Source organism: Lawsonibacter sp. OA9 (assembly GCF_022440585.1).
Window position 1 is genome coordinate 399,200 of the sequence record NZ_JAKNTI010000022.1, and the last position, 912,247, is coordinate 1,311,446.

General features: G+C 56.7%; 893 protein-coding genes, 20 tRNA genes, 2 other RNA genes, 10 pseudogenes, 6 riboswitches and 2 other annotated features (2 of these 933 cut by a window edge). Of the genes and pseudogenes, 621 read left to right on the forward strand and 304 right to left on the reverse strand.

From position 1 onward, the window contains the following. The 3 genes from MCG44_RS02895 to MCG44_RS02905 form a co-directional block, all read right to left on the reverse strand. Positions 1 to 318 carry the beginning of a TRAP transporter large permease gene (locus tag MCG44_RS02895; RefSeq protein WP_240286707.1) on the reverse strand. 969 nt of this gene lie to the left of the window's left edge, so only the first 318 of its 1,287 coding nucleotides appear in the window; it begins with the start codon at positions 316 to 318; its stop codon lies off the left edge, out of view. After that, complete coding sequence (locus MCG44_RS02900) at positions 318 to 827, reverse strand: TRAP transporter small permease (RefSeq protein ID WP_240286709.1); 510 nt, start codon at positions 825 to 827, stop codon at positions 318 to 320. Before MCG44_RS02900 ends, MCG44_RS02895 begins: the two co-directional genes overlap by 1 nt. Positions 828 to 968: 141 nt before the next feature. Continuing rightward, complete coding sequence (locus MCG44_RS02905; RefSeq protein ID WP_240286711.1) at positions 969 to 2,024, reverse strand: TRAP transporter substrate-binding protein; 1,056 nt, start codon at positions 2,022 to 2,024, stop codon at positions 969 to 971. Positions 2,025 to 2,658: 634 nt separating this feature from the next. On the opposite strand from MCG44_RS02905, the gene MCG44_RS02910 reads away from it, so the two are divergent. The 7 genes from MCG44_RS02910 to MCG44_RS02940 all read left to right on the forward strand — a co-directional run bounded on the left by MCG44_RS02910 (position 2,659) and on the right by MCG44_RS02940 (position 8,991). Continuing rightward, positions 2,659 to 4,314: a M20/M25/M40 family metallo-hydrolase gene (locus MCG44_RS02910; RefSeq protein WP_240286713.1), complete on the forward strand. Its 1,656-nt coding sequence runs from the start codon at positions 2,659 to 2,661 to the stop codon at positions 4,312 to 4,314. Between the two features lie 37 nt (positions 4,315 to 4,351). Further along, positions 4,352 to 5,332 (forward strand): lactate/malate family dehydrogenase, encoded by a 981-nt coding sequence (locus tag MCG44_RS02915; RefSeq protein WP_240286715.1) that lies wholly within the window; start codon positions 4,352 to 4,354, stop codon positions 5,330 to 5,332. A gap of 22 nt (positions 5,333 to 5,354) precedes the next feature. Beyond that, positions 5,355 to 5,729, forward strand: a complete 375-nt coding sequence (locus MCG44_RS02920; RefSeq protein WP_240286717.1) for a cupin domain-containing protein — start codon at positions 5,355 to 5,357, stop codon at positions 5,727 to 5,729. An 18-nt stretch (positions 5,730 to 5,747) separates the two neighbouring features. After that, positions 5,748 to 6,134 carry a cupin domain-containing protein gene (locus MCG44_RS02925; protein ID WP_240286719.1) on the forward strand — a complete coding sequence of 129 codons (387 nt, stop codon included), beginning with the start codon at positions 5,748 to 5,750 and terminating at the stop codon, positions 6,132 to 6,134. A 71-nt stretch (positions 6,135 to 6,205) separates the two neighbouring features. Continuing rightward, entirely contained in the window at positions 6,206 to 6,982 is a 777-nt protein-coding gene (locus tag MCG44_RS02930) for a fumarylacetoacetate hydrolase family protein (RefSeq protein WP_240286721.1), read from the forward strand. Positions 6,983 to 7,087: 105 nt separating this feature from the next. Then, positions 7,088 to 8,473: an acetamidase/formamidase family protein gene (locus MCG44_RS02935; protein ID WP_240286723.1), complete on the forward strand. Its 1,386-nt coding sequence runs from the start codon at positions 7,088 to 7,090 to the stop codon at positions 8,471 to 8,473. 374 nt (positions 8,474 to 8,847) lie between these two features. Beyond that, positions 8,848 to 8,991: a hypothetical protein gene (locus MCG44_RS02940; RefSeq protein ID WP_240286725.1), complete on the forward strand. Its 144-nt coding sequence runs from the start codon at positions 8,848 to 8,850 to the stop codon at positions 8,989 to 8,991. A 1,396-nt stretch (positions 8,992 to 10,387) separates the two neighbouring features. Here MCG44_RS02940 and MCG44_RS02945 read toward each other — a convergent pair. Then, the gene (locus MCG44_RS02945) at positions 10,388 to 11,842 is read right to left on the reverse strand and encodes a sigma-54 interaction domain-containing protein (RefSeq protein ID WP_240286727.1); all 1,455 of its coding nucleotides are present in this window, start codon (positions 11,840 to 11,842) and stop codon (positions 10,388 to 10,390) included. A gap of 260 nt (positions 11,843 to 12,102) precedes the next feature. Between MCG44_RS02945 and MCG44_RS02950 the strand changes: the two genes are divergently transcribed. From MCG44_RS02950 to MCG44_RS02965, 4 genes and pseudogenes are all read left to right on the forward strand, one after another. Continuing rightward, positions 12,103 to 12,315, forward strand: a complete 213-nt coding sequence (locus MCG44_RS02950; protein ID WP_240286729.1) for a helix-turn-helix domain-containing protein — start codon at positions 12,103 to 12,105, stop codon at positions 12,313 to 12,315. A 208-nt stretch (positions 12,316 to 12,523) separates the two neighbouring features. Beyond that, positions 12,524 to 12,886: an NAD/NADP octopine/nopaline dehydrogenase family protein gene (locus MCG44_RS02955; RefSeq protein WP_240286731.1), complete on the forward strand. Its 363-nt coding sequence runs from the start codon at positions 12,524 to 12,526 to the stop codon at positions 12,884 to 12,886. Positions 12,887 to 13,258: 372 nt separating this feature from the next. Beyond that, positions 13,259 to 14,620 carry an RNA polymerase factor sigma-54 gene (rpoN, locus tag MCG44_RS02960; protein WP_240286733.1) on the forward strand — a complete coding sequence of 454 codons (1,362 nt, stop codon included), beginning with the start codon at positions 13,259 to 13,261 and terminating at the stop codon, positions 14,618 to 14,620. Between the two features lie 254 nt (positions 14,621 to 14,874). Further along, positions 14,875 to 15,377 (forward strand): annotated as a pseudogene (locus tag MCG44_RS02965) (tyrosine-type recombinase/integrase); the annotation flags it as partial. Between the two features lie 319 nt (positions 15,378 to 15,696). On the opposite strand, the gene MCG44_RS02970 reads toward MCG44_RS02965, so the two are convergent. Beyond that, positions 15,697 to 16,191: a putative ABC transporter permease gene (locus MCG44_RS02970; RefSeq protein WP_240286735.1), complete on the reverse strand. Its 495-nt coding sequence runs from the start codon at positions 16,189 to 16,191 to the stop codon at positions 15,697 to 15,699. Positions 16,192 to 16,393: 202 nt separating this feature from the next. On the opposite strand from MCG44_RS02970, the gene pyrB reads away from it, so the two are divergent. The 7 genes from pyrB to MCG44_RS03005 all read left to right on the forward strand — a co-directional run bounded on the left by pyrB (position 16,394) and on the right by MCG44_RS03005 (position 19,880). Then, the gene (gene pyrB, locus MCG44_RS02975; protein WP_186852253.1) at positions 16,394 to 17,455 is read left to right on the forward strand and encodes an aspartate carbamoyltransferase; all 1,062 of its coding nucleotides are present in this window, start codon (positions 16,394 to 16,396) and stop codon (positions 17,453 to 17,455) included. A 282-nt stretch (positions 17,456 to 17,737) separates the two neighbouring features. Then, on the forward strand, positions 17,738 to 19,051 hold the full coding sequence (locus MCG44_RS02980) for a hemolysin family protein (protein WP_240288872.1): 1,314 nt from the start codon (positions 17,738 to 17,740) through the stop codon (positions 19,049 to 19,051). 168 nt (positions 19,052 to 19,219) lie between these two features. Beyond that, positions 19,220 to 19,293: transfer RNA gene (locus tag MCG44_RS02985), tRNA-Gly, on the forward strand. Positions 19,294 to 19,296: 3 nt separating this feature from the next. Beyond that, positions 19,297 to 19,373, forward strand: a tRNA-Arg gene (locus MCG44_RS02990). 135 nt (positions 19,374 to 19,508) lie between these two features. Beyond that, positions 19,509 to 19,585 (forward strand) — tRNA-His (locus tag MCG44_RS02995). Between the two features lie 65 nt (positions 19,586 to 19,650). After that, a tRNA-Gln gene (locus MCG44_RS03000) sits at positions 19,651 to 19,725 on the forward strand. Between the two features lie 79 nt (positions 19,726 to 19,804). Beyond that, positions 19,805 to 19,880 (forward strand) — tRNA-Lys (locus MCG44_RS03005). 294 nt (positions 19,881 to 20,174) lie between these two features. On the opposite strand, the gene MCG44_RS03010 is transcribed toward MCG44_RS03005, so the two are convergent. Both MCG44_RS03010 and MCG44_RS03015 read right to left on the reverse strand, forming a co-directional pair. Further along, on the reverse strand, positions 20,175 to 20,624 hold the full coding sequence (locus MCG44_RS03010; RefSeq protein WP_240286737.1) for a hypothetical protein: 450 nt from the start codon (positions 20,622 to 20,624) through the stop codon (positions 20,175 to 20,177). Positions 20,625 to 20,642: 18 nt separating this feature from the next. After that, the gene (locus MCG44_RS03015) at positions 20,643 to 21,080 is read right to left on the reverse strand and encodes a LytTR family DNA-binding domain-containing protein (RefSeq protein ID WP_240286739.1); all 438 of its coding nucleotides are present in this window, start codon (positions 21,078 to 21,080) and stop codon (positions 20,643 to 20,645) included. A gap of 218 nt (positions 21,081 to 21,298) precedes the next feature. Here MCG44_RS03015 and MCG44_RS03020 point away from each other — a divergent pair, with 218 nt between their 5' ends. From MCG44_RS03020 to MCG44_RS03040, 5 genes are all read left to right on the forward strand, one after another. Then, positions 21,299 to 22,090: a TatD family hydrolase gene (locus MCG44_RS03020; protein WP_240286741.1), complete on the forward strand. Its 792-nt coding sequence runs from the start codon at positions 21,299 to 21,301 to the stop codon at positions 22,088 to 22,090. Then, positions 22,077 to 22,757 carry a hypothetical protein gene (locus MCG44_RS03025; RefSeq protein WP_240286743.1) on the forward strand — a complete coding sequence of 227 codons (681 nt, stop codon included), beginning with the start codon at positions 22,077 to 22,079 and terminating at the stop codon, positions 22,755 to 22,757. Before MCG44_RS03020 ends, MCG44_RS03025 begins: the two co-directional genes overlap by 14 nt. After that, entirely contained in the window at positions 22,754 to 23,374 is a 621-nt protein-coding gene (locus MCG44_RS03030) for a TatD family nuclease-associated radical SAM protein (protein WP_186852252.1), read from the forward strand. The genes MCG44_RS03025 and MCG44_RS03030 overlap by 4 nt, the downstream gene beginning before the upstream one ends. A gap of 284 nt (positions 23,375 to 23,658) precedes the next feature. After that, on the forward strand, positions 23,659 to 24,234 hold the full coding sequence (locus tag MCG44_RS03035) for a hypothetical protein (RefSeq protein WP_147571073.1): 576 nt from the start codon (positions 23,659 to 23,661) through the stop codon (positions 24,232 to 24,234). Positions 24,235 to 24,236: 2 nt separating this feature from the next. Next, on the forward strand, positions 24,237 to 24,398 hold the full coding sequence (locus MCG44_RS03040; protein ID WP_186852250.1) for a hypothetical protein: 162 nt from the start codon (positions 24,237 to 24,239) through the stop codon (positions 24,396 to 24,398). 49 nt (positions 24,399 to 24,447) lie between these two features. On the opposite strand, the gene MCG44_RS03045 is transcribed toward MCG44_RS03040, so the two are convergent. From MCG44_RS03045 to MCG44_RS03055, 3 genes are all read right to left on the reverse strand, one after another. After that, positions 24,448 to 25,788, reverse strand: coding sequence for a butyryl-CoA:acetate CoA-transferase (locus MCG44_RS03045; RefSeq protein ID WP_147571072.1), 1,341 nt, complete (start codon positions 25,786 to 25,788; stop codon positions 24,448 to 24,450). A 105-nt stretch (positions 25,789 to 25,893) separates the two neighbouring features. Continuing rightward, entirely contained in the window at positions 25,894 to 27,774 is a 1,881-nt protein-coding gene (locus MCG44_RS03050; protein ID WP_240286745.1) for a DEAD/DEAH box helicase, read from the reverse strand. Next, the gene (locus MCG44_RS03055; RefSeq protein WP_147571070.1) at positions 27,761 to 28,357 is read right to left on the reverse strand and encodes a shikimate kinase; all 597 of its coding nucleotides are present in this window, start codon (positions 28,355 to 28,357) and stop codon (positions 27,761 to 27,763) included. Before MCG44_RS03055 ends, MCG44_RS03050 begins: the two co-directional genes overlap by 14 nt. Positions 28,358 to 28,553: 196 nt before the next feature. Here MCG44_RS03055 and MCG44_RS14875 point away from each other — a divergent pair, with 196 nt between their 5' ends. The 14 genes from MCG44_RS14875 to rplL all read left to right on the forward strand — a co-directional run bounded on the left by MCG44_RS14875 (position 28,554) and on the right by rplL (position 40,182). Then, positions 28,554 to 28,688, forward strand: coding sequence for a hypothetical protein (locus MCG44_RS14875; RefSeq protein WP_263858374.1), 135 nt, complete (start codon positions 28,554 to 28,556; stop codon positions 28,686 to 28,688). Positions 28,689 to 28,747: 59 nt separating this feature from the next. After that, positions 28,748 to 30,079: a Na+/H+ antiporter NhaC family protein gene (locus tag MCG44_RS03060; protein ID WP_240286747.1), complete on the forward strand. Its 1,332-nt coding sequence runs from the start codon at positions 28,748 to 28,750 to the stop codon at positions 30,077 to 30,079. Beyond that, complete coding sequence (locus MCG44_RS03065) at positions 30,076 to 31,005, forward strand: carbohydrate kinase family protein (protein ID WP_240286749.1); 930 nt, start codon at positions 30,076 to 30,078, stop codon at positions 31,003 to 31,005. Before MCG44_RS03060 ends, MCG44_RS03065 begins: the two co-directional genes overlap by 4 nt. Before the next feature lie 29 nt (positions 31,006 to 31,034). Beyond that, positions 31,035 to 31,292: an HPr family phosphocarrier protein gene (locus MCG44_RS03070; RefSeq protein ID WP_147571067.1), complete on the forward strand. Its 258-nt coding sequence runs from the start codon at positions 31,035 to 31,037 to the stop codon at positions 31,290 to 31,292. A 14-nt stretch (positions 31,293 to 31,306) separates the two neighbouring features. Beyond that, positions 31,307 to 32,932 (forward strand): phosphoenolpyruvate--protein phosphotransferase, encoded by a 1,626-nt coding sequence (gene ptsP / locus MCG44_RS03075; RefSeq protein WP_240286751.1) that lies wholly within the window; start codon positions 31,307 to 31,309, stop codon positions 32,930 to 32,932. Positions 32,933 to 33,340: 408 nt separating this feature from the next. Next, positions 33,341 to 35,905 carry a heavy metal translocating P-type ATPase gene (locus tag MCG44_RS03080; RefSeq protein ID WP_240286753.1) on the forward strand — a complete coding sequence of 855 codons (2,565 nt, stop codon included), beginning with the start codon at positions 33,341 to 33,343 and terminating at the stop codon, positions 35,903 to 35,905. Beyond that, on the forward strand, positions 35,902 to 36,165 hold the full coding sequence (locus MCG44_RS03085) for a metal-sensing transcriptional repressor (RefSeq protein WP_186852243.1): 264 nt from the start codon (positions 35,902 to 35,904) through the stop codon (positions 36,163 to 36,165). Before MCG44_RS03080 ends, MCG44_RS03085 begins: the two co-directional genes overlap by 4 nt. A gap of 390 nt (positions 36,166 to 36,555) precedes the next feature. Further along, complete coding sequence (rpmG, locus tag MCG44_RS03090) at positions 36,556 to 36,723, forward strand: 50S ribosomal protein L33 (protein WP_008980220.1); 168 nt, start codon at positions 36,556 to 36,558, stop codon at positions 36,721 to 36,723. A gap of 39 nt (positions 36,724 to 36,762) precedes the next feature. Beyond that, the gene (gene secE / locus MCG44_RS03095) at positions 36,763 to 37,059 is read left to right on the forward strand and encodes a preprotein translocase subunit SecE (RefSeq protein ID WP_147571063.1); all 297 of its coding nucleotides are present in this window, start codon (positions 36,763 to 36,765) and stop codon (positions 37,057 to 37,059) included. A gap of 11 nt (positions 37,060 to 37,070) precedes the next feature. Continuing rightward, a complete protein-coding gene (gene nusG / locus MCG44_RS03100; protein WP_147571062.1) occupies positions 37,071 to 37,595 on the forward strand; it encodes a transcription termination/antitermination protein NusG in 525 nt (174 codons plus the stop codon). A 171-nt stretch (positions 37,596 to 37,766) separates the two neighbouring features. Continuing rightward, positions 37,767 to 38,192, forward strand: coding sequence for a 50S ribosomal protein L11 (rplK, locus tag MCG44_RS03105; protein ID WP_147571061.1), 426 nt, complete (start codon positions 37,767 to 37,769; stop codon positions 38,190 to 38,192). A gap of 12 nt (positions 38,193 to 38,204) precedes the next feature. Beyond that, positions 38,205 to 38,897, forward strand: coding sequence for a 50S ribosomal protein L1 (gene rplA, locus MCG44_RS03110; RefSeq protein ID WP_147571060.1), 693 nt, complete (start codon positions 38,205 to 38,207; stop codon positions 38,895 to 38,897). 272 nt (positions 38,898 to 39,169) lie between these two features. Next, on the forward strand, positions 39,170 to 39,727 hold the full coding sequence (gene rplJ / locus MCG44_RS03115) for a 50S ribosomal protein L10 (RefSeq protein ID WP_240286755.1): 558 nt from the start codon (positions 39,170 to 39,172) through the stop codon (positions 39,725 to 39,727). 77 nt (positions 39,728 to 39,804) lie between these two features. Further along, a complete protein-coding gene (gene rplL / locus MCG44_RS03120; RefSeq protein WP_147571058.1) occupies positions 39,805 to 40,182 on the forward strand; it encodes a 50S ribosomal protein L7/L12 in 378 nt (125 codons plus the stop codon). 55 nt (positions 40,183 to 40,237) lie between these two features. Here the strand turns inward: rplL and MCG44_RS03125 are convergent, their stop codons facing one another. From MCG44_RS03125 to asnA, 4 genes are all read right to left on the reverse strand, one after another. Further along, entirely contained in the window at positions 40,238 to 41,773 is a 1,536-nt protein-coding gene (locus MCG44_RS03125) for an oligosaccharide flippase family protein (RefSeq protein ID WP_240286757.1), read from the reverse strand. A gap of 126 nt (positions 41,774 to 41,899) precedes the next feature. Beyond that, entirely contained in the window at positions 41,900 to 42,307 is a 408-nt protein-coding gene (locus MCG44_RS03130; RefSeq protein ID WP_147571057.1) for a CD1247 N-terminal domain-containing protein, read from the reverse strand. A gap of 77 nt (positions 42,308 to 42,384) precedes the next feature. Then, positions 42,385 to 42,948, reverse strand: a complete 564-nt coding sequence (gene efp / locus MCG44_RS03135; RefSeq protein ID WP_240288873.1) for an elongation factor P — start codon at positions 42,946 to 42,948, stop codon at positions 42,385 to 42,387. A gap of 118 nt (positions 42,949 to 43,066) precedes the next feature. Next, the gene (asnA, locus tag MCG44_RS03140) at positions 43,067 to 44,080 is read right to left on the reverse strand and encodes an aspartate--ammonia ligase (RefSeq protein ID WP_240286759.1); all 1,014 of its coding nucleotides are present in this window, start codon (positions 44,078 to 44,080) and stop codon (positions 43,067 to 43,069) included. Positions 44,081 to 44,379: 299 nt separating this feature from the next. Here asnA and MCG44_RS03145 point away from each other — a divergent pair, with 299 nt between their 5' ends. The 8 genes from MCG44_RS03145 (at position 44,380) to MCG44_RS03180 (ending at position 49,615) form a co-directional block, all read left to right on the forward strand. Further along, complete coding sequence (locus tag MCG44_RS03145; RefSeq protein ID WP_186852241.1) at positions 44,380 to 44,805, forward strand: RNHCP domain-containing protein; 426 nt, start codon at positions 44,380 to 44,382, stop codon at positions 44,803 to 44,805. 110 nt (positions 44,806 to 44,915) lie between these two features. After that, the gene (locus MCG44_RS03150; protein WP_186852240.1) at positions 44,916 to 45,368 is read left to right on the forward strand and encodes a DIP1984 family protein; all 453 of its coding nucleotides are present in this window, start codon (positions 44,916 to 44,918) and stop codon (positions 45,366 to 45,368) included. 220 nt (positions 45,369 to 45,588) lie between these two features. After that, entirely contained in the window at positions 45,589 to 46,347 is a 759-nt protein-coding gene (locus MCG44_RS03155; RefSeq protein ID WP_186852239.1) for an exodeoxyribonuclease III, read from the forward strand. Positions 46,348 to 46,371: 24 nt separating this feature from the next. Beyond that, on the forward strand, positions 46,372 to 46,893 hold the full coding sequence (locus MCG44_RS03160; protein WP_186852238.1) for an NAD(+) diphosphatase: 522 nt from the start codon (positions 46,372 to 46,374) through the stop codon (positions 46,891 to 46,893). A gap of 30 nt (positions 46,894 to 46,923) precedes the next feature. After that, positions 46,924 to 47,790 carry a methylenetetrahydrofolate reductase [NAD(P)H] gene (gene metF, locus MCG44_RS03165; protein WP_147571052.1) on the forward strand — a complete coding sequence of 289 codons (867 nt, stop codon included), beginning with the start codon at positions 46,924 to 46,926 and terminating at the stop codon, positions 47,788 to 47,790. Between the two features lie 86 nt (positions 47,791 to 47,876). Then, positions 47,877 to 48,560: a TVP38/TMEM64 family protein gene (locus tag MCG44_RS03170; protein ID WP_147571051.1), complete on the forward strand. Its 684-nt coding sequence runs from the start codon at positions 47,877 to 47,879 to the stop codon at positions 48,558 to 48,560. Positions 48,561 to 48,656: 96 nt separating this feature from the next. Continuing rightward, positions 48,657 to 49,076: a Fur family transcriptional regulator gene (locus tag MCG44_RS03175; protein WP_147571050.1), complete on the forward strand. Its 420-nt coding sequence runs from the start codon at positions 48,657 to 48,659 to the stop codon at positions 49,074 to 49,076. Beyond that, a complete protein-coding gene (locus tag MCG44_RS03180; protein WP_240286761.1) occupies positions 49,073 to 49,615 on the forward strand; it encodes an NADH peroxidase in 543 nt (180 codons plus the stop codon). The genes MCG44_RS03175 and MCG44_RS03180 overlap by 4 nt, the downstream gene beginning before the upstream one ends. A gap of 48 nt (positions 49,616 to 49,663) precedes the next feature. Here MCG44_RS03180 and MCG44_RS03185 read toward each other — a convergent pair whose 3' ends face one another. From MCG44_RS03185 to MCG44_RS03245, 13 genes are all read right to left on the reverse strand, one after another. Continuing rightward, a complete protein-coding gene (locus MCG44_RS03185; RefSeq protein WP_240286763.1) occupies positions 49,664 to 50,125 on the reverse strand; it encodes a low molecular weight protein-tyrosine-phosphatase in 462 nt (153 codons plus the stop codon). 160 nt (positions 50,126 to 50,285) lie between these two features. Further along, positions 50,286 to 51,485, reverse strand: a complete 1,200-nt coding sequence (locus MCG44_RS03190) for a site-specific integrase (RefSeq protein WP_240286765.1) — start codon at positions 51,483 to 51,485, stop codon at positions 50,286 to 50,288. Positions 51,486 to 51,573: 88 nt separating this feature from the next. Then, the gene (locus MCG44_RS03195; protein WP_240286767.1) at positions 51,574 to 51,774 is read right to left on the reverse strand and encodes an excisionase; all 201 of its coding nucleotides are present in this window, start codon (positions 51,772 to 51,774) and stop codon (positions 51,574 to 51,576) included. Between the two features lie 17 nt (positions 51,775 to 51,791). Then, positions 51,792 to 53,102: an FtsK/SpoIIIE domain-containing protein gene (locus MCG44_RS03200; protein WP_240286769.1), complete on the reverse strand. Its 1,311-nt coding sequence runs from the start codon at positions 53,100 to 53,102 to the stop codon at positions 51,792 to 51,794. Next, positions 53,102 to 54,019, reverse strand: a complete 918-nt coding sequence (locus tag MCG44_RS03205) for a viral replication protein (RefSeq protein WP_240286771.1) — start codon at positions 54,017 to 54,019, stop codon at positions 53,102 to 53,104. The genes MCG44_RS03200 and MCG44_RS03205 overlap by 1 nt, the downstream gene beginning before the upstream one ends. A 203-nt stretch (positions 54,020 to 54,222) precedes the next feature. Continuing rightward, on the reverse strand, positions 54,223 to 54,552 hold the full coding sequence (locus MCG44_RS03210) for a hypothetical protein (protein ID WP_240286773.1): 330 nt from the start codon (positions 54,550 to 54,552) through the stop codon (positions 54,223 to 54,225). Between the two features lie 17 nt (positions 54,553 to 54,569). Beyond that, on the reverse strand, positions 54,570 to 54,785 hold the full coding sequence (locus tag MCG44_RS03215; protein ID WP_240286775.1) for a hypothetical protein: 216 nt from the start codon (positions 54,783 to 54,785) through the stop codon (positions 54,570 to 54,572). A 4-nt stretch (positions 54,786 to 54,789) separates the two neighbouring features. Next, positions 54,790 to 55,209, reverse strand: a complete 420-nt coding sequence (locus MCG44_RS03220) for a hypothetical protein (RefSeq protein WP_240286777.1) — start codon at positions 55,207 to 55,209, stop codon at positions 54,790 to 54,792. 848 nt (positions 55,210 to 56,057) lie between these two features. Further along, entirely contained in the window at positions 56,058 to 56,294 is a 237-nt protein-coding gene (locus tag MCG44_RS03225; RefSeq protein ID WP_240286778.1) for a hypothetical protein, read from the reverse strand. Between the two features lie 406 nt (positions 56,295 to 56,700). After that, the gene (locus tag MCG44_RS03230; protein WP_240286781.1) at positions 56,701 to 58,482 is read right to left on the reverse strand and encodes a DUF2357 domain-containing protein; all 1,782 of its coding nucleotides are present in this window, start codon (positions 58,480 to 58,482) and stop codon (positions 56,701 to 56,703) included. After that, positions 58,466 to 60,514: an McrB family protein gene (locus MCG44_RS03235; RefSeq protein WP_240286783.1), complete on the reverse strand. Its 2,049-nt coding sequence runs from the start codon at positions 60,512 to 60,514 to the stop codon at positions 58,466 to 58,468. Before MCG44_RS03235 ends, MCG44_RS03230 begins: the two co-directional genes overlap by 17 nt. A 5-nt stretch (positions 60,515 to 60,519) precedes the next feature. Next, a complete protein-coding gene (locus MCG44_RS03240) occupies positions 60,520 to 61,404 on the reverse strand; it encodes a coiled-coil domain-containing protein (protein ID WP_240286785.1) in 885 nt (294 codons plus the stop codon). A gap of 13 nt (positions 61,405 to 61,417) precedes the next feature. Next, positions 61,418 to 61,915 (reverse strand): helix-turn-helix domain-containing protein, encoded by a 498-nt coding sequence (locus MCG44_RS03245; protein ID WP_240286787.1) that lies wholly within the window; start codon positions 61,913 to 61,915, stop codon positions 61,418 to 61,420. 142 nt (positions 61,916 to 62,057) lie between these two features. On the opposite strand from MCG44_RS03245, the gene MCG44_RS03250 reads away from it, so the two are divergent. Beyond that, a tRNA-Ser gene (locus tag MCG44_RS03250) sits at positions 62,058 to 62,146 on the forward strand. 540 nt (positions 62,147 to 62,686) lie between these two features. After that, positions 62,687 to 63,139 carry a helix-turn-helix domain-containing protein gene (locus MCG44_RS03255; protein ID WP_147571047.1) on the forward strand — a complete coding sequence of 151 codons (453 nt, stop codon included), beginning with the start codon at positions 62,687 to 62,689 and terminating at the stop codon, positions 63,137 to 63,139. A gap of 80 nt (positions 63,140 to 63,219) precedes the next feature. On the opposite strand, the gene MCG44_RS03260 is transcribed toward MCG44_RS03255, so the two are convergent. The 6 genes from MCG44_RS03260 to MCG44_RS03285 form a co-directional block, all read right to left on the reverse strand. Next, entirely contained in the window at positions 63,220 to 63,852 is a 633-nt protein-coding gene (locus tag MCG44_RS03260) for a hypothetical protein (protein WP_240286789.1), read from the reverse strand. A gap of 44 nt (positions 63,853 to 63,896) precedes the next feature. Then, entirely contained in the window at positions 63,897 to 64,673 is a 777-nt protein-coding gene (locus MCG44_RS03265) for a hypothetical protein (RefSeq protein ID WP_240286791.1), read from the reverse strand. A 47-nt stretch (positions 64,674 to 64,720) separates the two neighbouring features. After that, complete coding sequence (locus MCG44_RS03270; protein WP_240286793.1) at positions 64,721 to 65,443, reverse strand: hypothetical protein; 723 nt, start codon at positions 65,441 to 65,443, stop codon at positions 64,721 to 64,723. A gap of 79 nt (positions 65,444 to 65,522) precedes the next feature. Beyond that, a complete protein-coding gene (locus tag MCG44_RS03275) occupies positions 65,523 to 65,765 on the reverse strand; it encodes a hypothetical protein (protein ID WP_147571043.1) in 243 nt (80 codons plus the stop codon). Between the two features lie 169 nt (positions 65,766 to 65,934). Beyond that, entirely contained in the window at positions 65,935 to 66,786 is an 852-nt protein-coding gene (locus tag MCG44_RS03280) for a C39 family peptidase (protein WP_240286795.1), read from the reverse strand. Between the two features lie 183 nt (positions 66,787 to 66,969). Further along, positions 66,970 to 68,853, reverse strand: coding sequence for a TM1812 family CRISPR-associated protein (locus MCG44_RS03285; RefSeq protein WP_240286797.1), 1,884 nt, complete (start codon positions 68,851 to 68,853; stop codon positions 66,970 to 66,972). A gap of 236 nt (positions 68,854 to 69,089) precedes the next feature. On the opposite strand from MCG44_RS03285, the gene MCG44_RS03290 reads away from it, so the two are divergent. From MCG44_RS03290 to MCG44_RS03350, 13 genes are all read left to right on the forward strand, one after another. Next, positions 69,090 to 69,710, forward strand: coding sequence for a TM1812 family CRISPR-associated protein (locus MCG44_RS03290; RefSeq protein ID WP_240286799.1), 621 nt, complete (start codon positions 69,090 to 69,092; stop codon positions 69,708 to 69,710). A 15-nt stretch (positions 69,711 to 69,725) separates the two neighbouring features. After that, on the forward strand, positions 69,726 to 70,775 hold the full coding sequence (locus tag MCG44_RS03295) for a hypothetical protein (RefSeq protein WP_240286801.1): 1,050 nt from the start codon (positions 69,726 to 69,728) through the stop codon (positions 70,773 to 70,775). Between the two features lie 28 nt (positions 70,776 to 70,803). Then, positions 70,804 to 72,003 (forward strand): Cas10/Cmr2 second palm domain-containing protein, encoded by a 1,200-nt coding sequence (locus tag MCG44_RS03300; RefSeq protein ID WP_240286803.1) that lies wholly within the window; start codon positions 70,804 to 70,806, stop codon positions 72,001 to 72,003. Then, positions 71,996 to 72,763 carry a hypothetical protein gene (locus MCG44_RS03305; protein ID WP_240286805.1) on the forward strand — a complete coding sequence of 256 codons (768 nt, stop codon included), beginning with the start codon at positions 71,996 to 71,998 and terminating at the stop codon, positions 72,761 to 72,763. Before MCG44_RS03300 ends, MCG44_RS03305 begins: the two co-directional genes overlap by 8 nt. A 102-nt stretch (positions 72,764 to 72,865) precedes the next feature. Continuing rightward, a complete protein-coding gene (locus MCG44_RS03310) occupies positions 72,866 to 76,228 on the forward strand; it encodes an AAA domain-containing protein (RefSeq protein ID WP_240286807.1) in 3,363 nt (1,120 codons plus the stop codon). Next, the gene (locus MCG44_RS03315) at positions 76,212 to 77,486 is read left to right on the forward strand and encodes a hypothetical protein (RefSeq protein WP_240286809.1); all 1,275 of its coding nucleotides are present in this window, start codon (positions 76,212 to 76,214) and stop codon (positions 77,484 to 77,486) included. The genes MCG44_RS03310 and MCG44_RS03315 overlap by 17 nt, the downstream gene beginning before the upstream one ends. A 3-nt stretch (positions 77,487 to 77,489) precedes the next feature. Then, positions 77,490 to 78,182 carry an anaerobic ribonucleoside-triphosphate reductase activating protein gene (locus tag MCG44_RS03320; protein ID WP_240286810.1) on the forward strand — a complete coding sequence of 231 codons (693 nt, stop codon included), beginning with the start codon at positions 77,490 to 77,492 and terminating at the stop codon, positions 78,180 to 78,182. Positions 78,183 to 78,369: 187 nt separating this feature from the next. Beyond that, positions 78,370 to 80,757: a ribonucleoside triphosphate reductase gene (locus MCG44_RS03325; protein ID WP_186852206.1), complete on the forward strand. Its 2,388-nt coding sequence runs from the start codon at positions 78,370 to 78,372 to the stop codon at positions 80,755 to 80,757. A 97-nt stretch (positions 80,758 to 80,854) separates the two neighbouring features. Further along, positions 80,855 to 81,772, forward strand: a complete 918-nt coding sequence (locus tag MCG44_RS03330; protein WP_240286812.1) for an NAD(P)/FAD-dependent oxidoreductase — start codon at positions 80,855 to 80,857, stop codon at positions 81,770 to 81,772. Positions 81,773 to 81,879: 107 nt separating this feature from the next. Next, complete coding sequence (locus MCG44_RS03335; RefSeq protein WP_147571032.1) at positions 81,880 to 82,791, forward strand: hypothetical protein; 912 nt, start codon at positions 81,880 to 81,882, stop codon at positions 82,789 to 82,791. Between the two features lie 139 nt (positions 82,792 to 82,930). Beyond that, on the forward strand, positions 82,931 to 83,872 hold the full coding sequence (locus MCG44_RS03340; RefSeq protein WP_240286814.1) for a metal ABC transporter substrate-binding protein: 942 nt from the start codon (positions 82,931 to 82,933) through the stop codon (positions 83,870 to 83,872). Next, on the forward strand, positions 83,869 to 84,672 hold the full coding sequence (locus MCG44_RS03345) for a metal ABC transporter ATP-binding protein (RefSeq protein WP_186852202.1): 804 nt from the start codon (positions 83,869 to 83,871) through the stop codon (positions 84,670 to 84,672). The genes MCG44_RS03340 and MCG44_RS03345 overlap by 4 nt, the downstream gene beginning before the upstream one ends. Then, the gene (locus MCG44_RS03350) at positions 84,669 to 85,517 is read left to right on the forward strand and encodes a metal ABC transporter permease (protein ID WP_240288874.1); all 849 of its coding nucleotides are present in this window, start codon (positions 84,669 to 84,671) and stop codon (positions 85,515 to 85,517) included. Before MCG44_RS03345 ends, MCG44_RS03350 begins: the two co-directional genes overlap by 4 nt. Before the next feature lie 135 nt (positions 85,518 to 85,652). Here MCG44_RS03350 and MCG44_RS03355 read toward each other — a convergent pair whose 3' ends face one another. Continuing rightward, positions 85,653 to 86,066, reverse strand: coding sequence for a hypothetical protein (locus MCG44_RS03355; protein ID WP_147571029.1), 414 nt, complete (start codon positions 86,064 to 86,066; stop codon positions 85,653 to 85,655). Between the two features lie 256 nt (positions 86,067 to 86,322). On the opposite strand from MCG44_RS03355, the gene MCG44_RS03360 reads away from it, so the two are divergent. The 4 genes from MCG44_RS03360 to MCG44_RS03375 all read left to right on the forward strand — a co-directional run bounded on the left by MCG44_RS03360 (position 86,323) and on the right by MCG44_RS03375 (position 89,593). Beyond that, positions 86,323 to 86,769 carry a DUF1934 domain-containing protein gene (locus tag MCG44_RS03360; protein WP_147571028.1) on the forward strand — a complete coding sequence of 149 codons (447 nt, stop codon included), beginning with the start codon at positions 86,323 to 86,325 and terminating at the stop codon, positions 86,767 to 86,769. Positions 86,770 to 86,836: 67 nt separating this feature from the next. After that, positions 86,837 to 88,585 carry an arginine--tRNA ligase gene (gene argS, locus MCG44_RS03365; protein WP_147571027.1) on the forward strand — a complete coding sequence of 583 codons (1,749 nt, stop codon included), beginning with the start codon at positions 86,837 to 86,839 and terminating at the stop codon, positions 88,583 to 88,585. Between the two features lie 53 nt (positions 88,586 to 88,638). Continuing rightward, complete coding sequence (locus MCG44_RS03370) at positions 88,639 to 88,959, forward strand: hypothetical protein (RefSeq protein WP_147571026.1); 321 nt, start codon at positions 88,639 to 88,641, stop codon at positions 88,957 to 88,959. 7 nt (positions 88,960 to 88,966) lie between these two features. Then, a complete protein-coding gene (locus MCG44_RS03375; RefSeq protein WP_240286816.1) occupies positions 88,967 to 89,593 on the forward strand; it encodes an NUDIX hydrolase in 627 nt (208 codons plus the stop codon). Between the two features lie 47 nt (positions 89,594 to 89,640). Here MCG44_RS03375 and MCG44_RS03380 read toward each other — a convergent pair whose 3' ends face one another. Continuing rightward, positions 89,641 to 90,000 carry a hypothetical protein gene (locus MCG44_RS03380; RefSeq protein WP_147571024.1) on the reverse strand — a complete coding sequence of 120 codons (360 nt, stop codon included), beginning with the start codon at positions 89,998 to 90,000 and terminating at the stop codon, positions 89,641 to 89,643. Between the two features lie 324 nt (positions 90,001 to 90,324). Here MCG44_RS03380 and rplU point away from each other — a divergent pair, with 324 nt between their 5' ends. The 16 genes from rplU to MCG44_RS03460 all read left to right on the forward strand — a co-directional run bounded on the left by rplU (position 90,325) and on the right by MCG44_RS03460 (position 106,049). Beyond that, positions 90,325 to 90,636, forward strand: a complete 312-nt coding sequence (rplU, locus tag MCG44_RS03385; protein WP_147571023.1) for a 50S ribosomal protein L21 — start codon at positions 90,325 to 90,327, stop codon at positions 90,634 to 90,636. Beyond that, positions 90,636 to 90,965, forward strand: a complete 330-nt coding sequence (locus MCG44_RS03390; RefSeq protein ID WP_147571022.1) for a ribosomal-processing cysteine protease Prp — start codon at positions 90,636 to 90,638, stop codon at positions 90,963 to 90,965. The genes rplU and MCG44_RS03390 overlap by 1 nt, the downstream gene beginning before the upstream one ends. Positions 90,966 to 90,968: 3 nt before the next feature. After that, on the forward strand, positions 90,969 to 91,253 hold the full coding sequence (gene rpmA, locus MCG44_RS03395; protein WP_147571021.1) for a 50S ribosomal protein L27: 285 nt from the start codon (positions 90,969 to 90,971) through the stop codon (positions 91,251 to 91,253). 129 nt (positions 91,254 to 91,382) lie between these two features. After that, on the forward strand, positions 91,383 to 91,805 hold the full coding sequence (locus MCG44_RS03400) for a PPC domain-containing DNA-binding protein (RefSeq protein ID WP_147571020.1): 423 nt from the start codon (positions 91,383 to 91,385) through the stop codon (positions 91,803 to 91,805). Between the two features lie 24 nt (positions 91,806 to 91,829). Then, a complete protein-coding gene (gene obgE / locus MCG44_RS03405) occupies positions 91,830 to 93,110 on the forward strand; it encodes a GTPase ObgE (protein ID WP_240286818.1) in 1,281 nt (426 codons plus the stop codon). 1,231 nt (positions 93,111 to 94,341) lie between these two features. Continuing rightward, positions 94,342 to 95,613, forward strand: a complete 1,272-nt coding sequence (locus tag MCG44_RS03410; protein ID WP_240286820.1) for a four-carbon acid sugar kinase family protein — start codon at positions 94,342 to 94,344, stop codon at positions 95,611 to 95,613. Then, on the forward strand, positions 95,607 to 96,767 hold the full coding sequence (locus tag MCG44_RS03415) for an iron-containing alcohol dehydrogenase (protein ID WP_240286822.1): 1,161 nt from the start codon (positions 95,607 to 95,609) through the stop codon (positions 96,765 to 96,767). Before MCG44_RS03410 ends, MCG44_RS03415 begins: the two co-directional genes overlap by 7 nt. Before the next feature lie 23 nt (positions 96,768 to 96,790). After that, complete coding sequence (gene dapA / locus MCG44_RS03420) at positions 96,791 to 97,699, forward strand: 4-hydroxy-tetrahydrodipicolinate synthase (RefSeq protein WP_240286824.1); 909 nt, start codon at positions 96,791 to 96,793, stop codon at positions 97,697 to 97,699. Between the two features lie 11 nt (positions 97,700 to 97,710). After that, positions 97,711 to 98,793 carry a PdxA family protein gene (locus tag MCG44_RS03425; RefSeq protein WP_186852196.1) on the forward strand — a complete coding sequence of 361 codons (1,083 nt, stop codon included), beginning with the start codon at positions 97,711 to 97,713 and terminating at the stop codon, positions 98,791 to 98,793. A 12-nt stretch (positions 98,794 to 98,805) separates the two neighbouring features. Beyond that, complete coding sequence (locus MCG44_RS03430; RefSeq protein ID WP_240286826.1) at positions 98,806 to 99,795, forward strand: hydroxyacid dehydrogenase; 990 nt, start codon at positions 98,806 to 98,808, stop codon at positions 99,793 to 99,795. 26 nt (positions 99,796 to 99,821) lie between these two features. Further along, a complete protein-coding gene (locus MCG44_RS03435; protein ID WP_240286828.1) occupies positions 99,822 to 100,541 on the forward strand; it encodes a hypothetical protein in 720 nt (239 codons plus the stop codon). A 90-nt stretch (positions 100,542 to 100,631) separates the two neighbouring features. Then, complete coding sequence (locus tag MCG44_RS03440; protein WP_240286831.1) at positions 100,632 to 101,858, forward strand: lactate racemase domain-containing protein; 1,227 nt, start codon at positions 100,632 to 100,634, stop codon at positions 101,856 to 101,858. A gap of 38 nt (positions 101,859 to 101,896) precedes the next feature. Beyond that, positions 101,897 to 102,421 carry a tripartite tricarboxylate transporter TctB family protein gene (locus MCG44_RS03445; protein WP_186852192.1) on the forward strand — a complete coding sequence of 175 codons (525 nt, stop codon included), beginning with the start codon at positions 101,897 to 101,899 and terminating at the stop codon, positions 102,419 to 102,421. Positions 102,422 to 102,436: 15 nt separating this feature from the next. Then, a complete protein-coding gene (locus MCG44_RS03450; protein WP_186852191.1) occupies positions 102,437 to 103,957 on the forward strand; it encodes a tripartite tricarboxylate transporter permease in 1,521 nt (506 codons plus the stop codon). Between the two features lie 29 nt (positions 103,958 to 103,986). Then, positions 103,987 to 105,018 carry a Bug family tripartite tricarboxylate transporter substrate binding protein gene (locus MCG44_RS03455; protein WP_207721900.1) on the forward strand — a complete coding sequence of 344 codons (1,032 nt, stop codon included), beginning with the start codon at positions 103,987 to 103,989 and terminating at the stop codon, positions 105,016 to 105,018. Between the two features lie 236 nt (positions 105,019 to 105,254). After that, on the forward strand, positions 105,255 to 106,049 hold the full coding sequence (locus MCG44_RS03460) for an HpcH/HpaI aldolase family protein (RefSeq protein WP_186852430.1): 795 nt from the start codon (positions 105,255 to 105,257) through the stop codon (positions 106,047 to 106,049). A gap of 71 nt (positions 106,050 to 106,120) precedes the next feature. On the opposite strand, the gene MCG44_RS03465 is transcribed toward MCG44_RS03460, so the two are convergent. Both MCG44_RS03465 and MCG44_RS03470 read right to left on the reverse strand, forming a co-directional pair. Then, entirely contained in the window at positions 106,121 to 107,647 is a 1,527-nt protein-coding gene (locus MCG44_RS03465; protein WP_186852190.1) for a UxaA family hydrolase, read from the reverse strand. Positions 107,648 to 107,664: 17 nt separating this feature from the next. Then, the gene (locus tag MCG44_RS03470) at positions 107,665 to 108,564 is read right to left on the reverse strand and encodes a dihydrodipicolinate synthase family protein (protein WP_240286833.1); all 900 of its coding nucleotides are present in this window, start codon (positions 108,562 to 108,564) and stop codon (positions 107,665 to 107,667) included. Positions 108,565 to 108,831: 267 nt separating this feature from the next. Between MCG44_RS03470 and MCG44_RS03475 the strand changes: the two genes are divergently transcribed. The 6 genes from MCG44_RS03475 to MCG44_RS03495 all read left to right on the forward strand — a co-directional run bounded on the left by MCG44_RS03475 (position 108,832) and on the right by MCG44_RS03495 (position 113,710). Continuing rightward, positions 108,832 to 109,221 carry a hypothetical protein gene (locus MCG44_RS03475; RefSeq protein ID WP_240286836.1) on the forward strand — a complete coding sequence of 130 codons (390 nt, stop codon included), beginning with the start codon at positions 108,832 to 108,834 and terminating at the stop codon, positions 109,219 to 109,221. A 128-nt stretch (positions 109,222 to 109,349) separates the two neighbouring features. After that, positions 109,350 to 110,258 (forward strand): helix-turn-helix domain-containing protein, encoded by a 909-nt coding sequence (locus tag MCG44_RS03480; protein WP_240286840.1) that lies wholly within the window; start codon positions 109,350 to 109,352, stop codon positions 110,256 to 110,258. After that, positions 110,242 to 112,026, forward strand: coding sequence for a sigma-54-dependent transcriptional regulator (locus MCG44_RS03485; RefSeq protein WP_186852186.1), 1,785 nt, complete (start codon positions 110,242 to 110,244; stop codon positions 112,024 to 112,026). The genes MCG44_RS03480 and MCG44_RS03485 overlap by 17 nt, the downstream gene beginning before the upstream one ends. A 408-nt stretch (positions 112,027 to 112,434) precedes the next feature. Further along, positions 112,435 to 112,614, forward strand: a complete 180-nt coding sequence (locus MCG44_RS03490) for a hypothetical protein (RefSeq protein ID WP_147571018.1) — start codon at positions 112,435 to 112,437, stop codon at positions 112,612 to 112,614. A gap of 202 nt (positions 112,615 to 112,816) precedes the next feature. Next, positions 112,817 to 112,993, forward strand: coding sequence for a ribbon-helix-helix domain-containing protein (locus MCG44_RS15085; RefSeq protein ID WP_147571017.1), 177 nt, complete (start codon positions 112,817 to 112,819; stop codon positions 112,991 to 112,993). A gap of 477 nt (positions 112,994 to 113,470) precedes the next feature. Further along, positions 113,471 to 113,710 carry a hypothetical protein gene (locus MCG44_RS03495; protein ID WP_147571016.1) on the forward strand — a complete coding sequence of 80 codons (240 nt, stop codon included), beginning with the start codon at positions 113,471 to 113,473 and terminating at the stop codon, positions 113,708 to 113,710. Between the two features lie 68 nt (positions 113,711 to 113,778). Here MCG44_RS03495 and MCG44_RS03500 read toward each other — a convergent pair whose 3' ends face one another. Next, a complete protein-coding gene (locus MCG44_RS03500; protein WP_240286842.1) occupies positions 113,779 to 115,110 on the reverse strand; it encodes an MATE family efflux transporter in 1,332 nt (443 codons plus the stop codon). A 397-nt stretch (positions 115,111 to 115,507) separates the two neighbouring features. Here MCG44_RS03500 and MCG44_RS03505 point away from each other — a divergent pair, with 397 nt between their 5' ends. After that, positions 115,508 to 117,520, forward strand: coding sequence for a YgiQ family radical SAM protein (locus MCG44_RS03505; RefSeq protein ID WP_240286844.1), 2,013 nt, complete (start codon positions 115,508 to 115,510; stop codon positions 117,518 to 117,520). A 94-nt stretch (positions 117,521 to 117,614) separates the two neighbouring features. Here the strand turns inward: MCG44_RS03505 and MCG44_RS03510 are convergent, their stop codons facing one another. After that, positions 117,615 to 118,031 carry a hypothetical protein gene (locus MCG44_RS03510; protein ID WP_147571013.1) on the reverse strand — a complete coding sequence of 139 codons (417 nt, stop codon included), beginning with the start codon at positions 118,029 to 118,031 and terminating at the stop codon, positions 117,615 to 117,617. Positions 118,032 to 118,335: 304 nt separating this feature from the next. Here MCG44_RS03510 and rimP point away from each other — a divergent pair, with 304 nt between their 5' ends. From rimP to infB, 5 genes are all read left to right on the forward strand, one after another. Then, complete coding sequence (rimP, locus tag MCG44_RS03515; protein ID WP_240286845.1) at positions 118,336 to 118,791, forward strand: ribosome maturation factor RimP; 456 nt, start codon at positions 118,336 to 118,338, stop codon at positions 118,789 to 118,791. An 86-nt stretch (positions 118,792 to 118,877) separates the two neighbouring features. Next, on the forward strand, positions 118,878 to 120,056 hold the full coding sequence (gene nusA / locus MCG44_RS03520; protein ID WP_147571011.1) for a transcription termination factor NusA: 1,179 nt from the start codon (positions 118,878 to 118,880) through the stop codon (positions 120,054 to 120,056). Between the two features lie 79 nt (positions 120,057 to 120,135). Then, on the forward strand, positions 120,136 to 120,411 hold the full coding sequence (gene rnpM / locus MCG44_RS03525) for an RNase P modulator RnpM (RefSeq protein ID WP_186852429.1): 276 nt from the start codon (positions 120,136 to 120,138) through the stop codon (positions 120,409 to 120,411). After that, complete coding sequence (locus tag MCG44_RS03530) at positions 120,404 to 121,018, forward strand: ribosomal L7Ae/L30e/S12e/Gadd45 family protein (RefSeq protein WP_240286847.1); 615 nt, start codon at positions 120,404 to 120,406, stop codon at positions 121,016 to 121,018. The genes rnpM and MCG44_RS03530 overlap by 8 nt, the downstream gene beginning before the upstream one ends. Before the next feature lie 21 nt (positions 121,019 to 121,039). After that, positions 121,040 to 123,430, forward strand: coding sequence for a translation initiation factor IF-2 (infB, locus tag MCG44_RS03535; protein WP_240286849.1), 2,391 nt, complete (start codon positions 121,040 to 121,042; stop codon positions 123,428 to 123,430). A gap of 346 nt (positions 123,431 to 123,776) precedes the next feature. Here infB and MCG44_RS03540 read toward each other — a convergent pair whose 3' ends face one another. After that, on the reverse strand, positions 123,777 to 123,959 hold the full coding sequence (locus MCG44_RS03540) for a hypothetical protein (RefSeq protein ID WP_240286851.1): 183 nt from the start codon (positions 123,957 to 123,959) through the stop codon (positions 123,777 to 123,779). 89 nt (positions 123,960 to 124,048) lie between these two features. Between MCG44_RS03540 and MCG44_RS03545 the strand changes: the two genes are divergently transcribed. From MCG44_RS03545 to MCG44_RS03570, 6 genes are all read left to right on the forward strand, one after another. After that, complete coding sequence (locus tag MCG44_RS03545; RefSeq protein ID WP_186852180.1) at positions 124,049 to 124,270, forward strand: helix-turn-helix domain-containing protein; 222 nt, start codon at positions 124,049 to 124,051, stop codon at positions 124,268 to 124,270. Positions 124,271 to 124,309: 39 nt separating this feature from the next. After that, positions 124,310 to 124,696, forward strand: a complete 387-nt coding sequence (gene rbfA / locus MCG44_RS03550) for a 30S ribosome-binding factor RbfA (RefSeq protein ID WP_240286853.1) — start codon at positions 124,310 to 124,312, stop codon at positions 124,694 to 124,696. Beyond that, positions 124,693 to 125,640, forward strand: a complete 948-nt coding sequence (locus MCG44_RS03555; RefSeq protein ID WP_240286855.1) for a DHH family phosphoesterase — start codon at positions 124,693 to 124,695, stop codon at positions 125,638 to 125,640. Before rbfA ends, MCG44_RS03555 begins: the two co-directional genes overlap by 4 nt. After that, positions 125,633 to 126,502, forward strand: coding sequence for a tRNA pseudouridine(55) synthase TruB (truB, locus tag MCG44_RS03560; protein WP_240286856.1), 870 nt, complete (start codon positions 125,633 to 125,635; stop codon positions 126,500 to 126,502). The genes MCG44_RS03555 and truB overlap by 8 nt, the downstream gene beginning before the upstream one ends. A gap of 62 nt (positions 126,503 to 126,564) precedes the next feature. Further along, complete coding sequence (gene ribF / locus MCG44_RS03565) at positions 126,565 to 127,473, forward strand: riboflavin biosynthesis protein RibF (protein WP_240286858.1); 909 nt, start codon at positions 126,565 to 126,567, stop codon at positions 127,471 to 127,473. Positions 127,474 to 127,504: 31 nt separating this feature from the next. After that, complete coding sequence (locus MCG44_RS03570; protein ID WP_240286860.1) at positions 127,505 to 128,854, forward strand: DUF1576 domain-containing protein; 1,350 nt, start codon at positions 127,505 to 127,507, stop codon at positions 128,852 to 128,854. A gap of 38 nt (positions 128,855 to 128,892) precedes the next feature. Here MCG44_RS03570 and MCG44_RS03575 read toward each other — a convergent pair whose 3' ends face one another. Together MCG44_RS03575 and MCG44_RS03580 are read right to left on the reverse strand one after the other, a co-directional pair. After that, positions 128,893 to 129,417, reverse strand: coding sequence for a spore maturation protein (locus MCG44_RS03575; protein ID WP_240286862.1), 525 nt, complete (start codon positions 129,415 to 129,417; stop codon positions 128,893 to 128,895). An 82-nt stretch (positions 129,418 to 129,499) separates the two neighbouring features. After that, positions 129,500 to 130,078 (reverse strand): nucleoside recognition domain-containing protein, encoded by a 579-nt coding sequence (locus MCG44_RS03580; protein WP_147571002.1) that lies wholly within the window; start codon positions 130,076 to 130,078, stop codon positions 129,500 to 129,502. Positions 130,079 to 130,315: 237 nt separating this feature from the next. Here MCG44_RS03580 and MCG44_RS03585 point away from each other — a divergent pair, with 237 nt between their 5' ends. Continuing rightward, on the forward strand, positions 130,316 to 130,576 hold the full coding sequence (locus tag MCG44_RS03585; RefSeq protein WP_186852175.1) for an AbrB/MazE/SpoVT family DNA-binding domain-containing protein: 261 nt from the start codon (positions 130,316 to 130,318) through the stop codon (positions 130,574 to 130,576). Between the two features lie 47 nt (positions 130,577 to 130,623). On the opposite strand, the gene rsmI is transcribed toward MCG44_RS03585, so the two are convergent. After that, positions 130,624 to 131,454, reverse strand: coding sequence for a 16S rRNA (cytidine(1402)-2'-O)-methyltransferase (gene rsmI, locus MCG44_RS03590; protein ID WP_147570953.1), 831 nt, complete (start codon positions 131,452 to 131,454; stop codon positions 130,624 to 130,626). 110 nt (positions 131,455 to 131,564) lie between these two features. On the opposite strand from rsmI, the gene MCG44_RS03595 reads away from it, so the two are divergent. Next, positions 131,565 to 132,182 (forward strand): tRNA1(Val) (adenine(37)-N6)-methyltransferase, encoded by a 618-nt coding sequence (locus MCG44_RS03595; RefSeq protein WP_240286864.1) that lies wholly within the window; start codon positions 131,565 to 131,567, stop codon positions 132,180 to 132,182. A 60-nt stretch (positions 132,183 to 132,242) separates the two neighbouring features. Here the strand turns inward: MCG44_RS03595 and MCG44_RS03600 are convergent, their stop codons facing one another. Next, a complete protein-coding gene (locus MCG44_RS03600) occupies positions 132,243 to 132,458 on the reverse strand; it encodes a helix-turn-helix domain-containing protein (RefSeq protein WP_147570951.1) in 216 nt (71 codons plus the stop codon). A 93-nt stretch (positions 132,459 to 132,551) separates the two neighbouring features. Between MCG44_RS03600 and MCG44_RS03605 the strand changes: the two genes are divergently transcribed. After that, positions 132,552 to 132,815 carry a hypothetical protein gene (locus MCG44_RS03605; RefSeq protein ID WP_147570950.1) on the forward strand — a complete coding sequence of 88 codons (264 nt, stop codon included), beginning with the start codon at positions 132,552 to 132,554 and terminating at the stop codon, positions 132,813 to 132,815. An 8-nt stretch (positions 132,816 to 132,823) separates the two neighbouring features. On the opposite strand, the gene MCG44_RS03610 is transcribed toward MCG44_RS03605, so the two are convergent. The 7 genes from MCG44_RS03610 to MCG44_RS03640 all read right to left on the reverse strand — a co-directional run bounded on the left by MCG44_RS03610 (position 132,824) and on the right by MCG44_RS03640 (position 138,988). Next, a complete protein-coding gene (locus MCG44_RS03610) occupies positions 132,824 to 133,978 on the reverse strand; it encodes a bifunctional histidine phosphatase family protein/GNAT family N-acetyltransferase (RefSeq protein ID WP_147570949.1) in 1,155 nt (384 codons plus the stop codon). Positions 133,979 to 134,014: 36 nt separating this feature from the next. Next, positions 134,015 to 134,332, reverse strand: coding sequence for a DUF1622 domain-containing protein (locus MCG44_RS03615; protein ID WP_147570948.1), 318 nt, complete (start codon positions 134,330 to 134,332; stop codon positions 134,015 to 134,017). A gap of 70 nt (positions 134,333 to 134,402) precedes the next feature. Beyond that, positions 134,403 to 135,323 (reverse strand): dihydroorotate dehydrogenase, encoded by a 921-nt coding sequence (locus tag MCG44_RS03620; protein WP_240286866.1) that lies wholly within the window; start codon positions 135,321 to 135,323, stop codon positions 134,403 to 134,405. Then, complete coding sequence (locus MCG44_RS03625) at positions 135,316 to 136,092, reverse strand: dihydroorotate dehydrogenase electron transfer subunit (protein WP_147570946.1); 777 nt, start codon at positions 136,090 to 136,092, stop codon at positions 135,316 to 135,318. The genes MCG44_RS03620 and MCG44_RS03625 overlap by 8 nt, the downstream gene beginning before the upstream one ends. A 46-nt stretch (positions 136,093 to 136,138) precedes the next feature. Further along, entirely contained in the window at positions 136,139 to 136,705 is a 567-nt protein-coding gene (locus MCG44_RS03630; RefSeq protein WP_147570945.1) for a hypothetical protein, read from the reverse strand. Positions 136,706 to 136,755: 50 nt separating this feature from the next. Next, positions 136,756 to 137,679 carry an orotidine-5'-phosphate decarboxylase gene (gene pyrF, locus MCG44_RS03635; protein WP_186852169.1) on the reverse strand — a complete coding sequence of 308 codons (924 nt, stop codon included), beginning with the start codon at positions 137,677 to 137,679 and terminating at the stop codon, positions 136,756 to 136,758. Between the two features lie 31 nt (positions 137,680 to 137,710). After that, a complete protein-coding gene (locus MCG44_RS03640) occupies positions 137,711 to 138,988 on the reverse strand; it encodes a dihydroorotase (protein ID WP_147570943.1) in 1,278 nt (425 codons plus the stop codon). 334 nt (positions 138,989 to 139,322) lie between these two features. Here MCG44_RS03640 and MCG44_RS03645 point away from each other — a divergent pair, with 334 nt between their 5' ends. The 3 genes from MCG44_RS03645 to MCG44_RS03655 all read left to right on the forward strand — a co-directional run bounded on the left by MCG44_RS03645 (position 139,323) and on the right by MCG44_RS03655 (position 143,906). Further along, on the forward strand, positions 139,323 to 140,168 hold the full coding sequence (locus MCG44_RS03645) for a tyrosine-type recombinase/integrase (RefSeq protein ID WP_186852168.1): 846 nt from the start codon (positions 139,323 to 139,325) through the stop codon (positions 140,166 to 140,168). Positions 140,169 to 140,511: 343 nt separating this feature from the next. Continuing rightward, positions 140,512 to 143,439, forward strand: a complete 2,928-nt coding sequence (locus tag MCG44_RS03650; RefSeq protein WP_240286868.1) for an S-layer homology domain-containing protein — start codon at positions 140,512 to 140,514, stop codon at positions 143,437 to 143,439. A 281-nt stretch (positions 143,440 to 143,720) separates the two neighbouring features. Continuing rightward, complete coding sequence (locus MCG44_RS03655; RefSeq protein WP_147570941.1) at positions 143,721 to 143,906, forward strand: hypothetical protein; 186 nt, start codon at positions 143,721 to 143,723, stop codon at positions 143,904 to 143,906. A 74-nt stretch (positions 143,907 to 143,980) separates the two neighbouring features. On the opposite strand, the gene MCG44_RS03660 is transcribed toward MCG44_RS03655, so the two are convergent. The 8 genes from MCG44_RS03660 to thiW all read right to left on the reverse strand — a co-directional run bounded on the left by MCG44_RS03660 (position 143,981) and on the right by thiW (position 149,074). Beyond that, positions 143,981 to 144,661, reverse strand: coding sequence for a TenA family protein (locus MCG44_RS03660; RefSeq protein WP_147570940.1), 681 nt, complete (start codon positions 144,659 to 144,661; stop codon positions 143,981 to 143,983). Beyond that, positions 144,658 to 145,269 carry an energy-coupled thiamine transporter ThiT gene (locus MCG44_RS03665; protein ID WP_147570939.1) on the reverse strand — a complete coding sequence of 204 codons (612 nt, stop codon included), beginning with the start codon at positions 145,267 to 145,269 and terminating at the stop codon, positions 144,658 to 144,660. The genes MCG44_RS03660 and MCG44_RS03665 overlap by 4 nt, the downstream gene beginning before the upstream one ends. Next, positions 145,266 to 146,063 carry a bifunctional hydroxymethylpyrimidine kinase/phosphomethylpyrimidine kinase gene (thiD, locus tag MCG44_RS03670; protein WP_186853286.1) on the reverse strand — a complete coding sequence of 266 codons (798 nt, stop codon included), beginning with the start codon at positions 146,061 to 146,063 and terminating at the stop codon, positions 145,266 to 145,268. Before thiD ends, MCG44_RS03665 begins: the two co-directional genes overlap by 4 nt. Before the next feature lie 79 nt (positions 146,064 to 146,142). Next, positions 146,143 to 146,445 (reverse strand): MTH1187 family thiamine-binding protein, encoded by a 303-nt coding sequence (locus MCG44_RS03675; protein ID WP_240286870.1) that lies wholly within the window; start codon positions 146,443 to 146,445, stop codon positions 146,143 to 146,145. Position 146,446: 1 nt separating this feature from the next. Continuing rightward, positions 146,447 to 147,082, reverse strand: coding sequence for an HAD family hydrolase (locus MCG44_RS03680; RefSeq protein WP_186853287.1), 636 nt, complete (start codon positions 147,080 to 147,082; stop codon positions 146,447 to 146,449). Then, positions 147,075 to 147,737: a thiamine phosphate synthase gene (gene thiE, locus MCG44_RS03685; RefSeq protein ID WP_240286872.1), complete on the reverse strand. Its 663-nt coding sequence runs from the start codon at positions 147,735 to 147,737 to the stop codon at positions 147,075 to 147,077. The genes MCG44_RS03680 and thiE overlap by 8 nt, the downstream gene beginning before the upstream one ends. Further along, on the reverse strand, positions 147,724 to 148,548 hold the full coding sequence (gene thiM, locus MCG44_RS03690) for a hydroxyethylthiazole kinase (RefSeq protein WP_240286874.1): 825 nt from the start codon (positions 148,546 to 148,548) through the stop codon (positions 147,724 to 147,726). The genes thiE and thiM overlap by 14 nt, the downstream gene beginning before the upstream one ends. Further along, the gene (gene thiW, locus MCG44_RS03695) at positions 148,541 to 149,074 is read right to left on the reverse strand and encodes an energy coupling factor transporter S component ThiW (protein WP_147570933.1); all 534 of its coding nucleotides are present in this window, start codon (positions 149,072 to 149,074) and stop codon (positions 148,541 to 148,543) included. The genes thiM and thiW overlap by 8 nt, the downstream gene beginning before the upstream one ends. A 72-nt stretch (positions 149,075 to 149,146) precedes the next feature. Next, a riboswitch (TPP riboswitch) is annotated at positions 149,147 to 149,251 on the reverse strand. A gap of 106 nt (positions 149,252 to 149,357) precedes the next feature. Here thiW and MCG44_RS03700 point away from each other — a divergent pair. The 19 genes from MCG44_RS03700 to argF all read left to right on the forward strand — a co-directional run bounded on the left by MCG44_RS03700 (position 149,358) and on the right by argF (position 167,106). Next, positions 149,358 to 149,975, forward strand: coding sequence for a pentapeptide repeat-containing protein (locus MCG44_RS03700; RefSeq protein WP_240286876.1), 618 nt, complete (start codon positions 149,358 to 149,360; stop codon positions 149,973 to 149,975). A gap of 12 nt (positions 149,976 to 149,987) precedes the next feature. Then, positions 149,988 to 150,383, forward strand: a complete 396-nt coding sequence (cdd, locus tag MCG44_RS03705; protein WP_186853291.1) for a cytidine deaminase — start codon at positions 149,988 to 149,990, stop codon at positions 150,381 to 150,383. An 89-nt stretch (positions 150,384 to 150,472) separates the two neighbouring features. Continuing rightward, the gene (locus tag MCG44_RS03710; protein WP_147570930.1) at positions 150,473 to 150,685 is read left to right on the forward strand and encodes a DUF378 domain-containing protein; all 213 of its coding nucleotides are present in this window, start codon (positions 150,473 to 150,475) and stop codon (positions 150,683 to 150,685) included. A gap of 238 nt (positions 150,686 to 150,923) precedes the next feature. Further along, the gene (locus MCG44_RS03715; RefSeq protein ID WP_240286878.1) at positions 150,924 to 151,826 is read left to right on the forward strand and encodes a phosphate ABC transporter substrate-binding protein; all 903 of its coding nucleotides are present in this window, start codon (positions 150,924 to 150,926) and stop codon (positions 151,824 to 151,826) included. Between the two features lie 164 nt (positions 151,827 to 151,990). Next, positions 151,991 to 152,842 (forward strand): phosphate ABC transporter permease subunit PstC, encoded by an 852-nt coding sequence (gene pstC, locus MCG44_RS03720; RefSeq protein WP_186853344.1) that lies wholly within the window; start codon positions 151,991 to 151,993, stop codon positions 152,840 to 152,842. A 4-nt stretch (positions 152,843 to 152,846) separates the two neighbouring features. Beyond that, a complete protein-coding gene (pstA, locus tag MCG44_RS03725) occupies positions 152,847 to 153,692 on the forward strand; it encodes a phosphate ABC transporter permease PstA (RefSeq protein WP_147570928.1) in 846 nt (281 codons plus the stop codon). A gap of 14 nt (positions 153,693 to 153,706) precedes the next feature. Continuing rightward, a complete protein-coding gene (gene pstB / locus MCG44_RS03730; protein WP_147570927.1) occupies positions 153,707 to 154,465 on the forward strand; it encodes a phosphate ABC transporter ATP-binding protein PstB in 759 nt (252 codons plus the stop codon). A 1-nt stretch (position 154,466) separates the two neighbouring features. Further along, positions 154,467 to 155,108 (forward strand): phosphate signaling complex protein PhoU, encoded by a 642-nt coding sequence (gene phoU / locus MCG44_RS03735; RefSeq protein ID WP_147570926.1) that lies wholly within the window; start codon positions 154,467 to 154,469, stop codon positions 155,106 to 155,108. Positions 155,109 to 155,194: 86 nt separating this feature from the next. After that, positions 155,195 to 155,866 carry a response regulator transcription factor gene (locus tag MCG44_RS03740; RefSeq protein ID WP_147570925.1) on the forward strand — a complete coding sequence of 224 codons (672 nt, stop codon included), beginning with the start codon at positions 155,195 to 155,197 and terminating at the stop codon, positions 155,864 to 155,866. Positions 155,867 to 155,899: 33 nt separating this feature from the next. Further along, positions 155,900 to 157,552, forward strand: a complete 1,653-nt coding sequence (locus tag MCG44_RS03745; RefSeq protein ID WP_240286880.1) for an ATP-binding protein — start codon at positions 155,900 to 155,902, stop codon at positions 157,550 to 157,552. A 165-nt stretch (positions 157,553 to 157,717) separates the two neighbouring features. Then, a complete protein-coding gene (locus MCG44_RS03750) occupies positions 157,718 to 158,236 on the forward strand; it encodes a DUF4358 domain-containing protein (protein WP_147570923.1) in 519 nt (172 codons plus the stop codon). A 263-nt stretch (positions 158,237 to 158,499) separates the two neighbouring features. Further along, positions 158,500 to 159,714, forward strand: a complete 1,215-nt coding sequence (locus MCG44_RS03755; protein ID WP_186853295.1) for an argininosuccinate synthase — start codon at positions 158,500 to 158,502, stop codon at positions 159,712 to 159,714. 78 nt (positions 159,715 to 159,792) lie between these two features. Next, positions 159,793 to 161,172: an argininosuccinate lyase gene (gene argH / locus MCG44_RS03760; protein WP_240286882.1), complete on the forward strand. Its 1,380-nt coding sequence runs from the start codon at positions 159,793 to 159,795 to the stop codon at positions 161,170 to 161,172. 68 nt (positions 161,173 to 161,240) lie between these two features. Continuing rightward, positions 161,241 to 162,182, forward strand: a complete 942-nt coding sequence (gene argC / locus MCG44_RS03765; protein ID WP_240286885.1) for an N-acetyl-gamma-glutamyl-phosphate reductase — start codon at positions 161,241 to 161,243, stop codon at positions 162,180 to 162,182. 63 nt (positions 162,183 to 162,245) lie between these two features. After that, on the forward strand, positions 162,246 to 163,469 hold the full coding sequence (gene argJ / locus MCG44_RS03770) for a bifunctional glutamate N-acetyltransferase/amino-acid acetyltransferase ArgJ (RefSeq protein WP_240286887.1): 1,224 nt from the start codon (positions 162,246 to 162,248) through the stop codon (positions 163,467 to 163,469). A gap of 29 nt (positions 163,470 to 163,498) precedes the next feature. Continuing rightward, positions 163,499 to 163,840 (forward strand): hypothetical protein, encoded by a 342-nt coding sequence (locus tag MCG44_RS03775; RefSeq protein ID WP_186853296.1) that lies wholly within the window; start codon positions 163,499 to 163,501, stop codon positions 163,838 to 163,840. A 15-nt stretch (positions 163,841 to 163,855) separates the two neighbouring features. Then, positions 163,856 to 164,713, forward strand: coding sequence for an acetylglutamate kinase (gene argB / locus MCG44_RS03780; protein ID WP_147570918.1), 858 nt, complete (start codon positions 163,856 to 163,858; stop codon positions 164,711 to 164,713). A gap of 217 nt (positions 164,714 to 164,930) precedes the next feature. Continuing rightward, positions 164,931 to 166,109, forward strand: coding sequence for an aspartate aminotransferase family protein (locus MCG44_RS03785; RefSeq protein ID WP_240286889.1), 1,179 nt, complete (start codon positions 164,931 to 164,933; stop codon positions 166,107 to 166,109). Between the two features lie 79 nt (positions 166,110 to 166,188). Next, positions 166,189 to 167,106, forward strand: coding sequence for an ornithine carbamoyltransferase (gene argF, locus MCG44_RS03790; RefSeq protein ID WP_147570916.1), 918 nt, complete (start codon positions 166,189 to 166,191; stop codon positions 167,104 to 167,106). A 55-nt stretch (positions 167,107 to 167,161) separates the two neighbouring features. Here argF and MCG44_RS03795 read toward each other — a convergent pair whose 3' ends face one another. The 6 genes from MCG44_RS03795 to MCG44_RS03820 all read right to left on the reverse strand — a co-directional run bounded on the left by MCG44_RS03795 (position 167,162) and on the right by MCG44_RS03820 (position 174,592). Then, the gene (locus tag MCG44_RS03795) at positions 167,162 to 167,860 is read right to left on the reverse strand and encodes a zf-HC2 domain-containing protein (RefSeq protein ID WP_240286891.1); all 699 of its coding nucleotides are present in this window, start codon (positions 167,858 to 167,860) and stop codon (positions 167,162 to 167,164) included. Further along, positions 167,857 to 168,333: an RNA polymerase sigma factor gene (locus tag MCG44_RS03800; RefSeq protein ID WP_240286893.1), complete on the reverse strand. Its 477-nt coding sequence runs from the start codon at positions 168,331 to 168,333 to the stop codon at positions 167,857 to 167,859. Before MCG44_RS03800 ends, MCG44_RS03795 begins: the two co-directional genes overlap by 4 nt. A gap of 88 nt (positions 168,334 to 168,421) precedes the next feature. Then, positions 168,422 to 169,450, reverse strand: coding sequence for a threonine aldolase family protein (locus tag MCG44_RS03805; protein WP_186853299.1), 1,029 nt, complete (start codon positions 169,448 to 169,450; stop codon positions 168,422 to 168,424). 96 nt (positions 169,451 to 169,546) lie between these two features. After that, complete coding sequence (pheT, locus tag MCG44_RS03810) at positions 169,547 to 172,363, reverse strand: phenylalanine--tRNA ligase subunit beta (protein WP_240286895.1); 2,817 nt, start codon at positions 172,361 to 172,363, stop codon at positions 169,547 to 169,549. 156 nt (positions 172,364 to 172,519) lie between these two features. Beyond that, positions 172,520 to 173,545: a phenylalanine--tRNA ligase subunit alpha gene (gene pheS / locus MCG44_RS03815; protein ID WP_186853301.1), complete on the reverse strand. Its 1,026-nt coding sequence runs from the start codon at positions 173,543 to 173,545 to the stop codon at positions 172,520 to 172,522. A gap of 27 nt (positions 173,546 to 173,572) precedes the next feature. Then, positions 173,573 to 174,592, reverse strand: a complete 1,020-nt coding sequence (locus tag MCG44_RS03820) for a polysaccharide deacetylase family protein (RefSeq protein WP_240286897.1) — start codon at positions 174,590 to 174,592, stop codon at positions 173,573 to 173,575. A 798-nt stretch (positions 174,593 to 175,390) separates the two neighbouring features. On the opposite strand from MCG44_RS03820, the gene MCG44_RS03825 reads away from it, so the two are divergent. The 8 genes from MCG44_RS03825 (at position 175,391) to MCG44_RS03860 (ending at position 182,414) form a co-directional block, all read left to right on the forward strand. Then, on the forward strand, positions 175,391 to 176,119 hold the full coding sequence (locus MCG44_RS03825) for an ABC transporter ATP-binding protein (protein ID WP_147570908.1): 729 nt from the start codon (positions 175,391 to 175,393) through the stop codon (positions 176,117 to 176,119). 13 nt (positions 176,120 to 176,132) lie between these two features. After that, positions 176,133 to 177,050 (forward strand): SufB/SufD family protein, encoded by a 918-nt coding sequence (locus MCG44_RS03830; RefSeq protein WP_147570907.1) that lies wholly within the window; start codon positions 176,133 to 176,135, stop codon positions 177,048 to 177,050. A 96-nt stretch (positions 177,051 to 177,146) separates the two neighbouring features. Then, positions 177,147 to 177,653, forward strand: coding sequence for a hypothetical protein (locus tag MCG44_RS03835; RefSeq protein WP_240286899.1), 507 nt, complete (start codon positions 177,147 to 177,149; stop codon positions 177,651 to 177,653). After that, positions 177,650 to 179,341, forward strand: a complete 1,692-nt coding sequence (locus MCG44_RS03840) for an NAD(P)H-hydrate dehydratase (RefSeq protein WP_240286901.1) — start codon at positions 177,650 to 177,652, stop codon at positions 179,339 to 179,341. The genes MCG44_RS03835 and MCG44_RS03840 overlap by 4 nt, the downstream gene beginning before the upstream one ends. A gap of 32 nt (positions 179,342 to 179,373) precedes the next feature. Then, positions 179,374 to 179,958, forward strand: a complete 585-nt coding sequence (locus MCG44_RS03845; protein ID WP_240286903.1) for a hypothetical protein — start codon at positions 179,374 to 179,376, stop codon at positions 179,956 to 179,958. Between the two features lie 69 nt (positions 179,959 to 180,027). Further along, complete coding sequence (gene alr, locus MCG44_RS03850) at positions 180,028 to 181,167, forward strand: alanine racemase (protein ID WP_240286905.1); 1,140 nt, start codon at positions 180,028 to 180,030, stop codon at positions 181,165 to 181,167. A 276-nt stretch (positions 181,168 to 181,443) separates the two neighbouring features. Continuing rightward, positions 181,444 to 181,809 (forward strand): type II toxin-antitoxin system PemK/MazF family toxin, encoded by a 366-nt coding sequence (locus MCG44_RS03855; protein WP_317246521.1) that lies wholly within the window; start codon positions 181,444 to 181,446, stop codon positions 181,807 to 181,809. Positions 181,810 to 181,874: 65 nt separating this feature from the next. Beyond that, positions 181,875 to 182,414 (forward strand): hypothetical protein, encoded by a 540-nt coding sequence (locus MCG44_RS03860; protein WP_147570901.1) that lies wholly within the window; start codon positions 181,875 to 181,877, stop codon positions 182,412 to 182,414. Between the two features lie 51 nt (positions 182,415 to 182,465). Here MCG44_RS03860 and MCG44_RS03865 read toward each other — a convergent pair whose 3' ends face one another. Further along, positions 182,466 to 183,827, reverse strand: a complete 1,362-nt coding sequence (locus MCG44_RS03865) for an MATE family efflux transporter (protein ID WP_240286907.1) — start codon at positions 183,825 to 183,827, stop codon at positions 182,466 to 182,468. A 236-nt stretch (positions 183,828 to 184,063) separates the two neighbouring features. Here MCG44_RS03865 and MCG44_RS03870 point away from each other — a divergent pair, with 236 nt between their 5' ends. From MCG44_RS03870 to MCG44_RS03880, 3 genes are read left to right on the forward strand one after another with little or no spacing between them, the layout of a single operon-like run. After that, entirely contained in the window at positions 184,064 to 184,369 is a 306-nt protein-coding gene (locus tag MCG44_RS03870; RefSeq protein WP_147570899.1) for an STAS domain-containing protein, read from the forward strand. 40 nt (positions 184,370 to 184,409) lie between these two features. Further along, a complete protein-coding gene (spoIIAB, locus tag MCG44_RS03875; RefSeq protein WP_147570898.1) occupies positions 184,410 to 184,847 on the forward strand; it encodes an anti-sigma F factor in 438 nt (145 codons plus the stop codon). Further along, positions 184,844 to 185,560: a sigma-70 family RNA polymerase sigma factor gene (locus MCG44_RS03880; protein ID WP_147570897.1), complete on the forward strand. Its 717-nt coding sequence runs from the start codon at positions 184,844 to 184,846 to the stop codon at positions 185,558 to 185,560. Before spoIIAB ends, MCG44_RS03880 begins: the two co-directional genes overlap by 4 nt. A gap of 187 nt (positions 185,561 to 185,747) precedes the next feature. Here MCG44_RS03880 and MCG44_RS03885 read toward each other — a convergent pair whose 3' ends face one another. The 3 genes from MCG44_RS03885 to MCG44_RS03895 form a co-directional block, all read right to left on the reverse strand. Continuing rightward, positions 185,748 to 186,305 carry a hypothetical protein gene (locus tag MCG44_RS03885; RefSeq protein ID WP_147570896.1) on the reverse strand — a complete coding sequence of 186 codons (558 nt, stop codon included), beginning with the start codon at positions 186,303 to 186,305 and terminating at the stop codon, positions 185,748 to 185,750. A gap of 501 nt (positions 186,306 to 186,806) precedes the next feature. Further along, positions 186,807 to 187,514 carry a response regulator transcription factor gene (locus MCG44_RS03890; protein ID WP_147570895.1) on the reverse strand — a complete coding sequence of 236 codons (708 nt, stop codon included), beginning with the start codon at positions 187,512 to 187,514 and terminating at the stop codon, positions 186,807 to 186,809. Beyond that, positions 187,507 to 188,694 carry a DUF4118 domain-containing protein gene (locus MCG44_RS03895; protein ID WP_240286909.1) on the reverse strand — a complete coding sequence of 396 codons (1,188 nt, stop codon included), beginning with the start codon at positions 188,692 to 188,694 and terminating at the stop codon, positions 187,507 to 187,509. Before MCG44_RS03895 ends, MCG44_RS03890 begins: the two co-directional genes overlap by 8 nt. Before the next feature lie 228 nt (positions 188,695 to 188,922). On the opposite strand from MCG44_RS03895, the gene pyrE reads away from it, so the two are divergent. The 11 genes from pyrE to uvrA all read left to right on the forward strand — a co-directional run bounded on the left by pyrE (position 188,923) and on the right by uvrA (position 198,867). After that, positions 188,923 to 189,597, forward strand: a complete 675-nt coding sequence (gene pyrE, locus MCG44_RS03900; RefSeq protein ID WP_147570893.1) for an orotate phosphoribosyltransferase — start codon at positions 188,923 to 188,925, stop codon at positions 189,595 to 189,597. 186 nt (positions 189,598 to 189,783) lie between these two features. Beyond that, on the forward strand, positions 189,784 to 190,059 hold the full coding sequence (locus MCG44_RS03905; protein ID WP_186853310.1) for a PF20097 family protein: 276 nt from the start codon (positions 189,784 to 189,786) through the stop codon (positions 190,057 to 190,059). 5 nt (positions 190,060 to 190,064) lie between these two features. Beyond that, the gene (locus tag MCG44_RS03910; RefSeq protein WP_147570891.1) at positions 190,065 to 190,778 is read left to right on the forward strand and encodes a JAB domain-containing protein; all 714 of its coding nucleotides are present in this window, start codon (positions 190,065 to 190,067) and stop codon (positions 190,776 to 190,778) included. 115 nt (positions 190,779 to 190,893) lie between these two features. After that, positions 190,894 to 192,861 carry an excinuclease ABC subunit UvrB gene (gene uvrB / locus MCG44_RS03915; RefSeq protein WP_240286911.1) on the forward strand — a complete coding sequence of 656 codons (1,968 nt, stop codon included), beginning with the start codon at positions 190,894 to 190,896 and terminating at the stop codon, positions 192,859 to 192,861. A 20-nt stretch (positions 192,862 to 192,881) separates the two neighbouring features. Then, on the forward strand, positions 192,882 to 193,292 hold the full coding sequence (locus MCG44_RS03920) for a hypothetical protein (protein WP_186853312.1): 411 nt from the start codon (positions 192,882 to 192,884) through the stop codon (positions 193,290 to 193,292). A gap of 134 nt (positions 193,293 to 193,426) precedes the next feature. Then, a complete protein-coding gene (locus MCG44_RS03925; RefSeq protein ID WP_240286912.1) occupies positions 193,427 to 193,633 on the forward strand; it encodes a hypothetical protein in 207 nt (68 codons plus the stop codon). Then, positions 193,602 to 194,345: a TraX family protein gene (locus MCG44_RS03930; protein ID WP_240286914.1), complete on the forward strand. Its 744-nt coding sequence runs from the start codon at positions 193,602 to 193,604 to the stop codon at positions 194,343 to 194,345. The genes MCG44_RS03925 and MCG44_RS03930 overlap by 32 nt, the downstream gene beginning before the upstream one ends. An 18-nt stretch (positions 194,346 to 194,363) precedes the next feature. Then, the gene (ybaK, locus tag MCG44_RS03935; RefSeq protein ID WP_240286917.1) at positions 194,364 to 194,852 is read left to right on the forward strand and encodes a Cys-tRNA(Pro) deacylase; all 489 of its coding nucleotides are present in this window, start codon (positions 194,364 to 194,366) and stop codon (positions 194,850 to 194,852) included. 13 nt (positions 194,853 to 194,865) lie between these two features. After that, on the forward strand, positions 194,866 to 195,186 hold the full coding sequence (locus tag MCG44_RS03940) for a TfoX/Sxy family protein (RefSeq protein ID WP_186853314.1): 321 nt from the start codon (positions 194,866 to 194,868) through the stop codon (positions 195,184 to 195,186). Beyond that, entirely contained in the window at positions 195,183 to 196,028 is an 846-nt protein-coding gene (locus MCG44_RS03945) for a DUF3788 family protein (protein WP_240286919.1), read from the forward strand. The genes MCG44_RS03940 and MCG44_RS03945 overlap by 4 nt, the downstream gene beginning before the upstream one ends. A gap of 13 nt (positions 196,029 to 196,041) precedes the next feature. Further along, the gene (gene uvrA / locus MCG44_RS03950) at positions 196,042 to 198,867 is read left to right on the forward strand and encodes an excinuclease ABC subunit UvrA (RefSeq protein WP_186853315.1); all 2,826 of its coding nucleotides are present in this window, start codon (positions 196,042 to 196,044) and stop codon (positions 198,865 to 198,867) included. Between the two features lie 177 nt (positions 198,868 to 199,044). Here uvrA and MCG44_RS03955 read toward each other — a convergent pair whose 3' ends face one another. Next, on the reverse strand, positions 199,045 to 199,293 hold the full coding sequence (locus MCG44_RS03955; protein WP_147570885.1) for a hypothetical protein: 249 nt from the start codon (positions 199,291 to 199,293) through the stop codon (positions 199,045 to 199,047). Positions 199,294 to 199,372: 79 nt separating this feature from the next. Between MCG44_RS03955 and MCG44_RS03960 the strand changes: the two genes are divergently transcribed. The 6 genes from MCG44_RS03960 (at position 199,373) to MCG44_RS03985 (ending at position 204,083) form a co-directional block, all read left to right on the forward strand. Continuing rightward, the gene (locus tag MCG44_RS03960; protein WP_147570884.1) at positions 199,373 to 199,597 is read left to right on the forward strand and encodes a helix-turn-helix domain-containing protein; all 225 of its coding nucleotides are present in this window, start codon (positions 199,373 to 199,375) and stop codon (positions 199,595 to 199,597) included. Positions 199,598 to 199,602: 5 nt separating this feature from the next. Further along, positions 199,603 to 200,142, forward strand: coding sequence for a GNAT family N-acetyltransferase (locus MCG44_RS03965; protein WP_147570883.1), 540 nt, complete (start codon positions 199,603 to 199,605; stop codon positions 200,140 to 200,142). Positions 200,143 to 200,150: 8 nt separating this feature from the next. Beyond that, positions 200,151 to 200,648, forward strand: coding sequence for a COG2426 family protein (locus MCG44_RS03970; protein ID WP_147570882.1), 498 nt, complete (start codon positions 200,151 to 200,153; stop codon positions 200,646 to 200,648). 75 nt (positions 200,649 to 200,723) lie between these two features. Then, positions 200,724 to 201,056: a hypothetical protein gene (locus tag MCG44_RS03975; protein ID WP_147570881.1), complete on the forward strand. Its 333-nt coding sequence runs from the start codon at positions 200,724 to 200,726 to the stop codon at positions 201,054 to 201,056. A gap of 65 nt (positions 201,057 to 201,121) precedes the next feature. Then, positions 201,122 to 203,341, forward strand: coding sequence for an ATP-dependent RecD-like DNA helicase (locus MCG44_RS03980; protein ID WP_240286921.1), 2,220 nt, complete (start codon positions 201,122 to 201,124; stop codon positions 203,339 to 203,341). Then, the gene (locus MCG44_RS03985) at positions 203,334 to 204,083 is read left to right on the forward strand and encodes a GNAT family N-acetyltransferase (RefSeq protein ID WP_186853319.1); all 750 of its coding nucleotides are present in this window, start codon (positions 203,334 to 203,336) and stop codon (positions 204,081 to 204,083) included. The genes MCG44_RS03980 and MCG44_RS03985 overlap by 8 nt, the downstream gene beginning before the upstream one ends. Positions 204,084 to 204,114: 31 nt before the next feature. Here the strand turns inward: MCG44_RS03985 and MCG44_RS03990 are convergent, their stop codons facing one another. Beyond that, positions 204,115 to 204,675, reverse strand: a complete 561-nt coding sequence (locus MCG44_RS03990; protein WP_147570878.1) for a manganese efflux pump MntP family protein — start codon at positions 204,673 to 204,675, stop codon at positions 204,115 to 204,117. A 319-nt stretch (positions 204,676 to 204,994) separates the two neighbouring features. Here MCG44_RS03990 and MCG44_RS03995 point away from each other — a divergent pair. Both MCG44_RS03995 and MCG44_RS04000 read left to right on the forward strand, forming a co-directional pair. Continuing rightward, a tRNA-Leu gene (locus MCG44_RS03995) sits at positions 204,995 to 205,081 on the forward strand. 383 nt (positions 205,082 to 205,464) lie between these two features. Continuing rightward, on the forward strand, positions 205,465 to 206,847 hold the full coding sequence (locus tag MCG44_RS04000) for a vWA domain-containing protein (protein ID WP_147570877.1): 1,383 nt from the start codon (positions 205,465 to 205,467) through the stop codon (positions 206,845 to 206,847). A 192-nt stretch (positions 206,848 to 207,039) separates the two neighbouring features. Here MCG44_RS04000 and MCG44_RS04005 read toward each other — a convergent pair whose 3' ends face one another. The 4 genes from MCG44_RS04005 to MCG44_RS04020 all read right to left on the reverse strand — a co-directional run bounded on the left by MCG44_RS04005 (position 207,040) and on the right by MCG44_RS04020 (position 210,251). Beyond that, complete coding sequence (locus tag MCG44_RS04005) at positions 207,040 to 207,921, reverse strand: DNA/RNA non-specific endonuclease (protein ID WP_240286923.1); 882 nt, start codon at positions 207,919 to 207,921, stop codon at positions 207,040 to 207,042. Between the two features lie 76 nt (positions 207,922 to 207,997). Continuing rightward, positions 207,998 to 209,518 (reverse strand): peptidylprolyl isomerase, encoded by a 1,521-nt coding sequence (locus MCG44_RS04010; RefSeq protein ID WP_240286925.1) that lies wholly within the window; start codon positions 209,516 to 209,518, stop codon positions 207,998 to 208,000. 215 nt (positions 209,519 to 209,733) lie between these two features. Beyond that, positions 209,734 to 209,932: non-coding RNA, 6S RNA (gene ssrS / locus MCG44_RS04015), on the reverse strand. A 4-nt stretch (positions 209,933 to 209,936) separates the two neighbouring features. After that, positions 209,937 to 210,251, reverse strand: a complete 315-nt coding sequence (locus MCG44_RS04020) for a DUF1292 domain-containing protein (protein ID WP_240286927.1) — start codon at positions 210,249 to 210,251, stop codon at positions 209,937 to 209,939. Positions 210,252 to 210,563: 312 nt separating this feature from the next. Between MCG44_RS04020 and MCG44_RS04025 the strand changes: the two genes are divergently transcribed. The 5 genes from MCG44_RS04025 to MCG44_RS04045 all read left to right on the forward strand — a co-directional run bounded on the left by MCG44_RS04025 (position 210,564) and on the right by MCG44_RS04045 (position 217,437). Beyond that, the gene (locus MCG44_RS04025; RefSeq protein WP_147570873.1) at positions 210,564 to 213,224 is read left to right on the forward strand and encodes a transglycosylase domain-containing protein; all 2,661 of its coding nucleotides are present in this window, start codon (positions 210,564 to 210,566) and stop codon (positions 213,222 to 213,224) included. 210 nt (positions 213,225 to 213,434) lie between these two features. Then, on the forward strand, positions 213,435 to 213,875 hold the full coding sequence (locus MCG44_RS04030; protein WP_147570872.1) for an ACT domain-containing protein: 441 nt from the start codon (positions 213,435 to 213,437) through the stop codon (positions 213,873 to 213,875). A 34-nt stretch (positions 213,876 to 213,909) separates the two neighbouring features. Beyond that, a complete protein-coding gene (locus MCG44_RS04035) occupies positions 213,910 to 215,121 on the forward strand; it encodes a homoserine dehydrogenase (protein ID WP_147570871.1) in 1,212 nt (403 codons plus the stop codon). A gap of 123 nt (positions 215,122 to 215,244) precedes the next feature. Further along, positions 215,245 to 216,471, forward strand: a complete 1,227-nt coding sequence (locus MCG44_RS04040) for an aspartate kinase (protein ID WP_240286929.1) — start codon at positions 215,245 to 215,247, stop codon at positions 216,469 to 216,471. A 195-nt stretch (positions 216,472 to 216,666) separates the two neighbouring features. After that, positions 216,667 to 217,437: a hypothetical protein gene (locus MCG44_RS04045; protein ID WP_147570869.1), complete on the forward strand. Its 771-nt coding sequence runs from the start codon at positions 216,667 to 216,669 to the stop codon at positions 217,435 to 217,437. A gap of 473 nt (positions 217,438 to 217,910) precedes the next feature. Here MCG44_RS04045 and MCG44_RS04050 read toward each other — a convergent pair whose 3' ends face one another. The 12 genes from MCG44_RS04050 to MCG44_RS04100 all read right to left on the reverse strand — a co-directional run bounded on the left by MCG44_RS04050 (position 217,911) and on the right by MCG44_RS04100 (position 232,148). Then, on the reverse strand, positions 217,911 to 218,612 hold the full coding sequence (locus tag MCG44_RS04050; protein WP_147570868.1) for a response regulator: 702 nt from the start codon (positions 218,610 to 218,612) through the stop codon (positions 217,911 to 217,913). Then, positions 218,605 to 221,250, reverse strand: coding sequence for a sensor histidine kinase (locus tag MCG44_RS04055; protein WP_240286931.1), 2,646 nt, complete (start codon positions 221,248 to 221,250; stop codon positions 218,605 to 218,607). Before MCG44_RS04055 ends, MCG44_RS04050 begins: the two co-directional genes overlap by 8 nt. A gap of 34 nt (positions 221,251 to 221,284) precedes the next feature. Then, positions 221,285 to 221,770: a LysR substrate-binding domain-containing protein gene (locus MCG44_RS04060; RefSeq protein WP_147570866.1), complete on the reverse strand. Its 486-nt coding sequence runs from the start codon at positions 221,768 to 221,770 to the stop codon at positions 221,285 to 221,287. A gap of 33 nt (positions 221,771 to 221,803) precedes the next feature. Next, entirely contained in the window at positions 221,804 to 222,454 is a 651-nt protein-coding gene (locus MCG44_RS04065; RefSeq protein ID WP_147570865.1) for a potassium channel family protein, read from the reverse strand. 26 nt (positions 222,455 to 222,480) lie between these two features. After that, positions 222,481 to 223,815 (reverse strand): TrkH family potassium uptake protein, encoded by a 1,335-nt coding sequence (locus tag MCG44_RS04070; RefSeq protein ID WP_240286933.1) that lies wholly within the window; start codon positions 223,813 to 223,815, stop codon positions 222,481 to 222,483. A 123-nt stretch (positions 223,816 to 223,938) separates the two neighbouring features. Next, positions 223,939 to 224,136, reverse strand: coding sequence for a hypothetical protein (locus MCG44_RS04075; protein ID WP_240286936.1), 198 nt, complete (start codon positions 224,134 to 224,136; stop codon positions 223,939 to 223,941). Positions 224,137 to 224,293: 157 nt separating this feature from the next. Next, a complete protein-coding gene (locus tag MCG44_RS04080) occupies positions 224,294 to 225,154 on the reverse strand; it encodes a hypothetical protein (RefSeq protein ID WP_147570863.1) in 861 nt (286 codons plus the stop codon). 50 nt (positions 225,155 to 225,204) lie between these two features. Continuing rightward, complete coding sequence (gene kdpC / locus MCG44_RS04085; RefSeq protein ID WP_147570862.1) at positions 225,205 to 225,888, reverse strand: K(+)-transporting ATPase subunit C; 684 nt, start codon at positions 225,886 to 225,888, stop codon at positions 225,205 to 225,207. 15 nt (positions 225,889 to 225,903) lie between these two features. Then, positions 225,904 to 227,964, reverse strand: a complete 2,061-nt coding sequence (gene kdpB / locus MCG44_RS04090) for a potassium-transporting ATPase subunit KdpB (RefSeq protein WP_147570861.1) — start codon at positions 227,962 to 227,964, stop codon at positions 225,904 to 225,906. A 15-nt stretch (positions 227,965 to 227,979) separates the two neighbouring features. Continuing rightward, complete coding sequence (locus tag MCG44_RS04095) at positions 227,980 to 229,803, reverse strand: potassium-transporting ATPase subunit KdpA (RefSeq protein WP_186852817.1); 1,824 nt, start codon at positions 229,801 to 229,803, stop codon at positions 227,980 to 227,982. Between the two features lie 36 nt (positions 229,804 to 229,839). After that, positions 229,840 to 229,917, reverse strand: coding sequence for a K(+)-transporting ATPase subunit F (gene kdpF, locus MCG44_RS15090; protein WP_081692053.1), 78 nt, complete (start codon positions 229,915 to 229,917; stop codon positions 229,840 to 229,842). A 281-nt stretch (positions 229,918 to 230,198) separates the two neighbouring features. Continuing rightward, complete coding sequence (locus MCG44_RS04100) at positions 230,199 to 232,148, reverse strand: DUF4118 domain-containing protein (protein ID WP_240286938.1); 1,950 nt, start codon at positions 232,146 to 232,148, stop codon at positions 230,199 to 230,201. A gap of 495 nt (positions 232,149 to 232,643) precedes the next feature. Here MCG44_RS04100 and MCG44_RS04105 point away from each other — a divergent pair, with 495 nt between their 5' ends. From MCG44_RS04105 to MCG44_RS04120, 4 genes are all read left to right on the forward strand, one after another. Beyond that, complete coding sequence (locus tag MCG44_RS04105) at positions 232,644 to 232,844, forward strand: alpha/beta-type small acid-soluble spore protein (protein ID WP_147570859.1); 201 nt, start codon at positions 232,644 to 232,646, stop codon at positions 232,842 to 232,844. 340 nt (positions 232,845 to 233,184) lie between these two features. After that, positions 233,185 to 234,087: a transporter substrate-binding domain-containing protein gene (locus MCG44_RS04110; RefSeq protein WP_240286940.1), complete on the forward strand. Its 903-nt coding sequence runs from the start codon at positions 233,185 to 233,187 to the stop codon at positions 234,085 to 234,087. Between the two features lie 93 nt (positions 234,088 to 234,180). Further along, a complete protein-coding gene (locus MCG44_RS04115) occupies positions 234,181 to 234,822 on the forward strand; it encodes an amino acid ABC transporter permease (RefSeq protein ID WP_147570857.1) in 642 nt (213 codons plus the stop codon). A 12-nt stretch (positions 234,823 to 234,834) separates the two neighbouring features. Continuing rightward, the gene (locus MCG44_RS04120; RefSeq protein ID WP_186852815.1) at positions 234,835 to 235,620 is read left to right on the forward strand and encodes an amino acid ABC transporter ATP-binding protein; all 786 of its coding nucleotides are present in this window, start codon (positions 234,835 to 234,837) and stop codon (positions 235,618 to 235,620) included. Positions 235,621 to 235,750: 130 nt separating this feature from the next. Here MCG44_RS04120 and clpB read toward each other — a convergent pair whose 3' ends face one another. Next, positions 235,751 to 238,345: an ATP-dependent chaperone ClpB gene (gene clpB, locus MCG44_RS04125; RefSeq protein WP_240286942.1), complete on the reverse strand. Its 2,595-nt coding sequence runs from the start codon at positions 238,343 to 238,345 to the stop codon at positions 235,751 to 235,753. A gap of 186 nt (positions 238,346 to 238,531) precedes the next feature. Beyond that, positions 238,532 to 238,960 (reverse strand): Hsp20/alpha crystallin family protein, encoded by a 429-nt coding sequence (locus MCG44_RS04130; protein ID WP_186852842.1) that lies wholly within the window; start codon positions 238,958 to 238,960, stop codon positions 238,532 to 238,534. Between the two features lie 246 nt (positions 238,961 to 239,206). Between MCG44_RS04130 and MCG44_RS04135 the strand changes: the two genes are divergently transcribed. Further along, positions 239,207 to 240,196, forward strand: coding sequence for a 2-hydroxyacid dehydrogenase (locus MCG44_RS04135; protein WP_240286943.1), 990 nt, complete (start codon positions 239,207 to 239,209; stop codon positions 240,194 to 240,196). A gap of 63 nt (positions 240,197 to 240,259) precedes the next feature. Here MCG44_RS04135 and MCG44_RS04140 read toward each other — a convergent pair whose 3' ends face one another. The 5 genes from MCG44_RS04140 to MCG44_RS04160 all read right to left on the reverse strand — a co-directional run bounded on the left by MCG44_RS04140 (position 240,260) and on the right by MCG44_RS04160 (position 249,617). Further along, entirely contained in the window at positions 240,260 to 241,591 is a 1,332-nt protein-coding gene (locus MCG44_RS04140) for a 2-hydroxyacyl-CoA dehydratase (protein WP_147570854.1), read from the reverse strand. A gap of 121 nt (positions 241,592 to 241,712) precedes the next feature. Next, positions 241,713 to 244,646, reverse strand: a complete 2,934-nt coding sequence (locus MCG44_RS04145; protein WP_240286945.1) for an acyl-CoA dehydratase activase-related protein — start codon at positions 244,644 to 244,646, stop codon at positions 241,713 to 241,715. 253 nt (positions 244,647 to 244,899) lie between these two features. Further along, complete coding sequence (locus MCG44_RS04150; RefSeq protein WP_240286947.1) at positions 244,900 to 248,475, reverse strand: M56 family metallopeptidase; 3,576 nt, start codon at positions 248,473 to 248,475, stop codon at positions 244,900 to 244,902. After that, on the reverse strand, positions 248,472 to 248,852 hold the full coding sequence (locus MCG44_RS04155) for a BlaI/MecI/CopY family transcriptional regulator (protein ID WP_147570851.1): 381 nt from the start codon (positions 248,850 to 248,852) through the stop codon (positions 248,472 to 248,474). The genes MCG44_RS04150 and MCG44_RS04155 overlap by 4 nt, the downstream gene beginning before the upstream one ends. 105 nt (positions 248,853 to 248,957) lie before the next feature. Then, on the reverse strand, positions 248,958 to 249,617 hold the full coding sequence (locus MCG44_RS04160) for a Crp/Fnr family transcriptional regulator (RefSeq protein WP_240286949.1): 660 nt from the start codon (positions 249,615 to 249,617) through the stop codon (positions 248,958 to 248,960). A 93-nt stretch (positions 249,618 to 249,710) separates the two neighbouring features. Between MCG44_RS04160 and MCG44_RS04165 the strand changes: the two genes are divergently transcribed. The 3 genes from MCG44_RS04165 (at position 249,711) to MCG44_RS04175 (ending at position 251,708) form a co-directional block, all read left to right on the forward strand. Next, a complete protein-coding gene (locus MCG44_RS04165; RefSeq protein ID WP_240286951.1) occupies positions 249,711 to 250,394 on the forward strand; it encodes an ATP-binding protein in 684 nt (227 codons plus the stop codon). Between the two features lie 236 nt (positions 250,395 to 250,630). Next, on the forward strand, positions 250,631 to 251,131 hold the full coding sequence (locus tag MCG44_RS04170; protein WP_147570848.1) for an SLOG family protein: 501 nt from the start codon (positions 250,631 to 250,633) through the stop codon (positions 251,129 to 251,131). Between the two features lie 10 nt (positions 251,132 to 251,141). Next, on the forward strand, positions 251,142 to 251,708 hold the full coding sequence (locus MCG44_RS04175) for an epoxyqueuosine reductase QueH (RefSeq protein WP_240286953.1): 567 nt from the start codon (positions 251,142 to 251,144) through the stop codon (positions 251,706 to 251,708). 92 nt (positions 251,709 to 251,800) lie between these two features. Here MCG44_RS04175 and gltS read toward each other — a convergent pair whose 3' ends face one another. The 13 genes from gltS to MCG44_RS04240 all read right to left on the reverse strand — a co-directional run bounded on the left by gltS (position 251,801) and on the right by MCG44_RS04240 (position 266,340). Beyond that, a complete protein-coding gene (gene gltS / locus MCG44_RS04180; RefSeq protein WP_147570847.1) occupies positions 251,801 to 253,045 on the reverse strand; it encodes a sodium/glutamate symporter in 1,245 nt (414 codons plus the stop codon). A gap of 124 nt (positions 253,046 to 253,169) precedes the next feature. Continuing rightward, positions 253,170 to 253,526 (reverse strand): 50S ribosomal protein L20, encoded by a 357-nt coding sequence (gene rplT, locus MCG44_RS04185; RefSeq protein ID WP_147561805.1) that lies wholly within the window; start codon positions 253,524 to 253,526, stop codon positions 253,170 to 253,172. A gap of 21 nt (positions 253,527 to 253,547) precedes the next feature. Continuing rightward, positions 253,548 to 253,757: a 50S ribosomal protein L35 gene (rpmI, locus tag MCG44_RS04190; RefSeq protein ID WP_050625289.1), complete on the reverse strand. Its 210-nt coding sequence runs from the start codon at positions 253,755 to 253,757 to the stop codon at positions 253,548 to 253,550. Between the two features lie 18 nt (positions 253,758 to 253,775). Continuing rightward, positions 253,776 to 254,363, reverse strand: coding sequence for a translation initiation factor IF-3 (infC, locus tag MCG44_RS04195; protein WP_262669332.1), 588 nt, complete (start codon positions 254,361 to 254,363; stop codon positions 253,776 to 253,778). A 455-nt stretch (positions 254,364 to 254,818) separates the two neighbouring features. After that, positions 254,819 to 255,829, reverse strand: coding sequence for a tRNA (adenosine(37)-N6)-threonylcarbamoyltransferase complex transferase subunit TsaD (gene tsaD, locus MCG44_RS04200; protein WP_186852807.1), 1,011 nt, complete (start codon positions 255,827 to 255,829; stop codon positions 254,819 to 254,821). A gap of 131 nt (positions 255,830 to 255,960) precedes the next feature. Continuing rightward, on the reverse strand, positions 255,961 to 256,569 hold the full coding sequence (locus MCG44_RS04205; RefSeq protein WP_240286955.1) for a GNAT family N-acetyltransferase: 609 nt from the start codon (positions 256,567 to 256,569) through the stop codon (positions 255,961 to 255,963). Then, entirely contained in the window at positions 256,556 to 257,011 is a 456-nt protein-coding gene (gene rimI, locus MCG44_RS04210; protein WP_147570844.1) for a ribosomal protein S18-alanine N-acetyltransferase, read from the reverse strand. The genes MCG44_RS04205 and rimI overlap by 14 nt, the downstream gene beginning before the upstream one ends. 44 nt (positions 257,012 to 257,055) lie before the next feature. After that, on the reverse strand, positions 257,056 to 257,517 hold the full coding sequence (locus MCG44_RS04215) for a hypothetical protein (RefSeq protein WP_147570843.1): 462 nt from the start codon (positions 257,515 to 257,517) through the stop codon (positions 257,056 to 257,058). A gap of 130 nt (positions 257,518 to 257,647) precedes the next feature. Continuing rightward, on the reverse strand, positions 257,648 to 258,331 hold the full coding sequence (locus MCG44_RS04220; protein WP_240286957.1) for a CPBP family intramembrane glutamic endopeptidase: 684 nt from the start codon (positions 258,329 to 258,331) through the stop codon (positions 257,648 to 257,650). A 265-nt stretch (positions 258,332 to 258,596) separates the two neighbouring features. Then, positions 258,597 to 261,287: a DNA polymerase I gene (polA, locus tag MCG44_RS04225; protein WP_240286959.1), complete on the reverse strand. Its 2,691-nt coding sequence runs from the start codon at positions 261,285 to 261,287 to the stop codon at positions 258,597 to 258,599. Positions 261,288 to 261,439: 152 nt separating this feature from the next. Continuing rightward, complete coding sequence (locus MCG44_RS04230) at positions 261,440 to 264,550, reverse strand: S-layer homology domain-containing protein (protein WP_240286960.1); 3,111 nt, start codon at positions 264,548 to 264,550, stop codon at positions 261,440 to 261,442. Between the two features lie 189 nt (positions 264,551 to 264,739). Then, complete coding sequence (locus tag MCG44_RS04235) at positions 264,740 to 265,354, reverse strand: NAD(P)H-dependent oxidoreductase (RefSeq protein WP_240286962.1); 615 nt, start codon at positions 265,352 to 265,354, stop codon at positions 264,740 to 264,742. A gap of 2 nt (positions 265,355 to 265,356) precedes the next feature. After that, positions 265,357 to 266,340: a pyruvate kinase gene (locus tag MCG44_RS04240; RefSeq protein ID WP_147570838.1), complete on the reverse strand. Its 984-nt coding sequence runs from the start codon at positions 266,338 to 266,340 to the stop codon at positions 265,357 to 265,359. Positions 266,341 to 266,552: 212 nt separating this feature from the next. On the opposite strand from MCG44_RS04240, the gene MCG44_RS04245 reads away from it, so the two are divergent. The 4 genes from MCG44_RS04245 to MCG44_RS04260 are packed head-to-tail and all read left to right on the forward strand — an operon-like array spanning position 266,553 to position 269,103. Continuing rightward, a complete protein-coding gene (locus MCG44_RS04245; RefSeq protein WP_318653891.1) occupies positions 266,553 to 267,293 on the forward strand; it encodes a WecB/TagA/CpsF family glycosyltransferase in 741 nt (246 codons plus the stop codon). Continuing rightward, on the forward strand, positions 267,290 to 267,958 hold the full coding sequence (locus tag MCG44_RS04250; protein ID WP_240286964.1) for a dTMP kinase: 669 nt from the start codon (positions 267,290 to 267,292) through the stop codon (positions 267,956 to 267,958). Before MCG44_RS04245 ends, MCG44_RS04250 begins: the two co-directional genes overlap by 4 nt. Before the next feature lie 16 nt (positions 267,959 to 267,974). Continuing rightward, the gene (locus tag MCG44_RS04255; RefSeq protein ID WP_240286966.1) at positions 267,975 to 268,523 is read left to right on the forward strand and encodes a DJ-1 family glyoxalase III; all 549 of its coding nucleotides are present in this window, start codon (positions 267,975 to 267,977) and stop codon (positions 268,521 to 268,523) included. Then, positions 268,504 to 269,103, forward strand: coding sequence for a 5-formyltetrahydrofolate cyclo-ligase (locus MCG44_RS04260; RefSeq protein WP_147570834.1), 600 nt, complete (start codon positions 268,504 to 268,506; stop codon positions 269,101 to 269,103). Before MCG44_RS04255 ends, MCG44_RS04260 begins: the two co-directional genes overlap by 20 nt. Before the next feature lie 24 nt (positions 269,104 to 269,127). On the opposite strand, the gene MCG44_RS04265 is transcribed toward MCG44_RS04260, so the two are convergent. Then, entirely contained in the window at positions 269,128 to 269,298 is a 171-nt protein-coding gene (locus MCG44_RS04265) for a hypothetical protein (RefSeq protein ID WP_186852796.1), read from the reverse strand. 124 nt (positions 269,299 to 269,422) lie between these two features. Here MCG44_RS04265 and mltG point away from each other — a divergent pair, with 124 nt between their 5' ends. From mltG to gluQRS, 5 genes are read left to right on the forward strand one after another with little or no spacing between them, the layout of a single operon-like run. Then, positions 269,423 to 270,538: an endolytic transglycosylase MltG gene (gene mltG, locus MCG44_RS04270; protein WP_240286968.1), complete on the forward strand. Its 1,116-nt coding sequence runs from the start codon at positions 269,423 to 269,425 to the stop codon at positions 270,536 to 270,538. Between the two features lie 56 nt (positions 270,539 to 270,594). Further along, positions 270,595 to 271,815, forward strand: coding sequence for a peptidase U32 family protein (locus tag MCG44_RS04275; RefSeq protein WP_147570832.1), 1,221 nt, complete (start codon positions 270,595 to 270,597; stop codon positions 271,813 to 271,815). A gap of 13 nt (positions 271,816 to 271,828) precedes the next feature. Next, the gene (locus tag MCG44_RS04280) at positions 271,829 to 272,212 is read left to right on the forward strand and encodes a metallopeptidase family protein (RefSeq protein WP_240286971.1); all 384 of its coding nucleotides are present in this window, start codon (positions 271,829 to 271,831) and stop codon (positions 272,210 to 272,212) included. 26 nt (positions 272,213 to 272,238) lie between these two features. Next, a complete protein-coding gene (locus MCG44_RS04285) occupies positions 272,239 to 272,427 on the forward strand; it encodes a PF20097 family protein (RefSeq protein ID WP_240286973.1) in 189 nt (62 codons plus the stop codon). A gap of 1 nt (position 272,428) precedes the next feature. Then, positions 272,429 to 273,343: a tRNA glutamyl-Q(34) synthetase GluQRS gene (gene gluQRS, locus MCG44_RS04290; protein ID WP_240286974.1), complete on the forward strand. Its 915-nt coding sequence runs from the start codon at positions 272,429 to 272,431 to the stop codon at positions 273,341 to 273,343. Positions 273,344 to 273,381: 38 nt separating this feature from the next. On the opposite strand, the gene MCG44_RS04295 is transcribed toward gluQRS, so the two are convergent. From MCG44_RS04295 to ffs, 5 genes are all read right to left on the reverse strand, one after another. Beyond that, a complete protein-coding gene (locus tag MCG44_RS04295; protein ID WP_240286976.1) occupies positions 273,382 to 274,848 on the reverse strand; it encodes an MATE family efflux transporter in 1,467 nt (488 codons plus the stop codon). A 70-nt stretch (positions 274,849 to 274,918) separates the two neighbouring features. Next, complete coding sequence (locus MCG44_RS04300) at positions 274,919 to 275,149, reverse strand: hypothetical protein (protein ID WP_147570828.1); 231 nt, start codon at positions 275,147 to 275,149, stop codon at positions 274,919 to 274,921. Between the two features lie 302 nt (positions 275,150 to 275,451). Further along, entirely contained in the window at positions 275,452 to 275,799 is a 348-nt protein-coding gene (locus MCG44_RS04305) for a YbaB/EbfC family nucleoid-associated protein (RefSeq protein WP_147570827.1), read from the reverse strand. A gap of 27 nt (positions 275,800 to 275,826) precedes the next feature. Continuing rightward, positions 275,827 to 277,551 carry a DNA polymerase III subunit gamma/tau gene (gene dnaX / locus MCG44_RS04310; protein WP_240286978.1) on the reverse strand — a complete coding sequence of 575 codons (1,725 nt, stop codon included), beginning with the start codon at positions 277,549 to 277,551 and terminating at the stop codon, positions 275,827 to 275,829. Between the two features lie 262 nt (positions 277,552 to 277,813). Then, an RNA gene (gene ffs / locus MCG44_RS04315) (signal recognition particle sRNA large type) lies at positions 277,814 to 278,078 on the reverse strand. Between the two features lie 331 nt (positions 278,079 to 278,409). Then, positions 278,410 to 278,507: riboswitch (glycine riboswitch) on the forward strand. Positions 278,508 to 278,623: 116 nt separating this feature from the next. Between ffs and MCG44_RS04320 the strand changes: the two genes are divergently transcribed. The 4 genes from MCG44_RS04320 to MCG44_RS04335 all read left to right on the forward strand — a co-directional run bounded on the left by MCG44_RS04320 (position 278,624) and on the right by MCG44_RS04335 (position 284,502). Continuing rightward, positions 278,624 to 280,039: an alanine/glycine:cation symporter family protein gene (locus tag MCG44_RS04320; protein WP_186852790.1), complete on the forward strand. Its 1,416-nt coding sequence runs from the start codon at positions 278,624 to 278,626 to the stop codon at positions 280,037 to 280,039. 116 nt (positions 280,040 to 280,155) lie between these two features. Then, positions 280,156 to 281,523, forward strand: a complete 1,368-nt coding sequence (gene rlmD, locus MCG44_RS04325; protein ID WP_240286981.1) for a 23S rRNA (uracil(1939)-C(5))-methyltransferase RlmD — start codon at positions 280,156 to 280,158, stop codon at positions 281,521 to 281,523. Between the two features lie 170 nt (positions 281,524 to 281,693). Continuing rightward, complete coding sequence (locus tag MCG44_RS04330; protein WP_147570823.1) at positions 281,694 to 283,028, forward strand: sodium-dependent transporter; 1,335 nt, start codon at positions 281,694 to 281,696, stop codon at positions 283,026 to 283,028. 34 nt (positions 283,029 to 283,062) lie between these two features. Further along, the gene (locus MCG44_RS04335) at positions 283,063 to 284,502 is read left to right on the forward strand and encodes an MATE family efflux transporter (RefSeq protein WP_412531132.1); all 1,440 of its coding nucleotides are present in this window, start codon (positions 283,063 to 283,065) and stop codon (positions 284,500 to 284,502) included. 60 nt (positions 284,503 to 284,562) lie between these two features. Here the strand turns inward: MCG44_RS04335 and MCG44_RS04340 are convergent, their stop codons facing one another. The 3 genes from MCG44_RS04340 to MCG44_RS04350 all read right to left on the reverse strand — a co-directional run bounded on the left by MCG44_RS04340 (position 284,563) and on the right by MCG44_RS04350 (position 286,350). Continuing rightward, positions 284,563 to 285,456 (reverse strand): SH3 domain-containing C40 family peptidase, encoded by an 894-nt coding sequence (locus MCG44_RS04340; protein ID WP_240286983.1) that lies wholly within the window; start codon positions 285,454 to 285,456, stop codon positions 284,563 to 284,565. A 52-nt stretch (positions 285,457 to 285,508) separates the two neighbouring features. Beyond that, entirely contained in the window at positions 285,509 to 285,799 is a 291-nt protein-coding gene (locus tag MCG44_RS04345) for a hypothetical protein (RefSeq protein WP_147570821.1), read from the reverse strand. A gap of 179 nt (positions 285,800 to 285,978) precedes the next feature. Further along, positions 285,979 to 286,350: a metal-dependent transcriptional regulator gene (locus MCG44_RS04350; RefSeq protein WP_147570820.1), complete on the reverse strand. Its 372-nt coding sequence runs from the start codon at positions 286,348 to 286,350 to the stop codon at positions 285,979 to 285,981. Between the two features lie 196 nt (positions 286,351 to 286,546). On the opposite strand from MCG44_RS04350, the gene MCG44_RS04355 reads away from it, so the two are divergent. The 8 genes from MCG44_RS04355 (at position 286,547) to MCG44_RS04390 (ending at position 299,736) form a co-directional block, all read left to right on the forward strand. After that, the gene (locus tag MCG44_RS04355) at positions 286,547 to 286,759 is read left to right on the forward strand and encodes a FeoA family protein (RefSeq protein ID WP_147570819.1); all 213 of its coding nucleotides are present in this window, start codon (positions 286,547 to 286,549) and stop codon (positions 286,757 to 286,759) included. A gap of 12 nt (positions 286,760 to 286,771) precedes the next feature. Next, positions 286,772 to 286,993 carry a FeoA family protein gene (locus MCG44_RS04360; RefSeq protein ID WP_186852787.1) on the forward strand — a complete coding sequence of 74 codons (222 nt, stop codon included), beginning with the start codon at positions 286,772 to 286,774 and terminating at the stop codon, positions 286,991 to 286,993. A 101-nt stretch (positions 286,994 to 287,094) separates the two neighbouring features. After that, positions 287,095 to 289,329, forward strand: a complete 2,235-nt coding sequence (gene feoB, locus MCG44_RS04365) for a ferrous iron transport protein B (protein WP_240286985.1) — start codon at positions 287,095 to 287,097, stop codon at positions 289,327 to 289,329. A gap of 47 nt (positions 289,330 to 289,376) precedes the next feature. Beyond that, entirely contained in the window at positions 289,377 to 289,526 is a 150-nt protein-coding gene (locus MCG44_RS04370) for a FeoB-associated Cys-rich membrane protein (RefSeq protein WP_240286987.1), read from the forward strand. A gap of 440 nt (positions 289,527 to 289,966) precedes the next feature. Next, on the forward strand, positions 289,967 to 293,827 hold the full coding sequence (gene rpoB / locus MCG44_RS04375; protein ID WP_240286989.1) for a DNA-directed RNA polymerase subunit beta: 3,861 nt from the start codon (positions 289,967 to 289,969) through the stop codon (positions 293,825 to 293,827). Between the two features lie 21 nt (positions 293,828 to 293,848). Next, entirely contained in the window at positions 293,849 to 297,526 is a 3,678-nt protein-coding gene (gene rpoC, locus MCG44_RS04380) for a DNA-directed RNA polymerase subunit beta' (RefSeq protein ID WP_147570815.1), read from the forward strand. Positions 297,527 to 297,769: 243 nt separating this feature from the next. Beyond that, the gene (locus tag MCG44_RS04385) at positions 297,770 to 299,149 is read left to right on the forward strand and encodes an alanine/glycine:cation symporter family protein (protein WP_240286991.1); all 1,380 of its coding nucleotides are present in this window, start codon (positions 297,770 to 297,772) and stop codon (positions 299,147 to 299,149) included. Between the two features lie 269 nt (positions 299,150 to 299,418). Beyond that, entirely contained in the window at positions 299,419 to 299,736 is a 318-nt protein-coding gene (locus MCG44_RS04390) for a hypothetical protein (protein WP_186852782.1), read from the forward strand. A 241-nt stretch (positions 299,737 to 299,977) separates the two neighbouring features. Here MCG44_RS04390 and MCG44_RS04395 read toward each other — a convergent pair whose 3' ends face one another. The 4 genes from MCG44_RS04395 to MCG44_RS04410 all read right to left on the reverse strand — a co-directional run bounded on the left by MCG44_RS04395 (position 299,978) and on the right by MCG44_RS04410 (position 305,039). After that, a complete protein-coding gene (locus MCG44_RS04395) occupies positions 299,978 to 301,306 on the reverse strand; it encodes a CCA tRNA nucleotidyltransferase (protein WP_240286993.1) in 1,329 nt (442 codons plus the stop codon). A gap of 84 nt (positions 301,307 to 301,390) precedes the next feature. Further along, complete coding sequence (locus MCG44_RS04400; protein WP_240286995.1) at positions 301,391 to 302,545, reverse strand: DHHW family protein; 1,155 nt, start codon at positions 302,543 to 302,545, stop codon at positions 301,391 to 301,393. Between the two features lie 13 nt (positions 302,546 to 302,558). Next, on the reverse strand, positions 302,559 to 303,962 hold the full coding sequence (locus MCG44_RS04405; protein WP_240286997.1) for an MBOAT family O-acyltransferase: 1,404 nt from the start codon (positions 303,960 to 303,962) through the stop codon (positions 302,559 to 302,561). 93 nt (positions 303,963 to 304,055) lie between these two features. Beyond that, the gene (locus MCG44_RS04410; RefSeq protein ID WP_240286999.1) at positions 304,056 to 305,039 is read right to left on the reverse strand and encodes an Ig-like domain-containing protein; all 984 of its coding nucleotides are present in this window, start codon (positions 305,037 to 305,039) and stop codon (positions 304,056 to 304,058) included. Positions 305,040 to 305,305: 266 nt separating this feature from the next. Between MCG44_RS04410 and MCG44_RS04415 the strand changes: the two genes are divergently transcribed. From MCG44_RS04415 to MCG44_RS04425, 3 genes are read left to right on the forward strand one after another with little or no spacing between them, the layout of a single operon-like run. Further along, on the forward strand, positions 305,306 to 305,665 hold the full coding sequence (locus MCG44_RS04415; protein ID WP_186852778.1) for an ArsR/SmtB family transcription factor: 360 nt from the start codon (positions 305,306 to 305,308) through the stop codon (positions 305,663 to 305,665). 44 nt (positions 305,666 to 305,709) lie between these two features. Beyond that, a complete protein-coding gene (locus tag MCG44_RS04420) occupies positions 305,710 to 305,931 on the forward strand; it encodes a cation transporter (protein ID WP_147570808.1) in 222 nt (73 codons plus the stop codon). Positions 305,932 to 305,987: 56 nt separating this feature from the next. Beyond that, the gene (locus MCG44_RS04425; RefSeq protein ID WP_147570807.1) at positions 305,988 to 307,901 is read left to right on the forward strand and encodes a heavy metal translocating P-type ATPase; all 1,914 of its coding nucleotides are present in this window, start codon (positions 305,988 to 305,990) and stop codon (positions 307,899 to 307,901) included. Between the two features lie 57 nt (positions 307,902 to 307,958). On the opposite strand, the gene MCG44_RS04430 is transcribed toward MCG44_RS04425, so the two are convergent. Beyond that, positions 307,959 to 308,279 carry a hypothetical protein gene (locus MCG44_RS04430; RefSeq protein ID WP_147570806.1) on the reverse strand — a complete coding sequence of 107 codons (321 nt, stop codon included), beginning with the start codon at positions 308,277 to 308,279 and terminating at the stop codon, positions 307,959 to 307,961. Beyond that, positions 308,276 to 309,433, reverse strand: a complete 1,158-nt coding sequence (locus MCG44_RS04435) for a hypothetical protein (protein ID WP_240287001.1) — start codon at positions 309,431 to 309,433, stop codon at positions 308,276 to 308,278. The genes MCG44_RS04430 and MCG44_RS04435 overlap by 4 nt, the downstream gene beginning before the upstream one ends. 186 nt (positions 309,434 to 309,619) lie before the next feature. Here MCG44_RS04435 and MCG44_RS04440 point away from each other — a divergent pair, with 186 nt between their 5' ends. The 4 genes from MCG44_RS04440 to MCG44_RS04455 all read left to right on the forward strand — a co-directional run bounded on the left by MCG44_RS04440 (position 309,620) and on the right by MCG44_RS04455 (position 313,087). Continuing rightward, positions 309,620 to 310,264, forward strand: a complete 645-nt coding sequence (locus MCG44_RS04440; protein ID WP_147570804.1) for a ubiquitin — start codon at positions 309,620 to 309,622, stop codon at positions 310,262 to 310,264. A 20-nt stretch (positions 310,265 to 310,284) separates the two neighbouring features. After that, positions 310,285 to 310,959, forward strand: coding sequence for a response regulator transcription factor (locus MCG44_RS04445; protein ID WP_147570803.1), 675 nt, complete (start codon positions 310,285 to 310,287; stop codon positions 310,957 to 310,959). A 45-nt stretch (positions 310,960 to 311,004) separates the two neighbouring features. After that, positions 311,005 to 311,508: a hypothetical protein gene (locus tag MCG44_RS04450; protein WP_240287003.1), complete on the forward strand. Its 504-nt coding sequence runs from the start codon at positions 311,005 to 311,007 to the stop codon at positions 311,506 to 311,508. A 106-nt stretch (positions 311,509 to 311,614) separates the two neighbouring features. Next, positions 311,615 to 313,087, forward strand: coding sequence for a sensor histidine kinase (locus MCG44_RS04455; RefSeq protein ID WP_240287005.1), 1,473 nt, complete (start codon positions 311,615 to 311,617; stop codon positions 313,085 to 313,087). 168 nt (positions 313,088 to 313,255) lie between these two features. Here MCG44_RS04455 and dpaL read toward each other — a convergent pair whose 3' ends face one another. Both dpaL and MCG44_RS04465 read right to left on the reverse strand, forming a co-directional pair. Beyond that, positions 313,256 to 314,467 carry a diaminopropionate ammonia-lyase gene (gene dpaL, locus MCG44_RS04460; RefSeq protein ID WP_240287007.1) on the reverse strand — a complete coding sequence of 404 codons (1,212 nt, stop codon included), beginning with the start codon at positions 314,465 to 314,467 and terminating at the stop codon, positions 313,256 to 313,258. Between the two features lie 78 nt (positions 314,468 to 314,545). Then, the gene (locus MCG44_RS04465) at positions 314,546 to 315,457 is read right to left on the reverse strand and encodes a hemolysin family protein (RefSeq protein ID WP_240287009.1); all 912 of its coding nucleotides are present in this window, start codon (positions 315,455 to 315,457) and stop codon (positions 314,546 to 314,548) included. 201 nt (positions 315,458 to 315,658) lie between these two features. Here MCG44_RS04465 and MCG44_RS04470 point away from each other — a divergent pair, with 201 nt between their 5' ends. The 6 genes from MCG44_RS04470 (at position 315,659) to MCG44_RS04495 (ending at position 319,797) form a co-directional block, all read left to right on the forward strand. Next, positions 315,659 to 316,009 carry a hypothetical protein gene (locus tag MCG44_RS04470; RefSeq protein WP_186852773.1) on the forward strand — a complete coding sequence of 117 codons (351 nt, stop codon included), beginning with the start codon at positions 315,659 to 315,661 and terminating at the stop codon, positions 316,007 to 316,009. Between the two features lie 176 nt (positions 316,010 to 316,185). Beyond that, positions 316,186 to 317,502 (forward strand): chloride channel protein, encoded by a 1,317-nt coding sequence (locus MCG44_RS04475; protein ID WP_263858375.1) that lies wholly within the window; start codon positions 316,186 to 316,188, stop codon positions 317,500 to 317,502. Between the two features lie 41 nt (positions 317,503 to 317,543). Further along, positions 317,544 to 317,915 (forward strand): VOC family protein, encoded by a 372-nt coding sequence (locus tag MCG44_RS04480; RefSeq protein WP_147570798.1) that lies wholly within the window; start codon positions 317,544 to 317,546, stop codon positions 317,913 to 317,915. Then, positions 317,915 to 318,961, forward strand: coding sequence for an acyltransferase (locus tag MCG44_RS04485; protein WP_240287011.1), 1,047 nt, complete (start codon positions 317,915 to 317,917; stop codon positions 318,959 to 318,961). The genes MCG44_RS04480 and MCG44_RS04485 overlap by 1 nt, the downstream gene beginning before the upstream one ends. A 234-nt stretch (positions 318,962 to 319,195) precedes the next feature. Then, positions 319,196 to 319,468 (forward strand): helix-turn-helix domain-containing protein, encoded by a 273-nt coding sequence (locus tag MCG44_RS04490; protein ID WP_240287013.1) that lies wholly within the window; start codon positions 319,196 to 319,198, stop codon positions 319,466 to 319,468. Next, entirely contained in the window at positions 319,456 to 319,797 is a 342-nt protein-coding gene (locus tag MCG44_RS04495; protein ID WP_240287015.1) for a hypothetical protein, read from the forward strand. The genes MCG44_RS04490 and MCG44_RS04495 overlap by 13 nt, the downstream gene beginning before the upstream one ends. A 113-nt stretch (positions 319,798 to 319,910) precedes the next feature. Here MCG44_RS04495 and secA read toward each other — a convergent pair whose 3' ends face one another. After that, on the reverse strand, positions 319,911 to 322,658 hold the full coding sequence (gene secA / locus MCG44_RS04500; protein ID WP_240287017.1) for a preprotein translocase subunit SecA: 2,748 nt from the start codon (positions 322,656 to 322,658) through the stop codon (positions 319,911 to 319,913). Between the two features lie 341 nt (positions 322,659 to 322,999). On the opposite strand from secA, the gene MCG44_RS04505 reads away from it, so the two are divergent. Further along, a tRNA-Ala gene (locus MCG44_RS04505) sits at positions 323,000 to 323,075 on the forward strand. Between the two features lie 13 nt (positions 323,076 to 323,088). On the opposite strand, the gene MCG44_RS04510 is transcribed toward MCG44_RS04505, so the two are convergent. After that, positions 323,089 to 323,295, reverse strand: coding sequence for a hypothetical protein (locus MCG44_RS04510; RefSeq protein WP_240287019.1), 207 nt, complete (start codon positions 323,293 to 323,295; stop codon positions 323,089 to 323,091). A 94-nt stretch (positions 323,296 to 323,389) separates the two neighbouring features. On the opposite strand from MCG44_RS04510, the gene MCG44_RS04515 reads away from it, so the two are divergent. Further along, complete coding sequence (locus MCG44_RS04515; RefSeq protein ID WP_240287021.1) at positions 323,390 to 323,656, forward strand: hypothetical protein; 267 nt, start codon at positions 323,390 to 323,392, stop codon at positions 323,654 to 323,656. Continuing rightward, positions 323,643 to 323,882: pseudogene (locus tag MCG44_RS15095) on the forward strand (sporulation initiation factor Spo0A C-terminal domain-containing protein); the annotation flags it as partial. The gene MCG44_RS04515 and the pseudogene MCG44_RS15095, both read left to right, overlap by 14 nt. Before the next feature lie 69 nt (positions 323,883 to 323,951). On the opposite strand, the gene MCG44_RS15100 reads toward MCG44_RS15095, so the two are convergent. After that, complete coding sequence (locus MCG44_RS15100) at positions 323,952 to 324,098, reverse strand: ATP-binding protein (protein ID WP_412531150.1); 147 nt, start codon at positions 324,096 to 324,098, stop codon at positions 323,952 to 323,954. 262 nt (positions 324,099 to 324,360) lie between these two features. On the opposite strand from MCG44_RS15100, the gene MCG44_RS04525 reads away from it, so the two are divergent. Next, positions 324,361 to 324,537: a hypothetical protein gene (locus MCG44_RS04525; RefSeq protein WP_240287025.1), complete on the forward strand. Its 177-nt coding sequence runs from the start codon at positions 324,361 to 324,363 to the stop codon at positions 324,535 to 324,537. A gap of 284 nt (positions 324,538 to 324,821) precedes the next feature. Here the strand turns inward: MCG44_RS04525 and MCG44_RS04530 are convergent, their stop codons facing one another. Continuing rightward, the gene (locus MCG44_RS04530) at positions 324,822 to 325,268 is read right to left on the reverse strand and encodes an Hsp20/alpha crystallin family protein (protein ID WP_147570761.1); all 447 of its coding nucleotides are present in this window, start codon (positions 325,266 to 325,268) and stop codon (positions 324,822 to 324,824) included. A gap of 897 nt (positions 325,269 to 326,165) precedes the next feature. Here MCG44_RS04530 and MCG44_RS04535 point away from each other — a divergent pair. Continuing rightward, a complete protein-coding gene (locus tag MCG44_RS04535) occupies positions 326,166 to 326,597 on the forward strand; it encodes a flavodoxin (RefSeq protein ID WP_240287027.1) in 432 nt (143 codons plus the stop codon). Between the two features lie 125 nt (positions 326,598 to 326,722). Further along, the gene (locus MCG44_RS04540) at positions 326,723 to 327,289 is read left to right on the forward strand and encodes a DUF3793 family protein (RefSeq protein ID WP_240287029.1); all 567 of its coding nucleotides are present in this window, start codon (positions 326,723 to 326,725) and stop codon (positions 327,287 to 327,289) included. A 44-nt stretch (positions 327,290 to 327,333) separates the two neighbouring features. Here the strand turns inward: MCG44_RS04540 and MCG44_RS04545 are convergent, their stop codons facing one another. From MCG44_RS04545 to MCG44_RS04575, 7 genes are all read right to left on the reverse strand, one after another. Then, a complete protein-coding gene (locus MCG44_RS04545; RefSeq protein WP_186852766.1) occupies positions 327,334 to 328,335 on the reverse strand; it encodes a linear amide C-N hydrolase in 1,002 nt (333 codons plus the stop codon). A gap of 111 nt (positions 328,336 to 328,446) precedes the next feature. Then, on the reverse strand, positions 328,447 to 329,274 hold the full coding sequence (locus MCG44_RS04550) for a hypothetical protein (protein WP_240287031.1): 828 nt from the start codon (positions 329,272 to 329,274) through the stop codon (positions 328,447 to 328,449). A gap of 252 nt (positions 329,275 to 329,526) precedes the next feature. Continuing rightward, positions 329,527 to 332,679: a UvrD-helicase domain-containing protein gene (locus MCG44_RS04555; protein WP_240287033.1), complete on the reverse strand. Its 3,153-nt coding sequence runs from the start codon at positions 332,677 to 332,679 to the stop codon at positions 329,527 to 329,529. Positions 332,680 to 332,960: 281 nt separating this feature from the next. Beyond that, positions 332,961 to 333,272, reverse strand: coding sequence for a thioredoxin (trxA, locus tag MCG44_RS04560; protein WP_240287035.1), 312 nt, complete (start codon positions 333,270 to 333,272; stop codon positions 332,961 to 332,963). A 74-nt stretch (positions 333,273 to 333,346) separates the two neighbouring features. Then, complete coding sequence (locus MCG44_RS04565) at positions 333,347 to 334,195, reverse strand: NAD(P)/FAD-dependent oxidoreductase (protein WP_147570755.1); 849 nt, start codon at positions 334,193 to 334,195, stop codon at positions 333,347 to 333,349. Positions 334,196 to 334,257: 62 nt separating this feature from the next. Further along, a complete protein-coding gene (locus MCG44_RS04570) occupies positions 334,258 to 334,839 on the reverse strand; it encodes a 4Fe-4S binding protein (protein WP_240287037.1) in 582 nt (193 codons plus the stop codon). Continuing rightward, positions 334,836 to 335,036 carry a 4Fe-4S dicluster domain-containing protein gene (locus MCG44_RS04575; RefSeq protein ID WP_147570753.1) on the reverse strand — a complete coding sequence of 67 codons (201 nt, stop codon included), beginning with the start codon at positions 335,034 to 335,036 and terminating at the stop codon, positions 334,836 to 334,838. The genes MCG44_RS04570 and MCG44_RS04575 overlap by 4 nt, the downstream gene beginning before the upstream one ends. Positions 335,037 to 335,265: 229 nt before the next feature. Here MCG44_RS04575 and MCG44_RS04580 point away from each other — a divergent pair, with 229 nt between their 5' ends. The 3 genes from MCG44_RS04580 (at position 335,266) to MCG44_RS04590 (ending at position 339,360) form a co-directional block, all read left to right on the forward strand. Then, entirely contained in the window at positions 335,266 to 336,981 is a 1,716-nt protein-coding gene (locus tag MCG44_RS04580; RefSeq protein WP_186852762.1) for a glutamine--tRNA ligase/YqeY domain fusion protein, read from the forward strand. 120 nt (positions 336,982 to 337,101) lie between these two features. After that, positions 337,102 to 338,067 carry a threonine/serine dehydratase gene (locus MCG44_RS04585; protein WP_186852761.1) on the forward strand — a complete coding sequence of 322 codons (966 nt, stop codon included), beginning with the start codon at positions 337,102 to 337,104 and terminating at the stop codon, positions 338,065 to 338,067. Between the two features lie 72 nt (positions 338,068 to 338,139). After that, the gene (locus tag MCG44_RS04590; RefSeq protein ID WP_186852760.1) at positions 338,140 to 339,360 is read left to right on the forward strand and encodes a dicarboxylate/amino acid:cation symporter; all 1,221 of its coding nucleotides are present in this window, start codon (positions 338,140 to 338,142) and stop codon (positions 339,358 to 339,360) included. A gap of 56 nt (positions 339,361 to 339,416) precedes the next feature. On the opposite strand, the gene MCG44_RS04595 is transcribed toward MCG44_RS04590, so the two are convergent. Beyond that, complete coding sequence (locus tag MCG44_RS04595) at positions 339,417 to 340,844, reverse strand: FAD-dependent oxidoreductase (protein WP_240287039.1); 1,428 nt, start codon at positions 340,842 to 340,844, stop codon at positions 339,417 to 339,419. Positions 340,845 to 341,060: 216 nt separating this feature from the next. Here MCG44_RS04595 and MCG44_RS04600 point away from each other — a divergent pair, with 216 nt between their 5' ends. From MCG44_RS04600 to MCG44_RS04660, 13 genes are all read left to right on the forward strand, one after another. Beyond that, positions 341,061 to 341,291, forward strand: coding sequence for an acyl carrier protein (locus MCG44_RS04600; protein WP_147570749.1), 231 nt, complete (start codon positions 341,061 to 341,063; stop codon positions 341,289 to 341,291). Positions 341,292 to 341,354: 63 nt separating this feature from the next. Beyond that, positions 341,355 to 341,786 carry an acetyl-CoA carboxylase biotin carboxyl carrier protein gene (locus MCG44_RS04605; protein ID WP_147570748.1) on the forward strand — a complete coding sequence of 144 codons (432 nt, stop codon included), beginning with the start codon at positions 341,355 to 341,357 and terminating at the stop codon, positions 341,784 to 341,786. Then, positions 341,780 to 343,171, forward strand: a complete 1,392-nt coding sequence (gene accC / locus MCG44_RS04610) for an acetyl-CoA carboxylase biotin carboxylase subunit (protein ID WP_240287041.1) — start codon at positions 341,780 to 341,782, stop codon at positions 343,169 to 343,171. The genes MCG44_RS04605 and accC overlap by 7 nt, the downstream gene beginning before the upstream one ends. Next, positions 343,168 to 344,022, forward strand: coding sequence for an acetyl-CoA carboxylase, carboxyltransferase subunit beta (accD, locus tag MCG44_RS04615; protein WP_240287043.1), 855 nt, complete (start codon positions 343,168 to 343,170; stop codon positions 344,020 to 344,022). Before accC ends, accD begins: the two co-directional genes overlap by 4 nt. Continuing rightward, positions 344,019 to 344,840 carry an acetyl-CoA carboxylase carboxyltransferase subunit alpha gene (locus MCG44_RS04620; protein WP_240287045.1) on the forward strand — a complete coding sequence of 274 codons (822 nt, stop codon included), beginning with the start codon at positions 344,019 to 344,021 and terminating at the stop codon, positions 344,838 to 344,840. Before accD ends, MCG44_RS04620 begins: the two co-directional genes overlap by 4 nt. Beyond that, positions 344,837 to 345,784, forward strand: coding sequence for a beta-ketoacyl-ACP synthase III (locus tag MCG44_RS04625; protein WP_240287047.1), 948 nt, complete (start codon positions 344,837 to 344,839; stop codon positions 345,782 to 345,784). Before MCG44_RS04620 ends, MCG44_RS04625 begins: the two co-directional genes overlap by 4 nt. Positions 345,785 to 345,795: 11 nt before the next feature. Continuing rightward, the gene (locus MCG44_RS04630) at positions 345,796 to 346,737 is read left to right on the forward strand and encodes a nitronate monooxygenase (RefSeq protein WP_240287049.1); all 942 of its coding nucleotides are present in this window, start codon (positions 345,796 to 345,798) and stop codon (positions 346,735 to 346,737) included. After that, positions 346,728 to 347,816 (forward strand): NAD(P)H-dependent flavin oxidoreductase, encoded by a 1,089-nt coding sequence (locus MCG44_RS04635; RefSeq protein WP_147570742.1) that lies wholly within the window; start codon positions 346,728 to 346,730, stop codon positions 347,814 to 347,816. The genes MCG44_RS04630 and MCG44_RS04635 overlap by 10 nt, the downstream gene beginning before the upstream one ends. After that, positions 347,813 to 348,763: an ACP S-malonyltransferase gene (fabD, locus tag MCG44_RS04640; protein WP_240287050.1), complete on the forward strand. Its 951-nt coding sequence runs from the start codon at positions 347,813 to 347,815 to the stop codon at positions 348,761 to 348,763. The genes MCG44_RS04635 and fabD overlap by 4 nt, the downstream gene beginning before the upstream one ends. Further along, positions 348,760 to 349,503 (forward strand): 3-oxoacyl-[acyl-carrier-protein] reductase, encoded by a 744-nt coding sequence (gene fabG, locus MCG44_RS04645; protein ID WP_240287052.1) that lies wholly within the window; start codon positions 348,760 to 348,762, stop codon positions 349,501 to 349,503. Before fabD ends, fabG begins: the two co-directional genes overlap by 4 nt. A 14-nt stretch (positions 349,504 to 349,517) precedes the next feature. Further along, a complete protein-coding gene (fabF, locus tag MCG44_RS04650) occupies positions 349,518 to 350,759 on the forward strand; it encodes a beta-ketoacyl-ACP synthase II (protein ID WP_147570739.1) in 1,242 nt (413 codons plus the stop codon). A gap of 3 nt (positions 350,760 to 350,762) precedes the next feature. Then, positions 350,763 to 351,200, forward strand: coding sequence for a 3-hydroxyacyl-ACP dehydratase FabZ (gene fabZ / locus MCG44_RS04655; protein WP_147570738.1), 438 nt, complete (start codon positions 350,763 to 350,765; stop codon positions 351,198 to 351,200). A 104-nt stretch (positions 351,201 to 351,304) separates the two neighbouring features. Beyond that, on the forward strand, positions 351,305 to 351,763 hold the full coding sequence (locus MCG44_RS04660) for a MarR family transcriptional regulator (protein WP_186852752.1): 459 nt from the start codon (positions 351,305 to 351,307) through the stop codon (positions 351,761 to 351,763). A 76-nt stretch (positions 351,764 to 351,839) separates the two neighbouring features. Here the strand turns inward: MCG44_RS04660 and MCG44_RS04665 are convergent, their stop codons facing one another. The 5 genes from MCG44_RS04665 to MCG44_RS04685 form a co-directional block, all read right to left on the reverse strand. Continuing rightward, complete coding sequence (locus MCG44_RS04665; protein WP_186852751.1) at positions 351,840 to 352,184, reverse strand: GIY-YIG nuclease family protein; 345 nt, start codon at positions 352,182 to 352,184, stop codon at positions 351,840 to 351,842. Between the two features lie 46 nt (positions 352,185 to 352,230). Then, the gene (locus MCG44_RS04670; RefSeq protein ID WP_240287054.1) at positions 352,231 to 353,085 is read right to left on the reverse strand and encodes a radical SAM/SPASM domain-containing protein; all 855 of its coding nucleotides are present in this window, start codon (positions 353,083 to 353,085) and stop codon (positions 352,231 to 352,233) included. Between the two features lie 221 nt (positions 353,086 to 353,306). Then, positions 353,307 to 353,816, reverse strand: coding sequence for a helix-turn-helix domain-containing protein (locus MCG44_RS04675; protein ID WP_240287056.1), 510 nt, complete (start codon positions 353,814 to 353,816; stop codon positions 353,307 to 353,309). Positions 353,817 to 354,292: 476 nt separating this feature from the next. Then, positions 354,293 to 355,663, reverse strand: a complete 1,371-nt coding sequence (gene murC / locus MCG44_RS04680) for a UDP-N-acetylmuramate--L-alanine ligase (protein WP_240287058.1) — start codon at positions 355,661 to 355,663, stop codon at positions 354,293 to 354,295. Positions 355,664 to 355,835: 172 nt separating this feature from the next. Beyond that, positions 355,836 to 356,468, reverse strand: a complete 633-nt coding sequence (locus MCG44_RS04685; RefSeq protein WP_147570734.1) for a hypothetical protein — start codon at positions 356,466 to 356,468, stop codon at positions 355,836 to 355,838. Between the two features lie 370 nt (positions 356,469 to 356,838). Between MCG44_RS04685 and MCG44_RS04690 the strand changes: the two genes are divergently transcribed. From MCG44_RS04690 to MCG44_RS04710, 5 genes are all read left to right on the forward strand, one after another. Continuing rightward, a complete protein-coding gene (locus MCG44_RS04690; RefSeq protein ID WP_240288878.1) occupies positions 356,839 to 359,412 on the forward strand; it encodes an ATP-dependent helicase in 2,574 nt (857 codons plus the stop codon). 300 nt (positions 359,413 to 359,712) lie between these two features. Beyond that, on the forward strand, positions 359,713 to 361,413 hold the full coding sequence (locus MCG44_RS04695; protein WP_240287060.1) for an HlyD family efflux transporter periplasmic adaptor subunit: 1,701 nt from the start codon (positions 359,713 to 359,715) through the stop codon (positions 361,411 to 361,413). A gap of 13 nt (positions 361,414 to 361,426) precedes the next feature. Further along, positions 361,427 to 362,122, forward strand: coding sequence for an ABC transporter ATP-binding protein (locus tag MCG44_RS04700; RefSeq protein WP_186852834.1), 696 nt, complete (start codon positions 361,427 to 361,429; stop codon positions 362,120 to 362,122). Further along, positions 362,119 to 363,378, forward strand: coding sequence for an ABC transporter permease (locus MCG44_RS04705; RefSeq protein ID WP_240287064.1), 1,260 nt, complete (start codon positions 362,119 to 362,121; stop codon positions 363,376 to 363,378). The genes MCG44_RS04700 and MCG44_RS04705 overlap by 4 nt, the downstream gene beginning before the upstream one ends. Before the next feature lie 132 nt (positions 363,379 to 363,510). Beyond that, a complete protein-coding gene (locus MCG44_RS04710; RefSeq protein ID WP_240287066.1) occupies positions 363,511 to 365,850 on the forward strand; it encodes an S-layer homology domain-containing protein in 2,340 nt (779 codons plus the stop codon). A gap of 58 nt (positions 365,851 to 365,908) precedes the next feature. Here MCG44_RS04710 and MCG44_RS04715 read toward each other — a convergent pair whose 3' ends face one another. Continuing rightward, entirely contained in the window at positions 365,909 to 366,556 is a 648-nt protein-coding gene (locus tag MCG44_RS04715) for an HAD family hydrolase (RefSeq protein WP_186852745.1), read from the reverse strand. 199 nt (positions 366,557 to 366,755) lie between these two features. Here MCG44_RS04715 and MCG44_RS04720 point away from each other — a divergent pair, with 199 nt between their 5' ends. The 5 genes from MCG44_RS04720 to MCG44_RS04740 all read left to right on the forward strand — a co-directional run bounded on the left by MCG44_RS04720 (position 366,756) and on the right by MCG44_RS04740 (position 370,579). After that, positions 366,756 to 367,652: a DMT family transporter gene (locus MCG44_RS04720; protein WP_240287068.1), complete on the forward strand. Its 897-nt coding sequence runs from the start codon at positions 366,756 to 366,758 to the stop codon at positions 367,650 to 367,652. Between the two features lie 139 nt (positions 367,653 to 367,791). After that, positions 367,792 to 368,097 carry a DUF2089 family protein gene (locus tag MCG44_RS04725; protein WP_147570728.1) on the forward strand — a complete coding sequence of 102 codons (306 nt, stop codon included), beginning with the start codon at positions 367,792 to 367,794 and terminating at the stop codon, positions 368,095 to 368,097. A gap of 26 nt (positions 368,098 to 368,123) precedes the next feature. After that, a complete protein-coding gene (locus MCG44_RS04730; RefSeq protein WP_240287070.1) occupies positions 368,124 to 368,648 on the forward strand; it encodes a hypothetical protein in 525 nt (174 codons plus the stop codon). A 100-nt stretch (positions 368,649 to 368,748) separates the two neighbouring features. Next, a complete protein-coding gene (locus MCG44_RS04735; protein ID WP_240287072.1) occupies positions 368,749 to 369,234 on the forward strand; it encodes an RNA polymerase sigma factor in 486 nt (161 codons plus the stop codon). Continuing rightward, a complete protein-coding gene (locus MCG44_RS04740) occupies positions 369,227 to 370,579 on the forward strand; it encodes a DUF4179 domain-containing protein (protein WP_240287073.1) in 1,353 nt (450 codons plus the stop codon). The genes MCG44_RS04735 and MCG44_RS04740 overlap by 8 nt, the downstream gene beginning before the upstream one ends. Before the next feature lie 57 nt (positions 370,580 to 370,636). On the opposite strand, the gene MCG44_RS04745 is transcribed toward MCG44_RS04740, so the two are convergent. Beyond that, positions 370,637 to 371,170, reverse strand: a complete 534-nt coding sequence (locus MCG44_RS04745) for a hypothetical protein (RefSeq protein WP_147570724.1) — start codon at positions 371,168 to 371,170, stop codon at positions 370,637 to 370,639. A 254-nt stretch (positions 371,171 to 371,424) separates the two neighbouring features. Here MCG44_RS04745 and smc point away from each other — a divergent pair, with 254 nt between their 5' ends. From smc to MCG44_RS04785, 8 genes are all read left to right on the forward strand, one after another. Further along, positions 371,425 to 375,006 (forward strand): chromosome segregation protein SMC, encoded by a 3,582-nt coding sequence (smc, locus tag MCG44_RS04750; protein ID WP_240287075.1) that lies wholly within the window; start codon positions 371,425 to 371,427, stop codon positions 375,004 to 375,006. A gap of 121 nt (positions 375,007 to 375,127) precedes the next feature. Further along, a complete protein-coding gene (locus MCG44_RS04755; protein ID WP_240287077.1) occupies positions 375,128 to 375,406 on the forward strand; it encodes a hypothetical protein in 279 nt (92 codons plus the stop codon). Between the two features lies 1 nt (position 375,407). After that, complete coding sequence (locus MCG44_RS04760; protein ID WP_147570721.1) at positions 375,408 to 375,716, forward strand: hypothetical protein; 309 nt, start codon at positions 375,408 to 375,410, stop codon at positions 375,714 to 375,716. Positions 375,717 to 375,734: 18 nt separating this feature from the next. Further along, positions 375,735 to 376,604, forward strand: coding sequence for a signal recognition particle-docking protein FtsY (gene ftsY, locus MCG44_RS04765; RefSeq protein ID WP_240287079.1), 870 nt, complete (start codon positions 375,735 to 375,737; stop codon positions 376,602 to 376,604). A gap of 30 nt (positions 376,605 to 376,634) precedes the next feature. Next, on the forward strand, positions 376,635 to 376,835 hold the full coding sequence (locus MCG44_RS04770; protein WP_240287081.1) for a hypothetical protein: 201 nt from the start codon (positions 376,635 to 376,637) through the stop codon (positions 376,833 to 376,835). A 92-nt stretch (positions 376,836 to 376,927) separates the two neighbouring features. Next, positions 376,928 to 377,644: a ribonuclease PH gene (rph, locus tag MCG44_RS04775; protein WP_240287083.1), complete on the forward strand. Its 717-nt coding sequence runs from the start codon at positions 376,928 to 376,930 to the stop codon at positions 377,642 to 377,644. An 18-nt stretch (positions 377,645 to 377,662) separates the two neighbouring features. Continuing rightward, entirely contained in the window at positions 377,663 to 378,253 is a 591-nt protein-coding gene (locus MCG44_RS04780) for an XTP/dITP diphosphatase (RefSeq protein WP_147570717.1), read from the forward strand. Positions 378,254 to 378,286: 33 nt separating this feature from the next. Next, complete coding sequence (locus tag MCG44_RS04785) at positions 378,287 to 378,610, forward strand: YhbY family RNA-binding protein (protein ID WP_186852739.1); 324 nt, start codon at positions 378,287 to 378,289, stop codon at positions 378,608 to 378,610. Between the two features lie 6 nt (positions 378,611 to 378,616). Here MCG44_RS04785 and MCG44_RS04790 read toward each other — a convergent pair whose 3' ends face one another. Next, on the reverse strand, positions 378,617 to 378,769 hold the full coding sequence (locus MCG44_RS04790; RefSeq protein ID WP_240287085.1) for a hypothetical protein: 153 nt from the start codon (positions 378,767 to 378,769) through the stop codon (positions 378,617 to 378,619). Here MCG44_RS04790 and nadD point away from each other — a divergent pair. The 4 genes from nadD to MCG44_RS04810 all read left to right on the forward strand — a co-directional run bounded on the left by nadD (position 378,768) and on the right by MCG44_RS04810 (position 383,003). Continuing rightward, positions 378,768 to 379,985 (forward strand): nicotinate (nicotinamide) nucleotide adenylyltransferase, encoded by a 1,218-nt coding sequence (gene nadD / locus MCG44_RS04795; RefSeq protein ID WP_147570715.1) that lies wholly within the window; start codon positions 378,768 to 378,770, stop codon positions 379,983 to 379,985. The genes MCG44_RS04790 and nadD overlap by 2 nt on opposite strands. Beyond that, positions 379,982 to 381,532: an LCP family protein gene (locus MCG44_RS04800; RefSeq protein WP_240287087.1), complete on the forward strand. Its 1,551-nt coding sequence runs from the start codon at positions 379,982 to 379,984 to the stop codon at positions 381,530 to 381,532. The genes nadD and MCG44_RS04800 overlap by 4 nt, the downstream gene beginning before the upstream one ends. Before the next feature lie 54 nt (positions 381,533 to 381,586). Then, positions 381,587 to 381,946, forward strand: a complete 360-nt coding sequence (rsfS, locus tag MCG44_RS04805; protein ID WP_147570713.1) for a ribosome silencing factor — start codon at positions 381,587 to 381,589, stop codon at positions 381,944 to 381,946. Between the two features lie 124 nt (positions 381,947 to 382,070). Further along, the gene (locus tag MCG44_RS04810; RefSeq protein ID WP_186852735.1) at positions 382,071 to 383,003 is read left to right on the forward strand and encodes an AEC family transporter; all 933 of its coding nucleotides are present in this window, start codon (positions 382,071 to 382,073) and stop codon (positions 383,001 to 383,003) included. Between the two features lie 35 nt (positions 383,004 to 383,038). Here the strand turns inward: MCG44_RS04810 and MCG44_RS04815 are convergent, their stop codons facing one another. Further along, positions 383,039 to 383,929 carry a diacylglycerol/lipid kinase family protein gene (locus MCG44_RS04815; protein WP_240287089.1) on the reverse strand — a complete coding sequence of 297 codons (891 nt, stop codon included), beginning with the start codon at positions 383,927 to 383,929 and terminating at the stop codon, positions 383,039 to 383,041. 249 nt (positions 383,930 to 384,178) lie between these two features. Here MCG44_RS04815 and MCG44_RS04820 point away from each other — a divergent pair, with 249 nt between their 5' ends. The 15 genes from MCG44_RS04820 (at position 384,179) to MCG44_RS04890 (ending at position 397,930) form a co-directional block, all read left to right on the forward strand. Further along, complete coding sequence (locus MCG44_RS04820) at positions 384,179 to 384,904, forward strand: AzlC family ABC transporter permease (protein ID WP_240287091.1); 726 nt, start codon at positions 384,179 to 384,181, stop codon at positions 384,902 to 384,904. Beyond that, on the forward strand, positions 384,901 to 385,239 hold the full coding sequence (locus MCG44_RS04825) for a branched-chain amino acid transporter permease (protein WP_240287093.1): 339 nt from the start codon (positions 384,901 to 384,903) through the stop codon (positions 385,237 to 385,239). Before MCG44_RS04820 ends, MCG44_RS04825 begins: the two co-directional genes overlap by 4 nt. Before the next feature lie 32 nt (positions 385,240 to 385,271). Continuing rightward, a complete protein-coding gene (locus MCG44_RS04830) occupies positions 385,272 to 386,249 on the forward strand; it encodes a prephenate dehydratase (protein WP_240287095.1) in 978 nt (325 codons plus the stop codon). A 19-nt stretch (positions 386,250 to 386,268) separates the two neighbouring features. After that, positions 386,269 to 387,006: an elongation factor P 5-aminopentanone reductase gene (gene ymfI, locus MCG44_RS04835; RefSeq protein ID WP_240287098.1), complete on the forward strand. Its 738-nt coding sequence runs from the start codon at positions 386,269 to 386,271 to the stop codon at positions 387,004 to 387,006. A gap of 211 nt (positions 387,007 to 387,217) precedes the next feature. Further along, positions 387,218 to 388,279 (forward strand): putative glycoside hydrolase, encoded by a 1,062-nt coding sequence (locus MCG44_RS04840; RefSeq protein WP_240287100.1) that lies wholly within the window; start codon positions 387,218 to 387,220, stop codon positions 388,277 to 388,279. Between the two features lie 290 nt (positions 388,280 to 388,569). Then, positions 388,570 to 388,884, forward strand: a complete 315-nt coding sequence (locus MCG44_RS04845) for a hypothetical protein (RefSeq protein ID WP_186852731.1) — start codon at positions 388,570 to 388,572, stop codon at positions 388,882 to 388,884. After that, a complete protein-coding gene (locus MCG44_RS04850) occupies positions 388,884 to 390,857 on the forward strand; it encodes a V-type ATP synthase subunit I (RefSeq protein WP_240287102.1) in 1,974 nt (657 codons plus the stop codon). Before MCG44_RS04845 ends, MCG44_RS04850 begins: the two co-directional genes overlap by 1 nt. Before the next feature lie 19 nt (positions 390,858 to 390,876). Continuing rightward, complete coding sequence (locus MCG44_RS04855) at positions 390,877 to 391,380, forward strand: V-type ATP synthase subunit K (protein ID WP_147570704.1); 504 nt, start codon at positions 390,877 to 390,879, stop codon at positions 391,378 to 391,380. A 24-nt stretch (positions 391,381 to 391,404) separates the two neighbouring features. Next, positions 391,405 to 392,091 (forward strand): V-type ATP synthase subunit E, encoded by a 687-nt coding sequence (locus tag MCG44_RS04860; protein ID WP_240287103.1) that lies wholly within the window; start codon positions 391,405 to 391,407, stop codon positions 392,089 to 392,091. A gap of 110 nt (positions 392,092 to 392,201) precedes the next feature. Then, positions 392,202 to 393,194: a V-type ATPase subunit gene (locus MCG44_RS04865; RefSeq protein ID WP_240287104.1), complete on the forward strand. Its 993-nt coding sequence runs from the start codon at positions 392,202 to 392,204 to the stop codon at positions 393,192 to 393,194. 15 nt (positions 393,195 to 393,209) lie between these two features. Further along, on the forward strand, positions 393,210 to 393,518 hold the full coding sequence (locus tag MCG44_RS04870; RefSeq protein WP_186852727.1) for a V-type ATP synthase subunit F: 309 nt from the start codon (positions 393,210 to 393,212) through the stop codon (positions 393,516 to 393,518). Continuing rightward, positions 393,515 to 394,015 (forward strand): GNAT family N-acetyltransferase, encoded by a 501-nt coding sequence (locus MCG44_RS04875; RefSeq protein WP_186852726.1) that lies wholly within the window; start codon positions 393,515 to 393,517, stop codon positions 394,013 to 394,015. Before MCG44_RS04870 ends, MCG44_RS04875 begins: the two co-directional genes overlap by 4 nt. A 40-nt stretch (positions 394,016 to 394,055) precedes the next feature. Then, positions 394,056 to 395,831, forward strand: a complete 1,776-nt coding sequence (locus tag MCG44_RS04880; RefSeq protein ID WP_186852725.1) for a V-type ATP synthase subunit A — start codon at positions 394,056 to 394,058, stop codon at positions 395,829 to 395,831. Then, positions 395,828 to 397,204 carry a V-type ATP synthase subunit B gene (locus MCG44_RS04885; protein ID WP_147570698.1) on the forward strand — a complete coding sequence of 459 codons (1,377 nt, stop codon included), beginning with the start codon at positions 395,828 to 395,830 and terminating at the stop codon, positions 397,202 to 397,204. The genes MCG44_RS04880 and MCG44_RS04885 overlap by 4 nt, the downstream gene beginning before the upstream one ends. A 12-nt stretch (positions 397,205 to 397,216) precedes the next feature. Next, positions 397,217 to 397,930, forward strand: coding sequence for a V-type ATP synthase subunit D (locus tag MCG44_RS04890; protein WP_147570697.1), 714 nt, complete (start codon positions 397,217 to 397,219; stop codon positions 397,928 to 397,930). Positions 397,931 to 398,060: 130 nt separating this feature from the next. Here the strand turns inward: MCG44_RS04890 and sstT are convergent, their stop codons facing one another. Together sstT and MCG44_RS04900 are read right to left on the reverse strand one after the other, a co-directional pair. Next, a complete protein-coding gene (gene sstT, locus MCG44_RS04895; RefSeq protein WP_147570696.1) occupies positions 398,061 to 399,278 on the reverse strand; it encodes a serine/threonine transporter SstT in 1,218 nt (405 codons plus the stop codon). 149 nt (positions 399,279 to 399,427) lie between these two features. Further along, positions 399,428 to 399,503: transfer RNA gene (locus MCG44_RS04900), tRNA-Gly, on the reverse strand. Between the two features lie 57 nt (positions 399,504 to 399,560). Between MCG44_RS04900 and MCG44_RS04905 the strand changes: the two genes are divergently transcribed. The 7 genes from MCG44_RS04905 to MCG44_RS04935 all read left to right on the forward strand — a co-directional run bounded on the left by MCG44_RS04905 (position 399,561) and on the right by MCG44_RS04935 (position 405,323). Further along, positions 399,561 to 399,806 (forward strand): hypothetical protein, encoded by a 246-nt coding sequence (locus MCG44_RS04905; protein WP_240287105.1) that lies wholly within the window; start codon positions 399,561 to 399,563, stop codon positions 399,804 to 399,806. A gap of 107 nt (positions 399,807 to 399,913) precedes the next feature. Further along, positions 399,914 to 400,648, forward strand: coding sequence for a GntR family transcriptional regulator (locus MCG44_RS04910; protein ID WP_186852723.1), 735 nt, complete (start codon positions 399,914 to 399,916; stop codon positions 400,646 to 400,648). A gap of 208 nt (positions 400,649 to 400,856) precedes the next feature. Continuing rightward, entirely contained in the window at positions 400,857 to 401,876 is a 1,020-nt protein-coding gene (locus MCG44_RS04915; protein ID WP_240287106.1) for a TRAP transporter substrate-binding protein, read from the forward strand. A gap of 64 nt (positions 401,877 to 401,940) precedes the next feature. Then, positions 401,941 to 402,426 carry a TRAP transporter small permease gene (locus tag MCG44_RS04920; protein ID WP_186852721.1) on the forward strand — a complete coding sequence of 162 codons (486 nt, stop codon included), beginning with the start codon at positions 401,941 to 401,943 and terminating at the stop codon, positions 402,424 to 402,426. Between the two features lie 2 nt (positions 402,427 to 402,428). After that, positions 402,429 to 403,721, forward strand: a complete 1,293-nt coding sequence (locus MCG44_RS04925) for a TRAP transporter large permease (RefSeq protein ID WP_207721954.1) — start codon at positions 402,429 to 402,431, stop codon at positions 403,719 to 403,721. Positions 403,722 to 403,802: 81 nt separating this feature from the next. Then, on the forward strand, positions 403,803 to 404,468 hold the full coding sequence (locus MCG44_RS04930) for an RraA family protein (RefSeq protein ID WP_186852719.1): 666 nt from the start codon (positions 403,803 to 403,805) through the stop codon (positions 404,466 to 404,468). Between the two features lie 36 nt (positions 404,469 to 404,504). Further along, a complete protein-coding gene (locus MCG44_RS04935) occupies positions 404,505 to 405,323 on the forward strand; it encodes a carbon-nitrogen hydrolase family protein (protein ID WP_240287107.1) in 819 nt (272 codons plus the stop codon). Between the two features lie 1,099 nt (positions 405,324 to 406,422). On the opposite strand, the gene MCG44_RS04940 is transcribed toward MCG44_RS04935, so the two are convergent. The 8 genes from MCG44_RS04940 to MCG44_RS04975 all read right to left on the reverse strand — a co-directional run bounded on the left by MCG44_RS04940 (position 406,423) and on the right by MCG44_RS04975 (position 415,577). Beyond that, positions 406,423 to 407,502, reverse strand: a complete 1,080-nt coding sequence (locus tag MCG44_RS04940; protein ID WP_186852717.1) for a hypothetical protein — start codon at positions 407,500 to 407,502, stop codon at positions 406,423 to 406,425. Between the two features lie 30 nt (positions 407,503 to 407,532). Further along, positions 407,533 to 408,123, reverse strand: coding sequence for a lactate utilization protein (locus MCG44_RS04945; protein ID WP_147570694.1), 591 nt, complete (start codon positions 408,121 to 408,123; stop codon positions 407,533 to 407,535). Positions 408,124 to 408,143: 20 nt separating this feature from the next. Beyond that, the gene (locus MCG44_RS04950; protein WP_186852716.1) at positions 408,144 to 409,016 is read right to left on the reverse strand and encodes a YitT family protein; all 873 of its coding nucleotides are present in this window, start codon (positions 409,014 to 409,016) and stop codon (positions 408,144 to 408,146) included. 33 nt (positions 409,017 to 409,049) lie between these two features. Beyond that, on the reverse strand, positions 409,050 to 411,293 hold the full coding sequence (locus MCG44_RS04955) for a DNA gyrase subunit A (RefSeq protein WP_147570692.1): 2,244 nt from the start codon (positions 411,291 to 411,293) through the stop codon (positions 409,050 to 409,052). A gap of 11 nt (positions 411,294 to 411,304) precedes the next feature. Continuing rightward, complete coding sequence (locus tag MCG44_RS04960) at positions 411,305 to 411,733, reverse strand: hypothetical protein (RefSeq protein ID WP_240287108.1); 429 nt, start codon at positions 411,731 to 411,733, stop codon at positions 411,305 to 411,307. Next, positions 411,730 to 412,605 carry an L-serine ammonia-lyase, iron-sulfur-dependent, subunit alpha gene (gene sdaAA / locus MCG44_RS04965; protein WP_412531151.1) on the reverse strand — a complete coding sequence of 292 codons (876 nt, stop codon included), beginning with the start codon at positions 412,603 to 412,605 and terminating at the stop codon, positions 411,730 to 411,732. Before sdaAA ends, MCG44_RS04960 begins: the two co-directional genes overlap by 4 nt. Next, positions 412,605 to 413,279 (reverse strand): L-serine ammonia-lyase, iron-sulfur-dependent subunit beta, encoded by a 675-nt coding sequence (sdaAB, locus tag MCG44_RS04970; RefSeq protein WP_147570690.1) that lies wholly within the window; start codon positions 413,277 to 413,279, stop codon positions 412,605 to 412,607. The genes sdaAA and sdaAB overlap by 1 nt, the downstream gene beginning before the upstream one ends. A 312-nt stretch (positions 413,280 to 413,591) precedes the next feature. After that, positions 413,592 to 415,577: a DNA gyrase/topoisomerase IV subunit B gene (locus MCG44_RS04975; RefSeq protein ID WP_147570689.1), complete on the reverse strand. Its 1,986-nt coding sequence runs from the start codon at positions 415,575 to 415,577 to the stop codon at positions 413,592 to 413,594. 202 nt (positions 415,578 to 415,779) lie between these two features. Between MCG44_RS04975 and MCG44_RS04980 the strand changes: the two genes are divergently transcribed. Together MCG44_RS04980 and MCG44_RS04985 are read left to right on the forward strand one after the other, a co-directional pair. Continuing rightward, complete coding sequence (locus MCG44_RS04980) at positions 415,780 to 416,259, forward strand: hypothetical protein (RefSeq protein WP_240287110.1); 480 nt, start codon at positions 415,780 to 415,782, stop codon at positions 416,257 to 416,259. A gap of 112 nt (positions 416,260 to 416,371) precedes the next feature. Continuing rightward, a complete protein-coding gene (locus tag MCG44_RS04985; RefSeq protein ID WP_186852711.1) occupies positions 416,372 to 416,914 on the forward strand; it encodes a stage V sporulation T C-terminal domain-containing protein in 543 nt (180 codons plus the stop codon). A gap of 59 nt (positions 416,915 to 416,973) precedes the next feature. On the opposite strand, the gene MCG44_RS04990 is transcribed toward MCG44_RS04985, so the two are convergent. Genes MCG44_RS04990 through MCG44_RS05005 form a run of 4 tightly spaced genes read right to left on the reverse strand, consistent with a single transcriptional unit; the run spans position 416,974 to position 420,790 of the window. Then, positions 416,974 to 417,918 (reverse strand): dipeptidase, encoded by a 945-nt coding sequence (locus MCG44_RS04990; RefSeq protein ID WP_240287111.1) that lies wholly within the window; start codon positions 417,916 to 417,918, stop codon positions 416,974 to 416,976. Between the two features lie 27 nt (positions 417,919 to 417,945). After that, entirely contained in the window at positions 417,946 to 418,260 is a 315-nt protein-coding gene (locus tag MCG44_RS04995; RefSeq protein WP_147570671.1) for a DUF4491 family protein, read from the reverse strand. Between the two features lie 10 nt (positions 418,261 to 418,270). Further along, a complete protein-coding gene (locus MCG44_RS05000; RefSeq protein ID WP_240287112.1) occupies positions 418,271 to 420,421 on the reverse strand; it encodes a Tex family protein in 2,151 nt (716 codons plus the stop codon). A gap of 39 nt (positions 420,422 to 420,460) precedes the next feature. Then, entirely contained in the window at positions 420,461 to 420,790 is a 330-nt protein-coding gene (locus MCG44_RS05005) for a winged helix-turn-helix transcriptional regulator (protein WP_240287113.1), read from the reverse strand. A gap of 144 nt (positions 420,791 to 420,934) precedes the next feature. Between MCG44_RS05005 and MCG44_RS05010 the strand changes: the two genes are divergently transcribed. The 4 genes from MCG44_RS05010 (at position 420,935) to MCG44_RS05025 (ending at position 423,304) form a co-directional block, all read left to right on the forward strand. Continuing rightward, the gene (locus MCG44_RS05010; RefSeq protein WP_240287115.1) at positions 420,935 to 421,288 is read left to right on the forward strand and encodes a cupin domain-containing protein; all 354 of its coding nucleotides are present in this window, start codon (positions 420,935 to 420,937) and stop codon (positions 421,286 to 421,288) included. Between the two features lie 138 nt (positions 421,289 to 421,426). Further along, a riboswitch (cobalamin riboswitch) is annotated at positions 421,427 to 421,606 on the forward strand. Positions 421,607 to 421,642: 36 nt separating this feature from the next. Further along, positions 421,643 to 422,032, forward strand: coding sequence for a DUF4430 domain-containing protein (locus tag MCG44_RS05015; RefSeq protein ID WP_186852707.1), 390 nt, complete (start codon positions 421,643 to 421,645; stop codon positions 422,030 to 422,032). A 2-nt stretch (positions 422,033 to 422,034) separates the two neighbouring features. Then, the gene (locus tag MCG44_RS05020; RefSeq protein WP_186852706.1) at positions 422,035 to 422,550 is read left to right on the forward strand and encodes a hypothetical protein; all 516 of its coding nucleotides are present in this window, start codon (positions 422,035 to 422,037) and stop codon (positions 422,548 to 422,550) included. 25 nt (positions 422,551 to 422,575) lie between these two features. Beyond that, entirely contained in the window at positions 422,576 to 423,304 is a 729-nt protein-coding gene (locus tag MCG44_RS05025; protein ID WP_240287117.1) for an NAD-dependent protein deacylase, read from the forward strand. 40 nt (positions 423,305 to 423,344) lie between these two features. Here MCG44_RS05025 and MCG44_RS05030 read toward each other — a convergent pair whose 3' ends face one another. Beyond that, positions 423,345 to 423,530, reverse strand: coding sequence for a ferredoxin (locus MCG44_RS05030; protein ID WP_147570664.1), 186 nt, complete (start codon positions 423,528 to 423,530; stop codon positions 423,345 to 423,347). Positions 423,531 to 423,889: 359 nt separating this feature from the next. On the opposite strand from MCG44_RS05030, the gene MCG44_RS05035 reads away from it, so the two are divergent. The 12 genes from MCG44_RS05035 (at position 423,890) to MCG44_RS05090 (ending at position 434,651) form a co-directional block, all read left to right on the forward strand. After that, positions 423,890 to 424,129, forward strand: a complete 240-nt coding sequence (locus tag MCG44_RS05035) for a L7Ae/L30e/S12e/Gadd45 family ribosomal protein (RefSeq protein WP_147570663.1) — start codon at positions 423,890 to 423,892, stop codon at positions 424,127 to 424,129. Positions 424,130 to 424,215: 86 nt separating this feature from the next. After that, a complete protein-coding gene (gene rpsL / locus MCG44_RS05040; RefSeq protein ID WP_147570662.1) occupies positions 424,216 to 424,638 on the forward strand; it encodes a 30S ribosomal protein S12 in 423 nt (140 codons plus the stop codon). 171 nt (positions 424,639 to 424,809) lie between these two features. Continuing rightward, the gene (gene rpsG / locus MCG44_RS05045) at positions 424,810 to 425,280 is read left to right on the forward strand and encodes a 30S ribosomal protein S7 (RefSeq protein WP_147570661.1); all 471 of its coding nucleotides are present in this window, start codon (positions 424,810 to 424,812) and stop codon (positions 425,278 to 425,280) included. An 18-nt stretch (positions 425,281 to 425,298) separates the two neighbouring features. Beyond that, on the forward strand, positions 425,299 to 427,407 hold the full coding sequence (gene fusA / locus MCG44_RS05050) for an elongation factor G (RefSeq protein WP_147570660.1): 2,109 nt from the start codon (positions 425,299 to 425,301) through the stop codon (positions 427,405 to 427,407). Between the two features lie 117 nt (positions 427,408 to 427,524). Continuing rightward, a complete protein-coding gene (gene tuf, locus MCG44_RS05055) occupies positions 427,525 to 428,727 on the forward strand; it encodes an elongation factor Tu (RefSeq protein WP_147570659.1) in 1,203 nt (400 codons plus the stop codon). Positions 428,728 to 428,798: 71 nt separating this feature from the next. Beyond that, entirely contained in the window at positions 428,799 to 429,398 is a 600-nt protein-coding gene (locus MCG44_RS05060; RefSeq protein WP_240287119.1) for a hypothetical protein, read from the forward strand. A gap of 511 nt (positions 429,399 to 429,909) precedes the next feature. Beyond that, on the forward strand, positions 429,910 to 431,019 hold the full coding sequence (locus tag MCG44_RS05065; RefSeq protein WP_147570657.1) for an ABC transporter substrate-binding protein: 1,110 nt from the start codon (positions 429,910 to 429,912) through the stop codon (positions 431,017 to 431,019). A 76-nt stretch (positions 431,020 to 431,095) separates the two neighbouring features. Then, positions 431,096 to 432,037 (forward strand): ABC transporter permease, encoded by a 942-nt coding sequence (locus tag MCG44_RS05070; RefSeq protein ID WP_240287121.1) that lies wholly within the window; start codon positions 431,096 to 431,098, stop codon positions 432,035 to 432,037. Beyond that, entirely contained in the window at positions 432,031 to 432,816 is a 786-nt protein-coding gene (locus MCG44_RS05075) for an ABC transporter ATP-binding protein (RefSeq protein ID WP_147570655.1), read from the forward strand. Before MCG44_RS05070 ends, MCG44_RS05075 begins: the two co-directional genes overlap by 7 nt. A 107-nt stretch (positions 432,817 to 432,923) precedes the next feature. Next, positions 432,924 to 433,340, forward strand: a complete 417-nt coding sequence (locus tag MCG44_RS05080; RefSeq protein WP_240287123.1) for a CBS domain-containing protein — start codon at positions 432,924 to 432,926, stop codon at positions 433,338 to 433,340. A 146-nt stretch (positions 433,341 to 433,486) separates the two neighbouring features. Then, complete coding sequence (locus MCG44_RS05085) at positions 433,487 to 434,002, forward strand: RNA polymerase sigma factor (RefSeq protein ID WP_186852701.1); 516 nt, start codon at positions 433,487 to 433,489, stop codon at positions 434,000 to 434,002. Further along, positions 433,977 to 434,651 (forward strand): hypothetical protein, encoded by a 675-nt coding sequence (locus MCG44_RS05090; RefSeq protein ID WP_240287124.1) that lies wholly within the window; start codon positions 433,977 to 433,979, stop codon positions 434,649 to 434,651. The genes MCG44_RS05085 and MCG44_RS05090 overlap by 26 nt, the downstream gene beginning before the upstream one ends. 324 nt (positions 434,652 to 434,975) lie before the next feature. On the opposite strand, the gene MCG44_RS05095 is transcribed toward MCG44_RS05090, so the two are convergent. From MCG44_RS05095 to MCG44_RS05120, 6 genes are all read right to left on the reverse strand, one after another. Next, a complete protein-coding gene (locus MCG44_RS05095) occupies positions 434,976 to 436,223 on the reverse strand; it encodes an Nramp family divalent metal transporter (RefSeq protein ID WP_186852699.1) in 1,248 nt (415 codons plus the stop codon). A gap of 47 nt (positions 436,224 to 436,270) precedes the next feature. Next, positions 436,271 to 437,053 (reverse strand): putative hydro-lyase, encoded by a 783-nt coding sequence (locus MCG44_RS05100; protein WP_186852698.1) that lies wholly within the window; start codon positions 437,051 to 437,053, stop codon positions 436,271 to 436,273. Positions 437,054 to 437,092: 39 nt separating this feature from the next. Continuing rightward, entirely contained in the window at positions 437,093 to 437,854 is a 762-nt protein-coding gene (locus tag MCG44_RS05105; RefSeq protein ID WP_186852697.1) for a LamB/YcsF family protein, read from the reverse strand. A gap of 250 nt (positions 437,855 to 438,104) precedes the next feature. Then, positions 438,105 to 439,118: a biotin-dependent carboxyltransferase family protein gene (locus MCG44_RS05110; protein ID WP_186852696.1), complete on the reverse strand. Its 1,014-nt coding sequence runs from the start codon at positions 439,116 to 439,118 to the stop codon at positions 438,105 to 438,107. Position 439,119: 1 nt separating this feature from the next. After that, positions 439,120 to 439,905, reverse strand: coding sequence for a 5-oxoprolinase subunit B family protein (locus MCG44_RS05115; RefSeq protein WP_240287126.1), 786 nt, complete (start codon positions 439,903 to 439,905; stop codon positions 439,120 to 439,122). A 1,351-nt stretch (positions 439,906 to 441,256) separates the two neighbouring features. Next, the gene (locus MCG44_RS05120; RefSeq protein ID WP_147570652.1) at positions 441,257 to 442,270 is read right to left on the reverse strand and encodes an aldo/keto reductase; all 1,014 of its coding nucleotides are present in this window, start codon (positions 442,268 to 442,270) and stop codon (positions 441,257 to 441,259) included. Positions 442,271 to 442,440: 170 nt separating this feature from the next. Here MCG44_RS05120 and MCG44_RS05125 point away from each other — a divergent pair, with 170 nt between their 5' ends. Then, positions 442,441 to 442,752 (forward strand): MGMT family protein, encoded by a 312-nt coding sequence (locus MCG44_RS05125; RefSeq protein ID WP_240287128.1) that lies wholly within the window; start codon positions 442,441 to 442,443, stop codon positions 442,750 to 442,752. Between the two features lie 441 nt (positions 442,753 to 443,193). On the opposite strand, the gene MCG44_RS05130 is transcribed toward MCG44_RS05125, so the two are convergent. The 7 genes from MCG44_RS05130 to MCG44_RS05160 all read right to left on the reverse strand — a co-directional run bounded on the left by MCG44_RS05130 (position 443,194) and on the right by MCG44_RS05160 (position 448,793). Further along, positions 443,194 to 443,940, reverse strand: a complete 747-nt coding sequence (locus tag MCG44_RS05130) for a sulfite exporter TauE/SafE family protein (protein ID WP_186852692.1) — start codon at positions 443,938 to 443,940, stop codon at positions 443,194 to 443,196. A 122-nt stretch (positions 443,941 to 444,062) separates the two neighbouring features. Beyond that, positions 444,063 to 445,745 (reverse strand): recombinase family protein, encoded by a 1,683-nt coding sequence (locus MCG44_RS05135; protein WP_199720393.1) that lies wholly within the window; start codon positions 445,743 to 445,745, stop codon positions 444,063 to 444,065. Between the two features lie 91 nt (positions 445,746 to 445,836). Next, positions 445,837 to 446,037 carry a transposon-encoded TnpW family protein gene (locus MCG44_RS05140; protein WP_240287130.1) on the reverse strand — a complete coding sequence of 67 codons (201 nt, stop codon included), beginning with the start codon at positions 446,035 to 446,037 and terminating at the stop codon, positions 445,837 to 445,839. Positions 446,038 to 446,471: 434 nt separating this feature from the next. Then, positions 446,472 to 446,714, reverse strand: a complete 243-nt coding sequence (locus tag MCG44_RS05145) for a helix-turn-helix domain-containing protein (protein WP_002604473.1) — start codon at positions 446,712 to 446,714, stop codon at positions 446,472 to 446,474. After that, positions 446,698 to 447,135 (reverse strand): sigma-70 family RNA polymerase sigma factor, encoded by a 438-nt coding sequence (locus MCG44_RS05150; protein ID WP_003502131.1) that lies wholly within the window; start codon positions 447,133 to 447,135, stop codon positions 446,698 to 446,700. Before MCG44_RS05150 ends, MCG44_RS05145 begins: the two co-directional genes overlap by 17 nt. A gap of 472 nt (positions 447,136 to 447,607) precedes the next feature. Further along, positions 447,608 to 448,591 (reverse strand): 23S rRNA (adenine(2503)-C(2))-methyltransferase RlmN, encoded by a 984-nt coding sequence (rlmN, locus tag MCG44_RS05155; RefSeq protein ID WP_002584956.1) that lies wholly within the window; start codon positions 448,589 to 448,591, stop codon positions 447,608 to 447,610. A 16-nt stretch (positions 448,592 to 448,607) separates the two neighbouring features. Then, on the reverse strand, positions 448,608 to 448,793 hold the full coding sequence (locus tag MCG44_RS05160; protein ID WP_003431289.1) for a cysteine-rich KTR domain-containing protein: 186 nt from the start codon (positions 448,791 to 448,793) through the stop codon (positions 448,608 to 448,610). A gap of 398 nt (positions 448,794 to 449,191) precedes the next feature. On the opposite strand from MCG44_RS05160, the gene MCG44_RS05165 reads away from it, so the two are divergent. The 4 genes from MCG44_RS05165 to MCG44_RS05180 all read left to right on the forward strand — a co-directional run bounded on the left by MCG44_RS05165 (position 449,192) and on the right by MCG44_RS05180 (position 451,874). Then, complete coding sequence (locus tag MCG44_RS05165) at positions 449,192 to 449,548, forward strand: helix-turn-helix transcriptional regulator (protein WP_002584957.1); 357 nt, start codon at positions 449,192 to 449,194, stop codon at positions 449,546 to 449,548. A 240-nt stretch (positions 449,549 to 449,788) separates the two neighbouring features. Beyond that, positions 449,789 to 450,118, forward strand: a complete 330-nt coding sequence (locus MCG44_RS05170) for a plasmid mobilization protein (RefSeq protein ID WP_117515670.1) — start codon at positions 449,789 to 449,791, stop codon at positions 450,116 to 450,118. Further along, positions 450,079 to 451,428, forward strand: a complete 1,350-nt coding sequence (locus MCG44_RS05175) for a relaxase/mobilization nuclease domain-containing protein (RefSeq protein WP_240287132.1) — start codon at positions 450,079 to 450,081, stop codon at positions 451,426 to 451,428. Before MCG44_RS05170 ends, MCG44_RS05175 begins: the two co-directional genes overlap by 40 nt. 92 nt (positions 451,429 to 451,520) lie before the next feature. After that, positions 451,521 to 451,874 carry a DUF6050 family protein gene (locus tag MCG44_RS05180; protein WP_117515666.1) on the forward strand — a complete coding sequence of 118 codons (354 nt, stop codon included), beginning with the start codon at positions 451,521 to 451,523 and terminating at the stop codon, positions 451,872 to 451,874. A gap of 196 nt (positions 451,875 to 452,070) precedes the next feature. On the opposite strand, the gene MCG44_RS05185 is transcribed toward MCG44_RS05180, so the two are convergent. Continuing rightward, entirely contained in the window at positions 452,071 to 452,556 is a 486-nt protein-coding gene (locus MCG44_RS05185) for a hypothetical protein (protein WP_166462244.1), read from the reverse strand. 157 nt (positions 452,557 to 452,713) lie between these two features. Here MCG44_RS05185 and MCG44_RS05190 point away from each other — a divergent pair, with 157 nt between their 5' ends. Continuing rightward, a complete protein-coding gene (locus MCG44_RS05190) occupies positions 452,714 to 452,944 on the forward strand; it encodes a helix-turn-helix domain-containing protein (RefSeq protein ID WP_059004488.1) in 231 nt (76 codons plus the stop codon). Positions 452,945 to 453,151: 207 nt separating this feature from the next. Here MCG44_RS05190 and MCG44_RS05195 read toward each other — a convergent pair whose 3' ends face one another. The 27 genes and pseudogenes from MCG44_RS05195 to MCG44_RS05325 all read right to left on the reverse strand — a co-directional run bounded on the left by MCG44_RS05195 (position 453,152) and on the right by MCG44_RS05325 (position 481,339). Further along, positions 453,152 to 453,328: a hypothetical protein gene (locus MCG44_RS05195; RefSeq protein ID WP_166462245.1), complete on the reverse strand. Its 177-nt coding sequence runs from the start codon at positions 453,326 to 453,328 to the stop codon at positions 453,152 to 453,154. Further along, entirely contained in the window at positions 453,325 to 455,184 is a 1,860-nt protein-coding gene (locus tag MCG44_RS05200; protein ID WP_117515664.1) for an antirestriction protein ArdA, read from the reverse strand. The genes MCG44_RS05195 and MCG44_RS05200 overlap by 4 nt, the downstream gene beginning before the upstream one ends. 12 nt (positions 455,185 to 455,196) lie before the next feature. Then, positions 455,197 to 455,733 carry a hypothetical protein gene (locus MCG44_RS05205; protein WP_117515662.1) on the reverse strand — a complete coding sequence of 179 codons (537 nt, stop codon included), beginning with the start codon at positions 455,731 to 455,733 and terminating at the stop codon, positions 455,197 to 455,199. Beyond that, the gene (locus MCG44_RS05210; RefSeq protein WP_173878854.1) at positions 455,720 to 457,822 is read right to left on the reverse strand and encodes a DNA topoisomerase 3; all 2,103 of its coding nucleotides are present in this window, start codon (positions 457,820 to 457,822) and stop codon (positions 455,720 to 455,722) included. The genes MCG44_RS05205 and MCG44_RS05210 overlap by 14 nt, the downstream gene beginning before the upstream one ends. Continuing rightward, positions 457,819 to 458,550: a DUF4366 domain-containing protein gene (locus tag MCG44_RS05215; protein ID WP_117515660.1), complete on the reverse strand. Its 732-nt coding sequence runs from the start codon at positions 458,548 to 458,550 to the stop codon at positions 457,819 to 457,821. Before MCG44_RS05215 ends, MCG44_RS05210 begins: the two co-directional genes overlap by 4 nt. After that, on the reverse strand, positions 458,540 to 458,830 hold the full coding sequence (locus MCG44_RS05220; RefSeq protein ID WP_117515658.1) for a DUF4315 family protein: 291 nt from the start codon (positions 458,828 to 458,830) through the stop codon (positions 458,540 to 458,542). Before MCG44_RS05220 ends, MCG44_RS05215 begins: the two co-directional genes overlap by 11 nt. Then, complete coding sequence (locus tag MCG44_RS05225; protein WP_118359288.1) at positions 458,817 to 459,557, reverse strand: phosphoadenosine phosphosulfate reductase family protein; 741 nt, start codon at positions 459,555 to 459,557, stop codon at positions 458,817 to 458,819. The genes MCG44_RS05220 and MCG44_RS05225 overlap by 14 nt, the downstream gene beginning before the upstream one ends. A 15-nt stretch (positions 459,558 to 459,572) precedes the next feature. After that, positions 459,573 to 461,462 (reverse strand): C40 family peptidase, encoded by a 1,890-nt coding sequence (locus MCG44_RS05230; protein ID WP_226973347.1) that lies wholly within the window; start codon positions 461,460 to 461,462, stop codon positions 459,573 to 459,575. Next, positions 461,459 to 462,481 carry a DNA cytosine methyltransferase gene (locus tag MCG44_RS05235; protein WP_117515657.1) on the reverse strand — a complete coding sequence of 341 codons (1,023 nt, stop codon included), beginning with the start codon at positions 462,479 to 462,481 and terminating at the stop codon, positions 461,459 to 461,461. Before MCG44_RS05235 ends, MCG44_RS05230 begins: the two co-directional genes overlap by 4 nt. Continuing rightward, positions 462,474 to 463,094 (reverse strand): hypothetical protein, encoded by a 621-nt coding sequence (locus MCG44_RS05240; protein WP_059004496.1) that lies wholly within the window; start codon positions 463,092 to 463,094, stop codon positions 462,474 to 462,476. Before MCG44_RS05240 ends, MCG44_RS05235 begins: the two co-directional genes overlap by 8 nt. Before the next feature lie 4 nt (positions 463,095 to 463,098). After that, positions 463,099 to 463,860, reverse strand: coding sequence for a BRO family protein (locus MCG44_RS05245; protein ID WP_117515655.1), 762 nt, complete (start codon positions 463,858 to 463,860; stop codon positions 463,099 to 463,101). Continuing rightward, complete coding sequence (locus MCG44_RS05250; protein WP_173878849.1) at positions 463,853 to 466,276, reverse strand: VirB4-like conjugal transfer ATPase, CD1110 family; 2,424 nt, start codon at positions 466,274 to 466,276, stop codon at positions 463,853 to 463,855. Before MCG44_RS05250 ends, MCG44_RS05245 begins: the two co-directional genes overlap by 8 nt. Beyond that, positions 466,242 to 466,628 (reverse strand): PrgI family protein, encoded by a 387-nt coding sequence (locus MCG44_RS05255; protein ID WP_059004499.1) that lies wholly within the window; start codon positions 466,626 to 466,628, stop codon positions 466,242 to 466,244. The genes MCG44_RS05250 and MCG44_RS05255 overlap by 35 nt, the downstream gene beginning before the upstream one ends. A gap of 4 nt (positions 466,629 to 466,632) precedes the next feature. Beyond that, a pseudogene (locus MCG44_RS05260) lies at positions 466,633 to 467,528 on the reverse strand (radical SAM protein). A 13-nt stretch (positions 467,529 to 467,541) separates the two neighbouring features. Beyond that, positions 467,542 to 468,396, reverse strand: coding sequence for a VirB6/TrbL-like conjugal transfer protein, CD1112 family (locus tag MCG44_RS05265; RefSeq protein WP_118235807.1), 855 nt, complete (start codon positions 468,394 to 468,396; stop codon positions 467,542 to 467,544). Between the two features lie 79 nt (positions 468,397 to 468,475). Continuing rightward, entirely contained in the window at positions 468,476 to 468,697 is a 222-nt protein-coding gene (locus MCG44_RS05270; RefSeq protein ID WP_087374121.1) for a Maff2 family mobile element protein, read from the reverse strand. Between the two features lie 2 nt (positions 468,698 to 468,699). Further along, positions 468,700 to 470,562, reverse strand: coding sequence for a VirD4-like conjugal transfer protein, CD1115 family (locus MCG44_RS05275; RefSeq protein WP_118235786.1), 1,863 nt, complete (start codon positions 470,560 to 470,562; stop codon positions 468,700 to 468,702). Then, positions 470,559 to 471,047, reverse strand: a complete 489-nt coding sequence (locus MCG44_RS05280; protein WP_117515955.1) for a PcfB family protein — start codon at positions 471,045 to 471,047, stop codon at positions 470,559 to 470,561. The genes MCG44_RS05275 and MCG44_RS05280 overlap by 4 nt, the downstream gene beginning before the upstream one ends. Before the next feature lie 6 nt (positions 471,048 to 471,053). Further along, positions 471,054 to 471,953, reverse strand: a complete 900-nt coding sequence (locus tag MCG44_RS05285; protein ID WP_117515954.1) for a DUF6017 domain-containing protein — start codon at positions 471,951 to 471,953, stop codon at positions 471,054 to 471,056. 374 nt (positions 471,954 to 472,327) lie between these two features. Further along, positions 472,328 to 473,074, reverse strand: coding sequence for an ABC transporter ATP-binding protein (locus tag MCG44_RS05290; protein ID WP_147570649.1), 747 nt, complete (start codon positions 473,072 to 473,074; stop codon positions 472,328 to 472,330). A 15-nt stretch (positions 473,075 to 473,089) separates the two neighbouring features. Next, positions 473,090 to 473,857 (reverse strand): ABC transporter ATP-binding protein, encoded by a 768-nt coding sequence (locus tag MCG44_RS05295; protein WP_147570648.1) that lies wholly within the window; start codon positions 473,855 to 473,857, stop codon positions 473,090 to 473,092. After that, positions 473,836 to 474,648 carry an ABC transporter permease gene (locus MCG44_RS05300; RefSeq protein WP_240287134.1) on the reverse strand — a complete coding sequence of 271 codons (813 nt, stop codon included), beginning with the start codon at positions 474,646 to 474,648 and terminating at the stop codon, positions 473,836 to 473,838. Before MCG44_RS05300 ends, MCG44_RS05295 begins: the two co-directional genes overlap by 22 nt. A gap of 1 nt (position 474,649) precedes the next feature. Continuing rightward, positions 474,650 to 475,486: an ABC transporter permease gene (locus tag MCG44_RS05305; protein WP_240287136.1), complete on the reverse strand. Its 837-nt coding sequence runs from the start codon at positions 475,484 to 475,486 to the stop codon at positions 474,650 to 474,652. Between the two features lie 175 nt (positions 475,487 to 475,661). After that, positions 475,662 to 476,870, reverse strand: a complete 1,209-nt coding sequence (locus MCG44_RS05310; protein ID WP_186852691.1) for an ABC transporter substrate-binding protein — start codon at positions 476,868 to 476,870, stop codon at positions 475,662 to 475,664. Between the two features lie 97 nt (positions 476,871 to 476,967). Continuing rightward, positions 476,968 to 478,449, reverse strand: coding sequence for a lactate racemase domain-containing protein (locus tag MCG44_RS05315; RefSeq protein ID WP_147570645.1), 1,482 nt, complete (start codon positions 478,447 to 478,449; stop codon positions 476,968 to 476,970). Positions 478,450 to 478,494: 45 nt separating this feature from the next. Continuing rightward, complete coding sequence (locus MCG44_RS05320; protein ID WP_240287138.1) at positions 478,495 to 479,409, reverse strand: NAD(P)-dependent oxidoreductase; 915 nt, start codon at positions 479,407 to 479,409, stop codon at positions 478,495 to 478,497. Further along, on the reverse strand, positions 479,384 to 481,339 hold the full coding sequence (locus MCG44_RS05325) for an alkaline phosphatase family protein (RefSeq protein WP_240287140.1): 1,956 nt from the start codon (positions 481,337 to 481,339) through the stop codon (positions 479,384 to 479,386). Before MCG44_RS05325 ends, MCG44_RS05320 begins: the two co-directional genes overlap by 26 nt. Positions 481,340 to 481,694: 355 nt before the next feature. On the opposite strand from MCG44_RS05325, the gene MCG44_RS05330 reads away from it, so the two are divergent. Beyond that, positions 481,695 to 482,717 carry a LacI family DNA-binding transcriptional regulator gene (locus MCG44_RS05330; protein ID WP_147570642.1) on the forward strand — a complete coding sequence of 341 codons (1,023 nt, stop codon included), beginning with the start codon at positions 481,695 to 481,697 and terminating at the stop codon, positions 482,715 to 482,717. Positions 482,718 to 483,343: 626 nt separating this feature from the next. On the opposite strand, the gene coaBC is transcribed toward MCG44_RS05330, so the two are convergent. Continuing rightward, positions 483,344 to 484,543 (reverse strand): bifunctional phosphopantothenoylcysteine decarboxylase/phosphopantothenate--cysteine ligase CoaBC, encoded by a 1,200-nt coding sequence (coaBC, locus tag MCG44_RS05335; protein ID WP_240287142.1) that lies wholly within the window; start codon positions 484,541 to 484,543, stop codon positions 483,344 to 483,346. A gap of 429 nt (positions 484,544 to 484,972) precedes the next feature. Between coaBC and MCG44_RS05340 the strand changes: the two genes are divergently transcribed. The 3 genes from MCG44_RS05340 (at position 484,973) to MCG44_RS05350 (ending at position 487,006) form a co-directional block, all read left to right on the forward strand. Continuing rightward, positions 484,973 to 485,149: an Arc family DNA-binding protein gene (locus MCG44_RS05340; protein ID WP_186852689.1), complete on the forward strand. Its 177-nt coding sequence runs from the start codon at positions 484,973 to 484,975 to the stop codon at positions 485,147 to 485,149. Next, positions 485,146 to 485,835: a ComF family protein gene (locus tag MCG44_RS05345; RefSeq protein ID WP_147570639.1), complete on the forward strand. Its 690-nt coding sequence runs from the start codon at positions 485,146 to 485,148 to the stop codon at positions 485,833 to 485,835. The genes MCG44_RS05340 and MCG44_RS05345 overlap by 4 nt, the downstream gene beginning before the upstream one ends. 112 nt (positions 485,836 to 485,947) lie before the next feature. Next, positions 485,948 to 487,006 (forward strand): rod shape-determining protein, encoded by a 1,059-nt coding sequence (locus MCG44_RS05350; protein WP_374740038.1) that lies wholly within the window; start codon positions 485,948 to 485,950, stop codon positions 487,004 to 487,006. Positions 487,007 to 487,050: 44 nt separating this feature from the next. Here MCG44_RS05350 and MCG44_RS05355 read toward each other — a convergent pair whose 3' ends face one another. Next, positions 487,051 to 488,358 (reverse strand): MATE family efflux transporter, encoded by a 1,308-nt coding sequence (locus tag MCG44_RS05355; protein ID WP_240287144.1) that lies wholly within the window; start codon positions 488,356 to 488,358, stop codon positions 487,051 to 487,053. A 283-nt stretch (positions 488,359 to 488,641) separates the two neighbouring features. On the opposite strand from MCG44_RS05355, the gene MCG44_RS05360 reads away from it, so the two are divergent. After that, positions 488,642 to 489,466, forward strand: coding sequence for a mechanosensitive ion channel family protein (locus MCG44_RS05360; RefSeq protein ID WP_147570637.1), 825 nt, complete (start codon positions 488,642 to 488,644; stop codon positions 489,464 to 489,466). Between the two features lie 40 nt (positions 489,467 to 489,506). Here the strand turns inward: MCG44_RS05360 and MCG44_RS05365 are convergent, their stop codons facing one another. Beyond that, positions 489,507 to 489,983 carry a DUF4830 domain-containing protein gene (locus MCG44_RS05365; RefSeq protein ID WP_240287146.1) on the reverse strand — a complete coding sequence of 159 codons (477 nt, stop codon included), beginning with the start codon at positions 489,981 to 489,983 and terminating at the stop codon, positions 489,507 to 489,509. Positions 489,984 to 490,168: 185 nt separating this feature from the next. Between MCG44_RS05365 and MCG44_RS05370 the strand changes: the two genes are divergently transcribed. The 7 genes from MCG44_RS05370 (at position 490,169) to MCG44_RS05400 (ending at position 496,353) form a co-directional block, all read left to right on the forward strand. Beyond that, positions 490,169 to 490,894: a pseudouridine synthase gene (locus MCG44_RS05370; protein ID WP_186852687.1), complete on the forward strand. Its 726-nt coding sequence runs from the start codon at positions 490,169 to 490,171 to the stop codon at positions 490,892 to 490,894. A gap of 107 nt (positions 490,895 to 491,001) precedes the next feature. Further along, positions 491,002 to 492,093, forward strand: coding sequence for a PucR family transcriptional regulator (locus tag MCG44_RS05375; protein ID WP_147570636.1), 1,092 nt, complete (start codon positions 491,002 to 491,004; stop codon positions 492,091 to 492,093). 356 nt (positions 492,094 to 492,449) lie between these two features. Continuing rightward, positions 492,450 to 493,139 (forward strand): cell division ATP-binding protein FtsE, encoded by a 690-nt coding sequence (gene ftsE / locus MCG44_RS05380; protein WP_147570635.1) that lies wholly within the window; start codon positions 492,450 to 492,452, stop codon positions 493,137 to 493,139. Next, positions 493,123 to 494,013 (forward strand): permease-like cell division protein FtsX, encoded by an 891-nt coding sequence (gene ftsX, locus MCG44_RS05385; RefSeq protein WP_240287148.1) that lies wholly within the window; start codon positions 493,123 to 493,125, stop codon positions 494,011 to 494,013. Before ftsE ends, ftsX begins: the two co-directional genes overlap by 17 nt. Before the next feature lie 16 nt (positions 494,014 to 494,029). Continuing rightward, positions 494,030 to 494,131 carry a hypothetical protein gene (locus MCG44_RS05390; protein ID WP_240287150.1) on the forward strand — a complete coding sequence of 34 codons (102 nt, stop codon included), beginning with the start codon at positions 494,030 to 494,032 and terminating at the stop codon, positions 494,129 to 494,131. A gap of 25 nt (positions 494,132 to 494,156) precedes the next feature. Next, entirely contained in the window at positions 494,157 to 495,389 is a 1,233-nt protein-coding gene (locus MCG44_RS05395) for a murein hydrolase activator EnvC family protein (protein WP_240287152.1), read from the forward strand. A 175-nt stretch (positions 495,390 to 495,564) separates the two neighbouring features. After that, positions 495,565 to 496,353, forward strand: a complete 789-nt coding sequence (locus tag MCG44_RS05400) for a type III pantothenate kinase (RefSeq protein WP_147570632.1) — start codon at positions 495,565 to 495,567, stop codon at positions 496,351 to 496,353. A 196-nt stretch (positions 496,354 to 496,549) separates the two neighbouring features. Here the strand turns inward: MCG44_RS05400 and MCG44_RS05405 are convergent, their stop codons facing one another. Further along, positions 496,550 to 497,002, reverse strand: coding sequence for a GyrI-like domain-containing protein (locus MCG44_RS05405; protein WP_412531134.1), 453 nt, complete (start codon positions 497,000 to 497,002; stop codon positions 496,550 to 496,552). 373 nt (positions 497,003 to 497,375) lie between these two features. Next, positions 497,376 to 497,581 (forward strand) — a binding site (T-box leader). A gap of 48 nt (positions 497,582 to 497,629) precedes the next feature. Here MCG44_RS05405 and MCG44_RS05410 point away from each other — a divergent pair. The 8 genes from MCG44_RS05410 (at position 497,630) to MCG44_RS05445 (ending at position 506,700) form a co-directional block, all read left to right on the forward strand. Beyond that, the gene (locus MCG44_RS05410; protein WP_240287154.1) at positions 497,630 to 498,139 is read left to right on the forward strand and encodes a YcxB family protein; all 510 of its coding nucleotides are present in this window, start codon (positions 497,630 to 497,632) and stop codon (positions 498,137 to 498,139) included. 23 nt (positions 498,140 to 498,162) lie between these two features. Next, complete coding sequence (locus tag MCG44_RS05415) at positions 498,163 to 500,805, forward strand: valine--tRNA ligase (RefSeq protein WP_240287156.1); 2,643 nt, start codon at positions 498,163 to 498,165, stop codon at positions 500,803 to 500,805. A gap of 183 nt (positions 500,806 to 500,988) precedes the next feature. Then, positions 500,989 to 501,669, forward strand: coding sequence for a hypothetical protein (locus MCG44_RS05420; RefSeq protein WP_147570628.1), 681 nt, complete (start codon positions 500,989 to 500,991; stop codon positions 501,667 to 501,669). A gap of 118 nt (positions 501,670 to 501,787) precedes the next feature. Next, the gene (gene greA, locus MCG44_RS05425) at positions 501,788 to 502,261 is read left to right on the forward strand and encodes a transcription elongation factor GreA (RefSeq protein WP_147570627.1); all 474 of its coding nucleotides are present in this window, start codon (positions 501,788 to 501,790) and stop codon (positions 502,259 to 502,261) included. 34 nt (positions 502,262 to 502,295) lie between these two features. Next, positions 502,296 to 503,807 (forward strand): lysine--tRNA ligase, encoded by a 1,512-nt coding sequence (gene lysS, locus MCG44_RS05430; RefSeq protein ID WP_186852683.1) that lies wholly within the window; start codon positions 502,296 to 502,298, stop codon positions 503,805 to 503,807. Positions 503,808 to 503,921: 114 nt separating this feature from the next. Further along, positions 503,922 to 505,274: a TrkH family potassium uptake protein gene (locus MCG44_RS05435; RefSeq protein ID WP_147570625.1), complete on the forward strand. Its 1,353-nt coding sequence runs from the start codon at positions 503,922 to 503,924 to the stop codon at positions 505,272 to 505,274. Between the two features lie 17 nt (positions 505,275 to 505,291). Beyond that, positions 505,292 to 505,942: a potassium channel family protein gene (locus tag MCG44_RS05440; protein ID WP_147570624.1), complete on the forward strand. Its 651-nt coding sequence runs from the start codon at positions 505,292 to 505,294 to the stop codon at positions 505,940 to 505,942. Further along, positions 505,942 to 506,700 (forward strand): TrmH family RNA methyltransferase, encoded by a 759-nt coding sequence (locus tag MCG44_RS05445; RefSeq protein ID WP_186852831.1) that lies wholly within the window; start codon positions 505,942 to 505,944, stop codon positions 506,698 to 506,700. Before MCG44_RS05440 ends, MCG44_RS05445 begins: the two co-directional genes overlap by 1 nt. Before the next feature lie 5 nt (positions 506,701 to 506,705). Here the strand turns inward: MCG44_RS05445 and MCG44_RS05450 are convergent, their stop codons facing one another. Next, complete coding sequence (locus MCG44_RS05450; protein ID WP_186852682.1) at positions 506,706 to 507,932, reverse strand: MFS transporter; 1,227 nt, start codon at positions 507,930 to 507,932, stop codon at positions 506,706 to 506,708. A gap of 84 nt (positions 507,933 to 508,016) precedes the next feature. Here MCG44_RS05450 and dprA point away from each other — a divergent pair, with 84 nt between their 5' ends. The 3 genes from dprA (at position 508,017) to trmFO (ending at position 513,038) form a co-directional block, all read left to right on the forward strand. Next, a complete protein-coding gene (gene dprA, locus MCG44_RS05455; protein WP_240287157.1) occupies positions 508,017 to 509,234 on the forward strand; it encodes a DNA-processing protein DprA in 1,218 nt (405 codons plus the stop codon). A gap of 82 nt (positions 509,235 to 509,316) precedes the next feature. Continuing rightward, complete coding sequence (topA, locus tag MCG44_RS05460) at positions 509,317 to 511,638, forward strand: type I DNA topoisomerase (RefSeq protein ID WP_240287159.1); 2,322 nt, start codon at positions 509,317 to 509,319, stop codon at positions 511,636 to 511,638. A 92-nt stretch (positions 511,639 to 511,730) separates the two neighbouring features. Continuing rightward, positions 511,731 to 513,038, forward strand: a complete 1,308-nt coding sequence (gene trmFO / locus MCG44_RS05465) for a methylenetetrahydrofolate--tRNA-(uracil(54)-C(5))-methyltransferase (FADH(2)-oxidizing) TrmFO (RefSeq protein ID WP_240287161.1) — start codon at positions 511,731 to 511,733, stop codon at positions 513,036 to 513,038. Here trmFO and MCG44_RS05470 read toward each other — a convergent pair. Further along, the gene (locus MCG44_RS05470; RefSeq protein WP_240287163.1) at positions 513,027 to 513,230 is read right to left on the reverse strand and encodes a hypothetical protein; all 204 of its coding nucleotides are present in this window, start codon (positions 513,228 to 513,230) and stop codon (positions 513,027 to 513,029) included. The genes trmFO and MCG44_RS05470 overlap by 12 nt on opposite strands. Positions 513,231 to 513,333: 103 nt before the next feature. Here MCG44_RS05470 and MCG44_RS05475 point away from each other — a divergent pair, with 103 nt between their 5' ends. From MCG44_RS05475 to rnc, 4 genes are all read left to right on the forward strand, one after another. Further along, complete coding sequence (locus tag MCG44_RS05475) at positions 513,334 to 513,558, forward strand: helix-turn-helix domain-containing protein (RefSeq protein ID WP_240287165.1); 225 nt, start codon at positions 513,334 to 513,336, stop codon at positions 513,556 to 513,558. Then, positions 513,555 to 514,595, forward strand: a complete 1,041-nt coding sequence (gene plsX, locus MCG44_RS05480) for a phosphate acyltransferase PlsX (RefSeq protein WP_240287167.1) — start codon at positions 513,555 to 513,557, stop codon at positions 514,593 to 514,595. The genes MCG44_RS05475 and plsX overlap by 4 nt, the downstream gene beginning before the upstream one ends. Positions 514,596 to 514,706: 111 nt before the next feature. Next, positions 514,707 to 514,940: an acyl carrier protein gene (gene acpP / locus MCG44_RS05485; RefSeq protein WP_147570615.1), complete on the forward strand. Its 234-nt coding sequence runs from the start codon at positions 514,707 to 514,709 to the stop codon at positions 514,938 to 514,940. 82 nt (positions 514,941 to 515,022) lie between these two features. Further along, positions 515,023 to 515,697: a ribonuclease III gene (gene rnc, locus MCG44_RS05490; protein ID WP_147570614.1), complete on the forward strand. Its 675-nt coding sequence runs from the start codon at positions 515,023 to 515,025 to the stop codon at positions 515,695 to 515,697. Between the two features lie 65 nt (positions 515,698 to 515,762). Here rnc and MCG44_RS05495 read toward each other — a convergent pair whose 3' ends face one another. From MCG44_RS05495 to MCG44_RS05520, 6 genes are all read right to left on the reverse strand, one after another. Beyond that, a complete protein-coding gene (locus MCG44_RS05495) occupies positions 515,763 to 518,840 on the reverse strand; it encodes a tetratricopeptide repeat protein (RefSeq protein WP_240287169.1) in 3,078 nt (1,025 codons plus the stop codon). Positions 518,841 to 519,180: 340 nt separating this feature from the next. Further along, positions 519,181 to 519,468 (reverse strand): hypothetical protein, encoded by a 288-nt coding sequence (locus MCG44_RS05500; RefSeq protein WP_240287171.1) that lies wholly within the window; start codon positions 519,466 to 519,468, stop codon positions 519,181 to 519,183. A 182-nt stretch (positions 519,469 to 519,650) separates the two neighbouring features. Beyond that, on the reverse strand, positions 519,651 to 520,862 hold the full coding sequence (rpoD, locus tag MCG44_RS05505) for an RNA polymerase sigma factor RpoD (RefSeq protein WP_240288879.1): 1,212 nt from the start codon (positions 520,860 to 520,862) through the stop codon (positions 519,651 to 519,653). 110 nt (positions 520,863 to 520,972) lie between these two features. Next, positions 520,973 to 522,733, reverse strand: coding sequence for a DNA primase (dnaG, locus tag MCG44_RS05510; RefSeq protein ID WP_240287173.1), 1,761 nt, complete (start codon positions 522,731 to 522,733; stop codon positions 520,973 to 520,975). A 96-nt stretch (positions 522,734 to 522,829) separates the two neighbouring features. Further along, the gene (locus MCG44_RS05515; RefSeq protein WP_240287175.1) at positions 522,830 to 523,834 is read right to left on the reverse strand and encodes a deoxyguanosinetriphosphate triphosphohydrolase; all 1,005 of its coding nucleotides are present in this window, start codon (positions 523,832 to 523,834) and stop codon (positions 522,830 to 522,832) included. A gap of 209 nt (positions 523,835 to 524,043) precedes the next feature. Further along, entirely contained in the window at positions 524,044 to 525,387 is a 1,344-nt protein-coding gene (locus MCG44_RS05520) for a Na+/H+ antiporter NhaC family protein (protein ID WP_240287178.1), read from the reverse strand. A 146-nt stretch (positions 525,388 to 525,533) separates the two neighbouring features. Between MCG44_RS05520 and MCG44_RS05525 the strand changes: the two genes are divergently transcribed. Both MCG44_RS05525 and MCG44_RS14985 read left to right on the forward strand, forming a co-directional pair. Then, positions 525,534 to 526,367 carry an N-acetylmuramoyl-L-alanine amidase family protein gene (locus tag MCG44_RS05525; RefSeq protein ID WP_147570609.1) on the forward strand — a complete coding sequence of 278 codons (834 nt, stop codon included), beginning with the start codon at positions 525,534 to 525,536 and terminating at the stop codon, positions 526,365 to 526,367. Positions 526,368 to 526,608: 241 nt separating this feature from the next. Next, a complete protein-coding gene (locus MCG44_RS14985) occupies positions 526,609 to 530,610 on the forward strand; it encodes an S-layer homology domain-containing protein (protein ID WP_240287180.1) in 4,002 nt (1,333 codons plus the stop codon). A gap of 130 nt (positions 530,611 to 530,740) precedes the next feature. Here MCG44_RS14985 and MCG44_RS05535 read toward each other — a convergent pair whose 3' ends face one another. Then, entirely contained in the window at positions 530,741 to 531,115 is a 375-nt protein-coding gene (locus tag MCG44_RS05535; RefSeq protein ID WP_366461182.1) for a desulfoferrodoxin family protein, read from the reverse strand. A gap of 181 nt (positions 531,116 to 531,296) precedes the next feature. Here MCG44_RS05535 and MCG44_RS05540 point away from each other — a divergent pair. From MCG44_RS05540 to MCG44_RS05550, 3 genes are all read left to right on the forward strand, one after another. After that, positions 531,297 to 531,370: transfer RNA gene (locus MCG44_RS05540), tRNA-Gly, on the forward strand. A gap of 971 nt (positions 531,371 to 532,341) precedes the next feature. Continuing rightward, entirely contained in the window at positions 532,342 to 532,533 is a 192-nt protein-coding gene (locus tag MCG44_RS05545; protein WP_240287182.1) for a hypothetical protein, read from the forward strand. A gap of 294 nt (positions 532,534 to 532,827) precedes the next feature. Continuing rightward, a complete protein-coding gene (locus MCG44_RS05550) occupies positions 532,828 to 532,986 on the forward strand; it encodes a hypothetical protein (protein ID WP_240287184.1) in 159 nt (52 codons plus the stop codon). 624 nt (positions 532,987 to 533,610) lie between these two features. On the opposite strand, the gene MCG44_RS05555 is transcribed toward MCG44_RS05550, so the two are convergent. Both MCG44_RS05555 and MCG44_RS05560 read right to left on the reverse strand, forming a co-directional pair. Beyond that, a complete protein-coding gene (locus MCG44_RS05555) occupies positions 533,611 to 534,333 on the reverse strand; it encodes a LytR/AlgR family response regulator transcription factor (RefSeq protein ID WP_186852119.1) in 723 nt (240 codons plus the stop codon). Continuing rightward, positions 534,318 to 536,042 (reverse strand): LytS/YhcK type 5TM receptor domain-containing protein, encoded by a 1,725-nt coding sequence (locus tag MCG44_RS05560; RefSeq protein WP_186852120.1) that lies wholly within the window; start codon positions 536,040 to 536,042, stop codon positions 534,318 to 534,320. The genes MCG44_RS05555 and MCG44_RS05560 overlap by 16 nt, the downstream gene beginning before the upstream one ends. 332 nt (positions 536,043 to 536,374) lie before the next feature. Between MCG44_RS05560 and MCG44_RS05565 the strand changes: the two genes are divergently transcribed. The 3 genes from MCG44_RS05565 to MCG44_RS05575 all read left to right on the forward strand — a co-directional run bounded on the left by MCG44_RS05565 (position 536,375) and on the right by MCG44_RS05575 (position 539,987). Next, positions 536,375 to 537,433 carry a TAXI family TRAP transporter solute-binding subunit gene (locus tag MCG44_RS05565; protein ID WP_186852121.1) on the forward strand — a complete coding sequence of 353 codons (1,059 nt, stop codon included), beginning with the start codon at positions 536,375 to 536,377 and terminating at the stop codon, positions 537,431 to 537,433. Between the two features lie 75 nt (positions 537,434 to 537,508). Beyond that, the gene (locus MCG44_RS05570) at positions 537,509 to 538,009 is read left to right on the forward strand and encodes a DUF1850 domain-containing protein (RefSeq protein WP_240287186.1); all 501 of its coding nucleotides are present in this window, start codon (positions 537,509 to 537,511) and stop codon (positions 538,007 to 538,009) included. A gap of 1 nt (position 538,010) precedes the next feature. Further along, positions 538,011 to 539,987: a TRAP transporter permease gene (locus MCG44_RS05575; RefSeq protein ID WP_240288880.1), complete on the forward strand. Its 1,977-nt coding sequence runs from the start codon at positions 538,011 to 538,013 to the stop codon at positions 539,985 to 539,987. 397 nt (positions 539,988 to 540,384) lie between these two features. Here the strand turns inward: MCG44_RS05575 and MCG44_RS05580 are convergent, their stop codons facing one another. From MCG44_RS05580 to MCG44_RS05610, 7 genes are all read right to left on the reverse strand, one after another. Then, the gene (locus MCG44_RS05580; protein ID WP_186852018.1) at positions 540,385 to 540,801 is read right to left on the reverse strand and encodes a sporulation initiation factor Spo0A C-terminal domain-containing protein; all 417 of its coding nucleotides are present in this window, start codon (positions 540,799 to 540,801) and stop codon (positions 540,385 to 540,387) included. Positions 540,802 to 540,946: 145 nt separating this feature from the next. Then, the gene (locus MCG44_RS05585; RefSeq protein WP_240287188.1) at positions 540,947 to 541,375 is read right to left on the reverse strand and encodes a hypothetical protein; all 429 of its coding nucleotides are present in this window, start codon (positions 541,373 to 541,375) and stop codon (positions 540,947 to 540,949) included. 14 nt (positions 541,376 to 541,389) lie between these two features. Then, the gene (locus MCG44_RS05590) at positions 541,390 to 542,247 is read right to left on the reverse strand and encodes a DUF4367 domain-containing protein (protein WP_240287190.1); all 858 of its coding nucleotides are present in this window, start codon (positions 542,245 to 542,247) and stop codon (positions 541,390 to 541,392) included. Between the two features lie 79 nt (positions 542,248 to 542,326). Further along, complete coding sequence (locus tag MCG44_RS05595) at positions 542,327 to 542,863, reverse strand: RNA polymerase sigma factor (RefSeq protein WP_240287192.1); 537 nt, start codon at positions 542,861 to 542,863, stop codon at positions 542,327 to 542,329. Between the two features lie 22 nt (positions 542,864 to 542,885). Continuing rightward, positions 542,886 to 543,224, reverse strand: a complete 339-nt coding sequence (locus tag MCG44_RS05600) for a helix-turn-helix domain-containing protein (RefSeq protein ID WP_240287195.1) — start codon at positions 543,222 to 543,224, stop codon at positions 542,886 to 542,888. Between the two features lie 415 nt (positions 543,225 to 543,639). Further along, on the reverse strand, positions 543,640 to 544,755 hold the full coding sequence (locus MCG44_RS05605; RefSeq protein ID WP_147572048.1) for a M20/M25/M40 family metallo-hydrolase: 1,116 nt from the start codon (positions 544,753 to 544,755) through the stop codon (positions 543,640 to 543,642). A gap of 71 nt (positions 544,756 to 544,826) precedes the next feature. Continuing rightward, the gene (locus tag MCG44_RS05610; protein WP_240287196.1) at positions 544,827 to 545,702 is read right to left on the reverse strand and encodes a DUF4397 domain-containing protein; all 876 of its coding nucleotides are present in this window, start codon (positions 545,700 to 545,702) and stop codon (positions 544,827 to 544,829) included. Between the two features lie 467 nt (positions 545,703 to 546,169). On the opposite strand from MCG44_RS05610, the gene MCG44_RS05615 reads away from it, so the two are divergent. The 13 genes from MCG44_RS05615 to MCG44_RS05675 all read left to right on the forward strand — a co-directional run bounded on the left by MCG44_RS05615 (position 546,170) and on the right by MCG44_RS05675 (position 559,072). Then, complete coding sequence (locus MCG44_RS05615; RefSeq protein WP_240287198.1) at positions 546,170 to 546,955, forward strand: PhzF family phenazine biosynthesis protein; 786 nt, start codon at positions 546,170 to 546,172, stop codon at positions 546,953 to 546,955. Further along, complete coding sequence (locus MCG44_RS05620) at positions 546,955 to 547,386, forward strand: DUF3887 domain-containing protein (protein WP_147572051.1); 432 nt, start codon at positions 546,955 to 546,957, stop codon at positions 547,384 to 547,386. Before MCG44_RS05615 ends, MCG44_RS05620 begins: the two co-directional genes overlap by 1 nt. 23 nt (positions 547,387 to 547,409) lie before the next feature. Next, the gene (gene alaS / locus MCG44_RS05625) at positions 547,410 to 550,094 is read left to right on the forward strand and encodes an alanine--tRNA ligase (RefSeq protein WP_147572052.1); all 2,685 of its coding nucleotides are present in this window, start codon (positions 547,410 to 547,412) and stop codon (positions 550,092 to 550,094) included. A 3-nt stretch (positions 550,095 to 550,097) separates the two neighbouring features. Further along, on the forward strand, positions 550,098 to 550,640 hold the full coding sequence (locus MCG44_RS05630; RefSeq protein WP_240287200.1) for a hypothetical protein: 543 nt from the start codon (positions 550,098 to 550,100) through the stop codon (positions 550,638 to 550,640). A 359-nt stretch (positions 550,641 to 550,999) separates the two neighbouring features. Next, positions 551,000 to 552,142, forward strand: coding sequence for a DGQHR domain-containing protein (locus MCG44_RS05635; protein ID WP_240287202.1), 1,143 nt, complete (start codon positions 551,000 to 551,002; stop codon positions 552,140 to 552,142). 16 nt (positions 552,143 to 552,158) lie between these two features. Further along, positions 552,159 to 552,776, forward strand: coding sequence for a toll/interleukin-1 receptor domain-containing protein (locus MCG44_RS05640; RefSeq protein WP_240287204.1), 618 nt, complete (start codon positions 552,159 to 552,161; stop codon positions 552,774 to 552,776). Between the two features lie 209 nt (positions 552,777 to 552,985). Then, positions 552,986 to 553,489, forward strand: coding sequence for an RNA polymerase sigma factor (locus MCG44_RS05645; protein ID WP_240287206.1), 504 nt, complete (start codon positions 552,986 to 552,988; stop codon positions 553,487 to 553,489). Then, positions 553,476 to 554,516 (forward strand): cyclase family protein, encoded by a 1,041-nt coding sequence (locus MCG44_RS05650; protein WP_240287208.1) that lies wholly within the window; start codon positions 553,476 to 553,478, stop codon positions 554,514 to 554,516. The genes MCG44_RS05645 and MCG44_RS05650 overlap by 14 nt, the downstream gene beginning before the upstream one ends. A 65-nt stretch (positions 554,517 to 554,581) precedes the next feature. Next, complete coding sequence (locus MCG44_RS05655) at positions 554,582 to 554,920, forward strand: histidine triad nucleotide-binding protein (protein WP_186852027.1); 339 nt, start codon at positions 554,582 to 554,584, stop codon at positions 554,918 to 554,920. Between the two features lie 11 nt (positions 554,921 to 554,931). Next, on the forward strand, positions 554,932 to 555,105 hold the full coding sequence (locus MCG44_RS05660) for a DUF4250 domain-containing protein (protein WP_186852028.1): 174 nt from the start codon (positions 554,932 to 554,934) through the stop codon (positions 555,103 to 555,105). A 301-nt stretch (positions 555,106 to 555,406) separates the two neighbouring features. Next, positions 555,407 to 556,342, forward strand: a complete 936-nt coding sequence (locus tag MCG44_RS05665; RefSeq protein ID WP_147572059.1) for a LysR family transcriptional regulator — start codon at positions 555,407 to 555,409, stop codon at positions 556,340 to 556,342. A gap of 89 nt (positions 556,343 to 556,431) precedes the next feature. Then, positions 556,432 to 556,523: riboswitch (ZMP/ZTP riboswitch) on the forward strand. 53 nt (positions 556,524 to 556,576) lie between these two features. Beyond that, on the forward strand, positions 556,577 to 558,241 hold the full coding sequence (locus MCG44_RS05670) for a formate--tetrahydrofolate ligase (RefSeq protein ID WP_240287210.1): 1,665 nt from the start codon (positions 556,577 to 556,579) through the stop codon (positions 558,239 to 558,241). Positions 558,242 to 558,250: 9 nt separating this feature from the next. Further along, positions 558,251 to 559,072: a formate/nitrite transporter family protein gene (locus MCG44_RS05675; protein ID WP_240287212.1), complete on the forward strand. Its 822-nt coding sequence runs from the start codon at positions 558,251 to 558,253 to the stop codon at positions 559,070 to 559,072. Positions 559,073 to 559,208: 136 nt separating this feature from the next. On the opposite strand, the gene MCG44_RS05680 is transcribed toward MCG44_RS05675, so the two are convergent. Next, entirely contained in the window at positions 559,209 to 559,571 is a 363-nt protein-coding gene (locus MCG44_RS05680) for a hypothetical protein (RefSeq protein ID WP_240287214.1), read from the reverse strand. Between the two features lie 2 nt (positions 559,572 to 559,573). Beyond that, positions 559,574 to 560,320 carry a helix-turn-helix domain-containing protein gene (locus tag MCG44_RS05685; RefSeq protein ID WP_240287216.1) on the reverse strand — a complete coding sequence of 249 codons (747 nt, stop codon included), beginning with the start codon at positions 560,318 to 560,320 and terminating at the stop codon, positions 559,574 to 559,576. Between the two features lie 456 nt (positions 560,321 to 560,776). Between MCG44_RS05685 and epsC the strand changes: the two genes are divergently transcribed. The 3 genes from epsC to rbr all read left to right on the forward strand — a co-directional run bounded on the left by epsC (position 560,777) and on the right by rbr (position 563,721). Beyond that, on the forward strand, positions 560,777 to 561,451 hold the full coding sequence (gene epsC / locus MCG44_RS05690) for a serine O-acetyltransferase EpsC (protein ID WP_147572071.1): 675 nt from the start codon (positions 560,777 to 560,779) through the stop codon (positions 561,449 to 561,451). A gap of 57 nt (positions 561,452 to 561,508) precedes the next feature. Then, entirely contained in the window at positions 561,509 to 562,954 is a 1,446-nt protein-coding gene (cysS, locus tag MCG44_RS05695) for a cysteine--tRNA ligase (RefSeq protein WP_240287218.1), read from the forward strand. Positions 562,955 to 563,184: 230 nt separating this feature from the next. Continuing rightward, a complete protein-coding gene (rbr, locus tag MCG44_RS05700) occupies positions 563,185 to 563,721 on the forward strand; it encodes a rubrerythrin (protein WP_240287220.1) in 537 nt (178 codons plus the stop codon). Between the two features lie 48 nt (positions 563,722 to 563,769). On the opposite strand, the gene MCG44_RS05705 is transcribed toward rbr, so the two are convergent. Next, on the reverse strand, positions 563,770 to 564,483 hold the full coding sequence (locus tag MCG44_RS05705) for a hypothetical protein (RefSeq protein WP_186852032.1): 714 nt from the start codon (positions 564,481 to 564,483) through the stop codon (positions 563,770 to 563,772). Positions 564,484 to 564,734: 251 nt separating this feature from the next. Here MCG44_RS05705 and MCG44_RS05710 point away from each other — a divergent pair, with 251 nt between their 5' ends. The 4 genes from MCG44_RS05710 (at position 564,735) to MCG44_RS05725 (ending at position 568,410) form a co-directional block, all read left to right on the forward strand. After that, positions 564,735 to 565,604 carry a class I SAM-dependent methyltransferase gene (locus tag MCG44_RS05710; RefSeq protein ID WP_240287223.1) on the forward strand — a complete coding sequence of 290 codons (870 nt, stop codon included), beginning with the start codon at positions 564,735 to 564,737 and terminating at the stop codon, positions 565,602 to 565,604. 147 nt (positions 565,605 to 565,751) lie between these two features. Further along, entirely contained in the window at positions 565,752 to 566,597 is an 846-nt protein-coding gene (locus tag MCG44_RS05715) for an energy-coupling factor transporter ATPase (protein WP_147572076.1), read from the forward strand. Positions 566,598 to 566,727: 130 nt separating this feature from the next. Then, positions 566,728 to 567,600 (forward strand): energy-coupling factor transporter ATPase, encoded by an 873-nt coding sequence (locus MCG44_RS05720; RefSeq protein ID WP_147572077.1) that lies wholly within the window; start codon positions 566,728 to 566,730, stop codon positions 567,598 to 567,600. Next, positions 567,601 to 568,410 carry an energy-coupling factor transporter transmembrane component T family protein gene (locus tag MCG44_RS05725; RefSeq protein ID WP_240287225.1) on the forward strand — a complete coding sequence of 270 codons (810 nt, stop codon included), beginning with the start codon at positions 567,601 to 567,603 and terminating at the stop codon, positions 568,408 to 568,410. Here MCG44_RS05725 and MCG44_RS05730 read toward each other — a convergent pair. Then, entirely contained in the window at positions 568,341 to 568,676 is a 336-nt protein-coding gene (locus MCG44_RS05730) for a hypothetical protein (RefSeq protein WP_240287227.1), read from the reverse strand. The two genes, MCG44_RS05725 and MCG44_RS05730, sit on opposite strands and share 70 nt — an antisense overlap. Before the next feature lie 89 nt (positions 568,677 to 568,765). Here MCG44_RS05730 and MCG44_RS05735 point away from each other — a divergent pair, with 89 nt between their 5' ends. The 5 genes from MCG44_RS05735 to MCG44_RS05755 all read left to right on the forward strand — a co-directional run bounded on the left by MCG44_RS05735 (position 568,766) and on the right by MCG44_RS05755 (position 574,168). Beyond that, positions 568,766 to 568,987 (forward strand): helix-turn-helix domain-containing protein, encoded by a 222-nt coding sequence (locus MCG44_RS05735; RefSeq protein ID WP_240287229.1) that lies wholly within the window; start codon positions 568,766 to 568,768, stop codon positions 568,985 to 568,987. A 41-nt stretch (positions 568,988 to 569,028) separates the two neighbouring features. After that, positions 569,029 to 569,781 carry a tRNA pseudouridine(38-40) synthase TruA gene (gene truA, locus MCG44_RS05740; protein WP_147572081.1) on the forward strand — a complete coding sequence of 251 codons (753 nt, stop codon included), beginning with the start codon at positions 569,029 to 569,031 and terminating at the stop codon, positions 569,779 to 569,781. A gap of 42 nt (positions 569,782 to 569,823) precedes the next feature. Next, positions 569,824 to 570,993 (forward strand): DUF5711 family protein, encoded by a 1,170-nt coding sequence (locus MCG44_RS05745; RefSeq protein ID WP_240287231.1) that lies wholly within the window; start codon positions 569,824 to 569,826, stop codon positions 570,991 to 570,993. Positions 570,994 to 571,022: 29 nt separating this feature from the next. After that, positions 571,023 to 571,718 (forward strand): CvpA family protein, encoded by a 696-nt coding sequence (locus MCG44_RS05750; RefSeq protein WP_240287233.1) that lies wholly within the window; start codon positions 571,023 to 571,025, stop codon positions 571,716 to 571,718. A 137-nt stretch (positions 571,719 to 571,855) separates the two neighbouring features. Then, positions 571,856 to 574,168, forward strand: coding sequence for an ATP-dependent Clp protease ATP-binding subunit (locus MCG44_RS05755; RefSeq protein WP_147572084.1), 2,313 nt, complete (start codon positions 571,856 to 571,858; stop codon positions 574,166 to 574,168). Positions 574,169 to 574,242: 74 nt separating this feature from the next. Here MCG44_RS05755 and MCG44_RS05760 read toward each other — a convergent pair whose 3' ends face one another. Then, complete coding sequence (locus tag MCG44_RS05760; RefSeq protein ID WP_240287234.1) at positions 574,243 to 575,784, reverse strand: copper amine oxidase N-terminal domain-containing protein; 1,542 nt, start codon at positions 575,782 to 575,784, stop codon at positions 574,243 to 574,245. Positions 575,785 to 576,022: 238 nt separating this feature from the next. Between MCG44_RS05760 and leuS the strand changes: the two genes are divergently transcribed. The 6 genes from leuS to MCG44_RS05790 all read left to right on the forward strand — a co-directional run bounded on the left by leuS (position 576,023) and on the right by MCG44_RS05790 (position 581,395). After that, entirely contained in the window at positions 576,023 to 578,446 is a 2,424-nt protein-coding gene (gene leuS / locus MCG44_RS05765; RefSeq protein ID WP_186852040.1) for a leucine--tRNA ligase, read from the forward strand. A gap of 152 nt (positions 578,447 to 578,598) precedes the next feature. After that, on the forward strand, positions 578,599 to 578,781 hold the full coding sequence (gene rpsU, locus MCG44_RS05770) for a 30S ribosomal protein S21 (protein ID WP_023348912.1): 183 nt from the start codon (positions 578,599 to 578,601) through the stop codon (positions 578,779 to 578,781). Between the two features lie 265 nt (positions 578,782 to 579,046). Further along, a tRNA-Ala gene (locus tag MCG44_RS05775) sits at positions 579,047 to 579,122 on the forward strand. A 42-nt stretch (positions 579,123 to 579,164) separates the two neighbouring features. Next, positions 579,165 to 579,240 (forward strand) — tRNA-Ala (locus tag MCG44_RS05780). A gap of 430 nt (positions 579,241 to 579,670) precedes the next feature. Continuing rightward, entirely contained in the window at positions 579,671 to 580,597 is a 927-nt protein-coding gene (locus tag MCG44_RS05785) for a nucleotidyltransferase family protein (protein WP_240287236.1), read from the forward strand. A 39-nt stretch (positions 580,598 to 580,636) separates the two neighbouring features. After that, positions 580,637 to 581,395: a creatininase family protein gene (locus tag MCG44_RS05790; protein WP_186852042.1), complete on the forward strand. Its 759-nt coding sequence runs from the start codon at positions 580,637 to 580,639 to the stop codon at positions 581,393 to 581,395. Between the two features lie 114 nt (positions 581,396 to 581,509). On the opposite strand, the gene MCG44_RS05795 is transcribed toward MCG44_RS05790, so the two are convergent. Then, entirely contained in the window at positions 581,510 to 582,559 is a 1,050-nt protein-coding gene (locus MCG44_RS05795; RefSeq protein ID WP_147572093.1) for an aldose epimerase family protein, read from the reverse strand. A 157-nt stretch (positions 582,560 to 582,716) separates the two neighbouring features. Here MCG44_RS05795 and MCG44_RS05800 point away from each other — a divergent pair, with 157 nt between their 5' ends. The 13 genes and pseudogenes from MCG44_RS05800 (at position 582,717) to MCG44_RS05855 (ending at position 597,020) form a co-directional block, all read left to right on the forward strand. Beyond that, positions 582,717 to 583,751: a LacI family DNA-binding transcriptional regulator gene (locus MCG44_RS05800; RefSeq protein ID WP_240287238.1), complete on the forward strand. Its 1,035-nt coding sequence runs from the start codon at positions 582,717 to 582,719 to the stop codon at positions 583,749 to 583,751. Positions 583,752 to 583,882: 131 nt separating this feature from the next. Further along, positions 583,883 to 585,184 carry a galactokinase gene (locus MCG44_RS05805; protein ID WP_240287240.1) on the forward strand — a complete coding sequence of 434 codons (1,302 nt, stop codon included), beginning with the start codon at positions 583,883 to 583,885 and terminating at the stop codon, positions 585,182 to 585,184. 26 nt (positions 585,185 to 585,210) lie between these two features. Beyond that, entirely contained in the window at positions 585,211 to 586,200 is a 990-nt protein-coding gene (galE, locus tag MCG44_RS05810) for a UDP-glucose 4-epimerase GalE (protein ID WP_186852046.1), read from the forward strand. A gap of 36 nt (positions 586,201 to 586,236) precedes the next feature. Continuing rightward, entirely contained in the window at positions 586,237 to 587,727 is a 1,491-nt protein-coding gene (galT, locus tag MCG44_RS05815) for a UDP-glucose--hexose-1-phosphate uridylyltransferase (RefSeq protein WP_240287242.1), read from the forward strand. Between the two features lie 272 nt (positions 587,728 to 587,999). Beyond that, positions 588,000 to 589,538, forward strand: a complete 1,539-nt coding sequence (locus MCG44_RS05820; RefSeq protein ID WP_147572098.1) for an amidohydrolase family protein — start codon at positions 588,000 to 588,002, stop codon at positions 589,536 to 589,538. Positions 589,539 to 589,845: 307 nt separating this feature from the next. Further along, the gene (locus tag MCG44_RS05825; RefSeq protein WP_240287244.1) at positions 589,846 to 590,493 is read left to right on the forward strand and encodes an aspartate/glutamate racemase family protein; all 648 of its coding nucleotides are present in this window, start codon (positions 589,846 to 589,848) and stop codon (positions 590,491 to 590,493) included. A 261-nt stretch (positions 590,494 to 590,754) separates the two neighbouring features. Continuing rightward, positions 590,755 to 592,194 carry a sodium:solute symporter family protein gene (locus tag MCG44_RS05830; protein ID WP_147572100.1) on the forward strand — a complete coding sequence of 480 codons (1,440 nt, stop codon included), beginning with the start codon at positions 590,755 to 590,757 and terminating at the stop codon, positions 592,192 to 592,194. A 114-nt stretch (positions 592,195 to 592,308) separates the two neighbouring features. Continuing rightward, the gene (locus MCG44_RS05835) at positions 592,309 to 593,502 is read left to right on the forward strand and encodes a Zn-dependent hydrolase (protein ID WP_186852049.1); all 1,194 of its coding nucleotides are present in this window, start codon (positions 592,309 to 592,311) and stop codon (positions 593,500 to 593,502) included. 23 nt (positions 593,503 to 593,525) lie between these two features. Beyond that, entirely contained in the window at positions 593,526 to 594,908 is a 1,383-nt protein-coding gene (allB, locus tag MCG44_RS05840; RefSeq protein WP_207721878.1) for an allantoinase AllB, read from the forward strand. 156 nt (positions 594,909 to 595,064) lie between these two features. Then, positions 595,065 to 595,835 carry an IclR family transcriptional regulator gene (locus MCG44_RS05845; protein ID WP_147572102.1) on the forward strand — a complete coding sequence of 257 codons (771 nt, stop codon included), beginning with the start codon at positions 595,065 to 595,067 and terminating at the stop codon, positions 595,833 to 595,835. A gap of 83 nt (positions 595,836 to 595,918) precedes the next feature. Beyond that, entirely contained in the window at positions 595,919 to 596,167 is a 249-nt protein-coding gene (locus MCG44_RS05850; protein ID WP_147572103.1) for a TIGR04076 family protein, read from the forward strand. 91 nt (positions 596,168 to 596,258) lie between these two features. Next, positions 596,259 to 596,378 (forward strand): annotated as a pseudogene (locus MCG44_RS15105) (4Fe-4S binding protein); the annotation flags it as partial. 3 nt (positions 596,379 to 596,381) lie between these two features. Further along, positions 596,382 to 597,020: a nitroreductase family protein gene (locus MCG44_RS05855; protein WP_240287246.1), complete on the forward strand. Its 639-nt coding sequence runs from the start codon at positions 596,382 to 596,384 to the stop codon at positions 597,018 to 597,020. A 260-nt stretch (positions 597,021 to 597,280) separates the two neighbouring features. Here the strand turns inward: MCG44_RS05855 and MCG44_RS05860 are convergent, their stop codons facing one another. The 6 genes from MCG44_RS05860 to MCG44_RS05880 form a co-directional block, all read right to left on the reverse strand. Next, positions 597,281 to 598,834, reverse strand: coding sequence for a tripartite tricarboxylate transporter permease (locus tag MCG44_RS05860; protein WP_240287247.1), 1,554 nt, complete (start codon positions 598,832 to 598,834; stop codon positions 597,281 to 597,283). Positions 598,835 to 598,846: 12 nt separating this feature from the next. Next, positions 598,847 to 599,212, reverse strand: coding sequence for a tripartite tricarboxylate transporter TctB family protein (locus MCG44_RS15110; protein ID WP_412531152.1), 366 nt, complete (start codon positions 599,210 to 599,212; stop codon positions 598,847 to 598,849). Further along, positions 599,139 to 599,315: a hypothetical protein gene (locus MCG44_RS05865; RefSeq protein ID WP_240287249.1), complete on the reverse strand. Its 177-nt coding sequence runs from the start codon at positions 599,313 to 599,315 to the stop codon at positions 599,139 to 599,141. Before MCG44_RS05865 ends, MCG44_RS15110 begins: the two co-directional genes overlap by 74 nt. 82 nt (positions 599,316 to 599,397) lie before the next feature. Continuing rightward, positions 599,398 to 600,438 carry a tripartite tricarboxylate transporter substrate binding protein gene (locus MCG44_RS05870; RefSeq protein ID WP_240287250.1) on the reverse strand — a complete coding sequence of 347 codons (1,041 nt, stop codon included), beginning with the start codon at positions 600,436 to 600,438 and terminating at the stop codon, positions 599,398 to 599,400. Positions 600,439 to 600,857: 419 nt separating this feature from the next. After that, entirely contained in the window at positions 600,858 to 601,532 is a 675-nt protein-coding gene (locus MCG44_RS05875) for an RraA family protein (RefSeq protein WP_186852053.1), read from the reverse strand. 46 nt (positions 601,533 to 601,578) lie between these two features. After that, complete coding sequence (locus tag MCG44_RS05880) at positions 601,579 to 602,598, reverse strand: C-terminal binding protein (RefSeq protein WP_186852054.1); 1,020 nt, start codon at positions 602,596 to 602,598, stop codon at positions 601,579 to 601,581. Positions 602,599 to 602,777: 179 nt separating this feature from the next. Between MCG44_RS05880 and MCG44_RS05885 the strand changes: the two genes are divergently transcribed. From MCG44_RS05885 to MCG44_RS05895, 3 genes are all read left to right on the forward strand, one after another. Next, positions 602,778 to 603,707, forward strand: a complete 930-nt coding sequence (locus MCG44_RS05885) for a LysR family transcriptional regulator (RefSeq protein ID WP_240287252.1) — start codon at positions 602,778 to 602,780, stop codon at positions 603,705 to 603,707. A gap of 314 nt (positions 603,708 to 604,021) precedes the next feature. Then, the gene (locus MCG44_RS14990; RefSeq protein WP_186852056.1) at positions 604,022 to 604,879 is read left to right on the forward strand and encodes a MurR/RpiR family transcriptional regulator; all 858 of its coding nucleotides are present in this window, start codon (positions 604,022 to 604,024) and stop codon (positions 604,877 to 604,879) included. A gap of 226 nt (positions 604,880 to 605,105) precedes the next feature. Next, the gene (locus MCG44_RS05895; RefSeq protein ID WP_186852057.1) at positions 605,106 to 606,053 is read left to right on the forward strand and encodes a hydroxyacid dehydrogenase; all 948 of its coding nucleotides are present in this window, start codon (positions 605,106 to 605,108) and stop codon (positions 606,051 to 606,053) included. Positions 606,054 to 607,011: 958 nt separating this feature from the next. Here MCG44_RS05895 and MCG44_RS05900 read toward each other — a convergent pair. From MCG44_RS05900 to MCG44_RS05910, 3 genes are all read right to left on the reverse strand, one after another. Then, positions 607,012 to 608,205, reverse strand: a complete 1,194-nt coding sequence (locus MCG44_RS05900) for a M20 metallopeptidase family protein (protein ID WP_240287254.1) — start codon at positions 608,203 to 608,205, stop codon at positions 607,012 to 607,014. A 98-nt stretch (positions 608,206 to 608,303) separates the two neighbouring features. Next, complete coding sequence (locus tag MCG44_RS05905; RefSeq protein WP_147572106.1) at positions 608,304 to 608,696, reverse strand: tautomerase family protein; 393 nt, start codon at positions 608,694 to 608,696, stop codon at positions 608,304 to 608,306. A gap of 147 nt (positions 608,697 to 608,843) precedes the next feature. Continuing rightward, positions 608,844 to 609,758, reverse strand: coding sequence for a LysR substrate-binding domain-containing protein (locus tag MCG44_RS05910; RefSeq protein WP_186852059.1), 915 nt, complete (start codon positions 609,756 to 609,758; stop codon positions 608,844 to 608,846). A gap of 278 nt (positions 609,759 to 610,036) precedes the next feature. Here MCG44_RS05910 and MCG44_RS05915 point away from each other — a divergent pair, with 278 nt between their 5' ends. The 6 genes from MCG44_RS05915 (at position 610,037) to MCG44_RS05940 (ending at position 616,775) form a co-directional block, all read left to right on the forward strand. Next, complete coding sequence (locus tag MCG44_RS05915) at positions 610,037 to 611,215, forward strand: M20 metallopeptidase family protein (protein ID WP_186852060.1); 1,179 nt, start codon at positions 610,037 to 610,039, stop codon at positions 611,213 to 611,215. A 52-nt stretch (positions 611,216 to 611,267) separates the two neighbouring features. Beyond that, complete coding sequence (locus MCG44_RS05920) at positions 611,268 to 612,815, forward strand: ABC transporter substrate-binding protein (RefSeq protein ID WP_240287256.1); 1,548 nt, start codon at positions 611,268 to 611,270, stop codon at positions 612,813 to 612,815. Positions 612,816 to 612,954: 139 nt separating this feature from the next. After that, positions 612,955 to 613,932, forward strand: coding sequence for an ABC transporter permease (locus MCG44_RS05925; RefSeq protein ID WP_147572110.1), 978 nt, complete (start codon positions 612,955 to 612,957; stop codon positions 613,930 to 613,932). Further along, positions 613,929 to 614,822, forward strand: coding sequence for an ABC transporter permease (locus MCG44_RS05930; RefSeq protein WP_147572111.1), 894 nt, complete (start codon positions 613,929 to 613,931; stop codon positions 614,820 to 614,822). Before MCG44_RS05925 ends, MCG44_RS05930 begins: the two co-directional genes overlap by 4 nt. 10 nt (positions 614,823 to 614,832) lie before the next feature. Next, on the forward strand, positions 614,833 to 615,816 hold the full coding sequence (locus MCG44_RS05935) for an ABC transporter ATP-binding protein (protein WP_240287258.1): 984 nt from the start codon (positions 614,833 to 614,835) through the stop codon (positions 615,814 to 615,816). Beyond that, a complete protein-coding gene (locus tag MCG44_RS05940; protein ID WP_147572113.1) occupies positions 615,813 to 616,775 on the forward strand; it encodes an ABC transporter ATP-binding protein in 963 nt (320 codons plus the stop codon). The genes MCG44_RS05935 and MCG44_RS05940 overlap by 4 nt, the downstream gene beginning before the upstream one ends. Before the next feature lie 231 nt (positions 616,776 to 617,006). Here MCG44_RS05940 and MCG44_RS05945 read toward each other — a convergent pair whose 3' ends face one another. From MCG44_RS05945 to yaaA, 5 genes are all read right to left on the reverse strand, one after another. Further along, complete coding sequence (locus MCG44_RS05945) at positions 617,007 to 619,670, reverse strand: ABC transporter permease (protein WP_240287260.1); 2,664 nt, start codon at positions 619,668 to 619,670, stop codon at positions 617,007 to 617,009. 13 nt (positions 619,671 to 619,683) lie between these two features. Beyond that, complete coding sequence (locus tag MCG44_RS05950; RefSeq protein ID WP_147572115.1) at positions 619,684 to 620,352, reverse strand: ABC transporter ATP-binding protein; 669 nt, start codon at positions 620,350 to 620,352, stop codon at positions 619,684 to 619,686. A gap of 113 nt (positions 620,353 to 620,465) precedes the next feature. Beyond that, a complete protein-coding gene (locus tag MCG44_RS05955; RefSeq protein ID WP_240287262.1) occupies positions 620,466 to 621,368 on the reverse strand; it encodes a sensor histidine kinase in 903 nt (300 codons plus the stop codon). Then, positions 621,368 to 622,027, reverse strand: coding sequence for a response regulator transcription factor (locus tag MCG44_RS05960; protein ID WP_147572116.1), 660 nt, complete (start codon positions 622,025 to 622,027; stop codon positions 621,368 to 621,370). Before MCG44_RS05960 ends, MCG44_RS05955 begins: the two co-directional genes overlap by 1 nt. Positions 622,028 to 622,050: 23 nt before the next feature. Next, the gene (gene yaaA / locus MCG44_RS05965) at positions 622,051 to 622,812 is read right to left on the reverse strand and encodes a peroxide stress protein YaaA (RefSeq protein ID WP_240287264.1); all 762 of its coding nucleotides are present in this window, start codon (positions 622,810 to 622,812) and stop codon (positions 622,051 to 622,053) included. 117 nt (positions 622,813 to 622,929) lie between these two features. On the opposite strand from yaaA, the gene MCG44_RS05970 reads away from it, so the two are divergent. Continuing rightward, complete coding sequence (locus MCG44_RS05970; RefSeq protein ID WP_240287266.1) at positions 622,930 to 623,370, forward strand: HAD family hydrolase; 441 nt, start codon at positions 622,930 to 622,932, stop codon at positions 623,368 to 623,370. Between the two features lie 98 nt (positions 623,371 to 623,468). Here the strand turns inward: MCG44_RS05970 and MCG44_RS05975 are convergent, their stop codons facing one another. The 4 genes from MCG44_RS05975 to glpK are packed head-to-tail and all read right to left on the reverse strand — an operon-like array spanning position 623,469 to position 627,084. Then, complete coding sequence (locus MCG44_RS05975; RefSeq protein ID WP_240287268.1) at positions 623,469 to 624,659, reverse strand: iron-containing alcohol dehydrogenase; 1,191 nt, start codon at positions 624,657 to 624,659, stop codon at positions 623,469 to 623,471. An 11-nt stretch (positions 624,660 to 624,670) separates the two neighbouring features. Next, on the reverse strand, positions 624,671 to 624,961 hold the full coding sequence (locus MCG44_RS05980) for a hypothetical protein (protein WP_186852068.1): 291 nt from the start codon (positions 624,959 to 624,961) through the stop codon (positions 624,671 to 624,673). Positions 624,962 to 624,995: 34 nt separating this feature from the next. Continuing rightward, a complete protein-coding gene (locus tag MCG44_RS05985) occupies positions 624,996 to 625,589 on the reverse strand; it encodes a GNAT family N-acetyltransferase (protein ID WP_240287269.1) in 594 nt (197 codons plus the stop codon). 1 nt (position 625,590) lies between these two features. Beyond that, positions 625,591 to 627,084 carry a glycerol kinase GlpK gene (gene glpK, locus MCG44_RS05990; RefSeq protein ID WP_147572122.1) on the reverse strand — a complete coding sequence of 498 codons (1,494 nt, stop codon included), beginning with the start codon at positions 627,082 to 627,084 and terminating at the stop codon, positions 625,591 to 625,593. 176 nt (positions 627,085 to 627,260) lie between these two features. Here glpK and MCG44_RS05995 point away from each other — a divergent pair, with 176 nt between their 5' ends. From MCG44_RS05995 to MCG44_RS06080, 18 genes and pseudogenes are all read left to right on the forward strand, one after another. Then, complete coding sequence (locus tag MCG44_RS05995) at positions 627,261 to 628,265, forward strand: carbohydrate-binding protein (protein WP_240287271.1); 1,005 nt, start codon at positions 627,261 to 627,263, stop codon at positions 628,263 to 628,265. Continuing rightward, positions 628,266 to 629,648 (forward strand): ParB/RepB/Spo0J family partition protein, encoded by a 1,383-nt coding sequence (locus MCG44_RS06000; protein ID WP_240287273.1) that lies wholly within the window; start codon positions 628,266 to 628,268, stop codon positions 629,646 to 629,648. It abuts the gene before it with no gap. Between the two features lie 335 nt (positions 629,649 to 629,983). Next, on the forward strand, positions 629,984 to 630,331 hold the full coding sequence (locus tag MCG44_RS06005) for a hypothetical protein (protein WP_240287275.1): 348 nt from the start codon (positions 629,984 to 629,986) through the stop codon (positions 630,329 to 630,331). Then, the gene (locus MCG44_RS06010) at positions 630,325 to 631,404 is read left to right on the forward strand and encodes a DNA cytosine methyltransferase (RefSeq protein ID WP_240287277.1); all 1,080 of its coding nucleotides are present in this window, start codon (positions 630,325 to 630,327) and stop codon (positions 631,402 to 631,404) included. The genes MCG44_RS06005 and MCG44_RS06010 overlap by 7 nt, the downstream gene beginning before the upstream one ends. A gap of 7 nt (positions 631,405 to 631,411) precedes the next feature. Continuing rightward, positions 631,412 to 632,101 (forward strand): antirestriction protein ArdA, encoded by a 690-nt coding sequence (locus MCG44_RS06015; RefSeq protein ID WP_240287279.1) that lies wholly within the window; start codon positions 631,412 to 631,414, stop codon positions 632,099 to 632,101. Between the two features lie 45 nt (positions 632,102 to 632,146). Beyond that, entirely contained in the window at positions 632,147 to 632,626 is a 480-nt protein-coding gene (locus MCG44_RS06020; protein WP_412531135.1) for a PcfB family protein, read from the forward strand. A gap of 40 nt (positions 632,627 to 632,666) precedes the next feature. Further along, positions 632,667 to 634,451 (forward strand): VirD4-like conjugal transfer protein, CD1115 family, encoded by a 1,785-nt coding sequence (locus MCG44_RS06025; protein WP_263858447.1) that lies wholly within the window; start codon positions 632,667 to 632,669, stop codon positions 634,449 to 634,451. A 94-nt stretch (positions 634,452 to 634,545) separates the two neighbouring features. Then, positions 634,546 to 634,674 (forward strand): annotated as a pseudogene (locus MCG44_RS06030) (Maff2 family mobile element protein); the annotation flags it as partial. Between the two features lie 652 nt (positions 634,675 to 635,326). Beyond that, positions 635,327 to 637,246, forward strand: coding sequence for a tetracycline resistance ribosomal protection protein Tet(W) (tet(W), locus tag MCG44_RS06035; RefSeq protein ID WP_002586627.1), 1,920 nt, complete (start codon positions 635,327 to 635,329; stop codon positions 637,244 to 637,246). A 50-nt stretch (positions 637,247 to 637,296) separates the two neighbouring features. Next, positions 637,297 to 638,064 (forward strand): class I SAM-dependent methyltransferase, encoded by a 768-nt coding sequence (locus MCG44_RS06040; RefSeq protein ID WP_002586626.1) that lies wholly within the window; start codon positions 637,297 to 637,299, stop codon positions 638,062 to 638,064. 171 nt (positions 638,065 to 638,235) lie between these two features. Continuing rightward, entirely contained in the window at positions 638,236 to 638,658 is a 423-nt protein-coding gene (locus tag MCG44_RS06045) for a sigma-70 family RNA polymerase sigma factor (protein WP_002586616.1), read from the forward strand. Further along, positions 638,651 to 638,863 carry a helix-turn-helix domain-containing protein gene (locus MCG44_RS06050; protein ID WP_002586615.1) on the forward strand — a complete coding sequence of 71 codons (213 nt, stop codon included), beginning with the start codon at positions 638,651 to 638,653 and terminating at the stop codon, positions 638,861 to 638,863. The genes MCG44_RS06045 and MCG44_RS06050 overlap by 8 nt, the downstream gene beginning before the upstream one ends. A gap of 497 nt (positions 638,864 to 639,360) precedes the next feature. Continuing rightward, positions 639,361 to 639,759 carry a plasmid mobilization protein gene (locus tag MCG44_RS06055; RefSeq protein WP_002596229.1) on the forward strand — a complete coding sequence of 133 codons (399 nt, stop codon included), beginning with the start codon at positions 639,361 to 639,363 and terminating at the stop codon, positions 639,757 to 639,759. Beyond that, the gene (locus tag MCG44_RS06060) at positions 639,731 to 641,356 is read left to right on the forward strand and encodes a relaxase/mobilization nuclease domain-containing protein (protein ID WP_002596230.1); all 1,626 of its coding nucleotides are present in this window, start codon (positions 639,731 to 639,733) and stop codon (positions 641,354 to 641,356) included. The genes MCG44_RS06055 and MCG44_RS06060 overlap by 29 nt, the downstream gene beginning before the upstream one ends. Continuing rightward, positions 641,346 to 641,732: a cysteine-rich VLP domain-containing protein gene (locus MCG44_RS06065; protein ID WP_002596231.1), complete on the forward strand. Its 387-nt coding sequence runs from the start codon at positions 641,346 to 641,348 to the stop codon at positions 641,730 to 641,732. The genes MCG44_RS06060 and MCG44_RS06065 overlap by 11 nt, the downstream gene beginning before the upstream one ends. A gap of 72 nt (positions 641,733 to 641,804) precedes the next feature. Then, a complete protein-coding gene (locus MCG44_RS06070) occupies positions 641,805 to 642,599 on the forward strand; it encodes a replication initiator protein A (protein WP_006356266.1) in 795 nt (264 codons plus the stop codon). Next, positions 642,596 to 643,438 carry an ATP-binding protein gene (locus MCG44_RS06075; protein ID WP_002596233.1) on the forward strand — a complete coding sequence of 281 codons (843 nt, stop codon included), beginning with the start codon at positions 642,596 to 642,598 and terminating at the stop codon, positions 643,436 to 643,438. Before MCG44_RS06070 ends, MCG44_RS06075 begins: the two co-directional genes overlap by 4 nt. 14 nt (positions 643,439 to 643,452) lie before the next feature. Then, positions 643,453 to 643,647, forward strand: coding sequence for a transposon-encoded TnpW family protein (locus MCG44_RS06080; RefSeq protein ID WP_002596234.1), 195 nt, complete (start codon positions 643,453 to 643,455; stop codon positions 643,645 to 643,647). A 64-nt stretch (positions 643,648 to 643,711) separates the two neighbouring features. Here MCG44_RS06080 and MCG44_RS06085 read toward each other — a convergent pair whose 3' ends face one another. After that, positions 643,712 to 643,912 (reverse strand): hypothetical protein, encoded by a 201-nt coding sequence (locus tag MCG44_RS06085; protein WP_002596235.1) that lies wholly within the window; start codon positions 643,910 to 643,912, stop codon positions 643,712 to 643,714. A 225-nt stretch (positions 643,913 to 644,137) separates the two neighbouring features. On the opposite strand from MCG44_RS06085, the gene MCG44_RS06090 reads away from it, so the two are divergent. The 12 genes and pseudogenes from MCG44_RS06090 (at position 644,138) to MCG44_RS06145 (ending at position 656,150) form a co-directional block, all read left to right on the forward strand. Beyond that, positions 644,138 to 645,754, forward strand: a complete 1,617-nt coding sequence (locus MCG44_RS06090) for a recombinase family protein (RefSeq protein WP_002596236.1) — start codon at positions 644,138 to 644,140, stop codon at positions 645,752 to 645,754. An 87-nt stretch (positions 645,755 to 645,841) separates the two neighbouring features. Then, positions 645,842 to 645,937 (forward strand): annotated as a pseudogene (locus tag MCG44_RS06095) (Maff2 family mobile element protein); the annotation flags it as partial. Positions 645,938 to 645,952: 15 nt separating this feature from the next. Next, a complete protein-coding gene (locus MCG44_RS06100; RefSeq protein WP_240287285.1) occupies positions 645,953 to 646,819 on the forward strand; it encodes a VirB6/TrbL-like conjugal transfer protein, CD1112 family in 867 nt (288 codons plus the stop codon). A gap of 53 nt (positions 646,820 to 646,872) precedes the next feature. Next, the gene (locus tag MCG44_RS06105) at positions 646,873 to 647,616 is read left to right on the forward strand and encodes a hypothetical protein (protein ID WP_240287287.1); all 744 of its coding nucleotides are present in this window, start codon (positions 646,873 to 646,875) and stop codon (positions 647,614 to 647,616) included. A gap of 113 nt (positions 647,617 to 647,729) precedes the next feature. Then, on the forward strand, positions 647,730 to 648,110 hold the full coding sequence (locus MCG44_RS06110; RefSeq protein ID WP_240288882.1) for a PrgI family protein: 381 nt from the start codon (positions 647,730 to 647,732) through the stop codon (positions 648,108 to 648,110). Continuing rightward, positions 648,034 to 650,424, forward strand: a complete 2,391-nt coding sequence (locus MCG44_RS06115; protein ID WP_368044968.1) for a VirB4-like conjugal transfer ATPase, CD1110 family — start codon at positions 648,034 to 648,036, stop codon at positions 650,422 to 650,424. Before MCG44_RS06110 ends, MCG44_RS06115 begins: the two co-directional genes overlap by 77 nt. After that, complete coding sequence (locus MCG44_RS06120; RefSeq protein ID WP_240287289.1) at positions 650,411 to 652,111, forward strand: C40 family peptidase; 1,701 nt, start codon at positions 650,411 to 650,413, stop codon at positions 652,109 to 652,111. The genes MCG44_RS06115 and MCG44_RS06120 overlap by 14 nt, the downstream gene beginning before the upstream one ends. A gap of 591 nt (positions 652,112 to 652,702) precedes the next feature. After that, positions 652,703 to 654,493, forward strand: coding sequence for a reverse transcriptase domain-containing protein (locus MCG44_RS06125; protein ID WP_240287291.1), 1,791 nt, complete (start codon positions 652,703 to 652,705; stop codon positions 654,491 to 654,493). Positions 654,494 to 654,705: 212 nt separating this feature from the next. Next, positions 654,706 to 654,954: a DUF4315 family protein gene (locus tag MCG44_RS06130; protein ID WP_240287293.1), complete on the forward strand. Its 249-nt coding sequence runs from the start codon at positions 654,706 to 654,708 to the stop codon at positions 654,952 to 654,954. Continuing rightward, entirely contained in the window at positions 654,954 to 655,610 is a 657-nt protein-coding gene (locus MCG44_RS06135; RefSeq protein ID WP_240287295.1) for a CD1107 family mobile element protein, read from the forward strand. The genes MCG44_RS06130 and MCG44_RS06135 overlap by 1 nt, the downstream gene beginning before the upstream one ends. Next, the gene (locus MCG44_RS06140; protein ID WP_240287297.1) at positions 655,607 to 655,792 is read left to right on the forward strand and encodes a hypothetical protein; all 186 of its coding nucleotides are present in this window, start codon (positions 655,607 to 655,609) and stop codon (positions 655,790 to 655,792) included. Before MCG44_RS06135 ends, MCG44_RS06140 begins: the two co-directional genes overlap by 4 nt. A 4-nt stretch (positions 655,793 to 655,796) precedes the next feature. Next, positions 655,797 to 656,150, forward strand: a complete 354-nt coding sequence (locus tag MCG44_RS06145) for a cysteine-rich VLP protein (RefSeq protein WP_240287299.1) — start codon at positions 655,797 to 655,799, stop codon at positions 656,148 to 656,150. 122 nt (positions 656,151 to 656,272) lie between these two features. Here MCG44_RS06145 and MCG44_RS06150 read toward each other — a convergent pair whose 3' ends face one another. Next, on the reverse strand, positions 656,273 to 656,698 hold the full coding sequence (locus MCG44_RS06150; RefSeq protein ID WP_240287301.1) for a single-stranded DNA-binding protein: 426 nt from the start codon (positions 656,696 to 656,698) through the stop codon (positions 656,273 to 656,275). Positions 656,699 to 656,798: 100 nt separating this feature from the next. Between MCG44_RS06150 and MCG44_RS06155 the strand changes: the two genes are divergently transcribed. Next, on the forward strand, positions 656,799 to 657,152 hold the full coding sequence (locus MCG44_RS06155; protein ID WP_240287304.1) for a plasmid mobilization protein: 354 nt from the start codon (positions 656,799 to 656,801) through the stop codon (positions 657,150 to 657,152). Between the two features lie 102 nt (positions 657,153 to 657,254). Here the strand turns inward: MCG44_RS06155 and MCG44_RS06160 are convergent, their stop codons facing one another. Continuing rightward, the gene (locus tag MCG44_RS06160; protein ID WP_240287306.1) at positions 657,255 to 658,418 is read right to left on the reverse strand and encodes a helix-turn-helix domain-containing protein; all 1,164 of its coding nucleotides are present in this window, start codon (positions 658,416 to 658,418) and stop codon (positions 657,255 to 657,257) included. Positions 658,419 to 658,577: 159 nt separating this feature from the next. Here MCG44_RS06160 and MCG44_RS06165 point away from each other — a divergent pair, with 159 nt between their 5' ends. The 12 genes from MCG44_RS06165 (at position 658,578) to MCG44_RS06220 (ending at position 669,175) form a co-directional block, all read left to right on the forward strand. Further along, positions 658,578 to 659,948, forward strand: a complete 1,371-nt coding sequence (locus MCG44_RS06165) for a relaxase/mobilization nuclease domain-containing protein (RefSeq protein ID WP_240288884.1) — start codon at positions 658,578 to 658,580, stop codon at positions 659,946 to 659,948. A gap of 276 nt (positions 659,949 to 660,224) precedes the next feature. Continuing rightward, a complete protein-coding gene (locus MCG44_RS06170) occupies positions 660,225 to 660,758 on the forward strand; it encodes an RNA polymerase sigma factor (protein WP_240287308.1) in 534 nt (177 codons plus the stop codon). Then, positions 660,755 to 661,450, forward strand: coding sequence for a hypothetical protein (locus MCG44_RS06175; RefSeq protein ID WP_240287311.1), 696 nt, complete (start codon positions 660,755 to 660,757; stop codon positions 661,448 to 661,450). Before MCG44_RS06170 ends, MCG44_RS06175 begins: the two co-directional genes overlap by 4 nt. Continuing rightward, positions 661,431 to 662,240, forward strand: coding sequence for a hypothetical protein (locus tag MCG44_RS06180; RefSeq protein ID WP_240287313.1), 810 nt, complete (start codon positions 661,431 to 661,433; stop codon positions 662,238 to 662,240). The genes MCG44_RS06175 and MCG44_RS06180 overlap by 20 nt, the downstream gene beginning before the upstream one ends. Before the next feature lie 77 nt (positions 662,241 to 662,317). Further along, on the forward strand, positions 662,318 to 662,956 hold the full coding sequence (locus MCG44_RS06185) for a hypothetical protein (protein WP_240287315.1): 639 nt from the start codon (positions 662,318 to 662,320) through the stop codon (positions 662,954 to 662,956). Then, positions 662,953 to 663,813 (forward strand): ABC transporter ATP-binding protein, encoded by an 861-nt coding sequence (locus MCG44_RS06190; RefSeq protein ID WP_240287317.1) that lies wholly within the window; start codon positions 662,953 to 662,955, stop codon positions 663,811 to 663,813. The genes MCG44_RS06185 and MCG44_RS06190 overlap by 4 nt, the downstream gene beginning before the upstream one ends. 423 nt (positions 663,814 to 664,236) lie before the next feature. Further along, positions 664,237 to 664,656, forward strand: coding sequence for an RNA polymerase sigma factor (locus tag MCG44_RS06195; RefSeq protein ID WP_240287319.1), 420 nt, complete (start codon positions 664,237 to 664,239; stop codon positions 664,654 to 664,656). Between the two features lie 379 nt (positions 664,657 to 665,035). Continuing rightward, complete coding sequence (locus tag MCG44_RS06200) at positions 665,036 to 665,401, forward strand: hypothetical protein (RefSeq protein WP_240287321.1); 366 nt, start codon at positions 665,036 to 665,038, stop codon at positions 665,399 to 665,401. After that, on the forward strand, positions 665,376 to 665,642 hold the full coding sequence (locus tag MCG44_RS06205; protein WP_338078621.1) for a DUF6870 family protein: 267 nt from the start codon (positions 665,376 to 665,378) through the stop codon (positions 665,640 to 665,642). The genes MCG44_RS06200 and MCG44_RS06205 overlap by 26 nt, the downstream gene beginning before the upstream one ends. Before the next feature lie 107 nt (positions 665,643 to 665,749). Then, entirely contained in the window at positions 665,750 to 667,432 is a 1,683-nt protein-coding gene (locus MCG44_RS06210) for a recombinase family protein (RefSeq protein ID WP_240287323.1), read from the forward strand. Next, positions 667,429 to 667,998 (forward strand): BclA C-terminal domain-containing protein, encoded by a 570-nt coding sequence (locus MCG44_RS06215; RefSeq protein ID WP_240287325.1) that lies wholly within the window; start codon positions 667,429 to 667,431, stop codon positions 667,996 to 667,998. The genes MCG44_RS06210 and MCG44_RS06215 overlap by 4 nt, the downstream gene beginning before the upstream one ends. Before the next feature lie 88 nt (positions 667,999 to 668,086). Then, a complete protein-coding gene (locus tag MCG44_RS06220; protein WP_240287327.1) occupies positions 668,087 to 669,175 on the forward strand; it encodes a glycosyl transferase family 2 in 1,089 nt (362 codons plus the stop codon). A 44-nt stretch (positions 669,176 to 669,219) separates the two neighbouring features. Here MCG44_RS06220 and spoVAE read toward each other — a convergent pair whose 3' ends face one another. Both spoVAE and spoVAD read right to left on the reverse strand, forming a co-directional pair. After that, a complete protein-coding gene (gene spoVAE, locus MCG44_RS06225; protein ID WP_186852073.1) occupies positions 669,220 to 669,576 on the reverse strand; it encodes a stage V sporulation protein AE in 357 nt (118 codons plus the stop codon). Between the two features lie 67 nt (positions 669,577 to 669,643). Beyond that, the gene (spoVAD, locus tag MCG44_RS06230) at positions 669,644 to 670,669 is read right to left on the reverse strand and encodes a stage V sporulation protein AD (protein WP_147572123.1); all 1,026 of its coding nucleotides are present in this window, start codon (positions 670,667 to 670,669) and stop codon (positions 669,644 to 669,646) included. A gap of 174 nt (positions 670,670 to 670,843) precedes the next feature. On the opposite strand from spoVAD, the gene MCG44_RS06235 reads away from it, so the two are divergent. Continuing rightward, on the forward strand, positions 670,844 to 672,472 hold the full coding sequence (locus tag MCG44_RS06235) for a gamma-glutamyltransferase family protein (RefSeq protein ID WP_240287329.1): 1,629 nt from the start codon (positions 670,844 to 670,846) through the stop codon (positions 672,470 to 672,472). A 17-nt stretch (positions 672,473 to 672,489) separates the two neighbouring features. After that, positions 672,490 to 672,996 (forward strand): rRNA maturation RNase YbeY, encoded by a 507-nt coding sequence (ybeY, locus tag MCG44_RS06240; protein ID WP_186852075.1) that lies wholly within the window; start codon positions 672,490 to 672,492, stop codon positions 672,994 to 672,996. 39 nt (positions 672,997 to 673,035) lie between these two features. On the opposite strand, the gene MCG44_RS06245 is transcribed toward ybeY, so the two are convergent. Beyond that, positions 673,036 to 673,908, reverse strand: coding sequence for a LysR family transcriptional regulator (locus MCG44_RS06245; RefSeq protein ID WP_240287331.1), 873 nt, complete (start codon positions 673,906 to 673,908; stop codon positions 673,036 to 673,038). A 117-nt stretch (positions 673,909 to 674,025) separates the two neighbouring features. Here MCG44_RS06245 and MCG44_RS06250 point away from each other — a divergent pair, with 117 nt between their 5' ends. From MCG44_RS06250 to recO, 4 genes are all read left to right on the forward strand, one after another. Next, positions 674,026 to 675,048 carry a YeiH family protein gene (locus MCG44_RS06250; RefSeq protein WP_186852077.1) on the forward strand — a complete coding sequence of 341 codons (1,023 nt, stop codon included), beginning with the start codon at positions 674,026 to 674,028 and terminating at the stop codon, positions 675,046 to 675,048. A gap of 172 nt (positions 675,049 to 675,220) precedes the next feature. After that, positions 675,221 to 676,120, forward strand: a complete 900-nt coding sequence (era, locus tag MCG44_RS06255; protein ID WP_240287333.1) for a GTPase Era — start codon at positions 675,221 to 675,223, stop codon at positions 676,118 to 676,120. A 97-nt stretch (positions 676,121 to 676,217) separates the two neighbouring features. Continuing rightward, positions 676,218 to 676,364 (forward strand): hypothetical protein, encoded by a 147-nt coding sequence (locus MCG44_RS06260; protein ID WP_186852079.1) that lies wholly within the window; start codon positions 676,218 to 676,220, stop codon positions 676,362 to 676,364. 35 nt (positions 676,365 to 676,399) lie between these two features. Further along, positions 676,400 to 677,161, forward strand: a complete 762-nt coding sequence (gene recO, locus MCG44_RS06265) for a DNA repair protein RecO (RefSeq protein WP_240287335.1) — start codon at positions 676,400 to 676,402, stop codon at positions 677,159 to 677,161. 53 nt (positions 677,162 to 677,214) lie between these two features. Here the strand turns inward: recO and rpmF are convergent, their stop codons facing one another. Both rpmF and MCG44_RS06275 read right to left on the reverse strand, forming a co-directional pair. Next, a complete protein-coding gene (gene rpmF / locus MCG44_RS06270; RefSeq protein ID WP_147572136.1) occupies positions 677,215 to 677,403 on the reverse strand; it encodes a 50S ribosomal protein L32 in 189 nt (62 codons plus the stop codon). A 46-nt stretch (positions 677,404 to 677,449) separates the two neighbouring features. Further along, on the reverse strand, positions 677,450 to 677,953 hold the full coding sequence (locus tag MCG44_RS06275; protein WP_147572137.1) for a YceD family protein: 504 nt from the start codon (positions 677,951 to 677,953) through the stop codon (positions 677,450 to 677,452). 168 nt (positions 677,954 to 678,121) lie between these two features. Here MCG44_RS06275 and MCG44_RS06280 point away from each other — a divergent pair, with 168 nt between their 5' ends. The 13 genes and pseudogenes from MCG44_RS06280 to MCG44_RS06340 all read left to right on the forward strand — a co-directional run bounded on the left by MCG44_RS06280 (position 678,122) and on the right by MCG44_RS06340 (position 691,499). Beyond that, entirely contained in the window at positions 678,122 to 679,114 is a 993-nt protein-coding gene (locus tag MCG44_RS06280; protein ID WP_147572138.1) for an RluA family pseudouridine synthase, read from the forward strand. Between the two features lie 127 nt (positions 679,115 to 679,241). Beyond that, positions 679,242 to 680,180, forward strand: a complete 939-nt coding sequence (locus MCG44_RS06285; protein WP_240287337.1) for a hypothetical protein — start codon at positions 679,242 to 679,244, stop codon at positions 680,178 to 680,180. Positions 680,181 to 680,189: 9 nt separating this feature from the next. Then, on the forward strand, positions 680,190 to 680,426 hold the full coding sequence (locus MCG44_RS06290) for a helix-turn-helix domain-containing protein (protein ID WP_147572140.1): 237 nt from the start codon (positions 680,190 to 680,192) through the stop codon (positions 680,424 to 680,426). Next, positions 680,407 to 681,366, forward strand: coding sequence for a hypothetical protein (locus tag MCG44_RS06295; protein WP_240287339.1), 960 nt, complete (start codon positions 680,407 to 680,409; stop codon positions 681,364 to 681,366). Before MCG44_RS06290 ends, MCG44_RS06295 begins: the two co-directional genes overlap by 20 nt. 264 nt (positions 681,367 to 681,630) lie before the next feature. After that, positions 681,631 to 682,809 carry an ABC transporter ATP-binding protein gene (locus MCG44_RS06300; RefSeq protein ID WP_147572142.1) on the forward strand — a complete coding sequence of 393 codons (1,179 nt, stop codon included), beginning with the start codon at positions 681,631 to 681,633 and terminating at the stop codon, positions 682,807 to 682,809. Beyond that, positions 682,796 to 683,803: an ABC transporter permease gene (locus MCG44_RS06305; RefSeq protein WP_240287341.1), complete on the forward strand. Its 1,008-nt coding sequence runs from the start codon at positions 682,796 to 682,798 to the stop codon at positions 683,801 to 683,803. Before MCG44_RS06300 ends, MCG44_RS06305 begins: the two co-directional genes overlap by 14 nt. Further along, entirely contained in the window at positions 683,800 to 684,654 is an 855-nt protein-coding gene (locus MCG44_RS06310) for an ABC transporter permease (RefSeq protein ID WP_147572143.1), read from the forward strand. The genes MCG44_RS06305 and MCG44_RS06310 overlap by 4 nt, the downstream gene beginning before the upstream one ends. Positions 684,655 to 684,725: 71 nt before the next feature. Continuing rightward, a complete protein-coding gene (locus tag MCG44_RS06315) occupies positions 684,726 to 685,877 on the forward strand; it encodes an ABC transporter substrate-binding protein (RefSeq protein ID WP_240287343.1) in 1,152 nt (383 codons plus the stop codon). Positions 685,878 to 686,196: 319 nt separating this feature from the next. Beyond that, a pseudogene (locus tag MCG44_RS06320) lies at positions 686,197 to 686,313 on the forward strand (helix-turn-helix transcriptional regulator); the annotation flags it as partial. Between the two features lie 217 nt (positions 686,314 to 686,530). Further along, positions 686,531 to 687,223, forward strand: a complete 693-nt coding sequence (locus MCG44_RS06325; protein ID WP_025490271.1) for a response regulator transcription factor — start codon at positions 686,531 to 686,533, stop codon at positions 687,221 to 687,223. After that, on the forward strand, positions 687,220 to 688,251 hold the full coding sequence (locus tag MCG44_RS06330) for a sensor histidine kinase (protein ID WP_158369529.1): 1,032 nt from the start codon (positions 687,220 to 687,222) through the stop codon (positions 688,249 to 688,251). The genes MCG44_RS06325 and MCG44_RS06330 overlap by 4 nt, the downstream gene beginning before the upstream one ends. A gap of 177 nt (positions 688,252 to 688,428) precedes the next feature. After that, positions 688,429 to 689,094, forward strand: a complete 666-nt coding sequence (locus MCG44_RS06335) for an ABC transporter ATP-binding protein (RefSeq protein WP_002586598.1) — start codon at positions 688,429 to 688,431, stop codon at positions 689,092 to 689,094. A gap of 14 nt (positions 689,095 to 689,108) precedes the next feature. Next, a complete protein-coding gene (locus MCG44_RS06340) occupies positions 689,109 to 691,499 on the forward strand; it encodes an ABC transporter permease (RefSeq protein WP_240287345.1) in 2,391 nt (796 codons plus the stop codon). Positions 691,500 to 691,723: 224 nt separating this feature from the next. Here the strand turns inward: MCG44_RS06340 and MCG44_RS06345 are convergent, their stop codons facing one another. Beyond that, complete coding sequence (locus tag MCG44_RS06345; RefSeq protein WP_187031125.1) at positions 691,724 to 692,764, reverse strand: DUF6076 domain-containing protein; 1,041 nt, start codon at positions 692,762 to 692,764, stop codon at positions 691,724 to 691,726. A 302-nt stretch (positions 692,765 to 693,066) separates the two neighbouring features. Here MCG44_RS06345 and MCG44_RS06350 point away from each other — a divergent pair, with 302 nt between their 5' ends. From MCG44_RS06350 to MCG44_RS06390, 9 genes and pseudogenes are all read left to right on the forward strand, one after another. Further along, positions 693,067 to 693,297: a helix-turn-helix domain-containing protein gene (locus MCG44_RS06350; RefSeq protein ID WP_004614947.1), complete on the forward strand. Its 231-nt coding sequence runs from the start codon at positions 693,067 to 693,069 to the stop codon at positions 693,295 to 693,297. A 139-nt stretch (positions 693,298 to 693,436) separates the two neighbouring features. Further along, on the forward strand, positions 693,437 to 693,640 hold the full coding sequence (locus MCG44_RS06355) for a hypothetical protein (protein ID WP_118141915.1): 204 nt from the start codon (positions 693,437 to 693,439) through the stop codon (positions 693,638 to 693,640). 284 nt (positions 693,641 to 693,924) lie between these two features. Further along, on the forward strand, positions 693,925 to 694,242 hold the full coding sequence (locus tag MCG44_RS06360) for a DUF3847 domain-containing protein (RefSeq protein ID WP_240287347.1): 318 nt from the start codon (positions 693,925 to 693,927) through the stop codon (positions 694,240 to 694,242). A 2-nt stretch (positions 694,243 to 694,244) separates the two neighbouring features. After that, entirely contained in the window at positions 694,245 to 695,717 is a 1,473-nt protein-coding gene (mobQ, locus tag MCG44_RS06365) for a MobQ family relaxase (protein WP_240288886.1), read from the forward strand. Positions 695,718 to 695,764: 47 nt separating this feature from the next. Next, complete coding sequence (locus MCG44_RS06370) at positions 695,765 to 696,505, forward strand: CHC2 zinc finger domain-containing protein (RefSeq protein WP_144124320.1); 741 nt, start codon at positions 695,765 to 695,767, stop codon at positions 696,503 to 696,505. Next, positions 696,390 to 697,796, forward strand: a pseudogene (locus MCG44_RS06375) (VapE domain-containing protein). The gene MCG44_RS06370 and the pseudogene MCG44_RS06375 overlap by 116 nt, the downstream one beginning before the upstream one ends. A gap of 270 nt (positions 697,797 to 698,066) precedes the next feature. Continuing rightward, positions 698,067 to 698,252: a hypothetical protein gene (locus tag MCG44_RS06380; protein ID WP_004849804.1), complete on the forward strand. Its 186-nt coding sequence runs from the start codon at positions 698,067 to 698,069 to the stop codon at positions 698,250 to 698,252. A gap of 110 nt (positions 698,253 to 698,362) precedes the next feature. Next, the gene (locus MCG44_RS06385; RefSeq protein ID WP_240287348.1) at positions 698,363 to 699,985 is read left to right on the forward strand and encodes a recombinase family protein; all 1,623 of its coding nucleotides are present in this window, start codon (positions 698,363 to 698,365) and stop codon (positions 699,983 to 699,985) included. A gap of 78 nt (positions 699,986 to 700,063) precedes the next feature. Next, complete coding sequence (locus MCG44_RS06390; RefSeq protein WP_240287350.1) at positions 700,064 to 700,378, forward strand: hypothetical protein; 315 nt, start codon at positions 700,064 to 700,066, stop codon at positions 700,376 to 700,378. A 282-nt stretch (positions 700,379 to 700,660) separates the two neighbouring features. Here MCG44_RS06390 and MCG44_RS06395 read toward each other — a convergent pair whose 3' ends face one another. Further along, positions 700,661 to 701,296, reverse strand: a complete 636-nt coding sequence (locus MCG44_RS06395) for a GyrI-like domain-containing protein (protein WP_147572145.1) — start codon at positions 701,294 to 701,296, stop codon at positions 700,661 to 700,663. A gap of 485 nt (positions 701,297 to 701,781) precedes the next feature. After that, on the reverse strand, positions 701,782 to 703,818 hold the full coding sequence (locus MCG44_RS06400; RefSeq protein ID WP_240287352.1) for an LTA synthase family protein: 2,037 nt from the start codon (positions 703,816 to 703,818) through the stop codon (positions 701,782 to 701,784). A gap of 379 nt (positions 703,819 to 704,197) precedes the next feature. Between MCG44_RS06400 and MCG44_RS06405 the strand changes: the two genes are divergently transcribed. The 3 genes from MCG44_RS06405 (at position 704,198) to MCG44_RS06415 (ending at position 707,601) form a co-directional block, all read left to right on the forward strand. After that, complete coding sequence (locus tag MCG44_RS06405) at positions 704,198 to 704,731, forward strand: hypothetical protein (protein ID WP_186852085.1); 534 nt, start codon at positions 704,198 to 704,200, stop codon at positions 704,729 to 704,731. Beyond that, positions 704,728 to 706,488, forward strand: coding sequence for a carbon starvation protein A (locus tag MCG44_RS06410; RefSeq protein WP_147572148.1), 1,761 nt, complete (start codon positions 704,728 to 704,730; stop codon positions 706,486 to 706,488). The genes MCG44_RS06405 and MCG44_RS06410 overlap by 4 nt, the downstream gene beginning before the upstream one ends. A gap of 393 nt (positions 706,489 to 706,881) precedes the next feature. Continuing rightward, positions 706,882 to 707,601 (forward strand): TIGR01906 family membrane protein, encoded by a 720-nt coding sequence (locus MCG44_RS06415; RefSeq protein ID WP_186852086.1) that lies wholly within the window; start codon positions 706,882 to 706,884, stop codon positions 707,599 to 707,601. A gap of 76 nt (positions 707,602 to 707,677) precedes the next feature. Here the strand turns inward: MCG44_RS06415 and MCG44_RS06420 are convergent, their stop codons facing one another. From MCG44_RS06420 to MCG44_RS06445, 6 genes are all read right to left on the reverse strand, one after another. Continuing rightward, complete coding sequence (locus MCG44_RS06420) at positions 707,678 to 708,118, reverse strand: GtrA family protein (RefSeq protein ID WP_147572150.1); 441 nt, start codon at positions 708,116 to 708,118, stop codon at positions 707,678 to 707,680. Next, complete coding sequence (locus MCG44_RS06425; RefSeq protein ID WP_147572151.1) at positions 708,090 to 709,061, reverse strand: glycosyltransferase family 2 protein; 972 nt, start codon at positions 709,059 to 709,061, stop codon at positions 708,090 to 708,092. Before MCG44_RS06425 ends, MCG44_RS06420 begins: the two co-directional genes overlap by 29 nt. A gap of 4 nt (positions 709,062 to 709,065) precedes the next feature. After that, entirely contained in the window at positions 709,066 to 710,670 is a 1,605-nt protein-coding gene (locus tag MCG44_RS06430) for a glucosyltransferase domain-containing protein (protein WP_240287354.1), read from the reverse strand. A gap of 234 nt (positions 710,671 to 710,904) precedes the next feature. Further along, positions 710,905 to 712,200: an MFS transporter gene (locus MCG44_RS06435; RefSeq protein WP_240287355.1), complete on the reverse strand. Its 1,296-nt coding sequence runs from the start codon at positions 712,198 to 712,200 to the stop codon at positions 710,905 to 710,907. A 293-nt stretch (positions 712,201 to 712,493) separates the two neighbouring features. Next, the gene (locus MCG44_RS06440; RefSeq protein ID WP_240287357.1) at positions 712,494 to 713,273 is read right to left on the reverse strand and encodes a TIGR03915 family putative DNA repair protein; all 780 of its coding nucleotides are present in this window, start codon (positions 713,271 to 713,273) and stop codon (positions 712,494 to 712,496) included. Positions 713,274 to 713,308: 35 nt separating this feature from the next. Then, positions 713,309 to 714,574: a putative DNA modification/repair radical SAM protein gene (locus MCG44_RS06445; protein WP_240287359.1), complete on the reverse strand. Its 1,266-nt coding sequence runs from the start codon at positions 714,572 to 714,574 to the stop codon at positions 713,309 to 713,311. Between the two features lie 247 nt (positions 714,575 to 714,821). Between MCG44_RS06445 and glsA the strand changes: the two genes are divergently transcribed. Further along, positions 714,822 to 715,739 carry a glutaminase A gene (gene glsA / locus MCG44_RS06450; protein ID WP_240287361.1) on the forward strand — a complete coding sequence of 306 codons (918 nt, stop codon included), beginning with the start codon at positions 714,822 to 714,824 and terminating at the stop codon, positions 715,737 to 715,739. A gap of 93 nt (positions 715,740 to 715,832) precedes the next feature. Here the strand turns inward: glsA and MCG44_RS06455 are convergent, their stop codons facing one another. The 5 genes from MCG44_RS06455 to MCG44_RS06475 form a co-directional block, all read right to left on the reverse strand. Further along, on the reverse strand, positions 715,833 to 716,780 hold the full coding sequence (locus MCG44_RS06455) for a GTP-binding protein (RefSeq protein WP_186852092.1): 948 nt from the start codon (positions 716,778 to 716,780) through the stop codon (positions 715,833 to 715,835). Between the two features lie 57 nt (positions 716,781 to 716,837). Continuing rightward, entirely contained in the window at positions 716,838 to 717,953 is a 1,116-nt protein-coding gene (locus tag MCG44_RS06460; RefSeq protein ID WP_240287363.1) for a CobW family GTP-binding protein, read from the reverse strand. 86 nt (positions 717,954 to 718,039) lie between these two features. Then, the gene (locus MCG44_RS06465) at positions 718,040 to 719,914 is read right to left on the reverse strand and encodes a S41 family peptidase (RefSeq protein ID WP_240287365.1); all 1,875 of its coding nucleotides are present in this window, start codon (positions 719,912 to 719,914) and stop codon (positions 718,040 to 718,042) included. Between the two features lie 190 nt (positions 719,915 to 720,104). Continuing rightward, positions 720,105 to 720,704 carry a TlpA family protein disulfide reductase gene (locus MCG44_RS06470; protein WP_240287367.1) on the reverse strand — a complete coding sequence of 200 codons (600 nt, stop codon included), beginning with the start codon at positions 720,702 to 720,704 and terminating at the stop codon, positions 720,105 to 720,107. 12 nt (positions 720,705 to 720,716) lie between these two features. Next, the gene (locus tag MCG44_RS06475) at positions 720,717 to 721,382 is read right to left on the reverse strand and encodes a cytochrome c biogenesis CcdA family protein (protein ID WP_186852095.1); all 666 of its coding nucleotides are present in this window, start codon (positions 721,380 to 721,382) and stop codon (positions 720,717 to 720,719) included. Between the two features lie 199 nt (positions 721,383 to 721,581). Between MCG44_RS06475 and MCG44_RS06480 the strand changes: the two genes are divergently transcribed. Further along, positions 721,582 to 722,241, forward strand: a complete 660-nt coding sequence (locus MCG44_RS06480; protein ID WP_240287369.1) for a Crp/Fnr family transcriptional regulator — start codon at positions 721,582 to 721,584, stop codon at positions 722,239 to 722,241. Between the two features lie 219 nt (positions 722,242 to 722,460). On the opposite strand, the gene MCG44_RS06485 is transcribed toward MCG44_RS06480, so the two are convergent. The 5 genes from MCG44_RS06485 to MCG44_RS06505 form a co-directional block, all read right to left on the reverse strand. Beyond that, positions 722,461 to 722,535 (reverse strand) — tRNA-Cys (locus MCG44_RS06485). A gap of 41 nt (positions 722,536 to 722,576) precedes the next feature. Next, a tRNA-Gly gene (locus MCG44_RS06490) sits at positions 722,577 to 722,652 on the reverse strand. 36 nt (positions 722,653 to 722,688) lie between these two features. Next, a tRNA-Phe gene (locus MCG44_RS06495) sits at positions 722,689 to 722,764 on the reverse strand. A gap of 3 nt (positions 722,765 to 722,767) precedes the next feature. Next, positions 722,768 to 722,844 (reverse strand) — tRNA-Asp (locus MCG44_RS06500). A gap of 34 nt (positions 722,845 to 722,878) precedes the next feature. Further along, positions 722,879 to 722,954: transfer RNA gene (locus MCG44_RS06505), tRNA-Val, on the reverse strand. Between the two features lie 253 nt (positions 722,955 to 723,207). Here MCG44_RS06505 and pfkA point away from each other — a divergent pair. The 3 genes from pfkA (at position 723,208) to MCG44_RS06520 (ending at position 725,879) form a co-directional block, all read left to right on the forward strand. Beyond that, positions 723,208 to 724,209 (forward strand): 6-phosphofructokinase, encoded by a 1,002-nt coding sequence (gene pfkA, locus MCG44_RS06510; protein ID WP_147572163.1) that lies wholly within the window; start codon positions 723,208 to 723,210, stop codon positions 724,207 to 724,209. A 128-nt stretch (positions 724,210 to 724,337) separates the two neighbouring features. Next, positions 724,338 to 724,748 (forward strand): DUF3842 family protein, encoded by a 411-nt coding sequence (locus tag MCG44_RS06515; protein ID WP_240287370.1) that lies wholly within the window; start codon positions 724,338 to 724,340, stop codon positions 724,746 to 724,748. Positions 724,749 to 724,751: 3 nt separating this feature from the next. Further along, a complete protein-coding gene (locus MCG44_RS06520; protein ID WP_147572165.1) occupies positions 724,752 to 725,879 on the forward strand; it encodes an aldo/keto reductase in 1,128 nt (375 codons plus the stop codon). Between the two features lie 40 nt (positions 725,880 to 725,919). Here the strand turns inward: MCG44_RS06520 and MCG44_RS06525 are convergent, their stop codons facing one another. The 4 genes from MCG44_RS06525 to leuA form a co-directional block, all read right to left on the reverse strand. Beyond that, the gene (locus tag MCG44_RS06525; protein WP_240287372.1) at positions 725,920 to 726,963 is read right to left on the reverse strand and encodes a uridine kinase; all 1,044 of its coding nucleotides are present in this window, start codon (positions 726,961 to 726,963) and stop codon (positions 725,920 to 725,922) included. 3 nt (positions 726,964 to 726,966) lie between these two features. Then, positions 726,967 to 727,515 (reverse strand): ECF transporter S component, encoded by a 549-nt coding sequence (locus tag MCG44_RS06530; RefSeq protein ID WP_186852097.1) that lies wholly within the window; start codon positions 727,513 to 727,515, stop codon positions 726,967 to 726,969. 187 nt (positions 727,516 to 727,702) lie between these two features. Then, the gene (locus MCG44_RS06535) at positions 727,703 to 730,087 is read right to left on the reverse strand and encodes a phosphoketolase (protein ID WP_240288887.1); all 2,385 of its coding nucleotides are present in this window, start codon (positions 730,085 to 730,087) and stop codon (positions 727,703 to 727,705) included. A gap of 270 nt (positions 730,088 to 730,357) precedes the next feature. After that, entirely contained in the window at positions 730,358 to 732,043 is a 1,686-nt protein-coding gene (leuA, locus tag MCG44_RS06540; protein ID WP_147572168.1) for a 2-isopropylmalate synthase, read from the reverse strand. Positions 732,044 to 732,129: 86 nt separating this feature from the next. Beyond that, positions 732,130 to 732,370: a binding site (T-box leader), on the reverse strand. A gap of 164 nt (positions 732,371 to 732,534) precedes the next feature. On the opposite strand from leuA, the gene rpmE reads away from it, so the two are divergent. The 8 genes from rpmE (at position 732,535) to MCG44_RS06580 (ending at position 737,795) form a co-directional block, all read left to right on the forward strand. Further along, complete coding sequence (gene rpmE, locus MCG44_RS06545) at positions 732,535 to 732,738, forward strand: 50S ribosomal protein L31 (protein ID WP_147572169.1); 204 nt, start codon at positions 732,535 to 732,537, stop codon at positions 732,736 to 732,738. Between the two features lie 127 nt (positions 732,739 to 732,865). Then, entirely contained in the window at positions 732,866 to 733,366 is a 501-nt protein-coding gene (locus MCG44_RS06550) for a flavin reductase family protein (RefSeq protein WP_147572170.1), read from the forward strand. Between the two features lie 36 nt (positions 733,367 to 733,402). After that, positions 733,403 to 734,692 (forward strand): GTPase HflX, encoded by a 1,290-nt coding sequence (gene hflX, locus MCG44_RS06555; RefSeq protein ID WP_240287374.1) that lies wholly within the window; start codon positions 733,403 to 733,405, stop codon positions 734,690 to 734,692. Positions 734,693 to 734,694: 2 nt separating this feature from the next. Beyond that, complete coding sequence (locus MCG44_RS06560; RefSeq protein WP_147572172.1) at positions 734,695 to 735,198, forward strand: GNAT family N-acetyltransferase; 504 nt, start codon at positions 734,695 to 734,697, stop codon at positions 735,196 to 735,198. 256 nt (positions 735,199 to 735,454) lie between these two features. After that, positions 735,455 to 735,649 (forward strand): helix-turn-helix domain-containing protein, encoded by a 195-nt coding sequence (locus MCG44_RS06565; protein WP_147572299.1) that lies wholly within the window; start codon positions 735,455 to 735,457, stop codon positions 735,647 to 735,649. Between the two features lie 55 nt (positions 735,650 to 735,704). Next, on the forward strand, positions 735,705 to 736,355 hold the full coding sequence (locus MCG44_RS06570; protein ID WP_147572173.1) for an IMPACT family protein: 651 nt from the start codon (positions 735,705 to 735,707) through the stop codon (positions 736,353 to 736,355). 208 nt (positions 736,356 to 736,563) lie between these two features. Beyond that, positions 736,564 to 737,037, forward strand: a complete 474-nt coding sequence (locus MCG44_RS06575; RefSeq protein WP_186852102.1) for an RNA polymerase sigma factor — start codon at positions 736,564 to 736,566, stop codon at positions 737,035 to 737,037. Next, the gene (locus tag MCG44_RS06580) at positions 737,034 to 737,795 is read left to right on the forward strand and encodes a zf-HC2 domain-containing protein (RefSeq protein WP_240287378.1); all 762 of its coding nucleotides are present in this window, start codon (positions 737,034 to 737,036) and stop codon (positions 737,793 to 737,795) included. Before MCG44_RS06575 ends, MCG44_RS06580 begins: the two co-directional genes overlap by 4 nt. A 58-nt stretch (positions 737,796 to 737,853) precedes the next feature. On the opposite strand, the gene rpmB is transcribed toward MCG44_RS06580, so the two are convergent. Then, positions 737,854 to 738,042, reverse strand: a complete 189-nt coding sequence (gene rpmB / locus MCG44_RS06585; protein WP_087288054.1) for a 50S ribosomal protein L28 — start codon at positions 738,040 to 738,042, stop codon at positions 737,854 to 737,856. 227 nt (positions 738,043 to 738,269) lie between these two features. Here rpmB and hprK point away from each other — a divergent pair, with 227 nt between their 5' ends. From hprK to mgtE, 10 genes are all read left to right on the forward strand, one after another. Next, a complete protein-coding gene (hprK, locus tag MCG44_RS06590; RefSeq protein ID WP_147572176.1) occupies positions 738,270 to 739,223 on the forward strand; it encodes an HPr(Ser) kinase/phosphatase in 954 nt (317 codons plus the stop codon). Positions 739,224 to 739,225: 2 nt separating this feature from the next. Further along, positions 739,226 to 740,176 carry an ROK family protein gene (locus MCG44_RS06595; protein ID WP_240288888.1) on the forward strand — a complete coding sequence of 317 codons (951 nt, stop codon included), beginning with the start codon at positions 739,226 to 739,228 and terminating at the stop codon, positions 740,174 to 740,176. A 131-nt stretch (positions 740,177 to 740,307) separates the two neighbouring features. After that, on the forward strand, positions 740,308 to 741,252 hold the full coding sequence (locus tag MCG44_RS06600; protein WP_240287380.1) for a DUF4349 domain-containing protein: 945 nt from the start codon (positions 740,308 to 740,310) through the stop codon (positions 741,250 to 741,252). A 195-nt stretch (positions 741,253 to 741,447) separates the two neighbouring features. After that, positions 741,448 to 742,359 (forward strand): UDP-N-acetylmuramate dehydrogenase, encoded by a 912-nt coding sequence (gene murB / locus MCG44_RS06605; protein ID WP_147572178.1) that lies wholly within the window; start codon positions 741,448 to 741,450, stop codon positions 742,357 to 742,359. Positions 742,360 to 742,536: 177 nt separating this feature from the next. Next, positions 742,537 to 743,400, forward strand: coding sequence for an RNase adapter RapZ (rapZ, locus tag MCG44_RS06610; RefSeq protein ID WP_147572179.1), 864 nt, complete (start codon positions 742,537 to 742,539; stop codon positions 743,398 to 743,400). A 66-nt stretch (positions 743,401 to 743,466) separates the two neighbouring features. Beyond that, positions 743,467 to 744,507, forward strand: a complete 1,041-nt coding sequence (locus MCG44_RS06615; protein WP_186852104.1) for a gluconeogenesis factor YvcK family protein — start codon at positions 743,467 to 743,469, stop codon at positions 744,505 to 744,507. A 2-nt stretch (positions 744,508 to 744,509) separates the two neighbouring features. After that, positions 744,510 to 745,403, forward strand: a complete 894-nt coding sequence (gene whiA / locus MCG44_RS06620) for a DNA-binding protein WhiA (protein WP_240287382.1) — start codon at positions 744,510 to 744,512, stop codon at positions 745,401 to 745,403. Positions 745,404 to 745,637: 234 nt separating this feature from the next. Continuing rightward, positions 745,638 to 746,117, forward strand: a complete 480-nt coding sequence (locus MCG44_RS06625) for a GNAT family N-acetyltransferase (protein WP_186852106.1) — start codon at positions 745,638 to 745,640, stop codon at positions 746,115 to 746,117. Positions 746,118 to 746,196: 79 nt separating this feature from the next. Beyond that, positions 746,197 to 749,670, forward strand: a complete 3,474-nt coding sequence (locus tag MCG44_RS06630; protein WP_240287384.1) for a DNA polymerase III subunit alpha — start codon at positions 746,197 to 746,199, stop codon at positions 749,668 to 749,670. A 55-nt stretch (positions 749,671 to 749,725) separates the two neighbouring features. Further along, a riboswitch (M-box (ykoK) riboswitch) is annotated at positions 749,726 to 749,887 on the forward strand. Positions 749,888 to 750,123: 236 nt separating this feature from the next. Next, positions 750,124 to 751,119 carry a magnesium transporter gene (gene mgtE, locus MCG44_RS06635; protein WP_147572184.1) on the forward strand — a complete coding sequence of 332 codons (996 nt, stop codon included), beginning with the start codon at positions 750,124 to 750,126 and terminating at the stop codon, positions 751,117 to 751,119. Between the two features lie 108 nt (positions 751,120 to 751,227). Here the strand turns inward: mgtE and MCG44_RS06640 are convergent, their stop codons facing one another. After that, positions 751,228 to 751,752, reverse strand: coding sequence for an ECF transporter S component (locus MCG44_RS06640; protein ID WP_147572185.1), 525 nt, complete (start codon positions 751,750 to 751,752; stop codon positions 751,228 to 751,230). A 133-nt stretch (positions 751,753 to 751,885) separates the two neighbouring features. On the opposite strand from MCG44_RS06640, the gene MCG44_RS06645 reads away from it, so the two are divergent. Beyond that, positions 751,886 to 753,274 (forward strand): PLP-dependent aminotransferase family protein, encoded by a 1,389-nt coding sequence (locus MCG44_RS06645; RefSeq protein WP_147572186.1) that lies wholly within the window; start codon positions 751,886 to 751,888, stop codon positions 753,272 to 753,274. A gap of 160 nt (positions 753,275 to 753,434) precedes the next feature. Further along, complete coding sequence (locus MCG44_RS06650; RefSeq protein ID WP_240287386.1) at positions 753,435 to 753,839, forward strand: YjdF family protein; 405 nt, start codon at positions 753,435 to 753,437, stop codon at positions 753,837 to 753,839. 88 nt (positions 753,840 to 753,927) lie between these two features. Here the strand turns inward: MCG44_RS06650 and MCG44_RS06655 are convergent, their stop codons facing one another. Both MCG44_RS06655 and glyA read right to left on the reverse strand, forming a co-directional pair. Continuing rightward, positions 753,928 to 754,521: an ECF transporter S component gene (locus MCG44_RS06655; RefSeq protein WP_147572188.1), complete on the reverse strand. Its 594-nt coding sequence runs from the start codon at positions 754,519 to 754,521 to the stop codon at positions 753,928 to 753,930. A gap of 115 nt (positions 754,522 to 754,636) precedes the next feature. After that, a riboswitch (FMN riboswitch) is annotated at positions 754,637 to 754,763 on the reverse strand. A gap of 110 nt (positions 754,764 to 754,873) precedes the next feature. Next, the gene (glyA, locus tag MCG44_RS06660; protein WP_279287530.1) at positions 754,874 to 756,124 is read right to left on the reverse strand and encodes a serine hydroxymethyltransferase; all 1,251 of its coding nucleotides are present in this window, start codon (positions 756,122 to 756,124) and stop codon (positions 754,874 to 754,876) included. Between the two features lie 205 nt (positions 756,125 to 756,329). On the opposite strand from glyA, the gene nth reads away from it, so the two are divergent. The 4 genes from nth to MCG44_RS06680 all read left to right on the forward strand — a co-directional run bounded on the left by nth (position 756,330) and on the right by MCG44_RS06680 (position 760,077). Then, on the forward strand, positions 756,330 to 756,986 hold the full coding sequence (gene nth / locus MCG44_RS06665; RefSeq protein WP_240287388.1) for an endonuclease III: 657 nt from the start codon (positions 756,330 to 756,332) through the stop codon (positions 756,984 to 756,986). Between the two features lie 77 nt (positions 756,987 to 757,063). Then, a complete protein-coding gene (locus tag MCG44_RS06670) occupies positions 757,064 to 757,975 on the forward strand; it encodes a PhzF family isomerase (protein ID WP_240287390.1) in 912 nt (303 codons plus the stop codon). A gap of 29 nt (positions 757,976 to 758,004) precedes the next feature. Then, positions 758,005 to 759,276 carry a replication-associated recombination protein A gene (locus MCG44_RS06675; RefSeq protein ID WP_147572192.1) on the forward strand — a complete coding sequence of 424 codons (1,272 nt, stop codon included), beginning with the start codon at positions 758,005 to 758,007 and terminating at the stop codon, positions 759,274 to 759,276. A gap of 27 nt (positions 759,277 to 759,303) precedes the next feature. Further along, entirely contained in the window at positions 759,304 to 760,077 is a 774-nt protein-coding gene (locus MCG44_RS06680) for a TSUP family transporter (RefSeq protein WP_240287392.1), read from the forward strand. A 49-nt stretch (positions 760,078 to 760,126) separates the two neighbouring features. On the opposite strand, the gene MCG44_RS06685 is transcribed toward MCG44_RS06680, so the two are convergent. Continuing rightward, complete coding sequence (locus tag MCG44_RS06685; protein WP_240287393.1) at positions 760,127 to 761,221, reverse strand: DUF3810 domain-containing protein; 1,095 nt, start codon at positions 761,219 to 761,221, stop codon at positions 760,127 to 760,129. Between the two features lie 31 nt (positions 761,222 to 761,252). Then, positions 761,253 to 762,467: a nucleotidyltransferase family protein gene (locus MCG44_RS06690; protein ID WP_240287395.1), complete on the reverse strand. Its 1,215-nt coding sequence runs from the start codon at positions 762,465 to 762,467 to the stop codon at positions 761,253 to 761,255. Between the two features lie 173 nt (positions 762,468 to 762,640). Here MCG44_RS06690 and MCG44_RS06695 point away from each other — a divergent pair, with 173 nt between their 5' ends. From MCG44_RS06695 to MCG44_RS06770, 16 genes are all read left to right on the forward strand, one after another. After that, on the forward strand, positions 762,641 to 763,834 hold the full coding sequence (locus tag MCG44_RS06695; RefSeq protein ID WP_186852114.1) for an acetate/propionate family kinase: 1,194 nt from the start codon (positions 762,641 to 762,643) through the stop codon (positions 763,832 to 763,834). A 139-nt stretch (positions 763,835 to 763,973) separates the two neighbouring features. Beyond that, positions 763,974 to 764,171, forward strand: a complete 198-nt coding sequence (locus tag MCG44_RS06700; protein WP_147572196.1) for a DUF951 domain-containing protein — start codon at positions 763,974 to 763,976, stop codon at positions 764,169 to 764,171. Positions 764,172 to 764,213: 42 nt separating this feature from the next. Next, on the forward strand, positions 764,214 to 765,278 hold the full coding sequence (gene hisC / locus MCG44_RS06705) for a histidinol-phosphate transaminase (protein WP_240287397.1): 1,065 nt from the start codon (positions 764,214 to 764,216) through the stop codon (positions 765,276 to 765,278). Between the two features lie 6 nt (positions 765,279 to 765,284). Next, positions 765,285 to 766,172, forward strand: coding sequence for a B12-binding domain-containing radical SAM protein (locus MCG44_RS06710; protein WP_186852116.1), 888 nt, complete (start codon positions 765,285 to 765,287; stop codon positions 766,170 to 766,172). Positions 766,173 to 766,301: 129 nt separating this feature from the next. Further along, a tRNA-Ser gene (locus MCG44_RS06715) sits at positions 766,302 to 766,388 on the forward strand. 49 nt (positions 766,389 to 766,437) lie between these two features. After that, positions 766,438 to 766,529: transfer RNA gene (locus tag MCG44_RS06720), tRNA-Ser, on the forward strand. Positions 766,530 to 766,803: 274 nt separating this feature from the next. Further along, on the forward strand, positions 766,804 to 767,628 hold the full coding sequence (locus MCG44_RS06725) for an aldo/keto reductase (RefSeq protein WP_240287399.1): 825 nt from the start codon (positions 766,804 to 766,806) through the stop codon (positions 767,626 to 767,628). Positions 767,629 to 767,678: 50 nt separating this feature from the next. After that, a complete protein-coding gene (locus MCG44_RS06730) occupies positions 767,679 to 768,605 on the forward strand; it encodes a fumarylacetoacetate hydrolase family protein (protein ID WP_240286590.1) in 927 nt (308 codons plus the stop codon). Between the two features lie 44 nt (positions 768,606 to 768,649). Further along, the gene (locus tag MCG44_RS06735; protein ID WP_147571170.1) at positions 768,650 to 769,510 is read left to right on the forward strand and encodes a hypothetical protein; all 861 of its coding nucleotides are present in this window, start codon (positions 768,650 to 768,652) and stop codon (positions 769,508 to 769,510) included. 94 nt (positions 769,511 to 769,604) lie between these two features. After that, positions 769,605 to 770,393, forward strand: a complete 789-nt coding sequence (locus MCG44_RS06740; RefSeq protein WP_240287401.1) for an SDR family oxidoreductase — start codon at positions 769,605 to 769,607, stop codon at positions 770,391 to 770,393. 1,024 nt (positions 770,394 to 771,417) lie between these two features. Further along, positions 771,418 to 772,446: a TRAP transporter substrate-binding protein gene (locus tag MCG44_RS06745; RefSeq protein ID WP_186853517.1), complete on the forward strand. Its 1,029-nt coding sequence runs from the start codon at positions 771,418 to 771,420 to the stop codon at positions 772,444 to 772,446. A gap of 97 nt (positions 772,447 to 772,543) precedes the next feature. Continuing rightward, a complete protein-coding gene (locus MCG44_RS06750) occupies positions 772,544 to 773,074 on the forward strand; it encodes a TRAP transporter small permease (protein WP_240287402.1) in 531 nt (176 codons plus the stop codon). Positions 773,075 to 773,089: 15 nt separating this feature from the next. Next, positions 773,090 to 774,379: a TRAP transporter large permease gene (locus tag MCG44_RS06755; protein ID WP_374740895.1), complete on the forward strand. Its 1,290-nt coding sequence runs from the start codon at positions 773,090 to 773,092 to the stop codon at positions 774,377 to 774,379. A gap of 49 nt (positions 774,380 to 774,428) precedes the next feature. Then, positions 774,429 to 775,715: an aminotransferase class III-fold pyridoxal phosphate-dependent enzyme gene (locus MCG44_RS06760; protein WP_240286626.1), complete on the forward strand. Its 1,287-nt coding sequence runs from the start codon at positions 774,429 to 774,431 to the stop codon at positions 775,713 to 775,715. Between the two features lie 37 nt (positions 775,716 to 775,752). Further along, positions 775,753 to 777,123 carry an aldehyde dehydrogenase family protein gene (locus MCG44_RS06765; RefSeq protein ID WP_240287404.1) on the forward strand — a complete coding sequence of 457 codons (1,371 nt, stop codon included), beginning with the start codon at positions 775,753 to 775,755 and terminating at the stop codon, positions 777,121 to 777,123. A 334-nt stretch (positions 777,124 to 777,457) separates the two neighbouring features. Then, positions 777,458 to 778,762 carry an acetyl-CoA hydrolase/transferase family protein gene (locus MCG44_RS06770; RefSeq protein WP_412531136.1) on the forward strand — a complete coding sequence of 435 codons (1,305 nt, stop codon included), beginning with the start codon at positions 777,458 to 777,460 and terminating at the stop codon, positions 778,760 to 778,762. A gap of 359 nt (positions 778,763 to 779,121) precedes the next feature. Here the strand turns inward: MCG44_RS06770 and MCG44_RS14995 are convergent, their stop codons facing one another. Both MCG44_RS14995 and MCG44_RS15000 read right to left on the reverse strand, forming a co-directional pair. Further along, positions 779,122 to 779,673, reverse strand: coding sequence for an aldo/keto reductase (locus MCG44_RS14995; RefSeq protein ID WP_318653895.1), 552 nt, complete (start codon positions 779,671 to 779,673; stop codon positions 779,122 to 779,124). Positions 779,674 to 779,684: 11 nt separating this feature from the next. Then, positions 779,685 to 779,975 (reverse strand): aldo/keto reductase, encoded by a 291-nt coding sequence (locus MCG44_RS15000; protein WP_318653896.1) that lies wholly within the window; start codon positions 779,973 to 779,975, stop codon positions 779,685 to 779,687. Positions 779,976 to 780,102: 127 nt separating this feature from the next. On the opposite strand from MCG44_RS15000, the gene MCG44_RS06780 reads away from it, so the two are divergent. The 11 genes from MCG44_RS06780 to MCG44_RS06830 all read left to right on the forward strand — a co-directional run bounded on the left by MCG44_RS06780 (position 780,103) and on the right by MCG44_RS06830 (position 789,900). Then, positions 780,103 to 780,504 (forward strand): MerR family transcriptional regulator, encoded by a 402-nt coding sequence (locus tag MCG44_RS06780; RefSeq protein ID WP_240288890.1) that lies wholly within the window; start codon positions 780,103 to 780,105, stop codon positions 780,502 to 780,504. 134 nt (positions 780,505 to 780,638) lie between these two features. Then, a complete protein-coding gene (locus MCG44_RS06785; RefSeq protein WP_147572009.1) occupies positions 780,639 to 782,018 on the forward strand; it encodes an MATE family efflux transporter in 1,380 nt (459 codons plus the stop codon). Between the two features lie 381 nt (positions 782,019 to 782,399). Further along, complete coding sequence (locus tag MCG44_RS06790) at positions 782,400 to 784,766, forward strand: endonuclease MutS2 (protein ID WP_240287408.1); 2,367 nt, start codon at positions 782,400 to 782,402, stop codon at positions 784,764 to 784,766. Positions 784,767 to 785,042: 276 nt separating this feature from the next. After that, positions 785,043 to 785,306 carry an HPr family phosphocarrier protein gene (locus MCG44_RS06795; protein ID WP_023347782.1) on the forward strand — a complete coding sequence of 88 codons (264 nt, stop codon included), beginning with the start codon at positions 785,043 to 785,045 and terminating at the stop codon, positions 785,304 to 785,306. A gap of 71 nt (positions 785,307 to 785,377) precedes the next feature. Continuing rightward, on the forward strand, positions 785,378 to 787,222 hold the full coding sequence (uvrC, locus tag MCG44_RS06800; RefSeq protein WP_240287411.1) for an excinuclease ABC subunit UvrC: 1,845 nt from the start codon (positions 785,378 to 785,380) through the stop codon (positions 787,220 to 787,222). After that, a complete protein-coding gene (locus MCG44_RS06805; RefSeq protein WP_186853233.1) occupies positions 787,203 to 787,652 on the forward strand; it encodes a GNAT family N-acetyltransferase in 450 nt (149 codons plus the stop codon). The genes uvrC and MCG44_RS06805 overlap by 20 nt, the downstream gene beginning before the upstream one ends. Positions 787,653 to 787,670: 18 nt before the next feature. Continuing rightward, the gene (locus MCG44_RS06810; RefSeq protein WP_240287413.1) at positions 787,671 to 788,288 is read left to right on the forward strand and encodes an NUDIX hydrolase; all 618 of its coding nucleotides are present in this window, start codon (positions 787,671 to 787,673) and stop codon (positions 788,286 to 788,288) included. A 138-nt stretch (positions 788,289 to 788,426) separates the two neighbouring features. Then, positions 788,427 to 788,513: transfer RNA gene (locus MCG44_RS06815), tRNA-Leu, on the forward strand. Between the two features lie 203 nt (positions 788,514 to 788,716). Then, complete coding sequence (locus tag MCG44_RS06820; protein ID WP_240287415.1) at positions 788,717 to 789,118, forward strand: hypothetical protein; 402 nt, start codon at positions 788,717 to 788,719, stop codon at positions 789,116 to 789,118. 82 nt (positions 789,119 to 789,200) lie between these two features. Continuing rightward, positions 789,201 to 789,530 (forward strand): helix-turn-helix domain-containing protein, encoded by a 330-nt coding sequence (locus tag MCG44_RS06825; protein ID WP_147572003.1) that lies wholly within the window; start codon positions 789,201 to 789,203, stop codon positions 789,528 to 789,530. 1 nt (position 789,531) lies between these two features. Then, positions 789,532 to 789,900 carry a sporulation initiation factor Spo0A C-terminal domain-containing protein gene (locus MCG44_RS06830; protein WP_240287417.1) on the forward strand — a complete coding sequence of 123 codons (369 nt, stop codon included), beginning with the start codon at positions 789,532 to 789,534 and terminating at the stop codon, positions 789,898 to 789,900. 118 nt (positions 789,901 to 790,018) lie between these two features. Here MCG44_RS06830 and MCG44_RS06835 read toward each other — a convergent pair whose 3' ends face one another. Further along, a complete protein-coding gene (locus MCG44_RS06835) occupies positions 790,019 to 790,186 on the reverse strand; it encodes a hypothetical protein (RefSeq protein ID WP_186853235.1) in 168 nt (55 codons plus the stop codon). A gap of 177 nt (positions 790,187 to 790,363) precedes the next feature. Beyond that, the gene (locus MCG44_RS06840; protein WP_240287419.1) at positions 790,364 to 790,528 is read right to left on the reverse strand and encodes a hypothetical protein; all 165 of its coding nucleotides are present in this window, start codon (positions 790,526 to 790,528) and stop codon (positions 790,364 to 790,366) included. Between the two features lie 273 nt (positions 790,529 to 790,801). Between MCG44_RS06840 and MCG44_RS06845 the strand changes: the two genes are divergently transcribed. The 44 genes and pseudogenes from MCG44_RS06845 (at position 790,802) to MCG44_RS07065 (ending at position 841,833) form a co-directional block, all read left to right on the forward strand. Next, the gene (locus tag MCG44_RS06845; RefSeq protein ID WP_240287421.1) at positions 790,802 to 791,716 is read left to right on the forward strand and encodes a ParB/RepB/Spo0J family partition protein; all 915 of its coding nucleotides are present in this window, start codon (positions 790,802 to 790,804) and stop codon (positions 791,714 to 791,716) included. A gap of 51 nt (positions 791,717 to 791,767) precedes the next feature. Next, positions 791,768 to 792,382: a hypothetical protein gene (locus tag MCG44_RS06850; RefSeq protein WP_116705169.1), complete on the forward strand. Its 615-nt coding sequence runs from the start codon at positions 791,768 to 791,770 to the stop codon at positions 792,380 to 792,382. Then, positions 792,372 to 792,635: a DUF5720 family protein gene (locus MCG44_RS06855; RefSeq protein WP_021633188.1), complete on the forward strand. Its 264-nt coding sequence runs from the start codon at positions 792,372 to 792,374 to the stop codon at positions 792,633 to 792,635. Before MCG44_RS06850 ends, MCG44_RS06855 begins: the two co-directional genes overlap by 11 nt. Positions 792,636 to 792,654: 19 nt before the next feature. After that, entirely contained in the window at positions 792,655 to 793,158 is a 504-nt protein-coding gene (locus MCG44_RS06860; protein ID WP_007883215.1) for a hypothetical protein, read from the forward strand. Positions 793,159 to 793,192: 34 nt separating this feature from the next. Further along, positions 793,193 to 793,975, forward strand: a complete 783-nt coding sequence (locus tag MCG44_RS06865) for a phosphoadenosine phosphosulfate reductase family protein (RefSeq protein WP_240287423.1) — start codon at positions 793,193 to 793,195, stop codon at positions 793,973 to 793,975. Positions 793,976 to 794,002: 27 nt separating this feature from the next. Beyond that, the gene (locus tag MCG44_RS06870) at positions 794,003 to 794,839 is read left to right on the forward strand and encodes a DUF6017 domain-containing protein (protein ID WP_055270785.1); all 837 of its coding nucleotides are present in this window, start codon (positions 794,003 to 794,005) and stop codon (positions 794,837 to 794,839) included. A gap of 48 nt (positions 794,840 to 794,887) precedes the next feature. Continuing rightward, the gene (locus MCG44_RS06875) at positions 794,888 to 795,235 is read left to right on the forward strand and encodes a hypothetical protein (protein ID WP_240288891.1); all 348 of its coding nucleotides are present in this window, start codon (positions 794,888 to 794,890) and stop codon (positions 795,233 to 795,235) included. 82 nt (positions 795,236 to 795,317) lie between these two features. Beyond that, positions 795,318 to 795,794: a PcfB family protein gene (locus MCG44_RS06880; RefSeq protein ID WP_240287425.1), complete on the forward strand. Its 477-nt coding sequence runs from the start codon at positions 795,318 to 795,320 to the stop codon at positions 795,792 to 795,794. Continuing rightward, on the forward strand, positions 795,791 to 797,578 hold the full coding sequence (locus MCG44_RS06885; RefSeq protein WP_185916420.1) for a VirD4-like conjugal transfer protein, CD1115 family: 1,788 nt from the start codon (positions 795,791 to 795,793) through the stop codon (positions 797,576 to 797,578). Before MCG44_RS06880 ends, MCG44_RS06885 begins: the two co-directional genes overlap by 4 nt. A gap of 94 nt (positions 797,579 to 797,672) precedes the next feature. Continuing rightward, positions 797,673 to 797,801: pseudogene (locus tag MCG44_RS06890) on the forward strand (Maff2 family mobile element protein); the annotation flags it as partial. A 784-nt stretch (positions 797,802 to 798,585) separates the two neighbouring features. After that, positions 798,586 to 798,684: pseudogene (locus MCG44_RS06895) on the forward strand (Maff2 family mobile element protein); the annotation flags it as partial. A gap of 80 nt (positions 798,685 to 798,764) precedes the next feature. Then, complete coding sequence (locus MCG44_RS06900) at positions 798,765 to 799,634, forward strand: VirB6/TrbL-like conjugal transfer protein, CD1112 family (protein WP_021633196.1); 870 nt, start codon at positions 798,765 to 798,767, stop codon at positions 799,632 to 799,634. A 21-nt stretch (positions 799,635 to 799,655) separates the two neighbouring features. After that, complete coding sequence (locus MCG44_RS06905) at positions 799,656 to 800,087, forward strand: PrgI family protein (protein WP_240287427.1); 432 nt, start codon at positions 799,656 to 799,658, stop codon at positions 800,085 to 800,087. Next, complete coding sequence (locus MCG44_RS06910) at positions 800,008 to 802,413, forward strand: VirB4-like conjugal transfer ATPase, CD1110 family (protein WP_240287428.1); 2,406 nt, start codon at positions 800,008 to 800,010, stop codon at positions 802,411 to 802,413. The genes MCG44_RS06905 and MCG44_RS06910 overlap by 80 nt, the downstream gene beginning before the upstream one ends. After that, positions 802,410 to 804,119 carry a C40 family peptidase gene (locus MCG44_RS06915; protein ID WP_240287429.1) on the forward strand — a complete coding sequence of 570 codons (1,710 nt, stop codon included), beginning with the start codon at positions 802,410 to 802,412 and terminating at the stop codon, positions 804,117 to 804,119. Before MCG44_RS06910 ends, MCG44_RS06915 begins: the two co-directional genes overlap by 4 nt. Positions 804,120 to 804,134: 15 nt before the next feature. Further along, the gene (locus tag MCG44_RS06920; RefSeq protein ID WP_007883194.1) at positions 804,135 to 804,374 is read left to right on the forward strand and encodes a DUF4315 family protein; all 240 of its coding nucleotides are present in this window, start codon (positions 804,135 to 804,137) and stop codon (positions 804,372 to 804,374) included. Further along, a complete protein-coding gene (locus MCG44_RS06925; RefSeq protein ID WP_240287430.1) occupies positions 804,367 to 805,401 on the forward strand; it encodes a CD1107 family mobile element protein in 1,035 nt (344 codons plus the stop codon). Before MCG44_RS06920 ends, MCG44_RS06925 begins: the two co-directional genes overlap by 8 nt. Beyond that, positions 805,398 to 805,586 (forward strand): hypothetical protein, encoded by a 189-nt coding sequence (locus MCG44_RS06930; RefSeq protein WP_240287431.1) that lies wholly within the window; start codon positions 805,398 to 805,400, stop codon positions 805,584 to 805,586. The genes MCG44_RS06925 and MCG44_RS06930 overlap by 4 nt, the downstream gene beginning before the upstream one ends. Further along, entirely contained in the window at positions 805,574 to 807,616 is a 2,043-nt protein-coding gene (locus MCG44_RS06935; RefSeq protein WP_240287433.1) for a type IA DNA topoisomerase, read from the forward strand. Before MCG44_RS06930 ends, MCG44_RS06935 begins: the two co-directional genes overlap by 13 nt. Beyond that, positions 807,609 to 807,974: a cysteine-rich VLP domain-containing protein gene (locus MCG44_RS06940; RefSeq protein ID WP_240287435.1), complete on the forward strand. Its 366-nt coding sequence runs from the start codon at positions 807,609 to 807,611 to the stop codon at positions 807,972 to 807,974. The genes MCG44_RS06935 and MCG44_RS06940 overlap by 8 nt, the downstream gene beginning before the upstream one ends. Positions 807,975 to 808,140: 166 nt before the next feature. Further along, entirely contained in the window at positions 808,141 to 810,321 is a 2,181-nt protein-coding gene (locus MCG44_RS06945; protein ID WP_240287437.1) for a YodL domain-containing protein, read from the forward strand. Position 810,322: 1 nt separating this feature from the next. Then, complete coding sequence (locus MCG44_RS06950; protein ID WP_240287439.1) at positions 810,323 to 810,553, forward strand: transposon-transfer assisting family protein; 231 nt, start codon at positions 810,323 to 810,325, stop codon at positions 810,551 to 810,553. Positions 810,554 to 811,317: 764 nt separating this feature from the next. Continuing rightward, positions 811,318 to 811,671, forward strand: a complete 354-nt coding sequence (locus MCG44_RS06955; protein ID WP_240287441.1) for a TnpV protein — start codon at positions 811,318 to 811,320, stop codon at positions 811,669 to 811,671. Positions 811,672 to 812,741: 1,070 nt separating this feature from the next. Further along, positions 812,742 to 820,235 carry an SNF2-related protein gene (locus MCG44_RS15115; protein ID WP_412531153.1) on the forward strand — a complete coding sequence of 2,498 codons (7,494 nt, stop codon included), beginning with the start codon at positions 812,742 to 812,744 and terminating at the stop codon, positions 820,233 to 820,235. Then, positions 820,235 to 820,732 carry a DUF3849 domain-containing protein gene (locus tag MCG44_RS06970; RefSeq protein ID WP_240287443.1) on the forward strand — a complete coding sequence of 166 codons (498 nt, stop codon included), beginning with the start codon at positions 820,235 to 820,237 and terminating at the stop codon, positions 820,730 to 820,732. Before MCG44_RS15115 ends, MCG44_RS06970 begins: the two co-directional genes overlap by 1 nt. Positions 820,733 to 820,735: 3 nt before the next feature. Beyond that, positions 820,736 to 821,074: a plasmid mobilization protein gene (locus tag MCG44_RS06975; protein WP_240287445.1), complete on the forward strand. Its 339-nt coding sequence runs from the start codon at positions 820,736 to 820,738 to the stop codon at positions 821,072 to 821,074. A gap of 126 nt (positions 821,075 to 821,200) precedes the next feature. Then, positions 821,201 to 821,488 carry a CD1845 family protein gene (locus MCG44_RS06980; RefSeq protein WP_101069706.1) on the forward strand — a complete coding sequence of 96 codons (288 nt, stop codon included), beginning with the start codon at positions 821,201 to 821,203 and terminating at the stop codon, positions 821,486 to 821,488. 126 nt (positions 821,489 to 821,614) lie between these two features. Beyond that, complete coding sequence (locus MCG44_RS06985; protein WP_240287447.1) at positions 821,615 to 822,376, forward strand: type IV toxin-antitoxin system AbiEi family antitoxin domain-containing protein; 762 nt, start codon at positions 821,615 to 821,617, stop codon at positions 822,374 to 822,376. Then, a complete protein-coding gene (locus tag MCG44_RS06990) occupies positions 822,363 to 823,337 on the forward strand; it encodes a nucleotidyl transferase AbiEii/AbiGii toxin family protein (RefSeq protein WP_240287449.1) in 975 nt (324 codons plus the stop codon). Before MCG44_RS06985 ends, MCG44_RS06990 begins: the two co-directional genes overlap by 14 nt. A gap of 7 nt (positions 823,338 to 823,344) precedes the next feature. Then, a complete protein-coding gene (locus tag MCG44_RS06995; RefSeq protein ID WP_240287451.1) occupies positions 823,345 to 823,659 on the forward strand; it encodes a hypothetical protein in 315 nt (104 codons plus the stop codon). A gap of 53 nt (positions 823,660 to 823,712) precedes the next feature. Next, complete coding sequence (locus MCG44_RS07000; RefSeq protein WP_240287453.1) at positions 823,713 to 825,137, forward strand: relaxase/mobilization nuclease domain-containing protein; 1,425 nt, start codon at positions 823,713 to 823,715, stop codon at positions 825,135 to 825,137. 391 nt (positions 825,138 to 825,528) lie between these two features. Further along, positions 825,529 to 825,738, forward strand: coding sequence for a helix-turn-helix domain-containing protein (locus MCG44_RS07005; RefSeq protein ID WP_181446422.1), 210 nt, complete (start codon positions 825,529 to 825,531; stop codon positions 825,736 to 825,738). A 53-nt stretch (positions 825,739 to 825,791) separates the two neighbouring features. After that, positions 825,792 to 826,340, forward strand: coding sequence for an RNA polymerase sigma factor (locus MCG44_RS07010; protein ID WP_240287455.1), 549 nt, complete (start codon positions 825,792 to 825,794; stop codon positions 826,338 to 826,340). Then, positions 826,327 to 826,689, forward strand: coding sequence for a DUF4179 domain-containing protein (locus MCG44_RS07015; protein WP_240287457.1), 363 nt, complete (start codon positions 826,327 to 826,329; stop codon positions 826,687 to 826,689). Before MCG44_RS07010 ends, MCG44_RS07015 begins: the two co-directional genes overlap by 14 nt. Continuing rightward, positions 826,676 to 827,302 (forward strand): histidine kinase, encoded by a 627-nt coding sequence (locus MCG44_RS07020; RefSeq protein ID WP_240287459.1) that lies wholly within the window; start codon positions 826,676 to 826,678, stop codon positions 827,300 to 827,302. Before MCG44_RS07015 ends, MCG44_RS07020 begins: the two co-directional genes overlap by 14 nt. Continuing rightward, entirely contained in the window at positions 827,299 to 827,928 is a 630-nt protein-coding gene (locus MCG44_RS07025; protein WP_240287461.1) for a PrsW family glutamic-type intramembrane protease, read from the forward strand. Before MCG44_RS07020 ends, MCG44_RS07025 begins: the two co-directional genes overlap by 4 nt. A 159-nt stretch (positions 827,929 to 828,087) precedes the next feature. Then, positions 828,088 to 828,441, forward strand: a complete 354-nt coding sequence (locus MCG44_RS07030) for a glycosyltransferase (RefSeq protein ID WP_240287463.1) — start codon at positions 828,088 to 828,090, stop codon at positions 828,439 to 828,441. Continuing rightward, the gene (locus MCG44_RS07035; protein ID WP_240287465.1) at positions 828,438 to 834,188 is read left to right on the forward strand and encodes an InlB B-repeat-containing protein; all 5,751 of its coding nucleotides are present in this window, start codon (positions 828,438 to 828,440) and stop codon (positions 834,186 to 834,188) included. The genes MCG44_RS07030 and MCG44_RS07035 overlap by 4 nt, the downstream gene beginning before the upstream one ends. 177 nt (positions 834,189 to 834,365) lie before the next feature. After that, complete coding sequence (locus tag MCG44_RS07040; RefSeq protein WP_240287467.1) at positions 834,366 to 835,205, forward strand: class B sortase; 840 nt, start codon at positions 834,366 to 834,368, stop codon at positions 835,203 to 835,205. A gap of 420 nt (positions 835,206 to 835,625) precedes the next feature. Continuing rightward, the gene (locus MCG44_RS07045) at positions 835,626 to 836,108 is read left to right on the forward strand and encodes a sigma-70 family RNA polymerase sigma factor (RefSeq protein ID WP_136890913.1); all 483 of its coding nucleotides are present in this window, start codon (positions 835,626 to 835,628) and stop codon (positions 836,106 to 836,108) included. A gap of 574 nt (positions 836,109 to 836,682) precedes the next feature. Beyond that, positions 836,683 to 836,904: a DUF6870 family protein gene (locus MCG44_RS07050; protein ID WP_118625776.1), complete on the forward strand. Its 222-nt coding sequence runs from the start codon at positions 836,683 to 836,685 to the stop codon at positions 836,902 to 836,904. Positions 836,905 to 837,026: 122 nt separating this feature from the next. Next, on the forward strand, positions 837,027 to 838,661 hold the full coding sequence (locus tag MCG44_RS07055; RefSeq protein ID WP_240287469.1) for a recombinase family protein: 1,635 nt from the start codon (positions 837,027 to 837,029) through the stop codon (positions 838,659 to 838,661). A gap of 2 nt (positions 838,662 to 838,663) precedes the next feature. Further along, positions 838,664 to 840,322, forward strand: a complete 1,659-nt coding sequence (locus MCG44_RS07060; protein WP_240287470.1) for a recombinase family protein — start codon at positions 838,664 to 838,666, stop codon at positions 840,320 to 840,322. After that, positions 840,307 to 841,833, forward strand: a complete 1,527-nt coding sequence (locus MCG44_RS07065) for a recombinase family protein (RefSeq protein ID WP_136890910.1) — start codon at positions 840,307 to 840,309, stop codon at positions 841,831 to 841,833. Before MCG44_RS07060 ends, MCG44_RS07065 begins: the two co-directional genes overlap by 16 nt. Positions 841,834 to 841,841: 8 nt before the next feature. Here MCG44_RS07065 and MCG44_RS07070 read toward each other — a convergent pair whose 3' ends face one another. Then, a complete protein-coding gene (locus tag MCG44_RS07070; RefSeq protein WP_240287472.1) occupies positions 841,842 to 843,002 on the reverse strand; it encodes a tyrosine-type recombinase/integrase in 1,161 nt (386 codons plus the stop codon). A gap of 215 nt (positions 843,003 to 843,217) precedes the next feature. Further along, positions 843,218 to 843,763, reverse strand: a complete 546-nt coding sequence (locus tag MCG44_RS07075) for a helix-turn-helix domain-containing protein (RefSeq protein WP_240288893.1) — start codon at positions 843,761 to 843,763, stop codon at positions 843,218 to 843,220. A 150-nt stretch (positions 843,764 to 843,913) separates the two neighbouring features. On the opposite strand from MCG44_RS07075, the gene MCG44_RS07080 reads away from it, so the two are divergent. The 15 genes from MCG44_RS07080 (at position 843,914) to MCG44_RS07150 (ending at position 850,614) form a co-directional block, all read left to right on the forward strand. Beyond that, positions 843,914 to 844,117 carry a helix-turn-helix domain-containing protein gene (locus tag MCG44_RS07080; RefSeq protein WP_240287474.1) on the forward strand — a complete coding sequence of 68 codons (204 nt, stop codon included), beginning with the start codon at positions 843,914 to 843,916 and terminating at the stop codon, positions 844,115 to 844,117. Then, positions 844,114 to 844,377 (forward strand): hypothetical protein, encoded by a 264-nt coding sequence (locus MCG44_RS07085; RefSeq protein WP_240287476.1) that lies wholly within the window; start codon positions 844,114 to 844,116, stop codon positions 844,375 to 844,377. Before MCG44_RS07080 ends, MCG44_RS07085 begins: the two co-directional genes overlap by 4 nt. Continuing rightward, entirely contained in the window at positions 844,374 to 844,577 is a 204-nt protein-coding gene (locus MCG44_RS07090) for an excisionase family DNA-binding protein (protein WP_240287478.1), read from the forward strand. Before MCG44_RS07085 ends, MCG44_RS07090 begins: the two co-directional genes overlap by 4 nt. Further along, positions 844,574 to 844,843 carry a hypothetical protein gene (locus MCG44_RS07095; RefSeq protein WP_147570790.1) on the forward strand — a complete coding sequence of 90 codons (270 nt, stop codon included), beginning with the start codon at positions 844,574 to 844,576 and terminating at the stop codon, positions 844,841 to 844,843. Before MCG44_RS07090 ends, MCG44_RS07095 begins: the two co-directional genes overlap by 4 nt. 32 nt (positions 844,844 to 844,875) lie before the next feature. Next, positions 844,876 to 846,258 (forward strand): virulence-associated E family protein, encoded by a 1,383-nt coding sequence (locus MCG44_RS07100; protein WP_240287480.1) that lies wholly within the window; start codon positions 844,876 to 844,878, stop codon positions 846,256 to 846,258. A 200-nt stretch (positions 846,259 to 846,458) separates the two neighbouring features. Then, positions 846,459 to 846,641, forward strand: a complete 183-nt coding sequence (locus tag MCG44_RS07105; protein WP_240287482.1) for a hypothetical protein — start codon at positions 846,459 to 846,461, stop codon at positions 846,639 to 846,641. Positions 846,642 to 846,655: 14 nt separating this feature from the next. Beyond that, positions 846,656 to 846,835 carry a hypothetical protein gene (locus tag MCG44_RS07110; RefSeq protein WP_240287484.1) on the forward strand — a complete coding sequence of 60 codons (180 nt, stop codon included), beginning with the start codon at positions 846,656 to 846,658 and terminating at the stop codon, positions 846,833 to 846,835. Next, positions 846,832 to 847,122, forward strand: a complete 291-nt coding sequence (locus MCG44_RS07115) for a hypothetical protein (protein WP_147570786.1) — start codon at positions 846,832 to 846,834, stop codon at positions 847,120 to 847,122. Before MCG44_RS07110 ends, MCG44_RS07115 begins: the two co-directional genes overlap by 4 nt. Next, on the forward strand, positions 847,119 to 847,292 hold the full coding sequence (locus MCG44_RS07120; RefSeq protein ID WP_240287486.1) for a hypothetical protein: 174 nt from the start codon (positions 847,119 to 847,121) through the stop codon (positions 847,290 to 847,292). Before MCG44_RS07115 ends, MCG44_RS07120 begins: the two co-directional genes overlap by 4 nt. Before the next feature lie 166 nt (positions 847,293 to 847,458). Further along, a complete protein-coding gene (locus MCG44_RS07125) occupies positions 847,459 to 847,917 on the forward strand; it encodes a hypothetical protein (RefSeq protein WP_147570785.1) in 459 nt (152 codons plus the stop codon). A gap of 17 nt (positions 847,918 to 847,934) precedes the next feature. Further along, positions 847,935 to 848,792, forward strand: a complete 858-nt coding sequence (locus tag MCG44_RS07130) for a hypothetical protein (RefSeq protein ID WP_240287488.1) — start codon at positions 847,935 to 847,937, stop codon at positions 848,790 to 848,792. Between the two features lie 82 nt (positions 848,793 to 848,874). Beyond that, on the forward strand, positions 848,875 to 849,078 hold the full coding sequence (locus MCG44_RS07135) for a hypothetical protein (RefSeq protein WP_240287490.1): 204 nt from the start codon (positions 848,875 to 848,877) through the stop codon (positions 849,076 to 849,078). Further along, positions 849,068 to 849,358, forward strand: coding sequence for a hypothetical protein (locus MCG44_RS07140; RefSeq protein ID WP_240287491.1), 291 nt, complete (start codon positions 849,068 to 849,070; stop codon positions 849,356 to 849,358). The genes MCG44_RS07135 and MCG44_RS07140 overlap by 11 nt, the downstream gene beginning before the upstream one ends. Before the next feature lie 2 nt (positions 849,359 to 849,360). Next, positions 849,361 to 849,567, forward strand: a complete 207-nt coding sequence (locus MCG44_RS07145; RefSeq protein ID WP_240287493.1) for a hypothetical protein — start codon at positions 849,361 to 849,363, stop codon at positions 849,565 to 849,567. A 273-nt stretch (positions 849,568 to 849,840) separates the two neighbouring features. Beyond that, complete coding sequence (locus tag MCG44_RS07150) at positions 849,841 to 850,614, forward strand: helix-turn-helix domain-containing protein (protein ID WP_147572002.1); 774 nt, start codon at positions 849,841 to 849,843, stop codon at positions 850,612 to 850,614. A gap of 39 nt (positions 850,615 to 850,653) precedes the next feature. Here MCG44_RS07150 and MCG44_RS07155 read toward each other — a convergent pair whose 3' ends face one another. The 6 genes from MCG44_RS07155 to ylxM form a co-directional block, all read right to left on the reverse strand. Continuing rightward, positions 850,654 to 851,802 (reverse strand): AI-2E family transporter, encoded by a 1,149-nt coding sequence (locus tag MCG44_RS07155; RefSeq protein WP_186853236.1) that lies wholly within the window; start codon positions 851,800 to 851,802, stop codon positions 850,654 to 850,656. After that, positions 851,802 to 852,299 carry a ribosome maturation factor RimM gene (gene rimM / locus MCG44_RS07160; RefSeq protein ID WP_147572000.1) on the reverse strand — a complete coding sequence of 166 codons (498 nt, stop codon included), beginning with the start codon at positions 852,297 to 852,299 and terminating at the stop codon, positions 851,802 to 851,804. The genes MCG44_RS07155 and rimM overlap by 1 nt, the downstream gene beginning before the upstream one ends. A 101-nt stretch (positions 852,300 to 852,400) precedes the next feature. Next, positions 852,401 to 852,631: a KH domain-containing protein gene (locus tag MCG44_RS07165; protein WP_186853238.1), complete on the reverse strand. Its 231-nt coding sequence runs from the start codon at positions 852,629 to 852,631 to the stop codon at positions 852,401 to 852,403. A gap of 20 nt (positions 852,632 to 852,651) precedes the next feature. Continuing rightward, positions 852,652 to 852,891: a 30S ribosomal protein S16 gene (gene rpsP, locus MCG44_RS07170; protein WP_147571998.1), complete on the reverse strand. Its 240-nt coding sequence runs from the start codon at positions 852,889 to 852,891 to the stop codon at positions 852,652 to 852,654. 147 nt (positions 852,892 to 853,038) lie between these two features. Continuing rightward, positions 853,039 to 854,412, reverse strand: coding sequence for a signal recognition particle protein (gene ffh / locus MCG44_RS07175; protein WP_240287495.1), 1,374 nt, complete (start codon positions 854,410 to 854,412; stop codon positions 853,039 to 853,041). 3 nt (positions 854,413 to 854,415) lie between these two features. Then, on the reverse strand, positions 854,416 to 854,781 hold the full coding sequence (gene ylxM / locus MCG44_RS07180) for a YlxM family DNA-binding protein (RefSeq protein WP_147571996.1): 366 nt from the start codon (positions 854,779 to 854,781) through the stop codon (positions 854,416 to 854,418). A 225-nt stretch (positions 854,782 to 855,006) separates the two neighbouring features. On the opposite strand from ylxM, the gene MCG44_RS07185 reads away from it, so the two are divergent. The 7 genes from MCG44_RS07185 to MCG44_RS07215 all read left to right on the forward strand — a co-directional run bounded on the left by MCG44_RS07185 (position 855,007) and on the right by MCG44_RS07215 (position 869,109). Then, positions 855,007 to 862,179 (forward strand): GH36-type glycosyl hydrolase domain-containing protein, encoded by a 7,173-nt coding sequence (locus MCG44_RS07185; protein WP_240287497.1) that lies wholly within the window; start codon positions 855,007 to 855,009, stop codon positions 862,177 to 862,179. A gap of 190 nt (positions 862,180 to 862,369) precedes the next feature. Next, a complete protein-coding gene (yfmF, locus tag MCG44_RS07190) occupies positions 862,370 to 863,653 on the forward strand; it encodes an EF-P 5-aminopentanol modification-associated protein YfmF (protein ID WP_240287499.1) in 1,284 nt (427 codons plus the stop codon). Between the two features lie 3 nt (positions 863,654 to 863,656). Further along, positions 863,657 to 864,940, forward strand: a complete 1,284-nt coding sequence (gene yfmH / locus MCG44_RS07195; RefSeq protein WP_186853242.1) for an EF-P 5-aminopentanol modification-associated protein YfmH — start codon at positions 863,657 to 863,659, stop codon at positions 864,938 to 864,940. After that, positions 864,937 to 865,974 (forward strand): prolipoprotein diacylglyceryl transferase, encoded by a 1,038-nt coding sequence (gene lgt / locus MCG44_RS07200; RefSeq protein WP_186853243.1) that lies wholly within the window; start codon positions 864,937 to 864,939, stop codon positions 865,972 to 865,974. The genes yfmH and lgt overlap by 4 nt, the downstream gene beginning before the upstream one ends. A 3-nt stretch (positions 865,975 to 865,977) precedes the next feature. Next, on the forward strand, positions 865,978 to 866,820 hold the full coding sequence (folD, locus tag MCG44_RS07205) for a bifunctional methylenetetrahydrofolate dehydrogenase/methenyltetrahydrofolate cyclohydrolase FolD (RefSeq protein WP_240287501.1): 843 nt from the start codon (positions 865,978 to 865,980) through the stop codon (positions 866,818 to 866,820). Between the two features lie 500 nt (positions 866,821 to 867,320). Continuing rightward, the gene (locus MCG44_RS07210; RefSeq protein ID WP_147571990.1) at positions 867,321 to 868,166 is read left to right on the forward strand and encodes a transketolase; all 846 of its coding nucleotides are present in this window, start codon (positions 867,321 to 867,323) and stop codon (positions 868,164 to 868,166) included. A 1-nt stretch (position 868,167) separates the two neighbouring features. Continuing rightward, complete coding sequence (locus tag MCG44_RS07215; RefSeq protein WP_147571989.1) at positions 868,168 to 869,109, forward strand: transketolase family protein; 942 nt, start codon at positions 868,168 to 868,170, stop codon at positions 869,107 to 869,109. Positions 869,110 to 869,326: 217 nt separating this feature from the next. Here MCG44_RS07215 and MCG44_RS07220 read toward each other — a convergent pair whose 3' ends face one another. Next, the gene (locus MCG44_RS07220) at positions 869,327 to 869,539 is read right to left on the reverse strand and encodes a helix-turn-helix transcriptional regulator (protein WP_147571988.1); all 213 of its coding nucleotides are present in this window, start codon (positions 869,537 to 869,539) and stop codon (positions 869,327 to 869,329) included. Beyond that, complete coding sequence (locus MCG44_RS07225; protein ID WP_147571987.1) at positions 869,536 to 869,889, reverse strand: DUF3796 domain-containing protein; 354 nt, start codon at positions 869,887 to 869,889, stop codon at positions 869,536 to 869,538. The genes MCG44_RS07220 and MCG44_RS07225 overlap by 4 nt, the downstream gene beginning before the upstream one ends. 223 nt (positions 869,890 to 870,112) lie before the next feature. Between MCG44_RS07225 and MCG44_RS07230 the strand changes: the two genes are divergently transcribed. The 9 genes from MCG44_RS07230 (at position 870,113) to MCG44_RS07270 (ending at position 875,335) form a co-directional block, all read left to right on the forward strand. Continuing rightward, complete coding sequence (locus MCG44_RS07230; protein ID WP_240287503.1) at positions 870,113 to 871,015, forward strand: stage III sporulation protein AB; 903 nt, start codon at positions 870,113 to 870,115, stop codon at positions 871,013 to 871,015. Beyond that, positions 871,016 to 871,525 (forward strand): stage III sporulation protein AB, encoded by a 510-nt coding sequence (locus MCG44_RS07235; protein WP_240287505.1) that lies wholly within the window; start codon positions 871,016 to 871,018, stop codon positions 871,523 to 871,525. A gap of 25 nt (positions 871,526 to 871,550) precedes the next feature. Continuing rightward, complete coding sequence (spoIIIAC, locus tag MCG44_RS07240; protein WP_147571984.1) at positions 871,551 to 871,745, forward strand: stage III sporulation protein AC; 195 nt, start codon at positions 871,551 to 871,553, stop codon at positions 871,743 to 871,745. Between the two features lies 1 nt (position 871,746). Further along, entirely contained in the window at positions 871,747 to 872,136 is a 390-nt protein-coding gene (locus MCG44_RS07245; protein WP_147571983.1) for a SpoIIIAC/SpoIIIAD family protein, read from the forward strand. Continuing rightward, positions 872,133 to 873,194, forward strand: coding sequence for a stage III sporulation protein AE (locus MCG44_RS07250; RefSeq protein ID WP_240287507.1), 1,062 nt, complete (start codon positions 872,133 to 872,135; stop codon positions 873,192 to 873,194). Before MCG44_RS07245 ends, MCG44_RS07250 begins: the two co-directional genes overlap by 4 nt. Beyond that, positions 873,191 to 873,688 carry a stage III sporulation protein AF gene (locus MCG44_RS07255; protein ID WP_147571981.1) on the forward strand — a complete coding sequence of 166 codons (498 nt, stop codon included), beginning with the start codon at positions 873,191 to 873,193 and terminating at the stop codon, positions 873,686 to 873,688. The genes MCG44_RS07250 and MCG44_RS07255 overlap by 4 nt, the downstream gene beginning before the upstream one ends. Further along, positions 873,685 to 874,197, forward strand: a complete 513-nt coding sequence (locus MCG44_RS07260) for a stage III sporulation protein AG (protein WP_240287509.1) — start codon at positions 873,685 to 873,687, stop codon at positions 874,195 to 874,197. Before MCG44_RS07255 ends, MCG44_RS07260 begins: the two co-directional genes overlap by 4 nt. A 22-nt stretch (positions 874,198 to 874,219) precedes the next feature. Beyond that, positions 874,220 to 874,825, forward strand: coding sequence for a SpoIIIAH-like family protein (locus MCG44_RS07265; RefSeq protein ID WP_147571979.1), 606 nt, complete (start codon positions 874,220 to 874,222; stop codon positions 874,823 to 874,825). A 135-nt stretch (positions 874,826 to 874,960) separates the two neighbouring features. Continuing rightward, positions 874,961 to 875,335: an Asp23/Gls24 family envelope stress response protein gene (locus tag MCG44_RS07270; RefSeq protein ID WP_147571978.1), complete on the forward strand. Its 375-nt coding sequence runs from the start codon at positions 874,961 to 874,963 to the stop codon at positions 875,333 to 875,335. A gap of 118 nt (positions 875,336 to 875,453) precedes the next feature. On the opposite strand, the gene tsf is transcribed toward MCG44_RS07270, so the two are convergent. The 4 genes from tsf to MCG44_RS07290 form a co-directional block, all read right to left on the reverse strand. Further along, complete coding sequence (tsf, locus tag MCG44_RS07275) at positions 875,454 to 876,374, reverse strand: translation elongation factor Ts (RefSeq protein ID WP_147571977.1); 921 nt, start codon at positions 876,372 to 876,374, stop codon at positions 875,454 to 875,456. Between the two features lie 117 nt (positions 876,375 to 876,491). Further along, the gene (rpsB, locus tag MCG44_RS07280; RefSeq protein WP_147571976.1) at positions 876,492 to 877,220 is read right to left on the reverse strand and encodes a 30S ribosomal protein S2; all 729 of its coding nucleotides are present in this window, start codon (positions 877,218 to 877,220) and stop codon (positions 876,492 to 876,494) included. Positions 877,221 to 877,398: 178 nt separating this feature from the next. After that, positions 877,399 to 879,105, reverse strand: coding sequence for an FAD-dependent oxidoreductase (locus tag MCG44_RS07285; protein ID WP_240287511.1), 1,707 nt, complete (start codon positions 879,103 to 879,105; stop codon positions 877,399 to 877,401). 15 nt (positions 879,106 to 879,120) lie between these two features. Next, on the reverse strand, positions 879,121 to 879,429 hold the full coding sequence (locus MCG44_RS07290; RefSeq protein WP_240287513.1) for a rhodanese-like domain-containing protein: 309 nt from the start codon (positions 879,427 to 879,429) through the stop codon (positions 879,121 to 879,123). A 158-nt stretch (positions 879,430 to 879,587) separates the two neighbouring features. Here MCG44_RS07290 and MCG44_RS07295 point away from each other — a divergent pair, with 158 nt between their 5' ends. The 11 genes from MCG44_RS07295 to gltA all read left to right on the forward strand — a co-directional run bounded on the left by MCG44_RS07295 (position 879,588) and on the right by gltA (position 890,831). After that, the gene (locus tag MCG44_RS07295) at positions 879,588 to 880,127 is read left to right on the forward strand and encodes a hypothetical protein (RefSeq protein ID WP_147571973.1); all 540 of its coding nucleotides are present in this window, start codon (positions 879,588 to 879,590) and stop codon (positions 880,125 to 880,127) included. 56 nt (positions 880,128 to 880,183) lie between these two features. Continuing rightward, positions 880,184 to 880,369 carry a spore coat protein gene (locus tag MCG44_RS07300; protein WP_147571972.1) on the forward strand — a complete coding sequence of 62 codons (186 nt, stop codon included), beginning with the start codon at positions 880,184 to 880,186 and terminating at the stop codon, positions 880,367 to 880,369. A 13-nt stretch (positions 880,370 to 880,382) separates the two neighbouring features. Beyond that, positions 880,383 to 880,640: a spore coat protein gene (locus MCG44_RS07305; RefSeq protein ID WP_147571971.1), complete on the forward strand. Its 258-nt coding sequence runs from the start codon at positions 880,383 to 880,385 to the stop codon at positions 880,638 to 880,640. 506 nt (positions 880,641 to 881,146) lie between these two features. Continuing rightward, positions 881,147 to 881,278 (forward strand): hypothetical protein, encoded by a 132-nt coding sequence (locus tag MCG44_RS14895; RefSeq protein ID WP_262670409.1) that lies wholly within the window; start codon positions 881,147 to 881,149, stop codon positions 881,276 to 881,278. Between the two features lie 310 nt (positions 881,279 to 881,588). Next, on the forward strand, positions 881,589 to 883,550 hold the full coding sequence (locus MCG44_RS07310; protein ID WP_240287515.1) for a pyruvate carboxylase subunit B: 1,962 nt from the start codon (positions 881,589 to 881,591) through the stop codon (positions 883,548 to 883,550). Between the two features lie 163 nt (positions 883,551 to 883,713). Then, complete coding sequence (rfbA, locus tag MCG44_RS07315) at positions 883,714 to 884,571, forward strand: glucose-1-phosphate thymidylyltransferase RfbA (protein ID WP_147571969.1); 858 nt, start codon at positions 883,714 to 883,716, stop codon at positions 884,569 to 884,571. A gap of 39 nt (positions 884,572 to 884,610) precedes the next feature. Beyond that, positions 884,611 to 885,363, forward strand: coding sequence for a 4Fe-4S binding protein (locus MCG44_RS07320; RefSeq protein WP_240287517.1), 753 nt, complete (start codon positions 884,611 to 884,613; stop codon positions 885,361 to 885,363). Between the two features lie 6 nt (positions 885,364 to 885,369). After that, complete coding sequence (locus MCG44_RS07325; protein ID WP_240287519.1) at positions 885,370 to 886,371, forward strand: asparaginase; 1,002 nt, start codon at positions 885,370 to 885,372, stop codon at positions 886,369 to 886,371. 87 nt (positions 886,372 to 886,458) lie between these two features. Beyond that, on the forward strand, positions 886,459 to 888,522 hold the full coding sequence (locus MCG44_RS07330; protein ID WP_240287521.1) for a bifunctional metallophosphatase/5'-nucleotidase: 2,064 nt from the start codon (positions 886,459 to 886,461) through the stop codon (positions 888,520 to 888,522). A gap of 82 nt (positions 888,523 to 888,604) precedes the next feature. Then, on the forward strand, positions 888,605 to 889,453 hold the full coding sequence (locus MCG44_RS07335; RefSeq protein ID WP_147571965.1) for a sulfide/dihydroorotate dehydrogenase-like FAD/NAD-binding protein: 849 nt from the start codon (positions 888,605 to 888,607) through the stop codon (positions 889,451 to 889,453). Beyond that, positions 889,446 to 890,831, forward strand: coding sequence for an NADPH-dependent glutamate synthase (gene gltA, locus MCG44_RS07340; RefSeq protein WP_186853255.1), 1,386 nt, complete (start codon positions 889,446 to 889,448; stop codon positions 890,829 to 890,831). The genes MCG44_RS07335 and gltA overlap by 8 nt, the downstream gene beginning before the upstream one ends. Before the next feature lie 93 nt (positions 890,832 to 890,924). Here the strand turns inward: gltA and MCG44_RS07345 are convergent, their stop codons facing one another. Then, positions 890,925 to 891,137 carry a hypothetical protein gene (locus MCG44_RS07345; RefSeq protein ID WP_147571964.1) on the reverse strand — a complete coding sequence of 71 codons (213 nt, stop codon included), beginning with the start codon at positions 891,135 to 891,137 and terminating at the stop codon, positions 890,925 to 890,927. Positions 891,138 to 891,169: 32 nt separating this feature from the next. Then, positions 891,170 to 892,360: a nucleoside recognition domain-containing protein gene (locus MCG44_RS07350; protein ID WP_240287523.1), complete on the reverse strand. Its 1,191-nt coding sequence runs from the start codon at positions 892,358 to 892,360 to the stop codon at positions 891,170 to 891,172. 106 nt (positions 892,361 to 892,466) lie between these two features. Here MCG44_RS07350 and MCG44_RS07355 point away from each other — a divergent pair, with 106 nt between their 5' ends. From MCG44_RS07355 to addA, 26 genes are all read left to right on the forward strand, one after another. After that, on the forward strand, positions 892,467 to 893,054 hold the full coding sequence (locus tag MCG44_RS07355; RefSeq protein ID WP_147571962.1) for an RNA polymerase sigma factor: 588 nt from the start codon (positions 892,467 to 892,469) through the stop codon (positions 893,052 to 893,054). After that, on the forward strand, positions 893,035 to 893,637 hold the full coding sequence (locus tag MCG44_RS07360; protein WP_186853257.1) for a hypothetical protein: 603 nt from the start codon (positions 893,035 to 893,037) through the stop codon (positions 893,635 to 893,637). Before MCG44_RS07355 ends, MCG44_RS07360 begins: the two co-directional genes overlap by 20 nt. Before the next feature lie 139 nt (positions 893,638 to 893,776). Beyond that, entirely contained in the window at positions 893,777 to 894,349 is a 573-nt protein-coding gene (locus MCG44_RS07365) for a M48 family metallopeptidase (protein ID WP_240287524.1), read from the forward strand. Positions 894,350 to 894,468: 119 nt separating this feature from the next. Then, the gene (locus MCG44_RS07370; protein ID WP_147571959.1) at positions 894,469 to 895,059 is read left to right on the forward strand and encodes a DUF2975 domain-containing protein; all 591 of its coding nucleotides are present in this window, start codon (positions 894,469 to 894,471) and stop codon (positions 895,057 to 895,059) included. 12 nt (positions 895,060 to 895,071) lie between these two features. Then, a complete protein-coding gene (locus tag MCG44_RS07375; RefSeq protein ID WP_186853259.1) occupies positions 895,072 to 895,293 on the forward strand; it encodes a helix-turn-helix domain-containing protein in 222 nt (73 codons plus the stop codon). Beyond that, positions 895,290 to 895,445: a hypothetical protein gene (locus tag MCG44_RS07380; protein WP_240287526.1), complete on the forward strand. Its 156-nt coding sequence runs from the start codon at positions 895,290 to 895,292 to the stop codon at positions 895,443 to 895,445. The genes MCG44_RS07375 and MCG44_RS07380 overlap by 4 nt, the downstream gene beginning before the upstream one ends. Before the next feature lie 37 nt (positions 895,446 to 895,482). Next, the gene (locus MCG44_RS07385; protein WP_240287528.1) at positions 895,483 to 895,662 is read left to right on the forward strand and encodes a hypothetical protein; all 180 of its coding nucleotides are present in this window, start codon (positions 895,483 to 895,485) and stop codon (positions 895,660 to 895,662) included. A 76-nt stretch (positions 895,663 to 895,738) separates the two neighbouring features. Next, positions 895,739 to 896,227: a hypothetical protein gene (locus MCG44_RS07390; protein ID WP_240287530.1), complete on the forward strand. Its 489-nt coding sequence runs from the start codon at positions 895,739 to 895,741 to the stop codon at positions 896,225 to 896,227. Positions 896,228 to 896,246: 19 nt separating this feature from the next. Further along, positions 896,247 to 897,080 carry a metallophosphoesterase gene (locus MCG44_RS07395; protein WP_240287532.1) on the forward strand — a complete coding sequence of 278 codons (834 nt, stop codon included), beginning with the start codon at positions 896,247 to 896,249 and terminating at the stop codon, positions 897,078 to 897,080. A 16-nt stretch (positions 897,081 to 897,096) separates the two neighbouring features. Then, entirely contained in the window at positions 897,097 to 897,489 is a 393-nt protein-coding gene (locus tag MCG44_RS07400; protein WP_147571955.1) for a hypothetical protein, read from the forward strand. A gap of 158 nt (positions 897,490 to 897,647) precedes the next feature. Then, positions 897,648 to 898,190, forward strand: a complete 543-nt coding sequence (locus MCG44_RS07405) for a hypothetical protein (RefSeq protein WP_240287534.1) — start codon at positions 897,648 to 897,650, stop codon at positions 898,188 to 898,190. Between the two features lie 15 nt (positions 898,191 to 898,205). Beyond that, the gene (locus MCG44_RS07410; protein WP_186853264.1) at positions 898,206 to 898,625 is read left to right on the forward strand and encodes a hypothetical protein; all 420 of its coding nucleotides are present in this window, start codon (positions 898,206 to 898,208) and stop codon (positions 898,623 to 898,625) included. A gap of 63 nt (positions 898,626 to 898,688) precedes the next feature. Then, complete coding sequence (locus MCG44_RS07415; RefSeq protein WP_147571952.1) at positions 898,689 to 898,970, forward strand: YabP/YqfC family sporulation protein; 282 nt, start codon at positions 898,689 to 898,691, stop codon at positions 898,968 to 898,970. Positions 898,971 to 898,982: 12 nt separating this feature from the next. Then, positions 898,983 to 900,227, forward strand: coding sequence for a sporulation protein YqfD (locus MCG44_RS07420; RefSeq protein WP_186853265.1), 1,245 nt, complete (start codon positions 898,983 to 898,985; stop codon positions 900,225 to 900,227). A gap of 17 nt (positions 900,228 to 900,244) precedes the next feature. Continuing rightward, positions 900,245 to 901,228, forward strand: coding sequence for a PhoH family protein (locus MCG44_RS07425; RefSeq protein ID WP_147571950.1), 984 nt, complete (start codon positions 900,245 to 900,247; stop codon positions 901,226 to 901,228). Further along, positions 901,225 to 901,698, forward strand: a complete 474-nt coding sequence (locus MCG44_RS07430; protein WP_186853266.1) for a hypothetical protein — start codon at positions 901,225 to 901,227, stop codon at positions 901,696 to 901,698. The genes MCG44_RS07425 and MCG44_RS07430 overlap by 4 nt, the downstream gene beginning before the upstream one ends. A 51-nt stretch (positions 901,699 to 901,749) precedes the next feature. Continuing rightward, positions 901,750 to 902,304, forward strand: coding sequence for a hypothetical protein (locus tag MCG44_RS07435; RefSeq protein WP_240287536.1), 555 nt, complete (start codon positions 901,750 to 901,752; stop codon positions 902,302 to 902,304). A gap of 8 nt (positions 902,305 to 902,312) precedes the next feature. Continuing rightward, the gene (locus tag MCG44_RS07440) at positions 902,313 to 902,927 is read left to right on the forward strand and encodes a hypothetical protein (RefSeq protein WP_147571947.1); all 615 of its coding nucleotides are present in this window, start codon (positions 902,313 to 902,315) and stop codon (positions 902,925 to 902,927) included. Further along, positions 902,924 to 903,667: an acyl-[acyl-carrier-protein] thioesterase gene (locus tag MCG44_RS07445; protein ID WP_147571946.1), complete on the forward strand. Its 744-nt coding sequence runs from the start codon at positions 902,924 to 902,926 to the stop codon at positions 903,665 to 903,667. Before MCG44_RS07440 ends, MCG44_RS07445 begins: the two co-directional genes overlap by 4 nt. A gap of 98 nt (positions 903,668 to 903,765) precedes the next feature. Beyond that, the gene (gene guaB / locus MCG44_RS07450) at positions 903,766 to 905,241 is read left to right on the forward strand and encodes an IMP dehydrogenase (protein ID WP_186853267.1); all 1,476 of its coding nucleotides are present in this window, start codon (positions 903,766 to 903,768) and stop codon (positions 905,239 to 905,241) included. 59 nt (positions 905,242 to 905,300) lie between these two features. Then, on the forward strand, positions 905,301 to 905,555 hold the full coding sequence (locus tag MCG44_RS07455) for a hypothetical protein (protein ID WP_147571944.1): 255 nt from the start codon (positions 905,301 to 905,303) through the stop codon (positions 905,553 to 905,555). 147 nt (positions 905,556 to 905,702) lie between these two features. Continuing rightward, a complete protein-coding gene (locus MCG44_RS07460; RefSeq protein WP_240287540.1) occupies positions 905,703 to 909,059 on the forward strand; it encodes a PD-(D/E)XK nuclease family protein in 3,357 nt (1,118 codons plus the stop codon). A gap of 1 nt (position 909,060) precedes the next feature. Then, positions 909,061 to 909,747, forward strand: coding sequence for an alpha/beta fold hydrolase (locus tag MCG44_RS07465; protein ID WP_240287542.1), 687 nt, complete (start codon positions 909,061 to 909,063; stop codon positions 909,745 to 909,747). Between the two features lie 23 nt (positions 909,748 to 909,770). Next, on the forward strand, positions 909,771 to 910,604 hold the full coding sequence (locus tag MCG44_RS07470) for a pyridoxamine kinase (protein ID WP_186853270.1): 834 nt from the start codon (positions 909,771 to 909,773) through the stop codon (positions 910,602 to 910,604). 29 nt (positions 910,605 to 910,633) lie between these two features. Then, entirely contained in the window at positions 910,634 to 911,047 is a 414-nt protein-coding gene (locus MCG44_RS07475) for an EamA family transporter (RefSeq protein WP_240287544.1), read from the forward strand. A gap of 73 nt (positions 911,048 to 911,120) precedes the next feature. Further along, positions 911,121 to 912,247, forward strand: partial view of a helicase-exonuclease AddAB subunit AddA gene (addA, locus tag MCG44_RS07480; protein WP_240287546.1) — the 5' portion only. The gene runs 2,497 nt beyond the window's last position; 1,127 of the gene's 3,624 nt are visible here — the first part of the coding sequence; its start codon is at positions 911,121 to 911,123; its stop codon lies beyond the right edge, outside the window.

Here is a 912,247-nt window from a genome sequence, read left to right on the forward strand (position 1 = left end):
GGCGAAGAACATACATGCGGCGATGGTGGCCATGCCCAGACCTCCGGTGACCTTACCTACCAACAGGTCGGCCACATGCACGATGCGGCGGGCAATACCGCCGGTAGTCATCAGGTTGCCGGCGAGCATGAAGAAAGGAACAGCCATCAGGGGAAAGGAGTCAAGACCTGAGAATGCCTTCTGAGCCACTAGGATCGTGGGGGTGGTGGCAGCGGTGGCCATAGCTACCGCGGTGCCCAGGCCCAGAGACACACCAATGGGGAGACTGAGCATTAAACAGACAAATACGATAACAACACAGATCAAAACGGATTCCATTATGCTTCGGCCTCCTTATCTGCGGGAACCGCCTTGCGGCAGGTCATGGGAGATATGTAGTCGTGGTACAGATTCTCAATGAGGCGCAGACACATCAGACTGGCGCCAACAGGTACGCCGGCGTAAGCATACTGCATGGGTAGCTTCAGGGCGGCGGAAACCTGCTTAAACTGTAGGATAGATTGCACCATCTGAATGCCTTTATATACAACCCAAATGCCAAAGGCGAGCCACACCAGGGTAACGATCAGCTCCAGGGCGGCGCCGACCTTGGTGGGCAGCTTATCTCGAATCATAGTGACCCTCAGGTGAGTGCGGTTGCGGGCAGCATAGCTTACGCCCAGCCACATCAGCCAGACGAACAGATAGCGGGCCAATTCTTCCGACCAGGAAAGAGAGTAGCTGAATCCGTAACGCAGGACAACCTGGACAAAGATCAGGCCAAGCTGAAAAACTAGAATGGGGAGAAGAATGAACTCCTCCAAGTGGTACCATATTTTTTTCAACATATTGAAACCCCTCTTGTCTCCTCTGAAATAGGAGCGATGGAAATGGGGCTGCCATTCAGCGTGGAGTAATCTGCCAATTGGCAGCCCCCTGTTATTAGATGCACTTATGTGCTAATCAAATATTAGTTTCTGAAGGAAAAATCAGCGGGCATACAAAGTCTCGGCCATTTCAATAGCCTTCTCGTCCTGCACCAGTTCATCGATGCGATCCCACACGGTGGAAGTGGCTTCCTTAAAGGCGGCCTTCTGCTCATCAGTCAGATAGGTAATCTCCATACCGGCCTCCTCCATAATAGGGGTAAACTCGGCCTCCTGCTGCACCACAATCTCGCGGCCCTTCTCCATAGCGTAGTCGGCACCGTCCTGTACGACCTGCTTCAGGTCATCGGGCAGGCTCTGCCAGAAAATCTCGGACACGATAAATCCATTGGCCAGGAAATACTGCTCAGAAACAGTATAGTACTTCTGGACCTCATGGAACTTCATACTGTAGGTCATGACCAGCCCGTTGTCCTGGCCGTCAACAGTACCCTGCTGTAAGCCGGTGTACAGTTCATTGAAAGCCATGGGGGTGGGGGAACCACCAAGAGCCTCTATGATGGCCATGTCGATGGCAGCCTCCATGACGCGGAATTTCTGGCCCTTACAGTCGGCGGGAGTCAGGATGGGGCGCACGTTAGAGGAAAGGCAGCGAATGGCACTCTCGCCCCAGCGCAGAGAGCGGATGCCTACAGTCTCAGGCAAACCCTCGGCCATGTAAGCGCCAAACTCGCCGTCTAGTTGTTCATAGGCGTCCTCACGGCTCTGGAACAGGTAGGGCATGGAGATTGCGTTTAGCTTGGGCATATTGAAGTTGGCGATAACGTTCACGGGGGAAACGGCGGCCTGGATGGTGTTCATCTGCATGCCTTCCACCAGTTCACGGTCGCTGCCCAGCACAGAGTTGGTGTAAATCTCGACGGAGATACGGCCGTTGGAGTGCTCATCGACGTAGGGTTTGAAGTATTCGTGAAGATAAATACCCATGAAGGACTCGTCATTAAAGGTACCGGCGACCTTCATAATGATGGGATCTCCGGTGGAGGCGCTGGAAGAAGCGTTGTTGCCGGTGGTGCTGGAAGGGGCGTCTTCACCGCAGGCCACCAAGGGCAGAGACATGGCAAGGGCGAGGGTCAGGGCTAAGAGTTTCTTTTTCATACAATATACCTCCTATTTTGTAATGTGGATGCGTCTGTGGCGGCTATACGAACACACAGGCAAAAATGTGTGCGCTATATTTTTAATGAAGCAAATATCATGCCAAAAGAATAAAAATGGAAATATAAAAAGGAGATTAAGATTCAAAAACTAGAAAAAGCATGAAAATTGATTTAATTAAGCGGGTCAGCACAACCGCGGACCGGCAATTTTGACATAAAACAAAATATTTTTGCTTTAAAATTCTGTGATTTGCTGGGTTGGGAGTGATGGAAACGACAAAAGTGTCGATTTTTAGAGACAGAAAAAAATGAAGGCTTGGAAATCTGTTATTTAACTGCTGATTTTGGTGTCTCAAAATATAGACATGTCTTGAAATGGAGGCGATTGGATGTGCTGAACAAAAAATCAACACATGGAGAGGCTATTTTTAGAATAATATGTATGATTTTAAATAGTGTCAGAAGAAGATACCTTTGCGGAGAGGGGTAAAGAGTGCGGCCATACCGAAAAATAGTTGGCATGAAATTTGCTCGTATTTACATGTATAGAATGCAGTCACATATTACAGAATTTTATTTTCGAATGAGAGGAGGCTGACGCGGCCTAAACAAAGTCTGCGTCATAGAAATGAATGCTGGAAAAAAATTATTTTTATGAGGAATCTCTGGAACTTACCAAAAAGCTGGTGAAGATTCCCAGCCTGAACGGTACAGAAGGCGAGCGTCACTTAGCCGAATATGTACGGGACTGGCTGGCTGAACTGCCCTATTTCCAGGAGTTCCCAGAGCAACTGGTGGTACAGGAAGTGAAAAACGACCCTATTCACCGTATCAATATCCTAGCGCTGGTAAAAGGAACTCGCAGCGACTGCAAGGACACCCTGATTCTTCAGGGGCACTGCGACACCGTGGACATTGACGGTTATGGCTCTTTGAAAGAGTATGCCTTTGACTATGACGCTCTGCCCGAGAAGATCAAAGCCCTGACCGACGACCCCGAGGTGTTGGAGGACATTGACTCCGGCGACTGGATGTTTGGACGAGGCGCTTGTGATATGAAGTGCGGTGACGCCATCCTCATGTGCATCACCAAGTACTTCACCGAGCATCTAGACCGGTTTGACGGCAATATCGTCTACATGCTCAACCCCGTGGAGGAGAACCAGCACTACGGTATCATGGACTCCTTGGATGTGTTGCTGGACTGGAGGAAGAACGAGCAGCTCAACTACCTTCTATCCATCAATACCGACTTTTTTTCACCGGCCTATCCCGGCGACAATCACAAGTATTTTCACGCCGGTGCGGTGGGCAAGATCCTGCCCTGCTTCTACATTCACGGTCTACCTACACATGTGGGACACGCCTATGAGGGATTCAGCGTCACGCTGGCCGCCTCTGAGATTATGCGCCAGATGGAGTTGAGGGCCGATTTTGCTGACGAATACAATGGCGAGTTGCCCGGCCCTCCGCTGTCCCTGCGCAGCCGGGACTTGAAACCTTCTTACAACGTCACCTCTCCTGAGGCCTGTTTTATGTACTTCAACTATTTTATCCACAACGAGTCCATGACGGCCATCATGGACCGGCTGCGCAGTGTAGCCCAGCAGGCCATGGACTTTGTCAATGAGCACACGGACACTCAGTTCAGGCGTTACTGCGAGCGCAGCGGCGACACCTATCATTCCATCAAATATCCCACCCAGGTGCTGGAGTACAGCGAGCTGTATTCCATGGCGGAAAAGGAGTGCCCCAACGTGGCCGACGAGGTAAAGCAGATTACTGACCGGGAGTTGGCCAAGGACACCGACCGCCGGGAGATGTCCCTGATGATTGTGGAGCGCCTGTTTGAACTGTGCCACATCACTGTTCCCACCACTGTGATATTCTTGGCCCCACCCTACTGCCCTCGGAACACCATGAAACAGAGCGTACCCGAGGAGAAAATTTTGGTGGATGATGTGCGGGCTATGCTGGATGAGATGGGTGAGGTCATGGGGGAGAATGTGAAGCTGATGCAGTTCTTTCCTGTGTTGTCTGACAGCAGCTATCTGAAGATTGACGACGACGACACCTCCATTGAGAAGTTGATTGGTAATTTCCCCGGCTATGGCACCGTTTACAATGTCCCCTTTGACAAAATCAAAGCTATGAATGTACCAGCATTCTCCTTCGGTTGCTACGGAAAGGACGGCCACAAGTGGACTGAGCGAGTAAACCTGCCGTATACCTTCGGTAAGCTCCCCAGCATTATTTTTGCCGCATTGGAGCGATATCTGATCAAGTAAGGCCCCCAAAATTATATAAAAGAAAGAGGTATCTGTTATGGGTAATCAGGCAAGAAAAGTCGGTATTGTGGGTGTCAGCCATGTTGGTTCTCATTGTGCGTACAACATCGCCATACAAGGGATTGCGGACGAGCTGATTCTGTGCGACACCAACCAAGAGCTGGCAGAGGCTCAGGCTAAGGACCTAACCGACTCTGCGGTATATTTCCCCCACCGGATCGACATCTCCACCGGGGGCATTGAGGATCTGGCCGTTTGTGATATCGTTATCATCGCCCTGGCCCGTGAGATTCCCAAGGTCGCCCTACGCGACGCCGAATTGGTTAACAGCATCAAGGAAGTAAAAAATGCCATTCCTCGCTTGATGAAGGCTGGCTTTAATGGCATTATTATCAACATTACCAACCCCTGCGACGCAGTGACCCAGGTCATCTGGCGCGAATCCGGCCTGGACAGTTGCCGTGTGATTGGCACCGGCACCAGTCTGGACTCTGCCCGCTTCCGCTCCATTTTGGCTCGCGAGGTTGGCCTGAATTCCACCGCCATCAACGGCTTTGTGCTGGGTGAACATGGAAACGCTCAGTTCCCGTGCTGGTCTCATACCACAGTCGGGCTGAAGCCCCTGGTTGAGCTAGAGAAGAGCAGTCCCCGCTTTAAGAACCTGGACAAAACCAAGATTGAGGAGGAGGTCCGCGCCTCCGGCTACAAGGTGTGGTTCGTCAAGCATGGTATCGACTTCTCTGTTACCGCCGCCGCCGCCGACCTTGTGCGCAACATTTTTAACGACGCCAAGGTACCCATGCCCATCTCTGTCATGCTGGACGGCCAGTACGGTGAATCCGGCGTCTATGTCAGCACCCCCGCAATCGTGTGCCGCGAGGGTGTGGAGGAGATTCTGGAGCTGAACCTGCCAAAGGACGAACTGGACCACTTCCATGCGTCCTGTGAGAGCGTGCGCAACAACGTGCGCAAGGCCGCAGACATCGAGGCCGCATGTGTTGATCCTGAAAACCACTAAACATATAAGGAGGAAAGCTGCAATGAGCAAAGGAAGAGTGTTTGACATCGAAGAGGCACAATGGACACAGGAGAGCAAAGGAGTCCGCTACTGTGTATTCCAGGCATCTGAAAAGGCTACCGTTCAGTACTACGAGATCAACCGGGGCCAGACCACCGCTGAGGTGTGTGCTCCCTCCGAAATCTTGGTGCTGTGTGAGCACGGCATCTGCGACTACATCATTGATGGAAAGATATACACCGTCAACGACGGCGTGTGGTGCTGGATTCCCGCTAACACACCCTATTCGGTAAAAAACCACAACGGCACCACCGCAGTGAACGTGCGCTATTACCTGCCTGCGTGGGATGCCCTGCCTGAGAGCCCCAAAATTGCTGACCGCGGACACAACTGGTAAAAGAGAGGAGCTATGAACATGAATGAGAAAAAACCGCTGTTTTTTGACATCGAAGAGCAGGAGTGGGTCGACGCCCCCAATGGAGCCCGCTCTGTGATTTTCCAGGCCACCCCGCTGGCAACTATGCAGAACTGGGAGATGCCCCCTGAGATTGGACGAGGCGACCACACCCACGCCGCCGAGCAGTTGTGCTATGTGCGCCGGGGGAAGGCCCGCGTCATCATTGAGGGAAAGGAGCACATCCTGAATGAGGGCTGCTTTGGCATCGTATACGGGGATGTAGTCCACGGTGCCTTCACAAGCGGGAACGCTACTGCCAGTGTGGTGGATATGTTTCTCCCCTATGAGGATTACCGCATCGCCAGCAAGAAGGTCCGGGATCTAGGACACAACTGGGGCGACTGATTGAACATTGTTTTGACATCCGGAGGGGAGCGTCCTTCGGAGGCTTCGTGAAAGAAAGGAAGGATTATATTATGAAATGGGTTCGTTTTCAGGCTCCTGGAGTGGAAGCCGCCTATGGAATTTTGGAAGGAGAAATTATCCACCAGATTGAGGGTTCTATGATGGGCGAGTACAAGAAAAACGGCGAAACCTTTGCCCGAAAGGATGTAAAACTGCTTGTTCCCTGTGAACCCACCAAGATTTTCTGCATCGGTGCCAACTATGTGGCCCATATCAAGGAGCTGGGGATGGAGATTCCTGACCGCCCCTCCACCTTTATGAAGCCCATTACCTGTGCCATTGCCAATGGGGAGAACGTAGTGATTCCCGAGGAAGCCACCCGGGTGGATTACGAGGGCGAGTTGGGCATTGTCATTAAGAATGTGGTAAAGAGAGCCACCCCTGAGGAGGCGAAGAACAGCATCTTGGGTGTGACGGCGTGCAATGATGTAACTGAACGCGATTTGATGAAGTGGCCCTTCCAGCTGACTTACGGTAAATCCTTTGACACCTTTGCCCCTATTGGCCCATTCATCGACACTGAGATTGATCCGGACGACACTATCGTTCGTACTTACCTCAACGGCGAAAAGATGCAGGAGGACTATACCTCCAAGACAGTGTTCAAACCCAGCGTTCTGCTGTCCTATCTGTCCCAGGTGATCACCTTCTACCCCGGCGATATCATTATGACCGGCACCCCCTACAACGTCCAGCCTATGAAGGACGGCGACGTGGTGGAAATTGAAATTGAGGGGATGGGGGAACGGCTGGTCAACACAGTATACGATCCTAAGGTCCACACGTAATAGGCAGTCTAGGCGGGACTGATTTTTGTGTCCATTTCCATTCTTGATTGCCCGGTGCGTATTTTCATTTGAATTTTCAAAAGAAATAATTAGGAGGGAAGACTTTTGAAGAAAACATTTTCCGTGCTTTTGTGCGCGGCTATAGTCATAACCATGACTGTCTCCACCTTCGCCGGCTACGACGCCAACTATGAAGTCCGGGTCAACGGCAAAACCGTCGCCTTCGAAAAGGCCGAGCCTCAGCTCCTCGGCGATCAAGCCTTCCTCCCCCTTGTTACAGTGTTCAAGCAGCTAGGTCTTGACAACATCAGCTGGAACGGCACCGCCAGAACAGTGACCGCCCAAGGTGGCGGTGTCAAGGTGGTCCTGACCATCGGTGACAAGGCTGTCTCTATCACCAAGGACGGTACCACTAAAACCGTCATTGCCGACGAGGCCCCTTACATTGACAATGGCAGTACCTATATCTCTGCAGACCTGATCGCTGACGCACTGGACTATATCGTGGAGTGGGACGTGAACGGCCTCAACGTACTCAAGATCAACACCGCCCCCGACTACTTTGTCTCCAAGGAGGGCGGCATGTCCTACCTGTCCTACGACATGGATCCCGTTCTGACCGTCCCCAGCGGCTCTGTCGTCCGGTTCGAGACCGATGATGCTTGGCGCGGCCTGCTGACCGGACGCGAGACCCCCTATGCCGCAGTCAAAGATCAGTACCCCCACACCACTGCCGACTACAACCCCGTTTCCGGCCCTGTGTACATTGAGGAGGCCAAGGCTGGTGACATCATCCGCATCGAGATCCAGAAGATTGAACTGGCCGATGAGGGTCATATGTATCAGGGCGCTGATTTCCTGAAGCTGTATCACTTGGCTCCGGAGGATATCTGCCAGTCCTTCTACATAAAGGATGGAAAAGCCTATATGGACGACACTGGCTTGGTTCTCGAATTGGCCCCCATGGTGGGCTGCATTTCTGTGGCCCCTACTGTTGAGCGCAGCCCCGCTTACTCACTAGACCCCGACACCTTCGGCGGCAACATGGATTGCACCCGGATAAAGGAAGGCACTGTTTTGTACCTGAAGGCCAACGTGGACGGTGCATTGATCAATACCGGCGACCTGCATGCCTGCATGGGAGATGGTGAGGCATCCGGTATGGGCATCGAGATCCCTGGTTTTGTGACACTGAAGCTGGATGTCATCAAGGGCGTTGAGTTGCCCATCCAGTACCCTATGGCCGTTGAAGGCGGCGAACTGATCATCATGGGCCATGCCCCCACCATGGACGAGGCCATCATGAACGCCATCAATGATACCCATGCCTTTCTGACCCAGGTGGCCGGCTTCTCCAAGAACGATGCCGCCAACCTGATCTCCATCGCCAGTAACGTGCGCGTCAACCAGATCGTTGACACCCTGATGGGCGCCCGCGTGGAGTTTTCCCTGGAGCTGCTGGAACAGAACGGCTACAAGTTCGACTTGTGATCGCAGGCTAGTGCTGATCTGGCTTAGAAAAATTTGTTTTAAAGGAGAAAGACTGAATCAAGAAATTTCCTTCCACACTTCTGCGTACGGCGCTTCTCGTGTCCATGACATTCTTTACTTTCGCTGACAGCAGAAAGGGAGACTTCAATATGAAGGTCAACGGGAATGAAGTCGCTTTTACCGATGTGGGGCCGAAGATCCACAATGCCCCTCCTTCCTGTTCTTCATGGCAGTTGGGTTTTGCGACATGACTTGGTACGGTGCCACCAAGACTGTGACCGCTAAAAATGGCAGCGTCAAGTCCACTCTAACCATGGGCGGAGAAGAAAAGCCATATTATCAAAGATGGCAGCACTTAGATTCTGCGCATAGGCGTGGCTTCCTATATCGACGGTGGCTACATCTACACTGCCTTCGGCCTAGTGGCTACCGCTCTGATCTATGATGTAAGGTGGATTCGGGAGGCCAGCACCTTAGTATCTGTAAGTCAAACCCTGTGGACTTTACCGGTGATGTAGGCCCTATATAACTCCTAAAGCGAGAGTACCTGATGGAGAAGAAGATCAGCTTCTGCAGCATAGAGTCCCTGTCTCCCGATACTAGCAAGCCTGTTGCTCACCGCATGTTTGAGTTGGATAATATCACCGTCCACAAGTGCGTCTGCAACGGTGATCTGAGCACTTTTGAACGTATGTACACCTTTCGCATAAGGATACCACTGGTACTTGAATCTGCCTGTTTGCCCTGCTTTAATTGAGTTGCGCATAGAGCGGAGGTGGGCGCTACTCCTGCAATAGATAAAAATCGAAATCGGTGAATAGAATTTACATTTGGCAATTCAATTGAGCAAAGTCTCCTTCTGGCGCTGAACAGGTCCGTTAAAAACGGACAATAGAGAAAATCCCCCTGATGTAGGAAAATAAATACATCAGGGGGATTTTCTATAAAAAACAAAGATATATAGAACTCAAGCATTGTTGCCGGATATGGAAGTAAAGCTGACGGAAGAAAAAAGTTCTCAAAAGATAGAAAAAAGTTGGATTTAGCAGGAGGGCGACCGACACATAATCTTCTCAAGGGAGAATGGAAAAAGGCGGTTCAAAGAATACAAAAGGGTCAAAGCAGGAGACCAGCAAAAATATTAGCTGGGTACAAGTACCGAAAAGATGTGAGTCTACCGGTAAAGTATCGTAATTTATTGCCATTGTTAGGGGCATCCCATATCTGTTATTTGTCACTTCTTTGGCGTATTGAGAAACGGTTACTATGATTATGTTCATAGATTGCGTAAGACGGACACGAGCCCTGGCTTGATTCATCACAACGCAGCCATAGTGCATATGGATATCAAAGAATATACTAGGCATTGGCATCCAAAGGAATCTACCATAATCCCAAAACTGTATTGCCAATCATGAAAAAATATGATTTACTGACCGAAATTCGTCATAGCAGAAGATGGACCAATATGGGAGAATAGTTACATCGTTATAGTGTTTTCTCTGAAAAACACCCGGACCAGGTGCTGGTAGACCATCTTACATAGTATCCAGAATGCCGTACTGTGTAGGTCCAACTGATAATGGTTTATGCCGCTTTACCTCTGGATGAAGAAACTCACGATCACTCACGGTTTTACCCCAAATGTGATGGACTGGGTCCGGGAGGCGACTGGAAAGGAAAAGGCGGTCCCTAGCAGTCTCAGTGGTGGTATGTCCGTACGTGCGGCCCTTGTACTAGGATAGCCATTCCTAAAGATGGTGTCTATTGATAGTATTTGTTATAGAATAAATCAGGAGAATAATATACTCCCTTTGGAGTAGTGGCGGGACCCATAGAGATCCCAGCGCTGTGGCCAAAAGAGCATCTCCCGTATTAAGATTTTGCACAGGGAAAGAGAAAAGACAAAGCAAGTTACAGGTCGGAGGCCAAGCGTGAGATTCCGTGGTGGTCCATCTTTTTGTACAGCGTTGATCGGTGAATCCCAAGAAAATCGGCAGTGCGTTTGCAGTTGTATTGGTTGGCCTCCAGCGCAGTTAAGAGGATCGAACGTTCCACATGATCCATCTGCTCATTTAGTGTCCCTTTGCTGAAATGGCGGTTGTGGGTGCCATGCTGCAGGAGAAAAGGTACATGGATGGTCTCGATGATTCCAGCTTCGGCATAGGCATACATACGCTCAACAACGTTGATCAGCTCCCGAACATTGCCGGGCCAGCCATAGTCTTCCAGCAGATCTAGAACCATATTGCCGAATCGGGTGTTTGTCTGATACTGGGTGTTTAGGCGGTTCAGAAAGTACTCAGCCAGCAGGGGGATGTCACCCTTGCGCTCTCTCAGGGCGGGAACGTGGATACATATGACATTCAGACGGAAGTACAGATCACTGCGGAAGGTCTTGTTCTTGATGCAGGTTTGGAGGTCCTTATTGGTTGCGGAGATAATGCGTACATCAATAGGTTTGGGCTTGGAACCTCCAACCACATCCACCTCCCGCTCCTGCAGCACGCGCAGCAGTTTGGCTTGCATGGACATGGGCATATCGCCGATCTCGTCCAGAAAGATGGTGCCGCCGTTCGCCTGTTCAAGCTTGCCTTTTTTCCCTTTTTTTAATGCGCCTGTGAAGGCACCGGCTTCATAGCCGAACAGTTCGCTCTCAAAGAGTTCTGCGGGAATCGCCGAGCAGTTGAGCTTGATAAAAGGACCGTTTTTCCGGCTGCTGGCATTGTGGATGGCGGCCGCCACCAGCTCCTTACCCGTCCCCGTCTCGCCCAGGACCAGGACGCTGAAGTCCATGGAAGCCACCTTTACGATCTCTCCCTTGGTCAACGTAATGGCATCGCTAGTGCCTACAATGGAGGTCAAGCTGTCATTGGGGGTTTTTTGACTACTTTTGGAGACATGGATTAGCTCATTTTTATAGTAGTCCAGTTCCTGCTTGACCTGCTTTAGCTGGTTGTTCAGGCGGATCACCTGGTCATAGAACTTTACCTGGGCTACAGCTCCCAGCACACCCCGCTTAGGAGAATAAATAGTGGCACGGGTTGATATCAGATACTGCTCTTTAGTATTATTTAGAAACTTATCCGCAATTTTCTGCTGGACGTCCACGTCATGAATGGGTTTATTCACGTGGATAAAATCTGGAAGCAGGGAGGTGGGGATATAGTCCAAAACGTTCATCCCAATGATATCCTCCCGCTTCAAACCATTGGTACCCTCCAGTTTCAGAACATAGGTCTGGTTGATGTCAATAATTTTCCCGTTTTCGTCTATTACCAAAAAGCCGTCCCCTGACCAGTCCATGATGGCTTTATAGATATGGGAGATCATTTCCTGGTCTGGACCAAGTGGCCTATTTTCGTCCATGGCAATTCCTCCGCGAAATAATAGAAAAGAATGGGAACATGATATCAACAACTGCATTAATTTAGTTACAAGTATTTCACATAACGCCATTAACTTAAAGTTATAAAATAGATGAATTTCAAAAAACAGCAAAGATCAATATATCTACTCCACATTCAGCTGAACTTTCACTGATAGTGTCATTGTACGAACACTGTTATTTTTTTTATTTTATCGCTATCATAAGGAAAAAGCAAGTATTTGTTGCATTTGGAGTAGCAATGATCAGATATGATAGACTGTGGCAAACGATGAAGAAAAAAGGTATTACCCAATATACTTTATATACAACCTATAATATTAATCGTTCGCAACTTAATCGTTTGCGGCATAATGAAAATGTGCAGGTAAATACAATTGATAAATTATGTAATATCTTACATTGTCGTGTTGAAGATATAATGGAACATTTTGATGACAATAATACATTTTGATAGACAACCAGATATGGTTGTCTATTTATCTTATTAAAATATGATGCAGAAAACCAGGAAAGTTGTATTTTTATGGGTATTGATTTTTATGATATGGGTCTTCGGCTATAAGCATGGTTTAGGCGTTGCCTGTTTCACCGGCTAAGGTAGTGAGCCAGCTTTTCAGCGGTTGCAAAACCTGTACCCCTATATCACACCGTACGATAATGTGATCGAACCCGGTCTCTCCAATATCAACACAACGCTGCACACATCTTTGCTACTGCTCAATGTCGCCTGTATCGGTAACAAAGAAAGTCGGTACTTCTACTGGGAGTGCATCACTGATCTTTCTCTAGATAATCTGATGGATGCTCTGAATAAAGAACGGAAGTCGCTCAATGAGATCGAAGGGATGAAGGTACTTTCCCTCGCTCAAATCATCCAAAGTCGGTATAGGTACCAGGGGACAAAGAGAGATACTGCTTCAGAGCTGCAGCAATGTCTGCCAGATTTTGTATCCAGTAGAATGCCTCCGACGATGGACTACCACCGCTACGTAACGGAAGACTTACTCTATGGCCTGATCTGATTTCCACTGCTGCCTTCTTGTAGCAGCAGCGCTTCCGCAACGGGTCCTAGCCAACATACTCCTTGCAGTGTGCAGAAGAAACGTTTATCAGGATGCATACACCATGAGGGAGCTTGGCATCGCCGGAATAATGTACAGGGTACCAGTCAAGTGTTACTGAAAAACCAGTGCCCGTGATTGGATAAAGCACAACTAAATACGGATTTCATGCCCTCTGATGCAGTTTTGTCCTGTCGGAGGGCATAATCCTACTTTCTGTCCTGACCGGCTGCTCGATAGATATAGCCCTGGCCCACCAGTCACCCCTGTTGCCCTCTATTGTAGAAAAAAGTCGAATCTGCTATAATAACAATAGAGAAGGAGGTGGCAGGGATGGAACTGATCCAAAAGCAGGTCCAAGCCCTGAATCAGCAGTTGCTGCAGAGCCTGGAATTGCTCCAGATGAGCACGATGGAACTGGAGGAATACCTGCGAGATCTGGCCCAGGAGAATCCTATGGTAGAGCTCAACGAGGACTTTTCCGAAATGGAACAAAGCCGGGATAACCGGCTGCTCGACCGTCTGAACTGGCTGGAAGATAATGATCAACAAAACTATTACTATCAACGTGTGGAGGAGGAAGAATTTGATCCTTTAGCCCGGGTAGGACACGAGGGTGGTCTGGAGGAAACTCTGTTCCGATTTATTTCACGGCAACTCTATCCCTTGAAACTGGATGAAGATACTGCTCAACGGGTCCGCTACTTGGCCGCCTGTTTAGATCAGGATGGGTATCTGCGCATCCCCTTATGTGAACTGGCGGACAACCTGTCGATCTCTGTGAAGGAATTGGAACCCTGTCTTGAACTTCTGCGCTCGCTGGAGCCGGCGGGGATCGGAGCCGTTGATCTTTCTCAATGTCTGGAACTTCAACTGCAGAGAATTCATGAAAGAGGACCCGCCCTTGAGATTGTAAGAGGCCATCTGGAGGCACTGGCAAAACGGCATTATCGCTCCATTGCTACTAAGCTTTCCATCTCTGTGAAACAGGTACAGCAGGCAGAACGAGTGATCCATGAGTTAGAGCCCCGTCCGGGAGCCCCTTTTGAGCGCCCTTCACAGGTGCCATACATTCTACCAGATCTGTTCGTGGAGGAAATGGATGGGCACCTGGTCGTCCGCTTAAGGAACGAGAACCATTCTATGTTTCATATCAACCGGAACTACCAGGCTCTGATAAGGCAGTCGGAGGATCCGGAAGTAAAGGGATATCTAATAGAGAAACTCCACCAGGCCGAAGGTGTCCTCCGATCCTTAGAGCAGCGGAAGAGCACTCTTCTCCGCTGTGCACAGGCAATCGTAGACGGGCAGCTTGCATTCTTTTGCTCGGGTCCACAGGCTCTAAGGCCCATGAAGATGGCCGAGGTGGCACAAAAGCTGGATCTTCATGAATCCACAATCAGCCGCGCCGTACGAGACAAATACCTCCAATGCAGCCGCGGTGTTTTCCCCATGCGTTACTTCTTTTCCCGCAATGCTACTATCCATGACACAACCCAAAAAGAGGTGGGTGTCGCTGCGGCCTATGCGCTTCTTCGCAGACTGGTGGACCAGGAGGACAAGGCCCACCCTATGTCTGATCAGAGTCTGTGCGAGGCAATGGCAGCACTGGACTGCCCTATTTCCCGGCGTACAGTCTCCAAATATCGGAAAGAGCTAAATATCCCGAACACTTCTGGCCGAAGGCTGCTTTGATTCTTTTGTCATTAGAGACATTAACTTGATAAAATAGGTCCAGCTCCAACATATAGGAAAGCCCTCTTTTTTATATGTTGACCAGAGTCTGTGAGCCAGATGCTCTGAGTGTGCCTTCTGACATTCCGGTGCCTCGACAGAGGCAAAGAATTGTACCGAGACAGCCCCGCCGCTGCAAACTAAGGTGCGTGTCAAAAGAGAAACAGATGAGCGGCGGATTTCTCGTCTGTTTCTCTTTTGACGTTTACTTTTGTAAAGCGGGCCAAAGGGACTTTCCTTTGCCTGAACGGTTGGCAGAGTGCCTTAGAGAAACTAAAGCAGTTTGTAACATCTGACTATGTGATTGCAAATCAGGATGGCGGTCCATTGTCCTATACGCAGTTCAAACGAGTCTGGCAGTATATTGTAACTCGCCCTACCCAGGAGAGAACATATGTCAGATACATTAATGGACAGAAAATCACGAAAACTGTAGCGCCAGTCTTGGGTGAGAAAGCTGGTCACAATGGTAGGGTAGTGTATATAGCCTTAATTTTCAGATAACACCACACCAATTGCGTCACACATATATTACCAATCTCATTTACGCTTTGTTAGCCCTAAGACAGTACAACGTCTGGTAGGTCCTGAAAACAGCAAAATAACAATGAACATTTACGCCAAGGTGAAGTGCAATAAACCACATCAGATACTTCCTGTTGTGAAGGGGGCGTTTAGACAAAACAAGGGAAACACCCCATCATTAATAGAAGATTAATGTACGGGCTAAACCGGTGCGTGGATTTGAAAAAACCTGAAATATCAAGGCTTTCCAGTGTTTAGAGAAGACGCAGTACGACCTCGAAGCCGCCCGTCGCGTGCCTCACTTCAGAAAACGTTAACCCTTATCAAAAGTGTTCAGCAGACCCGGAAAACACAGTTTTCCGGGTCTGCTTTTTTGTTACAGTTATTAGAGACTGATTCCTTGGGGACAGGCAAAACCATAAGTGGGTTACAGCCTCGTTACGTGACTGTGGAGGAACGCGGCGGAGAAAACGATCATCTGCTCTAATGGTAGAACGGCGCTTTCCCCGGTATCAGGATCGGCGCCACTCCAGACAGGATCGGTCATGGGTTTGAGCCAACAGTGCCAGAGAAATCAAGGAGTCCGCCCCCACCGCTGTCACGGCGGACAGGCTGACCGGCCCTGGGATGGCCTGAACCAATGGTGCTAGAGCCGGATGAACCCAGTAGATCAGAGGCAGAGCTAGAACACCCCAAGCCAGAGAAAAGGGCATACATATCCTGCCGTGGATGCTGCCTGGCAATCCTCGGTAGTCCCAGAAGGAAACCTTAAGGGCTTTTTCATAAAAGAGACTGACCCCATATTCTACCGCTGTGGCCGCTAGTCCGCCCAACAGAAAGACGGCCGGAGGAAAGCCTTTGACTGGAGCCAATAGCAAAATGGCGCAGGCACCCAACCCATAGACGGGGCATAGAGGCAGCACCAACAGACATTTGCGTTCCGGATATCCCCCGGTGATCCGGGCATAGGACACCTCTAACAAAAAGCCAAAAAAGCTGTATATCAAAAAATACCAAAACCAGACCAAATGAGACCCTCCATTCACATTTGTTAGGGTGTGGAAATGGATGATTTTCATGCGGGGAAATTTTTGTGATTTATTGGTGTGCTCCTGAGTTAAAAAATAGGAAAAGTTGTTCTGCCACCTTGCGGAGCGGGGTGGTTTGTGGTAGGATAGCTGGAAGAAAAAAGATGAGGAGTGAGGGACGATGCGGCACCTGATCGATTTTGGCGACCTGTCCCGCCAGGAGTGGGATCAGCTATATGCCAGGGCCAGTCAGATCATAGACGCCCCGGAGAAGTTCATTGATGTATGTCGGGGCAAGGTGGCGGCCAATTTGTTTTACGAACCCTCTACCCGAACTAACTTTTCCTTCCAGACCGCCATGCTTCGGCTGGGTGGGACGGTATTTGGGTTCGCGGACCCCAATTCCTCCTCTGTGGCCAAGGGAGAGACGCTAAAGGATACCATTAAAATGGTGTCCAGCTACGCCGACGTTATTGTCATGCGTACACCTTGGGAGGGGGCGGCCAAGGCGGCCTCCCTCTACTCCCATGTTCCGGTGGTCAACGCCGGGGACGGCGGCCATATGCATCCCACTCAGACCATGGCTGACCTGACGACCATGACCAAGCTGCTGGGCGGCGTGGATGGACTGGCTATCGGACTGTGCGGCGACTTGAAGAATGGGCGCACGGTCCACTCCCTCATCAAGGCCATGGCCAAATTTGAACATATCCGCTTTTTCCTGATCTCGCCCCGCGAGCTGGCCGTCCCCGACTATGTGCGGGCTTTCATGCTGGAAAATGAGATGAAATTTACGGAAGTCACGGGGCTGGAGGCGGTCATTCCACAACTGGATGTGCTGTATATGACCCGGATCCAGCGTGAGCGGTTTGTAGATCCCCTGGAATATGAGCGGAACAAAGGGATCTATATTCTCACGCGGCGGAAGCTGGACCGGGCCAAGGAGAAGATGCTGGTCATGCACCCCCTGCCCAGGGTGGATGAGATCACTGTGGATGTGGATGACGATTCCAGGGCGGCCTATTTTCAGCAGGCTCGGTACGGGATGTTTGCACGGATGGCCCTGCTGTCCGACCTGGCGAACCAGCCCCGGCTGGAACGGACGGAGGCGGTGGAGATCGGGACCAAGCCGGTGTGCTCCAACCCCAGGTGCATCACCCAGACACAACCGTATCTGCCGCCTCTGGTGAAAAAGAACGGTGGGGTGGATTGCTGCGCCTTCTGTGACACGGCTCTGCGCTGAACGAACGGAGCGCCTGTCAATAAAGCGTTAAGGTTGCGGGGAATGCCTTGACGTGAGAGCCGCCTTTGGATATGATAATGTTGGCCGGTGCCACAGCGGCGCCGGAAGCCTGTGTAAAAAGGAGCCCCTCGATTCTTATGGATCCTGACCGAGACGGTCCCTGTCACTTACAAATCGATAACAGATGAAAAAAGGCATAGCCTGTTTCGCTTTGCGCGGAGCGGGCCATGCCTTTTGCATATGTCAGCACAGGCGGAAGAAATCAAAGGAGGAACTGATTTGATGACCATAGCGCTCCAACTGCTGCTCCAGGTGGTACTGATCGTGATAAATGCCTTTTTTGCGGCGACAGAGATTGCCGTGATCTCTCTAAACGCCAATAAGCTGCGCAAGTTGGAGGAGGAGGGGGACAAGCTGGCCCCCAGGCTGCTAAAGATGGTGGAGGAGCCAGCCGGATTTTTGTCCACCATCCAAATCGGGATCACATTGGCTGGCTTTCTGGCCTCGGCTTTTGCCGCCGACAGCTTCTCGGAGTACTTGGTGCGTTGGTTCTGCGAGGATCTGGGTATCACGATGTTGCCCATATCGGTGGTGGATACCCTGTCTGTGATTTTCATTACCTTGATCCTATCCTACTTTACACTGGTATTCGGAGAGCTGGTACCTAAGCGGATCGCCATGCAGAAGCCTATGGAGATGGCTCGCTTTTCCTGCCGAGTGGTATCCGCCATAGCAGTGCTGGCCCGGCCTGTGATCTTTCTGCTCTCCTGTTCCACCAATGGGGTGCTGCGGCTGATTGGGGTGCCCGTGGAGGTGGAGGAGGAGCAGGTCACCGAGGATGAGATCCGCATGATGATCGACCTGGGGAATGAAAATGGCGCTATTGACGCGGAGGAAAAGGAACTGCTACATAATGTATTTGACTTTTCTGAGCAGGCTGTGGGCGATGTGATGACCCGGGCAGCAGATGTAATTACCCTGTGGGAAGACGCGGATCGGGAGGAGGTGCTGGATGTAATTCAAAGCAGTGGGCTGTCCCGCTTTCCTGTATGTGGAGAGGACGACGACGATGTGGTGGGTGTGCTCTATGCCCGGGACTTCCTGCTGGACTGGACCGGCCGGGGCGGCCATACGGTGCGGGAGCTGATGCGCCCGGCCTACCTGGTACCAGACAGCCTGTCCGCCGGCGACCTGCTGCGGGATATGCAGCGGAAGAAGATACATCTGGCTGTGGTGATGGATGAATATGGAAGTTTGGCAGGTGTTATCACGGTGGAAGACCTGCTGGAGGAGATCGTGGGCAATATTTATGATGAGTACGACCCCGCCGAGCCGCCGGAACTGGAACAGATAGGCGAAGGCCTGTGGAGAGCCAGCGGCGCGTTGAGCGTGGGGGAACTGGCCGAAACTCTGGGGATCGAGTTGTCCGAGGACCTGGATTATGATACGGTGGGTGGAATGGTACTCAGCTGCCTGCGTACCATTCCAGAGGACGGCAGCCGGCCGGCGGTTCAGGTCAACGGACTGGATATCCAGGTGGAAAAAGTGGAGGACCATCGGATCCAATCGGCTCTGGTCCGGAAAGCGGCTACATAAGGAACACGCGGGGGAGGGGCAGCCCCCCCTCCCCGCGGTTTTGACCGGAATCCCTGCCGGAGAGAGAAATATTTTATGAATTGCTGTAAACAGAAGAAAAGGGATTGACAAACCGGGTCTTGGTGTGCTACAATTTCAAGGCTGACGTGGAAGGACCGCGCCTTCTATGCGGGTGTAGTTCAATGGTAGAATCCCAGCCTTCCAAGCTGGTCGCGTGGGTTCGATTCCCATCACCCGCTCCATACGCGCCTGTAGCTCAGGTGGATAGAGCAACTGCCTTCTAAGCAGTGGGTCAGGGGTTCGAGTCCCTTCAGGCGTGCCAGTCGGAGCAGTTTTGTTCTGGACATTGTGGCGTAGTCCGCCCCTGTATTCCCCTTATCCTCTCAAGTTGGATGGTCCTCTGACAGGGCGAAGGCCCCCGGTTTTGGGAGCCAATCTGTGAACAGTCAGCGATATGGTGGGTGTAGCTCAGTTGGTTAGAGCACCGGATTGTGGTTCCGGGTGTCGAGGGTTCGAGTCCCTTTACCCACCCCAGACCAATAAGGCGTAAGGGCCGGGAGCTTCGGCTCCGGCCCTTGCCTTTTCTTCGCGGCAGATACAGGGGTGTAGCCAAGTGGTAAGGCAAGGGACTTTGACTCCCTCATTCGCTGGTTCGAGTCCAGCCATCCCTGCCAAAATCTGATGGAAACATCAGCCTCTGGCGACTCCTTATGGACTTGTGCCGGAGCCAATATTTCAAAAAAGAATATATATGACCCAGTAGCTCAGTCGGTAGAGCAACTGCCTTTTAAGCCGTGGGTCCGGGGTTCGAGTCCCCGCTGGGTCACCACGTCGGAGCAAAGTTTCTCTTTGCTCCGACACTTTTTTATGCGTGTGCAAATAGCGTTATCCCCCCGCCCACTTGCTCATCCTCTCCAAATCGCAACCGCTTGCTCCGACTTTTTTATAATTGGAACTCACCGGCTGGACCGGTGGTGATGATTCAAAAGGTAAAATACATATGTATTGCTGCACTGGGCTGCAATTTGATTTGGAATCAAAATGGGCTTTGCTGCGTATGGCTCGGAAATGTCCGACAAAACGGCAGGACATCCCGTCAGATGTCCTGCCGTAGTTTTGCCGTCTATTCATTCTGATACTGGCGCAGCCTCTCATTGAGCCGTTCGGTATCCCGCCGGAGAGCAACATGGTCAGCGAACCACATGGAAGCCAGACCGAACTCCAGAAAAAGAGCCAACAGCGCGGCACCCCACAGGGGAACGCCATCAAACCAGCCGCATAGGGCTGCCCCTCCTACGAATCCCAGATTGGATACCAGTGCCCACAGGGCGGTGCGGCGTATCAGGGCCTCGCCCTCCCATACCTCTCTCCGGGGAAAGATCCAGGACTCAAGGACAGCCACCCCCATAGATACCAGCAGCATCTCCCCCAGAACCAGGATGGGGATGGATTGCCGCCCCATAAGCCATTGGGCAATACAGTCAGTGAAAACAAGGGCCGCGGTATAGACGCCCATGTGGTACTTCATGGTGACGCCCCAGCTGTAATAGTGGATAAATTCTTCTCTGAACATAGATAACACTCCTTTCTCTCACAGTCCCAGCCGCTCCCGCAGCAGGGGCGCATAGTGGCGGGAGACCACCAGCCTCTCCTCTGTTTCCAAAGTGACCTCGATCCTCCCGCCAGGCTGACTTTTCAGGGCGCGGACACGGTGAAGATTGACGATGGACGACTTGCCTGCGCGAAAAAGGCCAAGGCTTCCATACCGCCCCTCTAGCTCCGCCAAGCTAAGAGCAGTCTGATAGACTGCCGCGGAGGTATAGAGGAAGGTGTGGTCATCCACACTCTCACAGTACACCACCTCACTGGGAGAGAGGAGGGTGACCTCGCGTCGCTCATCCCACGCACACAATTTTTGCAGGCCGGAGCGGAGAATGGACAGCACCCAGAGCATCTCCTGGTCCAAGTTGGAACAGCGCAGGATGACCTCGTTTTCCTCTAAAGGGGCGTGTTCTACTGAGATCTTCAAAAGGGACCCCTCCTTTCAACGACAGCATATCAGGCTTTGCGCCAAAGGGCAAGGGGAATACCGCTGACCTGCCTTTTTTGGGGGGCAGGAGGAAGAAGGGAGGAGTCCCCCCCATACCGACGTGAATGAAGGAGAGACAGGGGGGCCATCCACTTGCATTTTTAAGGGGATGGGAGTATGATAAAAGACACGCTTGATGAAGAAGAGAGGGGTAGCCTATGGCGGTATTCGACACCCACGCCCACTATGACTCCGGGGCCTTCAACGCCGACCGGCTGGAGGTGCTGGCCTCCATGCCGGGATGCGGGGTGGAGCTGATTTTAAATCCCGGCTGTGATTTGGAGAGCTCAAAGACGGCCCTGGAGCTGGCAGACCGCTTTCCCTATGTCTACGCGGCAGTAGGGGTCCACCCCTCCGACTGTGGAGACTGGGAAGACGGGGCTCTACTGGAGCTGCGGGCGTTGGCCGCCCACCCGAAGGTCCGGGCCATTGGAGAGATCGGACTGGACTACTACTGGAAGGATAACCCGCCTCGGGCCTTACAGCAGAATGTCTTTCGCCGCCAGCTGGAGCTGGCCCAGTCCCTCCATCTGCCCGTTATCGTCCATGACCGGGAAGCCCATCAGGACTGCCTGACCATTGTCCGGGAGTATCCCCAGGTTACCGGGGTGTACCACTGTTATTCCGGCAGTTTGGAGGACGCCAAGGTGCTGGTCAAGCTGGGATGGATGCTGTCCTTCACCGGCGTCATTACCTACAAAAACGCCAGGAAGGCCCTGGAGGTCATCGACTGGCTGCCCATGGACCGGATTATGATTGAGACTGACTCCCCCTACCTGACGCCGGAACCCTTCCGGGGCAAGCGGAACGACTCCAGCCATGTTCATCTGGTGGCGGAAGCCATCGCCCGGGCGAAGGGGCTGACTCCGGGTGAGGTGGCCCGTATCACCCTGGAGAACGGGAAACGGTTTTTTGGCATCAAAGGGGGAGAGCCTAATGAGGCGCCGTAGTATCTGGTACTGGCGCTGGGACTTACTGCTGACTGTGCTGCTGTCGGCTGGGATCGCCTTTGGAGCGCAATACCTGTACGAACAGACACTGGAGGAGGGGTACCAGGCGTATTTGGAGAAGAACGCCGCGGAAGAAGGCTCAGTCGGTGCGGTGGCCAGTGAAGATATCCCTCTGGCTGAGACCTTGGCTGATATGGAGAACAACGAGTATTTTACGATGGAGATGGACTCCATTACTCTGAATAGCAACAGCCCCGGCGGCTATATCGACGGACTATTCTGGCATATTTTCCAGTTGGAAGACGGCACACGGATCGCCGCCAAAGTCAACTCGGACAGCGTGGTATACCGGGAGGAGGGGGAGGCCCCTATGACAGCCAGCTATGCCCGCCTGCCCATCGGCACTCTGGCGCGGGAGTCCCTGACGGACGACCAGCTGGAGGAGCTGAACAAGTACCATGGAGTTACCGTGGATACCTGCTATATTGACATGGAGGGGGGCCACGCCACGGCTAGCCAGGAGGATTATGTGGAATACCACGGCCTGTTGGCCTGGGCCGCGGCCTTCGCGGCTGCCTGGATCATCATTCGGTTTGTGGGGGTGCGCACAGGTGTCTTTCCACCTATGCTGCCCAAGAAGAAAAAGGAGAGGACGGATCTACCATGACCATTACCTATGAATATGAGGACGCGCTGTATGTGAACCTGACCAACAAATGCAACTGCAACTGCGAATTCTGCCTGCGCCACGGCAGGGCGCAGGGGTCCATCTATACCGAGGACTCCCTGTGGCTGGAGCGGGAGCCTACCCGCCAGGAGGCTCTGGACAGCTTTTTGAGCCGGGATGTGTGCTCCTACCGGGAGATCGTATTCTGTGGCTATGGCGAGCCCACCTACCGCCTGGATGATATCTTGTGGCTGGTGGACGAGCTGAAGGGGCGTTTCGGGGATAAGCTGCCCCCAGTGCGTATCAACACCAATGGACACGCCAATCTGATTCTGGGCCGGGATGTGTGCCCAGAGCTAAAGGGACGCATCGATACCCTGTCTATTTCTCTCAACTCGGACAATGCGGCGGACTACACCGCCCTGTGCCACCCCGTTCAGGGGGAGGCGGCCTATCAGGCCATGCTGGATTTTGCCGGAGAGGCCAAGCACTATGTGCCCCATGTAGTGCTGACTATCGTGGACAAGGACAAGACGCAAGAGGAGATCCAGAACTGCCGGGACATCGCTGACCGGTTGGGAGTGAAGCTGCGTATCCGCAGCTTTATCGACTCCTGAACGGAGAACACCGGCGCAGCCAATAAGAAAAGGGGGCGCCCCTGTAGCGCACCCCCAAGTTGAATTTACGCGGTGAGAGCCAGCTCCTCTCTGGCCTCCCGCTCGTTATCGGCAGAGAAGCAGAACCGCCCTGCCCAGTCGTAGACCTCCACATGTCCCCGTACCCAAACGATGCTGTAATCCATAATGTTCTGCTCCTTTCTTGTCTGATCGACAACCTAAGTATAGGAAAAGAGCAGTCCCATAAAACGGACTTTTTACAGGGCGTTGAGGAGTGAGTAGACATGATCATCATAAGCGCTCTTTATTTAGTCAGCCTCTATGGGACCCAGGCCGTTTTACTGGGACCCATTCTGCTGTCGGACGGGAGTGGAGACCTGGATATCCCATGGGGACTGCTGCCGCCGGCGGTGATCGCCAACCTGATTCTTGCCGTGGTAGCCATCATCTTTCTGATCAAGCGGGTGAGGCGAGTCCAGGCAGACCTTTCCGCCCGGAGAAGGCTGAATCACTTGGCCTTGGCCATGAAGCTGCTGACCATCCCCTTTTTTATCACGCACCTGCAGATCTGGTCAATGATGTTAGCCGCCTTTCTCGTGATTCCAGGTCTGCAGATCTTGCTGCCCTTCGGATTTCTTGGCGTAGCCTTTGCCTATTCCGTGGTGCTGGCCACCTCGGCCTACTCCATCAGCGGGCTGTATGTGCAGTACCGGCTGGGCAACCTGACGGGGAAAAAGTTTGCCCGAAATGTGATTTTTCAACTGATCTTTGTGCTGGATGTAATCAGTTATCTCGTATTTTATTTCCAGATCCGCCGGTCCTGTAAGGAGCAGACGGGATGTGAGAAAGGAGAGAGCTGAAATTGGACCCGATTTTTTACACAGTTCAGAGAGTCAATGGAGATTACGCCGACCTGCTGTCTGATGGGGGGCGGGAGCACTCTATTACCATGTTCCTGCTGCCGGAGGGGACCACGGTGGGCAGCCGGTTGAAGTGGGAGGACTTTCAGTGGGAGCTGATTTGAAAAATCCCTGTGCCTTTTGGACACAGGGATTTTTTTATTAGCAAGCTTTTTACTTGTTGCTGCGCCGCCAGATGCCCATTTTCTCCGCGTCCTTGATGAGCTGTTCACGGAAATCAGGGTGGGCGATGGAGATGGCTGCCTCAGCGCGCTGCCAAGTGGACAGGCCCTTCATACATACCATTCCGTACTCAGTCACGATGTAGTGGGTGCAGGACCGGGGATCGGTGCAGATGGAGCCGGGAGTCAGAGTGGGGACGATGCGGCTCTTGACCGTGCCATCCTTGCCGGTGACGGTGGAGGACATACAGATGAAGCTCTTGCCCCCCTTGGACAGGTAAGCGCCCATGGCGAAGTCCAACTGTCCGCCAGTGCCGGAGATGTGCTTGATGCCGGCAGACTCGGCGTTGACCTGGCCGAACAGGTCCATGTCAATGGCGTTGTTGATGGAGATGAAATTGTCGATTTGGGCCATGACATGGACGTCGTTGGTATAGTCCACAGGGGCAGCCATCACGTCGGGATTGCGGTCCACGTAGTCATACAGCTTCTGGGTGCCGGCCGCAAAGGCAAAGACCTGGCGGCCTTTATCCAGCGCCTTGTGCCGTCCGGTGATCTTGCCGGCGGCGGCCATGTCCACGAAGGCGTCCACATACATCTCGGTATGGACAGACAGATCCTTTAGATCGGACTGAGCGATCATGGCGCCGATAGCGTTGGGCATACCACCGATGCCAAGCTGCAGGCAGGCACCGTTGGGAATCTGGGGCACCACCAGGTTGGCCACCGCTTTGTCCACCTCAGTAGCAGGGCCGCCGGCGCCAAGCTGGGCGATGGGGGGATTATCTCCTTCCACCACATATGTCACGTCCTGAATGTTGATTTCTGTACCAGTCAGGCCATAGACCCAGGGAAGATTTTGATTGACCTCTACGATGACGCACTTCGCCCGGGCCAGCATATCCGCCAGGTGGGAGCAGGCCAGACCAAAATTAAAGTTGCCATGCTTATCCATGGGGGTGACCTGGAGCATTACCACATCTACGGGATCCAGGTGTTCCCGGTAGAACCGGGGCAACTCGGAGTAGCGCATGGGGCTGAAATAACCCATTCCCTTGGCGATAATCTTCCGGTCGATTCCGCTGCAGTGCCAGGAGTGCCAGGCGAAGTGCTCCCCGGCGTCCTCGGCCTTGGCGATCTCGGGCATCCACATGGTGACGCCGCCCCGGACCTTGACATCGGTTAGCTCATTCTGCCGGGCGGCCAGGGCCTTGTCCAAGGCAATGGGGTGGTTGGTACACCAGGTGTAATCTACCCAGTCACCGGACTTGACCACCTTGACCGCCTCGTCGGCGGTGGTCAGCTTCTGCTGATAGAGGGCCTGATAATCCATACTGTTTTCCTCCATATTCTGTATATTAAATAGTATTTTGTAAGACAAATTGACTGGGAGCGGACATGGAAGCGGGAGAGAGCCCCTCTGCTCCGTCCACCGGGATCATCTGCCAATATCCAAGTAATAGGGCTTCATCAGGCTATGCTGCTCGGTGGAGTCCTTAGGCTGACCATTCCGGCGGGGTTCCAGTGGCTGGGAATGGCGCCTGTCGGGGCGGGAGGTCCGCTTCTTGCCGCCGGACTTCTTTTCCAGCGGGCCTTTGGGCGCAGCCCCCTTGGACTCGGACTGCTGCCCGGCGCGGGACTTGGCCTTCTGCCGGTGCTCCTGACCGGGCTGGGGGGCCGGCTGGCCCTCTCTGCTGCCATGTCCCTTGCCGGCACGGCTCTCCTTTCGGTCACTCCCGCCGCGAGACGGAACCAGGGGGGAGCGCCGGGGCGCCAGAAGCCGGGCGGTGGCGTCCATGATGACATCGCTGTCCAGAGGGTTGGGCCGGTGGAAATCGGTGCGTGGCATGGCGTCGCCGGTGTCCATCAGCGTGCCGGGACGTACTCCTCGCTTGGGTGGTTCGGAGCGGCGGATGGGACTTTCGTAATCCTGGAGGGCGGCAGGTGCGGTGCCGGGGGGCACCCCTTCAGACTGACCGGCCTTTTTCTTCCGGCGGCGGGAGCGGGAACGCTTTTCCTCCTGCTCTCCTGCCTCCTGGCCCTTCTGCTGGGCCTGGGCCGCCTTGCGCTGGAGGGTCTCCTTCTGGCTCTGGTCCCGCATCCGGCGCAGCTCTTTGGCAGCGGCCCGGGCCTCGGCGTCCTCAGCGTTGATGGGCTTGCCGTTTTTGTCCCGCTTGGGGGCCTCAAAGACCTTCATAGGCCAGGGGTGGTCCTCCACCACAGGGACCTTTCGTCCCATAAGCTTCTCAATATCCTTCAACAGGGGTTTTTCCGAGAAATCGCACAGGGCCACGGCCATGCCCTCCCGGCCCGCTCGGCCGGTGCGGCCGATGCGGTGGACATAGGTTTCCGGGACTTCGGGCAGATTGTAGTTAAAGACGTGGGACAACTCCTCGATGTCCAGCCCACGGGCGGCGATATCAGTGGCCACCAGGCATTGGATCCGGCCAGCCTTAAAGTCAGACAGAGCCTGCTGCCGGGCGGTCTGGCTCTTATTGCCGTGGATGGCGGCGGCGGGGATCCCCGCTTTGACCAAGTCCCGGGCCACCTTGTTGGCCCCATGCTTGGTCCGGGTAAAGACCAGCGCGTTCTTCACCTTCAACTGTTCCACCAGAAGCGCCAGAAGCTGGGTCTTATTGCCCCGGTCTACGAAGTATACGGTCTGGTGGATGGCATCCACCGGGGAGGATACCGGATCTACCGCGACCTTGACCGGATCCTTCAGCAGAGAGTTTACCAGCTCGGTAATCTCCGGGGGCATGGTAGCAGAGAAAAAGAGCGTCTGCTTCTTTTGGGGCAGCCACTTGAGTATTTTTTTCACGTCGTGGATAAAGCCCATATCCAGCATCCGGTCGGCTTCGTCCAGGACAAAAATTTCCAGATGATTGGCGGAGATCAGCCCCTGGTCGTGGAGATCAATGAGCCGGCCCGGAGTGGCTACCAGGATATCCACCCCCCGCTTCAGCGCCTCGGCCTGGGGGGCTTGACCCACGCCGCCGAAAATGACGGTGTGGCGCAGCTTCAGATACTTGCCGTAGGCCGCAAAGCTCTCTCCGATCTGGATGGCCAGCTCGCGGGTAGGGGTGAGGATCAGGGCACGGATCGGACGGCCGGCGGCGGGAGAGGCGGCCAGCCGCTGGAGAATGGGGGCGGCAAAGGCGCAGGTTTTGCCCGTGCCAGTCTGGGCACAGCCCAGTACGTCCCGGCCCTTCAAGGCAGGGGGAATGGCCTTCTCCTGGATGGGAGAGGGCTTGGCATAGCCCTGCTCCTCCAGGGCACGCAGGATGGGGGCGTTGAGCCCCAAATCACGAAATGTCATTGGATCCTTCCTTTTCTGATTCAGAACGGAGCCGGATCGCTGCCGTCTGGCCCACATTGACCCCGTGGGCTGGGGCAGAGAGGTCCTGGGACAGACAGTCCAGAACCGCACCCGTAGTCTGGGCAAGAGTCTGACCAGGCAGGCAATCGACGATGAGATCGGCATATTTTTCATAAAGGGGGCCTCGATAGGCCATTAAATCCGCCAGGCCCTGTCCCGGAGCCATGGCAATGCCCCGGGTGGCCAGATCCTGGATGCGGCGGTCCAGCTCCTCCAGAGGGACGCGGAGATAGATGACCCGTCCCAGTTCCTTCAAATACAGCGCGCCTTTTTCCCGGCATACCGCGCTTCCCCCTGGGGCAATGACCGCGTTCTGACACTGGAGGGAGAGAACAGCTTCCTCCTCCGCGTCCAGAAAAGCCTCGGCCCCCTGAGTATCCAGGATTTCTTGAAGAAGGGCGCCCTCCCGCCGCTGGATGACCAGATCTACATCGACAAAGCTCAACCCCAGGGCCTTGGCCAGCAGAACCCCCACAGTGCTTTTGCCAGAACCAGGCATACCGATGAGTACGAGGTTGTCCAAAAAGATTCCGCCTTTCCCTATTATAATATGCTCCAGTATGCCAAGGGCATAGGAACGATTCCAGGGAGAGGGAGGCGCACAACAAAATGGTCGGACAGCGGCCCGGCCCCGAAAAATAGTATTGTCCCATATGCTCTGAGAATTTATTATACCATACCTTTTTTGGAAAAGAAAGGGGGGACAGGACGAAAAGGAAATGGTGGGCCATGCTGAAAAACCGGATGACACTGGAGCGAAAAAATGCTATAATGGCGGCAAACAGGCGGGACACAACGGGACTGACAGCCCTGAGGAGGGGACCGAGCGGACCGACGGCATGGCACGATTGTAGTATTGCGGGATGAAAAAGTGTCCCATCTCGGGCGGAGAGGGATAAAAGGGGAGAAAAAAGTGGATCTTTTTGCGGCGTTTGGGGTGTTCCTGGCTTGTGTGGCCTGCTGTATGGTCATGGGGCTGCCCCAGTTTTTGGCCCTGCTGGTGGGGCTGGTGTGCTTTTTCCTGGTCGGGCTGCACCGGGGACACCGGGCGGCTGACCTGGTCCAAATGACCCTGACTGGAATGAAGACCTCAGTAAAGGTGCTGCGTATCCTGGTCCTGATCGGGCTGCTCACCGCCCTGTGGCGGGCGGGGGGGACGGTGGCCTTCTTCGTCTGGGGAGGCGCACAACTCATCACACCCAGGACCTTCATCTTGGTGGCCTTTTTGCTGCCAGCCCTGTTCAGCTTGGCCTTTGGCAGTTCCTTCGGTGTAGTGGGCACCGCGGGAGTGATCCTGATGGCCATCGCCCGCAGCGGCGGGGCCGATCTAACCGTCACCGCCGGGGCTATCATATCCGGGATCTATGTGGGAGAGCGGCTGTCCCCCGCTTCCTCCTCCGCGGCGCTGACAGCGGCGGTGTCAGGGGCGGAGCAGAGGGCCTTTCAGCACGAGATGTGGCGCGCTACCCCTCTGCCCATGGCTTTGTCGCTGGCTGTCTACGGTGTCCTATCCATCCTGTGTCCCATCCGGCAGGTAGACAGCCGCATCATCGAGGCTTTAGAGAGCGGCTTTCAGTTGAGCTGGGTGACACTTCTTCCAGCCGCCGCCGTGCTCCTTCTGCCCTGGCTCAAAATAAGCGCGTTCCTGTCCATCGCTGTCAGCTGTGTCCTGGCCGCCATCTGCGCCCTGTTCGTCCAAGGGATGGATTTGGGTGAACTGCTGCTGGCCTGTCTGGCGGGCTACCAGACAGCTCAACCGGGTCTGGCGGACATTATGGCCGGCGGAGGCCTGAGTTCCATGATCAACGTCGTGCTGACTGTGGTCCTGTCCTGCGCCTATTCTGGTATCTTCAACGGGACCGGGCTGCTGGATCCGGTGACTGACCGGGTGGGGCATCTGGTAGACCGGGTAGGTCTGTTCCCCGTCCACATCCTGCTGTCCTTTGGCTGCTGCGGCCTGTTCTGTAACCAGGCTGTGGGCATTGTGATGGGGGCCCAACTGATGGAGGGGGAGTACCGCCGGCGGGGCCTGGATTCCATGGAACTGGCGGTCAATCTCGGAAATTCTGTGCTTAATCTAGCCGGTCTGGTGCCCTGGGCCATCTCCGCCAGCGTCCCGCTGACCACCCTTGGGGTGGGAGCGTCAGCGCTGCCCCTGGCGGTCTACCTCTATCTGGTGTCCCTGTGCTGGTGGGCTTGCCTGGTCTGGAAGGAAAAGAAGAGAAAGAAGGCGGCGGCATTATGAGAGATATCATAAGCGTTGGAGAGGTCCTCATCGACCTGACCCAGACGGGAACAACAGATCAGGGAATCCCAGCCTTTTCCGCCAATCCAGGAGGAGCCCCCGCCAATGTGGCGGTAGCGGCGGCGCGGCTGGGGGCGGAGACCGCCTTTTTTGGAAAAGTGGGCCGGGACAGCTTTGGCGCCTACCTGCGCCGGGTGCTGGAGGAAAATGGCGTGGACTGCTCCGGCCTGCGGACGGGCAGCCAGCCCACCACCCTGGCTGTGGTGTCGGTAGACTCGCGGGGAGAGCGGGACTTTCAGTTCATCCGGGGGGCCGACTGCACTTTAAGCCCGGAGGAGGTGGATGAGGAGGCTCTGGGCCGCACCAAATTTCTCCATTTTGGCTCGGTGAGCCTGACGGCGGGACTGGAGCGAAACGCTACCATTTTCGCTGCCCGCCACGCCCACCGAGCGGGCGTCCTGGTCAGCTATGACCCCAACTATCGGGCGCCCCTGTGGAAGAATCCAGAGGAGGCCGCCCAGTGGATGGCCATACCTCTGCCCCTGGTGGATGTGATCAAGCTGTCAGAGGAGGAGCTCCCCCTCCTCACCGGCACGCGGGACCCAGAGGAGGGCAGCCGCCTGTTGGAAGAGCGGGGCATTTCCCTGATCTTGGTCACGCTGGGGGAGCGGGGGGCCTTCTGCCGCTGGCGGGGAGAGAGCTTTTCTGTCCCCGGTGCCTCGGTCCAGGTCGCTGACACCAACGGAGCCGGAGATACCTTCCTGGGGGCTGTGCTGGCCCGGCTGTGCAGCCGGGGAAGGGAGCCGATGGCGGGGCTGACGGCAGAGGAGCTGCGGGACATTCTGACCTATGCCAACCGAGCGGCTGCCATCACCTGCTCCAGAAGCGGAGCGATCCCGGCTATGCCCAGGGCGGAGGAACTGTGAGTCTTGAGGGAAAAGGAGAGAGTGACCAGGTGAAGCAGTTTCCGTACACGGTAAAGGACCCGCTGGGCCTCCATGCCCGGCCTGCTGGCCTATTGGTCCAGACAGCCAGAGGCCTGGACAGCACGGTTGCCATAATCAAAGGAGGGACAGCGGTGGAGGCTACCCGGATCATCGCCTTGATGACATTGGGCGTGCGCCAGGGGGATCAGATCACCGTGACCGTCCAAGGGGGAGATGAGGAGAGGTCCATAGCGGTCCTGGAGCGTTTTTTCCGGGAGAACCTGTAAAGGAGGCTGGTTTCATGGAGGCGATCAGGGGGACATGGAGCATCGGCGGAATTGCCTTAGGTCCCATCCGCATCTGTCCCCGAATGGGCCGAACTGATACAGCCGGGCCGACATTGTCCCCGGAGGAGGAGCTGAACCGCTTTGAGGCCGCCCGGCGCGGCGCCATAGACCAGCTGGAGGACCTCTATGGACGGGCCTTGGACCAGACGGGGATGGAGGCGGCTGCCATTTTCCGCATCCACCAGATGCTGCTGGAGGACCCGGATTACCAGGAGGCGGTGCACACCTCCATTCGCCGGGGAGAGGGAGCTTGCCGAGCGGTTCAGAGGGCGGGAGCGCGGTTCACCGCCCTCTTTTCCGCTATGGAGGACGAGTATATGCAGGCCAGGGCCGACGACATGAGGGACATTACGCACCGGGTGGCGGACCTGCTTACCGGAGTCCGGGAGGAGGACTTGCTGGGCGGGGAGCCGTCCATTCTGGCGGCAGAGGAATTGTCCCCCAGCCAGTTGATCGGACTGGACCGGGACAAGCTGTTGGGGCTGGTTACCCGAGATGTGGGGGCCAGCAGCCATACCGCGATCCTGGCCCGGGCCATGGGCGTCCCGGCTGTGATGGGGGTAGAAATCCAGGAGGACTGGCAGGGAAGAACAGCCATGCTGGATGGAGACCGGGGCTGGCTGTACCTTGACCCCACAGAGCAGATAGTGGAGGAGGGGGAGCAGATGGCCCGTAAGGGCAGGGAGGAGCGGCTGCGGTTAAACCAGTGGAGAGACCGGGATACAGTTACTTTGGATGGCCGGGAGATGCCGCTGCTGGCCAATATTGGCAGCGGCGCTGAGGGGGAGCTGGCCCGGCAGAAGGGCGCCCAGGGCGTGGGGCTGTTCCGAAGTGAGTTCCTCTTCCTGGACCGGGATACCTGTCCGGATGAGGAGGAACAGTTTGCCGCCTATTCCCAGGTGGTGCGGGCGATGGCTGGCCGGCCGGTGGTCATCCGGACCTTGGATGTGGGGGGAGACAAACAGGCCCCCTGTCTGGGGCTTGAGGGGGACAGCTCCCCCTTGGGATGCCGGGGTATCCGGCTGTCCCTAGCCCGTCCCGACCTGTTTCGCCCACAGCTCCGGGCTATTCTCCGGTCTGGTGCTCTGGGACCAGTTTCCCTGATGCTGCCCATGGTGACAGCCCCGTGGGAGGTCCGGAGGGCAAGGGAGATCCTGGAGGAGTGCCGAAGTGAGTTGCAGAGCCAGGGCTGGGAGCCGGGAGAAGTGAGAGTGGGGATCATGGTGGAAACGCCTGCCGCCGTTGTGCTGGCGGATGAGCTGGCCTTAGAGGCGGACTTTTTTTCCCTGGGGACCAACGATTTGACCCAGTATACTCTGGCGGCAGATCGATGCCGCACCGGCGGCGCTTACGATCCCCGGCACCCAGCCGTTTTGCGGATGATCCGCCACACCGTGGAGGCGGGACACCGGCACGGGCTCCGGGTGTCGATCTGTGGAGATCTGGGGGCAGATCCTGATTTGACGGAGACCTTCCTCCGGATGGGGGTGGACAGCTTGTCCATATCCCCAGAGTTCATTCTGCCCTTAAGAGAATTGATTAGCGGTCTGGATTTATCCGAAGACCGTCCAGCGGAGTAACAGACTAAGGAGCCGCGCGGTGTACAGCCGTGCGGCTCTTTTGATAAGATCCGGAAAAACGCCCATACTATCCTCTTGACAAAGCTGAGATGTCAGGGTATGATATATACACCCCACCCAGGGGGGGTATAAATAAGCCGGCGATACCTTGGAAAGCGATATCTTTGAGCGGCAAAGCTGGAGGATATGGTGGAGCGAGGACAGGAAGCAGGAATTCAATCAAACAGGCAGCGCCTGCTCCGTTTCCCATTCAGACCGTTCTATTTGAATGGTGGCACGCGCACTGTAATCTCTAAGGCAGCAGAGCCGCCCCCGAAAATCCTCCGCTCCGAATTTGTGCCGCCTCCGCAGTGTGGAGCGCGGCGCACCCCATATGGGCGGAGGGGGACAGCGCAACGAGGTGATACGATGAAGCAAAAATTCAATATCACAGGCATGACCTGTTCCGCCTGCTCCGCCCATGTGGAGAAGGCGGTCAGCAAGATGGAGGGCGTCAGAAGTGCCGCGGTCAGTCTGATGACCAACTCCATGGTAGCGGAGTACGACGAAGGTGTCGTCACGGCACAGGATATCATTCAGGCGGTCACCGCCTCTGGCTATGGCGCCTCCCTGCCCCAGGAAAAAGGAAAGGCGGCTGCCCCGCAAAAAGACGACACCATGGAACGGGAGCTGGCCTCTATGAAGCACCGGCTGATCTGGTCCTTCGTCTTTCTCATTCCCCTATTCTATATCTCAATGGGCCACATGATGGGCGCTCCCCTGCCTGCCTTCCTGCTGGGACATGAGAACGCCGTAGCCTTCGGGCTGACCCAGCTGCTCCTTACTCTGCCTATCATGTATCTCAACGATAAGTATTACAAGGTGGGCTTTAAAACGCTCTGGCATCGGGCGCCCAACATGGACTCCCTGATCGCCGTGGGCTCCATCGCCGCGGTTATCTATGGCGTGTTCGCCATTTACCAGATGGGCTATGGACTGGGCCACGGGGATATGGAGCGGGTGGCCCGCTACCACATGGACCTGTATTTCGAGTCTGCTGGAATGATCCTGACCCTGATTACCCTGGGGAAATTTTTGGAGACCCGCTCTAAGGGCAAGACCAGCCAGGCTATCACCCGCCTGATGGACCTGGCGCCCAAGACGGCCTCTGTCCTTCGGGGCGGGGTGGAGGTGGAGATTCCCGTGGAAGAGGTCCAGGTGGGGGACCGAGTGGTGGTCCGGCCGGGCCAGTCCATCCCAGTGGACGGCGTGATTGTAGAGGGCCAATCCGCTGTGGATGAGTCTGCCCTCACCGGGGAGTCTCTCCCTGTGGACAAATCTGTGGGGGATAAGGTGGCCGCCGCTTCCATCAACAAATCCGGTTTCTTTACCTTTGAGGCCAGCCGGGTGGGGGAGGATACCACTCTGGCTCAGATGATCCGACTGGTGGAGGAGGCTTCTGCCTCCAAGGCTCCCATCGCCAAGCTGGCGGATAAGGTAGCCGGTGTCTTTGTCCCGGTGGTAATGCTGATCGCCGCGGTCACCGCCGTCGTTTGGCTGGTTGTCACCGGCGGGGACGTGACAAAAGCTCTCACTGCCGGCGTGGCGGTGCTGGTCATTTCCTGCCCCTGTGCCTTGGGGCTGGCCACCCCCGTGGCCATTATGGTGGGGACCGGAAAGGGAGCGGAAAACGGCATCCTCATCAAATCCGCTGAGGCGCTGGAGACCCTCCACACCATTGATACGGTGGTACTGGACAAGACCGGCACCCTGACCCAGGGAAAGCCGGTGGTGACCGATATCCTGCCGGCGGCTGATCTGGAGGAGGACGGCCTGCTGACCTTGGCAGCCTGTTTGGAGGGGCCGTCGGAACATCCTCTGGCTGCCGCCATCGTAGAGGAGAGCAGGAGCAGGAAATTGCCCATCACTTCGGTGGGCAACTTTGAGGCCGTCCATGGCCGAGGGGTGCGGGCAACCATCAGAGACCGATACTTCCTGGGGGGAAACCGGGCGATGATGGAGGAGGCTGGAGTGGACCTGGCCGAATTTGGGGTCCAGGCGGACACTCTGGCCGCCCAGGGAAAGACGCCTCTGTACTTTGCGGACGGGGAGCGGGTGCTGGGCCTTATCGCGGTAGCGGACACCCCCAAACCCTCCAGCGCGGCCGCCGTGGCAGCTTTCCGGACGCTGGGGCTGGACGTGGTTATGCTCACCGGCGACAACCGGCGCACTGCCGACGCCATTGGCAAAGAGCTGGGGGTGACCCAGGTGATGGCCGAGGTTCTGCCCCAGGACAAGGAGCGGAAGGTAAAGGAGCTCCAGGATCAGGGCAGGAAAGTGGCCATGGTGGGCGACGGCATCAACGACGCCCCCGCCCTGGCCAGGGCGGATGTGGGACTGGCCATCGGAGCCGGGACTGACGTGGCCATCGAAAGCGCGGACATCGTGCTGATGAAGTCTGACCTGCTGGACGCGGCCTCCGCAGTGGAGCTGTCCCGGGCCACCATCCGAAACATCAAAGAAAACCTGTTCTGGGCATTTTTCTATAACTCGCTGGGTATTCCTCTGGCTGCCGGTGTATTTTACACCACCCTCCATTGGCAGCTCAATCCCATGTTTGCCGCTGCCGCCATGAGCCTAAGCTCGGTCTGCGTAGTGACAAATGCCCTGCGCCTGCGCTTTTTCAAAAGCAAATTCAAATCCCCGCCCACAGAGGAGCGGAGCGCCCGGGAGGGAGCCTGCCCCCTGGAGATAAAGGAAACAGAGCAAGGAGGAACAGAAACGATGAACAAGACCATGATAATCGAGGGCATGATGTGCGGCCACTGCACCGGACGGGTGGAGAAGGCCCTGTCCGCCATTGACGGAGTGGACAAGGTAGAGATGAGTCTGGAGGATAAGTCCGCCGTTTTGTCCCTATCTAAGGAAGTGGATGACAAGGTGCTTACCGACGCCGTCACCGAGGCAGGCTATGAGGTGGTGTCTGTCAAGTGAAGGCAGACCACGCCCAGGTGAACCGGCTGCTAAAGACCGCCCGCGGGCAGATCGACGGCATTTTGAAGATGGTGGAGGAGGACCGCTACTGCCTGGATGTATCCAGCCAGATCATGGCCGCCCAGTCCATCCTGAAAAAGGCCAACCGGATGGTGCTCAGGGCCCATATGGACTGCTGCGTCCGGGAGGCGGCCGCCTCCGGCGACCCGGACGCCAAGCTGGAAGAGCTGGCTGCCCTGCTGGATAAGCTGGCGGACTGAAGCGAATATTTGAGTAGACTGCGGCGGCGGGTCCTACAAATAGGGGCCCGCCGCCCATCCCGTTTCTTACCTTAACTTATAAAAAATAAAAAATAGCTTGACGAATAGCGGGAAAGATGATATAGTATCCCATACCTGTGAAAAGGGGCTTTTTTGTCGTGCGCATTTTTACGGTGTTTGACGTCCGACCCCCTTGGCCATACTTGGAACACAGGGAGGCAACAGAGCCGGATCCCACCGTAGACCATGGCGTATTGCGCCCTTGTGTCGCTGGATCTGGCAATATGGCCGGGTCCGGCGTTTTCTGTTTTAGGAACGCTTTTTCTCCCGTCCGACTCAACGCGGGCCGCTGCGGCGGTCCCTGTAAATTCAAAAGGAGGTGCCGAACAAATGGCAAGCAAAGCCGGCGCGCGCATTAAGATCACCCTGCGGTGCTCTGAGTGCAAGCAGAGAAACTACAACACCATGAAGAACAAGAAGAATACCCCTGACCGCCTGGAGCTGAACAAATACTGCCCCTTCTGCAGAAAGCACACCGTCCACAATGAGACCAAGTAATTGGAGCCTCACAGGCTGAAAGGAAAGAAGGGTAGCAACATGGCTGAGAACGAGAAGCTGGAGCAGACTGCCCAGACTGCTTCTGACAAGGCCGACAAGGCCAAGAAGGACAAGAAGTCCGAGAAAAAGTCCAAGCCCGGCGTCTTTGCCCGCATTGGCAAGTGGCTCAAGGATATGAAGAGCGAGCTGAAGAAAGTCCAGTGGCCCACCCGCAAGCAGACGGTCAACAACACCCTGATCGTCATCGCCTGTGTGGTCGTGGTTGGCATCTTTATCTGGCTGTTTGACCTGGTGGCCAACAAGGGGATCGGCCTGATCCTTTCCCTGCTGGGCTGAGGGCGCGGACTATGGCTGACAACGCGAACTGGTATGTGGTACACACCTATTCCGGGTATGAGAATACGGTGAAGGCCACCATCGAGAAGTATGTGGAGAACCGCAACATGAGAGATCTGATCCACGAGATCAGCATCCCCATGGAAACGGTTACCGAGATTACCGACAACGGTCCCAAGGACGTGGAGCGGAAGGTCTTTCCCGGCTATGTCCTGGTCAAGATGGTGATGAACGACGAGACCTGGCACGTGGTGCGCAATATCCGCGGCGTCACCGGATTTTTGGGCGAGGGCAATAAGGCCATCCCCCTGTCTGAAGACGACGTGGCTGCCCTTGGGGTGGAGAAGCGCGAGATCGTAGTCAGCTATCAGCTGGGCGACACGGTCAAGATCACCGAGGGCGCCCTGGAGTCCTTCCTGGGCACCGTGGAAGAAATTGACCTGGAGCGCGGCAAGGTTAGGGTGGTAGTGTCCATGTTTGGACGCGAGACCCCCGTGGAGCTGGAGCTGGACCAGGTGGAGCCCGCAAATTCCTGACAATGACCGACTGGACGCAGGATGCGGCGGCTATGGCGCGCCGCATGCTTCAGGTTGGGTCATAAATGGCGCACCAGGGTCGCCGCGCCCTACAAAAGCGGCCCGCACAAGTGGGAGGAGCGATTACCGCTCCGCCAAACGACCACATTTTTCAAATGGAGGTGCTCTTTCGTGGCACAGAAAGTAACTGGATATGTAAAACTTCAGATCCCCGCCGGCAAGGCGACTCCCGCCCCCCCTGTTGGCCCCGCTCTGGGCCAGCACGGCGTGAATATCGCCGCCTTTACCAAGGAGTTCAACGAGCGCACCAAGAACGACGTGGGTATGATCATCCCCGTTATCATCACCGTATACGCCGATCGCTCCTTTACCTTTATCACCAAGACTCCTCCCGCCCCCGTGCTGATCAAGAAGGCCTGTAATCTGGAGAAGGCCTCCGGCGTGCCCAATAAGAACAAAGTGGCCACCATCAGCAAGGAAGACGTCCGCAAGATCGCCGAGATCAAGATGCCCGACCTGAACGCCGCCTCCATCGAGGCCGCTATGAGCATGATCGCCGGCACCGCCCGTTCCATGGGCATCCTGGTGGGCGAGTAAGGAGGGTTAGAGATGTTTAGAGGTAAGAAATATCAGGAGAGCGCCAAGAAGATCGACCGCAACGCTCTGTACGATACCGCCGACGCCATGAAGCTGGTCGTCGATACCGCCACCGCTAAGTTCGATGAGACCGTGGAGCTCCACGTGAAACTGGGTGTCGACTCCCGCCACGCTGACCAGCAGGTCCGCGGCGCCATCGTTCTGCCCCACGGCACCGGCAAGACCCAGCGCGTGCTGGTCTTTGCCAAGGCCGCCAAGGCGGACGAGGCCAAGGCTGCTGGCGCTGACTACGTAGGTGAGATGGACCTGGTGGAGAAGATCCAGAAGGAAAACTGGTTCGACTTCGACGTGGTAGTGGCTACCCCCGACATGATGGGCGTGGTAGGCCGTCTGGGTAAGGTGCTGGGCCCCAAGGGCCTGATGCCCTCTCCCAAGGCCGGCACCGTCACCATGGACGTGACCAAGGCCGTCAACGAGATCAAGGCCGGTAAGGTGGAGTACCGTCTGGACAAGACCAATATCATCCACTGCCCCATCGGCAAGGTTTCCTTTGGCCCTGAGAAGCTGGCTGAGAACTTCAACGCCATCATGGGCGCCATTGTTAAGGCCAAGCCCGCCGCCGCCAAGGGCCAGTATATCAAGAGCTGCACCGTGGTATCCACCATGGGCCCCGGTGTGAAAGTCAACGGCGCCAAGCTGATGTAAGACGCGCGCGTACCGCTGGGAGGACCTGGTCCTCGATCTGGCGGCTGCGCTGTGCCCCAATTTTGTTTGTCATGCCCGGACAGGTTTTGCTTGACAAGGCCTGTCCGGGATGATAAAATATCATTCGCGTTCAAAGACAGCAGGTTCCGGCCCGCCGGAGTAAGTCCTGCCGAGAGTGCTTTCAAAAGAATACCTTTTGATGGTGCTGTCCTCCTGTCTTTTGACCGGAGGTTTTTTGTTGCGCGGAAACAATTTCTGGAGGTGAATCCAAAATGCCTAACGCAAAGGTCCTTTCTGAGAAGCAGGCTGTTGTGGCCGCTCTGACGGAGCAGCTGAAGGGCGCCGCCAGCGGCGTGCTGGTGGATTACAAGGGTATCACCGTTGCCGAGGACACCGCTCTGCGCGTCGAGCTGCGCCAGAACGAGGTGCAGTATGGCGTGGTGAAGAATACTCTGGCCCGGTTCGCCCTGAACAATGTGGGCCTGGAAAGCCTGGATGAGGTGCTCAACGGCACCACTTCCCTGGCGACCAGCGCCGGCGACCCAATCGCTCCCATGCGTGTGGTCAACAAGTACGCCAAGCAGCTGGGCGATCGCTTCAACATCAAGGGCGGCTTCATGGATGGCAAGGTGCTGTCCCTGGAGGAGATCCTGGCTCTGGCCGAATTGCCCGCTAAGGATGTTCTGCAGGCTCAGGCTCTGGGCATGATGCTGGCTCCCATCACCAGTCTGGCTATCGTGCTGAAGGCCATCGCCGAGAAGGGCGGCGAAGCCGTCCCTGCTGCCGAGGAGGCCGCTGCCCCCGCTGAGGAAGCCCCTGCCGCCGAGTAAGTCGGCGTACCTTTCCCCGCTCCCCGGTGGGGAGAAAAAATTTAGATTTTGATTACACAATTAGGAGGTAAATTATCATGGCAAGTGAGAAGATTACTGCTCTGATCGAGGAAGTCAAGGCTCTGACCGTGCTGGAGCTGTCCGAGCTGGTCAAGGCTCTGGAGGAGGAGTTCGGCGTGTCCGCCGCCGCTATGGCCGCTCCCGCTGCTGGCGGCGCTGCTGCTCCCGCCGCTGAGGAGAAGACTGAGTTTGACGTGGTTCTGGCCAGCTTTGACGCTGCTGCCAAGATCAAGGTCATCAAGGCCGTCCGCGAGATCACCGGCCAGGGTCTGGCCGAGGCTAAGGCTACCGTCGAGGGCGCTCCCAAGGCTCTGAAGGAGGGCGTGTCCAAGGACGAGGCCGAGGAGCTGAAGAAGAAGCTGGAAGAGGCCGGTGCCAAGGTCGAGCTGAAGTAAGCTGTCCCCATGCATTTAAAAGGACTGCCGCTTTTTGCGGCAGTCCTTTTTTCGTTTACCACTTGACCCGCAGTGTATCCCGCAGGCTGACTCCCTGGGCATGAAGAGCGGACAGGTAGAGGACCAGAGCGAAGGCTAGACTGCCCAGCCCAGCCCAAAGGGGAGGAAGCCCGCTGGCCTTTAGATACCGGAGCAGAAGATTGGTGTTCAATGCGGCCAGGAGAGAGGCCAGCCCAGGGGCAGTCATCCAGCGGAAGAGCTGGGGCCGCAGACCTGTGTGCCGTAGAACAAGAGACAGGCACAGGACAAGCTCCAGCGCGGTGGATACCAGAGCTCCGGCCACATAGCCTTTCATTCCAAGGCCAGGCAGGGGGATCAGAACCAGAGTGCAGGCCAGCTGCACCCCGCCGCCTAGCAGGGAAACAGCGGCCACCTCCTTCTGGCGGCCAACCCCGTTGAGGACGGCGGCCAATACGGAGCAGTAGCAGCTCATGGCGGTGGTAACAGCCAGAGGGATCAGGTGCTCTCCTACGCCATCCTGCTTGAACATGAGCCGGCCCAGGTCAGGGCCCAGCACCACCATCAGAGCCATGGCAGGCAGAGTGAGGACAGAGACGGCAGCCATGGCTCGGGAGGACAGCCGCCGCACCTCACCCGGCCAGTTTAAGGCGCAGGCCCGAGCCAGACGGGGGACCAGGACCAGATTGAGGGCGCCCAGAAAGACAATGGGAAGGGAGAGCATGGGCATGGTCATGCCACAGACCACACCGAATTCGGAGATGGCCGCCGACCGCTCCATCCCTCCCTCTACCAGCTTCTGGGGAATTAAAGTGGCGTTGGCCGCTCCCATCAGGTTGCCCAGCAGGGCGTTGACCCCTACAGGCAGGGCAATGGAGAGCACTCGCTTCCGGCGGATTCGGGCGGTTTCCCCTGGACCGTTCAGCCCTAAGCGGCCTAACCGGCGGCGATACAGGATGGACAGGGTGCAGGCGGAGAATACCTCGCAGATCACCATCCCTAGGACGATAAGCCCGACCACCCGCTCCGGATACTGAGGCAGAAAGAAGAACAGCAGTCCAAGCACCGCTGCCGTCCGGATGAACTGCTCCACCAGTTCGACGATGGCCGGCGGCCGAACCAGCCCCGCCCCATAAAAGAAGTGCTTGTGTAGATTTTCCACACCGGTAAGGGCAACACAGGGGACCAGCAGAATAAGACCTAGCTGGGTCCTGGCGTCCCCCAACAGCTCCACAGAGATGGGGTCGGACAGCCAGATGACCAGCGCGCCTAGAGGGAGCAGAAGGAGAAAAAAGGCCCGCAGGCAGGTGCCCATTGTCTGGGACAGCCCCCTACGGTTGCCCAGGGCCAGATACTGGGAGGTAAGGTTAGACATGGCGGAGGTCAGGCCAATGGCGGTCAGAGAGAGAAGGACCGAATACACTGGCATGATAAGCTGGTATAGCCCCATGACTTCCGCCCCTACGGCCCGAGACAGGGCCACACGGTAGCCGAAGCCCAGTATCTGGGATACTGCGCCTACAGCGGTGAGGAAGAGCGCCCCCTTGCCCGCCGACAACATTTTTTCGCCCAACGATGATCACCCCTCCCTGTCACTCTATTCGCGGGGAGGGCGCTTCATGACCACAGGAAAAAAAGGAGGCGCGCCGTCTGGCGCGCCTCCTCGGTCACTTTTTGAACGGGAGAGAGGGGAAGGGGGTTACTCCTCCTCGTCAGCCTCCACCACATCGTCGCTCAGGTCCAAAGAGAACTTGGACTGACAGTTGGGGCACTGGATAAAGCCCTCCGCCAGAGCCTCGTCGTCGATGATGAGAGGCTCCTCACAGGTGGGGCACTCCACCTCAAACCAGTCGTCGTCGTAGTCCTCCTCGTCGTTCTCATCCTCGTCAAAGACCACGGACTCCACATCGGCCAGGTCATCGGACAGCACATCGATCTCCTCTCCCAGAGCCAGAGCGTTCTCCTCCAGGTCCTCGATGGACAGGCCGACCTCCTCCAGAATGCCGATCATCACAGAGATGAGCTTTCCCTCCTTGGACTTCTCGGTATCCAAATTCAGGCCCTCGGCCAAACCTTTGAGATAGGCGACTTTTTCGGAAATAGTCATAATCGTTCTCCTTTTCAGGCGGCGGGGACAAACCCCGACCTACGGTTGTTAGGTGGGACTCACGACGGCTGGGACACTTAACCCTTGCAACGCTCCAGATACTCGCCGGTGCGGGTGTCAATCTTGATTTTGTCGCCAGGATTGATGAACAAGGGGACCTTGATCTCGGCGCCGGTCTCCAGAGTAGCGGGCTTGGTCACATTGGTAGCGGTGTCACCCTTGAAGCCGGGATCGGTTTCGGTGACCACCAGCTCAACAAAGTTGGGGGGTTCCACGCCAAAGACGTTGCCCTTATAGGACATGACCTTGCAGGGGGTATTCTCCATAACAAACCGGAAGGAGTCGCCCAGCAGATCCTTGCTGATGGGCAGCATATCAAAGGTCTCCATGTCCATGAAATAGTACAGGTCGCCGTCGTTGTAGCTATACTCCATGTCCTTGCGCTCCACGAAGGCCTGCTCAAATTTAGCGGTGGGATTGAAAGAAGTTTCGGTGACACCGCCGGTGATGATATTCTTCATCTTGGTGCGGACGAAGGCGGCGCCTTTGCCGGGCTTCACGTGTTGAAACTCGACTACCTGCATGACCTTTCCGTCCATTTCAAAAGTCACGCCATTGCGGAAGTCGCTGGCAGAAATCATTGCCATAGGAATCATCCTCCATTATCGTTGAAATAAGCTGATTTATTTTACCCTATTTTCCCTGCTTTGACAAGGGGTTTCCTGGGATTTGATGAAGCGGGCCGGTAAATTTCTCCCATTACAGCAGGATGACGCCGGCCTCCTCGGCGGCCTTGAGGTTGGGCTCATCCCAGAGAGAGCTCTGGACCTCTCCGATATGGGCCTTGCCTAACAGGGCCATAGACACCCGGGACTGCCCGATGCCGCCGCCCATAGTCAGAGGCAGCTCGCCGTTCAGCAGCATTTTGTGGAAGGGCAGGCCGCGCCGGTCGTCACAGCCGGCCAGAGCGAGCTGCCGGTCCAGCGCCTCAGGGTCTACCCGGATGCCCATGGAGGACAGCTCCAGAGACTGACCGTTGACGCTGTCCCACACCAGCAGGTCGCCGTTAAGGGACCAGTCGTCATAGTCGGGCGCCCGACCGTCGTGAGGCTGGCCGGAGCGGAGCTTGCCCCCGATGCCAATGAGAAAGGTGACGGGATGCTCCTGGGTGAAGGCGTGCTCCCTCTCCTTGGGGGTCAACTGGGGGTACAGGTCCTCCAGCTCCTGGGAGGTGATAAAGGTCACTTCACGGGTCAGCTTGGGCAGGACGGACAGCTGGGGAAACACGGTGTGGAGGAAGGACTGGGTCTCGGCCAGGGCGCCCACGATGGAGCGGACGGTCTGCTTCAAGAAATCCAGGTTCCGGTCCTCTCTGGAGATGATTTTCTCCCAGTCCCACTGGTCTACATAGGCGGAGTGGAGGGAGTCCAGTTCCTCGTCTCGACGAATGGCGTTCATGTCGGTGTACAGCCCCTCACCCACCTGGAATTGGTAGCGTTTCAGGGCCAGGCGCTTCCACTTGGCCAGGGAGTGGACCACCACCGCGGTTTCCTGACAGCCATTGATGTCAAAGGACACGGGCCGCTCTACGCCATTCAGGTCGTCATTCAGCCCGGAGGTGGAGGAGACGAACAGGGGGGCGGACACCCGGTGGAGGCGGAGAGCACCGGACAGCTTATCCTCAAAGAGCCGGTTGAGTAGACCGATGGCCTTCTGTGTTTCATAGATGGACAGCAGGGAAGTATAACCCTGGGGGATGTGAATCTGAGGCATGGTGGCAGGGTCCTCCTTTTTCAATCGAATCTCCCTTATTATAACGAATTATTTGCGGGAGCGCAACGGCGTTTTTTACAGTTTTATTACGATTTTGTTTCTGAACTTGCCTTTTCCACTCACTTTACAGTATAATGGCGGTGTTGCGGCCGCGGCGACGACAAAAATAGAAAATGAGGAAACCAAGATGAATTATCATTATGATTCGGAGCTTGTGGGTTAAACCGGGAGGTTTGCGCCCAAACGCTTCGCGCGCCTCCCAAAAGAACACATGATATCTTTTAGGAGGAAATATCCCCATGAATCGGGAAAATAAACGGAAAATATTTGAAAAAGGCTACTATAAGACACATCCCTGCCGAGATAGCTTTACCTGTAAGGTGTGCGGCTGGCTGGTGACGCCGGAGGCGGCGGGCAGCGATTACCGCAACCACTGCCCCAACTGTCTGTCCAGCCTGCATATGGATGAGGAGCCTGGGGACCGGGCCGCCGAGTGTGGTGGCGTGATGGACCCCATCGGGGTCTGGGTCCGGAAAAACGGAGAGTGGGCGGTCATCCACCGGTGCCGCCGGTGCGGTAAGCTAAGTTCCAACCGGTCAGCAGCGGACGACAACCCTGTGAAGCTTATGTCCATCGCGCTGAAGCCCCTTGCTATGCCTCCGTTCCCACTGGAGCGTATAGAAGCGATTACCACCCTCATGGGCGGAGAGGGCAGGCTTTTGTAACGGCCCATTTCAGAGCGTCCGCTTCGGCGGGCGCTTTATTTCATCTCTTGCCAAACCAGACCGCCATGGCTATAATGATAACCATAAAAAATGACAAGGAGGATCCCGCCATGAAACTGGCAGAGGCCCTGCAGGAACGGGCGGACCTGAACCGTCGCATCGAGCAGCTCCGAAATCGGCTGGAGAACAGCGCCCTCGTCCAGGAAGGAGAGCGCCCTGCGGAAGCTCCCGAGGTGCTTCTGGAGGAACTGGAGCACTGCGCCGCTAGGCTGGAGGAACTGATGGTCCGCATCAATCTTACCAATAGCAGAACGATGGTGGATGGTCTCACCCTTACGGAACTGATTGCGAAAAAGGACTGCCTGTCCCTGAAAATCAGCGTGTACCGGGATCTTCTTCAGCAGGCGGGGCAGACCACCCGCCGGGCAACCCGCTCTGAGATTAAGATTCTCAGCACAGTAGACGTGGCCCAGTTGCAAAAGGACACTGATCGGATGGCCCAGCGGCTGCGCCTTTTGGATAACAAGCTGCAGCAGACCAACTGGTCCACAGAACTGTCATAAGCTGACAAAGGATAGTTTCCGGAGCGAGTGCGATCTCTTTGGCTGAGAATGAGCCAACCATTGGTATGCGTCCTTGGGCGGACGCGGGGGTTCGATTCCCCGGCTTATCGTAATGCCCCGACCATGCATGACCGCATTGTGATCTGGCATCACGCACAACCCAGCACTGACCGGAGACGAGGGTGGGTACGGGGATTTTTGAACAACAGAGGAGCAAACAATGAAATTTATATCCTGGAATGTGAACGGGCTGCGGGCCTGTATGAAAAAAGGCTTTTTGGACTTTTATCAGGAGCGGCGGCCGGATTTTCTATGTCTGCAGGAGACCAAGATGGAACAGGGACAGGCGGATGTCCCCCTTGGGGAGGGTCTCCTGGAATACTGGAACTCCGCGGAGAAGAAAGGGTATTCCGGAACCGCCGTGTTTACCCCCCATACCCCCATCTCTGTGGCCTACGGTATGGACAAGGACCTCCACGACCACGAGGGGCGGCTCATTACACTAGAGTATGAGGGGTTCTATCTGGTGTGCTGCTACACCCCAAACTCCCAGGATGGCCTGAAGCGGCTAGACTACCGGATGGAGTGGGAGGACGACCTGCGGGATTACCTTAGCTCTTTGGACAGGCAAAAGCCGGTCATCTACTGCGGGGACTTGAACGTGGCCCACCAGGAGATCGACCTGAAAAATCCAAAGACCAACCGGATGAACGCGGGGTTCTCCGACCAGGAGCGGGAGAAGATGACGATTCTGCTCTCCTCCGGCTTTACTGACACGTTCCGATTCCTCTATCCCGACGCCACCGGGGCCTACTCCTGGTGGTCCTATCGGTTCAATGCCCGGAAGAACAACGCAGGATGGCGTATCGACTACTTTATCGTATCCGACCGCCTGCGGGATAAGATCCGCCGGGCGGAGATTCTCGCTGACGTAGAAGGCAGCGACCACTGTCCGGTGCTGCTGGAGCTGGACGTATGATATTAAGACGGAGAGGGAAACGCCATGCGATTTGAATACTGCCCACACTGTGGGACGAGAGCCGTCCAAAAGGAGATCGGGGACGAGGGGCTGATGCCATGGTGCGACCGCTGTAAGCGGCCTCTATTTGACATATTCTCCACCTGTATCATCGCTCTGGCGGTGGACGAAGAGGGGAATGTGGCCCTTCTGCGCCAGGGGTATATCTCCACCCGGCACTATGTGCTGGTGTCCGGATATATAAAGCCGGGAGAGAGCGCCGAGGAGTGCGCGGCCCGGGAGATTGGGGAAGAACTGGGCCTTGCGGTCCGGGGGCTCCACTTCACCGGGACCTACTGGCTGGGAAAAAAGGATATGCTGATGATCGGCTTTGTGGCCAACGTCCACCGGGAGGAGTTCCACCTCTCCCAGGAGGTGGACCAGGCGGTCTGGGTCACTCCAGAGGAGGCCCTGACTATGGTAAACGCCCATCCGGCCATTTCCCACCAGGTGGTGGAATATTACGTGGACCATCGGGAGAGCCTGACGCCCTCTGTTTTGGCCTAGTGCACATCAACAGAAAGGAAGAGAATTTCCATGAAGTTAGCAGAATTATTTGGGAAGGGGCGCACGGTTTTCTCCTGTGAGGTGTTTCCCCCTAAAAAGACTAGCCCAGTAGACAGCATCTACAAGACGTTGGACGGCCTGCGGGACATCCACCCAGACTTTATTAGCGTCACCTTCGGGGCGGGAGGGTCTCAGGTGAACCAGTCTACACGGGAGATCGCCGGACTGATCCAAAACCAGTACCACATCCCGGCCATGGCCCACTTGACTTGTGTGGCGGCCGGCAGGGAGGACGTGGACCGGCTGCTGGAGGAGCTGAAGGCCGAAGGGGTGGAGAACATCCTGGCGCTCCGGGGGGACGTGAATCCAGATATCCCGCCCAAGACAGACTTTGCCCACGCCAGCGATCTGGTGTCCTATATCCGCGCCCACAGCGACTTCGGAGTGTCTGCCGCCTGCTACCCCGAGGGACACCTGGAGAGCCCTGACCTGGTCAGCGATATTCGCCACCTGAAGGAAAAGGTGGATGCCGGGGCCCAGCATCTGGTCAGCCAGCTGTTCTTTGACAATGAGGATTTCTTTCGTTTCCTGGAGCGGGCCAGGATTGCCGGCATTGATGTGCCTATTGAGGCCGGCATCATGCCCGTGCTGTCCAGGTCCTCCATCCAGCGGATGGTGTCCATGTGCGGCGCCAGCCTGCCCAGCAAGCTGACCCGTATCCTAGCCCGGTATGGCGACCATCCGGCTGCCCTGCGGGAGGCTGGCATCGCCTATGCCATTGATCAGATCTCCGATCTCATTGCTGGAGGAGTGGAGGGTATCCACCTGTATACCATGAATGACCCCGCAGTAGCCCAGCAAATTGCCGGCAGCCTGACCTCCATCCGGTCGGTGTAGGATTTTAACAATTTTTAAGGAAAACTACCAGATATCCTAATTTTCCTGTGGTAGGATGAGGAAAACCACAGGAGAAGGCGGTCGTCATGAAGAAGAAAAAGCAGAGTTTGATCCTGGTCCTCGCCCTGCTGCTCCTTTTGGGAGGAGGGCTGTTCCTGTACCGAAGCGGCTTTTTCCAGGCAGCAACCTCAGCAGAAGGGCTGCAGGAGTATATCCGCCGGTTCGCTCCTTATTCACACCTGATTTTTTTCCTGCTCCAGTTCCTGTCAGTGGTACTGGCTCCGATTCCCAGCAATATCAGCGCCGCGGCCGGGGGTGTGCTCTTTGGTACCTGGCCTTCCTTCTGGCTCACTTTTGGGGCAGTGATGGCCGGCTCCCTCCTGGTCTTTTGGCTGGCCCGAGTGCTGGGCAGAGATTTTGCTGACCGGCTGGTCAGCCGAAGGCTGTCAGACCGCTACCAGGACGTGATTCGAGCGAAAACGGATATCTTTCTGCTGCTGGCTTTCCTGTTTCCCTTCTTTCCGGACGATGTGCTGTGCATCCTGGCAGGCCTGACAGAGATCCCGTTTCGCAGGTTCGCGCTCATTGCGCTGTGCGCCCGCCCTTGGGGCCTGCTGTTCGCCAGCGCATTAGGTGGCGCCTCCCTCCGGCTGCCGCTGTGGGCTATGGCCCCTATCGGACTGGGCGGCCTGGCTCTCTTTCTGCTGGGGATGAAGTACGGGGACCGGGTGGAAGCAGAGATTTTGCGCCGGCTAAAGCGGGGAGGATAAGAGATAAAAAATTTTTGGGACTGGGTCTTTACAAACTCAGTCCCATATGTTATGATTAAATAGCAAACGATAATTACTATTGTTAGGGGGGCGGATATGGAACGGTCCATTCGATACAGTAAAAAGAGAGAGGCCATCCTGGCCGCCATTCAGGGCACCAGCTGCCATCCCTCCGCCGAGTGGATCTACCAGCAGTTGAAACCCAGCCATCCCGACCTGAGCCTGGGCACCGTGTACCGCAATCTCATCTTCTTTCAGGAGAGAGGCGATATTCGGAGCGTAGGAGTCATTCAGGGACAGGAGCGTTTTGACGCCGTTGTCACCCCCCATAGCCACTTTGTTTGCGAATACTGCGGCGCGGTCATCGATTTGCCCCATCTTACTTTGGACAGTGAGATGGACCATGCCGTCAGTCAGCAATATGGGCTGATGGTCTACCGCCATGAGCTCACCCTGCATGGACTTTGTCCCGACTGTATAAAACAGAAAAAAAGTAAGGAGGAAACACGATCATGAAAAAGTTTGTTTGTACCATTTGCGGTTATGTCCACGAGGGCGACGCTGCCCCTGAATTCTGCCCCATCTGTAAGGCTCCTGCCGAGAAGTTCAAGGAGCAGGCTGGTGAGAAGACTTGGGCCGCCGAGCACGTTGTGGGCGTGGCCCAGGGCGTGGACGAGGAGATTATCAAGGGCCTGCGTATGAATTTTGAGGGCGAGTGCTCTGAGGTCGGTATGTATCTGGCCATGGCCCGTGTGGCTCATCGGGAGGGGTATCCTGAAATCGGCCTGTACTGGGAGAAGGCCGCCTATGAGGAGGCTGAACACGCCGCCAAGTTTGCCGAGCTGCTGGGCGAGGTGCTGACCGACTCCACCAAGAAGAACCTGGAGATGCGTGTGGACGCTGAGAACGGCGCCACCGCCGGCAAGTTCGAGCTGGCCAAGAAGGCCAAGGAGCTGGGGCTGGACGCCATCCACGACACCGTGCATGAGATGGCCCGCGACGAGGCTCGCCATGGCAAGGCTTTCGAGGGCCTGCTGAAGCGCTACTTCGGCTAATTAAGAAAAGAGTGACAGAGGGTGGAGTGTTGTGCTCCACTCTCTGTTTTATTTCGTACCGGTAAAGTGAGCTAATAACCCCTTACAGCCAGCTAAAACGTCCCGGAAGGTGCTCTCAAAGTCGCCTGTATACCAGGGGTCCGCGATGCCCTCTCCAGAACGACCCGCAAACTCCAGCAGCAGGTGGAGTTTTTCCTCTGGGTCGCCGCCTAAGATATAGGACATATTGCGGAGATTGGTGCGGTCCATGCCAATGAGAAGATCATATTGGCTATAATCTTCCTGTGTCAGCTGCCGGGCCGTCTTGCCGGCACAGCTGATGCCATGTTCCGCCAGCTTGCGCCGGGCAGGAGGATAGACTGGATTTCCCAGCTCTTCCCTGCTGGTGGCGGCAGAGGCAATATGAAACTTCCCACCAAGACCAGCATGTGTGACCAGATCCCTCATAATAAATTCCGCCATGGGGCTGCGGCAGATGTTGCCGTGGCACACGAACAGTATTTTAATCACTTGTCAAAACTCCTTGAAAGTGTTGATATTCCTTGCAGTTCCTAAGTTTTTGTTTTTGTTTCCCAGCTTACTTCCTGGCATATCCCGGCATAGTTTTGCGCTTTTTCTCCCGCAAAAGTAGTAAATTGAGTAGTAAAAAGAGGGCCATTTTTCGATTTTACTACTCAGCATTTGCCACCCGTTTTAACGCCTCTTTGGCGTCATCAAAGCCAATGTGTGTATAGGTGTTCAGCGTCACGCCAATATCAGAATGACCCATCAAATATTGCAGGATCTTGGGGTTCATGCCGCTTTTCGCCATGTTGGAACAATAGGTGTGTCGGCACACGTGGGGTGTCACCTTGGGCATCTGCACCTTGTAAATGCCGTTGTACTTCTGGCAGATATGTTGGAAATAATGTTCCCAATGCAGGGCCACCATCGGCATACCGTTCTTATCCAAGTACAGAAAGCCCCACTTGCTGCCAATGATCGGTTCCACTTTAGGCGTCTGCCGGTTAGCAATAATCCCCTCAAAGCAGGCATATACATCGTCTGTCATGGGCAATACCCTTGTCCCGCTGGTGGTCTTGGTGGCCTCAATAACATACTCCATTTTGCTTGTGCGCTGTAACTGGTGGTCAATATTGATTGTCCTGTTTTTCATGTCTAGGTCGGCCAGTGTCAATCCCACAAATTCAGAAATACGAAGGCCCGTCTTGAACAGAATATAAATGCCTTCATAATAGCGTTTGAAGTGCTTGTCGTTTTTGACGAACTCCAAAAACGCCCGCTCCTGCTTTCTGGTGATGGCCTCCCGTGTCACACTGTCATTGACAATAACGGTTGCAAGCTGGAACTCAAACGGATTTTTGCGTATCAAATCATCATCCACCGCCATTTGAAAAGCGGGCCTCACAACGCCACGGATTGAGTGAATACTGCTGTAACTCCGTCCGTTCTGCTGTAACTGTATCAGCCAGCATTTAGCGTCTGAAATCTTCACACGGTCAATCCTCATGCCGCCAAACTTCTCTTTTTTCAAAATGTTGACAACCGTTTGATAACCGGACTCTGTATTCGGGCGGACACCAGTTTTTTGCAGGATATACTTTTGCACCAGCTCCAGAACGGTCATCTCCCCGCCACGGGGGACAATCTGGTCGTTCATATCGCGCATAATCTGCTTTTCTTTTTCCCGGAGGGAAAGGCTATCCCGTTTCCCCCCGGGGAGCTTGTCCGTCTTTTCCAGTTTCCAGCTATAAACAAATTGCATCCGGCCCATGGCATCGGTGTACTTGAACGCATATCGTCCGTCCTTGCGTTGGCTCTCTCCGTTGCGAAGAATACGATTTTTATTATCTCGTCTTTTCTCGCTCATGTTACGCTCCTTTCCATAGAAAAGAGCCTCGGCACGACACAAATGTATTATACCATGCTTTCGGCTCTGTTTCTATATTATTCCGATATTAAATTGCCGATGTTTCATCCAAAAAGGCTTCAAAGCGTTTCCGTTTAATCAAATATTTCACGCCATTTTGAATGACAAAATCCGAGCTCAGGTTTTCCACGACGATTTTCCGAAGCTTCTTTTCGCCAATATTGAAATAATCGGCGGCCTCCTCAATCGTCAGGCAAAACTTGTCTTTGATGGGGACTTGTGCTGTCATGGGAAACACCGCCAGTCTTAAAGCCGCCCCTCGTCAAACAGGTAGGCTTGAAACACAGTCCCGTCCCCAGTGATGAAACGGCCCCTTGCGTCCTTGGGTATCTGTTCGTCGGCGTCGCCGTTGCCTAAAATGATACCGGAGAGAATACTGTCCGCCCTGCCGCATACCCGGAAATCCATGTTGCTCCTGATCTGGCCGGGTATCACATTTGCGTCTGGGCGCTGGGTGGCGAGAATCAGGTGAATACCAAAGGCACGCCCCAGACGGGCCAGCGTCGCAAGCCTGTTCTCAATCTGGCTTAACAGCTTCTTCCGCTCACCGTCCGCCCCCGTCCTGTCCAGCATCTCCGCCACCTCGTCACAGGCGAACACGATCCGTGGAAGTTTGTTCTCCATGGCCTCGTTGTATGCGTCCAGGTCTTTGCATCCGGTTTCCTCCAACTGCTCCTTGCGGCATTCCAGCACCGCCACAAGCTGCCCCAGGACATAAAGCAAGGTATCTTCCCGGAAACACATGTGGCAATTTTGCCGCCAGATCTTGGGGAAGTCCACGCCGCCCTTGAAATCGGCTATGTAGACCTCGGCCCTCTTTTTGTATGCCTGCATGAGCAGGAGTTTCAGCAGCACGCTCTTGCCGCTCCCCGTGGAGCCTCCCAGCAGGATATGGGGGATATTCGTGAGATTGACTGTCACAGGCTCAGTGAGGCTTTCCCCCAGGACCAGCACAAAGTTGTCCGGGGACAGGTATTCGTCTTTCCATGGGAGCAGGGCCGGGAAATCGCTCTCGGCGGGGACGGCGTGGACACGGACGATTTTGCGTCCCTCCGCCCAGGTCATTTTTGCTATGGTGATGTTCAGGGCGGTTTCAATCTTGGCCTGCTTGTCCTCCCACTCTCCTAGGGGGATGCCGCAGGGGTCAAACTCCCATACCATCAGCCGGTGGTTATCCGTGTCCTGCCGTTTGGCTATGAGGACGGGGGCCTCTCCCGCATGGTTGACAAGGCCCACCTTCTGCAAGCCCTCTCTCGCCGCTTTGCCGCCCCAGGGCGTCCCCAACAGCACCAGAATGGCTAGGAGGCCGGCCACGGCATACAGGGGCACCAGCAGATCAATGAGTGCCAGCAGGACGGGGGAGAACATACCATAGGTGTCCAGAATGAACAGGTGTCCCCGGAACAGCCACACCAGCACAGCGCCCACCAGATAGGCCGCCAGCAGTGCACCCTTGTAGGGGGTGTCCCTGACCGCCGCAAGCCCCGCTTTCATCCGCCGGAGCAGGTGGCAGTTTTCTGTTCGTCTGGTAATGGTGTCTTTATCATTTCTTGTCATTAGGGAGATCCCCCTTTCTTGTGAGTGACCTTGGAGCTGTCCGGGAGGTACTCGATCACGGTATGAATACGGCGGAGGAAGGCCCGCCAGGTTTCCAGCTTGTACCTCTGAATATCCGGGTACTGCTCTTCCAGAGAAATGTTTGAAGTGATGTAGACCGTGGTGTAACAGGCCGTCTTGTCACTGTACCGTGCCGGGAGTGTCAGCGGGTAAATGTCCAGATAGTTCAGCATACTTTCAATCGGGATTTGGGAGTGAAATTCCTCGAACACTAAAACCGTCTGCCTGTGGTATGCGTCAAAGCGGACTCCGTTCTTTCCGCCGTAATCGGTAATGCGGCATATATCCTCGGCGGGGTGTTTCTGGTATATGCCTCTTGTTTTTCCTACGCCAGAAGCGCCGTAGAGATAATAGACCGTTAAATCCCGGTTTTGACTGCGGTATTTTGACGCCATGATCGTTTCGCGCAGCGTGTCAATATCCCTGATTTTGAACGCAAAGCCCGGTGTTTCCTCAATGATGTCCATGGTGGAGCATCCGTCCTTGATATTTTGAAGTAGCTTCGTTATGGCCGGGGAGCGTTCTTCCTGCTCGGTGGGGACTGTCCCCCACTCGTAGAAGCTGCCCTCCACCCGTGTCTCAGCTTTTTGGGTATCGGCCCATTTTCCGGCCTTTGCGAGATAATCCCGGTTCTGCTGCACCGTTCCCAGCGCCCTTTCGATGTGGGCGGTAGGGAGGCGGTTGTGGATGGTTGAGAACCGCAGATTGGAGTGCGCGTACAAAAACACATGGGTATGGGGTGTGCCGGTCGTTGCGATCTCGTCGCACAGCGCGAAATAGTCCAGAGAAAACCGGCTTAAAATATCCAGCAATCTGTCACGGTCAAGGCCGCAGTCTTGGGGATTGTTGATGGTCAACTGCCATTTCTTGGATTGGGGTCAAATGCCGCCATCTTTGTTCCTCCATGTTCTGCGTTGATTTTGCGATTGCGATTTGCGATGGAAAAGGCTGGGCAATGCTTACCCAGCCTTTTCCCCGGCGGCGCTCCGCTTGCCGGAGGGGGATGCTTTCCTTGGGGGAAATCATCTTGTCCCCTCCAGCAGCGTTGCGCCGCCGCTGTTTAGCAGGGCTTCTTACCCGTGTTCACCAGCGACACGCCAGCGGCTTTCGCCGTGATCTGGGTGTGCCCCTGGCTTTCATAGGCACTCACTTCCAGGCCGTCAAACTCCACTTCCGCGAAGCCGTCGGGCTTGTCCATGAGCTGCTTGCCGTCAATCTTGACGCCCAGCTTCTCCAGCCGCAGATCGGGCAGGGCGACGATATAGAGATACGCCACAACCGCATCCGTCCGCTTGTTGTCCTTGTACTCGTACACGGGTACAATGTCCACAAGCAGCTTCTTCTGCCCCAGGCAGACGGGGTCAATCCGCAGGTCTCTGATGTTTAACATAGCTGTGATACCTCATTTCATAAATTCGGAGCAGCCTGTTCCGGCTGCTCGGTTAATAGGAACAACACTCGGCCTCGTGTTGTCCCTATAATACCCCGGATATGAGATGATGTCTTGTCTTGCCAAGTCAGAGGGATTTTTTTAGCAATTTCAATGGATTGCCGGAAAGCCGCCTGCTCCAGCCGCCGATTTTCCCGGCTTTTTCCGGCTTGGTAAGTCAGAGAAATTTTCAAAATTTTATTTCCGCGGTCGGGAACCCAGCAGCTCACCTTTCTTGCAATAGTCAAAGTCCTGCAAAAACTTGTTGCACTCATTGATGTCTAAGTCCGCGCTATTCTCGATGAAGTAGGCATAGAGCAGGTGGAGGCGGTTTCCCGGGAGCAGGGCATACCCGGCCAGCGCGATCAGGTGATAGGCGGTCAGGGTGTCCAGAGAAAGCCCTACACACAGGGAAATGACCGTGGCCAGTTTGGGCTGTTCATCCTTGCTTTTGAGCCGGTAATACATCGTTTCATCCAATTCTGTGTACCCGCCAAATGTCCTCGAGTTGACATGTCTTTTCTCAAACAATCGGTTGATCTCGTCTTTCCATGTTCCGTGAGGTCGGCTGGCCAGAGCGAAACGGCGTTCAAAGCCGTCCGCGCTGATTTTGCCCATGCTGCCTCGTGGTGGGAAACATCAGAGGGTCCCGCCGCCGGAGGTGATGGCGCTGGGGAAAGGGTGTATGCCGAGTTTGCCGGGGACAGGGGGAAAATGGGAACCGGGCATACAGGTCACCTCCTTTCGCGGAAGTCGTGTCGGTGGGTAGGGACTGCCCCCGGCGGCGGACCTCTGGAATAACAATCTTCTAAATTAAGCATAAAAAGAGTACGGCTTTTCAAAAGCTGTACTCTTTCACACCTATGGCGCAAGCGCCCGTTCTCTTCAATTTTACCGGGAAAAGGGCGCAACATCCCCTTTCCCCATTCCTTACACATGACGACTGTATTGCCGTGACCTCGCGGGCAGCGCCCGCACCGGCAACAGGGGACTTGTTTCTTCTCACTCCGCGGATCACACGGAAACGCTGACGCCGCCCATCGTCCGCCAAGACAAGCGTTTCACATTCGACAACTAGTTGCCGTTCAACGGCTCAACTTGGGCATATTTATCACATTTGGAGTTGTCCCGCTGGCACATAGGCAGGGGAGGCGTCCCCGCGCGCCTGCGGCTCCACTTCCACGGCAAAGCAGTTTTTCGCCGTGGAGAAACTGACCTCACGCACAGCCCATACACAATTCCCGGTTGCACTTATGCGCCCACATCCATAACGCCGGGGGCCGGACTGCCGTATGAAAGACTGTTCCCGCTTTCAGCCGATCCCGACCGTGATCCTTGGGTGGGGGATGTCCGCGCAGCCTTTCACACTGCCAGTATAGACCTTTCTGGCCGGGCCGTCAAGGGCCGAAAAATGCCCCCTCCGCGTCAGCAAGAGGGGGGCGGGCTATTGGTTCATTCTCTTGTGCTTACTGCTCCCACTCGCCCTTGTGGGCCTCCCACCACGCCGGGAACGCCGGGTCTTTCGGGGAGAGGGTGGGCTTTAATGTACTAATATCAGTAACGAGCGTTTTTCCATCTTCCTGCAATAAGAATAGTGTCAAGTTGATGTTTACCATGCCTAATTCATATGGCTTTAGGAGAATGCCCATATTAAGCGTCCAATCTATTCCTGTGTAAGCCATGATACCGTATTCCAACAACATAAGTTCCTCATTCTGATGGACACCTTTCAACTGTCCTAACAGATAGGAAACGTTTTTGGAATTGGATCTAATCCGTTCTTTGCTAAACCGTACCAAATCCGACTGCTTTCCGGCAAAGGCGGGTTGCAGGACTTGGGCATAAGTAATGTTTCCCTCGCCCTCTTTCGCCGAGCACCAATTGAAGATAGCCTAAGCTTCACCCTCATTCAAATCCAACACACAGGAGGGATACTTCTTAGGCATATAAATATTGTATCCAACTTTGCCTTATCGTCAAAAATGCCCACAACACCCCCTGTCGCACCAAAACAGCGCCGAAATTTAGACAAGCTATTACACCTACTGCCGTCCTGAAGGGCAAAGGCAGCGAAAGAACTTTCTCACCTTTCCGCGTGTCCGTCTACAATTAAGGGTTCGGATTAATTTTAATGTAAAATTGATCTGCAAGTTTAACTGCATTACTTACTTCATCGATCAATCTTTCACATACTTTCTCAACTATATCTCTATCTCTCGTCGGCCTAAATGTCAAGAGGGTTACCTGATCATCAGAATATTCTCTTTCATCAAAAATATCAGGCGTAAAAGTAAAGACATGAAGTACTGGCCGACTTGAGGTAAATAGATCCAAAAATCCATTAAAAAACAGCGGGGATTTAGAATCATTATGATATGCTTTTATTTGTTCACGGCTTGACCATGTATTGCCATACCAAAATGCCTTCAAACTTCGATATTTGCATTCTATTATAAACGATCCAACATACCATCCCGACTTCTTAGAATACATATTAATACATATATCAGGACGAGTATGCTTTCCTGTAATATATAAAGGATGTCCATAAAGCTTCACTTGCTCGGATTTTTTTGGTAGGACAGAATCATATATAATTTCAACAGCACTATCTTTGTTCTCCAGCAATATCTTTGTTCCTGATTTTAAAAACGGGAACAAATGATCTTTCATAAAAATGTCTTGAACCCTCAACCCCACTTCTGTGTATTGCTGCAAAAAGGATCTGCATATACAAATATAGCACCACATTTCATAAAGCGAACTGCTCTTCTTCCACGAATAAGAATATTGAGGATCTAGTTGTACAGAAAAATTGCGCTTGTTCATCTCTAAGTACATTCTATATAGGCTGCCATATCTAGAATCCACAGCAAAAGAATGTGGTATAAACATATCTTCTGGATTTTTCACCGTTTGGAACCACTCTGCGCTTTTAATAATATTAGTTATTTTCTTTAATTTCTCGGCGGTTGCCAAATAAGATTCAAGTCCTTGGATATATTTTTCATCATATAAACTATGTTTAGGGTACCTTGTAAGCCTCTGTTTGCGATAATTTAAAGTAGAGTATATTACATCAATAAAGTGAGCGAGTTTTTCATCGTACGCCTTTACGATTTTTTTTAGTAGCCTGTTCTCTTGAATATCATACACAATATCACGCCGTGGAACCAATAGTGTATGGTTTAATGCTCCTCTCTGCAAATATTTCTTTACTGTTTCGGTATCAATTTCTCTGTTTTTGGATTCGTCTACTTCTTCATATCTTTTTTTTAGTTTGTATTTCGGCTTATCTTTTATATCTAGCAAGGCACTCATAATTGCATGAGCATTTTTGTTAATGATTAGAAATGCATACAAGTCATCTGGTGGAAGTAGACCTTTAACTTCATCTCCTAATCCAATGTTTCTTCTAACAATATCTTGTGCTAATCCTTGAATTTCTGTTTCAAGATCATCACGCATAATTTTCCACTCTTCAAGTGATAATTGCTTTGGTGCAATTTTCAGAAATGAAAAGTAGGAATTTAAGCCGCACATTACAGATATTTGAAGCACATCAACCCGAAGCGCATCATAACTAGAGTCACTTCTATAAAGCTTGATAACCTCTTCTCCAGGCGTGCAGTAAACGAATCCCTCATCATCAACCATTATCCTATTCGATGAGGGACAGCACTCTAGTGCATCTAGATACAGGCGAGCCTCTTTATCTGTGCTATTAAAGTACAGATCCATTTCATCATTTTCTTTAATTGTAGCACAATCTTCCTCAGGTTCATGGGATAATTGTATGTCACCCCATGGACCAAAATCAATTTTTTGGGCGCTTGTATTAGGATTTACAATAAGATATGCCTGAAATGGCAGATTATAAGCAGTATCCATATACCTTCAACTCTTTTTCTTTCTGAGTAATTGCTTGCCTACAACGTTCAAACTTTGAAATATCATCAAACTTATCAAGAAGCGTAATTAATGCATTCTTTTGCTTCTGCGTTTGAAACAATTCTTTGAGTTGTTCTTCAGGCCCTCTGATCTTCGTTAAGATTCTCTGCGCAACTTGGTAGTCCAGCCCTTCAGCTTCAGAAAGTACATACTCTGTATCGCCTTCAGGTAAATTTCTCAAATACATCTCAATGTTTTTGACAATACGTGGTCCTACACCTAAATTTGCATTGGTTCCATGCAAAAGCGTATGCATTTCCCATAAAAACTCGCGGATTCTAGTCTGATTTTGGAGCTGAGCATCATCTTTCTTAATAAGCTTTCCAAAGTCCTCATTTGACCACTCTGGGGTATTGGCTGCACGATATTTATCTTCTTTCCAATTATTAGGTTGAGAGTAATCTAATACCTCCAATGAAATGACATTTGCGCGGTCTAATACCTTATCTGAAAAATGATATGTAGATTCATCAATATTTACGGTTCCAACAAATTTTACATTATCACCTATTGAAACCTGCTGCGGGTACTTTGAAGAGTTATAAAGTTGGTTTGCATATTGTTCATCATAAAGTACAAGTTCTCTCGCGCCAACAGGTCTCTCAAGAATTGATAAGAACTGGCTAAAGTAGTGCTCTACTCGCGCGAGATTCATTTCATCCAAGCAAATAAGGTATAGTTTATCTTTATTTTCAGGCCTTGATGCTTCAACAATTTTATTAATAAACCCTGTGTCACTAGGTCTATACACCATATGAACTAAGTCAACATACCCCAGCAGATCGGAATCATCATTCCAAGAAGGACGAACTGGGATCATTAACACATTGCTTTTACCAATACCTAACGCTTTGGCATAGGTATCTACAAGCGCAGATTTTCCTGTTCCACTCATGCCAGAAAGTATAACTAAATTTCCCGTCTTAATTGCTGTGTGAAAATTAACTATATCCTTTGGGGAATAGAACAACTTATTCTTTTGGCTATGATAGCGGAAAAATTTAAAGATTGCAGTCTCAGACTTTTCAGTAGGCAGCTCGCGAAGATCGTCACTCGGTGGTTCTTGCACAACAGGTGCACCTTGAGAAACTTTATTTTGTTGATCGCTATCGCTTTCTTCCTGCTTAGGTAAATTTGCAGTTAAAGCTTCTTGCGCTACATGGGCAGCATTATTTTCTTCTACTTTTTGAGCTATTCTATTAATAATATCAATATATTTTTTCTCAGCAATGTGAATAACAGATGGGTTACTTGGACTTTGAACGATATATTCAAGTATGTCATCATCTTCATCATCCAAATTAATCTCGCAGTAATTCTCAATGTTAATTTGAATCATTAAACTGTCCATAGCAGTGCGAGATGCTGACTTTATAGGACCAATTGCACACATCTTTCGGCTGTCGCTCCACACAATAAATTCAGGGAAGCTGGTAGCATCATTAATCTGGAAATTATAGATGCGTCCAACTGTTTTGTTCTCTACTAAACGCTGAAAGAACTCCCCAAAGTTATCATATTCTCTAAATAAGGGCCAGCTACCATTTGCATCGATTTTATCACACTGCGTTTTCCCAGAAAAACAAGGAATTGCAACAAATTTCGTATTTTCATCAATCACCAATGGCCGAGTAAGTACATCTGCAACATCTACCTTTACATTCCCCATCGAATCAATCTTATGAGAGAATACAAATAAGGATTTTGAATAGAAATCAGAAAAAGCCTTTACACGATCTTCCGGCGCACTATACTGATCATCGACGAATTCTAAATTACGAATCGAACTAATATATCCTGTGAACTGCTCCTCAGCTACATCGTTTTTAGTTGAAAGAGATTTTATCTTATATTGAATATCGCCAGGCTTGTTAATAAAAACTGCTGTTCTTCCATAGTCCTCAAATCCTTTAATTTCTTCATCTTTGGCCAAACGACCAACCATTTCTATATGTTTAAATTCAATAGGCATAATCGTTACCTCCCATTTTCCAGATAATCTATTAGTTCTGCATGAGTACAGAATACGTGAAGTTTTTCTTGAATATAGTCTAACTTTTGAATATATCTTCTACTTGTAAATGGCATATCATTTGGTACATATAAAATTTCAGAATAATCACCGACCATGTGATTCAATTCCGTGATCTGGTCATATGGCAATACCATAACCCCTGCAAAGGACTGTTGGAGCGAATTAGAAATGACTAAAATTTTTCTGCTTTGCATATAGGTTATACGGCTCAGTCTGTTACATTCTGTTTCTAACTTATCTATTTTTTCCTGCATAGAAGATACTATTTCTTTGTGCTCTTTATCGCTACGTTCCACATCTTTTTCTAGTAAAGTTACCTTCTGCTTTTGTGATTCTAATTCTATACGTAGGCTTTGATTTTCTTCGTTTAAATCTCTTAGTTGCTCTTTTGCCTGTTCCAATTCTTTATACGCTGTAAGGTATTTTTTTCGGAATTCATCAGATTTCTTTTTACTTTTCCCATCAGCTATAACTATATTTTTTGTCGGTATTTCAATTTGATTGCTTTCCATTAATGACATCAATTTAGTTTCATCTGCTTTGTTTACTTGGATTAAATATGCAAAGCAGGTAACCGCTGAATCCGGCGAAAAATTATTAATTGCATCTTCTTCATCAACGTATGTTGTAGAATAACATTCCTTTAATATGTCAAAAAGTACTTTCTCATTTTTGGAAAAATGTAACGCAAGCAACCTAGAAGGAACATCTTTTAAAGTACGAAAACCATCAATTCTGATCTTATGTTTTTGAATATGTCCAAGTAAGACGGACTTTTCTTTTGGACTTAGATACTCCAAAAAGTTACAGTAAAAGTTTTGTGTCATATACTTTTAAGCCTCACTCTGTTTCCGCAATAATATCGCGGTTTTCTTTCTCAGCATCAGATGGTACAAAATCAATGATGTCTCCAAAGTTTACATGGAGCATGGCACAAATACGGCAAAGAATACTTAGTTTCACTTCTTCATCTCTTCGTAATTTGGTCATAGTATTTGGCGCAAGACCTGCCGCTTTTCGTAAGTCTGCTTTACTCATTTTCTTATCAATTAACATTTTCCAAAGTTTACTATATGAAACACTCACAATCTTCACCTCCGCATAGATTTTATTAATATTATTATACCATATTTCGGCATCTATCTCAATAAAGCTCGGCTTAATCATAAGATATAGACGAAAGGAGATGGCACCGCTTGGCAGTGTCCTCTCCTTTCGTCTATTATGGACTTGCTGGCTGTATCGTGCCGAAGCTCCACTATTTTGAGTGGCAGTAGTAAATTGGTAGTAAAAGCAGTCTGTAATTTTGAAAAAATTGAGGAATATCAAGCATTCCACGGTTTTCGGTCAAATCCTGCCGTGGCATACGAACAGGATACGATACATCGTTTGTCCTTTCCTGGAGAGAGAACAAGAAAGTGCTTGATTTCTCCCCAATAGTTTGATATCCTATCACATAGACTTAAATGTGAATCCAAATGGAGACGTATCGAAGTGGTCATAACGGGGCTGACTCGAAATCAGTTTGCGGGCAACCGCACGTGGGTTCGAATCCCACCGTCTCCGCCAGCTCGTCGCAAGCGTCATATCGCTTGCGATGAGCTTTTTCCTTCCAGGACAAAGCTCATCGCGCGCTCATTCTGCTGCTTCTCGCTTCCAAAGCGCAACCGCTTGCGCTGGGTTGCGCTTTGGGGCTGCCGCACGGCAGTTTTGTTTTATCAGGGAAAAAATATCGATTTTAACCGCCCTTTCCAAGTCGGAGCAAACGTTATATCGTTTGCTCCGACGTCTTTTTATGCCTGTGGCAAAAGAGACGTCATTTGTCCGCTCTCCTATGCCAACGGTTTCAAAAGTCAGGGGGGCTCATAGTTCACCTTACCACCCAGCTATTATTCTGGCGGGAAATACCGTTTGACACTGGTATGAGCAGTTCCTATTTTACCAGGAAGGACTATGGTGTCAATAGGAACAGAAGATAGGGGCAGCGACGACAACAAGAGAGGGCCGTCCACATGAGTACGTGGACGGCCTTCGCATACCTCTTTCCAATGAGGAAAAAAGGAGGTATAATAGGCTCTGGAAGACAACAAAACCAGGAGGGAAATGACCATGATCACATTGGCACAGCGAATCGAGGAGTTGAGGACCCAGCGGGGAATGAGCCGGCCTGGCCTTTCCGCAGCTCTGGGCCTTCCTAAGAACGCCATTGAGAAGTTTGAAACGGGCCGCCAAACACCCAACCAGGAGCAGCAGGAGAAGCTGGCCGCCTACTTTGGCGTGTCCATATTTTACCTCCGGGGAGAGAGCGACGACCGTACCCGTCAAGAAAGCTGGCTAGAAGGCGCGTACCAGGAGGACCCGGTCCAATCTCCCCCTCCCAGGCGGGAGCCTCGGAGTTCCGCCCAGTCTGTGGGAGGAGAGGGAACTGTGTTCGATTCCTTCCTGCGAAGTGCTCCCTTTCAGGAGCTGGTGCGGACGATGGTACTAGAAGTGCTCCGCTCTCCCGAAGGGCAGGAGCTCTTGTCTCGGACTGTCCGTCGGGAGCTGGACAGACAGAACTGAAGGCGCTCTGATTTCGGCGGAGCAAGGGCGTTTCCTCCTGATACTGGAGGAAACGCCCTTTTCTCTTCCTCCGGCGAAGCTCACGCTGCCCCTCCCTTCTGCGCCCGCTGGAGGGACTGGAGCAGTTGGCTATCGTCTGGGGCAGACAGAAGCTCCACTGCCAGGGCTAGGTCCTGCTCCGCTTGAGCGGACTCCAGCAGGGTGTTTTGGAGCTGCTGGTAGAACTGGGTAAGCGCCTGCCCCGTCAGCTGGTTCGCTGCTGCCTGTTGGAGCAGAGAATCCTTCCGACCACGGAGCTGGTCCCGGCGTGCCTCCAGCTGCCCCTTTTGCTGGGTCAAAAAGGCGCGTAGGGAGGAGGCCAGCCGCCCCAGTGCGGGGGAAAGGGGGGCGGCGGAACGGGACGGAAGTTCAGAGGGAGAGGGGGCTCCATCCGAGGGCGGAGCAGGAACAGGAGCTGGGGCGGAGCCCGCCTGTACCTCTGGCCTGGGTGTGGGGAAACAGTCAAAGGGCCGCAGAGGGGCGGGGGTGGACTTGGTCCTGGCGGCGGGTTCCATCTGCCAGCAGCTGCCGGCCATGGCAGGGCACTTCATTACTTCCCTGACTTTATCCAGAGTGAGCGTGTCGGCCCGGTCTGGGCAGTCGGTCCGGCCGCCAGGGACCTGGGCCGCATAGTAGCGCTGATTCCGGTCCTTCAGCGTGTAAAGTGTATCCATCTAAAAAACCTCCATTCAAATCAAATCATCACCGGGTGTGGGATTCAGGCTACGGGGCACAGGGGTCTGCCCCAGGCCTTAAGATTGGCCTGATCCCGGGATACACCGCTGATCTGGAATAGGATCTGGTCACCCGCTGCCGCCTGCCAGCCATCCGGGCGGGGGGAGATGGCATTGAAGCCGGGAAAGATCTGGAAGAAAATAGAGGCGTTCCGAGTGCCCACGACACGTGCCGGGAAGATCAGGCCGGGCTCCAGCTCCTCCAGGAAGGGATAGTTGAGGTAGTTCTCATCCTGGGGGGAGCGGAACCAGAGCCGCTGATGGGGAGAGGAGTTGGCGAAACAGACAGGGAGCAGGTCGCCCACGGAGACCTCCTGCCCCTCTGTGGGGCGGTAAAACTCCCGGAGGAGGATGGCGGGCTGATCCTCCACCATCAGAAAGAAGCACTGCGGGGAGATGCCCATTACCCGGCCCTGGTAGACTTGGCGGCGGTCGGGATGAAGGAAGAGGCGGTCATAGATCAGCTCCTGGGCCCGCCGGCGGGAGGCCGTCAGGCTGCCGTCTTCCTCAAGCCCGCGGAGGACCACCCGGAAGCCCGGCTGCAGGTCCCGGATGGACACGGGCTTATTCAACCGGTCCACCTGATTGGCGGGGACGGAGCACATCAGGGGCTCCGAAAAGCCGGGCACATCCACCAGGGCCAACAGAGAAGGGAGATGCTCCTCGGAGCGTAGGTACTTGAACAGCTTGGCGGGCAGCATTGCCTCCTGACTGATCAGAGTTTGGAGCTGGAGCTTCTGCTCCTGGGTGTAGTTTCTCATCATAAAACTCCTTTCTGTATACAAAAAATGAGGATAGAGGGATAGAATCAAGCGGTGTGGAGCTGTTCAGGGACCAACTGAGGTAAAAGCTCATACTCCACAGAGCAGGAGAGGAGTGTCTGCCAGCGATGGAAGCCGTCCTGGGGGGAGAAATCGGAGCGGAGGAGGGGGGTGTCCCCAAGCAGCAGCTTCAGCTGGGACAGCATCTGAGGGGGCAGAACAGCCCCCACAAGGTCGGCCATAGGCAGCAGAGGGAGCAGGTCAGCTACATCCCGGATGGGGAGGGGGTACTGGAGGACCGTCACTGGCCCGCAGTCGGCCTGGAGAGCGTCCAGGGCCGGCTGGGAGAGCTGGTGGCGGGACAGCCAGAGAAAGACACGGCCAGACGCGGGGGGAAGGGAGAGCTGGGCGGCGGGAAGCTCCTCCACGTCGCAGCGGAGCAGCCTGCGCCAGCCCACAAACCGCTTTTCGTACTCGTCTTCCGGCAGCCCGCTGCAGTAGCTGGGGACCTTGCGCCCGGTGGCGATTCTCTGGGAGGCCCGGAACAGGACCGGAAAGCGGCCGGCGGCGGTGCGGAAAACCTGGGCGGCCTTGGGCAGAGGCAGATTGACTACCAGAGATTCCACCCGGCTGCCCCGCAGATGGAGCTGCTCCTCCAGCGATTCCGGCTCCATAGGCCGGATGAGAAGAGGCGCTCCGGACCGCTGGCAGAGGTCCTGGTACTCCTCCTGGTGGATGGGAGAATGAGAGATCCAAAAAATTTCTTTCATATCTATAACCTCCTTAATGTATCATATTGGGACGGAATGGGGGAAGTCAGGCGGCGGCTCCTCCAGAGGCCGGCATTGACTAGGGGAGGGGGTCCAGAAAGGAGAGGGAAAGAACGTCCCACTGGGCCAGGTCCATAGCCTGGAGGGCGGTCCGCAGGCAGCGGTAAAAGCCCTCCGTCAGCCTGGGGTCCAGGTCGTGGGTCTGGTTATAGTCCAGTAACTGCTGGAGCTGCTCCTGCCGGCGGTCCAGCTCCCGATGGGCCTGAACACTCTCGCGCCGAACCATGGCGGCGATGGAATGGGACAGAGGAGAATGGTCCATAGCGACCTCCTTTCTTTCAACGGATGCCGGGCCGCTGTGACTTACAAGGTACTGTCCGGCTCCGGGAGCGGGAGAGAAGGGAAACAGAAAAATTATTTTTCCCACCGCTTCCGGTGCCCAGGGTACTGTCCGGACGGAAATGAGGGAGAGAAGCGAGCTGGGAAAAAAGTTACCGCACTACCACGGCGTGCTGCCGGACCAGGTACAGAGGCTCCAGCACAGAGGCGTCCTGCCAGTAAAAGTAGTCCTGCCCCTGACACTTCACGTTATAGGGGTCGGCTACATTGTACTGGTCGGTCTGGCTGTCATAGCCGCACAGAAGGACTGCGTGGTTGTTTCGCAGCAAGGTCTCCTCATGGTCCCCCATGCGGTAAGTGCGGTAGTATGGCTCCGCCCACCAGAGAGTGACATAAACCACGACCGGGTTGCCTGACAGCAGCTCTCTCTGGAGCTCCTCCACAGACCGTCCAGAGAAATCCGCCACGTCTCCGTACTTGCGCCCGTACTCCGCCAGCTTGGCGGGGTAGATGGTGGTGCGTTTGCTCTGGTCGGGCTGATAAGGGGAGCCGGCAAAGCCCTGGGCGGGGTCGTACTCATGCTTGGGCATGGCGTCCAGGAAGGAGCGCAGGTCTACCTCCTGGGCATAGCCCTTGGCCTTTAGCCCCATGAGCAGGGAGGTGGGCTCGCAGCCTACCGGGGCGTACACCGGGGTCACCTGGCTGATGTAAGGGGTGTCGATCACCCGACGGTTGGGCAGGGCGGGGGCCGCGGGTTCCACCGGCTGGGCTTCCTCCGACTCGGAGGGCTGCTGCATCAGGGCCAGCAGAGGGTTGGGCCCCAAAAGGGTGCCCAGCAGGTAGAGAAAGGAGGACGCGCCGTCCACCCCCGCATGGGAGAGGAGTGGGACGACCGAAGAAGCGGTACTCTGGCCCGCCGCCTCACCGGCGGCGAAGGCGGCGGGGAGTGAGGTCGTGATCAGACTGATGGCCAGGAGGAGGGCCGGGAAACGGGAGTTTTTCATCGTGGATCCTTCCTTTCTAACAGCGGCCTGGGGCCGCTGGGGATATCCGGCAGGCGCTGGACCGTACAGTTACCCTATCCGGAGAAGGATCAGTCAGAGAAGTGAAGCAGGAAACTTTTTTTCATAGAGAAATGCCCCGGCTGTTCAAAAAGAACAGCCGGGGCATTTTCCTTTGAAATAAGTTCAGAGCATCCTAGCATTGGTCTTTTTCTGGAGCTGGCGCAGGAGGTCCTCTGTGACCTGAGGGGATGGGGACTCCGGCGGCTGGGGGAGTGGAGCGCCGCTGGCGGCCTTGACCTCGCGGCCCAAGTGCTCCAGCCGGCCCACAGACTCCAGGAAGAAGGAGGACAGCTCCTGGGTGGTGAGACGGCCCAGGTTGGCATGGTAACCCAACCGGTTCAGGGCATGCATCTTGCCCCGGTTACTGGAGTCGCCCAAGGCGTGGTTGATCTGGTTGCGCATCAGGTTGACATACTGGTTGTCCAGGGCCAGGCGGACAAAGACCGCCACCGACGCACCGGGACGAAGCCGGAGCTTCCGGCGGTCCAGCAGGTCCAACACCACCTGGCGGTAAGGGGCGGCGGACAGCGGGGTGAGGAGAATCCGGCGCAGACGGTCGCCATTGTGTCCGGGATCGGCCAGCCGCTCCAGTACATCGGCCATCTGGCTATCCTTTTTCCAGTCCTTTTGAAGCACTGGCAGAGCCAGATCCAACTGGTCCTGCTGGGCCAGATAAGACAAGCTGCCCTCTCGGGTCCGCCGCTGTCCAGGGGACTGGAACAGGGCCCGGAGAAGGTGGACCAAAGCCTGACTATCCGCGGGCAGGCAGGGCAGGGCGGGGGGAACGGCCTGTCCCTCCACCGGGTCGGCGGCCGCCTCTACCATCAGGGCCACCCGCGTCTCCGGCTGGGACAGGGCCCGCTGGAGGGCCTGCCGTCGCTCTGCTCCGGCGAGCTTGGGGAAGGGGGCGTTTCCGTTGGAAAGGGCCCAGCGCTCCAGCTCGCCCACCAGATGGTAGGAGAAGCTCTGGAAGCAGTCGGAGTCGGTGATCTCTCTCTGGGACCTGGCGTAGAAGGGCTCACGGGACAGCAGCTCCCTGGCCTCGGGGGATACCAGAAGATAGGGGGTCTCCCCCTGAGTCATGGCGTGGGCCAGATGCTCATTATAGATGGTCATGGCCTGCTGGATCATCCGGTTTTGGGCGCACCAGCGGACCAGACCGGTTATGGTAAGCTTCCGGTCGCCAAAGCCCAGTTCCTGCCGAAAGACAGGGAGGAGAGCGGATAACAGGGGGTGGCTGTCCTGGAGTGCTCCACACCGGTCCAGGTCGCGGTTCAGGTTGGCAAGCATCTGCTCCAGAAGGTCCAGGTCCGCCCGACACAGTCGGATGGCCTCGGTGAAGGCCTGGAGGTCACGGATCAGGTCCTGTACCTGAGGTGCGGGGTCCTGGGCCAGCACCCGTACCAGAGTGTCGGCGCTGCCAAAGGAGGTGAACTCATGGAGACCGTTGATGATGTCAAAGAGCTGGGGCACATTGGCCAGCTCCACCACCGCGTTCTGGCCGTTGACGATGCTGCTGTATACCACCTGCTCCACCGAGCAGTTTTTATAGGACAGAGCACGGGTGAGGAGCAGCATAAGAAAGCTGACGTTCCGGGGGCCGCCTGTCACATCCAAATAAATTCGGTCCCTGGGCTGGATGTCGGTCAGCAGGGCCCGGAGGGCCTGCTCCATGTTCGGATTGGCCGGGTCGTAGTCTCGGGGCGTCATCTGGGGCTGGGGCAGCTCCCGGTCTTGGCAGAAGCGGGCCACCCGCTTCTGGAGGTACTCCTCAGCAGTGAGAGATCCCTCGCGGCCGCAGTCCACCTGGTCCTCCCTTACTTGGCGGGTGCGCAGGTACAGGATCTCATCCACCGGGGCAAAGGTGGTCAGCAAATAGTAGAGCGGAGCCTCGTTCGTGTGAGCTCCAGACAGGGGCGGCCGGCCCTGCTGGCCGGGATAGCGGTATAAACGTTCGGTCAGGCCAGGGCGCAGATCGCTGAAAAAGCTGATGATCCGTGTGGACATGGGGACACTCCCTTTTAGCTTCCGCCGGAAAATAATCATAATTATTATAGCATCCCAACATCTTTGGAACAAGGGAATCCCGCTTCTCTGGTAAAAAAATGTCCGGATAGGGGAGAAGAAGGGCCGGATAGGTCTGTCAAACGGAGAGGATGTGTGCTACAATATGTAAAAATGGCCCGTTATGGCTCCGTAATTGGAGCCAGGAGGAAAGATCAAACAGAAAGGACCGCGTTCCCATGAAGAAGTTTATTTGTGTCATCCCCAGGCAGAAGGCCGGGGACCTGAGCAACGTACGCTACCAGGCCCAGGGGAATCGGGCGCTGGACTACCCTGGGACCACCCGGTTCCCGGTGATCCCGCTGATCTGGGGCTATGGCCAGGAGGGAGAGGAGATCCGTGTTATTGCCCTGTCGGCCGACTATGACAACTGCCGCGGTAATCTGGAGCTGCTTGAAGAGGAGCTGGAGGCCCTCCGCAAAGACAGGGGACTCTCCTGTCCCAAGGGGGTGGAGGTGGTGGAGGTCCCCTTTGACGAGAGCCTGGACAGCCATATCGCCACCTTTCAAAAGCTGATCGACCGGACGGAGGACGGGGACGATCTATATGCCTGTCTTACCTTCGGAAGCAAGCCCACCCCGCTGGTGGAGGTGATGGCCATGCAGTATGCCTACCGGATCCACAGGGATGTGACCATCACCTGCGCGGTGTACGGCCAGATGGACCACAGCGTCCAGCCCCCGGCGGCAAAGCTCTATGACATCACCGCCCTTATCACGCTGGACGACATCGTGCGCCGCCTGGCGGAGCAGCGGGTATCCGACCCCAAGGCGGTACTGGACCGCATCCTGAACCTGTGAGGGGAGGGAAGCGGGATGGAAGAGAGGACAACAGGACCGGCGTTCACCCGACAGGAGCAGCGGGTCAACCAGCTGGCCGCCCAGTATGTAGAGCTGGTGAACAGAGGCCAGGACCGGAACAGCGAGCGGCTGACCGCTCTGTCCACCCAGATCTGGCTGGGCACGGTGGAGGCTATGGAACGGACCTTGGGGGGCCGAGCTCTGGACCAGGAGCGCCGAATTGCCAACAGCGGGCGGGATTATGAGGAACAGGACCTAAAGATGGAGCTGCTCACCGAGCTGATCATGAACGGCCTGTCCGGTCGGCCAGGCCAGGAGGGGGAAGGGGTTCCTCGTTTTGATCCGGAGCGGGCCCCCTGGCTGGTATATATCGCCAAGGGAATGAAATGGAAGCAGTCTGACTTCATCCGCAGGGAGCGGGACGGTGTGCCTGAATTGACCCATGGGGAGCGCCAACGCATCCGGGAGGCGGACCCGGACCGCAGGGACGAGGTGCGCCGGGCGGTCTACCGCGGCATCAGCGCCCTCTCGCTGGATGTACCGATGGGGGAGGAGGAGGCCACGCTGGGCGACATGGTCCAGGACCCGGAAGGGCTGAAGACCCTGGAGCGGGTGGAGGAGGACAGTGTGTTCGCCTCCATGGCCTGTGAGCTGGCGGCCAAGGTGTTCCTGCTCCAGCAGGAGCGGGGCCGGTCGGTCAGGAAAGACGTGGTCATTGCCTATTACCAGCTGTTTTTTACCGATAATGTGACCCAGATGGCCAGAGAGGGCTGGCTCCGCCAGGTGCGCCACCCCAGGGAGCTGTTTCGCAGTATGGACTTGGATTTTCTGGACCACTGCATGACTTGTGTGTGCCGCACACTGACGGAGCTGGGCCGGACGGCCCTGAAGGCATACCGGCTTCTGGTCCCAAAGCGGGACAGCGGAGCGGAGCCCCCTCTGCCCCTGCCCACAGACGTATATCAGGCATATGTGGCTCTGGCCTGGGGGAAGGAGGTCACCACCCGCAGCATCGACCTCCACCGGCAGAATTACAGGAAAACAATGGCTATGGCCATCCGATAAAAGGCTTCTAGCGGAGAGGAGGTCACCCATGGGGGAGCGGTACGGCTTGTTTTTTGAGGAATTTCCGGCAGATTACCCGGAAAAAAGCCGGGCGCTGCTTACCGGGTTTGCCCTGTCCGGCATCCAGGGCTATCTTTTTGGCAGGATAAACGGGGAGTGGACCCCGGCCAGGGTGCGGCGGGCCTCCCGCTATGTGTCCCTGGCGACGAAGGCGGTGGGGGACTATCTGGTCCGGGCCATGGGGGGCTACCGCCCCCATCCATTGATGATGAGCAGCGGAAAGGGTTGGCTCCTCACGGCGCCTGGGACGCCCCTGGAAAAGCTGGAGAGGGAGCTGGTCCGGCTGAAGCGGGGGCTGTTTCTGGCCTCCGGCGGCCGGCTGGAGCTGGAGGCGGGCACGGTCCCTGTTGTACTGGTCCGGCCTGGGGGCAGACGCCTGATGGGCGGGCCCTGGCCGGACGGGATGGCCCAGGTCCACCGGGCCATGGAGCGGGATAAGTTCCAGAGCCGGGCCCTGTTCGGGCTGGATCGGGCGAGGGACCGGATGCCCTGGCTGGAGCCTGCCGCCCTGCTAAAAGGGGAAGGAGAGCTCCTACCGCCTCCCTGGGCACGGCCTGGCCTGCTGAAGCTGGACTTGGACAACCTGGGCCTGTTCTTCTCCGCCTTCGGCACCGTGGACCAGAGGGAGGCGGCGGGACAGGCTCTGGACCGGGCCATCCTGGGGGCTGTCACCCACCTGGAGGAGCTATATCCCCTCTTTGCCGGAGGGGATGATCTGCTGCTTCTGTGCCCACCGGAGCGGGCGCTGTCCGTGGCCGCCGCCCTGCGGCGGGAGCTGGAGCGGCAGATCGAGGGGGAGGCGGCGCTGGAGGCCTACCGCCCTCGCTTCGGCCTGTCCTGCGGCTGTCTGCCCTCCTTCGACCCCAGGCTGCCCGCCCTGTACTATTTGGATCGGGCGGAGGGACAACTGGAGCTGGCCAAGGCCCAGGGAAAAGACCGGCTGGCGATGGGGGGCAGGACCTTGAGCTGGGTACAGGCGGAGGAGCTGGGCCGGCTGCTGGAGGAGAATGAATACCTGTTCCGGCAGCTTGGCCGGAGCGCCCATCACTATGGAGTTCCCCAACTGCTCCTCCAGGATATTTTGGACCACAGCGGCCGGGACAGCGACCGGGCACAGGCCCGTGAGCTGTTGGCTCTGTTTGGCAGAGAGGAGATCCCATATGGCTGACAAGGCGCTCCGCCTGAAGATGGAGCGGGGTCAGTGCATGGATCTGTTTCCGGTACCGGCCTCCGCCGTGGCCCAAGCTCTGGCCCCCTTTGGGCTGGAGGAGAGAGACGCCCTCAGCGATCTGCTGCCTGAAGGGACATTTTATAGTCCTCTGGGGCTATCCGGTGTCCAGAGCGGGGATCAGGGGGATGCTGCTAGCTATACGCTGGGTAAGAAGCTGAAGAAAAGCCAGTATGTAGCCCGGGCTCCGGGCCTGCTTCGGATGCTGTTTCAACCCTGGTTCTCTCAGGAGGCATTGGACCGGCTGGCCGCTGGCCGCTGGCGCTGTGAGAACGGGATATTGGCTCCGGCGGAGCTGGGGGAGGTGCGTCTTCCCCTCCCACGGCCTCAGGCCCGACTGGACCGGGGCGGGCTGGTCCACCGGATGGTGTGGGAGGCGGACCAGGATCTGACGCTGGAGGTGTTCCTGCCCCGGGAGCTGGCGCTGGCGCCGGGGCGTGAGCTGGAGATGGCCGGCGCTGTGCTGACTGTGGAGGGGCAGATGGATGTCCCCCCGGCGGCCGGGGAACGCTGGCTGCTGCTGTCCGCCGGTATACCCGCCAGACCGGAGGAACTGCCCTCAGAGGATGGGGCTGGCAGCTGGCGGCTCTGTCTGGCGGAGGGGGGCCCCGCCTTAAAGCCAGGGAGCTGGCTGCGGTGGCCGGGCGTGCTGCCCACAGACTTTTGGGTGGGGCGGCCGCCCTACCTGTTCCGACTTTAGCCAGAGGAGAGGTGAACGGGGTTGATCCATAAAAAGAAAAACGGACAATACAGATACCGGGATGGAAGCCGATACGGAGATTGGATCTCGGCAGGCGGCGGTATGGTTTCTTTGATATGGGTCTTTCTTGCCATTGGGATATGGTTGTTTTTGTGTGATGTTCTTTACGACATCATAATAGAAGAGTCAGGGCCGATTGGGACCGGACTGCTTTTTCTGGCCGCGGAGAGAGTCAGTGCCTGTATCAGCAGCCGGAGCCTGGTGTTTCTCCAGGAACACAGGCAGGGAATATTGCTGCGGACGATGACTGTCCGGCTGCTGCTGTGTCTGACGGCAGGCTTCCTGCTGTGGAGGCTGGTCGAGTATGTAAAATTCTTTCTGCCTCTGATCCCTGCTGGACTATGGATCTTTCGGGAAAAGATAGGGGCCTTGCTCCGCTGGGCCGATGGAGGCGCTGCCTGGCTGGAGGAGAGGGGCAGAGCCTCTGTGGGGACCGGAAAGGCGGCCAATGGAATCCGGATTGGCGGAGAAGCTACGGAAAGGACCGTACAGGCCGAACGTGATCTGGGATACCCTCTGGGCAATCCTCCGGCCCGCCAGACGGGGGTGCAGGTGGCTGGCTGTCCAACTGGGCTGACACCTCCTGTGGACGGGCGGCAGGCGGCCACCCTACGGGCGGAGCTGGCCGAGGGCCTGGACCTGACCGGCCCCACTCCGCTGTTCTTTCCGTCGGAGCAGATGGAGCGGAGGACCATCCCCAACGGGGAGCTGGAGCGGCTGGTCAAAGAGGAGCTGGCTCTGAACGACTACTTGTGGATTCAGCCAGGAAAGATTACGGAGCAATATGCCCAATACCTCCTCTATTCCGCTAACTGTGTCTTTGAGCTGCAGTGGAAAAAATTTGTTTCCAGCGGCAACTACTACGCTACCATCCATTTCCGGCACAGAAAGACCACCCTGGATACGGTGAATATGTTAGGGCGGACTGCCCGCTTCCGGCACAATAAAAAAATATCTCTGGCCAGGAAGGGGCAGTCCGGCGTGGAGCTGGCCTATGTGGAGCAGTTCATTAGCCGGGTGGACAGCTACTTCTGCCTGTTGGGCCAGGTGGAGTTGGAACGGGAGGAGGAACAGCGGCCCGAAGAGGAGCAGCAGAAACGGGTGGATTACTGTACCCTTCACTGTGACCTGATCGACGCCGAGGCGGCTTTGGAGCAGGAGAAGGCCATCCGGCTGTCCTACCGGGGTATCGAGAGCACGGACCAGTTCAACGCCGAGGGCGGCACCTACTGTTTCCTGCTGGCCGAGCCTTCTTCCCAGAGCGGTCAGGAGCTGGAGGGACAGGGCGTGGTGCTGTGCGGCCTGGGTGAGGAGCCGGGAGAGAACAGCCGGCGCACTGGGACCATCGTCCGGTATGAAAGCCAGCGCCCAGCGGTATGGGTCAAGCTGCCCCAGCGGCGGGAGTGTACCCTGGACGCCCTGCCGAAGGAGGGCACTTTGTTCAGCCGGCCCAATATCGGCTACGCGATCCAGAAGAGCGCCTTCCAGACTCTGGCGGAGGACAAGGCGGTGAACCGCTCTATTCTGGACATCCTGCTGGAAGGGCGGTATGCCCCCATGGGGCCGGTGGAGCAAGTGGCCAGAAAAGGAAACCCCGCCCAAAAACGGGCGGTAGACCTGGCAGTGGCCACTAAGGATTTCCTGCTGGTCCAGGGACCGCCCGGCACAGGAAAGACCACCATTATTATCGAGATGGTCCGCCTGTTTGTAGACCGGGGGATGCGGGTGCTGATCAGTTCCAAGAACAATCTAGCGGTGGACAATGTGTTGGAAAAGCTGGTGGAGAAGCAGGTGGACTGCGTCCGCCTGACCACTGACGAGGAGAAAATCCAGGTCCCCGTAGTCCGGGAGGTATGGACCAACCGGAAGCTGCTGACCATGCAGCGAAACGTGCTCCGAAACAGCGGTCGCCAGCGGGCCAGGCTGGAGGAGGAGCTGACAGAGCTTGCCCCCCAGATCTCCGCCCTCCAGGACTGTGCCCAGAGCGCCGGACGCTATCAGGAGCTGCTGGAGGAGCGCCGAAGGCTGATGGGACAGCGCCTGTGGATGAAGCTGCTGGCCCTGTTCCGCTCCAAACGGACGAAGGAGTGGGAGCAGGAACTGGAGCATACCGAGGAGCGGCTGGCCTTTGCCCGAGAGCTGCTGGCCCGGTACTGTGTGGAGCACGGCATGGGGAGCCGGGATGTGGATGTGGGCCAGTTGGCGACCGATATCCTCCGGGAGTTGGCTGATCTCCAGGCCAAGGAGCGGACCTGGAGAGCCCGTCTCCAACTGTTGAGCCAGTGGGAGCGGGAGCTGCAAAACCGCTGCGAGGAACTGGAGGACGCCCTGTTTGCCCAGGTGAAGGTCATCGGGGCCACCTGTATTTCCAGCGAAACGGACCGGAACTTTAAAAAGCTGGAGTACGACGTTGCCATCGTGGATGAGTCGGGCCAGATTACCCTCCACGACGTAATCGTCCCCATGGCCAAGGCCAGGAAGGTCATCCTCATCGGAGACCACCTTCAGTTGCCCCCTGTGTCAGACAGCGACCTGATTCGGCGCATGGAGGAGGACGAACGCTTCCAGCAGGAGGAGGGCCTGGACCGATACTATTCCGTCAGCCTCTTTGAAGAACTGTTCGAGCGGGCGCCGGAGGCAAATAAAGTCATGCTGGATACCCAGTTCCGGATGCACAGCTCCATCGCGCGGTACATCTCGGACCAGTTCTATCACGGGACCTACCAAACCGGGTGCCTGGATGAATACCGTGTCCTGCCCCTTCGGGGGGGCGAAGCCCCCATCCGCTTTCTGGATACCATCGGCCTGCCCGACAAGGAGGAGACCATGGCGGAGGGAGGCGAGGGAGTATATAACGACTGTGAAGCTAGGATCCTGGTGGATGAAACCGTCAAGATACTCAAACAGCTGCCCTATGTGGTCAAGGATTTTGACGGCAGCCGGGAGTTTGACGTGGAGCTGAACTACCGCTCGGTGGGTATCATCACCCCCTATAAGAAGCAGATTGGCCGCATCCGCAAATTCTTACTCCCTGCCCTCGCCCGGGAGCTGTGCGAAGGTGACAAGCTCCACGCCCAGGAGATCCTGGACCGGATCGACATAGCCACGGTGGACTCCTTTCAGGGGAGAGACAAGGAGATCATCTTCTACTGCTTTGTCCGCTCCTCTCCCCAGCACGGCATTGGCTTTGAGAGCGAGGTCCGCCGCTTGAACGTGACCATGACCCGTGCCAAGCGGCTGTTGGTCATGGTGGGGGACAGCGAGACCCTGACCCAGACCCGGGCCAAAAAGCCCCCCTTCCAGGGGAGCCGCTACCCCCGGGAGTATTTCTCCGCTCTGCTGGACTACTGCCGGCAGAACGGCGTCTATCAGCGGCTGGAGGTGTCCCATGGCAAGGAAGAATAACCGGCCCCGCCGGGTCAATGAGATATTGAGCGGCTTGGCCGCCGTACGGCCGGTGGCCTGCTTCGCCAAGGTGTACCACCCGGTCTATGGACTGCCTTTGGAGCTGGTAGAGGAGTTGGAGAGCGATTGGTCTGTGCTGGAGGAATTTATGGACCGGGCGGTGATGGAGTGCGCCCCCAGCCAGCGGTTGAAGGACCGGGACGATTTGCTCCGCCTGCTTGGGCTGGAGGGAGTGGAGATGGCCAAGAGTTTCTACTCCGCGCTGATAACCCAGGGGCACATCGTGGAAGGACCCCAGGGGTTGGAATACACCCAGCTGTGTGCCAAGTCCATCCAAAGAGGTAGGAAGATATACCCGGCCCGGTCGCTGCGGCGGCTCTATGTGGACGCCCTGGGGCTGATTCCCCTGACGCGGGAGTATCAGCCCGGTACCCGGCTGATCCCCTATAACAGCCAGGACCTCTACATTTCTCTCCACCAGGAGGAGGGAGCCAAGGTACCCTTCCGGGACGGACTGCCACTGGACATGTTCGACGAGCGGGTGGTATTGGAGGAGGAGGCTCTGAAGCGGCGCATCCTGGACCCCTGGTCCGGCCAGGAGCGGATCGAGCGCAATCTGCCCCAGCGGGTGAGCCGGGTGGTCCTCAATAGCGGAGAGCCTTTGGAGCAGTATTTTACTCCCTACTACTTCGTATGCTGGCAGGGGGGCGAGACGGAGGCGCTGGACTACTACACCGGGGAGCCCTCTGAGATTTTTTCTCCCCTGCTCCACCGGAGACCTGACCTGCGCAAACAGATCCTTGGCCTGCTGGAGAACAGCCGGGATTGGACGGCACAGCAGCTGGCGGAGGGCAGGGGAGACCGGCTCTATATCCCACTGAGAGGTTTTCCCCGCTCTCTGGGCCAATGTGCCCAAACCGGCTATCTGGACGACCAGGGCAATCTCCATTTCCGGGTGACCGACCAGGATATAGAGGTCCTGCTGGCCCAGGCCGGCGAGGGCCGGGGAATAGACGCCCTCCATGAGCTGTACCGCAACCCCTGGCTGGCCAACACACAGCCGCAGACTATGGGGAGCGTCTGCCACCCCGTGTTGGACGAAGGGCAGCTGGACCGGCTCCAGCAGACACTTTTAGAACACCGTCCCGGACCGGAGGGGGAGGAAGAGGACCAGCGGTACCTGGATAGGCTGACGGTCCGCCGTCGGCCCGCCGACAGCCCCCAGGAGCTGGCCCGTACGGAGAGAGAGGAGGTATAAGCCATGGAGATACACGGACTGCAAAAAATGACGCTGCTGGACTATCCCGGCAAAGTGGCCTGCACCGTCTTTTTGAGCGGCTGCGATTTCCGCTGCCCCTTCTGTCATAACGGCGAGCTGGTTACCGGCACCTGTCCCCCAGAAGCAGACGACCAGGGGCTTCTGGCCTTCCTGAACAGACGAAAGGGCCTGTTGGACGGGGTGTGCGTCACAGGGGGGGAGCCCTTGCTGCGCCCCGACCTGCCCCTACTGCTGGGCGAGATCAAGGAGCTGGGCTTTCAGGTCAAGGTGGATACCAACGGCACCCATCCGGACCGGCTGCGCCGGCTGGTGGAGGAGGGGCTGGTGGACTATGTGGCCATGGACGTGAAGAACAGCCCGGAGCGGTACGGGGAAACAGCGGGGGTGTACGGCCTGGAGCTGGCGTCTGTCCGGGACAGCGTGTCCTATCTGCTGTCTGGGGCGGTGGACTATGAATTTCGGACCACCGTGGTACGGGAGTTTCACAACCGGGACTCCTTCCGGGCCATCGGCCCCTGGCTGTCCGGCGCCAGGAGGTACTTCCTCCAGTCCTTCGCGGACCGGGACACCGTACTCCAGCCGGGCCTCCACCCCTGCTCCCGAGAGGAGCTGGAGGGCTTCGCCGCCCTGGTTCGCCCTTATGTGGACGAGGTGAGCCTGCGGGGGCTGGAGTGAGAGGGCTTTGGCGAGGGTGACCAAAAGTTGCCCTCGCCTTTTTGTATATAGCAACAAGATATTGTGTTTGTTGAAAATATTTGAAACTATATATTGACGGCCGCTCCAGCCGGTGGTATAGTAAAAAGGCGCTGAAACGCCGGGAGAGGCCGGCTTTGTCATAGAAAGAAATGTGGAGGGACTTCTGATGTACCAGGTGACAAAACGGGACGGCACCGCCGCCAGCTTTGAGCTCAACAAGATATCCGCCGCCATTACCAAAGCCTTTGAGGCCATGGAGAAGCAGTATCACCCCAGTGTGATCGATATGCTGGCCCTGCGGGTCACCGCCGATTTTGAGCCCAAGATCAAGGACGGCCGGATCGCCGTAGAGGATATCCAGGACAGTGTGGAGCGGGTGCTGTCTGAGGCGGGCTACGCCGATGTGGCCAAGGCCTATATTCTGTACCGCAAGCAGCGGGAGAAGGTGCGCAATGTCAACTCCGCCCTGCTGAACTACAAGGACCTGGTGGACGACTATCTGCAGATCAACGACTGGCGGGTGAAGGAGAATTCCACCGTCACCTACTCCGTGGGCGGTCTGATTCTGTCCAACTCCGGGGCTATTACGGCAAACTACTGGCTCAGTGAGATCTATGACCAGGAGATCGCTGACGCCCACCGGAACGCCGAGATCCACATCCACGACCTGTCCATGCTCACCGGCTACTGCGCCGGTTGGTCTCTGAAGCAGCTCATCCAGGAGGGGCTGGGCGGTATTCCGGGTAAGATCACCTCCTCCCCCGCTAGCCACCTGTCTACCCTGTGCAACCAGATGGTCAACTTCCTGGGCATCATGCAGAATGAGTGGGCTGGGGCCCAGGCATTTTCCTCCTTCGACACCTATCTGGCCCCCTTTGTCAAGGTGGACAACCTGACCCAGAAGGAGGTCAAGCAGTGCATCCAGTCCTTTGTCTACGGCGTGAACACCCCCTCCCGCTGGGGGACTCAGGCCCCCTTCTCCAACATCACCCTGGACTGGACGGTGCCCAAGGACCTGGAGAACCTGCCCGCCATCGTGGGTGGGAAGGAGATGGACTTTACTTACGGCGACTGTAAAAAAGAGATGAATATGGTCAACAAGGCCTTCATCGAGATTATGATCGAAGGGGACGCCAACGGCCGGGGCTTCCAGTATCCCATCCCCACCTACTCCATCACCCGTGACTTTGACTGGAGCGAAACGGAGAACAACAAGCTTCTCTTTGAGATGACCGCCAAGTACGGCACCCCCTATTTCTCCAATTACATCAACTCCGATATGGAGCCCTCCGACGTGCGCTCCATGTGCTGCCGCCTGCGGCTGGACCTGCGGGAGCTGCGGAAAAAGTCCGGCGGCTTCTTCGGCTCCGGCGAGTCCACCGGCTCTGTGGGCGTGGTCACCATCAATCTGCCCCGCATCGCCTATCTGGCGGAGAGTGAAGAGGATTTCTACAAGCGACTGGACCACCTGATGGACGTGGCGGCCAGATCGCTGAAGACCAAGCGCACCGTTATCACTAAGCTGCTGGATGCGGGGCTGTATCCCTATACAAAGCGTTATCTTGGGAGCTTTGATAACCATTTCTCCACCATTGGCCTGATTGGCATGAACGAGGTGGGGCTCAACGCCAAGTGGCTCCAGGCTGACCTGACCCACCAGGAGACCCAGGCCTTTGCCAAGGACGTGCTCAACCATATGAGGGAGCGTTTAAGCGACTATCAGGAGAAGTACGGCGACCTCTATAACCTGGAGGCCACCCCCGCCGAGTCCACCACCTACCGCTTCGCCAAGCACGACAAGGCCCAGTTCCCCGACATCATCACCGCCAATGAGAACGGGACCCCCTACTACACCAACTCCTCCCATCTGCCCGTGGGCTACACCGAGGATATCTTCTCCGCCCTGGATGTCCAGGACGAGCTCCAGACCCTCTATACCTCAGGTACTGTGTTCCACGCCTTCCTGGGGGAGAAGCTGCCCGACTGGAAGGCGGCTGCCGCCCTGGTGCGGAAAATTGCGGAGAATTATAAGCTGCCCTATTACACCATGTCCCCCACCTACTCGGTCTGCGCCGACCACGGCTATCTGGCAGGGGAGCAGCACGTCTGTCCCCACTGTGGCAAGGAAGCCGAGGTGTACAGCCGTATTACTGGCTACTACCGCCCGGTGAAGAACTGGAACGACGGCAAGAGTCAGGAGTTCAAGGACCGAAAGGTGTACGACATTAGCCGCTCCTCTCTGCGTCGGGCGGGCATCGCCGGCAGCCAAGTGACGGTGGAGGACCATGCGGCCCGGCCTGTTCCCGCGGAGGAACTGATGCTCTTCGCCACACGGACCTGCCCCAACTGCCGTCAGGCGGAGGAACAGTTACAGAAGGCGGGCATCCCCTACCGGAAGGTGCTGGCAGAGGAAAATCCCGACCTGACCACTCGATACAGCGTCCGGCAGGCCCCAACCTTAGTCTTTGAGGGACAGGGCGGCCCGGCCAAGGTGGTTGGCCTAGGGCCCATCCGCCAGTTTATCCAGGAGAATCGGCCTGCCAGTGTAGGATGACCCTTGCGCTGGAGGACAAACTCGTGTATCATAAAAACAGCCCCGGATTCCGGGGCTGTTTTTCCTTCCACGACCTGACAGGAAGAGGTGCTTTGATATGTATGATATTATCGTTGTGGGCGGCGGGCCCGCCGGTCTGACTGCCGCCCTGTATGCTGCCCGGGCGGGCAAGTCGGTCCTGGTCCTGGAGCAGGAGACTTTGGGCGGTCAGATCGCCTATGCCCCCCTGGTGGAGAACTATCCGGGGCTGCCCGGCATGAGGGGCGGCGACTTTGCCGACCAATTGGCCCGGCAGGTCCGGGAGCAGGGGGCGCAGCTGCGGATGGAGGGCGTGTCCGCCATGCGCACCAGAGGAGAGGTTATTGAGCTGACAACGGACGGAGGAACGGAGGAGTGTCTGGCCCTGGTGCTGGCCACTGGGGTGAGCCACCGGAAGCTGGGACTGGCCGGGGAGGCCGACCTGGTGGGAGCTGGCCTGTCTTACTGCGCGGTGTGTGACGGGGCCTTTTACCAGGGGCGTCCGGTGGCGGTGGTGGGCGGCGGTGACGCGGCCCTCCAGGAGGCCCTCTTTCTGTCCCAGCGGTGCGCCCAAGTGACGGTCATCCACCGAAGGGACCTGTTCCGGGGGGAACAGCGGCTGGTGGACCAGCTCCGCGGCCGTGACAATGTGGACTTCCGCCTGTCCAGCCAGGTGACCGGCCTGTTACAAGCCAACGGGGAGCTGACCGGCCTGCGGCTGGCTGACCGGAAGAGGGGGACAGAGGAGGAGCTGAAGGTTGACGGCCTTTTTGTGGCCGTGGGTCAGGAGCCCCGGAACGAGATATTTGCCAACCTGGTCATGACGGACGACAGAGGCTATTTTGTGGTCCATGAGGACTGCGCCACAAGCCTGCCTGGGGTTTTCGCCGCCGGTGACTGTCGGGCGAAGGAGGTCCGCCAGCTGACTACTGCCGTGGGCGACGGGGCTGTGGCTGGTCTGGCTGCCTGCCGCTATGTGGACCAGCGCAAGAATTAAATGAGGATGGCCCCGGACCTGTCATGAGAAGCGTGTTTTTCCGTCTATACCAGTAGAAATGTACCGCCGGGAGTGGCGGGGACATGGATGATTGGGAGGGAAATGACATGAGAAAAAAGACGCTGATCAGATTGGCCTGCCTGCTTCTGATGTTGTCCGCCATGGCTCTGCCCGTCTACGGGGACACGGGGCCCAAGCCGTCGGTGAATGTAACGATCGAGGGACTGGAGGGGCGGGCTTGTTGGGCCACCCTGCTGTCTGCCCGTTCCTCCACCGGCCCACACAGCTCTCTGTGGCGGGAAAGTGAGAGGGGGCAGTGGGTAAAAAACCAGCATATCGTGCCACGGTATACCCAGCTTGATCCGGAGTATCCCGCATGGGCTGCCTTCGCCGAGTATGAGGAGGAGAGGAGGGACTGGTTTTTCCTTCAGGAGGTGTGGGACGCCTCCGATGGAGCGTTTGCCTGGACCTACTACCCGCCGGACCAGTTCCAGATAGCGCTGTGGTTTCCGGGGGAGAATGCCGTCGTTCTTAGCCAGACCTGCGAGCAGTACGCCTTTGACAGCTACTACCATCTGGATCTGTCCGGGGCGGAGTTGGAGCCTGGCGGGGCGGTCCGGCTCCCAACGGCGGCTCGGAGCTATGACTACACCAAGGAGCTGGTTTCCTTGGCCGTCCGGGTGGTGCTGACGGTTGGGGCGGAGTTGGGGGTGGCCTGGCTGTTCCATCTGCGGAGCAGGGGGCAGATGGCGCTGATTCTGGTTGTCAACCTGCTTACCCAGGGCGCGCTGAACCTGGGACTAAACTGGTACGCCTATAAGAATGGCACCATGTTCCTGTTCTTGCCCTATCTGTTGATGGAGCTGGGGGTGGTGCTGGCAGAAGGAGGGGCCTATCTCGGCCTCATGCCCGGTGGGAAGGGGCGGGGGAAACAACTCGCCGCCTATGCGCTGGCTGCCAACGGCCTGTCGCTGGCCTTGGGTTGGGTGCTGGCCCTGTTCGTCCCCGGAATATTTTAATGAAAAGGAAGGCTGTCCGCTTACTGGCGGACAGCCTTCCTTTACAAACAGAGGAAACTGCGATATACTAAATCAGTTCCGGATACCCTATGCGCCGCAGGCGCGGCTTGGGGATTCAATTTTTTCAAAAGAGGTTTCCATGAAAAAGATTATTTTAGCTTTCCTGCTGCTGGCCTTGCTCCTGCCCGCAGTTGGATGTGCGGCCCAGGAAGAAAAGGAAAGAGTGACTGTGGTGGCCACCACATATCCCATCTATCTGTTTGCGCGGGCGGTGACCGATGGGACGGAGGGGGTAGTGGTAGAGCGGCTGGACACAGGAAGCGCCAGCTGCCTCCACGATTACACCCTGTCCATGGCGGACATGAAAAAGCTGGAGAGAGCCGACCTGATTGCCCTGAACGGGGCGGGGCTGGAGGACTTTTTGTCCGATGCCCTAGCCACCTCGGACGCGGAGGTGGTGGACTGCTCCGCTGGAGCAGAGCTGCTGGAAAATCTCTCCCACGACCACAAGGAGGGGGACGAGGACCATGATCACGGCCATTATGACCCCCACTACTGGATGGACCCTGCCAGCGTGCCCACAATGTTGGACAATCTAGTGGAGGGACTTGTTCAAATTATGCCGGAGTGGGAGCCTCTGCTCCGGACCAATACTGGGCTGGCCGCTGACTTGGTGGAGAGAGAGCTGCTGGATACATACCAGGGGAGGGACGGTGGTGGGTTGACCCACCGGGAACTGATTACCTTCCACGACGGGTTCCAATATTTTGCCAGGGCCTTTGACCTGGAGCTGCTGGCTGCCATCGAGGAGGAGGCGGGCAGCGAGGCCTCCGCCAAGGAGATTGTGGAGATCTCCCAGTTGGTGCGGGAGCGTGATATTCCGGCAATCTTTACCGAGGTCAACGGCTCTGACGCCACCGCTAACGCTATCGGACGGGAGACGGGCTGTCAGGTCTGGATGCTGGATATGCTGATGAGCGGTGACGACGTGCCCCAGGACTGGGGACTGGAGAAGATCATGGAGCAATACATCTCCCGGATGAAGGGAGATCTAGAGACGGTGAGGGAGGCTCTGGGATGAGAAAGTTCAAGCATGGAAAATTATCCGGTGGCTGCGCCGACTCCTGCTGCCTGAAACTGGAGGGCCTGTCCGTCAGCATGGAGGGGGACCAGATCCTGGAGGATGTGTCCTTCCACCTCCACTGTGGGGAGATCGTGGCTTTGATCGGACCAAATGGCGCTGGCAAATCCACCCTTTTTCGAAGCATTTTAGGGCAGACCCCCTATAAAGGGAGTATTACCTTCTCCCCGGCGGGCGGCCCCGCCATCCGGCTGGCCGACGGAGCGGCGGCTGGGGGCACCCGGCCACTGGTGGGCTATGTGCCCCAGTCTCCCAGCTTTGACCGGGGGGACCCGGTGTCAGTTTTAGACTTCTTTACCGCCGCAACCTCTAAGTGGCCGGTTTTTCTCCCTATCCCGCGGGAATACCGGGACCGGGCGGCGGCCATCTTGGCCCGTGTCCATGGGGAGGACTTACTGGACCGGCCCATGGGGGCCCTGTCCGGCGGCCAGCTCCAGCGGGTGCTGCTGGCCCTGGCCCTGGAGCCAGTGCCTCACATTCTGATTCTGGACGAGCCCCTGTCCGGCGTGGATATTGAGGGGGAGCACCAATTGCTGGAGATGCTGGATGAGCTAAGAACCCAATATGATCTGTCCATCTTCCTGTCCACCCATGACTTCGCCACCCTGGGCCAGTTCGCGGACAAGGTCATTTTGCTGAATAAGAGAATGCTGCGGGCGGGTCCGCCGGACGAGGTGCTGTCCTCTCCGGAATTCTATGACACCTTCCATCTGCGGATGGGGAGAGGGGGAGAGCGCTGATGGAGCTTTGGTATTCTCTCCTGTCGGTCCTGCCCTTTGACTGGGCCCAGCCTGGGCAGATGTACTTTATGAAGCACGCCCTGCTGGCCGTGCTGGTCATCACGCCCCTGTTCGGTATCCTGTCCACTATGGTGGTCCACAGCCGGATGTCCTTTTTCTCCGACGCCCTGGGCCATTCCGCCTTCACCGGCATGGCCATCGGAGCGATTTGTGGCTTCGACCGCCCCACGCTGGCGGCGGTGATCTTTGCGGTGGTTTTCGCCCTGCTGTTCAACCTGGTCCGCCGCCGGTCCGCTCTGGCCAGCGATACGGTCATCGGGGTGTTCTCTTCCACCGCCGTGGCGCTGGGTATCTTCCTGTCCACAATGAACGGCCGGTCCTTCACCAAGTTCAACAGCCTGCTTATCGGCGACATCCTGTCGGTGGAGCCGGCCATGATCGGGGTTCTGGCGGGTATTCTGCTGCTGGTGCTGGCCCTGTGGCTGCTGTCCTTCAACAAGCTGATGCTGTCCGCTGTTCACCCGGCCCTGGCAGACAGCCGGGGGATTCAGGTGTTCTGGCAGGAGACGGTGTTTTCCGTAGCCATCGCCGTGGTGGTCACCCTGTCCATGACCTGGGTGGGCCTGCTGGTCATCAATTCTCTGCTGGTGCTGCCCGCGGCGGCGGCCCGGAACCTGGCCCGGAACATGAGGCAGTACCATCTGTTTTCTCTGCTGGGAGCGGTGCTGGCCGGCGTGGCCGGCCTGATGACTTCCTATCATCTGGGTCCCTCCGCTGGAGCGTCTATCACTCTCTATCTGGCGGTGTGGTTTGCGCTGTCGTTTTTGCTCCGGAAAAAGGGATAAAATAGGCGCGCCCCCAGCAGATAACTGGGGGCGCGCCTGCTTTTCTTGAAAAAAGGAAATACTTCTCAGGTGAAATGGCCGTTGATTTGGCCAGTATATCCATACCTTACGGTCTAGTTGAATCAAAAGGGCGGATCAGCTATCAATATCCACTAAAATGTTGTCTGTGCCGTGTTCCTCAAATTCAGCGATATAGGCGTCGATGCGGCTGGTCAGTTCGGCGTAGTTGCTCTCATCGATGGGGGCGTCATCCATGTCCCGGCGGGCCAGGTCCTCGGCCAGAATATCAAAAAAGACGTTGTTTTCATATTCAATGATGGCCTCGTGGATGCCTCCCTCCACAAAGGCCCTGGAGGGAACAACCTCCCCCTGGTACAGCTCGGCCAGATCAGGCATCCCCTCTAAAGCGGCCCGGCCGAACAGCAGGCTCTCCACCTGGTCATAGTCGGCGAAACGCTGGTCTCCACGGGTGGAGTTCAGGATCCAGTTGCCGATGTATACCAGGTCCAGCAGACGGCGAAATTGCTTCTTACTCAATTCCAAGTTCATCGTCAGGACCTCCTTCCTTGGAATGGGTATCTATATTATAATCAAGTCTGAGGGATTGTCAAATAGGGGAACGGAGAAAAAACGGGTATTTTCCATGGAAATTTCCCCTTGTCTTTCCAGAGAAGATAACATAAAATAAAAAATACCTAGCTTCGCCCCCTCTGCCCTTTACAACCAGGGCGGGGAAGGGTATAATACCCCCTGCCCGGTGGCGGTCCGCCTCCGCGGCGCGAGAATGAATACCCTGGAGGGACTCATGGAAAAGGATGTCATCATCTCCATCAAAGGGACGCAGAAATACGACGGAGGGGAGCCCGGCGCTGTCGAGTTGGTCACCGCCGGGCGGCTGGCCCAGGACGAGGCTGGCTACACCCTCTCCTATCAGGAGAGTGAGCTCACCGGCCTGGAGGGGACGATGACCACCATCCAGGTGGAGGGGGAGCAGGTCACCCTGATGCGGGTGGGCGAGTTCAATACCCAGATGGTGTTCCGGGAGGGGCGGCGCCACCTCTCCATGTACAATACACCTTATGGCGCAATGGCCATCGGGGTGAATACCCGGCACCTGCTGGCCGAGCTGGACGACCACGGCGGGAACATCGAGATCGACTACTGTATCGAGGTGGACCACGCGGTAGCCAGCAGGAATATTTTTTGTATCCAATTTAAGGAGGCGGAGGGTTCCGGGAGCCTGAAGCAGTAGAGAAATATACAGACGCGGGACGGGCGATGGAGAGAAAGTCCGCGTGAGAAATGAGGATGTGATCGCTATGACAAATATGATCCAAGGCGCCAAGGCACAGGTGGCCAAACTGACCCAGGCGGCCTATGAGAAGGCCGCCGCCGAGGGCTTACTCCCCGCTGGAGCCGAGGTGAGGGCCACAGTGGAGATCCCCAAGGACACCTCCCATGGGGACTACGCCTCCTCCTTCGCTATGGCCGGTGCCAAGGCCCTCCATATGGCCCCCCGGCAGATCGCCCAGATTATCGTGGACCACCTGGAACTGGAGGGGAGCTACTTCCAGAAGGTGGAGATCGCCGGCCCCGGCTTTTTGAACTTCACTCTGGGCCCCAAGTGGTACGGCGAGGTGCTGTCCGCCGTGGAGACTGAGGGGGACCGCTACGGCTCCGGCGAGGAGGGCCGGGGCAAGCGGGTCATGGTGGAGTTCGTCTCCGCCAACCCCACTGGCCCCATGCACATGGGCAACGCCCGGGGGGGCGTGCTGGGGGACACCCTGGCCAATGTGCTGGCCCGGGACGGCTGGGACACCTGGAAGGAGTTCTACGTCAACGACGCCGGCAACCAGATCCACAAGTTCGCCGTGTCCATCAACGCCCGGTATATGCAGCTCCTTCTGGGGGAGGACAATTTCCCCTTCCCCGAGGAGGGATACCATGGGGATGACATCCGGGAGCTGGCCAAGGCCATCTATGAGGCCCACGGGGAAAGCTGGGGGAACCTGCCCGAGGAGGAGCGGCTGGACAAGCTGGCCGAATACGGCTTGTCGGTCAACATCCCCAAGATGCGGGAGGACCTGAAGAAATACGGCATCGTCTATGACCAGTGGTTTTTCGAGTCTGAGCTGCACAACAGCGGCTATGTGGAAAAAACGGTACAGATGCTCACCGAAAAGGGCTGGACCTATGAGAAGGACGGGGCCCTATGGCTGAACACCACTCAGTTGCTCAAGGAGAAATTCATGCGGGAGGGCAAGAGCCAGGAGCAGGTGGACAAGCTGGATCTGAAGGATGATGTGCTCCGCCGGGCCAACGGCTTCTACACCTACTTTGCCGCTGACATCGCTTACCACCGGAACAAGCTGGAGGTGCGAGGCTTTGATTTGGCCATCAACATCTGGGGCGCCGACCACCACGGCCATGTGGCCCGACTCCAGGCTGCCCTGGACGCGCTGGGGCTGGACGGCTCCCACCGGCTGGTCATTGTGCTGATGCAGCTGGTCAACCTGATGCAGGACGGCAAGCCTGTCCGAATGTCCAAGCGGTCGGGCAAGGCCATCGCCCTCCACGACCTGCTGGACGAGGTAAGCGTGGACGCTGCCCGGTACTTTTTCAATTCCCGGACGGCCACCAGCCCGGTGGACTTTGACCTGGACCTGGCGGTTCGCCAGGACAGCGACAACCCTGTGTACTATGTCCAGTACGCCCACGCCCGCATCTGCTCCCTGGTGAGCCGCCTGGCGGAGGAGGGAGCCAAGGTGCCCGCCGCCGCGGAGGTGGACGCCAGCCTGATGGCGGCGGCAGAGGAGTTGGCCCTGGTAAAGTCCTTGGCCCAATACCCCGAGGAGCTCCATCTGGCGGCTCGTGATTATGACCCCAGCCGCATCAACCGGTATCTGTCCGCCCTGGCTGGGGACTTCCATCGGTTCTATAATGCCTGCCGCATCAAGGGAGAGGAGTCCGCTGTGCTGTCCGCTCGGCTGAAGCTGGCGGACACAGTGCGTGCCGTTCTGGCTAACGGCCTGAAGCTGCTGGGCGTGTCCGCCCCGGAAAAGATGTAAAGAACGGGAAAACACGCCCCGACGGGGCGTGTTTTTCCAAAGGAGGATGAGCCATGGCAAAGCGTGAATGGTTCCCACGCCAGAGGGATGCCCTTCAGCGCCACCGCAATCTGATCACTTACCTGCTGGTGGTGCTGGGCCTGCTGGGCGCTCTAGTGGGCTGGGGGCTGCTGCCTGATATGGTGACCATCAGGCCCCCAACGGCGGCGAACCACCACTATGTCCCCAAGGGGCAGGGCTTGCTGCTCAATCTGGCAATGACGGAGATCTTTGCCGCCCTGTTTTGGCGCTGGCCAAGAGAGTGGGTCTATCTGGCTGGCTCCCTCATTGGGCTGCTGTTCACCTTTGCCCTGCTGTACAACAACCTGGTGTGAGGTGGCTATGGAACTGGATGCGCTGACTCGCCTGCTGGCCCGCCGCCAGCCCGGCTTGATGGACGCCACGGGGAGATATGCGGTACTGGTCCCCATGGTGGAGGGAGAGGAGGGCCTGTCCCTGCTGTACGAGGTCCGGGCCCATACACTCCGCCGCCAGCCGGGGGAGGTGTGCTTTCCCGGCGGCCGGATTGAGGGGGTAGAGTCCCCGGAGGAATGTGCCCTGCGAGAAACGGAGGAGGAATTGTCCATCCCCCGGTCTGCCGTCCGGGTGCTGGGACGGCTGGACTTTATCGCCCACCGGGCCAACTTCATCATGTACCCTGTCCTGGCCCTGGTGGACAGGAGGGCGGTAGAGAAAATGTGCCCAAACTCGGCGGAGGTGGAGGAGACCTTCCTGGTGCCCCTCCGCCACCTGCTGGCCACCCAGCCCCTGGAGTATGACTATCAGCTGATTCCCCAGACGGGGGAGAACTTCCCCTATGAGCTGGTAGGCATCCCGCGGGACTACCGCTGGCAGCCGGGAGGAGAGAACGTCCCCATCTACCCCTGGAAGGGGCGGGCCATCTGGGGACTCACCGCCCGGATCACCCGCCATCTGGTGGCGCTGGTCCGCTCCCTGGAGAGGAACTGAAAACGGCCTGGCCGCATAGGCGGCCGGGCCGTTTTGCCTATGTCTGGTCAGGGGTGGTAGCCGATCTCAATGGCGGGATTGGCGGCAGCGAGGAGGGCCAGGGCCTCCTTCCCCTTCTCCTTGGACAGCACCTGCCCTCGGCGCAGCTGGCCGTCGGTCCCACGGACCATGAGGAAAAACTGGTCAAAATTGGCCCGGCCACAGCACAAATTGGCGTTGACCTCCTCCTGACGTAGATAGGCGTTCACGATCTGGCTGTATGGGAGATAGGTAGTGCCGGAAAATTTGGGAAAGAACAGACAGCTTTCCCCCAGACGCACCCGCCCCGCCTCCCAAGCGGCGGAAAATTCCCGGTCCAGAAGCTGCCGCTCCAGGACGGCGGTGGACAATTCGGGCTTGAATTTCATGGGGAACGCCTCCTCTCAATGGTATTGGATGAGAAGAATATAGCACAGAACAAATATTAACGCAAGTGATTCTTATTAATTGGATGGTATATTCCACCTTTGGAGGAAAGAGGCTAAAAAAGGTGGAAACAGGAGAAAAAATCTCCGTTTTCTATTGACAACCTTCTGCTCTGCTGATAAACTATCATAGCCGCATTGAACAGGAAAAGCACCAGATTTCCGGTCAGGGGAGTGAACGACCCGGCCGCAAGGGGACCCAGGTGTGACAAGCGGGGAACGGCCCCCTCCTGCGAGAGCGAGCCCGTAATGAAGGAGTTGAAACAAATGCAGGCAATCATCGTGACCGGCGGCAAGCAGTACAAAGTGAACGAAGGGGACACCCTGTTTATCGAGAAGCTGGAGGCCGAGGCCGGACAGACCATCACCTTTGACCAGGTGCTGGCCATCCTGGATGGGGACAAGGCTACCTTCGGCGCTCCCGTGGTGGAGGGTGCCTCTGTGGCTGCCACTGTCGTGAAGAACGGCAAGGGCAAGAAGGTCCGTATCTTCAAGTACACCCCCAAGAAGGGTTATCGGAAGCGTCAGGGCCACCGCCAGCCCTATACCAAGGTGCAGATCGGCGCCATTAAGGCCTGATGACCACCGTAACCTTTCAGACTGAGGGCAGCCGGATCGTGGGCTTCGAGGTGAAGGGCCACAGCGGTTATGCCCCGGAGGGAGAGGACATCGTCTGCGCCGCCATCACCAGCGCCGTGCGCCTGACCGAGTGCGCCGTCAACGACGTACTGGGGCTGGAGGCCGCTGTAAAGGTGAAGCAAAAGGACGCATCCATCTCCCTCAAGCTCCCCAGCGCTCTGGGCCAGACCAACGAGAGCACCTGCCAGACCCTTCTGGCGGCGCTGATGGTCCACTGTGTCCAGTTGGCGGAGGAGTACCCAGAAAATATTTCCGTCATGGAGGTGTAAGTTATGCTGAATATCGGTTTGCAGTTTTTCGCCCACAAAAAGGGCGTTGGTTCCACCCGGAACGGCCGTGACTCCGAGGCCAAGCGCCTGGGCGTCAAGCGGGGCGACGGACAGTTTGTGCTGGCCGGCAATATCCTGGTCCGTCAGCGCGGCACCCACATCCATCCCGGCGTCAATGTGGGTAAGGGCAGCGACGACACCCTGTTTGCTCTGAAGGACGGCAGGGTCAAGTTTGAGCGCCTGGGCAAGGATCGCAAGCAGGTTTCCATTGTGGAGATCGCCCAGTAATTTCGTTGCTTAACAGAAGGCCGCAAACGGACTCCGTTTGCGGCCTTTTTCCAGTCCCGGAATGTGACGCCCCGCCTTGGACAAGGATATGGGACAGAAAACGGGGAATATTGTGAAGGAGGATAAAATATGGACTACCGCAAATTTGAACAGGGCTATGTGCTTCGCCTGGACCCCGGCGAGGAGATCGTGGGCAGCCTGACCCGGCTGGTGGAGCAGGAGAGTATCCAACTGGCCAGCGTATCCGCTCTTGGGGCGGCCAACGACGTGACCATTGGTATTTTCAACACAGTGGAGAAGAAATACTACTCCCAGCGATACCAGGGGGACTATGAAATTTCCGCTCTGGTGGGGAATGTCACCCGTAAGGAGGGCGAGCCCTATCTCCACCTCCACATTACCATCGGCAATCCGGTCACCGGCCAGGTCCATGCCGGCCACCTGTCCTCCGCCACCATCAGCGCCACGCTGGAGCTGTTCCTCCAGGTGTGGGACGGCCAGGTGGGGCGGAAGTTCAGCGATACAGTGGGGCTGAACCTGCTGGAATTTTGATTTGAGAGTGAGGAGGTGCCCCAGATGGCAGCGCCTTTTGTAGATACCGCAAAGATCACCGTCCGCTCTGGCAACGGGGGAAACGGTGTGGTCTCCTTCCACCGGGAGAAATATGTGGCGGCCGGCGGCCCCGACGGGGGCGACGGCGGCCGGGGCGGAAATATTGTGGTAGAGGTCAACGACCATATGTCCACCCTGATGGATTTCCGCTATAAGAGGAAGTATGTGGCGGGAAATGGGGGCGACGGCAGCGGCAAGCGATGTACCGGCAGGGACGGGGAGGACCTGGTCCTCAAGGTCCCCAGGGGCACTATCATCCGGGACGCCGAGACCAGGGAGATCATCAGGGACATGTCCGACGACAGGCCCTTCATCCTGTGTAAAGGGGGGCGGGGCGGCTGGGGCAACAAGCACTTTGCCACCCCAACCCGGCAGGTGCCCCGGTTCGCAAAGGCGGGCCTGCCCGGAGAGAGCCGGGATGTGGTGCTGGAGCTGAAGCTGCTGGCCGACGTGGGGCTGGTGGGTTTCCCCAACGTGGGCAAGTCCACCCTGCTGTCGGTGGTCAGCCGGGCCCAGCCCAAAATCGCAAACTACCATTTTACCACCCTGTTTCCCAACCTGGGGGTGGTCTATGTGGAGGATGGGGTGTCCTTCGTCATGGCTGACATCCCCGGCATCATCGAAGGGGCGGCGGAGGGCGCCGGCCTGGGCCACGATTTCCTGCGGCATATCGACCGCTGCCGGCTGCTGGTCCATGTGGTGGACGTGTCGGGCAGCGAGGGCCGGGACCCAGTGGCCGACTTTGAGGCCATCAATGAGGAGCTGGCCCAATACTCCCCCGAACTGGCTGGGAGGAAGATGCTGGTGGTGGCCAACAAGGTGGATATCATGGAGGACCCCGCCCTGCTGGACAAGCTGCGGGCCCATGTGGAGGGAAAGGGACTGGAGCTCTTTGAGATGTCCGCCGCCGCCCACCAGGGCACCCAGGAGCTGATAAAGCGATGCGCCCAGGAGCTGGCCCAGCTGCCTCCCGTGGTGGTGTACGAGCCCACCTATGTGGAGCGGCCCCCGGAGGTGGATACCGAGGGAGAGGTCAATATCCAGGAGTTTGACGGCACCTGGGTGGTGGACGCCCCCTGGCTCCAGCGGCTTATCGCCAACGTCAATTTCTCCGACTATGAGAGCCGCAACTGGTTCGACCAGAAGCTGCGCCAGTCCGGTCTGTTCGACAAGCTGGAGGAGATGGGCATCAAGGACGGGGATATCGTGTCCATGTACGACCTGGAGTTCGAATACCAAAGGTGATTTTATCTATAAAAACACCGTTCCATAATTTCGGAACGGTGTTTTTCGTATATGGAGGAAATTTTTTCGTACTGTATTTACATAAAGCTTTTGATTTTAGAATCTTATATAAAATTTTGTTGCCCGTTACTATATTTCCTAAAAAATAGTAGAAGATCCGTTATTCCTGAAATTCCGACTAGTTGTTTTTTGAAGGGCTTTTGGTATATTACGGTATAACTTTATGCACACAGTAAAGTAGTGTAAACCAAGACGTAGTAAGTCTATTGGTAAAATCCAGCTTTGCCGTCAACTAACAGAATAAAAAAATATACAGGCAACAATATAGACGATTACGAGGCCGCCAGCAAGAAAACCGATATTTGTATTCGTACGGTTAAGCAAATGTTTAGCAATACATTCAGAAGTTATAAAAGTGATCCCAGTAAGACAAAAAGGGAAGACGTTATCAGCGGTAAAGCGGTTTTTCGTAATAAACACCATTGGCTACCCAAAGAGGGCAAAAATAGAGTGAACAGTCCATATAGGAATAGTTGGGTAATGAATTTAGGAGGGCTATCAAAAGACTAGGACGGACCTGCATCTATCTCTATAAGTTTGTTGATAGAGGAAGTATCTGTACTTAAAAATGGGGGGTAGGTCTATTTATATAAGACATACACTATTTTACTGCTATTACTGCCGAATATGTGTCAGAAGGAAATTTGGTCCCTTGCGTATGTTAGATATGGTATGAAACGATTTATATTGCTGTCTTCCCATTATCCAAAGGTCATGACAAAGTTACGCGCCTTCTTTCTTCTACCTTTTTCCTTCTGCCTTACATCCAGGAATAAAAACGGCTACACCATAGGAGAGGGAACAGTGAAATGGTAAAATGTATACCAGTGAAGCCGAGTTAGCGTAGATTGACAACAGAAAATGCCCCCAAGATCCCTCCACGGTATCCGCGGGGGGATTTTTATGCCCATAAGCAATTAGATATGGTCATACTGCCCAATGATGATAGAGGGCTTTCCTATATGAGAGGGCGGCGAGATATATTTTTGCATAAAACGCTAGAGAAATCGTTTCAAATATAAACAATTTTTACAAGTCAAATGGATTGATATGAAAAGAAACAAAAGTTAGGATTTGATTAAGTAAATGATATATAGGGATGTCTTTTCTCAAACTCATTTTCAAAGATTAAGGATGTTCCAAAATAAAGCAGTTTGAATGAGGGAATGTCATGATTAAGCTACTGGTTATTGCAGATGATTTTACTGGGGCTTTGGACACAGGAATACAATTTAAGGCTAAAGGGACCTTGGTTCGAGTATATACCCCCCAAAACCAGAATATTTTTGCTGGGCTGGAACAGGGAGTCCAAGTGCTTATTATTGTTGCTGAGACTCGGCATATGCCTCCAGCAGAGGCTGGAGAGATCGTGGCAAAGATCGTGAGTCAGGCCCAGCAGGCCTCTGTCTCCTGTATCTATAAAAAGATAGATTCCGCATTGAGGGGCAATATAGGCAGTGAACTCTCTGCTATGCGGGCTGCGGCCCATGGTAAACAGCTCCATTTTATTCCGGCCTTTCCTAAAATGAATCGAGTAACAGTAAATGGCATCCACTATATTGGGCAGGTCCCAGTGGCAGACAGCGTGTTCGGTTCTGACCCTTTTGAGCCAGTCAGGCACTCAAATATCCAGAACATAATTGGGGAGCAAAGTAATATACCAACATATTTAGTCGCTGCGGGAGAAGACATACCCGATAAAGAAGGTATTTTGATTTATGATGCAGTCACCGACGAGGACCTTCTTCAAATCGCTCAAAGATTGAATGACTGCCATCAGCTGAAACTGCTGGCGGGTTGTGCCGGATTAGCCGCGGTATTGCCAAAATTGCTAAATCTGACACAGTATGACTGTAGAAGACCCGCTATGAATCCACGCCTCATCACCGTGTGTGGTAGCATCAATCCCATCACTATAGAGCAGTTGGACACTGCGGAAAAGAATGGCATGCATCGTATCCGATTGACACCACAACAGAAATTGGATCCCACCTGGTTGGAGAGTGAGGATGGAGAGTGTGTTCTTGCTCAATGGCTGAACAAGCTCCAACATAGTACAGCCGCTATAATCGATTGTGGAGGACCGGAGGAAGCTGAGGAGACCCGCAGCTATGCGCTGACTAGGGATATGAATATAGAAGCGACAAGAAGCGCTATTGCCCAGTCTATGGGAAGACTATTAGAGCGGATGCTCGAAGGCGGTTTGGAAGCGACACTGATGCTGACTGGTGGTGACACACTGTTGGCATTTATGAGGGAAATTAATCAAGACAGTTTGATTCCAGTGTGTGAACTGGTGCCTGGGGTGGTGCTTTCCCGAACAGAGTACAATGGGAAACGAATCGATCTAATTTCAAAATCCGGAGGATTTGGTTCAGCGGAATTGCTGACTGATCTAGCCCAAATAATTGCCCACAGTGGCGAGGAGGAATTAGTATGCTGAAAGAATACAATTTGAAAATGCCCCACGCAGTATATGGTGGGGAGAATGCCATCGGGAACATCACTGCTATTATTCAAAACTGTAGAGCAAAACGGGTAGCTATGTTTACAGATAAAGGCATCGAAGGTTGCGGCTTGTTCGCCTTACCTGAGGAAGCTGTGAAGGCATCTGGTGCCGACTACTATGTGCTGGATGATCTTCCCGCAGAACCTTCCTATAAAGCAGTTCAAAAGTTAGTTGACCAGTTCAAGGCATCCGGTGCAGACCTAATTGTCGCTTGCGGTGGCGGATCGGTAATGGACGCAGCAAAACTCGCTAGCGTACTAGTAACAGACCAGTATGGTGTAAAGGAGCTGCTGGACAAGCCTGGTCAGGCACAGAAGTGTGTCCCTATCATTCTTATCCCTACGACTGCTGGAACGGGGGCGGAGGTTACCCCAAATGCTATCGTGGCCGTACCAGAAAAGAACTTGAAGGTGGGCATAGTTAACGAAAATATGATTGCGGACTATGTGATCTTGGATGCCAGAATGATCAAAAATTTGCCCAGGAAAATTGCGGCGGCTACTGGGGTAGATGCCTTAGCCCATTGTATCGAGTGCTTTACTAGCAACAAAGCGAACCCTTTCAGTGATTTGTATGCCCTAGAAGGTCTGGATCTAATCTTGAATAATATCATGGATGCTTGTAACGATCCGGAGGCCATGGTGGCCAAAAACCGGATGCAGATCGCCGCTTATTATGGGGGATTAGCCATCACGGCCTCTGGTACTACAGCGGTTCATGCACTGAGCTATCCATTGGGCGGCAAGTACCATATTGCCCATGGCGTTTCTAACGCAATCCTGCTGGCCCCTGTCATGCGATTCAATGAGCCTGAGTGCCGAGAAAGATTTGCTGTCGCTTATGACCGCTGTGTCCATGGAGAGAAGACCTGTGTGACTGTGGAAGAAAAGAGCGCGTACATGCTGGCCTGGATGGAGAAGATCGTCAAGGATTTGGACATTCCAACCAGTCTAAAAGAGTTTGGCGTTCCGGCGGAAGACCTAGACGGCTTAGTAGAGGCTGGGATGCAGGTCCAGAGACTACTGGTCAACAATATGCGACAGGTTACTCCTGAGGATGCCAGGGCATTGTATCTTGAAATACTTTAATTTAGAGGAAGAAGGAAGCAAAAATGATGCAGATTGAGTTAAAAGGCATTATCCCGCCAATCCTCACTCCTATGAATTCGGATGAGTCCGTTAACTTGGATGTGCTGCGGGAGCAAATTGAACGAATGATTGAGGGCGGCGTTCACGGCCTGTTTCCCTTTGGAACAAATGGTGAGGGCTATATACTAAGTGAAAAGGAAAAGATTGAGGTGCTGGAGGTTACTATTGACCAAGTAAATGGCAGGGTACCCGTCTATGCCGGCACAGGCTGTATTTCCACTGCTGACACGATTCGAATGAGCAAAAAGGCTCAGGAATTGGGCGCGGATGTTCTGTCCATTATTACCCCGAGCTTTGCCCTGGCCTCTCAGAAGGAGTTGTATAACCACTATGCTGAGGTGGCCAAGCATGTGGATATTCCCATCGTTCTGTACAATATCCCGGCACGTACTGGCAACAAGTTGCTGCCGGAAACCGTTGCCAAGCTGGCGAAGGATGTGGATGTGATTATGGGGGCCAAGGATTCCAGCGGCGACTGGGACAACTTGCAGGCATATATCAACCTGACCAGGGATTTGGACAAGGGCTTTAAAGTCCTGTCTGGAAACGACTCTTTAATCCTTCCTTGCTTGAAAGCGGGAGGGGCCGGTGGTATTGCGGGCTGTGCTAATGTGTATCCCCATGTATTGGCCTCCATTTATGATTTGTTTAAAGCCGGTAAACTGGAGGAAGCTGAAGTGGCCCAGGAATCCATCGCTTCATTCCGGGCGATATTTAAATATGGAAATCCCAACACCGTAGTCAAAAAGGCTGTTTCCATGCTGGGCTATCCGGTGGGCGACTGTCGACGCCCCTTCAACTACCTATGTGACGAGGGGGTAGAGGAGTTGAGAAAGGTGCTGAAAGAAAACGCGGATAAGGGCATGTGCTGAGGAGGAAGAAAATGGACAGACCGATTTTGGGTATTTCAATGGGGGATCCCTTCGGCAATGGCCCGGAGATTACGGTCCGGGCCTTGGCGAACAAGGGCATTTATGACCGTTGCAGGCCCCTGGTTGTAGGGGATATGAGCAGCATGGACTATGCCCTTCGGGTGGCCAAGAAAGTAAGAGGCGCCACGCTGACCCTTAACCCAGTCAAGTGTGTGGAAGAAGCCAAGTTTACATATGGAACTATCGACGTGCTAGACCTGGGATTAGTAGCTGTAGATCAAATTCCAGATACTGCTGACCAGGATGTGCCGCAACCTTTCGGCATAGGCGCTTGCCGGTTAGGTGGTGAGGCATCCTTTCGGTATGTGGAGAAAGTGATTCAAATGGCCATGGCGGGCGAGATAGATGCTACTGTTACTAATGCTTTAGCCAAAGAAGCGATCAATATGGCCGGTCATCACTACTCCGGTCATACTGAGATTTATGCTGACTATACCAAAACTGACAAGTATACTATGATGCTGGCCCATAACGACCTGCGGGTGGTTCATGTATCGACCCATGTTTCCCTGAGAGAGGCCTGCGATCTTGTGAAAAAGGAGCGGGTACTGGAATGTATCCGCATTGCTAATGAGGGATGTAAAGCTTTAGGAATTGAGAAGCCTAAGATCGGCGTGGCAGGCTTAAATCCTCACTGCGGGGAGAACGGGATGTTCGGTCGAGAAGAGATTGAGGAGATACAGCCCGCTGTTGACGCGGCCATGGCTGAAGGAATCTGGATTCCTGAGAAAAAACCTACACCGCCTGATACCGTGTTTTCGAAGGCGCTGGGCGGCTGGTATGACATTGTTGTAGTCATGTATCATGACCAAGGCCATATCCCCCTGAAAGTGAAGGGATTTGTCTATAACAAAGCTGAGAGGCACTGGGATGCTGTAGCGGGAATCAATGTTACTCTGGGACTTCCTATTATCCGGGCCAGTGTGGACCATGGTACTGGCTTTGGCCATGCAGGTAACGGACACGCAAATGAGTTGAGCTTGGTCAACGCCATGGATTATGCAATCACTCTGGCGAACCATAAGAAAAGGTAAGGAGGGGACCCTATGAAATTCGTTATGACCCAGGCTGTTTGTCCAGAGGGGATGGAGCTGCTGAAGGATACAGCTGACATCTATGTGGCAGATGACCAGGACCCTAATAACTATTTGGACCAAATGTGGGATGCGGATGCACTTATTGTCAGAATCGCCAAATGTGATGGACATGCTATTGAGCATAGCCCCAACCTGAAGGTTATCGGCAGGACCGGAGTGGGCTATGACACAGTAGATATAGCAGCTGCGACCGCAAAGGGCATCCCGGTTGTAATTACTCCGGGGGCAAACAACCGAAGTGTAGCCGAACATACTGTAGCCATGATATTTGCCCTGTCTAAAAATTTAATAGAGGGGCAAAACGAAATGTGCACGGGTAACTGGGAGATTCGTGGGGCCAAGAAGGCTTTTGAGTTGGAAGGAAAAACAGTTGGCGTAATTGGGTTAGGCGCCATTGGCCGGGAAACTGCCAAGATATGCCGGGGCTGCGGCATGAAACTGGCCGGTTATGACCCCTTCCTGGAACAAGAAAAGATTGAGGCTTTGGGAGCTGACTACTATGAAAATTACGAAGATTTGCTGAAAATCAGCGACGTAGTTACTATCCATGTCCCTCTTACAGAGGAGACCCGAGGCATGATTTCTAAGAGACAACTGTCTATGATGAAGCCGACAGCTCTACTTATTAATTGTAGCCGGGGAGGGATCGTCAATGAGTCTGATTTAGTGGAAGCTTTAAAAGAAGGTGTTATCGCTGGGGCAGGTACCGATGTGTTCTGTAGTGAACCACCCAGGGCAGATGATCCACTGCTTACCTGTCCAAACTTGGTCCTCAGCCCCCACTCAGCCGCCCAGACCCGGGAGGCAGTCATTAAGATGGCGCAGATGTGCGTTAAGGGGTGTCTGGCAGTATGCCGAGGGGAGAAATGGCCGTATGTAGCAGACAAAGCAGCATATGACCATCCCAGATGGGCAGGCAAAGATTGGGCCCAGGTATGAGTCCCATAGAAACAGCTATAAAGAATTTGAGCCGAAAACGGCTGATCATGATGGCGGCAAATCTGCTGTACTTTCTGGCTCTTCTCATTGCGGGAGTTGCGCTTTTCTTGGTAGGGATCGGGCCGATGGGCTATATGGTGGCAGGTATTCTGCTGGCTGTCTACCTGCTGCTGGTCAGGCCGCTGAACCGCCGATATATTGGGTGTGTCCGTGGGGCCATCTTGACCTATGCTGTCTGCGCCTGCTTGGACCAATTTGAGTACAGCCCTAAAGACGGCGTGGACCAGGCCGCGGTTCTGTCGGGCGGTTTGGGCTGCTCTGGTAGCGGACGAGCTTTTTTGAGCCGAGAGCTAGTCCGGGGCCAAATGGGAGACATCCAGGTGGAGTTGGCAGATGTGACGTTTCCTGTTGTGGAAAATGGCTTGAACGCTATGCTCAGTGGGTGCTATATCAGGATAACCTATCCGGGGATTCAATTTGTCCCCCTTTGGATAGAGGGAGAGGAAATGCCGGAACTGCCCAAACAGGAAAAGAAGCTGATTAAACAGATTGGATCTATGGCGGCCAATGGCCTATTTCTTTGCATAAAAGGGGACAGACTGGAACTGATTCTGCGGGGGCGATTCCTCGGATATCGGATCAATCCTTTGATGCCTATCACGGAGCGCAGCATAACGTATAACCCTCTTCCAGAGCTGGGGTGGGCGCTTCAGTTGGTTCGCTTGCACAAGAGGGAAGAGATGTGACTTGCCGTTGGAAAGGAAAATACGATGGAAATTAAAGAACAATCTGGTCTTCGTGCGGTGCTAGCAGATGTAGAATTGCCGCGAATGGCCATGATTAGACAAAAATTCCCCAGAGATGGAATAGAGGATGTTGCTGCCTATCTGATGGAAAAGCTGGATCGAGAGGACTTGCGGTCCCGTATTAAGCCTGGAATGCGGGTGGTTCTCACCGGCAGCAGTAGAAAGATTGCCAATATGCCGCTGATCCTGAGGGAATTGGCTGACTATGTGAGGGCGCAAGGCGCTCATCCCTATATCATACCAGCGATGGGTAGTCACGGAGGTGCTACGGCGGAAGGACAACGGGAGATTCTAGAGAGTTATGGAATTACAGAGGAGGCCTGTCGATGCCCCATCTTCTCCAGTATGGAAACTGTGCAGGTGGGTTCTCTCTCCAACGGCGATGAAGTGCGAGTGGATCGCTTTGCGTATGAGGCGGACGCAGTCATCGTTGTGGGGCGGATCAAAGCCCATACAGCATTCCGGGGAGCTTATGAGTCAGGCCTGGTCAAGATGATGGCCATTGGTATGGGAAAACGTGAGGGAGCAGACTCCCTGCACCGGGCGGGATTTCAATGGATGGGGGAACGGCTTCCACAATATGCCAAGGTGATTTTTGATCACACCAATATAATTTTTGGCGTAGGTACTATCGAAAATGAATTTGATCAGACCTGCCGGATCGAGGTCCTTCCCGCGGAGGAAATCTTTGACAAAGAGCCCGAACTGCTGCTTTTTGCTAAAAGCCGCCTTCCCCGGCTTCTAATGCCGGAAACGGACGTGCTGCTGGTGAGAGAGATTGGGAAAAATTTTTCAGGCAGCGGCATGGATCCTAATGTGACAGGGACTTTTGGGACGCCTTATGCTACTGGCGGTATTAAAAAAGAGAGGGTAGTAGTATTGGACATCTCCCCCGAAAGTCACGGCAGCTATATTGGACTTGGAAATGCGGACACGACGACAAAGCGCGTGTTTGAAAAGCTAGATACCAATGCCACCTATTTCAACATGATCACCTCGACTGTGCTGGGTGTGGGAAAGATTCCGATGGTGTTGGAGGACGACAAAATGGCACTTCAAGTCGCGGTACGTACGCTGACAAAAGCGGACAAGAATCATGTTCGGATGGTTTATATCAAAAACACGCTGTCCCTGGAAACGATCATGATTTCTGAAACGCTTCTGGAGCAGATGAGAGGCAGAGAAGATATTGAGATATTAGAAGAAGCGAGACCCCTGCGTTTTGACCAGAAGGGCAACTTGCTGGATTTGATATAAACAGGATAGATTGATCAGAAAGGAAGAGAAAAGGGTATATGAAAAACAGCAAGTATAGGCTGGATATTATCCCCGGTACGGTAATTTTTATTTTCTCGATATGGTATTTGCTCAATATCCCTGGGATCCCCACTTTCACCGGCCTGGGAGCCACTCCCTTGACTAACCACTTTGTGCCTTATCTATGGGGTGGGGCCATGCTGGTGTTGAGTCTGTGGCTGATTGTAAGAGGGATGAAGAAGCGCAAAGCCTATAAGGCCGAAGGCGGTGTGACGCAAAAAAATTCTATGATAGCAGCATTGGTCGAGAAGCGAGAGGTTGTGGTCAGTTTCGTGGCTCTGGGCCTGTATGTGGGATTAATGGGGCCCATTGGGTTTGTACCTACTACAATCCTGTATGTATTTGTACAGATCCTGGTGCTTACTCCGGGCGAACATCGGAAAAAGAATGTGCTGCCCGCAGCGATTACAGCTATTATTACAGGCTGTCTCCTGTTCTATATCTTCAGATACATGCTGAATGTCCTACTTCCCATTGGACTCCTGAGTATATTCGGACTGTAAAGGAGGGCTAAAAGAATGATTGTTCAAGGCTTAATGGAAGTCCTTCAGCCCATGACTATTGCTCTAATAGCCATAGGTACAGTGGTGGGTATCATCTTTGGTTCCATCCCAGGCTTGACCGCCACCATGGCTATTGTTATGTTCCTGCCGGTCACTTACTCAATGACAGCCTCGGAAGGTATTTCGATGCTGATGGCACTTTACATTGGCGGTATTTCCGGCGGCTTGATTTCCGCTATTCTGTTGAATATTCCCGGTACACCTTCCTCTGTAGCCACCTGTTTTGATGGAAAACCAATGGCAGACAAGGGCGAGGCAGGCAAAGCGCTAGGCACCGGTGTGGTGTTCTCATTTATTGGAACCGTCATTGGCATTGGCCTGCTTGTGGTACTGGCTCCTGTGCTGTGTGACTTTGCGCTTAAGTTCCAGGCATATGAGTATTGTGCCCTGGCTGTTTTCTCCCTGTCCATGGTTGTCGCCCTTACAGGACATGATATGCCGAAGGGCCTGATTTCCGCTGTGCTGGGGGCTTTGCTGGCTACAGTTGGCCTTTCGCCCATTGACTCCAAGCCTAGGTTTACCTTCGGTATGTATCAGTTGAACAACGGTTTTGCCCTTGTAGTTCTGTTAATCGGTCTGTTTGCCATTTCCGAGGTCATGGCCTATGCCGAAACAGTGCGCCAAAAACAGGATTACACCATTCGACAGGACGTAAAAATCAGGGGCGTTGGCTTCTCTATGAAGGAGTTTGTGAGTAATATTCCAAACGCCATTGTATCCGCGCTGATTGGTGTCGGCATTGGAATTCTGCCAGGCATCGGTGGCGGTGTGTCTTGTATGATCTCCTATACTGTATCCAAGAACACCTCCAAACGCCGCGAACTGTACGGGACAGGTATCATGGATGGCGTGGTAGCCTCTGAGACCGCCAATAATGGAACGATAGGCGGCGCTATGATCCCTCTCCTTTCCCTGGGTATTCCCGGCGATGCTGTTACCGCAATGTTACTAGGTGGACTCCAGGTGCATAATGTGGCGCCAGGGCCCCTGATCTATGAGAAGAACGGCGTGGTGGTCTATGCGATCTTCTTTGCTATGGTATTAGCCGCGATTTTTATGCTGGTGTTCATGATGCTGGGTATGCGATTTTTCATATCTGTATTAAAAGTACCCAAGAATTATTTGCTTCCGGTGGTTGTAGTGCTATGCGCCATTGGCGCTATCGGAAACGCCAATATGCTCTTTGATACCTATGCCATGGTTTTATTTGGCCTGATGTCCTATTTGCTCGTAAAGGCCAAGATCCCAACGGTCCCTATGATCCTTGGATTTATTTTAGGCCCGACCTTTGAGCAGAACCTGCGCCGCGTATCTCAGCTGGCCTCTAGCGATCCCTTCTGGAATCATCCGATTTTCTGTGTATTGATCATTGCGACGGTCTTGGTGGTCATCTTCTCTGCCCGTGCGAACCTGAAAGACGCGAAACGTGCAGAAGAAGCTGAGGCTATCAAGATGGCTGCCAGCGGTGATGAATAAATAAAAGCCAAAAAGAAAGGAAGAACAAGATGAAAAGAATGATCTCTCTGATGCTGAGTGCAGCTATGGTGCTGGTTATGGCTACCGGCTGCGCCAATCCTGGAACACCCTCTTCGGGGGATGACAAGAGCACTACCAGCGCCTCTACTTCAAATGCTCCCAGCGATCCCAATGCTGCGGAGGGTTGGCCCGACAAGACGATCAACATCTATATGACCCACGGAGCCGGTGGTGATACTGACTATATGGGGCGTCAGTTGGCCACTGCGCTGGAAAGTGAGTTGGGCGTGTCTGTGGTCGTCACCAACGTGACCGGCGCCAACGGCGCTACCTGTATGCAGCAATATAAGGATGGAGAGACCGACGGTTACACCTTTATTGCCACTAATACTGCGGCGCTAAACGGCAACGAAGCGACCGGCATGGTGGACTTCGGCTATGATGCTTTTGAGCCAGTAGCGGTGTATGGAATGCAGTCCGGTGAGAATATCGTTGTTCCCGCGGATTCCCCCTATAATACCTTGGAGGAACTGATCGAAGCCACCAAGGCCAATCCTGGTCAGATCAAGTTGGGCATCTCTACCGGCGGTGGCGTATACATTCTGTCCTGTGTTCTGGCCAACCTGGGTGGCGCTCAATTCAATATTATTGACGCAGGCGATGGCGCCACTCGTCTGACTGCTCTGTTGGGCGGCGAGATCGACGCTACCTCCCTGCCCTATTCCACTGCGGCTGACTATATTGAGAACGGTCAGCTGAAGAGCCTATGCACCGTACTTTCCAAGGCCCCTGACCTGATCCCAGATCAGCCTGCGGCCAGCGAGTTGATCCCTGAGCTGAAGCTAGATACGGAGTATGTTCTTCTGGCGCCTAAGGGGACTCCTGCTGAAATTGTTGAGGCTATGAATGCCGCCATCCTAGACGTTACCGCTACGGACGATTGGAAACAAATGGTGAATGATTACTGCTTCCAGAATCCCTTTGTACTTAACGTGGAGGAAACCCTTGCGAATTTGAAGGAGCAGCGTGACCTGTTCCAAAGCTTTGTGCCCTTCCTGTGATTCGAGGCCGTCGAATAAACAACAGGGGCCCCCGCCAAAGCGGGGGCCCCTCCTGTATAAAAGTGATTGAACACCTGGTCGGTTAGATATCATCCCAGTGCTGTCAGCTATGGTAAAAATGCCATTGGGGATATGAATGAGCGAGACACAGCTGCATGGTTTTACCGCTGGCAGGCCCGCTGTAATAGTAGTATGCTTACATGTCTTGCGTTCTATGGGAAAGAGGAAAAGAAATGATGAGAGAAAACAAACTGCGCAGGATCTTACAGGAAGGAAAGACATCGGTGAGTACTCGTATGTGGTCCACTTGGCCGATCTTCACCGAAACTTTAGGTGCCTGCGGAAACTTTGACTACATGGAATTTGTAGCGGAATACGCTCCATTCACACAGATGGATCTGGAGAACATGGCCCGGGCAGCTGAACTGTATGAAATGGGCACTATGATAAAGGTGGATTTTCAAAATCGATTTTATGTGTCACAAAAGGCGGTAGCCTCTGGATTCCAAGGGGTCAATTTTGCTGATTGCCGGACTCCGGAGGATGTGTATGCTTCTGTCAGAGCCATCCGTCCGTTGGTAGAAGGCACAGATGGCGTATATGGATGTCCAAACCGGCGATTCATCAGCAGCCCGAATGGAGTATCCCAGTTGGAGCATATTCAACGGCTTAACGATATTGTACTATGCTTCATGATCGAAAAGCGGGAGTCTGTGGAACGGATTGAGGAGATCTGCGATATCCCAGGCGTAGATATGGTGCAATTTGGCCCGGCGGACTACTGCATGAGCCGTGGCTGGAATCGAGCGGATCATACACAGGAGTTTAAGCAGGCTGAACGACAGGTCATCTCAGCGGCCTTGCGGCATGGTGTTCAGCCGAGATGTGAGATCAATTCGCCCGCAGAGGCCCAGTATTACATCGACTTGGGCGTCCGGCATTTCAGCCTTGGAGATCAGATGGCAAAGCTGCGGGAGTTCTGGAATGGCCAGGGGAAAGAGATGAGGGACATTTCCAGAAGTCTGGATTGATAAAATGGGGGAAACCGGCTTGGCCGATTTCCCCTTCCAGCAGGTTTGGCATTCTATATGCTGGGACTGAGTTAAGCGGTGATGCCAAGCCACCAAACGATAAACTCATCGCCACCCATTCCGAACAGCTCGCTTTTAGTTCGCCTCCCAGAGGCCACTTCGATGAGAGCATCGAAAATTTCCTGCCCCATCTGCTCCAAAGTTTTTTCCCCATCGATAACAGCGCCGGCATTGAGGTCAATATCATCCTTTTGGCGGAGATAGAGGGGGGTATTGGAAGAAATCTTTAGAGTGGGGAAGTGCTGGCTGCCATAGCAGGAGCCCCGGCCAGTGGTAAAAGCGCAAAGATTGCAGCCGCCGGAAAACATGGCTGCAGCGGATACCGGATCATAAGAAGGAGAGTTCATGATGTTAAGGCCGGGAGTGGTAACAGGTTCCGCATAGCCAACTACATCGTTGAGTGGGGTGCTCCCGCCTTTTTTTGCGCTTCCAAGAGCTTTTTCCAGGACATTGGTGATGCCGCCAGCATTATTGCCGGGGGTAACTTTGCCATAGATTTGAGAGTCCTTTCCACGGCAGTAGTCCAGCCACCACCGCATGATGTCGATGAGCTTTTGCGCTACCTGGGGAGATCTGGCGCGTCGGACCAGTGCTCCTTCCACACCGAGTAGCTCGGTGGGTTCTGTGAGGACTGCGGTACCGCCGTTCTGGATCAGAAGATCGATTGCCTTGCCCAGCGCTGGATTGGCTGAGGAACCAGAGAAAGAGTCGGAGCCGCCACATTCCAGTCCGACCTTCAGATGAGAAACAGGTACCTCCTGGCGAACAGAATGATTGGCGAGGGAAAGCATGGCCTCTACCATAGAGATGCCCTTTTCCACTGATTTTCGGGAGCCGCCCTCCTCTTGGATTACCAAGCGACCCAGTGTGGGACTGGGGACTAGACCTGCTTCCTGAAAAAAGTTGTCGATATTGTTAGACTCACAGCCCAGGGCACATACAAGGGCGCCTGCTATATTGGGATTCTTGATAAGGCCGCCCAGTACCCGGCGCAAATAGATCATGGGGTCACCGGACTTCTCCAGACCGCAACCGGAAGATGTGATGAGGGGAACCACGGCGTCTACATTGGGATAAGCGGACAATATCTCTGGGGTAAAGTGGTTGGCAATTTTTCTGGCCACGGTTGCGGCACAATTGCTACATACGGTGACAGCAATACAGTTCCGTGTGCCGACTAGCCCGTTAGGCCGCACATAGCCCAGAAAAGTACGCTGTTCCTGGGCCGGTAGAATGGGGACTGGGGTGTAATCAGCACAGTAATGGTAGACTTCTTTGATGGTATCAAAACGGATGTTGTGGTTATGGACATGATCTCCAGGAGAGATATTCTGGGAAGCATAGCCGATGACTGTATTGTATTTTAAGATTGGCTCACCTTGGGCGATGGGGCGTATGGCCACCTTATGCCCGATAGGGATGTCCTGCCGGATGGTCAGACCATCTGGGGTAAGTACAGTGCCAGCCTCCGCTGCGGCACGGAGCACTGCTATATTGTCGGCTGGATCCAGATGAATCAGGATGAAGTTGTCGGCCATGTCACTCACCCCCGTTTCTACATATATTGCCTCAGCGTGGCAATGTGGGCATCGATGCGCTTTCGCTCCTCAACAGTGATAGGTTCAGTGGGGCGGCATACCCGTTCGCTGGCAAAGCCGAGGGTGCTGATGGCGTACTTGGTGGAAGCGGTCTGACTCTTCGCCATAGGGTAAAGCTTACAGATCTCATCTACAATGGCGCCCCATTTCATGGCTTCCGAAATATTACCGGTCTTTCCATATTCATACAGTTTGATGTGAGCCTTTGGAAACAGGGGGGCCAGAGAAGGGATATACCCGTCGGCTCCCATAAGCATACTGGGGACTGCCAGATTTGTAGAGCCCTGGTGTACTAGAAAATCTGTACCTTTAAAGTGATTAAGCAGCCTGATAAAAAGAGGATAATTACCAGATGTGTCTTTTACACCGATGACCTTGTCTATTTTAGATAACTGGATGATGGTATCTGCTGTAAGCAACTGACCGGTAAAAGGCGGGATGTTGTATATCATCAGATTTGCGCTGGTGTTGCGGCTGATTTGCTCAAAATGCTGGACGGTTTCATCTTGTGTTGCGTGACGGGCATAGAACACAGGAGTAATCACAGCAGTCTGGCCACCCATATCTTCAAAACGCTTTACATTTTCTATGGCGCGCTGGGTACTGGAGTCCATACAACCGGCAATAACAGGTACTCGGCCAGCACAATGGTCCAAGGTGATTTGAATGGCTCGATCCCGCTGTTCCTGTGTCAAAGCCATACATTCGCCGTTTGATCCACATACAAAAATACCATGGATACCGTTGTTGATACAGTGGTCAATTAGGGCCCGCAGAGCCTTTTCATCTACCTTTTCCTGATCGTCAATAGGAGTAATGATCGGCGGAATGACGCCGATAATCTCTTTCTTGCTCATAAGGAATACCTCCTGATATTTGATGTATCCAGTATAAGGATAGACAAGAGAAAAGTATTGATATAAAGCACTCTTTCATTTATACTTTTCGCTCTATCTATTATCAGAACGGTAGGATTAGTACCAGTGAAAATGGAAAAGTTGAAAAGGATACGGGTACAGGCGAAAAAGATAAATACAATAAAAGCGTGCATTGACTATAATGATTTCCTGTAATGTCACCGCCACAAGAAAAAAGCCTATGAAAAAGATCAGGAGGTAATACAGATGGATTTTAAGCATAGAGATGAGATTTTCAGAACTAGTCTGCCAGGACGGGTAGTACAAAATGCCGTAGGCAAAGACAGCGCCATAGCCAGCGCGAAAATGACTGTAAGTTACTGCCGTTACTGCGCAGACAGCGGCCCTATGGCCCCTCATAACCACGCGGAGGAGTCTGTAGTAGTGCTGGACTGCGCGAGGGCATATGTGAAATGGGGGAGTGGGCCAGACAGCTTAGAACATCAACAGTGGCTCTGCCCGGGAGATATAATGCATTTTCCAGATCTGGAGTGGCATGTGTTTGGATATGATGAAGGAGGATTCCTGGATGCTCTGTGTATCTATGGCCAGGTAACCAATATCCGGCCTGAGGAGATTTCTGGGATCCAAGAGTGAATAAGAAGAAATATTACAGCGGTCAGGAATGGCTTGAATATTTCTGTTGCAGACTTGCGGATCCTTGGGGAGACAAGCAAATGTTTTAAGAGTGTATGATCAGTAGAAAGACCTATGGGAGTAATTTTATGCGCAACGATGTGTCAGTTCACCGAGTAGTAAAAAACAAAAAGATGGCAGGGCAGTATATCGAGCCCCATAGGCACAACTTTTTTCATTATATATATTGTCTGAGCGGACACACTTGTGTGCGGGTTGGGCAGGAACGATTTGAAACCGGACCACGAAGCCTGGTTCTGGTTCCACCAGAGATATGCCACTCTATCACGAGCCTGGACACTTCCTGCTGCCTGGATTTGAAATTTACCTGCTCTAGGGAGTTGGAAGAGCGGGTGAAAAAGTTACCACTATTCTTCGCGTCCACAGTGGAGCCTGTAGGGAGCATGGTGCGAGATATTTTTGAGGAAGCGATCAACCAGAATCAGGATTATGACGAAGTAATTAGTCTGCGCTTGTATGAACTGCTTATTTCCTTGATGAGATGGGAACACAAGGAGATGGAGAACTGGCAGCTGTATGATCTAGCTGCCCAGCGAGAAGATCCGGAAATGCGGAAGATCCTCCAGATGATTGAAGAGAATATTGACAGTCCGCTATGGGTGAAGGATTTGGCAGCCAGATGTGGATATAGTGCAAACTATTTCCGGCTAATTTTCCGGGAACGAGTGGGAGTGCCGCCAAACCGATATATCAACCACCGGAAGATCGAGAGGGCCAAGGAACTGATGCTTTACTCAGAATTAAATGTGAGCCAGATCGCTGAAAAACTGAGTTATCAGAGTATCCATTATTTTAGTCGCCTGTTTAAACAAATGACTGGGATTCCTCCTTCGGAGTATATTGATCGGGTGAAGTCGGACCGCCCTGTAAATGTGATCTATAACCAAAATACGCCGGAGGGAGAATTTGAGATCCCCTTACGTAATGGTATTGGATCGGAACCATCAGAAAGGATCGTCGATGGAACAGAAAATTAGACTGCTGGGCATAGCCCCTTATTCGGAGATGCGCCCCTTAATGTTGGAGGTTTCCAAGGAGTATCAGGACATCGACTTGACAGTTTATGTAGGAGATCTGCAGAAGGGGGTAGAGATGGCCCGCCGGAATTTCTATAACGATTATGATGTCATTATCTCCCGGGGCGGGACCGCTACCATGCTTCGAGAACGGCTGGACCTTCCGGTTATTGAGATTCCGATTCTGCCCTTCGACCTGCTCCGGGCAATGCAGTTGGCGGAGCAGGTATCAGACCACTATGCGATTGTAGGTTTTCCCAATGTGACCACAAGCGCAAGGCTGCTGTGTGAGGTGATGCAATACCAAATCGACATCTATACTATTCGCAACGCTGCGGAGGTTGAGCCTGTCTTACAGTCTATCCGAGAAAAGGGGACCCAGGCCATCCTATGTGATATGGTAGCGCACACCACGGCAATGCAGCTGGGACTGGATGTAGTGCTTATCACCTCTGGAGCAGAGGGAGTGCGTATGGCGTTTACCCAGACGATTCAACTGTACGGGAATTACCGAAATCTCAGGGCAGAGAACCGTTTTTTGCGGAGCTTGATTTGGAATCAGATCAATCAAACCGTAGTGTTTAATGACCAGGGGGAACTGTTTTTCTCCACCATCGAGGACAGCGGCACTGCTATTATAGACTACCTGCGTCAAGAAAGCCTTCGAGGCGAAACAAACAGTCAGAAGCACATCCTGAAGCAGATAGACAATATTCAATATTCTATCCGCTCACACCGAGAAACTGTGGGCAATGAGCATTATACCGCCTACTATTTCTCCGAAAGTCAGGTGCCGCTGTCGGATATCCGCCGTGGCATCCGCTATTCGGGCCAATCTGAGGTGGAAGAGCAGTATTCGGGCAGCCTGTACTCAGTGGTAGGACTGCTGAGAGATCTGTATCATACGATCCAAAACATCAACCGTACCAGCCAGCCTGTTATGGTATTTGGCGAGGAGGGGACATGCAAAGAGCAGGCCGTCAATTATCTGTACCTGCAGAGCGACTGGTGGGATTCGCCGCTGGTGGTGGTAGACTGCTTCCTGCTAAATACAAAGGGGTGGAGCTATTTGATGAACCACCATAATTCGCCATTGACCAGGAGCGAATGTACCATTTTTATCAAAAATATAGACGTGCTCACCTCGGACCAGCGGGGGCAGCTATTGGCTAACATTATTGCCATGAACGTGCATAAGATGAACCGGCTCATATTCTCCTGTGTGTGCAAAAAGGACGAGGCAATGCCTGACGCCGGGGTAGAGTTTGTTGAGGTGCTGAGTTGTCTTACCCTCTATCTGCCCCCACTGCGTCAGCGAGTCGAGAAGTTTCCGGCCATTGTCAATATGTATCTCAGCCATCTGAATACCACTATGACCAAGCAGGTATCGGGTATAGAGGCAGAGGCGATGCGAAAGCTGCAAAAATTCGACTGGCCGCGAAATTATTCTCAGTTCCAGCGTATTGTAAAAGAACTGGCCATGATGACTGAACAGCCTTATATCACCGCCGAAGCTGTTGAGGAGGTGCTGAAACGGGAAGGCTCTGTAGTGCCGGTAGGGGACAGGGGGGAGGATACTGAGGCGCCCTTGGATTTAAACCGGACATTGCAGGAGATCAATCGGGACATTGTGTTGCGGACTTTAGAGCGGGAGAACGGAAACCAGAGCCGAACAGCGGAAAGGCTGGGAATCAGCCGAACCACGCTGTGGAGAATGCTTAAGAACTAAGGAGAACTGGTGATCAAGCTGTTAGGGATATCGTGTCCATGTACGACCTGGAGTTTGAATACAAAAGGTAATTTTATCTATAAAAGCACCGTTCCGTAATTGCGGAACGGTGCTTTTTGTGTGGGAAAGGGAAAACGGATCAAAACGGCCTCATGATGATAAGCTCCTTTTAGGGGAAATGTCACGATTTGCGGGTAGAGCGCGGCGACCTCGGCGCGCCGCTCTCTCTGGACTGTGCTTTGGGCGTGCCCGGTGGTCATGCCCTACCTGCCGTGGGCCTTCTGCTGACAGCACCTATTATGAAAAGGGGCAAAAAGAAGATAGAAGAAAAGATCACAGCATAGAAAACTCTTGATAAGTAGCTAACTACAAGTATATAATGTAGTTAGCTACAAAGGAGGTGAATATGTGGCTGATAAAAGCAGGGCAGAGTACTTCAGAGAGCGGCGGAAGAACATGAAGCAGCTTGTATTCATGGTCGACCGGGAAAAGGCGGAACAGCTGGACCAGAAGCTGGCAAAAAAGGGGATCGGAAGAACAGAATGGTTCCGTGAAAAGCTGGATGAGGAACTTTACCAAGAAAAATAGAAACAGCCCGCCACCCTCAAAAAGTCACGGACTGTTCCTAAAACACCATTCCCGAAGGTCTGGTAAATCTATGATACCACACCTCCAGGGAAAATACAAGGAGGACACGATGGCAGGCAGATAGGAGAACAAAAAAATAATACTTGACTTTCTGCTCATACAATAATATAATTATTGCAGGAGCAAAAAGTGAGGTGAGAAGATGTCTCCACGGACTGGCCGTCCGCCCAAAGAGATTACCAAAAGTGTGAACCTCGGTGTGAGATTGACGCCGGAAACCGCTGATAAATTGAAAATGTGTGCGGAAAAGCTTCAAATATCTCGGACCGAGGTCATCGAAAAGGGAATTGATTTGGTGGAAAAGAGCCTTAAAAAATGAGAGTAGCCGCTCACCCGACAAGTGTCAACGACTACTCCCTCACCATCCCCGAAGGTCTGATAAATCTATGATATCATACCTCCAGGGAAAATACAAGGAGGACACGATGGCAGGCAGATAGGAGAACAGAAAAATAATACTTGACTTTTGTGTCACCATATATTAAAATTATTTTGGTGATACAAAAAGGAGGCGAAAAATTTGTCACCAAGGGGAAGGCCGACATCGGAGCCAAAGAATCACGAAACAAGAATCCGCATGTCAGACGAGGATATCCGGTTGCTGGAGATCTGTTGCCAGAAAACCGGCATGACAAAGGCGGATGTGATTCGTCAAGGGATTCGTGAGGTCTATGAGAAAATAAAATAGGGTGTTGGCCCACCTGACAAGCACACCAACACCCCACAAACACCATCCCCGAAGGTCTGGCAAATCTATGATACCACACCTCCGGGGGAAACACAAGGAGGTTTTCAGATGGAACTGCATAAGGTCCTCTTTGAGATGGAGGACCCGATGAACCGCCTGCGGGACGGCATTTGCGCCCTCTGGGTCATGTCGTTGGCGGTGGACCGGGAGGACAGCGATCTGTCCAGCGGATTTCATGCCCTCTGGGACTACCTGGACCAGATGTACGACAGGCTCCACACCCAATTTTATGCCTGCATAGAGCTGTGTCAGGCGGAGCACAAGGGGAGCGCCCCCGCCCAGGACTAAGGGGAACGGGCAAAGGGCATCAGGCGGCTGTCCATCGGGCGGCCGCCTCCCTTGTGCCGGGGAGAGGGTCAGCCCACCTCCGCCCTCCCCAGGCCGCCGGTGTACCGGCGGATCAGAAGGACGACCGCCAGGGCCACTACCCCCTCGGTCACCGGCATAGCCAGCCATACCGCCTCCGGCCCCAGAAGGGCGGGGAGGGCGAGGATCAGCCCGCCGCTGATGACCAGCCCCCGGGCCACCGACACAAAGAAGGCGGCGGCGGGGCGCAGGAGGGACTGGAAGTAGTAGGTGGAAAAGATGTTCAGCGGGAGGAGCAGGAAGGACAGGCCGTAGGTCCGGAGGATGGCCGGGGCAATGGCGTAGATATCCGGCCCGGCGTCCATGAAGATACGGACAAACCCATTGGGGGCCGCCCAGATCAGGGCGGTCCAGGCCAGACTGAAAAAGGCGGCGGCCCACAGGGCATATCGGAGCGTCTGGCGGAGGCGGTCCCATTGGTGGGCGCCGAAGTTGATGGACAGAATCGGCTGGGCGGACTGGCCCACGCTGTAAGCGCAGCACTGAACAATGGTGCTTACGTTGACGATGATGCCGTATACCGCCAGGGCGTCTGTCCCCAGGCAGGACATGATTTGCCGGTTGAACAGGGTGGTGAGGATGCCCATAGCGATGTCGATGAAAAAGGTGGAGAAGCCGGTGACCAGGATGGCGCGGAGCTTTTGGGGCAGGCGGCTGGGCCACAGGAAGCGCAGCGTGTTTTTGGGGGACAGGAAGTGGGTCAGGGCCACCAAAAGGGAGATCACCGAGCCGATAGCGGTGGCCAGCCCGGCCCCAAAGATACCCATATCCAGCGCAAAAACAAAAAAGTAGTCCCCAAAGATGTTGAAGATACCCCCGGACAGGACGGCCGCCGCCGCCCGGCCGGGGTCTCCGTCATTGCGGAGAAAGGCGGCCAGCATCTGGTTAAACAGAAAGACCGGCACGACCCACTTGACCGGAAGGAGATAGGCCTGGGCCAGGGGGAGCAGCGTCTGGTCCGCACCGAACAGGGTGAGGAGGGGGGCGTCCAGCAGGAAGATGACCAGCCAGCTTATAATAGCCAGCCCGGACACGCCCAGCAGGGCGGCGGAAAAATATTCCCGCTCCCGCCGGCTCTGGCCCTGGCCGCGGGCTGTGCTGAACAGCACGGAGCCGCCGATGCCAGCCAGCAGGCCCAGGCTGTATATGATATTCCACACCGGGGCCACCACCGCCATTGCCGCCGCCCCCTGAGGGCCGTGGTACTGGCCTACCATGGCGGTGTCCACCAGCCCATAGATGGAGGAGATGATGGCGCTGCCAAAGGCGGCGCCCAGATACCGGAAATAGAGCTTTTTTACATTTCCTGTCAGCAGGTCCACAGAAGATCACTCCCAGTTGTGAGATCGGTCCGAAGGACAACAAAAAAGCCGGATAAGCCAACGGGCATTTCAGCCCGTCACCTTATCCAGCGTACCATTTCTTCTGTCGAATGGCGTACCCTCCGAGTGACCGAAAGGATTATACCGAGAGAAAAGCGGTTTGTCAAGGGGGGGTTCAAGGGGCCAGTCTGGACGGGAGAAAACAGTGGTAATTCCGCCCCTGGTGTGATATGCTCTTTCTTGAGAGAGTGATCTCTATGCTGTTGGCCCGCCGGCTGAAGATCATGATGGGGCCGGGAGCTCGATCCTGCTGCCTCCCCATGGGCGGTGGCGGAGGGCCTGGGGCGAGGACTGCGCGCTGTTTTACCCTGATTTTCATGAAATCGAGGAAATGACCATGAGTTTTGACCGAGAGCGGTTCCTGCCGGTGAGCATCCAGGATATGGAGCGCCGGGGCTGGGACTTTTATGACTTTCTGCTGATTACCGGGGACGCCTATGTGGACCACCCCTCCTTCGGTCCGGCTATCATCGGCCGGGTGCTGGAGGCCGAGGGCTATCGGGTGGCCATGCTGGCCCAGCCCGACTGGAGGGACCCGGAAGCCTTTGCCGCCCTGGGGCGGCCCCGGCTGGGGGTGCTCCTCTCCGCGGGCAATATCGACTCCATGGTGGCCCACTACACTGCCGCCAAAAAGCGCCGCCATGACGACGCCTACTCCCCCGGACGGCGGGCGGGCCTGCGCCCCGACCACGCCACCATTGTCTACTCCAACCGGGTGCGGGAGGTCTTTGGGGACATCCCCCTGGTCATCGGCGGACTGGAGGCCAGCCTGCGCCGCTTCGCCCACTACGACTACTGGGAGGACAAGGTCCGCCGCTCCATTCTCTTCGACGCCCAAGCGGACCTGCTGACCTACGGCATGGGGGAGAGGGCCACCATCGAGATCGCCGCCCGGCTGGCCAGCGGCACTCCGGTGGGGGAGATCACCGATGTGCGGGGTACCTGTGCGGCGGTGAAGTACCCGGATGTGTGCACATACCCCAGGGTGGAGGTGCCCTCCTTCGAGGAGGTGTCCGCCTCTAAGGAGGCCTACGCCCGGGCCAATATGGTGGAGTATCAGGAGCATGACGCTGTGGTGGGCAGGGCCATCCTGCAAAAACACGGCCGACAGTTCCTGCTGGTCAATCCTCCGGCCTTCCCCCTGACCACAGAGGAAATGGACCGGGTGGCCGAGCTGCCCTATGTCCGGGAGCCCCACCCCATGTACGACGAGATGGGAGGCGTGCCCGCCATCGAGGAGGTGCGCTTCTCCGTCACCCACAACCGGGGATGCTTTGGGGCGTGCAACTTCTGCTCCCTGGCCTTTCACCAGGGACGGACCATCTCCTGCCGAAGCCACCAGTCGGTCATCCGTGAGGTGAAGGCCCTGACGGAGCACCCCGGCTTCAAGGGCTATATCCACGACGTGGGCGGCCCCTCGGCCACCTTCCGCCGGCCCTCCTGCCAGAAGCAGCTCAAGCACGGGATGTGCAAAAACCGGGCCTGCCTGGCCCCGGAGCCCTGTCCTAACCTGGATGCGGACCACACCGACTATATGCTGCTGCTGCGCAAGCTGCGGGAGATCCCCAAGGTGAAAAAGGTGTTCATCCGATCCGGCATCCGGTTTGACTATCTGATGAAGGACCCCAGCGGGGAGTTTTTTACCGACCTGGTCCAGCACCACATCTCTGGCCAGCTCAAGGTGGCGCCGGAGCACTGTGTGGCCCATACTCTGGACTACATGGGAAAGCCCCACATTGAGGTATATGAAAAATTCCGAGAAAAGTATTTTAAGCTCAACCGGCGGTATGGCAAGGACCAGTATCTGGTGCCCTACCTCATCTCCTCCCATCCGGGCTGCACTCTGGAGGACGCGGTAAAGCTGGCCGAGTGGCTGAACAGGCAGGGCCATTTGCCTGAACAGGTGCAGGACTTCTATCCCACACCGGGCACCCTGGCCACCTGCATGTGGTACACCGGACTGGACCCCCGGACTATGGAGCCGGTGTTCGTCCCCAAGACGCCCCACGACAAGGCCCTCCAGCGGGCGCTGATGCAGTGGCGCAAGCCCCAAAACCGTAAGCTGGTGCTGGAGGCCCTCCACCGGACGGGCCGGGAGGACCTGATCGGCTACGGCAAGCACTGTCTGGTCCGGCCGGACAGAGGAGCGCGGTCCTCGGACGGACCGGGGGAGCGGGCTCCGGCCGCCAAGGGAAAGGGCGGCGGCCAATCAGCCGGCAAGAAAGGCGTCGGCCCCACCCGGCGGGAGAGCGTGCACAGCCGGCAGAGGGTGGAGAAGAAGGAGGCCCGTCCGGCCCGCAAGGCGGGCTGGGCAAAGGCCAAGCCCAAAAAGGGAGGCCGCAAGAAATGAGACCCTGCACCGGGCTGAAAAAAGGCGTGAATAGAATGAGAAGGGGTCCGGCAAACTGGTTTTGCCGGACCCCTTTTTGGAGATTGCCTATTTTTTAATAATTCATCGTGCTCCGGTTACCGGGATTAGGCTCCCAGCTGGGGGTGCCGGCGGTCCCGCCGGTGATGTCTCGGGCGGCATCGCCGATGCCCCGGCCCACGTCGCCGATGGCGTCACCGGCTCCGCGGATCAGGTCCCGTGCTCCCTGGGTCAGGTCTCGGCCCATGTTGTCGTTCCGGCTGCCGTATACTCGCCCATTGGCGTCAGCAGAATAGCGGCCGTCCTCCAGATAGTCATAGGCGTTGCTGCGGTCATAGGTGGTACGCCGGTTTCTGGTCTGGGCGGAACCGGACACAGAGCCGTTGGCAGGGCCATTGGTACCGCTGTTGGTATTCCCGTCCGTGTTGCCGCAGGAGGCCAGGGTGGCCACCATGGTCACAGCCAGGCCAAGAGCCATTAGATATCGTTTCATTCTCAACTTCCTCCCGTCCTGTTTGTCCAACGGAAGTTCCATCCGGGTGGTAGTATGTGTCTTTTGTCTGCCGAAAAATCCGGTAATGACTGTTCTCATTGACAATTTTTTCTATGTTTTGCGCTGGAAAAAGCCCTTGATCTGGAAAAAACTTTTCTCCAGCTCTTGCAATCCGCCTTGGTTTGTGGTATAGTCATGATGTTATTAAGGTAGTATTGGTGAGAGTGGGGTCAAGGCTCCGCTCTTTTTGATTGACCAAATGGGCCGAACCTCCGGGAGTGAGGGGCAAAATAGGAGGAACTTTATGGCAAAAGTTACCGATACCGTGGCCGCGTTGGCCCTCCCCGTGGTGGAGGGGGCTGGATGCACCCTCTGGGATGTGGAATATGTGAAGGAGGCGGGGGAGTGGTTCCTCCGCGTCTACATCGATAAGGAGGGCGGCGTGTCCATCGATGACTGCGAGGCGGTTTCCCGGCCCCTGTCCGACCTGCTGGACGAGGCCGATCCCATTGAGGGCAGCTACACTTTTGAGGTGTCCTCTGCCGGGGCGGACCGAGTGTTGAAAAAGCCGGATCATTTCGCCCAATTCTTGGGGGCCGAGGTGGAGGTAAAGCTCTACCGCCCCAGAGATGGCCGCAAAGACCATGTGGGTCTGCTCCGTGCCTTTGAGGACGGAAATGTGACCCTGGAGGTGGGCGGCAGCCCGGTGGACTTTGAAAAGAAGGAGATCGCCCTGGTCCGGCTGTATCCCCGGTTTTGACGGACACGACCGCCATTGGGGCGGCCCGCTGCGCAAAAGCTATACAATGAACGGCGGCGCTTCCGCTGTTTTAGGAGGAAACTATCGTGGCTAAGAGAGCAACCAAAAAAGTCAACAGCAATGAGCTGGACGGCAAGGAGTTCTTTGCCGCCATCGCCCAGATCGAGCAGGAGAAGGGCATCAAGCCCGGCTATATGATGGAGAAGATTACCCAGGCCCTTCTGTCCGCCTATAAGAAGGACCACGAGGGGATGGGGGAAAATCTGGTCATCGAGGCCAATGAGGAGACCGCCACTGTCCGCCTGTTTTTGAAGAAGGAAGTGGTGGAGGTGGTGGACGACCCCGCCACGGAGATCAGCCTGGACGAGGCACGAAACGCCCTGCCCCAGGCCCAACTGGGCGATGTGGTCCGCATGGAGATCAAGCCCCGGAACTTCGGCCGGGTAGCCGCGCAGACCGCCCGCCAAGTCATTATCCAGGGCATCCGTGAGGCGGAGCAGGGGATGATCTATGACGAGTTCTGCTCCAAGGAGCAGGAGCTGGTTACCGGTGTGGTTACCCGTATCGATCCCCGGAACGGTGCCGTGTCCCTGCGCATCCACTCCGGCTCTGAGTTCACCGACGCCTATCTGGGCGCCAATGAGCAGGTGAAGGGCGAGCGGTATGTGGAGGGCCAGCGGCTGAAGGTCTATGTCGTGGAGGTCCGTCCCAACAGCAAGGGTCCCCAGGTCCTCATCTCACGGACCCACCCTGGACTGGTCAAGCGGCTGTTCGAGCTGGAGGTGCCTGAGATCTATGACGGCACCGTGGAGGTCAAGTCTGTGGCACGGGAGGCCGGCTCCCGCACCAAGCTGGCCGTCTGGTCTGCCGACCCCAACGTGGACCCCATCGGCGCCTGCGTCGGCCCCCGGGGCCAGCGGGTCAACACCATTGTGGATGAGCTGAAGGGTGAGAAGATGGACATTATCAAGTGGTCTGAGGACCCGGCGGAGTATATCGCCGCCGCCCTGTCCCCCGCCGACGTTCTCTCGGTGGAGGAGCTGCCCGACGGCAAGAGCTGCCGGGTGGTGGTGCCCGACGACCAGCTCTCCCTGGCCATCGGCAAGGAGGGGCAGAACGCCCGCCTGGCCGCCAAGCTGACTGGATATAAGATCGACATCAAGCCCGCCTCCGCCCCTCTGGAGCCCATTGAGGCTCTTGAGGAGGACCTGCCTGCGGGGGAGATCACTGAGAACGATAACGCTGAGGCTCCGGAAGAAGCCTGATTTGAATCGAGTGGAGAGTGAAGATATCTCCTATCTTAGCTCGCTGCTCTCAACTCTGACCAAAAGGGTGGTGCGGACCGTGCCCAAGAAGATTCCCATGCGCCAATGTCTTGGCTGCCGGGAAATGAAACCAAAAATGGAGCTGATCCGGGTGGTCCGTTCCCCTGAGGGAAAGGTGTCCCTGGACTTTAAGGGCAAGCTGCCCGGTAGGGGAGCCTATCTGTGCCCCAATCCAGACTGTCTGAAAAAGGCCAGAAAGGCCAGAGCACTGGAGCGGGCTTTCTCCGCCCAGATGCCCGATGAGGTCTGGTCTGGGCTGGAGGAGCAGATGAAGGAGGTGCCGGCGGATGGCTAATGATCCCATCCTCCACCTGCTGGGCTTGGCCAAAAAGGCCGGCAGGCTGGAGGTCGGTGAGGAGCCGGTGGGGGCCCTGTGCCGGGCCCGGCAGGCCAAGCTGGTGCTGCTGGCCGCTGACGCCGCCCCTAACACCTGCCGAAGGGCCGCCCATTTCGGCCAGGCGGGCAACGTGCTCTGGCTGGCCCTCCCCTTTTCCAAAGCGGAACTGGGGCTGGCGCTGGGCCGCTCGTCCTGTGCCATGGTCGCCCTGGCAGATTCGGGCTTTGCCGCCTCCATCCTGGAGAAGCTGGCCGCCCGCGATCCGGAAAAATACGGCCCCGCCGCCCAGCAGATCCGGGAGAAGGCCGACCGGGCCCTCCAGCGTCAGCGGGAAAAGCGGCAGCACGAGAAAAACCTGCGGGAGGGCAAACGAAAGCCCTGGGCCCCGCCTCCCAAGAGGGAGGAGGCCCCCCCTGCCCCCGCCAGGAAAAAAGCTGGACCCGAGGCTCCCCAAGAGGGGAGCGGGCCCCGTTTGGCCAAGACCGGCGGCCGCCGGACTGACCGTACCCGCAAGACAGGCCCCGGCGGCCGGCGCCTGTCTGGTAAGCTCCGGCATGATAGCTAAGAAACGAGGTGGCTTCTATCTATGATGATAAAATATCCGCTCCATAAAGTAGCAAAGGATTTTAAAAAGGGAGGCAAGGACCTGCCCTCCAAGGCGGTCATGGACATCTTGACCCAGTATGGACACCCGCCTAAGAACCATATGCAGCCCTTGACCGACGAGGAGCTGTCCATCGTCTTTGAGTATCTGACTCAAAATAACCAGATTGACTCCATTGAATCGGTCTATGCTGATATCTACCATGACCCCGATGCCAAAAAGCCCGCTCCCTCCGCCCCTAAGGCAGAGGTCAGGGAGCAGCCCAAAGCCGAGCAGAAGGGCCAGCAGGCCGCCCAGCCTCAGCAGGGCCGTCAGCCCCAGCCCCAGTCCCAGACTCAGCAGCATCAGGCCAAGCAGCAGCAGTCGGCGCCCCGCCCCACCACCAGGGAGAAGAAGGTGGTGGATACCAGGGGCAGTGGCGCCGTCAACCTGGATAAGTACGACGAGCGCCTGGAGTCCTTTACGGATCAGAAGCAGCAGGACCGGGGTGGAAAGCAGAAGTTCCAGGGCCGCAACGCCCAGCGCCAGCGGGGCGGTAAGCAGGCGGGCTCCTTCGGCAACAAGCGCAAGCAGGAGGAGCAGGACCGGATGCGCCGCCTCCAGCTTGAGATCGCCAAGAAGGCTCCGGTCAAGGTCCTGATCCCCGACGAGATCGCCGTGGGCGAGCTGGCTTCCCGGATGAAGAAAACGGGCGCCGAGGTGGTCAAGTGCCTGATGAAAAACGGTGTGATGGCCTCTCTCAGCGAGATCATCGACTTCGACACCGCCGCCATCATCGCCGAGGAGATGGGCTGCAAGGTGGAGAAGGAGGTCATCGTCACCATCGAGGAGAAGCTCATCGACACCGCCGAGGACAAGGCCGAGGATCTGGAGCCCCGTGCCCCCGTGGTGGTGGTCATGGGCCACGTGGACCACGGCAAGACCTCCCTGCTGGACTACATCCGCAACGCCAACGTGGTGTCCGGCGAGGCGGGCGGCATCACCCAGCACATCGGCGCCTACCAGGTGGAGGTAAAGGGCAGCCCGGTCACCTTCCTGGATACCCCCGGCCACGAGGCATTTACGGCCATGCGGGCCCGTGGCGCCATGATTACTGACGTGGCCATCCTGGTGGTAGCCGCTGATGACGGCATTATGCCCCAGACCGTGGAGTCCATCAACCACGCCAAGGCCGCCGAGATCCCTATTATTGTGGCCATTAACAAGATGGATAAGCCAACCGCCAACCCCGACCGCATCATGCAGCAGCTCACCGAGTATGAGTTGGTGCCCGAAGAGTGGGGCGGCGAAACGATTGTCTGTCCTATCTCCGCCAAGACAGGCATGGGCATTGACAACCTGCTGGACATGGTGGTCCTCACCGCCGAGATGCGGGAGCTGAAGGCCAACCCCAACCGTTCCGCTCATGGCGCGGTCATTGAGGCCCGGCTGGACAAGGGCCGCGGCCCCATCGCCACCCTGCTAGTCCAGAACGGGACCCTGAAGCAGGGCGACGTGATCATCGCCGGAACCGCCGTAGGCCGTGTCCGCGCCATGACTGACGCCAAGGGCCGCAAGCTGACCGAGGCCGGTCCCTCCGTCCCTGTGGAGATCATCGGCATGGGCGAGGTGCCCGGCGCTGGCGACGACTTCCACGCCGTGGCCGACGAGCGCATGGCCCGTGAACTGGTGGAGCAGCGCAAGCACGAACAGAAGAACGCGGCCTCCGCCCCTGTAGGCAAGGTATCTCTGGAGGATCTGTTCAGCCAGATCCAGGCCGGGGAGATGAAGAATCTAAACGTCATTGTCAAGGCCGACGTCCAGGGCTCTGCCGAGGCGGTGAAGGCCAGCTTGGAGAAGCTGTCCAACGAGGAGGTCCGGGTCCGGGTCATCCACTGCGCCGTAGGCGCTATCAGCGAGAGCGACGTGATGCTGGCCACCACCTCCGGGGCCATCATCGTAGGCTTTAATGTCCGTCCGGACGCCAACGCCAAGGAGAACGCCGCCCGCAACCATGTGGATATGCGGATGTACCGGGTCATCTACGACGCCATCAACGAGATCGAGGCGGCCATGAAGGGGATGCTGGCGCCCAAGTTCAAGGAAGTGGAGCTGGGCCGGGCCGAAGTCCGCAACGTGTTCCGTATCACCGGCGTGGGCATGGTGGCCGGCTGCTATGTGTTGGACGGAAAGATGCAGCGCAACGCTCAGATGCGCCTGCTCCGGGACAACATCGTGATCTACGATGGCGCTATTGCCTCCCTCCAGCGATTCAAGGACAGCGTCAAGGAGGTGGCCGCCGGCTACGAATGCGGCATCACCTTTGAGAAGTTCCAGGACATCAAGGAAGGCGACGTCATTGAGGCCTTCCTGATGGAGGAAGTGGAGCGCTGATGGCGCATGAGTACCCCGCGTAGCGGGGCGCGCCCTTTGGCGCGTAAAATCGAAGCCAAAGGCTGAGATTTGCGGAGGGCGGATTTATTCCGCCCGAGCATTTCAAATCAAAGGGGTCCCCGCGGGATGGGACATCCCGTGGGGAAATGCGGCATTACCTTCGAGAAGTTCCAGGATATCAAAGAGGGCGACATTATCGAGGCCTTCGTTATGGAACAGATCGAGGTTTAAGGGAAAAGGCCGCCGAAGGCGGCCCCGGCCTGAAAATTTCCCTTTTAATCTTCCGAAAATCATTGTATAATACAATATGGCACAGGGCGGGCACAAAGTGCCCGCCCTGTGCCGCTTATTCCAGCGTCTGCATATGCGGATCTTGAAGGGAGAGGCAGGTCAGCTGGGCCCCCAGCTTAAAGCCCTCCTCAAAGGCGTACTGCCCATAGGCGTGGACCGGATCTTTGCGTAGGTATTCCGGGAAACGCTCCGGGTCGTACGGGACACACCAGTAATGGTACAAGAGTTCAAAGAGCATAGTCATCCTATTCACCTCACGTAAATTTAGCTATAAGCTTAATCGCCTTTAGTATATCAGCTTTTAGCTAAAAGTCAAGGGGGAATTTTGTGTTCAATAAAAATCAATTCGGGGAACGTCTGCGGATACTTCGAAAGCGGGCCAATGAAAACCAAGGAGATTTGGCTGCTATATTAGATGTGACTATTACACAGATTAGTGATATGGAAACCGGGAAGAGAAGTACGACCCTTGAAAAATTTGCTCTGATCTGCGAGCACTACCAGGTGTCCGCCGACTATCTGCTGGGCTTTCAGGACGAGGAGCGGTGAACCTCTGCCCGAAGACATCCCCAAAAGGAGGAAACATTTATGGCAAGCAATCGAATCGGCCGGATCAATGAGGAGATCCAGCGGGAGCTGGCTTCTCTGATCCCCAATGTAAAAGATCCACGGGTTACCGGCATGATCTCAGTAACGGCGGTGGAGACCACACCGGATCTGCGGTACGCCAAGGTCTATATCTCCGTACTGGACAAGGGGGACTGTGCCCAGGTGCTCAAGGGGCTGAGGTCCGCCTCCGGCTATCTGCGCCGGGAGCTGGGCCGGGCGCTCCAGCTGCGCTACACCCCAGAGCTGTCCTTTGTCCAGGACGACTCCATTGTCAAGGGAGCCCACATTCTGGAGTTGCTCCGGGACCCTGAGGTGGTCAAGCCGGTCAACCCGGACAATCCCTATCAGGAGGACAAGGGCATATGACAGCCAAACAGGCGGCCGAATTTTTAATGGCCCGCGATAACTTTTTGATCCTGACCCACCTGCGTCCCGACGGGGATACCATCGGCTGTGCCGCCGGCCTGTGCCGGGCTCTGCGCCGGGTTGGGAAGGAGGCCTATGTGCTGGAAAATCAAGAGGCTACCTCCCTTTTTACCCCCTATCTGGAGGGACTGCTGGCCCGGTCGGGCTATGAGCCCAAAACGGTGATTTCGGTGGATATCGCCGCCCGCTCCCTGTTTCCAGACAATGCTGTGAAATATGTAGACCGGGTGGACTTGGCCATCGACCACCACCCGTCCCAAGAGTTTTTCGCCCATGAGACCTGTCTGGATGAAAAAAAAGCCGCCTGCGGCGAGTTGATGTATGAGATCGTACAACATTTCTGCCAGATTTCTCCAGAGATAGGGGAGGCCCTATATGTGGCCGTTTCCACAGACTGCGGCTGCTTTGTTTACAGCAATACCACCGCCGCCACCCACCGTGTCGCCGCCGCCCTGATGGACAGCGGCTTTGACCCCTATCCTGTCAATCGGCGGCATTTCCGGACAAAGTCCTTCAAGCGGCTGAAACTGGAGGGACTGCTGGCCGCCGGGATGGAACTGCGGGATAGAGGAGAAACGGCGCTGGTCTTTCTGACTCTGGATATGCTCTCCCAGGTAGGGGCCCAGGAGCGGGATATCGAAGATATCTCCGCCTTTGTGGGCCAAGTGGAGGGCGTCAAGACCGGGGTGACCCTGCGGGAGCTGGAGCCGGGGGTATGCAAGCTGTCTCTTCGTACCGACCCAGGTGACCTGAACGCCAGCGCCGTCTGCGCCCGGATGGGCGGCGGCGGCCACGCCGCCGCCGCCGGAGCCACCATTCAGGGTACTATGGCCCAGGCCCGTCAGGCAGTCATCGACGCGATTGAGCAGGTGCGGAATGGCTAATGGGATCATTATCATCGATAAGTCACAGGGCTGGACGAGTATGGACGTGTGTGCCAAGCTCCGAGGTATCCTTCATGAGAAGCGGGTGGGCCATGCCGGCACACTGGACCCCATGGCGACCGGAGTGCTCCCGGTGTTCGTCGGCCGGGCCACACGGGCGGTGGAGTTTGCTGATAAGTCCGATAAGGAATATATTGCTGGGTTAAAACTTGGAGTTATCACCAATACCCAGGATACCAGCGGCCAGGTGGAGGAGCGGCACCCGGTTTCCGTTACGCCGGACCGGCTGGAGGAGGTGCTGGGGCAGTTTCGGGGAGATATCCTCCAGGTGCCTCCCATGTATTCCGCCATTAAGATTAATGGAAAAAAGCTCTACGAGTTGGCCCGGAAAGGGAGGGAAGTAGAGCGGCCGCCCCGGCCGGTGACCATCCGCTCCCTTATGGTGGAAGGGCAGAGCGCCCCCGACGAGTTTACCATCCGGGTGCGGTGCTCCAAGGGCACCTATGTCCGGACCCTGTGCCACGATATCGGGATGGCCCTGGGCTGCGGCGGATGTATGTCCTCCCTGCGGCGGACAATGGCTGCCGGCTTCGGCCTGGAGGATGCCCTGACCTTAGACCAGGCAGGGGAGGCGGCCGACCCAGCGGCCCTGCTGCGCCCTGTGGACGCCTTTTTTGCTGACCGGGAGAAGCTGGTCCTAGACCCAGCGGCAGAGCGGAAAGTCCGCAACGGCATGACAGTGGTTATGCCCAGGTTAGCGACCGGAGAATATCGGGTGTATGGCCAGAATGGTGAATTTCTGGCCCTGTGTCGGGCTGGGAGCGGCAAGCTGACGACAATCAAAAGTTTTTTCCAGGTTTGACTGGCCCCCTATGGAAACAGCGCCCGGACGCACGCCGTCGGGCGGCAGAGGAGAAAAGAGATATGGCAGATAAACCAAAACGTGTGATTGCCCTGGGTTTTTTCGACGGGGTTCATCTGGGCCACGGAGAGCTGCTCCGGGCGGTGAGGACTGCCGCCGACAAGCTGGAGGCCGCTCCCTGCGCATTTACGTTCGACCGAAGCCCTACCGCCGTCATCACTGGACAGATGGTCCCGCTGTTGAGCAGTGTGGAAGATCGGATCTGGCTCATGCGCCGGTACTACGGCATCCAGGAGGTGATAGTGGCCTCCTTTGACGCCATGCAGCGGATGGACTGGCAGGATTTTATCACCGACTATCTGGTCCGGGAGCTGAATGTGGTCCATGTGGTGGCTGGGCATGACTTCCACTTCGGCTATATGGGGAAAGGAAATCCCCAGCGGCTGCGGGAGAAATGCGCCCAGCTCGGTCTGGGATGTGACATCATCGGCAAGGTGGAGCAGGACGGCATCACCATCTCCTCCACCTATATCCGTACCCTGGTGGCCCAGGGGGAGATGGAGCGGGCTGGAGAGTTTCTGGGCCACCCCCATACGCTCACCGACCGGGTGGCCCATGGGAAGAAGATCGGCGGCTCCGCCCTGGGGTTTCCCACGGTCAATCTGCGGGTGCCGGCAGGGGTTATCGTCCCGGCCTTTGGGGTGTACGCCACTCGCGTCTGGTTCGACGGCCAGTGCCGGAACGGCGTGACAAATGTAGGCGTCCGGCCCACGGTAGAGGACAACGACGGCCGAGTGACGGTGGAGAGCTATATCCTGGACTTTGATGGGGACCTGTACGGCCATGAGATCCGGGTGGAGTTCTTCAAGCGCCTGCGGGGAGAGCGCCGGTTTCCCTCCCTGGAGGCCCTGGCGGACGAGATTGGACGCAACGCCGATCAGACCCGAGCCTATTTCCGCTCCCTGAACTGACCCGCCCCCGGAAAGAAAGGAGGCTTGTCCATTGGAACATCACCACTGGCGCTATGAAAAGATGTACCCCTGCCTATGGATCTACACCGCTATCCTGTTTTTTACTGGTCTGGTGTGGGCCGGTCCCAGGGATGTGCTGTCCGGCCTGGCCCGTATCGTCCTCACGGAGGACGCCCTGATCACCGACTATATCCTAGTGTCCGGGCCGGGGCCGGCTCTGGTCAACTCCGCCTTGGTGACCGCCATTTCCATTCTCGTCCTCCGGGCCTCACGGGAGCCCCTGAACGGAATGAGCCTGGTGGTCATCGGCCTGATGTCCGGCTTTTCCTTGTTCGGCAAAAACCCGGTGAACATCTGGCCCATACTGCTGGGCAGCTGGCTGTATGCCAAGAGCCGGAAGGAGCCCTTCGGCAAATACGCCGCCACTGGCCTGATGGCTACCGCCCTAGCCCCAGTGGTCAGCTACATCGCCCTGGACAACGGCTGGGGGACCCCCGCCTCCGGGGTGCTGGTAGGAGTGCTCATTGGCTTCATTATGCCGCCGCTTTCGGCCTATACCTACAAGGTGCAAAATGGTATGAACCTGTACAACATCGGCTTTGCCTGTGGGCTGGTGGCCTTTATCCTGGTTCCCCTCATGAGCTCCATGGGGGCCGATCCCACCACCTACTATCGGTGGGCGACTGGCTATGACCATATTTTCGCCCCCATGCTGGCCGCCCTGTGCCTGCTGCTGATTCTGGCCGGGCTGTTTTTCTGCAAAAGGCCGGTGTGGGCGGCGTGGGCGGGATACCGTCGTCTGCTCCAGACCAGCGGCCGTGCCCCCAGCGATTATCTTCGTATGTTCGGCGCCGCCCCGGTGCTTATCAACACGGGAGTCAACGGCCTGATTGGGATGACCTTTATTCTGGCCGGAGGGGGCGAACTCAACGGTCCGACCATCGGCGGCATCCTGACCATCATGGGTTTCTCCGCCTTTGGTAAACATGCCTTCAATATCATCCCAGTGATGGGAGGCGTCTTTTTGGGCAGCCTTGTGATGCACTGGTCTCTCAATGACCCGGCAGTCCAACTGGCCTGCCTGTTCTGCACCACCTTGGCCCCGGTGTCTGGGTACTTCGGCTGGCCCTATGGGGTGCTGGCCGGCTTTATCCACTCCTCGGTGGTGCTGTATACCGGCTCCCCAGTGGCGGGGATGAACTTGTACAACAACGGCTTCTCCGGCGGATTGGTGGCCATTGTGCTCTATGCCACTATCGTCGCCATCGCCCGGCACCGCAAGCCTGTCATCCAGGATCAGGATTACTTTGATCCCCTGGAGCACGATGAGCCCCTGGTGCCTCCGGACCCACAGCAGCTGACCGAAGAGGACGATACATAGCAAAAAGAGGATGCGGGACGGTTCCCGCATCCTCTTTCTTATCCTCCAAACAGCAGGCCCACAGCCCAAGAGGCGGCCAGAAAGCCGGTGAGATCGGCGCAAAGGGCCGCCGGGACAGCGTACCGGGTACGGGTGATGCCAACGGCCCCGAAATAGACGGCGATGGTGTAGAAGGTGGTTTCTGTAGAGCCCAGCATTACCGCCGCCGTCCGGCCCAGCTGGGAGTCGGGACCGTAGGTGGAAATGAGCTCCGCGCCTACACCCAGGGCGGCGGAGCCGCTGATGGGCCGGACCAGCATCAGGGGCAGCAGCTCCGGGTCCAGTCCCACCCGCTCCAGCAGAGGGGCCAGAGCCAGGACGGCCAGCTCCAGGGCACCGGAGGCTCGGAGCATATAGACCGCCGTCATCAGCCCCACCAGAGAGGGGACGATGCGGACCAGAGTAGACAGGCCCTCCCCCGCCCCCTGGACCAGGGAGGAGTACACATCCACCCGATGAAAGGCCCCATAGAGGGCCACCCCACAGATGGTAAAGGGGACGATCATGTTGAAAAAGAGCTGCACAGTCCGGAAGACCTCCCTGACGGAAACAGATTTGAATAGAGTTCAAGGGGAAAAAACAGGCGGCGGCCAGAATAAGCCAAACTCACTCTGGCCAGAGCTTTGCCAAGATTTTGCACATCAGAATCCCCACACTCACAGACAGGGCGGAAGCCAGCCACACCGCTGGAAGAATGTCAAAGGGAGAGGCGCACCCCTCCGCCGCCCGCACGGTGGCCACTGTGGTGGGGATGAGCTGGATGGAGGCGGTATTGCACACCACCAGCATACACAAACTGTCCGAGGCCACGCCGGGGCTCTTTTTGGCCATGCCCCGTGCGGCCTCCAGTCCCAGGGGAGTGGCGGCATTTCCCAGTCCCAGAAGGTTGGCCGAAACATTGGCGGAGATGCTGTCCATCACCGCCCGATCCCGGGCCATCTGGGGAAAGAGCCGTCGGAGCACCGGACCCAGCAGGCGGGACAGCCGATCGGCCAGACCGGACCGGCGCATGACCTCCATCACTCCGGTCCACAGGCACATCATCCCGGCGATGGAGAGGCACAGCTCCACCGCTGCCGAGGTGCCCTCCACCGCGGCGGCGGCCACCTCCGGCCCTCGGCCGGTGGCCAGACCGCACAGCACAGAGATGACCACCATCCCTGTCCAGATTACCGTCATCGTCATACTGCCCACCCCCTCTTGTCCCCATTTATACGGGCGGGCCCCGGCCGGTATGCCTGCCTTTTGAGAATTGGATAAATATGGGACAAAAATTAGGAAAATATCAGGTAAATTTTTCCTTTTCGCCCTTTTTCGACAGGAAAACATTGACAAAGTAAACTTTAACCAATACAATGATTTCAAACAATCCGCCGGCCCCCTCCCCGTGGGCCGGAGAAATATATAGAAAGGAAGAGAGCGATGAAATCCACCGGTATCGTGAGGAAAGTGGACGAACTGGGCCGGGTCGTACTGCCCATCGAGCTGCGCCGTACTTTGGGGATCGAGGAGAAAGATCCGCTGGAGATCTATATGGACGGGCCCAGCATCGTTTTGAGAAAGTATCAGGTTTCCTGCGTCTTTTGTGATAGTGAGAAGGACATTTTTTCGTTCCGGGGGAAAAATGTCTGCCGCAAATGTGCCGCGGGCCTTCAGCTGTTGAGCCAGTCCGACCTGGAGTGAAGACAAAAACAGGCAGTCATCCAAACGGATGACTGCCTGTTTGTTTTTCATCGGTCCACGGCCCGGTCATAGAGCTGCTTCCGGGGCAGGCCCAGCTCTTTGGCCGCCTGGCGGACAGCGTCCCGGAGGGATAGTCCCTCTCCCCGCAGGCGGTCCACCAGCAGCAGCCCGTCCTCCAGGGTGACCTCGCCCTCCTCCGTCGGCTCTGAGCCCCGGACCACCAGCACGAACTCCCCCTTGGGGGTGTTGTCCCGATAGTAATCGGCCGCTTCCCCCAGGGTGGCGCGGCGGATCTCCTCATGGAGCTTGGTGAGCTCCCGGCATAGGGAGATGGGGCGGTCCGCTCCAAAGGTGTCCGCCAGGTCCCGGAGGGTGGCAGCCAGCTTGTGGGGGGCCTCATAGAACACCATGGTCCGTTCCTCCCCCCGAAGGGAGTCCAGGTGGGAGCGGCGGTTTTTCTTGTTCATGGGCAAAAAGCCCTCAAAGGTGAAGCGGCCTGTGGGCTGGCCGGAGGCCGCCAGAGCGGCTACCAGGGCACAGGGACCAGGGATGGGACACACCGGGATCCCCAGGGCGGCGCACTGGGCCACCAGCTCCTCGCCGGGGTCGGAGATGGCGGGCATCCCTGCGTCGGTCACCAGGGCGCAATTCTCTCCAGACAGCAGCCGGTCCAGCACCGCCCGGCCGCCGCTGTCGGTATTGTGGCGGTGATAGGACACCATGGGCTTTTTCAGCCCCAGGTGATTGAGCAGTTTGATGGATACCCGTGTGTCTTCGGCGGCGATGAAGTCCGCTTGAGCCAGGGTGTCCGCCATCCGCTGGGAGATATCCCCTAGATTGCCAATGGGGGTGGGGACCAGATATAAGGTTCCGGCCATATGCCCTTCGCCTCCTCTGTCAGCGTCAAAAGATTCCTCCGTATTATACCATAGTTCTCTCTTTTGTGGTATTCTTTTCTTATCTGTTTGAGAGAGGCGGGAGAAAGCTCATGAAGACGGAACAGCTTGGCCCTTACACCCTTTCCTGGCCGGAAGGGGTATTTCCACTGGGGGGCGACGCCCTTGCCCTGGGGGAGTTCGCTACTGTGCGGCCCCGGTGGCGGGTGTGTGACCTGGGAACGGGGAGCGGCGTCCTGCTTTTGCTGCTGGCCCGGAGGGCGGAGGGCCTGTCCCTTACCGGGGTGGAGCTGGACCCCCTGTCCGCCCGAACTGCCCGGAGCAATCTGGAGCGCAACGGTCTGGCGGGGAAGATCCTGACCTCTGACCTGCGGTCCGTCCCTCTGCCTGCCGGGGCCTTTGACCTGGTGGTGTCCAACCCACCCTATTTTTCCCTGGGCAGTGGAGGGAGCGGCGGTCCCGCTCGGAGCGAGGAACACTGTGCCCTGGAGGAGCTGTGCGCCGCCGCCGCCCGACTGGTGCGGAATGGGGGGCGGTTTGCCCTGTGCCACCGGCCTGAACGGCTGACGGATGTGGTGTGCGCCCTCCGGGCCAGCGGGCTGGAGCCTAAGCGGCTCAAGCTGGTGTCCCACGGGCCGGGCCATCCGCCCGCCCTCCTGCTGGTGGAGGGGGTGCGGCAGGGGAGGCCGGGGCTGACCATCGAAGAATAAAACAGCGCCGGGACCATCCACAGACGGTCCCGGCGTTATTTTATGGTGCGGGGGAGGGGGTCACCGGCGCTCCCGGACATCCGAGCGGCCCACCAGATAGTCCAGACTGACATCGAAGAAGTCAGCGATGGCGATCAGGCCGTGGAAGTCAGGAAAGCGCTGATTCAGTTCATAGCATTGATAGGCCCGATACCCAATATGCAGAGCAGCGGCCACCTCTTTCTGGGTCATTTTCTTTTCTTTTCTGAGCAGTCGGATTCGTTCAAAAAATTCCATAACTGTTCTCTAATCCTCTTGATATACGCTTATTGCGCATATATAATGAATATGCGCTGAAAGCGAATATATTATATGTGGGGTGAATTAGAAATGCAACAACTTTTAGCCCAGCTCTTTTGGCTCAACGGGGAAGTGCCCGAGGCGGTGGAGCGCTTTCTGGACACGGTGCCCTCCTATCAGGCCGCCAAACGGGAGTATGAGCAGGCGGCCCGGCAGATCGAGGCGGCGGTGGGGCTCCCGGCGTACGAGGACTATTTCGCCAAGCTGGCCGACTTTGGCAGCTACCTCCAGGGGGGCTACTACGCCTTCGGGCTGGGCCTCCGGCAGGAGCTGATCCGCCAGATGCTGGGGTGAGGGGGGCCCTACCGCTGGTAGCCGATGTACTTCTCCATGATGTCCAGGGGGACCCGGCTCCCCGTTTCCTCCCCAATCTTGACAAAGCCGTGCTTGCGGTAAAAATGTTGAGCCCGGTCGTTGTAGGGGGCGCACCGAAGCCGGAGCCTGTCCCGTCCCAGGGGGCGGAAGTAGGAAACGGCCTGCCCCACCAACTGGACGCCTAAGTTTTGCTCCCTCCGCTGAGGGTTCATGTAGCAGAAGGGGATGTACCCGGCGTTGTCGGTACTGTACCGCTCCTGGTCCAACTGGAGCAGGCCGACCGGCTCCTCCCCGGCCATGGCCACCGTCACCCCCCAGGGGGACTGGTCCAGGTGCTTTTGGGCGTCCCGGAGGAAGCCCGCGCCATCAAAGGGGATCTCCAGACCGTGGGTGGACTCCCAGGCATCCCGCCGAGCGCCCAGATACAGCTCCCGCTCGGTATCCCACCGGATAGGGCGGAACCACAGGTTCACGTCCTCCGCCTTCTGCTTGTCCTTCCGCCACCAGGCTTGCTTACCCAGGGTGGCCAGCTCCGGCGGCAGATGGGAGGCGTCGCTGTCAAAGACTACCTGGAACCGCTCTCCGTCAAAGGTAAGGCAGTTGACGGCGGTGTTCTCGCTGTGGCTGAGGGTGTGCCAGTCCTCTGGGGAGATGCCTTTCACATTGGCGAGAAATTGGCGGATAGCCGTGCCATGGCTGAATACGGCGACGGTCTGGCCGGGGTGCTGCCGTGCCAGGGAGGTCAAGGCCCGCTCCAGCCGATCCCCCGCCTCGGCCAGACTCTCGCCGCCAGGGGCCCGCCAGGCAGGGTCGCTACGGTTGAAGGCCGCCATCCCCGCCGGATCAAAGTGCCGCACCTGCCCCCAAGTCTGGTCCTCCCAGTCCCCCAGATTGATTTCCCGGAGCTGGGGGTCAGTGTGGAGGGGCAGACCCTTGGGCACATAGATGGCCCGGGCGGTGGTACATGTGCGGTACAGGTCGCTGGACCAGACCGCGTCGATGTGGATATCCCGAAAGCGATCCTCCAGAGCCTTGATCTGGGCAAAGCCATTTTCTGTAATCAAGGCGTCATACCAGCCGTGGATGCGCCGGTGGAGGTTGCCCTCGGCCTCGGCGTGGCGGATGAGATAGATGGTGGTCATAGGCTACATTCCTTTATGTACGGCGGGGGGGTGCATTCACCCCCCGCCTCTCATTTCAAAATGGATGAGCAGGGACAGCAGGGCCCGGAGCAGGATGACCGCCCCCAGCACCAGAAGCTCGTTCAGGTCCCGGACCAGCACGGTTTTGAGGATCTCGGCGGCCATCTTGAACTCCAAGCTGGTAGCCAACCCATTGGCCAGGTCGGCCTTGATGTTGACCGCCCGGTGGGTGATCAGTCCCCGGCAGTACCGGAAAAAGCCCCCCAGGGCGGACACGGCCACCACGAAAATGCCCATCAACTCACACAGGGAGATGACTGTGGGCAGGGTGCGCTCAATGACCAGATGGAGCACAGGCTCATCCTCCCATCTTCACAGAGATGGGATAGTATATGCAGGTTTCCAGGAGATCAACCCGACCGACTTACCAGGGGAGGACCTTTCCCGTCAGCTCCCGGACCGCCGCAAGGCCCTGCCCGGCGGCGAGGACGGCCAGCCCGTCCCGGACCTTTAAGGGGGTATAGGGATCGGCAAACAGGGCGGTGCCCACCGCCACAGCACTGGCCCCCGCCAGCATCAGCTGGGCCGCGTCCTCCCCCTTGGACACGCCGCCCATGCCCAGGATGGGCACCTTGACAGCCTGGGCCACCTCCCACACCATCCGCACCGCCACGGGCAGCACAGCGGGGCCGGACAGGCCGCCGGTATTCATCTTTAAAATGGGGCGGCGGGTGTTCACGTCGATCCGCATCCCCCGGATGGTGTTGATGAGGGAAATGGCGTCCGCCCCGGCGCCCTCCACTGCCCTGGCGATCTCGGTGATGTCAGTGACATTGGGGGACAGCTTGACCATCACAGGGACCTGCCCCGCGTGGGCCTTGGCCACATGGGTGACCTCAGCGGCCAGCTCCGGCCGGGTGCCGTAGGCCAGCCCTCCAGCCTTCACGTTGGGGCAGGAGATGTTCACCTCTATCATGTCCACTCCGGCCCCAGCCAGCTTTTCGCACATAATGCCGTATTCCTCCGGGGTGTTGCCCGAGATGTTGGCGATCACCTTTGTGTCGTACTGCCGCAGGAAGGGCAGCTCCTCAGTGATAAAGGCGTCAACGCCGGGATTTTGCAGGCCCACGGAGTTGAGGATACCCATAGGGGTTTCCGCGATGCGAGGAGCGGGATTGCCCTCCCGTGGGAGCAGAGTCAGGCCCTTGGCACAGATGCCTCCCAGCTCCGACAGGTCAAAAAACTGGCTGTACTCCCGGCCGAATCCAAAGGTACCAGAGGCCACCACCACCGGATTTTTCATGGTCATCCCCGCCAGCGTGACGGACAAATTCACATCAGGCATCCCAGTCTACCTCCCTGGAATCAAATACCGGGCCGTCCTTGCATACATGCTTCCGGCTGCCGTCGGCCATGTCGCAGGCGCACACCAGACAGGCCCCCACGCCGCAGCCCATCCGCTCCTCCATAGACACCTGGCAGGGGATGCCAAACTCCTCCGCTACCTTCGCCACGTTCCGCAGCATGGGCTTGGGGCCGCAGGCCAGCACTCCGTCATAGCCCCTGTCCTCAGACAGCTCCCGGCGGACCAGGGCGTCCACAAAGCCGTGATGTCCCAGAGAGCCGTCATCAGTGGCGCACAGAACCTTGGCGCAGTCCTCCCGGAAGAAATCCTCTAAAATAATCTTGTCCCGGGAGCGGCCTCCCAGGATGGCGGTGGCCCTTCCCCCGGTGTACTGGGCGCAGCCCAGCATAGGCGGGATGCCGATGCCGCCACCCACCAGGAGGTAGCGGCCCTCCGGCTTCAGATCAAAGCCGTTGCCCGCCAGACCCAGCACATCCAGACTGTCCCCCAGCTCCCGGCCGGCCAGCCACCGGGTCCCCTCTCCCCGGACCTCAAAGACGATGGACAACAGGTCGTCGGGCTCGTCCTCCATACAGGAGCACACCGAGATGGGCCGCCGCAGCAGCAGCCCCTCCCCACACCGGATATGGACGAACTGACCGGGGGCCCGGAAGGAGGCGCGGATCATGTCTCCCACCTCCAGTGTCATATAGACGGCATCACCCACCTGCTCCTTGGACACAATCTTACATTCTCGTTCTACTTTCATAGACATCTCTGCTTTCTATACTGTGTTGAACCGGGAAAAGGGATAGTCACTTCTCCCAGGGGACCTTTTTGGACCTCTTGCTGGTAGACTGCTTCTCCTCCTGGGGGAAAGTCCGGCCCAATCCAGCCTGACGCACAGCGCAGCTGGGACAGCCGATCAGGGGGCTGTGGCGGGTCCCGCAGTCGGGACAGGTGACCTGCTCCGCTTCCGGCTGGTCGGTCAGCGCGGCCCAGGCGCCAGGGGCGGCGGTGTACAGCTCCACCTTGCCGCACTGGGGGCAGGCGTACAGGTCCACCTCATAGCTGGGCAGACCCAAAGAGGAGAGCCCGCCGTACCCGTCGGAGCCGATGGAGAAATTCCGCAGTTTCCGGTGGAGGATGGCGCCGCAGGCAGGGCAGGGCTTGCCAGTGTTGATGTCGGCGCGGATGTCCTCCCCGTTTTCCAAATAGGGGGAATCCAAAATTTGGCGGAACAGCTCCGCCCGGTCCGGCCCCACGGTATTGTCCAGCCGATTGGCACAGTCCGAGCACACAGACTGCTTGGTGTTATGAAAGTCTATCTTTACCTTGTCGAACATACCCAGCTTCTGGCCGCATAGGACACAATTTGCCATGATACCGCCTCCTTGTTCCCGCACCGGGGCGGGGTCCTCCGTCTCTCCCGTTAAACGATGGTCACAAACTGCTTGATATCATCCCGCATGGCGATGGCGGCGTTTCTGGCGGCCTCCTGGAAATCATGGCCGTCCCCACCAGTCTTTTGCCAGGCACACATAATGCCACGGGAGGAGTTGACAATGGCCCCGTGGCCATATTTGTCAAAGGCGTACCGCACGTCGTCAGCGGTGCCCCCTTGAGCGCCGTAACCGGGGACCAGGAAGAAGGTATGCTCCAGCCGCTTCCGCAGGGCCCGGATGTCAGAGGGGTAGGTGGCTCCGGTGACGGCCCCAGCCATCGTATAGCCGTATTTGCCCTCGGTGCCGGCGGCGATGCGCTCGTTGAGGTCGCCCATTACCTGGTAGACCAGCCGGTCCCCGGCCACGATGTCCTGAAGCTCGCCGGAGCCGGGGTTGGAGGTCTTGACCAGGACAAAAACACACTTGTCCTCCTCCTTGGCGGCCTTCAGGAAGGGATTGATGGAGTCAGAGCCCATATATCCGTTCAGGGTGACGCAGTCGGCGTCAAAGGACTTGAACTGCTGGCCCTCGATGCTGGCCCCGGACAGCCAGCCCTCGGCGTAGGCGGCGGCGGTGGAGCCGATGTCCCCCCGCTTGATGTCAGCGATGACGAACAGTCCCTTGCTCTTGGCGTAGCGGATGGTCCGCTCCAGCATCTCCATGCCCTGCCAGCCCAGATTCTCGTAGTAGGCAGACTGGGGCTTCACCGCCGGAACGACGTCGCACAGGGCATCAATCAGGCCCGCGTTGAACTGGTAGATGGCCTCGGCGGCCCCCTTCAGCCCCACGCCGTGCTCCTCAAAAGCGGCCCGGCGGATGTGTTCGGGAACATACTCAATCCGGGCGTCCAGCCCGGCTACGGTGGGGTTTTTCATGGCGCGTATCTTATCCTGTAATACGTCAAAAGACATAGCGTCCTTCCTCCTCTGTTTATGTGATGTCTCAGGCCTGGCGGTAGATGACCCGGCCCTTGACAATGGTATATTTCACCCGGCCCTTGACCTTCCAGCCGCCGAAGGGGGTATTCCGGGCCTTGGAAGCGAACCGCTCCGGATCAACGGTCCACTCCTCGTTGGGGTCGAAGATGGTTAGGTCCCCGTCCACCCCAAGGGACATCCGACCTTTTGGCAGGTGGAGGATGTCAGAGGGGTTGGTACTCATGCGGCGGATGATCTCAGGCAGCTCCATTTTGCCCGTGTGGTACAACTGGGTCAGCGTGATGGCCAGACTGGTCTCCAGCCCGATCATGCCGCTGGGCGCCCGGACAAGGGGGCGGGCCTTCTCCTCGGCGGAGTGGGGGGCGTGGTCAGTGGCGATGGCGTCTATGGTGCCATCCTTCAGGCCGGCGATGATGCCCTTGACATCCTGGGCGGTGCGCAGGGGCGGGTTGACCCGTGCCAGGGAACCCTGGACCAGCACCTCGTCCTCGGTGAGGGTGAAGTATTGGGGGCAGGTCTCACAGGTGATGTGGATGCCCTTCTTTTTCATCTTTCGGATGATCTCCACGCTGCGGGCGGTGGACACATGGCAGATATGGACGTGGGCCCCGGTCTCCTCGGCCAGCATGGCGTCCCGCATGACCACCAGTTCCTCGGCGATGGCGGGCCGTCCCTCCAGCCAAAGCTGTCGGGATACGCTGCCCTCATTCACCGCCCGCCCCTCCACCATGGAGGTGTCCTCGCAGTGGCACAGGACCGGAATGTCCAACTGACCGGCTTGGATCAATACATCCCGCATGAGATTTGCGTTGTCCACATTGTTCCCGTCATCCGACAGAGCTATGGCTCCCGCCTTTTTCAGCGCGTCGGCATCGGTGGGCTCCTCCCCGCGGAGCCCTTTGGACAGGGCGGCGATGGGGAAGATCTGGACCCCGGAGCCCTGGTTGGCCCGGTCCAGCACATACTGGACCTGCTCGGGGCAGTCCACTGTGGGGCTGGTGTTGGCCATGCAGGCCATGGCGGTGATGCCGCCACGGGCGGCCGCGTTGGAGCCGGTGATGATATCCTCCTTATAGGTGAGGCCGGGGTCCCGGAGGTGGACATGCATATCCACCAGGCCAGGGGAGACGGCCAGACCGGAGGCGTCGATGACCTGGTCAGCCTCTGCCTCCAGGCCGCGCTCAATCAGGACGATCTTTCCGTCCTCAATCAGGATATCCTGAAGTATGACGGCGGAGGTCACAGGGTGGACCACCCGCCCGTTTTTGATTAAAAGTTTCATGAGGTCCCTCCGGAAATGAAAAGCTATTTTTCAGCCGTGTTGTTTCGGCGCGCCGAAACGCATATCTATCTAACTGTAAATTATAGCGGAAGGCGCAAAATTTCGCAACGGATTTTACAATTAAATTTGGAGCGGGGAGGTCGTCAGGCACGCAGAGCTTTGTAGAAGCGCCCCGCCTTGGCAAAAAGCCAAGGCGGGGCGTTTTTGAGAGCGGGCAAGGGCCGGCAGCCTGCTGTCTGATCACTTTTTAGCCTTCACAAAAGGGAACATAAGAGCGTATAACAGCGCCTCATCAAGTTAAAATAGGAATATTACTTTGATGGGAGGGCTTAGTATGAATGCTCACACAATCACAGCCGAACAGATTGCCAGGTATGGCGAGCATCTGAGGGAGGAGGAGCGCGCCCCCGGTACCGTCGAAAACTATCTGCGAAATGTAGACCGCTTTGTATTCTGGCTGGCCGGACGTGCCGTGACCAGAGAGAAGGCAGTCGAATGGAAGGAGCATCTGGTGTCCTGCCGCTACGCTCCGGCCACTATAAATGGAATGTTGTCCGCGCTCAACAGCTTCTTTTCCTACTTTGGTTGGCAGGAGTGCCGGGTGAAGGCGCTGCGTGTCCAGCGGCGGGCATTCCGTGACCCTTCCCGGGAGCTGACGCGGGAGGAGTATGAACACCTGATCGAAACGGCCCGCCTGCTGGGACGGGAGCGCCTTGCCCTGGTACTGGAAACCATAGGGGCCACCGGGGTCCGGGTGTCTGAGGTCCGCTATCTCACCGTGGAGGCCGCCCGGAGTGGCCGGGCCGAGATATCCCTAAAGGGGAAGATCCGCACCATTCTGCTTCCGGGCAAGCTGTGCCGCAAGCTTCTAAAATATGCCCGAAAAGAAAAAATCGCCTCCGGCGAGGTGTTTCGCACCGGCGGCGGCAAAAGCCTGTCCAGAAAACAGATATGGTCAGAGATGAAGAACCTGTGCCATCATGCCGGGGTGGAGCCGTCCAAGGTCTTTCCCCACAACCTGCGGCACCTATTTGCCACCGTCTTTTACCGGGCCTGTGGGGATATCGTCAAGCTGGCTGATGTGCTGGGCCACTCCAGCATCGAAACGACGCGCATCTATCTGCTGACCTCCGGGGCGGAACACATCCGAACCCTGGACCGGCTCCGTCTGGTCTGCTAGACAAAATGATTATTTTGTCAATAGGAAAGCCGCCGGAAAGCGATTTAGGTCAGACATTTTTCTCCCGTACTTAAAGAGGAAAAGGAAAATCAAGGAAAAAATTGGAAAAATGTGTATGAAAGTTAAGCCGTCGGAGAAAAAATTCTCATACGGTCCGGTTTTTATACTGTTAAACTTGCATTCTCTTTTGGAGTGCGCTACAATAATGCCATGGATGGTCGGCTCTGTTAGCGGATGTGTGACCAAATAATCATTTTGTTACACAATAGGCATATGTCAACAGCAAGAGTCACCGCAAAATAATCATTTAGTCCAATTTGGACAGAAGAGGAGGAGAAAAAACATGAAGAAAAAGCTGTTGTCCACATTGATGGCGATGATTATGGTGCTGTCAATGTTCCCAGCGGCGGCACTGGAGGAAAGCGTTGACCTGCAGTCCAGCGGGACCACGGCCACAGAGGCGTCCGGCCAGGAGCCGGACACCACGGAAGATGGATGGACTGAGGTCAGCGGCGCGGAGGCACTGGGCGCCGCTCTGACCAGCGGCGGCAATATCAAACTGACCGAAAGCATTGAAGTGAGTGAGAAACAGAGCTGGACTGTCGCCAGCGGTACGACCGTCGTGCTGGACCTGAACGGCTATAGTATCACCAACACCTATAATGCCTCTAATTATTTCCTTATCACGGTCAATGGCGGATCTCTGACGCTGGAAGATAGCTCTGAGGCTGGCACCGGCAAAATTGAGATCAAGGACGCTTCCAGCAGCTACCCCCTACAGCTGAAGGGGAATGGAAGCAGCTTTACCATGAATGGCGGTACGATCACTGCGATAGAGGATGCTCTGGACATTTATACTTCTGCCCAAAATACGACTGTTACCATCAACGGCGGTACGATGAAAAGTCAGAGCTATTCAACCCTTGCCATCCGCGGCAAGGGTACCGTAGTCAATATCACCGGAGGTCTAATCGAAAACGATGGTTCTAATACTGCCTTTGTTAGCAGCGGTAGCGGCTCCACTGACCCGGAGAGCATCGTGTTTAATATGACCGGCGGCAAAATGACCTCGACTGGGACTGGTATCCTCACCGACTATGCGCTGACTGTGAACATTGGCGGCGAGGCCGAGATCGAGACCAAAGGCACTGGTATCGCTGTAAAAGGTACCACCATACTGAATGTGGAAGGAGGCAGCATCAAATCTGGAGCCTATGGCATAAGCGCCGACTATAATAATACTGTCAACATCACTGGCGGCACCATCGAAACTACCAGCTATAGTTCGGCGGCTGTTAAGGTGGGAGCACAGAGTCAAGCTGCTATTTCCGGTGGTACCATCGTAGGTAAGAAGAACCTGGACGGCTCCGCAGACAATATTACCGTCACCGGCGGCACTTTCCAGAATGCCGACGGCGGTATGGTAGATGTGAGCGGCTATCTTCCTGAGGGCACCACTCAGGACGAAAGCGGCAAGGTCATTGTTGATGAGGAAAAAGCCGTAGCTTCCATCGGCAACGTAGGTTACACCACTTTAGCGGCCGCCGTGGAGGCCGCCAAGGACGGTGATACGATTATGATACTCCAGGATGTCACTGTCACATCCGCCATTTCTCCTAAAAAGACTTTGACGTTCCGTGGAGCGGTAAAGGGAGACGACACGAAGGTCAAAGTCAGCGGTTCAAGTGGCCTGTTTAGCCAGAGCGGGGCTGGAGTTTTTACATTGGAAAATCTGAATCTGGAAGCCACAGGCGAAACATGGTATATTTACCACAGTGCGGGGCCTCTGCATATAAATAACTGTGATTTCACAATGGCTGCAGGAGTAACAAAAACGGGCAACCTCATTATGGGAGAAGGAAAACCGGCAACGGACGAAACCTATTCCCTTACTTTTACCAACAATACCGTGAATGCAAACTCCAGAGCGGCCATCGTTGGTATCGGAAACAACAGCGTCATCACCCACAATACCTTTGACCTGATTAGTGAGCGCCATGGTGACACTGACAGCAGAACCAGTATTCTGTCCCTATGTGCTGCCGCTGGAAAAGGCGCAGTTGAGATTACGCATAACACTTTTAAGAATGCGAACAGAGCCCTGGCCGTGGACAACTCTACATTGGAGGCCGAGAGTCTGACCTTCAATCAGAATAGATTTATTGATGTGCGGTTTGCCTTTGAGCTGAATCCTGATGGAAATAAGGATTGCGGAATCTATGACATCAACAAAAACTATTACAACTTCAACGGTACTGTATCCGAGCCTAAGGTACAGGACGCCTCCAGCGACGGGGACAAATTCAGCTTTGGAGAAGGAACTGCTGAATATAGGCCTGCGGCGGGCAGTGAAAGTCAAGTCAGCAACAATGAGTATTATCTGCGACCTGAAATGGAGCCTGATGATCTAAATACTTATATACCTCCTTCTAGCGGCGGCGGAGGCGGCTCCAGCAGCTACTCCATCAGCGTGGACAAGAACATTGACAACGGCAGTGTGACCGTGTCCCCCAGGAGCGCCTCCAGCGGCCGGACGGTGACCATCACCGTCAAGGCCGACGAGGGCTATGAGCTGGACGAGCTGACCGTCACCGACAAGAACGGGGACGAGATCAAGCTGACCGACAAGGGCGACGGCAAGTATACCTTCAAGATGCCCCGGTCCAAGGTGACCATTGAGGCCTCCTTCGTGGAGATCGACCACCAGGATACCTGCCCCGCCGCCGGCTTCCGGGATGTGGATGAGGACGCCTGGTACCATGAGGCGGTGGACTACGCCCTGGATAACGGCCTAATGTCCGGTGTGTCCGACCGGGAGTTCGCCCCCGGCAGCACCCTGACCCGTGCTATGGTGGCCCAGATGCTGTACAGCCTGGAGGGCAAGCCCGCGGCCGGCAGTGCTGACTTCGCTGACGTGGCGGAGGACGCCTGGTACGCCGACGCCATTTCCTGGGCGGCCAGCGAGGGCATCGTGTCCGGCTACGGGGACACCTTCGGCCCCAACGACGCCATCACCCGGGAGCAGCTGGCGGCCATCCTGTACCGCTACGCCCAGAACGAGGGGTACAAGACCAGCCAGAGCGGCAAGGGGACAGAGGGCTATCTGGACGCCTCCTCCATCTCCAGCTATGCCGTGAAGGCCATGGACTGGGCGGTGAACGCCGGTCTGCTGTCCGGCAAGGGGAACAACACCCTGGCGCCTACCGCCGGGGCCACCCGTGCCGAGGTAGCGCAGATCTTCATGAACTTCTGTGAGGATATCGCAAAGTAAGGCCGATTTTATTCCAATCGTGTACTGGCAAAGGGGCCGCTCCATCATGGAGCGGCCCCTTCTTTTGCTTGGCAACCATAAATGATATGACGACCGTGCGGATTTGTGGAGATGTGGCAAAAAGAGAAATTTTTGTTTTGCCGCAAGTTTTACCAGAACACGGGGTGTAGCGGGAAGCTGCTAAAAATTTGACAACAGATTTTTTGAAATTTTGGGAAAGAATAATGGTGCGTGGAACAAAGCGTTCCACGCCTTTTGAAAACAGGGAAGGAGCGAGGAGAATGAACAACAGCGGTTGTGGAGGATGCGGAAAATTTGTTCTGGGCGTGGCCACTGGAATGGCGGCGGGCGCGGCCCTGGGCATGACTATGGCGCCATCCCACCGACAGATCAAGCGGGCCGCCCATATGGCCGCCAAGCGGGTCAATGAGGCGGTGGAAAACCTGGCCGAGGCCATGGACCTGTAAAGGCAAAACAGAGCCGGACAGTCCTGGACTGCCCGGCTCTGTTTTTGCAGGTTCCCGATTTCTGAATCCAGTCTTCAGGGGGATGTAGGGAGGTCCTCCCTGGGGTGAGCGCTCATCTCCCAGAAATGTAGCTCATGGAGGGAGCAGGCGCGGAAAATCTCCCTGCACTTTTTTGCCCGCTCCGGTGCCAGATCTTGGCAGGCCTGGTCGGTAAACTCGGACCAGGCCCGGCAGATGGCGTCGTAGCGGTTGCCGGCGTAGTCCCGGACAAAGGGCCAGTAGGGAGTATTTTCCACTCCGGGGGAGCGGCGGATCAGCTCGCCAAAGATCCAGCCATAGCTCAACATACAGGGCAGACAGGCCATCATGCACTCGGCGGCCCCCTCCCCGTCCCGGGCGGCGGCCAGCATACTGTCCACATAGGCCCGATTCTCCGGCCGGAGGGGGAGGGGCTGGATCTCCTCGTCCGTGATGCCGTAGCGTTTCAGGTAGTAACGTCGGGTGGCATCCTCGCTCTCATTGACAAAGGAGAGCAGGGAGTAATAGTTACGGATCTCCGCCATGTCCCGGGAGTGGATCATCCCCCAGGCAAATACCTTGGAATACTCCCGCAGGTACAGACTGTCGTCCACGATGTAGCCCTTGAAGCACTCCTCGGGGAGAGAGCCATCGGCCACACCCTTCAAAAATTTTGTATTCAGGCAGGACTCCCAGATGGGCAGGCTGTCCTGGATGCACTCCTCTAAAAAGTTCATGACTGTTTCCCTCCTATGGCGTTTTGGATGGTCTTCAGCGGCAGGGCGAGCATAATCAGCGTGGTAGCGGTGCCCTCGGGGATCTTGCAGGACAGGTGGTAGGTGATGCTGTACCCCCAGGCCCCCCAGCCGTCCCAGGCGTTTTGAGAGAAAAAGACTACGCCGGAGAGCATCTGGCCAATGAACCGCAGCAGGATGGCCAGCAGTACCCCGCACAGCACCTTCCATTTCTTGCCGCTGCCGAAGATCCCGGCATAGCCCAGGGCGGAGAAGGCAACCAGGTGCTCCACGAAAATCTGGGCCCAGTGGACGGGGGCCCAGGCGGGGATGAGGAAGATGGCCAGAATACCAGTGACCCAGCCGGTGACGCAGGCCAGCCGCCAGTCATAGGTGAGGGCCAGCAGCATCAGGGGAATCCAGGAGCCCGGACTGATGGCCGCCCCGGTGGGAAGGTAGAGCAGAAAGGAGCCCAAAACCAGGGTGGCGGCACACGTCAATCCGCCGTAGCACACAGACCTGGTGTTTAGGCGCAGTCCCCGGCACAGCCAGGCGGTGACGGCCAGATAGGCGACGGTAAAGACAGCGGTGATCATGGTGGAGGGGGTCATTTAACAAACTCCCCCTCTAGGTTAAAGAGATGATCCAGCGGCCCTTTTCCCTGCCCCAGGTCTAGCATGGAGGCCAGGGCGCCGGAGAGATAGGTCTTGGCCCTCTCCACGGAGGTGTCTAGGTCGTAGCCCTTGGCCAGGTTGGAGGCGATGGCGGAGGACAGGGTGCAGCCGGTACCGTGGGTATTGGGATTGTCGATTCGGCGGCCATAAAACCACTTGGCCTCGCCGGAGCGCCACAGCAGGTCATTGGCGTCGTTCAGGTCGTGGCCTCCCTTGCACAGCACGGCGCAGCCGTACCGCTCACTGATGGAGCGGGCGGCCCGCTCCATGTCCTCGGGACCATGGATGGTCATGCCGGAGAGGACCTCCGCCTCCGGGATGTTGGGGGTGAGAACGGTGGCCAGGGGGAGCAGTTCCGCCTTCAGGGCATCCACCGCCTCCTCGGAGATGAGACGGTCGCCGGAGGTGGCCACCATCACTGGGTCTACCACCAGCTTCTCCACTCGGTATTCCTTCAGCTTCCGGGCGATGACCTGGATCAGAGGCACGCTGGATACCATTCCGGTCTTTACCGCGTCCGGCATGATGTCCGTAAAGACGCAGTCCAGCTGTTCCGCCAGAAATTCAGGCGTGACCTCCATGATGCTCTTGACGCCGGTCGTATTCTGGGCCACCAGGGCTGTGACCGCGCTCATGGCGTATACGCCATTGGCGGTCATGGTCTTGATATCGGCCTGGATACCGGCGCCTCCGCTGGGGTCGGTCCCAGCGATCGTCAATGCTGTTTTCATTGTGAAAACTCCTTTCTTTTTTTGCATTGAAGTTTTATTACGCGACAGCAGGTGGTGCCCCCAAGCTGCCGCGGAAAAATCAGCTCCGCTGATATTTCCCAATTTTCTGGTCGATGGTCAAAATCTCGCCGTCGGGGCGATAGACCACCTTCACATAGGCCGAGACCTTGGGCGCTCCTGCCCGAACGGCCACATGCTGGCATTCCTTCACAATATCCATCAGTTGGTCGTAGCTCTCCCCTTCGATGGTGGTTTCAAAAGGGCCCACCTGATAGTTCAGTCCGGTGCTTTTGATATAGTCGATGACCCGGTCCACAATCCGGCACACCTCGGCATCGTTGTCCACTTGGGGCAGTACCTGAATGGCGATGCTTGCGCTCATATTAAATTTCCTCCTTCCAGTTGTCGATGGCTTCATCCGCCAGCTTCTTCAATTCCTCCCAGGGCTGGGTACCGCCGTCGTAGACGGCTACCACATAGTACCCCGCCATTTTGGCGGTTTTTGCAGCGCCTAGGGCGTCCTCGTAAACGGCAATCTCTCCGGGGGAGGCCCCCAGCCGCCGGGCGGCTTCGTGGTACACGTCGGGCCGGTCCTTGCCCCAGCCCACCTCCTCACAGGAGAGAAGAAAGTCAAAATAGTCCAGCACCCCCAGCCGATCCAGACAGGCTTTCATCAGCGGGAGGGCGGTGGCTGAGGCCACGCACATCCGCACCCCATCCCGGCGAAGCCGGTCTAGGTAGAGGGCAACCCCCTCTTTCAAGGGGATGTCTCCCCGGTAGTGCGCCTCAATCATGGCGTTCATCTCCCCAGCGAGAGTTTGGGGAGTGCCGGACAGTCCAAAGGTGCGGATGAACAGCTCCGCCGACTGGGTCATGGTCATAGGCTTGATCCGCTCCAGCAGCTCGGGGGAGGGGGCAAGTCCCTGCCGGGCCAGATACTCCCGGGCCAGACCACGCCAGTAGTCCATGGAGTCCACCAGGGTCCCGTCCATGTCGAAAATGGCAAAGGCTTTATCCATGGGCGGCCACCATGTCCTTTGCCAGCGCCAGCAATTGGGACGTGGCCGCGCCTGGGTCCTCCGCGCCGAAAATAGCGGAGATGACAGCCACACCGTCCACATTGCTGCCCTTCAGCTGGGCGATATTGCCTGCGTTGATACCGCCGATGGCCACCACAGGGATGGACACGGCCCGGACGATGTCCCGCAGGGCCTCCACCGTCAGGTTCCGGGCGTCCTTCTTGGTGCTGGTGCCGAATACAGCGCCTACGCCGATGTAGTCAGCCCCGGCTTCCTGAGCGGCCTTAGCTTCGGCCACTGTGCCGGCGGAGATGCCTAAAATGCGGTCCGCCCCGATGAGGGCGCGGATGTCCCTCCCCCTGAGGTCGGACTGTCCCACATGGACGCCGTCGGCGCCGCAGGACAGGGCAATCTCCACGCTGTCGTTGACCACAAAGGGGACGTTCCGCCGCTGGCAAAGCTGGCGCAGTTCCTCCGCCTCCTGGGCAAAGCGGCCGGGCTCCAGGTCCTTCTCCCGAATCTGGAGGAAGGTGGCCCCGCTGTCCAGCACACGGCGGCAGACATCGGCCAGGCTCTCCCCCTCCTTCAGCCATGTGCGGTCACTGATGGCATAGAGCAGCATGGACCGGCGGATTTCATCCCTAGTAAATTTCATATCTTACACCCTCTGTCAGTTGTTTTTCAGTCAGGTTGAACACCGCGTCGATGAGATCAGTGCGGAAGGTGGCGTTTCCCGTGCCGTTTTTCAGCCGGCGGGCCTCGGCCGCCTCACCGCACACGCCCATGGCGGCCATGGCGGTACAGACAGCGGCAAAGGGGTCCGACGGCATGGCGCCGCAGAAGGCGCCGATCAGGGAGGTGAGCATACAACCGCTGCCGGTGATGCGGGCCATGGTGGGGCAGCCATTTCGGAGGACCATAGTCTGTTCCCCGTCAGAGATGACATCCAGAGGACCGGACAGGGCGATGATGCCGCCAATGCGCCGGGCCAGCCCCGCAACCGTCTGGACAGCGGCAGGTAGGCTGTCCTGAGACACGGTGTCGGCCGCCGCCGCATCCACCCCGCTGCCGGACGCCTCCTGGCCGGCCAGACTGCGGATCTCCGAGGCGTTGCCCCGGATGGCGGTAAACCGTACCTTCTCCAAAAGCCGCCTGGCGGATTCCCGCCGAAGGCGGGTGCCACCGGCGGCCACTGGATCTAGTACCACCGGCGTTCCAAGCTGGTTAGCACGTTTCCCGGCCAGCACCATGGCGTCTATGTCCTCGATGGCCCCCATGTTGCACACTAAGGCCCGCACCCAAGACACGGCGTCCTCCACCTCTCGGATGTCATGAGCCATAGAGGGGGAGCCGCCGGCGGCTAGGATAATGTTGGCGCAGTCGTTTACTGTGACGAAATTGGTGATGCACTGGACCAGGGGAGCCCGCTCACGGACCAGATGCAGGGCGTTGGAAAAATCAACCATGAGGCGCCTCCCGGCCCAGCTCGGCCAGCATCCGGTTCAGCAGGCCGGACCGCTTGAAGATGAGCAGAGCGGCCACCCCCATGCCGCCTCCCACCAGGGCGGCGGGGGTATAGAGGGGGATGTAGTACAGAGGGGACTGGGCGTCCAGGCCGTAAAACAGCTTCATCAGCGGATAGGCGGTCATGGCCCCCAGCAGGCCGGTGCCAGCTACCTCACCCACCAGGACCAGCCAGATGTTATGGGTCTTTTGATAGATGAGTCCGCCCAGGATGGGTCCAAAAACGGCGCCGACCACTGCCTGAATGGTCCGGCCGGACATCATCCGCATGATCCCGCATAGAAAGGCGGCGGCGCAGGCGTACCACGGCCCCAGCAGGACGGCGGCGATCACATCCACGAAGTGCTGGAAGGGCGCCATGGATGGAAAGTAGACATAGGTGTTCAATACGAAGGCCAGGCAGGCCAGCATGGCGGTAAGCACCATCTTCTTGGTTCGGAGCTGGGTTTTTGCTTGGATCTGCTGCATCGATATTTCCTCCTAAAACGTAAAATGCCGTGGGCCTGTCTTTTACCTCTTAGAAAGACGTTCCCACGGCATCAGCCGAAAAAACTATCTCCCTACGTTGGCATTACCCAAATCAGGTCACAGGTCGAAGCGCACAGCTTCCTCTCAGCCCGTTTGCGAGCTCCCTTGTTGTTTGGCCCCATCCCACGGCTGGAGCCGGCCCTCATTATAATACTTTCAAAATGGGATTGCAAGTTTTTTTGTCCTGGAGTATCCTAAAAATAAAAAGGGTGGAAAGGCGAGCGTGGAAGAAATAGGATTTTTAGACGCTCTGGCCCAGGCCAGGGAGGAGGACGACCAGATATGTCGTCTGACTCAGCTCCGCCAGGAGCTGAAGGGACTGGACCTGTCGGAGCTGGAGCTGCGGGACTGCCATTTCCATGGCTGCCGCTTTACAGACTGCGATTTTTCCGGCGCTGTCCTTGAGCGATGCCTGTTCCATAGCTGCCAGTTGGTTCAGTGCCGCTTTGGAAACAGCTGCTGGCGGGATACCGCCCTCCTAGAATGTAAGGCCGAGGGCAGCGACTTCCGCGGGGCCAGGATAAGGGAGTGCGGTTGGAAGGATACGCTGCTCCGTTACTCCAACTTCAATGAGAGCCAGTGGAGGAGCGCAAAGCTGGAGTGCTGTGACCTGCGGGAGACCACCCTGTCCAGCGCTGTGGTGAAGGAGCTGACGCTGGAAAAGGTGGACCTGACGGGAGCGGAGCTGTTCAGAACCTCACTGAAGGGAACCGACTTGTCCCGGTGCACCATAGACAGCATCTCCCTGTCGGCCAGCTGCGCCGAGCTGAAGGGAGCCAGGATTGCTCCCCATCAGGCGGCGGTGGTGGCCCGCATCTTGGGGATAGATGTGGCGGAATAGGAGGAAAATAGAATGACAGATCAAGAACTGGTGGACAAGGCCTTTGAGATGCACCAATATTCCTATGTGCCGTATTCCCATTTTCCGGTGGGAGCCGCTCTGCTGTGCGGGGATGGCAGGGTGTTTACCGGCTGCAATGTGGAAAACGCCGCCTTCGGCTCCACCATCTGCGCCGAGCGCACCGCTCTGCTAAAAGCGGTCAGTGAGGGGTGCCGGGAGGACTTCCTCGCCATCGCCATCGCCGGCAGGGGGGAGGACTACTGTTGGCCTTGCGGCTCCTGCCGGCAGATGCTCTACGAGTTTGCCCCGGATCTGCGTGTGTTGTGTGCCCGTGGGGACGGCGCCTTCGTTGAGACCAAACTGTCCCAACTGCTGCCCCACGGCTTTGGACCCAAGTCCTTGAAGTAGACTGTTGATTGGAAATATTTTCCGTGTGCATAGACTGCCCTTATCTGGTCAAACTACCTGTGGAACTTGATCCGAGGAGGTGACCTGATATGGTCATGGATAAGATCGCCCTGACCCTGCTGATCATTGGCGGGCTGAACTGGGGCAGCGTGGGACTGTTCCAGTTCGACCTGGTGGCCTTCGCCTGCGGCGGGGCCGGCAGCTTGGTCAGCCGGGTAGTATATGCCCTAGTGGGCCTGTCCGCTGTATGGTGTGTTTCCCTGCTGTTCCGGGATCGAGACCCCGTCGAGGAGCGGAGCTGACCCCTGCGCAGTCAGAGATAACCGATAAAGCCGGCCCGGACCGCACTGCGGTCCGGGCCGGCTTTTCTGAGGACTTTGGCGCGTTTTACGCGCTAGAGCCCTCTTTTTTTACATTGAGACGGGATTTTACAAAGACTTAACAGAGGTGGTGTTTCGCATTTTACATTCCTTTTTTATACTGGGCACCGTAGCACAGATCAAAAGAACCAAGACAGAATAAAAAGGAGTAATCACGAAGATGAAAAAACTGACTTGCCTGGGTCTGGCGCTGGTCATGGCCCTGTCCCTGACCGCCTGCGGCGGCAACAATAACTCCAGCTCCAATTCAAACGGCACCGGCAACTCCAACACCGGCTCCGCCGCCGGGGCGCAGAGCACAGACAACAATACACAGACTGACCTGAGCGGCTCCGTTACCACCAACGGCTCCACCTCGATGGAAAAGGTGGTCCTGACGCTGAATGAGCAGTTTATGATCGACCACCCCGATGTAAAGGCGTCCTACGACCCCACCGGCTCCAGCACTGGCATCGAGGCCGCCAAGAACGGCTCTGCCGACATCGGCCTGGCCTCCCGCGCCCTGAAGGACGAGGAGGTGGCCGACGGTCTGAAGAGCACCACCCTGGCCCTGGACGGCATCGCCATCATCGTCAACGCCGACTCCGCCATCTCTGACCTGACCGTGGAGCAGATTGCCCAGATTTTCAAGGGCGAGGTCACCAACTGGTCGGAAATGGGCGGCGCGGACGGCGCCATCGCCTGCATCGGCCGGGAGGGCGGCTCCGGCACACGGGACGGCTTTGAGTCTATCACCGGGACGGAGGGCCTCTGTGTGCTCTCCCAGGAGCTGACCTCAACCGGCGCTGTCATCGAGGCAGTGAAGAATAACCCCCAGGCCATTGGCTACGCCTCCCTCTCCGCTGTGGAGGGCCAGGAGGGCATCAAGGCCATCACCGTCAACGGTGTCGCCTGCTCGGAGGAGACCGTGCTGGACGGCAGCTACGAGATCCAGCGCCCCTTCATCCTGGTGACCAAGGAGGGCGAGACCTTGAGTGAGGCCGCCCAAGCCTGGTTTGACTGGGCTACCTCCGCCGCCGCTTCCGACTTGATCCGTGCCGCCGGCGCGGTGCCCATGGTCTGATTCTGAGAGATCCTTCCGCGACAGCCTCCGCTCTGCTGATAGAGTGGGGGCTGTTGGGCTGAACGAAAGGAGTTTTGGCATTGGAAAGCGAGAAGGTCATGGACTGGGCCGCCTCTAGGGCGGAACACAAGCCGGCCTCCGGTCTCCACCGGGGCCGGGACACTATGGAATTCATCGTCAAGATGGTATTCCTATTGTGCGGCTTTGTAGCGGTGGGCTGTGTGCTTTTTATCTGTATTTATCTAATTATTGCCGGGCTGCCCGCCATTTTGGAGATTGGCGTCACCGACTTCCTGTTCGGAACGGAGTGGGCGGGCAAACAGGAGAAGTTCGGGATCCTGCCCTTCATCCTCACCTCAGTGGCCGGCACGGCCGGCGCCGTCCTGGTGGGGGTGCCCATTGGGCTGATGACCGCCATGTTTCTGGCCAAGGTAGCGCCGCCCAAGGCGGCTAAAGTCATCCGTACCGCCGTGGAGCTGCTGGCGGGCATTCCCTCCATTGTCTACGGACTGGTGGGTATGATCGTCCTGGTCCCCGCCATCCAGCGAACCTTCGAGCTGGCCTCCGGCGCCAGCCTGCTGGCCGCTATTGTGGTGCTGGCCATCATGATTCTGCCTTCCATTGTCAACGTGGCGGAGACCTCCCTCCGGGCGGTGCCCAAGGAGTATGAGGAGGCCAGTCTGGCCCTGGGGGCCACCCACATTGAGACCATCTTCCGGGTGACTCTGCCCGCCGCCCGGTCCGGCGTGGCAACCGCTGTGGTGCTGGGGGTGGGGCGGGCCATCGGTGAGGCCATGGCCATCATCATGGTGTCCGGCAATGTACCCAATATGCCGGACAGCCTGTTTACCCCCGTGCGGTTCCTGACCACAGCTATCGCCTCTGAAATGTCCTATGCCGGAGTGGGTACCCTGTGGCGGCAGGCCCTGTACTCCGTGGGTCTGGTGCTGTTCCTCTTTATTATGCTCATCAACGTGATCCTTAACCTGTTCATCAAGAACAAAAAGGAGGGCTGAAGCCATGGAAAAGCTGTCTAAGAGGCGCTGGCTCTACGACCGGGGGCTTCGTGCCCTGCTCTACCTGTGTGGCCTGCTGGTGTGCGCCCTGCTGGTCTTTCTCATCGGCTATATCTTCGTCCGGGGACTTCCCTTAGTCACCTGGGAGCTGCTGTCCACCCAGACCAGTATGCTCAAGGGAACCACCGGCATCCTGCCCCACATCGCCAGCACCATCTACATCATTGTGCTGTCCATGGCTATCGTCCTGCCACTGGGGGTGGGCGCTGCCATCTATCTGACGGAGTATGCCTCCAACCGGCGTTTGGCCGCTATCATCGAATTTGCCGCCGAAACCCTCACCGGGATCCCTTCCATCATCTTCGGCCTGGTGGGCATGATGGTTTTTATCCAGCTTATGGGACTGAAGGCGGGCATCCTGGCCGGCGGCCTGACGCTGGTGGTCATGATTTTGCCCACCATCATCCGCACCACCCAGGAGAGCCTGAAGACTGTTCCCCAGAGCTACCGGGAGGGGGCCCTGGGCCTGGGGGCCGGCAAGTGGCATATGATTCGCACCGTCGTGCTGCCCAACGCTGTGGACGGGATCGTCACCGGCTGTATCCTGGCTGTGGGCCGTATCGTGGGCGAGTCGGCCGCCCTGCTGTTCACCGCTGGCTTCGGCACAGTGCTGTACAGCTTTGGCGAGGCGCTGAATAACTCCTCCGCCACCCTTACCGTGGCCCTATACCTTTACGCCAACGAGCGGGGCCGGACGGATATCGCCTTTGCCATCGCGGCCATCCTGATGATTCTCACCCTGGTTATCAACCTGTCCGCCAGCCTGGTTGGGAAGAAGCTAAAGAAGTAAAGGAGCACAGAGCCATGGACCATACTATCCTGTCCGCCCGGGACCTAAATCTGTATTATGGCGAGAACCATGCCTTGAAAAATATTATGATCGACCTGCCGGAGCGGCAGATCACCGCCCTGATCGGCCCCTCCGGCTGCGGAAAGTCCACCTTTCTGCGGACCATTAACCGGATGAACGACCTGATTCCGGGGGTGAAAATCACTGGATCCCTGACCTATCGGGGGGAGGAGGTATACGCCCCAGGCAGGGATGTAACCGATCTGCGCCGCCGCATCGGCATGGTGTTCCAGAAAGCCAACCCCTTCCCCATGTCTATCTATGACAACGTGGCCTATGGCCCCCGGACCCATGGGATCCGCAACCGTGTGAAGCTGGACGAGATCGTGGAGCAGTCCCTTCGGGGGGCCGCCATCTGGGAAGAGGTGAAGGACCGGCTGAAGAAGTCCGCCCTGGGCCTGTCCGGCGGCCAGCAGCAGCGGCTGTGCATTGCCAGAGCCCTGGCCGTCAAGCCGGACGTACTGCTGATGGACGAGGCCACTTCCGCCCTGGACCCCATCTCTACCTCCAAGATAGAGGACCTTGCCTCAGAGCTGAAAAAAGACTATACTATCATTATGGTGACCCACAACATGCAGCAGGCCGCCCGTATTTCAGATAATACCGCCTTTTTCCTCATGGGGGAGCTGGTGGAATTTGGAGAGACGGAGCAAATATTCTCCATGCCCCAGGACAAGAGAACCGAGGACTACATCACCGGGAGGTTTGGCTGATATGAGGAACCGTTTTAATGAACAGCTGGAGCAGCTGAATGTAGAACTGATTAAAATGGGAGCCCTGTGCGAGGAGGCCATCTCCGCCGCCACCAAGGCGTATGTGGAGGGAGACCGAGAGCTGGGAGAGCGGGCCAGGAGCCTGGAGCAGGACATCGACCACAAGGAGCGGGATATCGAGAGCCAGTGTATGAAGCTCCTCCTGCGTCAGCAGCCGGTGGCCAAGGACCTGCGGGCCGTATCCGCCGCCCTGCGGATGATTTCCGATATGGAGCGCATCGGGGATCAGGCCGCCGATATTGCTGAGATCGCCCGGTATATGGAGAAAAGCTCCATTCTGCGGCAGGTGCCCATGGAGGAGATGGCCCTGGCTGCCATTAAAATGGTGACGGACAGTGTGGACTCCTTTGTCCGGGGTGATCTGGCCCTGGCCCACTCAGTCATCGCCCAGGACGACCAGGTGGACAGCCTGTTCCTGTCCGTCCGGGAAAAGCTGACCGCGCTGATCGCCGGAGGGGAGAATGGCGGCCTCTGCCTGGACCTGCTGATGATCGCCAAGTATTTCGAGCGCATCGGCGACCACGCCTGCAATATCGCCCAGTGGGTGGAGTACGCCATCACCGGGGACTATGAGGATGACTGAAAGAGAAGATTGCCGGACGGCGGCATGGGGAAGAAGGCACAGTCCCTCTCCCGCCGGGGAAACAAGACTGGAATGAGGTGGACCCCTTGATCTATATTCTGGAGGACGATGCCAGTATCCGCAAGCTGGTGGTATACACCCTGAACAGCCAGGGGATGGAGGCGGAGGGCTTTGAACGCCCCTCCAGCTTTTGGCGCGCTCTGGAGGAGCGGCAGCCCGACTTGGTGCTGCTGGATATCATGCTGCCGGAGGAGGACGGGCTGCAGGTGCTGAAGCGCCTGCGGGCCGATTCCAACACCAGAAGGCTGCCGGTCCTGATGCTGACGGCCAAGAGCACCGAGTATGACAAGGTGCTGGGGCTGGACCAGGGGGCGGACGACTACATTGCCAAGCCCTTCGGCATGATGGAGCTGATGGCCCGCATCCGTACGGCCCTGCGCCACTCCGGGCAGGGGGAGAACGGAGGCAGGACCTATCAAGTGGGCGCTCTCTATGTGGACCCAGGCCGCCATGTGGTCCGGGATGGGGAGCGGGATGTAACCCTGACCCTAAAGGAGTTTCAGCTGCTCTGCCTGCTGCTGGAGCGGCGAGGCACCGTATTCACCCGGGACCAGTTGCTTAATACCATCTGGGGATATGAATTTGACGGGGCCAGCCGCACGGTGGATGTCCATATCCGCACCCTGCGGCAAAAGCTGGGAGAGGCGGGCGCCTGCATCGAAACAGTCCGGGGTATCGGCTACAAGGTATCGGAATAGGACAAGGCCGTCAGAATTGAGAGGTGTAGCGGTTTGACATCAAAGATCTTTCGCAATTCCATGGCGGTAGGGCTGTCCGTATTTCTGCTGTCAGTGGCCCTGTTCATGGGAGTGCTGTACCAATACTTCGGCGACCAAATCACCGGTGAGCTGGAGAACGAGGCGTGGCTGGTGGCCCGGGGTGTGGAGTCCATGGGAATGGACTATTTTGACGGCCTCCAGTCCTCCAGCCGCATCACCTGGGTAGGGGAGGATGGAACGGTCCTCTATGACAGTGTGGCGGACGCCTCCACCATGGAGAATCACGCCGACCGGGAGGAGATCCGTGAGGCGATGAATGGTTCCCGGGGGACGGCCCAGCGCCAGTCGGCCACCCTGTCGGAAAAGACATTTTATGTAGCCCGGCGGCTGGAGGACGGCTCCGTCATCCGTCTGGCCAGCGCCCAGTATACAGTGGTGGTCCTGCTGGTATCCATGGTCCAGCCCCTGCTGATCATCCTGGTCCTGTCCCTGATCCTGGCCGCGGTGCTGGCCAACCGGCTGTCCAAGGGGATCATCCGGCCTATTTTGGACTTGGATCTGGAGCACCCGGAGGAGTGCGATACCTATGACGAGCTCTCCCCGCTGTTGACAAGGATCCGGCGGCAGAATGACACCATCCGGGGCCAGATGGACCAGCTCCGCCAGCGTCAACAGGAATTTTCCGCCCTCACCGAGAACATGACCGAGGGCTTTGTGCTGTTGGATCAAAAGGGCCGCGTTCTCTCCTATAACTCCGGCGCCCTGCGGCTTTTGGGCGCCATCCCGCCGGGGGGCGAGGCCAATGTCCTGACGCTGGACCGGACGGATGCCTTCCGCAGAGTGGTGGAGCAGGTGCTGGACGGGGTGCGCGGACAGACCCGCCTGGACCGCCAGGGCCGGTGTGTCCATCTCCTGGCTGACCCGGTGTTCCGGGAGGGAGCTGTGAGCGGAGCGGTCCTGGTACTGCTGGACGTAACAGAGCGGGAGCAGGGGGAGCGGATGCGCCGAGAGTTCACCGCAAACGTGTCCCATGAGCTGAAGACTCCCCTGACAGCCATCTCCGGCATGGCCGAGATCATCAAGGATGGTCTGGTGGACCCGAAGGATGTGGCGGGTTTCGCCGGCGATATCTATAAGGAGAGCCAGCGACTCATTAGCCTGGTGGAGGACATCATCCACCTGTCCCGCCTGGATGAGGGAGGCGTGGGGCTGGAGACGGCGCCAGTGGACCTGCTGGAGCTGTGCCGCCGGGTCATGGAGCGGCTGGAGCCCGCTGCCAAGCGGGCTGGCGTGAGCGTCAGCGTAGAGGGGATGCCAGCTACGATCCACGGGATCCCGGCAGTGCTGGAGGAGATGGTGTATAACCTGTGCGACAACGCGATCAAATACAACCGTCCGGGAGGGAGCGTGGCACTGAACCTCTCCCTAGGGGAGAAAGAGATAGAGCTGTCCGTGGCCGACACTGGCATCGGTATCCCGGCCGAGGACCAGGAGCGGGTCTTTGAGCGATTCTACCGGGTGGACAAGAGCCATTCCAAGGAGATCGGAGGGACCGGTCTGGGCCTGTCCATCGTCAAGCATGGCGCCGCCCTGCACAACGCCGCAATCAGGCTGGAGAGCGCCCCTGGGCATGGAACCACTGTGCGCCTAATCTTTCCCATCTGATTTTTTCATCCCGCGGGAGGCCGCCGGTTTCTGCCGGCGGCCTCCCGGCCTGTTATCCGCACATGATAAAAAACGGAAAAGGAGGGAACTTTTTGGGATAGGGGCCGTCTAATAGAGGGAAAGCTAAATAGGCTGAAACTTTACGACAAAACGGAGGATTATGTTATGAAGAAGATTTTAACGCTTGCCCTTGTCCTGGCCCTGGCTGTCACCGGGCTGTCTGGCTGCTCCGGAAACGGCGGGACCACGTCTGACAAGAGCCCGGAGGAACTGGCCCAGCTCTACCATACTGCCATCACAGACAACGGCGGCGAGATGGTGGAGTATAACCCTGTGATCACAGAGAAAAAAGAGGACGACGGCTCCGCTATGCTCCTTGAGATGCTGGGGCTGGATACTGGCGATATGACCGCTTTTGGGATCAGTGCCTCCATGATGAATGTCAAGGCTTACGCCATCGCCGCCGTCATGCCCGCCGAGGGGAAGGCCGACGCTGTGAAAGAGGGGCTGCAGGGCTACATCGACCAACAGAAGAGCAGCTTTGAGATGTATCTGGCTGACCAGTACGAGGTAGCTAAGAACGCCAGACTGGAAACTCTGGAGGACGGCACCATCCTGATGGTTATGTGTGAGGACCAGGATACGGTCTTTGACGCCATCTCCGCCGCCATCCAGGCCGGCTAAAGCCCACAAAACATCCCCGGTCCCCGGACCGGGGATGTTTTTTTGCATTAAATTGAATAAATAAACGGAATATTCAAATATATATTCATTTTTGGTGAATATATATGGAAAATAATTGTTAGCATATGCATATTAATGCAAATAACCTCTTGCAATTACATTAGGGGAGTGGTAGACTGTTGCCATGGAAAGCAGAGCGGACGGCGCAGAGCACCAGACAGAGGAAAAAGCGCGCCCCGCACTGAGATTTGGAGGGAAAAATCATGGCTCAAGTAAAAAAAGTAGTGCTGGCTTACTCCGGCGGTCTGGATACATCCATCATCATCCCCTGGTTGAAGGAGAACTATAATGACCCTGAGATCATCGCTGTTTCCGGCGATGTGGGGCAGGGCACTGAACTGGACGGGCTGGAGGAGAAGGCTATCAAGACTGGCGCCTCTAAGCTGTATATCGAGGACCTGACCGACGAGATGGTTGACGACGTTATCATTCCGTCCATGATGATGGGGGCCAAGTACGAGGATTATCTGTTGGGCACCGCCTTTGCCCGGCCCATCATTGCCAAGCGGCTGGTGGAGATCGCCAAGAAGGAAGGCGCCGACGCCATCTGCCACGGCTGCACCGGCAAGGGCAACGACCAGGTCCGGTTCGAGCTGGCTATCAAGAGATTTGCCCCTGAGATGAAGATTATCGCCCCCTGGCGGGAGTGGGACATCAAGGGCCGGGACGAGGAGATCGACTACGCCGAAGCCCACAACGTCCCCCTGAAGATCAGCCGGGAGACCAACTATTCCAAGGACAAAAACCTGTGGCACTTGTCCCACGAAGGGCTGGACCTGGAGGACCCCGCTAACGAGCCCCTGTATGACAAGCCCGGCTTCCTGGAGATGGGCGTGTCCCCCGCCATGGCACCAGATGCCCCCACCTATGTCACCTTGGACTTTGAGAAGGGATGGCCTGTGGCCATTGACGGGGAGAAGATGAAGGCGTCCGACATCATCCGCAAGCTCAACGAGCTGGGCGGGGCCAACGGCATCGGCCTGCTGGACATCGTGGAGAACCGGCTGGTGGGCATGAAGGACCGGGGCGTGTACGAAACTCCCGGCGGCACCATCCTCTACCGGGCCCACGAGGTGCTGGAGCAGATCACCATCGACAAGGATACCAAGCACATGAAGCAGAAGCTGGCGGTGGACTTTGCCGATCTGGTGTACAATGGCAAGTGGTTTACCCCCCTGCGGGAGGCCCTGACCGCCTTCGCCGTGGATACCCAGAAGTACGTCACCGGCACTGTGAAGCTGAAGCTCTACAAGGGCAATATCATCACCTCTTCCATCACCTCGCCCTGCACCCTGTACTCAGAGAATCTGGTGACCTTTGAGGAGAGCGACTATGACCAGAAGGACTCCCAGGGCTTTATCAACCTGTGGGGCCTTCCCGACAAGGTACAGGCGCTAAGAGAGCAGGGCAAGCTGTAATATTTAAGAGTGGAGAGTGGAGATAAGCCCAATATCTTCGCTCTCCATTCTATTCTTAATATTTGTGAGGTAACTGACATGAAGTTATGGGCAGGAAGATTTCAAAAGGAAACTGACACACTGGTGAACGATTTTAACTCCTCTATCGGTTTTGACGCCCGGCTGTATCGGCAGGATATCCAGGGCTCCATCGCCCACGCCCAGATGCTGGGCAGGCAGGGGATCATCGAGGCGCATGAGGCGGAAAAGATCGTAGAGGGCCTGAAGGCTATCCTGGCTGACATTGAGGACGACAAGGTGGAGTTCTCCCTGGACAACGAGGACATCCACATGAACATCGAGGCCATGCTGACCCAGCGCATCGGCGACGCGGGCAAGCGCCTCCACACCGGCCGTTCCCGGAACGACCAGGTGGCGGTGGACACCCGGCTGTATGTCAAGGAGGAAATCCCTGTTATCATTGGCCAGGTGTTGGCGCTGGAGGAGGTCCTGGTCAAAAAGGCCGAGGCCAACCTAGACACCGTCATGCCGGGTTATACCCACCTTCAGCGGGCCCAGCCCACCACCTTTGCTCACTACATGATGGCCTACGCTAACATGTTCAAGCGGGACGTCACCCGGCTGGAGGACTGCCTGGAGCGGCTGGACGAGTGCCCCCTGGGGGCGGGCGCCCTGGCCACTTCTACCTATCCGGTGGACCGCTTCGCCACTGCCCAGGCTCTGGGCTTTAAAAAACCAACCGACAATTCCATGGACTCAGTGTCCGACCGGGACTACGCCATCGAGCTGCTGTCCACCCTGTCCATCCTGATGATGCACCTGTCTCGGTTCTCTGAGGAGATCGTGCTGTGGTGCTCCTGGGAGTTCAAGTTCGCGGACCTGGACGACGCCTACTCCACTGGTTCCTCCATCATGCCTCAGAAGAAGAACCCAGACGTGGCCGAGCTGGTGCGGGGCAAGACTGGGCGGGTGTACGGTGCCCTGGTCACGTTGCTTACTGTGATGAAGTCCCTTCCCCTGGCCTACAACAAGGATATGCAGGAGGACAAGGAGGCCGTCTTTGACGCCATTGACACGGTGGAGCTGTGCCTGCCCGTGTTTGCCGCCATGGTGGATACCCTGACCGTGCGGCCTAAGAATATGGCCAAGGCAGCGGCCGGCGGCTTCATCAACGCCACCGACTGTGCCGACTACCTGACGAAAAAGGGGCTGCCCTTCCGGGAGGCCTATATGATCGTGGGCCGGCTGGTCAACCTGTGCATCAAGACGGGGGACACCCTGGATACGCTGACCTTAAAGGACTTCCGGGCCATCTCCTCCCTGTTTGATGAGGACGTGTACCAGGCCCTGGCCCTCAAGACCTGTGTGAATGAAAGAAAGGTCTATGGCGGCCCGGCGAAGGAGAGCGTGGAGAAGCAGATCGCCCTGATTGAAGAATTTGTGGCAGAGCGCAAATAAGCCATTGCAAAAATTCCCAGGTTAGACCATAATAGAACTATCATTTCAAAGAAATCCAGGTGGTCCATATGAGTAAGCCAAAGGTATATATCGACGGTAAGGAGGGCACCACCGGCCTGCAGATCTATGAGCGGCTGGGCGGCCGGGAGGACATCGAGCTGCTCCTTATCGACGAGGATAAGCGAAAGGACACAGAGGAGAGAAAGAAATTCCTCAACGCCGCCGACCTGGTGTTCCTGTGTCTGCCTGACGCCGCCGCTGTGGAGGCGGTGTCCCTCATAGAAAACCCTAAGACCCGAATTATTGACGCTTCCACCGCCCACCGGACGGCGGAGGGCTGGGTATATGGCTTTGCCGAACTGCTGCCCGGCCAGCGCCAGCGCATCAAGTTCTCCTCCCGAGTGGCCAACCCAGGGTGTCACGCCACTGGCTTTTTGTCCACGGTGGCCCCCCTGATAGAGCTGGGGGTGCTGCCCAGGGACTACCCCTTATCCTGTTACTCCCTCACCGGCTACTCTGGCGGAGGAAAGAAGATGATTGCTGAGTATGAGGCACCGGACCGGGACCCTCTGCTGGACTCTCCGGCTCCTTACGCCATTGGCCTGTGTCACAAGCACCTGCCTGAGATGCGTCAGGTGGCGGGCCTGGACTTTCCACCCAATTTTCTGCCGGTGCTGGGGGATATCTACAAGGGGATGGCGACCACTGTTATGCTCCAGAACCATCTGCTGAAGGGTACGCCCAATGCCCAGGACGTCCACGATCTGCTGGCCGGCTACTACCAGGACCAGAAGCTGGTCCAGGTCACCCCCTTCGGAGGGACCGGTCCCCGGCTGTATACCAGCCAGCTTGCGGGAAAGGACAGCCTGGAGATCACGGTTTCCGGAACGCAGGAGCAGACGCTGCTTACTGCCCAGTTTGATAATCTGGGAAAAGGAGCGTCGGGGGCCGCGGTCCAGAATATGAACATTATGATGGGGTTTGAAGAAACTGCCGGACTTAGCCTGTAATAGCGTGTCCTGCGGTGGGGCGCGCACTGTGCGCCCCGATGAAATAAAAGGAGGGTATCCCTCATGTTGAATGAAATTTCCGGCGGCGTGTGTGCCGCCCGGGGCTTCCAGGCCGCCGGTGTCCACTGTGGCGTCAAGGCCAGCAGCAGCCCGGATAAGAACGACCTGGCCCTGATCCTGTCGGAGCGGGAGTGCGCTGCCGCCGCCGTCTATACCCTGAACCGGGTGAAATCCGCCCCGGTGTATGTCACCATGGACCACCTGGAGGACGGAACCGCCTGGGGTGTGGTGGCCAACAGCGGCAACGCCAATGCCTGCTGCCCTTTGAGCCACGAGAACGCCCAGGCCATGTGCGCTACCGCCGCCCAGGCCACCGGCCGCCAGCCAGAGGACTTTGTGGTGGCCTCCACCGGAGTCATCGGAAAAACGATCAACATCGGTGTGATTCAGGCAGGTATGCCAAAGGCAGCCGCCGCTTTGGGTAGGGACGGCTCCGACAGCGCGGCCAATGCCATTATGACGACGGATACAGCGAAAAAAGAGATTGCGATTTCTTTTGAGCTGGGCGGGAAAGAGGTGCGGATGGGGGCTATCGCCAAGGGCTCCGGCATGATTCATCCGAACATGGGCACCATGCTGGCCTTTATCACCACTGACTGCGCCATTACCCACGAACTTCTATCCGATGCTTTGCACCAGGTGGCAGCGAGAACCTTTAACCGGGTGACCGTGGACGGGGATACCTCCACCAACGACACCTGTGCGGTGCTGGCCAACGGTCTGGCGGGCAACACCCTTATCGAGTGGAAGGACGGAGACTACGAGATCTTTGTGGCTGCCCTGGACCATGTGTGCCGCTATCTGGCCCGGTCTATCGCGGCCGACGGCGAGGGGTGCACCAAGCTGATCACCTGCCTCATGTCCGGCGCCCGCAGCGAGGAGAGCGCCGAGCGTCTGGCCAAGTCGGTGGTGGGCTCCTCCTTGGTGAAGGCGGCCATGTTTGGCGCCGACGCCAACTGGGGCCGGGTGCTGTGCGCCATGGGGTACTCTAAAGCCCCCTTCCGCCCGGAGCATGTGGACGTGACGTTCCGCTCTGCCGCAGGGGAACTCCTGGTCTGTAAACAGGGTGAGGCCGTAGATTTTGACGAGGCCAAGGCCAAGGAGGTCCTGTCTCAGAAGGAGGTCATCATTGCCGTGGACCTCCACGAGGGGGAGGACAGCGCGGAGTGCTGGGGCTGCGACCTGACGTATGACTATGTGAAAATTAACGGCGACTACCGCACCTGATCCTGGAAAATGGGAGGCGCTGCGCTGAGATGGCTGCATTGGTGAAGGACTTGGGGGCGGAGCTGCTCCTGAAGCTTCCCATCTATCTTCTTCCGGCAGTAGTCCTAGGGGTGCTGTCACGCCGGGGAATAAAAAGCCGGGTGGGGAGATGGTGCGCTGGCCTTCTCGTTCTGGGGTTGAGCGCCGGGCTGCTGTACGGCGTGCTCCGCGCCTTGGGGGTGATCCTGTACCCCAACGACAAAGTGGGAATGTCCTACTACTGGTACGGCTCCAGCTTCCGGGACGAGGGGATCAGAACGGCCGCTTTCTGCGGGCTGTTGCTTTTGGCGGCGGCCATCCCTCGGATGGGGAAGCTGCTTGATAAAAAATGAGGAGGGATCTGTCCCATGTCCTTTAATGAGATCGACCGGGCCCAGGTGCTGGCTGAGGCCCTGCCTTATATTCAAAAATTCACTGGTAAGACCATCGTGGTGAAATACGGCGGCAACGCCATGGTTTCTGATGAGCTGCGCCACGCCGTCATCTCCGACATCATTCTGCTGTCCCTGGTGGGGATCCGGGTAGTGGTGGTTCACGGCGGCGGCCCGGAGATCAGCGAGATGCTGAAAAAGCTGGGCAAGGAGTCAAAATTCGTGGACGGACTGCGCTATACAGACGAGGAGACGATGGATATTGTCCAGCAGGTCCTGTGCGGCCGGGTGAATAAGGACCTGGTAGCCACTCTGAACCGCTTGGGAGGCCGGGCTTTGGGGCTGTGCGGCCTGGACGGTGCCCTTCTCCAAGCGAAAAAGCTGGATGACAAATACGGCCAGGTGGGGGATATCACCAAGGTGGACGCCGCCCCGGTCATTGACGCCCTGAATGACGGCTATATCCCTGTGGTAGCCACAGTGGCCCAGGGGGTAGATGCGGAGGTGTCCTACAATATTAACGCCGACACTGCCGCCGCCAAGCTGGCTGTGGCCCTTGAGGCGGAGAAGCTGATCCTGCTTACCGATGTGCGCGGCCTGCTCCGGGATCCCAAGAATGAGGCCACCCTGATCCCCGAGCTGCAACTCTCCTCTGTCCCTGCCCTGGTGCGGGAGGGAGTCATTTCTGGAGGGATGATCCCCAAGGTGGAATGCTGCGTGGAGTCTGTCCGTTCCGGCGTCAAGTCGGCGGTTATTTTGGATGGCCGGGTGGCCCACTCCCTGCTGATGGAGCTGCTCACCGACGCGGGCATCGGCACCATGCTGACCAACTAAAGGCGCCCCTAAATGGCGTCGGCATCTGGCGGAGAGGGATCGCATGAATTTACCCTCGATTTCTTTCGAGACCGTCGGGAGGAATTTCGTGGGAGATGTCACATTTCCGGTGCCATCCTGGAGGATAACGAGAGAAAATTATGATTCCGCGCCGATGAGTGTCGGAATTCCTTGCGGAAAAGATGTTTCGCGGGGATATGATTGAAGGGGGAACACCATGACCTTTGAAGAGATCAAGGCTCTGGACGAGCAGTATGTGATGCACTCCTATGGCCGCTTCCAGGTGGCCATTGACCACGGAAAAGGGGCTACTGTCTGGGCTGTGGACGGAAAGGAGTATATTGACTTTTCCGCCGGCATCGGTGTGTGCTCGCTGGGATACGGCGATCCGGGCTGGGTGGAGGCCGTTTCCACCCAGGCGGCCAAGCTGGGACATATCTCCAACCTGTTTTACACCGAGCCTTATGCCAAGGTGGCCCACAAGCTGTGTGTCCGCACCGGAATGTCCAATGTGATGTTTGGCAACTCCGGGGCGGAAGCCAACGAGGCCATGATCAAGCTGGCCCGGAAATACTCCTTTGATCGGTATGGCAAGGGCCGCGGAACGGTCATTACCCTCCGTAACTCCTTCCACGGACGCACGATCACGACTCTGGCGGCCACGGGGCAGGATAAGTTCCACAACTACTTTTTCCCCTTCACCGAGGGGTTCCGCTATGCCGATGCCAACGACCTGGATAGCGTGGAAGCGGTGGCCGGCCATGACGTGTGCGCCGTCATGATGGAACTGGTCCAAGGAGAGGGAGGGGTACTGCCCCTGGACCTGGAGTTCGTCCAAAAAGTGGCGGAGCTGTGCGCCAAGCGGGATTGGCTGCTCCTTGTCGATGAGGTTCAGAGCGGCATGGGCCGTACCGGCTCCCTGTTTGCCTTCCAGCAGTATCACATCCAGCCTGATGTGGTGTCCTTCGCCAAGGGCATCGCTGGCGGACTGCCCTTCGGCGGCATCATGGCCAATGAGAAGTGCAGAGAGGTGTTCTCTCCCGGCACTCACGGCACCACCTTCGGGGGCAACCCTGTGGCCGCCGCCGCCGCCTGCCATGTACTGGACCGGATGGACGACGCCTTTTTGGCCCAAGTGAAGGAGAAAGGGGCGTATCTCCGCCAGGCCATCAAAGCCATGGAGCTGCCCTGCCTGGGCAAGACTCGGGGGCTGGGGATGATGATCGGCATCGATGTGGTGGGGGAGCAAACCAACAGCCAGCTGGCCGCCAAGCTTATCGAGAGCGGCCTGCTCATTCTCACTGCGGGACCCGGCTTGAGGCTGCTGCCCCCCCTGACCATCACCCAGGAGGAGATGGACAAGGGGCTGTCCATTATGAAAGCGGCGCTGTTATGATAGAGTGGAGAGAGAAAAGTGAGGGGTGGAGAGATACTCCATCTTCACGCCTCCCTCCTGCAAAGATTGGTGATTTGATATGAAAAAAGATTTGTTAAAGCTGCTGGATTTGTCCCAGGAAGACATCACCCTGATCCTGAATACGGCGGACCAGTTGAAGTACGAGCAGAAGCACAACATCCACAGGGATTATCTCAAGGGCAAGACCTTGGCCATGATCTTTGAGAAAAACTCCACCCGCACGCGGGTGTCCTTTGAAACAGGGATGTTCCAACTGGGCGGCCACGCCCTGTTCCTGTCTGGCAAGGAGAGTCAGATCGGCCGAGGGGAGCCTATTGAGGATACGGCCAGAGTGCTGGACCGCTACTGTGACGGAATTATGATCCGCACCTTTGGCCAGGACGAGGTGGAGGAGCTGGCCCGGAACACCAAGATCCCGGTCATCAATGGCCTGACCGACTTCTGCCATCCCTGCCAGGTGCTGGCCGACCTGCTGACTATTCGAGAGCATAAGGCGGTGCTGGAAGGACTGAAGCTGTGCTACATTGGGGACGGCAACAATATGGCCAACTCCCTGATCGTAGGCGGGCTGAAGACGGGGATGGAGGTGTCAATCGCCTGCCCCGAGGGCTACGATCCCGATTCCCAGGTGCTGGACTTTGCCAGGAGCGACCCCGGTTTCCACTTCTCTCTGTTCCGCACCCCCCAGGAGGCGGCGGCAGGGGCCGATGTGTTGATCACCGACGTGTGGGCCTCCATGGGCCAGGAGGGGGAGAAGACCGTTCGGGAAAAGGCATTTGCGGGCTATCAAATCAACGACGGGCTGATGGCGCTGGCCAACCCCGGCTGCATGGTGCAGCACTGTCTGCCCGCCCACCGGGGAGAGGAGATCACAGCCGAGGTCTTTGAGGCCCACGCAAACGAGATATTCGACGAGGCAGAGAACCGCCTCCACGCCCAGAAGGCAGTTATGTACCTGTTGATGAAGGACCAGTAACAGTAGAGAAGGCCGGCGCACAGACTGTGCGCCGGCCTTTGCTGTCGCCTGGAGCTTAACTCCGCTGCCAGAGGAGGACCGCTCCATCGGTGGCAGCGGAAAATTCCGCCTCGCCCATATCCTCTAAAGCGGCATAGTCTCCCGCCAGATAATACACCTCCTGAATTTGATCCTGGGAGGGAATCTGGACAGCGGCCCCCTTTACGGTGTCCAGCAGCAGCCCATTCCCAATGGACAAGTGGCCGGAGGATTCAGGCCTGCCTGCGTGGCTGAACAGGGGAGTAAGGTTGGATTTGATATTTTTGGTATAGCACAGATAGACCGCCGTCCGTCCATCGATCTCCCGGTCCAGTACCCGGAACGAGGCGTAATTTCCCCCATAGTAGTAGATGTCGATGACGCCGTCTGAAGCCAGGGAGACGTCCACCATGCCCTCCTGGTACGGCACGGGCCGCTCTACATCGGCGGCGGCGGTGAACACCAGGAACATGGCCAGCATGGCAGCCGCTGTGGCCAGCACAGACAGGCGTTTCCGGCGGGAGAAGCGGCGTTTGACGCCCGCTATGACTTGGGCCTTTTCCCGGTCCACATCCGCTGTCTCCCTGTCCAGATTTTCCTCCCTTCCCATCTCGCGTAGGACCTCGGCACAGTGGGGACAACTTTGAATATGCTCGTCTACCGCCTGGCGGCTCTCCTGGCTGCATACCTCATCACGGTACAGGGGCAGCAGATCCTGAATGATTTTGCAGTTCATTGATCTTCCTCCTTTAATTTTGATCTGGCCCGGTGATATGTTACTCGGGCCCAGCTCTCTGTCCTGGAAAAGAGTTGAGCGATCTCTCCAAAGGACAGCTCTCCAAATACCCGGAGAGAAAAGACCTCCCGATAGGGCTCGGGCAGGGCATGGAGCCGGCGGTGAAGTTCCATGGCGGATTCCCGGTCCAGCAGCCGTTCCTCCAACTGGTCGGGGCTGGGCTGGCGCTCCAGATTGGGCATCTCCCCGCTCCGCTTCTGCCGCCGCAATCCGGCTAGATATTTCCGTTTGCCGATTTGACACAGCCAGACATAGAGCTTGCAATCTCCCCGGAAGCTGTCGATGTGCTGGATGGCCTGAAAAAAAGTCTCCTGGGTCAACTCCTCTGCCAGATCCCGGTCGCCGCACAGGACCAACAGATACCGGTACACCTGTGGGAACAGCTCCTCGTAGACCGCTTCAAAAGATTCCATCTTCTCCCTCCTTTCTGCTTATAGGATGCAGATTGGGGCAAATTGTTACAAAAGAGCCATGGAAAAATTTTTCCATGGCTCTTTCTGCCTATAAGGCGCGGATCGTGGAGAGAAGGGCGTCGATATCCTCGTCCCGGGTGGACCAGGAGACGCAAAACCGGACAGCGGTATGGGTCGGGTCCGGCTTGGACTGTAAACTAAAGGAGTATCGCTGGGACAGGGCCGCTGCGGCGTGGTCGGGGAGGACAGGAAACTGCAGATTGGTGGGAGAGTTCGCCAGCAGGGGCCAGCCCTTGTCCAAAAAGCCTTGGCGCAGCCGCATGGCTTGGACCACCGCCCTTCTGCCGATATCCAGGTAAAGTCCGTCCTCCAGCAGCGCCTCGAACTGGACGCCCAGCAGCCTGCCTTTGGCCAGCAGCCCGCCGTGCCGCTTGATGAGGTAGCGGAAGTCCTGTTTCAGGGAATCCTGGGTGATGACCACCGCCTCACCAAAGAGCGTGCCCGCCTTAGTGCCCCCCAGATAGAATACGTCACACAGCCGGGCCAGATCGGGCAGGGTTACATCGGAAGCGGCCAAGCCATAGACCAGCCTGGCCCCGTCCACAAACAGGGTCAGGTGGTACTGGTCAGCCACCCTGCGGATGTCCTCCAGTTCAGCAACAGAATAGACGGTACCCAGCTCGGTGGGGTGGGACAGATAGATGAGGCCCGGCTGGACCGTGTGTTCGGCGGTGGGGTCGTCATAGTGGCCCTGACAGAACTGGGCGATCTGGTGGGCGGTCAGCTTGCCGTCCTGGCTGGGGATAGTGAGCACCTTGTGACCTGTGGCCTCTACCGCTCCGGACTCATGGACGTTGATGTGGCCAGTCTGGGCACAGATGACGCCCTGATGGGGCCGAAGGGCGGCAGAGATCACGGTGGTATTGGCCTGAGTACCCCCCACCAGGAAGTGGATATGGGCATCGGGAGCCTGGCACAGGTCCCGGAGCAGGGCCCGGGCGCGGTCGCAGTGGGGGTCCGTGCCATAGCCGGGATGCTCCTCCAGATTGGTGTCCACCAAGGCCTGGAGCACCTTGGGGTGAGCCCCGGCGGCGTAGTCACATTCAAAGCGTACCATGGGATTACCTCCTAAAAAGGGGAGGCGGGATGATAGTCCCGCCAGAATATAAGCTCCCCCGCGGAAACCCCGCGGGGGAGCGGCAGATGGAAAACTTCAGCGCAGGACGGCGCCGCAGTCCCGCTCCAGCGTCTCCAGAATCGCCTTCACATCCTCGTCGGCCTCCTCGCTGGTGAGAGAGCGGTCATCCGCCCGGAGGACCAGATTGAAGGCCACAGACTTCTTGCCCTCGGCCACGCCCTTCCCACGGTAGATATCAAAGAGGGAGACCTCCTTCAGCAGACCCTTGGCTCCTCTCCTGATTGCCTGCTCCAGGGCCCCTACGGTAACGGCCTCATCACAGACGACGGCGATATCGCGGGTGACGGCGGGGAACTTGGGCAGAGGGACATACTCCGGATCGGGGCCCTTGGCCAGCATCAGCTCGTCGAAGGACAGTTCCGCACAGTAGAGCTCGGCATCCACCCCGTAATTCTGGGCCACCAGAGGGTGAATCTGACCGAAGATACCGATACAGTCACTGCCGGACCACACGGTGGCCACCCGGCCGGGGTGCCAGGAGGCGTCGGAGGGAGCGCCGGTGGGCCCCTCGAAGTGGATGTCTACTGCCCGGATCTCCTTCAGAATAGCCTCGACGGCCCCCTTCAGGGTGAAGAAATCCATATCCTCGCCATAGGCGCCCATGGAGAGCACCTTGGCCTCGTTGGCCAGGCCGTCGTCCTGATTCATCTGATTCATCGCGCCGGTAAGGGCTTCCGCAAGCCCGTTTGGCCCCATGTTCTCCCGCTTCTCCCTGGAAGCGGCAAGAGCGGGATCGTCAGGAGAAACAGGGGCGGAGCCAGATTTGGGCAGATAGATCCGGCCCACTTCATACAGCTTGGCAGACTTGTTGCGGAAATTGTAGTTCCGGGTCAGGATCTCCAGCATAGAGGGCAGGGTAGTGGTACGCATAATGGAGGTGTCCTCTCCCAGGGGGTTGAGGATCTTGAAGCTCTTGCGGGCGTGATAGTCGGCGGGCCAGAGTATCTTGTCATAGTAGGTGGGGGAGATAAAGGAGTAAGTGATGATCTCGTCATACCCACAGGCCCGGCATACGGAGCCCAGGGTCTGCTCCAGCTTTTGCTCCGGCGAGTAGCCGCCCCGGGTGGTCTCCCCCCGAACAAGGGTGGAGGGGATCTTGTTGTAGCCGTGGAAGCGGGCTACCTCCTCGGCCAGGTCGGCCATACCCACCACGTCGCCGCGCCAGGACGGGACCGTAACCTGGTCCCCCTCCACCTGGAAGTCCAGCTTTTTCAGGATGGCGGTCATCTCGGCGGCACTGATTTCGGTACCCAGCAGGGCGTTGATCTTGTCCGGCTCCAACGTCAGGATCCGGGGCTGGGGCACGAAGTTGAGGATGTCGATGACGCCGTCCACCACCTCGCCGGCGCCCAGCAGTTCCACCAGCTCACAGGCCCGGTTTACGGCGGGGAGGGTGTTCAGGGGGTCCAGTCCCTTTTCAAACTTGGCGCTGGCCTCGGTGCGCATCCCTAGAGCCAGGGCCCCCTTACGGATGCAGGTGCCGTCAAAGTTGGCCGACTCGAAGACCACGTCCACCGTGTCAGCCACGATCTCGGAGTTCTCACCGCCCATGATGCCCGCCAGGCCAACTGCCCGATGCTCATCGGCGATGACCAGATGGTTTGCGGTCAGCTTGCGTACATTGCCGTCCAGGGTGGTCAGCTCCTCGCCCTCCTCCGCCCGGCGAACAATGATCTTGCCCCCCTTTACGTAGCGGTAGTCGAAGGCGTGCATAGGCTGGCCGTACTCCAGCATGACATAGTTGGTGATATCCACGATGTTGTTGATGGGACGCACACCCATAGCCCGCAGCCGCTCCCGCATCCACTTGGGGGAGGGGGCGATCTTTACGTTTCGCACCATCCGGGCGGTGTACCGAGGGCACAGGTCGGCCGCCGGAGTTTCCACGTCCAGAAGCTCCACCAGGGAACCCTCGGCCCCGCCCTTGACCAAGGGCTGATGGAGGCGCAGGGGCTGGTCAAAGGTGGCGGACACTTCTCTCGCCAAGCCGATGACCGACAGGCAGTCGGGGCGGTTGGGGGTGATCTCAAACTCCACCACATGGTCATCCAGGCCAACGACCGGCTTCAGGTCATCTCCGGGCTTGCAGTCCTCGCGGAGGATAAAGATACCGTCTGGGATGCAGTGGGGGAACTCTGCCTGCTGGGCGTGGAGGTCGGCCAGAGTGCAGATGGAGTCCATCTTAGTGTTATAGGCCACTAAATCTCCTTCATGGAGGTTGGCGCATGCTGTGTCGGGGCAGGCGGTGGAGCCTCCCAGGTCCAGACAGGTGTGGAAGGAGCCGTTGGGCTGGGCGGAGGCCTCCAACACCTTAGCGCACACCACGGGGCCGAATACCTTGTCCCCGGCCTTGATATCGGCGGGGATGGAGGGCTTGTCCTTATCCAGAGGGTGGTAGTCGTTTAGGAGAGCGGCGGCGGTTATGACAGCGTAGGGGAAGTCCCGCTCGTCCAGTCCCAGCTCAGACAGACCGCACATCATGCCGTTGGACACCACGCCGCGCAGCTTGCCCTTCTCGATCTTCTTGCCGCCGGGCAGAGTGGACTTGTGCAGGGCCACAGGGACCAGGTCGCCGGGATGGATGTTCCAGGCGCCGGTGACGATCTGGACGGGCTCGGCCTGCCCCACATCGATCTGGCATACCCACATATGGTCGGAATCGGGGTGGCGCTCCATGGACCGGATTTGGCCCACCACCACGTTGGAAATTTCAGAGCCCAGGTCGTGGGTCAGCTCCACCTTGGAGCCAGACAAGGTCATGGCCTCGGCAAAGTCTTTGTCATTGGCCTCAACGGTGACGAACTCGCTGAGCCATTTGCGAGATAGATTCATATTATAAAACTCCCTTTGTTTGAATTAGGAATGAGGAGTTAGGAATTAGGAATTTTGGGGTCCGGCTGCCGCCGGATGGCTGGGAATCAGGCCGCCGAAAGGGACGCCCCAATTCCTGACTCCTAATTTCTAATTCCTAATTGATTCTTGGAACAGTTAAAATTGCTCTAAGAATCTCACGTCGTTCTCGAAGATGAGCCGAAGGTCGGCGATCTTGAAGCGGCGCATGGCGGTGCGCTCCAGACCCATGCCGAAGGCCCAGCCTGAATACACATTGGGGTCAATGCCCGCCATCTCCAGCACTCGGGGGTGGACCATGCCGGCGCCCAGCAGCTCGATCCAGCCTTCTCCCTTGCAGGTGGGACAGCCTACGCCGCCACACTTGTGGCACTGCACGTCCATTTCACAGGAGGGCTCGGTAAAGGGGAAGTGGTGAGGGCGGAAGCGGGTCTTGGTGCCCTTGCCGTACAGCTGCTCCACCACCGTATTTAGGGTGCCCTTTAGGTCGGCCATGGTGACGCCCTTGTCGATGACCATGCCCTCTACCTGGTGAAACATGGGGGAGTGGGTGGCGTCCACCTCATCTTTACGGTACACACGACCGGGGGCGATGATGCGGATAGGAAGGGGCATGGTGTCCATAGCCCGTACCTGCATGGGACTGGTCTGACTGCGGAGCATCACCCGGCTGTCCTCGTCAAAGTAGAAGGTATCCGACCAGTCCCGGCTGGGATGGCCCTCGTCGGCGTTCAGGCGGTCAAAGTTGTATTCGGCCAGCTCCACCTCCGGCCCATCCAGCACGGTAAAGCCCATGCCCACAAAGATGTCCTTGATCTCGTCCAGGGCGATATACATGGGATGCTTGTGGCCCAGCTTGACCGCCTTGCCGGGGATAGTCACATCAAGCGCCTCGTCCCGGAGCTTCTGCTCCAGGGCCTGCTTTTCCAGCTTCCTGGCGGCTGCCTCAATGGCCCCTTCCAGAGCGGCCCGGACCTCGTTGGCCAGCTGGCCCATGGCGGGTCTCTCCTCGGCGGAGAGGGAGCCCATACTCTTCAGCACATTGGTGAGCTCTCCCTTCTTGCCCAGGTACTGAACCCGGAGGGCATCCAGGGCGGCGGGATCGGCGGCCCCCTCGATGGCCGCAAGGGCCTGGGACCGGATGTTCGCTAACTGTTCTTTCATGGATAAAACTCCTTTGTTCGGGGACGATCAGGGAAGATATTGGCTGACCGGAGCCCGCATGGTGATATTATGCCGGGGCATCTGGTACAGCCCCTTACGGATATCGGCAGCACCGTGCCGGGTGGTGACGGATACGGAGAAATGTTCGGTGAGATAGGCGTCGGACCAGGAATCGGTCTGCCCGTGGGGATAGGCGAAGTAGTCTACCTCTATGCCTACGTTCTCCTCAATGAGGTCGATGCTGGCCTGCAGATCCGGGAAAATGCGCTGGGCGTATTCCTCTGGTGTTTCCTCCTTGATATGCAGGATGCCCCGGGGATCTGCCTCCTTGTGGGAGTCGTAGGTGTGGGAGCCGAACTCCACCAGCCCGGACTGGGCCATCTCTCGGCACATCTCCCAGGTGAGAAAGTCGGGCTTGGCGTCCACGGTCCGGCGGACGATCATAGCGATGGCGGCCTTGGCCTGAAATTCTTGAAGCAGGGGATAGGCAATTTGGTAGTTGCTGGCATAACCATCGTCAAAGGTGAGCATGACCGCCTTCTCCGGCAGGGGCTCTCCCGCTGCCAGCTCCCGGGGCAGGACCGTGGTATAGCCGTTGTCCGCCAGCCACTGCAGGTCCTCCCGAAAGCGGCTCTCCGTAAGCGTCCAGTCGTTAAGCTCCTCGTCGGTATCAGGCACAAAGTGGTGATACATCAGGATATACAGAGTGTGGTTATCCACGGGCGGCGCCGGCTCCTCCACCACAGGCGGCGGCGTTTCAGCGGGTTCCTCTTGAACAGGAGGTTCGTCTGGCATCGAAGGCTCCACAGGGACAGCAGGGCCTTCAGGCTCATCGGGAGAGGAACTGGGGAACTGATTGACGGAAAGGTCCGGCAGAGTATCGCCGGTGTCGGAGGGCGTGGACTGGTCAGTATCCTCCGTCTCTGGAATAGGGACAGAGGAACTGACATCAGAACCGGGCAGGGGACTGGGGCCAGCCTTTTGGCAGCCGGCTAGCAGAAGCACACAGGTCAAAGCAGCCAGGATTGGGATAAATCGACGCTTCATGGCACATCACCTCATGTTTCAAAAAACAAAAAGACCTTCCATCCCCAAAATTCAGGGACGAAAGGCCAGCCTTCCGCGGTACCACCCGCATTCGTACACACTTGTACGCGCTCAAAGCCCCGATAACGGTGGGCAGACCGTCCCCCTCTCAGGGGCCGCTCCCAGGCGAACCAAGGGGCCGTTTCCAGGCAGGCTCTCAGCCGGTGACCTACCCTCTCTGACGAACACAGTTCCCCTATTTTCCTGTTCTCCGCAATTTACACTAAAGGTACTTATATCACAAAAGCGCCGGGAATGCAAGTCATCCCGACGAAAAATATGAAAAAGCTGACCCGCAGAGAAAGAGGAGGCCTGAAAAGGGCAGGATGCAGGGCCCCTCGGGAGAACCAAAGAGGAGGGCCAGGCGGGGCGGGCCGCAAGGAGGAGCGGGACAAGATTGAGCCCAATCAAGCAGAGTATAAGCCCCTTCCAGTCCAGGCGCTCCGCGCCGTAGCGACACAGGAGGAGGGAGAGCGGTATCTCTCATGGCGGGACCTCCTTTTTAAAAGAGGTGTCATTCTGTATATACTTCCCTGTAAAGAGGGGGCTGATCCCTTGAGGGCCAGGATAATAAAGCATAAAATCTGAAAAATAAAATTCCTATTAAAAAAGTAGGAAATTAAGGATAGACAAATTCTCCCTCCCGTGATAGAATAAAGACGCCTCAAAGGACAGGCCCTGTTTGGCGGCCCAGTCCAGGGGGCATGATACTGTTTAGACAGACCGGCTCCAGAGCCGGAAACCATAGGAGGGGTTCCCATGCTGGAATTACAGCATATCAGCTATGACGTGGAACAGGACGGCGACAACAAGGGCATCCTGCGCGATATCGATTTGACCATCAGCGAGCGGTTCGTGGCCATCACCGGACCCAACGGAGGGGGGAAATCCACTCTGGCCAAGGTCATCGCCGGCATCCTGACGCCCACCCAGGGGCGCATCCTGCTGGACGGAGAGGATATCACCGGCCTGTCCATCACCGAGCGGGCCCGGAAGGGCATCAGCTTTGCCTTCCAGCAGCCGGTTCGCTTCAAGGGGCTGACGGTCAAGGATCTGATCACCCTGGCCAGCGGAAAGAGCATCGGCGTGCCGGAGGCCTGCAACTATCTTTCAGAGGTGGGCCTGTGCGCCAAGGACTATATCGACCGGGAAGTGGACGCCTCCCTGTCCGGTGGAGAGCTGAAGCGCATTGAGATCGCCATGATTATGGCCCGTTCCACCAAGCTGTCTGTCTTTGACGAGCCGGAGGCGGGCATTGACCTGTGGTCCTTCAGCAACCTCATCCAGGTGTTTGAGCACCTGCATGAGAAGATCAACGGTTCCATCCTCATCATCTCCCATCAGGAGAGGATTTTGAACATCGCTGACCGCATTATCGTCCTGGCGGACGGCCAGGTCCAGCGGGACGGGCCCAGGAAGGATATCCTGCCCTCGCTGCTGGGAGCGGCGCCTGAGGTTTGCAGCGCCCTGACGGACAAGGTGCGGTAAAGGAGGGATTTTTATGGACGCAATCCAAAAGAACCTGCTGGAGCAGGTAGCGGAGCTCCACGGCGTGCCTGAGGGGGCCTATAACATTCGGGCCAACGGGAAGGCGGCTGCCCGGAATACCACTGCCAGCATCGATATTGTTTCCAAGACGGACAAGGACGGCATCGACATCATTATCAAGCCCGGTACCAAAAACCAGTCGGTCCACATCCCGGTGGTCCTCAGTGAGAGCGGCCTGACCGAAACGGTGTATAACGACTTCTTCATCGGGGACGACTGCGACGTGACCATCGTGGCCGGCTGCGGCATCCACAACTGCGGGGTGCAGAACTCGGAGCACTCTGGTATTCATGCCTTCTATGTGGGGAAAAACGCCCGGGTGCGTTATGTGGAGCGCCACTACGGCGAGGGGGACGGACTGGGAGAGAATATCATGAATCCCACCACCATCGTGGAGATGCGGGAGGGCAGCTACATGGAGATGGAAACCACCCAGATCAAGGGAGTGGACTCCACCATCCGCACGACTAAGGCCAAGCTGGGGCCCAATTCCACCCTTATTATCAAGGAGAAGGTGATGACCCACGGCCGCCAACTGGCCAAGTCCGATTTCACAGTGGATCTGGACGGGGAGGGCTGCCACACCAATGTCATCTCCCGGTCTGTGGCCCGGGGCGAGTCCAAGCAGGTGTTCCTGGCCCGCATCAACGGGAACGCCGCCTGCTACGGCCACTCTGAGTGCGATGCCATTATCATGGATCAGGGCGTGGTGTCCGCCATCCCGGAGGTCACCGCCAACTGTCTGGACGCCCAGCTCATCCACGAGGCGGCTATCGGCAAGATCGCCGGAGAGCAGCTCACAAAGCTCATGACCCTTGGCCTGACGGAGAAAGAGGCCGAGGAACAGATCGTCAACGGATTTTTGAAATAAAGATTGAATTCGGGGAGGGCCGGAGGCCCTCCCCCTCTTTTTTTGTCCGGGGAAGTGTGGTAGAATGGGAAAAAATCTGTGACAGGGGAGAGAACTGTGAGGACCATCTACTTTGACATGGGGGAGCTGAATCGATTTGGCGCGCTGGGGCTCTTAAGCAGCGAGGCGAAGGTCCTTCCCGCCGGGACTGTGATCCACACCGAGCAGGCCAAGGTCCGGAAGGAGCTGCCTCAGTATCAGGAGATGGCGGAGCGGGCCGGGGTGTTCTTTTTCTTTGAGGACGAGGACATTCCCAACGCCCCGTTTTTTACAGTGCCCTATATGGAACTTGTCGCCCGGGACCGGGATGGCGGCTGGTATGGCCGGGCGGAATCCATCGGAGACGGGGTTTACTGCGTCACCCCGGACGGGGCGGTGTTCCTGGTGTCGGAAGGTATGGAGCGATTTTCCGGACGGCTGCTGGCGGGGGAGGAGGTCCGGGAGCTGTGGGAGCCGGCCCTGGAGCTGACGGTATACCCATCGAAGACGGCGGCGGCCCAGGTGGTGGAATTAGTCCCAGTGGAGGAGCTGCTGCCAAAGGGATGGAAGGAGCGGGAAAAATGAGTATGCTTGCCACCACAGAGCAGATGAGGGAATTGGACCGGAGGACCATTGAGGAGCGGGGGATCCCCTCTCTGGAGCTGATGGAGAACGCCGCCCGGGAGGCGGCCCAGGCGGTGGTCGATCTGGTGGGGCCTGTGAAGGGGCCAAGACGGCCGGATGGCGTGATTGGGTCGGCTGTTTCGGTAGCATTTGTTATGATGGAGGACAGCCGGGAGCCCACGCCGGAGGAGCAGCGGGAGATGGAGGCTGTCCGGGCCATCGTGGAGAGCAAAAATACCGACCCCACCCAGAGGATCGCTGTTTTCTGCGGTCCTGGCAACAACGGTGGGGACGGCATCGCCGCCGCCCGCATCCTGCTGGAGGAGGGCTATCGTGTCCGCGCCTTTTTGGTGGGCGGCCGGGAGAAGATGACGCCGGACGCAAAGGCGATGGAGGCCCGTCTGGTTGAGGCCGGCGGCGTGTTGGAGCCTCTGGACCTGGAGGACAGGAGGCTGGCGGCCTGGCTGGGGACCTGCGACTGCTATGTGGACGCCCTGTTCGGGGTGGGGCTGAAGCGGCCGCTGGAGGGGGATTTTTTGGCGGCGGTCCAGTGGATGAACGGCCGGCGGGCTCCCGTAGTGTCATGCGATCTGCCCTCCGGGGTGGATGGGGACACTGGGGAGATACTGGGCCAGGCTGTCCAGGCCGAAACCACAGTTACCTTCACCTGCGCCAAGCCGGGGCTCTATTTGGGCGCTGGTGCGGGCTGTGCCGGAGAGGTGCGGGTGGCCCATATCGGCATCCCCCAGGATCTGGTTCACCAGATGATATGGCGGGGCCCGGAGCCAATAGAGCTCCATCCGGACTATATGCACTGGAATCTCCCCCGCCGGCCGGCAGACGGCCACAAGGGGGACTTTGGAAAGGTGTTTATTTTGGGGGGCAGCGAGGGCTATACCGGAGCTCCTGTGCTGGCCGCCTGTGGGGCGCTGCGCACCGGAGCCGGACTGGTCTATGTGGGAGTGCCCCGAGAGATCTATCCCATTGTGGCTGTCAAGTGCCAGGAGGCCATGGCCTTTCCTCTGCCGGAGGAGTATGATAAACTATTGGAGAAGGCCCGGTCCTGTGATGTGGCTGTGATCGGTCCTGGCCTGGGCCGGCATCCGCAGATGGAGCGGCTGGTGCGCTCCCTGCTATGTGACCTGGAGATACCAGTGGTGCTGGACGCCGATGGCATAAATGCCCTGTCCGGGCATATAGATAGTTTGGACAGACGGCGGGCGGCCACGGTCCTGACCCCTCACGCCGGGGAATTTGCCCGGTTGACGGGGTGTGCCCTCCCCATCCAGGACAGGGTGGCGGCAGCCCGGACCTTTGCCAAGGACCACCGCTGCACGTTGGTCCTCAAGGGGCGGGGCACTGTCACTGCCGCTCCAGACGGCCGCACCTGGCTCAACGGCACCGGGAATCCCGGCATGGCAAAGGGAGGCTCCGGCGATGTGCTGGCCGGGATGATCGCCGCCCTGCTGGGACAAAAGCACCTTCAGGGACCCCATGCCACGGTGTCGGAAACAACTGCTCTGGCTGTGTGGCTTCATGGGAAGGCCGGGGACAAGTGTGCTCAACGGTTTGGGGAGTACGCTATGCTGCCCTCTGACCTGATCGGGATGCTCCCCGAGGTGCTGAAGGAGAATGAGGAGCGAAAATAAAAGCCTATTCATGACGCTTTGGAGGGAAAACTGTGCGCAAACTTCTGTTTTGCGTACCAATGATGATCCTGCTGCTATCCGCCTGTACCGGCGGAGCGGAAGGGAACGAGGCGGAGGAGCTGGCCTTACAGATCCGGGGGGAGTATCTGGCCATGAGCTCCTGCGCGGGGCAGGCGGCCATTACCGCCGACTACGGGCAGCGGGTGTACCAGTATGAGCTGGCGGTGGCGGTGGACGGCGAGGAGACCACTCTGACCCTGTCCGCTCCGGACACGGTGGCCGGCATCACGGCCCGCGTTACAGGGCAGGATGGACAGCTGGAATATGACGGTCTTTCAGTGGAAACGGGCCCGCTGGACCCGGAGGGGTTGAGTCCTGTGTCCGCCGTCCCCGCCCTGCTGGAAGGGGCCCGGTCAGGCTACATCGTGTCCTGCGCGCTGGAGGAGGACGGCGCCCTGCTCCGTATGGACTGTGGGGACCCGGAGGGAACTCCGGGCACCGGAAGCGAGGTATCCCTGTGGTTCGACACCTCTACCCATGCCCTGTCCAGAGGCGAGATATCGGTGGACGGATTCCGGGCCATTTTATGTGAGTTTACAGATTTTGCTATGTCCTAGGGGAACAGGCCCTTGGGAGAGGAAAATGGGGCGGCAGGCCCTATTTGGATACAAAAGAAGGTATGACCGATGACAGACAGACGGAAGGCCCGCACCTGGGCGGAGATAGATTTGGGGGCCATGGCACACAATTACCGGGCCCTAAAGGCCTTGACCCCGGCGGGCTGCGGATTTTTGGGGCTGGTCAAGGCGGACGCCTATGGCCATGGGGCGGTTCCAGTGGCCAAAAAGCTCCAGGAGCTGGGAGCGGATATGCTGGCGGTGGCCTGTGCAGCCGAGGGGGAGGAGCTGCGGCGGGGCGGTATTGTCCTGCCCATCCTCTGCCTGGGCCAGACGGACCCGGCGCTGGCCCAGGACCTGCTGGACTGGAACATCACCCAGACTGTGGAGGATCTGGAGTCCGCCCAGGCCCTGTCCCGAGTGGCGCTGGCCGCCGGAAAGAGGCTGCGCGTCCACCTGAAGGTGGACACTGGTATGGGACGGCTGGGGTTTCTCTGGGGGGATGGAGAGAACGGTTCCGCCCTGGAGAAGATGACCGCCCTGTGCGCCCTGCCTGGGCTGGAGGTGGAGGGGATGTTCACCCACTTCGCCGCTGCGGATGAGGACGAGACCTACACCGCAGCCCAACTCAGGCGGTTTCTGGAGGCGAAGAAGGCTCTGGAGGACCGGGGGCTTCATTTCGCAATTTACCATTGCGGCGCCAGCGCCGCTGTGTTACACTATGGGCAGAGCCACATGGATATGATCCGTCCCGGCATCGCCCTATACGGCTTCCCGCCTGCGCCGGGGATAGAGGCCCCCGGCCTGATCCCGGTCATGACTCTGAAAAGCCGGGTGGCCGCCGTCCGGCCAATGCCTGCCGGAAGCCCCATCAGCTATGGCTGTACCGCCGTGCTGGAGCGGGATTCCAGGGTAGCTGTCCTGCCGGTCGGTTATGGGGACGGCCTGCCAAGATCCCTGTCCAACAAGCTGCAGGTCCAGATCGGGGACAGGCTGTGCCCCGTCCTTGGACGCATCTGTATGGATATGTGCATGGTGGACGTGACGGACCTGCCCGACGTGGCGCCGGGGGATGTGGCCCGGATCTATGGCCCTGGGCTGACCCAGCGCGCTGCGGATCAGGCTGAGACCATTGTCTATGAATTATTGTGCCAGCTCTCCCGGCGGGTCCCCCGTATCTATTTGGATGGTGGAAGGGAGATCCGTTGAGTTTGGCCCCCAAAATCCACCGGACAGGCTGGCCCGCTGCCTGTCCGGCCCCGTGACCGCCCGGCTCAGACCCACATAGGATGAGTTGGAGCGGCGGAGAGGGGAGGACCTCTCCAGGGTACAAAGGCGCGGCGGGCTTGGTCAAAGCAAAAAATGCTATTTTTTGGCGGAGAGTATAAACCCCGCCGCTCCGTGGGAGAATCATAGTACAGCGTTACATAGGACCCGGTGGGCGCCTGTAACGCGTACTATCTTTCCAGCGGAGTGTGAATGTACGTGGATAACAGCGTGAAGCGAGGCGACATCTTTTACGCCGATCTCAGCCCGGTGGTGGGCAGTGAGCAGGGGGGCGTGCGGCCTGTTCTGATCGTCCAAAACGATACGGGCAACCGTCATAGCCCGACTGTCATCGCCGCGGCCATCACCTCCCAGACAGGGAAGGCCAGACTGCCCACCCATATCTCGGTGGCACCTCTGAGCTGCGGGCTGCCCAAGGAGTCGGTTATCCTTCTGGAGCAGGTGCGGACCCTGGATAAGCGTCGCCTGCGGGAAAAGATGGGCCGACTGGACGAGGGAGTCATGAAGCAGGTGGATACCGCTATCGCGGTCAGCTTCGGGCTGCACCCAGAGACCATGGTGTAAAAGTAAGCGGCTCCGCCTATGGGCGGAGCCTACATAAGACAGCGACAGAGATAGGAGTACTTATCATGAAAAAAAGCAGGAGATGGACCCTGGCGGCGGGAACCGCCATCTTGGCCGCCCTCTGCCTGGGGGCTGGAGTGGTGCTGGCCGCCAACGGGGACCAAAATGACCCTCTGGTTACCATGAGCTATCTGGATGAAACGGTTATTCCTGAGGTGGTGGCCAAGGTGGAGGAGAACACTAAGGTCCGGCAGCAGGAGCTATCCACCCAGCTGGCTGCCCAGATAGCCAAATATCAGCAGGAGATAGAGGCGGCAGGCGGTTCTGCCGGTTCTGGCAGCGCCTCCTATACCCTGGTCACGATGACCAGTGGTCAGACCATGGCTCTGGAGGTAGGCTGCGAGGTCCTTCTCCGGGTGGGATCGGCCACGGTCCAGTCCAATACCAGCCCCGCCCTCATTGATATCTCCACCGGCGGGACCGTGAACAGCGGCGCCTCCCTCACGAAAAACCACCTCTATATGTCCACCATCCCAGACCGTACCCTGAAGGCAGCTGCCAGTGATGTGAAGCTGTTGGTCCGAGGCGGCTGGTCCGTTTCCTGAAATTGTTGAATAAGTGAGAAAGCCGCGGCCCACGGGCCACGGCTTTCTCACTTATTGAGGTGACTGAGACTTTTTGGGCCAGATGCCCTTGACTGCCAGGACAAAGACAGAGGCGTGGAAGATGTTGATTGCGACCCATCCCACTCCGGTGGCCAGAGCCACCGCATCCAGCCCCATGGCCCCTACCAGCAGATAGGTTCCGGCTACCCGCATGGCGATCTGAATGGTGGTGCCCCAGAAGGTAATGTTCATCCGTCCAACGCCCCGGTACCAGCCGACCCAGGCGTGACCGGTGAAGGACAGGAAATAGAACCAGCTGATGTACTTCAAATAAGAAATACATAGCTCCATCCCTTCCGCCTTGCCGCCCAGGAATAGGGCAGACAGGGGATAGGCGCCCAGATTTATTGTCAGGGAGAAGAAAAGACCCATGGTCAAAAGGGTAAAAATCCCCCATCTAAATCCCTGATAGGTGCGGCGTTCCTGGCAGGCACCCCGGTTCTGGGCCACAAAGATTGCGATGGACTCACATCCACTTATGCCGAAGGCCTGAATGAAGTTCTCCACACGGGTGGCGGCGGTGAAGGCGGAGATGGGAGCGGTACTTACCAGGCTGATGCCGTTGACTGCGCTCTGGATGATGAGCTTGCCCAGGTAGAGACTGGACTGTTGGAGGGCCGCCACAGCGGCATAGCTGCTGGTCAGCCGGACCAACTGGCGGTCCATTCTCATATCTTCCCGATGAATCGTAAGAAAGGCACGCCGTTTGCGAATGTAGAGGAAGCATAGCAGGGTGGACAGTAGCTGGGCGGAAGCGGTGGCCAGAGCGGTCCCCTGAATGCCCATGTCAAGCACCGCCACCAGCAGCCAGGCGCAGACTAGGTTGTATCCAAGGGAGGCGAGAAGAAAGTACAGGGCGGCCTGGGTGTCTCCCACAGCCCGGAGGGTGGCGGCCAGATAGTTATAGGTGAAGGTGAATACCATGCCAATTAGAATAATGCGCAGATAGGAGGACACATCTCCCATCAGCTCCGCTGGAGTCTGGATGACGCCCAGTAACTGGGGCAGGAAAATCTGGCCCAGCAGGACGGCGCCCAGGGTACATCCGCCGATGAGGACGGCGGACACATAGAGCTGCTGCCGCAGACGGGGGAAGTTTTCCTCGCCGTAAAACTGAGCGATTAGGACGGAAGCGCCCATACAGGCCCCAGTGATGACGTAGATAAACAGGTTCATTACGCTCTCGGCTACCCCTAGGGCGGCAAAGGCACTGTCCCCGATGTAGTAGGTCACCACCAGAGAATTGATGATGTTGTACAGCTGCTGGAGCACGTTGGCGGCCAATAGAGGCAGACAGAGCCGGACCAGCTGGGGCATAATAGGGCCAGAGGTAAGATGTATTTCTCGTGACACCCGAAAGCGCCTCCTGTTGTCAATCGTTCTTCGCATACTACTATACGGCAAAATACAAAATTTGTAAAATAAAAAATTTTACCCCAAAAGATAGGGAAGGAATGACAACGGAAAAGGAGGGAAATACTGTCAACAGACAGAAAGAGGCAGGATATGACAGAGGGCCTGTCCTATAATCAAACCATCTGGGACATAGGGGCGGCCGTCTGCCTTCCCCTGGAAAGGAGCCACAAGAAATGCCTGTGAACTGCACTGAAGAGGAGCGCCGGCTGACCGCGGCGGTGACGGGAGAGCTGGATCACCATGGGGCCAAAGCGGTGATGGAGGAGCTGGACCGGAGGATCGACGCCGCACTGCCCAGGGAACTGACTCTGGACCTGGGAGGGTTGACCTTTACCGACAGCTCCGGCATCGCCGTGCTGCTGCGGGCACACCGCCGGATGGGCCAGGTGAGAGGAGCCATGCGGGTGATCAACACGCCGGGGCAGGCGGAAAAGGTGTTCCGGGCCGCCGGCCTCCAGCGTATCATCCGATTTGAATAGAGGGGGCGGCCCGCCCTGCACGAAGGAGGACCTACATAATATGAAAATTGAAAATCATGTGAATCTGGAATTTCCCAGCCGCTCCGCCAACGAGGGCTTCGCGCGGGCGGCGGCGGCCTGCTTCGCCGCCCAGCTTGACCCCACGCTGGAGGAGGTCAACGACGTGAAGACCGCGGTCAGCGAGGCGGTGACCAACGCCATCGTCCACGCCTATCCAGACACCATTGGCAAAATCGCCATGAAGCTGCGTCTGCGGGAGGATCACAGCTTGGAAATCGTCATCCGGGACTGGGGAGTGGGGATCGCTGATGTGGACCAGGCCAGGACACCACTGTTTACCACAGGGAACGAGGAGCGGTCCGGAATGGGCTTCACCATTATGGAGAGCTTTATGGACACGCTGAAGGTCCGCTCTGCCCCCGGTAAGGGGACCACTGTGACCATGCGGCGGAAGATCGCCCGCCGGGCTGGGCGGTGAGCGGCACTCTCTCCGACCTGGATCTGCTGGAAGCGGCCCGAAATGGGGACAGCCGGGCCTGTGAACAGGTGCTGGAGGAGAACAACGGTCTGATCTGGAGCGTAGTTCGGCGGTATTACGGCCGAGGTGTGGAGCCGGACGACCTGTATCAGTTGGGGTGCCTGGGCTTTCTGAAGGCGGTCCGCGGCTTTGACCAGTCCTATGGCACTCAGTTTTCTACCTACGCGGTCCCCAAGATTGCCGGAGAGATCCGGAGATTCCTCCGGGATGACGGGCCGGTGAAGGTGAGTCGGGGGCTGAAGGAGCGGGGGATGTCAGTCCGGAATGCCAGGAGTAAGCTTTCCACCCAACTGGGCCGGGAGCCAACCCTGTCTGAATTGGCCCAGGACACCGGGTTGTCTCCGGAGGAGATTGCCTCGGCGGAGACCGCGGCGGAACCTGTTATCTCCCTTCAGGCGGAAACCGGAGATGGGGGATTGACCCTGGAGGGCCTGCTTACTGCCGGAGGCGAAGAGGAAGGGCTGGTGGAGCGGCTCACACTCCGCACCGCCCTTTCCACCCTGCCGGAGCGGGAACAGCAGGTGCTGCTGCTGCGGTACTACCGAGGAATGACCCAGGTTCAGACGGCGCGGGTGTTGGGCGTGTCTCAGGTCCAGGTATCCCGGTTGGAGCGTCGGGCGCTGGACCGCCTACGTCAGGAATTGGTCCCATAAAAAGGAAAAATGACCCAGGCCCAAAGGCCTGGGTCATTTTTTGAAAAAGAGAGGACAGTCCCAGGGAGAGGAGGGACTGTCCAAAAGGGTTTGGCCGGATAGGGGATGAAAAGGAGAGAAGAAGATCATCCCAAGGCCAAATAAGGGAAGAATTGTCCGGCAAAGTGGGAGAGGGGAGCGCCGGACATCAAGCTAGATAACGAAGCAGCTGGCCGGGCTGATCGATGTGATAGAACATCAGACCGGCCATATCTTCTCTGCTGTCCACATTTCGCATGCCAATCACGGCGTGGTCACGGCTTTTCTTGGCGGGCTTGCCGACCAGCTCACCGAAGCGAAGGCTGCCGAAGCCATCTTCGTGGGATTGAACGGCGGTCTTGATCCCTTTGACCAGGGGGAGGTACATCACCTCACCCTTGACCAAGGCGATGATGCGGAAATTGGTGATGGCATAGAGCGTGTTCTTTTCCAGGCACTTTTTATCCATGAAGGGCCGAGCGGAGAGGGCCACAGGTAGAAACAGGGCTACGATGGCCATAATAAGGACATCGGTGAAGGAGCGGGTGCCAGTAATAGAGCTGAAGACCATCAGGACAATGACTGCTGCCAGAACCAGGGCGGAAACGATCCAGGTGAGCAGAATCGAATTTTTGCTGTCGTGATCGAACAGGGAGAAGGGCTTGGGGCGGCCAGACCAGCGGACTTCTTCTCCTTCCCAGAGGATGTTTTTCAAACGGGTGTCCATGATGTACATTGCCTCCTTGTGTTGTTTGTATCCTGATTATAGCAGAGAAGAAATTAAATGGGTGTTAACGAAAAGGAGGTCCAGATTAAAAAGTTGACAAGGAGGCATTTACGCCTCTCCGGCAATAAAAAAACCCCGGTCCCATACTGTGAAACCGGGGGCCCAATGTTAGGTGGACAGCCGGCTTTGGCGGAAGCGGCTGTCCGTGTGTGCTGGCTGACAGACCGCTTTCGGGAGAGAGAAAGGGGCGTCAGCCGGAGAGAGAAAGGGTCCGGGAAAAGTGAGGAAACCCGGATGATGCGGGCAGAGAAGTATTCACTGTCTGCCTTCGCGTGGGAATAGCTCCTACCTGTATTATAGCATCGGGGGAGTGAAATGGGTGTAAATGAAAGAAAGGAAGATGTAAAGAAACCGTTAATCACCGTCGGGGGACAAAAACAGCTCCGGAGGGAGAGACCCGCTCCGGGGCTGCTCTAAGGTCTGCCTGCTCTGCTGGTGGGGTCAATCCTCCAGCATACGGTAGCCAATGCCAAGCTCGGTGTGGATATATTTGGGCTTGGAGGGATCCTCCTTTAGCTTTCGGCGGATATTGGCCATGTTGACCCGCAGAATCTGATTGTTATTGTTGCCGCCGTAGGGCCCCCAGACGTGCTCCAAAATAAAATCGTAGGTGAGCACCTTCCCGGCGTGGATGCACAGCAGCTCCAAAATCTTGAATTCATTTTGGGTGAAGTGGATCTGCTCTCCTGCTAACAGCACCTGGTGCTTCGTGATATCCACCACAAGGTCCTGGACCTGATACACGTCCCTCTGGGCGCCCTGGGACATCTTCAAACGATCCGCCCGGCGGAGCGTGGTGCGGATACGGGCCAGCAGCTCGGACACGCCGAAGGGCTTTACCACATAATCATCCGCCCCCATGTCCAGAGCGCGAACCTTCTCCGACTCGCGGTCACGGGCGGAGATGATGATGACAGGGACCTCTCGGGGCAGGTCGCTGAGCTGTTCCAGCACCTCCAGCCCGTCCATATCGGGCAGTCCCAGGTCCAGCAGGACCAGGTCGGGGCTGTGGGAGAAGAACAGGGAAAGCCCCTCCTTGCCGCTGGAGGCGGGGATGGCCTTATAGTCATTGGCGGCCAGCGCGCGGCAGATAAAGTTGCTGATGGCGTGCTCGTCCTCGATGACCAGGATCAGTCGTTTTTCATTCATGGTCAGACTCCTTCATGGGGAGGCCGAAGCGGATCACCGCTCCGCCCTCCGGGGCGTTGCCCGCGGCAAAAAAGCCGTTGTGGGCCTTGATGATGCTTTGACAGACAGACAGACCAATGCCCATCCCGCGGGTGGAATCCCCGTTCAGATCTCGGGACAGAGGCCGGCCAGACTGGACGGCCTGACACACCTCCGGGGGCAGTCCTTTGCCGTGGTCCCGGACCTCCACCACTGCCCACTCGTCCTGACGGAACAGATTGAGCAGGATACCGGACTGGCTGCCGGAGTGGCGGACCGCGTTCTCCAGCAGGTTGACCATCACCTGCTTGATGAGCATGGGCTCCATAGGTAGGTATAAGATATCCTCGGACAGCTCCAGATCCACATGACAGTTGGGGAACCGGCGCCGGGTGGTCAGAATGGCGTCCCCCGCCACCTCCTCCAACATCTCCTCCCGCTTTTTCAGGGGTATGGTGCCGTCTTGAATTCGGGTGACGGACAGCAGATTTTCCACCATGACGATCAGAGCATCAGCGTCTGCCTTGATATCGTTGGCAAGGGAGGCGTTTTTTTCTGACCGGAGGATGTCCTCGCTGGACAGAAGGACAGAGGCGGCGCCGGAGATGGCGGTCAGAGGGGTGCGCAGATCATGGGACACGGCGCGTAGGATGTTGCCCCGTATTGTTTCCCTGGCGGACTGTAACTGGATGGCCGCTTTTTCCGCGTTGAGCTTTTCATTCATCTCATAGAGGGTCTTGGTGTTCTTTTCCCGGCGGACAGCCTCAATGGCCTGCTGCTTGACCCGGGAAGTAAGGGCGCACACGATACAGGAGATAGCCACCATGGACAGCATAGCCACCGGGTAACCCGTATGACTCAAGGAAAAGGCGGAATAGGGGACCATAAAAAAGTAGTTGATGCAGAAGGTCCCTACGATGGAGGCGGTGATCCCATAGGCATAGCCGGAGGTAAAAAAGGAGATGCACACCACTGCCAGCACGAATACCAGGGCGGAATTGTTCTCTCCACCAGTGTGGGAGATCAGAATGCCGCTGATCCAGTAGGCGGCGTACAGCAGAAGAGCAGTGGTTAGGATATCCCGGGGGACCGAAGGTATTCGGTGGACCAACTGGTCCATATAGCCAAAGAGGGCTTTGCATCGCTGCGTCAGGGCGGACATATCTATTCTCTCTCCTTCCGGGACCCTGCCGCCACAGAGGAGCGGAGGCATTGGGCAAAAATATTATATCAAACCTGGCCCGAACCGTAAAGTACAGACACTGTAAAAAAGCCGAAGAAAAATCCGGATGAAAAAAGACGGCGATTTCTTGTATCTGGGGAGGAAAAATGATATAATAATACGATTTCCGGCCTGTGCCGGGCAAACTGGAGAAAAGAGGTCGAAACGATGACATACAAAGAGGAATTTATCACATTTATGGTGCGCTCCGGCGTGCTTACCTTTGGGGATTTTACCACGAAGTCCGGACGGAAGACCCCTTATTTCGTCAACACCGGGAACTACAAGACCGGGGCCCAGGCGGCCAAGCTGGGAGACTACTACGCCGCCTGCATTCAGGAGCATATGCCGGAGGGAATCACCTGCCTGTTCGGCCCCGCCTACAAGGGGATCCCTCTGGCGGTGTCCGCCGCGGCCTCTCTGTACCGGAACTATGACCGGGACCTGCCTTACTGCTTCAACCGCAAGGAGGCCAAGGACCACGGCGAGGGTGGTTCCATGGTGGGCTACAAGCCACAGGACGGAGATGATGTGGCCATTATTGAGGACGTGGTCACCGCTGGCACCGCCGTCCGGGAGTCTATCGAGCTGTTTAAGCATGTGGCCAAGGTCAACATGAAGGCCCTGTTCGTGTCGGTGGACCGGATGGAGCGGGGCACCCGGGACTGCTCCACCCTGGATGAGCTGCGCCAGGACTATGGTATCCAGGTTTACCCCATCGTTACCGTCCGGGAGGTCATCGCCTTCCTCCATAATAACCCTGTGGATGGCAAAGTCTATATTGACGACGAGATGAAGGCTAAAATGGAAGCCTACTTGGCGGAGTACGGGGCCAAAGCATAAACCTATAACCCCCCGTCCCCTTGGAGAGCATGGGGGGCATCAGGGGGTAACTGGTCCCCCCTGAAAATGCGGTGTGCGAAGCGCATATGTTTTTCCCGCAGGAGAAAAACCCGCATTTTGAATGGAGGCGTACCTGGCAGAGTACGGAGCCAAGGGCTGAGAGAGCCTTTGATTGGAGGTGCTGGAATGAACTGTCCATACTGTGGCGGATCAATGCTGGAAGGGACGTTCCACGACCGGGGAGACAGCTATATTCTACCGGCCGGGGAGGTGCCTCCCAAGCTCTGGACCAAGGCTGTCCTGAAGAAAAAGCACGCCATTTTGCTGCCTCCGGAGTCCTTTGGCGCTGTGTGGGCACAGCGGCCAAGTGCGTTCTGGTGCGGGATATGTAAAAAAATGCTGGTAGACTATGGGGAGCTGATGTCCCAGGTTGAGGGGCAAGGTACTGAGGGAAAGGAATAGGTCCCATGGCAGAACAAGGAAAGCACCGCCATGCCGGCCACCGGCAGCGGATGAAAACAGAATTTCTGACCCGTGGGTTGGAGGGCTGGCCGGACCACAGGGTGCTGGAGCTGCTGTTGTTTTACGCCATTCCCCAGGGGGATGTGAACGCCATCGCCCACGACCTGATCGACCGCTTTGGCTCTCTGGCCGGGGTGTTGGACGCCTCGGTGGACGAGCTGACAAAGGTGCTGGGGGTGGGGGAGCACACCGCGCTTCTGCTGCGGCTTATCCCCGCTCTGGGCAGGCGCTACCAGATGGACAGGAGCGACCTGGGAAAGATTATCAACAGCATCCACCAGGCTGAGGAGCTCCTGGGTCCCTATTTTTTTGGGGCGAGAAACGAGATGGTCTATGGCCTCTTCCTGGACAGCAAGCGAAAGGCCCTGGGTGTCCGACTGGTGTCAGAGGGCAGCATCTCTGCCTGTGACATCAATATCCGGCGTATTTTGGAGGAGGCGGTGGGTCTGCGTGCCTCCAGGCTGTATCTGGCCCATAACCACATCAGCAATCTGGCCCTTCCCTCCGACGCCGACTGGCAGGCCACTGATGTCATCCGCAGCGCCCTGCTGCCCGCTGGGGTGACGCTGGAGGACCATCTGATCTTCGTGGACGGGGACGTGGTGTCCCTGATGGAGACAGAGCGCCGGCAGGGCCGTCCCATGTATCAGCTGTTATAAGTACCCGCTCCTCCCCCTGCAAAAACGGTGGGAGGAGCGAAAAACTCTTGTGTTGGAACAAATGTTCTGATATAATGAGGAGTAATCTGTATAGACTACTGGCGAGGTGAAGGGAATGCCCAAATTTGAAGTGGTTTCAGAATATACCCCCAGCGGCGACCAGCCGGAGGCCATTCAGGCTCTGGCCCAGGGGATCGAGATGGGGCTGGACGAGCAGACCCTGCTGGGAGTGACCGGCTCGGGCAAGACCTTCACCATGGCCAAGATCATCGAGAAGGTCCAGCGTCCCACCTTGGTACTGGCCCATAACAAGACTCTGGCCGCCCAACTGTGCGCCGAGTTCCGGGAGTTTTTTCCCAACAACGCGGTGGAATACTTCGTATCCTACTACGACTACTACCAGCCGGAGGCCTATATCCCCCATACGGATACGTTTATTGAAAAGGACTCCGCCATCAATGAGGAAATCGACCGTCTCCGCCTGTCCGCCACCGCCTCCCTGCTGGAGCGGCGGGACGTGATCGTGGTATCCTCGGTGTCCTGCATCTACGGCCTGGGCGAGCCGGAGGATTTTGAGAAGATGATGGTTTCCCTCCGGGTGGGTGCCCAGATGGAGCGGGACGAGATGCTGAAAAAGCTGGTGGCCATCCGCTACGAGCGCAACGACATCGCCTTTGAACGCAATATGTTCCGTGTCCGGGGGGACACGGTGGAGATCTGGCCAGCCTACTGGAAGGACACGGCCATCCGGGTGGAGTTTTTCGGGGACGAGATCGACCGCATCAGCGAGATCAATGTGGTCACCGGCACCTCCATCCGTCGGCTGACCAATATCCCTATCTGGCCTGCCACCCACTATGTCACTCCCAAGGAGAAGATGGACGCCGCTATCCAGGAGATCTACAAGGAGTTGGAGGAGCGGGTGGCTTTCTTCGAATCGGAGAACAAGCTCATTGAGGCCCAGCGCGTCAAGCAGCGCACCATGTACGACGTGGAGATGATGCAGGAGCTGGGCTACTGCTCAGGCATTGAGAATTACTCACGGGTGATTGAAGGCCGCCCCGTCGGCTCGCCTCCCCATACCCTGCTGGACTATTTCCCAAAAGACTTCGTTCTGTTTATCGACGAGAGCCATGTCACCCTGCCCCAGGTGCGGGCCATGTACAATGGGGACCGGGCCCGCAAGACCACCCTGGTGGACTACGGCTTCCGCCTGCCCTGCGCCTTTGACAACCGGCCGCTGAAATTTCCGGAGTTTGAGCAGCGGGTCAACCAGGTGGTCTATGTGTCCGCTACCCCTGGGGAGTACGAGCGCACCCGCTCCGGACAGATTGTGGAGCAGGTCATCCGGCCCACCGGTCTGCTGGATCCCCGCATTGAGGTCCGTCCCGTAGAGGGGCAGATCGACGACTTGATCGGCGAGATAAACCAGCGTACCGCCAGGAACGAGCGGGTGCTGGTCACCACCCTGACCAAAAGGATGGCAGAGGATCTGACCGCCTATCTCCAGGGGGCGGGGATCAAGGTGCGCTATATGCACCACGACATCGATGCCATGGAGCGCATGGAAATTATCCGGGATCTGCGCCTGGGTGCCTTCCATGTGCTGGTGGGGATCAACCTGCTGCGGGAGGGGCTGGATCTGCCTGAGGTGTCCTTAGTGGCCATTCTGGACGCGGACAAGGAGGGATTTCTCCGAAGCGAGACTTCCCTCATCCAGACCATCGGCCGGGCGGCCCGAAACGCCGAGGGCATGGTCATCATGTACGCCGACACCATCACACCCTCCATGCGCCGGGCCATGGACGAGACGGAGCGGAGGCGGGAGAAGCAGGACGCCTTCAACAAGGCCCACGGCATCGTACCCAAGACAGTCATCAAATCGGTGCGGGCTCTGCTGGATATCTCTGCCGAAGGGGAGGATACCCCGGAGAAGAAGGGCGAGGTCCAGGGCCTCACTAAACAGCAGAAGGCAGAGCGGATCGCCCGTCTGGAAAAAGAGATGCGCGAGGCTGCCAAGATGCTGGAGTTCGAGCTGGCGGCCGCCCTGCGGGACCAGATCATTGAACTGCGGGGGAAATAACTGTGAGCGCAAAATTTTCTATGGGTAGAAACTGTGTGGAGATATTCGATTTTTGGTGTAATGACCGGGAAAGTAACGATCCCTACGGCACCGAGTTCAAGGTTCGTGTGTGCTCCAATGGCGAGGACAATTACGGAGAGAGCGAGGAAGAATATGTCGGCACCGGCTCTTGGATGTGCGGGATCGAAGAGGTCAGGAACTTTGTGGGTCAACTGGATGAGATGAATCATCTCCAGGGGAAACACGCTGAGATCAAAGATGTTTCCTACGGAGGCAGGCTGTGCTTCGATCTGGACCGCATGGGCCATGTTCAGGTCAGCGGTACGCTGTTTGGTGTGTATGGGATCCAAAGCCTCAAATTTGAATTCACAGGGGATCAGACCGCCCTGGGACCCTTTTTGGACGGCCTGCGTGAATGTTTGAGGGGATGAGCCAATGGTCATGCCCAGGCGCAAACAAAACCGCCTGACCGATTGCGACTATGGCCGACCGGGGTATTATTTCATCACGATTTGCACCTGCGGAAAGAGGCATACACTTGGGACTGCCGTAGGGGCCGATGCTGGTGCGTTATTTAAAACGCTCTGTCACCGTAGCGTGGGATGAACCAGTGTGGCAGGATGATTATTACGACCACATCATCCGCAACGACCGGGACTATCGACGCATCTGGCAATACATCGACACCAATCCCGCCAAATGGCGGGAGGACCGCTACTACTGTGATATGGAGAGAGAAAATGACCGTGCTCAACCGGCTGAAATGCCTTAATTCCCTGCATTTGAAACTATTGGCGATGGCGCTGATGCTGTGTGACCATATGTGGGCCACAGTGATTCCCGGGGCCGCGTGGATGACCAGTATAGGCCGGCTGGCTTTTCCCATCTTTGCCTTCCAAATCGCGGAGGGCTTTGCCCGCACCCATCATTTCAAAGGATATCTTGGGCGGATCTTTCTGTTTGCCTTGATCTCCGAGATCCCCTTTAATCTGATGTACGGGGGGAATGTGATCTATCCCTTCCATCAGAACGTGCTGTTCACCTTCTGTCTGGCCCTGCTGATGCTGCGTCTGACCCGGGCTGGGGTGGAAAAAGGCGGTCTCTGGCGCTATCTGACCCTTGGAGTGGCCTGCTGGCTGGGCTATGTTCTGGGCCAGCTGTCTATGGTGGACTACGGCGGTCTGGGGGTGCTGACGGTGCTGCTGTTCTGGGTGTGCCGGGAGCTGCCCTTTGGCTGGCTGGCGGAGCTGGCTGGGCTGTGGATCATCAACGGCGTGCTGATGGGCGGGATGCAGTTTCCAATCTCTCTGGGAGGACTGGAGTTCTCCTTCCCGCAGCAGGGGCTGGCCGTGCTGGCCTTGCTCCCTATTTGGATGTATAACGGGCGGCGAGGGCCCGGCGGGCGGGGATTCCAATATTTCTGCTATGCCTTTTATCCCGTCCATATTTTGATCCTGGCTGTGCTGTGGATCTACATACTGTAAGAGAAATGAGGCGATCCCGTGGCAAAGCAGAAGGATGAAAAAACCAATGTGATGCGGATCTTGGACCAAAAAGAGATCCCCTATACCCCCCACACCTATCCCCACGAAGAGGGGGAGGCGGTGGACGGGGTGACGGTGGCCGGGATCATGGGCCAGGACCCGGAGTGTGTGTTCAAAACGCTGGTGGCCCGGGGGGCGTCCGGTGCCTTGTATGTCTTTGACATCCCGGTGGCCGACAGCCTGGACCTGAAAAAAGCGGCCAAGGCGGTAGGGGAAAAGTCCGTCGCCATGCTCCACCAGAAGGAGCTGCTCCCCCTGACTGGCTATGTCCACGGGGGCTGCTCGCCCATCGGCATGAAGAAGCAGTACCCCACGGTGTTCCATGAGACAGCGGAGATTCTGGACACCATTATCGTGTCCGCCGGTAAAATCGGCTGTCAGGTGGAGCTTTCCCCCACAGACCTGATTGGGCTGGTTGGGGCGGAGACCGCCGATCTGACTGTTTGAAAAGGAGAAGACTATGTCTACCAGCCCTGAATTTGTTGCCTATCTCTGCGAACAGCTGGAGGGAACGGGGGAAGTCCGCTCCCGCAAGATGTTCGGAGAGTATATGGTGTATCTCAACGACAGGCCTGTGCTGCTGGTGTGCGACGACACCCCCTTTGTCAAGATGCTCCCCTGTGTGGAAGGGCTGCTGGGAGACCGCCCCTCCGCCGCCCCCTATGAGGGGGCCAAGCCCCACTATGTCCTGGACCCGGACGACGGGGAAACCCTGCGCCGGGCGGCGGAGCTGGTGTCCCCAAACAGTCAACCGCCCAGGAAACGGAGGAAGCAGACATGAGAGAGCAAGCAGACAGGGAAAAATTCCAATACCTCCCCACCGCTGAAAACGGGTTTCTCCTGCTGGGAAAATCGGAGGAGGGGGGCTGGACGGTGCTGGAGGAGTCCGGGCCGAGCCCGGCTCCTGAGCCGGAGCCAGAGGAGCCGGCGGGAATTTATCCCTGCCCCTGCTGCGGATTTCTCACCTTCCCCGTGCCCAAAGAGGAGGCCCTGGCCTATATCTGTCCGGTGTGCTTCTGGGAGAACGACCTGTTTGATCCCGGCGAGGACGACCCCAGCGATGAGAACCGCGGCATGACCCTGCGCCAGGGCCGGGAAAACTACCGGAAATGGGGGGCGGTGCGGGAGGACCTGGTCCGCTTCGCCCGGGAGCCCCGACCGGAGGAGATGAGACTGGATCCTTCGACTCCCTGGGACGCGGCATTTCCCCGGAACATTCAGCCCAACATGGATGAAATCGCCCGCTGGGTAGGCAGTCCACTGTTTTTCCGGCTCCAGAGCTGGATGGAGAACACTTACGGGGTGAAGCCCGCCATCGAGTTCAGCGGGTGTTCCATGGATCGTGGCTGGAACGTGAAGTATAAAAAGGGATCCAGGGCCCTGTGCGCCTGCTACATCCGGGCGGGCTGGTTTACCGCCCTGGTGACGGTGGGGGCAAAGCAGATGGAGGAACTGAACGCCCTGCTGCCCACCTTTTCCCCGGCCTTTCAAACCGTGTTTGAGAATACCCCGCTGTTCAACGGCGGCAAGTGGCTGGTGCTGGATGTGAAGCGGGAGGAGCAGTTGGAGGATGTCCGACGGCTGGTCCTGCTGAAGGCCGGACCGCCCAAAGGGAAACAATAAGGAGAACCAGATCATGCATACTCATATTACCGTCAAAGGCGCACGGGTGAACAACCTGAAGAATATCGACGTGTCCATCCCAAGGGACAAGCTGGTGGTGCTCACCGGCCTGTCCGGGTCGGGTAAATCCTCCCTGGCTTTTGACACCATCTACGCCGAAGGGCAGCGCCGCTATGTAGAGTCCCTATCCTCCTATGCCCGGATGTTTCTGGGCCAGATGGAGAAGCCGGATGTGGACTACATCGACGGCCTGTCCCCGGCTATTTCCATCGACCAAAAGACCACAAGCAAGAATCCCCGCTCCACCGTGGGGACGGTGACCGAGATCTACGACTACCTCCGGCTGCTGTGGGCCAGGGTGGGCACGCCTCACTGCCCCATCTGCGGCAAGGAGATTCGTCAGCAGACCATAGACCAGATTATCGACCAGGTGCTGGCCCTGCCGGAGGCCACCCGTATCCAGGTCATGGCTCCTGTGATCCGGGGAAAGAAGGGGGAGCACGCCAAAGTTTTTGAGGACGCCCGAAAGTCGGGCTATGTCCGCTGCCGGGCGGATGGCATCACCTATGACCTGTCCGAGGAGATCAAGCTGGAGAAAAACAAGAAGCACGATATTGAAATCGTGGTGGACCGGCTGGTCATTCGGGAGGATATCACACGCCGGCTTACCGACAGCGTGGAGATCGCCTCCAACCTGGCGGGGGGCCTGGTGGTCATCAACGTGGTGGGGGAAGACCGGGATATCCTGTTCTCCCAGAACTACGCCTGTGAGGACTGCGGCATATCCATTGAGGAGCTCACCCCCCGGATGTTCTCCTTCAACAATCCCTTTGGGGCCTGTCCCACCTGTATGGGCCTGGGCTCCCAAATGAAGATCGACCCGGACCTCATCATGCCAAACAAGAATCTATCCATCGTCGAGGGGGGGATCACCGCCTCTGGCTGGAACAACATCAAGTCGGACGGAATCTCCCGGATGTACTTTGACGCATTGGCCAAGAAATATAAGTTCAAGCTGAACACCCCCATCAAGGACCTGCCGAAGGAGGTGCTGGACGTTATCCTCTACGGCACGGGCGGGGAAAAGCTGACCCTCCACTATGACCAGCCCAGGGGCCAGGGCACCCTGTACCAGCCCTTTGAGGGCATCGTCACCAATCTGGAGCGCCGCTATCGGGAGACCCAGTCCGACGGTATGAAGCGGGAGCTGGAGGAGTGTATGTCCCAGTGCCCCTGCCCCACCTGCCAGGGGCGCAGGCTGAAAAAGGAGTCCCTGGCCGTCACTGTGGGAGGGCTGGATATCGACAGCTACTGCCACAAGAGCGTCAGCGACGCCCTGAACTTCATGGAGCGGCTGGAGCTGAATCCCACCCAGACCATGATCGCCGCCCAGATCATCAAGGAAATCAAAAGCCGGCTGGGCTTTCTACGCTCCGTGGGCTTGCAGTACCTGACCCTCAGCCGGGAGGCGGGGACCCTGTCCGGCGGCGAGAGCCAGCGGATCCGGCTGGCTACCCAGATCGGTTCCTCTCTCATGGGGGTGCTGTATATCCTGGACGAGCCCTCTATCGGTCTGCACCAGCGGGACAACGACAAGCTGCTTGCCACCCTGAAGGAGCTGCGGGACCTGGGCAACACCCTGCTGGTGGTGGAGCACGACGAGGACACCATGCGGGAGGCAGACTATATCATCGACGTGGGTCCCGGCGCAGGAGTTCATGGCGGCCAGATCGTGGCCGCCGGCACCCCGGAGGAGGTCATGAACACCCCAGGCTCTATCACCGGGGACTACCTGTCCGGCCGCAAAAAAATCCCCGTTCCCATCCAGCGCCGGAGAGGGAACGGGAAGTATTTGAAGATATTTGGGGCCAGGGAGAACAACCTGCGGGGCGTGGATGTGGAGTTTCCCCTGGGTACCTTTACCTGTGTTACCGGGGTATCCGGATCGGGCAAATCCTCCCTGGTCAACGAGATCCTGTTTAAGAAGCTGGGAGCTGATTTGAACCGGACCAAGACCAGAGCTGGGAAGCACGACCGCATCGAGGGGGAGGAGTTTTTGGACAAGGTCATCAACATCGACCAGTCCCCCATTGGCCGCACGCCCCGCTCCAACCCAGCCACCTATACCGGCCTGTTCAACGATATCCGGGACCTGTTTGCCTCCACCCCCGACGCCAAAAGCCGGGGCTATGGCCCTGGACGATTCTCTTTTAACACCAGGGGCGGCCGGTGCGAGGCCTGTACCGGCGACGGGCTCATCAAGATCGAGATGCACTTTTTGCCCGATATCTATGTCCCCTGCGAGGTGTGCAAGGGCAGGCGGTACAACCGGGAGACGCTGGAGGTGCGCTACAAGGGCAAGAACATCTACGAGGTGCTGGAGATGACGGTGGACGAGGCCCTGCCCTTCTTTGAAAATCTGCCCCGCATCTATAACCGCCTGAAAACCCTGGAGGAAGTGGGGCTGGGCTATGTGAAGCTGGGCCAGCCCTCCACCGAGCTGTCCGGCGGCGAGGCCCAGCGGGTCAAGCTGGCTACTGAGTTGTCCAAGCGATCCACAGGCAAGACCATCTATATCCTGGACGAGCCTACAACGGGCCTCCACTCCGCCGACGTCCACAAGCTGATCGAGGTCCTCCAGCGGCTGGTGGAGGGGGGCAATACAGTGGTGGTCATCGAGCACAACCTGGATGTCATTAAGACAGCCGACCACATCATCGACCTGGGCCCCGAAGGGGGCGACGGCGGCGGGACCATTGTGTGTACCGGCACGCCGGAGGAGGTGGCGGCCTGTCCGGCCAGCTATACCGGGCAGTATCTGAAAAAGCTGCTGAGATAACGCCGCCGCCAGAGCCCCCAAAATTCGGAGCCGAAGGCGGAGAATTTCCGGAGGCGGAATTTACTTCCGCCGAGGATTTTAATGATAAGGGCCCCCATCCCGGCCCGCCGGGATGGGGGCGGGCGACGGCGGGGGGACCATCGTCCGCGCTGGCACGCCGGAGAAGGCGGCGGCCTGCTAGTGGGCCCCTCCGGCCGTCGGGGGGATGGTCTCAAGGTCCCCGGCCAGGGCCATCCCCGTTTTGAGACCGAGGCGAAAGCCCTGCACGGCAAAAAAAGCGGTCACCGCTTCCAGAGATTCCCGTTGGAGGGGGCCCAGTTCGTTTTCCAACAGATCAAACCACATGGTTTCCCCATCATCCTTGGGTTGGCTTTCAATGTAGGACCTGATATAATGGGCGTACATCCATTTCATGAGATCTGACATATAAACACCTGCTAACAACTTTTAAAGTTGCCTTTATTATACACAACATTTAATGTTACGTCAAGGGGTTACGAGAGAAATGAAGATTATTTTGCCCGGTATTGCGGAGCGGCTGCAGCCATTACGTCAGGAACAAAATAAAACCCAGCAAGAGATGGCCAACATGCTGGAGTGTACAGTACAACACTATCAACGAATCGAGTATGGCAAAGTGAACCTCCCATCCACGACTTTAATCTTTCTGGCCGACTATTTTGGCGTCACCACCGACTATCTATTGGGACGTACAGAGGAAAGGAAATAAGACAAATGACTTTTGAACGGATTACCTCCCCAGACCATCCGGCCTTTGACCGTGCCTTTGCCCTGTATACAATCAGTTTTCCTCTCCACGAACAGCGTACACGAGAGAAGCAGGAGCGAGTGTTGTCCCATCCGGAATATCACTTCGATGTTATCTGGGAGGGAGAAACCTTTGTGGGGATTCTTCTGCACTGGGAGGAGGAGGGCTTTTCCTATGTGGAGCACTTTGCTACCGATCCAGCCCTCCGGGGCCAGGGGCTGGGAGCCAGGGCTCTGGAGCTGTTAAACAGCAGGGGCAAAAGCGTGGTGCTGGAGATCGATCCGCCGGTGGACGAGCTCTCCATCCGCCGAAAGGGCTTTTATCAGCGGGCTGGCTTCTGGGAGAATCCCTTTCTCCATGTCCATCCGCCCTACCGCCCCCAATTCAAAGGTCATCCCCTGACGGTGATGACCTATCCCACCCCCTGGGACAGGGGGACATATGAGACGTTTTGGGTCTGCCTGCGGGACACCGTGATGGCGGACTGTAAAACGGACGAACAATGAGGTGTTCCATGGATATTTTCCAGTTCTTGACCGACACCACTGGGGGCAAATGCCTGTTCACCATGCTGGTGTCTATGGTCCCCATCATCGAGCTGCGGGGCGGCCTGCCCTTCGGGGTGGCTCTCGGCCTGCCCTATTACCTGGCGTTCCCGGCGGCGGTCCTGGGCAACCTTATCCCCGCCCCCTTTATCATCGTCTACATCCGCCGGATCTTTGAGCTAATGCGCAGGTATATGCCAAGGCTTAACGGCCTGGTGGACAAGCTGGAAAAGAAGGCCCACCTGAAGGGGCAGAAGGTCCAGAAATACCAGTATCTGGGACTGTGGATCTTTGTGGCCATCCCCCTGCCCGGTACCGGGGCCTGGACCGGCTCTCTGGCGGCCGCCTTTTTGGGGATGCGGTTGAGGAAAGCCCTGCCCGCTGTGGTCATGGGCGTGCTGACCGCCGGGTGTATCATGCTGGCTCTGACCCATGTAGGGATCAACCTATTCTCCGGCACCATGTAGCGGACGGCAGAGAAGGGTCGGAGGGAAACACCAGCGGCCCGCCTTCCGCATAGGATGGCCCGGAGGTGTTGCTCTGTGGAGATGATATGGGATACCCTGCTGGCGGCTGTATGTGTGTTGGGACTGGCCTTTGTGGCCTGGTGGCTCTTTGGCCGCCTGTTTCGTCCTATGCCGGGTCAGGGAGTGCGGGTGCTCATCCCCGGCCGGGGGGAGGGGGAGGACCTGGAGCAGACCCTGCGGGCTTTTATGTGGCTCCGGGGACTGGGACTGCTGGACTGCCCCATTATCATCGCTGACCTGGGCCTGACCCCCAAGGGCTGGGAGCTGGCCCTGCGGCTGACGGCCCGCTGGCCTGGGGTAGTGCTGTGGCCAGCCTCTGACCTGCCGGACTACATAGCGAGGAGCTGAACCAGGGGGCGGCCGGAGGCCGCCCCTATCCAATATCAGGAGATGCAAAGGAGGGAAACGACGCCATGGAACAGCGGGAATTAGAGCTGGTCGAGGGCACCGTTTCCGTGGTCATCTACCAGAACGAGGACAACGGCTACACCATCCTGAAGCTGGATGTACGGGATGAGGAGGTCACCGTAGTTGGCACCATGCCCGGTGTGGCCCCCGGAGAATACCTATCTGTCCGGGGCCGCTGGACCCGCCACCCTACCTATGGGGTGCAGCTCAAGGCCCAGGTAGTGGAGCGCCGACTGCCACAGGGATTGAAGGAGATCTTCCATTACCTGTCCTCCGGGGCTGTGAAGGGTATCGGAAAGGCCACCGCCCGGCTGGTCATCGAGGAGTTCGGGGAGGAGGCCCTGACAGTCATCGAGGACGACCCGGACCAGCTTACGAAAATAAGAGGCATCTCACCCAAGCGGGCCCGCCAGATCGGAGAGGCCTTCCGCCAGCAGATGGGCACCCGCCGGCTGGTGGAGTTTTTGACCGAGCATCAGCTCCCTCTGGAGCTGGCAGCCCTCCTTCACCGGGTCTACGGCGACGTGGCGCTGGAGGTGGTGCGGGCCAACCCCTATCTGCTGGTCAATGAGGAATTCCGGGTGGAATTCTCCCAGGCGGACGGCCTGGCTCTGGCCCTGGGGGTGGGCCATGAGGACCCCTTGCGTCTGGAGGCCGGGCTCCTCTTTGAGATGGCCCACAATAACCTGAACAACGGGCACACCTTCCTGCCCCGGCGCAAGCTGGTGGAGGCCACGGGCGTACTGCTGGAGGTGCCCTGCCAGATGCTGGAGGACTGCCTGACCACCCTGCTGGACCGGGGAGAGGCGGAGCTGGAGCGTATCGCCGGACAGGAAGCGGTCTATCTTCCAGCCCTCCACGACGCGGAAGCCTTTATCGCCCAGCGTTTGGGGGAGATGAGCGCCAGCCGGCTCCTTCCGCCCGATGGGCTGGACAGGCTCATCGACCGCATCCAGCGGGAGCAGCGCATCACATACGCCCCCCAGCAGCGCCAAGCTGTGGAGCTGGCCGCGGAGCGGCAGGTCATGCTTTTGACCGGCGGGCCGGGTACGGGAAAGACCACCTGCCTGCGGGGCGTACTAGACCTGTTTGACAGAATGGGCTTAGAGACCGCCCTGGCGGCCCCTACGGGACGGGCGGCCAAGCGGCTGGGTGAGCTGTGCGGAACAGAGGCATCTACCATCCACAGGTTGCTGGAGACGGGCTTTGACCCCCACTCCGGCCGGCTGGTCTTTGCCAAAAACTCCTACGCTCCCCTCCAGGCAGACGCTGTCATCGTGGATGAGACCTCGATGGTAGACGTGCCGCTGATGGCCGCCCTGCTGGATGCCCTTGAGGGGGACTGCCGCCTGGTGCTGGTGGGCGATCCAGACCAGCTGCCTTCGGTGGGGCCTGGCAACCTGTTTGCCGATCTCATCCGAAGCAAGGTGGTGCCCACTGTCCGGCTGACGGAGATCTTCCGCCAGGCCGCTCAGAGCGGCATTGTCCGCAACGCGCATCTGGTCAACAGAGGAGAACTGCCTGACTTGCGGGCCAACGACAGCGACTTCTTTTTCCTGTCCCGTCGGGACCCCCAGAGCGTGTTGGACACTATCGTAGATCTCTGCCGCCGCCGTCTGCCCGAGCGGATGGGGATTCCCGCCGACCAGATCCAGGTCCTGTCGCCCACCCGGCGGCGGGGCACAGGGACCCGGGCGCTGAACCAGGTGCTGCAGCAGGCCCTGAACCCGCCACGGGAGGACAAGGGGGAGCGCAGGTTCGGTGACTGGGTATTCCGCGCCGGGGACAAGGTGATGCAGGTGCGGAACAACTACGATATCCTCTGGCGGGAGGAGGGGGGCACCTCATCAGGCATGGGGATGTTCAACGGGGACATCGGGGTGATCCGCTCCATTCAGGGGGAGATCATCACCGTGGACTTTGACGGCAAGGTGGTAGAGTACACTCCAGATATGCTGGGAGAGCTGGAGCCCGCCTTTGCTGTGACAGTACACAAGGCCCAGGGCAGCGAGTACCGGGCGGTCATCCTGGCTGCGCTGGAGGGGGCACCTATGCTCATGACCCGGGGCGTGCTGTATACCGCGATTACCCGCGCCAGGGAGCTGTTTATCATTGTAGGGGACCAGGGGACAGTGGCCCAGATGGTGGCCAATGACCGCCAGACCCGGCGGTACTCTGGCCTAAGGGCCCGGTTGGCGGAAGGGAGCTGGACAAGGAATGAATAAAGCGGCGGCGCTCTTTCAAGGCTGGCCGGAAACCATGGTGTGGTCCTGCCTCCAGGGCTGTATGGGACAGGTGCTGGTGGAAGGCGGGGAAGAGCCCGCCTCCGCGGCGGCCCTGATCGGGGATTTCGCCTTTTTCGCCGGCCGCCCGGACAGGGCGCTTGCCCAGAAAGCGGAAGCGTCTATCCTGGTCCCCGGAGACCAGGGATGGGCCTGTCTGCTGGAGGAGGTCTGGGGGGCGAAGATTATACCCTGGACCCGGTACGCCACGGAGAAGGATCCAAGCTCCTTTTGCCGGGCCAAGCTGGAGGGCTATGCCGGTCCGCCGACGGGATTTGAACTGCGGCCGATGGACGGCGCTCTCTATACACAGGCCATGAAAGAGGATTGGAGCAGGGATCTGTGCGCCCTATTTGAGGACGGACTGGATTACGAGGCACGGGGGATAGGGGTGGCCGTCCTGTGCGGAGGGGAACTGGTAGCGGGAGCCTCCTCCTACGCCGTATACCGGGACGGGATTGAAATTGAGATCGATACCCGGCCGGACCAGCGGGGAAAAGGACTGGCCACCGCCTGTGGGGCGCGGCTCATTTTGGACTGTTTGGACCGGGGGCTATATCCCAGCTGGGACGCCCATGACAAGCGATCCGCCCACCTGGCTCAAAAATTGGGCTATCGCCTGGCCGGGGCCTACCGGGCCTATTTAAACATGGAAAGGCCGGCTCCGGGCCTTCCTGTTCCGTGAGAGCCCGAAGCTGGCCAATCAGCAGCGGTATTTACCCCAGGATGCCCAGATGCTCAAGGAGTATTTTGATTCCCATGAGCATAAGGATCAGCCCCCCCGCCAGCTCCGCCTTACCGCGGAAGCGGGCGCCAAAGAGAGCGCCTACCTGGACCCCCGCAGCGGACAGAAGAAAGGTGGTCAGACCGATGAAGGTGATGGCGGGCAGGATATCCACCTGAAGAAAGGCGAAAGTGACCCCCACCGCCAGCGCGTCGATGCTGGTCGCCAGCGCCAGAGGGAGCATGGAGCGGAAGGAGAAGGAGCAGTCTACGTCCTCGCTCTCTTCACGGGACTCCCGCACCATGTTGATACCGATGATGGACAAAAGGAGAAAGGCGATCCAGTGGTCCACTGTGGAGATGAAGGCCTGGAACTGGATGCCGAGCAGCCAGCCAAGCAGCGGCATCATGGCCTGAAAGCCTCCGAAATAGAGACCGCAGGTGAGATTATGGACCGGGCGAAGATGACCGGCTGACAGACCTTTGCACACCGAAACGGCAAAGGCGTCCATAGACAGGCCTACGGCGAGAATGAACAGCTCGAATAAACTCATATTGACCTCCTACCCTGATAGACCGGCACAGGCCGAGCATAGAAAAAAGACCTGCCTGTTGCGGAACAGGCAAGTCTCATCGTTTCAGGTCCGGCCAGAAGGGCAATATCCCCATCAGTATGTTGACCGGGCCACGCTCATGCGCCGACTACTCCCTTACTTGGAATCTAACCATAGCATGACCGGCCGTCCCTTGTCAACCTATTTTTTGGACTTCCTTTCCATGACTGAAAAAAATGAAGAAAAAGTGTTGACAGATGGAAGCAGCTGTGGTAATATAACCCTTGCGCTGAACAGTACAGCGCCAACTGAATCGGATGCGCGAGTGGTGGAATTGGTAGACTCGCTGGCTTCAGGTGCCAGTGCTCGCAAGGGCGTGCGGGTTCGACTCCCGCCTCGCGCACCACGTCGGAGCAAACGTTGTATCGTTTGCTCCGACTTTTTTTATAAAAAGTCAGAGCGCACCCATTTTATTGCTCCTCCTTTCCAAATCACAACCGCTGCGCTGGGCTGCGATTTGGTGTCGCCGCTTTGCGGCGTTTTTTTGATTTTGCAGAAATATCGGCTTTAACTGTCCTTTTCGTTTTGGCCTCGTCAGTTTCTGCTCGGTTCCACCCTTGGGAATAAAATTACGCAGGCTGATAGAGCTGCCCTGTCTCCCTCAGGAGGGCCGCCCTGTATGCAACTGCGCTCTGAAATAGGACAAACCGGCGACGCCCTATGGTGTCATGGTCTACCGCGGTCACATAGACTGTGATGGGGCAACCCCCAGAAGGGAGTAATACAACAATGGGTATTACCAATTCCAATAAGGTGATCAATATGGAGCGCATCGACTGTGATGGGTCTCTGAAGGTTACTCTGGCGCTTACCGCCGCGCCCGATATTGTCACTAATCCCACCGACATCGCTCTGGTGCTGGACCGATCCGGTAGCATGACCGGCGAGCCGCTGGCCAGCATGAAAACTGGTGCCAAGACGTTTATCGATATCATCTCCGAGTCCACCGGGGGCCAGGCGTCGGGAGAGATTGGCTCCGGCAGCCGCATCGGCATCGTCAGTTTTTCCAGCACAGCCGTGCAGGACACCCAGCTGATCACCTCTGTGGCAACACTGAAGAACGCCGTAGACGCTCTGTCGGCCGGCGGCAGCACCAACCACGCCGACGCCTTTACGAAGGCAATCTCGCTATTTGATCCCAGTTCCAGCAACGCCAAGGTCATTGTCATGTTCACCGATGGAAACACCACGGCTGGAGCTCCTCCTGCTCCTGTGGCCGCCGCGGCCCGTGCGCAGGGCATCATCATCTACTGCATTGGTCTGGTCGGGTCGGACGGAGTAGATGTGGGAGTGCTGAACGACTGGGCCAGCGACCCGGCTGCGACCCATGTAGCCGTCACACCTGACACAGCGGACCTGGAGGAGCTCTTTGCGGAGCTAGCCGCCAATATTTCGAAGACAGGAGCCACCAATATTGTGATCAATGAGAAGGTGACGGATGACTTTGTGGTCACCAGTGTTCTGAATCCGACGGTGGGCAGCGCCACCATGCTCAATTCCACCTCTCTGCGCTGGACCATCCCCGAATTGGGTGTTTCCGCTCCTGAGAGCGCCACACTGGAATTCTATGTCCGCCATGTGGGGCAGAATCCCGGCACCAAGTTGGTCAATGAATCTATCACCTACTCCGATACCGAGGGGAATGTAGTGGATTTCCCAGAGCCCGCTGTGGCCGTGGAATGTGATGTAGTGGTCAATCCGGAGGAATGTCCTCTCCCGGTAGATCTGACGATCCAGAGCTGTTCGGATGCCGTAGTAGTAGATACGGGGGATGTCTATCTGGAGTCTATGGGAACGATTCTGCAGATGGATGTGACGGTGAAAAACGTTTGCCCCCAAAAGCGGGTCGCTTTGGCCGTTATCCTTACCGAGGTAGATGAGAACGGTACGGAGTATCAGCGGGGGACGAAGGCTGTGACCATCCCGGCCCACAGTTACCCCTCCTGCCGGGATGTACTGGTTAAGTGCATCAAGTTTGTGGTTCCCAAGGACCTGGATGTGTCCGGCGGATCGACCCAGACGATGTGCAGCCCGCGTCAGTTTAAAGCCCGCTTTATTGCCCACAATATCGACAGCGACTACCGCTGCTGTGAGTCCGTTTTGACTCTATAAAACGGATGCCAGCCCAGCAGACCACCGCCAGACAGCGGTGGTACATAGGGAGCTATCTAAATAAATGCAGTCGATCCGCTTGAGAAACAAGCGGATTTTCGGTTTTTAGGCCGTCATTTGCCTTTCCGTCTAAAAAGAAGAGGTACGCATACGGCGTACCTCTTCTTTCACTTATAGGACAGCCCCGTGGAGTCAAGGCTTACATGAGCCGCAGGGACTGTAGCCGCGTTGAATCAGCGCCTCCCGGCCGCCGGAATATTCCTGGTAGTTGCCGGAACTTATCTGATTCACACTGCCGCAGGACGGGAGATGGAACTTCATGGAATTGGTATTGAGGACATAACGTCCTGTCTCTCCCTGGGAGGGAGCAGGGGGATCCTCCTCGGAGCGCCAGCTCTCGCCGGTGGCGTAGTCGATGGTCACTCCAGGCTGGACGTTGTAGCAGAAGACACAGAAGGAGAGGCCGGCCCCCTCGTCCTCTACGGAGAAAGCCTCCATCAGGACACCGTCAGCCACCAGATTGTCCCCCTGGAAGATGGGAGTGACCCGGTAGAGCACATGGCAGCCCGTGTCATCCACATAGTCGTCCACCATATCCTCAAAGGGGAGCATCCCCTCCACATTCATATAGCGGGTGCCGGTAATCAGATTTTCCTCATTGGCGTTTTCACCGGCCAGCTGAAAGCCGATGAGATGGCACCGGTTGTATAGATACTTCCCATCTACCAGGTCGTCATAACGGACCGTGTGCCAGCCGGAGGGCTTTACCATCCCAATTTCTCCCCGCTCCTCTGTTGGCATGATATCAAGGCAGACATTGGCCCAAGCGGCGCCGCAGCGGCCCAGGGGGTCCAACGGGCTGTATCTCTCAAAGGGCTCGGTAGTCAGATCATCGGGGGAGAAGTAGGGAAGGCCGCCGTTTACCTCCGCATAGGCCTGTCCGGAGTAGGACGGGATATCGGAGGGAGAGAAGCCGTCGCCCGTTAGGACCGGGGCAGGCGCTCCGCAGGAGGCCAAGGAGAGCAGCAGGAGCAGGCCGGTGAGCCATCGGGAAAGCGTTTTACCAGTTATCATGGTGATATCCTCTCTATCTATCTATAACAGAAAGGGCACAGACATCCGTCTGTGCCCTTCTCTTCGGTGGAACCGCTTACTGGACGAACTTGGCGGCAAAGCCCAGAGCGGCCTCGTAGCCCTCGGCCGCGCTCTCCTCCCAGGCGGTCTGGTCTTCAGTGCGCAGGCTGTTGTCAGCGGTCTGCTGCCAGACAGGGTCCTTCTGGGCCACAAAATAGAGGATCTGATAGCCTTCCGCCTCCGTATCCTGGATCACGGTGGTGTCACCAGGCTGGCGAGCGGGATCCAGGGCCCAGTTGGTGTAGACCGCGTCAGAAGTGAGGGCGGTCAGATTGGTCATCAGGCCGCCTCCTGTGGCGGACACAGGGTCCTTGCTGTTGGAAGCAGCCAGGTCAGCGAAGCTGTCCTCAGTGGCGTCGCCGCTCTGCCACTGGGCCAACAGGTCCTCGGCAGAGGACTTGGCCTCGTCGTCGGAGTCGGCAGTCACCAGAATGTTGCGGATGTCAGCGGCAGCTCCATCGTTGCGCTGGCGGTCCTCAAAGCGGACCACATAATAGTAATAGCTGGATCCGCCGTCATACTCGGCCAGAGTCACGTCGCCGGCCTTGCGGGCACTATCAAAGGCCCAATCGGTATAAGAGGAGTTGACGCTGGAGCCGGTTTGGACGCGGGAAACAGCGTCGGAATAGAGGTCCTCGCTGTACTGAGCAGCCAGATCAGCAGGCTCCTCGCCGGCCTCCATCTTAGCCAGGATCTCCTCGGCCTTGGCCTTGACCTCGGCCTTAGCCTCCTCCAGAGCGGCGGCCTGCTCCTCCTCGGTCATCTCAATGGTGTCGCCGTTCTCGTCCGTGGTGTTGACGCTGGCACGGAGCGCCAACTGGCTGGTGGTAAAGGTGTCCAGAGCGTCCTTGTTTTCCTGGTAGTAGGACTCATAATCGGCCTGGGAATAGGTGTAGGCGGCTTTGTTGGTGCTGGCATAGTCGGACACCAGGGCTTCCCGCTCCAGAAGCTCCAGCAGATGGTCATAAGTCATATAGGGCCCGTAGTTGCTGCGAATCATCTCGTTGCGGGTGTTGTACTGCCCCACCCAGGCGTTGTTCAGGGTGGTGACCGTCTCGTCCAGGGCAGCCTGACCGTCCTCACTTATGGCATAGCCCTCGGCCACGGCCTTGTCGTAGAGGGCGGTGATGGTGGTCAGATAGTCCACCGCCCCGTCCAGCAGATGGTCATACCAGGTGTCACCGCTTTCCTGGTCATAGACCTGGTCCTTGGGGTCCTTGGTATAATCAAAACCGGTCTGCAGGCCATACATGGCGTATTGCAGGGTGTTCTGATACATGACATTATAGTAGTACTGCAGGTCGACCGCGGAATACTTGGTGTCTTGGATGGTGACAGCGGTCATGGACCGCTGGATCAGTCCGCTGTTCAAGACCAAGGTCACAGCGATAGCCACCACACAGATGACGCCGACCACAGCGTACAGGATGGAGCTGCGGCGGTCAGCCTTCTGTTTGCGCTGGCGCTCCTGGACCCGCTCGTCCGGCCCCTGGCTGGTCTGACCCTGGCGGGTCTTCTTTTCTCTGGATGCACTCACAGTTGTTTCAGTCCTCTCGTTGTGTTCAATGGGAGCCGGCCCAGAGGCGGCCCCACGCCCCTGGCAAGGCAGGGACGACCTGAACTATTATACAGGAAAGCGGCCTGCCTTTCAAGTGTCAGACGGGGAAAAGTAAGGGTTTTACACTTTATTCACGTTTTTTAGGACGAAAAGAAGCCGCGGTCATAAGACCGCGGCCCAGTTCCAAGCGTTCTATATACCCCGCTCTGGCCGTGTGAGCCCGTTTAAAACCTGCACGAATGGCAGGTGGGTCGCCTCCACACCGCTTTGCCGCTTCCAACTTCCAATCCACCTCAAAGGGGGACCGGGAGGCCTGCGACCCACGGTGTGAGGGGGCGTCCCGTTTAAAAAATGTGGGTTTAAAAGAGCCCATCACGCACCGAGCAGGAAAGATCGCTTATTCCTCGTCCTCTTCCTCAAAAAAACGCTCCATAAACAGGTTATAGACCGTATCCAGTTCCTCGTCAGAGTCTGGGGTGGACAACAGTTCCTCGCCATTTTCCACGATGGCCTTCATGATGACCAGCCCGTACTCCTCATCATCGGCATCCACATCGACTGGCTCTCCGGTCTCCTCGTCCTCTGCCACGGCGGGGAACATGGCATAGTAAGTGACACCATTGTGCTCTAGGGTATCGACTAATTCCAGTTCGAACTCGTTGCCCTCTTCGTCGGTGACGGAGATGAAATCTGGGCCGAACTCTTCACTCATAGCAAGCTACCTCCAGCTCTTTCTTCTTCTCTATTTTAACCCGGTGAGAGGAAAAATGCAAGGGCTGGAGGATGTAAAATTTCGCCTGGGTAAAAAGCTGGGGACGGGACACAGCGAGAACGGCCCGTCCCATGGGGAGTGCTCCGGAAAGGGCTTATCCGGGATTATGGGTGGACAAATGGAAAGAATATGCTATAATGGTATCTGTATCATGCCGTTTTTGCCCTTTGGGGAAGCGCGGTGTTGAGCAGTAGTTATCCACCAAGACCATCGGAGCGCGGGGGACAGCCCGCCCCGGTTGGAGGTAGCAACGTGTCTGATCAAAACAACAATAACTCTCTATACGAAAACAGTGAATACCCCTCCCGCCAGCGCCGGACAGCCGACCAGCATCCCCGCCGACGGCCCAGAAAGAAGCGAGGGAGCACGGGCAACACCATCCTAAAGGTGCTGGGCACCCTGTTCCTGGTAGGCCTGTGCACTGGCGCTGTGCTGTGCTGCTTTGGTGCCTACTATGTCCAGACGGTCATTCTACCCGAGGTAGAGGTGAGCATGGACGACTTCCAACTGGGTGAGAATAGCGTCATGTACTACCAGGACAAAGAGACGGGCCGGTATGTGGAGATGACCACCCTGCTCAGCAGTACCAGCTCCGTTTGGGTGGATCTGGAGGAGATGCCGAAATATCTGCCCCAGGCCGCTGTAGCCATTGAGGATCAGCGGTTTTACACCCACCCGGGGGTGGACTGGAAGCGGACGGCCAAAGCTGTTCTGGATATGTTCCTGGGCAACGACATCTCCGGCGGCTCTACCATCACCCAGCAACTCATCAAAAACATGACAGACTATAACGAGACCACGGTGAAGCGGAAGGTCACCGAGATATTTCGCGCCATCCGCTTTACCCAGAACAACAGCAAGGATGACACCCTGGAGATGTATTTGAATATCATCCCCCTGGGTGCAGGCTGTGAGGGGGTAGGCTCCGCCTCGCTGAAGTACTTTGGCAAGCCGGTGAGCGAGCTGACACTGGCTGAGTGCGCCAGCCTGGTGGGCATCACCAACAACCCCTCTAAGTACGGCCCCTATTCCTTCGCCAAGTCTAAAACCAGCACCGGTGAGGTGTGGGATGCCCGGCAGTGGAACAAGTACCGCCAGGAGGTCATCTTGGGAGAGATGCTCAAGCAGGGCATGATCTCCCAGGAGGAGCACGACGAGGCCGTGGCCCAGGAGCTGGTCTTTGTCCGGGCCGAGGGCGAGGAGGCGGAGACCGAGATCTACAACTGGTACGAGGAGACAGTCATCTCCGATGTTCGGGCGGACCTGAAGGAAAAATATGGCTTTTCTGACTCCCGGCTGGATCAGATCATGGCCCGCGGCGGTCTGCGGATCTACACCTGTATGGACCCTGAGATTCAGGCTATTGCTGAGGCGGTGTACGAGGACCGGGCCAATCTGAATTATACCTCTAAGAGCGGCCAGCAGATGCAGTCCTCCATCACCATCATCGACAATGAGACCGGGGACGTGGCGGCTATCGTGGGCCGCTTTGGGGAGAAGACAGAGAACCGGGGCATGAACTACGCCAACGCCGCCAAGCGGCAGCCCGGCTCCTCCATCAAGCCTCTGACGGTCTACGCCCCTGCGCTGGAGAAGGGGCTGTTATCCCCCATCTCCGTGCTGGACGACTACCCCTATGATACAAGAACAGGCTCCGCCTGGCCCCTGAACTCCGGCGGGAACCGCTACCGGGGCCTGACCACCCTGAAGGACGGCCTGATGCGGTCAGCCAACACTATCGCGGTCCGGGTGGTGGCCGACTATGTTACCCCTCAGGAGAGCTTTTCCTTTGGCAAGGACAAGTTCAAACTGGATCTGGTGGACGCGGTCCAGTCTGGGGACCAGATCATGAGTGATATCGATATCTCCCCCATGGCCATGGGCGGCCTGACCGCCGGCGTGTCCAGCCGAACAATGGCCCAGGCTTACGCCACTTTCCCCAGCGCCGGGGTTTACACCTATTCCAGGACCTATACCCGGGTGACCCAGCTGGTGGACGGGGAGGAAGTGGTCCTGCTGGAGAATGAGCCAGAGAAGGAGCAGGTGCTGAAGGAGAGCACCGCCTATTATATGAACACCATGCTCCAGCGGGTCATCAGCGGAAGTGGGGTCAGCGGCGACGGCCATACGGGCTATGAGGCGGCTTTGTCCGGAATGCGGGCGGCTGGCAAGACCGGTACCACCTCCGACAACTTTGACCGGTGGTTCGTGGGCTATACCCCCTACTATACTGCCGCCGTCTGGACCGGCTATGAGCAGAATGAGAAGATGAAGACCGGAAGCGCCAACCCGGCGGCCGTGCTGTGGAAAAAGGTGATGAGCCAGGTCCACGAGGGGCTGGAGAACAAGAAGTTCCCTGAGGTTTCCGGGCTGAAGCAGGTCACCTACTGCCTGGACAGCGGACTGCTGGCTGGTGAATACTGCGCCCTGGACCCAAGGGGCAGCCGGGTGGCTACCGATTATATTTTCCCGGAAGATTATCCCGATGGCCGGACCTGTACCGTCCACACCGCTGAGAGCGTGGTCAAGGTGTGTGTGGACAGCCCAATCCTCAACGAGGATGGCACGGAGACCGGCCTGTACCACATCGCTGGTCCCTACTGCCCCGAGGAGAGCCTGCGGGAGGTCTGCTACCCCAACTACGAGCGTGAGAAGGTGGGCTCCGCCGTAGCCCAGGATGAGATGTACCGCTTCGACGTGGTGGAGGCCCAGGGGACCTGTACTGTCCACACCGAGGCCCCGGTGGTGCAGCCTGATCCCAGTGATCCCAACTTTCCATGGGATCCAAGCCAGCCGGTGGACCCCAATGATCCGGGGTCTGGGAGCCAGACTGACCCCAGTGGATCAGGGAGCGGATCGGGTTCCGACAGTCCTCCGCCCTCCCAGGATATCCCCCAAGACCAGTGGCCATGAATCGGAACGGCTCAGACGCCGCGGAGAGACACTCCGCGGCGTCTGTCTGTCTGGACTCTGTCAAAAATGACGGAGATGGCCGAGAATAGTCGAGGGAATTTTAGCGTTTCCCCATAGGGTTTTTCGTTGCATCCTGCCTCTGAGTGTGTTACAATAGACCACATCACAGAAACAGATGACCGTATCAGATGGACAGACAGAGGTGTGGACATGAGTGGACCAGCAAAATATTTTATTGTAGAGGCGGACTCCATGCCGGAGATATTCCGAAAAGTGGCAGAGGCCAAGCGGCTGCTGGAAACAGGGGAGGAGAGCACCGTCAATGGTGCGGCCCGGACCGTGGGCATCAGCCGCAGCGCCTTCTACAAATATAAGGACGCGGTTCGGCCCTTCCACGATATGCTCCATGGGCGCATCGTCACCTTCCAGATTCTGCTGAAGGACGAACCGGGTATTCTGTCAGGGGCCCTCAACGTGCTGGCGGGGACCAGGGTAAACATCCTGACTATCAATCAAAACATCCCAGTCAATGGCTGCGCTGTGGTCACCATTACCGCGGAGACCTCCGCGCTCCAGGACTCACTGGAGGATGTGCTGAACAGCCTGTCGGCCGGCGAGGGGGTCATCCGATGCGAGATACTGGCAGGCTGACTTTTGGGAACAAATCAAACAAGGTGGGATTACTATGGTTAATGTAGCACTTCTGGGCTTTGGTACAGTAGGCTCCGGTGTGGCCGAGGTGCTGACCAGAAACGGCGGCTTGATTGACAGCCGGGTGGATGACCTGGTCCGGCTGAAATATATTATGAGAGCCAGAGAGGTCTTTGACGGGCCCTATCAAGATTTATTCGTCAAGGACTTCTCGATCATCGAGCAGGACCCCCAGGTGGATATTGTGGTGGAAACCATTGGGGGGACCGGAGCGGCCCTGGACTATACCACCCGGGCCTTAAAGGCGGGAAAGAGCGTTGTCACCGCCAATAAGGAGCTGGTGGCCACCCACGGCTATGAGCTGCTCCAGTTGGCCAAGGAGCACGGAGTGAGCTATCTCTTTGAGGCCAGCGTAGGGGGCGGTATCCCCATCCTCCGCCCCCTGACTTCCTGTCTGGCGGCCAACGAGCTGACCCAGGTCGTCGGCATCCTCAATGGCACCACGAACTATATCCTGACCCGAATGATACAGGCGGGCCTCACCTTTGAGCAGGCGCTGAAGGAGGCACAGGACAAAGGATACGCCGAAAAGGACCCCACCGCCGACGTGGATGGGCATGACACCTGCCGGAAAATTTGTATTCTGGCCGCGCTGGCCTTTGGACACCACGTGTATCCAGACCAGGTGCCAACGGAAGGGATACGGCACGTCACCCTAGGGGATGCGGCCTATGCCGACTCCAAAGGCTATAAGATCAAGCTGCTGGGCAGGGCAATCCGCCAGCCTGAGGGTAAGGTGTGCGCCTTTGTGGCCCCCCATCTGGTGGCGGACACAGCCCCTCTGGCCGGGGTGGAGGACGTGTTCAACGCCATCGCCGTCACCGGCAACGCCATCGGTGATGTGATGTTCTATGGCCGGGGAGCGGGTAAGCTGCCCACCGCTTCCGCTGTGGTGGCCGATGTCATTGATATTGCCAAGGACCTGAAGCGGGACCGGCATAACGGCTGGGCCTCCGGGTCTCCGGACCTGGTGGTGTCCGACGACGGCCTGACCTCCAAATGGTACGTCCGGGCCCAGGGTACCATGGACCAGGCCAGACTCGCCTGTGGGGAGATACAGCCTTTGGCCCGCAGTGGCGCGCCTACTTCTGAGGTGGCCTTCCTTACCGCTCCCATGCCCCGGCCGTTGGTGCTGGACAAACTGAGAGGGATGGAGGTGGCCTCCCTGTTCCGGGTGCTGGACTGACGCATAGAATGGCGGGGAGGCTCTGGCTGCAAAGGTAACCGACGGCCACCTTCACCGCTTTTGAGGGGCGGTCAGCCGCCCTCATCATAAAATCACCACTTGACCTTTAGGGGGAATCACATAATGTCACTCATTGTACAGAAATTTGGCGGCAGCTCTGTGGCTGACGCTAATAAGCTCCGAAATGTGGCCCGTATCATCACCGATACCTATCAGCGAGGCAACGATGTTGTGGTGGTCCTGTCCGCCCAGGGGGACACTACCGACGACCTGATCGAAAAAGCAAAGGAGCTCAATCCCCACGCTTCCAAGCGGGAGATGGATATGCTCCTGTCCACTGGAGAGCAGATCTCCATTTCCCTGTGCGCCATGTGCATTGAGAGTATGGGTTATCAGGCCATCTCTCTCACGGGCTGGCAGGCAGGGATGCTCACAGATTCGTCTTACAGTAACGCCCGGATCAAGCGAGTGCGCACCGAGCGCATCCAGAAAGAACTGGATAAGAGAAAGATTGTGCTGGTCGCCGGTTTCCAGGGCATTAACAAGTATGACGACATTACCACTCTGGGCCGGGGCGGTTCTGACACCTCGGCGGTGGCGCTGGCCGCCGCGCTCCACGCGGACCTGTGCCAGATCTACACCGATGTGGATGGTGTATATACTGCCGATCCCCGCAGTGTTACAGGGGCAAAAAAGCTGGAGGAGATCACCTTTGACGAGATGCTGGAGCTGGCCAGCTTGGGCGCCCAGGTCCTCCACAACCGCTCGGTGGAGATGGCCAAGCGGTATAACGTCAATCTGGAAGTGCTGTCCAGTTTCAGCGGAAATCCCGGTACAAAAGTCAAGGAGGTTGTCAAAACCATGGAAAAGACCCATGTTAGCGGTGTAGCCAAGGATAAGAATGTAGCCCGGATCGCTCTGGTGGGCCTGGCGGATCAGCCGGGCATCGCCTTTAAGATTTTTTCTCTGCTGGCCAAGGAGAATATCAACGTGGACATCATTCTCCAGTCTATCGGCCGTGACGGCAGCAAGGATATCAGCTTCACGGTAGCACGGGGTGACAGCCAGCGGGCCCGTGAGGTCATGGAGGAAAATAAGGAGGTCATCGGTTGCAAGTCGGTGGAGCTCAATGACCAGATCGCCAAGATCTCCGTCGTGGGTGCGGGTATGGCGAATAACGCCGGTGTGGCCTGCAAGATGTTTGAGGCCCTGTTTTCCGCCGGTATCAATATCAACATGATTTCTACCAGCGAGATCAAGGTGTCTGTCCTGGTGGACGAGCGGGACGCCGAGCGTGCTGTCCAGGCGGTCCATGACCGATTCTTCAGCGAATTTGGCAGCAACGGTTGAGCTCATCTGCCACTCACGTCAGGGTACGGGAAACCGTGCCCTGATTTTTCGTAAAAGATTCTTAAGGATTCTTTTTCCTTTTTTTCTGTTGCAAAAAAACAGCGTATCTGGTACAATAATAATCTGTCTGGACCATAGACAATTTGTCAGACTGTTCCGGGATGCTGTGCCCGGTTGCAAGGAGATTGAACGCAAATGGATAAAAAGCAGAGAGAAGCACGCCGTCACCAGGAGGATATGGCCCTAAATCGGGGACTGCTGTGGGTCGGAGCGGCCATCATCCTGGAGTTCCTGCTGCTGCTCATCAACCGATATTATATCAACTTCCGTGTGGATGAGGCCTCCGTGAACCTGGCTACTACCCTCCATACGCTGCTGAAGGTGGTGCGGATTGGCGGGGCTGTGGCTGCCATACTGTGCCTGGTCTGGTCTGTGCTGCGCTTCCGGAAAGGTGAAAAACTGGTGCTTCCGGTGGTGCTGACCGCTGCTTTTGGCGCTCTGGCCATCTGTGCCCATGTGACTCTGGCATTCAAGGGAACAGGGGTGCGGATGCTGTTCCTGCTGGTTCCTGCTTGGGCCGGCCTGGCTCTAGTGTACTACCTCTACCAGAAGGAGTTTTTCCTCTCCGCCGTGGCGGTGGGGCTGTCCATCCTGGGGCTGTGGTGTGTCCGCTTTGGAGGCGCATTGACACTGGAATCGGGCTTGGTCTTTGTGGGTATCCTGGCAGTGACCGCAGCCGCGCTGTGGCTGAAAAAGAGCGGAGGCACGGTCAAATATGGCGAGCGGGAGCTCCAGTTCCTGAGCAAGAACGCCTCTTACCCTGTGGTGCTGGTCAGTTGCCTGGCCAGTCTGCTGGCACTGGCGGCAGCTATGGCGCTGGGTTCCTTCGTGGCCTACTACCTGATCTTTCTGATGGTAGCTTGGCTGTTTGCCCTGCTGGTCTACTACACAGTCAAGCTGATGTGAAAAAAGTCCCGGCCGGCCTTTTAGAGCGGCTGGGACTTTTTATGTCCAGTACATACTGCCTAAACGGAGGGATATACCGAGACAACTGCCAGATAGGCAGGGATGGAAAGGGTATGTTTGAATATACCATCCAAACAAGGATGATATAAATCCGCAAATAGGTCTATATTTAGCGATAAGAGGGCTGTTCTCCCCGGCGCTGGCCGGGGCCAGAAGCAAGTTTAAGGTGGAAGAGCCGCCAACATCCTGTGTGAAACTCGAACTGTTTAGGAACCTGTGAAAAGTAAATATTTATATCGGCGGATTGACTCAAAAAAGCGCATTGTATGCAAGGCATACAATGCGCTTCGTTTACCTATAAAGTAAACTTTTCTGCATCTTTACGTCTGTTTCTGGATAGTAAACATGAAGGCCGCGAGGAATGAAAAGTATAAAACACTTTGCTGTACAGTCGTTCTTGCTTCCGCTCAAAATTATTCTACTTTCAGCATACGGTACCCTACCCCAATGTGAGTTTGGATATATTGAGGAGAGCCCGGTTCTTTTTCTAACTTCTTGCGCAAAGTCGCCATAAATACGCGCAGAGAAGCCACATCATTTTCCCAGCTTCGTCCCCAAATCTGTTGGGTAATAAAGGTGTGAGTCAGCACCTTGCCCAGATTTTTGCAAAGCAGGCATAACAGTTTGTACTCACTGGGCGTCAAGTGCAGTTCCTGGCCATCCAGAAAGGCACAGCCGGCAGCATAGTCCACCTTCAACTTCCCATTGGTGAAAACAGCGCCAGAAGTCAGCATGCCGGTCTGCAAAGTGGCCAAGCGCCGCTGAGTCACACGCAGACGGGCCAGCAGCTCCTCAACAGAGAACGGTTTGGTCAAATAATCGTCCGCGCCGGCGTCCAGTGCGCCGATCTTGTCTGTATCTTCACTTCGGGCACTGAGGACAATAATGGGCAGATTCGACCAAGAGCGGATGCGGCGGATCACTTCGACGCCGTCCATATCCGGTAGCCCCAAGTCCAGCAGGACAATCTCCGGGTTATGGGAACTGGCCTCCAAGACTGCGGATTCTCCGTTCGCCGCAGTCAGGAAACGATAATCATGGGCACGCAGCGTTGTGGTAATCAAGTTTCGGACTGCCACATCGTCCTCAACTACTAAAATCAATGGTTTATTCATGCAGATCTACCTCCCTGGCTGGTATAGAAAATGTAAACATAGCCCCATGAGGTAACTGATCCGAAACTGTGATCTCACCGCCATGGGCGTTAACAATTGACTTGCACAGTGCCAAGCCTAACCCCATACTGCGGCGGCTGTCCACAATTTGGTTGGATGCACTGTAAAACATATCAAAAATATGAGGTTTCGCTTCGTCAGAGATTCCCGGTCCATTGTCGGCCACAGTGATCAGGACATATTTCCCCTGCCGTTTCCAGCTGATATCAATGTCTGAACCGGGCGGTGTGTATTTGATGGCGTTATCCACCAGATTAATCACGACCTGGACAATCAGGCGGGCATCCATCTGAGCCAACAAGTAGTCGTCACCCTGCGTGTGCAGATGGTAGTCCACACTTTTACGGTTGATGTGCCGCAGGGCCTCAGACACCACATCATCTACCAGCTCGGTGGAAATATGCAGGTTCATCCTGCCCCCATCCAGCCGGCTGACAGATAACAGATTTTCCACTAAATTAATCAGCCATATTGAGTCGTCATAGATATCTGTATACATCTGCTGTCTGGTCTTAGCATCAAACATATCTCCGTTGGAGAGAAGATTGCTGGCGTTCCCAGAAATGGAGGTGAGCGGAGTACGCAGGTCATGGGAGATGGAGCGCAGCAAATTGGCCCTGAGCTGTTCGTTTTTAGCCAAGACCGCGGCGGCCTCCTTTTCCTCCAGATGCCGCTGATTTTCCATTGCCAGGGCGCACTCCTCCAATACAGAGAGGAGGATGCTGTTTTCGGAGGTCTCCAACCCCTTGCCCGCTGCCGCAACCCCCACGACTCCATATATATGCTCACCGGCCCGTACCGACAGGTAAGTGCATCGAGCATCGGAAAAAGTTTCTGTACCAGCACCGGCCCGCTTGTTATTGGTCAAGACCCACTGGGCCACCTGTTTTTCCTGGTCCGTGGTGTACTGCGCTTTGAGGTCAGACTCCTCTGCCAAAAGAATCTCCGGCTCCTGGAGCTTCTCATCCTTTACACAGTAGACGACGATATCCCGCTGCAAAATCTTCAGCAGCTGATCCGCAATGATAGAAAGAATCTCCGTTTGGCTTCCCGCTTTTTGCAAATCTTGGCTGGTTTCAAGCAAAATCTTTGTCCGCCAAGCCATCTGCGCAGAGTGCTTGGCCAGGGATTTGAGCTTGGCAGCCAGGGAGCTAGTAAGAAACGAAACCACAAACATCACGACAAACGTGACCGGATAGTCGTTGCTGTGTACATTTAGGGAAAACCTTGGCTCCGTGAAAAAAAAGTTGAAGGCCAACACACCCGCGATCGAGTTAATGAGACTGTATACGGAGTTTTTGGTAAATACCGAGGTCAGCATAACTCCCAAAATATAGACTGTAATAATGTTAGTTTCATTCAGTCCCAGGCAGTGAAACAGGAACCCGATGATGGTGGCCAGCGCCAAAATCAGTATGCTTTTCGCCAAATCGATCAGAGAAACTGAGGGAGTATGCAGAACCTCCCGATAGCGGGAAGTCAATCTGTTTGATCTTCTGTTATCCGGGATGATGTGGATGTCAAAATCCGGAGCAAGTTCGATCAACTGTTCTGTGAGCGACGCTTTTCGAAAAATGTACCGATGTGGTATCATATCGCGGCCCAATACGATCTTTGTAATGCCGGACAGTCTAGAATACTCCGCAATCTGGTAGGCAATATCATCACCGTATACTGTTTCAATGGATGCTCCCAGCTTCTGCGCCAGTTTCAGATTATCGCGCAGACGCTCCCGATCCGGCTGCGGCATCCACTGAAACTTGCTGGTTTCTACGAACAGGGCAGTAAAGCCGCACCGGAATGCGCCCGCCATACGGGCCGCGGTGCGGATGACCTGCGCGTTGGATGGCGCAGAAGAGAGGCACACCAGAATGTGCTCCTGCATACGGTATAGCGCCTGACTTTGGGCGGGCTGGGTCGAGGCATAGAGGGCCGAACGGTCTGCGCACCGGCGCAGTCCAAGCTCCCGGAGAGCGTTCAGTTGGGATAAGGTGCAGCCGGCTGATGGTATTCGGGCGCCGCACCCCTGTTTCAAACGATTCTGCAGCTGCTCCGGTTCCATATCTATGAATTCCACATGCGCCGCCTGGTCAAATACGCAGTCTGGAATCCGCTCACTCTCCGGTGCCCCAAAGATTTCAAAAACCGTTTCCTGGATACTCTCGATATGCTGAATATCCACGGTGGTGTAGACATCGATGCCGGCTTTCAACAACTCTTCAATGTCCCGATAGCGGTTCTTGTGGCGGGAGCCTTCGGCATTCACATGGGATAGATCATCAATCAGAAGAATCTGTGGTCTTCGCTTTAGACAAGCATCCAGGTCGATTTCATAGATTACGTCATCGCCCGCTGTAACTGCCCGCTGGGGCATAGACTCAAATGGTTCCGCCATAGCCTGTGTCTGGGGCCACTGACTGCAGGAGAGCAACCCGATAACCACATCACCGCCCGCCCGATGGACTTGTGTTGCGGCCTCCAGCATTCGAAAGGTCTTCCCAGTGCCTGAGAAGTAGCTTGCAAAAATCGTCAGAGCGCCTCGGCCCTTTTCTATCCTTACTGCAGTTTGTTGCTCCATACAATCACCTCCAACGGCCTTATTATAACACATTTCAGTCACTTCTTCCGCAAAGCCGCTGGACAAGTTTTTGAATGGGGATGGGAGATTGGATGTCTTTCCAAAGAAGCTTTTGCCGCTGATTTTCCGTATCTGCGGGCATCAGTGTCATGCCATCGACGGAAAGCGGCTGGGGGCAGCATATAAAGCAGGCACTGTGGGTCTGGCCGCTGTCTTCCGCTTCAGCGGAAACTACTGCTATGTCGGTAACTCCGGACTCAAGATCTCTCATAATTTCCCATTCTTTCCCCATGTACATCTTGATTTCTATATCCGGATACTGCCCCTGCAGTTCCTTTAGGGCTCTTGCAACCGGCGCCAAAGCACAGGGATTTGATATGGCAATCTTTAAAGAACAGGAGTCCCCCTTCGCTTGTGTGGAAGGCTGGACGCTGTTCAGAAAACAGTCCAGCTTTCCTGCCAGGAAATAGCCAAACAGTACAAGCGCCAGAAATCCGCCAAATAAAACCACACCTTCCATCACAAATTCATCCTTTCCCGCAAGGAAGCTGTCCTATATATGGAAACACTTTTGAATATCCTTGTGCGTACCCAAAATCAGCATGGTGCAGTTTGCCGGCAGACACGTTTCTGGGGTTATGACCGTCATGGAGAACTTTCCATTTTGCTTAATCGCCATGATGCTCACATGATACCGCTTACGTACGTCCAACTGTCCGATCGTTTTCCCGACCCAGCTCTTGGGGACGCCGATTTCAAACATAGCGTGGTTATCACCTAAGTCGATATAATCCGATATATTGTCTGAGCTATACCGGATTGCGGTCTGAATCGCCATTTGTTTTTCGGGGTAGACCACGTCATCCGCCCCATTGCGAAGCAGAAATTTGGCCTGAATGTCGCGTGTAGCCCGAGCCACTACCTTTACTGCCCCTAATTCTTTCAGAAGGGATGTGGTCTCCAAAGAACTCTGAAAGTTATCCCCAATGGCCACGATGCACACATCAAAGTTACACACCCCAAGGGACGCAAGAAATTCCTCATTGGTGCTGTCCCCAATCTGGGCGTTGGTCACATAGGGCAGTATCGCGTTTACCCGATCTTCATTTTGATCCACTACCATCACTTGATGGTTCAACTCATGCAGCTTGATTGCGATATGTCGGCCGAAGCGGCCCAAACCAATCAGCAGAATTGTTTTCATTGTTTCGTCCTCTTTTATTTACAGATTCATCCTACTGTGATGTGCTCCTGCGGGAGCCTGGCGCTGGAGTGTTGTGTATTGGACAGGGTAGCAAAAATCAGCGTGAGCCCGCCTACCCGCCCGAAAAACATCAATACAATCAAAATCAGGTGGGAAGCGGTCTGCAGCTGCGGGGTCAGCCCCAGAGAAAGGCCTACTGTTCCGATAGCGGAAGCCGTTTCGAACAGGCAGTCCAGAATGGGCTGCTCCTCTAGCCGGCTGATGATCAACCCGCCCGCCAGGGGCAGCGTAAGATACATCATGAAAATCGTCGCTGCCTGAGATACAGTTTCCCTGGCAATTCTGCGGTTAAAGAAGTGAGGAAACTCACTGCGTCGAAAAACTGCCATGGCATTGGCCAGCAGAACGGCTAAGGTAGTGATTTTCATGCCGCCGGCGGTGGAACCGGGGGAGCCGCCAACAAGCATAAGAACTGTTATAATGGACTGGCCGCTTTCACTCATCGTATTCAAATCCGCCGTATTAAATCCGGCAGTCCGGGGCGTAACCGCTTGAAAGAAAGATAGAAGCAGCCGTTCTTTCAGAGGGGCCTGTGCAAACTCAAAGAAGTAAAAGTAGATGCTGGGAATTAAGATCAGTCCACAAGTGACAGTCAAAATCACCTTGCTTTGCATTCGGTATCGAGAAATATGTAGATGGTTTGTCCTGATATCGTCCCAGGTTAAGAAGCCAATACCCCCGATAATAATGAGCAACGGGATAGTCAGGGAAATCACTGGATTGTCCGAGTAATCCGTTAAGGAAGAAAAGGGGGCTTTAATGCCCATCAAATCAAATCCAGCGTTGCAGAAGGCAGAAATGGAATGGAACAGAGCATACCAAACCCCCTTTACCAGACCAAACTCCCTCCAGAACGTAGGAAGCATCACAGCCGCCCCTACCATCTCCGCCACCAGGGCTGTTTTGAGGATGAACCCCGTCAGACGCACGACTCCACCCACTTTAGGCGCCGCAATAGCTTCCTGCATGGTGCTCCGCTGTATAAGCCCGATCTTGCGGCCAGAGAGGATGGAGAACGCGCCCGCCACGGTCACAACTCCTAATCCGCCGATTTGAATCAACAAAATGATGATAAACTGCCCAAACTCTGACCAGTAGGTCGCCGTATCATGGATCACCAGTCCTGTCACACAGACAGCGGAGGTCGCAGTGAACAGGGAGTCCAAGAACGAAGTGGTGGTACCAGACTGAGTCGAGATGGGAAGCATTAGCATTAGGCTTCCAAGCAGGATTACGAGGGAGAATCCTATGATAATAATTTGAAACGGCGATGTGTTATTTTTATGGAAAATTTGCCACATAAGCCTTAACCCTCTTAATATGCCTTTATATCTTCTTAAGCAATATTATCCACACTTAGTCTTAATGAAGCGTTAGCATATCTGCCTTGGCATTAAAGGAATATTAAGGCCATCGCCATTGTGTTACATCACTCCAAAAAGCCATGCCATCGGTAGGACGATACCAATTGTACAAATAAATACCGCAGCCAATATAAAAAGAGGCATCCCAATAAAAACCGTCAGAAAGCCCAGCAATTTGTGTTGGAGCATAAACTGTTCCAAAGACGCATCAAACCAAGCATTAAAATGGTGCAGACGTTTTTTCATTGCGGACATCATAGCAATCCCTCCTTGCAGGCCCTATCATAATCCCGTGGAGTTAAAAGTGGGGAAAAGAAACCTTTTGTGGCATTAAGGGTACAATAAGAGGTCGGCGGCCAGCCGAATAAATTCAGACTGGCCGCCGGCTATATCAACGAGAGCGGAAGGGAGCCGCTCAACGCCTGAGGGGGAAGAGCACCTTCATCAATACCTGTGCTGCGGAATTACCGTGGTCTATGCCAAAGTAGAGCTTCTTTCCCTGCCGATCCAGCAGTACAAACTGCCCATCCCGGCACAGGAATCGAATACCAAGCTCCTCGAGAACGCGATAGAGCGCGAGATGCCACTCGATCCAGTTTGGAATATCGCCCTGAAGCAAAGCATTGCGGAGCCATTCAAATTCAGGCTGCGGCAGCCCCTTCTCCAAAAATGTGCGCCACAATTCACATTTCTGCTGGGCCGTCAAAGCGGACAGATACACGCCGGTCCGGCTCTGATCCTCCGCCTCCTGCAAGATTACATAACAAAAGGAAAGTGTGTGATCGATCCGGCACAGCTTCTGCTGCTCCAAGAAGTCGGCGTACTTCCACTCCAGCGCCACAGCCTCCATATCATATTCCGCCGCGTTCAGCAGCCGGGACATACACTCCGCTGTCTGAGGCTCCGGGAACTGAATGCAAAGATACAGGTCCCGGAGCTCATTGTACCAGAGGCCAGAGATACTGTGCTGCCGGACAACAGCCGATTTGCCATCGTTGGGAAAGGACAGCCCGACCAGTTCATCCTGGCTGCCCAGGCCAAAGGCCTGGACCGGCCACACCCGCTGGATCTCATAGATCAACGGGCCGAAGGTCTCCGCAAATTCCTGAACCGGGAGATCCAGCAGCTCATAACCGAATTGCAGTTGGCTGCCATCTGTTTGAGTCCTGCTGGACTGCCCGAACCAGTTTTTCAGGGACCGAATCAGGCAAATTACCAGCATGGCTGGACTCTCGTCGGTGGCCATGGTCTGCGGTGCAAATCGGCGTTCAGCCATTTTTTCAAAGTGAACTTCCATACCAGTCTATCCTCTCTGAAGAAAGGCGCTCAGTGGTTGACCTCGCTCACCAGGCCCATGGCCAGGGCAATGTCCAGGTTGACGCCCAACACATTGACAGTCTCCTCGCCGAATACGCCCAGTGTTTTGTCCTGCGTATTGTCGGCGATTATCTGACGGACCTGCTCCTCGCTGAGGCCAGAGGCCTCTACAATGCGGGGAACCTGAACATCGGCAGAGGCGGGAGAGATGTGGGGATCCAGGCCGGAGCCGGAGGCGGTCATCAGATCAGTGGGGATGTCCTCGCGGCTGACACCAGGGTTTTTCTCCAGAAAGGCCGCAATGTCGGCCTCCACACGCTCGGCAAGGGCGGGGTTGGAGGGGGCGTAGTTGTTGGAGCCGGAGCTCAGGCCGGCAAACGCGGAGCCGTCGTTGTAATACTGCTCTACCTGGCCGTCGCCGTCGGTATCCTCCTCGTAGTAGGTGTTGTAGTGATAGGCGGAGGGGCGGCTCCACATGAAGTAGTCCTCAGTGAACTCCTGCCCCACATTCTTGGCGCCTACTGCCACGCCGTCCGCCATTACCAGAGTGCCCTGGGCCTGGCTGGGGAAAATCAAGGCGGACAGGCCGCTGAGAAGCACCGGGAACACCAGGCCGCACAGCACCAGCAGCGCCACCGTAACCAGGAAGGCCTGACGGATATTGTGGCCCATACCATATTTTGTCTCGTTCATAGTTCAGGTCCCTCCTTAGATTCCAAAGCCAATCATAGTCAGCAGCGGAGCGATAATCATATCGATGACCTTAATGCCGATAAAGGGGGCAATCACACCGCCCACGCCGTAGATCATCATGTTCCGGCCCAGCATTCTTCCAGAGGACATGGGGCGGTACTTGACGCCCTTCATGGCCAGGGGGATCAGGCAGGGGATGATGATGGCGTTAAAGATCAGGGCGGAGAGAATGGCGCTGTAGTTGCTGGCCAGCCCCATGATGTTCAGCACGTTCAGCTCAGGGATAGCCAACTGGAACATGGCGGGGATGATAGCGAAGTACTTTGCGATGTCGTTGGCGATGGAGAAGGTGGTCAGAGAGCCGCGGGTAATCAGCAGCTGCTTGCCGATCTCCACCACCTCCAGGATCTTGGTGGGGTCGCTGTCCAGGTCCACCATGTTGGCCGCCTCCTTGGCGGCGGTGGTGCCGGAGTTCATGGCCAGACCCACATTAGCCTGGGCCAGAGCGGGGGCGTCGTTGGTGCCGTCACCAGTCATGGCTACGATCTTGCCTTCAGCCTGTTCCTTTTTGATCAGGGCGATCTTGTCCTCCGGCTTGCACTCTGCGACAAAGCCGTCCACGCCGGCCTCCTTGGCGATGGTAGCTGCCGTCAGGGGGTTGTCGCCGGTACACATGATCGTCTTGATGCCGATGGCGCGCAGCCGCTGGAATCGCTCCACCATGCCGGGCTTTACTGTATCCTTCAGATAGATGACACCCAAGATTTTATTGTTTTCACACACCACAAGGGGGGTGCCGCCCAGGGAGGAGACCTCCTCCACATGGGTGTGCAGGTCAGCAGGAATCCTGCCGCCGTTTTCCTTTACATACTGCTCGATGGCGTCGCTGGCGCCCTTGCGGATTTTAGTGCCGTCGGGCAGATCCACGCCGCTCATGCGGGTCTGGGCAGTGAATTCGATGAATACAGAGCCTGTGGTCTCCTCGCTGCTGTCACCCAGCCGGCGGGCCAGCTCCAGCGTGGACTTGCCCTCGGGGGTCTCGTCGTGAAGGCTGGTGAGGGCGGCGCAGCGGATCAGGTCGCTGCGGTTGGCCCCCTCCACCGGGAAGAAGTCGGCCGCCAGACGGTTGCCGAAGGTGATGGTGCCGGTCTTATCCAGAATCATGGTGTCCACGTCGCCGCAGGCCTCTACCGCCTTACCGCTCATAGCGATAACGTTAAAGCGGGTGACACGGTCCATACCCGCAATGCCGATGGCGGACAGCAGGCCGCCAATCGTGGTGGGGATCAGGCATACCAGCAGGGCAATCAGGGTGGAAACAGGGATCTGTACGCCGCTGTACACAGCGAAGGGGTACATGGTCACCACCACAATCAGGAAAATGATGGTCAGAGATACCAGCAGGGTGTTCAGCGCAATCTCATTGGGGGTCTTTTTGCGGGAGGCACCCTCTACCAGAGCGATCATCCGGTCCAAAAAGCTGTTTCCCGGCTCAGATGTAATGCGGATTTTCAGCCAGTCGGACACCACGGTAGTGCCGCCGGTGACTGAGCAGAAGTCGCCGCCACTCTCCCGGACCACAGGGGCAGACTCGCCGGTGATGGCGGACTCATCCACCGAGGCGATACCCTCGATGACCTCGCCGTCACCGGGGATGACTTCGCCAGCCACCACCATGACCACGTCGCCCTTCTTCAGCTCGCTGGAACGGACGATGCTCTCGTTGCCGTCCTCATGGAGCAGGTGAGCCTCGGTGTCCTTCTGCGTCTTTTTCAGACTGGCCGCCTGGGCCTTGCCGCGGCCCTCGGCCACGGCTTCGGCGAAGTTGGCAAACAGAACGGTGATAAAGAGAATGACGCACACAATGATATCATAAATCCGTAGGGAGGCCGCGTCCACATCCCCGAACAGGCCGGGGAAGAAGGAGAGCAGCAGGGTAATGAAGAAGCCAATCTCCACCACGAACATAACGGGGTTTTTCATCATATAGCGGGGATTGAGCTTGACAAACGCGCCCTTCACCGCCCCCCGGAGAATCTCCGGGGTGATAAATTTCTTGTTTTGTTTCTTACTCATATGAAAACGCCCTCCTTAGGCCCACAGGGTCAGATGCTCTGCGATGGGGCCAAGTGCCAGCGCGGGGAAGAAGGTCAGCGCTGCGAAGATATAGACTACGAACACCAGGATCACAGCGAAGGACAGAGTATCCGTACGCAGGGTCCCGACGGTCTCGTTGACGAACCGCTTGCGCATCAGGGAGCCGGCGATGGCCAGCTGAATGACGATGGAGAGATACCGGCCGAAGAACATGGCCAAGCCTGCGGTGATGTTCCAGAAGTAGGTGTTGTCTGCCAGGCCCTCAAAGCCGGAACCGTTGTTGGCCGCGGAAGAGGAATATTCATACAGCACCTGGCTCAGGCCGTGGAAGCCTGGGTTGGTGATCCCCTCCAGACCTCCGGAGGTGGAAACCGCCAGGGCGGAGAAGAACAGGATCAGGAAGGGATGGATGATAATGCACAGCGCGGTGAGTTTCATCTCCCGGCCCTCGATCTTCTTACCCAGGTACTCGGGCGTGCGGCCGATCATCAGCCCACAGATGAACACCGCCAAGATGGCGTACATAATCATATTCATCAGTCCAACACCCTTGCCGCCAAAGACCACGTTGAGCATCATGTGCAGCAGGGGGATCATGCCGCCCAGAGGGGTCAAGGTATCGTGCATATTGTTGACGGTGCCTGTGGTAAACGAGGTGGTAGTTGTGGTGAACATGGCGGACTGCGCGATGCCGAAGCGCACTTCCTTGCCCTCCATGCTGCCCATGGACTGGCTCAGGCCAATCTTGGCCAGCGCCGGGTTGCCCTGAAGCTCGGCCCAATAGCAGACGCTCAGACCAACCAGGAAGATGATGCCCATAGCCAGGAAGATTGTGCGGCCCTCCCAGCCGTAGATGGCAGCGGTCAGGCTGTGGTCGTTCAGGCGGGGACCATGAGATGTGCCAGCGGAAGATGTGGTAGACAACTGACCGCCAGAAGCGCCGCCCTTAGGCGAATTCTTATCATCGTCGTCCTTGTCATCTTTCTTCCTGCGGCCGCGGACCATCTTGCCGAAGGTGATGACGCAGGCGCCGGGGAAGAGCATCATGGAGTACAGCTCAATCAGGTCGGAAATAATGGTGGGGTTCTCCAATGGAGTGGAGGAGTTGGCACCCAGGAAGCCGCCGCCGTTGGTGCCCAAGTGCTTGATGATCTCAAGGGCGGCGATGGGGCCCATGGCGATGGTTTGGAAGGTGCCCTCCAGAGTATTCAACACGACGTTGGAATCAAAGTTCTGGGGCACGCCCTGCCACACCAGCAACAGGCCGCCCACAATGGAGAACGGCAGCAACAGACGGGTGGTGATGCGGGTCAGGTCGGCAAAAAAGTTGCCCACATCATCTTTGGTCTTGCCGGTCAGCCCGCGGATAAACGCGATGCAAGCGGCGTAGCCGCTGGCGGCAGAGACGAACATCATAAAGATGATGACCAGCATCTGGCTTAAGTAACTCAGTCCGGACTCGCCGGAGTAATGCTGTAGATTCGTGTTGGTCATGAAGCTGATGATGGTGTTGAACGCCAGAGTCGGCTCCATGTTGCCAATGTTGTTGGGGTTGAAGATCCCGACGCTCTGAATACGCAGGATCAGGTAGCCGATGGCCACCATGACCGCGTTGGTCCCCACCAGAGCCAAGGCGTACTGTTTCCAGTTCATGCCCTGATGGGGATTTACGCCGCCAATTTTGTAAATAACGCCGTCCAGACGGTCAAAGACCGGATCGGCCAAGGTGTGGTTCCATGTGGCGATATGATACATATACCGTCCAACCGGAATGACAATAATCAGAAAAATGATAATTGTCAACGCCAGCTGCAACATATCGTATTCCTCCTATTTTCTGCGGTATTAGGCATCTCAGAAGCGCTCCGGGTGCACCAGCGCGTAAACGAGATAGGCGCCCAGCAGCAGAACGATAATTCCAAGTGCAATCACAGTTTTGCTCTCCTTTCCGTGAGATTTAGGATTCCGGGTTATCCAACTGCTTTTGGCACCAGCGGATCAAGAGCCATACCAGACCGAAACTGACCGCCAGAGTCCCTATCATGAAAATGTCCATCATTCAATCATTTCTCCTTTCTCTTCTGGCTGACAGCTAGTGTTTGTCAGCCTCAAATTACCTCCATAGGATACTGCAATCCATAAAAAGCGAGGATTAAGGATTCCACGTTCGTATTAACAGAAAATAAAAATTGGCTGCACTGTCCTCTAAGAAATTACTCCTGTGAGCGGTCCATTCCCCAGGTCTGCTCCGATTCCACGCGGATACGCTCCTGGCTGAGTCCGCACTCGCCAAGGATAGCGATCATCAGGTTTTTCTCAAAGGCATCCGGCACAGGATAACCGGAAATGGGGATCCCCACGATTCCCATGGGCCCACGGGTACCACGCACGGACAGAAACAGCCATTTGGAGTCAGGCAGCGTGTTGGTGGTAGCTCCGGCGTGCTTGTTGTTCTTCTGCACCCACTTGGCCACACCGATATCTTCCGTACTCAGCCCTGCTACCAGTGCCTGTTCGTCCGCTGGCTCGATCCGAAAACTTAGTTCCGTCTCTGGGCTGCTCAAAGCATAAAGAACGGGTCTATCAAACAGCCGGCTGAGTTGTTCCGCTGTTAGGCGCAGGCAATCCCATTCCGTGCGGACAGTCTGCAGCTTTTGGCTGCTCTCCAGCAGCAACTCCGTGTAATAGCTTTTCTCCGCCGCCATACTGGCCTGCGTTTTCACCCGGCTGGCCAGAGAGCTGGCAATAATGCTGGAGGTAAGCATGATCAGGAAGGTCACAGGATAGCTGGGGTCGGTGGCCTGAAAGGAGAAGCGTGGCTCTGTAAAGAAAAAATTGAAGGCTGCGACACTGATAAGAGAACTAGCCGCGCCGTACAGGTGCCCGTTGGTGGAGACTGCAGTCAGCAGCACGCCGAGAATGTAGACGGTAATGATATTGGACTCGCTGAAGCCGGCCTGGTAAAATCCGAAGCCAAGCGCCGTAGCAAGAAGCAAGCAAAGCAGAGTAGTCCCCAAGTCCCGAATGGAGAATCGTTCCTTTGACCGCCGGACCTTCTGCATCGGCCTTTTATAGATCGGCTGCCTGTCAGGGATGATATAGACATCCAGGTCTGTCTGCTCAATCAGGCGGTCGGCCAGGCTCTTTTTCCGCAAGATGGGGTTCTGTTTGTGGTTCATTCGGCCCATGACGATCTTCGTCACTCCGCTGACCCGGGCATATTCCGCAATCTGTTCCGCCGGATCGGTACCGTAAACAGTGGCGATCTGAGCGCCTAGCTGCTCCGCCAGGCGCAGGTTGCTCCGCAGGCGTTTAATATTTTCCCCAGACAGCTCCTTGGTCTCCGGCGTCTGGACAAACAGTGCCGTAAACCCGCTGTGGAATGCCTCTGACATCCGAGCGGCGGCTCGGATCACCTTTGCGTTTGACGGGGCGGAGGACAGGCAGATCAGGATATGTTCGCCCGCCTTGGCGCTTTTCTCTTTCCCTTTGCTCACCGCGGAGCGGTTGAGCTGGTCTGCGGTCCGGCGCATGGCAATCTCCCGCAGGGCAGCCAGATTTTCCGTAGTAAAGAAATTCTGCAATGCCCGCTTTGCCTGCTGTGCACGGTAGATCTTCCCCTCTCTCAGACGTTTCTCTAGGTCGGAGGGTTCGATGTCCACCAGTTCCACCTGGCTGGCCCGGTCAAATACATAGTCGGGGATTCGCTCATTCACCACAACACCTGTGATGGAGGAAACCAAGTCATTTAAGGACTCCAGATGCTGGACATTCACGGTAGTGTAGACGTTAATGCCCGCCTGGAGGAGTTCTTCCACATCCTGATACCGCTTCATATGGCGGCATCCTGGGACATTGCTGTGCGCCAGTTCGTCCACCAGGATGAGCTGTGGGTGACGGTCAAGCGCTCCAATCAGGTCGAACTCCCGCAGCTTGATCCCACGGTAGTCCGTCTCCATAGTGGGAAGGACCTCCAGCCCATCCAGCAGCGCCAGAGTCTCCGGTCTGGCATGGGGCTCTACATAGCCCACCACCACGTCAATGCCCTCCCGTTTAGCATGGTGAGCCGCCTCCAGCATGGCATAGGTCTTGCCCACCCCGGCGGCATAGCCGAAAAATATTTTTAATTGACCGGAAGCTACCAGGTTCCCTCCATCATGCAAAGGATTGTCCTTCCCTGAAACCATGTGAACTTCACTTCCCCTCCGATTTATTCTGGAAATCATTTTCTATTTTGCTATCCTATCATGCCAGACATTATTGCGTTATTAAGGAGTGTATATCTGATATTAAGATGGGCTTAGGATATAGCCAATTAAGAGTATTTTGGCGGAAAGAGCTAGGCAAAAAATAAAAATGGATTGTCTCTCCGAAGTTTGTGTGCTCCAGTTGGATTGTATAGAGGCAATATTTTGTGGTTGGCGTTTTATCCTTCAAGAGAAATAGGAAAGTATCGCGCGCAGCTATTTGTCAGTTGTGCGGTGTACGCTAAAAGAGAAATTTGCTTATTTAAGCAATCATAAGAGGAAAGGATATTTCAGGAAAATTGCCTGGATAAGGAAAGATGATACAGGTATAGTTGATCCGGCTGGGGAAATGATATGCGTGGATGTTCCATCCAAACCAAAACAGTCAAACAGTAAAAGGAGAGAGGAATCATGTCTAGTAACAACAGCAATAAAATTATGGTGCCTAATGCCCGTGAAGCGATGAACAAGTTTAAGATGGAAGCTGCCAACGAGGTGGGCGTCAACCTGAAGCAGGGTTACAATGGCGACCTGACCAGCAAGCAGGCTGGCTCCGTGGGCGGCCAGATGGTCAAGAAGATGATCGAGTCCTACGAGAACGGCATGAAGTAATCTGGTCCACATTGGGACAGATTATGAGCGCCTTTTGAGTGAGGCAGATCAGGGGCCGGGCGGTTTATCTCTCGGAGGAGCACTGTCAGTTGGACATGAGGATGAACGACCTCATTCCCGTGACAGTTTTCCTCCAACAAAGGGGATGGCCGTCCGGCCCCTTTATCTTGTGGAAGGTGATATTTTTTCCGGAAAGAGGAAGGAGAGTGTTTGGCAAAAAAGAAAATCAAAAAAATTTTTCATTTTCCTCTTTACAATATCGCATTAGCGTGCTAAAATGCGAAAGTGTCACAGGGAGTGATCCCTGGGGTTTGCTGAAAGAATTGGAGGATACATAACTATGAAAAAGACTCTTTCTCTTGTTTTGGCCTTGGCCATGTGCCTGTCTCTGGCCGCCTGCGGCAATAACGGCGCTCAGGACCAGTCCAGCCAGTCCGGCTCCAATACCTCTGCCTCGGATGTCAGCTCTGGAAGCCAGCAGGGGGACAACAGCTCTGTGGACGCGGCGGACTCCGACTGGGCTAAGATCGAGAGCAACGGTACGATGAAGATCGGCATTACCTATTTTGAACCCATGAATTATTTTGACGACAATGGCGAGCTGACTGGCTTTGAGACTGAGTTTGCCACCGCCGTCTGCGAGAAGCTGGGTGTCACCCCTGAGTTTGTGGAGATCAACTGGGACAGCAAGATCATGGAGCTCCAGGCCCAGACCATCGACTGTATCTGGAACGGCATGACCATTACCCCTGAGCTGCAGGAGGCTCTGACCATCTCTGATCCCTACATCAAGAACTACCAGGTGGTGGTGATCCGCTCCGACAACGCCGATGTCTATACGTCCACCGCCGACTTGGTGGGTAAGACGGTGGAGGCCGAGGCCGGCTCTGCCGGTGAGGCCGCCATCATTGGCGAGGGTGCAGACGAAAGTCTAAAGCAGGCTGAGTACATCTCCGCTGCCAAGCAGACCGACACCCTTCTGGAAGTCAAGACTGGCGCCGCCGACGCCGCCGTACTGGACTTTGTACTGGCCGGCGCTATGGTGGGCCAGGGGGACTACTCCGATCTGATGATTATCCCCGATTTGCAGCTGTCCGTGGAGGAGTACGGCGTCGGCTTCCGCAAAGACTCCGATGCGGCTGAGAAGGTCAATGAGGCCATGCAGGCGCTCATTGAGGACGGCACTTTGAATACCCTGGCTGAGAAATATGACTTGGCTGAACTGCTGCTGGCCAATCAGTAAAAAGAAAAGACACGGCGACCAGACCGCAAGGCAGGGGGGAGCGATCCCTCCTGCCCTGTGCTGTGTTTGATGGGAAGGCAAAGGAGAGAGAACATGAGTTTTCAGACTGTGAACGTCATGCTGGGGAAGAGCTTTTTGCTCAACTGCCAGATATTCTTCGTGACACTGTTGCTGGCGCTGCCGCTAGGGCTGATCGTGTCCTTTGGGTCCATCAGTCGCTGGAAGCCGTTGAGCGGGGTCTCCCGGCTGTATGTCTATCTGATGCGCTCCACCCCACTGATGCTCCAGCTGGCCATTGTATATTATTTGCCCGGTTTTTTGAATCCTGGACATATGCTTCCCAGGATGACGGCTGCTTGTCTGGCCTTTGTGCTTAATTACGCGGCCTATTTCTCAGAAATTTTCCGGGGCGGTATCCAGGGCGTACCCAGAGGGCAGCAGGAGGCTGGACAGGTGCTGGGCATGACAAAGGGCCAGATTTTTTACCACGTCACGCTCCTCCAGGTCATCAAGCGCATCGTCCCGCCCATGGGAAATGAGATCATCACCCTGATCAAAGACACCTCTCTGGCTAACTTTATCATGGTAAAAGAGGTCATCGCCATGGCGAAGGAGTTTGGAAACAAGGCTATGATCTGGCCATTGTTCTATGCCGGTGTGTTTTTCCTGGTGTTCAATGGACTGGTCACATTTCTGTTGAGCCGGACAGAGAAAAAGCTGGATTACTTCAGATGAGGAGGCGCTGAAATGGCTGTTTTGCAGGTCAAGAATATCGAAAAGCACTTTGGGGCCACCCGTGTGCTGGAGGACATCAGCTTCGAACTGGAGCAGGGCCAGGCCCTAGCCATCATCGGCTCCTCCGGCAGCGGAAAGACCACGCTGCTGCGCTGCCTAAATTTTTTGGAAACCCCGGATCAGGGACAGATCCTGGTCCAGGATAAGGTCCTTTTTGACGCCGCTGACCCCTCTACCCAGAGGGAGAGCGAAATCCGCAAGAAAAGGCTCCACTTTGGGATGGTTTTCCAGTCATTTAACCTCTTTCCCCAATACACCGCGCTGGAAAATGTGACCCTAGCCAGCCAGCTTCTGGCCAGGGAACGTCCCGATTTTAAGGAGAAAAAAAAGGAGATCTACGCCCAGATTGAGAAAGATGGCCGGGAACTGTTGGGCAGGATGGGGTTAGCCGACCGGGCTGGCCATTATCCCCACCAGCTCTCCGGCGGCCAGCAGCAACGGGTGGCCATCGCCCGGGCGCTGGCTCTCAAGCCGGATATTCTCTGCTTTGACGAGCCTACCTCTGCCTTGGACCCGGAGCTCACCGGCGAGGTGTTGAAGGTTATCCGCTCCCTGGCGGAGCAAAAGACCACCATGATCATCGTCACCCATGAGATGGCCTTTGCTCGGGATGTGGCTGACCAGGTCATCTTTATGGATGGGGGCGTCATCGTGGAACAGGGACCTGCCCGCCAAGTCATTGAGCACCCTGCGCAGGAGAGGACCCGCCAGTTTCTTGCCCGATACGCGGAGAGCTGAATGGAAAAATAGAAGAGGGGCACAGCCGCGGCTGTGCCCCTCCTCTGTTTTTGGGGATAAATATGGGGGAAATTCCTATCTTTGGAGCTGTTAGGGGCAAATCGACCTGATGAAATGAGGAATCGAAAACTCAAAGCACAGTCAACTGGCCATCCCTGACATCAACAGACAGATGGGCACCAGGCTCCACCTGATCGGCTATGATCTTTCGACCGATGAGGGTCTCCACTGTGTGCTGGAGATAGCGGCGCAGGGGGCGAGCCCCGTAGATGGGGTCATAAGCCGCGTCAATGATATGGGACTTAGCGTCGGCAGTCAGCTCCACGGTGAGCTGCTGATCCGCCAGGCGGCGGTTCAGATCGGCCACCAGAAGGTCAATAATATGGGTGACGTTATCCTTTGTCAGCGGCTTGTAGAACACAATTTCATCCAAACGGTTGAGGAACTCCGGGCGGAAGGACCGCTTGAGCAGCTCGCTCACTTGGTTCCGGGCCTCCTGACTAATCTCACCGTCTGAGCCGATGCCGTCCAGCAGGAACTGGCTGCCCAGATTGGAGGTCAAGATGATGATGGTGTTCTTAAAGTCCACCGTTCTTCCTTGACTGTCCGTAATACGACCGTCATCCAATACCTGAAGTAATATATTGAATACGTCAGGGTGAGCCTTCTCCACCTCATCAAAAAGGATGACGGAGTAGGGCTTTCTCCTCACCGCCTCCGTGAGCTGGCCGCCCTCCTCATAGCCCACATATCCCGGAGGGGCGCCGATGAGCCGGGACACGGAGAATTTCTCCATATATTCGCTCATGTCGATGCGCACCAGGTTCTTTTCGCTGTCGAACAGGGCTTCGGCCAGAGTTTTGGCCAGCTCGGTCTTACCTACGCCGGTAGGGCCCAGGAACAGGAAGGAGCCGATGGGCTTGCTGGGGTCGGCGATCCCGGCCCGGCTGCGCAGGATAGCCTCGGATACCAACCTTACTGCCTCGTCCTGTCCTACCACCCGCTGGTGGAGGATATCCTCCAGGTGGAGCAGCTTGTCCCGCTCCCCCTCCATCAGCCGGGCCACCGGGATGCCGGTCCAGCGTTCAATGATGCGGGCGATTTCCTCCTCGGTGACCTTGTCCCGCAGGAGAGAGCGGGCCTTGCCCTCGTTGGCGATGCTCTCCTCCGCCTCCAGGGCTTTCTTCAGCTCCGGAATGCGGCCATATTGCAGCTCGGCGGCTTTCTCCAGGTCGTACTCCCGCTGGGCTTTCTCCAGGGCGGCGTTGGCCGCCTCCAGCTCCTCCCGCAGCTTCTGTACCTTGCCGATGGCCCCCTTCTCGTTGTCCCACTGGGCTTTCTTGGCCTTGAACTCTTCCCGCATATCGGACAGTTCCCTCTGAATCTCAGCCAGATGCTCCTGGGACAGCTTGTCGGTCTCCTTCTTCAGGGCGGCCTCCTCAATCTCGTGCTGGATGATCTTCCGCTGGATGACGTCCAGTTCAGTGGGCATGGAGTCCATCTCGGTGCGGATCATGGCACAGGCCTCGTCCACCAGGTCGATGGCCTTGTCCGGCAGGAAGCGGTCGGTGATATAGCGGTTGGACAGGGTCGCGGCGGCAATGATAGCCCCGTCCGTGATCTTGACGCCGTGGTACACCTCGTACCGCTCCTTGAGTCCCCGGAGAATGGCGATAGCGTCCTCTACTGTGGGTTCGTTGACCATCACGGGCTGGAACCGACGTTCCAGGGCGGCGTCTTTCTCGATATACTGCCGGTACTCGTTGAGAGTGGTGGCGCCGATGCAGTGGAGCTCGCCACGGGCCAGCATGGGTTTGAGCAGGTTGCCTGCATCCATACTGCCCTCAGTCTTGCCAGCGCCCACAATAGTGTGCAGCTCATCAATGAAAAGGATGATGCGGCCCTCGGACTTTTTGACCTCGTTGAGGACGGCCTTCAGCCGCTCCTCGAACTCCCCCCGGTACTTGGCCCCGGCCACAAGGGAGCCCATGTCCAGGGAGAAGATCGTCTTGTCCTTCAGGGAACCGGGCACATCTCCCTTGACAATCCGTTGAGCCAGACCTTCAGCGATGGCGGTCTTGCCCACGCCGGGCTCGCCAATGAGCACAGGGTTGTTCTTGCTCTTACGGGAAAGGATGCGGATGACATTCCGGATTTCATCGTCCCGGCCGATGACCGGGTCCAGCTTGTTCTGGCGGGCCCGCTCCACCAAGTCGGTGCCGTATTTCTTCAGGGCGTTATAGGTATCCTCCGGGTTGTCCGAGGTCACCCGTTGGTTGCCGCGGACGCTGGCCAGAGCCTGCATCACCTTCTCCCTGTCCACATGGTAGGTGCGGAATAACTCCTTTAAGGCACTGTCAGGCTGTGCCAGCAGACCGAGGAAGATGTGTTCCACTGAGATGTACTCGTCCTTCATGGCCTGGGCCTCTTGCTCCGCGCCGCGGAGGGCCCTGTCCACATCCTGGGACACATAGACCTTGTCCGCTTCCCGGCCGGACCCGGACACTTTAGGCAGTTTCTGGACCTCCCCCTTCACTGCCGCCTCAAAGCTGGGAACAGTCATGCCCATAGCGGCGAGCAGCTGGGGAATGAACCCCTCGTTGTCACTGACCAGGGCCAGCAACAGGTGGGGCTGCTCGATCTGCTGATTGCCGTATTCCTGGGAGATGTCCCTGGCCCCCTGGATGGCGGCCAGGGATTTTTGAGTAAATCGATCCATATTCATGAAAAGAAACCTCCTTTAACTTTGGTTTCAAGATTGTCATAAATTAGCACTTGACTGAATTGTTTGCTAAAACAAAAATACACCAACCTGAGATATTTTGCAAGAAAAAATTTGACGCTCGCTGGCTGGCGTATACACCGGCACCCCCAAAAAAGGGCAGGCTCTGAAGCCTGCCCTTCCTTCTGGTCACTGAATGGCGATCCTTCTGCTTTGAGGCTGTATCTCAGCCATCTTAGGCAGAATCAACGTCAACACTCCGTTCTCATAGGAGGCTCGGATAGCGTCCTCCTGAATGCCAGAGGCATCAAAGGAGCGGACAAAAGAGCCGACCCGGCGCTCCCGACACAGGTATTGGCCCTGGTCGTCCCGCTTCTCCTGCTTTTCCTCGTGCTGGGCAGAGATGGTCAGGATGCCTTCCTTCAGCTCCAAATGGATATCCTCCTTTTGGAAGCCAGGCAGTTCAGCTTCCAAAAGGAAGTGGTCACCCTCATCCCGGATATCGGTCCGAAAGGCGGTGGGCTGGCGGTTTGCGGGAGGGAAGAAGCTGCGCTCCAGGTCATCAAAAATCGTGTCTAGACCGCCGTGATAGCGGCCAAAGGGGATCATACTGTACATCATAAGAAACTCCTTTCTGAGGTGGGGGTCCGATCTCAGCGGCCCTTCCTGCCTCACTTAACTTTGGTCCTAGTATATCGTCCAAATGTGAACAGTTCTTGCACACTTTGTGTATAAATTGTAAATATTAGCACTCTTATTATTTGAGTGCTAATATTGGAGTGTTGTACCAACCAAAAAAGTGTGCTACAATATTTATATTCTTTCCCAGAGGAAAAAATTTATCAATGACCGGGAGGATGAATCATGAAAGTATTGATCTTAGGGCCGAAGGCACGCTATGAGGCCTATATGCCGGAGTTTGTTGCACAGCTGCCCTTTGAAACGGCCTACTGTTCTCTGGACCAGTCCCCACAACAGGCGGCGCGGGAAAACGCTGATGCCCAGATCCTGTTCACCGACCCCATCGTGGACGTGACGGGAGAACTGATGGACCTGATGCCCGGTCTGAAGCTGATCCAATCGGAGGGGGTGGCCTACAACCGGATTGATCTGGAGGCGGCCAGGGCCAGGAACATTTTTGTGTGCAACAATAAAGGCTGCAACGCCGCCTCAGTGGCGGAGCATACGGTGATGCTCATGCTCATGGCTCTACGTCACGGTATTACTGGCCACAACGCCCTTCGGGCAGGCCGTCAACGCGAGATGAAGGAGGCGGTCATGGCCTCCAACTCTCCGGAGCTGGGTCTATCCACTGTGGGCTTGGTAGGGCTGGGGGACATCGGTACCGCCACAGCCAGGCTGCTGGCTCCCTTCGGCTGCAAGATGTACTACTACACCGCCCACCGCCGTCCACCCCAGGTAGAGGAAGAGCTGAACGTGGAATATCTCCCACTGGAGGAGCTGGTGTCCCAGTGCGACATTGTATCTCTCCATTGTGCAGTCACCCCGGAGACCACTCATATGGTGGACAAGGCTCTGCTAGACAAGTTCAAGCCGGGAGCCATTTTAGTGAACACCTCTCGTGGCCTGTTGGTGGACAGCCTGGCCGTCCGGCAGGCCCTCATCGACGGCCGACTGGGTGCCATCGCTATGGATGTCTTTGAACCGGAGCCCACTCCCGCTGACCACCCCCTGGTGGACCTCCCTCCAGAGGTCGCGGACCGGGCCATCTACTCGCCCCATCTGGGCGGCAATACCGGCGGCTCCTTCCACCGGGCCCACACCAATATGTGGACCTCGGCCCAGCTGGTGCTGGAGGGGAAGCGGCCCAATTTTATCGTCAATGGGCTGTGAGAAAAAAGAAAAGAGGACCCGGTACACCACTGTACCGGGTCCTTTTTTGTTGAGAGGGAAAGCTTAACTGTGGGCATGAGCCAGCTTGGGAGCCACTTCAGGCTGGGGCGCTCTGGGCGCGGGGGACTCCTGATGAGTCAGGCCCTTGGCGTTGGCCAGCATCAGCTTGATGCGGTTCTCCTGGTTGATCTTGGTGGCGCCTGGGTCGTAGTCGATGGCCACCACGTTGGAGTAGGGGTACTCGTCCTTCAGCTTGCGGATCATACCCTTGCCCACGATGTGGTTGGGCAGGCAGCCAAAGGGCTGGGTACACACGATATTGTTGGTGCCGGAGTGGATGAGCTCCAGCATCTCGGCGGTGAGGAGCCAGCCCTCGCCCATCTTGTTGCCGTCGCCCAGATAGCCATGGACCAGGGAGTGGAGCTCCTGGAAGGTGCCGGGGGCACGGAAGCGGCCGGACTTCTTCAGAGCGGCGATCATATCCTTCTGACAGCCCTCGATATAGGACATGAAGGCCCGGCAGGCGGCCTTCTTGATCCACTTCCCGCCGTACAGATCCACATCGGCCACCCGGTTGTAAATCTTGAAAATAATGAAATCGGTCAGGCCGGGGACTACGGGCTCCACGCCTTCGGAGAGCAGGAACTGCTCCAAATTGTTGTTGCCCAGGGGGGCGAACTTCACATAGATTTCCCCAACCACGCCCACACGAATCTTGGGTTCACCCTGGACAGGGATGGAGGCGAAGTCGGCGCAGATCTGGTCAAAGAGAGCCCGCATCTGCCCTCGGCTCATGCCCTTCCCACTCTGGAAGCCGTCTACCAGCTTCTGAGACCAGTGGGCGATCATGGCGTCGGTCTTTCCCTGCTCTACTTCATAAGGGCGGACCTGATTGGCCACGTTGACGATGATGTCTCCATACATCATGGCAAAGACCGCCTTGCGAATGAAGGGGAGGGTCAAGGAAAAGCCGGGGTTCTTCTCCAGGCCGGACAGATTGACGGAAACCACAGGAATATAGCCCATGTCCGCTTTCTCCAGAGCCTTGCGCAGCAGGTGGATATAGTTGCTGGCCCGGCAGCCGCCGCCAGTCTGGGTGATGAGCAGGCCCACCTTGTGGGGGTCATAGCCGCCGTGCTTCACCGCGTCGATGAGCTGGCCGATGACCAGCAGAGCGGGATAGCAGGTGTCGTTATGGACATATTTCAGGCCTTCATCCACAATGCCCCGGTGGTTGGTGGTGAGCATATCCACCTTGTAGCCCTCACACTCCAGCAGCTTCTGCATCATGCCGAAGTGGACGGGGAGCATCTGGGGCATCAGGAGGGTATACTCCTCCTTCATCTCCTTGGTGAACAGCAGACGGCCAGTTTCGTCATAAACTAATTTTGCCATAAAAAAGTCCCTTTCTGAAAAGAGTGGAGAGCGGGGATTCAGTGTCCGGCTCCGCCGGGTGATTCAAAACCTGTTCGCCTTCAACGAACACAATATCTCCAAGCTTTACACCTAGAAATACTCAACTCTGTTTTCTGGCTTCAATGGCGGCCATCAGGCTCCGAATGCGGATCTTGACGGCGCCCAGGTTGCTGATGTCGTCGATCTTCAACTGGGTGTACAGCTTGCCGCCGTCCTCCAGGATGGAGCGCATCTCGTCGCCGGTGATAGCGTCGATGCCGCAGCCAAAGGATACCAGCTGGATGAGCTCCATATCCGGCTGGGTGCACACATACCGGGCGGCGTTATACATCCTGGCGTGATAGGTCCACTGGTTGAGAACATGGCGGGGAGCCTTATCCTCCAGATAGGCCACCGCATCCTCGGTGACCAGAACAAAGCCGTAGGAGGTGATAAGATCGTTGATACCGTGGTTGATCTCCGGGTCCATATGGTAGGGGCGGCCAGCCACCACAAGGATGGGGCGTCCCTCTGCCCGCGCCTGGGCGATATACTCCCGGCCGCGGGCCCTTAGATCCTCCTTATAGGCATCGTAGGCCGCATAGGCGGCTTTGACGGCGGCCACAGTCTCCCGCTTAGGGATTTGAAACTCGTTGAAAAACCACTCGCTGGCTTTGCGCTCGAAATCCTTGGGGCGGTGAAGGCCAAAGTAGGGGTAGAGGAACCGGGTCTTTTTCAGGTCGGGTACGTTGGCGGCCAGCAGTTCGGGGTAGTAAGCTACCACCGGGCAGTTGTAGTTGTTGTCGCTGACACCCTCGTCAAAGTTATAGGGCATACAGGGGTAGAAGATGGCGTCCACGCCCTCCTCCACCAGCGCCTCCACATGGCCGTGGAGCAGCTTGGCGGGGTAACACACGGTGTCAGAGGGGATTGTGCGTTGGCCCTTGAGATAGAGCTTGCGGCTGGACTGGGGGGAGAGGACCACCCGGAAATTGAGTCGTGTGAACAACTCGAACCAGAAGGGGAGGTTCTCATACATATTCAGTCCGAAGGGAATACCGATTCTCCCTCTGGAGCCATCTCCCTGCCCCGTTCCATGGAGGGAGCGGAGGTGGTCGTATTTGTAGCGCATCAGGTCGGGCAGATGGCTGGGCTCCTCCCCCAGAGGACGGGAGCACCGGTTGCCGGAGACGAAGCGCCGCCCCCCGTCAAAGGAGTTGACGGTGAGGGAGCAGTGATTGGTGCACAGGCCGCAGGTAGCGGGTCTGGCGGTGTGGGAGAAACGGTCCAGAGCCTCTCGCCCCAGCAGCTGGCTCTTGTCCAGGTGCAGGTCACGGGCAGCCAAAGCGGCGCCGAAGGCGCCCATGATGCCCGAAATCACAGGACGGGTCACATTCCGGCCAAGCTCCTGCTCAAAGGCCCGGAGCACCGCGTCATTGAGGAAGGTGCCTCCCTGGACCACAATGTGTTGTCCCAGATCGTCGGCGGAGGCGGCCCGGATAACCTTATATATGGCGTTTTTCACGATGGAGGTGGACAGACCGGCGGAGATATCTTCCACGCTGGCCCCGTCCTTCTGGGCCTGCTTGACGCTGGAGTTCATGAACACAGTGCACCGGGAGCCCAGATTTACCGGATGTTGGGAGAAGAGTCCCAGCTTGGAGAAATCCGCTATGTTGTAGCCCAGAGCCTTGGCAAAGGTCTCAATGAAGGAGCCACAGCCGGAGGAGCAGGCCTCGTTGAGCATGATGGAGTCCACGGCGCCGTTGCGGATCTTAAAGCACTTCATATCCTGACCGCCGATGTCGATGATGAAATCCACGGAGGGCTCAAAGTGGGCGGCGGCCTTGTAGTGGGCCATAGTCTCCACCAGACCGAGGTCGCAGGAGAAGGCGTTTTTGATCAGGTCCTCGCCATAGCCGGTGACGGCGGCGCCGCGGATCACGATACGGTCACCGCACATGGCGTAGATGGTCCGCAGCTGTTCCAGCACTATGGCCACGGGGTTACCCAGATTGGAGTGGTAATAGGTATACAGCAGGCCGCCGTCGGCGGTGATGAGGGCCAGCTTGGTGGTGGTGGAGCCAGCGTCGATGCCCAGCCAAGCCGGACCGGAGTAGGTATGGATATCCACCTCTGGGGGGCGGCTGGCGTTGTGCCGGGCACTGAATTGGTCGTACTCCTCCTGACTGGAGAACAGGGGAGGCATGGTGTCCACCAGGGTGGTGGCCTCGGCGCTGTCGGCCAGCTTTTTCAGCACCTCCTCAAAGGGGACAGGCTGATAGTCGGTAGCGCACAGAGCCGCGCCCATGGCCGCGAAACAGTCGCCGTCCTCGGGAAAGATGGCGTGCTCACCGTCTAGGGCCAAAGTCTCCACAAAACGCTGGCGCAGGCCCATGAGGAAGTGGAGAGGCCCACCCAGAAACACGATCTTGCCCTTCAGCTCCCGGCCCTGGGTCAGGCCGGCCACCGTCTGGTCCACCACTGCCTGGAAAATGGAAGCGGCCACGTCCTCCTTCCGCCCGCCCTGATTCAGGATGGGCTGGATATCGCTCTTGGCAAATACACCGCAGCGGGAGGCGATGGGGTAGATCTTCTCATGCTTTAGGGACAGAGTATCTAGCTCGTTCACCGTGACGTTCATCAGGGTGGCCATCTGATCGATGAAGGCGCCGGTACCACCGGCGCAGGAGCCGTTCATCCGCTCCTCCAGGGAGCCGCCGAAGAAAATGATCTTGGCGTCCTCCCCTCCCAGTTCGATGACCGCGTCCGTGTCGGGGATGTATGTATTCACCGCGGCGGCAGTGGCATATACCTCCTGTACGAAGTCGATGCCCGCGGCGTTGGCTACGCCCAGTCCGGCAGAGCCGGTGATGGTGACCTTGACACGCTGGCCGGACAGCATATCGGAGATGGAGTTCAATGTTTCCAGTGCCCGCTCACGGGTCTTGGAGAAGTGCCGCTCATAGGAGCGGAACAGCAGTTTATTTTGTTCATCCAGCACCACTACCTTGACGGTGGTGGAGCCGATATCGATTCCTACGCGCAGACTCATGATTTTGAAACACCTACAATAGACTGGATATCTTTCTATTTCTTCAGTATTATGATAGCGATTTTGGGGAGCAAAAACAACGGAATTAACGATTTCTTAACAGGACAGAGAGGAGGAAAGACAGGAACTTAACATCCTGTTTTTCGTGATTTTAGACATATTTAAGATAAAAATTTGTCAAGAATGTAAAAGAGTCCCGCCGGATATCCTCCGGCGGGACTCTGCAAAAGTTATTTGTGGATGAAGCGGGAAGTCATCTTTCCGGTTCTGGCTTAATTACCTGGGGATCTCCGCGCTCCAGCCTGACCCCGCCGGTACCCGAGTCTGTACACCTCCAGGTGCCGTCCTCCTGCCGTTCCAGGCAGTATTCCAGGGTGTACAGCCAATGTCCATCTGGTCCTGGATCAAGGCCGGCGCCCGACTGCCAATATATGTTGTTCGCTTCCACCGGATCCACGGCCAGAGTGATGGCGGCGCACAGTCCGCTGGCCGCCTGCTGATAGACCCGGGCCTCATACAGGGCGGCGTAGGTTACGGCCGATGGGTGGCTGGACCCAAAGGAGGAATAGTATTGGGCCAGAGCCCGTCCATAGGCCTCGGCCGCCTTCTGGGGATCGGTCACTGAGGCGGGGACCACCGGGTCCAGCAAGTCCCGGAGGTTGCTTACCACCACGTCACGAACATAGTCCTGAGTGACCAGTTCCTCATAGCCTTGGCTGCCTACCACTAGGGGGAACTCCCATAGGATGATCTGACTGCGCTCCATATGCCCGATCCCCTCCACCGTCAGCAGATGGGGCACATGGCCGTAAGGATGAAACAGACCGTCGCCGTCGGCGTAATTCCCTCCAGCCCAGCCCGCTTCCTCCAAATTCCCGGTGGTCAAGCCGTAGTCGAAGGCGTACAGCTTCACGGTCCCCTCTTTCAGCAGGTCGGGGTAAGAGGACAGCAGGCGGAATTGGGTCAGTTCTACCCCAGTGTAGGGGGCGGACAGGCCGCTGTCGGTAAAGTCCTGGTTCCACTTGGCCAGCTCATCCGCCAGGAGCCGGTCCACCGCCTCCGCCACCGGGGACAGGTCCTCCCGGATGATGCTGCCGGCGGGAGGAGTCCACCGCTGACGGATGAGCTGGTACAGCTCCGGGCTTTCAAAGAGCAGCCCGTCGATGTCCACCTGGTCCTCGACCAGACCGGCGGAGAGATACAGGGTGACGTCCTCGGGCAGCAGGATGTCCAGCGTCCACAGCCGGTGGGAGGAAAAGCTGTCGGATCCGTCCGGCCCCAGATACCGGTCTGCCATTCGGTTGAGCATCCCGGCCAGCTGGTCGGACGAGACCGGGAGGTCATAGCGGCCTCCGCTGACGGACTGGATGTCCTGTGGGGTGAGAGCGGACAGACGCTGGGTCAGGTCCTTTTGAATCAACTCCAAAGAGTCCTGCTGGTGGAAGGCCAGCACCTGCTCATTCAGCGCCGCCGGGAAGGTTAGGTCCATAAACATCACACTGCCGCCTCCCCAGACCGTCAGCCGATAGCCGTAGCCCCGCCCCCATTGGTCCGGGACCCAGCCGTTGTAGGTGCCGATGACCAGCAGGTCGGGGGAGACGCCTTCCTCCCCCTTCCCCTGGAGGGCGTCGGCCAGCGCCTCCGGGGTGATCCCTAAATACTGGGCGTTTTCGGTGAGAAACGCCTGATCCTGGACCAGCAGCTCCACCAGGGCGGCGATGTGCTCCGGCTTCTCCAGCCGGGTATAGGAGCTGGGCACGTTTCCAACCTGGGTAGAGCGGTTGGCGATAAACTGATATCCGCCGTCCACCGCCCGAAGGACCAACTGGCAGGCCCCGTGGTCCCCATAGTTGAGATAGAGAATGCTGTCATGGCGGGAGCCGCTCTCAAAGCTTGGGACTGTATAATTGGTGTCCCCATGGAAGTGGTAGTAGGCGTCATACTCCGGCAGGTAGGTGAAATCGCCCAGCCCCACCAGATTGGTCTCCTCCAAAGTCAGGCCGGTGTGTTCCAGCAGGACGGCGTCCATCTCCTGCCGGGTGATTTTGGTGCAGCCGCAGTCCGGGTCCGCCCCGCCGTAACCCCGGTCGATGACCAGCCGCCGCTCCTCCTCGCTGATGGAGCTGGGATTGCCGGTCCCCAGATAGAACAGCTGGTACAGGTCGATGTCCGCCGGATGGTCATACCAGGAAGTCAGGAACTGGTTGCGAATGGAGAAATTGATGTAGGCATTTCCGCCGCTGCCGGTCCCGTTGTCAAAGAAGGAGCCGTCGTTGAAATAGGCCAGCTCCTCGGCGGTAAGAGGAACGGCGCCGCTCTGCGCCCCCTGGCGGTTCATCAGGTCATAGAGCTGGACTGCCGCCTGCTGGTGCATCAGGGCGGCCACCCGGCGTCCGGAAACCTCCGTCCCGCTGAGTTCACCGTCAGTAAGCACATAGAAGTCGCCGGAGTTCCCCCGGTCGGCGGGGGCGGCCAGCAGATATCGGACCTCCGCGCCCTGCTGGTCAGTGAGAGTCAGGGTACGCAGAGAGGCCGGGTCCAGGTCCCCCACTACCTGGGGCGGATTGAGCCAGTCCGGGCACTCCTGCTTCAAGATCTCTTTGGCCTCCGCCAGCAGCTCCGGATCGGTGATGGCGGTGGGGTCAAACTGACTGGAGGTGGTGGGCTGTCCCAGGCGGATGCTCTGGGCGCTTTGCACATCACTGAGGAAGCGTCTATAATCGCCTGCCGGACCGCCGCTCTGGTTTCCGTCAGAGAAGGTGAATACTGCTACCAGAGCCAGGGCCACACAAGCCCCAAAGACAGCGGCCGCCCTGGTTTCTGGGTGCTTCACCAGCAGGGCGATGCGCTGTTGAATGGTCTTTTTGCCCCCTGTCATGGCGGTGGAGCAGGACAGCAGATCGGCCGGCCGCAGGGAACGCTGGGCCACCATGCCCACCAGGGTGCGGCCGTAGGGGATGCGCTGGTCCTCTCCCAGACGGCGCACCGCCCCCTCGTCACAGGCCAGTTCTCCGTCCCGTTTGGACAGGAGGACAGCCAGCCACACCAGAGGGTTATACCAGTGGAGGGCCAGGGCCAGACACCGCAGGGGGGCCCAGAGGTGGTCCCTGTGGGCGTAGTGGGTGAGCTCATGGGCCAGCACATGCTCCCGTGCGGCAGAGTCCGCCGCTGCCTGGGGAGTCAGGTAGACCACGGGCCGGAACAGGCCGAACAGGCAGGGAGAGGACAGGTCCTCTATCATGTAGACGGGAAGAGGACACTCAGGAATGTCCAGGGGGCGGCGGGAACGGCGCAGCCTTGCGGCAAAGCGCAGGTTGCTCCCAATCAGGAACAGGAGCATCACCGCTGCTCCTGTTCCCCACAGGATAGACAGGATACGGGGGACAGTGGAGAAAAAGGCGTAATCGGTATAACCGTTTTCCTCCAGGACTGTGCCGCCGCTGTAATAATCAAAGCCGAGCCCTCCCAGAGCGGGGAAGCCACGGCTGGTGATGCCGGCGCTCATGACCGGGTCCTCTCCCTGTTCTTCCCAGATATGCTGAATATAACTCTCTGGCGCGTCTATGTGGTCGGTGGGAAAGGCGTATACCGGGGTGTCCTCCATCTGAGGCGCAAAGTCCACTGCCCCTAAGGAGGACAGGAAGGGGAGCTGAATAGGGATCAGCAGCCGGATCAGCACCACCGCCCAGAGGGCATAGCGGTTCACAGAGGACAGCCGGTTCCGGGTGAGCCAACGGACAGTCAGCACCGCCAGAATTAGTAGGGTGGAGGTGAAGGCCCAGGGGATCAGGGTGGGCATGGCGCTGTTCAGAACGAAAATGCCGCTCATTTCGCTCCCTCCTCTGCCTGTCGAAGAATCTCATACAGCTCGTCAATCTCCTTCCGGGTCAGGGCCTTGTCCTGGGCCATGGCAGACACCATCAACCCCACGCTGCCCCGATACACCTTGTTCAAGAAGGAGCGGGTCTCCCGGCGGACGGCCTGCCGCCGTTCCACCGAGGGCCGATAGTGACGGGTCCGGCCCGTCACTTCACAGTGGACCAGCCCCTTCTCCTCCATCCGCCGCAGGGTAGTGATGGTGGTGCTCTTGGCCCAGCCCACCTTCTGGGACAGGCGCTCCACCAATTCCATCACCGTCAGAGGAGAGTGCTCCCAAAGGCAGTCCAACACATACCATTCGCTGTTGGTCAGGGTGACATCCGGCATAAAAACACCTCCTTAAGTCTACTTTGTAGACCAAACATAACACAACTGGTCTACATTGTCAACCAAAGAAAATGAATTGTAATTAAATTGTAAATCCTGTGTAGATCAGGGCATCTGGCTCACATTGAGGCGAAAGTGGCTTTTCCTGGCGGACAGCAGCCCATCCCGCCTCATTTTGCCCAGCTCATTGGACAGGGCACTCCGGTCCACGCCCAGATAATCAGCCAGCTGCTGGCGGTCAAAGGGGATAGAAAAGGAGGGGCTGTTCTGGAGCACCGCCTGGTCGGACAGATAGGAGAGCAGCCTGCCCCGGATGGTCTTGGAGGAGGTGTAGAAGATGCGCCGAGAGAGGGCCAGGTTTTTTCTGGCCGTGATGGTCAGAAGATTGCGCAAGAGAGTTCCATGGTGGGGTCCCTCGCCGGACAAGAGCAGGCCCATATCCAGGAACAGGACCTCTGTGTCCTGGACGGCCGCTACGTCCACCATCAGTGGTTCCCCTGGGACACAGGCGTAGGTCTCCGCAAAGACCTGGCCGGGGGCAACATGGTCCAAGATGGTCCGGTTTCCCCAGGCGTCGTGATTCTCAATGTTGACGCCCCCGGAGAGCACCAGACCCAGCCGCCCGGTCCGGTCGCCGGTGCGGAGGACGGCCTCCCCACGGGGATAGAAACGGGTCCCGGCTCCCAGACCGGTCAGAAGATCCGGAAGAACGTCCGGGGAGAGCCCTTGGAACAGGAGAATACCAGCCAAAAATTGATAGTCCATATCTTTCTCCTAAAATGTTGTTATAACAACGTACTCTGTGGATCAATGGTACTATACTTAGCCCATCCAAGTCAAGGAAAGGCGGAAAATGACATGATTCGTAGGATCATTGAGATCAACCGAGAGAAGTGCAACGGCTGCGGCCTGTGTGCCCAGGCCTGTCATGAGGGGGCCATCGGCATGGTGGAGGGCAAGGCACTCCTGCTTCGTGATGACTACTGTGACGGCCTGGGGGACTGTTTACCCACCTGTCCTACCGGGGCCATCACCTTTGTGGAGCGGGAGGCGGCCCCCTATGATGCGGCGGCGGTCCAGTCCAAAAAGAGGGAGCGGGAGAATGGAGAAGGACATGGCTGCCCCGGCAGCCGTATCCAGACACTGGGACGGCGTCAGGAGCAGGAAGCCGCCGTCTCATCCCAACTGCGCCAGTGGCCTGTCCAGATCAAGCTGGCTCCCCTTACGGCGCCCTACTTTGACGGCGCGAACCTGCTGATTGCCGCCGACTGCACCGCCTTTGCCTATGGAAGCTTCCATCAGGATTTTATCCGGGGCAAAGTGACATTGGTGGGCTGCCCCAAGTTGGACGGGGTTGATTACAGTGAAAAGCTGACAGAAATCATCCGTCAAAATAATATCAAGAGCGTGACCATTGCGCGGATGGAGGTCCCCTGCTGCGGCGGCCTACAAATTGCGGCGGAGAAGGCCCTGCGGGACAGCGGGAAGTTTATCCCCTGGCAGGTGGTGACCATCTCAGTGGATGGTAGGATATTGGAGTAAAAGGAATGGACGGCCAAAGGCCGTCCATTCTGTTCTTGAGGCCCAAGTTCACCGGGCAGCGGGATTGCGGAGATAGGGGAGAGGAAACAGGGCTCCACCAGGTACACCCGTGGCAGGATATGGATACAGAGAATCGATTGGCTGTCCACTCAATCGAACAAATTTTCCATAAACATTGACTTAGACTATGTCCTGTTATAGAATAGAAACCAGCACAAAAGAAGGGGCGCTGTGTTTTGGAACAGGCAAATACCTGCTGCTTTACCGGGCACCGGCCCGACAAACTTCCTTGGGGAACGGATGAGCGGGACCCCAGATGCACACGGCTGAAGGAGCGGTTGGGACAGGCCCTGGAGCGGGCCTATCAGAGTGGCTGCCGCCATTTTATCTGTGGGATGGCACGGGGGGCGGACCTGTATTTTGCCGAGGCTGTGTTGGCCTTGCGGGCGTGCTTTCCGCAGGTGACGCTGGAGGGGGCGCGGCCCTGTGAGAGCCAAGCGGACCGCTGGCCCCGGGAGGAGCGGCTCCGCTATCAGGCTATCCTGGACCAGTGCGACTATGAGACTCTGGTCCAGCATCACTATGACCGGGGCTGCATGGCAAGGCGGAACCGGTACATGGTGGATCGGGCCTGCCGGATTATCGCCGTCTATGACGGTGAACCCAGAGGCGGGACGGCCCAGACCTTGGCCTATGCCATGCGGCAGGGCCTGGAATTAGATATTTTGGAGATTTGAGGTGCGTGTGATGGATAATACCCTGATGCATATGTGCTGTGCCCCCTGCGCCAACCAGCCTATCGCTCAACTGCGGGAGGAGGGGCTGTCGGTCACCGGCTTCTGGTTTAACCCCAACATTCACCCCTATACGGAATATCAGGCCCGGAAGCGCACCTTAGAGGACTACGCAAGGGAGATCGGCATGAAATTGGTCATCGGCGGCACCTATGATCTGCGGCCGTTCGTCACCGCTGTGGCTGGAAATATTGACGGGCGCTGTCCCTACTGCTACCGGGTCCGAATGGAGGAGACAGCCCGATACGCCGCGGAGCATGGCTATGACAGCTTTACCACCTCGCTGCTCATTTCCCCCTATCAGAACCATGATGCCATCGCCGCCATTGCCCGTGAGATGGGGCAGAAGTACGGGGTGGACTTCCTGTACCGGGATTTCAGGCCACTGTTTCAGGCGGGCCAGGCCTTTGCCCGGGAGCACGGCTTCTATATGCAGAAATATTGCGGCTGCATCTTCAGTGAGGAGGACCGCTATATGGCGGCCAAGCGGAAGAAAAAGGAGTCGTCTAGAGGACTGTGAGCCTCTGTATAAATAGTGAAGAAGGGGACAAAGACCTGATAAGATCGTAAAAAAGCGCCCTGCTCCTCAGGGGAGCAGGGCGCGGGCTTTTATCAGCCGAAGATCAACGGCAGTACATTCAGAAACAGGGTAATAATAATTCCGTTGCAGAAATCAATGAACAGCGAGCCGACCAGCGGTACGATAAAAAAAGCCTGAGGCGCGGGGCCGTAATTTTTGGTGATGGCCTGCATATTGGCCATGGCGTTGGGCGTGGCGCCCATACCAAATCCGCAGAAGGCGGAGGTCATGACTGCCGCCTCATAGTCCCGGCCCATGAGCCGGAACACCACGAACCGGGCGAAGAGGAACATGAGTATTACCTGGGCGGCCAGTAGAATGACCATGTCCGTAGCCAGTTCGGCCAGTTCCCAGAGCTTTAGGGACATAAGGGCGATGGCCAGAAAGATAGAGAGGGACACGTTACCCCAGGTATCGATGGCCCTGGCGGGGAGGATAATGCGCTTGACATCACAGAAATTGCGGATGACAGCGGCGATGACCATGGAGCCGATATAGGTGGGGAAGGTGAACTTGATGACCGTGCCGGCAATGGTGATCTGCACGCTATTGAAGGCCATGGTCAGCAGAGTGCCCAGGCCAGATGCGACGATAAGCAGGATGGCGGCGTTGGTAAAGGCCGTATAGTCCATGCGCTCCGCCCGCTCCTTCTCTTCAGGAGTCTCGTCAGCGGCTTCAATGACGGACTCGGTGGTCTCGTTGGAGCGCAGACCATATTTGTTGATAAGGCTGCGGGCGGTAGGGCCGCCCATCAGGGAGCCGGCGACAAGACCAAAGGTGGCGGCGGCCATAGCCAGCACCTCAGCGCCGGCCAGACCCATCTTTTCCAGTTCGGGGCCGTAGGAGCCCGCGGTACCGTGGCCCCCTACCATGGGGATGGAGCCGGTGCACAGGCCGAGACGGGGATCCCAGCCAAGCAGGACGGACAGCACAGAGCTGGCCAAATTTTGCAGGATAACCATTAAGATAGCGACAAACAGGAAGGTAAATACCTTTTTACCCCCCTTTTTCAACAGCCGGAAGCAGGCGGTATAGCCTACGCTGGTAAAGAACAGGGTCATAAAGAAGTTTTTGATGTTCTCATCAAAGGATAGGGCCAGTACACCGCTCATATAGAGTCCCAGATGAACGAGGGCGAAGATCAGGCCCCCCACCACAGGGGCGGGGATACAGCATTTTCTCAGGAACTCGACGCGCTCGGTGAGAAATCGGCCCAGTACGAACAGGAGCATGGCAATGCCTGCAGTCTGGTAGATATCTAAGGTGAATGTGGGCATAGGTGTCCTCCTTTTTGATTGGGTCGGCTGTGGAAAGGGAGAAAATCAGCCGCCGGGAATAATCAGATGTGCCAGAAAAAAGCTCCGGTGCTGAAATCCAGTACCGGAGCGCAATTTCACAGAATTAGGCCAGAGCCTTCTTGGCGGTTTCCGTCAGTTGGACGAAAGCTGCCTTATCGTTGACTGCCAGCTCGGCCAGCATCTTGCGGTTGATGACGATGCCGGACTTCTTCAGGCCGTTCATGAAGGTGGAGTAGTTCATGCCGTTCAGCTTGCAGGCGGCATTGATCCGGGTGATCCAAAGCTGACGGAAGTCGCGCTTCTTCAGCTTGCGGCCGGTATAGGCGTACACACCGGACTTCATGACAGCCTGGTTGGCCATCTTATAATGCTTGGACTTGGAACCCCAGTAGCCCTTGGCCAGCTTGAGGATCTTATTTCTTCTCTTGCGCGTCATCATCGCGCCTTTCACTCTTGCCATTGTTCGTTACCTCCCTCTGTCTTACTTGTACAGGATCATGCGCTTGATCGCGGCCTCATTGGTCTTGTCGGCATAGGTGGTGCCGCGCAGAGCCCGCTTCAGCTTGGTGGTCTTGCCGTGGCCGTTGAGCAGGTGACGCTTCTTGGTCATGGCGCGCTTGACCTTGCCGGTCTTGGTGAGAGAGAAGCGCTTTTTGGCGCCGCTGTGAGTCTTGATCTTGATCTTCGGCATAACAGAAAACTCCTTTACTTACTTTTTGGCGTCTTTGGCAGGCTTGGGGGATAGGAAGATGGACATATGACGTCCCTCCAGCTTGGGGCTCTTATCCATAACAGCCAGCTCGCCGCACTCCTCCGCGAACTTGAGCAGCAGATCCTGACCGATATTGGTATGAGCCATCTCACGGCCGCGGAAGCGGACTGTGACCTTGCAGCGGTTGCCCTCAGATAAAAACTTTTGGGCGTTCCTCAGCTTAACGTTGAAGTCATTGAGATCAATACTGGGGGACATCCGGATCTCTTTGATCTCCACCACGCGCTGATTCTTGCGGGCTTCCTTCTCGCGCTTGGTCTGTTCGAACCGATATTTGCCGTAGTCCATGATTTTGCACACAGGGGGAACGGCGTTGGGGGAGATCTTAACCAGATCCAGGTTCTGTTCTTCCGCTAGGCGAAGCGCCTCCTGGGAAGACATGATGCCCAACTGTTCGCCGGCCTGGTCGATCAGTCGAACTTCCTTGTCGCGGATCTCGTCATTGGTTTGATGACCTGTGTTAGCGATGGGAAAGCACCTCCAGACAAAATAAAATACGGATAGCCGATATGGCCCCCGTATCACAGCAAAACACCACTGGACATCCAGTGCTGATCTTCCATGTTGACCCTTTGGCGCTGGCCTGGGGTGAGGACGGGGAACCGTACCTACTTTATTGTACCGCAATATTCTACCACCACGTCCAGCTAATGTCAATAGGAGGAACGAAAAATTTTGTATGGCCGCCGCCAGAGACCTGTGTACAGGTATAAAAGATTTACATAATCGGAATTGTAAAAAGTAAGTACAAAAAGTTATTCACACTTTCCACATGGTTTTCCACAAAAGGGGCGGCTCAAAGCGCCATGATTCGGGCGGCTGTGGATTTCTTACGATTAGAAATAGGGAAAAAATGTAAAGAACCCAAAAATTATGGGTGACATAACGCAAAATTGAGAGGGGAGGTATCCAGACTGTAATACTACAGACGGAGCACAGGGAGAGCCGCCCACTGTTCCGCCAGGCGGGAAACAGTGGGCTTATCCCAGAGAGATATCCCGGGTGGCGTAAGCATTTAGCTCCCAACCGGCTGTGTGGCCAGCCTGCCACTCATAGTACCCCTGACAGCCGACCATAGCGGCGTTGTCGCCGCAGTAGCGCAGTTCGGGGAGGTAGAGCTGATCCCCGCTCTGGGCACAGGCGGCCTGGAGATCGGCCCGGATGCGGCTGTTGGCCGCCACGCCGCCGGCCACCGCCACCTTGCCATAGCCCTTTGCCTTGGCTGCGGCCATAGCACGGGGGACCAGGGACTGGCTCACCGCCCGGCCAAAGCTGGCGGCGAAAGAGGGCAGGTCCAGGGGTTCCCCTTTCTGCTGGGCGTTGTGGATCAGATTCAGGCTGGCTGTTTTGAGGCCGGAGAAAGACATATCCAGCTCGTGCCCGGTCACATGGGCCAGGGGGAGCTCATACCGCAGGTCATCGCCCCCCTGGGCCAGCCGGTCCATGGGAGCGCCGCCAGGATAGCCGATGCCGAGCACCCGCGCCACCTTGTCAAAACACTCGCCGGCGGCATCGTCCCGGGTGGAACCCATGATCTCCATCTCTGTATAGGACCGCACATCCACGATGGCTGTGGTGCCGCCGGATACACACAGGCAGACGAAGGGGGGCTCCAGGTCCGGGTGGGTGATATAATTGGCCGCGATGTGGCCCCGGACATGGTGGACCGGGATGAGGGGCAGGTCCAGAGCCATGGCTGCCCCTTTGGCGAAGTTGACCCCTACCAGCACAGCGCCGATGAGGCCGGGGGCATAGGTGACCGCTACGGCGTCTAAATCGGCGCGGGAGAGCTCGGCGTCAGCCAGAGCTTTGTCGGCTAGACCGGATATGGCCTCGATATGCTTGCGGGAGGCCAGCTCCGGTACCACGCCGCCATAGATGGTATGCATCTCAATTTGGGAGGACACGCAGCTAGACAGCACCGTCCGACCGTCCTTGACAACGGCGGCGGCGGTGTCGTCACAGGAGGATTCAATGGCAAGAATATTCATCGTATCAATACCTACTTTCTGATCGAGGGAACCAGCGGACACCGCTGCGAAGGAAGTGCGCGCTGGCGGCTGAGGGAGACGCAGGGCTTGCCAGGAATAGAGATGACGATGTAGACGGGGAGGGGCGCCCCTCACTCCTCTACCCAGTCTCCCATGGAGTTGGGCTGCTGCCCAGGGAGCAGGGGGATCTGGATGAAACGGTCGTATACCTGTTTGGGCATATGTCCACTGTAAATTTTCTGGTGGACGGCCAGCAGCTCACCCGGAGTGACGTCCTCACGGCCTCGGATCAGGGTCTGGTAGTGGACACCAAAGAGGGCGCAGTCATAGCCGCCGTATCGGAACCCGTTGCGCAGATAGAAGCCGAGCCGGCGCCGGCGCAGCTCCTCCCCCTCGGGACTGCCGCCCTCTGGTGCCTCCGCCTCGCCGAAGATGCCTCGGTAATCCTTGTAGTAGCCGGCCAACAGGTCCAGCATAATGGTCCCCAGCCCCTGACTGCGCCTGCCTTCGATGGTTCCCAGATAGTCCAGCAGGGCAAAGGGAATACCGGGCTCCAACCACAGCAGGGCATAGCCCGCCAGTTCATCTCCATCATACAGGCCAAGGGCCTGATACTTCTTCTCAGCCATCAGGTTCAGCATGGCCTTTAGGGGCTTCAGCTCCTGGGGCGGGAAAGCGGCTTTCAGCTCGCTCTCATACAGGGCGGACAACTGCTCCGCGGTCAATTCAATCAGCTTCATGTTCAAACTCCCGTGTCATAATTAAGGCGTCCTCCCGCGGATTTTGGTAGTATCCCGGCCGCAGGCCAGCCTGGTGGAAGCCATACTTTTCATATAGGCCGATGGCGGCAGTGTTGGATACCCGTACCTCCAGAGTGAGGAAGGCCAGATTGGCGGCGCCGAAGCGGCAGTACACATCCAGCAGGGCGGAGGCCACTCCATGCCGCCGGGCGTCGGGGTGGACGGCGATATTGTCGATGTAGCCCTCGTCCAACACCACATGTAAGCCAGCGTAGCCCAGAATATTGCCTTCCCCGTCGTCGGCCACGATAAAGCTGGCCTGGGGGTCGAAAAGGGCGTCAGAGAGCATGGTCTCGCTCCAGGGCGTGGAGAAACATTCCCGCTCCAGGGCGGCGATTTGGTCTATGTGGCTTCGGTCCATGGGGACAATCTCGTAGTACATTGTATTGACTCCTTATGTGATAGGGTAAAGGTTGGGTCTGCCGGTTATTTGTTCGGCCCGCGCAGTTTCCGAACGCCCCAGAGGGATAGGAGAATCCCAGTTCCGAAGGGGAACAGGAGGAGAAGGGCCGCCTGAGGCGGGGGACAGGAGGGATAGAATTTGGCGAGCCATTCCAGCTCTATGTACCCGTAGAGGACGCAGACGCACATGGCAGTGAACAGCAGGGCGGTGAGGCTCTCCAGGAAGAAGGCTCCGTAACGGGGTGTTTTCCGCACCGCCGCCAGAACCAAAACCAGCAGAGTGACAGCCAGCATCTGCATGGAGAGAAGGACCATAAGGGGAGGCCGCCATTCAAAGTAGCAGAACTTACCCCAGCATAGCGCCAGGGCAGAGAGCGTACTCATGGGGATGACCAGGGGGAGCCAGGCGGGGCGGAAGAAAAATACAAGGGTAAGCATCAGCAGGGGGAAGAGGAGAAAAACAGTTAAGACAGTCCAGAATGTCATAAGGGAGCCTCCTTGCAAAGCGGATTTACAGTTCAGACGCGGTGGGAACCGCATAGACCCACTTGTTGTTTCATCAGCCAGATGGGATACCAAGGCCAGCAGACAGAGGGCGCAGGACACTCTCCTTTCGTCAAATGATCCCCCACAGGTGAAGGGCGATGGTGTTGATGGCCAGGTTGGCCCCCATGTGGACCAGCCAGCCGGGCCATATGGTCTGGCTTTTTGCGTCCAGAGCGTTGAACAGAAGCCCGGCGCAGGCCAGCCCAGAGGTAAGCAGGACCAGCAGGGCCGGGTGGAACCAGCCGTCCATGATGGACACATGGTACAGGGCAAAAGCTATGGCGGAAAAGGTCCAGGCCAGCTTTTTGTAACCGGATCGGTACAGGGCAAGAAAGGCAAAGCCCCGGAAAAAGAGCTCCTCCAGCAGGGAGTTACCAAAGGTGATATAGAGGGCCGCCAGTGGAAAAGTAGCGGCGGTGAAGCCCTCCTTGGCCTGTAAATTGCCGGAGATGGCGGACAAATCCAGCCAGGGAGAGAGCAGCGTGTACCCGCCCAGCAGCAGGAGGAATACTCCGCCCCCCAGCAGCAGGGGCAGCCTCATCGCCCCCTGTTCGGGCCGGCCGAAGGACCGGAGGATCGTCCGGTCGCCGGAGGCCAGCACATAGGCGGCGGCGCAGCCCAGAAAGACCAGCGCCTTAGCCGACGACTTTACCGGGTAGACGGGGGACAGCACCCACTCCACCCAAAGCATAGCTAGACAGCCCAGAACGGTCAACAAGGTCGCCAGAACTGGGCGGCGGTCGGTCTCACTCATCCTGACACCCCCAGCAGCGCCCACTTGACAAGTCGAGCAGTGGTATAGACGGTACGATCCATGGAGGATACCTCCCTGCTATTCTGTTGTCAGTGTATCAGATTCCTGCCGATCTGACAACAAAACCAGGACAGTCGGTCACTTTCGAGGGATAGGTGGCGGAGATGCGGGGGGAGGAATGCCCATTGGACGTTCCTAACCAAGCAGGTTCAAGGTGAAGTATTCCGAAAGGACAAGAGGATGCGGTCCGGGCCAGCGCGGCGGGCTAATGGGCGTCCGCCCAGCTCTTTCCAGCGTGGGTCTCGGCCAGCAGAGGGACGGACAGAGCGGCCACGCCCTCCATCTCCTCCTCCACCAGGCTGCAGATTCTATCCGCCTCCTCCGCCGGGCACTCCACGATCAGCTCGTCGTGGACCTGGAGGACCAGGCGTCCCTTCAGCCCCTCGGCGCGAAGCCGGTCCCGTACCCGGATCATGGCCAGCTTGATGATGTCGGCGGCGGTGCCCTGGATGGGGGCGTTAAGGGCTACCCGCTCCCCAAAGGACCGGGTGTTGAAGTTGGAAGATTTCAGCTCCGGCACCCAGCGGCGTCGACCAAAGAGGGTGGCCACGAAGCCGGTCTGTTTGGCCTGCTCCACTACGCCGTCCATATAGGCCCGGACACCGGAGTAATGGGCGAAATACTTGTCCATATACTCCTTGGCCTCCTGGACAGATACGCCGATGTCCTGGGACAGCGAGAAGGGAGAGATGCCGTACACGATGCCGAAATTCACCGCCTTGGCCGAGCGGCGCATGGAGGGGGTGACCTCCTCGGGCCGGACACCAAAGACCTGGGAGGCGGTGATGGTGTGGATGTCCGCTCCGCTCTTAAAGCCGTCGATCATAGCCGGATCGCCGGCCATATGGGCCAGGAGCCTCAGCTCGATTTGGGAATAATCCGCATCCACCAGCACACGGCCGGCCGGGGCCGCGAACATCTTGCGCAGCTCGGCCCCCAACTGGGTGCGGACGGGAATGTTCTGAAGGTTGGGTTCAGTGGAGGACAGCCGCCCAGTGGCGGTCACCGTATTCTGGAAAGAGGTGCGGAGCCGCCCGTCAGGACCGATGACCTTGGACAGACCGTCCACATAGGTGGACTTCAGCTTGGTGAGCTGGCGGTACTCCAGAATCTCGTCAATGATGGGGTGCTGGCCCCGCAGCTTGTCCAGCACCTCGGCATTGGTGGACCAGCCGGTTTTGGTCTTTTTCACAGGTGGGAGCCCCAGCGTTTCAAATAAAACATGGCCCAGCTGCTGGGTGGAGTTGATGTTGAAGGTGGCCTCCCCAGCCAGCTCGTAGATGCGGGACTGGGCCTGGTCGATGCGCTGGGTGAGCATCTCCCCAAAGGACACCAGGGCGCCCCGGTCAATAAGAAAGCCCTCTGCCTCCATCTCAGCCAGCACCGAGCACAGGGGCAGCTCGATGGTCTTATACAGGTCCCACATCTCCAGCTCCCGCAGGCGCTTTTCCAACACCCCGTGGAGGGCGCCGATGAGGGCGCAGTGGGAGGTGAGGGCGGCGGCGGGGCCCACCGGATCAGCCAGGGGGCCGAAAGCTCCCTCGGCCAAATAGTCGCCAGCCTTGGCGGGCTGAAAGCTGAAATAGGTCAGCCCCAGCTTTTCCAGGTCATAGCTGCCGTCGGTAGGGGCCAGGAGATAGGCGGCCACCTCGGTATCAAAGACAAAGCCGGCGGGGGAGATCCCTTCAGCCAGCAGGGAGCGCCACAGGCCCTTCAGCCCGTGCGTAACCTTTTTAATGTCCGGGTCTGCGAAAAAAGTCCGCAGAAACTCGTTGTGTCCCTGGAATTTGTCTGCGAGGAACAGGGCGGCGTGGTTCTCCTTCTTGTTGAGCCGGCACTCCACACATATTACGTCCAACCCCGGCAGGGCCAGGACATCCACGCTGTCCTTGGTAGACCAGAGGGCCAGCAGCTCCTTCAGCCGGACCTGTGTGGTGACGACCTCGGTGGTACAGGAGTCTTCCGCGCCCGGCTGGCTCTGGGCCTCTCCCTCCCCCTGGGGAGCGGCGAGGTGGTACTTGTCGATGAGCTTGGCGAATTCCAGATCCAGGAACAGCTGGTACAGAGCGTTGTTGTCCGGCGGCTGGCGCAGGTTGCGCTCCGGGTCGAAATCGATGGGGGCGTCGGTGTGGATGGTGGCCAGGTCATAGGACATGCGGGCCATCTCTTTGCCCTCGGCCAGCTTTTTTACCACGCCGGGCTTGGCGGGGGTGGACGGAGCCATACAGATATCGGGCATATGGTCATACAGGCAGTCAATAGAGCCGTACAGCTGCACCAGGGCTATGGCGGTCTTTTCACCCACCCCCTTGACACCGGGGATGTTGTCGCTGGCATCCCCCATCAGGGCTTTCAAGTCGATAATGTGGATGGGGTCAAAGCCATACTCCTCCCGGAAGGAGGCCGGGGTCATGTCACGGGTGTCGGTGCGGCCCATGCGGGTGGACACCAGCTTCACTGTGGTGGTGTCTGTCACTAGTTGGAGGGAGTCCTTGTCTCCTGTGACGATGATGGTCTCCCAGCCCGCCGCCCGGTCCTTCACGGAGATGGTGCCGATCAGGTCGTCAGCCTCCCAGCCGTCCAGCTCGTACATGGGGATGTTCATGGCCCCCAGCACCTGCTTGAGCAGGGGAAGCTGGCTGGCCAGCTCGTCGGGCATCCCCTTGCGGGTGGCTTTGTATCCCTCGTAGGCCAGGTGGCGGAAGGTGGGGGCGGCCCGGTCAAAGGTGACGCAGAGAGCGTCGGGCTGGCTGTCGTCCAGCAGCTTGTTCAGAATGTTCAAAAAGCCAAAGATGGCGTTGGTAGGCTGACCTTCCCGTGTGGTCAGGTTCTGGCTGACTCCGTAGAAGGCCCGGTTGACGATGGAATTGCCGTCAATGACCATCAGTTTTTTCATAGCGGGAGCTCCCTCTCACTCCGGCAGAAGGCCGGACATAAAATTACATTTTACAGTATAACAGTCTTTCCCAAGAAGGGCAAGGAAAAAACCTGGGTCCCGAAATGGGACCCAGGTTTTTTCGGACTCTGGGGGCCGGTGGGGATAGGAGCTCACAGCCTGGCCCGGTCCACCAGCCCAGTGAGCTGGCAGAGAATGACCGACACCTCGGCCCGGGTGATGTCGCTGCCGCCGTGGAAGCGGCCCTCCTCATCCCCAGTGAGCACACCGGCCCGGTACCACCGATAGACCACATCGCCCAGCTCATCTCCCTCTCCCAAGTCGGGGATATCGCCGTCCCGGACGGTGTTGATTGCCTCCATCTGGTCATCGGGGATGGCCTGATCCAGAATGGCGACCATATCATACCGTGTGGCCTTGTCGTTCAGACAGGACTGAGGAAAGTCACGGGCGGTGAGGATGCCGTTGTCCAGACAGTACTGGTAATAGGGCATATACCAGCCGCCGGAGGTCTGGGGAAGCGGGTCGCCGCTCTCACGGCTGTGGATCTGATAGGCCAGCACCAGAGTCTGGGCGATAGACAGGTCGCCGCCGGGCTCGAACCTTTCGTCTCCCATGCCGGTCATCAGTCCATTTTGGACTACCTTCTCCACGTAGGGCTGGAACCACTGGCCCGCCTTGATGTCGGAGAAGTGGGGGGCGGCACCTTGGTCGGGCCGCTCTGTTTGACCGGGCGTTGAGGTGCCGCTGGGCTTCCGCTCCTGGTCCACCGTCCCTTGGACAGACTGGCCGCTGGGGGTAAAGATACCGTCAATGAGAACCTCGCCATCTGGGGCGTGGAGGGAGCCATCAGAGCAGAGAGCGGTATTGGCGATAACAGTGTCCTCCCCGGTTTTGATGGGGAAGCTCTGGACGTGGAAGCCGTAGCTGGAAACCGTGTCGCCCCCCTCTTCGGTAATGCCCCAGGTGTATAGATCACCGCTTTTTAATACGGCGGCGCCCCGCTCGGCGGAGATTACATCCCGGTCAATGATCTTGACGGGCGTGGACTGCCCAACTCCCTCGCTCCAAGGGGTGACGGTGTCATAGGCCATGCCGTTGCCCACCTCGCCATTGTCATTGACACCCCAGGTCCACAGGCCGCCCTCCTGATCGATGGCCCAGCCGCTCTCCCCCTCCATACCGACGGAGATCATGCCGTCCAGCAGTTTGGTCAGGGGCAGAGGAGCGTCGCCGTTGTAGAGAATCATCTTGCCGTCGCCGCCATAGCCGTCGGCGCCCCAGACCCAGACGGAGCCATCCTCTTTCAGGGCCACGTAGCGGGACAGGCCGGCATCCACCATGACCACATTGTCCATCACATGGTGGGGTCCGTAGGAATCGGGGGCGGCGGCGCCATAGTCAGTGCCCGAACCGTCCTCTCCCGCGCTCACCAGGCCGTAGTACCACAGAGAGCCGTCGGTACGTACCACCATGGCGCCGAATTTGCCGGTGGCCACAGATCGGACATTGTCCGCTACCTTGATGGGAGTTTCAGACCAGGCGTCAAAGCTGTCCAGCAGCCCTAGGGAGCCCACATAGTAGCCCCAGGCCCAGAGAGTGTCGTCCTCCTTTACGGCCAGGAGCAGGTCGTTGTCTGAGCAACAGATCTGGCGCACACCGTCCATGAGCTTGACAGGGTACTGGGCCTTCTCCTCTTCGGTGAGATAGCCGGGGCCTGCGTCCCACAGGGAGCCGTCCTCCCGGATAGCCAGACGGCTGGGGTTGCTCAGTACGATCCGACGGGAGAGAAGATCGGCCTGCTCCACAGCCTGCCGAATGGTGGCTGCCTGGCGGGGATCGGACAGGGCGGAGGGCCGGCTGGGCCGCTCCGGCTGTTCAGGCTCCGCGGGCGGCTCAGACTCCTCTCCCGCTGTGGGGTAAGCGGTGACGCCGTCCTCGTCCAGAACATAGAACACGGGGACGGAGTCATCGGTGGCGTACCACACCACTTGTCCGTTGTAGACGATGGGGGTGCAGTCGGAGGCCATGACACCCTCGGCGGTCCTGAGGTCAGACACCGAGCCCTCGGCGGAGTAGCGGGCATAGCCGATGGAATCGGTGTTGTAGTAGTAGCCGTTGTCCGCCTTCTCCGCCATAGACCAGATGATATAGCCATCCTCCAGGCTGGTGGGGACAAGGACGGGCTGGGAACCATAGATGTTCCCGCCGTTGGCGTAAGAGGTGATCTGGCGGGTCCTGGTGCCGCTTTGAGAGAAATCATCTTTGCTGGTGTAAGCCAGATAGATGTTTTTCACGTCGGCGGTCAGGTTGGAGGAAGCGCCCTTCCCAGTGTAGCTGTACGCGGTGAGGTAGCCGGTGGAGGTCTCGGCCAGACCGGTGACCTGGGCGCCGGTCACGTTGGCGCCGATGGAACCAGGCCAGCTGGCTACTAGGAGCTGGGTCCCCCGCCGCCCGCTTTGGCCGTCACAGCGGTACAGGGACGCCCCACGGGGATAGGCGTCGCCGTGGTCCAGCGCGACCAGCCTGCCCTCCTGGTCCACCAGCATCAGCTGGTTGAAGGAGTGGGATACATAGCCCGTGGCGGGATTGGACACAGCGGAGGCCACGTCGGAGATGGTCATGTCCTCCTGGCGGACTGTGAAGGACAGGCTGGCCTGGTGGTTCAGACCGTCGGAGCTGGCGTACATCTCGTGGCTGGTGCGGATGTACAGCAGGCCGCCGTCCTCGGCGCAGGTAAAGCCGCCGGCGTCAAAGGGGATGGTGGTGTTGGCCCCTCTTAGGCTGGCCTGGTGCAGCCGCTCCCAGCTCTTGGAGTATTTGACCACCCGGACTACCTCGGCGCTGTCGCTCTCTGAGGGATTCTCCTGGCCGAAAACCACGAAGTTGTAGTCCTCCCCGGCAAAGAAGCCGCCCCAGATTGGGAGCTCTACTTCCAGTTCTCTAGTCTCCTTCAACTGGAAGTGGCTGTCATAGGTCTCTACCACTAGGGTGGTGGGTGTGAGCCACTCCAGGAACTGGCCAGTCTGGCCATTCACCAGCTGGCTGCCTTTCCGGTACTCCACCCGAACCAGGTCCTGGCCATCCTGGTATAGATAGGAGGAGCGGGGGACGGCCCAGTTACCGTTGTAGTAGCCATATCGGTTGGTGGAGATCAGGGGCTCCGGCTGGCTGGCGGCCGAGACGGCAGGGACAAGGGACAGGGACATGGCCAGAGTGCAGAGCAGGCTGGTCAGGCGGGGAAAAAACCTCTTGTGCTTCATATACGTGTCATCCTTTCTGAACAGTCAGGCGGCTGAACCGCCGGGTAAGGTGGGGGATAGGGACCGGCCTTCGTGGGTGGGCCCCGTGGTTACAGTACCCTATCCGGCGGAGAAAGGAAGAGAGAAGGGAAAATGAGAAAAAATTTTGGAGCGCCATATGGCGCTCCAAATCTAAAGGAGGGGTGGGGACTATCCATGAAGGCACATCGGCTCCTGGGCCAGCTGGCGGGCCAGGGAAGCGGCCCTATCTCCGGCACGGCGAAGGACAGCCTGGACGTTGGTTCCCTGGATATCCAGGCCCTCCGCGGCCACACAGTAGGCGTGGGGAATCCCAAACATAGCGCCCAGGGCTTTTAGGTAGTCAAAGCCGTAATTCTGCCCCTCTACGGGGCCGCCGGCGGAGGTGAGATAGACCAGGGCGCGGGCCTGGCTCAGTCCGACCTGCCGCCCGTCCTCGTCATAGCGGAAAGTGATGCCCAGCGCACTGGACCACTCCAAATAGACCTTCAAAACGGCGGGAAAGGAGAGGTCCCAGTAAGGGGCGCCCACGACCACCAGATCGGCCGAGGCGATCTCGCGGGCGGGGGTCAGCCGTGGATCATCTTCCCCGCGGGCGATCCAGCCGTCACGCTGGCGGGCCAGCTCCCCTGTCAGGATGGGCAGAGACTCTCTCAAATCTCTGTGGCAGACCTGCGCCTGGGGATGTAGCGTAGTATATTCCTCCAAAAAACGCTGGCACAACCGCCAGGTACGGGACAGCTCAGGCCCCCGTACACAGGCATCCAAAAAAAGCAGACGTTCCATGCTTAGAGTCCTTTCTCCGCCTCGTGGGCGGTTTTGACAAGATATTCCATCGCCCGGACAGGGTACTGGCCAGCGGCGGTTTCCCCGGTGAGCATCAGAGAGGAGGCCCCGTCCAGCACGCCGTTGTAAATATCGCATACCTCGGCCCGGGTGGGCACCGGACGATGCTCCATGGACCACAATAGCTGGGTGACCAGGCAGAAGTCACGACCCGCGGCCACGCACCGCCGGGCGATATCCTTCTGAACCCCAGGCAGCTCCCAGAGGGGCATGGAGTTTCCAAGGTCGCCCCGTGCGATGCAGAGCTGGTCGGCGGCGGAGATGATCTCCTCCAGATGGTCCAGACCCTGGCGGTTCTCTATTTTGGCCATGATTTGGATGCGGCCCAGCCCACGCTGGTCCAAGGCCTGGCGCAGTGCCCGGATATCCTCCTGTCCCCGGACAAAGGGCTGAAGAATGTGGGTCACTCCAAACTGTCCAGCCAGGTCCAGATTCATCAGATCCTCCTGGGTGAGGACCGGTGTATCCGGGTATACTCCTAGAATAGCCAGGCTTTTCCTGCTGTGTAGAGTGCCGCCCCGCAGCACCCGGCACAGCAGCACAGAGGAGCTGGCCTTTTTCACCTCTAGGAGAATGGCGCTGTCGTCAATGGAGATCTGATCCCCCGGCTTGGCGCTGGACACCACTACCTGGGGGACAGGGAGGCCGTCCTGGCCAAGCAGGATATCGTCTCCGGTCTTGATGGGGATGGGGATGGGGAGTGTGCCTAGCCGCAGCTCCGGCCCCTGCAGGTCGATGATGAGATGGGGGCGGTCCACCCCGGCCTGTCGTGCCGCGGGAAAGAAATGCTCCTCTAGCAGAGCGGAGCATTGGGACAGGCTGGTGTGGGACAGGTTGAGCCTGGCCCCGGTCATCCCGGCTCGGAACAGGCGGACCAACAGAGCCCGGTCACGGCAGAGCCCGCCTAAGGTCCCATAAAATTCCATGAGGGTACCTCCCGTGTATGTGATGCCTTACGGTATCTATTATTATGAGGAAAGAGCGGAGGAAAGTCAACGGTAAGAAAGCGCAGGTGTTCCAATGTCCGCCTTGGACAAACCTTCATGGAAAATTCATAGACTTTTTTGCCAGAGCGTGGTAAAATACTATAATCCTGGCATATGCCCATTGGGCAATGCTTTACTGTTCCCTGGGAGGGATGGCTTTGAAGAAAGATATTCTGGGTGTCCGGTTTGACGACGTGTCCCGGCAGGAGGCTGCCCAGCTGGGCGCCGCCATGCTGGAGCAGGACCAGTTCCACTATGTGGTGACACCCAATCCGGAATTTATCCTGGCGGCGGAAAAAGACGCCGACTTCCGTCAGGTGCTCAACAGTGCCGACCTGGTCATCCCAGACGGCATTGGTGTGGTCTATTCGGCCAAGATACTGGGCACACCCCTGAAGGAGCGGGTTCCCGGTATCGAATTTGCCGCTGATATGCTGGCCAAGCTGGACCAGATGGGGGGTCGGCTCTACCTGCTGGGGGCGAAGCCCGGCGTGGCCCAAGAGGCCGGCCGCCGCATCCTGGAGCAACACCCTAATATCGTCCTGTGCGGCACTCATGACGGCTATTTTAAGGACGAGGAGGCCGTGCTACTGGAGGTGGCCGCCGCTCGGCCCGATCTGCTGTTTGTCTGCCTGGGCGCGCCCAAGCAGGAGAAGTGGATGGCCCGGTGGGGCAGGCACACAGGTGCTCGTCTGGCCATTGGCCTGGGGGGTGCCCTGGATGTCTTTGCCGGCAACGTGGAGCGGGCGCCCGAATCTTGGCGGAAGCTGGGTTTGGAGTGGGCCTACCGCCTGAAGAAGGAGCCAAAGCGGGCGGGACGGATGGCCAAGCTGCCCCTTGTGCTGGTTAAGTCCGCCGGCGCCCGCCTGCGGGGCAGGAGGGACCAGTCATGAGGGGCCGGCTGATCGTCATTGAAGGGACCGACGGCTCTGGCAAGTCCACTCAGTTCGGCCAGCTGTGCCAGCGGCTGGACGCCATGGGCCAAGGGTACAAAAAGCTGGTATTTCCCCAGTACCAGAAGCCGTCCTCCGCTCTGATCCGGATGTACCTAGGGGGTGAGTTCGGCAGCCATCCAGGGGACGTAAATCCCTACGCCGCCTCCGCGTTTTACGCGGTGGACCGATACGCCTCCTTAAAAAAGGTGTGGGGGGAATACTACGACGGGGGAGGTCTGGTTCTTACCGACCGGTATACCACCTCCAACGCGGTCCACCAGGGGGCCAAGTGCCCAGAGGGGGAGCGGACCGCCTTCCTCCGCTGGCTGGACGATTTTGAACACGACAAGCTGGGACTGCCCCGGCCTGACCTGGTGCTCTATTTGGATATGCCTACCGAAAAATCGGTGGAGCTGCTGCGCAGCCGGGAGTCGGCCACCCATACCAAGGCGGACATCCATGAGCTGGACACGGAGTATCTAGCCACCTGCCGCGCCTGCGCCCACCAGGCCATTGGGGAGCTGGGCTGGAAGCGGATTTCCTGTTTAGACAGGGAGGGGCAGCTCCGCTCCATCCAGGAGATACACCAGGAGATTTGGTCCCTGGTGACCCCCTTACTGTAAAAGGAGGTATTCTAATATGGTCTATATCCTGCTCGCTCCCGGCTTTGAAGAGGCGGAGGCTCTGGTCCCCGCCGACTTGCTCCGCCGAGGAGGCGTGGAAACGGCCCTGGTGTCCACAGACGGAGCGATGGTGGCCGGAGGCCGGCAGATCACAATAAAAGCGGATCTGACTTTGGACCAGGTGGAGCTGGACCGGGCCGACATGCTGGTTTTGCCCGGCGGCGGTGTGGGAGTACAGAAGCTGGGCCAGGAACCTACTGTGGAGAAGCTGGTCCGGGAGGCGGCGAAGCGGGGGATCCCTCTGGCCGCCATCTGTGCGGCCCCTACGCTGTTGGGCAGGTGGGGGCTGCTGGAGGGCAGACGGGCCATCTGCTATCCCGGCATGGAGGGACAGATGAACGGAGCCGTGGCAGCTGACAGCCCGTCCCACGTGGTGGTGGACGGCCCAGCCAAGCTGATTACCGGGCAGGCGGCCGGCTCCGCCTTTGATTTCGGACTGGCGCTGGTGGAATACCTGGCCGGCCGGGAGAGAGCGGAGGAAGTCCGTGCTTCCATCTGTTACTGAAGAGAAGGCGGCGCTGCGCCGAACAGTCCGCCGCTGGCTGGCGGCTTTGCCCTCGTCAGAGCGGCGGGAGAGCGACCGGGCCCTCTTTGCCCACTTCCTATCTCTGCCCCAAGTGGAGGGCGCAAAGACGATCTTCGCCTTTTGGGGCATCCCAGAGCGGGAACCGGACACTGGAGAGCTGGTCCGCCAGCTGGCGGAGCGGGGGAAGGTGGTGGGCCTGCCCCGGATGCTCCCCGGCAGGGGGATGGAGGTCCGTGGGTATGCCTCGGACCGCCCGCTGGTGCCGGCGGCCTTTGGCCTTCTGGAGCCGGACGAACAGGCCCCTCTGCTGGAGCGGGCGGCCATCGACCTGATCCTGGTCCCCGGCCTGTGCTATGACCGGGAGGGCTACCGCCTGGGCTTCGGCGGCGGCTACTATGACCGGTGGCTGGCCGGCTGCTCCGGGTGGAAGGTGGGGCTGTGCCGGGCCGCTCTCCTGCAGGACCGTTTGCCTAGGGGACCTTATGATATCCCGGTGGACCTGGTGGTCACCGAGGAGGAGTGCCTGTCCCACCTTTCTTCGGCAAAAAGCGGGGGTTGATCCCCCGCCCTTTTGCCGGTCCACTCAGCAGCAGCCGCAGTTGTCGTTGCCGCAGCCGTTGTCGCAGCCACAGCCGCAACTGTTGTTGCAGCCGCAGCCGTTGCCGCCCCAGCCGCCGCAGGCGAACAGGATGATGATGAGCAGAATGATCCACAGGCAGCCGTTGCCGCCCCAGCCGTTGTTTCCACAACACATATGTTTTCACACCTCTCTAAAATCCCGCCGGGACGGTGTGTCCCGTGCGTTCTGTACTATTCTATGGAGGTCCCTTGTCCCTGGTGACAAGGACCCGGAAAAATTTTATTAGGAGCTGACCTGAATGCCCCAGGAACGAAGAAGTGAACGAAGAAGCGGGCGGGAGGAGCGCACCGCCGCCCGCCGTCCCCGCCGCGGCTCGACCGGCCGGACCGCCGGCTTCGCCGTGCTCTATGTGGTAGGAGTCATCGGAGTGTCCATCCTGCTGGCCTGCCTGCTTTGGATCGCCGCAAACGATGTGCTGGCCCTGAATAAGGATGAGAAGGAAGTGACCATTACCATCTCCTCGGAGGACAGCTTCAACAGCATCGTGAACCGGCTGGAGGATGAGGGGCTGATCGAGTATAAGTGGCTCTTCAAGCTCTTTGCCGCCTTCACAGGGGGCAAGGACGATGTGACGATGGGTACCTATACCCTGAACACGGATATGGATTACCGGGCTCTGCTGGCTGGCATGAGTGCCAACTCCGCCACCCGGTCGGTGGTGGATGTGGTCATCCCAGAGGGCTATACCCTGGACCAAATCTTCGCCCTGCTGGAAGAGAAGGGGGTGGCCACGGTGGAGGAGCTTCAGGAAGCCGCCGCCAACCACGACTACGCCTTCTCCTTCCTCCAGGATATCCCGCTGGGGGATTACCACCGGCTGGAAGGCTACCTCATGCCGTCCACCTATGAGTTCTATACCCCCCACGATCCGGTGTATGCCATCAATAAGCTGTTGGTCTACTTTGACTCCATGGTCACCGATGATATACGGGCCCAAGTGGAGGAAACAGGCTATTCCCTGCGGGAAATCCTGACTATCGCCTCCATGATCGAGCGGGAAACGGATGGATCTGACCGGGAGGAGATTGCCTCCGTCATTTATAACCGCCTGGAGCATCCTGAGGGTGAAACTGTGGGCCTGCTCCAGATCGACGCTACCCTGGCCTATATCAACGGCGGAAAGGTGCCGACGGAGGCGGACAAGGCCATCGATTCCCCCTATAACACTTATATGTATAAGGGCCTGCCCCCGGCGCCCATCGCCAATCCTGGCATGGAGGCCATCATGGCTGCCCTGGAGCCGGCGGATACCAGCTACTTCTATTACGCTCTGGGCGACGACAATCTCCACCATTTCTTCAATACCTATGACCAGCTCCAGAGCTTCCTCAATTCCCAGGAGCGATACAAGTGATTCCCAAAGGGGCAAGGGCCGGCGCCCTTGCCCCTTTCTGAAGGAGATAGATAAACATGAGAAACAAGATCGAGCTGCTGGCCCCGGCGGGGGACATGGAGAGACTGGAGATGGCGGTGGCCTATGGGGCGGACGCTGTCTATCTGGCCGGAACCGACTTCGGAATGCGGTCTTTTGCCGGAAATTTCTCCCGGACAGAGCTGAAACAGGCCGTGGACCTATGCCGCTCCCATAGGGTCAGAGTCCATGTGACCTGCAACACCATGCCGCGCAACCAAGAAGTAGCCCGGCTGCCGGAGTGGCTGGAATATCTCAATGAGGTGGGCGTGGACGCCATCATTCTGGCAGATGTGGGCACCCTGGCCCTGGCCAGGAGACACGCCCCCAAGGTCCAGTGTCATATCTCCACTCAGGCCAGCATCGTCAATTACCAGTCCGCCCAGGCCTGGCACGACCTGGGGGCTAGTCGGGTGATTCTAGCCAGGGAGCTGTCCCTGGAGGAGATTCAGGAGATCAGGGCCAAGACTCCAAAGGAGCTGGAGATCGAAGTCTTTGCCCACGGGGCCATGTGCGTCAGCTATTCCGGCCGGTGCCTGCTGTCTAACTACATGACCGGGCGGGACTCCAATCGGGGGGAGTGCGCCCAGCCCTGCCGGTATCAGTACGCTCTGATGGAGGAGAAGCGGCCGGGAGAGTACTTCCCTGTCTATGAGGAGAATGGACAGACCTATATCATGAACTCCAAGGATATGTGCATGATCGACCATGTGGCCGACTTGATGGAGGCGGGGGTGGACTCTCTAAAGCTGGAGGGGAGGGCAAAGTCCGCCTACTACGCGGCCATCGTCACCGGAGCCTACCGCCACGCCATCGACGCGGCGGCGGCGGGAGAGCCGCTGGACCCAGTGTGGCGGGACGAGGTGGAGCACATCAGCCACCGCCACTACTCCACCGGCTTTTTCTACGGACAGCCGGGGCAGTATACCGAGAATTCCCGATATGTCCGGGACTGGCAGATCGTGGCCAAGGTGCAGTCCTGTGACGGGGAGGGAAATGCCCTTTTGACCCTGAACAATAAATTCCGAGTGGGCGACAGTCTGGAGCTGGTGGGGCCTAATGTCCGGCCCCAGGCTTTGTGGGTGGAGGGCCTCTGGGATGGGGATGGCCTTCCACTGGAGGAGGTCCGCCACCCGCAGATGACCTTCCGCATGAAGCTGCCCTGTCAGGTGCCGCCCCTCTCCCTGCTCCGCCGAAAAGCGGACCTGAGTCCCCAGTAAGGAGGAGAGGATCATGGTACCCACCTATGAACAGATGGGCGACTGGCTGGAGGAGATCGCCAGCGGGTTCCCCGACGCCTTCTTTCTGGACCTGGACGGGGGCATCCAGCTGGAGGAGGAAGCCCTGCCTGATCCGGACTTTCCCCCCGGCGAGATGTACATTATGGGAGAGTATGTCCACGATATGCTGGGGCGGTATATCGTCCTGTATTACGGCTCCTTTGCCGCCCTGCTGCCGGAGGAGGACGAGGAGGGCTGGAAGGACGAGATCTTTGCCACCGTGGCCCACGAGTTCACCCACCATCTGGAGGAAACTGCCGGCCTCCACGCCCTGGACGACAAGGACGCGGAGTTTTTAAGACAGGCGCTGGAGGAGTATGGAGAGGAGAAAAAATGATGCTGTGCCCATGGTGTAATCAGGAGATGAAGCAAGGCTTTCTGCAGAGTAGCCGGAGTATTATCTTTTCCCCTGAAATTGCGGAAGGGGTGGTCATGGCTCTGAGGGAGGGAGAGGTCAAACTGACCAAGCACTTCTGGAGCACGCCTAGGGCGCCGGCGTGGCACTGTGCCGGATGTAAGCGGGTAGTTGCTGAATATGGAACGGAGGAGTAACATGATCGGCCGCTTTGCCCCCAGCCCCAGCGGACGGATGCACCTGGGCAACCTGTGGTCCTGCCTGCTGGCCTGGCTGGCCGCCCGGAGCGCGGGAGGTTCCATCGTCCTGCGGCTGGAGGATTTGGATCCGGACCGGTGCCGGCAGGAGTATTGCGACCAGGTGATGCGGGATCTGGAGTGGCTGGGGCTGGACTGGGACGGGGAGCCGGTCTATCAGTCCCGGCGGACAGAGGCCTACGCCGCCGCCTTCCGGGAGCTGGAGAGGCAGGGGCTGGTCTATCCCTGCTACTGTACACGTGCAGAGCGTCTGGCTTCCTCTGCCCCCCACCGCTCGGACGGAATAACTGTGTATGACGGACGGTGCAGGAGCTTGACGGCTCCGGAGCGGGAGAAGCTGGAAAAGACACGCCGCCCTGCCTGGCGGGCGGCAGTGGGGGAAAAATCCATTTCTTTTTGTGATATGTTATGCGGAAAATACGAAGAGGATTTAAAAATGGACTGCGGGGACTTTATTCTCCGCCGGTCCGACGGGGTGTACGCCTATCAGCTGGCGGTGGTGGTGGATGACGCCGAGATGGGGGTGACCCAGGTGGTGCGGGGGAGCGACCTGCTCTCCTCCACCCCCCGGCAGATCTGGCTCCAGGAGCGGCTGAACCTGCCCCATCCCCAGTACGGCCATGTCCCCCTGCTGCTGGCCCCGGATGGCAGGCGGCTGGCAAAGAGGGACCGGGACCAGGAGCTGGGGCAGCTCCAGAGTCGGTTTACTGCCCCACAGATCGTGGGAACGCTGGCCCATGCCGCCGGGCTGCTGGACCGGGAGGAGGAGGTTGCGCCGGAGGAACTGCTCCCTCTATTCCGCTGGGACAAACTCCCCCGAAAGGACCTCACGCTGTCCATAGGAGAGAAAATATAACGGCCTGACGGTATTCGTCAGGCCGTTATATTTGTATGTCATACCCGTTCCTTCCCAAATTCTCTCAGAAAATAGTGTACCATGATGGTGCCGGAAATGAGGAAGGCTGCCAAGTCGGAGACGGCCTGGGTGAGCTCCAGACCGGTGAGACCCAACTGCCAGGACAGGAGGTAGACCAGAGGGATGAACACGCCCTGGCGGCAGACGGCCAGGATGGTGGCCCGGACAGACTTGCCCAGGGACTGGAAGAACATATTGGCGAAGGTGAGCACCGCCCCCAGTGGGAGGGTAAAGCACTGGTAGCGGAAGGCCCGGGTGCCGATGTCGATGACCATAAGGTCGTCCCGGAACAGGGTGACGATTTGGGGGGCGAAGGCAAAGCCTACCACTGCGCATACTGTCAAGATGATGGTGCAGGTCTTGACGGAGAACTTCACCGCCTCCTTGACCCGGTCCAGCCGTCCGGCCCCGTAATTATAGCCTAACACTGGCTGGAAGCCCTGGCCGAAGCCGATGACGATGGACTGGATGAAGGTGAACACCTTGGTAACGATGGCCAGAGCGGCCACCGCCGCGTCGCCGTATATCTTGGCGTTGAAGTTCAGTGCCATAGTGGACAGGGACAGGATGCCCTGGCGGAAGAAGGAGGGCATTCCCTGCTTCAGAATGGACAGATAGAGCTTGGGGGAGCGGGAGATACAAGAGGGGCTGACTCTTAAATCACTTTTCTTCAACAGGAAGAAGGAGGCGAGAATGCACAGACTGACACACTGACTCAGCAGGGTAGCGATGGCCGCCCCGGCGATGCCCAGGTCAAAGATAAAGATGAAGACGGGGTCCAGGACCATGTTGAGCACACCACCAGTGCCCAGGCCAAAGACGGCCAGGCTGGCCTTCCCCTGCCAGCGGAGCAGGTTGTTCAGGGTAAAGGACAGGACCATCACTGGGCAGCCCATCAGAATATAGCGGGCGTAGTCCATGGCGTAGGGGTAGATGGTCTCCGTACTGCCCAGGGCCCAAATCAGGCTGCCCAGGTTACCCAGGCCGAGGGCGGCCAGCAGCAGCCCGAGGACCAGGGCCATGAGGACGGCGCTGGAGGCGTAGGCATCCGCGTCACGGTGATTCCCCTGGCCCATCAGACGGGCGGCAATGGAGCCGGAGCCCATGCCCACCGTGAAGCCAACGGCCTGGATGATGGACATGATGGAAAAGACGATACCTACCGCGCCGGAGGCGCTGGTGCTCAACTGGGACACGAAATAGGTATCGGCCATGTTGTAGATGGAGGTGACCATCATGCTGATGATGGTGGGGATGGCCAGTGTGACGATCAGAGAAGGGACGGGGGTTTCCAGCATCTTGGTCCGCTGGTCAGGCGGTTCATGGAGCTGGTGCTGATGAAACAGGGGCATTTCCTCACTTCTTTCCAGACAGTGAAAGCTCCCGCCCCGGCGCCGCCACGCCGGACAGAGTAGGGAGCGGTCACTGTTCTCTTTTTCTTTCATTTTATACTGATTTCAGCTCTATGGCAAGAAAAAAAGCAGGACCGAAAGCCCGGTCCTGCATTTAAAATAGTCAACTCTGTTCCTTTGGCCGAATCCAGATGCGGTAAGTCAGATACACCAGGGGGAGCCGGGCAAGGGGAAGGAGGAGCCAGGGATACCAGCCCTTCCAGAGATACAGCCCACCAGTGATGAGAGAGGACAGAACGGTCAGGCAGGCGAATACGCCGAACCACATGGCGGCCTGAACGCAAAACCGCGCCTCCCCCTCCTCTTCATAGCGGATCTGGTCATAAAAGGACATACGGGCAAAACTATATATGGGGAAACAGATGGGGAAAAACAGTCTTGAGATAACTTGTGGGAAAGAAGAGTAGAGGATCCAGAGAGAGGACTCGATTCCCCAAGTAATTAAAATCAGGGTGGCTGGGATCTCTTGCTTATACCTGCGTTTTATAATGAGCCCCCCTTCGATAAAACATGGACTTGTATGAGATTGATATTTATAGCATGGTAAAAACATACTATAAAATCAAATAATTGTCAAATAAAACTGTAAAAATAAATAAAAAGCCGCCCGGTTTGGGCGGCTTGAAGGGTTAAAAATCAGAAAGGAAGACCCAGTCCACCGGTGATGGACTGCATAGTGGAGGCGGCATCGCTGTCAGCGGCCCGCATGGCCTCGTTGACGGCGGCCACGATCATGTCCTGGAGCATCTCCACGTCGTCGGGGTCCACGGCCTCCGGGTCGATGACCAGAGCCTTCAGCTCATGCTTGCCATTGACGGTGGCGGACACCACCCCGCCGCCGGCCGCGGCCTGGTACTCCTTCTCCTGCAGCTCCTGCTGCAAACGCATCATGTCCTGCTGCATCTTCTGGGCCTGCTTGAGCATATTCATGTTCATGCCGCCGCCCATGCCGGGCATACCGCGGCCGCCAAAACCTTTTGCCATATCAAACACTCCTTTTTGTCCTGAATCTTATTGTATGATGATGTTGTCAAACTTTTCCCCAAAGGCCAGTAGCTGGTCCAGAGCATCACCGGAGCCCTTCGACTGGGGGGAGGGCTGGCTGGGAGCGGGAGACAGGTCCTCCTCGGGGGGCCTGCCGGCGACGATGCTCACCCTGGGCTGTCCGCCGAAAGCGTCGCCCGCAGCGCGGGCCAGCCCCTCCAGAATGGCGGGCTTGTTGAGCATGGAGCGGGTGAACTCACTGTCTGTCCACAGGGTCAACTGCCCATTTTTCCACACGCCGGTCACCTTGGACGGATTGTGGAGATAGGGCAGGACGGAGGGTGACACCTTTCCCTTCAACCCAGCCGCAAAGGCGGGCCAAAAAGACCGATTCCCTCCGCCAGAGTCGGGCGCGGCGGGCACCGGCGTGGGGGCGGGAGCCTCCACGGGAACATCAAATACGCGCTCCGGTTCTTCCGGAGGCTCCTCTGGCAGCGGGGGGCGGTCATCCCAGGGGGGCGGATCCTCCGCGGGAGAGGGCGCCGGTCCGGCGGGAACGCTGGGGGCGGTAGGGGTAGATGGAGGGGAAGCGGCCGGAACAGGCACCCCGCCAGCCAGCAGCTCCTCCAGCCGTGCCACCCGGGCAGACAGTCCGGCGGCGGAGCCATCTAGACTCTCATCGCATAAGCGGATCAGGCACAGCTCCGCGTCGGTCCGGCGGTTGCTGCTCCGCGGCAGCTCCGCGGCGGTGGATTGGAGTAAAGTCAGCGCCTGGAGCAAACGGGCGGCGGAGAATTGCCCGCCTAGCTGGCGCATAGTGGCCTCGTCGTACCCTCCGGCCAGCAGGGAAGTCCCTCCCTGGGGCGCCGTCTTCCGCAGTAGCAGGTCTCGGGCCAGGGAGGACAACTCACCGAGCACGGAGCCCACATCTTTACCGTTGCCGTACAGACGGCCTAGGGTGTCCAGGGCGGCGGCGGCATCCCGCCCGGCAATATGGCCCATGAGTTTAGCGGTTTCCAGGTTGCCCGCCAGACCCAGCGTGTCCAGAATGGTCTGCTCGTCTACCCTCTGCCCCCCGCCGGAGCACTGGTCCAGCAGGGATAGGGCATCCCGCAGTCCACCATCCGCCAGACGGGCCAGCAGAGCGGCGCCCTCGGCGGTCAGGTCGATGCCCTCCTGCCCAGCCACATATTCCAAACGCTGTGCAATTTGACCGGGGAGGATCCGCTTGAAGGAGAACTGCTGACACCGGCTTTTGATGGTAGCGGGCACCTTATGCAGCTCGGTGGTAGCTAGGATGAACAGAAGGTGGGGAGGCGGCTCCTCCAGTATTTTCAGCAGGGCGTTAAAAGCGGGGGTGGACAGCATATGGACCTCGTCCACGATGTAGACCCGTTTTTTGACAGCGGCAGGGGTGTAGACCGCCTCATCCCGCAGGGCTCGGACTTGGTCTACGCCGTTGTTGGAGGCGGCATCCAGCTCCAATACATCCAAAATGGAGCCATTCTCAATGCCCAGGCAGGCGGGGCACTGGTTGCAGGGGTCACCGTTCTGAGGGTTTTCACAGTTGACCGCCCGAGCCAGAATCTTGGCGCAGGTTGTCTTGCCAGTGCCTCGGGTGCCAGTGAACAGATAGGCGTGGGACAGCCTGCCACCTGCCACCTGTTGGCGCAGAGTCTCGGTGATGTGGGATTGGCCTACCACATCCTCAAAGGTGCGGGGCCGCCACTTTCGGTATAGGGCCTGGTACATCAAATCACCTCACGGAGAAAAACAGCCCCGCCGTTTGGGGCGGAGCCAATTTAAAAACAAAAACCACAGAATGGATGAGGACTGCCGCTTGCGGCAGTAGGAATAATATGGAGTTTGCAGGAAAAAGAGGGCCGTAATCGGCCCCCAAAGGACAGCCCAGCGGAGCGGGTGTCCTTTGGAAAAGGAGAAGCAACGAAATGAGTGAGGACTGCCGCTTGCGGCAGTACGAATGATATGGAGTTTGCTTCGACGCGGAGTAAGACCGCACACCGGCCTTTGAAGCGTGAAATATGCCCGTTACCTGGACAGCCGGCTCAAGAACAGTGACCCCACGGCACACGGAGCGGACCGCTTAGTGCTGCTCGGTTCCCCGCCTGACACGGTTCACGGGACCCCGTTGCGCGGGACCGGTCTATCATCACTGCTTATCCAGGGCAGACGACACATTACACGTCCGGGGGCCGGGATTCATCCCCGCTGTAGCGGATTGCGGGTATAGGGCACCGCTATCTCCCCGACTAGTGCGGCCTTGCTCCGCGCCGAAGCGGAACAACGCTATTACGTATTTTACTATATCCGAGGGAATTTATCAATGAAAAATTTAAAAGAGGGAAAACAGAGGCGAGAGCCTGGAAGAATGCCTCTTTTCAAGGCGGACTGCACAAAAAACAAGGCCCGGCACACAGAAATTCCACTGTGAGAGAATAAATGTCCACCAGAGGTTGACAAAATCCGCCGGGTGTGGTATGGTAACGGAGCAACTGAATAGGACAGACGAAGTATCCAGGAAAATGGCCAGACGGCATGCCGAAGGAGTAACACTCTCAGGTGTCCCCAGAGGGGATGAGGACTGGATGCGGATGTAACTCTGGAGAAACTCGAAAACGAGTGCCGAAGGTGCAAGGCGGGGCGGCGTGTCCCGTTAATCTCTCAGGCAAAAGGACAGAGGAAACAGATGCCCTGTGGGCATCTGTTTTACACGTGCGCAGGTGCGCTGGGCGTGTATTCTCCGGAGCGGTCGGTTTATTCGGTCGTTCCGTTTTTATTTTTGTAGGAGAGGAAAGAGTATCAAATGCAAGAATTGGTTGCGTCCATGGAATCGGCACTATATCCTGTCGTAGTAAGCATTAATACCTATTTGTCCAACTATATCCTGGTCTTCCTGCTCATCGGAGTCGGTCTCTGGTACTCCATCAAGACCCGCTTTGTCCAGGTGCGCTGCTTTGGGGAGGGGATGAGAAAGGTTTTTGGGAACCTGTCCCTCCACGGCGGAAAACAGGAGCACGGCATGAGTTCCTTCCAGGCCTTAGCTACCGCCATCGCGGCCCAGGTGGGCACCGGCAACATCGTGGGCGGATCGGGGGCCATCCTGGCCGGCGGCCCCGGCGCGATCTTCTGGATGTGGGTCATCGCCTTCTTTGGTATGGCTACCATCTACGCGGAAGCCACCCTGGCTATCCAGACCAGGCAGAAGAGCGACGATGGCTCCTACAAGGGCGGGCCCGTTTACTACATCACGACTGCCTTTAAGGGCGGCTTCGGCAAGTTCCTAGCCGGATTCTTTGCTGTGGCCATCATCCTGGCCCTGGGCTTCATGGGCTGCATGGTTCAGTCCAACTCTATCGGCTCCACCTTTGAAACAGCCTTCGGTGTGCCCTCCTGGATCGTGGGCATCGTGCTGGTAGTCATCTGTGGCTTCATCTTCGTGGGTGGTGTACAGCGGCTGGCCTCTGTCACTGAAAAGCTGGTCCCCATCATGGCTGTGATTTTCCTGGTAGGCGGACTGGGTGTCCTTGCCGCCCGCATCCAGTATATCCCCGCCACCTTCGCCATGATCTTTCAGTACGCCTTCCAGCCCCAGGCCATCATCGGCGGCGCTTTCGGCTACGCCTTGAAGGAGGCCATCAGTCAGGGCGCGAAGCGGGGCCTGTTCTCCAACGAGGCCGGCATGGGCTCCACCCCCCACGCCCACGCCCAGGCCAATGTTACCGACCCCCACGATCAGGGAGTGGTGGCTATGATCGGTGTATTCATGGATACCTTTGTGGTGCTGACTCTGAATGCTCTTGTGGTCATCTCCACCCTGTATACCCCCGGCGGGCCGCTGGCCGAGTGCGGCGCGGCCGCCGCCAGCCAGGTACTGAATAAGACCAACCTGGCCCAGACCGCCTTCGGCTCCGTCTTTGGCGCCGAGGCGGGGGCTATGTTCGTGGCCATCTGTCTGTTCTTCTTCGCCTTCTCTACTATCCTGAGCTGGAATCTGTTTGGCAAGATCAACGTAGTCTATCTGTTCGGCAAGAAGGGCGCCGTAGTCTACTCGATCCTGGCGCTTGGGTTTATTTTCCTGGGTACTGTGACCGGAAGCGACTTTGTGTGGGAGCTGACCGATATGTTCAACAACCTGATGGTTATCCCCAACGCCATTGCCCTCTTCGCCCTGACCGGTCTGGTGGTCAGGACCACTCACGGTGTGGGTGTGAAAAAGTAACGCGAGTCTGTCCCTCTCCAGGGGGGCGTCCGGACTGGTCCGGGCGCCCCTTTTTGTCCTTTACCACAGAGGCGGGACATGATATAGTATTGCTGAAAAGAAAGTGGGGTGGCCTCATGGCGGATTGGAAGAAGAATAGTATCCACGCCTTGGATATCACCGGATACACCGCAGAGGGGATGGGGGTGGCCCGGCTGGAGGGCCGGGTGGTCTTTGTGCCCTTTACCATCGCGGGCGAGCGATGGAACGTCCGGCTAGAGAAGGTGAATAAGACGGTGGCCTGGGGCCGGGGAGTGGAGCTGTTGCGGCCGTCGCCGGAGCGGCTGGGACCCGGTTGCCCTGTTTTCGGCAGATGCGGTGGCTGCCAGTTCCGACACATGACTTACGACGAGGAGCTTCGGGCCAAGGGACAGCGCATCGCCGACGCCCTGGAGCGGGTAGGCGGCGTAAGACTGGAGCTGCCCCCGGTGCTGGGGGCAGAGAAGCCCGACCGCTATCGAAACAAGGTCCAATTCCCAGTGGATCGAGCGGAAGACAGGGTCCGGGCGGGTTATTACCGGGCCAGGAGCCACCAAGTGTTGGAGGTGGAGGACTGCCTGCTTCAGCCGGAGCGGGTCTCGCGCCTCCAACGCGCCTTTGAAGAATGGGCGGCTCATCTCCCTTCCGAGTATCATATGGAGGGCCGGTTCGTCGTGCGCCACCTCTATGTCCGGACCAACAGTAGGGGTGAGGCGCTGGTCTGTGTCGTGGCCTGGAAGCCTGTGCTGCCCGGTGCGGACCGACTGGTGTCAGCCCTGCGGGAGTGCGAGCCAGGTGTAGTGGGTGTGGTGCTCAATGTCAACCCGGCGGACACCAACGTCATCCTGGGTCCGGAGTACCACACCCTCTGGGGGAGGGACTATCTGGAGGAGGAGCTGTGCGCCTATACCTTCCGCCTGTCTGTGCCATCCTTTTTCCAGATCAACCAGGCACAGACAGAGCGGCTATACGCTGTGGCTCTGGACTTTGCCGCCCTGACCGGAAGGGAGACCGTGCTGGATCTGTACTGCGGCATCGGCACCATCTCCCTGGCCCTCTCCCGGAGGGCCGCAAAAGTGATCGGCGCGGAGATTGTTCCCCAGGCCATCCAGGACGCCAGAGAGAACGCCAGGAGAAACGGCGTGGAAAACACAGAGTTTTTCTGCGGTGACGCCGGGACGGTAGCCGCCAGGCTAAGTGGGGAGGGAGTTCGCCCCCAGGTCATCTGTGTGGACCCGCCCCGGAAGGGGCTCCAACCGGAGGTGCCTGCCATCCTGGCCGGCATGGCTCCGGAACGGATTGTCTATGTGTCCTGTGATCCGGCCACCCTGGCCAGGGATGTGAGGCGGTTTGGGGAGCTGGGCTATCGGGCGGTGAAGGCACAGGGGGTGGATCTGTTTCCACGGACCGCCCATGTGGAAACGGTGGTGCTTCTGTCGCGGGAGTCGGAGATCGATGTTGGTTAAGGAGGAGCATATGAAGACAAAAAGATATAAATATTTTTTGGGGGGTAATAAAGAAATCAAGAATAAGTCCATGGTACTAGACAGTCTATTCCTTTTGTGATAGTATAAAAAACTGATTCGCTGGAGCAGATCTTTTAAAAAGTGAAACTTGAAATTAGGAGAATCAGAGTATGGCAAATCAGAAAAAACACCAGAACGGGGGATTTAGTTCCTCCATAGGCTTTGTCATCGCCTGTGTTGGTTCAGCTGTGGGGCTGGGTAACATCTGGCTGTTTCCCTATCGGCTGGGCCAGTATGGAGGGGCGGCCTTCCTGATCCCCTATCTGCTGTTCGTTTTCCTGTTTGGCTGGGTGGGCCTGTCCGCTGAGTTCGGCATCGGCCGTCTGGCGGGTACTGGGACCATCGGCGCCTATGAGCGGTGCTTTCAGGAGCGGGACCCTAGACTGAAGCGGGTGGGCAGCGTGGTCAGCTGGCTGCCTCTGATGGGATCCCTGGGTATCGCCATCGGCTATGCCGTCATTCTGGGCTGGGTGCTCAACAGCCTGGCCGGCGCCCTGTCCGGAACTTTGATGACGGCGGAGCCCACCGCCTTCTTCACGGCGGCCGCCTCTCACTTTGGCAATCCCCTGTGGCATACCGTAGTGATAGCTATGGTCTGCCTGGTGCTGATGTTCGGCGTCACCTCTGGTATCGAAAAGGTGAGCCGTATCCTAATGCCCTTGTTCTATGTCCTGTTCATCATTCTGGCCATCTGGGTGGCTACTTTACCTGGGGCGGGAGAGGGCTACCGCTTCCTGCTGGTCCCAGACTGGTCCAAGCTGCTGGAGCCATACACCTGGGTCATGGCCATGGGGCAGGCTTTTTTCTCCCTGTCTATCACTGGCTCTGGAATGATCGTGTACGGAGCTTATTTGGACAAGAAGGAGGATATCCCCAAGGCGTCCCTGCGGACGGCGATCTTTGATACCATGGCCGCCCTGCTGTCCGCCTTGGCCATCATGCCGGCTGTCTTTGCCTATGGCCTAGACGTGAAATCCGGCCCGCCTCTCATGTTCATCACTCTGCCCACCGTGTTCCAGCAGATGCCTATGGGCCGGCTGTTTGCCGCGTTTTTCTTCCTGTCAGTCCTGTTTGCCGGTCTTACCTCTCTGATCAATATGTTTGAGGCCGTGTCCGAGAGCTGGCAGACACACTTCAAGCTGGGGAGAAAGACGGCGGTAGTCATCTGCTCTGCACTGACAATTGGAGTAGGGATCTTCATGGAGTCAGAGGAGCGGGTAGGAGCTTGGATGGACTTTATCACCATCCAAGTGGTCCCCATCGGAGCTGTGCTGGGTGCCATCTCCATCTACTATGTGCTGGGGTGGAGCAAGCTTCGGAAAGAACTGGAGACCGGCAGGCAAAAGCCACTGAGCAGGGCGTTTGGTCCTGTGGGAAAGTATGTCTATGTGCCCTTGACGATCTTGGTGGTCATTCTGGGATTTGTGTTCCACGGGATTGGCTGAGTGAGGAATTTGAGAAATTGGAAGGGAGAGGTCTGTGTTGAAACAGAGGAGCATCAAGAGGCGATATGAGATCGATATGTGCAACGGGTCCATAGCGGATAAGATCCTTCTCTTTGCTTTGCCGCTGATGGCCTCCAGTCTGTTGCAGCTGCTGTTCAACGCCGCCGACGTAGTGGTGGTGGGTAAATTCGCCGGCAAGGAAGCCCTGGCGGCAGTAGGGTCCAATACGGCCCTGATTAACCTGCTGATCAATCTGTTTGTGGGCCTCTCCGTGGGCACCAATGTGGTGGTAGCCAGAGATTTGGGGGCCGGGCGCCACGACAATGTGAGCCGCAGCGTCCACACCTCCATGACCCTGGCGCTCATCAGTGGTGTGGTCATGACGGTGTTCGGCACAGTCATGGTCCGCCAGCTGCTAGAGTGGATGTCCTCCCCCACCGACGTCATCGACTTGGCCACCGTCTACCTGCGCATCTACTTCTTTGGGATGCCCGCCCTGCTTACTTACAACTTTGGGGCGGCCATCCTGCGGGCTCAGGGGGACACCCGCCGTCCCCTGTACTTTCTCTTTTTATCCGGCGTAGTCAACGTGGTACTAAACCTGTTTTTCGTCATCGTCCTGCATATGGATGTGGCCGGTGTGGCGCTGGCCACTATCATCTCCCAGTATATCTCCGCCGCTCTAGTGGTTTGGTGCCTGGTGCGGGAGGAGGGGGCTCTCCGGTTGGAATTGAATAAGCTGGGCCTTCAGTGGTCGGTCATCCGCCGTATCCTCCAGGTGGGCCTGCCGGCGGGCTGCCAGGGAGTGGTGTTCTCCCTGTCTAACGTGGTCATCCAGTCGGCCATCAACTCCTTTGATGACCCAGTGCTGGCCGCCGGCTCCTCTGCCTCCGCCAGCATTGAGGGCTTTGTCTACGCCGCCATGAACGCCTTTTATCAGACGGCCATCACCTTTGTGGGGCAGAACTACGGAGCCGGAAAGTGCAAGCGAGTGGACCGCATCGCGGTCCAGTGCGTCTCTTTTTCGGTCATAAGCGGCCTGGCATTTGGTAATCTTGCCTATTTCTTTGGCGAGACTCTGGCTGGCTTCTATGTCCCTGCCGGGGAGCATGAGGTCATTGCCCAGGCGCTTATCCGGTTGTCTTTTATCGCCTGCCCCTATTTTATCTGCGGCATCATGGATACGCTGGTAGGCGTCCTTCGGGGGATCGGCTATTCGGTGGTTCCCATGGTGGTCTCCCTAGTGGGGGCCTGCGGCCTGCGTCTGGTGTGGGTGGCGGTGATATTCCCGGTCTATCACACAGCCTCCTGCCTGTACATCTCCTATCCCATCAGTTGGCTGGTCACTGGTGCGGTCCATCTGATCTTCTTCCTGTGTGTACGGAAGCGGGCATATGCCAAGGTGGAGGGCAGCGACTTAACAGCGTTGGAGGGTCGGCATCCCCCGCTTTCCCAGGAGGCAGAGCGGCAGTAAAAAAACAGAGCGGGTCCCCTAGGGGACCCGCTCTGTTTTTATAGTAATTTTGAGAGAAAATCAGACCAGGCGGCGTCCGCCCACAAAGCCGGTGGTGTAATAGGCGTAATCCATATCGCTGACAATGACGCCCACCGTGGAAGTGGAGGCATGGACAAACTGGTTGTTGCCGATGTAAATTCCCACATGGGATGCCCGCTTGCTGCCGGTACCGGATTTTTTGAACATGACCAGGTCGCCGGGCTGGAGCTCGCTCATGGAAACAGGAGTACCGTTATCCAACTGGGTGGAGGCGGTGCGATTGATGGTGATGCCAAACTGCTTATAGACATAGCTGGTAAAGCCAGAGCAGTCAAAGCCCTTGGGGCTGCTGCCGCCATACACATAGGGATACCCCACGAACTGGAGGGCATAATCGGCGATTTCCTGTCCCTTGCTGATTTGGGAGGGGTCTACGATGGTCACATACTCGGTGCTGATATAGCCGTTTTCAATACGGTACCAGCCGTCGCTCTCCTCCAGCAGTTCGACGACCCTGCCCGCGGCTAGGCTCCCTACCTTTTCGTGGTCAGTGCTGGGGCCAGAGCGAACGTTCAGGGAGGAGGCGGTAATCCGGCCAAAGGTACTGGCAGCTTCCGCGTCAGCCTCCGCGGCCAATGCGACGGCCTGCTCCTGGTCCTCCTCATGGACCACCAGATACTCCCCCGAAACGAAGCCGGAGATCCCCTCATGGGCGATCTTGTACCAGCCGTTTTCGGCCTGTTCCAGCACCTCTACCTGGGTGCCGTCGGACAGCTTGGTTAGAATTTGACTGCTGGTGTTGGGATCGGCCCGGACCCGAAGGGGGTCGCCCCCGGAATTGACAGTACCCGAGGCGGCCAGGACAGGGGCCGCGAGGGTGCTGGAAACCAGAAGGGCGGCGGTGAGCCGGGTGATGGTCATCTTCAGGTGCATAGCTGAGATCCTCCCAAATCCTTTTCTATTTCTGATGGTCAGCCAACAGGGGTCACTTGCCGTTCAAAGAGCGGTCCAGCCACACGGCGGCGATATCCATGGCCGCATAGAGGCTGTCTTTTTCACTTTTCTTGACCACACGGTCCCGTCCCCGCAGATCGGGGTCAGTCAGCTGGAGCTGGACGGCCACCTTATCTGCCATCTCCAGGCCGTTGACGGTCTTGGTAGACAGGATCTGGAGCATGATAATATATTTCTCGGCCATAGTGCCGTAGTAAATCAGGTTGTCTTTCCGACGCAGGGGATGCCCTTTATAGGAAAGAGGAATATTCTCAGAAGCCACTATGAATCCCTCCTTGCTCAAAACTTGTAACCGAATTGTAACATATTTGCCGCCGTCTGTCAAATCCTTTCCCAAAGAATTGGATGGAAAAATACGGAGAGAAAAGAAAAAAGCCGCTCTATGGGCGGCTTTTACGCTGAGAGCGGACCTGATATGGGAAAGAAGGCCGTTTCCAAGGCCTATTTTGTATGTTGCCGGACATGGGCTTTAATCTTTTCAAAGGATTCATCGCTGAGGTCATGTTCGATCTTACAAGCGTCCGCCGCCGCGGTCTTTGGGTCAACCCCCAGCCGAACCAGAAGCTGAGTCAACAGCTTGTGGCGGTCATAAATCCGCTGGGCAATCGCCTCTCCCGGGGGAAGCAGAGTGATATGCCCGTCCCCATCCATTTCAATGTATCCGTTTTCCCGCAGCCGTTTCATAGCCACGCTGACGCTGGGCTTTGTGTAATCCAGGTGGTGGACAATGTCTATGGAGCGGACCATTCCCAGCTGTTCCCGCAGGATCAAAATGGCCTCCAGATAATCCTCAGCCGATTCGTGGATATTCATCTAAAGTCCTTCCTTCCTGGCAACTCTTTGTACCAAGGGTAACATAAACGCCAGAAAAAGGCAAGGACTTTCAAATAGGGGTTGACAAGGAAAGTTAGTTGTGATAAACTCCACAGACGAAAAGGGGTTAGTAAATGCTAACCTAGTTTTTCTGAGTGCGAGTTAGCTTTCACTAATCATCTGAAGGAGGAGAGCTATGATGCCGCTGACGATGGCGAAGTCTGGGGAACGGGTTACGATCAAAAAGATCACAGGCAAGGACGAGATCCGTCAGCACCTGGCTGAATTGGGCTTTGTGGTGGACAGTGATATCACTGTGGTAAGTGAGATCGCGGGAAACCTGATCGTACAGGTCAAAGACAGCCGGATTGCCCTAGACAAGAGTATGGCGAACCGCATTATGATTTGAGGGGGAATAAGCATGAAGACATTGAAGGATGTGGCCGTGGGCCAGACTGCGGTTGTGGCCAAGCTCCATGGAGAAGGGCCGGTAAAGCGCCGGATCATGGACATGGGAATCACCAAGGGCGTCGAGATATTCGTCCGCAAAGTGGCTCCACTTGGAGACCCCATGGAATTAAATGTCCGGGGTTACGAGCTGTCGGTCCGGAAAAGTGACGCGGAGATGATCGAGGTCGTCTGAAAAGGCTCGGCTCCAGACGGTAAAATGCCGTCTGGCGAGAGCCGCTTTTTTCAGACAAAAAGTTAGCTATAACTAACAATCGAGAGGAGCAGAGGCGAGAAATGAACATCAAGATTGCATTGGCCGGCAATCCCAACTGTGGCAAGACCACCTTGTTCAACAGTTTGACCGGCGCAAACCAGTATGTGGGCAACTGGCCCGGCGTAACGGTAGAAAAGAAGGAAGGCAAGCTGAAGGGCTATAAGGACGTGATCATCCAGGACCTGCCCGGTATCTATTCCCTGTCCCCCTATACACTGGAGGAGGTAGTGGCCAGAAATTATCTGGTTAAGGAGCAACCCGACGCCATTCTGAACATCGTGGACGGCACGAATATCGAGCGCAACCTGTACCTGACGACTCAGCTTATCGAACTGGGCCTGCCCGTAGTGGTGGCGGTCAACATGATCGACCTGGTCCGTAAGAATGGGGACCAGATCGACCTGAAAAAGCTGGGTGACTCTCTGGGCTGCCTAGTGGTGGAGATGTCTGCCCTGAAAGGGGAGGGCGGCATGGCGGCGGCCGAACAGGCCGTCTCGATGGCTAAAGCCCACCGGGTAGGAGAGCTGCCCCATGTGTTCACCGGCAGCGTGGAGCACGCCATCGCCCACATTGAGGAGTCCATTGAGGGGAGGGTGGCCGACCAGTATTTGCGCTGGTATGCCATCAAGGTCTTCGAGCGGGACGAGAAGGTGTTGGAGGAGTTGGCACTGGACAGCGAGCTGGCGGCCCATCTGGAGTCGCATATCGCTGACTGTGAGAAGGAATTGGATGACGACGCTGAGTCCATCATTACCAATCAGCGATATGCCTACATAAACGGCGTCGTGTCCAGGGCGGTAAAGAAAAAGGCGGCCAAGGGCAGCCTCTCCATCTCCGACAGAATCGATCAGATTGTGACCAACCGAATCCTGGCCCTGCCCATCTTCGCGGTGATCATGTTTCTGATCTACTCCATCGCCATGGGGACCTCTATTGTGGACGGCGGCATCGGGATTGGCACCTTCGGTACAGACTGGGCCAACGACACCCTTTTCGGTGAGATCGTGCCCGGCTGGTTCGACGCGATCCTGGGCGCCCTGGGCGTAGTGGAAGGCACCTGGGTCTACGGTCTGATCCAGGATGGTATTGTGGCCGGTGTGGGTGCTGTGCTCGGCTTTGTGCCCCAGATGCTGGTGCTGTTCCTCCTGCTGGCCATTCTGGAGGATGTGGGCTATATGGCCCGTATCGCCTTCATCATGGACCGGATTTTCCGCCGCTTTGGTCTGTCCGGCAAGAGCTTCATCCCCATGCTGGTGGCTACCGGTTGCGGCGTCCCCGGTATCATGGCTTCCCGAACCATAGAGCAGGACCGGGACCGGAAGATGACCGTTATGACCACCGGCTTCATCCCCTGCGGCGCGAAGATGCCCATCATCGGCCTGTTCGCCGGCGCTATCTTCGGAAACTCCTCCTGGGTAGCCACCTCTGCCTACTTTATTGGTATCGCCGCTGTCATCATCTCTGGCGTCATGCTCAAGAAATTCAAGGCATTTGCTGGTGAGCCCGCCCCCTTTGTCATGGAGCTGCCCACCTACCATGCCCCCTCTGCCGGCAATGTACTGCGGGCCACCTGGGAGCGGGGATGGTCCTTCATCAAGCGGGCTGGCACCGTTATCCTGCTTTCCTCCATCGTTCTCTGGTTCCTCCAGGGTTACGGCTTTGTGGAGGGCGTGTTCCAGGCTGTGGAGGACAACAACGACTCCCTGCTGGCCGTCATCGGCAACGCGGTCGCCTGGATCTTCTACCCCCTGGGCTGGGCCGGCGACTGGGCCTGGAAGGCTACGGTTGCCACAGTTACCGGACTCATCGCCAAGGAGGAGGTAGTCAACACCTTCGGCGTGCTGTACCACTATGCCGGCGAGATCGACCTGATGGAGGACTCCTCCCCCATCTGGACCATGGTGGCTGGCGACTTCAATGGCATCACCGCCTACTCCTTTATGATTTTCAACCTGCTGTGCGCTCCCTGCTTTGCCGCTATGGGCGCCATCAAGCGGGAGATGAACAACCCCAAGTGGACCCTGGGCGCCATCGGGTATATGTGCGGCTTTGCCTACGTCATCTCCATGATCGTCTATCAGATCGGCGGGCTCATCGCCGGTGTGGCCTCCTTCAGCGTGTGGACCGTAGTAGCGGCGGCTGCTCTGGTTCTCCTCCTCTTCCTGCTGTTTCGCAAGGGCTATCAGCCTGAGGGCGAGATCCACCACCTGACTTCCGTGGCCGCCGCTGAGGCGAAGAAAACTGCGAAGAAGTAAGAGAGCATTCATTTTCTTATCCTAAGCTATGAAAGGAGGGCGTGACGATGATACCGCCCATGATAGGAAACCTCATCGTGATTGCGGCCCTTGTGGCCGTGGCAGCCCTGGCAGTCCGCTCCATCTGGAAGGGCCATAAGAAGGGCGGACACTGCGGCGGCGACTGCGGCCAATGCGGCGGCTGCCATCATAAATAGATTTTCTCCCCCCTTTATGAAAGGCCGGACGGGATAACACCCGTCCGGCTTTCTTCCTTCCACATGGGGGTGGTAGATTGAAAACTGCTGTGTCCAAAGTCCGGATAGGTCTCCAGATAAGATTTTATACCAAGGAAATTTTGGGAAAATAAAAGGAAGGCGCTTGACACAGCGCCTTCCCCATGGTACAATAAAATGCTTTTATGTCCCCTCAAAGAAAGAGCATGATCTCCCATACTCTGTCTTTAGTTTATCACAGGGCGGACAGAAAGACAAGAGTGACTTCAAGCAAAATAGCAACGCGCCCGGGTGTGCGGAAAAGCGGCGGAGTGCCGAATTTGTATAAATCGACGGCGAAAACGGCTGTTTTTCCCTGCATCCAGAGGAAAAAACGGAAGGACCAACCGTGGAATCAGAAGAAAGCGAGTTGATTTTTTAGCATGGTCAAGGACGTAATGTACGGCAAGACCCCGAGAAAGAGCTTTGCCCGCTACCAGGAGATCCTGGAGATGCCTAACCTGCTGGAGGTGCAGAAGACCTCCTACCAGTGGTTCCTGGACACCGGCCTGCGGGAGGTGTTCAAGGACGTCGGCCCCATCACCGACTATGCCGGCAATCTGGAGCTGACCTTTGTGGACTACTCCATGGATGAGAAGCCCAAGTACGACGTGGAGGAGTGCAAGGCCAGGGACGCCACCTACGCCGCCCCCATCAAGGTGAAGGTCCAGCTGCGCAACACCCAGAAGAAGAACGACCGGGTGTCGGAGCAGATCGCCGAGCAGGAGATCTTTATGGGAGACTTTCCCATCATGACCCAGGCCGGCACCTTCGTCATCAATGGCGCCGAGCGGGTCATCGTCTCCCAGATCGTCCGCTCTCCCGGTATGTATTACACCCGGACCGCGGACAAGGCGGACAACCTGACCTACACCACTACCGTAATCCCCTACCGGGGTGCCTGGCTGGAGTATGAAACCGATTTGTCCGACCTGTTCTATGTCCGCATCGATAAGAACCGCAAGCTGCCCATCACCTGCCTTATCCGTGCCCTGGGGCCCCGGACCGACGCTGAAATCATCGAGATGTTCGGCGAGGACGAGCGTATCCTGGCCACGATGGAGAAGGATGCCTGTAAGACCTATGAGGACGCCCTGCTGGAGATCTACCGCAAGCTCCGTCCTGGCGAGCCCCCCACGGTGGACTCCGCCCGGACCCTGCTGGACGCCACCTTCTTTGATCCCCGGCGCTATGATCTGTCCGCTGTGGGCCGCTATAAGTTCAACAAGAAGATGGCTCTGTGGTCCCGGCTGTCCGGCCAGAAGCTGGCCCTGCCCGTAGCCGATCCCCGCACCGGCGAGATCATCGCCGAGGAGGGAGAGGTCCTGACACGGGAGAGGGCCCACTTCCTGGACGACCGGGGCGTCAACGAGGCTGTCATCGACGTGGACGGTAAGCAGGTCAAGGTGTTTTCTAACAACATGGTCCACCTGAAGGACTTTGTGGACTTTGACCCTCAAGAGGTCGGCGTCAGCGAGATGGTCTATTTCCCCGCCCTGTGCGAGCTGCTGGACCAGTTCCAGGGGGAGGAACTGAAGGACGCCATCCGCGGCCATCTGGACGACCTGATCCCCAAGCACATCACTGTGCCTGACATCATGGCCTCTATCAATTACCTCAACTGTCTGGCCCACAACTCCGGCACCCCGGATGACATCGACCACCTGGGTAACCGCCGGCTGCGCTGTGTGGGCGAGCTGATTCAGAATCAGTTCCGCATCGGCTTCTCCCGTATGGAGCGTGTTATCCGGGAGCGGATGACCACTCAGGACCTGGATGTGGTCACCCCCCAGAGCCTGATTAACATCCGCCCTGTCACCGCCGCCATCAAGGAGTTCTTCGGCTCCAGCCCCCTGTCCCAGTTCATGGACCAGACCAACCCCCTGGCCGAGCTGACCCACAAGCGTCGTCTGTCCGCTCTGGGCCCCGGCGGCCTGTCCCGTGACCGGGCCTCCTTCGATGTCCGTGATGTCCATTACAGCCACTACGGACGCCTTTGCCCCATCGAGACCCCCGAAGGTCCCAATATCGGCCTGATTTCCTATCTGGCCTCCTACGCCCGTATCAACCGTTTCGGCTTTATTGAGACCCCCTACCGTAAGGTGGATAAGGAGACTGGCCGGGTTACCGACGAAATCACCTATATGACCGCCGATGTAGAGGACGAGTACACCATCGGCCAGGCCACTGAGCCCGTGGACGAGAACGGCTGCTTCGTCAACGAGCGTATCACCTGCCGTCACCGGAATGAGACCATTTCTGTGGATAAACACCAGGTGGACTATGTGGACGTGTCCCCCAAGATGATGGTGTCCGTGGCTACCGCCATGATCCCCTTCCTCCAGAACGACGACGCCAACCGTGCGCTGATGGGCGCCAACATGCAGCGCCAGGCCGTCCCCCTGCTCCGGCCCGAGGCTCCCATCGTGGCCACTGGCCAGGAGCACAAGAACTGCATCGACTCCGAAGTGGCCATCCTGGCGGAAGGCCCCGGCACGGTCACCAAGGTGTCCGCCCGGTATATCACCGTGGCTTATGACAACGGCCAGACCAAGGAGTACCGCCTAACTAAGTACCTGCGCTCCAACCACACCACCTGTATCAACCAGCGGCCCATCGTGGACGCCGGACAGCGGGTAGACTTCCAGGACGTGCTGGCAGACGGTCCCTCTACCGACCACGGCGAAATCGCCCTGGGCCGGAATATCCTCATGGGCTTCATGACCTGGGAGGGCTACAACTACGAGGACGCCATCCTGCTCAACGAGCGGATGGTGAAGGACGACGTATTTACCTCCATCCACATCGAGGAGTATGAGACTGAGGCACGGGACACCAAGCTGGGTCCCGAGACCATCACCCGTGATATCCCCAACGTGGGCGAGGACGCTCTGCGGGACCTGGACGAGCATGGCATCATCCGGGTGGGCGCCGAAGTCCATGCCGGCGACTACCTGGTGGGTAAGGTCACCCCCAAGGGCGAGGCGGAGGCCACTGCTGAGGAGAAGCTGCTCCGGGCCATCTTTGGAGAGAAGGCCCGTGAGGTCCGCGACACCTCTCTGAAGGTGCCCCACGGCGAGAGCGGCATCGTGGTGGATGTAAAGATCTTTACCCGTGAGAACGGCGACGAGATGTCCCCTGGCGTTAACCAGACCGTCCGGGTGTATATTGCTCAGAAGCGGAAGATCTCTGTGGGTGACAAGATGGCTGGCCGCCACGGCAACAAGGGCGTGGTGTCCCGCATCCTGCCCCAGGAGGATATGCCCTTCCTGCCCGACGGCACCCCCCTGGACATTGTGCTGAACCCCCTGGGCGTGCCCTCCCGTATGAACATCGGCCAGGTGCTGGAGGTCCATCTGGGATACGCCGCCAAGACCCTGGGCTGGAAGGTGGCCACCCCCATCTTCAACGGCGCTACCGAGAGCGATATTCAGGAGTGCCTGAAAATGGCCGGCCTGGCCCGTGAGGTGGGCTATGATGAGCCCCTTATCGGCAAGCAGCTCTATCTGGCCGGCGAGGGCGAGGAGGAGATGCGTGCCCTGTCCTCCGAGGAGATGGCCCACAGCGCCCAGGTCCGGGAGTGGCAGAAGGCGGGCAAACTTCGCCTGGTGGACGGCAAGAACTGGCTGTATGACGGCCGTACCGGCCAGCGATTTGACAACCCGGTCACCGTGGGCTATGTCTACTTCCTGAAGCTGCACCACCTGGTGGACGACAAGATCCACGCCCGTGCCACCGGCCCCTACTCCCTGGTCACCCAGCAGCCTCTGGGCGGCAAGGCCCAGTTCGGCGGCCAGCGGTTTGGCGAGATGGAGGTGTGGGCTCTGGAGGCCTACGGCGCCGCCTACACCCTACAGGAGATCCTGACGGTCAAGTCGGACGACGTGACCGGCCGTGTCAAGACCTACGAGGCCATCGTCAAGGGTCTGAATGTGCCCAAGCCCGGCGTGCCCGAGTCCTTCAAGGTACTGATTAAAGAGCTCCAGTCCCTGTGTCTGGACATCAAGGTGCTGGACGACCAAGGGCAGGAGATCGAGCTGAAGGATGACGACGAGGACAACTACCAGCCCGTCCGGGACGATTTCTATGACCGGGACGATGACTTCGGCTATGAGAAGGACGCCGACTTCGCCTCCGCTGGAGGCTTCACCTTCAAGGGAGAGAGCGATGACGACGACCTCACCTTGGATGTGACCGATGAGGAGAGCTCGGAGGACGGGCTGTTCTCTGACGAGGACTTTTGAGTACGGGAGGAGATTTGAAACATGAGTTACGCTGAATTTGACGCCATCCAGATCGGGATCGCCTCCCCCGAACAGATCCGTGAGTGGTCCTACGGCGAGGTCAAGCGCCCTGAGACCATCAACTACCGCACTCTGAAGCCGGAGAAGGACGGCCTGTTCTGTGAAAAGATCTTTGGCCCCACCAAGGACTGGGAGTGCAACTGCGGCAAGTATAAGAAGATCCGCTACAAGGGCAAGGTGTGCGACCGCTGCGGCGTGGAAATCACCAAGGCCAAAGTCCGCCGGGAGCGGATGGGCCACATCGAGCTGGCCGCCCCCGTGTCCCATATCTGGTACTTTAAGGGAATCCCCTCCCGGATGGGATTGCTGCTGGATATCAGCCCCCGGATCCTGGAGAAGGTTCTGTACTTTGCCGCCTATATTGTCATCGACCCCGGCTTCTCCCCCCTCTCCAAAAACCAGATCCTGTCCGAGAAGGAATATCGGGATATGCGGGAGAAGTACGAGGACGACTTTGACGCCGGTATGGGCGCCGAGGCTGTCAAGAAGCTGCTCCAGCAGATTGATTTGGAGGAGCTGTCTGCCCAGCTGCGTGCCGAACTGAAAGACGCCTCCGGTCAGAAGAAGGCCCGCATTGTTAAGCGTCTGGAGGTGGTAGACGCCTTCCGCGTCTCTGGCAACAAGCCCGAGTGGATGATTATCGATGTACTGCCTGTGATTCCCCCGGAGATCCGTCCCATGGTTCCCCTGGACGGCGGGCGGTACGCCTCCTCTGACCTGAATGATCTGTACCGCCGGGTCATCAACCGCAATAACCGCCTGAAGCGGCTCATCCAGCTCAACGCACCGGACATCATCGTGCGCAACGAGAAGCGGATGCTCCAGGAGGCTGTGGACGCCCTCATCGACAACGGCCGCCGGGGCCGGGCCGTCACCGGCGCCAACAACCGGGCCCTCAAATCCCTGTCCGACATGCTCAAGGGCAAGCAGGGACGCTTCCGTCAGAACCTGCTGGGCAAGCGTGTGGACTACTCCGGCCGTTCCGTCATCGTGGTGGGCCCCAGCCTGAAGATATATCAGTGCGGCCTGCCCAAAGAGATGGCCATTGAGTTGTTCCGCCCCTTCGTTATGAAGAAGCTGGTGGACGACGGCGCCGCCCACAACATCAAGCAGGCCAAGAAGATGGTGGAGAAGGGCGAGGCTGCCGTGTGGGACGCCCTGGAATTTGTCATCAAAGACCACCCCGTCATGCTCAACCGCGCCCCCACCCTGCACCGCCTGGGCATCCAGGCATTTGAGCCTGTTCTGGTGGAAGGCCGGGCCATCAAGCTGCACCCCCTGGTGTGTACCGCCTTCAACGCCGACTTCGACGGCGACCAGATGGCTGTCCACGTCCCCCTGTCTGCCGAGGCCCAGACCGAGGCGCGGGTGCTGATGCTGTCTGCCAATAACCTGCTCCGTCCCCAGGACGGCGGCCCGGTTACCATCCCCTCCCAGGATATGATCCTGGGTGCCTACTACCTGACCTTCACCCGGGACGAGGCTGGCACTGGCCACTGTTTTGCCGACAAGGACGAGGCTATGCTGGCCTATGACGCCGGGGTAGTCACCCTTCACTCTCCCATCAAGGTCCGTATGTACCGGGAAGTAGATGGTGAGATGCGCCACAAGCTGGTGGAGACCACGGTGGGCCGCCTGATCTATAATGAGGCCATCCCCCAGGACTTGGGCTTTGTGGACCGCGACGACCCTGAGACCATGTTCGACCCAGAAATCAACTTCGTGGTGGGCAAAAAGCAACTGGGCAAAATCATCGACAAGTGCATCTCCAAGCATGGCTTTACCGTGTCCGCCGGAGTGCTGGACGCCATCAAAGACTTGGGCTACCATTACTCCACCCGGGGCTCCCTGACCGTGGCCATCGCCGACATGACGGTCCCGGCCAAGAAGTACGAGCTGATCGCCGAGACCGAGAAGGAGATCATCAAGATAGACCGCCTGTACCGCCGGGGTATGCTGACAAACGAGGAGCGGTACCGCAAGTCTGTGGAAGCCTGGGAACAGACCACCGCCGACGTGACCGCCGCCCTGCAGGAGTCCATGGACCGGTACAACCCCATCTGGATGATGGCCGACTCCGGCGCCCGTGGTTCTATGGCCCAGATCCGTCAGCTGGCTGGTATGCGCGGCCTGATGGCCGATACCGCCGGCCGTACCATCGAGATCCCCATCAAGGCCAACTTCCGTGAGGGCCTGTCTGTATTGGAATACTTCATCTCCTCCAGGGGCGCCCGGAAGGGCATGGCCGATACCGCTCTGCGTACCGCCGACTCGGGCTACCTGACCCGCCGCCTGGTGGACGTGTCCCAGGAGGTCATTATCCGGGAGGAGGACTGCGGCACCTCCGATGGAATCTTGGTCAGCGAGATCGAGGAGCACGGCCAGGTCATCGAGACCTTTGCCGAGCGCGTCCACGGCCGCTATCCCGCAGAGGACATCGTGGACCCCGCCACTGGCGAGGTGCTCTTCAATCGAGATACCATGCTTCTCAACGAGGACGCCAAGACTCTGGAAAAACACGGTATCCATGAAGTGAAGATCCGCTCTGTCCTTACCTGCCGGGCCCGCAGCGGCGTGTGCGCCAAGTGCTACGGCATCAACCTGGCCATTGGTGAGCCTGTGGGCGCTGGCGAGGCGGTGGGTATCATCGCCGCCCAGTCCATCGGTGAGCCCGGCACCCAGCTGACCATGCGTACCTTCCACACCGGCGGTGTGGCCGGCGGTGATATCACCCAGGGTCTGCCCCGCGTGGAGGAGCTGTTCGAGGCCCGCAAGCCCAAGAAGATGGCCCAGCTGGCTGAAATCAGCGGTGTGGTGTCCATGGAGGAGACCAAGCGCAACGTGATGTGCAACGTGACCATCACCGCCGATGACGGCGAGGTGGTGACCTACGCCCTGCCTTACTCCGCCGGCATTAAGGTGAAGGAGGGCGACACGGTAGAAAAGGGCTACCAGCTTACCGAGGGCGCCCTATCCCCCCATGAGGTGCTGCGTATCCGCGGCCTGTCCGACTGCCACAACTACCTGATCCGCGAGGTGCAGAAGGTGTACCGTCAGCAGGGCGTGGACACCAATGATAAGCATATCGAGGTTATTGTCCGCCAGATGATGCGGAAGGTCCGGGTGGAGGATGCCGGGGACTCCGATTTGTTGTCCGGCGCTACCGTGGACATCACCGAGTTCCGGGACGCCGAGGAGGCGGTCCAGGCCCGCATTGACGCCGGGGAGAAGAACGAGATGGGCGAGGATCTGCGCCTGCCCACCTGCACCCGCCTGCTCATGGGAATTACCAAGGCATCTCTGGCTACTGAGTCCTTCCTGTCCGCCGCCTCCTTCCAAGAGACCACCAAGGTGCTCACTGAAGCGGCGATCAAGGGCAAGGTGGACCACCTGCAGGGTCTGAAGGAGAACGTCATCATCGGCAAGCTTATCCCCGCCGGCTCTGGTCTGGCCCAGTACCGTAAGGAGGATGTTATCGACGACGAGGGCAACCTGGTCTCTGACCAGAGCGGGGCCATCGTAGCCGATGCCCTGGAGGAACCCACCCAGATGGAAAACGAGGAGGACCTGTCCTTCGAGGTTGGCTCTATCGAGCTGGAAACAGCCGCTGGGAGCCAGAGCGAGGACGCGCTGGTCTAAAATGACCAGGAAACCTGCACAGTAAAGCGGACCGAGGGAGTGTATAACGCTCCCTCGGTCCGCTCTTTTTTCAACTTATAAAAGAGAAAAATTCGTTTTTTCACAAGCCTCACCTTTTTAAAGCGAAAAACAGTTGCTATCGGGCCTAAAAGAAAGAAAAAATGATGGCTCAAATATCTTCTCTTGCAATTTTGCGGGACTGTCTTTATAATGTTTCTAAAAGAGGGAGAGGGATGATCGACAATGCTGGAGATGCTTACATCAGTCAACAGCGCCTTGAATGGCTTTGTATGGGGCCCCGTCATGCTGGCTCTGCTGGTGGGAACCGGCATCTACCTTACCTGCCGCACCGGCTGGATTCAGGTGCGGCGCTTCGGCTATATCATGAAAAGCACGGTGGGCTCTCTGTTCCGCAAGTCGGAAAAAGACCATGGCAGCAACCTGTCCCCCTTTCAGGCGGTGACCACAGCCCTGGCCGGGACAGTGGGCACGGGCAACATCGCCGGTGTCACTGGCGCCATCTTTGTGGGCGGGCCCGGCGCTGTGTTCTGGATGTGGGTGTCCGCCTTTTTTGGAATGTGTACCAAGTATGCCGAGATCGCCCTATCCATCCAGTACCGGGAGACAGATGAGGGCGGCGCCCACCGGGGCGGCCCCATGTATTACATCGAAAAGGGGCTGGGCAGGGGGTGGAAGCCCCTGGCAGTTTTGTTTGCCCTGTTTGGGGGCTTCGCCTCTTTTGGGATCGGAAATATCTCCCAGTCCAGTGAAATTGCCGGCGCCATGAACGGACTGTTCGGAATTGATCCTCTGGTTACCGGTATTCTTTTGGCAGTTATTGTGGGAGTGGTGATCATCGGCGGCGTCAAACGCATCGGCCAGGTGGCCTCCTATCTGGTCCCCTTTATGGCCAGCTTCTATATCCTGGCCGGCATCGCTGTTATTTTGCTGCGGATTACCCAGGTTCCCGCCGCTTTGACATCCATTGTCACCAGCGCCTTCAGCTTTGAGGCAGTGGGAGGGGGCGTCTTTGGCTACGCCATCATGGCGGCCATGAAGCAGGGATTTGCCCGTGGGGTGTTCTCCAACGAGGCCGGCCTCGGCTCCGCCCCGATGGCCCATGCGGCCTCCTCCACCGACGAGCCTGCCGAGCAGGCCATGTGGGGCGTGTTCGAGGTGTTTGTGGATACCATCGTGATCTGTACCATTACCTCCCTCACCGTGCTGCTGTCCGGCCTGCCTCTGGGGGAGGCAGCCCTGGACAGCTATACCTCCAATGGCGCCGCCGCAGTGGCCGCCTTCAACACGATCCTGCCTGGTACCATAGGGGGCGTGGTCATCCAAATCAGCCTGCTCTTTTTTGCCCTTTCCACCATTTTGGGCTGGAGTTACTACGGCGAGCAGTGCTGGGGCTATCTGACCCATGACAGCAAGGTGGTCAAGGCTCTTTTCAAAGCTGTATTCGCCTTAATCTGCATCGTGGGAGCCACCGGCTCCGGCAAACTGATGTGGGATATCGCCGATACCCTGAACGGCATGATGGCGATTCCAAACCTGGTGGGCCTTCTAGCCCTGTCGGGAGTGGTGGCCCGGATCACTAGGGACTATTTCAAGGAGCGGTAAGCTGATTGTGTGTATAAAAAATAATATTTGAATTTCTGCTATCGAAAGACCTCGAACCGCAAAAACCCCTGCAAATACAGACTTTTTTGCTCATTATGACACTTATGGAAGCAATGCTTTCTGATGTTTTGGTGTCCAGATTTTCTATAGCGATATAAAACGATATGGGCAGATATGAGAAAAAACATGGCATCCAAATTTGCCTCGGTCTTTTTTGCTTTTTAGAAAATTATGATACCGATAAATTGAAGTTGTAGGAAGAAATAGATATGCAAGAAAGATATAATTTTTGTGAATGGGATGAAGAAACATTCAAACTCCCAGATGAATACTTACTTGATGAAAATAGTGATTTGGCAGAGGCTTTGAATGTCTTTTATTCAGCAGGTGGTTACGATTTTTTTAATGTTATGGAACCTAAATATTATTCTGGTAATTGGTTGGATTTTGTAGGGAGTTTATATGCTGAAATAGAGGATAATAAATATCAACCCAGAGGAAAGAAATATATTATCCCCTTGACTGGTTCACAAAAACAAGAATTACTTGACAGAGGTGTTCCAAAAATCTTTTTAACAAACTTGTGAAGTTGAATTTAGCGCACAGTCAATACAATAAGGCGGAAATATTATTTGTGCTGCTAAAATGGTACTCAACTTTACAGAACCAACTTATGCGGGGATATGGGAAAATACACACAGAAACGGGAAGACCATGGAAAATACAGGTTTTTTCTTCCCTTATATAAATACTTGTAAGAAGTTATAAGACGAGTTTAATAAAAAACCCATAAAAAAATCCGCCCATACCGATGCGTGGGCGGATTTTTTATGGGGAAAGATACCTCTCCAGGGCGGAGAGAAGGGCGGAACGCTCGTTGGGCAGCTCTCCCTGGGCCACATAGTCCAGGAGCTCGTGCAGAGCCTGTCCGATTTGGGGACCGGCCAGACCGGACTTCAGGGCGTCGTGCCCGTTGACCGCCAGAGTCCGGAGGGAAAGACAGGCATTTTCCTCCAACAACTGCCGCCCCAGCGCCTCCGCCCGCTCCAGCGGAGCGGACTCCTCCGCCTTGAGCGGCGGGGCACAGGCGGATGCGTCCGCCCCTTTGAGAGCCAGCAATTGGAAGAAGCACTCCTCTCCCAGCCTGGACAGCCACCGGCCGGCCCACCGCCGGGTAGGCTCCACCGGCAGGTGATGGCGGGAGATCAGGATGGCCGCCCGCTCCCGGGTGGCGTTGTCCAGGCGAAGGCGGGCCATAGCCCGCTCGGCCAGCGGTACGCCCAGGCGGTCGTGGCCATAGAAATGCCCGATGCCCCGCTCATCCAGGAAAAAGGAGGCGGGCTTCCCCACGTCATGAAGAAGGGCGGCAAGTCGGAGAGCGGGGGAGGGGGGGACCAGGGCAGCCGTCTTGACGCTGTGGGTATACACGTCCCAGCGGTGGTGTGGATTACGCTGGTCAAAGCCCACCGCAGGGCCCAGCTCCGGAAGAATTTGGGTCACTACGTCGGGGAAGTCCAACAACACCTGCTCCGCTCCGGGGGAGCAGAGTAGCCGGAGAAATTCAGCGGAAATACGTTCCCAAGCCACCATGGACAGCTGGGGAGCGTGTCCGTGGATGGCGTCGGCGGTGTCCGGGTGGATGGTAAAACGAAGCTGACCGGCCAGCCGGAGTCCCCGGAGGAGCCGCAGGGCGTCCTCCTCCATTCGCCGGTCCGGATCCCCTACGCAGCGGATCAGCCGAGCGTTCAAATCCTCTTGACCGCCAAACCGGTCGATCAGTCCCTCCGGACCCCAGGCCATGGCGTTGATCGTGAAGTCCCGGCGGGCCAGGTCATCAGTGAGGTCGCTGGTAAATTCCACCTGGTCCGGATGCCGGTGGTCGGAGTAGCTCCCCTCCCGGCGGAAGGTGGTTACCTCCACAGGGAGGCCGTCGGACAGGACAGTGACCGTGCCGTGCTTCAGACCGGTATTCAGACATGGAAAGCCGGCGCAGCAGGACAGTATCTCCCAAGGCAGGGCGGAGGTGGTCACATCGTAGTCATGGGGCGGGATGGACAGAAGGCTGTCCCGGACGCAGCCCCCCACCAGCACCGCCTGATGGCCGGACCGCCTCAACTGCTGGACGACCGCCAGTGCCCTGCTGTCCCAGTTTGTCATGCCACTCACCTCCTGTTGGGATTATCTTATCAGAGCGGGTGGAAAAAAACAAGGCCGGGACGTCCCAATGTCCCGGCCCGGAAATCACCGCCCCAGAACAAAAAGATTCTGGTCGGTGGCAAAATTGGAGAAAGAGTAGAGCACAAGCACCGAGTCAATGCCGTTGTCTGCTACATAGTCCTTCACGCTGCTCAGATTGTTCCGGGGATCAAAGAGGTGAACCTCAGAAAATCGCTCCGTCAGGAAGGGAGCCAGGGAGTCGGAGTAGGAATCCCGGATGACCAGCACCTTGGGGCCATCTACCTGTGGGTTCTCGATGACGCACAGGGGCTGGCGCCCCCCCAGGAAGTAGGAGTATTTATCCTTCACTTCTAAAAAGCTGTCCACATATAGACTGCCTTCACTGGGCTCAGAGCCGAACCAGGAGGTCACCTTCAGCCCCTCGCCAGACACATAGGTATCGATGGAGTCAGGGGCCACCCAGCGAACTCCGGAGGTGGAGAAGGTAGTGCCGAAGAACTGGTCAGTGACCGTAGTCTTCTGGTAATCATCCAGATCCAGCGGATCCAGACTCATAGCCTCAAAGATGGCGTTGGCCCCGTAGAAGGCCCCCAGGCTGGTCCAGTGGTGGTCGGTGCGGTAGTAGATGTCCTCGCCGCTGTGGGCGGCCAGAGCGCCTGCCATGTCGATGGTAGAGGCCCCGCTCTGAAAATACATCTGGTCAATGAGGGAAAACTCGTCCGCTGTGGGCGCACCAGCGGGCAGGCGGTCTGCCCAGATGGCAGAGGAGGAGGGGATGATGCCCAGGTACACCGGGACAGACACATTGCCTGCCAGCGTGTCCACAAAGCCGAGGCGGGTCAGAAGCCCCTGCTTGGCAGAAACGCCCGCCTGAGCGGGGGTATCCTCCCAGGCGGGGGTATCCACCCGGTTCAGGAGGGTGTCCTGCTTACCGAAATAGACCCCGTTGTTCTCCCGCTTGCCGGACAGACGCTCACACCAGGCTTTGGCGGCCACCCAGAAGTCCCGGCCGGCGATATGGTCGGCCACATAGTCCTCGGCCTGTTCCATAAAGGTGCCGTCTGTGACTGTTTCCACGCTGAATTTGGGCGGCTTCTGGAGATAGCGGTTCTCCAGCTCGGACATCTCCTTGTCCGGCAGGAGAGTGCTGACCACCAGCATCCCGCCAAGGAAGGTGCAGAACAGGGCAGTGATAAACTTGTTGTACTTGTTTGACATAGTCTGCGCCTCCTTAGAAACGGAAATAGAGGAAGGGATTGTAGGTGCCGTCCACCAGATAGGCGGTGCACACCAACAGGCCGGCTATGATGGCGGCGGCACCTGTTACCTGCGCTGCCCGCTGAGGGAGCCTGTGGTACAGTTTTGCGCCCAGAGGGGTGGAGGAGAGGGCCGCCAGCGCCAGGATGGGCAGATAGCTGATGAAATAGTAGCCCAAAGTGCCGTCCGCCAGAGGAGCGCCCCCCAGACCGAACATCACCTTCAGATAGCCGCCCAGCCGAGAGGCGTCCTCGATGCCAAAGATAGCCCAGCTGACAAGGACAAAAAACATGGTATAGACATGGCCCACCAGGGCTGGGGCCTTTTTCAACGCATCCAGCAGGAAAAACTTTTCTACCATCAGAAGGGCAAAGAAATACAGTCCCCAGATGAGATAGTTCCAACTGGCCCCGTGCCAGATGCCGGTGGCCGCCCACACGACGAACAGGTTGAACATCCAGCGGCCCTTGGAGCAGCGGTTGCCCCCCAGGGGGATATACAGGTATTCACGGAACCAGGTGGACAGGGAGATGTGCCACCGCCGCCAGAACTCGGTGATACTCTTGGAAATATAGGGGTAGTTGAAGTTGGGCAGGAACTCAAAGCCCAGCATCCGGCCCAGGCCTACCGCCATGTCGGAGTAGCCAGAGAAGTCAAAGTAGATCTGGAAGGTGAAGGCCAGCACACCCAGCCAAGCCCCCGCCACGGTCAGGTCCGCCAGCGCCATGGTCTTATAGCTGTCCCACAGCATCCCCACGTTGTTGGCGATGAGCAGCTTTTTGCCAAGGCCGATCATAAACATCTGGACGCCAGAGGCAAACTTGTCCACAGTGCAGTCCCGCTGATCGATCTGGTCTCCCAGGTCCTTATACTTGATGATGGGACCGGCGATGAGCTGGGGAAACAGGGTGACGAAGGTGCCAAAGTTAAGGATGGATCGCTGCGCTCGGGCGTCTCCCCGGTACACATCGATGGTGTAGCTCATGGTTTGGAAGGTATAGAAGGAGATACCGATAGGCAGGTGGATACCCAGCACCGGCATGAAGTTCAGCCCGACCGACTGGAGAGAGGCGGCGATAAAGTCCCAGTACTTGAAGAAGAACAGCAGGGCCAGGTTGAACACGATGGAGGAGGCCACCGCCATCCGGGCACCCCTATCGTTGTCCCTCCGCTTGCAGCGTTCTACCAGCAGGCCGTGGGTATAGTCGATGGCGGTGGACAGGAACATGATGACGACATAGACCCGCTCCCCCCAGTAGTAGAAAAACAGAGAGGCGCACAGGATTACTACGTTCCGGAACTTTCGGGGCACCAAGTAGTAGATCAGCAGAGTGAGCGCCAGAAAATAAAATAAAAAGGTAGGGGTGGAAAAGACCATGAGCAACACTCCTTAAAGGAACGGCGGACGACTTGTCGTCCGCCGTGGGATCATATGGATTATAACGCTGGGGATAGGGACTTTTGCTTCGAATCAGAACAGGGCGTTGAAGGCGTCTACGATGGCGTCGCAGTTCTCATGGACAACCATCATGACATAGTTGCCGTTGCTGACAACACGGGAGTTTTCGGTCCAGATCCGGGTGGGTTCGGGATACCAGGCTCCTCCGTTGATCATACCATCGATCCGGGTCTGGAAGATGGACTTCACAGTATCCACGTCCTTACTGTCCTTCACCTGGACCAGGCCGAACTCGCCGTTGTTCATGGTCATCAGTGTGCCATAGATCAATTTTTGTTCCGCGCTTACCGCGCCCATGCCAGGATAGAGCTGTTCCATCAGATCGGCGTCTAAGAGTTGGAGCATACCAAACTCATACTGGCCCATGATATCGCTAGCAAAGGCGGATAGGTCCACGTTGCCGGCAGGGGTGGAAGTATCGCCGGAGGAGTTGCCGCTGGAGGAATCGCTGCCATCTGCGGGGCCACCCTCCTCGGGCTTCTGTTCCTCCCAGTTGCACCGGACGATGCAGGAGGCGGTCAGGCCCGTTTCGCTGTCGGTAACAGTGATAGTGGCGTTTCCAACGGCCACAGCGGTGACCAGGCCCTTGTCAGACACAGTGGCCACAGACTCATCGCTGGATTTCCAGGCCAGAACACCGCCGGCGGGATCAGCCTTGGCCTTCATTTGGAAGGTGGCTCCCGCCTTGAACAGGGTAAAGTCGCTGCGGTTTAGGGACAGGGAGGCCTGTGCCTGGGGCTCGTCCACAGGGGGCTGGGAGCTATCAGAGGAGGTGCTCCCAGAACCGTCCGGCTGGCTGCCGTCCGGCTGAGAGGCATCCGGAGCGGAGCTGTCGGGGATGGAGGTGGAGCCGTCCGGGGCCATAGTGCTCATGTCAGAATTGCTGCCAGTAGAAGAGGACTGATTGCCGGAGGAGTTATCCTCCCCCTTGGGACCACAGGCGGCCAGCAGGACCATGGACAGCGCCAAAGTCAGAGCGAATACACGTCGTTTCATGGTATTGATCTCCTTTTCTTGGGGATGGTATGGGGTTCCCCTGATGGGGATTACGACTAGTTTGACGAGGGCGGAAGAAAAAAGTTCCCTGGTAGAGAAAAAATATTTAACAGATCCATTATATTTTGTTTTTGTCTGAACAGCAAGATTTTTGTTGGAAAGACAGGAAATGAAATTTCCCCCGGCCTCTTGACAAAAGAGAAGAGGTACGCTATTATAATATCAACATATGAATAAATGTTCATATATTGAGAGGAGATGAGAGAATGGAGCGTGAAGTTATCCCCTGCTGCCAGGAGGACCGGGTCCATGTGGACGCGGTGGACCAGGTGCGCGCCCTGCTCCCCCCGGATGAGGAGCTGTATGACTTGGCGGAGCTGTTCAAAATATTTGGGGACAGCACCCGAATCAAGATCCTGTACGCCTTGCTGGAGGGAGAGCTGTGCGTCTGTGATATCGCCAAGCTCATGGAGGTCACCCAGAGCGCCGTGTCCCACCAGCTCCGGGTGCTGAAGAGCAGCAAGCTGGTCAAATTCCGCCGGGAGGGCAAGACAGTTTATTATTCCCTGGCGGACGAACATGTAGTCCGCATCTTAAGCCAGGGAATGGAGCATATCGAGGAGTAACCTGTATGCCGCGATCCAATGGATCGAGAAAAGGAGAGTATACAATGAAAAAGACGTATAAGATGATTGACCTGGACTGTGCCAACTGTGCCGCTAAGATGGAGGAGGCCATCAAGAAGATTGACGGCGTTACCTCCGCCTCTGTCAGCTTTATGACCCAGAAAATGACCATAGAGGGGGACGATGCCCGTTTTGATCAGATCGTCAAGGAGGCGGTCAAGGTGTGCAGAAAAGTAGAACCCGACTGCGAGATTGTACTGAAATAAACGTGAGGCGGCCTAAGGCCACCCATGTCCATATCCCTGTGAGAGGAGCTTTCGCCATGACAAGAAAGCAGAAAAAGACGCTCTGGCGTATTATCTTCAGCTTTGTCCTGCTGGCCGCCGCCGCCCTGCTGCCGGAGATCGAGGTACCATTTAATATGTGGCCTTATTTCGGTCAGCCCCTGGTGAATGAGGCTGGCGAACCCTATTACGCATTCCCCAGGCTGTACCTGTTTCTGATCCCCTATCTGGTCATTGGCTGGGATGTACTGTGGAGAGCTGTGCGCAATATTAAAAACGGCCAGGTCTTTGATGAAAACTTCCTTATGTCTGTCGCCACCGTGGGTGCTATGGCAGTGGGCGAATACGCCGAGGGCGTGGCAGTGATGCTGTTTTACCAGGTGGGCGAGCTGTTCCAGAACGTGGCCGTCAGCCGCAGCCGCCAGTCTATCTCCGAGCTTATGGATATCCGCCCGGACTACGCCAATGTGGAGCGGGAGGGACAACTGGTCCAGGTGGATCCGGAGGAGGTCCAGGTGGATGATATCATCGTTATCAAGGCGGGGGAGCGGGTGCCATTGGACGGGACTGTCACCCAAGGGAGCTCCGCTCTGGACACCGCCGCTCTCACCGGCGAGTCCCTGCCACGGGACGTGGAGCCGGGGGATGAGGTGATATCGGGCTGTGTCAACTTGTCCGGCCTGCTCCATGTGAAAGTGAGTAAGCCCTACGGACAGTCCACCGTGGCCCGTATCTTGGACCTGGTGGAGAACTCCAGCGAGAAAAAGGCCCAGGCGGAGCATTTTATAACCAAATTCGCCCGGTACTATACCCCTGCTGTGGTTTTTGCTGCCCTGGCCCTGGGGCTGCTTCCCTCCCTGCTGACTGGCCGGTGGGGGGTGTGGGTCCCCCGTGCCCTGAACTTCCTGGTCGTATCCTGCCCATGCGCCCTGGTCATCTCCATTCCCCTGTCCTTTTTTGGCGGGCTGGGCGGAGCATCCAAGCAGGGTATCCTGGTGAAGGGGAGCAACTATCTGGAGGCCCTGGCCAATACCGGAATCGTGGTGCTGGACAAGACAGGCACTCTGACTAAGGGCACCTTTGCTGTCACCGGAGTCCACCCCAAAGACTGCGCTCCAGAGGAGCTGTTGGAAACCGCCGCCCTGGCAGAGCAGTTCTCTACCCACCCCATCTCCAGGTCCATCGTCAAGGCCTGGGGCGGTGTTCCAGAGCAGAATAGGGTCTGCGACGTGGAGGAGATCGCCGGCCACGGGGTCCGGGCCAAGGTGGACGGCCGGGAGGTGCTGGCGGGGAACCAGAAGCTGATGGACTTGGAGAATATTCCGGTGACCACGGACCATCAACACCCTGGGACCGTCATCCATGTGGCGGTGGAAGGGGAATACGCTGGACACCTTGTTATCTCCGACCAGGTGAAGGAGGGGTCCGCCCAGGCTCTGCGGGAGCTCAAGCAGGTCGGGGTCCGAAGGACCGTCATGCTCACCGGCGACAGCCAGGGGGCCGCTCAGGCGGTGGCGGATCAGTTGGGGCTGGATCAGTTCTTTGCCCAGCTTCTGCCTGGGGACAAGGTGGAGCGGGTGGAGGATCTGCTCCGCTCCAAAGGCCCAAAGGAGAACCTGGTCTTTGTGGGGGACGGTATCAACGACGCCCCCGTCTTGTCCCGTGCGGACATCGGGGTGGCCATGGGGGCCCTGGGCTCTGACGCGGCCATCGAGGCGGCCGATGTGGTCCTGATGGACGACGACCTGCGCAAGTTGCCCGTGGCGGTGCGCATCGCCCGGAAAACGCTGACCATTGTGCGGCAAAATGTGGTGTTCGCTCTGGGGGTGAAATTCCTAGTGCTGGGGCTGTCCGCCGTTGGCCGGGCCAATATGTGGATGGCTGTCTTTGCCGATGTGGGCGTATCTGTCATCGCCATCTTAAATGCGAGCCGGATGCTGAAAGCCAGATAACCCAAAAGCCGCGGCCTAAGAGCCGCGGCTTTTTCCATAGATAGGACGGATGGGATATTACTCCAATATCTGGAACAGGCAGCCCCAGACATAGTCCAGAGCTTCAAAGCTTACCTGGGGAGAGAGGTGAAAGACCGCCCGATCCCCCTCCAGGTCCACCAAAATGCCGTGGTCCCGCTCCAACCGCGCAACCACGCTTTCCGTGGAGCGGCCGGGAAAACGGGCGAATATGGTTCCAGATGCCTGGTCCGCCTCCAGCACCTCCGGGCCGTCAGGTCCAAAGTCCCGCAGCCGGGCCTCCAGGTGTCGGACCTGCCTGGCCCGAAGGGCCTCCTTCCCGGCGGCGGAATATGTATGACGAAGGTCGATCTCTCTCATAGTCTGGTCTCCATCGGGGTATATACCACGAAATGCTCGTACCGAAGCTGACGCAGCAGCGCGGACAGGATTCGGGCGGTATTTTCCCCTCCCTCTAAAGTCAGATAAGTAGTCCTGGTACGGCCCTCCAGGCGGTTGAGGGTGTTGACCGCGAAGGTGTTGGGGCCCACGGTACCAGATGGGGAGAGGGCCATGGTCTGGTCCCAGCACACCCACCCCTCCAGCTCCAGCAGCTCCCGCTGGCCGTCAGGGACATACGCCACCGTGGTCCGGGTGTAGGCCAGATGCTCCAAAGCCCGGTTGCCCTCCTCCAGCAGCGCGCGGGTCTGGTCCAGGGTTCCTCCCTCCGCCAGGATACCGACGCTGTGCCCAGTACCCAGAATCCGCCGTACCAGGTCATCCTCCTGCTCCAGGGCCTCTGGGGTAAAGAAGAATAGTGCCTGATTGCCTGCGCTGTCCAGGGCAGACAGAATCTGATCAAGTCCCTGGCCATCCTTACAGAGAAAGGCCAGATAGGTGGATACGTTCGTGGTATTGGACTCATCCGGCTCGGTGGGAGGGGATGTGGGAGTAGTGGTATCGGGAGCGGGATTGATGGATTGGTTATATTCACGGAGGTAGCGGTTTATCAGGTTGCTGGCCGCGTCGATCAGCTTGGCGTCGGACAGGACCACCGAGTCGTTGTTGATGCGGACCAGGTAGCCCTGGCTGAAGGCGGTATAAGAGAAATCCAGACCGAAGAAGTTGCATACCATGACCACAGGCAGGTAGGGTATGCCATTTCGCATGATGGCCTGAGCGGGATAGCTCTCACCGGAGATCTCCTCCCGGCAGGTGCCGTTTTTCAGATCAAAGGTGAGCATCTGTTGTAACGTGTACAGGGTGAGCTTGTGGGTGGTGCTGGTGTGAATATAGCTGTAATCCACATCCACCAGCTTGAAGCCGCCGTTGTACTGGGCCAGAAAGACCGTATAGGGCACATACAGGACGCCGCCGGACCAGGTAGGCATGGTGTCCGCGGTCAAGGGGCGTAAATTGTCGTTGATGGAAGTGAAGTATACCGTGGAGGAGGCGGAGGAGGCGGGGGGGACAAAGACTGCCCCGCACAGGACCAGGGACAGCAGCAGCGAGATCATTCTTTTTTTCAGGTCCATGGGCGCTCCTCCTTTCGACTTCTGGTTGCGGATATCATTATATCATAGTATAATCCAATGGGCAAGACAGCCAAAGGGTGCGTTCTTTAATGAAACTTTAAGGATCGGTAAATTCCCTTTCAACACTGGTGTGGTATCCTGACCATAGAGAAAAATCGACCACTCCGGAGGAAAGGAGTTCCCATCATGGATATCACGTTGGAGCAGGTGGAGCGCCTGCGGGAAAAGGCGGACGTGAGCTACGCCCAGGCCAAGGAGGCTTTGGAGTACAGCGGAGGCAACCTGCTGGACGCCCTGATCTATTTGGAGGAGAGGGGAATGATCCCACGGCCCGAGGGGGCTTACTACTCCACCAGGGGGGGAACTTCCCCCCAGCCCGCCTCCGCCGCGGACAGCGCCTCTCAGGGTGGGGAGCGGAAGGAAAAGAAAGAGAAAAAGAAAAAGGGCGGCAGTATGGAAGTCGTCGTGGTAAAGCCAGAGAGAGGGGCAGTCAGGGGCCTGCTCCACACCTTGCGCCGCTGGCTGATCGAAAATGAGTTGGAGATCTGGCGAAAAGACAAGCCGGTCACGGCCCTGCCGGTGTTGATCCTGGTCCTGCTGGTCATCTGCGCCCCCTGGGTGGTGCTGCCCGCTTTGGTGCTGGGATTGTTCCTGGGCTTTCGGTACCGCTTCTCCGGCCCGGACTTGGAGCGGGACGAGCTGAATGACATGATGGGCACGGTGGCCGATACCGCCGCCGACATTGGGCACAAGGTCATGGAGGAATTGAAGCATGACTGGCACTCGGATGAGCCGGGCAGACAGGACCGGAACAAAGAGCGGGAAGAATAAAAAGGTCTGAGGTGATGGAGATGGCAGAGCACATCCTCCTGGTGGAGGACGAGGAGAAGCTGGCCCGCATGGTGGAGCTGGAGCTGAAATATGAGGGGTACTCTGTGGAGAAAGCCTTTGATGGCCGAAAAGGGCTGGAGCTGGCCCTGAGCGGGGCGTTTGACCTGGTGCTGCTGGACATCATGCTGCCCCAGCTGTCTGGCATGGAGGTGCTGCGCCGCCTGCGGCGGGAGAGTCAGGTCCCCGTCATCATGCTTACCGCCCGGGACAGCGTAGTGGATAAGGTGTCCGGCCTGGACTCTGGCGCGGACGACTATATTACAAAGCCCTTCGCCATCGAGGAGCTGCTGGCCCGCATCCGGGCGGCCCTGCGGACCAAGAGTGGCCGGGACAGCCAGATGCTGGCCGTCGGTCCCCTTGCAATGGAGGTGGAGAGCCGCCGGGTGACAGTGAGGGGCCAGGAGGTGGAGCTGACCAAAAAGGAGTTTGACCTGCTCCGCCACCTGCTGGAAAATAAGGGCCGGGTCCTGACCCGTGAGGCCCTGCTGGACAGTGTCTGGGGCTTTGACTTTGTGGGAGAGACAAACTCGGTGGACGTGTATATCCGCTTTCTCCGGAGCAAGATTGATGAGGCCTTCGGCATCAAGCTGATTCACACGGTCCGGGGCGTGGGCTATGTGATCAAAGAGGAGTAAGGGGCGCGACCCGCCATACCGTCAGGAGAAAAAGGAGAGAGAGCCATGGTCATCGTCTACCGTTCCAACACCGGCTTTACCAGGGAATATGCCGAAATGCTGGGCAGAGCGGAAAAAATAAAGGTGTACAGCGTCACTGAGGCGGAGCGCAGTCTGGAGTCAGGTACTGAGATATTCTATATGGGTCCCCTGATGGCAGGCCACATCGAGGGTGTGGACCAGGCGGTGAAGCGATATCAGGTCAGGGGCGTGTGCGGCGTGGGGCTCTCCCCCTCTGGCCGGCAGGTGCTGGAAACCATCTCCAGAGCCAACTATGTGCCAAACGCCCCTATTTTTTATTTGCAGGGGGGCTGGGCCCCTAAGAAAGTGAGCTGGCTGAAGCGTAGGATGGTGGGTATGGCCACAAAATCTCTGCGGGAATCCCTGCAAGACAAGGGCAGCCGCCGTACCCCTGAGGAGCAGGCCCAGCTGGATCTGCTGGTAAAGGGCGGGAGCCGCGTCGCCTTTGAGCATCTTGAGGCTATTCGGGATTGGATGAAGGACTGCTGAGGGGCCGTGCGCCACGGGTCTGAATCACGGCCCATCCCGTTTTACAGAGAAAATGGGTGCGTACAGGCCCTGAAAAGAACAGACCGCACAGAGAGGAGGCGTGCCTATGGCCCGGAAAAAGCACCGTTTTCAATCCCCCCCGCCGGCAGACCCCATTGCCGCCGCTCGGGATTCCTCTCTGGTATTTCGGCTAAATTTCGGCTTTTTCCTGCGCCAGCTTACGATTTTTCTGGTGATGGATCTGCTGCTGGCGGCCATGGCCACCACGGGCGTATTCTATTACGCGGAGAACCGGTGCGCCGGCGTGGCGGCTCTGGTGGAGGAACGGGGTGTCCCGACGGTGGAGGCCATCCCCTGGATGGAGAAGGGGGACTATACCATCACCCCCCTGAACCGTCCGCCAGAGGGCCAGCCGTCCTCCAGCTTCTCATGGCTGCCGGGGGCGGTGGCCCAGGAGACCGCCGATGGCTACCGTATGTGGGATCTGACCAGCTACTACACCATTGAGCTGTACTATGGGGACCAGCCCTACGCCATCACAGTGGATCTGTCCGGCATCGCCGGGACAGGCTATTGGGCGGGAGTCGTTCTGCTGATATGCCAATTTTTGTCCCTGGTCACCGGACTGTTCCGCAACAAGCGGTCGATCAGAAAGGTGCTCCGGCCTATCCAGGACCTAGCCGCCACTGCGGCCCGCCTCAACTCCATGACTCACATGTCCAAACGGGAGCTGGAGAGCCTGGCTGACAAGCTGGATAAGATCGACGCCACCCATCTGGACAGCCGCATCGACCTGCCCGCGACCCAGAAGGAGCTGCGCTCTCTGGCCCAGGCCATCAACGAGATGATGGACCGGGTGAACCAGGCGTACAGCGCCCAGATGCGGTTTGTGTCCGACGCCAGCCATGAGCTGCGTACCCCCATCGCGGTAATCCAGGGCTATGCCGCCCTGCTGGACCGGTGGGGCAAGTCGGACCCGGAGGCCCTTCAAGAGTCCATCGACGCCATCCGCTCCGAGGCCCAGGCCATGGAGCGGCTGGTGGAGCAGCTCCTCTTCTTGGCGCGGGGGGATAACGATTCCCAGCCGGTGAAGAGGGAGCGGGTGGACCTGATAGCCCTGGCCGGTGAGGTGCTGCGGGAGGAGGAGATGATTCATCCTGACCGGCTTCTCATTCCCTGTTGGGAGGGAGAGCCGGTAAGAGTATACGCCGATCCGGGGCTGATGAAGCAGCTGCTGCGCATCCTGATGGACAACAGCCTCAAGTACAGCCCACCCGAAGGCAGGGTATATCTGCGGGTGTCCCACAATCAGGGGTATGCAAGAGTGACCGTCCAGGACGAGGGCATGGGGATCCCTCCCGATGGCATCCCCCACATCTTCGAACGATTCTACCGCACCGACCAGTCCCGCGACAGAAAGACCGGAGGGACGGGTCTGGGACTGTCCATCGCCAAGTGGATCGTGGACCGCCACGGCGGTTGGTTTGAGGTAGTGTCCAGGGTGGATGTGGGGACTCGCATTACCTTCCTGATCCCACTGAAGGAGGACAAGCCGGGGAGTGCGTCAACAGAAGGATAGAAGCCCAACCTGCCGTTGCCGATTGCTTTCGTCAGGAGGGTATCCGCAGCAAGGTGACGCTGACGGGGTTCCTCCGTCAGAACCGTGTCGAGAGGGTGATCAACACGGCGGATAGCAGGATAGGAAAGGAAAAGGAATGGACGGCTTTGGGCCGTCCATTCCTTTTCCTTATTTTGATGGGTGGGGCCACAGGCCGTCCCATAGGATGTTGCGGTAGTTTTCCCGGTCCGTATCCCCCTCTGTGGAAAAGCAGAGGATTCGGGAAGCTTTGCCCAGGCCCAGGGCTTCCTTGAGCGGAGCCAGGTCCTTTCGGCGCAGAACTTCGGTCACAAGACCGAGGGTGGCGGCACCGCTTTCACCGGAGATGACCTGGGGATCGCCGGGCAGGGGAGCGCCCAGCACCCGCATTCCCTGAGCGGCCACATAGTCTGGAACAGAGAGAAAATGGTCCGCGTGGTCCCGCAGGATATCCCAGGAGATAGAGCAGGGCTCTCCACAGGCCAGACCGGCCATGATCGTGTCCAGCGCCCCATCCACGCGATGGAGCTGGCCGTTATTGGCCTGGGCCGTATGGAACAGACAGTTGGCCCGGTGGGGCTCCACGATGACGACTTTGGGACGGTCCTGGCCGTAGAAGTCAGCGAAAAAGGCGGCCAGGCTCCCGGCCATCGCGCCTACTCCAGCCTGAAGGAAAAGGTGGGTGGGAGGGCGGTCCTCCAACTGGCGGACCGCCTCAAGGGCCATGGTGGTGTAGCCCTCCATAATCCAGGCGGGGATATCCCAATAACCCTCCCAGGCTGTGTCCTGAATCACTACCCAGCCCTGTTCCTGAGCCTGCTGCTGGACCAGGCGGACGGTGTCGTCATAGTTCAGGTCCGTGACAGAGGCGTCTGCCCCCAGAGCCCGGATATTGGCCAGCCGCTCTGGGGAGCTGCCCTTGGGCATCCGGACCACGGACCGATGGCCCAGCTGGGCGGCGGTCCAGGCCACCCCTCGACCGTGGTTCCCGTCGGTGGCGGTGGCAAAGGTGAGCTGGCCCAGCCGATCCCGGACATGGGGGGAGGTGAGCAGAGAGAAGGTCAGATCCTCCGGCGCCAGCCCCAGCTCCCGAGCAATATAGCGCCCTATGGCGTAGCTCCCGCCCAACACCTTAAAGGCGTTGAGAGAGAACCGCCGGCTTTCATCCTTCACATGGATGGCCGCCACTCCGAGATGGGCGGCCAGACGGTTCAGGCTGGCTAGGGGGGTGGGGGCATACTGGGGGAAGCTGGCGTGAAATCGCTGGGCCGTGCGGGCCCGCTCCAGCCCAAAGGGAGCGGTGGGGGCCAGTGGACCGCCTGGCTTTCTGGTCAGGGAGACGGCCTGGATGGGGGCGTCCATAGAAATTCCTCCTTCTGTTGATGGAAAAGAATCAGGCGGAACAGCCCTGGAGCAAGACTATTCCGCCTGAAAGAAAGGTCATTTGTTGGGGGCTGGCTCTCCGGTGGGGACTTGCTGCTCCAGTTTTTCAACCAGCGCCCACTCCACCCGGCGGTCACACAGTTCCTCCACTTGGATACGCAGTCCCAGGGCCTCCACTATGGGCCGGCTGCCGTCGTCTGGGATGACGGAGAGCTGGGAAAACACCAGGCCGCCCAGCGTATCATAATCCAGGTCCTCGTCGGACAGGTCCAAGTCAAGGGCCTCGGCCAGCTCTTCCAGGTCGGCGGAGCCGGACACACGCCACTTGTTGTCCTCCAGACGGATGATATCCTGCTCCTCCTGGGGGTCAAATTCGTCGTAGATGTTGCCCACCAGCTCCTCCAGCAGGTCCTCCAGAGTGACCAAGCCGCTGGTTCCGCCGTACTCGTCCACCACCAGGGCCATGTGGGTCTTTTTCCCCTGCATATCCCGGAACAGCACATCGGCGGGCACACTTTCGGGGACAAAATAGGCGGTACGGAGCAGCTCACGAATGGGTTTGGGATCGGGCAGGTGGAAGTTGAGCAGATATTCCCGGGTGGATAGAATACCCACAATATCGTCTACGTCGTTTTGATAAACCGGGAATCGGGACAGTCCGGACTGGCGGATGGTGTCCAGAATGACGTCCTCCTCCTCATCCAATGCCAGGGTCACCATGTCGGTGCGGTGGATCATGACATCCTCTGCGGTGATGTTGTTGAATTCAAAGATATTCTCAATGAGCTCTTTTTCGTTGGACTGGATGGCGCCGGACTCCTCGCCCTCCTCCACCATAGCCATGATCTCGTCCTCGGATACCTCGTCCTCCCGGCGAAGCAGCCTCAGGAGCGGCTTGCGGGCCAGCAGGAGTACGTTGACCAGCAGACTAACAGCAAATAGGATGGGCCATATATGGTCCCCAACCACGGAAATTCCCCCTTAATAGATAAGAATATAAAATAAATGATAGCACATCTATCAGCGTTATGCAAGGGGCGTCTGTGTGGGCTCCCTGTTTACATTTGGACTGATGGGTTTTTACTCCGTCCTTTTCACTGAGTATTGAATAAATCAGAAAAATAGGATACAGTAAATATAAAGATAAACTGGATTTTATGGGGTATGAATATGAAAAGATGGACAGCACTTTTTTTGACTTTGGTCTGCATATTAGGATTAGCGGGCTGCGACAATCGAACCATGAATTATATCATAGAAAATGAGCCAAGTATTACCGGAACTGTGGAAGAAGTAAGAGATAACGCAATTATCATCTATATCAATACACAGGGATATCCTAACGGGGCAAGTTGTAAAGTTTCTTTAGATGTGGAAAACAAAGACAGCTATACCGATATATCTGTTGGCGATGAAATTGTTGTGTACTATAATGGTGAGATAGCGGAAAGCGACCCGCTACAAATAAATACGGTATACGGCATTACATTAAAAACTCCAGCGAATCAAGATGCTGAATAATTCTCTATCAGTTGTTATCGGCGCAGATACCTCTCCTCGTCATTTTGACCGAGGGAGGTTATTTATATCTAAATGTCTAAAATCTGTCCAAAGGGTAATTGGGAGGTGTGTGGGGCCCTGCTTTTGCCAGGAGACTGGAAAAAACCGATGCAAAAGCCGATGTTCTATGATATAATTTGGAGTATCGAGAGGGAAGCGGCAGGTGGTATGTGGGCCGCTCCAGGGGGGAGAAAGAAGTGTATCAGCCGTCAGACCGGGTCAGGGGGCACATAGAGGAGGGGATCTCCTTCCTGAAGTGGCTCCTGTACGCCTGCTCCATCGGGGCGCTGGTGGGCGTGGTGGGCGTGGCCTTTTACTATGGGATAGACTGGGCCACCCAGCTGCGGGGAGAGGTGCCGCGGGTGGTATGGCTGCTGCCCGCAGGTGGTGTGTCCATCGTACTGATCTACCGCATCTGTCACATGGAGCGGGACCGGGGGACAAACCTGGTGCTGGTGGCCGTGCGGGAGGCGGAGCCTATGAAGTTGCGCACCGCCCCCCTGATCTTCCTATCCACCATCATCACGCACCTTGTGGGGGGATCCGCCGGCAGAGAGGGGGCAGCTCTCCAACTGGGCGGCTCCCTGGCCGCTTTTGTGGGCCGGCAGATAAGGCTGGACCAGAAGGACGGCCGGGTGATGGTCATGTGCGGCATGGCCGCCGCCTTCTCCGCCCTGTTTGGCACGCCGCTGACGGCAGCCATCTTCGCCATGGAGGTGGTCAGTGTGGGTGTGATGTACTACGCCGCCATTGTCCCCTGTGTGTCTGCCGCCCTGGTGTCCCTCCAGGTAGCCCAGCTCTGCGGCATCCACAGCCATGGGTATGAGATCGGTCCGGCGGCGCTGTTGGGGCCCGCCACTATGGTCCAGACAGCCGTTCTGGGGGTGCTGTGCGCTCTGGTTTCCATCCTGTTCTGCAAAGTGATGCACGCCTCCCCCCGCCTGTATCAGAAGTATTTTCCCAGCACCATGCTTCGAGTGACCGTGGGGGCCCTGCTGGTGCTGGCCCTGACACTGCTGGTGGGCAATCAGGACTACAACGGAGCGGGGGACCCGGTCATCCGGCGGATGCTGTCTGGAGAAACCATTCCGGAGGCTTTTTTACTTAAAATATTGTTTACCGCTCTTACCCTGGGGGCCGGATTTCGAGGCGGAGAGATCGTACCTGTCCTGTTTACCGGCTGCGCCTTTGGTACCTGGGCCGGACCGCTGCTGGGACTGCCCCACGGTTTTTCCGGGGCCTTGGGGATGGCGGCCGTTTTCTGTGGAGCTACCAACTGCCCCATGAGCGCCCTGATGCTGGCCTTTGAGCTTTTCGGGGGCGAGGGCCTTTCCCTCCACGCCCTGTGTATCGGAGTGGCCTATATGCTGTCCGGCTACTATGGACTGTACAGCGAGCAGAAAATCGTCTATTCGAAATTTAGAACCGAATGGATCGATAAGAAGGCAAAGTGAGTGTATCCGGGCCTGCTGGCCCCTATCAAGGAGGAATTTGCGTGACAAAATTTTATCATTTCAATTTCAATGTCCTGGACTTGGACAGGAGCCTGGCCTTTTACAAACAGGCGCTGAATCTGACCCCGGTGCGGGAGAAGGAGGGAGCTGACGGCTCCTTCAAGCTGGTCTACCTGGGGGACGAGGCCGGCAGCGATTTCACCCTGGAGCTGACCTGGCTCCGGGACCGGACCACACCCTATGATCTGGGGGAGTGCGAATTCCACCTGGCCTTCCGCGCAGACGACTATGACGCCATGTATGAAAAGCACAAGGCGATGGGCTGCATCTGCTTTGAGAATCCCGCCATGGGCATCTATTTCATCTCCGACCCGGACGGGTATTGGATCGAGATCGTGCCGGAGGCAAAGTGATGGCGAAGGGAGATCGCAATCTGGGCTGGCCCGGTTTTTTCCGGGCCTTCACTGTGCTGTGCGCCATCATGCTCCTGCTGGCTCAGGAGGGGCAGGGAGGTGTGGCCGTGGGCTCCGGCCCGTGGCAGATCTTGTCCGTCTATGAGGGCCTCACATCTTGGACGGTCCCAGCCCTGTTCATGCTTTGGGGGATGTTCGCTCTGGAGGAGGGGAAGCCCCGTCTCGCCTCGTCGATGCTGGGACTGGCCCTTCCGGCCTTCTGCCTGCTGGTATTCTGGGGGGCCCTGTATGCGGTGGCTGCCCACCTGCTGGGGGGCGGTGCGCTGTCCTGGTCGGGAGTATGGGCCGCTCTGGTATCCGCCGCTAAGGGGAATACCTACCACCACCTTTGGGTGCTCTACCCCCTCATTGGCCTCTACCTGGTTCACCCGGTGATCCACCGGTTTACCTCGTCCGCCAGCAGGGGAGAGGTCCGGTACTTCCTAATTCTGTGCTTCCTCTTTGCCTCCCTGCTCCCTCTGTGGTCGGCCTACCATCCGAATAGCTTGCTCGCGGCCCAGCTGGAGCGCCTACGGGTCCATCTGGTGCTGGGGTGGGTGGGCTGCTATGTGGCGGGCTGGTATCTGCGCCATTATACCATCGGGCGAGTGCCGGAGTTTATCCTCTATCTCCTGGGTATTTTGGGCATGGTGTTCACCCTGATGGGGAATACCCTTTTCGGGGGAGGAAGGGAGCTGTGGTATCTCTACACTTCACCCAATGTGGTCCTCACCGCCTTGGCCCTCTGTGTCCTGTTTCGCTATGTGCTGGGCATCAGCGAGGAGCGATCCCGCCGCCGCTCGGTGTATGAGCTTGGTTCCTACGCCTTTGGCATCTATCTGTTCCATCAGCTGTGGGTGCTGGTGTTCCGTTGGTTCGGGTTTTCTGTTCTGGACTTCTCTCCGGTGATTTCGGTGCCCTTCTTTGCATTGGTGTTCTTCCTGCTGTCTATCCCATTCGCCTGGCTGGTCAGTCTCATCCCCGGCGTGGGAACGAAATTGACGTAGCATTGGCTTTGGAATACCGAAGGCGACCTCAAACCGCGGCCCAACAAAGTGGCCGCGGTTTGGAGAGAAGGAACAGCGGAATGAGTGAGCTCTGGCCGATGGGCAAAGCGAGGGATGTGGGGCTTGCGAGGACGGTGCAACTGGCAGTTGCGTATTTTCCAAGCCAACTTGGTGTACATATCCCCTCCGACTGGAGTAAACTGAGACCATCTCATAGGAAAGGTTTGATGTCATATGACGTTGGGGGAGCGCATCTGTGCCCAGCGCACCGCCCACCACCTGTCCCAGACCGACCTGGCCGACGCCCTGGGGGTTTCAAGACAGAGTGTGTCCAAGTGGGAAACAGACGCCAGTGTACCTGACCTGGATAAGCTGGTCAAGATGTGCGAACTGTTCGAAACCTCCCTGGACCAACTTGTCCGGGGTGCGGAACCGACGGCAGACCTATCCCAGCCCACCGTCGTCATCCAGCGGGGGAAAACAGTCGCCGAGATGTGCGGACCATAATCGGGCTGATTTTAATCGTATTTGGACTGCTCTGTTTTATGCTGGTTTTTTTCCTCAAGGGATGGGGGCTGGACGACGCATTGGTATACAGTGTGCCCTTCTGGGTGTGGGGCTGGCTGACGCTCTGGTGTAAAAAGCACCCTGTTCTGGCCTGCTTCTGGGGGACATGGGGGATGTACACCGGACTGTTGGCCTTTTTTCTGGTGGGGTATGGGTTGTCAAATCCAGCAGTCAATCTTTTTATCCCGCCAAACCTGCTCATGCTGTCCCTGCTGTCTGCCGCTACGGCGTGGATTAGAAAACAGGGAGTAGATGAGAGGAAAGAATAAGCAAAAACGAGGCCCGGAACCGTCGGTTCCGGGCCTCGTTTTTGCTTTTTTGAGATAGCCGCTCTGGGTAATGCTGCTTATGCTGTTTTCCTTTCAGACCAAATACCAATGACTTACTGCTGATCGGGGTGATACTCCTTACAGGTGCACTTCTTCCATTTCAACCCAGATCCGCAGGGGCAGGGGTCGTTGCGGCCGATCTTGATGACCTTTTTCACCGGGCGCTTCTGGACGGTGCCGTCGTCGGCCCCGCTCTCGCTGGTGACTTTGGCCACCCGCTCCCGCTTGACTTCTTCGTTCTTGCGCAGGCGGACCAGGAACAGGCGGCGGAGCGTTTCCTCCTGGATAGCGGCCACCATGGCCTCGAACATTTCGTAGCCTTCCTTCTTATAGGCCACCACGGGATCAGTCTGGGCGTAGGACCGCAGTCCGATGCCCTGGCGCAGTTCGGTCATGGCGTCGATGTGGTCCATCCAGTGCTCGTCCACCACCCGGAGCATAATGACCCGCTCCAACTCCCGCATAATAGGGGAGCCAAATTCCTGCTCCTTTTGGGCGTAAAACTCACGGGCGGTGTTGGATACCAACTCTACCAGCCCCTGGGCGTCATACTGTTCCAGATCCTGGTCAGACAGCTGGGGTAGAGGGAACATGGTGCGGAAGGGGGCAGTGGCCTCGTGGAAGTCCTGGGCAGTCATGTGGCGCTGTTCTCCCATATGGCCTTGGATAGCCCCTTCTACCATAGAGTGGAGCATGTTCTGAATGGAATTCTGTAGGTCCTCACCGTCCAGGACCTGACGGCGCTGTTTGTAGATGACCTCACGCTGGGTGTTCATCACGTCGTCATATTGCAGAACGTTTTTACGAGTCTGAAAATTCCGGGATTCCACCTGCTTTTGAGCGTTTTCGATGGCGCCGGACAGCATTTTGGCGTCGATGGGGGTATCCTCGTCCACGCCCAGCTTCTCCATCATGTTCATCACCCGCTCAGAGCCGAACAGGCGCATGATGTCATCCTCCAGGGACAGGAAGAAGCGGGTCTCGCCGGGGTCACCCTGACGACCAGCGCGGCCACGAAGCTGGTTGTCAATGCGCCGGGACTCGTGGCGCTCGGTACCGAGGATGAACAGGCCGCCCGCCTGACGGACCTTGTCCGCCTCATCCCGGATCTCCTCTTTGTACTTGGCCTCCGCCTGGGAGAACTGCTTGCGGGCGTCCAAAATATCCTGATTGTCTGTCTCAGCAAAGCCGGTGGCTTCAGCGATGAGCTCATCGGTCATGCCAGCCCTACGCAGATCAGCCTTAGCCAAAAACTCGGCATTGCCGCCCAGCATGATGTCAGTGCCGCGGCCAGCCATATTGGTAGCTACGGTGACAGCGCCAAATTTGCCAGCCTGGGCGACGATCTCCGCTTCCTTCTCATGGTTCTTGGCGTTGAGCACATTGTGTTTAATGCCCTTACGCTTGAGGATCTCAGACAGCTCTTCCGATTTCTCGATAGAGATAGTGCCTACCAGCACTGGCTGGCCCTTGGCGTGGCAGGCCTCGATTTGAGCCACGATGGCTCTCAGCTTGCCCGCCTCGTTTTTATATACCACATCGGGGTCGTCAATACGGGCCAGAGGCTTGTTGGTGGGGATCTCCACGATGTCCAGCTCGTAGATTGTGCCGAACTCCTCCTGCTCAGTCATGGCGGTGCCCGTCATGCCGGACAGCTTATCATACAGTCGAAAATAATTTTGGAAGGTGATAGTAGCCAGAGTCTTGGACTCGTTGGCCACCTCCACGTGCTCCTTGGCCTCGATGGCCTGGTGGAGCCCCTCATTGTAGCGGCGCCCAAACATCAGACGGCCGGTGAACTCGTCCACAATGATGACCTGGCCATCCTTGACCACATAGTCGATGTCCTTCTTCATCACGCCCCGGGCCTTGATAGCCTGGTTGATGTGATGGGACAGGGTGGTGTTCTCCGGATCAGCCAGGTTTTCAATGTTGAAGAAGGCCTCCGCCTTTTTGATGCCGGGAGCGGTGAGGGTGGCGGTCCGGGCCTTTTCATCCACGATATAGTCCGCGTCGATATCCGCGTCCTCTTCCTCTTTTTCATCCACCTTCGCGATGCGCTGGCATTTTAGCCGGGAGACAAACTGGTCCACCACAGTGTAGAGCTGGGTGGACTTCTCTCCCTGGCCGGAGATGATTAGGGGGGTGCGGGCCTCATCGATGAGGATGGAGTCCACCTCGTCCACGATAGCAAAGGCGTGGCCCCGCTGGACCAGCTCCTGGGAATAGATGGCCATGTTGTCCCGCAGGTAGTCAAAGCCGAACTCGTTGTTGGTGCCATAGGTGATGTCAGCCCGGTAAGCGGCCTTTTTTTCCTCACCCATGACCCCGTGGATGACCAAGCCGACGGTAAGGCCCATGAAACGGAAGACCTTGCCCATCCATTCGGAGTCACGCTTGGCCAGATAGTCATTGACCGTAACCACATGGACGCCCTTTCCGGCCAGGGCGTTCAAATAGGCGGGCAGGGTGGCCACCAAGGTCTTGCCTTCACCGGTTTTCATCTCAGCGATACGGCCCTGGTGCAGGACGATGCCGCCTACTACCTGGACCCGGTAGGGACGCATCCCAAGAACACGCCAAGCAGCCTCACGGCAGGCAGCAAAAGCCTCAGGCAGAATATCGTCCAGGGTTTCCCCGTTGGCCAGCCGCTGCTTCAACTCCGGGGTCTTGGCCTGGAGCTGGGCGTCGGTGAGGGCTTTGTACTCGTCCTCCAGGGCGTCAACCTTGTCAGCGATGGGATAGATCGACTTCAATTCCCGCTGGGAGGAAGTGCCGAATAGTTTGGTAAACAGGCTCATATGGATAAACACCTCTCGGTTCTGTGTATGATATGCTCTGAGAATTGATTTACAATCCTAATTAGTATATCACACTCCGCACGGATAAAAAAGAGCAAATTGTAAACTTTGGCAGTGATTCTGGACAAAAACGAAGATAGTGCGGATCTGCTTTTTGTGCGTGAGGCCTGGGTGCCTTGAAAGCGGAAGAAGGAGAAAAGAAATTTTGGGGCTTTACAACGGGAAAAATTTTGATATAATAAGAAAGCCACATAAGTGATGTATCATAAAGCTTGGCAGGCTATAGTTCCAGAAGGGGCCTGCTATCAATTGTACAGATAGTGAAGACCAGATTTGAGTATGGGCCTGTAGCGCAGTTGGGAGCGCACTACATTCGCATTGTAGGGGTCGTCGGTTCGAATCCGATCAGGTCCACCATTTTTAAGAAAAATCACCGCCAAATCGGCGGTGATTTTTCGTTTGAACACAATTTTACCACAGACAGGGAAGAATCTGCCCCCTTGCACCCAGCGCTCTCCAGGATGATCTGGAGCCTCTTTCGCGCATAGCCCGGATCGATGGGCTGCTCCGGCTTGCTCCGGGATGGGAACATCAGGTCAGAGAAGATCCCCTTCTTGTACTTCAGTAGTAATTCCACGTTTTCAAGAAGATGGCCGGAGGATAAAAATTCCGATATATAAGTTGTCACATAGCGTCTATTTCTGCCATAATTATCGAGAGGAGAGATTTTTGTGGCGAAAAGAGTCAGACGCTATATTTCTGAACTCCTGCAAGCATATCAGGAAATCACAGGAAAAACTTATACTGAAATAGCATTAGATTTTGACATATCACTGTCCAATCTTTATCTGTATCGCACGGAACAAGGTAATCCAACCGCAGATACCATTGATAAAATTGTAGACGGGATAGAGAAAGACTGCCCGGAAGTGATTAAAAAAGTTCCGTACCCACCAGAGGAAGACATTGCAGAGGAGGAAGGTCATGGAGATCTATGAACTGCTATACCGTCTTGGTGTCACCGCCAACTATACAGGCTTCTTCTATACTGCCTATGCAGTACAGTTGTGCGCGGAACATCCGGACCGTCTGATGCTGGTAACAAAATGGGTATATCCGGATGTAGCAAAGAGGTATCGGACAAATTGGAAAGCTGTAGAAAGAAACATCCGCACAGCAGGCAACGTCATATGGGAGGAAGGCCGGTCCCATCTGGAACAATTAGCAGGCAGAATATTGGAACACAAGCCTTGCAATGCGCAGTTACTGGCGATCTTATCCTACAGTCTGCTCTTACCACGCGCCACTCGTCTGACGGCTCGTAGACTGGATGAAGCGGTAGCTCTCTCCAGAGAAGATCATGATATGGGAGTAGTGGATGAGTCGGCCAATGAGCGAGACGATGAGCCGGTTGTCCCCAAAGACTGTGTTCCACTGGATGAACTCAAGGTGAAGTGATGAGGAGGCTCATCCTCTCGCAGCAGTCAGAGACCACCTGGGAAAGCAGCCCGGCGGCATCCCTGCGCGGAGGGACAAAGCCCAATCTCGCCAATGGCATACAGACCAGTTTTTCTTAACGTACTGAGGAACGCATTGAGCGTTCCTTTACTGTTTCTCTCCAAAAAGGTTCGCCAGAGAATCGGCAGTGAAGAAATAGATCTTCCGGCCTGTTACAAATTATGAAAGCGATGGCGGTGGCGAAGTGAGTTTTCCCAATCCATACAACCTGTTCCGGAATAACGGGACTGCGGCGCAACTGGACAAGGTTCCCACGGAGATCGCACCGGATTTCCAGGGCAGAGTTTTCTCTGATAATGGAATGGATATCGACAACCGCTGCGAACAGCCGTTGCAGTTGTCCCGGGCCATCTTTGAATAGTGCGGAACGGGCAGGCAGAGAGTGGCCGGAAACGGAGGGGGGCATCCGGCAATCGGCTGGCCCCCTGTGCCGTCATATATCTTAACATTCCAGATTAAGGTTTGATTGTCCATTTCATATGTCCTTTTTGGAAAAAAGGACGAAAAGCGGATTCTGCCAGAGGAAAGCCTTGTGTTCTTTTTCATAATCTAAAAACCCTCTGCCCATTTTCAAATGGGCAGAGGGTTTTTAGATATTGTATTGAGAGGTACAAGAGAAAAATGGAAGTTTAAGAAGCGCGCGAATCACTGAATCGCAATCCGGTTGTGCTGGGGGAGCTCCTTTGTTTCCTTCTTGGGCAACGTCAGCTTCAGGATACCGTCTTCATACTTAGCGGACACCTCCTCAGGCTCCACATCACCAACGTAGAAGCTGCGGCTGCATGCGCCGGTATAACGCTCCTGACGAATATAAGTGCCTTTTTTGTCCTTTTCCTCCTTGTCAAGTCCCTTTGCGGCACGGATGGACAGATAGCCGTCTCGAAGTTCCACAGTCATTTCCTCTTTCTGGAAGCCAGGCAGATCGATGTCCAACTCATAGGAATTCTCTGTTTCCCGTACGTCGGTCTTCATCAGATTCTTAACGTGCTTGCCATACAGAGGGTCGTGACCAGTCCACATCGGAGCGGTGGGAAATCCATCCCCCCAAAAGTCATCAAACAGACGCTCGGCCAAATACTTGTTGTTAGACATAATTCATTCCTCCATTCAAATAACGAATACTTTGCTCGGCCCTTGGAGAGAGCTGGAGGAACTTTTTGGGAGGGGATCATGTGCCCCCTCTCTCAAGGTTCAAGCCCATTATAATCCCAACTTTAGCACTGTCAAGAGGTGAGTGCTAAAATTCATAAAAGAAATACAATTCGTTCATATAATATTCGAGAATGGAGGGACCGGAGGGGGATGGACAGATCTGCTTCCGCATATGGCCGGAGAAAAATATTTAAATTGGGAATTGCTGGGCAAGGGCCTAGGGCAGACTCGGAAAAAGTTGGAAGACAGTGGCTGGCGACTTTTGCGAAAACACCCCCTTTTTTGATATGGCTCGCTCTGCATAGACAGCAGGCGGTACCCAGCATGCGCCACAGCATTCCAAAGGGTATCATCATTCAGGGTCTCCTCGACGATGACATCTGTCAGGCCTTTCCGATGGTTTTTGATGGGGCAGGCCTTACAGTTGGCCTCATTAATATGGGCCTCATACATAGAGCGGGCCATACTTCGATTCCCAGTATGATTTTTACCATAAAATCCTCTCCTATTTGTTTGTATTTCAAAAAATGCGTAAGAGATTTAGCAACAAATTAGAAAGAACTAACTTCTGCTCAAAACAGAAACGCTCTATGAGCGGAGGAGGATGCATGGCTAATATGGTCATTTTTCAGCGGTCGTCAACAGTTCTGGGGAGAAGTAAATTTTTCAGAAAAGGGGATTGACAGATCAGATATACTATGTTATTCTTTAGAAGAAGTTAGTATAAACTAACCACGAAACGGGCGGACCTTATTTTTTTAAACGGAGGTTAGTTATATCTAACTTCGGAGAACAAACCATTGTCTGAATGCCTCAAGTAAAGGAGCGAGCATAAGTATGAACAAATTAGCAATCGTCTATTGGAGCGGCACCGGGAACACAGAGGTCATGGCCAACTGTATTGCGGAAGGGGCAAAAGAGGCCGGAGCTGAGGTGACGCTGATGGGGCCGGCCGATTTTTCCACCGCCCGTCTCTCTGAGTTCAACGTAGTGGCCTTTGGCTGTCCCGCTATGGGGGCTGAGGTGTTGGAGGAGATGGAATTTGATCCCATGTTCTCTGGGATAGAAAGCTTCCTGAACGGTAAGAGAATTGCCCTGTTTGGATCTTATGGTTGGGGTGATGGACAGTGGATGCGGGATTGGTGCAAGCGGTGTGACGAGCATGGCGCCAATCTCTACGACGAAAATGGATTGATTGCCAACGAGACTCCTGATGCAAGTGCCCAGGAGAAGTGCCGGGAGCTGGGCAGAAAGCTGGCTGCCTGGTAGGACTGGACCCCGCTGTTCTGCTTATTTAGATCCCTCCCCGCTTTCCCTTACAGATTCCTCCGAGCGGATATCTGACCCGTTCGGGGGAAAACTACTATCGAGTTGCCTGTGAAAGGAGACGCCCCATGGATCGGACGTTTGAAGCAATGCTAGTTAGACAGTGCGCCCCTACTCTGGCGGGCCTGAAGCCGGGCAGCCTGTTCTGTATTACGGCGGAGGACTTAGAGAACGTGCGGAAGAAGGTGCGGTTTTGGGACCAGCGCCTGGAGGCCCTCGGCCTGTCTGTCCGTGTACTGCTGGAGCGGAGAGAGGCCGGCTCCGCCTTGGTGTATGTGTACCGCGGCAGCCAGCTAGAGCAGTCCCTAGGAGCGACGGATCGCCGCGGTTTTCTGGTGGGGATGGGGTACAGGGGGAGCGGGACAGAGCAAATGTTGGACCAGCTGGCGGAGCGCCTGTCGGCCCAATCGGATTTTCCCCATGAGATTGGTGTATTTCTAGGTTATCCCCTCAGGGATGTGGTAGGCTTCATCGAAAACCGGGGACAAAATTTTACTTGCTGTGGATTCTGGAAATCATACAGCGATCCCAATACAATCCAACGGTGTTTCGCCTGCTACCGACAGTGTGTGAACATCTATGTCAGGATGTATGAGCGAGGGATTCCAATTGAAAAAATGGTAATCGCCGCGTAAAAAGAGCGCCCCTGCGAGGTATTAACCTTGTGGGGGCGCGGTTTTCAATTTCTATAATTCACATCCTGGCGCTCCCCCAGAGGGAACTGTCGAATGGCCCCGGCGCCGCGAGGTAGTCGGACGGCGGAGATGCGTCGGTTTTGCGCGGGGGAAAAATAGTAGATGCCGCTTTCGGCGCACATGACTGAGATACAGAGGGTCTGTTGATACTCCTCGGCATCCGGGGACGTCCTGGACAGTCCCTCTGGAATGTTCACCGGGGAAAAGGCGCGGAACATCCGGGATACTCCGTCCAATTCGTCTATTCCTTCTACGGCAAACTCCTTCATAAACGCCATACGGACAAATCGGGAGGGGGAGGTATAGTCCCCAGGCAGGCCAAAACCACCTCCTAGCCGCTCTCCGAAGGCGCGAATCTCATGCCCTGCGATGGAATGAGGCGGTTTTGGTAGGTTGGTGGTCCCCACATAGGTCCGCAGATTGGTCCTGTGCCAGAGATAGTCAGGGCTGTTGGTCAATACTCCAATAGTATGGCGGTGGAGCTTCAGCCCGCCGGCGTCGGGCTCCAGGACAGCAGCCTCACCGCTTCGATCACTGAAGATATAGTGGGCCGGCAGAGGGCTGCCCAGAGAGAGATCGTCTACCAGTGCGACGGTGGGTAAGAGAGCGGCGACTTCCTCCACCCCAGAACAGAGGCCAAAGAGATATGCCAGCAGACGGCCTGGATGTACCGCCATCTGGTCCGGCCTGGGCTTTGGTGGGTAAATGGCGTACTCCGGGTAGTGGAGCAGCGCGCCCATTAGTCCGGCCTCATTGACGCCGTCTACAAGGATGGGTTCCCCATATCCCAGCACCGCCATGCCCGTATAGCCATAGTGTGCCGTGACCTCCCGCCCGGCTGGCTGAAGCCCAGGCAGACAGGGTGACCCTTTGGGGACACAGATAACCCGGTTGGCCCTCAGATCCCCAAGCTGGTCATATGTCCGGCCTAAAAGGTGGCGGCCATCTTTTGTTTTCCAGGAAAAGCTGCTGCATCCAAAGTTCATATCCCATTCTCCCAGAGCGGTTGAAATTCTGCGACAGGTGATAGTATGCCGGTTTCTCCCTGAAAAATTCCTGTTTATCGTAGGTGTGGGAGAGGGTGCCCCGCATCTGCGTTACCAGGTAGATTTGACATAAAAGGAGTAGGATGCAGTACCTCCATATCCGCTCTCTGGCGCCCAGGCGGCATGGACCTCGTAGATATAGCCGCCTGGCTGCAGCTCGATCTCATTCCCGCGGAGGACCACGGGCTGGCCGACGGCGTCCGGGCTGCCCAGATCCGCCTCGCTCCAGCAGCGCACGTTTAAGATTTCGTCCGGAGCTTCCGCAAAGCGCAGAACAGCGGTCTGCTCTCCAGTGTCCAGGGGAGACAGCAGCTCCCCGCAGTCCAGAGGATGGGGACTGTCTGAGAGGATGTTCTCAAAGCTATCCCCGTCGCCTTTCCTCTGCCATTGATAGCTGCCCAGCAGAGCGCCGAGGGATGCGTCGCCGCTGACGACGGCCAGTGCGGGTGGGTCTTCTAAAATCACGGGAGCAGCTGGGTCGTTTAGCAGCTTATTTGCAAAGCGGTTGAGGGCCTCGCATGGCTCGTGTTTGGTCCGGTACCCCACGCCGTCGATCACAAGGAAGGGACTGAAGGCCATGACGCTGGTCTGGCTGCCATCAGCCATGGTGAGAGAGAAGGTGACGGCCTGTCCACAGTAATCCTGGTAGGAATCGTCCCTCTGGTAAATTACGGTATCCTTCAGATATTCCACCAGCTGGCCGGGTTCGGGAATAAGAAGCGTTTTGTCCGGCGGGGAGAGACGGACGGTGACGCAGGCGAGATCCGCCGAGTCTAGGTGAGCAAAGGGTCTGTTTACGGCGGATGACATCCATAGGAACAGGCCGCAGCCTGCCAGTGCGGCGCAGGCGGCGAAAAGAAAATAGCGATGTTTTTTCATAGGGAGCTCCTCCTTGCGGTTTCGTTTCTATCCATCAAGACGGAAATGGTCCGAAGAAGTTGCGCTCCCGAAAAAAATATAGGCTGAAAATAGGACGAAAAAATTCTCCTGATTGTCTCCGCTTGGAGAGGGGAGGATTGTTAACTCAGAAAGCCTAGAGCAAAGGAACCACACGCAACGGCGGCCAAGAAGCTTCTTGGCCGCCGCCTTTTCCTGTGTGGATATGGAGAAAGAAACGTAGACTGCTGTCCGCTAAAACAGGGAGAGCTGCTCCGCGGGGGGAGCGGGACGGGCGGTCAGCCTTTCCCGCCGGACCGTTGTCGGAAGGTTTGCCAGGAAGAGGGAGGGCTCTCCGGCGGTGGTAAGGATCAGCTCCTCCTTGGCGCGGGTCATGCCCACATAGAACAGCCGGCGCTCCTCCTCCAGATCGGCTGGCCTGCCCTTGGTCTCCAGCGGCAGGGAGCCGGCCTTGAGACCAGCCAGCAGGACGGCCGGAAACTCCAGCCCCTTGGAGGCGTGGAGTGTCATAAGCCGGACAGCTCCGGACTGCCAGCCTTTGCCGGATGCCCGGCACAGGTCCCCCTCCTGGCCCAGGATCAGGGCGTTCCACAGGCTGTCCAGGGTAGGGTGGAACACAGCCGCCCCTTTCAGCCGTACCAGCTCCGGGGAGGAGCCCCGCTGCTCGATCCAGTGCTCCACCAGCCGCCAAGGCTTTTCTTTTTGAACCTGCGGGAGCCAGGAGAGGGCCTGATCCAGCCATGCCTCCAGGTGGCCGTAACCACGGAAGGCATCCCGCAGGACCGGCTCTTCCAGAGAGGACAGAGGCCGGCACACCGCCAGGGCCTTCTGGACCAGGTCAGTGGGGCACTGGAACACCAGGCGAAGGGCGGACTCTAGCGCAGGCCCGTCCCAGGGAACCTGGACAGAGCGGAAAAAGGCCAGGGTTCCCCGGACAAGGTCGGAGTCCCAGAAATCCTCCCGCCCGCTGACGACGCAGGGGATGTCGTCATGGCGGAGACAGCTCTCAATCAGCTCCAGCTGCCGGTGGGTGCGGCAGAGGACGGCGATATCGGAGAAGGCGCGGGCCTCCTGTGACGCGCCTAGGCGCTGGGCCTCCAGCATATCCACCCCTCCGGTCATCCGTCCAATCTCCTTGGCGATCAACACCCCCTCGGCAAAGTCGTCCGGGGCGGTGATAAGCCGCACAGGAGGACCGGGCGGGCAGTTGGGGGAGAGCGTCCTGGAGTCGCCCTTCCCGGCTTGGATCACAGGGAGGGCGGCCTGGAGCACCTGGGGCGTGGAGCGGTAATTCTCCACCAGGCAAATCTGGCGCAAGTGGGGCAGATCTTCTGCCAGCCGCTGAAAACAGCGGCCACTGGCCCCCCGGAATCCGTAGATGGACTGGTCGGGGTCTCCGATGACAAACAGGCTCCGGCTGCCCTGGGACCACTGCCGGGCAAGGGCGTACTGGGTATCGTTGATGTCCTGAAACTCATCGATCAGAAGATAGCGGAAGTTTTTACGCCCGGCGGTGTCCACCTTCAGTCCCTCCGCCAGCAGGTCATCAAAATCCAGAACGCCCAGCGCCTCCAAATAGGAGCGGTAGGCCCGATAGGCCTCCTCATCCAGCCCGGCCTCCTCCAGAGAAAACCCGTTTTTGACCTGAGACACCCCCTGGAGCAGCTCCTTGGGGGAACCTTTCCGGCCCAGGGACTGGAGAACCTGACTGGCCGCTGTCAGCCCCTCTCCCCGGCTGATTAGGCGGACCTGGCCCAGCAGCTTCAGGCAGATAGCGTGGAAAGTTCCGATGGTCATGGGGGAAACAGCCCGCTTGCCGCCCAGACGCCGCTCCAACCGCTGGCGCATCTCGGCGGCGGCCTGGTTTGTGAAGGTGACAGCGGTGATCTCCTGGGGGCGGACCCCCAGCTCCTCCACCAGATAGGCGACACGGGCGACCAATGTTTTGGTCTTTCCTGTACCTGGCCCCGCCACCACGGCCACCACGGGCTCTGGGGCGGTGACAGCAGCCAGCTGCTCTGGGTTCAATTCCTCCCCGCGAGGAGGGGCGTCAGCCGCTTTGATGGTGGCGGCGGGGGAGGGGAGGACCTGGGATTTGTGGGAGAAGTCTCCCTTTTCCTCAGGGGCAAAAAGAGAAAACTGACCGCTGAATCGCTGGATCTCACCGGGAGTCAGAAGGGAGATGACCCCATACTCCCCGTCAAAGCCCGGACGGCGGTCTACCTCGCCCAGCCGCAGGCGGCGGATGCCCTCGGCCACACAGGGGCCGGCCAGCTGGCTGATGTCTGGAATGGGGGCTTGGCGCAGGATATAGAACTCTGGGCCCAGGCCGTGGAGCAGGCTCTCGTACCGCTCCATGGTCCCCTTTGCCGTGGGGGAGGAGCCAGTGGAGGCGGCGATAACCTCTGGTAGAGGAGCCAGACTTTCGAAGGGCTTGGCCCTCTGTGGCTGAAAGCCAGCGGGCCGGTCGGCCAGGGCCTCCACCCGGTGCTCCACGCCGATGGTCAGCTTTCTGCCGCAGACTGGGCACAGGCCGCCTCTGGCCAGCGTTTCCGCCGGAGTGAGGCAGACGCCGCAGTTCCGGTGGCCGTCCAGGTGGTACTTGCCCTCCTCGGGGAAGAACTCCACAGTGCCCAGAAAGTCCTGGCCTGTTCGAATGGAGTGGATCAGGCCGGAGTAAGAGATGTCTCCATCCAGCAGGTTGGCCTCCCGTCCCAGCTTGGCAGGGGAGTGGGCGTCGGAGTTGGAAACCAGGGTGAGGCCGTCCAGATCGGACACCCGCCAGTTCATAGGCGGATCGGAGGACAGGCCGGTCTCCACGGCATGGATGTGGGAGCGAAGAGGACCAAAGCACTCCTCCACGGAATCAAAGCCGGAGAAGGCCCCAAACATGGCAAAGTGAGGGGTCCAGATATGAGCTGGAATGAACTCCGCCTCCGGGCAGGTGTCCAGGGCCAGCTCCAGCAGATCCCGGCTGTCCAGCCCGAGGATGGGCCGGCCGTCGGAGCGGATGTTCCCGATGGCCTCCAGCTTGGTGGACAGCAGGTCCGCCGCCTCCAGAGAGGGGAGAAGGATAAGGTTATGGACCTTCCGGGTCTTTCCATCCCGCTTATAGATGGAGCTGATCTCACCAGTGACGACGAATCGGGGCGGGGGGGAGGATAGACCATCCGGCAGGGCGAAGGACTCCCGTAGGGTGTAAGTCCCATCCCCCAGGGGGAGCAGCTGCTCCTTCAGCTCGGCCCGCCAGGCCGGATGAGTGAAATCCCCGGTGCCCAGCAGTTGGATGCCCTTCCGCCGGGCCCACCAGTCCAGGTGAGGGGCGTCGCAGTCCCTGCTGGTGGCGCGGGAAAACCGGGAGTGGATATGAAGGTCGGCAATGTACAAAATATATCTCCTCTTTCAACAGGATTCGACTTCTATTATAACTTTTTTTCAGGGAAGCGCAACACAGGCGGAGAAAGATTCCGATGCCGATATGGATTGCCTGTTAAAACCAGTTGTGCGGATTTAAGATTGCGAAAAAGAAGGCGCGAAATGTATGTTTGAAGTTTCCTTGTCGGCAAGAGAAAAATAAGATGCAATGACCCTGCCACCTGCCAGTCCTGGCAGAGAAAAGAGGAAGGGGAGAGGTTTCCCTCTCCCCTGAAATCCTTCCACAAGAGCTCTTACTGTTCCTTGTCCAGCACCTCGGTGAAGGCGCTCTCTGGCATGACGCCCACCTTCCGGTTAATCTCCTTGCCATCCTTGAAGAAGATGACAGTGGGGATGGACATGACGCCATATCGGATAGCCAGCTCCTGCTCATCATCCACATTTACCTTGCCGACTACGGCCTTTCCCTCGTACCGGTCAGCCAGGTCCTCGATGACAGGACCCAGCATACGGCAGGGGCCGCACCAGTCAGCCCAGAAGTCCACCATCATCAGCTTGCCCTGGTCCAAGGCCTTATCGAAGCTCTCTTTGTTGAAATGAGTCATTTGTATACTTCCTTTCCTGTATTTTTTAATATTAGTTTTTTATCCCTGTCGACAGCGGGGGGATATCGACCGCTCTATTTTATCTGGTCTAGATATTCACAGGCAGATAGTGCGGCCACGTGGCCCTCTCCGACCGCTTTGGCCACCTGAAGGGGCCCGCCAGTACAGTCGCCGGCAGCGAACACACCCTCTACATTGGTGGCCATCCGGCGGTCCACCCTGATGTAGCCCTCCTCCGTCTCCAGGGCGGGGAGCAGATCGGTGGGGGCCACCGCCTGGCGCAGGATAAAAATGCCGGCGCAGGGAATAGAGGCTCCGTCCGCCTCCAGGGCGGTGACGGCCTGCTCCCCCTTGACCGCCAGCCGACCGGCCCGGACAAAGGGGATCTCCTGATCCAGTCCCTGGGGCTCTCTGGCGGCGACATAGGTGACCTGGCACCCTAGGCTTTTCAGATAGTTGGCTTCATGTGGGGCGTCCGGAGAACGCCCCACCACCACGACGGGCTTGTTCCGGTAGAGCATTCCGTCACAGGTCGCACAGTAGCTCACACCCCGGCCCAGATACTCCTCCTCGCCGGGATATTTGGCCTGGCGGATGACCCCAGGGGCCAGGATCAGGGCCCGGCTGTCGTACACTTGGCTGCCCACCGTGACCATAAACCCCTTCCAGGCCATGAGGGAGATGGCTTTTCCAGTCAGAAACTCGGTCCCCATCTGCTCGGCGTGGCGCTGGAATTCCTCCAGCATCTCATGGCCAGTCCGACCGGGCAGGCCCAGGTAGTTGTCTACCTGCTCCGCCCGGGCCAGGGGGCTGTCCTGCCACCGGTTGCCAATGACCAGCACGCGCTTGCCACGGCCCCTGGCCCCAACAGCGGCAGCCAGCCCCGCCGGGCCGCTGCCCAATACGATGATATCATAGGTCATGGAGCCACCTTCTTTCTATATATTTATTATATCCATTTTTTCGTTCTTGCAAAGAGAAAAAACTATTCCTTTCTTCCGTGCTTGACCGTGCAGATCATCTGTGTCATGGTACCCATCGGACAGTAGACACACCAGGTTCGGGGGCGGAACAGGAACATGGTGACCAGGCCCAGCACTGTGGAGGTAAACATAACGCTGTAAAAACCAAAGGCAAACTGCGCGATCCAAGGAGTGACCTGAACCGGATAGGCCCAGTGCCAGGGCAGCTTGAAGGTCCACAGCAGTGTAACCGCCTGCCTTAGCTCCCCGACTCCGGCAAACACCAGCCAGGTGACGTAGAGCATATTGAGAAACATGGCCATGAAGAAGGTTAGAAAACCATATCGAAACCATTTGGACTTGAGCCAATGGGGGATCGGGAGTCCGCGGGACAGCTTCCATTTTCCTCCCAGCAGGGCAAACAGCTGCCCCCGGCCGCAGTAGCGGTTGCAGTACCCCTTGTCCTTGCCCGCTGCCGCCATGATCAGTGGGATCGCGAAACACAGTAGACCCAGCCAGGCAAACAAGATATTAAAAAATCCCAGGATCAGATAGAGCAGGGACGCCACCCAGAGATAATCATACCAACGCTTTTGCCGATTCATCCGGCTGCCACCTCCCTAATCTGAATAATGTCTGCCGGACAGGCTCTGGCGCAGAGACCACAGCCTACGCATTGTTGCAGGGAAACCTCCGCGTACAGCCCCTTGCGCACGGCAATCGCCTCCTTGGGACATACCTTGACACAGGTGCCGCAGGCTACGCACAGCCGCCGGTCTACTACCGCTTTTCTCCCAGTCATTTCCGTGGCCCCCTTTCTGCTATGATTCTATCTGCCACCCCCGGTTTCTTCCGTAACCTTGTCACACAGGGACAAATTTTTCCAAAAGTTTTTTAACTTCCCCCCGGAAGGACAGAATATCCGTAGGAAACCCTTGCAATCCATATCAAGAATGGTGTAGAATGAACCAGTTAATGCTATGTCGGTCTGCCAGACCTTCATACCTGGAAAAGAAACAGGAGGGACACATATGTCGGAAGAGATCAAGATTGCCGCCGGCGGCACGGATGGGGAATCTGGCGAGAGCCAGAACTTTATCCACCAGTTCATCCAGGAGGATATCTCCGAAGGAGGGCGGTTCGCCGGGATGCAGGTCCACACCCGTTTCCCTCCCGAACCCAACGGTTATCTTCACATCGGCCACTGCAAGGCGCTGATCATCGACTTTGGCTCCGCTGAAAAATTCGGCGGCATCTGCAACCTGCGCATGGACGACACCAACCCCGCCAAGGAGGACACGGAGTTCGTGGACGCCATCCAGGAGGACATTCACTGGCTGGGCTTCGACTGGGGAGACCGGTTCTTTTACGGCAGCGACTACTTTGAGAAGACCTATGAGCTGGCCATCGGCCTGATCAAAAAAGGATTGGCCTACGTGTGTGAACTCACCCCGGAGCAGTTTAAGGAGTACCGGGGCGATGTGAACACCCCAGCCCGCTCCCCCTGGCGGGACCGCCCCGTTGAGGAGTCCCTGGATTTGTTTCAGCGGATGCGGGCCGGCGAGTTCCCTGAAGGCAAGTACACCCTCCGGGCCAAGATTGACCTGGCCAGCGGAAACTTTAATATGCGGGACCCGGTGCTCTATCGCATCCGGTATATTGAGCACCACCGCCAGGGCACCAAGTGGTGTATCTTCCCTATGTACGACTTTGCCCACCCCATCCAGGATGCCCTGGAGGGCATCACCCACTCCCTGTGTTCCCTGGAGTATGAGGACCACCGCCCCCTGTACGACTGGGTCATCAACAACACCGACGTGCCCAGCCGCCCCCGGCAGATCGAGTTCGCCCGCCTGGGCATCAACTATACTGTCATGAGCAAGCGGAAGCTGCGCAAGCTGGTGGAGGAGGGCTATGTGTCCGGCTGGGATGACCCCCGGATGCCCACTCTGTGTGGCCTGCGCCGCCGGGGCTACACCCCCGCCGCCATCCGGAACTTCTGCGACCGCATCGGTGTGGCCAAGAACACCTCCACCGTGGAGTACGGCTTTTTGGAGCACTGTCTGCGGGAGGACCTGAACGACCACGCCCAGCGTGCCATGGCCGTGCTGCGCCCCATTAAGCTGACCATCACCAACTACCCTGAGGGCCAGTCTGAGACCTTCCAGGTGGAGAACAACCCCAACGATCCCGCCGCCGGCACCCGCTCTGTCACCTTCTCCCGCCACCTGTATGTGGAGGAGGAGGACTTTATGGAACAGCCCATCCCCAAGTATAAGCGGCTGTATCCCGAGGGCCCGGAGTGCCGCCTGAAGGGAGCCTATCTGATTACCTGCACCGGCTGTGTCAAGGACGAGAGCGGTCGGGTGGTAGAGATCCTGGCCACCTATGACCCGGACAGCTCCGGCGGGAATCCCGCTGACGGCCGGAAGGTGAAGGGGGCTACCATCCACTGGGTGGACGCCTCCACCGCCGTGGACGCTCAGGTCCGGCTGTACGATAACCTCTTTGCTGACGAGAATCCAGACGGCGGGGACAAGGACTTCCTGGACTGCCTGAACCCCGGCTCTCTGGAGGTGCTGGAGGGCTGCAAGCTGGAGGCCTCTCTGGCCGCCGCCCAGCCTGCCGACCGGTTCCAGTTCCTCCGCCTGGGCTATTTCTGCGCCGACTCCAAGGACTCCAAGCCCGGAGCGTTGGTATTCAACCGGGCTGTCAGCCTAAAGGACGGTTTCAAGCCTGGAAAATGATTTCTCTCCGCCCCGGACCCTCTGGGTCCGGGGTTTTTCTCTGCCTTTTCTCTGTTATACCTTGCTCTTTCCGCCATAGTGTGCTTTAATTAAAGTACCATAAAAAGGAGGAAAACTTTTATGATTTCACTTCAAGATGTCCAGGCGGCCCAGAGCCGCATCGCTCCGTATATTACCCGTACACCACTGCTCCGAGTGCCCGCCCTGGACGAGGCGCTGGGCTGCGAGGTGTATCTGAAATTTGAAGGCTTCCAGGTCATGGGTGCCTTTAAGCTCCGGGGCGCCATGAACAAGGCCCTGTCTCTGACTCAGGAGGAACTGGACCGGGGTATCGTGTGCGCCTCCTCTGGCAATCACGCCCAGGGGGTGGCCTGTGCCGCCCACCGTCTAGGAGCCCGGGCGGTCATCGTTATGCCTACCAATGCCAACCCGGTCAAGCTGGCCGGTGTCAAGGCTTTCGGCGGCCAGGTGGAGCTGGTGGGCACTCTGGGCTCCCAGAGGGAGGGAAGAGCTGCCCAGCTGGTGGAGCAGGAGGGCATGGTGAACGTTCATCCCTATGCTGACCCCTATGTGGCCGCAGGACAGGGGACCATTGGACTGGAGATCATCGAGGACCAGCCCGCTGTGGACGCTGTGGCGGTCCCCATTGGCGGCGGCGGACTTATTTCCGGCGTTGCTACCGCCGTCAAGGGCCTGGCTCCCCAGGTTAAGACCATTGGTGTAGAGCCCGCTGGGGCGGACCGATATGCCCGCAGCCGGGCTGCCGGACAGCCTGTCACCCTGGATAAAGTGGACACCATCGCCGACGGTACCCGCACGGACCACGCGACCCTGTTCAACTTTGAGATGATCCAGGATAAGGTGGATGAGCTCTGCACGGCGGACGACGACCATATCTGTCAGGCGATGGTGCTGCTGATGACAAAGGCCAAGCTGATGGTGGAGCCCTCCGGCGCCCTCCCTGTGGCCGCCGCTCTGGCTGGCCGGCTGCCTGTGGAGAAGGGCCAGAAGGTGGCCTTTGTTCTGTCGGGCGGCAACGTGGACCCGGCTCTGGCCGCACAGCTTCTGGCCGACGTACAGGCATAAAAGCGATTTTTCCGGCATAAGTATAGCTTCCCCTGCGGCTGTGCCGTAAGTATCGGAAAGGACGTGTTCCCTATGAAAAAATTTTTGGGCAGTCTTCCCGCACGGCTCATCATCGGCGTGATCGTCGGTATCGCTCTGGGCCTGTTCTCCGCCAATCTGTATATCGGAGAGACCGATGTGGGCAGCATGATTATGCAGGTGGTCCTCACAGTCAAGAGTCTGCTGGGCTCTCTGATCAATTTCTGTGTTCCCCTCATCATCATTGGCTTTATCGCCCCCTCCATCACACGGCTTCGGTCCAACGCCTCTAAGATGCTGGGCCTGGCCCTGATCCTGGCCTATGCGTCCTCTGTGTGCGCCGCGCTGATGTCCATGGGGGCCGGCTACACTATTATCCCCAGCCTGTCCATCCAGTCCGCGGCCGAGGGGCTGCGGGAGCTCCCTGAACTGCTCTTCGACCTGGAGATCGCCCCCATTATGACTGTCATGTCCGCTCTGATCTTCTCGGTGCTGGTAGGGCTGGCTGCCACCTGGACACACGCCCGCACCACTACCCAGGTACTGGAGGAGTTTCAGCAGATTGTACTTTCCATCGTGACCAAGGTGGTCATCCCCATCCTGCCCTTCTTCATTGCCGCCACCTTCTGTGGCCTGGCCTTTGAGGGCTCCATTACCAAACAGCTGCCTGTATTCCTCATTGTTATCCTCATCGTCATAGTGGGTCACTTCATCTGGATGACCGTGTTGTACGGCCTGGCCGGTGCCTACTCCGGCTCCAATCCTATGGAGGTTGTGAAGCACTACGGCCCCGCCTACCTCACCGCTGTGGGTACTATGTCCTCCGCCGCCACCCTGGCTGTGGCTCTGCGCTGCGCCCAAAAGTCCTCCGTTTTGCGCCGTGATATGGTGGACTTTGGTATCCCTCTGTTCGCCAACATCCACCTGTGCGGATCGGTGCTGACCGAGGTATTCTTCGTGATGACGGTATCCCAGGTGCTCTATGGAAAGCTGCCTGAGCCCCTGACCATGGTTCTGTTCTGCCTTTTGCTGGGCATTTTCGCCGTGGGCGCTCCTGGTGTTCCTGGCGGTACGGTCATGGCTTCTCTGGGACTCATCATCAGTGTCCTGGGCTTTGATGATACTGGTACGGGCCTGATGATGACCATTTTCGCCCTTCAGGACAGCTTTGGCACCGCCTGTAATGTCACTGGCGATGGGGCCCTGACCCTCATGCTTACCGGCTACGCCAAGAAGCACAATATCCATGAGGCACCCCGGTCTGCCGGCCTGTAAGCCATTTCACATTATAAAAATCCACCCGGACGCATCAGCGCCGGGTGGATTTTATTTTATAGTCCCGTCTGGGCTGGTCCGTCCAGAAGGCGGCCCTCATAGTCAAACCGAGAGCCATGGCAGGGGCAGTCCCAGCTCCGTTCCTCTGGGTTCCACTCCAGCTGGCAGCCCATGTGGGGGCAGCGTGGGTCCACTAGGTAGAGCTGCCCCTCCTCATCCCGGTAGGCGCCCACCTTTTTCCCCTGCCAGGATACCAGTCCGCCGTGGCCCGGAGGGAGCCCGTCCAGCGAGCCCTCTCCCTGGGCAAAGACCGCTCTGGCCAGCCCCCGTGCGGCCTGGCCCCCCTCTTTCGCCATGGTTCTGGCCGCCAGCATACTGAAGCGACGGGGAGAAAAAATGGGAGCCAGAGCATTCTCTTTGCCGCAAATCTGGTCTGCGATGAGCTCTGACGCTACCATAGAGGATGTCATTCCCCACTTGCCAAAGCCGGTGGCCACATACCACCGCGGCCTGGTTGGGCTAAAGGTGCCGATATATGGCACTCCGTCCAGTGTGATGCAGTCCTGGGCTGACCAGCGTGCTGCCACCTGGCAGTTTGGCCACAGCCGTTCGGCACTGTCCTCCAGCATCTGGTACTGTCCCCCGGCCCGGTTGTCCCCGGTCCGGTGTCCGCCGCCCCCCAGCAGCACCATGGAGCCGAAGGGCCGAAGGGACAGGCCGCCCGGGTCTACCCCATAATAGGCCCCGTCCAGTTCTCCCGTCCCTTTTAGGGCGACCGCATAGCTGCGCTCCTGGTGGAGCCGGGTAAAATAGAAGCCGGGCAGGTTGACAAAGGGATAGTGGGCGGCAAAGACGATATGTTCGGCCCTCACTTTACCTTTCGGCGTCAATACTTCGTCCCCCCGCACCGCCGTCACTGGAGTGTCCTCGTACACAGTCAGACCCTCGGCGGCCCAGTGGAGAAATTTTAGCGGATGGAACAGGGCCTGCCCCTCCATCCGCAGCGCTGCCTTTACTGGGAAAGGGAGAGTCGTTTGGGTTGTAAATCCCACTGACAGGCCCAGCCGGCGGCAGGCTTCCTCCTCCCGCTCCAGCGGTTCCGCCGCCAAACGGGAGTAGAGATAGGCCGGACAGGTCTGAAAATCACAGAGCACACCCGCCTGCTCTATCATCCCCCGGTATCGCTCCACCGCCCGCTGGTTGGCCAGGGCATACTGCCTAGCCTTTTCCTTTCCAAAATGGAGGATCAGGCCCTGATATATCATGCCATGCTGGGCGGTGATCTTGGCGGTGGTCCTGCCGGTCTGACCGCCGCCCAGCCGTCCAGCCTCCAACACTACGGTGTGCACTCCCCGCCCAGCCAGCTCTTTGGCAGTCAGGATACCTGCCATCCCGCCCCCGATTACTACCGCCTGGACCTGGATATCTCCCGCCAGGGGAGGCCGATCTTCTCTCCGGACGGTCTGCTCCCAAATGGACGACATCACGCCACCCCTCTCTTTTTGTTTTTTACCCTTGTATAGATGCGCCAAAAAAGCCTTCTTTATCCCCAGATGGATTTTCCGCATAGATGGAAATATTTTTTCCCCGACAAAATTTTGCTTGACAATCGCCCCTTCTCTGCATACAATGTGTTTAAATTATTTTAGTTAAAATTTTTTAAATAAAATAATTGAATTTCAAGAATGAGGAGAATCCGTATGGACTTTGAGCAGGTACGTAATATCATCGCCGAATCTCTGGGCTGCGACGTGGAGCAGGTGACCCTGGAGGCCGCCTTGGTGGATGACCTGGGCGCCGACTCTCTGGCCTCTGTGGAGCTGGCCATGGCGCTGGAGGAGGCCACCGGCGTTTCCATCGACGACGACTCCCTGGCCCAGATGAAGGTCGTCGGCGACATCATGAACTACCTCAAGGACCACAGCAACTGACAGGCTCCCGCCGGAAGACAATCTCTTTTCCGGCGGGACCACTTTCTATGAAAGGGAATTTTCATGACCAACCAAGAAATTTTTGATCTGATCTCCCGGTTTGAGGACAGCTCTCTCCACACCTTAAAGCTGTCCACCCAGGACTTTTCCATAGAGTTGAGCCGGGGAGGGGCGCCTGTCTCCACCGCCTCTGCAGTCCCCTCTGCCCCCGCGCCCCGTCCCACCGGGGGGGAGTCTCGCCCCGACCGGAACAGCGGGCCCACTGTCAACGCCCCCCTGGTGGGCACCTACTACGCCGCGCCGGCTCCCGGCCAGCCCCCCTTTGTATCCGTGGGCGACCGGGTGAAGAAGGGCCAGCCCCTGTGCCTCATCGAGGCTATGAAGATGATGAGCGAGATCCCCGCTCCCTGTGACTGTGTCATTGAGGAGGTGCTGAAGGCCGACGGACAGCTGGCGGCCTTTGACGAGCCCCTCTTCCGCTATCAGCCATGCTGAAGCGGGTGCTCATCGCCAACCGGGGAGAGATCGCCCTGCGCATCCTCCGGGCCTGCCGGGAGGCGGGTATTGAAACCGTAGCCGTCTATTCCAAGGCGGATCAAGAGGCCCTCCATGTCCAGCTGGCCACCCAGTCCCTCTGCATTGGACCGGCTAAGGCCGCGGACAGCTACCTTAACCAGTCCGCCCTGCTCACCGCCGCCAAAGCCACGGGGTGCGATGGCATCCATCCCGGCTATGGCTTCCTGTCAGAAAACGCCGACTTCGCCGACCTGTGTATCAGGGAGGGGATCACCTTTATTGGGCCCTCTGGTGACACCATTCGTAAGGCCGGCTCCAAGTCCGCCGCGCGGGATCTTATGCGGCGGGCCGGCGTGCCGGTGACGCCCGGCTCTGATGGGCCGGTAGATACGGTGGAACAGGCCCTAATCTGGGCGGAGCGGGTTGGCTACCCGGTACTGCTGAAGGCCTCCGCTGGCGGGGGCGGCCGGGGCATCCGCCGATGCAACTCTCCGGAGGAGCTGCCCGCCGCCTTTCAGGCTGCCAAGGCGGAGGCCCGGGCCTGCTTCGGCGACGACCAGATGTATCTGGAAAAGCTGATCCTGCGGCCCCGCCACATTGAGTTCCAGATCCTGGCTGACCGTCAGGGAAATGTGATCCACTTGGGGGACCGGGACTGCTCGGTCCAGCGCCGCAACCAGAAGCTGATCGAGGAGGCCCCCGCCTGGTGCCTCACCCCTGAACTGCGGGCAGAGATGGGAGCCGCCGCCGTCCGGGCTGCCCAGGCGGTGGGCTATGAGAACGCGGGTACGGTGGAATTTCTGCTGGACTCGGACGGGACTCACTTTTATTTTATGGAGATGAACACCCGCATCCAGGTGGAGCACGGCATCACTGAGCTGATTACCGGGGTAGACCTGGTCCGTCAGCAGCTGCGAATCGCCTCCGGCCTGCCCCTGGATGTGAACCAGCGGGAGGTGTGCCTCACCGGGCATTCCATCGAATGCCGCATTAACGCTGAGGACCCTGGGAAAAATTTTCAGCCCTGTCCCGGAACTGTGGAGTTTCTCCACTTCCCCGGCGGGCCGGGCGTCAGGGTGGACTCCTGCCTGTATAACGGATGTACCCTGTCTCCCTACTACGACTCCATGGCGGCCAAGCTGCTGGTCCACGCCCCCACCCGGCTGGAGGCAATCAAGCGGATGCGCCGCTGTCTGGAGGAGTTTGCCCTGGAGGGCTTTGCCACCAACGCGGAGCTGTCCTATCAGATCCTGTACCACCCGGCCTTTGTTCGGGGAAGCTGCACCACAGCGTTTTTAGACGAGAATCTGGCCGAGCTGCTGGACTTCAGCCGCCGGCTGGAAGAAAGTGAGGGGACCCAGTGAACAACATCTTTGCCCAGCGCCGGTCCCGCCTGCTGGCCATGAAAGCCCTGCGGGAACGCTATGTGCCCAATGAGAAGGCCATGACCTGCCCCAAATGTTCCCAGATCAGCGAGCGGCAGGCCGTGTCCCAGAATCTCTTTGTCTGTCCTCTGTGCGGCTACCACTTCCCCATCGGAGCCTATTACCGCCTCAGCACCATTTTGGACTCCGGCTCCTTTCGGGAGCTGTTTGAAAAGCTGCCCGCCGGCGATCCCTTATCCTTCCCCGGCTACAAGTCCAAGCTGGAGGAGAGCCGGCGCAAAACCGGCCTCAATGAAGCTGCCGTCATCGCCACCGGCACTGTGGATGGCCGCAAGTGCGTGGTGGGGGTGTTGGACAGCCGGTTTCTGATGGGCTCCATGAGCGCCGCTGTGGGAGAAAAGATCACTTTGGGCATCGAGTATGCAACTAAAAACAAGCTGCCCCTCATCCTCTTTGCCGCCAGCGGCGGCGCTCGGATGCAGGAGGGCATCCTGTCTCTGATGCAGATGGCCAAGACTAGCGCGGCTCTGGCTCGCTTTTCACAAAAGGGCCTGCTTTATATCTCCATCCTCACCGACCCCACCACCGGCGGGGTCACCGCCAGCTTTGCCTCCCTGGGGGACATCATTCTGGCGGAGCCCGGAGCCCTCATTGGCTTTGCCGGTCCCCGGGTTATCCAGCAGACCATTGGCCAAACTCTGCCTGAGGGCTTCCAACGGGCGGAGTACCAGGAGGAGCATGGCTTTGTGGACCAGGTGGTCCCCCGGTCGAAGCTGAGGGACACCATCTCCCAACTGCTCCTTCTCCACCAGAAGGGAGGCCGCCCATGAGCGATACCTTGACCGCCGCTCAGCGGGTCGCCATCGCCCGACACCCCCAGCGGCCCAATATCAACGACTATATCCAGGCTCTGTTCACCGACTTTTTTGAGCAGAAAGGGGACCGGCTGTGCGGTGAGGACCCGGCCATTCTGGGCGGTATCGCCCTGTACCGCGGCCGGCCCGTCACGGTCATCGGCACCCGGAAGGGGAAGGACCTGGAGGAAAACCTGAAGTGTAACTTTGGCATGCCCAACCCGGAGGGCTACCGTAAGGCCCTGCGCCTGATGAGGCAGGCGGAAAAATTTGGCCGCCCCATCCTCACCTTTATTGATACCTCCGGGGCCTACCCCGGCTTGGAGGCCGAGGCCAGAGGGCAGGGGGAGGCTATCGCCCGGAATCTGATGGAGATGAGCCAGCTCACTGTCCCGGTCATCGCCCTGATCACCGGCGAGGGGAACAGCGGCGGCGCTCTGGCTTTAGGGGTGGCCGACCGGGTCCTTATGTTGGAGAACGCGGTGTACGCCATCCTGTCCCCTGAGGGATTTGCCTCCATCCTGTGGAAAGACGCCGCCCGCCATGAGGAGGCCTGCCAGCTGATGAAGCTCACCGCCCCGGACCTGCTGGAGCTGGGGGTGGTGGACAGCGTCATCCCCGAGCCCCAGGGCGGCGCCCATCTGGCCCCTGCCATCACTTTTGAGCAGGTGGACCAGGCTATCAGCCGCCATCTGGGGGAGCTTTTGAAGAAAAAGCCCGCCGATCTGGCCGCCAACCGCTATCAGAAATTCAGAAAAATGGGGGCGGCCGCTCCCCAGAAGGAGAGCCAATGAACGGGATCAAGATCAAAGGCATGGGACGGTGTGTCCCGGCCCATGTAGTGACCAATGATGATCTGTCCAAGATCATGGATACCAACGACGCGTGGATCAGCAGCCGTACCGGCATCCGCCGGCGGCACCACTGTGAGACCGAGAGCCACAACAGCCTGTGCGCCGCCGCCGCCCGGCAGGCGCTGGACAAAGCGGGGGTGGCCCCGGAGGAAATCGGGGCCTGCATCGTGGCCACCGTCAGCCCGGATACCATCGTGCCCTCCGCTGCCTGCGCCCTTCAGCGGGAGCTGGGGCTGCCCAACGACATCATCTGCTTTGACCTGAACGCCGCCTGCACCGGATTCCTCTTTGCCCTGCACACCATGGAGTGCCTGCTCAATTCCTCCCCCAGAAAATACGGCCTGGTGGTGGGAGCCGAGGTACTCAGCCGCATGGTGGACTGGAATGACCGGAGCACCTGTATCCTCTTTGGGGACGGGGCTGGAGCCGCTGTGGTAGAGTGCCGGCAGGACTGGCCCTCTATCAGCGCAGTTTTGGGCTGCCACGGGGATGAGCATATCCTGCGTATCGCCGGCCCCGGTACTGGGGAGCCCTCGGTTATCCAAATGGAGGGGACCCGAGTCTTTAAATTCGCCGTGGAGGCGGTGCCCTGGTGCGTGGACCAGGTACTAGCCAGGACTGGAAAGACTATGGACGATGTGGATTTCTTCGTCTTTCACCAGGCCAACGCCCGGATCATCGACCTGGTGGTCCGGAAATACCATATTCCGCCGGAAAAATACTATAAAAATATCGCCGAATACGGCAACACCTCCGCGGCCAGCATCCCCCTGGTCCTCAGCGAGCTGGAGGAGGCGGGCACCGTCGGCCCCGGCAGCCGGGTCCTGGTGGTCGGCTTCGGCGGCGGACTTACCTGGGGCGGAGCCCTGGTGGAATTTGCTTGAGGAGAAGGACTATGAAAAAGCTGAACGAGATCCTGGGAACGGAGTTTCCCTTTATCCAGGGGGGCATGGCCAACATCGCCACTCCCCAGTTCGCCGCCGCCTGCTCCAACGCGGGCGCCCTGGGCGTCATCGCCGCCGGCGGCATCCGGGAGCCGGAGGAATTGCGGGAGCAGATCCGCCTGTGCCGCTCCCTCACGGACAAGCCCTTCGGCGTCAACCTGATGCTGATGAATCCTGCCGCCGATCAGATGGCTCAGATCATCGCCCAGGAGAAGGTACAGGTAGTGACCACCGGAGCGGGCAACCCCGGCAAGTATATCCCCGCCTGGAAGGAGGCCGGGGTCAAGGTGTTCCCCGTGGTAGCGGCCACCGTCCTGGCCCGACGGCTGTCCCGGTACGGGGTGGACGGCATCATCGCCGAGGGCACGGAATCCGGCGGCCATGTGGGAGAGATGACCACCATGGCCCTGGTCCCCCAGGTGATCGACGCGGTGGACGTGCCTGTGATCGCCGCCGGCGGCGTGGCCGACGGCCGCCAGTTGGCCGCCGCCTTCGCCCTTGGGGCCTGCGGCGTCCAGATCGGCACCTGCCTTCTGGTCAGCGAGGAGTGTCCCATCCACAACAACTACAAGCAGGCTCTGCTCAAGGCCAAGGACAGCGACACCACCGTCACCGGCCGGTCCATCGGAGGCCCGGTCCGGGTGCTGAAGAACAAGATGGCCAGACAGTATCTGCTTCTGGAAAAGAGGGGAGCCTCTCTGGAGGAGCTGGAGAAGGTTACCCTGGGCGGCCTGCGCCGGGCGGTCTTTGACGGCGACGTAGAGACCGGCAGCGTCATGTCCGGCCAAGTGGCGGGTATGCTCCATGAGATCCGGCCCCTGCGCCAGATCTTTGAGGAGCTGTATGCCGGCGGAAAGGCCGTTCTGGAAGCGACAGGTCAGCAATGGCGGTAACGATCCGAGGGAGGACCCTCTCTCTACCCATCCTTCAAGGCGGGATGGGCATTGGAGTTAGCCTGGACCGGCTGGCCGGGGCGGTGGCCGCCAAAGGCGGGATGGGCACTATCTCCACAGCGGCCTGCGGCTTCCAGGAGCCTGATTTTTACCGCAATACCCAGGAGGCCAATCTTCGGGCCCTGGCACGCCAGGTCAAGCGGGCCAAAGAGCTGGCCCGCGGAGCCGGCATGGTGGCTATCAACGCCATGGTCGCTACTACCCAGTACGCGGACAGTGTCCGCACCGCCCTAAAGGCTGGGGTGGACGCTGTGGTCTGCGGGGCCGGCCTGCCAAGGGACCTGCCAGCCATCGCCGCCGAGGTTCCGGAGAGCGACGCCGCCCTGGCCCCTGTGGTCAGCGGCGGGCGTTCCGCCTCGGTCATCAGCCGGCTCTGGGACCGGCACTTCCAGCGTATTCCCGACTTCGTGGTGCTGGAGGGCCCCCTCGCCGGCGGGCATCTGGGCTTCACCAAGGAGGAGGCCCTTCAGGCACAGGAGGGAAGCCCCAGGCCGCTCTCCGAGCTGCTTCGGGAGGTGCTGGAGGCGCTGGCCCCCTTCCGGGAGAAATACCAGCGGGACATCCCGGTCTTTGTGGCCGGCGGGGTGAAGGATGGGGCCGAGATGGCCCGCTATATGAGAGAGGGGGCCGCCGGGGCCCAGTTCGCCACCCGTTTTATCGCCACCCAGGAATGTGATGCCAGTCAGGGCTATAAGGAGGCCCTCCTGCGGGCCAGACCGGAGGACATCACCATCGTCCAGAGCCCTGTGGGGATGCCGGGCCGCGCTCTGCACAGTCCTTTGATCCGCCGGGTGGAGGCAGGGCTTCAACCCAGCCCAAAGCGGTGTATCGACTGCCTGGTGCCCTGCAACCCCAAGACCACCCCTTACTGTATCTCCGGAGCCCTGATCGCCGCCGTCCAGGGGGATTGGGAAAACGGGCTGTTTTTCTGCGGCTCCAACGCCGGAGAAATCACACAACTGTCCACTGTCAGTCAGCAGATGGACCAAATCATGGAAGAATGGAGGGCCGCTCAATGAAACTTGGCTTTCTTTACGCCGGACAGGGCAGCCAGCACCCAGGAATGGGTGCTGACCTCTATGAGGCATATCCCGCCTTTCGCGCCGTCTTTGACCGCGCTCCCGTAGAATTTGACTTAAAGCAGGTCTGCTTTCAGGACCCCGACGGAGTGCTGAACCAGACCCAGTACACCCAGCCCTGCATGGTGGCCTTCGCGGCCGGTCTGACGGCGGTATTGCGGGAGCGCGGCATCTGCCCCAATCTGGCGGCCGGCCTCTCACTGGGAGAATACTCCGCCCTCCACGCCGCCGGAGTCTTTGATGCCGCTGCCGCCATCCGGCTGGTGGCCTTCCGGGGCAAGGCCATGGAGCGGGCGGCAGGCGGTCGAGAGAGCGCCATGGTCGCGGTCCTGGGCCTGGACCGCGCGCCCCTCCAGGATGCCTGCCAGCGGGCCTCCGCCCTGGGCACGGTGGTCATCGCCAACTACAACTGTCCCGGCCAGATGGTCATCGGCGGCGACCGGGCCGCGGTGGAACAGGCAGCCCTCATTGCCAAGGAGTTGGGGGCCAAGCGGACCATGCCTCTCAAGGTAAGCGGTCCCTTCCACACCCCCCTGATGGCCCCCGCCGGGGAGGAGCTGGCAGACTATTTCCAAACGATCACCTTCGGCCAGCCCCAGTTCCCAGTTCTGTTCAACTGTTTGGGCCGGGCCCGCCGGGAGGACGATCCCTCCATCCCCGAACTGCTGGTCCGACAGGTCCAGAGCAGCGTTTGGATGGAGGATTCCATCCGATCCATGGCCGACCAGGGCGTGGATGCCATCGTGGAGATCGGTCCGGGCAAAGCCCTCAGCGGCTTTGTCCGCAAGACAGTACCTGGACTCCCTGTCTGCGCCGTAGAGAGTACAGCGGACGTGGAAGGACTGAAAAACACTCTGGAACAGCTGATGAAGGAGAAAGATCAATGAATTTTACCGGAAAGACCGCCGTCGTCACAGGCGGCAGCCGCGGCATCGGCCGGGCCATTTGTCTGGAGCTGGCCCGGGGCGGGGCCAATGTCATGCTGTGCTACGCCGGCAACGAGGAGGCCGCCCTGGATACGGTAGCCGCCTGCGAGGCTCTGGGCGCTAAGGCGGCCGCCATGCGCTGCGACGTATCTAAGACGGATGAGGTCAAGGCCCTTGTGGACGCCGCCCTACAGCAATTTGGAGCTGTCCACATCCTGGTCAACAACGCCGGCATCACCCGGGACGGCCTGCTCATGACTATGAAGGAGGACGCCTGGGACCAGGTGCTGGATACCAATTTGAAGGGAGCCTTCCTGACCATGAAGGCGGTGGCCAGGACCATGATGAAGCAGCGCTATGGGCGCATTGTCAACCTCAGCTCGGTGGTGGGGCTCCACGGCAACGCCGGACAGGTAAACTACGCTGCCAGCAAAGCCGGCGTGATCGGCATGACCAAATCCCTGGCCAAGGAGTTGGCCTCCAGAGGCGTCACAGTCAACGCCGTTGCCCCCGGATTTATTGACACGGATATGACCGCCGCCCTGCCCCAGGCGGCCCGCGACGCTCTGCTGCCCACCATTCCCGCCCAGCGTCTGGGCGCGGCGGAGGAAGTGGCTCAGGCGGTCGCCTTCCTGGCCAGCGACCAGGCCGCCTATATCACCGGCCAGGTCCTGGCGGTGGACGGCGGCATGTCCATGTGAGAGGGGGAGATAACATGGAACGACGTAGAGTAGTCATCACTGGAATGGGGGCCGTTACCCCCTTGGGCCTTACCTGTCCCGACAGCTGGCAGGCGGTCCGGGAGGGCGTGTGCGGCATCGCCCCCATCACACAATTCGACGCCTCGGAGCTGAAGGTGAAGCTGGCCGCCGAGGTCAAGGGCTTCGCCCCGGAGGAGCTGCTGGGAAAGGCGGACGCCAAACGGATGGGCCGCTTTACCCAGTTTGCCGCCGTGGCGGCCCAGGAGGCGCTGGCCGATGCTGGCTTTGATGTCTCCTCCGCCGACCCGGACCGCTGCGGCGTCAGTGTGTCCAGCGGTATCGGCGGGCTGTCCATCACCGAGGCGGAGCACAGCCGCGGGCTGGAGCGGGGGTGGGACCGCGTGTCCCCCTTCTACATTCCCACCGGCATCTGCAACATGGCCGCCGGCCAGGTAGCTATCCGATCCGGCTTCCGGGGGATGTGCACCTGCCCCGTCACCGCCTGCGCGGGCGGCACCAATGCTGTGGGCGATGCCTTCCACTATATCCGGGACGGCTACGCCGAGGTCATGCTCTGCGGCGGCACAGAGGCGTCCATCACCCCCCTGGCCGTAGGCGGCTTTACCTCTATGAAGGCCCTGAGCCAGAACGGAGACCCCAACCGGGCCTCCATCCCCTTTGACCAGGAGAGGGGCGGTTTCGTTATGGGGGAGGGCTGCGGCATCCTCCTGCTGGAGGAGCTGGACCACGCCTTAGCGCGGGGCGCTAAGATCTACGCTGAAGTATTGGGCTATGGAGCCACCTGTGATGCCTATCACATGACTGCCCCCCGGCCCGACGGCTCTGGCGGGGCCAGGGCCATGGCGCTGGCCCTGGCCGATGGAGGGGTATCCCCGGAACAGGTAGACTATATCAATGCCCACGGCACCTCTACCCATCTCAATGACTCCGGTGAGACCACCGCCGTCAAGACGGTGTTTGGGGACCACGCCTACCATCTGATGATGAGTTCTACCAAGTCGATGACCGGCCATACCCTGGGGGCGGCGGGGGCTATCGAGGCCATCTTCACCGCCCTGTCCCTCCATCATGGCTTCGTCCCCGCCACCATCAACTACCAGGTCCCCGATCCCGAGTGTGACCTGGATGTAGTGCCCAATACCGGCCGGACGGCAGACATTCGGTACGCCCTGTCCAACTCTCTGGGCTTCGGCGGGCACAACGGCAGCATTCTCTTCAAAAAGTGGGAGGAATAAGAGATGGAACTTAATTCTGATCAGATCGCCCAGCTTCTGCCCCACAGGTACCCTTTCGCCCTGGTAGACCGCATCCTGGACTGTGAGCCGGGCCAGTGGGCCAAAGGCCGCAAGTGCGTCAGCGTAGGGGAGCCCTATTTTTGCGGCCACTTCCCCCAGGAGCATGTGATGCCCGGTGTCCTCATTCTGGAGGCTATGGCCCAGGTGGGGGCGGTGGCCATCCTCGCTCTGCCGGAGAACCGAGGCAAGCTGGCCCTCTTCGGCGGGATCAAAAACGCCCGCTTTAAGCGGAAGGTGGTCCCCGGCGATGTGCTGGAGATGGAGTGTGTTCTGACCAAGCGGCGGGGGCCTGTTGGCATCGGGGAATGTAAAGCACTGGTGGATGGACAGGTGGCCTGTGTGGCGGAGCTCACCTTTGCCATCACCGATGCGGCGCGATAGATCAGCGAAACTGTTGCCCTTTTCTCCTATCTGGTATATAGTAATAGTGGTTTTTAGAGCCTAAAAATGATTGATACGCTCATTGCGGGAAAGCGGGCGATGTTGTGCTGGACCAAGCTTTTTTTAACGTGTATACCAAATTCAAGCTCCATTTTTACCAGGAGATCTTTCGGCGCTTTCAGGACCGGGAGGCCAGTTTGACCACGGTGGAGACCTTCGCCATGGAGACTATCCAGGCCCTGGGCCGTCCCACCATCAACGAGTTTGCTACCTTTATGCGCATCTCGCCTCCAAATGCGGCCTATAAGATTAACAGCCTGGTCAAGAAGGGGTATATCCGCAAGGTTCAGTCCCCCGAGGACCGGCGGGAGTATCACCTGGAGGTCACCCAGAAGTATATCGACTATTACAACATCAGCTCCGCCTATATCACGGAGGTTATGGACCGCATCCGGCATCGGTTCTCTCCCGAGGACTGCTCCAAGCTGGAGGAGATGATTTCTATTGTCAGCCGGGAACTGATGCCCGAGGTCCAGATCCCCGAACTTCAAGGGCCAGTCTGACCTCCTCTCAATGCGGCAAAACGCGGCAGCACTCTGACAGTGCTGCCGCGTTTTTTATCTCTCTCCGCCCCGGCCGCTACTTCCACAGCTTGGCGGCTCCGGGGACCTCCTCCAGGCACAGCTCCCGAAGCAGCTCTAGCTCCTCTGTATGGTCCTCCCCAGGGTCTTCATAGTCCAGCGTCCTCAGGACTGATATCTCAAATTCCTCTGGCCCGTGGAGCTTCCACAGCTCTTGAAGGCGGCGGTTTGGATACAGTCCGCCGTTCAGCTTGACCCGGATGCCGTTCATGGTGGCCCTGGTATCAGAGGAGGTCCCCAGAAAGGACTCCCCAGTGGCCAGACAGCGGACAGACACCACCCCCATCTCCGGGCGGCGGTTCTTATATGCCTCCATCAGTTCTTTTTTCCTGTTTATGTCCATGTTTTCACCTCAATCTATGCTCCTGTTCCGTAGAGGCCCGCTCCCCTCACCGGAAGCGGCGCATGTAGCCGCACCGGCGGCATAGCGCCTCCCTGACCCTGCCCTGGGAAAATCCCTGGTAGATGGCCTGGGCTCTGGGACTGCTCAAGATCTCCTCCAGGGGCTGATCGTACAAATTCCCCAGAGAGATATCCCCCTCATGGTCCAGACAGCAAGGGACCACGGTCCCGTCCCATAGCACACCCACCTGGTCCCGCAGGCCATAGCAGAAGCCGGCGCCGTCCCCCTCCGGGGCGCCTAGGTCCGGCCAGTCAAATTTTTCTCCCCACTCCAGAAAAACGCCAGGAGCTAGGGTAGTCCCCCGACGCCCCTCTCTCCAGGGACGCGGAAAGTCCCTCTCCAGAGCGGCTAAAATGTCTCCATTCCGGGCGTTCGCTCCTCTGGTGTCCTCCCCGTCCAGATTCCACAGCCGCAAGGCACACTTCTTTCCAGCTCCGGCGCTCCGCCGGGCGAAGGCAAGGCACCCGGCCAGATAGTCCTCCAGCGTTCCCACGCCCTCGTTCCCCTCAAAGGAGTGAAGAGAAATGCTGACCTTCTCCACCGCCGGACTGGAACAGAGCAGGTCCTCCCGCTCCCCCAACAGGGTGCCGTTGGTGGTGATTATCACCCGAAACTTCAGCTTTTCCGCCCGCTCCAGTATCTCCGCCAAGTGGGGGTGGAGGAGGGGCTCCCCCATCAGATGAAGATAGAGATAGTCGGTGTGAGGACGTAGACGCTCTCCCAATGTCTGGAATCCCTCCGGCGAGAGAACGCCCTTAGTCCGTCTGGTGCCTGGACAGAATTGGCAGTCCAAATTGCACATGTTGGTGATCTCAAGATAGGCCTTCTTCAAACGCCGCACGGCTACCCCTCCTCTGACGTTTCCTCCTCATTGTACAGGCGGACAGTGTAAAACGCAACCGTTTCTTTTCCCTGTCACCTCCTGCGTGGTGGGTGATGAGTCATGAGATAAACTCCGCCGGTTCCAACAAAGGGAGATAACCCGGAGTGCTGGTCTTGCAATGGTTAGACAGATATTGCGCTATAAAAATAGCTGTACTGTGTTCCAAAAGCGGAGCGGACCTATCCTTTCTTCCGTGTTAAAAAAACTCCCGCGATTGCTCCCACCAGGATAATCGGTGCCACCCTAACAAACAGCCATTCAAACGAGTGAAATGCCACTCCGAGAACAGCGGTTTCAGGATCACTATAATCCCAGCCCAAGTAAGGGCTTTTTTGCATCAATAAGAATGCAAAGACCACTGCTATAACCGCACACAACGAGATGAGAAGCCCGTGCAGGACCCTTCGCCTTGTGGTTTTTCTCTGTGCGAGCTGTAAGTTTATCACCTCCAGCTTTGCGGAAATCGCCTTTAAGTCATCTGCTTCTGCCGCGATAACCTTTTCTCCAAGCAACGTACTTACAGGTGTTTCCAGCACCTCTGATATGGCGATCAACATATCAGAGTCGGGAACCGACAATCCCTGCTCCCATTTTGAAATGGTTTGCCGCACCACATTCAGCTTGATAGCGAGCTCTTGTTGCGAAAGCCCTTTTGATTTCCTGATTGCTTTCATATTTTCATTGAGCATTCGAAATGATCTCCTTCCTTGCGGTATTTGTGAAAATTATAGGAGGAACTGCCCGTTGCTGCAAGCAACGCATTTTAACATTCATTGAAAGAGGCTGTTTTTGCTTCGTTATCTGATCATTACCCGGAAAAATATCAAAGCCCTCCTAGTTGGAAACGTAAAAGAGAATCGGAAGATATATAAATTGTGCGGGGGTAGGTGAATTGGCCTGTGCCTGACGGGACCGGTCATTTTAAAATGAGGCATTAGCAAGCCTGTACCAAGAAACTATAATAGCGCCAAATCGGAATTTAAATGCTGACAAAGAGAAGTAACTTTGGGCCAGTCCACTTCAGAGGACCATAGGTGGCGGGATCACGGCGGGCATACGCCGGATGAGCTTTGATTCTCTGCCTGATATCCCGCAGAACTAGGCATATGTAAATGAAATAGCAGTAAAATATGCCCCGGACACCGTCAGATGTCCGGGGCATATTTTATTGCAGCAGGGCCTCTCCTGCCAGATAGATGTCCCCCGCCCCCACGGTGAGGAGCAGGTCTCCAGGCTGGGCCAGCTCCCGAAGCTTTGCGGTGACCTCATCCAACGTGGGACAGTATACCGCTCCCGGAATTTGGTCCGCCAGGTCTTTGGAGGAGATGCCCAAGTCATTTTTCTCCCGGGCGGCATAGATCTCTGCCAAAATGGCCACATCTGCCAGCTTTAGCTCCTGGACGAACCGTTGGAACAGGGCGGCGGTACGGGTATAAGTGTGAGGCTGGAAGGCACACACCACACGGGCGTAGCCCAGGCTCTTTGCCATGGTGAGCAGGGCGTGGAGCTCATCGGGGTGGTGGGCGTAGTCGTCGTACACCATGGCGCCGTGGAACTCTCCCTTCTTCTCGAAGCGGCGTCCGGCCCCGGTAAAGGAGGCAAGGCCCTCCTCCACGGCACTGCCAGGAACACCAAGCACATAGGCGGCACAGGCGGCGGCCAGAGCATTGGAGATATTATGGCTTCCCCCCACGTTGAGAGCGGCGTGGGCATACTTCACGCCGTGGACCACAATATCAAATTCGGGAAGCCCCTTGTTCCAGAAGATATGATCCGCGCGGCAGTCAGCGGAGCTGTCCCGAAGGCTGAATCGCATGGTCTGGCGGCCGCAGTCCTGGATGGCCTGGAGGGCGTTGGGATTATCCCCGTTGACCACCACCCAGCCCCGGTCGGGGACCAGCTGGGCGAAGGAGCGGAAGGAGTGCTGGATGTCCGCCAGGTCTCGGAAAAAATCCAGGTGGTCCTCTTCCACATTCAGAATCACTGCCACCGTGGGGCAGAAGGAGAGAAAAGAGTTGCAGTACTCGCAGGCCTCGGCGATAATGGTGTCGCCGTGACCGACCCGGTGGCCCGCCCCCAGGATGGGCAGCACGCCGCCGACCATAACGGAGGGGTCCCGACCGGCGGCGAGAAAGATGTGGGCGCACATAGAGGTGGTGGTGGTCTTGCCGTGGGTGCCGGAGACGCACAGGGCATTCTGGTAGTGGGTCATGATGGCCCCCCAGGCCTGGGCACGCTCAAAGACTGGAATACCGGCCTGCAGGGCCGCGGCAATCTCCGGATTATCGTCGTGGACGGCGGCGGTGCGAATGACGCAGTCGGCTCCCTCCACGCTCTGGGGCAGATGGCCGATGGTCACCGGAATGGACAGGGAGCGCAGATGGTCTACCGCCTCGCCTTCACGCATGTCGGAGCCGGTGACCAGGACGCCCCGCCCCTTCAGGACCTCTGCCAGCGGGGCCATGGATACCCCGCCGATACCTACCAGATGGGCCCGGCGGCCGGGCTTGATGTAGTCTTGTATGTTCTGTTCCATGGGATGACACCTCAAACTTAGATTCTTCTCTATTCACCATATTATAAACATTGGGCGGGAGAAGTGCAAGGTTTCCTGAAAAATATGGACGGAAGAGAAGAAAAATATACTGGAAGAGAAAAAAGAAAGGCACATCGTTTCCGATGTGCCTTCTTAAGGAGGAATATGGGTTTTACCCCAGAGTCAGATTAGTGATAACATAGCCGAACATATTGTCCTGCCGCGCGAATTGAGCGTGGAACTGGGCTAGGGAAGAACCGTCTACCAGATAGACTAGGGAGCCATCCACAGAGAGGGAACCGCCTAATTCTCGAATGGAGGTGAGCTGGATCTCGGCCAAGCTGTCGTCGCCGCAGGTAAGCAGATAGCTGTCCAGCTTTCCATCGTAGCGAATCCGGTCGGAAAGAGCCTCAGGGATAGGGCTCAAAGGGGCTGTGCCGGTAAAGAGGGCGGAGGCATAGTCCATCACCGTTTCAGAAGGGAGGACCAGTTCCTCGTCCAGATACTCAGAGCGGTCATCCATCTGCCCGTACAGACTGAGCATATTATATAAGGTTTCCCAAGCGGCCACCGGGTCGGAGAGATCCAACTCCCTTTGGCCCAGATTGACCATGGCCAGGATGGCCGCGTGGAGAGCGGGAGTCATGGAGTCCAGAGCGCCGGTCTCGGCGGGGACGTTGCCGGGGGCGTAGTCCAGCTGCTCTGCCTGGGTGTCAGGGGCCTCCGTCATGTCGGCCATAGCCACAGTTCCAAAGGGCAGGATGAGCAGGGAAGCGATTATTGTGGTCAACAGCAGTTTTTTCATGGGAAGACCTCCTTTCCTATTCTTGTTTTAAGTATAGCACTGAGAGCTGTTACCATCGTATCGAAGGTGTTACGAGAAGGTGAAAAAATGGTTACAGAACGGTTGCAATTTCTTTGGAGTCAACACAAAATAGAGGGAAAAGAGAGGGACGAAGGGACAATATCTTGCTTTTGCACGAAGGAGCGGGACGGGCCTGGGGCTGTCCCACGGGGTATCTTATGCGGGGCGGCGGGACAGTATGCCAGGAAGCTGGGAAAGGGGACAGGCTGAGAATATTTTGAAGGAGCGGGGGCGTCTTCTGGTTGACCACCAGACCAGTTTGGGCTACAATGAAAAAGATAATTTTAAAGAGAAAAAGGATGTTTGCCCCATGCTGAATCACGACCTGGAACTGAGATTTTGTAAGGCCCGCCGGGGGGCTATTGCCCGGGAATTTTCACATTTGAACCCAGAGCAGCAAAAGGCCGCCCTGACCACGGAGGGTCCGCTCCTGCTGCTGGCCGGAGCGGGCAGCGGCAAGACCACCGTGCTCATCCACCGCGTCGCCAACCTGATGAAGTATGGCCGCGGCTCGGACAGCACAGAGGTGCCGGAGTGGGTGACAGAGGATGATCTGACCTTCCTGGAGGAGTATGTCCGGACCGGGGCGGGGGACAAGGCCCGGCAGGAGCGGCTGTGTGCCCTGGACCCGGCGGCCCCTTGGACCATTTTGGCCATCACCTTTACCAATAAGGCGGCGGGTGAGCTGAAGGACCGTCTGGCCAGAATGCTGGGCCCGGCTGCCAACGATATCTGGGCCAGCACCTTTCACTCCGCCTGTGTTCGCATCCTCCGCCGGGATATTGAGAAGCTGGGCTTCGCCTCCTCCTTTACCATCTATGACACTGACGACTCCCTGCGGGTGGTGAAGGATATTCTGAAGGACCTGGGAATCGATGATAAGCAGTTTCCGCCCCGGTCGGTGCTGGGCTACATCTCTAGGGCAAAGGATGCCATGAAGCTGGCCGACCAGTATCTGGCCGAGTGCGAGAGATCTGGGGACTTCCGGCTGACCAAGATCGCCAAGATATACGCAGAGTACCAGCGCCGGCTGTGGGAGGCAAGCGCCCTGGACTTTGACGACATCATTTTCCACACCGTCCGTCTGCTCCAGCAGTTTGACGAGGTGCGGGAGTTCTATCAGCGGAAGTTCCGCTATGTGCTCATCGACGAGTACCAGGACACCAACAACCTGCAGTATCTGCTGGCCTCCACCCTGGCCGGAGGCTATGAGAACTTCTGCGTGGTGGGGGACGACGACCAGTCCATCTACCGCTTCCGGGGAGCGACCATTGAGAACATCCTCTCCTTTGAAAAACAGTACAAGGGCTGCCGGGTCATCCGCCTGGAGGAGAACTACCGCTCCACCAAACATATTTTGGAGGCGTCCAACGCCGTGATCCGCAACAACCAGGGAAGAAAGGGCAAGGAGCTGTGGACGAAGGCGGGGGAGGGGGACAAGCTTACCCTTTATGCCGCCATGAATGAGAACGATGAGGCCCAATATGTAGCTGCCCGTATTCTGGAGGGGTACAGCCAGGGCAGAAAGTGGAAGGACCACGCCATCCTCTACCGGATGAACGCCCAGTCTAACCAGATAGAGAACGCCTGCAAGCGCAACGGGATTCCCTACCGCATCATCGGGGGTACTCGGTTCTTTGACCGGGCGGAGGTGAAGGACATGGTGGCCTATCTGGCCGTCCTCAACAACCCGGAGGACGACCTGCGCCTCACCCGCATCATCAACAATCCGCCACGGGGCATCGGTGCCAAGACGATTGAGACCGCCCAGGAGATCGCCCGGCGGGAGGAGAGCTCACTCTACGCCGTCATCGACAATGCCCGGATGTACCCGGAGCTGGAGCGGTCGGCGGCCAAGCTGGCCGGCTTCACCGCCCTGATGGGGGAGCTGGCCGGGCTGCTGGACGAGCTGCCCCTGGATCAGTTTTATGAGGAGCTGATCCTCCGCACCGGGTATGCCACCATGCTGGAGAGCAAGAACACCGTGGAGGACCGCACCCGGCTGGAGAACGTGCGGGAGCTGCTCACCTCCATTCACGGCTATCTGGAGAACGCCGGGGAGGAGCCCTCTCTGGCGGGTTTTCTGGACGAGATAGCCCTGTACACCGACTTAGACAGCCACGACCCGGACCAGGACTGCGTGGTGATGATGACCATGCACTCGGCCAAGGGGCTGGAGTTCCCTGTGGTCTTTGTGGTGGGGGCCGAGGAGGGCATCTTCCCTGGCATCCGGGCCATTGGGGAAACGGAGGAGATGGAGGAGGAGCGGCGGCTGTGCTATGTGGCCATGACACGGGCCAAGGAGAAGCTGTACCTCACCTGCGCCAATCAGCGGATGCTCTTTGGACGGACCAGCTCCAACCGCCCCTCCCGCTTTGTGGAGGAGATCCCCCCGGAGCACCTGGAGCGGCTAGGCAGGAGCTGCCTGCCCGATCTGGGCGGGGGAGAGGAGGGCTGGAGCGGTATGCCCAGCCGCTCCTCCGGCTATGGGGGCTACGGCTCCTATCAGCGCCCGACTTACGGAGGTGGCCGCTCCGCCCAGGCTGGACAGGGCGGGAGCCGGACGGATCGAGACCCACGGCCCCAACCCTCCTATGGAGGCTTTGTCCGGGCCATGTCGGGCGCTGGTGGCGGTGCCACCGGCAGCGCCCGGACCAGACAGCCTCTGGCCTCCTCCCCTGTGGGGGCTGGAGCGCCGGGGGGAGGCGGCAGCCTCCCTGCCTTCCAGAAGGGGGATACGGTCCGGCACAAGGCATTCGGACAGGGAATGGTCCTGTCCGTCCAGAAGATGGGGGGCGACGCCCTGTTGGAGATTGCCTTTGACCAGGTGGGGACCAAGCGTCTGATGCTGAAGTCCGCGGCGGCGCACATGGAAAAACTGTAAAGCGGCAGAAAAGAGGCATGTCGGGGATGGCGATGTGCCTCTTTTTTACAAACAGGAAAAAAGTATGAGAGGAAAGGCAACATTTACGGAGAAAATACGTCTAACATTATATAGGGATTTACCGGAGCGGGAGAGAGCCTTAATAGAATTTTAAGGATTTGTAATCGCCTTGTAATTGCTTCCGGCGGAGACAGCCCCTATAATGGGGATGATATCTGCGGACTGGTCTATCCCGTCCCCGGGCCTTTGGCCCGCCGACATTTCACTTTATCATTACCGCTTACAGGAGGAAAAGCTGCCATGTCAGAAGTCATAACTCCCCAGCCTGCCGTACCAACCCAGACACCCCCCGCGCCCCCAGAGATGAAACCGGTGAAAAAAGGAAAAAAGAAAGCGGTCAAAAATGCTATCATACTGGCTATCGTGGCTGGGGTGCTGGCGATTGGAGGCTTTCTGCTCTACAAATTCCTCCACTCCGGCGGGGAAGAGCAGGGAGAGATCATGGCCCAGCCCGCCCAGATTGGTACTATCCAGAGCAAGGTGTCCGGCTCAGGTACGGCCAAGGCCAAGGAATCGGCTGCCATTACCCTGACCCAGAGCGGTACGGTGCAGGAGGTCTTTGTCACTGGCGGCCAGACTGTCATGGCCGGCGATCCCTTGTACACCATTTACAGTCAGGCAGCCCAGGATGCTGTGACGGACGCCAAGGAGGAACTGAATAATCTGCTGGAGGATATGGCCGACCTGCAGGAAGAGGCCGCCAACTTGACGGTGCGGGCCCCCTTCGCCGGGAAGCTTCAGGAGGTCAAGGAGTTCCATATCGACGACGAGGTGAGTAAGTCCGCCCCAGTGGCTACTCTGGTGAACGATAAGAAGCTGAAGCTGTCCCTTTACTTCAGCTACGCCTATGAGAAAGAGATCCACACCGGCCAGTCGGTCCAGGTGTCCATCCCCGCTGTTATGGGCTCCTTTGAGGGACGGGTGGAGAAGATCAACAAGGTCAGCTACATATCCCCGGAAGGAGCCGTCCACTTTGAGGCGGTCATCGTCTTTGACAACCCCGGTACTCTGACTGCCGAAATGGACGCCTCCGCTGTCCTGACTGCCGCTGACGGCACCGCGATTTATCCCTACGAGAACGGAAAGACCGAATACTACGAGTCACGGGACATCATTGCCAAGGCCAGCGGCCCAGTGACCGCCATCGGCAATCTGCTCGACCACGCCAACGTCCAGGCCGGGGAGGCCCTGCTCTATCTGGGCTCCTCCACCATTGATTCCCAGATCCGCTCCAAGCAGGAGGAGATCAACAGCGCCCAGACCAAGCTGGACGAGGCCCAGAAAGCCCTCAATGACTTTAACGCCGTAGCTCCCATCGACGGGACCGTCACCTCCTGCAACCTGACTCCCGGCCAGGAGGTCAAGAGCGGCGACACCGTTGTTATGATCTCCAATAACGTGACCATGCTGGTCACCATTACCGTAGATGACCGGAACATCTCCTTTATCAAGCCGGGCAACTATGTGGACCTGGATTGGAACGGACAGGTATATCAGGGATTAGTCACCTCCATTGACATGGGCGGCGCCCAGGCCGGTCAAGGCATGACCAGCTACCCCGTCACTTTGACGGTGGACAACGTGGATGGAAGCCTGATGGACGGTGCCTGGCTCCAATACTCCTTTGTCACCAGCGAGTCGGCCGACTGTATTCTGGTCCCCACTACCTCGGTCAAGTATTTCAGCGACATGGACGGCACCCGCCAGAGTGTGGTCTTTGTCAAGCGGGACAGCCGGCCGGACGACGTGCCCGAACTGGAGCTGCCTGAAGTGGCACCGGGCGAGAAGCGCACCTTCCCCAGCGAGGAGGAGGGCTACTACCCAGTCATCGTGGAGACCGGCATCTCTGACACCCAGAATGTGGAGATTGTCTCCGGCATTCAGGAGGGGGACGAGGTGTTCGTCAACTATACCGTGACAGACGGCAGCTATGGCTATTAAGCGGGGTGGAAAGATGCTCATTGACATCAGAAACCTCTATAAAATATACAACGAGGGCAAGGAGAGCGAGGTCCGGGCCCTGGACGGGGTATCCCTCCAAATCGACAAGGGGGAGTTTGTGGCCATTGTGGGTCAGTCTGGCTCCGGCAAGTCCACGCTGATGAATGTGCTGGGCTGTCTGGATATCCCTACCTACGGAGAATACTACCTGGAGGGGACCGACGTGACTGCTCTGTCCGACAAGCAGTTGGCCCATATCCGGAATAAGGAGATCGGCTTTATCTTTCAGGGCTACAACCTGATCCAGGAGCTGGACGCTCTAGAGAATGTGACCCTGCCCCTGATTTACCGGGGGGTGTCTATCTTTGACCGGGAGGATCTGGCCATGGAGGCCCTGGCCAAGGTGGGCATGGATTCTCGAGCCCACCACCGCCCTTCCGAGATGTCCGGCGGCCAGCAGCAGCGGGTGGCCATCGCCAGGGCGATTGCCACCAAGCCCCCCATCATCATGGCCGACGAGCCCACGGGCGCCCTAGACTCCAAGACAGGCCGCCACGTGCTGGAGATCCTGCGGGACCTGTACCGGGGAGGCACCACTGTCATCCTCATCACCCACGACGATGGCATCGCCGCCACCGCCAAGCGGGTGGTCCGTCTGTCCGACGGCAGGATCACCTCGGACCATCCTCAGGAGGTGGACTGGGAATGAATCTTTGGCAGGCATTCAAAATGGCCTTTAAATCCATCGCCATGAAAAAGGGCCGCTCCTTCCTGACCATGCTGGGCATCATTATTGGTGTGGCCTCAGTGGTCATTATGGTGTCCGTGGTCCAGGGGCAGAATAAAAAGAACATGGAATACTTCGAGAAGATGGGGGACAACAAGATCACAGTCCAGGCCTACTCCTGGTATGACACGAACAACGAAACCGGGCAGAAGCTCTATGACTACTGTCTGTCCCTCAGTAACCTGGTGGATGGCATTACCCCGGATGTAGAGCTTGGGGATAAAATCACTGTCCAGTACGGGGCCAAGACCCTGTCGGTCAACGACTGGGAGAACGGCAATATGGACTGGGAAAAGATGATGCATATTAAGCTGGGCTCTGATCAGTATGGTGTGTGCAACAATTACCAGCTGGCAAATGGCCGAGAGATCTCCTATCTGGATGTGGAAAAGACCAATGCCGTCTGTGTTTTGGGCTCCGGAGCCAAGGAGGCTCTGTTTGACTACACCGACCCGGTGGGGGAGACCATCACTCTCAACGGGCAGCCCTTCCTGGTGGTTGGCTACTACAAGCCCATGGACATCCAGTATTGGCCGGAGATGGACAATGTCATTATCATCCCCTACACCTTCAACCGGACCATGAACAAGAACAATACCATCGACTCCTACGTGGTCAAGGCAAAGAGTGCCGCTGCTACCACCCAGGCCATGACCCTGCTGGACGCCTATCTGTCCGGGATGTTCCCCAAGGACGAGAACGGCAACATGGCAAACGGGAGTTACTATATCAACAGCGACAACAGCTCGGCCGAGGAGATGGAAAACGCCAGCCTGATGCAGTCCCTGGTGCTGGGGGCCATCGCCGGCATCTCCCTGCTGGTGGGCGGCATCGGCATCATGAACATCATGCTGGTTACGGTCACAGAACGTACCAGGGAAATCGGTATCCGAAAGGCCATCGGTGCCGAGCGCAGCAGTATCATCACCCAATTCCTTATTGAAGCGGCGGTGATCTGCGGCATCGGAGGCCTCATTGGTATTGGCATTGGCTATGTGGGTACTATGATCGCGGGAAAACTGATGGAGAACGTGTTTGAGGGGATGATCCTGACTCCGGACCCCATGATCGCCATTGGGGCCTTCCTGTTCTCCGTGGTGCTGGGCATCCTCTTTGGTATGTTCCCAGCCATTAAGGCCTCTGGCCTGCAGCCTGTGGAGGCTCTGCGGGCGGACTAGCCTGCGGCAAAGTCCGCTTTATTTGGGAACCCCGGCCGGGCCGGGCCCTCATTACACGTCCTGCCTCTCGTTTCTGACCGTGCCCTCTCAACTGAGACCACGGCCGGGGGGCGGATGAAAAGGAGAGATAACATGAAATTGAAACGACTGATTTCTTGGCTGCTGGCCTCTGCCCTGGCCGCCTCTCTGGCAGTTATGCCCATCGGGGCGGCCGGCACCTCCTCCTTCGGCGATATCTCCGACCGGGAGACCGCCGTCAACGCTGACATCCTGCGCCTGATGGGCGTGGTCAGCGGCACTGGAGGCAACCAGTTCAATCCAAACGGCACCCTGACCAGGGCTGAGTTTTGCACCATGGTAGTCAAGTTTATGCAGCAGGGGGATCAGGTCCCCATCCACGCCACCCGCACTATCTTCTCCGACGTTACCTCCAAGCACTGGGCCCAGGGCTATGTGAACCTGGCCGCCAGCCTGACGGTCAAGGACGGGGAGCGGGAGGTCCCCCTGATCTCCGGTGTGGGTGATGGGCGCTTTCAGCCGGACGAGAAGATCACCCAGGCCCAGGCGGCCACCATTTTGATTCGGGTGCTGGGCTACTCCAGCGAGCAGGCGGGAGCCGTCTGGCCCCAGAGCTATATGAACCTGGCTGAGTCCATCGGGTTGAGCGACGGCCTGCCCAGCGACTATAACGCCGCTCTGACCCGTGGCCAGGCCGCCCAGTTGTTTGTCAACGCCCTGAGCTGCAAGAATGGAGAGGGCAGCGACTACTATACGACACTGGGCAAGGCCCAGGAGGACACCATCATCCTGGCGGTCAATGTGGAAACGGACGACGGAACCTCGGACGGGGCCATCCGGACCACAGCCAACAAGGAGTCTGAGGCATACCTGCCCGCCGAGGGAGAGGGCAACCCCTACGCCCTCCAGGGCAAGCGGGGGGCCCTGGTGCTCAATGACAAGGATGAGATCGTCACCTTTGTCCCTGACGACAGCAGCGCCACCACCATCATCCTGTCTGGCGACGCCCAGCCCAGCTATGTGAAAGCCAGCGGCGGCAGCCAGTACACCATGTCCAAGGATACCCTGCTCTATACCGCCGACGCCACAGAGGGAAAGAGCTATATGGAGGGCTACTCCGTCCTGAAGTCGGGCACCCAAATCACCATGTATTCCGAGCGGGGCAAGATCGTGGCGGTTTACGCCAGCGGCAGCGCCTCCTCCATCGACTCCGACGCCGTGGTGGTCATGGGCAGCCCCAGCACCGCCATGTTCCACCAGCTCACCGGCGGCGCCACTAACTTCAACATCCAAAAGGGCCGTCAAACCATCACCATGTCCCAGATCCAGCCCTACGATGTGGTGACCTATGACAGCATGAGCAATACCCTGATCGTATCTGACCTGAGGCTGACCTGCATCTATGAGAACGCCAGTCCCAACTCCAAGGCGCCCACGGAGATCGAGGTGCTGGGCCATACCTTCGAGGTGCTGGACAGCGCCTGGGAGATGACCGGGGATTACAAGGTGGGCGACCAGGTCACCCTGCTCCTCACCGCCGACGGCAAGGTGGCTGGCATGGCTGCCCCCAGCGGAAAGACACGCTCTACCGCCATCGGCATGGTGGACAGCGGCAAGGCCACGGTGTTCCTCCCCAACGGCGGCACCCTGGAGCTGTCCGGCACCATCAGCAACGCCGACAACTTGGCCGACCAGCTGGTCACCATCTCCTCTGGCGCCAAGGGTAAGATCAGCGCCAGCAAACTGTCCTCCAAGTCCACCTCCGGCCAGTTCCTGGTGGAGGAGGGGAAGCTGGGCAGCTATACCGTCAGCGCCGGCGTCCAGATCTATGAGCAGGTCAACGGCGGCGCTATGGTAAAGCTGGACCCCACCAGCCTGAATATGGCCTCCATCCCCGGAGAAAAGATCGCCACCTATCACCTGAACACCTCCAACTATGTGGACTATATCGTACTGGACCGGGTGACAGGCAACGCCTATGAGTATGGTATCCTTATCTCCACGACCACGTCTACCCCTGTCTTGGATGACGATGGAGAAGATACTGGAGAGGAAAAGGAATCCAAGAAGTGGAACCTGGTCAACGGAAGTGGAACGATTGACCTGAAAAACACTGGATTTGCCGGAAAGAACGGCACTATGGCTGGTGTAGCTGTGGGTTCCAATGGTCGGATTGTGTCCATCATCGAACTGGAGGAGATCAAGAGCGTGTCCCCCAGCGACTTCTTCGAGAGCCAGGGGGTCCAGTACGTCAACGCGGGTGGCCGCACCTATCGGGTGGCCGACGAGGTGGAGTGCTGCCGGGATACCGGGAGCATCCGGGACGCGAAAGACAGTTGGTTCAGCCAGGACAGCGGCGAGGAGCGTCTGGCGGCCATCAAGGCATTCTCCAGCGACCTGACCATCTATGTGGACCCCATCGGGGACCAGGTCCGGGTCATCTCCGCCAAGTGAGCTTAAATTCCCTCTTTTTGAAACAGGAGGCCGGCACCCTTTGGGTGCCGGCCTCCTGTCATAGATGAAGGGGCAGAGGAGAACGCAGGTCAAAGGGAAAGCGGCCTGGCCCGCACACCTCCCGCATCTCCTCCGCCCGGTCGTCAAAGACCGGGTCAGATACTCCATAGACCTGCCAGCCCGCCTCTCTGGCGGCCCGGCAGTAGACGGGGGAATCGTCAAAGAGGACGCAATCTCCCGCTTCCAGGCGGCACAGCCGGGCCACCAGGCGGTATAGTTCCGGGTCCCGCTTCTCCAGCCCCAGCTCTGCGGCCGTAAAGACCCGGTCCAGCAGAGGGAGGAGGCAGTGGTGTTCCAGAGCGGCCGAGCACAGGCTGGGGATGCAGGAGGTGAGGAGGGCGCGGGGGATGCCGGACGCCCTGGCCCGCTCCAGAAATCCGCGTGCCCCCGGCTTCAGCTCCAACTGGCCGGCATAGGCCGACCGGGCCATCTCCCGCCAGGCAGAAATGATTTCCTCCGGAGTCAGGGGCAGGCGGAAATAGTCCCGGGTGTATCGGGCCGAGTCATCAAAGCCGTGGTGGGTCACATAGTCGGTGTAGTCCTCCGGCACCGAGCCGATGCCGAAGCGGCCCAGAAATTCCACGTCGATGTCGAGCCACACTCCGTTGGAGTCCAGCAGGGTGCCGTCCAGATCAAAAAAGTACATAAGAGACCTCCAGAAGCGGAAATGGGGAGAAAGGATGCGATTTGACAGGCTGGCGGCCTACACAGGGGCGCTCATCTTTTTTTACTTGCGCCCGGCGGGGTTTTTTGCTATAATATCCCCGTTTTTGACCCGCTTCGGCGGCCCATCCCGCCTATGATACCACAGCGGGCCCTGATCCTGCAATCGGGAGTTGATATCCATGTCCCCAAAGACAATGAAACTGCTGGCCAAGCCCATGCTCTTTGCCGCCGCCATCATCTGGGGTACCTCCTTCTTCATCATGAAGAACGCCCTGGACGCCCTGCCTCCCTTCTATCTGCTGGCCATCCGCTTTACCGCCGGGGCGGTGCTGCTGGCCCTGATCGCCTGGAAAAAGTGGCAGATATTCACCTGGGACCACCTGTGGCGGGGGGCGGTGATGGGCGCCTTCCTCTTTTTGGCCTACTCTATCCAGACCTTCGGCCTGACTTTGACCACTCCCTCAAAAAACGCCTTTCTCACCGCCGTCTACTGTGTCCTGGTCCCCTTCCTCTCCTGGGCGGTGATTCGGGTCCGGCCAGACCGGTTCAACATCGCGGCGGCCCTGCTGTGCGTGACCGGAGTTGGCTTTGTCTCGCTGACAGAGGAGCTGACCATTAACGCCGGCGACCTGCTGACCCTGGTGGCCGCCTTTTTTTATGCCAGCCATATTGTGGCGGTGGCCAAGGTCTCACCGGGAAAGGATATCACTCTGCTCACTGTGTTCCAGTTCGCCTTCGCCGGGCTGTATGCCTGGATTGGCGGCCTGCTGACCGAGACATTTCCCGCCCAGGCGCTGACTGACCCGGCGGTAGTCCTGCCTATGGCCTATCTCTGTGTCATGGCCACCACCGTGGCCCTCCTGTTTCAGAACGTGGGCCAGGTCTGGTCCGACCCCGCCTCCGCCTCGGTCATTTTATCCCTGGAGTCGGTGTTCGGCGTGCTGTTCTCCGTGCTGTTTTATGGCGACCCGGTGACCGGCCGGCTCCTGATCGGATTTGGACTGATATTCGTGGCCGTGGTGTGCTCGGAAACCAAGTTTTCATTTCTGAGTAAGAAAGAAGAGAATACAATCTGAAGGGACCATGCCCCGTCTCATTCCCCCGCCCTATGGCGGGGGATTTTACTTTTATAAAAGAAAATAAAAAATTAAATTAAAGATTGACTTTAATAAAATTAAAGTATATAATGAGAACATAGAGAAAGGAGGTGGCCCCGTGGCCATAGAATTGCTGCCCGACTGGATGACCGGCTTGGAAGAGGAGGATGTGTCCTTTATCAAAAAGTTCATCCTCGCCTCCGGTTCCTTGAAGGAGGTGGCCGCCCAGTACGGGGTGACTTATCCAACGGTCCGGCTCCGTCTGGACCGCCTGATCCAGAAAATCAGGATCGGGGAGGATACCGCCGCCGACCCCTATATCGCCACCATCAAGCGGCTGGTGGTCAATGATAAGCTGGATTTTGACACCGCCAAGCTGCTCATCGCTGAATATAAGAGAACGAAGGGAACGGACCTCGGATAGCCGAGGGCGTGAAAGGAGAAAATATTATGATGATTGCGTCTGTAATGGGGATATTTGGGCTGCTCATATGGCTGGCGTTTCTGCTGGTGCCCATCGCCCTGTTGATTGTACTCCAGGTCTGGCTGTGTAAAAAGAGCTTAAAGCTGGGGCTCATTCTGCCAGCGCTGTCCCTGTGCCTGTCCCTGCTGATGGTGTTCAGTCTGGCCTCTTTTACTAGTTTCTCTGGCGGCGGGTCCCTCGTATTGGAGGGAGGGGCCAACGCTGGACTGGAGAGCGGCCAGGACAGGGAAACGGTCCAGCGATGGGAAAGCAGGGGCGGCACTGTCACCGTCTATGACGGGGAGGGGAATATCATCGACCAGTACCCGGACCCCAACTATGACCCGGACCGGGCCAGGGCGGACGCCGTCCAGACCGTCGTCACCTTGGTGGTCATGCTTCTGGTATCCAACATCCCCACCGTGGTCTTCGGCGGCATCTGGCTCCACTATAAGGGCCGTCGGGATACCCAGGACGACCTGAAGCGGATGCGGGTGGAGGACCTGGGATAAGATAAAAAGAGGGCGAAAGCCCTCTTTTTATTTTGTCTGTAACCTTTTTGAGCGCTGGACCGTGTACTGGATAGAAAGAACGAGAGAAGGGGGGAGGACCATGGAACGGGAGGAGGCGGAATGGGTGGTTCAACGCCACGGGCAGACCGTGTACCGGCTGGCCTATGCCCGGACCGGGAATCGGGAGGACGCGGAAGACGTGACCCAGGAGACATTCCTCCGTCTGGTCCGGGCCGCCCCGAAGTTCCGGGACGAGGACCACTGCCGGGCCTGGCTGCTGCGGGTGGCGGCCAACTGTGCCCAGGACCTGTTCCGCGCCCCGTGGAGGAAGCGGGAGCGGCCCATAGAGGAGGCGGAGCACCTCCACGTCGCTGACCACATCCCGGAGCCGGGAGGGGTACTGGAGGCGGTGCTGTCCCTTCCGGAGAGCTACCGGCTGCCGGTCCACCTGTTTTACTACGAGGGGCTGTCCATTCGGGAGATCGCCGGGGTGCTGGGCAAGAGAGAGGGAGCCGTGCGGACCAGCCTCACCCGGGCCCGGGCCCTGCTGCGGGACAAGTTGAAAGAGGAGGGGGACTATGTTTGAGCGGGAATACCGGCGGGAGATGGACCAGGTGAAACTGTCACAGGTGGAGCTGGACCGCTTGGTGAACGCCATGGCCGAGGAGAAACGGCGTCATAAGAGAGGAAATCTGGGGGTTCGGGTGCTCCTGACCGCGGCGGCGGTGTTTCTTTTGACCGCCTCGGCCCTGGCCCTGTCCCCGACCTTGCGGTCCCAGCTGACCCAGGTCCTTGGGAGCTTTGGGCCGTACAGCCAAAGGATAGAGGCCGGGACGGCTGCCGACCAGGGGTATGAGGTCCAGGTCCTGTCGGCGGTGACCGACCAGTACCGTCTGAAGCTCTATGTCCAGGTGCGGGACCTGACCGGACAGCGGATGACCGACGGGGAGATCCGGCTTGTATGCAGGATCGGGCGGGAAACACAGACTCTGACCACACACGGCCGCTGTGTGGGATACGATCCAGATTCCCACACGGCCCTGTTTGAGGTGAGCGAATTTTGGGAGGAGGCCAGCGGCCTGGAGGAGGAGCTGACCCTGGAGGTGATCTCCATGTGGCCCAGATACTATTCTTTCGGCGGTGAGCCCCTGCCCCTGGAGGAGGTCACCGGGCGGACGCTGGACTGCATGACCCTGGAGAACGGCCAGGTGGTGGTGGCCCCCGGGCAGACACCGGCGCCGCTGGAGGACTTTGAATGGGCGGAGCTGTCCTCCATGGGCTTTGCGGAAGACGGCACCTTCCAGGTGCAGTTCCGTCTGGCGGAGGGGGCGGACCCGGAGGAGTCGGACATCCTGGCAGACATTCTTGTGGACGGAGAACCCCCGTGCAGACATCTGGGTGATATCAACTACACATTGGATGGGCGGACTTATGTGGGGGTTTCCTATGAGAATATCAGCCCGGCGGACCTGGGGCATTTCACCAGGGCCACGGCGGGGGGAGATGTGGTCATGGGCCGGAAGACCAAGGGGGATTGGGCGCTGTCCTTCCGGGTGGACAACCTGCCAGTGCGGGAATATGCCCTCTCCGGGCTGACGGACCAATATCAACTCCCCTGCAAATTGACGCTCACCCCCCTGGGGGCCATGCTCACCGGGGATTATGAGGCGGGCTGGAGGGGGATGCACCCCTTCTCCCTGATCCTGGAGGACGGCAGCCGGCTGGAGGAGGTATACATCCGGCATGGGCGCATGACACCCGGCAAGGAGAGCGTCTTGGGCAACTGGGACTTTGGACAGTTTTTGGATTTGGACCAGGCTGTGGGCCTGGAGCTGGGCAGCTGGTATATCTCCCTGTCCGGGGAAGACACCGGCACGGTCTATCCCCTGGAGGGAAGGGAAGCGTGGGAACAGGGGATGATGGCCCCTTAACAAATCAAAAGAGCGGGGAGCGACCATCGCCGGTCCCCGCTCTTTTGCCGTTCTTTTTTACAGGGCGGGCTGGACCAGAATGCCCTCCAACAGGCCCCGGTGGACGGGCCGGAGCCCCTTGAGGGAGCAGAAGTCGGCGGGCCGGAGCAGGGTGGGTGGCTTGGGCAGTTCCACCGCCCCGCAATCCGCCAGAAGCCCAGCCACAAACTGGGAGCAGAAAAAGTGGTGCCGCCGCTGGAGGGACAGGTTAAAATAGCAGGCGAACGCCCCAAGCACACTGTAATGGTACTCCTCCCGCTGGGCGTACATGGCCTGAAGCTGGCGGCGGAGGGCTATGTAGGTGTCCTGGCTCACCCTCAGCTCATAGAGGCAGCAGGGTACTGCCCGCCGGCGGCCGGTGACCTGCTCCTCCACCAGTCCGGCGGGGAGGGCAAAGTGTTCGTATTTTCTGGCAAAGCTGTAAAAGGGTCCAGCGGGCCCATCCAGCCCAATCGAGGCGTGGGTATAGTCGTCCTGGGTGGCCAAGTGGATCAGCCGGGAGAACCAGGTGCCTGACCGGGTCAGCAGAATATGGATGGCGCGCTCCTCCATGACAGAGCCCTCCTTTGTTTCTTTTCTGGCCCTATCTTACCAGAATAGTTCTAAATCCCGCTGAAGGAAAGATTAAGATTTCCCTAAAATACAGAAAAAACGGCTCTGGGCGAATGAGGCCCGGAGAGGCCCGCCGGACCTGGAAATGGCGTTGCAATCTAGTGCGGATTTTGCTATAATATAACATCTATTGGTCTGTCCCTTTTTCGGAGCTTAGGAAGGATGGGAGCGGTCCCGCCTTCGAAAGATATGAGGTGGCCTTTTTGTACTTAAAAGCGCTTGAGATCCAGGGCTTCAAGTCCTTTCCCGACAAGACCGTGCTCACCTTCGGTGAGGATATCACCGCCATCGTGGGCCCCAATGGTTCGGGCAAATCCAATATCTCCGACGCCATCCGCTGGGTCATGGGGGAGCAGTCCACACGGGCCCTACGGGGAGGCAAGATGGAGGACGTCATCTTCGGCGGTACCGCCAAGCGCAAGCAGACGGGATATGCCGAGGTGTCTCTAGTGCTGGACAACACCTCACACATTTTCGACATGGAGGAGTCCGAGGTGATGGTCACCCGGCGGTACTACCGCTCCGGGGAGAGCGAGTATTACATCAACCGCCGCTCCGTCCGATTGAAGGATGTCAACGAGCTGTTCATGGACACGGGTCTGGGCCGGGAGGGCTACTCCATCATCGGTCAGGGTAAGATCGACGAGATTCTGTCTGTCAAATCCGCTGACCGCCGGGAGGTCTTTGAGGAGGCGGCCGGCATCTCCCGCTACCGCCACCGGAAGGAGGAGGCCGAGCGCCGCCTAGAGCGGACGGACGAGAACCTGGTGCGCATCAACGACAAGATATCGGAGCTGGAGCTTCAGGTGGAGCCGCTCCGGGAACAGAGCGAGAAGGCCAAGAAGTATCTGGTCCTGCGGGATGAGCTGCGGGGGCTGGAGATCTCCGTGTGGCTGGACACATTGGAACGTATTCGGGCCAGCAATATCAAGCTGGAGGCTGACTATCAGGAGACCGCCCGCCAGCGGGAGGAGGCTAGAACGGCCCAGGAGAAAGCCTATGCCGCCGCCGAGACCTATTCGGCCCAGATGCGGGAGAAGGACGTGGAGGCGGACCGCCTCCGCTTTGAGATGCAGGGCCGGGAGGCCCAGGCCAACGAGCTGGAGTCGGCCATCGCCGTACTGAAGAGCAGCATCCAGCACAACCTGGAGTCCGCCGCCCGGTTGAAGGCCGATCTGGAGCAGCAGGAGGGCCGGGAGGGCTCCCTGTCCGCCCAGATCGAGCAGCGCCGGGAGAGGCTGGAGGAGATCGAGGGCCAGTTGGCCCGAACCCAGTCAGATCTGAAGGTCAAGGGTCAGGAGGCGGAGGAGACCGCTCGCTCGGCGGGCACTCTGGCCCGGGAGCTGGAGGAGCTGCGGAACCGGGCTGACCTGGGCACCGCCGGCGCTGCCGAGGCCAAGGCTCTGCTGTCCGCCCTGGCCGCCGCGGCCCAGGAGGTGCTGGACCGGGATGAGACCGTCCGCCGGGAGGCCAATGAGCTGGAGGAACGCCTGGAGGAGGGACAGAAGGAAGTGCGCTCCGCCAAGCGCAGATATGATGACGCGGTGGAGGAGCGGAACGGGGTCCAAAACGTCATCAACGGCTATCAACTGCGGATGGAGGCCCGCCGGAAAAAGGCCGAGGGCGCGAAGGACGCCCACATGAAGCTCCAGATGGAGGAGAGCGCCCTCACCTCCCGGATCAAGCTGCTCACAGAGATGGAACAGATGCATGAGGGCTACTCCAAGGCGGTCAAGCTGGTGATGGGAGAAGCCCAGCGGGGGGCGCTGAAGAATATCCACGGTCCGGTGGCCGACCTGCTGAAGGTGCCCGACCGATATACCGTGGCCATTGAGACCGCCCTGGGCGGGGCCATGCAGAACATCGTGGTGGACCGGGAGGAGGACGGCAAGGCCGTCATCAACTACTTAACGCGGAGAGATGGGGGCCGGGCCACCATCCTGCCCATCAGCTCCATCCGACCGGGAGAGCTCCGGGAGGGAGCGAGCCTGAGCAAAGAGCCCGGCTTCGTGGGAGTGGGGGACCAGTTGGTCCGCTTCGACCCCAAATATCAAAATGTATTTTCCAACCTGCTGGGACGGGTGGCGGTCATGGAGGATCTGAACGCCGCTATCGCCGCGGCCCGAAAATACGGCTATAAATTTCGTATCGTCACCCTGGACGGCCAGGTGCTCAACCCCGGCGGCTCTATGACGGGCGGCTCCGCCAGCCGAAGCGCCGGTATCTTGAGCAGGGCCAACGAGCTGGAGCGGCTGAACCAACAGCTGGCTGACATCCGGGCACGGGTAGCCGATGGGGCCAAGGCACTGGCAGAGGCGGAGCGGGAGCAAACTGCCGCCGCCTATGAGCTGGAGGCCGCCCAGAGCCAGCTGCGTCAGTGGGAGGACGCTATTTTGAAGGCGGAGGGAGAGCTGTCCCATGCCCGCAGCGTGGTCTCCGAGCTGGAGCGCCAACGAGAGAGCCAGGAGAGTGAGCTGGAGGGCTTGAAGAACCGCTCTGTCCAGATTGAAACAGACACCGCGGCGGCCCGTGTCCGCATCCAGGAGCTGGAGGGGGAGACCGCCGCCCTAAAGAGCGAGGCCGAGGGCAAGGCCAAGGGGCAGACCGACCTGCAGGAGCGTACTGCCCGCATCGCCCAGGAGGTGGCCCAGCTCACTGCCGCCCAGGCCGCTCTGGAGGCGGAGCGGGAGGCCACCCGCTCTGGTCTGGAGGAGCTGGAGCGCCTGAAGGCATCCATGGCCGGGGACCGGGACCAGGGCCGGGCCCTGATGGCGGACTATGAGGAGAAAAACCAGGGCTTTGCCCAGGAGATCGCCCAGAAGGAGGAGACTCTGACTTCCCTCCGCCTGGAGAACCAGAGCCGGACCGACGCCATCGACCGCCTGAACCAGGAGAAGCTGGAGCTGGAGGGGGAGCGTATCAAGGCCACCCGGGAGAGCCAGAGCAAAAACGAGGAGCTGCTCCGTCTGGAGGGAGAAGTGTCCCGCCTGGAGCAGAAGAAGGTTTCCGCCTCCATGGAGGAGAAGCAGCTTCTGGACAAGCTGTGGGAGAACTATGAGCTGTCCCACGAGGCCGCCCGCCAGCAGCGGGTGGAGATTGAGTCTGTTCCCAGGGCCAGCCGCCGCATTGGAGAGCTGAAGCGGGCCATTTCCGGCTTGGGGAACGTCAATGTAGGCGCCATCGAGGAGTTCCAGCGGGTCAATGAACGGTATACCTATCTCACAGACCAGCGGGACGACGTGGACCGGGCGAAAAGGGAACTGGAGGAGATTATCGCCAATATTACTGGCGAGATGAAGACCATCTTCGAACGGGAGTTTAAGACCATCAACGAGGCATTCGGCCAGACCTTCCTGGAGCTTTTTGGCGGGGGTAAGGCCACCCTGGAGCTGGAGGACCCGGAGGATATCCTCAACTGCGGCATCGAGATTAAGGTTCAGCCCCCTGGTAAGGCGCTGAAGATCATCACCCTGCTGTCCGGCGGGGAGAAGGCCTTTGTGGCCATCGCCCTGTACTTTGCCATTTTGAAGGTCCGGCCCACCCCCTTTGTGGTGATGGACGAGATTGAGGCCGCTCTGGACGACAACAATGTGGTACGGTTTGCCCGCTATATGCGCTCCATGGCCGAGCGCACTCAGTTCATCGTCATCACCCACCGCCGTGGCACCATGGAGGAGGCCGACGTGCTCTACGGCGTCACCATGCAGGAGCAGGGAGTGTCGAGGATGCTGACCATCAACCTGAATGATGTGGAAAAGGAACTGAAGATCAGATAATGGCCCATGACCTCAAGATGGAGTTCAGTTGGAAGGGCTGAAGCTGTGGCCCCGATGGCCTATTGGCGGTCGATCTATGCTCTAACTGATAGGGCAGGGGAGGATATTACGGAGGTATACCGTGAAAGAAAACGACAATCAGAAAAATACCTGGATACCCATTGTGGGCGGTATCGTCTTGATTATAGTGCTGTTTATCGCTGTCAAGCTGATATTCGCCTGGCTGGGGGCGGCGGTCCCACCGGAGCGGCTGAATCCGGACCAGGCGCAGAGTCAGGGGGTGACAGAGCAGATAGAAACAGACGCCCCAGTCTTCTGCCCGTTCTGCGGTGAAACGCTCCACGACAGCTTCCGTTGGGGGCAGTTCTGTCCCTGGTGCGGGGAGAAGATAGAGCGGTGATATGAGAAAGCTGAAGTGCCTGCGATGCGGCCGGAGCATGAGCCGCATCAAGAGGGAACACCTGTTTATGGGCCAAATTGGTTTACAGTGGGGAGGTATGCATTATCAGCCCAGCAGGGGGCTGGATGTGGATGTTTACTGCTGCCCGGACTGCGGGAAACTAGAATTTTACCGGGGAGAAAAGGACCAGGACAAGCGGGTGGCCGGACAATCCATAGCCCAGGTGAAATGTTCCAGGTGCGGAGGCCGCTATGACCTGGACAGCTGCAAGTGCCCCTTCTGCGGAGAAGAGAATGACAAGCTGTTTTAAGAAAGGAACGAATTGCCCATGGGCTTTTTTGATAAACTGAAAAAAATCAACATTTTTGCCAGCTTCGGCTCGGAGCTGACGGACGACTTCTACGACGAGCTGGAGGAGTCCCTCATCCTGGCCGATACTGGGATGGACGTGACCTTGGAGCTGGTGGAGGCGCTGCGCCGCCGGGTGCGGGAGGAGCGGATCAAGACCATGGAGGAGGCCCGCTCCGCCATGGTCCAGATCATCGCTGAGGCCATGAACACCGGGGGTGCGGCTCTGGACCTCTCCACCACCCCCTCTGTGGTACTGTTTATTGGAGTGAATGGGGTGGGTAAGACTACCACCATCGGCAAGATCGGCCATCAGCTCCGAAAGGAGGGAAAGAAGGTCCTCTTCTGCGCCGCGGATACCTTCCGGGCCGCCGCCGCCGAGCAGCTGACCATCTGGTCCGACCGGGCTGGGGTGGATATCATCAAGCAGCACGAGGGGGCCGACCCCGCCGCCGTAGTCTTTGACGCTATGAGCGCCGCCAAGGCCAGGAAGAGCGACGTGGTGCTTGTGGACACCGCCGGGCGGCTGCACAACAAGCAGAACCTGATGAACGAACTGAACAAGATTTCCCGGGTCATTGACCGGGAGCTGCCCGGATGCGCCCGAGAGACTTTGCTGGTGCTGGATGCCACCACCGGTCAGAACGGTCTGATTCAGGCCAAGCAGTTTCAGGAGGCCGCCGGTATCACGGGCATCGTCCTCACCAAGCTGGACGGCACCGCCAAGGGGGGCATCGCCATCGCCATCGCCAGGGAGCTGGGCGTGCCGGTCAAGTACGCCGGTGTGGGCGAGAGTGTAGACGACTTGAAGCCCTTTAACGCCGCAGACTTTGCCCAGGCACTGATTTGAGATAGGAGCCAGATACTGGGGGGCGGGAAGATGGAGTTTAACTGGAGCCTGTTTGGCGCGTTGTTTGGGTTTGGGTTTATCGCCGCGTGGAAGCGTGATGGGTTCACCTGGAAAGATATGTGCCTGTGGGGCGAGGGGGTCACGCCCAAGCAGAGCTGGGAGAATCTGATTGGACTGGGCGTGCTGGGCGCCGTGCTGCTTACCGCCGTCCTGTTTTGGCTGGTGGATTGAGAAAATTTAAGAGATCAATTTACACACTATCCAAACATTTCTGGCCTGACCTGTGGTACAATAAAGAAAAAACGTGAGAGGAAGAAATTACCATGTCCCGAATCGACGGAAGAAAAAACGATGAGCTCCGCCCGGTGGAGATCATCCATAATATCAACAAATTTGCCGAGGGTTCCTGCCTCATCCGCTGCGGCAACACCCATGTGCTGTGCACCGCCAGCGTGGAGGACCGGCCGCCCCGCCACGTCCCCGAGGGGGAGGGATGGGTGACCGCCGAATACTCCATGCTCCCCCGTGCCAACCGGGAGCGGTCCCGCCGGGACATCTCCAAGCTGAAGCTGAACGGCCGCTCCGCCGAGATCCAGCGGCTCATCGGCCGGGCCCTGCGCTCGGTAGTGGACATGAAAAAGCTGGGCCCCTGGAACATCACCATTGACTGCGACGTGCTCCAGGGGGATGGGGGTACCCGCACCGCCTCCATTACTGGGGGCTTTGTGGCTATGATGCTGGCCTTCCGAAAAATGGTAGAGGCCGGTCAACTGGCGGAGTACCCCGTCAGCGGCTATGTGGCCGCCGTGTCCGCCGGTATCGTGGATGATGTGCCCCTGCTGGATCTGTGCTATGAAGAGGATTCCTCCGCTATGGTGGATCTGAACTGCGTTATGGACGACCAGGGCCGCCTCATCGAGATCCAGGGAACTGGGGAGGAGCGTCCCTTTACCCTGGATGAGCAGCGGCAGCTGGTGGAGCTGTGTGAGAAGGGTATCCTGCGGCTCCAGGCCCTTCAAAAAGAGATATTGGGTCTATAAAAGACGGGAGGGAAGGACATGAAACTGGTGCTGGCCAGCAAAAATAAAAAGAAGCTGGTGGAGATGAACGATATCCTGTCCCAGCTTGGAATCGAGGTCTGCTCCGAGGCTGAGGCGGGGGTGGATGTGGAGGTGGAGGAGACTGGAACTACCTTTGAGGAGAACTCTCTGCTCAAGGCCAGGGCTGTTATGGAGGCCAGCGGCCTGCCCGCCATCGCCGACGACTCCGGCCTGTGTGTGGATGCGCTGGGTGGAGCGCCCGGCGTGTACTCTGCCCGTTATGGGGGCGAGGGACTGGACGACATTCAGCGATACCGCCTGCTGTTGGAGAACATGAGGGGGCAGATGCCCCGGACAGCTCGCTTTGTCAGCGTCATCACCTGCTGTTTCCCCAACGGAGATGTGATTTCCGCACGGGGAGAGTGCCCCGGCACCATCGCCTTCGCCCCCATGGGGGAGGGCGGCTTCGGCTATGATCCGGTGTTTTTCGTTCCCACGCTGAAAAAGACCTTCGCCCAGCTTACCGCCGAGGAGAAGAATGCCATCTCCCACCGGGGAAAGGCGCTGGAGGCATTTCAGGTCAAACTGAAGGAGTACCTGTCCAAATGACAGAAATCAAAAGATAGGAGATCATAACATAATATGGCAGAACTGACAAGCAAGCAGCGGGCCCAGCTGCGGGGGCTGGCCAACGGCATCGATACCATCCTCATCGTGGGCAAGGACGGCATTGGGGACAACCTGGTGAAGCAGGCCAACGACGCCCTGGAGGCCCGGGAGCTTATCAAGGGCCGTGTGCTGGAAAACTCAATGCTCTCCCCCCGGGAGGCAGCCGAGCAGTTGGCCCCCCTGACCCGGAGCGAGGTCGTCCAGGTCATCGGAACAAAATTTGTTCTCTATCGTCCAAGCCATAATAAAGAGAAAAAGGACAGAATCGTGCTGGTGACGGACAAGAAACAGAGGTAATCAATTTTATTCCTGCCAGCCGCTGACGCTTGGCGTGTTCTGGGCGGCGATGGGCTGTGGGCCGAGCTTCAGCCCCATCCTTCGGCCCAATTTGACAAAGCGGGGCTGCCCCTTTTTGGGGCCGTCCACCCTGATAAAAGTAAGAGAGGTGTCTGGCATGAAGATCGGAATCTACGGCGGGACCTTCAATCCCCCCCATCTGGGACACCTGGCCGCGGCAAAGACGGCCATTGAGGTGCTTGGCCTGGACCGGCTGCTGCTGATCCCGGCGGCGATCCCGCCCCACAAGGTCCTGCCCGAGGGTACGCCCCCGCCGGAGCACCGTCTGTCCATGGCGGAGAAAATGGCGGACGCGCTGCTGCGGCCCAAGGTGGTCCAGGTGTCCACACTGGAGCTGGAGCGGGAGGGCAAGAGCTACACCTCTGACACGCTGGAGGAGCTCCATCGTCAGTATCCGGAGGCGGAGCTGTGGCTGCTCATGGGAACGGATATGTTCCTGACGCTCCACCTGTGGCATGATCCCGATTCCATTTTGAGACTGGCCGGGGTGTGCGCCTTTGGCCGTACTGAACAGGACGGGGAGGAGCTCTTTGCCCCACAGCGGGACTTCCTCTGTGAGAGATATGGCGCAAAAGTGACCACCATCACTCTGCCCGGTCTGGTTGACATCTCCTCCACCCGCCTGCGGAAGCTGCTGGGCCAGGGGGAGGGGAGAGAGTACCTACTCCCCGCTGTCTATGGGCACATTCTGATGAATGGGCTCTATGGTACCCACGCCGACCTGAAACATCTGGACATTCCAGAGCTGCGGGCCTGCTCCTGCTCCATGGTCCGACAGAAGCGGGTGGCCCACATCCGCGGCACTGAGGAGGAGGCGGTCCGTCTGGCACGGCGCTGGGGGGCCGACCAGACGCTGGCCCGACGGGCAGGCATCTTACATGACTGCACCAAGTATTTAAACCTGGAGGAGCAGTTGGCCCTGTGTGAGAAATACGGGGTCGCGCTGGACGAGCTGGAGCGGTCAGCGGTCAAACTGCTTCACTCCAAGACCGGGGCGTGTATCGCCAAGGCGGTTTTTGGGGAACCTGATGAGGTGTACTCGGCCATCTTCTGGCATACGACAGCCAAGGAAAACATGACGACACTGGAAAAGATCCTGTATGTGGCTGATTACATAGAGCCCAACCGGGATTTTGAAGGGGTGGAGCGCCTGCGGTCGCTGGCCTATCAGGATCTGGACAAGGCCCTTCTCCTGGGGGTGGAGACTACCATTCAGGAGATGGAAGAGAGAAAGCTGCCTGTCCACAGCAGGACGTTCAAGGCCCGGGACTGGCTGAGGTCCCACGGAGTAACGATAGAGGAAGGAACCGAATGAGCGAACACACCAGAAGACACGGAAAACGACAGGTCCAGACCGAGCGCGCTTCCTTGGGGGAATATTGGGTGCGGTACCGGGCTTGGGTCCATGGGATGAGCCGGGGAGAGAAGATCCGCTACCGCGCCTTACAGACCGCGGTGTTCCTCTCCATCCTGATCATTGTGGGCTATCTGATTCTAAGCGCCTGGATCAAGCTGCCCGATACGTCGGACCTGCCCGGCCAGACCACAGGAGGACAGACTCAGGGAGACACCTCTGATTTGAGTTATGACGGGGCGGAACTGCCCCAGGTGGCCATGAGCGGCCGAAGAGAGGGAGTGTATACCTTCCTGGTAGCTGGCTTAGACCAGGTGAGCAATTCCACAGACACAATGCTGCTGGTAACCTATGACACTAAGAATAAGACTATCGATGCCATCAGCCTGCTCCGGGACACGATGATCAACACCAGCGCCACAAGGGGCGCACAGAAGCGGCTCAATGTGGTGTACACCCGGAATCGGGGGTCCAGCGACCTGCCAGAGAAGGAGCGGGTGGAAAAGGGAATGACCGCCTTGAAGCAGGAGGTGAGCCACCTTACTGGAATCTACCCGGACTTCTATGTCCTGGTGGAGTGGGAGGCTGTCGGGGAACTGGTGGACGCCATTGGCGGAGTCTATTTCGAGGTGCCCTTTGATATGGACTATGACGACCCAACCCCTGGCCAGGACCTGCACATCCACCAGGAGGCAGGGTACCGCCTGTTGAACGGCCAGGACGCCATGGAGGTTATCCGCTTCCGCAAGAACAACGATGGCACCCACGCCCTGGGGGACAGCGGCCGGACCGCTATCCAGCGGGACTTCCTCACAGCGGTGATCAAGGAGTGCCTCCAGCCGGATATTCTCCTCAAGCTGCCGACGCTGGCCCAGATATTCACTGAAAACGTGTCTACCGATTTAAGTGTGGGTAATATTCTGGCCTTTGCCCAACTGGCCATTGGGATGAACGTAGAAGAGAACGTGACGTTTGTCTCCCTGCCCTGGACAGGCGTCAGCTATGACGGGGCATCTCTGGTGCTGGCCAATGAGAAGGAGCTGCTGCCCTTGCTCAACGACGGCCTCAATCCCTATGTGGGGGAGATCCAGTCCAGCGACCTTCAGCTGATGTATAAGAAGAGTGGAGGGGGCTACGGTGTGACCAACGGTACACTGTTGGACTCTAGAATGGCCAAGCCTGTAGTGGCGCAGAAGCCTCAGGAGGAAGAGAAGGAGCCCACAGAAGAGGAAGAAACGCCTGATGTTCCCCCGGTGGAGGAGCCCAGCGGAGGGGCCGAGAACCCTGGTGAGGAAACAGGGACCGGTCAGGAAGGTGACTCTTCTCAGGGAGAAGGAGGAAATGGCAGTACCGGCCAGCCCCCTGACGAAGAGGGGGAAACGGGTACTGATACGCCGCCCATCGTGACCATCGACCCGGACGACGTGCTCCCCGACCCGGGGAGCGGTTCCACCAGTCAGGAGACGGAGGAGGAACCGCCGCCCTCCCAGGATATCAGGCCTTCATAGAAGGGGAGGCAGCGGCTTCAAGCAACAATATATAAGCAGAAAGGGGAAAGAAGATTGACTTCTTATGAGATGGCCATCGCGCTGGCCAAGGCCCTGGACGGGAAAAAGGGGCAGGATATCAAGGTGCTCAAGACCGAGGAGCTGACCACGCTGGCGGATTACTTCGTGCTGTGTACCGCCACCTCCAGCACCCAGGTGAAAGCGATGTCAGACGCCTGTGAGGAGGCCATGGAGAAAAATGGCGAGCAGGTCCACCACATTGAGGGACACCGGGGCGGCACCTGGCTGCTGATGGATTTCTCATCCGTTGTGGTCCATGTGTTTACCGACGAAGCTCGAAAGTTTTATGACCTGGAGCGGCTGTGGGGCGACGCTCAGGAGATAGACTTGGCACAGGCGCTAAAGTCGGAATAAATGTATAAAACAGAGGGGTGTTCCGGTCGTTATATCCGGAACGCCCCTCTTGAATTTCCTCTTGACGGAAGGGAAAAGACTTCCTAGAATAAAACGGACAGGGAAAAGAGGAGATGGGATAAGCATGGAACTAAGCCTGATGCTGATGGAGCAGATATTGGCCATGGTGCTCATGGCCGCCGCTGGCTTTTTGGCCGCCAAAGCGGGGGTCCTGACTGGGGACCAGAGTCGGGTGCTCTCCAAGGCGGTGCTCTATATTGCCCTGCCCTGTACCTTGGTGAATGCTTTTCAGACAGACTATGATCCAAATATCCTGGGGGCGTTTTTAGTGACGCTGGCCATCGCGGTTCTGATACATGGAATATTTTGGCTTGTCTGCTGGCTGTTAGATAGGACTGGGCGCCAGCTTACCCCAGCAGAAAAGGCCTCGGTCATATACAGCAACGCCGGAAACCTGATTATTCCCATTGTATTGAATACGCTGGGGCAGGAATATGTCATTTATACCTGCTCCTACATGGCCTTTCAGGGATTCTTAGTCTGGACCCATGGGCAGAAGCTTATGGGGGGCGAAGGCCGGCTCACGCTGAAAAAAGTGGTGAAAAACCCCTGCCTCTGTGCCATACTGATGGGCATGGCACTGTTTTTCTTACATATCCGTCTGCCTGATGTGTTGGGTACCGCTGTTTCCTCTATGGGGAGCTGTGTGGGCCCCCTATCTATGGTGGTGGTGGGTGTTCTGCTGGCGGAAACAGACTTGAAGGCCGCTTTTTCCTCGCGGGGGATATACCGGGTCGTTTTCCTAAGGTTGATCATTCTGCCATTGCTGGTAGTGGCTCTATTGTGGGGAGTAGAGCGGGTCTGGGGACATAGCCAGATCCTACTGGTCAGCCTGCTGTGCGCGATAGGTCCGGCAGCCGCTACGTTGACCCAGATGGCCCAGCTCTATAAGAGCGCGGAGAGCCGGTACACCTCCTCTATAAACGTGGTGACCTCGGTATTGTGTGCCGCCACTATGCCGCCGATGATCGTTTTATTCCAAATGCTGACAACGTAAGAAGCTGCCTCCGATTTTTAATCGGAGGCAGCTTCTTATTTCCCTCGGATAACAGTCAAAGCCTGACGGCAGTTGACCACCTGGTTGACCAGCTGGTCGCCGCCATACTCCCCGTCAATGGTCCAGGGAATGGGCTGGTCAGAGGAAAAGGTAAGCTGGGAAGCCTGGAAATGGATGCGGGAGCCGGCCCCCACCGGATTCTGAGCGAACAGAGTCTGGAAGCCATCGGTGACATCGGCCAGACTGACCGGCTTTTTGACCAGATCTACCTCGAACAGTCCGTCATCCAGCTCTACGTCCTGTTGAGGCAGCTTGATGCCGCCGATGGACAGGGCGTTGCGCACCATGCCGAAGTAAAAGTCATCCTCCAGAACCTGACCATCGTATTCTACTTTAAGATGGTAGGGGGAGATGGTGGGCAGAGAGACAATGCCCTCTACCACATAGGCCAGATGGCCAAATGTGTTTTTCAGATCCTGGGGAGTGGCGTAGGCCACATGGGTAAACGCGCCGAAGGCGGCCACATAGACGAAGGGCTGCCCATTGAGTTTTCCAATGTCAATGTGAAAGGGCTCGCCTTCGCCGGCGGCGACGGCAGCGGATTTAATCGGGGAGCGGGGGAGATTTAGGGTGGTAGCGCAGTCATTGGTGGAGCCGGAAGGAATATATCCCAGCATGGGTGGGGCGGACAACTCCATCAGCCCGGTTACAGTTTCGCTTAAAGTGCCATCGCCGCCGGCACATACCACCCGTTGGAAACGGGGACCCAGCTCTTTGGCGGCTCGGACAGCGTCCCCCTTGCACTGGGTGGGGTAGACAGTGACCAGCCACCCAGCCTTGGTAAAGACGTCTAAGACCGGAGAAAGACTGCCGGGCAGCTGTCCTTTCCCGGATGTGGGGTTATAGATCAAGAGAGCTTCCTTCAAAACGATCCCTCCTTGCCTGTCAGATTTTATAGGAAAACAGCCTGGGCTTGGTGGACCAGCCTGATTAATATTAATAGTAGTATTATTATAGAAAGAGAAAAGAAAAAATCAAGAGAGATGTTGTAAATCTTTACATAAAATTAAGGCGCAAAAATAGAGGTTTCTTGTGCCACACTGGGGCTTGCGCCCATGGGGCAAAACGGTTAAAATACCTAAGATAGTATGTCGTAACGAGGTGGATTAACGACGATGGACCGAAAAACGTTAAAAGCGGCTTTCCCCGCCACGGTACCGGTGTTGATGGGGTATCTGGCTATCGGGATGGCCTTCGGGCTGATGCTCCAGTCAGAGGGCTATGGCGTAGGCTGGGCCATTCTGATGAGCATGACCATATACGCAGGCTCTGGGCAGTATTTGGGGGTTTCCCTGTTGGCTACGGGGGCGACTCTAGGCCAGACGGCCTTTCTGACTCTGATGGTCAATTTCCGGCATCTGGTCTATGGCCTGTCCATGCTGGAGAAATTTCGGGGCATGGGCCGCCGGAAGCTTTATATGATTTTTTCCCTGACGGATGAGACCTATGCGTTGCTTAGTTCGGCCAAGGTGCCCCAGGGGGTGAAGGAGCACGATTACTACTTTGCTGTCGCCCTGATGGACCAGAGCTACTGGGTGCTGGGTTCTGTGATCGGCTCTCTGTTGGGGGCCGCGCTGGGCTTTGACACCACGGGAGTGGATTTTGCCATGACCGCCCTATTCCTGGTCATCGCCGTGGGCCAATGGAGGACCGCCGGCAGCCATCTGCCTGCTCTGCTGGGCGGAGCGGCCACTCTGGTCAGCCTGCTGGCTGTGGGGGCGGAGGAGATGCTGCTGCCTGCCTTGGGAATTATGGTGGCCGTCCTGGTGCTTCTCCGTCCCACTCTGGAGGAGCAGGGGCGGAGAAGGCCTGCCGCGGTGAGAGAGGAGGGGGCCCGATGACCACGATGACAACGGGACAGGCCCTGGCCGCCATCGCGGTGATGGCGGTGGTCACCTTTTTGACCAGGGCTCTGCCCTTCCTCCTGTTTGACCGGGGAGGAGAGCCTCCAAAGGTGGTGCTCTATCTGGGGCGGGTGTTACCCCCGGCAGTCATCGCCATGCTCATCGTATATTGTTTGAAGGGAGTATCCTTTGCCACACCAGCGGGCTGGGTCCCCGCCCTGCTGGCCAGCGCCGCGGCAGTGCTCCTCCATCTGTGGAAGGGGAATGACCTGCTGTCCATTTTTGGGGCGACGGTGCTGTATATGGTGCTGGTGCAGGGCGTGTTCAACTGATGTTGACGATGTGAGGAACGAGAGGAAACGATATGAGAGAGACAGAAGAACTGGTCCGTTTGGACCGGGAGATAGAGCGGCTGCTCCGCCGGCGCCTGGAACTGGTGGCCGGGCCGGAATCTGGGAGTACCGGCTACGACCAGTGCAGGCGGGCTATGGAGGCCGCCCGCCGCCCGGTATCCCAGCCCAGAGTGGTCTATCAGGGAGTAGCCGGAGCGTACAGCGAGATGGCCGCCCTCACCTTCTTTGGGAAGGAGGCCCGCTGTCAGGGGCTGGCCCGCTTTGAGGATGTCTTTGAAGCCGTCCATCGGGGGGAAGCGGACTATGCTGTCCTCCCCATCGAGAACAGCTCCACCGGCGCTATCCGCCAGGTATATGAGCTGCTGACCCAATATCAGCACTATATCATAGGGGAGGACACCGTTAGGGTGGAGCACTGTCTGATGGCGCCCAGGGGAGCGAGTCTGGACACCATTACCCAGATCTACTCCCATGAGCAGGGCCTGTTCCAGAGCGACCGTTTTCTGTCCCGCCACCCGGAATGGGAACAGATCCCTTTTGGGGACACGGCGGGCAGCGCCCAGTATGTGGCCCAGACCGGAGACATTACCAAGGCCGCCATCGGCTCGGCACGGGCGGCGGAGCTCTATGGGCTGGATATCCTGTACCGGGGCACCAACCACAACAGCGGAAATACTACCCGCTTCGTAGTCACCTCCCCGGTGATGGAACTGCGCCCCGGAGCGGACAAGATCGCCGTCCTGCTTTCCGTCCCCCACCAGGTTGGAAGTTTGCAGCGTATTTTGACGGTGTTCCTGCTCCACGGGCTCAACCTGATGAAGATCGAGTCCAGACCCATGCCGGACAAGCGGTGGGAGTACCTTTTTTTCATGGAGTTCTCCGGCTCCCTTACCGGACCGGGGATGGAGGAGGCCCTGGAGGAACTGTCCCGATCCACCTCCTATCTCCGGGTACTGGGCAACTTCAAAAACAGCCTGACAGAGGGATAACGAACAAGGAGGAGAGCAGATGGCCAACACTGTGCTGATTACCGGGGCCTCACGGGGCATCGGAGCCGCCACCGCCCGGTACTTTGGAGAACAGGGCTGGCAGGTGGCGGTCCACTACCACGAGCGGGAGGACCTTGCCCTGGAGCTGGTGCGGGAGCTGCGGGAGATGGGGACCTGTGCCGTAGCCCTGGGCGCGGATCTGGCCTGCCCGGATCAGGCCTCTGCCCTTCCTGCTCGGGCGGAAGAAGCTCTCGCCACTCTGGACGCTCTGGTGTGCGGCGCTGGGATCGCCCTGCCCCAGCAGCTCGTCACGGATACCAGCGACGATGAATGGCGGCGCCTGATGGGGATAGATCTGGACGGCGTCTTTTATACCATACGGGGGGCCGTCCCCTCCTTCGTCCGGCGGCGGCAGGGCGCGATTGTCACCATTTCCTCCATGTGGGGAACCACGGGAGCGTCCTGTGAGGCACCCTATTCCGCCGCTAAGGCGGGCGTCATCGGTTTGACGAAGGCTCTGGCCAAGGAACTGGGGCCCTCCAACATTCGGGTCAACTGTGTGGCCCCCGGTGTTATCCAAACGGATATGAACCGGCATCTGTCCCAGGCGGATATGGATGCTCTGGCAGATCAGACACCTCTTTGCCGGACTGGTGATCCGGAGGAGGTGGCTCGGGCAATTTTCTTTCTGGCCTCCGAGCAGTCTTCCTTTGTCACGGGCCAGGTCCTGGGCGTGGATGGCGGCATGGCGGTCTAAAGAGCGGGAGGAGAGGCAGAAAAGTCTCTCCTCCCGCCTGGCTTTTTACGAAAAGCATAAAAGGGCGGACCAAGCCCAGCCCCCTGACAAATAACAACAAAAAGAACCCGGTTGTCAAAGAAACAAAAAGTTGCTATAATAAGAAACAAAGTGGGTATTTTTTCCCCAAAAGGGAATAAATGTCACCTACCCCCGAGAGGAGGACGGCTCCATGTCCCGACAAAAGGGCGGTTTTGGCGGCTATCGTGGCCGCAGAACGCTGACCGATATATTGAGATTGATCGCGGTCGTCCTGACCGTGTTGGTGATTTTGGTGCTGGCGGGACTATTTTTCGGTCAGAAATATATTGTCCAGACGGACCGGGGCCTTCAGTTTCAACTGCCTCAGGCCCTCCGCCCAGGGAAGGAGGAGCCCGATATTGGAGACATCAGCGTGGTGATCCAACCCTCGGATTCAGAGCGGCGGGAGGAGCCTGAGCAGGAGCCGGAGCGCGCCCTTACGGCGGCCCTTCAACTGCCCTTGTCCGCCGTGCTGGACGGCACCGCGGTCGGAAGCATGGAGGAGGCCGGAGCTAATGCCCTGATCCTACAGATGAAGGGCAGGGAGGGCCAGCTGAACTGGGTGTCCCAGCAGCCCTTGGCCGTAGCTGCCGGAGTCAGCGGGCAGGACCAGTCGGTCAACGATGCCCTGACCGCATGGAACCAGGGCGAGGTCTACACGGTGGCTAGGCTGTGCTGTTTCCGGGATAATACTCTGCCCTATCAAAATAACGCAGTGGCCCTCCGGGCCAGCTACGGCAACTGGAGGGACGAGCTGGGACTGCGCTGGCTGGACCCGGCTAAGGCCGAAGGACAGGCCTATGTCGCCGGCCTGTGTGGGGAACTGGCTGCCCTGGGCTTTGACGAGATCGTGCTGGAGTGCTGGGCCTATCCCAGCCGGGGAAATCTGGATGTGATTACCGACGGCCCGGCGGGGGACAGGCAGGCTGTGACTGATTTGGCGTTGGCCTTGCTGGAGCAGATTGACGCGGAGACAGAGGGATACGATGTCAGGATCTCTTTGGTGGCGGACGGGGAACTGCTTGAGAGAACGGGCCTGGATCTCAACAGCCTCGACCAATGGGAAGGAAATATTTGGACAGTGGGAGAAGGAGAATATCTGGCAGGACTGGACAAAAATGCGGACGGCGGTCGAATCGTCCGGATCGTATCTGCGCTGGAAGGGAAAGAAGCGGGAGCGCAGGGTGTGCTCCCGGAGCCGGAACTGGGATAAACAGAAGCCGCTGGCTGCGTTATGCAGCTGGCGGCTGTTTTCCTTTCAGGGGAGGGGCTGAAAATGCAGGAATAAAGATGACGGAATTGTAAACTATTGCAAAAGAGAGAGGGAATACCCCGCAAAAGATGTGCGATAGAGGGTGAAATAAAACGAAAAATGCCGCATTATAAAAAAGGTATACGAAAGATAGATAAAATAAAGCTTGCATTCCTAAGTGATTTCACATAGAATAAAAGGTACATAATTTCATCAGGAAGCGTGGATGAAGATGAAAAGGTGGTGAGGATATGGCAGTGGAAGCCATCCAAAAGGTGACGCAGGTCGAGGCGGAGGCCGACCGCCGCAAGGAGGAGGCCATGGCCGAGAGCAAGCAAAAGCTGCTGGTGGCGCAACGAGCTGCCCAGCGGCTATTGGCGGATAGCCGGACTGAAGCAGAGAATGAGGCCCGTCAGATGCTGGTTCAGACAGAGGAAGAAGCGGCTAAGGCTACCCAGAAGGTACTGGAACAGGCCAAATTAGACTGTGAGCAGTGGAAGCGGACAGCTCGGACCCGGCTGGACCAGGCCGCCCGCACAATCGTAGAAAAGGTTGTGAATCGCTGATGGCCATCATGAAAATGAAACGCCTGCGGTTGATCGCCATGGCGGAGGACCGGGAGACCATCCTCCGCACCCTCCAGCGCATGGGATGCGTGGAGGTCAGCGAGGCCGGGGTGGAGCCCTCGGAGGAGGGAGATGCCTCTGGGCGGGAACTGCTCCAGCACCTGCGGGACAAAGTGTCCCGGCTGGATGCCAGTGGGCTGGAGCGGGCCCGGGAGGAGCGGGGAGAGGCGGAGCGAGCTCTGGCCACGCTGAAGCGGTATGCCCCAGAAAAAGGGAAACTGCTCCAGCCCCGGCCCGACCTAAAGGAGGGAGAGCTCTTTGACCAAGGGCGGGCCCGACAGGCCCTGGATGGGGCCCAAGAGGTCAACGAGGCAGAGCGCCGCATGGCTGCCATCCACAGCGAGCAGTCCAAGCTGCTGGCCCAAAAGGCCGCTTTGGCGCCCTGGCTGGAACTGGACCTGCCCCTGGAGACCCAGTCTACCCACCAGATTATGATCCAGCTGGGCACCCTGCCCGCCAATCGTCCCTTTGAGGAGGGGGAGCAGGCGGTTCAGGGGGCCGGAGAGCTGGTTCAGCTGACTCAGATATCGGCGGACCGGGAGCTGCGGTACTGCCTTCTAGTATGCCACACCAGTCAGGAGGAGGGCGCCCTAGAGGCGCTGAAGGCTCTGGGCTGGTCCCGTGCCAATCTGCGGGATTGGACGGGGACGGCGGCAGAAAACACGGTCCGGCTGGACCGGGAGCTGGAGGAGTTGGCCAAAGAGTTGGCCCAACTGGAGGAGAAACTGGCCTCCATGGGACACCTCCGGCCCCAGCTTCAACAGCTGGCTGACTTGGCCCAGGTGGAGAGTGACAGAGAGGAATCCCGGGGAAGGCTGCTGAATACCAGCCAGACCTTCTATCTGGAGGGCTGGGTGCCGGAGGAGAACTGGCCCCAGTTGGAAAAAGCCCTGGAGAAATATCCCTGTGCCTATGAGGCGGCCGATCCAGTGCGGGAGGAGTATCCGGATGTACCGGTGAAGCTGAAAAACAACTGGCTGACCCGGCCGTTGAGCATGGTCACAGATATGTACTCCCTGCCCGCTTACGGAACGGTGGACCCCAACCCCCTGATGGCTCCCTTCTTTATCCTGTTTTACGGGATGATGATGGCGGACATGGGGTATGGCCTGCTGATGATGGCCGTTGCCTGGGTGGTGGTGAAGCGGGCAAAGCCCGAAGGGGCGACGATGCGGCATATGTTCCCGCTGCTGGGGCTGTGCGGCGTGAGTACCTTTATCTGGGGAGCGGTGACGGGAAGCTTCTTTGGCGACTTCCTCACACAGCTGGTGGCGCTGACCACTGGAGGCCAGTTCGCCCTGCCCGCCCTATTCTCCCCGGTAGATGACGCCCTGGCGGTACTGGTAGGCTCGCTTGTGTTGGGCTTGGCTCAGATCTTTACTGGCATGGGGATTAGCATGTACCGCAAGATCAAGCGGGGGGCTGTGATGGAAGCTCTGTGCGGCGAGGGAGCCTGGTACCTGGTCTTTCTTCTGGCCGGCGTGGCCGCCCTCACCGGACAGATCAAGGCTTGTGCCATTGCCATCGTGGTCCTGCTGCTGTTGACCCAGGGCTATGGGAAGAAAGGCATAGTGGGCAAGCTGGTGGGGATCGGCGGGTCGCTATACAACAATATCACCGGCTATTTCAGCGACATCCTGTCCTATTCCCGGCTGATGGCCCTGATGCTGGCGGGGGCTGTGGTGGCCCAGGTGTTCAACACCCTCGGCTCGATCACCAATTTCCTGCCCACCTTCATCCTGATCTCTATGATCGGCAACGCCCTGAACTTCGCTCTGAATCTGCTGGGCTGCTATGTCCACGATATGCGGCTGCAGTGTCTGGAGTACTTCAAATACTACTACGAGGACGGGGGTAAACCCTTCCGTCCCCTGGAGTTCAAGACGAAATACTATCACATCGTCAAAGAATGAGAATAAGGAGGAAACAACAATGAGTTTTCTGGAATCTTTCGGCGGTTTGGCCCTGGCCCTTCTGGGCGCCAGCCTTGCGGTGGGATTGAGCTGCGTGGGCTCCGCCAAGGGCACCGGCATCGCCGGTGAAGCGGGTACCGGCCTTCTTAGCGAGGACCCCAGCAAGTCCGGTAAGGTCATGGTGCTCCAGCTGCTCCCCGGTACCCAGGGGCTGTACGGCATGGCCGTGTTCTTTGTGGCCCTGATCCGCATGGGCTTTATGGGCAACGCTCTGGCGGTGAGCGAGGCGATGTCCGTCCAACTGGGCCTGCAATTTTTCTCCGCCTGTATGCCTATGGCGATCGGCGGCCTGCTGTCCGCTATCGCCCAGGGCCGCGTGGCTGCCGGTTCTATCAATATCCTGGCCAAGAAGCCGGATGACTGGTCCAAGGGCCTGATTCTGTGCGGTATCGTGGAGTTCTACGCCATTTTGTCCCTGTTGTGCTCTATGATTATGCTGTTCTCCCTGAGCGTGCCGCTTTAATTTCCACCGAGAGGGGACGAACATATGGAAGGAATCGAAAAGATCACGGCCAAGATCATTCAGGACTCTGAGGCGGAAGTGACCCGCATTCTGGAGGAAACGGAGCGAAAGGCCCGCTCCATCGGCGAGGAGGCCCAGGCCCAGGCCGACCGAGAGCGGGAGGAGATTTTGGCCCGTGGCCGCCGGACCGCCGACGAGCGGCTGGAGCGTCTGAAATCCGCCGCCCAGATGGAGCGGCGCAAGCTGGAGCTGGCCGCCAAGCAGGAGGTGCTGGCCGAGGCATTTGACCTGGCCCTGGAGAAGCTGTGCACCATGCCTGAGCAGGAGTATGTGGCGCTGTTGACCAAGCTGGCCCTGGAGGCGTCTTCCACTGGCCGGGAGCAGCTCATCTTCTCCCCCCAGGACCGCAGTCGGGTGGGCAAACAGGTGGTGGTGGCAGCCAACGAGGCCCTGGTAAAAGGGGTGGCCCCCGAACTGCCCGAAGCGATCACCGAATCCAAGGTAGGAGCCTTCCTGGGCAAGGTGGTCAACACCACTGCCGCCATGGTTACAGGTACCGGCCTGCTTACCCTGAGCGAGGAGACCCGGCCTATCAAGGGTGGCTTCATCATGGTGGACGGGGACATCGAGGTAAACTGCGCCTTTGAGACACTGGTTCGCCTCCAGCGGGAGAAGCTGGAGAAGGAAGTGGCCGGCGTGCTGTTCCCCTGAGAGTTGGGACAGAGTGAAGAGTCAGGGGGAAGAGCGGAGAAATGCCCTTTCCCGCGGGATCTTCACTCTCCACGCCCAACTCTCCACTCTCAAGTAAGGGAGGGAATATTTTGTCCCACCAGATAAAGGATATAGACTACCTGTCCATTTCTACCAGGATCCGGGCCATGGAGAACCGCCTGCTGACAAGGGAGAGGATGGACCGGATGATTGACGCCAGGGAGAACGGGGAGGCTATGAAGATCCTCACCGAGTGCGGTTACCCGGAGGATAGAGGAGGCGGGCTGGAGGGCGTGCTTGCCCAGGCCCGGGCCGATACCTTCCGAGACATCGCCGGGGCGGTACCAGATCCCCGCCTGGCGGAGATATTCCAATTGAAATATGATTATCACAACGCCAAGGTTATTCTGAAGGCCCAGGCTGTGGGCGCCGACCCAGAGCGCCTGCTGCTGGCCGGTGGGCGGTATGACCCCAGAGAGCTGCTGGAGGGATGGCGGCGAGAGGAGCTCCAGGGCTGTTCAGAGGAGTTCCAGCGGGCTATGGCCAAAGCATGGACCCTTCTAAGGGAGAGCCGGGATCCCCAGCAGGCCGATCTGCTTCTGGACCGAAGCTGCTATCAGGAGATGGAACGACTGGCCAAGGCGCTGGGCAGCCCCTTCCTCCTGGGCTATGTCCGGCTGAGTGTGGATGTGGCCAATCTTCGGACCGCTGTCCGGGCGGCCCGAATGGGCAAAGAGGGAGACTTCCTGCGCCGGGTGCTGCTGCCAGGAGGAAATGTGTCTCAGCAGACAGTAGCTTCCGCCCGGGCAGACACACTGGGCGAGGTGTTCCAGTCGGGACCCCTGGCCCAGGCCGCCCAGCTGGGGGCCAAGGTAGCCCTGCCCGGTGGAGGATCTCTGACCGCCTTTGAAAAGGCCTGTGACGATGCGCTTACAGCCTATTTGGCCGCCGCCCGCATGGTCCCCTTTGGGGAGCAGACGGTCATCGGCTACCTCTATGCCAAGGAGCTGGAGTTTACGGCAGTCCGCACCATCTTTGCCGGGCGGGCAGCTGGACTGGACGGAGATACCATCCGGGCCCGGCTTCGGCAGACCTATGTATAAGGGGGGTGGCTGGAGATGTATAAGATCGCGGTGATGGGCGACGTAGCCAGCGTCCTGGGCTTTAAGGCCCTGGGGCTGGATGTATACCCTGTGGCTGGCCCGGAGGAGGGGCACGAGACGCTCCACCGGCTGGCCAGGGAGAATTACGCCATTATCTATATGACCGAGCAGCTGGCCGCCAAACTGACGACTGACATCGCGCGGTATAAGGACGCGCTGACCCCGGCGATCATTTTAATTCCCGGAAAGGAGGGTCCCCTGGGTATCGGCATGGCCAATATTAAGACCGCGGTAGAGCGGGCGGTGGGCGCTGATATCCTATGACGGACCAGGGAGAGGTCCTCCGTCTTGCCTCGCTGGAGGAGGCACCGCGGCTTTTCCAGCTGATCCTCCGACGGATCACTTGGCTGGAGGAGCGGGGGATACGTCAGTGGGAGCGGGACGACTATCTTACCTATTACCCCTTGACCTATTTCCAGGAGCGGGCCCGAAATGGGGCGCTCTATGGCCTGTGGAGGCCCGACGGGGCGCCCAATGTGGTGGCGGTGCTGCTGGAAGAGGATGATCGCTGGCCTGCTGGTGGGTCCGCACTCTATATCCATAACCTGGCCGCGAACCCGGATGCCCCAGGCGCCGGGGAGCGGATGCTAAGGCAGTGTATGGCACTGGCCAAAGCCATGGGGAAGGACTATCTGCGTCTGGACTGTGGACGGAACAATCCAGCGCTGAATGACTACTATGAACGACTTGGCTTCTCCTATGTGGGCCCAATGGAAGTGGGCAGCTACCAGGGTAACCTGCGGCAGCGCCCCCTCCTTTGAAGGCCAGTGGAACAGAGCCAGAAGAAAGAAGGTTTAGCCTATGGGAAAGATCGTCAAGGTCTCCGGCCCGCTGGTGGTGGCCACCGGTATGGAGGAGGCCAATATGGCCGACGTGGTCCGTGTGGGCGAACAGCGCCTCATCGGCGAGATCCTCACCATGACTGGAGACTCTGCCTCCATTCAAGTCTATGAGGAGACCTCCGGACTGGGCCCTGGGGCCGAGGTGGTCACCACCGGCGCCCCCCTGTCTGTGGAGCTGGGCCCCGGTCTGGTGGAAAATATTTACGACGGCATCCAGCGCCCCCTGGAGGAAATCATGAAAAAGGTCCAGGGGAACAACCTGCCCCGCGGTGTGGAGGTCCCTGCCCTGGATCGGGAAAAGAAGTGGGAGTTTGTCCCCACAGTCCAACCGGGGGCCCAGGTGGTGGGCGGTGATGTCATCGGCACTGTCCAGGAGACGTCCTCTATCCTCCATAAGATTATGATCCCCCCGAAAATGAAGGGGAAAATCCTGTCCATTCAGTCCGGCACCTTCACCGTTACGGAGACGGTAGCTGTTCTGGAGCGGGAGGACGGCTCCCAGGTGGAGCTGCCTATGATGCAAAAATGGCCCGTCCGTGTGGGCCGGCCCTATAAGCGTAAGTATCCCCCCGTCATTCCCCTCCAATCTGGCCAGCGTATTGTAGATACCTTCTTCCCTGTGGCCAAGGGGGGCACCGCCGCCATCCCCGGCCCATTTGGTTCTGGTAAAACGGTGATGCAGCACGCCCTGGCCAAGTGGTCCGATGTGGACTTGGTGGTCTATATCGGCTGCGGCGAGCGGGGCAACGAGATGACCGACGTGCTCCGGGAGTTTCCCGAACTGGTGGACCCCCGCACTGGAGAGTCCCTGATGAAGCGGACTGTCCTCATCGCCAACACCTCTGATATGCCGGTGGCCGCCCGTGAGGCGTCTATTTATACTGGTATCACTATCGCAGAATACTTCCGGGATATGGGCTACGCCGTGGCCGTCATCGCTGACTCCACCTCCCGCTGGGCCGAGGCTTTGCGTGAGATGTCCGGCCGTCTGGAGGAGATGCCCGGCGAGGAGGGCTACCCAGCCTATCTGTCTTCCCGTCTGGCTCAGTTCTATGAGCGGGCCGGCTCCGTGGCCTGTCTGGGGTCCGATGGGGACCGCCGGGGCAGTCTGACCGCCGTGGGCGCCGTGTCCCCACCGGGCGGCGACCTGTCCGAGCCCGTGTCCCAGGCCACCATGCGTATCGTCAAGGTGTTCTGGGCCCTGGACTCCTCCTTGGCCTATCGCCGCCACTTCCCGGCCATCAACTGGTTGACCTCCCACTCCCTGTATCTGGATTCCCTGAAGCCCTGGTATGACGAAAACCTGGGCAAGGAGTTCCTGCAGAACCGGGAATGGGCCATGGCCATCCTCCAGGAAGAGGCCAGCCTGAACGAGATCGTCCAGCTGGTGGGCAAGGACTCTCTGTCCCCCAAGGACCAGATCACTTTGGAGACTGCCAAGATGATCCGGGAGGACTTCCTCCAGCAGAACTCCTTCGCGGACATCGACTCCTACTCGGAGTATGACCGCCAGGCCCGCCTGCTGGCTATGATCCACCAGTACGACCAGGAGTGCCGGGGCGCGTCAGAGCGGGGAGGCGATTTGAACGCTCTGTTCTCCATCCCCGCACGGGAAAAGATCGGCCGGGCCAAGTCCGTCCCCGCTGATCTGTATAAAGACTCCTACGCCAACCTGTTGGTGGAGATGGAGGAAGAGATCAGCGCCATTGCCGAGAAGGGAGAGGATGCACTGTGATCCGAGAGTATAAGACGATACAGGAGATATCCGGCCCCCTGATGGTGGTGGACCGGGTACAGGGCGTCACCTATGACGAGCTGGGAGAGATCGAACTGACCGACGGCACCGTCCGCCGCTGTCAGGTGTTGGAAGTAAACGGGAATACCGCAGTGGTCCAGCTGTTTGAAAACTCAGCCGGTATCAATCTGGCGGACTCCAAAATCAGGTTCCTGGGACACCCTCTTCAACTGGGGGTGTCCGGAGATATGCTGGGCCGGGTGTTCAACGGCATGGGGGAGCCTATTGACGGCGGCCCAGCCATCCTGGCCGACGAGTATCGGGATATCAACGGTCTGGCCATGAATCCCGCCGCCCGCAACTACCCCAATGAGTTCATTCAGACGGGTATCTCTACCATTGACGGGCTGAACACCCTGGTCCGCGGCCAAAAGCTGCCTATCTTCTCCGGGTCCGGCCTGCCTCACGCCGCTTTGGCGGCCCAAATCGCCCGGCAGGCCAAGGTGCTGGATGGGGAATCCAACTTCGCCGTGGTTTTCGCCGCCATTGGCATCACCTTTGAGGAGTCGGAGTTCTTCGTCCAGGAGTTCCGGCGTACCGGCGCCATCGACCGTACGGTGCTGTTTACCAATCTGGCCAACGACCCGGCAGTGGAGCGTATCGCCACGCCCCGCATGGCCCTGACAGCGGCGGAATATCTGGCCTTTGAGAAGAATATGCACGTACTGGTCATCATGACCGACATCACCAACTATGCCGAGGCGCTACGGGAGGTCTCCGCCGCCAAGAAGGAGGTCCCAGGCCGCCGGGGCTACCCCGGTTACCTGTATACCAACCTGGCGACCCTGTATGAGCGGGCAGGCCGCCAGCTGGGCAAGGAGGGATCCATTACCCTGATCCCTATCCTGACTATGCCGGAGGACGACAAGACCCACCCCATTCCCGACCTGACCGGCTATATTACCGAGGGGCAGATCATTCTTTCCAGGGAGCTGTACCGTAGGGGCATCAATCCCCCGGTGGACGTACTGCCATCCCTGTCCCGTCTGAAGGACAAGGGCACCGGAGCGGGCAAGACCCGGGAGGACCACTCAGGCACCATGAATCAGCTCTTTTCTGCCTACGCCACCGGAAAGGAGAACAAGGAGCTCATGTCCATCCTGGGCGAGGCGGCGTTGAGCCCCACCGACCTGCTCTATGCTAAATTTGCGGATGAATTTGAAAAGCGGTACGTTTCTCAGGGGACAGATGAGAACCGCTCGATTGAGGAGACGCTGGATTTGGGCTGGGAGCTGCTATCTATCCTGCCCCGGAGTGAGTTGAAGCGGATCAAGCCGGAGTATATCGACAAGTATTTGCCCAAGAAGGACTAAGGGGGGAGTGAAATGCCTTCCACGACCATCAATCCCACCCGTATGGAGCTCACCCGGCTCAAGGGCCGGCTAAAGACCGCCCAGCGGGGCCATAAGCTGCTCAAGGATAAGCGAGATGAGCTGATGAAGCAGTTTATGGACGTGATTCGAGAGAATCGTTCCCTGCGCCGCCGGGTGGAGGAGGGGCTTATGCGGGCCCACGGCTCCTTCACTGTGGCCGCGGCTCTGATGTCTCCAGAGATGCTGGAGCAGTCCCTGCTCTACCCCAAGCAGTCTGTGGAGCTGGATATGACCTTCCAGAACATCATGTCAGTGGACGTGCCCAAATATGAATTCCGCACCAGCAGCCAGGACCCAGGGGAGATATATCCCTATGGCTTTGCCCAGACCAGCGGCGAGCTGGACGACGCGGTAGACGCTATGTCACAGGTGTTCCAGGATATGCTGAAGCTGGCGGAGATCGAAAAGACCTCACAGCTTTTGGCGGAGGAGATCGAGAAGACCCGCCGACGGGTCAACGCCCTGGAGTATGTGAAGATCCCGGAGATGCAGGAAAATATCAAGTATATCACCATGAAGCTGGATGAAAACGAGCGGGCCAACACCATTCGACTGATGAAGGTGAAGGATATGCTTCTGAAGGAGGCCATCGAGGATCGGAGAGCCGAGAACGCTAGAGCCGCAAAGGTTTTCAGGGCTTCAGGTGAGGCGCCGCAAGAGGTTTAAGGCGTATGTTTCCTCACTTTGTCAATGGGACAAGATAAAAAAGGAGGCACTGCCCGGAAAATCCAGGGCAGTGCCTCCTTATTATATTTAACCCACTGTTTTAGACGTATGGAGGAATGGGTCCCCTCCATCAATACCCCATATCCAGTCCGGCTTTCCTGCGGCCGCGGAACTCGGCCGCGGCAGTGAACAGCACATCGGAGGAGGAGTTAAGTGCGGTTTCACAGGAGTCCTGAATGACACCGATGATAAAGCCGATGCCGACCACCTGCATGGCTATGTCGCTGGAGATACCGAACATACTGCAGGCCATTGGGATGAGGAGCAGCGAGCCTCCCGCCACGCCGGAGGAGCCACAGGCGGCCACAGAGGAAACCAAACTCAGCAGGAGGGCAGTGGGAAAGTCCACAGAGATACCCAGCGTGTTGGCGGCGGCCAGGGTAAGGATGGTGATAGTGATGGCAGCGCCAGCCATGTTAATAGTAGCTCCCAGGGGAATGGAAACGGAGTACTTCTCCTTATCCAGACCCAAGTCTTCACACAGCTTCATATTCACCGGGATATTAGCCGCCGAGCTGCGGGTAAAGAAAGCCATGATGCCGCTGTCCTTCAGACATCGAAAGACCAGGGGATAGGGATTTTTCCGAATAGCCAGGTAGACGATGATGGGGTTGACGACCAGAGCTACCAGGAGCATACAGCCTACTAAGACCAGAATTAGCCGGCCATAATTCAGAAAGGACTCAAAGCCGGTATCGGATACGGTGGTATAGACAAGCCCTAGGATGCCGAAGGGGGCGCAGCTAATGACCCATCGGATTGCGGAGGACAGCATATTGGAGATGTCGCCCAGTACGGTCTTGGTGCCCTCGCCGGCCTCACGCATGGCTAGTCCAAAGACAACGGCCCACAGCAGCACGCCAATATAGTTTGCTTCAGCGATGGCGGAGATGGGGTTGCTTACGGCGCTGTTCAGCAGATTCTGGAGCACGTCAGCGATGCCGCCAGGGGCAGCCTGCTCGGCCTGCTCGGCCAAAATCAGAGTGGATGGAAAGAGAAAGCTGGTCACCACGGCGCACAGCGCGGCCAGAAAGGTGCCAATCAGATAAAAGACGATCACAGCGGACATGTTGCTCTTAGCTCCCTTTTTATGTTGAGAGAGGGAGTGAAGGACGAGGAAAAAGACCAGCAGAGGGGCCAGAGCCTTCAAAGCATTGACGAACAGAGTTCCCAGAATACCGATGACAGAGGCTTGGGGCAGGAGGGCACCCAGAGCGGCGCCCAGAATGAGTCCCACGATGATCCGTTTGACTAGGCTGATATGGTTCCACTTGTGTAAGAGTTCCATACTTCCGATTCCTTTCTTTGGTGAAGTAAAGGGGAGCGTAACCCTTTACCACAGGGCTGAATAAGGGACCGCTGACCTGCCCTGAAGGGATAGTGGCTGGGCACGAAAATTCAAAAAGAAAGACACGACATATGTCGTGTCTTTCCACTTGGAGCGAGTGACGAGGCTCGAACTCGCTACCTCCACCTTGGCAAGGTGGCGCTCTACCAGATGAGCTACACTCGCAGCGACAAATGGTATTATAACAGAAAACAGAGCGATGTCAACCCCGAAATTTAAATTTTGAAAAAATATAAAAAATGTCTTTGTCATGATTGGTTGACAAATTTGCAACAAAATTTAGTTGAGGAAATTATATTGCCTTTTATTCTATTCATTGTGACCGCCAAAGGCTGCTTAAATAATTTTCCATTTTTTGATATAATTGGCTTGCTTTTGTGCCAAGGCAAGGAAAATTTTGATGCGTTACCGCATTCATGGGAACAAGTGAGAAGCCGCCGGAAATATCCTGGAATTGACATATTATAGAGAACGTGATATAAAAAATATAATAATTGGTATGAGAAATGCAGGATTTGCCGCTGGGTACAGCAGAATATTTTTGGGATTGAGCCAGAAGCATGGAGAAGTAGGATATGGTACAGTATTTAGAAAAAATCGAAAAGAACAAAAGCTACAGCACGAAAATCTATCAGCAGATCAAATCGCTGATCATTACAGGCAAGCTGAAAGCGGGAAGCAACGTCAACGAACGGGAATTCGCCTCCATGCTGGGGGTGAGCCGGACGCCGCTGCGAGATGCGCTGACCCTTTTGGAGAAGGAAGGCTGGGTGGAGCAGAACGGAAAAATACGCATGGTTGCTCCTCTGTTGTGGCGGAATATTCTGGAACTGCTGGAGATTCGGGAGCCCATCGACATGCTCGGCTTTGAGCTGGCCTTTTATAAATATACACCGGAGGACTTTGCCCACCTGCATGGCATCCTCCAGGAGATGATGGACGTTACCAAGCAGGATCACGGTTCCTATTACAGCATCATGGCGCTGGATACCAGCTTTCACCGCTATATCAATCGAAAATCCGGGAATAGCATCTTATTTACCTTTTCGGAGGAGATCAACGAAAAGGTGACCCGAGCTTCTATCCTTAGCATGAAATACAGTGGAAAGGACGGCAATGCTTTTGCTCAGGAGCACCTTGCCATTCTGAAGTGCATGGAGAGCGGGGACTATGAAAATGCGTGCCGGTACCTGTCGGAACACTACAGCGCATGGAGGCAGCGAATGCTCTCGCTGCCGGGACACCTTGGCTTTGATCCGGCGAATCTGGATACCAAGCTTCAAGAGGAGTTCGTTACAATAGACAAATAATATCGATAATATTTGGATAATATAGAAAATTCGCATGATTTGGGTTGACTTTTTGGTGTACTTGATGTATAAATAGATTGCTATTTTTGGTATGCCAAACGCCAAATGCCAAATACCAAGTGCCAAGATAAGCAGAAATTGGATTAGATGGTGTAGGGGAAAGAAATGTTTCCGCCATCATAATTAATGTAAGAAAGGAGAATCAAAAATGAAACTAAAAAGGAACCTTGCATCCCTGCTTTCTGCCGTCTTGTTGCTCCCAGTGCTGGCCGGTTGCGGAAGCGGGGACTCCGGCAGCAACAACGAGCCCCGGGTATTAAAATTTACCGATCAGAACTCCGCATCCTCCGACGCCGGCATCTGGGAACAGCTTTTTGCCGACAAGGTATATGAGTACACAAAAGGCGAGCTGGAAGTTCAATGCTACTTTGACAACACCCTGTGCGGCTACGATATGCAGCCGCTCCAAGCTGGCATTGTGGACTTCATTCAGTATGTGCCCTCCTCTGCTGGCGACCTGGATCCCAGGCTGGGAGCCTTTGACGCCCCCTATGTCTATCGGGACGCGGCGCACCAGGAGGCGGTGTTCAACCCCTTCACCTCTGAGCCCCTGCGGGCCATTAACGAGGCGCTGGAGGACGACCATGTCATGCTCCTCACCGCCTTCAACTCTGGCGACCGCCAACTGACCTGCAACTTCCCCATTTACGACCTGAGTGATATGAAGGGTGCCAAAATCCGCGTGGTCGCCTCCGACCTCTATCAGGTGCTGTTTGCCAACGCCTTCGGTGCGGCCGCTACGCCAATGGCCTTCAGTGAAGTGGCGACCGCCCTGATTACCAATGTCATTGACGGACAGGAGAATCCTTACTCGACCCTGGTGAGCTCCGCCCTGTATGAAGTTCAGGCCTACTGCATGGAGACCCGCCACCTGCCCACAAACCTGGGTCTGTGGATCAACCGTGAAACCTTTGACAGCCTGACTGAGGATCAGCAACAGGCCGTGATGCAGGCTGCGGTAGATGCCACCCACGAGATGAATCAGCGCATCGTGGAAAAGGAAGAGGGCTACAAACAGATCTGCATCGATGGCGGCATGACGGTCATCACCGAGGAGAACGGTCTGGACTTGGCTAGCTTCCATGAGGCCGCTGAGACAGTCTACGACTATTTTTCCGACGACTGGGGTGACATGATTGAACTGATTCAGAACGTCGAGAGCGAGTAGACGATTCTTCATCCGCACGTCCGTCGGGCATTCCCTGCTAATTTGTACGAAAGGAGATATTGCCATGTCTGCTTTGGGAAAAATCTGGGACGGGTTCCGCAGCCTTGTTAATTCTGTCTGTGGGATCTTCCTTATCGTCGTCATCGCGGCGCTTGACATTCAAGTTCTCTGCCGGTCTTTTCTGGGCTTTTCCACTACATGGAGCGAGGAAGTGGCTATGATGTGCTTTACCGGCCTGATCTTCTGCTATCTCGCTCAGGCGGAGAAGGAGGAGGCGCACCTGCAACTGGAGATTATCTATCAGATCTGGCCCAGAACTAAATTTTGGCTAATGGTAATCGGCAAGGTGATCTGCTGCATGTACTGCGCTTTTGTCATCTATAGCGAATACCTTCTGATTCCGCCCATTTCAAAGCTGACTACCGCTGCCACTCACATTCCCATCGTTGCGATTCATGCGCTGATCGTTCTGGGATCCGCCATGTGGATTATCCAGAATCTAATTAGTATTTCTGCCCTGATCAAAGAGAGGAGGGCTGAGAGAGCGTGAACATGCTGTTGCTGTTGCTTGGCTTTGTGGCCTTGCTGGGGGTCGGCGCCCCCATCGTGGTGGCTATGGGTCTGCCTGCCATCGCATACTATATCCTGACCGACACGTCGCTGGCACTGGTGGGCTACTCTTTTTATCAGTCCTGTATGTCCTTTTCCCTGCTGGCGGTTCCAGCCTTCATCCTTATGGGCAATCTGGTCAGCGAGCTGGGAGAGACCACCCGCGGCTTTGATTTTGCCCGGGCGCTGGCAAAGGGAAAACGGGGTTACTCCTCCCGCGTAGCGGTTGTGTTGAGCCTAATCTTTGCTGGTATGTCCGGCGCGGCCATCGCTGGTGTGTGCGGCTTGGGCCCTATCTTCGTGGATTCTATGGAGGAGGAGGGCTACGAGCGGGAATACGGCGCGGCGCTGACTATCGCGTCTTCCACCGTAGGTCCCATTTTCCCGCCCAGCATTCCACTGGTGCTTTACGCCACTGTGGCTCAGATTTCCAGCGTGAAATCCCTTCTGGGCGGCGTAGTTCCCGCCATTGTGATGTCTGCCAGCCTGTTTATCTATGTCCTACTGGTGGACAAGAGAAAGCTGGTCAACCCGCCCAAGCCTTCCGTCACGAAGAAGGACGAGCGGCCGCTGGGGATCCTGTTCCTGCGTGCCCTTCCCATCATGATGGCTCCCGTTCTGATTCTGATTACTATGCTCTCCGGTATATTCAGCCCCGGCGAGACCGGCGGTATGGCGGTCTTGTATATGCTGATCCTGGGCTTGTGTCATCACTCCCTCACCTGGAGAGGCTTCCTCAACTGTGTAAAGGAAACCTGCAAGTCTGTGGCATCAATTATGGTCATCATGACGGCTGGCGGCATCTTCACCAAGGCGCTGATGTTGGAGCAGTTGCCAGAAAAAATCATGTCCCTGATGGGCCCCATCGCCCATATGCCCATGGTGGTCATCATCATGATCAACATTATCTTGCTGATTATGGGTATGTTCATGGAGAGCAACTGTGCGCTGATCCTCACCGCTCCCATCGTATTGCAGATCACCGCCAGCTTTGGCATGGACCCCGTCTACATCGGCGTGATGATGGTTATGAACCTGATGATCGGCCTAAGCACTCCGCCTTTTGGCCTGTGCATCTATGCGGTCGCCCGGGTGGCCAACGTGCCCTCTGAAAAGGTCATCAAAAGCGTGGTGCCCATGTATATCCCACTAGGCATCGCCCTGATTCTGACAACATTTTTCCCAGCTCTGTCCACCTTTGTCCCCAATACCGTGATGGCGATGCTGGGGGCATGATGGGGACGGCCGCGCCGTCCTTCCCGACTTTCCCCGAACCAGAAAACATATATCAAAAATTTGAAAAGGAGTATCACAACTATGACACAAGAAGAACTGTTTCAACTGGCACTGACCACTGACCCGGCCCAAATTGGGCACAGTGTCCAGGGCGGATATATGACCGGCATCTTCCCAATCAGCGACCACTTGAAGGTAATCGGTCCTGCCTTTACCATCCGTTTGCCCGGTACAGACAACGCCATGCTGTATTATGCGATGAAGCAGGCCCCAAAGGGCTCCGTTATCGTGATTGACCGAATGGGGGATAAGCGGATTGCCTGTCTGGGAGAGATGGTCGCCCGTTCCGCTAAGGTGCTAGGTATGGCCGGCATTGTGGTGGACGGCCCCAACACGGATACCCGCGCCATCCGCGAGATGGACTTCCCCGTCTTTTCCACGGGTCGCGCCTGCGTAACCAACACCTTTAAAGGGCTGGATGGAGAATATGGCATTCCTGTGAACTGTGGCGGCTGCGTAGTCCGCCCCGGCGACATCGTCTACGGTGACCTGGACGGCGTCGTCTGTGCCCCTGCGGACCAGTTCGAGGAGCTGGTCCTGCACGCCAAGCAGCAGGACGAGAACGAGGTTCTCTGGCGGCAGAATTTTGAGGCCGGTGGCTATGTCGACAAGTTCATCAATCTGGAAAAGCTTGTCAAGATTGGCGCCCAGGGCGCGATTGCGGACCTATGTAAGGTTGACAAGTAATCATCTGCCATGAATTGCAAGAAGGAGGCACCAGAAATGAAGCGGCAGAGCACCTTTGTCCTGGCCCAACTGGCGTCAGACGGAGATCCCACAGTCAATTTTGAGAAGGCTAAAAGGGCGGTTGCCGAGGCAAACGAGAAGTACAAGCCGGATCTGATGGTATTCCCCGAGTGTTTTATGAGCTACTTTTCAGACCACCCGCCCCGTGAGGTATCGCTGGCGACTGCCCAGCATCTGGATGGCACCTTTGTCACCGGTATGCGTGAGCTGGCCAGGCAGTACGGGCACTGGATCATCTTTGGCATGAACGAGGCGGTGGAGGACCCTGAAGATGACCGCAATTACAATACCATTGTGGTAGTGGACGACAGCGGCGAAATTGTATCCTGCTACCGCAAAACTCATCTGTATGACGCCTTTGGGTATAAGGAATCTGATAACATGAAACCAGGCGACAAATTTTTTGAGCCCATTGACACGCCGTTCGGTAGGATCGGGTTGTTTGTCTGCTATGAGGTTCGGTTCCCTGAAGTAGCCCGTTATCAGCGTTCCAGGGGCGCGGACATTATTATCATGCCAACCGCCTGGGTGCGCGGCGATCTGAAAAGCCAGCATTTCAATACATTGATCGCCGCCCGGGCGATTGAGAATACGGTCTATATGGTAGCCTGCGACAACTGCGGCCCAATGTTCATCGGGGAAAGCGTTGTTATGGACCCGATGGGCGTCACTATAGCAGCCGCTGGCGAGGAGGAAGGGCTGATGTGTGCCCATATCGACCTAGACCGTGTGGAGCGCGTGCGCGCCAAGCTTCCCGCCTATAAAGACCGCCGCCCCGAACTCTATACCATCTGACCCAACCATCCGCATACAAAGGCGGAACCTAAAGTCTTTTGATCATCGTAATATGGCCCTTTGAATATTCAGTTTGGGAAACGTGCTGCGCTAGGTTTCCCAAACTGTTTATTTTATTGGGACGAAAAATCGCAAGAAGAAACCGAAATGACGCACTTGCTTTCCGGGCTTATGCCTAGCCTTTCTGATCATCAGCGTAGCTGATTCATTCTGAGTGAGGAGCTTACAATGGGATTTTTGACTGGCAGTTGGTTGCTACTGTCACAGGCTTCGTGGTGCTTACCCCTGCGATGGCCCAGTCCATGAGTCCGGTTAGTACCTCCTTGTTACACACATTTAGATTCCTCGGAAATCTTCTGACTAACGATTCCGGCAGAGAGGTGTTCCTTGGAAAAGTGGTGAGTCGCCTAACCGCAACAGGGGCCAGTATGTTGCGTTCCGGTGGGCTTCTGATGCCGGATACGAGTCCTACCCGCAGTTAAATCTGGGATGAAAGAAGTACTGTTCTGTCACCGGACAGGAAAACAGCATGGATAGACCAGCTAATTAACCTTTTAATAGACACATCTGGCATAGTGTAGATGCCCAGTAAAACGAACAGTAAAAAAAGGCCCCTGATGTAGGAAAATAGACTACATCAGGGGGTATTGCTATAAGAAAACGGAATTATACACATATGCAGGAATGTTACCTGCAATAGAAGCGATGGTCCAGGCAGGGAAGACGAAACGAAAAATAAATGAACACTTTGGCTTCAAAGATAGTGAATGGAGAAAAAATCAAGGAATGTCCCAGTATATTCCTGGTGACAAAATAGTAGTGAGCCGAAAATGTATTAATATGATGGAATGCCATGAGCACATGCCAAAGATTTGTACATAAGGCGAAGCAGAATGGTAACATGAGAAAAGGAAGGTACACATTCTTGATGTATCTCCCCTGCTCTTTCCCTGGTATGTCAAGTCTCATTCAATCATCGTAAATTCGTGGTAAAATAGTTGCTTTTTACTTGATGAACAGTCCCTAAATACTGTATTTATGAGATTATCAAATTTACTATATTACTATATTTGATTTTGCAATCGTTAATGGGGGACCCTCAGCGCGGCAGAATATCCTCTGGGTCCCAGAGATATCCCCTTTGCTCCATCTCCGCGCTGGACAACAGGGAGAAGCCGTGCTCGCCATATTGGGACAGGTCCAGGTGGTACTGGCTCTCCGGGAGTTGAATGACATTCCAAAAATGGGGGGCGCCGTCCAACGAGCCCTCAATCACCTGACAGGAAATATCCAGCCGGTTATAGACCATAGCTGCCGCCAGGGCGAGCCCCTGGTCGTCGGCCCCCCTCTCCAGCAGGGCATGGTAGGCGGTGGACCCACCCTCTGGATTATATCCGCCGGCGGCATGGATGGCCTGGGCGGCTGCAGGGAGTAATTCCTCCGTAGTGAAGAACTGAGATTGGAGAATCGCCGTCATTTTTTGAACGGTCTGGTCTAGAACTTCCCTGCGGTGAACCAGCTCCTGCTCGTCCAGGTGGTAGTGCAGGCTGATCTCCACCACGCGCTGACTGCCGCTGTCTGGATAGAAGGCCACCGTGGCCTCAGGGAGATCCAGGGCGGTAGCCGGCGTAGCAAAATAGGCTTCCCGGACCAGATCCAAAATGTAGGCCTCATCCCCGTCAAAATAGCTAAGGCGAAGCACAGATTCTGGAGCGAAGGACGCCAGACTCTCCTCCAGTTCGCCACGGATGGCGGCAGCCCCGGTGGCCGAAACGATGGAGGCCACCTGTTCTTTGGTACGGCGATAGATAATCTGGACCTGGGCCTCGGAGTAGGTGACGATAGAGTCCACGCTGTGTTTGATGTACTCCACGGCATAGGCGCCCAAGGGGTCCTCCTGAACCACCTCACGGCAGGCATCCTCCAGGTCTTTGGCCACATCCTCAGAGTCGATATACAGACGGATGGTGCCGTTCTCCGCCCCGGTGCTGACCATGTAGATGAGCACATTGACCAGCTCCTGATAGCTGTCCGCCCGTAGAATGGAGGTATCCCCTTCTGTGGTAGGAGCCGCGTTGTGGGTCGTGATGTCCAGATACTCCCGGTCCAGCATGGAGGAGCACCCGGACAACAGCAGGGCGGCAGAGATGGCCAGACAGGCCAGAGATCGTTGCTTCATCAGTACACAGCCTTTCTTTGGCGGCCGGTTTTACATACCGAGCTCCTGGCCGATCAGTATGACCTCCATATGGGGATGGTTTAGGGGCGGCGCCCACAGGACAGTGAGGACCCGGCAGATTCGATCCGGGCTCTGGCAATCATAGCAGCGGTCGGCCTTCACCGCGCATGGGGTCCTTCTGCCCATACTCTGTGCCCTCTTGGGGGCCGCTACATTCCTAGCCCGCCACAGAGCGGAGTCCAAATCAGGGGCGATTTTATTGGTCCCTGCCACAAAGTAGACCTCCTGGTGTCCAAAGGCGGTAGAGGCTACCCGGTTCCCGTTTCCGTCAATGTTGATGAGCTCCCCGGTTTCTGCCACCGCGTTGACAGAGGTGAGGTACACCTGGGTGGACATGGCGTCCGTCAGGTCGCCCCCCTCCCAGTGCCAGACAACTTGGTTATGAGAGGACAGCTTGGGATATAGCTCCATGCTTTTCAATGTCATGGAGCCGCCAAAGGCCACTGTTTTGCCGTTGATCCTGCTGTCCAGATAGTCGGCCGCCTCTTGCGGGGTATCAAAGTACCGGACGATGTAGCCCTTTTTTTCCAAATTCGCGGTCAGCTTTTTTAAATCTGTCATCGCAGTATTCCTTCCTTTTTCTATATTTCATTTGGATGATAGAGCCGGAAGCCGTGGCCCAGGACCTCATGGGCATCACAGACGATCAGGAAGGCTTCGGGGTCCAGCTCCTTTACCGTCTGTTTGATGGCCACGATCTGCCGCTGCTTGAAGGCGCACATGAGTACCTGCTTCTCCTCGCCGCTCCAGGCGCCCTGACCATGGAGGACGGTCACCCCGCGCTCCAGCTGGTGGACGAGACCGTCCAATACGGGGCTGGACTTTTCAGTAATGATATAGGCGACCTTGGCGCTGTCCATGCCATAGAGTACCTTGTCGATTACTACGGTAGACAGGTAGAGGGAGATGATGCCATACAGGGCGCTGTTCAGGCTGCGGAAGGCCAGCGCCACCGCCGCGATGACTGCCAGGTCCACCGCCATCAGCAGCCGACCCATGGGCAGGTGACCGAAGGGCAGCTTCAAGAGCCGGGCAATCAGGTCCGTGCCTCCAGTGGTGGCCCCCTGGAGCAGAATGATGCCTAGGGACAGGCCTATTAGGACACCGCCGAAGACACTGGCCAACATAGGGTCCATGGGCTGGAATGAGTGGATAGCAGCCACAATATCCACGCCCAGAGAGGTGGCGGCCATGGCGAAGAGAGAGGACAGCAACAGACGGCCGCCCAGGTACTTCCAGCTCAGAAGAAACAGGGGGATGTTCAGCGCTATGACCGCAATACCGATTGGGATAGCTGGGACGGCAGCGTTGATGATCTGGCCGAGACCAGTGATGCCGCCTAGACTGATCTGGTTGGGGACATAGCACCAGTTGAAGCCAAAAGAGAAAATGGCGGAGGCAGCGACGATCCAGAAACAGCTTTTTATCGCGGAACCAAGTCCTTTTTTACCCATTCAGATACCTCGTTTGGATTCAGATGAGCTGGATCACAGCAGCGTCAACTGCTCCTCGCCCCGGTCCTCCTCCTTGAGCAAGGCGCCGGAGACAGGCAGGGAGCGGGCACGATACCGGGCGGCATTGACGATGGCAGTGCGATCCAGCGGCAGCACTTTCTCCACCCGGTATTTGGGCTTCAACGTCATGACATTGACGCCCTGGGTGCTCCTGGTGGTCTTGGGGTTTAGGCTGGCGGTGTGGAAGACCACACACCGCCCCTCGGTGGAGATCACCGCCGCCTCAAAGTCCTCGATGAGCAGGAAGGCAGCCACCAGGGGGGCCTTGTCGGAATAGGCGCCTGTGAGCTTCTTGCGGCGGGTCTGAGTTTGATAGGCGGACAGCTCCACCCGCGCGGCCTTGCCGTTGTCGAAGAAGAACAGTAGCTGGCCGGAGTAGTCCCCTGGAATACAGGCCCAGACTGCCCGCTCCTCCGGGTCCATCCCCAGCTTGGTGGGAAGATAGTCCCCTAACACGCTGGCCTTGGTGTCATCAAAGTCGGACAGGCGGGTCTTGTAGCACTGCTGCCGGTCGGTAAAGACCAGCAGCTCGTCCCGGTTGGAGGCCTCCCATTGGAGATATGGGCCGTCCCCTTCCTTGTATTTCTGCTCGCTGGACATCCGCAGGGACTGGGGAGTGATCTTCTTCAGATAGCCCTCCTGAGAGAAGAACAGGTGGACGGGGTAGTCAGGGATCTCCTCCTCCACCGCCATCACCTCATCTGCCTCATGGTCAAAGACGATGTCGGTCCGCCGAGGGACGGCGTACTTTTTCTTTACCTCCTCCAGCTCCCCAATGATGAGAGTCTGGATCCGCTTGGGGGAGTTGACAGTGTCCTCCAGGTCGGCGATCTCGTCAGAGAGTGTGTCCACCTCCTGGGTGCGTTTGAGGATGTACTCCTTGTTGATGTTACGCAGACGGATATCGGCCACATACTCCGCCTGTACCTGGTCGATGCCAAAGCCGATCATCAGGTTTGGGACGACCTCGGCGTCCTCCTCAGTGTCCCGGATGATCTGAATAGCCCGGTCGATATCCAAAAGGATACGCCGCAGACCCTTCAACAGGTGCAGCTTCTCCTTTTTCTTGTTCATGGCGTAGTATACCCGCCGGCGGACCGAGTCCATGCGCCAGGCGGTCCACTCCTCCAGGATCTCCCGCACCCCCATGACCCGTGGCATCCCGGCGATGAGGATATTGAAGTTGCAGGACTGGCTGTCCAGCAGGGGGGTGAAGCGGAAAAGCTTGGCCATCAGCTTGTCCGGATCAGCTCCCCGCTTTAAATCGATAGTCAGCTTTAGTCCGGACAGGTCGGTTTCGTCCCGCATATCGGCGATCTCCTTCACCTTACCGGCCTTGACCAGCTCGGTGACCTTGTCCATGATGGCCTCTGAGGTGGTGGAGTAGGGAATTTCGTAAATTTCGATCAGGTTCTCCGCCTTGTTATAGCGCCATTTGGACCTCACCTTAAAGGAGCCCCGGCCAGTGCGGTAGATCTCACCCAGAGCCGCCTCGTCATAGAGCAGCTCACCCCCCGTAGGCAGGTCAGGGGCTTTCAGGGTGGACATGATATCGTGGTCCGGGTTTTTCAAAAAGGCGATGGTGGTGTCGCACACCTCGCCCAGATTGAAGCCGCACAGGTTGGAGGCCATACCCACGGCGATGCCCTGGTTGGCGGAAACCAGCACGTTGGGGAAGGTAGTGGGTAGTAAGGTGGGCTCCTTCAGCTTGCCGTCGTAGTTGTCTACAAAGTCCACGGTGTCCTGGTCGATGTCTCGAAACAGCTCGGCGCAGATGGGGTCCAGCCGCACCTCGGTATACCGGCTGGCGGCCCAGGCCATATCCCGGGAGTAGACCTTGCCGAAGTTGCCCTTGCTGTCCACCAGGGGGTGGAGCAGGGCTCCATAGCCCCTGGATAGGCGGACCATGGTGTCATAGATGGCCGCATCCCCGTGGGGATTCAGCTTCATCGTCTGCCCCACCACGTTGGCGCTCTTGGTCCGGGCGCCGCCCAGCAGATGCATCTGGTACATGGTGTACAGCAGCTTCCGGTGGGAGGGCTTGAAGCCGTCGATCTCCGGGATGGCACGGGATACGATGACAGACATGGCGTAGGGCATATAGTTGACTTCCAAAGTCTGAGTGATGGGCTGTTCCAACACCTCGGCCCGCAGACCCATGACGTTGGGATTATTTACTTTTTTTGCCCCCTCATCGGGGACTTTCTTTTTCGCCATTGGTATCAGTCCTATCTTACACTCTTGTCAAGAGGATATTGTGATTGGGAGTTGGAACGCTTCCCGGCCGCCTGCCGCACTGGGATCAGGCTGGCCAGACAGAGGAGAAAAAAGCTCAAAATTTGAGCCAATAGAATAAGATCCTGATCAAACCGAAGGATGTTCCACAGAAGAAACCCCAGGGGGGCCAGGGCAGCGTTGGTCAGAAACAGGATGCCAAGTACCCGGCACCAGCGCCGCCGTATATCCTCGGGCACAGCTTGGGCAGCCTGGGTGGCGGGGAGGCGCTGTGAAACTAGGCAGTGGTGACCAAGCAGAGCGGAAGCAGCTGTGATACAGCCGTCCAGGACAGGCAGCATGGGAAACCCGTCCCAGAAAACGAGAAAGGGAAAGAGCCCGGCGGCCAGAGCGACGACCAGGGAGTGGGACGAACGGTTCATCGTTTATCTACCTCCTTTGGCGTGTATCTCAAGCCAAAGGGGGTGGCGGCTAGACCGCCTTTGCCTGTTTCCCGCAGGGTGTGTGGGAGGGACTGGCCCACCTCACGCATAGCGTCCAGCACTTGGTCGGGAGGCACCCGGCTCTCAATACCCGCCAGGGCCATCTGGGCGGCAGACAGGGCGTCCATAGCCCCGATGACGTTGCGCTTAACACAAGGGACCTCCACCAGCCCGCCCACCGGATCACATACTAGTCCCAGCAGGTTCTTCACCGCCATGGCGCAGGCGTTTGCCATCTGCTCCGGGGTCCCGCCCTGAAGGTGGACCAGGGCGGGGGCGGCCATGGCGGCCGCGGAACCGATTTCTGCCTGACAGCCGCCCTCCGCCCCGGAGATGGAGGCTCGGGCGGCGATGACCATGCCAAAGCCGGAGGCCACATACAGAGACTCTACCAGCCTGTCCGCTCCCGCTTGAAACTGTCTGGCATAGGGGAGCAGGACAGCGGGAAGTACCCCGCATGCCCCGGCGGTGGGGGCGGCCACGATGCGCTTCATACAGGCGTTGCACTCCCCCATACGCAGGGCTCCGGCCATCACATCAGACAGGAAGGGGCCGCAGAGGGGTTTGCCTGCCCGAATATAGCGGGCCATTTTGCCCCCGTCGCCGCCGGACAGTCCGCTGTGGGAGCGGTCCGTTTCCTGATAGCTTCTGTCCGCGTCCTCCATGGCCTGAAGCATGACGGCCATTTTGTCCCAGGACTGTTGTGGGGAGATGCCCTGACGCTGACAGTCTGCCTGACGGATTGCGTCCCAGAGAGGGAGACCGGAAGAACTGGTCTCCTCCAGCATCTGTTGGATAGAAGTAAACTCAATCATTGACGTTCCTCCGACTCAGGCGTATATCGGGTGACCCGCAGGATACCGGGCAGCGCGCGGACCGCCTGGGCAGCCTCCTTAGGAATGGGCTGGTCGCATTCGATGACCATGACTGCGCTACCACCCCGCCCACCCCGGTTGAGCTGAAGGGTGGCCACGTTGATGCCCCGCTGTGCCAGCGCTCCGGTGACTTGGCTGACGCAGCCGGGCTGGTCGGAGTTGTGGACCACCAGGGTAGGCAGGGCCCCGGTAAAGGAGGTGTCCAGCCCGTCCACCTGGAACACCAGGATGCGGCCGCCGCCGGGGGAGGAGGCACCTACTTCCAGTTGTCCCCCTTGGTCCCCCTCCAGACGGATCAGGACGCTGTTGGGGTGGACGTCCCGGAGGTCCCGGGTGGAGAAGGTGAAGGACAGGCCCCGCTCCTCCGCCAGGGCAAAGCTGCCCGGCACTCGGTCGTCGTCCGGGGACAGCCCCAGCAGGCCGGCGATGAGGGCCTGGTGGGTGCCGTGCCCCTCGCCGGTAGAGGCGAAGGAGCCGTGGAGAAACAGCTCGGCCCTCACGGGCTCCTGACCTAACAGTGACCGTGCCATCCGCCCGATGCGTACCGCTCCGGCGGTGTGGGAGCTGGAGGGGCCCACCATGACAGGCCCCAGGATGTCAAACAGGTTCATAGATGATTCCTCCGCTATGAGGTGGCGTGGGAAAGACAGAACAGAATAAGAAGCGGGGTAGATGTTTCGGAAAGAGCCGGAATAAAATACCCAAGCCGTTTAGAAAGACGGCGGCGGTTTTCTGGAGTGTCATCCGCCGTTCTTCGCCAGATATATGCCGCCATTGTTCAAAATAGCAGGGTGCTTGAACAGCGGTGTCAGCTTTGGATAATAGGATGCCCAATAGGAGCAGCCAGATACAAATGATGGCAGCACTCAATGGGATTGCCTCATTTTCTGATACTGCGCCCGCCTCCGCATATCCAGAAAGGCTTAGGAGATATCCGCCAGCTCCAAATATTTATGCCCATTGTCCGCAATGTGACTTTTCCGGCCCGCCAGGTCGTCGCCCAACAGCAGATCAAAGATATAGGCGGTGCGCTCCACATCTTCGGGCATGACCTTGATAAGCCGCCTGGTCTCTGGGTTCATGGTGGTCAGCCACATCATGTCAGGCTCGTTCTCGCCAAGGCCCTTGGAACGCTGGACTTCGCACTTTTTCCCCTCCAAAGAGGCCACAATGTCATTTTTCTCCTTGTCAGAATAGGCAAACCAGGTTTTTTCCTTACATGTGATCTCGTACAGGGGAGATTCGGCGATGTACACATACCCCTCCTGGATGAGGGTGGGGGTGAGGCGGTACAGCATGGTAAGGATCAGGGTCCTGATCTGGAAGCCATCCACATCGGCATCGGTACAGATGACGACCTTGTTCCATCGCAGGGCAGACAGGTCAAAGGCCGCCATGTCCTTGGCGTGCCTGTCCTTTACCTCCACGCCGCAGCCCAGCACCTTCAGCAGGTCGGTGATAATCTCACTTTTGAAGATCTTGCCATAGTCGGCTTTCAGGCAGTTGAGGATCTTGCCCCGGACCGGCATGATCCCCTGATACTCGGCGTCCCGGCTCATCTTGACGCTGCCCATGGCGGAGTCGCCCTCCACGATATACAGCTCCCGCTTGGAGATGTCCTTGGTGCGGCAGTCCACGAATTTCTGTACTCGGTTGGCCAGGTCCATGGTGCCGGTCAGCTTCTTTTTGATGTTCAGCCGGGTCTTTTCCGCGTTCTCTCGGGCCCGCTTGTTGATAAGCACCTGTTCACCGATCTTCTGGGCCTCCTGAGGGTTTTCAATGAAGTAGACCTCCAGCTGGGACCGGAGAAAGTCGGTCATGGCCTCCTGGACAAATTTGTTGTTGATAGCTTTCTTGGTCTGGTTTTCGTAGCTGGTCTGGGTAGAGAAGTCATTGGAGACCAGTACCAGGGCGTCCTGGATGTCGTTAAAGGTGATCTTGCTCTCACTCTTGGTATATTTGTTCTGCCCCTTCAGCCAGCCGTCGATAGCGGAGACAAAGGCGGAGCGCACCGCCTTGTCCGGGGAGCCGCCGTACTCCAGCCAGGAGGAGTTGTGGTAATGCTCGATGACCTGGACCCGATTGGAAAAACAGAAGGACACGGAAAGCTTCACCTTGTACTCCGGCTTGTCGGCCCGGTCCCGGCCTTTTCGCTCCGTCTGCCAGAACACAGGCTGGGTCAGTGCATCCTCCCCCACCAGCTCTGACACATAATCCTGGATTCCGTTGTCATATCGGAAGTCGGTAGTCTCGAACCTGCCGCCCACCTGGTTTTTGAAGCGGAAGGTGACGCCGGCGTTGACCACCGCCTGACGCTTCATGGTGTCCAGATAGTAGTCCACGGGAACATTGATGTCGGTGAACACCTCCAGGTCGGGCTTCCAGCGGAAGGTGGAGCCGGTCTTCCGGCCCCGGTCAGTGGGCTCCTTTTTCAGCCCGCCAATATTTTCCCCCTTTTCAAAGTGGAGGGTGTATTTGAAGCCGTCCCGCCAGATGACAGCGTCAAAATATTCGCTGGCGTACTGAGTGGCGCAGGCGCCCAGGCCATTGAGGCCCAGGGAATATTCGTAGTTGTCCCCATCAAGGTTGTTGTATTTGCCGCCGGCATACAGCTCGCAGAAGACCAGCTCCCAGTTGAACTTCTGCTCTGTCTCGTTCCAGTCCACCGGGCAGCCCCGGCCCTGGTCCTCCACCTGGATCGAGCCATCCTCAAACCGGGTGACCGTGATAAGGTCGCCGTGGCCCTCCCGGGCCTCGTCGATGGCGTTGGACATGATCTCAAAAACGGCGTGCTCGCAGCCCTCCAGCCCATCGGAGCCAAAGATAACACTGGGGCGTTTACGCACCCGGTCGGCCCCCTTCAGGGAGGAAATGGATTGGTTGCCGTAACTGTTATTTTTCTGGGCCATAGTATTCTGTTCCTCACATTTCAAAGCCCGCCGGTTGTGCCGGCGTCTGGGATTTCATTTTTATAGAAAAGGACGCAATCATAAACTATATATAATATTACCAAAAATTGCGGTGGAAAGTCAAGGAAAGGGGAGGTCATCCTGTGCTCCGGGTGCATAAAGGACATAAGAACGCCAAAGACTGTGAGAAAGGGGGATGGGTATGGAGTGTTTTCAGGTCATCGAGTCGGGAGAGGGCATCGAAGGACGTATCTTGCGAGCACTCTCTCGGAGAGGCGGTATGACAGAGCGGTATGCGGCGCTGGAGCACCCGGCCCTGCTGGTGGTATCACCCCAGGCGGCGGCCGAAGGCGCCGAGCTCCCAGGCGCCTGTCGGACCATCCTGCTGCCAGGGGACGCGGGAAGGATGCTGGAGGGGCTTCGGGCGGCGAGCGCGGTGAGCTATGGAAGCTCGCCCCGGGACAGCCTGACCATTTCCAGCCGGGAGGGGGACAGGCTGTGGGCTGCCCTCCAGCGGGAACTGGTGACCCTGGGCGGCCAGGTGGTGGAGCGGCAGGAGTTTCCGCTGCCTCTGGGACCAGACGGGAGAGCCATGTCCGACCTGGCGGTGGCCGGCGCGCTGCTGCTGCTGGGCGTGCCTCCGGAAGAACTAGAGGGAGAGGATCGGGGCGAGTGGCTCTGACGCAATTTTTTCTTTTGCCAAACAAACCCAGCCAAAATTCTGCATATCTGACCTGTTCCAGCAGATACTATGCCTGTCACAGTAAATTGAACCGCAGGAGGCAAAATCATAGATGAAAGCGACTGGAATCGTGCGCCGGATCGACGACCTGGGCCGCGTTGTCATACCCAAGGAGATCCGCCGCACCATGAGGATCCGCGAAGGCGACCCGCTGGAGATCTACACAGATAAGGATGGCGGAGTGATCTTCAAAAAATACTCCCTGATGGGCGGGCTGGTGGACTTTGCTGGCCAGCTGTGTGAGACCTTGAACCGGACCACGGGCCGGGTGACAGTCATCACCGACCGGGACAGCTGTATCGCGGTAGCCGGGGCACCCAAGCGCGAGCTGATGGAAAAGCAGGTATCCTCTGAACTGGAACGGCTCATGGAGGGGCGGCAGATCTACCAGCACAAGGGGGGAGAGGCGCCGCTGCCCCTGTGTACCGGAGAAGATAAATTCTGCCTGGACACCGTGGCCCCCATTCTTTCAGAGGGGGACGTGCTGGGCAGCGTAGTCTTTGTCGGCCGGCCGGAGGAGCTGGAGGGCGGCGAGGTGGAATACAAGCTGGCCCAATCCATCGCCGGCTTCCTTGGCCGCCATATGGAGGGATAAGGAAAACCGGGAGCGAGAAGCTCCCGGTTTTTTGCGCCTGTCCGATAGAAAAAGAGGGGTTACAACCCGGCCCGGAAGAAATTCAGAGCGTTTTGGTACATGATCTTCTGGACCAGAGTGGGGGGGATGCGCCGTCCGGTCAGATAGTCCCACAGTCCCGCCTCCTTAATGGGGCTGTCCAGACAGGGGGGCAGGTCGGCTCCGTCGAAGTCAGAGCCTAGAGCCAGACAGTTGTCCGCGCCAAGGTCCAGAAAGTGGGCCACATGGCGGTACAGATCTTCCAGGCCGGCGGGGCAGCCGTCAGAGCGAAGGAAGGGAGAGTAGTAGTTCAGCCCGATCAGACACCCGCGGGCGGCCATCTCCCTAATCTGCCAGTCAGTGAGGTTGCGCCGGTGACCGCACACCGACCGGGCGTTGGAGTGGCTGGCCACAAAGGGCTTTTCCGAAATATCCAGCAGGTCTTCAAAGCCCTGGTCGTTCAGATGGGAAACATCCACCAGAATGCCCTGCCGCTCCAACTCCTGAACGGCGGCCTTCCCAAAGGAGGACAGGCCCCGGTCCGTCTCATGGCCGGAGCCCAGCTCGTTTTCTCCGTTCCAGGTGAGGGTCATCATCCGCACTCCGTCCCGGGCCAGCCGCTCTATGCGCTCCAGCCGTCCACCCAGGGCTGCTCCATTCTCCACAGTGAGGATAACCGCCGCCTTTCCACAGTCCCAGGCCCGGCAGATATCGTCGGCGGTGCGGCAGGGAAGGACCTGGGAGGACAGGCAGCCCATCTGGCGGATAAAACTGCGCTGATGGAAGGCGTAGTAGCCCTCGGCCTCCTTTGGGGTCAGACCGTCGGGGATAAAGATGGCGCAGCACTGGCACCAGCTTACCCCCTGGGGAATCTTGGACAGGGCAAAGGAGGAGAGGGGGTCGTCCAGCGTGTCCCGGCAGCGGGTGGGGTCCATAAACGCGGTGAGAGTGTCACAGTGAAGGTCGAACACGGCAGAAGCGGGCATGGGGAACCTCCTTTTGTTTTTTTCATTCTATGCGTGGGACCTGGAGTTATTCTGCTTAGAGACCCGCTTGGGGTTGGAGGGGAACCAGCCCTTAGCCACCCGTTTTTCCTGCTGCTTCAGCTCCAAGATGCTCCAAAGACAGCTGCAACCCAGCACCCCCAGGGCAGAGGCGCCTATGGAGTTGTCTACCAGCAGACTGCACCCAAGAAAAACCAGTCCGGCCAACAGAAAGAAGGGCCAACATCGGGCGGACCAGTGGTACTCGGCACGAATGACAATAGGGTGGAACAGGCCGATACAGGCAAAGCACAATACAGCGGTGATGATACCTTCCAGATTCATATCGATCGATTCACCCCGGCTTTTTCATGGTTAGGCTGATCCGCTTTTTCTTCTCGTCTACCTCCAGGACCCAAACGGTGACGATATCCCCTACGGTGAGCAGTTCGGAGGGGTGCTTCACTCGCCGGGGCAGCTTAGAGATGTGGACCAGGCCATCCTGATGTACACCGATATCCACAAAGACGCCGAAATCAATAACGTTGCGCACGGTGCCCTGAAGCTCCATGCCCGGCTTTAGGTCTTTGGCCTCCATAACATCAGTGCGGAGGATGGGGGGCGGCAGCTCGTCCCGTGGGTCCCGGCCCGGCTTCATCAGCTCTTTGATGATGTCGGACAGGGTAGGAAGTCCTGCTCCGCATCTCTCTGCCAGTTGGGCAAGCCCGATGGCCTCCGCCCTGGCCTTCAATTCCGACAGTTCCCCTGCCTTCACGTCGTCCAGCGTATAGCCGCACTTCGCCAGCAGCTTTTCCGCGGCTCCATAGCTCTCCGGATGGACGCCGGTGTTGTCCAGCACGCTGCCGCTCTCCGGCACCCGGAGAAAGCCGGCGCACTGCTCAAAGGCCTTGGGGCCCAGCTTTGGCACCTTCAAAAGCTGCTTCCGGGCGGTAAAGGGGCCATTTTCTTCCCGGTAGGCCACTAGATTCTTGGCGGTGGCGGCGGTCAGGCCGGACACCCGCTGGAGCAGGGAGGGGGAGGCGGTATTGGCGTCCACTCCCACCGCGTTGACACAGTCCTCCACCACACCGTCCAACGTTTCACCCAGCCTGGCCTGGGGCATGTCGTGCTGGTACTGGCCTACGCCGATGGCCTTGGGGTCGATCTTCACCAGCTCGGCCAGGGGGTCCTGGAGCCGCCGGGCAATGGATACGGCGCTGCGCAGGTTTACATCGAACTGGGGAAACTCCTCGGCGGCCAGTTTGCTGGCCGAGTAGACGGAGGCCCCCGCCTCGCTGACAATCATGTAGGACACTCCACCGCCTATCTTTTTGATGAGCTCTACCGTCATCTGCTCGGTTTCACGGCTGGCGGTACCGTTTCCGATGGCGATATGCTCCACCCCATATCTCTTGATGAGAGCGGCCAGCTTGGCGATGCACTCCTGCTTCTGCCGCTCCCCGTGGGTGGGATAGACCACCGCCGTGTCCAGCACTTTTCCGGTGCCGTCCACCACCGCCACCTTGCAGCCCATCCGGTAGCCAGGATCCAGCCCCATGGTGACCTTGCCCTTGACTGGGGGCTGCATGAGTAATGGCTTCAAATTTAGGGCAAACATATGGATGGCTCCCTCGTTGGCCTGGTCAGAGAGGGTACTGCGGATCTCCCGCTCCATAGAGGGCTGGATGAGTCGGTCGTAGGCGTCGTCCGCCGCGTTGCGGACGAACTCCATAGCGGCGGCCCCAGGGACAGTGAGGCGGCGGACAGCGACATGGGCGGTCTCCGGGTCCAGTTCCACCGATACCTTCAAAATACCCTCCCGCTCTCCACGGTTGACGGCCAGCACCTGATAGCCTTGGAGGCGCCCTACGGGACACTTAAAGTCATAATAAAGCCGGTACACACTGTCCTCCGGCTCCTTGTCCGCCGCCCGTGAGACCAGCACGCCCCGTCGGAGATACAGGTCCCGGAGCTCCTTGCGGATCTCCGCATCGTCCGAGATAAGCTCGGCGATGATGTCGCTTGCCCCCTGAAGGGCGTCCTCCAAAGTTTCCACGCCTTTCTCCGGATCGACAAAATCCGCCGCCGCCTCCTCCGGTGTCACGGCAGGCCCTTTGCCAAACAGCAGCAGAGCCAGGGGCTCCAGCCCCCGTTCTCTGGCTGCGGTGGCCCGGGTGCGCCGCTTCTGCTTATAGGGGCGGTAAAGGTCCTCCACCTCGGCCAGAGTTATAGTCCCGTCAATGGCGGCCGCCAGGTCTTCGGTGAGCTTGCCCTGGTTCTCGATAGATGCCTTTACCTCCGACTTTCTGGCTTCCAGATTGCGCAAATACTGGAGCCGGTCCGCTAATTGGCGGAGCAGCTGGTCGTCCATGGAGCCGTGGAGCTCCTTTCGATACCGGGCGATAAAGGGGATGGTGGCCCCCTCGTCGATAAGGTTGACCACATTTTTTATGTGTGCTTCGCTGCGGCCCAGCTCACGGGCTAGGGCCTGAATGATAGCGTCCATAGCATTCTCCTTGGTGAAAAATTTGGGGGTGGCGGGGCGTTATGGCTGGAGCGTCGATTTGTAATAGGTCCCAAAATCGGCCAGGGCGTCGATGATGGGCAGCATCTCTTTTCCCAGCTCGGTTAGGCCATACTCCACCCGCGGGGGCATGGTCTGATAGTCACGGCGATAGGCGAGGCCGTCATCGATCATCTGACGCAGGCTGTCGGTCAGCACCTTCTGGGAGATCCCGTCCAGATCCCGCTGCAGCTCGTTGAAGCGCCACGGGCGCGCCTTCAAATCTCGCAGGATCAGCAGCTTCCACTTCCCGCCGATTAAGGACACCGCGGTGGCCACTGGACAGGCCGGAAGTTCCTCCTTCGTTTTCATGGCGATACACCTCCGGACACAGTATAGCACATCGTTTTTCGCGTGTACAGTTATAAAAAGGTGCGTACTTGTAGCCGAGTATGCGGTGGCTGTACACTAAAGGCACGCAAGGCGACTTGCGAACAAGATTTGGAGGTCAAAACCATGACAAACTACACGAAAATCAACATTGGGACTGAGGACCGCGCCGAACTACATGATAAGCTGGGCCTGACCGGCGCGGAGGTCAGCGTCAACCGGCTCCCCGCTGGGGCGGGGGTGCCCTTTGTACATTCCCACAGGCGAAACGAGGAGATCTACGGTATCCTGGCGGGAGCGGGCAGGGCGGTCATCGACGGAGAGAACGTCTCCCTCGCCGCTGGGGACTGGCTGCGGGTCGCCCCGGCTGCCAAACGACAGTTCTCCGCGGCGGAGGATTCCGGCGTCACCTATGTCTGCATTCAAGTCAAGGAGGGCTCCCTGGGCGGTTTCACAGCGGAGGACGCCGTCGTGCACTGAATCAAAGAAGCGGTCAAGGTGGCACAGGGACTGCCCTGACCGCCCCCTTGACGGGAAGTGATGCGCCTGTGGGCATCCAGTATGGCGCAACAACTCGGCACGCCACAAGTCCTGCTTTCCTTTTCTAAGACGCTGTGCTATAATATTCCCGCCTCAGGTGCCCGGTTTCCGGGAGAATAGGGAAGAGATGTATGTCCACGGTCACGCCGCTGTGAGAGGGGAGCCCACCCCCGATGTGCCGCCGGCATCTGCCGGGAAGGCGGGGGAGCGGGTGGAGAGCCTTGAGTCAGAAGACCTGCCTGGGAGCTTGCTTGCCCGCGCCGCGAGTGACGGCAAGGGCGGAAGGAAAATATTATGAGAAACAGGAAAACCCTGCTGGCGGCCGCAGCGCTGATGATCGTCGCCGCCCTCATGGCCGGTCTCTGGTACTTCACCAGGCCCCAGACCCAGGTGGGCGACAAGACTGTGGTGGTGGAGGTGGTCCACGGGGACGAGAGCGCTAAGGAGTTTACTTACCACACTGACGCCGAGTATCTGGGTCAGGTGCTGGTCGAGGAAAAGCTTGTGAAGGGCGAGAGCAGCCAGTTCGGCTTATATATTACTACAGTAGACGGGGAGACCGCCCAGGAGAGTGAGAACCAGTGGTGGCGCGTCACCCAGGACGGCGAGATGGTGAACACCGGAGTGGACACCACCCCGGTCCAGGACGGCGACCACTTTGAGCTGACTTTGTCTACCTATTGACCATGGGAGAGAGGAGACCCCTCAACGGGGCGAAAAAAGTGGTGCTCTGTGGACTGATGGCCTCCACGCTGACAGTGTTGAAGATGGTCCTGTCCCCTCTGCCCAACATCGAGCCGGTCTCCCTGCTCATCCTGGTGTACGCTCTTGTTTTTGGAAGGCAAGTCCTCTCGATCATCCTTCCCTTTGTGGTGGTAGAGGGACTGCTGTACGGCTTCAACCCTATGTGGTGGTTAGGCTATCTCTATGTCTGGCCCCTGTGGGGCCTGATCTGTACCAAGCTACCTCCGGGCCGCCCGCTGTTACTCGCAATGGCAAGCGGCACCTTTGGACTGGCCTTCGGGGCGCTGATGTCGGTCCCCTATTGGGTCACCGGCGGCCCCTGGGCGGCCCTGTCCTGGTGGATATCCGGTATCCCGGCGGACCTGCTCCACTGTGGGGGAAATTTTGTCCTGGCCCTGGTGTTGGCCGACCCGCTGTATCAGGTCCTGTGTAAGTTGCGGGACAAAGTGTTCCGCTGAATCATGCCGAAGAAGGAGAACGACCATGGAGGAACAGATCAAAAGGCTTCAGGAGTGGATCGACGGGAGCGAGTCCATTGTCTTTTTCGGCGGGGCTGGAGTGTCCACCGAGAGCGGCATTCCTGACTTCCGAAGCGTAGACGGCCTATATAACCAGAAGTATGATTATCCCCCGGAGGAGATCTTGAGCCGCACCTTCTTTGACCGAAGGCCGGAGGAGTTTTACCGCTTCTACCGGGACAAAATGCTCTGCCTGGATGCCCGGCCCAATACGGCCCACCAGAAGCTGGCCCAGCTGGAGCGAGTGGGTAAGCTCCGCTCAGTGGTCACCCAGAACATTGACGGGCTGCACCAGATGGCCGGGTCAAAGCGGGTGTGGGAGCTGCATGGCTCGGTCCACCGGAATTTCTGTATGCGCTGTAAAAAGCCCTATCCCGTGGAATTTATCCGTGACAGCCAGGGGGTACCCACCTGTTCCTGTGGGGGGACGGTGAAGCCTGATGTGGTCCTCTATGAGGAGTCGCTGGACAGCCGGGTGCTGGAGGGAGCTCTGGCCGATATCCAGCAGGCGGACCTGCTCATCATAGGGGGCACTTCGCTGGCGGTCTACCCGGCGGCCAGTCTGGTGAACTACTACCGGGGAGACCGGCTGGTCCTCATTAACAAGAGCCCCACGCCATACGACAGGCGGGCGGACCTGGCCATCGCCGGACCCATTGGAAGGATATTGGAACAGATACAGGCAGAAGGATAGAGCACAGAGGGGGCGGGCCTTGGGCCCGCCCCCTCTGTGTTCAATGTGATATCTCAATGGCGCTGGTGGGGCAGCTCTCGGCGGCCTCCTGGACCTGGCCTTCCCACTCTGGCAGGATCTCGTCCCGGGCGGCGGCCACCCCCTCGTCCGTCATAAGAAAGGCGGTGGGGCAGATACCGGTGCACAGGCCGCAGCCGATACAGTTTTCATTTACATGGGCGGTCATACAGGCTCCTCCTTATCATAGAGTTTCCATAGTATGGCGCTATCCCCGTGTTTTATTCTTGATTTGCCTGAAGATCGATTCAAAGAATCCATCATCTTAGCAGCGTATTTGGCCCCTGTGAACAGATCCCTCTGCCTGCATAGACGCAATATCTTTACGGAGGGCGTGGCCTCCAAGGGAAAAAATTTTGCCATTTGCCGAAAAAACAGGGACGGGGAGAGAAAATTTGTGGATTTCACGGCGGATTTTCCTTGACGGGAGGGAGAGAAAATGCTATAATCTCAACTTGCGGTGGTAGGGGCTATTGCGCCCTTTTACCCGATGACTGCTTCTGAAACAGGAGGGAGGAGGGCACCGGAATGCTGAGTGAACTGAACAGCGCCGATAAGGTGGCAGGGGCCAAGCAGGTCAAGCGCGCCCTCAACGACGGGCGGGCTAAAAAGCTGTTCCTGGCCGCCGACGCAGACCCCCGGGTCACCGAGCCGCTGGCGAGGCTGGCCAAAGAAAAGGAAGTCCCGGTGGAGGAGGTCTCCACCATGAAAGAGCTGGGCGCCGCCTGCTCCATTGCAGTGGGCAGTGCAGTGGCTGTCCTGCTGTGATTTGATTTTAATGGAATAAGATTTCCTTATTCTGTTAAAATATATTACGCCCCCTCAGGGGCAGATTTTCAGAAAGGAGGAAAACCATGCCTACTTTTAACCAACTGGTACGCAAGGGACGCCAGCAGGTGACTTACAAGTCCACCTCTCCCGCCCTGCAGCACGGTCTGAACACCCTGAAGAACAAGAGCACTGATCTGCCTTCTCCCCAGAAGAGAGGTGTGTGCACCGCGGTCCGTACTTCTACTCCTAAGAAGCCGAACTCCGCTCTGCGTAAGATCGCCCGTGTGCGTCTGACCAACGGCTACGAGGTCACCGCCTATATCCCCGGTGTTGGCCACAACCTGCAGGAGCACTCCGTGGTCATGATCCGCGGCGGCCGTGTCAAGGACCTTCCCGGTGTGCGTTACCACATCATCCGCGGCACTCTGGATACCCAGGGCGTCAACGGCCGTATGCAGGCCCGTTCCAAGTACGGCGCCAAGCGTCCCAAGGCCGGCAAGAAGTAAGAGGGTTACTTCACACTGAAATTGCATTGTGCGTTTGCGCAAGGCAACCCCGCCTTGCCGAGCGTTTACCTATATATTGTTAGGCAGACCTCGGACAGGCATTACACGGATCGTTTGCGAAACGGTTCGAGTACCTATGATTTCTAATTTTATAAGAAGGAGGGAAGCAAAGTGCCCAGAAGAGGAAATGTACCCAAGCGGGAGGTTCTGCCTGATCCGCTTTACAACTCCGTCCTGGTTACCAAGCTCACCAACAGCATCATGCTGGATGGCAAGAAGGGCGTGGCTCAGAAGGTGGTCTACGGCGCCTTTGACATCATCAAGGAGAAGACCGAGAAGGACCCCATGGAGGTCTACACCCAGGCTCTCGAGAACATCATGCCCTCCCTGGAGGTCAAGGCCCGCCGTGTAGGCGGCGCTACCTACCAGGTGCCCATCGAGGTCCGGCCTGAGCGTCGTCAGACCCTGGGTCTGCGGTGGCTGACCGCCTATGCCCGCAACCGCGGCGAGAAGACCATGAAGGAGCGGCTGGCCGGCGAGATTATGGACGCTGCCAACAACACCGGCGGCGCCGTGAAGAAGCGTGAGGACACCCACAAGATGGCCGAGTCCAACAAGGCTTTCGCTCACTATCGCTGGTAATCTAAGAGGAGACAAAGTATGCCTAGAAAAGTTTCTTTGGAGAATACCCGCAATATTGGTATCATGGCCCACATTGACGCGGGTAAGACTACCACTACCGAGCGTATTCTCTACTACACCGGCGTCAACTACAAAATTGGCGAGACCCATGAGGGTACCGCCACCATGGACTGGATGGCCCAGGAGCAGGAGCGCGGCATTACCATCACCTCCGCCGCCACCACCTGCTACTGGAAGGGAACCAAGGATCAGTTCCCCCAGACTCGTATCAACATCATCGACACCCCGGGCCACGTGGACTTCACCGTGGAGGTGGAGCGCTCCCTGCGCGTGCTGGACGGCTCTGTGACCGTCATGTGCGCCAAGGGTGGTGTGGAGCCTCAGTCTGAGACTGTCTGGCGCCAGGCCGACCATTATAAGGTCCCCCGTATGATCTACGTCAACAAGATGGACATTATGGGCGCCGACTTCTACAACGTGCTCAACATGATCCACGACCGTCTGAAGTGCAACGCCGTGCCCATCCAGCTCCCCATCGGCAAGGAGGAGACCTTCAAGGGCATCATCGACCTGGTGGAGATGAAGGCTGACGTCTACTACGACGAGGTAGGCAAGGATATGCGGGTGGAGGAGATCCCCGACGATATGATGGAGCTGGCCCAGGAGTACCGCACCAAGCTGCTGGACTCTTGTGCCGACATTGATGAGGAGATCATGGAACTTGTCCTGGAGGAGCAGCCTGTTCCTGAGGATATGATCCGTCGCGCCATCCGTAAGGGCACCATCGATAACCTGATGGTCCCCGTGGTGTGCGGCACCTCCTACAAAAACAAGGGTGTGCAGAAGCTGCTGGATGCCATTGTGGACTATATGCCCTCTCCCATCGACATCCCCGCCATTAAAGGTGTCAACCCTGATACTGAGGAGGAGGATGAGCGTCCCGCTGACGACAACGCCCCCTTCTCCGCTCTGGCCTTCAAGATCGCCACCGATCCCTTTGTGGGCCGCCTGTCCTTTGTGCGTGTTTACTCCGGCGTGCTGAACACCGGCACCACCGTTTTGAATTCCACTAAGAGGCAGAAAGAGCGCATTGGCCGCATCCTGCAGATGCACGCCAACCACCGGGAGGACATTGAGTGCTGCTACTCCGGCGACATCGCCGCCGTGATCGGCCTGAAGAATTCCACCACCGGCGACACCCTCTGCGACGAGAAGGCTCCCATCATTCTGGAGTCCATGGAGTTCCCCGAACCCGTGATTCGTGTGGCTATTGAGCCCAAGACCAAGGCCGGTCAGGAGAAGATGGGCATTGCCCTGATGAAGCTGGCCGAGGAGGACCCCACCTTCAAGACCTACACCGACGAGGAGACCGGCCAGACTATTATCGCCGGTATGGGCGAGCTCCATCTGGAGATCATCGTGGACCGTCTGCTCCGGGAGTACAAGGTGGAAGCCAATGTAGGCGCTCCCCAGGTGGCCTATAAGGAGACCATCAAGAAGAGCGTGGAGCAGGATACCAAGTATGCCCGTCAGTCCGGCGGTAAGGGCCAGTACGGCCACGTCCGCATCACGGTGGAGCCCAACGAGTCCGGCAAGGGCTATGAGTTCCTGAACGAGATCACCGGCGGCGTCATCCCCAAGGAGTATATCCCCGCCGTTGACGCTGGTATCCAGGGAGCCATGCAGGCCGGTGTTCTGGCCGGCTACCCGGTAGTGGATGTGAAGGTACACCTGACCTTCGGCTCCTACCACGAGGTGGACTCCTCTGAGATGGCATTTAAGATTGCCGGCTCCATGGCCTTCAAAGAGGCCTGCCGCAAGGCCACACCCATTCTGCTGGAGCCCATCATGAAGGTTTCCGTCATCGTGCCCGACGACTATTTGGGCAATGTCATCGGTGACCTGAACAGCCGCCGCGGCCAGATCCAGGGCCAGGAGAGCCGTCCCGGCGCCACCCAGATCGACGCCCTGGTGCCTCTGGCCAATATGTTTGGCTATGCTACCGACCTGCGTTCCAGCACCCAGGGCCGTGGCCAGTACTCTATGGAGCCCCACAGCTATGTGGAGATCCCCAAGAGCATCGCCGACAAGATCATTGCCGAGCGCGGCCGCAACACCCAGGATTAATTCCGGGTGTGTTGGAAAATAGGGTTGCATTTGCGCTCAGAATAGGATAAAATGTCCCTGATGCGATGGAACCCACGCAAGTTACGTCTATAACTGTAATATAAGGAGGAAATTCCAATGGCTAAGGCAAAATTTGAGCGTACTAAGCCCCATGTAAACATCGGCACCATCGGTCACGTTGACCACGGCAAGACCACCCTGACTGCCGCCATCACCAAGTACCTGGCTCTGCAGGGCAAGGCCCAGTATGAGGATTACTCCAGCATCGACAAGGCTCCTGAGGAGCGCGAGCGCGGCATCACCATCAACACTGCCCACGTGGAGTATGAGACTGACAAGCGTCACTACGCCCACGTCGACTGCCCCGGCCACGCCGACTATATCAAGAACATGATCACCGGCGCTGCTCAGATGGACGGCGCTATCCTGGTTATTGCCGCTACCGACGGCCCCATGGCTCAGACCAAGGAGCACATCCTGCTGGCCCGTCAGGTAGGCGTGCCCGCTATTGTTGTCTTCCTGAACAAGTGTGACCAGGTGGACGACGAGGAGCTGCTGGAGCTGGTGGAGATGGAGGTCCGTGAGACCCTGTCCTCCTATGAGTTCCCCGGCGATGAGATCCCCATCATTAAGGGTTCCGCTCTGAACGCTCTGACCTGCGAGTCTGGCGATGTGAATGATCCCGACTTCGCCTGCATCAAGGAGCTGATGGATGCTGTCGACGAGTATATCCCCACTCCTCCCCGTGATGACTCTCTGCCCTTCCTGATGCCCGTCGAGGACGTGTTCACCATCTCCGGCCGCGGCACCGTGGCTACCGGCCGTGTGGAGCGTGGCCAGCTGAAGGCCGGCGAGACCGTCGAGATCGTGGGCCTGTCCGAGGAGAAGAAGAGCACCGTGGTCACCTCCATGGAGATGTTCCGCAAGACTCTGGACTTCATCGAGGCTGGCGACAACGCTGGCTGCCTGCTGCGCGGTATCGCTAAGACCGACATCGAGCGTGGCCAGGTGCTGTGCAAGCCCGGCTCCATCCATCCCCACACCAAGTTCAAGGGCCAGGTTTACGTCCTGTCCAAGGACGAGGGCGGCCGTCACACCCCCTTCTTCAACAACTACCGGCCCCAGTTCTACTTCCGTACCACCGACGTGACCGGCATTATCACTCTGCCCGAGGGCACTGAGATGTGCATGCCCGGCGACAACGTGGACATGGACGTGGAGCTGATCACCCCCATCGCCATCGAGCAGGGCCTGCGTTTCGCCATCCGTGAGGGCGGCCGTACCGTGGGTTCCGGCGTCGTCATCGGCATCAACGAGTAAGTTTCCTATCAAAAGAGCGGACTTCTGAAGAGGCCCGCTCTTTTTCTATTATGAAGCAGGAGGCGAGCGGTGTGGAATATAACTACGAAAAAGTGGCCCAGTCCCTGAGGCTGATGTATGTAGGCAATATAATTATAATTGCCAGTATTCTATGTACGATCCTTGCGTGGATTATCCCGCCCTTGGTATTTTTAGTGTCAATGGCGGTCTTGGGGGGGACGGTCATTTCGTTAGTGGGCCTGGTGAAGCTGCGCAGTGAGCACCGGGCATATAGGAACGCAGTAATCACTCTGGTCATCGTGTTTGTAGTCGGCCTGTTCGCCAATGATGAAACAATATTCGGTGCCCTGATGAGCATGGCCCAGGATATCTGCAACCTGCTCATGACTTACTTTGTAATTAAGGGGACCAATGCGGTTTTACAGTCAAGGGGCGCTGCCGGCCAGATGGAGCTGGGAAAAAGGGCATGGAGATGGCAGCTCATTTCCTTTGGGGCAGCGTTCCTGTCCGGGGGGATTACGCTGTTGTGCCTGCTGCTTTCTGGCAGTCTCTTGGATTCTCCGTCACTCATCTTGCCCTTAATCTCGGTGTTTGCAAGTTTGGCAATATCCCTGGTGGCGTTGGTGTATTATCTGCGTTATCTCAAGCAGAGCAGCGAATTTCTCATCTGACCTGGTTTGGGGGCGTTTGACCTGAGGGGAGAACGCCCCCATTATTCGTATGGATGGATAGGACGTTGAAAGCTCCCACAATATTTTTTCAAGAGGGGGGTTGACAAGGGGACGGGGAGCGGCTATAATAATTCCAACAATTAGACAGCGGTAAACCTTTGAGAAAGAGGAGTAGCCGGTGCAGCAAACCTGAAGAGAGTCCCGGAGGGTGAGATCGGGGCGGGGAGCGGCCGAGTGAATGGACTTTCGAGGGCGGCTTGAACGGGAGACCTAGTAGATGCCGACGGGGACCCACCCGTTATCCATCGGGCACGCGTGATGGCGCGTGAAGCGAGCGGACGTGCAAACGTCAATTTGGGTGGTATCGCAGGAGTACAGCTCTTGTCCCATATTATGTGGGATAGGGGGCTGTTTTTTTATACTCTGAAACAAAGGCCGCCGGCAACGGCCCCTCCATCACCCACCCAAACCAATCTAAGCCCAAACCGGGCAAATAATGGAGGTAAATACCATGAAAAAGAACAGCACTTTGAAGAAGCTCCTGGCTGCGGCCCTGTCCCTGTCCCTGGCGCTGACCCTGGCCGCCTGCACAGGAGCCGGAAATGACTCCGGCAGCTCTGGCGCTTCCAGTTCTGATGGGACCGCCGCGGGAGGAAGTTCCGCCTCTGCTGCAAAGACGGAGTATAAGATCGGCTTGGTCAAGTATATGGACCACGCCTCTCTGGATCAGATCGAGAAGAACGTCCAGAAGGAGCTGGATGCCAAGAGCGCCGAGCTGGGAGTGACCTTCAATTACGCCGACTATACCTATAATGGGCAGGGGGACGGCACCACACTCAATCAGATCGCCGCCCAACTGGTGGCTGACGGGGTAGATGTGGTCGTGCCCATCGCTACGCCGGCCGCCCAGGTGATGCAGTCTGTAGTCACCGATGAGGACATCCCAATCATCTTCGCTGCGGTGTCCGATCCTGTCACCGCTAATCTGGTCCAGGACATGGACGCTCCTGGCGGTACCATCACCGGTGTCAGCGACGCCCTGAACACCGAGATGATCATGAAGATGATGCTGGCCGTAGACCCCGACATCCAGACCGTGGGCCTGCTCTACTCCAAGTCTGAGGATTCCTCCAAGAAGCCTATCGAGGAGGCTAAGGCCTTCCTGGATGCCAGCGGTATCTCCTATGTGGAAAAAACCGGCACCAATACTGACGAGGTCAACTCCGCTGTGGACGCCTTGATCAGCGCCGGTGTGGAGGCCATCTTCACCCCAACGGATAACACCGTGATGCAGGCCGAACTGTCTATTTTTGAGAAGCTGAACGAGGCTAAGATCCCTCACTATACCGGTGCCAACTCTTTCGCCCTGAATGGCGCTTTCTTTGGGTACGGCGTTGACTATGACGATCTGGGGGCCGAGACCGCCGATATGGTGGTGGACCTGCTGGTGAACGGGGCTGACCCCGCCACCACTCCTGTGGTCATCCTGGCCCACGAAGCGGCCACCATCAACACAGAAACCTGTGAGGCCATCGGTCTGAGCCTAGATGATGTGAAGGCTGCCTTTGCCACCCTTGGTATCGGCGTGGTGGAGATTACCACCGCCCAGAGCTTCAGCTGAGTCCATTCTGTAAAACCTCGGTCTGGGGACGCCGCACTGGGCGGCGTCCCCAGTACCGCCATAAGGAGGAATCCCTGTGCCCGCTATTTTATCCCTGCCAGCCCTCCAGACTGCACTAGAGGTGGGGGCGATCTACTCCCTGGTGGCCATGGCCCTGTTCATTAGCTTCTCGATTCTTAATATTGCCGACCTGTCCACAGATGGCTGCTATACTCTGGGGTTTGCCGTAGGGGCAACTGTCACTTTGGCCGGGCATCCCCTGCTGGCCCTGCCCGCCGCCATGCTGGCTGGAGCCTGCTCCGGCTTTGTCACCGCCTTTCTCCAGACCAAGCTTGGGGTGGAGAGCATCCTGGCCGGCATCATCGTCAACACAGGGCTGTACACCGTCAACCTGGCGGTGATGGGCTGGTCCTCCAACCTGTCTATCTACGGCAGTGATTCCCTATTTACGCTGTGCAAGGAGCTTTTTCCCTGGGAGTGGTGGGCTAAGTGGCATGAGCTGGTGGTGCTGGCGGTGATCCTTCTGGTGGCCGCCCTGTTGGTAGTCCTTTTTTTTCGCACCCGGCTGGGCCTGTCTATCCGGGCCACAGGGGACAACGCGGACATGGTCCGGGCTTCCTCCATCAACCCCTCCTTTACCATTACTGTGGGACTGTGTCTGTCCAATTCCTTCACAGGGCTGGCGGGCTGCCTGATTGGACTTCTAAACAAGAGCTGTGACATCAATTTGGGTACCGGAATGGTGACAGTTGCCCTGGCCTCCCTGATCATCGGGGAAAGCTTAATGGGTCGGGGCTCCATTCCCCGCCGGGTGTTCGGAGTCATTCTGGGGGCCTGTCTGTACCGCATCATCATCGCCGTCGCTATCAGTACCAGCATCGTGCCTACCGAGGGCTTCAAGCTGGTGTCTGCCCTGATTGTGGCCGTGGCCATCGCCGCCCCACAGGGAAGAAAGCTGATCGCGCTGCAGCGGCAGAAGCTGGCTGCCAGAAAGAGAGGGGGCGGAGTCAAATGCTGAAGCTGGACCACATCTCCAAGACCTTCAATCCAGGAACGCTGAATGAGAAGAAGGCCTTAGACCAGGTGGACCTCCACCTGGAGCGGGGAGACTTCGTCACCATCGTAGGCTCCAACGGGGCGGGAAAGTCCACCCTGTTTAACGCCATCGCCGGCAGCTTTCTCGTGGATAGCGGCTGCATCCTCGTGGACGGCCAGGATATCACTTTTATGGCCGAGCACAAGCGATCCAAGCATATTGGACGGCTGTTCCAGGACCCCATGCGGGGGACTGCGCCCCACATGACGATTGAAGAAAACCTGACCCTGGCCGCCGGGAGCGGTGGCTGGTTCGCCCCCCTGACACAGAAGGACAAACAGCGATTCCGGGACCAGCTGGCTCTGCTGGATATGGGATTGGAGGACCGAATCAAGCAGCCGGTGGGGCTGTTGTCCGGCGGACAGCGCCAGGCCCTGACCCTGCTCATGGCTACCATGAATCCGCCATGGCTTCTCTTATTGGATGAGCACACCGCCGCCCTGGATCCTGCCACGGCGGAGAAGGTGTTGAAGATCACACGGGAGGTGGTGGCGGAAAACAGGATCACCACCCTGATGGTCACCCACAATATGCAGCAGGCACTGGAGCTGGGCAATCGCACCCTGATGATGGACTCCGGCCGCGTCGTGCTGGACATCCAGGGGGAGGAGCGGAAGGGAATGACAGTGTCTGACCTGCTGGCACGCTTCAAGGCAGGGGTGGGCAGGGGCCTGGACAACGACCGTATTTTGCTCTCCTGAGAGGGCAGATTTCACAGTTTTTTTACAGACTTTTGCCTCAATCTGTGCTATCCTGTCCATAGAGATATAGGGGGCCTCCCCGCCGGAAAGGATTGAGAGTATTGAATGTGATATCTCTGCTGACACCAAAGACAAACGTGGCCTGGCTCTATGAGGACTGGACCATCCGCCAGGGGCTGGAGAAGCTCCGTTTCCACGGCTATACCGCTATCCCAGTGCTGGCCAAGGATGGGAGCTATGTGGGTACAGTCAGCGAGGGGGATTTCCTCTGGTGCCTGTTGGACCAGGGGAGCGGGGATATCCAAACTCAGGAGAAGCAGCCCCTCCGCAGGGTAATCCGCCCCGGCTTCAATCCGGCGGTACGCATCGATGTGGCCCTGGAGGAACTGGTGGAGCGCGCTCTGCGCCAGAGCTTTATCCCCGTGGTGGACGACCGAGGCGCTTTTGTGGGCATTGTGACCCGCCAAAATATCATCAAAAGACTTACTGTCCTGAACGTGGAGCAGCCCGCTGCCCATACGTAACAGGATCTGCTGCTGAACCTTCACAGGGCCGCCACAGATGTGGCGGCCCCAAATTTTTTCTTTTGTGGTGAGATTTTTACCGCCTCTGGCGGATATTACTGAATGAAAGGCCTTTCAAACAGAGACTTCCAAGGAGGTGAGCGGCTTTGACCCAGGAAGAGTTCAGCCGGGCGGCTCAGACCTATGGCGACATGATCTATCGGGTGGCCTACCACGCTCTGGGCTGCCGGGAAGACGCCGAGGACGTGATGCAGACGGTCCTGCTTCGGCTTTTTGAGCAGAAAGCAGAGTTTGAGAGCGAGGACCATATGAAGCATTGGCTCCTGCGGGTATCGGTGAACGAGAGCCGCAAAATGCTCCGCTCTTTTTGGCGGCGCACTGCCGTCCCGCTGGAGGAATGGCATGAGCTGACCGCACCCGAGGACCGGGAGCGGGCGGAGCTGATGGGGGCGGTGATGGCCCTGGAGCCGAAATACAGGCTGGTCATATATCTCTACTATTACGAGGGGCTGAGTGTGGCCGAGACGGCCGCCGCCCTGCGTGCCAATCCATCCACGGTGCAGACCTGGCTGCTCCGGGCCCGGGCCCGGCTGCGAAAGGAATTGTCCGAGGAGGAAGAGAAGGAGGGAAGTGTCTATGTTCGACCCCAAAGTGTACCGTAACGCATGCCGGGAGCTCAACGCTTCCGAGGAAAAGATCAAGGAGATCATAGCCATGACTGAAAACAAGGACCGTAAGAACTCCCGCCGAACTATGCGGACCATATTGGTGGCCTGCGCCGCCATCACTATGATGGTAGTGGGGGTGGGGGCAGCCAACCCAGAGGCCGCCCAGGAGATATTCGGACAGATCGTGTCCGTCATCAAGGTGGACCAATACCGACAGGACATGATCATGGATACCGGCGAGCATATTACCACCTTAGAAGTACCCCAGGCCACGGTAGAAAACAGGGATGGACGGGCTATTCTGGTAGTAAACGGGGAGGAAGTGGATATCACAGAGGAGCTTGAGGCAGACGGCAGCTATGTGTACGACAGGACTACATTCGGAACTCATTTGAGAGTCACGGTGGAGGGTAACGTGGAGAAGTGGGAGATGGCCGTGTCCATTGGGGAGGCCGATGGAGAGGAGTACGGGACCGTCTACTATGACAGTGAAACCGTAGAGGACGCACTGGGCGGCTCCTTTATGAACGGGCTTCCTTTTGAACAGGTCGAGGCGGAGCAGGAAGACGGCATGGTTACCATTATCGGGAACGGTGAGAATGACGCCAGCCCACGGACATCGGGAACACTGAACCAGAAATGACAAACAGCGAGGGCGTGTCCAGTGGGAGAGATAGGGTTCCAAGAAGTTTTTCTGTCTCATATCTTCCAGATGTCGCTTTATCATAGCACTTCCTCTAGGACTTTTTATGTCGGGCTGGTAAGTCTGTGGCGCCAGTCGTGCCAATGAAACCAGCAACTACGCAGTTCCATCCATAAATCTTACCCTTAAAATGAGAATGAAGGGGGACATAGTCCCCCTTCATTCCAATTTTTATGCGCCAGATCTCTGTATGTATTCTTTTATCTTGTGGCACATAAGATTCCAGACCCTAGATTCAGCTCTTCAGACGACAGTGGCAGCAGATTAACCAATCAGATTGATGAATACACGGATAGCCAACAGAACTGTGACCACAAAGATGACAGCAAAGATGATGTTTAGGTAAAGTCGATTAGCGTGGTCACCCATGAACTTCTTATCCGAGGTGATTCTCCAGATAATGCCGCAGATAATAGGCAGCAACAGACCGTTCAAGGCCTGGGCCATGATGACCAGTTCCGCGGGGGAGGCTCCGAATAGGAAGATGAAAATCAGGGGAATACCGGCACCTAGGATCATCCAGAGACGGCTGCGAGGAGCCTTCATATCCTCTTCCTGATCGGTGGCCTGATTATACAACATAGGTAACAACTCAATGCGGAACAGACCGGAGGAGAAGGCGGCGGCCCATAGGCCCAGAGAGAACAGAATACCGGCATAGCGGCCCAGAATAGGAGTCAGTTGAGCGGCCATGTCGGAGGCGCTGCTGACAGTGATACCTAGGGGGAACAGGTTAGTGGCTGAACAGACAACGATAGCGCTGGTGATTAGGGCGGTGACGATGCAGCCAAACACCAGATCGAAGTGGGCCATCTTCATTTTAGTTTCCTGAGGCAGACCGGCCTCGAAGGAGCCCTTCTTGAAGTAGCGCTGCTTGTGCAAGGCGGACAGGGAAACCGGGATGTCCGGTACCATGGTGGTGGCCAGCATAGCCAGGACTAGCATGTAGTCACCATTAGGAATCTGGAAGGAGAAACCCTCGGACACCAGGTCAGACATATTGGGCTGAGAACCAATAGCGGTGGCGACGAAGGCGACGACCATCAGAATGACCAGTACCTTGGTAAAGCTTTCCAGAATGCCGTAGCGGGAGGTCCAGGCCAGCACAAACGCCAGCCCAATCATGATAGCCGCCCATGCGATCAGAGAGATTTGAGGGACAAAGTAGTTCATAGCCATAGCGGCGCCGGTGAAGTTGCCCGCCTGGAAAATCAGGCAGCCGAACATGATGCAGTAGTACAGGACCATTGCCCATATTTTACCGAAGCGCATACGCACCGCTTCCATGATGGTGACTTCCTTGGCCAGAGCCACGCGGATAGCGGGCAACTGGTAAAAGAAAGAGGCTAGGGCGGCCAGGATAATGACCCACAGGAGCTTGTAGCCATAGCTGGCGCCCATGGAAGAAGCGGTGGTGACACTGCCGGGTCCGACCACAACGGCTGAGATGACGATGGCGGGGCCAACGGCTTTCAAATAGTCCATCGCGCTGGGCTTTTTCGCTTCGTTCATACGTTGTACTCCATTTCCTTTTAGATTTTAGGGGGCTGATGTTCTCCTTACAACTTGCTGCTGTCTATGTCGCTGATGAGCATATAGCCTGGGGAATGAGAGATCAGAAGGTCAGGTTTAGCCTGAGTGGCTACGTTCTGGGGTGTGACACCGCAGGCCCAAAAGACTGGAACCTCGTCAGGACCGATATCCAGCGGATCACCATAATCAGGGTGGAGCACATCCTTGATACCGATGGCATCAGGATCGCCAATCTGGACGGGAGCGCCGTGGGCGTAGTCCATGGGTTCTGTGATTTTGACAGCCAAGTCCACCAGTTCCTTCTTGACCGGGCGCATGGACACCACATAATTGCCGTGGAACAGCTTACTAGGCTTGCAGGCGATATTGGTATCAAACATAGGAACCCGCTTATTCTCTTCGTAGTGCTTTAGCGGGATACCGGCTTCCACCAGCCTGGATTCAAAGGTGAGGCTGCAGCCAATGAGGAAGCCTACCATGTCCTCATTCCAATAGCCGCTGACATCCTTGACTTCCTCCTCGAATACACCGTTACGGTAGATGCGGTAGAGAGGGATATCCGTAGTGATATCAGCCCCCTCCGCCATCTTGTGAGAGATGGGAGAGCCTTGGTCAAAGACCTCTAAGATGGGGCAGGGCTTAGGATTCTGCTTCATAAATTGGAGGAAATCTTCGCCATAGCGGCGGTGCAGGATAACCAAGTTGCCCTGGATGTAACCAGGGCACAGCCCGGCGGTGGGGAGCACTAACTCCCCAGTGCGGAATTTCGCCCGCAACTCAGCGGGAGAGAGGGAACTGTAGTCTTGCATGATATCCGTCCTTTCTGCCATATCTCTGCTCCGCAGTCATCATTGGGCAAAGTTTTTGATCTGGATGCCTTCACGATGGAAAGCGGCTTTCAAGGCTAACACAAATTCCACTGCGTGGGCTCCGTCACCATGGACCAGAATGCTCTCTGCCTTGATGCCGATATCCTTCCCAGCAGAGGTGGTGACCTTCCCCTCCTTGACCATCCGGATCACCCGGGCCACGGCTTGGTCCGCATCTTTGATCATATCGCCGGGCTGTCCCCGGGGGACTAGTGAGCCATCCTCCATATAACCCCGGTCCGCAAAGGCCAAGGATACAGTTGGAAGCCCCATGTGGTCCGCTACATCCTTCAGGCAGGAGTTGCCGTAGTACAGAATACGGATAGAATCGTCGAAGCTGGCGGTGGCCTCACATACCGCGCGGGCGGTATCCATATCGGCCTGGGCTACGTTTCCCAGGGCGCCGTGGGCACTAATGTGGAGCAGAGGGACACCGGCAGCCTTGGTAAAGGCGTAAAGGGCACCGATCTGGTAAGTAATAAAGTCCCGTAACTCTTCCTTTTTCATAATCATCCGCCGCCGTCCGAAACCCTGCAGATCAGGGTAACTGGGGTGTGCACCCACGCCCACGCCGTACTCTTTGGCCAGAGCCACCGTGTGAGCCATAACCACTGGATCACCGGCATGGAGGCCGCAGGCCACATTGGCTGAAGACACATGGCGCATGATCTCGTCATTTGCTTCCAGGGTATAGTTGCCGAAGCTTTCACCCAGGTCGCTGTTCAGATCTACTTGGTACATATGGTTCCTCCTTGCTTCTGTTTTCAGACGAAAATACAAAAAGGCAAAGACATCTTGTCAGGATATATCCCGAAAGACGTCTTTGCCTTTGCCGCCTACAGTATAGACCTGTATCCAAAGATAGTCAATGGGATTTGTGATATCTCAAATGATTCTGTAGCACATTCTAAAAGCCGAGGTCTTACTTATACCTATTTCTATAAGAATCCTAAAACTTTTCAGATGGAATCTGTGGATCCAAGCGGCCTTTTCATTTTGCTGGGGAAATGCCTACACAGTAAGTGTTGCCATTGACGCTTACCCGGTAGATGGACTTAAAGTCCTGGTCATAGACCTGACGTAACCGCTCATACTGGGCCCTCTGAGCCAGATAAAGTTCCTGCGCCAGATCCAACTTGATCGCTTGGAACCGAATTTTATCACCGGGAGCGCACTGAGCGACCAGGGGGATATCCACCGAGATGATATTGGCGATCTTGGTATAGCCGCCGGAGCCCTGGTGCTCACTCATCATGATGATGGGCTGTCCGCTGCCGGGTATCTGGACTGCGCCCAAGGGAATGCCGTCGCTGATGATGTTGGCATCCGTGCTGTGCTCTACCTTGGGTCCGTTGAGTCGGTATCCCATACGGTCAGATTTCTCATCCACGGTAAAGGTGCTGTTTAAAAAGGTATCCAGTCCTTCCTTAGTAAATCGGTCGTCCTGGGGACCTAATATGACCCGGACAGTAATTTCTTTGGAAATAGGGGGTTGAGGTGGCAGACGGCGGACCGCCAGATTTGGAATCTGGGCCCTAGGAGAGGCAAAGGGAATGGTATCTCCGGCAGCCAGCTTTCTGCCCTGAAATCCGCCAAGTCCAGATCGGAGCAAGGTGGATTTACTTCCATAGAGAACCGGGACATCCAATCCCCCAGCCACAGCCAGATAACCTCGGCAGCCTGCGCGGGCTGGCCCTATCTGGAGTACGCTGCCTGCCTTAGCTGGCCAGGCCTGCCCTAGTGGGACAGGAACTCCATCCAATGTAGCGCCCATATCAGCGCCAGTTAACGCGAACACATTGTCCTGGGTAAACTGGAGCTTAGGGCCCAAAAAAGTCATTTCAAGAACGCCCTCACCCAGGTCATTGCCTACCAGCAGGTTAGCCAGGCGCATTGAGTGGAGATCCATAGCTCCCGCGGGGGACATTCCAATGCGCTGGTGGCCAAAGCGGCCTTCATCCTGAACGCTGGTCAGAGGACCAGGAGAGATCACTTTGAGTCCCATGTTACTCACCTACCTTTCTTTCGTAGGTAACCGGTTGATATTCACCGGCCAGGGACAGTTTCCGAATCCTGGCGTATTCCACCTGGTCAATAGGTACGAACTTGAGCCACTGCCCGGACAGGCAAAATGAGGCCGGATCTTTTTTATCATCATAGAGTATTACGGGTGTACGGCCCACCACCTGCCAGCCACAGGGAAGATCGAAGCCATTGAGCACCGTCTGGTCCGCCCAGATGGCAATAGAGCCCTGAGGTATCTTGGTCCGCGGAGTGGTCCGACGAGGAACGGTGAAGGTCTTGACCGGATTGCCCACATAGGAGTGACCGATGGCAAAGGCCTGGAAATAGATGTAGCACAAATTAGCTGAGTGGCGGTGAACAAACTCGTCCCAGGTGATCTTCTCATGAGCCAGCACATCCTCTCGGTCTGGGGCCGTTTCCCGTCCGTCCCAGCCATCATAGTGTGGGGCGTTTGGATCCAGATCCACTTCTCCTCCATAAAGCACCGGCAGTTCGATGACTTGGCCACCAACGCTGGCCTTGCTTTCTGAGAAGTCAGTCAAGGCTAAGATACAGGCCTTCAATTCCTCATATCGCACCACTTCAGGCCTGTAATAGACGATCAGCGTCCGGTATGCAGGCACTGTTTCCACCACACCCGGAATATGGGCGGTGGACAGTGCTTTATCCAGTGCATGGACCTGCTGGTTGACGGCTACACTGATCTCATTTTTAAACTCAGCGCACAGGGCACAGTCGCCTACAGGCTTGATCACAAATTCAGCCATAACTTCAGCATTCTCCCTTCCAATAACAGGGCAGGGGCTCATAACACGCAACCCAACACAATCTCATGGGCACCAGAGTTGCGTCAAGATTGCTAGGCCCAGCAAAATAACTTCCTAATAAACTAATTAGAATGTTAATCCAGGCTCATTTTACTATCTCTGCCACGTTAAAGTAAAATACGAATAAGATTATAGAGTTATCTCAAAAAATATATAATCAATAAACAAAAAAATTTCACTTTCTTTAAGACTGTTTGTGAGTATTTAAGAAATACTTTAATTTGCTAACTTTTACTATTTTATCTTTGTGGCCTATTTTTTTACAGATAAAAAAAGGGCTGCTTCTCTCTAATGAATAAGTCTCATATTTTTGCGCCTCCCTACTTTTCTATCTGCCATGCGGCACATGCCCTTCACATACGCTGTATAGGATCGCCAAAAATAATCGTATCTCAGCCTGATAAGAGTCCTCTTTAAAATGATCTGTCATCCTAAATGGATGCCGGAACAGTCCGTGCAAATGGTAGAGAATGTGCGCTGCGTTTGGCTGTTGTGGGAGAATGTCAACGATGAGAACTTCAATATAATTAATCAACATGAGCTGCTCCGAAGATATCCCAAGGCACCTCTCAGGCGAATAGGTACTAGTAGGGGAATATGTGGGTAATGGGGTTACAGATTCTAACCACAGTCAGCCCAATTCCAGCTATTTCTACACCGTCTCAAACAGGGCGCGGTTAACTGTAAGGTATACAGAGACCCTGAATCTGACCTTCTGCAACTATGGCGATCAAGGTTGTGTTCTAAACCGCTTTTTCCCCTGCCCGGAACCCGGATCATCACCTTTGGTGTTCCCAAGGTGGGCAGTTCCTTTTCCTTGAGATCATCATACCGGGTGAGCGGATTTTTCTCTGTCATAAGTTCCCGAGGAAAGATAAATTGTGAAAATGCTTTCAGGTATATTTGCCCATAGCTTTAAAACACACAATTTTGTGTACAAAACAAGGCATGGGGTAACTGCAGTACAGTTTGCCAACGACTGGGATTTCAGCGCTTCATAATCCATTGTTTATGTACCGGATTGTTAAGTGGACACTGCGGACAAAAGATACAGATTGTCTAGAACTTTATCAGGGAAGTGAAACAAGAAGATGGCAAGCGGACCATTAGAGGCGGAGAAAAAGCAGGACAGCATAGCAATCCACTATGCTGTCCTGTAACCGAATAATTATGTTCTTATGGGTGTACCGCTAAGTCCCAAGCCGCCTATACAAGCTGCTGTGATTCATTTTAGGTCCAACTGAGAGACAACTTTTGATATGAAAACTTGCTCCGTGGACCCCCCTTGTTGTTACCGAGCCAGGTAGGTCTTATAATCCTGATAGTTTTCCGCCAGCAGCCTGGGTGTATCCAGACCGTAGGGACACTTTGATTTACATTGATTACAGTGTAGGCAGTTCTCTATCTTCTTCATCTCCGCCTGCCACTGGTCAGACAGCCAGCTGGCCTCCGGAGCCCGGCGGAGCATCAGAGACATCCGGGCACACTGGTTGATTTCGATGCCAACAGGGCAGGGCATACAGTAGCCGCAGCCTCGGCAGAAGTCGCCGGCCAGCTCCTTGCGGTCGTGGTCGATGATCTGCTGGTACTCCTCGGTCATGGCCGGTGTTTCCCGGACAGCGGACAGGAACTGATCCAGCTCCCACTCATGCTGAACACCCCAGATAGGAACCACAGTGGGCTGCAGAGCCATCCAGGCGGCGGCGGCCAGCCCGCTTCGGATCAGGCCACCGGCCATTCCTTTCATGGCGATAAAGCCCATCCCGACCTTTTGGCACTTGTCCACCAGCTCCTGTTCCTGGGGCCCGGCCAGGTAGCTGTATGGGAACTGGAGCGTGGCGTACAGCCCGGAGTCAATGGCCTCATGGGCCACGGCCAGCCGGTGATTGGTGATGGAGATATGGCCGATCTTGCCCTGGGCCTTGGCCTCCAGGGCGGCATCATACAAGCCATCCTCGCCGCCGGGCTTGGGGCAGAAGGCGGGGTTATGGAACTGGTAAATGTCAATGTAGTCGGTGCGCAGGTTCCGCAGGCTGGTTTCCAGGTGCTCCTTTAGCTCCTGGCCAGTCTTGGCGTGGCTCTTGGTGGCGAGGATGACCTTGTCCCGAATCCCCTGAAAGGCGTAGCCGATCTTTTCCTCACTGTCGCTGTAAGAGCGGGCAGTGTCAAAATAATTCATGCCGCCGTCCACAGCCTTCCGCAGCAAATAGGCGGCCTCCTTCTGGGAGATACGCTGAATGGGCAGGCAGCCGAAGCCATTTTTCTCGATCTGGATGCCGGTACCGCCCAGAGTAATCGTAGTCATAGATATTCCTCCCTTTCCTTATGGATTATGCTCCCTGGCCTCTATTAAATGACGGTTCGTCCCCGATGTCAAGTAGGAGGCCCCATTTTATCGGAAAAAGAGACAACGGTAGACACCGACGGGGCCGGGTGCTATAATCGGGAAAAAGACACAGTACGGGAGGGAGCCGTTTGGACAACGTATTTCAGCGGGTCTATGAGATCACGGCCCGGATACCCTATGGCCGAGTAACGACTTATGGACAGATTGCCAGGTTGCTTGGCAATCCCAGGCTGTCTCGTATCGTGGGCTGTGCGCTGAATGGGGCGCCGGCGGACTTGCCCTGCCACCGGGTGGTCAACCGCCTTGGGGGACTGAGCGACGCTTTCTCCCCTCTGGGAAAGGAGAGTCAGCGCCTGCTGCTGGAGATGGAGGGGGTGCCCTTCCGGCTGGATGGCGGGGTGGACCTGACGGCCTGTATGTGGTACGGCGAAGAGGAATAGAAACCTGGTGCAGGGGCTCTCCCACAGGAACATTGACTGTTCAGTATAGGAAAGCAACCGGAGTTCATGCTGTTTCTCTGACTGGCTCGGTCTCTCCCAAAAAGTTGGATGAAAAAAGCAAAAGAGGGGATACCGAAAGCTGGATTGTCTGCTTTCTCAGAGACGATTGAAAAGAAGCTCTGCGGCAAAGTCTAAAAATATATAGGCAGATTTGTAGATAAAGTCAGATTTTGTGAAGAGGGATGGCTAACAAAAGCAAAAAATCTGCTCAACTTATATGGCCGTAGAAGTGCGGTGCTCCGCCATGGTCATAGTAGACAGGAAAAGCGGTTCTGTTCACTGACCCTTGGACCGCACATAAGTAGGGAGGGACCACAGCCACGCACCCAGAAAGACCACCCCAGGAGCCAAGTACGCTTGGGTTCCTCTTTACAAAAGGGATCAGACACTCAGTCCGGTGATGATTAGATTGACGGCCATGAGGGGCAACAGGATATAGGCCACCAGTGAGATCTTGTTCTTGTCGATCTTCCGGAACACTTTCAACCCAAGTACGCCGGCTAGCAGCGCTGCCGCTGCGGAGGTGGCTAACATAGGTGCCGCCTCCAACGTGATGTTGTGATAGACAAACAGATGCATGGCGCTCGAATAGAGCCCGGAGAGAAGGAAGCTGAACTCTAGGCTGGCTTTCATATTCAAGGGGGTTTCGCACACATTCATATAATAGACCAAAAAGAAAGGCCCCACAATATTGAACATGCCGGTGGAAATTCCGGTAATCAGCCCGGCACCAACAGCTGTATACCAGCGGTTGGGCAGCACCAGTTGACGGCGGCGCATGATGAAAAAAATAGCGGTTACCAACAGAAGCAGACAGGCTAGGATGATGCGCAGAAGAAGTTCATCAAATTGGTCCAGTAGATACAGGCCCAGATTGATGGTGGTCAGACAGGAGAACACGGGCAACACAATCAGCCGCCACTGCAGTTCCCGACAGAGGGCTAGGGTCATCTGGAGACCAATGACAACCACAGTCACCGCGGAAATGGCGGAACATACAGACATGGGTAGAAAGAGGGGCATCAGGGCCATGGCCATTAGAGCGTAGCCAAAACCGGCAGCTCCTTGAAAAAAAGCGGCGGCAAAGTTGATGACTGCTACAAGAAGCATAATCTGGGGCTGATTCATGTTACCCTCCTTTTCGTCGAGTTTGGCATTTAAGAAAAGCGGGGCGGCCCAAAGGTGCCTCCCGATAAGAAAACATCGTGGGGCAAGAGAGAAACGGTATAGCTTCGGCTATGCCGTTTTTCTCATTCTTGCCTTGATGAAGTGACTTTGGATACTTCCAGAGCTCCAATGCCCTTATAGTAGATGTCAATTTCCTGAGTGCGGTTCTTGCCCTTCGGATCGCTGGCAGCATGGACAACGATCTTCTCGACAAACTCATGTAAGATACATGGGGTTAATTCAGGAATTTCCGTATACCGTTCTACAACGGAGAGAAACCTTTCCACATTGGCGCTTTTTTGTTCCTCTGCTTCGATTTCATCACGGAGAGCAGCCGCTACATCTTGAAGCTGATGCTGCTCTTTCTCGTAATCGGTAGAGAGCTTTTGAAAACGCTCGTCAGAAAGTTTTCCCGAAATAGTATCTTCGTAGAGCCGCTTGAAAATGGTGTCCAGCTCTGCAATCCGCTTTTCGGCATCGGCCAATGTTTTCTGCCGTTTTGCCAAATCTTGGTTACGTTGGCGCATATCCGCATCCATGACCATCTTCACAAAATCGTCTTTGCGCTGTGATGCGAAGGAAACGATCTCGCGCAGATTTTGCAGAACCAATTCTTCCAGGATAACAGTTCGGATAGAATGTGTCTGCCCACATACATCACGGCTTTTCCGATAGCCGGAACACAGATAGTATTCCTGATCGCGCCGGAAATTGGTTGCCCTGCATTGGTACATAATGGAGCCGCAGTCGGCACAGAACATCATGCCGGAGAACATACCCATTTCTCCCATCTTTGTGGGTCGGCGCCGCGTCTGCCTTGCGAGCCTTGCTGCATCGGCAATCGCCTCCGTCCAGATGGCTTCGTGGGTATTATCAAAAATCTTCCATTCGCTTTCTGGATTGTGCAAGGTCTTTTTACTCTTGTAGGATTTTTTACGGGTTTTGAAATTAACTGTGTGCCCCAGGTATTCACGCCAGCGGTCCATGATGTCGGCAATCGTAGAAGAATCCCAAGCGTAAGGAGAACCTTTCTTTGTGACATTGGTTGTTCTGCCCTTGCTCGCATAGTAAGCAGCCGGAGTAAGAATTTTTCTTTCCGTCAGTTTTCTTGCAATCTGCGAGGGTCCCAAACCATCCATGATATAGAGACCAATTTCATAAACTACCTGGGCGGCTTCTTCATCCTTCACCCATTGCTTTTTGTCATCAGACGATTTCATGTATCCATACGGAGGCAAAACAGTCAAATGTTCTCCTGCATTGCCTTTCACTTTCATAACGGCACGGATTTTTTTGCTGGTGTCTTTAGCGTACCATTCATTGATGATATTGCGGAAGGGCATAAACTCGTTGTCACCCTGAGTGCTGTCCACACCATCATTCACCGCAATAAAGTGAATATCATGTTCGGGAAACATGATTTCCGTATACATGCCGACTTGCAGATAATCACGTCCGAAACGTGACATATCCTTGATGATGACCCTCTTGACAAGGCCAGCCTCAATGTCTGCAATCATCTGCTGAAAGCCTGGGCGGTTGAAGGTCGTACCTGAGATGCCATCATCAACATAGAATTTGAAATTGCTGTATCCATGCTCACGGGCATACTTTTCCAGGATTTTTTTCTGGTTTACAATGCTATTGCTGTCACCCTGCAATTCATCATCACGGGATAAGCGACAATACAAAGCTGTAAGTTCTTCGGAGCTCATAGCCGTGTAAGGGAATTGAAGCGCGGCAGCGGTGTTTGACTGATAATACATAAATACCTCCTATCTGGCAGTCAAACACGATATTGAAGTCCAACTTCATTATACCGCGCTTTCTTTTCCCTGTCTGCCTGTTAAGAGGTTTTCAAGTCACAGTTTGTTTCTGAACATCGGCTTTTATCAGGTTCTCCAGTTTGGAGGCTATCGTCTGATTTCCCGTTTGAGGGAAAAAAGAATTGACGATAAAGGTCGTGTTGCCGATCTTCTTTTTGCTCCGCATAGGCGGGGCATATTTATTTTCAGATTGAATTTTCTGCATAATAAGGCCCCTTTCATGCCATTTCATTAAAACCATAAAAGAGGCAGAAAACGGACGGCTGCTGGCCGCAGCTCCACGGGAATCTCACCCCGGCCCATGCTGATGGGTGCGCCGCGCAATGCTTTGAGGGCGTTCAACGCGGGAGTCTCATTATCCTGTCTGCGTATCCTCGCCCACAGGCTGCCACACCTGTTTTGCGGCCTGGTTTTGTCGCTCACCTGTTTGGTAGGGGTCCCGTCCTGCGGACTTGCAACAGGGTCATGGCGCACCGGCCGACCGGCTCCACACAGACAAATTGTATCCGTCTGCCTTATTCTGCCCGAAGGCTTTCTTTGTCAAGGAACAATAAGGCTTTGTCGGCCTGTAACAGTACACCGTTTCCGATGTGCTGTTACGGAACGACAAATAGCCCATAACGGGAAGCGTGGAAAGGGGACACGCTCCCCGCATGGGCTAAAAGATTATCCTACATGAAAAGCAAGGGTGCGGGTAATAAGGCGCACTTGCAGCCTGTTACGCATTTCCTCGTCCACATAGGAATAGGTATTGCCCGCGTCGTCTTTCAGCGTGCGGGTACAAAGTTTCGCTATGTAACCCTCGTAATGCTTCAAGATCGCGCACATGGCGGTTGTGTCGCCGTTTGCCGCTGCGGAAATGACAGGGAACGGCAACAGATTTTCAGATTTCCTAACGGTATTCATCATCTGCTTTTCCCTCCAAATACTGTTTGATTTTCGCAAGCGCGGATTTCCTGTGCCGGAAAACCGTCGTGCGTACAACATTCAGCAGTTCAGCAATTTCCGCGTCGCTCATGTCCAAGAAGTAGGACAAAAGGATAATGTCGCGTTTCCTTTCGGGCAAAGCGTTAAGGGCTTCGGCAAGCAGTTCATTTTTGACGAGTACATCAAAGCCGGACACTTGAAAACGGAAATAATCGCTTTTGTATTCGTCCGTTGTGAAAAGCTGCGCGAGTTCGCTTTCGCTCAAATCCGAAAAAGGTACTTCGCGTGCTGCGCGTTTCGCAAGAGTGCGGCGGTGGCTTTTCGCTTCGCCAACCAAAGTTTTCTTTGCTAATGCGTCGTACTGATGTTGTATTCTTTCCTTGTCGGAAGAAGATAGCTCCATAGAGTTCACCTCCTTCCCGCGTGGAGTAGAGGACGGGAGTTAAGGGCTTGTCCTCTCTGCCCCTTTCGCTCCGTACCCGTTCGGGAGATGGCTCTTGAGTGCGTTTTTCAGAAAAAAGTTGAAAAAAGCAAAATGCGCCCGTCCGCAAGACGCGGACGAGCGCAAAGGAAATGTAAGAAGTATTTAGATGTATTGACAGTTCATACTCATAGCCGGAATATCCCGCTTGCGGAGCATAGCTTTTTTTGACCGCAAAGCATTAGGCGGGTTACAGTAAATAAAAATGGACACGGCGATACCTCCCCGATACCGCCGTATCCTTAAAAAGGGCGACTTTAATACACTACCCGCAATCCATTCTATAATAGGGAACAGCGGCTTTTGCGCAATATTAAATAAAAAAGCCGATAACACATAGGTTTTTTGACCTAATGCGTTATCGGCTCTGCGTCTATGCGTCTGGCACTTTTAATCATTTTTTTTTGAATTTATTATATGTGTTAGCTAACTGTCCACAAGCCGCGTTAATCTCTCTGCCATGAGAAACTCTCATAGTAACTTCAAGTCCTGCTTGCTCTAATTGATGTTTGAATGCAACTATTTCCCGTTTCTGTGGTGCTTTAATTCTTGAATTGCTTGTTGGGTTGTATTGTAACACGTTAATCATAACTTTTTTGCCCCGAAACCATTTTGCAAGTTGTCTTACATCTGAGGGCCGGTCATTTATACCCGGTAAAAGCAAATACGCAAAGACAATTTTGCGATTATGCCTTTCAGAATAGGATAAGGCTTGCTTAACAACATCTTCAATAGCATATATGCGCATGTGAGGAATAATACGATTTCTTGCAGATTGTGTTGCTGCGTGTAAAGATATTGTCAACTGAATTTTAAGATGTTCCTCGCGCAATTTTTTTAATTGATCGACCGGACCAACTGTTGATATGGTAATGCCGTCGGTTGGAAAGTTGAGCCCATATCTATCTCGGAGAATATGGATTGCTTTTATCAAGTTGTCATAATTGAATAAAGGCTCTCCCATACCCATAAAAACGATACGGTTTACTTTTCGACGCAACAATATAATCTGTTGTACGATTTCTGACGATGTTAGATTACGAACAAAGCCATTTCGCCCGGACTCACAAAAAATACAACCAACAGGACAACCGACTTGTGTGCTCACGCAAACAGTTCCACCATCTCGCCGCTTGATAAAAACCGTTTCAATGTATTTGTTGTCTTTCAGTTCGTAAACATACTTTTCAGTATCACTGCTTTTGCAAATATTTTTTACCAACATTGATAGATTTTTTTTGCGTGGTAATTGCTTATATAATTCTTCATATAAGGCTTTTGCTTCATTCTCGCCAATAACTTCCGACATTTCTTTGTAAGTAAATCCGTATGGATCATTCCGTACTTCCGCAGGCGTATATTTAGGTAAACGTTTCATTTTTATATCCTTTCTTCTAAATAATAAAAGTTTGTTTTTCTGTATTTTTGATTACAATCTCTAATTTTTCTACATCAATGATATGCGTCAATTTGCATTTAGGGCAGAAAAGAGGAAAATCTTTTAATACAGTATTATGAAATACTTGAACTCTCGTCTTTCCGTTACAAATCGGACATTTTATCCAATATTTTTTAAGCATTATATTTCACTCGTCCTTTTTACACAAAAAAATGCAGGTCAATCCTCAACATGAGCATTGACCTGCATTTATAATGCACAGAGCAGTACAACAAAACTAAGGCATAGCTTGCACTATGTCTATACTATATCTATACGTCGTTAGTTTTTTGTATAGCATCCGCAAAATAAGCATGACAAAAAAGCCCATGTTGAAAATGGGAAAATCCTTTTTTTCAATGCTTATCTAATACGCATGCTATGCAACATAAACGCCGCCTCCTTTTACATAAATTTTATTTTATCAGAAAATCAGTCTACTGTCAATACACAACAGGAAGTATTTAACCTAATGATATGAATTGTGTGGACATATCCAAAAAGAAAGGTGAACTGTAAAATGTAACAGGGTGAATGAAAATGGCAAAAAGACCCGTACCATTGTACGACTTTAAGGCTTTCGGGGCAGCTATAAAAGCCGCGAGAAATGAATACGGCGAGAGCCGCAAAAAGGTAAGCGACGAGTTATATATTTCCCCGCGCTACCTTGCGAATATCGAGAACAAGGGACAACAGCCGAGTTTACAGGTATTCTATGACCTTGTAACCCGGTATCATATTTCGGTAGATCAATTTTTCTTCCCGAACAGCAATGCGGAGAAATCCACCGGGCGGCGGCAGCTTGACGCGCTGCTGGACGGTATGAGCGATAAAGGCATACGGATTGTAACCGCAACAGCAAGGGAGATAACGGAAGTCGAAAAAGCAGAGGATTAACCTCACAATATGAGAAATCGGGAGATTGCAGCGCATGGCGGCTGCAATCTTTTTTTGCGTCCAAAATCAAAGGAACGCGCAACAAATACCGCCTTTCGGTGGGGGTATGGAGTAGATAGCAAGCACAGCAAACGAGTACCCGTTTGCGATTTTTGGCTTTAGGGAACCCTCTCCCTAAACCCGAAAAATGCTTGTTGGGAACATCCCAAACCCTGATACGAAAAGAGGCGAGATACCACGATGGCAAACCGAAAACGAAATATCCAGGTGAAGTTCTATGTGACCGCCGAGGAAAAGGAACTGATGGAACAGAAGATGGCCCAGCTCCAGACAAAGCGGATCGGCGCCTACCTGCGGAAGATGGCGATTGACGGATATATCATCCAGGTGGACACCAGGGACATTAAGGAGATGAACAAACTTCTGTCCGCCATTGGCCGGAACATCAATCAGATTGCCAAGCGGGTCAACGCCGGAGGCCCCACCTATCAGGCCGACATGGAGGAAATCCGGGAAAGGCTGGATCAGATATGGCAGTTACAAAGACGCATCCTATTAAGTCAACGCTGAAAGCTGCGATTGACTATATCTGCAATCCTGACAAGACGGACGGGAAGCTGTTGGTGTCCTCCTTCGGCTGCGCCGCCGAGACCGCCGACATTGAATTTGAATGGACACGCCGCCATTCCATCGACAAGGGCACACACCTGGGCCGTCACCTGATCCAAGCCTTTGAACCTGGGGAGGTCATGCCAGAGGAAGCCCACCGGATCGGCATGGAACTGGCACGGGAGGTCCTGGGCGGCAAATATGAATTTGTCCTCACCACTCACATTGACAAGGATCACGTCCATAATCACCTGATTTTCAATGCGGTCAGCTTCACCGACCACAAGCACTACCATTCCAACAAGCGCAGCTATCACGAGATACGCCGGGCCAGCGACCGGCTGTGCAAAGAACACGGCTTGTCCGTCATCGTCCCTGGCCGGGATAAGGGCAAGAGCTACATTGAGCATCAGGCCGCACAGAACGGCACCAGCTACAAGGCAAAGCTGAAAGCCGCCATCGACCGGCTGATCCCCGTGTCCTCCAGCCTGGAAGATTTGCTTGCCCGGTTGCAGCGGGAAGGGTACGAAATCAAGCGGGGAAAGTATATCTCCGCCAGGGCGCCGGACCAGGAGAGGTTCACCCGGCTCAAAACCCTGGGCGCCGATTACACGGAAGCAGCCGTTGTCTCCCGCATTGCCGGAGGTCCCAGGCCCTCCAGACAGCCCCAACAGCGCAGCGGGAAGGTCAGCCTGCTCATTGACATTCAGAACAATATCAAGGCCCAGCAGAGTGCCGGATACCAGCGGTGGGCAACCATCGAGAATCTGAAACGGGCGGCCGCCACCATGAACTTTCTCACCGAACACGGCATCGGCAGCTATGAGGAATTGGTGGAACGGTGTGACGCCGTTGCCGCCGCCTCCATCCGTACCAGGGAAAGTCTGCAGGATACGGAACAGCGGATCGCCGACCTTGCCCTCCTGGGAAAGCAGATCGACACCTACCGCAAGCTGAAACCTGTCTATGACCGATACAAGGCATCAAAGGACAAGGAAAAATTCCTGCGCGGCTTTGAGAGCGAGATTATCTTATTCGAGGCGGCCGCCAGGGAAATCAAAAAGGCCGGGCTCACCAAACTTCCTTCCTCCGATAAGGTGAAAGCAGAACTGGAAGGACTCTCCGCCCGCAAGGCCGCCCTGCAAACGGAACTTCGGAAGATACAACGGGAGGAAAAGGAATATGACACCCTCCGCCAGAATGTGGACGCCCTGCTGGAAAGGCCGAAGGAACAGGAACAGCAGCGGCAGCGGAGCAACGACTTGGAGTAACGGGGATTGGGCGCTTTTGACAGTCTTTGCAAAACCCCTGGGCGCATGGTTATCCGGCTGATATAATGGAACCAGGAATGGAGGTGCTGACTGTGACGAAATCCGAAGTAATCAAAGAGTTTTTCAAAAAGAGCGTGCTGCCCGTGGCGGTGGCGGCTTTGCTGTACTGCATTTTCAAATCCGTCTGCACAAAAGATGGAGTCACCGACTATGTATGGCTGTTCATCCTTTGCGGTCTGCCTTTTGGCATCCCACGGATGTTTGCCTGGATCGTGCCGGGCGGCTCTTTGGGAACCGCCCTTCCGTTGTTTCTGCTGAACTTTATTATTGGCGGAGTGATCGGCGGTTTCGTCCTGGTCTGGCGACTGCTGGTGTCTACCTGGTATATTCCCTTGACCATCTATCGACTGTTCATAACAAGAGGGACTTCCTATATTCCAGAATAGCACTATGGAAATGTGGAAAACGGCCGCTCCACCGATGGAAAACAAATATTTACGACCTGATGGAAAAGCTGTCAGCTTTCCCACAGCCCGCAAACACTGTTTCCCACAGCGCCGCCCCTTTGACCGTTTACACACATTCCCACAGCGCCTACTACTGCTACTGAAAATGAGCGCCATCACCGAAAGATGATGGCGCTCATTCTTTTTCTCCGTATCCTTCCCCAGCAAGATTTAGTATATTCTTTTTTTCTTTCTGCGCATAGCGCATGGTCTGATAAGCTCCGCCGCCTGTATGGTCCACATAGAATACAACGAGATTGCTTCGCTTCACCATCTGCCGGTTGCGAATTTGAAAAGCGCCTTTTGGATGGCTGCTGGCCGCGCTGCCGCATATCTCGATTTCATCATAATAGGTTTCAAAGTTTTCCATATTGTTGCGCAGCTCCGCCGTGGGATATGGCAGTATCCAAATCAAGGAACTGTTGTCATCCCGAACAAGTCGCTGCTGGCGTTTGACAGCGGAGGAAACGATCTGGTCAAAATCTCCGTCCCGTCCGACCAGGAACTCCACATACTCCTTTTCCAAAAGCAGCGCATGAACCAGCGCCTCCACACGATCCTCCGCCTCACGAAACTCCGGGATGATCCGGTGTCCAAAAAAACTAACAGTAAATATGTTCACGGTTCTATCTTCGCCATTTTCAAGCCAGTCCCTCCAACAAAGTAAACAATCCACTTCTCATTATATACAAACATTGACTTAAAGTAAATAATTCTTTAATTGGTCTCAATTATAATTTACCTGTTTTGTTGGTAGCATAATATCAGGAGGTGATATTATGCAAACGGAGTTTCCAGAACGCTATATCACTTTGGGCTTGAAGATCGCATATTACAGAAAAAAGGCGGGGATGACACAGGAGGTCCTTGCGGAGAGGATCGGGAAAAGTGTCAACTTCGTTGGTCAGGTAGAAGGAACAGGTACGGTTCGTGGCGTATCTCTTGAAACATTGTTCAAGATCGCCCAAGTGCTGAAAATCCCGCCCTCCAAGCTGTTAGAGGATGACTGATCGACTGCGACGCAGCCAGAACAAAAAAAGAATGGGAGCGCCAACCTCGGATAACTGCATCCGATGTTGACGCTCCCATTTTGCTTGATAAAAGGTGAAAATCCGGCGTTTTTCCTATGCAGAAACGCCCTGCCGCTCCACATGGGAAATCATACTGCCCCTACACGGAAAAGCCGTCACAGCCGGTTTCTTTGACTGTTTTGAACCCTAATTCCCGCACTTTTTGGAACGGAGGGAAAGATAGTGCGGACAGGACAACACCACCGCCCGGAAACTCTGCTTGCAGGGATGGATACAGCCCTTGCATAGCTTGTTATACTGGCGTCTGCCGTTCTCGCCCAGGAAGAACGCCCATTCCAGACGCCATTTCTTGCTCCGGCTCATAAGTCGCCCAGCTCCGGGGGCTTCTTCTGCGGGGCAGGCTTGTCCGGGCTTTTCCGTTCCGCGCACTCCCGTTTTGCGTCCTCCAGTCGCTCCCGGATGGAAGGCTTTTTCTCCGGCGTGGTCCTGCGCGCCTCGGTCTGGGCTTTCTCCAATTCCTCACCACGGCGGCCGTTGTTGATGATCCCGTCGATCATGCCGTAGTCATCCTCCAGGGTCATTTCCGCCGTGCGCAGCGGGTTTTCCGGCTCCACGGGAACGGATACGATCTGCCCGTTGATGCTGGCGAACAGCTCCGGCCGCTTGAATTGCTCGGTGTATTTCTGGATCATGTCCGGGGGCAGGGACGCAAAACTCTCCGGCCCCAGGCCCACCACCAAGAAGGTGCCTGCCACAATGTCGTAAATCTCCCCATGCTCGTCCCGGAGAGAGCGGTTCAGGTCCAGACCGATGAGCTTGCCCTCGTCGTTCAGCACCAGCCCCACCGGATCGTCAAAGGGATAGGAGGCGGCAATGTCGCCGCCCACCTCCGCTTGCAGCGCATGGAGGCCGGGATCGATTTCCTTCACATAGGGTTCCTTCATGGGCTCCACCACCAGGACAGTCAACTTCTCCGGCGCGGTATGTTCGGGTGCGTCTCCGCTGGGGATGGCAAAGGCGCGGCTGCCGTTGGCCATGATGAGATACTTTCCGTCCTCGGACTCGTGGTGGAAACCGTATCCGGCCGCCTCCATCTGTTCCCGGCTCATATCCGTCACATGGAAGGTGCCCCTGGGAGTCCGCACCGTCTCGCCGGTCTCTCGGTCATCCGGGGTGGGCGCCGCTTGCTGCCCGTACAACTCCGCTTCATACTCCCGGTTTGCCTGCTCCGCAAAGGACAGCATCTCGTCCACATGGGACTGATCCGGGTTTTCAATGGCCTCCCGGATCGCCTGGGGGTCCACATCCAGAAATTCCTCATAGCCGGTGGCGTCCTTGAACTTCTCGATCTCCGAAGGCAGATAGTCCTCCTGGGTCTGCCCCAGGGCGGCCAGTTTCTCGTCCAGGGCGGAGATGCGCCCGGCCATCAGGTTTTCGTAGATTTCTTCCTTTGCCGCGTGTTCCTCCGGGTGCTCGGCGGCATACTGCGGATCGTTCTGCCGGAAAAACTCGTCCATATCGTAGGCAAGGTCCATGGCCCATTCCGAAATTTCTTCTTCGGGGATGTCATCCTGGAAGGTCATTACTCGGTATTCCTCCGGGATGCTACCGCGCTCACCATCGTAATACTCATGGAAGCTGTCCCCGGTATCCCGCACATAGCCCAGGTCGGTGAACTGGCCGCTTTCCTCCAGGGCGATGTCCCGCCCGTAGGCTTCATAGTCGATGTAATTGCGCAGATGCTCCGGCACCTGCATGGCGTCCAGTTCCTCGATATAATACCGGCCCAGATCATCGTGGTCATGGATGTCGGGGTAAACATCGTAACAGTCCAGGTTTTCCGTCAGGTTGATAAGCTCCTGGATGCTGCCCGTGTGATCGCCGATCTCCATAGCCGCCTGAAACCGCTCATATTCATCCTGGCTCATATCATCCAGTTTGGAAGCCAGGTAGTTCAGCTCGTCCAGGTTTGCATACTCACCCAGCAGGTCATAGAGGCCGTCCACATAGCAGTCGTAGTCCGTGATGAACCATTCCTCATAGGTCTGCCCGAAGTCGTCCTTCGCACCGATCCCGATACGCTCAAAGACCTTTTTCAGTTCCTCCGCCGTGGTGGGGAACTTCACCCATTCGCCCACAAGGGCACCCTCGTTATATTTGCCCAGGTTGGTGATGAAAGCGGCAAAGGGATAATCTTTGTCATAGTCATAATGGGGCATAACGACACCTCCTTACAGTTCCGGCGCAGACTTTTCCCGATGGGGCTGCGCCTTGCTCTGATTGGCACATTCCTTCCGGCTCTGCTCCAGCCGCTCCTTGATGGAGGGCTTTTTCTCCGTCTGCCTCTCCCTGGGACGCTCATGCTCCCACTCGTCGCCGGAAAGGGTGAGATACCCTTTACTGGTGAAGCACCCCTGTTCCTCCCGCATGGCGTGGTTGCCGAAAGGAACGGGATCAATGGCGTCCAGCAGCTCCGGGGGCAGAAGGACATCCAAATGCTGCGCCAGATAGCGCCAGCCCACATCCTCCACCTTGCGGATGTTGGGCTCCAGAATGAAATACTCGGTATTCGCGGGAAACTCCCGGAACTGCTCCAGGGTGGTCAGTCGGAAGGGAGACTCCTGGACAGCGGCCAGGAGGTCACGGTCCTCCGGGGAAAGTCCGGCAAGCGCCTGGGCCGCTGCCTCCAGTTCGCTTGCGTCACCGCCTGCGGGGAGCAGCGGCTTCAAATGCTCCATGAAGTTGACCTCGGTTTTACTTTTTGCCATGCACACCATCCTTTCGTTTGGGAAACTCCAACTTGAAATTGACATACTTGCCGCCGGTATCGTCCAGGATCACCACGGCGTCATAGGTGGAACCTTTCTTCTCCGACCACATCCCCTTGACGGAAGTGTGGCCTTTTTTCAGAAGGTCGGCCGCCATCTTCCGGGTCATTTCCTTGCGGCGGCTGGTCCAGAAACGGTCATTCTTCCACATGACAAACTGGCAGGCCCGGTCCGAACAGGCGAAATTCTTCTTGCCTTCATAGACCGGCTTGCCGCAGCGGGGGCAGAGGCCCACCGTCTCTTTCTCCGGCTGGAACAGCTTTTGCCCATCCTCGGAAATGTGGGAGTATTTCCGCACCAGCTCCGCCGCCATTGCCTCGATCCCGTCCATGAAGTCCTCCGGCGACGCCTGGCCCTTTGCCACCTCGTTCAACCGCTGCTCCCAATCCGCTGTGAGCTTGGGAGAGGTCAGCAGCTCCGGCAGCACCGTGACCAGGTTAACGCCTGCCTTTGTAGGGATCAGGTTCTTGCCCTTGCGCTCCACGAACCCGCCGGACACCAGCTTTTCAATGATGGCCGCCCTTGTCGCCGGGGTGCCCAGGCCCTTGCGTTCTGCCTCGTCCGGCATATCTTCCTTGCCCGCATTCTCCATGGCCGACAGAAGGGTGTCCTCCGTGTAGGGCTTGGGGGGCGAAGTGAAGTGCTCGGTGACGGAGGCGGAGACCGGCTCAAAGACCTGCCCCTCGGTCAAGGCGGGAAGAACACCCTCGGCATCTTCATCCTCCGGCTTCTCCTTCAGGGAGGAACGGAACACCTCCTGGATGGCGCGCCAGCCCTGGGAAAGCACCTGCTTTCCTTTTGCCGTGAAGGTATGTCCGCCGCAATCAAAGGTGGCCGTGACCGCCTCATACACGAAAGGCTCCGCCGCCGCACACAGCAGCTTGCAGCAGACCAGCAGAAGGATATTGCGCTCACCCACAGGCGGCCCCGGAACGTTCGCTTTCTCCAGTTCCAGCGTCGGCAGGATCGCGTGATGGTCAGATACCTCCTTGTCGTTCACCAGCGCCAGAACATCGGGGAAAAACTCCGGGCAGGCATCGAAGGGCGTCACCCGTGCTGCCAGATGCAGAACCACGGAGGCGGTCTCCGCCATGTCGCCGGTCAGATACCGGCTGTCCGTGCGGGGATAGGTCAGCAGCTTCTTTTCATAGAGCGATTGGGCGTAGTCCAGGGTTTGCTTGGCCGTGTAACCGAACACCCGGTTCGCCTCCCGCTGCAAGGTGGTCAGGTCGTACAGTTTGGGCGGGTTCTCCGTCTTTTTCTCCCGCACCAGGGATACACACACGGCCCGCTGCCCGTCACAGGCATCCCGGATGGCCTGGGCGTCCTCCGGGGAAACAATGCGGTCGCTGACCGCCTCGGCCCCCTCCAGCGCCAGCCGCACATAATGGTATTTCTCCTTGCGGAACAGGACGATCTTACTGTCCCGGTCGGCCAGCATCGCCAGGGTGGGCGTCTGCACCCGCCCAATATTTAACGTTCGATGATACAACACCGAAAAGAGCCGTGAGGCATTGATACCAATAAGCCAGTCCGCCTTTTGGCGGCAAAGCGCCGATTGATACAGCGGGTCATAGTCCGCGCCGGGGTGCAGGTCGGCAAAGCCCTCCCGGATTGCCGCATCCTCCATCGAAGAAATCCAGAGACGGGAGAAAGGCTTGGAACATCCGGCAGCCTCATAGACCAGCCGGAAGATCAGCTCGCCCTCGCGTCCCGCGTCGCAGGCGTTGACCAGTTCCGTCACATCGGGGCGCTCCATCAGGGAACGGAGAATGTGGAACTGGTCAGCCTTTTCCTCGGACACCACATAGTGGAAGGGGGCGGGCAGGATGGGAAGGTCCTCATACCGCCACTTCTTATAGCGGTCATCGTAGGCGGCCGCGTCCGCCAGTCCCACCAGATGACCAATGCACCAGGAAATGAGCCAGCCGCCGCCTTCAAAATAGCCATCGGCCCTGGATGTGACACCCAGGGCCGATGCGATACTCTTTGCTACACTCGGTTTTTCGCAGATCACCAATTTGCTCAATTCTGCTCCTCCTGTTCTCCCTGTTCAGGAATGTCCTCGTTTTCGTATTCCTCGTCCTCGAACTCATAGTCGTCCGGGTCGGCGCTGACCTTTGCGCCCTGCTTGGGCTTGATGAACTTGATGTAGGCGAAGGCTCCGCCACCGCCCAGAGCCGCCAGCAGCAGGATCAGCACCAGGGCGCCGCCGCTGCCGGACTCCTTCTCCGGCTCCGGTTCAGGCTCCGGCTCCACCTCCGGCGCTTTCCCGGCACACTCGCTCATATTCACCGCGCAGACCGGACAGGCGGTATTTACCGCACCAGCCTGGCATTTCTCGGTGCAGGTACAAGCAGCTGGCTTTTCCTCCGTCTGTCCGTCCTCCAGCAGCGCCATCAGGTCGGCTTCATCCACCTGGTTCAAGAAGTGAACGGCGGTCTCCTTGTCCTCGTTGGCCCGGTCGATCAGGATGTAAAAATAGTTGCCCGCTTTTGTGGTCACGGTGATAAGCTGTTTGTCGCCGTAATAATCGTCCACCAGCGTGGCGTTGCCCTCCGGGGTAAGGGGCTGGCCCTCCGGCTCCATGCCCCCGGTGGCGGGTTCCTCGGTGGGTTCCGGCGTCGTCTCGGCGGACTCTCCCGTGTAGTAGTCGCCATCCCCACCGCCCGCAAAGGCGGTGACGGAGAAGGCGGTCATGCACAGGACCACCACCGTCAGGGACGCCAAAAGGCGGAAAACTCTGTTACGCTTCATCTTCGCCGTCCTCCATTCCTTTCATATCCTCGTCGTCGGGGTCCGGCGCCGCCTCCGCCTCCATCATCCCGTCGGGCAGGGTGATAAGGCCGCTGGCGTAGGCCTTCAGGAAGGCGGTCAGCTCCTTGTTGTCCATGCGCACCGCCTTGACCATGCGGACGATCTCCAGGTTTTCTTCCTCGGTGAGCTGCGCCTCCAGCTCCCGAAGTCGCTTCTGCTGGGCGGAGATCTTCTCCTTCGTCTTTTCGATGTCTTTGCGAATCTTCTCAACCGTTGCCATGTGTGCAAAACTCCTTTCCAAATCGTTCTCTCCAGGAATAGTTCCGCCCCAGGCCCTTGACCGTTTTCAGGTTTTTCCGGGCGTTGTCCTCCAGCGCCAGGGCGCGGCGGAACAAATCGGGATGCTGCTCCCGCAGGGCGGTGATCTCGTCGGGTTTCATGCTGGGACAGAAAAAACAGGACGATTTTCCCGGCTGGGGCAGCCCTGCCGCCTCGATCTGCCGGATGCAATCGTCCCGCGTCCATCCCCATTCCATCAGGGGATACCACTTGCTGTATTTTCGGTCGGCCAGGTCTCCCAGCAGCACCTTGTCGCTGCGGTAGCCCTCGCCCGCGTCGTAGCCGATGAACTTGACCACCCGTTTGCCCGCCGCCCACGCCTTTTGACACGGCGGGTAATGGTTGCAGAACTTTTCCTGCGGCCCGATCTTGTGTTTCAGGGAACACCGCTTGAAGCCGTAGGCAATGGACGGTAGGCTGCAACTTTGCAGACATTCATCCTCCAGCGTCAGCCGTTTCCCGTCACGGGTGGTCTTATACACTCTGATAATGGGAGGCATCCCGTGGTCCTTCAGCCAGCGGTCCATCACCTCCAGATAGGCGTAGGTGTGGGGATGCTCTGCCCCCGTATCCGCAAAGAGAATCAGGTCCACCGGGATACGGTGCTGGTGCAGCCCGATCAAAAGGGCGGTGCTGTTGGCGCCGCCCCCATAGGAAACCATATTGATGCTTCATCACCTCCATCAGTTGTACGGCGGTCTGCCGTATGCGTAGAAATGGGACTGCCAGTAGCTCGTGTTCAGGTTGGAATACTGGATGGGGTCGCCGCAATGCAGCATCATCCCGTCGCCCACATAAATGCCTACATGAGATACGCCGGTTGTGTCGTAGGTGCCCACGAAGAACACCAGATCGCCGGGCTGGGGGTCGGATACTGGGGTGGAAATATTGTAGAGCCCCTGTGCGCCCAGCCGCCCGGTATTGCACAGGCCGCTGTTGGTCAGCACATAACTGACGAATCCGCTGCAATCGAAAGAAGTGCTGGGACTGCTGCCGCCCCACACATAGGGATAACCCAGGTATTTTTCCGCCTCGGTAATGAGGGTGTTGAACCGCTCGTCCGTCAGGTATTCAGCGGGAATCTCCCAGGCGGTGGGAGGGTTGTCGATGTACTTGTTCACATACCCGGAGGACGGGAACAGATCGGGGCGGTTGCCCAGGGTGGACATATAGGTGGCATACAAGGAAAGCTGTTCCTCGCCCATCATGTAGACAGGCACATGGGAGAGGTCGAAGTTTTCCAGCGTGACGGTGCAGATGGTCCAGGTATAGGGCACCCGAACCGTATAGGTGTTGCCCTCGCTGTCCGTCCGTGTCTCCGTCCGATAGCGGGTCTCCGTGGTCACGGTTTCGGTGAGAATGTATTGCTTGTCAAAGAGGGTTTGAAGGTCGCCCTGTACCTGGTCAATGGTGAACACCCCTTCATGGAGTGCCGACAGAATGGAGATCAGCACATAGGGGTCGTGCTCAATCTCGTCCAGATCAAAGTGATACTCGTCATAGTCGTGGGTGGCCTCGTAGGTATCCAGATACTCCCGCAATTCATCCTCTTTGGCGCAGTAGGCTTCTTCCGCCGCCAGCATGTCGGCATCCTCGGAGAGATAGGAGGACGCCATAATGTTGGACACCCCGCCGCCGAACATGGAGGAACAGGATTGCAGGGAGCCCAGCAGCATTACCAGCAGAAGACCGATGCCGCCCACGATCAACGCGCCCTTCCAATGCCGTTTCAGGAAAAGGGCGGTGCGCTTGGACTCCTGGGCGGTTTTCTTGGCCGCCTTTGCCGTGGTCTCCGCTGTTTTCCCGGCCTGGGCGGTCTTGCCCGCCGCCCGGTATGCCGCCGCATATTGCTTTTGCAGCTTCCGTTTCTGCCACAGGCGGGAGATGGGATTGGATGCAAGCTGGGGGTTCTCCGCCACGGCTTTCCGATAGTAGAAATCCGCATTGGCCTTGACCGCCGCCTGCTCCGCCTTTGCCGCGTCCCGCCAGGGTTTCAGCTTGCGTTCCGCCCGCCAGTTCTGGACACGGCGGTTTCCGTAGCCCACAGCCTTCTCAAAGCTACGTTCCCCCAGGTGGCCCGACTGGACGCCGGAATTTTCCTGCTCCACCTCTCGGACCTTGCCGTGGATGGCTGCGCCTGCCTCCTGGATGGGGCGGGACAGCGGATTGGCATGTTGGGGGGATGGCAGTTTGGATGGAACAGCGGTCTTTGCCGCGTCCAGCCGGTCCGCCGCCTTGTCCGACTTGCGGATGGCCCCTTGCAGCTCCGGCTTGGCCTGGTCCGCCTCGGAAAACTGCAATCGGGAGGATGGACGGCCCGCTGCCGCCTCGCCCTCCCGATAGGTTCTGCGCTGTTTCCGGCGCTTCTTCTTGGCTGCTGCCTGTTCCCGGTGCAGTTCCACACGATCCACTACTTTCCCAGCGGCACCCGCCGTGTCGCCGGAGGCGGAATGGTCCTGCTCCGGCGTCCGGTCAGAGGGATAGGTCGTCTCGCCCGTAACCAGATTGACGGATACTGCCCCGTCACGGGTCATCTTCTGCGCCTCCTTTTCGGGGGCTTTCCATTCTTTCAAGGTGCGTCACCTCCTGTTCCATAGGGGCAGATGTCGGCACACGCCCCGGTTTCGATCATGGCGATGTACTGGAAAATGGGATAGGCCTGGGGCGGGCAGACCGCGTTCCCCAGGGTTTTCAGCCGCAGCGCCCGGTTGTCCGTGTCCTCGGTCATGCGGGGGACTCCTTCGGGCTCGGCACGCCAAAGGATGCGTCCGTCCATTTCGGGGGGAATCCCATGAGCCATTCCACCCAGTCCGGGTTCAGCGCCGCTTTCTCGGAAAGGGGCTGCTCCTGCCGGATCACCTGAGCCGACAGGTTGGAGGACGGGGATTTGTCCCGGAAGGCCGCCGGTTTCAGGGTGGAACGGTAGCCCTCCGATGCTGCCGGGGTCAGATAGAACACCGCCGCCGACAGGGACAGGCTCCAGATCGACCCGTCCTTGTTCCGCTTGCGGAATATCCCATTGTCCGACAGGAACACATCCAGGCTGGCAGCATCCCGCCCCGTGGATTTGTCGGAGGCAAGGGGTGTGGGAAACATCAGCCGCGACGATAAAAGTTCGCTGGCGCTCATGCCATGCGCCGACGCCGCAAGCCGGAAATACGAATGGGAGAACAGCGTATCCCGCTTTTGCCAGGTCAAAAATCGTTTTGTCGAGCCCCATATTGATGAAGCCAGCAACATTTTCCCCAAGCACCCAACGGGGCCGCAGTTCGGCAATAACGCGGCACATCTCCGGCCACAGGTAGCGTTCATCCGCAAAGCCCCGCCGTTTTCCTGCGGTGGAGAAAGGCTGGCACGGGAATCCGCCGGAGAGGATGGTAATGGTTTCAAGTCCTGTTTTTTCAAAAAACGCCTCCTTCGTGAATGTGGTGATGTCGCGGAACTTCGGCACATCCGGCCAATGTTTTTGCAGGATGGAATAGGGATAGTCCGCCCACTCGCATTGACAGACCGTTTCAAAGCCCGCCGCCTCCGCCGCAAGGTCCAGCCCGCCGATGCCGGAAAACAGGCTGACATGGGTGAGCTTATTCATGGCTGATCTGCTCCCCAGGGATCAGCTCCGCCCGGAACCGCTTGATGACCGCCGCCTCCAATTCATCCTGACAAAAGTTGCTGTCAGCGGAAAGACCCAGCTTGCGGCGCAGCCTGTTCAGCGTCTTTTCATAGTTCCCGTATTTCTTTTGCAGTCGGAGAAAATCTTTCTCGTTCTGTGCCTGCGACAGACACTTGGCGATGCTGTACCAGGTTACCAGGAACATGTGCAGTTCGCTCACCAGCAGCCGGAATCCGCTGCCGGGGATCAGATAGTGTTCCTCCTGGCGGCCGCCGCCCGGTTCGGGTTCGTCGTCCTCACACTCCACATAGAAGGCGTCCAGCTCGCACAGCTCCCGCGCCTTCATCCCGGCAAGGTCCGCCTTGTCGCCGAACACCAGGTAACGGCCGGGAATGTTCCAGGCGTCAAACTTGTCATCGGCGATCTGGCCGTACCGCTTCGCCGCCGCAATGAACGCCTCCACATCCTCCCGGTCCTTGATTTTTCCGGCAAGGAAGGCAAGCTGATGAAGCAGCCCGTAGAGATGCACTTCCTCGTCGATATGTGCCTCATAGGTCTTTTCCTCGATGACATACAGCTTTTCCTGTTCCATATCCTTATCCCATCCTTTCCTTCCATTCCAGCCGCATTTGCCCATCATCCAGCAGCAGACGGATCACATTTTTGCCCTGGGGCGTAATCAAGGTCTGCTGTCCAAAATGCCCATATTTCCAGAAGTCCTTCACACGGAATAATCCGTTATTGGAGGGCTTGGCATAGGGCAGAAGGTATCCGGCCGGGCAGCGGTACAGAAATCCCGCGTCCATCAGGAAACGGCAAAACGCACGCTCCCCGATTTGCAGTTCTTTCGCCGTGGCTCGGATATTGGTGCAGTTTTCTTCATGGACAAAGGCGTCATAAAAATCTGCTTTCGGCCGCAGCCGTTCCACCTCGCCGGAGAGCTGCCGGTTTTTCTCATGCTCGGCAAGAAGCTGGTCGGCAAAAGCCAGCAATATTTCCGGTTTTTCCGCCGCCTGCTCCAGAAGGGAGGCAGTCATGTACCCGCCCGTCTTGCGGATCATGGGGAGAACTTCGTCAAACACCCATTTTTCAAAGCGTTCCGCACCAGGCAGCCGACTATGAACGATCAGGCGGTACACATCACCCTCCGGGATGAATGTCAATTCCTGTACGCCTCCTTCTGTAAGGGCGCCCCGTTTCAGGGCCCCCTTACAATGCGTATTGATGGCGTTCCTCGGTTTTGCATATCCCAGGGCTTTCGCAACATCAAATCCGCAAAACAGATAATTGCCGTTTTCTTCGATCACTCGGATGCTGCCAAATTCGCGGTTATTGAAAACCGCCATCTTGTTATCCATTCTGGTCCTCCTTTTCGTCGTCCACAGTTTCGTGTGCAACCTCGCTGGGCTTGGTGGTGAGCAATTTATAGAGCTCGGTGTCTTTCGGGAAGTCATCCGCAAAGGGCAGGATGACATTGTTGAAGAACAGCAGCCCGTGGCCCGGCTCGGAGTTGGTCACATAGGCAAGCTGCTCCGATGAAATGTTCAGCCGCTCCGCCAGTATCTTCCGGTCTCCCGCCGCCTGGTTGAGCATATAGATGAAGTCGCTGTTTTCCAGGATGTTTTCGATCTCCGGGGAGGAAAGCAGGTCTTTGGGGTTCTGGGTCGCCCCGGTAGGGATACCGCCCCATTTTCTGAACCGTTTCCAAATCTCGGCGCTGTATGCGGCGGTCTGTTCCTCCTTCAGCAAAAGGTGGAACTCGTCCACGAAATACCAGGTGGAGCGCCCGATAGCCCGGTTGATGGTAACGGTGTTCCACACCGCATCCTGAACAATGAGCATCCCCGGCTTTTTCAGGTTCTTGCCCAGGCCCTTGATGTCAAAGCAGACAAGGCGGTTGGAGATGTCCACGGTGGTACGGTGGTTGAAGAAGTTCAGCGAACCGTTCACATAGAGGTCCAGCGCCTGGGCCACTCGGTCGGCCTCCGGGATGTGCTGGGACAGAAGGGCGTTCATCAGGTCGCCCAGAATGGGCATATTCTCTGGCCGGGGATCGGCAAAGTAGGGCTGGTAGATCATCTGTACCGCCCGGTCAATGACGGTTTTCTCGATGGCCTCCAGCCCCGTCTTGCTGCCCATGATGAGCTCGCAGAAGGATAAGACGAAATCACTTTTCAGCGCCAGCGGGTTTTCTTCCTCGGAGTAGTTGAGGTTGATGTCCAGAGGGTTCACATAGTCGGTGCTGGACGGGGACAGCCGGATCACCTGACCGCCCAATCGCTTCACCAGGGGCGAATACTCGTCCTCCGGGTCGCAGATGATGACATTATCCTGGGTCATCAGCATGATAAAGGTGATCTCCCGCTTGCAGCTCATGGATTTGCCGCTGCCGGGGGTGCCGAACACAAGACCGTTGGGACAGCGGGATTGCTTGCGGTCCAGCAGGATCATGTTATTGGAAAGGGCGTTGAGCCCGTAGTACATGGCGTCGCCGCCCATGAACACCTCCTGGGTGACGAAGGGGACGAACACCGCCAGGGCCGAAGTGGTCAGGCTCCGTTCTATCTTGATGCGGTTGAGCCCCAGGGGAAGGCTGCTCATAAGCCCGTCCTCCTGCTGGAAGTCCAGCCGGGTCAGAAGGCAGTTATAGGTCTGGGCGACGCTGGCCGCCTGGGATACGGCGATCTCCAGCTTTTGACGGGTCTCCGCCGTGTGCAGCACCAGGAAGGTCATGTTGAACATTCTCTCGTTGCGGGATTGCAGGTCGGTGAGCAGGTCCTTTGCCGCGCCGCCGTATGTAGAGAGGTCCGAAGGAAGGATGTCCATATCGTAGCCGCTGCGCACCGCCCGCTTCTGCTCCTGTATCTTCATGGCGTCCAGGTCGGTGATCTTCCGCTTGACCATTTTGATGGCCTCGTTCTGGTTGATGCCCCGGATGTGCATGGTCACCATGATATTTCCGTCCGCCTCCATGAAGTCGGTGAGGATACGGTCGTGCATCTCGGGCGCCAGGATTTGCAGGAAGGACACCGCCCCATACCGCTTTCCGATGCGGAAGGTGCGGGTCTCCCCGAAGTGGAAGGAGGACGGAGAAATGAAGTCCTTCACCGAAAGGCCGCTGGCCGGGAGCCAGTCCCATTCAAAGGCGAACTGCCCGCCCTCCGGGTGGAGGATGTTGTAAAGCAGCTCCAGCCGCTCCTTTCCATCCAGCACATGAGCGGCCGCACCCATGACCTTGAAGCGGTTGAGGGTGTCGGTCTCAATGCGGGCAAACCGCGCCCGGGCCGCAGGGAGGTTCTCCGCCTCGATGGTCAGGGTCACATACTTGGTTTTCACATAGCCGTTGTTGCCCCGCTTGTACTGCATCCGCAGGATGTCCACCGCCTCGTCCCGGATGGGGTCCAGGTCGTTGCCCTGCCTGCGGATGCCGAACATTTCATCGGCGGCGCTGCCTCCGCTGCGACTGTCCAAAGAGACCTGAACACCGATGGAGGGGTCGTAGCCGTTGTAGAAATCGCAGAGGCTTTCAAAGATGCTCCGCTGATCCTCCGGCCCCGCCAGGCGGTAATTCACATCCTCAAAGGCAATGGTCTTGGAGAAGGCGCCGCCCTCCAGCCTGCACAGACCGTCCGGGAACATATTCTGAAACGGGATGCTGTCCTGCACCGTATGGGCTTTTCCGTCGCCCTTCGCCTGCCGGATCACCGCCTCGATCTGCTTGCGCTCGGCACGGGTGAGCTTACGCTTTGCCGGTCTTTCTGCCTTTTCTCGCAATCCGCTTCACCTCCTGTTCCAGTTGGGATTGCCGCACCAGGGCGGAATAGAGATTGTTGGTCTGGTAGATGCGTACCTTCGGGCGGATGAATTTGTTCTGGATCAGATGACCCAGGAACACCTCCAGCGGCTGCCCGTTCTTCTCGTACATGGCGAACAGGAAAAAGGGCAGCATCACCAGGATCATGCACAGCGCCGCCGTGGTGGTTCCCAGGCTCGCCTTTGCCAAAAAGAAAAGCGGCACGCCTACCAGCGCCGCCGCTCCGAAACAGATCACTTGTCGTTTGGTCAGCCCGAACAGGACCTTGCTCTGTATCCGACTCAGGTCCTTCGGGATTGTTACATAAGCCAATGTTTCACACCTCCTTCTTCATCGGCGCATAGTCCTTAAAATCTGATACGGAATGAAAAATCCGTTTATTATTTACCCATCTTTGCAGATGGCGGGTAATGCGTGGAGCCGTGGGACGCTCATAGATCATCACATAGGGATCATATCCCAATGCCCGCAAGGTGTTTACCCGGTACAAATCCTGTTCATGGGTGCTGCCGTAATTGGTCAGGACATAGACACGGCGGTTTCGGTCGCTCTTTATGGAAGTAAGTTCACGAAAGCGACGGAAATACTCCGTCAGGTCCTCGTCCGGTTATCCCATGCGAAATGCACCGCTTTTGTCCGCACTTTGTTCAGTAGAGATACATTATCACGGCTGATAAGGCGAATATCGAGCCCCTGGGTAAAGTCCACCAGCGCCCGGCTCTCAATTAGCTGTTCAATGAGCCTTTCATGGTCGGGACAGGCAAGCAGGTTCGGGTCCATCAGTTTGATTTCTTCCTCACCATTCCAAAACTCGGAAAGATCAGCCACCCGGACGCTCCTGCGCCCTTCTTTTTTGCTGACAATACAAAATCCGCAGTTCCTTGGACAGCCACGGCTTAAAAAGCCGTAGGCTGTACCTAAAAACCGCGGATATAGAAAATAGTCCGGCCGAATATGCTCGATCTCATGCGGGAGGTTTTCGCCGGGGCCGTAACCTGTACCGCCCTGGATGACCTTATCCGCATTGCTCACCTGTATGGTGTCTTTGGAATAGGTGTCTGTAAATACCCGGCTTTTATAAACAAGGTCATATTGCTTTGCAGGGTCCCACCATTCCACCCGATCCCCGTGTCTGGTGTGATACTCCGAGAGCTTCATCAGGCACAGGTTGGGAAAATTGTGCGAGTCCACATCAATAAGGCCTACTCTCAAATATCTGCCTCCTTTAGTGGGCGCCAAACAGGGATTTTGCAAGGCTGCCGGTCTTGAACAATGTGTAGCACAGCAGAACCGTATAGCCCATGCACCCCCAGATGGCAGCGGATATGTTGTCGCCGGATGTGGAGATGCCCTCCACCAGCACGGCATAGATGCCCACGCAGATCATAATGAGGAAGGCCTGGAAGCCCAGGGCCAGCAGGGAGCGAAGGTAGTTCTGCCCCGTGGAGCCCCATTCCCGGTTGACCATCGTGGCAAAGGGAATCGGCCCTATGGAGGTGACCAAATACACCTCAATCATTCTGCCGTAGATCACCAGGAAGATACAGATGGAAAGAATCTGCGTACACAGCCCCACGAACACACTCTGGAACCACAGCCCCAGCAGGGCGCCCACGCTCCAGTCGGCAAGCTGGGTCTCCAGATTGCCCACCACGCCGGAAATGTCGATGCCTGCGTCCGAGATGATGACCCCCGCCGACTGACTGACCACATTCTGCGCCACATCGAACACCGCCATGACGATGTTCCAGGTGTTGGTGACGATCAGCACCGCGCAGAAGGTCTTGAAAATCCACTTGAAGAAAATCCAGGTGTCAAAGTCGTGGAGGTTATTTTTCTCGATGATGAGCTGGATCAGCTCGTAGCACATGACGAAGGTGAGGATGATGCCAGCGATGGGGACAATCACCGTTTCCGAGAGGTTTCGGATCATGTTGAAGATGCTGCTGTTCCAGGCGGCGGGCGTCATGCCGACCTCCCCGGCGATCTCGCCCACCTTTGTATTCAGGGTATCAAACATCCCGGTCAGGTTTGAAATGATACCGTCAATGAGCAGTTCCTTGAACCACTCCTGGATCATATCCAATATCAAGGGAGATCACCTCCTTTGCGGGGGCTCCCGCTATCAAGCGAAAGCCCCCGCCGGTTTTGGAGAATCATTAGGTGGTGGACAGCAGACCGGACAGCAGAGGGATCAGGGTGATGCCGATGAGGGCAACGCCGCCGCCCGCCATGAGCTGCTTGATGCCCTGGCTTTTGGAGGCAGGGTTGTCCTGGCCGTAACCTTCCAGAAGGTTGATGCCGCCCCACACGCACAGGCCGCCGCCCAGGGCGATGACCAGAGTCTGCAAAACGTCGATAGCGTTAGTAAAAAAGCTCATATTCACATTTCCTTTCGTTCAGTTGAATTGTTGGGTTGAAGGTCGGTGGCTTTCAATTCGTACAGATCGAAAGGCTCGTCCGGCTTCACAATGGCCGGTCTGCGTTTCATGTACCGTTCAATGTCAAAGGTATTTTTCTTGTCGGCGTCGGCAAGGTACTTGTAGCGGGGATGCTTCGTTATATCAAACTTGTCGCTGAAAAACGGCCGCACCCCTCGAAGCTGCAAGATACACTTGCCTCCGTCCATCACCGCAATCTCGTCCTGGGTCATCAGCTCCTTTCCTAATTTCTGATAGTTGAGGCCGTGGGAAACCTGACTGCCCCGGTTCTCGGATTGATTGAAGCTGTCGATGGTCTCCTTGCCCAGCAGCTCCGAGATTTCTTTCAGGGTGGATTTCTCCTTGCCTCCCAAAAACAAGGTGGTGTCGCAGTTGCCCACAATGGTATCCGCGGCGTCCTTGTAGATGGTCTTTAACTGGCTTTGGGACTGCAAAATAATAGAAGCCGAGATTTCCCGGCTCCGGATGGTGGCGATCAACTTGTCGAAGTTGGGTATCTGCCCGATATTGGCGAACTCGTCCAGGAGGCACCGCACATGGACGGGCAGCCTGCCGCCGTACACGTCGTCCGCCTTGTCGCAAAGGAGATTGAATAGCTGGCTTTGCAGCATGGCGATAACGAAGTTGAAGGTGGTATCCGTATCGCTCATAATGAGAAACAGCGCCGTTTTTCGGTCGCCCAGGGTGTCCAGTTCCAGTTCGTCGTCCGACATGATCTCCCGCAGCTCCGCAATATCGAAGGGGGCAAGGCGGGCGCCGCAGCTAATCAGGATGGATTTCAAGGTCTTGCCGGCAGCCAATTTGAATTTGCGGTACTGCTTCACAGCGAAGTGGTCCGGGTGCTCCTTCTCCAGCTTGGCGAACAGAATATCCACGGGCGACTGAAATTCCTCGTCGTCCTCTCTGGCCTCCGATGCGTTGATGAGCTCCAGCAGCGTGAGGAAGTTCTTTTCTTCCGGCTCCGCCTCGTACCAGATGTACCCGATCAGGGCGCAGTACAAAAGCCGCTCGGCCTTCACCCAAAAATCTTCCGAGGATTTTTCTCCGTCGCCTTTGGTGTTGGCAATGATGACATTGACCAATTTGAGGATGTCTTTCTCCGACCGAATATAGGCGAAGGGGTTGTATTTCATGCTCTTTTTGAAGTTGATGGTGTTGAGGACTTTAATGCGGTACGGCTCATAGATGACCTTCCCGCGGGCATCCCGCAGGGGTTTTCCGTTCTCGTCCAGCTTGGGGGCGCCCCGCCGCAGCATGGTCCCCACCTCGGACAAAAGCTGTCCTTTGGGATCGGTGACCACATAGCTGCTGTGCATCTGCATGAGTGAGGGCTTGACGAAGAACCGGGTCTTGCCGCTGCCGCTGCCGCCGATGACCAGAATGTTCTTGTTTCGGGCGTACTTGGGATTTTTCGGGCGGCTGGACATGGTGAGCTTTTCCGTCTGGGTCAAAGGAATGTTCCAGTCGGGAACCGGATCGACATAGGGGGCAATATCGGCCGCCGTGCCCCATCGTGCGCTGCCGTACTCAATGCCCTTGCGATATTTCTTTGTATTCTTGCTCTTGGCATACACCGCCAGCCGAACAATGACCGCCCCGGCGATACCCGCCAGCAGGTCCAGCGGATGCAGACTTGGCAGCCCAGAAGAAAACGCCTCCGTAAAGCCCTGGCTCAAATGCAGGAACTTTTCAGAGGCGTCAAGGCCGGGCGCAAGGCGCACCGCCTGGCAGAGCTTGTCAAAGAGATACACGAACAGCAGATACGGGAGGTTGGGGATCAGCTTTTTCTTCCAGTCAACCGTCATAATTCCACACCCCGGTCTTTGGTCTTGACCTTCTCCCGCTGGCGGTGCTGGGCTTTGGACTGCTGTTTCGCCTGCTCCAGCTCCTTGCGGATGGAGGGCTTTTTCTCTTTCTCCAGGTTCTTTGCGGAGAACTCCCGAAAGGCTGCCGTGATAACGTCGGCATCCCGGCCCTTGAAGAACACCAGGTAGCGGGGTATCTCGCCGCTGGTATCCTTTTTCAGAGCAAAGTCAATGCCGTACTTCTTGGCGGTGGCGGAAAAGGCCCGGATGTTCCGGTCGGTGATCTCGATGTTGGAAACGCCGGTGTTGTGCTTCATCAGCTGCCGGAGGGTCTGCTTTCCGTGGTGCAGCTTGGTCTTATGGCCGGTCACTCCTTTCTGCATCTCGTCCAGCACTTTTTTCATGGCCTGCTGCAGCATCCCGGCGGAGAGTTTGGTGGCCTCCACACAGAGGGCAATGGTGCGCTGGGTGACTTCTTCCTGCATGACCTATCATCTCCTTTCTCCGCTGCCGTACAGGTCATGGTTCACCAGGGACGCATAGTAGCTGTCGATGGTGGCCGGGGCGTTATACAGGGCAGCCAGCAGATATTTCTTGATGTTGCGGACATAGGTGGTGTTCTCCCGCATACGGTCCAACACATACTCAATGTGAGAACTGTTCAGCTTCAGGAACCGGGATTTGACCACCTCCGCCGGATAGTCGTCCCCGGCAATGCGGATCGTTTCCCTGCGGGAACAGACGGTATCCACCATGAGTTCCACCAGTTCATTCAGCATATCCCGATCCAGCCGGTCATCCCGGCATAGATAGTCATACTCGATATTCTCCAAAATCAGTTCCCGATAGCTCTCTCGCTCCCGCATCCAGTCCCGTCCGGTTCGTTTGGTCTCTGCGGGGGTTTGGGGACTTGATTGGATAGGATTTGATCCTTCCGTACTTGATGAATCAGTATTTGATATTTGGTTACTTGATCCTTTAGTATTTAATTGTGCGGGTTTTTCCTGTTCAGGTTTTCCCAAGACAGGAGAATCCAAGACTGGTTTTACCTGAACTGGATTTTCCCGTTCAGGTTTTCCCGGTTTAGGTTCCGGCGGCCTGGGCTGCTCCAAAATCGTGTACTCGATGCTGCCGAGCCGCCCGTTGGCGTTGCGGACTCTTTCACGGATAATGTATCCCGCATCCTCCAGCTCCCGGACCGTAGCACAAATGCTGTCCACTCCATCCCGGCATATCCGCGCAAGACCTTTGGTGGTGTAGTCCCAATCCTCCGGCAAGGATAGCATGAGGGACAGCAGCCCCTTCGCTTTCAGCGACAGTGCCGTGTTCCGCAGATGATGGTTTGCCATCACCGTGTAGTCGCGGGTTTTCTCAATGCGAAATACCGCCATAATCTCACCTCCCTCCGGCGGTCTGGAAAAGTGTTCGTTTTCGGAAAAAATTCAATTCTGTGCCCACTTGCTTCTCCATGTGGGAAAACCTATGGACACTTGATTTGCATTTCCTACATGAAGAAATACCTTCGATTTCTCACCCCTTTCAATACAGTTTTCCGTGTACTTGATGGAAAGTAAAAACGCCATAGGATTCCCTATGGCGTTTGGGACAGGAAAAGGGTGCTGATATTTCACATCAGCACCCTTTATCCTGCCAGTATTTGATTTTTTGACTTCACATCGTGTTCCTTGCCTCTGAAAACATTGATTTTACTGGACTATCTCATGTTTTCTTATTAGGAGGCGGGGAAGGGCTTCCCCGCTTTATCTTACCACCATTTGATCTGTTCGGTCACATGATTTCGAATTGCAATGAAGTCAGGAGCGGTAACATCCCGCGGACGTGGTAGGTCTACCTGCACTTCCTCCTTAATGTGGGCCGGCTTGTTGGTCAGGATTAGGATGCGTTCAGCTAGATACACGGCCTCCTCGATGTTGTGGGTAATGAAAACCACGGTGGTACCGATTTCCTTCCACAAGCGGATAACCTCATCCTCCAGATAGAAGCGCAGTTTGATGTCCATCTGTCCATATGGCTCATCCATCAGCAACAGGTCAGGCTGGAGGGCAAAAGCGCGTCCGATAATGATGCGTTGGGCGGTAGAAACGGACAACTGGTGAGGGTAGCGGTTACGAAACTCTTCTAGGCCTAACAGCTTGATGATATTTTCTACTCGACGATCAATCTCATTTTTGGGCAGCTTCTTGATTTCCAAGCCGAAACGCAGGTTCTGTTCTACCGTGAGCCAAGGCATGGAGGAAGGCTCCTGGAACACCACCGCCAAACTGTGTTTTTTGGGATCGGCGGGCTCACCGTCGATATAGAGTTCTCCCTTTGTGGGCATATAGATGCGGGTGAGCAGATTGAGGAAGGTGGTCTTACCACAGCCTGTGGGGCCTACCACACACAGGAATTCTCCCTTTTTGATATTGAAGGACACATCGTCCAGCACATGTAGGTCCCCGAAGTATTTGGTCAGGTGCTCCACCCGTACTTTATATTCTTGCTCGCTCATAGAGTACCTCCCATATCAAAGCGCCAGATCCGTATTATCGGAAATCTCGGACCGGATGCGCAGAAAATCCGGAGACGTAGTGTTCCGGGGACGCCCCAGTGAAGCCAGATCATAAACCTGCTTTACCCGGGCGGGGCAGTTGCTCAACAGCACAATTCGGTCTGCCAGATAGACAGCCTCCTCAATGTTGTTGGTGACAAAGAGGATGGTGCGCCTTTCTTGCTCCCAGATACGCAGGATCTCTTCCTCCATGGCATACCGGGTTTGGGCATCCAGCTGGCCAAAGGGTTCATCCATCAGGAGAATCTGAGGATTGTTGGTATAGGCACGGGCAATTCCTACACGCTGCTTCATACCGCCGGAGAGCTCATGGGGATAGGACTTTTCAAAGCCTTTCAACCCAACAAGATCGATGTACTTCTGGGCGGTGGCCCGGCGCTCCTCCTTGGATACGCCAGCTACCTCTAGACCAAATTCCACATTGCCCATGACAGTGCGCCAGGGCATCAAATTCAAAGACTGAAACACCATGCCGATACGCTTATCGCTGCCGTGAACTTCCTCGCCGTCCAGATAGATTTTGCCACCGATAGGTTTCTCCAATCCGGCGATCATGTTCATCAGTACGGTTTTACCGCAGTGGCCTGGGCCTAGGATGACCAGAAATTCATTGTCGTAGACCTCGAGAGAAACATTTTCCACTGCATCCTTGACTGACTCGCCCACGACGTAGCTCTGACAGATGTTGTCCAGTTTCAGAATTACTTTCTTTTTCTCGTCCATGGGCAAATCAACCTTTCTGCAATTTGCGTGATAATGGCCAGCATAGCGCCCACGATACCAATGGCGATCATGCCGGTCAGGACCAGGGGCATATCGATAGAGTCCATGCCGCGGGAGATCAGGAAGCCCACGCCTGCGTCAGCACCCAGCATCTCGGCAGCCAAAACCACCATCCAGGCGGCACTGGTAGAGGTACGCACGCCGGCAAAGATGGCGTCCAGAGAAGATGGAATAGCGATCTTGAACAGGCGCTGTCTGGGTGTGGCATTAAAAACGGTACCTACGTCCAGATACATTTTATCCACAGAACTAAGACCGGCCTGAGTGTTGACCACAATAGAGGCCAGAGAACCAAAGATAACGATGAGGACCTTGGGGAACTCACCAGCACCAAACCACAGTGTGATCAGAGGAATCCAGGCTAGCGGAGGGACGGCACGGAAGGCGTTGAATAGAGGGCCAAAGAAGGCACGGGCCCTGGGGCACCAGCCCAGCAGTACGCCAAAGGCGATACCAGCAGTCCAATCGAAGACGAGAGCCAGACCGATGCGCCGTAGACTGACCAAAGCGTGACCGACCAAAGTCAGTTTCTTTACCGGATTGGTGAACAGGCGAACTGTACGATCCCACACTGCCTGGGGAGTTGGGAAGTTGGAATTGACGCCGGAGGAGGCTAACAGCCAAAGGGCCACCAACAGGAGAAGAGAGACAATAGGGAGGATACGGTAAAGAACCTTAAGCCGTTGTTCCCGAATCTCTGCTGCGCTCATATGCGCGGTTTTCTTTTCCATACTACACATACCTCCATCCTAGGAAGATACGCTCCAGCCTGTTGATGATAGCGGAGATGATGACGCCCAGCACGCCGATGACAACAATTCCCAGGATGATCAGATCTACGCGGGCATAGGAACGGCCCATCAGGATCATGTAGCCCAGTCCGCTGGAAGCGGCCAGCATCTCAGCGGCCACCAGAGTGGCCCAGGCGTTGCCGATAGCAACCTTGATGCCGGCGAAAGTCATGACCAAAGAGGAAGGAATCCCCACTTTTACGAAGACAGTGAAGTAAGAAGCGCCAAAGGTCTTGCCTACGTTTTTCAGGACCTCCTTGGTCTGCCGGATGCCGGTATAGGCGTTGATTAGACAGGGGACAAAGGCGGCAAAGAATACGATGAAGGACTTGGCCGGCAGGCCGATGCCCAGCCACACAATGGTCAGCGGAATCCAGGACACTGGGGGAATAGGGCGAATAATCTCAAAGATGGGGCGAAGAAAGCTGTCGGCTCCCCGATACCAGCCCATCAGCCAGCCTAGAGGCACACCGATGACTACAGCCAGCAGGAAGCCCAGAAGGGCCACCTGTAAACTGGACCAGATATGGACCGTCAGTACCGCGCCGTCTGGATTGGGATCAGACAGTTTGGTGACGAAAAGACGAAGGACTTCCAAAACGTCACACAGAATTCTGGAGTCTACAATGCCGGACAGGGCTAACCCTTCCCAAATGAGCAGGAAGAGAAGGATACCGGCGAAAGACAGGGTGATGTTGCGGTAGGTTATCCGGTGTTTTTCACGCTCAACCAGCGCGACACGCTCAGCCGCAGTCATCTCATGAATGGGTTCGCTCAAAAGACATCCCTACTTTCCGAGCTTTGTGTCTCAAATATCAGATATGCAGAGGCGGAGATGCACTCTGAGAACGTTTGGACTGATCTGTAGACAGAAGCCAAATTCAGTTTTCACGTCCGCAAAGCGAATCTTCCTCCCGCCTCCCATGGGGCGGGAGGAAGACTATCGAAGGCATTTATCGACCCAGCATTTCTTTGACAGCCAGAGCGATGGAATTGTCCACCCGCTGATCGTCCAGGAACTGGGTGCGTTGGGCCTCGGTGTAGCTGCCTACGCTGGTGAAGAAGTCAAATCCGGAGAGGATGTCGTTCTCAATTTGCAGTAGGTCACGAGAAGTATACAGGCCAGCTTCGTCGGGTTCAGTTTCAGTAAAGAGTGCGATATACTCATCTACCGTGGGACAGCGCCACCAGTTAATGGTGCGTTCAGCGATGCTCTCGTCACACAGGAAGCCTTCTTCGTCGCAGTGCTCCAGATACCAGGCGGCGGCCTGAGCGGCATTGCCCTCGGACTCGGTAACCCACTCATAGGTCAGATGGAAAACAGCGACTGCAGCAGCCACTAGGTCGGGATTACTCTCCATGATCTCGGTCTGGGCGAAGGTACAGCAAGGGAAGGGCAGGTTCAGCTGGCCAGAGTCAGTGACACGAACATACCCTCTGTCCTCAGCGGACAGGGCGATAGCGTTCCAACACACCAGGGCGTCACCAGTGCCGCCGTTAAAGCCGGTCAGACCGTTGGCATTGTCCATGTTGACACTTTCCACGTCGGAGAGGGTCAGGCCCATGGTCTCGAGATACTGAGCCAGGACCGCCTGACCGGTGGTGCCAGCAGGGTAGACCACGGTAGCTCCCTTCCATAAATCGGGGTTAGTAGGGTCATTAGCCAACTCAGAGTCGGGCCGTACGAAAATGGCCATGTTCTCCTCGTAGTCAGTAACATCTACGAGGGTAAAGTCATAACCAGCCAAGGCAGTGCATACACCGCCCAAACCGCAGGATGCCATGTCCCATTCAGAGTTGGCCTCCATCATGGCGGGGCCACCGGTGAAGCAGCTATACTCCACATCGATGTTTAGCGCGTCGAAGACGCCCAGATTATCGGCAAAGAGGAAGGCATAGGAGAGGGGAGAGCCGGTAAAGAAGCCGATGCGCAGAGTCTGGCGGTCTTCAAAGGGGGTTAGACCAAAGGTCAAATCCTCAGGGGCGGTGGCGCCGTCTATCAGCTCCACTTCGTGGCCGCCACCGGAGGAAGTGCCACCGCTGTTGGCGGAGTTGTTGCCTCCGCTACTGCCATTTTCGTTGCCAGAACAGGCGACCAGAGCGAACATCATGGCAAAAGAGAGGAGCGTTGCAAGGAGTCTTTTTGTGGTTGCTTTTTTCATCTTTACTTCCATCCTTTCTAAACATATATCGACCGGGCGGACTACCGGACGGTCACTATCCAGCCAAACCCTGTGTGATTCCAAAGGGAAGGGCTTTTTAGTCAGCGCAGGGATGGCCGCAGGTGCCATCATAGCCCTCGTTCTTCATGCATAGATGAACAGCGCCGATCTTATAGGTCTTAGGCAGAGCCAAGATATTGGGGTTGGGGCCGACAAATTTCTTTTTGGCGTCCTCCAGGGCTTCCTCGAAGGTGGACCGGGTCTTCAGCCCCATAGAGCGGGCAATACCCGGTTCTTGGGCACCCACAATATAGATGGCGGAAGTGTTCATCTCGGCAATGTGACCGCAGCTCATCATGGAGAAGCCGTGGAAGGGGTGGAAGGCGTTGCAGAAGCGGTACTTGCGAATATACTCCTCATTGGTAGCGAAGTACTCGCCATAACGGTCCATGTCGGGGAGAACGTTCATGTAATCATGCTGGAACATCTCGTATAACTCCCTCAGATAGGGCCAACGTTCGTCGTGAAAATAGCCGTTACAGATGCTAGAAACGATGAATACACAGTGATCACTCATGACTCTCTTGTGGCGGATGACCTGAGCTGACAAGGCCTGCATCATCTGGATAGGGTTGGTACCCATGCCATTGCCATAGTGGAAGTCTTGGGGCATGCCGAACACCACTACATCATACTTCTTTTCTGCCCAGGGCACATAAGTCCGTTTGTCGGCGACATCCCAGGACACAGGTTGCATCTCCTTAGCATAGCCGGAGAAGATAGCGATCTGACGGGAGTAGGTGTCTAGTACCGCGTCACAGCAGAAGAAGGAGTGGCCCATCTTCTCTTCCATATGCATACCGATCTCATCGAACTTGGTACGCATCAGATTGTGGCCGGACACGGGGGTGAAGTCATCCCGGTGCATGACCTTGGGGACGTGATGACTAGCAATAGAGCGCCAGTGGGTGATGCCGGTAGTACAGTGCTTATAGCCGCCAGAGTATCCGCCGTAGGGATTGCCTTGGGTGTGTCCGATAAGAATGGGGATATCGCAGTCAAAGACATACTTGTTCATCAGCACCGGATCACCCCGCTGGGTGGTACCTAGATCCACCATGTGGTCGGGATCCTCACTGTCGTGACTGGTGATCTGGTTGGTGTAATAGAACTCATTGAACAGATCATCACCCAGAATCTTCTTCATCTCGGCCACTGTGGCTCGGGGATGAAGGCCGTTAGAAAACAGCAGAAGAATGTCCTCTTTTGCTACTCCAGCAGCGTACAGCTCATCCAGACAGGCCCGGATGGCCACACGACGATGGGAGGTAGGCTGGGTGCCTCCCTTCACAATGTCAGGAATGACGAAGACCACTGTCTTGCCGGGGCCAGCCAACTCCCGCAGAGGCTTCATGCCGATGGGGTGCTGGATAGACTCCAGGGTGGCAGCATACAGGCTGTCCCAGTCTTGGGGCAGACAAGGGGGATCGGGCACGGTTTCACCGGGGATAAAGATATCGGTGCTGTCAGGCAATTCGGCGCTCATAAGGCCTTGGCCGTATTCAAAATCCAGTTTCATGCAGGGAACATCCTTTCTAAACATAAAGTTTGGGTCAAAGCCTGGTCAAGAGATTTTGTCGTAGTGACGACTAAATACCTTATATAGGGCACTGGTATCCTGAGTACCCAAGCCCTGACCATGGGCGATCTCATTGTACATTTGAGCAGTGCCGGCGATCAGAGAGGGGGCGTCGGCATCCTTGGCCATCTGGAGGGCTAGCTTGGTGTCCTTAATCAGTAGGTCCACCGTAAAGGCAGGGGAGTCGTAGGCTTCATTGACGATGCACTTGCCCACTTCACGAAACAGACCGCTGACAGTGGCCGCGGTGGATGAGGCTACAGTATCGTAGAAGACCTCCTTTTTGATCCCTACATGGTCACAGATGGCCATGACCTCGGAGGAGATGGCGTTGATGCAGGAAAACATCATCTGGTTCAGCAGCTTTAAAGCGTTGCCGGCCCCGGAGTCCCCCACCAGTACAGCGTTGGCTGCAAAGCACAGCAACACAGGCTTCACCTTCTCTAACGCTTCACCAGAGCCACCAGTAGGCAGCATCCACTTGCCTGCCGCCGAGGGACGACCCAGGATGGGACAGTCCAGATAGGCTGCGCCGCACTCACCTACCCGGGCGGCCAGCCCCCGGGTAGTCTGGGGATCTACAGTGCTGGTGTCGATGACCACATGGTCAGAGGTAAGGGATGCCATCATACCGCCCTCGCCGAAAAGAACATCCTCCAACTGGACTGGGCTGGGCAGGGACATGAGGATGACTGAAGCCTGTTCAGCCACCTCTTTAGGAGTGGGAACCGCCTGGGCACCCAGAGCGGAAGCGGACTGGGCGGCTGTGGGAAATTTATCGTAGACTACAACGCTGTAGCCTTTGGCCAGCATTCCTTCCAGCATACAGCGGCCCATGCGGCCACAACCGATTAGACCGACCTTTTTGATGGGTTTATTGGCACCGGTCCAGGATATCATACAAAACTCCTCCTTCGGCATCTTTGGGTACGTCGATGTTCAATAGCTTACTCAGCGTAGGCGCTACGTCAATGATCTTTGCGGGGAACTTTCGTTCGTACTGGGGCACACCTGGACCAGTCATAATCATGACCGCATGCATATCGTGGAGCGAGGGGAGAGCTAGGTGAACACCAGTGAAGTTGCGGCACAAGCCAGCGGCTTCGTAAAGTTCGGGGTTAGCGATGACCCTTTCGGTACCATCCCGATACTGAATCTTGCTGCGGTAAATGAAGGGGTGGGACATATAACCGGGCTTCCAGGCGTATAGCACGTCGCCCACGCGGTCATAGCCGGGCCCCTCATAGATGCCCAGAGTGCCAGCCTCCTTCTTCTTAATGGCCAGAGCGACCACCTGATCTCCGGTTTCCGGATCCCGCATATTCATCAGGCAACGGATGATTTCCTCCTGGACTTTTTCATAGTCCTCAGGCTCCACGATGCCGTGAGGGTCTCGCCCCTTCAGGTTAATGAAGATGTGGGCGTGACAGGGCTCCAGGGGATGGCACTTGGTGTGCTCCCAGTTGATAGTAAGGTTGCTGGGATCGTCAGTGGTCAGATCCAACACATACTCCAACAGACCGGCACGGGCCAGGTGCTCTTTTACATAAGGGTTCCAGTCCAAATGGGTCATGCCGTGGTCGGAGATCAGGATCACATATGTATTGTCCAAGTCCACAGCATCCAGGATCCTTCCGATGTTCTCGTCCACCTGTCGGTAAGTCTCCCGGATCATGTGCCAGCAGAAATCAGCCTTGTCCGGGTCATATACCCGTGCCTTGGGCTCAATGCCAGCGTAAAGGACATGCTCGATGTGGTCGATAGTGCCTACCCAGGAGAAGGCCATGTCCCACTGCTGATGCTCAAGCACATACTTTGTGGCGTTGCCCCACCAGTTGGCGTGCATCTGCAGCTGGTCCAGGTAGAGTTCTGGAGCCATCCAGCCATCCATGAAGGCCCAGGGATCGTCAACCTCCATATAGGTACCGGCCACGGCCTCTACCTCCTTGCTCAGGGAGGAGGGAACGGAATAAGGCTCGGCCATGTTGATGGCGCTCTGGTACAGTTTGAAGTTCTTCCCGTCTGGGGTGAGTTGGAGGATCTGGAAACGGAAGCGGCCGTCCCGTTCATAGTCCCGAGCCTTGAAGTTTTTGGTAATCCAGGGACCTAGTTCCCCGTGGGTGATGTCGGTGATGGCCTGAGCGGCGTCCTTGGACTCAGAGATCAGCATACGATCATAGCCCGTGTCGGTGGAGGCGTACATCAACACATGCATGGGGTAACCTTCCACATAGGTGGGGGGGACCACAATGTCGAATTCTAGTGGCGGGCGCTTGCTTTCGGGCAGATTAGTCCAACCTTCAGCGGGTCGGGCTTCTAGCTGGACCGCCCGGCCGGGGATCTGGTTGCAGCGCAGCTTCTGGTTGGAGAAGCAGGCGCTGGAAGCCACGTCCCACAGGGGCATGAAAAAGTAGCGGAATGGTGGATTCAAAGAGCCGGCCAGCTGGCAGCCGTCTTCCTCCGAGATAGCGCCCATGGGGAAAGTGACCGGCCAGTTTATGAGGGCCACCTTTTTACCCAAACGCTTGCCCACGTCCCACATGGTTTCGCACAGTACCTCGTTGCGGTCGAAGGAAGTGTGCCAGTGATCTAGGTCCTCGCCCAGGTGTTTCACCATCAAGCTGGGCACTCCGTTGGTGCCGGATCCGGCACCGCTGACGATGGCAGTCCAGGCTGCGGCAGTCAGAGGCGGGAATACTGTTTCCAATCGGGAAAATATCCCCTGCTTCATTAGCTTGGCGGTGTTGGGCATAGCGCCCTCTGCGACAAACTTTTTGACCAAGTCCGGCATAGCAGCGTCCAGACCAAGGAACAAAATTTTCTTTTCCATAATGCCCTCCTTTTCTGATCTGAGGCCTAATTTATATGGCCTCGTAGGTAGTTTATGGGGCAGCCTAAGCTGCCTGTTGATGTGGTGTTACGAAAGTTGCGTAGTGCAACACCTCCAAAAAACTGGCGCAATATTCGTCAAAATGCTTGGTTGATAAAGTTTTAACAATATATTTTCTGTAATATTAACGGATGAGTGGATAATATCACTGTTTTTTTTGTTTTGTCAATGAGAAAAAACGCAAACGTTTGCATAACGATGCGTTGGCGTTGGTTGCCATCCTGGAAAGTTTGTAGTAAAATAAAACGCATAGTGCGGCGACAGTGTCGAAGCCGATTAGTAAAGGAGCATTTGGATGAGCATTAGAGAAATTGCGCGGCGGGCGGGAGTATCGCCCTCTACGGTCTCTCGCATTGTCAACAGCAAAAATGTTTCGGCGGCCAGCCCGCAGACACAGGAGCGGATCTGGGCAGCTGTACGGGAATTGGGTTATGTCCCCAATCAACATGCCAGACAGCTAAAGCGTCCAGAACTGGATCAGAAGCCCCAGAATCAAAATCTGGACTGTGTCTATGCCCGTACTATTGGCCCCTATTTGGATCCCTTTTTTACGGTGCTAATGCGGGCAGCGGAGATTACCGCCTTTGATGCGGGGTATAATCTTCGCTATCATTACTCTGTGGCCGATATTCAGGATGGAAAAGCCCCGTTTACCGACACTAACTCTGACTCGGCCGTAGTCCTGGGCCGCATCGAGCCTCGTTCTCTCAGCCTGTTAAAAAAGTGGTATAAAAATATCGTCAATATTGGGCAGAACTCTGCGCCTGATGGGATCTTCGATCAGGTGATCTGCAGTGGTTACCAGGCAGTCCGCACCTGTGTGGAGTACCTGCGTTCGCTAGGCCATAAAAAGATCTGTTATATGGGGGAAACGGACAACGAGCAGCGATTTCAAAGCTATCTGGACGCCATGGCCGATCTGGAACTAGGTGACCTGACCCCCTATGTGGCACGCTGCTTGTTTAACCCAACCGATGGGTATGAGGCTACCAACCGGCTGCTGGACAGCGGGGTGGAGTTTACAGCCATTTTGTGTGCCAACGATATGAATGCTGTGGGCGCTATGAAAAGTCTGCGGGAGCATCGGCTGAAGGTTCCCCAGGATGTCTCTATTATCGGTATCAACGACATGGAAACTGTCTGCTATCTGGATCCTATGCTTACGACCATCCATGTCCCTCTGGAGGAGATGGGACATCTTGGAGTAAAACTGTTGATTGACCGCATTGAGGGCGGACATACATCATCAATAAAAGTGGACGTTCCGTTTACGCTGATTCAACGGGAGTCTTGCGGTCCGGCCAAAAAACGCTATTAATGGAAGAGGACCGGCCGTGGCGCTCTATTGCCCGGCTGCTCTGTATGAAGCAAAGAGGCAGCAATCAACTCCAGATGTCTCCTTATTGTCCAGATCACCTCTCTGCTATAGACTTTCACTACTGAATTTGTACCCGAAATCTCTCCCTGTTCCTGCGCATTATGATCGCCGGCAGGTGTAGGCGGCCGGTAGAACAAACCATCAAATGATAGGGAGAAAAATCATTTCGTTTTAAGAGCAATGGAAAAAGCGTGCCGTTTTTGCGGCACGCTTTTCCTCACTTTCGCCTTTTGATCTCGGTTATTTCACTATAAGATTATCTCGAACAAAGCGGCATACTGAATATACAAAGATTACATCCACACCTGTTGTGGACAGATGATTGGGAAGATCATAGGTTGCGAGAAGAAAATCAAACAGAGTATGAACACTCGGCAGAAGGCTTAAATTCAATACAACGATCTCTCGTATGTATAAGCGCAACTCAGAACGAAACATAGCACACACAGAATCCAAATGAAAAAGCCCCTGGCAGATACCGCAAATGCGGTATCTGCCAGGGGCTCAGACTCCTCGATAAATGTTCCCTTATATCAAGGGGTACCTGTCCGGTCCCAGGGTATATCTCACGCCTGTCCCGCCAAAGCGATGGCCCGGTCAAGGATGCGGCCCGCCGCCGCCTCTTTAGACAGGAGGGGAAGCTCCTCTACCCGGTCCCGTGTGATCAGGGTGATGACGTTGGTATCCACCCCAAAGCCGGCTCCATCCACCTTCAAATTATTGGCGCAGATCATATCCACGTTTTTCTTTTCCAGCTTGACCCGACTGTTTTCCAGCATATCGCGGGTCTCCATGGAGAAGCCGCAAATGATTTGGTCCGGGCGGCGGTGCTCTCCCAGGTGCTTTAAAATATCCTGGGTGCGTTTCAGCGGAATGGACAGATCGCCCTCTCTCTTTTTCACCTTGTCGTCGCTGTAATCCGCGGGGGTGTAGTCGGCCACGGCGGCGGCCTTAAAGATGAAGTCCGCCTGCTCCTGGCGGCTGGTCACAGCCTGGAACATATCTTGGGCGGATACTACCTCCACGACCTCCACAAAGGGGGGGGGGGAGATGGAGGTCGGACCGGACACAAGGGTGACCTGCGCCCCCCGGAGCATAGCCGTTTTGGCAATGGCGTAGCCCATCTTGCCGCTGGAGTGGTTGGTCAGATAGCGGACAGGGTCCAGAGCCTCCTGGGTGGGGCCGGCGGTGACCAGCACTTTTTTTCCCGTCAGGTCATGGGGCAGAGCGATGGCCCGCAGGATATGCTGGATCAGCAGATCAGGCTCAGGCAGCTTGCCAGACCCCACCGCCCCGCAGGCCAGCCGGCCGGAGGCGGGGGAAATGACTTCCCAGCCATAGTGACGCAGAAGGTCCAGATTGTCCTGAGTCACTGGGTTTTCCAACATATGGGTGTTCATGGCCGGAGCGATCAGCTTGGGGCAGGTGCAGGCCAGCACCGTGGTAGTCAACATATCGTCGGCCAGCCCGTGGGCCAGCTTGGCGCACACATTGGCGGTGGCGGGGGCGATGAGGACCAGGTCCGTCCGGTCGGCCAGGGCAATATGCTCCACCTGGTGGGCGAAATTGCGGTCAAAGGTATCCACCATACAGCGGTTGCCTGTCAGCTGTTCAAAGGTCAGGGGCGCGATAAATTGGGTGGCGTGCTGGGTCATCACCACCTCCACATTTGCGTGGAGCTTTACCAGGGCGGAAGCCAGATAGGCGGCCTTGTAGGCGGCAATGCCGCCGGTGACCCCAAGCAGGACGGTTTTTCCCTTCAGCATGGTGAACTCTCCTTTTGCGTTCAAATCAGTGTCTATTATACAAATTTTCTGCCGTGGTGTAAAGAGAAAAGGCCGGAAGAAAACGGAAAGGGACCGGGGGCGTATTCCTCCGCTCCGGCGGACAAAGTCCGTAAGTGCCTCACCCCCGGACCCTGTTATACGGGGGACGCACAGATGGGGGGGCAGCCCCTAGAGACCTTTGGCGCCTTTCCGTCTCTGGAAAGGCACCCGCCGGAAGTATGACAGGCTGTCAAAATTTTTCCAAGGCCCATCGGAGATACGGCAGGTGATCACATGGCGCCGCCTCTACAGCCTTATCAAATATCATATAGTCAAATAATTTTAAGCACTAATAATGCACTAAAAATAAATTTATAATAAGTTCAAAAGATATGCTTTGTTTATTAAATCAGAAAGTAGGCAAAGCATATGGCTGATAAAACCCATTTAAGCATCCGAATGGATGAAAAGCTACATGACAAGTTCAGATATGTAGCCGGAGCAGAGGGACGTTCTATGAGTGGTCAGATTTTGTATCTGATCCAAAAATGTGTTCGTGACTTTGAAAAAGAGCATGGCCCTATCCCTGAGGACGAGCTGAAGTGAGGGTGGGCGAGGCACTGCTGGACCTGCTCTTTCCGCCCAAATGCCCCTTTTGCCAGCGGCTGCTGCATGACCCACGGGCTCCCCTGTGTCCCAACTGCCAGGCCAGCCTGCCGTGGCTGACCGGAAGGGCGGGGGAGCGGCGGGTGGACTTTACCCAGGGCTGCTGGTCTCCGCTGGCCTACCAGGCCCAAGTGCGGGAGGCGGTCCAACGATATAAGTTTGCCCCGGCTCCGGCCTATGGCCGGCCCTTTGGCCTGCTGATGGCCCAGTGTGCCAGGGACCAGGGAGTGGAGGCGGAGCTGGTGACCTGGGCGCCCCTGTCCAAAAAGCGGCGGCGCAAGCGGGGCTTTGACCAGGGGGAACTGCTGGCCCGGACCGTGGGGGAATGCTTGGCGCTCCCTGTGCTCCCTCTGCTGGAAAAGAGCCGGCATACAGTCCCTCAGTCCAGTCTGCCCGATGGAGCGGCCCGTAGGGCTAACGCCCTGGGGGCCTATTCTCTGCTGCCGGGAGGGAGAATAGAGGGCGGGCGGGTGCTGCTGGTGGACGACGTGGTTACCTCCGGCGCCACCCTGAGCGAGTGTGCCCGTCTGCTGTGCCAAGGGGGTGCCAAGCAGGTCCTGTGCCTGACTTTAGCCCAGGCGGGAGAGGGTGGGGATAAATTAGAAAATAATAGAAATAATGGTTGAAAAGCCGGCGATCAGCCGTTATAATGATAGACGGCGGCAAATAGGTTTTGCCGATTTGGCTATACTATAATTGACAAAATAACTTGGCCCTGGCTGGCGGTCCGGGCCAGTGATGAATCAAGATAAGGTGGACGAAACTATGGGGCTATTTAGCAAAGATATCGGTATCGATCTGGGTACCGCTTCTGTTTTGGTATACATCAAGGGCAAGGGGGTCGTCCTGCGGGAGCCCTCTGTGGTGGCCATGGATAAGAACACCGGCAAACTGCTGAAGGTGGGTACCGAGGCCCAGGCCATGCTGGGCCGCACCCCCGGCAATATCGTGGCCATGCGTCCCCTGCGGGAGGGCGTCATCTCCGACTATGACATGACCGAGCGGATGCTCAAGGAGTTTATTAAGAAGGTGACCACCTTCTCCCTGTTTAAGCCCCGTCTTCTCATCTGCGTGCCCTCCGGCATCACCGAGGTGGAGGAGCGCGCCGTTGTGGACGCGGGCATCCAGGCCGGTGCCCGCAGAGCCTACCTCATTGAGGAGCCTGTGGCCGCCGCCATCGGCGCGGGTATCGACATCACCAAGCCTGATGGCCACATGGTGGTGGACATCGGCGGCGGCACCGCCGACATTGCCGTCATCTCCCTGGGCGGCGTGGTGGAGTCCGCCTCCATCAAAATCGCCGGTGACAAATTCGATGAGGCGGTTGTCAAGTATATCCGCAAGAAGCACAATGTCCTTATCGGAGACCGCACCGCCGAGGAACTGAAAATGACCATCGGCTGTGTCTTTCCCCGCCCGGAGGAGGTCACCATGGAGATCAAGGGGCGCTGCCTGATGACTGGTCTGCCCCGTGTATTCTCCGTGTCCTCCAGCGAGATGATCGACGCCTTTGAGGAGGTGTCCAGCCGCATCCTGGAGGCCATCCACGGTGTGCTGGAGCGCACGCCCCCGGAGCTGGTGGCCGATATCTCCACCAACGGCATCGTCATGACCGGCGGCGGCTCCCTGCTGTGGGGCTTTGACAAGCTGGTGGAGTCCCATACCGGCATCGAGACCCATGTGGCCGACGACGCCATCTCCTGTGTGGCCCACGGCACTGGCAAGAGCCTGGACAGCCTGGACCAAATGCAGGATGGCACCATGAACCTGTCCCGCCGCAAGCAGATGAACTATTGATGAGAATGAGTGTCCCCGGCCAGACTGGGCTGGCCGGGGATTTTCTAGCTCTTTTTTAGGCGGAGGAAGAGGACCGCGCATACCAGAGCGGCGGCCAACTCGGCGGCGGGCAGCGCCAGCCAGAGTCCCCATACACCCCAGAGGGCGGATAGGAGCAGGGCGGCCGGCACCACCAGGAACAGGCCCCGGAGCAGAGAGAGAAGCTGGGCGGGCAGGGCCTGCTGGGTGGCGGCGAAGTAGGTGGCGGCCATGATGTTGACGCCGGCCAGAGGGGCGGACAGGAAATAGAGCCGCAGTCCCTCCACCGCGGTGGCGGCCAGCACGGGGTCCCCCTCGCTGTTAAAGAGGGCAGCCACCTCCGGGGCGAACAGGGCCAGCAGGATATAGATGACCCCGGCCATCGCCAGGCAGACGGTCAGGCCGTATCCCAGGACACGCCGGGCCAGGTCCGGCCTGCCCTGGCCGTGGGACCGGCTGATGAGGGGCTGGGCCCCCTGCGCCACCCCGGTAAAGACAGCAATGACCACCAGGGCCAGGTTGGCCACGATGCCGTAGGCCGCCACCCCCACGTTGCCCAGCAGGGACAGCATAAGGGTATTGAACACCAGCATGACGATGCCGGAGGACAGCTCGTTGACCAGGGAGGGGAAGCCCAGAGAGCAGGTGGCTCTGGCGGTTTTCCAATGGAGCCGGGTCCGAACCAGGTGGAAGCCGTTTCGACGGCGGAGCCGGTGGAGCAGCAGGATGGCCATACTGATGACAGGGGCGATCCCCGTGGCCAGCACAGCGCCGAAGATTCCCATATCCAGGGGGAAGATGAACAGATAGTCCAACAGGACATTGGACAGGCTGCCCACCAGCATGGCTAGGGAGGCCAGCTGAGGCGCCCCGTCGTTCCGGACGAAGGCGAGGAGGGTGTGGTTCAGGATAAAGGCAGGGGAGAACAGGAGAATGACCTTTAGGTAGGTATGGGTCATGGCAAAGACCTGCTGATCCGCGCCCAGGAGAAGGGTCAGGGGACGGGAGAGGAACAGTCCGGAGGCCACATAGACCAGAGCGGCCGCCAGGGCCAGAAATAAGGTGTTGGTGAAGATGGCGCCCGCCTGCTCTCCACCGTCCCGCCCCCGGTGGACGGCGTATTGGATGGCGCCGCCCATTCCCAGCATCATGCCGGTGCCCATCACCAGACTGACGATGGGCAGGGCCAGATTCAGGGCGGCCAGGCCCTGGGTGCCCAGCCCCCTGGAGACGAAGAAGGTGTCGGCCAGGATATAGCAGGACAGCCCGACCATCCCGGCCACGTTCAGGGCGGCGTAGCGGAGAAAATCAGAAAAAAGTTCGGTGGTTTTCATCAGGTACCTCCTAAGACCGGCCCGGCGGGGGGCACGAAAAAAGCGCCAGCCCCTTCTATCTTCAACGGCCTAACGATAGAAGGTCTGACGCTTACACTCTTCCCCGGCGGCAAGAGCAAAGTTAGATATCAGTGTGCTATGATACCAGATGGGAGGCCCTGTGTCAAGAGCCGGGGCCCGCTGCCCTTACAGCTCGCTTTTTGGGGGAAATTGTGTTATACTGAAACTCCCAGAACGGGAGAGACACCCCTCGGGGATTCTGTGACGAAGAGAGGCGCTGAGTATGGAGAATGTGCAAGAAGTCCTGTCAAACGTCGCCGGCACCTTGAACCTAAAGACCTTGTCCTGGGATGCGGCGCTCCGGGTGGTAGTGCTGGTCCTGGTGGGTATGGCGGTCATCCGTGTCCTGATGAAGCTGGTGGACCGCCTGCTGGAGCGGTCCAAGTCCCTGGCCTCCCTCCACGTGTATATCCGCTCCATGGTCCGTGTTGGGCTGTGGTTCTTGCTGGTGCTGATGGCGGCGGGGTCCCTTGGCATCGACGTGACCTCCATCATCGCCCTGCTGAGTGTGGCCGGACTGGCTGTCTCCCTGGCCCTGCAAAACACTCTGTCCAACCTGGCGGGAGGGATCATGCTGCTGGTGACCAAGCCATTTCAGGTGGGGGACTATGTGGAGGCGGACGGAGTCGGCGGGACCATCGCGGCTGTGGATCTGTCCTATACCACCTTTGTCACCGTGGACAATAAGGAGATCTTTGTGCCAAACAGTCAGCTGTCCGCCGCCAAGATCGTCAATTACTCCGCCCTGGGCCGGCGGCGGGTAGAACTGACCGTCAACGCCTCCTACGACGCGCCTACACAGACGGTCAAAGAGGCTATCCAAGAGGTGCTGGACGCCATTCCCCAGATACAGCCTGATCCCGCCCCGGCCATCTGGCTATCTGCCTACCAGTCCAGCAGTATCCAGTATGTGGTCCGGGTATGGACCGCTGCCGGGGATTACTGGGACGTGTACTACGCCATTCAGGAGGGCCTGCGGGAGTCCTTTACCCGCCACGGGATCGAGATGACCTATGACCATCTGAATGTCCATATCCTGGAGCGATGAACGCCGCTTAGGCCAGCCGCACCCCCAGTCCGCGGGGCCTTCAAGGCATAGCCAGCCCGTGGAGAAAGCCGTCCAGCTGGGGCGAGAGGACCTCGCCAGCGATGACGGTGTTTTTATAGATCAGCAGGTTTACCTGTACGCCGGCTTCTCCCGTCGGGTAGTTGGTGATCTCATAGGTATAACGCTTGGCCCGCTTTCCAGTGTACTTTTCCAGGTCAAAGCCCTGGCCGGACTGGAGGGCGAGGTACTCGTTATAGCTCTCGTCCATCTCCTTGGGAATGAGCATCTCCTGGGTAGCGATAGGCTCTGGGGATACCTGCCAGCCAAAGTCGGCCAGATAGGCCACCCGGTCCTCGTTCGTCTTGACCCCTTTGGGGTCTGGGACAGAGGGCGAGGCCACCTCCCGGACGGCGGAGGTGCCCAGATTCAGCACCAGGGCGCAGCAGCAGGCCATAGCTGCCAGGGCCACCCCAAAGGCCAGCTTCCGCTTGGGGACCTTCGCGGTCACGATCAACACAGCGCATTTCTCCTTTCGTCGGCTCGTTCTCCCTTCACCATATGCGCCAAGGGACGAGGTTATACCCGAAAGGAGACAATAAGGGGCCCCAGCTTAGGATAGGGGCCTCCAGAGATTCACAGGACGGCTCTAACCGGCTCTGAGAGGCGGCGAGGCCCGGTACAGCCATAGGGGAGGGGAAGGATATGCCGCTGGAACGGCTGGATAAGATACTGGCCTCCACAGGCCGCTGGTCCCGGCGGGAGGTGAAGGACCTGGTCCGACAGGGCCGGGTACAGGCGGGGGGGATGCCGGCCGCCCGGCCGGAGGACAAGTTCGACCCCGCCCGGGACGAGATATCAGTGGATGGGCAGGTGGTGGACTGCGCCCCCTTCGTCTATGTGCTGATGAACAAGCCGGCTGGTCTGCTGTCCGCCACAGAGGACCGGCGGCAGAGGACAGTGCTGGACCTGCTCCCGGAGCATCTGCGCCGCCGGGGGCTCTTTCCCGTGGGCAGACTGGATAAGGACACAGTGGGCCTGCTGCTGCTCACGGACGACGGCCCGCTGGCCCATGAGTTGCTCTCCCCCAAAAAGCATGTGGACAAGGTATACTACGCCCGGGTGGAAGGGCAGCTGAATGAGGAGGACCGCAAGGCCCTGGCCTCTGGTATGGTTTTGGGGGATGGATCACAGTGCCTGCCCGCCCTGCTGGAGCCCCTGGGGCGGGGGAACGAATGTCGGCTTACCTTGCGGGAGGGGAAGTACCACCAGGTGAAGCGGATGCTGGCCGCGCGAGGTAAACCAGTGGCCTTTCTGCGGCGCCTGTCTATGGGCCCACTCTCCCTGGGAGAAGAGCTGAAAGAGGGAGAATGGCGCCTTCTGACGGAGGCGGAAGTGGAGGCATTGCAAAGGATTCGGAGCGGCAGTTGAGCCTTTTGGTCGTTTTTCACAAAAAAATAGAGAAAACCTCTTGCCAAACAGGGGGGGCAGCCGTTATAATAGAAGCAGTGTTCAAAGAGATTTTAGGAGGGATCGATGTGTCAAGCAGGATGTTCCAGAGCGTCGTGCTCCAGATGAAGGACAGTGTCAATCGCACAGTGGGTGTCATCGACGCTGATGGGATGGTGGTCGCTTGCAGCGAATTGACCTGCATCGGAGAGCATTGGTCTGGCGCTGTGGTCGCCGTGAATGGGGCTGACAGCAGCATCGCCTATTTTGAGGGGAAGACCTTTAAGCCTCTCGCGGGCTGGGGAGCCCAGTTCGATTACGCTGCCTTTGTCAAGGGAGAGGACGAACTGGCCGCCTCCCTGTGCGCAATGGCGGTGGTGGCCTTTAACGGCGCAAAGACTTACTACGAGGAGAAGCATGACAAGGCTACCTTTGTCAAAAATATCATCTCAGACAACATTCTGCTGGGGGACATCTATACCCAGGCGAAGGAGCTCCACTTTGTATCTGAGGCGCCCAGGGCCGCTTTCCTGGTTCGCCAGTTGGGGCCTGCCGATGTTACCACCATCGACGTGATCCAGGGCCTGTTCCCCGATAAGCAGACCGACTTTGTCATCTCTATCAACGAGACGGATGTGGCCCTGATTAAGCAGCTGCCTGAGGGGGCCGACGCCAGAGAGCTGCAGAAAATCGCCAAACAGATCGCCACTGCCGTTACCCAGGAACTGGGTATCAAAGTGGTCATCGGCATCGGAACCGTGGTCAATCACATCCGAGATTTGGCCCGCGCCTATAAGGAGGCCGGGGTGGCTATTGACGTGGGTAAGGTCTTTGAGAATGAGAAGACCATTATTAACTATGAAAACCTGGGCATCGGCCGTCTAATCTATCAGCTGCCCACCATCCTGTGCCAGATGTTCCTCCAGGAGGTCTTTAAGAAGAACCCCATTGACGCCCTGGATCAGGAGACTCTGTTGACTATCAACAAGTTCTTCGAGAACAACCTGAACGTGTCTGAAACGGCCCGGAAGCTCTTTGTCCACCGAAATACCCTGGTGTATCGGCTGGAAAAGATTAAGAAGCTCACCGGACTGGACCTGCGGGAATTCGACGACGCTATCACCTTCAAGGTGGCCCTGATGGTCAAAAAATATCTTATTTCCCGGGGCATTGAGTCCTAAGAGAGCTGAGAAAAGAAGCCGGGACCGACTTTTGTCGGTCCCGGCTTTTTATCCAATTCTTGCCCCACATGGGGCGGACGAAGAGTTGGGAAAAGACCCTCAAAAAATGCGGGGATAACCAGTCGGACGGGAGAGAAAGAAAGAAGAACTTTACTGATTTTGTCATTTACATAACACAGGATTTGTGGTACACTTTACTTTGATTACAACAGTCAGGGATGGAGATGGCGTTGCTTTTTTCTGTCGACTCTTGACAGGAAAAGGTTACAAGTGTAAACTATGAAGCGCGTCCCAACAAAATAGGCTGTCAAAGGTCTGGTAAAATATCCTCTGGAAAGAGGAGGAGCGGAGATAACATGATACGTCTGATCGATGTACATAAAGAATATGACAATGGAACTAAGGCGCTGAAGGGCGTGAATCTGCGGATTGACGACGGGGAGTTTGTTTTTCTAGTAGGGCCCTCTGGGTCGGGTAAGTCCACGGTAATCAAGCTGATCACGGCGGAGATTGCGGCCACTGAGGGGCGGCTAATGGTCAATGGCTACAATTTGAATAACATCAGTCCACGCCAAGTGCCCTATATGCGCCGGACGCTGGGCATCATCTTTCAGGACTTCCGCCTGATTGAAAAAAAGACAGTCCACGAGAACCTAGCCTTTGCCATGCGGGCCATCGGTGCCTCCAATCGGGAGCTGCGGCGGCGTATCCCCTATGTGCTCCAGCTGGTGGGGCTGGAGCAGAAGGCTGACCGCTATCCTGGACAGCTCTCCGGCGGCGAGCAGCAGCGGGTGGCCATCGCCCGGGCGCTGGTCAATAACCCCAGCATGATCATTGCCGACGAGCCCACGGGTAACCTGGACCCCCAGCGATCCCTGGAGATCATGGTGCTGCTGGAGCGCATCAATGAGCTGGGTACTACCGTTTTGGTGGTTACCCATGAGAAAGCGTTGGTCAACCGCTTTGCCAAGCGGGTCGTGGCCATCGAGAACGGACGTATCATCAGCGACGAAACGGGTGGGTACTACAATGGCGAGAAAGTTTGACGCGGGATATTATTTTAGCGAGGGGTTCCACTCCATTTTCACCCACGGCTTCATGTCCTTTGCCGCTGTGTGTATGATCGTGGCCTGTCTGCTGATTATGGGCTCCTTCTCTCTGCTGGCGGTGAACCTGGACCATATGCTGGGTGACCTGGAGGCGGAGAATGAGATGCTGGCCTATATTGACGAGAACTATACGGAGGAGCAGGCTCGGTCCATCCAGCCGGAGATCGAGACACTGCCCAATGTGACAAAAGTCACCTTCGTCAGTCGGGAAGAGGCTCTGGAGGATTACAAAGAGGGACGGGAGAACAACCCCCTGCTGGACGACCTGCCTGACGAGGTGCTGCGGGACCGCTTCCGCATCCATGTGGAGAACCTGGAGCAGATGGAACAGACTGAAGCCGCGGTAGAGCAGGTCGCGGGCGTGGCCAACGTTCGAGCGGCAATCGATATTGCCAACGGCTTTGTGCTGGCCCGGAATATCGCCACCGGTGTAGCTGTTGTGCTGATTGGGATTCTGCTGGTGGTGTCCCTGTTTATCATCGCCAATACCATCAAGTTAGCCACCTTCTACCGCCGGGAGGAGATCGCCATCATGAAGATGTGTGGCGCCACCGATGCCTTCATCCAGTGGCCCTTCGTAGTGGAGGGCCTGATCTTAGGCCTGACAGGGGCTCTGCTGGCCTTCTTTGCCCAGTGGGGCATTTACCAGCTGGTGGCAAAATTGATTATCCAGGGCAACGGGTTGTCTCTGGTGACAATGGTCAGCTATACCTCTATGATTCGATACATTCTGGCCATTTTCTGCGGCACCGGAGCCCTGATCGGCGTATGCGGTTCTCTGCTGGCCATCCGGAAATTTTTGCAGGTCTGAGATAGGAGAGAAACTTATGAAGCATCAGAAAAAGCAACGTATCATGATGGGGGTACTGGCCGGTTTTTTGGCCCTGATGATGCTGTTGCCAATCTTGGCTCAGATATTGATTCACTGAGCGGATAGACCTGGGAGGAAATACTGTGAATAAGAGAAAGACCGTATTTCGCCGGGTGGTGACACTGGCGCTAGCGTTGGCTATTCTGCTGCCCCTTACAGGGCCCTATTCGGTGCCTGAGGCGTCGGCCGTTACCCAGGATGAGATCGACGACCTGAAAGAAGACGCCAGCGCCCTGGCAAACCAGAAGAAAGATTTACAGGCCCAGCTGAAGGACGTTCGGGCGGACAAGAACGCCGCCCAGCAGCAGAAGGACCTGATCGAGCGGCAGATCAACGTGATTCAGGAAGAAATAGACAACATGACTGCTCAAATCGAGAAATACGGCCAGCTCATCCAGGAGAAGGAGGTGGAGCTGGCCCAGGCGGAGGCGGACGAGGCGGAGCAGTACGATCTGTTCTGCCGCCGTGTTCGCTATATGGAGGAGGAGGGCGAGGTGTCCTACTGGTCCGTCCTGTTTTCCTCCGCTGACTTCAGCGATTTGCTGGACAACTTCATGATGGTGGAAGAGATCATGGAGTATGATAACAAGGTCATGGACGACCTGATTGCCATCCGGGAGCAGATAGAGGTGGACAAGGCTGAACTGGAGCAGGCCAAAGCCGCCCAGGAGGAAGCCCGCAAGGAGCAGGAGGCCGCCAAGAAGGAGCGGGAGGCCCAGGAGGCAGAAGTAGATAAGCTCATTGGCGAGATCAGCTCCCAGGAGGATCAACTGGAGGCCATGGAGGCAGAGCTGCAAAAGGCCGCCAATGCTCTGGATGCGGAGATCAGAAGAAAAGAGAAGGAGATGGCCGCCCAGATATCTGGTGTGCAGAGCGAGTCCGGCTTCCTGTGGCCCCTGCCTGGGTACACAACGCTGTCGTCCCTCTTCGCCGGACGCATCCACCCCATCACCGGCAAGAGGCACAATCACACGGGCATCGACATCCCAGCGCCCAAAAATACCAAGATTCTGGCCTCCAAGAGTGGTGTGGTCACCACCTCCACCTATAACAGCTCCTACGGCAACTATGTGGTGGTCTCCCACAGCGATGGGACTAGCACCCTCTACGCTCATATGAATAAGCGGGGCGTCAGCGAGGGGCAGACGGTGAAGCAGGGAGATGTGGTGGGCTATGTCGGTACCACCGGTTCCTCCACCGGCAACCACCTACACTTTGAGATCCGGGTCAACGGCACCCGAAAGGACCCGGTCAACTACTTTAAGGATATCCCCCTCTATGTCCGGTCCGGGGGTACCACCAAACGGTTGAACTGACAATAAAAAGCCGCCTCCCGGTATCAGGAAGGCGGCTTTTTAGCGGCGCCGTGGAAAAATGGAAATTTTCCTTGCGCCTGGGGCCCCTATCCTGTATAATACCAACGATAAAATGGGAGGTACAGGGGACTTTATGGTCCTGTGGGAGCCATCCCAGATACGAGGTGGACAAACTATGCTCCTTGCCATAGATATCGGCAATAGCAATATCGTCATCGGAGGTATTCAGGACGACCGCATCGCCTTCGAGGCTCGAATCGCTACCGACCACATCAAAACCTCGGACCAGTATGGGGTGGAGATCAAAAATATCCTATCCCTCTTTGATGTGAAGCCGTCGGACATCGACGACTGCATCATCTCCTCCGTGGTGCCTCCAGTGTTCAACTCCGTACGAACCGGTGTGGTCAAGCTGATCCGCAAACAGCCCATGGTGGTGGGGCCGGGGATCAAGACCGGGCTGAATATCCAGATGGACGCCCCCGCCCAAGTGGGCAGCGACCGCATTGTGATCGCCGTGGCCGCCCTGGCGGAGTACGAACCTCCCCTGACCCTGCTGGACCTGGGCACCGCTACCACCATTGAGGTGGTGGACCGGGGCAATACCTATGTGGGAGGATGTATCATCCCCGGCGTTCGGGTATCTTTGGAGGCGCTGACCTCCCGCACGGCCCAGCTTCCTGGAATCCGGCTGGACCGGCCCAAGAAGGTCATCGGCAAGAACACAGTAGACTGTATGCGCAGCGGCATTATGTACGGCACCGCCGCCATGCTGGACGGGATGCTGGACCGGGTAGAGGAGGAACTGGGCTATTCTACCACCGTGGTGGCCACCGGAGGCATGGCGCAGTTTATCGCCCCCCTGTGCCGCAGAGAGATGACACTAGAGAAGGATCTGCTGCTGAAGGGGTTGAATATCCTCTACAAAAAGAATCTCCAGGAGCGGAGAAAAGGAGAGGAATGAGGTAGAAGGTCCCGACCGATTAAATTCTATGAACCTAGCGATGTGTGGCTGGGAGGGAGGCTTGTGTCAGCCACTGGCATCTCTACCAACGGGGGACCGCCGCGAATCCGAAGAGAGCAGGATAAAGCGCCTCCCTTCGTCAAAGTGACGAAGGGAGGCGCTTTTTTACGCGAACAGATCGATAAAGTAATGTTTATTATACTTCTCTGATTGGAAAATATAAATAGCCTTTTCCTGTTGCTGGGTCAGTATAATCGTGAACTGCTCCGACCAGAGAAATGCCCTCCTGATTCATTTGTCCAATGATTTTTTCAAACACCCCCCTATGGTTTTCAGCAACTATATACTCATAACTTGGTATTGTCCATTTTACCCATCCATCAGGTGCTTCTGCGCTATCAACACATTCTACCCCTGCCAGATACAAGCCTTTACGAAAGCCATCTTCCCACGGCTTAAATGAGTGAGAAATATCAGACATAGCACCCCATATTCCCACAATACTCCCATTTGCGTCTCTCTTTGCCAGATGCGCTACCTCACTAAAATTACTATTTGCATCATTCCACAATTTTTGAATAAATCCTTCGCCGTCTAATGTTGAGCCCTCTTTTCCAATGACAACAAATTTTTCCTTTATTACTTTCATCATTCTGTATCTCCTCAGATTCAAAGTTATTGGCAAAACAATTCCATCCTTTGAATATCTGCGATTTTGATTGCCTCGCAACTGATAGGAATGGAGCTATTTTCATAAAATCCATTGCGTACAGAACCATCTTTGAAATATACTCTTACAAACTTGCCATACATATCTGCATATTGCTCATGGAATGCTTAATTTCAGAAATAGATTTGCGTCCAAATAGAGGTTTATCTTTTTGGTTACTTTATCATATTTTCCTGTTTTATTCAATTCATAGTGAAATCGACGGAGTCAGGCCCCATTTGTCCAAAGGGGAATAGGGATGAGAGAGCAGGCCCCTTGACAGATGGGGAGAAATCCCATATAATAGGGCCCAACAAAAGCAATGCGGAAGAGAAGTATCCGGGTAGAACGGTGCAGAGAGGGCGCGGCTGGTGAAAGCGCTCCGGGAACCCCGGTGAAGTGGCTTCCAAGCTCCGCCCCAGAACGGTAGTAAGGGGCGGCGGTCCCCGCCGTTATGGGATCGAGCGCGGGCGCTGTGCCCGAACTCAGGTGGTACCGCGGTTTTTGATCGCCCTGAGCCAACGGCTTGGGGCGTTTTTATATTCCGAAAGGAGCAGAGCTACGCATATGAAGATCACCAATGAGACTGTCTATGACTGGGGAGCTTATGTGGCCATGAACCGCATGGTAACCCGGGCCACCCACAGGGGTCAGAGCATCGCTCTCCGGGTCCTGTTCGCAGCTCTGGCCCTGCTCCTCCTGTTTGCCGCACGCTTCCAGTTTACCGGCATCCTCCAGGTCCTGCTGGCCCTGCTGGGCGCTGTAATTCTGCTGTGGACCCTGTTTTTGAATCAGCTGAGGGCCCTCCTCATGGTGAAGCTCATCATGAAGGGAGTGAAGGTGTTCACCAACACCTTTGACCAGGAGGGGTGGACCGTCGCCGGCGTGGGCGGCGGCGAGCAGCGGATGTCTTATGACGACATCGCCTCCATCCTGGAGGGGGACCGCTACTTCATCCTCCTGGAGGACAGCCGCCGGGGCTATATCCTGGACAAGAGGACCTTCGCCAGCGGCGGGCTGGAGCGATTCCGCTCCCTGATCCAGAGCAAAACAAAAAAGACCATTGAGAATGTCTGATTTTAGAAAGTAGGAGAAACGCTATGAGTATTGAACTGCCCAAGGTCTACGAGCCCCAGGAGGCCGAAGGCCGCATCTATGAGAACTGGGAAAAGGCGGGGTGCTTTAAGGGCCGCCGGGACCCGAAAAAGAAGCCGTTTACCATCGTCATGCCGCCCCCCAACGTGACAGGACAGCTCCATATGGGGCACGCCATGGACTGCACCCTTCAGGACATCCTCATCCGCTTCAAGCGGATGCAGGGCTATGCCGCCTTGTGGGTCCCTGGCACGGACCACGCCGGCATCGCCACCCAAATCAAGGTGGAGGAGGACCTGCGGGAGAACGAGGGCCTGACCCGCTATGACCTGGGCCGGGATAAGTTCCTGGAACGGGTGTGGGACTGGAAGGAGAAGTACGGCGGCCGCATCGTAGCCCAGCAGAAGAAGATGGGCTCCTCCTGCGACTGGGACCGGGCCCGGTTCACTATGGACGAGGGCTGCTCTAAGGCTGTCAGGGAGACCTTCTGTGAACTGTATGATAAGGGCCTGATCTACAAGGGGAGCCGCATCATTAACTGGTGCCCCCACTGTACCACCGCCCTCAGTGACGCGGAGGTGGAGTACCAGGACAAGCCCGGCCACCTATGGCATATGCGTTATCCCCTCTCTGACGGGTCCGGCTATTTGGTGGTTGCCACCACTCGGCCGGAAACCATGATGGGCGACACCGGCGTGGCCGTCAACCCCAATGACGAGCGGTACAAGCATTTGGTGGGCAAGACCTGCATCCTGCCCCTGATGGACCGGGAGATCCCCATTGTAGCCGATGACTATGTGGAGATGGACTTCGGCACTGGCTGCGTGAAGATGACCCCCGCCCACGACCCCAACGACTTCGAGGTGGGCCTGCGCCACAATCTGGACACCATCCGGGTGCTGGATGACAACGGTGTGGTCAACGCCAACGGCGGCAAGTACCAGGGGATGGACCGGTACGAGGCCCGGAAGGCAGTCATCGCCGACCTGGAGGCCATGGGCCTGTTGGAAAAAGTGGAGCCTTACTCCCACAACGTGGGCACCTGCTACCGCTGCCACAACGACGTGGAGCCTATCATCTCCGCCCAGTGGTTCGTCAAGATGGCCCCCTTGGCCAAGGAGGCCCTGCGGGTAGTCAACGAGGGTGAGGTCAAGTTTGTCCCTGAGCGATTTGCCAAGACCTACACCAACTGGATGGAGAATGTGCATGACTGGTGTATCTCCCGCCAGCTGTGGTGGGGACATCAGATCCCTGTGTGGTACTGCGACGACTGCGGCCACATGACCGTCAGCCGGGAGGACCCCACCGAGTGCGAGAAGTGCCACTCTAAGAAGATCCACCGGGACCCTGATGTGTTGGATACCTGGTTCTCCTCCGCTCTATGGCCCTTCTCTACCCTGGGATGGCCGGAGAAGACCCCCGATCTGGACTATTTCTATCCCACCGACGTACTAGTCACCGGCTATGACATTATCTTCTTCTGGGTGGCCCGGATGATCTTCTCCGCCTGTGAGCAGACCCAAAAGCCCCCCTTCCACACTGTGTTTATCCACGGCCTGGTCCGGGACGACAAGGGCCGAAAGATGTCCAAATCTCTGGGTAACGGCATCGATCCTCTGGAGATTGCCGAGAAGTACGGCGCTGACGCCCTGCGCTTCAATCTGGTCACCGGCAACAGCCCAGGCAACGATATGCGCTTCTACACTGAGCGGTGCGAGGCTATGCGGAACTTCGCCAACAAGATCTGGAACGCCAGCCGCTTCCTGAAGATGAACCTGACCATTGACAAGTGCCAGCTGCCCGACAAGCTGGAGCTGGAGGACAAGTGGATCCTGTCCAAGCTCAACCGGGTCATTCCAGATATCACCGACAACATGGACCGGTATGAGCTGGGCGTGGCCGCCCAGAAGATCTACGACTTCATCTGGGACGACTACTGTGACTGGTATATCGAGCTGACCAAAACCCGCCTTCAGGGCGAGGACCAGGACAGCAAGGTCCGGGCCCAGCAGGTGCTGTGCTATGTGCTCACCCAGATGCTGAAGCTGCTTCACCCCTTCATGCCCTTTATCACCGAGGAGATCTGGCAGGCGCTGCCCCACGGAGACGAGGTGGAGGAGGGTTCCTTCCTGATGCTCCAGTCCTGGCCCGAGCACAGGGATGAGCTGGACTTCCCCGACGAGGAGAAGGCCATGGAGCTCATTATGGATGCCATCCGGGCTGTCCGTACTCGCCGCAGCGAGATGAACGTGCCCCCCTCCAAAAAGGCCCACCTTACCGTAGCGACCGATGAGGCGGAGGTATTTGAGCTGGGTGTGCCCTTCCTGAAAAAGCTGGCCTACGCGGGTGAGGTGACCATTGTTCCCGCGGGCCAGACCTCTGAGGGAGCGGGACAGGTCACCGTAGTCACCCATGCCGCCCAGCTGTCCATGCCTCTGGCCGAGCTGGTGGATATGGAGAAGGAGAAGGCCCGCATGGAGAAGGAGCGGAAGAAGAACTTTGATGAGCTTCAGAAGCTGAATGCCAAGCTGGCCAACCCCGGATTTGTCAACAAGGCTCCTGCCCATGTGGTGGAAGCGGAGAAGGAGAGGGCTGTCAAGCTCAACGAGCTGGTAGCCAAGCTGGAGGAACAGCTGAAGAATATGTGAGAAAAAGAGCCGGACAGGGATAACTGTCCGGCTCTTTCTTAGATGGTTATGGGCTGATGCTGGGCGGTTTTTCCATTCTGGGAAAGGGAGCGCCGCGGAACCGGGAACAAATCGAATAAAGATACATCTGCCAACCATATCCCAGGACTATTCCGCATATCCTCCCACATAAGAGGTGAGGATATGATCGGACAACTGGTATTCGGCTCAGGCGGACCCAGACAGGGAGAGCGGGAAAAGCTCTACGGTCTGCCGGTGCTGCGGGTGCGCGCCGATATGGACAGCTTTTGGTGGGAGCGGCGTGTCAAGAAAGCGGGAAGGGCACTGTTTCGGGGCGGAGCCCGCCGGGTGCTGGTCCCCAGAGGGTTCCCCTGTTGGCCTCTGCTGTCGGAATATGGGCTAGCTCCAGTGGACCCAGGGCCTTTCCTGCGGGCCCAGTCACCGGCGCTGGCACTGGCGCTGCTGGAGCGGAGGGGAGCGGCGCCGGATCGGTCCACCGTGGTTTTATGCGGGGCGCGGGCAGACTGGGAGATGACCCGTGTCGCCGTAACGCTCTGTTCTCAAGTCCGGAACCTGGTCATCGACGCGCCCAAAGGAGGGGAGGAGCTGGCCCGATGGCTGCGCGGGGAGTTCGGTGTGCCTATCCTGCCACGGAGAGAAGGGGGGCAGGCGGCTCTTTGCTTTCATCCAGACGGGGCCAGGGGAGAGGAGCCTACGCTGGAGCTCTACGGACATGCACCGGATCTGGCGGGCCTGTCCCTGTCAGCTCCACATCTGGGGGAGGGAGATCGGGAGGATTTGGACCTGCTCGCCGCCCTGTATGAGTTCGGACGACTGAACAAAGAAGAGCTAAAAATCACTTGACAGCGGAGAATGGAGCACTTATAATGACACATACTGCATCAGTGTGCCCATTTCTTTATTATAATGTATGGCGGCCTGATAAGCTCGGAGCCGCCATTGGAAAGGTGTGCGAGGTATCATGGCAAAAGAGTATCGTTTGAGCCCGGAGCGGCTCAAGGAGCTACAGGATGAGATGAGCTACCTGAAGACCGTCCGGGAAAAAGAGGTGGCGGAGCTCATCAAAGAGGCCCGCTCCTTTGGCGACCTGTCTGAGAACAGCGAGTATGACGAGGCCAAGAACGAGCAGGGAAAGCTGTACTCCCGCATGGCTGAACTGGACGAGATCCTGTCAAACTATGTGGTCATCGAGGAGGAGGAGGACGGCGGCGATTACATCCGCATGGGCTCCTCCGTCACCGTGCTGGATAAGGAGTTTGGGGAGGAGGAGACCTATAAGATCGTGGGCTCCCAGGAGGCTGATCCCATGAAGGGCACTATCTCCGAGGACTCCCCCTTTGGCAAGGCCCTGCTAGGCAAGAACGCCGGGGATGAGATCACTGTGGACGCCCCCGCCGGTCCGGTAGAGTATAAGATCCTGAAGGTGGAGCGGTAATTTTTCCAAGATACAGAGGATAGGAGTTGGCGATATGGCCGATCAGAATAACAAGAACAACCAGAGCGCCCCCCAGGAGGAGAACCTCTCCCAGCTGCTGAAGATCCGCCGGGACAAGCTGAAGGAGCTCCAGGAGGGGGGGAACGATCCCTTCCAGATCACCCGATTCGTAGTGGATAACGACTCCGCCAACATCAAGGGCAACTTCGACGCCCTGGAGGGGCGGCAGGTGGCCATCGCCGGCCGCCTCATGTCCAAGCGGGGGATGGGCAAGGTGTCCTTCTGCGACCTGCAGGACAAGTCCGGCCGCATCCAGCTCTACGCCAGGAAGGACGAGATGGATGAGGCGGAGTATAACCGCTTTAAGAAGTATGATATCGGCGATATCGTAGGAGTCCACGGCGTAGTTTTTCGCACCCAGCGGGGAGAGATGTCCGTCCGTGTTGTGACTGTGACGCTGCTCTCTAAGTCCCTGCTGCCCCTGCCGGAGAAATTCCACGGCCTGACCAACACCGAGCTGCGCTACCGCCAACGCTATGTGGATCTGATCGTCAATCCGGAGGTGAAGCGCAACTTCATCATTCGCTCCCAGTTCATCAAGCATGTCCGGGACTTTATGGACGGCCGTGGCTATATGGAGGTGGAGACCCCGGTGCTCAACACCATCTCCGGCGGCGCCACAGCCCGGCCCTTCATTACCCACCATAATACCCTGGACATCGATATGTATATGCGCATCGCCACCGAGCTGCCCTTGAAGCGGCTCATCGTAGGCGGCATGGACCGGGTATACGAGATCGGGCGCATCTTCCGCAACGAGGGGATGGACCCCAAGCACAACCCTGAGTTTACTACCATCGAGCTGTACCAGGCTTATGCCGACTTCAACGACATGATGGACCTGTTCGAGGATCTGCTTACCTCCGCTGCCCAGAAGATCCTGGGTACTTACCAGGTGGAGTGGCAGGGAGAAAAAATCGACCTGACCCCCGGCTGGCCCCGTATGCCGATGCACGAGGCCGTCAAGAAGTATTGCGGCATCGACTTTATGGCCATTACCTCCGACGAGGAGGCCGTAGCCGCCGCCAAGGCTATCGGGGTGGAGTTGCCTGAAACGGCGGACAAGACCTGGGGTAACGCCCTGTATGAGGTCTTTGACCAGCGGGTGGAGGAGAAGCTCATCCAGCCCACTTTCATTACCATGCACCCGGTAGATGTGTCCCCTCTGGCTAAACGTTCTCTTGTCGATTCCCGACTTACCGAGCGATTTGAGCTGTTCATCTGCCACAGTGAGATGGGCAACGCCTTCTCCGAACTCAACGACCCCATCGACCAGCGCCAGCGATTCCAGAAGCAGGTGGAACTGCGGGACAAGGGGGACGACGAGGCCGGCATGATGGACGAGGATTTCCTCACCGCCCTGGAGTACGGCATGCCCCCCACGGGTGGGCTGGGCATCGGCATCGACCGCTGTGTCATGCTGCTGACGGGCTCCGATTCTATTCGTGAGGTCATCCTGTTCCCCACTATGAAGCCTTTAGAATGAAACTGCGGCCGGCATACCAATGGGATTTTCCCATTGGTATGCCTTTCTGCACCTCCCGGCGGCCATAAGGCGCGCCATAGAGAGGCGTCAACTGGGAAAAAGGAGCCGTTGTGAGTGTATATCCTGGCACAAAAAAAGCTAAACCCCACCCGATACATTGTCTTGGGCTTTGGGGGTATCATTTTGTTGGGGACGCTGCTGCTCCGGCTGCCCATCGCCGCCTGGGACGGGCAGGCCACTCCCTGGCTGGTGTGCCTGTTTACCGCCACCTCCGCCACCTGTGTTACGGGGCTGGTGCTGGTGGATACAGCGCTGCATTGGACGCCCTTCGGTCAAGGGGTGATGCTGGTGCTGGTGCAGCTGGGCGGCCTGGGCTTTGTCACCCTCATGTCCCTGGTGCCCTTCGCGCTGCACCGGAGGATCGGACTGTCCCAGCGGATGATGATGGCTTCCTCCCTCAATATGAGTGGGGTAGCCGGAGTGGTCCGGGTAGTGCGTCACGCCCTGATGGGAACCTTTCTGGCCGAGGGGCTGGGGGCGGCGCTGCTGGCCACAAGATTTGTCCCCATTTTCGGACTGGGTAGGGGGCTGTGGTTCTCTGTATTCCACAGTGTTTCTGCCTTTTGTAACGGCGGCTTTGATCTGTTCGGCGGGTACAGCGGACCTTACAGCAGCCTGGCGGCCTTCCGGGGGGACCTGCTGGTGATGGTGACCATCATGGCCCTTATCATTGTGGGGGGCCTGGGCTTTTTTGTATGGGAGGACCTGCTGGATGCCAGGTGCTGGCGTAAGCTGCGGCTGTATTCCAAAATGGTGCTGGGGATCACTGTGGCGCTGATTGGGCTTGGGACCCTGTTCTTCTGCTGTGCCGAGTGGGACAACCCAGCTACACTGGGGGCGATGCCCGTCTGGGAGCGGCCGCTGAACGCCCTCTTTCAGTCGGTGACCCTGAGAACGGCGGGGTATGCCACCTTTGACCAAGCCGGCCTGCGGGACAGCTCCGCGGTGCTGTCCATCATCCTGATGCTGATAGGCGGCTCATCGGGCTCCACGGCCGGAGGACTCAAGACGGTCACAATGGGGGTGCTGCTGCTGGCCCTGCGGGACGGCCTCCGAGGGCGGGAGGAGGTGGTGTTCCGCCACAGGACCATTCCACAGCGGCGGGTGATGGACGCCATGACCCTGGCGCTGACGGTGTTGCTGCTGTTCCTGACCGGTTCCATGGCGCTTTCTCTGATGGACCGGGTGCCCTTTGTCCAGGCGGCCTTTGAAGTGGCCTCCGGCATGGGGACGGTGGGGGTGACTATGGGAATCACCCCGTCGCTGACGGTGGGAAGCGCCCTGCTGATGGTCGCCCTGATGTTCCTGGGCCGGGTAGGAATCCTGTCCTTCTCCATCGCCTTCCTGACCAGGAAACAGGCAGAACATAAGATTTCGTACCCTGCTACTGACGTGATGATCGGGTAAGCGGGGAGGAGGGCCGCATGAAAAGTTTTCTGATTATTGGATTAGGCCGCTTCGGTGCCTCACTGGCAGTGGAGCTATGCGCTCAGGGCCACGAGGTGCTGGCGGTGGATATTCAGCCGGAACGAGTTCAGGCGGTGGCAGACCAGGTGACCCACTGTGTCGTGGGGGATGCCAGGGACCCGGAGGTGCTGCGAAGCCTGGGGGCTCGGAATTTTGACTGCGCCGTGGCAGCCGCCAGCGCGGATGTAGGGGTCAGCGCCCTCATTGTGCTGAACCTGAAGGAGCTGGGGGTCGCCCGCGTGGTGGGCAAGGCGAACAGCATGGTCCACCGCAAGGTGCTGGAGAAAATCGGGGCCGATTTGGTGATCTTCCCGGAACAAGAGATGGCCATCCGGCTGGCGCGGAGCCTGGCCAACGGTGATATTTTAAACTTTATCGAGCTGTCTGACGAGTTCTCCATTGTGGAGCGGCTGGTACCGGAGGACTGGGTGGGAAAGTCCATTCTGGAGCTGGATATCCGGGCCAAGTGGAGGGTTACCGTAATCGCGGTGCGCCGGGGAGAGCGCATGACCATCTCACCGGGCCGGGACTATGTGTTCCAGGCGCAGGATGACTGTATGGTGATCCTGGGGAGCAATGCGGATATCGACCGGTTGGAGAGAAGATGATGGAGCGGATTACGAGCCGGAAGAACCCCCTGCTGATGAAGATTCGCCGCCTAGCCTCTGGCGGGCGGCGGGAACGGCAGGCGGAGGGAGAATATCTGGGAGACGGGATCAAACTGCTGGAGGAGGCACTGCGGTGGAGCGCGCCCCTGACTGCGGCAGTGTTCGCCGACGGGGTAGAGCCCCCTGATCTGCCCAAGGAGGTCCGGGCGGTGCAGGTGCCTGGAGATGTGATGGAGAGCATCTCTCCAATGGCGGCGCCCCAGGGCGCGCTGTTTTTGGCCGCCCTGCCTCCGGCGGACCCGCCAGAGCAGCTGAAGGGGAGGCGGTATCTGGTTCTGGACGGCGTTCAGGACCCTGGTAACGTAGGCACCATCTGGAGGACCGCGGACGCCCTGGGAGCGGACGGCCTGCTGCTGGTCAACGGATGCGCGGACCCCTATGGGCCCAAAGTCGTTCGGGCCTCCATGGGGGCTTGCTTCCGTCTGCCGGTCTTTGAGGTGACCCCGGATGGGCTGGCCGGGCTGCTGAAAAAGGCGGAGCTGCCCCTGTACGCCACCGCCTTGGGAAAGGATACGGTGGACATCAAAACGGCGGACCTGAGCCGGTCCGCCGTGGTGATTGGAAGTGAGGGGCGGGGAGTGTCCCGTCCTTTGCTGGAGCGATGTGAAAAGACACTGAAGATACCCATGCGCCAGCGGTGCGAGTCCCTCAACGCGGCGGTGGCGGCCTCTATCGTCCTGTGGGAGATGGGGCGGTGATCTTCTCAACGCGGCGGCCGGCCGCCGATCCCCAGACAGTGGTAAATGACTTGGATGATCAGGGCCGCGGCCGCCAGGGTCACAGCAAAGAGCGCATAGGCCGGCACATAGCTGCCAAACCGGTCTGCAAGGATGCCGGGCAGGGGGCCAAAAAGAAGGACCCCCGCTGTATAGGACATGGTGATGGAACGCACGTACTTGCCATAAGTGCTGTCCGAGGACAGATCAGCGGCCCACACCGAGGGGGACACAGCGGAAACAGGTAGCCCCATTCCCAATAGTGTGATGGACAGAAAGGGGAGGGCGAGGCCGCCCAGAGGGGCCAGACAGCAAAGAACAAAGGCTCCCAGAAGTGAGCCGAAGGAATAGTAGTTACCCCACCGGCTGCCCATCCGGTCATAGACCTGGCCACAGAGAATCTTGCCGATACAGATGGCCAGTCCGGCATAGGACATTAGAGCGGCGATGAGGGCCTGATCGTAGCCCTCGCTGGTGTAGAGCACGGTCAGATGGGAAAAACCGGGGCCCCCAGGGCCGCCTACTAAAAAGGCGGCGAAAAGGATCAGGAGCAGATAAGACCGGCGCATCCCTCGGGGGGCCTGTCTGGGCGGGGGCGGAGGATCGTCCTCTCCCCCCAGATGATAGGGCTCCAACCCCAGTTCTGCCGGGGTGTTTCGGATCAGCTTCCAGGCCAGTAGAGCGGTGATAAGGATAAAGGCCCCCTCCCACAGAAAGGCGGCCCGCAGGCCCTGATGCTGGATGATCCAGGTGATGATGACAGGGGCAAAGATGGTGGATACCCCGCTGCCCGCGGAAGCCAGCCCCAGGGCCAGCCCACGCCGGTCTCGGAACCAGGCGCCGATGACCAGAGAGAGGGGGACCATGCCCCCATAGCAGTAGCCAAGCCCGGTCAGGGCGGCGGCCAGACAGTAAGTAAAAAAGCTGGTGGCCAGACCAAAACAGAAGTAGGACAGGGATAGCAGCACCACCCCCAGGGTCATGACCAGACGCAGTCCGAGCCGCTGACACAGCTGATTGACTGTCAGCAGAGCGGCCAGGATGAACAGACTGCGCGTGGTGGTGATCCAGGAGCCCTGCGCATTGGAAAAACCATTGGCCAGGATGATCTCGGGCTGGTAGATGGTGAAGACATTGACACCCAGTCCGATGGTGGAAAACAGGACCAGGGCGCTGCCCAGACAGACCATCCAGGCGTAATGTGGACGTTTCATGAAAAAACTCCCTCCCCTGCCTATACAATAGCGCCGGAGAGGAGATTTGTAAAGGGAAAGTTCCGGAGTGAAGGAGATGAGAGAATGTCGGCCTTGAGATACTGGATCTGGCTTACCACCCGCCATGATCTGGGCCCAGCGGGAGTGCTGGGGGTGTTGGAGCACTTCATCACTCCAGAGCGGGCCTATTACGCAGACCCGGAGGAATATGACTTTCTTCCTCTCCCCGCTGCTGCTAAAAGGAGCCTGTTGGACAAAGGCACGGACCGGGCGGAGGAAATTTTGGCGGACTGTGAGCGGCTGGGCGTACGTATTATGACGTTGCAGGACGCCGACTACCCCGGCCGCCTGCGGCAGATCGCTGACCCGCCCGTGATCCTCTACATTCGTGGGCGGTCCTTCCACTTTGATGAGGAGGCGGCCATCGGTGTGGTGGGCGCCCGGGAGGCTACCGCCTATGGGACGCTGTATGCCGAGCGGTTCGGGATGGAACTGGCGGCGGGCGGCGCTCTGGTGGTATCCGGTATAGCTGAAGGCATAGACTGCCATGCTGTTAAGGGTGCCCTGAAGGGCGGGGGACCGGTGGTTTCCGTGCTGGCCGGCGGAGTGGATGTGCCCTTTCCGCGGGAACACCGCTATCTGTATGAGGATGTGGCGGCTGCCGGGTCCCTGATCTCTGAGCATCCTCCTGGCACACCCCACAAGGGAAGCCACTTCTCACAGCGCAACCGGATCATCAGCGGCCTCTCCCTGGGTGTGCTGGCGGTGGAGTGCAGGAAAAAGAGCGGCACCATGCTCACGATGAACCACGCCATGGAGCAGGACAGGGACATCTTTGCTGTCCCCGGCCCCCTAGATGCCCCACTCAGCGAGGGGACCAACTACCTGATCCAGCAGGGGGCCAAGCTGGTCACCTGTGGCGGCGACATTCTATCCGAGTATTGGGCCCGCTTCCCCAGGAGGCTGGCGGCCTCCGCCCCGCTGACGCCAGAGGCCGCGCAGGCCCGGCTGGACAGTCTGGCCCAGGATAGGGAGGAAAAGCGCCGCACTGAGCCCGCCCTGGAGGAAGTACCCAGCCGGGAGTTTATCCCCCGGAGCGGGCAGCGGGAGCGGTTCACCGACGATGAGCTGTCCCTCCTCAACGCCCTGGAGGACAGGACCCTGTCGCCGGACCAACTGGTGGAGCTGACCCAGATCCCGGCCAAGCGGGTGCTGTCCGCCCTGACCATGCTCCAGATACAGGGGGCGCTGGAGGAGCGGCCAGGCAGGCGGTATATCTCCCTGGTGCGGCTGGAGGAGTAGCCCCCACCCTGATTCCATGTGACCTTCGGGAGCGGAATGTTCCCTTGATTTTTCCATCATCTAATTTGGAGGTATTCCAATCGTGCCAAATAAAACGGATCTAGTGATCGTCGAGTCCCCGTCCAAGGCCAAGACCATCGGCAAATACCTGGGGCCGGGCTATGAGGTAAAGGCGTCTATGGGCCACGTCCGGGACCTGCCCAAGAGCAAGCTGGGCGTGGATATCGAGAAGGGCTTTGTTCCCGACTACCAGCCCATCAAGGGCAAAGAGGATGTTATCAGTGACCTGAAAAAAGCCGCCAAGAAGAGCGGCCGTGTCTACCTGGCCACCGACCCGGACCGGGAGGGGGAGGCTATCTCCTGGCATCTGAAGGAGCTGCTGGGCATCCCGGATGACAAGACCTACCGGGTTACCTTCAACGAGATCACCCGGAATGTGGTCAACCAGTCTATCGCCGCCCCACGGGCCATTGACCAGGACCTGGTGGACGCCCAGCAGGCCCGCCGCATCCTGGACCGGATCGTGGGCTATGAGCTGTCCCCACTGCTGTGGAAGAAGATCCGCCGGGGCCTGTCCGCCGGGCGGGTCCAGTCCGTGGCCACCCGGCTGGTGGTGGAGCGGGAGGAGGAGATCCGGGCCTTCGTCCCCCAGGAGTACTGGTCCATCGAGGCCGATTTGGCCCGTGTCGCCCCCAATTTGGGCAGCTTTAAGGCCCAATTCCACGGCCGGGACAAGAAAATGGAGCTCCACAGCCGGGAGGAGGCCGAACAGGTGCTGGCCACTGTCCGGCAGGGCAGTTTCTCCGTGGCCAAGGTAAAGCGCCAGGAGAAGTCCCGCCAGCCCGCCCCGCCCTTCACCACCTCCACCCTCCAGCAGGAGGCGTCCCGCAAGCTGAATATGTCCCCGGCCCGTACTATGTCCATCGCCCAGCAGCTGTATGAGGGCGTGGAGCTGTCCGGACAGGGGGCCGTGGGCCTCATCACCTATATGCGTACCGACTCCCTCCGCCTGTCAGAGGAAGCTCTGGCTGCCGCCAAGGACTTTATTCTGCATCGGTACGGCGGGGAATATTACCCCGCCCAGACCCGGCGATTCAAGGCCAAGGGCAACGCCCAGGACGCCCACGAGGCCATCCGCCCCTCTGATGTCACCCTGGTCCCGGACGAGATCAAGAAGGACCTGACGAGCGAGCAGTACAAGCTGTACAAGCTGATTTGGAGCCGGTTCCTCTCCTGCCAGATGGCAAACGCCGTCTATGACAGCCTGTCTATCGACGTGGAGAACAGCGGATATATTTTCCGGGCCAGCCACTCCAGCCTGAAGTTCTCCGGCTTCACCGCCGTCTATGAGGAGGGGAAGGACGAGGACGAGGAGGAGAAGACCTCCCCCCTGCCTGACCTGAAGGAGGGGGAGCCCCTGGACTGCCGGGGGCTGAAGGAGGACCAGCACTTTACCCAGCCCCCCGCCCGCTACTCTGAGGCGTCCCTGATCCGGGCCTTGGAGGAGAAGGGCATCGGCCGGCCCTCCACCTACGCTCCCACCATCACCACCATCCTGAATCGGGAGTATGTGGTCAAGGAGGGCAAGGCCCTTCGTCCCACCCCTCTGGGGGAGGTGGTCACCGGGCTGATGAAAGACAAGTTCAACGACATTGTGGACTATGCCTTCACCGCCCAGATGGAGGAGCGGCTGGACAAGGTGGAGGAGGGCGATGTGAACTGGAAGGCCCTTCTGAATGACTTTTACGGCGATTTCTCCGCCGAGCTCCATAAGGCCGAGCAGGAGCTGGACGGGGAACGGATCAAGGTGCCTGACGAGGTGTCGGAGGAGATTTGTCCCCAGTGCGGCCGGAACCTGGTGGTCAAATCCGGCCGCTTCGGTCGATTCCTGGCCTGTCCCGGCTGGCCGGAGTGTGACTTTACCATGCCTCTGGTGGTGGAGATGCCCGGCAAGTGCCCCAAATGCGGCGGCCGCCTGCTCAAGCGGACGGGAAAGAGCAAAAAGACAGGCAAGCAGTACACCTACTACTGCTGTGAGTGGGTGAACAGCAAGGACGAGGCCCGCAAGTGTGACTTCATGACCTGGGATGTGCCGGTGAAGGACAACTGCCCAGTCTGTGGCTGGACCATGTTCAAAAAGCCAGGCAAGGGCGCCAAAAAGCCCTATTGCATCAACGAGGCGTGCTCCAACTTTACCCCGGAGGAGAAGCGGGGAGGCTGGAAGCCCAAGCCGGCCGACTCCGCCGACACCGGGGAGGAGAAGAAGCCGGCGGCCAAAAAGACAGCGGCCAAGAAGACCGCCGCCACAAAAACGGCCACTGCCAAAAAGACAGCCGCGAAGAAAACAACGACAGCGAAGAAGTCTACGGCCAAGAAATCTGGGGCTGAAAAAGCCGAAGGATAGGCGTAGAGATGCCCCCCTCAGCCGGCATAGCCATGACGGAGGGGGGCAGTACATCGCTATCGAAAGGATAGACAAGCACCCAGGAGGTACCCATGGAATCTGTTATTGTGATCGGCGCCGGGCTGGCGGGGAGCGAGGCGGCCTGGCAGCTGGCCCGGCGGGGCATCCCCGTGGAGCTGCGGGAAATGAAGCCCCAAAAAATGACCCCCGCCCACCATACGGAGTATTTTGGGGAGCTGGTGTGTTCCAACTCTCTGCGCTCCGACCAGATGGAAAACGCGGTGGGTCTGCTGAAGGAGGAGCTGCGCCGGTGCTCCTCGCTCATCATGTCCTGCGCCGACGAGCATCGGGTGGAGGCGGGGGGCGCCCTGGCGGTGGACCGTCACGCCTTTGCCCAGGCCATCACCGAGAGGATCAAGAGCCATCCCAACATCACAGTGGTGGAAGGGGAGGTCACAGAGATCCCGGAGGCGGGGAACGTCATCCTCGCCTCCGGCCCATTGACATCAGAGGCCTTATCGGAGGCCATTTCCCGGCTGTTTCCCGGTAGCAGATACCTGAATTTCTTTGATGCCGCCGCCCCCCTGGTCACCTTCGAGAGCGTGGATATGGACAGCGCCTGGTTTGCCTCCCGGTATGACCGGGGAACCCCGGACTATATCAACTGCCCCCTGACGGAAGAGGAGTACGACGTCTTCTGGCGGGAGCTGATCCACGCCCAGGAGGCGGAGGTCCACGGGTTTGAGGATGCGGGCGTGTTCGAGGGCTGTATGCCCGTGGAAGTTATGGCCCGGCGGGGGAGGGATACCCTGTGCTACGGTCCGCTGAAGCCTGTGGGGCTGAAAGACCCTAAAACGGGGAAGGAGCCCTTTGCCGTGGTCCAGCTGCGCAAGGACAATGCCCAGGGGACCATTTATAACATCGTGGGCTTCCAGACCCATTTGAAGTGGGGAGAGCAGAAGCGGGTGTTCTCCATGATCCCTGCCTTGAAAGACGCCGAGTATGTCCGCTATGGCGTGATGCATCGGAACACCTTTTTGGACTCGCCCCGGCTGTTGGACCGCTACTACCGGGTCCGGGGTCAGGAGCGGCTGATGTTTGCCGGACAGATCACCGGGGTGGAAGGCTATGTAGAATCCACCGCCTCCGGAGCCCTGGCAGCCATCGAGCTGGCCCGCCGGCTGGAGGGCAAGGAGCCTGTCAACTTCCCCCGTGAGACGGCCATAGGCGCTCTGGCTCTTTACATCAGCGACCAAAGTGTGGTAAACTTTCAACCAATGAATATCAACTTCGGACTGATCCCCCAGTTGGGCTACCGGGTAAAGGGGAAACGGAACAAAAACGCTGAAATTTCCAAACGGGCTCTGGAGGCACTGGGGAAATTGGATTTAGAGCCGTGACCGCTTGTCCTGCAAGCGATCAGCGCACCGAAGGGGCTCGTCTCGCCGCCCATCGAAGGCTGCGTCATACCCGGCGGACGGCCAAAGTGTTTCCGCTTGGGCGAGGGAGGACTGATACTCCCCATCGCGGCCAAAATTCAGATGGGCCTGGTCAGTTTCCCAATTATAGAGATTCTCCAAGTATTGATTCATAATGATGCCGCCATTAAAATGCTGATAGAAATATAATAATGCTAAAAGATATATTTTGCCAAGTGGGGAGCCCATGCTTCATAAGGACATTTTTTGCATAAGAGTGAAGAAGCTGAGAAAAGGCCGTGGAGAACAGCAAAAGGATCTGGCAGAGGCAATCGGAGCGACACAGGCTTCCATCAGCGATATAGAAAATGGCCGTAAGGCGACCTCCTTTGACAAACTGGCCGCCATTTGCAGGCATTACAATGTGTCCGCGGACTATCTGCCGGGCCTTACCGACGAGGCCAGACCACTGGACCCGGAAAAGAAAGAAGGTACTGTATGAAGATCATCGTAGACGCCATGGGCGGCGACAACGCCCCCAAGGCCCCTGTGCTGGGCGCCATCCAGGCCAACCAGGAATACGGCGTGGATATTATCCTGGTGGGCCGCGGGGAGGAGATTCTGAAGGTGATGGAGGAGAGCGGGATCAAGGACCTGCCCGCCGGGGTGGAGATCGCCCACGCCAGCGAGGTGGTGGAGATGTGCGACAACCCGGCCACCGCCTTCCGGGAGAAGAAGGACTCCTCTCTGACCCAGGGGCTGAACCTGCTGAAAAACGGAGAAGGAGACGCCTTCGTGTCCGCCGGCTCCACCGGCGCCCTGCTGGCCGGAGCCACTTTGGTGGTCAAGCGCATCAAGGGTATCCGCCGGGCGGCCCTAGCTCCCGTGGTACCCACCGGAAACGGGGGAGCTGTCCTTATCGACTGTGGGGCCAACGCCGAGTGTCCCCCGGAGTACCTGCTCCAGTTCGCCTACATGGGCTCCTATTACGCCGAGCATGTGCTAGGCCGTCCAGAGCCCAAAGTGGGTCTGCTGAACATCGGGGCGGAGCCCTCAAAGGGCACCTCCCTTCAAACCACGGTCTATCCCATGCTGGAGGAGGCGTCCAAGGCCGGCCGCATCAACTTCGTAGGCAATGTGGAGGCTCGGGAGGCAGTGGAGGGCGCGGTGGATGTCATCGTGTCCGACGGCTATTCGGGCAACATCTTCCTCAAGACCATGGAGGGCACCGGCCTGTTCCTGGCCAGGGAGATGAAGCGGATGTTTAAGAAGAACCTGGCCACCAAGCTGGCTGCCCTGTTGGTCTCCGGAGGGCTGAAGGAGTTTAAGAAGATTATGAGCTCCGACGAGGTAGGGGGCACCGCCCTGCTGGGCATCTCCCGGCCCGTTATCAAGGCCCACGGCTCCTCCGACGCCTACGCCATTAAAAACGCCGTCCGCCAGGCCCGGCAGTGCGTATCCTCCGGCATCGTAGACAACATTTCCGCCAACGTGGATGTGATGCGTCTGGAGGTGCCGGCGGTCCACGGAGAAGAATGATTTTACACAAAGACGCACAAAATGGGAAAACCCTATTGACAGTAAGGAAGTTTCTGCATATAGTAAGGACAGAAAAAGTGCCTGGGGCACGAACAAAAGGAGCACCGAGATATGATCTTTGAAAAACTGTGCGCGCTCATTGCGGAGCAATTCAATGTGGATGCGGACACTATCACGATGGAGACCTCTTTTGCCGACGATTTGAACGCTGATTCGGTAGATATCGTGGATCTGTCCATGGCCATGGAGGAAGAATTCGGCATCGACGAGCTGGGGGAGGAGGAAGCTGCCTCCATCACCACGGTTGGAGATCTGGTTCGGTTCCTGCAGAACAAGGTCGACTGATCGAGAAAACGCGAAACTCCGCCGAAGGCGGAGTTTTGCCTTGTAACGGGCCAGAAAGACTGACCCCTTGAAGGAGTTTGGAATGAAAAGTTTGGAGGAAAAGCTGGGCTATACCTTTCAGGACCGGGGACTGCTGGACAACGCCCTGACCCACAGCTCCTGCGCCAATGAGAGCCGGGGAAAGCTCCAGAGCAACGAGCGGCTGGAGTTTTTGGGGGATTCCATCCTGGGGATGGTGGTGGCTGACCACCTGTACCGCAACCACCCGGACCTGCCGGAAGGGGAGCTGACCCGGACACGGGCCGCCCTGGTATGCGAGGAGAGCCTGGTAGAGGTAGCACAGGAGTTGGGCCTGGGGGAGTATCTCCGCCTGGGTCGGGGGGAGGAGAGCGGCGGAGGCCGCCGCCGGCCGTCTATCCAGGCCGACGCTGTGGAGGCGGTGCTGGCCGCCGTCTATTTGGACGGAGGCATCGGATCGGCCCGTAAGATCATCCAAAAGTATATCCTAAGCCGGGAGGTGGCCGGGCTGACCAAGCCCAGGGACTACAAGACCGCCCTCCAGGAGCTGGTCCAGCGGGAGAGTGGACAGGTCCTACAGTATCGGCTGACCGGCCAGGAGGGCCCTGACCATGACAAGCGGTTCTTCGTGGAGGTGGATCTGAACGGCGCCCCTCTGGGCGCCGGCACCGGCCGGAGCAAGAAAGAGGCAGAGCAGATGGCGGCCCACGCCGCCATCCAGGCCTTAAAAAAAGAATGAGAAACGAGGCAGCGAGAGCTGCCTCGTTTTTCTATTGTTTCCAATTCCGATGAAAAAATGGAAGCTCATTTTTTGAACAGCTTGAGGGCCTTTTTCAATAGGCCCTTCTCCTGTTTAGGAGCCTCCTGTCCAGAGGTCCCCTTGGCAGAGTGGCCTTTTTCCAGCCGCTCCTTGGCGTCCTTACTTCCACCGTCCGCAGCCTGGTGATACAGCTCCATGGCCCGGGACAAGTCCTTGGCCACGCCCTGACCGTGCTCGTAGCACTGGCCCAACAGATACTGGGCCCTAGCGTTGTCCTGGTCTGCGGCCTGTTGAAACAGCTCCGCGGCCTTGGCATAATCCTGCTTGACAGAGATGCCGTGGTAGTAGAAGAAGCCCAGGTTGCACTGGGCCCGCGCGTTGCCGTGGTCGGCGGCCTGGCAGTAGAGCTGGGCGGCCCTTCCCTTGTCCTCCTCTACGCCTCGGCCTAATTCGTAACACAGGCCAAGAGAACAGGTGGCGGCTGCGTTTCCCCGCTCATGGGCGCTGGTATACAGCTCCACCGCCTTGGTAATATCCCGCTCTACCCCGTAGCCATTTTCATAGCACTCGCCTAGCAGCATTTGGGCTCTTGGGTAGTCCTGGTCCGCGGCCTTTTGGAACCACTGGGCGGCCTGGCTGTCATCGACCGACACGGAGATGCCATGGTAGTAGAAGAAGCCCAGATTACACTGTGCCCTGGCATCTCCGCGGTCAGCGGCCTGGCGGTAGAGCTGGGCGGCTTTGGCCTTGTCCTGCTCCACGCCCCGGCCCATCTCATAGCACAGGCCCAGAGAGCAGGTGGCTGGAGGATAGCCTCCCTCATGAGCCTTGGTATACAGCTCCACAGCCTGGGCCATGTCCCGTTCGATACCATAGCCGTTTTCCCGGCACTCTCCTAACAGCATGACCGCCCGAAGGTAATTTTGCTCGGCAGCCTTCTGGAACCATACAACAGCCTGGCTGTCGTCCATCTCTATGCCAATGCCTTGATAATAGCAGAAGCCCAGGTTGCACTGTGCTCTGGCGTCCCCCTGTTCAGCGGCCTGGCGGTAGAGCTGAACAGCCTTGGCCTTATCTATCTCCACGCCGGTGCCCAGCTCGTAGCACAGGCCCAGGGAACAGGCGGCGGAGGGATAGCCCGCCTGCTGTGCCCTGGTGTACAGCGCTACGGCCTGTTGCTCGTCCCTGTCCAGGCCATAGCCGTACTCATAGCACTCTCCCAGCAGGTAGATGGCTCGGAGGTAGTCCTGGTCGGCGGCCTTCTGGAACCATACAGCGGCCTGCTTATCGTCCGCCTCCACGCCGATGCCCTGGTAATAGCAGAAGCCCAGGTTGCACTGTGCCCTGGCGTCCCCCTGCTGGGCGGCCTGACGGTAGAGCTCTACCGCCTTGACCTTGTCTATCTCCACGCCTGTCCCTATCTCATAGCACAGGCCCAGGGAGCAGGCGGCGGGGGGATAGCCGGCCTCGTGGGCCTTGGTGTATAGCTCTATGGCCCGCTTCACGTCCTTCTCCAGACCATAGCCGTACTCATAGCACTCACCAAGCAGGTAGATGGCCCGGCGGTAGTTCTGGTCGGCGGCCTTTTGGAACCACTCCGCCGCCTGCTTGTCGTCCGCCTCTACCCCGATGCCCCGATAGTAGCAGAAGCCCAGGTTGCACTGGGCGCGGGCGTCCTCCTCCTCGGCGGCCTGGCGATAGAGCTGGACGGCCTTGGTCTTGTCCACCTCTACGCCTGTCCCTATCTCGTAGCACAGTCCCAGGGAACAGGTGGCGGGAGGGTGTCCGGCCTCATGGGCCTTGGTATACAGCGCCACCGCTTTCGCGGCATCCCTATCTATTCCATAGCCATTCTCATAGCACTCACCCAGCAGCATCATTGCCCGCGGATACTCCTGGTCGGCGGCCTTTTGGAACCACTCCACCGCTGTTTTGTCGTCCGTCTCTACGCCGATGCCCTGGTAGTAGCAGAAGCCCAGGTTGCACTGGGCGCGGGCGTTGCCCTGCTGGGCGGCCTGGCGGTACAGCTCCACCGCCTTGGCCTTGTCCTGTTCCACGCCGGTGCCCAGCTCGTAACATAGGCCAAGGGCACAGGTGCCGTCACTGTAAGAACGATGGTGGGCGGCCTGATAGAGGGCCACCGCCTTTTCCAAGGACTTCTCAACGCCATAGCCAAATTCGTAACAGTGTCCCAACAGGTACTGGGCACGGGGATACTGTTGCTCCGCGGAGCGGGAGAACCAGAGGACTGCCTGTGCCAGGTCCTTCTCTACCCCGATGCCCCAGTAGTAGAAGAAGCCCAGATTGCATTGTGCCCTGGGGTCCTCCTCCTCGGCGGACTGAAGATAGAGGCGCGCGGCGCGCTCCTTGTCCTCCTCTACGCCTTTGCCCAGCTCATAGCACAGGCCAAGAGAGCAGGTGGCGGGGGGATACCCTCCATTGTGGGCTTTGGTATACAGCTCCACAGCATGGGCCATGTCCGCCTCCACACCAAAGCCCAGGTCATAGCATTCGCCCAGCAGGAACTGGGCCCTTGGATACTCCTGTTCAGCGGCCTGGGAGAACCAGTAGACCGCCTCGCTGTCGCTTTCCTCCACGCCGATGCCCCGGTAGTAGAAGAAGCCCAGGTTGCACTGTGCCCTGGCGTCCCCCTGCTGGGCGGCCTGACGGTAGAGCTCGGCGGCGCGCTCCTTGCTCTCCTCCACCCCGGTACCCATCTCGTAGCACAGACCAAGTTCACAGACGGAAGGGAGGTAGTCCTGATCTGCGGTAGAAGTAATCAGCTCCAGTCCCCTGGGGATATCCGCTTCCGTTCCGATGCCCCGCAAGAAGCACACCCCCAACTGGTATTGGGCGGCGATGTGGTCACCGTCTGCGGCACGTTGGAACCACTGAAAGGCAAGCTCCGAATCCTTGGAGGTGCCACGGCCATTGGCGTAGCTGAGGGCCACCTGATAGGCGGATTCCAAATCGCCCTCCTGGGCGGCGGACAGCAGCTCCTGAAAGTTGGCCGCCTTTTGGGCGGCTACGTCCGCTAGCCCCTGCATCAGCTGGGGATCTATGTATACCATGACAGCATCCTGGTCAAAGGACTGCCGGTCCTCATTTTTTTCTTCTATCATTTCCATTCCCCCTCTATGAAAGATTTTAGTGAAAAAAAGCCATGAGGACGCCTTTGGGCGCCCTCATGGAACCACAATCATCGAAATGAGCCTTGGCTCAACGCGGCTGCCAGCACCAGGAGGACCTGGGAGGGGCTGCGGGACGGTGTACTTCATCCCAGCTTTGGAGCGGAGCGGCGAAAGCGCTTTTTCCAATCTTACAATGAAATGGAGGTTTTGTCAAACACAGATATCGGGACGCCGTTTTACCCTTTAGACCGATTTAGGATAAAACAACCTCCCTTCGCCAAAATAGCGGAGGGAGGTGCGCCTTCATGCGGACAGCCCAATAAATTAGAAGTTAGCTTTCTAAACAGCTTATGATTTCTTCTATTTCCATACAAGCGTCCTCAACCCTGATCTCTGTTTCTTCGTTAAAGAAGCGACTCCCTCCTGCTAATTGGTCAATCAGACTAATTAACGCTTCAACATCACAATTCAAAACAAACCCTTGTGTTTTCCATTTTGGTGTTTCAATTAAAATTTCATTTTTAATATCTAAATATTTCTCTTCATCAAAGGTGTTTTCACATCTTAACCTTACAAGAAACCCATCTTCTGCATTGATTAAGTCACTTAATTTTGACATCATAAACTCCCGTCAAATTCCAGTTTAACTTTTTGTTCACTTTATCATATTTTTCTGTTTCATTCAGTACACAGCGAAATTAACAGAGTTGAAAATAATCAGTCCAAAAGTAAAAAGGAAATGGCGGGGCGCCTCCACTCACGCGCCCCGCCGATGGTGTTTTAAGGACCGCTGAAAACCGGTCAGTTTAAAAAGTCCTTCAGCTTCTTGCTCCTGCTGGGATGGCGCAGCTTTCGGAGGGCCTTGGCCTCGATCTGGCGGATGCGCTCCCGGGTGACGTTGAATTCCTTGCCGACTTCCTCCAACGTGCGGGTCCGTCCATCTTCAATGCCGAAGCGCAGTTTGAGCACTTTTTCCTCCCGGGGGGTGAGGGTGGACAGCACCTCTACCAGCTGTTCCTTCAGTAGGGTGAAGGAGGCGGCCTCGGCGGGCTCGGAGGCGTCCTCATCGGGGATGAAGTCGCCCAGATGACTGTCCTCCTCCTCGCCGATGGGGGTTTCCAGGCTGACAGGTTCCTGAGCGATTTTCAAGATCTCACGCACCCGCTCCACAGGCATATTCATCTCAGCCGCGATCTCCTCAGGGGTGGGGTCGTGGCCCAGTTCCTGGAGGAGCTGGCGGGACACCCGGATGACCTTGTTGATAGTTTCCACCATATGAACCGGGATGCGGATGGTCCGGGCCTGGTCGGCGATGGCACGAGTGATGGCCTGGCGGATCCACCAGGTGGCGTAAGTGGAGAACTTGAAGCCCTTAGTGAAGTCAAACTTCTCCACAGCTTTGATAAGACCCAGATTACCCTCCTGAATCAGGTCCAGGAATTGCATCCCACGGCCCACATACCGCTTGGCGATAGAGACCACAAGACGCAGGTTGGCCTCAGCCAGCCGCTGCTTGGCCCGCTCCCCCTTCTTGATGGCCTGAGTCAACTCCACCCGGACCTCGTCGGGGATCTCCTCACCAGCATTCTCTAGCTCCGCCAGCTGTTCAGAGGCCGCGTTTCCCGCCTCCATGATCTGGGCCAGCTCGATCTCCTCGTCGGAGGTGAGCAGATTCACCTTGCCAATCTCCTTCAGATACATCCGCACTGGATCGTCGGTGCCAAGGGAGTCGGCCATGGAGTTGGGGTCTACGATCTCCTCCTCGGGCAGATCCTCGATGGCCTCAATGGTTGGCTCGACGTCATCGGGCAGGTCGGGGATGTAGTCCTCGCCCACAGTGTCAATACCCAGGTTTTCCAGCGTGTCGTAGATCTTGTCCATCTGCTCGGCGCCCAAGTCCATATCCTCCAGCACATCCATCAGCTCGGAGGAGGAAAGATTGCCTTTTTTCTTGCCCCGCTCGATCAGCTCGCCCAGCTTTTCCGCGCCGGGTATGCCGCCCACGACCTTCATGACCTCGACCTTGCCCGCCTCCATGCGGGACTGGATGTCGGGCTGGGAAACGGCAGCTTCCTGATTCTCCACCGCTTCAGCGGTCTTGGGGCTCACATTCTTGTTGGTGTTCATGGTTTCTCCTCCATATATGCTTTCTTTTCCTGATACTTTCTCTGTGCCGCCAGCAGCAGGGAGTCCTCCTGTCCGGCGCCGCGCCGGAGGGCCTCCCGCTGGATGACGGATATGTAGTCCCGGATGGACTGTTGAGAGTGGGCCAAGGACTCCGGCTGACTGACCACATAGGCCAAATGGTCCATCTCCTCCCCAGTCAGATGGCCGGAGAGGGCGGAGAGCTGGGTGGACAGCCCCTCATTAGCTCGGCGGAGGAGCAGGTCAAAGACCTTGCCCAGCAGGGGGGAGGAAAATCCCTCCCCCGTGATCCCGCCCATCTGTCCCGCCAGGGATGGGTCCAGCAGCAGCAGGCGGACAAGGCCCTCCTCCGCGCGGGCGGAGCGGATATTGTCATATCGGAGCGATCTGGCCTGGGGCTGGAGCTGGCTGGCCGGAGACAGGTCTATACGCTCCTGGCGCTTTTTCTCCTTGCGGAGCCGAGCTGAGAAGGCACGCTTGATTTCCTGAGCCATGGCTTCCGGGGTGATTCCGGCGGTCTGGGCGGCGTGGCCGCCGTAGATCTCCCGCTCTACGGCGCTGGACAGAGAAGCGATAAGCTGGGCCGCCTCCTGAAGAAAAGCCACCTTCTGCCCATCGTCGGTCAAATCATATTTTTTTTGGATCTGAGCCAGGCGGTAGTCCACCTGGTTCTCGCTGCGCTCCAGCAGCTTGGCGAAGGCCTCCCTGCCAAAACGCTTGATAAACTCGTCCGGGTCCTTGGCGCCCTGCATCCGCAGTACCTTTACTTTCAGGCCGGCCTTTTCCAGCAGGGGGATAGCCCGCTGGGCGGCCGCCACTCCGGCCCCATCGCCGTCATAGGAGATGATGGCCTCCTGAAAATACCGGGCCAGCAGTTGGGCGTGCTCACTGGTGAGAGAGGTGCCCAGAGAGGCCACAGCACAGTCAAAGCCTGCCTGGTGAAGGGAGATAGTGTCCATATACCCTTCGGTGAGAATGACCCGCCCGGCCTTGGAGGTCTTGGCAATATTCAGGGCAAAGACGTTCCGGCTTTTGTTGTATACCGGTGTGTCCGGGGAGTTGAGGTATTTAGGGGTGGAATCGTCCATTACCCGGCCGCCAAAGCCAATGACGTTTCCACGGACGTCAATGATGGGGAACATGACCCGATTGCGGAATCGGTCATAGATGCGGCCGTCCTTGTTGTTGACGGCCAGACCGGCGTCCAGCAAATCCCGCTTGTCATAGCCCTGATCGGCCAGGGCCTGGATCAGGGCGTCCCAGCTGTTGGGAGCGAAGCCCAGCCCGAAGTTGGTCAGGGTGGAGCGGGACAGCCCACGCTTTTGCAGATAGGCCAGTCCCTCCGCCCCCTCGGGAGCGTACAGCCACTTGTGGAAGGTCCGGGCGGCCTGCTTGTTGAGTTCCAGCAGTTTTTCCCGCCGCTCCCGCATCCCGGCGGAGGGGCCGCTGTCTGGCACCTCCATTCCGACCCGCTTGGCCAACACCTCCACCGCCTCTCGAAAGGAGAGGTTGTCCAGCTCCATCACAAAATTGATGGCGCCGCCTCCCTTGCCGCATCCAAAGCACTTGAAGATGCGCTTGTCAGCGGATACGGAGAAGGAGGGAGTCTTTTCACTGTGGAAGGGGCACAGGCCCCAGTAGTTCCGGCCCTTTTGTGTCAGCCGGACGGACTCGGACACCAGATCTACAATATCGGTGCGGTCCAGAAGCTCGTCCAAGAATGGTTCTGGAATGGCCAATGCGCTCCTCCTCTCTCGAAAAATAGGGGAATCCCTCTATTTTTAACCCCTTTTTATCAGAATTATCCCTCTGGAGGCCCAGACAGAGAGCAAGTCCTAGAGAACAGTCCAGCCTTTTGGAATGAAGAGCTCCTTATACTTCTCTACCGCGAAAGGATCGGTCATTCCGGCGATATAGTCGCATACGGCCCGGTCTACCCCATCCTCCAGGCGGATGGTCTGGAAGTCGGAGGGCAGTTCATCTGGATTTCCCTGGTAATACTGGAACAGGGCCTGAAGCATATTCTGGGCCTTTCCTTCCTCCCCCTTGGCCAGGGGATTGGTGTATACGCTGGCGAACATAAAATCTTTCAGAGCCAGCATGGCCTCCTCCACCGGATGGGACTGGACAATATGATCCTGTCCCTGGCTGGCGGTGATAGCGTCCTGAACTAGGGTGTTGATCCGGTCGCCGTGGGTGAAGCCCAGAACGTTGGATACCTCCAGGGGGATGTCCATGGGAAAGATGACACCACCGCGGAGGGCGTCCTCGATGTCGTGATTGATATAGGCGATGTGGTCGGCCAGACGGACCACCTGGCCCTCCAGCGTAGCAGCCGGGGTGCCCTTGGTGTGGCAGAGGATGCCGTTGCGGACCTCCCAGGTCAGGTTTAGTCCCTGGCCATTTTTTTCCAGCCGGTCCACCACACGCACGGACTGCTGGTAGTGGGCAAAGCCCTCCGGCATCAGCTGGGCCAGCATTCGCTCCCCAGCATGGCCAAAGGGGGTGTGGCCCAGATCATGCCCTAGGGCAATGGCCTCGGTCAGATCTTCGTTGAGATCCAGGGCACGGGCAATGGTCCGGGCGATACGGGATACCTCCAGGGTGTGGGTCATCCGGGTCCGGTAGTGGTCTCCCTCCGGCTGAAGAAAGACCTGGGTCTTATGCTTCAGACGGCGGAATGCCTTGGAATAGACGATCCGGTCGATGTCTCGTTGGAAGGGAGTGCGGATATCGCACTCCTTCTCCTGCCGTGCCCGTCCACGGGACTGGGCGGAGCGGCAGGCAAAAGGGGAGAGGAGGCTGTCCTCCCGGCGCTGTGTCTGTTCACGCAAGGTCATCCCACGGCCCTCCTTTTTCTCTCTCTTTCTGGTCGATGGAGCTGATGGGTGTACGGGGACATGAAACCCCTTATATATAAATACGAAATTTCTCCTTAAATTCCTTCTAAAAGGTCAAAAAAATTTCAAATATTTTTTCAATAGGCAAAAAAGCAGCCGCAGCCAGAGCTACGGCAGCTTTTTTTTCAGTATGATGCAGTGGGAGAAGATCAACCCTTTGCATTCTTGCCGGCCCCCACCAGGATGTAGACGATTGAAGCTACAGCCAGCAGATAGGGGTAGAACAGGTTGGGAATGATTTCAAAAGCGGAGATGCCGGAGGCGGACACCGCAATCAGCATCTGGGCGCCATAGGGAATGATGCCCTGGAAGATGCAGGAGAAGGTGTCCAAAAGAGAGGCCGACTCCTTGGGGCTGATGCCATATTCCTCACTGATCTCCTTGGCAATGGGGCCAGCCATAACAATCGCTACAGTGTTGTTGGCGGTAGAGATATCCATGGCACCTACCAGCAGGCCTACGCCCAGCCGGCCGCCCACACGGCCCTTGAATACCCGGCGGATAAAGGCCAGCAGGGCCTCAAAGCCGCCATTCTCCCGGATGAGGGCACACATAGCGGACACTAAAACGGTGACCAGGATCGTTTCGAACATACCAGAAGCGCCATCCCGCATGGCTTTCAGCAGCTCCAGCACATCCGCGCCGGTAGCGATGGTGCCAGCGGCCAGACCGGTGCCTACGGTGATGGTCAGGCCGGATATGATGCCTATAATAAGTACCACAAATACGTTGACGCCCAGAAGGCCGCCAACCAGAACCAGCACATAGGGGATGAGGAGCAGCAGATTGATTTCCGGAATCTCGATCTGTCCCACGCCGGAGTTGAAGGATACCGCCAGAATGACCGCCAGGGTGGCGATGGCGGCGGGAAGGGCAATCTTCACATTGGCACGGAACTTGTCACGCATCTCACAGCCTTGGGTGGAACAGGCGGCGATGGTGGTGTCGGAGATGAAGGACAGGTTATCCCCGAACATGGCGCCTCCCATGACTGTGCCTACACACAGGGGCAGGGAGAACCCGGACACCTGGGATACGGCCACGGCAATGGGGGTGATCAGGGTGATGGTGCCGGTAGAGGTGCCCATAGCAGTGGACACAAAGCAGGCGGCGACGAACAGAACCGCCACAGAGGCCCAGGCAGGGGCGATGGACAGCAGAAAATAGGCCACGGCCTCGGCGCTGTTCCGCCCGGTCACGCCCACAAACACACCGGCGACCAGGAAGATGAGGATCATAGTGATAATATTTTTGTCGCCTACGCCCCGGCCCATCAGAACCAGCTTCTCGTCAAAAGAGAGCTTTTTGTTCTGTAAGCACGCCACCAACAGGGCAACCATGAAGGTGACTACGATGGGGATATCATAGAATGCCATGTTGATGCCGATGCCGTATTCAAAAATCAGTCCCATACCCAGATAAAGTACCAGAAATATCAGGATGGGCAGCAACGCGCTGGGGTTGCTGTTCAACTTTTTCTCCCTCAGTTCCACAAAATGACCTCCTTTTATACACAAGCCTTATTGTAAAAGATATTTCGCTCTGTGTCAACGATGTTTCTATGCGGGGGCACCCGGAAACGGCCCGGAGCATAGGATGGAGCGTCCCCGGTTGGGGACGCAGAAGCGAAGGAGGGCATATGGAACTTGATCTGACCCAACAGTTTTTGACAGAGAATGACTGCTATCAGGCAGGGCGGACCATTGTGCCCAAAGGAATTATGGTCCACTCCACCGGGGTAGCCCAGCCGGACCCGGAGGTGTTCATCCGCCGGTGGAACAAGCCGGGCGTAGAAAAGTGCGTCCACGCGTTCGTGGCACGGGACAGAGCCATTCAGACACTGCCCTGGATCATCCGGGGCTGGCATGCGGGTACAGGCACCTCCGGCAGGAGCGCGAACAACACTCATATTTCTTTTGAGTGCTGTGAGCCTGCCGGACACACCTACCGTGGCGACGAGATGGTGGGGTATGATGTAGCGGCCAATCAGGCCTATTTTGATGACATCTATCACAACGCGGTCCAGCTCACTGCCCTGCTGTGTCGCCAGTATTCTCTGGACCCCCTGGAGCCCGGCGTGGTCATCTGCCACGCCGAGGGCTACGACCTGGGTATTGCCAGCCAGCACGGCGACGTGCTCCAGTGGTGGCCCAAACACGGGGTAACTATGGACCAGTTCCGCCAGGACGTGGCCGAGGCCATGCTGACTGACGGCGAGCATGAGGAGGAGCCTATGACGCAGGAGCAATTTGACCGTATGATGGACGCCTATCTGGCTAAACGGGCCAGATGGTCTCCTAGCGACTGGTCGGCCCAAGCCCGGAAATGGGCGGAGGAATCCGGCATCGTGGCTGGAGACGGAGAGGGCAACCAGCGATACCAGTCCTTCACCACCCGGGAGGAAACCGTACAGATGCTGTACCGCCTGGACCAGATATGGTCCGGGGCAGGCGGCCAACCTGAAGCGGAGTAAACACAGGGACCGGCCCGCAGCGGGCCGGTCCCTCCTGTTTATGTGTAAAAATTTGTTGGACGAGGCAGAAAAGATATTGATAATAGTTGCGGTTTTCCTGCTTCTATTATATAATAATCTCAAAACAGGACGAAAGCGGGACCCGCTTTCTGTTTGTCCCCCAAAAGGGGACAAACATTTCCCTTGCCCCGGGGGAGCGGACCCGCCTCCGACTGTATTTTTAGGTAAAGGAGAATCGGATGTGAAGCGAAAAATTTTATCCTCGATTATGGCTTTAGTGATGATAGTGTCGATGCTTCCCTTCTCTGTGTTTGCGGAAGAGGGGGACACATGGGCGGAGAGCGCCAGCACGGAGTGGTATACAGGAGATGGGGACGAGTATACTATCTCCTCTGCCGCCGACCTGGCGGGTCTGGCCCAACTGGTCAATGGGGGGACTTCCTTCCAAAAAAAGACTATCAAGTTGGGGGAGAATATCGACCTGGAGGGGAAGGAATGGACGCCCATCGGGAGGAATGGGAAGCCATTTCAGGGGACCTTTGACGGCCAGGGGAACACTATCTCCAATTTGAAAATCACAGGAAATAGCAGTGATGTCGGCCTGTTCGGATTTACAACAGGCGGCGAAATCAAAGACTTTACGCTGAACAACGCACAGGTAGAGGGTTACCTGGATGTTGGCGCTGTGGCCGGAACGCCCTACACCTCAAAATACACCAATATCAACGTGACCGGCCTGATCCAGGTAGACGGCTATGCCTATGTGGGCGGCGCGTTCGGGAAGAATGCCTATGCGAATATCACCAATGTGGATGTGACTGGCGGCGATGGCAGCTATGTAAAAGCGGAATCCGAGGAATACCGCACCTATGTAGGCGGCCTCGTCGGCTTCATGGGTGAGGGTAACATTACGATCAGCGGTTGTGATGTGAAGATCGACGTCATCGGCTCCACCTCTGACGTGGGCGGGCTCCTGGGCATCCTCCACTACGGCAACACGATGACGAACTGCACCTACGAAGGAAACCTGACCATAACAAACCCGGACAGCGAGGTTGGCGATGAATTTGGCGCGCTGGTCGGTACGGCTATGAATAGCGCTGCGGGAAAGACTACGATTAGCGATTGTACAGCGACTGTGAATCAGGCCCTTTCAGGCGGCAGGGATGTCACAGATTCGATTACCCCTCATGGCGATTTTTACAATGATGTTACGACCAATAATGCCGGTACAGTTGATATCCAGGCGACTGTCAATGATAAGGAAGTGACTGTTGACAACAGCGTGGCGTATGTGGGCGACAACAAATATGTGTCCCTCGCAGAGGCGCTGGAGGCTGTCACCGCCGAAAGCGACAACAAAACGGTCACCATCACCCGCTCTGGTACATATGAGCCCTTCTCCATTGCGGTGAGCGGCGTTACCGTCCAGACTGCCGATGGCGTGACCGCCACAGTCAAGACCGACAAAGACAGCAAGGTGGCTGTGACGGCGGCGGATGTTACCCTGAAGGGCCTCGACTTTGTGTCCGAGGACGGGACCGCGGTCATCAGCGGCGGAGCCTGCGATGGACTTACCTTGGACAACTGTTCTTTTGAAAATAAAAAGGACGATTTGAAGGATACGATTGCCTTATACATCCATCAGCCCAGCATCACAGTTCAAAACTGTGACTTCACCAACTGGGAGCGGGGCTATTACACCTGTGGCGACAACAGCGCGGCGGGAGCCATCACCTTTGAAGGAAACACCTTCACCAATGTCCGTGTGCCCTTCGACGGCTACTGGGGCAAACCCGCCACAGAGGAGACTGATATTCAGATCACCGGCAATACCTTTGATTCCGGCGACTGGGACGCCGCCTATATCCAGCTGTGGGACTATGCCCAGTATCAGTACTGGCTGGACGGCGAAAATTCCAAGCTGAACCCCGAGGGGAAGTCGGCCCTGAAGGCCACGATCAGCGGCAATACATATAAGGGCAATGTGGTCATCTACAAGACCCACTGTGACTGGAATACCGCAAGCGCTGTGACCATCGAAGATACTGACGTAAAGGTGGTCAACCGCAACTTGATCGTGCTGGACGGCCTGACCGAGAATGACAAGGTCACCGTGACCAAGGCGGACGGCAGCCCCATTACTGCGTTCAACGATTTTGATACAGCGGTCAAGAAGGGCGAAAAATATGTCATTTATTCCCTGTCCGAAGGGGATTATACCTTCCATGTATCCCAAAAGGCGGACAACTCTAGTGATACCATTGTAACAGAGATTCCCGTAACTGTTGCCCCTCCTAAGGTTGGCGAGGTACAGGAAGTTGAAATTGTCCCCATTGCTGAAGAAGAGAAATTTGTTGCCCAAGTAGAGGGTGGGGAGAAGTACACTTCTGTGAAGGCCGCCATCGATGCTGTTGGTGAGGAAGGTACTGTGAAATTACTGCGGAGTGTGACCCTCGGTGATTCGCTCTCTGTCGGAAAAACCATGACCTTGGATTTGAACGGCCAGACCATCACGGCCCCCGAAGGAAGCCATATCCTGCTGGTCACGGCAAATACCTTTACCCTGAAAGACAGCAGCGGCAGCAATGCCGGTAAGCTCACTGGAGGTGTTGGCAGCAATGCCCGCGGCGGCGGTGTGACGATACAAGGCGGCGCTACCTTTGTTATGGAGGGCGGCACGATCACTGGAAATAACGGTGGCAAGCAGAGCGCTGGCGGTGTCCACTTAGTCGGCAACGCAAAATTTATCATGAATGGCGGCGTGATTGCTGGAAATACTTCCGGGACCCTTCAGGGTGGCGTCTACGCCGGTATGGGAAGTGTCCAGGTATCCGGTACGGCCACCATCCTCGGCAACAAAGGAACCGATGGAGGGAAAGAGATCGATTCCGACCTCTGGCTCAATACAGTCTCCAATGTCCTGCTGACCATTGGAGAAGGGGGACTGTCGCAGGATGCAAAAATCGGCATCTATATCAACTCCTCGCCCGAACTCAGTAAAGAATTTACCGCTCCCTATGAGAGCGGAAGAGCGTCTGTCAACAACTTTGTTGATAACCGGGCGAAATATCAGATTGTAGAACAGGATGCAGAAGACGGACAAAAACAACTGGTTATGATGCTGCAAAAGGCCGCGGCTCCCGTTGCTTCTCCGGCGGCGGGCACCTATATTGGTACTCAGACCGTAGAGTTGTCTACCACAACTCTGCCTAAATTTTCCAAGATTTATTATACTCTGGACGGCTCTGATCCCACCGCATCTGACACGAGTCAGGAATATACCGGAGCCTTGACGATTAGCTCCAGCACTACTGTAAAAGCCTATACCAAGGGCCTGTATAAAGACTCTCTTGACAGCGATGTGGCGGAGTTCGTCTATACGATCAATAGCGCTGGCGGCGGTGGAGGAGGCGGCGGCTCCAGCAGCTACTCCATCAGCGTGGACAAGAACATTGACAACGGCAGCGTGACCGTGTCCCCCAAGAGCGCCTCCAGCGGCCGGACGGTGACCATCACCGTCAAGCCCGACGAGGGCTATGAGCTGGACGAGCTGACCGTCACCGACAAGAATGGGGACGAGATCAAGCTGACCGACAAGGGCGATGGCAAGTATACCTTCAAGATGCCCCGGTCCAAGGTGACCATTGAGGCCTCCTTCGTGGAGATCGACCACCAGGATACCTGCCCCTCCGCCGGCTTCCGGGATGTGGACGAGGACGCCTGGTACCATGAGGCGGTGGACTACGCTCTGGACAACGGCCTGATGTCCGGTGTGTCCGACCGGGAGTTCGTCCCCGGCAGCACCCTGACCCGTGCCATGGTGGCCCAGATGCTGTACAGCCTGGAGGGCAAGCCCGCGGCCGGCAGCGCTGACTTCGCTGACGTGGCGGAGGGAGCCTGGTACGCCGACGCCATTTCCTGGGCGGCCGGTGAGGGCATCGTGTCCGGCTACGGGGACACCTTCGGCCCCAACGATCCCATTACACGGGAGCAGCTGGCGGCCATCCTGTACCGCTACGCCCAGAACGAGGGGTACAAGACCAGCCAGAGCGGCAAGGGTACAGAGGGCTATCTGGACGCCTCCTCCATCTCCAGCTATGCCGTGAAGGCCATGGACTGGGCGGTGAACGCTGGTCTGCTGTCCGGCAAGGGGAACGGTATCCTGGCGCCTACCGCCGGGGCCACCCGTGCCGAGGTAGCACAGATCTTTATGAACTTCTGTACGGAACTGGCGGAATGATCCTTATGGAATAAGACAATAGCGCGGCCGCCCTTTTTACAGGGCGGCCGCGCTGTCGTAAAATCAGCAGACAAAAAGGCGGCGCGACAAACAGTCACGCCGCCTATTGCGATTCATGGAAACTATGGGTTCAGGCTTTCCAAAGGCCATGGAGGTTGCAGTACTCATAAGCGGCCACCAGCTGATCGCCGTCAGCCAGCACAAAGGAGGCCTGCGGCTTCTCACCAGGTTGGAGATATTTGATTTGGCTGCCGTGTTTGGTCTCGATGGCGATGAACTGAATAAAATGCTCGGGCAGCATGGGATGCTCCACAGAGCCTACCTTGACCTGAACAGTGCTGCCCTGAACTTCCACAACAGGGACGTGCTTCTCGGCGGCGCCGTCAGTGGTGCCTGGAACCAGCTCGGTCATCTTCTGGCCACAGCACATGACAGGTACGCCGGCGGAATGAACAAAGGTGATGATATTGCCGCAGTGCTCACAGCGATAAAATTTCATAATAATAACTCCTCTCATTATTTGCTTATAATTTTATTATAGTATGCCCAGAAGAGAAAGTCAAGAAAAGAGATTGGAATACTCCAAAATAATCCAATTATTTTGGGGAAGAATTGTTCCTCAAAATATGAGAATTTTCCCTTGCAAAGTACAGACGATTATGCTATCATATATAAGCTATCAAGTTGCAGGTGTAGTTCAATGGCAGAATGTCAGCTTCCCAAGCTGAACACGAGGGTTCGATTCCCTTCACCTGCTCCAAAAAGCCGCAACAATTTGGATATAGTGGGCTGTAAGCTTACTGTTCCAGGGTGTTGCGGCTTTTTATTTGCAAAATTTCTGAAGGTAAAAAAGATGCCAGACGAGGATTCCTGAAATCGAATAGACTTGCACTTTTTGGAACCAAAGGCAGAAATAAACGCCCTTTTTCAAATCAAAAAGGCGATGAACTGCTCCTTGTCAAGCAGACAAAGCAAAAGATAAAAAATTAAGCAGAGGATTCTATAGCCAGTAGGATCCTCTGTTTTTTATTTAGTGGAAGTTTCGATAAATTCCGCCGACGTCATACAGCCAAGCTTTTTCTGATGTCAATGGTTGTTATAGAAGTTAATGTATGCACAGATTGCCTCCCGAAAGGTATCATAGTCCTCAAAATGATAGAGGCGTTACAATCCCGTTTTCAGGATACCCCAGAACCCCTCCATCGGGGTGTTATCAAGACAGCGTCAAACGCGGAACATACTCTGGTATATGCTAGCCCGTTTCATAACTTTTTGGAAGGGGCGGCTGGTGTATTGGACACCCAGGCCGTTGTGAAGCAGCGGCTTTGTGTGCGGATATTTCTGAAGAGCCTGCTCGAAAGTATTCAGAAACAGAGGAGTATTATTACGACGGCTCAGGGAAAACGCAACAATATTCCTTCCGTAACAAATCCAACACGGCGCTCAGGCACGCCTTGCCGCCTTGAAGTCGCTGGCCCACACACTGTTTTGGTTTGACATCCGACCCACAAAAATGTCACCGCTGGTTGTCAAACATGCTTTTATGGACATGCCTTGGTAGGTATCCACGATGAGGACGGCAGCCTGTCGGCTGGAAATCTGCTGGATGATCCCAGCGTACTCCATTTCTGGCAGAAAATATGAGACAGCAGATCAACGCGACAGAAACTGCTGTAGGTCTTCTTCTGATGTTCACCGCCGTACCGGTTCGGTTACTTGAAATTGGCGGCTATGCATCTGTGTGAGCAGGATATCACCCTGTTTCTCTCGTATGCGTGGATCGGTACGGAGTCCCCAAACAATGACCCGAATCTCAGCAAAAGAAATCTGTTGGATATGTTTCGTTCTATTGACCCACACAGGCTGATGAATGAGGGGGAGTACGATCTGTTCCGGCGTCTGGACGATGTGATGACGGCCTAACACACTGTGATCCCACTCAACGCCCAAAATGCCAGGGAATTGTCATGGACGCTGAACCGTGAGGTTACTGAGTGGTTTGCCCACCAGTATGGTGAAAACGGCACAATATATGAGGCGCAGCTCAGAAAGAAGAAGATCCTATGAGAATTAACATCGGAGCAGCCCCCATGCATCATGACGGCACGATACTCTCCCTACACCTACTGAAACGGGAGAAAACGGTTTCACGCCGAATCAACGGCGTATTCCGCCTGCTTGGAGAGAAAATAACCTTGGAACAGTTCTGCGAGGAACATGATCTGGCATACCCCCAAGATAATCAAGAATTTACGCCCTGCCTTACCGGATGAGGCGGGACTGTTCTATTCCGAGCTGGAGCCTGAAAAGGACAAAGCCCTCAGTACAGTCGGCCATATAAGACTTGACTACGGCCACGGCGGGAAGGAGTTCTGATATACCTGGTGGCCTCACAATGACGACCGGTTCAACATGCCGGAATTCAAAGATATCCTGTAGCGGTTTGTGACAGCTTGCGAGGGGATGGGCCGCTGAAGGATCTGAGAGCCATGAGAGCCGACTGCCTGCGGCACGGCGGGTCCATTACAGAAGGTAACCGCCGCTATGGGACAACGAGAGACAGTGCTGGCCGGGGATCCGAATCATAGCCGCTGAGTTGGCTCTCTCAGTCCACGGTCAAGCGGGAGAATGGGAGCTTCAGTTCTAACCTATACAAACTCCAATGATGAATAAAAAGCAAGGGCCCCGCCAAGGTGCTCTTGCGTCTTGACCGTAGACGAGGGTAGATTCATGGTGAATCCACCAGAAGGACCCACTCTAAGGAGAAAATATAAGGCGGACAAGGATACTTATGGCCTCAAACGACTCTATAATATTCCTACTGAAAATGACCACGAACTGTAATTTCTGGCTCAATAAACCAAGTAGTCCCAAACAAAGACTTGATTTGCTCCTTACTTTGGCGCAGATCTGACTAAAATATTAAAAATTCACAACTAGTATCAGTCGAATACTTGATCAAGCTGTCAGGGTAAGAGAAGATATCTGGAGTACAAAAATTTAAATATGAAGTCGCCGGCGCAGTTCCTTTACCCGATCCCGGCCGATAGGGAGGGAATCGGAGGAGCCGCGGACCCGGAGGGCAAAGCTGCTGTTATTCCAGGGAAAAATATCCTGGATATATTTCAGGTGGACTAGGCAAGTCTTGTGGATGCGGTAAAAACCCTGCCCATCCAGGCGGCTTTCATACTCAGACATAGGAGAGTTGTCGCTGTAAGATTCGCCGGACAGAGTATGGAGGACACAACCACGGCCGGCCCCGTCAGTCTCAATATAGGTCACGTCATTGACATCAAGCAGAATGGTATGACGGTTACAGCTGACGGCAAGACGGAGCGGCCCAGGGGTCTTGTGGGGAGAAGACTGAAGCTCTGCCACACACTGGTCCAGCGCCTGACGGATCCGCTGGGGATCAAAGGGTTTGAGAATATAGTCGTCTACCCGAAGTTCAAAGGCAGTGACCGCGTACTCAGAGTACGCAGTGGCGAAGATGATCTTCGCCAATGGCATGAGACGGCGAGCGAGGGAGGCCACCGTAGTTCCCTCCAGGTCACCCAGATGGATGTCTATAAAAAGAATATCAAAGGTATCCTTCTCCAGCAACTGGATTCCCTGGGCACCACTGGATGCCTCAAATATTTCGGCTTGTGGCAGATGTTGACGAATCTGGTGGATCAACTCAAGGCGGGAATATTTCTCGTCATCGATTACTGCGATACGCACTGGACCTCACTCCTTTTCACATCAGAATAGGACTGGGAAGGCGGAGTCAGGGGAATAGAGAAAAACACAGTAGAGCCGGCTTGGGAGCTGTCGATGGTAAATTTGCACTGTTCTCCGTAGATGCTGCGAAGCCGCTTCCGTACATTGAACAGGCCGGAGTAGCTTGGATCTTCCGGGTCCTGAAGCATCTCTAGAACCTGGGGCGGAAATCCGTGGCCCCGGTCAGAGACTTGGATATAGGCCCGCTCCTGATCCTGGCGAATGCAGATACAGACGTGTCGCTCATCTACAGAGGTGCTTCCGTGGCGTACTGCATTCTCAACAATCGGCTGGAGAATCAGCGGAGGGAGGTGGAGCCGGGTCAGGTCGTCAGGTAGCTCGCGGGTCACATGGATAGCTCCCTCAAAGCGGGCATCTACAAGGGCCAGATAGTTATCCACATTGGACATCTCCTGGACTAAGGTAACAAAGGGCTCGTTGATAGATAGAGTTTGGCGCAAATAGCTGGCCAAAATCAGAATGGTCTCTCGTGCCCGTTCGGAGTCGGTGAGGCACAGGGCGGAGATAGTGTTTAGTGCGTTATATAGGAAGTGAGGATTGATCTGGGACTGAAGGGCCCGGAACTCTGCCTGCCGCCGCAGCTCGATCTGGTGGTGGAATTCTCCCAGCTCCAGTTGGGAAGAAAAAAGCTGGGCCAAACCGTCCGCCGTGCGGATGTCTGCATCCAGAATTAGATTGGGTCCCATAGGGACCACCAGGATCAAAACACCCACTGCCTCGTCATCCCACATAAGAGGGGCGGCAATGGCGGCGTTGTCTTCCTGGTGAACTGGTACGTCTACCTCGCCGGGAAAATCCTGCATTACCACCAGTTCTCTCCGCTCTAGGGCCTGGCGGGCAGGTTCGGGCAGGGGGTGACCCTGAAGGGCAATACCACTGGTGGCCAGTACCTGCTCCCGGTCTGTGATGATCACCTGAAAATCAGGCAAGGTGGCTCGGACGGTATCCGTCGCCTGTTGGAGGGCGTGCCTATCCCCAAGGCCCTCTCGGAGATAGGGGAGGCATTTCTGAGCGATGTACAGGGCGAGGTACTGCTGCTCTACCAGTTCAATGGTCAAACTGCGGTTGAGTCGGTTGAGCAAAGTCATGAAGATGACAAGCCCCAGAGAATTCACCACCATCTTGGGCAGAAGGATTACCTTCTCCAGGGCGATAGCGGCCTCAAAGGGTTTAGCCAAAATCAGAATCAAGACACATTGTACCAGTTCGGATACAAGAGTAATGGCGACAAGGGCGAGGTTCCGCCTGGAACAACGGCTGAATCGGCGGTAGCACAGAGCACCGATGATACCAAAGCCAAAGGTACCCACCCCACAGGCCAGAGAGGTGAAGCCGCTCGGATCAAAAAGATAGCGGTGCAGGCCGCTGAGAGCGCCCGCGCACAGTCCGGAAAGGGGGCCGCCCACAAGACCAGCAGCCACAGTGCTCACCACCCGCGTGTTGACTACCGCCCCCTGGAAATTCATTCCTGTATAGGTCCCACTGATGGACAGCAGGCCGAAGATCAGTCCCAGGCATAGCTGATTGGGGACGGAACGGACCCTGCGCTTCAGTATGATGCGCAGAGGGCGGACCTCCGTCAGAATGGCGGCGACGATGTAGAGCAGACTGATGTTAAGCAGGAGATAGATCAGCAAGCTGTTCTTCATACAGTTCACCTCGTTCCTGGCAAGTCAAATGGGCGAGGAGCCGTGGCCGGACCGGATATAGCTGTGGCAATTAACAGATTCTTAACAATCATAAGTTTAACATGAACGGGCTGGATTTTCAAGAAAGTGGAGGAACCGTTCTCACACGGTTTCCAACCGTTCTCACAGGTAAAATGACCTTAGGCCGAAAAATCGTTGACGAAGATGTTTTTTGCACATAAAATGCGCCATAGAAAGCGGAAAAATTGTGCGTATTGTGAGCTCCGCTTTTATTTCCACGGATGGCCGCTGAAATAAAAGAACTACTTTGAAGAAAAGGAGAGAATTGAAAGATGAAGAAGATCCTGGCTTTGGCTCTTGCGCTTTCCATGGCACTGTCCCTAGTCGCCTGCTCCAACGGAACGGAGAATACCTCCAACGGGGGAGGCTCTAACGGCGGAGGAAGCTCTGCCTCTATTCCGGATGGCTCCGCTGGGGGTGACAGTGAGAAGGGGCTGACCGCGGATGAGCGCGCCGGTGAGTTTATCACTGTGGGCACCGGCCCAACCTCCGGTATCTATTTCCCCATTGGCGGTGCCTTTGCCACCGCCTTGGCGGACTGGGGCTATAAGACCAGCGCCGAGTCCACCAACGCCACTGGACAGAACATCCAGAATATGCTCAACGGTGATCTAGAGATCGCCATCGCCATGCAGGACGCTGTCATGCAAGCCTACACCGGCACCGAGGCCTATGACGGCATCGAGCCAGCCGAGAACCTGCGTGCCCTGATGCGCTTGTGGCCTAACTATGTTCAGCTGGTTACCACCGCCGACACCGGCATCACCTCCATCCAGGACCTGGTGGGCAAGCGCGTGGGCGTAGGTGCCGCCAACTCCGGCGTGGAGATCAACGCTCGTATGATCCTTAACGCCTATGGCATTACTTACGATGACATTACCCCAGACTACCTGGCCTACGGCGAGGCTATCGAGAACATGAAGAACGGCCAGTGTGACGCCGTGTTCGTCACCTCCGGTTTGCCCAACGCCACGGTTATGGACCTGGGTGTTCAGTATGACATGGTGGTGGTCCCTCTGGACGGCGAGGGCCGCGACAAGTTGGTGGAGGAGTATCCCTACTATGCCAAGTCTGTCATCCCCGCCAATACCTATAACAACACTGAGGATATCGAGGGCATCTTTGTGTACAACATCATGTTGGTCCGGGATGATCTGAGCAATGAAATGGTGTACGACATGCTGGAGGGTATTTTTGCTAACATTGATACCATTAAAAATTCCCACAACACCGCCAACGAGAACATTGACATCACCTTTGGTGTCGACGACATCCAGCTCCCCCTGCACCCTGGCGCTGAGGAGTTCTGGAAGGACAACGGCTACCTGTAACTGTTGATGTAAACCCTCGTGCCGGAGGACAAATACCATAGTCTGTCCTCCGGCCTTTTTTGAGGACGCATTCGAATGAGACACAAGGCTCACTTTTTTCTGCCGCTGGCAGTTTTAGCTGCGGTGGTGTGCGCGGCTCTGTGGTGGGCATTTCTTAGCCCACATATGGTTTTCCAGCTCTATGACAGGGAGAACGAACGGGTCGTACTGGAAGTCCCGGCTGGCCCCGGCGACCAGCTCCGGCTGGAGATTGAACATTCTTTTGAGCACATTCCCTGGTACGAATATTACACCGTGACCGACGACGGCGCATTCAACCTGGATGCCATCGCAGTGGCGGGATACGGCGCGGGAATTCCGGCAGAAATGGACGTGCCCACCCACATCGAGGATGGGTTAGTCTGGATGGAGGAGATCAACAGCCGTTTTGAGCAGTTTAGGTGGATCACATCGGCTTCTTATATGAAGGGGCTGCAGCTCAATGGCGAGGAGATTTTTGACTTTCGGACACTGCCGGACGCCAGCCGAATCCGGGGTGATATGATTATGAAAAGGGGGTACCTCTCCATTGGCTGACATGGAAAAGAATCCTGTGATCGAAGCGTCGCCCATTGATGAGGCCAAGGGCGCAGAGATTATGGAGAAGTACGAGAAGGAGTCTCGTACCCGCAAATTTGACGCAGGCTGGCTGGTAAAGCTGATTTATTTTATCTGCCTGGCCTTCACTATCTACCACCTGGCCTATGCCTCTGGAATCCGGGCGCTCCAGATGGTCAGCATTAAGCACCACGCCATCCATGTGGGGCTTATCCTGGTGCTGGGCTTTGCTCTGTATCCCGCATTTAAAAAATCGACCCGCAGAAAGATCGTCTGGTATGATTGGGTGTTCCTGATCTTCTCTGCGGCCATGCCCATCTATGTGTTTCTGCGCTATCCCACTTTTATCTCCACTGGTTTCCAGGGAGAGATGATCGACGTAGTGATGGGCACCATCATGATCTTCCTGGTCATGGAGTGTTCTCGCCGGATCAGTGGTCCGGCACTGACGATTTTGAGCGGGATTTTCCTAATCTATGCCATCTTCGGTCGCTCTTTCCCCGGCGTATTCATGCACCGCGGTTACACCTGGCACCGGATCGTCACTTACCTGACTACCGATATCTATGGAATTTATGGCACCTCCATCCAGGTGTCCGCCACCTATATTGTGCTGTTCATCATCTTTGGCGAAGTTATGAACAAGTGCGGCATGGGCCAGTTCTTTAATGACATCGCCAACGCTTTGGCTGGTCACACAAAGGGCGGCCCCGCCAAGGTGGCCGTGTTGGCCTCTGGTTTCCTGGGCTCCATCAACGGCTCTGCTGTGGCCAATGTGGTGACTACCGGCACCTTTACTATCCCTCTGATGAAAAAGACCGGCTATAGCAAAGAGTTTGCCGGCTCTGTGGAGGCCACCGCCTCTGTGGGCGGCCAGCTTCTGCCCCCTATCATGGGAGCCGCTGCCTTTGTTATGGCGGAGACCTTGGGCGTCCAGTATGGAGAGATCATCAAGGCGGCTGTGATCCCGGCCCTGATCTATTATCTGGGTATTATCATCCAGGTACAGATGCGGGCCACCAAGGATAACCTGCTGGGCCTGCCCAAGGACCAACTGCCTCGGGTAGGACAGGTAATGAAGGAGCGCGGCCACCTGCTCATCCCCATCGCCTTCCTGCTTTACATGCTGATCTGGAGCGGCAAGACGGTGATTTTCAGCGCCTTCTGGACTATCGTGGTCACCATTGTAGTGGCTCAACTTCGGCCCATCAGCCGTATGAGCGTCAAGGATATCTGTGACGCCTTTGTAGCGGGCGCTAAATCCACTGTTTCTGTGGCTATCGCCTGCGCCTGCGTGGGTATCATCGTGGGAATCTGTGGCCTGACCGGTTTTGCCCTGAACGTGGCCAACACCATTATCAGCATTGGTCACCAAAACCTGTTCCTGACCCTGCTGTTTACCATGGTTACCTGTATGATCTTGGGTATGGGCCTGCCTTCCATCCCCTCCTACTTGATTACGGCCACCATCGCGGCTCCTGCTCTGGTGGAGCTGGGGATCCCCGCTATCGCGGCCCACATGTTCTGTTTCTACTTCGCCATGTTCGCCAACCTGACTCCCCCCGTTGCTCTGGCGGCCTTTGCCGCGGCTGGATTGTCGGGCGGCAATCCTATGAAGACAGGCTGGCAATCGGTAAAACTAGCCCTGGCCGGATTCATTGTCCCTTATATGTTCGTTTATAGTCAGCAGCTCCTGCTGATGGACGTAGATTTTATCAGTGGTACTCGTGTGGTCATAACCTCCTGTATCGGCGTGGTGCTGATCGGCGCGGCGGTAGAAGGTTATCTCTTTGGCCGGCTGAATCCGGTGTTGAGGGTCATTTCCTTTGGTGCGGCTATGATGCTCATAGATAGTGGCGCAATTACTGATCTGATCGGAATAGGTGGTTTGTTCGTCATCATTTTGTTCCAGAAATTTGTGGTTGCCAACCGGAACAGAAAACCTACCGCAGCATAGCAGCAATATTCTCTGAAACAGGTCACCCGGCAGAGATTCCTGCCAGATCGGCCCGCTATTTCAGGAAAAAACCCAGGTACTGGGATTTGCTGAAAGTAAAGGCCCCGCACTCCTTTGGGCGGGGCCTTTGGTTCTTCTATAAGTTAAAATCGGTCTAAAACTGTAAAAAAGAAGCCGTTGGCCGCATTACTCTTGGGTGTTTTAATGAATGAGACCACTTTGCCGGGCTTGAATTTGGTACTGAGCATGGAGATGGAAACCCGAAGTGGCCGTTGCGATACCTTATAAAAATAGCCACACCTTATTGGGGTGGCTATTTTTATAAGAACCGTAGAGCCTGAAAACACCTGTGGGCGATGCAGTCGTACCCGTGTGATCCTATACCGCTTTTTGATCCTTACTTGTCCTCAGATGAAATCTCCTTATCTTCTTGGGGGCGGCTTAAAAAGCTGGATAAAATATCGATAAATTCACAGTTGCTGGGCCGCTTTTCCAGATGGATTCCCGCGATGTGATCCAATAGACGGTGATCCGCCTGACCCCATACGGCCCGAATTACGTTGCGTGTGGCCAACTCGATGCTATCACGGGTGGTATGAAAGTGGCGGGCGGTTTCTGGATACAGACGCTTTGTGATCAAACTGAGCCGGCTGGGGTCCTCTACGACTTGGTTCACCATGTAGCACACATACTGAAAGCCGGTCAACTTTCTGGTAACACCTAACCGTCTCAAGAGCGCCTCTATATCCAGAGCTTTTCTGTCGAATTGATCCTGCGGCAGCTCGTCCTCAGGGACCAAAAAATAGATTTTCATACTCATCTTCCTTTCAAAAGTATTGCAAGGGGAAAATCAAGGGAGGCCGGGGCCAGATGGGCGGGAGAAAGGGACCCCGACCCTGTGGCTGCACAAGAAAAGACCAGGACGGATAGAACCGCCCTGGTCTTTTATGAGATGGCCTTTATTCCCCTGTCACGTAAGTGGTTTCCGATCTTGTATCCCGGCCGAGGCTGTTTTCAGAAAAGATAGTGACGACAACTTTATACTCAACACCAGCGGTACCGTTACAGAAAATGGCGTTTTTGCAGGTAAAGGTATCGGTTCTGCTCATTCCTTCATCATCCTCTACCCAAGCCTCTACGAGTCTCCATCTGGAGTCTTGCTTGGCATAAACATAGATGCTTTCACACCCCAGCTTGTCCACAGTACCAGTCCCAGTGACCGAAAACTCCACGTTGATTCTCCCTGGGTCGGTAGTTACCTCAATATAATATGCGGAGATTTGTGCACTGGCTCTTGTTTCCGAAACCTCTGTGGCAAATACTGTGGTACCTAGGACCATCAGGCAACAGACTACCAAGACTAAATTGCGAAAATACTTGCGTTTCAAAGCTACCACTCCTCTTAAATTGAAGTTATGACTTCTTCAAGAGCAGAGATCGGTAAATCGCTAAATATACAATACTCTAAACCATCCAAATTCCAGGCTACTGAACGAGCTATGATGTTGCTGAAAAAATAATATTGGACACCACCATGTACTGAGGTCCTTACCAGTTCAGCAGTTTTCTCATATTTTGGTTTTGTCCGCCCGTTCATCTCCATGATTTCAAAGATTATGTAATTGTTGTCGCTTTTCCATTGAATAGAAAACTCTGAAAGTCCAGAGACAGGTGATATGAAGAGTTGTGACTCTGCCGCCACAAACCCATCCGGAATTACAGGGATGACAGGTGTTAAACCCTTTTCTCCGACCAGTTCCTGGAACACGGCAAATTCCTCCGGTACTGGATCTGGGTCCGCGGATGCCACGGAGGATGATCCGTCCTCCATGACCCGGAACGAAAACTGCTCGGTGGTCCAATGGGCGACCAGTTGGAACAGGTTGGCATCTCCCAATACAGGGATGCAGGTCAGCGCGACCAGCACAGCCACCACGGCGGCAGCGAGTAAAGTACGACGGACCTTCCGACGACGGCTCTTGATGTGGAAGGGGAGCTCGTGGCCGGGACCAGTTGTCCGCTCTGGGATAGGGTAAAGAGGCTCGTTCAAACCTTTATATAGCTTCTCAAAATCCGCCCTGGCTCTCGCCCGGTCGGAGGAGCTGCTGTCACTTTCTTCTTGTTCTCTCTCTAAAATCACCTCCAGCACATGGTCTATCAGCTCGGGATCGCTCTCAACGTCAGAGAGGTCTGCCCGCAAAATGGATTCAAGCTCTGCGGTGGTCAACTGGTCCAGTTTGGCATACTTCTTATTTGCCATGCTCTGAACCCCCTTCCAAAATATAATTCCAGGAAAATGGAAAAACGGACAGGAATTTCCAAAAAATTTTCAAAAATTTTTAGTCCCGCTGCTCCAGCAGGCGTTTCTTTAATTTCTGCCTGGTCCGTTGAACCCGTTTTTGACAGACGCCAATGGTTAAGCCGCTTTCCTCAGATATTTTCTTATATGGAACGCCGTCTAACGCTACCCGCTTGAATATATGTAAATCTTTTGCCGGCAGCGCCTCCGAGATTTTTCGATTGAGTTTCTCCAGACTGTCTGGATCTTCCTCTATCTTTTCAAACTCGTCTGGAGCGGAAATGGGCGGAATCGCGTCCGAATCCAGGGACACATATTGCTTCAGATCCCTGGCCCTCTCCCTCAATTTATGGAGCGATTTATATTTTACTGCCTTTTGCAGCCAGAACTCCGGCTTTTCATGGGCCATCACCTCATCGATGTGCAGATACAGCTCCAAGAAGGCATCCTGCACAACTTCTTCCGCCAGTTCTGGATTTGACAGGAGGATCAGGGCGTATCGCTTCATCTTGCTAAACCGTTCCTCGTATAGGCAGTTGAAAAACGCTTCTTGACTTGATGCGTCTCTGTGGCCCATGCGCGTGCACTCCCATCCCTGTTTATAGATCCTCTTTGTCAAACTGATCGATACATACCCGCACCAGCTGCTCTACTCCACTGATAAATTCGGGGGATTTATTAGAAAGCATCTTTATGATGTTTTGAGAAGAAACGTTGTGGTGCTCCTGGTACACCAGGGCGTCAAACCCAACCTGGAGCGCGTCCGCGATGGCGTACAGAGTTTTTAATTTCATCATCTTTTCGCCGCGTTCGACCCGGGAGATAAACGCAGTCCCGACCCCGGCCTGTTCTGCCAACTGACCCTGTGTCAGGTTAGCTCTCTCCCGGTATTTCCGGATATTATCTCCGATCACTACAGCTAAGGTGGCATCATCCATACTGATTCCTCCATTCGGTAAAATTATATTTCCCAAATGAAAGGAAGTAAAAGCACCAATAGGTATATAATATTTTACCATTTCAGGAAATGCAAGAGAATTTCATCTTCTTGGGAAACCACATTTGGAACATGGAGCACAATAGGAGGATGGTTGAGAAATGCCGCCGCTCAACTGGGAAAGAGGCGCTGCCCTGGGCCACCAGACCTGGTAGAAATGTGCCGTACATACAAGAAGCCCCGGCCTAAAGGCCGGGGCTTCTTGCTGTGTGTTGTGTAAGGAGAGGGAGAAATGGGAGTAACTTGATCTCTTATCTGATCACGGCCTCATCATACAATACAATTAAGGCAAAACCGTGACTTTGCTGTGAATTTTTTGTGAACATTGGGATGGAACCGCCAAAAATCGACAGTTTTTAAGGCGCTTCATCTGTGATGAGGGAGAGTACCAGGGAAGCGGTATCTACCAGGTTTTGGACGCTGATTTCCTCCTGAGTAGTGTGGACCTTAGACATCCCTACCCCCAGTACCAGAGCTTTGATACCGTGGGCGTTCATATTGTTGGCATCGCTGCCGCCTCCGGTGGCGGACAGGGAGGGAGTTAACCCCACCCGCTCACAGGCGGCCATCACTGCCCGGAGGAAGGAGTCCTCGCTGGGGATGGAGAAGGGCGAGTAGGCCTTGCTCATCTGAAGATCCAACGCCGCCCCGTATTTTTCACAGGCATGACGGAGACACTGAGCCATGTGCTCCGCCTGCCGTTCCAACTTTTCCGCGTCACGGCTGCGGGCCTCCGCCGCCAGGTCCAGCACCTCTGGGACGATGTTGGTGGCATACTGGGAAGAAACAGAGCCGATGTTAGCCGTGGTCTCCTGGTCCACCCGCAGCAGACGCATTTGGGAGATGGCCTCCGCCGCCACCTGAATGGCACTGATCCCTTCCTCCGGGGCGACGCCCGCATGGGCGCGGCGGCCGGTGATCCGCGCGGTGATTTGGTACTGGCCGGGGGCACTGGTAATGATACGTCCGGCGTCCCCATCGCTATCCAGTACCACCGCTTGTTTGGCCAGGATGCGGCTATCATCCAGATGGCGAGAGCCACGCAGGCCGATCTCCTCACACACGGTAAAGACCGCCTGGACTGGAGGGTGGGGGAGCCGCTGTTCTACCAGGGAGCGCAGGGCCTCTACGATAGCGGCCACGCCCGCCTTGTCGTCGCTGCCCAGCACTGTGTCTCCTTTGGAGCGGATCACCCCGTTCTCCAGCACCGGCTCCACTCCCGTGCCAGGAATTACTGTGTCCAGGTGGGCGGACAGAAGGATGGGCTGACCGGGAGCGGTCCCAGGCAGGGTGCAGTACAGATTGCCGGTGTCGCTTCCGGTCTGGGCCTGGGTATCATCCAGATCCACTTGACAGCCGATGGCCTGAAGGTCCTCTGCCACGCGGGCGGCAATAGCGCCCTCATGAGTGCTCTCGCTGTCGATGCGTACATAGTCCAAAAAGGTATCCAAAAGACGGTCCCTGTTGATCATATAGCTGGCCTCCTTATGATAGTGCGGCCATTTTAACACGGAGGGGGAGTAAAATCAACTGCGGGACGGCACTAGCGGTCGGTGACTACCATAGTCTGGATATCCCGCTCCCCAGTGCCGCTGCTCAACAGGAACACGGTATAGTTGGTATTTTTCTCCACCTCCAGGTTCAGGGAAACGATGGTGTCGGGCAGGTCGGGAGTACCCAGAAAGGCACTGTCTAGAGTCTCAATGTCCATCCAGGAGGGCATGGGGGAACGGTCAGTCTCGGCAAAAAGGAACTGATAAGTCCCTGGCCGGACGCGCTTGAAAATGGTGGTCTCCTTGAAACGGACATCAGCATAGACCACCCGGCCGTCCTTCAACAGCACATCAACCGGGGGGCTGTTCAGAGCCAGATTGCTTACCCGGAAATTGGAAGCGCAGTTGCCCTGAAGGCAGCATTGGTCAGAGATCTGGAGCAGGTCCAGCCCACTAGGGGTATTGATGACAGCGATGGTGGACAGACTGCCTGGGGGAAGCGGCATGGTCTTGCGGAGATAGGTGTAGCCGTCGAGACCGGATACAGTGATAGTCTGATAGCCACCAGGGGCTTGGACATAGGAGGATACCGAGGCGTAACCCAACCGGGTGACCACCCGGACGCGGTTGATCTGGATGCGGATAGGGGTGTAGCCGAAGGCGGCATTGAGAAAACGGACTCTGGATAATGGGAGCCAGATAGGGGGGCGGACGGAGGAGCCGCCGTTGACTGGCCCGCCTTCTCCCGGATTTGGGAGGGGAATGACCGGGATATTCCCGGTGCTGCCATCATAGACCGGTCCGCCTTCTCCCGGATTGGGCAGAGGAATGACCGGGGTATTTCCAGAATTACCATCATAGACTGGTCCACCCTCACCCGGATTGGGCAAAGGGATCACCGGGGTGTTGTCGTTAATTCGTTCCATATGGATAAGGCAGGTCAGGGAGAGCCTGGCCTTTCTCCTTTCTGAGTTATTTTGTCTGGACAGCCCCAAACGTAAGCAGGGGGCACCCCATGCTATGCCAGATGGAGGAAGCCTGTTCAGAGAACGCGGGAGGAAAGGAGGTAGAAAAAGGGGAAGGACAGATGAAAAAGTAGGCCAAACACCTTGACAATGGGAAAAAACATGGTAGAATAGTCCCGGAAATGTGTTGATGAAGCCAAGTACAGCGGGGTGTCTTTAGCGAGAGGGGACAGTGAAAGCCCTCGGCTGAAAGCTGTACGAGCCACTTCTGAGCAGCCCGTGAGGAGCGGGACGGCCCATCCCCGTGAGCGGATGACTGAGATGTCCGGCTGACGTGCCGCGCCGGATAATCAGGGTGGTACCGTGGAAGGATGCTTTCCGCCCCTGACTGCTGTCAGGGGCGTTTTTTATTTCGAAAGGGGTATAAAATGCGGCAATATATTGTAGATGCCTTTGCAGATCGGGTTTTTGAGGGCAATCCGGCAGCAGTATGTGTGCTGGACCGCTGGCCGGAAGAGGACCGGATGATGCGGATTACCCGGGAAAACAATCTCTCTGAAACTGCCTTTGCCGTCCCGGAAGGGGAGGGATACCGGCTGCGCTGGTTTACCCCCGGCGGGGAAATTGACCTGTGCGGCCACGCCACTCTGGCTGCGGCCTTCGTGATCACGGAATTTATCTCTCCGGGTCTGGATGTCGTCCTCTTTGACACCCTCAGCGGGCGGCTGACGGTAAGAAAGCGGGGCGAGCTGCTGGAGATGGATTTCCCGGCCTATCAGCTCAAGCGCTTGGAGGTGACCGACCAGATCACCGAGGCGTTGGGGGCCAGACCCAGCGAGGTCTGGAGGGCCCGTGACCTGTTGTGTGTCTTTGAGGACCCGGAGACCGTCATCCGCCTTGAGCCAGACCAGGAGAAGCTGAAGGAGCTGAAGGGGGCTCTGATGCAGGTTACCGCTCCGGGGAGCGGGGAGTTTGACTGTGTGTCACGGTCCTTCGCCCCCAAAATGGGGGTGCCAGAGGACCCGGTGTGCGGCTCTGGCCACTGCCACATCATCCCCTACTGGGCTGCCCGGACGGGACGGAGGGAGTTTACCGCCCGCCAGGCGTCTCCGCGAGGCGGAACCCTCTACTGCCGCTTGGAGGGGGACCGGGTTATCCTGGCCGGCCGGGCAGCTCTCTATGCCAGGTGTGAACTGATGTTGGAGGACTGCTGATGAAAAGAAGAACGACAGGCCTGCTGGCCGCGGCGCTGCTAGCCGTCCTGCTGCTGGCCGGCTGCGGCACCCGCCCCCTGCCCAGCGGCATGGAGGAGGAAGCGGTGGGACAGGCGGGCCAGGAGATTGTGGAGATGCTGGTCGCACGGGACTATCAAGGAGTGGTTGACGCCTTCCGGCCGGACATAGCCGAGGAGCTGGGCGTCACCGCGGATACAATCCAGTCCGAGATGGACAAGGTTTCGGAAGCCGGACCCTATGTGGAAACCATAAAGCGGATGGCGGTGGGCGGAAAGAACAAAGACTATGGAGAGGACTATGCGGTGGCGGTGATCTACTGTGAGCATGAGGAGAAAAACATCGCCTATCAGCTCTCCTTTGACACCGATTTGAACTTGATCGGCATATATGCGGAAGTGAAAAAGAAATAAGATGATATACGGAGGTAATTCCTATGCATGATCCAAAGCCTTTCGGACTGAACGAGCTGCGCGAGATGTTCCTGTCCTTTTTTGAGAGCAAGGGCCATCTGCGTCTGCCCAGCTTTTCCCTGATCCCTCAGAATGATGCGTCCCTGCTGCTGATTAACAGCGGCATGGCCCCCATGAAGCCCTGGTTCACTGGGGAGCAGGAGCCCCCTCGCCATCGTGTCTGCACCTGCCAGAAGTGCATCCGCACCGGAGACATTGAGAACATCGGCAAAACTGCCCGCCACGGCACCTACTTTGAGATGCTGGGCAATTTCTCCTTTGGGGACTACTTCAAAAAGGACGCCATCCACTGGGGCTGGGAGTTTTTGACCAGCCCGGAGTGGGTGGGCCTGGATCCGGACCGGCTGTACCCCTCTGTCTTTGAGGGGAACGAGACCACCCCCGCCGATGACGAGGCATTCCGTATCTGGAACGAAGAGATCGGCATTCCCGCCGACCGCATCTTCAAATTCGGCAAAGCGGACAACTTCTGGGAGCATGGCTCCGGCCCCTGTGGCCCCTGCTCGGAGATCTACTACGACCGGGGCCCAGAGTGGGGCTGTGGCAAGCCCGGCTGCACTGTGGGCTGTGACTGTGACCGCTATATTGAGGTTTGGAATATCGTCTTTTCCCAGTTTGACAACGACGGTGAGGGCCACTATACTGAGCTGAAGCAGAAGAACATCGATACCGGCATGGGCCTGGAGCGGCTGGCCTGCGTCTGCCAGAAAGTGCCCTCCCTCTTCGATGTGGACACCGTCATGAACATCACCCACAAGGTATCCGAAATCACCGGCGCCCACTATGGCGAGACCCCTGCCAAGGATGTCTCCCTGCGGGTCATCACCGACCACATCCGCTCCGCTACCTTCATGATCTGTGACGGCGTGCTTCCCTCCAACGAGGGTCGGGGCTATGTCCTGCGCCGCCTGCTCCGCCGGGCTGCCCGCCACGGCAAGCTGCTGGGCGTCAACGAGCCCTTCCTTTACAAGGTGTGCGACACCGTCATCCACGAGAACGAGGGCCATTACCCCGAACTGCGGGAGCGGCAGGACTATATCACAAAGGTCATCCGGGTGGAGGAGGAGAACTTCGCCAAGACCATCGACGGCGGCCTGAAGATTTTTAACGAGATGCTCAAGGGGCACCAGGAGAAGCGGGAAAAGACCTTTTCCGGCGCCGACGCTTTCAAGTTATATGATACCTACGGCTTCCCTATCGACCTGACGCTGGAGATGGTGGAGGAGCAGGGCATGACCTTGGACCAGGACGCCTTCCACCAGCTCATGGAGGAGCAGCGCCAGCGGGCCCGGAAGGCCCGGGAGGCTCTGGGCGATTTGGGCTGGGCCGGCGTGGAATTTGGTAAGGATGTGCCAGAGACCCAGTTTGTGGGCTACGGGTGTGATACCGTGCTGGATGCCAAGGTGGTGGCCATTGTGGCCGAGGGCCAGCAGCGGGATGAGATTATCGGCGGTGGCGAGGCCATTGTGGTGCTGGACAAAACGCCCTTCTACGCCGAGATGGGCGGCCAGGTGGCCGACCATGGAGTGATCGCCTGTGAGAGCGGGCGTGGGATGTTGTTTGAGGTCCATGACGTGCAGAAGAACAAGGGCGGCAAGTATATGCACTATGGCCGGCTGATGGAGGGAACCCTGAAGGTGGGCGACACGGTTCGGGCCCAGATCGATCTGGACCGCCGTCGGGCCGTCATGCGGGCCCACTCTGCCACCCACTTGCTGGATAAGGCCCTGCGCGCTGTTCTGGGCGATCACGTCCACCAGGCAGGCTCTCTAGTGGAGGCCGACCGGCTGCGTTTTGACTTCACCCACTTCTCCGCCATGACGGCAGAGGAGTTGGCCAAGGTCAGCGCCATGGTGAATGAGGCTGTGCTGGCCGGCTATGACATTGTGACCGAAGAGCTGCCCATTGAACAGGCCAAGCAGAAGGGGGCTATCGCCCTCTTTGGAGAGAAATATGGTGACGTGGTCCGAGTCGTGGACATGGGCCAAGGCTACTCCGTGGAGTTCTGCGGCGGTACTCACCTGGATAACACCGCCAAGGTGGGGGTGTTCCACATCTCCAGCGAGTTCTCTGTGGCCTCCGGCGTCCGCCGCATCGAGGCTACTACCGGTATGGCTTCTTTAGAGGTAATGAACCGCAATCAGGAGCTGCTCTTCCAGGCTGCTGCAGCCCTGAAGGCTAAACCCGGTGAGTTGCGGGAGAAGGCGGAGGCTGCCATGGGCGAGATTCGCCAGCTCCACCAGGCAGTGGAGAAGTTCAAGGCCCGTGAAGCGGTCAGCGAGGCCGAGCGATTCCTTTTCGCTGCCCATGAGGTAGGGGGCCTGAAGGTGCTTACCGCCACGGTGCCGGACGCGGATGCCGACCGTCTGCGCAAAATGGGGGACTTTTTGAAGGACAAGGAGCCCAACGTTGTGGCCGTCCTGGCCGCCATCAATGGGGAGAAGATTACCTTCTTGGCCGCCTGTGGCAAGGAGGCCGTCCAGAAGGGAGTCAAGGCCGGAGAGATCGTCAAGCAGGTGTCCGCCATCGCCGGCGGCTCCGGCGGCGGCAAGCCTGACTCCGCAATGGGCGGCGGCAAAGACCCGCTGATGGTGGACAACGCCCTCGCTATGGTGGATAACGTGGTATCCATGAAGCTGGGGCTGTGAGCCATGACCCGCGACGATCTCAAGCGCTTTTGCGCTCTGGATATTGACTTTGAAAGTATTGGCTTGATGGAGCCTGGACTTTCCTTGGAGCCTTATTTCTGTACTCCGATGAATGCCGAGCCGGTAGGGAGGCTGGGCTGCGACGGTATCCATTTTGTCCTTCTGCCCGGGGATGAGCGGGTGTTTTGCGTGGACCCCGCTATGGGGGAGCCGGGGACCTATGTCCTGCCAGTAGCGACAGATTTTCTGGAATTTTTGTCCTTTGTCCTCTACTGCCGGGATGCCAACCCCCTCTCCCAGATTTGGTGGCTGACGGAAGAACGGTTCCGGGAACTGTTGGAGGAGGACAAGAGGGCTGTCTGGCCTGGGTGTGAGACATTTTTTGCTGGGAAACAGACAGCCCTGGAGAGGATAGCAAGGGCCTTTGACCTGGCTCCCGCTGCCCCGTATCAGCAGGTCAAGGCCCTTCAGGCCGCCTTTGATCCCACGATTATGAAATTTTCCAACGAATACTATGATGTGCTGGGACTGGAGTATCCAGAGTGACAGGACAGGGATAAGGAAACGGGCTTTGCAGGGACAAGATCTTCCAGCATCGAAGTTCTATCTGCCTTCCTGATTTTGACTTTTTATGCTAACAGATACCGTGCGGCACGGTTAACTAGACCGTTGCCGCACGGCTCTTTTATCTTTCACTTTTGTTTAGATCTAATTTTGACTGTTTTTTAATCCATTTTGATTCATTTGCTTTAACCATATGTCCGTTCCAATCTAACACAAAAAATTTTCATATTTCCTAATTTAATATTGATTTCCTAGCCGGAATATGATAACATTTGTTTCATAAATAATATAGTTTTGAATTTTAATCCTTTTTTTGCTATCAAATATACTGGAGGGATACTATGAAGCGTGTTTACCTGACTAAGATGCGCCAGGGTGAACAGGTGGCCTACATTGGAAACGCCGATCCCCGCCTTCTGTGTCCGATGATTATCCATACCGATACTGACGATGAAAAATATCAGCGGGCTATTTCCCGCACCCGTGTCTCAGAGGTTGCCGCCTATGTGTTGGGAGACGGAGAATCCTCGCCCGGAATTCTTCCCGGCGCTCTGATTTTGGGAACCCGCTACCAGGACAGGCTTCCTGTTTGCCGGGCCTATGCCACGACAAAGGACAGCACGGGTCTGGATCAGACCATTGAGCTGTATTACATTGACCTCCCCGAGACGGAAGAGGAAATCGGCTCTCTGCAGGATACTTTGGATATTATGGATGGACAGCACCGTCTGACCGCTTTCTCCTCCCCCTATGTCCAGCTTCCAGAGCATGTGCCCTACGAGGTGAATTTTACCTTGTATGTCTGCCCCAGCCTTCAGGAGCGTCGTATGATTTTCCGTACTACAAACGAGAACCAGAAGCCGGTAAATGGCAACCTTCTGATGTGGTTCCGAGAGAAGTTGGGCCTGCTGAATGAGACAGAGGCTGACTTTCACCCAGTTGTCACCATGCTGAATACCCGCGCTGATTCCCCTCTGCGGGGCCGTATCATTATGGGCGACGAGGTGTTGCCTAAGGGCTATAAAGCCCAGCAGATTGTGAAGATTTTTGACAAGGCAAAATTTGCGGAACTTGAGGCAGGCGGCGCGCCGTTGTCTCAGGAGGCCCTGTACCAAGTGATTGTCACCTATCTGCGCGGCTGGGAAACCGCCTGCGAAGTCTCCTTTGCCTTCCCACAAAAGGGGGAGACTGCCACTAAAATCAGTGCCATCCGCTACATGCTCTTTATGCTCCCCACCTTCTGGGACGTGGCCATCCAGGCATCCACCAAGTTCAACGCCGCCCTGATGGCAGAGCTGCTGTGGTATTTGACTGATACCCTGCAATTGGAACATACCGGCGAAATTTTTTCTCCCAACTCAGTTTGGTCCTATGCCTTCCGAGGGGAGGGGGCGACGGTCAAGCTGGCTGAGGATCACGCCAGAATGCTCAAGCGTGAACTGCAGACCCAGCGTGTCAAACAGTTTAACCCTTTGGAGCAATGAGAGGAGTAGAGATGATATGACAAATTTGGAATCGGGTCAGCGGACTTCCCCCTTCCTCTCCTACTGTTGGGATGATTTAGACATGGCCTACATGCTGGAGGCGCTTCTGGCCGCCAAGGGCGTGGAACTGATTTGGGACAAGCGGTGCCTGAAGCTGGATGACAGCATCAGCCAGTTTATGTCTCTCGGGTGTGACTGCTCGGAGGTCATTCTTCTGGTCAGCAACTCCTATTTGAAGTCCCAAAGCTGCATGAAAGAGGTGCTAGAGGTGCTGAACGGCTCAGAGCCCCTGCAGCGCATCAGGCCTTTGATTCTTCCCTCTGCACAGATCTTTTCCCCTGAGGGCAGGGCCGGGTATGTCCAATACTGGGCCGGGGAGTATGAACACCTGCAGAAGGAGATACGCAAGATTGGACGGGGCGCTGCCGCCGGCAGCTTGAATCAGGATCTGGTTCTCTTAAACCAAATCTATGAAAACGCAGATCACTTTCTCTCCATGCTGGCCGACCGGTACAGCCCAACGGAGCTGCTTGAATTTGTGGAGCATTTCTGTGCTGGCCGTCAACAACAGGGTTGCATAAGCCGCCCCTCTTATCCTTTGACTGCACCAGGTGGGATTTCCTTGCGGTCTTAGTAGGCTGGAAAAGGCGGCGCCCCGGCTCTGAGTGGAATAGATGAAAACCGCGGCTGGGACGGGGAGGCCCTGTGTACTTGAAGCAAAAACGGTAAACGGACCCCATCTTCAAAAGGGACGGCCCTTGGGCCGTCCCTTAAAATTTTTTGGGAGATTCTCAACATTTTCCCCAGCCAGATTGTGTGATAAGCAGAGAGACAAAAAGGGAGGTGTCTTGTTTGGAACATAGCCAGAGCGGGGAGAAGATGGCCGCCCTCTACCGCCGATATGTGACCATGGTCTATCAGATCTGTCTGATGCTGATGAAAAATGTACCCGACGCAGAGGACGCCACCCAGACAGTCTTTCGAAAAGCGATGGAGCATGAGGGCCTCTTCCGTGATCCGGAGCATGAAAAGGCCTGGCTTATCGTTACCGCCCGGAACGAGTGCAAAAACCAGCTCAAGCACTGGTGGAGGACAAAGAGGGCGGGAGAAGAGATACTTCAGAACCTGACCTGGGAGCAGCCGTCGGACGGGGAGCTGTGGGATCTGATCCTTACCCTACCGGAGAAATACCGGATGGTGCTGTATCTCCACTACTACCAGGGTTACACCGCGCTGGAAACAGCGGAGATCTTGGGGAAGAACCCATCCACCATTCGTACCTGGCTGGTTCAGGCGAGATGGAAACTGAAAGAAATTTTGGAGGTGGAAGAGTATGGACGAGGATAAGCTCAAGCGGGTGTTTGACCAGATAAAACCCACTCAAGAGCAGGAACGGGTTATGCTGGACCGCCTCCTGACAGGGCAGAAGGAGGTCAAACCTGTGAGTCGAATGAAGAAGATGCCCGCTGTACTGGCGGCCGCCGCCGTGCTCCTGCTGGCCTGTGCCTTTACAGTGGCTACGGGGTTGGATCAGAAATTTGCGGCGCTGTTTGGGGCAGGGGAGCAGGAGACAAGGCTGATCAAAGACGGTGTGGTGCAGGTGGATCAAAGACACACCTATGAAAATGGATGGACGGTTGAAGTGGAACAAATGCTGGTGGACCGGTATACCTTGGCGGTCCTGCTGGACGTGATCGCCCCAGAGGAGACTGCCTTGTGGGGAGAGGACTATTCTGTTCTGGCAACTTCCGATATTGAGCCTGAGTCGGAAGAGAATGGCGTGGGCGGCTGGGTGTCCGGCTCCATTGTTTTACCAGATGATGATCCGGGTGACCATCACATCTCGATTTTGTGGTATCGGGGACCGACCACCTATCTTCAGGCAGATGCTCAGACATTTCTGGGTGGGGAATTTACGATTACTCCGTTGCGCCTGGTTGAAAAGATCACCTTTGAGAACTTGGCTGACTTTTCTCAGGAGCGGCATGACTTTTGTGTGAAACTGCCTGACCAGGACAGCGGACGACAATATGAGGCCGGGCTTCCCATTCAGGTGGGAGAAGACAATATGGTCCTGCAGTCGCTGTATGTTTCGCCCATCAGTGTTGCCTTTATGATTCAAGGAGAGGAAAACGATTTCCGTATGTGGGGGCCAGCGGCGTTTTCCGAAATACAAAGTACTACCGTTCTGAATCTGTTGGACGGCCAAACCGCATCTGTGGGCCGCGCAGTGAGCCAGAGCTATAATCCAGATACTGGGATGGGAGAATTTGTGTTCCAACTGAATCAGATTGTGGACCCGGATGAGGTGACATCCCTTACCATCTTAGGCCAGACCTTCTCTCTGGGAGGGCTGCTCCCGGTGGAGGAATAAAAACCTTGGCAATTCTGGCAAAAGGGGGTACAATGGTCTTACTAACAAACAAAGGAGGTTTCCCAATGTCTGACTGTCTGTTTTGTAAGATTGCGGAGGGGCAGATCCCGTCCAACAAAGTCTACGAGGACGAGGTATGCTTTGCCTTCCATGACATCGATCCCCAGGCGCCCACCCACTTTTTGGTTATCCCCAAGGCCCATATCGGATCTGTGGCCGAGGTGACAGAGGACAACGCCGACGTAGTGGCCCATATTTTCGCAGTCATCTCCAAAGTGACCAAGGAGCTGGGCCTGGACAGCTACCGTGTGGTGTCCAATATTGGGGAGCAGGCGGGCCAGTCTGTCCCCCATCTCCATTTCCATGTTCTGTCTGGCCGGGATATGACCTGGCCTCCAGGCTGAGGGAGAAGGGGATGGTACCGAATGATCCCGCCATCCTCCTCAGCTTCCTGAATACCCGGCTTAGGGATGACGGCTGCACCCTGGAGGAGCTGTGCGCGCAGCTGGATGTAGAGCAGAGCGGGGTGGAGGATAAGCTGGCTGCCATAGGCTACACCTACCATAGAGAGCGCAACCAATTCCTTTGATAGAGGAAGTCGGAAAAAAGGGTTGACAAGAGAGTTAGAATATGCTAACCTATACGTGGTTAGAGAGAGCTAACTCTCATCCTCCTTACACCTCCCTACTTTCACTTTTCCTGACTGAGGGCGCGCTCTGACCACCAGACGCTTGGGCGGGGCAGGCAATACCGCCGGGCAGACCGGGGCCGTGGATCATTCCACGGCTCCGGTTTTTCTTTCTGTATCAGAAAAAGGAAGATACCCCTTTCCATACTGGGTGAACTGTGATATAATCCTCATAGCTTTTTAGTTATGGGGTGTGCTGTTTATGTTCGTCAAGAATCCGGAATATTTTATGGCCATCGTCAAGGAGCGGAGCATCTCCAAAGCGGCGGAGCGGCTCTATCTCTCCCAACCCTATCTCAGCCAGTATCTGGCCAAGCTGGAGTCCAATCTGGGGGCCGTGTTGCTGGACCGTTCCCACTCGCCCCTGAAGCTGACGCCGGCAGGGGAGGTGTTCCATGCCTATCTGGAGCGCCAGAGTTATTTGGACCGGCAGCTGGTCAGCGACCTGCGGGATCTGCAGAACGAGAAGCGGCCTGTCCTCCACATCGGCGTATCCCCTTGGCGCGGCTCCACCCTACTGCCCGATGTGCTGCCCCTGTTCACCAAGCAATACTCCGACGTCCAGGTGGTCCTCCATGAGGCGCCGGTGCCCGAACTGGGGGATTTGGCGGCGGGCAGTGTCACGGACTTCTGCATCATGCACATCCCTGGGGATCTGACGGAGCTGACCTATGAACTGGTCATGCGGGAGCATATCTTCCTTTTGGCCCACCGGGACCACCCCCTGGTCCGAGGGCTCACCAGTACCTACGACGACCCCATACCCTTCCCCGACCTGCGGCAGCTGGAGCGGGAGCGTATCGTGATGCTGCCCCCGGACTGGCGGCTGTCCAAGCTGCTCCACAATACCTTCTCCGTCCATAACGTGGAGCCCCAGAATATTTTGGTGACTACCAACAACACCACAGCCATCAATCTGGTGGCGGAAAACATGGGCTTCGCCTTTTTACAGGAGAGCGGCATCTCTCGCACCCCATATCTGGACCGGCTGGCCTGCTTTACCATCGGAGAGCCGCCACTGACCTGCCCCATGGCGGTGGTCTACAAGAAAAATGGATTCCTGTCACCGGCGGCCAGAACGTTTATCGACCTGATCAAGGAGTATTACAGCCGCTTTGACCGTCCCGCCAACCTTTGAACAAATATCGGGCCTGATTTTCAGCAAAAGGGACGGAGAGAAACCACACCGCCCCCCTTGACGAGGGAGGAGGCCTATGCTAAACTGAATCCAAGCCCTGCGACTGACGGAAGTGGAGTGACCACGTGGAACAGGGCCCGGCGTGTGAAACGCCATATTGCCGACCGTCTGGGCGCACTATTGCTTAGTGCGCCCTTTTATTTTTGCGGGCGCAACAGGAAGGAGTTATGGAAGATGAAGACTGACATCGAGATCGCCCAGGCCGCGGAGATGCTTCCAATTGGCCAGGTGGCCCACAAGGCGGGGGTCAGCGAGGAACTGCTGGAATACTATGGGCGCTATAAGGCTAAAATCGACATCACCCCCCTGCGGGACAAGGCCCGGAAGGGCAAGCTGATCCTGGTCACCGCTATCAATCCGACCCCCGCCGGAGAGGGCAAGACCACCACCTCCGTTGGGCTGGCTGACGCGCTGAAAAAGCTGGACAAGAACGTAATCCTGGCCCTGCGGGAGCCCTCCCTTGGCCCTGTGTTCGGCGTCAAGGGCGGCGCCGCCGGTGGTGGTTACGCCCAGGTGGTGCCTATGGAGGATATCAACCTCCACTTCACCGGCGACTTCCACGCCATCGGAGCGGCCAATAACCTTCTGGCCGCCATGTTGGACAACCATATCCAGCAGGGTAACGAGCTGGGCATCGACGTGAAGAAGATCACCTGGCGCCGCTGTGTGGATATGAACGACCGGCAGTTGCGAAATATCGTGGACGGCCTGGGCGGCCGGATGCAGGGCGTCCCGCGAGAGGACGGCTTTGATATCACGGTGGCCAGCGAGATCATGGCGGTCCTGTGTCTGGCCACCGGCCTGAAGGATTTGAAGGAGCGGCTGGCTCGTATCATCGTGGGCTACACCTATGACGACCGGCCGGTGACCGCCGCCGACCTAAAGGCCCAGGGAGCCATGGCCGCCCTGCTGAAGGACGCCATCAAGCCCAATCTGGTCCAGACGCTGGAGAACACTCCCGCCTTTGTCCACGGCGGCCCCTTTGCCAACATCGCCCACGGCTGCAACTCCGTCTCCGCCACTGACACCGCCCTGAAGCTGGCCGACTATGTGGTCACCGAGGCGGGCTTCGGAGCTGACCTGGGTGCGGAGAAGTTTCTGGACATCAAATGCCGGGCCGCCGGACTGACCCCGGACGCGGTGGTCATTGTAGCCACAGTCAAGGCGCTGAAGTACAACGGCGGTGTGCCCAAGGCCCAGTTGGGAGAGGAAAACCTGGAGGCGTTGGAGCGGGGCCTGCCCAATCTACTCAAGCATGTGGAGAATATCACCCAGGTCTTCGGTTTGCCCTGTGTGGTGGCCATCAACCGTTTTGTCAACGATACCGACAGAGAGCTGGACCTGATTCGCTCCAAGTGTAAAGAACTGGGGGTCAACGTGGCCTTGTCCGAAGTGTGGGGCAGAGGGGGCGAGGGTGGTATCGAACTGGCTCAGGAGGTGCTCCGCCTGTGTGAGCAGCCCAAGAAGTTTACCTACGCCTATGAGTTAGATCAGCCTCTAAAGAGCAAGATCGAGGCTGTGGTGAAAAAGATATATGGGGGCGTGGGCGTGAGCTATTCCGCTGCCGCATCCAAGGAGCTGGAGCGGCTGGAGAGGATGGGCATGGGCGGCCTGCCCGTGTGCATGGCCAAGACCCAGTATTCCCTCACCGATGACCAGACCAGGCTGGGCCGCCCCGAGGGCTTTACCATTACGGTGTCCAAGGTGAAGGTGTCCGCGGGCGCCGGCTTTGTGGTGGTCCAGACTGGGGATATTATGACTATGCCTGGCCTGCCCAAGGTACCCTCCGCGGAAAAGATCGACGTGGATGAGAACGGAGTAATCTCCGGCCTGTTCTGAGGGGGGCGCATGGATAACCATTTCAATTCCCCCGCCCAGGTGACGGCACTCTACGCCGCCGCTGGGGCGGAGAAGGCCGGAAAGCCAGCCTCTGTCCTGATCCTGCTGGGCATCCTGGCTGGGGCCTTGATCGCCATGGGCAGCGCCGCCACTAACACGGCCTCCTATGGCATCCAGGGCACCTGGACCGCCCGGACGGTGTGTGGCCTGCTGTTCCCCTTCGGGCTGGGAATGGTGATAGCCACCGGGGCGGAGCTCTTTACCGGCAACTGCCTGATCACCATTTCTCTGCTGGATGGGCGCTGCTCCTGGCGGGGGATGTTGCGGAATTGGAGCATCGTCTACCTGTCTAATTTTGCCGGAGCCCTGCTAGTGGCGGCGGGCTGCGCCTGGTTCGGTCAGCTCGACTACTCCGGCGGTCAGCTGGCCCTGTTCACAATGAGAATGGCGGCCGCCAAGTGTGCCATCCCCTTCCAGAATGGGGTGGTGCTGGGCTTCTTCTGCAACCTTCTGGTCTGCCTGGGCGTGGTCATGGCCATGTCGGGCAGGGACACAGCCAGCCGCCTGATGGGGGCATTTCTTCCGGTATGTTACTTTGTCCTGTGCGGCTTTGAGCACTGCGTTGCCAATATGTACTATATTGCCGCTGGCCTTATGGCCAAGATGGTCCCGGCCTATGCCCAACTGGCGGCGGAGGCGGGGCTGGACTTGTCTGGATTGACAGTGGGGGGATTCCTGCTGGGAAACCTGCTCCCCGTCACGATTGGGAACGTCCTGGGCGGCGCGGGGCTGGGCGGCCTGCTGTGGTATTGCTACCGCCCGAAAAGCTGACGGCCTATTGGCATAGAAAACGGCTGTGGGAGATGGTCTTTTGATCACATCTCCCACAGCCGTTTTTTCGACCGGGCGTGGTCAGCCGGTTCAGGTGCTTAGACGACCCTTTCTTCAGAATAAGCCCGGAGGACCGCTATCGACAGGCCCGTTCTCTGGCGGTTAAGTAGAGCAGTCCGCCCGCCTGATAGGCGACGAAGTCCCAGGGGTCGAAGACTGCCCCCGCTTTCCAAAGTGGGGCGAGAACCTCCCACACCAGCCCGCAGGCCAGAAGCAGGGGGACCGTGTGCTTTACCGAGCGAAGGGGGGCTAGCCTGCCCCAGCGCAAAAGGTAGTCAGCCCAGGCGCATATGGCTCCCCCGGCAAACAGGTCGTTGGCATAGCAGGACAGGAACCATCCTAAGTGTCCGTCTGAGTTGGGAATAAGAAGGCAGCGGTTGACGATATAAAATACCAGGGCCCCGCCGCACACCCGCAGGTCAAATGTCCGAATATCCAAGGTCAGAGGAAGCTGAGGAGCAGCACGGTTACTATTAAGCCTAAGATAACGGCACCCACTGCGGCACCGAAAGACAGGGGCTCCCGGCGGGGCTCCTCACGGCTGGAAAGGTCATCCACAGGGGATCTCTTGCTCAACTGCTCCAGGTCGCTGCCCGCGTCGGAGGGATAGGAGCGGAGGTCCGCAAAGTGGTCCAGCAGCTTCAGGGCCCGCTGGACCGTGGTATAACTGGCGTTTGTAATCAATATGACCGGCGGGAACAGGAGCATATTCTCGACAGAGTGGGAGGAAAGAACGCCCGCCTCCGCATCTCGCAAGATGGCGTCCGGTAGGACAGCGGAATAGGTCTCATCTTGCAGCACCTCCCGATAAAACTGGGCTAAACGGTCCCGGACCATTTTAGGATCCGTGATATGATTGATGACAAGGGTGTACGTCCCATCTTCCAGACGTTCTGCAAGAGACCGGCCACAGTTGGGACAGAACCGGTCCAGACCGGTGACAATGGCCTGACAACCGGGGCAGCGCGCGGGGGTCCTCTCCAGGGCGCTCTCCTCTCCAAGAAGCAGCCAGTCGGAGGACACGCCAAACAGACGGCACATCTCTGCCAAATAGGCCACATCTGGGTTTGTCTGTCCGCTCTCCCATTTGCTTACCGCCTGCCGGGAGACGCCTAGCTTTTCTCCCAACTGCTCCTGGGATAATCCGGCCTGCTTCCGGGCCAGGGCGATCCGTTCATACAGTTCCATCATGGTCCTCCCACCTTTCTGATCCTGTATCCAAGATACCCCAAATCCCACGATATGACAAGAAAAATAAGCTGGAAATTTGTCAACCTGAAGTTGACAGGCGGCTGGAGGGGGAAAAACAGAGAAAAAGGCGGGGCTATACTTGACACCTCCCAGGAAGGATGCTAATATAATGATTTGTAACAAGCGCAAGGAACGGAAAGAGTAGCGTCCCGGCCAACGGACAGAGAGGGCCCTTCACCGGCTGAAAGGGGGCCCACAGCGGCAGACGTGAAGTGCGTCCGGGAGCGCGGGGCGTAATGGCCTCCGGTTCGGCCCCGATAGCGGCCGGTCAAGTGAGAAATGAGAGTGGAACCGCGAGTTATCGCCTCTTATGCCAAAATGGGCATAAGAGGTTTTCTTTTTGTCCTGCCCAGCGAGGGGCAGGATTACCGCAAAACAAGGAAGGAGGAGCCTATGTTCAGATCCCTCATGGAAACCTTGGAGGCGTATCAGCGCCGTGACCCGGCCGCGCACTCCAAATTGGAGATATTTTTGCTCTATCAAGGGGTGCATGCCCTGTTGTATCACCGGCTTGCCCATTGGTTATACTGTCATAATCTGAAATTTTTGGCCAGGGCAGTCTCCCAGTGGAGCCGGTTCTGGACCGGTATTGAGATCCATCCTGGGGCCAAGATCGGCCGCCGTCTGGTCATGGACCATGGTATGGGCATCGTCATCGGAGAAACCGCCGAGGTGGGGGACGACTGCCTGCTCTACCATGGAGTCACGCTGGGGGGGACCGGTAAGGATCAGGGCAAGCGCCACCCCACCATTGGCAATAATGTCCTAGTCAGCTGCGGGGCCAAGGTGCTGGGCCCCATCAAGGTGGGCGACAACTCCCGGATCGCGGCTAACGCCGTGGTCCTGTCCGAGGTGCCGGAGGACGCTACTGCTGTGGGTATCCCGGCCCAGATTGTCCGCATCGCCGGACGCACCACCCGATACGCGGATGAAGTGGACCAGACCAGCGTGGAAAATCCCACGCTGGAGCGTTTGGAGGCCCTGTCCTCCAGACTGGAATTTATCGAAAAGCTGCTGGATGAGCGATACGAGATTATTAGGGAACAGGGAGAGCGGGAGACGGTCTGACCGGCCGCCTGCGCTCTGAGGACAAGAGAAAGAGACTAGATAAAAAGGAGAGGTACCATGTATCTGTATAATTCCGCGACCCATAACAAAGAGGAATTTCAAACTCATACTCCCGGACATGTAGAGATGTATACCTGCGGTCCCACAGTATACCACTTTGCCCACATTGGCAACCTGCGCTCCTATATCATGGAGGATGTGCTGGAAAAATTCCTGCGCTACGATGGGTACGAGGTCAATCGGGTCATGAACATCACCGATGTGGGCCATCTGGCCTCTGACGCTGACACCGGCGAGGATAAGATGCTCAAGGGCGCCAAACGGGAGCACAAGTCAGTCATGGAGATTGCCAAGTTCTATACTGACGCCTTTTTCAACGACTGTGAAAAGCTGAATATCAAGCGGCCCGACGTGGTGGAGCCCGCCACCAACTGCATTGAGGACTATATCCGGATCGTATCCGGCCTGATCGAAAAGGGGTACGCCTACCTGGCTGGAGGAAACGTTTATTTTGACTCCTCCAAGCTGGACCGCTATTATGTGTTCAACGACCACGATGAGGAGGACCTGGCGGTAGGCGTCCGGGAGGGCGTGGAGGAGGATTCCAACAAGCGGAATAAAAACGACTTCGTCCTCTGGTTCACCAAGAGCAAATTCGAGGACCAGGCCCTGAAGTGGGATTCCCCCTGGGGGGTGGGCTATCCTGGATGGCATATCGAATGTACCGGTATCTCCCTCAAGCACAACGGAGAGTATTTGGACCTGCACTGTGGCGGGATCGACAATGCCTTCCCCCACCACACCAACGAGATTGCCCAGTCGGAGAGCTACCTGGGTCACCCCTGGTGTAAGCAGTGGTTCCATGTCCACCATTTAAATACAAACAGCGGAAAAATGTCCAAGTCCAAGGGGGAGTTCCTCACTGTGTCCTTACTGGAGGAGAAGGGCTATGACCCTCTGGCCTATCGGTTCTTCTGCCTCCAGTCCCATTACCGCAAGGGCTTGGTCTTTTCCTGGGAAAATCTGGATAACGCCGCTGGGGCTTACCAAAAGCTGATTGCCAAGATCGCGGCCATCGACCCCAAGGACGGTGTGGTGGACGAGGACCTCTTGGGTGAGTATCAGATGAAATTCCGTCAGCAGGTGGGCAATGACCTGAACACATCCATGGGAGTCACCGCCCTGTATGACGCCCTGAAGGCCAAGACTAACGGGGCCACCAAGCTGGCCATCCTGAACAGCTTTGACCAGGTTTTGTCCCTGTCGTTGCTGGAAAAGGCGGAGAAGGTGCGGAAGGAGCAGGCGGCTCAGAAGTCCCAGTCTGCCGGCGGCTATACCGTCACCGGCGAAGGGGACCCGGCCGTCGATGCTCTGGTGCTGGCACGGGGCGAGGCCAAAAAGGCAAAGAATTTTGCCGAAGCCGACCGCATCCGGGATGAACTGAAGGCGATGGGCATCGAGGTCACCGACGTGCCCGGAGGCGCGTCCTGGAAGCGGGTATAACAGGGAGATGCCGGGGGCGGCCATCCTGCAAAGGAATGGCCGCCCCCGGCTGATCGATTTCTGCCTGTTTTATGGTACAGGTTCCACGCCTTTTTCCAGGGGAGCGTGAGAAAAAATTGAGGAAAATTTTTGCTTTTCCCATTGACATTTTCGCGCCGGTTTGCTATATTAAAACTAAGTTATTGAGAATAATTCTCATTTAACAAATACAGGAAAGTGAGGTAATTATCATGCCTGAGCTGAAGGGAAGCAAGACCGAAGCCAATCTGTGGACCGCGTTTGCCGGCGAGTCCCAGGCCCGCAACAAGTATACTTATTTCGCCTCCAAGGCCAAGAAGGACGGCTATGTCCAGATCTCCAAGATCTTTGAAGAGACCGCCGCCAACGAGAAGGAGCACGCCGAGATCTGGTTTAAGCTGCTGGAGGGCATTGGAACTACCGCGGAGAATCTAAAGGCTGCCGCCGAGGGTGAGAATTACGAGTGGACCGATATGTACGCCACCATGGCCAAGGAGGCCAAGGAGGAAGGCTTCGACCATATCGCTTTCTTGTTTGAGGAGGTCGCCAAGATTGAGAAGGAGCACGAGGAACGCTACCTGAAGCTGCTGGCCAACGTGGAGGGCGGCATTGTCTTCTCCCGCGATGGCGACATGATTTGGCAGTGCTCCAACTGTGGCCACATCCATGTGGGCAAGCAGGCCCCCGAGGTGTGCCCCGTCTGCGCCCATCCCAAGGATTATTTCCAGCTGAAGGCTGAAAACTATTGATGGAAACAGAAAAAGCAGGACCGCCACCGGTGGTCCTGCTTTTTTCAGTCAGCTTTCGGGGATGGGCATGGGAGCCTTCACCTTGGTGAGGTCGCTGTCCGCATAAGCTTGGGCCAGAGAATCCAGGGCCACATCCTGGGCTTCCAGGAGGACGCCCACCTCTTTCAAGGCGGCGCCAGCCTTGTCCAGCTGGTCGGCAGCATGAGAAACAGTGGACTCCACCTGGGTACGAAGAACGTCGTATTCCTGCTCCACTCGCTGCATCCAACGCTCCATCTGACGGCGGAGCTGACGGGCCTGCTCCTCCGCCTGCTCCTGGACGGTCTGGGCCCGTCGGTGGGCCTCCAGCTCTACGCCGGCGGTGCGCTCCTTCAGGGCAGCGTAAGCTTCGGCGTCCGGTTCCAAGGCGGCGATCCTGGTTTGGGCCTGGGCCAGTGAGTTCTCTAGCTGGGCCAGCCGGTCGCTTAACTGGCTGCGCTCGGTACGGCTGGTGGACAGGGCCACATTGGTCTGCTCCAGTTGACCGGAGAGGGCGTCCTTCTCCTCCTGGAGCCGCTGGTTGGCCTGCTGGAGCTGGAGGATCTGTTGGCTTTGTTCCTCAATCTGGCGAAGGGCAGACTCGGCGGCCTGACGCTGCTGTTCCAACTGCTGCTCCAGGGCCTCGCGCTGTTGAGCGGCTTCCCTGGCGGTATTTTCTAAATAGGTCAGGACGTCCTGGCGGTTAAAGCCGCCGAAGGCAGCACCTCGAAAGGGATGGTCCATGGATAGCACCTCTCTGAAACGCGGAACAAACCGCGGTTTTTGTCATTTTCCCAGATATCTTACCACAGGTCGGGAATAATTACAATCCTTTCTCTGGCCCCAGCAGGGGAAAGGAAGGTTTTTCTGCCCTTTCGACAGGGAATCAGTCATAATTCATTGACTGGAACGGTCTGGAATGATATACTAACTTAGTTTTCCAATCGTTTTGCCCCTGTATATCAGGAGGATCGAACAGGTGAGGTGTGCCATATATGTGGGCGTCCGACAACTGGAAGGATTATGAGCTGATCGACTGTGGCCGGGGAGAAAAGCTGGAGCGGTGGGGGGACCAGATGTTGGTCCGCCCCGACCCCCAGGCCATCTGGAACACGCCCCGGACCCACCGGGGTTGGAAAGTGAATGCCGGCCGATACGCCCGCTCCTCCACAGGGGGAGGACAGTGGCAGAATAAGTCCATGCCGGAGCGGTGGACGGTATCCTATGGGGACCTGACCTTTAACATCAAGCCCATGAACTTCAAGCACACCGGCCTGTTTCCAGAGCAGGCGGTCAACTGGGACTTTGCCCGGGAACAGATCCAAAAGGCCGGCCGGCCTATTTCGGTGCTTAACCTGTTTGCCTATACCGGAGGGGCCACCGTGGCCTGCGCCGCGGCCGGAGCCAGCGTCTGTCATGTAGACGCAGCCAAGGGTATGGTCCAGTGGGCACGGGAGAACGCCAGGGCCTCCGGCTTGGAGGAAGCGCCCATCCGCTGGATTGTGGATGACTGTGCCAAGTTCGTGGAACGGGAGATACGCCGGGGACGGAGGTACGATGCCATCATCATGGACCCGCCCAGCTATGGTCGGGGCCCCACCGGAGAGGTGTGGAAGCTGGAGGAAAACCTGTTTCCATTCGTGGAGTTGGTATCTGGAGTGCTGTCCGACGACCCGCTGTTCGTTATTTTGAACTCCTACACCACCGGGCTGGCGCCCAGCGTGGTGACCTATATCCTGGAGACCATCCTCTCCAAACGCTTCGGCGGCCACACTACCAGTGACGAGCTGGGGCTGCCCGTCACCGAAAGCGGGCTGGTCCTCCCCTGTGGGGCCACGGGGCGTTGGGTCAAGCATGAGGCGTGAAGTGTTGAGAGGGAAGAGATCAGGGCGAGTCCCGGCCGTGTGGTGGAACAACAATAGGACGAAAGGCGGAGTGAAACCGCACGGATATGCGTCTATATCCCCACTCTTTGCTCTCTGCTCTCAACTCTATCCAGAAAGGGCTATCATATGAGCAACACCATCATCAAAACTGAAGACCTCCGTTTCTCCTACCCGGCGGCCGAGGGGGTGTCCCCAGTGGTGCTGGACGGCGTAGATCTGGCCATCAAGGAAGGCTCCTTTGTAGCCGTCCTGGGGCACAACGGGAGCGGAAAATCCACCTTGGCCAAGCATATGAACGCTATCCTGCTGCCCAGCGGAGGCAAGGTGTATGTGGACGGCATTGACACTACGGATGAGGACAGGCTGCTGGACGTCCGCCGCGCGGTGGGTATGGTGTTTCAGAACCCGGACAACCAGATCGTCGCTAATGTGGTGGAGGAGGATGTGGCCTTCGCACCTGAAAATCTGGGCGTCCCCCCGGAAGAGATCCGCAAGCGGGTGGATGAGGCCCTGAAGGCGGTAAATATGTATGAGTTCCGGGAGCACGCTCCCCATTTGCTGTCCGGAGGGCAGAAGCAGCGGATCGCCATCGCCGGAGTCATCGCCATGGAGCCGCGGTGCGTCGTGCTGGACGAGCCCACCGCCATGTTGGACCCCACCGGACGGGCCGATGTGCTCCGCACCATCAAGGCGCTGAACCAGGAGCGGGGAGTTACGGTGGTCCTTATCACCCACCACATGGACGAGGCCGCACAGGCTGACCGATTGGTGGTTATGTCTAAGGGCCGTGTGGTGGCCGACGGAGTGCCTAAGGAGGTTTTTTCCCATGTGGAGGAGCTGAAGGCGGTAGGGCTCACGGTCCCCCAGACCACCCAGCTTCTCTGGGAGCTGAGGCAGGAGGGAATCAGCGTCCCTCTGGACGCCCTCTCAGACGAGGAGTGTGCCGCGGCCCTGTGGTCCGTGCTGTCGTAAGCGGGAACTGATATGTTATTGTTGGGGACGGGCTCTGCCGCGCTCCCATGTGCCTTCCCTTGGGGGAGAGTTTTTTGGACGCGACTCCATCACTGGGGCGTGTACCACTGATACAAGGATGGAACCTCTCATGGACCCTATCATTGAAACGAAACAACTGACCCACACCTACTCCGCCGGCACACCCTTTGAGCGTACCGCACTGGAGAAGGTGGATTTTCAGGCTTATCCCGGAGAGTATCTGGGCATTATTGGCCACACAGGCTCGGGAAAGTCAACCCTGATCCAGCATCTGAACGGCCTGCTCAAGCCCACATCGGGCCAGGTACTCCTCCAGGGCACTGACATCTGGACCGACCCCCAGACCACCCGAAAAAGCCGGTTCCAGGTAGGGCTGGTCTTTCAGTACCCGGAGTACCAGCTCTTTGAGGAAACAGTCTATAAGGACATCTCCTTCGGTCCGAAAAATATGGGGCTGGACGAGGAGGAGATCGACCGCCGGGTGCGGTCCGCCGCCTATTTTGTGGGCCTGCGGGACGACCAGTTGGAGAAATCTCCCTTTGAACTGTCCGGCGGCCAGAAGCGCCGGGTAGCCATCGCCGGAGTTATCGCCATGGAGCCCAAGGTGCTCATTTTAGACGAGCCCACCGCCGGACTAGACCCGGAGGGAGTGGAATCCATCCTGCAAAATATCCGGGACTACCACCAAGCCCACAACGCCACCATTATCCTGGTGTCCCACTCCATGGAGGACATGGCCCGCACTGTGGACCGGCTGGTGGTCATCGACGACGGGACCATCCCCTTCCAGGGTACCCCCCGTGAGGTGTTTCAGCACGGGGACGAGCTGGAACAGATGGGGCTGGGCGTCCCCCAGATGACCAGGGTGTTCCACCGGCTTCGGGCCCTGGGAGTGGACATCGACCCCTCGGTGTTCACGGTGGAGCAGGCCAAGGCCGCCATTTTGGCCAAGCTGGGCCGCAATGAGAAGGGGGTGGGCTGAATGGCGCTGAAGGATATCACCCTGGGACAGTATTTTCCAGGTAACTCCCTGGTCCACAGGCTGGACCCCCGTACCAAGCTGATTGCTGTGGTGATCTATATCGTGGCCCTGTTTCTGGCTAAGTGGTTTGTCACCTATGCCATCATGTTCTGCCTGCTGGCTTTGTCCATCGCCGTATCCAAGGTCCCAGTGCGCTCCATCCTTCGGGGGATGAAGCCAGTGCTGTTCATTGCCATTTTTACAGCCATCCTCAACCTATTTTACACCCCTGGCACCCATGTGCTGGTAAAGATATGGGTACTGACCATCACCATGGAGGGGGTGTTCCAGGCCTTCTTTATGGTGGTCCGCATCATGATGCTTATTGCTGGCACCTTTCTGTTGACCTACACCACCTCGCCCATCCTGCTCACGGACGGGTTGGAGTCTCTGATGAATCCCTTGAAGAAGATCCGGGTCCCCGTCCATGAGCTGTCCATGATGATGTCTATTGCCCTGCGGTTTATCCCAACTCTGATCGAGGAAACGGACAAGATTATGTCCGCCCAGCGGGCCAGGGGAGCCGATTTTGAGAGCGGGAACCTGATTCAGCGGGCCAAGGCCCTGATCCCGCTGCTGGTCCCCCTGTTTATCTCCGCCTTCCGCCGGGCGGATGAGCTGGCGGTGGCGATGGAGTGCCGCTGCTACCACGGGGGAGAGGGGCGCACCCGCCTGCGCCAGCTGAAGTATCAGGCCAGGGACTATATGGTGCTGGCCTTTTTCCTGGCCGTGGCCGTGGGAGTGGGCGTGCTGGCGCATATTGGGCTTTGATCATCCGGCTCCAGGGCGGAGAGCAGCTCCCGCCGCAGGCCCAGACCGAACAGGTAGTAGGCCCGCGCCTCATAGGCCAGTTGGGCGTTCATAGCCGCCTCAAAGGGGAGATAACATTCCGGCCCTACCAGCCGGCTGATCTGGTCAGCCTGTCTGGCAAAATCTGCCTCTGCCGTCTGGTAACCAGGGACGGTTCGGCAGAACTTTGCCACTTCCCCGGCAAGCCCAGGGTTGTCTTGAAAGAGTTTATACAGTATCATGTTCATAATTGATTAACCCTCCGAATATCACGGTTTTTCCATGTATTATATAGTGTGGCGCGAAAATTCCGTGTGTCAAGAGAAAAGGATGTATTATGGCAACATTTTCAGAACGTATCAAGGAACTACGGAACGAGCAGCATCTGACTCAAAACCAGCTTGCTGATATTTGCGGGGTCAAATACCGAACCTATCAGGATTATGAGTATGGAAAGTGCCACCCTACCGCCCTTGGTCTGGTGTTTCTGGCCGATTACTTCAACGTCAGCCTGGACTACCTGATGGGCCGGACGGAGCGGCGGGAGATCAACCAATAGGGGCCGACCCCGCTTCTTACCAACCCGAACCGAGGTGTTACATGGAACGCAATATTGCCTTAAAGCTGATGTATAACGGTACGGCCTATCACGGCTGGCAGGTTCAGAAAAACGCTGTGTCCGTGGCCGAAACCCTGGAAAAGGCCCTGTCCACTGTGGTCTGCCATCCAGTGAAATGCACCGGGGCGGGCCGTACCGACGCGGGCGTCCACGCTGAGGTCTATGTGGCCAACTTCCGCACCACCTCCACGATTCCCTGCGACCGGATCCCTCTGGCGGTCAACACCCGGCTGCCCAACGATATTGTGGTGGTCAAGGCCACCCAGGTGCCCGATTCTTTCAACGCCATCGGTTCCTGCCAGAAAAAGGAGTATACCTACCGCCTGTATAACTCCCGGCTGGGCAACCCCTTCTATGTGGACCGGGCCTGGTTCTATCCGAAGCGCTTGGATGAGTCCGTGATGAGGCGGGCGGCCAGCCAGTTCGTGGGCACTCACGACTTCCGGGCGGTCCGGTCCGTGGGCACCGAAACCAGGACCACTGTGCGCACGGTGTACTATTTCGACGTTTCCCGCCAGGGGGAACTGATAGAGTGTAAGGTGTGCGCCAACGGCTTTCTATACAACATGGTCCGGGCGATGGTAGGCACCATCGTCTATGCTGCCGAGGGCAAGCTGGCTCCAGAGGACATCCCGGCCATTTTGGATTCGGGCAACCGCACCTTGGCTGGCCCCACGGTCCCGCCGGGGGGGCTGTATATGACCAGGCTGTGGTATGAGGAAGATGTGCTGTGACTAGGGGAGCACCCCTACTAAAGAGAAGCAAGGACGAATAGAATGGAAGGAAAACAGCCGGCCAAGAAGGCGAAAAAACCGAATATCCTGTTTCGGCTGCTGGCCCTGTTGGTGACGGCGGCCCTGGTGCTGGGCGCCCTGGCTCTGGTCGTGTACCGGGACCGCTTCAACCTGGACGCGGTGAAGCGGTGGCTGGCCTACCGCTCTATTCAAACCAGCGATACCGGCGAGGCGGTCCCCTTCACCCACGCCGGCGGGGACAAGATGTCACTGGCGTATCTGGAAAATGGTATTCTAATGTCCTCAGCCGCTGGGGCCCACTACTACTCCTTCTCTGGCCGCCAGTACGCCGAGGAAGTGCTGTCAATGGACAACCCGGTGCTGTCCGCCTCCTCCAAGGCGGGGGTAGTGTATGACGCCGGGGGGCAGTCCCTGTTCCTCTTCCGGGGGACGGAGGAGGTCTTTGACCTGTCCCTAGAGGGGGACGGCGACCTGCTGTCCGCCCGGGCCAACGACAGCGGCTGGCTGGCGGTCACCGCCCAGCGGAGCGGGTACAAGGGGGCGGTCACAGTCTACGATGCCTCTGGAAGCGAAGTAATCCAGATCAGCCTGTCCTCCACCTTTGTGGTGGACGCTGCCCTGTCTCCCGACTGTAAGACCGTGGCGGTGATCACAATGGACCAGGAGGGCGGCACCTTCCTTAGTCAGGTGCTCTTTTTCCCCGTGGACCAGAAGGAGCCCAAGGCCCAGGTCAGCCTGGGCAGTGTGACAGTGCTGGATCTGGACTATGAGGACGGCCTTCTCTGGGTGCTGGGGGAGGACAGAGTCATGACACTGTCTGACGATGGAAAATCTGCCAACAGTTATCCCTTTGGGCGGTCTTATCTGAAGGGCTGCGACTTTGGAGGGGAGGGCTTTGCGCTGCTCCTGCTGGGCCGATACCGGGCAGGCAGCGCGAACCAGGTCATGACCATCGATCCGGAGGGAGAAGTGAGGAGCAGCATGGAGCTGCGGAGCCAGGTATTGGACTTTGACAGCGCTGGCGGTTACTGTTCCCTGCTCACCGGCAGCCGACTGACCATTTACACGCCGGAGCTGGTGGAATACGCCCGACTGGGAGACACCCAGGGGGCACGATATACCGCCCTGTCCTCCAACGGCTCTGCCCTGCTGGCCGACGACCAGCTGGCCTGGCTCTATATCCCAAGCTGATCTCTCCCCGTTTTCCCATGGAGGTTTTTATGAATTATCTGATTTTTGACGTGATCATCGCCTTGATTCTCCTTTTTGCCCTGTGGCGGGGGTACAGCCGGGGTTTTATCCTGACATTGTGCGGCTTTTTGGCTATCTTTGTGGCCTTTATCGGAGCCACAGTTATCTCGGACAACTTGGCCAGGCCGGTGGCAGACGCCATACGGCCCGCCATCGAGCGCCAGATCCAGGGGACGCTGGAGCAGTCCCTTCAAGTGGAGGACTCCCTCGCCTCTACCGGGGGAGAAGCGCCGGCACTGGAGGAGCTGCCCATCTCAGAGGTGCTGGAAGCGCTTCAGGAGTCCGCGCTCTACCGCGGCTTGGCACAGGCATTCCAGGAGGCCGTGGACAACGGAGTGGCTCAGGTGACCACCAGCGCGGCTAAGGCACTGGCGGAATACGCCGCCGTCCAGCTGGCCAGAATGGTTCTCTTCCTGCTGGCGTTTGTAGCTGTTCTCATCGCCTGGTTCCTGTTGAGCCATGCCCTGGACCTGGCCTTCCGGCTGCCCGTCCTGTCCGCCTTAAACCATTGGAGCGGGGCGGCCCTGGGGCTGCTCAAGGGCGGGGCGTTGATTTTCATCGCCTGCTGGCTGCTCCGAAACAGCCTGATCCCCCCTGAGGCGATACAGAATACCTATCTGCTGAACTTTTTTTGTACCTTTGACCCTTTGTCCCTCCTTCCCTGAATTTCTCAGGGGGCAGTTCATGACAAGTTCATATTTCTGCTGTATGATATGCCCTGTGTGGTTATGACCACCCAAAAGGCCGGGCGGAGACCCGGAGCGCTGATCTGATTTTATCTCCTGAAAGGAGTTTTGACACCATGCAGCCTACAATGTGCAGCCGCTGCGGCAAGAACGTGGCGGTCATCTTTATCACCAAACTGGAGGGCGGCACCTCGAAGAACGAGGGGCTGTGCCTCAAATGTGCCAGGGAGCTGGGCATAAAACCCATTGACGACATCATAAAGCGGATGGGCATCAGCGACGAGGACCTGGAAAACCTGACCTCCGAAATGATGTCCGCTTTCGGCGGAGCTGAGGGAATGGAGGGCCTGATGAACCAGCCCAAGGAGGAGGGGGACGAGGAGGACGACGGACGTACCGCCACCTTCCCCTTCCTGAACCAGCTCTTTGGAGGTGGGGCAACCCCAGCGCCCCAGCAGCCCAGTGAGGGGGGCGGCGCGTCCCCCCGGCCAGAGAAGAACGGCGCCCCCAAGCAGCCTAAGCGAAAATTTTTGGACAGCTACTGCATCTCCCTAACCCAAAAGGCCAAGGAGGGCAAGCTGGATAAGCTGATCGGCCGGGACCGGGAGCTCCAGCGGGTCATTCAGATCCTGAACCGCCGGCAAAAGAACAATCCCTGTCTCATCGGTGAGCCAGGCGTGGGCAAGACCGCTATCGCTGAAGGGCTGGCCCAGAGGATATATAAGAAGGAGGTCCCCTACAAGCTGGCGGATAAGGAGGTCTACCTCCTGGACCTGACCGCCCTGGTGGCGGGCACCCAGTTCCGGGGCCAGTTTGAGAGCCGGATGAAGGGTCTCATCGAGGAGATCCGCAAGCTGGGCAACATCATCCTGGTCATCGACGAGGTTCACACTATCGTGGGGGCCGGGGATGCCGAGGGGTCCATGAATGCCGCAAACATTCTGAAGCCCGCCCTGTCCCGTGGGGAGCTCCAGGTCATCGGTGCCACGACCCTCAATGAGTACCGCAAACACATCGAGAAGGATACCGCCCTGGAGCGGCGTTTCCAACCCGTCGTTGTGGAGGAGCCCTCCATTGAGGACAGCGTGAAGATCATTGAGGGTATCGCCCCCTACTACGAGGCATTCCACCAGGTCACGGTCTCCAAGGAGATGTGCCGCCAGGCTGTGCTGATGAGCGAGCGGTATATCACTGACCGCTATCTCCCTGACAAGGCCATCGACCTGATCGACGAGGCCTGTTCCAACGTGAATCTGGAGAATAAGGCCCTGGCCCGTCTGGCCGATGTGGAGAAAGAACTGGCCGATCTGTCCAAGGAGCGGGAGGTTATGATGGCCGCCGCCACGGAGGAGGCCTATGAGCGGCTGGCAACCATCAAAAGCATGGAGCTGCGCCTGGAGGAAGAGAAGCGGGGGCTGGAGGAGAAGGCCCATCCCGCCCTAGACCAAGAGCACTTGGCCAACGTCATTGAGCTGTGGACCAACATCCCTGCCAGCCGCATCCAGGAGCAGGAGTACCAGCGCCTGGCCAAGCTGGAGGAGCGGCTGGAGAGCCACATTATCGGACAGGACGAGGCGGTGAAGGCGGTGGCCGCAGCCATCCGCCGGGGCCGGGTGGGCATCAGCCCCAAGCACAAGCCGGTATCCTTTATCTTTGTAGGTTCCACCGGCGTGGGCAAGACCGAGCTGGTCAAGCAGCTGGCCGCGGACCTGTTCGATACCCCTGAATCCCTGATCCGGCTGGATATGTCCGAGTTTATGGAGAAGCACGCCGTGTCCCGCATCATTGGATCCCCTCCGGGCTATGTAGGTTATGACGAGGCGGGCCAGCTGACAGAGAAGATCCGCCGCAAGCCCTACTCTGTGGTCCTCTTCGACGAGATCGAGAAGGCACACCCAGATGTGCTCAACATCCTGCTTCAGATTTTGGACGATGGCCGTATCACTGACGCCCACGGCCGGACGGTGAACTTTGAGAACACGGTGATCGTCATGACCTCCAATGCCGGGAGCAATACCAAGGTGGGCTCCGTGGGCTTTGGCCGTACCGCCAATGAGCAGGGGAGGGAGCGGGCCATGAAGGCCCTCCAGGACTTCCTGCGCCCTGAGTTTATCAACCGGATCGACGAGATCGTCTACTTCAATCAGCTCACGGAGGAGAACTTCAGGTCCATCGCCGTCCTGATGCTCAAGGAGCTGGCAACTGCGATGGCGGAGAAGGGCATCTCTTTCTCCTGGGAGGAGTCCCTGCTGGACTATCTGGTTAAGAAGTCTTATTCCGCCGTCTATGGAGCCCGGAACCTTCGCCGGATCATCCAGAAGGAGCTGGAGGATGCCATTGCGGTCCGCTTGATCGAGGGATATCAGCACCCCGTTTCCCAGATGAAAGCCTTGGTGGAGGATGACACCATCCATCTACTGGCTATGTGAGAGAAGGCAAAGAGGAACAGCCCCCGGAAACCTTATGGTTTCCGGGGGCTGTTTGTTGAGCGTGTGGGCAGTGATTAAGCGGCAGTGCCATCAGGAACTTCCACCTGGTCGTCAGGGGACATCAGCTGGAACATATCCAGGACGGTGGCGTCCGCGGGGGGCTGGGTGCTGGGCTTGGCGCTTGTGGACTGATAAGCGCCGTCCATTTCCATGTGCATAGAAACCTCGCTAGAGAGAATTCCGGGCAGCGTAGAGATAGAAGGATCTTCCCCAGTGGGGAGAGAGGAGGACTGAGTCAGGTCAATGGACATCTCCATTTTACTGTTCCGCATGGAGACGCCGATCTCCATCTCGCCGAAGGAGGGGTCAACGGCAGTCAACTCCATTGCGTATCCGTTGACTCTGGAGCCGGTGGTATACAGAGTGAAGGTGCCAGTGACACCGTCTTCCGCTAAAAATTGGTTCACATAGGAGGAACCGGACCGCTTAAAATGGCTGTCGCCACAGATGGAGTTATACAGGTCCAGGTAGTCAGAGGTGGTAAGATAGCTGGTCAAAGGAGCGGTCCGCAGGACGGTTTCCAACTGCTCAGTAAAGCTGGCGTCCAGGCTGGCGTTGGACAGAGCCAGCAGGTCAGCATAAGTGAAGCCGGTGAGAGCGGCGCTCTGGTCGTAAAAGGACTTCATATCCAGCTTGTACCAGGTATCGTCCGAGGCACCCTCCCCAAGGATAAATTGGTTCAGGGCGGCGCAGTTGAGATAGAGGGCCCCCTGTTCCATATCACCCCGCATAGCGAAGTCAATGGTAAGGGGGAAGGGGAGCTCACCGGTGCTGTCCAACAGCTCCGTGGCGTCTACCCCATTGAGAGAGGCGGCGTAATCCAGTACCATCTGAGTATCGAACTGGAAGGCGGTGGACCCGGCGGTAATCATGTCATAATCTCCGTCGGCAAGGAACTGGATATCCATATCCTGCTCGCCGTCGGAGGTGGAAACAGAGATGTCCATGGCGTATTCGCCGCCGACCTTCTGGTTCTTCTGGGCAAAGGTCCGACTGTAATCTAGGTATTTGTCCATCAGCTCATAGGTTTCTGTGTTGGCCGCCAGGATGGCGTCCACGTCGTCAATGATGACGGTACCGTTGGAGCCGTCCCAGCCTACATTGTAGCCCAAGGCGTCAGCGATCAGCCCGACAGGAACATAAGTGCGGTCCGTGGCGGGATCCACATAGGGGGCTACATCCATAGGGATATTCTGCCCATCCGGCGCTTCCTCTGTGTACAAGGTGATGGAGGGTTCTCCGATGGTCAGGCTGATGCGCTGTCCATCCCTGCTGGCGGTGACGGTGCCAGTAGAGCCGTCCCATGTGATGCCGGTATAGCCCAGTGCCTCAAAGGTGGCCGCGAAGGGCAGGAAGGAGCGGTCACTCTTCAACTTGGGTACCGCGTCAGGGAAGGTAAGAGACTCCCCGTTGACCAGAACATAGAAGTCGCCCTGGCGGGTGGAAACGGTGTCGGGGAACGTCTGGAGAATGTCAGGTTCAGCGGCAAAAGCGGGGGCGCTTACTGCTAGCGCCAAAAACGCGGCGCAGAGTAAGGGACGAAACAGTTTTTTCATTTTTAAATCTCCTTTCAAATAGTGAATTTTCGCAACAAACGATAGAAAAAAGCAAACAGCTATCTAAAATAAATTATACCATGATAAGCGAAAGAATCAATCAAAAAATAATTATAAAAATGAATGCTCTTTTTCTCCACGACCCTTGCAAACAGAGGCGCTATCATATATAATATTACGGAATCGTTTTAACTTTAGGCCAAAACCCGGCTAAGAAATACAGGAGAGCGTGATAACTTTGAAGTACGATTTTACCGAGATCGAGAAAAAGTGGCAGACCAAGTGGAAGGACGAAAAGACCTTTGCCTGCCAGACTGGCGATACCACCAAGCCTAAGTTCTACGGCCTGGTTGAGTTCCCCTATCCCTCTGGCAACGGGCTGCATGTGGGACATGCCCGACCCTACACCGCCATGGACGTAATAGCCCGGAAAAAGCGGATGGACGGCTACAACGTGCTGTTCCCCATCGGCTTTGACGCCTTCGGCTTGCCGACTGAGAACTACGCCATTAAGAACCACATTCACCCCGCTAAGGTGACGAAGGACAATATCGCCAACTTCACCAAGCAGCTGCATATGTTGGGCTACTCCTTTGATTGGGACCGGGTGGTGGACACCACCGACCCCAGCTACTATAAGTGGACCCAGTGGATCTTTCTCCAGCTCTACAAGCACGGCCTGGCCTATAAAACCACTATGCCGGTAAACTGGTGCACCTCCTGCAAGTGCGTGCTGGCTAACGAGGAGGTGGTGGAAGGTGTCTGTGAGCGGTGCGGTTCGCCTGTCATCCGCAAGGAGAAGAGCCAGTGGATGCTGAAGATTACCGCCTACGCCCAGCGGCTCATCGACGACCTGGACGATTTGGACTTCATCGAGCGGGTGAAGATCCAGCAGAAGAACTGGATCGGCCGCTCCACCGGCGCCGAGGTTACCTTTAAGGCTACCACCGGGGACGACATCGTAGTGTATACCACCCGCCCGGATACCCTGTTTGGAGCCACCTACATGGTCCTCTCGCCGGAGCACGAGCTGGTGAAGAAGTGGATGCCCCTGCTGGCCAACGCCCAGGAGGTCCAGGACTATCAGAAGGCCGCCGCTTCCAAGTCCGACCTGGAGCGCACCGAGCTGAACAAGGAGAAGACTGGCGTCAAGCTGGACGGCGTGCGGGGCGTAAACCCGGTCAACGGCAGGGAGATCCCCATTTTCATCTCCGACTACGTCCTGGCCACCTACGGCACCGGCGCCATCATGGCCGTTCCTGCCCACGACGACCGGGACTGGGAGTTTGCCAAGAAGTTCGGCTGTGAGATCATCGAGGTGGTGTCCGGCGGCGAGGACGTGCAGAAGGCCGCCTTTACCGCCAAGGATGAGACCGGCATCTTGGTCAACTCCGACTTCCTCAACGGCCTGACTGTGAAGGACGCCATCCCTGTTATCACCAAGTGGCTGGAGGACAAGGGCATCGGCCATGCCCAGGTGAACTACAAGCTGCGGGACTGGGTGTTCTCCCGCCAGCGGTACTGGGGCGAGCCCATCCCCATGGTTTGGTGTGACAAGTGCGGCTGGCAGCCCATCCCAGAAGACCAGCTGCCTCTGCTCCTGCCCGAAGTGGAGAGCTATGAGCCTACCGACGACGGCGAAAGCCCCATCAGCAAGATGACCGACTGGGTGAACACTACCTGTCCCTGCTGCGGCGGCCCCGCCAAACGGGAGACCGATACCATGCCCCAGTGGGCGGGTTCCAGTTGGTACTTCCTGCGGTATATGGACCCCCACAACGATAAGGCATTAGCCTCCAAGGAGGCACTGGACTACTGGTCCCCGGTGGACTGGTACAACGGCGGTATGGAGCACACCACTCTCCACCTGCTGTACAGCCGCTTTTGGCACAAGTTCCTCTATGACATCGGCGTTGTGCCCACCAAGGAGCCCTATCAGAAGCGCACCTCCCACGGCATGATTTTGGGCGAGGGGGGCGAGAAAATGTCCAAGTCCCGGGGCAACGTGGTCAATCCCAACGACATCATTGATATGTACGGCGCTGACACCATGCGTACCTATATCATGTTCATCGGCGACTTCGAGAAGGCCGCCGCTTGGTCCGCCAATGCGGTGAAGGGGTGCAAGCGTTTCCTGGACCGGGTGTGGAACCTGGCTACCGAGCAGGAGCATGTGGGAGATGCGTATTCCCAGGCCAACGAGCTGGCGGTCCACAAGGCGATCAAGAAGGTGTCCGAGGACATCGAGGCCATGAAGTTCAATACCGCTATCGCGGCTCTCATGTCCCTGGTCAACGACTTTTACGCCAACGGTGCCAGCCGGGGCGACATGAAGGCACTGCTGCTGATGCTGTCCCCCTTCGCCCCACATATGTGCGAGGAGCTGTGGGAGATGGCGGGCTACGGGGGCCAGGTATGTCTCCAGCCATGGCCCGTGTATGACGAAAGCAAGACCGTCACCGCCACCGTTCAAATGGCCGTCCAGGTCAGCGGAAAGGTGAAGGCCAACATCGTAGTGTCCGCCGACGCCTCTGACGAGGACATTGTGGCGGCCGCCCTGGCTGAACCTAAGATTGTCAAGCTGGCCGAGGGTATGACTTTGGTAAAGAGTATTGTGGTCAAGGGCAAATTGGTTAGTCTGATTTTTAAGCCCCAGGCTTGACCATCCTGCTATGGTCAAAAGGTTTACAGCCCGTTCATAATTGGCCCTTGACATCTGGCCGTGGAACGAATATAATACTACTGTTAAAGCCATAAAAATGGCCCTTACGCGAGCAGGGGACGCCCCGCCGCGCCGGAGGGAGGGAAATATAAATGTCGGAAGTCCGTGTGAGAGAGAATGAATCTCTGGAGAGCGCCCTGAAGCGCTTTAAGCGTAGCTGTGCCAAGTCTGGCGTGCTGGCCGAGGTTCGTAAGCGCGAGCACTACGAGAGCCCCAGCGTCAAGCGCCGCAAGAAGTCTGAGGCCGCCCGTAAGAATCGCAAGAAGTTCTATTAAGCAGTTAAACCGCCGCAGTATTTACTGCGGCGGTTTTTATTGCAACCCGAAAACTCCCGTCTGTGCCGGGGGAATCATGATTCAGAGCGGTGTGGGAATATGGAAGGGTATGTGACTCTCTCCATCTGATGTGGGACAGGACATCTGGACTAGGACAGACAAAAAAGTTGAAAAAAGTTTGAATTTTGCGTTGACAAACCAACGCCTTTCTGGTAAGATATCACTTGCGCTGAACAGGGACACCTGACCTGTAAGGCTTTTATTTGGGGGTATAGCTCAGCTGGGAGAGCGCTTGAATGGCATTCAAGAGGTCAGCGGTTCGATCCCGCTTATCTCCACCACTTACAACTCAATATTGGTAGACAAGCAGTTCTCCTCTATACGGGGGTATAGCTCAGCTGGGAGAGCGCTTGAATGGCATTCAAGAGGTCAGCGGTTCGATCCCGCTTATCTCCACCATCTCAAGGAGAGCTGCTTTCAAAAATCCGTTTCCGAAAGGAAATGGATTTTTGTTTTATAGGGAACTTTCCCCGACAAACAGTTCTGTTTCATTGGAACACCCGCTCCAGATGCCTACCAATGCGGCTCGATATTTCATCTGGGATCGTTGCCCGCTATTTCTACAAAAGCGTACAGTCAACACCTGCTTCCAAGAGCAGCCAATGAGGACTACAGATGGTCAGATAGAGGCTTAATTCGCCATATTCGTGCTGGCCGAGTTCGCTCTGTGCCTGCCTATATTCTCTGATTTTTACGGGAAAAGGCTTGACTTAAAAATTCTATCGTGTAAAGTAAGTGATGATCCTCTTTTGACTGTAAAAGTCTAGGGGTGGGGCAACTTTACATAGGGCCCCGATCCGATCTATGAAAGACACAGGAGGCATATAAAATGAACAGACCCGTTTTGGTGGTCATGGCCGCCGGTATGGGCAGCCGATACGGCGGCCTGAAGCAGGTGGATCCTGTTGGAAGCCATGGCCAGCTCATCATCGACTACTCCATCTATGATGCCCGGCGGGCAGGCTTTGAGACAGTTATTTTTGTGATCAAGCACGAAATCGAGGACACCTTTAAAACAGCCATCGGCAACCGGCTGTCCAGGGTCATCGATGTGAAATACGCCTATCAGCAGCTGGATGACATACCAAAGGGCTACTCTGTTCCGGAAGGCCGGATAAAGCCCTGGGGCACTGCCCACGCCATTCTGGCGGCACGCAACCTGATTGACGGCCCTTTCGCGGTGGTTAACGCCGATGACTACTACGGCCCAGAGGGCTTTCAGGCCATCTACGACTATCTGGAGCGCAATCCGGACCAGCCCGGCCGCTATGAATACGCCATGGTGGGCTACCGCTTGGGCAACACAGTCACGGAGCACGGCCATGTGGCCCGTGGGGTGTGTGAGGAGGACCAGGACAACTATCTGATCCGCGTTACGGAGCGCACCCATATCGAAAAAGAGGGGACAGACGCCCGCTTTACTGAGGATGGAGGACAGACCTGGACCCATCTGCCTGGAGACGCCATCGTGTCCATGAACCTCTGGGGCTTCAGCCAGAGCTTCCTTCGGGAGGCCGAGGCCCGCTTCCCCGCCTTTCTAGACCGGGCACTGGCGGAGGAGCCCCAAAAGGGGGAGTATTTCTTGCCCAGTGTAGTTACCCAACTGCTGGAGGAGGGTAAAGCCAGGGTGAAGGTACTGCGCTCTGAGGACAGGTGGTATGGCGTGACCTACCAGGCGGATAAGCCGGCTGTGGTAGCTGCGGTCGCCAGGATGACGGCCGAGGGGCTTTACCCCGAGTCGCTGTGGGAAAGGTGAGCCGGGAAGGCCTTGCCAGATAGAGAAAGGAGGGATACTATGTTGATTCGATGGACTGAACTCTCCTACCCGGATCTGGGGGCTTATCGGGATCAGGCGGCAGTAATGATAAACTTCGCGTCTACAGAGCAGCACTCGCTCCATCTGCCCGTGGGGACAGATGCCTTTCTGGGGGCAGCTGTGACCGAACGGGCTGCGGAGCTGTGCCATAGACCGGTCCTGCTCCTGCCCCAAGTATGCTTTGGATACTCCCCGCACCACCGCTTTGCCCCCGGCTATGTGACAATGCCTCAGCATCTGCTGAAGGAGTATGCGGTTTCTATCTGTGAGAACGTGATAGCGAATGGTTTTTCCCAGATGTTCTTAGTGAACTCCCACGGGGGAAATCAGGTCTATCTGTCCGCCGCTGTCAATGAGATAGGTGAGAAGCACGGGACGGAGTTTCAGCTACGGGAACTGCAGTATTGGGATGTGGCGCGCGAGCGAATCAGCGCCATTCGGGAATCGGAGCTGGGGGGCATGGGCCATGCGGGCGAATTTGAGACGTCTATGATGATGTATCTTCGCCCTGACCTGGTCCAGGAGGAGAAAATCGTCCCCTGTGGACCTGTGGCCGAGCGCCCCTGGTTTCAAAAGGACCTCTTGGGCAGCAAGGCATATCAGAGATTCCATCGTTTTGATGAAGACAACCGAGAGGGGCATATTGGCCAGCCGCAGCTGGCTACAGCCCAGAAGGGCAAAGCCTTTTTTGAGTCAGTGACGGAGGAACTGGCCAGATTTCTGGACTATTTTGACTAGGAAGGAGAGGGAGACCCAATCCGAATTTTGGAAAACGGTTTCCGAACCTGAGATTTCAATCAAAAAGAAGAAAAAGCCGCCTATGCAGTGAGCGTAGGCGGCTTTCTAATCCTATCAATCTTCTGTGGAGAAGCAGAAGCGGGTGATATGGTCATAGTGCTCTCCGGCCCGCAAAATGGCGGAGGGAAAGGCGGGCTGGTTGGGGGAGTCGGGGAAAAACTGGGTCTCCAGACAGAAGGCGTGACGGGGGGCGTACACCGCCCCCTCTTTCCCACGGCGGCCCGCTTCCAGGAAATTAGCGGTGTAGAACTGGAGACCCGGCAGGGTGGTATCCACTTGGAGGGCGATGCCGCTGGCCGCCGAACGGGCCCAGGCAGCGGGGCGGAGCAGCCCGAAAGGTCCATCCACCACATAGTTATGGTCATAGCCGCTGCCCCACTCCAACTGCTGGAAGGGGTCCTCAATGTGGGCTCCAATGGGGGTAGGGGAGCGTAGGTCCATCGGGGTGCCCTCCACCGGCTGAATAGAGCCAAAGGGGATACTGGTCTGGTCAGCGGGAGTATAGGACCCGGCGTAGAGTCGGATTTCCTGGTTCAATACCGGGCCAGAGCCCTGGCCATCCAGGTTGAAATAGCTGTGGTTGGTCAGATTACAGGGGGTGTCTTGGTCACTGCAGGCCTGATAGTGGATGGATAGGGTAGAGCGGTCCAGTTGGTAGGTGACCCGGACTTCCAGAGAACCGGGATAGCCCTCCTCGCCGTCCGGGCTGGACAGGGACAGAACCGCACGGCTTCCGGTCAGCTCCTCCACAGTCCATACCTTATAGGAGAAACCCCGGATACCGCCATGCAGGTGGTTGGGGCCATTGTTGACTGCCAGGGTATATTCCCGGCCATTCAGGGAAAACCTGCCTCCAGCGATGCGGTTGGCAAAACGGCCCACGACCGCCCCCAGATAGCCGTCCTGGTCCTGATACTCCTTGAGAGTCTCGTACCCCAGGACCACGTCCACAGGCCTTCCGGTCCGGTCCGGTACCCAGAGGGCACGTAAGGCGGCGCCAAAGGTAATGATCTGACAGGACAGAGTGCCGTTGTCCAGCGTGAGCAACTCCACCGGCTGTCCGTGGTGGGTGGTGCCAAAGGGCTGACGGCTGGCAGTGGTCATAGATAGGCCCCCTTTTGATACTGTGACCTTTATAGGTTAGATGTGACACCAGTGTAGCAGAGTTTTAGGAAAAAGGCAAAGAAAAGGGGCTGTGAGTCTTGATAAAATTTTCCGAATGTGCTATTTTATTTTTAGTAAAATTTTGTGGAGGACTGCTATGGCGACCCTGAAAGAACTTGCCGACCGGACGGGCTATTCTCCGGCTACCATCTCCCGGATCCTGTCGGGGGACCCCTCCTTGTCCGTTACAGCTGAGGCCAGAAGAAAGGTGCTGGAGGAGGCGGGACGGCTAAACTACACCGCGACCCGAAGCCGCCGGGGAAGGAGCCCGAAGGGGTTGCTCCGGGTTGGAGTGGCGGAGATGCTCACCCCGGTCCAACAGCTGGACGACCCTTATTACCTCTATCTTAGTAATTTCCTCCGCCAGAATTGCCTGGATAGGAAATATACCTGCATTCCGTTGGAGAGCAGGGGAGAGGGATTTTTGGCTCCGGAGGAAAAACTGGACGGTGTTGTGGCCATCGGCCTGTTTACCCCAGCACAAATCGACTCTCTGGCGGCCCTGTCCCCCAATCTGGTTTTTTTGGACTCATCTCCCTTTGAGAGCCGGTTTGATTCGGTAGTGCTGGGCTATGAGCTAGGGATATCCCTGGCCCTGGACCACCTGACTGAGCTGGGCCACACTAGGATCGGCTTTATCGGACCGGTATATAAATTGGATGACCGCCGCCAGCGGGCGCTGGAGGTCCGTCGCCAGCTGTTTGAGAGGCAGACAGAACAGAGAGGACTGCTGGATCTGGGCCTGATGCTGGACTGCCCCATGGAGGCCCAGGCTGCCGCCAGGGCGGTGGGGGAGCTTTTATCCTCTGGAGCGGCCCTCCCTACCGCGTTCTTATGCGCCAACGAGGAGGGCGCTGTGGGCGCCCTCCTGGCTTTGCGGGAGGCCGGTCTGTCTGTTCCAGGCGACCTGTCGGTTGTGTCCTTCAATGATACGCCCCGTTCTGCCCTTGTGGACCCGCCCCTCACCTCTGTGTCCACCCATGTGGAGGAGATGGCACGAGCGGCCCTGCGCCTGCTGGGGGAGAGGGCGTCCATCGGAGGGAGGGAGCCCATCCGCACCCTGCCGCTGAAGCTGGTTGTGCCGCCCACTCTAACTGTGCGGGAGAGCACCGGACCAGTCAGACGACTGTGAAAACCACTAGAAAAAGGCCCTTATTTCTGTATACTGTTCCAAAGTTTTTTAATGGAAAAAATTGTGGTTGAATTTTTAGTAAAAATTTAATATACTTGACCTATCAAAAAAGAGAATGAGGTGACCTCTCGATGAACAGCTGTGCCAAGCTGCTCCAAGAACTGACCGCCGGCACCCACGACGAGGTGCTGGCCGCCCTCTACGCCCTGGATGGGACACAGGCAAGTCTGGACAGGGCCCAGGAACGGGCCGCCCAGGTGGTCCGTTCCTTTGCGGAGATTTTTACCCCTGAGGAACATGCTTCGGTGGCTCTGTTCAGCGGCCCCGGCCGCACCGAGATCGGCGGCAACCATACCGACCACCAGCACGGCCATGTGCTGTGCGGCAGTGTGGACTTGGATATGTTGGCCTGTGCCGCCCCCAACGGGAAGGAGGTCATCCGTATTCACTCCCAGGGCTATCCCACCCTGGAGGTGGAGTTGAGCAGCCTGCTGCCCAGGGAGCGGGAACGGAATACCTCCGCGGCCCTGGTCCGAGGGGTGGCTGCCAAGGCTGCGGAGTTGGGTTACCCGATGTCCGGCTTTGACGCCTATGTGACCTCAAATGTGCTGTCCGGATCTGGACTGTCCTCCTCCGCCGCCTATGAGGTGCTGGTGGGCAATATCCTGAACCACTTTTGCTGCGGTGGGGCGCTGGACCCCATTCAGATTGCCAAGATTGGCCAGTACGCGGAGAACGTGTATTTTGGCAAGCCCTGCGGCCTGATGGACCAGATGGGCTCCTCGGTGGGCGGGGCCGTGGCCATCGACTTTGCCAATCCGTCCGCTCCGTTAGTCAAGAAGGTGGAATATGACTTTACCCGGTCCGGCCACGCCCTGTGCATCGTGGACACCGGCTCCAGTCATGGCGACCTGACCGATGACTACGCTGACATTACGCGGGAGATGGGCGCCGTGGCGGCCCACTTCAACAAGCGGTTCCTGCGGGAGGTCCCTGAGGCCGACTTCCGCGCCGCTATCCCCTCCCTGCGGGTCCGCTGTGGGGACCGGGCAGTCCTCCGGGCCATCCATTACTACGAGGATGACCGTAGGGCAGTCCAGGAGGGCGAGGCCCTGGAGCGGGGAGATTTCGCCAGGTTCCTGGAGCTGGTCAACGCCTCCGGCCTCTCCTCGGCAGTCCATCTGCAGAATACCTGGTCTATATCAGATCCGAGTCAGCAGGCCATCCCTCTGGCCCTGGCTGCCGGTCAAGAACTGCTGGAGGGCACTGGAGCCATCCGGGTCCATGGCGGAGGCTTTGCCGGCACCATCCAGGCCTTCGTCCCCAACGACAGGCTGGAGGCCTTCCGGTCTGGTATGGAGGCCCTGCTGGGCCGCGGCAAGTGTCACATCCTCCACATCCGTCCCCAGGGCGGAACTGTGGTGATTGGTTGAATTTAAGAAAGGCAGGTCTTTATATTATGGCGATTTTAGTACTGGGTGGAGCTGGCTATATCGGCTCCCACACTGTGTATGAGCTGATCGACGCTGGCCGGGACGTGGTGGTGGCGGACAACCTGCTCACCGGCTTCCGGGCCGCCGTACACCCCAAGGCCCGGTTCTATGAGCTGGACATCCGGGACCGGAAGGCCGTGGACGCTCTTTTTGAGAAGGAGACCATTGAGGGAGTTATTCACTTCGCCGCCTCCTCCCAGGTTGGGGAGTCCATGGTGGACCCGCTGAAGTATTATGACAACAACCTCTGGGGCACCACCGTCCTGCTCCAGTCCATGGTGGCCCATGGGGTGGATAAGATCGTCTTTTCCTCCACCGCCGCCACCTATGGTGAGCCGGAGCGGGTGCCCATCCTGGAGAGCGACCGGACCGAACCCACCAACTGCTACGGTGAGACCAAGCTGGCCATGGAGCGCATGATGTCCTGGACCAGCCGGGCCCACGGCCTGAGGTATGTGGCCCTGCGGTACTTCAACGCCTGCGGTGCCCATCCCTCCGGAGCCATCGGCGAAGCCCACGACCCTGAGACACACCTCATCCCCCTGATTCTCCAGGTGCCCAACGGGGAGCGGGAGAAGATTTCTGTCTTTGGCGATGACTACCCCACCCGGGACGGGACCTGCGTACGGGACTATATCCATGTCACTGATCTTGCCCAGGCACATATCCTGGCGCTGGATTATCTGCTGGCCGGTGGAGAGAACAACGTGTTCAACCTGGGAAACGGAGTGGGCTTTACCGTCAAGGAGGTCATCGATGTGACCCGTAAAGTGACCGGCCACCCCATCCCAGCCGAGATCTGCCCCCGGCGGGCGGGCGACCCGGCCCAGCTTGTGGCGTCTTCGGAGAAGGCCAAGACTGTCCTGGGCTGGAAGCCCCAGTACGCGGAGCTGGACACCATCGTGTCCTCCGCCTGGACTTGGCATAAAAATCATCCCAACGGCTATCAGGGCTGAGGAGCACCACAGAAAATAGAGTATGAGGTGAGGAACATGATCGACGCCGCTGTTTCCAAACTGGCTGTCTATGCCCTGCGCACTGGGCTGATCGAAGAGAGCGAGTACCTCTGGGCGGTAAACACGATTTTGGATACGCTCAAGCTGGACAGCTACACCGACCCTGGACAGGAGTGGGGAGAAATCGAGCTGGCTCCCGTGCTGGAGGAGCTGCTGGACGACGCCTACGCCAGGGGCGTACTGACAGAGAACTCTGTTGTCTACCGGGATCTGTTTGACACTGAGCTTATGGGGCGGCTCACCCCCCGGCCTTCTCAGGTCATCAGCAAGTTCCAGGCGCTGTACCGTGAGGCTCCCCAAAAGGCCACTGACTGGTATTACGAGCTGAGTCAGGACACCAACTATATCCGGCGGGACCGCATCGCGAAGGATATGCAGTGGAAGACGGACACAGAATACGGCCAGCTGGACATCACCATTAACCTGTCCAAGCCGGAGAAGGACCCAAAGGCCATCGCGGCTGCCCGGGATCTGCCCGCTTCCAACTATCCCCGCTGTCAGCTATGCGCCGAAAACGAGGGCTATGCTGGCCGGGTGAACCATCCGGCCCGGCAGAACCACCGCATCATTCCCATCACCATTAATGATTCTCCTTGGTTTTTGCAGTACTCCCCCTATGTGTACTACAATGAGCACTGCATCTGCCTGAACAGCGTCCACACACCCATGAAGATCGATAGGGCCTGCTTTGGAAAGCTGCTGGACTTCGTCCGGCAGTTCCCCCACTACTTCGTGGGCTCCAACGCCGACCTGCCCATTGTGGGCGGCTCTATCCTGGCGCATGACCACTTCCAGGGTGGGCGCTATACCTTTGCTATGGAGAAGGCACCCGTGGAAACGCCCTTCGCCTTCCCGGGTTTTGAGGATGTGAAGGCCGGCATCGTCAAATGGCCCATGTCCGTGGTTCGTCTTGCCTGTCAGGACAGCGGACGTCTGGTGGAGCTGGCGGACAGGATACTCGCAGCTTGGCGGGGATATACCGACGAGGCGGCCGCTATTTTGGCCGAGACGGAGGGTGTTCCCCACAATACGATTACGCCTATCGCCAGGATGCGGGACGGGAAATATGAGCTGGATCTGGTGCTGCGGAACAATCTGACTACAGAGGAACATCCCCTGGGGCTGTATCACCCCCACGCCGAGCTCCACCACATCAAGAAGGAGAATATCGGCCTGATCGAGGTAATGGGGCTGGCAGTCCTTCCCGCCCGGCTGAAGGAGGAGCTTGCGGCCGTAGCCGACAGCCTGGTCTCCGGCTCGGATCTGCGGGCCAGCGCACTGACAGAAAAGCACGCGGATTGGGCGGAGAGATTCCAGACAAAATATACTATCACACGGGAAAATGCCCTGGACATTGTCCAGAGGGAGACCGGACTGGTCTTTGCCCAGGTACTGGAGCATGCCGGAGTGTATAAGCGGTCCAACGAGGGCAGAGAGGCTTTCTTAAGATTCCTGAAGACCATCTGAACAAATGAATCGATATGGGCCCACAGCAGAGATAGCTGTGGGCCCTGTTTTTATTTTTAGATATCCTGGCGCCCAAGCTGCTATATCTCTAATTTGCACTTCACTCCTGTTCACAATTTTGAAACTTAAAGCCTCCTAAATGGAAATTATTGGTGTTTAAAAGAAAATCTAACTTAAAATCCATTGACAAATTTATAAAAAATGGCTATTATAGACATATACATGAAATATGTTCCGATATTATGAATTTTCAAAGGACAGGAGGAGCTGTTATGCTGGTAAGAGGAAAATATGTCCTTACGGATGGAGCAAACGGCAAATCTGTATTTCAAGAGGATGCCGCTGTCCTAATTTGTCAGGATACGATTCGGGAGATTGGCCCTTATGAAGACCTGCACCGGAGGTATCCTCAGGAGGATGTAGCTGGGGACGGCACCCAGATCCTCATGCCGGGTCTGATTGACGCCCATACCCATGGCGCCGGCCTGTCCTATGTACAGAGGGGCGTCACGCTGGACTACCTGGAGAACGCCCTTTTGAAATTTGCCACAGCCTTTCAGCTCCAGCCTGAAACCACGGCTATGCTCAACGCGGTGCGTCATATCCAAAATGGCTGCACAACCCTGCACCATAACGAGAGTGGGGCGGCGCTGGACCCTCATCTGAAAGAGACGTGTGCCAGAAAGATAGAAGGGTATCAAACGACTGGTATCCGACTGGGTTTTTCCCCCGGTGTGCGAAATAAGAACGTGCTAGCCTACGACGACCGGGAATTTCTAAAGACACTGCCGCCCGACCTGCGGCAAGAGGCCGAGCCCATGGTATATATCGATCAGGAGCGGGCGGTCGATGAGTATATGGAGGCCTTTGAGGATCTATATTCGAAGTATAATAGCGCAAAGACCCGGATCTTTTTTGGGCCAAATTGGGTCCAGGGGTCTACGGATGAGTTCTTAAGGCGTGTAAAGGAGCGGGCAGACCAGCTTCATAAGATACCCATCCACCTCCACTGTTTGCAGACCCCGGTCCAAAAGGCCTTTGGCCTGCGCAAATATGGAAAATCACTGGTAGGGCATCTAGATGATCTGGGACTGGTGGACTCCAACCTGGTGCTGGGCCACGCTGTCTACCTGAGTGAAGAGGATATTGCTCTGTTGGCGGAAAAAGACGCCTTTGTCACCCACCACGCCAGCTGTAATTTGATCATGCGGGATGGAATCGCGCCGGTCTATTATATGCTGAAGGCCGGGATGAATGTGGCCATGGGGATGGATGAGAAGGGGATCAACGATGACGAAGACCCCTTCATGGAGATGAGGATGATCTATTTCCTCCACCGACACGCTGGTATTTCCCTCACAGAGTGTCCGGCATTGAGCCCTTATGAGGTCCTGCGGCTGGCCACGGTGAACGGGGCTAGGCCCACTGGCTTTGCCGGAGAGATCGGGGCCCTGCGTCCAGGTATGAAGGCAGATATGATTCTTGTGAATACTCAGGAGATTCTGAATGCGCCCTGTATGCTGCCTGGCTTCGATATGGGAGAGGTAGTGCTGCGCCGCGGACTGGGGCGCTATACGGATACGGTGATCGTAGGCGGAGAGAAGATTATGGAGCACCGCAAGCTGCTGAAGATTGATCTGGAGGCCCTCTATCAGGAGGTGCGGGAGCAGGTGAGCCATGGACGCACTCAGGCCCAGTTGGACCGGGAGGCCTTTTTGGAGCGTATTAGGCCCTATTACCAGGCTTGGTACAACAGCTGGCTGGAGAATGTGGAGCTAGATCCATTTTATCACTTCAACAGCCGGAATTGACTGCTACGAGGAAACGATCCTGTGTTTAGGAGGAACCGGTAAAACAACCGCAAAACAAGTCAGGGGCCCCTGACTTGTGCTCTATTGAAAATAGAGCACAAGTCAGGGGCCCCTGACTTGTGCTCTATTGAAAATAGAGCACAATATCCTGCGATATCTGTCATGAGGCAGTAGGACAAGACATATTTATCATCAAGATACATTTGGAACAATGACGGAACGTCTATGGGTCCCAGAGTGGATTATGCCGTCAACTTAAAGAAATATGTTTCAATATTGTGTAAATTGGATTGGAAAGGTGAAAGCGATGAGAGTGTTGATCATCAATCCAAATAGCGACCAGGAAACGGCAGATGTGTTATCCAAAACGGCACAGTCGTTTTTGGAGGACCGGGGAGAGTTCGACGTGGTGTCCATGAGAACAGCCCCCAAATTGGTGGTCACCTATGAGGACCAGGCGGCCTCTGCCATGGAACTGATCGCCACGGTACGGGCGGGGAGAGAACGATATGATGCCTTTATCCTGGCCTGCCATGCCGACCCAAATCTGGACTTGGTACGGGAAGTAGCCGGTGGCAAGCCCGTCTTTGGCATTGCCGAAGCATCGATGAGGATGGCGGCTATGCTGCATGGCGGATATGCGGTGATTACTCCGTCTGAGAAGATCATTCCCAAAAAATTCGCCCTCGCCCGAAAATACCACTGTGAAGAAGAACTGAGGACTGTGGTGGTCAGCGGAGGGAACGAGAAGGAGCACCTGCTGGATGCAGGGAGAAAAGCTCTGCAGGTCCCAGGAGTTAACGCCATCGTGCTGGGCTGTGCCAATTATAGCGGCCTGGACAGCGCCCTGGAGCAAGAGCTGAGTGTACCAGTTTTTGACGGTCTGATATGGGCCCTGATCCTTGCGGATGGAGCGGTTCATAACAAGGAGTATCAGAGAAAGACTCTGGGATAGGCCGAGTGGGGCAGCTCGTTTGGAGAGGAGGGCATAGAGTTCAAAGGAATGAGCACCCCGGTTTGCTTGAGAAAGGAGGACATAAGATAACGCAAAAGCCCATTTCCCGGTATTTTAGCCTGTAATCAGTATCAAACAGAAAGGATGAAGAAACATGGGAGTTTCTGGAAGCTGCATATTCCTCTGGGCTGTTTATCTCTTTTTTGGGATTTTCCCCTTGGTCTATGTTTCCATAAAGGATAAGAAAGGGGGTAAGAAGGGATGAATAACAACACGATTTACTTAGCGGTCACAGTTGCGTTCATGATTGGCTTGGCCATCATTGGTATCATGATCTCCAGAGGTGTAAAAAGCTCCGAGGACTGGATGGTAGCTGGTAAGTCCCTTGGTAAGATCCCCATGGCCGGCACTTATTTCGCCACCATTGTTTCGGCCACCTCCATCATGTCCTATATGGGCTATTATTACTTGAATGGTTGGCCCGGCTGGTGGAATGCCGCCGGAACCCTGATGACCTCCTTCCTGGCCTGTATTTACTTTGCCAGAAAGGTCCGTCAGAGTGAATGCAATACTCTGCCTGAGTTTATTGAGAAGCGGTACAGCCGGGCCTTTTCTATTCCGGCCTCCCTGCTGGTCGTGCTGTGTTGTACTGCCCTGTTGGCCAATCAGGTCACTGGCGCTGTCATCCTGCTCCAGTCCTTTGTTGATTGGAGCACCATTACCTGCTGCGTTATTCTGCTGCTGGTCTTTATCGTCTTTACCTGTATCGGCGGTATGAAGGCTGTGGCTTGGACGGATACGGTCTGCGCGCTGGTCATCATCGTGGGCGTGTGGATCATCGCGGGAGAATTCCTGTTCCGTGTGGGCGGCTTTACCGCCATGAACGAGGGCATTGCTGCCGTTGACCCGGAGTTTGTCCAGGGCTTCAGTGTCTCTATCCCGCCCATGACCGCCCTGTCTTGGGTCATTACCTGGGGTATCTGCAACTTTGGCGCTCCCCAGTTCGTGGCTCGCTTCATGTCGGCTGAGTCTCCTGAGGTTGCCTCCAAGTCCCAGGGCATCACCGGCATCGGCCTGCTGCTGTTCTATGTGCCTCTGGCTATCATCGGTCTGTGCGGCATCCTGATCCATCCCGGCATTGAGAAGCAGGACGCGGTGTTCACCACCCTGATTATGTCCGAGGTGACTCCTCTGATGGGCGCTGTGATGTTGGCTGCTGTGGTCGCCGCCATCATTTCTACCGCTGACTCTCTGTTGCTGCTAGTAGCTACCACCTTTACCCACGACTTCTACTGCAAGGTTAAGAGCAACGTGACGGATAAGGAGGAGCTGCTGGTGTCCCGTGTGTCCACCATCGTGTTCGGTGTGGGCAGCGTGGTATTGACCTTCTTCATCAATGATACCATCCAGACCTTCCAGGCGAAGGCCGTTACCCTGATGGGTTCCGCCCTGGCAGTCACCACTATGGTGGGCGTCGCCTATAAGAAGGCGAACAAGATCAGCGCCATGATCGCCGCGGTTTGTGGCTTTGTCACCGCAGTTATCTGGTACGCGCTGAACCAGCCCTTTGGCATCATGCCCGCTCTGCCGGCTTGCGCCGTCTGCTTCGTGGTCATCATGGTCGCCTCCTGGATTACGCCTGCCAGCGCAAATGATACAGCCGACAAGGAAGTAATGGAGAACCTGTTTGGCAAACAGTAATTTTTGAAATCAGACACCGGGATATCTCCAGAGATATCCCGGTGCTGAGAGAAACCATCTTAGGGGAACTGGACCTGGGATGAAGGATATATGTTAGACGAGGTGACAGTGATCATGAGTCGGTTAAACGATATGCTCCAGGAGATCGGGGGGATCGGCCGGAATGAGGACGGTTCTATCACGAGGCTTGGCGCGTCAGAGGGGTATTTCCAGGCCCTGGAGCAGGTCAAAATGAGGATGGAGGCCCTGGGGATGAAAGCGGAGCAGGATCCGGTTGGAAATCTGCATGGCATCCTCCCTGGCACTGACCCGGAGGCCAAGTCCATTGTACTCGGATCTCATCTGGATACGGTGATCAAGGGCGGCGTCTTTGACGGTATGCTGGGCGTTACTGGCGCGCTGGAGGTGGTTTACCGCTTGAAGGAGCAGGGCCGGGCATTGAAGCATCCGCTGGAGATCTGGGGCTTTAACCTGGAGGAATCCAGCCCTCTGGGGGGCACTTTTGGAAGCCGCTGTGTGGCTGGTATGGTGGATGCGGAGGCTCCCGGCTATGCTGAACGGCTGGCCAAGTATGGAATGAAACCGGAAAATGTCCGAGCTGCCAAAAAGGACTTGGATAAATATGGGTGTTATTTGGAGTACCACATTGAGCAGGGTGACAAGCTGGACAGCGCCGGGCTGGATATTGGCGTCGTGAGCGGGATCGTCAGCGTTGTCCGCTATGAGGTGACCGCCCACGGGATCAGTAACCATGCCGGCACGACGATGATGCCCAGCCGCAAGGATGCGCTGGTAGGGATGTCCAAGCTCATTGTGGGGGCCGATGCCCGCGCCAGAGAGCTGGATGATACCCTGGTGTTCACCGTAGGAAAGCTCTCTGTTGCCCCAGGGCAGGAGAATGTTATTCCCAACGAGGTAGTCGCAACCTTTGAGATGCGGCACATGGACAAGGCGGTCACAGATCAGTTCTATGCAGATATCCAGGCGATGGCCAAGGAGATATCCAACTGTGAGTTTACTTTTGTGAACACTGTGGCAAAGTACTCCACTCCCTGTGACCCGGCCCTGATTGATACGATAGACCATGTTTGTACCCGCTTGAATATCAGCCATATCATCATGCCCAGCGGCGCCGGCCATGACGCAAATCCCATGGCGCACGAAGGGGTCCCCATTGGGATGGTGTTCGTGCCCAGTGTAAAGGGGATTAGCCACCATGGAGACGAATGGACGGATCCGAAGCACATCGATCTGGGCGCGGACGTCCTGTATGAAACCGTGTTAGCTCTGGATAAAACAGATCTTTGAGAAATTGGAAAGGAAGGATAACTATGCTGGATCTTTTGGTCAAAAATGGCCTCACCTATGTAGATGGAGTATTCAAAAAGTGCGACGTAGGTGTCAAGGATGGTAAGATTGCCTGTGTGGCTGAGTGCGGCATCCTGGGTGAGGCGAAGCGCGTCATTGAAGCGGAGGGGAAGTATGTGATCCCCGGTGGCATTGACACCCATGTTCACATCCGCAGCCCAGGACATGATGACCGGGAGGACTTTTACACCGGCACCATGAGCGCGGCACAGGGCGGCTGCACCACCATCCTGGAGCACCCCATTTCCACGCCTCCTCAGTACAACAAGGAGATCCTGGATAACCGCAAGAATATCGCCCGAGACAAATGTGTGGTGGACTACGCCTTTTACGGCGCGGCTGGCGGAGAGTTCCCCGAGGAGATCACCGAGATCGCCAAGGAGGGCATCGTGGCCTATAAATCCTTCCTCCACCAGGCGCCTGAGGGCCGTGAGAAAGAATTCGTGGGCCTGACGATGGCCAACGACGCTGAGATTCTGGTGGGTATGCGTGAAATCGCAAAGACCGGACTCATGATGGCCTCCCATGCGGAGAATAATGACCTGATTACCTATAACATCGCCAAGATGCGGGCCGAAGGGCACACCAAGCCTCTTGACCACTGTAAGTCCCGTCCTCCCATCACGGAGTATTCCACCGTAGCAAAGCTCATCATGTTTGCCAAGGAGACAGGATGCACGCTGGAGCTGGCCCATATGTCCACAGTGGAGTCCATGGAGCTGGCCAGAAAGGCTCGCTTTGAGGGACAGAAGGTCTTTGTGGAGACCTGCCCCCACTACCTGCTGTTGGATGAGACCGCGTTGGAGAAGTATGGTCCCTTTGCCCGCTGCAACCCCCCGCTGCGTCCCAAGGAGACCGTGGAGAAGCTGTGGGACTATGTAAACGATGGCACCATCGACTTTATTGGCAGTGACCACGGCCCCTTCCTGCTCTCGGAGAAAGAGCAGGGGAACGAGGACATCTTTAAGGCATTCTGCGGTGCCCCCGGCGTGGACCTGCGTCTGCCGCTGATGCTGGATGCCGCCGCCCGTGGAAAGACCACCATCGAGCGTGTGGTGGAGCTGCTGTGCGTCAATCCCGCTCGGTGCTTTAATATCTATCCCCAGAAGGGGACCATTAGTGCCGGCGCGGATGCTGACTTGGTGGTATTTGACATGAACGACACTACCGTGGTGGACCGGAACAAGAGTTACAGCAAAGCCCGTGAGACCGCCCGCATCTTTGACGGCTGGGAGTTGGGCTGCAAGCTGAACTATACGGTGGTACGGGGCCGCGTTCTGATGGAGGACGGCGTCGTGGATCCAGATTGCGCCGGATACGGTCAGCTGGTTACTCCCCAGAAATAACTTATTCTCTCTTTCCTGCTCAAAGAGCCCCCGGCTACTGCTCGGGGGCTCTCTGCATCCGGCCGGTTCATGTTGAAATCCGGAGAGAAACAGGATATAATCCAAAGCGGTATCCTATCAATGGATATTCACATGAAATGAAAAAGAGGGGCGGAAATGAAGGAAAGTCTGAAGGAAAGTGAGTATATCAATTCCATTGTCCGGGCGACAGAAATTTTGAATCTATATCGGGTCAAAGATGTCAAATATCTTGGTGTGACCGACATCAGCCAGGAGTTAGGACTGCATAAGACCTCGGTGTTTCGTATCGTCAAAACGCTGGAACATACAGGGTGGCTAGTCCAAGACGCGCCAAATGGGAAATATCGGATTGGCGCGAAGCTGATCGTCCTCTCGGCTGTTTCCCGTCAGCAGTTTTCTATTGACGACATGATCTATCGGGAGATGCAGCTGCTGGGGCAGCGGTTTAACGAGGATATTGTCCTGACCGGCCTGGTAGACGGCTATCAGGCGGTCTGTATCACAAAAATAAAATCCAACAATGCGCTCCAGATATCTTCCAACGTAGGGTATGCCATCGGAATGACCAAAGGTTCCACCGGGAAAGTCCTGCTGGCCTATCTCCCTAAGGAGATGCAGGAAAAGGCAATTCAGTTGGACAGCCCTGACATCACAGAGGAAGGCCGGGAGGCACTCTTTAAGACATTGGAGAAGATTAGGGAAACCGGATACTGTGTATCTACTTCCGAGCGGGACGAGGGAGTTTCCTCTATTTCCATGCCGCTGTTTGGGCGGGACGGACGCATCATTTACTCTTTGGGCATCGTAGGGGAGGAGCATCGCATGACCAATAAGGGCCGTGAACAGATGCGCCGCGCCCTGCAAGCGTCGATAGAGAGGATCCAAGAGGTGCTGTCTATCGTATAAAGGACCTATCGGCTTTACTTAGCCTCAGGACGGCCCATACCCATTTTCCCGGCTCAGGGCCAGAACACAAAAGGAGGATCGCCATGGAAGACCATAAAACAAAGATTGTGGTATTGGAGAGCGGCTGCCCCCACTATCAGGCGGGGGATGAGATCTATTTCAGCGGCGCATTTATTGAAAAGGAAAAGAGCGCGGAACTGTGCGCTGTGGCTTTAAACGCCGTTTATCCGTTTGTATATGCCGCCCGCCGGGGCGGAAGTGTAAAGCCGACGCCGGTTCAGTGTCCCGACTGCGGCGAAAGCGTCGTATTCCAAGTGATGCGCCTGGATTGAGATCCGCTGTGCAGAAATGACTGAAAAGAGGAAAACAATGGGAAACAGAGCAGCTGATAGAACATACGAAATACAGTGCCCCTCCTGCGGAATGTGTTATAGAGAATGCGTACTACAAGCGGATGCCATCACGCAAACAGAATATGGGGTAAAGATTGATTTGGACAGATGCAGCCGCTGCGGTCATTGTGCAGCGGTCTGTCCCACCGGCTGTATGGAACATCCATATGCGCCCCTCCAGACGGAACAGCCTCTGGTCCTGCCCCCGGAAGAGGCTCTGGCCTTCCTTCGGACACCCAGGTCAGTGCGCCGATATCGGTCTGATCTGGTCCCTAAAGATGTCATAGAGAGACTTCTCAATGCCGGACGCTATCCTCAGACCGCGAAGAATGCGCAGGGGATCAGCTATTTGGTGGTGAGCGGACGGGAAAAAGTGGTACAGATCAATCAACTATACTGTGAGATCGCAAGAACTTTGCCGGAGGACTTTCCACTGCGAAGCCGTGTCATGCGCCCTGTACTGGTCCAGGAGGAGAAAAAGACAGACGCGCTTTTTTACGGCGCACCTCAGCTGATATTTACTCTGGCAGATATGGACCACGAGCGATGGAAGGAGAACAGCCAGTTTTCTCTTACATTTCTGTCGCTCATGGCACCCTCGCTTGGGTTGGGCACCTGCTGGTGTGGGCAGATGGGCCTGCTGACCGCTCAAATGGAATATATGAAGCGGTTTGGAGCGCTGATAGGACTGCCGGAAGGAAAACGAATCTGTGGATGCATGATCTTCGGATACCCTGATGTGAAGTTCAGACGGCTTGTGGCCAGGGATCCTCTGGAAGTTTTTTGGCGATAGTAGAGACTGAAGCGCTACAGCTCCGCGACATATCCTGATTAATAATTGGAGATGGATGGAACAAAACCCTGATGCGTAAAAGAAGTGTGCCGCCTGTTTTCACAGGCGGCACACTCTTTGCTTTCGTCAGCCCTATATGCTTATACCTTCTTGGTATATAGTTATATATATTCAGAGGTTGACATGTAAAAGCCGATGTTCTATAAGAAAAATATTGTTGCGAATGCTTCTGCTATCCTGTATCTGGTTATCGCAGAGAATCAATCTTCATGAGCGGTGTCAGCTAAAACGTCTGGATCAGAAGGGGCGGCCTTCTTATTGATAATTTTCATCAATACAGGGCTGAACAATGCTACAAGAATCAACACGACCAAAACCATGGAAATTGGTCTTGTCAAAAAGTATTGGAATAGCCCTGTACGCTTCGTGATGACCAATGTCTGTCTCCAATTGCTTTCAGCTATTGGCCCTAGGATCATAGCCAGAACTACAGGTGCCGTAGCAAATCCGTACTTGCGCATGAAATAGCCGATAAAACCAAAAATCAACATAATCCACACATCAAAAATGCTCTGTTGGACAGCGTAGGAGCCCACAGTGGACAATGCGATAATCAGCGGCGCCAATATCGTCATCTTTACAGTAGAAATTTTAACTACCTGTTTACATACTAGCAATCCGGCAACGCCCATTAAAATATTTGCGATTGCAAATGCTAAGATAATACAATAGACGATAGGACCGGTAGTGGCATCAGTAAAAAGCTTATAGCCGGGATTCAATCCCTTAATCATCAATCCGCCCAGCATGATAGCTGCCACGCCAGAACCGGGGATTCCCAAGGTCAAGAGAGGAATCAGGGCACCTCCGGTGACTGCGTTATTGGCGGTTTCAGATGCTGCAATACCGACAAGCGAGCCATGTCCAAACTGTTCAGGATTCTTCGAGGAGTTCTTTGCGGTGTTGTAAGAAATCCAAGAGCCGATATCGCCGCCAGCACCAGGCAAAATTCCAACAAGAATGCCAATAATAGAGCTTTGTGCAATCGTGGGAAGTAACGGCTTGAATTCGCGCCAAGGTAATAGCGGGCTGCCAGACAAATTCTTGGCATTCTCATCCAGAACGGTAGATTTTCCTTTTACTACATCTTCTATCGAAAACATGACTTGGCTGATGGAAAACAGGCCTATCATAGCGGGGACTAAGTTAATACCTGCTTGAAGCTCTAAAAAACCGAAGCAATATCTGGGGGCCGATGTTTGGATATCCAGGCCCACGCAGCCAATAATCAATCCGAGGCAACCGGAGAGCAACCCTTTCATCATGTTATCGCCGGCCAAAGACCCAATAATGGTAAGACCGAATACCCCAATCAGAAAGTACTCCAGGCTGCTGAATTTCAAGGCGACTTGGGAAAGAGCCGGCGCAATGAACAGCAATGCAATTGCGGAAATTGTTCCTCCAATCATCGAACAGATGGTGGAGGTGCCAATTGCCTTGAGTCCTTTGCCCTGGCGGGTAAGCGCGAATCCATCTGCTGCGGTGGCTGCTGATGCAGGAGTGCCAGGGGTGTGGAGCAGACATGCGGTAATAGAACCGCCATAAATTGCGGAGGTATAAACCGCAACCAACAAAGTGATGCCTGCCTCACCACTCATACCGAAGGTTACGGGAATCAACAACGCCACTGCCATAGAGGCAGACAATCCAGGCATAGCGCCAATAAACATACCGCCTAATGTGCCGGCGATAATTGCAACGATTACGTCGGGCTGTGTGAGCATAGCGGCACCTTGCGCCATTAAGTTAAACATATGCTTGCCCCCTTACTTCAACAGAGGTACTTTCAGTACCACTACAAACAAAACGTAAATAAAAACTAAATAAACGGCGTCTATTGTTAAAATCAACCAAAGCGGCTTGACTTTCTCAATTAGCATAAATACGAGGATCAAAATCGCCGTTGCGATAAAATAGTTCGTAAAGCTAAATAGGACGCAATATAATACGACACCCAAAAACATCAGAATTGGGACTTTAATTTCAGAGATAGATGTATATCCCTCGTTGGAAGGATTCTTTTTTAATTGCCTTACCGTGCGGACTAAAAGAGCTGTATTACATATCAGAGCCACTGACAAAATCAGCCGCGGCATAGTTTCGGCGCCGCTTTTCATAGTAAAGGTCTGCATGAAACAAAACAACATGAATGCGTAAATCAAAATACAGGCAAAAATGTCCTGCTTTGCCTTTCTGTTCACCAAGGATCTCCTCCCCTTTGCGGATATAAGACACAAAGCCAGCGTCCCCCAGGCGGATGCGCCTGGGGGGACGCCGCCTATTATTATGTGATATCTGTCATGTTATGAAGCGCGGATTAGGCACCCCAGATCTCTCGGGCAGTGTTCTGCATTTCGGTCAGGTAGTTTAGATACTCCTCGCCTTCCTTGAAATCAGTGGTGGTGTAAATATCAGACAGCTGCTTAATCATATCAGGATCCTGAACCGCCTGCTTAACTGCGTCAGCTAGAACGACTTTAATATTCTCGGGCACATCCTTCAACATAGCATATCCGCGGCTGGAGCAGCCAGTAATGTCGGTTCCAGTCAGCTCCTTGTAAGTAGGAACGTCGGGCAAATTGGGGTCGCGCTCGTCAGCAAATACGCACAGAACTTTATACTGACCATCCAGATGACCGGCGGCCATTTCGGAAACATTACCCATTACAAAGTCGGTGGTACCGTTCAGCAAGAAGGTAATATTGTCACCAGAGCCTTCAGAAGCAATAATGTCTACTTCAACACCAAGGTCATTCGCCACCAGCATATCAGTAGTAGAATCGTCAGAGGTAATACCCATACCGGATGCGGAGGTAATCATTACACCTTCCTGTTTCCAGTAGTTTGCAAAGCTCTCCCAGTCAGAGTAACGATCATCATCTACTCGGATGGCCATACAGCTTGAGTCGGTAACCTGGTTGCAAATTAACTCGAAGTCATTATGATCATACTTCATCGTGTTATTCACATCGTATTTACCGGCAGTTACATTGGGGCTGTTGATGAGGAAAAAGCTATATCCATCGGGGTCGGTACTCTCCAGCATTTGATTCCATAGCACCCAACCAGAGGCGCCCGTAACATTTTCGACGGTACAGGTAGTACCGAGAATCTCACCGACCTTAACCGCCATCAGACGGCACAGGGTGTCGGAGCTGCCGCCGGCAGAATAGCCACAGTACAGTGTAATATTTTTATTTCCTGGGTAGGTTCCGGTTTGAGAAGGGGCCTGTGCTGATGTAGACGTACCACCGTCAGCGGATGTAGAGGGCGTCTTGGTGTTGTTGTTTCCGCAAGCGCTTAAGGTCATTACCAGAGCCAAGGACAACGCGGTAATGGATGCAAGTTTCTTTTTCATAATCTATTCTCCTTTTCATCCTAATTTTTATTTGTACGGGGGTGGGTTCCCGAACAAATCGACAATACCTTACACTGGAGACTAAATACCAGGAAACTATCACTACAATTTGAAGTATAGCCTCTACATTTACTTCATTCAATCGGAAAATATTTATAGAAAAGAAGGGCCGTTTTTATCTATTTTTCCGATTCTTAAAGGGGGAATGAAAAATTTCTTCATTTATAAGGTAATTTAATGTAGTGAATGAAGTGACTGTTACCCCTGTGAAACAAAAGATTTTCATAAAGACACATTCGTGATAGATTACAGAGAAGGTTTCGAGTTGTTCATGAGTTGGATCAATTTAAACGATATCCGCGCTAAGTGTTCTAATTCTCGGTTGGATTTGTTTCTAGATGCATTGAATAGAAAAAAACTTAAAAATCACACCCGATTTCTTTTAACTTTTCATCTACCCAAGGGCGAATATATTCGCCTTTATGGATAATATTTTCCATAATTTTTGCTTCCTTTTCCATCGTCTTGCAGGTAGCGGCGGCCAGTGCTTCAGCGTCTACAGGATCGATAATAACAATACCATCTCCATCTCCGACAATAATATCTCCTGGTTTTACTGTTTTCCCTCCAATAACAATAGGAACATTGATTTCTCCAGGTCCATTCTTGTAAGGCCCATTGGGGGTTACACCTTTTGCATAGACAGCAAAATCTGTCAGTGTGCTAATTCCATCAAGATCGCGGATCGCCCCATCACAGACAATACCGGCGATCCCCCGAACTCGGCAATAGCTGACCATTAGTTCACCGAAAATGGCACGGTCTACACTACCGCCAGCGTCAATCATGATGACATCCCCAGGCAAAGCCATATCCATAGCTTTGTGGAACATGAGGTTGTCTCCCTGCGGCATACGGATTGTAAAGGCTGTGCCCAGTAAAGGGCTCCGGTTCATGGGACGAATTGCCGCGTCTACCGCTGCAATTCGTCCCATATTATCATCGATGTTGGCCACTGGCATCTCTCGGAACAGTTCTACCAGTTTTTTATCAGGCCGGTTGATTTCATATACAATTTTGTTTCCTATACTCATTTTGCTCTCCTTTACCCTATTTGTACCAATTAGCCTTCGGTTCGTTTCAAATAAACTTAAGTCCTAAATCTTTGTCTAAAACTGCGCGATTGGCTACATAGCGACGAGGCAGCTTTCCCACCGTGAGGGCGTCAGGCAACAGTTGGCATACCATGGTAATTTGCGTCTTTTTTGCTCCCACACCATATGATCCGCTATGGGGACTCAAAATTACATTGTCCATTTTAAGCAACGGATCATTTGCTTCTATCGGCTCTTTTTCCACGGTATCCAAGCCGGCATAAAGGATTTCACCGTTTTGTAAGGCCCATGCAAGTGCTTTCTGATCAATCACTGGGCCGCGAGACGTATTGATAATCATAGCTGTATTTTTCATTTTGCGGAATGCGTCTTCGCTAAAAATATGGGTTGTTTCAGGAGTAAGATTAACATGTATCGATATGATATCACTGTCCGTGAGCAGCTCATCAAAAGATACAAACTTCACATGTGGATACTGGCGCTTAACTTCGTCTGTAATATAGGGGTCACATGTAATAATTTTTGTACCAAATCCATTGTAGAAGATATCATGCAAGTGGCGGGCGGCCCCACCAAACCCGAAAAGCCCTAAGGTCATCTCTCGAACATCCCCAGGGAGTAAGTATTGACACTTAGGCCAACCACCCTTGCGAATTTCGCGGTCATAGTAATTGGTATTACGGATTAATCCCATAATCATAGCCGTGGCTAAATCTGCAAGCTCTTTAGCACAAAAACCAGGCAGATTTAAAACGACGATACCCAGTTCTGCAGCTGCGTTCAAATCAATGGAATTGACGCCTACACCAAAACGTTGTACATATTTTAGTTGTGGTAACGCTTCCATAACTTTGCGTGTAATAGGGGGATTTCCGGTCGCTAAAATTGCAATTGCTCCTTGACAGCCACTGATAATTTCTTCTTCTGTAATAAAGTGTTGTGTATCCAGTTTTAAACCTGCCTGGGCATAAGCTGCTCGTACTTTCTCCAATTCTTCGGACGATACACTGCCATAATCTTTATCTACGACTACTGCTCTTTCCATATATCTCCCTTCCTTTTGACCCAAATGATTTTGACTTTATGCTTCGGTTTATGTATATTGCACAATTTGATTTGGCTTAATGATAGCATATCATTGACGAGAAGTACAATTCAATATATAATATAATCAACATTCCTTTTATGTCATATAGACTCCGGGAGAATCTGAAGGTAAGAGCTATGTTGTATAAAAATTACGATTATTTTCTGACTATTGCGAAGCTTGGCAGTTTAACAAAGGCTGCTGAAGCACTATATGTTACTCAACCATCTCTTAGCAAATATTTAAGTCGCCTTGAAGAAAGCCTCAATATTCAACTATTTGATCGATCTTCCTCCCCGCTTTCATTGACCTATGCCGGGAAATTATATCTTGACTATGTCAATAAAATGGCCGACCTGAATCATCAGCTTCAGGATGATTTTGATAAAATACGCAATGATGAGAAGGGAGAATTTACATTTGGTATTACAAGCTGGAGGAGCAGTATTATGCTCCCCACTCTTCTGCCGCTGTTTCGGAGTCGGTATCCACATATAAAAATTAATGTTGTGGAGGGCAAAAGCTACACATTTGAAAGCGCTATGCTGAACAACCAGGTGGATTTTTGCCTGATGAGTGTACCATCTAACTTTAGTTTCCCTGCTACTTATGAAAGTCTTGGGATGGAGAAGATCTATCTGGCCGGAAATCGACGGCACTTACTTGTCCAACATGCGTTGCAGCAGCCGGCAGGCCCTGATGGTATACACAATTTTGACGTTTCTTTACTGAATGGCGAACAATTTATTAATCTAAAGCCAGGTCAGCTGCTCTGCCGTTTAAACCAGCGATTTTTTAATCAACATGATGTGCATCCTAGAGAGATTTGGAGTACAGAAAATATCGTGACCGCACTGAATCTAGTTAATTGTACAGAATATTTTACATCTATCCCTGCGCTATGTACCAAGATGGAGCATTTGCCTGAAAATGTCGTCCTCTTTGAGTTCGGAACGCCTCCTCTTGAGTGGGAAATTGCCATTGTCTATCCTAAAAACTCACATATTACACGTACTATGAGATTATTTATAGATACAATCAAAGAATTATATAGCTATCCAGCTTGATCGATTAAGGAGTGTAATACAGTATGAAATTAATTATAGGCGATAAAAGAGGCGAAAAAGCGCAAAACCACAACCACTCAAGTAGCAGTCAGGATTAAACTGTCTGGAAGTAATCGATCAGTCATAGCTCTAACGCTGCGAATGAGAGACTGGTTAGCGGAGTTCCTAAGAGGGGCACAATGGCCTTTAGGGGATAACACCAGGCCGGGATTTTCTCATTCTAACAGCTTTGGTATCAGATGTGAAAAAGGAACGGATAACGGCCGTAGCTCAATCCTGTAAAACCACCTTGATTGTAATAGGGGGATCTTCGGGTGAACACTTCTTTTGTTCGGCGCATTCAACAAGCCCGACTTACTCATGGACAGTTAAAAATTGCGGACTATTTTTTAAAACATCAAAATCGAATTTGCACAATGAGCAGCTTGGCGGTTGCACGTGAAGTAGGAGTAAGCGACGCCTCTATTATTCGTTTCTCACGAGCAATTGGCTACAAAGGTTTTGCGGATTTAAAAAATGATTTGCATAGCAATTTGACACAAGAGCTTTCGCAGATAAATCTAGGTAAATATCCGCCAGACAAGCGCCTGGATGTGCAAGTGAAAAAGTATGAATATTTAAATCGTCCCGCTGAACTGCTCCATCTTTTGCTAAATAATGTGGAACAGTCCCTTCGACAAAATGACTTTCAACAATATGAGCGGGCGGTAAATCTTTTGTCTAGTGCTCGAAGGCATCTGGTGCTTGGACTACATGGGTGCCAGGGGATTGCACTCTATTTTGCACGGGCGCTTAGTTTTTTGATGGACGATGTACGGACTATAACTGCTGGTTCCAGTGATGATGCTGCATTGCTTCAAAACTTGTGTCAAAATGATGTAGCGCTTGCGATCAGTTTTGCCCGATACTATAAAAGTGATTTTATATTGGCTAATTTAATCAAAAGTCAGGGGATTTCTTTGATTACCCTTACTGATAGTACCGCATCTCCCTTGGCTCAGGTTGCCGACGTTGTCCTATTAGTAGAAACAAAACATATGAGTTTCCTAAATTCCGCTGCTGGGTCAATTAGTGTTTTAGAATATTTATTGGCTATGCTTTGTTGGAGAGAGCCTCAGAAATATCAAATGCATATGGAGGAGCGTGAAAAATTTACTGCCCCCTTCTTGTAATGACGATCTTGTCATCCACTACAAAATCTATTCTTTTTTGTCACTTTTTTTGCCTTGTATAGCGGACTAAACGACAAGTTATCCAAAAAGCATAGAGAAATTTTAGAAAAAGTCTGCCATTGAATGTTGTGTGTGTAGTGCCTATAATCAAGTTTGTAGTATATACTACTTTCTGCGTTCTTGCCTATAACCACAACCCTTAAAAGAAAGGCAGGCAAATAATCATATGACACATCGGGTTTTAATTTCTGAAACTGTCGCTCAGGAAGGAATTGACTATCTAGAGGAACATGGGTATCAGGTTAAGCGTGGACATGGAATTGATCACTTATCATTGTTAGAGGATATTCAGGATTGTGATGCTGTACTTGTCCGAGTAGCTATCATTGACCAGGAGATTATAGAAAAAAATCCTCAACTGAAAGTGATCGCAAAACATGGCGCGGGCTACGATAATATTGATGTCGGAGCCGCGGAAAAGCAAGGAGTTCGAGTTGTTTTTGCGCCAAATGCCAATTCCCTATCTGTCGCTGAACATACCATGGCGCTTCTCCTTGCCTGCGCAAAAAAAATTCCTTATTTTTCTCGTGAATATGCGAATGGAAATCCTCAGGTACGTGATCTCTATCCAAATGATGAGATTCATGGCAAGTGCCTAGGGTTACTTGGCCTTGGTAGAATTGGAATGGCAGTGGCCAATATGGCGATACATGGCTTTGGTATGCGTGTTATTGCATATGACCCATTTTTAGCTGAAAATAGAGACATTGGTGAGGTAAAGCTGGTACATAATCGGGATGAATTGTTGGCACAGGCGGACTATGTCAGTGTCCACATCCCGGCGACGCCAGAAAATATTAAGAGTATCAGTAATCATGAATTCCAGATCATGAAGCCTACGGCAGTTTTAATTAATGCCGCCCGTGGAAAAATCGTAGATGAAACGGCACTGGAAAGGGCTATTCGAAATAAGGAAATTGCAGGCGCCGGTTTGGATGTGAGTGACCCGGAGCCAGCTGTGCCTGATAATCCGCTTTTCCATATGGATGAGGTAATTATGACTCCTCATTGTGCAGGCACAACGCATGAGGCTATGGTCCGTATGGTGCTTGATGCTGCAAAAGGGATCGACGAAGTATTTTCCGGCAGGGAACCTACTTACAAGATTATATAATACTTTATGAAAAGGCCCTCTCATGCGGTGTTGTTGTCCCGTTTTGAGAGGGCCTTGTTGTACAGATGTTTCGTCCTATTGCCCGGACTGATAAAAGATAGTCATATGTTTCCCATATAATATTGGGGGGCAATTTTTACTAAAATAACTGCGATAAGATTGGCAAGAGAAACCTTCTGATTTACGAGGAATATCTAAATAGAGTCCTTCGTATCCCAAGTATCTGGCGTTCATGGACAAGGCTTATGCGGCTGAAGGAAATGAAGATGAAGAATTTCTTAAATAATGTAACTAATAATGCCGGTTACAACTTTTCTGAAATAACTTTAGAACTCTTTTCATCAAAAATATTTTAACCCGGACAAAGGCTGTCTGGGTTTTCTATTATTCTCCAATATAGAGTGGAAAAGAATGTCTCGTAAGCAAGGGCAGTCATGAACTTTTCATAGACCGGGGAGATCGTTTCAGTTGGTACGGCGGATAAACGACGGTTGGTTACAAAGACAATATTCCGAACTGGTGTATACGTTGAATATGGTATGCCACGGCACTACACCGAGCAAATACTGCGGCAGTCACCTAATAACCACTTACCTATCGGCTTGGAAGTGAGGCGTGTATCGTCTCCTGGATCCAGGCATACATCAGCGGAAGGTGGTTTTCAGAGGTGCGGATGTTCATACGGAAGGTCGTGGTTCATAATTAGAACATGAGGTGAGGGAAGTATTCTCGACAGACAGGGGAAATCATGATAAGGATAATTGGGTTCATTGGCACAATTGAAGAAAACATGGAGTAGGGTAGAACTTCATAGATGAAAAAGCCCCCGTCAGATACTGCTTCTGCAGTATCTGACGGGGGCTGGGCAGTTCGAAGCTCCCTTGTCAAAGATGTCTTGCAGGGGAGGAGTTTTTAAGTGTTTATGGCGTCGCGGTGACGACACGCTATACACCTGATATTATCGGGCGTCCTTACTGTGACGGTCCAGGATATACTGGACCATAACGGCAATACCGTAGGGGATGGCCTCATCGTTAAAGTTAAAGGCCCCATTGTGCAAAGCTGTGTACTCAGTGCCATCGGGCCAGCCGATCCCCAGCCGGAAGAAAGCGCCCTTACCCACTGCGCTTACTAAATTGGAGAAGTCCTCAGACCCCATGACTGGGCCATCCAAGGGCTTGACGTGGGACTGACCCAGGGCTTTGACCATAGCCTTCTCTAGATTCTGAGTCACGCCGGGATCGTTGTATAGGGCGGGAACGCCGCGGGTATACTCGATCTCAGCCCGACAGCCTAGTGCCTGGGCGGCCCCCTCGACAGTACGTCGGATTTTGGACTCCAGTTCATCCCGAACGCCGGGGTCCAGGCAGCGGACCGTACCGCCGAACTTGACTTCGCCAGGGATGACATTGAAGGCGTCGCCGGCATGGATGGAGCACACACTAACCACCGCCTGCTTGGCGGTGACGATTTCGCTGGATACGATGTTTTGTAGAGCGCTAACCGCTAGGGTGGCGGCGGGGATGGGGTTCATGGCTTTATAGGGCCGGGCACCGTGTCCACCCTGGCCAATGACCCGGACCTGGAACATATCGGCGGAGGCCATATATTCTCCGGGCCATACTCCCACTTCACCTACCTTTAGATAGGGCCACCCGTGGAGGCATACCACCTCCTCCACGTCAGGATCTTTCAGGGCGCCGGACTGAACGATCTTGAGGGCGCCATACAGTCCCTCCTCCCCGGGCTGGAAAATCAGCTTTACCACGCCGGAAAACCGATCCCGCCACTGGTGGAGCAGCTTGGCTACGCCCAGCAGGACGGCCACATGACCATCATGTCCGCAGGAGTGGGCTGCGCCAGGATTTTGGGAGGAATAGGGGACACCGCTCTCTTCGGTGAGAGGAAGGGCATCGATATCAGCCCGAAGGCCGGTGACGGGACCATCGCCCAGACCGCCCCGGATGATGGCGACTAGGCCGGTCTCCAGCTCCAGAGGCAGGATCTCTACCCCCATTTCTTCTAGTTGCCGACGAATAAAGGCGGTGGTCTGAAACTCCTGGAAGGAGAGCTCAGGATTCTGATGGACGGTCTGGCGGCAGCCAGTGCAGTATTCCTTTAGGGCAAGAGCTTCTTTCAGCACATCTGTCATAGTGATATCCTCCTAGAAAGAGGGGCACGGGCCCCGTTCAGATGGGATAGGAGCTCGCCCGGTGCCGATGAAAGGATCAGGACCGGGCGAGGGGCGTATTATTGTTGGCTGCGATAGGGATTGATGGGGGGCTTTGGGTCCATGGTCTTCAGTACACCACGGGCGCACACATTGGAATTGGGATGCTCCTTGAAGATAACAAAGGTATCCCCCTTCTGCTCGCCAAAGACGTCGCCGCAAACCTGGTCGAAGAGCTGTCCCACCTTGTTTTTCTGTTCGTCGGGCTTGCCTTCGGTGGTGTATACGATGAGGACACGTTTCTTAGCGGCGTCGGGGCACATATTTTCCGGCTCATACTCCTGGACCCAGAGGGAGATCGCCATGGGAATCAGGTCAAAAGCTTCACACAGGGCGTTCTTGGTTTCGCTGATAAAACGGGCCTTTTTCTCCGGACCAAAGCCGGCGGGAATCATTGCTGTCACAATAGCCATATTTCAGGACTCCTTTCAAACCTTTTTCTAAAAAATAGCACAAGAACGCTCCAGTGTAAAATGCTAAAAATGTGTGACATCAGAACAAAAACGTATCGGCAGCCCCTTATTGGGGGCTGCCGATGCCATAAAAACACGATGACCAACTTATGTGCCTGAAATAGAGGCCTTCTTTCTTGGAGGCAGGGCGGGAAGCAGGTCATAAAAGGCTTTAGCCGCCGGGTTAGTGTTATACTGGAGCATGGTGATATAAAACATAGCCTGGAGAGAGCTGCCAGTGAGAGGAAACACTCGGAAATTGGAGTCGAGCAGCTTCTTCTGCCCGGCGGTGATCAACGCCACTTTGCGGCTGACCTGAACCGTGAGTTTTTTGGCCTCGTAGGTGTTGACCACAAGGGTGCTGTTGGGGCGGAATCCCAGGAGAGAGCAGCTTTCAATAAAGTTTTTGGGAGATTTTGGACCGCCGGACTCCTGATGAATGACAAAATCCATCCCATTGAGATCCTGGGGATCCAGCTTGTCCTTGCTAGCCAGGGGATGGCGCTTGCTCATCATCACATAGATATCAGACCGCTTGATTTCCTTATAGATGGTGCCCTCTACAGTGCCGGGGCAACAGGACAGGGAGAAGATGACGTCGAGAAAGCCATGGGCTAGATGGTCCACAAGAAGGCTGTAGTTATACTCCAGGCAAATGAGCTCCACTTTTGGGTAACGCTGAACAAACTGCTCCATGGAGGAGACGACAAGCTCACGCTCGGCGGAGGGACCGAAGCCGATGCGCAGCACCCCTTCATATCCATTGGCGATTAGACGGGCTTGCGCGGCGGCCCGCTCTAGCCCCTCGGTCAGGAGGACAGCCTCTTGGTAGAAGGATTCGCCGGCTGCGGTCAGGGATACGTTTCGGTTGTCACGGTAAAACAGTTGGAAGCCCAGTTCACGTTCTAGGGAGGAGATATAGCGGCTCATGGCTGTCTGAGCAATATGGCACTCATTGGCGGCCTTGGTAAAATTTAAATGCTTGACCGCCGCGATAAAATAGATAAGTTTTTGTGTGTCCACAGCCAAAACGCTCCTTCCTGTTCGTTGGGTCGCATAGATCAGAAATGTTTTAGAATATTTGAATATTATACTGTAAAACCGGGGAGATTGCAATATTCTCTTGATCTTGGCTCAGTAGCTTGGTGGTGCTATGATAGACAAGGAAGGGGAGAAAGGGATACTTTCTATGCAATTAGCGGCTGATGCCATACATTTTCGATATTTTACAAGAAATCAGGATTATGGTACTTTTGAATAAAAATAGACTGCCTAAAGAAGTATCAGTGGGGTGAATTGCCATGCAGCGGTACCTAAAGCGCGCAAAGGAGTTAGAGTCGGAGATCGTAGAGAACCGCCGGAAGATCCATCAGTTTGGTGGAATTGGGTTCGATATTCAGGAGACTTCGGATTTCGTATTTGAAAAGTTACAGAGCTATGGCCTGCATCCTCAGCGGATGTGCGGCACTGGTATCGTGTGTACCATCGGCTCAGGAGGGAAGACCATCCTGCTGCGGGCGGACATGGATGCCCTGCCAATCCAGGAGGACACTGGCTTACCCTTCGCCTGTCAAAACGGCACGGCCCACGCCTGCGGACATGACATGCATACGGCTATGCTCCTGGCCGCGGCTAAAATGCTGTCTGAGACCCAGGACGAGCTGAAGGGCACCGTCAAGCTAATGTTTCAGCCAGCGGAGGAGGCCTTAAAAGGAGCCACCGCCATGATGGAGGCTGGTGTGCTGGAGAACCCTAAGGTGGACGCTGCCTTTGCCATTCATGTGACTACGGGGCACGAGAATTTCCCCACTGGTAGTATCCAATATGTCCGTGGGGTTGCCTTTGGGGCTTGCGATATGTTCCGTATCACAGTGAAAGGGAAGGAGTGTCACGGGGCCTATCCCTGCCGGGGCATTGATCCTATTAACATCGGAAGCCGTATTGTCACTGCAACTCAGGAGCTGGTATCTATGGAACTGCCCGCTACGGAGGAGGCTGTCATCACCTTCGGAAAATTCCACTCCGGCGAGGCATCCAATATTATCCCCTCAGAGGCGGTGCTGGACGGCACCATCCGCACCTTGTCCAAGGAGGCGAGGACCCTGCTCAAGACCCGCTTCAAAGAGATCGTGGAGCAGACTGCTGCCACCTTCCGGGGACAGGCCATCGTGGAATATCCTCTGGAAACCGGTTTTTGTATCACTGACCCCGACCTCTTCGACCAGTTGAAGCCCACGCTCTGTGCTCTGGCCGGGGAGGAGATGGTCCAGCAGATTGCTCCGGTCAACGGCAGTGAGGATTTTGGGCCTATCAGTGAGATCATCCCTACAGTGTATGTCTGGATGGGGGCCGGAACCCCCAGTGAAGGCTATCCAGAGAAGGTGCACAGCCCACGTACCAAGTTCTCTGAATCAGTCCTGCCCCTGGGCGCGGCTATCCATGCGACAGTGGCGGTAAATTGGCTGGCCCAAAACGCCTAAAACAGCGCATTACTTTATATCAAAGAAGTGAATTGAAAGGGAGGAACTCAATATGAAGAAAAGAAGACTGTTCAGCCTTCTGCTGGCGGCCGCCATGTCTCTGGCCCTGGTGAGCTGTGGAAACGGCGGTGACACCAGCGGGAACGGAACTGCCGACGGCGGGAACGCCAGCCAGGTGGACGCGGATGGCGACGGGTACAAGGACACCGTGAAGCTAGCCATTTCTACGGATCCCAACCTGGACCCGTGGCTGACCGGTATGGCCTATGACTTGAATGTAGGCCGCCAAATCTATGATCCCCTCTTCCGGGAAGGAGAGAACGGTGAAGTAGAGCCCTGGCTGGCCGAAGGCTATGAGATGGTGGATGATACCCATATCAAACTGACCCTGCGCAAGGGCGTCAAGTTCCACGACGGCAACGAGCTGACCACAAAGGACGTCAAGTTCTTCCTGGACAACATTGAAAGCAACGCGTCCGCGGCTTCTCGCTTTGTGTGTTATGACACAGCGAATACTGAGATTATCGACGACTACAACATGGTTGTGGCTCTGAAGTACCCTTATGCTGAGGGCGTCTACCTGATGACCCGTATGTATATCCCCTCCTCTGCCGCCTTCGAGAGTATGGGCGCGGACAAGTTTGCCACTGCTCCTGTGGGTACGGGCCCCTATAAGATGACCCGCTGGGACACCGCAAGTGAGATTGAACTGGACCGTTTTGACGAATACTGGAACGGCCCCGCCGCTACCCCGAAGCTGCTGTTCCGTGTCATCCCTGAGGCGTCCAGCCGCATGATCGAGCTGGAGACCGGTGGCGTGGACTTTGCTTACTCCATCTCTACCTCTGATTATGACCGCGTGAAGGAGACTGAGGGCCTGACTCTGGTAGAGGGTGACTCCTCTCTGTTTACCTCCTTAACCTTCAGTATGCAGGAGCCTCTGTTTGAGAACAAGGACGTGCGCTACGCCTTGTGCTATGCCATTGATAAGCAGTTCCTGATCGACACCTGCTATGGCGGCTATTATACCATCATGGACACTATCTATCCCAAGATGCTCTTTGGTGCCGAGGAAGTGGGTACTGTTCCCTTTGATCCTGACAAGGCGAAGGAGCTGATGGTGCAGGCCGGCTATCCCGACGGCTTTGATATCACCCTCCATGTGGTGGGCGAGGCTGAGAAGCGGGTCTGTGAGGCGATTCAGAGCATGTGGCTGCAGTATCTGAACGTCCGGGCTGAGATCATCCAGATGGACTACGTCAACTTCGAGGCTGCCGGCAATAAGTACCAGGCCGCGGTCCGCACTGGCGCCGCCACCAACCTGACCAGCGCCCTGGTCATCTACAAGACCTCCTTCGGCCGCACCCTGCAGGTGAATGACCAGTATCTGAACGATCTGGTCGAGGCGTCTGACCAGCAGACCGACCCCGCCAAGCGGCTGGAGATGGTCCAGGAGATCCAGGAGTATGTTTATGACCAGCGATATCAGATGGCCATTGCCAACGCACCCATGGTGTATGCTATGAACGACAAGGCAGAGGGCTTTGAATTCGATATCTTTGGCGCTCCCTTCCTGGCCACCTTCCGCGTGGGCGTCTGATAAGCTCGTTGCGGACAGAGCGAAATGTGAGAAATGCCGCTCTGGGACGGCGGTCTACCTGAAAGGGAGACCGCTGACCGGAGCGGCTTTTCTGATTCGCAGCCAAGCGGAATGAACGTATGTAGGGGGGTATAGACCTTTGATCAAATATATTGGAAAGCGTCTGCTGATGATGATTCCAGTGCTGCTGGGCGTGGTGCTGGTGGTATTCAGCATGATGTACTTTTCTCCCGGCCGGGCCGCCGACTATATGTTGGGCGACATGGCCACAGAGGAGGACAAGCTGGCCTTTGAGGAGCAGAATGGCCTGAACCGGCCTTTCCTGGTCCAGTATGTGGACTATGTATGGGATGTGCTCCATGGAGACCTGGGAACTTCATACAGCAACAAGCGCCCGGTGCTGGACGAGATCCTGGCCCGCTTCCCCAACACTCTGATGCTCTGCTTTGTCAGTATGGTCATCGCTACGGTGGTGGGGGTCACTTTGGGCATTATATCAGCGACAAAACAGTATACCCTGTGGGACAACCTAGCCCGAGTCGGGTCTATCGTGGGCATATCCATGCCGAGCTTCTGGGAGGGCATGATGCTCATCTTGCTGTTCTCGGTGGGGCTGGGGTGGCTGCCTCCTTCCGGCTTTACTTCCTGGAAATGCTGGATTTTACCCGCTGTTACCATTTCTACGGTGCCCTGCGCGACTATCATGCGGATGACACGCTCCAGTATGCTGGAGGCGATTCGCCAGGACTATGTCCGGACGGCAAGGGCTAAGGGGCAGAGCGAGCGGGTGGTCATCTGGAAGCACGCCCTGAGAAACGCCCTCATTCCCGTGATGACGGTCATTGGACTGAACTTTGGCCGTCTGCTGGGCGGTATTGCTATCTGCGAGGCCGTCTTCGCCGTCCCTGGCGTGGGCAAGCTGATCGTGGATGCCATTCCCATCAAGAACACGCCGCTGGTCCAGGGTGGTATTCTGTTTATCGCCTTTGCCATGTCTATCATTAATCTGATTACCGATGTGCTCTACGCATATGTGGATCCCCGGATCCGCTCGCAGTATGTCCGGCGCAAGGCGCCCAAGAAAATGGCCGCCGTGGAAGGAGGGGAGAGTAAATGAGCAATGCCGCTACCGCTGTGCCTGAGACACGGCTGAGAGGCAGGGCAAAGAACAGCCAGACGCGGGAGATTATCAGCCGATTCATGAAAAATAAAGTGGCTGTAGCTGGATTTTTCATTATTCTGCTCCTCGTTTTTTGCGCCCTTTTCCCCTCACTTATTGCACCCTATTCCTATGAAACCATGAGTACGGGTCCGAGCTTTGCCAACCCCAGTGCGGAGCACCTGTTTGGTACCGACGAGTTCGGCCGTGATATCTTTAGCCGCGTCATCTACGGGACCCGTACCTCCCTGGCCATCGGGCTGCTGTCCGTTCTTATTGCCTGTGTCCTGGGTACCATTTTGGGCTGTATCTCAGGCTATTATGGAAACCTGACCGATAATCTGATTATGCGGGCCGTGGATATTCTGCTGGCTATCCCCAACCTGATGTTGGCCATCTCCATCGTGGCCGCCCTGGGCCGCAGCCAGACCAACCTGATCCTGGCTCTTGGAATTGGTGCCACCGGCGGTTTTGCCCGCGTGGTCCGTGGACAGATCCTTACCGTCAAGGAACAGGAGTACATCGAGGTGGCACGCGCCATCGGAGCTAGTGACTTTCGCATTATTTTTTGCCATATCCTGCCCAACTGTCTGGCGCCTATCATTGTGCAGATTAGCATCAGTGTGGGTTCCTCTATTTTAGGTGCTGCCGGTATGAGCTTTATCGGACTGGGTATCGCGCCTCCCAACCCCGAGTGGGGTGCAATGCTGTCCGCAGGCCGCAGCTTCTTCCGAGACCACTGGTTTGTGGAAACATTCCCAGGCTTGGCCATTATGCTAGCTGTGTTTGCCTTTAACCTGTTCGGAGATGGCCTACGGGACGCTTTAGACCCCAGACTGAAGACTTGAGGTGAGCATGATGAGTGAAAAACTGTTAGATATTAAAGATCTGGCCGTTCATTATGCCTCCGGTAAGGATACGGTCAAGGCCGTCAACGGTATTAGCTTCGGTCTGGAAAAGGGAGAGTCTTTGGGACTGGTGGGTGAAACCGGGGCCGGTAAGACCACCACCGCCCTGGCCATCATGGGTCTGGTGCCCAATCCTCCAGGAAAGGTGGTCAACGGTGAGATCCTTTTTGAAGGGGAAGACCTGCTCCAAACCAGCCAGGCTGATATGCGTAAGATCCGGGGCGCCAAGATATCCATGATCTTTCAGGACCCCATGACCGCTTTGAACCCGGTCCTTACTGTGGGTGAGCAGATCTGCGAGGTCATCCACCTTCATCAGAATATCCCCCGGACAGAGGCAACTCAGAGGGCGGTCCAGATGATGGAGTTGGTTGGTATCGAAGGGAGCCGCTACAACGACTATCCTCACCAATTTTCCGGCGGTATGAAACAACGTATTGTGATTGCTATCGCCCTTGCCTGTAACCCGGAGCTGCTGGTGGCCGACGAGCCCACCACTGCCTTGGATGTAACCATCCAGGCCCAGGTGCTGGACCTGATTGAGAAGCTGAAGGCCGACTTTAACACCTCGCTGCTTCTGATTACCCACGATCTTGGCATTGTGGCCGAGGTATGCGACAAGGCTGCGATCATGTACGCCGGACGCATCGTGGAGTATGGCAATCTGGAGCATATTTACAACAATACTAAACATCCCTACACCGTAGGTCTCTTCGGATCTATCCCAAACTTTGATGAGAATGTCCGTCGGCTCAAGCCTATTCCGGGACTGATGCCGGACCCCACCCGGCTGCCTGAAGGCTGTGCCTTCGCACCCCGCTGCCCCCATGCCACTGATCGGTGCCGCCAGGCTCCTATTCCAGTGGTGGAGGTGGAGCCTGGACACCTGGTGGAGTGCGTCCTATTTGAACAGCAGGGGGTGGCTGGAGCATGAGTGCGCTGCTGGAAGTCAAAAATCTGAAAAAATATTTCCGTACCGCCAGGGGCACCCTTCATGCGGTGGACGATGTTTCTTTTTCCGTCGAGGAGGGCAAGACCCTAGGTGTGGTAGGCGAATCGGGGTGTGGTAAGTCTACCCTGGGCCGCACCATTCTCCGTCTACATGACGCCACAGAGGGTCAGGTGCTCTATCAGGGACGGGATATTACCCAGGTGAACCGCCGAGAACTGAAGCAGCTCAGGCAGGATATGCAGATGATATTCCAGGACCCCTTCTCCTCTCTGGATCCCCGTATGTCCGTCAGCCAGCTGATTGCGGAGCCGCTGATCATCTATAAAAAGTGCTCCTCCAGAGCTGCGCTGATTCAAAAGGTGGAGGAGCTGATGGACACCGTGGGACTGGCCCGCCGCCTGGTCAACACATATCCCCATGAATTGGACGGAGGCCGCCGCCAGCGTATCGGTGTCGCCAGAGCCCTGTCCCTGGACCCTAAGTTCATCGTCTGTGATGAGCCGGTTTCCGCCCTGGACGTGTCCATTCAAGCCCAGATCCTGAATCTGATGCAGGACCTGCAGGAGGAACGGAACCTGACCTATCTCTTTATCACTCACAATATGTCAGTGGTGAAGCATATCTCCGACCGCATCCTGGTCATGTATCTGGGTACTGTAGTAGAGCTTGCTGACGCACAGGAGATGTTCCGGAACCGTCTCCATCCCTATACCAAGGCCCTGCTGGCAGCGGTACCCATTCCGGCCCTGCGGGAGAAGCAGCCTCGCAAGCTGCTGAAGGGGGAAATTTCTTCTCCCATCGACCCTAAACCTGGCTGCCGCTTTGCCAGCCGATGCCCCTATGCCACAGAGCTGTGCCGGACCCAGTCCCCTGGGCTGGAAGAGGTCCTGCCCGGACACTATGTGTCCTGCCACCGAGTTAGGGAGATCAATCAGCTTTGAATGGGAATAGGACCGGCACGACTTGGTTTTCCATGAAAGCAAAGGCCCCGCACAAAGAAGTGCGGGGCCTTTGCTGTAGAATTTTTGATACAGGTAGCTTGGCAAGAAGAATAGACGCCCCTTCCAAAAAAATACAGCCCTAAATGTCTGCTGCGCATCTGGGGCTGTATTTATATTTGCTGGCTTACTCCAATCTCCAGCTCCTGCGGTCGGGGAAGGAAATCATATTCCCTATTCGGAATCCCGCAGACGCTCCACGATGGTATGCTTGGCTACTGAGCGGTATACCGCCAGAGGGACAAGAGAGCCCAACAGGGCGAATACAGGGGCCGTGGCCAGGATGGGGGCTAAGGTGAAGCGGTAGGTGAAGAACCAGAACATGCTCTGCAAGGCGGAGAAGGCAATCGGGCCCAATACCAGGGCCAGCACCAAGGCCAGGAGCACCGAACCAAGGGCGTACAGCAGCCCCTCCCATACCAGCATCCGCTTGAGCTGTCCACCTGTCATGCCGATGGACTGGAGGACGGCCAACTCCCGCTTTCGGGTGATGATGCCGGTGAGGATCGCATTGAAAAAGTTCAGCACCCCCACCAGTCCAACGATGCCGCTGAGGGCCCCGCCTAGCAGTAGGAACATGGAGCGCATCCCCTCGAACTCCGCGGCATAGGTAGACTTGCTCTCATAGTCGAACTGAGGATTCACATTCTCCGTGTAGTCCGCCAGGAAGGACTCCATAGCGGGGTTGGCCTCATCCGTAGTGTCGAAGGCATAGTACATGACGCTGTCTGTGCCCGTGTCCTGGATAAAGGTCTGGTCGTTCATAATAAACTCGTCCGCCCCGTAATAGCGGTAGCTCAGGGCCATGGGCACCGTCACCAAGGCGGCCACCTCGTACTCGATATCTCGGTACTTTACGGCCCGATCCACCCAGTTGGCGCCCTCGGGCACATTCTCCCAGGGGCCATATATCTCGCCAGTGTCAGGGTTATAATACTCGTACTCTTCCACATAGCGCAGGGTGACTGTGTCCCCCAGCCGGGCCCAGTGGGAGTCCATCTCGGGCTGACCATAGTCGTCGTCACTATACACAGCGGCCACATACCGCCCGCCAGGCTCGTTGAGCTTGGACAGGTCCCCCGCCAGCACTGTCAGGTGGTCCAGAGGGAACTGCTCCATGCCGTAGAGCTGCACCCGGTCGGCCAGCAGGCCCTCCTCGTTCCGGTCCATGAAGTGGACCTTGCTGTCCAGTTGTTCTGGGGTGTTCCATTTGCTCCAGACGGAGCGGTAATACTCCTCGGTGACGAATTCCAGAGCGGAAGAGGTCTTGCCGTAGACCAGGCCGCCGTCAGTGATGCCGCCCTGGGCGTCGATGGCGGAAATGACGTCCTCGGTAACATCCATCTCGCTGTTGTAAGCGTCACCGCCAGTCTGGAACTGGCCCGCGTCGGCCACGATAAAGTCGCTGGCGGTGAAGTTGGATACATATTTGTCCATGTCAAAGCCGTTGGTAAAGGTGACCGTCACAGTGAGCAGCACCACGGCCAGGGATAGGGAGAGGACGGTGACCGCGGTCTTGACCCGGTTCCGGCCCAGGTTGGCCTGGGCCATAGAGAGCAAGGAGACGCCTTTGGCGTTCCTCTTTCCTCCATGCCGCACCGCTCCGCCCTCGGCGTATCGTACCGCCTCGATGGGGGACACCCGTGCGGCCATCCGCCCAGGCTTGCGGCAGGAGATCAGAACCGTGACCAGAGCGAACAGGGCGGAGGCCACAAAGATAGCCGGGTTTACTGATACCACGTTGGACACTGCGTTTAGTTGGCGGATGATCACCGGGGTGAGCTGTCCACCCACCAGCCAGCCCAGCAGCAATCCCAGAGGGATGCCCACCAGAGACAGGGCCAGGGCCTGGTGCCGGATGATCCGGCGGAGCTGCCGAGGGGTGGTGCCGATGGTCTTGAGCAGGCCGTAGAAGCGGATATCGTTGGCCACTGAGATCTGGAACACATTGTAAATAATGAGATAGCCGGTGAAGATAATGAGGAGCAGGATCGCGCCGATGGCCAGCAGGAGGGTGGGGTCCATGCTGCCGGAAAGCTGGGCGCCGGTGTAGCCCCAGTTGACACCAGTGTGGATATAGCCCGGCTGGGTAGAGCTCTGACCCTGATAGCCGTGGGTGGTCAGGATCTCCTCTAGGTCGCCGGCGATGTTCCGGGCCCCATTTTTCAGCATCACGTCCAGATTCCAGGAGCCGGTCATGCCGTCTGTGGTCTGGCCCGGCACCACGCCGGTCTCTGCCAGGACGGCGTCCACCCGGCTCTCCGGGATGAGAATGTGGTTGGCCACGATGGCCTCGTCGTGCTCCCACCAGCCGCACAGGGTAAAGGTCTGGGTGGTCGTGCGGCCGTCCACATCAAAGGTGACAGTAAATTGTTCCCCCAGTTTAGGTTCTACTCCCAGCAGCTCCAACACATGGGTATCAGTGGCGGCCTCATTCGTGCCCTCCTGGGGCAGACGGCCCTCCACTGGGTCGCAGAACTGCCAGTGGGCCTCGTTTGCATCGGACCAGCCAATCTCCACATGTGACTTGTTGAAGGGCATCTCGCTGGGCATACCCAGAAAGCGCCGCAGGCCCCACTGACCGATGAGAGGGTCGTCCTTCAACTGGTCAAACTGTTCCTCCGTCAGGTACTTGAAGCCGCCATGGGAGAAGCCGCCCACCTGGCGAAAGTTGTTCTGCTGGATGCCGTCGTTAATGGACATGGCAATGGTGAACAGGGAGGTGAATAGCACCGTGGTCAAAGCGATGGCCAGCACCGCCACAATGTTGCGGGTGCGGTTGGCCCGAAGACTCCTGTGAGAGAGGGTCCGGATACATTTGCCATTGGATACCTTCATAGAGCCCACCTCCTCACCGTGCCACGATCCTGCCGTCCTCAATGCGAACGATGCGGTCGGCTAGTTGGGCGATCTCCTCGTTGTGAGTGATCATAACGATGGTCTGGGCAAATTTTTGACCGGTGACCTTCATCAGGGAAAGCACATCCTGACTGGTCCTGGTGTCCAGATTACCCGTAGGCTCGTCTGCCAGGACAATGGCCGGTTTGGTCGCCAGGGCCCGGGCGATGGCCACCCGCTGCTGCTGGCCTCCGGAGAGCTGGCCAGGGAGATTTTGGAGCTTGCTCTCCAGGCCCAGAGCGGAGATGACCTGCCCCACATACGACTCGTCAACCCGGCCCCCGTCCAACTGGATGGGCAGGACGATATTTTCGTACACGCTGAGTACCGGCACCAAATTGAAGGACTGAAAGACGAAGCCGATTTTCCGCCGCCGGAAGATGGTCAGGGCTTCGTCCTTCAGGTCAAAAATTTTCTGCCCGTCTACGGTGACAGAACCGGAGGTGGGCCGGTCCAGACCGCCCAGCATATGGAGCAGGGTGGATTTCCCGCTTCCTGAGGTGCCCACGATAGCTACAAATTCCCCGTCCTCCACGTTCAGGTCCACTCCGTCCAAGGCTTTTACCAGAGTGTCGCCAGAGCCGTAGTATTTTCTTAAATCCTTGGTCTGTAAAATTGTCATTGTGATATCTCCTTTATGGAAAAGTGGGGGCGTATACCTACGCTCCCCACTATACCAAGACAATCTTTCCACAATCTTTCTCAAATCTTTCACTGTTGTAAGATTTGAAGATTTTATTCCTTGGGCAGATACAGGGAAAACCGACTCCCCTGGCCGGGGCTGGAATTGAGGCGGATATATCCGCCCTCACGAGTTACCACCTCTCTAGCCAGATAGAGGCCGATCCCGAGGCCCTCCTGGTCCCGGACGGCCTCGCCCCGGTAGAAGCGGCCAAAGATGGCCCCCTGTTCTCTCTCCGGGATGCCGGGGCCATTGTCCTCTACCTGAATGGCGCAGAACAGCTCGAACTCCCGGACGGAGAGGGCGACCTTGCCCCCCTGCGGGGTGTATTTCAGGGCGTTGTCTACGAGGTTGTAAAGGGCTTCCGCAGTCCACTTCTCATCAAACCTGGCCTGGGCAAAGGTGGGCTCCGCCGTGAGGGAGAGCCCCCTTTCCCTGGCCTTATGCTGCCCCTGGATCAGAACCGCGTCCAGCAGCCGCTGGACGCCATGGACCTGTGGGTCCATGGCAAAGATGCCCGTTTCCAGACGGGACGCCTTCACTAAGGTCTGAATGAGGAAGGACAGCTTTTCCCCCTGCTGGGCCAGTACGGCGGCCTGCTCCGCCTGCTCCGGAGGCAGGTCCCCCTCGGCCAGCAGGGAGGCGTAGAGCAGGATATTGGCAATGGGAGTCCTGGTCTGGTGGGAGATGTCGGAGATCAGCGTCTGGACGACCTCCCGCTCCCGCTCCAAATTTCGGGTGGAGGAGGCGGAGCCATTGAGAAACCGGGCCAGCTTGGCCTCCAGAGAGGAGGGAACGGATTCGTCAAAGGCGTTTTCTCGAAAGCTTCCGTCCACAGCGGCGGACAGCATTTCATCCAGCCGCCGGAGGGTCCGGCGGCCGCTGTACCACTGGTACAGGCCGAAGCCCAGGCCCAGAAGGGCCAGTGCTAAACAGACATAGCCGCCCGCTCCCATCACTGGATCTCCCAGGTGTAGCCAAGGCCATATACCGTCTTAATGGGGGCGTCCCCCAGTTTGGCCCGCAGGCGGCGCACCGCCACCGACAGAGCGTTTTCGTCCACAAACTCGCCCCCATCCCATACTCGATCCAGGAGCTGCTCCCGGGTCAAGGTCTGGCCCCGGTGTTCCACCAGCAGACGGAGCAGCCGCTGTTCCGTCTTGGACAGCTCGATCGCCTCTCCGTTCCGGGAAAAGGCCATGCCCGCAAAGTCAAAGGAGAAGGGGGGCAGCTCCACCACTTCGCCTCTGGGGACGGCCCCCCGGCGGAGCAGATTGTTTACCCTGGCCCGGAGGACAGCGAGGGAAAAGGGCTTTGTCACATAGTCGTCCGCCCCCAGCTCCAACCCGGTCACCTGGTCGCTCTCCAGGTCGTTGGCAGTGAGGATGAGAACGGGTACCTGACTCACAGAGCGTATCTCAGTCAGCAGTTCCAGGCCGTTCCCGTCGGGCAGATTGAGATCCAGAATGACCAGGGAGATGGGTAGCTGGGCGAACAGCCGGCGGCCCTCGGCCAGAGTCCGGGCCAGATGGGGCTCCCGGTCCCCGGCAGCCAGGGCCAGGGTGATCCCCCGGCCAAGTGCCTGGTCGTCCTCAATGAGCAAAAGATGTTCCATAGGTCCTCCGTGTTCCAGAAAGCTCAGTCCTCTTTGACCCTGGCCTTCTTGATAAATACATAGTGAGTGGGGGTGGACCGCTCCTGGGAGAAGGAGTACCCCAGACGGTCAAAGGCTTGCATGGCCTCCGGGCTCTCTGACAGGTGTTCGGTGAGATAGCGGACCATTTCACCACGAGCCATTTTGCACTGGGTGCCCTTTTCCAGTACCCGGCCCTCCCTCAGTTCCCCGAAGGTACAGGAGATGACGGTCATTCCCTGTGGCAGATGGTCGGTCACCGCTCGGCTGTATTCCCGTGAGGCCAGATCGACCAGAAAGTCGTCCTCCTCCGCCAGCGCCTGGGCTAAGGAGGGACCCCAAAACTGGTACAGAGACTGACAGCCCGACCCGGCCAGTCTGGCCTGCATCTCCAGCCGGTAGGGGGTGACTCCGTCGAAGGGGCGCAGCACCCCATAAAAGCCGGACAGGATGCGCAGATGCCGGTCTAAATAGTCGAACTGCTCCCAGGAGAACAGGTGGGGGGCCATATAGCGGTACTGGATGCCCTCATAGGCCAGGACTGCTGGAGTGAGTCCTTCCTCCAGCTCCATATGCTGGAGCCGCTCATAATTGAGTGAGGCGATGGCGTCATTACAGCGCCACAGGGCCTTTAGCTGGTCGTAGGACATGGTTTTCAGCCAGTCACAGAGCAGCCGGGTCCGATCCAAGAACCGGGGGAGGCCCCGGATCTCCATGGTATCCGTGTCCACGTTCATTTTCTTTGCCGGGGAGATGATCAGCTTCATAATATCCCTCCTTGGGACAGTATAAAACAGTTTCAGTAAAAAGGAAATGGGAATTGTAATTTTAGGGGGAAGAGGTTAAAATAGGACCGGACAAATAAAACTGAGGAGGGATCGGCCATGCGTCTGCAAGGCGCTGTTTTTGATGTTCCAGACACTCTGCTGGACCGAGAGGGGAGACCGCTGACCGGGCTAATGCCCTTTTTGTCCCTGCTTCGGATGGAGGGGGTGCTGCTCTATCTGGTTTCTGAGGAGGAGCGGCGCACGCTCCAGCCTAAGCTGGAAGCCGCGGGACTGGCCGCCTACTTCCGGGGTGTATTGTATACTGGGGAACAGGGGAGAGGGATAGAGGACCCGGAGCTCTATGAGAAATGTGTGCGGCGCCTGGGGACCGCCCGCCCAGCTACTCTGGTATTTACCGCTCGGGAGAAGGTCCTCCGCTGTGTGAGGGAGGCTGGCTTCCAGGTCGTACTGGTAGGCAAGGAGCATCCGGAGGAACTCCGGGCCCTGGCGGACGAAGTGGTAGACAGCTATGAGGATATGACCAAGAAAATGTGTTGAAGAAGCGGGACGCCTGGCGATAGCCAGGCGTCCCGCCTTGTTGTGAAGCGAAGGAGAATGGGGCAGCGGCACAAGGAGATGGCCGGCCCAGCTTCCGCTCAGTGATTCGCCATTCGATAGATGGCCAGGATGTCGTCGTGGTCCAGCACCCGGAAGGTGCCGATGGTCCGGGTCCCGAAGAAGGTACAGCGGCGGGTCAGCTCCTCCAGCTCCTTCTCAGACTGGAGGCCGCAGCCCAACTCAGAGAAGCAGGTGGGCATATCCAAAGAGTGAAAGAAATCCACAGTCGCGTCGATGGCGGATAAAGCCAGCTCTCGCTCTGTGCGGCCGGTGGGGTCCAATCCCCAGACCTTGACACCGAACCGGGCGAAGCGGGACACATCGGCATCCAGACAGTAGCGGGCCCAGCTGCCCCAAACGGCAGACAGGGTGGCACCGTGGGCAGAATCGAACCGGGCACTAAGCTCATGGCCCAGTTGATGGGGGGCAAAGTCCTTCTTCCCGCCCAGACCAGTCAGGCCGTTGTGGGACAGGGAACCGGCCCACATCAGTTCACTCATGGCCTGGTAGTCGCCGGGATGGTCCATGGCTCGCCGGCCGCTGGAAATGACCACTCGAAGCAGCCCCTCCGCCAGCTCGTCGGTGAGTTGGTTGGTGGTGATGGGATTGAAATAGCGGTCCATGGTGTGCGACATGATGTCCACCACGCCACAGGCCACCTGATAGCGGGGCAGGGTGGCGGTGAGATCGGGGTTTAGGATGGCAAACCGGGGACGGTGCAGATCGGAACCAAGCCCTCGCTTTTCCAGGGTGTCATCCTTGGTCAGAACGGCGGAGTCGCTGCTCTCGCTGCCGGCCGCGGGAATGGTCAATACCACCCCCACAGGCAGGGACCGCTCCAGAGGGACCTTTTTCATCCACAGGTCATCCCACAGGTCCAGCTCCGGATTGGCGACTCCATCGGCGATGGCCTTAGCCGTGTCGATGACGCTGCCACCTCCAATGGCCAGCAGAAAGTTGGCCTGAAAAGCCTCCGCCCGCTGGATGCCGGATAATACCAGACTGAGTCTGGGATTTGGCTTTACACCACCCAGCGTGTCGCAGGACAGCCCGCTCTGCTCCAGAGAGGCCAGGACCCGACTCAGCAGCCCGCTTTTGACAGCGCTCTGGCCGCCATAGACCACCAGCACCCGGGAGCCCCCTCGGCGGGCGATCTGCTCTCCAACCTGCTCCTCAGTACCACGCCCGAAAATAATCTGTGTAGGGGAATAAAATTGAAAGGCTTCCATTGTCTCTCTCCTTATTCTTCGTTTACTATCGCGGCCTGCTCCTCCAGCCACTGGACGGTCTGCTCCAGCCCCTCCCCGCTAAGGGGGAAAGAGGCGGTGGAACAGATATGGCTCAACGCTTTGGTCAGCGGACCCCTCCAGAACTCTATGTCCAGGGTGGTATGAGAGGGTGCGTCAGGGGTATCTGGGGCAGCTTCGTGGGTCACGGGCTGAATAAAAAAGCGGGCCTGTCCTTTACTGCCATACCAGGTATTGCCATTCTCCCAGAATAGCAGGGTAGGGATTTCAATAGGGGGTAACATAGGTATCACTCCTGCCTGTGGTATCCGCCCCTTCTTACAGGGCGGATTCAATGAAATGATGGTCGTGGGCTTCCCAATATTTTTTGTACTGCCGGTCTGTCTGCCCATCCAAGTTCAACTGATACATTCGAAAGACAACCGGCATATTCTTAGGCTGCCACAACTCCTCATAGGTGTATTGATATTTCATGCCGAGATTTTGCATCACGCCGCCGCTCCGGGGATTGTTCCGGTCGTGGGTGGCGGTGATATAGGGAATGCCATCCGCTCTCAACCGCTGTATAACGGCCTTGCAGGCTTCGGTAATGATGCCCTGATGCCAAAACTCATTACGAAGGCCGTACCCTAGGTCGTGGCTGTCGTCCATAGCCACGTTGACGTATCCCACAGGTATGTCGTCGGAGCGGAAACAAACGGCATACCGGTAGCCCCGCTCCTGTCCATAGGAGGCCGCATACCGCTCCAGGAAAAAAGATCTGGCCTCCTCCATGGTATGCAGCGGGTACCAGGGCAAAAACCGGTTTGCTTCTTCATCACGGAAAATAGAGAAAAGGGCATCCAGGTCGTTTTGTGTAAATTTCCTCAGGATTAGGCGCTCTGTCTCCAGCCGTGGCGTATTTAAGCCCATGTCAATCGTGTTCCTCCCAGTCCAAGCTGCGTCCTACGGCCTTGTGCCAGCCGCGCAGCAGCCGCTGCCTGGTATCTGCCTCCATATGCGGGTCGTACCGCTGATCCAGGGTGCGCAGGGCACGGATTTGGTCTAGATCCCGCCATACCCCCACAGCCAGGCCGGCCAGATAGGCCGCGCCAAGAGCGGTGGTCTCCCGGATGGCCGGCCGGCAGACGGATTTGTTCAGAATATCAGCCTGGAACTGCATTAGAAAACGGTCCCTGCTGGCCCCGCCATCAGCATTCAGCTCCCGAAGGGCAATCCCAGTGTCCTTTTCCATGGCATCCACCAAGTCCGCCACCTGATAGGCGATAGACTCCTGTGCCGCCCGGATGATATGGTCACGGGTGGTGCCCCGGGTCAGTCCCACCAGGGCACCCCGTGCGTACATATCCCAGTGGGGAGCACCTAGGCCGGTGAAGGCCGGGACGAGATAGACCCCGCCGGTATCCGGAACCTTGGAGGCGTAATACTCCGCGTCTCGGGCCTCCGAGATGAAGCGCAGCTCGTCCCGGATCCACTGGATGACGGCGCCGCCTACGAATACGGAGCCCTCCAGAGCGTACTGGACCTTTCCGCCCAAGCCGATGGCGATGGTAGACAACAGCCCGTTCCGGCTTCGGCACAACTGGTCACCGGTGTTCATCAGAAGAAAACAGCCGGTGCCGTAGGTGTTTTTCGCCTGACCGGAGGAGAAGCAGGTCTGACCGAAGAGGGCGGCCTGTTGGTCGCCGGCGATGCCAGAGATGGGTACCTCCACCCCCTGGAGATTGACAGTGCCGTACACTTCACTGGAGTCTCGGACCTGGGGCAGCATGGAGATGGGGATGTCCAGGGTGCGGCAGATACGGGTGTCCCAGCAGAGGTTTTGGATGTCATAGAGCATGGTACGGCTTGCGTTGGTCCGGTCGGTGACATGGACCTTTCCACCCGTCAGCTTCCACACCAGCCAACTGTCCACCGTACCGAAGAGCAGATCGCCCGCCTGGGCCCGTTCCCAGGCTCCCTCTACATGCTCCAGTATCCATTTGACCTTGGTGGCGGAGAAGTAGGCGTCAATGAGCAGTCCCGTGCGGTCCTGAATATACTGGGTGAGTTCCTTGTCCTTTTTCAGCTTCTCACACAGAGGGGCGGTGCGGCGGCACTGCCACACGATGGCGTTGTAAACCGGCCGCCCGGTATGTCTATCCCACACGATGGCCGTTTCCCGCTGGTTTGTGATGCCGATAGCAGCCACCTCATCAGGAGAAACGCCGGCCTGGGCCAGCACTTCGGTGAGGACGGAGTATTGACTGGACCAGATCTCCATGGGGTCATGCTCCACCCAGCCGGGCTGGGGGTATATCTGTGAAAATTCCCGCTGCGCCACCCCCGCGATATTCTGATCCTGATCGAAGAGAATGCAGCGGCTGCTGGTGGTGCCCTGGTCCAGGGCGATGACATATCGTTTCATGGGCGTCCCTCCCCTTGAATATGCTCTTATTATGACAGAAAAACAGAGGGCTGTAAAGACCGGAGCGGGAGAGGACGGCCTGCCCATTTGACAGGCCGCGCACAGGCGCGTTGATTCAGCATAGGATGGAATGTGGCATCGCCACACCCATTTTTTACCGTGCAAAGGAGCGTCTTATGAGAAGATACTGTGCTTCTGAGTGGGAGCAGAATCGCCGGGACGGCGTGGTCGCCTATCTGAACGGCGGCACCAGCTCCAGCTGCGGCTGTGGCTGCGGTCAGTCCGGCTCTACTTCCTGCTGCCCCACTCCTTGTCCTCCCCCTTGCCCGCCTCCCTGTCCCTGTCCTCCTCCCTTCCCGTCCATGGTAGGCCCCACCGGGCCGACCGGACCCCAGGGCTATCCTGGTCCCGTTGGTCCCACTGGCCCCACCGGACCTCAGGGAATCCCCGGCCCAGCCGGCGTTACTGGCCCCGCTGGTCCTGCTGGCCCTGCTGGCGCGACTGGCGCTACGGGTGCAACTGGTGCCACCGGAGCTACCGGCGCCCAGGGCCCCGCCGGCCCGACCGGCCCGACCGGTCCCACTGGTCCTGCTGGCCCTGCCGGCGCAACCGGTGCCACTGGTGCTACTGGCGCTCAGGGTCCCGCCGGCCCCATCGGTCCCACCGGCCCCGCTGGCGAGGGGCTGGAAACTGTGACCACATTCGCGCTAGGCACACCCTATGCCCAGGGGGACTTTGTGACCTATAACGGCAGCCTGTACCGGGCCCGGATCGCCAATCCCAGCGGTACTCCCGGCACATCCGCTGACTTTGAGTTGGTGTCTGTCCAAGGCCCTACCGGCCCCACGGGTCCTGTAGGGGCGACTGGAGCCACCGGGGCCACTGGCGCTGCCGGAGCGGCCGGCGCTACTGGCCCAACTGGCCCTGCCGGCCCTGCGGGTGCCGCTGGTCCTGCGGGCCCGACCGGCCCGACTGGTCCAACTGGCGCTGCTGGTGCTGCTGGCGCTACCGGAGCTACCGGAGCGGAAGGCCCCACGGGGACGATTTTAATAGGAAAGTGCGTAAAGTCAAACAAAATCCTAAAAAACTACAATAAAATCTATCACATTACATGGAGCGCCACCCTATGGAGACTATGGGCGGCGTTTTCATATATAACAACAGAAGAAGGAGGTATGTAAGTGGAGAAAAATGAAGCCCCTATGACCAAAGGACAATCCCCGCTTCCCGATGCTGAAATACAGGAGCAAATCAAGCTGGATATTCCTGTTGCCAATGTGACGGACACGCCGATACCTGAGCGTCAAACCGGAAATGTAATTGACATCTCCGGCGATTTGATTGATAAAATCATGGCCCAGCAGACAGTGTGTGAGGCCGATATTTCTGCTGAGGCCCCGGCCCCGGAGGGCGGCCAAGAGTGGGAGAAGCCCCAGGAGGAGGAGAAAAAGCCCCGCCGGGGCCGTCCGCCCAGGGAAAAGGCGGCCCCGGCCCAGGAGGACAAGCCCAAGCGTAAGGGCCGCCCGCCCAAGGCGGAGAAGCAGGCCCCCGGTGGCGGCGGCGCTGGAAAGTCGGCCAAGGCCCCCAAGCAGGACAAGGCCCCCAGGCAGGGCAGGCCCGCCCCGGCCAAAGAGGACCCGGCCCCGCCCCCTCCCGCGCCGGAGCAGCCGCCCCAGCCCAGAGACGCCTCCCGTGGTGAAAAGGAGGAGATCGTCTATCTGGACCTGGACCAGCTTCACCCGTTCCAGAACCACCCGTTCGGCGTCCGGGACGATGTGGAGATGCAGGGCCTTGTTGCGTCCGTCCAGTCTGGCGGCGTCCACCAGCCCGCCCTGGTGCGGCCCCGTGAGGGCGGCGGCTATGAGATCATAGCGGGCCACCGGCGGCAGCGGGCAAGTGAGCTGGCGGGGTTCAAAAATATGCCCTGTATCGTCCGCAACCTGACGGATGATGAAGCCATCCTCGCTATGACGGATGACAACCTGCGCCACCGTGAAACGATTTTGCCCAGCGAAAAGGCGGCGGCCTTGCAGCAGCAGTATGAGGCCATCAAACACCAGGGAACGCGGGGCGAGGACGAGGACATTGGCAAGCTGTCCCTGGACAAAGTGGGCGAGCGCAACGGCATGAGCGGCAAGACGGTCCAGCGGTATATTTATCTGAATGACCTTGTGCCGGAGCTGAAAGAGCTCATGGACGGCGGCAAGCTGTCGTTCACCCCCGCCGTGGAGATTTCCCGTATCAAGCCCAAGCACCAGAAGTATATCGCCGTGTCCATCGAGGGGCAGCAGTCGTCCCCCTCCAAGGCCCAGGCCAAGAAGCTGCGGGAGATGGACGAAAAAAATCAGCTCAACCCGGACGTGATCGACGCGGTGTTGAGCCAGGAGAAGAAAAAGGAGGATTTTGACGTGATTATCAGTTCTGCGGAGTTGAGCCAGTTTTTCGGCAAGGACAAGACGCCCCGTGAAATGAAAGATCAGATCATGGCCTTGCTGGGGGAGTGGAAAGAGAAGCAGCCCCCGGAGCTGGGCAAGGGCACGAAGAAACAGGAAATGGAGAAGTAAGCGGACCTCTGGACACGGTGTCCAGAGGTTTTCCGTTTCCCCGTCCCCGTAAAGGGCTCTGCCGGATTATCCCCCGTCGCCGCGCCACCCATAGCACAGCCGGGGCAGCCTGTCAAGGGCAACGCCGCCGCTGCGCGGCGGTGCTCCGCACCCTTGACTGGCAGTCCCGGCTGTGCTACTCCCAAGGCGCGACGGGGGAAAATCCTCCAGAGCCGCCCCCCTTTCCCCAAGAATGGGGAAAGGGGCGGGGGGAAAAGGGGCGGGGGGAAAAGGGGCTGACCCGCTTCCCCGCCCACCAATCCAACCAATATTGATTCTGAACGGAGGTTTTGAATATGAAAATGCCTTTGGCGTATGTTACCGCCGCCTGGAGCGGCGACCCCACGGAGGCGACGGAACAGGCCGCCCGGTACTGTCGGGCTGTCTATGAAGCGGGTTTTTCGCCTATCTGCCCTACGCTGTATCTCCCCCTGTTTCTCAATGACGCGGTGCCGGAGGAGCACAAGAGCAGCATTGACATGAGCCGGGACCTGCTGCGCCGCTCCCGTGTGCTGGTGGTGTGCGGCCATGTTGTCACCGAGAGCGTCAAGAACGACATCGCCGTTGCCCAGCGGTTGAAGATCACGGCGACCACCCTGGAGGGTATTCTGACCGTAAAGGGACAGGGCCGCCGGACGTGCTGACCCTGGGCAGTCTCTTTGACGGGATCGGCGTGTTCCCCCTGGCCGCCCGGCGTCAGGGGATCGTCCCCCTGTGGGCCAGCGAGATCGAAAAGGCCCCCATCTCCATCACAAAACGCCACTTCCCGGACATGGAGCACCTGGGCGACATTACCCGGCTCCACGGCGGCGAGGTCCCGCCCGTGGACATTATCACGTTTGGCTCACCCTGTCAAAATCTGTCCAGCGCGGGCCGCCGCGAGGGGCTGGGCGGGGCAAAATCCAGCCTGTTCTTCCAGGCGGTCCGTATCATTGAGGAAATGAGGGATGCCACTGGAGGTCAATTTCCAACTATCGTTATTTGGGAAAACGTCATGGGAGCTCTGCTATCAGGAGACCGGCTGGATTTTAGAGCCGTCCTGCAATCTCTCACAGACGCCGAAATTCCAATGCCTGCTTCTGGACGTTGGGCCAGCGCCGGAATGGTGCGAGGCGGACAGCGTGACCTGTGCTGGCGGCTGCTGGACGCCCAGCATTGGGCAGACCCCCGGCTGGCCCGGCGTCAGCGGGTGTTTGTCGTGGCCGATCTTAGAGGCCGACGTGCCGGAGCGATCCTGTTTAAGCCCCGCCGCCTGTTCCCGATACCTGCGCCTTGCGGAGACTTTGGGCTGCCCCCCGCCGGAGGCAATCGAATATCTGTTGTTGAAGCAGGGGGGCCGCTACCAGTCGTCCACCCCTTTCAAGGCTACCGTATGCGGGGCGCGGCCAAAGCGGGGGACGTTGGGAACTTCCTGGGGAGCTTTGGAAAACCAACTGACCCTTTTCCCACCCTGATGGCCGGGGGGCTGACAGTGTTTGCCCTGTGGCGGGAGGGCCGGGAGGCGGAGGGCGTCATTACCTGGCTGACCCCCACGGAGGGGGAACGGGCGATGGGCCTGCCCGACGGCTGGACGGCCTACGGCTGCGACGGGCGGCCTGTCTCCGCCCGCGCCCGTCAAAAGGCTTTGGGAAATTCCATCGCCCTGCCCTGCGCGGAGTACATCATGGCGGGAGTAAAAGAGGAACTGGAGGGAGGGATCAAATATAGCGATACTTGAAGCCTGCGTGACGAACCTGGGCAAGTACAACGAGGGGGTGCTTGCCTATGAGCGGGTAACATTCCCCACCGACGCCGAAACCGTACAGACAGCTTTGAAAAATATCGGCATAGACGGCATTTTGTATGAGGAAATTTTTATTGCCAACTATGAAAGCGATATAGCGGGGTTACGGGAACACCTGGGCGAGTATGAGAGCATCGACGAGCTGAATCATCTGGCCTGTGTGCTGTCGGAGCTGGACGAGGGCGGGCTGAAAATGTTTGAGGCCGTCATGGACAGCGGCGAGTACACCAGCAGCGTCAAGGATTTAATCAATTTGGCCCAAAACCTGGACGCCTACATTTTTTATCCCGAAATTGACAGCGAGGAGGCCCTGGGGCGGATGTATCTTTTGGAGGTAGACAGCTCCCAGGTGCCGGAGCACCTGATCGACTACATCGACTATGAGGCATACGGGCGGGACGTGCGGATCAATGAGGACGGCCATTTTGCCCCCGGCGGCTATGTGGTAGGGGATCACGGCTCTTTCGTGGAGCACTACCACGGGCGGGAGGATATTCCCGACGAGCAGCGGGTGTTCTCCATGCCCAAGCTGCCCATCCGGGAGCAGATGGCCGCTTATCAGGAAATGGCGGATCGGGCGGCCCCGTCCGCTGAACGGCCCGCGCCCAAGGCGGACCGGGAAGATCGGTAGTCCTCTGGACACGGTGTCCAGAGGCGGCCCGGCGGCAAATAGGAGGTGGTATATATTGTAGATGAAGATATTTCCCGGCGGACAATCGCCCTCTCCATCCGAACGGGAAAGCTGACGGCGCGGGCGCTGGCCTGGGCGCTGCGGGCGGCTGGCCGGAAGATCCAAAAGGAGCGGCAGACCCACAAGACGCCCCACGGCAGACAGAGCGTCAAGCAGCTCATGAAGCAGGGCGAGGCCACCAACAGCCTCCCCGTGGAGGCCCCCAGGGAGTTTGACCGGGTGGCCCGGCGCTGGAATGTGGACTACGCCTTTTACAAGAACGGCGACGGAAAATATCTGCTGTTCTTCAAATCCAAGCAGGCCGACGCCATTACCGCCTGTTTCGGGGAATACTCCCGCCGGGTGCTGGACCGGCCCAGGGCGCGGCGCGTTCCCATTCTGGAGCGGATGAAGCGGGCCGGGGAGCTGCTGCGGCAACGGCCCCAAAAAGAACGGGTAAAGGAGGCCGAGCGTGAAGAAAGGTAGTTTGAAAAAATACCTCCTCCCCAACCTGCCCTACCTGTTCATGGCCTGGGGCTGCTTGAAGCTGGGGACGGCCTACCGGCTGGCGGCTGGCGCCAACATCGGCCAAAAGCTGGTGGGCATGATGGGCACGATCAACACGGCCTTTGCCTCCCCCGCCCCTGGGCTGGACCCGGTGGACTGGCTGGTGGGGATCGCGGGGGCGGCGGCGATCCGGCTGTTCGTCTATGTCAAGGCCAAGAACGCGAAAAAGTATCGCCGGGACGAGGAATACGGCTCCGCCCGATGGGGAACGGAAAAAGATATTGCCCCTTTCGTCGATCCCAAGTTTGAGAAAAATATTATTCTCTCCGGGACGGAATTTCTCACCACCAACACCCGGCCCAAGAACCCCGCCAATGCCCGGAACCTCAACGCCTGTGTGATCGGCTCCTCCGGCTCCGGCAAAACCCGCTTCTGGCTCACCCCCCAGCTTCTCCAGGCTCACAGCTCCTATGTGGTGGTGGACCCCAAGGGCGGGGTTCTGTCCCAGGTGGGGTATTTCCTCCAGAAGAAAAAGGGGTACAAGATCAAGGTTTTCAACAGCATTGATTTTTCCCGCTCTATGCACTACAACCCCCTGGCCTATATCAAAAATGAGGCGGATATTCTGAAATTCGTGAACACTTTGATAGCGAACACCAAGGGGGAAGGCAAGGAGGGGGACCCATTCTGGACCAAATCGGAGACGCTTTTATACTGCGCCCTGATCGCCTATATCATCTTCGAGGGCCCGGAGGAGGACCGGAACATGAATACCCTGGTGGACATGATCTCCGGCATGGAGGTCAAGGAGGACGACCCGGATTTTATGAACGCCATCGACTATATGTTCAAGGGCCTGGAGAAGCGCAAGCCGGACTGCTTCGCCGTAAAGCAGTACAAGAAGTACAAATTAGCCAGCGGCAAGACAGCCCGCTCCATACTTATTAGCTGCGGTGCGCGGCTGGCTCCCTTTGACATTCCCCAGCTCCGGGAGATCATGAGCTACGACGAGATGGAGCTGGACCGCCTGGGGGACAAGCGGACGGCGGCGTTCTTCATCATCAGCGACACGGACACGACCTACAATTTTATTGTGGCGCTGGCGTTCTCCCAAATGTTCAACCTCCTGTGCGAGAGGGCGGACAACGTACACGGGGGCCGCCTGCCCCACCACGTCCGGGTGCTGTGGGACGAGGCCGCCAACACCGGGCAGGTGCCCAACCTGGAGAAGCTGGTGGCGGTGATCCGCTCCCGCGAGGTCAGTTTGACCCTGTTCTATCAGGCCCAGTCCCAATGCAAGGCCATTTACAAGGACAACGCCGAAACGATCATGGGCAATATGGACAGTGTGGTATTCCTGGGCGGGCGGGAGCACTCCACCGTCAAGGAGATTTCCGAGGCGTGGCTGGGCAAGCAGACCATCTCCATGCAGACGGACAGCCGGTCCCGCGGGCAGTCCGAGAGTTACAGCCAGAATACCCAACGCCTGGGCCGGGAGCTTATGACGATGGACGAGCTCACCACCATGCCCGGCGACAAGTGCATTATCCAGCTCCGGGGGCTACGGCCCTTTTTCTCCCCCAAGTACGACTTGAAGCAGCACCCCAACTACCGCTATACGGCGGAGGCGGACAAGAAAAATTCCTTTGACCTGTCCCGCCTGATAAACCGCCGCATGGAGAAGCTGGACCCCGACGAGCAATATACCGTATACGAGGCGGACATGCTGGACGAGGCGAACATAGGCGAGGACGAGGACATCCTCAACTATGACGACCTGGACGACCCGGACGCTTTTGTATAGCTCTGGACACCGTGTCCAGAGGCAGACGCGCCGCCTGACAAGGGCGGCTTTTTTCATGGCCGGGGCTTCGTCCCCGAAGAAAATGGAGGTTTTTATGCAGTTTTTCGCTTCCGCTGTTCAGACTTTGCAGACCCTTGTTGTGGCCCTGGGCGCTGGCCTGGGTGTTTGGGGCGTCGTCAATCTCCTGGAGGGCTACGGCTCCGACAACCCCGGCTCCAATGCTCATGTACGGTAAGGAAGCAAGCAACCGAAAACAAGAGATAGACCGCCAGCACTACACTATTCCGAACCAAAGACCAAAAGATAAGCATTGTGGGAAAATCTAAACTTTTGGATTTTCCTACAATGCCAACTACGGCGGAATCCCTCCCACTCCTTATATCTTTCTGTATACATTGAATTTGTATTTAGTAAAATGCAGACAACACCACGGATCGGCTTTTGGTTGGACAATTCCAACCAAACACCACAGCAGACAGCAGAAAACATTCTGAACGCTAGGAAGCCGGTATGATTGTTACATATAAGGGGAAGAAAAATTTCTTTTAGGTACTTGCTTTCCTAAAACTGATGTGATACAATGATTTAATCCAGAAAAGGAGTAAAAAATATGCGGCAAGGTATTCTTAAATAAAACTATAATCAAATAGTGGGAACAAAGGATTATGATAGCTCCTTTTGTAGGGGCTTAGTTTTTTGTACCCAATTTAAGAATACTTTTGCCTTATCAATTTTGACATATCCCCAAAAACAGCAATCACAAACAGGTGTATGCTGTATATGTGTATGTCCGCAACTTATAATCCCCAGTGGTAAAAGTATTTTACTGCTGGGGATTTTTATGCCCTTTGGGGCTGTAAAGGGAGGACAATCACATGAAAATAATCAATATTGGAATTCTTGCCCATGTAGACGCTGGAAAGACGACCTTGACGGAGAGCCTGCTATATGCCAGCGGAGCCATTTCAGAACCGGGGAGCGTCGAAAAAGGGACAACGAGGACGGACACCATGTTTTTGGAGCGGCAGCGTGGGATTACCATTCAAGCGGCAGTCACTTCCTTCCAGTGGCACAGATGTAAAGTTAACATTGTGGATACGCCCGGCCACATGGATTTTTTGGCGGAGGTGTACCGCTCTTTGGCTGTTTTAGATGGGGCCATCTTGGTGATCTCCGCTAAAGATGGCGTGCAGGCCCAGACCCGTATTCTGTTCCATGCCCTGCGGAAAATGAACATTCCCACCGTTATCTTTATCAACAAGATCGACCAGGCTGGCGTTGATTTGCAGAGCGTGGTTCAGTCTGTTCGGGATAAGCTCTCCGCCGATATTATCATCAAGCAGACGGTGTCGCTGTCCCCGGAAATAGTCCTGGAGGAAAATACCGACATAGAAGCATGGGATGCGGTCATCGAAAATAACGATGAATTATTGGAAAAGTATATCGCAGGAGAACCAATCAGCCGGGAAAAACTTGCGCGGGAGGAACAGCAGCGGGTTCAAGACGCCTCCCTGTTCCCAGTCTATCATGGCAGCGCCAAAAATGGCCTTGGCATTCAACCGTTGATGGATGCGGTGACAGGGCTGTTCCAACCGATTGGGGAACAGGGGGGCGCCGCCCTATGCGGCAGCGTTTTCAAGGTTGAGTACACCGATTGCGGCCAGCGGCGTGTCTATCTACGGTTATACAGCGGAACGCTGCGCCTGCGGGATACGGTGGCCCTGGCCGGGAGAGAAAAGCTGAAAATCACAGAGATGCGTATTCCATCCAAAGGGGAAATTGTTCGGACAGACACCGCTTATCAGGGTGAAATTGTTATCCTTCCCAGCGACAGCGTGAGGTTAAACGATGTATTAGGGGACCAAACCCGGCTCCCTCGTAAAAGGTGGCGCGAGGACCCCCTCCCCATGCTGCGGACGACGATTGCGCCGAAAACGGCAGCGCAAAGAGAACGGCTGCTGGACGCTCTTACGCAACTTGCGGATACTGACCCGCTTTTGCGTTGCGAAGTGGATTCCATCACCCATGAGATCATTCTTTCTTTTTTGGGCCGGGTGCAGTTGGAGGTTGTTTCCGCTTTGCTGTCGGAAAAATACAAGCTTGAAACAGTGGTAAAGGAACCCTCCGTCATTTATATGGAGCGGCCGCTCAAAGCAGCCAGCCACACCATCCATATCGAGGTGCCGCCCAACCCGTTTTGGGCATCCATAGGACTGTCTGTTACACCACTCTCGCTTGGCTCCGGTGTACAATACGAGAGCCGGGTTTCGCTGGGATACTTGAACCAGAGTTTTCAAAACGCTGTCAGGGATGGTATCCGTTACGGGCTGGAGCAGGGCTTGTTCGGCTGGAACGTAACGGACTGTAAGATTTGCTTTGAATACGGGCTTTATTACAGTCCGGTCAGCACGCCGGCGGACTTCCGCTCATTGGCCCCGATTGTATTGGAACAGGCATTGAAGGAATCGGGGACGCAGCTGCTGGAACCTTATCTCTCCTTCATCCTCTATGCGCCCCAGGAATACCTTTCCAGGGCTTATCATGATGCACCGAAATACTGTGCCACCATCGAAACGGCCCAGGTAAAAAAGGATGAAGTTGTCTTTACTGGCGAGATTCCCGCCCGCTGTATACAGGCATACCGTACTGATCTGGCCTTTTACACCAACGGGCGGAGCGTATGCCTTACAGAGCTGAAAGGATATCAGGCCGCTGTCGGTCAGCCGGTCATCCAGCCCCGCCGTCCAAACAGCCGCCTGGACAAGGTGCGCCATATGTTTCAGAAGGTAATGTAAAGATACATAATCGTCAAGACGGCAACAATCAGAAGTTATGGAGGGTAACAATGGAATATAGTAAGGAAGATTTAATGGAAGCAAAAAAGCAAATTTGGGGAGTGGGAGAGAACATGGGAACAGAGGAAAGTAAAAAAATCTGGGAGGAGAACGCACAATTTTGGGATAATGCAATGGGTGACGAATCTAATGAATTTCACAGAGAGGTAGTGCGTCCCAAAGTAACGGAACTTCTATCTCCTAATCCTGCGGATTACATTTTGGATATTGCGTGTGGCAATGGAAATTATTCTTCGTATCTTGCACAAAGAGGCGCTTCGGTTGTCGCTTTTGATTACAGCAAAAAAATGATAGAATTGGCTAAAAGACGGCAATCACAATATGCAAAACAAATTGAATTTTGTGTGGCGGATGCGACCGATAGAAAAAGTATATTAGAATTAAAAAGAAATCGAGCCTTTACGAAAGCAGTTTCTAATATGGCAATTATGGATATTACGGATATTGAACCACTTCTTATGGCTGTTTATGAACTGTTGCAGGAAAGCGGAATTTTTGTCTTTGCAACGCAACACCCTTGTTTTGTCACGTTGACTGAAAAATATATGACACCGCACAGTTACTATGATATAGCGATTGAAGGGCAACCGAAAGAGCAGATTTATTATCATCGTTCCATACAAGATATTTTTAACCTTTGTTTTAGAGCTGGATTTGTCATTGATGGATTTTATGAAGAATGTTTTAAAACCAACAAAGAAATTCCTATGGTAATGATAGTAAGGCTTAAGAAGGTAAAACGTGATAGCTTAAAATAAATTCAAGTTTGTCGGGTAAATAGCAAACCCAGCCGAGCCAGTCAACGGTCAAGATGAACGGCGCATATGCGCAGCCGTTGACAGCCCCGCCCGCCTTTGCTGGTAGGCAATCAAGGGGCGACAGCAAGAAGTGCCACCGCCCCGCACTATTATTCAGAAAGGGGAATTTCCATGACCGACCAGATAGCCTATCAAGAATATATCCAGCGCAGGTACAACGCCTTTTGCAAGACTGTTATCCGCTGTGCCGCCTTGGACAAGATTTTGAAGCTTAAACGGCAATGGGAACGGCAAGTTTCCCTTGACTATCTGATGAACGAGAAGTTTGTCCAGTTTGCCGCGTCGGAGCCGGACGAGGAATACCCATTTACCGTCTGCGGTCAGACCGTCCTGCTCTGCAACGCCGCCCTTGCCGACGCGATCTCTGTTTTGCCGGAGCAGACGCGGGAAGAAATCCTGCGCTATTACTTTCTGCGCCAGCCGCAGCGCGTGATCGGCGCGTGTATTGGCCGGTCACGCAGCACAGCGGGGCGGCATATCCAGCTTGCCTTGCAGCGGCTACGCGAAGAAATGGGGGTGAGCCGGTATGAGTAGACTTCTCCCCTATGAAACAATCCTCAAAGCCCGTGAGGGCGACCCAGAAGCCGTGAACGCTGTCCTGCTCCACTACGCCGGATATATCCGCTATTTCTCAAAAGTGAACGGGCAGGTCAACGCCGAGGTGGAGGACTATGTAAAGCAGCGGTTAATTGACTGTCAATTCAAGTTCCGGCTTGACGAACCACCGGACAAGTCATAAAAACTGAATACCAGCCGCCACCGACGCGGCCAGCGAAAGCAGTAAGTCTTGAAAAAGATTTACTGCTTTTTTTGTTGTCCGGCTCCGCTCCCGGCCATTTTGCCCCCTGCCGGTTGTAGTAGTAAGCGAGGAGGGAATTTTTCTGCCCTGGTGTTTGGCATTTGGAGCATTTACCCGTAGTAGAGGGCAAAGAGAAAGGATTTCTCCAACACCGGGTAGAAACCACTGCGTCCGGTGTCATTTTAGCGAAAGCGGGCAGGAATGCCCTTTACAGGATTAGTAGTAGCAGAAAAAGAGAAACAAACTTTTGTGGTTGCAGTTTTCCAAAAAAGTGGCGGACGGAAGTGAGAGAAAGTTTGCAGTCACGGAGAGCAAGTTTCTACCACGGTGCCAAAATCCGCAATTCTGCAGTTTTGCCCCTCGCGGGAAACTTGTTGGGGAGTGCCTTCCCCAAACCCTGCTCATGCGCCCTTACGGGCGAGAAAGGAGGTCACACCATGCGAAAGAAATACAACACGCCCCACCGCAGCCGCGTTGTGAAAACCCGGCTGTCCGAAGATGAGTATGCCGACTTCACAGCGCGGCTTGCGCCCTATGGTATCAGCCAGTCCGAATTTCTCCGGCAGGCGATACGGCGGGCGACCATACGCCCGGTTGTCCATGTGTCGTCGGTCAATGACGAGTTGCTTTCCGCTGTCGGGAAGCTGACAGCCGAGTACGGCAGGATCGGCGGCAACCTCAATCAGATTGCCCGGTATCTGAACGAATACGGCGTACCCTACAACACCCTTTCCGGCGAGGTACGCGCCGCCATATCCGACCTTGCCGTCCTCAAGTATGAAGTCCTCAAGAAAGTAGGTGACGCGGTTGGCAACACTCAAGCATATCAACTCTAAAAACGCCGACTACGGAGCCGCCGAGCAATATCTTCTCTTTGAGCATGACGAGTTTACCATGAAGCCCGTCCTTGATGAAACCGGCAGGCTTATCCCCCGCGAGGACTACCGGCTGTCCACGCTGAACTGCGACGGGGAGGATTTTGCCGTTGCGTGTATGCGGGCCAATCTCCGCTATCAGAAAAACCAGCGGCGGGAAGATGTGAAAAGCCACCACTACATCATCAGCTTTGACCCGCGGGACGGGCCGGACAACGGCCTGACCGTAGACCGGGCGCAGGCGTTGGGGGAACAATTCTGTAAAGAGCATTTTCCCGGCCACCAGGCCCTTGTCTGCACCCACCCGGACGGGCATAACCACAGCGGCAACATTCATGTGCATATCGTCATAAACAGCCTGCGGATTGAGGAAGTGCCGTTCCTGCCCTACATGGACAGGCCGGCCGATACGAAAGTCGGCTGCAAGCACCGATGTACCGACGCTGCCCTGCGCTACTTCAAATCCGAAGTCATGGAGATGTGCCACCGGGAGGGGCTTTATCAAATCGACCTCTTGAACGGCAGCAAGAACCGCGTCACCGACCGGGAGTATTGGGCGCAGAAAAAGGGACAGGCCGCGCTGGACAAGCAGAACGCCCCCATGATTGCCGATAGTATCACGCCCCGGCAGACCAAGTTTGAAACGAACAAGGAGAAGCTGCGGCAGACCCTACGGAAAGCCCTTGCCACCGCCGCCAGCTTTGACGAGTTTTCCTCTCTGTTGCTGCAGGAGGGTGTGACCGTCAAGGAGAGCCGGGGGCGGCTTTCCTACCTCACGCCGGACAGGACAAAGCCAATTACCGCCCGGAAGCTGGGCGACGATTTTGACCGCGCCGCTGTCTTTGCCGTTTTAGAGCAAAACGCCGCCAGAGCAGCCGAAGCGCCAGCCAGATCCCCCGATCCCCCACGCACCATAAAAGACCGCTTGCAGGTTGCCAGAGCCGAGATAGCCGCCCCGAAACAGGACGGAGTGCAGCGGCTTGTGGACATTGAGCAGAAAATGGCCGAGGGCAAAGGCCGGGGCTATGAACGCTGGGCGAAGATACACAATCTGAAGCAGGCCGCCAAAACGCTGTCCGTCTACCAGCAATACGGCTTTACTTCCCCGGAGCAGTTAGAAGCCGCCGTTGACACCGCCTATCAGAAAATGCGCCAGACCAGCGGCGAACTGAAAGCACTGGAAACGAAGCTGCAAGGGAAAAAGAAGTTGCAGCGGCAGGTGTTGGCCTACGCCCAGACCAAGGCCGCCCGCGACGGGCTGCGGGCACAGAAATCCGAGAAAGCCCGCGCCGCATACCGGCAGGCCCATGAGAGCGATTTTATCATAGCCGACGCAGCAGCCCGGTATTTCAAGGCGCATGGCATTACCAAGCTGCCCGCCCGGAAAGCGTTGCAGGCCGAGATCGAGCAGCTTATCTCCGAGAAAGACGGCCTGTATAACACCTATCACGAACAGAAACAGCGGTTCAAGGAGTTGCAGACCGTCAAGCGGAACATCGACCAGATTTTGCGCCGGGACGAGCCGCACCGCAGAAAGGAGCAGAGCCATGAGCGATAACCTGCCCCACATGGACTACCGCCAGCACCGGCGGGCGCGGCGGCTGGTACATGAGTGCTGTAACTACGATGAGGGGAACTGCCTGCTATTGGACGACGGGGAGCCTTGCGTGTGCGTCCAGAGCATTTCCTTTTCCCTCATGTGCCACTGGTTCCGTGTGGCTGTCCTGCCCCTTGACGGGGAGCTGGCCGCAGCCCTCTTGTGCCGGGGAAGCCGGAAACGGTGTGCCGTCTGCGGGGCGGCCTTTGTCCCCAAATCCAACCGGGGAAAATACTGCCCCGACTGCGCCGGGCGCATGAAGAAAATCAAAGCCGCCGAGAGAAAGCGGAAACAAAGGCAGAGATGTCACGCTTTAGAGCCTTTCAAACCCGCATAAATCAAGGCTTTTTTCGTGGGTGTCAAAGGGTACGCGATACATTTATCCTTTTCCCCCGGAAACGGCGTTTTAATGCGTGACAATACGCCAAAATCAACCCGAACACAGGGAGGTGATCCTATCGCTGATTATATCAGGGCAGACACGCGGCTGCCCGCCTATCTGCCGTATCCCCGTTTCCTGCTGAAAATGGAGATTTCACAGACCGCCAAGCTGCTGTATTCGCTGCTGTTAGACCGTTCCACCCTCTCCCAGAAAAACAAGTGGCTGGACGACGAGGGCAGGATTTATATTATCTATCCCATCGCGGAGATAGCAGAAATACTGGATAAAGGCAGCACCACCATCAAGGGGGCGCTTAATGAACTGGACACGGCGGGGCTGTTGGAACGGGAACGGGGCGGCTTCTCCGCACCGAACCGGCTTTATGTCAAAGTACCGCCAGTGCCACAGGTACAGTTTTCAGACCAACTGATGGCCGGAAGTCCGCCCCTCATAGAGCCGGAAAACCGTCCTACTGATGGTCAGAAAACCGACCTTATGATGGTCGGAAAACCGTCCCCTAACCAAACTACTATAAACAACCTTACAGAGAGCCAAACAAAGGGAGTGAGTGGGGGGCCGTCCGCGCCCTATGGCCGATATGGAAATATTTTTCTGTCACAGACCGAATACGACGAGTTGCAGGCAGAGTACCCTGACAGGCTGGAACGGTTCATCGAGGAAATGAGCCGCTACCTTGCCGCCAACGGGAAAAGCTACCAGAACTATGCCGCCGCCCTGCGGATATGGGCGGGGAACGACAAAAAGGAAGCCCCTAAAAAGGGCATACCAGACTACTCATGCAAGGAGGGCGAGAGTTTATGAAGAATGAAATCAACGCGGTTTTGGAGAATATGACGACCACCATCCCGGAGCCGGAGGACTACACCGGCGAGGACGGTTTACTGTACTGCGGCAAGTGCCGCAAGCCGAAAGAAGCCTATTTTGCGCCGGATAAGGCCGCTATCTTCGGGCGCGACCGCCACCCGGCAGAGTGCGACTGCCAGAGAACCGCCCGCGAGGAACGGGAAGCCGCCGAAAAGCGGCGCAGACACCTTGACACCGTGGAAGAACTGAAACGCCGGGGCTTTACCGACCCCACCATGCGGGACTGGACTTTCGAGAACGACAACGGCAGGAACCCGCAGACCGGGCTTGCCCGCCGGTATGTGGAGCATTGGGAAGATATGCGGACAGACAATATCGGCTGCCTGTTCTGGGGCGGCGTAGGCACCGGCAAAAGCTACCTTGCAGGCTGTATCGCAAACGCCCTCATGGAGAAAGAAATCCCCGTCCGCATGACGAACTTTGCTCTTATCCTCAATGACCTTGCCGCCAGCTTTGAGGGGCGCAACGAGTACATTTCCCGCCTTTGTCGTTATCCGCTGCTGATCCTTGACGACTTCGGCATGGAACGCGGGACGGAATACGGGCTGGAACAGGTGTTCAATGTGATTGACAGCCGTTACCGCAGCGGCAAGCCGCTGATCGTCACGACCAACCTTACGCTGGACGACCTGCACAACCCGGAGGACACCGCCCATTCCCGGATTTATGACCGCCTGCTTTCCATGTGCGTCCCGGTACGCTTTACCGGCGACAACTTCCGGCAGGAAACCGCCAAGCGGAAAATGGAGAGCATGAAGAAACTGATTACCGACTGAAAGGAGTATTGCCTATGGCAGATAACAAGCAGCACGACACCCGCACCACCCGCCGCCCTGACTGTGTGACGGAAATCCGCATGGGCAATTCCGTCCTTGTCGTGTCCGGCTATTTCAAGAAAGACACCACAACCACAGCCGCCGACAAAATGGCGCGGGTACTGGAAGCGGAAGCCGCTGCTACACAGGAGCCGACTTATCCGGCGTGAACCGGGGCATGGAAAAGCGGCCATGCCAGGGAGCATGACCGCTGGAACGAAAATCGGAAGTGCTTTAGCAATTCTTAATCTCATTCTCTATAAAATAATTTGCAATTTCAAAGGCTTTTATTCTTCTCTTTGCCAATGTGATTTGTGATTTATAACGCTCGGAATTATCCTTTGATTCAAATGTTTTTACTGTTTCTCTTAGCTTGTGCAGAGTTGAATCAATTTGCCTTTTGGCCGCGGTTAATTCATCTATTGTATACTTCATGTTTTCTCCTTTAACTTCTGATTTTTTTGTTAAATCAGAGTATACCACGGAGTTATGAACTTTTCTACTGCAAATATGGGACGACAACCCATACCATAAAAATCGGAAAATTGAAAAGCTGTAAAGAAGCAAATTTAACGCTTTTGCCGCTGTACAGCCCCCGCCGTTCCGTGGTACAATGAAACCACGGAATAGTGGGGCTGGCTGTCGGAAACGGAGGATTTTATGTTAAGACAAGCCACCCAAAACCTCATTACCGCCCTTTATCCGAGATTGTCCCACGAGGATGAATTGCAAGGCGAGAGTAATTCCATATCGAACCAAAAAAGGATACTCGAAACCTACGCAAAACAGAACGGCTTTACCAATCTGCGCTGGTACACCGACGACGGTTTTTCCGGCGCGAACTTCCAGCGGCCCGGATTTCAAGCCATGCTTGCGGACATTGAAGCCGGGAAAGTGGGTACGGTCATCGTCAAGGACATGAGCCGGTTAGGGCGAAACTACTTGCAGGTAGGGTTTTACACGGAAATGCTGTTCCCTCAAAAGGGTGTGCGTTTTATCGCTGTCAACGATAATGTGGACAGTGCCAGCGAGGGCATGGACAACGATTTTACCCCGCTGCGAAATCTGTTCAATGAATGGCTGGTGAGAGATACGAGCAAGAAAATCAAGGCAGTGAAAAAGTCAAAAGGCATGAGCGGCAAGCCTGTTACCAGCAAGCCGGTTTACGGCTATGTGATGGACGAGGACGAGAATTTTATTATAGACGAGGAAGCCGCCCCGGTGGTGCAGCAGATTTACCAGCTTTGCCTTGCCGGGAACGGCCCGACCAAGATTGCCCGTATGCTGACGGAGCAGCAAATCCCCACGCCGGGGACGCTGGAATATCAGCGGACAGGCAGCACCCGCCGTTATCACCCAGGCTATGAGTGCAAATGGGCGACCAACACCGTCGTTCATATCCTCGAAAACCGAGAGTACACCGGATGTCTGGTGAACTTCAAAACGGAAAAGCCTTCTTATAAGGTCAAGCACAGCATAGAGAACCCCGTCGAGAAGCAGGCCATTTTCGAGAACCACCATGAGCCGATCATCGACAAGGAAACATGGGAACGGGTGCAGGAGTTACGCAAACAGCGCAAACGCCCGAACCGCTACGATGAAGTGGGGCTGTTCTCCGGGATTTTGTTCTGCGCCGACTGCGGCCATGTGCTGTATCAGCAGCGGTATCAGAACAAAGACCGCAAACAGGACTGCTACATCTGCGGCAGCTACAAGAAGCGCACCCGCAACTGTACGGCGCACTTTATCCGCACCGATCTGTTGACCGCTGGTGTCCTGGCAAATCTCCGGCAAGTGACCGAATACGCAGCCAAGCATGAGAGCCGGTTTGTGAAACTACTTGTCCAGCAGAACGAGATCGGCGGCAAGCGAAAGACCGCCGCAGCCATCAAGCAGCTTGAACAGGCGCAGGAACGCATTTCTGAAATCAGCCGCATTATCAAGCGGCTGTATGAGGACAATGTAAACGGCAAAATCAGCGATGAGCGTTTCATGGAACTGTCGGCTGACTACGAAGCCGAGCAAGCGGAGCTGAAAAAGAGAGCCGCCGCCCTGCAAGCCGAACTGGACAAGTCACAGGCAGCTACCGTCAACGCCGAGAAATTTATGGGCATTGTCCGCAAGCACCTTGCCTTTGAAGAACTGACCCCCACTCTCTTGCGGGAAATGATCGAGAAAATTGTGGTGCATGAGTGCAGCTATGATGAGAACGGCACCCGCAGGCAGGACATTGAGATTTATTACAGCTTTGTCGGCAAGATTGACTTGCCCGAATAACCGCCCGACCTATCCGACACAATGGCCAAGTGTCGGATAGGAACGGCAAAATTTTTTGCACTTCTATTGCTTCTTTATCACACATAAGCAAAGAGCCAGGGCATGAAGCAGCTCATGGCGGGCGGCGGCATTATCCTGCTGGGCACCACCCTGATCCCCCTGCTGTCCGGGCTGTTTAGCTGATAAGGGCAGCGGCGCATGGGATTTCTCACCGACTGGATCACGAACTGGCTGAAGGAGCTGCTGATCGGCGGGATCATGGACAACCTGTCGGGGCTCTTTGATACAGTAAACGCCCGTGTCGGGGAGATCGCGGTACAAGTGGGGACGACCCCGGCGGCATGGAACGCCGGGGTTTTCTCCCTCATCCGGCGGCTTTCTGAAACGGTGATACTGCCCATAGCCGGACTGATCCTGACCTTTGTTGCGACCTACGAGCTCATTCAACTGCTGGTGGAGCGGAATAATCTTCACGATCTGGACTACTGGATTTTCTTCAAGTGGATATTCAAAACGGCCTGCGCCATCCTCATTCTGTCCAACACGTTCAACATCGTTATGGCGGTGTTCGACGTGGCCCAGCGGGTGGTGGCGCAGTCTGCGGGGCTGATCCAGGGCTCCACGGACGTTTCCCCGTCTATGCTGGCGGACCTGGAGGCCACGCTGGAGGGGATGGACCTGGGGCCCCTGGTGGGGCTGTGGCTCCAGTCCTTTGTGGTGCAGCTCACCATGACCGCGCTGAATATCGTGATCTTCGTGATCGTCTATGGCAGGATGATAGAAATATATATGCTCACCAGTTTAGCGCCCCTCCCGGTGGCAACCCTGGCAAACCGGGAGCTGGGCGGGGCCGGGCAGAACTATCTCCGCTCCCTGTTCGCCGTGGGCTTCCAGGGGATGCTGATATTGGTATGCGTGGCGATCTATGCGGTGCTCATTCAGAGTATCGCCGTGGGGGGCGACCCCATAGGGGCGATATGGGGCACCATCGGCTATACGGTGCTGCTGTGCTACTGCCTGTTCAAAACGGGGAGTATCGCCCGGAGCGTCCTGGGGGCGCATTAAAGTAGTGCAATAACTATTTTCTTGTGCTATAATTTCCTCCGAGGGGTGATTATATGGGACAGAGAAATCGACCTGGAGGAAATGAGGGCATGGGATACTTTACTTCGTGGGACAAGTCCAGAGAAAAGGGCTGCATATATTGTGGAAAACCTGCAACTACAAGGGAGCACATACCCTCAAAGGCTTTTCTTATAGAGCCTTATCCAGAAGATTTAGCAACACTCCCAGCATGTTTTGAATGTAATAATGGTTTTTCAAATGATGAAGAATATGTATCTTGTTTTCTGGATGTCCTTAAAGCGGCCGTTTACCAAAATTATACGCAACGACCTGATATAGTCCGACGGCTGGAAAGGAACGCAAAATTAAAAGACCTCCTTGACGAACAGATTAAAATAGAGGATGGTCAGGTTTATTTCAATATTGATGAAAACCGTTTGTGTCGTATCCTTATAAAACTGGCAAAAGGACACGCTGGTTTTGAGTTTGACCATATCAGCTTTGATGATAGCGATATGACCGTAAGATACAATTTCATTTTCAATATGTCCGAAGATTCCGTCAAAAAATTTGAAGAAATTCCAGAAATGAAGTTGTTTTCCGAGGTCGGATCAAGAAGTTGCACAGGGGCATATATTATTCAAAATGTAGATACTGGCGAGGCAGCAACATTTATGTTTTGGAACGATGTGCAGGACAATCAGTATCGTTATCAAGTGTCGTATAATGATGTTGGCGGCATATGTGTTAAAATCGTTATATATGAAATGCTATATTGTAGGGTGGATTTTGATTAAGCCCTAATATACGAAAGAGCAACTGTGAATAGCGGTTGCTCTTTTATTTTGTAATGCCCCCGGCCTCTGGACACTGTGTCCAGAGGCCGGGGGCCAGAAAGGAGTGATTGACCATACCCTATGTGAATGTACCCAATGACCTGTCCAGGGTCAAAACCAAGCTGGCGTTCAACCTCACCAAGCGGCAACTTATCTGTTTCGGCGGCGGCGGGCTGGTGGGCGTCCCCGTCTATCTGCTGACCCGTGGGGCCGTCGGCGGCACCGGGGCCATGTTCCTCATGCTGGGGATCATGCTCCCGGCGTTCCTCATGGCGATGTACGAAAAGGACGGCCTGCCCTTTGAGAAAGTGGTGCGGAACATCATCCGCGCCCGCTTCCTCCGCCCCGGCCCCAGGCCCTACCGAACGCAAAATATCTATGCCCCGTTCGCCGGAAAGGAGGTGTCCGCTTCTGAACCCAAGAACCAAAAGCGCCGGAAGCGCAAGGGCCGGTAAACGCTCCCTCTCCGCACAGCAGACCATCCCCTATGTGGAAATGCTGAAAGACGGTATTTGCCGGGTGCGGGAGGGCTTCTACACCAAAACCATCGCCTACGAGGATATTAACTATTCCGTAGCCTCCAGCGAGGACCAGTCCGCCATCTTTGACGGCTGGTGCGGCTTCCTCAACTACTTTGACAGCGCCCTCCCGTTCCAGCTCTCCTTTATCAACCACCGCTCCAGGGGAGGCAGCCGGTACAAGGTCAATATCCCCATGGCCCACGACGACTTTGACAGCATCCGGGGCGAGTATGTGGATATGCTGAAACGGCAGATCGCCCGGAGCAACAACGGGATCGTCCGATCCAAGTACATCACGTTCGGCGTCCCCGCCGACGGCCTGGAAACGGCCCGTCCCCGGCTGGAGCGGGTGTCCAGCGACATTATGGGCAACTTCAAAAAGCTGGGGGCCCATTCCCGTGTGCTCAACGGGCGGGAGCGGCTGGAGGTGCTTCACGGTCAGATGCACCCCGGAGGCCGGGAACCGTTTCACTTCTCCTGGCCGGACATTGTGAAAACCGGCATGGGGACCAAGGACTTCATCGCCCCGGACAGCTTCGACTTCTCCGCCTCCCGGACGTTCCGGGTGGGCCAGTCCTGGGGCGCGGCCTCCTACTTACAGATCATGGCCTCCGAGCTGTCGGACAAACTGCTGCTGGAGCTGCTGGAGCTGGACGCGGAAATGACCGTCACCCTCCACGTTCAGACGGTGGACCAGCTCAAGGCCATCAAAATGACCAAGGGCAAAATCTCCGACATTGACAAAATGAAAGTGGAGGAGCAGAAAAAGGCGGTCCGGGCCGGGTACGACATGGAAATTTTGCCCCCGGACCTCATTACCTACTCCAAGGACGCGGCGGCGCTCCTGGCCGACCTCCAGTCCCGGAACGAGCGAATGTTCCTCCTGACGTTCACTGTGGTGAATATCGCCCCCACCCGGCAAAAGCTGGAGAACGACGTGTTCACCATCTCCGGCATCGCCCAAAAGTACAACTGCGCCTTGAAGCGGCTGGACTGGCAGCAGGAGCAGGGCTTTACCTCCTCCCTGGTGCTGGGGGACAACACCATCGAGATACAGCGGGGCATGACCACCAGCAGCACCGCTATTTTCATTCCCTTTATGACAAAGGAGCTGCGCATGGACGGGGCGGCGCTCTACTACGGCATGAACGCCCTTTCTAACAATGTCATCATGGCAGACCGAAAGCGGCTGAAAAATCCCAACGGCCTGTTCCTGGGCACCCCCGGCAGCGGCAAGAGTTTCGCCGCCAAGCGGGAGATCGTCAACGTGTTCCTCACCCTCCCGGACGACGACATTATCATAGCAGACCCGGAGGGGGAATATTACCCCCTGGTGAACCGGCTGGGCGGGCAGGTGGTGCGGCTGTCGCCATCGGCCACGGCGGGCACGTTCATCAACCCCATGGACATTAACCCCAACTACGCCGACGACGAGGACCCGCTGTCCCTCAAAAGCGATTTCATTCTCTCCCTGTGTGAGCTGATCGTGGGCGGACGGAGCGGGCTGGCCCCGGTGGAAAAGACGGTGATAGACCGCTGCGTGCGGACCATCTACCGGCCCTATCTGGCGGACCCGGCCCCGGAGCGTATGCCTATCCTCCAGGACCTCTACAATGAGCTGCTGAAACAGTCCGAGCCGGAGGCCCGGCGGGTGGCGTCCGCCCTGGAGCTGTACTGTACGGGATCGCTCAATCTCTTTAACCACCGAACCAACGTCCAGGTCAATTCCCGGCTGCTGTGCTTCGACATTAAGGCCCTGGGGAAGATGCTGAAAAAGATCGGGCTGCTGATCCTCACGGACCAGATATGGGGCCGGGTGACGGAGAACCGGGACCGGCGGCGGGCCACCTGGGTATACCAGGACGAGTTTCATGTACTGCTGGCCGAGCCCCAGACGGCGGCATACAGCGTCGAGATTTTCCGCCGTTTCCGCAAGTGGGGGGCCATCCCCAGCGGTATCACCCAAAACGTGAAAAGCCTGTTGGAGAGCAGCGAAATTGAATCCATCTTTGGCAACTGCGATTTCCTCTATATGCTGTCCCAGGCCGCCGGGGATCAAAAGGTGCTGGCAAGCCACCTGGGGATCAGCCCCCACCAGCTCTCCTATGTCACGCACTCCGGCTCCGGCGAGGGGCTACTTTTTTATGGGGACACCACCATCCCCTTTGTAGACCACTTCCCCCAGGACACCGAGCTCTATACCCTGCTGACCACCAAGCCGGAGGACAAGGCCAATGGGCAGGAGTAAGGCCCGGCCCGCCTCTGGACACCGTGTCCAGAGGCCCCGCAAATCTGACCACAAATCCAAACTCCACCAGGAGAGCGAACGGGCCCGGCCCTCCGAACGGCTGCGGCAGGAGGGGAAGAAGCGGAGCGCCCAGGGGCAGACGCGGGCGGAGCAGAGCGCGGTCAAGGCGGAAAAGGCCAAGCTGCGCATGGGCAAGGCCCAGGAGAAGCTGGCGGCCCCGGCCCCGCCCAAGCCTCCCGGCCCGGTGAAACGCGGGGCCGGGGCCCTGGGCTGGGGCGTTCACGGCTTTGTCCACGGCAAAATTTATGAGGTGGAGCATGAGAACGTGGGCACCGAGGGGGCCCACCACTCCGAGTTGGTGGGCGAGGCCGTGGGGCGGAAAACGGCCCGGACGGTGCGGCAGGCTATCCGGGATCACCCGGCCAGGGCCGCCGCCCGCGCCGAACGCCGGTATGTCAAGGCCACGGCGGAGCACCGCTTTCAAGTGGAGCTGGAGAAACACCCGGAGCTGGGCAAGAACGCCATCGCCCGGTTTGCGCAGAAGCAGCGCCAAAAGCGGCAGTACGCGAAACAGGCGCGGGAGGCCGCCAAGCAGGGGGCCAAGGCCGCCGAAAAAACCACCGCCTCTGCGGAGAAGCTGGCGGAAAAGGCGGTGGGCTTCGTCAAGCGGCACCCGGTTGGGGTGGTGATCGCCCTGTGCTGCGTTCTCCTCCTGTTCACGGTCCAGTCCTGCGCCTCCTCCCTGGTGACGATAGGCAACGGGATCATCGGGGGGATCGGGGCCAGCACCTACCCCGCCCAGGACGGGGATATGCTGGGGGCCGAGGCCGCCTACTGCGCGTTGGAGGCGGAGCTGCAAAGCTACATGGACACCTACACCAGCACCCACGACTACGACGAATATCACTTCGACCTGGACGCTATCGAGCATGACCCCTACGTTTTGATCTCCATGCTCTGCGCGTTCCATGAGGGGGAATGGACGCTGGCTGAGGTAGAGGGGACGATTCAAACCATTTTTGACCGGCAGTATATCCTCACGGAGAATGTGGAGGTAGAGGTGCGCTACCAGCCAGAAACGCGGACAGGGCCGGACGGCCCCTACACGGTTTGGGTCTCCTACAATTACTACATCTGCACCGTGACGCTGAAAAATGAGGATATGTCCCACCTGCCCGCTTTTATGATGGGCGGGGACCAGCTTTCCCGGTATTCCCTCTATATGTCCTCCCTGGGCAACCGGCCCGACCTGTTCCCCGGCTCCGGCTATGTGGATAAGTACATCACCAACCCGCCCCAGTCTTATGACGTGCCGGAGGAATACCTGTCCGATGAACGGTTCGCCGCCATGCTCACCGAGGCGGAGAAGTACCTGGGCTATCCCTATGTGTGGGGTGGCAGCTCCCCGGCCACGTCCTTTGACTGTTCCGGCTTTGTCTCCTGGGTGATCGGCCATAGCGGGTGGGACGTGGGCCGCATGGGGGCCCAGGCGCTCTATAACTACTGCACCCCCGTCAGCTCCCCACGGCCCGGCGACCTTGTGTTTTTCCGCTACACCTACGACGCGCCCAACCCGGACGGCGTGACCCACTGTGGTATCTATGTGGGGGACGGAATGATGCTCCACTGTGGGGACGTGCGTCCAGATAGGACGGAAGTAGAAGTAGATGAAAGGAGGACAGTTTGAAGGTACTACCCCGTAAGATAACGCGGGAATCCACCTGACTAACCGAAAGGCGAAAGCTGATACGGGAACATAGCACGTCAGGAAAGCGGTAAGTCACCTAAAGGCAATCGGGTGCGACTGAACTGCGAGGATAAGTGAATATGAGGATAAATCTGGGTTTGAATCTTGTGAGTTCCCAGCCCCTGTTCAGTGTGGGCATAGGAAATTTGCCTGAAACCTATGGTGCAAACAGAGCCAGAAAGGGGAGCCTTCTGACCTGTTATCAGAATACCGGAAAGGGTCGCCTTCCGGTAGGTTATCAAAGAAATGCACGGCGCGCCGGAGAACCGGTGTCAACGGAACGAAAGCATATCCGACAATTCACACTTACCTACTACTTCCGTTAACTGGAGATTGCCTAAACCAGAGCGCCCCTAAGGGCTATGTGGCAGACACTGAAAATCTGGCATGGCAACGGAGCTTCCATAGTAGTCTGAGAACCCTGAATTGACAGGGAAGGCCGTAAATCGGATGCGGGAAAGCCGCTTACATGGCGAAGGGAAGCAGTCTGAGCGTATTAAAATCGAAAATTGATTAGGGAGGAAAACCTCATTGAAACCAACAATGGAGATTTTAACTAAGTTACAAGAAAACTCAAAGAAACACCATGATGAAGTATTCACAAGGCTTTATCGCTATCTGCTCCGGCCAGATATTTATTCTATTGCTTACCAGCACCTCTACTCCAATGAAGGTGCTGGAACAAAAGGCGTGGATGAAGATACGGCGGACGGATTCAGCGAGGAGTATGTGGAGCGTATTATTGAAGCATTGAGAACGGAGACATACCGCCCGAAACCTGTCCGGCGCAGTTATATCCAAAAATCAAATGGAAAAATGCGTCCGTTAGGTCTGCCGACTTTCACAGACAAGCTGGTTCAAGAAGTCATGCGAATGATTTTGGAGGCGGTCTATGAACCTGTTTTCTCGAATTACTCTCACGGATTTCGCCCCGGAAGAAGCTGTCACACCGCACTGGCCCAGCTCAAGCATGAGTTTATCGGTGCGAGCTGGTTCGTTGAGGGCGATATAAAAGGCTGTTTCGATAACATCGACCATACCGTGCTGATTGCGGTTATCGGCAGGAAAATCAGAGGCGCCAGATTTCTGAAACTCATACAGCTGTTCTTAAAATCGGGCTACATGGAGGACTGGAAATACTACGGTACTTACAGCGGCTGTCCGCAGGGCGGCATTATTTCGCCAATCCTTGCAAACATCTATCTGAATGAGCTGGACAGCTACATTGAGAAATTGAAAAAGGAGTTTGACGTTAGAACGCCGTACAGAACCACTCCGGCATACCATGCGATTGAGCGAAAGCGGGCAAATTTAAGGAGAAAAATAGACCGACGTGAAGCTGGCCCGGAACGTGACTTGTTGATTGTGGAATACAAAAAGCTGACCAGCGAATTGCATAAAACGCCAGCAAAATTGTGTGATGATAAGAAGCTTAAATATGTTCGCTATGCAGATGATTTTCTGATCGCCGTCAACGGGAGCAAGCAGGATTGTGAATGGATAAAAGCGAAACTCACGGAGTTCATCCAAAATACTCTGAAAATGGAGTTAAGCCAGGAAAAAACGCTGATTACCCATAGTAGCACACCTGCGAGATTTCTCGGTTATGATGTGCGGGTACGCCGTGACCAGCAGGTAAAGCCATGGAAGAAATGCAAACAGCGCACAATGAATCACACCGTGGAATTGCTTATCCCACTACAAGACAAGATTGAAAAGTTTCTGCTCTCAAAAGGTATTGTAAAGCAGAGAGCTGATAACGGAAAGCTGGAATCAACCAGCAGACTATCTTTATTGCGCCACACAGATTTAGAGATTGTGACGGTATTTGACGCGGAACTGCGGGGAATCTGCAACTACTATCACCTCGCCAGCAACTACCGAAACCTGAACTATTTCAGCTATCTCATGGAATACAGCTGCCTAAAAACGCTGTCCGGCAAGCACCGCTGTAAACTGTCTAAAATTTATGACAAGTATCGCATAGGTGAAAAGCGTTGGGGTATCCCCTACGAAACAAAAGCCGGAAGAAAAATCCGCCGACTCACGAAGTTTAACGAGATTGACGGGAAAAAGTGTGAGGATATTGAACCGAAAGCCATTACGGTTGTAGCCAAAGGACGCACCACGATAGATGACCGTCTCAAGGCCAAGGTATGCGAATTATGCGGCAGGACAGGCGTAAAACTGGAAGTCCATCATGTGAACAAGGTAAAAAACCTGAAGGGGAAAGAACCCTGGGAGCAAGTGATGATAGCGAAACGGCGCAAAACACTGGCGGTCTGCCATGACTGCCACCAGAAAATACATCATGGTTTCTAAAAGTTGTTTTTGTAATGGAGCAAAGATAGCGAGCCGTGTGCATTGAGAGGTGCAAGCACGGTTCTGGGAGGGGTCTGCGCAGACCTACCGTAGAAATGCGGCAAGGCGGCGCTTTCCTACTCTACCCGGTGCAATATACCAGCTTGAATACAAGCTACTGGCAGTCCCATTTTTACGCCTGGGGGCGTTTACCATGACAAAGGAGGTTTTCAATGGCGATCAGCAAAAGCGCGAAAATTTGGGCTGAGATGGAGAAAGTCAAGGCCAAGATCAACGAGCAGCAGGCCCGGCTGAAAGAGCTGGAGCAGAAGCACCGGGAGGCCGAGAATGAGGAGATCGTGGATATTGTGCGGGGCATGAGTGTGACCCTGGACGAGCTGCCCGCCCTCCTCCGGCAGTTCCGGGGCGGGCCCTCTGGACACGGTGTCCAGAAGCCCGGCGAGGGAAAGGAGGAGACTTGATGAAGAAATCCCGGATGCTGGCGTCTACGCTCTGCGCCGTCCTGATGGTGGGGGTACTCACCGTCCCCGCCTACGCTGGCGGCGGCGGCGAGAGCGAGGGCAGCGAGTACGTCCCCTGGGTGGGCCTGGAGCCGGTGGACCCCCTGCCCGTGGAGCAGCCGCCGGAGCCCCAGCCGTTCACCTCGGACGGAACGGGGACGGTGGTGGACAACGCCACCGACGAGGACGGCAAGGAATTTTTCACCATCACCACGGCGGACGAGGCAGTTTTCTATCTGGTGATCGACCGGCAGCGGAGCACAGAGAACGTGTATTTTCTGAACGCTGTCACCGTGTCCGACCTGATGGCCCTGGCCGAGCAGGATCAGGAGCCGGAGGCCCCGCCCCCTGTGACGGAACCGGACCCGGAGCCCGAACCTGACCCGGCCCCGGAGCCGGAGCCCCAAAAGTCCGGCGGGGCCGGGATGCTCCTGGCGGCCCTGGCGGTGCTGGCCCTGGGCGGCGGGGCCGGGTGGTACTTCAAGATTTACCGCCCCAAGCAGCAGCGGGCGGCGGAGCCGGAGGAGGACCACGCCGACTATGACGAGCCCGACGACTACGACGACGCGCCCCCCTGGGACGTGGACGAGGAGGACAGCGAGGGAGGGGACGAGTGAATTTCACCAACAGCCCCTATGAGCCCTTTATGAAGCAGCCCACCTATCACCTGCCCCCGGAGCCCACCCCGGCACCCAAGGGATCGGAGTGTGAGGGGTGCCCCTACTGGCGGGGCCTGCGGTGCGTGACCTGTTTCCGGGCCTATCTGCGCAGCCGGGCCGGGCCCGACAACGGGAGGTGACGGCATGGACCAGCGGGAGCTCACCCGTGAGGAGCGGGCGGCGATCCGGGCCCTGGTGGTAAGGTGGTGCGCCAATTATGACCGGGACGTGGGATGCTTGCCTTTGGACTGCGAGTGCTATATGCTGGGGAAAACCTGGACGGGGCCCCTGTGCCGCTACTTCCGGGCGGCGGTCCTGCCCCTGGACCCGGCGCTGGAGGCGGCCCTGACCGCCCCCGGACCTGTGGAGACACGGGCCTGCCCGGTCTGCGGGCGGCCCGCCCTCCTGGGAGGGCGGCGGCGCTACTGTTCCCCCGCCTGCGCCCAGGCCGCCCATAGGAAACAGCAGCGGGATCACATGAGGAAAAAGCGGGGTTGACCTGTTGACAATTAGGCCCTCAAAAGTCCCGTGTTTTCAAGGCTTTCCAGACGCCAAACAGGGGCGGGCCGTATCATTTCACGTCCCGCCCCTGTTTCGGCCCCATACTGTCAACATTTTGTTTATCTTATGATCGTTTGCGTAAGTACACTCGCCAATTTTTCAATGTCCGCTGTTGATTGCAGAGACATTTCACATCTGTCTAAACCAGAAGTTCCAATAACCGCGACAGTCAAGCCGGCCTCAACCGTCGAAATCTTGATAATCTTTGTTTTTGCAAAGCAGTTTTTCTGGGCAAGAGGTTTGAAACTCCAGCCGTCAACTAATTTATATTCTTGCTGCCCAGACGAATTTTTGTCAAGCACTTCAATTTTACCCCGGTTTTGCTTTACAAAATTCAAAAACAGGGTCCCTAAAGTCAACCGCTCTTTCTTGTCTTGGGTGTTCCACAGATGCCCTTTGAATAAATCCTTGACAATAAAAGTGGTTCCATCATCAAGATTGCCGAGTTCGATTATAGCCTGATCTAACATTTCCTGCGCTGTCATAGTAGTTGCGCACATCCTTTCTGCAAGCTGTTGCTTACAGGCATATTATAATCCATTTTAACATGACTGTCAACATGAATCTTCTGAAAAGAGGAATTTTATGCAGGGAAAGAAAAAGCGCCGCCGGAATGTGCCGCTCTATGTTTGGGTGAGCCCGGAGGAGCTGCAAGCGATCAAGGCCCGCATGGAGCAAGTGGGCATCCGCAATATGAGCGCCTATGTCCGAAAAATGGCCCTCAATGGCTATGTGCTCCAGGTGGACCTCTCCCCGGTGCGGGAGCTGGTGTCCCTCCAGCGGCGGTGCGCGAATAATCTCAATCAGGCGGCGCTCCATGTGAACACCTACGGCGGGCTGTATCAAAACGAGCTCCAGGCGCTCCAAAAGGACTACGCCGACCTGTGGGGGCCGCTGTCCGAGCTGCTGGAGAAGCTGGCCCAGGTGGTGGCTATGTGAACCGTGGGAGCGGCCCAGGCCGCTCCCCGGCTGTCCCTGCCCTCTGGACACCGTGTCCAGAGGTGGGGAGAACCGGATTATGATAAGAGCAAAATGGAAGCTCTACTGCTTTTGCGAAAAATCTATAAACGATTTGGAAAAGCCAAAAGCATTGGCCAAAGAGTCAAAACAAGGTTGGATGATATCACTCAATGCTTGTCCATCATTCCAGATAACATCAACTGCTTGAATATAGTCGCTATGTAACATTTCTGAATCTTCACCATAGCTACTTGTCCAATAGCCTTTACCATTAGCAATACAAACTGATATATACCACGGCTTAGGTATATCAAACTTGTCTACAAGGTTTGAATAATCAGCAAGTTTCCTGTTCAAAAGGTTTTCTATTTCACACCATTGACGGGTTTCTTTTAACTCAATTCTATAATTCATCATGCGGGCATCGACTACTTCGACGATTCCTGTTCGCATAAACAGTATGGAAGATTCAACATAGTTTGAATTATATGGAATACTAAATGCGTACTTACCATCAGCACAGAATACAGTATTATAGCCGCCACCTGACATGGGCCTAAAAGGATCACTGCCTGTCCAAGAGTTTAATGCAGATAAATCAACGGAATTTCCAAATTCCAAACTCCACAAAGGAATTATATGTAATACCAATTTTGCACCATCTTGAAGATGCCGAATATATTCGTTAGATATTATCATTCCAACACGATCTTGCCTAAATTTTTTGATTTCATTTTGATATGAAACACTAGACAAAATCTCCCGCCGAAGATCATCAAGGCTCATATTTGTAACACCATTTGAGTGTCTAATATAAAAATTGTCTTTGTTTCCATCATTGACAGCGTGTGGACGTGAAATACTCTTGGGAACAGTTATAGTCATTACCATATCGGTATCTGAAAGAGGAAAACATTGCATGGATATTCCGTATATTCTGGGATGCACTTTAGCGAGCAGCCTACTCTGAATTGCCAGTTGTATTTCATCAAATTTGTCAGTCCCACAACCAACGCCTATTACTTGACTGGCTACTTTATCTTTGCTTTCATCAATGCCAATGTAAATTGTGCCGCCATCAGCATTTGCAAATGCCGCAATCTCTTTTTCAAGTTTTTCCTTTTGCTCCGGCGTTATTTTCCCATTGGGAAACGAAAATTTCTTAAACTCTATTTTATTGCTTTCTGATACCTTTTCTTCTACAAAAGAGTAAAAAGTGTCAAGTGATAATTGCCGTTCGTTCATTAACTCACCTCCAACAGTTTATATAAGTTTAATACAGAATAGCTAAATAGTCAAAAGTTTCTTTGGATATTCTCTACATCTATAAAGGGGGTGCTCTCCACGGCAACGACCTATCTAAAGGCCCACCATATCAGCAGGGGCAAGTCGATCCTGGCCTCTATGTCTGACCGTTTCGACTACGGCCAGAACCCGGCCAAGACACTGGACGGGGTCCTGATCCGCTCCTACGAGTGCGACCCCCTCACCGCTGACAGCGAGTTTCTTTTGAGCAAGGCCCGGTACAAAACCATTACGGGCCGGGAGCAGAAACGGGACGCCGATGTGCTGTGCTATCAGATCCGCCAATCATTCCCTCCTGGGGAGTTGGACCCGGAGGAGGCGCTGAACATCGGTTATGAGCTGGCGATGCGCTGGACCAAGGGAAAACACGCTTTCTTCGTGGTGTCCCACGCGGACCGGCCACACCCTCACGTCCACATTTACTACAATTCCACATCCCTTGACTGCACCCGGAAATACCGGGATTTTTTAGGCTCCGCCCGCGCCCTGCGGCGGCTGTCTGACCGGGTATGCCTGGAGCATGACCTGTCTATCATCAAAAATCCCAAGCTCCATAGCAAGGGAAAATTTCTGCATTACGGCCAATGGCTGGGCGGGGCCCGGCCTCCCTCCTACAAGGAGCAGATACGGGGGATCATCGACGGGGCCCTGGCGGAGCGGCCCGCCGACCTTGCCGACTTTCTCCGGCGGATGGAGGCGGCGGGCGTCCAGGTGAAGCGGGGCCGGGGCGGGGTGATCTCGTTCCGGCTCCCAGGCCAGGACCGGGCCACCCGGTTCCGGGCCTCCACCCTGGGGGACGGCTACGGCCCGGAGGACGTGGAGGCGGTAATCGACGGGCGGGCACCCGTCCGCAAGCCCGCCCAGGCGCGGCCCCGCCCGGCGGCCCCCCGGCGCGTCAATCTGATAATTGACATTCAGCAGCGTATGGCCCAGGGCAAAGGCCCCGGCTATGAGCGGTGGGCGAAAATCTACAATCTGAAACAGATGGCCGCCGCGCTCCAATTTCTCCAGGAGAACGGCCTGACCGACTATGACGCCCTGGCGGAGCGGACGGCGGCAGCGGTGGACCGGGCCCATGCTCTGGCCGGAGAGCTGCGGGGCGTGGAGGAGCGGCTGGCCTCCACCACAAAGCTGATGGGGGCCGTGGTGGACTACGCCAAGACCCGGCCCGTGTTCGACGGCTACAAGGCCGCCCGGTACGGCAAGAAGTATCTGGCGGAACATGAGGAGGCGCTGGCCTCCTACCGGGCGGCAAAGGCGGCGATCAATGACATTCTGGACGGGGTGAAGCTCCCGAAAATGGACGCGCTGAAAAAGGAGCGTCGAGAGCTGGCGGAGCGGAAGAAAAAACTCTACGCGCAGTACCGGGCGGCACAACAGGAAATGCGGGAGGCGGTGGCGGTCAAGGCCAACGTCGATCATCTCCTCGACCTGCCCGGCGGGCGGGAGAGTAAGGCCCGGGAGCGGTGAGCGACGGGGCCGCAGACAGGGAAGCCTCTGGACACGGTGTCCAGAGGCTTCCGGCGGGTTTGGGGGCACCCCAACAAGCATTTTCGCAAGGCGAAAATGGCGAGTGTATTGACACTCGCCCTGCTTGCCGTTTGTGCGCTCCGTTAATTTTCAGCTTTTTTCATATAATGCAGCATCCTTGACAGGAAATAAGATAGATGGGAAAATTTGAATAATTTGAAGTCATCCTTTTTATGCTGCTATTGCGTTATACTAATAGAACAAGGTGGTGATCCAATGGAGTACAGCGATTTTGATTTAATAAACGGAATAAAAAACGGGGACAAAGATGCGCTATCGCTGCTAGTTCGACGTTGGTACCCACAAATTTTCAGATATTGCTGCAAAGTGATAGGAAACGAACAAGATGCTTACGATATTACCCAGGATGTGTTTGTCTCCGTGCTGCAAAATATTGAGCGTTTTCATATATGGAATAAGTTTAGCAGTTGGCTTTTTACAATCGCGCATAACAAGTGTATGGATTATTTTAGAATGCGAAAAAAGGTTGATTCTACACAAGAAACGGAAGCTGGATTCTGCACGACGACATCAGTATTGGAAGATCAAATTGCTATTTCAAATACAGTGGAAAAGGCGATTTTACAGCTGCCAAAAATGCAGCAAAACGTAATCATTCTGCATTATTTTCAGCAATTCACCTGTAAAGAAATAGCGCAAATGACTAGCACGCCACTCCCCACAATCAAATCACGGCTATCTGTTGCAAAGAAAACGCTTTCTAAACTTCTTTGGGAGGACTTTCGATGAATGAACGTATGGAACAGGAGATCAACCGAACAATCGCTTTATTGCAGGCATCAATGCCGCAGAGAAAATCCGAGGCCGCTTTATCGCAGCTGCTGAACATAGCAAAGAGTGAGATGAATCCTCTTTTGCTGCTGGCCCTGTTTTTCGTTTCGATTCTATGCGGCGTGTGTATGTCAAAGGACATCGCTTCTCCAATGGTAACAATATTTTGTATCAGCCCGCTGCCCATGCTGATCCTGTTTCACCGGTATGTGCTCTACTCCAATGAGCCTATGCGTGAGCTGGAGGAAACATTTCCCTTTTCCTATTCTGAAATGCTGGTTGGCCGCGCTATGCTGATATCCGCTTACATGACGTTTGTTTTTATCGCGCTTGCTGTGCTTTTATCTCACTCAGCGGGCGAAAACTTCATCAGGCTGGCGCTGTGCGGGGCCGTTCCCAGCACTTACCTATGTATAGGGCTGCTGATCCTGTCCGCCTTTATCCAGAATCAGGATGGGCTGTCATTAGCCGCCATTGTTTTGTGGGTCGGAATCAGCTATTGCGCGCTGGCCCTGCCGTTTGACCATTTTTTAATTTTACTGCCAACCTCCGTATATGCGGCACTTCTGGCGGTTGGAGTGGCTTTATACAGTATGTGCGTCTGCAAAATAAAACAGAGGAGGCATTCTTATGCAGCTGGTGTTGAGTGAGGCCAGAAAACAGCGGTCATTCCGTGAGGTTTGGGTGGGGTATTTGCTGGCAATTTTACTCTTATCCGTATTTATTTACTCTGATTTAGGAGAACTCAGAATGAACTCAAGTTGGTTTCAAATTCAGCAGGATATTCACAGGTATGTGGGCGTCTTGACCGCTTTTTTACTTGTGATTGGGCTGTCCCGGCTGATGTGCTATGAGACGGAACAAAAAACTGCGGGACTGGTTGGGACCGCCGCGCACGGCCCGTCTCTGACATGGCGGGCAAAGGTTGGATTGTCGCTCCTATATTGTACAGCTGTGGTATTTGTACTTGGGGCCGTGACCCTTGGTATTCGTGGCGCTTTGATCGGTTTCCAAGACGCCTTTACACCTGTTTCAGAGTGTGTGCATTTTGAGAGCGTCCCTCTGTCAAACCTGACATACTGTATCGTTCAATATGGGTTCCTGCTGCTGGGGGCGCTGTATTTTACCGGCTTTATTCTGATTGTTGCGACGCTCACAAAACGCACTTCATTTACCATTTTCCTCTGCGGCGGTATCTATTTGGCCTCACTCTGTTATCAGTTTGTCATTGAGGGCCGGTTGAGAGGACTGGCCGACCAAATCTGTAAAGCTATTTTTCAACTCAGCTTTTGTGGATTTATGCAGTTGGAAAGCTATCGCTGGTTTGAATGGGTAGGACAGTGGAAAAACGCCTGGAAGCCCATTGTGTTTGTTCTGCTGGCCACTGTTCTTGAATTTGCGGTTTTGTGGCTGCTGTGGAGGCGTAAGGCAAAGACATGAAAACAGAGTGTCTCCAATACTTCAAAAATCCATACTACTGGGCCGTGATTGGCCTGGGACTGGCCGCCCGCGCAGGATTGACCTACCTGGACTTTCGATACCGGAGCCCGCAATTTTGGGAGCTGGCCGCTGACTTTTGGAACAAGACCGGCTCCATCACAATGGGATTTTTAATACTGCTGGTGATGATCCGCCGGTTTTCTTACGATATGGAACTGAGAACATTTCCCATCATCAACAGTACGGCTTATGGGCGCCTCCCACTGTTCTGGAACCGGCTGATTGGCGGCGAAGTGGCTGTTGTTGCGGCTGTGCTGCTTCTGTATGCGGGAAACACAGGAATCTCATGTTTGCTCGGGAGCAAAATGGGTATGTCATATGACTGGACAGGCTTTTTCACCCAAGCTACAGTGGCTGCATTCGCCGGCTCAGCCGGGTATTTTGCGTTGTCTGCCATGATATGTGATTTATCCAAAAACCACCCCGTGGCTATGTGCCTATGTGGGCTTCCCTTTGCAAGCAGTTACTTCATTAACGTCGATGCGGTGAAACCGCCAGACCTGTTCTGGTTCCTGCGGTATGGCTTTTTTACGGAACTGTTGCGGGGACGGACAATCGGGTCCTTTCCGGTATTTTGGTCTGTATGGTATGCGGCGTTAATTGGTTTAACATTCTTTTTTGTGATTCAGAAAAGGAAGGAGCGCAAGGAGCTATGAACCTTGTTTTTGAAAATATCAGCAAAGTGTTCCAGGACACCGTCGCGCTGGAAAAAATCAATCTAACCATGTCCAGCGGCGTCTATGGTCTGTTAGGACCCAACGGAGCCGGGAAAACGACTATGATGAAAATTATGACCGACTTGGTGCCGCCCTCCACAGGCCGGGTGCTTTTGGACGGCCAGGATATTGCCGTAATGGGAGCCGCTTTCCGAAAGAAGTTGGGGTATCTCCCCCAGGATTTTGGTGTCTACCCGAGCTTTACTGCGGAGCAATTTTTGCTCTACATTGCACGATTGAAGGGCCTTTCAAAGTATGAGGCGAAGCGGCAAACGGATGATCTGCTGATTATGGTTGGACTGGAAGAAAAGGCCCGAAAAAAACTCAAAGGGTTTTCCGGAGGGCAAAAGCAGCGGATTGGAATTGCACAGGCCCTCTTGGGCGACCCGGAGATTCTGGTGCTGGATGAACCGACAGCCGGGCTGGACCCGGAAGAACGCATCCGATTTCGGGGGATAATCAGCGCGTTGTCTCAGCAAAAAATCGTGCTGCTGTCTACCCATATCGTCTCTGATATAGAGGCCATTGCCAACCAGGTCATTCTGTTGAAAAAAGGCTCCATATTGGATGTAAAGCAGCCCAGTGAGCTGTTGCATGGACTGGACGGCAAAGTCTGGAGCGTCACCGTTGACGCAGAGGATGAAGCGGAACTGATTCAGAAATTCTCATGCAGCAACATCATGCACATGGATGGAAAAAGCGTGGTTCGGCTGATTTCTGAACATCAACCATATCCAGAAGCTATTCAGCAATCCCCCAATATGGAAGATATGTATTTGTACTATTTCGGCCAATAAATTGATAAAATTATTATCTGCCCAGCGGCAGAAAAGAAAAAACCGCTGCTGGGCAGACATTTATCATGCCTAAAAGGTGCTTTTTCGCGGCGGTTTTGATTTCAAAGCCGCCGTTTTTATATCTGCTGGCGGCACATAGGAGGATGCCGCTATGCGATTACAGGTAGATGGGCACTTGTCAAAAAAAGCCTGACCTCCGCATTGGCGTACTCCACCCAGGGTTGCGAAAATCGTCAGTTTCAAGTTAATCATGTCGTTTCCAGCACCCGAATGGTATTGCACCATCCGGGCGTTTTTCTATCCGGACGGCACCTCTGGACACCGTGTCCAGAGGTAGGGGGCGGCACCCCCGGCTGCCGCTCCCCGCCTGACCCTCCATTTCGATTTGTCCCTTTTCGCCCTGTATCGAAATGGAGGTTACATATGACAACCATCGAACTGAATAACTACTATCCCCACCTGACCGAGCGTATCACCCTGGAGGTGTCGGATGAAATCGCTGTGACCCTCTCCATTGGGGGCCGCTGCTGTGACAGTTATAAACGCCGCAAGCGGGAGCATGGCGAGTGTTCCCTGGATGCCGTCCCCGGTTTTGAGGCCGATGTGTCCCGGCCCCCGCTGACCCCGGAGGAGATCATGGAGCGGGACGAGGATCACGCCGCCCTCTACGCCGCCATTGACCGCCTCCCGCCTGTCCAGGCCCGGCGTGTCTACGCCCGCTTCATCCTGGGGCGGAGCGTGGGCCAGATCGCCAGGGCCGAGGGTGTGGAGGAGCGCAACGTCCGGGAGGCGATCAACAAGGGACTGCGGGGCTTGAAAAAATATTTGGATTTTTCTTTCTAAGGTACATCCGAAAACGCAGAAAATCCGCCTGATAGGTGAGGAGGGACAAGCCCCTCCCGCCAACAACTGAATACACAGTATTCCAGGCACAAAACCCGTGTGATAGCGACAAAAGGCGCGTCGCCAGGATGGGAGCTCCGAGGAGGTGAACAGGGAGCGGACCGAGCGATCAACGTGAACCTTTGACCCGGCTTTGGCAAGTCGGGCGCGAGGACAGCGCGGGGGATAATGAAACTTGCTCACGCCCTCCCACGGACTTGCGGGGGAGCCCTGCGGTACGCGCCACCCACAAAAGGGTTCCCAACGGATCATTGATCCGTTGGGAAGAGCCGGAACAGCGAAATGAACGAGTTTTCGCCGCAAGGCGGAAACGAGTGATATGGAGCTTGTGACGGCGAGGCGGCGGTGCTGTGGAGCTATGACAGCCGGAGCCACCGGCGGCCTGGAATACTCCCTGCGCTGGGGGTGCGTGGCAAATACAGCGTACAACAAAACCAAGGGGGCCGCCCGCCTGGGTCCTGTCTGTCTTGTGACAGCCCAAACTTTCCCCGGCGTGGCGGCCCCGTTCGTGGATCGAAATGGAATACCCCTGTCCGCTCCCGGCCTATGGCCGGGAGTGAGGGCAGGCCAAAAGACGGTGCTGTCTAGCACCGCCTTTTGGCGTCTCCTCATAGGACAAGCAGAGCATGACATATATCTGGAGGGGAGGGTGATGATCTATGTTGCAGCAGCAAATGAGCATTGAGCAATTATCAAGTGTTGACATTCAGACCGTTAATAGGGAGGACCTGATTGACGTAAGCGGCACAACCTTTGACAACAGCATACCACACAAACAGCGGGCGGCTCAAATCCTGCGGATTACGGGCAACCCGTATTGTTTTCGTGTTGGTGATCTATGCGTCAAGCTGGAGTTTCTGGATAGTGCCCCGCCTCTGCAAGACGCGTTTTCCAGCTTCCTGCAACGTAAAAAAAGCGGTATTTGACCTCCTTTTGCCCCTCTGGACACGGTGTCCAGAAGTTGGGACATCCTTGTGTAACACCTGAGTTAGCGGTATAATATAGGTGTAATGTGATAGGGAAGGAGGTCAACATGGCACGGAAAAGCCGTTCCATCATTGAGACTGTCAAACCGAAATACCGGGTGTGGAGAATCGCAATTTATATCCGTCTCTCAAAAGAGGATGCCCGGTGTTTTGACGAATCCGAAAGCGTGACCAACCAGCGAAAAATCATTGAAGATCATATCGCCGCTTTTAACGACGGCGACGAATACCTCATTGTTGACGAATATGTTGACGACGGGATTTCCGGCACGACTGACGATGAACGGGATGATTTTCAGCGGATGCTCTCTGACATTAAGCGGGGCCGAATCAACTGTGTCATTGTGAAAGACCTTGCCCGCTCTTTCCGTAATTACAGCGATCAAGGGTACTATCTGGATGATTGGTTTCCCCGCTACAACGTCCGTTTCATCTCCCTTTTTCATCAGTCCCTGGACAGCTACAAAGAGCCCCAAAATATGCGGAGTATCGCAGTCCCCATCCAGGGAGTTCTGAATGAAAATCATTGTGCGGAAACCTCCGATAAGGTGCGGGAAGTCTTTGATATGAAGCGGCGCAACGGAGAACATATCGGTTCCTTTGCCGCCTACGGCTACATAAAGGACCCCAATGACAAAAATGCGCTGGTGATTGACGAACAGGCTGCCTCCGTAGTCCGAGATATTTTCTCCATGTTCCTGGACGGCATGAGCAAAAATGCCATTGTCCGCCACTTGAATGACCACGGGATTCCCTGTCCCTCTCTTTACAAGCGGGAGTGTTTGGGGCTGAAATACCAAAATCCCCAAATGAACATGGTTAAGCGTCCCTTGTGGTGTGCTATGACAGTTACATCTATCCTTAAAAATCGTATGTACTGTGGAGACATGGTGCAAGGGCGCTACCGGATGAAAAGCTACAAGGTTCATGTTCAAGAGCTGGTGCCCAAGGACGAGTGGTATATCGTGGAAAATACCCATGAGGCGATTATCGACCGTGAGACATTTGAAAAGGTACAGCAGCTTTTGCTCCGAGATACCCGGACAGGGCCCCAGCAGAATAAACTGTATCTTTTCAGCGGTTTTCTGAAATGTGCCGATTGTGGGAAGTCCATGACCCGGAGTAAAGTGGGTGATATAGTGTACTATTATTGCCGTACTTATAAGGATCAGTCAAAAGGCGTCTGTACAAAGCATACGATCCGGCATGACCGTCTGGAGGCAGCGGTGCTCTATGCGATTCAGCAGCAGGTTTACCTTGCGGTGGACTACTCCAAAACGATTGAATGGATCAACCGGGCCCCGCTGGTAAAGAGTCAGTCAAAAAAGCTGACGGACGCGATAGAGCAAAAGGAACGGGAGCTTGCTAAAATCGTCCGATACAAGCAGGCCATCTATCAGGACTGGAAAGACGGCGAGATTTCCCACTCCGATTACCGTCACATGAAAACGGATTATGAGCATCAAGCCGAAACTCTGGAAGAAGTTATTGAACGGCTCCAGGCCGAGAAGCAGGAAGTTGAGAATGGCGTTGATGTGGAAAATCCATTCCTTGTTGCGTTCCGGCAATTCCAGAACATCGACAAGCTGACACGGGATGTTTTGATTGAGCTGGTGGATCACATTAAAGTCTATGAGGGCGGGAGTATCAGCATCGTGTTCCGCTTTGCCGACGAACTGCGCCGGGTGCAAGAATACATTGAAATGAACTCCCACAATGAAGCGGTTTGAAAACCGCATTTTTCCAGGCGGTGTATTTTCCTAATATAAACGCTCCGACCGGGCCGACTGGCCCGACTGGTCCTGCCGGCCCTGCCGGCGCAACTGGTGCCGCCGGAGCCACAGGCGCGGAAGGTCCTACCGGGCCCACTGGACCGGCTGGAGCAGCCCCCGCGCTGAACGCGCTCTACGCCACCAATGTGGGGTCCCAGACCCTGGCAACCACCGGCGATGACGCCAGCTTCGACACCAATCAGGTGGAGGAGGGAACCGCCATCACCCATACCACGAGCACGGCCACCTTCACCCTGGGAGAAACCGGTATCTACCGGGTCTCTTACTCGGTGGTGGCGACCAATACAAGCTCTACTGGTACTGTGGGCGTGGAGCTGGAGAACAACTCTACCCCTGTCCCTGGGAGCGAGAGCCAGGCCACCATTTCCACTACCAATGATCTGGCCACTCTGGCGGCCAGTGTCCTGGTGAACGTCACCGGGACGGCTACCATTACCCTGACTTCCACAGAGAACAACGTGACTCTGACCGAGGCCGGGATCGTAATCCAGAAGCTGAACTGACCGAAAGACCCCAATGGGGCCTAAACAGGGCGGGCGGCACACCGTGCCGCCCGCCCTGTTCCTTATCTGAAAGAGGAGGGCGAGCGCCGTGAAAGTGGTGGTATATGCCATCTGTAAAAATGAGGCTCAATTCGTAGACCGCTGGATGGACTCTATGGGAGAGGCGGACCAGGTAGTGGTGCTGGACACCGGCTCCGAGGACGACACTGTGGAGCGGCTGCGAGCCAGGGGGGCTCTGGCTGAGGTAGAGGTCATCTCCCCCTGGAGGTTCGATGTGGCCCGCAACCGGTCCATGGAGCTGGTGCCGGAAGACGCGGATATCTGCGTATGTACAGATCTGGATGAGGTATTTCATCCTGGCTGGCGGGCCCGGTTGGAGGAGGCGTGGCTGCCAGAGGCGGGCCAGGCTACATACCGCTATACCTGGTCCTTTAACCCGGACGGCAGCGAGGGGGTTACCTTCTGGTATGAAAAGGCCCATGCACGCCACGGCTATCAGTGGGTTCATCCGGTGCATGAGGTGCTGAAGTGGATGGGGACTGGAAGGCCAGGCCCCACAGTGGTGGCGGAGGGAGTCCAGCTGGACCACCACCCCGACCCTTCAAAGTCTAGAGGGCAGTATCTTCCGCTGCTGGAGCTGTCGGTACAGGAGGACCCTGAGGATGACCGGAATGTCCACTATTTAGGCCGGGAATATATGTACAGGGGGCGCTGGGACGACTGCATCCGTACCCTGAAAAGGCATCTTACCATGTCGAGCGCCACCTGGCGGGATGAGAGGGCGGCCTCCATGCGGTACATCGCCAAGTCCTATCTGAACAAGGGGGAGCGGGCACAGGCCCGGGACTGGTACCTGAGGGCCATCGCTGAGGCACCCCATCTGCGGGAGCCCTATATGGACCTGGCGCTTGCCCTGTATGAGCAGGGGGAGTGGGACGGGGTGCTCTACTTTACTGGCTGCGCCCTGGCCATCACCTACCGGCCCAGGTCTTATATCTGTGAGGCTGCCTCCTGGGGCTCTCTGCCCCACGACTTGCGCTCCATTGCCCTCTTCCACACTGGGAGGCTGAAAGAGGCCCGTGAGGAGGCGAGGAAGGCTGTGGAGCTGGAGCCAGACAACGAGCGGCTCCAGGGAAATCTCAAGCTGCTGGAGAACAGTCCGAAAGAAGGCGGGTAACAAGCGGGCCCCATCCAATGGATGGGGCCCGCTTGTGTTTTGATCTAACTTTTGGGCTTCGGCTTAAAGAGAAGGGCCACTACAAAGCCGAAGAAGATAGCGGCGGTGATACCGCCGGCCGCGGCGGTGGACCCGCCAGTGAGGGCGCCCAGAAATCCGTCCTCCGCTACCGCCTTTTTGACCCCCTTGGCCAGCAGGTGGCCAAAACCCGTGAGGGGTACTGTGGCGCCGGCTCCTCCCCAGTCCACTAGATGCTGGTAGAGCCCCAGGCCGCTGAGGATCACCCCGGCGGTCACATAGGACACCAGGATCTTGGCGGGGGTAAGGGGAGTCTTATCAATCAAAAGCTGGCCAATAATACATAGGATGCCGCCGCAGAGGAAGGCGTTAAGATATTCCATGATTACGCACCTTTCAAACAAGATAGAGGTCCCAGGTATGGGCGTGATGCCCGAAGACAGCTGGCGGTCACGCCTGGGGGGATCGCTGAGTAGAAATGGCGATGGCGTGGCAGATGCCGGGTACGCTCTCCCCCTGGAACGCGGAGGTAGGAGAGTGGAGAGCGCCGGTGGGGCAGAAAAGAATGTTGTTCCATTTGCCCTCCCGCATTCCATTGAGCAGGTAGCCCGTCAGCACCGAGGCTGCGCAGCCGCAGCCGGAACCTCCGCAGTGGACATCCTGACTCTGCGGGTCGAAAATAAGCATCCCGCAGTCGGTGTGGTTGGACAGTTCCAGCCCGTCCTGCCGGAGCAACTCCAACAGCAGCTCGCTGCCCAGATTACCCAGGTCGCCTGTGACGATCAGGTCATAGTAGCTCGGCGCCCGGCCGGTGTCCTTTAGGTGGGTGGAGATGGTGTCATAGGCGGCCGGGGCCATGGCTGCCCCCATGTTGTTGGTGTCGGTGATGCCCTTGTCCACAATCTTGCCTACCGTCACATGGGTGATATAGGGGCCGGGGCCCTCCCGTGCCAGAATAGCAGCTCCGGCAGCGGTAGTGGTCCACTGGGCGGTGGGAGTTCGCTGGCCGCCGTACTCCAGAGGGGTGCGGTACTGGCGCTCGGCAGTGCAGAAGTGGGAGGAGACTACCACTCCGGCCCACTCCCCGAAGCCGCCATCCAAGGTCATAGAGGCCAGAGCCAGCCCCTCCCCCATGGTGGAGCAGGCCCCATAGAGGCCGAAAAAGGGAATCTCCTGGCCGCGTGCGGCGAAGGAAGAACCGATGCACTGATTCAGCAGGTCGCCGGCAAAGAGCCAGTCTATATTAGAGGCAGGTTGGCCCGCCTTATTTAAGGCCAGAGCCAGGGCCTGCTTCTGCATGGCGCTCTCCGATTTCTCCCAGGTGGACTCGCCGAAGGTGTCGTCAGTCCCGATATAGTCGAAGGAGCTGGCCAGAGGGCCCTCACCCTCCTTCTTTCCTACCACGTTGGCGTGACCGGCGAAGGAAGGGGGACAGGCCAGGGTGACTGTCTGGCTGCCTGTTTTTTTTGTCGTCAAGGGAAACGCCTCCCAATAGAGAATGAAGATGACCATAGCTTGTCCGAAGGGGAGAGAAATATGCCCGAAGCATAAGGAAGAGGCGAATAAAAATTTCTTTTGCTTTCTTCTGTTCAAAAGGGCCAGATTCCTGTATAATGGGGGCTGCAAAGGAAAGAAAAGGAGAGAGGACCTATGCCCCAATTCGACCCACAAAAATATTCCTATCCTTCCCGCCGGAATGTAGTCTATGCCCGCCGCGCAATGGCCTGCACCTCTGTGCCTCTGGGGGCCCAGATCGGCCTGGATGTGATGAAGGCCGGAGGAAACGCTATGGACGCGGCTGTCGCCATGGCCGCAGCCATGCCCATCCTGGAGCCCACCGGAAACGGCCTGGGCTCAGACTGCTTTGCCCTGATCTGGGTAGAGAAGGAGAAGAAGCTGTACGGACTCAACGCCAGTGGCGTGGCTCCCATGGCGCTGGATGCGAAGATGGTGAGAGCCATGGGGCACAGTGAGATGCCCAAAACGGGCTGGCTGCCGACCATGGTGCCGGGGGCCCCCGCGGGCTGGGCGGCGATCAATAAAAAATTTGGCGCCAAGCCCCTGTCCGAACTGTTTGCTCCAGCCATCTCCTATGCCCGGGAGGGATATCCTGTCCCGGTCAATCTGGAGCCCCAGTGGGAGAAGGACTCCCAGCGTATTGCCGCTGCCCGGTCCAAGGAACCTGCGCCTCACTCCTATTGGTGGAATACCTTTATGAAGGAGGACGGCACCCACTACCGGGCCGGTGAACTGTTCCGCTGGGAGGAGTATGCCCAGACGATGGAGGAGCTGGCCGCCACAGACTGTGAAAGCTATTACCGTGGTCCTCTGATGGAGAAGATTGTGGCCTTCAGCCGAGAAACTGGGGGGTATTTCTGTGAGGATGACTTCAGAAATTACCAGCCCATGTGGGTGGAGCCCATCACCACAGACTATAAGGGCTATACCGTGTGCGAGATACCGCCCAACGGCCACGGCATCACAGTGCTGATGGCGCTGAATATCCTAAAGGGGCTGGAGCTGTCCCAGGTGAAGGACTGCGCCGACACCTACCACAAGATCCTGGAGTCCATCAAGCTGGCTTTCGCGGACACTAAGACTTATGTGGCGGACCCCCGGTACATGAAGACCAAGGTGGAGGATATGCTGTCCGAGGAGTACGCCGCCCAGCGCCGGGCCCTCATTTCTGACAGGGCGCTGATGCCGGAGGCGGGAGACCCCTCCTGCGGCGGGACCATCTACCTGTGTACTGCCGACCCAGAGGGCAACATGGTATCCTTTATCCAGAGCAACTATACCACCTTCGGCGCCGGCGTGGCCATCCCCGGCACTGGTATCTCCTTACAGAACCGGGGCGCCAACTTCTCCCTGGAGGAGAACAGCGACAACTGCCTGACCGGAGGGAAGCGGTCCTATCACACCATCATCCCCGGCTTTATGATGAAGGACGGAGATGCTGTTGGCCCCTTCGGCGTCATGGGCGCCTTCATGCAGCCCCAGGGCCATGTGCTGGTGGCGGTGAACACCATCGACTATCATATGAATCCCCAGGAGGCGCTGGATGCCCCGAGAATTCAGTGGGTGGGCGGAAAGCATATCCAGTTGGAGCGGGAGGTTCCCGCCCACATCGGCAGAGAGCTGGCGGACATGGGCCATGAGGTGGAGGTTTTGAACACCAACATCACTATGGGCCGCGGGCAAATCATTTGGCGGACGGAGAACGGAATGCTAGTTGGCGGGACCGAGCCTCGGTGCGATGGCACTGTGGCGGCCTGGTAAGGGCAGGGGTGGAAGATATGCTGCTTGGCAAAGGACAAAAGGGGACGTCCCACTGCGTGTGTGTGGACTGTGAGGAGGACTGGCCCTACGAGTCAAAGCTCCAGCGGGTTATCGAGGCAGCCTTGGAGACGGAGGGGGTGGACGTGCCCTGCGCCGTCGATGTGCTTATCACAGATGACGCAGGCATCCATCAGGCCAATCTGGAAACGCGAGGGGTGGACCGGCCCACCGATGTGCTGTCCTTTCCCATGTTCGAGCTGTCTCCCGGAGAAAAGCCCAGAGCCGAGTGGGCGGACCCAGACACGGGCAAAGTCTTTTTGGGGGATATGGTGATCTCCCTGGAGCGGGCAAACGAGCAGGCCGAGGAGTACGGTCACTCCCTGGAGCGGGAGCTGTGCTATCTAACGGTACACTCGGTCCTCCATTTGCTGGGCTACGACCACCTGGACGAGGGCCCGATGAAGCGGCAGATGCGGGAAAGAGAAGAAAAAATTTTGACGGAGATGGGTCTTGACCGGACATAACACAGCGGAGCCAAGTCATAGGACTTGGCTCCGTCTGTTCTATTTGGGACAAAGACATTCGTCATAAAAATTCTGACAGGCTTTGTGGGACATACTGTGCCTGGGGTAGACAAAATAGAGGGGGCGCAGGATCTGCCAATCGGACAGATGCAGATAGGTCAGTGTACCACACGCCACCTCCTGGGCGGCCACCTGCTCATACATGAAGCTGACAGCATGAGTTGCTTTCAGCAGTTCCTTAATCATTCGGAAGCTGCCGCACTCCAGTACAGAGGAGAAGGATTGGGGAGAGCAGCCGGCTTGAAAGAGTCTGTTTTCCAGAATGGCGCGGGTGCCTGATCCGGGCTCACGCAAAATGAGAGGATAAGAAAACAGATCTGTCAGCCTGTGTTCTTTCTGTGAAAGAGGATGGCTGGCGGCAGCCACAGGTAAAAACCGGGCAGTATGAAAAATGTGGCTGCAGAAGTCATTGTCATAAAAGATCCCTTCGATGAGGGCACAGTCCAGCTCTCCCCGAACACAGGCGGACAGCATTTCTTCCGTATTGCCTACATGGAGCGCCAGGGGACGGAAGGACTGGGCCAGAAAGGGGGCCAAAAGAGGGGGAAGATAATAGTCGGCAATGGACAGGGTGGCACCGACCCGGAGAGTTTGGGCGCTTTGGTTGAGCTGCTCCAGCAGCCTGTGCTCGTTGGCTGCCTGAAAGGTGGCGTATCGATACATCAATTCTCCCGCTCGGGTGAGGGCGAGCTGATGGCCTGTGAAGTCGATGAGCTGGGCACCGTAGTGCTCTTCCAGCTTTCGGATGTGTTGAGAAACGGCGGGCTGGGTGATATGAAGGGCCTGGGCGGCCAGTGTATAGCTGCGCAGCTCCACTACAGTGAGAAAGGTCTGAAGTTTTTGGTCCAGCATATGTTCACGTCCATTAAAAATATTTATTATATATAATATAACATAATTTGATTTTATAATCAACCGGTGTTATGATGAATGTGACCAGAGGGAAATATTGCAAAAGGAAGTGGAGCTATGAAGGTGTTGAACCGGATAGGGGAGCTTATTCCCGGACTTTTACTGGCATTGGCTATCGCGGCTTGTGCCAAATTCATTGAGGGTCTACTGCCGATCCATCTCATTGGGGCGTCAGTCATTGCCCTGTTCATCGGTATGGGACTCAACCAGATCAGGAAGCCGAGCGATGGTGTGGCCAAGGGCCTGAAGTTCACATCCAAAAAAATTCTGAAATTCGCCATCATTCTCTTGGGAGCCTCGCTGTCCATCAAGGTAGTGCTCAATGTAGGCCGGCTGTCCCTGGTAGTCATGATGTTTACCCTGCTGACCTGCTTCGGCGGCGGATATTTTGTGGGGCGGGCACTTGGCCTGAACTGGAAGCTGTCTAACCTGATTTCTGCCGGGACGGGGATCTGCGGAGGCTCTGCGATTGCGGCCATCGCCCCGGTGATCGATGCGGAGGATAAGGATATTGCCTATGCCATGTCGGCCACTTTTCTATTTGACATGGTGATGATCGTCCTTTTTCCTATTATGGGGCAGGCCATGGGATTAAGCGATATGGCCTATGGACTATGGGCCGGGACGGCGGTGAACGACACCTCCAGCGTGGTGGCGGCAGGATACGCCTTTTCAGAGGGAGCCGGCGATTTTGCCACAATGGTGAAGCTGACTCGCACCTTGGCCATCATCCCCACTGTGCTGGTATTCAGCCTGATCGAGGTGCGGGAGAAACGGAAGGCCGGGATAGTGTCTCAGGGAGAAAAAGTGAAGATTACCTCTATCTTTCCCTGGTTCATCCTGTGCTTTTTGGGAATGGCAGCCATTAACAGCCTGGGAGTGTTTCCGCAGGAGCTGTCTTCTGGCTTAAAAGAGCTGAGCAAATTCCTAATGGTGGCAGCTCTGGCAGCCATCGGCTTAAATACTGATTTCCGGGAAATGCGTAAATCTGGCATTAACCCCATGATTCACGGATTTATTATCTCTGCCTTGGTGGTAGTAGTGGCAATCGCGGTCGAGTATTTTATGGGCATTGTGTAACACGGTCGGCAAACGACCCGCCAAATCGGCGGGCCGTTTGCTATTTTCCGTCAAATATGATAAAATAAAAAGCAGAAAAGGGAGAGGTGGCCTTTCTCTGACTTGAAAGATAATAATAAAAAATATTTGTAGACGGGAAATTGTTCACACCTGAGAAAGTGAGGATTATCTTATGCCGATTATCAAAAAATCCGGTATCATTACTCTGTGCGGCCGGCCCAACGTAGGCAAGTCCACATTGATAAACACCCTGGTGGGGGAGAAAGTAGCTATCGTTACCAACAAGCCCCAGACCACTCGGAACCGCATCTGCGGTATTCTGACACGGGGGGAGAGCCAGTTTGTCTTTGTGGATACGCCGGGTCTGCATAAAGCCCGTACTCGCTTGGGGGACTATATGGTGAATGTGGTCAGGGAGAGTGTGGCTGACGTAGATGCGGTGGCTCTGCTGGTGGAGCCCATCCCGAATATTGGGGAGCCAGAGGCACAGCTTATCGCCCGCGTCAAGACCCTGGGCTGTCCCGCCGTGTTGGTCATCAACAAGGCGGATACGCTGGAGCGGAAAGACAAGCTCCTTGAAGTGATACAGCTTTACAGCCAGGAACACGACTTTCAGGCCGTGGTTCCTATCTCCGCCAAGACCGGCGAGGGGGTGGAGGAGCTGCTGGGCGTGCTGGAGGGCTTCCTTCCCGATGGGCCCCAGCTCTTCCCGGAGAACATGACCTCCGACCAGCCGGAGCGGCAGATGATGGGGGAAATCTTACGGGAAAAGCTGCTTCTGTCCCTGGATAAGGAGATCCCTCATGGGACCGCGGTGGAGATTACCCGTTTCGTAGAGCGGGAGGACGAGGTCATTGAGGTAGAGGCCACCATCTACTGCGAAAAGAACAGCCATAAGGGTATCATCATCGGCAAGGGCGGTGCCATGCTGAAAAAGATATCCACCCTGGCCCGGCAAGATATGGAGCGATTTATGGGGACTAAGGTGTACCTCCAGACTTGGGTAAAGGTCAAGGAAAATTGGCGTGATAATCCCGCAGCAATTCAGAATTTTGGCTACCACCAGGATTGATTGCAGCTGACGCCAGCAATAAACAGAATTTCCCGGTCATACTTTCCATGAGAAAAGCCCAGTCTAATTGCGGAGAGATTTGTGGGAGGACTGGAGTATGAATGAGAACGGACTGTGGAGCTTATTTTGGGAAACCGGTCTGCCAGAAGCCTATCTGATGCTCGCGGCCCTGGACCGGGAGGGACCGGCACTGCCGGCCAGGTCGGCGTTTCGGCCTCAGCCCAAGGAGGCGGACCGGGCATAGTCTGAAGCTGTGCCCCGGTACATAGGAGATACGCTATGCATATGACCACTAAGGCTCTGGTCCTCCGTCAGGTGGACTATAAGGAGTCGGATAAGATTCTGACGCTCTTTACCCAGGAGCAGGGGAAACTCACTGCCTCCGCCCGGGGCTGCCGAAAAAAGGGGAGCGCCCTGGCCGCGCCATGCCAGCTATTGGCCTGGTCAGAAATGGTGCTATACGACTACCAGGGGCGCTGGACCGTGAAGGAGGCGTCCACGGAACGGCTGTTCCAGGGGGTGAGGGATGACCTGGAGCGGCTGGCTTTGGGCTGCTATTTCGCCGAGGTGGCGGAGCTGTTGGCAGTGGAAGGGGTCGCCAGCTCTGAGTTGCTCTCATTGATATTGAACAGCCTGCACGCGCTGGATAAAATGAAAGAGAAACCCCTGGCGTTGGTTAAGGCGGCCTTTGAACTGAAGGCCATGTGCTTGTCTGGATACGAGCCGCTGCTGGACGGCTGTGCCGTCTGCGGCAGGACCCCGCCGGAGGAGCCGCGCTTCCATCTGCGAGAGGGCGTGGTCCACTGTGCTGCCTGCCGGGGAGAGATGGGGGAGGGCATCTCCATGCCTCTCAACCTCCACGCGCTGCGGGCTATGGAGCATATCGCCTGTGGAGATCCAAAGCGGCTCTTCTCCTTTTCGATAGGCGGGGAAGGGCTGACCAAGCTGGCGGATCTGACAGAGGCATATCTCCATACCCAACTGGAGCGGGGCTTTCAGACACTGGATTTTTACAAAGGGATACAGACCGGAGGGATATGATTCAAAAAAAGCCCGCTGTGGAGTTCCACAGCGGGCTTTTTCCGCAATATTCATTACTGCTGGGCCTCGACCTGGCCAAATGTGTGGCCGTTATAGGTCAGACAATTCTTGCACATCCGGTGAGGCAGCCGGAACGCCCCGCACTTGGGGCAGGTCACGATACCGGGAGTTTCCAGCTTCCAGTGGGAGCTGCGCCGCTTATCGCGCCGGGCCTTGGACACTTTTCTCTTAGGAACCGCCATGGGTGACACCTCCTTCGGTTTACGTGCCGTGCGGCACTTCGACTACTCACTCAGTTTCGCCATCCAACAGCTGCGCAAGGGCCGCCAGTCTTGGATCTACTTCAGGTCTGCACCCGCAGGGACCGAGATTCAGGTCAGCCCCGCATTTGGCACACAGCCCTTTGCAGTCGTCTGAGCAAAGGTTTTTGGTATCCATCTCGAGTACGAAAGCCTCCGTCACCACCTGGTCCAGATCCAACTCAGTTCCATCCAGAAGGATGATCTCGTCGTTCTCCTCATCCTCCAGGGCCTGGGCAACCAGACTGTCCAGCCGGACCACCTTTTCACGGGAAAATTCCTTCCCGCAGCGGTCACAGACCAGATCCAACAGGGAACTGACCGTCCCCTCCAGCACAAGAGCGCCCGCGTGGTTGGTCACGCTGCCCTGGGCTAGAACGGGGCGGGTGATGGGTTTCCTCCCATAAAATTCCAGACCGGACAGGTCTGCCTGGAACTGGAAGGTCTTGCGGGCGTCTGGCTTATGAATGATATCTTTCAAATCCAGACGCATGGCTTCCTCCTGGGTTTGACCCTAAACTCGCATAATGGTACGGAAAGTATTATAGAGAAAAGTTCCCAACTTGTCAAATCTTTTTTTCTGATTGACAAATATAATTTTTTATGGTCCAATTTTGGGAAGATAGGGCACTTTTTACAGCCTTTGTAGGAGAGAGCCGCCATGAAAGAATTTACCATTGGAAAAAATGACGCAGGTCAGCGGCTGGACCGCTGGCTGGCCAAGACGATCCCCCTGCTGCCTGCCCCGCTGGCCCAGAAGTATATCCGCCTCAAGCGGGTAAAGGTCAACGGAAAGGGCTCCAAGCGGGACATCCGGCTGAATGTGGGAGATGTGCTCCAGTTATATATCAACGACGAGTTCTTTGACCGCCCCACCCCGGAAAACGCTTTTTTGTCCCTGTACCAGCCGAAGCTGAATATCCTGTATGAGGATGAGCATATCCTGCTGCTGGACAAGCGGCCCGGCCTGGTGGTCCATCCGGATGAGAACGAGCGAGTCAATACCCTGCTTACCCATATCCAGGCTTACTTATATCAGAAGAAGGAGTGGTCTCCCTATTGGGAGAATTCCTTTGCGCCAGCCCTGTGCAACCGTATCGACCGGAACACGGGGGGCATAGTCATTGCGGCTAAGACGGCGGAGGGACTCCGGGTGATGAACCAGAAGATCAAGGACCGGGAGTTAAGCAAATACTACCTGTGTGTAGTCCAGGGCAGGATGGCGCCCAAGGAGGGGAAACTGGAAGGCTATCTCTTTAAGGACGAGGTCAAAAAGCAGGTCTATGTCCGCGGCCGGCCGGGGCCGGGGGCCAAAACTGCCGTTACCTTATATAAGACGCTTGCGGTGAAAAATGGCCTGTCCCTGGTGGAGTGCGACCTGATCACCGGGCGGACCCATCAGATCCGTGCCCAATTCGCCCATGCCGGACACCCCCTCATCGGGGACGGCAAGTACGGCAGTGAGCGGGAGAATCGAAAGTATGGCCGCCATGGGCAGGCCCTGTACTCCTATAAGCTCGCCTTCCACTTCACCACCGATGCCGGACCTCTGGAGCACCTGAATGGCCGGACCTTTCAGGTGGAGGACGTGGACTTTGTCCGGGAGTATTTTGGAGCTTGGCCAGAGGCCGGGAGAGAGCCGTCCTCCCGGTGAATAGGCTGGAAAAGAGTCGGGGCAGCCTCGGCTCTTTTTTATTGAATATATTATTGACAAACAATAATTTTTTTGATATCTTATATTTAAAATTATTGTAAAACAATAATTGAAGGGCGGAATAGATATGAAGAAAAAACTGTGGATGCTAACAGGGGGAGCCATTCTGGGGCTGCTGGCGGCTCTGGCCGGAGGGCTGTTGTCCGCCAAAGCCGGGTGGAGCACGATGAATGACCCTCTCCTATCAGTAGGGCGGGGTCTAAGGGTGCTGTCCCTGTCTGGCTTTGGGGGCGACCTGCTGGCCTGGTTGGTAGTCCTGCTGGTCAGCGGGGCGCCCTTGCTGCTCCTGATTCGGATAGGGAAGAAGGGCAGAGGGATGGAGGATCTCCTTCTTGGCTTGATGGCCCCTGTGATCTTCTGCTGGCTCTTTTATTTGGCCAATCCGACCCAGCTGGGGGAGACTGCGGCCCAGATCTTCCCCTTAGCCGGAGGGTGTACGGTGCTGTCTATGGGGGCGGCGTGGCTGGTTTTGAAGCTGCTCCGGGGCCTGGATGGGGCACCCACCCAGCGCCTGGCTGCCGCCTTTGGGGCACTGCTCTCCGGCTGTGCCCTGCTGTGTGCCTTTTCCGTGGCCTACGGAGGGGCCGCCGGGGTAGCTGCCCAGTGGGCCCAGGTGGTGGAAGGCAACACGGACCTTGGAGGGCTGACGCTGCCAGTCCTGATTGTTCTGGGGGTGCTGAACGCCGCCCCCGGCCTGCTGGTAGCTGTAACTATGGTTTGGGGCTCCGAGCTGGCCCCCGTCCTGGGGGGCGGCACCTTTGACCAGGCGGGGGCGGAGCTGTGCGGCCGTGTTGCTCTGGCCTGCAAGACGGCGGCGCAAGCTACTGTGACGCTGACTGTCTTTGCCAACCTGCTCCAACTGGCCCTGGTGGGGGAGCTGCTCTCCGCCAGCTTCTCCATCACCCTCCCGCTGTTCTCACTGGCGGCCTCCGCCGGGCTGTTTCTCCTGTGCCGCTGCCTTCAGCGGGGGGCGGTCCTCCAGGAGGACAACGACTCCATCATTTGAGGGAAAGCCATGGCGATCAGAGTATATTTGAGCGACGTGCTGAAGGAGCGGGGCATGACCTCTAAGGAGCTATGTGCCAAGGTGGGAATTACCGAGGCTAACCTGTCTATCTTGCGCTCCGGGAAGGCCAGCGGTGTGCGCTTCCACACCATCAATAAGATATGCTACTATCTGGACTGTCAGGTGGGGGACATTCTCCACTTTGACGGACGATTGGAGGACAAAGATGAAGAAACTGTGGACTAAGGGGAAGACAGGGGCGGCGGCCGTCCTGCTGGCCTGCTTTCTGGCGGCTCTAGCCGCCAGCACTTCTGGCAGCCGACTGGCCCGGCCAGAGAGGGAGGACCCCGGAGCGGACCAGTTTATCGGTTTTCACATGGTATTGGAGAAGATGCCGAAGGAGGGGGAGGAGATCCCGGTGGACCAGAGTCACTGGGTGGAGTACGGCACAGAGGAAATGAAAACAGAGGACTTCGGCACCCTGTCCTTTCCCAAAAAGATTTTAATTGGACGGTTTACCGACGATCCTCACGGACAGGACTATGAATTTCCAGGTCTGCCTGGCCTGAACTGCTTTTTGGCCGAGGAGGAGCTGGAAGAAGGCGGTACTCAATATGCCGGTACCAGCGGCCTGGCGGGCGCTCATATTAAAGTGGGCGATGAGGAGGAGTCCATCAGCGGAACGGTCTACTTTGGACCGCCTTTGGATGACAGAAACTGGAATACAAACGAGTTTGACTACTGCTGGACTGCCTATCAGGTGTACCAGATGGAGGATGGCACGGTCTATCTGGACGGCAGTGGAAACAGCTACGGCGGTATGGGGGGATTTACCACTAAGGTCACAGACACCCAAACCAAGACCGCCGATGGGGAGGAGGAAATATTCTCTTTTACGGCGGAAGTAACGATGGAATCTGTGGAGCGGGTGACAGAGCTGGAGGTCCGCTGGTACGGAGAGGAGGAGCTGCTGGACCGCAGGACGCTGACCATGGAGGAAGTGGGAGAGGGGCTGTCCCTGGAGCGGCCCCAGGGGGCGGTCTGGGCCCTTGTGACCCAGAGGGACCGGACTGGAGACACAGAGCGGTCTGTCTACACTCTGGGGACGGAAGCGGGCGCTTCCCACCAGCTGGTCCAGCTGGATGAGCGGGGGATGGGCCGCGTGGTTTATCTGAATTTGGATTAGGATCGGCGGGAGAGGGAAAGGACCCTCTCCCGCTGTCCTGTTTGGGTCCAAAACCGGTCTGGACATGCTGCGGGGGAGCGGAGGGGAAAAGTCAGAAAAAATTTTAGGGAAAATCATTGACATTTGGGGTATGACCGGATATAGTGTATCTCGCTATCCGTGAAAACCCGGCCCCCCGGATGTCCACAGCGGGCGGACGCCGAACCGGGTGAATAAATCGAGGGAGCTGACAAGTTTTTATCAGACTAAAGGGGGATAAGCGAGATGTCCAAGGAGCTGATCCGTCTGTCCAACTGCACCATGTCCTTTGACGGCGAAGTGGTGCTGGATGGAATCAATTTGTATATCAACGACAAGGAATTCCTCACACTGCTGGGTCCCAGCGGGTGCGGCAAGACCACCACACTCAGAATCATTGGTGGTTTTCAGACGCCCACCTCTGGCGATGTTTTTTTTGACGGTGTGAGGATTAATGCTGTTCCGCCCCATAAACGGGCGGTGAACACGGTATTCCAGAAGTATGCCCTGTTTCCCCACCTGAACGTATATGAGAACGTGGCCTTTGGCCTGCGTATCCCGAAGGCGGATGATAAGGGGAAAAAAGTCAAGCTGCCGGAAAAGGAGATCCACCAGCGTGTCATGGAGATGCTGGAGGTGGTCAACCTGAAGGGCTTTGAAAAGCGGCACATCAGCCAGCTGTCCGGCGGCCAGCAGCAGCGGGTGGCCATTGCGCGGGCCCTGGTGAACCGGCCCAAGGTGCTTCTGCTGGACGAGCCCTTGGGCGCCCTGGACCTGAAGCTGCGCAAGGATATGCAGAATGAGCTCAAGCGCATCCAGCAGGCTATGGAGATCACCTTTATTTATGTTACCCACGACCAGGAGGAGGCCTTGGCCATGTCCGACACTGTAGTGGTCATGGACGGCGGCAAGATCCAGCAAATCGGCACTCCTGAGGACATCTATAATGAGCCGAAAAATGCCTTTGTGGCCGACTTTATCGGTGAGTCCAATATCATCGACGGCATCATGCGAGAGGACGGAGTGGTGGAGATCTTCAACCGGCGGTTCCAGTGCCTGGACGGAGGCTTTGAGAAGGACGAGGCGGTGGATGTGGTCATCCGGCCCGAGGACGTGGATATCGTCCCCGAGGACCAGGGCCAGCTGAGGGGCACGGTCACCAACGTGACCTTCAAGGGGATGCAGTACGACATCATCGTAGACTTCTATGGCTTCAAGTGGCTGATCCAGACTACCGACCTGTCCCCCGTGGGCAGCCGCATCGGCATCAAGATTGATCCCGATGGCATCCACGTTATGAAGAAGAGCCAATACTCCGGGATGTTTGGCGACTACTCCTCCTACTCCGAGGAGTACGAGGAGATCGGCGACGCCTCCCTGGAACCGGACGAGGCGGATGGGGAGGACGGAGATGAAAAGGAATAAGCTGCTTTCCCTGTTTGCCGCCCCCTATGTGTTGTGGATGGCGGTATTCACCATTGTCCCCATCTTTATGGTGGTGTTCTACGCCTTTACCACGGCGAACAGCGCTGAATTGATCGCGGCGGGCAACTGGAGAGAGGCGTTTACCCTGGATAATTTTGCCCGGATGGGCACCTACGCGGTGGTTTTTACCCGCTCCTTCAAGCTGGCCATCATTGCCACGGCTATCTGCGTCCTCATCGGCTATCCCTTGGCCTACTTCATGGCCAAGGAGGGCCCCGGCTTTCAGAAGATGGCCATGGTCATCATTATGCTGCCCATGTGGATGAACTTCCTCCTGAGGACCTACGCCTGGATGTCCATTCTGGACAACAGCGGCATTCTGAACCAGTTTTTCCAGGCAGTGGGCATCATAGATTTGGGCAATTTATTGAATGGCTGGCTCAATGATGTCTGTGCGGCCATCAACACGACGGTGCTGCCGGCCCTGAAAGATCTGCCGGGGATCGGGGAGTTGCTGCCAGCCGATTTCCTGCTGGATGCAGCCCGGCCGACCAATATGAAGTTTTTTAAGCTGCTCAACACCCAGGGCGCTGTGGTGCTTGGCATGGTTTACAACTACCTGCCCTTTATGATCCTGCCCATCTATTCGGTGCTGCTTAAGCTGGACAACTCTCTGCTGGAGGCAGCCAGGGACTTGGGGGCCAGCTCTGCCCGGGTATTCCGGAAGATTACCCTGCCCCTGTCCCTGCCCGGTGTGCTGTCCGGCATTACTATGGTGTTTGTTCCGGCCGTTTCCACCTTTGCAATCTCCAAAATGCTGGGCGGCGGCACCCAGATCATGCTGGGCGACCTGATCGAGATGCAGTTTCTGGGCAACGCCTACAACCCGAGGCTGGGCTCGGCTATCTCCCTGGTAATGATGGTCATTGTGGTCACCTGTATGTGGATTATGAATCGCTTTGGAGAGGGCGAAGAACAGGCGGTGACGCTATGAGAAAAAATGGTATCGCTTCCCGTGCCTTTATGGTCATGGTGTTTCTGTTCCTGTATGCCCCTATCTTTCTGCTTATCATCTTCTCCTTTAACGAGGGAAATAGTAATGCGGTCTGGCAGGGCTTTTCTCTAAAGTGGTATCAGGAGCTGTTCAAGGACCGGATCATTATGCAGAGCGTATATACCACGCTGACGGTATCCCTGATCGCCACAGTGGTATCTACTGTTGTGGGCACCTTTGCCTCCATCGGTTTTTACAATATGCGCCGGCGTTGGCGGGAGCCCCTGGTGACGGTCAACAACATCCCAATGATCAACGCCGATATCGTCACCGGCGTGGCGCTGTGTCTGTTCTTCGTGGCTGCCTTCGGCGCCTGGAACGGTTTTGTGGAATGGATGGAAACGACCCATCGGCTTACCGCGCCCAGGCTGTATATGGGCTTTGGCTCCTTACTGATCGCCCATATCTGCTTTGATATCCCACATGTGGTGCTGTGCATCATGCCCAAGCTGAGGCAGATGGACGGCCACCTCATCGACGCGGCCCAGGACCTGGGCTGCACCTGGATGCAGGCGTTCTGGAAGGTCGTGGTGCCCGAAATCAAGCCGGGAATTGTGTCCGGCGCGCTCATCGCCTTCACCATGAGCGTGGATGACTTCGTCATCTCCTACTTTACTGCCGGCTCCTCAGTGTCCACCTTGGCCATGACCATTTACGGCATGACTAAGAAGCGGATTACCCCTAAGATCAACGCCATTTCCACCCTGCTCTTTGCTACGGTGCTGCTCCTGCTCATTATCAACAATGTGAGGGAAGCCCGTTTGGAGAAGGCCAGAAAGCAAAGACGATAATCCCCCTATTTTGTTCTCAGGGCCTGCCGGCCTGGAGATATATTCTTGAAAATTACTGGAGGAATGATAAATTGAAAAAAATCGCAGCCTTGACCCTCGCCATGACCATGGCGCTGGGCCTGTTCCTGTCCGGATGCGCCATGGAGGACAATGGAGGGGATACCGCGGGGAGCGGCAGTACCGGCAGCGCGGGCAACAACAGCAGCGGCACCAACACCGGAAAGCGGGTAGTCAATGTGTGCAGCTGGGGTGAGTATATCGACACAAGCCTGATCGATGAATTTGAGGAGAAGACCGGCATCGAGGTCAACTACCAGACCGCCGAGAGCAACGAGGCGCTGTATTCTACCCTGGCCCTGGGCGGAGCGAACTATGATGTTATCGTCCCCTCTGACTATATGATCTCTCAGCTAATTGAGGAGGGGATGCTTCAGGAGCTGGACTACAGCAAGATCCCCAACTTTGAGAAGATCGACCCACGATTCCGGAATCTGTCCTATGATCCAGAGAATCTGTATACCGTACCGTACACCTGGGGTACTTTGGGCATCATCTATAACACCACTATAGTAGACGAGCCCATTACCAGTTGGAGTTCTATGTTCGATGAGAAGTACGCCGACAATGTGGTGATGATCCGCAACTCCCGTGACGCCCTGGGCATTGCGCTGTACTATCTGGGCTACTCCGTCAATACCACTGATGAGAGTGAGATCCGTGAGGCCTATCAGCTGCTGGCTGATGCCAACGCCAAGGGCGTCTATCAGGCATTCTATATGGACGAGATCTTCCAGGCCATGGAGCGGGGCAACGCCGCTATCACCGCCTATTACGCCGGCGACTACCTGACCATGCGGGAGAACAACCCTGATTTGGCCTATGTGGTGCCTGAGGAGGGTTCCAACTGGTTCGTGGACGCCATGTGCATTCTGAAAAACGCTCAGAATGTGGACGAGGCCCATGAATGGATCAATTTTATTGCCTCCACCGAGGCCAACCTGGCCAACATGGACTATATCTGGTATGCCTCTCCCAACAGCGAGGCGCTGGAGCAGTACCCCGCTTGGTACGAGGAGCAGTACGGCGAGCCTCTGGATATGGAGCTGTATGAGATTATGGCCGCTCCCCAGGAGGTGTTGGACCGGTGCGAAGCCTATCTGGTCACCCCGCCCGATATCCGCAATCTGTACAACGAGCTCTGGACTCAACTGGGTATTAACTGAAACAGGCCCGCTATCTCTGAAAAGAGATAGCGGGCTTTTTATGTGGCCGGTAAAAACCTTAAGAGGGGATGGAGGACTCAATTAAGATCAGGGGGAGACCGTCGTTGGATACCGACAGCTAGAGAAGAGATACCTCTGGCAGTGGAAAAGAATCGGGAGTATACTATTGATATTCACTTCTTTACTACGGTGCGGGATAAGGATATCTGTTATAGAAGAAAAAAATTGCTTCCGCAACCGCCGGTTGCGGAAGTTTCAACCATAGTTGATAGTATGTAACTAGGAATGGCGGTATAGTGCTTATAGGGAGGGAAAGAAGATGTTGTCTGAAAGGATCTATCAGTTCAGGCGGAACAGCGGGCTTTCTCAGGAACAGCTGGCGGAGAAAATAGGCGTTTCAAGACAGGCTATCTCCAAATGGGAGAGTGGAGTTTCCCATAGTTAAAGATACCACACCAAATATGATGAACCCACGCTTATACACTACCAGCTATAATAAACCGCAAGGACAGCAATTTGATACTGCTGTCCTTTCTTTTATAAAATTGCAGTACACAGAAAAAAGCTGTAAAATGATAAATATATTTGTCCTTGTAACAATTCTCGGACATTTGCCTGTTATACTATTGGCAAAAAGAAAAGGAAGTGAGGATATGAAGCAGATTTTAATTGTCGAGGACGACAGTTTTTTGAATAAGATGTTGGCCTATAACATGACCGCAGACGGCTACGGCGTGACTTCTGCCCTAAATGCCAGAACCGCAGCCGCCGCCATCCGCCAGCGGGAATTTGATTTAGTGCTGCTGGACATCAACCTGCCGGATGGAAATGGTTTTGAGCTGTGCAAGCTGATAAAGCCCCAACACCCGGACACCATCGTGATTTTCCTAACCGCCAACGATCAGGAGAGCGACCAGATACGGGGCTATGAGGTGGGCGCGGTGGACTACATCACAAAGCCCTTTGTGATCGGGGCCTTGCAGCGGAAAATCAAAGCCATGTTTGCCATGCTGGAACACCACAAACCGGCCAAGGACATTTACGACGACGGGCGGCTGTTTCTGGACTTCTCGGAGCAGACGGCTTCCCTAAATGGCAAGCCCCTGACCCTATCCCCGATGGAGTACAAAATGCTGAACCTGTTCCGTAAAAATCCCCGGCAAGTGCTGACCCGTGGGCAGCTTTTGGAAAAGCTGTGGGATATAGACGAAAGGTTTGTGGACGAACACACCCTGACAACCTCCATCAGCCGGATTCGCAGCAAGATTGAAGCCGACGGCGGCGCACCCTACATCAAGACCGTTTACGGCATGGGCTATCAATGGACGGGAGGCGAGGCAAAATGAAGTTTCAAAACCTCTCGGTAAAGCGGCTGTTTGGCCGGGTGGCAATAGGGCTTGCCCTCTCCATGTCCGGGATCACCATAGCCCTGTTTTTTGTGACAAAACAGACGGCGGTGCTGCTGACGGGCGGGGTGCTGCTGCTGTGCGCCCTTGTGGGGATTTTTGTACTGACGCAGGCGTTTGGAACGCGGCTGTCGCAGTTTACCGCTGACCTGTGCCAGACTTTAGACCACATGATCGCCGGGAATGAAGCGCCCCAGCGCCCGGAGGACAGCGAAACCCAGCTTGCCAGAATCGGACACCGGCTGGCAAGGCTTTACCAGATCATGCAGGAGAACCGCCGCCGGGTGGACGAGGAACGGCAGGAGTTACAGACCCTTGTATCAGATATTTCCCATCAGGTGAAAACGCCGGTGAGCAATCTGAAAATGGCGACGGACACCCTGCTGGAAAAGCCCATGACCGAGGCGGAGCGCACCGACTTTATCCGGGGAATCCGCAGCCAGACGGATAAGCTGGACTTTCTCTTTCAGGCCCTTGTAAAAACCTCCCGGCTGGAAACAGGCGTGATCCAGTTAGACAAGAAGCCGGGCCGCCTCTTTGATACCGTGGCGCAGGCCATGAGTGGGATCGTGTATGCAGCGGAGAAAAAGGAAATTGCCGTGTCCGTGGACTGCCCGGAGGATTTGGCCGTTTCCCATGACAGCAAGTGGACATCCGAAGCCCTCTTTAACCTGCTGGACAATGCGGTGAAGTACACCCCGGCAGGCGGGAAAATCGCTGTGTCGGTGGTGCTGTGGGAAATGTATGTGGAGATCAAAGTAGCCGACACCGGCAAGGGAATTTCCGAAAGCAATCAGGCCGCCATCTTCCGGCGCTTCTATCGTGAGGAAGAAGTACACGAACAGCAGGGCGTGGGCATTGGCCTGTATCTGGCCCGCGAGATTGTAACGCGGCAGGGCGGCTATATCAAAGTGGTTTCGGAGCCGGGCAAGGGTTCGGAATTTTCTATTATGCTGCCTACAAAATAAAACGCGGCGGACGGCCATTTCCGGCTGCCCGCCGTAAATTTTTTTGAAATGTCCGAGCGTTGTAACATTTCACCCCGATTTTCAATGAAATTTTTTGGCCGCTGTAACATTTCGCGGACATTTGGGTTTTACAATAGCCTTATCAACAGGCAGAAAGCCTTGAAAGGAGTTTTTAGTATGAGCATTTTACAGACTATCGACCTGAAAAAGTATTACGGCACAGAGCCGAACATCACCCGCGCCCTTGACGGCGTGAACTTCTCTGTGGAGGACGGCGAGTTTGTGGCCGTTGTGGGAACCTCCGGCAGCGGCAAGTCTACCCTGCTTCACATGATGGGCGGGCTGGACACCCCTACTTCCGGCAATGTGATTGTCCGGGACAAAGAGCTGTCGAAAATGAACGACGAACAGCTCACCATCTTCCGCCGCCGCAACATCGGTTTTATCTTCCAGAACTACAACCTTGTTCCCATCCTGAATGTGTATGAGAACATCGTCCTGCCGGTGGAGCTGGACGGGGACACGGTGGATCAGAAGTTTTTGGACGAGATCGTTCACTTGTTGGGGCTGGAAGATAAACTAAAAAATATGCCGAACAATCTCTCCGGCGGACAGCAGCAGCGTGTGGCGATTGCCCGCGCCCTGATTACCAAACCGGCTATTGTACTGGCTGACGAGCCGACCGGCAACCTTGACAGCAAGACCAGCGCCGAGGTGCTGGGACTTATCAAGCGTACCAGTGCGGAGTTCCGGCAAACTGTCGTGATGATTACCCACAACAACGACATAGCCCGTCTTGCAGATCGGATTGTCCGCATTGAGGATGGAAAGATTGTGGAATAAGGAGGTGGAAAGCTATGACATGGCCTTTTGAAAATGATACCAGCGCCATTACAAAGAAGCTGGCAAAGGAAAGTTTGAAAAGCGAAAAGCGCCGGAATTTTATGATAATAATTGCTATTTCACTGGCAGCGTTTTTGATGTCAATGTGTGGAACATTATTTTTTGCTTTTCAGGAATCTCAAAATAATATGGCCACTTTTCAAGCCAGCTATGATAATCTGACAGAGGATAAAATTGAAAAACTTCGTCATCAACCAGAAATCGAAATGGTAGCGTCGCTTTACAATCTGGGAGAAATAAAAATGCCAGAGGGATATTCATTGTATTTGGCATATATGGATGATGCGGCATGCTATATTGCCCGAAATCAATTTACACTAAAAGATGGGACTATGCCATCTAAAGAAAATGAAATTGCAGTTGACCGTGAAATGGTGAACAAATATTTTTCTAATACTGCAATCGGAGATAAAATTTCTTTTCAAATAAACGGAAAATCACAAGATTTTGTGATTTCTGGGATTACGGAAAGCTCGACTGAATCACAGGGCAATTACTCGTGCTATATATCAAAATCGTTTGTAGAAAATAGCTCTAATTATAATCCTGCAAAATACCAAAGCTATGTTTGTTTTGCTGATGCAGATTCAACATCAAAAGAAATTCTAAAAGAAAGAATTGCTTCTATTGGAAAAGAAATTGGTGCTGATTATAGCTTAAGTTTTCTCTTTTTTAGAGAGAATATGGGATTGTCATTTGAAAATATACTAACTTTTGTAAGTTTGTCCGTGTTGGTATTATTTGCAGGTATAACGGTAATCCAAAGTATTTTCAGAATTTCTATCAATGAAAAAATAAGAAATTTCGGACAGTTACGCACTTTAGGTACAACTGCATTACAGATAAAGAAAATGATAAACTATGAAAGTAGATATTTATCATGGCTTGGAATCCCTCCGGGTATTGTTTTGGGTGCGATTGTCGGAACTGTTTTGGGAAGTAATGAATTTTCCAGCGGATTTTCTCCTATCAATATTCCTTTTGTAATGATAGGCGTTTCCATCATTTGCACTCTTATGGTGAAATTATCTGTTCGCAAGCCGCTTAAAATTGCAGCAACTACTTCCCCTATTGAGGCAGTACGATATATAGCTTATCGAAATGCTCCGATGCAATCTCGAAAACATAATAAGAAAATTTCACCTTACTCTTTAGCTCTATTAAATCTTGGACGCGATAAGAAAAAGACAGCCAGTACATTGCTTTCATTGATATTTGGAGGATTACTCTTATTTATATCTGCATCCGCAGCAGTTAGTAATACGCCAGAGCAATTTGTCCGTGAAAAGTTTTTTGTAAACGGCGGAAGCTTCCGTATATATCTTTCTGAAGAATCAGTTGGAAAAAACGAAGCAAATAATTCGCTAAACGAATCTTTGAGAGAAGAACTTTTGAATACTAAAGGAATCCAAAAGATTATACCACTTAGAGATTCAGTAGGAATGTGTCATTATTCTATCAATGGAAATGTTACTGAGGGAATGTGTGATATAATTTCGGATCAAAGTACAGAAGGTAATTTTAGCTTTGTTGAACAACATTTGATAGATGGACAAATGCCTAAAAATCAGTTTGAAGTTTTATTGACAGATGGATATATGGAACTGGGGGTTACAAAAGGGACGCCTATAAAGATTACAAATAGTGGAGAGGAAATAGAATGTATTGTTTCCGGTTTCTTTGATAAGAGCTTTGTCGGAACCGAAAACGGTACAGATGCTATTGATCCAGCGAATCTTATAATTACACAAGAACTTGCACAACAACTATTCCCAAACACAGAAAAATTTGCTTACTCATGGGAGATCATAACTGATAAAACTTATAATGATGAAATAGAATCAGCCATTCAGCAGAAAATTACCTCTAAAGAAAAGGGGCTTTCTATTTGCAGCTATAATGATGTTGTAGAGTACATGGAATCTTCTATGAACTTATTGTTTGGAAGTTTGCAAATGCTGTCATTACTAATTTTGCTGTTTGGAATAATCAATCTAATCAATATGACACTCTCTAACCATCAAGCGCGTAAACAGGAAATCAGTACATTACGCTCTGTTGGATTAAGCCTAAAACAATTATATCGTTCTCTCATAACAGAGGGATTGCTATATGTACTTGTTTCATTTGGAATCGTTCTTTTAGTTGGTATTCCCATAGCTATTCCTGTGAGCAAAGCTGTTGGTATTCTATTCGGTATGCCAAATCTCTCATATCAATTTCCAACAATGCAGATAGGTGGATATCTACTAATATTGATTCTTTTACAGTTGATTCTTTCTGTATGGGAAATACGGGATTTGAAAAAGCGTTCATTAACAGAACAAATGCGGGCAATGGAATAACCGTATGGAATTGGCGGGGCGGCGTGTGCTGCCCCGCCTTTTTCGCCATTTCTCAAAAAATTTTTGAAATGTCCGAGCGTTGTAACAATTCAGCCTGTTTTTCTGTCGAAATCAAAGGCACCTCGGACATTTATAGTTCTTCCAAAAGTTTGATGATAATATTACCATTCATGGAAGAAGCAATCTGTTATTGCAATAATGCGAAATTGACGATAGAAAGTTTTTCATATCTCGGTCAGCTCAACAATTACATTACTCTGCTGATACAGCCAGTCCGTAAATTCTTTCGGGCTGGCTGTTCCTGTTTTTACAGCCTTTTTTCTCTGCAAGGCTTCTTTCTTAAAGTCGGAAAAGGCAACCTGTATTTTTTCCAGACGGTCAGCAGGAAAGCCTGCGGTATTTTTTACCCGGTTTATTTTGTTGCGCCAGTTCTGGCATTCATTTTTATAAAGCAGGTCATAGTTATTTTCTCTTGCCCTCTCGTCAAATTCCCGTTTGTTCTGAAGCGCCTGTGCTTTTCGGCACTTATCGCTGCACAGCTCATACCGCTGGCTCTTTGCCAGAAAATATTTTCCACAAACCTTGCACCGCCGGAAGCAAAGCCCCCAGTCATTTAGTCTGTTCAGATAATAGGTAATCAACGGGTAGAGGGAGGCATAGGCAGACACACATTCTTCTGTGCGACGGTTGTCCGGGAACCAGAGGTCAAGCCGGGTATCTTCTGATGGTGCGCCTTTGAAATAAAGGCTGCCAGCTTGAAAATGTTTCGGTTTTCCTGTCTCCCTGTCAAAGGTCATGGCTTCGTTATGGAATACCCCGGTCAGGCTGCTCATTTTATCCATGAAGCGGTCACAGGCAGCGTTACGGTCACGGGGTTCTCTGGCAAGCAGATAGCTGTTCCAGATACGGAACGCCACATACATTTTCAGAGGGTCGTTGCTAAGATATTTTCCCCAGAGAAATTCGCTTGCCGCCTGCTCCAGCTCCGGCTGTTTCCATCGGTTGGAGTGGAGGGCTTGCCGCAGTGGAGAAAGCCCGTATAAGTTCCAATCTCTGTCCGTGTCACGCTCAAAGTTTATCAAAAAATTTCCCAGCGGGCGTGTCATATCACAAAGCACCTCTGCGTTTTGGCTCCCGTTCAGCCGGAAGCGGATCTGCTGTTCTTCCCCAATCAAAATCCGCTCTTTCATTTTCTTCCTGTCCAGCGTCAGGACAAATAAAATCCTCTCAAAACATGGCTCATGCCGTATAAACTGATTCTCCATCCCTATCTCCTGCCTTTTCTTATGGTAATTATATAATTTAGTTATATTCATTACACTCATGGTATCGCAGAAGCATTGTTTTGTCAAGGATAGTCCGCTATGATGATTGCAGTTGGTAATTTCGTGCCACACAGTACCTTGACAAGTGAATGACCGTCCAAAAGGGATATGACCGGCAGGAGAAGTGACGCATCCGGCGCACCAATGCAGGGAAACACCGCAGGAATGGGGCAGGAAAACGGCTTTTGGGGAGAACGGCAGCAGGAAGCATTTTAACCTATTTGATTTATGGGAGGAACAGAATGAACGATAAAAAGAGATTGAACAGCTACGAGGATTTACCGCTGGTTCTGGATGTGGCGGACATTCAGCGGATTATGGGAATTTCAAGAGCGAGCGCCTATGAGCTGGTACACACACCCGGCTTTCCGGCGTTCCGCAGGGGCAGGCTTATCAAGGTCAGCAAGATTGCTTTCTTTGAATGGATGGCAAAAGGCTCCGAAACCGTACCGAGAAGTGACAAAAAAGCGTGAGGTATTATCCCCTGACTGCAATACTGCCGCACTTTCCAAAGGGGCATACAGAAGGAAAAACCTTAAAAATGATACCGAAACGCTACACCAAAACAGCCTATCTGCGTACATCAGATAGAAACGGAGAAAGGAGCCGGTTATGGCAAGAATGAGCAACAAGCGGCGGCTGGAATGGTCTTTCTTCTTAAATGACCGCAGCCGTATCACTTACAACGAACTGTGCCGGAAATGCCAGCACGAATGTAAACAGAGCTTCCGGGCGGTTGTGGTTGACTGCCCGAAGTATCTTTCCAAGCGTTCCAAGAAAAAGGACAAGACTGCCGGAAACGGCAAAATCCATTAGGAACTAAGGGCGCACTTCTATACATAGTCTAAAGACCATGTATCGTGCGTCCTGCGGAGCTTACCTCTGCCGCTGATAAAATCAGCAATCCGAGGTCTGCGTTCGCTTCGCTCCGACAAGGTGGCTACACCCCCTTGCGCCGCTAAAGCGGCTATCCCCTGTGTACCCGCCGCAAAGAGAAATCCGCTCTGTGGTTTTCCCTTTTCATCGGTTTTTATAGAAGCACTGACACAGACTGTCTGCGGATGGTCTTTCTTTATCTTATAAGCAAAGGATGTGAGAACATGGAAAAATCTTTGGAACAGTTAAAGCAGGAATATGAAAAAACCACTGTCCTGCTGGAACGGGAAAAACGGAAAATGCAGCGTTTGAAAAACCGGCAGGCGTATCTGGAAAGCGGTTCCCGGAAACAGAGGACGCACCGGCTGATTACCCGTGGGGCAGCCGTTGAGAGCATTGTGCCACAGACAAAGGAGCTGACCGAAACGGAATTTTATTCCCTCATGGAAAGCATTTTGAATCTGCCGCAGGCGGAGCCTTTCATCCGGTCTGCCGCAGAAAACCACGCCCGTATTTCCGGGCAGGAGAAAGGCGGTAACTAAGGATAGCACTTTATCATTTTTCAATCGCACAGATAAAGCGCAGCGCCGGTCAGAGCGCCATTGCCAGCGCAGCCTACCGAGCCGGGGAGCGTCTTTACAGCAGCTACTATGGAGAAGTCAGCGACTACACCAAAAAGGGCGGCGTGATCGCTTCGGAAATCATGCTGCCGCCCCATGCGCCGGAAATATATCTTGACCGGGCGACCCTCTGGAATGCTGTGGAGAGCTGCGAGAAACATCCAAAAGCACAGCTTGCCTATTCATTTGATATTGCCATGCAGAATGAATTGACGCTGGAAGAAAACATGGAGCTGGCGAGGAAGTTCGTGCAGGAGCAGTTTGTGGCAAAAGGCATGATTGCCGATCTTGCTTTTCACAGTCCGGAGAAAGAGGATGGCGGTATCCCAAACCCGCATTTCCATGTGATGACAACAATGCGCCCTTTGAACCCGGATGGCACATGGGGACAAAAACAGCGGCGGGAATATCTTCTTGATGAAGATGGAAACCGAATCCGGGATAAAAATGGCGATTATATGTTTAATGCTGTCCACACAACAGACTGGCACGAGCCGGAAACACTGGAACACTGGCGGGAGCAGTGGGCGGCTGCCGTTAATACAAAATTTGAGGAAAAAGGACTGGATGTGCGTATCGACCACCGTTCCTATGTGCGGCAGGGGCTTGACCTGATACCTACTGTCCACGAGGGAGCTAATGTCCGGCAGATGGAAGCAAAGGGCATCCGCACCGAGAAAGGGGAACTGAACCGCTGGATTAAAGCCACCAACCGGCTCATGCAGGATGTGAGGAAGAAGATCAAAGCCCTGTTTGTCTGGATGGCAGAGGTAAAAGAAGAACTTTCCAAACCGCAGACACCGAGCCTTGCCGACCTGCTGATCGCTTATTACAACCAGCGCAACGCAGGGGCATGGAGCAATAAAGCCAGAACCGGAAACTTAAAGCAGTTTGCCGAAACCGTCAATTATCTGACGGAAAACAAGCTGCTCACATTAGAGGATTTGCAGGAGCGTCTTTCCTCTGTCAGTGAAGAATTTGAAGCATTAAGCGGCTCCATGAAAAAGAAATCTGCCAGGATAAAGGAATTGCAGGAATTGATACGGGAGGGCGAGAATTACCAGCGGCTAAAACCTGTTCATACGGAATTGAACAATATCAAGTTTAAGAAACAGAGGGAGAAATTTGAAACATCCCACGATGCGGAGTTACGGCTGTTTTATGCCGCCCGCCGTATTCTGAAAGAAAAACTGGACGGAAAACCCATTGCCCTGAAAGCATGGAAACAGGAATATGCACAGTTAAAAACAGAGTATGCCGAACTGTCTCCGCAGCACAAGCCACTCCGGGAGGAAGTCATACGGCTGCGGCAGGTGCAGAACGCCGTAGATACCGCACTGCGCCGGAGGGAGCAGCCACAGGAAGTACAGAGAAAGAAACATGAGATGGAGCTATGATATAACCGGCAGCTTTACCGCTGCCGGTATTTTTATGGAGGGAGCATTTGAATGTATTTGAAGCGGTGAAACAGTCTGTTACCACCCGGCAGGCTGCTTCATTCTATGGAATCCGGGTGGGGAGAAACGGCATGGTCTGCTGTCCATTCCACAATGACCGCACGCCCAGCATGAAAGTGGACAGCCGCTTTTACTGCTTCGGCTGCGGGGCTTCCGGGGATGTGATCGACTTTGCCGCTTTGCTGCATGGATTGGGGAAACGGGAAGCTGCGGTCAGGCTTGCGAAGGACTTCGGCGTTTCCTATGAGAAACCCGGCAATGCACCGCCAGATAGGAAGCGTCACAACAGGTCACAGCCCCGACAAAAATCAGCGGAGCAGAGATTTCAGGAAACGGAACGGTATTGTTTCCGGGTGCTATGCGATTATCTGCGCCTGCTGGAGCATTGGAAAACAGCATACGCCCCACAGCCGCAGGATGCCATCTGGCATCCTCTTTTTGTGGAAGCGTTGCAGAGGATAAGCTACACAGAATACCTTTTGGATATTTTGTTATACGGAGAAATAGAAGAAAAAGCGGCATTGATCGCCGCACAGGGAAAGGAGGTGCTGCGGCTTGAACAGCGAATTTCAGAGCTTGCCGCCGGAAACGCAGGAAGTGGTCAAAAGGACGATGGACACAATGGAACCGGCGCAAACACCGGCAGAAATCCGGGAAACATTAGAGGGGACGCAGAAAGGCGGCGTGAAGAACAGCATCCGAAACTGCCTGACGGTGTTCCAGCGTGACCCTCTGTTTCGCGGGGCGCTGCGCCTGAACCTTTTGACGGAGCAGATTGACATTGTGAAGCCGCTGGGCTGGGAGCGCACCAGTACCACGCTGACCGACATGGACATAAACTACCTGCTTTTGTATCTGGAAGAAAACTAAAACGGAAATTTCAGCCGACAATAAGCGGACATAAACTACCTGCTTTTGTATCTGGAAGAAAACTACGGGCTTACCAGCGAGAAAAAGGTGCAGAGCGCCATCAAGATTGTTGCCAATGAAAACCGCTACCATCCGGTCAGGGATTACCTGAACAGCCTGCAATGGGACGGCACAGAGCGCATCCGTTACGCCCTGCATCACTTTCTGGGAGCCGATACGGACGAATACACCTATGAAGCCTTGAAACTGTTCCTGATGGGAGCCATCCGGCGGGTATTCAGACCGGGGAGCAAGTTTGAGGTCATGCTCTGTCTGGTTGGTGGTCAGGGAGCCGGGAAATCTACCTTTTTCCGGCTGCTGGCAGGCAGGGACGAATGGTTTTCAGACGATTTGAAGAAGCTGGACGATGAAAATGTGTACCGCAAGCTGCAAGGGCATTGGATTATCGAGATGTCGGAGATGATCGCCACAGCCAACGCCAAGAGTATTGAGGAAATCAAGTCATTCTTAAGCCGCCAGAAAGAAACCTACAAAGTGCCGTATGAGACACACCCGGCAGACCGGCTGCGGCAATGTGTATTCGGAGGGACGACCAACCGGCAGGACTTTTTACCCCGTGACCGCACCGGCAACCGGCGCTTTCTCCCCGTGACGGTGTACCCGGAACGGGCGGAGGTTCACATACTGGATGATGAAGCGGCGGCGAGGGCGTATATCGAACAGATGTGGGCGGAAGCCATGACGGTTTACCGCAGTGGGAAGTATAAGCTGTCATTCAGCATAGAAATGAACCGATACCTGAACGCCCATCAGCAGGACTTCATGCAGGAGGACACACAGGCTGGCATGATCTACGCCTATTTGGAGGACTACACCGGTGACAGGGTATGCTCCAAGCAGCTTTATGAGGAAGCGCTGGGGAACTTAAATTCCCCGGCAGACTGGGAGACACGGGCAATCTGCGAGATTATGAATACCGGCATTGCGGGCGGCATCATACAGGGCTGGGCAGCCTACAAAAGCCCGAAGCGGTATAAGAAATACGGTTCTCAAAAAGGCTGGGAGCGTGTCAACCAAGACCCGCCGGAGGGGGACGGTTTTCAGGAAATCACGGAAGAAGAAGCCCGGCAAATGGAACTGCCATTCTGAAAAGCCACCGGTTGACAGTTTGGTTGACGCTTCGGTTGACAGCCGGTTGACGGGGAAAAGCCTGATATTTGGGGCATTTCTCTCCTTTGTCAACCATGTCAACCAAGAAATCAAAGAAAAAGTAAAAAGTAATCATAGAGCGCCTATGGATTGTTTTCAAAGTCTTTTCTGCCGGTTGACACGGTTCGGTTGACATGGAGACAGTCTGCGGCTGTACACCTGCCTGACATTCCCTTGTCGGGCATATTTCATTTATGGAGGTAACTGCCTATGGCAAAAAGCAAAAACGAGAGCAATAACAAAAACAGCGGCACCCTGCTTACCGAAAAAGACGGCACCCAGTATTTTGTCATGGGGAAAGTCCGTATCAAGGTATCGGAGCATTTTGCACAGGATGGGAAGCCGCTTGACAGCCTGCTGGAAGATGTGATCCAGCACGCTGCCGCCGCTTCCTGAAAAAATACGGAATAACGACTGTCAATCAGCCCACGCTTATGATATACTTGTACCAGCGAGTATTGTATAAGCGTGGGTTGTTTCTTTTAGTAGAAGGAGGATTTTTAACCGTGAAACAACCATACAATACAACGATTTATAACACTGCACTATATTTGAGATTGAGCCGTGACGATGAATTACAGGGGGAAAGCGGCAGTATCCAGACCCAGCGCTTGATGCTTAGGCAGTATGCCGCAGAGCATGGGCTGACCGTTGTAGACGAGTACATTGACGACGGATGGAGCGGGACAAATTTCGAGCGTCCAAGTTTCCAAAGGATGATTGATGACATCGAGGACGGGAAAATCAACTGCGTTGTCACAAAGGACTTATCCCGTCTGGGAAGAAACTATATCCTGACTGGTCAGTACACGGAAATCTATTTCCCCAGCAAGGGAGTACGCTACATTGCCATCAATGACAATGTGGACACCATCAACGGAGAAAGCGAGCTTGCCCCGTTCTTAAACATCCTGAATGAAATGCACGCCCGACAGACCAGCAAAAAGGTCAAGGCTGCCATGCACACAAGATTTGCCAATGGCGCACACTATGGAGCCTATGCACCGCTGGGCTATGTAAAAGACCCGGACAAAAAAGGTCATCTTCTGATCGACCCGGAAACACGCTGGATTGTAGAGAAGATTTTTGACCTTGCCGTACACGGGAGGGGTGCCGCCAGCATTACACGGATTCTGGTGGAAGAAAAAGTACCTACCCCCGGCTGGCTGAACTATGAAAGATATGGGACTTTCGCCAATATCTACGCCGGTGCGCCCGCAGAAAAAGCCTATGCGTGGACGATAGCACAGGTCAAGAGCATTTTGAAAGAGGAAACCTACATCGGTCACAGTGTTCACAACAAGCAGAGCAACATTTCATTCAAGAACAAGAAAAAGGTGCGGAAGCCGCAGGAAGAATGGTATCGTGTGGAAAATACCCACGAAGCCATCATTTCCGAAGAAGTGTTCCAAAAAGTTCAGGAGCTGATTGCAAGCAGACGCAGACGACAGAAGAATGGCACAACGCAGATATTTTCCGGGCTGGTAAAATGTGCGGACTGCGGATGGTCATTGGCTTATGGTGTAAACAGCCAGAACAAAAATCCCTATGCACACTACCATTGCAGTAAGTACGGACAGGGATTACGCCAGTGTTCCATGCACTATATTCGCTATGATGTACTGTATGCCTATGTGCTTGCAAGACTGCAATACTGGTCTATGCTGGCACAGAAAGACGAGGACAAGCTGCTGAAACGGCTGCTCAATGCCAGTGACAGGGAAAGAAACTCTGCGAAGAAAAAGCAGGCTGCGGAGCTGAAAAAGGCAGAGAAGCGTAAAGCCGAAGTTGACGGGCTGTTTGCTAAAATGTATGAGGACTGGTCTGCCGGACGCATAACCGAGTATAACTTCAATATGCTGTCCGAGAAGTACCAGAACGAGCAAAAGGAGCTTGAAACAAAAATAAAACAGCTTCACGAAATGATGGAAGCCGCCGTACAGACCGCAGCGGATGCTGAAAAGTGGATTGCCCTGATGAAACAGTATGTCAACCCTGTGGAGCTGACCGCCGAACTTCTGAACACTCTAATTGAAAAAATAACCGTCCACGAAGCTGTCAAGGGCGAGGACGGAAGCCGTGAGCAGGAAGTAGAAATCTACTACCGCTTCATCGGCAAAATCGACTGACCTTTCTTTTTTACCCAACAATATCTTTAATTAAGGGAAACGGGAATATCAACGCCTGAATTAGAAAAACTGTTAGCATTGAGCGAGTGCTTTGACATTACTATCGACGAACTTGTGAAAGACGAGGCATTTACTCAAGGGACAAATGAAGTGCCACAGGAACTAGAAAAAACCAAAGATCCAAAAGCAATCGAAATGAAAGTGGGCATAGGGCTTTGCTTGGTGGGTGCTATCTGTCTGATCCTGTTCGGAGCTATGATGGTTTTGAGTCCAAGCGCAGCGGAACAGCTTAATGCTGCTTCAACAGTTACTTTGAGCGGATCTGGTATACTTATCATTCTCTGCGTGCTTTCGATGGTTATAGGATTAGCACTAATATTGCGAAAAAAATGAATTGGGGGGCAGGCATATGAAAAAGTTGAGTTATTTGTTCACGGCGCTCGCGATTGTACTATCTGACATAATGTGTTTCGTGGTTGCCTATCATTACCGTGATATGCTTTGCGGTATTGAGCACTCCTGCTACAGCGCGCCGGCCAGCGTTGCCTTTCTGTATGCCGTTCCGTTTAGCGTTGGGATCATCATATGTACGGTTGTGGCATATACGCTTCATAAAAAATAATATAAAGAGGCCCCTCCCTGGAGGGAAGGGCCTCAAATTGGACTGACAAAGACTTATGCCTTTTTCTTGATGGGATGGCGGATCACTGTTTTCCACCGTTCAGGCGCCACTTTTCTCGCGTCGGACAGATAGATCTCGTGATGCAGGCGGTCGGCTGTGAGATCTGTCACATATCCATGTTTTTCTAAATATTCCTCCATCAGAGCCACGGTCTTGGGCTCCTCGTCAAATGGGCCAAGATGCATGATCTGGACGCACAGACCCTCATGGATCGTCAGGAATTCGGCCGATGAGCAGTCTATCCGCTTCTTCTTCTCAGCAGTTTGGACTGCCCAGCCAAAGTGTTCTCTGGTCACAAAATCCGGCAGACGAATGACGGAGATCCAGTGAAAGTCCTCTTTACGCCCATAGCCCGCCCCGGCTGTACCGCCCTGCCACCAGAACCCTTCCAGTGGGGGAACGACATACTCAAAAAAGCCCTCAATCTTATAATCGCTCTTGTAGCTCATTTTTAACGTGTACGCAACGGCATATAGGATACTGATCGCCCGCTGGTACGCGCCGCCCTCTGCATTGGGATCTCCCTCGCCTCTCACTGCGATGTAGTTGGTGGACGGGACCTCTACGATCTCCGGCCTGTCCTTTGGCATATAAAATTCTTTGAATTCTTTTTTGAAATCAAAGGCCATATAGTTGTCCTCCTTATGCCACTGGTGTGTGCCCCGGTCAGTGGGGCTTCAATGATGGGATATTTGTAACTATACAATATTTTTAGGCTCTCTTCAAGGTGGGGAACAGGATCAGAGAACGGCTGCCGCGATACCCATGGATATCCAGGACACCTTGCTGGAATGTACCATAGGCCTGTTCATGGAAGGTTCATGAATTATTTGCAGTTCTGTGAAAAATTCCCTGGGCGTACATGGTATCCTAAGATTAGGTCAAGGGTGGATACCCGCTGACCCATTCTTTGAAATGACGGACAATGGGCCGTCTGGGCCGATGACGCCCCACTGCGCCGGCCCCCGGACTTCTCTATCAGGCAGAACGCCAGGAGAAGGACCGGCCCGCTCACTGCTGCCCCTCAGCCGGCCTCGGGGCGGCAGACCAAAAATACCCCGCCCGCGGGTTTGATATACAGGAAAGACGCCCCCTGGTTATCCAGGGGGCGTCTTTAGTCAGTAGGGGCGTGGAAGAGAAGACGGTAGTAATCTGTATCCAGAATGGAGGCGGAATAGGCCACCCGATTTTGTACCTCATTGACCAGGGGGACCAGGGCCTCCAAATCGGTTTCGCTGCCGTCCCAGCGGGTGAACAAGTCGTCGGAGGAGTTGTAGTAGCCCCGCTCGTTAATAAAGCTGTAATCGGCGAAAATCACCAGCTCCGGGCTGTCGGACAAAATGTCCGACCCCATGAGCAATCTGGAGTCATATTCCAAATCAAAGAGGTTAGATAGGGTTGGCATTACGTCCAGGCTGGAGCAGTATTTGTCCACATAGACCGGCTCCTCCAGGTCGGCGCTCCACAGGATCAAAGTATTTTCATAGATCTCAAATATTGGGTCCACCGGGTGGCCCAACAACTCGCTGTACTCCTCGTCAGTGAGGCCGTAGGGGTAGTGGTCGGCGGACAGGACAATGACCGTATCCTCCAGTTTGCCCGCCGCCTCCAACTGCTCTACCAGGCTCTCCACAGCCAGCTCCAGCTCGATTTGGCTGGCAAGATAGCACTTGACCGGGTCGCTGTACGGCAGGTCCTTGACCTCGTCCCAGTGGCGGGCAGACATGATATTCTCCTCCAGCGTATAATTCAGGTGGCCGCTGACTGTCAGGCAGTAGACCATGAACTGGTCCTCATCCACAAACATGGGGACAATGGTATCCATCATCATCTCGTCAGAAGGGGGAAAAATCCGCCCAGCAGCCAGATCGTCGGCAGGAATCACATCCTCCGCCCGTAACCCCTGATCGATGGCATAGTACTCATAGCCCATATTGGAGTGGGATAGATTCCGGTCGTAGTAGTCGTAGAGGTAGTCGTGGAAGGCCATGGTCCGGTAGCCTTCCTTGCGGAATTGGGTACCCAGCGCGAAGGGCATATAGTTGTCCGAGGATTGGGAGTAGCTCCAAACACCCGACTTGGGGATCAGACTGGTAGTGGTAACATACTCACCGTCCGAGGTGGATACTCCCCACAAGGGGGTATAGAAGTTCTCAAATACAAAGCCCTGGTGGGACAGCTTCCACAGAGTGGGGGTGCGCTGGGGATCCATGGCCAGGGTGGAAAAGCCCTCTGCCACGATCCAGACCAGATTTTTACCCTTAAAATAGCCGGTCCACTGGTTTTTAGCCGTGGGTTCCCGCTGGGAGAACCACTGATGCATCGCCAGCATATCTGCATCCGTTTCCTGCCGGATGAGAGTGTCAAAGGGGAGGTCCATCACGTGGTCGCCGCTGCGGTTTGGCGTGGAACCGTTCACTTCTGTGCCGTCAGGCTCCTGGGAGATATCCGGGTCGGCAGGTTGGTCTGGGTCGATGCCAAAGAGGACCCGGCGGATCTCCAACTGTGTCTGGGTCATCATGCCGAAATATTGCGTTTCCAGAGCCGGGACAGCGGCCTGGGTGTAGATATACCGCAGGGACATGGCACCGCCGCTGCACAGCAGCACGATGCACATGGTGGCCAACTGGATAGCGGCGGCCATGACCGCCCATCGTCTCCTCTGGCCCCGGACCAGAGGAGGATGGTCTGGGACTAGCCGCTGGCGAAAGAGGAAGGACAGAATCACCGGAATGGCCATCATCAGCACAGGGAACCAGTTGACTAATACCTCCATGGTGGCCATATCGCCAAAGGCCCCGGCGACCATCGCCATCTTGGTGAGAGAGAAGATGGTCAGAAAGGTCTTGAACAGGTGATAGTAGATGGCCTGGGCCCCGATCCACAGGGAGAGGAGCAGCGTGAGCAGAGGTAACAGGACCCGGCCCTGGCGGGGGGGCAGGCCGCCGCACAAGAGTCCCAAGAGGAGGGCCACAGGCAGAGTGAACAGTAGGGTGAACAGCATTCCAACAGGGGACAGGGAGTAAAAGCAGTACAGCTTCAAGAATAATTCTTCATAGTAGATGACCGCGGCGAAAAACAGGGAAGGGAGGGCAAGCCTCCGCCACCGCTCTGGGATAGGAAGGCCCCGAAGCGGAACAGATCCGTTCATGATTAAGATCCTCCGGCTAAGAAATGTATTTTTATTCTAGTCCATTCCCGTTAGGCTGTCAATGCAGGGAAGGCGGAGAGAAAAAATTTAAGATTTTATGCCCTGATAAAAAACCGCTCAAAAATTGTACAATATGAATAAAATATGGAGAGAAATAAGGCGCTTTTTGACCTGAAGATAGCAAATACTACTTGCAAATTTTTCTACAATCTGATATGATAGCGATGATATTAATAGATTGTTCATAATTCCCGCAGGTTTACACCAGGGAGCCTCTGTGTTCAACAGGGCGATCACACAAAACAGCCGTCCTTTGTAAGTCTGGCTGTTTTACTATGTCTGTGGGCGGGAGCTGGAAAGCGAGGATACCTTGTCCCGAATGAGTCAACTGGCGCTGGACCGCTTGAAACGGGCCTATGCCGCCTATTACGATATTGAGGATATAGAAGACGGTACTCCGCTCAAGGCGCTGTGCGCCTATCATATGCGGGATAGCCAGTATGTTCTGGTCAAAAAAGCGGAGCTGTGGGCGGCGGAAAACCATGAGTATCTCTATCTCTGTGCGGTGGACCACCTGGATGAGGGGGCTGTGGACCAGATCTTTCAGCGGGTGCTGGAGGACGGAGAGCCCCGTGTGCACCCCCATATACAGCATATGTATACCTATCTGACGGCGGTGACGCTATATGACAGCGCCGAGCCCCAAGCCCTGGCCAAGCTGAGGAAGCTGAAGAAGCGCCGGGAATACAAGCTATCGCTCCATGGATGGATGGAGTTTAGAATAGCCGCCGTGGACCTGTCCACGGGAGAAATCACTGTCAACCGCGCGGGAAGAGCGATTCAAAAAGATCTGAAGCGGCTGACAGGGAGTATCATCTCTGCATATCATTTAGGAGAGGAGAAAACGCAATGAATGCAATGTTAGTTGTTATCGTTGGCATCGCTATTTTGATCGTAGGCTACATCTTCTACGGCGGCTGGCTTGCCAAACAGTGGGGTGTTGATGACTCCAAGGTCACCCCAGCTCATGAGCTGGAGGACGGCATGGACTACGTCCCTGCCAAGGCCCCTGTCCTGATGGGACACCACTTTTCCTCCATCGCCGGCGCCGGCCCCATCAACGGCCCCATCCAGGCCGCTGTCTTTGGCTGGGTTCCTGTGGTGCTGTGGGTTCTGATCGGAGGTATCTTCTTCGGCGCTGTCCATGACTATGGCGCCCTGTTCGCCTCCATCCGCCACAAGGGTCAGTCCCTGGGCGAAGTGGTGGCACTGAACATCGGTGAGCGGGCTAAAAAGTTGTTTCTGACCTTCTCTTACCTGACCCTGGTGCTCGTGGTGGCCGCCTTTGCCTCCATCGTGGCCAGCACTTTCCAGGCCACCTATGTAGACGGTGTGGTGGATGTGGCCGCTTCCGGGACGAATGCCTCTGTGGCTATGATTTCCCTGCTGTTCATTATTATGGCTATTCTTTTTGGCTTTTTCGTCTACCGTCGGGGCGCTTCTCTGTCCGTAGCTACCATCGTGGGCGTCATCGGTATCGTGATCTGCCTGGCCATCGGTCTGAAGTGGCACCCTATCTACCTGTCCAACACCGCTTGGATGTGGATTATCGGTGTGTACATTCTGATCGCCTCCGTGGCCCCCGTGTGGATTCTGCTCCAGCCTCGTGACTATCTGTCCTCCTTCCTGCTGTACGCCATGATGGTCATCGCGGCCGTGGGCGTGATCGGTGCCGGCCTCACCGGCGCGGACGCCGCTCATATGGATATGCCCGCCTTCACCGGCGCGTATGACACCATCGCCCCGACCGGGACCTCTCTGGGCTATGTCTTCCCAGCTCTGTTCGTTACCATCGCCTGCGGCGCCATCTCCGGCTTCCACTCCCTGGTGGGCTCCGGCACCACCGCTAAACAGCTGGACCACGAGCGGGACGCCAAGCCCATCGCCTACGGCGGTATGCTCATCGAGTGCGCCCTGGCTCTGATCTCCCTGTCCGCCGTGTCCTTCATCTGGAACGAGTATGCCTCCGGCGAGATCGTAACTCCCACACAGGTATTCGCTACCGGCATCTCCCGCATGGTCGCCTCCATCCCCGGCCTGGCTGGCGCCCAGAGTACCATCAGTTCCCTGCTGGTCCTGACCGTGTCCGTGTTCTGCCTGACCTCTCTGGACACCGCCACCCGTCTGGCACGGTACATGTTCCAGGAGTTCTGGCTGGAGCCCGGCCAGACCTATAAGGATGCCACCGGCTTCAAGGCCATCCTCTGCAACCCCTTCGTGGCCACTGTCATCACCGTGGTGCTGGGCGTTGGCCTGGGCATGACTGGCTACTCCAAGATCTGGCCCCTGTTCGGCGCAGCCAACCAGCTGCTGGCCGCTCTGGCCCTGCTGACTGTGTGTGCCTGGCTGGGCAACATCGGCCGCAACAACAAGATGTTCTATATCCCCATGGCCTTCATGCTGGTGGTCACTCTGACTTCTTTGGTCCAGACTATCACCACCCAGGCTGGTAAGATCATGGCCGCTGGCGGTATGCCTCTGGACAAGGCCGGCAATTTCGACTGGGCTCCTTATGCTCAGTCTATCTTGGGTGCCGCCCTGTTTGTGCTGGCCATCGTACTGGCTGTGGAGGGCTGCAAGACCATCTTCGGCAAGAAGAAGGCCGCCTGATTTTTCCATCCGAACGACAAAAGCGGACCCGGTACGCCGGGCCCGCTTTTTGTTGCGGTGCCGGACCAACTGTGTTATGATTAAGATAATCTGGAAAAGGTGAGTCAGCGGCCGGTGAGGGAGCGCAGCGCTCGGTTACTGTGTTCCTGCTGGTCCTGACAGCGGCCTATGGAGATTTCCTACATGTGGATGCCACAGGAGGTTTCACCTGTTTCCTCTGGGGCCGACGATTTTTGTGCTGTGATATTTGTGTGGAAATTATCGATAGTCCGGGGAGCGCCCAGGTGGCTGGAGCACGTTTCCGGTGTCGGTATGTGTGTGTGGGGAACCTGACCGGTCAGGTGCGGCTTGCCTTATCCCTACTTCCAGATGCTGTATTGCGAGGTCATGACTATGAAAACCAGTAAACCGCTGTCCCTGCTGCTTTCTCTCCTCACCGCCCTGGCGGTTCTTAGCGGCTCCATCGCCGCCCCTCTGCTATGCCGCCCATTTTACTACGCGCATATCGACGCACTGGGGCTGGTGGAGTATACTGGCCTGACCAGGGAGCAGATCACAGAGGCGTTTGACCAGATGATGGACTACTGCCTGGGCCAGCGTCCGAACTTTGCCGCCGGCGTGCTCCCCTTTTCAGCCTCCGGGGCCAGCCATTTTGCCGATGTGAGGGGGCTGTTCCTCCTGGACCTGTGGGTACTTGTACTGTCCCTGGCCGGACTTGTGGTCCTGTTTTTCTGGTGCAGGAGAAAAAAGGCTCGCCCCCATTGTTTTCTTGGACGAGGTCCCGGATTCTGGGCCGCGTCCGCGCTGGGTGCTATCTTCCTGGTGGTGGGCGGACTGGCGGCCTTGGACTTTGACCGGGCCTTTGTGGTGTTCCATGCTCTGTTTTTCCCAGGAAAAGAGAACTGGCTTTTTAACTGGTGGGAGGACCCGGTTATCCTGATTTTGCCCCAGGAATTTTTCCGGAACTGTGCCGTTTTGGTGCTGACTCTACTGCTAACCTGGTGCGCCGTCCTGATTGGGGCGGACCTGTGGGCCGCCAGTATACGGAAGAAGCGGCGGGAGGAAGTGAGTAGGCAGGGAGGCTGTTCTGGCTGCCCTGGCTGTCAAGGATAAAAAGGCGGTGTGTTCTGATAAAGAACACACCGCCTTTTATCTTCGGTCCTAGGGCTGTACCGAAAACCCCAATTTTTTATTTCGCCCGGAAGGCGAAAAAGCGTTGACCAAAGTAATTCAGAATTACAAACAGACCGGAGCCGGCTAGTAGGGTAAGGTTGCCTTCCCATTGTGGGCTAAGACCCATACCGGCCAGCAGCCAGCCCATGAGAGGCTGGGCTAGACCGTAGGCCAGTAACCAGCAGACAGTGATATTGAGCGCGAACCGAAGGACGACCCCAGCCCCTTTCTCCTGGTTGCGGAAGGTGAAGTGCTTATTCAAAAAGAAGCTGACTACGCTGCCTACAATATAGTTAGCGGCGGAGGAGACCCACTCGCCCACCTCGCCCCAGGTGTAGAGTCCCGCTAGGTTGTAGAGCCCGAACATGACGCCATAGCCGACCAGGGTATTGACAATCCCCACCAGGATGAAACGGAAGAAGGTGGGATCAAATATCTTTTTTAGCAGTTCCTTCATCCCGGTCCCCCTCGCATCGTTCGGCCACGATATACCGTGGCCGGTCCTTGATTTCCTCATAGATTTTGGCGATGTAATAGCCGATGACGCCCAGACAGATCATCAGGATGCTGCCGATGAACAGCTGGAGCAAAATGATGGTGGTAAAGCCCTCCAGCGCGTTGCCAGAGGCCCACTGCCATAGAGAGTGGATGCCCAGCACCACCGAGCAGAGAAAGACCACTACGCCCAGCAGGGTGACCAGTTGAAGGGGGGCGGCGGAGAAGGAGGTGATGTTGGTGATGGCGTATCGGACCAGGCTGCGGATGGACCACTTGGACTCGCCCTCCAACCGAGGCTGTACCTCAAACTCCACTTGGGTGGTCTGAAAGCCGATCCAGGAGGAGAGGGCACGGAAAAAGGCATTTTTCTCCCGCATAGCGAGCAGGGTATCCACCGCTCGGCGGTCCAACAGCTTGAAGTCGGAGGCACGGGACATATCAATGCCCGTAGCCCGGCTGATGATGGAGTAAAAGCTTTTAGCCGCAAAGGTATGCAAGGGGTTTTCCTTGCCACGACTGGCCTTGACCCCCTCCACAACCTGGTAGCCCTCCTGCCACAGGCGGTACATCTCCACCGCCTTCTCTGGCGGGTGCTGCAGATCACAGTCCATGACTAAAGTGCAGTCTCCACGGGCCTGGGCCAAACCGGCGAAGATGGCGGCCTCTTTGCCGAAATTCCGGGAGAAGCGGACCCCACGGACCTGGGGATGGCGGCCCGCCTGTTCCTGAATGACGGTCCAGGTGCGGTCCCGGGAGCCGTCGTCCACGAATACTAACTCATGGGGGATGTCCGCATCTATCAGGATGGCGGTAATGGTGTCCGCCGCCCGTGGGATAGAGGCCTCCTCGTTGTAGGAGGGCAGAACGACGGACAGCAGGCCGGATCTTAGGGTGTCTTCCATTTGCTTATCTCCTGTTCTCATAAGCGATCTCGAAGTCAGATTTTGGGGTGTACTCCTCCTGGAGCTTCACAACCACTCGGCCGCCCACCATCTGGACGCTGCCCTGGGCGGGGTAGAGGGGCATGGACTGGAACTCCGGAGAAGCGGCCACAGCGATCATGGTGTCCTCGTCAGGTTCCGCCACGGGAATGTTGAGCCAGTCGTTCAGGTAGTAGTAGATGTGCTTGTTCAGGGGGGCCACTGTATCACGGGGGACACTGTAATGGTCCACCTGATCGTAGATGTCAATCTGGGCCGTCAGCTGATCTTCCGGGATAGCGCCCACGATAGCGACCTCCATCCCCGGCTCATAGCCGGGGCAGGCCTCCACACGGGCAAAAAGCCGGGTGAGATAGCTCTCTGTAGCCCGGTGGGCCTGGGCGGAGGCGGTGTACAGCAGATTGTTGGTATTCAGGCAGAACACCAGCAGAAGCACTCCCCACAGGACAGCGGCGGGAGGGACCCAGGCCCCAGGACCGGCGGAGGCCCCTTGACTGTCCAACAGCCCGACGGCCAGGAGGACCAGAAGATAGACAGATACAAAGGCGTATTTCATTAGGGGAGTAGGGACAGACCATGGGCTGAGAATCTGGCCAAAGTCCATGCCCAGAGGCAGGAGGGCGACCATAGACAGGGCGGTCAGGGGCCGCCACCTATCCCGATAAAGCCCCTTTTTCCCCAGGTGGAGGAGAAAGCAGGCTCCCCCCAAAGCCAGAGCGGCCAGATCCAGAATGACCATCCACAAATCAGCGAAGCCGTTGGCGGAGCCGGGAAGAAAAAAGAAGGACACCACCTGTTTATAGGAATCCAGGATAAGCCGGGGAAGCTGACCGAAGGGATAGCCGGAACTGGCGGCGTCCATTCCCAGATAGGATAACAGCTCCAGGCCCTTGAACTGTAGGAACAGCAGAAGGACACCGTAGTACAGCAGGGCGCCGGCAGCCAAATAGGCCATCAGCCGGAGACCTAGGCGGAGGGTGGATTGGAAGGTGAACTCAGGGTCCAGAGCAGCCCGAAACACTGCCAGTAGGGACAGAGAGATGGCCACAGTCACATAGGCCTGATAAGTCCCCATGGACAGAGCGAGAGCCACCACTCCAGCCGCCCAACTCAGAAGGGTTCCCCGCCTAGCCAGCCAGACGGACAGCACCGCGAGCAAAATAGCCAGACAGTAGGCGGAAGCGGTAAACAGGTATAAAAAGGTGTATCCCATCACTGGGAAAGCAGCCATCACCGCACCGGCTAGCCCAGCGAGTACCCGGCTGTCCAGCCGAAGCAGACTGACGGTCAGGGCAGCGGCGGTTCCCAGGAGGAGCAGGGACAGCAGGCCGATGGCTGCCGGCATCTGGGTGTAACTGTTGAGAGCGGAGGCGTAATGGAGAAACCAGCGGCCGGAGATAGTCATCTGTTGAAGATCATGGACCCGGCTCAAGCCGTCAGAGTTGGGGATGAGGTTGGTGAAGGCGTACAAATGGACTAAAAGGCCTGTGATCAGGCAGCTGAAAAAGGCGGTCCGCTGGGCGGGAGCGATCCGGCGCCACAGACCGGCGCCCCGTTGGTCAATGGTCATAAGTTCCCTCCTATGTGGGGGCCAGTGTACATAAAATCTCATTCCACATTATAGGCCGTTTTGCGGGATATTGCAAGGGAGAGGAAAAAAGTAGAGGAGAAATTTGGCGGGCCCAATGGACGTATAAACAGTATCACCTTACAGCGGATGGCCAAACAGTGCACGGAAGGAGGATTGGGAAAGAAAACAGGTCCCGGACCATAAGGTCAGGACCTGTTTGCTGTTATGGGAGGACTATCCCTGGCATTCTAGGGCCCAGATTCGCTTGTCCCGCCGGAAGAGCAGGCAGGTGGCCACACCCAGAAAGCCCATGGCCAGGAACAGCCCGGCGGCGCCGGCGCCCTTTCCGGTCCCAAAGAGGGCAGCCCAGAGACTATCTGGACCAAGAGCGGCGGCGAGAGGCTCAAACACCTGATCTACCAGAAAGCCGCCCAGCAGATAACCCACCGGAATGGTGAAGAACTGAAAGGAGTTGCGGGCGGCGTATACCCGCCCCTGGATGTCCACAGGGATCCTGGATCGGAATAGGGCGTCCAGATTGGCGTTCATGATGGGAATACCCACCCAGCCGAGGGCGGCGCCCACACACCACAGAGAAAGATCACGCCCCAGGGCGAGAATAAAATTTTCTGTGGACATTGCCAACAGCAGGGTATTGCAGATGACACGCACCCGGCTTTTTGGGGCCGGTAGGAGGGAAGCGGCTATGCTGCCCCCAAGCATGGCCACACCGCTGACGCTCTGGACCAGGCCCAGGACGTTTTCGCCACCCCAAGGACGAGTAAGGGCCAGGGCAGGCAGGGCCGCGTTGAACATGGAGGCCGTCAGGTTGATGGCGGCCAAAAAGAGAATCAGATTTAAAATACCTCGGTTCTCACCGAGATAGCGGAGACCGGCCTGGGTGGAGCGTAGAAGGCTCTCCGTCCGCTCCGGCTTTGGTCCCTGCGGAATGGGGATGAATAGCAGCAGGGAGCAGAAGGCCAGCAGAAAGGTAGCCAAGTCAAAGAGAATGACCAACTCCAGTCCCAGCAGGGTGTATAGGGCAGTGCCCAGGGCGGGAGCCAGCATATTGTTCAGCGAGTAGGACAGAGAACGAAGGCCGCTGACCCGTTGGTAGTGCTTCTCCGGTGTCAGCAGAGTGACCGCCACGTCAGCGGCAGGCTGCTGAACTGTGTTCATCAGGCCGGTCAAACCGTTGAGAAGGTATAGATGCCACATATGAAGCTGACCGGATGCCGCCAGCAGAAGCACGGTCGAGGTGCACAGGGCGGCAAAGGTGTCGCAACAGAGCATGGTAGCCTTCTTATTCCAACGGTCGCTAAGAGCACCTGCGAAGATGCTCACCAGCACATATGGGGCATAGGAGCATACGGAGAGCAGGGCTGTGGTCAGGGCGGAGCCCTGATCCTGATACGACCAGAGCACAAGGGCGAAACTGGTCATGGAGCTGCCCAGAGTGGACAGCAACTGGGTGAACCAAAGGATCAGAAAGGACTTCAGCTCACCAATAAAAGAAAAGACAGATGACATGGGACTTTGCTCCTTTTTTGTTTTATAGGGATAAAACAGGCGCAAAGTCCGGCAGGGGCGGTAAGGAATGAGAAAATACACGCTCCACGCAAATCCGCCCGGTCAGACTTTGCGCGGAGCCGCTCCAATGGCAAGCTTCATGGTGCTGTCCTCCTAAGATGCCCATATTCGGGCAAGCTCGCCGTAGCATCACCGGCGGCAGGGACAATGATACCACGGAATAGGGCGAGAAACAAGGGGCGGCCTTACGGCAGCCACGGAGGGTGTTGTCAGAGCTTGCACTGGCGTTAAGGTCAGCCATGGACCTCCGGCAGGGCACGGTCCCACTCCTTTTGGAACTCGGTCATCATACCCCAATACCGCTTAGGCATCTGGGTCATGCGGCACCTGGGATTTTCCCGTCCCCGGATGGAGATCGCATCATAGAAGGATCTCCACAGGCGGCGGTAGGCCAGCTCGCTCTCGCCGGCCGGCCCCGGATGAAAATCTTCCACTGGCAGGATGGCCCACTGGTTCGGCTGGTGGAACAGCGCCTCGCCATGAGTGCGGTCGTGGAGGACGAATCGCTCCTGGGGATATCGAGAGCAGAAATGGGGACGAAGTAGGGGGAGGACCCGGTTCTTGGGCTCAATCTCTCCGACCAGCACGCCGCCCTGGTCGGAAAAGCGGACAAAGCCAGTGTATAGGTGCGCCTCGTTGTTCAGTTGCTGGACCGCTTTCCGTACCTTGTCCACAGTCGGGTCGGTCAGATCCCGGACAAAGGCCGGGCCCCGCTCATAGCCCAGGCGGATAAGCCTCCAGAGCCACAGCTCCTTCTCCGGCAGACAAGTGAGAAATCCGCGAGCGGCCAGTTCCCGCCCCTCATGCCCCAGCTTGGGGGAGAAGGAGCGGTATACACGCTGGGCGTGCTCCTCCACGGTGATAATGGTTCTCTGGGGGTACAGAGAGCAGCAGGGGTCCTCCGGTGTGCGGAACTCAACTGGTTCTTCCTGGTTGACATAAGTTTCAAAAACACAGGTGAGAAAACCAGAAAAGGTGCCGTCATAGTGGCAGCATACTTGGGTCCAAGGCATGAGATCACCTCCTGAATAGTATGGAGTAGCCCGCTTCAAACAGCTTGGTCGAACAGAGACAGCTGCTCGCCCATGGGAGAGGTCTGAGCGGGGGGCTCCAAAGCGAGCAGGTGGCGCAGCAGGCCGTCCTCGCTGACCCGCAGTCCCTCCAGGCAACGACCGGAACAGGTGAGGAAGTACTGGGCTCGTTTCAGTACCACGCCCAACCTCTTTAGACCCTCAAAGGTCAGTGGACCCACCCGTCGGGCGGTGAGAATACGCCGGGCGCTTGTTACCCCGATACCTGGCACCCGGAGAAGGGCCTCGTAGTCGGCCCGGTTCACCTCTACCGGAAAAAATTGCAGATGCCGCAGCGCCCAGCAGCACTTGGGGTCCATCCTGGGATCCAGATCAGGCTGGCTCTCATCCAGCAGCTCCTCTGCCCGGAAGTGGTAGAAGCGGAGCAGCCAGTCCGCCTGGTACAGCCGGTGCTCCCGTAGGAGCGGGGGCTTAAAGTCCTGGAAAGAGGGGAGGAGAGGGCTGGTGGATACGGGCATATAGGCGGAAAAAAAGACCCGCTTTAGACAATATCGGTCATAAAGTCCTTGGGTGAGGGCGAGAATGTGCCGGTCACTCTCCGGCGTGGCCCCTATGATTATCTGGGTGGACTGTCCCGCGGGAGCGAAGCGGGGGGTATGGCGGTATAGTTTCAACTCCTGCTTGGATAGGGAGATGCCATCCCGGATCTGCTTCATTGGGGCCAAAAGGGCCTCCTTTTTCTTGTCCGGTGCCAAAAGGGCCAAACTTTTGGCACTGGGCAATTCGATATTGACGCTCAACCGGTCGGCGAGCAGGCCCAGTTGGTGGGTGAGGAGGGGATCGGCCCCCGGAATGGCCTTAGCGTGGATATAGCCCCCAAAGCGGTGCTCTGTCCGCAGCAGGTGGAGAGTCTGAATCATCAATTCGGTGGTATAGTCCGGATTCCGAACCACAGCTGAGGAGAGGAACAGACCTTCGATGTAGTTCCGGCGGTAGAAGCCCATGGTGAGATCACACAGCTCTCTAGGGGAGAATGCGGCACGCCGGACATCGTTAGTCCGTCGGTTGATACAGTACAGGCAGTCGTAGATACAGATGTTGGTCATCAGCACCTTCAAAAGAGAGACGCAGCGCCCGTCGGCGGAGAAGGTGTGGCAGCAGCCGGTCATGGAGGTACTTCCGATGGTTCCGGAGCGTCCTGCACGGTCCAGTCCACTGGAGGTGCAGGCAGCGTCATATTTCGCAGCGTCTGCCAGGATATTCAGCTTGTCTAGCAGTTCCATGGTGTTCGCCTCCAACACAAATATAGAACATTTGTACTATACAATTATAGTAAGAAGGAGCGAGATGTCAAGAGGAAAAATCTTTCTACCTTGGACATTTCGCGAGATGCCACTGTTTTGCGCATTGACCTATGTATTCTGAAACGGGGAAGAATTTATGCTTTCATTGACTTTATTATGAAAGTCAGCTATAATAAATCCATAAAAATGGAGTGCTCCTGTTGAAAAAATACAAGGAGGATGGGGAATGGAAGAGTTGTTGGAGCAGTTACTGGAGGATTGCCGGCCCTATACCCAGCAGGGAAAGGTGGCCACTTATATCCCGGAGCTGGCGAATGGAGATGCCAATGACCTGGGGATTTATGTGCTCCGCAGCGACGGGCGGCACTATCAGGCGGGGGACTACAAGAAGCGATTTACCATCCAGAGCGTGGTCAAGCCTATCCTCCTGCTGCTGGCGCTGATGGACAACGGGGAGGAGTACGTCCGATCCCGGGTGGGCGTAGAGGCCACGGGCAAGCCCTTTGACGCCATCAATGTCACGGACCAGACCTTGTTCAGCGACCACTTGAACCCCATGGTCAATATGGGCGCCATCGCCATGTGCACTCTAATTAAGGGAAAGGACTATGAGGAGCGATTCCGGCGCCTGCTGGACCTGACCAGGCAGCTGGCCGGAGACCAGGAGATCGATCTGGATCAGCAGGTCTACCTGTCGGAAAAGCGGACGGGAAATAAAAACCGGGCACTGGCCTTTCTGCTGAAGACCTATGGCATGATCGAGGACGATGTGGAACAGGTGCTGGACTGCTATTTCAAAGCCTGTTCCATCTCGGTGAACAGCAAGGACTTGGCCCACATCGGTTTTGTGCTGGCCAACCGTGGGAAGCTGCCTCAGACAGAGGAGCGGATCTTCCCCAGCCGGTATGCCACCTATGTCAACGCCATTTTGATGACCTGTGGGATGTACGACGGCTCAGGAGATTTCGCGGTCAATGTAGGCGTGCCGGCCAAAAGTGGAGTGGGAGGCGGCATTATGGCTGTGGTGCCCACCAGAATGGGAATCGGTATCTTTTCCCCTGGGTTGGATGGAAAGGGAAACAGCCTGGCAGGTATTAAGGTGTTGGAGGAGTTGTCTAAGCGGATGTATCTAAGTATTTTCTGATAAGGAAGGGAGAGCGATTGAGTTTGCGGATGCTCCCGGCCAAAAGGGAAGAAAAAAGCGGCGCCCGGTACAAAGTACCGGGCGCCGTTCTGCTTATCTGAAATATACCAGGGGATCCTCAGGGCGCTCCGCCTTCTCCACAGACTGGGCGTAAAGGACCACGCCCTCTCCATCGTAGACGTCGGCGCGCTCCCACCGGATCTCAGCGGTGACCTTGACCCACTCTCCCTTTTTCAGGGAGCGGGCTCTGTCATACTTACAGAGGAAACCGAAAAAGCGGATATCCTCTGCACAGCAGGTCATGGCGTTGCGGCCGGGGACGAAGGTACCACGGGGCAGCTTGGAGCCGGTCATGGCCTGGGTTTTCATGGTGATGGTCTTGCCCACATACCGGTCAGGGTGCTCCTGGATATCCAGATACCAGATGCCGTAATCCGGGTCCTCCAAGGTGATGTGGTCCTCCTCCAGGGAGTAGGGGAGGATATCCTCCACCTCTAACTCCTCCCCCTTCTCGTCCTCAAAGACGATCTCGCACATACGGTTCACCGCCCGGATGGACCGCTTCCAGCCGGCCATGGGCATATCGGGAGTGCAGCGGTTGAAAAGGACCATATCCGCCTCAGTCACCATGTCGATGAACATGGACTGCATATTGGCCAGATACATCTCAAAGGTGGTGCCGTCCACCACATGGATGGCCTGGTACAGCCCCCAGGTCTTGGGCAGCTTCAGCTTGCGCAGAAGGTCCACCGGCCACATCCCATTGAACTCCATCAGGACCCGTTCCGGCTGATAGCGCCGGTCCACTTCCTTCAGAAATTCGGTGTTGAGCTGCTCCTGCCCCTCGATGGGGACCAGGCGACAGTTGCGCTGGGAGAGAAACTGGGGGTCGTACTCCTCCTCGCCGTCCTCGCACATGAGGAGGACGGTGCGTTGACCGTCGTTAAAGTAATCCATATTCAGCGTGTCGGTAAGAAGGGTGGTTTTGCCGGCGTCCAAAAAGCCGGTGATAAGATACAGGGGGATCCTACTATCGGGCATGATCTTCACCTCGTGGTATGATATGGATGGGCGGCCATGGGCCGCCCATCTAGCAAATTAGGCCAGCAGGAACAGCTTTTCCAGCTGGTCCTCCTTCAGCTCGGAGCCGATGACGCACAGCCGGCCGGTATAGTCGGCGCCACCCTCACGGATCTGGAACTCCTCAGGCACCAAGTCGAAATGGAGCCAGGTCTGCCCGTCGTCACAGGGCACCATGCCCTTGGCCCGGAGGATATAGCCGTAATCCTCGCCCATAGCCAGGGCGGACAGGGCCTCCTGCAGCTCCTCACGACTATATTTCCGGGGTGTTTCCCGGCCCCAGGAGGTAAAGATCTCGTCGGCGTCGTGGTGGTGATGGTGGTCTGCGCCACAGGCCATACAGGTGTCACAGGCGGTGTCGTCACAGATGTGGTCGTGGTGGTGTTCATGCCCATGCTCATGATGATGCTCGTGTTCATGGGCGTGGTGATGTTCATGCTCGTGGTGGTGATGGTCATGGCAGCCACAGTCACAGTGGTCGTCGTGGTCATGATGCTCGTGTTCGATCTCGGCCATCAGATCTTCCGCCAGAGTGTGGCCACCCTCCATGGCAGCGACGATTTGGCTGCCAGTAAGCTGATCCCAGGGGGTGGTGAGGATGGCCGCCTGGGAATTTTTTTCCCGAAGGAGGTGGACAGCGCCGTTCAGCTTGGCGGGGTCCAACTTTTGGGTCCTGGACAGGATGATGGCGGAGGCGTGTTCTACTTGGTCGTTGAAGAACTCGCCAAAGTTCTTCATATACACCTTGGCCTTGGAGGCATCTGCCACAGTGACGAAGCTGTGGAGGTGGAGGCCGGGGGCCTCCTTCTGCACCCGCTCCACGGCAGCGACCACGTCAGACAGCTTTCCCACCCCAGAGGGCTCGATCACGATGCGGTCAGGGGAATAATCGGTCAGCACCTGCTTCAGAGCGGCACCGAAATCGCCTACCAGGGAGCAGCAGATACAGCCGGAGTTCATCTCCGTGATCTCCACACCGGCGTCTTTCAAAAAGCCACCGTCGATCCCAATCTCACCGAACTCATTTTCGATGAGGACGATCTTCTCGCCCTGAAAGGCCTCATCCAGCAGCTTCTTGATGAGCGTGGTCTTACCAGCGCCCAAAAACCCGGAGATAATATCGATCTTTGTCATAACAGTCATATCCTTTCACAGAGAAATATTGATGGCCTGGGGCCCTCTGTTTGGGGGCCTAAGGAGGGGTACAGCGGGAATGCCGGTCAATCCCAGAGCAGTCCGATGCCCTCCATAATCTGATACAGCATCCCGGCAGCCACCTGGCGGGTCCCCAGATCGGCGGGGGCCAGATCGCCCACCAGCGCGTCCAGGGAGGCCAGATTTCGGGCGGGTGCCTGAGCCCACGGAGCGTATTCGTAGTAGGTTGCCCAGTCGGCGGCGGACACCTCCTGTTGGCTGAGATCGTATATATTCATATTGGCCCAAGCGGCCACGGCGGAGAGAATGGTCACCATCTCCTGATAGGTGATGGTGCTGTCCGGGCGGAAGGTGCCATCACCGTAGCCGGAGATAAACCCCATATCGGCCATGGCGGAGATGCCGTCAGCATACCAGGACTGGGCACTCACATCAGAGAACTGGTCCAGCACACTGTGGTCGGCGGGGAGTGCCAGGGCAGTGGCCGCCATAGCGCAGAACTCAGCCCTGGTGACAGTGTTGTCCGGGCGGAAGGTGCCGTCCTCATAGCCGCCCAGCAGCTGATAGGTGGCCAGCGTGCGGATCTCCCGCTCAAACTCGCTCCCTTCCAAGTCGGAGAAGGAACGGGCGGTAAAGTCCAACTGCTTCTCCCGTGCCAGGTCGGCGGGGGATACCTCAGTCCAGGTCCGGGTGCCGGCGCCTTGATACAGAAGGGCGGAAGGGGGCAGAGCCTCCAGCAGCTCGGTAAAGGCAGCCTTGTTGTCTGCATTGAGCGCCTCACTGATCTTCAGATAGAAGGTCTGGCCGGCCAGAGACAGCTTCAGATGGCCGGAGGCGCGACTGGGTTCCTCCTGGCCCAACAGGAGAGCGGCGGCAGGGGCGTTTTCAGCGGAAATGACCAGGGTAGGAAGGACGCCTACGATATGGTTGGTGGTGCCGTCGGGGGAGAAGAAGCGGAGGGTGGTGATCTTCAGGCAGTCCCCATCAAAAATACCGGTAGTGTTGCTCTCGTCATAGATGTTCTGGGCAATCCCCTTGCCGAAGGTGCGCTGACCCAGGGCAATCCCCGCCTCATAGTCTCGGATTGCGGCGGCGAAGAGCTCGGAGCCGCTGGCGGAATGGGGGCTGGTCAGGATGACCAGGGGCTTGTCCGTCAGGTCCTCCACCAGGGGGGAGGTGGCCCGGTAGTAATAGCCGCCGGCGCTGTCACGGAAGTAGACCATGATGGCGCTGCCGATGAACTGGCCAGCAGTGAGCGCGGCGGACTCATCTGTACCACCGGGGTTGGAGCGCAGATCCATCAGCCAGATGGCGGTCTGGTTGTCCAGTTCCTCAATGGCAGCCTGGACCACAGAGGCGGTGCTGGCGCCAAAGCTGGTGCAGTCGATGACTGCCACCCCATCCACCAGATCATAGGTGACGATTGGGATGAGGACCGAGCGGCGCTCCATCGTGTAATCCCGCCGCTGCCCATCTGACTGACTGATGACAGTGATGGTGACCGTAGTGCCCTCCTGGCCGCTGATCATAGTGCGGGGATCGACCCCGGCGGCGGTAGCTACGCCGTCTACGGCAATGATGCGGTCCCCGGCCTCCAGCCCAGCCTCAAGGGCGGGGGAGTCCGGCAGGATGGACATGATACGGTAGCCGTCGTTATAGGCGTTTTCCACAGAGGCGCCAATTCCGACGACTGTGTCCCCATTGACCGAGGAGAGAAAGGCCTGATATTCCTCGGTGTTCATGTAGACGGTGTAGGGGTCGCCGATGGCCTCTAAAATCTCGTCCAGAGAGTCCAGGGACCAGATCTCATCCGGCAGGGGATCCACATAGTAGGTCTGGAGTAGGGTTTTGGCGTCCTCCAGCTCTAGGGCGGAGGCAGGCAGTGCCGTTAAGGACAGAGCGACCGCCAGGGAAAGAAAGGCAGATAAAAATTTTTTCATGGGTTTCTCCTTCAACATAGGGGCCTGTCGTACATCCGCCGGATGCCGCAGTTTGGCATCCGGCGGACAGGGTATAGCAGCTTGAAAATAGAACTTCACCGCGTATTCCACATAAAAAATATTATACCTCTTTTTTGTCTCGCTGGCAAGGGGAGAAGGGGGTAAAAGTCCTTCTAGAGAAGCCTTTGGGTTAAGATTCTGGAGCAGGCACCAGATCGGGGCTGATGGAGTGCAGCCCCTGCTGGAGCCCTGCGGCGCTGATCATTCCAGGGGCGTAGAGCTGCAGATTTCCCTGGCTGTCGATAAAATAGGTGTGGGGGAAGCCGGTGACTCCGTAGGTCAGGATGCCCTGATAGTCGATATCGTAATATACAGGGAAGGAATACCCTGTCTCCATGAGAAAAGCCTCCGCCTTTTCTCGCGTCTCCCCCTGCATGGCGTCCCCCACATTGACCATGACAAAATGGATCTCCTGACCGTACTGTTCAAAGGCCGCCTGAAAGTCCGGCATCTCCTCCTTGCAGGGGGGGCAGGTACTGGCCCAGAAGTTCAGCACCACCGGTTTGTCTCCAATCAGGTCGGACAAATCCAATAAATTCCCTTCCGGGGCCTCAAGGGGAAAGGAAGGAGCGGGGACGGGGCTGCTCTCCTGGGAGGAGGAAGCACTGTCCTCTACCGGGGGCAGGCCAGGGGATCTGCCCTGGGAAAGTTTGTTGTACAGCAATCCGGCTCCCGCGAGGAGCAGAACCAGGACGGCGGCCAGAATAAAAGTCTTTTTAGAACGTTTCATAGAATTCCCTCCCTATGCCAAAAAGGTCAGAAGCTGCCCCATGGTGCCAGTGGCCATCATTATACCAACCAAGACGAGGAGCAGGCCGGACAGTTTTGTAATAATTCCATAGTGGGCCTTGATCCAGCCGAAGGCGCTCTTTAGGGATTGGATGAGCAGGGCACTGGCCAGAAAAGGAATGCCAAGGCCGGCAGAATAACACAACAAGAGGAGGATACCCTGGAGGGCCGAGCCCTGCTGGGAGGCCAGCATAAGGGCGGAGCCTAGAAATGCACCTACACAGGGAGTCCAGCCCACTGCGAAAATGAGCCCGAAGAGCAGAGCGGAGAGAAAGCCCATCTCATGGGTCTGGCTGAATCCCCGAGTACCCTTGAAGATATTAAGATTGAACAGACCAAGAAAGTTCAAACCAAAGAGAATGACCAGCAGGCCGCTGACGAGATTGACGGCCGTCTGGTATTGCCGAAGCAGGGCGCCGATGGAGCCAGCAAAAGCCCCCATAGCCACGAAAACTATGGTGAAGCCCAGGACGAAGCCGACGGCGTTTTTTAGTACCGTGCCCTGACTCTCATCTGGGTTGCCCCCGGCGAAATAGGATAGGTAGATGGGCAGCATAGGCAATAGACATGGGGAGATGAAGGTGATAATACCCTCCAAAAAGGTGATGAAATAGGTCATAGGGCCCTCCTATTATTTTATATAGATATATCGGCTTCAGGGATTAAGGGTAAAGCATGGAACACAGGCTGTCAAGGCGGAGATATTGCCTTTAATATACTAAGAGATGGAGAGGCAGTTCTGTGACCGAGTTACAAGGACTCTTGTTTTTTTCAGAGAAAACAGCTATCATAGAGTCAAAAGAAAAGGAGGGGTGCCCATGACTGGATACTGTTTGGAAGAACTGGCGTTTTGGGATAAGCTCTCTGACCAGGAGCGGGAGCGGGTAAGGGCAGCCGCCTATGAGGCGGATTATGAGCCGGGGCAGATGATCTGGTCTGGGGAGCGGGACTGTCTGGGATTGCTGTTGATCCGATCAGGCGTCGTGCGGCTGTTCCTCTTGTCCGAGGATGGGCGGGAAGCTACTATCTCTCGTATTTCCGGGGGGCAAGTCTGTATCATGACGGCCTCCTGTACTATGTCTGTGTCCTCCTTCAATGTCCAGGTCCAGGCCGAGGGCAGGGTGGAGGCGGTGGTCATTCCTGCGGTGTGTCTGTCGACGCTGGTGCGGGATAACCTGTATGTGGAAAATTTCCTGTACCGGGGTGCCACCCAGCATTTTTCCCAGGTGCTCACTGCTGTGGAGCAGATGCTGTTCCGCACATTGGAGCAGCGGCTGGCGGCCTACTTGCTGGAGGAGTGTGAGCGGCTGGGGACCGATACCTTGAAGGTTACCCAGGAGCAGATGGCCCAGGCCATTGGTAGCGCCCGGGAGGCGGTGACCCGAACGCTGAAGAAGCTGGCCGCCTCCGGGGCTGTGGAATTGTTTCGGGGTGGTGTAAAGCTGACAGATAAGAATGATCTGGAGCGCAGACTGTGAAGAAAAGGAGCGCCGGGTAGGTTCCTGGCGCTCCTTCATAGATCATGATCAATATTTGTCCCACCTCGTGTATTTGAATCTCCGTAGAATGAAAGCGGCTTTGGTCCGCTGAAACTGGAGCCCAGCACGATGGGGCGGCGCGGGCTCATTTCCGCCGAGCATTTTAAACATCTCAGGTATCCATAAAAATAACCACACCGTTAGGTGTGGTTATTTTTATGGAGGTGCCACCCAGATTTGAACTGGGGAGTGGAGCTTTTGCAGAGCTCTGCCTTACCACTTGGCTATGGCACCTTATTTAAAGATGGAGCAAAGAGGTCTTTGCTCCATCTAACTGGAGCGAGTGACGAGGCTCGAACTCGCTACCTCCACCTTGGCAAGGTGGCGCTCTACCAGATGAGCTACACTCGCGTTTTGAATCCCCCGCAAAGTTTCCTATGCGGGGGATGGTGCCTCCGGTCGGAATCGAACCAACGACACGAGGATTTTCAGTCCTCTGCTCTACCAACTGAGCTACAGAGGCAAATGGCGACTCGGAAGGGACTTGAACCCTCGACCTCCGGCGTGACAGGCCGGCGTTCTAACCAACTGAACTACCGAGCCAGGTAGTCCGAAGAAATGGACCATCAGGAAAAAGTGGTGGGAACAACAGGGCTCGAACCTGTGACCCCATGCTTGTAAGGCATGTGCTCTACCAGCTGAGCTATGCTCCCCACTGTGCTCGCTCTTGCGACGGCTTGCTTATTATACTAAACTGTTTCCCGCTTGTCAACAGGGAAATGCAAAATTTTGGCGTAAAAATTTTCGGGTCCATTTTTTTACGCTCTGGGCAAAATAAACCGTCTTTTCTGATGCAGATCTGAGAGCCTTGACAGGCCAGGAGCATGACAGCTATAATGATAAAACGATAGAGTTAAATCGAGAGCCGGCGTTCCAGTCCGGCATATCGTGAGGAGGTTCCAGGAAATGAGCAGCCAAGTGAAGCGCATCGGCGTACTGACCAGCGGCGGCGATGCCCCTGGCATGAACGCCGCGGTCCGTGGAGTGGTCCGCACCGCTGTGAACCAGGGGATTGAGTGTGTTGGCATTCGCCGGGGCTGGAGCGGCCTGATCAACAGCGACTTTGTGCAGTTGAGCGGTTCCAGTGTCAGCCATATTATTGACAAGGGCGGAACTATGCTCTATACGGCCCGCAGTCTGGAGTTTATGCAGCATGAGGGCCGGGAGAAAGCCATCGCCACCTGCAAGCTGTTGGGGTTGGACGGCATTGTAGCCATCGGAGGGGACGGTACCTTCCGAGGGGCACTGGCCCTGTCACGGCAGATAGCGGAATCTGGCCACAAGCTGGAGGTGGTGGGCATCCCTGCTACCATCGACAACGATATCGGCTGTTCCCACTATACCATTGGATTTGATACTGCCTGTAACACCGCCATCGAGTGTATCGATAAGCTGCGGGATACCATGCAGTCCCATGAGCGTTGCTCTGTGGTAGAGGTCATGGGCCGCCACGCCGGTTACCTGGCGCTCTATGTAGGCATCGCTGTGGGCGCTACCGCTGTCCTGATTCCCGAACGGACGGTAGATTTTGAGCGGGATGTAGTAGAGAAAATCCGCAGGGCGCGTCTGGCTGGCTCCACCCACTACATGGTGGTGGTAGCCGAAGGGGCGGGCAGCGCTATTGAGATCGGCAAACGCATCCATGAGGAGGTGGGGATCGATCCCCGTGTCACAGTGCTGGGGCACATCCAGCGGGGCGGCTCACCTTCCGCACGGGACCGGGAGACTGCCAGCCGCATGGGATACGAGGCAGTCATGGCGCTGGCCCAGGGACGTGGGAACCGGATCATCGCCACCCGGGACGGCCGTATCGTGGACCTGGATATGGAGGAGGCCCTGGCGATGACCAAAGAGTTTGATATGGACCGCTACGATGTGCTGGAGGCCCTGACCAACATCGGAAACTAAACTGCGGCGGAGAAAAGGCCTCGGAGCGGTCGGCTTCCGGGGCCTTTTTCCTTGTGTGATAGACGGAAATTTAGTATAATAAATGAGAGAGAATCTTCGGGCAGATCCGGGGAGGGGAGGAAAGATCGATGAAAATCGTAGTCGTAGACGGCCAGGGGGGCCGCCTGGGCAAGCTGCTAGTGGAGGGGGTCAAGTCCCGCGTCCCCCAGGCGGAAGTATATGCCTTGGGGACCAACAGTATCGCCACCTCTACCATGCTAAAGGCAGGGGCGGACCACGGCGCCACGGGAGAGAATCCGGTCCTGCGGGGCGTAGAGGACGCGGACGCGATTCTGGGCCCAGTAGGCATCGTGGTGGCAAACGCCATCCTGGGGGAAGTGACTCCGGCTATGGCACAGGCCGTGGGCAGTTGTAGGGCAAAGAAGTTCCTGGTCCCCATGAACAGCTGCGGGGTCCTGGTGGCCGGGGTGAGGGAACAGGCGCTCCCGGTCTATGTGGCCCAGGCAATCGACCAGATGGTGGCGGAATTGGAAGGATGAAGGATGGAGCGGCGTGAGATAAGCGGGCTGGAGCCCTCTCTGTTGGGCTACGGCGGGATGCGCTATCCCCTGGATCGAGAGACAAAAAAGATCGACCGGGAAAAGGCGGCAGACTTGATCCGGAGGGCTATGGAGGCGGGCATCAACTATTACGATACCGCCTGGACTTACCACGAGGGAGAGAGCGAATCCTTTTTAGGGCAGGCCCTGAAGGAGTACCCCAGGGAGAGCTACTATCTGGCCACGAAGCTGCCCTGCTGGCTGGTGGACAGCCGGGAGAAGGCGGAGGAGCTCTTTCATACCCAGCTGGAACGGCTGGACAGGGACTATGTGGACTTCTATCTGCTCCACAGCCTGAGCCGCCGTACCTGGACAAAAATGGTGGAACTGAAAATTCCCTCCCTGCTGGAGGAGTACCAGCGCCAGGGAAAAATCAGAAAACTGGGATTTTCCTTTCACGACGACTATGAGGTGTTTGAGGAGATACTCCGGTTCCGGCACTGGGACTTTTGTCAGATCCAGCTCAATTACATGGACACAGAGCACCAAGCCGGCCTGAAAGGGCTGGAGTTGGCCAGAGGTCTGGGGGTCCCAGTGGTGGTGATGGAGCCGGTGAAGGGCGGCTTGCTGGCCAAGCTGCCGGAGGAGGTGGCCGCTCCGCTCCGAGTGCTGGACCCGGAGGCCTCTGATGCGTCTTGGGCTCTGCGCTGGGTGGCCAGCCGACCCGGCGCAGCTGTTCTGCTCAGTGGAATGACCACTATGGAGCAGCTAGAGGACAACCTGGCCACCCTGGGGCAATTTCGGCCCTTGTGTCCTGAGGAGGAGGCTGGAGTGGATGAGACCACCCTGCTGCTGAAACAGCGGGTAAAGAACGGCTGTACTGGCTGCCGCTACTGCATGCCCTGCCCTGCTGGCGTGGATATCCCTGAGAGCTTCAGGATCTGGAACAGCATGGGGATGTATGAGAACCAGAGATTGACGCGCCGGTCCTGGAAAGGGCTGGGGGAGGGGGCACGTCCCGCCAACTGCGTGGGCTGTGGCCGCTGTGAGGAGCTGTGTCCCCAGCATATCTCTATTCGGCGGGATCTGGTACAGGTTACCGCCCAAGTGGAGGAATTTATTCAAAAGTAAAAAAGCTGCCGGTCTTTCTTCTGAAAGGACCGGCAGCTTTTTATTGCCCGGAACAGTGGATCTGACAGCAGTCTTTCACATGACAGGCCTGAAAATAGTGGTCCTCCAGAGGGACCCAGATGTTCAAAAAGCGATCTACGCAGCCGGGGTCCCGCCGTTCCAGACGGGTCCGGCGGACCTCCCAGGGGGCCTCTACCCACACCCGGAGCTGGTAGCGGTCCCGTAAGCTGGGGTGCAGAGAGTAGCTTCCCTCTACCACAGTGAGGGGGCCTGGCTCCACAGGGACAGCCGGGCCAAAGCAGCCGGACCGGCACTGCCAGGGCCGGTATACCGCAGTTTGGCCATGGCAGAGGGGGGAGAGAACCTCGCGGTCAAACCGCTCATGGTCCACATTTTCTCCCGGCTTGGCCAGACGCTCCGGCGTCCTGTCCTGAGGCAGTAAAAAGAAGTCGTCCATATGGAGCAGGGGACAGCAGTAGAGCTCTGCCAGAGCGGCACCTAGGGTAGACTTGCCAGAGGCGCAGGGGCCGTCGATGGCGACAAGGACGGGCTGCCCCTGGGTAAGCAACTGGTCTACAGCGGCCAGGAGCGGTATTTGATTTACATAATATTGAAATACCACACGGTAAGCAGGGGAGTAGGTATCACGATAGGTCTTGCTGTGACTAAGCGCGGGACAGCCTTGGGCACGGTACTGGGCCAGATATCGCTTTGAACTTTCCTGGGAAAAGGGGAGGGCTTGGAGCAATTCTAAGTCCTGCTCCAACCCTGCCCGGTCAAGGACTGCCTTTCGGGCGGTGAGGACAAAAAGGCGATTCAATGTTTTGATGGATAGCTTTATCCCTTTACAGGCACTTAGCGACAGCCTACACAGGCCGTTTCCAAGGGGCTCGGACAGAGGAGAGCTTGGATCGGCCGGCAGCCGGGCCCACTCCTCCGCCAGCCGGTCTAGGGCCGCCCTCTCGTCGGAGATGAGATGCCCTGGTCCCATATGACTCTGATAGATAAATTTTATGGCGTCCCGAACCTCCATGGCCGGATGGTTGTCATAATGCTCCTTCAGGAGCTCCGCCAGATCAGACATGGCTCAACCCTCTTGGGGGATCAGATTGGCTCGCTGAAGGGCCAGAACGATGATGGGGATGGCCACCAGTTGGAGGATGATGCCGGGGATGGCGTTGGTAAAGGCACCGGCGACAAAGGCGGAGAAGGGAAATTCCGTACCGCTGGAGGTGAGCAGGGCGAGCTGAACCACGCCCCAGACTACCCGGCCGATAAGCATGGCGGAGATGAGAGAGGCATAGATGCCGCCCAGAGTCTTGGGCAGACGCCGGTACAGGAAGCCGGACATAAAGCCGTAGACCGCCATCTCAACGGCCATGGAGATGGCGGTGGGGAACGGCGGCGGCATACCGAGGATAGCGGAGCGCATCAAGGGCGCGATAAAGCCCACCGCTGCGCCCCAGGGGCCGCCGCACAAGTAGCCGCACAGGATGGTTGGCAGATGCATAGGCAGCAGCATATTACCGATCTGGGGGATGTTTCCGGTAAAGTTGGGAAGGATGTAGGCCAGGGCGAGCATTAGGGCGGCGATGACCATACGCTTGATGGAAGTGCTGTTTTTGGTCGTTGTCATAAATGTTCTCCTTTACATACAGATGAAAAAATACCGGGAAGGCCCCCGCCCTTCTGGGCAGGAGATACCTTCACGGTATTGATTTTCAGAAGATATGGAACTATGGGTGCGGGCGCCGGCTTCCTGCCGACATTAATTGAATTATAGCATAGGCTGCCCTAGGAGGTCAACCCCCTGGGGTCCCCTTTTAGTAATTGCCTTTGCCGCCGTTCCATTTCCACTCCCTTACCTCAGGCAGATCCTGACCATAGGTGGTGATATACTGCCGGTGTTCCACCAGCTTGTCCTTCATCTCCTGAATAAGATAGGAGGCGCTGTTGCCAAGCTGAGGCAGCCGCTTCACCGTGTCCATCACCAGGTGGAAGCGGTCGATGTCATTGCGTACCCGCATATCGAAGGGGGTGGTGATGGTGCCCTCCTCCTTGTAGCCGCGGACGTGGAGCTTTTTGTTGTGCCGGCGGTAGGTCAGCTCGTGGACCAGGGTGGGATAGCCGTGGAAGGCAAAGATGATGGGGGCCTCAGTGGTGAACAGGGCGTCGTAGTCCTCGTCGGTCAGGCCGTGGGGATGCTCGGTATGGGGCTGGAGCTTCATCAGGTCCACCACATTGATGACCCGGATCTTTAGGTCAGGGAGGTAATGGCGCAGGATGGTGACTGCGGCCAGAGTCTCCAGGGTGGGGGTGTCGCCGCAGCAGGCCAGCACAGCGTCCGGCTCGTAGCCCTGGTCGTTGGAGGCCCACTGCCAGATGCCGATGCCGTGGGTACAGTGCTTAATAGCCTCGTCCATATTCAACCACTGGGGCCGGGGCAGCTTTGAGGCCACCATTACGTTGATATAGTTCTTACTCTGGATACAGTGATCGAAGCAGGACAGCAGGCAGTTGGCGTCGGGGGGCAGATAGAGCCGAACCACATCGGCCTTTTTGTTGGCTACATGGTCCAGAAATCCGGGGTCCTGATGGGTGAAGCCATTATGGTCCTGCTGCCACACGTTGGAGGACAGCACATAGTTCAGCGAGGCGATGGATTGCCTCCAGGGGAGCTGCCGGGCCACCTTCAGCCACTTGGCGTGCTGGGATACCATAGAGTCCACTGTGCGGATGAATGCCTCGTAGCTGCTGAGAAAGCCGTGCCGTCCGGTGAGCAGATAGCCCTCCAGCCAGCCCTGACACAGGTGCTCGGACAGGGCGGCGTCCATGACACGGCCGTCATGGGACAGGTTCTCGTCCGACCTGGAGTCGATGGAGTCGGTCCAGCGGCGGCCGCTGGCCTGAAAGACCTGAGAGAGCCGATTGGAAGCGGCCTCGTCTGGAGCAAAGACACGGAAGTTCCGGTTTTCCAGATTCCGCTTCATCACGTCCCGGACATATCCTCCCAGCACATCCATGTCGGCGGCCTCCACCATGCCGGGCTGGGGGACGTCCAGGGTGTATTCCCGGAAGTCGGGCACCCGCAGATCCCGCAGCAGGAGTCCGCCGTTGGCGTGGGGATTGGCCCCCATGCGGCGCTCTCCCTGAGGGGCCAGTTCTCGAATAGCGGGGAGGAGAGAGCCGTTTTCATCAAAGAGCTCCTCCGGCTTATAGCTGCGCAGCCAGCGTTCCAGCTCCTGGATACGGCCGGGCTGTCCATCATGGACAGGGATGGGAGCCATGTGGGCCCGCCAGCTGCCCTCCACCTGCTTACCGTCTACCTCTTTGGGGCCGGTCCAGCCCTTGGGGGAGCGCAGAACAATCATGGGCCAGCGGGGACGGGAGGCATCACCTGAGGTGCGGGCGTACTCCTGGATACGCTGAATCTCACGGACTGCCCAGTCCAGGGCCGCGGCCATCTTCTGATGCATGGTCCTGGGCTCGCTCCCTTCTACAAAACGGGGTTCCCAGCCGCAGCCCTTGAAGAACATCTCCAGCTCCTCGTGGGAGATGCGGGAGAGGATGGTAGGGTTAGCCACTTTAAAGCCATTGAGGTGGAGGATAGGCAGGACAGCTCCATCGCTGATGGGATTGAGAAACTTGTTGGAGTGCCAGGCAGTAGCCAGAGGGCCGGTCTCCGCCTCGCCGTCGCCAACGACGCAGGCGGCGATCAAATCCGGGTTATCCATGACGGCGCCGAAGGCGTGAGACAGGGAGTAGCCCAGTTCTCCCCCCTCGTTGATGGAACCTGGGGTTTCAGGGGCTGTGTGGCAGGGGATGCCGCCGGGGAAAGAGAACTGGCGGAACAGCCGCTTCATTCCCTCGGTGTCCTGACTGATGTTGGGATAGACCTCGCTGTAGGAGCCGTCCAAGTAGTCTTGGGCTACCACGGCGTTCCCTCCGTGGCCGGGGCCGCAGATGTAGATCATGTTCAGCTCATACTTGACGATTGCGCGGTTGAGATGGGTATAGATAAAATTTTGGCCGGGGCAGGTGCCCCAGTGGCCCACGATGTTCTGCTTCAAATGGGCGGGCTTCAAAGGTTCCCGCAGGAGGGGGTTGTCCAGCAGATAGAGCTGGCAGGCGGACAGGTAGTTTGCGGCCCGCCACCAGGCGTCGATGGCGTGGAGCTGTTCCCGAGTGAGCGGGTCCTTTTTGGACATACGGGCAGGGGCCTTGACGGCCTTTTGTGTGTTGTCGGTGCGCTTTGGCATTGGCTTATCTCCTCCGCATAAGGGTTTTTCTATATCTTAAACCATATCGCCCAAACAATCAATGGGTAATCTCGGAAGTAAGCGGTAAAAATGAGAAGATAACGAGATTGTTAAGAGAAATCATAAAAAAGGGATGGCGTTAGAAGGGGTAAAAGCCAAAAGGAAGAACCGGAATATGAAGACGCGTCCCCCTCCCGTGTGGGAGAGGGACGCGTCTGGTCAACTGCGCTTGGAGCGGTTGATGGCGGACAGGATGGCCCGCAGGGGGGCCAGATTGATGTTGTGGGACAGGCCAACGCCCCAGTATTTCTTCCCAGTGCGCTGGTCCTGGAGCAGAATATAGGCCACGCCCTGGGAGTCAGAGCCGTCGGTGATGGCGTGGGAGGAGTAGTCCAGGAAGGTAAAGTGGGACATCTTCTCATCCTTGATGGCATTGAAGAAGGCGTCAATGGGGCCGTTGCCCTCGCCGGATACCTTAAAAATAGTATCGGTGTGCTGGAGGGTGCCCCAGAAGGCGACATGGGAATGACCTTCGCTATCAATGTTTTCCGCAAAGGCGTGCTTGAGCAGCTTGTAGGGCTCCTTGGCCTCGATGTACTCCTGCTGGAACAGCTCAAAGATACGCTCGGGGCTGATTTCCTTGCCCACAGCGTCAGTCTCCTTCTGGACCACGGCTCCGAAGTCGGGGTGCATGGCCTTGGGCAGATCGAAGCCAAAGTTGTGCTCCATGATATAGGCCGCGCCTCCCTTACCGGACTGGGAGTTGATACGGATGACTGGTTCATACTCCCGGCCCACATCGGCTGGGTCGATGGGCAGGTAAGGGATCTCCCAGTAGTCGGAGTTGGACTCCTTCATATACTGGGTACCCTTGTTGATGGCATCCTGGTGGCTGCCGGAGAACGCGGTAAATACCAGTTTGCCCACATAGGGCTGCCGGTCGCCTACCGGCATCTTGGTGCACCGCTCATACATCTCACGGATCTTGTTGATGTTGGAGAAGTCCAGCTTGGGGTCGATGCCCTGAGTATACATATTCATGGCCAGGGTGACAATGTCTACGTTTCCAGTGCGCTCGCCGTTGCCGAACAGGGTGGCCTCCACCCGTTCGGCTCCGGCCAGCAGGCCCATCTCCGCTGTGGCCACGCCGCAGCCCCGGTCGTTGTGGGGATGGAGGGAGATGATGGCGCTGTCCCGGCTAGGGATCTTCTTGCAGAAATACTCCAGCATATCGGCAAACTGGTTGGGCATACAGTTTTCCACGGTAGTGGGCAGGTTCAGGATGACCTTATTTTCCGGAGTGGCGTGGAGATGCTCCAGCACAGCTTGGCAGATCTCTACCGCGTAGTCCATCTCAGTGCCCATGAAGGACTCAGGGGAGTATTCAAAGCGGAGGTCCATGCCCTCCCGGATGAGGGGCTGGGCCATCTCATAGATCAGGTCAGCGGCGTCAGTGGCGATTTTGGTGATGCCGTCAGTGTCCATATGGAATACCACCTTGCGCTGGAGGGTGGAGGTGGAGTTATAGAAGTGGAGGATGACGTGCTTGGCGCCGCGGATGGCCTCAAAGGTTTTTTTGATCAGGTGTTCACGGGCCTGGACCAGCACCTGGATGGTCACGTCGTCTGGGATGTGCCCTCCCTCGATCAGTTCCCGGCAGATCTCATAGTCGGTTTCACTGGCGGAGGGGAAGCCAATCTCAATCTCCTTGATGCCAATGTCCAGCAGGGTGTGGAAATATTCCAGCTTTTCCTCCATATTCATGGGGTCTACCAGAGCCTGGTTTCCGTCCCGCAGGTCCACGGAGCACCACACGGGGGCTTTTGTGATGACCTTGTCCGGCCAGGTGCGGCCCACGATCTTCTGGGGCTGGAAGGGGATGTACTTTTTGTAGCCTGGGTTCATAATGAGTTCCTCCTTTTTGTTTGCTCCGCTGTAGTTGGCGGCGGAGCGGCCATCAGGGGATGAAAAAACGCCCCTGACTTTTAAAAGTCAGGGGCGTGTATTATAACCACGCGGTACCACCCTGGTTCAGCTGTGGGTCTCCCACACAGCCCTCATAGCCTCCAACAAGGCCGCGGCCGGTAACGGGGCCAGACGTTCCACCCTACTCGCTGGTTCAGATGGACTGCTCGGGGGCCAGTTATACACAGGCTGACTCACACCGGCTCGCACCAACCGCCGGCTCTCTGGGTGAGAGGGGCCTGCCTTTTTCCCCTTCATCGCATTTTCTTGCCCATCATTTTAGCCGAAGGAGGGCCCTTTGTCAAGAGATATTTTGGAGTGGGAGGGACTAAACTTTTTTGAAAAAAGTGGTTGCTTTTCCACAGAAACTATGCTATTATATCAGTTGCGTTTACGAGAATACCCTCCATGGAGAAAGAGGTGAACATACAATGAAGGAAGGCCTCCACCCTAATTATGAGCAGACCACCATCCGGTGCGCCTGCGGCAACGTGATCGAAACTGGTTCCACTAAGAAGGATATCCGCGTGGAAGTGTGCTCCAAGTGTCACCCCTTCTACACCGGCAAGCAGAAGATGGTAGACACCGGTGGCCGTGTCAGCCGCTTCAATAAGAAGTTTGGCTTGGCCAAGTAAGATCCCGCCTTCAAAAGCCGCACCGAGGAATCGGTGCGGCTTTTTGCGTATCGCTGCAAAAAAGACGGGTCAGCCGCATACCCTATTTAATGGTCCTGTATGATATTAAATTAAGGAGGACAATGTCATGTTCAAGAAAATCGCACCTAAGGAGCTGAAAGAAAATCCCTTTTCACTGATTGGGGACAAATGGATGCTGATCACCGCTGGAACAGAGGAGCGGTGCAATACGATGACCGCCTCTTGGGGCGGGCTGGGTGTCATCTGGGGGGCGCCCGCGGCCACCTGCTATATCCGGCCACAGCGGTATACCAAGGAGTTCATCGACCAAGAAGAATATTTCACCCTGACCTTTTTTGGGGAGGAGTACCGGAAGGCCCTATCCCTATGCGGTTCCAAGAGCGGACGGGATATCGATAAGGTAAAGGAATGCGGCTTTACAGTAAAAACCGCGGAATGTGGCGCTCCCTATTTCGAGCAGGCCGAACTGGTGCTGGTGTGCCGTAAGCGATTTGCCCAGGCACTGGATGCCAAAAACATCCCCCAGGAGATCCGGGAGAAGTGGTACCCGGAGAAGGATTACCACACCCTGTACATCGGGGAAATCGTGGAAGTTCTGCAAAAATAAGGCGGGGGCAGTCCCGCGCTGTGATTCGGAGGAAAAATGTCAGACAAACTTACGCAAGAAAAATTTGACCGGGCTGTGCTGGTGGGGCTGAACGCCTTCAGCATGTCCCAGGAGGAGAACGCCACCGAGGAGACGATGGAGGAGCTAGCCGCTCTGTTGGAGACTGCGGGGGGAGAGACTGTGGGTGTGGTCACCCAGTCCAAGGACAGCCCAGACCCCCGCACCTTTATCGGGGAGGGAAAGGTGGCCGAGGTAAAAGAGCTGGTCCAGGCCATGGATGCCAACATGGTCGTCTTTGATAACGCCCTTTCCCCCTCACAGCAGCGGGCCCTCACAGAGGACCTGGGAGTGGCGGTTCTGGACCGATCCGCCCTCATTCTCGACATCTTTGCCCAGCGGGCCAGAACCAAGGAGGGCCGCCTCCAGGTAGAACTGGCCCAGTACAAATATTTGCTGCCGCGGCTGCTGGGTATGTGGAAGCACCTGGAGCGCCAGGAGGGCGCCATCGGCACCCGTGGTCCCGGCGAGACCCAGTTGGAGAGCGACCGCCGGCATATCCGGAAAAAGATATCCAAGCTGGAGGGGGACTTGAAGGAGGTCCGCCGGGTACGAGCCACCCAGCGGGAGCGCCGCATCAAGAACGAGGTCCCGGTGGTGGCCATTGTAGGGTATACCAACGCGGGCAAGTCCACACTGCTCAACCACCTGACCGGGGCGGAAATCCCGGCAAACGACCGGCTCTTCGACACGTTGGACACCACTACCCGGACTCTGGAGATCTCTGACACCTGTACCGTACTGCTGTCCGACACGGTGGGCTTCATCCGTAAGCTGCCCCACCATCTGGTAGAGGCATTCAAGGCCACATTGGAGGAACTGGAGTATGCCGATTTGCTGCTCCACGTCATCGACGCCTCGAACCCCCAGTGGAGGGAACAGGCCCAGGTGGTGGATCAACTGATCCATGAGCTGGGAGCGGACCAAACTCCGCGCATCGAGGTATTCAACAAGTGCGACCTGTGGACGGGGGACATCCGGCCCCACGGGGAGGGCATTGTATCCATCTCTGCCAAGACCGGGGAGGGGGTGCCTGAGCTGCTGGCCGCCATAGGGAAGCGGCTGGACAACGGAGCTAGGCGGGTTACGATCCATCTGCCCTATGACCGGGGCGGACTGCTGGAAAAGCTATACCAGGACGCGAAGGTGGAGAACGTGGAGTATGGTGAGACCATCGACGTGGTGGCGGTCTGCACCCCCAAGGTCATCGGCCAGCTTGGCCCTCTGGTGGAGGAGTGGAAGCCTCACAGAGAGCCCTGGGAGGAATGACGGTGGGCTTTGAGCTTCGGGAATGGCGTCCGGAGGACGCCCCCTCCATTACCCGGTACGCAGATGACCCCCAGGTGGCGGCCAATCTCCGGGACATATTTCCTGCCCCCTATCACCTGTCCGATGCACGGGAGTTTATCCAAAGCTGTATGGCGGCGGATGAGGGACAGGCTATCTTCCGAGCCATCTCTGTGAACGGGCAAGCAGTGGGCAGCATCGCCCTGACCAGAGGGACAGACGTATACCGCCTCTCCGCCGAGCTGGGCTACTGGCTGGGGCGGGAATTCTGGGGCCGAGGCATTATGCCGGCCGCTGTGGAGGAGATGTGCCGCCTGGGCTTCCATCGCTGGGATATCGTTCGCATCTTTGCCGAGCCCTATGCCCATAACGCTGCCTCCCGGCGGGTGCTGGAGAAGGCAGGCTTCCATCTGGAGGGCGTGATGGCGCGGGGAGTAGTCAAAAATGGACAGCTCCACGACTACTGTATGTACGCAAAGCTGAAATAAGGAGAGGCGGGACGGCCAGCGCCGTCCCGCTTATTTTGTAAAGATCCCGCTCAGGGAGAACAGGTCGTGGTCAGATATCGTATGGCGACACGAAGGAGAATGGCGTCTTCCAGCAGGGAGTCACAGCTTTCGGAAAAGTCTTCCAGCCATGCGCTGCGGTCTCCATACTATCACCTTAAATCGAGCAAGAGCTGTAAGCTCTTGTTTCAAAAAGAATAGCTATCAGCTATACTATAATTTAAAGCAGGTGATTGCAATGAAGGATTATCGTAAGATTATGAGAGCAAAGCGAGAAGCAAAAGGCCTGAGCCAGCATAAACTGGCCCAGCAGCTTGGGATTACGCAAACATTTTTGAGTGAAATAGAGAGAGGCCGTAAAAATCCTTCTCTGGAACAGTTCTTCCGCATCTGCGAGGCGCTGGACATCCAGCTGTTTCCCGAGGAGGAATAGGGTGCCCCGCCCGGCGGGCTGGTCAAACGCATACTATCTGCACTGAGGTGACTATATGATCGAATACTATATTCCTACCCAGCACAGCCAGACAGAACTGGTAGAGAAGCGATCCCGGTTTATCGGCCAGGTGTGGCGGGTGTCCTCTGAGGAGGAGGCCAGGGCCCGGATTGAGGAGACCAAAAAGAAGCGCTATGACGCCCGGCACAACTGCTGGTGCTACCGGCTGCGGGAGGGGGGCGTGGAGCGATACTCCGACGACGGCGAGCCCCAGGGCACGGCGGGCCAGCCCATGCTCAATGTATTCCAACGGGAGAACGTCAATGACGTGGTGTGTGTGGTCACCCGGTACTTTGGTGGGATCCTCCTGGGGGCTGGGGGGCTGGTTCGGGCCTATTCCGCCGCCGCTAAGGACGCCCTGGATGGGGCGGGGATCTCGGTGGTCCGCCGGTGGGTGGCCATGGAGGTCCCCTGCACCTATGCCCAGTTTGAGGGGATGCGCCGGGAGATCGGCTCCTTCGGCGGCGTGGTGGAAGCTGTGGACTATGGGGTGGACGTCGTGCTGTCTGCCCTCTTGCCCGAGGAGCGGGCGGAGGACTTTGCCGCCCACATCCTGGACGTGTCCGCCGGTACCGTGGAGGCGCTGGAGGCCGGAGAAGCGTTTAAGGATGTCCCCTGGAGGCTTCCCACGGCGGATGAGAGCTGAGTGCTGCTTAGAAAAAAGCCTCGCATTCTTTCGCGCCGGAAGGCGCGAAAGAATGATAATCTGTTTTTTTCGGCGGTGTGTACGTCGGAAAAAACACTTCAAAGGCCGCCCATGGGCGGCCTTTTCTGATGCGGTGCAGTGTTTCTTTGTAACAAAAGGGCCTCGTCGATAGTCTTATAGTTAAAACAGAAGGGGGAGGGAGAAACGGTTGAGCTGGGAAGATTACCGGGAGTTTGAATTGGTCTATCGGGAAAACGCAAGGCTGGTATATCGCTTTCTTGTCAGCCGTGGATGCCCTCCACAAGAGGCGGAGGACCTAACTCAGGATACCTTTGTTAAGGCTCTGCTTCATATCCACCGCTTCAAAGGGGAGTGCAGGCTGTCTGTCTGGCTGTGCCAGATCGCAAAAAATACCTGGCTGACCCATGAGACGCGGAGGCGGCGGGAGCCGTTTCCGGTGTGTCAGGAGCGCGGAGCGTGGGATAGCTCTCTCTGGGAATGGCTGGATCTGGTAGAGCGCCTGGAGGAGCCATACCGTTCTGTCTTTGTAGCTAAGGCCCTGGAGGAGCGCCCCTATGAGGAGCTTTCTGCTCAATACGGGAAGAGTGAGAGCTGGGCCCGTGTGACCTATCACCGGGCCAGGGAAAAATTAAGAGCCATGATAGAGGAGGGAGAAAAATGAAAAACAACTGTGATATCATCCGTGACCTGCTGCCCCTGTATGTGGACGGGATATGCAGTCAGGACAGCGCCAAACTGGTGGAGGAGCACCTGACAGACTGTCAGAGCTGCCGGGAATTGCTGGACAAGCTAAGAGGGGAGGAGGAAATTATCCCCGGCTCCCCCTCCGCTGCCCCGCCGGAGGACGGCGCCAAGGTGCTGGAGCGGACAGCAAGGACGGTGGGCTTTCATGTGGTGCGGGCGTTAGTCGGCATTTTTGCCATCGTTATGATCTGGATGGTGTACCTCTGGCAGGAGGGAATGGCGGGTCAGGGGAATTACCGATATGTGTCCTACGGCCTTCATGAGATATTTAACCTGGTGATCCTGATTACTGTGGCGGCCACCTGGATATGGCTGATCGCGGTGCTATGGCGTATAGTACGGCAAAAACGCTGGCGGCGGTATTGGGCTCTGGCGCTGACCCTGGCGCTGCTGGCAGGGGCACAGATCGCCTACTTTGTTTGGATGTCCGGATATACCGCCCATACGGGCGTGGCACAGGTCCTGGAGGTAACTGATCAGACACATGTGGTAGTTCAGATCGGGGAGGAGATTTGGGAGATGGAAACCGTTCCGATTTTGTCTGATCTGCTGGAGGAGGATGGAACCGTGTATATGATCGATTACTATACTCGGACCGACCGGCCGGGATGGGCCTATCTAAACTATGTCTGGGATATCGTGATAAACGGCCAGGGAGAGCACACAGATGGATAGAGGACTAAAAAAGTCAGCCGCCCGTATGGGCGGCTGACTTTCTATTTGCCATATTCCATTACACAGCGCGGGTGACCTTACCGGAACGGAGGCATCTGGTGCAGACGTAAACGTGAGTGGGAGTGCCCTTCACGATCGCCTTCACGCGCTTCACGTTGGGCTTCCAGGTGCGGTTGGAACGACGATGGGAGTGGGAGACCTGGATGCCGAAGGTGACGCCCTTGTCGCAGAATTCGCATTTGGCCATGTTGCTTACCTCCTCGCTATGAGAATCGCTTTCCAAAAAGCTTCGACTGATATCATAACAGATATTCCGGCAGAATGCAAGCACTTTTTTCAAAAACTGGCCACGAAAAAATTTTAGAAAGAGGTGCGGTGCGCTTGCGTCCCAGTCGCTTTTCGTCTATACTGAAAAATAAGGAAGATCAAGGGGGGTTAGCCCCATTGATAACGCAGTGAAAGGAGCGTGTCCCAATGGCGGAAGGAATAAGCAGTGTCCGGCTGGGAGATATTATCCAGGAATTTGGTCTGGAGGTGCTGAACAAAGGAACAAACTATGAGAACGTCCCGCTCCGGACGGTGGACGTGAACCGTCCCGGTCTGCCGCTGACTGGATTTTTTGAGCATTTTGATACCGCGCGGCTGCTGCTCATCGGTCTGACGGAGTACACCTATTTGGAGACACTGGAGCCGGAGAAGCGGAGAGAACGCTTTGAGGCGTTGCTGTCTTACCCGGTCCCCGGCCTGATCGTCACTCGTGGGATGGAGCCCTTCCCTGAGTGTATGGAGATGGCGGAAAAGTACGACCGCACGGTGCTGCGCACCAAGGCACAGACCTCCGCCTTCATGAGCAACCTGATCGGCAGCCTATGTGACCGCCTGGCCCCCAAAATCACTCGGTCCGGAGTTATGATGGAGGTATATGGAGAGGGTGTTCTGTTCCAGGGGGAGTCGGGCGTGGGTAAGAGCGAGGTAGCTATCGAGCTGATCAAGCGCGGCCACCGCCTGGTGGCGGACGACGCGGTGGAGATCCGCCTGACGAACCACGGCACTGTGGAGGCAACTGCTCCCGAACTGATCCGGCACTACATGGAGCTGCGGGGCATCGGAGTCATCGACGTGCGCCGGCTATTCGGTATGGGAGCTATCAAGGACAAGCAGCAGATCGATCTGGTCATCGACCTGGAGCCCTGGGACGACCATGCGGTCTACGACCGGCTGGGGCTGGATACCGTGCAGACGGATATTTTGGGGGTCAAGGTGCCGGAGGCCACTATCCCGGTGAAGCCCGGCCGGAACCTGGCCAGTATTGTCGAGGTAGCGGCCATGAACAACCGCAACCGCAAGATGGGCCACAATGCCGCTCTGGAGCTGACCAACCGGATGGACCGGCACTTCGAAAAGCTGATGGAAGAGGGAGATCTGTGACCATGTACTATGTGGGTATCGATGTAGGAGGGACCAACCTGGTCGCCGGTCTGGTGGACCGGGAGGGCAGTATCCTGAGGAAAGCCGGGGTGCCGGTGGACAAGTCCCTAGATGGCGCGGGGCTGTGTCGCCAGCTGGTCCGGCTGGCCGTAGAGGTATGCCGGGAGGAGGGGGTGGCCCTGGATCAGATCCAAGCTGTGGGAGCCGGCTTTCCGGGCCTGGTGGACAACAGGACCGGCGTGGTGGTCCAGACCGCCAATATGCCCTTCCGGGATACGCCGGTGCGTCAGTTGTTCCAGCAGGAGTGGGATGTGCCGTTCTTTTTGGGCAACGACGCCAACTGTGCGGCCATCGGTGAGTACTGGGCCGGCGCCGCGAAAGGCTGTGACCCGGCAGTGGTGGTCACCCTGGGCACAGGAATCGGCAGCGGTATGGTGGCGGGAGGCAGGCTGTTTACCGGGTATGCCAATTCGGGCATGGAGGCGGGCCACATGATTATCCAGCCCGGCGGTGCCCCCTGCGGCTGCGGCAATCACGGCTGCTGGGAGCAGTATGGCTCGGCCACCGCCCTCATTCGGATGACCCGCCAGGCGATGGAGCAGGACCGGCACAGTGTTCTGTGGGAGCTATGCGGCGGCGATCTCTCCAAGGTCCAGGGGCGGACCGCCTTCCAGGGGGCCAGACAGGGGGACGGAACCGCCCTTCGGGTGCTGGAGAATTACCGCCAGGGGCTGTCCATAGGTCTAATCGATCTGGTCAATATCTTACAGCCCCAGATCATCTGTCTGGGCGGTGGCATCAGCAACGCGGACGACGATCTGCTGCTGACTCCCCTGCGGGAGCTGGTAAAGAAGGGCTCCTATGACAAATCCATGCCCACCCGGCTGGAGCGGGCCGCACTGGGCAACGACGCCGGAGTGGTAGGGGCCGCTCTGCTGTGCGACATGATATAAAATTTTAATAAAAAAATCCGAACCAGATCCCACAGATTTCGTCTAGAGAATTAGAGGCCGCGGAAGGCTTCCACCTTGGTGGGAAGTGACGCGCGAAAGAGTCGAGACGAAATGAAAAAGGGGGATCTGTTATGAGAGGAAAAAAGACACTGGCCGCGGGGCTGACTCTGCTGTTTTTGCTGCTGGCAGGCTGTGGCAGCGGAAACAATGGCAAGGACTCTGGGGTCGCTGCGGGAAACACGGCTTCCAGCGCGGACATATCTTCCGGCTGGGACATAGGCTTTGGCGGGGAGGCCGCTCCTATGGAGCCCAGCGCGGACGAACAGGGCACGGATAGCTCCGTCTATCAGAACGCAGGAGCCAAACTGGTCCGCCGGGCGGAGTTCAGCATCCAGACGGAGCAGTTCGACCAGACGGTCCAGGCCCTGGACCGTCTGGTGTCGGAGTGCGGGGGATATTTTGAAACCGCCGCTGTGCGCGGAGGGAGCTACCGGGATGCCAGTGCCAGCCGCTGGGGGGAGTACGTCGTCCGAGTGCCGGCAGAGCGGTACAGCGACTTTTTCAATAGCGCCGGGACACTGGGCTATATCACGGAGAGCAGCGAGAGCAGCGAGGACGTGGGGGAGCGGTACTATGACGCTGAGACCCGGTTGAAGACGCAGCGGACCAAGCAGGAGCGCCTGCTTGCCCTGCTGGAGCAGGCGGACACCATGGAGGATATCATCTCTCTGGAGAATGCCCTGGGTGATGTGGAGTATCAGATCGAGCAGTTGTCCTCCACCCTGAACCGCTACGATGCGTTGATCAGCTACTCTACCTTTACCATCTATCTGCAAGAGGTAGGAAAGGTGGTCCAGGAGGTGGGGGAGAGCTCTACCCTCGGCCAGCGGATGACCGCCGGCTTCAAGGCCAGCTGCGAGGGCTTTGTCCGGAGCGCTCAGGAGCTGCTGGTGTGGATGTCCTACAACCTGGTGGTCCTAGTCATCTTGATTGCTGCCGCGGCCATTGGCGGATGGGCAGGTCTGAGAAAGTATAAGAAGTGGAAAACGGAGCAGTCTGAAAAGCAGGAACCGTAAAACCGGCCCCTCCCCACACAGGGAGGGGCCCATTTTTTGCGGCATTACGGAGTGGGACCCGTGAAAGGGGTACTGACCGAACAGAGGAGGGAGCCCGGAGAGGATATATTTCTGATTCTGCCTATTCTATTTGGAGAAAAAATTTGTTATAATAATTCGGTACATGATTTTATCCTGAGGATGCCAGGAGGCAATATGGATCGATTGGAACAGTTGTTGCGTAATTTAAGAGATCGCTGCCCTGAGCTGGAGCTGAGGACGGAGGAACCTATGTCTCGGCATACCACCTTTCGGATTGGCGGCCCGGCGGCCCTGATGGCCCTGCCCAGAACAGTAGGGGAGGCAAAGGCGGCGGTGAGGGCGGCCGGGGAGCTGGAAATCCGTCCCTTCTTTTTGGGCAACGGCTCCAACCTGCTGGTGCCGGATGAGGGCTACCGAGGATTTGTGGTGAAGCTGTGCGGCTTAGATCAGACCCAGGAGGTGAACCGCCGCCTGTGGGCGGAGAGTGGGATCTCACTGGCCCGTCTGGCCTGGGCGGCCTTGGGCCGGGGATTGGCCGGGCTGGAGTTCGCCCACGGCATACCGGGGTCCCTGGGGGGCGGTGTAATGATGAATGCCGGGGCCTATGGAGGTGAGCTGTCCCAGGTGGTCACTGCCGTCACCTATCTGGATGGGGAGGGGAACGAGCATACCATCCCCGCCGCCGGGTGTGAGTTTGGCTACCGCAGCAGCATCTTTGCTCGGCACCCCGACTGGCTTATCCTGAAGGCGGAGTTCTCTCTGCCCCAAGGGGAAGCGGAGGAGATCCGGGCGAAAATCGAGGAACTGGCCCGGCGACGCAGCGAGAAGCAGCCTCTGGAATACCCCAGCGCCGGCTCTATGTTCAAGCGCCCAACAGGCCACTTTGCTGCCGCCCTCATCGATCAGTGTGGGTTGAAGGGTGTGTGTGTGGGAGGCGCTCAGGTGTCGGAGAAGCACGCCGGTTTCGTCGTAAATCGGGGAGGCGCCACCTGCGCGGATGTGCTGGAGCTGGTAGAGCGGGTGAAGGCCCGTGTCCTGGCGGAAACTGGCGTAGCACTGGAGATGGAAGTGAAAGTCCTCCGGTGACGGGAGGGTCCTGGCGACAAGCCGCTGGCTTATGCTCTAGGAATAGAGGTGTCCAGGTGCTTGCCCTAGGGGCCTGCCGCTCTACCCGGTGGAAGGTCCCATGCCGCCTGTTGGACCTTATAGAAAGAGAAAAGCCGCCTGGTCCTTGGCGGAGAGGCGGCGGTGAGGTGTGATTGGATGGAATTTGTTATCATCTCCGGCCTGTCCGGAGCGGGAAAGAGCAAAGCCGCCTCTTTTATGGAGGATATGGATTTCTTCTGTGTGGATAATCTGCCCGCCCCCCTGATCCCCAAGTTCGCAGAACTCGGTATGGCTGGCTCCGGGGAGTATGACCGGGTGGTTCTGGTCACCGACATCCGGGGCGGCACTAACTTTGATAGCCTGTTCCAGGCCCTAACTGACCTGAAGGCCATGAAGTGCGCTTACCGGATCCTCTTTATGGATGCCTCGGACGAAACTATTATCAAGCGGTATAAGGAGAGCCGCCGCAGCCACCCTCTGGCCGAGGAGTGCGACAGTCTGGAGCAGGCCATCTCTCTGGAGCGGCAGATGCTGGAGCCCCTGCGCCGGCGGGCGGAATATATAATCGACACCACTAATCTGTCCCCCGCCAAGCTGAAGGGAGAGCTGCGCCGCATTTTTGCTAAGGGCAGTTCCACAGAGGGGCGGATGGACATTCGGGTGTCCTCCTTCGGATTCAAGCACGGGGTGCCTATGGAGGCCGATCTGGTCCTGGATGTCCGCTTCCTGCCCAACCCCTACTATGTAGCTGACCTGCGTCCCCTTACCGGACTGGACCAGGGGGTGCGGGACTATGTGTTTCACGGCGGCCAGGCAGAGGAGTTTTTGGAGCGGCTGTGGGCCCTGGTGGGCTGGCTCCTTCCCCGGTATGAGGAGGAGGGCAAGACGGCTCTAGTCATCGCCGTGGGCTGCACCGGCGGGCACCACCGGTCCGTGGCCATCGCCCATGCTCTAGCCGAGCGGATCAGAGGACAGGGCTGGCCTGTGGCGGAGAGCCACCGGGACTTGGGAAGAAACTGATGGCAGGGGCCGTGGCCTGGATACGGGACACGGAGCAGGTCTGTCCTTTCAGGGAAAGGAGCGGTTATGAGCGATACGTTGCCCAGCCTCCAGCAGTGGGAGCGGGGGCCCAAGATCGTCGCTGTGGGCGGCGGTACGGGCCTTTCCACCATGCTGCGCGGCTTAAAAAAATATACCAAGAATCTGACCGCCATCGTCACTGTGGCGGATGACGGGGGAGGCTCTGGAATGCTTCGCCGGGATATTGGAATGCCGCCCCCGGGTGATATCCGCCACTGTATGGAGGCCCTGGCCAACACGGAGCCCATCATGGAGAAGCTGCTGACCTACCGCTTTACTGAGGGCTCCCTCTCCGGACAGTCCTTTGGCAACCTGATTCTGGCGGCCCTGAATGGGGTGACCGGCTCCTTTGAGGAGGCGGTCAGCCAGATGAGCCAGGTGCTGGCGATCACGGGCCGAGTCATCCCGGTTACCAGCGCGGACGTGCAGCTGGAGGCCATCTTTGAAAACGGGGCCCGTGTGGTGGGAGAGTCCAAGATATACCATTTTAAAAAAGAGCAGGACTGCCGGATCTCTCGGGTGGCGCTGATCCCAGAGCGGCCCGCCCCTCTGCCCGCCGCTCTGGAGGCCATCCGTGACGCGGATCTGATCCTGCTGGGGCCGGGGAGCCTGTATACCAGTGTGATCCCCAATCTGCTGGTGGACGGGGTGGCCAAAGCCATCGCCCAGTCGGACGCGCCAAAGATCTATGTGTGCAACATCATGACTCAGGATGGAGAGACAGAGGGGTATACCGCCGCTGACCACCTGGAAGCCCTGTTGGTCCACGGGGAGCCGGGGCTGCTGGACCTGTGTCTGGCCAACAGTGCGCCAGTTCATCCTGGGCTAGTGGAGAAATACCGGGTGGAGGACGCGGCGCCTCTAACGGTGGACCGGGAGCGCGTCGCCGCGATGGGGCTGGAGCTGGAGGAGCGGCCTCTGGCCTCCGACAAGGGCGATTTTGCCCGCCATGACCCGGATAAGCTGGCGGCCGCCCTGCTGGAGATCTACCGTCAGCGGGCGGTGCGCATCTTCCGGGGAGAGAGGCGCTACATATTGGAGGAATGACCATGTCCTTTTCCGGAGATGTAAAGGCTGAGCTATGCCGGATCCCACTCAACCGGCGGTGTTGTGCCCAGGCGGAGGCCTACGGTGTGCTGCTCTACTGCAATACCTTCAGTGCCCGGGAGATCCGGGTGATGACAGAGAGCGAAGCCTTTGCCAAGCGGCTGCCTCCACTGCTGAAAAAGGCGTTTCGTATCACCTTTGACCGCCTGCCAGACGGGGAGGGGAAGTATATCTTCTCCATCATGGACCGGGATAAGCTGGCGGCTGTCCATCAGACCTTCGGCAGCGACTTGGGCGCGCTGGCCCTCCATTTGAATTTTGCTGTACTGGAGGAGAGCTGCTGCCGGACCTCCTTTCTGCGGGGAGCCTTTCTGGCGGGCGGATCGGTGACCGACCCCAGAAAGGGCTACCACCTGGAGCTGGCTACCACGCACCAGAGCGTCAGCCGGGAGCTGGAGGCCTTGATGCGGGAAATGGAGCTGGAGCCCAAAGCGGCCCAGCGGAAGGGAAATTCTGTCATTTACTTTAAGCAGAGTGACCGGATCGAGGATTTTCTTACCTCCATCGGTGCCCCTGTGTCCGCTATGGAAGTGATGAACGCCAAGCTGGAGAAGGACATCCGGGGCAGCGTGAACCGAAGGGTAAACTGTGATGCCGCCAATCTGGATAAGGCGGTGGAGGCGGCCATGGTCCAGTTGGAGGCCATACGGCGCCTGGAGGAGCGGGGCCGGCTGGCCCTTCTGCCGGACAAGCTGAAGGAGACCGCCGCCCTTCGACTAGCCCATCCAGAGGACACCCTGTCCCAGCTGGCGGAGCGGTGTGATCCACCGATCACCAAGTCAGCACTGAACCACCGCCTGCGGAAGCTGGTAGAGTTGGGGAGAGAGGAAGGATAGATGAACGGGCGTATGCAGGGAAGGCGCAAAATGGTTAGCCGGATCGCATTCCCTGGGAGTCCCAAAGCACAAGCTGACAGATTTTGAGCTGCCCCGCTGTTCTCTGGTTCAATATGGAAATATAGGACCCATGGACAGGGGAAGCGGAGAGAAGCAAAAAGCAGTTAAGAAAAAAGCGGTAAGAGGGACAGGCCCTAGCCAATCAAAAGCGCGCCTATGACAAGGAGAGATACGATGACAGTTTGTACATTTCGGACCGCGGTCCCAGGGGATGAGGAGTTGATCCTGTCCTTTATCCGGGCTCTGGCGGATTATGAGCATATGTCCGACCAGGTGGTGGCCACACCGGAGCTGCTGCGGGAATGGATTTTTGAGAAACAGAAGGCGGAGGTCATCTTCGCTGCGGCCGGTGGGAGAGAGGTGGGCTTTGCTCTGTTCTTCCACAACTTCTCCACCTTTTTGGGCCGGGCGGGCATCTATCTAGAGGACCTGTTCGTTTTGCCTGAGGAGCGTGGAAAGGGCTACGGGGAGGCCCTGCTAAAGAGACTTGCCCGTATCACGGTGGAACGTGGGTGCGGGCGGCTGGAATGGGCCTGCCTGGACTGGAACACCCCTTCTATTAACTTTTATATCCAAAAGATGTGCGCCACTCCCATGGATGAGTGGACTACTTACCGCCTCACGGGGGAGAGGCTAAAGCAGGCGGCGGAGTGAACCGCACTCTAGAAATCAAATTTTAGAGCGAGAAATGAAGAAGTGGTGGGGCAGTTTGTCCCAGGGAGGAGAAAAGGCTATGTCCTTTGTCCATTTACATCTGCATACGGAGTTTTCCTTACTGGACGGAGCCTGCCGGATCAAAAAGCTGGTGGAGCGGGTCAAGGAGCTGGGGCAGGATGCGGTGGCCATCACTGACCACGGCTGTATGTATGGAGTCATTGATTTTTACCGGGCCTGCAAGGCCGAGGGGATCAAACCCATCATCGGCTGCGAGGTCTATGTGGCGCCACGGGGCCGCACCCGCTTCCAAAAGGTCCATGAGTTTGACGCGGATTCCCGCCACCTGGTGCTCCTCTGCCGGAACGAGGAGGGCTATCGAAACCTGTCCTATATGGTGTCTCAGGCCTATCTAGAGGGATTTTACATTAAGCCCCGCATCGACATGGACTTACTGCGGGAGCACGCTGGCGGCCTGATCGCCTGCTCCGCCTGCCTGGGCGGAGAACTGCCCAAGCTGCTGCTGGCGGGGGAGTATGAGCAGGCTAAGGCGGTGGCACTGGAGATGCGGGAGCTGTTTGGAGAGGACGGCTACTACCTGGAGCTCCAGGACCACGGCATTGCGGCCCAGAAGCAGGTGAATGCCGCGCTGGTCCGCATCCATGAGGAAACAGGCATCCCCCTTATCGCCACCAACGACGCCCACTATCTCCGCCAGGAGGATGCGGAGACACAGGACGTTCTGATGTGCATTCAAATGGGCAAGACTGTGGACGACCCCAATCGTATGAAGTTTGAAACCGACCAGTTCTATGTCAAGTCAGAGGATGAGATGGCCGCACTGTTCCCCAACTATCCTGAGGCGCTGGAGAACACTGCCAAAATTGCCAAACTGTGTGATGTGGAATTTGAGTTTGGAAAATATCACCTGCCCCACTTTCAGCTCCCAGAGGGCTGGACAGACGGGGAGGCGTACTTTGAAAAGCTGTGTATGGATGGCTTTGCACGCCGCTATCCGGACCAGCCTGAGGAATATCGGAAGCAGCTGCGATACGAGATGGATATGATCCGTAAGATGGGCTTTGTGGATTATTTCCTTATTGTGTCCGACTTTATCGCGTTTGCCAAGGGAAACCACATCCCTGTGGGACCGGGGCGCGGGTCGGCTGCCGGCTCCATGGTGTCTTACTGCCTGAATATCACAGACCTGGACCCCATGCAGTACTCCCTGTATTTTGAGCGATTTCTCAACCCAGAGCGGGTATCCATGCCCGATATTGATATTGACTTCTGTATCCGCCGCCGGCAAGAGGTCATTGATTATGTAAACAAAAAATATGGTGCCGACCATGTGGCCCAGATCGTCACCTTTGGTACCATGGCGGCCAGGGGATCTGTCCGGGACGTGGGGCGGGTTCTTGGAATGCCTTACGGAGATGTGGATGCGGTGGCCAAGCTTATCCCCAGTGGTCCTGGAGCGCTGCACATCACGCTGGAGGAGTCTTTGAAGCTGTCTAAACAGCTGAGAGAGCTGTATGACGGGGATGAGAGCATCAAAAAGCTCATCGATACCGCCATGGCCATCGAAGGGATGCCGCGGAATACTTCCACCCATGCTGCGGGTGTGGTTATCACCAGCCAGCCGGTCTGCGACTATGTGCCCCTAGCGACCAACGACGGCCTGCCTGTTACCCAGTATGTGATGACCACTCTGGAGGAGCTGGGACTGCTGAAAATGGACTTCCTGGGACTGCGTAACCTGACGATTCTGGATGACGCGGTCAAAATGGTCCGAAGCAAGGAAAAGAACTTTACACTAGAAAGCATCCCCTTGAACGACCCGGCTACCATGTCTATGCTGTCAGAGGGGAAGACCTCCGGTGTGTTCCAAATGGAGTCTGCGGGAATGACCGGGGTGTGCCTCGGCCTCAAGCCACAGAATATCGAGGATATCACCGCCATCATCGCCCTCTACCGCCCTGGCCCCATGGATTCCATTCCACGCTTTATTGCCAGCAAAAACAATCCGGACAAGATTACCTATAAGCACCCGGCCCTGGAGCCCATCCTGTCCAATACCTATGGATGTATCGTTTACCAGGAGCAGGTCATTCAGATCTTCCAACAGCTGGCAGGCTACTCCCTGGGACAGGCCGACATGGTGCGCCGCGCCATGTCTAAAAAGAAAATGAAGGATATTCAGCGGGAGCGGGCTGCCTTTATCCACGGGGACCCGGAGCGGAATATTGTCGGCTGTGAGCACAACGGAGTACCCGCCGCTATTGCCGAGTCTATCTACGATGAAATCAACGATTTTGCCAACTACGCCTTCAACAAGGCCCACGCTGTGTGTTACGCCGTGGTGGCCTATCAGACCGCCTGGTTCAAGTGCCACCACCCCAAGGAGTACATGGCCGCTCTGCTCACCTCGGTGCTGGATTCCACCGAGAAGGTGGCGGAGTATATCTCAGAGTGCCGGGATATGGATATCCCTCTGCTTCCCCCTGATGTGAACGAGTCCCAGGCCGATTTCACTGTGGTAGAGGGAGGAATCCGCTTTGGCCTGGTGGCCCTGAAGGGGGTAGGACGAAACGTTGTAAACGCCATGTTGTCAGAACGTGAAAAGGGTGGACCCTTTACAGACTTTATGGACTTCTGCGACCGGATGTTTGACCAGGATCTAAACCGGAGAGTGGTGGAGAGTCTCATCAAATCCGGAGCCTTTGACCGCATGGGCTACCGTAGGTCCCAACTGATGCAGGTATACGGCCAAGTGCTGGACGGGATTGCCGCGGCTCGGAAGCGGAACGTGGAGGGGCAGCTGGATCTCTTTGGGCTCGGCGGAGTGGAGGAGAGCGCCCCCCTTCCCGCACTGGTCCTGCCGGAGCTGGCGGAGTACAGCGCTCAGGAGCTGATGACCATGGAGAAGGAAATCACCGGGCTGTATCTGTCCGGGCATCCCATGGATCAGTACCGGGAGATGGCCAGGCGGAAGGGGGCGGTGAGCATCGGCTCTATCCTGCTGGACTTTCAGCGGGAGGATGGACCTAAGGAGTACCGGGACAACCAGAGGGTATCAGTGGCCGGTATTATTTCCACTTACCGTACCAGAACCACCCGGAATAACACCTTGATGGCTTATGTCAACCTGGAGGATGATACTGCCTCGATGGAGCTTTTGTGCTTTGCCAAAGTGCTGGAGAATAGTGGCAGCCATATCAGGGAAAACTCGGCGATCCTGGCTACGGGCCGGATCTCTGTCCGGGACGAGAAGGAGCCACAGCTCATGGTGGATGAGATCCGCCCCCTGGGAGACCTAAATGGGGAGATGACAGGGGAGGAGGAAAAGACGCTCTACCTCCGCCTGCCCGCCAGAGAGGACCCTCGCCTGCGTAAGGTCCGGCTGGCCCTCTCTTTTTTCCCCGGAGAGAGCCGGGTGGTGCTTTATTTTGAGGACTGCAAAAAGCGTGTGGGCTCCTACTGCCAAATCCATCCAGCCCTGGTGGCTGACCTGACGGAACGGCTGGGGGCGGAGAACGTGGTGGTGCAGTGACGGCCAAGCCGCTTAACCAGGGGTTGACAGCCCGCCAGAAAGAGGATATAATAGCCCCGTAATCCGGTAGGTAAGGCTACCGTGGGGATATGGGTCGCTGCCGCAAAGGGATGGAGACATCCTTCGTTGGTTTGAACAGGTCCTGTCGAACAGAAGGCAGGATTTAACGCGACTTCACCGCCCCGCGACGCTAAAGCTTGGACGGTGGCATGATAGGGTATGTGCAGAGCACGCTTGCCGCCGCCGCGGCTTGCGTGCTCTTTTCTATCCGGAGCGATTTTGAAGCAAAGAGAGGTGAACATCTCATGGACAGCGGCAGTCGAGGTCCCGGCGGACAAACTCAATATGGTACGCGGCGTCCTGGGATGGGCGCCGAGACAGCCGGCTGAGTTTGCCGGACCTCCTGTCACGAAACGGTAAAAAACCGAACTCGACGACAAGGAGGAAGCTGTTATGAAGAACATCAATATGATCCCTGCCATCCCTGGGACTGTGGGGGCTATCATGTCCCGTCAGCCCCTGGAGCTCTCTCCGCGGATGCGTGCCCGGGAGGCACTGGCCCGCCTGCGCCAGGTGGGTGTGCCCCAGGATTTTATGAGTAGCTGCTATGTGGTGGATGAGGAGGGGCGCCTGTTGGGTGCTCTTACCCTCTACGAACTGGTGGCGGCGCCCGACTGCGCCCGTTTGGATCAGGCCATGTCCGCCCCTAGGGCTGTCCTTACTCCGGAGTATGACCAGGAGGAGGCTGTGCGTCTGATGGAGGCGGCGGACTGCGTGGAACTGCCTGTGGTGGATGACGAGGGAAAGCTTGTTGGGACAGTCACCGCGGAGGATGCCATGGAGGTACTGCGGGACGAGGCCACTGAGGATATGGAGCGGATGGCCGCCATCCTTCCTTCCGAGCGGCCCTATCTAAAAACCAGCGTGTGGGAGATCTACAAAAAGCGTGTGCTGTGGCTCCTGTTGCTGATGGTATCGGCGGCCTTTACCGGGGCCATTATTACCCATTATGAGACTGCCCTGGCCGCCCAGGTGGTACTTACTGCCTTTATCCCCATGCTGATGGATACGGGAGGGAACTGCGGCAGCCAGTCCTCCGTCACCATCATCCGGGGGCTCTCCCTGGGGGAGATAGGGTATGGGGACTGGTGGAAGGTGGCCTGGAAGGAGATACAGGTCGGAGTGCTGTGTGGGATTACCCTGGCCGCTGTCAATCTGCTGCGACTGACTGTTTTGGACCACCTGGATCTGATAGTGGCCATAGTGGTCAGCCTGACTTTGGTAGTGACGGTGATTGTATCAAAGCTGCTGGGCTGTTTCCTGCCTATTCTGGCCAGCCGTGCCCATCTGGACCCTGCTGTGATGGCCAGCCCCTTGATCACCACCATCGCGGATGGGATATCCCTGATGGTATACTTTCGTATCGCCGTCCTGCTTCTTAGAATATGACGCGGAATACCCGGCGGAGAGAGGAGAAAAGCTGGAGGAAAGGCTGTGCCTTTCCTCCAGCTTCTTTCGATTAGCGGGCAAGATTTCGGCGGTGGGACCTTGTCGGAATCAGTGGGTTATATGAGTTAGGGCGTGGCCACGGCTGAGTACGGCGTAGACTGCGGCCGCGGCGGCCAGCCCAAAGAGCCCCTGAATGATATTCCCCGGCACGGAGGCCGCGGCGGCCAGACCCTTGCCCAGCCACAGGCAGGCGTAGCCGAAATAGCCGGCTACCATGATGATCTCAGCCGCAAAGCCGCTCACAGCCTGGGAGAGGAGTACATTTGGAGTGCGGCGCCGTTGGAGAGCCTGAAACAGCAGGGCGGCCACTACGGCCATCGCCAGCTTGATAGCGAAGGTTCCAGGAGCATAGTGAGCGTAGCCGGAGAGAAGGTCCGCCAGCATGGAACCTACGCCGGCGGCGGCCCCGCCGTAGAGTGGGCCCAGAACCCAGGCGGAGAGAAGAACGGCACAGTCTCCCAGGTTGACATAGCCCTGCATGGGGGAGGGAACCTGGATGACCAGGGTCATGATGGTACACAGGGCGGCAAAGAGGGCGGCTAATACCAGCTTACGGATCTTGGTATCTGACATGATGATCGCTCCTTTGAAAGTGGTGGGGAAATTTTTGCTTGCTTTTTCTACTGAGTTGTATTTTAATCATATCTGATATGATTAAAAGGACCAAACTATAACTTTTTTATAGGATCAGATTGGAGGGCTGTTTATGCTGACATATGATTTGGAAAAGCGAGGGAGCCTGGCCAGGTACGACTATCTGTATCGCTGCATCAAGGAGGACATCCTGTCCGGCCGCTTGAAAGCGGGGGAGAAGCTGCCCTCCAAGCGGACCCTGGCCACCCATTTGAATACCGCAGTGGTAACGGTGGAGAACGCCTATGCCCAGTTGGAGGCGGAGGGGTACCTGAACGCCAGGGAAAAGCGGGGGTATTTTGTCAACCCGGTGGAGACAGGACCAGTTAGGGAGAATCCGGCAGAGGCCAGGGAAAAGAACAGGGAACAGCGGGAGTGGCGGCTGGACCTGCGGGGGACCGGAAGCGGGACAGAGGGCTTCCCTTTTTCTGTCTGGGCCCGGCTGATGCGAAGAATACTTACGGAGCGGGGAGCCGAGCTGCTTCAGGCGACTCCCCACAACGGTGTCTATCCTCTGCGGCAGGCAATCGCCCGACATCTCTACCAGTTCCGGGGCATTTCCGCCGCACCGGAGCAGATTGTGGTGGGGGCGGGGACGGAGTACCTGTATAATTTGATCGTACAGCTTTTGGGCCGGGACCTGCTGTACGGGGTAGAGGACCCTGGCTACTCTAAGGCGGCCAGAATATACGGCCTGAACGGGGCGGGATGCATCCCCCTTCCGATGGACAGCCGGGGGGTGCGCCCCCAGGAGGTAGAGGAGAGGGGGGTGCAGATCCTCCATATATCGCCCAACCACCAGTTCCCCACAGGGACAGTGACCCCCATCCTGCGCCGGCAGGCGCTTCTGCGATGGGCGGAGGAGCAAAGGGGATATATCATCGAGGACGACTACGACAGTGAGTTTCGCTTTACAGGGCGCCCTATACCAGCGATGAAGAGCATAGACGCTGCAGGACGGGTCATCTATATGAATACCTTTTCCAGGTCACTGGCCCCCTCGCTGCGTGTCAGCTATATGGTGCTGCCGCCCTCTCTGATGGAGGAATATCCACGTCGGCTAGGCTTCTACTCCTGTACAGTTCCGGCGATGGAGCAGTATACCCTGGCAAGCTTTCTGGAGGAGGGCTATTTTGAGTCCCATGTGAACCGGATGCGTGTCTTTTACCGAAATCGCCGGGACGAGGTGCTGGCAGCCATCGGCCAAAGTCCTCTGTCCGGCCGCTGCCGTGTGCTTGGAGAGGAGGCCGGACTCCATTTTTTGCTGGAGCTGGAGACGGAAAGGGAGGACAGTTGGTTGTCGAGGGAGATGGAGGCGCGCGGAGTAAGGCTCTCCTTTCTCACGGACTACCAGCAGCGGCCGGGGGCGGCCCCCCTCCACACTCTGGTAGTCAATTATCCGGGAACAGCGCCCGCACGGCTGGCTCCTGCCCTGGCGCTTCTGGCTGGCCTGCTGGATTGACAGAGAGACAGCTCTGTATTAGAATGCAGGGGCAGAGATAAAAACACAAGGCGGTTGGTAGTCCGTCCGCGGGTCCGCGCTCCCGTAAGTAGCCTTCCCTCCCGGGTCGTCCCTTCTCTGACGTGTCATGTTAGGGAGGAAACTGAATATGGTTCCAAGTATGAGCAGTTTTATAGTGCTGTTCCAGTCCCCTTTTTGGGTGGGTATTGCCCAGCGATGGGGGGAGGAGGGCTATCAGGCGGCCAAAATCACCTTTGGCGCCCAGCCCACTGACACTCAGATCTATCAATGGGTGTTGAAGGAGTGGCACAGGCTGGTGTTCAGTAAGCTGTCGGAAGAGGAGCGCCCTACCCTGGAGCAGAAACAAAAGCGCCTTCAGCGGGAAGCGAGAAAGTCTACCCAGATCAGAGGGATAGGGACCAAGGCCCAGGCGGCTCTCGCGCTTCAGCGGGAGGATCGAGGGCTGGCCCGAAGGGAAAAGAAGCATCTGGAGCGTCAGGAGGAGGACCGGCGGAAATTCCTTCTCCGGCAGCAAAAAAAGCGCGAAAAAAAGCGGGGCAGATAATTCTGCCCCGCTTTTTGAATGTTGCAAATGTAATTCTAGAAGGAAAGCGGCTGGTCAGACCGCTTCAGTGGAGCGTAAGCAGGGGAGGTCAGGCTTCGCTCTCGGCCGGGGCGGATTTTTTGCTCCAACCTTCGCCGTGGATGACGTGGCGGGAAACGGTCTTGTAGACTAGGAAGGTAACGGTGGAATTGATGGTACCTACCAGCAGGTTAAAGGGAAGAATCCCAGGGAGGAGCAGGGAATCAACTACCTCCACAGGCTGGCCCATGAAGAGGGGGGTAATAAAGTGATTGGCGGGCAGCATAACTAATCCCCGTGCCAGCGTAGCTAAGAACAACCCAAGAACCGCGCCAGATTTAGTATGCCGAATACGGTAAACAGAACAAACCACCATCACCATGGTAGAGGTAGCGATAATATGCATGATAATGCCATAAAACAGCCCGCCGGTAGCGGCACTTACGGTAAGCCCTTGGACCACACTGACAACCACAGTGAGCAGGACGCCAGCTAAAGGACCATAGGCCAGGGCACCGATGAAAATGGGGATATCAGCAGGATCGTACTCTAAAAAGGGGACTAGAGGGATCAGCGGAATACGGATAAAGTATACCAGCACCACCGATACTCCGGCCAATAGGGCCAATACCACCAATTTCCGGGTCTGCTCTCGATTAGACATAAAAAACACTCCTTTATTGTTTTGGTACCCCTGAAAAGCCAAAATGCCTTCCAGGTGTTAAAACAATCAAGGAGGTGCGCGAACACGCGCAAAAACACACGTGTCATTGTTCAACACACATCTTCTTCCATCCGGACTGTGACCGTTGGTCCCGGAGTTCCACCGGGTCAGCGAATGTGCTGCCACATTCGGTCGCGGACTTTACCGCCAGTGGGGAGTTTCACCCCGCCCTGAAGACATTGGATTCAGTTGTCCATGGAGTATTATATGCCAGGGGAAGAAAAAATGCAAGAGAAAATTTCAAAAATCATAGCCACCGGCACTGCCGGTGACTATGATTTAAGGAAAGAAGTCAGTCCTGATACAGGGGGAAACGGGCGGTGAGGGCCAGGGCCTCCTCCTTCAAACGATCCACCTTGGCGGCAAAATCCTCCTGGGCGGCGGCACAGATCAGTTTGCCCACGATCTCCATCTGCTCCTCTTTAAAACCGCGGGCGGTAACGGCGGGAGTACCCACTCGGATGCCGGAGGTGACAAAGGGCTTTTCTGGGTCGTTGGGGATGGCGTTCTTATTGACCGTGACACAGATCTCGTCCAGCCGGTGCTCCATCTCCTTGCCGGTCAGATGGGCGGGGCGTAGGTCCACCAGCATCAGGTGGTTGTCCGTGCCGCCAGACACCAGATCCAGGCCGCCGGCCATGATAGTCTTGGACAGAACTTGGGCGTTTTTGATGATCTGACCCTGGTATTCCTTGAACTCGGGCTTCAGAGCTTCGCCAAGCGCCACGGCTTTGGCGGCGATAATGTGCTCCAGCGGGCCGCCCTGGGAGCCGGGGAAGATAGCGGAGTTCAGCTTTTTGGCGATGTCCGGGTCGTTGGTCAGCAGCATACCGCCACGGGGGCCGCGGAGAGTTTTATGGGTGGTAGTGGACACCACGTCCGCATAGGGGATGGGGGACGGATGGAGCCCGGCGGCGACCAGTCCGGCAATGTGGGCCATATCCACAAAAAGATAGGCCCCTACCTCGTGGGCGATATCCGCAAAGGTCTTGAAGTCGATGGTGCGGGGATAGGCGGAGGCACCAGCCAGGATCATCTTGGGCTGGTGTTTTTTAGCTAGGTCCCGGACCTGGTCATAGTCGATATATCCCTTGCTGTCCACGCCATAGGCCACCATGTGATAGTTCTTGCCGGAGAAGTTGACAGGAGAGCCGTGAGTCAGGTGTCCGCCGTTATCCAGGCTCATACCCATGACCGTGTCGCCCAGCTGGCACAGGGCCTGGTAGACAGCGTAATTGGCCTGGGCGCCGGAGTGAGGCTGAACATTGGCAAACTTGGCGCCGAACAGCTCCTTGGCCCGCTCGATGGCGATATTTTCCACCACGTCCACGCACTGACAGCCGCCGTAATACCGCTTGCCGGGATAGCCTTCGGCATACTTGTTGGTAAGAACGGTGCCGGCCGCCGCCAGAACAGCGGCGCTGACGATGTTCTCCGAGGCGATCAGCTCGATGTTCTGCTGCTGGCGGTCATACTCCGCCCGGATGGCCTGACCCACTTCAGGGTCCTGCGCGATGAGAAAATCCATAGACTCCTTGACCATGTATAGCTCCTCCTGATATCAATAAGCAGTTTGCTCTGAGGAAAAGAGATATTCCCCCAGAATAATATATATTATATCAGTAAGCGGAGAAAAAACAATGGAGGAATGAAAAAAAGCCGTCGAAATTTTCCGGTAAGTATGGTATGATATCAAAATGACAGAACTTCTCCCTCCTGTGGAGAAAGCTGAATGGAGAGAAACAGATATGAAAAAGAAAAAGGCCGACGTGGCTGCCATTATAGAGGAGCTGAAAGCCCTATACCCGGACGGAATCTGTTCACTGGACTACCGGAAGGACTACGAACTTCTATTTTCCGTTCGACTGGCCGCCCAGTGTACTGACGAGCGTGTCAATAAAGTGACTCCGGCACTGTATGCCCGCTTTCCTACTCTGGAGTCGCTGGCCAATGCTGAGATTGCCGAAGTGGAGCAGTACATACATTCCACGGGCTTTTTCCGGGCAAAGGCCAAGGACATCGTACTAGCCTCCCAAATGCTTCTGCGGGAATACGGCGGCAAGGTGCCCAATACTATGGAGGACCTGCTGAAGCTGCCTGGTGTGGGCAGAAAGACAGCCAACCTGATCCTGGGAGACGTGTACCACACCCCCGGCGTGGTGGTGGCGGACACCCACTGCATCCGTATCTCCGGTCTGCTTGGGTTGACCGACGGCTCCAAGGACCCAACCAAGGTGGAGATGCAGCTGAGGAAGATCCTGCCTCCAGAGGAGTCCAATGACTTCTGCCACCGGCTGGTCCTCCATGGACGGGCCGTCTGTATCGCCCGGCGGCCCCAGTGCCAGCAGTGTACCCTGCGGCCCTGGTGTGATTTTTTTAGTAAGCAGCAGGGAAAAGGAGCATAAGGGCCGGAGCGTCCTTTCGCCAGGATGTCATCTATCTGGCGGGCAGCAGCGCATATGCGCAGAAAGGCGGAGCAACCATGAAGAAAAATTATACCATTTATCAGGTGGACGCGTTTACACGGGAGAAACTGGCGGGGAACCCCGCCGGTGTGGTGCCGGACGCGCGAGGGCTGACAGAGGGACAGATGCAGCGCATCGCCCGGGAGCTGAATAACTCGGAGACGGCCTTCCTTTTCCCGGGAAAAGAGGGGGAGTATGATGTCCATGTCCGGTTTTTCACCCCCACCCGAGAGGTACCTGTCTGTGGTCATGCCACCATCGCCTCCCACTATATCCGGGCCATGGAACTGGGTCTGGACAGCGCCCGGGTAGTCCAGAAGTGCGGAGCTGGCCTTTTTCCTGTGGATGTGTGCAAGGAAAACGGTGATTACCGGGTGGTCATGACCCAGGGCAAGGCCGTCATAGGAGAACCGTTGCCCCAGGAGTACCAGGCCCGCGTGCTGGACGCCCTAGGCGTGACATGGGACGACCTCCGGCCCGGATGCCCCATGGCTTCCGCCTCCGTAGGCTCTCCCAAGCTGATGGTGGTCCTCAACGACCTGGATAAGCTTCACAGCTTAAAACCGGACTTAGAGGCTCTCAAGGAGTTGAGTGGTGAGATTGGCTGCAACGGGTATCTGGTCTTTACCCTCCATCCTGGGGAGGAGCCTCTGGTCCATGGACGAATGTTCGGTCCTGCGAACGGTGTGGCCGAGGACCCGGTGACGGGGATTGCTAACGGCCCCATGGGTGCCTATCTGGTCCAATTTGGACTGATCCCCACAGATGGAGACGAGGTGCGCTTCACCTCTGTCCAGGGGGAGGCCATGGGCCGGCCAGGTGCTATGGAGGTCTGTGTGGAGCTGGAGGAGGGACGTCCCGGCGAAATCCGCATTATCGGCGACGCAGTGGTGGCGTTCCAGGCGGAGATAACGCTGGACGAGGAATGACAGAGAACCCCGTGAGGAGATGAGAAACGATGGCATACCGCCCGTTAGCGGATGAGATACGCCCCCAGAGCCTGGATCAGGTGGTGGGGCAGAGGCATATATTGGGAGAAAACGGCCTGCTGCGCCGGATCATTGAGGGGGGCAATATCCCCAACCTGATTTTTTACGGCCCCTCAGGCACAGGCAAGACTACGGTGGCGAACATCATCGCCCAGCGGACCAACCGGCCCCTGCACCGGCTCAACGCCACCACGGCCTCCATCTCCGACATCAAGGACATCATCGGAGATATCGGCACTTTGATGGCGCCGGAGGGTGTGCTGCTCTATCTGGACGAGATCCAGTACTTCAATAAGAAGCAGCAGCAGTCCCTGCTGGAGTTTATGGAGGACGGTCGCATCACCCTTATCGCCTCCACCACAGAAAACCCATTCTTCGCCGTCTTTGGGGCGGTGCTGTCCCGGGCTACGGTTTTCGAGTTTAAGCAGATCACGGCGGAGGATGCCCTCCCCGCTGTGGAGCGGGGTATCTCCATCATGGAGGAGCGGTTGGGCGCCCAGGTAGTATGCGAGGACGGGGTAAAGGAGCACATCGCCTGGGCCTGTGGCGGCGACATCCGAAAGGCCATGAACGCCATTGAGCTTTTACTCAGCGCCGCGAGGCGTGAGCAAGGGAAACTCCTTGTCAGCTTGGAGGATGCCAAAACGGTGGCCCAGAAGTCGGCGATGCGCTACGACCGGGAGGGAGATGCCCATTTTGATATCGCGTCAGCCCTCATGAAGTCCATGAGGGGCTCTGACCCGGACGCGGCGCTCCACTATCTGGCCCGGCTGCTGGAAGCGGGGGATATGATTACCGCCATCCGCCGCATCCTGTGCTCCGCCAGCGAGGATGTGGGCATGGCTTATCCTCTGGCGGTGCCCATCGTCAAGGCATGTGTGGACAATGCCCTTCAGCTTGGGCTGCCGGAGGCCAAGCTGCCTCTGGCCCAGGCGGTAGTCCTTCTGGCCACTGCCCCAAAGTCCAACACCTCCTGCATGGCCATTGAGGCCGCTATGGCCGATGTGCGCCGGGGCAGGGTAGGGGACATCCCGCGGCATCTCCAGAATGTCCACGCCGATTCCTCCGGTCTGGAGCGGGAGCAGGGCTATCTCTATCCCCACAGCTTCCCAGGCCGGTGGGTGGACCAGCAGTATCTGCCCGACGAGCTGAAGGATGTGCGCTATTACGTCTATGGGGAGAATAAAACAGAACAGGCCGCCAAGCGGTACTGGGATGAGATAAAAAGAAAAAGGGAGTGACCCCGCCTGGGGTGGGAAGAGGGAAGCATGGAGGAGTTAGAAGTTTTCAGAGCGTTGGTCATCGTCTGTCCGCTGATCTTTCTGGGAGGCATTGTAGACGCTATCGTGGGGGGCGGGGGACTCATCACGATCCCAGCCTATCTGCTGGCTGGGCTGTCTCCTCACGGGGCCACCGCTACCAATAAATGCAGCAGTTCCTGTGGGAGTCTGCTGTCCACCATCCGTTTTTTCCGTCAGGGGGACGTTCATCTCCCAAGCGTCCTGGTGGGGGCGGCGGCCGCCCTGGGAGGCTCCTGGATCGGAGCGCGGCTGAATATGATGGTTCCAGAACAGATCCTGTATTATATCATGCTGGCCATTGTACCTGTTGTGGCGGTTTTTCTCCTTGTCAGGCGGGACCTTGGAAGGGAGGACCGGTCCAGTGAGCTGAGTCGGGCCCAGCTTATGGCTATATCTCTTTCCATCGGCCTGGTCATTGGAGGGTATGATGGCTTTTTTGGTCCGGGTTCTGGCACCTTTATGATACTGGGCTACACCGCCCTTTCCAAGTTTGACCTGCTTACCGCGTCAGGAAACAGCAAAGCGATCAACTTTTCCAGTAACATCGCGGCGCTGGTGACCTATGCCCTGGCGGGTAAGGTCGTGTGGCTGGTAGGGATCCCTGCCGCCCTGTGCAGTGTGGCGGGCAACTATGTGGGCTCCAGTCTGGCCTTCAAGGGGGGCGCTAAGATTATCCGCCCTATGTTTTTTGTGGTGCTTGCCCTGCTGCTGGGGCGGCTGATCTATGATTTGGCAGTGTAGTCCGGCGTATTTGTGAGGGAGGGCAGCCTTGTAGGCCGCCCTCCCTCTTTCATTTTCTTCCGAAATAGCTGACCAGCAAATCGACACAGGCTCCGTAGGAGCGCATCCCCAGCTCCTGGCCGTTGCCCTTCAAAAAGGCGTCGTAGGCCTGTCCGGCCGCATCCTCGATAGGGGACTCCAGGGCGGCCCAATAGGCGTTGTTCTCATTCCAGTCTGTGGCCAGCTCCGGAGTAAACCACCGGCCGGCAATCTCGTCCCACAGGTCTGGAGCCACGGGGTACAGGGCGTTACACAGCTGGATCAGTCCGGCGAGATAGCCGGAGTATTGAAAGACGGTGTCGCCGCAGGTGACACAGGCGGCGATGCCCACAAAGTTGGCCTCCAGCTCAGAGGCTACCATCCGCTGGTGGGCCATCTCATGGGCGATGGTTTCCGGAATCAGGCAGGCGGGACAGTCCACATTCACATTGGCTTCTCCGGTGAAGGGGAAGTAGACGCCAGTAAAGCCCAGAATACTCTGGAGCCTGGAAAAGAGAAGGGGTTTTGCCCTGACCGGCGGGATATCCAGACAGGGAAATTCCTGGATAAGCCCTTCATAGACCTGTGTTCCTTTGTGAAAATAGTAATCACGGGGCACAGCGAAGCGGCCCTCTGAGTCCCGGTCCACCTGGCTGGAAAGCCGGGCGGCGTTTTGGGCAAAATACTCCGTGACGGCGGCCAGCGCCTCGACTGAGTAGGGAGCGACCTCCAGCCCACTGCGCCGGGTGAAGCTGGAGGCCTGATAGGCGGCGTTCCAAAACCAGAAAAGGGCCGCTAGGACCCAAAGCCACACGGCGGCCAGCGCCAGCAGCCGCCGTAAGAGAGGGGAGAGCTCCCTGCGCCGAACAGCTAAAACGATAGCCCGGACCAGCCAGGCCACGCTGCCTGTCAAGACCAGGACGACCAGAACCTCGGCCACAGAGAAGGGAAAGATGGACCACATTCGGCCCAAAAACTGCTCCACAGGAGCCATTACGCCAAAGACCCACCGATCCATCACTCTGGGCAGAGGGCTGAGAAGATAAAACAGCCCAATGAGCAGGATTGGGAGGAACAGAGCGGCGGCCAATCCCCAGTGTATCTTTCGTTTTACCTTTGTTTCCATAGCGGCCTCCATGGGGCAGAAAAGGGGCAGGTCAATTTCCAACAACGACAGGTCCCGAGGTCCATTCCCGCCCGGGAACGGGAACGGACTCCAGGCACAGGTCATACAGGTCGGTGCATCTGGCCTCCTGTGCGAAAAGGGAGCGGCCCACCTCATCCAGTGCCTTGGCGTGGGCCGGCTTTGTGAGGATGGGCAGAGATGCCTGGGACTTCATCTTCTTCAGAATGGCTTGCCCCCTGGCGTTAAGGCCCAGCACACGAAGATAAGGCGGATTGTCTGGGCGGTCTGCCTCCGTCAACCCCAGGTAGGCCCACGTCAGCAGACGCCGCGTCCGGGACGCAGTCCAATGTCTGGGCTTGGCCAGATGGAAAAACTCCTCTAGGGAGCGGCAGTTTCGGCCAGCCCGCTCCAGCCGGACGGAGGCTCCCTCCGCTGCCCCGCTGTCAGGAAGCTTGGCCCAGTTTTCCGCTGTCATAGCGCGTAGGTTGGCCAGCAGACCCCGCTCTACCCGCTTCAAGGAGGGAGGACCATGCCAGCCCTCCTTTAGTACCTCCAGTCCTCCTTGGGGGAGATAGAGCTGTGCGGCTTCCCAGCTTTCCTGTTCCAAAAAGGCCCGAAGCTGGGTAGCAGAGAGAAAACGGGGGCGCTCCGCCACCTTTAACAGTACGCCGTGGGGAGCCCCCTCCCGTCTGACGGTCATAGGGAGAATACTGCTTTTCAGCCTGTCCAGCTCCCGGAGATACTCCACACCCAAATTGTTGTTGGGAGCAGACAGAAGCTCTGAACTATCGGGCCCAAGGATGCTCCGCACCGTTTCCTGCCGGGAGGAGGCGAATGGCATCCCCTCGTCCACGAAACGGCGTACTCCCGTCTCGTATACCGGACTGTTGAGACACACGGCCACCCGTTGGAGCCGGTCCACATCTCCGCACTCGCTGCCGAAGGAGAGCACATCCACCACTCCAGTGGCCTCCAACAGGTCCACAGCCCCCTGAGCGAAGGACTCCGCCGAGGAGACTGCCCACACCGTGGGCAGTTCCAGCACCAAATCGACGCCGCCCATCAGGGCCAGCCGGGCCCGGTTCCACTTATCAGTAATGGCACAGCCTGCCTGCTGGACCCAGTTTCCGCTCATGACAGCCACGACCCCGGCCTCGCCACCCACGGCCCGCCGGCTCTCAGAGATCTGATATTGGTGGCCGGTGTGGAAGGGATTGTATTCCGCCACGATGCCGATGACCCGCATGGAAGGCCTCCTGACAAAGAAAATTTCCTGTTTTTCGAAAAAACGGTTGTCCTGGCCGGGGAAAAGCGGTAGAATAGGGACCATGGACAGAGGATGAAACTATTATAGTGCATCCCCCGGCTCAAGGCAACCACAAGCTTGTGAAATTTGATTTGTGAAGGAGATCGATCTCAATGAACATTTTGGTCATCAACGCTGGCAGCTCTTCCCTGAAATACCAGCTGCTCAACCCTGAAACCCAGCAGGTGCTGGCCAAGGGACTGTGTGAGCGCATCGGAATTGACGGTAAATTTACTTATAAGCCCGAGGGTAAGCAGGCCGTCAAGGAGGCCGACGTGGCCATGCCCACCCACTCCGAGGCCATCCAGACTGTGCTGAACGCCCTGGTGGACCCCGCCAATGGCGTCATTGGCTCCATGAAGGAGATTGATGCTGTGGGTCACCGGGTGGTCCATGGCGGCGAGAAGTTTGCCAAGAGCGTGCTCATCACGGACGAGGTCATGGCCGCCATCGAGGAGTGCAACCCCCTGGCTCCTCTGCACAATCCCGCCAATATCATCGGCATCAAGGCCTGTCAGGCCCTCATGCCTGGAACCCCCATGGTGGCTGTGTTTGACACCGCGTTCCATCAGACCATGCCCTCCGTGGCCTACACCTACGCCCTGCCCTATGAGTATTATGAACAGGACAAGGTCCGTCGCTACGGCTTCCATGGTACCAGCCATAAGTATGTGTCCCAGCGGGCGGCGGCCATGCTGGGCAAGCCCATTGAGGAGCTGAAGCTCATCTCCTGCCACCTGGGTAACGGCTCCTCTGTTACCGCCATTGACGGCGGAAAGAGCGTGGATACCTCCATGGGCTTTACCCCCCTGGCTGGTCTGCCCATGGGCACCCGTGCCGGCGACATCGACGCCGGTATTATGGAGTACCTGATGAACAAGTACGGCTATGATATCAAGGAGATGCTGAACATCCTCAACAAGAAGTCCGGCGTCCAGGGCATCTCCGGCGTATCCTCTGACTTCCGTGATTTGGAGAAGGCAAAGTCTGAGGGCAATCAGCGGGCCGCTCTGGCTCTGGATGTGTTCCATTACAGCGTGAAGAAGCTCATCGGCTCCTATGCCGCTGTTATGGGAGGCGTGGACGCCGTGATCTTTACCGCCGGTGTAGGCGAGAACGGCGCCGGCGACCGCAAGGCCATCGTTAGCGGCCTTGAGTTCATGGGAATCAAGATTGATGACGAGAAGAACGGCAAGCGGGGCGAGGAGATCGACATCTCTGCCCAGGACGCCACCGTGCGCACCCTGGTTATCCCTACTAACGAGGAGCTGATGATCGCTCTCGATACTGCCGAGCTGGCGAAGTAAAACGGCTGAACAAATCGTGTCATACAGGCCGCCGGAATTCCGGCGGCCTATTCTATTTTGTGGAGAGAACAGCCGCCCGTTGACAATTTCAAAAGCTCTATACTATAATAGAACCACTTTAAAAAAGGACGGGACAGGAATGGATATCCATGTCAATGACATCCTGAAAATGAAGAAGCCCCATCCCTGTGGCAGTCAGGAGTGGCTGGTCCTGCGGGTGGGGATGGATTTCAAGCTGCGCTGCCAGGGCTGCGGGCATGAGGTCATGCTCCCCAGGAGCAAGGCGGAAAAAAATATCCGCAAGGTATATCGGGACGGCAGCGAGGTGGGGGCGTGAGTCTCCCATCCAGTAATAGACGGACGGAAGGCGGGTCACACTATGGATAAGAGATTTTGGAGCGGCCGTATTCAAGACTTGGAACCCTACATCCCTGGGGAGCAGCCGAAGGACCGGGTATTTATTAAGTTAAATACCAATGAGAATCCCTACCCGCCTTCCCCTAAAGTGTTGGAGGCAATCCGCTCTGCTGCTGATGAGACATTGCGGCTCTATCCGGACCCGGAGGCATCCCAACTGCGGCAGACCATCGCGGAGTACCACGGCCTCACTCCGGAACAGGTGTTCTGCGGCAACGGCTCTGACGAGGTGCTGGGCCTGTGCTTTTACGCCTTCTTCTCCCCGGGCAGAAGGGTGATCTTCCCTGATATCACATACAGCTTTTACCCGGTCTACGCTCACCTTTTCCAACTGGATTTTGAGGAGATACCGCTCAATGAGGACTTTTCTTTCCCAGTGGAGAAGTTCCTGCGCGGCAGTGGAGGCGCGGTGGTGTGTAATCCCAATGCCCCCACCGGCCGTACCCTTCCGCTGGAGGAGATCTGCCGCATCTTAGAGGCGGACCCGAACAGGGTGGTGATGGTGGACGAGGCATATGCCGACTTTGGTGCCCGTTCTGCTGTGGAGCTGTTGAACCGCTACCCCAATCTGGTTACAGTCCACACGCTGTCCAAGTCCCGGTCCCTGGCCGGTATGCGTGTCGGCTATGCCTTGGGAAGTCCTGAGGTGATGGCCGCTGTGCGCTGTGTGAAAAACTCCTTTAACTCCTACCCTCTGGACCGGCTGGCCCTGGCGGCTGGGGAGGCGGCGATTCGGGATGTGGAATACTTTGAGGAGAGCCGGCGTAAAGTGATAACCACCCGGGAGCGTACCACGGCCCGCCTGCGGGAACTGGGCTTTTTCGTCCATGATTCCAACGCCAACTTTATTTTTATTACGCATCCCGCTGTTGGCGGAAAAGAGCTTCAGCAGGGCCTGCGGGACCGCGGGGTCCTGGTCCGTTGGTTTGACAAACCCCGCATCCGGGACTATCTCCGCGTGTCCATCGGCACTGACCAGGAGATGGAGGCGATGTGCCGGGCCTGCCAGGATATTTTGAAAGGATAGAGACTTATGCGTTACGACAGTGACCTTCTGTACCGTCCGCCGGGAGAGTGGAGGAGCTATCTGCTCCAATGTACCATTGGCTGCTCCAACAACCAGTGTACCTTCTGCGGAATGTATAAATCCAAACAGTTCCGAATCCGCCCGACAGAGGAGATCCTGGAGGATATCGATATGGCTCGGGACTACTACGGTCCTGGACTCCAGCGGGTCTTTCTGATGGACGGCGACGCCATCATCATCAAAACGGAGGAAATGCTCCGCATCCTGAAAAAGCTGTACGACACCTTTCCTCATCTGGAAAAGGTCACGGTCTATGCCGGCCCCCGTAGTACGCTTTCCAAATCGCCGGAGGAGCTGAGGACGCTCCATGAGGCGGGCCTTTCCAGAGCCTATCTCGGAGTGGAGAGCGGCAGCGACACGGTACTGCGTTTCATCCGGAAGGGAGTTACTGCCGACCAGATGCTGCTGGCAGGACAGCGGCTGGTGGAGGCGGGCATCGATCTATGGGTCACCATCATCCTGGGCATGACTGGGGCCAGGGGAGAGGGGGGCGACTGGCGGGAGCACATTCTGTCTACCGCCAAGATGATAAACGCCATGAAGCCAAGGCACTTGTCCGCCATGACCTTTGCCCCGGCCAAGGGGACTCCGCTGGGGGAGGATGTGCTGGCTGGCCGCTTTGAGGTGTGCTCTGCCGACCATGTCCTGGAGGAGTGCCGTCTGCTGATCGAGAATCTGGATGTGGACCCGCTTCACTTTACCAGCAATCATGCCTCTAACTATCTGCCCCTAAAAGGCGGATTGCCGGAGGATAGGGAAAAGTTCCTCTCCATGATCGACCAAGCTCTGGAGGGAAAAATACGTCTGCGCAAGACATTGGACAGAGGTATCTGAAAAGAACTCCCCGGGCGCTGACCTATGGTCCGTCCGGGGAGCGATGGGCAACCTGTCCATTTTAGCTCTTGACAAGTGGGTGGGGGTATGGTAAGATAATCCTCGCCTCTGATTTGTTTGAAAAGATGAGGAGAGATGTCCGAGTGGTTTAAGGAGCCGGTCTTGAAAACCGGTGACTCGAAAGAGCCGTGGGTTCGAATCCCACTCTCTCCGCCACTTTTCATCTCTAGCCAAAGTAAATAGTGAACTCGTAGCTTACAGCCATGCAGAAGTACCCAAGTGGCTATAAGGGGCTCCCCTGCTAAGGGAGTAGGCGGGTAAAACCGTGCGGGGGTTCGAATCCCCCCTTCTGCGCCAACTCGCCGCAAGCGCCGTATCGCTTGCGGCGAGTTTTATTTGTGATCAAAAACCACTGGCACGGCCAGTGGTTTTGATTATTTTCTATAGAAAATTCGTCGTGCATTCACGTTACTGTTTCTCGCTTCAAAAATGGAACCCATAAATGACATTAATGATGTAACTTATATGGTAATTCTTATACCAAGTTATGTAACAGAGTATTTTACTTTTAAAAAAATCGTGATAAAATAAAAAACAAGGTGGGCAAACTGAATTCGATGGAGGTGAAGTCATGGAAACAAAGCCTGGAATGATGCCATTGCTGGATGGAACCGAGATGCCGCGGTATGGGTTTGGATGTTATGCCTCCTATGGACATGAGATATCCCAGGCTGTTGCCTGGGCGCTGGAGTGCGGCTATCGCTATATCGACTCCGCCGCTATGTATGCCAATGAGAAAGACGTGGGCGAAGGACTCAGATTGGCGGGGTTAGACCGGAAGAAGGTCTACATACTCTCCAAGGTTTGGCCTAAGGACTATGAGGTGGCCGCCAACTCGGCCCAACAGTCCCTCAGGGATCTGGGCGTGGATTATCTGGATTGCTGCCTGCTCCATTGGCCTGGAACGGAGGAGAAGCGACGTCTGTCCGCCTATGAGCAGCTTCTCAGGTTGAAAGACCAGGGATTGATCCGATCGGTGGCCGTGTCCAACTTTCAGGCAGATCAGTTGGAACGAATAAAGGAAGTCTTTGGGGCTTATCCCCCTATCAACGAGATCGAGTTACACCCCGCCTTTCAGCAGCGGGAGCTGCGCCAGTTCTGTCTGGATCGGGGTATCGCCCTGGTGGCTTACAGTCCCATCAAGCGTGGGGCCTTTATGGGGGATCCCCGCATATTGTCCATTGGGGAAAAATACGGGAAAACGGCCAATCAGGTAGTGCTGCGGTGGCACTTGGAACGCCAGCAGATCCCCATCCCCAAATCCAGCCACTACGACCGCATCCGAGAGAACTTTGATGTGTTCGATTTCTCCCTAACGCCAGAGGAAACACAGCTCATTAACTCCTTAGAGTGCGGCGGCCGACGGGGAAACGATCCGTTGACTTACAACGGCTGATCAACGAGCATCGATCAATTCAATTTTTATAGAAAAGGAATGAGTGAAATATGAGACTGGCAACTATCAAGTGGAACGATACGGAGATGGCCGGCATCGTAGCCAAGAACGGCATTCTTCCCATCCGCGCCCTGAACGCGGCCAAGGGCACCGCGTGGAAGACCGATCTGCTGTCCCTGATCCAGGAGCAGCAGATCCCCGGCCTGACCGCCTGGTATAACGCCGGCGGTAAGGAGGAGCTGGATTCCATCCCCGGCCTTGTCCCCGCTGACCAGGTGGTCTATGCCCCCCTGTACCGCAACCCGAAGCGGATCTTCGGCATTGGGCTGAACTATGTGGACCATGCCGGCGACATCGGCTCTGCGGCCCCCACCGGGTTCCCCGGAAGCTTCTTTAAGATGGCTGACACTCTGATTGGCCCCGCCGATGAGATCAAGCTTCCTACCCTGAAGGAAGCCCAGAAGACTACCGCCGAGGCGGAGCTGGGGATCATCATGGGCAAGGACTGCCGCGATGTGTCCGAGGAGAACTGGCAGGACGCCATCGTGGGCTATACCACCATCCTGGACATGACCGAGGAGTCCATTCTGAAGGGCAACGACTATGTCAGCGGCAACCCCCGCTACCTGTGTATCGTGAAAAACTTCCCCACCTTCTTCTCCTTCGGTCCCCAGCTGGTCACACCCGATGAGGTGCCTGACGTGCTGAAGCTGGAGGTCCAGTCCGTGCGCAACGGCGAGGTATACGCCAAAAATCTGGTGAGCAACATGACCCACCGTCCGGCCCGGCTGGTGTCCCTGCACAGCAGCATCCAGGGCTGGTACGCCGGCGACATTCTGTCCACCGGCACCCCCCGCGCCTTTGAGATCAACGACGGGGACATGGCCGAGTGCCGGATCTACGGTCCCGACGGCTTTGAGATGGAACCCCTGGTGAACCCCGTTGTAGACTTGAAGAAGCACCCTGAGAAAGCCTGAATCTGTACTTAAGTATTGCCAATTCTGTAAGGAGGATGAAACCCATGAAAGCCACCTTTGTTTTAACTCCCGCTGAGGCCCGCCGTCTGATTGCCAAGACGGTCATCCAGATGCCTGAATTCCAGAAGGCATGGAAGGAGGCCTATGTGCTGCTGGCCGGCGGCACCACCAACGCCTTCATCGCCCAGGAACTGCTGGGCGATAAGTCCATCGAGCCCGGACTGTGCACGGTGGGCAACAGCACCGATGGAATGCTCTGCGTCACTGAGCCCTCCAGCCGCAAGAGCTTCCCCAACGTATTCTATAAGGGACAGCCTGTGGATAAAAAGATCGACGAGGCCCTTCAGGACTACCACGCCGACACCGTCATCATCAAGGGCGCCAACGCCTTTGACCAGGATGGCCATGTGGGCATCATCACCTCCGGCTTCAATGGCGGCACCGTGCCCAACTTCATCGGCTATATGACCAGCAAGGGCCTGAAGTGGATCTGCCCTGTGGGCTATGAGAAGATGGTGCCCAGCGTGCCCGCCGCCAGCCGCGCTCTGGGCGGCGCCAACCATATCGACATCTCCATGGGTGCCGACCCCGGCCTGTACTGCCTGTCCAGCGCCGACATCGTCACCGAGGTGGAGGCCATCAAGATGATGTTCAACTGCGAGGCCAAGGTGGTTTGCGCCGGCGGCATCGGCGGAAACGAGGGCGCCCACTACTGGGCTGTGGACGGCGATGAGGCGGACATCAAGGCTCTGGTGGACTATTTGGAGAAGGAGATCAAGGGCGAGCCCCCTGTCAAGGGCAACAAGGGCAACTGCTCTAATTGCCGGTATCCTGGCTGCCGCTACAATGGCCTGCAGCCTGACCAACTGCCTGACTGGATGAAGAAGCGGGGCATCAAGAAGTAATATCGCTGACTTTTAGGGCCGCCTCGGTCGTCACACGCGACGGCCGGGCGGCCCGCCCCTTTTGGGTGCTTAAGATGGAAAGGATGGACGGACCATGGAATTGGGACTGAAGAATAAGAGTGCGTTGGTTTTGGCCTCCAGCAGCGGATTGGGGAAGGCTATCGCAATGGAACTGGCACGGGAAGGAGCCCGGGTCATGCTCTGCGGTCGCTCTGAGGAGCAGCTGAAAAGGGCACGGCAGGATATCCTGAACGCCACTGGAAACGAGCCGGAATATCTGGCCGGGTCTATCACCGATCCCCGGTATATCCAGGAGCTGGTCCAGACCACAGTGGAGAAATGCGGTCCTATCTTTGCCCTGGTAAACAACAGCGGAGGTCCCAAACCGGGCCCCTTTGACTCCTTTGATGACCAGGCTTGGCAGGATGCCTATGAGCTGTGCCTACTCAGCTATATCCGGACGATCCGTGCTGTTTTGCCTTATATGAGGGCCAATGGAGGGGGCCGTATCCTGTGCTCTACATCCTCCTCTGTGAAGGCGGCGCTGAACGATTTGATCCTGTCCAACACCTTCCGTATGGGGGTGGTAGGGCTGGCCAAGACCCTGAGTCAGGAGCTGGGGCCGGACAACATTCTGGTCAATGTTATCGGTCCCGGCCGGGTGGGAACTGCCCGCATCGACCAGCTGGACCAGATCCGGGCTCAGAAGGAAGGATTGTCGGTGGAGGAGCTCCAGCATAAGGCATTCCACGACATTCCCCTTGGCCGGTATGGTCGGCCTGAGGAGTATGGGCGTATGGCCGCATTCCTGTGCTCTGAGGCCAATACCTATCTCACTGGACAGACCCTGCTGATGGATGGAGGTATGGTGAAGGCGTATTGAAATCTAGCGGATGAGAGCATAGGGAGCTGGGATATTTGATATCCCCTTAATAGGGGTAATTTTTTAGGCGCCTGATAACCTCGGCAGATACTGCTTTGGCGGTATCTGCCGAGGACTTTTTTGTCTACGCAGGTTCTGTCATGCTCCGCGTCTCGCCTTGCGGTGTGACCATGTACTCACTCTCGTTCTAGTGGATATCCACTGGATGCCCTTAGGGCGCAGGAGATATAATTGATTTGGGTTTATCTAAATTATATATATTTTAGACGATAAATTTTATTGACATTGTCGCTTTGTATAATTATAATGTAAATATCTTATGAATAGCAAGCACAATGATGGCGCCATCATTGTATTCTCACGGTGTGAGAATACAATGATGGCGCCATCATTGTATTCTCACGGTGTGAGAATACAATTCATGTTATAGCCAGAACCAAGAAGCGCAGCCCAGAATGGGGGACATAGGATAAATAAAAAAGAGTCCATAAAATAAAAATCTTTCGCAAACGACTAAGTCGAATGCTCAGTCTGTTCCTGATAGCCTTTAATGGTTCTGAATATTGTTGGAATTCCCTTCTAGGGCTTTGCCCTGACTAATCGTCAGTACAGGGCGGTGCTCTTTATCTGGTTTGACTGTTTTTTACACAGATCTTCTTTTTTACGGTTAAACTATTGTATGTTTCGACGCAATTATGTTCTTAAACATTTTGGATATCTGGCTCTTTTCACCTGCCATCAGTTTGGTAAAAAGGAAAATTTTCTTAATTAAATGAATTATGGCTTTACAGATAATTAGAAGAACTTACATTTATAAAAATATAGTCTAAAAAGGTTAACAAAAATTGTAATTTTATTCTTACAAAAAAAATAATATTTATTATCTGATGATATGCCAATATACGCGATGTAGTGTGGTAGCTTATGTGATAATAAATATGAATTAGATAGGGGTGGATAAGCCAAATAGTAAAATACATGGTCAAATAGGGAATCAAATTTGAGAAAAAGGAGAATGATTAAAATGAAAAAAAGACTGAGTTGTGCGCTGATTCTTGCTTTAACCACAGGTTTATTGATTTCTTGCGGGAGCAAAGACGGATCTGTTTCCAATGCTGGGGGAAACGGCGCTGCTGGAAGTGCAAAGGAAATTGTCCTGGGACATGTGTATGCCGAAGACCATAATATAAATCGTGCATCTCTTCAGTTTAAAGATTATATCGAAAAAGAATCTGGGGGTAGCATGACTGTAAATATCCAGCCCAACAGTGTCCTTGGTGGCGATGAGGATATGCTGGAAATGTGTGCGTATGGCACCGTTACATTGATGACGCCTTCTGTGGCCTCTTTGGAAACCTATGCGGCAGATTGGGGTGTGTTGAACCTCCCCTATTTGTATGACTCTGTTGAAGATGCGTTTGAGGCTGCTGATGGTGAGCTGGGAGACTATCTAAAGAGTACTTTGGATGGCACAGAATATATCTGCGTTGGCTTCAATTCCAATGGTACCCGTAATATGTCAAATAATGTGCGCCCGATTACTTGTATCGAGGATCTCAAAGGAATTAAGATGCGCGTAATGAACAGCAGTACATATATTAAGTGGATGAATGCTCTGGGTGCTAACGCTACCCCGATGGGTTTCAATGAGGTCTTTACCGGCCTTCAGCAGGGAACTATCGATGGTCAGGAAAATGGAGCCGCTATTGCTTATACTTCTGGGTTTAACGAAGTGCAGAAATATTTCAGTGTAACTGAGCATGTATATGATATGAATGCAATCATCTGTAACCGTGCTTTTTATGAAAGTTTGACAGATGAGGAAAGAGAGATTTTTGATACAGGTATCCGTACCTATATGGAAGATTGGCAACGCAATACAGAGGTCAGCGAAGACGGAGAGTATATTGCTAAGTGGGAAGAAAGCGGTTGTGCAGTAAACTATTTGGAAGATGACAAGAAAGAAGCGTTCCGCGAGGCACTGACTCCGTTGTATGAGGAAGCAGAGGCAAACTTCCCTGAAGCATGGGAAGCCTTGAGCAAGTATCGTTAAACTTTGTGAACTTGAATTAGTGTTTTTAGATATGTAATAAATAAAAGAGTGATGTATTCTCTGGATGATAGAAATTCCGGAGAATACATACACTAAAATGGGTAAAAAGGAAAACGATATGAATGGTTTAAAAAAAATAACACATAGAATCAATAAACTGGAAGAAGTTTTTTTGGTAGCTACATTAGCAGTTTGTGTAGTTGTAATTTTTGTACAGGTAATTGCTCGATATGTGTTTAACAACTCGATTTCTTGGAGTGAAGAAGGCTGTAAGTATCTCTTTGTTTGGATGATATGGATGGGCACTGACTTTGCGGCAAGAGATCACTTGTGTATTGAGATTATCAGTGGCCGGGTTAAAGGTAAAGCAAAGTTAGTTTTGGATATCGTAGTGAAACTGATGTGGCTGGGGATCTGCCTGTTTTTTACATTTAATGGTCTGGAAGTGGTTCAGTCCATGATGCAACGCGGAAAAGTGGCTTCGTCTATTCCGTGGCTGAAAGTTTGGGTGGTTTATTTGGTTATGCCTGTGAGCCAAGGAATGCTGAGTATCCGGGTTATAGCACAGATTGCCGAAGACATCATGAAGATAATGGGTCGCGGGCAATTGGCTGACGGATCAGTATAAGGAGGACTTAGATTTATGGAGATGCAAATTCTAGTTCTGTTCGGAGTCTTTCTGATAACGGTATTCATTGGTGTGCCAATTGGCTATTCTATCGCGTTAGCTACCTTGGTGGTTTTAGCCGGCTTTACGAATACTCCGTTAGCGATGATTACACAGAATTGTGTTAGTGGAGTGAATTCCTTTTCGCTGATGGCGATTCCCTTTTTTATCCTGGCTGGCAATTTGATGAGTACGGGCGGTGTCGCAAAAAGAATCGTTAACTTTGCGGATACTTGTATAGGGTGGATTACTGGTGGACTGAGCTTAGTGACAACCGCAGCTTGTATGTTTTTTGCGGCGATTTCTGGTTCGGCTATGGCTACCTGTTCTGCCGTTGGTGCCATCATGATTCCTGAGATGGAGAAGAAGGGGTATCCACGTCCGTTCAGCGCTGCTTTGGCAGCCTCTGCCGGATCCATTGGCGTTATTATCCCCCCGTCCGTTCCCTTTGTTATCTATGGTGTCGTGACCGGTACATCCATTGGTGATATGTTTATTGCGGGTTTTCTGCCAGGCATCATGATGGGAATTGCGATTATGATTGCCTGTGTAGTGATGAGTAAAAAATATGGTTACCAAGGGGCGAGTTCAAAACCGACGGGAAGAGATGTCTGGATTTCTTTTAAAGACGCCTTTTGGGCATTGTTGGCACCTGTTATTATTTTGGGTGGAATTTATGCGGGTATTTTTACGCCAACAGAAGCGGCTGTCGTTGCGGTGGTATATTCTATTTTTGCAAGTGTAGTAATTTATCGTGAAATGACACTGAAACAGCTCTATGCTGCATTTGTAGATAGCGTACGGTTAAATGGTAATATTGTTTTTATGGTTGGTACTGCGACTGCATTTGCAAGTTACCTGTCATTGAAGCAAATTCCAGTTTTAATTGCGGCGTTTTTGACAAGCTTAACCAGCAATCCTATTATTTTGATGCTGATTATCAATGTGTTCCTTCTATTTGTGGGATGCTTGATGGATAATATCCCTGCGACTATCATTTTGTCACCGATTCTCCTACCTGTTGCATTGGAATGTGGACTATCAGCCGTTCAGTTCGGTGTGGTGCTCACCATGAACTTGGCAATTGGTTTTGTGACACCCCCTTATGGCTCTAACCTATTTGTGGCTACATCCATTTCTGGTGTAAAGATAGAGGCTATGCTAAAGTATGTATTGTGGTTCATTGGTGCGTTGCTAGTTGTTTTGATGCTAACAACTTATGTTCCATTCTTTACACAAGGTATTGTAGAAATGATCAATGGTTGATGACCTAGATAATGATTTTATTCAAAAATATTTTTAGGAGGAATTTCTTATGACTCAGCATGAGAGAAGCAAGGTACTCCTGCCCCCAATGGCGATGCACGCGGAGACAACGCCCTGTGTTGTAAGGGGAGAAGGCTGTTATCTGTATACGGAGGATGGCCGGAAGATTCTGGATATGGCATCCGGTATTGCCACGAACGCCCTCGGCCACTGCCACCCCAAGGTGATCGCTGCCGCTGAGAAGCAGCTGCATACTCTGATCCACGCCGGACATAACATTCTGTACTATGAGCCCTATACTACTTTGATGGAGAAGCTGGTGGAGAAGACCGGCAATAAGTACAAGGTGTATTTCTCCAACTCCGGAGCTGAGGCCAACGAGGGCGCCATGAAGCTGGCGAAGTACGCAACCCAGCGTCCTGTCATCATCTCCATGAAAAACGCCTTCCACGGCCGTACCATGGCAACCGCGACTATTACCACTTCCAACGCTGCCTACCGCAAGAACTACGAGCCCATGATGCCCAGCGTCTACTTTGCCGAGTATCCCTATCTGTTCCGGACTCCCTACAAGATGGAGGACGGCAAGTGCCCCAAGGAGTATTTCACTCAGTTTGATGAGATCTTCAAGAAGATCGTGGATCCCTCTATGGTAGCGGCGATCATGATGGAGCCTGTTCAGGGCGAGGGCGGCTATGTGGTCCCCCCAGTGGAGTGGCTGAAGTATGTCCGTGAGCTGTGTGACAAACACGGCATCATGCTGATCTTTGACGAAGTCCAGACGGGCTTTGGCCGCACCGGCAACCTGTATGCCTGGCAGACTCTGGGCGTAGAGCCTGACATTTTTACCTCCGCGAAGGCCATCGCTGGCGGCCTGCCCCTGTCCGCTGTCTTTGGCAAGAAGGAGATCATGGACAAGTGGGCCAAGGGTGCTCACGGCGGAACCTACGGCGGCAACCCCGTTTCCTGCGCGGCCTCCCTGGCGGTTCTGGAAGAGCTGTATGAGGGCGGCGTCCTTGAGAATGTGAAGAAGATGGGCGAAGTTGTCCGCGGCAAGTTCTATGACCTGCAGAAGAAGTACGATGTCATTGGGGATGTGCGCGGCCTGGGCCTGATGAACGCCATCGAGTTCGTTAAGCCTGAGGACAACGCTCCCGACGGGGCCCTGTGCGCCGCCGTCCAGGCTGAGGCTTTGAAACGTGACCTGCTGCTGCTCAACTGCGGCGCCGACCACAACAACATCCGCCTGATCCCCCCGCTGAATGTGGATGAGGCCACTCTGGATACCGTGTTCCAGATTATTGATGAGTCCATTGCCGCGGCACTGAAGGGCTGAGAAACTGATTATAGGATACAATTAGGAGGTCACTATCGTGGATACACAGGAATATCTGCAGTCGCTGGTAGACGCCGCGCGCGCGGCCCAGAAGGAATTTGAGAAGATGAGCCAGGAGCAGGTGGACGCTGCCGCCAAGGCGATTGGCAAGGCGATTTATGACCATGCGGAGGAGCTGGCCAAGATGGCGGTGGAAGAGACCCGGATGGGGCGCGTGGACAGCAAGATCGCCAAGTGCAAGAACAAATCCAAGAGCACCTGGTGGCGCATGAAGGGCCAGAAGAGCCGCGGGATCATTGAGCGGGACGAGGTCAATGGTATTATGAAGGTCGCCAAGCCCATCGGCGTAGTGGGCTGCGTCACCGCTACCACCAACCCCGTCATCAACCCCATGCACAACTCCATGTGCGCTCTGAAGTGCGGCAACGCCGTCATTATCTGCCCCCATCCCCGCGCGAAGGGCGTCGGCGTCCGGGCGGTTGAGCTGATGAACGAGGCGCTGGATAAGCTGGGTATGCCCAAGAACCTGATCCAGATTATTAAAGAACCTACTATGGAGCTGTCCGCCGGCCTGATGAAGACCGTGGATCTGTGCATCTGCACTGGCGGCCCAGGTCTGGTAAAGGTGGCTTACTCCTCCGGGAAACCGGCTTTGGGTGTCGGCCAGGGCAATGTTCAGGTCCTGGTGGACCGGGATGTGGACTATGACGAGGTAGCCAAGATGGTCATCGCGGGCCGTACCTTTGACAATGGCGTTCTGTGCACCTGTGAGCAGAACGTGATCTGCCCCAAGGATAAGGTAGATGAGATGGTGGCCGCGCTGAGAGCGAATGGCGCTTACTACATTGACAACCAGGCCGATGCCGACAAGGTCCGCAACAGCGCTTTCCCCGACGGCGTATTCAACAAGGAGTGGACTGGCACCACGATCCAGCAGATGGCTGATTTGGCCGATCTGGAGGGGATCCCTGAGGATACCAAGGTCCTGGTATGCTGCACCAAGGGCTATGCCCGTCAGGAGGTCCTGGCGAAGGAGAAGCTGTTCCCCATGCTGGCGCTCTTTACCTACGACACCTGGGAGGAGTGCATGGAGATCGCCCGGGCCAACCTGGAGATGGAGGGCATGGGCCACAGCGTGGTCATCCACTCCAACAACACCGAGCATATCGAGGCTGTTCCCACCGTCGTCAACGTGTCCCGCTATGCAGTCAATCAGGTAGGCGGCACCGCTCTGGGCGGCGCTATGGACAACGGTCTGAATCCCACCACCACGCTGGGCTGCGGCACCTGGGGCAACAACGCCATCAGCGAGAACCTGTGGTTCACCCACCTGATGAATGTGAGCCGCATTTCCTATAAGGTCCCTGATATGTACATCCCCACTGATGAGGAAATTTGGGCGGACTGATCTCTTTTTTCAATATTAGAGTATTCTTGACCATAATAGTTCCCCAATTTCTTCTGTCTGGGTACTTTACGGAAAAGTCCGGCTTCATGTTAGCCGGACTTTTCCGCGTTAGAGAAATGAATGGTGTTTGTTGAAAAATAGGTAAAAATATTTCTGAGGCAGGCATGGGCAGCAAAGAGCTTGACAGATTGATTATACTTAAATGGGACAACAGGGGGCAGAATGTTTGGACCATAATGATATGAGGATCAAGGAGAGTATCGAGGCTCATGAGGCGCTTCAGAAATATTGCGATGTATATTTTGGAAGGAGAGAAAAGATGGTACAAAACTATATGAGTAAATTTGTTACTCCCGAAGTGGCGGCAAAAGCGGTTCGATCCGGCGACTGGGTAGATTACGGCTTTGGCGCGGGCTTTCCCGAACTGATGGACCGGGCGCTTGCGGCGAGAAAAGAGGAGCTGAAGGATGTCAAGATCCGGGGCGGCCTGGTGATCCGGCCCCGGATCGAGGTGGTGGAGCGCGACCCGGAGCAGTCCGCGTTCACCTACTACAGCTGGCATATCGGGGACTATGAGCGGAAGCTGCAGAGCAGAGGGCTGGTGAAGTTTCTGCCTATGATGCTCCGGGCCCTGCCGGAGCTCTACCGGAGCTATATCAGGGTCGATGTGGCCTTCGTCCCTGTGTCCAAACCGGATGGGGACGGCTACTGCGGCCTGGGAATTTCCAACTATGCCTGGCGGACGATTTTTGAAAACGCGCGTACGGTGATCTTTGAGATCAATGAGCGGCTGCCCAAGCTTCAGGGGGTCAACGGCTCCCACCGCGTCCACCTGTCGGAAGCCACGTATGTCGTAGAGGGGGTCCATGAACCGCTGCCTCTGCGTACCTATAAGGACCCCTCGCCGGTAGATATCCAGATTGCCCGCAATGTGGTGGCGGAGATCCCGGACGGGGCCGTGCTGGGGCTGGGCGTAGGCGGCGTTCCCTTCACTGTGGCCAAGATGCTGGCGGAATCCGACCTGAAGGACCTGGGCTGCTGGACAGGCACTATCAGCGATGCCTTCCTGGCGATCCACAAGGCGGGAAAGCTGACCAACGCCCGCAAGGAGGTGGATGCCGGTTACTCTACCTGGAACCTGGCGATGGGCTCTCAGGAGCTGTATGACTGGCTGGAAAATGAGCCGGAGCTGTTCTATCCCGGCGATGTGGACCATGTCCATTCCCCGGAACGCATGGGGAAGATGAGCAATTTCATCAGCATCAATGGAGGTGTTCAGCTGGACTTGATGGGACAGGAGAACGCCGAATCGGCAGGCAGCAGGCAGCTGTCCGGCATAGGCGGCCAGATGGACTTTCTGGAGGGCGCCTTCCGCTCCAGGGGCGGCCGGGGCTATATCTGCATCAATTCCTCCAGGAGGGACAAGGAGGGCAATCTGAGATCCAACATTGTTCCCACCATTCCGGGGGGCAGCACCATATCTGTCCCCCGCACCATGGTTGAGTGTGTGGCTACTGAGTACGGCGTGGCCCATCTGCATGGCCTGTCTTTAGGCGAGAGAGCCGCTGCCATGGCCGCTATTGCTCACCCTGACTTCCGGGAGGAACTATATAAGTATGCTCAGGAAAACTTCTACTGAGGCAAAAGGGGCTCCTGTGAATTACAAACTATTTGAAACGGTCCGGCTGGGGTCATATGACGGTAGACCGTTCCCAGCGCGCCGACGAGGGGCAGGCGGTGTTGGACCGGCAGATCAGCCGTAGCCTATTGTAGCAAAACCGCGGAGAAGGTGATCTGCCCTCCACAGTGCTCCCGTTCATCGATTCCCTACAAACCTGTCTATATCACCTGTCTGCCCGGCCTGGATGATTGATATTTTTTGCTCAAAAGGAGTCGTCTGTCCTGATATCAGAATAGACGACTCCTTTCAATGCATTCCAAATGGTTGTTTCTGTATGAGGTGTCCTTATGTCTGGGATCCTTCTGCGCTTAGAAAGATTAGTCATGGATCTTCCAGCTGTTGAGCCATTTCGCTGTTTCTGGAGAAGAGTGATCTATGATCTCGCTGTGCCCCAGATCCATCTGAGTAATAGCGGCCATGTCCTCATCACCAAGAGCAAAATCCCAGATAGCCAGATTTTCCTCCATACGGTTCCGGTGGACAGATTTAGGAATAATGGACACACCACGCTGTACGTTCCAGCGCAGCACCACTTGGGCCACAGTTTTGTCGTATTTTTTTCCAATGGCAGACAATACCTCCTTTTGGAATATCCCATGGGTCCCTTCAGCCAGGGGACCCCATGCCTGGGGCTGGACTCCTAGCTCCCGCATAGCTTGAAGGGCGCCTGCCTGCTGGAAGAAGGGATGGAGTTCCACCTGGTCAACCGACGGGATCACACTGGCGTTGGCGCACAGGTCGGTCAGCCGGTCCGGATAGAAGTTGCATACGCCGATAGCGCGGATCCTGCCCTCACGGTACAATTCCTCCATGGCTTGCCAAGAACCGTAGTAATCTCCAAAGGGCTGATGGATCAGGTAAAGGTCCAAATAGTCTAGGCCTAGTCTATCGAGAGAGAGAGTTGGAACGCCTGCTTGGACTTTTCATACCCCGCATCCTGGACCCATAGCTTGGTAGTGATAAACAGCTGCTGTCTGGGGATGCCGCTCTTGCGGATGGCAGCACCCACGGCCTCCTCGTTGCAATAGGCGGCGGCAGTGTCGATGAGCCGGTATCCGCAGGCCAGAGCCTGGGATACGGCCTGCTCACATTGAGCAAGGTCAGTAATCTGAAATACGCCAAAGCCCTCCAAGGGCATGGTCAATCCGTTATTTAGAGTAATATGATTCATAAGAGAGTCCTCCTTTTGAATAGAAGCGCTTTTCACCGGAGAATTTTTGTGCTATACTAAGACTACTGCCTTCGAGTTACTCGAAGTCAAGTGCCTTTTTAAAAGGAGGAGGGAAATTTTGTTTACGGTGAAAGAGGTAGCCAAACAGTTACATCTCTCTGAACATACGATCCGTTTTTATACAGACAGGGGGCTGATTCCTCATGTGTTTCGGGATAAAAACAACAATCGGCTGTTTGACGGAGAGGCTTTGAATTGGCTGACAGGAGTAAAATATCTCAGGGACAGCGGGATGTCACTAGATTCGATCAAAGAATATGTGGAACTATGCCTGGAGGGAGACTCCACCATTCCGAAGCGCTGTGATATTATCAGGACCCAGCGGGAAAAAGTGCGTGCCCAGTTGGAGGAGGCCAAGAGGCGGTTGCAGTATATGGATCACAAAATAGAGTTGTACCAAACAATTATGGAGAAGGGGACTCCCGACACTATGAATCCGGGAAAATGGCCTGCACCTTCTGTGGGGTAAGGGATCCATCTTCCATTTTTAAGAAACTTGTGTTAAACTCGACACTGATATCAGACCTGTCCCGAACCGCCGACAGCGCCGTTGTCGGCGGATTTTGTTTCAGAGACCATGGGCAGAGAGAGGAGGAAGCAAACTTGGCCCAGGTAAAAAACGACTTTTCTCAGGGGAGCATCCCCCGCAATATCCTGTCCCTGGCACTGCCTATGACGGCGGCTCAACTGGTGAATGTACTGTACAGCGTAGTGGACCGCATCTATCTAGGCCGCCTGCCCGGCAGCAGCCACCTGGCGCTCACCGGGCTGGGAGTTACTATCCCCATCGTGTCTATCATCATGGGGCTGGCCAATCTCTGCGGTACCGGAGGCGGTCCGCTGTGTTCCATCTATCGGGGAAAAGGAGATGAGGAAGAAGCGGAGAATGTGATGGGAAATTCCTTTACGCTTCTTCTGCTTCTTGGTGCGGCGGCTACGGCATTTTTCCTGGTGCTGAAGCGGCCCATCCTCTATCTATTTGGTGCCAGCGACGATACATTTCCCTACGCTGACGACTATATGACCATCTACCTTTGCGGCACCCTGTTTGTTATGATCGGTCTGGGAATGAATCCCTTTATCAATGCCCAGGGGTTTGGAAAAACTGGGATGTTTACCGTGGTCATCGGCGCGGTCATCAATATCGTGTTAGACCCCATCTTTATTTTCCTGATGGATATGGGGGTGAAGGGAGCGGCCCTGGCCACCGTGATCGCTCAGGGTGTATCCGCGGTATGGGTGCTCCAATTTCTGACCGGCCGCCGATCTATTCTCAAGCTGCGCCGGCGCTGTCTTCCGTTACAGGGAAAGCGGGTCAGGCGCATCATCGCTCTGGGGCTGTCCGGCTTCTGCATGAATATGACCAACAGCCTGGTCCAGGTGGTGTGCAACGCCACCCTCCAGTTCTACGGCGGCGATCTGTATGTGGGCATCATGACCATTATCAACTCGGTCCGGGAGGTCTTTTTCATGCCGGTCCACGGGCTGACCAACGGCTCCCAGCCAGTGATGGGGTACAATTACGGGGCGGGTAAGTATGGCAGAGTCCGCCAGTCCATCCGCTTTGGCTGCGGACTGACTGTGGCCTATGCCGCCGCCTTTTGGGCACTGGCCATGGCCTTCCCAGGTTTGATGATTCAGATATTTAACGATGAGCCGGAGGTAATTCAGGCCGGTATCCCCGCCCTCCGCATCTATTTTGCCCTCTTTATCCCCATGTCCCTCCAGTCTGCGGGGCAGGCCGTCTTTGTGGCACTGGGCCGATCCAAGCAGGCTGTATTCTTCTCTCTGCTGCGTAAGGCCATCATCAACGCCCCGCTGACGGTCATCCTGCCCATCTGGATTGGGACCAACGGTGTATTTATCGCCGAGGCGGTGTCCCAGCTCGTTGGCGGTTTGGCCTGCTTTGTCACTATGTATTGCACAGTTTACCGCCCTCTAGGGCGGCTCAAGGACGACACCCCTCTGCCTGCCCGCCGCTGAGATCAGGTGGGTACCCGCCTGGGATGGAAGAAAGCGCCTGGCTGCTGAAAGAAAAGATTTGGGCGTCAGCTTATGCTGGCGCCCAAACCCGTTGGAGGATAGAAATGAAAAGAAGAAAAGATCCATAGTCAGCCTTATGAGAACGGGGAGGACAGGTCCATGCCGCACCGGTCACAGCCCGCTCCCCGGAACTTTTTGGTTCCTTTCTGATACCATCATATGCGGCAGGTCTGTAAAGTTCCACCGCTGACAGGTCAAATCTGGGTAAAATATAAGAAGAAGGGAAGGCATTCTCCCACAGAGAATCCTCTCTCCCTTGCCAAATGTCCGTCTTTATGAGAAAATAAAGAAAAAGATACATCCGTTGTCAGGAGTTTTGATATGAACGAACTGTTTGAAAAATCCATCCAAACCCTAGAGCTGCCCAGGGTGCTGGAAATGCTGGCCGGTTGCGCCGTCACCGACGAGGGGCGGGAGCGAGCCCTCGCCCTGCGTCCTATGACCGATATAGAGGATGTGCGCCGGGCCCAGGAGGAGACCTCTGCCGCTGTGAAGCTGCTGATCCTCCGGGGCACCCCAGGGTTTGCCGGGATCCGTCCGGTGGCGGCCAGCCTCCAGCGGGCGGATATGGGGGGCAGCCTGAATACACGGGAGCTGTTGGAGGTAGCCGCCGTCCTGCGGGCCGCCCGCACCGCCGGTGAGTATGGAGCTGGGGAGGAGAAGTCCCCCATCTCTCACCTGTTCCACGCCTTGACCCCAAACCGCTTTTTGGAGGATACTATTACCAACTCCATTGTAGGGGAGGATGAACTGGCGGACTCCGCCAGTCCGGAGCTGGCCTCCATCCGCCGGCATATGCGGGCCACGGAGTCCAAGGTCCGGGACATCCTGCAGAAGCTGATCTCCTCCAACCAGTCCAAGTACCTTCAGGAGGCCATCATCACCATACGCTCAGACCGGTATGTGGTGCCGGTGAAGTCGGAGCATAAAAACGCTATCCCAGGCCTGGTCCATGATGTGTCTTCCTCCGGGTCTACCTTTTTCATCGAGCCCATGGGGGTTGTCAAGGCCAATAATGAGCTGCGAGAGTTATTGGCCAAGGAGAAAAAAGAGATCGAGCGCATCCTGGCCGAATTATCCGCCCAGTGTGCCAACCACAAAGAAGACATCCTAGAGGACTACCAGCTGTTGGTGTGGCTGGATGCCATCTTCGCCCGGGCCAAGCTGTCCCTAAAGCTGGGGTGTACTGAACCCAGGCTGTCTGACAAGTATTTGCGCCTGCGGGGAGCAAGGCACCCCCTCCTGGACCAGAAGAAGGCGGTGGCCAACGACCTGGAATTGGGGGAGCGATTTGATACCCTGGTTATCACCGGCCCAAACACCGGAGGAAAGACGGTTACCCTGAAGACCCTGGGCCTGATCACCCTGATGGCCCAGTGCGGCCTCCATATCCCGGCAAAAGATGACTCTACCGTACGGGTCGTCTCCCGTGTGCTGGCCGATATCGGGGATGAGCAGTCCATCGCCCAGTCCCTGTCCACCTTCTCCTCCCACATGGTGAATATCGTGGGCATCTTGGAGGAGGCGGATGACGAGAGCCTAATTCTCTTTGACGAGCTGGGAGCGGGGACCGACCCGGTAGAGGGAGCTGCCCTGGCCGCTGCTATCATCGAGTCCGCCAGGGGACTGGGAGCCCAGGTGGCGGCCACGACCCACTATGCCGAGCTGAAGGTATACGCCATGACTACTCCGGGGGTGGAGAATGCCTCGTGCGAATTTAATGTGGAGACCTTGGCCCCCACCTACCGCCTGGTACTGGGTATTCCCGGAAAGTCCAACGCCTTTGCCATCTCACGCCGGCTGGGCCTGCCCGAGTATATCATCGAAAAGGCAGCCGCCCGCCTGGATGCGGAAAACGTCCGTTTCGAGGATGTGCTCACCCGTCTGGACCAGCAGCGCCAGGAGATGGAGAGAGAACGGACAGAGGCCCGCCGGCTGAAGCTGGAGATGGAGCAGTCGGCCAGTAAGGCCCGGGAGTACCGGGAAAAGCTGGAGGCGGAGCGGGCCAAGGTGGTGGAGAAGGCCCAGGCCGAGGCCCGTGCCATCATTCAGGAGGCCAGGGACGCCAGCGACCTGGCCATATCAGAGCTGAAGGAACTCCAGAAGCGGAGGGACCTGGACTGGCAGCAGGTCAATGACAGCCGGGCGGAGGCCCGCCGCCTGCTCAACGAGGCGGAGCGGGGCATTGGCGGTCCGGCCAAGGAGGTGGAGACCCCGCCGCCAACCCGTCCTGCCGTGGCTGGGGACACTGTGGAGCTGGTGTCCATGGGGACTAAGGCCACGGTTCTGTCGGTCAATAAAGACGGCTCCCTTCAGCTTCAGGCCGGCATTTTAAAGATCTCCGCGAAGCAGGACGAGGTCCGGGTAGTGGAGGGGGAGAGCCAGTCCCAGAAGGAGGCCCGGCGCATTGTCGCCCGGGCGGAGCATACCCTGCGTACCGCTGCCGTCCCCTCCCAGGTGGATTTGCGCGGTATGATGACCGACGAGGCCATCGCTGTGCTGGAGCGATTCCTGGACACCGCCATGATGGGCAAGCTGGAAACGGTGACCATTATCCATGGCAAAGGCACAGGGGCGGTGCGGAACGCGGTGCGGACCTATTGCAGGCGTAGCCGGTATGTTAAGTCCTTCCGTCCGGGCCGCTACGGCGAGGGCGAGGACGGCGTCACAGTGGTTGAGCTGAAGTAGCGGGGCACCCCTCAAAGGAAGGCTCTTCGCCCAGCGGGATGGGGTAAGAACGGGTGAGACGGACAGCGTTTTGAGTTTGTGGGGGAAGAACAGGCCAATTTTCCGACAAGAATTTGACGGATCATCCCTCTTGGAAAAGATTTCTAGAAAATCCCGTTGGTTACAGGAATTTTTCCTGTAAGGAAAGAGTTAGATTTGTGAAAAATGTCATTGACGAGAACGGGATAAATCTGGTATGCTTAGACCATATAAAACGACCAGTGCGGAGGTACAGCCATGTATAGTCAGGAAGCAGTCGTGAACAATCAGGTCGGTCTGCACGCCAGACCCGCCACTTTCTTTATCCAGAAGGCCAACGAGTTCAAGAGCTCTATCTGGGTGGAGAAGGAGGAGCGCAAGGTCAATGCCAAGAGCCTGCTGGGCGTTTTGTCCTTGGGCATCGTCAAGGGTACTCCAATTAAACTGATCGCGGACGGGCCCGATGAGAAGGAAGCGGTCGAAGCACTCTACAAGATGATCTCCTCCGATTTTTCTGAGTAAGGCATTTCCCATGAAAAGGCACCGCTTGGCGGTGCCTTTTTTGATATTTCCCCAAAAGGAGGGAGCGCGCCATGACCTTTGAGGAACTGAAAGAAAAAGCCCATAGCCTGCCGCTGAAGCCCGGCGTGTATATCATGCAGGACGCAAAGAATACTGTCATCTATGTAGGTAAGGCGAAGGCGCTGAAAAACCGGGTGAGCCAGTACTTTGCGAATCTGGCCTCCCATACGGAAAAGACTAGGGCCATGGTATCCCAGATCGACCACTTTGACGTCATTGTGGCTGACAGCGAGTTTGAGGCCCTGGTCCTGGAGTGCTCTCTCATCAAGCGGCACCAGCCCAGGTACAATATTCTGCTGAAGGACGATAAAGGCTATCCCTATATCCGCCTGTCTAATGAGGCGTATCCCCGCTTTTCCCTGGCGGCCCGACCGGCGGAGGATGGAGCGAGGTACTTTGGGCCCTACGCCAGCCGCCACAGCACCCAAGCGATTATCGACGCCCTGCGTACCGCCCTGCGCCTGCCCTCCTGCCGGAAGAAGTTTCCCAGGGATATCGGCAAGGAGCGGCCCTGCCTCAACTTTCATATGGGCAAGTGTGACGGCTACTGCCGGGGGGATGAGCTGAAGGCCCAGCATGACCAGGCGGTGTCCCAGGCCGTGTCCCTGCTGGAGGGGCGGTTCAAGGAAGTACAGGCAGATCTGGCCACAGAGATGGAGCGGGTGGCAGAAGAACTGCGCTTTGAACAGGCAGCCCAGCTGCGGGACCGACTGAGAGCCATCGAGCTGCTTGGAAAACGGCAGAAGGTAGTGGCCGGCTCCTTGGCGGATACTGATGTGGCCGGTTTTTTCCGAGGGGAGGCCAAGAGCTGTTTCGTGGTCCTCCACTACATGGAGGGGGAGCTGGCCGCCAAAGACTTTGATCTGCTGGAAACCCCGATGGAAGAGGATGAGGAGAGCGTCCTATCCTCTCTGGTCCGGGAATACTATGTGGGCCGTAACCGTCTGCCCCGGCAGATACTGCTCCCTTGTGAACTGGTGGACCAGGTACCATTGACCCGCCTGCTGTCCGAGCAGGTGGAGCGGAAAGTGGAACTTGTCACCCCCCAGCGGGGGGCCAAGATGGACCTGATCCGCTTGGCCAACCAAAATGCCCAGGAGGAGGTGGAACGGGCCACCACACGGGAGGAGCGGCAGAACAAGCTGCTGGAGGCGCTGGGGAAGATGCTGGGGCTGGAACAGCCGCCCCGGCGGATGGAGTCCTACGATATCTCCAATCAGGGAGCCAGCGACATTGTGGCCTCCATGGTGGTATATGCGGACGGCAGGCCCCTCAAGCGGGATTACAGGCGCTTCAAGCTGAAGGACATGACCGGGCCGGATGACTACGCCTCCATGGAGCAAGTGCTTACCCGGCGATTCCGCCGCTATCTAGAGGGGGATGAGAAGTTTGCCGACCGTCCCGACCTGCTGCTTATTGACGGCGGTCATGAGCATGTAAAGGTGGCCCAGCGGGTGCTGGAGTCAATGAGGCTGGAGATCCCCGCCTTCGGTATGGTAAAGGACGACCGGCACCGTACCCGTGCCCTGGTCCATCCGGATGGGCGGGAAATCGGCATCCAGTCTATCCCCGCGGTGTTCGCCCTGATCGGCCAGATCCAGGAGGAGACCCACCGTTTCGCCATCGAATACCACCGTCAGCTCCAGTCGGGGCACATGAAGACCTCAGTGCTGGATCAGATCCCCAGTGTGGGCGAGGCGCGCCGCACCCAACTCCTCAAACACTTTAAGACCATCAAAGCGATCAGAGGAGCCTCTCTGGAGCAACTCCGGGAGGTGGTGCCCAGGAACACCGCTCAAGCGGTATATTATTATTTCCATCAGGAGGAACAAGACCATGAAGATCCAGACCATTGAGAACAGGATGCCGGAGCTGATCGGCGTCCTCACCCAAGTGTGGGAGGATTCTGTCCGAGCTACCCACCACTTCCTGATGCCCGGAGACGTGGAGCGCATCAAGGAGTATGTGCCCCAGGCCATTGGCGGGATTGGGAAGCTGGCGGTGGCCTTTAACGAGCAGGACCGTCCCGTGGGCTTTCTGGGCGTGGAGGGAGAGATGATCGAGATGCTTTTCCTGGACCCCGCGGTGCGGGGCAATGGTTTGGGTCGGTCCATGATGGACTACGCCGTCAAGAATTTCGGTGCCAGCAAGGTAAACGTCAACGAGCAGAATAGGGGAGCCAAAGGATTTTATGAGCACATGGGCTTTTCCGTCTGCCGCCGGACGGACACCGACGATCAGGGGAGGCCTTATCCCATCCTGTATATGGAACTGAAAAGGGCATGACTTAGGAGGAGAAGCGCCGTGGACAGAAAAAAGCTATGGCTGGACTGGGCGGTGGAGCTCCAGAGCTTGGCGCAGGCCGGGTTGTATTATGGCAAGGACAAATTCGACCGGGAGAGGTATGCCCGTATCCGGGAGATCGCCGCGGAGATACTGGCCTTCCAAGGAGATATGCCGCTGGAAAAGGTAAAGGACCTGTTCTGTTGTGAAACTGGGTATCAGACCCCGAAGCTGGCCACCCGGGCCGCTGTTTTTCAGGGGGAGAGGATTCTCCTCGTTCAGGAGCCGAAGGGGTGGGCTCTGCCCGGAGGCTGGGTGGACATGGATATCTCCGTAGCGGAGAATACCGTGAAAGAGGTGCGGGAGGAAGCAGGACTGGAGGTGAGGGCAGACCGGCTGATTGCCCTTCTGGATGGGGAGCGGCATCACACCACGGTGTATCCCTGGAAGGTGACCATCGCCTTTGTCCTGTGTACTCTGGTGGGCGGAGCATTTCAGGAGAATCTGGAGACGACGGCCAGCGGTTGGTTCCCTCTGGATTCCATGCCTCCGCTGGACTGGGAAAAGACGACTCGGGAACAGTTGGAGCTATGCTTCCGGGCCAGAGCGGCGGTGCACTGGCATACTCTTCTGGAGTGAGCGGGTTCTTCCTGGAAGCCTGATCGTAGAATAAATCGCTTTCCTTTTAAGAGAGGAGAGCAGGGCCGTGGAAGGAGCAAAATTTTCTCTTGCAAATCCTCTGACTTTCATGTATAATATTCCCTGCATCAGATACCAGCCGGTGTGATGGAATTGGTAGACGTAGTGGACTCAAAATCCACCGCTGGCGACAGCGTACCGGTTCGAGTCCGGTCACCGGCACCACGTCGGAGCAAGCTTTGTATCGCTTGCTCCGACTTTTTTTGCAAAAGTCAGAGCGCGCTCACGCCGCTGCTCCTCCTTTCTAAATCGAACCCGCTGCGCTGGGCTTCGATTTGGTTTTGGGTGCAGGCTTGGAAGCTGCTGGCATCTATACTGCTGTGATATTCCACGTCGGAGCAAAGTCCGCTTTGCTCCGACATCTTTTTATGTCTGGGGCAAAAAAGACATCATCTGTCCGCTCCCTTGCTCCTCTTTTCCAAATCGGAACCGCTGCGCTGGATTACGATTTGGTATCGCAGCTTCGCTGCGCTTTTATTGCGTGCATGAAAATATGGATTTTAGTCGCTCTTTGCCTGCCCGCAATCCTTTTGCTTTTTGCGGATTGCGGGCTTTTTATGTTATTTTATCTTCTTCTTGATATGAATTTTTTGAGTTCTTTTCCGCATCTCAGGACTACTTTTGGAGCGGCATTGGGAGTTTATTCCGGCTGCATCAAAACATCGACAAGCTGGCAAAGGGATTATAGACAAATAAAGGTGGAGAAACGGCGTATAAGACAGAAAAAAAGGAGGTATCGCTGGCGGCAAATCACTTTGACCGAAAATTGACGAAAAAAACCGAAATCCCGGTCACCCAAACTGCATATTTTCCCTTATTCTTATATTGAGAAATAAAAAGGAGGGGAATTGTGTGGAACGAACCAATCACCTATCAGACAACTTAAAAGCATACAAGGAGGGAATGGGAAAAAGTCTTTCAGATTTTGCCAGGGAACTCAGCATTCCAAAGTCGACAATTCAGGCGGCGATGGCCGACGGAAATACGACATTGGATACCCTGATCCGCATCGCCAATGCACTAGGAGTTTCGCTGGATGAACTGGTATTCGGAACGGTGTCTATAGAGGCGGCAGGAAAAGCGAGATGCCTTCTGCGCCAGGTCGAGTGGTATCATTTTTTGCCAGCGGACAAGCAAGAGGCTTTTCAATATCATTTTGGGGAGATACTAAAGCTGTTGTAATATGAAAAACATGATTTTTGACACATCCGCGGAGATGACTGATATTTATGACCTGTTGCTCCGCTTGGGAGTTACCGCGAACTACATAGGCTTTTTCCATACAGCCTTCGCGGTGCATCTCGCGATCCAGGAGCCGGAGCGGCTTCTGCTGGTAACCAAATGCCTATACCCTGAGGTGGCGGGGCAATACCAGACCAACTGGAGCTGCGTTGAGCGCAACATCCGGATGATAGCAGAAATTGCGTGGAACCGCAGCCGTCCATTCCTAGAAGAGCTGGCCCACCATCCACTGATGGACAGACCAAAAGCATCTGAATTTTTGGCGATTTTGGCTGCCTATCTTTTGCCCCGCCAGTATGGTGATACATGAAATTGGGAAAAGGAGGGGGAGGCATCCGTTTTAGCGGATGCCTCCCCCTCCTTTTTTGGCGGGTTTGTCGTCTGCCCTATGAAGGGCTGCGAAGCAGCTGCCCACGGGCGGCAGGGGTTTACATGATGTGCTCCTCGGCGCAGTTGTCCAGGACGCGGAAACCCATATCCTCTCGAGTGGCCACATGGAAGTGGGCGATGCTGGTCGGGTCGAACTTGGGACACAGACGAAGCTCCGGACTCAGACGCAGGTCCTCCACAGAATTTCTAAATTCCTGCTTTTTCACAGAGATCACCCCCGGAAACAGTATTTCCAATCCCAGCCGCCGCTATGAGCAGATGAGCGCAAAATAGCTTCCGCAACCGGCGGTTGCAAATAGAGAAAACCGCCCATCCCTTGAAACTGCTGGGGTGAGCGGCTTTTTCTTCTTATTTTGCAGGGTGTTTTCCCTTTAGTTTTCCCTTTACAGGTTTAGAACGTTTTTCATAAAACCTTCCATGCGGGTGGCGCTGTCCTGTTTCATGCGTTCTGTGAAATGGCCGTATCTGTCGAGGGTAAAAGCGGCGGAGGCGTGGCCGAGGTTCCCTTGTATGGTCTTTATATCATCCCCGGCGCGGATGGCGTTCACGGCGTAGGTATGCCCTTACGGTATAATTACGACAAACCGGAAAAACCCCGTATATCAAGGGTTTTCGGTTATCTGGCAAGGTTTTTCATCCTTTTCCAAACCGAAAAATCGAGCCGCGAAGTAGTTATATCGTAGGGGGTGTTATAGTAACGACAAAAACTAAATACTGTTTGGGCGGGCTGTCAGCCCGTCCAAGAAATCAGGACATTTCCTCTGAAAAGAAGAAATGTCCTTTTTTTGTACCCAAAATCAGATGCCGACAGGAGGAACACGATGACTGAAAAAACAGCGCAGAAAGAACCGGGCAAAAAGCCCGTGCCATCCAAAAAGCCGAAACCGCAGCAGGAAGTAGTCGTTCAGATTCCGCTCTCCGAGCTGCATCCATTCCCGGATCATCCCTTTCAAGTGCGGGAGGATGCGTCCATGCAGGAAACCGCCGAAAGTGTCAAGGAATACGGCGTCCTCGTCCCCGCGCTGGCACGGCCACGGGAGGACGGCGGTTATGAGCTGATTGCAGGCCACCGCCGCAAACACGCCTGCGAGCTGGCTGGGCTGGCCACCATGCCCGTCATTGTCCGCGACATTGACCGGGACGCTGCCACCATCATCATGGTGGACAGCAACCTTCAGCGTGAGAACATTCTCCCCTCCGAACGCGCCAAAGCCTACAAGATGAAGATGGAGGCAATCAAGCGGCAGGGCGCACGGACGGATCTGACTTCGCCGAAAATTTCGGCGAAGTTCCGCAGCGATGATGAAGTTGGTCAGGATGCCGGTGTGAGCGGAGATACCATCCGCAACTACATCGCCCTGACGCAGTTAGTCCCGGAGCTTCAGCAGATGGTGGACGAAAAGAAAATTGCCCTCAGTCCTGCCTACCAGATCGCGGCACTGACACCCAAGGAGCAAGGCTTGCTTCTGGAAACCATCGACAGCGAACAGGCTACCCCCTCGCTCTCACAGGCGCAGCGGATGAAAAAGCTCAGTCAGAGCGGCGAGCTGAACGAGGACACCATGCTCTCCATTATGATGGAGCAGAAGAAACCGGAGAAAAACGACATTACCCTTTCCGGTGAAAAGCTCCGCAAATACTTCCCGCGTTCCTATACCCCATTTCAGATTGAGAACACCATCTTCAAATTACTGGACGCATGGCAGAAAAAGCGCCAGCGCGATCAGAGCCGATGAGCGGACAAGCAGTTTGTTTGTCCGCTATTTTCATGCCAAAAGGAGGACGCCATGTATATCAACACATTCAAATATACCCCCAAGGATGTGAGCTGCCAGCTCTGTACCGAGTATGTGAAAAAGCTGGGCTGTACCGCCCTGCGCTGCCCGTGGCTGGCCGAGCGCATCGAGGCCGGTGTGGTCGGCTACCGCGAGGCAGTCTTAGAGACATTTCCCCATGAACGCCGCCTGTTCCAGCGCCTGAACCTGCTGATCAAGCACTATCCCGGAAGCCTTTGGAGCAACGAGCAGCATGAGCGCCGAATGCAGTATCAATGCGCCGTGCAGGGCTACCGCCGCCGCAGGGATACCAACGCCTACTATGCGGCCATGTACCTGCTGACTTCCAACGACGATATTTACCGCCGCACGGCAAACTGCTTCTGCAAGGACGGGATCGAGTTCGGCTATGCGGTGCTGAAAAACACCTCGCCGCACAACTACGCGCTGTTCATGGCGGCGCGTGACCTCTGCGACAAGACGGAGGCCGTCACAATGGCGGACTTAGCAGAACCGGAGGTGATCGACCCGGAGGCGCTGCGCCTGATCGTCAACGCCACTTTGATCGCCCGCTATGGGCTTGCCGCCTTTCAGATCAGAGCGCGAGGTGCCGAATATGAACGCTGATGATTTTGTCGGCGGGCACAGCATCCTTGCGCTGGAGCGTTTTATGGACGAAACCCGCCACATGATTATTTTTGATGTCCTGTCGTGGAAATCCCCTGTGGGAGAAAAGGGCGAACGGCTGCGGCTGTTTCTCTCCGACGTGGGATATGCCAAGGCGCAGGCATCCGAGAGGCGCGGAGAAATCAAAATCCGCAAACACGCCGCCGTCATTGAGGGGCATATCCTCCCTGACCGGAAAAAGCGGCGGCACTAAAATGATTGGAGGAATTACCATGAGCAGAGTAACAGAGCTGGAAAAAGCGCTGACCACGCTGTTCCGCAAGGGTACGGAGGTCGGCTACACGGAAACGGAGATCGACGAGTTTCTGGAAAACATCGACTATCACGCCCTGCTGCAAGCCGTTTGGAACAAGGCTGAAACGGTCTATGCCTACCGCGCAGACGGCAAAAATGCGCTGAGCTTGGACTATCGAAGCGCGGAGCTGTTCAAGCAGCGAGCGACGCTTCTCTATGAGGACGTGGGCGACAGCTATATCGGCGCGGTGTTTGCCGCCCGGTCGATGGAGCTGTGGCTGCTGGAGGATATGGGCTTTGCCGTCGTTGCCAAATTCAGCGTGAACGCCGGAGAAGGCGAATACGTCACCGAGTACCGCGTCTACAAGGGCAGCGATTGGGCAGACAGCGAGATTTCTCTGGATTTGGAGGACTTGGTGGCCGAGCTTGCCGCCCTGTGCGATCCCTACTACGAACACGAGCAGCCCATCTATGAGCTGTGATGTGGGAAAGGAGTGAAAACGGAGCGGCTTCCCCATGCGGGAAACCATTCAGAACGCGAACGGCAAGCAGTTTCACGCCGTCAGCCTGTCCGGTGGCAAGGACAGTTCCGCCATGCTGCTTTTGATGATCGAACGGGATATGCCCATCGACATGGTGCTGTCAGCGGACACCGGCATGGAGTTCCCGGAAATGTATGAACACCTTGCCAAACTGGACGAGCATCTTTTCCGGGAGCGCGGCATCCATATCACCACGCTGCGGCATCCCAAGGGCTTTGAATACCTGATGTTCGACGAACCCAAGCAGAAGCCCCGCAGTCTGGAAAACCGTGCAAAGCTGGGCATCCCGCCCTACGGCAACGGCTGGCCGGGAATCCGCGTCCGCTGGTGTACCGGGCAGCTCAAAACGCACCTCATCACCAAGGAGGTCAACCGGCTCAAAGGCGAGCTGGGCGCGATCCACTACGTCGGCATCGCCACCGATGAAGCGTGGCGCTGCAAGGACGAGCGGTATCCCCTCGTGGAATGGGGCATCACGGAGGCGCAGGCGCTCCAAGCCTGTTACGACCGTGGCTTTGACTTCGGCGGGCTGTATGAGATTTACCACCGTGCGTCCTGCTGGTGCTGCCCGTTCCAGCGTATCGACGAGCTGCGGAAGCTGCGAAAGCATCACCCGGAGCTTTGGGAAAAGCTGCTGGAGCTGGATCGCCGTGCGCTGGCGCAGTTCGGCACCGGCCCGCTGGGACAGTTCAAGCAGAACTGGAGCGTGGAGCGGCTGGATACGCGGTTTGCCGAGGAGGACGGCCAAACAGGTTGACTGCCCTGCGGAAAGGATTGAAGCAATATGGCTGTATTTCGCGTTGAACGGACGCGGGATTACACGGTGATGTGCAACCATCACCTGAAAGACAGCAATCTTTCCCTGAAAGCCAAGGGGCTGCTCTCCATGATGCTCTCCCTCCCCGACGAGTGGAACTACACCACGCGGGGGCTGGCTGCAATCTGCAAGGAGGGCGTGGACGCCATCGGGAAAACGCTCAAGGAGCTGGAGCTGGCGGGCTATATCATCCGCCGTCAGCTTCGCGGCAAGGACGGGCGCATTTCCGACACGGAGTACACCATCTTCGAGAAGCCTCGAAAGCCATCTCCACCGGATACGACTTTACCAGATACGGAAAACCCGTATCTGGATAACCCGGATACGGAGGCACCAGATACGGATAATCCCGCGCAATTAAATACTAAGAAATCTAATACTCAAAAATCAAATACTGATCTATCAAGCACTCATTCATTCTTTCTGCCTGCGGCGGACGGAATGACGGACGGATTTGAGAAAAAAGCGGAGATCAGAGAGCAAATCGAATACGACATTCTCTGTCAGCAGTATGACCGGATGCAGCTTGATGAGCTGGTGGAGATTATGCTGGAGGTTGCTATGAACCGCAGCCCCACAGTCAAGATCGGGCGGGATGCGGAGTATCCCACCGGCTTCGTGCAACAGCGCTTTGAAAAGATTACGTCCATGCACATCGAAAAGGTCATGGACGGTATCCGTGAGAACACCACCCGCGTTTGGAATACGAAAGCCTATCTCATGGCGGCGCTGTTCAATTCCGTTTCCACCATCGACAACCACTACGCCATGCTGGTCAATCACGATTTTCACGGCGGCCCCTAAAGGCCGTCATTTTTCATGCCCGATTCCGGGAGAAAGGATTTGATACCGATGAAACGCCCCCTTGCCTACATCACCGCTCCGTGGAGCGAGAATGAGTTTGAGAACACCGAAAACGCCGCCAAGTATTGCAGGGCGGTCTATGACGCGGGCTTTTCGCCCGTCTGCCCCGCGCTGTTTTTGCCGCTGTTCCTGCGCGATGAGATTCCGCAGGAGCATAAAGACGGCATCGACATGGCGCGGGAGCATCTGCGCCGCGCTCGTGTGCTGGTGGTTTGCGGCAGCACCGTGGATGAAAGCGTGAAAAACGACATCGCCGTGGCCGAGCGCCTGCGGATCACCGCCACCACGCTGGACGGCATCCTGACCGTCAAGGGACAGGGGCGCAGAAATGAATGAGCATCTTCTGCACCGGCTGGTGGTACCGCCTTAGTGTCCCGGCATTCTCCCTGCAAATCCAAGGAAAGGAGCGTGATAAGTCATGCAGGAAGAAGTTGAACAGAGAATCGTATCCCTGATGATCTCCTGTGGGAAGCTGGGTGAACAGGAATTTCGTAAGGCCGTTGCCAAGCTGCTGGAGCAGCTAAAAAGCGGCCATCAGAAGCATCAGTACAGCAAGGCCAATCCCCACGGAAAAATGACCGTCAAGCAGCTTGCCGCCAAGGATAAGGGATTGCAGAGCATTGAAGTCACCGATCAGAATATCGGCTCATTCAACCGGATCGCCCGGAAGTATGGCATTGACTTCGCTCCATTCAAGGTCAAGGGCGAAAAGCGGTACATGGTGTTCTTCAAAGCGCCGGACGCCGACGCCATGACCGCCGCGTTCAAGGAATACACTGCCAAACAGGTCAGGAAGGCGGAACGCCCCTCGGTGCTGGAAAAGCTGCAACACTTCAAGTCGCTCATTCAGGCGGCTGTGGTGGACAGGACAAAGCGGAAGGAGCTGGAACGATGAAGCAAGTCAACGTCAAAAAGCTCATCCTTCCCAATATTCCGTATGTGTTCATCGCGCTGCTGGCCACCAAGGTCAGCGAGGCGGTGCGGCTGGCTCCCGGTTCGGACGCTTCGGCGAAGCTGCTGAACATTATGACCGGCCTGAACACGGCGTTCCACTCCCTTGTCCCCAGCTTTCATCTCATTGACCTGTGCGTGGGCGTTGCCGCCGCCATCGCCATTCGGCTGGCGGTCTATATCAAGGGCAAAAACGCAAAGAAATTCCGCAAAAATCTGGAGTACGGCAGCGCCCGTTGGGGAACCGCCGAGGACATCAAGCCCTACGTCGATCCCGCATTTGAGAACAACATCATTCTCACGCAGACGGAGCGGCTGACGATGAACAGCCGCCCAAAAGACCCGAAAACGGCGCGGAACAAAAATGTCCTGATCGTCGGCGGCAGCGGTTCGGGCAAGACCCGCTTTTGGTTGAAGCCCAATCTGCTCCAATGCACATCAAAAACCTATCCCACCAGCTTCGTCGTCACCGATCCCAAAGGGGACATCGTGGTTTCCTGCGGCCATGCGCTGCAAAAGAACGGGTATCAGATCAAGATTCTCAATTCCCTGAACTTCAAGAAGTCCATGCACTACAACCCGTTCGCCTACATCCACTCGGAAAAGGACATTTTGAAGCTGGTCACGACGCTGATCGCCAACACCAAGGGCGAGGGCAAAGCCGGTGACGATTTCTGGGTGAAAGCGGAAACGCTGCTCTACACCGCCCTTATCGGGTACATCCACTATGAAGCGCCGGTGGAGGAACAGAATTTCTCTACGCTCATTGAGTTTATCAATGCGATGGAGGTGCGCGAGGACGATGAGGACTTCAAAAATCCGGTGGACTTGATGTTCGACGAGCTGAAAAAGCGCAAGCCAGACCACTTCGCCGTCCGCCAATATGCCAAATTCAAGCTAAGTGCCGGCAAGACAGCTAAGAGTATCTTGATTTCCTGCGGCGCACGGCTTGCGCCCTTTGACATTCAGGAGCTTCGGGAGCTGACGGCCTATGACGAGCTGCAACTGGACACGCTGGGCGACCGAAAAACCGCCCTGTTCATCATCATGTCTGATACGGATGATACTTTTAACTTTCTCATTTCCATGTGCTATACCCAGCTTTTCAATCTGCTGTGCGAAAAGGCAGATGATGTGTACGGCGGGCGCTTGCCGGTTCACGTCCGCTGCCTGATCGACGAGGCCGCGAATATCGGCCAGATACCGAGGCTTGAGAAGCTGGTAGCGACAATCCGTTCCAGAGAAATCTCCTGCTGCCTTGTCTTGCAGGCGCAGAGCCAGCTCAAAGCCCTGTATAAAGACAGCGCGGATACGATTGTCGGCAATATGGACTGCTCCATCTTTTTGGGTGGAAAGGAACCCGGTACGCTGAAAGAGCTGGCGGCGGCGCTGGGCAAGGAAACCATCGACAGCTATAACACCGGCGAAAGCCGTGGCCGCGAGGTTTCCCATTCGCTGAACTATCAGAAATTGGGCAAGGAGCTGATGAGCGTGGATGAGCTTGCCGTGCTGGATGGCGGCAAGTGTATCTTGCAGCTTCGCGGCGTCCGTCCGTTTCTGTCCAACAAATATGATCTCACCAAGCATCCCCTCTACCGCTACACAGCGGATTATGACAAGAAATACGCCTTTGACATAGAGCGTTTTCTGTCCCATCGCCTCAAGCTCAAGCCGGATGATGCAGTTGAGGTGTATCAGGCAGACCTTTCCGGTGAACCTGTCGCCTGACGGCGGCAGCCTGTTTTGACAACGACTCGATGAAACTTCGTGGAAGAAATGTACCCTCCAAAATCTAAAAACATATTTTTCGGAGGTACTATTTATGGCTTTCTTTAATTCTGCTGTTGGTGTTCTTCAGACCCTCGTTGTGGCGCTGGGCGCTGGCCTTGGCATTTGGGGCGCAATCAATCTGCTGGAGGGCTACGGCAACGACAACCGTGCGATGCGTTCCTGACTGAAAAGGTCAGGCACAGGTCGAAGGACGAATGAAGTCCAAAACCTTGGAGAACTGATATTTCGATGGATGAAATGAGGGGGTAACGCCCCGAAGCGTCCACACTAATACTCCGACTGGCATAGGTGCGCAACCGCCGATTGTCAGAAGCTCGGTGAAGTCGGCAGAGAGATGCCGTAGTTTTGGCTGCAAGGCTGAAATCGAAAGCTGTCCAGAGGTGGATAGCGCATCCTATATGCCGGGTGTCAGCCGCACATGGTTAGTATGTATGGAAATACTGACGAACTTCTGAATGTACAAGTCTAAACGTTGATACCATCGAAACGGTGGTACTCCTTATACGGAGGTATTCGTGGACAAGTAAAAATGGTTGTTATGAAAGTCCATGTGCCGTTACAGGCGGCACGATTCGTAAAGAATTGAATACAGGCTTAGAGGAAGAACCTAAATGCGGCCCATGATAGAAATGTCGGAACGCAGGAAGCTGAAAACATTTAGCCTGTTGCAAGGCTGCGAGATGGTGGATGGGAATACCTTCGTGAGAAGGCAATAACCATTCTTTGTTTCAGTGAAAGTAGTGGCGTAGTACCTATGAAGCCGTGAAAAAGTAAACGGTGGAGGAAAGGCCACAAGTCGAATTTGGCAAAAGAAGCACACACAAAGTGTCGCAAGCCCTGTATGACCAAATTCGATGGAACGCCGTGTGCGGTGAAAGCTGCACGCACGGTGTGGAGCCGGGGAAAAGCTGGAGATCATATCAAATGCTTACCTATGGCTATCTGGTGCTAAATCTCAGGGCATGAAGCAGCTGATGGCCGGTGGCGGGGTGGCTTTGATTGGCATTACCCTCGTGCCGCTGCTGTCCGGTCTATTCGGCTAATCAGGCAGCTCGTTTGCTTCCCATAAATCCGCGGAGGGTGCCGCTTTCTGGCGGCATCCTCCCGAAAGGAGGGCAACCCTATGGATTTCTTATGGGATAAGATCACGGAATGGCTGAAAGAAATGCTCATCGGCGGTATCGTGAGCAATCTGTCCGGGATGTTCGATGCAACCAATCAAAAGGTTGCCGAGATCTCCGGTCAGGTGGGCTTATCGCCGCAGGCATGGAACGGCAGCATTTTCAGCATGATACAAAACCTGTCGGAAACCGTGATCGTCCCCATCGCAGGCGCAATTCTCGCCTTTGTGATGACGCTGGAGCTGATCCAGCTCATTACCGACAAAAATAACCTCAACGACATGGACACATGGATATTCTTCAAGTGGGCGTTCAAGTCCGCTGCCGCTGTCCTGATCGTGACAAACACATGGACGATTGTAATGGGCGTGTTCGATGCCGCCCAAAGCGTCGTTGCCAGCGCCTCCGGGCTGATTATCGGCGACACCAGCATCAACATTTCAAGCGTCATGGTGGGTATCGAGGATCGGCTGATGGAAATGGAGCTGGGGCCACTATTCGGCCTGTGGTTCCAATCGCTGTTCGTGGGCATTACCATGTGGGCGCTGACCATCTGCATTTTCATTATCACATTCGGAAGAATGATTGAAATATATCTCGTCACCTCTGTTGCCCCCATTCCGATGGCGACCATGATGGGCAAGGAATGGGGCGGCATGGGACAGAACTACATCCGTTCCTTGCTGGCGCTGGGCTTCCAAGCATTTTTGATTATCGTCTGCGTTGCCATTTACGCGGTTTTGGTGCAGAACATCGCGCTTGTGGATGACATCATCTACGCCATCTGGACTTGCATGGGCTACACGGTGCTGCTGTGCTTCTGCCTGTTCAAAACCAGCAGCCTTGCCAAGTCCGTGTTCAATGCCCACTAAGGCCAGAAAGGAGTGCAGATCATGGCCTATGTCAACGTCCCAAAGGACTTAACCAAAGTTAAGACCAAGGTATTATTCAACCTCACGAAACGGCAGCTTATCTGCTTCGGAAGCGGCACACTCATCGGCGTACCGCTTTTCTTCTTGCTCAAGGGCAGCATCGGCACCAGCCCCGCCGCCATGGTGATGATGGTGGTGATGATCCCGGCCATGCTGTTCGCCATGTATGAAAAGAACGGTCAGCCGTTGGAGGTCGTCATCCGCAACATCTACCGCGTGTGCTTTCAGAGGCCGAAGCAGCGCCCGTATAAGACCAACAATTTTTATGCCGTTCTGGAGCGGCAAAACCAGTTAGACCGGGAGGTGTATCAAATTGTCCGAAAAGAAAAAGCTGACCCGCACCGAACGAAAACAGATCGAAGCCGCCATCGCAAGAGCGAACCGAACGGATAAGAAAGAAAAATCGGCGCAGGACAGCATCCCGTATCAGCGTATGTGGCCGGACGGCATCTGTCGTGTGACCAATACGCGCTACACCAAAACGATCCAGTATCAGGACATCAACTACCAGCTCTCACAGAACGAGGACAAGACCGCCATCTTCGAGGCGTGGTGCGATTTCCTGAACTACTTTGACAGCTCCGTGCAATTCCAGCTTTCCTTTGTGAACCTCTCGGCTTCGCAGGAAACCTTTGCACGGAGCATTTCCATTCCGCCCTGCGGGGACGAGTTTGACGGCATCCGCGCCGAGTACGCCGGTATGCTGCAAAATCAGCTTGCCCGCGGCAACAACGGCCTCATTAAGACCAAGTATCTCACGTTCGGCGTTGAGGCCGACAACCTCCGCGCTGCCAAGCCCCGTTTGGAGCGCATCGAAACCGACCTCCTGAACAACTTCAAGCGGCTGGGCGTTGTGGCTGCGCCGCTGAACGGCTTTGAGCGCCTGCACGTCATGCACGACATTCTGCGGATGGACGAGCAGGAACCGTTCTGCTTTTCGTGGGACTGGCTGGCTCCCTCTGGGCTGTCCACCAAGGACTTTATCGCGCCCAGCTCCTTTGAGTTCAAGACCGGCAGGCAGTTTCGTATGGGCAAAAAGCTGGGCGCGGTCAGCTTCGTGCAGATTTTGGCACCAGAGCTGAATGACCGGATGCTGGCGGACTTTCTGGATATGGAGAGCAGCGTCCTCGTCAATCTCCATGTGCAGTCTGTGGATCAGGTCAACGCCATCAAGACCGTCAAGCGCAAGATCACCGATCTCGACAAGTCCAAAATCGAGGAACAGAAGAAAGCCGTCCGTGCAGGGTACGACATGGACATCATTCCAAGCGACCTTGCCACCTACGGTGCAGAGGCCAAGAAGCTGTTGCAGGATTTGCAGTCCCGCAATGAGCGAATGTTCCTGCTGACCTTCCTCATTCTCAACACGGCGGACACACCCCGGCAGCTCGACAACAACATCTTCCAGACCTCCAGCATTGCGCAGAAGTATAACTGTGCGCTGACCCGGCTGGACTTTCAGCAGGAGGAAGGACTGATGAGCAGTCTCCCGCTGGGGCTGAATCAGATCGAGATTCAGCGGGGCTTGACCACCTCCAGCGTAGCGATTTTCGTCCCCTTCACCACGCAGGAGCTGTTCCAGAACGGTTCGGAGGCGCTGTACTACGGCATCAACGCTCTTTCCAACAACCTTATCATGGTAGACCGGAAGCTGCTGAAAAATCCCAACGGTCTGATTTTAGGCACTCCCGGCAGCGGCAAGTCGTTTTCGGCAAAACGTGAGATTACCAATGCGTTTCTCATCTGCCCCAAGGATGACATCATCATCTGTGACCCGGAGGGCGAATATACACCGCTGGTGGAGCGTTTGCACGGTCAGGTCATTAAGCTGTCGCCCACTGGCAAGGGCTACGACGGTTCGCCCTGCTACATCAATCCGATGGACTTGAATCTGGATTACAGCGACGATGATAACCCGCTGAGCCTGAAATCCGACTTCATTCTGTCGCTGTGCGAGTTGATCGTCGGCGGCAAGGATGGGCTTGCCCCTGTGGAAAAGACCATCATCGACCGCTGCGTGCGCATCGTCTACCGGGACTACCTCAATGACCCGAAACCGGAGAATATGCCGCTGCTGGAGGACTTGTATGACGCCCTCCGTGCGCAGGATGAAAAGGAAGCGCAGTACATCGCCACTGCTTTGGAAATCTACGTCACCGGCTCTCTGAATGTGTTCAACCATCACACGAACGTGGATGTGAATAGCCGCATCGTCTGCTACGACATCAAGGAGCTTGGCAAGCAGCTCAAGAAAATCGGGATGCTGGTGGTGCAGGATCAGGTCTGGAACCGTGTGACCATCAACCGCGCCGCCCATAAAACGACCCGCTACTATCTTGACGAGTTCCATCTTCTCTTGAAGGAGGAACAGACGGCTTCGTACAGCGTCGAGATCTGGAAGCGCTATCGCAAATGGGGCGGCATCCCCACCGGGATCACGCAAAACGTCAAAGACCTGTTGTCCAGCCGCGAGGTTGAGAACATCTTTGAGAACAGCGATTTCATCTATATGCTCAATCAGGCCGCTGGCGACCGGCAGATTCTGGCGAAGCAGCTCAACATTTCGCCGCATCAGCTTTCTTATGTGACCCACTCCGGCGAGGGCGAGGGGCTGCTGTTCTACGGCAACACGATCCTGCCCTTCATTGACCACTTCCCGAAGGACACCGAGCTGTACCGCGTCATGACCACCAAACCGCAAGAGGTGGCGTCGGCATGAAAAGAGAACCGCGTTTGCAGTTTTCCGACGCCGATCTTGCCGAGCCGAAGCTGGAAAAGCCCATCAAGCGGGTGAAAAAAGCGGAGGCCAAGGCGGATAAGGCGCAGGCGAAAATCCCCAAGAAAACCGTGGTCAAAAAGGAACGCGGCTTTGATCCGGCCACCGGCAAGGTCAAAACGCAGCTCCGTTTTGAGGAAGTGGATAAGAAAAAGCCGCCCTCAAAGCTGACCCATGCCGTGCAGGATGCCCCCGCCAACCTCATTCTCTCTCAGGTTCATCGGGAGGTGCGGCAGAGCGAGGATGACAATGTAGGCGTAGAGGCCGCGCACAAGGTAGAGCAAGCCGTGGAGAGCGGCGGGCGGCTGGTGCAGTCTGCCCACCGCGCCCATCAGCTCAAGCCTTATCGTGCTGCCATCCGTGCAGAGAAAAAGCTGGAACGAGCCAATCTTGACGCGCTCCAGAAGAAAGCAGAGATCGACAGCCCCACCAGCAATCCCGTTTCCAAATGGCAGCAGAAGCAGGCAATTAAGAAGCAGTATGCCGCTGCCAAGCACAATCAGGCGGCGCAGACTACGGCAAAGGCAGCAGAGAATACCGCCAAGGCCGCGAAAAAGGCCGCTGAAAAGGCTGAGAAAGCGGGCAAATATGTGTGGGAACACCGGCGCGGCTTTGCCATTGCCGCCGCGATTCTGCTGATGCTGGCGTTTCTGCTCAACGGCCTGTCCTCCTGCTCGGTGATAATGGATGGCGTCGGCTCCGGGATCGCGGCCAGTACCTATCCGTCGCAGGACGCCGATATGCTGGGCGCGGAAGCGCAGTATTGCGAAATGGAGGTAGAGCTTCAGCGCTACCTCGACACCTACGAAAGCACCCACGACTACGATGAGTACCACTTTGATCTGGACACCATCGAGCATGACCCCTATGTACTCATTTCCATGATTACGGCGTTACATCAAGGGGAATGGACGCTGGATGAGGTGCAGGGTACGCTCCAGATGCTCTTTGACCGCCAGTACATTTTGACCGAGGATGTGGTGGTGGAAACCCGCTACCGCACAGAAACCGACACATGGACGGACGCGGACGGCAACACCCATACGGACACCTATCAGGTGCCGTATGACTACTACATCTGCACGGTCACGCTGGAAAACTTCAATCTCTCTCATGTTCCCGTCTACATTATGAGCGAAGAACAGCTCGGAATGTACGCCACCTATATGGCCACCCTCGGCAACCGTCCCGACCTGTTCCCCGGTTCAGGCTACATCGGCAAGTATGTGGAGGGCAGCTATACCGACTACGACATTCCCCCGGAGGCGCTGGACGATGAGGTATTCGCCGCCATTATCAAGGAAGCGGAAAAATATCTCGGCTACCCCTACGTTTGGGGCGGCAGCAGTCCCTCTACCTCATTTGACTGTTCGGGCTTCGTCAGTTGGGTCATCAATCATTCCGGTTGGAATGTGGGCAGACTGGGCGCGCAGGGGCTATGCAATATCTGTACGCCCGTATCCTCTGCCAATGTCAAACCGGGCGATCTGGTGTTTTTCACCGGAACGTATGATACCCCCGGTGTCAGCCATGTGGGTATCTACGTCGGCAACAATATGATGATCCACTGCGGAGATCCGATCTCTTATGCAAACTTAAATTCAAACTATTGGCAGTCCCATTTCTACCGTTATGGGCGCTTGCCGTAAAGGAGAGTGAACGATATGAACCCGAAAATTATGAAGCTCCGTGGAGAGCTGGAGAAGAACAAAGGCAAAATCTCTGATCTGCAAGGCCGCAACCGCGAGCTGGAAAAGCAGATTCGTGAGTTGGAGGACACCGACATCATCGGTATGGTGCGTGAGAACGGCATGACGATGGAACAGTTTGCCGAGCTGTTCCGCCGTATGCAGGCCGCGCCTGCACCGGCTACTTCGGAAAAGGAGGCGTTGAACCATGACTAAAAACACACCGCGCATTTATATCAGCCTGCTGCTGATGCTCCTGTGCATCGGGATTCTCCCCGTTTCCGCCTTTGCCAGCGGCGGCGACTATCCCGATGATGCGCTGCCTGCCGCCGAAAGCTGCGCCGCAGACGCACAGGATACAAAACAGATCGGCACGGTTACGACCAATGGTGGCAACCTGAACGTCCGCACCGGCGCGGGACTGGACAATACCGCGTTTACGCAGCTCCCCAACGGCACGGTGGTCGATGTGATTGGCAGGGATGGCGATTGGGTAAAAATCCTGCTGCCTGCCCGTGTGGGCTATGTGTACGGCAGCTATCTGACCGTCACCGACGCCGCCGACAGTACCGTGAGCATCGGCGGCATTACGCTTCCGTTTGATGAAAAAGAGCTGACCGACCTCTGGCAGCTCCTTGTTGGCAGCATGACGGGCGGCAGCGACGCGCTGACACCGGACGGCAATCTGACGCTGATCGACGATATTGGCACCAGCACCAAGGCCGGAAAGCAGTTCATTACGCTGGAAAGCAAGAACGGCAATGTGTTCTACCTGATTATTGACCGGGATGACGAGGGTGAAGAAACCGTCCACTTCTTAAATCAGGTGGATGAGGCTGACCTGATGGCGCTGACCGGCGAAGAAGAAACACCTGCCGCTTGCTCCTGCACCACCAAATGCGTGGCCGGTACGGTCAATACATCCTGCCCCGTCTGCGCGGTCAACATGACCGAGTGCGTGGGCAAGGAGGCAAAGCCCGAAGTCCCCGCTGAGCCGACAGAACCCGCCGCCGAGGAACCGGAGAAAAAGAGCGGCGTGGGCGGCATCCTCGTCGTCCTGCTGATCGTCGCGCTGGGCGGTGGTGCCGCGTTCTACATTTTCAAGCAGAAAAAGGCCAAGCCGCAGACCAAGGGCAGCGCCGATCTGGACGATTATGACTACGGCGAGGACGAGGACGAATACGAGTTTGAGCCGTATGAGGGCGAACCGGAACAGGATACTACGGAGGATACGGACGCATGAGATATTTCACCAACAATCCGCTGGAACGCCTGATGATGCAGAAGCCGAAAGCAGCGCGGGAGGACAGCCCTCCCGCCGCTGCCAAGGAACACTTCTGCTATGGCTGTAAGCGCTTCGGGCAGAACTGCATCCGCCCCTGCTACCGTGACGTAAAGAGAATGGAGGCTGCACCATGCGTCTTGTGATTGCCGAAAAGCCCTCTGTGGCGCAGAGCATCGCCGCCGTGCTGGGTGCTAAATCACGGCATGACGGGTATCTGGAGGGCGGCGGGTACATCGTGTCGTGGTGTTTCGGGCATCTGGCAGAGCTGGCCGACGCCGCCGTTTACAATGCCGATGATGCCAAATGGACGCTGGCGGCGCTGCCCATCATTCCCGCCCCGTTCCGCTTCATCATCCGCTCCGACAAGCAGAACCAGTTTGACATTCTGCGGGAGCTGATGCGCCGGGAGGATGTGGCAGAGGTGGTCAACGCCTGCGACGCTGGGCGCGAGGGTGAGCTGATCTTCCGCACGGTTTACTGCCTTGCGGGATGCTCCAAGCCTATCCTGCGGCTTTGGATTTCCTCCATGGAGGATGATGCCATCCGCAGCGGCTTCCAGCAGCTTAAGTCTGGGCGTGACTATGACGGTCTGCATCAATCTGCCCTCTGCCGCGCCAAGGCCGATTGGCTGGTGGGCATCAACGCCACGCGGTATTTCTCCCTGACGTATGGCCGCACATTGAACATCGGGCGCGTCATGTCTCCCACGCTGGCGCTGCTGGTACAGCGTGAGGCGGAGATCTCCGCATTTGCGGCAGAACCGTTCTACACCGTCCAGCTCGATTGCGGCTTTCCCTCCACGACAGACAGAATGAAGGACAGGAAGGACGCCGATGCCATCGCCAACGCCTGCAAGGGCAAGACAGTAACCGTCAAAAGTGTGGAGCGCAAGGAAAAGTCTGAGAAAGCGCCTGCGCTCTACGATTTGACCTCTCTCCAGCGCGACGCCAACCGCGTTCTCGGCTACACCTCTCAGCAGACCCTCGACTATCTCCAAGCGCTCTATGAAAAGAAGCTCTGTACCTACCCGCGCACCGACAGCCGCTATCTGACCGACGATATGGAGGGCAGCGTCCCCGGCCTTGTCGCCGCCGCTGCCGCTGTCTGCGGCATGGAGAAGCCTCCGACCATCTGCGCCAAGCAGGTATGCAGCAGTAAAAAAGTCACCGATCACCACGCCATTGTTCCCACCATCAGCGCGGAAAAGGTAGACATGGCCTCTCTGCCGCTGGGTGAGCGCGAGGTGCTGAAGCTGGCGGCAAGGGGCTTGCTTCGTGCGGTGGATGAACCACATCGCTACGCGGAAACGGTCATTACGGTGGACTGTGCCGGTCAGAGCTTTACCGCCAAGGGAAAAACCGTCCTTGCTCCCGGCTGGAAGCGCTATGAGCAGGAGCAGGCAGAGGCAGTGCCCGCGCTGCCGGTGGTAACGGAGAATCAGACGCTTTCCGTATCTGCCGCATCGGTCAAGACCGGAAAAACCACGCCGCCCAAGCACTTCACCGAGGATACGCTGCTGGCTGCGATGGAGAACGCGGGCAAGGAGGATATGCCAGATGATGCCGAGCGCAAGGGCATTGGCACTCCGGCGACCCGTTCCGGTATCATTGAAAAGCTGGTGTCCTCCGGTTTTGTGGAGCGCAGGAAGTCCAAGAAGATCACAAATCTGCTGCCCACCTCCACCGGCACGGCGCTTATCACCGTTCTGCCCGAACAGCTCCAGTCTCCGCAGCTCACCGCTGAATGGGAGCACCGCCTGAAAGAGATCGAGCGCGGCGAAATCGCCTCGGCCAGTTTTATGGACGGGATCGCCGCCATGCTGAATGAGCTGGTGCAGACCTACAAGCCCATCCTCGGTGCGGAAGTCCTGTTCCCCTCCGGGCGCGAGGTGGTCGGCAAGTGTCCACGCTGTGGAGCCGAGGTGACGGAATCTCAAAAGGGCTTTTTCTGCGAGAACCGTGACTGTTCCTTTGTTCTCTGGAAAAACAGCCGATTCTTCGCCGCCAAGAAAAAGACACTGACGAAATCCATTGCCGCCGCGCTTCTGAAGAATGGCCGCGCTCCGCTGAAAGGCTGTTATTCTGAAAAGACCGGAAAGACCTATGATGCCGTTGTTCTTCTGGAGGACGATGGGCAGCGCACGGGCTATAAGCTGGTGTTCGACAATGGCTGATGCGCCGCGTATGGATCACAAGCAGCTCCGCCGCTCCAAGAAGCTCATTCGGAAGCTCTGCTGTAATTACGATCACGGCAACTGCCTCGCGTTGGATGATGGAGAGCCTTGTGTTTGCGTACAGAGCATTTCCTACTCGCTGCTGTGCAACTGGTTCCGAAACGCGGTGCTTCCCACCGACCACGAGCTGCTGGCCGATGTGATGCGGGAAAGACCGGGAAAGCGCTGCGCCGTCTGCGGCAAGCCGGTCTATTCTTCCTCCAACCGCGCCAAATATTGCCCCACCTGTGCCAAGCGGGAGCGGAGAAAGCAGGACGCCAAACGCAAGCGTGAACAATACTGGAACCTCCGCAAATAGGAGCCGAAAAAGCCCCATGCTGCAAGGCTTTTTCCGTGCCGGATTGCAAGCGGCTGCGTCATTCTATCCGCAAGCGCAAAAACGGCCTCTATCTGCGGAGAATTGCCCCTGTGCAGGATGTATTTTCTTCTGCGCAGGGGCGCTATTTTTCTGAAAGGAGATCATCATGGCTGAAAAGCAAATCAACAAAGACCGGATGCGGGAGATCGTTGACAGCATCGAAAATGGCATCAAGGAGCTGTTCGAGAGCGATAAGTACCGGAAGTACCTTGCCACCATGAGCCGCTTTCACCGCTACTCGGTCAATAATACCATGCTCATCTATATGCAGCGCCCCGACGCCACCCATGTGGCGGGCTTCAACAAGTGGCGCAATCAGTTCGGCAGGAACGTCCTGAAAGGTGAAAAAGGTATCCGCATCATCGCTCCCACGCCCTATAAGAAAAAGGTCGAGGAAATCAAGACCGACCCGGAAACCAACGCGCCGGTGCTGGATGCGGACGGCAAGGCCATCATTGAGGAAAAGGAAATCCGTATTCCCATGTTCAAGGTGGTATCCGTCTTTGACGTGTCGCAGACTGCGGGAAAGCCCTTGCCCCAGCTTGCCGCCGATCTGAGCGGCAATGTGCAGCAGTATGAGGTTTTCATGGAGGCGCTGCGCCGCGCCTCTCCCGTCCCCATAGAGATAAAGCCCGTTGCGCATGACACAGACGGATTTTTCAGCATTAAGGAGCAACGCATCACCATCCGCGCCGGTATGAGCGAGGTGCAGACGGTATGCGCCGCCGTCCACGAGATCGCCCACGCCAAGCTCCACGACTATGAACACATGACGGAGCTTGCGGACGATGGCGAGACGATCCTTGTCCCCGGCGAAAAGAGCCGCAACACCGAGGAGGTCGAGGCCGAAAGCATCTCCTATGCGGTCTGCCAGTATTACGGCATTGAAACGGGAGAAAACAGCTTCGGCTATATCGCCACATGGTCACAGGGCAAGGAGCTGAAAGAGCTTCGCGCCAGTCTGGAAACCATCAATAAGACTGCCTCCGAGCTGATTACGGACATTGACCGGCACTTTGCGGAGATTTGCAAGGAGCGCGGCATCAATCGTGAAGAAGTGAGCGCCACACAAACAGACGAAGCGCTTTATCTTGTGGATGGCTCGGTATATCTCCATGTGCAGCATACAGACGGCGGTTGGGACTATTCGCTCTACGACAAGGAAAGCAAAAAGCTGCTGGATGGCGGTGTTATTGACAGCAGCGCCATTGAAGATTCGCCGGTTGCATCTGTTGCCGGGGCTGTCCGAACGGAGGTTTTTGCCATTCAGGGCATGACACCAACCAAGGTGACATTTGCAGATATGAAAATTCTGGAGGACTTGCAGGAGGCGCAGATTACGCCGCCCTTGGACAGCGAACAGATCACCGGCGCAGTCGTTGTTCCCACCGATGATACAGATACCATGCTCCCGGAGCTGGAACAGGCCACCCCGATGCCTGACCCCACGCTGACGGTGGACGATATGCGCAGCTATGGGTATATGGATAGTGATATGCTCCCGCTTTCCAAGGATCGGGCACTGGAGCTGCTGGAGCATGACATCACGGTTTATATGCTCCATCCCAGCAACGCCGAGGAAATGGTCTTTGAGGCCGAGGACATCATCAAGCACGACGGAATGTTCGGCATCACAAGACCGGATTGGGATGCGGTCAAAGGCCATATCCCTCCCCGCGATGTGGAGCAGCGTTTTTTGAACAGCCCCACCGATGCTATGGCGATCTACCAACTGCGCCGGGATGCGCCGGTCGAGCTGCGTTTTGCCAGTCTTGACCGTCTGAGCGCCCCGCCTGATCCGGCCAACTATGAAGCTGTCTATACCCGTGAAGTGTACCCGGACGATGATACCGGCAGAATTCTTGAAAACTTCTTCTACATTTTCAACGACGAGCGCCCCGGTGATTTTGTGGGACACAGCCTCTCCGTCAGCGACATCGTTGCGCTGAAACAGGACGGCAAGGTATCCTATCACTACTGTGACAGTATGGGATTTCAGGAGCTGCCCGCCTTTCAGAAACCGGAGAATTACCTGAAAGCCGCCGAGATGTCGATGGAGGACGATTACGGCATGATCGACGGCATTATCAACAACGGCCCCAAACAGCCCACCATCGCCGACCTTGAAGCACAGGTCAAGGCCGGTATGTCCATCTCCTTGATGGATTTGGCAGAGGCGGCACACCGGGAAAAGAAGAAATCTGTGCTGGAGCAGCTCAAAAGCCAACCGGCCCAAGAACGTCCACACAAAACAGCGCCCAAAAAGAGCGCGGAAAAGGAGCTTTGATATGAACATCACCTTTGAAGAACAGCAGCTTATGAGCCTCTACAACACCGGCACCCGCACGGGCTTGATCGCGGCGCTGGAGGAAATGCGCGGCTACCTCGCTGCGGATGAAACGGAGCTGCGGGAGCTGACGGACAGCGCCATCGCAAAGCTGCGCAGGATGAGCAACGAGGAATATGACGCGCTTGACCTGTTCCCCGATTTTGAAAAGGAGGATATGGATGCCGAGTAAAGTACAGCTCTATGCGCAGATGGCAGACCGCACGGCGGAGCAGATCACGGGAAGCTACCAGAAGTGGACGGCATTTCTGACCACCGCCGCAAGGCTGTATAAGTACCCCTACAATGAACAGCTCATGATTTTCGCCCAGCGCCCGGAAGCCACGGCCTGCGCGGGATACGACCTTTGGAATAAGCAGATGCGCCGCTATGTGCGGCGAGGCAGCAAGGGCATCGCCCTTGTGGATACCAGCAGCGACCAACCCAAACTCCGATATGTATTCGATGTTTCCGATACCAGCGGCGGCGAGAACTCTCGCCGCCCTTATCTTTGGGAATACCGGCAGGAGCATCGTGAGGTGGTATCTGCGGCGCTGGAACAGCGCTTTGACGTTTCCGGTGAAAACGGACTTGCCGATCAGATGGAGCGTGTGGCGGCGCAGCTTGTAGATGAATACTGGCACGACAACTGGCGCGATATTGTCGGCATCGTTGACGGTTCCTTTCTGGAAGGTTATGATGATTTCAACATCGGAGCCGCTTTTCGGAACGCCGCCGTTGTCAGCACCACCTATGCGCTGCTGTCCCGCTGTGGGATGCAGCCGGGAGATTACTTCGAGCATGAGGATTTTCTAAACGTCTTTGATTTCAATACCCCGCAGACTGTCGCCGCCCTTGGAACGGCCATCAGCCAGTCCAGCGAGCTGGTGCTGCGGAAGATCGAAATCACCATCAAGAATTACGAGCGCGAGAAACTCGCGGAAAGGAGCGAAAGCCATGAGCGAACTGACCTACACCCGCAGCGGGGATTATCTGATTCCCGACCTGAGCCTGACCGAGCAGCCGCAAGCCCCGCTGGGCAAGTACGGCAGGATGCGGAAGAATTACCTGAAGGAGCATCGTCCGGTGCTGTGGAACAGCCTGCTGCTGTCCGAGAAGCTGTACCCCCATCTGCGGGAGATCGACGAGGCGGCGAACAACCGGCTGGAACAGATGATGCCGGAGCTGATGAAGTCGGCGGGCGTGACGGAATCGCTGAAAGCCAGCGACCCGATGAAGTGGGTAGGGCTGATGAACACGCTGAAAGCGCAGGCCGAGGAAACGATCCTCACGGAACTGGTGTTCAGCTAAATATATTCGATGCCCCTGCTGGAGCGCAGATGTCCTTCTTCCTCTCAGAGGCAGAACAAATTCAATCCATCGCAGAAGCGGAGAGTGTAACACCCTCCGCTTTTTCTATGTTCATTTCTCAGGATGATATTGACCACATCCTGCGCGCGGGCGGTAATGCGGATGCAGCGCGGATGAAAATTGCTGCGGAATTCTCCAAGCAAAAACCTTTAGAGGATTGCGCGGCATTTCTGAAAGCTCTTTACCACGGCGGCAACGGCCTGATTACGGATAACGGCAGGCTTTCCGCATGGTACGGGGACGATGGTATCCATATTGCAACCGGAGATACCTCTCGCTATCTTCGTTCTGCCCAAGTGATAGGCTGGGCAGATGCGGCGGAGCGTATTGAGGAGCTTCTGGACGGCGGCGCATTTGCCACCAATCTTGAGGTCACGGAAGCCCCGCGCTATGAGCGGCTGGGTATTGCTGTGGATGTCTGGAACCTTTATCACGATTTCTCGGATGAAGCAAAGTCGCTGGGGTATCTGTCTTGCTTGGGTAATATCCATAGCACCAGCTTTCCAGAGGAAACGGAGCGTCTGACGGACGATCTGCTGAATCCGGCGTTCCGGGAAAGGCTCCTGTCGGAATACAAGGTATTCATGGACGCCTACCGCGAAAACCGTGCGCTGCTGCGCTTCCATTACCACAAGTCGCAGGCACTTCTCACACGTTTGGAAGATTTGTCCCTTCCGCGAAAGGAATTCCGCTCAGATATGGAGGCTATTCCAGAAACCGGCAGGTTTATCACCGAAGATGAAATTGCGGCTTCTCTTGCAAACGGGAGCAGCTTTGAGGGTGGAAAGACCCGCATCTATGCGTTTTTCCAGACTTCGCACACTCCCAAGGAGAATGCCGATTTTCTGAAAAAGGAGTACGGCATCGGCGGGCATACCCATGCCGTATCCAGAGAAAGCGGCAGCTATGAAGATCACGGCAGCAAGGGCATCACGCTAAAAAAAGCGGGCTGTGCAGATGTTCAGATGAATTGGAACAAGGTCGCTTCGCGTATCTCTGAGCTGATTCGGATGAACCGCTATTTTACACCAGACGAACAGGCGCTTTATGATAAGGCGCAGGCACAGGATGTGGTGCGAAACACCGCCTACGACAGCTATAACGCCATCAAGGAAGCCCACCCGGACAACATCGTGCTGTTTCAGGTGGGCGATTTCTTTGAGATGTATGGCGGGGACGCAAAACAGGCGGTGGAGCTACTGGATATGAACCTGACCACCCGCAATATCCCCGGCGCTGGCCGTGTGGAAATGTGCGGCGTTCCGGCGCACAATTTAGAGATGTATGTAGAGAAATTGCGCGATAAGTATGATGTGACGATTGCCGAAGCGCCAGACTTTAGAGGTGAGCGCCACATTTACACGCTGCGCTCTATTGACCATGAAGCAGAAGCCTCCATCGACGTACAGGAAACGGAGTTTGGCGCTGACGGTTCCAACGTGTTCCATGATCCTGCCGCCGATGTGACGCAGCCCACGGTACGGGAGCTGTTTGACGGGTACAAGCTGACCGTTGGCAACGAGCTTTCCAAAGATACGGCTTTTGTCAATGCCTGCCGCAATTCAGACCGCCAGAACGCTTATCTGGAGGGTGCGGACGCTATCCGTCGTATTGTCACGGCATCTGATGATCTCCAGCTTGTCCGCCTGTACTTTGATATGCCCGCGTTCCATAACCGGCTGCATCAGGAGCTTTTGGAGGAACTGTATCCCACGCTGGCAGCGACGGTCGCACCCTCTCCCTATCAGATCACACAGGAGGACATTGACAACGCGCTTCTGGATTGGCACAACAACCTAAAGGGCAAGCAGGAAGTCGCACTATATATGCAGGCGCATGGGCGAGAACGCAGCACCGCCGCATGGCTGGCTGCAAAATATGGCTGGGAAGATAGCAAAACTCCCATGTATATCCATGTAGGAAACGCCGAGCCGGTGACTCTCACATGGGCGCAGGTACAGCGGCGGTTGGCACAGCTCATCCGCGAGAATAAATTTTACGATGAGAATGAGCGACTGCGGTTATTTTCACCTGACCGATACTCCATTCGTCTGCATCCCGGCGAGGGCGGAATTACCGGCATTTGGGATGAGGTGTTGGAACGGTTCTGCGGAGATGGGGAACAAACGCTCCGCTTTGCAGAACAGAATAACGCCATTGCTTACTTGGATGGCATCAAACGGGATATGGGAATTGAGCTATCCCCTCCGGCGTTTACAACACCGCTTGGCTATACTTATCATATTGGAGATCGCATTTCATCCATAGAGTTAGACCACATAGCAGCAGTCGGCGTTATCGCGCGTGTAGATGAAGATCACGTCTGGCACACGTTACCGAACGTACCCGGACAGGAACCTGTCAGCATCGACCGCAATTCCTTTGAACGCTACCTCGACACCAGATATTTCGAGGTTTCTGAACCGGAGCCGCAGCGCGTCATTGCGGCGCAGCACACAGAACAGCCAACCCCGGAGACGCCGCAAGCGGGTCAAAACCTTATGGGGCAGCGCGTGGAAATTGATGGTAGGCTCTATAATGTTGATTTCGCAGATGAAACTGTCGCGCATCTCAGCGTCGTTTCATCCTCCAGCGAGAGCAATCACGATCCAGAACACAGAACCGAACCGGTTTCTGCTGTCCTCACACGAATTGCAGATCAGGGTCGTGAGCTTGCGCCGAATATTTCGGCATATCAGGCACTTCGTGCAGAGCATCCCGAAAAGCTCATCGGTGTCCGTGTCGGAGAACGGCTGCTTTTTTATGGCGCGGATGCAGAACGAGCCGCCAGCGCTTTGAATCGCCGCCTGCTGCAACGCGATATTCCCGGTATGGGCGAAACCGCTGTGACCGGCTATGATTTTGGACAATGGGCAAGCGCCGCAAAGCGGCTGCTGGAGCATGGACACAGCTTCGTGTTTGCGCAGCCAAATGAAACCGACGGCTATGATGTTATCAACGAGGCCGATGCCAAGGAGTATATCCCCATTGGCATGGAGCTGGAGATTGACGGACGGAAGTTTGTCATTGACAGCGTAAATTTCGGCACGGATGAAGTATCTCTGCGCGATGTGACTTTTCAAAACAGGCAGGGCTTTCCCATCTTCCGCGCTGAACACATTGCGTTTATACGCTCGTTTGTTGAAGAGCAGGAACGGGAGCAGCCGCAGCCTGTCACCAAACCCGTCGCGTTCTATCCTGCCGAGAAAACGCACTTGTCCTACGACATAGAAATCCAAACGTTGCACATCCCGGAACCGGAGCATGACCCGCCCTCTGCGGAACCCGCCGAGCCTGAACCTCCTGCTATGAACGAGGAAGAAAGGCTGATTCTGGAGCAGGAAGGCCGAGCGGCGCTTTCGGAAATGGGCGAGTTTGTGCCTGATTTTGATGATGCCATCTCGCAGGCCGAGATCGACGAGCCTCCCGCACACCGTCCTGCGGTATCCATCCCCATTGAAGGCGAGTGGCAGGACTTTCACAGCGTTGCCGCTGCGGAGCAGGCCGCTTACGCTGACTTCAAGGCGGCAAGCCACCGCAACGCGCAGAATTTTCACATCACCGATGATGCCCTCGGCGTCGGCGGCGCAAAGGCAAAGTTTCGGGCAAATATGGCGGCGATCCGCCTCCTGCAAGAGCTGGAGTTTGAGGGCTTACAGGCCAGCCCGGAGCAGCAGGAAATCCTCTCCCGCTATGTGGGCTGGGGCGGTCTTGCGGATGCCTTCGACGAGAATAAGCCAAACTGGTCGGACGAGTTTGCAGAGCTGTACGCCACACTCTCCCCGGAGGAATACGCTGCGGCCAGAGCGTCCACGCTGAACGCCCACTACACCAGCCCCACCGTCATCAAGGCAATCTATGAAGCGGTCGGCAATATGGGCTTCCAGACTGGCAACATTCTGGAGCCATCTATGGGCGTGGGTAACTTCTTTGGCCTGCTGCCGGAGCAGATGCAGGGCAGCAAGCTCTACGGCGTGGAACTGGACAGCATCACCGGACGTATTGCCAAGCAGCTTTACCCCAAGGCGGACATTACCATCGCAGGCTTTGAGACAACGGACAGAAAAGACTTCTATGACCTCGCCGTGGGCAACGTCCCGTTCGGACAATATCAGGTAGATGACCGGGCTTATAACAAGCTCGGTTTTTCCATTCACGACTACTTCTTTGCCAAAACCCTCGACCAAGTGCGTCCGGGCGGCGTAATCGCGTTTGTGACCTCCCGCTACACGATGGACAAGCAATCACCCGAAGTCCGCAGGTACATCGCGCAGCGGGCGGAGCTGCTGGGTGCCATTCGTCTGCCCAACAATGCGTTCCGCGCCAACGCCGGTACGGATGTGGTTTCGGACATTCTCTTTCTCCAAAAGCGTGACCGTCCCATTGAGATCGAACCGGATTGGGTACACCTCGGCCAGAACGAGGATGGCTTTGCCATCAACCGCTATTTTGTTGACCACCCGGAGCTGATTTTAGGCAGGCAGACCTCCGAAAGCACCCAATACGGCAAGCAGGATTTCACCGTTGTCCCCATTGAGGGGCTGGCGCTTGCAGATCAGCTCCATGATGCCGTGAAAAACATTCGCGGCACCTATCAGGAGGCGGAACTGCCAGAGCTGGGCGAGGGCGAACAGATCGACACGTCCATCCCCGCAGACCCCAATGTGAAAAACTACTCCTACACCGTGGTGGACGGCGAGGTGTACTACCGGGAAAACAGCCGCATGGTCAAACCGGAGCTGAACGCCACCGCCGCCGAGCGTGTCAAGGGCATGGTCGCGCTGCGGGATTGCGTGAATGAGCTGATTGCCCTGCAAATGGACGAGTACAGCGCAGAAAGCCGGATTCAGGAAGCGCAGACCGAGCTAAACCGCCTCTATGATGCGTTCTCCGCAAAACATGGCCTAATCAATGACCGGGCGAACCGTCTTGCGTTCTCTGATGATTCCTCTTACTATCTCCTGTGTTCACTGGAAGTGCTGGACGACGACGGAAAGCTGGAGCGCAAGGCGGATATGTTCCACAAGCGCACCATCAAGCAGCAGCGCAGCGTAGATTCTGTGGATACCGCCAGCGAAGCCCTTGCTGTCTGTATCGGAGAAAAAGCCTGCGTCGATCTCAGCTTTATGGCCACCCTCATGGGCGGCAGCGAGAAAATCCCGCAGATCGTTGAGGATTTGAAGGGCGTCATTTACAAGGAACCAAACAGTGGCCCGTTTGACTTGGAGGACGGCGGCGAGCATTGGGCGAAGGGCTGGCAGACGGCGGACGAATATCTCTCCGGCAACGTCCGGCAGAAGCTCCGTACCGCGCAGCGCGTGGCAGCGCGCGACCCATTCTTCGCTGGGAATGTGGACGCCCTGATTGCTGCCCAGCCGAAAGACCTTGAAGCCAGTGAGATTGAGGTGCGGCTGGGTGCGACATGGTTTGATAAGAAGTACATCGAGCAATTCATGTACGAAACCTTTGAAACGCCCCGCTATCTGCGCGGACAGATCGAGATCAGCTATGTCCCGTACACCGCAGAATGGCAGGTTTCCCGCAAGAGCATGGTGCGCTACAACGACGTGGCGGCATTCACCACCTACGGCACAGACCGCGCCAGCGCCTACCGGTTGCTGGAGGATGCGCTGAATCTCCGCGATATTCGCATCTACGATACCATTGAGGACGCAGACGGACGGGAGCGCCGTGTCCTCAACGCCAAGGAAACCACCCTTGCCGCGCAGAAGCAGCAGCTTATCCGGGATGCGTTCAAGGACTGGATTTGGAAAGACCCGGAGCGGCGCGAAACGCTGGTACGGCAATACAACGAGGAAATGAACAGCACCCGTCCTCGCGAGTATGACGGCAGCCACATCGTTTTCTCCGGTATGAACCCGGAAATCACCCTCCGAGAGCATCAGAAAAACGCCATCGCCCATGTGCTGTACGGCGGGAATACGCTGCTGGCACACGAAGTTGGCGCGGGAAAAACCTTTGAAATGGTAGCCTCTGCGATGGAATCCAAGAGGTTGGGACTGTGCCAGAAATCCATTTTTGTCGTGCCGAACCATCTGACGGAACAGTGGGCGTCCGAGTTTTTGCGGCTCTACCCTTCGGCCAACATCCTTGTCACTACCAAGAAGGACTTTGAAACCCACAACCGCAAGAAATTCTGCGCCCGTATCGCCACCGGCGACTATGACGCCGTTATCATCGGCCACAGCCAGTTTGAGCGTATCCCCATCAGTCCGGAGCGGCAGGAACAGCTCCTTCACCAGCAGATTGAGGAAATCACCGATGGTATTCAGGATACCAAGCTCGCAGGCGGCAACAGCTTTACCATCAAGAGCTTGGAGCGCACGAAAAAGGGGCTGGAGGCGCGGCTGAAAAAGCTGCAAGCCAGCGACCGCAAGGATGATGTGATTTACTTTGAACAGCTCGGCGTAGACAGGATGTTTGTGGACGAGTCGGACAATTATAAAAATCTTTTCCTCTATACAAAGATGCGCAACGTGGCAGGGCTTTCCACCACCGATGCGCAGAAATCCTCGGATATGTTCTCAAAGTGCCGCTACATGGATGAGCTGACCGGCGGGCGCGGCGTGGTATTTGCCACCGGCACCCCGGTTTCCAACTCCATGACAGAGCTTTACACCATCCAGCGCTATTTGCAGCATGACCGGCTGCAAGAGATGGGTATGGGCCACTTTGATTGCTGGGCAAGCCGCTTTGGTGAAACCACCACCGCGCTGGAGCTTGCCCCGGAGGGAACCGGCTACCGGGCAAGGACGCGCTTTGCAAAATTTTTCAACTTGCCCGAATTGATGAATCTGTTCAAAGAGGTCGCCGACATCAAAACGGCGGATCAGCTCCACTTACCCACGCCGGAGGTTGCGTATCACACCATCGCCACCAAACCCACACAGATCCAGCAGGACATGGTGAAAGCTCTCTCGGAACGAGCGTCCAAGGTACACAGCGGTGCGGTCAGCCCGGATGTGGACAATATGCTCAAAATCACCTCGGACGGACGCAAGCTGGGGCTTGACCAGCGCATCATCAATCCCATGCTCCCCGACGAGGAAACCACCAAGGTCAATCAGTGTGTGGCGAACATTCTCCAATACTGGCGCGATGGTGAGGAGGAAAAGCTGACACAGCTTGTGTTCTGCGACATTTCTACGCCAAAGACCGCACCCTCGCAGCGGGCAGCAAAGGCTTCTCCCGGTACGTTGGACAGCCCGGAAATCCGTGCGCTGGAGAGTGCAATTCCGTTGGAAGAAAGCTCTGACACGCCGTTTACGGTCTATGAGGATGTGCGTCAAAAGCTCATAGCCGCCGGGATGCCCCCGGAGCAAATCGCGTTCATCCACGATGCCAACACGGAGGTCAAAAAGCGGGAACTGTTCGCAAAGGTACGCAGCGGTCAAGTGCGCGTCCTGATGGGCAGCACGGCCAAGATGGGCGCGGGAACCAACGTGCAGGATCGTTTGGTCGCACTTCACGATCTGGATTGCCCGTGGCGTCCCCGTGATCTCATACAGCGAAAAGGCCGCATCGAGCGTCAGGGCAATCAGAACAAGCTCGTTCATGTCTGCCGCTATGTGACCGAAGGGACGTTTGACGCCTACCTCTGGCAAACGGTGGAGAATAAACAGAAATTCATCTCTCAGATCATGACCTCAAAATCCCCGGTTCGCTCCTGTGAGGACGTGGACGCTACGGCGCTGTCCTTTGCGGAGATCAAGGCGCTGTGTGCCGGTGATCCCCGCATCAAAGAGCGCATGGATTTGGACATTGAGGTGTCCAAGCTCAAAATTATGAAAGCAGACCACAACAGCAAGCAATTCCGATTGGAGGACAGTCTGCTGAAATACTTCCCGGAAAAGATAGAAGAACACAAGGGCTTTGTTCGTGGGCTGGATGCGGATATGCAGACCCTCGCGGCGCATCCGCTCCCGGCAGAGGGCTTTGTCGGCATGGAGATTCGCGGCGACCGGCTCACCGATAAGGAAAACGCCGGTGCCGCGCTGCTGGACACCTGCAAGGAGGTCAAGGGCAAAGACCCAGTACAGATCGGCAGCTATCGCGGCTTTACCATGTCCGTTGCTTTTGATTCCATGTGGAAAACGTACACGCTGACGCTGAAAGGCCAGATGACCCATCGTGTTGAACTCGGTTCGGATGCCAGAGGCAACCTTGTCCGCATCGAGAACGCGCTGGATAAAATGCCGGAGCGTCTGCGCAGCGTTCAGGAGCAGCTTGAAAACCTCTATAACCAGCAGGCGGCGGCAAAGGCCGAGGTCGGTAAGCCGTTCCCGCAGGAGCAGGAGCTGGCCGCAAAAACTGCGCGGCTCATTGAGTTGGATATGGAGCTGAATCTGGACGGCAAGGGACAGCCGCAGCCTGAGCAGGCGATTGCAAAATCGACGCGGCCTTCCGTTCTGGACAGGCTGAAAGCGCCGCCCGTTCATGGCACACCGGAAAAGCCCCACAAAAAAGAAATGGAGGCACGATAATGAAAAATCTCCCCGTTTACAAGCACCCGGCATCCTATGCCAGAGAGCATGACGAGCTTTCGGCCTACCGAGCTTCCAATCAGGCGAACACGGCCTGCAAGGAAGCGATTGAAACCGCCATCCGCGACCACTACCGGGATAACCGGCTGGATACAGCAGCGGTCGATCAGGTAGTGCAGCAGTTCGGCTATGACCGCACGTTCCATGTCCTTGCCATTACCGTCTGTCAAGCGGATTGGGACAGACGCTATTCTCCCGACAACAGGGCTTGGGCCAACGCCATGTCCATCCCCGCCAATCCTGACGCATGGGGTACTGACCGCAACTGCTATCTGGCCGTCAACAGCCATCCCGGTCTGGTCGATCTGTTTCTCAGCCAGACCCGAAAAGCCTACGCACAGGAGCGGCAGAAAACCTCTGTCCGAAATAAGCTGAAAAAGCCGCCTGAAACAACTTCGCCGAAAATTTCGGCGAAGTCCAAAGTCCCGGAGCGCTGAGCGATGGCAAAGCGCAAACGGGATATTCAGCTCAAATTCCGCGTCACGCCGCAGGAACGGGAAATGATTGAAACAAAGATGGCACAGTTCGGCACCTCCAACATGGCGGCGTATCTCCGCAAAATGGCGATTGACGGATATGTGGTAAAGCTCGATCTTCCGGAGCTGCGGGAGCTGGTGTCCCTGCTTCGGTATTCCAGCAACAACCTCAACCAGCTTACCCGCCGCGCTCACGAAACAGGCCGCATCTACGAAACCGATCTGGAGGATATTCAGCAAAGTCAGGAACGGATATGGACGGCGGCAGAGAAAATCGTTTCCTCGCTGGCGGCGCTGAAATAAGTCGCAGGGGCGGCGGTTATTCCGCCGCCCCTGTCCGCACAAAAGCCCCGCATTGTTGCAAAGCGCGTGCTGTCATGGTATTCTGATATTAGAAAAGCATAACGTCTTTGAAAAGGAGGCCGTCAAATGTCTATTCTGAAAATTATCCTTGTGCCGCTATCGCTTATCCTGTCCCTGTTCGTCTGGCTGTGCGCGGGGCTGCTGTCCTGCTCCGGCTTCGTGTTCAAGCTGGCAAGCGGCCTGCTCTCCCTGTTGGCCATCGCCGTGATGATTACCTACTCTGTAAAAAACGGCATTATCCTCCTTGTGCTGGCGTTCCTGATCAGCCCGATGGGACTTCCGCTGCTGGCGGTGCAGGGACTTGGCAAGCTGCAAGACGTGAACGCTGCCATGAAAAACTTCATCCATAGTTAAAGCGCAAGCCGGGGCGAACGCCTCGGCTTGCTTTTTCATAAATACTGTTTTTGATTTTACTCAAAGAGATTGTAAAAACCACCTCTCTGTGCTATAATGTCTACGAACGTTAGAGAGGTGAGCATTATGAAGCACTATGAGAAGCTACTGGAATTAGGCTGTTTCAGCAAAAACGATCTGGAGCAGATTACCGGCAGCGAAGCTGCGGCCAAATGGCTTTGCCGGGAGTATCAAAAGAAAGGCTACATTGAGCGCGTAAAGCGGGATTTGTATGTTGCTATCAGCCTGGAAACTCAACAGCCCATTGCCAACCGCTATGTGATCGCCTCTCACATCAGTAACGATGCCGCCGTGTCGTATCACAGCGCGTTCGAGTTTTATGGTTACAGCAATCAGGTCTTTTACGAAACGCAAGTGACCAGCGAGAGCCGGTTCCGGGATTTTGAATACGACGGCGTGACATACCGGCGGATTGCCCCGCGCATTACTGGCGGTATCACCGAGATAAACGGCACCCGTGTCACAACGCTGGAGCGGACGGTGATTGATTCTATCAATCTGTTTGAGAAAATCGGTGGGCTGGAAGAACTTTTGCGTTGCCTTGCGCTGATCCCCGCGCTGGATGAAGCAGCGCTTTCGGCCTGCCTCGCGGAGTATAAAAGCGGCTTTCTCTATCAAAAAACGGGCTATATTCTGTCCGCCTTTGCAGCCAGCCTCGGCCTCTCTGATAGTTTTTTTGCCATGTGCAAATCGCACCTCCCGAAAGGAAAATCCTATTTATCAAGCGAGAGCCAAGGCTTCATCTGGCACGAGGAATGGAAGCTGTATGCACCGAAAAATCTGATGCACATGATAGATAAAGGGGTAACAGACTATGATGCAATTTGACAGAATGACCTTGGGCAAGAAAGCCCGTGAATTGGGCTTCGTCCGTGATACCTTTGAAAAGGTTTGCCGTCTGGCCGATGTACTGGATTTTATTCAAAAGGATGAGCTGCTTTCCAACGCGCTGGCGCTGAAAGGCGGAACAGCCATTAACCTGACTATCTTCAATTTACCCCGGCTCTCTGTTGACATCGACATGGACTTTTCTGAGAATGTTTCCCGTGAAGAAATGCTTGCAATACGGAAGCAGATCACGGAGCGGATCAGTAAATACATGACCGCCGCAGGGTATCATCTGAGCCAGAAATCCAAAACGTATCACGCTCTGGACTCCTTTGTTTATGAGTATCAAAATACTGGCGGGATGAAAGACAACCTCAAAATCGAGATCAATTATATGCTTCGCTGCCATGTGTTAGCGCCGGTGCGCAGGACGGTCAATCTGCCTTGGCTGGAACAGGAGCTTACTGTTTTGAGCGTCGATCCGCTGGAAATCTACGGTTCAAAGATCGTTGCACTTCTCAACCGCGCAGCTCCCCGCGACCTCTACGACATACATACAATGATGGAGTATGGACTGTTTGACGAATCGCAGGAACCCATGCTGAAAAAGTGTGTCATGTTTTATAGCGCCATTGGCTCCGACAGCGTTCCAGACCGATTCCATTTCGAGCAGATCGCCTCGGTGTCCCAGCAGCGTGTCAAAACCGACCTTATCCCGGTGCTGCGCCGTGGCACTTGGTTCGATGCGCAGCAGGCGCATGAACAGGTTATCGCCTATCTGGAAAAACTGCTGATACCGGACGAACGGGAGCTTTCCTTCTGGACTTCGTTCGGCCAGCAGGAATATCGCCCGGAGCTGCTTTTCCAAGACGCAGATATTCTCGCTCGTATCGGGCAGCATCCGATGGCACTCTGGAAATGCAGCGATAGGCAGAATAAGCCCGCAGCAGAAACGGACTGAGGCCAGTATGAAGAAGCACGGACATTACTGTAAAATCTGCGGCGAGTATAAGGCAAACGAAAAATTCTCTGGCAAAGGTCATGCCGCCCATATCTGCAAAGCCTGTTCTACTCTGCCACCGGAAAAGAAAGCTGAGATGCTGGCAATCAACCGGCTGCTGAATCTTCCGTGGCAGCTTTCCAAAGAACAAAAAGATTGGTTAAGGCGCAGGACGCATGATCGCCGCACCGAGGTCAAAGCACTTGCCCAGCAGCAATACGAAGTGCGTTTTGGATACACGCACACTTGTGATGAGCTGGATGATGCAGAAGAAATAGAATAGTGTAAAGCGGTCTGCTACGTCAGGCCGTTTTACTTTTCAAGGAGGTGTCCAACATGGCAACCACGCGCCTGATGCCCCTGCACACCGGCAAAGGCCGCACGGTGGGACAGGCCATCAGCGCCATCATCGACTACACCGAAAATCCGCAAAAGACGGACGGCGGCAGGCTGATTACGAGCTGGCAATGCGACAGCCGGATCGCCGATGCCGAGTTTCTTTTCACCAAGAATCAGTACATCCAAAAGACCGGCAGAATGCGCGGCGAGGATGATGTGATTGCCTACCATCTGCGGCAGTCCTTTATCCCCGGAGAGATCACACCGGAGGAGGCAAACCGTTTGGGCTGTGAGCTGGCCAAGCGGTTCACCAAGGGCAACCATGCTTACATCGTTTGCACCCACATCGACAAATCCCATATCCATAATCATGTGATCTGGAACTCCACCGCGCTCAATCAGACTCGGAAATTCCGAAACTTTTGGGGCAGCAGCCGCGCTGTGCGGCGGCTCAACGATACCATCTGCATCGAGAATGGTTACTCCATCGTGGAGAATCCGAAGCGCCACGGCAAAAGCTACAACAAGTGGCTGGGCGACAAGAAGAAGCCCTCCCACCGGGAGCGAATCTGCGCAGCCATTGACGATGCGCTGGCACAAAAGCCTGACAGCTTTGAAGCGCTGCTGGAGCTGCTGAGGCAGGCCGGGTATGAGGTCAAGGGCAAGAAAGTCCCGTCCCTGTTAGGCGGCGAACAGAAAAAGTCCATTCGCATGGATACCCTCGGTGACGGTTATACTCCCGCAGATCTCCGTGCGATGATTGCAGGTGAAAAGGCGCATACGCCGAGAAAGAACGCCGCCGTGCCGGTCAAACCGGAAAAGCGCAGCGGGAATCTGCTGGTGGACATTCAGGCCAAATTACGTGCGGGCAAGGGTGCCGGTTATGCGCGTTGGGCGACGTTATTTAACCTGAAACAGATGGCGCAGACGGTGGCCTATCTGCAAGATCACGAGCTTTTAGATTACGCCGTCCTCTCGGAGAAAGCGGCGGCAGCGTCCGCTCGTTTCAACGACCTTTCCGCAAAGATCAAGTCTGCGGAAACGCGCATGGCTGAGATTGCCGTACTGCGGAAGCATATTGTCAATTACGCCAAGACCCGTGACACCTACGTTGCCTATCGCAAGGCCGGGTACTCCAAGAAATTTCTTGCAGAGCATGAAAGTGAGGTCACGATCCACAAGGCCGCAAAGAACTATTTTGATGGGCTTGGCCTCAAGAAGCTGCCCACCATTAAGGCGCTGAATACCGAGTACGCCGAGCTGCTGGCGGAGAAGAAAGCGGCCTACGCCGACTACCGAAAAGCCCGTGAGGAAATGAAAGAGCTGCTGACGGCCAAGGCCAATATCGACCGTATTCTGGAGCTGGACAAGGAGCAGGAGGAAGCGAATGAACGACGGGAAAAAGAGGCAGAGCAGCGCTGAGCTGCCTGCCCATAAGCGATTTGCAAAATCGCGCAGCCGATGGATTTATCCATCGTTCCAGAACACAGTTTTTGTGTTCTGCGGGGATTGGGGCAGCGCCCCAACAAGCATGAAACAGGCGGGCTCCGTGTAAACGGAATCCGCCTGTTTTTGCAAAGTGGGTACCGCTTTGCATTGCTTGCCGCTTTCTTGCCCCCGTTCGTACCCCCGTTTTCCCCTCTACCCATACTACAATCCGAAAGGGGCGTTTTGGCCAGTTTCGGAGGACTTTTTCAAAAAATGTCGCTCTTATCCGTAACTTTTCTCTGAACACTTCGCCGGATGCCTTGTGTTTCTTCGGATATTCGTATATAATGTATCGTGTTGAGTATTATCCATGCGGAGGTGCGGTATGAACGGGATCAAGGGCTATATCTCCATTCGGGAGGCGTCTTACCGTTGGGGCGTGTCGGAGCGGCGGGTCAACCAATATTGCGCCGAGGGGCGGATCCCCGGCGCGTCCCGGTTCGGGCGCTCATGGGCGATCCCGGAAAACGCGGAAAAGCCCTCCGACCCGCGCTTCAAGGGGCAGCACCGCGATTCCGGCAGGACAAGCACCTGACGAATCCCCTCCGCATTGGAATTGGAAGCATCCGCAAAAAGGAAGTGAACGCTATGACCTGCGACGAAACCCTATACCGCCAGTATCTGAGCGGCGACGACGCGGGGCTGGAGGCCCTGATGAAGAAATACGGTGACCCCCTGACCCTGTATATCGACGGCTATCTGCACGACGTTCACGAGGCGGAGGAGCTGATGCTGGATGTTTTCGCCTATCTGTTCACCAAAAAGCCGAAGATCCGGGACGGCGGCTTCAAGGCGTATCTCTATAAGGCCGCGCGCCACATGGCGCTGCGCCATAAGAGCAAGCGAAAGCCCCTGTTCAGCCTTGATGCGCTTGCAGACGAGCCGGACGGGCGGCTGCTGGCGGAGGAGGTCATCCGGACGGAGGAGCGAAACCGCATCCTACATTTCTGCATGAGCGAAATGAACCCGGACTATCGGGAAGTCCTGTATCTTACCTATTTTGAGGATATGAGCTACGCGCAGGCGGCGGAGGTCACGGGGAAAACGGTAAAGCAGATCACCAACATGGTGTATCGCGGAAAAGAGAGCCTGCGAAGGCTGCTGGAACGGGAGGGAATCACAAATGCGGAGTCATGAGGAGCGCGTCGCGGAGACGAAGCGGCGCATCGCCCAAATTGAGCGGGAAAAACGGCTGCGGCGCAATACGATCACCATGGCTTCTGCCGTGGCGGCGTGTCTTGTGCTGCTCATCGGCGCGTCCCTCGCCATGCCCGGCATTGCCGCAAGCATCCAGACAGGCGACTACTCCGGCTTTGAAACGGCGGCCAGTATGTACGGCGGCGGCGCTGCCTTGGGATACATCGTCATCGGGCTGCTGGCGTTTTTACTCGGCGTGTGCGTGACCGTTCTGTGCGTCCGGCTGCGGCAGATGAGCCGTGAGGACGGGCAGAACGAGGAAAGCGAGGATACGCATGGAGCTGATTGAGAACCTGCTGCAACTGCTGGTCACGTTCGTGGGTGCGCTGCTTTCGGGTATCTCCTACCGGAAAAGCCGCAGGCAGGCGTATTTTCTGCTGCTGTGCTTCTACGGCTGCTTTGCCCTTGGTTCGCTCTACTGGACGCTGTATCTGCTGCTGTTCGACACCACGCCGCGCGTCTTTTATGTGTCGGAGTTCGGCTGGGTGGCCAGCGTCATTTTCCTGCGCATTTTGCAGGCCACGCTCTCCACCCCAGAGGAACGCGCCTTCCGCTGCCGCAGGGCATGGCTTGCGCCTGTGTTCGGTGTGCCGCTGCTGGCGTTCTATTGCACCTTCGGGGACATCCTCTCCAACCTGATCTGGTGCGGCATGATGATCGTTCTCTCTTACTGCGCCATCCGGGGGCTGGTATACGCCAATGGGCAGACGTGCGCGGCGCGGAATAGGCGGTATTTCCACATCGGCGTGCTGTGCTTTGTTGTCTCGGAGTACCTGCTGTGGACGGCGGGCTGTTTCTGGCCGGATACCTCACCGGCGAGCCCCACCTTCTGGTGTGATATGCTGCTGACGCTTGCCATTCTGGGGCTGCTGCCCGCCATGAGAAAGGCGGTGGACGCATGACCTACATCGAAAATATCTTCCTCTGCATGGTATCCCCGCTGCTGGTGGCTGCCCTGTGCATGGGCAGGCGGCAGCTCCGCTTCTTCCTGTTCTGCATTGCCGGAATGGGCGTGTGCCTGCTTTCAGCCTATATCAACACCTTCCTCGCGGCGGTATGCCGGGCGGACGCCCTTGCCGCCACGGCGGAGATCGCGCCGGTGGTGGAGGAAATGATGAAGCTGCTGCCGCTGGTGTTCTATCTTCTGGTGTTCGAGCCGGAGGGAGATAAAATCAAGCCCGCCGCCATCACGGTTGCCCTGAGCTTCGCCACCTTTGAAAACGTGTGCTATCTGATCCAGAACGGCGCGGACCGCTTCTCCTTCATCTTCTTCCGGGGCTTCGGCACGGGAGCGATGCACGTCCTCTGCGGACTGATCGTGGGCGGCGGGCTGGCGTATACGTGGCAGCGGACGTGGCTGAAGGTCGCGGGCACCTGTGGGCTGCTGGGTGCGGCCATCACCCTCCACGCCATCTATAACCTGCTGATTGCCTACGGCGGCGCGGCGCAGTACATCGCCTACGCCCTGCCGGTGCTGCTGGTGGCGGCGGGAAGATTGTCTGTTTTCCGCTTATCGCGGAGGAAATAATTGAATATCCACTCCCTGAGAGCTGCTTTTTGGCGGCTCTCAAATTTTTTTGAAAAATTTTGCGTTTTGGGTGAGAGTTTTTTCGATTTTTTGTACCTATATAAGTGAAGGGGTTTTTAAGCCGTATTTCAAAAAATCCAGAGAGGAGGTTCAAACGAAATGTACGATACCGCAAGACGGGTCGCACTCGTCAAGCAGCGGGTGCGGGAAAACACCCGCCGGAGGCAGCGGCGCGAGGTAATAAGCCTCTCCGCAGCGTGTATACTGCTGTGCGCGGCGCTGATGCAGACAGCGGGCACGGTCGTCGGGCCGGGGCAGACATCCGCATGGGGCGTGTTCGGCGCGATGCTGCTGCGGGAGGACGCGGGCGGCTATGTGCTGGTGGCCGTCGTCTCCTTTGCAGCGGCGGTGGTCATCACCGCGCTGTGCTTCCGGCTCAGAAGCAAGGAAAACCGGAGAAAAGACGGGACGGATAAGCCGAACCGACACGAAAAGGAGGAGAAAAGCCAATGAAGAAACGAATACTCAGCATCCTGCTGCTGTGCTACATGGTGCTGACGCTGCTGCCGACAACAGTATCGGCGGCGGACGGACCGATGAATACCATCCCAAAGTACGACGTGAGCATTGATGTGTACAACCGGACATCGGACATCTCCATTAAGGACAGTCGGAGCTACTACATCTACTCGTCCGTTCCCGATAAGCTCAGGGACACATGGGCATGGGATAAGAAGATATTCATCAAGGGAGATAAAACCGCGCCGCACGTATTTATTGACGGCGTAAATATCGAGATGAGTCCCAGTTCCAAGGGGCCGGCTATTGAATTAAATAAGAAGGCTTCGGCATATATCTATTTCATCGGCAAGAACAGCTCCCTGCAAGGTGCCGACGGCCGCGCGGCAATACAGAAAAACCGCAGCGAGGGTCAGCTTTATGTTCTGGCGCGCACAGGCACCACGGTGACCTGCAAGGGCGGCGACAAAGCGGCGGGCATAGGAGGAAGCTACGCGACCCGCAATATTTCCAACGGTTATTACAACGGAGATATGTACGGCCACGGCGTGAATATGCACTTTGGCTCTCGGAGCAATCCTGACTACTGGGGCGGCACCATAGCGGCCATCGGCGGCAGAAACGGTGCTGGTATCGGTGCCGGTCGTGGAGGTGCCGGTGAGAAGCTGTATTTCTACTCCGGTACGATACAAGCCACCGGCGGCAGATTTGCTTCCGGTATTGGCGGCAGTTATGAGGGGCGCGGCAGTGAGATCTATATTCATGGTGGCACAGTCAGCGCTCAAGGCGGTGAGGGAGGCGCTGGTATCGGCGGTGGCTGCTGGAAAACAGAGCAGGATATGAATGGCATCAACGCCGCCCACGACATTTACATTTCCGGCGGCACGGTCACGGCCAAAGGCGGCTACAACGGCGCGGGTATCGGCGGTGGGCAGTATGTCCCCGCCCGTAATATCACGGTGACGGGCGGCGTTGTGACGGCGACAGGACACTACGGAGCGGCGATAGGCGGCGGCCGCTGGTGCCGCGGAATGGACATAACCCTTACCGACGCCACTCTGAATCTGTCGACCAATTACCGCAGCAACGGCTCGGACGCGGCGGCTGTCGGCTACGGCGACATTGTTTACAAACCGGAGCAGCTCGTGGCGGATCCGTCGATCGCGACGAACGACCGGATAAAGGTCGGCTCAAAGGATGGAAAGATCGTCATGCTGACGGCTAACGGTCACGCGCTCAGAACGGATGGGAAACCGAGCTACTTCATGCATCTCACTGATTTCCTGATTCCGGACAGCGACGGAATGATTGACCTGTCGCTGCTGACTCTGCCATACACGCAGAACTACGGATGGGCGATAACTGATCTTGATGTGAAAATGATGGAGACCTCCTGCGAGGGAAACCATACCTACGGCTGGAAAAACCGGAATGGCTGTCATGTCTGGGGATGCACACGCTGCCCGGCCCGGAATCCGCTAGAGCGTGGACCTGTACCGGACGGTGAGCATATTCCCGGAGAGTGGGAAAACCAGGAAAAGAAGTGCACTGTGTGCGGGCATAAGCTGATGAAGGACACGACCCCGCCGGTGATCGAGGGAATTGCGAATGGAATGGAGTATACCGCCGACGACACCGATGACGGGCAGCCAGGCACGATCAGCTTCACAGTCAGCGACCCGGTGAGAGACAAGGAGGTGTCCTCCGGCGTCAAGTCTGTGACGATCAACGGTGAGGAGCAGGCCGTGCAGACCGGACAGACTTATCAGCTGACCGCGCCGGACGGCGGCAACAATGATGAGGGATTTGTGTATGAGGTCGTTGCTACGGATAATGCGGGCAACAGCACCACGACAACGATAAGGCTGTACAGAAGACACCGGGTTCTGATCCTGAGTGACAGAAACGACCCGAGCAGCGCGATCCTCCACCTTGGCGTGCCGCACGGGTTTGAACTGGAACTGCCGTTCGATCATCTGCCGAAGGAAGCGTATTTTGTCGACTGGGATAACGAGGACATCAAAATAAGCCGCGGGGAGAATAATGACTATAACTTCGGCATCATCAACTCGAACCGGAAGTTTTTGCTGGTGATCCCGAAAACGGAACTGCCTACGCTGACGGTTCGTGTAGGAAACAAAAGCTTTTGGGACTATCGTGCGGATGCGCCGGATGAATTCTGCTATGTCGATCCGGTAGACAAGTACGGAGAGGGCTATGCTGTGAGTCTTGGGATTTCATCTGACGAAACCAGCTACTATTTTGAAACGGCCACGCGCTATACACTAAAGGAGCTGAAGGAGCTGGATGACAAAGGCAGCATTAAATGGTATAAATACAATTCGGAATCTTGGAGTCTTACCCTCATAGGTCCCTCCTTTGAGGACTACCATGGCGAGTGGTATGTCTACGCCAAGGCTACAAATGAGGTGGGGACGAAATACGTCTCCTCCCCGAAGCTCATACTGGACTGCTCAGATCCGGCGGCCACAGTGCATCCCTCCGGCAAGGAGCTGGAAGGCAAAGCCAATTCGAGCACAGCCGCGGTGGAAGGCACGACCTACTGGGGCAATTTGCAGTTCAAGGTGCATGACGAGACGCCGGTTACGGTGCAGGACGGCCAAACGGTTCTGAAGCCGGATGAAAACGGCATTTATACGATCCCGGCGGACATGGACGACAATGTCTACCACAATATTTATATCAGAGACTCCTGTGGAAATACGATTTTCTATCTGAAAAACAAGGTCCGCTGGAACACGCTGGCCCATGTCGATACGCTCGACGAGCAGAAGCTCCCGCATGGCGCGGTGCTGTCTGAATCGCTGCCTGCCACGGTCACCGTCCGGACGGCGGCCAGTGGGAATCAGAGCGTTTCGGTTCCGGTCAAATGGGACGAGGCGGCGGACTATGTTCCAGCGGCCAAACGGGAGCAGCACTTTACCGTGACCGGGACGCTGGATCTGTCAGGCACAGACATTGTCGTCCCACCGGAGCAGGAAGCCTTGCAGACGGTTACGGTAGAGGTAACGGTGGCCGGTGCACCGCAGTACAGGGTAACGGCTGCAAGCAGTGAAAACGGCACAGTCACGGTGGTGAATGCCACAGAAACCGCCGAGGACGGCACGCCCCTGTTCTGCAAGGACGACCTTGTCATGCTCTCCATTGCACCCAATGAGGGCTATATGCTCAGTACGCTGTCCATCAACGGTACTCCCGCCAGCTTTGCAGTTGAGGATGATACCTATACCTTCGCCCAGCCGGAGGAAAACGTCACCATAACTGCAACGTTTGAAAAGCGCAACGAGCATACCATCACTTTTGACGCGAACGGCGGCTCCGAACCCGAGGATTTGCCGGAGGAGGTCACCACCGCAATGCCTGCAAAGAAGGTATTGCGCGGCAGCGAGTATTCTCTGCCGGAGTGCGAGTTTATTGCGCCCGAAGGAAAGCAGTTCAAGGCATGGGAGATCGACGGTACGGAGTATCCGGTGAACGCCCCTGTGACCGTCACCGCTGACATCACAGTCAAGGCGCTGTGGGAGGACGCACCTCCCGCCCCTACTGAGTACATCGTTACCGTCACCAATGACGGAAACGGCATCGGCACCGCAACCCCTTCCACCGCTGCGGCCGGTACGGAGATCACCCTGACCTCAATGCCCAGCGAGAAATACCACTTTAAGAAGTGGCAGGTCGAATCTCCGGCAGGGCTTGTAATCACCAACAACAAGTTCACCATGCCGGACGGCAATGTGGAGGTCAAGGCTATCTTTGAGGCAGATACGCCTCCTATGCCTACCGACCCGGCCAAGCCCAACATCAGTGTGACCGGAACCTACATCTACAATGGCTCCGAGCTGGTAGCCAACGTGATCGGCTACGACTCCGGCACCATGAATATCACTGGCAACACCGGCACGGACGCGGGCGGTTACACCGTTAGCGTCACATCCCAAACGGGCAAATGGGCGGACGGCAGCACCGACGCCGTGACCGCAGCGTGGAGCATCGGCAAAGCCACGCAGGAAGCGCCTACCGGCTTGATCGGTGTCGCGCCCACCACCGTGGGCGGCAGCGACGGCAAAATCAGCGGCGTGACTGATAAGATGGAATACCGTATGGCAGGCGAAAGAAGCTATACGGCGTGCAGCGGCACGGAGATTGATAACTTGTCCGCTGGCAATTACTTCGTCCGCTATGCGGAGGATAACAACCACTTTGCCAGCTCCGATGCGGCGGTCACGGTGGGAGAGGGCGCGTCGCTTGCGGATTGGACAATCACCTTCAACGCAGGCGGCGGCAGCGGCAACATGGATTCCGTGACCGTCAAGACAGGGACAAATTACATCCTGCCCGAGTGCGGCTTCACCGCTCCCACCGATCAGGAGTTCAAGGCTTGGGAGATTAGCGGCACGGAGTACAAGGTAGGCGATACCTATATCGTGAGCGGGGACACAGAGATCAAGGCGCTGTGGGAAAACAGCGTTATTACCCCCACCACTTACACCGTCACCGTCGGTAATGACGGAAACGGCACTGGCACCGCAAGTCCTTCCACCGCTGCGGCTGGTACGACAATCACCCTGACCGCTACGCCCAAAACCGGCTATCACTTCAAGGAGTGGGAGGTCATCAGCGGCGGCGTGACCATCAAGGACGACAAGTTCCTCATGCCGAACGACAACGTGGAGGTCAAGGCCATCTTCGAAAAGGACGCGCCTGCACCCACCGAGTACACGATCACCTATGATCTGGCCGGCGGCACTGCGGAGGGCAATCCCGACACCTACACCATCGAGACGAGGACTTTCACCCTCAAGAATCCTACCAAATCCGGCTATACCTTCACCGGCTGGAGCGGCACGGGGCTTGACGGCGAGAACAATATGACCGTCACCATCCCAACGGGCAGCACTGGCAACCGAACCTATACGGCACACTGGCGTTATAATGGCAGCGGCCATTCTTACAGCTATTACACCATCAAGGCAACTGCCGGGGCTGGCGGCTCCATTTCTCCCTCCGGCAATGTCAGCGTCCGTGAGGGCCGGGATCAGACCTTCACCATCACCCCGGATAAGGGCTATGCTGTCGCCAACGTCAAGATCGACGGCAAGAGCATCGGCGCGGTGAAGTCCTACACCTTTGAGAATGTCAGCAGAACCCATACCATCGAGGTCATCTTTATGAAAGCCAACGGCAACCCCCAGACCGGCGTGTTTGTGGATGTAGCCACCGGCAGCTATTATGAGGACGCTGTGGATTGGGCAGTGGAGAACGGCATTACGCAGGGAACCGATGATACCCATTTCTCCCCGGATGGCATCTGCACCCGTGCGCAGGCCGTGACCTTCCTGTGGCGTGCCGCTGGCAGTCCCGAACCAGAAACCCGCGCCATGCCCTTCACTGACGTCCCCGTGGGCAGCTATTATTACGACGCTGTGCTGTGGGCGGTAGAAAACGGCATCACCAAGGGCACCAGCGACACCACGTTCAGCCCCAACATGACCTGCACCCGCGCCCAGATCGTCGCGTTCCTGTGGCGTTCCGAGAAGTCCCCGGCAGCGGGTACAGCCAATCCCTTTGCCGATGTGAAGTCCACCGCCTACTATGCAGGCGCTGTACTGTGGGCGGTCAAGGAGAACATCACCAAGGGAACCACCAGCACGACATTCAGCCCCAATGCGGATTGCACCAGAGCGCAGATCGTGACCTTCCTCTGGCGCTGCAAGAAGTGACCGGCTGACATACGGCTAAACATCAAAGCCGCTGGCATGACCCCATAAGCGAACATCGGACAGCGCAGCGGACGGGCATCTCGCCCTGAAGCTGCGCTGTTCTCTTTTCGCTACAAGAAACAAATCAATGACATTTTGAGCTGCGCCGCTATCCCAGCGCGGCAAGGAGACAGCATTATGAAAAGAATCACAAGAATCATTCGTCCGATCATCTGCATGGCCGTCCTTCTCTTTGCCATGACCACGGCAGTCATGGGCTGCTATCAGAAAGGGACGGAGCCTATCGACATTCCCGACAGAACGCCTTCCGGCACATCTGCGCCTCAGCCATCAGCGACTCCCGCGGGCGAAGTTATCCCCTCGGTGGACAGGCAGGCAGAGTTGGCGGAAGCCAGAGCGAAGAATCCTGACACCGTGGCATGGCTGTATATCCCCGGTGCGGAGGTGGACGATCCCGTGATGCAGGCGGAGGACAACGGCTATTACCTAAAGCTGGATGAAAACGGCGAGTACGCCATGTGGGGTTGCTATTATGCCCATTGTGAAAACGAAATCGGCAGCAGGGATAAGCTGGACAAAAACACCACCATTTTCGGCCACTCCGCCAGCAACTGCGACCCGGACGGTGTGCGGTTCACCAAGCTCTACCGTTATATGGACGCAGACTTTGTAAAGGAGCATCCGTATATCTATCTCTCTGTGGATGGCGAGGACATGATTTTCCAGATCACCGCGCTATTCGTCACGGATATTGGCTTTGACTATATTGCGCCTGATCCCACGGGAGATGATCTGACCAGCTTCTTTGAGACGATTGCGCGGAAAAACTGGCTGGATTTTGACGGTGTGACCTTCTCCGAGGAAGATTCCGTCCTGACCCTTTCCACCTGCTGCCGGAAGTATGACAAGACCAACAGCGGCAATCAGCGGCTGGTGGTCATGGCAAAGCTGCTGCCGGAGGGGGCAACCGCGCAGGAGTTCAGCGTATCCCTTGTGGATAGTCCTGAAATGCCCTAAAAGAAATCAGAATACGACGATAACAGGACACCCATCCTTGCGGTACTGAAAAGCAGCGTATGGTATAGGGAAAACGGCGGCTGCTCTGTACGGGGCGGCCGTTGTTTTTGCTGTCCCAACATTTTTCAGATGAAAGGGACCTATGCGTATGACAGGAGAGCACAGGAGGTGCCGCTAATGCTGCGGCAACAAGCCGCGCCGGGAGCATAGCCGGACGATACCCGGACACCGTAGGATACCTATGCCCTCCGACAGCCGCCGACAATTTCCATACTGAACCGCACCGAAGCGCCCATGCAGGCTTTTATGCCTGTGTGGGCGCTTTTTGTCGTTCCCGGCACTTTTTCGCCGTGGGCTGCCGCTCCCCGCCGCCCTTCGTTCAGACCTTTTTACCCACTCGGATCTGAACGGAGGAACAAAATGTTTAATAGAAAAAGCATCTATGCGCTGAATAAGAAAGACCCCGATGCCATCGTTTATATGGACGCCAATGAAGTCATCGTCCGCCTGACCCGCGAGGACTTTGCCAGCGAGAAAGAATTTCTGAAATGGAAAGCCCTGTCGGACGAGGACTATCACGCCTCCGAAAAGGAAGCTCACGTCTATGCCAATCACACGCTTGCGTTGGATGAGCTATCCGAGGAAGCGGCCTCCATTCCTGCCGTGGATGTCTGCATGGAGCAGGCGCATGACCGGGCAGAGGCAATCCACCGCAGCGTCAGAAAGGTCACGCAGATTCGGAAGCACCTGACGGATACGCAGTTCCGCAGGGTGTGGATGTATTTCGTGGATGGGATGACGGTTGATGAGATTGGCGCAGCCGAGGGTGTCAGCCATCAGAATATTTCCAAGAGCATCGGCGCGGCGATGAAGAAAATGAAAAAACTTTTCCCTGATTGCTGAAAACAGGGTGCAAAAGTGACCCAAAATCGGCGATAGGTGAAGGGACATTCTCCACGAAGCCTTTCACCGAACGTTGAAAACTGAATAGACCATGATGCAGGCACAAAACCCGCGTGATAGCGGCATAAGGTGCGCCGCCACGACGATGGCTTCAAGGAGGTGATTCCGGAAAAGCCATCCGAGCGATCTACGCAGCCTTAGACCCGATTCGGCAAATCGGGCGCGATGACAGCGCGGCGGATAATGAAACTTGCTCACGCCCTCCCACAGACTTGAGGGGGAACCCTGCGGTATGCGCCAGCTCTTTGAGGCAGCGGTATCGTGGAGTTATGACAGCCCTGCCAAGGGCGGCCTGCATCATGCCCACTATCCGGGGCGCGTGGCAAATAGGATGGATCTTCTCAAATGGACAAGCAGAGCGGCTGCGCCGGTATTCGCCATTATGTTATGTGGCTCCAATTCTGCCCGCGCAGCCGCCTCTCAAAGTCAGATACCATGCGCTGATGGCCTTTCCCGTCAGCGCATTCATGTGACCTTGAGGAAACCCACCAAACCGAGAAAGGAGATCGCCATGATGCAGCCGACACCAAACGAAACCCAAATCCACACGGATGAACTGGTGGACATCCGGGAAGTATCCGTAGACAAAAATCTTCCCAAGGAAGAACGCATTGCCGCCTTTATCCGCCAGATCAAAAATCCTTACCGCTTCCGCTGCGGCGATTTCGTGGTAAACGCCTGCTTCGCCGGGAACGGTGTTACGTTGGAGGAATGTCTGCAAGGCATTTTGCGCTGAGCGACATCCTCGCTTTTTTCCGCAGAGAGTGCTATGATCGGTGTGGAAAAGGATGAAAACCTAATAGCCAGATAACCACTCTTTTCATGCGGGAGCAGTCCGGGAGAAAGGAGTGCTTTTTCATGCCTAAATTCAAAGCCACCGCTTATATCCGCCTGTCCTACACCGACGATCATTCCAGCGAGAGTGACAGCGTTTCCAATCAGCGCAAGCTCATTGAAAACTTTGTGGAGCACAACCCGGATATTGAGGTCGTTTCCGAAAAGATCGACGATGGATACAGCGGCATCATCTTCGACCGTCCCGCATTCAAGGAAATGATGCAGGATGTCACCGATGGAAATATCAACTGCGTCATTGTAAAAGACCTCTCCCGGCTGGGGCGCGAGTACATTGAAACCGGCCGGTATCTGCGCCGGGTATTCCCGGCCTATGGGGTGCGCTTCATCGCCATCACCGACAGCATCGACACCGCCCACGACAGCGGCGATGATCTGGCCGTATCGGTCAAGAACATTATGAACGAAGCCTACTGCCGGGACATTTCCATCAAGACCCGTTCTTCTCTGGACGTGAAGCGGCGCAACGGCGATTTCGTCGGCGCGTTCCCGGTGTACGGCTACATGAAAGCCGAGGACAACAAGAATTTGCTCGTCCCTGACCCCTACGCCGCCCGCGTTGTCTGCGACATCTTCCGTATGCGGCTGGAGGGCGCAAGCGCCTCTAAGATCGCATCAGAGCTGAACCAGCTGGGCATTCTCTCTCCGCTGGCATACAAGAAGAACAACGGCCTGCCCTACGCGAAAAAGGGATACGCAGACAAGGCTGACTGCAAATGGTCGGCAACCACCATCATCCGCATCTTGCAGGACGAAACCTATACCGGAACGCTGGTGCAGGGCAAACAGGGTACGCCGCATTACAAGATCAAGCAGATGGAGCAGCGCCCCGCCTCCGAGTGGGTGCGCGTCCCGGATGCCCATAAAGCGCTGATTGCCCGTCAGGATTTTGAGCTGGTGCAGCGCATTAAGGGACTGGATACCCGCACTTCTCCCAACGAGGATACGGTGTACCTGTTCTCCGGTATTCTGATCTGCGGGTGCTGCGGAAGCCGCATGACCCGCAAGACCAACCGTGCAAACGGCAAGGAGTACCACTACTATTATTGTCCTACCGGCAAGAAAAAGGGCTGCGCCCATCCGGTCATGCTGAAAGAAAGCAGCCTGATCGACTGTGTACGGGACAGCCTGAAAGCCTATATTGGCAATATTGCCTCTCTGGAGGCGCTGCTTTCTGGCATTGACCAGTCCAGCATCAATCAGGCGCTTGCCAAGGAATACAGCGACCACATCACCGACAACGAGCGCCGGTTGGAGCAGGTGCTGGAGTTCAAGGCACGGCTCTATGAAAGCCTTGTGGGAGGTATGCTTACCAAGGAAGAATACGCTTCCTATAAGGCAAAGTACACCAAGCAGGCCGAGGACATCCGCGAGAGCGTCCGCGTTCTCAAGGAAAAACTCACGGAGGTGCTGGAAAATCGAAGTGAGCGCAACCGCTGGATTTCACAGTTTACGCAGTTCTCCACGCTGGAAACCTTAGACCGCAGGGCGCTCATTCACATGGTACAAAGCATCCGCGTCCGTGGCAAAAAGGAGCTGGATATTACCTTTACCCATGAGGACGAATACAAAAAGGCGTTGCAGCTTCTGGCGCTGGCAGCGCAGCAGAAAGATTACGAACAGAGAAAGGTGGGCTGAGCATGGCGAGAAAAAGCAGGAAAGAAACGGCTGCGATAGCCGTGCAGGAGGCCGATGCCCCTTGCCACGCCGCGATCTACGTCCGCCTTTCGGTGGAGGATACCCACACGCACAGCGTATCCATTGAAACCCAGCAGATGATTATTGCCCGCTATCTGGAGCAGTACCCGGAGATCAGCGTGTACGATACCTATATCGACAACGGCGCGACCGGGACAAACTTCCACCGTCCGGGCTTTCAGCAGATGCTCTTAGATATTGAGGCCGGTCACGTCAACTGCGTCATTGTGAAAGACCTCTCCCGTTTGGGCCGAAACACCATCGACACCGGCTACTACATCGAGCAGTATTTCCGCATCCGCAGTATCCGCTTCATTGCGGTCAATGAAAACTTCGACACCGCCGCCCCGGAGGATGCCCATTCCGGTATCATCATCCCGCTGCGGAACATGATAAACGAAGCCTACGCTTTGGACATCGGGCGCAAGATCAGGGCGCAGCAGCGGCAGGCCATGAAGGACGGCAAGTTCATCGGTGCGCGTACTCCCTACGGTTATCTGAAAGCGGAAGACGATTGCCACCAGCTTATCATCGACCCCGTTGCCGCCGTTGTGGTGCAGCGGATGTTCCGTTGGGCTTCCGAGGGCGCTGGCCTGAATACCATCGCTGTGCGGCTGAATGAAGCGGGTATTCTCACCCCCAGCCACTACAAGAAGATGCAGGGTAAGATCACCCACGAGAATTTACTCGGCAGCGGCAAGTGGCAGACCCGGACAGTTGGTGTCATTCTCCGCTCCGAGGTCTACACCGGAGATCTCGTTCAGGGGCAAACCAAAACCGTGGATCACCGGCAGGTCAAGGCCGATGCCGAGGAATGGACGGTGGTGCGGGACACCCATGAGGCCATCATCAGCCGGGAACAGTTCGCGGCGGTGCAGGAAATTCTCAATCAGACCGCCAGCCGCGCCAAGGCACGGGAGGTCAAAGCCTACACGCCGAATCTTCTCAAAGGCACGGTGTTTTGCGCCCATTGCGGCGGCAGCCTGCATCGGCAGAGAAACATCCGCAAGAAGTCCGATGATGTGTACTTCTACCATTGTCTGAGCCAGAGCCGAATCAGCAAGGATGCCTGCCCCGGCGTGACCATCCGCGAGGATGCGTTGCTGGATATGCTGGCAGATATGCTTCAGGACGCGCTTGATACGGCGCTGGGGCAATATACCCTCTCCCTTGCAGAGCTGTCCCGGCAGGCCGCTGACCGCGCTGAGCTGCGGGAGAAGATCACCAGCCGCAAGCAGGAAATCCAGCGGCTTCGCGGTATCGTGCGGAGCTTATATGAAAACCTTGTGCAAGGCGTTCTCACCAAGGATGAATATTTCGACTACAAGGAAAAGTACGAAAGCCGCATTGCCGACCTCGCCGTGGAAATGGAACAGTTGGAGGACGGTCTGCGGACGATGGATACGCAGATTGAACAGCACCGGGCGCTGGAACAGGACGCCGCACAAATCAAGACCGACCGTGCGCTGACCGGCGCTCTTATCGAGCGGCTGATCGACCGCATCGAGGTATCCCACGACAAGCAGATTACAGTGCGCTATCGCTTCCAGAGCGAGTTTGAAACCTATGCGGAGGTGCTGGAACAATGCAGAAATATGTAATCGCCCTCTATATCCGCCTCTCCATCGAGGATTACAAGTACGACAGCCTGAGCATTGAAAACCAGAGTCTCGTCCTCCACGAGTACGCGGCTTCCATGCCGGAAGCTCTGAACGCGGAGATCATGGAGTTCATCGACAACGGGTACAGCGGCACGAATTTTGAGCGTCCGCAGGTACAGAAGCTCATTGAGCTGGTGCGGGCCAATCAAATCGACTGCATCATCGTCAAGGATTTTTCCCGCTTCGGACGAAACAGCATTGAAACCGGCTATTTCATCGAGCGTGTATTCCCACTGTTCCATACCCGCTTCATTTCCATCAGCGACGATTTTGACAGCAGCAAATTCAAGGGCGATACCGGCGGCATGGACGTAGCGTTCAAGTATCTCATCAGCGAGTATTACAGCCGCGATATGTCTATCAAGACTAAGAGCGCCAAGTATGCCAAGATGCAGCGCGGCGAGTATCAGAGTAAGATTTGTCCTTACGGCTACCGCAAAAGCGCCGATGGCAGAATGGAGCCTGACCCGGAGGCCGCTGCCGTTGTGCAGCTCATCTTCCAGCTTGCCGCCGAGGGCATCAACGCCACCGCCATCACGCGGGAGCTGTTTCGCAGAAGCATCCCCACTCCCGGCCAGTACAAAGCGGCGCACGGCAATCATACCCACGATATTTCCCGCTGTCACGGGATTTGGAGTACATCCACTATTCTCCGCATTTTGGAGGATGAACGCTACACCGGCGTGTATGTGATCGGCAAGCGGGCGGTTCTCGAAGTAGGCGGCACCAGAAGCCACCTGAAGGACAGAGAATCATGGTACATCATCCCTGACCATCACCCGGCCATCGTAGAGAAAGCCGTGTTTGATACCGTGCAGGCCAGCCAGCTCCGCTTTTCCCAGCCCAACAAAAAGAAGCGGGACTACCCGCTGAAAGGCAAAGCCTTCTGTGGCTGCTGCGGTCATGCGCTGTCCCGCACCATGCAGAAAACCTCGTATTATTACTGCCGCCATTCCGAGGCGGACGTAGAAAGCCGCTGCCACAAGATGCGTCTGAACGCCGCAGAGCTGGAACAAGCGGTATTCCTGACGCTGAAAAAGCAGATGGAAGCCGCCGCACCGTTTGCCCCGGACGGTTCGCTCCGGGTGGATGCCTCCGTACCGGAACGCGCCGAATATGAGCAGCAGATCGAGACGCTGCAAGACGGCAAGCGCACACTTTACGAACACTATCTTATGGGCGAGATTGACCTGAACACCTACAAGGCGGAAAAGGCCGCGTGTAACGAGCTGCTGCTGAAAACAAAAAACGCCTATGCCGCAGTATTGGCACAGGCGAAACAGAAGCAGGACGAACAGGCACGGCAGGACAGCCGCAAGGAAGCGTCCAAGGCGATTTTCGATGCGGACACGCTGACCACCGAGCTGGCCGAGCTGTTGATCGACCGGGTGCTGGTATATCCCGACAAGCGCATCGAGATCGCATACAAAATCCAGGACATTTTTGATTGAGGTGGCAGTCATGAAAATCGCTTTCTATTGCAGAGTGGACGGACAGGGCTTTGGCTTTGTCCTCCCCGATGAAGCTGACAAGCTCCGCGAGTTTTTCGCCGAGCATCAGGATAAGCCTGCGCTTGAAAATCCATCAAGCGCAAGCTAAAAATTTTTGTCGTGTGCTTGACATACGGGTGGCGCAAATCATGGAAGCGGACTCCAGTAAGACCAGCGGCCTTTAGGACAACGGAGAACTCCTTTTCCGCTTTCCATTGGTCCAGCGGCTCCCCTATCTCCGTAGAGAATACCACACGATACAAATTATCCCACAGTGGCCCAGCTTTTAGCTGCTGCTCTATCTGGCGGCGCTGCTGCCGTTTCAGTGTGGCCATTACAGAGGCAGCCGGGGAGATGGTCCTGGGCTTGCCGTTCTTTGGAGAGATGAAGGGCGTTACACCTCTGTGTTCCGGGCGGGCAAGCTGCTGGTTGATGGTGATGGTGCCCCGCTTGAAGTCCACAGCGCCCCAGGTGAGGCCCAGTAGCTCCGAGAGGCGGCAGCCAGTAAACAAGGCCACAGTGATAAGATGCTCCATATCTCCACCCCTGGCGGTGTTCAGGAGTGCGGCCACCTGCTGATCGTCCAGCGGGTGTATTTCTTTCTGCTCCAGCTTGGGAAGCTCGCTCCCAGCGGCGGGGTTCTTTGGTATGTACTCCAGTTTGACAGCCTTTTCCAAGGCCATGTGTAAGACCTTATAGGCCAGACGGACAGAAGCCGGGGACAACTCCAGGCCGTTGATGAAGGTCTGTACCATGTGGGGGTGGAGGTCTGAAAGGCCCACCGCCCCCAGGGCGGGCTTGATATGGTTCTTGATATTGTTCTTGTAGATGGTCACTGTGGCGGGCTTTGCGGCGCCCAGATAGCCCGCCGCCCAGGCGTCCAGCCATTGGCCCACCGTCATCTTCTGCGGCGTGACATAAGATCCTGTGTTGACGGCTACTGCCGCCACCTGCATCTTCTCCCGGACTTCCTTCTGTGTCTTGCCAGTGAAAGACCTCTGCACCTGTTTCCCTGTGCCTGGGTCCCGGCCCACTGTGACGCGGGATTCCCAGTATGTGTATTCTTTCCCCTTGCGGATCACCGTCTTTTTGCGGATGGTGCCCGCTCCCTGTGCTGCTCTTTTTGCCATGATGTACTCCTTTCGTTTGACACCACGGCCCCTCTATGCTATCATAAAAGGGCAGTCTGGTGCCTTTGGTTGGTAGCCTGGGTATTTGTACTGCTGCCGTCGTCGATGTTCGTAGCATCGGCGGCGGTTTCTTTTTGCCCTGGGCTTCGGCCTGGGGCTTTTGTTGTTCTGGCGTCGTGAAACGCGACGGGGGCTCCCTGTTTCGGGGCACCCTTCTATTTGCCCTCTGGCGGCTCCTCTAAGGGGCTTTCGAGCGGGGGAGTGTCCTTGCCATCTGTGGGGGTGGTGGGCGGTTGTGGGGCGTCTGTGTACTGATACTGTGGTATTTCCGATAGCTTTTCTACATAGTCTGCAACTTCTCTGCTACATTCTTTATCCAAATGTTGATAAAAACACTTGCCTGCGACTAATTTTCCGTCTGTATTCAAGAGGCTATAGAAATGAGCTATCCGATCTTCTTCTGAATTGAATTTCAAAAAACCCATTCTGTGAGCTTCTGCGTCAGATAATTTGCGGGGCGGGCGGAGAGGCCACCAAGGGAACCTATCATTATCTATTTTTTCATCTTCCGGAAAAAACTCATAAATATCAACATCCAGAGCGGTAGCTATCTGTGCCATAGCTTTTTCTGTAACAATTCGTTCTCCGTTTTCATACCGCCTAATACTCATAGTGGACAATCCGGCTTTTTTTGCAAGTTCTTCTTGTGTCATTCCTCTGACTTTTCGGAGGTGCCGAATATTCTCACCGAGCATTTCCATGTCAAACACAGGCATCACCTCAATCTTAGTATAACACGATCGGAACAAAAAAGGAACAAAAATTTTTGAAAATTATTGACACGGAGCGATTTCGGTGCTATTATGAGGCTGCGGAACAAATTCGGAACGATTTTGAGCGGAGGTGAACCAATGAACATCAGTACAACGAAAATTGAAACCCTGCTGGCTGAACGGGGAATGACCAAAGCGGCGCTATCTGAAAGCTGTGGAATTTCCCGGCAGAACATCAGCACCATCATTCGGCGGGGAACCTGTGAGCCAAAGACAGCGGGCAAGCTGGCGCTGGGGCTGGGGGTCCCGGTATCCGAACTAATCGAGGAGGTGAGAGTATGACCCCATTGAAAGCGATCAGAGCAAAGTGCTTGGATTGTTGCGGCGGACAGGCTAATGAGGTAAGGCTGTGCCCATGCCCGGACTGTACCTTGTACCCGTTCCGATTTGGTAACAATCCAGCAAGGAAGGGTAAGGGCGGAAACCCTGCTTTTTCCTCAAAAACGCCTATTCAAGTTAGCGATTCAGACCTTAACCATTCAAACGAGAATGATTACATACCCCAGCCCCTAACACCTGAAAAAGAGGCGGTGAGAGCATGACAGAGCGAGTGCAACGGCTGACCATGTCCGTATCCGAAATGTCGGACGAGCTGGGCATCAGCAGCAAGACCGGGTATGCGCTGACCCACATACCGGGCTTTCCAGTGATCCGCATCGGCCACCGTGTGCGGATAAGCCGAGAGGGGCTGGCCGAGTGGGTCAAGGCCAACGAAGGAAACAAATTGGAGGTAGCACTATGAAAAACACTAAGACCATCAACATGACCGGGTACACGGTGGAGTATGTGGATCTGCGGCAGAGCAAGCCCCGGACGGTGAACAAGGAAACTGTGGTGCTGGACGCTGACACCATCCGGGCGGCTGGCATCGTCGGCGTGGAGATCACCGACCACATCAAGCGGTATTTTGAGAAGGGCGGCTATTCTGTGATCTCCGTCACGAAGGGGGACAAGCGGGAGGCCGTGGTGGACCTGAAAGAGTTGTATCGTGGGGCGGTGGGAGATTGAGCGGGGCAATAGATTTTCTAATCACGCATGGAATGGCGGCGGAGCAGATACAGGACCAGTTGCAACGAGGTATCCCGCTGGATGAGATTGTGGCCGCCGCTGAACGACTGGCAGAGCGTGGAGAAAGCCTAAACGCAGAGGCTTCCCAGAATGAGAAAGAAGGCCAGCAGACCGGGAAATTTGTAAGTATCGAAGCGGTGACCGTGGCCCTTCAAGAGTTGGGAGTAACTCTCCGGTACAATCAACTGCTGAAAGAAGCGGAAGTATCGGGGCTACCTGATTGTTATTCAAAGGATAATGCCGCCAATGTTCTTCCGGTATACCTGGCGGATTATCTGCGGTCCTGTGGTTTCCGAGGAGCCACAGCCCAGGGCCTGGATGGGATATTGGCTTGTATTGCGGATCAAAACCGATATAACCCAGTAAAGGAATACCTACAATCTGGGGCCTGGGATGGAGAGGACCGCTTTCCGGAGATCTTCCGTATTCTTGGAGTAACGTCTCCCAGATATCAGACCTACATAACAAAATGGTTTTGTCAATGCGTGGCCCTTGGCCTCAATGACGACAAACATCCTATCGGGGCGGACGGGGTATTGGTCCTCCAGGGAGAGCAAGGTTTGGCTAAGACTTCATTCTTTCGGGTGATGACACCTTTCCCCCGGTGGTTTGTAGAAGGCGCTATTATTGACATGGGCGCAAAAGACAGCCTGATCACGGCCCTTTCAGGATGGATCACAGAGTTAGGAGAGCTTGACAGCACATTAAAGAAAGAGCAGATGTCGCTCAAAGCGTTTGTCACTCGCCCGGAAGATCGTATTCGGATGCCTTACGCCCGCAGGGATACAAGAGCTCCACGGCGGACTTCCTTTTGCGGGACTGTCAATCCAAAGGACTATCTAAAGGATGAAACAGGGAGCCGCCGTTTTTGGACAGTCCCCGTCACCTGTATCGACAAAAAGGCGCTTTTTACACTCCCTCATGGATGGGTGGACCAACTCTGGTTCCAGACTTACCACTTATATCAGGCAGACCCCGGCTTTTTCCGCCTGGATGACCAGGAGATCAAGGAGCTTCAATCAGATAACCGGGAATTTGAGGCCCCTCTGCCTTATGAGTTGGAGCTTCGAGAACTACTTGACTATTCCCTTCCATTCAGTCAGTGGGAGTGGTGGCGTACAGGAGAACTTGCCAGACTGATGTCTGGAAATGCGGATGCCGGACGAGTGGGCAGGGCGCTCAGGAGGATAACGAATAGTATTTTTGATGATGTAGCGTTAGATGAGACTACGTCACCCAAGGTCACCATGGTCACCACGAATAGGCCAGAATTGACCCGGACATGGCGCGGATACCCTGAAACCCTGCTTCCATTAAAGCATTTTGAGAGTAATATGGTGAGGATAGTGACCTAGTGGTGACGTAAAATCGAATTAAGGTCACCACGCCCAATCCATTGAGCCACAACGATTACGGCCTATATGGTGACCATGGTGACCTAAATAATACAAAACTAAAAATAATGAGGAAATAGGTTGTATATGGCTATAAAAATATAAAGTTATAGAGAGTTACCCCACCTACCTCACCACCACTATACAGAAAGGAGAACTACATGAACAGAGTAAAGGATGTAATTTGTCCCCTGGATGGTAAGCCCTGTGAAAAGGATTGCCCGGACCGCTACATAGATCATCCCGGCGGCGGCTGTTTCCTGACCACGGCCCAGGAATTGGGCACAAAGATCATTGACCTTGGCGGCGGCGATGTTGGGGTATTGCTTACCCCAAAACGATGAAAAGGAGCGATATTATGAGCTATTACAAAACCTGCCCCCTGTGCGGGGCGCACCTGGACCCTGGGGAGGTCTGCGAGTGCAAAGAAGAAGCCGCCCCCGGCGCTGGTAACACCTGGGACGGCAGGGTGGAACAGATTGACAAGGCTGTTTCCGCCTCCATTGTAAACGAAAACAAGGAGGATTGCAAGAGATGATTACATTCCCAACCACACCAGAGGCGTTTGTTGCATATCAGGAAAAAGGAATCAATCGCAAGTTAGATGATTTTGAATTGAAACTTGCTGATGCTGTCGTAGACCTTACCAATATTTCCTATCAAGAGGGGGTAGACGGCAAGGAGAACTCAATTACCATTGAAATGGTAAAAGAATTTCTCAGACTGCGGGGCAAAGAAGATAACAAAAAATTTTTACACATTTGGGAAAGTATCTGCTGGTGGTGTGATAGGGCATATATGGCCGGGAAGGAGGCCGCACAGTGAAGATCACCATTGCATACATACCAGACGAGGAGGAGGCCGTCACCACATCGGTGGCGGCGCTCCGCCGCATTTCCCCCAATATGAAAGTGCGGAAAAGTGACCGTCACCCCCCATTTAAGCACATCTATTTGACCACTAAAAAGCCCGAAAACCCTTGCCGGGACAAATAAAACACTTGTACTATCCCCCCTGATGTGGTATAATATTTATAAAGAAATAGGCATGAGTACCGCCCACAAGGGTTAGCCGATCAGAGGCATGGGAAACAGTTTTGACGCTGTTCTCATGCCTCTTTCTTATATTCAGCCGCACTCACGGCGTAAAACGGAGGTTATTATGAGCAACGAGATCAATGCCACGAATACCGAGCAGCCCATTACTCCCACCCCGGAGGCAGACGGGGGCCAGGGCCGCACATTTACCCAAGAAGAAGTAAACCGCATCGTCTCCGAACGGCTGGCCCGAGAGCGGGAGAAGCTGACCCAGCAGCCCCAGGAGGACGAGCGTGAAAAGGCGCTCAGAGAGCGCGAAAAGGCTTTGGAGGCCCGCGAGAACCGGGCGGCTTGCCAGGACTACCTTGACAGCCTACCTGTTAAGGATAAGTATAAAACCGCCTTACTGGAGGTGCTGGACACCAGCGACACCGAGAAATTCAAGGCCAAGGCGGAAAAACTGATTGACACAATTGGCCTTAGAATTGAAACAAAGATCACTGGCGCTGATGTACCGCATCCGCCAAGTAATTCCGGTGGAGTAGACCCCCGGATCGCCGCCGCCTTCAAGCCTAAAATTTGATTTTAGGAGTGATCTGAATGGCGAATACCATTGACCTTGTAACCAAGTTTGCCCCTTATGTGGATGAACAGTTTAAGAATGAAAGCAAGCTGTCCATGCTGACAAACCAGGATTTTGACTGGACTGGGGCGCACACCATCAAAGTCTATAAGATCGGCACTTCCCAGATGAACGACTATGACCGAGCCGGGGAAGATACCGCCACCAACTGGAGCCGCTTCGGCCCTGTGGCTGGCCTGGACGCTACCACCGAGGAAATGACCCTGACGAAAGACCGCTCTTTTACCTTTGCGATTGACAAGCTGGACACGGACGAAACCGCCCAGCAGCTTGCCGGGGCAACGGCCCTTTCCCGGCAGGATAGGGAAGTTGTTATCCCCGAAGTGGACAGCTATGTTTATGGCGTAATGGCGACTAAGGCAGGCACCAAAGCCGCCGCCGTTGCGCTGACCGCCGAGAACATTTACACCGAGATTTTGAAGGCGTCCGAAACCCTGGACGATGCTGAGGTACCGGAGACAGAGCGCGTGCTGCTGGTGACGCCCGCTGTCTATGCCCTGATGAAGCAGTGCCCGGAAATCGTGCTGGATACTGATGTGGGCCAGGAGATGCGGGTGAAAGGCGTAATCGCCAACCTGGACGGCGCTTCTGTGGTGAAGGTGCCGAAGGTGCGACTGCCTGAGAATTTCGGCTTTATGCTGGCCCATCCGTCGGCTACTGTGGCCCCCGTCAAGCTGGAAGATTACCGGGTACACCAGGACCCGCCCGGCCTGTCTGGTGCGCTTGTGGAGGGCCGTATCTGCTATGACGCCTTTGTGCTGGACAACAAGACAAAGGCCATTTATTACCAGCCTGTCACCGCTGGCGCGGGTTGATAGAATATAGGGGGCGTGTGGGCAATAGTCCATGCGCTCCCTTGCCTATATGGAGAGTATCATGCAAAAGAAACGATTAAAAATGACGACCTCCAGAGAAGTCCGGCGGGCGGTCAACAGGATCACCAATATGCTGTTGAATGGGGAGATAGACCCCAAGACGGCCAATGCTATCCTGTACGGCTGCAACGTCTGCCTGGGTGCTATCCGGGTTGACGACCAGCAAGCCAAACTGGACGAACTGGAAAAGATTGTGGAGGAATTGGGAGGCAAGAATGGACGGTAGAGTGAAACGGTTGGAGGCGGCGATTCAGGAATATCAGAGGGCGCGAAAGCCCACCGTGTTTCTGCTGGAGGACGGTTCCACATTTATAACGGAGGAAGATGTTTTCTCCTACTTGGTGTCGCATGGCGTAGAGACGCCCAGGGGAAGAATCGTAGCTTATCCGCATGGAGAGGGTGATATTGATAGCCTGTCACGGTCACTGTATGAGTTGATAGACGATGGTATCAGGCGTGGCGGGCTTTCTGATCTGATGGGTGATTTGGAGAGTGATATGGTATGACTTTGAAAGAATTGGAGAAAAAGGTAAACCGGATTCGCCCACAGCGGCTTGTCGTGCTGGCGCTCACACAAGAGGGAGTAGAGAAAGAAATGGGTATTGACGAACTCATAGAAACCAATAGTGAGTTTATCCGCGTACTTCAAGGAAATGATTTAAGCGACGTTGATGCCCTGTTGAGGTACGAAGTGCCTGACTGTGTGATAGAGTAAAGAAAGGCAGGAGCTACCCTTACAGGGCGGCTCCTGTTTTCCCTTATGTTTTCCCTTTAGCGATTGCCTTTCTTGTCTACCTGTTTCAATGTAGTTCCATAAATCCCTTGATATATGGGGCTTTCTGCTATACAATTCAACCATATTCCGATGCTTGCAATAAGTATCCGCAACCGGCGGTTGTCAAATTGAATACAGCTTTTGGTTGCGCTGTTCACTGAAATTTGCTATGCTGAACACCGACTCAGGAACAAAACAAAAGAGGGGGACAGTATGGAATTTCAAAATCGGCTTTATGACCTGCGCAAGCGGTCTGGGCTTTCTCAGGAGGAACTAGCCAATCTGGTGGGGGTGACCCGCCAGGCGGTGCAGAAGTGGGAGGCAGGCACAAGCCGGCCTGATATGGATAACCTGACCGCCCTGGCCCGGTATTTTAACGTGACGCTGGACTGGCTCATCACTGGTCATGAGATGGAATCATGTGCCGCCGCCCAGAACGGCCCAGTGGTGGTGGAGAACCACTACCATTATAACAGCTGGCACTATGAGTATAAAAGCAAGTGTACCGTCTTTGGGCTGCCGCTGGTCCATATTAACCTGGCACAGCGGGGCTTCTGTGTCGCCAGAGGTGTTGTTGCCATCGGCAATGTTTCGGTGGGTGCGCTATCCATCGGGGTCTTTGCGCTGGGGGGAATCACAGTAGGGGCCTTTGGAATGGGGCTGTTGGCCCTGGCCGGAATGGCCCTCGGCCTGCTCGCGATGGGCGGGATCGCTCTGGGGTATGTGGCGGTAGGAGGCTGTGCCTTCGGCTATCTGGCCATTGGAGGAAGCTCTGTCGGGATATACGCCGCCGGTGGCGCGGCGATGGCCCGGGATGTGGCGGTAGGCAGTGCGGCTACCGCGGACCTTCTGGCCATAGGACAGGATGCCCGTGCGGCGATGACGATGGGGCTGTCTGACACACGGGAAGCCATTTTCCAGGCCATTGGGCAGACCGGAGCGCCCGACTGGATCAGGAGCGTTCTGATGTTTTGTATTGGCCGGTAACAGAAAACGCGGAGGACGCATAACGTCCTCCGCGTTTTGTCATTCCTCTGTTGATTCCTGCGCTGAGGGTGGGGAGGGGGGGGCGTTGCGCCGGGCCACATCTACCCGCAGCATCTGGTAGAGGGCAGCGGCCAAGGGGACAGCCAGCAGCATCCCGCCAATGCCGAGGACGCCGCCGCCAATGGTGACAGCAGCCAGCACCCAGATACCGGGCAGGCCAATGGAGGAGCCCACTACCTTAGGGTAGATTAAATTGCCCTCAAGCTGCTGCAGGATCGCGATAAAAATCAGGAAGAACAGCGATTGGAAGGGTGATACAGTAAAGATCATAAAGGCTCCCACACCGGCGCCGATGTAAGCGCCGGCCACAGGGATCAGGGCAGTAAAGCCAATGAGAGCTCCCACCATGGAGGCGTAAGGGAACCGCAACAGCATCATGCCGCCCATACACAGCAGGCCCAGGATGACGGCTTCTGTACACTGGCCCACCACGAAGCGGCGGAAACAGGAGTGGAGAGTTTCAAGAAAGTAAACCAGATGGCTGTACCAGGCCGGCTTCAGATAGGTCTTCATAACTAGGGAGATCTGGCGGCCCAGCTTCTCCTTGCCCAAGAGTAGATAGATGGAGAAAATGATGCTCACGACGGCGGTAAAGGCGGTGGAAACCGTGGCGGAAACCAGGGACAGTACCGAGCCCATGACACCACCTACTCCCTTGACCAGCCACTGAGTAATGGAGGTGATGACCTCCTTCCAGTTAATGGAGCCATCTGCCAGCGCGGTGCTGGAGATGGAGAAGAACTGGGACAGGTCCAGATTTTCACTCAGTTTCTCCAGCATAGGCACTACCTCCTGGATGAGAACCAGGGTACACTCTAACAGCTCAGGAAGAATCATGCGGATGAGGAGGAAAACGATGGCGATCAGACTGGCAAAAGCCAAAAGCAGGCAGACCGGCCGGCGGCTTTTGATGACAAAGGGACTCTTGGTATCGGGGAAGTACCAGCCCTCATACAGGCTCATGAGGATATTGACCGCGTAAGCGATAACGGCGCCCAGAACCAGGGGGAAGGCGGCCCCCAGCCCCAAGAGGAGCAGGGAGGACAGGGCTCCCCAGTAGTGGATAGCCAGATAAAGGAGAAACAGGACCACACCCAGCCGGGCAGCCCCCATCCATTCCCGTTTCATTACAGACCCTCCATCATATGGATCTTCAGGTAGCCGCCCTCCACATTGGTCTCCTCGATGAACTGGGGGACGGCGGGGATCATCAGCTCCCGCTCCCCGCCCCGGATGACATAGACATTGTTGGCGGGCAAAGTAAGAATGTCCTCTACCTTGCCTAGGACTTGTCCAGACTGGGCGTCACGGGCCTCTAGCCCATAGATATCGGCCAGGAAAAAGGCTCCCTGAGGGAGATGGGCATCCTTACGGTCAATATACAAGATGGCGTTGCGCATGGCTAAGGCAGAAGGAACGTCACAGATCCCCTGAAACTTGATGATAACCATGTTTTTATGGACGCGGGCCCGCTCCACCTGGATAGGCCAATGGGACTGATCTACATAGAGGGTTTTGAACTTGCACAAAAATTCCGGAGAGTCAGCCCAGGGCTGGACCCGCACCTCTCCCATGACGCCGTGGACATTGGTGATCTTGCCCACTTCCAAATATTGTGCCGGCATGGCATAGCCTCCGTTGCAGAAAATTTTATATCACAGGCGGCGGAAAGCCGCCAGGAAAATGGAAAGAAAACAAAAGCGCAGGAAAAGCCTGCGCCTTTGTTTTAGTCGACGATCTCTACGGAAACACGTTTTCCAGACCGTTGAGCCAGCGAGCGGACCAAGACACGGATCTCCTTGGCGATGCGGCCCTGGCGGCCAATCACCTTACCCATATCCTCGGGAGCCACCCGCAGCTCCAGGACGGTTTCGCCGTCGCCCTCGGCCTCGGTGACTGACACCTGCTCCGGGTGCTCCACCAAGTTTTGGGCGACATAGGTCAGAAGCTCTTTCATTGTGTGCAAAACCTCCAGCCTTACAGAGCACCGGCTTTTTTCAGCAGATCACGGACGGTCTCAGTGGGTTGAGCGCCGGTCTTGATCCAGGCCTGAGCGCGCTCCACATCCACATTCAGCTCGGCGGGGTTGGCGACAGGGTTGTAAATGCCGATCTCCTCGATGAAACGGCCGTCCCGAGGATAGCGGGAGTCAGCCACCACGATACGATAGAAGGGAGCCTTCTTGGCGCCCATGCGGCGCAGTCTGATCTTAACCATTTATATTCACCTCCAAATGAATTGATAGATTTATATGGAAAGCGCGTGCGGCGCTTTACCAACCTCATCAGCGCGGAGTCCGCTCTGCTTCAGATACACTTTGGGCATCTGGCGCTCCGCTCCCTGGGGCCTATACTGGCGGCTGTCTCAGAAAGGGAATCCCCGTCCCATTCCAGGCATCATCCCGCCCTTTTTTCCCATCATCTTACGCAGGCTTCTGGGCATCTTGCCGCCGGAAAACTGCTTTGTCATGGCCTGAAGCATCTCAAACTGCTTGAGTAGTCGATTTACATCCACCACCTGAGTGCCAGATCCGGCGGCGATGCGTTTTTTTCGACTGGAATTGAGAATACTGGGATTTTCCCGCTCATAGGGGGTCATGGAAGTGATGATGGCCTCCATTCGCTGGAGAGCCTTCCCATCCAGCGCGGCCCCTTCCAAATCAGAGGCCTTGACGCCGGGAAGCATACCGGCGATATCAGACAGGGAGCCCATGCCCTTTAGCTGGACCATCTGATCATAGAAGTCGGACAGGGTAAACTTGTTTTTCCGTAACTTCTCCTGAAGCTCCAGAGCCTTCTTCTGATCGAAGTTTTGCTCCGCCTTCTCAATAAGGGAGAGAACGTCGCCCATGCCGAGGATGCGGCTGGCCATCCGGTCGGGGTGAAAGACCTCGATTTGGTCCAGCTTTTCCCCCATGCCCACAAACTTGATGGGTTTTCCAGTTACTGCCCGGATGGAGAGGGCAGCGCCGCCCCGGGCGTCGCCGTCCAGCTTGGTGAGCACTACACCGTCGATATCCAAGGCGTCATCAAAGGCTTTGGCGGCGTTGACCGCATCCTGGCCGATCATGGCGTCCACTACCAACAGGATCTCAGTGGGAGAAACAGCGGCCTTGATCTTGCGTAGTTCATCCATCAGTGCTTCATCCACATGGAGCCGTCCGGCAGTGTCCAGGAACACCATGTCATTGCCATGTTTGATTGCGTGCTCCACCGCGGCCTTGGCGATATGCACTGGATCTGTCTGCCCCATCTGAAAGACGGGGATGCCCAACTGCTCACCCACTACCTCCAGCTGCTTGATGGCGGCGGGGCGGTAGATATCACAGGCGGCCAGCAGGGGCCGCTTGCCGTTCTGCCTCTTCATCAAACCGGCCAGCTTGGCGCCGTTGGTAGTCTTACCGGCGCCCTGAAGGCCAACCATCATGACCACCGTAGGGGGCTTGGAGGCGATGGTCAGCTTGGCGCTGGCCCCGCCCATCAGCTCGGTAAGCTCCTGGTTGACGATCTTAATGATCTGCTGGGCCGGGGACAGGGCCTCCAGCACGTCGGCCCCAACAGCCTTCTCCGTGACCTGGGCCACGAACTGCTTGACCACCTTATAGCTGACATCGGCCTCCAGAAGGGCCAGGCGGATTTCACGCATGGCCTCCTTCACATCGGCTTCGGACAGGCGGCCCTTGCCCCTCAGCTTTTTAAAGGCGGCGGACAGCTTTTCAGAAAGTCCTTCAAATGCCATGGATTACTCCTTTAACAGCTGGTCAGCGGTATCCCGCACCCGGAGGGCCAGCAGCTCCATGTCGGCCTGGTCCCGCTGTGCGGCCAATTCCACCAACTGCTGGGCGTCCTGGCGGAGCTGCTCCAACTGGCTGTGCATGGTGTGGAACCGCTTGATCAGGCCGGTCTTGTCCTCCAACTCGGTGAGGATGGCCTCGGCCCGGACGATAACATCCCGGACTCCCTGGCGGGTGATGCCATAGTTCTCAGCGATCTCGCCCAGGGACAGGTCCTCGTTGTAATAGAGGTCATAAAATTCCTTCTGGCGGTCAGTGAGCACATCGCCATAAAAATCATAGAGCATGGCCATGCGATAAGCCTGACTTTTCATAGGTACTGACCTCCTCAAACAAAAAATGTAAAGGCAATTAACTTTACAAACGGAATCATACCATATTTTTCTCCTGTTGTCAAGTCAAATTCCTTGCGGGCAGAGGGCTTTGCTTTGGTATATTCACCCAGAAGGAGGGGGAAACTGGAGAAATAGCGGAGCGAAGAACCGGAAGTGGTCCGGCCGCGCGCCGCGGTGACTTACACTGACAGGAGGTACATCGCCATGTCCCATACCCCCAATGTCCCCATGGACGACGCCCATCTGACCAAATACGCCGTCAACGCCGCCCGGGAGCTGAAGCCGCGGGGGAAGGTGCCGGTCCGACGGCTGGTCCGACGGCTGAAAAGGGATCTGTCCATCCTGAACCGGGTTCAGGAGGAGCTGAGTGAATGGAGCCAGAGGAAAGCGGTCCTGCCGCCCAGTGTGGAGTGGCTGCTGGACAACCACTACCTGGCGGTGCGGGAGGGGGAGGAGGCCCTTCGGGCACTGAAGAAGGCCGGTCCGCTTCGTGGGGACGGACAGGGAGGGGCCCTGCTCCAACGCTGTGTCAGGGGAGGAGTGTGGGCGGTCCCTCACCTGGAGCGGGAGCGTTTGACCTGGTATTTGAAAGCCTTTCAGACTGTTCAGCCGCTGACGGAACGGGAACTATCCCTGTTGGTCCCGGTCCTGGCGATAGAATTGATCCAGGAGCTGGCCCAGGAGGCCGGACAGTTGGAGGAGCTCCGGCAGGGGCGGACTGACCCTGGACGGCTGGAGCATCTCTTTTCTGCCCTGCGTGCGCTGGAGGGGGAGAATTGGGGCCCTCTGCTGGAGGAGATCAGCCGAGTGGAAGAGATTTTGACCCAGGACCCCTCAGGCCACTATCCCCACATGGACGACGACACCAGGCGGCGCTACCGCCAGCAGGTGTGCCGCCTGGCCAAAAAATTCCGCCTGGAGGAGAGCCAGACCGCCCGTAAGGCCCTGGAACTGGCCAAACGGGGGACGGGGGCTGCCAGACATATCGGCTGGTACCTGTACCGGCAGCCTCTGGGTCGGGAGAAGCGCCTTCCCTCCGGGCTGGGCTATGGGGGGGCGGTGGTTGGGCTGTCTCTGGCTTTGGCGGCGGGCCTGTGTGTGGCCGCTGGGAGCCTGTGGCTGTCCCTGCTCCTACTGCTTCCTCTGTCCGATATCGTGAAGAACGTCCTGGACTTTGGCCTGGTTCGGATAGTGCCTCCCCGGCCCGTCCCCAGGATGGAGTTGGAGGGAGGTATCCCAAGGGAGAATCGCACCCTTTGCGTGGTCGTGTCCCTGCTCACTGGGGAGGACAGCGGCCCCAAGCTGGCCGCCCTGCTGGAGCGATACCGGCTGGCCAACCGGGACAGCGGTCCAGAGCTGCGCTTCGGCATTCTGGCCGATCTGCCTGACGGCGCTGCCCCAATGGGAGAGGAGGGAGCTGCCTGGGTGACCAGCGCCCATAGAGCTATCCAAGCTCTCAATGAGAAATACGGCGGCGGTTTCTATCTCTTTTTCCGCCGGCCGGCCTTCAGTGCCCAGGACGAGAAGTATATGGGCTGGGAGAGAAAAAGGGGGGCCCTCACCGAACTGGTCCGTCTGCTGAAAAGGAAGCCGACCGGCCTGCGGACAGAGGTGGGGGAGGAGGACTGGCTGCGTGAGGTGACATATGTCATTACACTGGACGGCGACACCAGCCTGAACGTAGGCACCGCCCGTGAGATGGTGGGGGCTATGGCCCATCCCCTGAATCAGCCGGTGGTGGACGGACAGCGGCGGGTCGTCACTTCTGGACACGCCCTCTTCCAGCCGCGGGTGGCCGTGGAACTGGAGGCGGCCAACCGGTCCTTTTTCTCCCGTGTCTATGGTGGCCTGGGGGGCGTGGACCCCTATGGCTCCACAGCCAGCGACGTGTACCACGATCTCTTTGACCAGGGCACCTATACCGGAAAGGGAATTTTCCAGGTGGAGGCCTTCTTCACCTGCCTCGATGGCCGTTTTCCGGAGAACGCCATCCTGTCCCACGACCTGCTGGAGGGCAGCTACCTCCGGGCGGGCCTGCTGGGGGAGGTGGAGCTGACCGACGGCTGCCCCTATAAAGTGTACGGCTATTTTGCCCGGCTCCACCGATGGATCCGGGGGGACTGGCAGCTGCTGCCCTGGCTGAAAAACCAGGTTCCTGATGGCCAGGGTGGGACCGAGGGCAATCCGCTGTCCCTTCTGGCCCGGTGGAAAATCTTTGACAATCTTCGCCGCTCTCTGTCTCCGGTGGGCACCCTGGCAGCCCTGGTGCTTGGCATCTGCTTTTCGGGCCGGGCTTTCGCCTGGGCGGGGGGCGTGGCGGTGTTGGCCGCCGCCTCCAACCTGCTGCTCTCCGGAGCGGAGCTGGCTGCCAGGCGGCGGAACGGTAAACACCGCCGCTACCATTCCACGGTCATCGCCGGGCTGGCGGGAGTCATCCTGCAGACCGCCCTCCAGCTGGTTCTTCTGCCATATCAGGCATATACCGCCGCCACCGCCGCCGCAACGGCCCTGTGGCGGATGGGCGTCACCAAGAGGGGCCTGCTGGCCTGGGTCACTGCCGCTCAGGCGGAAAAGGGGAGAGACGGCCTATGGTTCTACGGGAAAAAATGCTGGTTTTCCGTGGTCATAGGGGGTGCCGTGCTTCTTCTGGCCCAACTGCGCATCGGACGGCTGGTGGGCGTGGTGTGGCTGATGGCTCCAGCTCTGGCCTGGGCCATCAGCAGGCCCGGCAAAAAGGGCAAGGAGCTGCCCCCCACGGACCGGAGCTTTCTCCTCCACCAGGGGGCCCTCATCTGGGGATATTTTGACGCCTTCCTCCGGCAGGAGGACCACTTTCTCCCTCCGGACAACTGGCAGGAGCAGCCCAGCCAGGGACTGGCCCGACGGACCTCCCCCACCAACATCGGAATGGCTCTGCTGTCTGTCATGGCGGCGGCGGACCTGAAGCTGATCCCGCGGGAGCGGGGGATCGACCTCATTTCCCACATTCTGGATACAATAGAGGAGCTTGAGAAGTGGCGGGGACATCTGTACAACTGGTACGACACCGCCTCCCTCCGGCCCCTCCAGCCCCGGTATGTGTCCACAGTGGACAGCGGCAATCTCCGGGGCTGCCTCATCGCTTTGCGGGAGGGGCTGTACCAGTGGGGGGAGGATGTACTGGCCCGCCGGGCGGAGCGCCTGTCCGACGCTATGGACTGCGCTCCCCTCTATGACCGGGAGAGGAGGCTGTTCTCCATTGGATACGAGGCGGAGCGGGACCGGTTGACGCCGGGGTGGTATGACCTGATGGCCAGCGAGGCCCGTCAGACCAGCTTCATCTCCGTAGCCCGTGGAGAAGTCTCGCCCCGGCACTGGCGAAGGCTGGGCAGGATGATGCTGGGGGACAACGATTACAGCGGTATGGCCTCCTGGACGGGGACCATGTTCGAATACTTCATGCCCAACCTGCTGCTGCCCTGCGAGCCAAATTCCTTTATGTACGAATCCCTGTCCTTCTGCGTCTATGCCCAGAAGCGGCGGGGGAACAAGACCCATACTCCCTGGGGCATCTCGGAATCCGCCTTCTACGCCTTTGACCCCGGCATGAATTACCAGTACAAGGCCCACGGGGTCCAGGCCCTAGGGCTGAAGCGGGGGCTGGACTCCGAGCTGGTAGTCTCCCCCTACTCCTCCTTCCTGGCCCTCCTGCTGGCTCCCCGAAGCGCCCTGCGCAACCTGCGGAGACTCCGGGATATGGGACTGGAGGGGCCCTATGGTCTATATGAGGCGGTGGACTATACCCCTGCCCGGATGACGGAGGGACAGGACCATGAGGTGGTCCGTTCCTATATGTCTCACCACTTGGGGATGAGCCTGATTGCCATTGACAACGCCCTCAACGACAATGTGATGCAGCGGCGGTTTATGAAGGACTGCGACATGGCCGCCTATCGGGAGCTGCTCCAGGAGCGGGTCCCTGTGGGGGCGCCTATCATGCGCCAGACGGAGCGGGACATCCCGGAAAAACTCAGGCCCGTCCAGGGCCCCGCTTTGGTGCGGGCAGGGCGGGAGTTTGGGCGTCTGGCGCCGGAGTGCCATCTGGTGTCTAATGGTAGCTGGTCGGTCCTGGCCTGTGACAACGGCCTTACCGCCTCCCGGATGGGGGACTGCCAGATCACCCTGGCCAAGCTCGGACAATACTATGCCCCGGCCGGAATATCCTTATTTTTCCAGGGGAGAGAGGGGATCTTCGGCCTGACCCCGGCCCCTCTGTACCAGAAGGGAGAATATAGCTGGGAGTTTCACAGCGCCGGAGCCGCCTGGACTTTTACCTGGGAAGGATTGGCCACCCGGACCACCCTGGCCGTCCCCCGGCGAGAAAACGGGGAGCTGCGTAGAGTAGAGCTATCCTGGACCGGGGAGGGGCGGCTGGAGGGCGAGCTGCTCGCCTATCTGGAGCCGGTACTGTGCCCACTGGCCGATTTCCAGTCCCACCCCGCCTTCTCCCGCCTGTTTCTGGAGGGAGAGCTGGATGACCACGGCGTTCTCTTTCAGCGCCGTCCCAGGGGGGAGGAAAAGAGCCTGTCCCTGGCTGTCCTCTGGGAGGGGGAGGGGATCACAGCCTGCCTGGACCGGGCCTCTGCCCTTGGCAGGGGGGGGCTCAGGGCTCTGGGTGGCCGGAGGGCCGGTCCCCTGGAGCGGGGGGTGGGCACAGATCCCTGCCTGATGGTCCGCTTCCCGGTATTACTGGAGCCAGGGGAGCGGGCGGTGTTCGCCCTGGCACTGGGAGCTGGAGATACCCTGGCCGCGGCCTCCACGGGAGCAAGGAACATCCTGAGAGGACAGGCGGGGGAGGCAGCCTCTCTGGCTCCTTTGGCGAGAAAGCTATCCCTGACAGAGCGGCAGGGGATAGAGGCGTTCCAACTGCTGTCCCGGCTGTCCGCGGCAGAGGAGCCGGGGGAACGGCCGCCAAAGAGCGCCCTGTGGCCCTATGGAATTTCGGGGGACTTTCCCTTGGCGGTGGGTCCAGTGACCGAGGGGGAGGGGCGAGAACAGGCTGTCCTCTGGTGCCGGTGGCACCAGCTCCTGATCCGTTCTGGATATCCCTTTGACCTGGTCCTGCTGGTGGAAGAGGGGGGCGACTATCGCCGCCCCCTGCGTACTGCTCTAACCGAGGAACTGAAGACGCTGGGGGCCGAATCGGCTCTGGGGGCGAAGGGGGGAATCCACCTGGCGGACAGCGGAGCGGCCCCTGCCGCTCTGGCTTGGGCCAGGGTGATCCTCCCTATGGGACCGGGAGAGCAGAGAGAGGAAAAACTCTCCCCCGCCACCCCGGTCCGCCTCTCCCTGGCCCAGCCGGAATGGAGGGCGGGGGAGGAGGGGACCGTCCTCATCCGGACAGGGAAGGCGCTCCCTCCAGTGGGTTGGAGCCAGGTGTTATGTAATTCTCAATTCGGATGGCTCACTGATGAGACAGGAAGCGGGCTGCTCTGGACAGGGGGAAATTCCAGGGAAGGAAAACTGACTCCATGGAGCAATGACCCTCTGGCAATCGGTGGACCGGAAAAAATCATGGTAAACTTAGAGGAGAAGGAGTGGTCTGTCTTTGCTGATGGCGACGGCTGTCCCTGTACGGTCACCTACGGACCGGGCTTTGCACGGTGGGAAAAGCAGATGGGGACAGGACGGCTGGTAACAGAGGCGTTTGTACCTCTCATTGGGACAAAGCGGATCCTGACCTTCACCCTGGCAGGAACAAGCGGGACACTCTCCTACCGCATGGGAGAGGGTGAGCCCATGGCCCGCCCTCTTGCCCAGGGACTGCCTTTGACTCTGGTCACAGAGCCGGGACACAGAGGGCTGGAATCCCGGTTTTCCACTAAGCGGTATTTGGATTTGAGGGGCGAGACCCTGACATGGTGGAGGGAGCGGGTGTCCTCCCTTACCTTGTCCACCCCGGACCGGGCGCTGGACCACTACCTCAACGGCTGGTGCCTGTACCAGGTGACTGCCTGCCGACTGATGGCGCGGACCTCCCAGTACCAGAACGGCGGCGCCTTCGGCTTCCGGGACCAGCTTCAGGATGTGGCTGCGCTCCTGTATACCTGGCCTCAGCGCGCCAGAGAACAGCTGCTGTTGGCCGCCTCCCGTCAGTTTGAGGAGGGGGATGTCCAGCACTGGTGGCACCCGCCGGCAGGGGCCGGTGTACGGACCCGCATCTCGGACGACTTGCTTTGGCTGCCCTGGGTGCTGTGCCGCTACTGCTCTGTCACCGGGGATTGGGAGGTACTGAAGGAGCAGGTCCCCTATCTGACATCCAGGCCCCTGGAGCCCAAAGAGATGGAGCGGTATGAGGTCCCTCAAGTCAGCTCCAAGACAGATACCCTTTACCACCACGCCCTGTCTGCCATCCAGTGCGTCCTGGACCGGGGAACCGGGTCCCATGGACTGGCACGGATGGGCGGCGGGGATTGGAACGACGGCATGAACCGGGTTGGGGCCGCCGGAAGGGGTGAGTCGGTGTGGCTTACCTGGTTCCTGACTATGGTGCTTCAGGATTTTGCCCCCCTCTGCCAGCGAAGCGGGGAGGAGGAGCTGGCCCAGGAGCTGCTGGCCCAGGGAGAGAAGTACCTGGCGGCGGCCCAGGCGGCCTGGGACGGGAACTGGTACCGCCGGGGCTACTATGACGATGGGACTCCCCTGGGCAGCCGGGAGAGCGATCAGTGTCAGATCGACTCCATCGCCCAGTCCTTCTCCGTACTGCCCCAGGGAGCGGACCGGGAGAGGGCGGACCGGGCGGTGTCCGCCGCGCTGACCCGGCTCTTTGACCGGGAGCGACAGGTGGTCCGTCTCTTTGATCCTCCTTTCGACGGAAAAGGACGAAAGGACCCCGGCTATATCAAAGGCTACCCGGCCGGTGTGCGGGAAAATGGCGGGCAGTATACCCACGGCGCGGTCTGGCTGGCCATGGCCTGCTTCCGTCTGGGAAGGGCAGGGGAAGGCTGGGAGGTGCTGCGGGCGCTGCTGCCTGCCTGCCACGCGACGGAGGGATACCGGGCGGAGCCCTATGTTTTAGCTGCCGACGTATCTTACGCGACCGGCCGAGAAGGACAGGGAGGCTGGAGCTGGTATACCGGGGCGGCGGGCTGGTACTGGCAGGTGGCGGTCCAGGAGCTGCTTGGACTAAAGGTCAAGGAGGGACGTCTGCGGGTACAGCCCAGGCTGCCATCCGACTGGCCGGGCTATCAGGCGGAGTGGCGGCTGGAGCGTGGTACGCTGCTGATCCGGGTTGAGCGGGGAGAGGCTGATGCGGCCCTGCTGGACGGACAGCCTGTGGACGAGGTGGCGCTGAAGGAACTGGAGGGAGAGCATCACCTGAGGGTGGTCATCCCCTGAGCTTGGAACAGCGGTTCCAGGGCGGGGCCCTCTGGAGGAAGGAGCGTGGGAAAAACAGGCTCGATTAGCCATGGAGAGAGCTCCGAACCTGTTCACAGCTCTTTACTTTCCCTGCCAAATCGTGGTATGATATCCAAGCTGAGAAAAAAGGGTTCGTCCCTTTTTACTATCCGGAGAAAGGAACTGTTTTATGTCTGAAACGACTCGCCGGGAGCTCTTTCCCGGTGTGTGGCTGCGTACGGTCCACACCGACAAATTCAAAAGCTCCTATCTTTCTATCACTCTGCTGGCTCCCCTGGACCGGGACACGGCGGCGGCTAACGCCCTGATCCCCTATGTCCTCCGCCGTGGCACGGCCGCCCACCCGGACATGGAGTCCCTGTCCGCGGCTCTGGACGAGCTGTACGGAGGCGCCATTGAGCCGCTGGTCCGCAAAAAAGGAGAGACCCAGTGTGTGGGCTTTGTGGCTAGTTTTCTGGACGACGCCTACGCCCTGGAGGGAGAAAAGATTTTGGAGTCTGCAGCCGCCCTTCTGGGGGAGATGCTGCTCTCTCCCTACACCCAGGACGGCTGCTTCTGCTCCGAGTATACGGACCAGGAGAAGAACAACCTGACCGACCGGATCCGGAGCCAGATCAATGACAAGCGGACCTACGCCACTTACCGCCTTACTCAGCTTATGTGCGGAGAGGAGGCCTTTGGGGTGGACAAGCTGGGGGATGAGGAGAGCGTAGCGGCCATCACCCCTGACTCCCTTTGGCGGCGCTATCAGGAGCTGCTGAAGGGGGCGGCCATTGAGGTCTACTACTGCGGCTCCGCCCAGCCCGAGCGGGCGGAGGGGGCCCTGCGTACCGCTCTGGCTGCCCTTCCGATAAGCGGAGAGCGCCTGGACCCGGATTGCGAGGTACGCGTCACGGCCGGACCCCAGCCCCAGGTGGTGGAGGAGGCCATGGACGTGAGCCAGGGCAAGCTGGCCCTGGGCTTCCGCACCGGAGGCGTTACCTGCTGGGAGGAGGACTACCCCGCCCTGACCATGTTCAATGCCATCTTTGGCGGGACTACTCTGTCCAAGCTCTTTATGAACGTCCGGGAGAAGCTGTCCCTGTGCTATTACGCCAGCTCTATGCTGGAGAAGATGAAGGGGCTGGTCCTGGTGTCCTCTGGCATCGAGTTTGACAAATACCAGACGGCAAAGGACGAGATCCTGTCCCAACTGGAGGCCATCCGCCGGGGTGAGATCCAGGACTGGGAGCTGGAGGGAGCCAGGCGCACCCTGATCGGCGGCCACTTGGCCACGTTGGACGACCAGGGCCGGCAGGAGGAGTTCTGGCTGGGCCAGGCCGCCGCTGGCCTGGATACCACCATCCCGGAGCTGACCGCCCAGTTTGAGGAGGTCACACGGGAGCAGGTGTCCGCCGTGGCCCGGAAGCTGGAGCTGGACACTGTATATTTCCTGAAGAGCAAGGAGGGTTGAGCCATGGAAAAGCTGGAATTTTCCCGGGTAGGGGAGCGGATGTACCACGAAAAGCTGGCCAACGGACTCAATGTGTTCGTATTCCCAAAGCCGGAATTTCAGAAGGGGTATGCCTTCTTTGCCACCAACTACGGCGGCATGGACATGAAATTCTGTCTGGACGGCCAGTGGCATCAGAGCCCGGCCGGTGTGGCCCACTTCCTTGAGCACAAGATGTTCGATACCAAGGAGGGCAACGCCCTCCAGGACCTGGCGGCCAACGGGGCCTCCCCCAACGCCTTTACCAGCTCCGCCATCACGGGCTACTACTTCGAGTCCACGGAGAAATTTGAGGAGAACCTGCGCATCCTCCTCTCCTTTGTTTCTGTCCCCTGGTTTACTCAGGAGAGCGTAGACAAGGAACAAGGCATCATCGGACAGGAGATCGGCATGATCGAGGACGACCCGGACTGGAAGGTCTTTATGAACCTGATGGCCGCCCTGTACCAGCACCACCCCATCCGGGTGAGCGTGGCGGGCAGTGTGGAGTCCATCTCCCACATCACCGCCGACACCCTGTACGCCTGCCACAAGGCCTTCTACGATCCGGCCAACATGGTGCTGTGCGTGGCGGGCCCTGTGGAGGCGGAGCATATCTGCCAGGTGGCCCGGGAGATCCTGCCCAGGCAGGCGGGCTCAATCGCCGCCAAGGACTATGGGGAGAAGGAGGCCGACCGTGTGGCCAAGTCCCTGGTGGAGGAGCGGATGGAGGTGTCCACCCCCATCTTCCAGCTGGGCTACAAGGGCGACGCCCCCCAGAGGGGCGAGAGTGGTCTGCGTCAGGAGCTGGTGGCCGAGCTGGCCCTGGAGGGCCTATTGGGCAACTCCACTCCGCTGTATTCCAAGCTGTACCGGGAGGGGCTCATCAATCAGAATTTCTCCTACGGGTATGAGTCTTATCCTGGCTGTTCCTTCCTGTGCGCCGGGGGGGAGTCCAAGGACCCGGAGGCGGTCCGAATGGCGGTGGCTGAGGAGGCCGGTCGCATCGGCCGGGAGGGCATTGACGGCAAGCTTTGGGAGCGGTTGAAGAAGGGCGTCTACGGCAACAAGGTCCGGGGCCTCAATTCCTTCGAAAACCTGTGTGTGGGTCAGGCTCGATCCTTCTTCGCCGGGGTGAACTTCCTCCAATTTGCGGACTTGTTCAGCTCCATCACCAAGGAGGAGGCGGAGGACCTGATCGGCCGCTGGGTCACGGAGGAGCGCGCGGCCCTGTCTGTGGTCCGTCCCAGAGAGGGGGGGCAGGCTTGATTAATACGGTGACCTTTCCAGGTCTGGGACTGGAATTTACCCTGAACAGAGTGGCGCTTACGGTACTGGGCCGGCCGATCTACTGGTACGGCATCATCATTGTGTCCGGCCTGATCCTGGCAGTCATCCTGTGCTCCCGGTGGGGAAAGCGATTCGGGATTAACGAGGACCAGATCCTGGATATGATGATCTTCGCTGTCCCGGCTGCCCTGGTAGCCATTCGGGCCTACTATGTGATATTCAACCTGAGTATCTTCCAAAATGCGGACGGCTCTCTGAACTGGGGAAAGATACTCAATTATGGCGATGGCGGGCTGGCCATCTATGGGGCCATCATTTCCTCGGTTATCGTACTGCTAATCTTCTGCCATGTGCGGAAGATCAGCTTCCTGGCTTTTGCCGATTTGGGGGTGCACGGCTTGTTTATCGGCCAGCTGGTAGGCCGCTGGGGCAACTTCATGAACGTGGAGGCATTTGGCGGCGTCACCACCCTGCCCTGGCGGATGTGCGGTCCATCCATTGCCGAGGATATGCTGCGGTGGGGCTATGTGGACCAGGCCGGCTACGAGGCCATCCTCAGCGGAACGCTGGGGGTACATCCTACCTTTTTTTATGAATCTGCCTGGAACTTTGTGGGGCTGATTTTGGTCTATCTGGTAGGCAGAAAGCGGAAGTTCGACGGACAGTGCTTCCTGTTCTATGTGTTCTGGTACGGGCTTGGCCGGGCCTGGATCGAGGGCCTGCGTACCGACAGCCTCTATTTCTTCGGCCTGGAGCTGTTTGGGGTGCCGATCCGTACCTCACAGGCGCTGGCGGCTATCTCGGCTGTGGTGGCGGGAGCGGTCCTGCTGTTCCTACTGCTGAAAAGGGGCCACAGCCCGGAAAAGCTGTATGTAAACCGTCTGGCGGCTCAACGGGTGGCCGGAGCAGCGGAACAGGAATGTCAGGGCCCAGACACCACCGAAGATGGAGACGAGGACAGCGAAGATACCACCCAGAAAGAGAAAAATGAGGAAGGCAGAGGAGAGGATTAACCGATGGCAGCGATTGTAATGGACGGAAAGGCTCTGGCCGCCAAGGTAAAGGAGCGGGTCCGCCGTCAGGTGGAACAGCTTGACATAAAGCCTGGGCTGGCTGTGGTGTTGGTTGGGGACGACCCCGCCTCCCGGGTCTATGTGAACGGAAAGAAAAAAGACTGCGGAGAGTGCGGAATTTACAGTGAGGAGTACGCCCTGCCGGGGGAGACCACCCAGAAAGAGCTGTTGGAGCTGGTGGCCGCCCTGAATGACAGAGAGGATATTGACGGGATACTGGTGCAGCTGCCTCTGCCCAGCCACCTGAATGAGAAGGAGGTGCTGCTGGCTGTCCGGCCGGATAAGGACGTGGACTGCTTTCACCCCTTCAATGTGGGACAGCTGATGATTGGGGAGGAGGGCTTCAAGCCCTGCACCCCAGCTGGTGTTATGGAACTTCTGCAGGAGTATGGGATCGACCCGGCAGGGAAGCACTGTGTCATTGTGGGCCGGTCCAATATCGTAGGGAAGCCCCAGGCCATGCTGATGGTCCAAAAGAATGCCACTGTCACCATCTGTCACACCCGGACCAGGAATCTAAAAGAGATGTGCCTCCAGGCAGATATTTTGGTAGCTGCCGCCGGACGGGTCGGCCTGATCTCCGCGGATATGGTGAAGGAGGGGGCCGTTGTCATCGACGTGGCCATGAACCGCAATGAACAGGGGAAGCTGTGCGGCGATGTGGACTATGGCTCAATAGTTGACAAGGCGTCTTACATTACACCTGTTCCGGGCGGGGTAGGCCCGATGACCAGGGCTATGCTGATGGAAAATACCCTGTATGCGGCCAGACAGCATGGAAAATAAATAGATAGGTCAATCAATATAGTAAAGAGAGGATTGGGCGCAAATCTATACAAATTTGCGCCCAATCCTTTCGCCTGATTTCTTCTGTTGAGCTCCTCTGAATGATAAAGCGGGTGTTTCAGGCATTTCTCACTGCGTCAAGGGATTGAAGAAGACACATCTTTTGGTGCCAACAGAATGACCATTGGAAAAGGAATAGTCAGCTAGAGGCTAAGACAGTCTTGCATTTTTGCCTGAAAACAAATATAATAAAACATACTTCCTGGTGCTTTTGGGGAGCCCGTGGGCGCAGGACATACTTATGAGCATCCATGAAAGAAAATTGGGAACAAATACACAAGATAGCAGATCATCGATGAGATTTTTAATGCGCGGTGAGAACCGGAATTTCGCTTCATACGGCAGTTGGATTGGATGAAATATCCGATTCGATTGGCGATTCATTGAGCAACTAAAAAGAAACATGGAAACAACACTGATAGGAGAAAGAAGGAGTAACTATGACAGCCCAGGAAAAAAAACAGTTAGAGATGATGGCCTGTAAAGTGCGCATGGGCGTGATTGAGGGGACACACAGCGCGAAGGCGGGTCACCCCGGCGGCAGCTTATCCGCCGCGGACCTGTTCACATTTCTCTATTTTAAAGAGTTGAGGGTAGACCCAAATAGGCCAGGCTGGGAGGATCGGGACCGATTTGTGCTCTCAAAAGGACATACGGCGCCGGGGCTGTACGCAGCTTTGGCGAACAGAGGCTTTTTCCCAGTGGAGGATCTTTTGACGCTCCGGCACATTGGCAGCTATCTTCAAGGCCATCCAAATATGAATGAAACTCCAGGTGTAGATATGTCTACTGGCTCTCTGGGGCAGGGAATATCCGCAGCTGCGGGGATGGCTCTGGCAGCGAAATATCAGGGCAAGAGCTGCCGGGTATACGCTCTGCTGGGCGACGGCGAAATCCAAGAAGGGGAAGTCTGGGAGGCTATGATGTTTGCTCATCACTATAAGCTGGACAACCTCTGTGTCATTATCGATAACAACGGATTGCAGATTGACGGAAATGTCGCGGATGTGATGAACCCCTATCCGATTGTTGATAAACTGCGCGCCTTTGGCATAGAGACCATGGAAATAGATGGACACGACTTTGAGCAGATTGAAGCGGCTTTTTATATGGCCAGAGTGACCAAAGGCAGACCTTTTGCCATTGTGATGAAAACGGTCAAAGGGAAAGGTGTCAGTTATATGGAGAATCAGGTCGGCTGGCACGGAAAAGCCCCGAATGATGAGGAATATGAGATTGCCATGAGGGAATTGTCAGCCCATCTGGCAGAAGTGGAGGCGATGTAAAATGGCGGATATCAAAAAAATCGCGACCCGCGACAGTTATGGACGTGCTTTGAAAGAATTAGCTGCTCAACATAAGGACCTGATTGTGTTTGACGCCGATTTGGCAGGGGCGACCAAAACAAATGTCTTTCAAAAAGAATATCCTGACCGTCATTTCGATTGTGGGATCGCGGAGGGAAATATGATGGCGGCCGCGGCAGGGGCTGCGGCTATGGGACTGGTGCCCTTTGCCTCCACCTTTGCCATGTTCGCCGCTGGAAGGGCTTTTGAGCAGATCCGTAACTCAATCGGCTATCCCCATTTAAATGTGAAGATCGGCGCTACCCACGGGGGAATTTCGGTAGGAGAGGACGGGGCGTCACATCAGTGCTGTGAGGATTTCGCGCTGATGCGCTCCATCCCTGGAATGGTTGTCCTCTGCCCTTCTGACGATGTGGAGGCAAGGGCCGCTGTTAAGGCTGCTTATGAGCATCAAGGGCCGGTTTACCTGCGCTTTGGCAGACTGGCTGTGCCTGTATTCCATGATGAGGATACGTTTACATTCCAGATTGGCAAGGGCGAGATGATTCAGGACGGAACTGATGTAGCGATCCTCTCGACCGGTTTGATGGTCAATGAAGCGGCTGAGGCGGGAAGAATCTTGAAAGAATCAGGGATCAGTGCCCGTGTGATCAATCTCTGTACTATCAAACCACTGGATGAAGAAATCGTCCTGGCCGCAGCCAGGGACTGCGGCAAAATAATCACCTGTGAAGAACACAGTGTGATTGGCGGATTGGGTGAGGCCGTATGCGCGCTGCTCAGTGAAAAGCATCCTACTCCAGTAAAGCGCATAGGTGTAAATGACGAATTTGGACACTCTGGCCCCGCCGCTGCTCTGCTGAAGGAGGCTGGCCTGTCCGCAGAGCATATTGTCGAGGTGGCGAAGGAATTTTGTAACTGACGCACGGCTGTCCGTGCGGCGAAAGAAGTATTTAGAATCTTTACAAAGAACTTTATACGAAAAATACCTCTGTCCAGATTTCAGTGTGGGACAGAGGTATTTTTGTTAGAGAACTTCTCTTCCTTTACACTGCTATGGGACTATGCCGGAAAGGAAGCATCCTGATACCCTCACTGTTTCATAGAAAAAGGAGAGAGAATTTTTTTCAGCATCAGTCCTAGGATGCTGATTCGTCAAAGAAGAAAAAAATATCTTCCACGGTAGTATCAAATACCTTGGCGATGTCCATGGCCAACTTTAGGGAGGGGTTATACCTGCCGTTTTCCAGATTGCCTATGGTCTCCCGGCGTACCCCAACCTTCCGGGCCAGATCTTCCTGACTAAGTCTGTCACGGGCCCGCAATTCCCGGATGCGTGTTTTCAGGCTCATTCCAATCCTCCCGCCTCTCTCCACTCCAACCAGCTGTGGTACAGACAGAAGAAGATGACACCGGCGGCCCAACTGATCCCGAGGGCCTGGGGCATGGGATTTGCCTGGGGAGCCAGGAAATGGAATAGAAACAGGCAGGGCCAGATCAGTGCGAACTGAAGCAGGAAGGCGCCGGTGGCCGCTTTACGGACAGAGAGTAAAAACAACTCGTCAGGGTTGACCCACAGGTATCGAAGAAAAACCAAAAAACCGAGAAAACAGAGATAGTCGCGCTCTCCGGTGGGGAAATAGAGCAGGCTGGCTAGCGCGGGAAGGGCGGCCAATGAGAGATAGTTGAATGGATGTTTCATATACTCCTCCTGTACATCAGTGATGTATTGTTATGTGATATATTTTTATCATATGTGCGAAATATATCATATAAAAATAAAAATGTCAAGGAGAAAAATTCAGTTTCCTACTGGTATGCAGCTTGAGAGTCCCTAGGATGAGAGAGGAAAATATTTTACTGGTCATATCCCAGGGCCTGTCCTCATAGGATAAGGCAAAGGTCGGTGGAAAAGAATGGAACAAATGATACGAGAACAGGCATATCGGCAGGTCGTGGGCGTTCTGCCGCCCAGGCTGCGGCAGGAGGCATTCTCCCTCCCGCTCCAAGATCAATGCCGAGCGGAGGAACTGCGGCTCCGGGTGGGACAGCCCATGTCGGCGGTATTTCCAGAGGGAGAGAGGCCGCTAGGCGGGGAACCGGTGCGAGCGGGTGAGCTGGAGCAGCTGGTGGAGATTGCCAGCAGGGCCTCGGTTCATGCCGTACTGGACCAACTCAGACGAGGATACTTGACGGTGGAAGGGGGGCATCGGATCGGCCTGTGTGGCACCGCTGTTCTGCGGGAGGGAGAAATTCACAGCTTGCGGCAGCTTTCCTCGGCGGCCATCCGTGTGGCGCGACAGGTGAGGAATGCCTCTGACCCGGTCTTGGGCAGGCTGTGCCCAGGCGGGAAGCTAGTCAGTACGCTGATTCTGGCTCCGCCGGGGGCCGGAAAGACTACGCTCCTCCGGGACTTAGTCCGCCGGGTGTCGGACGGAGATGGTTGCCAACCGCGGCGCGTATCCTTGATGGACGAGCGTGGGGAAGTGGCAGCCCTTTACAGCGGCTGTCCTCAGCTGGATGTAGGCTCCAGAACTGATGTAATGGAGGGGTGTCCAAAGGCGCGGGGGCTTATGCTTCTGATGCGGGCGATGAATCCCCAGGTGCTGGCTGTAGATGAGATTACGGCGCCGGAGGATGTAGCCGCCCTGAGAACCGCGGCTGGCTGCGGAGTTACGTTGCTGGCCACGGCCCATGGGAACAGCCGGGAAGACCTGGAGCGGCGCCCCCTGTACCGGGCGTTGATGGAAGCAGGTATCTTTCAAAAGCTGCTCCTCATCCGACGGGAGGGCGCTGGAAGGAGCTATCAAATAGAGGAGTTGGGATGAATGATAAGACTTTTAGGTGCCACCCTGCTGGCCGCCGGATGTGCTTGGATTGGGTTTCGCGCCTCCTGGGAGATGCGGGCCAGAGGAAGGGCCATGGGAGAAGTGGCGGAGGGACTGGAACTGCTGGAACGGGAGCTGGAGCTGGGGGGAGCCCCCCTGCCCCATCTGGTGGATGACCTGTCAGGCCGGACAAGGGGACAGGCCAGACTGCTTTTTCAGGATCTCCGGCAGGCGCTGGAGCATCTGGATCAGGAGGGGCTGTCCAGGTCCTGGCCCACTCTGATAGACCGCCGAAGGGAGCTGGGAGAGAGTGGGCGAGCCTGCCTCTATCCCCTGGGCGAGCTACTTGGGCGCTATGACAGCCAGGCCCAGATACAGGGTATCTCCGCTGCCCGCCGCCATTTGGAGGAAGAACGGGAGAAGGATGCGGAAGAGAGCCGGCGGCAGGGCAGGGTGTGTCAGGCCCTTGGGCTGGCGGGTGGAGCATTTTTGGTCATCCTGCTGATCTGATCTTGACACGAAAGAGGGGTTCGCATTGGACGTAGATCTAATTTTTAAGATCGCCGCGATTGGGATCGTGGTGGCGGTACTCAACCAGGTTCTGAGCCGGGCTGGCCGGGACGAACAGGCTATGATGACCACCTTAGCCGCCCTGGTGGTGGTCCTGATGATGGTGGTCCAGGAGATCGCCAGCCTGTTCGACATGGTAAAGACCCTGTTCCGCCTCTGATATGGACCTGATGGTCAAGGTGGCGGCGGGGGCCATCACGGCCGCGGTGCTGGGAGTAGTCCTGCGGAAAAACACCCCTGAGCTGGCTCTGCTGCTGGCCCTGGCGGCCGGGCTGTGGATGGTCGCCCTGGTTGCGGACGGCTTGGGGGCAGTTGTGGCCCTGATGGAGGAGCTCACCAGTCTGGCCGGCCTGTCGGAAGAGCTGCTGGAGCCAGTGGTCAAGACAGTGGCCCTGTCTATCCTGACACGTCTGACCGCGGAGGTATGCAAGTCAGCCGGTGAGGGAGGGGTGGCCGCCTTTGTGGAGACGGCTGGAACAGTCCTGGCCCTGGTGGTGGCCCTGCCGCTCGTCCGAGCGGTGGTACTGATGATGACGGAGATGCTAAAATGAAAAAGTTTTGTATCCTGCTGCTGGCCCTCCTATTGAGTGCTCCGCTTTGTTTCGCCCAGGAGGCGGAGGTGCCGGGAATGGACGAGCTGTGGGACCAGGCGGAGAGCTACGGCGTGGAGGCGGATGGGGGATTGGACCAGGGCTTGTCCAATCTTTTTTCCGACGCTCTGGACCAAATCGGCTCCTTGCTCCGGACCAGCATTGCCACAGGGCTGAAGCTGCTGGCGGTGGTCCTGCTGTGCGCCATGGCAGAGGGGGCTGCACAGGGCAAACGCGATGGGCTCCAAGCGGTGGAGATCGCCGGGGCGCTAGCTATCACCGCACTTACCATGACAGATATGGCAGTCATGATTGGGATGGGGCGTGACACCATCGGCCGGATGGGAACCTTTTCTGAAACCCTGCTCCCGGTGATGGCTGTGCTCACCGCCGCCACCGGAGGGGTGACGGGAGGAGCAGTCAGACAGGGAGCCACCGTCCTGTTTTCCCAGCTTCTCATCACCGCCATGGACCGGCTCCTGATCCCTATGGTATATGCCTACGTGGCGGCTAGCTGTGCCCATGCGGCGGTGGGTAATCCCGGACTGAAAAAACTGGCGGGGCTGCTGAAGGGGGCCGCTTCTTTCCTGTTGACGGCCTTCCTCCTGGCCTTTGTGGGCTATCTGACCGCCAGCGGAGCCATCGCCGGAACGGTAGACGCCTCGGCGGTCAAAGCGGCCAAGCTGGCTATCTCCAGAGCTATTCCAGTGGTGGGGGGAATTCTGGCCGATGCCTCGGAAACTGTGCTGGCCGGGGCGGGTGTGCTGAAAGGGACGGTTGGGGTGGTTGGGATGTTGGTGGTGCTGGCCATCTGCCTGACTCCTTTCCTGCGGCTGGCCCTGCAATACCTGGTCTATAAGGCCACGGCGGCCCTGTGCGCCACTGTGGCACAGCCCAGGCTGAGTCAGTTGATCGACGCCATCGGCGGCGCGTTCGGCCTAGTGCTGGGGATGACCGGCGCGGCGGCTCTGGTGCTGCTGGTCAGCTTGGTGTCTGCTATTATGGCGGTGATCCCATGATGGCCGGGGTCGGGAGCTGGCTGCTGTCTATCACGGGGGCCTCTGTCCTCTGCGCCCTGGCTGACGGCCTAATGCCCGCCGGACCAGTGAGGCGGGTGGGACGGCTGGTCTGCGGCCTGGTGTTGCTGGCGGTCATCCTCGCCCCTCTGGCCCAACTGGATCTGGAAGGAGGGCAGCGTTGGCTGGAGGAATATCACCTGGGCCTGGAGGATAGAACACAGGAATTGGAGCGGCAGGTGGATGAGCAGATGAAAACGATCATAGAGCAGGAATATGCCGCATATATTGTGGACAAGGCGGCAGAACTTGGACTGACCTGCACCGCCCGGGTATCCTGCCGGGCAGGGGAGGAGGGGCTGTTCCTACCGGAGCGGGCGGAAGTATCCGGCTTTCTGACAGAAGGGGAGCGGGAGCGGCTGTCCCTGGTGATCCAGGAGGACCTGGGCATCCCGGAGGAGGAGCAGGCTTATGTTGAGGAGGGGGAACTGCCGTGAAGCTGGATTGGCCGAAATTGGCTCTGAGGTGGAAGGAGGCGCTGGGAAAATATAAATATGTGCTGCTGGTTATCGGGCTTGGGGTGGTGCTGATGGCCCTGCCCACGACAGGCCAGAGAGACAAAGGCCAGGAGGGGGCCCAGGCTCCTGCTGAGGGCTTTGATCTGGAGGCCTTCGAGGAGAAGATGGAGCGGGCTCTTTCCCAAGTGGAGGGGGCTGGAGAGGTCCGGGTGGTACTGACGCTGGACAGCGACGGCCGCCAGATATTGGCCCAGGACCAGGAGCGGGATCGGGAAGGGGGAGGTTCCTCTACCACAGTTACCGTGGGGCGGGGCTCCGGACAGCAGGAAGTAGTCCCTCTCCAAACACTGGCTCCGGAGTTTCGGGGGGCGCTGGTGGTCTGTCCCGGCGGGGGAAATCCCCGAATCCAGCTGAGGCTGCTGGAGGCAGTGTCCGCTTTGACGGGACTGGGCACGGACCGGATATCCATTTGTCAGGGAAATACTTAATTTATATCAGGGAGGAATCGACATGAGAACGGGTAAGAAGGGGACCGGCTGGTCCCAGCTGTGGAAGCGCAATGCGGTGGTGGCGGCCATTGCCCTATTCGTGTGCGCGGCGGTCTATTTGAACTGGAACTATGAGCAGGAGGCCCAGGCGGGCAAGACGCTGGGCCAGTCCACCATGGTAGGCGGAGAGACAGAGGATCCTCTGCTGTCCAATGGAAGCGGGACCGCCGATGTGGGCGGGACGGCCAGTGATACAGGGACGGCGTCAGCCTCCAGCGACTACTTTGCCACAGCCCGGCTCAACCGGCAGCAGGCCAGGGACAGCGCCCTGTCCCTTCTTCAGGACGCCGCCGCCCGTGAGGATGCCGATGAAACGGTAAAAGAGCAGGTCAACGAGACTATTCAGACCATGGCCGATTACACGGTGACGGAAGCTCAAATTGAAAATCTGGTGGTGGCAAAGGGCTATACAGACTGTGTAGCCTTTATTGGAGAGAACTCTCTGTCGCTGGCTGTTTCCGCGCCGGAGGGCGGATTGGTGGAGGCAGATACCGCCAAGATCGTGGACGTGGTCAACCAGGCTGCCGGTTTTACCGCCGATCAGATCAAGATTATCGAGGTGGAGTGACAAGGCGCGGGAAAGTTTTCAGACCGCAGTTGTCAAACGGAGAGAACTGTGTTACAATAAGCACGAAGTAAGGAGGACGCTTGGGGGCGTCCGGCTTCTCTGATGAAAACTGCGATCTAAGGAGCGTGGCAAACCATGAGTGAGAATAAAGAGTACGTTTCCCGCTCGGATGAGCTGGGCAATATCCATATCTCCGAGGAGGTGCTGGCTGCCATCACCGCCGCTGCCGCTCTGGATGTGGAGGGGGTCAGCGGCCTGGCCGCCAATCTGGGCAGTGATATCGCCGAGCTACTGGGCAAAAAGAACCTGGCTAAGGGCGTGCATGTCAGGATGGAGGACGATAAAGTGGAAGTGGAGCTGTCCGTCCTGATGGGCTATGGACACACCATCCCTGAGATTGGAAGGGCCATCCAGGATGGTGTCAAGAGTGCCATTGAATCGATGACCGGCTTAGAGGTTTCAGTGGTCAATGTGTCGGTGGCTGGAATCACGTTCCCGCCGAAAGCTTGAATAAAACTGTGAAGCCTCTGGCAATGCCAGAGGCTTTTCCGTATTTATGGCAAACCGGGAAAAGAAGGGGCCCGTGGTATTTACCACGGGCCCCTATCATTTAAAGGTCACAGACTCCTTACTTGACCATGGATGCCACCTCGGCAGCGAAGTCATCCTCGGCCTTTTCGATACCCTCGCCAGTAGCGAAGCGGGTGAAAGCCTTGACAGTGATCTTGCCGCCCAGCTGCTTGGCGATCTCGGCTACATGCTTCTCCACAGAGATCTTGTTCTCCTTGACAAAGGCCTGCTGCAGCAGGCAGTTTTCCTCGTAGTACTTGCCCAGCTTGCCCATCACGATGCCTTCCTTCACCTTGTCGGGCTTGGCGGCCATCTTGGGATCGTTGGCCATCAGAGCCAGCTGGATCTCCTTCTCCTTGTCCAGCACCTCCTGGGAAACGTCGGACTTGTCCAGGTAAGAGGGGTTCATAGCGCAAATCTGCATGGCGATGTCCTTGCCCAACTCAGTGACCTGCTGGGGCTCGATGCCCTCAACGGCCAGATTGACCAGCACACCGACCTTTCCGCCCATGTGGATATAGGGGACGTTGACGCCTTCAGCATAGCGGACGAAGCGGCGGATTTGGATGTTCTCGCCAATGGCCAGCACCTTGTCGGCGGTGACATCGGCCACGGTACGCTCAGTGCCGGGATAGCGGCAGGCCTTCAGAGCCTCCACATCGGCGGGAGCCTCCTCGGCTACCACCACGGCCAGGGCCATAACGAAATCCTTAAAGACGTCGTTCTTGGCCACAAAGTCGGTCTGGGAGTTGACCTCGATGATGACGCCTACACCCTTTTCCGTAACAACAGCGTAGGAAACACCCTCGGCGGCCACCTTGCCGGCCTTCTTGGTCTGGGCGGCGAGGCCCTTCTCACGCAGCCACTCGATGGCCTTGTCAAAATCGCCCTCAGACTCAGTCAGGGCCTTCTTGCAGTCCATCATGCCCACGCCGGTCATCTCGCGCAGCTTCTGTACGTCCTTTGCGGAAATAGCCATAATAAATTACCTCCATTTTATCTCAAGCCGGCCCACCGGCCCGGCTGTATGTCAAAATAAGAACAGCGCCCGCCCGCGCGGGCGGGCGCTGTGTGATGCGGATGGGATAGTTTTTGCTTACTCAGCGGTAGGAGCCTCGGCCTCAGCGGCGGGAGCCTGGTCCTGGCCCTGCTTGCCCTCCTGGATGGCGTTGGCCATGACAGAGGAGATCAGCTTGATGGCGCGGATCGCGTCGTCATTGCCGGGGATGACATAGTCAATCTCGTCGGGGTCGCAGTTTGTGTCCACGATGGCGACGATGGGGATGTTCAGCTTGCGGGCCTCGTTGATGGCGTTGCGCTCCTTGCGGGGATCGACCACGAAGAGGGCGCCGGGCAGCTTCTTCATTTCGGTGACGCCGCCCAGGTACTTCTCCAGCTTGGCGATCTCGCCCAGGTGCTTCATAACTTCCTTCTTGGGCAGCATATCGAAGGTGCCGTCCTCCTGCATCTTCTTCAGCTGGTTCAGACGCTCCACGCGGCCGCGCATAGTCTTAAAATTGGTCAGCATACCGCCCAGCCAGCGGGCGTTTACCCAATACATGCCCACACGGCCGGCCTCTTCCTTGATGGCCTCCTGGGCCTGCTTCTTGGTGCCCACGAACAGCAGAGTCTCACCCTTTTCGCCCAGAGAACGGACGAAATTGTAGGCCTCCTCCAGCTTCTTCACAGTCTTCTGCAGGTCGATGATATAGATACCGTTGCGCTCGGTATAGATGTAGGTGGCCATCTTGGGATTCCACCGGCGGGTCTGGTGGCCGAAGTGAACGCCGGCCTCCAGCAGCTGCTTCATAGATACGACTGCCATAGTTTGTTTCCTCCTGTTTTTCAGTTCAATTCTTCTGGGGGCATCATATCCTCCGCCAACCCAACTTCTGGCTGGGCACCGGGCGAAAGATCCGCACTCCCACACATAATGCCTTGGTAGTATACCATGGTTTTCATGGTTATGCAACAAAAAAATGAAAAAATCTGTAAAAATCAGATTATTCTTCGATTGCTGCTCCGCACGGGTGGGTAGGGGCCGCCTCGTGGGTCCGATCTGTCGTCACATAGGACCAGAACCGCCAGCCGCCAGAGAGGTGGGAGCACTGGAAACCGCGCTGGCCAAGCATACGGCAGGCCAAGTAGCTGCGCAGTCCGCTGTAACAGTTGACGTATACGGGTTTAGAGGGATCCAATTCTCCCATCCGATCCCGCAGCTCATCTACGGGAATGTTGACAGCATCCGGACGGATGAGGCCCTGGACGGCCACTTCTTGGGGAGTGCGCACATCCAGCAGAGTGACAGAGCCATCCTTTGGAATGGACTCCGCGTCCGACCAGTGGAATTGGGAAATGGCTCCATTCCGGAGGTTCTCAATGACATATCCAGCCATATTGACCGGATCTTTGGCAGAGGAATAGGGCGGGGCATAGGCGAGATCGAGCTCAGTTAGCTCGGCGGCGGTCATCCTGGCCCGGATGGCGGTGGCTAGCACATCGATCCTCTTATCCACACCGCCGAAGCCCACGATTTGGGCCCCCAGGACCCGACCACTGGATGGGTCAAACAGGGTTTTGATGGTCATGTTTTCAGCGCCGGGGTAATAGGTAGCGTGGGAGGCGGAGTAGGTGACCGCCTTATCATAGGGGATGCCAGCGGCCTGGGCGGCCTTTTCGTTCAGACCGGTGGAGGCGGCCGTCATGTGGAACAGCTTGATGATAGAGGAGCCCTGTGCCCCGGCATAGCGGCTCTTCCGGCCACAGATATGGTCGGCGGCGATGCGGCCCTGCCTGTTGGCCGGACCGGCCAGGGCGATCAGGGCCTTGCTGCCGGATACAAAGTGAGTCAGTTCCACAGCGTCACCTACGGCATAGATATCTGGGTCAGAGGTGACCATGTGCTCATTGACCACGATGGCGCCCTTGGCTCCAAGGGTCAGACCAGCCTCTCGTGCCAGGTCGGATTCTGGAGTGACACCGATGGCCAGCAGCACCAGGTCAGAGGGGATAGGGGCGCTGTCCTTTACTAGGGTGTAGAACTGCCCATCCATCTCCTGGAAGCCCTGCACTCCGGCGTTCAGCCTCAGGTCCAGCCCCTGACCGCGGAGGTAGGAGTGGACCTCCTGGGCCATGTCCCAGTCAAGAGGTGGCAGAACCTGGCCGCTCCGCTGGAGTAGAGTAGTGGCAACCCCAGCGTGGAGTAGATTCTCAGCCCCCTCTAGCCCGATGAAACCACCCCCGACCACCACAGCGGAACGGGGACGGTGCGACTCGATGTAAGACCGGATGCGCAGGGTGTCCTCCACTGTGCGCAGAGTGAATACTCGGCAGTCGTCTACGCCCGGCAGATCGGGCTTGACCGCCCGCGCGCCGGGAGAGAGGATAAGCTTGTCATAGCCTTCCACATATTGTGTGCCGCTGGCCAAATCCAGGACTGTGATGGTATGGCTCTCCTGGTGGATGGCCAGAGCCTGGTGGCCCACCCTTACATCGATGTTGAACCGGGCGCGAAAGCTCTCCGGCGTTTGAAGGGTAAGGGCGTCCTGGGCTCGGATGACCCCTCCTACATAATAAGGAAGGCCACAGTTGGCATAGGATACATAGCCTGTGCGCTCCAGGATCACGATTTCCGCAGTCTCGTCCAGCCTGCGGAGCCGGGCGGCAGCGGTGGCCCCGCCGGCCACGCCGCCGATGATTACAACTTTCATAATAAAACTCCTCTCTTATTCCAAGGGGCCGCGGTAACCCGCAAGCCCGCCGAGATTAGATGCCTGGCAGCCCATGGCCCGGAGCGTGGAGCAGGCCTGGGCGCTTCTGGCCCCACTGTGGCAGTAGACAAAGACAGGCCGGCCTTTTGGAAGGGGGACGGCCCCTAACTGGTCTAAGGGCAGATTAATGGCCCCAGGCAGATGGCCGGAACGAAACTCCTCCCGAGTGCGGACGTCCACCAGAAGGGGGTCAGACAACTGGTCTAACTGGGTCAGTTGTTTGGCAAGCCGCCTGCCCGGCAGAAAAAAATCAAAGGGTCCCATGGAAACGCCTCCCTAGAACTTATTGAATATAATTTATCCCGGTGTGGGAAAAAATTCTGTGACAAGGTCACCGTATGGACAAAAATCACTGAAAACAGGAGAAAGGGAAGAAAATCTTTCCCCTTCCGCATAGACTAAAGGGAGAGGGGGCATCGCAAGTGGAGCAGAGAATGGAAATGGTCGGCGGTGGGACGCTGCTCCTGCGTCAGGAGGGGCCTAGAGTACGGCTGGAGGCGGAGCGCCCATCTGATGGAAGGGGACTATATAAGGTATGGCTCCACGGCGACCGGGGTGGAAAGCTGCTGCTGGGAACCCTGGTTCCTGAGGGAGACCGCCTGCGATTGAGCCGTACCTTGAGCGTTGGAGAACTGGAGCGGGCAGGCTGTTGGCCCGACTTCCGGGTCGAAGCGCCGCTGGCCTTTACCTTTTCTGAGGAGAGGGGAGGGCGGTGGTACTGTGAACAGCATCCGGACCGGCTCGTGTCCGACCCGGTGCTCCGAGGGCAGCTTCGCTCCCCTATGCCATGCCGAAGGGGGCGGGAAGGATTCTGGCTGGCCGCGCCCTTCCGTACAAATGCGCCGGTGCCGATGAACGCCCTGTTTTGTCTGGCCCGCCTGGAGCGGCTGGAGGGCGGGCCTCACCTGGTCTGGGAATTTGATGGGGAGGGAAGACCAAAGAGGCCGCATAATCGGGAATGAACAGGGCAGACTAACTTCCAGTACGGGGATCTCCCCAAGAAAAAGGAGGAACATCTATGCCCAATCTGACCACAAAAGAGCTGGCGGGCCTGTCCGACCAGCTGGACTTCGAGCGGGTGCTGTACAGCAAGTACCAGACCGCCGTCCAGGAAACAACCGACCAGGAGCTGAAGACCTGCTTCCAGAACCTGGCTGGCCAGCACCAGCAGAATTACACCTGCCTGCTGAAGTATCTGCACTAAGGAGGACGAGAGCATGAACGACCAGGAACGCATTACAGATTTTCTGAATAGTGAGAAGAAAATGTCCCTGAACTACGGTATTTTTGCCTCTGAGTGCGTGAGCGTCCCCTTGCGGGATGAGTTCCTCAAGCTGATTAACCAGAGCCACCAGACCCAGACCCAGCTGTTCACCACAGCCCAGAGCAAGGGCTGGTACAGTCCCGAACAGGCACCCCAGGATAAGATTAGCCAAGCTTACACCAAGTATTCAAACCAACAGCCCACCGTATAAGGAAGCGGAGGGAGGGACTAGGCACGGTCCCTCCCTCTTGCAGATTGACCAGAAAAATCCTGCAAAAAAGGATTGACAAACGGGCTGCCTAGGTTTACAATAATATTACCAGCGGAAGATGCTGCCGCGGGGAGAGCCTGTTGGTTCTGGCAAAAACGAAGAAATTGGATTTTATTTTGGTGCGGTATAAAGTCAATTCTATACGTTAGCCATCCCGCGGAAACGGCCGAAGCTTTGGAAATATTCAAAGTTGGTTGTCAGTCTGCGGGCATTTTCATGCTGGCGGCGATACGAATGAGAGAGGAGGCGTGCGGAATGAATCAGCGAAATCATTATGTAACTCAGGGCGGCTCCTATAGCTGCAAGCGATGGCGACATTCTGTGCGCGGATATTGGACCTGACAGTCCGTGCATCCACAACATATTGGAATGTTGGCTCCATCGTTTGCGGCGCAGGCGGTGGTATTTTTATACCTAATTTTAGAAACAAGGAAGGAGGTGTCCGCATGACGATGCCTAAGCGTGAAGTGAACAATATCTGGTCCCGTGTCCGTGCCGACGTGGACGTGGATGACTTGATCTTTGAGTATGACAGATATCACTCCTATGAGGATGGTGATTCGTGCAGTGATCGGTGACCGGGGAGTGCATCCCCATGCCGCGGGGAACAAGCGGCAGAAGGCCGCAGCAGGTTTGAAAAGACCATGCTGCGGCTTTTTCTGCTCTTTGTTAAAAAGTAAGAGGAAGCGATACATCTGGAAAGAGCGCCCCCGGATAGAGGGAGAGGGAGTGAAAAACGCAGAATAATTCTTGATTGAGGTCTTGCTTTATGGGAAAAATTATACTAAAATAGCGGTAAGCGTTTTTTAGATGGCGGCTGAAATTGTGCCGCGCGATGATTTTTTGATTTTGTACCGCGCAAAAAAAGCAATACGGAGGTCGATCAACATGAGAAAAGTAAATATTACGGAGACCGTACTGCGTGACGCCAACCAGTCCCTGATCGCCACTCGGCTGCCTTACAGCAAGTTCGAGCCCATCCTGGAGACTATGGACAAGGCTGGCTTCTACTCCGCTGAGGTCTGGGGCGGCGCTACCTTTGACGTCTGCCTGCGCTACCTGCAGGAGGACCCCTGGGAGCGGCTGCGTAAGATCCGTGCCAAGATGCCCAACACCAAGCTGCAGATGCTGCTGCGTGGTCAGAATATCCTGGGCTATAAGCATTACCCGGACGACGTAGTTCGTAAGTTTGTGGAGTACTCAGTCAAAAACGGTATCGACATCATCCGTATTTTCGACGCCCTGAACGACGTGCGTAATCTGGAGGTCGCCATCGACGAGGCCGTCAAGCAGGGGGCCCATGCCTCCGGTACCATCTCTTACACCACCAGCCCGGTCCACACCCAGGACACTTTTGTGGGCATGGTGAAGGATTTGAAGAATATGGGTGCTTCCTCCATCTGTATCAAGGATATGTCCGGTATTATGGGACCCCAGGAGGCTTATAATCTGGTGTCTGCCATCAAGGACGCCGAACCGGATATGCCTGTTGTCATCCATACCCATTGTACCACCGGCTTGGCCTTCATGACCTATATGAAGTGTGTTGAGGCGGGCGCCGATGTGTTGGACTGCGCAATCTCCCCCATGTCCGGCGGTACCTCCCAGCCTGCTACCGAGACCATGGCCTATGCTCTGCGGGAAATGGGCTTCCAGGTGGATCTGGACGACAAGGTGCTGATCAAGATGGCTGACTTTTTCAAAAATGTCCGGGCTGACTTCCTGAAGGACGGCACTCTGGACCCCATCTCGATGGCTACCGATACCCAGTGTCTGAACTATCAGATCCCCGGCGGTATGCTGTCTAACCTCATCTCTCAGCTGAAGATGATGAACGCCATCGACAAACTGGACGAGGCTTTGGCCGAGACGCCCAAGGTCCGTAAGGATCTGGGTTATCCTCCCCTGGTTACCCCTACCAGCCAGATGGTAGGCTCCCAGGCTGTGCAGAACGTTCTGGCCGGCGAGCGCTATAAGGTGGTAGGCAAGGAGATCAAGGCATATTGCCGCGGTGAGTACGGCCGTACGCCCGCCCCCATTGATCCTGAGATCCAGAAGAAGATCCTGGGCGATACCCCGTTGGTGGAAGGGCGCTATGCTGACACCCTGGAGCCCGTCTTTGAGAAGACCAAGGCGGAGCTGGGCGCCACCGCCAAGAGTGATGAGGATGTGTTGTCCTACATCGCCTTCCCTCAGGTGGCCATGGCCTTCTTCAAGGACCGGGAGGCTGGCTTCCCCAAGAAGGAGGAGCCCAAGAAGGCGGCCGCTCCCGCTGCCGCCAAGGCCCCCGAACTGCCCCCCCTGCCTGCCTGGCAGGGTCATGTGTACTACACCGGCGTGTCCGCTCCCGCGGGCCATGGCTATACTGCCCGCCCCATCGAGCCCTTCGCTGCTTCCTATCAGCCCCCCCACCTGGTAATGGGCGCTCAGGGCGGCGACTGCACCGGAACCTTTACCATCACCATCGACGGCAAGCCCTTCCAGGTGGCCGTTGAGCGAGCTGACGGGGCTGCTCCCGCCGCGCCTGTGGCGGCTGCCCCTGTGATTGCTGCTCCCGTGGCCGCCCCTGTGGCTGCTCCTGCCGCCGCTCCCGCTCCCGCCCCAGCGCCTGCTCCTGCCGCCGCCGTGGCCGCCGGTGAGACGGCAGTCAAGAGCCCCATGCCTGGCAACATTTTTAAGGTGGAGTGCTCTGTGGGCCAGTCTGTGAAGGCAGGCGATGTCCTGGTGGTTCTGGAGGCCATGAAGATGGAAATTGAGGTTTCCGCACCTGTGGATGGTACGGTCAAGGCTGTTTCTGCTGCGGTAGGCACCGCCGTCAATACGGATGACCTGCTGGTCGTCCTTGGCTGACCGGTTAAAAGAATAAGAACTGGGTGAGAAGCAAGGCTTCTCACCCAGTTTTTGCTTGCCGGCAGTTAACGGATTTCTGGCTTGAAAAAGGCGCTGTTGTCGTGGTAAAATAAGAAAAGCTGTATGGACATTTTGTCCTGCGGACAGGCAAGGAGGCACAGAAATGAAAGGTATCGTTCTAGCGGCGGGGAAGGGGACCCGCCTTTACCCCATGACTAAGCCGGTGTGCAAGCCCCTGCTGCCGGTCTATGACAAGCCTCTGATCTATTACCCAATCGCCATTTTGATGCAGGCAGGCATCTCTGACATTCTGGTTATTGTGCCTCCCGGAGAGATTGAGACCTTTGAGGCCCTGCTGGGAGATGGCAGTCAGTATGGAACCCGTATCTCCTTTGCGGAACAGCCGGTGGCCCGGGGTATCGCCGACGCGCTGCTGATTGGTCAGAGTTTTGTGGGGAACGACCGCGTCTGCCTAGTGCTGGGGGACAACATCTTCTATGCCCCCACATTAGCGGCTACTTTGAAGCGGGCGGCTGCCAACGACCGGGGCGCCACTGTCTTCGGCTATTGGGTAGAAGATCCCCGCCCGTTTGGTGTAGTGGAGTTTGACAAGGACGGCAGGGCGATTTCCATTGAGGAAAAACCTCGATATCCTAAGAGCAACTACATTGTACCGGGGCTCTATTTCTACGACCACCAGGTTATGGAGATCGCTCGCCACCTGAAGCCGTCCGCTAGGGGAGAGCTGGAGATCACCGATGTGAATCTGGAATATCTCCACCGGGGGGAACTTCAGGTCATCCCTTTGGAAAAGAACTTTACCTGGCTGGACGCCGGTACCGCCGACAGCCTTTTGGAGGCGGGACAGACCATCCGCAATATCCAGGATACCACTGGGCGCTATGTAGGCTGTCTGGAGGAACTGGGCCTTTACGAGGGCTGGATCACAGAGGAGCAGGTCCATACTATTGGCAGCGAGCTCTCCATGACTCTGTATGGGAAATATTTACAGTGCCTGTAAGGAAAAAGCGGACTGGTTTTGGGGAGGATAGAGGATATCATGAAGGTAAAAGGCGCGTATTTCAGCCCGTCCGGAGGGACCCGGCGGGCTGTGGAGCTGATTTGCGGCCTGTTTGGCCCTACGGAGCTGCTGGACCTGGGCGGCCGGGAACGGAACGCCGCCCACTATGGACCGGACGAGCTGCTGGTGCTCGGCCTGCCGGTGTATGCCGGGCAGATGCCTGCTATCCCCGGACTGCTGGATGGACTTAGGGGAGAAAACACTCCCTGTGTCATAGTAGCCGCCTACGGGAACCGACACTATGACGATACGCTGGCCCAGATGAAGCGACGGATGGGGGCACAGGGGTTCCGATGTGTAGGCGGGGCGGCTGTCGTCACGCCCCACATCTTTGCCCCTACCCTTGGAGCGGGCCGGCCTGATGAAGAAGATATGGCTGTTTTGACGGAGTTTGCCAGGGGAGTTAGGGAGAAGCTGGATCAACTGAGCTGGGCAGAGGCTGACGTTCCAGGAGATCCAGAGCCCGTACCCAGGCCCGCCGTTCCAGTGAAGAAGGACCGGGATTGGGATATCTGTCTGGGCTGCGGTTTTTGCGCCCAGGTCTGCCCAACAGGGGCCATGGACCAGCAGACACTGCTGTGGGATATGTCCAAATGTATCAGTTGTATGGCCTGCGCGGCCCGGTGTCCCGTGGGGGCGCTTGGGTATAACAGTTCGGCCCTGGCCAGCCGACTGACGGAGAAATTTTCTCAGCGGCGTCCGGTGGAGATATTTCTGGATGGGGAGGGCTGAGAGCCGATGAAGCATATCCTCATGCTGGCCACCGGCGGCACCATCGCGTCCAAGGAGAGCGGGCGGGGGTTGAGTCCTGCCATTACCTCAGAGGAGATATTGAGCTATGTCCCCAGTCTGGGCAGCCTGTGCCGGGTGGAGGCTGTCCAACTCATGAACCTGGACAGCACGAATGTTGGTCCTGCCCATTGGCTGGAGATGGCCGGCGCCATCCGGGAGCGATACGACCGGTATGACGGTTTTGTGATCACACATGGCACCGATACCATGGCCTACACTGCCGCCGCGCTATCCTATCTGATCCAGGCTTCCCCCAAGCCTATCGTTATCACAGGCTCCCAAAAATCCATTTGTCTGCACGACACTGATGCCCGGATGAACCTGTATAACAGTTTCCTCTATGCGGCGGATGATGATTCCCACGATGTCAGTCTGGTCTTTGATGGAAAAGTCATCCTAGGCACTCGGGCCCGGAAGGAGCGGACCAAGAGCTATAACGCCTTTTCCAGCGTGGATTATCCGGAGATTGGCGTTATCCGAGATGGCAAGCTGATCCGCTACCTGGCGCCAAAACAGTATATGGATGGGGCGAAGCCCACCTTCTATGACAAGCTGGAGGAGCGGGTATTGCTGCTTACCTTGATTCCTGGCATGGGAGCGGAGGGGCTGCGGCGGCTGAAGGACAGCTACCAGGCGGTCATCCTCCAGTCCTTTGGGGTGGGCGGACTGCCGGGCGGGGAGAGCGGCCAACTGGCCCAGGCTATTGGAGAGTGGCTCGACGCTGGGAGGACCATCGTGATGATGACCCAGGTGCCCTATGAGGGCAGCGATATGGCGGTCTATCAGGTGGGCCAGCAGGTCAAGGAGAAGTTCCAACTGCTGGAGGCATATAACATGACGTTAGAGGGGGCCACCGCCAAGCTCATGTGGGTGCTGGGCCAAACCCAGAGTCCGGAGGGGGTCAGAGCCCTGTTTTACCGGCCGGTGTGCCATGACCTGATTTGTTAAATGAATATCAAATTTTGACGGAAATCTTGCGCATTTTTCGTTAAAAATTGCAAAAAATGTGATTATTCGACAAGAAAATAGCAAGATATGAGAATCCAAAAATCAGCTAGATATGGCAAAATATCTGTATCAGTTGGAGGTGCCGGCTTGGGCTTTTTCCGCCGTTTCTCGACTTTGGTGCTGATCCTGCTGCTCATCCTTCCGCTGGCGCCGGTCCAGGCAGGGGCGGAGGATGCGTCCCAGGTCAATACTACCACAGTTCTGTTTACCCACGATCTCCACTCCCATTTTCTGCCCCAGGCGGATGGAACGGGAGGGGAATCGGGGGGCTATGCCCGGCTGAAGACTGCCCTGGACCGGGAGCGGGAGAACTATCCTAATGCTCTGGTACTGGACGGAGGGGATTTCTCCATCGGGTCCCTGATCCAGACGATGTACACCACTCAGGGAGCGGAATTACGGACCATGGGTGCCCTGGGTTATGATGCCGCTACCGCCGGCAACCACGAGTTTGACCACGAGGGGACGGGCTTTGCTCAGATGCTTAACGCGGTGGTCCTCAGTGGGGAACCCTCGCCGGCGCTGCTCATGTCAAATTACAAGCCGTCTCCTGAAAATCCGGATCAGCTCAATATCCAGCGCGCCATGGCGGCATACGGAGTTCAGGATTATATGCTGCTGGAGCGGGGTGGCGTGACCTATGGCATTTTCGGATTGATGGGAGAAAATTCCGCCGCATGTGCCCCCGCCTCTGGCTTTGTTCTGGGCGATGTGGAGGAAAATGCCCGGCGGTGCGTGGATGCCCTGAAGAGCCAGGGGGCGGAGTTCATTATTTGCCTGTCCCACAGTGGGACCAACGAAAAAAAGAAGCTGTCTGAGGATGAGCGGCTGGCCGAAGAGGTGGAGGGTATTGACCTTATCATCTCCGGCCATACCCATACCACTTTGAAAGAGCCGCTGGTGGTTGGGGACACCTATATCGTATCCTCCGGTCCTTATTGTGAGAATTTGGGCTCCATCACTCTGAATTGGTCAGCGGAAGGAAAGGAGCTGGCCGATTACCGGCTGATCCCCATCGACGAGACGATGCCAGAGGACGGGGAGATATCGGCTCTAGTGGAGGAGTGGAAGGGGCTGGTGGAGGGCGGCTATCTGTCCCGGTATGGTTTGTCTTATGACCAGGTGCTTACCACTCTAGACTTTGACCTCACGGCCCCAGAGCCCGGCATACAAACTGGAAACGCCCTAGGTGAGTTGGTAGCGGATTCCTTCCTGTGGGCGGTGGAGAATTTAGAGGCCGACGCACCGGATGGGCCTGTAGTGACTGTTACAGCCGACGGGGTCCTCCGTGCCCCACTGTACGCCGGAGAGGTCACCACCTCTATGGCTTTTGATGTGCTGTCCATGGGTGTGGGAGCGGACGGGACTTCAGGTTATCCCCTGGTGTCCTGTTATCTTACCGGGAAAGAGCTGAAAGCGGTCACGGAGGTGGATGCTTCCGTCACCCCCATCATGCCGGTTGCCCAGCTCTATATGGCTGGAATGGAATATTCCTTCAACACCCACCGGATGTTCTTCAACCGGGTGACTGAGGCGCGCATATACCAGGATAAAAGCCGGACTGAGAAAGCACCGGTCCTGGGAGGCGGGACTTCGGCGGAAGACATGGGCTTCTCCGTGACATGGCAGGAGCGTGAACACACAGAGATAGACGACGACCAACTCTACCGGGTAGTCACCGGGATGTACTCGGCCCAGATGCTGGGTACCATCCAGGAACGATCTTTTGGGTTGCTATCGATTGAGCCCAAGGACGAGAACGGCCAGCCTGTCACCGACTTCACCCAGCGCATCATTTACGACCAGTATGGGAATGAGGTAAAGGAGTGGTACGCGCTGGCGGCCTATCTACAGTCCTTCGCAGAGGATGGATTGCCTGAACGCTATTCAGGCCCGGATGGGCGGAAGGATGTCAGCCAAAGCTGGAATCCGGTCGAGCTGCTGAAACGTCCTAACTGGATCACACTGGTGACGCTGCTGGTGCTGATCCTGGTCGCTGCCCTGGTGGTCGTTTTGGTCCGCTGGGCAGCGCGGCGCCAGAGAAACCGACGCTATGGTGGGCGTGGGCACCGTTGGAGAAGAATGATGTGATCCCCGCGGCAGGGGCCGCGTAAAATAAGGAGTTTGGGCGCCGGGGGGATCCCGGTAAACAATTCAACAAGGAGGATCCGCAGTGAAGAAGTATGAGATCGCAAAGAAAAAGACGCTGACACCAGAGATCGGCCAGATCTCGGTGTACGCGCCGCTGGTAGCCGCAAAAGCAAAGGCTGGTCAGTTCATTATCCTGCGCGTGGATGAGGAGGGGGAGCGTATTCCTCTGACCATCTCCAGTGCGGTGGATGGGCTCATCACCGTCATTTACCAGAAGATCGGCGGCACGACTTTGGCTTTGGACGAGCTGAACGAGGGCGACTGCCTCCACGACTTTGTGGGCCCTCTGGGACAGCCTACTGAGGTAGAGGACCTGGGCCGTGTAGCCGTTCTGGGCGGCGGACTGGGCTGTGCCATCGCACTGCCTGTGGCCCGAGCGCTCCATGAGGCCGGGAACCAGGTGGACCTGATCGGCGGCTTTAAGACTAAGGATATCGTCATTCTAGAGGAGGAGATGAGCCAGGCCTGTACTGACCTGCACATCTGCACCGACGACGGCACCTACGGCTACCACGGTTTCGTCACCGGAAAGCTGGAGGAGCTCATCAACAGCGGGGTCAAATTTGACCATGTATTCGCCATTGGCCCCCTGATGATGATGAAATTTGCCTGCAAGCTGACAGAAAAGTACGGCATCCCTACTACCGTCAGCATGAACCCCATCATGATCGATGGTACCGGGATGTGCGGCGGCTGCCGGCTCACTGTGGGCGGCGAAGTGAAATTCGCCTGTGTGGATGGCCCCGACTTTGATGGCCATAAGGTTGATTTTGATGAAGTTATCGCCCGCAACGCCACTTATAAGGAACATGAGGCCAAGGCGAAGGAGAAGCATCTCTGCCGCCTGGGAGGAGGTGCCATGAATGGCTAATATGCAGATGAACAAGACTCCGATGCCGGAGCAGGAACCCAATGTCCGCAACGCCAATTTCCAGGAGGTGGCTCTGGGCTACACCATGGAGCAGGCTCAGAACGAGGCACAGCGGTGCCTGAACTGTAAGAATAAGCCCTGTGTCAGTGGCTGCCCGGTGGGCATTCCCATTCCTGACTTTATCGCTAAGGTGGCCGAGGGAGACCTGGCAGCCGCCTATCAGCTTCTGTCCGACGCCAATGCCCTGCCTGCCATCTCCGGCCGGGTGTGCCCCCAGGAGACCCAGTGCGAAGGCAAGTGTATCCGTGGCATCAAGGGTGAGCCCGTGTCTATCGGCCGCATCGAGCGGTTTGTGGCCGACTGGGCTGCCGCCAATGGCATCGCCAATGTGGCCACCGCACCCAAGAATGGACACAAGGTGGCGGTCATTGGTTCCGGCCCTGCCGGCCTGACCTGTGCTGGTGAGCTGGCCCGCATGGGCTATGACGTGTCCGTGTTCGAGGCCTTCCACACCCCTGGAGGTGTTCTCAGCTACGGCATCCCCGAGTTCCGTCTGCCCAAGGCCATCGTGAAGCGTGAGGTGGAGAACCTCCAGAAGATGGGGGTAGACATCGAGCTAAATATGGTGATCGGCAAGGTATTGACCATTACGGAACTGTTCGACATGGGCTATGAGGCTGTTTTTATCGGCTCCGGCGCCGGATTGCCTATGTTTATGAAGATCCCTGGAGAGTCCCTGGTGGGTGTGTACTCCGCCAATGAGTACCTGACCCGTATCAACCTGATGAAGGCATATAAGCCCGATGCCGAGACACCCATCCTCCACAGCAAGAAGGTGGCTGTGGTGGGCGGCGGCAACGTGGCCATGGACGCCGCCCGGTGCGCCAAGCGCCTGGGAGCCGATGTCCATATCGTATACCGTCGCTCTGAGGCGGAGCTCCCAGCCCGTGCCGAAGAGGTCCACCACGCTAAGGAGGAGGGCATCGTATTTGACCTGCTCACCAACCCTGTGTCCATTGAGGGAGATGAGAAGGGCCATGTCCAGTCCATCACCTGTGTCAAGATGGAGCTGGGCGAGCCTGACGCCTCCGGCCGCCGCCGCCCTGTGGTCATCGAGGGCAGCGAGTTCAAGATGGAAGTGGACGCGGTCATTATGGCCCTGGGCACCCAGGCCAACCAGATGAGCTATGGGGATACTCCCGGTCTGGAAAAAACCAGAAAGGGCTGTGTGGCGGCGGACGAGAACGGCTGTACCTCCTGCACCGGCATCTTTGCCGGCGGTGACGCCGCTACTGGCGCCGCAACGGTCATCCTTGCGATGGGGGCGGGCAAGAGTGCCGCCAAGTCCATCGACCAGTACATCAAGAGCAAGGGCTGATCGGGCCCGGCAGACAGAAAAAAGGACCCGGCGCTGTCATTCGACAGCGCCGGGTCCTTTTCTTGTTTGGAACAGACGGGAGAGAAAGGGCGCTTACAACTTAAAATCCTCATCCGTGAGTACCGAGGTGGCCAGTTTGGTGGGGCGGGGAGGAACCCGACGAAGGGGGTCATACTGAAATGAACGGCAGTGTGAGCTGGGGGACATAATTCCCCGCTTGGGACAGGCCACCTGGTCCTCGTTCAGCGTGCGGCCGTGGGCGCAGTAGGCGCATCTGGGCTCGATTTTCTTTTGAAACAAATTCATGGCGGGCCGCTCCTTTTTTCATCTTGCCCATATTATAATACAGATCTTCCCCTTTTTCCACTGCTTTTTTTTAGCACATACAGAGCCAGGGCAAAAAAGACCAGCCACATCCCCCAGGCCCAGGCGGCCGAAATGGTGAGAGCACGGTGGAAGTCCAGGGTAGCAATGGCCTCGGTCTGTTCCACCAGGTAGGAGGCGACGGATATTTCCTGGGGAAAGAACCAGAGCAGCCCGCCTATGAGGGCGGCGGACAGAGCGCCGTGGAGCAACTTCCCGGCCACATAGGTGCGCAGGGACAGGCCGCTGTCCCCCAGAAAGGCCATGACCTGGCAGTGGACAGACACTCCTGCCCAGCCCAGCATGAAGGCGGCCATGGATAGCCGGCCGGTCAGGGCCCCCTCCGTGAGGGAGGACACACCGGAGGACATCTCCAGCAGTCCAGTGAGCAGCTTCTGGGCCCACTGTTGGGACAGGCCAAAGGGGGAGAGAAGGGTGGACAGAAGAGCGGATGAGGTAGACATAAGACCGGAAAAGGTGAAGATACGAATGGCAACCGTAAAGAAAAGGATGAAAGCGCAGATGTTGAGGGTGGACTGAAGTGCCCCGGTGACAGAACGGGTAAAGGCGGCGGGAAAACTGGTGGCCTGAAATTGTGGCCCAGCCTGCCTCCAACGGCGGGGGCCCTCCTCCGGCCGGTAGAACCGGAAGAGTAACCCAATGAGAAGGGAGGCGGCCAGATGCGCGAAATAGAGCATGAGTCCCGCTCGGCCGCTGCCAAAGATCCCAGTGCCCACCACTCCCAGAATAAAGGCCGGACCGCAGTTGTTGCAGAAGGCCAGCATTCGTTCCGCCTCCGTTTTGGAGCACTGGCCATTCTCATACAGGCTGATGGCTGTTCTGGCCCCCACAGGGTAGCCGCCCACAAACCCCAGGGCTAGGGCGGTAGCGCAACTGCCATTGACCCGAAACAGAGGGGCCATGACCGGCTCCAGAAGCCTGCCAAGATAGCGGGACATTCCAAGTTCTACTACTAAGGAGGACAAAACGAAGAATGGAAACAAGGAGGGGACGATGACATTGGCGCACAGCTTCAGTCCATCCTTCATGGCCCCCATGGACTGCTGTGGCCATACCACAAGGGCGGCGGCGGAAAGGAGCAGCCCCAGACCGAGCAGAATGTCCCTGTACCTTTGCTTGCCCAAAATCCGACCCAAAACTATCACCTCCCGGAACAAAGCATATGGCTGAAAGGGGAGAAGGATGCCTGTCCTGAAAAAAATGTTTCAAATCGAGGGGTGGAGATGAAACCAAACCAGACCCTGCGGTGTTATGATAGTTGAAGCGCGTTTCAACAGAAAGGAGGGGGGAAATATTCTGGAGGAAGAGATCGTGCTCAGACTGAACCGGGGAGACCCAGCCGCGCTGGAGGCCCTGATAGACTGCTATGCTCCCTATGTCTGTGGGGTGGCGGCCCGTATTCTACCCGGCCGCCCAGAGGAATGGGAGGAACTGGCGGGCGACGTGTTTCTGGCCGCCTGGGACAACCGGAAAAAGCTCCGGCCAGGGCAGGTGAAGGGGTGGCTGTCCACAGTAGCACGAAACCGGGCGTTCAACCGCCGGCGAGGTCATCGAGAGGACCTGCCCCTAGAGGAGGATATCCTACTACTGCAGTCGGACCTCCCCCAGAGTGAAGCGGAGTACAGGGAGCTGCGGTCAACACTATCCCTGGCTCTTGGCAGCTTGGACCAGCAGGACCGGGAACTATTTGTGCGTCACTACTACTATGGCCAGACGGTGGCAAGAGCGGCGGAAGAGATGGAACTCAACTTGTCTACCGCCAAGACGAGGCTGCGTCGGGGCAGAGAGAGGTTGAAGAGATTTTTACAGGAGGTTGGTTATGAACCAATGGAAAATTGAGATTTCTGAGCTTATGGAGCAATACACGGATACGGAGTTTATACCGGAGGAGGAACACGAAGTGGATGTGGATCTGATTAAGAAAAGAGTGATAACTGCTGTACAGGGAAAACGCCATACAGCGCGGCGGACCGGGTTGGTTGCCGCGGCACTTGCGGCCTGTTTGGCGCTGGTAGGCTGGGCCTACGGAGAGCAGATCTATACCCTGATGTCCGGCGGCCAGTTAAGTATTGGAGAAAACTATGCGAGTATCTCGCTATCCACAGGGTATGACGAGGCGGGTACCCCTCTTGTGGTGTCTTGGGAGGCTGGCAGGCTGTGGTTTGTAGCTGATGGCCAGCATATAGACATTACAGACCGGATCAACGAGAGCACTCCATATATTTATAGCTCAGAGGACGACGAGGGAAACCGTACTGTCGTCGTAGTGGGAGGTGAGCCTGAGCGTTGCGGCTGGATGGAACGGTGGGAGGCCGCCGATGGCATGAGTGCTGCTGAGGTGTATGACAGCATGACTGGCAGTGGTGAGAAAGAACCGGCTTGGCTGGTCAACGCCAGAGCTCAACTGGGTATTACCGAGTAAAGAAACGGGCAGAACAGCGTATGAGCTGGCCGCCTTGCTTTTTCGTCCAGGCCCTGATAGAATAAAAATAGGCCCTTCACCACAGGTGCTGGGCCTATTCTGATTCTATGCCAGTGCAAGTGAAAAGGGAGGGAACTCAATGGAGCGATACCGGGTGGTGGACACGCCTTTGGGTCCAATTACATACCTTCTGGTGAAGAAGCGGGTAAAAAACTTGAATCTTCACATTCGGCGAGATGGCACGGTAGTTTTATCCATCCCCACACACTGTCCTCTGGAGCAGGCTGACCACCTGATTGCTCAAAAGGGCGGCTGGATTATGGATGTGCGAGCTCGTTTGGCGGATCGAACTGTTCCTTTGCTCCCTGGCCCTGATAGAGAAGAGTGCCTCCGTTTGCTGGAAGATGCTGTTGGCCGGGTTTATCCTCTGGTAGAGGGACTTGGAGTGGCACGCCCTCTGTTGAAGCTGCGGAAGATGAGAAGCCAGTGGGGCAACTGCCACTGGAGCCAGGGGTATATCACCCTGAATGTGGCTCTGGCCCGGTGCCCAGAAGGGCTGCGGGACTATGTGGCGCTTCATGAGCTGGTCCACTTTCTTCACCACGATCACGGCCCCGGCTTTTATGCCCGGATGGATACACTCATGCCGGACTGGCGACGGCGGCGGCAGGAACTGAAAAAATACAGCGGTGCACTTGAAACCGCGGGATGAGGGTCCGGCACGATACTGTGCCGGACATTTAAACTTTAAAATTTATCGAAAAACAATAAAAATATATTGACAATCGGTTTTCACCGTGCTAGGCTAGGGTAGCAAAGGGGGAATCTTCCATGGAAAAGACAGGGGTACAGAAGCTGGCAGGCGTTCTGAAAATGCTGGTCGTTGGCATGATGGTGCTGAATGTAATTGCGCTGTTGTTCGTACCTTGGCTGGTGACTTCAGCGGACGAGCTGCATCTGTTTCTGGAAGAGCGGGTGCTCCATCTGCTTCGGATTCAGCCGTATGGCGAGGACGACATAGTGATTCCCATAATTTTTGTGGCTCTGGCCGGCTGGGGAGAGGTCTGGCAGGATACGGTCTGCGCCCTGTACACCCTTTTTTTGCTGATTTGCGGTGTGTGCTGCTTTGTGATTCTCAAGCAAGCCAAAGGGATACTCAATACCGTTCTGGAGGGAATGCCGTTCCAGATGGCCAACGCCCGCAGTATGAGGCGGGCGGCGGTCTGCTGCTGGATTATCACCGGGATGGCGGCGGTGCGGCTGATCGGGGAGCTGATATGGTTGAAAAACACGGCTCCTATTTATACCTATAACACCCTGTTCATCCCCATCTTCCTGATGGGCGGGCTGCTGTTCCTGGTTATGTCCGCCCTGTTTCGCCAGGCGGCGGAGCTGAAGGAGGACCAGGACCTGACAATTTGAGGGGGCGGGTCTGTGAAGATTGTAGTCAATTTAGATGTGATGATGGCCAGAAGAAAGATGTCCCTGGGGGAGCTGGCCCAGCGGGTGGATATCACGATGGCGAACCTGTCCATTTTAAAGAACAACAAGGCGAGGGCCATCCGTTTTTCTACGCTGGAGGCCATCTGTGCTGCCCTGGACTGCCAGCCGGGGGACATTCTGGAGTTTGTCCCTGACGGGGAGGGGGAGCCATGAGCTGGATCAAAAGGCACAAAAAGCTGGCGCTATTTCTGGCGCTGGCCCTGATATTTCTGGGTTGGTGGTGGCAGCGGAGTCAATTTACTCCAGAGCGATGGGCAGCCCAGCCCGGTGAGCGCCACCACATTGTAGACGACCTGCTGACTTAGTACGGCGGCTTGAAGGGGATGTCCCAGGAAAGAGGTGGTGTCCCTGCTGGGACCGGACACCGATGGGGACCAGCGGGAGGAGAGGTTGACACCCGACGGTCGAGAAGTGCGAGAGCTTTTGGCCTATCCCATCGGGAGCTACGGGTTGGGATGGGGCTACCTGTTTGTCTATCTGGAGGACGGGGCCGTAACGGAGAGCAGGACCTATGGGGACTGAGGCCTGAAAAAGCACGGCTGGACCTATGGGGAAAGGAGGGCTTCAAGACCGGATGGAAGGAAAATTTGGAGGCAATATGAAACGGCTTTTAATCATTTTATCGCTGGCGGTGCTGCTGTGCGGCGTTCTTCTGGGGGAGCTGGGGCTGGGCGGCTCCGGAATGGAGAGACATCTGGAAAAACAACTGGGGATCGACCTGCCTGCAGGAGCGGCAATTACCTATGAAGACAGCCACGGAGGATTCCACGGCGACGGGGTGCTCACAGTTGTGGTGGAGTGTTCAGATCCCGATAAGGCGGAGGGGCTGATTGACGATATCTCCCAGCGCTGGAGGGAGAGCCCCATAGAGCCGGAGCTGTGGGAGCAGTTTCGGGCGGCATGGCGGCAAAACGGCGAACAGATACCCCCTCTGCCGGAGGAGCCACGGGGCTTCTGGTTTTACCGGGACAGGTTTCAGGAGCAATATGGAAAAAAGTGTGAGTTTAACCCGGTGCTGCAAAACTGCACCTTTGCTCTGATGGATACGGAACAGGGAAGGCTGTATGTACTGGAAACAGACTTCTAGGATTTTGGAGGAAAAAGCGTTGAAGACAAGGGAAGGGCGCTGGAAACAGATGGTTGCGATTGGGGCTGCTTTGGCGCTTTTGGCGGCCTTTTTCTGGTGGCAGAACAACGGCCTGACGGTGAGCCGGTACGAGTTTACGTCCACGAAGGTCCCGCGGGAGTTGGACGGATATACCATCGTCCAGCTCTCCGATCTGCACAACCACCGCTTTGGGGATGGCCAGCGCCGGCTGCTGAAGTTAGTGGAGGAGCTGGAGCCGGACCTGGTCCTGATGACAGGAGATCTGGTGGATCGGAACCGAACGGACCTGATCCCAGCTCTGGAGCTGGCAAAGGGGACGTCAGAGCTGGCGCCTACCTACTATATCACCGGTAACCACGAGTGGTCGATTGCAGACAGAGAGCGGACGGAGCTGCTGGAGGGGATGACCGAGGCCGGAGTCGTGGTGCTGGAGGACCGATGCGCCGTTCTTCCGGTGGGGGAGAGCTGCCTGGTGCTGGCTGGGCTGTCAGACGAAAGCCTGCGGGATGGAACGGTAGATTGGCTGATGGAGGATGTTCCGGATGGATTATCCATCCTGCTGGCCCACGAGCCCCAATTTATTTCCGACTACGCCAGGGCCGGAGCGGACCTTGTATTTTCCGGCCACGCCCACGGCGGTCAGATACGGCTGCCTTTTGTGGGCGGCCTCTATGCGCCGGGGCAGGGATTCCTGCCCAAACTGACCAAAGGGCTCTATGAAGTGGAGGACACCACTTTGGTGGTGTCCCGGGGACTGGGCAACAGCACCTTTCCATTCAGGTTCTTAAACAGGCCGGAGGTGGTGGTGTTGACCCTGAGGACAGAGGACTGAACAGAGGAGAAAAGAAATGAGAAAACAGATAATGACCGCGCTCCTGACTCTGTCCCTTGTGGGGACTCTCTCCAGCTGCTCCCTGGTCGGCTTCTGGCTGTCCGGCTGCGGCGGAGAGAAGGCCGACCTTGTAGTGGTAAATGAAAGCTCCGCAGTGATCGATGGGATCTCTGTGACAGAAAGCAGCCAGACAAAGTCGGTTTCCAGTGAGGATGGGAGCGGGCTGCTAGAGTGTGGAGAGAGTTACGGCCTGGAGCTGGCTGGGACGGGGGAATGCGTTGTTGTTCTCTTTGACTGCTGGCAGCGGGAGTTGGCCCGCAGCTATTTGGAGTTTCAGGGGGAGCGGCTTTTCCTTACCCTGAAGGACTGGGGGACCATGACCTGTACCACGGAGAATACTATGAAGTGAATGAATAGGGAAAGGATGGAGAAGAGATGAAAGAGAATATCAGCCGTGTGCTGCTTGGACTGTTGTTGACTTTCTGTCTGGTGACCGTTGTGGGGATCCCCCTCTATATTCACTTTGTCTGGCCTTTTCTGCCGTAAAAGTCTGATAGAGGCGAAGAGATGGACGAGCTGCTTATGATGGGCACTGCCTATATAGCCTTTCCAATAGCTCTGCTGGCGGCGGCAGTCTATGGTGTGAACAGTATCCGCCGCAAGGACCGGTGCTATTGGGCGCTCTTGGGAATTGCTCTGGGGAGCTTCCTTCTCCTGTGGGGCGGAAATAAGCTGTTGGGGTTGGCCTGGAGAAACCGTCCTGCTCTGATTCTCTGTCTGACGGCAATAGTGAGCTTTCTGGCCTGTATTTGGTATGTGGCCGTCAGGGGTTGGAAGAAACGTGTTCCTCAGGCGGTCCTGGTGCTGTGTGCTATGGTCCTGTCCAGTGTCGGCCTGTTCTGGGGCCTGTGGGGGATCTTTGTCACTTATGGCGGAGGGGAGAGAATACTAGCCCATGAGGGCTGCTTGCTGGTAGAGGTTGACCGCTCTTTTCTGGACCCCATGTACGACTACTACGAATACCGCGGGCCGATTTTCCGGGGAAGTCGAGAGATATACAGCACAGTGGGCGGAGATCCGCCCCGGCTGGAGGATGACGGAACAGCCTAAAAGGTGGGTTGATCTATGGAATTGATAGTTACCCTGGCGGCGTGGACGGTTCAAGCGGGAGCTGCTGCCCTGCTGGCTGCCCTCCTGGCCCTGGCCGCCAGTCTGATTCCTTTGGTCAGAAGAGTGAAATGGAGGAAACGCTGGGCCGCCGCCGGTGGTGCGGTCATTTTAATGCTTGCCCTTCTGTGCGGTCACCCCCTCCTGCGGTACCATAAGGGAGTTGAGCCCCTGCCACCCGACCTTCAGGCGGCGGTGATGAGGTACAGCCGGGGACTATATTCTGACAGACTCCCGCTGGTTCCCGTCTGGGTCCAGGTGGAGAGACGGCCACCTGGGTCCATAGCCTCCTGGACCATTCAATATTTCTGCTGGGGTACGGTGTCCATGGAGCTGGAGGAGGGGGGATGGCCCAGCGTCACAAAGCCGTTGAGATAAAGAAAAGGTTTCCCACAAGTTTCACCTCTTTCCCTCATACAAATAGGGGAGAGGTGATTTTTTATGGATAGAAAGCCACGGCGACCCGGTCTGCTGGAGCGGACAGCGGAGGCCCTGGACCTGCCCGCTGACGCCCTGGCAGGACTGCCCCGACTGGAGTTGGTGGGGGACGGGGAACTGAGAATGGAGAATCACAGGGGTATCCTGGCCTATGGTAAGGAGGAGATCCACGTCAGCGGCGGCGTGTTTATTGTAAAAATAGCGGGCGAGGGGCTGGAGCTGCGGGCCATGACTGGGCTGGAACTGCTCATCACCGGGAAGATACGCCAGATAGAGCTGGACTAGGAGGGAATCGGGATGAAGCGGCTGATGAATTTTCTGCGGGGAATGGCCGACCTGAGGGTTACCGGCCTGTTCCCCGAACGGTTGATAAACCTCTGTGCCCAGAACGGAGTGGAATTCTGGGGCGTAGAATGGCTGGATGAGCATACTCTGCGCCTCACAGTCCGCCGCCGACACTTGAGACAGCTCCGGGAGCTTGCCCAGAGAGTAGGCTGCGACGTCAGTCAGGAGGGCAGCCGGGGGCTGCCGGACTTTCTCATCCGCTTCCGGACCCGGTATGCCTTCCTAACGGGCCTCGCCCTGTCCCTGTGCGCCGTAGCCTTCCTGTCCCAATTCATATTGACGGTGGAGGTCAAGGGAAACGAGAGAGTACCTACCGCCGTTATCCTAAGCCAGCTGAGACAGCTGGGCGTCCGGCCCGGCGTCTATGGCCCCGGCCTGGACCGGCAGCAGCTGGCTCAGGAGACCCTGCGGGAAATGGAGGAGCTGTCCTGGGTGGGGATCAACCTCCACGGTACCCGCTTGGAGGTCATCGTGCGGGAGGCGGTCGCCTCCCCGGAGCGGATAGACGAGGAAGGATATTTTGACATCGTAGCCGAAGCAGATGGCATTGTCACCCACATCGAGCCGGAGCAAGGGGATGCGGCAGTTCAGGAGGGGGATACCGTGTTGGCCGGAGAGGTGCTTATCTCCGGCACTGTGACCATGGAGCCTCCCAAGTACAGCGACCTGCCCACCCGCTACTATCAGACCCATGCCAGGGGACGGGTGTGGGCCCGGACTTGGCGGACGCTGACGGCACAGATCCCCCTGGAGGCGAACACCAAAGTATATACGGGGGAGGATCGGAAGGTCTGGTCCCTGAAATTTTTAGACCGCCGCATCGAAATTTTTGGAAACAGTAGCATTTCCTGGCCATTCTATGATAAAATAACCACAGTGCGCCAACTCACCCTGCCGGGGGAGCGGGCTCTTCCTATCTCATTGATCCAGGAGAGTTATCGCGCCTACGAGCTGGAGAGCAGGGAGCTAGACCGGGAAGCGGCCCAGCGATTGCTGGAGGAACAGCTGAAAGACCGTCTGGAGCGGTTGATCGGGGAGGACGGACAGATAGATTCTATCCGATTTTCCGCCAAGGTGGAGGATGGGCAGCTGAAGGTGACCGCCCAGGCTGAGTGCCAGGAGGAGATCGGGAAAGAGGTCCCAGGTTCCGCCCCGCCAGAGGAGCACGGCGAATCAGAGGAGCAGGCCTCCTCATAAACAGGAGATAAGTAGGAATGACAGAACAGAGCATCAGCCTGGAGCGAATGGAGGAGACCATCAGCGTTTTTGGCTCCTTTGACGAGAATATCCGCCTCATCGAACGGGAGCTGGGGGTGACCGTAGTCAGCCGTGACTCGGCGCTGAAGATATCCGGTGAGGACCCGGAGGGTGTCATGCGCGCCGTCCGAACGGTGGAAAGCCTGATGACGCTGGCCGCTAGAGGGGAAGCCATCAATGAGCAGAACGTGCGCTATGTGATCCAACTGGTCCGGGAGGGCAGTGAGGCCCAGATTCACCAGTTGGCCAGCGATGTGCTGTGCGTCACTGCCAAGGGCAAGCCTATCAAGGCCAAGACCCTGGGGCAGAAAAAGTATGTGGAGGCTATCCGGGACAATGTGGTAACTCTTGGCATTGGCCCCGCGGGCACCGGTAAGACCTATCTGGCGGTGGCCGCCGCGGTGGCGGCCTTCCGGGCCAAGGAGGTCAACCGCATCATCCTTACCCGCCCGGCGGTGGAGGCGGGGGAGCGGCTGGGCTTCCTCCCCGGCGATCTGCAATCCAAGGTAGACCCCTACCTCCGGCCCTTGTATGACGCTCTCTTTGAGATGCTGGGGCCCGACACCTATCAGAAGTATCTGGAGCGGGGCAACATCGAGGTGGCCCCCCTGGCCTATATGCGGGGCCGCACGCTGGACGACTCCTTCATCATCCTGGACGAGGCCCAGAACACCAGCCGGGAACAGATGAAAATGTTTTTGACCCGCCTGGGCTTCGGATCGAAAATCGTCATCACCGGCGACATCACCCAGATCGACCTGCCGAAGGATGTGGTGTCCGGCCTGCGGGAGGCCATGCGGGTGCTGAAGGGCGTGGATGATATCGCCATCATGCGGCTGGGAGAGGCCGACGTGGTCCGCCATGCTCTGGTCCAGAAGATCATCAAGGCCTACGAGGTGGATGAGGAGAGGCGGTCCACCAAAAAGGAGTTTAAGAAATGACCCGTTTTTCCTGGCATGGCTATGAGGTGGAGGTGGACAAAACAGCCACCTCCGCTTGGTATGCCGAGGCGGAGGATTGGGGCTGCGCCTGCGGCCGCTGCCGGAATTTCCTGACCCTGGCACGGGAGAGAAGGCTGCCGGGCGAGATTCTGGAAATTCTGGACAGGCTGTCTGTCCCGCCTGCCAGGGCAACCTATGTGTGCGAGCTCTACCACGATAAGAACTGGAAAGAAAAGGGACTGCTCTACCAGTTCAGCTGGCGGATTGGCGGGGCGGTCCTGGCTGTGCCGCCGGGAGAAAATGGCCCGGGGTGGGGGCCGCTGATAGAGCGGCCCTGGGGCGGCCTGGTGCTGGGGCATGAGGACTATCCCTATGGCGCTCCGGATTTTCCAAAACCAAATTTTGACCTGGAGTGCCAGATCTGGCTGCCCTGGGTGCTGGACGAGCCTGTGGCTGGGGCGGCAGAGTAGAAGGGGCTGTTATGGCGGAGCGTTGAAGCAGAAAGAGAGAAGGTGCCGTTTATGTGGATGATATTCTGGGGCCTGCTGTTGTTTGTGTTTTTTGACTTTCGTATCAATGGCATCGTGTTTACACCGGATTTTGTCGGCTTTTTCCTGGTGTGGCTGGGGATCATTCGCTGTCGCGGAATCCAGACCTTTGCCCGGTACCACTGGACGGCACTTGTGGCCTGCGTGTTTTCAGGGGGGGAATATGTGTTCACCGGATTCACTGAGTATACCAGCTATTTGGGGGAACTGGAGTTGTCATTCACCCTGGTACGCACAGTGCTTCAGGCGGTGGTTACCTATGTAATCGTCAAAGGAATGGTGGAGCTTGAAACAAATACAGGACAAAACTTGAAGAGCAGGGGGCTGTTTTACGCTTGGCTGCTTATGGAAGTGGTCAGCGCCTGCGGTACCGTGCTGACATATTTGTTGGATTCTCTTCTCGTTTCCATAATCACTATAATCGTTTCCGTGATAGGCGTGGTCTGGTATCTGGTGAAATTTTACCAGTGCTTGAAAATGATAAGCCGGGATGGAATCAGCCTACAGCCCCGGAGCAGTAAGGAGTAATTATAATTATGGTAGAGGATACCAAGCGATATTTAGCCTATATCTGTCCCCGCTGCCGCCAGTCGGTCATCGTGGAGCGGGACCTGTTCTCTCTGGCTGCCTCCAAGGCCCACATCAAGTGCCCCTGCGGCAAGTCGGAGATGACGGTGGAGTTTCTGCCCAGCCGGGTCCAACTCACGGTGCCCTGCCTGTTCTGCGGTCGAGAGCACGCTGTGTCCTGCTCCTCCCACGCCTTCCTGCGGGAGAAGGCCCTGGCCTTCTCCTGTGCCGCCTCTGGCCTGGATTGCTGCTATGTGGGGGAGGAGGGGCCGGTCTACGCGGCCACCGCCCGTTTGGAACAGGCAGTGGACAAGCTGGGCGAGGACGAGGTGAGCCAGGGTGCGTTCCTGGATGAGATCGTCATGGAGGAGGTGCTGTCTGAGATCCGGGACATCGCGGCCCGCGGGGGCATCTCCTGTGCCTGCGGCAGTAAAAACTGGACCTTTCAGGTCAATTACAGCTCCGTAGACCTCATCTGCGCCGACTGCGGGGCCCAGATGCGGGTGCCGGCCGCTACCGCAGATGACATCGATGACATCTGCTGCAAAGATACCATTCTGATCCGGGGAAAGGAAAAAAGATGAGCCTATTTTATGAACACCATTTTCGATTGAACGGTCTGGATATCGACGGACATGGAATGTGCAAGGCCTCGGCCCTGCTCAACCACCTCCAGGACGCCGCTACCTTGGCGGCGGAGGCAGGTGGCTTCCACCGGGAGATGCTGATGGAGCGGTACGGGGCCTTCTGGATGCTGGCCCGGTCCTGGTACCGGCTGGACCGGCCCCTGCGGTTCGAGGACCAGCTGACTGTCCGCACCTGGCACCGGGGGGATAGGGGGGCCATGATGTATCGGGATTACGACATTTATGCCGATGGACAGCTGGTGGGTGAGTCCGTGTCCGGTTGGGTGCTGGCCAGCTTAGAGGGACATAAGCTGATGCGCCTGTCTTCGGTCACGGAGCTGGCTGGTACCGGAGGGGGAGAACTGTGTAAGACTATGACGCTCTCCAAGCTCCACTGCCCGGAGGAGCTGGTCCAGGTGGAGCGTCGGCCCATGCGGTACAGTGACAGCGATTTGAACGGCCATGTGAATAATACTCGGTACGCTGACTTCGCCTGCGACGCGGTAGAAATGGACAGGCTGGAGGAGGACCGGTTCCTGGCCTCGATGCAGATTGGCTATTTGGCCGAGTGCAGGCCGGGAGAACAGCTTGATATCCAATCCGGAGGGCAGGGGGACCAACGCTATGTCCGTGGATTGGACGAGAGCGGCAAATCCCGCTTTGAAGCGGCCCTGTTTTTTGGCAAAGCGGTTCCTTGACAAGAGACGCGGCAGAGCGTTACAATAACTTAACTATACACACTGGAAAGAAAAGATATGGCCCGGCCCGCCGGGCAGAAGAAAAAGGAGTTGTAGATATGGTCAATCAGGACGCCGCACAGAAGTTTGTCAAGCAGGGCCTTACCTTTGACGACGTGCTTCTGATCCCCGCCGCCAGCGATGTACTCCCCGCGGACATCGACCTGCGTACCCGTCTGACCCGGAAGGTCCATCTGAATATCCCCCTCATCAGCGCCGCCATGGACACCGTGACTGAGTACCGGATGGCCATCGCCATCGCCCGCGAGGGCGGCATCGGCATCATCCACAAGAATATGTCCATCAGCCAGCAGGCGGAACAGGTAGACATGGTCAAGCGCAGTGAGAACGGCGTTATCACAAACCCCTTCTGGCTGGGGCCCGGCCATACACTGGCTGAGGCGGATGAGCTGATGGCCAAGTACCGCATCTCCGGTGTGCCCATCTGTGACAATGGAAAGCTGATCGGCATTATTACCAACCGGGATATGAAGTTCGAAACAGACATGAACCAGCTCATCGACAATGTAATGACCAGAGAGAACTTGGTCACCGCCCCAGAGGGGACCACTCTGGCTGAGGCCAAGGAGATTCTCCGCCGGCATAAGATTGAGAAGCTGCCCATTGTGGACAACGAGTTCCGGCTGAAGGGCCTGATTACCATCAAGGATATCGAGAAGGCGACGGTGTATCCCAATTCCGCCCGTGACGAAAAGGGCCGCCTGCTGGTGGGTGCCGCCATCGGCGTTACCGCCGATGTGCTGGACCGGGTGGCAGCCCTGGTGGAGGCGGGGGCCGACGTGCTGGCTCTGGACTCGGCCCACGGCCACTCCCAGAATATTCTCAACTGTGTCAAGCGTATTAAGGCCCTCTATCCCGACGTACAGCTCATCGCCGGTAACGTAGCTACTGCCGAGGGGACACGGGCCCTCATTGAGGCAGGGGCCGACTGTGTGAAGATCGGCATTGGTCCCGGCTCCATCTGTACCACCCGTGTGGTGGCCGGCATCGGCGTACCCCAGATCACCGCGGTGTATGACGCCGCCTGTGTGGCCGCTGAGTATGATATCCCCATCATCGCCGATGGCGGCGTCAAATATTCTGGTGATATCGCAAAGGCTCTGGCCGCCGGCGCCAGCGTGGTCATGTTGGGCTCTCTGCTGGCTGGCTGCGAGGAGTCACCAGGCGACACCGAGGTGTTCCAGGGCCGCCAGTTCAAGGTCTACCGGGGTATGGGTTCCCTGGCGGCCATGAACCAGGGCTCCAAGGACCGCTATTTCCAGCAGAACAACAAGAAGCTGGTTCCCGAAGGGGTAGAGGGCCGAGTTCCTTACAAGGGACTGGCGGGCGAGACCATCTACCAGCTGATGGGCGGCTTGAAGGCCGGTATGGGCTACACTGGCTGTCACACCGTAGAGGAGCTGCACAGCAAGGCCCAGTTTATGCAGATTACCGCCGCTGGCCTCCGGGAGTCCCACCCCCACGATATCTATATCACCAAGGAAGCTCCCAACTATACCGTCAACCCCAGCTGACATATCAGGTACAGAGCCGCGCATGAGCGCGGCTCTGTTTTTGAAGGGAGGAAGATGACATGGAGCGATATACAAGGACTGTAGACGGAAAAGTTACAGTGGCCCCGGAGGAAATGGCAGCGGCTCTGGAGCGTCTCTCCGCCTTTGAGGATATGGCCTGCGGAGTGGAGCGGGAGCGGGAAGAAATCTCTGCCCGCCTGGAAGAGCTGCGAAATAGAGGAAGGGAGAAGACCGTCCAATTCCGGGAACTGCTGGCACAAAAGCTGGTCAACAACAATATGAAGCTGCTTCTGGAGCGGTATCGGATACACTGAGAGAGGGCCTCTGAAAAGGAGGCCCTCTTTCCTTATGATGAAAAGAGTGTCAAGGACTTTTTTTGACTGGAATAACGTGATACAATATCAGAAACGACTGAAGAACAGATCTCCTGGGATGCCGGGAAGAGAGAGGGGACAAAAAAGATGCTGAAGCTGATCCTTGGCCGCGCGGGAGCGGGAAAGACCACTGCGGTACTGAAGCGTCTGTGTCAGGCCGGGCAAATGCGCCAGCAGGTCCTGATGGTCCCTGAGCAGCAGTCCCATGAGGCCGAGCGTGCTCTGTGCCAGATGGGGGGGAACGGGGCCTCTCTCTGGGCTGAGGTCTTGTCCTTTAGCCGACTATGCGGCCGTGTCTTTCAGGCCGCTGGCGGCTTGGGGGAGCGGGAGCTGGACGGGGGCGGGCGTCTTCTGCTTATGTACCGGGCCCTCAAGGAGACATCAGAGGTCCTGACGGTGTATGCCCGCGCATCGCAGCGCCCTGCTTTCCTCACCGCTCTGTTGGCCACTGTGGATGAGCTGAAGAGCTGCTGTATCCCCCCTGAGGCGCTGATTACCGCGGGGCAGGAAGCAGGAGGCCCAGAAGGGAATAAACTCAGGGACCTGGGGTTGATCTGTGGGACTTATGACGCGCTCACGGCAAACGTGGCACTGGACCCTAGGGATCGCCTGACCAGAGCGGCTGAAAAGCTGAAGGAGTGCCGCTGGGCTGTGGGCAAGGATCTGTGGTTGGATGGATTTACAGACTTTACGCCCCAGCAGGAGGAGGTCCTGGGCCAGCTTCTGGTCCAGGCGGAGCATATGACTGTCACCCTGACCTGTGACCACCTGGAGGAGGATGAGGATGGGACAGGCATCTTTTCCCCAGCACGGAGAACGGCGGCCCGACTGATTAGACTGGCTCAACGGGAGAGAATAGGCTATAAAGTAGAATGCCTTGTCGGGGATTTTGCGGCAAAAGAGCGGCCGCTCCAATTTTTGGAGGGGCATCTCTTCGGTGGGGGCCTGGAGAGCCCCATTTCCTGTGAAGGGGCCGTCACTCTGTTTCGGGCCAATACCATGCGGTCCGAGGTGGAGTGGGTGTCATCGCGCATTTTGAGCCTGGTACGAGAGGAGGGCTACCGCTTTCGGGACATTGGTCTGGTGGCCCGCGATTATGGCGCCTACCAGGATTTGATAGAATCGGTGCTGCCCAGATATGGGATACCCGTATTTTCCTCCGCTATGGCGGATATTTTGGAGAAGCCCGTGCTCACCCTGGTCACCGCGGCCCTGGATACTGTGGCGGGGGGCTATGCCTACGAAGATATATTCCGCTATCTCAAGACCGGACTGACGGACCTGGGGGAAGAAGACCGAGATCTGCTGGAAAACTATGTTTTGAAGTGGGATATCAAGGGGAGCCGCTGGACGCAGACAAAGGAATGGACTTGGCATCCTAGAGGATATGGCATCCCCTGGGAGGAAGAGGACCGTGCCCTTCTGGAGCGATTGGACCGCGCCAGAAGGCAGGTGACCGCTCCTTTGGAGGAACTGAGAAAGGCCCAAGACAAGACGGGAAGAGGACAGGCGATTTCCCTTTACAGATTTTTGGAGCGCATTGGCTTGCCAGATCAGCTGGAGGCACGGGTAGAGGCGCTGAAGAAGCGGGGAGAGCTCGCTCTGGCGGAGGAGTACCGGCAGCTCTGGGAGATCCTCTGTGGCGGACTAGAGCAGTGCGCTGCTTTGCTGGGGGAGAGAGGAATGGACCTGGAGGAGTTTGCCGGCCTGTTTCGGCTGGTCCTGTCCCAATATGATGTAGGAACGATCCCGGTTTCCCTGGATCGGGTGACCGCCGGTGAAACCACCCGTCAGACAGGGCACAGGGTGAAGGCTCTCTTTCTATTGGGGGCGGATGACGGCTCCATCCCCAGGGTTGGGGCGGCTCCTGGCCTGCTGTCAGATGATGACCGCTCTCTGCTGGCGGTATACGGTCTGGAGCTGGACCAGTCCCAGCGGGAACTGCTCTTCCGGGAGATGACTACGGTCTATCAGATCTGTGCCCGCCCCAGCCACCGCCTAGTGGTATCTTGGGCTGTCCAGGGGCCGGGAGGTGAGGAGAGAAGGCCCTGTTTCCTGGCCCAACGGCTGCAGCTGCTCTATACTGATTTGGACATATGCCATGAGGAGGAGCTGGAGGGGCGCTTCCGGCTGTCCGCCCCTCTGCCCGCCCTGGAGCAGGCGGGGAGAGACACGAGGCTGCGGGAACTGTTGGGAAGCCTGTCTGGCTTGGAGAGCCAAGTGGACAAGCTGGAGCGGGTAGCTGGCTGGGAGAGGGGGCAACTCACTAGGCAGACGGTGGACCAGCTGTACGGGAGACGGGTGGCCATGTCCGCCTCACGGATGGACAAGTATAAATCCTGCCACTTCTCCTATTTTATGCGGTATGGCCTGCGGGCAGAGCCTAGAAAGCCGGCAGGCTTTACAGCGCCGGAGTATGGCACATTTGTCCACTATGTGCTGGAGCATGTCCTTCAGGACGATATGTTCCGCCAGACAAGACTGCCTGGGATGGAGCCGGAAAAATTAGATGAGGATACGCGCGGCCGGCTGCGACAGCTCACCCGCCAGGCGGTGGACCGCTATGTGGCCGAGGAGCTGGGAGGGCTGGAAGGCCAGAGTGACCGCTTCCGCTACCTGTTCCACCGACTGCTCAGATCGGTCCAGGCGGTGGTGGACAACGTGGCGGAGGAGCTTCTTCACTCCAGCTTCCGACCTATCTCCTTTGAGCTGGGTTTTGGAAAGGGGGAGGACCTGCCGCCAGTCGAACTGACTGTGGATGGAGTTACTATCAGCGTTTCTGGGTTCGTAGACCGGGTGGATGGATGGGTCCACGACGGGCGACTCTATCTGCGGGTGGTGGACTATAAGACGGGGCGAAAGTCCTTTGATCTTACTGAGGTTTGGAACGGCCTGGGCCTTCAGATGCTTCTTTATCTCTTTACTCTGGAAGAACGGGGGGAGTCCCTCTATGGGCTGCCAGTAGAGGGCGCCGGGGTGCTGTATCTCCCGGCTCGGGACGCGGTGGTTCGAGGAAGCCGGACGATGAGTGAACAGGCATGGCGCAAGGCGTTAGACAGGGAATTGGTCCGAAGCGGACTGGTCCTGGATGACTTCGCCGTGCTGGAGGCTATGGAGCACGTCTCTGAAGAAGGGTACCGTTTCCTTCCCCTGAAGGTGTCCAAGTCTACTGGAGCTATCACTGGAGACGCCTTGGCCAGCGCGGAGCGCCTGGGCCGCCTGGGCCGCCACATCCAAAGGGTGCTGGGGGAGATCTGCGGAGAGCTGGCCCAGGGCAACATCGCCGCGGATCCTTTCTGGCGGGGACCGGAAAAAAATGCCTGCCGCTTCTGTGACTATGCCGCCGCCTGCCACTTTGAAGAAGGGCGGGGTGGGGACCGTAGGCGCTGGCTGCCCAGTATGAGCGCCCAGGAGTTCTGGGAAAATATGGGAGAGGAACTATGAAATGGAGATCAGATTACACTATATAGAGCAGGGAGAGGGCTTTCCACTGATACTGCTCCACGGAAATGGGGAGGATTATACCTACTTCAAAAGGCAAATGGAACCATTTGCCGACCATTTTCGGGTGATTGCTGTGGATACTCGTGGACATGGAGAGAGTCCACGGGGCACTGGACCGTTTACACTGTCCCAATTCGCGGAGGACTTGAAATCGTTTTTCGATCAGCATGGTATCTCCAAATGTCATCTCTTGGGGTTTTCCGATGGAGGAAATGTGGCCCTATTGTTTGCGCTGAAGTATCCGGACCGTGTAGAGCGGCTCATACTAAACGGGGCAAACTTGGACCCGTGTGGCGTAAAGCTGAAGACACAGATCCCCATAGTGCTGGGATGGGGGCTGTGCCGCCTGTGTGCCCTGTTCAGCCAACAGGCAAAACAAAATTGGGAGATGCTGAATTTGATGGTAACCCAGCCGCATATACACAGGGCGGAGCTGGCGGGACTGGACATGCCGGTTCTGGTAGTGGCGGGGGAACAGGATATGATCCGAGAGAGCCACACTCAGTCAATCGCGGCCAATATCCCAAACAGCCGGTTGGTCATCCTTCCTGGTGACCACTTTATAGCCAGGCGGAATTGGCAGGGCTTCAATGATACGGTGCTGGAGTTTCTATTGGACCGGAGCTGAACAAGAAAAAGAGGAGAAGCCAAATGGAGAATAATAAAAATATCCTGATTATTAATGATATGCCGGGCTACGGCAAGGTGGCTCTGGCCGCCATGCTGCCCATCCTGTCCAATATGGGCCATAGTGTCTACAACCTGCCCACCGCCCTGGTGTCCAATACTCTGGACTACGGGAAATTTACCATATTAGATACCACTGACTACATGGTAAAGGCCATCGAGGTGTGGAAGCAACTGGGATTTCAGTTTGACTGTATCACCACCGGCTTTCTGGCTTCGGCGGCCCAGGTGGGCATTATCCGGGACTTTATCGCCAGCCAGAAGAAGGAGGGCCTGCTGGTCATGACTGACCCTATCATGGGGGACGACGGTAAGCTCTATAACGGTGTCACGGAGGAGACGGTCGGGAATATGCGCCGCCTCATTGGGGTAGCCGACGTAATCGTCCCTAATCTGACGGAGGCAGAATTTCTGTCCGGCATTTACCAGGGGGAGGAGGCTCTGTCCCAGTCACAGGCCAAGGAGGTAGTGGACCGGCTGCGGGGGCTGGGCCCACGATCTGTCGTGGTCACCAGCGGTGTATCGAAGGAGAGTGGGAGCCATGTAGTCTGGGGCTATGACCACAGAAGCGGGGAATATTTTACGATCCCCTACCGGTTTATCCGGGTGCATTTCCCAGGGACAGGGGATATGTTTTCCGCCGTCCTGGTGGGGGAACTCCTGGCTGGAAGCCCCCTGCGCCCTGCTGTGAAGCGGGCCATGGACGTACTGGAAAAGCTCATCTTTCTGGAACAGGATGAGATTGAAAAGAACAAGGGTATCCGCATAGAAAAGTTTTTGAGCGTGCTCAAAGAGTGAAGAAAGTGGAGAGAGGAAGGAAACCACTTATGTGGGCTGTTTTTGCGCTGTTGTCAGCACTATTTGCCGCCCTGACCGGAATTCTGGCCAAGCTGGGGATGGAGGGGATCAATTCCAATCTGGCCACAGCCTTGCGTACCATAGTGGTACTGGTTATGGCTTGGGGGATCGTCTTTGCCACCGGAAAGCATACAGGCATCGGTGACATCACCGCCAGGAGCTGGATGTTCCTGTTCCTGTCCGGTCTGGCTACCGGGCTGTCCTGGATCTGTTACTTCCACGCCCTTCAGATTGGTGAGGCCAGCAAGGTCGTGCCCATTGACAAGTTCAGCGTGGTCATTTCCATGGTACTGGCCTTCCTCGTCCTGGGAGAAAAGGTGACAGTGCTGAAGGTGCTGGGCGGGCTGCTGATTACGGCTGGGACTTTTGTGCTAATCTTGTGAGGAACTGCCGGAGACGGCTGACAAACAGCGGGGGAACGACTGGATCCCCTGGAAAGAGAGGGGCGGTGGCATTATGGCCTTTGCGCTGACAGAGGAACAACAGAAGATCGTAGACGACCAGGGCGGAGAGCTGCTGGTATCCGCCGCCGCCGGGTCTGGTAAGACCCGGGTGCTGGTAGAGCGGCTGCTGGACCGCGTGGACCGGGAGGGAGTTGATATCGACCGCTTTTTGGTCATAACCTATACCAAGGCTGCGGCCGCGGAGCTTCGAGGACGTATCGCCCAGGAACTGGCTGACCGCCTGGCCCTGCGCCCGAACGACCGGCACCTGCGCCGTCAAACCACACTGGTGTATCAGGCCCAGATTTCCACCATCCACGCATTTTGTTCTGTTCTCCTGCGGGAGAGCGGCCATCTGCTGGATCTGGACCCTGACTTCCGCCTATGCGATGAGGGGGAGAGCCAGGTCATTATGGCACGAGTTCTGGAGGAGGTACTGGACTGCCGTTATGAGGGGTTGGAGGAGGAGAGTCCCTTTGCTCAACTGGCAGACACCCTCGCCGCCGGGCGGGACGACAGCCGTCTGGCCCAGATCGTGCTGGACATCTACGGCCGAGTGCAGAGCCATCCAGACCCCGCCCGCTGGCTGGAGGGGCAGAAGGGGCTGTGGGAGCTGGACGGGGTATCCGATCTAAGCCAGACGGCCTGGGGAGAGCTGCTGCTGAACGAGGCCAGACGTCAGGGCCAATGGTGCCTGGAGCGGCTGTCCCAGGCTCTGACGATGATTGGGAAGGACGAGCTGTTGGAAACCAACTATGGGGCCTCCATTATGACCACCATAGAGGGGTTGGAGAGGTTTTTGTCAGAGCGGAGCTGGGACGGAGCGGTATCCGCCCTTCCGATCCCCTTCCCGCCGGCTGGACGGAAGAAAAAGCGGGAGCTGGAGATCAGCCCCATGGAGGAATCGGCTGCTGTCCAGTCGGGTGAGCGGGTCAAACAGATCCGGAACCGCTGCAAAAAGCTGCTTGGAAGGATAGAGGAGCGGCTGACAGGGGACAGCCAGACCCTTTTGGATGAGCTGTCTCTGTCACGCCCCGCTGTTCAGGCTTTAATGGACCTGGTCCTTGATTTTCAGGCCGCCTATGCCAAGGAGAAGGACCGGCGGGGACTGCTGGACTTCTCCGATTTGGAGCACTTCGC

Excerpts from the sequence above, each read along its gene's own strand:
- MCG44_RS06980 (WP_101069706.1), top strand. The coding sequence starts at position 821,201 with ATGTCTATTCTGAAAATTATCCTTGTGCCGCTATCGCTTATCCTGTCC.
- MCG44_RS07330 (WP_240287521.1), top strand. The coding sequence starts at position 886,459 with ATGAGAATCCAAAAATCAGCTAGATATGGCAAAATATCTGTATCAGTT.
- MCG44_RS06730 (WP_240286590.1), top strand. The coding sequence starts at position 767,679 with ATGAGACTGGCAACTATCAAGTGGAACGATACGGAGATGGCCGGCATC.
- MCG44_RS05855 (WP_240287246.1), top strand. The coding sequence starts at position 596,382 with ATGGAACATCCATATGCGCCCCTCCAGACGGAACAGCCTCTGGTCCTG.
- lysS (WP_186852683.1), top strand. The coding sequence starts at position 502,296 with ATGGCCGATCAGAATAACAAGAACAACCAGAGCGCCCCCCAGGAGGAG.
- MCG44_RS03480 (WP_240286840.1), top strand. The coding sequence starts at position 109,350 with ATGCGCAACGATGTGTCAGTTCACCGAGTAGTAAAAAACAAAAAGATG.
- MCG44_RS05270 (WP_087374121.1), bottom strand. The coding sequence starts at position 468,697 with ATGAGCTTTTTTACTAACGCTATCGACGTTTTGCAGACTCTGGTCATC.
- MCG44_RS05170 (WP_117515670.1), top strand. The coding sequence starts at position 449,789 with ATGGCAAACCGAAAACGAAATATCCAGGTGAAGTTCTATGTGACCGCC.
- rpmB (WP_087288054.1), bottom strand. The coding sequence starts at position 738,042 with ATGGCCAAATGCGAATTCTGCGACAAGGGCGTCACCTTCGGCATCCAG.
- MCG44_RS03295 (WP_240286801.1), top strand. The coding sequence starts at position 69,726 with ATGGAAGAGAGGACAACAGGACCGGCGTTCACCCGACAGGAGCAGCGG.
- MCG44_RS05660 (WP_186852028.1), top strand. The coding sequence starts at position 554,932 with ATGGTACCGAATGATCCCGCCATCCTCCTCAGCTTCCTGAATACCCGG.
- MCG44_RS06280 (WP_147572138.1), top strand. The coding sequence starts at position 678,122 with ATGAAAGAATTTACCATTGGAAAAAATGACGCAGGTCAGCGGCTGGAC.
- MCG44_RS06045 (WP_002586616.1), top strand. The coding sequence starts at position 638,236 with ATGACCGACCAGATAGCCTATCAAGAATATATCCAGCGCAGGTACAAC.
- MCG44_RS07310 (WP_240287515.1), top strand. The coding sequence starts at position 881,589 with ATGAGAAAAGTAAATATTACGGAGACCGTACTGCGTGACGCCAACCAG.
- MCG44_RS06975 (WP_240287445.1), top strand. The coding sequence starts at position 820,736 with ATGGCAAAGCGCAAACGGGATATTCAGCTCAAATTCCGCGTCACGCCG.
- MCG44_RS06405 (WP_186852085.1), top strand. The coding sequence starts at position 704,198 with ATGAGTCAACTGGCGCTGGACCGCTTGAAACGGGCCTATGCCGCCTAT.
- MCG44_RS07025 (WP_240287461.1), top strand. The coding sequence starts at position 827,299 with ATGACCTACATCGAAAATATCTTCCTCTGCATGGTATCCCCGCTGCTG.
- MCG44_RS04350 (WP_147570820.1), bottom strand. The coding sequence starts at position 286,350 with ATGAATATCCACGAATCGGCTGAGGATTATCTGGAGGCCATTTTGATC.
- MCG44_RS05650 (WP_240287208.1), top strand. The coding sequence starts at position 553,476 with ATGGACGAGGATAAGCTCAAGCGGGTGTTTGACCAGATAAAACCCACT.
- MCG44_RS05590 (WP_240287190.1), bottom strand. The coding sequence starts at position 542,247 with ATGGCAAATAAGAAGTATGCCAAACTGGACCAGTTGACCACCGCAGAG.
- MCG44_RS06640 (WP_147572185.1), bottom strand. The coding sequence starts at position 751,752 with ATGTCAGATACCAAGATCCGTAAGCTGGTATTAGCCGCCCTCTTTGCC.
- MCG44_RS04625 (WP_240287047.1), top strand. The coding sequence starts at position 344,837 with ATGAACGGGATCAAGATCAAAGGCATGGGACGGTGTGTCCCGGCCCAT.
- MCG44_RS04230 (WP_240286960.1), bottom strand. The coding sequence starts at position 264,550 with ATGAAGCACAAGAGGTTTTTTCCCCGCCTGACCAGCCTGCTCTGCACT.
- MCG44_RS04910 (WP_186852723.1), top strand. The coding sequence starts at position 399,914 with ATGGTACAGTATTTAGAAAAAATCGAAAAGAACAAAAGCTACAGCACG.
- MCG44_RS07095 (WP_147570790.1), top strand. The coding sequence starts at position 844,574 with ATGAAAAACACTAAGACCATCAACATGACCGGGTACACGGTGGAGTAT.
- MCG44_RS06645 (WP_147572186.1), top strand. The coding sequence starts at position 751,886 with ATGCTGACATATGATTTGGAAAAGCGAGGGAGCCTGGCCAGGTACGAC.
- MCG44_RS03170 (WP_147571051.1), top strand. The coding sequence starts at position 47,877 with ATGAAGAAGAAAAAGCAGAGTTTGATCCTGGTCCTCGCCCTGCTGCTC.
- rlmD (WP_240286981.1), top strand. The coding sequence starts at position 280,156 with ATGGCGGATTGGAAGAAGAATAGTATCCACGCCTTGGATATCACCGGA.
- MCG44_RS03990 (WP_147570878.1), bottom strand. The coding sequence starts at position 204,675 with ATGAGTTTATTCGAGCTGTTCATTCTCGCCGTAGGCCTGTCTATGGAC.
- MCG44_RS05450 (WP_186852682.1), bottom strand. The coding sequence starts at position 507,932 with ATGAAACGTCCACATTACGCCTGGATGGTCTGTCTGGGCAGCGCCCTG.
- MCG44_RS07410 (WP_186853264.1), top strand. The coding sequence starts at position 898,206 with ATGGAATTGATAGTTACCCTGGCGGCGTGGACGGTTCAAGCGGGAGCT.
- MCG44_RS07290 (WP_240287513.1), bottom strand. The coding sequence starts at position 879,429 with ATGGGACCCTTTGATTTTTTTCTGCCGGGCAGGCGGCTTGCCAAACAA.
- MCG44_RS05065 (WP_147570657.1), top strand. The coding sequence starts at position 429,910 with ATGAAAAAGAACAGCACTTTGAAGAAGCTCCTGGCTGCGGCCCTGTCC.
- MCG44_RS06600 (WP_240287380.1), top strand. The coding sequence starts at position 740,308 with ATGAGAGGAAAAAAGACACTGGCCGCGGGGCTGACTCTGCTGTTTTTG.
- MCG44_RS07050 (WP_118625776.1), top strand. The coding sequence starts at position 836,683 with ATGCAGCCGACACCAAACGAAACCCAAATCCACACGGATGAACTGGTG.
- MCG44_RS05670 (WP_240287210.1), top strand. The coding sequence starts at position 556,577 with ATGAAGACTGACATCGAGATCGCCCAGGCCGCGGAGATGCTTCCAATT.
- MCG44_RS07270 (WP_147571978.1), top strand. The coding sequence starts at position 874,961 with ATGAGTGAGAATAAAGAGTACGTTTCCCGCTCGGATGAGCTGGGCAAT.
- MCG44_RS05860 (WP_240287247.1), bottom strand. The coding sequence starts at position 598,834 with ATGTTTAACTTAATGGCGCAAGGTGCCGCTATGCTCACACAGCCCGAC.
- MCG44_RS05710 (WP_240287223.1), top strand. The coding sequence starts at position 564,735 with ATGTGGGCGTCCGACAACTGGAAGGATTATGAGCTGATCGACTGTGGC.
- MCG44_RS05605 (WP_147572048.1), bottom strand. The coding sequence starts at position 544,755 with ATGATCAACAGGGACCGTCTTTTGGATACCTTTTTGGACTATGTACGC.
- rpmI (WP_050625289.1), bottom strand. The coding sequence starts at position 253,757 with ATGCCGAAGATCAAGATCAAGACTCACAGCGGCGCCAAAAAGCGCTTC.
- MCG44_RS02910 (WP_240286713.1), top strand. The coding sequence starts at position 2,659 with ATGCTGGAAAAAAATTATTTTTATGAGGAATCTCTGGAACTTACCAAA.
- MCG44_RS04695 (WP_240287060.1), top strand. The coding sequence starts at position 359,713 with ATGTCAGAAGTCATAACTCCCCAGCCTGCCGTACCAACCCAGACACCC.
- MCG44_RS05920 (WP_240287256.1), top strand. The coding sequence starts at position 611,268 with ATGAAGAAAAGAAGACTGTTCAGCCTTCTGCTGGCGGCCGCCATGTCT.
- MCG44_RS04605 (WP_147570748.1), top strand. The coding sequence starts at position 341,355 with ATGACCAACCAAGAAATTTTTGATCTGATCTCCCGGTTTGAGGACAGC.
- MCG44_RS05800 (WP_240287238.1), top strand. The coding sequence starts at position 582,717 with ATGGCGACCCTGAAAGAACTTGCCGACCGGACGGGCTATTCTCCGGCT.
- rplL (WP_147571058.1), top strand. The coding sequence starts at position 39,805 with ATGGCAAGTGAGAAGATTACTGCTCTGATCGAGGAAGTCAAGGCTCTG.
- MCG44_RS07285 (WP_240287511.1), bottom strand. The coding sequence starts at position 879,105 with ATGAAAGTTGTAATCATCGGCGGCGTGGCCGGCGGGGCCACCGCTGCC.
- MCG44_RS04300 (WP_147570828.1), bottom strand. The coding sequence starts at position 275,149 with ATGTCCTTTTATGACCAGATCCGCTATGAAGAGGAGGGGGAGGCGCGG.
- MCG44_RS05315 (WP_147570645.1), bottom strand. The coding sequence starts at position 478,449 with ATGAAACTGGATTTTGAATACGGCCAAGGCCTTATGAGCGCCGAATTG.
- MCG44_RS04420 (WP_147570808.1), top strand. The coding sequence starts at position 305,710 with ATGAAAAAGACGTATAAGATGATTGACCTGGACTGTGCCAACTGTGCC.
- MCG44_RS07435 (WP_240287536.1), top strand. The coding sequence starts at position 901,750 with ATGTGGATGATATTCTGGGGCCTGCTGTTGTTTGTGTTTTTTGACTTT.
- MCG44_RS06525 (WP_240287372.1), bottom strand. The coding sequence starts at position 726,963 with ATGTCTGATCTGGCGGAGCTCCTGAAGGAGCATTATGACAACCATCCG.
- MCG44_RS03630 (WP_147570945.1), bottom strand. The coding sequence starts at position 136,705 with ATGGCAAATTGTGTCCTATGCGGCCAGAAGCTGGGTATGTTCGACAAG.
- MCG44_RS03065 (WP_240286749.1), top strand. The coding sequence starts at position 30,076 with ATGAGAGATATCATAAGCGTTGGAGAGGTCCTCATCGACCTGACCCAG.
- MCG44_RS03270 (WP_240286793.1), bottom strand. The coding sequence starts at position 65,443 with ATGAAAGAAATTTTTTGGATCTCTCATTCTCCCATCCACCAGGAGGAG.
- pstC (WP_186853344.1), top strand. The coding sequence starts at position 151,991 with ATGGAATTCATCGTCAAGATGGTATTCCTATTGTGCGGCTTTGTAGCG.
- MCG44_RS04715 (WP_186852745.1), bottom strand. The coding sequence starts at position 366,556 with ATGTACTTTTTTGATCTGGACGGCACCCTGCTGGACTCCAACGGAGTG.
- nusG (WP_147571062.1), top strand. The coding sequence starts at position 37,071 with ATGGCTGACAACGCGAACTGGTATGTGGTACACACCTATTCCGGGTAT.
- MCG44_RS03230 (WP_240286781.1), bottom strand. The coding sequence starts at position 58,482 with ATGGATACTGCTTATAATCTGCCATTTCAGGCATATCTTATTGTAAAT.
- kdpB (WP_147570861.1), bottom strand. The coding sequence starts at position 227,964 with ATGAGTAAGAAACAAAACAAGAAATTTATCACCCCGGAGATTCTCCGG.
- MCG44_RS05960 (WP_147572116.1), bottom strand. The coding sequence starts at position 622,027 with ATGGAACATCTTTTGCTCATTGAGGACGACCAGGCACTTGGCCGGGGG.
- MCG44_RS04240 (WP_147570838.1), bottom strand. The coding sequence starts at position 266,340 with ATGGAATTTTATGGGACCTTAGGCGGGCTCTGCCGTGACCGGGCTCTG.
- MCG44_RS06925 (WP_240287430.1), top strand. The coding sequence starts at position 804,367 with ATGACTAAAAACACACCGCGCATTTATATCAGCCTGCTGCTGATGCTC.
- rpoN (WP_240286733.1), top strand. The coding sequence starts at position 13,259 with ATGGAACTGATCCAAAAGCAGGTCCAAGCCCTGAATCAGCAGTTGCTG.
- MCG44_RS06920 (WP_007883194.1), top strand. The coding sequence starts at position 804,135 with ATGAACCCGAAAATTATGAAGCTCCGTGGAGAGCTGGAGAAGAACAAA.
- rpoD (WP_240288879.1), bottom strand. The coding sequence starts at position 520,862 with ATGAAGGTCGTGGGCGGCATACCCGGCGCGGAAAAGCTGGGCGAGCTG.
- MCG44_RS05935 (WP_240287258.1), top strand. The coding sequence starts at position 614,833 with ATGAGTGAAAAACTGTTAGATATTAAAGATCTGGCCGTTCATTATGCC.
- MCG44_RS05755 (WP_147572084.1), top strand. The coding sequence starts at position 571,856 with ATGCAGCCTACAATGTGCAGCCGCTGCGGCAAGAACGTGGCGGTCATC.
- MCG44_RS04855 (WP_147570704.1), top strand. The coding sequence starts at position 390,877 with ATGAGTTTTCTGGAATCTTTCGGCGGTTTGGCCCTGGCCCTTCTGGGC.
- MCG44_RS03265 (WP_240286791.1), bottom strand. The coding sequence starts at position 64,673 with ATGAGAAACTACACCCAGGAGCAGAAGCTCCAGCTCCAAACTCTGATC.
- rpsU (WP_023348912.1), top strand. The coding sequence starts at position 578,599 with ATGTCGGAAGTCCGTGTGAGAGAGAATGAATCTCTGGAGAGCGCCCTG.
- MCG44_RS03455 (WP_207721900.1), top strand. The coding sequence starts at position 103,987 with ATGAAAAGAATGATCTCTCTGATGCTGAGTGCAGCTATGGTGCTGGTT.
- MCG44_RS15110 (WP_412531152.1), bottom strand. The coding sequence starts at position 599,212 with ATGCAGACCTTTACTATGAAAAGCGGCGCCGAAACTATGCCGCGGCTG.
- MCG44_RS06940 (WP_240287435.1), top strand. The coding sequence starts at position 807,609 with ATGGCTGATGCGCCGCGTATGGATCACAAGCAGCTCCGCCGCTCCAAG.
- MCG44_RS06050 (WP_002586615.1), top strand. The coding sequence starts at position 638,651 with ATGAGTAGACTTCTCCCCTATGAAACAATCCTCAAAGCCCGTGAGGGC.
- MCG44_RS07440 (WP_147571947.1), top strand. The coding sequence starts at position 902,313 with ATGGTAGAGGATACCAAGCGATATTTAGCCTATATCTGTCCCCGCTGC.
- MCG44_RS05370 (WP_186852687.1), top strand. The coding sequence starts at position 490,169 with ATGCCGCTGGAACGGCTGGATAAGATACTGGCCTCCACAGGCCGCTGG.
- MCG44_RS05195 (WP_166462245.1), bottom strand. The coding sequence starts at position 453,328 with ATGAGCCGGAGCAAGAAATGGCGTCTGGAATGGGCGTTCTTCCTGGGC.
- MCG44_RS05985 (WP_240287269.1), bottom strand. The coding sequence starts at position 625,589 with ATGGGCTTAAATACGCCACGGCTGGAGACAGAGCGCCTAATCCTGAGG.
- MCG44_RS04875 (WP_186852726.1), top strand. The coding sequence starts at position 393,515 with ATGACGGACCAGGGAGAGGTCCTCCGTCTTGCCTCGCTGGAGGAGGCA.
- dprA (WP_240287157.1), top strand. The coding sequence starts at position 508,017 with ATGTCGGCCTTGAGATACTGGATCTGGCTTACCACCCGCCATGATCTG.
- MCG44_RS05980 (WP_186852068.1), bottom strand. The coding sequence starts at position 624,961 with ATGTTACCCCCTATTGAAATCCCTACCCTGCTATTCTGGGAGAATGGC.
- MCG44_RS05330 (WP_147570642.1), top strand. The coding sequence starts at position 481,695 with ATGAGCATTAGAGAAATTGCGCGGCGGGCGGGAGTATCGCCCTCTACG.
- MCG44_RS07085 (WP_240287476.1), top strand. The coding sequence starts at position 844,114 with ATGACCCCATTGAAAGCGATCAGAGCAAAGTGCTTGGATTGTTGCGGC.
- MCG44_RS05025 (WP_240287117.1), top strand. The coding sequence starts at position 422,576 with ATGGAGGAACAGATCAAAAGGCTTCAGGAGTGGATCGACGGGAGCGAG.
- MCG44_RS05620 (WP_147572051.1), top strand. The coding sequence starts at position 546,955 with ATGAAAAGAAGAACGACAGGCCTGCTGGCCGCGGCGCTGCTAGCCGTC.
- MCG44_RS05820 (WP_147572098.1), top strand. The coding sequence starts at position 588,000 with ATGCTGGTAAGAGGAAAATATGTCCTTACGGATGGAGCAAACGGCAAA.
- MCG44_RS04250 (WP_240286964.1), top strand. The coding sequence starts at position 267,290 with ATGAGGGGCCGGCTGATCGTCATTGAAGGGACCGACGGCTCTGGCAAG.
- MCG44_RS06335 (WP_002586598.1), top strand. The coding sequence starts at position 688,429 with ATGAGCATTTTACAGACTATCGACCTGAAAAAGTATTACGGCACAGAG.
- MCG44_RS04540 (WP_240287029.1), top strand. The coding sequence starts at position 326,723 with ATGGATCGGACGTTTGAAGCAATGCTAGTTAGACAGTGCGCCCCTACT.
- MCG44_RS05500 (WP_240287171.1), bottom strand. The coding sequence starts at position 519,468 with ATGTCAAAATTAAGTGACTTAATCAATGCAGAAGATGGGTTTCTTGTA.
- uvrA (WP_186853315.1), top strand. The coding sequence starts at position 196,042 with ATGCATACTCATATTACCGTCAAAGGCGCACGGGTGAACAACCTGAAG.
- rpmA (WP_147571021.1), top strand. The coding sequence starts at position 90,969 with ATGCTGAATATCGGTTTGCAGTTTTTCGCCCACAAAAAGGGCGTTGGT.
- MCG44_RS04935 (WP_240287107.1), top strand. The coding sequence starts at position 404,505 with ATGAAGCGGCAGAGCACCTTTGTCCTGGCCCAACTGGCGTCAGACGGA.
- MCG44_RS06360 (WP_240287347.1), top strand. The coding sequence starts at position 693,925 with ATGGAAAAATCTTTGGAACAGTTAAAGCAGGAATATGAAAAAACCACT.
- secE (WP_147571063.1), top strand. The coding sequence starts at position 36,763 with ATGGCTGAGAACGAGAAGCTGGAGCAGACTGCCCAGACTGCTTCTGAC.
- MCG44_RS06135 (WP_240287295.1), top strand. The coding sequence starts at position 654,954 with ATGAAGAAATCCCGGATGCTGGCGTCTACGCTCTGCGCCGTCCTGATG.
- MCG44_RS06900 (WP_021633196.1), top strand. The coding sequence starts at position 798,765 with ATGGATTTCTTATGGGATAAGATCACGGAATGGCTGAAAGAAATGCTC.
- MCG44_RS03605 (WP_147570950.1), top strand. The coding sequence starts at position 132,552 with ATGCAACAACTTTTAGCCCAGCTCTTTTGGCTCAACGGGGAAGTGCCC.
- MCG44_RS03585 (WP_186852175.1), top strand. The coding sequence starts at position 130,316 with ATGAAATCCACCGGTATCGTGAGGAAAGTGGACGAACTGGGCCGGGTC.
- pyrB (WP_186852253.1), top strand. The coding sequence starts at position 16,394 with ATGCGGCACCTGATCGATTTTGGCGACCTGTCCCGCCAGGAGTGGGAT.
- hisC (WP_240287397.1), top strand. The coding sequence starts at position 764,214 with ATGGATAAGAGATTTTGGAGCGGCCGTATTCAAGACTTGGAACCCTAC.
- MCG44_RS03310 (WP_240286807.1), top strand. The coding sequence starts at position 72,866 with ATGGTTTCTTTGATATGGGTCTTTCTTGCCATTGGGATATGGTTGTTT.
- pstA (WP_147570928.1), top strand. The coding sequence starts at position 152,847 with ATGGAAAAGCTGTCTAAGAGGCGCTGGCTCTACGACCGGGGGCTTCGT.
- MCG44_RS04685 (WP_147570734.1), bottom strand. The coding sequence starts at position 356,468 with ATGAAAAAACTGCTGTTGACCACAATAATCGCTTCCCTGCTCATCCTG.
- MCG44_RS04105 (WP_147570859.1), top strand. The coding sequence starts at position 232,644 with ATGTCTAGTAACAACAGCAATAAAATTATGGTGCCTAATGCCCGTGAA.
- MCG44_RS05845 (WP_147572102.1), top strand. The coding sequence starts at position 595,065 with ATGAAGGAAAGTCTGAAGGAAAGTGAGTATATCAATTCCATTGTCCGG.
- MCG44_RS04030 (WP_147570872.1), top strand. The coding sequence starts at position 213,435 with ATGAGTGGACCAGCAAAATATTTTATTGTAGAGGCGGACTCCATGCCG.
- MCG44_RS04665 (WP_186852751.1), bottom strand. The coding sequence starts at position 352,184 with ATGGACATAAACAGGAAAAAAGAACTGATGGAGGCATATAAGAACCGC.
- MCG44_RS05175 (WP_240287132.1), top strand. The coding sequence starts at position 450,079 with ATGGCAGTTACAAAGACGCATCCTATTAAGTCAACGCTGAAAGCTGCG.
- nth (WP_240287388.1), top strand. The coding sequence starts at position 756,330 with ATGAAAAAGAAAAAGGCCGACGTGGCTGCCATTATAGAGGAGCTGAAA.
- MCG44_RS02925 (WP_240286719.1), top strand. The coding sequence starts at position 5,748 with ATGAATGAGAAAAAACCGCTGTTTTTTGACATCGAAGAGCAGGAGTGG.
- MCG44_RS05100 (WP_186852698.1), bottom strand. The coding sequence starts at position 437,053 with ATGCAAGACTACAGTTCCCTCTCTCCCGCTGAGTTGCGGGCGAAATTC.
- argC (WP_240286885.1), top strand. The coding sequence starts at position 161,241 with ATGAGTAAGCCAAAGGTATATATCGACGGTAAGGAGGGCACCACCGGC.
- MCG44_RS04360 (WP_186852787.1), top strand. The coding sequence starts at position 286,772 with ATGAAGACATTGAAGGATGTGGCCGTGGGCCAGACTGCGGTTGTGGCC.
- MCG44_RS05735 (WP_240287229.1), top strand. The coding sequence starts at position 568,766 with ATGGCAACATTTTCAGAACGTATCAAGGAACTACGGAACGAGCAGCAT.
- MCG44_RS03820 (WP_240286897.1), bottom strand. The coding sequence starts at position 174,592 with ATGAAGCGTCGATTTATCCCAATCCTGGCTGCTTTGACCTGTGTGCTT.
- MCG44_RS06735 (WP_147571170.1), top strand. The coding sequence starts at position 768,650 with ATGAAAGCCACCTTTGTTTTAACTCCCGCTGAGGCCCGCCGTCTGATT.
- MCG44_RS06570 (WP_147572173.1), top strand. The coding sequence starts at position 735,705 with ATGATCGAATACTATATTCCTACCCAGCACAGCCAGACAGAACTGGTA.
- rlmN (WP_002584956.1), bottom strand. The coding sequence starts at position 448,591 with ATGAAACGTTTACCTAAATATACGCCTGCGGAAGTACGGAATGATCCA.
- MCG44_RS05750 (WP_240287233.1), top strand. The coding sequence starts at position 571,023 with ATGAATTATCTGATTTTTGACGTGATCATCGCCTTGATTCTCCTTTTT.
- uvrB (WP_240286911.1), top strand. The coding sequence starts at position 190,894 with ATGCCCAAATTTGAAGTGGTTTCAGAATATACCCCCAGCGGCGACCAG.
- MCG44_RS07360 (WP_186853257.1), top strand. The coding sequence starts at position 893,035 with ATGAACCAATGGAAAATTGAGATTTCTGAGCTTATGGAGCAATACACG.
- glsA (WP_240287361.1), top strand. The coding sequence starts at position 714,822 with ATGGAAGAGTTGTTGGAGCAGTTACTGGAGGATTGCCGGCCCTATACC.
- rplA (WP_147571060.1), top strand. The coding sequence starts at position 38,205 with ATGTTTAGAGGTAAGAAATATCAGGAGAGCGCCAAGAAGATCGACCGC.
- pyrF (WP_186852169.1), bottom strand. The coding sequence starts at position 137,679 with ATGTCTTTTGACGTATTACAGGATAAGATACGCGCCATGAAAAACCCC.
- MCG44_RS04785 (WP_186852739.1), top strand. The coding sequence starts at position 378,287 with ATGGCAGAACTGACAAGCAAGCAGCGGGCCCAGCTGCGGGGGCTGGCC.
- MCG44_RS06200 (WP_240287321.1), top strand. The coding sequence starts at position 665,036 with ATGGAGCTTGTGACGGCGAGGCGGCGGTGCTGTGGAGCTATGACAGCC.
- rpsL (WP_147570662.1), top strand. The coding sequence starts at position 424,216 with ATGCCTACTTTTAACCAACTGGTACGCAAGGGACGCCAGCAGGTGACT.
- MCG44_RS04890 (WP_147570697.1), top strand. The coding sequence starts at position 397,217 with ATGCCTTCCACGACCATCAATCCCACCCGTATGGAGCTCACCCGGCTC.
- MCG44_RS06850 (WP_116705169.1), top strand. The coding sequence starts at position 791,768 with ATGTATATCAACACATTCAAATATACCCCCAAGGATGTGAGCTGCCAG.
- MCG44_RS03045 (WP_147571072.1), bottom strand. The coding sequence starts at position 25,788 with ATGGATTATCAGGCCCTCTATCAGCAGAAGCTGACCACCGCCGACGAG.
- MCG44_RS06170 (WP_240287308.1), top strand. The coding sequence starts at position 660,225 with ATGGAGTACAGCGATTTTGATTTAATAAACGGAATAAAAAACGGGGAC.
- MCG44_RS04405 (WP_240286997.1), bottom strand. The coding sequence starts at position 303,962 with ATGGTCTTTTCCACCCCTACCTTTTTATTTTATTTTCTGGCGCTCACT.
- nadD (WP_147570715.1), top strand. The coding sequence starts at position 378,768 with ATGAAGATCGGAATCTACGGCGGGACCTTCAATCCCCCCCATCTGGGA.
- MCG44_RS06675 (WP_147572192.1), top strand. The coding sequence starts at position 758,005 with ATGGCATACCGCCCGTTAGCGGATGAGATACGCCCCCAGAGCCTGGAT.
- MCG44_RS03510 (WP_147571013.1), bottom strand. The coding sequence starts at position 118,031 with ATGAAACGATATCTAATGGCTCTTGGCCTGGCTGTGACCATGGTGGCC.
- MCG44_RS04285 (WP_240286973.1), top strand. The coding sequence starts at position 272,239 with ATGAAGCAAGGCTTTCTGCAGAGTAGCCGGAGTATTATCTTTTCCCCT.
- epsC (WP_147572071.1), top strand. The coding sequence starts at position 560,777 with ATGTTCAGATCCCTCATGGAAACCTTGGAGGCGTATCAGCGCCGTGAC.
- MCG44_RS05120 (WP_147570652.1), bottom strand. The coding sequence starts at position 442,270 with ATGACTACGATTACTCTGGGCGGTACCGGCATCCAGATCGAGAAAAAT.
- MCG44_RS06580 (WP_240287378.1), top strand. The coding sequence starts at position 737,034 with ATGAAAAACAACTGTGATATCATCCGTGACCTGCTGCCCCTGTATGTG.
- ptsP (WP_240286751.1), top strand. The coding sequence starts at position 31,307 with ATGGAGGCGATCAGGGGGACATGGAGCATCGGCGGAATTGCCTTAGGT.
- allB (WP_207721878.1), top strand. The coding sequence starts at position 593,526 with ATGCTGGATCTTTTGGTCAAAAATGGCCTCACCTATGTAGATGGAGTA.
- MCG44_RS04060 (WP_147570866.1), bottom strand. The coding sequence starts at position 221,770 with ATGGAAGGTGTGGTTTTATTTGGCGGATTTCTGGCGCTTGTACTGTTT.
- MCG44_RS06530 (WP_186852097.1), bottom strand. The coding sequence starts at position 727,515 with ATGACAACGACCAAAAACAGCACTTCCATCAAGCGTATGGTCATCGCC.
- MCG44_RS07300 (WP_147571972.1), top strand. The coding sequence starts at position 880,184 with ATGCCCAATCTGACCACAAAAGAGCTGGCGGGCCTGTCCGACCAGCTG.
- MCG44_RS06415 (WP_186852086.1), top strand. The coding sequence starts at position 706,882 with ATGAAAACCAGTAAACCGCTGTCCCTGCTGCTTTCTCTCCTCACCGCC.
- glyA (WP_279287530.1), bottom strand. The coding sequence starts at position 756,124 with ATGGTCAAGGAGTCTATGGATTTTCTCATCGCGCAGGACCCTGAAGTG.
- truB (WP_240286856.1), top strand. The coding sequence starts at position 125,633 with ATGGCTAATGGGATCATTATCATCGATAAGTCACAGGGCTGGACGAGT.
- MCG44_RS05850 (WP_147572103.1), top strand. The coding sequence starts at position 595,919 with ATGGAAGACCATAAAACAAAGATTGTGGTATTGGAGAGCGGCTGCCCC.
- MCG44_RS02900 (WP_240286709.1), bottom strand. The coding sequence starts at position 827 with ATGTTGAAAAAAATATGGTACCACTTGGAGGAGTTCATTCTTCTCCCC.
- MCG44_RS06090 (WP_002596236.1), top strand. The coding sequence starts at position 644,138 with ATGTTAAGACAAGCCACCCAAAACCTCATTACCGCCCTTTATCCGAGA.
- MCG44_RS05470 (WP_240287163.1), bottom strand. The coding sequence starts at position 513,230 with ATGAATCAATACTTGGAGAATCTCTATAATTGGGAAACTGACCAGGCC.
- thiE (WP_240286872.1), bottom strand. The coding sequence starts at position 147,737 with ATGAAATTTACTAGGGATGAAATCCGCCGGTCCATGCTGCTCTATGCC.
- MCG44_RS03325 (WP_186852206.1), top strand. The coding sequence starts at position 78,370 with ATGTACCAGGTGACAAAACGGGACGGCACCGCCGCCAGCTTTGAGCTC.
- MCG44_RS14895 (WP_262670409.1), top strand. The coding sequence starts at position 881,147 with ATGACGATGCCTAAGCGTGAAGTGAACAATATCTGGTCCCGTGTCCGT.
- MCG44_RS02980 (WP_240288872.1), top strand. The coding sequence starts at position 17,738 with ATGACCATAGCGCTCCAACTGCTGCTCCAGGTGGTACTGATCGTGATA.
- MCG44_RS03025 (WP_240286743.1), top strand. The coding sequence starts at position 22,077 with ATGAGGCGCCGTAGTATCTGGTACTGGCGCTGGGACTTACTGCTGACT.
- MCG44_RS06470 (WP_240287367.1), bottom strand. The coding sequence starts at position 720,704 with ATGAAACGTTCTAAAAAGACTTTTATTCTGGCCGCCGTCCTGGTTCTG.
- MCG44_RS03370 (WP_147571026.1), top strand. The coding sequence starts at position 88,639 with ATGGCAAAGCGTGAATGGTTCCCACGCCAGAGGGATGCCCTTCAGCGC.
- MCG44_RS06995 (WP_240287451.1), top strand. The coding sequence starts at position 823,345 with ATGAAGAAGCACGGACATTACTGTAAAATCTGCGGCGAGTATAAGGCA.
- truA (WP_147572081.1), top strand. The coding sequence starts at position 569,029 with ATGGAACGCAATATTGCCTTAAAGCTGATGTATAACGGTACGGCCTAT.
- MCG44_RS04215 (WP_147570843.1), bottom strand. The coding sequence starts at position 257,517 with ATGACATTCTGGACTGTCTTAACTGTTTTTCTCCTCTTCCCCCTGCTG.
- MCG44_RS03315 (WP_240286809.1), top strand. The coding sequence starts at position 76,212 with ATGGCAAGGAAGAATAACCGGCCCCGCCGGGTCAATGAGATATTGAGC.
- MCG44_RS05885 (WP_240287252.1), top strand. The coding sequence starts at position 602,778 with ATGTTGTATAAAAATTACGATTATTTTCTGACTATTGCGAAGCTTGGC.
- MCG44_RS03390 (WP_147571022.1), top strand. The coding sequence starts at position 90,636 with ATGACCACCGTAACCTTTCAGACTGAGGGCAGCCGGATCGTGGGCTTC.
- MCG44_RS05560 (WP_186852120.1), bottom strand. The coding sequence starts at position 536,042 with ATGAAGAACAGCTTGCTGATCTATCTCCTGCTTAACATCAGTCTGCTC.
- MCG44_RS04340 (WP_240286983.1), bottom strand. The coding sequence starts at position 285,456 with ATGCACCTGAAGATGACCATCACCCGGCTCACCGCCGCCCTTCTGGTT.
- MCG44_RS07465 (WP_240287542.1), top strand. The coding sequence starts at position 909,061 with ATGGAGATCAGATTACACTATATAGAGCAGGGAGAGGGCTTTCCACTG.
- MCG44_RS05310 (WP_186852691.1), bottom strand. The coding sequence starts at position 476,870 with ATGAAAAAAGCAACCACAAAAAGACTCCTTGCAACGCTCCTCTCTTTT.
- MCG44_RS03905 (WP_186853310.1), top strand. The coding sequence starts at position 189,784 with ATGAACTGTCCATACTGTGGCGGATCAATGCTGGAAGGGACGTTCCAC.
- MCG44_RS04370 (WP_240286987.1), top strand. The coding sequence starts at position 289,377 with ATGATACCGCCCATGATAGGAAACCTCATCGTGATTGCGGCCCTTGTG.
- MCG44_RS05420 (WP_147570628.1), top strand. The coding sequence starts at position 500,989 with ATGATCGGACAACTGGTATTCGGCTCAGGCGGACCCAGACAGGGAGAG.
- MCG44_RS04850 (WP_240287102.1), top strand. The coding sequence starts at position 388,884 with ATGGCCATCATGAAAATGAAACGCCTGCGGTTGATCGCCATGGCGGAG.
- dapA (WP_240286824.1), top strand. The coding sequence starts at position 96,791 with ATGATGCAGATTGAGTTAAAAGGCATTATCCCGCCAATCCTCACTCCT.
- MCG44_RS06340 (WP_240287345.1), top strand. The coding sequence starts at position 689,109 with ATGACATGGCCTTTTGAAAATGATACCAGCGCCATTACAAAGAAGCTG.
- MCG44_RS03210 (WP_240286773.1), bottom strand. The coding sequence starts at position 54,552 with ATGTTAAACATCAGAGACCTGCGGATTGACCCCGTCTGCCTGGGGCAG.
- polA (WP_240286959.1), bottom strand. The coding sequence starts at position 261,287 with ATGAAAAAACTGATGGTCATTGACGGCAATTCCATCGTCAACCGGGCC.
- coaBC (WP_240287142.1), bottom strand. The coding sequence starts at position 484,543 with ATGCTGAAGGGAAAAACCGTCCTGCTTGGGGTCACCGGCGGCATTGCC.
- MCG44_RS04780 (WP_147570717.1), top strand. The coding sequence starts at position 377,663 with ATGAAACTGGTGCTGGCCAGCAAAAATAAAAAGAAGCTGGTGGAGATG.
- MCG44_RS03890 (WP_147570895.1), bottom strand. The coding sequence starts at position 187,514 with ATGAATGAAAAACGACTGATCCTGGTCATCGAGGACGAGCACGCCATC.
- MCG44_RS04440 (WP_147570804.1), top strand. The coding sequence starts at position 309,620 with ATGGATATCACGTTGGAGCAGGTGGAGCGCCTGCGGGAAAAGGCGGAC.
- rpsB (WP_147571976.1), bottom strand. The coding sequence starts at position 877,220 with ATGGCAGTCGTATCTATGAAGCAGCTGCTGGAGGCCGGCGTTCACTTC.
- MCG44_RS04400 (WP_240286995.1), bottom strand. The coding sequence starts at position 302,545 with ATGTCAAACAAGTACAACAAGTTTATCACTGCCCTGTTCTGCACCTTC.
- MCG44_RS06250 (WP_186852077.1), top strand. The coding sequence starts at position 674,026 with ATGAAGGTGTTGAACCGGATAGGGGAGCTTATTCCCGGACTTTTACTG.
- ftsX (WP_240287148.1), top strand. The coding sequence starts at position 493,123 with ATGGCGAGAAAGTTTGACGCGGGATATTATTTTAGCGAGGGGTTCCAC.
- MCG44_RS06650 (WP_240287386.1), top strand. The coding sequence starts at position 753,435 with ATGAGCAGTTTTATAGTGCTGTTCCAGTCCCCTTTTTGGGTGGGTATT.
- MCG44_RS04590 (WP_186852760.1), top strand. The coding sequence starts at position 338,140 with ATGAAAAAATTTTTGGGCAGTCTTCCCGCACGGCTCATCATCGGCGTG.
- cdd (WP_186853291.1), top strand. The coding sequence starts at position 149,988 with ATGACAGATCAAGAACTGGTGGACAAGGCCTTTGAGATGCACCAATAT.
- MCG44_RS06725 (WP_240287399.1), top strand. The coding sequence starts at position 766,804 with ATGGAAACAAAGCCTGGAATGATGCCATTGCTGGATGGAACCGAGATG.
- MCG44_RS06695 (WP_186852114.1), top strand. The coding sequence starts at position 762,641 with ATGAACATTTTGGTCATCAACGCTGGCAGCTCTTCCCTGAAATACCAG.
- MCG44_RS04535 (WP_240287027.1), top strand. The coding sequence starts at position 326,166 with ATGAACAAATTAGCAATCGTCTATTGGAGCGGCACCGGGAACACAGAG.
- MCG44_RS06160 (WP_240287306.1), bottom strand. The coding sequence starts at position 658,418 with ATGAACGAACGGCAATTATCACTTGACACTTTTTACTCTTTTGTAGAA.
- alr (WP_240286905.1), top strand. The coding sequence starts at position 180,028 with ATGACAGACAGACGGAAGGCCCGCACCTGGGCGGAGATAGATTTGGGG.
- MCG44_RS07380 (WP_240287526.1), top strand. The coding sequence starts at position 895,290 with ATGAGCTGGATCAAAAGGCACAAAAAGCTGGCGCTATTTCTGGCGCTG.
- MCG44_RS06210 (WP_240287323.1), top strand. The coding sequence starts at position 665,750 with ATGGCACGGAAAAGCCGTTCCATCATTGAGACTGTCAAACCGAAATAC.
- gluQRS (WP_240286974.1), top strand. The coding sequence starts at position 272,429 with ATGATCGGCCGCTTTGCCCCCAGCCCCAGCGGACGGATGCACCTGGGC.
- argH (WP_240286882.1), top strand. The coding sequence starts at position 159,793 with ATGAAGTTATGGGCAGGAAGATTTCAAAAGGAAACTGACACACTGGTG.
- MCG44_RS02915 (WP_240286715.1), top strand. The coding sequence starts at position 4,352 with ATGGGTAATCAGGCAAGAAAAGTCGGTATTGTGGGTGTCAGCCATGTT.
- era (WP_240287333.1), top strand. The coding sequence starts at position 675,221 with ATGCCGATTATCAAAAAATCCGGTATCATTACTCTGTGCGGCCGGCCC.
- MCG44_RS05215 (WP_117515660.1), bottom strand. The coding sequence starts at position 458,550 with ATGAAGCGTAACAGAGTTTTCCGCCTTTTGGCGTCCCTGACGGTGGTG.
- MCG44_RS06760 (WP_240286626.1), top strand. The coding sequence starts at position 774,429 with ATGACTCAGCATGAGAGAAGCAAGGTACTCCTGCCCCCAATGGCGATG.
- MCG44_RS05140 (WP_240287130.1), bottom strand. The coding sequence starts at position 446,037 with ATGAAATGGCATGAAAGGGGCCTTATTATGCAGAAAATTCAATCTGAA.
- MCG44_RS02920 (WP_240286717.1), top strand. The coding sequence starts at position 5,355 with ATGAGCAAAGGAAGAGTGTTTGACATCGAAGAGGCACAATGGACACAG.
- MCG44_RS07245 (WP_147571983.1), top strand. The coding sequence starts at position 871,747 with ATGGACCTGATGGTCAAGGTGGCGGCGGGGGCCATCACGGCCGCGGTG.
- MCG44_RS04705 (WP_240287064.1), top strand. The coding sequence starts at position 362,119 with ATGAATCTTTGGCAGGCATTCAAAATGGCCTTTAAATCCATCGCCATG.
- MCG44_RS04760 (WP_147570721.1), top strand. The coding sequence starts at position 375,408 with ATGAGAAAGCTGAAGTGCCTGCGATGCGGCCGGAGCATGAGCCGCATC.
- MCG44_RS06175 (WP_240287311.1), top strand. The coding sequence starts at position 660,755 with ATGAATGAACGTATGGAACAGGAGATCAACCGAACAATCGCTTTATTG.
- MCG44_RS05240 (WP_059004496.1), bottom strand. The coding sequence starts at position 463,094 with ATGGAACAGGAAAAGCTGTATGTCATCGAGGAAAAGACCTATGAGGCA.
- MCG44_RS02945 (WP_240286727.1), bottom strand. The coding sequence starts at position 11,842 with ATGGACGAAAATAGGCCACTTGGTCCAGACCAGGAAATGATCTCCCAT.
- MCG44_RS06970 (WP_240287443.1), top strand. The coding sequence starts at position 820,235 with ATGAAAAATCTCCCCGTTTACAAGCACCCGGCATCCTATGCCAGAGAG.
- MCG44_RS06085 (WP_002596235.1), bottom strand. The coding sequence starts at position 643,912 with ATGAAGTATACAATAGATGAATTAACCGCGGCCAAAAGGCAAATTGAT.
- rpmF (WP_147572136.1), bottom strand. The coding sequence starts at position 677,403 with ATGGCGGTTCCTAAGAGAAAAGTGTCCAAGGCCCGGCGCGATAAGCGG.
- MCG44_RS07060 (WP_240287470.1), top strand. The coding sequence starts at position 838,664 with ATGGCGAGAAAAAGCAGGAAAGAAACGGCTGCGATAGCCGTGCAGGAG.
- MCG44_RS06305 (WP_240287341.1), top strand. The coding sequence starts at position 682,796 with ATGAAAAGGAATAAGCTGCTTTCCCTGTTTGCCGCCCCCTATGTGTTG.
- MCG44_RS06565 (WP_147572299.1), top strand. The coding sequence starts at position 735,455 with ATGAAGGATTATCGTAAGATTATGAGAGCAAAGCGAGAAGCAAAAGGC.
- MCG44_RS05515 (WP_240287175.1), bottom strand. The coding sequence starts at position 523,834 with ATGACCTTGCGTGAACAGACACAGCGCCGGGAGGACAGCCTCCTCTCC.
- MCG44_RS03710 (WP_147570930.1), top strand. The coding sequence starts at position 150,473 with ATGGTCATGGATAAGATCGCCCTGACCCTGCTGATCATTGGCGGGCTG.
- MCG44_RS04145 (WP_240286945.1), bottom strand. The coding sequence starts at position 244,646 with ATGAGTCTGCGCGTAGGAATCGATATCGGCTCCACCACCGTCAAGGTA.
- MCG44_RS05235 (WP_117515657.1), bottom strand. The coding sequence starts at position 462,481 with ATGAATAAGCTCACCCATGTCAGCCTGTTTTCCGGCATCGGCGGGCTG.
- MCG44_RS03175 (WP_147571050.1), top strand. The coding sequence starts at position 48,657 with ATGGAACGGTCCATTCGATACAGTAAAAAGAGAGAGGCCATCCTGGCC.
- MCG44_RS07155 (WP_186853236.1), bottom strand. The coding sequence starts at position 851,802 with ATGAAACGGGAATGGATGGGGGCTGCCCGGCTGGGTGTGGTCCTGTTT.
- rfbA (WP_147571969.1), top strand. The coding sequence starts at position 883,714 with ATGAAAGGTATCGTTCTAGCGGCGGGGAAGGGGACCCGCCTTTACCCC.
- MCG44_RS03010 (WP_240286737.1), bottom strand. The coding sequence starts at position 20,624 with ATGTTCAGAGAAGAATTTATCCACTATTACAGCTGGGGCGTCACCATG.
- MCG44_RS07075 (WP_240288893.1), bottom strand. The coding sequence starts at position 843,763 with ATGGAAATGCTCGGTGAGAATATTCGGCACCTCCGAAAAGTCAGAGGA.
- MCG44_RS07475 (WP_240287544.1), top strand. The coding sequence starts at position 910,634 with ATGTGGGCTGTTTTTGCGCTGTTGTCAGCACTATTTGCCGCCCTGACC.
- MCG44_RS03930 (WP_240286914.1), top strand. The coding sequence starts at position 193,602 with ATGACCGTGCTCAACCGGCTGAAATGCCTTAATTCCCTGCATTTGAAA.
- MCG44_RS04620 (WP_240287045.1), top strand. The coding sequence starts at position 344,019 with ATGAGCGATACCTTGACCGCCGCTCAGCGGGTCGCCATCGCCCGACAC.
- MCG44_RS06330 (WP_158369529.1), top strand. The coding sequence starts at position 687,220 with ATGAAGTTTCAAAACCTCTCGGTAAAGCGGCTGTTTGGCCGGGTGGCA.
- MCG44_RS06350 (WP_004614947.1), top strand. The coding sequence starts at position 693,067 with ATGAACGATAAAAAGAGATTGAACAGCTACGAGGATTTACCGCTGGTT.
- MCG44_RS04095 (WP_186852817.1), bottom strand. The coding sequence starts at position 229,803 with ATGTTGCAGCTGGCGTTGACAATTATCATTTTTCTGATTATTGTCATT.
- MCG44_RS04135 (WP_240286943.1), top strand. The coding sequence starts at position 239,207 with ATGAAAGTATTGATCTTAGGGCCGAAGGCACGCTATGAGGCCTATATG.
- trmFO (WP_240287161.1), top strand. The coding sequence starts at position 511,731 with ATGGAATCTGTTATTGTGATCGGCGCCGGGCTGGCGGGGAGCGAGGCG.
- MCG44_RS05950 (WP_147572115.1), bottom strand. The coding sequence starts at position 620,352 with ATGACAATTTTACAGACCAAGGATTTAAGAAAATACTACGGCTCTGGC.
- MCG44_RS03290 (WP_240286799.1), top strand. The coding sequence starts at position 69,090 with ATGAAGAAGTTTATTTGTGTCATCCCCAGGCAGAAGGCCGGGGACCTG.
- MCG44_RS05115 (WP_240287126.1), bottom strand. The coding sequence starts at position 439,905 with ATGGCTGAATTTGTGATCAAGCCTGTAGGCGACTGTGCCCTGTGCGCT.
- pheT (WP_240286895.1), bottom strand. The coding sequence starts at position 172,363 with ATGAATCTATCTCGCAAATGGCTCAGCGAGTTCGTCACCGTTGAGGCC.
- MCG44_RS05360 (WP_147570637.1), top strand. The coding sequence starts at position 488,642 with ATGGAGAATGTGCAAGAAGTCCTGTCAAACGTCGCCGGCACCTTGAAC.
- MCG44_RS07325 (WP_240287519.1), top strand. The coding sequence starts at position 885,370 with ATGAAGCATATCCTCATGCTGGCCACCGGCGGCACCATCGCGTCCAAG.
- MCG44_RS06435 (WP_240287355.1), bottom strand. The coding sequence starts at position 712,200 with ATGTCATCTGTCTTTTCTTTTATTGGTGAGCTGAAGTCCTTTCTGATC.
- MCG44_RS06115 (WP_368044968.1), top strand. The coding sequence starts at position 648,034 with ATGCCCCGTTCGCCGGAAAGGAGGTGTCCGCTTCTGAACCCAAGAACC.
- rimM (WP_147572000.1), bottom strand. The coding sequence starts at position 852,299 with ATGCCGGCACAATATTTGGAAGTGGGCAAGATCACCAATGTCCACGGC.
- pstB (WP_147570927.1), top strand. The coding sequence starts at position 153,707 with ATGGACCATACTATCCTGTCCGCCCGGGACCTAAATCTGTATTATGGC.
- MCG44_RS05300 (WP_240287134.1), bottom strand. The coding sequence starts at position 474,648 with ATGGAAAAGAAAACCGCGCATATGAGCGCAGCAGAGATTCGGGAACAA.
- MCG44_RS06955 (WP_240287441.1), top strand. The coding sequence starts at position 811,318 with ATGAGCGAACTGACCTACACCCGCAGCGGGGATTATCTGATTCCCGAC.
- efp (WP_240288873.1), bottom strand. The coding sequence starts at position 42,948 with ATGATTTCTGCCAGCGACTTCCGCAATGGCGTGACTTTTGAAATGGAC.
- MCG44_RS03665 (WP_147570939.1), bottom strand. The coding sequence starts at position 145,269 with ATGACCCCCTCCACCATGATCACCGCTGTCTTTACCGTCGCCTATCTG.
- MCG44_RS07055 (WP_240287469.1), top strand. The coding sequence starts at position 837,027 with ATGCCTAAATTCAAAGCCACCGCTTATATCCGCCTGTCCTACACCGAC.
- rimI (WP_147570844.1), bottom strand. The coding sequence starts at position 257,011 with ATGTACTACGAGATTGTCCCCATGGACCGAAGCCACATAGACCAAATC.
- MCG44_RS04690 (WP_240288878.1), top strand. The coding sequence starts at position 356,839 with ATGCTGAATCACGACCTGGAACTGAGATTTTGTAAGGCCCGCCGGGGG.
- MCG44_RS06740 (WP_240287401.1), top strand. The coding sequence starts at position 769,605 with ATGGAATTGGGACTGAAGAATAAGAGTGCGTTGGTTTTGGCCTCCAGC.
- MCG44_RS05400 (WP_147570632.1), top strand. The coding sequence starts at position 495,565 with ATGCTCCTTGCCATAGATATCGGCAATAGCAATATCGTCATCGGAGGT.
- MCG44_RS03860 (WP_147570901.1), top strand. The coding sequence starts at position 181,875 with ATGAAAAAAAGCAGGAGATGGACCCTGGCGGCGGGAACCGCCATCTTG.
- MCG44_RS06400 (WP_240287352.1), bottom strand. The coding sequence starts at position 703,818 with ATGAACGGATCTGTTCCGCTTCGGGGCCTTCCTATCCCAGAGCGGTGG.
- rph (WP_240287083.1), top strand. The coding sequence starts at position 376,928 with ATGTCCCGAATCGACGGAAGAAAAAACGATGAGCTCCGCCCGGTGGAG.
- MCG44_RS07400 (WP_147571955.1), top strand. The coding sequence starts at position 897,097 with ATGAGAAAACAGATAATGACCGCGCTCCTGACTCTGTCCCTTGTGGGG.
- MCG44_RS04735 (WP_240287072.1), top strand. The coding sequence starts at position 368,749 with ATGGAACGGGAGGAGGCGGAATGGGTGGTTCAACGCCACGGGCAGACC.
- MCG44_RS04925 (WP_207721954.1), top strand. The coding sequence starts at position 402,429 with ATGCTGTTGCTGTTGCTTGGCTTTGTGGCCTTGCTGGGGGTCGGCGCC.
- MCG44_RS03485 (WP_186852186.1), top strand. The coding sequence starts at position 110,242 with ATGGAACAGAAAATTAGACTGCTGGGCATAGCCCCTTATTCGGAGATG.
- MCG44_RS05805 (WP_240287240.1), top strand. The coding sequence starts at position 583,883 with ATGAACAGCTGTGCCAAGCTGCTCCAAGAACTGACCGCCGGCACCCAC.
- MCG44_RS05160 (WP_003431289.1), bottom strand. The coding sequence starts at position 448,793 with ATGCTTAAAAAATATTGGATAAAATGTCCGATTTGTAACGGAAAGACG.
- MCG44_RS07070 (WP_240287472.1), bottom strand. The coding sequence starts at position 843,002 with ATGGCAAAAAGAGCAGCACAGGGAGCGGGCACCATCCGCAAAAAGACG.
- accC (WP_240287041.1), top strand. The coding sequence starts at position 341,780 with ATGCTGAAGCGGGTGCTCATCGCCAACCGGGGAGAGATCGCCCTGCGC.
- MCG44_RS05355 (WP_240287144.1), bottom strand. The coding sequence starts at position 488,358 with ATGAAAACCACCGAACTTTTTTCTGATTTTCTCCGCTACGCCGCCCTG.
- MCG44_RS07030 (WP_240287463.1), top strand. The coding sequence starts at position 828,088 with ATGTACGATACCGCAAGACGGGTCGCACTCGTCAAGCAGCGGGTGCGG.
- MCG44_RS04550 (WP_240287031.1), bottom strand. The coding sequence starts at position 329,274 with ATGAAAAAACATCGCTATTTTCTTTTCGCCGCCTGCGCCGCACTGGCA.
- MCG44_RS06515 (WP_240287370.1), top strand. The coding sequence starts at position 724,338 with ATGAAAATCGTAGTCGTAGACGGCCAGGGGGGCCGCCTGGGCAAGCTG.
- MCG44_RS15085 (WP_147571017.1), top strand. The coding sequence starts at position 112,817 with ATGTCTCCACGGACTGGCCGTCCGCCCAAAGAGATTACCAAAAGTGTG.
- whiA (WP_240287382.1), top strand. The coding sequence starts at position 744,510 with ATGTCCTTTTCCGGAGATGTAAAGGCTGAGCTATGCCGGATCCCACTC.
- MCG44_RS07035 (WP_240287465.1), top strand. The coding sequence starts at position 828,438 with ATGAAGAAACGAATACTCAGCATCCTGCTGCTGTGCTACATGGTGCTG.
- MCG44_RS06935 (WP_240287433.1), top strand. The coding sequence starts at position 805,574 with ATGCGTCTTGTGATTGCCGAAAAGCCCTCTGTGGCGCAGAGCATCGCC.
- kdpC (WP_147570862.1), bottom strand. The coding sequence starts at position 225,888 with ATGAACGAGACAAAATATGGTATGGGCCACAATATCCGTCAGGCCTTC.
- thiW (WP_147570933.1), bottom strand. The coding sequence starts at position 149,074 with ATGCAGCAGATCCAAGCAAAAACCCAGCTCCGAACCAAGAAGATGGTG.
- MCG44_RS07045 (WP_136890913.1), top strand. The coding sequence starts at position 835,626 with ATGTTTAATAGAAAAAGCATCTATGCGCTGAATAAGAAAGACCCCGAT.
- fusA (WP_147570660.1), top strand. The coding sequence starts at position 425,299 with ATGCCTAGAAAAGTTTCTTTGGAGAATACCCGCAATATTGGTATCATG.
- MCG44_RS07100 (WP_240287480.1), top strand. The coding sequence starts at position 844,876 with ATGGCGGCGGAGCAGATACAGGACCAGTTGCAACGAGGTATCCCGCTG.
- MCG44_RS03285 (WP_240286797.1), bottom strand. The coding sequence starts at position 68,853 with ATGTCCACACGGATCATCAGCTTTTTCAGCGATCTGCGCCCTGGCCTG.
- MCG44_RS04700 (WP_186852834.1), top strand. The coding sequence starts at position 361,427 with ATGCTCATTGACATCAGAAACCTCTATAAAATATACAACGAGGGCAAG.
- MCG44_RS04160 (WP_240286949.1), bottom strand. The coding sequence starts at position 249,617 with ATGGACTATCAATTTTTGGCTGGTATTCTCCTGTTCCAAGGGCTCTCC.
- MCG44_RS06025 (WP_263858447.1), top strand. The coding sequence starts at position 632,667 with ATGGCCTGGGGCTGCTTGAAGCTGGGGACGGCCTACCGGCTGGCGGCT.
- MCG44_RS05685 (WP_240287216.1), bottom strand. The coding sequence starts at position 560,320 with ATGGAACTGTATGAACGGATCGCCCTGGCCCGGAAGCAGGCCGGATTA.
- MCG44_RS04920 (WP_186852721.1), top strand. The coding sequence starts at position 401,941 with ATGTCTGCTTTGGGAAAAATCTGGGACGGGTTCCGCAGCCTTGTTAAT.
- MCG44_RS04155 (WP_147570851.1), bottom strand. The coding sequence starts at position 248,852 with ATGCCGGATGTCACCCTGACCAACAGCGAATGGTATGTGTTGGACTGC.
- MCG44_RS04995 (WP_147570671.1), bottom strand. The coding sequence starts at position 418,260 with ATGAATCTGGAAGGTATCATCACCGCTGTATTGTGCTTTGCCTGTATC.
- rplU (WP_147571023.1), top strand. The coding sequence starts at position 90,325 with ATGCAGGCAATCATCGTGACCGGCGGCAAGCAGTACAAAGTGAACGAA.
- MCG44_RS05010 (WP_240287115.1), top strand. The coding sequence starts at position 420,935 with ATGACAAACTACACGAAAATCAACATTGGGACTGAGGACCGCGCCGAA.
- MCG44_RS03625 (WP_147570946.1), bottom strand. The coding sequence starts at position 136,092 with ATGAAAGTAGAACGAGAATGTAAGATTGTGTCCAAGGAGCAGGTGGGT.
- acpP (WP_147570615.1), top strand. The coding sequence starts at position 514,707 with ATGATCTTTGAAAAACTGTGCGCGCTCATTGCGGAGCAATTCAATGTG.
- yfmH (WP_186853242.1), top strand. The coding sequence starts at position 863,657 with ATGGAAAAGCTGGAATTTTCCCGGGTAGGGGAGCGGATGTACCACGAA.
- MCG44_RS06455 (WP_186852092.1), bottom strand. The coding sequence starts at position 716,780 with ATGCCCGATAGTAGGATCCCCCTGTATCTTATCACCGGCTTTTTGGAC.
- rpmG (WP_008980220.1), top strand. The coding sequence starts at position 36,556 with ATGGCAAGCAAAGCCGGCGCGCGCATTAAGATCACCCTGCGGTGCTCT.
- MCG44_RS06670 (WP_240287390.1), top strand. The coding sequence starts at position 757,064 with ATGAAGAAAAATTATACCATTTATCAGGTGGACGCGTTTACACGGGAG.
- MCG44_RS07460 (WP_240287540.1), top strand. The coding sequence starts at position 905,703 with ATGCTGAAGCTGATCCTTGGCCGCGCGGGAGCGGGAAAGACCACTGCG.
- MCG44_RS03340 (WP_240286814.1), top strand. The coding sequence starts at position 82,931 with ATGAAAAAGATTATTTTAGCTTTCCTGCTGCTGGCCTTGCTCCTGCCC.
- MCG44_RS07090 (WP_240287478.1), top strand. The coding sequence starts at position 844,374 with ATGACAGAGCGAGTGCAACGGCTGACCATGTCCGTATCCGAAATGTCG.
- MCG44_RS05725 (WP_240287225.1), top strand. The coding sequence starts at position 567,601 with ATGGCGCTGAAGGATATCACCCTGGGACAGTATTTTCCAGGTAACTCC.
- argF (WP_147570916.1), top strand. The coding sequence starts at position 166,189 with ATGAAAAAAGATTTGTTAAAGCTGCTGGATTTGTCCCAGGAAGACATC.
- MCG44_RS06075 (WP_002596233.1), top strand. The coding sequence starts at position 642,596 with ATGAAGAATGAAATCAACGCGGTTTTGGAGAATATGACGACCACCATC.
- MCG44_RS07305 (WP_147571971.1), top strand. The coding sequence starts at position 880,383 with ATGAACGACCAGGAACGCATTACAGATTTTCTGAATAGTGAGAAGAAA.
- MCG44_RS06615 (WP_186852104.1), top strand. The coding sequence starts at position 743,467 with ATGAGCGATACGTTGCCCAGCCTCCAGCAGTGGGAGCGGGGGCCCAAG.
- MCG44_RS04435 (WP_240287001.1), bottom strand. The coding sequence starts at position 309,433 with ATGGACCTGAAAAAAAGAATGATCTCGCTGCTGCTGTCCCTGGTCCTG.
- MCG44_RS04330 (WP_147570823.1), top strand. The coding sequence starts at position 281,694 with ATGGCAAATCAGAAAAAACACCAGAACGGGGGATTTAGTTCCTCCATA.
- MCG44_RS03830 (WP_147570907.1), top strand. The coding sequence starts at position 176,133 with ATGGACGCAATCCAAAAGAACCTGCTGGAGCAGGTAGCGGAGCTCCAC.
- MCG44_RS06345 (WP_187031125.1), bottom strand. The coding sequence starts at position 692,764 with ATGGAGAATCAGTTTATACGGCATGAGCCATGTTTTGAGAGGATTTTA.
- MCG44_RS03240 (WP_240286785.1), bottom strand. The coding sequence starts at position 61,404 with ATGACACAAAACTTTTACTGTAACTTTTTGGAGTATCTAAGTCCAAAA.
- guaB (WP_186853267.1), top strand. The coding sequence starts at position 903,766 with ATGGTCAATCAGGACGCCGCACAGAAGTTTGTCAAGCAGGGCCTTACC.
- MCG44_RS03345 (WP_186852202.1), top strand. The coding sequence starts at position 83,869 with ATGAGAAAGTTCAAGCATGGAAAATTATCCGGTGGCTGCGCCGACTCC.
- MCG44_RS05570 (WP_240287186.1), top strand. The coding sequence starts at position 537,509 with ATGAGACACAAGGCTCACTTTTTTCTGCCGCTGGCAGTTTTAGCTGCG.
- MCG44_RS04565 (WP_147570755.1), bottom strand. The coding sequence starts at position 334,195 with ATGACCTATGATATCATCGTATTGGGCAGCGGCCCGGCGGGGCTGGCT.
- fabZ (WP_147570738.1), top strand. The coding sequence starts at position 350,763 with ATGGAACTTAATTCTGATCAGATCGCCCAGCTTCTGCCCCACAGGTAC.
- MCG44_RS07235 (WP_240287505.1), top strand. The coding sequence starts at position 871,016 with ATGATAAGACTTTTAGGTGCCACCCTGCTGGCCGCCGGATGTGCTTGG.
- MCG44_RS03775 (WP_186853296.1), top strand. The coding sequence starts at position 163,499 with ATGGCTGCATTGGTGAAGGACTTGGGGGCGGAGCTGCTCCTGAAGCTT.
- pheS (WP_186853301.1), bottom strand. The coding sequence starts at position 173,545 with ATGAAAGAACAGTTAGCGAACATCCGGTCCCAGGCCCTTGCGGCCATC.
- MCG44_RS04065 (WP_147570865.1), bottom strand. The coding sequence starts at position 222,454 with ATGAAAACAATTCTGCTGATTGGTTTGGGCCGCTTCGGCCGACATATC.
- MCG44_RS04840 (WP_240287100.1), top strand. The coding sequence starts at position 387,218 with ATGTCCCGACAAAAGGGCGGTTTTGGCGGCTATCGTGGCCGCAGAACG.
- MCG44_RS03945 (WP_240286919.1), top strand. The coding sequence starts at position 195,183 with ATGAGAGAGCAAGCAGACAGGGAAAAATTCCAATACCTCCCCACCGCT.
- MCG44_RS05955 (WP_240287262.1), bottom strand. The coding sequence starts at position 621,368 with ATGGGAGCGGGCGGCTATGTCTGTTTAGCACTGGCCCTTCTGGGCCTG.
- MCG44_RS04385 (WP_240286991.1), top strand. The coding sequence starts at position 297,770 with ATGCTGGAGATGCTTACATCAGTCAACAGCGCCTTGAATGGCTTTGTA.
- MCG44_RS07255 (WP_147571981.1), top strand. The coding sequence starts at position 873,191 with ATGATGGCCGGGGTCGGGAGCTGGCTGCTGTCTATCACGGGGGCCTCT.
- MCG44_RS07225 (WP_147571987.1), bottom strand. The coding sequence starts at position 869,889 with ATGAAACATCCATTCAACTATCTCTCATTGGCCGCCCTTCCCGCGCTA.
- yaaA (WP_240287264.1), bottom strand. The coding sequence starts at position 622,812 with ATGAAGCTGATCATCTCCCCGGCAAAGAAAATGAACGTGGACACGGAT.
- MCG44_RS05875 (WP_186852053.1), bottom strand. The coding sequence starts at position 601,532 with ATGAGTATAGGAAACAAAATTGTATATGAAATCAACCGGCCTGATAAA.
- MCG44_RS05635 (WP_240287202.1), top strand. The coding sequence starts at position 551,000 with ATGAAGCGTGTTTACCTGACTAAGATGCGCCAGGGTGAACAGGTGGCC.
- MCG44_RS04265 (WP_186852796.1), bottom strand. The coding sequence starts at position 269,298 with ATGTGTTGTGGAAACAACGGCTGGGGCGGCAACGGCTGCCTGTGGATC.
- MCG44_RS05405 (WP_412531134.1), bottom strand. The coding sequence starts at position 497,002 with ATGAAAGTAATAAAGGAAAAATTTGTTGTCATTGGAAAAGAGGGCTCA.
- MCG44_RS05895 (WP_186852057.1), top strand. The coding sequence starts at position 605,106 with ATGACACATCGGGTTTTAATTTCTGAAACTGTCGCTCAGGAAGGAATT.
- MCG44_RS04395 (WP_240286993.1), bottom strand. The coding sequence starts at position 301,306 with ATGACAAACTGGGACAGCAGGGCACTGGCGGTCGTCCAGCAGTTGAGG.
- MCG44_RS05995 (WP_240287271.1), top strand. The coding sequence starts at position 627,261 with ATGAGAAGATACTGTGCTTCTGAGTGGGAGCAGAATCGCCGGGACGGC.
- MCG44_RS05830 (WP_147572100.1), top strand. The coding sequence starts at position 590,755 with ATGAATAACAACACGATTTACTTAGCGGTCACAGTTGCGTTCATGATT.
- MCG44_RS05785 (WP_240287236.1), top strand. The coding sequence starts at position 579,671 with ATGAACAGACCCGTTTTGGTGGTCATGGCCGCCGGTATGGGCAGCCGA.
- MCG44_RS06930 (WP_240287431.1), top strand. The coding sequence starts at position 805,398 with ATGAGATATTTCACCAACAATCCGCTGGAACGCCTGATGATGCAGAAG.
- MCG44_RS07065 (WP_136890910.1), top strand. The coding sequence starts at position 840,307 with ATGCAGAAATATGTAATCGCCCTCTATATCCGCCTCTCCATCGAGGAT.
- MCG44_RS07010 (WP_240287455.1), top strand. The coding sequence starts at position 825,792 with ATGACCTGCGACGAAACCCTATACCGCCAGTATCTGAGCGGCGACGAC.
- MCG44_RS04080 (WP_147570863.1), bottom strand. The coding sequence starts at position 225,154 with ATGGCTGAACGCCGATTTGCACCGCAGACCATGGCCACCGACGAGAGT.
- MCG44_RS06165 (WP_240288884.1), top strand. The coding sequence starts at position 658,578 with ATGTCTGACCGTTTCGACTACGGCCAGAACCCGGCCAAGACACTGGAC.
- MCG44_RS03660 (WP_147570940.1), bottom strand. The coding sequence starts at position 144,661 with ATGAACTTTTTAGAGGAGTGCATCCAGGACAGCCTGCCCATCTGGGAG.
- gltS (WP_147570847.1), bottom strand. The coding sequence starts at position 253,045 with ATGCCCACATTCACCTTAGATATCTACCAGACTGCAGGCATTGCCATG.
- MCG44_RS04955 (WP_147570692.1), bottom strand. The coding sequence starts at position 411,293 with ATGGCGAAAAAGAAAGTCCCCGATGAGGGGGCAAAAAAAGTAAATAAT.
- MCG44_RS04455 (WP_240287005.1), top strand. The coding sequence starts at position 311,615 with ATGGCCCGGAAAAAGCACCGTTTTCAATCCCCCCCGCCGGCAGACCCC.
- MCG44_RS03640 (WP_147570943.1), bottom strand. The coding sequence starts at position 138,988 with ATGAAACTTTTAATCAAAAACGGGCGGGTGGTCCACCCTGTGACCTCC.
- MCG44_RS05915 (WP_186852060.1), top strand. The coding sequence starts at position 610,037 with ATGCAGCGGTACCTAAAGCGCGCAAAGGAGTTAGAGTCGGAGATCGTA.
- MCG44_RS04280 (WP_240286971.1), top strand. The coding sequence starts at position 271,829 with ATGGTACCCACCTATGAACAGATGGGCGACTGGCTGGAGGAGATCGCC.
- MCG44_RS06260 (WP_186852079.1), top strand. The coding sequence starts at position 676,218 with ATGAATGAGAACGGACTGTGGAGCTTATTTTGGGAAACCGGTCTGCCA.
- MCG44_RS03155 (WP_186852239.1), top strand. The coding sequence starts at position 45,589 with ATGAAATTTATATCCTGGAATGTGAACGGGCTGCGGGCCTGTATGAAA.
- MCG44_RS06680 (WP_240287392.1), top strand. The coding sequence starts at position 759,304 with ATGGAGGAGTTAGAAGTTTTCAGAGCGTTGGTCATCGTCTGTCCGCTG.
- MCG44_RS06865 (WP_240287423.1), top strand. The coding sequence starts at position 793,193 with ATGCGGGAAACCATTCAGAACGCGAACGGCAAGCAGTTTCACGCCGTC.
- MCG44_RS06710 (WP_186852116.1), top strand. The coding sequence starts at position 765,285 with ATGCGTTACGACAGTGACCTTCTGTACCGTCCGCCGGGAGAGTGGAGG.
- MCG44_RS03080 (WP_240286753.1), top strand. The coding sequence starts at position 33,341 with ATGAAGCAAAAATTCAATATCACAGGCATGACCTGTTCCGCCTGCTCC.
- MCG44_RS03445 (WP_186852192.1), top strand. The coding sequence starts at position 101,897 with ATGAAAAACAGCAAGTATAGGCTGGATATTATCCCCGGTACGGTAATT.
- MCG44_RS07320 (WP_240287517.1), top strand. The coding sequence starts at position 884,611 with ATGAAGGTAAAAGGCGCGTATTTCAGCCCGTCCGGAGGGACCCGGCGG.
- MCG44_RS05630 (WP_240287200.1), top strand. The coding sequence starts at position 550,098 with ATGACCCGCGACGATCTCAAGCGCTTTTGCGCTCTGGATATTGACTTT.
- MCG44_RS03610 (WP_147570949.1), bottom strand. The coding sequence starts at position 133,978 with ATGACCACCATCTATCTCATCCGCCACGCCGAGGCCGAGGGCAACCTC.
- MCG44_RS05975 (WP_240287268.1), bottom strand. The coding sequence starts at position 624,659 with ATGGAAGCCTTTCAATTTTATTCCCCTACACAGATTATTTTCGGGCGT.
- MCG44_RS03840 (WP_240286901.1), top strand. The coding sequence starts at position 177,650 with ATGAGTATGCTTGCCACCACAGAGCAGATGAGGGAATTGGACCGGAGG.
- MCG44_RS07390 (WP_240287530.1), top strand. The coding sequence starts at position 895,739 with ATGAAACGGCTTTTAATCATTTTATCGCTGGCGGTGCTGCTGTGCGGC.
- MCG44_RS04945 (WP_147570694.1), bottom strand. The coding sequence starts at position 408,123 with ATGACAGATTTAAAAAAGCTGACCGCGAATTTGGAAAAAAAGGGCTAC.
- argB (WP_147570918.1), top strand. The coding sequence starts at position 163,856 with ATGTCCTTTAATGAGATCGACCGGGCCCAGGTGCTGGCTGAGGCCCTG.
- MCG44_RS04295 (WP_240286976.1), bottom strand. The coding sequence starts at position 274,848 with ATGAAAGAAAAAGAGAACAGTGACCGCTCCCTACTCTGTCCGGCGTGG.
- MCG44_RS06690 (WP_240287395.1), bottom strand. The coding sequence starts at position 762,467 with ATGCGGGTCATCGGCATCGTGGCGGAATACAATCCCTTCCACACCGGC.
- MCG44_RS06820 (WP_240287415.1), top strand. The coding sequence starts at position 788,717 with ATGTCTGGGGCAAAAAAGACATCATCTGTCCGCTCCCTTGCTCCTCTT.
- MCG44_RS06945 (WP_240287437.1), top strand. The coding sequence starts at position 808,141 with ATGGCTGAAAAGCAAATCAACAAAGACCGGATGCGGGAGATCGTTGAC.
- MCG44_RS02950 (WP_240286729.1), top strand. The coding sequence starts at position 12,103 with ATGATCAGATATGATAGACTGTGGCAAACGATGAAGAAAAAAGGTATT.
- sdaAB (WP_147570690.1), bottom strand. The coding sequence starts at position 413,279 with ATGAACCTGTTTGACATCCTGGGGCCTGTCATGGTGGGCCCCTCCAGC.
- MCG44_RS06990 (WP_240287449.1), top strand. The coding sequence starts at position 822,363 with ATGATGCAATTTGACAGAATGACCTTGGGCAAGAAAGCCCGTGAATTG.
- MCG44_RS03400 (WP_147571020.1), top strand. The coding sequence starts at position 91,383 with ATGGACTACCGCAAATTTGAACAGGGCTATGTGCTTCGCCTGGACCCC.
- MCG44_RS06770 (WP_412531136.1), top strand. The coding sequence starts at position 777,458 with ATGAGTAAATTTGTTACTCCCGAAGTGGCGGCAAAAGCGGTTCGATCC.
- MCG44_RS04490 (WP_240287013.1), top strand. The coding sequence starts at position 319,196 with ATGACGTTGGGGGAGCGCATCTGTGCCCAGCGCACCGCCCACCACCTG.
- MCG44_RS05655 (WP_186852027.1), top strand. The coding sequence starts at position 554,582 with ATGTCTGACTGTCTGTTTTGTAAGATTGCGGAGGGGCAGATCCCGTCC.
- MCG44_RS03910 (WP_147570891.1), top strand. The coding sequence starts at position 190,065 with ATGGCAGAACAAGGAAAGCACCGCCATGCCGGCCACCGGCAGCGGATG.
- MCG44_RS04205 (WP_240286955.1), bottom strand. The coding sequence starts at position 256,569 with ATGAAGCTGATTGAATTGACCGCGGAGCAGTTGTCCGCCCTGTATGAG.
- MCG44_RS03785 (WP_240286889.1), top strand. The coding sequence starts at position 164,931 with ATGACCTTTGAAGAGATCAAGGCTCTGGACGAGCAGTATGTGATGCAC.
- MCG44_RS06130 (WP_240287293.1), top strand. The coding sequence starts at position 654,706 with ATGGCGATCAGCAAAAGCGCGAAAATTTGGGCTGAGATGGAGAAAGTC.
- MCG44_RS03235 (WP_240286783.1), bottom strand. The coding sequence starts at position 60,514 with ATGCCTATTGAATTTAAACATATAGAAATGGTTGGTCGTTTGGCCAAA.
- MCG44_RS05265 (WP_118235807.1), bottom strand. The coding sequence starts at position 468,396 with ATGATCCAGGAGTGGTTCAAGGAACTGCTCATTGACGGTATCATTTCA.
- MCG44_RS06985 (WP_240287447.1), top strand. The coding sequence starts at position 821,615 with ATGAAGCACTATGAGAAGCTACTGGAATTAGGCTGTTTCAGCAAAAAC.
- MCG44_RS03645 (WP_186852168.1), top strand. The coding sequence starts at position 139,323 with ATGAATGCTCACACAATCACAGCCGAACAGATTGCCAGGTATGGCGAG.
- MCG44_RS04800 (WP_240287087.1), top strand. The coding sequence starts at position 379,982 with ATGAGCGAACACACCAGAAGACACGGAAAACGACAGGTCCAGACCGAG.
- MCG44_RS03035 (WP_147571073.1), top strand. The coding sequence starts at position 23,659 with ATGATCATCATAAGCGCTCTTTATTTAGTCAGCCTCTATGGGACCCAG.
- MCG44_RS03355 (WP_147571029.1), bottom strand. The coding sequence starts at position 86,066 with ATGAACTTGGAATTGAGTAAGAAGCAATTTCGCCGTCTGCTGGACCTG.
- MCG44_RS07080 (WP_240287474.1), top strand. The coding sequence starts at position 843,914 with ATGAACATCAGTACAACGAAAATTGAAACCCTGCTGGCTGAACGGGGA.
- MCG44_RS02930 (WP_240286721.1), top strand. The coding sequence starts at position 6,206 with ATGAAATGGGTTCGTTTTCAGGCTCCTGGAGTGGAAGCCGCCTATGGA.
- MCG44_RS07165 (WP_186853238.1), bottom strand. The coding sequence starts at position 852,631 with ATGAAAGAGCTTCTGACCTATGTCGCCCAAAACTTGGTGGAGCACCCG.
- MCG44_RS06465 (WP_240287365.1), bottom strand. The coding sequence starts at position 719,914 with ATGAAAAAATTTTTATCTGCCTTTCTTTCCCTGGCGGTCGCTCTGTCC.
- MCG44_RS03885 (WP_147570896.1), bottom strand. The coding sequence starts at position 186,305 with ATGGACACCCGTTTGAAAAACATCCTCTGGGAAGGAGAAGAAGTCCGC.
- obgE (WP_240286818.1), top strand. The coding sequence starts at position 91,830 with ATGGCAGCGCCTTTTGTAGATACCGCAAAGATCACCGTCCGCTCTGGC.
- MCG44_RS03300 (WP_240286803.1), top strand. The coding sequence starts at position 70,804 with ATGGGGGAGCGGTACGGCTTGTTTTTTGAGGAATTTCCGGCAGATTAC.
- MCG44_RS04140 (WP_147570854.1), bottom strand. The coding sequence starts at position 241,591 with ATGGCAAAATTAGTTTATGACGAAACTGGCCGTCTGCTGTTCACCAAG.
- MCG44_RS05745 (WP_240287231.1), top strand. The coding sequence starts at position 569,824 with ATGGAAGGAAAACAGCCGGCCAAGAAGGCGAAAAAACCGAATATCCTG.
- MCG44_RS06245 (WP_240287331.1), bottom strand. The coding sequence starts at position 673,908 with ATGCTGGACCAAAAACTTCAGACCTTTCTCACTGTAGTGGAGCTGCGC.
- MCG44_RS03750 (WP_147570923.1), top strand. The coding sequence starts at position 157,718 with ATGAAGAAGATTTTAACGCTTGCCCTTGTCCTGGCCCTGGCTGTCACC.
- MCG44_RS05640 (WP_240287204.1), top strand. The coding sequence starts at position 552,159 with ATGACAAATTTGGAATCGGGTCAGCGGACTTCCCCCTTCCTCTCCTAC.
- glpK (WP_147572122.1), bottom strand. The coding sequence starts at position 627,084 with ATGAAACGATATGTCATCGCCCTGGACCAGGGCACCACCAGCAGCCGC.
- MCG44_RS06425 (WP_147572151.1), bottom strand. The coding sequence starts at position 709,061 with ATGGAAGACACCCTAAGATCCGGCCTGCTGTCCGTCGTTCTGCCCTCC.
- MCG44_RS05445 (WP_186852831.1), top strand. The coding sequence starts at position 505,942 with ATGGAGCGGATTACGAGCCGGAAGAACCCCCTGCTGATGAAGATTCGC.
- MCG44_RS06805 (WP_186853233.1), top strand. The coding sequence starts at position 787,203 with ATGAAGATCCAGACCATTGAGAACAGGATGCCGGAGCTGATCGGCGTC.
- MCG44_RS06520 (WP_147572165.1), top strand. The coding sequence starts at position 724,752 with ATGGAGCGGCGTGAGATAAGCGGGCTGGAGCCCTCTCTGTTGGGCTAC.
- plsX (WP_240287167.1), top strand. The coding sequence starts at position 513,555 with ATGAAGATCATCGTAGACGCCATGGGCGGCGACAACGCCCCCAAGGCC.
- MCG44_RS06195 (WP_240287319.1), top strand. The coding sequence starts at position 664,237 with ATGACAACCATCGAACTGAATAACTACTATCCCCACCTGACCGAGCGT.
- MCG44_RS03870 (WP_147570899.1), top strand. The coding sequence starts at position 184,064 with ATGCCTGTGAACTGCACTGAAGAGGAGCGCCGGCTGACCGCGGCGGTG.
- MCG44_RS03715 (WP_240286878.1), top strand. The coding sequence starts at position 150,924 with ATGAAAAAACTGACTTGCCTGGGTCTGGCGCTGGTCATGGCCCTGTCC.
- pyrE (WP_147570893.1), top strand. The coding sequence starts at position 188,923 with ATGACATACAAAGAGGAATTTATCACATTTATGGTGCGCTCCGGCGTG.
- MCG44_RS04425 (WP_147570807.1), top strand. The coding sequence starts at position 305,988 with ATGACAAGAAAGCAGAAAAAGACGCTCTGGCGTATTATCTTCAGCTTT.
- MCG44_RS05595 (WP_240287192.1), bottom strand. The coding sequence starts at position 542,863 with ATGGGCCACAGAGACGCATCAAGTCAAGAAGCGTTTTTCAACTGCCTA.
- yfmF (WP_240287499.1), top strand. The coding sequence starts at position 862,370 with ATGTCTGAAACGACTCGCCGGGAGCTCTTTCCCGGTGTGTGGCTGCGT.
- MCG44_RS06685 (WP_240287393.1), bottom strand. The coding sequence starts at position 761,221 with ATGGAAACAAAGGTAAAACGAAAGATACACTGGGGATTGGCCGCCGCT.
- MCG44_RS04275 (WP_147570832.1), top strand. The coding sequence starts at position 270,595 with ATGAGAAACAAGATCGAGCTGCTGGCCCCGGCGGGGGACATGGAGAGA.
- MCG44_RS04940 (WP_186852717.1), bottom strand. The coding sequence starts at position 407,502 with ATGAAGCAACGATCTCTGGCCTGTCTGGCCATCTCTGCCGCCCTGCTG.
- MCG44_RS05340 (WP_186852689.1), top strand. The coding sequence starts at position 484,973 with ATGGCTGATAAAACCCATTTAAGCATCCGAATGGATGAAAAGCTACAT.
- MCG44_RS04355 (WP_147570819.1), top strand. The coding sequence starts at position 286,547 with ATGATGCCGCTGACGATGGCGAAGTCTGGGGAACGGGTTACGATCAAA.
- MCG44_RS05245 (WP_117515655.1), bottom strand. The coding sequence starts at position 463,860 with ATGGATAACAAGATGGCGGTTTTCAATAACCGCGAATTTGGCAGCATC.
- MCG44_RS04880 (WP_186852725.1), top strand. The coding sequence starts at position 394,056 with ATGGGAAAGATCGTCAAGGTCTCCGGCCCGCTGGTGGTGGCCACCGGT.
- MCG44_RS05190 (WP_059004488.1), top strand. The coding sequence starts at position 452,714 with ATGCAAACGGAGTTTCCAGAACGCTATATCACTTTGGGCTTGAAGATC.
- MCG44_RS06295 (WP_240287339.1), top strand. The coding sequence starts at position 680,407 with ATGAAGAAACTGTGGACTAAGGGGAAGACAGGGGCGGCGGCCGTCCTG.
- MCG44_RS04545 (WP_186852766.1), bottom strand. The coding sequence starts at position 328,335 with ATGAACTTTGGATGCAGCAGCTTTTCCTGGAAAACAAAAGATGGCCGC.
- MCG44_RS05440 (WP_147570624.1), top strand. The coding sequence starts at position 505,292 with ATGAAAAGTTTTCTGATTATTGGATTAGGCCGCTTCGGTGCCTCACTG.
- rimP (WP_240286845.1), top strand. The coding sequence starts at position 118,336 with ATGGCAAAAGTTACCGATACCGTGGCCGCGTTGGCCCTCCCCGTGGTG.
- MCG44_RS05825 (WP_240287244.1), top strand. The coding sequence starts at position 589,846 with ATGAGAGTGTTGATCATCAATCCAAATAGCGACCAGGAAACGGCAGAT.
- MCG44_RS07455 (WP_147571944.1), top strand. The coding sequence starts at position 905,301 with ATGGAGCGATATACAAGGACTGTAGACGGAAAAGTTACAGTGGCCCCG.
- MCG44_RS06325 (WP_025490271.1), top strand. The coding sequence starts at position 686,531 with ATGAAGCAGATTTTAATTGTCGAGGACGACAGTTTTTTGAATAAGATG.
- MCG44_RS04820 (WP_240287091.1), top strand. The coding sequence starts at position 384,179 with ATGGACCGAAAAACGTTAAAAGCGGCTTTCCCCGCCACGGTACCGGTG.
- rbr (WP_240287220.1), top strand. The coding sequence starts at position 563,185 with ATGCCTGAGCTGAAGGGAAGCAAGACCGAAGCCAATCTGTGGACCGCG.
- MCG44_RS04915 (WP_240287106.1), top strand. The coding sequence starts at position 400,857 with ATGAAACTAAAAAGGAACCTTGCATCCCTGCTTTCTGCCGTCTTGTTG.
- MCG44_RS03530 (WP_240286847.1), top strand. The coding sequence starts at position 120,404 with ATGGCTAATGATCCCATCCTCCACCTGCTGGGCTTGGCCAAAAAGGCC.
- MCG44_RS04810 (WP_186852735.1), top strand. The coding sequence starts at position 382,071 with ATGGAACTAAGCCTGATGCTGATGGAGCAGATATTGGCCATGGTGCTC.
- argJ (WP_240286887.1), top strand. The coding sequence starts at position 162,246 with ATGTTGAATGAAATTTCCGGCGGCGTGTGTGCCGCCCGGGGCTTCCAG.
- galT (WP_240287242.1), top strand. The coding sequence starts at position 586,237 with ATGATCGACGCCGCTGTTTCCAAACTGGCTGTCTATGCCCTGCGCACT.
- ymfI (WP_240287098.1), top strand. The coding sequence starts at position 386,269 with ATGGCCAACACTGTGCTGATTACCGGGGCCTCACGGGGCATCGGAGCC.
- dpaL (WP_240287007.1), bottom strand. The coding sequence starts at position 314,467 with ATGGACGCCCCCATCCAGGCCGTCTCCCTGACCAGAAAGCCAGGCGGT.
- MCG44_RS03795 (WP_240286891.1), bottom strand. The coding sequence starts at position 167,860 with ATGAACTGCAAAATCATTCAGGATCTGCTGCCCCTGTACCGTGATGAG.
- ylxM (WP_147571996.1), bottom strand. The coding sequence starts at position 854,781 with ATGAAAAGTCAGGCTTATCGCATGGCCATGCTCTATGATTTTTATGGC.
- MCG44_RS05675 (WP_240287212.1), top strand. The coding sequence starts at position 558,251 with ATGGATAACCATTTCAATTCCCCCGCCCAGGTGACGGCACTCTACGCC.
- MCG44_RS04120 (WP_186852815.1), top strand. The coding sequence starts at position 234,835 with ATGGCTGTTTTGCAGGTCAAGAATATCGAAAAGCACTTTGGGGCCACC.
- tsaD (WP_186852807.1), bottom strand. The coding sequence starts at position 255,829 with ATGAATATTCTTGCCATTGAATCCTCCTGTGACGACACCGCCGCCGCC.
- MCG44_RS06885 (WP_185916420.1), top strand. The coding sequence starts at position 795,791 with ATGAAGCAAGTCAACGTCAAAAAGCTCATCCTTCCCAATATTCCGTAT.
- MCG44_RS03260 (WP_240286789.1), bottom strand. The coding sequence starts at position 63,852 with ATGGATACACTTTACACGCTGAAGGACCGGAATCAGCGCTACTATGCG.
- MCG44_RS06395 (WP_147572145.1), bottom strand. The coding sequence starts at position 701,296 with ATGGCCTTTGATTTCAAAAAAGAATTCAAAGAATTTTATATGCCAAAG.
- MCG44_RS05795 (WP_147572093.1), bottom strand. The coding sequence starts at position 582,559 with ATGACCACTGCCAGCCGTCAGCCCTTTGGCACCACCCACCACGGACAG.
- MCG44_RS05835 (WP_186852049.1), top strand. The coding sequence starts at position 592,309 with ATGAGTCGGTTAAACGATATGCTCCAGGAGATCGGGGGGATCGGCCGG.
- MCG44_RS04580 (WP_186852762.1), top strand. The coding sequence starts at position 335,266 with ATGTCGGAAGAGATCAAGATTGCCGCCGGCGGCACGGATGGGGAATCT.
- MCG44_RS05545 (WP_240287182.1), top strand. The coding sequence starts at position 532,342 with ATGCATCTGTGTGAGCAGGATATCACCCTGTTTCTCTCGTATGCGTGG.
- MCG44_RS06750 (WP_240287402.1), top strand. The coding sequence starts at position 772,544 with ATGGGTAAAAAGGAAAACGATATGAATGGTTTAAAAAAAATAACACAT.
- MCG44_RS07445 (WP_147571946.1), top strand. The coding sequence starts at position 902,924 with ATGAGCCTATTTTATGAACACCATTTTCGATTGAACGGTCTGGATATC.
- MCG44_RS04150 (WP_240286947.1), bottom strand. The coding sequence starts at position 248,475 with ATGAGCGGCATTTTCGTTCTGAACAGCGCCATGCCCACCCTGATCCCC.
- dnaX (WP_240286978.1), bottom strand. The coding sequence starts at position 277,551 with ATGTACCAGGCCCTATACCGAAAGTGGCGGCCCCGCACCTTTGAGGAT.
- MCG44_RS04770 (WP_240287081.1), top strand. The coding sequence starts at position 376,635 with ATGGAGTTTAACTGGAGCCTGTTTGGCGCGTTGTTTGGGTTTGGGTTT.
- MCG44_RS04255 (WP_240286966.1), top strand. The coding sequence starts at position 267,975 with ATGGTCTATATCCTGCTCGCTCCCGGCTTTGAAGAGGCGGAGGCTCTG.
- MCG44_RS05000 (WP_240287112.1), bottom strand. The coding sequence starts at position 420,421 with ATGGACGCTATCATTCAGGCCCTAGCCCGTGAGCTGGGCCGCAGCGAA.
- MCG44_RS06880 (WP_240287425.1), top strand. The coding sequence starts at position 795,318 with ATGCAGGAAGAAGTTGAACAGAGAATCGTATCCCTGATGATCTCCTGT.
- MCG44_RS06065 (WP_002596231.1), top strand. The coding sequence starts at position 641,346 with ATGAGCGATAACCTGCCCCACATGGACTACCGCCAGCACCGGCGGGCG.
- MCG44_RS04050 (WP_147570868.1), bottom strand. The coding sequence starts at position 218,612 with ATGAATAAACCATTGATTTTAGTAGTTGAGGACGATGTGGCAGTCCGA.
- MCG44_RS04990 (WP_240287111.1), bottom strand. The coding sequence starts at position 417,918 with ATGCCCGCTTCTGCCGTGTTCGACCTTCACTGTGACACTCTCACCGCG.
- MCG44_RS06005 (WP_240287275.1), top strand. The coding sequence starts at position 629,984 with ATGAAAATGCCTTTGGCGTATGTTACCGCCGCCTGGAGCGGCGACCCC.
- MCG44_RS03150 (WP_186852240.1), top strand. The coding sequence starts at position 44,916 with ATGAAACTGGCAGAGGCCCTGCAGGAACGGGCGGACCTGAACCGTCGC.
- MCG44_RS06550 (WP_147572170.1), top strand. The coding sequence starts at position 732,866 with ATGTTCAAGAAAATCGCACCTAAGGAGCTGAAAGAAAATCCCTTTTCA.
- MCG44_RS05575 (WP_240288880.1), top strand. The coding sequence starts at position 538,011 with ATGGAAAAGAATCCTGTGATCGAAGCGTCGCCCATTGATGAGGCCAAG.
- MCG44_RS03985 (WP_186853319.1), top strand. The coding sequence starts at position 203,334 with ATGAATAAAGCGGCGGCGCTCTTTCAAGGCTGGCCGGAAACCATGGTG.
- MCG44_RS03200 (WP_240286769.1), bottom strand. The coding sequence starts at position 53,102 with ATGACAAGAAATGATAAAGACACCATTACCAGACGAACAGAAAACTGC.
- MCG44_RS05565 (WP_186852121.1), top strand. The coding sequence starts at position 536,375 with ATGAAGAAGATCCTGGCTTTGGCTCTTGCGCTTTCCATGGCACTGTCC.
- MCG44_RS06380 (WP_004849804.1), top strand. The coding sequence starts at position 698,067 with ATGGCAAAAAGCAAAAACGAGAGCAATAACAAAAACAGCGGCACCCTG.
- MCG44_RS06875 (WP_240288891.1), top strand. The coding sequence starts at position 794,888 with ATGAAACGCCCCCTTGCCTACATCACCGCTCCGTGGAGCGAGAATGAG.
- MCG44_RS05220 (WP_117515658.1), bottom strand. The coding sequence starts at position 458,830 with ATGGCAACGGTTGAGAAGATTCGCAAAGACATCGAAAAGACGAAGGAG.
- MCG44_RS05075 (WP_147570655.1), top strand. The coding sequence starts at position 432,031 with ATGCTGAAGCTGGACCACATCTCCAAGACCTTCAATCCAGGAACGCTG.
- MCG44_RS03180 (WP_240286761.1), top strand. The coding sequence starts at position 49,073 with ATGAAAAAGTTTGTTTGTACCATTTGCGGTTATGTCCACGAGGGCGAC.
- MCG44_RS05415 (WP_240287156.1), top strand. The coding sequence starts at position 498,163 with ATGAGTATTGAACTGCCCAAGGTCTACGAGCCCCAGGAGGCCGAAGGC.
- gltA (WP_186853255.1), top strand. The coding sequence starts at position 889,446 with ATGGCTAATATGCAGATGAACAAGACTCCGATGCCGGAGCAGGAACCC.
- MCG44_RS05900 (WP_240287254.1), bottom strand. The coding sequence starts at position 608,205 with ATGACAGATGTGCTGAAAGAAGCTCTTGCCCTAAAGGAATACTGCACT.
- MCG44_RS03805 (WP_186853299.1), bottom strand. The coding sequence starts at position 169,450 with ATGGTACGCTTTGAATGTGACTACGCCGCCGGGGCTCACCCCAAGGTG.
- MCG44_RS03145 (WP_186852241.1), top strand. The coding sequence starts at position 44,380 with ATGAATCGGGAAAATAAACGGAAAATATTTGAAAAAGGCTACTATAAG.
- MCG44_RS03620 (WP_240286866.1), bottom strand. The coding sequence starts at position 135,323 with ATGCCTGATGTGAATTTGTCCGTCACGCTGGCGGGGATGACCATGAAA.
- MCG44_RS03415 (WP_240286822.1), top strand. The coding sequence starts at position 95,607 with ATGCTGAAAGAATACAATTTGAAAATGCCCCACGCAGTATATGGTGGG.
- infB (WP_240286849.1), top strand. The coding sequence starts at position 121,040 with ATGATGATAAAATATCCGCTCCATAAAGTAGCAAAGGATTTTAAAAAG.
- MCG44_RS04860 (WP_240287103.1), top strand. The coding sequence starts at position 391,405 with ATGGAAGGAATCGAAAAGATCACGGCCAAGATCATTCAGGACTCTGAG.
- MCG44_RS04320 (WP_186852790.1), top strand. The coding sequence starts at position 278,624 with ATGCAAGAATTGGTTGCGTCCATGGAATCGGCACTATATCCTGTCGTA.
- MCG44_RS05295 (WP_147570648.1), bottom strand. The coding sequence starts at position 473,857 with ATGGACGAGAAAAAGAAAGTAATTCTGAAACTGGACAACATCTGTCAG.
- MCG44_RS03190 (WP_240286765.1), bottom strand. The coding sequence starts at position 51,485 with ATGAGCGAGAAAAGACGAGATAATAAAAATCGTATTCTTCGCAACGGA.
- MCG44_RS04790 (WP_240287085.1), bottom strand. The coding sequence starts at position 378,769 with ATGCCAGACACCTCTCTTACTTTTATCAGGGTGGACGGCCCCAAAAAG.
- MCG44_RS04985 (WP_186852711.1), top strand. The coding sequence starts at position 416,372 with ATGAAAGCGACTGGAATCGTGCGCCGGATCGACGACCTGGGCCGCGTT.
- MCG44_RS07220 (WP_147571988.1), bottom strand. The coding sequence starts at position 869,539 with ATGAGCCTGAAAACACGCATCCGGGAATTGCGGGCCCGTGACAGACTT.
- MCG44_RS06795 (WP_023347782.1), top strand. The coding sequence starts at position 785,043 with ATGTATAGTCAGGAAGCAGTCGTGAACAATCAGGTCGGTCTGCACGCC.
- MCG44_RS04635 (WP_147570742.1), top strand. The coding sequence starts at position 346,728 with ATGGCGGTAACGATCCGAGGGAGGACCCTCTCTCTACCCATCCTTCAA.
- MCG44_RS05095 (WP_186852699.1), bottom strand. The coding sequence starts at position 436,223 with ATGAACGAAGCGAAAAAGCCCAGCGCGATGGACTATTTGAAAGCCGTT.
- MCG44_RS06420 (WP_147572150.1), bottom strand. The coding sequence starts at position 708,118 with ATGAAGGAACTGCTAAAAAAGATATTTGATCCCACCTTCTTCCGTTTC.
- MCG44_RS05905 (WP_147572106.1), bottom strand. The coding sequence starts at position 608,696 with ATGGCTATTGTGACAGCAATGATTCCCGCCGGCTTTGGTCCGGAGAAA.
- MCG44_RS06290 (WP_147572140.1), top strand. The coding sequence starts at position 680,190 with ATGGCGATCAGAGTATATTTGAGCGACGTGCTGAAGGAGCGGGGCATG.
- MCG44_RS05705 (WP_186852032.1), bottom strand. The coding sequence starts at position 564,483 with ATGGACCATCCCTTTCGAGGTGCTGCCTTCGGCGGCTTTAACCGCCAG.
- MCG44_RS03965 (WP_147570883.1), top strand. The coding sequence starts at position 199,603 with ATGACTTTTGAACGGATTACCTCCCCAGACCATCCGGCCTTTGACCGT.
- MCG44_RS05090 (WP_240287124.1), top strand. The coding sequence starts at position 433,977 with ATGTTCGACCCCAAAGTGTACCGTAACGCATGCCGGGAGCTCAACGCT.
- alaS (WP_147572052.1), top strand. The coding sequence starts at position 547,410 with ATGCATGATCCAAAGCCTTTCGGACTGAACGAGCTGCGCGAGATGTTC.
- MCG44_RS06105 (WP_240287287.1), top strand. The coding sequence starts at position 646,873 with ATGGGACAGAGAAATCGACCTGGAGGAAATGAGGGCATGGGATACTTT.
- MCG44_RS07005 (WP_181446422.1), top strand. The coding sequence starts at position 825,529 with ATGAACGGGATCAAGGGCTATATCTCCATTCGGGAGGCGTCTTACCGT.
- MCG44_RS05760 (WP_240287234.1), bottom strand. The coding sequence starts at position 575,784 with ATGAAAAAACTGTTTCGTCCCTTACTCTGCGCCGCGTTTTTGGCGCTA.
- MCG44_RS04110 (WP_240286940.1), top strand. The coding sequence starts at position 233,185 with ATGAAAAAGACTCTTTCTCTTGTTTTGGCCTTGGCCATGTGCCTGTCT.
- MCG44_RS03540 (WP_240286851.1), bottom strand. The coding sequence starts at position 123,959 with ATGCTCTTTGAACTCTTGTACCATTACTGGTGTGTCCCGTACGACCCG.
- MCG44_RS03280 (WP_240286795.1), bottom strand. The coding sequence starts at position 66,786 with ATGAAAAACTCCCGTTTCCCGGCCCTCCTCCTGGCCATCAGTCTGATC.
- MCG44_RS05275 (WP_118235786.1), bottom strand. The coding sequence starts at position 470,562 with ATGACGGTTGACTGGAAGAAAAAGCTGATCCCCAACCTCCCGTATCTG.
- MCG44_RS06310 (WP_147572143.1), top strand. The coding sequence starts at position 683,800 with ATGAGAAAAAATGGTATCGCTTCCCGTGCCTTTATGGTCATGGTGTTT.
- MCG44_RS04070 (WP_240286933.1), bottom strand. The coding sequence starts at position 223,815 with ATGTGGCAAATTTTCCATAAAAATAACACATCGCCGTTTCAAATTATT.
- MCG44_RS04130 (WP_186852842.1), bottom strand. The coding sequence starts at position 238,960 with ATGTACAGTATGATCCCCTTTGGCCGCTATCACGGCGGTCTAGACACG.
- MCG44_RS04930 (WP_186852719.1), top strand. The coding sequence starts at position 403,803 with ATGACACAAGAAGAACTGTTTCAACTGGCACTGACCACTGACCCGGCC.
- MCG44_RS06480 (WP_240287369.1), top strand. The coding sequence starts at position 721,582 with ATGACTGGATACTGTTTGGAAGAACTGGCGTTTTGGGATAAGCTCTCT.
- MCG44_RS03650 (WP_240286868.1), top strand. The coding sequence starts at position 140,512 with ATGAAGAAAAAGCTGTTGTCCACATTGATGGCGATGATTATGGTGCTG.
- MCG44_RS03275 (WP_147571043.1), bottom strand. The coding sequence starts at position 65,765 with ATGGACCATTCTCCTCTGTCCCATTCCATCGCCGCCATGGTTCGGCGC.
- MCG44_RS06755 (WP_374740895.1), top strand. The coding sequence starts at position 773,090 with ATGGAGATGCAAATTCTAGTTCTGTTCGGAGTCTTTCTGATAACGGTA.
- MCG44_RS04845 (WP_186852731.1), top strand. The coding sequence starts at position 388,570 with ATGGCAGTGGAAGCCATCCAAAAGGTGACGCAGGTCGAGGCGGAGGCC.
- MCG44_RS07430 (WP_186853266.1), top strand. The coding sequence starts at position 901,225 with ATGACCCGTTTTTCCTGGCATGGCTATGAGGTGGAGGTGGACAAAACA.
- MCG44_RS07040 (WP_240287467.1), top strand. The coding sequence starts at position 834,366 with ATGAAAAGAATCACAAGAATCATTCGTCCGATCATCTGCATGGCCGTC.
- MCG44_RS04035 (WP_147570871.1), top strand. The coding sequence starts at position 213,910 with ATGGTTAATGTAGCACTTCTGGGCTTTGGTACAGTAGGCTCCGGTGTG.
- MCG44_RS04075 (WP_240286936.1), bottom strand. The coding sequence starts at position 224,136 with ATGATGTCCGCAATGAAAAAACGTCTGCACCATTTTAATGCTTGGTTT.
- MCG44_RS04980 (WP_240287110.1), top strand. The coding sequence starts at position 415,780 with ATGGAGTGTTTTCAGGTCATCGAGTCGGGAGAGGGCATCGAAGGACGT.
- MCG44_RS07110 (WP_240287484.1), top strand. The coding sequence starts at position 846,656 with ATGAGCTATTACAAAACCTGCCCCCTGTGCGGGGCGCACCTGGACCCT.
- MCG44_RS07265 (WP_147571979.1), top strand. The coding sequence starts at position 874,220 with ATGAGAACGGGTAAGAAGGGGACCGGCTGGTCCCAGCTGTGGAAGCGC.
- fabG (WP_240287052.1), top strand. The coding sequence starts at position 348,760 with ATGAATTTTACCGGAAAGACCGCCGTCGTCACAGGCGGCAGCCGCGGC.
- MCG44_RS15115 (WP_412531153.1), top strand. The coding sequence starts at position 812,742 with ATGAACCGCTATTTTACACCAGACGAACAGGCGCTTTATGATAAGGCG.
- MCG44_RS04575 (WP_147570753.1), bottom strand. The coding sequence starts at position 335,036 with ATGACTGGGAGAAAAGCGGTAGTAGACCGGCGGCTGTGCGTAGCCTGC.
- MCG44_RS02905 (WP_240286711.1), bottom strand. The coding sequence starts at position 2,024 with ATGAAAAAGAAACTCTTAGCCCTGACCCTCGCCCTTGCCATGTCTCTG.
- murC (WP_240287058.1), bottom strand. The coding sequence starts at position 355,663 with ATGGAACAGAACATACAAGACTACATCAAGCCCGGCCGCCGGGCCCAT.
- spoIIAB (WP_147570898.1), top strand. The coding sequence starts at position 184,410 with ATGAAAATTGAAAATCATGTGAATCTGGAATTTCCCAGCCGCTCCGCC.
- MCG44_RS06150 (WP_240287301.1), bottom strand. The coding sequence starts at position 656,698 with ATGACAGCGCAGGAAATGTTAGATCAGGCTATAATCGAACTCGGCAAT.
- tuf (WP_147570659.1), top strand. The coding sequence starts at position 427,525 with ATGGCTAAGGCAAAATTTGAGCGTACTAAGCCCCATGTAAACATCGGC.
- MCG44_RS07355 (WP_147571962.1), top strand. The coding sequence starts at position 892,467 with ATGATAGTTGAAGCGCGTTTCAACAGAAAGGAGGGGGGAAATATTCTG.
- MCG44_RS06180 (WP_240287313.1), top strand. The coding sequence starts at position 661,431 with ATGCAGCTGGTGTTGAGTGAGGCCAGAAAACAGCGGTCATTCCGTGAG.
- MCG44_RS04960 (WP_240287108.1), bottom strand. The coding sequence starts at position 411,733 with ATGAACCGTTCGTCCCACTCCCTGGTCGTCGCTCTGGCCGCCGGGCTC.
- MCG44_RS07015 (WP_240287457.1), top strand. The coding sequence starts at position 826,327 with ATGCGGAGTCATGAGGAGCGCGTCGCGGAGACGAAGCGGCGCATCGCC.
- galE (WP_186852046.1), top strand. The coding sequence starts at position 585,211 with ATGGCGATTTTAGTACTGGGTGGAGCTGGCTATATCGGCTCCCACACT.
- MCG44_RS04585 (WP_186852761.1), top strand. The coding sequence starts at position 337,102 with ATGATTTCACTTCAAGATGTCCAGGCGGCCCAGAGCCGCATCGCTCCG.
- MCG44_RS06285 (WP_240287337.1), top strand. The coding sequence starts at position 679,242 with ATGAAGAAAAAACTGTGGATGCTAACAGGGGGAGCCATTCTGGGGCTG.
- MCG44_RS07130 (WP_240287488.1), top strand. The coding sequence starts at position 847,935 with ATGGCGAATACCATTGACCTTGTAACCAAGTTTGCCCCTTATGTGGAT.
- MCG44_RS07150 (WP_147572002.1), top strand. The coding sequence starts at position 849,841 with ATGGAATTTCAAAATCGGCTTTATGACCTGCGCAAGCGGTCTGGGCTT.
- MCG44_RS05205 (WP_117515662.1), bottom strand. The coding sequence starts at position 455,733 with ATGGCAAAAAGTAAAACCGAGGTCAACTTCATGGAGCATTTGAAGCCG.
- MCG44_RS04245 (WP_318653891.1), top strand. The coding sequence starts at position 266,553 with ATGGCTTTGAAGAAAGATATTCTGGGTGTCCGGTTTGACGACGTGTCC.
- rplJ (WP_240286755.1), top strand. The coding sequence starts at position 39,170 with ATGCCTAACGCAAAGGTCCTTTCTGAGAAGCAGGCTGTTGTGGCCGCT.
- MCG44_RS05970 (WP_240287266.1), top strand. The coding sequence starts at position 622,930 with ATGCGTCTGCAAGGCGCTGTTTTTGATGTTCCAGACACTCTGCTGGAC.
- MCG44_RS05290 (WP_147570649.1), bottom strand. The coding sequence starts at position 473,074 with ATGAGCGAGCAAGAATATAAAGTACGGGTGGAGCACCTGACCAAATAC.
- MCG44_RS04975 (WP_147570689.1), bottom strand. The coding sequence starts at position 415,577 with ATGGCCCAGAAAAATAACAGTTACGGCAACCAATCCATTTCCTCCCTG.
- MCG44_RS04600 (WP_147570749.1), top strand. The coding sequence starts at position 341,061 with ATGGACTTTGAGCAGGTACGTAATATCATCGCCGAATCTCTGGGCTGC.
- MCG44_RS05325 (WP_240287140.1), bottom strand. The coding sequence starts at position 481,339 with ATGGAAAAGAAAATTTTGTTCCTTGGTCTGGACGCTGCTATGCCGGAC.
- MCG44_RS04005 (WP_240286923.1), bottom strand. The coding sequence starts at position 207,921 with ATGATAACTGGTAAAACGCTTTCCCGATGGCTCACCGGCCTGCTCCTG.
- mltG (WP_240286968.1), top strand. The coding sequence starts at position 269,423 with ATGCCCCAGGAACGAAGAAGTGAACGAAGAAGCGGGCGGGAGGAGCGC.
- MCG44_RS07230 (WP_240287503.1), top strand. The coding sequence starts at position 870,113 with ATGATACGAGAACAGGCATATCGGCAGGTCGTGGGCGTTCTGCCGCCC.
- MCG44_RS03680 (WP_186853287.1), bottom strand. The coding sequence starts at position 147,082 with ATGGATAAAGCCTTTGCCATTTTCGACATGGACGGGACCCTGGTGGAC.
- cysS (WP_240287218.1), top strand. The coding sequence starts at position 561,509 with ATGTATCTGTATAATTCCGCGACCCATAACAAAGAGGAATTTCAAACT.
- MCG44_RS03800 (WP_240286893.1), bottom strand. The coding sequence starts at position 168,333 with ATGGAATCTTTTGAAGCGGTCTACGAGGAGCTGTTCCCACAGGTGTAC.
- MCG44_RS06845 (WP_240287421.1), top strand. The coding sequence starts at position 790,802 with ATGACTGAAAAAACAGCGCAGAAAGAACCGGGCAAAAAGCCCGTGCCA.
- MCG44_RS03960 (WP_147570884.1), top strand. The coding sequence starts at position 199,373 with ATGAAGATTATTTTGCCCGGTATTGCGGAGCGGCTGCAGCCATTACGT.
- MCG44_RS06745 (WP_186853517.1), top strand. The coding sequence starts at position 771,418 with ATGAAAAAAAGACTGAGTTGTGCGCTGATTCTTGCTTTAACCACAGGT.
- MCG44_RS06055 (WP_002596229.1), top strand. The coding sequence starts at position 639,361 with ATGCGAAAGAAATACAACACGCCCCACCGCAGCCGCGTTGTGAAAACC.
- trxA (WP_240287035.1), bottom strand. The coding sequence starts at position 333,272 with ATGACTCATTTCAACAAAGAGAGCTTCGATAAGGCCTTGGACCAGGGC.
- MCG44_RS03305 (WP_240286805.1), top strand. The coding sequence starts at position 71,996 with ATGGCTGACAAGGCGCTCCGCCTGAAGATGGAGCGGGGTCAGTGCATG.
- metF (WP_147571052.1), top strand. The coding sequence starts at position 46,924 with ATGAAGTTAGCAGAATTATTTGGGAAGGGGCGCACGGTTTTCTCCTGT.
- MCG44_RS05495 (WP_240287169.1), bottom strand. The coding sequence starts at position 518,840 with ATGATAGAAGAAAAAAATGAGGACCGGCAGTCCTTTGACCAGGATGCT.
- MCG44_RS05880 (WP_186852054.1), bottom strand. The coding sequence starts at position 602,598 with ATGGAAAGAGCAGTAGTCGTAGATAAAGATTATGGCAGTGTATCGTCC.
- MCG44_RS03475 (WP_240286836.1), top strand. The coding sequence starts at position 108,832 with ATGGATTTTAAGCATAGAGATGAGATTTTCAGAACTAGTCTGCCAGGA.
- MCG44_RS06155 (WP_240287304.1), top strand. The coding sequence starts at position 656,799 with ATGCAGGGAAAGAAAAAGCGCCGCCGGAATGTGCCGCTCTATGTTTGG.
- MCG44_RS07115 (WP_147570786.1), top strand. The coding sequence starts at position 846,832 with ATGATTACATTCCCAACCACACCAGAGGCGTTTGTTGCATATCAGGAA.
- MCG44_RS03425 (WP_186852196.1), top strand. The coding sequence starts at position 97,711 with ATGGACAGACCGATTTTGGGTATTTCAATGGGGGATCCCTTCGGCAAT.
- MCG44_RS03225 (WP_240286778.1), bottom strand. The coding sequence starts at position 56,294 with ATGTTGTTGGAATACGGTATCATGGCTTACACAGGAATAGATTGGACG.
- hprK (WP_147572176.1), top strand. The coding sequence starts at position 738,270 with ATGGCGGAAGGAATAAGCAGTGTCCGGCTGGGAGATATTATCCAGGAA.
- MCG44_RS03755 (WP_186853295.1), top strand. The coding sequence starts at position 158,500 with ATGGCTCAAGTAAAAAAAGTAGTGCTGGCTTACTCCGGCGGTCTGGAT.
- MCG44_RS06100 (WP_240287285.1), top strand. The coding sequence starts at position 645,953 with ATGGGATTTCTCACCGACTGGATCACGAACTGGCTGAAGGAGCTGCTG.
- MCG44_RS05280 (WP_117515955.1), bottom strand. The coding sequence starts at position 471,047 with ATGCAGGAAGAAGTCACCCAGCGCACCATTGCCCTCTGTGTGGAGGCC.
- MCG44_RS04720 (WP_240287068.1), top strand. The coding sequence starts at position 366,756 with ATGTCCCCAAAGACAATGAAACTGCTGGCCAAGCCCATGCTCTTTGCC.
- MCG44_RS05110 (WP_186852696.1), bottom strand. The coding sequence starts at position 439,118 with ATGGGACTCAAAGTGATCTCTCCTGGTCCTCTGACCAGCGTTCAGGAT.
- MCG44_RS03655 (WP_147570941.1), top strand. The coding sequence starts at position 143,721 with ATGAACAACAGCGGTTGTGGAGGATGCGGAAAATTTGTTCTGGGCGTG.
- MCG44_RS04055 (WP_240286931.1), bottom strand. The coding sequence starts at position 221,250 with ATGGAGCAACAAACTGCAGTAAGGATAGAAAAGGGCCGAGGCGCTCTG.
- MCG44_RS15000 (WP_318653896.1), bottom strand. The coding sequence starts at position 779,975 with ATGAATCATATTACTCTAAATAACGGATTGACCATGCCCTTGGAGGGC.
- MCG44_RS05940 (WP_147572113.1), top strand. The coding sequence starts at position 615,813 with ATGAGTGCGCTGCTGGAAGTCAAAAATCTGAAAAAATATTTCCGTACC.
- MCG44_RS05580 (WP_186852018.1), bottom strand. The coding sequence starts at position 540,801 with ATGAAAATCTATTTTTTGGTCCCTGAGGACGAGCTGCCGCAGGATCAA.
- MCG44_RS07425 (WP_147571950.1), top strand. The coding sequence starts at position 900,245 with ATGACAGAACAGAGCATCAGCCTGGAGCGAATGGAGGAGACCATCAGC.
- MCG44_RS05200 (WP_117515664.1), bottom strand. The coding sequence starts at position 455,184 with ATGCCCCATTATGACTATGACAAAGATTATCCCTTTGCCGCTTTCATC.
- MCG44_RS06120 (WP_240287289.1), top strand. The coding sequence starts at position 650,411 with ATGGGCAGGAGTAAGGCCCGGCCCGCCTCTGGACACCGTGTCCAGAGG.
- MCG44_RS05715 (WP_147572076.1), top strand. The coding sequence starts at position 565,752 with ATGAGCAACACCATCATCAAAACTGAAGACCTCCGTTTCTCCTACCCG.
- MCG44_RS05930 (WP_147572111.1), top strand. The coding sequence starts at position 613,929 with ATGAGCAATGCCGCTACCGCTGTGCCTGAGACACGGCTGAGAGGCAGG.
- MCG44_RS04470 (WP_186852773.1), top strand. The coding sequence starts at position 315,659 with ATGAAAAGATGGACAGCACTTTTTTTGACTTTGGTCTGCATATTAGGA.
- MCG44_RS04305 (WP_147570827.1), bottom strand. The coding sequence starts at position 275,799 with ATGGCAAAAGGTTTTGGCGGCCGCGGTATGCCCGGCATGGGCGGCGGC.
- MCG44_RS05015 (WP_186852707.1), top strand. The coding sequence starts at position 421,643 with ATGAGAAACAGGAAAACCCTGCTGGCGGCCGCAGCGCTGATGATCGTC.
- MCG44_RS03020 (WP_240286741.1), top strand. The coding sequence starts at position 21,299 with ATGGCGGTATTCGACACCCACGCCCACTATGACTCCGGGGCCTTCAAC.
- MCG44_RS05610 (WP_240287196.1), bottom strand. The coding sequence starts at position 545,702 with ATGGAACGAATTAACGACAACACCCCGGTGATCCCTTTGCCCAATCCG.
- MCG44_RS04415 (WP_186852778.1), top strand. The coding sequence starts at position 305,306 with ATGGAGCGTGAAGTTATCCCCTGCTGCCAGGAGGACCGGGTCCATGTG.
- thiD (WP_186853286.1), bottom strand. The coding sequence starts at position 146,063 with ATGAAAACAGCATTGACGATCGCTGGGACCGACCCCAGCGGAGGCGCC.
- MCG44_RS03465 (WP_186852190.1), bottom strand. The coding sequence starts at position 107,647 with ATGGCCGACAACTTCATCCTGATTCATCTGGATCCAGCCGACAATATA.
- MCG44_RS04740 (WP_240287073.1), top strand. The coding sequence starts at position 369,227 with ATGTTTGAGCGGGAATACCGGCGGGAGATGGACCAGGTGAAACTGTCA.
- secA (WP_240287017.1), bottom strand. The coding sequence starts at position 322,658 with ATGAGCCTGTTTACCAAACTATTCGGCACTTCCTCCCAGCGGGAATTG.
- MCG44_RS07370 (WP_147571959.1), top strand. The coding sequence starts at position 894,469 with ATGGAAAAGACAGGGGTACAGAAGCTGGCAGGCGTTCTGAAAATGCTG.
- MCG44_RS05615 (WP_240287198.1), top strand. The coding sequence starts at position 546,170 with ATGCGGCAATATATTGTAGATGCCTTTGCAGATCGGGTTTTTGAGGGC.
- MCG44_RS04235 (WP_240286962.1), bottom strand. The coding sequence starts at position 265,354 with ATGGAACGTCTGCTTTTTTTGGATGCCTGTGTACGGGGGCCTGAGCTG.
- MCG44_RS03825 (WP_147570908.1), top strand. The coding sequence starts at position 175,391 with ATGCTGGAATTACAGCATATCAGCTATGACGTGGAACAGGACGGCGAC.
- MCG44_RS06860 (WP_007883215.1), top strand. The coding sequence starts at position 792,655 with ATGAGCAGAGTAACAGAGCTGGAAAAAGCGCTGACCACGCTGTTCCGC.
- MCG44_RS05730 (WP_240287227.1), bottom strand. The coding sequence starts at position 568,676 with ATGAACATGATACTGTATAAACTCTTTCAAGACAACCCTGGGCTTGCC.
- MCG44_RS04870 (WP_186852727.1), top strand. The coding sequence starts at position 393,210 with ATGTATAAGATCGCGGTGATGGGCGACGTAGCCAGCGTCCTGGGCTTT.
- MCG44_RS04410 (WP_240286999.1), bottom strand. The coding sequence starts at position 305,039 with ATGAAACGACGTGTATTCGCTCTGACTTTGGCGCTGTCCATGGTCCTG.
- MCG44_RS06700 (WP_147572196.1), top strand. The coding sequence starts at position 763,974 with ATGGATATCCATGTCAATGACATCCTGAAAATGAAGAAGCCCCATCCC.
- MCG44_RS04675 (WP_240287056.1), bottom strand. The coding sequence starts at position 353,816 with ATGCTCAATGAAAATATGAAAGCAATCAGGAAATCAAAAGGGCTTTCG.
- MCG44_RS07185 (WP_240287497.1), top strand. The coding sequence starts at position 855,007 with ATGTCCCATACCCCCAATGTCCCCATGGACGACGCCCATCTGACCAAA.
- MCG44_RS04175 (WP_240286953.1), top strand. The coding sequence starts at position 251,142 with ATGGATAATACCCTGATGCATATGTGCTGTGCCCCCTGCGCCAACCAG.
- MCG44_RS04730 (WP_240287070.1), top strand. The coding sequence starts at position 368,124 with ATGATGATTGCGTCTGTAATGGGGATATTTGGGCTGCTCATATGGCTG.
- MCG44_RS06655 (WP_147572188.1), bottom strand. The coding sequence starts at position 754,521 with ATGTCTAATCGAGAGCAGACCCGGAAATTGGTGGTATTGGCCCTATTG.
- MCG44_RS03470 (WP_240286833.1), bottom strand. The coding sequence starts at position 108,564 with ATGAGCAAGAAAGAGATTATCGGCGTCATTCCGCCGATCATTACTCCT.
- MCG44_RS03970 (WP_147570882.1), top strand. The coding sequence starts at position 200,151 with ATGGATATTTTCCAGTTCTTGACCGACACCACTGGGGGCAAATGCCTG.
- MCG44_RS04570 (WP_240287037.1), bottom strand. The coding sequence starts at position 334,839 with ATGAATCGGCAAAAGCGTTGGTATGATTATCTCTGGGTGGCGTCCCTG.
- rpsP (WP_147571998.1), bottom strand. The coding sequence starts at position 852,891 with ATGGTTAAGATCAGACTGCGCCGCATGGGCGCCAAGAAGGCTCCCTTC.
- MCG44_RS04045 (WP_147570869.1), top strand. The coding sequence starts at position 216,667 with ATGGATAAAAAGCAGAGAGAAGCACGCCGTCACCAGGAGGATATGGCC.
- MCG44_RS05165 (WP_002584957.1), top strand. The coding sequence starts at position 449,192 with ATGGCAAAAAGACCCGTACCATTGTACGACTTTAAGGCTTTCGGGGCA.
- MCG44_RS03955 (WP_147570885.1), bottom strand. The coding sequence starts at position 199,293 with ATGTCAGATCTCATGAAATGGATGTACGCCCATTATATCAGGTCCTAC.
- rpoB (WP_240286989.1), top strand. The coding sequence starts at position 289,967 with ATGGTCAAGGACGTAATGTACGGCAAGACCCCGAGAAAGAGCTTTGCC.
- MCG44_RS05665 (WP_147572059.1), top strand. The coding sequence starts at position 555,407 with ATGTTCGTCAAGAATCCGGAATATTTTATGGCCATCGTCAAGGAGCGG.
- MCG44_RS03505 (WP_240286844.1), top strand. The coding sequence starts at position 115,508 with ATGAGTTTTGACCGAGAGCGGTTCCTGCCGGTGAGCATCCAGGATATG.
- uvrC (WP_240287411.1), top strand. The coding sequence starts at position 785,378 with ATGACCTTTGAGGAACTGAAAGAAAAAGCCCATAGCCTGCCGCTGAAG.
- MCG44_RS05720 (WP_147572077.1), top strand. The coding sequence starts at position 566,728 with ATGGACCCTATCATTGAAACGAAACAACTGACCCACACCTACTCCGCC.
- MCG44_RS06235 (WP_240287329.1), top strand. The coding sequence starts at position 670,844 with ATGCCCCAATTCGACCCACAAAAATATTCCTATCCTTCCCGCCGGAAT.
- MCG44_RS04450 (WP_240287003.1), top strand. The coding sequence starts at position 311,005 with ATGGTCATCGTCTACCGTTCCAACACCGGCTTTACCAGGGAATATGCC.
- MCG44_RS03380 (WP_147571024.1), bottom strand. The coding sequence starts at position 90,000 with ATGAAATTCAAGCCCGAATTGTCCACCGCCGTCCTGGAGCGGCAGCTT.
- MCG44_RS07365 (WP_240287524.1), top strand. The coding sequence starts at position 893,777 with ATGGAGCGATACCGGGTGGTGGACACGCCTTTGGGTCCAATTACATAC.
- MCG44_RS06870 (WP_055270785.1), top strand. The coding sequence starts at position 794,003 with ATGGCTGTATTTCGCGTTGAACGGACGCGGGATTACACGGTGATGTGC.
- MCG44_RS07470 (WP_186853270.1), top strand. The coding sequence starts at position 909,771 with ATGGAGAATAATAAAAATATCCTGATTATTAATGATATGCCGGGCTAC.
- MCG44_RS06630 (WP_240287384.1), top strand. The coding sequence starts at position 746,197 with ATGTCCTTTGTCCATTTACATCTGCATACGGAGTTTTCCTTACTGGAC.
- fabD (WP_240287050.1), top strand. The coding sequence starts at position 347,813 with ATGAAACTTGGCTTTCTTTACGCCGGACAGGGCAGCCAGCACCCAGGA.
- ftsY (WP_240287079.1), top strand. The coding sequence starts at position 375,735 with ATGGGCTTTTTTGATAAACTGAAAAAAATCAACATTTTTGCCAGCTTC.
- MCG44_RS05130 (WP_186852692.1), bottom strand. The coding sequence starts at position 443,940 with ATGAATCAGCCCCAGATTATGCTTCTTGTAGCAGTCATCAACTTTGCC.
- MCG44_RS04710 (WP_240287066.1), top strand. The coding sequence starts at position 363,511 with ATGAAATTGAAACGACTGATTTCTTGGCTGCTGGCCTCTGCCCTGGCC.
- pfkA (WP_147572163.1), top strand. The coding sequence starts at position 723,208 with ATGAGCAGCCAAGTGAAGCGCATCGGCGTACTGACCAGCGGCGGCGAT.
- MCG44_RS07140 (WP_240287491.1), top strand. The coding sequence starts at position 849,068 with ATGGACGGTAGAGTGAAACGGTTGGAGGCGGCGATTCAGGAATATCAG.
- MCG44_RS03030 (WP_186852252.1), top strand. The coding sequence starts at position 22,754 with ATGACCATTACCTATGAATATGAGGACGCGCTGTATGTGAACCTGACC.
- MCG44_RS06830 (WP_240287417.1), top strand. The coding sequence starts at position 789,532 with ATGAAAAACATGATTTTTGACACATCCGCGGAGATGACTGATATTTAT.
- MCG44_RS06080 (WP_002596234.1), top strand. The coding sequence starts at position 643,453 with ATGGCAGATAACAAGCAGCACGACACCCGCACCACCCGCCGCCCTGAC.
- MCG44_RS04485 (WP_240287011.1), top strand. The coding sequence starts at position 317,915 with ATGGCGAAGGGAGATCGCAATCTGGGCTGGCCCGGTTTTTTCCGGGCC.
- asnA (WP_240286759.1), bottom strand. The coding sequence starts at position 44,080 with ATGCCTCAGATTCACATCCCCCAGGGTTATACTTCCCTGCTGTCCATC.
- MCG44_RS05035 (WP_147570663.1), top strand. The coding sequence starts at position 423,890 with ATGCTGAGTGAACTGAACAGCGCCGATAAGGTGGCAGGGGCCAAGCAG.
- MCG44_RS06300 (WP_147572142.1), top strand. The coding sequence starts at position 681,631 with ATGTCCAAGGAGCTGATCCGTCTGTCCAACTGCACCATGTCCTTTGAC.
- MCG44_RS05945 (WP_240287260.1), bottom strand. The coding sequence starts at position 619,670 with ATGAAGGTATCCAATGGCAAATGTATCCGGACCCTCTCTCACAGGAGT.
- MCG44_RS03600 (WP_147570951.1), bottom strand. The coding sequence starts at position 132,458 with ATGGAATTTTTTGAACGAATCCGACTGCTCAGAAAAGAAAAGAAAATG.
- spoVAE (WP_186852073.1), bottom strand. The coding sequence starts at position 669,576 with ATGGAATATCTTAACGCCTTCCTCTGCGGCGGCATCCTATGTATTATT.
- MCG44_RS06915 (WP_240287429.1), top strand. The coding sequence starts at position 802,410 with ATGAAAAGAGAACCGCGTTTGCAGTTTTCCGACGCCGATCTTGCCGAG.
- ftsE (WP_147570635.1), top strand. The coding sequence starts at position 492,450 with ATGATACGTCTGATCGATGTACATAAAGAATATGACAATGGAACTAAG.
- MCG44_RS05320 (WP_240287138.1), bottom strand. The coding sequence starts at position 479,409 with ATGATATCCTGGACCGGTGCCAATAAACCCATCAAAAAGGTCGGTCTA.
- argS (WP_147571027.1), top strand. The coding sequence starts at position 86,837 with ATGACAAATATGATCCAAGGCGCCAAGGCACAGGTGGCCAAACTGACC.
- MCG44_RS07020 (WP_240287459.1), top strand. The coding sequence starts at position 826,676 with ATGGAGCTGATTGAGAACCTGCTGCAACTGCTGGTCACGTTCGTGGGT.
- MCG44_RS03130 (WP_147571057.1), bottom strand. The coding sequence starts at position 42,307 with ATGACTATTTCCGAAAAAGTCGCCTATCTCAAAGGTTTGGCCGAGGGC.
- MCG44_RS06475 (WP_186852095.1), bottom strand. The coding sequence starts at position 721,382 with ATGACCTATTTCATCACCTTTTTGGAGGGTATTATCACCTTCATCTCC.
- MCG44_RS04445 (WP_147570803.1), top strand. The coding sequence starts at position 310,285 with ATGGCAGAGCACATCCTCCTGGTGGAGGACGAGGAGAAGCTGGCCCGC.
- rnc (WP_147570614.1), top strand. The coding sequence starts at position 515,023 with ATGAAAAGTTTGGAGGAAAAGCTGGGCTATACCTTTCAGGACCGGGGA.
- clpB (WP_240286942.1), bottom strand. The coding sequence starts at position 238,345 with ATGAATATGGATCGATTTACTCAAAAATCCCTGGCCGCCATCCAGGGG.
- MCG44_RS03495 (WP_147571016.1), top strand. The coding sequence starts at position 113,471 with ATGGAACTGCATAAGGTCCTCTTTGAGATGGAGGACCCGATGAACCGC.
- MCG44_RS04000 (WP_147570877.1), top strand. The coding sequence starts at position 205,465 with ATGGGTATTACCAATTCCAATAAGGTGATCAATATGGAGCGCATCGAC.
- MCG44_RS06950 (WP_240287439.1), top strand. The coding sequence starts at position 810,323 with ATGAACATCACCTTTGAAGAACAGCAGCTTATGAGCCTCTACAACACC.
- MCG44_RS05600 (WP_240287195.1), bottom strand. The coding sequence starts at position 543,224 with ATGGATGATGCCACCTTAGCTGTAGTGATCGGAGATAATATCCGGAAA.
- MCG44_RS06190 (WP_240287317.1), top strand. The coding sequence starts at position 662,953 with ATGAACCTTGTTTTTGAAAATATCAGCAAAGTGTTCCAGGACACCGTC.
- MCG44_RS04630 (WP_240287049.1), top strand. The coding sequence starts at position 345,796 with ATGAAAAAGCTGAACGAGATCCTGGGAACGGAGTTTCCCTTTATCCAG.
- MCG44_RS05550 (WP_240287184.1), top strand. The coding sequence starts at position 532,828 with ATGATCTGGCATACCCCCAAGATAATCAAGAATTTACGCCCTGCCTTA.
- MCG44_RS04390 (WP_186852782.1), top strand. The coding sequence starts at position 299,419 with ATGCAAGAAAGATATAATTTTTGTGAATGGGATGAAGAAACATTCAAA.
- MCG44_RS03440 (WP_240286831.1), top strand. The coding sequence starts at position 100,632 with ATGATTAGACAAAAATTCCCCAGAGATGGAATAGAGGATGTTGCTGCC.
- MCG44_RS05350 (WP_374740038.1), top strand. The coding sequence starts at position 485,948 with ATGAATCAAGATAAGGTGGACGAAACTATGGGGCTATTTAGCAAAGAT.
- MCG44_RS03050 (WP_240286745.1), bottom strand. The coding sequence starts at position 27,774 with ATGACATTTCGTGATTTGGGGCTCAACGCCCCCATCCTGCGTGCCCTG.
- thiM (WP_240286874.1), bottom strand. The coding sequence starts at position 148,548 with ATGGTTGATTTTTCCAACGCCCTGCATCTGGTCCGTGAGCGGGCTCCC.
- MCG44_RS03410 (WP_240286820.1), top strand. The coding sequence starts at position 94,342 with ATGATTAAGCTACTGGTTATTGCAGATGATTTTACTGGGGCTTTGGAC.
- rbfA (WP_240286853.1), top strand. The coding sequence starts at position 124,310 with ATGGCAAGCAATCGAATCGGCCGGATCAATGAGGAGATCCAGCGGGAG.
- MCG44_RS04220 (WP_240286957.1), bottom strand. The coding sequence starts at position 258,331 with ATGAGTGAGACCGACCGCCGCCCAGTTCTGGCGACCTTGTTGACCGTT.
- phoU (WP_147570926.1), top strand. The coding sequence starts at position 154,467 with ATGAGGAACCGTTTTAATGAACAGCTGGAGCAGCTGAATGTAGAACTG.
- MCG44_RS05135 (WP_199720393.1), bottom strand. The coding sequence starts at position 445,745 with ATGTATTATCAGTCAAACACCGCTGCCGCGCTTCAATTCCCTTACACG.
- MCG44_RS05410 (WP_240287154.1), top strand. The coding sequence starts at position 497,630 with ATGAAGATCACCAATGAGACTGTCTATGACTGGGGAGCTTATGTGGCC.
- ybeY (WP_186852075.1), top strand. The coding sequence starts at position 672,490 with ATGCTGCTTGGCAAAGGACAAAAGGGGACGTCCCACTGCGTGTGTGTG.
- MCG44_RS05390 (WP_240287150.1), top strand. The coding sequence starts at position 494,030 with ATGAAGCATCAGAAAAAGCAACGTATCATGATGGGGGTACTGGCCGGT.
- MCG44_RS07135 (WP_240287490.1), top strand. The coding sequence starts at position 848,875 with ATGACGACCTCCAGAGAAGTCCGGCGGGCGGTCAACAGGATCACCAAT.
- MCG44_RS04595 (WP_240287039.1), bottom strand. The coding sequence starts at position 340,844 with ATGTCGTCCATTTGGGAGCAGACCGTCCGGAGAGAAGATCGGCCTCCC.
- feoB (WP_240286985.1), top strand. The coding sequence starts at position 287,095 with ATGAACATCAAGATTGCATTGGCCGGCAATCCCAACTGTGGCAAGACC.
- MCG44_RS07405 (WP_240287534.1), top strand. The coding sequence starts at position 897,648 with ATGGACGAGCTGCTTATGATGGGCACTGCCTATATAGCCTTTCCAATA.
- MCG44_RS05285 (WP_117515954.1), bottom strand. The coding sequence starts at position 471,953 with ATGGCGGTATTTCGCATTGAGAAAACCCGCGACTACACGGTGATGGCA.
- MCG44_RS06905 (WP_240287427.1), top strand. The coding sequence starts at position 799,656 with ATGGCCTATGTCAACGTCCCAAAGGACTTAACCAAAGTTAAGACCAAG.
- MCG44_RS06445 (WP_240287359.1), bottom strand. The coding sequence starts at position 714,574 with ATGGAACTGCTAGACAAGCTGAATATCCTGGCAGACGCTGCGAAATAT.
- MCG44_RS03360 (WP_147571028.1), top strand. The coding sequence starts at position 86,323 with ATGGAAAAGGATGTCATCATCTCCATCAAAGGGACGCAGAAATACGAC.
- MCG44_RS07420 (WP_186853265.1), top strand. The coding sequence starts at position 898,983 with ATGAAGCGGCTGATGAATTTTCTGCGGGGAATGGCCGACCTGAGGGTT.
- rpmE (WP_147572169.1), top strand. The coding sequence starts at position 732,535 with ATGAAGGAAGGCCTCCACCCTAATTATGAGCAGACCACCATCCGGTGC.
- MCG44_RS03555 (WP_240286855.1), top strand. The coding sequence starts at position 124,693 with ATGACAGCCAAACAGGCGGCCGAATTTTTAATGGCCCGCGATAACTTT.
- sstT (WP_147570696.1), bottom strand. The coding sequence starts at position 399,278 with ATGGAACTCTTACACAAGTGGAACCATATCAGCCTAGTCAAACGGATC.
- MCG44_RS06205 (WP_338078621.1), top strand. The coding sequence starts at position 665,376 with ATGTTGCAGCAGCAAATGAGCATTGAGCAATTATCAAGTGTTGACATT.
- MCG44_RS03580 (WP_147571002.1), bottom strand. The coding sequence starts at position 130,078 with ATGACGATGACGGTAATCTGGACAGGGATGGTGGTCATCTCTGTGCTG.
- MCG44_RS03460 (WP_186852430.1), top strand. The coding sequence starts at position 105,255 with ATGAGAGAAAACAAACTGCGCAGGATCTTACAGGAAGGAAAGACATCG.
- murB (WP_147572178.1), top strand. The coding sequence starts at position 741,448 with ATGGATCGATTGGAACAGTTGTTGCGTAATTTAAGAGATCGCTGCCCT.
- folD (WP_240287501.1), top strand. The coding sequence starts at position 865,978 with ATGGCAGCGATTGTAATGGACGGAAAGGCTCTGGCCGCCAAGGTAAAG.
- hflX (WP_240287374.1), top strand. The coding sequence starts at position 733,403 with ATGTCAGACAAACTTACGCAAGAAAAATTTGACCGGGCTGTGCTGGTG.
- MCG44_RS05105 (WP_186852697.1), bottom strand. The coding sequence starts at position 437,854 with ATGTACCAAGTAGATCTGAACAGCGACCTGGGTGAAAGCTTCGGCAAC.
- MCG44_RS06410 (WP_147572148.1), top strand. The coding sequence starts at position 704,728 with ATGAATGCAATGTTAGTTGTTATCGTTGGCATCGCTATTTTGATCGTA.
- MCG44_RS05145 (WP_002604473.1), bottom strand. The coding sequence starts at position 446,714 with ATGATGAATACCGTTAGGAAATCTGAAAATCTGTTGCCGTTCCCTGTC.
- MCG44_RS03980 (WP_240286921.1), top strand. The coding sequence starts at position 201,122 with ATGGAACAGCGGGAATTAGAGCTGGTCGAGGGCACCGTTTCCGTGGTC.
- MCG44_RS03940 (WP_186853314.1), top strand. The coding sequence starts at position 194,866 with ATGTCTACCAGCCCTGAATTTGTTGCCTATCTCTGCGAACAGCTGGAG.
- MCG44_RS04830 (WP_240287095.1), top strand. The coding sequence starts at position 385,272 with ATGAGAGAGACAGAAGAACTGGTCCGTTTGGACCGGGAGATAGAGCGG.
- MCG44_RS05030 (WP_147570664.1), bottom strand. The coding sequence starts at position 423,530 with ATGACCGCCCATGTAAATGAAAACTGTATCGGCTGCGGCCTGTGCACC.
- MCG44_RS04530 (WP_147570761.1), bottom strand. The coding sequence starts at position 325,268 with ATGTCTAACAACAAGTATTTGGCCGAGCGTCTGTTTGATGACTTTTGG.
- MCG44_RS04745 (WP_147570724.1), bottom strand. The coding sequence starts at position 371,170 with ATGGAGGAGCGCGCCATCCATATTCTGCTGACCCGGTCAGGCACCTGG.
- ribF (WP_240286858.1), top strand. The coding sequence starts at position 126,565 with ATGGCAGATAAACCAAAACGTGTGATTGCCCTGGGTTTTTTCGACGGG.
- MCG44_RS05150 (WP_003502131.1), bottom strand. The coding sequence starts at position 447,135 with ATGGAGCTATCTTCTTCCGACAAGGAAAGAATACAACATCAGTACGAC.
- MCG44_RS03895 (WP_240286909.1), bottom strand. The coding sequence starts at position 188,694 with ATGTCCGCCCTGACGCAGCGATGCAAAGCCCTCTTTGGCTATATGGAC.
- greA (WP_147570627.1), top strand. The coding sequence starts at position 501,788 with ATGGCAAAAGAGTATCGTTTGAGCCCGGAGCGGCTCAAGGAGCTACAG.
- recO (WP_240287335.1), top strand. The coding sequence starts at position 676,400 with ATGCATATGACCACTAAGGCTCTGGTCCTCCGTCAGGTGGACTATAAG.
- MCG44_RS06535 (WP_240288887.1), bottom strand. The coding sequence starts at position 730,087 with ATGTCCAAAAAGGACCCGCTCACTCGGGAACAGCTCCACGCCATCGAC.
- MCG44_RS14875 (WP_263858374.1), top strand. The coding sequence starts at position 28,554 with ATGGTGGGCCATGCTGAAAAACCGGATGACACTGGAGCGAAAAAATGC.
- MCG44_RS05525 (WP_147570609.1), top strand. The coding sequence starts at position 525,534 with ATGGAACTTGATCTGACCCAACAGTTTTTGACAGAGAATGACTGCTAT.
- MCG44_RS06275 (WP_147572137.1), bottom strand. The coding sequence starts at position 677,953 with ATGCGTCTGGATTTGAAAGATATCATTCATAAGCCAGACGCCCGCAAG.
- rapZ (WP_147572179.1), top strand. The coding sequence starts at position 742,537 with ATGGAATTTGTTATCATCTCCGGCCTGTCCGGAGCGGGAAAGAGCAAA.
- MCG44_RS03330 (WP_240286812.1), top strand. The coding sequence starts at position 80,855 with ATGTATGATATTATCGTTGTGGGCGGCGGGCCCGCCGGTCTGACTGCC.
- rsmI (WP_147570953.1), bottom strand. The coding sequence starts at position 131,454 with ATGGCCGGAACCTTATATCTGGTCCCCACCCCCATTGGCAATCTAGGG.
- MCG44_RS06855 (WP_021633188.1), top strand. The coding sequence starts at position 792,372 with ATGAACGCTGATGATTTTGTCGGCGGGCACAGCATCCTTGCGCTGGAG.
- ffh (WP_240287495.1), bottom strand. The coding sequence starts at position 854,412 with ATGGCATTTGAAGGACTTTCTGAAAAGCTGTCCGCCGCCTTTAAAAAG.
- MCG44_RS03255 (WP_147571047.1), top strand. The coding sequence starts at position 62,687 with ATGATCACATTGGCACAGCGAATCGAGGAGTTGAGGACCCAGCGGGGA.
- MCG44_RS06040 (WP_002586626.1), top strand. The coding sequence starts at position 637,297 with ATGGAATATAGTAAGGAAGATTTAATGGAAGCAAAAAAGCAAATTTGG.
- mgtE (WP_147572184.1), top strand. The coding sequence starts at position 750,124 with ATGAAGAACATCAATATGATCCCTGCCATCCCTGGGACTGTGGGGGCT.
- MCG44_RS03320 (WP_240286810.1), top strand. The coding sequence starts at position 77,490 with ATGGAGATACACGGACTGCAAAAAATGACGCTGCTGGACTATCCCGGC.
- MCG44_RS06460 (WP_240287363.1), bottom strand. The coding sequence starts at position 717,953 with ATGACAAAGATCGATATTATCTCCGGGTTTTTGGGCGCTGGTAAGACC.
- leuA (WP_147572168.1), bottom strand. The coding sequence starts at position 732,043 with ATGAACCCAGGCTACAAAAAGTACATCCCCTTCCAGCCCCAGAAGATC.
- MCG44_RS05005 (WP_240287113.1), bottom strand. The coding sequence starts at position 420,790 with ATGAAAACGAAGGAGGAACTTCCGGCCTGTCCAGTGGCCACCGCGGTG.
- MCG44_RS04040 (WP_240286929.1), top strand. The coding sequence starts at position 215,245 with ATGTCACTCATTGTACAGAAATTTGGCGGCAGCTCTGTGGCTGACGCT.
- MCG44_RS03675 (WP_240286870.1), bottom strand. The coding sequence starts at position 146,445 with ATGAGCGCAAGCATCGCCATTCAGGTACTGCCCCAAGTGGACAACGAT.
- MCG44_RS06145 (WP_240287299.1), top strand. The coding sequence starts at position 655,797 with ATGGACCAGCGGGAGCTCACCCGTGAGGAGCGGGCGGCGATCCGGGCC.
- rpoC (WP_147570815.1), top strand. The coding sequence starts at position 293,849 with ATGAGTTACGCTGAATTTGACGCCATCCAGATCGGGATCGCCTCCCCC.
- MCG44_RS03430 (WP_240286826.1), top strand. The coding sequence starts at position 98,806 with ATGAAATTCGTTATGACCCAGGCTGTTTGTCCAGAGGGGATGGAGCTG.
- MCG44_RS06070 (WP_006356266.1), top strand. The coding sequence starts at position 641,805 with ATGCGTGACAATACGCCAAAATCAACCCGAACACAGGGAGGTGATCCT.
- MCG44_RS05790 (WP_186852042.1), top strand. The coding sequence starts at position 580,637 with ATGTTGATTCGATGGACTGAACTCTCCTACCCGGATCTGGGGGCTTAT.
- MCG44_RS06430 (WP_240287354.1), bottom strand. The coding sequence starts at position 710,670 with ATGACCATTGACCAACGGGGCGCCGGTCTGTGGCGCCGGATCGCTCCC.
- MCG44_RS03335 (WP_147571032.1), top strand. The coding sequence starts at position 81,880 with ATGAGAAAAAAGACGCTGATCAGATTGGCCTGCCTGCTTCTGATGTTG.
- MCG44_RS03195 (WP_240286767.1), bottom strand. The coding sequence starts at position 51,774 with ATGACAGCACAAGTCCCCATCAAAGACAAGTTTTGCCTGACGATTGAG.
- MCG44_RS04115 (WP_147570857.1), top strand. The coding sequence starts at position 234,181 with ATGAGTTTTCAGACTGTGAACGTCATGCTGGGGAAGAGCTTTTTGCTC.
- MCG44_RS03160 (WP_186852238.1), top strand. The coding sequence starts at position 46,372 with ATGCGATTTGAATACTGCCCACACTGTGGGACGAGAGCCGTCCAAAAG.
- MCG44_RS03595 (WP_240286864.1), top strand. The coding sequence starts at position 131,565 with ATGAAGACGGAACAGCTTGGCCCTTACACCCTTTCCTGGCCGGAAGGG.
- MCG44_RS05020 (WP_186852706.1), top strand. The coding sequence starts at position 422,035 with ATGGGAGAGAGGAGACCCCTCAACGGGGCGAAAAAAGTGGTGCTCTGT.
- MCG44_RS07105 (WP_240287482.1), top strand. The coding sequence starts at position 846,459 with ATGAACAGAGTAAAGGATGTAATTTGTCCCCTGGATGGTAAGCCCTGT.
- MCG44_RS06790 (WP_240287408.1), top strand. The coding sequence starts at position 782,400 with ATGAACGAACTGTTTGAAAAATCCATCCAAACCCTAGAGCTGCCCAGG.
- MCG44_RS07215 (WP_147571989.1), top strand. The coding sequence starts at position 868,168 with ATGGCGGATATCAAAAAAATCGCGACCCGCGACAGTTATGGACGTGCT.
- MCG44_RS03920 (WP_186853312.1), top strand. The coding sequence starts at position 192,882 with ATGGGTAGAAACTGTGTGGAGATATTCGATTTTTGGTGTAATGACCGG.
- MCG44_RS06625 (WP_186852106.1), top strand. The coding sequence starts at position 745,638 with ATGACAGTTTGTACATTTCGGACCGCGGTCCCAGGGGATGAGGAGTTG.
- MCG44_RS04950 (WP_186852716.1), bottom strand. The coding sequence starts at position 409,016 with ATGGGTAAAAAAGGACTTGGTTCCGCGATAAAAAGCTGTTTCTGGATC.
- MCG44_RS07125 (WP_147570785.1), top strand. The coding sequence starts at position 847,459 with ATGAGCAACGAGATCAATGCCACGAATACCGAGCAGCCCATTACTCCC.
- MCG44_RS07250 (WP_240287507.1), top strand. The coding sequence starts at position 872,133 with ATGAAAAAGTTTTGTATCCTGCTGCTGGCCCTCCTATTGAGTGCTCCG.
- MCG44_RS04020 (WP_240286927.1), bottom strand. The coding sequence starts at position 210,251 with ATGAGTGAAGAGTTCGGCCCAGATTTCATCTCCGTCACCGACGAAGAG.
- MCG44_RS06595 (WP_240288888.1), top strand. The coding sequence starts at position 739,226 with ATGTACTATGTGGGTATCGATGTAGGAGGGACCAACCTGGTCGCCGGT.
- MCG44_RS07210 (WP_147571990.1), top strand. The coding sequence starts at position 867,321 with ATGACAGCCCAGGAAAAAAAACAGTTAGAGATGATGGCCTGTAAAGTG.
- MCG44_RS07415 (WP_147571952.1), top strand. The coding sequence starts at position 898,689 with ATGGATAGAAAGCCACGGCGACCCGGTCTGCTGGAGCGGACAGCGGAG.
- MCG44_RS07000 (WP_240287453.1), top strand. The coding sequence starts at position 823,713 with ATGGCAACCACGCGCCTGATGCCCCTGCACACCGGCAAAGGCCGCACG.
- MCG44_RS04825 (WP_240287093.1), top strand. The coding sequence starts at position 384,901 with ATGACCACGATGACAACGGGACAGGCCCTGGCCGCCATCGCGGTGATG.
- MCG44_RS06440 (WP_240287357.1), bottom strand. The coding sequence starts at position 713,273 with ATGCCTTGGACCCAAGTATGCTGCCACTATGACGGCACCTTTTCTGGT.
- MCG44_RS04165 (WP_240286951.1), top strand. The coding sequence starts at position 249,711 with ATGATTCGTAGGATCATTGAGATCAACCGAGAGAAGTGCAACGGCTGC.
- MCG44_RS03220 (WP_240286777.1), bottom strand. The coding sequence starts at position 55,209 with ATGGGCAAAATCAGCGCGGACGGCTTTGAACGCCGTTTCGCTCTGGCC.
- MCG44_RS05870 (WP_240287250.1), bottom strand. The coding sequence starts at position 600,438 with ATGAAAAAGAAACTTGCATCCATTACCGCGTTGTCCTTGGCTCTGGTA.
- MCG44_RS07345 (WP_147571964.1), bottom strand. The coding sequence starts at position 891,137 with ATGAATTTGTTTCAAAAGAAAATCGAGCCCAGATGCGCCTACTGCGCC.
- tsf (WP_147571977.1), bottom strand. The coding sequence starts at position 876,374 with ATGGCTATTTCCGCAAAGGACGTACAGAAGCTGCGCGAGATGACCGGC.
- MCG44_RS06355 (WP_118141915.1), top strand. The coding sequence starts at position 693,437 with ATGGCAAGAATGAGCAACAAGCGGCGGCTGGAATGGTCTTTCTTCTTA.
- MCG44_RS03375 (WP_240286816.1), top strand. The coding sequence starts at position 88,967 with ATGGAACTGGATGCGCTGACTCGCCTGCTGGCCCGCCGCCAGCCCGGC.
- MCG44_RS04430 (WP_147570806.1), bottom strand. The coding sequence starts at position 308,279 with ATGAGAGAGATCGACCTTCGTCATACATATTCCGCCGCCGGGAAGGAG.
- MCG44_RS03450 (WP_186852191.1), top strand. The coding sequence starts at position 102,437 with ATGATTGTTCAAGGCTTAATGGAAGTCCTTCAGCCCATGACTATTGCT.
- fabF (WP_147570739.1), top strand. The coding sequence starts at position 349,518 with ATGGAACGACGTAGAGTAGTCATCACTGGAATGGGGGCCGTTACCCCC.
- rplT (WP_147561805.1), bottom strand. The coding sequence starts at position 253,526 with ATGGCAAGAGTGAAAGGCGCGATGATGACGCGCAAGAGAAGAAATAAG.